This window comes from Roseovarius mucosus (assembly GCF_002080415.1).
Lineage (GTDB): Bacteria > Pseudomonadota > Alphaproteobacteria > Rhodobacterales > Rhodobacteraceae > Roseovarius > Roseovarius mucosus_A.
The window spans coordinates 334,836-1,226,985 of the sequence record NZ_CP020474.1 but is presented as its reverse complement, the minus strand read 5'-3'; the positions used below and the strand labels follow the sequence as shown (position 1 = coordinate 1,226,985).

At 61.5% G+C, this 892,150-nt stretch carries 858 protein-coding genes, 9 tRNA genes, 5 pseudogenes, 2 riboswitches and 1 other annotated feature (2 of these 875 only partly in view); of the genes and pseudogenes, 527 read left to right on the top strand and 345 right to left on the bottom strand.

Annotated features, from left to right (window positions below):
- The 3 genes from ROSMUCSMR3_RS05975 to ROSMUCSMR3_RS05965 form a co-directional block, all read right to left on the bottom strand.
- On the bottom strand, positions 1–1,947 hold the 5' portion of the coding sequence (locus tag ROSMUCSMR3_RS05975) for a capsular polysaccharide biosynthesis protein (protein ID WP_081506750.1). The gene continues 75 nt to the left of window position 1, outside the view; 1,947 of the gene's 2,022 nt are visible here — the first part of the coding sequence; its start codon is at positions 1,945–1,947; its stop codon lies beyond the left edge, outside the window.
- The gene (locus tag ROSMUCSMR3_RS05970; protein ID WP_081506749.1) at positions 1,944–3,044 is read right to left on the bottom strand and encodes a polysaccharide biosynthesis/export family protein; all 1,101 of its coding nucleotides are present in this window, start codon (positions 3,042–3,044) and stop codon (positions 1,944–1,946) included. Before ROSMUCSMR3_RS05970 ends, ROSMUCSMR3_RS05975 begins: the two co-directional genes overlap by 4 nt.
- Before the next feature lie 146 nt (positions 3,045–3,190).
- Entirely contained in the window at positions 3,191–4,483 is a 1,293-nt protein-coding gene (locus tag ROSMUCSMR3_RS05965; protein WP_081506748.1) for a capsule biosynthesis protein, read from the bottom strand.
- 139 nt (positions 4,484–4,622) lie between these two features.
- Here ROSMUCSMR3_RS05965 and ROSMUCSMR3_RS05960 point away from each other — a divergent pair, with 139 nt between their 5' ends.
- Positions 4,623–5,210, top strand: coding sequence for a riboflavin synthase (locus tag ROSMUCSMR3_RS05960; protein WP_081506747.1), 588 nt, complete (start codon positions 4,623–4,625; stop codon positions 5,208–5,210).
- Here the strand turns inward: ROSMUCSMR3_RS05960 and ROSMUCSMR3_RS05955 are convergent.
- From ROSMUCSMR3_RS05955 to ROSMUCSMR3_RS05935, 5 genes are all read right to left on the bottom strand, one after another.
- Entirely contained in the window at positions 5,207–6,070 is an 864-nt protein-coding gene (locus ROSMUCSMR3_RS05955; protein ID WP_081506746.1) for a DUF2189 domain-containing protein, read from the bottom strand. The genes ROSMUCSMR3_RS05960 and ROSMUCSMR3_RS05955 overlap by 4 nt on opposite strands.
- Before the next feature lie 121 nt (positions 6,071–6,191).
- Positions 6,192–6,977, bottom strand: coding sequence for an ABC transporter permease (locus ROSMUCSMR3_RS05950; protein WP_081506745.1), 786 nt, complete (start codon positions 6,975–6,977; stop codon positions 6,192–6,194).
- Complete coding sequence (locus ROSMUCSMR3_RS05945) at positions 6,974–7,726, bottom strand: ABC transporter permease (RefSeq protein WP_081506744.1); 753 nt, start codon at positions 7,724–7,726, stop codon at positions 6,974–6,976. The genes ROSMUCSMR3_RS05950 and ROSMUCSMR3_RS05945 overlap by 4 nt, the downstream gene beginning before the upstream one ends.
- A gap of 5 nt (positions 7,727–7,731) precedes the next feature.
- The gene (locus ROSMUCSMR3_RS05940) at positions 7,732–8,493 is read right to left on the bottom strand and encodes a transporter substrate-binding domain-containing protein (protein WP_008280701.1); all 762 of its coding nucleotides are present in this window, start codon (positions 8,491–8,493) and stop codon (positions 7,732–7,734) included.
- 38 nt (positions 8,494–8,531) lie between these two features.
- The gene (locus ROSMUCSMR3_RS05935; protein ID WP_081506743.1) at positions 8,532–9,329 is read right to left on the bottom strand and encodes an ABC transporter ATP-binding protein; all 798 of its coding nucleotides are present in this window, start codon (positions 9,327–9,329) and stop codon (positions 8,532–8,534) included.
- Between the two features lie 93 nt (positions 9,330–9,422).
- Between ROSMUCSMR3_RS05935 and ROSMUCSMR3_RS05930 the strand changes: the two genes are divergently transcribed.
- The 10 genes from ROSMUCSMR3_RS05930 (at position 9,423) to ROSMUCSMR3_RS05885 (ending at position 17,949) form a co-directional block, all read left to right on the top strand.
- A complete protein-coding gene (locus tag ROSMUCSMR3_RS05930) occupies positions 9,423–10,064 on the top strand; it encodes a TetR/AcrR family transcriptional regulator (protein ID WP_237183540.1) in 642 nt (213 codons plus the stop codon).
- A complete protein-coding gene (locus ROSMUCSMR3_RS05925; RefSeq protein WP_081506741.1) occupies positions 10,061–11,248 on the top strand; it encodes a pyridoxal phosphate-dependent aminotransferase in 1,188 nt (395 codons plus the stop codon). The genes ROSMUCSMR3_RS05930 and ROSMUCSMR3_RS05925 overlap by 4 nt, the downstream gene beginning before the upstream one ends.
- A gap of 24 nt (positions 11,249–11,272) precedes the next feature.
- Positions 11,273–12,058, top strand: a complete 786-nt coding sequence (locus ROSMUCSMR3_RS05920) for a dimethylarginine dimethylaminohydrolase family protein (RefSeq protein ID WP_081506740.1) — start codon at positions 11,273–11,275, stop codon at positions 12,056–12,058.
- Positions 12,059–12,137: 79 nt separating this feature from the next.
- Positions 12,138–13,460 (top strand): NAD(P)/FAD-dependent oxidoreductase, encoded by a 1,323-nt coding sequence (locus ROSMUCSMR3_RS05915; RefSeq protein WP_081506739.1) that lies wholly within the window; start codon positions 12,138–12,140, stop codon positions 13,458–13,460.
- Between the two features lies 1 nt (position 13,461).
- Entirely contained in the window at positions 13,462–13,848 is a 387-nt protein-coding gene (locus tag ROSMUCSMR3_RS05910; RefSeq protein WP_008280695.1) for a carboxymuconolactone decarboxylase family protein, read from the top strand.
- Between the two features lie 189 nt (positions 13,849–14,037).
- Positions 14,038–15,189, top strand: coding sequence for a porin (locus tag ROSMUCSMR3_RS05905; protein ID WP_081506738.1), 1,152 nt, complete (start codon positions 14,038–14,040; stop codon positions 15,187–15,189).
- Between the two features lie 96 nt (positions 15,190–15,285).
- On the top strand, positions 15,286–16,116 hold the full coding sequence (locus ROSMUCSMR3_RS05900; protein ID WP_081506737.1) for a sulfotransferase domain-containing protein: 831 nt from the start codon (positions 15,286–15,288) through the stop codon (positions 16,114–16,116).
- Positions 16,113–16,982: a sulfotransferase domain-containing protein gene (locus ROSMUCSMR3_RS05895; RefSeq protein WP_081506736.1), complete on the top strand. Its 870-nt coding sequence runs from the start codon at positions 16,113–16,115 to the stop codon at positions 16,980–16,982. The genes ROSMUCSMR3_RS05900 and ROSMUCSMR3_RS05895 overlap by 4 nt, the downstream gene beginning before the upstream one ends.
- A gap of 70 nt (positions 16,983–17,052) precedes the next feature.
- Positions 17,053–17,559: a hypothetical protein gene (locus tag ROSMUCSMR3_RS05890; RefSeq protein WP_008280691.1), complete on the top strand. Its 507-nt coding sequence runs from the start codon at positions 17,053–17,055 to the stop codon at positions 17,557–17,559.
- 108 nt (positions 17,560–17,667) lie between these two features.
- Positions 17,668–17,949, top strand: a complete 282-nt coding sequence (locus tag ROSMUCSMR3_RS05885; protein WP_008280690.1) for a hypothetical protein — start codon at positions 17,668–17,670, stop codon at positions 17,947–17,949.
- Between the two features lie 139 nt (positions 17,950–18,088).
- Here the strand turns inward: ROSMUCSMR3_RS05885 and ROSMUCSMR3_RS05880 are convergent, their stop codons facing one another.
- Positions 18,089–18,295: a cold-shock protein gene (locus tag ROSMUCSMR3_RS05880; RefSeq protein WP_008280689.1), complete on the bottom strand. Its 207-nt coding sequence runs from the start codon at positions 18,293–18,295 to the stop codon at positions 18,089–18,091.
- A gap of 207 nt (positions 18,296–18,502) precedes the next feature.
- On the opposite strand from ROSMUCSMR3_RS05880, the gene ROSMUCSMR3_RS05875 reads away from it, so the two are divergent.
- On the top strand, positions 18,503–18,817 hold the full coding sequence (locus ROSMUCSMR3_RS05875; protein ID WP_081506735.1) for an arsenate reductase family protein: 315 nt from the start codon (positions 18,503–18,505) through the stop codon (positions 18,815–18,817).
- A 46-nt stretch (positions 18,818–18,863) separates the two neighbouring features.
- Positions 18,864–19,232, top strand: coding sequence for a hypothetical protein (locus tag ROSMUCSMR3_RS05870; RefSeq protein ID WP_081506734.1), 369 nt, complete (start codon positions 18,864–18,866; stop codon positions 19,230–19,232).
- A 6-nt stretch (positions 19,233–19,238) separates the two neighbouring features.
- Here ROSMUCSMR3_RS05870 and ROSMUCSMR3_RS05865 read toward each other — a convergent pair whose 3' ends face one another.
- Positions 19,239–20,522 (bottom strand): hypothetical protein, encoded by a 1,284-nt coding sequence (locus ROSMUCSMR3_RS05865; RefSeq protein ID WP_081506733.1) that lies wholly within the window; start codon positions 20,520–20,522, stop codon positions 19,239–19,241.
- A 142-nt stretch (positions 20,523–20,664) separates the two neighbouring features.
- On the opposite strand from ROSMUCSMR3_RS05865, the gene ROSMUCSMR3_RS05860 reads away from it, so the two are divergent.
- Positions 20,665–21,327, top strand: coding sequence for a transglycosylase SLT domain-containing protein (locus tag ROSMUCSMR3_RS05860; RefSeq protein WP_081506732.1), 663 nt, complete (start codon positions 20,665–20,667; stop codon positions 21,325–21,327).
- Positions 21,328–21,384: 57 nt separating this feature from the next.
- On the opposite strand, the gene pepN is transcribed toward ROSMUCSMR3_RS05860, so the two are convergent.
- The gene (pepN, locus tag ROSMUCSMR3_RS05855) at positions 21,385–23,937 is read right to left on the bottom strand and encodes an aminopeptidase N (protein ID WP_081506731.1); all 2,553 of its coding nucleotides are present in this window, start codon (positions 23,935–23,937) and stop codon (positions 21,385–21,387) included.
- Between the two features lie 52 nt (positions 23,938–23,989).
- Here pepN and ROSMUCSMR3_RS05850 point away from each other — a divergent pair, with 52 nt between their 5' ends.
- From ROSMUCSMR3_RS05850 to ROSMUCSMR3_RS05840, 3 genes are all read left to right on the top strand, one after another.
- Positions 23,990–25,522 (top strand): FAD-binding domain-containing protein, encoded by a 1,533-nt coding sequence (locus ROSMUCSMR3_RS05850; RefSeq protein ID WP_237183539.1) that lies wholly within the window; start codon positions 23,990–23,992, stop codon positions 25,520–25,522.
- Position 25,523: 1 nt separating this feature from the next.
- Positions 25,524–25,718: a DUF2256 domain-containing protein gene (locus tag ROSMUCSMR3_RS05845; RefSeq protein WP_081506730.1), complete on the top strand. Its 195-nt coding sequence runs from the start codon at positions 25,524–25,526 to the stop codon at positions 25,716–25,718.
- Positions 25,719–25,897: 179 nt separating this feature from the next.
- The gene (locus tag ROSMUCSMR3_RS05840; RefSeq protein ID WP_008280679.1) at positions 25,898–26,674 is read left to right on the top strand and encodes a gamma-glutamyl-gamma-aminobutyrate hydrolase family protein; all 777 of its coding nucleotides are present in this window, start codon (positions 25,898–25,900) and stop codon (positions 26,672–26,674) included.
- Between the two features lie 6 nt (positions 26,675–26,680).
- On the opposite strand, the gene ROSMUCSMR3_RS05835 is transcribed toward ROSMUCSMR3_RS05840, so the two are convergent.
- From ROSMUCSMR3_RS05835 to ROSMUCSMR3_RS05825, 3 genes are all read right to left on the bottom strand, one after another.
- Positions 26,681–31,291 (bottom strand): Hint domain-containing protein, encoded by a 4,611-nt coding sequence (locus tag ROSMUCSMR3_RS05835; protein ID WP_081506729.1) that lies wholly within the window; start codon positions 31,289–31,291, stop codon positions 26,681–26,683.
- A gap of 359 nt (positions 31,292–31,650) precedes the next feature.
- On the bottom strand, positions 31,651–33,897 hold the full coding sequence (locus ROSMUCSMR3_RS21815; protein ID WP_081506728.1) for a Hint domain-containing protein: 2,247 nt from the start codon (positions 33,895–33,897) through the stop codon (positions 31,651–31,653).
- Between the two features lie 173 nt (positions 33,898–34,070).
- On the bottom strand, positions 34,071–34,823 hold the full coding sequence (locus ROSMUCSMR3_RS05825) for an SDR family NAD(P)-dependent oxidoreductase (protein WP_081508559.1): 753 nt from the start codon (positions 34,821–34,823) through the stop codon (positions 34,071–34,073).
- Positions 34,824–34,899: 76 nt separating this feature from the next.
- Here ROSMUCSMR3_RS05825 and ROSMUCSMR3_RS05820 point away from each other — a divergent pair, with 76 nt between their 5' ends.
- From ROSMUCSMR3_RS05820 to ROSMUCSMR3_RS05810, 3 genes are all read left to right on the top strand, one after another.
- Complete coding sequence (locus ROSMUCSMR3_RS05820) at positions 34,900–35,352, top strand: methyltransferase family protein (RefSeq protein ID WP_237183538.1); 453 nt, start codon at positions 34,900–34,902, stop codon at positions 35,350–35,352.
- Between the two features lie 127 nt (positions 35,353–35,479).
- Positions 35,480–37,054 (top strand): Re/Si-specific NAD(P)(+) transhydrogenase subunit alpha, encoded by a 1,575-nt coding sequence (locus ROSMUCSMR3_RS05815; RefSeq protein ID WP_081506726.1) that lies wholly within the window; start codon positions 35,480–35,482, stop codon positions 37,052–37,054.
- 13 nt (positions 37,055–37,067) lie between these two features.
- Positions 37,068–38,501: an NAD(P)(+) transhydrogenase (Re/Si-specific) subunit beta gene (locus tag ROSMUCSMR3_RS05810; protein ID WP_081506725.1), complete on the top strand. Its 1,434-nt coding sequence runs from the start codon at positions 37,068–37,070 to the stop codon at positions 38,499–38,501.
- Positions 38,502–38,554: 53 nt separating this feature from the next.
- On the opposite strand, the gene ROSMUCSMR3_RS05805 is transcribed toward ROSMUCSMR3_RS05810, so the two are convergent.
- Both ROSMUCSMR3_RS05805 and ROSMUCSMR3_RS05800 read right to left on the bottom strand, forming a co-directional pair.
- Complete coding sequence (locus ROSMUCSMR3_RS05805) at positions 38,555–38,830, bottom strand: Txe/YoeB family addiction module toxin (protein WP_081506724.1); 276 nt, start codon at positions 38,828–38,830, stop codon at positions 38,555–38,557.
- Positions 38,827–39,078, bottom strand: a complete 252-nt coding sequence (locus ROSMUCSMR3_RS05800; RefSeq protein ID WP_081506723.1) for a type II toxin-antitoxin system Phd/YefM family antitoxin — start codon at positions 39,076–39,078, stop codon at positions 38,827–38,829. Before ROSMUCSMR3_RS05800 ends, ROSMUCSMR3_RS05805 begins: the two co-directional genes overlap by 4 nt.
- A 251-nt stretch (positions 39,079–39,329) precedes the next feature.
- On the opposite strand from ROSMUCSMR3_RS05800, the gene ROSMUCSMR3_RS05795 reads away from it, so the two are divergent.
- Complete coding sequence (locus ROSMUCSMR3_RS05795) at positions 39,330–40,610, top strand: DUF3422 family protein (RefSeq protein WP_008280670.1); 1,281 nt, start codon at positions 39,330–39,332, stop codon at positions 40,608–40,610.
- 83 nt (positions 40,611–40,693) lie between these two features.
- Positions 40,694–41,872 (top strand): IS5-like element ISRssp10 family transposase, encoded by a 1,179-nt coding sequence (locus ROSMUCSMR3_RS05790; RefSeq protein ID WP_008281741.1) that lies wholly within the window; start codon positions 40,694–40,696, stop codon positions 41,870–41,872.
- Between the two features lie 238 nt (positions 41,873–42,110).
- On the opposite strand, the gene glyA is transcribed toward ROSMUCSMR3_RS05790, so the two are convergent.
- Positions 42,111–43,427 (bottom strand): serine hydroxymethyltransferase, encoded by a 1,317-nt coding sequence (glyA, locus tag ROSMUCSMR3_RS05785; RefSeq protein WP_081506722.1) that lies wholly within the window; start codon positions 43,425–43,427, stop codon positions 42,111–42,113.
- A gap of 101 nt (positions 43,428–43,528) precedes the next feature.
- On the opposite strand from glyA, the gene ROSMUCSMR3_RS05780 reads away from it, so the two are divergent.
- From ROSMUCSMR3_RS05780 to ROSMUCSMR3_RS05755, 6 genes are all read left to right on the top strand, one after another.
- On the top strand, positions 43,529–44,419 hold the full coding sequence (locus ROSMUCSMR3_RS05780; protein ID WP_081506721.1) for a LysR family transcriptional regulator: 891 nt from the start codon (positions 43,529–43,531) through the stop codon (positions 44,417–44,419).
- A 68-nt stretch (positions 44,420–44,487) separates the two neighbouring features.
- Entirely contained in the window at positions 44,488–45,639 is a 1,152-nt protein-coding gene (gene ribB, locus ROSMUCSMR3_RS05775; RefSeq protein WP_008280667.1) for a 3,4-dihydroxy-2-butanone-4-phosphate synthase, read from the top strand.
- A gap of 5 nt (positions 45,640–45,644) precedes the next feature.
- Positions 45,645–46,190 carry a 6,7-dimethyl-8-ribityllumazine synthase gene (locus ROSMUCSMR3_RS05770; protein WP_081506720.1) on the top strand — a complete coding sequence of 182 codons (546 nt, stop codon included), beginning with the start codon at positions 45,645–45,647 and terminating at the stop codon, positions 46,188–46,190.
- Entirely contained in the window at positions 46,187–46,669 is a 483-nt protein-coding gene (nusB, locus tag ROSMUCSMR3_RS05765; protein WP_008280665.1) for a transcription antitermination factor NusB, read from the top strand. Before ROSMUCSMR3_RS05770 ends, nusB begins: the two co-directional genes overlap by 4 nt.
- Positions 46,670–46,851: 182 nt before the next feature.
- On the top strand, positions 46,852–47,181 hold the full coding sequence (locus ROSMUCSMR3_RS05760) for a hypothetical protein (RefSeq protein WP_081506719.1): 330 nt from the start codon (positions 46,852–46,854) through the stop codon (positions 47,179–47,181).
- A gap of 266 nt (positions 47,182–47,447) precedes the next feature.
- Positions 47,448–47,891, top strand: coding sequence for an MmcB family DNA repair protein (locus ROSMUCSMR3_RS05755; protein ID WP_008280663.1), 444 nt, complete (start codon positions 47,448–47,450; stop codon positions 47,889–47,891).
- Here ROSMUCSMR3_RS05755 and ROSMUCSMR3_RS05750 read toward each other — a convergent pair.
- Positions 47,886–48,074, bottom strand: coding sequence for a DUF6324 family protein (locus ROSMUCSMR3_RS05750; protein ID WP_008280662.1), 189 nt, complete (start codon positions 48,072–48,074; stop codon positions 47,886–47,888). The two genes, ROSMUCSMR3_RS05755 and ROSMUCSMR3_RS05750, sit on opposite strands and share 6 nt — an antisense overlap.
- A gap of 77 nt (positions 48,075–48,151) precedes the next feature.
- Here ROSMUCSMR3_RS05750 and ROSMUCSMR3_RS05745 point away from each other — a divergent pair, with 77 nt between their 5' ends.
- The 23 genes from ROSMUCSMR3_RS05745 to ROSMUCSMR3_RS05630 all read left to right on the top strand — a co-directional run bounded on the left by ROSMUCSMR3_RS05745 (position 48,152) and on the right by ROSMUCSMR3_RS05630 (position 71,201).
- A complete protein-coding gene (locus ROSMUCSMR3_RS05745; protein WP_081506718.1) occupies positions 48,152–48,637 on the top strand; it encodes a GNAT family N-acetyltransferase in 486 nt (161 codons plus the stop codon).
- A 41-nt stretch (positions 48,638–48,678) separates the two neighbouring features.
- Positions 48,679–48,755, top strand: a tRNA-His gene (locus ROSMUCSMR3_RS05740).
- Between the two features lie 586 nt (positions 48,756–49,341).
- A complete protein-coding gene (locus ROSMUCSMR3_RS05735; protein ID WP_081506717.1) occupies positions 49,342–50,505 on the top strand; it encodes a transporter substrate-binding domain-containing protein in 1,164 nt (387 codons plus the stop codon).
- Positions 50,502–51,110 (top strand): ANTAR domain-containing response regulator, encoded by a 609-nt coding sequence (locus ROSMUCSMR3_RS05730; protein ID WP_008280659.1) that lies wholly within the window; start codon positions 50,502–50,504, stop codon positions 51,108–51,110. Before ROSMUCSMR3_RS05735 ends, ROSMUCSMR3_RS05730 begins: the two co-directional genes overlap by 4 nt.
- 373 nt (positions 51,111–51,483) lie before the next feature.
- Positions 51,484–51,948: an urease accessory protein UreE gene (gene ureE, locus ROSMUCSMR3_RS05725; RefSeq protein ID WP_081506716.1), complete on the top strand. Its 465-nt coding sequence runs from the start codon at positions 51,484–51,486 to the stop codon at positions 51,946–51,948.
- Complete coding sequence (locus ROSMUCSMR3_RS05720) at positions 51,945–52,628, top strand: urease accessory protein UreF (protein WP_081506715.1); 684 nt, start codon at positions 51,945–51,947, stop codon at positions 52,626–52,628. The genes ureE and ROSMUCSMR3_RS05720 overlap by 4 nt, the downstream gene beginning before the upstream one ends.
- A gap of 29 nt (positions 52,629–52,657) precedes the next feature.
- Positions 52,658–53,353 carry an urease subunit beta gene (locus tag ROSMUCSMR3_RS05715; RefSeq protein ID WP_008280655.1) on the top strand — a complete coding sequence of 232 codons (696 nt, stop codon included), beginning with the start codon at positions 52,658–52,660 and terminating at the stop codon, positions 53,351–53,353.
- Positions 53,354–53,355: 2 nt separating this feature from the next.
- Positions 53,356–55,068 (top strand): urease subunit alpha, encoded by a 1,713-nt coding sequence (gene ureC, locus ROSMUCSMR3_RS05710; RefSeq protein ID WP_081506714.1) that lies wholly within the window; start codon positions 53,356–53,358, stop codon positions 55,066–55,068.
- The gene (ureG, locus tag ROSMUCSMR3_RS05705) at positions 55,065–55,724 is read left to right on the top strand and encodes an urease accessory protein UreG (RefSeq protein ID WP_081506713.1); all 660 of its coding nucleotides are present in this window, start codon (positions 55,065–55,067) and stop codon (positions 55,722–55,724) included. The genes ureC and ureG overlap by 4 nt, the downstream gene beginning before the upstream one ends.
- The gene (locus ROSMUCSMR3_RS05700; RefSeq protein ID WP_081506712.1) at positions 55,721–56,551 is read left to right on the top strand and encodes an urease accessory protein UreD; all 831 of its coding nucleotides are present in this window, start codon (positions 55,721–55,723) and stop codon (positions 56,549–56,551) included. The genes ureG and ROSMUCSMR3_RS05700 overlap by 4 nt, the downstream gene beginning before the upstream one ends.
- 48 nt (positions 56,552–56,599) lie before the next feature.
- On the top strand, positions 56,600–57,643 hold the full coding sequence (locus tag ROSMUCSMR3_RS05695) for an aliphatic amidase (protein ID WP_008280651.1): 1,044 nt from the start codon (positions 56,600–56,602) through the stop codon (positions 57,641–57,643).
- A gap of 54 nt (positions 57,644–57,697) precedes the next feature.
- Entirely contained in the window at positions 57,698–58,495 is a 798-nt protein-coding gene (locus ROSMUCSMR3_RS05690) for a CbbQ/NirQ/NorQ/GpvN family protein (RefSeq protein WP_081506711.1), read from the top strand.
- On the top strand, positions 58,482–60,725 hold the full coding sequence (locus tag ROSMUCSMR3_RS05685; RefSeq protein ID WP_081506710.1) for a nitric oxide reductase activation protein NorD: 2,244 nt from the start codon (positions 58,482–58,484) through the stop codon (positions 60,723–60,725). Before ROSMUCSMR3_RS05690 ends, ROSMUCSMR3_RS05685 begins: the two co-directional genes overlap by 14 nt.
- Before the next feature lie 403 nt (positions 60,726–61,128).
- A complete protein-coding gene (locus tag ROSMUCSMR3_RS05675; RefSeq protein ID WP_081506708.1) occupies positions 61,129–62,433 on the top strand; it encodes a transporter substrate-binding protein in 1,305 nt (434 codons plus the stop codon).
- A gap of 77 nt (positions 62,434–62,510) precedes the next feature.
- A complete protein-coding gene (urtB, locus tag ROSMUCSMR3_RS05670) occupies positions 62,511–63,392 on the top strand; it encodes an urea ABC transporter permease subunit UrtB (RefSeq protein WP_008280646.1) in 882 nt (293 codons plus the stop codon).
- A 35-nt stretch (positions 63,393–63,427) separates the two neighbouring features.
- Positions 63,428–64,534 (top strand): ABC transporter permease subunit, encoded by a 1,107-nt coding sequence (locus ROSMUCSMR3_RS05665; RefSeq protein ID WP_081506707.1) that lies wholly within the window; start codon positions 63,428–63,430, stop codon positions 64,532–64,534.
- Positions 64,531–65,280, top strand: a complete 750-nt coding sequence (locus ROSMUCSMR3_RS05660; protein WP_081506706.1) for an ABC transporter ATP-binding protein — start codon at positions 64,531–64,533, stop codon at positions 65,278–65,280. Before ROSMUCSMR3_RS05665 ends, ROSMUCSMR3_RS05660 begins: the two co-directional genes overlap by 4 nt.
- Positions 65,280–65,978 carry an urea ABC transporter ATP-binding subunit UrtE gene (gene urtE / locus ROSMUCSMR3_RS05655; protein ID WP_008280642.1) on the top strand — a complete coding sequence of 233 codons (699 nt, stop codon included), beginning with the start codon at positions 65,280–65,282 and terminating at the stop codon, positions 65,976–65,978. The genes ROSMUCSMR3_RS05660 and urtE overlap by 1 nt, the downstream gene beginning before the upstream one ends.
- A gap of 34 nt (positions 65,979–66,012) precedes the next feature.
- Complete coding sequence (locus ROSMUCSMR3_RS05650) at positions 66,013–66,453, top strand: hypothetical protein (protein WP_008280641.1); 441 nt, start codon at positions 66,013–66,015, stop codon at positions 66,451–66,453.
- Between the two features lie 97 nt (positions 66,454–66,550).
- On the top strand, positions 66,551–68,956 hold the full coding sequence (locus tag ROSMUCSMR3_RS05645) for a LamG domain-containing protein (RefSeq protein WP_237183537.1): 2,406 nt from the start codon (positions 66,551–66,553) through the stop codon (positions 68,954–68,956).
- A 72-nt stretch (positions 68,957–69,028) separates the two neighbouring features.
- On the top strand, positions 69,029–70,135 hold the full coding sequence (locus ROSMUCSMR3_RS05640; protein WP_081506704.1) for a Rieske (2Fe-2S) protein: 1,107 nt from the start codon (positions 69,029–69,031) through the stop codon (positions 70,133–70,135).
- Positions 70,132–70,839, top strand: coding sequence for a tetratricopeptide repeat protein (locus ROSMUCSMR3_RS05635; protein WP_081506703.1), 708 nt, complete (start codon positions 70,132–70,134; stop codon positions 70,837–70,839). Before ROSMUCSMR3_RS05640 ends, ROSMUCSMR3_RS05635 begins: the two co-directional genes overlap by 4 nt.
- A gap of 17 nt (positions 70,840–70,856) precedes the next feature.
- The gene (locus ROSMUCSMR3_RS05630; RefSeq protein WP_081506702.1) at positions 70,857–71,201 is read left to right on the top strand and encodes a hypothetical protein; all 345 of its coding nucleotides are present in this window, start codon (positions 70,857–70,859) and stop codon (positions 71,199–71,201) included.
- 134 nt (positions 71,202–71,335) lie between these two features.
- On the opposite strand, the gene ROSMUCSMR3_RS05625 is transcribed toward ROSMUCSMR3_RS05630, so the two are convergent.
- Positions 71,336–71,647 carry a DUF6476 family protein gene (locus ROSMUCSMR3_RS05625; RefSeq protein WP_008280636.1) on the bottom strand — a complete coding sequence of 104 codons (312 nt, stop codon included), beginning with the start codon at positions 71,645–71,647 and terminating at the stop codon, positions 71,336–71,338.
- Between ROSMUCSMR3_RS05625 and ROSMUCSMR3_RS05620 the strand changes: the two genes are divergently transcribed.
- The 4 genes from ROSMUCSMR3_RS05620 to ROSMUCSMR3_RS05605 all read left to right on the top strand — a co-directional run bounded on the left by ROSMUCSMR3_RS05620 (position 71,646) and on the right by ROSMUCSMR3_RS05605 (position 75,209).
- Positions 71,646–72,674 (top strand): RluA family pseudouridine synthase, encoded by a 1,029-nt coding sequence (locus ROSMUCSMR3_RS05620; protein WP_081506701.1) that lies wholly within the window; start codon positions 71,646–71,648, stop codon positions 72,672–72,674. The genes ROSMUCSMR3_RS05625 and ROSMUCSMR3_RS05620 overlap by 2 nt on opposite strands.
- Positions 72,675–72,832: 158 nt before the next feature.
- Positions 72,833–73,729, top strand: a complete 897-nt coding sequence (gene rpoH, locus ROSMUCSMR3_RS05615; protein ID WP_008280634.1) for an RNA polymerase sigma factor RpoH — start codon at positions 72,833–72,835, stop codon at positions 73,727–73,729.
- Positions 73,730–73,837: 108 nt separating this feature from the next.
- On the top strand, positions 73,838–74,875 hold the full coding sequence (locus ROSMUCSMR3_RS05610; protein ID WP_237183536.1) for an alpha/beta hydrolase: 1,038 nt from the start codon (positions 73,838–73,840) through the stop codon (positions 74,873–74,875).
- A 64-nt stretch (positions 74,876–74,939) separates the two neighbouring features.
- On the top strand, positions 74,940–75,209 hold the full coding sequence (locus ROSMUCSMR3_RS05605) for a DksA/TraR family C4-type zinc finger protein (RefSeq protein ID WP_081506700.1): 270 nt from the start codon (positions 74,940–74,942) through the stop codon (positions 75,207–75,209).
- Positions 75,210–75,315: 106 nt separating this feature from the next.
- Here the strand turns inward: ROSMUCSMR3_RS05605 and ROSMUCSMR3_RS05600 are convergent, their stop codons facing one another.
- The gene (locus ROSMUCSMR3_RS05600) at positions 75,316–77,136 is read right to left on the bottom strand and encodes a M3 family oligoendopeptidase (protein WP_081506699.1); all 1,821 of its coding nucleotides are present in this window, start codon (positions 77,134–77,136) and stop codon (positions 75,316–75,318) included.
- A gap of 124 nt (positions 77,137–77,260) precedes the next feature.
- Between ROSMUCSMR3_RS05600 and ROSMUCSMR3_RS05595 the strand changes: the two genes are divergently transcribed.
- Positions 77,261–78,091 carry a fumarylacetoacetate hydrolase family protein gene (locus ROSMUCSMR3_RS05595; protein WP_081506698.1) on the top strand — a complete coding sequence of 277 codons (831 nt, stop codon included), beginning with the start codon at positions 77,261–77,263 and terminating at the stop codon, positions 78,089–78,091.
- Here ROSMUCSMR3_RS05595 and ROSMUCSMR3_RS05590 read toward each other — a convergent pair.
- Both ROSMUCSMR3_RS05590 and ROSMUCSMR3_RS05585 read right to left on the bottom strand, forming a co-directional pair.
- The gene (locus ROSMUCSMR3_RS05590; RefSeq protein ID WP_081506697.1) at positions 78,045–79,034 is read right to left on the bottom strand and encodes an alpha/beta fold hydrolase; all 990 of its coding nucleotides are present in this window, start codon (positions 79,032–79,034) and stop codon (positions 78,045–78,047) included. The two genes, ROSMUCSMR3_RS05595 and ROSMUCSMR3_RS05590, sit on opposite strands and share 47 nt — an antisense overlap.
- Entirely contained in the window at positions 79,034–79,324 is a 291-nt protein-coding gene (locus ROSMUCSMR3_RS05585) for an SCP2 sterol-binding domain-containing protein (RefSeq protein WP_008280628.1), read from the bottom strand. The genes ROSMUCSMR3_RS05590 and ROSMUCSMR3_RS05585 overlap by 1 nt, the downstream gene beginning before the upstream one ends.
- A 71-nt stretch (positions 79,325–79,395) precedes the next feature.
- Here ROSMUCSMR3_RS05585 and ROSMUCSMR3_RS05580 point away from each other — a divergent pair, with 71 nt between their 5' ends.
- From ROSMUCSMR3_RS05580 to ROSMUCSMR3_RS05560, 5 genes are all read left to right on the top strand, one after another.
- On the top strand, positions 79,396–79,956 hold the full coding sequence (locus ROSMUCSMR3_RS05580) for a tetratricopeptide repeat protein (protein ID WP_081506696.1): 561 nt from the start codon (positions 79,396–79,398) through the stop codon (positions 79,954–79,956).
- A gap of 21 nt (positions 79,957–79,977) precedes the next feature.
- Entirely contained in the window at positions 79,978–82,890 is a 2,913-nt protein-coding gene (locus ROSMUCSMR3_RS05575) for a helicase-related protein (RefSeq protein WP_081506695.1), read from the top strand.
- Positions 82,891–82,893: 3 nt separating this feature from the next.
- Positions 82,894–83,274: an RNA-binding S4 domain-containing protein gene (locus tag ROSMUCSMR3_RS05570; RefSeq protein ID WP_081506694.1), complete on the top strand. Its 381-nt coding sequence runs from the start codon at positions 82,894–82,896 to the stop codon at positions 83,272–83,274.
- 52 nt (positions 83,275–83,326) lie between these two features.
- On the top strand, positions 83,327–83,665 hold the full coding sequence (fdxA, locus tag ROSMUCSMR3_RS05565) for a ferredoxin FdxA (RefSeq protein WP_008280624.1): 339 nt from the start codon (positions 83,327–83,329) through the stop codon (positions 83,663–83,665).
- A gap of 291 nt (positions 83,666–83,956) precedes the next feature.
- Positions 83,957–84,466, top strand: coding sequence for a CarD family transcriptional regulator (locus ROSMUCSMR3_RS05560; RefSeq protein ID WP_008280623.1), 510 nt, complete (start codon positions 83,957–83,959; stop codon positions 84,464–84,466).
- A gap of 57 nt (positions 84,467–84,523) precedes the next feature.
- Here ROSMUCSMR3_RS05560 and cobS read toward each other — a convergent pair whose 3' ends face one another.
- Positions 84,524–85,282: an adenosylcobinamide-GDP ribazoletransferase gene (gene cobS, locus ROSMUCSMR3_RS05555; protein WP_081506693.1), complete on the bottom strand. Its 759-nt coding sequence runs from the start codon at positions 85,280–85,282 to the stop codon at positions 84,524–84,526.
- Positions 85,283–85,360: 78 nt separating this feature from the next.
- Between cobS and cobT the strand changes: the two genes are divergently transcribed.
- Positions 85,361–86,377, top strand: coding sequence for a nicotinate-nucleotide--dimethylbenzimidazole phosphoribosyltransferase (cobT, locus tag ROSMUCSMR3_RS05550; RefSeq protein WP_081506692.1), 1,017 nt, complete (start codon positions 85,361–85,363; stop codon positions 86,375–86,377).
- A 77-nt stretch (positions 86,378–86,454) separates the two neighbouring features.
- Positions 86,455–88,119: an ABC transporter permease gene (locus tag ROSMUCSMR3_RS05545; RefSeq protein ID WP_081506691.1), complete on the top strand. Its 1,665-nt coding sequence runs from the start codon at positions 86,455–86,457 to the stop codon at positions 88,117–88,119.
- Positions 88,120–88,151: 32 nt separating this feature from the next.
- Here the strand turns inward: ROSMUCSMR3_RS05545 and ROSMUCSMR3_RS05540 are convergent, their stop codons facing one another.
- Positions 88,152–88,757, bottom strand: a complete 606-nt coding sequence (locus tag ROSMUCSMR3_RS05540) for a flavin reductase family protein (RefSeq protein ID WP_198133579.1) — start codon at positions 88,755–88,757, stop codon at positions 88,152–88,154.
- Positions 88,758–88,846: 89 nt separating this feature from the next.
- Here ROSMUCSMR3_RS05540 and ROSMUCSMR3_RS05535 point away from each other — a divergent pair, with 89 nt between their 5' ends.
- The 4 genes from ROSMUCSMR3_RS05535 (at position 88,847) to ROSMUCSMR3_RS05520 (ending at position 91,844) form a co-directional block, all read left to right on the top strand.
- Positions 88,847–89,332 carry a GNAT family N-acetyltransferase gene (locus ROSMUCSMR3_RS05535; RefSeq protein ID WP_081506690.1) on the top strand — a complete coding sequence of 162 codons (486 nt, stop codon included), beginning with the start codon at positions 88,847–88,849 and terminating at the stop codon, positions 89,330–89,332.
- Between the two features lie 68 nt (positions 89,333–89,400).
- A complete protein-coding gene (locus ROSMUCSMR3_RS05530) occupies positions 89,401–90,171 on the top strand; it encodes an EcsC family protein (protein ID WP_081506689.1) in 771 nt (256 codons plus the stop codon).
- Positions 90,172–90,280: 109 nt separating this feature from the next.
- Complete coding sequence (locus ROSMUCSMR3_RS05525) at positions 90,281–90,655, top strand: hypothetical protein (protein ID WP_008280615.1); 375 nt, start codon at positions 90,281–90,283, stop codon at positions 90,653–90,655.
- Positions 90,648–91,844, top strand: coding sequence for an HlyD family secretion protein (locus ROSMUCSMR3_RS05520; RefSeq protein WP_008280614.1), 1,197 nt, complete (start codon positions 90,648–90,650; stop codon positions 91,842–91,844). The genes ROSMUCSMR3_RS05525 and ROSMUCSMR3_RS05520 overlap by 8 nt, the downstream gene beginning before the upstream one ends.
- Before the next feature lie 13 nt (positions 91,845–91,857).
- Here ROSMUCSMR3_RS05520 and ptsP read toward each other — a convergent pair whose 3' ends face one another.
- From ptsP to metF, 4 genes are all read right to left on the bottom strand, one after another.
- A complete protein-coding gene (ptsP, locus tag ROSMUCSMR3_RS05515) occupies positions 91,858–94,101 on the bottom strand; it encodes a phosphoenolpyruvate--protein phosphotransferase (protein ID WP_008280613.1) in 2,244 nt (747 codons plus the stop codon).
- A gap of 67 nt (positions 94,102–94,168) precedes the next feature.
- Positions 94,169–95,407 carry an aspartate kinase gene (locus ROSMUCSMR3_RS05510; RefSeq protein WP_081506688.1) on the bottom strand — a complete coding sequence of 413 codons (1,239 nt, stop codon included), beginning with the start codon at positions 95,405–95,407 and terminating at the stop codon, positions 94,169–94,171.
- 82 nt (positions 95,408–95,489) lie between these two features.
- Complete coding sequence (locus tag ROSMUCSMR3_RS05505; RefSeq protein ID WP_081506687.1) at positions 95,490–95,981, bottom strand: PaaI family thioesterase; 492 nt, start codon at positions 95,979–95,981, stop codon at positions 95,490–95,492.
- 61 nt (positions 95,982–96,042) lie between these two features.
- Positions 96,043–96,909, bottom strand: coding sequence for a methylenetetrahydrofolate reductase [NAD(P)H] (metF, locus tag ROSMUCSMR3_RS05500; protein WP_008280610.1), 867 nt, complete (start codon positions 96,907–96,909; stop codon positions 96,043–96,045).
- Positions 96,910–97,014: 105 nt separating this feature from the next.
- Between metF and ROSMUCSMR3_RS05495 the strand changes: the two genes are divergently transcribed.
- Positions 97,015–97,935, top strand: a complete 921-nt coding sequence (locus ROSMUCSMR3_RS05495) for a LysR family transcriptional regulator (RefSeq protein ID WP_008280609.1) — start codon at positions 97,015–97,017, stop codon at positions 97,933–97,935.
- Between the two features lie 3 nt (positions 97,936–97,938).
- Here the strand turns inward: ROSMUCSMR3_RS05495 and ROSMUCSMR3_RS05490 are convergent, their stop codons facing one another.
- The 7 genes from ROSMUCSMR3_RS05490 to ROSMUCSMR3_RS05460 all read right to left on the bottom strand — a co-directional run bounded on the left by ROSMUCSMR3_RS05490 (position 97,939) and on the right by ROSMUCSMR3_RS05460 (position 104,212).
- Complete coding sequence (locus tag ROSMUCSMR3_RS05490; protein WP_081506686.1) at positions 97,939–99,171, bottom strand: mandelate racemase/muconate lactonizing enzyme family protein; 1,233 nt, start codon at positions 99,169–99,171, stop codon at positions 97,939–97,941.
- Between the two features lie 62 nt (positions 99,172–99,233).
- Positions 99,234–100,319 (bottom strand): alcohol dehydrogenase catalytic domain-containing protein, encoded by a 1,086-nt coding sequence (locus ROSMUCSMR3_RS05485; RefSeq protein ID WP_081506685.1) that lies wholly within the window; start codon positions 100,317–100,319, stop codon positions 99,234–99,236.
- Between the two features lie 66 nt (positions 100,320–100,385).
- On the bottom strand, positions 100,386–101,183 hold the full coding sequence (pcaD, locus tag ROSMUCSMR3_RS05480) for a 3-oxoadipate enol-lactonase (RefSeq protein ID WP_081506684.1): 798 nt from the start codon (positions 101,181–101,183) through the stop codon (positions 100,386–100,388).
- A 50-nt stretch (positions 101,184–101,233) separates the two neighbouring features.
- Complete coding sequence (locus ROSMUCSMR3_RS05475) at positions 101,234–101,557, bottom strand: hypothetical protein (RefSeq protein ID WP_008280605.1); 324 nt, start codon at positions 101,555–101,557, stop codon at positions 101,234–101,236.
- Positions 101,558–101,718: 161 nt separating this feature from the next.
- The gene (locus ROSMUCSMR3_RS05470; protein WP_081506683.1) at positions 101,719–102,696 is read right to left on the bottom strand and encodes a threonine ammonia-lyase; all 978 of its coding nucleotides are present in this window, start codon (positions 102,694–102,696) and stop codon (positions 101,719–101,721) included.
- Complete coding sequence (locus ROSMUCSMR3_RS05465; RefSeq protein WP_081506682.1) at positions 102,693–103,526, bottom strand: alpha/beta fold hydrolase; 834 nt, start codon at positions 103,524–103,526, stop codon at positions 102,693–102,695. Before ROSMUCSMR3_RS05465 ends, ROSMUCSMR3_RS05470 begins: the two co-directional genes overlap by 4 nt.
- Positions 103,526–104,212, bottom strand: a complete 687-nt coding sequence (locus ROSMUCSMR3_RS05460; RefSeq protein ID WP_008280602.1) for a haloacid dehalogenase type II — start codon at positions 104,210–104,212, stop codon at positions 103,526–103,528. Before ROSMUCSMR3_RS05460 ends, ROSMUCSMR3_RS05465 begins: the two co-directional genes overlap by 1 nt.
- A gap of 205 nt (positions 104,213–104,417) precedes the next feature.
- Between ROSMUCSMR3_RS05460 and ROSMUCSMR3_RS05455 the strand changes: the two genes are divergently transcribed.
- Positions 104,418–104,846 (top strand): FKBP-type peptidyl-prolyl cis-trans isomerase, encoded by a 429-nt coding sequence (locus ROSMUCSMR3_RS05455; protein ID WP_008280601.1) that lies wholly within the window; start codon positions 104,418–104,420, stop codon positions 104,844–104,846.
- Between the two features lie 181 nt (positions 104,847–105,027).
- Here the strand turns inward: ROSMUCSMR3_RS05455 and ROSMUCSMR3_RS05450 are convergent, their stop codons facing one another.
- From ROSMUCSMR3_RS05450 to irrA, 3 genes are all read right to left on the bottom strand, one after another.
- Positions 105,028–105,666, bottom strand: coding sequence for a twin-arginine translocation signal domain-containing protein (locus ROSMUCSMR3_RS05450; RefSeq protein WP_081506681.1), 639 nt, complete (start codon positions 105,664–105,666; stop codon positions 105,028–105,030).
- Positions 105,667–105,832: 166 nt separating this feature from the next.
- Entirely contained in the window at positions 105,833–106,822 is a 990-nt protein-coding gene (locus ROSMUCSMR3_RS05445) for an NADPH:quinone reductase (protein ID WP_081508557.1), read from the bottom strand.
- A gap of 11 nt (positions 106,823–106,833) precedes the next feature.
- Positions 106,834–107,253, bottom strand: a complete 420-nt coding sequence (irrA, locus tag ROSMUCSMR3_RS05440) for an iron response transcriptional regulator IrrA (protein WP_037297550.1) — start codon at positions 107,251–107,253, stop codon at positions 106,834–106,836.
- Positions 107,254–107,442: 189 nt separating this feature from the next.
- Between irrA and fabA the strand changes: the two genes are divergently transcribed.
- From fabA to ribD, 4 genes are all read left to right on the top strand, one after another.
- Positions 107,443–107,952 carry a bifunctional 3-hydroxydecanoyl-ACP dehydratase/trans-2-decenoyl-ACP isomerase gene (fabA, locus tag ROSMUCSMR3_RS05435; RefSeq protein ID WP_008280595.1) on the top strand — a complete coding sequence of 170 codons (510 nt, stop codon included), beginning with the start codon at positions 107,443–107,445 and terminating at the stop codon, positions 107,950–107,952.
- A 23-nt stretch (positions 107,953–107,975) separates the two neighbouring features.
- The gene (locus ROSMUCSMR3_RS05430) at positions 107,976–108,407 is read left to right on the top strand and encodes a hypothetical protein (protein WP_081506680.1); all 432 of its coding nucleotides are present in this window, start codon (positions 107,976–107,978) and stop codon (positions 108,405–108,407) included.
- Between the two features lie 135 nt (positions 108,408–108,542).
- Entirely contained in the window at positions 108,543–109,025 is a 483-nt protein-coding gene (gene nrdR / locus ROSMUCSMR3_RS05425) for a transcriptional regulator NrdR (RefSeq protein WP_008280592.1), read from the top strand.
- 20 nt (positions 109,026–109,045) lie between these two features.
- Positions 109,046–110,116, top strand: coding sequence for a bifunctional diaminohydroxyphosphoribosylaminopyrimidine deaminase/5-amino-6-(5-phosphoribosylamino)uracil reductase RibD (gene ribD, locus ROSMUCSMR3_RS05420; RefSeq protein ID WP_081508556.1), 1,071 nt, complete (start codon positions 109,046–109,048; stop codon positions 110,114–110,116).
- A gap of 85 nt (positions 110,117–110,201) precedes the next feature.
- Here ribD and ROSMUCSMR3_RS05415 read toward each other — a convergent pair whose 3' ends face one another.
- From ROSMUCSMR3_RS05415 to ROSMUCSMR3_RS05405, 3 genes are all read right to left on the bottom strand, one after another.
- Positions 110,202–110,537, bottom strand: coding sequence for a hypothetical protein (locus ROSMUCSMR3_RS05415; protein ID WP_008280590.1), 336 nt, complete (start codon positions 110,535–110,537; stop codon positions 110,202–110,204).
- Positions 110,538–110,988: 451 nt separating this feature from the next.
- Positions 110,989–114,132 carry a valine--tRNA ligase gene (locus ROSMUCSMR3_RS05410; RefSeq protein WP_081506679.1) on the bottom strand — a complete coding sequence of 1,048 codons (3,144 nt, stop codon included), beginning with the start codon at positions 114,130–114,132 and terminating at the stop codon, positions 110,989–110,991.
- A gap of 134 nt (positions 114,133–114,266) precedes the next feature.
- Positions 114,267–114,701 carry an Lrp/AsnC family transcriptional regulator gene (locus ROSMUCSMR3_RS05405; protein WP_008280588.1) on the bottom strand — a complete coding sequence of 145 codons (435 nt, stop codon included), beginning with the start codon at positions 114,699–114,701 and terminating at the stop codon, positions 114,267–114,269.
- A 114-nt stretch (positions 114,702–114,815) separates the two neighbouring features.
- Between ROSMUCSMR3_RS05405 and ROSMUCSMR3_RS05400 the strand changes: the two genes are divergently transcribed.
- Both ROSMUCSMR3_RS05400 and ROSMUCSMR3_RS05395 read left to right on the top strand, forming a co-directional pair.
- Positions 114,816–115,946: a type III PLP-dependent enzyme gene (locus ROSMUCSMR3_RS05400; protein WP_081506678.1), complete on the top strand. Its 1,131-nt coding sequence runs from the start codon at positions 114,816–114,818 to the stop codon at positions 115,944–115,946.
- Positions 115,947–116,064: 118 nt separating this feature from the next.
- Positions 116,065–117,153, top strand: coding sequence for a DUF2235 domain-containing protein (locus ROSMUCSMR3_RS05395; protein WP_081506677.1), 1,089 nt, complete (start codon positions 116,065–116,067; stop codon positions 117,151–117,153).
- Between the two features lie 12 nt (positions 117,154–117,165).
- Here ROSMUCSMR3_RS05395 and ROSMUCSMR3_RS05390 read toward each other — a convergent pair whose 3' ends face one another.
- The 3 genes from ROSMUCSMR3_RS05390 to ROSMUCSMR3_RS05380 all read right to left on the bottom strand — a co-directional run bounded on the left by ROSMUCSMR3_RS05390 (position 117,166) and on the right by ROSMUCSMR3_RS05380 (position 122,876).
- Positions 117,166–119,064: a monovalent cation:proton antiporter-2 (CPA2) family protein gene (locus ROSMUCSMR3_RS05390; protein WP_081506676.1), complete on the bottom strand. Its 1,899-nt coding sequence runs from the start codon at positions 119,062–119,064 to the stop codon at positions 117,166–117,168.
- A gap of 27 nt (positions 119,065–119,091) precedes the next feature.
- A complete protein-coding gene (locus ROSMUCSMR3_RS05385) occupies positions 119,092–121,479 on the bottom strand; it encodes a hypothetical protein (RefSeq protein WP_081506675.1) in 2,388 nt (795 codons plus the stop codon).
- Positions 121,480–121,595: 116 nt separating this feature from the next.
- Positions 121,596–122,876, bottom strand: a complete 1,281-nt coding sequence (locus tag ROSMUCSMR3_RS05380; protein ID WP_037297460.1) for an O-acetylhomoserine aminocarboxypropyltransferase/cysteine synthase family protein — start codon at positions 122,874–122,876, stop codon at positions 121,596–121,598.
- Positions 122,877–122,960: 84 nt separating this feature from the next.
- Here ROSMUCSMR3_RS05380 and ROSMUCSMR3_RS05375 point away from each other — a divergent pair, with 84 nt between their 5' ends.
- The gene (locus tag ROSMUCSMR3_RS05375) at positions 122,961–123,374 is read left to right on the top strand and encodes a VOC family protein (RefSeq protein ID WP_081506674.1); all 414 of its coding nucleotides are present in this window, start codon (positions 122,961–122,963) and stop codon (positions 123,372–123,374) included.
- A gap of 4 nt (positions 123,375–123,378) precedes the next feature.
- Here ROSMUCSMR3_RS05375 and ROSMUCSMR3_RS05370 read toward each other — a convergent pair whose 3' ends face one another.
- The gene (locus ROSMUCSMR3_RS05370) at positions 123,379–124,026 is read right to left on the bottom strand and encodes an SDR family oxidoreductase (RefSeq protein ID WP_081506673.1); all 648 of its coding nucleotides are present in this window, start codon (positions 124,024–124,026) and stop codon (positions 123,379–123,381) included.
- Between the two features lie 15 nt (positions 124,027–124,041).
- A complete protein-coding gene (locus ROSMUCSMR3_RS05365; RefSeq protein ID WP_081508555.1) occupies positions 124,042–124,455 on the bottom strand; it encodes a DUF1178 family protein in 414 nt (137 codons plus the stop codon).
- 271 nt (positions 124,456–124,726) lie between these two features.
- Here ROSMUCSMR3_RS05365 and hemP point away from each other — a divergent pair, with 271 nt between their 5' ends.
- Genes hemP through bfr form a run of 4 tightly spaced genes read left to right on the top strand, consistent with a single transcriptional unit; the run spans position 124,727 to position 126,105 of the window.
- Positions 124,727–124,891, top strand: coding sequence for a hemin uptake protein HemP (hemP, locus tag ROSMUCSMR3_RS05360; protein ID WP_008280579.1), 165 nt, complete (start codon positions 124,727–124,729; stop codon positions 124,889–124,891).
- On the top strand, positions 124,888–125,358 hold the full coding sequence (locus ROSMUCSMR3_RS05355; protein WP_081506672.1) for a hypothetical protein: 471 nt from the start codon (positions 124,888–124,890) through the stop codon (positions 125,356–125,358). Before hemP ends, ROSMUCSMR3_RS05355 begins: the two co-directional genes overlap by 4 nt.
- Positions 125,359–125,378: 20 nt before the next feature.
- Positions 125,379–125,672, top strand: coding sequence for a (2Fe-2S)-binding protein (locus tag ROSMUCSMR3_RS05350; RefSeq protein WP_008280576.1), 294 nt, complete (start codon positions 125,379–125,381; stop codon positions 125,670–125,672).
- The gene (bfr, locus tag ROSMUCSMR3_RS05345; RefSeq protein WP_008280575.1) at positions 125,620–126,105 is read left to right on the top strand and encodes a bacterioferritin; all 486 of its coding nucleotides are present in this window, start codon (positions 125,620–125,622) and stop codon (positions 126,103–126,105) included. Before ROSMUCSMR3_RS05350 ends, bfr begins: the two co-directional genes overlap by 53 nt.
- Before the next feature lie 152 nt (positions 126,106–126,257).
- On the opposite strand, the gene ROSMUCSMR3_RS05340 is transcribed toward bfr, so the two are convergent.
- A complete protein-coding gene (locus tag ROSMUCSMR3_RS05340) occupies positions 126,258–127,235 on the bottom strand; it encodes an NAD(P)H-binding protein (protein ID WP_081506671.1) in 978 nt (325 codons plus the stop codon).
- An 85-nt stretch (positions 127,236–127,320) separates the two neighbouring features.
- Between ROSMUCSMR3_RS05340 and cysE the strand changes: the two genes are divergently transcribed.
- From cysE to ROSMUCSMR3_RS05325, 3 genes are all read left to right on the top strand, one after another.
- Positions 127,321–128,151 (top strand): serine O-acetyltransferase, encoded by an 831-nt coding sequence (cysE, locus tag ROSMUCSMR3_RS05335; protein WP_008280573.1) that lies wholly within the window; start codon positions 127,321–127,323, stop codon positions 128,149–128,151.
- A gap of 5 nt (positions 128,152–128,156) precedes the next feature.
- Positions 128,157–128,510, top strand: coding sequence for a DMT family protein (locus tag ROSMUCSMR3_RS05330; RefSeq protein ID WP_008280572.1), 354 nt, complete (start codon positions 128,157–128,159; stop codon positions 128,508–128,510).
- A gap of 84 nt (positions 128,511–128,594) precedes the next feature.
- Complete coding sequence (locus ROSMUCSMR3_RS05325) at positions 128,595–128,906, top strand: ETC complex I subunit (RefSeq protein WP_008280571.1); 312 nt, start codon at positions 128,595–128,597, stop codon at positions 128,904–128,906.
- Positions 128,907–129,109: 203 nt separating this feature from the next.
- Here the strand turns inward: ROSMUCSMR3_RS05325 and ROSMUCSMR3_RS05320 are convergent, their stop codons facing one another.
- The 4 genes from ROSMUCSMR3_RS05320 to ccmI form a co-directional block, all read right to left on the bottom strand.
- Positions 129,110–129,352, bottom strand: a complete 243-nt coding sequence (locus tag ROSMUCSMR3_RS05320; RefSeq protein WP_112303047.1) for a hypothetical protein — start codon at positions 129,350–129,352, stop codon at positions 129,110–129,112.
- 114 nt (positions 129,353–129,466) lie between these two features.
- Complete coding sequence (locus tag ROSMUCSMR3_RS05315; RefSeq protein ID WP_081506670.1) at positions 129,467–129,703, bottom strand: DUF1289 domain-containing protein; 237 nt, start codon at positions 129,701–129,703, stop codon at positions 129,467–129,469.
- Positions 129,693–130,175: a Holliday junction resolvase RuvX gene (ruvX, locus tag ROSMUCSMR3_RS05310; protein ID WP_081506669.1), complete on the bottom strand. Its 483-nt coding sequence runs from the start codon at positions 130,173–130,175 to the stop codon at positions 129,693–129,695. Before ruvX ends, ROSMUCSMR3_RS05315 begins: the two co-directional genes overlap by 11 nt.
- Positions 130,172–131,413: a c-type cytochrome biogenesis protein CcmI gene (gene ccmI / locus ROSMUCSMR3_RS05305; RefSeq protein WP_081506668.1), complete on the bottom strand. Its 1,242-nt coding sequence runs from the start codon at positions 131,411–131,413 to the stop codon at positions 130,172–130,174. Before ccmI ends, ruvX begins: the two co-directional genes overlap by 4 nt.
- Positions 131,414–131,627: 214 nt before the next feature.
- On the opposite strand from ccmI, the gene ROSMUCSMR3_RS05300 reads away from it, so the two are divergent.
- The 6 genes from ROSMUCSMR3_RS05300 (at position 131,628) to rarD (ending at position 138,879) form a co-directional block, all read left to right on the top strand.
- Positions 131,628–132,872 carry a sarcosine oxidase subunit beta family protein gene (locus ROSMUCSMR3_RS05300; protein WP_037297457.1) on the top strand — a complete coding sequence of 415 codons (1,245 nt, stop codon included), beginning with the start codon at positions 131,628–131,630 and terminating at the stop codon, positions 132,870–132,872.
- 14 nt (positions 132,873–132,886) lie between these two features.
- Positions 132,887–133,216: a sarcosine oxidase subunit delta gene (locus ROSMUCSMR3_RS05295; protein ID WP_081506667.1), complete on the top strand. Its 330-nt coding sequence runs from the start codon at positions 132,887–132,889 to the stop codon at positions 133,214–133,216.
- Positions 133,217–133,278: 62 nt separating this feature from the next.
- Positions 133,279–136,290: a sarcosine oxidase subunit alpha family protein gene (locus ROSMUCSMR3_RS05290; protein ID WP_081506666.1), complete on the top strand. Its 3,012-nt coding sequence runs from the start codon at positions 133,279–133,281 to the stop codon at positions 136,288–136,290.
- Positions 136,283–136,852 carry a sarcosine oxidase subunit gamma gene (locus ROSMUCSMR3_RS05285; protein ID WP_081506665.1) on the top strand — a complete coding sequence of 190 codons (570 nt, stop codon included), beginning with the start codon at positions 136,283–136,285 and terminating at the stop codon, positions 136,850–136,852. Before ROSMUCSMR3_RS05290 ends, ROSMUCSMR3_RS05285 begins: the two co-directional genes overlap by 8 nt.
- Before the next feature lie 107 nt (positions 136,853–136,959).
- The gene (locus ROSMUCSMR3_RS05280) at positions 136,960–137,559 is read left to right on the top strand and encodes a superoxide dismutase (RefSeq protein WP_081506664.1); all 600 of its coding nucleotides are present in this window, start codon (positions 136,960–136,962) and stop codon (positions 137,557–137,559) included.
- A gap of 423 nt (positions 137,560–137,982) precedes the next feature.
- Positions 137,983–138,879: an EamA family transporter RarD gene (gene rarD / locus ROSMUCSMR3_RS05275; RefSeq protein ID WP_081506663.1), complete on the top strand. Its 897-nt coding sequence runs from the start codon at positions 137,983–137,985 to the stop codon at positions 138,877–138,879.
- Here rarD and ROSMUCSMR3_RS05270 read toward each other — a convergent pair.
- Positions 138,840–139,391: a TIGR00730 family Rossman fold protein gene (locus ROSMUCSMR3_RS05270; protein WP_081506662.1), complete on the bottom strand. Its 552-nt coding sequence runs from the start codon at positions 139,389–139,391 to the stop codon at positions 138,840–138,842. The genes rarD and ROSMUCSMR3_RS05270 overlap by 40 nt on opposite strands.
- 139 nt (positions 139,392–139,530) lie before the next feature.
- Here ROSMUCSMR3_RS05270 and ROSMUCSMR3_RS05265 point away from each other — a divergent pair, with 139 nt between their 5' ends.
- The 9 genes from ROSMUCSMR3_RS05265 (at position 139,531) to ROSMUCSMR3_RS05225 (ending at position 148,015) form a co-directional block, all read left to right on the top strand.
- Positions 139,531–140,613 carry a LysM peptidoglycan-binding domain-containing protein gene (locus ROSMUCSMR3_RS05265; protein ID WP_081506661.1) on the top strand — a complete coding sequence of 361 codons (1,083 nt, stop codon included), beginning with the start codon at positions 139,531–139,533 and terminating at the stop codon, positions 140,611–140,613.
- A 63-nt stretch (positions 140,614–140,676) separates the two neighbouring features.
- Complete coding sequence (locus ROSMUCSMR3_RS05260; protein ID WP_081506660.1) at positions 140,677–142,497, top strand: ABCB family ABC transporter ATP-binding protein/permease; 1,821 nt, start codon at positions 140,677–140,679, stop codon at positions 142,495–142,497.
- 170 nt (positions 142,498–142,667) lie between these two features.
- Positions 142,668–143,252 (top strand): HNH endonuclease, encoded by a 585-nt coding sequence (locus ROSMUCSMR3_RS05255; RefSeq protein WP_037297452.1) that lies wholly within the window; start codon positions 142,668–142,670, stop codon positions 143,250–143,252.
- Positions 143,253–143,356: 104 nt separating this feature from the next.
- The gene (gene murD / locus ROSMUCSMR3_RS05250) at positions 143,357–144,766 is read left to right on the top strand and encodes a UDP-N-acetylmuramoyl-L-alanine--D-glutamate ligase (RefSeq protein ID WP_081506659.1); all 1,410 of its coding nucleotides are present in this window, start codon (positions 143,357–143,359) and stop codon (positions 144,764–144,766) included.
- Positions 144,763–145,374: a VOC family protein gene (locus ROSMUCSMR3_RS05245; protein ID WP_081506658.1), complete on the top strand. Its 612-nt coding sequence runs from the start codon at positions 144,763–144,765 to the stop codon at positions 145,372–145,374. The genes murD and ROSMUCSMR3_RS05245 overlap by 4 nt, the downstream gene beginning before the upstream one ends.
- Positions 145,371–145,850 carry a GNAT family N-acetyltransferase gene (locus tag ROSMUCSMR3_RS05240; RefSeq protein ID WP_081506657.1) on the top strand — a complete coding sequence of 160 codons (480 nt, stop codon included), beginning with the start codon at positions 145,371–145,373 and terminating at the stop codon, positions 145,848–145,850. The genes ROSMUCSMR3_RS05245 and ROSMUCSMR3_RS05240 overlap by 4 nt, the downstream gene beginning before the upstream one ends.
- A 45-nt stretch (positions 145,851–145,895) precedes the next feature.
- A complete protein-coding gene (locus tag ROSMUCSMR3_RS05235; RefSeq protein WP_008280552.1) occupies positions 145,896–146,594 on the top strand; it encodes a molecular chaperone DjiA in 699 nt (232 codons plus the stop codon).
- On the top strand, positions 146,575–147,600 hold the full coding sequence (locus ROSMUCSMR3_RS05230) for an endonuclease/exonuclease/phosphatase family protein (protein ID WP_008280551.1): 1,026 nt from the start codon (positions 146,575–146,577) through the stop codon (positions 147,598–147,600). Before ROSMUCSMR3_RS05235 ends, ROSMUCSMR3_RS05230 begins: the two co-directional genes overlap by 20 nt.
- 52 nt (positions 147,601–147,652) lie before the next feature.
- Positions 147,653–148,015: a hypothetical protein gene (locus ROSMUCSMR3_RS05225; protein ID WP_081506656.1), complete on the top strand. Its 363-nt coding sequence runs from the start codon at positions 147,653–147,655 to the stop codon at positions 148,013–148,015.
- Between the two features lie 5 nt (positions 148,016–148,020).
- Here the strand turns inward: ROSMUCSMR3_RS05225 and ROSMUCSMR3_RS05220 are convergent, their stop codons facing one another.
- The 7 genes from ROSMUCSMR3_RS05220 to ROSMUCSMR3_RS05190 form a co-directional block, all read right to left on the bottom strand.
- Positions 148,021–149,565: a Ppx/GppA family phosphatase gene (locus ROSMUCSMR3_RS05220; protein WP_008280549.1), complete on the bottom strand. Its 1,545-nt coding sequence runs from the start codon at positions 149,563–149,565 to the stop codon at positions 148,021–148,023.
- 50 nt (positions 149,566–149,615) lie between these two features.
- A complete protein-coding gene (locus ROSMUCSMR3_RS05215; RefSeq protein ID WP_081506655.1) occupies positions 149,616–151,790 on the bottom strand; it encodes an RNA degradosome polyphosphate kinase in 2,175 nt (724 codons plus the stop codon).
- A 49-nt stretch (positions 151,791–151,839) separates the two neighbouring features.
- Complete coding sequence (locus tag ROSMUCSMR3_RS05210) at positions 151,840–152,517, bottom strand: DnaA ATPase domain-containing protein (RefSeq protein ID WP_198385580.1); 678 nt, start codon at positions 152,515–152,517, stop codon at positions 151,840–151,842.
- Positions 152,514–153,581 (bottom strand): AI-2E family transporter, encoded by a 1,068-nt coding sequence (locus ROSMUCSMR3_RS05205; RefSeq protein WP_081506654.1) that lies wholly within the window; start codon positions 153,579–153,581, stop codon positions 152,514–152,516. The genes ROSMUCSMR3_RS05210 and ROSMUCSMR3_RS05205 overlap by 4 nt, the downstream gene beginning before the upstream one ends.
- A gap of 159 nt (positions 153,582–153,740) precedes the next feature.
- Complete coding sequence (locus ROSMUCSMR3_RS05200) at positions 153,741–153,947, bottom strand: cold-shock protein (RefSeq protein ID WP_008280544.1); 207 nt, start codon at positions 153,945–153,947, stop codon at positions 153,741–153,743.
- 151 nt (positions 153,948–154,098) lie between these two features.
- Positions 154,099–154,653: a L,D-transpeptidase gene (locus ROSMUCSMR3_RS05195; RefSeq protein WP_008280543.1), complete on the bottom strand. Its 555-nt coding sequence runs from the start codon at positions 154,651–154,653 to the stop codon at positions 154,099–154,101.
- 236 nt (positions 154,654–154,889) lie between these two features.
- Positions 154,890–156,110, bottom strand: coding sequence for a multidrug effflux MFS transporter (locus ROSMUCSMR3_RS05190; RefSeq protein ID WP_081506653.1), 1,221 nt, complete (start codon positions 156,108–156,110; stop codon positions 154,890–154,892).
- 169 nt (positions 156,111–156,279) lie between these two features.
- Here ROSMUCSMR3_RS05190 and ROSMUCSMR3_RS05185 point away from each other — a divergent pair, with 169 nt between their 5' ends.
- From ROSMUCSMR3_RS05185 to ROSMUCSMR3_RS05155, 8 genes are all read left to right on the top strand, one after another.
- Positions 156,280–157,812, top strand: a complete 1,533-nt coding sequence (locus ROSMUCSMR3_RS05185) for an acyl-CoA carboxylase subunit beta (protein ID WP_008280540.1) — start codon at positions 156,280–156,282, stop codon at positions 157,810–157,812.
- A 41-nt stretch (positions 157,813–157,853) separates the two neighbouring features.
- Positions 157,854–158,192, top strand: a complete 339-nt coding sequence (locus ROSMUCSMR3_RS05180; RefSeq protein ID WP_081506652.1) for a hypothetical protein — start codon at positions 157,854–157,856, stop codon at positions 158,190–158,192.
- Positions 158,193–158,200: 8 nt separating this feature from the next.
- Entirely contained in the window at positions 158,201–158,602 is a 402-nt protein-coding gene (locus ROSMUCSMR3_RS05175; protein WP_232279178.1) for a DUF6497 family protein, read from the top strand.
- A 223-nt stretch (positions 158,603–158,825) separates the two neighbouring features.
- On the top strand, positions 158,826–158,963 hold the full coding sequence (locus ROSMUCSMR3_RS21430; protein ID WP_008280537.1) for a hypothetical protein: 138 nt from the start codon (positions 158,826–158,828) through the stop codon (positions 158,961–158,963).
- 93 nt (positions 158,964–159,056) lie between these two features.
- Positions 159,057–159,401, top strand: a complete 345-nt coding sequence (locus ROSMUCSMR3_RS05170; protein ID WP_037297538.1) for a hypothetical protein — start codon at positions 159,057–159,059, stop codon at positions 159,399–159,401.
- A gap of 412 nt (positions 159,402–159,813) precedes the next feature.
- Positions 159,814–160,044 (top strand): hypothetical protein, encoded by a 231-nt coding sequence (locus tag ROSMUCSMR3_RS05165; RefSeq protein WP_008280535.1) that lies wholly within the window; start codon positions 159,814–159,816, stop codon positions 160,042–160,044.
- A 160-nt stretch (positions 160,045–160,204) separates the two neighbouring features.
- Complete coding sequence (locus ROSMUCSMR3_RS05160; protein ID WP_081506651.1) at positions 160,205–162,205, top strand: acetyl-CoA carboxylase biotin carboxylase subunit; 2,001 nt, start codon at positions 160,205–160,207, stop codon at positions 162,203–162,205.
- A 4-nt stretch (positions 162,206–162,209) separates the two neighbouring features.
- The gene (locus ROSMUCSMR3_RS05155) at positions 162,210–162,728 is read left to right on the top strand and encodes a hypothetical protein (RefSeq protein ID WP_081506650.1); all 519 of its coding nucleotides are present in this window, start codon (positions 162,210–162,212) and stop codon (positions 162,726–162,728) included.
- Positions 162,729–162,741: 13 nt separating this feature from the next.
- On the opposite strand, the gene ROSMUCSMR3_RS05150 is transcribed toward ROSMUCSMR3_RS05155, so the two are convergent.
- Complete coding sequence (locus ROSMUCSMR3_RS05150; protein ID WP_008280532.1) at positions 162,742–163,188, bottom strand: DUF4174 domain-containing protein; 447 nt, start codon at positions 163,186–163,188, stop codon at positions 162,742–162,744.
- A 169-nt stretch (positions 163,189–163,357) separates the two neighbouring features.
- On the opposite strand from ROSMUCSMR3_RS05150, the gene ROSMUCSMR3_RS05145 reads away from it, so the two are divergent.
- Both ROSMUCSMR3_RS05145 and scpA read left to right on the top strand, forming a co-directional pair.
- Positions 163,358–164,293: a hypothetical protein gene (locus tag ROSMUCSMR3_RS05145; RefSeq protein ID WP_198385605.1), complete on the top strand. Its 936-nt coding sequence runs from the start codon at positions 163,358–163,360 to the stop codon at positions 164,291–164,293.
- Positions 164,265–166,394, top strand: a complete 2,130-nt coding sequence (scpA, locus tag ROSMUCSMR3_RS05140) for a methylmalonyl-CoA mutase (protein WP_081506648.1) — start codon at positions 164,265–164,267, stop codon at positions 166,392–166,394. The genes ROSMUCSMR3_RS05145 and scpA overlap by 29 nt, the downstream gene beginning before the upstream one ends.
- Before the next feature lie 148 nt (positions 166,395–166,542).
- Here scpA and ROSMUCSMR3_RS21085 read toward each other — a convergent pair whose 3' ends face one another.
- On the bottom strand, positions 166,543–166,710 hold the full coding sequence (locus ROSMUCSMR3_RS21085; RefSeq protein ID WP_157132402.1) for a hypothetical protein: 168 nt from the start codon (positions 166,708–166,710) through the stop codon (positions 166,543–166,545).
- Between the two features lie 132 nt (positions 166,711–166,842).
- Positions 166,843–167,271, bottom strand: coding sequence for a hypothetical protein (locus ROSMUCSMR3_RS21425; protein ID WP_008280528.1), 429 nt, complete (start codon positions 167,269–167,271; stop codon positions 166,843–166,845).
- 133 nt (positions 167,272–167,404) lie between these two features.
- Here ROSMUCSMR3_RS21425 and flgB point away from each other — a divergent pair, with 133 nt between their 5' ends.
- From flgB to ROSMUCSMR3_RS05110, 5 genes are read left to right on the top strand one after another with little or no spacing between them, the layout of a single operon-like run.
- Positions 167,405–167,791 (top strand): flagellar basal body rod protein FlgB, encoded by a 387-nt coding sequence (gene flgB / locus ROSMUCSMR3_RS05130; protein ID WP_081506647.1) that lies wholly within the window; start codon positions 167,405–167,407, stop codon positions 167,789–167,791.
- Between the two features lie 3 nt (positions 167,792–167,794).
- The gene (gene flgC, locus ROSMUCSMR3_RS05125; protein WP_008280526.1) at positions 167,795–168,211 is read left to right on the top strand and encodes a flagellar basal body rod protein FlgC; all 417 of its coding nucleotides are present in this window, start codon (positions 167,795–167,797) and stop codon (positions 168,209–168,211) included.
- Between the two features lie 11 nt (positions 168,212–168,222).
- Positions 168,223–168,900 (top strand): flagellar hook assembly protein FlgD, encoded by a 678-nt coding sequence (locus ROSMUCSMR3_RS05120; RefSeq protein ID WP_008280525.1) that lies wholly within the window; start codon positions 168,223–168,225, stop codon positions 168,898–168,900.
- Positions 168,901–168,946: 46 nt separating this feature from the next.
- On the top strand, positions 168,947–170,206 hold the full coding sequence (locus ROSMUCSMR3_RS05115) for a flagellar hook protein FlgE (RefSeq protein ID WP_008280524.1): 1,260 nt from the start codon (positions 168,947–168,949) through the stop codon (positions 170,204–170,206).
- A 14-nt stretch (positions 170,207–170,220) separates the two neighbouring features.
- Positions 170,221–170,982, top strand: a complete 762-nt coding sequence (locus ROSMUCSMR3_RS05110; protein ID WP_008280523.1) for a flagellar basal body rod protein FlgF — start codon at positions 170,221–170,223, stop codon at positions 170,980–170,982.
- Between the two features lie 19 nt (positions 170,983–171,001).
- Here ROSMUCSMR3_RS05110 and ROSMUCSMR3_RS05105 read toward each other — a convergent pair whose 3' ends face one another.
- Positions 171,002–172,195 carry an NAD(P)/FAD-dependent oxidoreductase gene (locus ROSMUCSMR3_RS05105; RefSeq protein ID WP_081506645.1) on the bottom strand — a complete coding sequence of 398 codons (1,194 nt, stop codon included), beginning with the start codon at positions 172,193–172,195 and terminating at the stop codon, positions 171,002–171,004.
- A 126-nt stretch (positions 172,196–172,321) separates the two neighbouring features.
- On the opposite strand from ROSMUCSMR3_RS05105, the gene ROSMUCSMR3_RS05100 reads away from it, so the two are divergent.
- The 9 genes from ROSMUCSMR3_RS05100 to ftsZ all read left to right on the top strand — a co-directional run bounded on the left by ROSMUCSMR3_RS05100 (position 172,322) and on the right by ftsZ (position 182,171).
- A complete protein-coding gene (locus tag ROSMUCSMR3_RS05100) occupies positions 172,322–173,485 on the top strand; it encodes a peptidoglycan glycosyltransferase FtsW (RefSeq protein ID WP_081506644.1) in 1,164 nt (387 codons plus the stop codon).
- Positions 173,482–174,588, top strand: coding sequence for a UDP-N-acetylglucosamine--N-acetylmuramyl-(pentapeptide) pyrophosphoryl-undecaprenol N-acetylglucosamine transferase (locus ROSMUCSMR3_RS05095; RefSeq protein ID WP_081506643.1), 1,107 nt, complete (start codon positions 173,482–173,484; stop codon positions 174,586–174,588). The genes ROSMUCSMR3_RS05100 and ROSMUCSMR3_RS05095 overlap by 4 nt, the downstream gene beginning before the upstream one ends.
- Entirely contained in the window at positions 174,585–175,988 is a 1,404-nt protein-coding gene (gene murC, locus ROSMUCSMR3_RS05090; protein ID WP_081506642.1) for a UDP-N-acetylmuramate--L-alanine ligase, read from the top strand. The genes ROSMUCSMR3_RS05095 and murC overlap by 4 nt, the downstream gene beginning before the upstream one ends.
- Positions 175,985–176,230 carry a DUF2484 family protein gene (locus tag ROSMUCSMR3_RS05085; RefSeq protein ID WP_008280518.1) on the top strand — a complete coding sequence of 82 codons (246 nt, stop codon included), beginning with the start codon at positions 175,985–175,987 and terminating at the stop codon, positions 176,228–176,230. Before murC ends, ROSMUCSMR3_RS05085 begins: the two co-directional genes overlap by 4 nt.
- A 50-nt stretch (positions 176,231–176,280) precedes the next feature.
- Positions 176,281–177,225, top strand: coding sequence for a UDP-N-acetylmuramate dehydrogenase (murB, locus tag ROSMUCSMR3_RS05080; protein WP_198385579.1), 945 nt, complete (start codon positions 176,281–176,283; stop codon positions 177,223–177,225).
- Positions 177,226–177,277: 52 nt separating this feature from the next.
- Positions 177,278–178,201: a D-alanine--D-alanine ligase gene (locus ROSMUCSMR3_RS05075; protein WP_198385578.1), complete on the top strand. Its 924-nt coding sequence runs from the start codon at positions 177,278–177,280 to the stop codon at positions 178,199–178,201.
- Entirely contained in the window at positions 178,189–179,058 is an 870-nt protein-coding gene (locus ROSMUCSMR3_RS05070) for a cell division protein FtsQ/DivIB (RefSeq protein WP_081506641.1), read from the top strand. The genes ROSMUCSMR3_RS05075 and ROSMUCSMR3_RS05070 overlap by 13 nt, the downstream gene beginning before the upstream one ends.
- A gap of 3 nt (positions 179,059–179,061) precedes the next feature.
- Positions 179,062–180,396, top strand: a complete 1,335-nt coding sequence (gene ftsA, locus ROSMUCSMR3_RS05065) for a cell division protein FtsA (protein WP_008280514.1) — start codon at positions 179,062–179,064, stop codon at positions 180,394–180,396.
- A gap of 173 nt (positions 180,397–180,569) precedes the next feature.
- Positions 180,570–182,171: a cell division protein FtsZ gene (gene ftsZ, locus ROSMUCSMR3_RS05060; protein ID WP_037297441.1), complete on the top strand. Its 1,602-nt coding sequence runs from the start codon at positions 180,570–180,572 to the stop codon at positions 182,169–182,171.
- Between the two features lie 75 nt (positions 182,172–182,246).
- Here the strand turns inward: ftsZ and ROSMUCSMR3_RS05055 are convergent, their stop codons facing one another.
- The 7 genes from ROSMUCSMR3_RS05055 to ROSMUCSMR3_RS05025 form a co-directional block, all read right to left on the bottom strand.
- The gene (locus ROSMUCSMR3_RS05055) at positions 182,247–183,236 is read right to left on the bottom strand and encodes an NAD(P)H-quinone oxidoreductase (protein ID WP_081506640.1); all 990 of its coding nucleotides are present in this window, start codon (positions 183,234–183,236) and stop codon (positions 182,247–182,249) included.
- Positions 183,233–184,132 carry a succinate--CoA ligase subunit alpha gene (gene sucD / locus ROSMUCSMR3_RS05050; RefSeq protein WP_081506639.1) on the bottom strand — a complete coding sequence of 300 codons (900 nt, stop codon included), beginning with the start codon at positions 184,130–184,132 and terminating at the stop codon, positions 183,233–183,235. Before sucD (ROSMUCSMR3_RS05050) ends, ROSMUCSMR3_RS05055 begins: the two co-directional genes overlap by 4 nt.
- Positions 184,132–185,307, bottom strand: coding sequence for a succinate--CoA ligase subunit beta (locus ROSMUCSMR3_RS05045; RefSeq protein WP_081506638.1), 1,176 nt, complete (start codon positions 185,305–185,307; stop codon positions 184,132–184,134). The genes sucD (ROSMUCSMR3_RS05050) and ROSMUCSMR3_RS05045 overlap by 1 nt, the downstream gene beginning before the upstream one ends.
- 141 nt (positions 185,308–185,448) lie before the next feature.
- The gene (locus ROSMUCSMR3_RS05040; RefSeq protein ID WP_157667267.1) at positions 185,449–186,105 is read right to left on the bottom strand and encodes an alpha/beta hydrolase family protein; all 657 of its coding nucleotides are present in this window, start codon (positions 186,103–186,105) and stop codon (positions 185,449–185,451) included.
- A gap of 154 nt (positions 186,106–186,259) precedes the next feature.
- The gene (gene sucD, locus ROSMUCSMR3_RS05035; protein ID WP_008279485.1) at positions 186,260–187,141 is read right to left on the bottom strand and encodes a succinate--CoA ligase subunit alpha; all 882 of its coding nucleotides are present in this window, start codon (positions 187,139–187,141) and stop codon (positions 186,260–186,262) included.
- 128 nt (positions 187,142–187,269) lie between these two features.
- Complete coding sequence (gene sucC / locus ROSMUCSMR3_RS05030; protein WP_008280506.1) at positions 187,270–188,463, bottom strand: ADP-forming succinate--CoA ligase subunit beta; 1,194 nt, start codon at positions 188,461–188,463, stop codon at positions 187,270–187,272.
- A gap of 34 nt (positions 188,464–188,497) precedes the next feature.
- Positions 188,498–189,076, bottom strand: a complete 579-nt coding sequence (locus ROSMUCSMR3_RS05025; protein WP_008280505.1) for a hydrolase — start codon at positions 189,074–189,076, stop codon at positions 188,498–188,500.
- 444 nt (positions 189,077–189,520) lie between these two features.
- Here ROSMUCSMR3_RS05025 and ROSMUCSMR3_RS05020 point away from each other — a divergent pair, with 444 nt between their 5' ends.
- The 9 genes from ROSMUCSMR3_RS05020 to ROSMUCSMR3_RS04985 all read left to right on the top strand — a co-directional run bounded on the left by ROSMUCSMR3_RS05020 (position 189,521) and on the right by ROSMUCSMR3_RS04985 (position 198,655).
- On the top strand, positions 189,521–190,225 hold the full coding sequence (locus tag ROSMUCSMR3_RS05020; protein ID WP_081506636.1) for a GntR family transcriptional regulator: 705 nt from the start codon (positions 189,521–189,523) through the stop codon (positions 190,223–190,225).
- Between the two features lie 62 nt (positions 190,226–190,287).
- Complete coding sequence (gene oxc / locus ROSMUCSMR3_RS05015) at positions 190,288–192,060, top strand: oxalyl-CoA decarboxylase (RefSeq protein ID WP_008280503.1); 1,773 nt, start codon at positions 190,288–190,290, stop codon at positions 192,058–192,060.
- A gap of 60 nt (positions 192,061–192,120) precedes the next feature.
- The gene (frc, locus tag ROSMUCSMR3_RS05010) at positions 192,121–193,392 is read left to right on the top strand and encodes a formyl-CoA transferase (RefSeq protein ID WP_008280502.1); all 1,272 of its coding nucleotides are present in this window, start codon (positions 192,121–192,123) and stop codon (positions 193,390–193,392) included.
- A 58-nt stretch (positions 193,393–193,450) separates the two neighbouring features.
- Positions 193,451–194,368: a methionyl-tRNA formyltransferase gene (locus ROSMUCSMR3_RS05005; protein WP_232279177.1), complete on the top strand. Its 918-nt coding sequence runs from the start codon at positions 193,451–193,453 to the stop codon at positions 194,366–194,368.
- A gap of 29 nt (positions 194,369–194,397) precedes the next feature.
- Complete coding sequence (locus tag ROSMUCSMR3_RS21075) at positions 194,398–194,574, top strand: hypothetical protein (protein ID WP_157667266.1); 177 nt, start codon at positions 194,398–194,400, stop codon at positions 194,572–194,574.
- A gap of 2 nt (positions 194,575–194,576) precedes the next feature.
- Positions 194,577–195,440 carry a universal stress protein gene (locus ROSMUCSMR3_RS05000; protein ID WP_008280500.1) on the top strand — a complete coding sequence of 288 codons (864 nt, stop codon included), beginning with the start codon at positions 194,577–194,579 and terminating at the stop codon, positions 195,438–195,440.
- 168 nt (positions 195,441–195,608) lie between these two features.
- On the top strand, positions 195,609–196,565 hold the full coding sequence (locus ROSMUCSMR3_RS04995) for a Bug family tripartite tricarboxylate transporter substrate binding protein (RefSeq protein WP_037297528.1): 957 nt from the start codon (positions 195,609–195,611) through the stop codon (positions 196,563–196,565).
- 34 nt (positions 196,566–196,599) lie between these two features.
- The gene (locus ROSMUCSMR3_RS04990) at positions 196,600–197,103 is read left to right on the top strand and encodes a tripartite tricarboxylate transporter TctB family protein (protein WP_008280498.1); all 504 of its coding nucleotides are present in this window, start codon (positions 196,600–196,602) and stop codon (positions 197,101–197,103) included.
- Positions 197,104–197,143: 40 nt separating this feature from the next.
- Positions 197,144–198,655, top strand: a complete 1,512-nt coding sequence (locus tag ROSMUCSMR3_RS04985) for a tripartite tricarboxylate transporter permease (RefSeq protein WP_081506635.1) — start codon at positions 197,144–197,146, stop codon at positions 198,653–198,655.
- 45 nt (positions 198,656–198,700) lie between these two features.
- Here the strand turns inward: ROSMUCSMR3_RS04985 and ROSMUCSMR3_RS04980 are convergent, their stop codons facing one another.
- On the bottom strand, positions 198,701–200,107 hold the full coding sequence (locus tag ROSMUCSMR3_RS04980; protein WP_008280496.1) for a helix-turn-helix domain-containing protein: 1,407 nt from the start codon (positions 200,105–200,107) through the stop codon (positions 198,701–198,703).
- Between the two features lie 142 nt (positions 200,108–200,249).
- On the opposite strand from ROSMUCSMR3_RS04980, the gene ROSMUCSMR3_RS04975 reads away from it, so the two are divergent.
- Positions 200,250–201,302 carry a ketopantoate reductase family protein gene (locus ROSMUCSMR3_RS04975; protein WP_081506634.1) on the top strand — a complete coding sequence of 351 codons (1,053 nt, stop codon included), beginning with the start codon at positions 200,250–200,252 and terminating at the stop codon, positions 201,300–201,302.
- Positions 201,303–201,323: 21 nt separating this feature from the next.
- Here the strand turns inward: ROSMUCSMR3_RS04975 and ROSMUCSMR3_RS04970 are convergent, their stop codons facing one another.
- Both ROSMUCSMR3_RS04970 and ROSMUCSMR3_RS04965 read right to left on the bottom strand, forming a co-directional pair.
- Positions 201,324–202,286, bottom strand: coding sequence for an acetyl-CoA carboxylase carboxyltransferase subunit alpha (locus ROSMUCSMR3_RS04970; RefSeq protein ID WP_008280494.1), 963 nt, complete (start codon positions 202,284–202,286; stop codon positions 201,324–201,326).
- 71 nt (positions 202,287–202,357) lie between these two features.
- Positions 202,358–202,954: a LysE family translocator gene (locus ROSMUCSMR3_RS04965; protein WP_081506633.1), complete on the bottom strand. Its 597-nt coding sequence runs from the start codon at positions 202,952–202,954 to the stop codon at positions 202,358–202,360.
- Between the two features lie 82 nt (positions 202,955–203,036).
- Here ROSMUCSMR3_RS04965 and ROSMUCSMR3_RS04960 point away from each other — a divergent pair, with 82 nt between their 5' ends.
- On the top strand, positions 203,037–203,480 hold the full coding sequence (locus ROSMUCSMR3_RS04960; RefSeq protein ID WP_037297527.1) for an Lrp/AsnC family transcriptional regulator: 444 nt from the start codon (positions 203,037–203,039) through the stop codon (positions 203,478–203,480).
- An 82-nt stretch (positions 203,481–203,562) separates the two neighbouring features.
- Here the strand turns inward: ROSMUCSMR3_RS04960 and ROSMUCSMR3_RS04955 are convergent, their stop codons facing one another.
- From ROSMUCSMR3_RS04955 to ROSMUCSMR3_RS04940, 4 genes are all read right to left on the bottom strand, one after another.
- On the bottom strand, positions 203,563–204,186 hold the full coding sequence (locus tag ROSMUCSMR3_RS04955; protein ID WP_081506632.1) for a LysM peptidoglycan-binding domain-containing protein: 624 nt from the start codon (positions 204,184–204,186) through the stop codon (positions 203,563–203,565).
- Positions 204,187–204,543: 357 nt separating this feature from the next.
- Complete coding sequence (locus ROSMUCSMR3_RS04950; protein ID WP_081506631.1) at positions 204,544–205,818, bottom strand: bifunctional folylpolyglutamate synthase/dihydrofolate synthase; 1,275 nt, start codon at positions 205,816–205,818, stop codon at positions 204,544–204,546.
- Complete coding sequence (gene accD / locus ROSMUCSMR3_RS04945) at positions 205,815–206,732, bottom strand: acetyl-CoA carboxylase, carboxyltransferase subunit beta (RefSeq protein WP_081506630.1); 918 nt, start codon at positions 206,730–206,732, stop codon at positions 205,815–205,817. The genes ROSMUCSMR3_RS04950 and accD overlap by 4 nt, the downstream gene beginning before the upstream one ends.
- 62 nt (positions 206,733–206,794) lie before the next feature.
- The gene (locus ROSMUCSMR3_RS04940) at positions 206,795–207,682 is read right to left on the bottom strand and encodes a CPBP family intramembrane glutamic endopeptidase (RefSeq protein WP_008280488.1); all 888 of its coding nucleotides are present in this window, start codon (positions 207,680–207,682) and stop codon (positions 206,795–206,797) included.
- A gap of 97 nt (positions 207,683–207,779) precedes the next feature.
- Between ROSMUCSMR3_RS04940 and ilvD the strand changes: the two genes are divergently transcribed.
- The 4 genes from ilvD (at position 207,780) to ROSMUCSMR3_RS04920 (ending at position 211,379) form a co-directional block, all read left to right on the top strand.
- Entirely contained in the window at positions 207,780–209,537 is a 1,758-nt protein-coding gene (gene ilvD / locus ROSMUCSMR3_RS04935; protein WP_008280487.1) for a dihydroxy-acid dehydratase, read from the top strand.
- Positions 209,538–209,586: 49 nt separating this feature from the next.
- Positions 209,587–210,123: a hypothetical protein gene (locus ROSMUCSMR3_RS04930; RefSeq protein ID WP_081506629.1), complete on the top strand. Its 537-nt coding sequence runs from the start codon at positions 209,587–209,589 to the stop codon at positions 210,121–210,123.
- 107 nt (positions 210,124–210,230) lie between these two features.
- Positions 210,231–210,989: a DUF6478 family protein gene (locus tag ROSMUCSMR3_RS04925; protein WP_008280485.1), complete on the top strand. Its 759-nt coding sequence runs from the start codon at positions 210,231–210,233 to the stop codon at positions 210,987–210,989.
- Positions 210,990–211,001: 12 nt separating this feature from the next.
- Complete coding sequence (locus tag ROSMUCSMR3_RS04920) at positions 211,002–211,379, top strand: hypothetical protein (protein WP_081506628.1); 378 nt, start codon at positions 211,002–211,004, stop codon at positions 211,377–211,379.
- Positions 211,380–211,408: 29 nt separating this feature from the next.
- On the opposite strand, the gene ROSMUCSMR3_RS04915 is transcribed toward ROSMUCSMR3_RS04920, so the two are convergent.
- Both ROSMUCSMR3_RS04915 and ROSMUCSMR3_RS04910 read right to left on the bottom strand, forming a co-directional pair.
- A complete protein-coding gene (locus ROSMUCSMR3_RS04915; protein ID WP_081506627.1) occupies positions 211,409–212,116 on the bottom strand; it encodes a CDP-alcohol phosphatidyltransferase family protein in 708 nt (235 codons plus the stop codon).
- Positions 212,117–212,202: 86 nt separating this feature from the next.
- Positions 212,203–212,790 carry a cytochrome P460 family protein gene (locus ROSMUCSMR3_RS04910; RefSeq protein WP_081506626.1) on the bottom strand — a complete coding sequence of 196 codons (588 nt, stop codon included), beginning with the start codon at positions 212,788–212,790 and terminating at the stop codon, positions 212,203–212,205.
- 254 nt (positions 212,791–213,044) lie between these two features.
- Here ROSMUCSMR3_RS04910 and ROSMUCSMR3_RS04905 point away from each other — a divergent pair, with 254 nt between their 5' ends.
- The 3 genes from ROSMUCSMR3_RS04905 (at position 213,045) to ROSMUCSMR3_RS04895 (ending at position 216,420) form a co-directional block, all read left to right on the top strand.
- Positions 213,045–213,272 (top strand): hypothetical protein, encoded by a 228-nt coding sequence (locus tag ROSMUCSMR3_RS04905; protein ID WP_008280481.1) that lies wholly within the window; start codon positions 213,045–213,047, stop codon positions 213,270–213,272.
- A 62-nt stretch (positions 213,273–213,334) separates the two neighbouring features.
- Positions 213,335–214,783: a TrkH family potassium uptake protein gene (locus ROSMUCSMR3_RS04900; protein ID WP_008280480.1), complete on the top strand. Its 1,449-nt coding sequence runs from the start codon at positions 213,335–213,337 to the stop codon at positions 214,781–214,783.
- Positions 214,784–214,809: 26 nt separating this feature from the next.
- Positions 214,810–216,420, top strand: a complete 1,611-nt coding sequence (locus ROSMUCSMR3_RS04895; RefSeq protein ID WP_081506625.1) for a thiamine pyrophosphate-binding protein — start codon at positions 214,810–214,812, stop codon at positions 216,418–216,420.
- Here the strand turns inward: ROSMUCSMR3_RS04895 and ROSMUCSMR3_RS04890 are convergent.
- A complete protein-coding gene (locus tag ROSMUCSMR3_RS04890) occupies positions 216,417–216,701 on the bottom strand; it encodes a hypothetical protein (RefSeq protein ID WP_008280478.1) in 285 nt (94 codons plus the stop codon). The genes ROSMUCSMR3_RS04895 and ROSMUCSMR3_RS04890 overlap by 4 nt on opposite strands.
- Before the next feature lie 222 nt (positions 216,702–216,923).
- Between ROSMUCSMR3_RS04890 and ROSMUCSMR3_RS04885 the strand changes: the two genes are divergently transcribed.
- From ROSMUCSMR3_RS04885 to ROSMUCSMR3_RS04875, 3 genes are all read left to right on the top strand, one after another.
- Entirely contained in the window at positions 216,924–217,955 is a 1,032-nt protein-coding gene (locus tag ROSMUCSMR3_RS04885; protein ID WP_081506624.1) for a hypothetical protein, read from the top strand.
- 98 nt (positions 217,956–218,053) lie between these two features.
- Positions 218,054–218,377, top strand: a complete 324-nt coding sequence (locus ROSMUCSMR3_RS04880) for a 2Fe-2S iron-sulfur cluster-binding protein (protein WP_008280476.1) — start codon at positions 218,054–218,056, stop codon at positions 218,375–218,377.
- Position 218,378: 1 nt separating this feature from the next.
- Positions 218,379–219,125 (top strand): FG-GAP repeat domain-containing protein, encoded by a 747-nt coding sequence (locus ROSMUCSMR3_RS04875; RefSeq protein ID WP_081506623.1) that lies wholly within the window; start codon positions 218,379–218,381, stop codon positions 219,123–219,125.
- 60 nt (positions 219,126–219,185) lie between these two features.
- Here the strand turns inward: ROSMUCSMR3_RS04875 and purD are convergent, their stop codons facing one another.
- A complete protein-coding gene (gene purD, locus ROSMUCSMR3_RS04870; RefSeq protein WP_081506622.1) occupies positions 219,186–220,448 on the bottom strand; it encodes a phosphoribosylamine--glycine ligase in 1,263 nt (420 codons plus the stop codon).
- Between the two features lie 81 nt (positions 220,449–220,529).
- On the opposite strand from purD, the gene xseA reads away from it, so the two are divergent.
- A complete protein-coding gene (gene xseA / locus ROSMUCSMR3_RS04865; RefSeq protein WP_081506621.1) occupies positions 220,530–222,017 on the top strand; it encodes an exodeoxyribonuclease VII large subunit in 1,488 nt (495 codons plus the stop codon).
- Between the two features lie 5 nt (positions 222,018–222,022).
- Here xseA and ROSMUCSMR3_RS04860 read toward each other — a convergent pair whose 3' ends face one another.
- The gene (locus ROSMUCSMR3_RS04860) at positions 222,023–222,802 is read right to left on the bottom strand and encodes an IclR family transcriptional regulator (protein WP_008280471.1); all 780 of its coding nucleotides are present in this window, start codon (positions 222,800–222,802) and stop codon (positions 222,023–222,025) included.
- A 111-nt stretch (positions 222,803–222,913) separates the two neighbouring features.
- Here ROSMUCSMR3_RS04860 and ROSMUCSMR3_RS04855 point away from each other — a divergent pair, with 111 nt between their 5' ends.
- Positions 222,914–225,040 (top strand): malate synthase G, encoded by a 2,127-nt coding sequence (locus ROSMUCSMR3_RS04855; RefSeq protein ID WP_081506620.1) that lies wholly within the window; start codon positions 222,914–222,916, stop codon positions 225,038–225,040.
- A 12-nt stretch (positions 225,041–225,052) separates the two neighbouring features.
- Entirely contained in the window at positions 225,053–225,475 is a 423-nt protein-coding gene (locus ROSMUCSMR3_RS04850) for a GlcG/HbpS family heme-binding protein (RefSeq protein WP_081506619.1), read from the top strand.
- Here the strand turns inward: ROSMUCSMR3_RS04850 and ROSMUCSMR3_RS04845 are convergent.
- From ROSMUCSMR3_RS04845 to miaA, 8 genes are all read right to left on the bottom strand, one after another.
- Positions 225,472–225,921, bottom strand: coding sequence for a CoxG family protein (locus ROSMUCSMR3_RS04845; RefSeq protein WP_081506618.1), 450 nt, complete (start codon positions 225,919–225,921; stop codon positions 225,472–225,474). The two genes, ROSMUCSMR3_RS04850 and ROSMUCSMR3_RS04845, sit on opposite strands and share 4 nt — an antisense overlap.
- Positions 225,922–225,949: 28 nt before the next feature.
- Positions 225,950–226,717 carry an XdhC family protein gene (locus tag ROSMUCSMR3_RS04840; RefSeq protein WP_081506617.1) on the bottom strand — a complete coding sequence of 256 codons (768 nt, stop codon included), beginning with the start codon at positions 226,715–226,717 and terminating at the stop codon, positions 225,950–225,952.
- Positions 226,714–227,895 carry a vWA domain-containing protein gene (locus ROSMUCSMR3_RS04835; RefSeq protein WP_081506616.1) on the bottom strand — a complete coding sequence of 394 codons (1,182 nt, stop codon included), beginning with the start codon at positions 227,893–227,895 and terminating at the stop codon, positions 226,714–226,716. Before ROSMUCSMR3_RS04835 ends, ROSMUCSMR3_RS04840 begins: the two co-directional genes overlap by 4 nt.
- Positions 227,892–228,770: an AAA family ATPase gene (locus ROSMUCSMR3_RS04830; RefSeq protein WP_081506615.1), complete on the bottom strand. Its 879-nt coding sequence runs from the start codon at positions 228,768–228,770 to the stop codon at positions 227,892–227,894. The genes ROSMUCSMR3_RS04835 and ROSMUCSMR3_RS04830 overlap by 4 nt, the downstream gene beginning before the upstream one ends.
- A 67-nt stretch (positions 228,771–228,837) precedes the next feature.
- A complete protein-coding gene (locus ROSMUCSMR3_RS04825; protein WP_081506614.1) occupies positions 228,838–231,255 on the bottom strand; it encodes an aerobic carbon-monoxide dehydrogenase large subunit in 2,418 nt (805 codons plus the stop codon).
- The gene (locus ROSMUCSMR3_RS04820) at positions 231,252–231,746 is read right to left on the bottom strand and encodes a (2Fe-2S)-binding protein (protein WP_008280463.1); all 495 of its coding nucleotides are present in this window, start codon (positions 231,744–231,746) and stop codon (positions 231,252–231,254) included. Before ROSMUCSMR3_RS04820 ends, ROSMUCSMR3_RS04825 begins: the two co-directional genes overlap by 4 nt.
- A 12-nt stretch (positions 231,747–231,758) precedes the next feature.
- A complete protein-coding gene (locus tag ROSMUCSMR3_RS04815; RefSeq protein ID WP_008280462.1) occupies positions 231,759–232,613 on the bottom strand; it encodes an FAD binding domain-containing protein in 855 nt (284 codons plus the stop codon).
- A gap of 137 nt (positions 232,614–232,750) precedes the next feature.
- Positions 232,751–233,638 carry a tRNA (adenosine(37)-N6)-dimethylallyltransferase MiaA gene (gene miaA, locus ROSMUCSMR3_RS04810; RefSeq protein WP_081506613.1) on the bottom strand — a complete coding sequence of 296 codons (888 nt, stop codon included), beginning with the start codon at positions 233,636–233,638 and terminating at the stop codon, positions 232,751–232,753.
- Between the two features lie 141 nt (positions 233,639–233,779).
- Between miaA and pyrH the strand changes: the two genes are divergently transcribed.
- The 8 genes from pyrH to ROSMUCSMR3_RS04770 all read left to right on the top strand — a co-directional run bounded on the left by pyrH (position 233,780) and on the right by ROSMUCSMR3_RS04770 (position 240,275).
- Entirely contained in the window at positions 233,780–234,505 is a 726-nt protein-coding gene (gene pyrH, locus ROSMUCSMR3_RS04805) for a UMP kinase (protein WP_198133578.1), read from the top strand.
- 48 nt (positions 234,506–234,553) lie between these two features.
- Positions 234,554–235,117: a ribosome recycling factor gene (gene frr / locus ROSMUCSMR3_RS04800; RefSeq protein WP_008280458.1), complete on the top strand. Its 564-nt coding sequence runs from the start codon at positions 234,554–234,556 to the stop codon at positions 235,115–235,117.
- A gap of 17 nt (positions 235,118–235,134) precedes the next feature.
- Positions 235,135–235,860 carry an isoprenyl transferase gene (locus tag ROSMUCSMR3_RS04795; RefSeq protein ID WP_375553198.1) on the top strand — a complete coding sequence of 242 codons (726 nt, stop codon included), beginning with the start codon at positions 235,135–235,137 and terminating at the stop codon, positions 235,858–235,860.
- A complete protein-coding gene (locus tag ROSMUCSMR3_RS04790) occupies positions 235,857–236,636 on the top strand; it encodes a phosphatidate cytidylyltransferase (protein WP_081506611.1) in 780 nt (259 codons plus the stop codon). Before ROSMUCSMR3_RS04795 ends, ROSMUCSMR3_RS04790 begins: the two co-directional genes overlap by 4 nt.
- Positions 236,633–237,811 carry a 1-deoxy-D-xylulose-5-phosphate reductoisomerase gene (gene dxr / locus ROSMUCSMR3_RS04785; protein ID WP_008280455.1) on the top strand — a complete coding sequence of 393 codons (1,179 nt, stop codon included), beginning with the start codon at positions 236,633–236,635 and terminating at the stop codon, positions 237,809–237,811. The genes ROSMUCSMR3_RS04790 and dxr overlap by 4 nt, the downstream gene beginning before the upstream one ends.
- A gap of 3 nt (positions 237,812–237,814) precedes the next feature.
- Positions 237,815–239,164, top strand: coding sequence for an RIP metalloprotease RseP (rseP, locus tag ROSMUCSMR3_RS04780; RefSeq protein WP_008280454.1), 1,350 nt, complete (start codon positions 237,815–237,817; stop codon positions 239,162–239,164).
- A gap of 18 nt (positions 239,165–239,182) precedes the next feature.
- On the top strand, positions 239,183–239,653 hold the full coding sequence (locus ROSMUCSMR3_RS04775) for an OsmC family protein (RefSeq protein WP_008280453.1): 471 nt from the start codon (positions 239,183–239,185) through the stop codon (positions 239,651–239,653).
- Between the two features lie 50 nt (positions 239,654–239,703).
- Positions 239,704–239,904: riboswitch (cobalamin riboswitch) on the top strand.
- Between the two features lie 101 nt (positions 239,905–240,005).
- On the top strand, positions 240,006–240,275 hold the full coding sequence (locus ROSMUCSMR3_RS04770; protein WP_157667265.1) for a hypothetical protein: 270 nt from the start codon (positions 240,006–240,008) through the stop codon (positions 240,273–240,275).
- A gap of 285 nt (positions 240,276–240,560) precedes the next feature.
- Here the strand turns inward: ROSMUCSMR3_RS04770 and ROSMUCSMR3_RS04765 are convergent, their stop codons facing one another.
- Complete coding sequence (locus tag ROSMUCSMR3_RS04765; RefSeq protein ID WP_081506610.1) at positions 240,561–240,788, bottom strand: DUF1127 domain-containing protein; 228 nt, start codon at positions 240,786–240,788, stop codon at positions 240,561–240,563.
- A 248-nt stretch (positions 240,789–241,036) separates the two neighbouring features.
- Between ROSMUCSMR3_RS04765 and ROSMUCSMR3_RS04760 the strand changes: the two genes are divergently transcribed.
- Positions 241,037–242,092, top strand: coding sequence for an Mrp/NBP35 family ATP-binding protein (locus tag ROSMUCSMR3_RS04760; protein ID WP_081506609.1), 1,056 nt, complete (start codon positions 241,037–241,039; stop codon positions 242,090–242,092).
- A gap of 46 nt (positions 242,093–242,138) precedes the next feature.
- On the opposite strand, the gene ROSMUCSMR3_RS04755 is transcribed toward ROSMUCSMR3_RS04760, so the two are convergent.
- The 7 genes from ROSMUCSMR3_RS04755 to ROSMUCSMR3_RS04725 all read right to left on the bottom strand — a co-directional run bounded on the left by ROSMUCSMR3_RS04755 (position 242,139) and on the right by ROSMUCSMR3_RS04725 (position 247,914).
- Positions 242,139–242,648, bottom strand: coding sequence for a peptidoglycan-binding domain-containing protein (locus ROSMUCSMR3_RS04755; RefSeq protein ID WP_081506608.1), 510 nt, complete (start codon positions 242,646–242,648; stop codon positions 242,139–242,141).
- A gap of 35 nt (positions 242,649–242,683) precedes the next feature.
- Positions 242,684–243,058: an exodeoxyribonuclease VII large subunit gene (locus ROSMUCSMR3_RS04750; RefSeq protein ID WP_008280447.1), complete on the bottom strand. Its 375-nt coding sequence runs from the start codon at positions 243,056–243,058 to the stop codon at positions 242,684–242,686.
- A 79-nt stretch (positions 243,059–243,137) separates the two neighbouring features.
- Positions 243,138–243,212: transfer RNA gene (locus ROSMUCSMR3_RS04745), tRNA-Glu, on the bottom strand.
- Between the two features lie 124 nt (positions 243,213–243,336).
- Positions 243,337–245,085 (bottom strand): single-stranded-DNA-specific exonuclease RecJ, encoded by a 1,749-nt coding sequence (gene recJ / locus ROSMUCSMR3_RS04740; protein ID WP_081506607.1) that lies wholly within the window; start codon positions 245,083–245,085, stop codon positions 243,337–243,339.
- A gap of 95 nt (positions 245,086–245,180) precedes the next feature.
- Complete coding sequence (gene glpX / locus ROSMUCSMR3_RS04735; protein WP_008280445.1) at positions 245,181–246,146, bottom strand: class II fructose-bisphosphatase; 966 nt, start codon at positions 246,144–246,146, stop codon at positions 245,181–245,183.
- A 79-nt stretch (positions 246,147–246,225) separates the two neighbouring features.
- Positions 246,226–247,512, bottom strand: coding sequence for a homoserine dehydrogenase (locus ROSMUCSMR3_RS04730; RefSeq protein WP_008280444.1), 1,287 nt, complete (start codon positions 247,510–247,512; stop codon positions 246,226–246,228).
- A 96-nt stretch (positions 247,513–247,608) separates the two neighbouring features.
- Positions 247,609–247,914: a hypothetical protein gene (locus ROSMUCSMR3_RS04725; protein WP_008280443.1), complete on the bottom strand. Its 306-nt coding sequence runs from the start codon at positions 247,912–247,914 to the stop codon at positions 247,609–247,611.
- Positions 247,915–248,022: 108 nt separating this feature from the next.
- On the opposite strand from ROSMUCSMR3_RS04725, the gene ROSMUCSMR3_RS04720 reads away from it, so the two are divergent.
- Positions 248,023–248,610, top strand: a complete 588-nt coding sequence (locus tag ROSMUCSMR3_RS04720; RefSeq protein WP_081508551.1) for a TetR family transcriptional regulator — start codon at positions 248,023–248,025, stop codon at positions 248,608–248,610.
- A gap of 220 nt (positions 248,611–248,830) precedes the next feature.
- Here the strand turns inward: ROSMUCSMR3_RS04720 and ROSMUCSMR3_RS04715 are convergent, their stop codons facing one another.
- Positions 248,831–249,733, bottom strand: a complete 903-nt coding sequence (locus ROSMUCSMR3_RS04715; protein ID WP_081506606.1) for a pirin family protein — start codon at positions 249,731–249,733, stop codon at positions 248,831–248,833.
- Positions 249,734–249,888: 155 nt separating this feature from the next.
- On the opposite strand from ROSMUCSMR3_RS04715, the gene ROSMUCSMR3_RS04710 reads away from it, so the two are divergent.
- On the top strand, positions 249,889–250,368 hold the full coding sequence (locus ROSMUCSMR3_RS04710; protein ID WP_008280440.1) for a hypothetical protein: 480 nt from the start codon (positions 249,889–249,891) through the stop codon (positions 250,366–250,368).
- On the opposite strand, the gene ROSMUCSMR3_RS04705 is transcribed toward ROSMUCSMR3_RS04710, so the two are convergent.
- Genes ROSMUCSMR3_RS04705 through ROSMUCSMR3_RS04695 form a run of 3 tightly spaced genes read right to left on the bottom strand, consistent with a single transcriptional unit; the run spans position 250,365 to position 253,284 of the window.
- Complete coding sequence (locus ROSMUCSMR3_RS04705) at positions 250,365–250,952, bottom strand: TadE/TadG family type IV pilus assembly protein (protein ID WP_008280439.1); 588 nt, start codon at positions 250,950–250,952, stop codon at positions 250,365–250,367. The genes ROSMUCSMR3_RS04710 and ROSMUCSMR3_RS04705 overlap by 4 nt on opposite strands.
- On the bottom strand, positions 250,952–251,488 hold the full coding sequence (locus tag ROSMUCSMR3_RS04700; protein ID WP_008280437.1) for a TadE/TadG family type IV pilus assembly protein: 537 nt from the start codon (positions 251,486–251,488) through the stop codon (positions 250,952–250,954). The genes ROSMUCSMR3_RS04705 and ROSMUCSMR3_RS04700 overlap by 1 nt, the downstream gene beginning before the upstream one ends.
- Entirely contained in the window at positions 251,485–253,284 is a 1,800-nt protein-coding gene (locus tag ROSMUCSMR3_RS04695) for a Tad domain-containing protein (RefSeq protein WP_081506605.1), read from the bottom strand. The genes ROSMUCSMR3_RS04700 and ROSMUCSMR3_RS04695 overlap by 4 nt, the downstream gene beginning before the upstream one ends.
- Positions 253,285–253,599: 315 nt before the next feature.
- On the opposite strand from ROSMUCSMR3_RS04695, the gene ROSMUCSMR3_RS04690 reads away from it, so the two are divergent.
- The 11 genes from ROSMUCSMR3_RS04690 to ROSMUCSMR3_RS04640 all read left to right on the top strand — a co-directional run bounded on the left by ROSMUCSMR3_RS04690 (position 253,600) and on the right by ROSMUCSMR3_RS04640 (position 267,386).
- Positions 253,600–255,030 (top strand): Glu/Leu/Phe/Val family dehydrogenase, encoded by a 1,431-nt coding sequence (locus ROSMUCSMR3_RS04690; protein WP_008280435.1) that lies wholly within the window; start codon positions 253,600–253,602, stop codon positions 255,028–255,030.
- A gap of 132 nt (positions 255,031–255,162) precedes the next feature.
- Positions 255,163–256,416 (top strand): sarcosine oxidase subunit beta family protein, encoded by a 1,254-nt coding sequence (locus ROSMUCSMR3_RS04685; RefSeq protein ID WP_008280434.1) that lies wholly within the window; start codon positions 255,163–255,165, stop codon positions 256,414–256,416.
- A 57-nt stretch (positions 256,417–256,473) separates the two neighbouring features.
- Positions 256,474–256,731 (top strand): sarcosine oxidase subunit delta, encoded by a 258-nt coding sequence (locus ROSMUCSMR3_RS04680; RefSeq protein ID WP_008280433.1) that lies wholly within the window; start codon positions 256,474–256,476, stop codon positions 256,729–256,731.
- Positions 256,728–259,658 carry a sarcosine oxidase subunit alpha family protein gene (locus ROSMUCSMR3_RS04675; RefSeq protein ID WP_081506604.1) on the top strand — a complete coding sequence of 977 codons (2,931 nt, stop codon included), beginning with the start codon at positions 256,728–256,730 and terminating at the stop codon, positions 259,656–259,658. Before ROSMUCSMR3_RS04680 ends, ROSMUCSMR3_RS04675 begins: the two co-directional genes overlap by 4 nt.
- Positions 259,651–260,208, top strand: a complete 558-nt coding sequence (locus ROSMUCSMR3_RS04670) for a sarcosine oxidase subunit gamma (protein WP_081506603.1) — start codon at positions 259,651–259,653, stop codon at positions 260,206–260,208. Before ROSMUCSMR3_RS04675 ends, ROSMUCSMR3_RS04670 begins: the two co-directional genes overlap by 8 nt.
- A gap of 60 nt (positions 260,209–260,268) precedes the next feature.
- The gene (locus ROSMUCSMR3_RS04665; RefSeq protein ID WP_008280430.1) at positions 260,269–260,556 is read left to right on the top strand and encodes a hypothetical protein; all 288 of its coding nucleotides are present in this window, start codon (positions 260,269–260,271) and stop codon (positions 260,554–260,556) included.
- Between the two features lie 47 nt (positions 260,557–260,603).
- Positions 260,604–262,553 carry a DNA primase gene (gene dnaG, locus ROSMUCSMR3_RS04660; protein ID WP_081506602.1) on the top strand — a complete coding sequence of 650 codons (1,950 nt, stop codon included), beginning with the start codon at positions 260,604–260,606 and terminating at the stop codon, positions 262,551–262,553.
- 118 nt (positions 262,554–262,671) lie between these two features.
- Positions 262,672–264,657 carry an RNA polymerase sigma factor RpoD gene (gene rpoD / locus ROSMUCSMR3_RS04655; protein WP_008280428.1) on the top strand — a complete coding sequence of 662 codons (1,986 nt, stop codon included), beginning with the start codon at positions 262,672–262,674 and terminating at the stop codon, positions 264,655–264,657.
- 85 nt (positions 264,658–264,742) lie between these two features.
- Entirely contained in the window at positions 264,743–265,021 is a 279-nt protein-coding gene (locus ROSMUCSMR3_RS04650; protein ID WP_008280427.1) for an HlyU family transcriptional regulator, read from the top strand.
- A gap of 337 nt (positions 265,022–265,358) precedes the next feature.
- Complete coding sequence (gene fabB, locus ROSMUCSMR3_RS04645; RefSeq protein ID WP_008280426.1) at positions 265,359–266,588, top strand: beta-ketoacyl-ACP synthase I; 1,230 nt, start codon at positions 265,359–265,361, stop codon at positions 266,586–266,588.
- Between the two features lie 6 nt (positions 266,589–266,594).
- The gene (locus ROSMUCSMR3_RS04640; RefSeq protein WP_081506601.1) at positions 266,595–267,386 is read left to right on the top strand and encodes an enoyl-ACP reductase FabI; all 792 of its coding nucleotides are present in this window, start codon (positions 266,595–266,597) and stop codon (positions 267,384–267,386) included.
- Positions 267,387–267,427: 41 nt separating this feature from the next.
- Here the strand turns inward: ROSMUCSMR3_RS04640 and ROSMUCSMR3_RS04635 are convergent, their stop codons facing one another.
- A complete protein-coding gene (locus ROSMUCSMR3_RS04635; protein WP_008280424.1) occupies positions 267,428–268,219 on the bottom strand; it encodes a calcium-binding protein in 792 nt (263 codons plus the stop codon).
- Between the two features lie 164 nt (positions 268,220–268,383).
- Here ROSMUCSMR3_RS04635 and ROSMUCSMR3_RS04630 point away from each other — a divergent pair, with 164 nt between their 5' ends.
- Positions 268,384–268,695 carry a hypothetical protein gene (locus ROSMUCSMR3_RS04630; protein WP_081506600.1) on the top strand — a complete coding sequence of 104 codons (312 nt, stop codon included), beginning with the start codon at positions 268,384–268,386 and terminating at the stop codon, positions 268,693–268,695.
- A 65-nt stretch (positions 268,696–268,760) separates the two neighbouring features.
- On the opposite strand, the gene ROSMUCSMR3_RS04625 is transcribed toward ROSMUCSMR3_RS04630, so the two are convergent.
- Positions 268,761–269,636, bottom strand: coding sequence for a glycosyltransferase family 2 protein (locus ROSMUCSMR3_RS04625; protein WP_081506599.1), 876 nt, complete (start codon positions 269,634–269,636; stop codon positions 268,761–268,763).
- A gap of 114 nt (positions 269,637–269,750) precedes the next feature.
- Between ROSMUCSMR3_RS04625 and miaB the strand changes: the two genes are divergently transcribed.
- From miaB to trmB, 9 genes are all read left to right on the top strand, one after another.
- Positions 269,751–271,073: a tRNA (N6-isopentenyl adenosine(37)-C2)-methylthiotransferase MiaB gene (gene miaB, locus ROSMUCSMR3_RS04620; protein ID WP_081506598.1), complete on the top strand. Its 1,323-nt coding sequence runs from the start codon at positions 269,751–269,753 to the stop codon at positions 271,071–271,073.
- Between the two features lie 223 nt (positions 271,074–271,296).
- Positions 271,297–271,836 (top strand): OmpA family protein, encoded by a 540-nt coding sequence (locus tag ROSMUCSMR3_RS04615; protein WP_008280420.1) that lies wholly within the window; start codon positions 271,297–271,299, stop codon positions 271,834–271,836.
- A gap of 12 nt (positions 271,837–271,848) precedes the next feature.
- Entirely contained in the window at positions 271,849–272,154 is a 306-nt protein-coding gene (locus ROSMUCSMR3_RS04610; RefSeq protein WP_037297429.1) for a hypothetical protein, read from the top strand.
- A 226-nt stretch (positions 272,155–272,380) separates the two neighbouring features.
- Positions 272,381–273,313: a PhoH family protein gene (locus ROSMUCSMR3_RS04605; protein WP_232279184.1), complete on the top strand. Its 933-nt coding sequence runs from the start codon at positions 272,381–272,383 to the stop codon at positions 273,311–273,313.
- A 6-nt stretch (positions 273,314–273,319) separates the two neighbouring features.
- Positions 273,320–273,808, top strand: a complete 489-nt coding sequence (gene ybeY / locus ROSMUCSMR3_RS04600; protein ID WP_081506597.1) for an rRNA maturation RNase YbeY — start codon at positions 273,320–273,322, stop codon at positions 273,806–273,808.
- Positions 273,809–273,849: 41 nt separating this feature from the next.
- Positions 273,850–274,737 (top strand): hemolysin family protein, encoded by an 888-nt coding sequence (locus ROSMUCSMR3_RS04595; protein WP_081506596.1) that lies wholly within the window; start codon positions 273,850–273,852, stop codon positions 274,735–274,737.
- Positions 274,730–276,250, top strand: coding sequence for an apolipoprotein N-acyltransferase (lnt, locus tag ROSMUCSMR3_RS04590; protein WP_081506595.1), 1,521 nt, complete (start codon positions 274,730–274,732; stop codon positions 276,248–276,250). The genes ROSMUCSMR3_RS04595 and lnt overlap by 8 nt, the downstream gene beginning before the upstream one ends.
- Positions 276,251–276,288: 38 nt before the next feature.
- A riboswitch (SAM-SAH riboswitch) is annotated at positions 276,289–276,336 on the top strand.
- Positions 276,337–276,341: 5 nt separating this feature from the next.
- Positions 276,342–277,508: a methionine adenosyltransferase gene (gene metK, locus ROSMUCSMR3_RS04585; protein WP_081506594.1), complete on the top strand. Its 1,167-nt coding sequence runs from the start codon at positions 276,342–276,344 to the stop codon at positions 277,506–277,508.
- 44 nt (positions 277,509–277,552) lie between these two features.
- Positions 277,553–278,266 carry a tRNA (guanine(46)-N(7))-methyltransferase TrmB gene (gene trmB, locus ROSMUCSMR3_RS04580; RefSeq protein ID WP_008280412.1) on the top strand — a complete coding sequence of 238 codons (714 nt, stop codon included), beginning with the start codon at positions 277,553–277,555 and terminating at the stop codon, positions 278,264–278,266.
- A gap of 36 nt (positions 278,267–278,302) precedes the next feature.
- Here the strand turns inward: trmB and argE are convergent, their stop codons facing one another.
- Positions 278,303–279,466 (bottom strand): acetylornithine deacetylase, encoded by a 1,164-nt coding sequence (gene argE, locus ROSMUCSMR3_RS04575; protein ID WP_008280411.1) that lies wholly within the window; start codon positions 279,464–279,466, stop codon positions 278,303–278,305.
- Between the two features lie 315 nt (positions 279,467–279,781).
- Between argE and ROSMUCSMR3_RS04570 the strand changes: the two genes are divergently transcribed.
- The 4 genes from ROSMUCSMR3_RS04570 (at position 279,782) to ROSMUCSMR3_RS04555 (ending at position 288,349) form a co-directional block, all read left to right on the top strand.
- Positions 279,782–283,552 carry an Ig-like domain-containing protein gene (locus tag ROSMUCSMR3_RS04570; protein WP_081506593.1) on the top strand — a complete coding sequence of 1,257 codons (3,771 nt, stop codon included), beginning with the start codon at positions 279,782–279,784 and terminating at the stop codon, positions 283,550–283,552.
- Positions 283,553–283,627: 75 nt separating this feature from the next.
- A complete protein-coding gene (locus ROSMUCSMR3_RS04565; protein ID WP_081506592.1) occupies positions 283,628–284,935 on the top strand; it encodes a TolC family protein in 1,308 nt (435 codons plus the stop codon).
- Complete coding sequence (locus ROSMUCSMR3_RS04560) at positions 284,932–287,148, top strand: ATP-binding cassette domain-containing protein (RefSeq protein WP_081506591.1); 2,217 nt, start codon at positions 284,932–284,934, stop codon at positions 287,146–287,148. The genes ROSMUCSMR3_RS04565 and ROSMUCSMR3_RS04560 overlap by 4 nt, the downstream gene beginning before the upstream one ends.
- A 1-nt stretch (position 287,149) precedes the next feature.
- Positions 287,150–288,349 carry an HlyD family type I secretion periplasmic adaptor subunit gene (locus ROSMUCSMR3_RS04555; protein ID WP_008280407.1) on the top strand — a complete coding sequence of 400 codons (1,200 nt, stop codon included), beginning with the start codon at positions 287,150–287,152 and terminating at the stop codon, positions 288,347–288,349.
- A 196-nt stretch (positions 288,350–288,545) separates the two neighbouring features.
- On the opposite strand, the gene ROSMUCSMR3_RS04550 is transcribed toward ROSMUCSMR3_RS04555, so the two are convergent.
- The 4 genes from ROSMUCSMR3_RS04550 to ROSMUCSMR3_RS04535 form a co-directional block, all read right to left on the bottom strand.
- Positions 288,546–289,076, bottom strand: a complete 531-nt coding sequence (locus ROSMUCSMR3_RS04550) for a bactofilin family protein (protein WP_008280406.1) — start codon at positions 289,074–289,076, stop codon at positions 288,546–288,548.
- Positions 289,066–290,385 carry a M23 family metallopeptidase gene (locus tag ROSMUCSMR3_RS04545; RefSeq protein WP_198385577.1) on the bottom strand — a complete coding sequence of 440 codons (1,320 nt, stop codon included), beginning with the start codon at positions 290,383–290,385 and terminating at the stop codon, positions 289,066–289,068. Before ROSMUCSMR3_RS04545 ends, ROSMUCSMR3_RS04550 begins: the two co-directional genes overlap by 11 nt.
- A gap of 183 nt (positions 290,386–290,568) precedes the next feature.
- Positions 290,569–291,372, bottom strand: a complete 804-nt coding sequence (locus ROSMUCSMR3_RS04540; RefSeq protein ID WP_081506590.1) for a ferritin-like domain-containing protein — start codon at positions 291,370–291,372, stop codon at positions 290,569–290,571.
- A 20-nt stretch (positions 291,373–291,392) separates the two neighbouring features.
- The gene (locus tag ROSMUCSMR3_RS04535; RefSeq protein WP_081506589.1) at positions 291,393–291,854 is read right to left on the bottom strand and encodes a peroxiredoxin; all 462 of its coding nucleotides are present in this window, start codon (positions 291,852–291,854) and stop codon (positions 291,393–291,395) included.
- Between the two features lie 107 nt (positions 291,855–291,961).
- Here ROSMUCSMR3_RS04535 and ROSMUCSMR3_RS04530 point away from each other — a divergent pair, with 107 nt between their 5' ends.
- From ROSMUCSMR3_RS04530 to lpdA, 5 genes are all read left to right on the top strand, one after another.
- Positions 291,962–295,366 (top strand): DUF3971 domain-containing protein, encoded by a 3,405-nt coding sequence (locus tag ROSMUCSMR3_RS04530; protein ID WP_081506588.1) that lies wholly within the window; start codon positions 291,962–291,964, stop codon positions 295,364–295,366.
- A complete protein-coding gene (gene queA, locus ROSMUCSMR3_RS04525) occupies positions 295,363–296,451 on the top strand; it encodes a tRNA preQ1(34) S-adenosylmethionine ribosyltransferase-isomerase QueA (RefSeq protein WP_008280401.1) in 1,089 nt (362 codons plus the stop codon). Before ROSMUCSMR3_RS04530 ends, queA begins: the two co-directional genes overlap by 4 nt.
- A 66-nt stretch (positions 296,452–296,517) precedes the next feature.
- Entirely contained in the window at positions 296,518–297,771 is a 1,254-nt protein-coding gene (locus ROSMUCSMR3_RS04520; protein WP_008280400.1) for an MFS transporter, read from the top strand.
- 102 nt (positions 297,772–297,873) lie between these two features.
- The gene (locus tag ROSMUCSMR3_RS04515) at positions 297,874–298,452 is read left to right on the top strand and encodes a DUF924 family protein (RefSeq protein WP_008280399.1); all 579 of its coding nucleotides are present in this window, start codon (positions 297,874–297,876) and stop codon (positions 298,450–298,452) included.
- Positions 298,453–298,587: 135 nt separating this feature from the next.
- Entirely contained in the window at positions 298,588–299,982 is a 1,395-nt protein-coding gene (gene lpdA, locus ROSMUCSMR3_RS04510) for a dihydrolipoyl dehydrogenase (RefSeq protein ID WP_081506587.1), read from the top strand.
- 24 nt (positions 299,983–300,006) lie between these two features.
- Here lpdA and crtC read toward each other — a convergent pair whose 3' ends face one another.
- Complete coding sequence (gene crtC, locus ROSMUCSMR3_RS04505) at positions 300,007–300,888, bottom strand: carotenoid 1,2-hydratase (protein WP_037297518.1); 882 nt, start codon at positions 300,886–300,888, stop codon at positions 300,007–300,009.
- A complete protein-coding gene (gene crtD, locus ROSMUCSMR3_RS04500; protein WP_081506586.1) occupies positions 300,885–302,435 on the bottom strand; it encodes a 1-hydroxycarotenoid 3,4-desaturase CrtD in 1,551 nt (516 codons plus the stop codon). The genes crtC and crtD overlap by 4 nt, the downstream gene beginning before the upstream one ends.
- Before the next feature lie 93 nt (positions 302,436–302,528).
- Between crtD and ROSMUCSMR3_RS04495 the strand changes: the two genes are divergently transcribed.
- From ROSMUCSMR3_RS04495 to dxs, 14 genes are all read left to right on the top strand, one after another.
- Positions 302,529–303,398 (top strand): polyprenyl synthetase family protein, encoded by an 870-nt coding sequence (locus ROSMUCSMR3_RS04495; protein WP_081506585.1) that lies wholly within the window; start codon positions 302,529–302,531, stop codon positions 303,396–303,398.
- A gap of 1 nt (position 303,399) precedes the next feature.
- Positions 303,400–304,533: a methyltransferase gene (locus ROSMUCSMR3_RS04490; RefSeq protein WP_081506584.1), complete on the top strand. Its 1,134-nt coding sequence runs from the start codon at positions 303,400–303,402 to the stop codon at positions 304,531–304,533.
- 114 nt (positions 304,534–304,647) lie between these two features.
- The gene (gene bchC / locus ROSMUCSMR3_RS04485; RefSeq protein WP_081508549.1) at positions 304,648–305,589 is read left to right on the top strand and encodes a chlorophyll synthesis pathway protein BchC; all 942 of its coding nucleotides are present in this window, start codon (positions 304,648–304,650) and stop codon (positions 305,587–305,589) included.
- Positions 305,586–306,590 (top strand): chlorophyllide a reductase iron protein subunit X, encoded by a 1,005-nt coding sequence (locus ROSMUCSMR3_RS04480; protein ID WP_008280392.1) that lies wholly within the window; start codon positions 305,586–305,588, stop codon positions 306,588–306,590. Before bchC ends, ROSMUCSMR3_RS04480 begins: the two co-directional genes overlap by 4 nt.
- Positions 306,577–306,741, top strand: coding sequence for a hypothetical protein (locus ROSMUCSMR3_RS21070; RefSeq protein ID WP_157132400.1), 165 nt, complete (start codon positions 306,577–306,579; stop codon positions 306,739–306,741). The genes ROSMUCSMR3_RS04480 and ROSMUCSMR3_RS21070 overlap by 14 nt, the downstream gene beginning before the upstream one ends.
- Positions 306,738–308,288 (top strand): chlorophyllide a reductase subunit Y, encoded by a 1,551-nt coding sequence (gene bchY, locus ROSMUCSMR3_RS04475; RefSeq protein ID WP_081506583.1) that lies wholly within the window; start codon positions 306,738–306,740, stop codon positions 308,286–308,288. Before ROSMUCSMR3_RS21070 ends, bchY begins: the two co-directional genes overlap by 4 nt.
- Positions 308,288–309,763, top strand: coding sequence for a chlorophyllide a reductase subunit Z (gene bchZ, locus ROSMUCSMR3_RS04470; RefSeq protein ID WP_008280389.1), 1,476 nt, complete (start codon positions 308,288–308,290; stop codon positions 309,761–309,763). Before bchY ends, bchZ begins: the two co-directional genes overlap by 1 nt.
- A 4-nt stretch (positions 309,764–309,767) precedes the next feature.
- Positions 309,768–309,995, top strand: coding sequence for a cytochrome PufQ (gene pufQ, locus ROSMUCSMR3_RS04465; RefSeq protein WP_008280387.1), 228 nt, complete (start codon positions 309,768–309,770; stop codon positions 309,993–309,995).
- Positions 309,996–310,119: 124 nt separating this feature from the next.
- Positions 310,120–310,269, top strand: coding sequence for a light-harvesting antenna LH1, beta subunit (gene pufB / locus ROSMUCSMR3_RS04460; RefSeq protein WP_008280386.1), 150 nt, complete (start codon positions 310,120–310,122; stop codon positions 310,267–310,269).
- Between the two features lie 15 nt (positions 310,270–310,284).
- The gene (gene pufA / locus ROSMUCSMR3_RS04455) at positions 310,285–310,446 is read left to right on the top strand and encodes a light-harvesting antenna LH1, alpha subunit (protein WP_008280385.1); all 162 of its coding nucleotides are present in this window, start codon (positions 310,285–310,287) and stop codon (positions 310,444–310,446) included.
- 113 nt (positions 310,447–310,559) lie between these two features.
- A complete protein-coding gene (gene pufL, locus ROSMUCSMR3_RS04450) occupies positions 310,560–311,399 on the top strand; it encodes a photosynthetic reaction center subunit L (protein WP_008280384.1) in 840 nt (279 codons plus the stop codon).
- 3 nt (positions 311,400–311,402) lie between these two features.
- A complete protein-coding gene (gene pufM / locus ROSMUCSMR3_RS04445; RefSeq protein WP_008280383.1) occupies positions 311,403–312,392 on the top strand; it encodes a photosynthetic reaction center subunit M in 990 nt (329 codons plus the stop codon).
- A 3-nt stretch (positions 312,393–312,395) separates the two neighbouring features.
- Positions 312,396–313,490 (top strand): photosynthetic reaction center cytochrome PufC, encoded by a 1,095-nt coding sequence (gene pufC / locus ROSMUCSMR3_RS04440; protein ID WP_008280382.1) that lies wholly within the window; start codon positions 312,396–312,398, stop codon positions 313,488–313,490.
- A gap of 88 nt (positions 313,491–313,578) precedes the next feature.
- Positions 313,579–315,507: a 1-deoxy-D-xylulose-5-phosphate synthase gene (dxs, locus tag ROSMUCSMR3_RS04435; RefSeq protein WP_037297510.1), complete on the top strand. Its 1,929-nt coding sequence runs from the start codon at positions 313,579–313,581 to the stop codon at positions 315,505–315,507.
- 2 nt (positions 315,508–315,509) lie between these two features.
- Here the strand turns inward: dxs and ROSMUCSMR3_RS04430 are convergent, their stop codons facing one another.
- The 15 genes from ROSMUCSMR3_RS04430 to bchF all read right to left on the bottom strand — a co-directional run bounded on the left by ROSMUCSMR3_RS04430 (position 315,510) and on the right by bchF (position 331,539).
- Positions 315,510–315,956, bottom strand: coding sequence for a c-type cytochrome (locus tag ROSMUCSMR3_RS04430; protein WP_081506582.1), 447 nt, complete (start codon positions 315,954–315,956; stop codon positions 315,510–315,512).
- 127 nt (positions 315,957–316,083) lie between these two features.
- Complete coding sequence (hemA, locus tag ROSMUCSMR3_RS04425) at positions 316,084–317,298, bottom strand: 5-aminolevulinate synthase (RefSeq protein ID WP_008280379.1); 1,215 nt, start codon at positions 317,296–317,298, stop codon at positions 316,084–316,086.
- Positions 317,288–318,100 carry a putative photosynthetic complex assembly protein PuhE gene (gene puhE, locus ROSMUCSMR3_RS04420; protein WP_081506581.1) on the bottom strand — a complete coding sequence of 271 codons (813 nt, stop codon included), beginning with the start codon at positions 318,098–318,100 and terminating at the stop codon, positions 317,288–317,290. The genes hemA (ROSMUCSMR3_RS04425) and puhE overlap by 11 nt, the downstream gene beginning before the upstream one ends.
- Positions 318,101–318,163: 63 nt before the next feature.
- Positions 318,164–319,288, bottom strand: coding sequence for a magnesium-protoporphyrin IX monomethyl ester (oxidative) cyclase (gene acsF / locus ROSMUCSMR3_RS04415; protein WP_008280377.1), 1,125 nt, complete (start codon positions 319,286–319,288; stop codon positions 318,164–318,166).
- Positions 319,285–319,581, bottom strand: a complete 297-nt coding sequence (locus tag ROSMUCSMR3_RS04410) for a hypothetical protein (RefSeq protein ID WP_008280376.1) — start codon at positions 319,579–319,581, stop codon at positions 319,285–319,287. The genes acsF and ROSMUCSMR3_RS04410 overlap by 4 nt, the downstream gene beginning before the upstream one ends.
- A 15-nt stretch (positions 319,582–319,596) precedes the next feature.
- Positions 319,597–320,064 (bottom strand): photosynthetic complex assembly protein PuhC, encoded by a 468-nt coding sequence (puhC, locus tag ROSMUCSMR3_RS04405; protein WP_008280375.1) that lies wholly within the window; start codon positions 320,062–320,064, stop codon positions 319,597–319,599.
- Positions 320,065–320,079: 15 nt separating this feature from the next.
- The gene (gene puhB, locus ROSMUCSMR3_RS04400) at positions 320,080–320,712 is read right to left on the bottom strand and encodes a photosynthetic complex putative assembly protein PuhB (protein ID WP_008280374.1); all 633 of its coding nucleotides are present in this window, start codon (positions 320,710–320,712) and stop codon (positions 320,080–320,082) included.
- Between the two features lie 15 nt (positions 320,713–320,727).
- The gene (gene puhA, locus ROSMUCSMR3_RS04395; RefSeq protein WP_008280373.1) at positions 320,728–321,501 is read right to left on the bottom strand and encodes a photosynthetic reaction center subunit H; all 774 of its coding nucleotides are present in this window, start codon (positions 321,499–321,501) and stop codon (positions 320,728–320,730) included.
- A 27-nt stretch (positions 321,502–321,528) separates the two neighbouring features.
- Entirely contained in the window at positions 321,529–322,944 is a 1,416-nt protein-coding gene (locus ROSMUCSMR3_RS04390; RefSeq protein WP_081506580.1) for an MFS transporter, read from the bottom strand.
- A gap of 22 nt (positions 322,945–322,966) precedes the next feature.
- Complete coding sequence (gene bchM, locus ROSMUCSMR3_RS04385) at positions 322,967–323,689, bottom strand: magnesium protoporphyrin IX methyltransferase (RefSeq protein ID WP_081506579.1); 723 nt, start codon at positions 323,687–323,689, stop codon at positions 322,967–322,969.
- The gene (bchL, locus tag ROSMUCSMR3_RS04380; protein WP_037297426.1) at positions 323,689–324,585 is read right to left on the bottom strand and encodes a ferredoxin:protochlorophyllide reductase (ATP-dependent) iron-sulfur ATP-binding protein; all 897 of its coding nucleotides are present in this window, start codon (positions 324,583–324,585) and stop codon (positions 323,689–323,691) included. The genes bchM and bchL overlap by 1 nt, the downstream gene beginning before the upstream one ends.
- Positions 324,586–324,697: 112 nt before the next feature.
- Complete coding sequence (locus ROSMUCSMR3_RS04375; protein ID WP_081506578.1) at positions 324,698–328,255, bottom strand: magnesium chelatase subunit H; 3,558 nt, start codon at positions 328,253–328,255, stop codon at positions 324,698–324,700.
- Positions 328,245–329,777, bottom strand: a complete 1,533-nt coding sequence (gene bchB, locus ROSMUCSMR3_RS04370) for a ferredoxin:protochlorophyllide reductase (ATP-dependent) subunit B (protein ID WP_081506577.1) — start codon at positions 329,775–329,777, stop codon at positions 328,245–328,247. Before bchB ends, ROSMUCSMR3_RS04375 begins: the two co-directional genes overlap by 11 nt.
- Positions 329,774–331,054 carry a ferredoxin:protochlorophyllide reductase (ATP-dependent) subunit N gene (locus tag ROSMUCSMR3_RS04365; protein ID WP_008280367.1) on the bottom strand — a complete coding sequence of 427 codons (1,281 nt, stop codon included), beginning with the start codon at positions 331,052–331,054 and terminating at the stop codon, positions 329,774–329,776. The genes bchB and ROSMUCSMR3_RS04365 overlap by 4 nt, the downstream gene beginning before the upstream one ends.
- Entirely contained in the window at positions 331,051–331,539 is a 489-nt protein-coding gene (gene bchF / locus ROSMUCSMR3_RS04360; RefSeq protein WP_081506576.1) for a 2-vinyl bacteriochlorophyllide hydratase, read from the bottom strand. Before bchF ends, ROSMUCSMR3_RS04365 begins: the two co-directional genes overlap by 4 nt.
- Positions 331,540–331,936: 397 nt before the next feature.
- On the opposite strand from bchF, the gene ROSMUCSMR3_RS04355 reads away from it, so the two are divergent.
- From ROSMUCSMR3_RS04355 to idi, 6 genes are all read left to right on the top strand, one after another.
- On the top strand, positions 331,937–332,731 hold the full coding sequence (locus ROSMUCSMR3_RS04355; protein ID WP_232279176.1) for a cobalamin B12-binding domain-containing protein: 795 nt from the start codon (positions 331,937–331,939) through the stop codon (positions 332,729–332,731).
- A 36-nt stretch (positions 332,732–332,767) separates the two neighbouring features.
- Positions 332,768–334,198 carry a transcriptional regulator PpsR gene (ppsR, locus tag ROSMUCSMR3_RS04350; protein WP_237183535.1) on the top strand — a complete coding sequence of 477 codons (1,431 nt, stop codon included), beginning with the start codon at positions 332,768–332,770 and terminating at the stop codon, positions 334,196–334,198.
- Positions 334,199–334,266: 68 nt separating this feature from the next.
- A complete protein-coding gene (chlG, locus tag ROSMUCSMR3_RS04345) occupies positions 334,267–335,178 on the top strand; it encodes a chlorophyll synthase ChlG (protein WP_081506575.1) in 912 nt (303 codons plus the stop codon).
- Positions 335,175–336,467, top strand: a complete 1,293-nt coding sequence (locus ROSMUCSMR3_RS04340) for a BCD family MFS transporter (protein ID WP_081506574.1) — start codon at positions 335,175–335,177, stop codon at positions 336,465–336,467. The genes chlG and ROSMUCSMR3_RS04340 overlap by 4 nt, the downstream gene beginning before the upstream one ends.
- 2 nt (positions 336,468–336,469) lie before the next feature.
- Positions 336,470–337,648: a geranylgeranyl diphosphate reductase gene (locus ROSMUCSMR3_RS04335; protein ID WP_237183534.1), complete on the top strand. Its 1,179-nt coding sequence runs from the start codon at positions 336,470–336,472 to the stop codon at positions 337,646–337,648.
- Positions 337,645–338,160 carry an isopentenyl-diphosphate Delta-isomerase gene (idi, locus tag ROSMUCSMR3_RS04330; RefSeq protein ID WP_008280360.1) on the top strand — a complete coding sequence of 172 codons (516 nt, stop codon included), beginning with the start codon at positions 337,645–337,647 and terminating at the stop codon, positions 338,158–338,160. Before ROSMUCSMR3_RS04335 ends, idi begins: the two co-directional genes overlap by 4 nt.
- Positions 338,161–338,172: 12 nt before the next feature.
- Here the strand turns inward: idi and ROSMUCSMR3_RS04325 are convergent, their stop codons facing one another.
- Positions 338,173–338,505: an AzlD domain-containing protein gene (locus ROSMUCSMR3_RS04325; RefSeq protein WP_008280359.1), complete on the bottom strand. Its 333-nt coding sequence runs from the start codon at positions 338,503–338,505 to the stop codon at positions 338,173–338,175.
- Positions 338,502–339,224, bottom strand: coding sequence for an AzlC family ABC transporter permease (locus ROSMUCSMR3_RS04320; RefSeq protein ID WP_008280358.1), 723 nt, complete (start codon positions 339,222–339,224; stop codon positions 338,502–338,504). Before ROSMUCSMR3_RS04320 ends, ROSMUCSMR3_RS04325 begins: the two co-directional genes overlap by 4 nt.
- Positions 339,225–339,282: 58 nt before the next feature.
- Here ROSMUCSMR3_RS04320 and ROSMUCSMR3_RS04315 point away from each other — a divergent pair, with 58 nt between their 5' ends.
- The 4 genes from ROSMUCSMR3_RS04315 to glp are packed head-to-tail and all read left to right on the top strand — an operon-like array spanning position 339,283 to position 343,389.
- Entirely contained in the window at positions 339,283–340,173 is an 891-nt protein-coding gene (locus ROSMUCSMR3_RS04315; protein WP_081506572.1) for a formate dehydrogenase accessory sulfurtransferase FdhD, read from the top strand.
- Positions 340,170–340,805 (top strand): molybdenum cofactor guanylyltransferase MobA, encoded by a 636-nt coding sequence (mobA, locus tag ROSMUCSMR3_RS04310; protein ID WP_081506571.1) that lies wholly within the window; start codon positions 340,170–340,172, stop codon positions 340,803–340,805. Before ROSMUCSMR3_RS04315 ends, mobA begins: the two co-directional genes overlap by 4 nt.
- Positions 340,802–341,293, top strand: coding sequence for a molybdopterin-guanine dinucleotide biosynthesis protein B (gene mobB / locus ROSMUCSMR3_RS04305; protein ID WP_081506570.1), 492 nt, complete (start codon positions 340,802–340,804; stop codon positions 341,291–341,293). Before mobA ends, mobB begins: the two co-directional genes overlap by 4 nt.
- Entirely contained in the window at positions 341,290–343,389 is a 2,100-nt protein-coding gene (gene glp, locus ROSMUCSMR3_RS04300) for a gephyrin-like molybdotransferase Glp (RefSeq protein ID WP_198385576.1), read from the top strand. The genes mobB and glp overlap by 4 nt, the downstream gene beginning before the upstream one ends.
- 7 nt (positions 343,390–343,396) lie before the next feature.
- Here the strand turns inward: glp and ROSMUCSMR3_RS04295 are convergent, their stop codons facing one another.
- Entirely contained in the window at positions 343,397–344,380 is a 984-nt protein-coding gene (locus ROSMUCSMR3_RS04295; protein WP_008280353.1) for a KpsF/GutQ family sugar-phosphate isomerase, read from the bottom strand.
- A 157-nt stretch (positions 344,381–344,537) separates the two neighbouring features.
- Here ROSMUCSMR3_RS04295 and ROSMUCSMR3_RS04290 point away from each other — a divergent pair, with 157 nt between their 5' ends.
- On the top strand, positions 344,538–345,761 hold the full coding sequence (locus ROSMUCSMR3_RS04290; protein WP_008280352.1) for an MFS transporter: 1,224 nt from the start codon (positions 344,538–344,540) through the stop codon (positions 345,759–345,761).
- Between the two features lie 8 nt (positions 345,762–345,769).
- Here ROSMUCSMR3_RS04290 and ROSMUCSMR3_RS04285 read toward each other — a convergent pair whose 3' ends face one another.
- From ROSMUCSMR3_RS04285 to ROSMUCSMR3_RS04275, 3 genes are all read right to left on the bottom strand, one after another.
- Positions 345,770–347,140: a glutamate--cysteine ligase gene (locus ROSMUCSMR3_RS04285; RefSeq protein WP_008280351.1), complete on the bottom strand. Its 1,371-nt coding sequence runs from the start codon at positions 347,138–347,140 to the stop codon at positions 345,770–345,772.
- A 63-nt stretch (positions 347,141–347,203) separates the two neighbouring features.
- Positions 347,204–347,731, bottom strand: coding sequence for a hypothetical protein (locus ROSMUCSMR3_RS04280; protein ID WP_081506569.1), 528 nt, complete (start codon positions 347,729–347,731; stop codon positions 347,204–347,206).
- Positions 347,728–348,459 carry a 16S rRNA (uracil(1498)-N(3))-methyltransferase gene (locus ROSMUCSMR3_RS04275; RefSeq protein WP_008280349.1) on the bottom strand — a complete coding sequence of 244 codons (732 nt, stop codon included), beginning with the start codon at positions 348,457–348,459 and terminating at the stop codon, positions 347,728–347,730. Before ROSMUCSMR3_RS04275 ends, ROSMUCSMR3_RS04280 begins: the two co-directional genes overlap by 4 nt.
- A gap of 11 nt (positions 348,460–348,470) precedes the next feature.
- Between ROSMUCSMR3_RS04275 and ubiA the strand changes: the two genes are divergently transcribed.
- The 3 genes from ubiA (at position 348,471) to ROSMUCSMR3_RS04260 (ending at position 351,738) form a co-directional block, all read left to right on the top strand.
- Entirely contained in the window at positions 348,471–349,436 is a 966-nt protein-coding gene (gene ubiA / locus ROSMUCSMR3_RS04270) for a 4-hydroxybenzoate octaprenyltransferase (RefSeq protein WP_081506568.1), read from the top strand.
- A 62-nt stretch (positions 349,437–349,498) separates the two neighbouring features.
- Positions 349,499–351,406, top strand: coding sequence for an OmpA family protein (locus ROSMUCSMR3_RS04265; RefSeq protein ID WP_081506567.1), 1,908 nt, complete (start codon positions 349,499–349,501; stop codon positions 351,404–351,406).
- Complete coding sequence (locus ROSMUCSMR3_RS04260) at positions 351,403–351,738, top strand: hypothetical protein (RefSeq protein ID WP_008280346.1); 336 nt, start codon at positions 351,403–351,405, stop codon at positions 351,736–351,738. The genes ROSMUCSMR3_RS04265 and ROSMUCSMR3_RS04260 overlap by 4 nt, the downstream gene beginning before the upstream one ends.
- Before the next feature lie 127 nt (positions 351,739–351,865).
- Here the strand turns inward: ROSMUCSMR3_RS04260 and ROSMUCSMR3_RS04255 are convergent, their stop codons facing one another.
- The 5 genes from ROSMUCSMR3_RS04255 to ROSMUCSMR3_RS04235 form a co-directional block, all read right to left on the bottom strand.
- Positions 351,866–352,342, bottom strand: a complete 477-nt coding sequence (locus ROSMUCSMR3_RS04255; protein WP_081506566.1) for a copper chaperone PCu(A)C — start codon at positions 352,340–352,342, stop codon at positions 351,866–351,868.
- Positions 352,343–352,385: 43 nt separating this feature from the next.
- On the bottom strand, positions 352,386–352,733 hold the full coding sequence (locus ROSMUCSMR3_RS04250) for a hypothetical protein (RefSeq protein WP_081506565.1): 348 nt from the start codon (positions 352,731–352,733) through the stop codon (positions 352,386–352,388).
- Between the two features lie 102 nt (positions 352,734–352,835).
- Positions 352,836–353,126 (bottom strand): 50S ribosomal protein L28, encoded by a 291-nt coding sequence (gene rpmB, locus ROSMUCSMR3_RS04245; protein ID WP_008280343.1) that lies wholly within the window; start codon positions 353,124–353,126, stop codon positions 352,836–352,838.
- Positions 353,127–353,413: 287 nt separating this feature from the next.
- Positions 353,414–353,489 (bottom strand) — tRNA-Ala (locus tag ROSMUCSMR3_RS04240).
- 84 nt (positions 353,490–353,573) lie between these two features.
- Positions 353,574–353,900 (bottom strand): TIGR02300 family protein, encoded by a 327-nt coding sequence (locus ROSMUCSMR3_RS04235; protein ID WP_008280342.1) that lies wholly within the window; start codon positions 353,898–353,900, stop codon positions 353,574–353,576.
- Positions 353,901–354,013: 113 nt separating this feature from the next.
- Between ROSMUCSMR3_RS04235 and ROSMUCSMR3_RS04230 the strand changes: the two genes are divergently transcribed.
- Both ROSMUCSMR3_RS04230 and ROSMUCSMR3_RS04225 read left to right on the top strand, forming a co-directional pair.
- Positions 354,014–354,706: a M48 family metallopeptidase gene (locus ROSMUCSMR3_RS04230; RefSeq protein ID WP_081506564.1), complete on the top strand. Its 693-nt coding sequence runs from the start codon at positions 354,014–354,016 to the stop codon at positions 354,704–354,706.
- 30 nt (positions 354,707–354,736) lie between these two features.
- Positions 354,737–355,384 carry a GntR family transcriptional regulator gene (locus ROSMUCSMR3_RS04225; RefSeq protein WP_008280340.1) on the top strand — a complete coding sequence of 216 codons (648 nt, stop codon included), beginning with the start codon at positions 354,737–354,739 and terminating at the stop codon, positions 355,382–355,384.
- A gap of 4 nt (positions 355,385–355,388) precedes the next feature.
- Here the strand turns inward: ROSMUCSMR3_RS04225 and cbiB are convergent, their stop codons facing one another.
- The 3 genes from cbiB to ROSMUCSMR3_RS04210 are packed head-to-tail and all read right to left on the bottom strand — an operon-like array spanning position 355,389 to position 357,615.
- Positions 355,389–356,270 (bottom strand): adenosylcobinamide-phosphate synthase CbiB, encoded by an 882-nt coding sequence (gene cbiB / locus ROSMUCSMR3_RS04220; protein WP_237183581.1) that lies wholly within the window; start codon positions 356,268–356,270, stop codon positions 355,389–355,391.
- A gap of 14 nt (positions 356,271–356,284) precedes the next feature.
- Positions 356,285–357,229, bottom strand: a complete 945-nt coding sequence (gene cobD, locus ROSMUCSMR3_RS04215) for a threonine-phosphate decarboxylase CobD (protein ID WP_081506562.1) — start codon at positions 357,227–357,229, stop codon at positions 356,285–356,287.
- 5 nt (positions 357,230–357,234) lie between these two features.
- Positions 357,235–357,615, bottom strand: coding sequence for a DUF1636 family protein (locus tag ROSMUCSMR3_RS04210; RefSeq protein WP_198385575.1), 381 nt, complete (start codon positions 357,613–357,615; stop codon positions 357,235–357,237).
- 234 nt (positions 357,616–357,849) lie between these two features.
- On the opposite strand from ROSMUCSMR3_RS04210, the gene gpmI reads away from it, so the two are divergent.
- Genes gpmI through ROSMUCSMR3_RS04195 form a run of 3 tightly spaced genes read left to right on the top strand, consistent with a single transcriptional unit; the run spans position 357,850 to position 361,844 of the window.
- Positions 357,850–359,364, top strand: a complete 1,515-nt coding sequence (gpmI, locus tag ROSMUCSMR3_RS04205; protein ID WP_081506560.1) for a 2,3-bisphosphoglycerate-independent phosphoglycerate mutase — start codon at positions 357,850–357,852, stop codon at positions 359,362–359,364.
- Positions 359,361–360,500, top strand: a complete 1,140-nt coding sequence (locus tag ROSMUCSMR3_RS04200; RefSeq protein ID WP_081506559.1) for a murein hydrolase activator EnvC family protein — start codon at positions 359,361–359,363, stop codon at positions 360,498–360,500. Before gpmI ends, ROSMUCSMR3_RS04200 begins: the two co-directional genes overlap by 4 nt.
- A gap of 3 nt (positions 360,501–360,503) precedes the next feature.
- A complete protein-coding gene (locus ROSMUCSMR3_RS04195; protein WP_008282590.1) occupies positions 360,504–361,844 on the top strand; it encodes a S41 family peptidase in 1,341 nt (446 codons plus the stop codon).
- A 272-nt stretch (positions 361,845–362,116) separates the two neighbouring features.
- On the opposite strand, the gene ROSMUCSMR3_RS04190 is transcribed toward ROSMUCSMR3_RS04195, so the two are convergent.
- The 5 genes from ROSMUCSMR3_RS04190 to ROSMUCSMR3_RS04170 form a co-directional block, all read right to left on the bottom strand.
- The gene (locus tag ROSMUCSMR3_RS04190) at positions 362,117–362,731 is read right to left on the bottom strand and encodes a hypothetical protein (RefSeq protein WP_081506558.1); all 615 of its coding nucleotides are present in this window, start codon (positions 362,729–362,731) and stop codon (positions 362,117–362,119) included.
- Positions 362,732–362,765: 34 nt separating this feature from the next.
- The gene (locus ROSMUCSMR3_RS04185; protein WP_008282588.1) at positions 362,766–362,900 is read right to left on the bottom strand and encodes an aa3-type cytochrome c oxidase subunit IV; all 135 of its coding nucleotides are present in this window, start codon (positions 362,898–362,900) and stop codon (positions 362,766–362,768) included.
- A gap of 90 nt (positions 362,901–362,990) precedes the next feature.
- Complete coding sequence (locus ROSMUCSMR3_RS04180; RefSeq protein ID WP_008282587.1) at positions 362,991–363,443, bottom strand: hypothetical protein; 453 nt, start codon at positions 363,441–363,443, stop codon at positions 362,991–362,993.
- 14 nt (positions 363,444–363,457) lie between these two features.
- Positions 363,458–364,501, bottom strand: coding sequence for an MBL fold metallo-hydrolase (locus tag ROSMUCSMR3_RS04175; protein ID WP_081506557.1), 1,044 nt, complete (start codon positions 364,499–364,501; stop codon positions 363,458–363,460).
- Positions 364,501–366,219 (bottom strand): acyl-CoA dehydrogenase, encoded by a 1,719-nt coding sequence (locus ROSMUCSMR3_RS04170; protein WP_081506556.1) that lies wholly within the window; start codon positions 366,217–366,219, stop codon positions 364,501–364,503. The genes ROSMUCSMR3_RS04175 and ROSMUCSMR3_RS04170 overlap by 1 nt, the downstream gene beginning before the upstream one ends.
- Before the next feature lie 137 nt (positions 366,220–366,356).
- Here ROSMUCSMR3_RS04170 and ROSMUCSMR3_RS04165 point away from each other — a divergent pair, with 137 nt between their 5' ends.
- A complete protein-coding gene (locus tag ROSMUCSMR3_RS04165) occupies positions 366,357–367,304 on the top strand; it encodes an L-threonylcarbamoyladenylate synthase (RefSeq protein WP_081506555.1) in 948 nt (315 codons plus the stop codon).
- Positions 367,305–367,323: 19 nt separating this feature from the next.
- Here ROSMUCSMR3_RS04165 and ROSMUCSMR3_RS04160 read toward each other — a convergent pair whose 3' ends face one another.
- Positions 367,324–367,650 (bottom strand): DUF1330 domain-containing protein, encoded by a 327-nt coding sequence (locus ROSMUCSMR3_RS04160; protein WP_081506554.1) that lies wholly within the window; start codon positions 367,648–367,650, stop codon positions 367,324–367,326.
- 211 nt (positions 367,651–367,861) lie between these two features.
- On the opposite strand from ROSMUCSMR3_RS04160, the gene ROSMUCSMR3_RS04155 reads away from it, so the two are divergent.
- From ROSMUCSMR3_RS04155 to ROSMUCSMR3_RS04140, 4 genes are all read left to right on the top strand, one after another.
- A tRNA-Gly gene (locus tag ROSMUCSMR3_RS04155) sits at positions 367,862–367,936 on the top strand.
- A 122-nt stretch (positions 367,937–368,058) separates the two neighbouring features.
- Positions 368,059–368,646 carry an imidazoleglycerol-phosphate dehydratase HisB gene (gene hisB, locus ROSMUCSMR3_RS04150; protein ID WP_008282582.1) on the top strand — a complete coding sequence of 196 codons (588 nt, stop codon included), beginning with the start codon at positions 368,059–368,061 and terminating at the stop codon, positions 368,644–368,646.
- A 3-nt stretch (positions 368,647–368,649) separates the two neighbouring features.
- Positions 368,650–369,288, top strand: coding sequence for an imidazole glycerol phosphate synthase subunit HisH (gene hisH / locus ROSMUCSMR3_RS04145; RefSeq protein WP_081506553.1), 639 nt, complete (start codon positions 368,650–368,652; stop codon positions 369,286–369,288).
- Entirely contained in the window at positions 369,289–370,221 is a 933-nt protein-coding gene (locus tag ROSMUCSMR3_RS04140; RefSeq protein ID WP_008282580.1) for a glutaminase, read from the top strand. It begins immediately after the preceding gene.
- 46 nt (positions 370,222–370,267) lie between these two features.
- Here the strand turns inward: ROSMUCSMR3_RS04140 and ROSMUCSMR3_RS04135 are convergent, their stop codons facing one another.
- Positions 370,268–370,657 carry a DUF2147 domain-containing protein gene (locus tag ROSMUCSMR3_RS04135; RefSeq protein WP_008282579.1) on the bottom strand — a complete coding sequence of 130 codons (390 nt, stop codon included), beginning with the start codon at positions 370,655–370,657 and terminating at the stop codon, positions 370,268–370,270.
- Between the two features lie 136 nt (positions 370,658–370,793).
- On the opposite strand from ROSMUCSMR3_RS04135, the gene hisA reads away from it, so the two are divergent.
- The gene (gene hisA / locus ROSMUCSMR3_RS04130; protein WP_081506552.1) at positions 370,794–371,516 is read left to right on the top strand and encodes a 1-(5-phosphoribosyl)-5-[(5-phosphoribosylamino)methylideneamino]imidazole-4-carboxamide isomerase; all 723 of its coding nucleotides are present in this window, start codon (positions 370,794–370,796) and stop codon (positions 371,514–371,516) included.
- 19 nt (positions 371,517–371,535) lie between these two features.
- Here hisA and ROSMUCSMR3_RS04125 read toward each other — a convergent pair whose 3' ends face one another.
- Positions 371,536–371,988 carry a DUF302 domain-containing protein gene (locus ROSMUCSMR3_RS04125; protein WP_081506551.1) on the bottom strand — a complete coding sequence of 151 codons (453 nt, stop codon included), beginning with the start codon at positions 371,986–371,988 and terminating at the stop codon, positions 371,536–371,538.
- Between the two features lie 102 nt (positions 371,989–372,090).
- Between ROSMUCSMR3_RS04125 and hisF the strand changes: the two genes are divergently transcribed.
- The 3 genes from hisF to ROSMUCSMR3_RS04110 are packed head-to-tail and all read left to right on the top strand — an operon-like array spanning position 372,091 to position 373,460.
- A complete protein-coding gene (gene hisF / locus ROSMUCSMR3_RS04120; protein ID WP_081506550.1) occupies positions 372,091–372,855 on the top strand; it encodes an imidazole glycerol phosphate synthase subunit HisF in 765 nt (254 codons plus the stop codon).
- Positions 372,852–373,166: a phosphoribosyl-ATP diphosphatase gene (locus ROSMUCSMR3_RS04115; RefSeq protein ID WP_081506549.1), complete on the top strand. Its 315-nt coding sequence runs from the start codon at positions 372,852–372,854 to the stop codon at positions 373,164–373,166. Before hisF ends, ROSMUCSMR3_RS04115 begins: the two co-directional genes overlap by 4 nt.
- Positions 373,167–373,169: 3 nt before the next feature.
- Entirely contained in the window at positions 373,170–373,460 is a 291-nt protein-coding gene (locus ROSMUCSMR3_RS04110) for a Dabb family protein (RefSeq protein WP_081506548.1), read from the top strand.
- 72 nt (positions 373,461–373,532) lie between these two features.
- Here the strand turns inward: ROSMUCSMR3_RS04110 and ROSMUCSMR3_RS04105 are convergent, their stop codons facing one another.
- The 8 genes from ROSMUCSMR3_RS04105 to ROSMUCSMR3_RS04070 form a co-directional block, all read right to left on the bottom strand.
- A complete protein-coding gene (locus tag ROSMUCSMR3_RS04105; RefSeq protein ID WP_008282573.1) occupies positions 373,533–375,104 on the bottom strand; it encodes a GMC family oxidoreductase in 1,572 nt (523 codons plus the stop codon).
- A 27-nt stretch (positions 375,105–375,131) separates the two neighbouring features.
- Positions 375,132–375,656 carry a Twin-arginine translocation pathway signal gene (locus tag ROSMUCSMR3_RS04100; protein ID WP_081506547.1) on the bottom strand — a complete coding sequence of 175 codons (525 nt, stop codon included), beginning with the start codon at positions 375,654–375,656 and terminating at the stop codon, positions 375,132–375,134.
- Between the two features lie 56 nt (positions 375,657–375,712).
- The gene (locus tag ROSMUCSMR3_RS04095) at positions 375,713–376,108 is read right to left on the bottom strand and encodes a VOC family protein (protein ID WP_081508546.1); all 396 of its coding nucleotides are present in this window, start codon (positions 376,106–376,108) and stop codon (positions 375,713–375,715) included.
- 89 nt (positions 376,109–376,197) lie between these two features.
- Positions 376,198–376,491, bottom strand: coding sequence for a ribbon-helix-helix domain-containing protein (locus ROSMUCSMR3_RS04090; protein ID WP_198133611.1), 294 nt, complete (start codon positions 376,489–376,491; stop codon positions 376,198–376,200).
- Between the two features lie 142 nt (positions 376,492–376,633).
- The gene (locus tag ROSMUCSMR3_RS04085) at positions 376,634–377,023 is read right to left on the bottom strand and encodes an MAPEG family protein (RefSeq protein ID WP_081506546.1); all 390 of its coding nucleotides are present in this window, start codon (positions 377,021–377,023) and stop codon (positions 376,634–376,636) included.
- Between the two features lie 15 nt (positions 377,024–377,038).
- Positions 377,039–377,839 carry a phosphodiesterase gene (locus ROSMUCSMR3_RS04080; protein WP_081506545.1) on the bottom strand — a complete coding sequence of 267 codons (801 nt, stop codon included), beginning with the start codon at positions 377,837–377,839 and terminating at the stop codon, positions 377,039–377,041.
- Positions 377,840–377,959: 120 nt separating this feature from the next.
- Positions 377,960–381,400: a pyruvate carboxylase gene (gene pyc, locus ROSMUCSMR3_RS04075; RefSeq protein ID WP_081508545.1), complete on the bottom strand. Its 3,441-nt coding sequence runs from the start codon at positions 381,398–381,400 to the stop codon at positions 377,960–377,962.
- A gap of 152 nt (positions 381,401–381,552) precedes the next feature.
- The gene (locus ROSMUCSMR3_RS04070) at positions 381,553–382,701 is read right to left on the bottom strand and encodes an alpha-hydroxy acid oxidase (protein WP_081506544.1); all 1,149 of its coding nucleotides are present in this window, start codon (positions 382,699–382,701) and stop codon (positions 381,553–381,555) included.
- Positions 382,702–382,801: 100 nt separating this feature from the next.
- Here ROSMUCSMR3_RS04070 and ROSMUCSMR3_RS04065 point away from each other — a divergent pair, with 100 nt between their 5' ends.
- Entirely contained in the window at positions 382,802–385,141 is a 2,340-nt protein-coding gene (locus ROSMUCSMR3_RS04065; RefSeq protein ID WP_081506543.1) for an ATP-dependent helicase, read from the top strand.
- A gap of 99 nt (positions 385,142–385,240) precedes the next feature.
- On the opposite strand, the gene ROSMUCSMR3_RS04060 is transcribed toward ROSMUCSMR3_RS04065, so the two are convergent.
- The 5 genes from ROSMUCSMR3_RS04060 to ROSMUCSMR3_RS04040 are packed head-to-tail and all read right to left on the bottom strand — an operon-like array spanning position 385,241 to position 388,995.
- On the bottom strand, positions 385,241–386,383 hold the full coding sequence (locus ROSMUCSMR3_RS04060) for a saccharopine dehydrogenase family protein (protein ID WP_081506542.1): 1,143 nt from the start codon (positions 386,381–386,383) through the stop codon (positions 385,241–385,243).
- A 13-nt stretch (positions 386,384–386,396) separates the two neighbouring features.
- Positions 386,397–386,645 (bottom strand): SemiSWEET family sugar transporter, encoded by a 249-nt coding sequence (locus ROSMUCSMR3_RS04055; RefSeq protein WP_081506541.1) that lies wholly within the window; start codon positions 386,643–386,645, stop codon positions 386,397–386,399.
- Entirely contained in the window at positions 386,646–387,701 is a 1,056-nt protein-coding gene (locus ROSMUCSMR3_RS04050; RefSeq protein WP_081506540.1) for a saccharopine dehydrogenase, read from the bottom strand. It abuts the gene before it with no gap.
- Positions 387,702–387,710: 9 nt separating this feature from the next.
- Positions 387,711–388,325, bottom strand: a complete 615-nt coding sequence (locus ROSMUCSMR3_RS04045; RefSeq protein ID WP_008282558.1) for a glutathione S-transferase family protein — start codon at positions 388,323–388,325, stop codon at positions 387,711–387,713.
- 19 nt (positions 388,326–388,344) lie between these two features.
- Positions 388,345–388,995 carry a histidine phosphatase family protein gene (locus ROSMUCSMR3_RS04040; RefSeq protein WP_081506539.1) on the bottom strand — a complete coding sequence of 217 codons (651 nt, stop codon included), beginning with the start codon at positions 388,993–388,995 and terminating at the stop codon, positions 388,345–388,347.
- 232 nt (positions 388,996–389,227) lie between these two features.
- Between ROSMUCSMR3_RS04040 and fdhF the strand changes: the two genes are divergently transcribed.
- The 6 genes from fdhF (at position 389,228) to xrtE (ending at position 396,840) form a co-directional block, all read left to right on the top strand.
- Positions 389,228–392,002: a formate dehydrogenase subunit alpha gene (gene fdhF, locus ROSMUCSMR3_RS04035; RefSeq protein WP_008282556.1), complete on the top strand. Its 2,775-nt coding sequence runs from the start codon at positions 389,228–389,230 to the stop codon at positions 392,000–392,002.
- Between the two features lie 104 nt (positions 392,003–392,106).
- On the top strand, positions 392,107–393,156 hold the full coding sequence (locus ROSMUCSMR3_RS04030) for a cobalt-precorrin-5B (C(1))-methyltransferase (protein ID WP_081506538.1): 1,050 nt from the start codon (positions 392,107–392,109) through the stop codon (positions 393,154–393,156).
- Positions 393,153–393,881, top strand: coding sequence for a cobalt-precorrin-6A reductase (locus ROSMUCSMR3_RS04025; RefSeq protein WP_081506537.1), 729 nt, complete (start codon positions 393,153–393,155; stop codon positions 393,879–393,881). The genes ROSMUCSMR3_RS04030 and ROSMUCSMR3_RS04025 overlap by 4 nt, the downstream gene beginning before the upstream one ends.
- On the top strand, positions 393,878–394,507 hold the full coding sequence (locus tag ROSMUCSMR3_RS04020) for a DNA-3-methyladenine glycosylase family protein (RefSeq protein WP_008282553.1): 630 nt from the start codon (positions 393,878–393,880) through the stop codon (positions 394,505–394,507). Before ROSMUCSMR3_RS04025 ends, ROSMUCSMR3_RS04020 begins: the two co-directional genes overlap by 4 nt.
- Positions 394,504–395,169, top strand: coding sequence for an alpha/beta hydrolase (locus ROSMUCSMR3_RS04015; RefSeq protein WP_008282552.1), 666 nt, complete (start codon positions 394,504–394,506; stop codon positions 395,167–395,169). Before ROSMUCSMR3_RS04020 ends, ROSMUCSMR3_RS04015 begins: the two co-directional genes overlap by 4 nt.
- A 66-nt stretch (positions 395,170–395,235) precedes the next feature.
- Positions 395,236–396,840 (top strand): exosortase E/protease, VPEID-CTERM system, encoded by a 1,605-nt coding sequence (gene xrtE / locus ROSMUCSMR3_RS04010; RefSeq protein ID WP_081506536.1) that lies wholly within the window; start codon positions 395,236–395,238, stop codon positions 396,838–396,840.
- A gap of 9 nt (positions 396,841–396,849) precedes the next feature.
- On the opposite strand, the gene ROSMUCSMR3_RS04005 is transcribed toward xrtE, so the two are convergent.
- The 3 genes from ROSMUCSMR3_RS04005 to ROSMUCSMR3_RS03995 all read right to left on the bottom strand — a co-directional run bounded on the left by ROSMUCSMR3_RS04005 (position 396,850) and on the right by ROSMUCSMR3_RS03995 (position 402,219).
- A complete protein-coding gene (locus ROSMUCSMR3_RS04005; RefSeq protein ID WP_232279244.1) occupies positions 396,850–397,023 on the bottom strand; it encodes a VPEID-CTERM sorting domain-containing protein in 174 nt (57 codons plus the stop codon).
- Positions 397,024–397,231: 208 nt separating this feature from the next.
- Positions 397,232–401,005, bottom strand: coding sequence for an efflux RND transporter permease subunit (locus ROSMUCSMR3_RS04000; protein ID WP_081506534.1), 3,774 nt, complete (start codon positions 401,003–401,005; stop codon positions 397,232–397,234).
- Positions 401,002–402,219, bottom strand: a complete 1,218-nt coding sequence (locus ROSMUCSMR3_RS03995; protein WP_008282549.1) for an efflux RND transporter periplasmic adaptor subunit — start codon at positions 402,217–402,219, stop codon at positions 401,002–401,004. The genes ROSMUCSMR3_RS04000 and ROSMUCSMR3_RS03995 overlap by 4 nt, the downstream gene beginning before the upstream one ends.
- A 221-nt stretch (positions 402,220–402,440) precedes the next feature.
- Here ROSMUCSMR3_RS03995 and ROSMUCSMR3_RS20985 point away from each other — a divergent pair, with 221 nt between their 5' ends.
- From ROSMUCSMR3_RS20985 to ROSMUCSMR3_RS03955, 7 genes are all read left to right on the top strand, one after another.
- Complete coding sequence (locus ROSMUCSMR3_RS20985) at positions 402,441–403,130, top strand: hypothetical protein (protein ID WP_087148862.1); 690 nt, start codon at positions 402,441–402,443, stop codon at positions 403,128–403,130.
- 73 nt (positions 403,131–403,203) lie between these two features.
- Positions 403,204–404,532 carry a PQQ-like beta-propeller repeat protein gene (locus tag ROSMUCSMR3_RS03980; RefSeq protein ID WP_008282547.1) on the top strand — a complete coding sequence of 443 codons (1,329 nt, stop codon included), beginning with the start codon at positions 403,204–403,206 and terminating at the stop codon, positions 404,530–404,532.
- A gap of 49 nt (positions 404,533–404,581) precedes the next feature.
- Positions 404,582–406,048, top strand: coding sequence for a ribosome biogenesis GTPase Der (der, locus tag ROSMUCSMR3_RS03975; RefSeq protein ID WP_008282546.1), 1,467 nt, complete (start codon positions 404,582–404,584; stop codon positions 406,046–406,048).
- Positions 406,049–406,157: 109 nt separating this feature from the next.
- Entirely contained in the window at positions 406,158–407,171 is a 1,014-nt protein-coding gene (locus ROSMUCSMR3_RS03970) for a fatty acid desaturase (protein ID WP_237183533.1), read from the top strand.
- 295 nt (positions 407,172–407,466) lie between these two features.
- Positions 407,467–407,910, top strand: coding sequence for an RrF2 family transcriptional regulator (locus ROSMUCSMR3_RS03965; RefSeq protein WP_081506530.1), 444 nt, complete (start codon positions 407,467–407,469; stop codon positions 407,908–407,910).
- A complete protein-coding gene (locus ROSMUCSMR3_RS03960; protein ID WP_081506529.1) occupies positions 407,907–408,800 on the top strand; it encodes an NAD(P)/FAD-dependent oxidoreductase in 894 nt (297 codons plus the stop codon). Before ROSMUCSMR3_RS03965 ends, ROSMUCSMR3_RS03960 begins: the two co-directional genes overlap by 4 nt.
- 25 nt (positions 408,801–408,825) lie before the next feature.
- On the top strand, positions 408,826–409,542 hold the full coding sequence (locus tag ROSMUCSMR3_RS03955) for a glutathione S-transferase family protein (RefSeq protein WP_198385574.1): 717 nt from the start codon (positions 408,826–408,828) through the stop codon (positions 409,540–409,542).
- 417 nt (positions 409,543–409,959) lie between these two features.
- On the opposite strand, the gene serS is transcribed toward ROSMUCSMR3_RS03955, so the two are convergent.
- Positions 409,960–411,252: a serine--tRNA ligase gene (gene serS / locus ROSMUCSMR3_RS03950; RefSeq protein WP_008282541.1), complete on the bottom strand. Its 1,293-nt coding sequence runs from the start codon at positions 411,250–411,252 to the stop codon at positions 409,960–409,962.
- 160 nt (positions 411,253–411,412) lie between these two features.
- Between serS and yajC the strand changes: the two genes are divergently transcribed.
- The 9 genes from yajC to ROSMUCSMR3_RS03905 are packed head-to-tail and all read left to right on the top strand — an operon-like array spanning position 411,413 to position 418,248.
- Positions 411,413–411,694 (top strand): preprotein translocase subunit YajC, encoded by a 282-nt coding sequence (gene yajC / locus ROSMUCSMR3_RS03945; protein ID WP_008282540.1) that lies wholly within the window; start codon positions 411,413–411,415, stop codon positions 411,692–411,694.
- A gap of 41 nt (positions 411,695–411,735) precedes the next feature.
- Positions 411,736–414,372 (top strand): protein translocase subunit SecD, encoded by a 2,637-nt coding sequence (gene secD, locus ROSMUCSMR3_RS03940; protein WP_081506527.1) that lies wholly within the window; start codon positions 411,736–411,738, stop codon positions 414,370–414,372.
- The gene (locus tag ROSMUCSMR3_RS03935) at positions 414,365–415,126 is read left to right on the top strand and encodes a sulfite exporter TauE/SafE family protein (RefSeq protein ID WP_081506526.1); all 762 of its coding nucleotides are present in this window, start codon (positions 414,365–414,367) and stop codon (positions 415,124–415,126) included. The genes secD and ROSMUCSMR3_RS03935 overlap by 8 nt, the downstream gene beginning before the upstream one ends.
- Positions 415,127–415,129: 3 nt before the next feature.
- Positions 415,130–415,483, top strand: coding sequence for an Mth938-like domain-containing protein (locus ROSMUCSMR3_RS03930; RefSeq protein ID WP_008282537.1), 354 nt, complete (start codon positions 415,130–415,132; stop codon positions 415,481–415,483).
- A gap of 56 nt (positions 415,484–415,539) precedes the next feature.
- Positions 415,540–416,157, top strand: coding sequence for a heme ABC exporter ATP-binding protein CcmA (gene ccmA / locus ROSMUCSMR3_RS03925; RefSeq protein WP_081506525.1), 618 nt, complete (start codon positions 415,540–415,542; stop codon positions 416,155–416,157).
- Positions 416,154–416,810, top strand: coding sequence for a heme exporter protein CcmB (gene ccmB / locus ROSMUCSMR3_RS03920; RefSeq protein WP_081506524.1), 657 nt, complete (start codon positions 416,154–416,156; stop codon positions 416,808–416,810). The genes ccmA and ccmB overlap by 4 nt, the downstream gene beginning before the upstream one ends.
- A gap of 16 nt (positions 416,811–416,826) precedes the next feature.
- Positions 416,827–417,567 carry a heme ABC transporter permease gene (locus tag ROSMUCSMR3_RS03915; RefSeq protein ID WP_081506523.1) on the top strand — a complete coding sequence of 247 codons (741 nt, stop codon included), beginning with the start codon at positions 416,827–416,829 and terminating at the stop codon, positions 417,565–417,567.
- The gene (gene ccmD / locus ROSMUCSMR3_RS03910) at positions 417,564–417,722 is read left to right on the top strand and encodes a heme exporter protein CcmD (protein ID WP_008282533.1); all 159 of its coding nucleotides are present in this window, start codon (positions 417,564–417,566) and stop codon (positions 417,720–417,722) included. Before ROSMUCSMR3_RS03915 ends, ccmD begins: the two co-directional genes overlap by 4 nt.
- Positions 417,715–418,248, top strand: a complete 534-nt coding sequence (locus ROSMUCSMR3_RS03905) for a DsbE family thiol:disulfide interchange protein (RefSeq protein WP_081506522.1) — start codon at positions 417,715–417,717, stop codon at positions 418,246–418,248. Before ccmD ends, ROSMUCSMR3_RS03905 begins: the two co-directional genes overlap by 8 nt.
- A 78-nt stretch (positions 418,249–418,326) precedes the next feature.
- Here the strand turns inward: ROSMUCSMR3_RS03905 and ROSMUCSMR3_RS21065 are convergent, their stop codons facing one another.
- Both ROSMUCSMR3_RS21065 and acnA read right to left on the bottom strand, forming a co-directional pair.
- Positions 418,327–418,464, bottom strand: a complete 138-nt coding sequence (locus ROSMUCSMR3_RS21065; RefSeq protein WP_008282531.1) for a hypothetical protein — start codon at positions 418,462–418,464, stop codon at positions 418,327–418,329.
- 202 nt (positions 418,465–418,666) lie between these two features.
- Complete coding sequence (acnA, locus tag ROSMUCSMR3_RS03900; protein WP_081506521.1) at positions 418,667–421,417, bottom strand: aconitate hydratase AcnA; 2,751 nt, start codon at positions 421,415–421,417, stop codon at positions 418,667–418,669.
- 245 nt (positions 421,418–421,662) lie between these two features.
- Between acnA and ROSMUCSMR3_RS03895 the strand changes: the two genes are divergently transcribed.
- Entirely contained in the window at positions 421,663–422,367 is a 705-nt protein-coding gene (locus ROSMUCSMR3_RS03895; RefSeq protein WP_037298533.1) for a DUF1223 domain-containing protein, read from the top strand.
- 82 nt (positions 422,368–422,449) lie between these two features.
- Here ROSMUCSMR3_RS03895 and moaA read toward each other — a convergent pair whose 3' ends face one another.
- Positions 422,450–423,457 (bottom strand): GTP 3',8-cyclase MoaA, encoded by a 1,008-nt coding sequence (gene moaA / locus ROSMUCSMR3_RS03890; protein WP_081506520.1) that lies wholly within the window; start codon positions 423,455–423,457, stop codon positions 422,450–422,452.
- Between the two features lie 85 nt (positions 423,458–423,542).
- On the opposite strand from moaA, the gene ROSMUCSMR3_RS03885 reads away from it, so the two are divergent.
- From ROSMUCSMR3_RS03885 to ROSMUCSMR3_RS03875, 3 genes are all read left to right on the top strand, one after another.
- Positions 423,543–423,983: a hypothetical protein gene (locus ROSMUCSMR3_RS03885; RefSeq protein ID WP_081506519.1), complete on the top strand. Its 441-nt coding sequence runs from the start codon at positions 423,543–423,545 to the stop codon at positions 423,981–423,983.
- 75 nt (positions 423,984–424,058) lie between these two features.
- Positions 424,059–424,724: an HAD-IA family hydrolase gene (locus tag ROSMUCSMR3_RS03880; RefSeq protein ID WP_081506518.1), complete on the top strand. Its 666-nt coding sequence runs from the start codon at positions 424,059–424,061 to the stop codon at positions 424,722–424,724.
- 90 nt (positions 424,725–424,814) lie between these two features.
- On the top strand, positions 424,815–426,014 hold the full coding sequence (locus tag ROSMUCSMR3_RS03875; RefSeq protein WP_081506517.1) for a DegT/DnrJ/EryC1/StrS family aminotransferase: 1,200 nt from the start codon (positions 424,815–424,817) through the stop codon (positions 426,012–426,014).
- 239 nt (positions 426,015–426,253) lie between these two features.
- Here ROSMUCSMR3_RS03875 and ROSMUCSMR3_RS03870 read toward each other — a convergent pair whose 3' ends face one another.
- Entirely contained in the window at positions 426,254–427,642 is a 1,389-nt protein-coding gene (locus ROSMUCSMR3_RS03870) for a M20/M25/M40 family metallo-hydrolase (protein ID WP_081506516.1), read from the bottom strand.
- Between the two features lie 231 nt (positions 427,643–427,873).
- Here ROSMUCSMR3_RS03870 and hemA (ROSMUCSMR3_RS03865) point away from each other — a divergent pair, with 231 nt between their 5' ends.
- From hemA (ROSMUCSMR3_RS03865) to hypE, 24 genes are all read left to right on the top strand, one after another.
- On the top strand, positions 427,874–429,103 hold the full coding sequence (gene hemA, locus ROSMUCSMR3_RS03865) for a 5-aminolevulinate synthase (protein WP_081506515.1): 1,230 nt from the start codon (positions 427,874–427,876) through the stop codon (positions 429,101–429,103).
- Positions 429,104–429,217: 114 nt separating this feature from the next.
- The gene (locus ROSMUCSMR3_RS03860) at positions 429,218–430,456 is read left to right on the top strand and encodes a helix-turn-helix domain-containing protein (protein WP_008282521.1); all 1,239 of its coding nucleotides are present in this window, start codon (positions 429,218–429,220) and stop codon (positions 430,454–430,456) included.
- 78 nt (positions 430,457–430,534) lie between these two features.
- The gene (gene ispG / locus ROSMUCSMR3_RS03855) at positions 430,535–431,662 is read left to right on the top strand and encodes a flavodoxin-dependent (E)-4-hydroxy-3-methylbut-2-enyl-diphosphate synthase (RefSeq protein ID WP_008282520.1); all 1,128 of its coding nucleotides are present in this window, start codon (positions 430,535–430,537) and stop codon (positions 431,660–431,662) included.
- Positions 431,663–431,752: 90 nt separating this feature from the next.
- Positions 431,753–433,027: a phosphopyruvate hydratase gene (eno, locus tag ROSMUCSMR3_RS03850; RefSeq protein WP_081506514.1), complete on the top strand. Its 1,275-nt coding sequence runs from the start codon at positions 431,753–431,755 to the stop codon at positions 433,025–433,027.
- A 124-nt stretch (positions 433,028–433,151) separates the two neighbouring features.
- Positions 433,152–434,465, top strand: a complete 1,314-nt coding sequence (locus ROSMUCSMR3_RS03845; protein ID WP_081506513.1) for a sensor histidine kinase — start codon at positions 433,152–433,154, stop codon at positions 434,463–434,465.
- Positions 434,462–435,454, top strand: coding sequence for a hydrogenase small subunit (locus ROSMUCSMR3_RS03840; protein WP_008282514.1), 993 nt, complete (start codon positions 434,462–434,464; stop codon positions 435,452–435,454). The genes ROSMUCSMR3_RS03845 and ROSMUCSMR3_RS03840 overlap by 4 nt, the downstream gene beginning before the upstream one ends.
- The gene (locus ROSMUCSMR3_RS03835; protein WP_081506512.1) at positions 435,451–436,881 is read left to right on the top strand and encodes a nickel-dependent hydrogenase large subunit; all 1,431 of its coding nucleotides are present in this window, start codon (positions 435,451–435,453) and stop codon (positions 436,879–436,881) included. The genes ROSMUCSMR3_RS03840 and ROSMUCSMR3_RS03835 overlap by 4 nt, the downstream gene beginning before the upstream one ends.
- 81 nt (positions 436,882–436,962) lie before the next feature.
- Positions 436,963–439,173, top strand: a complete 2,211-nt coding sequence (hypF, locus tag ROSMUCSMR3_RS03830; protein ID WP_081506511.1) for a carbamoyltransferase HypF — start codon at positions 436,963–436,965, stop codon at positions 439,171–439,173.
- Between the two features lie 210 nt (positions 439,174–439,383).
- On the top strand, positions 439,384–440,490 hold the full coding sequence (locus ROSMUCSMR3_RS03825; protein ID WP_081506510.1) for a hydrogenase small subunit: 1,107 nt from the start codon (positions 439,384–439,386) through the stop codon (positions 440,488–440,490).
- 3 nt (positions 440,491–440,493) lie between these two features.
- A complete protein-coding gene (locus tag ROSMUCSMR3_RS03820) occupies positions 440,494–442,284 on the top strand; it encodes a nickel-dependent hydrogenase large subunit (protein ID WP_081506509.1) in 1,791 nt (596 codons plus the stop codon).
- Positions 442,285–442,303: 19 nt separating this feature from the next.
- On the top strand, positions 442,304–442,495 hold the full coding sequence (locus ROSMUCSMR3_RS03815) for a hypothetical protein (RefSeq protein ID WP_008282508.1): 192 nt from the start codon (positions 442,304–442,306) through the stop codon (positions 442,493–442,495).
- A gap of 12 nt (positions 442,496–442,507) precedes the next feature.
- Entirely contained in the window at positions 442,508–443,245 is a 738-nt protein-coding gene (gene cybH / locus ROSMUCSMR3_RS03810) for a Ni/Fe-hydrogenase, b-type cytochrome subunit (protein WP_008282506.1), read from the top strand.
- 245 nt (positions 443,246–443,490) lie between these two features.
- Positions 443,491–444,099, top strand: a complete 609-nt coding sequence (locus ROSMUCSMR3_RS03805) for a HyaD/HybD family hydrogenase maturation endopeptidase (protein ID WP_081506508.1) — start codon at positions 443,491–443,493, stop codon at positions 444,097–444,099.
- Between the two features lie 3 nt (positions 444,100–444,102).
- Complete coding sequence (locus ROSMUCSMR3_RS03800; RefSeq protein WP_081506507.1) at positions 444,103–444,423, top strand: HypC/HybG/HupF family hydrogenase formation chaperone; 321 nt, start codon at positions 444,103–444,105, stop codon at positions 444,421–444,423.
- Positions 444,424–444,436: 13 nt separating this feature from the next.
- Positions 444,437–444,817, top strand: coding sequence for a hydrogenase accessory protein (locus tag ROSMUCSMR3_RS03795; RefSeq protein ID WP_081506506.1), 381 nt, complete (start codon positions 444,437–444,439; stop codon positions 444,815–444,817).
- A 12-nt stretch (positions 444,818–444,829) separates the two neighbouring features.
- Complete coding sequence (locus tag ROSMUCSMR3_RS03790) at positions 444,830–445,663, top strand: hydrogenase expression/formation protein (RefSeq protein ID WP_081506505.1); 834 nt, start codon at positions 444,830–444,832, stop codon at positions 445,661–445,663.
- Complete coding sequence (hybE, locus tag ROSMUCSMR3_RS03785) at positions 445,660–446,445, top strand: [NiFe]-hydrogenase assembly chaperone HybE (RefSeq protein WP_081506504.1); 786 nt, start codon at positions 445,660–445,662, stop codon at positions 446,443–446,445. The genes ROSMUCSMR3_RS03790 and hybE overlap by 4 nt, the downstream gene beginning before the upstream one ends.
- A 4-nt stretch (positions 446,446–446,449) precedes the next feature.
- Positions 446,450–447,301 carry a hypothetical protein gene (locus ROSMUCSMR3_RS03780; protein ID WP_087148860.1) on the top strand — a complete coding sequence of 284 codons (852 nt, stop codon included), beginning with the start codon at positions 446,450–446,452 and terminating at the stop codon, positions 447,299–447,301.
- Entirely contained in the window at positions 447,294–447,635 is a 342-nt protein-coding gene (gene hypA, locus ROSMUCSMR3_RS03775) for a hydrogenase maturation nickel metallochaperone HypA (protein WP_081506502.1), read from the top strand. The genes ROSMUCSMR3_RS03780 and hypA overlap by 8 nt, the downstream gene beginning before the upstream one ends.
- Positions 447,635–448,450, top strand: coding sequence for a hydrogenase nickel incorporation protein HypB (gene hypB, locus ROSMUCSMR3_RS03770; RefSeq protein ID WP_081506501.1), 816 nt, complete (start codon positions 447,635–447,637; stop codon positions 448,448–448,450). The genes hypA and hypB overlap by 1 nt, the downstream gene beginning before the upstream one ends.
- 3 nt (positions 448,451–448,453) lie before the next feature.
- The gene (locus tag ROSMUCSMR3_RS03765; RefSeq protein WP_008282496.1) at positions 448,454–449,926 is read left to right on the top strand and encodes a sigma-54-dependent transcriptional regulator; all 1,473 of its coding nucleotides are present in this window, start codon (positions 448,454–448,456) and stop codon (positions 449,924–449,926) included.
- A gap of 3 nt (positions 449,927–449,929) precedes the next feature.
- The gene (hypC, locus tag ROSMUCSMR3_RS03760) at positions 449,930–450,214 is read left to right on the top strand and encodes a HypC/HybG/HupF family hydrogenase formation chaperone (RefSeq protein ID WP_081506500.1); all 285 of its coding nucleotides are present in this window, start codon (positions 449,930–449,932) and stop codon (positions 450,212–450,214) included.
- A gap of 2 nt (positions 450,215–450,216) precedes the next feature.
- The gene (gene hypD, locus ROSMUCSMR3_RS03755) at positions 450,217–451,359 is read left to right on the top strand and encodes a hydrogenase formation protein HypD (RefSeq protein WP_081506499.1); all 1,143 of its coding nucleotides are present in this window, start codon (positions 450,217–450,219) and stop codon (positions 451,357–451,359) included.
- Between the two features lie 58 nt (positions 451,360–451,417).
- A complete protein-coding gene (hypE, locus tag ROSMUCSMR3_RS03750; protein WP_081506498.1) occupies positions 451,418–452,440 on the top strand; it encodes a hydrogenase expression/formation protein HypE in 1,023 nt (340 codons plus the stop codon).
- Between the two features lie 20 nt (positions 452,441–452,460).
- Here hypE and ROSMUCSMR3_RS03745 read toward each other — a convergent pair whose 3' ends face one another.
- Positions 452,461–453,081, bottom strand: a complete 621-nt coding sequence (locus ROSMUCSMR3_RS03745; protein WP_008282492.1) for an exopolysaccharide biosynthesis protein — start codon at positions 453,079–453,081, stop codon at positions 452,461–452,463.
- A gap of 201 nt (positions 453,082–453,282) precedes the next feature.
- On the opposite strand from ROSMUCSMR3_RS03745, the gene ROSMUCSMR3_RS03740 reads away from it, so the two are divergent.
- From ROSMUCSMR3_RS03740 to ROSMUCSMR3_RS03725, 4 genes are all read left to right on the top strand, one after another.
- Complete coding sequence (locus ROSMUCSMR3_RS03740) at positions 453,283–454,248, top strand: calcium/sodium antiporter (protein WP_081506497.1); 966 nt, start codon at positions 453,283–453,285, stop codon at positions 454,246–454,248.
- Between the two features lie 92 nt (positions 454,249–454,340).
- The gene (locus tag ROSMUCSMR3_RS03735) at positions 454,341–456,854 is read left to right on the top strand and encodes a cation:proton antiporter (RefSeq protein ID WP_081506496.1); all 2,514 of its coding nucleotides are present in this window, start codon (positions 454,341–454,343) and stop codon (positions 456,852–456,854) included.
- 90 nt (positions 456,855–456,944) lie between these two features.
- Positions 456,945–457,003 (top strand) — a sequence feature (sul1 is cis-regulatory element that is thought to sense ions involved in sulfur or methionine metabolism; They are found in Alphaproteobacteria).
- A 60-nt stretch (positions 457,004–457,063) separates the two neighbouring features.
- Positions 457,064–458,554, top strand: coding sequence for a SulP family inorganic anion transporter (locus ROSMUCSMR3_RS03730; protein WP_008282488.1), 1,491 nt, complete (start codon positions 457,064–457,066; stop codon positions 458,552–458,554).
- A 14-nt stretch (positions 458,555–458,568) separates the two neighbouring features.
- Positions 458,569–459,423 (top strand): universal stress protein, encoded by an 855-nt coding sequence (locus tag ROSMUCSMR3_RS03725; protein ID WP_081506495.1) that lies wholly within the window; start codon positions 458,569–458,571, stop codon positions 459,421–459,423.
- A gap of 52 nt (positions 459,424–459,475) precedes the next feature.
- Here ROSMUCSMR3_RS03725 and ROSMUCSMR3_RS03720 read toward each other — a convergent pair whose 3' ends face one another.
- Complete coding sequence (locus ROSMUCSMR3_RS03720) at positions 459,476–460,081, bottom strand: DUF1989 domain-containing protein (protein ID WP_008282486.1); 606 nt, start codon at positions 460,079–460,081, stop codon at positions 459,476–459,478.
- A gap of 108 nt (positions 460,082–460,189) precedes the next feature.
- Positions 460,190–460,266 (bottom strand) — tRNA-Met (locus tag ROSMUCSMR3_RS03715).
- Between the two features lie 103 nt (positions 460,267–460,369).
- On the opposite strand from ROSMUCSMR3_RS03715, the gene ROSMUCSMR3_RS03710 reads away from it, so the two are divergent.
- Positions 460,370–461,797: an FAD-binding oxidoreductase gene (locus ROSMUCSMR3_RS03710; RefSeq protein ID WP_081508544.1), complete on the top strand. Its 1,428-nt coding sequence runs from the start codon at positions 460,370–460,372 to the stop codon at positions 461,795–461,797.
- Position 461,798: 1 nt separating this feature from the next.
- On the opposite strand, the gene hemC is transcribed toward ROSMUCSMR3_RS03710, so the two are convergent.
- On the bottom strand, positions 461,799–462,746 hold the full coding sequence (gene hemC / locus ROSMUCSMR3_RS03705) for a hydroxymethylbilane synthase (protein WP_081506494.1): 948 nt from the start codon (positions 462,744–462,746) through the stop codon (positions 461,799–461,801).
- Between the two features lie 94 nt (positions 462,747–462,840).
- Here hemC and hemE point away from each other — a divergent pair, with 94 nt between their 5' ends.
- The gene (hemE, locus tag ROSMUCSMR3_RS03700; protein ID WP_081506493.1) at positions 462,841–463,875 is read left to right on the top strand and encodes a uroporphyrinogen decarboxylase; all 1,035 of its coding nucleotides are present in this window, start codon (positions 462,841–462,843) and stop codon (positions 463,873–463,875) included.
- 249 nt (positions 463,876–464,124) lie between these two features.
- On the top strand, positions 464,125–465,468 hold the full coding sequence (gene dddP / locus ROSMUCSMR3_RS03695) for a dimethylsulfonioproprionate lyase DddP (RefSeq protein ID WP_081506492.1): 1,344 nt from the start codon (positions 464,125–464,127) through the stop codon (positions 465,466–465,468).
- Here dddP and ROSMUCSMR3_RS03690 read toward each other — a convergent pair.
- Both ROSMUCSMR3_RS03690 and ROSMUCSMR3_RS03685 read right to left on the bottom strand, forming a co-directional pair.
- Positions 465,465–465,683 (bottom strand): hypothetical protein, encoded by a 219-nt coding sequence (locus tag ROSMUCSMR3_RS03690; protein WP_081506491.1) that lies wholly within the window; start codon positions 465,681–465,683, stop codon positions 465,465–465,467. The genes dddP and ROSMUCSMR3_RS03690 overlap by 4 nt on opposite strands.
- Before the next feature lie 80 nt (positions 465,684–465,763).
- Entirely contained in the window at positions 465,764–466,498 is a 735-nt protein-coding gene (locus tag ROSMUCSMR3_RS03685) for a GGDEF domain-containing protein (protein WP_081506490.1), read from the bottom strand.
- A 191-nt stretch (positions 466,499–466,689) separates the two neighbouring features.
- Here ROSMUCSMR3_RS03685 and ROSMUCSMR3_RS03680 point away from each other — a divergent pair, with 191 nt between their 5' ends.
- Entirely contained in the window at positions 466,690–467,910 is a 1,221-nt protein-coding gene (locus ROSMUCSMR3_RS03680) for a bifunctional alpha/beta hydrolase/OsmC family protein (RefSeq protein WP_081506489.1), read from the top strand.
- Positions 467,911–468,001: 91 nt separating this feature from the next.
- Here the strand turns inward: ROSMUCSMR3_RS03680 and ROSMUCSMR3_RS03675 are convergent, their stop codons facing one another.
- Complete coding sequence (locus ROSMUCSMR3_RS03675; protein ID WP_081508543.1) at positions 468,002–468,652, bottom strand: ChrR family anti-sigma-E factor; 651 nt, start codon at positions 468,650–468,652, stop codon at positions 468,002–468,004.
- A 10-nt stretch (positions 468,653–468,662) separates the two neighbouring features.
- The gene (locus ROSMUCSMR3_RS03670; RefSeq protein ID WP_198133606.1) at positions 468,663–469,256 is read right to left on the bottom strand and encodes a sigma-70 family RNA polymerase sigma factor; all 594 of its coding nucleotides are present in this window, start codon (positions 469,254–469,256) and stop codon (positions 468,663–468,665) included.
- Between the two features lie 204 nt (positions 469,257–469,460).
- On the opposite strand from ROSMUCSMR3_RS03670, the gene ROSMUCSMR3_RS03665 reads away from it, so the two are divergent.
- From ROSMUCSMR3_RS03665 to dapD, 9 genes are all read left to right on the top strand, one after another.
- On the top strand, positions 469,461–470,759 hold the full coding sequence (locus ROSMUCSMR3_RS03665; protein ID WP_008282432.1) for an NAD(P)/FAD-dependent oxidoreductase: 1,299 nt from the start codon (positions 469,461–469,463) through the stop codon (positions 470,757–470,759).
- On the top strand, positions 470,756–471,511 hold the full coding sequence (locus ROSMUCSMR3_RS03660; RefSeq protein ID WP_081506488.1) for a DUF1365 domain-containing protein: 756 nt from the start codon (positions 470,756–470,758) through the stop codon (positions 471,509–471,511). The genes ROSMUCSMR3_RS03665 and ROSMUCSMR3_RS03660 overlap by 4 nt, the downstream gene beginning before the upstream one ends.
- The gene (locus tag ROSMUCSMR3_RS03655; protein WP_081506487.1) at positions 471,508–472,749 is read left to right on the top strand and encodes an MFS transporter; all 1,242 of its coding nucleotides are present in this window, start codon (positions 471,508–471,510) and stop codon (positions 472,747–472,749) included. The genes ROSMUCSMR3_RS03660 and ROSMUCSMR3_RS03655 overlap by 4 nt, the downstream gene beginning before the upstream one ends.
- A 4-nt stretch (positions 472,750–472,753) precedes the next feature.
- Positions 472,754–473,314 carry a DUF3833 family protein gene (locus ROSMUCSMR3_RS03650; protein WP_081506486.1) on the top strand — a complete coding sequence of 187 codons (561 nt, stop codon included), beginning with the start codon at positions 472,754–472,756 and terminating at the stop codon, positions 473,312–473,314.
- Positions 473,311–474,045, top strand: coding sequence for an SDR family NAD(P)-dependent oxidoreductase (locus tag ROSMUCSMR3_RS03645; RefSeq protein ID WP_081506485.1), 735 nt, complete (start codon positions 473,311–473,313; stop codon positions 474,043–474,045). Before ROSMUCSMR3_RS03650 ends, ROSMUCSMR3_RS03645 begins: the two co-directional genes overlap by 4 nt.
- A gap of 68 nt (positions 474,046–474,113) precedes the next feature.
- Entirely contained in the window at positions 474,114–474,440 is a 327-nt protein-coding gene (locus ROSMUCSMR3_RS03640; protein ID WP_008282424.1) for a DUF3775 domain-containing protein, read from the top strand.
- A gap of 151 nt (positions 474,441–474,591) precedes the next feature.
- On the top strand, positions 474,592–474,795 hold the full coding sequence (locus ROSMUCSMR3_RS03635; protein WP_008282423.1) for a hypothetical protein: 204 nt from the start codon (positions 474,592–474,594) through the stop codon (positions 474,793–474,795).
- Between the two features lie 20 nt (positions 474,796–474,815).
- Positions 474,816–475,799, top strand: a complete 984-nt coding sequence (locus ROSMUCSMR3_RS03630) for a DUF6976 family protein (protein WP_081506484.1) — start codon at positions 474,816–474,818, stop codon at positions 475,797–475,799.
- 121 nt (positions 475,800–475,920) lie between these two features.
- Positions 475,921–476,748 carry a 2,3,4,5-tetrahydropyridine-2,6-dicarboxylate N-succinyltransferase gene (gene dapD, locus ROSMUCSMR3_RS03625; RefSeq protein WP_081506483.1) on the top strand — a complete coding sequence of 276 codons (828 nt, stop codon included), beginning with the start codon at positions 475,921–475,923 and terminating at the stop codon, positions 476,746–476,748.
- 354 nt (positions 476,749–477,102) lie between these two features.
- Here the strand turns inward: dapD and ykgO are convergent, their stop codons facing one another.
- Together ykgO and ROSMUCSMR3_RS03615 are read right to left on the bottom strand one after the other, a co-directional pair.
- Entirely contained in the window at positions 477,103–477,228 is a 126-nt protein-coding gene (gene ykgO, locus ROSMUCSMR3_RS03620) for a type B 50S ribosomal protein L36 (RefSeq protein ID WP_008282420.1), read from the bottom strand.
- 77 nt (positions 477,229–477,305) lie between these two features.
- Positions 477,306–477,380 (bottom strand) — tRNA-Val (locus ROSMUCSMR3_RS03615).
- A 144-nt stretch (positions 477,381–477,524) separates the two neighbouring features.
- Between ROSMUCSMR3_RS03615 and ROSMUCSMR3_RS03610 the strand changes: the two genes are divergently transcribed.
- Positions 477,525–478,388, top strand: a complete 864-nt coding sequence (locus tag ROSMUCSMR3_RS03610; RefSeq protein ID WP_008282419.1) for an N-formylglutamate amidohydrolase — start codon at positions 477,525–477,527, stop codon at positions 478,386–478,388.
- A gap of 219 nt (positions 478,389–478,607) precedes the next feature.
- Here ROSMUCSMR3_RS03610 and ROSMUCSMR3_RS03605 read toward each other — a convergent pair whose 3' ends face one another.
- Positions 478,608–479,861, bottom strand: a complete 1,254-nt coding sequence (locus tag ROSMUCSMR3_RS03605; protein ID WP_081506482.1) for a DNA polymerase IV — start codon at positions 479,859–479,861, stop codon at positions 478,608–478,610.
- A gap of 209 nt (positions 479,862–480,070) precedes the next feature.
- Positions 480,071–482,086, bottom strand: coding sequence for a transketolase (gene tkt, locus ROSMUCSMR3_RS03600; protein ID WP_081506481.1), 2,016 nt, complete (start codon positions 482,084–482,086; stop codon positions 480,071–480,073).
- A 213-nt stretch (positions 482,087–482,299) separates the two neighbouring features.
- Between tkt and ROSMUCSMR3_RS03595 the strand changes: the two genes are divergently transcribed.
- Genes ROSMUCSMR3_RS03595 through ROSMUCSMR3_RS03585 form a run of 3 tightly spaced genes read left to right on the top strand, consistent with a single transcriptional unit; the run spans position 482,300 to position 483,627 of the window.
- The gene (locus tag ROSMUCSMR3_RS03595; protein ID WP_081506480.1) at positions 482,300–482,815 is read left to right on the top strand and encodes a hypothetical protein; all 516 of its coding nucleotides are present in this window, start codon (positions 482,300–482,302) and stop codon (positions 482,813–482,815) included.
- Positions 482,808–483,203 (top strand): cell division protein ZapA, encoded by a 396-nt coding sequence (locus tag ROSMUCSMR3_RS03590; protein WP_008282414.1) that lies wholly within the window; start codon positions 482,808–482,810, stop codon positions 483,201–483,203. The genes ROSMUCSMR3_RS03595 and ROSMUCSMR3_RS03590 overlap by 8 nt, the downstream gene beginning before the upstream one ends.
- Before the next feature lie 19 nt (positions 483,204–483,222).
- The gene (locus tag ROSMUCSMR3_RS03585) at positions 483,223–483,627 is read left to right on the top strand and encodes a DUF1499 domain-containing protein (protein WP_081506479.1); all 405 of its coding nucleotides are present in this window, start codon (positions 483,223–483,225) and stop codon (positions 483,625–483,627) included.
- On the opposite strand, the gene ROSMUCSMR3_RS03580 is transcribed toward ROSMUCSMR3_RS03585, so the two are convergent.
- On the bottom strand, positions 483,559–483,846 hold the full coding sequence (locus tag ROSMUCSMR3_RS03580) for a hypothetical protein (protein WP_081506478.1): 288 nt from the start codon (positions 483,844–483,846) through the stop codon (positions 483,559–483,561). The two genes, ROSMUCSMR3_RS03585 and ROSMUCSMR3_RS03580, sit on opposite strands and share 69 nt — an antisense overlap.
- A gap of 66 nt (positions 483,847–483,912) precedes the next feature.
- Between ROSMUCSMR3_RS03580 and prfA the strand changes: the two genes are divergently transcribed.
- From prfA to ROSMUCSMR3_RS03550, 6 genes are all read left to right on the top strand, one after another.
- Complete coding sequence (gene prfA, locus ROSMUCSMR3_RS03575; RefSeq protein ID WP_081506477.1) at positions 483,913–484,959, top strand: peptide chain release factor 1; 1,047 nt, start codon at positions 483,913–483,915, stop codon at positions 484,957–484,959.
- Positions 484,956–485,813, top strand: coding sequence for a peptide chain release factor N(5)-glutamine methyltransferase (gene prmC / locus ROSMUCSMR3_RS03570; RefSeq protein WP_081506476.1), 858 nt, complete (start codon positions 484,956–484,958; stop codon positions 485,811–485,813). The genes prfA and prmC overlap by 4 nt, the downstream gene beginning before the upstream one ends.
- Before the next feature lie 206 nt (positions 485,814–486,019).
- Positions 486,020–486,769, top strand: a complete 750-nt coding sequence (locus ROSMUCSMR3_RS03565; RefSeq protein WP_081508542.1) for a DUF4167 domain-containing protein — start codon at positions 486,020–486,022, stop codon at positions 486,767–486,769.
- Between the two features lie 112 nt (positions 486,770–486,881).
- Positions 486,882–487,625 carry an RNA methyltransferase gene (locus ROSMUCSMR3_RS03560; protein ID WP_008282408.1) on the top strand — a complete coding sequence of 248 codons (744 nt, stop codon included), beginning with the start codon at positions 486,882–486,884 and terminating at the stop codon, positions 487,623–487,625.
- A 56-nt stretch (positions 487,626–487,681) separates the two neighbouring features.
- Positions 487,682–488,824, top strand: coding sequence for a heme A synthase (gene ctaA, locus ROSMUCSMR3_RS03555; RefSeq protein WP_081506475.1), 1,143 nt, complete (start codon positions 487,682–487,684; stop codon positions 488,822–488,824).
- Between the two features lie 2 nt (positions 488,825–488,826).
- Positions 488,827–490,296 carry a carboxypeptidase M32 gene (locus ROSMUCSMR3_RS03550; protein WP_081506474.1) on the top strand — a complete coding sequence of 490 codons (1,470 nt, stop codon included), beginning with the start codon at positions 488,827–488,829 and terminating at the stop codon, positions 490,294–490,296.
- Between the two features lie 3 nt (positions 490,297–490,299).
- Here the strand turns inward: ROSMUCSMR3_RS03550 and ROSMUCSMR3_RS03545 are convergent, their stop codons facing one another.
- The 3 genes from ROSMUCSMR3_RS03545 to ROSMUCSMR3_RS03535 form a co-directional block, all read right to left on the bottom strand.
- Complete coding sequence (locus ROSMUCSMR3_RS03545; protein ID WP_420541226.1) at positions 490,300–492,204, bottom strand: polysaccharide biosynthesis protein; 1,905 nt, start codon at positions 492,202–492,204, stop codon at positions 490,300–490,302.
- A gap of 142 nt (positions 492,205–492,346) precedes the next feature.
- The gene (locus tag ROSMUCSMR3_RS03540; protein ID WP_081506472.1) at positions 492,347–492,982 is read right to left on the bottom strand and encodes a sugar transferase; all 636 of its coding nucleotides are present in this window, start codon (positions 492,980–492,982) and stop codon (positions 492,347–492,349) included.
- Complete coding sequence (locus ROSMUCSMR3_RS03535) at positions 492,979–493,827, bottom strand: NAD-dependent epimerase/dehydratase family protein (RefSeq protein WP_081506471.1); 849 nt, start codon at positions 493,825–493,827, stop codon at positions 492,979–492,981. The genes ROSMUCSMR3_RS03540 and ROSMUCSMR3_RS03535 overlap by 4 nt, the downstream gene beginning before the upstream one ends.
- A 180-nt stretch (positions 493,828–494,007) precedes the next feature.
- Between ROSMUCSMR3_RS03535 and ROSMUCSMR3_RS03530 the strand changes: the two genes are divergently transcribed.
- Entirely contained in the window at positions 494,008–495,045 is a 1,038-nt protein-coding gene (locus ROSMUCSMR3_RS03530; protein ID WP_232279239.1) for a polysaccharide biosynthesis/export family protein, read from the top strand.
- Between the two features lie 84 nt (positions 495,046–495,129).
- On the opposite strand, the gene ROSMUCSMR3_RS03525 is transcribed toward ROSMUCSMR3_RS03530, so the two are convergent.
- From ROSMUCSMR3_RS03525 to gyrA, 3 genes are all read right to left on the bottom strand, one after another.
- Positions 495,130–495,480: a DUF6614 family protein gene (locus tag ROSMUCSMR3_RS03525; RefSeq protein ID WP_081506470.1), complete on the bottom strand. Its 351-nt coding sequence runs from the start codon at positions 495,478–495,480 to the stop codon at positions 495,130–495,132.
- A gap of 80 nt (positions 495,481–495,560) precedes the next feature.
- Positions 495,561–496,139, bottom strand: a complete 579-nt coding sequence (locus ROSMUCSMR3_RS03520) for a hypothetical protein (RefSeq protein ID WP_081506469.1) — start codon at positions 496,137–496,139, stop codon at positions 495,561–495,563.
- Between the two features lie 136 nt (positions 496,140–496,275).
- Complete coding sequence (gene gyrA / locus ROSMUCSMR3_RS03515; RefSeq protein WP_081508541.1) at positions 496,276–498,975, bottom strand: DNA gyrase subunit A; 2,700 nt, start codon at positions 498,973–498,975, stop codon at positions 496,276–496,278.
- Between the two features lie 221 nt (positions 498,976–499,196).
- Here gyrA and ROSMUCSMR3_RS03510 point away from each other — a divergent pair, with 221 nt between their 5' ends.
- Together ROSMUCSMR3_RS03510 and ROSMUCSMR3_RS03505 are read left to right on the top strand one after the other, a co-directional pair.
- Entirely contained in the window at positions 499,197–499,466 is a 270-nt protein-coding gene (locus ROSMUCSMR3_RS03510; protein WP_008282397.1) for an usg protein, read from the top strand.
- 86 nt (positions 499,467–499,552) lie between these two features.
- Positions 499,553–501,370 (top strand): SLC13 family permease, encoded by a 1,818-nt coding sequence (locus ROSMUCSMR3_RS03505; RefSeq protein WP_081506468.1) that lies wholly within the window; start codon positions 499,553–499,555, stop codon positions 501,368–501,370.
- A gap of 43 nt (positions 501,371–501,413) precedes the next feature.
- On the opposite strand, the gene ROSMUCSMR3_RS03500 is transcribed toward ROSMUCSMR3_RS03505, so the two are convergent.
- A complete protein-coding gene (locus ROSMUCSMR3_RS03500) occupies positions 501,414–501,974 on the bottom strand; it encodes a YSC84-related protein (protein ID WP_008282395.1) in 561 nt (186 codons plus the stop codon).
- Positions 501,975–502,104: 130 nt separating this feature from the next.
- The gene (gene hemB, locus ROSMUCSMR3_RS03495; RefSeq protein ID WP_081506467.1) at positions 502,105–503,106 is read right to left on the bottom strand and encodes a porphobilinogen synthase; all 1,002 of its coding nucleotides are present in this window, start codon (positions 503,104–503,106) and stop codon (positions 502,105–502,107) included.
- Positions 503,107–503,228: 122 nt separating this feature from the next.
- Between hemB and ROSMUCSMR3_RS03490 the strand changes: the two genes are divergently transcribed.
- A complete protein-coding gene (locus ROSMUCSMR3_RS03490) occupies positions 503,229–503,756 on the top strand; it encodes a component of SufBCD complex (protein ID WP_087148859.1) in 528 nt (175 codons plus the stop codon).
- A gap of 37 nt (positions 503,757–503,793) precedes the next feature.
- Positions 503,794–507,246, top strand: coding sequence for a transcription-repair coupling factor (gene mfd, locus ROSMUCSMR3_RS03485; protein ID WP_081506466.1), 3,453 nt, complete (start codon positions 503,794–503,796; stop codon positions 507,244–507,246).
- Between the two features lie 85 nt (positions 507,247–507,331).
- On the opposite strand, the gene ROSMUCSMR3_RS03480 is transcribed toward mfd, so the two are convergent.
- Both ROSMUCSMR3_RS03480 and ROSMUCSMR3_RS03475 read right to left on the bottom strand, forming a co-directional pair.
- Entirely contained in the window at positions 507,332–508,225 is an 894-nt protein-coding gene (locus ROSMUCSMR3_RS03480) for a fructose bisphosphate aldolase (RefSeq protein ID WP_081506465.1), read from the bottom strand.
- A gap of 101 nt (positions 508,226–508,326) precedes the next feature.
- The gene (locus ROSMUCSMR3_RS03475; RefSeq protein ID WP_008282388.1) at positions 508,327–509,511 is read right to left on the bottom strand and encodes a phosphoglycerate kinase; all 1,185 of its coding nucleotides are present in this window, start codon (positions 509,509–509,511) and stop codon (positions 508,327–508,329) included.
- 126 nt (positions 509,512–509,637) lie between these two features.
- On the opposite strand from ROSMUCSMR3_RS03475, the gene ROSMUCSMR3_RS03470 reads away from it, so the two are divergent.
- The 4 genes from ROSMUCSMR3_RS03470 (at position 509,638) to ROSMUCSMR3_RS03455 (ending at position 513,147) form a co-directional block, all read left to right on the top strand.
- Positions 509,638–510,144, top strand: a complete 507-nt coding sequence (locus tag ROSMUCSMR3_RS03470) for a peptidylprolyl isomerase (protein WP_081506464.1) — start codon at positions 509,638–509,640, stop codon at positions 510,142–510,144.
- The gene (locus tag ROSMUCSMR3_RS03465) at positions 510,137–510,685 is read left to right on the top strand and encodes a peptidylprolyl isomerase (protein WP_081506463.1); all 549 of its coding nucleotides are present in this window, start codon (positions 510,137–510,139) and stop codon (positions 510,683–510,685) included. The genes ROSMUCSMR3_RS03470 and ROSMUCSMR3_RS03465 overlap by 8 nt, the downstream gene beginning before the upstream one ends.
- Before the next feature lie 2 nt (positions 510,686–510,687).
- Complete coding sequence (locus tag ROSMUCSMR3_RS03460) at positions 510,688–511,389, top strand: DUF4336 domain-containing protein (protein ID WP_081506462.1); 702 nt, start codon at positions 510,688–510,690, stop codon at positions 511,387–511,389.
- 468 nt (positions 511,390–511,857) lie between these two features.
- Positions 511,858–513,147: a DEAD/DEAH box helicase gene (locus ROSMUCSMR3_RS03455; RefSeq protein ID WP_008282384.1), complete on the top strand. Its 1,290-nt coding sequence runs from the start codon at positions 511,858–511,860 to the stop codon at positions 513,145–513,147.
- A gap of 36 nt (positions 513,148–513,183) precedes the next feature.
- On the opposite strand, the gene ROSMUCSMR3_RS03450 is transcribed toward ROSMUCSMR3_RS03455, so the two are convergent.
- Genes ROSMUCSMR3_RS03450 through ROSMUCSMR3_RS03440 form a run of 3 tightly spaced genes read right to left on the bottom strand, consistent with a single transcriptional unit; the run spans position 513,184 to position 516,021 of the window.
- Positions 513,184–514,605 carry a protein adenylyltransferase SelO gene (locus ROSMUCSMR3_RS03450; RefSeq protein ID WP_081506461.1) on the bottom strand — a complete coding sequence of 474 codons (1,422 nt, stop codon included), beginning with the start codon at positions 514,603–514,605 and terminating at the stop codon, positions 513,184–513,186.
- Positions 514,606–514,636: 31 nt separating this feature from the next.
- Entirely contained in the window at positions 514,637–515,083 is a 447-nt protein-coding gene (locus tag ROSMUCSMR3_RS03445) for a GNAT family N-acetyltransferase (RefSeq protein WP_081506460.1), read from the bottom strand.
- Positions 515,080–516,021, bottom strand: coding sequence for a nucleoside hydrolase (locus ROSMUCSMR3_RS03440; protein ID WP_081506459.1), 942 nt, complete (start codon positions 516,019–516,021; stop codon positions 515,080–515,082). Before ROSMUCSMR3_RS03440 ends, ROSMUCSMR3_RS03445 begins: the two co-directional genes overlap by 4 nt.
- Before the next feature lie 319 nt (positions 516,022–516,340).
- Here ROSMUCSMR3_RS03440 and ihfB point away from each other — a divergent pair, with 319 nt between their 5' ends.
- The 6 genes from ihfB (at position 516,341) to trpB (ending at position 520,073) form a co-directional block, all read left to right on the top strand.
- On the top strand, positions 516,341–516,622 hold the full coding sequence (gene ihfB / locus ROSMUCSMR3_RS03430) for an integration host factor subunit beta (RefSeq protein ID WP_008282380.1): 282 nt from the start codon (positions 516,341–516,343) through the stop codon (positions 516,620–516,622).
- Positions 516,623–516,625: 3 nt separating this feature from the next.
- The gene (locus ROSMUCSMR3_RS03425) at positions 516,626–516,976 is read left to right on the top strand and encodes a lipopolysaccharide assembly protein LapA domain-containing protein (protein ID WP_037269371.1); all 351 of its coding nucleotides are present in this window, start codon (positions 516,626–516,628) and stop codon (positions 516,974–516,976) included.
- Positions 516,977–516,985: 9 nt separating this feature from the next.
- Positions 516,986–517,633 (top strand): phosphoribosylanthranilate isomerase, encoded by a 648-nt coding sequence (locus tag ROSMUCSMR3_RS03420; RefSeq protein ID WP_081506457.1) that lies wholly within the window; start codon positions 516,986–516,988, stop codon positions 517,631–517,633.
- Positions 517,617–518,075: a GNAT family N-acetyltransferase gene (locus ROSMUCSMR3_RS03415; protein WP_081506456.1), complete on the top strand. Its 459-nt coding sequence runs from the start codon at positions 517,617–517,619 to the stop codon at positions 518,073–518,075. The genes ROSMUCSMR3_RS03420 and ROSMUCSMR3_RS03415 overlap by 17 nt, the downstream gene beginning before the upstream one ends.
- A 64-nt stretch (positions 518,076–518,139) precedes the next feature.
- Positions 518,140–518,769: a class I SAM-dependent DNA methyltransferase gene (locus ROSMUCSMR3_RS03410; protein ID WP_081506455.1), complete on the top strand. Its 630-nt coding sequence runs from the start codon at positions 518,140–518,142 to the stop codon at positions 518,767–518,769.
- A gap of 80 nt (positions 518,770–518,849) precedes the next feature.
- Positions 518,850–520,073 carry a tryptophan synthase subunit beta gene (trpB, locus tag ROSMUCSMR3_RS03405; RefSeq protein ID WP_008282375.1) on the top strand — a complete coding sequence of 408 codons (1,224 nt, stop codon included), beginning with the start codon at positions 518,850–518,852 and terminating at the stop codon, positions 520,071–520,073.
- A gap of 11 nt (positions 520,074–520,084) precedes the next feature.
- Here trpB and ROSMUCSMR3_RS03400 read toward each other — a convergent pair whose 3' ends face one another.
- From ROSMUCSMR3_RS03400 to mazG, 3 genes are all read right to left on the bottom strand, one after another.
- Positions 520,085–520,480, bottom strand: a complete 396-nt coding sequence (locus ROSMUCSMR3_RS03400) for a carboxymuconolactone decarboxylase family protein (RefSeq protein ID WP_081506454.1) — start codon at positions 520,478–520,480, stop codon at positions 520,085–520,087.
- A 3-nt stretch (positions 520,481–520,483) separates the two neighbouring features.
- Positions 520,484–520,864 (bottom strand): DUF2237 family protein, encoded by a 381-nt coding sequence (locus tag ROSMUCSMR3_RS03395; protein WP_081506453.1) that lies wholly within the window; start codon positions 520,862–520,864, stop codon positions 520,484–520,486.
- 74 nt (positions 520,865–520,938) lie between these two features.
- Entirely contained in the window at positions 520,939–521,754 is an 816-nt protein-coding gene (mazG, locus tag ROSMUCSMR3_RS03390) for a nucleoside triphosphate pyrophosphohydrolase (protein ID WP_081506452.1), read from the bottom strand.
- 62 nt (positions 521,755–521,816) lie between these two features.
- On the opposite strand from mazG, the gene ROSMUCSMR3_RS03385 reads away from it, so the two are divergent.
- Both ROSMUCSMR3_RS03385 and speB read left to right on the top strand, forming a co-directional pair.
- Positions 521,817–522,980 (top strand): M20 aminoacylase family protein, encoded by a 1,164-nt coding sequence (locus ROSMUCSMR3_RS03385; RefSeq protein ID WP_081506451.1) that lies wholly within the window; start codon positions 521,817–521,819, stop codon positions 522,978–522,980.
- A 9-nt stretch (positions 522,981–522,989) separates the two neighbouring features.
- Positions 522,990–523,955, top strand: coding sequence for an agmatinase (speB, locus tag ROSMUCSMR3_RS03380; RefSeq protein WP_081506450.1), 966 nt, complete (start codon positions 522,990–522,992; stop codon positions 523,953–523,955).
- A 38-nt stretch (positions 523,956–523,993) separates the two neighbouring features.
- Here speB and grxD read toward each other — a convergent pair whose 3' ends face one another.
- From grxD to ROSMUCSMR3_RS03350, 6 genes are all read right to left on the bottom strand, one after another.
- The gene (gene grxD, locus ROSMUCSMR3_RS03375) at positions 523,994–524,356 is read right to left on the bottom strand and encodes a Grx4 family monothiol glutaredoxin (RefSeq protein WP_008282368.1); all 363 of its coding nucleotides are present in this window, start codon (positions 524,354–524,356) and stop codon (positions 523,994–523,996) included.
- An 8-nt stretch (positions 524,357–524,364) separates the two neighbouring features.
- Entirely contained in the window at positions 524,365–524,595 is a 231-nt protein-coding gene (locus ROSMUCSMR3_RS03370) for a hypothetical protein (RefSeq protein ID WP_008282367.1), read from the bottom strand.
- A 4-nt stretch (positions 524,596–524,599) separates the two neighbouring features.
- Entirely contained in the window at positions 524,600–524,836 is a 237-nt protein-coding gene (locus tag ROSMUCSMR3_RS03365) for a BolA/IbaG family iron-sulfur metabolism protein (protein ID WP_008282366.1), read from the bottom strand.
- 193 nt (positions 524,837–525,029) lie between these two features.
- Positions 525,030–527,195 (bottom strand): phosphoribosylformylglycinamidine synthase subunit PurL, encoded by a 2,166-nt coding sequence (gene purL / locus ROSMUCSMR3_RS03360; RefSeq protein ID WP_081506449.1) that lies wholly within the window; start codon positions 527,193–527,195, stop codon positions 525,030–525,032.
- Between the two features lie 179 nt (positions 527,196–527,374).
- On the bottom strand, positions 527,375–527,908 hold the full coding sequence (locus ROSMUCSMR3_RS03355; RefSeq protein ID WP_237183532.1) for a phosphoribosylglycinamide synthetase: 534 nt from the start codon (positions 527,906–527,908) through the stop codon (positions 527,375–527,377).
- A 171-nt stretch (positions 527,909–528,079) separates the two neighbouring features.
- Positions 528,080–530,557 (bottom strand): penicillin acylase family protein, encoded by a 2,478-nt coding sequence (locus tag ROSMUCSMR3_RS03350; RefSeq protein ID WP_081506447.1) that lies wholly within the window; start codon positions 530,555–530,557, stop codon positions 528,080–528,082.
- Positions 530,558–530,655: 98 nt separating this feature from the next.
- Here ROSMUCSMR3_RS03350 and ROSMUCSMR3_RS03345 point away from each other — a divergent pair, with 98 nt between their 5' ends.
- Complete coding sequence (locus ROSMUCSMR3_RS03345; protein ID WP_081506446.1) at positions 530,656–531,528, top strand: NAD(P)-dependent oxidoreductase; 873 nt, start codon at positions 530,656–530,658, stop codon at positions 531,526–531,528.
- 12 nt (positions 531,529–531,540) lie between these two features.
- Here the strand turns inward: ROSMUCSMR3_RS03345 and ROSMUCSMR3_RS03340 are convergent, their stop codons facing one another.
- The 6 genes from ROSMUCSMR3_RS03340 to ROSMUCSMR3_RS03315 all read right to left on the bottom strand — a co-directional run bounded on the left by ROSMUCSMR3_RS03340 (position 531,541) and on the right by ROSMUCSMR3_RS03315 (position 537,345).
- Positions 531,541–531,927, bottom strand: a complete 387-nt coding sequence (locus ROSMUCSMR3_RS03340) for a hypothetical protein (protein WP_008282360.1) — start codon at positions 531,925–531,927, stop codon at positions 531,541–531,543.
- 12 nt (positions 531,928–531,939) lie between these two features.
- Positions 531,940–533,157 (bottom strand): MFS transporter, encoded by a 1,218-nt coding sequence (locus tag ROSMUCSMR3_RS03335; protein ID WP_008282359.1) that lies wholly within the window; start codon positions 533,155–533,157, stop codon positions 531,940–531,942.
- A 43-nt stretch (positions 533,158–533,200) separates the two neighbouring features.
- A complete protein-coding gene (locus ROSMUCSMR3_RS03330) occupies positions 533,201–534,466 on the bottom strand; it encodes a cobyrinate a,c-diamide synthase (protein WP_081506445.1) in 1,266 nt (421 codons plus the stop codon).
- Positions 534,454–535,329, bottom strand: coding sequence for a uroporphyrinogen-III C-methyltransferase (gene cobA, locus ROSMUCSMR3_RS03325; protein ID WP_081506444.1), 876 nt, complete (start codon positions 535,327–535,329; stop codon positions 534,454–534,456). The genes ROSMUCSMR3_RS03330 and cobA overlap by 13 nt, the downstream gene beginning before the upstream one ends.
- A gap of 113 nt (positions 535,330–535,442) precedes the next feature.
- Positions 535,443–536,576, bottom strand: a complete 1,134-nt coding sequence (locus ROSMUCSMR3_RS03320; protein ID WP_008282356.1) for an ABC transporter substrate-binding protein — start codon at positions 536,574–536,576, stop codon at positions 535,443–535,445.
- Positions 536,577–536,697: 121 nt separating this feature from the next.
- Positions 536,698–537,345, bottom strand: coding sequence for a TetR/AcrR family transcriptional regulator (locus ROSMUCSMR3_RS03315; RefSeq protein WP_008282355.1), 648 nt, complete (start codon positions 537,343–537,345; stop codon positions 536,698–536,700).
- Between the two features lie 211 nt (positions 537,346–537,556).
- Between ROSMUCSMR3_RS03315 and ROSMUCSMR3_RS03310 the strand changes: the two genes are divergently transcribed.
- The 20 genes and pseudogenes from ROSMUCSMR3_RS03310 (at position 537,557) to ROSMUCSMR3_RS03215 (ending at position 557,451) form a co-directional block, all read left to right on the top strand.
- Positions 537,557–539,080 (top strand): trimethylamine methyltransferase family protein, encoded by a 1,524-nt coding sequence (locus tag ROSMUCSMR3_RS03310; protein ID WP_081508539.1) that lies wholly within the window; start codon positions 537,557–537,559, stop codon positions 539,078–539,080.
- A 25-nt stretch (positions 539,081–539,105) separates the two neighbouring features.
- Positions 539,106–541,151 (top strand): NADH:flavin oxidoreductase, encoded by a 2,046-nt coding sequence (locus tag ROSMUCSMR3_RS03305; protein WP_081506443.1) that lies wholly within the window; start codon positions 539,106–539,108, stop codon positions 541,149–541,151.
- Between the two features lies 1 nt (position 541,152).
- On the top strand, positions 541,153–541,863 hold the full coding sequence (locus ROSMUCSMR3_RS03300) for an NAD(P)-binding domain-containing protein (RefSeq protein ID WP_081506442.1): 711 nt from the start codon (positions 541,153–541,155) through the stop codon (positions 541,861–541,863).
- Positions 541,860–543,839: an FAD-dependent oxidoreductase gene (locus tag ROSMUCSMR3_RS03295; RefSeq protein WP_081506441.1), complete on the top strand. Its 1,980-nt coding sequence runs from the start codon at positions 541,860–541,862 to the stop codon at positions 543,837–543,839. Before ROSMUCSMR3_RS03300 ends, ROSMUCSMR3_RS03295 begins: the two co-directional genes overlap by 4 nt.
- A gap of 113 nt (positions 543,840–543,952) precedes the next feature.
- Positions 543,953–545,053: an MHYT domain-containing protein gene (locus ROSMUCSMR3_RS03290; protein WP_008282350.1), complete on the top strand. Its 1,101-nt coding sequence runs from the start codon at positions 543,953–543,955 to the stop codon at positions 545,051–545,053.
- Between the two features lie 106 nt (positions 545,054–545,159).
- Entirely contained in the window at positions 545,160–546,350 is a 1,191-nt protein-coding gene (locus tag ROSMUCSMR3_RS03285; RefSeq protein WP_081506440.1) for a phage portal protein, read from the top strand.
- Positions 546,343–546,588, top strand: a complete 246-nt coding sequence (locus ROSMUCSMR3_RS03280) for a GTA head formation protein, RCAP_rcc01685 family (protein ID WP_008282348.1) — start codon at positions 546,343–546,345, stop codon at positions 546,586–546,588. The genes ROSMUCSMR3_RS03285 and ROSMUCSMR3_RS03280 overlap by 8 nt, the downstream gene beginning before the upstream one ends.
- Before the next feature lie 23 nt (positions 546,589–546,611).
- A complete protein-coding gene (locus ROSMUCSMR3_RS03275) occupies positions 546,612–547,169 on the top strand; it encodes an HK97 family phage prohead protease (RefSeq protein WP_081506439.1) in 558 nt (185 codons plus the stop codon).
- A 33-nt stretch (positions 547,170–547,202) separates the two neighbouring features.
- The gene (locus tag ROSMUCSMR3_RS03270; RefSeq protein ID WP_081506438.1) at positions 547,203–548,384 is read left to right on the top strand and encodes a phage major capsid protein; all 1,182 of its coding nucleotides are present in this window, start codon (positions 547,203–547,205) and stop codon (positions 548,382–548,384) included.
- Positions 548,385–548,533: 149 nt separating this feature from the next.
- The gene (locus tag ROSMUCSMR3_RS03265; RefSeq protein ID WP_081506437.1) at positions 548,534–549,133 is read left to right on the top strand and encodes a head-tail connector protein; all 600 of its coding nucleotides are present in this window, start codon (positions 548,534–548,536) and stop codon (positions 549,131–549,133) included.
- Entirely contained in the window at positions 549,133–549,471 is a 339-nt protein-coding gene (locus ROSMUCSMR3_RS03260) for a head-tail adaptor protein (RefSeq protein ID WP_008282344.1), read from the top strand. Before ROSMUCSMR3_RS03265 ends, ROSMUCSMR3_RS03260 begins: the two co-directional genes overlap by 1 nt.
- Complete coding sequence (locus tag ROSMUCSMR3_RS03255; RefSeq protein ID WP_081506436.1) at positions 549,468–549,881, top strand: DUF3168 domain-containing protein; 414 nt, start codon at positions 549,468–549,470, stop codon at positions 549,879–549,881. The genes ROSMUCSMR3_RS03260 and ROSMUCSMR3_RS03255 overlap by 4 nt, the downstream gene beginning before the upstream one ends.
- A gap of 24 nt (positions 549,882–549,905) precedes the next feature.
- Positions 549,906–550,319 carry a phage major tail protein, TP901-1 family gene (locus ROSMUCSMR3_RS03250; RefSeq protein WP_008282342.1) on the top strand — a complete coding sequence of 138 codons (414 nt, stop codon included), beginning with the start codon at positions 549,906–549,908 and terminating at the stop codon, positions 550,317–550,319.
- Between the two features lie 4 nt (positions 550,320–550,323).
- Positions 550,324–550,659 carry a gene transfer agent family protein gene (locus ROSMUCSMR3_RS03245; protein WP_081506435.1) on the top strand — a complete coding sequence of 112 codons (336 nt, stop codon included), beginning with the start codon at positions 550,324–550,326 and terminating at the stop codon, positions 550,657–550,659.
- Positions 550,643–550,849, top strand: coding sequence for a rcc01693 family protein (locus tag ROSMUCSMR3_RS03240; RefSeq protein ID WP_081506434.1), 207 nt, complete (start codon positions 550,643–550,645; stop codon positions 550,847–550,849). The genes ROSMUCSMR3_RS03245 and ROSMUCSMR3_RS03240 overlap by 17 nt, the downstream gene beginning before the upstream one ends.
- Positions 550,842–551,483 (top strand): phage tail tape measure protein, encoded by a 642-nt coding sequence (locus ROSMUCSMR3_RS03235; protein ID WP_081506433.1) that lies wholly within the window; start codon positions 550,842–550,844, stop codon positions 551,481–551,483. The genes ROSMUCSMR3_RS03240 and ROSMUCSMR3_RS03235 overlap by 8 nt, the downstream gene beginning before the upstream one ends.
- A gap of 13 nt (positions 551,484–551,496) precedes the next feature.
- Positions 551,497–552,129, top strand: a complete 633-nt coding sequence (locus ROSMUCSMR3_RS03230; RefSeq protein WP_081506432.1) for a DUF2460 domain-containing protein — start codon at positions 551,497–551,499, stop codon at positions 552,127–552,129.
- Complete coding sequence (locus ROSMUCSMR3_RS03225; protein WP_081506431.1) at positions 552,126–553,001, top strand: DUF2163 domain-containing protein; 876 nt, start codon at positions 552,126–552,128, stop codon at positions 552,999–553,001. Before ROSMUCSMR3_RS03230 ends, ROSMUCSMR3_RS03225 begins: the two co-directional genes overlap by 4 nt.
- Positions 552,998–553,441, top strand: a complete 444-nt coding sequence (locus ROSMUCSMR3_RS03220; RefSeq protein WP_081506430.1) for an NlpC/P60 family protein — start codon at positions 552,998–553,000, stop codon at positions 553,439–553,441. Before ROSMUCSMR3_RS03225 ends, ROSMUCSMR3_RS03220 begins: the two co-directional genes overlap by 4 nt.
- A 3-nt stretch (positions 553,442–553,444) precedes the next feature.
- A pseudogene (locus ROSMUCSMR3_RS03215) lies at positions 553,445–557,451 on the top strand (baseplate multidomain protein megatron).
- A gap of 72 nt (positions 557,452–557,523) precedes the next feature.
- Here ROSMUCSMR3_RS03215 and ROSMUCSMR3_RS21060 read toward each other — a convergent pair.
- From ROSMUCSMR3_RS21060 to ROSMUCSMR3_RS03205, 3 genes are all read right to left on the bottom strand, one after another.
- A complete protein-coding gene (locus ROSMUCSMR3_RS21060) occupies positions 557,524–557,691 on the bottom strand; it encodes a hypothetical protein (protein WP_157132423.1) in 168 nt (55 codons plus the stop codon).
- 34 nt (positions 557,692–557,725) lie between these two features.
- Complete coding sequence (gene purB, locus ROSMUCSMR3_RS03210) at positions 557,726–559,033, bottom strand: adenylosuccinate lyase (RefSeq protein ID WP_008282334.1); 1,308 nt, start codon at positions 559,031–559,033, stop codon at positions 557,726–557,728.
- 87 nt (positions 559,034–559,120) lie between these two features.
- On the bottom strand, positions 559,121–560,920 hold the full coding sequence (locus tag ROSMUCSMR3_RS03205) for a type I secretion protein (RefSeq protein ID WP_198385573.1): 1,800 nt from the start codon (positions 560,918–560,920) through the stop codon (positions 559,121–559,123).
- A gap of 465 nt (positions 560,921–561,385) precedes the next feature.
- Here ROSMUCSMR3_RS03205 and ROSMUCSMR3_RS03200 point away from each other — a divergent pair, with 465 nt between their 5' ends.
- Positions 561,386–562,993, top strand: a complete 1,608-nt coding sequence (locus tag ROSMUCSMR3_RS03200; RefSeq protein ID WP_081506429.1) for a peptide chain release factor 3 — start codon at positions 561,386–561,388, stop codon at positions 562,991–562,993.
- A 13-nt stretch (positions 562,994–563,006) separates the two neighbouring features.
- Here ROSMUCSMR3_RS03200 and ribA read toward each other — a convergent pair whose 3' ends face one another.
- Entirely contained in the window at positions 563,007–564,095 is a 1,089-nt protein-coding gene (gene ribA, locus ROSMUCSMR3_RS03195; protein WP_008282330.1) for a GTP cyclohydrolase II, read from the bottom strand.
- A 156-nt stretch (positions 564,096–564,251) separates the two neighbouring features.
- On the opposite strand from ribA, the gene ROSMUCSMR3_RS03190 reads away from it, so the two are divergent.
- From ROSMUCSMR3_RS03190 to ROSMUCSMR3_RS03170, 5 genes are all read left to right on the top strand, one after another.
- Positions 564,252–564,938 (top strand): response regulator transcription factor, encoded by a 687-nt coding sequence (locus ROSMUCSMR3_RS03190; protein WP_081506428.1) that lies wholly within the window; start codon positions 564,252–564,254, stop codon positions 564,936–564,938.
- A gap of 229 nt (positions 564,939–565,167) precedes the next feature.
- On the top strand, positions 565,168–565,956 hold the full coding sequence (locus ROSMUCSMR3_RS03185) for an exodeoxyribonuclease III (protein WP_081506427.1): 789 nt from the start codon (positions 565,168–565,170) through the stop codon (positions 565,954–565,956).
- A gap of 52 nt (positions 565,957–566,008) precedes the next feature.
- Complete coding sequence (locus ROSMUCSMR3_RS03180) at positions 566,009–566,926, top strand: thioredoxin family protein (RefSeq protein WP_081506426.1); 918 nt, start codon at positions 566,009–566,011, stop codon at positions 566,924–566,926.
- 26 nt (positions 566,927–566,952) lie between these two features.
- Entirely contained in the window at positions 566,953–567,600 is a 648-nt protein-coding gene (locus ROSMUCSMR3_RS03175) for an LON peptidase substrate-binding domain-containing protein (RefSeq protein ID WP_081506425.1), read from the top strand.
- Positions 567,601–567,638: 38 nt separating this feature from the next.
- Positions 567,639–567,791 (top strand): Trm112 family protein, encoded by a 153-nt coding sequence (locus ROSMUCSMR3_RS03170; RefSeq protein ID WP_081508537.1) that lies wholly within the window; start codon positions 567,639–567,641, stop codon positions 567,789–567,791.
- Here the strand turns inward: ROSMUCSMR3_RS03170 and ROSMUCSMR3_RS03165 are convergent.
- Positions 567,788–568,999, bottom strand: a complete 1,212-nt coding sequence (locus ROSMUCSMR3_RS03165; protein WP_081506424.1) for a cytochrome b/b6 domain-containing protein — start codon at positions 568,997–568,999, stop codon at positions 567,788–567,790. The two genes, ROSMUCSMR3_RS03170 and ROSMUCSMR3_RS03165, sit on opposite strands and share 4 nt — an antisense overlap.
- A 204-nt stretch (positions 569,000–569,203) precedes the next feature.
- Between ROSMUCSMR3_RS03165 and fabD the strand changes: the two genes are divergently transcribed.
- The 4 genes from fabD (at position 569,204) to ROSMUCSMR3_RS03145 (ending at position 573,907) form a co-directional block, all read left to right on the top strand.
- A complete protein-coding gene (gene fabD / locus ROSMUCSMR3_RS03160) occupies positions 569,204–570,151 on the top strand; it encodes an ACP S-malonyltransferase (RefSeq protein WP_081506423.1) in 948 nt (315 codons plus the stop codon).
- A gap of 32 nt (positions 570,152–570,183) precedes the next feature.
- A complete protein-coding gene (gene fabG / locus ROSMUCSMR3_RS03155; RefSeq protein ID WP_081506422.1) occupies positions 570,184–570,921 on the top strand; it encodes a 3-oxoacyl-[acyl-carrier-protein] reductase in 738 nt (245 codons plus the stop codon).
- Between the two features lie 230 nt (positions 570,922–571,151).
- Positions 571,152–571,385 (top strand): acyl carrier protein, encoded by a 234-nt coding sequence (locus tag ROSMUCSMR3_RS03150; protein WP_008282321.1) that lies wholly within the window; start codon positions 571,152–571,154, stop codon positions 571,383–571,385.
- Positions 571,386–571,618: 233 nt separating this feature from the next.
- Positions 571,619–573,907 carry a glycosyl hydrolase family 28-related protein gene (locus ROSMUCSMR3_RS03145; RefSeq protein WP_081506421.1) on the top strand — a complete coding sequence of 763 codons (2,289 nt, stop codon included), beginning with the start codon at positions 571,619–571,621 and terminating at the stop codon, positions 573,905–573,907.
- Between the two features lie 27 nt (positions 573,908–573,934).
- On the opposite strand, the gene ROSMUCSMR3_RS03140 is transcribed toward ROSMUCSMR3_RS03145, so the two are convergent.
- Positions 573,935–574,594: a hypothetical protein gene (locus ROSMUCSMR3_RS03140; RefSeq protein ID WP_237183531.1), complete on the bottom strand. Its 660-nt coding sequence runs from the start codon at positions 574,592–574,594 to the stop codon at positions 573,935–573,937.
- A gap of 112 nt (positions 574,595–574,706) precedes the next feature.
- Here ROSMUCSMR3_RS03140 and ROSMUCSMR3_RS03135 point away from each other — a divergent pair, with 112 nt between their 5' ends.
- The 7 genes from ROSMUCSMR3_RS03135 (at position 574,707) to ROSMUCSMR3_RS03105 (ending at position 578,794) form a co-directional block, all read left to right on the top strand.
- Positions 574,707–575,027 (top strand): antibiotic biosynthesis monooxygenase family protein, encoded by a 321-nt coding sequence (locus tag ROSMUCSMR3_RS03135; RefSeq protein ID WP_008282318.1) that lies wholly within the window; start codon positions 574,707–574,709, stop codon positions 575,025–575,027.
- On the top strand, positions 575,024–575,311 hold the full coding sequence (locus ROSMUCSMR3_RS03130; RefSeq protein ID WP_008282317.1) for a DUF5665 domain-containing protein: 288 nt from the start codon (positions 575,024–575,026) through the stop codon (positions 575,309–575,311). Before ROSMUCSMR3_RS03135 ends, ROSMUCSMR3_RS03130 begins: the two co-directional genes overlap by 4 nt.
- A 77-nt stretch (positions 575,312–575,388) precedes the next feature.
- Entirely contained in the window at positions 575,389–575,796 is a 408-nt protein-coding gene (locus ROSMUCSMR3_RS03125) for a universal stress protein (RefSeq protein WP_081506419.1), read from the top strand.
- Positions 575,797–575,878: 82 nt separating this feature from the next.
- Positions 575,879–576,121 (top strand): zf-TFIIB domain-containing protein, encoded by a 243-nt coding sequence (locus ROSMUCSMR3_RS03120; protein ID WP_081506418.1) that lies wholly within the window; start codon positions 575,879–575,881, stop codon positions 576,119–576,121.
- A 67-nt stretch (positions 576,122–576,188) separates the two neighbouring features.
- Positions 576,189–576,500 carry a VanZ family protein gene (locus ROSMUCSMR3_RS03115; RefSeq protein ID WP_237183530.1) on the top strand — a complete coding sequence of 104 codons (312 nt, stop codon included), beginning with the start codon at positions 576,189–576,191 and terminating at the stop codon, positions 576,498–576,500.
- A gap of 219 nt (positions 576,501–576,719) precedes the next feature.
- Positions 576,720–577,607 (top strand): FAD:protein FMN transferase, encoded by an 888-nt coding sequence (locus tag ROSMUCSMR3_RS03110; RefSeq protein WP_081506416.1) that lies wholly within the window; start codon positions 576,720–576,722, stop codon positions 577,605–577,607.
- A 167-nt stretch (positions 577,608–577,774) separates the two neighbouring features.
- The gene (locus ROSMUCSMR3_RS03105; protein ID WP_081506415.1) at positions 577,775–578,794 is read left to right on the top strand and encodes a glycosyltransferase family 10 domain-containing protein; all 1,020 of its coding nucleotides are present in this window, start codon (positions 577,775–577,777) and stop codon (positions 578,792–578,794) included.
- Positions 578,795–578,801: 7 nt separating this feature from the next.
- On the opposite strand, the gene ROSMUCSMR3_RS03100 is transcribed toward ROSMUCSMR3_RS03105, so the two are convergent.
- Positions 578,802–579,071: a hypothetical protein gene (locus ROSMUCSMR3_RS03100; RefSeq protein WP_081506414.1), complete on the bottom strand. Its 270-nt coding sequence runs from the start codon at positions 579,069–579,071 to the stop codon at positions 578,802–578,804.
- Between the two features lie 119 nt (positions 579,072–579,190).
- Between ROSMUCSMR3_RS03100 and ROSMUCSMR3_RS03095 the strand changes: the two genes are divergently transcribed.
- Together ROSMUCSMR3_RS03095 and ROSMUCSMR3_RS03090 are read left to right on the top strand one after the other, a co-directional pair.
- Positions 579,191–579,631, top strand: a complete 441-nt coding sequence (locus tag ROSMUCSMR3_RS03095) for a DUF6314 family protein (protein ID WP_081506413.1) — start codon at positions 579,191–579,193, stop codon at positions 579,629–579,631.
- Between the two features lie 9 nt (positions 579,632–579,640).
- Entirely contained in the window at positions 579,641–580,375 is a 735-nt protein-coding gene (locus ROSMUCSMR3_RS03090) for a heme-dependent oxidative N-demethylase family protein (protein ID WP_081506412.1), read from the top strand.
- A gap of 21 nt (positions 580,376–580,396) precedes the next feature.
- On the opposite strand, the gene ROSMUCSMR3_RS03085 is transcribed toward ROSMUCSMR3_RS03090, so the two are convergent.
- The 5 genes from ROSMUCSMR3_RS03085 to ROSMUCSMR3_RS03065 all read right to left on the bottom strand — a co-directional run bounded on the left by ROSMUCSMR3_RS03085 (position 580,397) and on the right by ROSMUCSMR3_RS03065 (position 584,926).
- Positions 580,397–581,089, bottom strand: coding sequence for a hypothetical protein (locus ROSMUCSMR3_RS03085; protein ID WP_081506411.1), 693 nt, complete (start codon positions 581,087–581,089; stop codon positions 580,397–580,399).
- Positions 581,090–581,172: 83 nt separating this feature from the next.
- Positions 581,173–581,976, bottom strand: coding sequence for a lytic murein transglycosylase (locus tag ROSMUCSMR3_RS03080; RefSeq protein ID WP_081508536.1), 804 nt, complete (start codon positions 581,974–581,976; stop codon positions 581,173–581,175).
- 106 nt (positions 581,977–582,082) lie between these two features.
- Entirely contained in the window at positions 582,083–582,955 is an 873-nt protein-coding gene (locus tag ROSMUCSMR3_RS03075; protein ID WP_237183529.1) for a hypothetical protein, read from the bottom strand.
- 195 nt (positions 582,956–583,150) lie between these two features.
- Positions 583,151–584,557, bottom strand: a complete 1,407-nt coding sequence (gene glnA / locus ROSMUCSMR3_RS03070; protein ID WP_081506409.1) for a type I glutamate--ammonia ligase — start codon at positions 584,555–584,557, stop codon at positions 583,151–583,153.
- 30 nt (positions 584,558–584,587) lie between these two features.
- On the bottom strand, positions 584,588–584,926 hold the full coding sequence (locus ROSMUCSMR3_RS03065) for a P-II family nitrogen regulator (protein ID WP_008282302.1): 339 nt from the start codon (positions 584,924–584,926) through the stop codon (positions 584,588–584,590).
- A gap of 172 nt (positions 584,927–585,098) precedes the next feature.
- On the opposite strand from ROSMUCSMR3_RS03065, the gene ROSMUCSMR3_RS03060 reads away from it, so the two are divergent.
- The gene (locus tag ROSMUCSMR3_RS03060; protein WP_081506408.1) at positions 585,099–586,679 is read left to right on the top strand and encodes an NAD(P)H-hydrate dehydratase; all 1,581 of its coding nucleotides are present in this window, start codon (positions 585,099–585,101) and stop codon (positions 586,677–586,679) included.
- On the opposite strand, the gene ROSMUCSMR3_RS03055 is transcribed toward ROSMUCSMR3_RS03060, so the two are convergent.
- A complete protein-coding gene (locus tag ROSMUCSMR3_RS03055; protein ID WP_081506407.1) occupies positions 586,616–587,113 on the bottom strand; it encodes a Hint domain-containing protein in 498 nt (165 codons plus the stop codon). The genes ROSMUCSMR3_RS03060 and ROSMUCSMR3_RS03055 overlap by 64 nt on opposite strands.
- A 174-nt stretch (positions 587,114–587,287) precedes the next feature.
- Between ROSMUCSMR3_RS03055 and ROSMUCSMR3_RS03050 the strand changes: the two genes are divergently transcribed.
- Positions 587,288–587,372, top strand: a tRNA-Leu gene (locus tag ROSMUCSMR3_RS03050).
- A 118-nt stretch (positions 587,373–587,490) separates the two neighbouring features.
- Positions 587,491–588,822, top strand: a complete 1,332-nt coding sequence (tig, locus tag ROSMUCSMR3_RS03045) for a trigger factor (protein ID WP_081506406.1) — start codon at positions 587,491–587,493, stop codon at positions 588,820–588,822.
- A gap of 128 nt (positions 588,823–588,950) precedes the next feature.
- Here the strand turns inward: tig and ROSMUCSMR3_RS03040 are convergent, their stop codons facing one another.
- From ROSMUCSMR3_RS03040 to rpsF, 5 genes are all read right to left on the bottom strand, one after another.
- Positions 588,951–589,745 carry an acyl-homoserine-lactone synthase gene (locus ROSMUCSMR3_RS03040; RefSeq protein WP_081506405.1) on the bottom strand — a complete coding sequence of 265 codons (795 nt, stop codon included), beginning with the start codon at positions 589,743–589,745 and terminating at the stop codon, positions 588,951–588,953.
- A gap of 188 nt (positions 589,746–589,933) precedes the next feature.
- Positions 589,934–590,608 carry a LuxR family transcriptional regulator gene (locus ROSMUCSMR3_RS03035; protein ID WP_008282295.1) on the bottom strand — a complete coding sequence of 225 codons (675 nt, stop codon included), beginning with the start codon at positions 590,606–590,608 and terminating at the stop codon, positions 589,934–589,936.
- Positions 590,609–591,029: 421 nt separating this feature from the next.
- Positions 591,030–591,632, bottom strand: coding sequence for a 50S ribosomal protein L9 (gene rplI / locus ROSMUCSMR3_RS03030; protein ID WP_081506404.1), 603 nt, complete (start codon positions 591,630–591,632; stop codon positions 591,030–591,032).
- 11 nt (positions 591,633–591,643) lie between these two features.
- On the bottom strand, positions 591,644–591,871 hold the full coding sequence (rpsR, locus tag ROSMUCSMR3_RS03025) for a 30S ribosomal protein S18 (protein ID WP_008282293.1): 228 nt from the start codon (positions 591,869–591,871) through the stop codon (positions 591,644–591,646).
- Between the two features lie 29 nt (positions 591,872–591,900).
- A complete protein-coding gene (rpsF, locus tag ROSMUCSMR3_RS03020; RefSeq protein WP_008282292.1) occupies positions 591,901–592,326 on the bottom strand; it encodes a 30S ribosomal protein S6 in 426 nt (141 codons plus the stop codon).
- Positions 592,327–592,561: 235 nt separating this feature from the next.
- Here rpsF and ROSMUCSMR3_RS03015 point away from each other — a divergent pair, with 235 nt between their 5' ends.
- Together ROSMUCSMR3_RS03015 and ROSMUCSMR3_RS03010 are read left to right on the top strand one after the other, a co-directional pair.
- Positions 592,562–593,071, top strand: coding sequence for a hypothetical protein (locus ROSMUCSMR3_RS03015; RefSeq protein WP_237183528.1), 510 nt, complete (start codon positions 592,562–592,564; stop codon positions 593,069–593,071).
- A 132-nt stretch (positions 593,072–593,203) separates the two neighbouring features.
- A complete protein-coding gene (locus ROSMUCSMR3_RS03010) occupies positions 593,204–593,779 on the top strand; it encodes a YceI family protein (RefSeq protein WP_008282290.1) in 576 nt (191 codons plus the stop codon).
- A 61-nt stretch (positions 593,780–593,840) separates the two neighbouring features.
- On the opposite strand, the gene ROSMUCSMR3_RS03005 is transcribed toward ROSMUCSMR3_RS03010, so the two are convergent.
- The 6 genes from ROSMUCSMR3_RS03005 to ROSMUCSMR3_RS02980 all read right to left on the bottom strand — a co-directional run bounded on the left by ROSMUCSMR3_RS03005 (position 593,841) and on the right by ROSMUCSMR3_RS02980 (position 600,810).
- Positions 593,841–595,049, bottom strand: coding sequence for a DegT/DnrJ/EryC1/StrS family aminotransferase (locus tag ROSMUCSMR3_RS03005; protein WP_081506402.1), 1,209 nt, complete (start codon positions 595,047–595,049; stop codon positions 593,841–593,843).
- Between the two features lie 123 nt (positions 595,050–595,172).
- Entirely contained in the window at positions 595,173–596,477 is a 1,305-nt protein-coding gene (locus tag ROSMUCSMR3_RS03000) for an NAD(P)/FAD-dependent oxidoreductase (RefSeq protein ID WP_081506401.1), read from the bottom strand.
- 48 nt (positions 596,478–596,525) lie between these two features.
- Positions 596,526–597,893 carry a glutamine synthetase family protein gene (locus ROSMUCSMR3_RS02995; RefSeq protein WP_008282287.1) on the bottom strand — a complete coding sequence of 456 codons (1,368 nt, stop codon included), beginning with the start codon at positions 597,891–597,893 and terminating at the stop codon, positions 596,526–596,528.
- Entirely contained in the window at positions 597,877–598,572 is a 696-nt protein-coding gene (locus ROSMUCSMR3_RS02990; RefSeq protein WP_008282286.1) for a type 1 glutamine amidotransferase, read from the bottom strand. The genes ROSMUCSMR3_RS02995 and ROSMUCSMR3_RS02990 overlap by 17 nt, the downstream gene beginning before the upstream one ends.
- Before the next feature lie 47 nt (positions 598,573–598,619).
- Positions 598,620–599,936 carry a glutamine synthetase family protein gene (locus ROSMUCSMR3_RS02985; RefSeq protein WP_081506400.1) on the bottom strand — a complete coding sequence of 439 codons (1,317 nt, stop codon included), beginning with the start codon at positions 599,934–599,936 and terminating at the stop codon, positions 598,620–598,622.
- Positions 599,937–600,117: 181 nt separating this feature from the next.
- A complete protein-coding gene (locus ROSMUCSMR3_RS02980) occupies positions 600,118–600,810 on the bottom strand; it encodes a M48 family metallopeptidase (RefSeq protein WP_008282284.1) in 693 nt (230 codons plus the stop codon).
- A 242-nt stretch (positions 600,811–601,052) separates the two neighbouring features.
- Here ROSMUCSMR3_RS02980 and ROSMUCSMR3_RS02975 point away from each other — a divergent pair, with 242 nt between their 5' ends.
- From ROSMUCSMR3_RS02975 to ROSMUCSMR3_RS02960, 4 genes are all read left to right on the top strand, one after another.
- Complete coding sequence (locus ROSMUCSMR3_RS02975; RefSeq protein WP_008282283.1) at positions 601,053–601,391, top strand: DMT family transporter; 339 nt, start codon at positions 601,053–601,055, stop codon at positions 601,389–601,391.
- A gap of 83 nt (positions 601,392–601,474) precedes the next feature.
- Positions 601,475–601,891, top strand: coding sequence for a Fur family transcriptional regulator (locus tag ROSMUCSMR3_RS02970; RefSeq protein ID WP_008282282.1), 417 nt, complete (start codon positions 601,475–601,477; stop codon positions 601,889–601,891).
- Positions 601,884–602,801, top strand: a complete 918-nt coding sequence (locus tag ROSMUCSMR3_RS02965) for a cation diffusion facilitator family transporter (protein ID WP_198385572.1) — start codon at positions 601,884–601,886, stop codon at positions 602,799–602,801. Before ROSMUCSMR3_RS02970 ends, ROSMUCSMR3_RS02965 begins: the two co-directional genes overlap by 8 nt.
- A 79-nt stretch (positions 602,802–602,880) precedes the next feature.
- The gene (locus ROSMUCSMR3_RS02960; RefSeq protein ID WP_081506399.1) at positions 602,881–603,756 is read left to right on the top strand and encodes a DMT family transporter; all 876 of its coding nucleotides are present in this window, start codon (positions 602,881–602,883) and stop codon (positions 603,754–603,756) included.
- 3 nt (positions 603,757–603,759) lie between these two features.
- On the opposite strand, the gene ROSMUCSMR3_RS02955 is transcribed toward ROSMUCSMR3_RS02960, so the two are convergent.
- Both ROSMUCSMR3_RS02955 and ROSMUCSMR3_RS02950 read right to left on the bottom strand, forming a co-directional pair.
- Entirely contained in the window at positions 603,760–604,395 is a 636-nt protein-coding gene (locus ROSMUCSMR3_RS02955; RefSeq protein ID WP_081506398.1) for a DsbA family oxidoreductase, read from the bottom strand.
- Positions 604,382–605,908, bottom strand: a complete 1,527-nt coding sequence (locus ROSMUCSMR3_RS02950) for a class I adenylate-forming enzyme family protein (protein ID WP_081506397.1) — start codon at positions 605,906–605,908, stop codon at positions 604,382–604,384. Before ROSMUCSMR3_RS02950 ends, ROSMUCSMR3_RS02955 begins: the two co-directional genes overlap by 14 nt.
- Before the next feature lie 67 nt (positions 605,909–605,975).
- Here ROSMUCSMR3_RS02950 and ROSMUCSMR3_RS02945 point away from each other — a divergent pair, with 67 nt between their 5' ends.
- Positions 605,976–606,599, top strand: a complete 624-nt coding sequence (locus ROSMUCSMR3_RS02945) for a helix-turn-helix domain-containing protein (protein ID WP_081506396.1) — start codon at positions 605,976–605,978, stop codon at positions 606,597–606,599.
- Positions 606,600–606,669: 70 nt separating this feature from the next.
- Here the strand turns inward: ROSMUCSMR3_RS02945 and ROSMUCSMR3_RS02940 are convergent, their stop codons facing one another.
- Positions 606,670–606,918, bottom strand: a complete 249-nt coding sequence (locus tag ROSMUCSMR3_RS02940; protein WP_008282276.1) for a hypothetical protein — start codon at positions 606,916–606,918, stop codon at positions 606,670–606,672.
- 183 nt (positions 606,919–607,101) lie between these two features.
- A complete protein-coding gene (locus ROSMUCSMR3_RS02935; protein ID WP_081506395.1) occupies positions 607,102–607,512 on the bottom strand; it encodes a group III truncated hemoglobin in 411 nt (136 codons plus the stop codon).
- A 293-nt stretch (positions 607,513–607,805) separates the two neighbouring features.
- Between ROSMUCSMR3_RS02935 and ileS the strand changes: the two genes are divergently transcribed.
- Entirely contained in the window at positions 607,806–610,784 is a 2,979-nt protein-coding gene (gene ileS / locus ROSMUCSMR3_RS02930; RefSeq protein WP_081506394.1) for an isoleucine--tRNA ligase, read from the top strand.
- 51 nt (positions 610,785–610,835) lie between these two features.
- Here the strand turns inward: ileS and ROSMUCSMR3_RS02925 are convergent, their stop codons facing one another.
- The 3 genes from ROSMUCSMR3_RS02925 to ROSMUCSMR3_RS02915 all read right to left on the bottom strand — a co-directional run bounded on the left by ROSMUCSMR3_RS02925 (position 610,836) and on the right by ROSMUCSMR3_RS02915 (position 613,519).
- Entirely contained in the window at positions 610,836–611,999 is a 1,164-nt protein-coding gene (locus tag ROSMUCSMR3_RS02925; protein WP_081506393.1) for a serine hydrolase domain-containing protein, read from the bottom strand.
- A 76-nt stretch (positions 612,000–612,075) separates the two neighbouring features.
- Positions 612,076–612,756, bottom strand: coding sequence for an aminoacyl-tRNA hydrolase (pth, locus tag ROSMUCSMR3_RS02920; protein WP_081506392.1), 681 nt, complete (start codon positions 612,754–612,756; stop codon positions 612,076–612,078).
- Between the two features lie 136 nt (positions 612,757–612,892).
- On the bottom strand, positions 612,893–613,519 hold the full coding sequence (locus ROSMUCSMR3_RS02915) for a 50S ribosomal protein L25/general stress protein Ctc (protein ID WP_008282271.1): 627 nt from the start codon (positions 613,517–613,519) through the stop codon (positions 612,893–612,895).
- A gap of 164 nt (positions 613,520–613,683) precedes the next feature.
- On the opposite strand from ROSMUCSMR3_RS02915, the gene ROSMUCSMR3_RS02910 reads away from it, so the two are divergent.
- Complete coding sequence (locus tag ROSMUCSMR3_RS02910) at positions 613,684–614,712, top strand: hypothetical protein (RefSeq protein ID WP_081506391.1); 1,029 nt, start codon at positions 613,684–613,686, stop codon at positions 614,710–614,712.
- A gap of 6 nt (positions 614,713–614,718) precedes the next feature.
- On the opposite strand, the gene ROSMUCSMR3_RS02905 is transcribed toward ROSMUCSMR3_RS02910, so the two are convergent.
- The 9 genes from ROSMUCSMR3_RS02905 to zwf all read right to left on the bottom strand — a co-directional run bounded on the left by ROSMUCSMR3_RS02905 (position 614,719) and on the right by zwf (position 624,678).
- On the bottom strand, positions 614,719–615,885 hold the full coding sequence (locus ROSMUCSMR3_RS02905) for an alpha-hydroxy acid oxidase (RefSeq protein ID WP_008282269.1): 1,167 nt from the start codon (positions 615,883–615,885) through the stop codon (positions 614,719–614,721).
- Between the two features lie 54 nt (positions 615,886–615,939).
- The gene (locus tag ROSMUCSMR3_RS02900; RefSeq protein ID WP_081506390.1) at positions 615,940–617,322 is read right to left on the bottom strand and encodes an MATE family efflux transporter; all 1,383 of its coding nucleotides are present in this window, start codon (positions 617,320–617,322) and stop codon (positions 615,940–615,942) included.
- A 42-nt stretch (positions 617,323–617,364) separates the two neighbouring features.
- A complete protein-coding gene (locus ROSMUCSMR3_RS02895) occupies positions 617,365–618,297 on the bottom strand; it encodes a nickel/cobalt transporter (protein ID WP_008282267.1) in 933 nt (310 codons plus the stop codon).
- The gene (locus tag ROSMUCSMR3_RS02890) at positions 618,279–618,923 is read right to left on the bottom strand and encodes a DUF1007 family protein (RefSeq protein ID WP_081506389.1); all 645 of its coding nucleotides are present in this window, start codon (positions 618,921–618,923) and stop codon (positions 618,279–618,281) included. The genes ROSMUCSMR3_RS02895 and ROSMUCSMR3_RS02890 overlap by 19 nt, the downstream gene beginning before the upstream one ends.
- Before the next feature lie 77 nt (positions 618,924–619,000).
- Complete coding sequence (locus tag ROSMUCSMR3_RS02885) at positions 619,001–619,759, bottom strand: TylF/MycF/NovP-related O-methyltransferase (RefSeq protein WP_081506388.1); 759 nt, start codon at positions 619,757–619,759, stop codon at positions 619,001–619,003.
- 100 nt (positions 619,760–619,859) lie between these two features.
- Complete coding sequence (gene ppk2 / locus ROSMUCSMR3_RS02880) at positions 619,860–620,846, bottom strand: polyphosphate kinase 2 (protein ID WP_081506387.1); 987 nt, start codon at positions 620,844–620,846, stop codon at positions 619,860–619,862.
- Between the two features lie 116 nt (positions 620,847–620,962).
- On the bottom strand, positions 620,963–622,543 hold the full coding sequence (pgi, locus tag ROSMUCSMR3_RS02875; RefSeq protein ID WP_081506386.1) for a glucose-6-phosphate isomerase: 1,581 nt from the start codon (positions 622,541–622,543) through the stop codon (positions 620,963–620,965).
- Between the two features lie 12 nt (positions 622,544–622,555).
- The gene (pgl, locus tag ROSMUCSMR3_RS02870) at positions 622,556–623,227 is read right to left on the bottom strand and encodes a 6-phosphogluconolactonase (protein ID WP_081506385.1); all 672 of its coding nucleotides are present in this window, start codon (positions 623,225–623,227) and stop codon (positions 622,556–622,558) included.
- The gene (gene zwf, locus ROSMUCSMR3_RS02865; protein WP_081506384.1) at positions 623,224–624,678 is read right to left on the bottom strand and encodes a glucose-6-phosphate dehydrogenase; all 1,455 of its coding nucleotides are present in this window, start codon (positions 624,676–624,678) and stop codon (positions 623,224–623,226) included. Before zwf ends, pgl begins: the two co-directional genes overlap by 4 nt.
- A 159-nt stretch (positions 624,679–624,837) precedes the next feature.
- On the opposite strand from zwf, the gene ROSMUCSMR3_RS02860 reads away from it, so the two are divergent.
- Positions 624,838–625,791, top strand: a complete 954-nt coding sequence (locus tag ROSMUCSMR3_RS02860; protein WP_081508534.1) for a radical SAM protein — start codon at positions 624,838–624,840, stop codon at positions 625,789–625,791.
- A gap of 236 nt (positions 625,792–626,027) precedes the next feature.
- On the opposite strand, the gene ROSMUCSMR3_RS02855 is transcribed toward ROSMUCSMR3_RS02860, so the two are convergent.
- The 3 genes from ROSMUCSMR3_RS02855 to ROSMUCSMR3_RS02845 are packed head-to-tail and all read right to left on the bottom strand — an operon-like array spanning position 626,028 to position 627,999.
- A complete protein-coding gene (locus tag ROSMUCSMR3_RS02855) occupies positions 626,028–626,429 on the bottom strand; it encodes a hypothetical protein (RefSeq protein ID WP_081506383.1) in 402 nt (133 codons plus the stop codon).
- 2 nt (positions 626,430–626,431) lie between these two features.
- The gene (locus ROSMUCSMR3_RS02850; protein ID WP_081506382.1) at positions 626,432–626,800 is read right to left on the bottom strand and encodes a bleomycin resistance protein; all 369 of its coding nucleotides are present in this window, start codon (positions 626,798–626,800) and stop codon (positions 626,432–626,434) included.
- Positions 626,797–627,999 (bottom strand): pyridoxal phosphate-dependent aminotransferase, encoded by a 1,203-nt coding sequence (locus tag ROSMUCSMR3_RS02845; RefSeq protein WP_081508533.1) that lies wholly within the window; start codon positions 627,997–627,999, stop codon positions 626,797–626,799. Before ROSMUCSMR3_RS02845 ends, ROSMUCSMR3_RS02850 begins: the two co-directional genes overlap by 4 nt.
- Before the next feature lie 85 nt (positions 628,000–628,084).
- Between ROSMUCSMR3_RS02845 and ROSMUCSMR3_RS02840 the strand changes: the two genes are divergently transcribed.
- From ROSMUCSMR3_RS02840 to ROSMUCSMR3_RS02830, 3 genes are all read left to right on the top strand, one after another.
- Positions 628,085–628,486 carry a helix-turn-helix domain-containing protein gene (locus tag ROSMUCSMR3_RS02840; protein WP_008282257.1) on the top strand — a complete coding sequence of 134 codons (402 nt, stop codon included), beginning with the start codon at positions 628,085–628,087 and terminating at the stop codon, positions 628,484–628,486.
- Positions 628,479–628,775: a succinate dehydrogenase assembly factor 2 gene (locus ROSMUCSMR3_RS02835; RefSeq protein WP_008282256.1), complete on the top strand. Its 297-nt coding sequence runs from the start codon at positions 628,479–628,481 to the stop codon at positions 628,773–628,775. The genes ROSMUCSMR3_RS02840 and ROSMUCSMR3_RS02835 overlap by 8 nt, the downstream gene beginning before the upstream one ends.
- Before the next feature lie 90 nt (positions 628,776–628,865).
- Positions 628,866–629,366, top strand: a complete 501-nt coding sequence (locus ROSMUCSMR3_RS02830) for a MarR family winged helix-turn-helix transcriptional regulator (protein WP_081508532.1) — start codon at positions 628,866–628,868, stop codon at positions 629,364–629,366.
- On the opposite strand, the gene ROSMUCSMR3_RS02825 is transcribed toward ROSMUCSMR3_RS02830, so the two are convergent.
- From ROSMUCSMR3_RS02825 to ROSMUCSMR3_RS02810, 4 genes are all read right to left on the bottom strand, one after another.
- Positions 629,360–630,091 (bottom strand): DUF1194 domain-containing protein, encoded by a 732-nt coding sequence (locus ROSMUCSMR3_RS02825; protein ID WP_081506381.1) that lies wholly within the window; start codon positions 630,089–630,091, stop codon positions 629,360–629,362. The two genes, ROSMUCSMR3_RS02830 and ROSMUCSMR3_RS02825, sit on opposite strands and share 7 nt — an antisense overlap.
- Positions 630,058–630,486 carry a VOC family protein gene (locus tag ROSMUCSMR3_RS02820; RefSeq protein ID WP_008282253.1) on the bottom strand — a complete coding sequence of 143 codons (429 nt, stop codon included), beginning with the start codon at positions 630,484–630,486 and terminating at the stop codon, positions 630,058–630,060. The genes ROSMUCSMR3_RS02825 and ROSMUCSMR3_RS02820 overlap by 34 nt, the downstream gene beginning before the upstream one ends.
- Positions 630,487–630,567: 81 nt before the next feature.
- Positions 630,568–631,989, bottom strand: a complete 1,422-nt coding sequence (locus tag ROSMUCSMR3_RS02815; protein ID WP_081506380.1) for a hypothetical protein — start codon at positions 631,987–631,989, stop codon at positions 630,568–630,570.
- A gap of 10 nt (positions 631,990–631,999) precedes the next feature.
- Positions 632,000–632,929, bottom strand: coding sequence for a transferrin-binding protein-like solute binding protein (locus tag ROSMUCSMR3_RS02810; protein WP_008282250.1), 930 nt, complete (start codon positions 632,927–632,929; stop codon positions 632,000–632,002).
- Positions 632,930–633,136: 207 nt separating this feature from the next.
- On the opposite strand from ROSMUCSMR3_RS02810, the gene thyX reads away from it, so the two are divergent.
- A complete protein-coding gene (gene thyX, locus ROSMUCSMR3_RS02805) occupies positions 633,137–634,051 on the top strand; it encodes an FAD-dependent thymidylate synthase (RefSeq protein WP_081506379.1) in 915 nt (304 codons plus the stop codon).
- A 201-nt stretch (positions 634,052–634,252) separates the two neighbouring features.
- On the opposite strand, the gene ROSMUCSMR3_RS02800 is transcribed toward thyX, so the two are convergent.
- From ROSMUCSMR3_RS02800 to ROSMUCSMR3_RS02790, 3 genes are all read right to left on the bottom strand, one after another.
- A complete protein-coding gene (locus ROSMUCSMR3_RS02800; protein ID WP_081508531.1) occupies positions 634,253–634,729 on the bottom strand; it encodes an REP-associated tyrosine transposase in 477 nt (158 codons plus the stop codon).
- 106 nt (positions 634,730–634,835) lie between these two features.
- A complete protein-coding gene (gene pyrC / locus ROSMUCSMR3_RS02795) occupies positions 634,836–635,873 on the bottom strand; it encodes a dihydroorotase (protein ID WP_081508530.1) in 1,038 nt (345 codons plus the stop codon).
- A gap of 54 nt (positions 635,874–635,927) precedes the next feature.
- Complete coding sequence (locus ROSMUCSMR3_RS02790; RefSeq protein ID WP_081506378.1) at positions 635,928–636,878, bottom strand: phosphoadenosine phosphosulfate reductase; 951 nt, start codon at positions 636,876–636,878, stop codon at positions 635,928–635,930.
- Positions 636,879–637,080: 202 nt separating this feature from the next.
- Between ROSMUCSMR3_RS02790 and ROSMUCSMR3_RS02785 the strand changes: the two genes are divergently transcribed.
- The 9 genes from ROSMUCSMR3_RS02785 to ROSMUCSMR3_RS02745 all read left to right on the top strand — a co-directional run bounded on the left by ROSMUCSMR3_RS02785 (position 637,081) and on the right by ROSMUCSMR3_RS02745 (position 647,385).
- Positions 637,081–637,989, top strand: coding sequence for an AAA family ATPase (locus ROSMUCSMR3_RS02785; protein WP_081506377.1), 909 nt, complete (start codon positions 637,081–637,083; stop codon positions 637,987–637,989).
- Between the two features lie 58 nt (positions 637,990–638,047).
- Positions 638,048–639,310: a vWA domain-containing protein gene (locus ROSMUCSMR3_RS02780; protein ID WP_081506376.1), complete on the top strand. Its 1,263-nt coding sequence runs from the start codon at positions 638,048–638,050 to the stop codon at positions 639,308–639,310.
- Positions 639,311–639,315: 5 nt separating this feature from the next.
- Positions 639,316–640,278: an XdhC family protein gene (locus tag ROSMUCSMR3_RS02775; protein WP_198385571.1), complete on the top strand. Its 963-nt coding sequence runs from the start codon at positions 639,316–639,318 to the stop codon at positions 640,276–640,278.
- Positions 640,275–641,267, top strand: coding sequence for a molybdopterin-binding protein (locus ROSMUCSMR3_RS02770; protein ID WP_081506374.1), 993 nt, complete (start codon positions 640,275–640,277; stop codon positions 641,265–641,267). Before ROSMUCSMR3_RS02775 ends, ROSMUCSMR3_RS02770 begins: the two co-directional genes overlap by 4 nt.
- Before the next feature lie 116 nt (positions 641,268–641,383).
- Positions 641,384–641,869, top strand: a complete 486-nt coding sequence (locus tag ROSMUCSMR3_RS02765) for a (2Fe-2S)-binding protein (protein ID WP_008283199.1) — start codon at positions 641,384–641,386, stop codon at positions 641,867–641,869.
- A 118-nt stretch (positions 641,870–641,987) separates the two neighbouring features.
- The gene (locus tag ROSMUCSMR3_RS02760; protein ID WP_081506373.1) at positions 641,988–644,351 is read left to right on the top strand and encodes a xanthine dehydrogenase family protein molybdopterin-binding subunit; all 2,364 of its coding nucleotides are present in this window, start codon (positions 641,988–641,990) and stop codon (positions 644,349–644,351) included.
- Positions 644,352–644,362: 11 nt separating this feature from the next.
- Positions 644,363–645,151: an FAD binding domain-containing protein gene (locus tag ROSMUCSMR3_RS02755; RefSeq protein WP_081506372.1), complete on the top strand. Its 789-nt coding sequence runs from the start codon at positions 644,363–644,365 to the stop codon at positions 645,149–645,151.
- Positions 645,152–645,226: 75 nt separating this feature from the next.
- A complete protein-coding gene (locus tag ROSMUCSMR3_RS02750; RefSeq protein WP_081506371.1) occupies positions 645,227–646,258 on the top strand; it encodes a pyridoxal-phosphate dependent enzyme in 1,032 nt (343 codons plus the stop codon).
- The gene (locus ROSMUCSMR3_RS02745; RefSeq protein ID WP_081506370.1) at positions 646,255–647,385 is read left to right on the top strand and encodes a M24 family metallopeptidase; all 1,131 of its coding nucleotides are present in this window, start codon (positions 646,255–646,257) and stop codon (positions 647,383–647,385) included. The genes ROSMUCSMR3_RS02750 and ROSMUCSMR3_RS02745 overlap by 4 nt, the downstream gene beginning before the upstream one ends.
- A 233-nt stretch (positions 647,386–647,618) precedes the next feature.
- Here the strand turns inward: ROSMUCSMR3_RS02745 and ROSMUCSMR3_RS02740 are convergent, their stop codons facing one another.
- On the bottom strand, positions 647,619–648,524 hold the full coding sequence (locus tag ROSMUCSMR3_RS02740; protein WP_008283192.1) for a LysR family transcriptional regulator: 906 nt from the start codon (positions 648,522–648,524) through the stop codon (positions 647,619–647,621).
- A 168-nt stretch (positions 648,525–648,692) separates the two neighbouring features.
- Here ROSMUCSMR3_RS02740 and ROSMUCSMR3_RS02735 point away from each other — a divergent pair, with 168 nt between their 5' ends.
- The 10 genes from ROSMUCSMR3_RS02735 to ROSMUCSMR3_RS02690 all read left to right on the top strand — a co-directional run bounded on the left by ROSMUCSMR3_RS02735 (position 648,693) and on the right by ROSMUCSMR3_RS02690 (position 660,114).
- The gene (locus tag ROSMUCSMR3_RS02735) at positions 648,693–652,112 is read left to right on the top strand and encodes an indolepyruvate ferredoxin oxidoreductase family protein (protein WP_081506369.1); all 3,420 of its coding nucleotides are present in this window, start codon (positions 648,693–648,695) and stop codon (positions 652,110–652,112) included.
- A gap of 77 nt (positions 652,113–652,189) precedes the next feature.
- Complete coding sequence (locus ROSMUCSMR3_RS02730) at positions 652,190–653,053, top strand: lysophospholipid acyltransferase family protein (protein ID WP_081506368.1); 864 nt, start codon at positions 652,190–652,192, stop codon at positions 653,051–653,053.
- 18 nt (positions 653,054–653,071) lie between these two features.
- Positions 653,072–653,884, top strand: a complete 813-nt coding sequence (locus ROSMUCSMR3_RS02725; RefSeq protein ID WP_008283189.1) for a glutamate racemase — start codon at positions 653,072–653,074, stop codon at positions 653,882–653,884.
- A 95-nt stretch (positions 653,885–653,979) separates the two neighbouring features.
- Entirely contained in the window at positions 653,980–655,008 is a 1,029-nt protein-coding gene (argC, locus tag ROSMUCSMR3_RS02720; RefSeq protein WP_081506367.1) for an N-acetyl-gamma-glutamyl-phosphate reductase, read from the top strand.
- Between the two features lie 11 nt (positions 655,009–655,019).
- The gene (gene ccmE, locus ROSMUCSMR3_RS02715) at positions 655,020–655,466 is read left to right on the top strand and encodes a cytochrome c maturation protein CcmE (RefSeq protein ID WP_008283187.1); all 447 of its coding nucleotides are present in this window, start codon (positions 655,020–655,022) and stop codon (positions 655,464–655,466) included.
- A 139-nt stretch (positions 655,467–655,605) separates the two neighbouring features.
- Positions 655,606–656,214: a holin-associated N-acetylmuramidase gene (locus tag ROSMUCSMR3_RS02710; RefSeq protein ID WP_008283186.1), complete on the top strand. Its 609-nt coding sequence runs from the start codon at positions 655,606–655,608 to the stop codon at positions 656,212–656,214.
- Positions 656,208–656,774: a holin family protein gene (locus ROSMUCSMR3_RS02705; RefSeq protein ID WP_081506366.1), complete on the top strand. Its 567-nt coding sequence runs from the start codon at positions 656,208–656,210 to the stop codon at positions 656,772–656,774. Before ROSMUCSMR3_RS02710 ends, ROSMUCSMR3_RS02705 begins: the two co-directional genes overlap by 7 nt.
- A 74-nt stretch (positions 656,775–656,848) precedes the next feature.
- Complete coding sequence (locus ROSMUCSMR3_RS02700) at positions 656,849–658,813, top strand: heme lyase CcmF/NrfE family subunit (protein ID WP_081508529.1); 1,965 nt, start codon at positions 656,849–656,851, stop codon at positions 658,811–658,813.
- Positions 658,810–659,262 carry a cytochrome c-type biogenesis protein gene (locus ROSMUCSMR3_RS02695; RefSeq protein WP_008283182.1) on the top strand — a complete coding sequence of 151 codons (453 nt, stop codon included), beginning with the start codon at positions 658,810–658,812 and terminating at the stop codon, positions 659,260–659,262. Before ROSMUCSMR3_RS02700 ends, ROSMUCSMR3_RS02695 begins: the two co-directional genes overlap by 4 nt.
- A 72-nt stretch (positions 659,263–659,334) precedes the next feature.
- Positions 659,335–660,114, top strand: a complete 780-nt coding sequence (locus tag ROSMUCSMR3_RS02690) for an enoyl-CoA hydratase-related protein (RefSeq protein WP_081506365.1) — start codon at positions 659,335–659,337, stop codon at positions 660,112–660,114.
- 5 nt (positions 660,115–660,119) lie between these two features.
- Here the strand turns inward: ROSMUCSMR3_RS02690 and ROSMUCSMR3_RS02685 are convergent, their stop codons facing one another.
- The 3 genes from ROSMUCSMR3_RS02685 to gltX all read right to left on the bottom strand — a co-directional run bounded on the left by ROSMUCSMR3_RS02685 (position 660,120) and on the right by gltX (position 665,407).
- The gene (locus ROSMUCSMR3_RS02685; protein WP_081506364.1) at positions 660,120–662,390 is read right to left on the bottom strand and encodes a beta strand repeat-containing protein; all 2,271 of its coding nucleotides are present in this window, start codon (positions 662,388–662,390) and stop codon (positions 660,120–660,122) included.
- A 232-nt stretch (positions 662,391–662,622) separates the two neighbouring features.
- Positions 662,623–663,918, bottom strand: a complete 1,296-nt coding sequence (gene gltA / locus ROSMUCSMR3_RS02680; protein ID WP_008283179.1) for a citrate synthase — start codon at positions 663,916–663,918, stop codon at positions 662,623–662,625.
- 76 nt (positions 663,919–663,994) lie between these two features.
- Complete coding sequence (gltX, locus tag ROSMUCSMR3_RS02675; protein WP_081506363.1) at positions 663,995–665,407, bottom strand: glutamate--tRNA ligase; 1,413 nt, start codon at positions 665,405–665,407, stop codon at positions 663,995–663,997.
- An 80-nt stretch (positions 665,408–665,487) separates the two neighbouring features.
- Here gltX and ROSMUCSMR3_RS02670 point away from each other — a divergent pair, with 80 nt between their 5' ends.
- Positions 665,488–667,506, top strand: coding sequence for a ComEC/Rec2 family competence protein (locus ROSMUCSMR3_RS02670; protein WP_081506362.1), 2,019 nt, complete (start codon positions 665,488–665,490; stop codon positions 667,504–667,506).
- Here the strand turns inward: ROSMUCSMR3_RS02670 and lexA are convergent.
- The gene (gene lexA, locus ROSMUCSMR3_RS02665; RefSeq protein WP_081506361.1) at positions 667,500–668,201 is read right to left on the bottom strand and encodes a transcriptional repressor LexA; all 702 of its coding nucleotides are present in this window, start codon (positions 668,199–668,201) and stop codon (positions 667,500–667,502) included. The two genes, ROSMUCSMR3_RS02670 and lexA, sit on opposite strands and share 7 nt — an antisense overlap.
- A gap of 172 nt (positions 668,202–668,373) precedes the next feature.
- Here lexA and ROSMUCSMR3_RS02660 point away from each other — a divergent pair, with 172 nt between their 5' ends.
- Both ROSMUCSMR3_RS02660 and ROSMUCSMR3_RS02655 read left to right on the top strand, forming a co-directional pair.
- Positions 668,374–669,468 carry a carboxynorspermidine decarboxylase gene (locus tag ROSMUCSMR3_RS02660; protein ID WP_008283175.1) on the top strand — a complete coding sequence of 365 codons (1,095 nt, stop codon included), beginning with the start codon at positions 668,374–668,376 and terminating at the stop codon, positions 669,466–669,468.
- A gap of 72 nt (positions 669,469–669,540) precedes the next feature.
- Positions 669,541–670,779, top strand: coding sequence for a saccharopine dehydrogenase family protein (locus tag ROSMUCSMR3_RS02655; RefSeq protein ID WP_081506360.1), 1,239 nt, complete (start codon positions 669,541–669,543; stop codon positions 670,777–670,779).
- A gap of 49 nt (positions 670,780–670,828) precedes the next feature.
- Here ROSMUCSMR3_RS02655 and ROSMUCSMR3_RS02650 read toward each other — a convergent pair whose 3' ends face one another.
- The gene (locus ROSMUCSMR3_RS02650; RefSeq protein ID WP_081506359.1) at positions 670,829–672,523 is read right to left on the bottom strand and encodes a methyl-accepting chemotaxis protein; all 1,695 of its coding nucleotides are present in this window, start codon (positions 672,521–672,523) and stop codon (positions 670,829–670,831) included.
- A 538-nt stretch (positions 672,524–673,061) separates the two neighbouring features.
- Between ROSMUCSMR3_RS02650 and ROSMUCSMR3_RS02640 the strand changes: the two genes are divergently transcribed.
- From ROSMUCSMR3_RS02640 to ROSMUCSMR3_RS02600, 9 genes are read left to right on the top strand one after another with little or no spacing between them, the layout of a single operon-like run.
- Positions 673,062–673,385 (top strand): STAS domain-containing protein, encoded by a 324-nt coding sequence (locus ROSMUCSMR3_RS02640; RefSeq protein WP_081506357.1) that lies wholly within the window; start codon positions 673,062–673,064, stop codon positions 673,383–673,385.
- Positions 673,382–673,744 carry a response regulator gene (locus tag ROSMUCSMR3_RS02635; RefSeq protein ID WP_008283171.1) on the top strand — a complete coding sequence of 121 codons (363 nt, stop codon included), beginning with the start codon at positions 673,382–673,384 and terminating at the stop codon, positions 673,742–673,744. Before ROSMUCSMR3_RS02640 ends, ROSMUCSMR3_RS02635 begins: the two co-directional genes overlap by 4 nt.
- On the top strand, positions 673,741–675,666 hold the full coding sequence (locus tag ROSMUCSMR3_RS02630) for a chemotaxis protein CheA (RefSeq protein ID WP_198385570.1): 1,926 nt from the start codon (positions 673,741–673,743) through the stop codon (positions 675,664–675,666). Before ROSMUCSMR3_RS02635 ends, ROSMUCSMR3_RS02630 begins: the two co-directional genes overlap by 4 nt.
- The gene (locus tag ROSMUCSMR3_RS02625; protein ID WP_008283169.1) at positions 675,663–676,145 is read left to right on the top strand and encodes a chemotaxis protein CheW; all 483 of its coding nucleotides are present in this window, start codon (positions 675,663–675,665) and stop codon (positions 676,143–676,145) included. Before ROSMUCSMR3_RS02630 ends, ROSMUCSMR3_RS02625 begins: the two co-directional genes overlap by 4 nt.
- A gap of 18 nt (positions 676,146–676,163) precedes the next feature.
- Positions 676,164–677,819: a methyl-accepting chemotaxis protein gene (locus tag ROSMUCSMR3_RS02620; RefSeq protein ID WP_081506356.1), complete on the top strand. Its 1,656-nt coding sequence runs from the start codon at positions 676,164–676,166 to the stop codon at positions 677,817–677,819.
- Positions 677,791–678,342 carry a chemotaxis protein CheW gene (locus ROSMUCSMR3_RS02615; RefSeq protein WP_157667264.1) on the top strand — a complete coding sequence of 184 codons (552 nt, stop codon included), beginning with the start codon at positions 677,791–677,793 and terminating at the stop codon, positions 678,340–678,342. The genes ROSMUCSMR3_RS02620 and ROSMUCSMR3_RS02615 overlap by 29 nt, the downstream gene beginning before the upstream one ends.
- The gene (locus ROSMUCSMR3_RS02610) at positions 678,339–679,181 is read left to right on the top strand and encodes a CheR family methyltransferase (protein ID WP_008283166.1); all 843 of its coding nucleotides are present in this window, start codon (positions 678,339–678,341) and stop codon (positions 679,179–679,181) included. Before ROSMUCSMR3_RS02615 ends, ROSMUCSMR3_RS02610 begins: the two co-directional genes overlap by 4 nt.
- A gap of 6 nt (positions 679,182–679,187) precedes the next feature.
- On the top strand, positions 679,188–680,294 hold the full coding sequence (locus ROSMUCSMR3_RS02605; protein WP_008283165.1) for a protein-glutamate methylesterase/protein-glutamine glutaminase: 1,107 nt from the start codon (positions 679,188–679,190) through the stop codon (positions 680,292–680,294).
- Positions 680,295–680,311: 17 nt separating this feature from the next.
- A complete protein-coding gene (locus ROSMUCSMR3_RS02600; protein WP_237183526.1) occupies positions 680,312–682,012 on the top strand; it encodes a transducer-like protein, TlpC in 1,701 nt (566 codons plus the stop codon).
- A 131-nt stretch (positions 682,013–682,143) separates the two neighbouring features.
- Here the strand turns inward: ROSMUCSMR3_RS02600 and ROSMUCSMR3_RS02595 are convergent, their stop codons facing one another.
- Positions 682,144–683,682 (bottom strand): trimethylamine methyltransferase family protein, encoded by a 1,539-nt coding sequence (locus tag ROSMUCSMR3_RS02595; protein ID WP_081506353.1) that lies wholly within the window; start codon positions 683,680–683,682, stop codon positions 682,144–682,146.
- Between the two features lie 3 nt (positions 683,683–683,685).
- Here ROSMUCSMR3_RS02595 and ROSMUCSMR3_RS02590 point away from each other — a divergent pair, with 3 nt between their 5' ends.
- The 4 genes from ROSMUCSMR3_RS02590 (at position 683,686) to ROSMUCSMR3_RS02570 (ending at position 688,077) form a co-directional block, all read left to right on the top strand.
- Entirely contained in the window at positions 683,686–683,952 is a 267-nt protein-coding gene (locus ROSMUCSMR3_RS02590) for a hypothetical protein (protein WP_157667263.1), read from the top strand.
- 120 nt (positions 683,953–684,072) lie between these two features.
- Positions 684,073–685,476: a cysteine--tRNA ligase gene (gene cysS / locus ROSMUCSMR3_RS02585; protein ID WP_081506351.1), complete on the top strand. Its 1,404-nt coding sequence runs from the start codon at positions 684,073–684,075 to the stop codon at positions 685,474–685,476.
- A 202-nt stretch (positions 685,477–685,678) separates the two neighbouring features.
- Entirely contained in the window at positions 685,679–687,298 is a 1,620-nt protein-coding gene (gene cimA / locus ROSMUCSMR3_RS02575) for a citramalate synthase (RefSeq protein WP_081506349.1), read from the top strand.
- Complete coding sequence (locus ROSMUCSMR3_RS02570; RefSeq protein ID WP_081506348.1) at positions 687,295–688,077, top strand: squalene/phytoene synthase family protein; 783 nt, start codon at positions 687,295–687,297, stop codon at positions 688,075–688,077. The genes cimA and ROSMUCSMR3_RS02570 overlap by 4 nt, the downstream gene beginning before the upstream one ends.
- A 106-nt stretch (positions 688,078–688,183) precedes the next feature.
- Here the strand turns inward: ROSMUCSMR3_RS02570 and ROSMUCSMR3_RS02565 are convergent, their stop codons facing one another.
- The 3 genes from ROSMUCSMR3_RS02565 to ROSMUCSMR3_RS02555 are packed head-to-tail and all read right to left on the bottom strand — an operon-like array spanning position 688,184 to position 690,476.
- On the bottom strand, positions 688,184–689,134 hold the full coding sequence (locus tag ROSMUCSMR3_RS02565; RefSeq protein WP_081506347.1) for a sterol desaturase family protein: 951 nt from the start codon (positions 689,132–689,134) through the stop codon (positions 688,184–688,186).
- Positions 689,131–689,523 (bottom strand): hypothetical protein, encoded by a 393-nt coding sequence (locus ROSMUCSMR3_RS02560; protein ID WP_081506346.1) that lies wholly within the window; start codon positions 689,521–689,523, stop codon positions 689,131–689,133. The genes ROSMUCSMR3_RS02565 and ROSMUCSMR3_RS02560 overlap by 4 nt, the downstream gene beginning before the upstream one ends.
- Positions 689,524–689,582: 59 nt before the next feature.
- On the bottom strand, positions 689,583–690,476 hold the full coding sequence (locus ROSMUCSMR3_RS02555; protein WP_081506345.1) for a DMT family transporter: 894 nt from the start codon (positions 690,474–690,476) through the stop codon (positions 689,583–689,585).
- Positions 690,477–690,639: 163 nt separating this feature from the next.
- Between ROSMUCSMR3_RS02555 and ROSMUCSMR3_RS02550 the strand changes: the two genes are divergently transcribed.
- From ROSMUCSMR3_RS02550 to ROSMUCSMR3_RS02470, 17 genes are all read left to right on the top strand, one after another.
- Entirely contained in the window at positions 690,640–691,899 is a 1,260-nt protein-coding gene (locus ROSMUCSMR3_RS02550; protein ID WP_008283155.1) for an MFS transporter, read from the top strand.
- A gap of 186 nt (positions 691,900–692,085) precedes the next feature.
- Positions 692,086–693,261 (top strand): aspartate aminotransferase family protein, encoded by a 1,176-nt coding sequence (locus ROSMUCSMR3_RS02545; RefSeq protein WP_081508527.1) that lies wholly within the window; start codon positions 692,086–692,088, stop codon positions 693,259–693,261.
- Positions 693,262–693,337: 76 nt separating this feature from the next.
- The gene (argF, locus tag ROSMUCSMR3_RS02540; RefSeq protein ID WP_008283153.1) at positions 693,338–694,264 is read left to right on the top strand and encodes an ornithine carbamoyltransferase; all 927 of its coding nucleotides are present in this window, start codon (positions 693,338–693,340) and stop codon (positions 694,262–694,264) included.
- Positions 694,265–694,353: 89 nt separating this feature from the next.
- Positions 694,354–695,748 (top strand): NADP-dependent phosphogluconate dehydrogenase, encoded by a 1,395-nt coding sequence (gene gndA, locus ROSMUCSMR3_RS02535; RefSeq protein ID WP_081506344.1) that lies wholly within the window; start codon positions 694,354–694,356, stop codon positions 695,746–695,748.
- 38 nt (positions 695,749–695,786) lie between these two features.
- Positions 695,787–696,545, top strand: a complete 759-nt coding sequence (locus ROSMUCSMR3_RS02530) for a biotin--[acetyl-CoA-carboxylase] ligase (protein ID WP_081506343.1) — start codon at positions 695,787–695,789, stop codon at positions 696,543–696,545.
- Positions 696,546–696,563: 18 nt separating this feature from the next.
- Positions 696,564–697,334, top strand: coding sequence for a type III pantothenate kinase (locus tag ROSMUCSMR3_RS02525; protein WP_008283150.1), 771 nt, complete (start codon positions 696,564–696,566; stop codon positions 697,332–697,334).
- Between the two features lie 6 nt (positions 697,335–697,340).
- Positions 697,341–699,008, top strand: a complete 1,668-nt coding sequence (locus tag ROSMUCSMR3_RS02520) for a ribonuclease J (protein WP_037298960.1) — start codon at positions 697,341–697,343, stop codon at positions 699,006–699,008.
- 16 nt (positions 699,009–699,024) lie between these two features.
- Entirely contained in the window at positions 699,025–699,540 is a 516-nt protein-coding gene (locus ROSMUCSMR3_RS02515; protein ID WP_008283148.1) for a DUF2478 domain-containing protein, read from the top strand.
- Positions 699,541–699,610: 70 nt separating this feature from the next.
- Positions 699,611–700,990: a Trk system potassium transporter TrkA gene (gene trkA / locus ROSMUCSMR3_RS02510; RefSeq protein ID WP_008283147.1), complete on the top strand. Its 1,380-nt coding sequence runs from the start codon at positions 699,611–699,613 to the stop codon at positions 700,988–700,990.
- A 4-nt stretch (positions 700,991–700,994) separates the two neighbouring features.
- A complete protein-coding gene (locus tag ROSMUCSMR3_RS02505; RefSeq protein WP_081506342.1) occupies positions 700,995–702,515 on the top strand; it encodes a TrkH family potassium uptake protein in 1,521 nt (506 codons plus the stop codon).
- A 143-nt stretch (positions 702,516–702,658) separates the two neighbouring features.
- Positions 702,659–702,898: an RNA chaperone Hfq gene (gene hfq, locus ROSMUCSMR3_RS02500; protein ID WP_008283145.1), complete on the top strand. Its 240-nt coding sequence runs from the start codon at positions 702,659–702,661 to the stop codon at positions 702,896–702,898.
- Positions 702,898–704,172, top strand: a complete 1,275-nt coding sequence (gene hflX, locus ROSMUCSMR3_RS02495) for a GTPase HflX (RefSeq protein WP_008283144.1) — start codon at positions 702,898–702,900, stop codon at positions 704,170–704,172. Before hfq ends, hflX begins: the two co-directional genes overlap by 1 nt.
- 233 nt (positions 704,173–704,405) lie before the next feature.
- On the top strand, positions 704,406–705,827 hold the full coding sequence (locus tag ROSMUCSMR3_RS02490) for a mannose-1-phosphate guanylyltransferase/mannose-6-phosphate isomerase (RefSeq protein WP_081506341.1): 1,422 nt from the start codon (positions 704,406–704,408) through the stop codon (positions 705,825–705,827).
- A gap of 133 nt (positions 705,828–705,960) precedes the next feature.
- Positions 705,961–707,163, top strand: a complete 1,203-nt coding sequence (locus ROSMUCSMR3_RS02485) for a hypothetical protein (RefSeq protein ID WP_081506340.1) — start codon at positions 705,961–705,963, stop codon at positions 707,161–707,163.
- Positions 707,164–707,409: 246 nt separating this feature from the next.
- The gene (locus ROSMUCSMR3_RS02480) at positions 707,410–708,696 is read left to right on the top strand and encodes an FkbM family methyltransferase (RefSeq protein WP_081506339.1); all 1,287 of its coding nucleotides are present in this window, start codon (positions 707,410–707,412) and stop codon (positions 708,694–708,696) included.
- On the top strand, positions 708,693–709,622 hold the full coding sequence (locus ROSMUCSMR3_RS02475) for a sulfotransferase (RefSeq protein WP_081506338.1): 930 nt from the start codon (positions 708,693–708,695) through the stop codon (positions 709,620–709,622). Before ROSMUCSMR3_RS02480 ends, ROSMUCSMR3_RS02475 begins: the two co-directional genes overlap by 4 nt.
- 96 nt (positions 709,623–709,718) lie before the next feature.
- Positions 709,719–710,498: a 6-hydroxymethylpterin diphosphokinase MptE-like protein gene (locus tag ROSMUCSMR3_RS02470; protein ID WP_198385568.1), complete on the top strand. Its 780-nt coding sequence runs from the start codon at positions 709,719–709,721 to the stop codon at positions 710,496–710,498.
- Here the strand turns inward: ROSMUCSMR3_RS02470 and ROSMUCSMR3_RS02465 are convergent.
- Both ROSMUCSMR3_RS02465 and ROSMUCSMR3_RS02460 read right to left on the bottom strand, forming a co-directional pair.
- Positions 710,488–711,372 carry an SMP-30/gluconolactonase/LRE family protein gene (locus ROSMUCSMR3_RS02465; protein WP_081506337.1) on the bottom strand — a complete coding sequence of 295 codons (885 nt, stop codon included), beginning with the start codon at positions 711,370–711,372 and terminating at the stop codon, positions 710,488–710,490. The genes ROSMUCSMR3_RS02470 and ROSMUCSMR3_RS02465 overlap by 11 nt on opposite strands.
- Positions 711,369–712,136: an SDR family NAD(P)-dependent oxidoreductase gene (locus ROSMUCSMR3_RS02460; RefSeq protein ID WP_081506336.1), complete on the bottom strand. Its 768-nt coding sequence runs from the start codon at positions 712,134–712,136 to the stop codon at positions 711,369–711,371. Before ROSMUCSMR3_RS02460 ends, ROSMUCSMR3_RS02465 begins: the two co-directional genes overlap by 4 nt.
- Before the next feature lie 282 nt (positions 712,137–712,418).
- Here ROSMUCSMR3_RS02460 and ROSMUCSMR3_RS02455 point away from each other — a divergent pair, with 282 nt between their 5' ends.
- The 11 genes and pseudogenes from ROSMUCSMR3_RS02455 to ROSMUCSMR3_RS02400 all read left to right on the top strand — a co-directional run.
- Positions 712,419–713,381 carry a glycosyltransferase family 2 protein gene (locus ROSMUCSMR3_RS02455; RefSeq protein ID WP_037298956.1) on the top strand — a complete coding sequence of 321 codons (963 nt, stop codon included), beginning with the start codon at positions 712,419–712,421 and terminating at the stop codon, positions 713,379–713,381.
- A complete protein-coding gene (locus ROSMUCSMR3_RS02450) occupies positions 713,269–714,021 on the top strand; it encodes an acylneuraminate cytidylyltransferase family protein (RefSeq protein ID WP_308341262.1) in 753 nt (250 codons plus the stop codon). Before ROSMUCSMR3_RS02455 ends, ROSMUCSMR3_RS02450 begins: the two co-directional genes overlap by 113 nt.
- Before the next feature lie 4 nt (positions 714,022–714,025).
- Entirely contained in the window at positions 714,026–714,952 is a 927-nt protein-coding gene (locus ROSMUCSMR3_RS02445; RefSeq protein WP_081506334.1) for a phosphoglycerate dehydrogenase, read from the top strand.
- A 58-nt stretch (positions 714,953–715,010) separates the two neighbouring features.
- On the top strand, positions 715,011–719,708 hold the full coding sequence (locus ROSMUCSMR3_RS02440) for a 6-hydroxymethylpterin diphosphokinase MptE-like protein (RefSeq protein ID WP_081506333.1): 4,698 nt from the start codon (positions 715,011–715,013) through the stop codon (positions 719,706–719,708).
- An 88-nt stretch (positions 719,709–719,796) separates the two neighbouring features.
- Complete coding sequence (gmd, locus tag ROSMUCSMR3_RS02435; protein WP_008283062.1) at positions 719,797–720,915, top strand: GDP-mannose 4,6-dehydratase; 1,119 nt, start codon at positions 719,797–719,799, stop codon at positions 720,913–720,915.
- A complete protein-coding gene (locus ROSMUCSMR3_RS02430) occupies positions 720,915–721,784 on the top strand; it encodes a WcbI family polysaccharide biosynthesis putative acetyltransferase (protein WP_157667262.1) in 870 nt (289 codons plus the stop codon). The genes gmd and ROSMUCSMR3_RS02430 overlap by 1 nt, the downstream gene beginning before the upstream one ends.
- 43 nt (positions 721,785–721,827) lie before the next feature.
- Positions 721,828–722,694, top strand: coding sequence for an FkbM family methyltransferase (locus ROSMUCSMR3_RS02425; protein WP_081506331.1), 867 nt, complete (start codon positions 721,828–721,830; stop codon positions 722,692–722,694).
- A 47-nt stretch (positions 722,695–722,741) separates the two neighbouring features.
- The gene (locus ROSMUCSMR3_RS02420; protein WP_081506330.1) at positions 722,742–723,437 is read left to right on the top strand and encodes a sulfotransferase domain-containing protein; all 696 of its coding nucleotides are present in this window, start codon (positions 722,742–722,744) and stop codon (positions 723,435–723,437) included.
- Between the two features lie 391 nt (positions 723,438–723,828).
- The gene (gene fcl / locus ROSMUCSMR3_RS02410) at positions 723,829–724,800 is read left to right on the top strand and encodes a GDP-L-fucose synthase (protein WP_081506328.1); all 972 of its coding nucleotides are present in this window, start codon (positions 723,829–723,831) and stop codon (positions 724,798–724,800) included.
- A gap of 702 nt (positions 724,801–725,502) precedes the next feature.
- Complete coding sequence (locus ROSMUCSMR3_RS02405; RefSeq protein ID WP_081506327.1) at positions 725,503–729,495, top strand: Calx-beta domain-containing protein; 3,993 nt, start codon at positions 725,503–725,505, stop codon at positions 729,493–729,495.
- Positions 729,496–729,570: 75 nt separating this feature from the next.
- Positions 729,571–729,771 (top strand): annotated as a pseudogene (locus ROSMUCSMR3_RS02400) (IS6 family transposase); the annotation flags it as partial.
- Between the two features lie 20 nt (positions 729,772–729,791).
- On the opposite strand, the pseudogene ROSMUCSMR3_RS02395 reads toward ROSMUCSMR3_RS02400, so the two are convergent.
- The 11 genes and pseudogenes from ROSMUCSMR3_RS02395 to ROSMUCSMR3_RS02345 form a co-directional block, all read right to left on the bottom strand.
- Positions 729,792–730,700, bottom strand: a pseudogene (locus tag ROSMUCSMR3_RS02395) (IS3 family transposase); the annotation flags it as partial.
- Positions 730,701–730,703: 3 nt separating this feature from the next.
- A complete protein-coding gene (locus ROSMUCSMR3_RS02390; RefSeq protein ID WP_081506326.1) occupies positions 730,704–732,065 on the bottom strand; it encodes an IS110 family transposase in 1,362 nt (453 codons plus the stop codon).
- A 228-nt stretch (positions 732,066–732,293) separates the two neighbouring features.
- Positions 732,294–732,539: pseudogene (locus tag ROSMUCSMR3_RS02385) on the bottom strand (transposase); the annotation flags it as partial.
- A 170-nt stretch (positions 732,540–732,709) separates the two neighbouring features.
- Complete coding sequence (locus tag ROSMUCSMR3_RS02380; RefSeq protein ID WP_008283052.1) at positions 732,710–733,099, bottom strand: hypothetical protein; 390 nt, start codon at positions 733,097–733,099, stop codon at positions 732,710–732,712.
- Positions 733,096–733,701, bottom strand: a complete 606-nt coding sequence (locus tag ROSMUCSMR3_RS02375) for a hypothetical protein (RefSeq protein ID WP_081506325.1) — start codon at positions 733,699–733,701, stop codon at positions 733,096–733,098. Before ROSMUCSMR3_RS02375 ends, ROSMUCSMR3_RS02380 begins: the two co-directional genes overlap by 4 nt.
- Entirely contained in the window at positions 733,701–736,118 is a 2,418-nt protein-coding gene (locus ROSMUCSMR3_RS21810; RefSeq protein WP_081506324.1) for a Hint domain-containing protein, read from the bottom strand. Before ROSMUCSMR3_RS21810 ends, ROSMUCSMR3_RS02375 begins: the two co-directional genes overlap by 1 nt.
- Positions 736,119–736,138: 20 nt before the next feature.
- Entirely contained in the window at positions 736,139–736,426 is a 288-nt protein-coding gene (locus ROSMUCSMR3_RS02365; protein ID WP_037298829.1) for a hypothetical protein, read from the bottom strand.
- 335 nt (positions 736,427–736,761) lie between these two features.
- Positions 736,762–737,310 (bottom strand): carboxymuconolactone decarboxylase family protein, encoded by a 549-nt coding sequence (locus ROSMUCSMR3_RS02360; protein ID WP_008283048.1) that lies wholly within the window; start codon positions 737,308–737,310, stop codon positions 736,762–736,764.
- A 40-nt stretch (positions 737,311–737,350) separates the two neighbouring features.
- Positions 737,351–737,713 carry a hypothetical protein gene (locus ROSMUCSMR3_RS02355; protein WP_008283047.1) on the bottom strand — a complete coding sequence of 121 codons (363 nt, stop codon included), beginning with the start codon at positions 737,711–737,713 and terminating at the stop codon, positions 737,351–737,353.
- Between the two features lie 170 nt (positions 737,714–737,883).
- On the bottom strand, positions 737,884–738,354 hold the full coding sequence (locus ROSMUCSMR3_RS02350) for a GNAT family N-acetyltransferase (protein WP_050775792.1): 471 nt from the start codon (positions 738,352–738,354) through the stop codon (positions 737,884–737,886).
- Complete coding sequence (locus ROSMUCSMR3_RS02345) at positions 738,351–739,316, bottom strand: AraC family transcriptional regulator (RefSeq protein ID WP_008283045.1); 966 nt, start codon at positions 739,314–739,316, stop codon at positions 738,351–738,353. Before ROSMUCSMR3_RS02345 ends, ROSMUCSMR3_RS02350 begins: the two co-directional genes overlap by 4 nt.
- A gap of 195 nt (positions 739,317–739,511) precedes the next feature.
- On the opposite strand from ROSMUCSMR3_RS02345, the gene ROSMUCSMR3_RS02340 reads away from it, so the two are divergent.
- From ROSMUCSMR3_RS02340 to ROSMUCSMR3_RS02310, 7 genes are all read left to right on the top strand, one after another.
- Positions 739,512–740,060, top strand: a complete 549-nt coding sequence (locus ROSMUCSMR3_RS02340; RefSeq protein WP_081506322.1) for a cytochrome P460 family protein — start codon at positions 739,512–739,514, stop codon at positions 740,058–740,060.
- A 188-nt stretch (positions 740,061–740,248) separates the two neighbouring features.
- Positions 740,249–740,731: a YHS domain-containing (seleno)protein gene (locus tag ROSMUCSMR3_RS02335; RefSeq protein ID WP_008283042.1), complete on the top strand. Its 483-nt coding sequence runs from the start codon at positions 740,249–740,251 to the stop codon at positions 740,729–740,731.
- 271 nt (positions 740,732–741,002) lie between these two features.
- Positions 741,003–741,359: a cupredoxin domain-containing protein gene (locus ROSMUCSMR3_RS02330; protein ID WP_157132435.1), complete on the top strand. Its 357-nt coding sequence runs from the start codon at positions 741,003–741,005 to the stop codon at positions 741,357–741,359.
- 60 nt (positions 741,360–741,419) lie between these two features.
- The gene (locus ROSMUCSMR3_RS02325; protein ID WP_237183525.1) at positions 741,420–742,097 is read left to right on the top strand and encodes a glutathione S-transferase family protein; all 678 of its coding nucleotides are present in this window, start codon (positions 741,420–741,422) and stop codon (positions 742,095–742,097) included.
- Positions 742,098–742,110: 13 nt separating this feature from the next.
- Positions 742,111–742,629, top strand: a complete 519-nt coding sequence (locus ROSMUCSMR3_RS02320) for a GNAT family N-acetyltransferase (RefSeq protein WP_081506320.1) — start codon at positions 742,111–742,113, stop codon at positions 742,627–742,629.
- 11 nt (positions 742,630–742,640) lie between these two features.
- Positions 742,641–743,045, top strand: coding sequence for a VOC family protein (locus tag ROSMUCSMR3_RS02315; RefSeq protein WP_237183524.1), 405 nt, complete (start codon positions 742,641–742,643; stop codon positions 743,043–743,045).
- Positions 742,957–743,646 carry a uracil-DNA glycosylase family protein gene (locus tag ROSMUCSMR3_RS02310; protein ID WP_308341271.1) on the top strand — a complete coding sequence of 230 codons (690 nt, stop codon included), beginning with the start codon at positions 742,957–742,959 and terminating at the stop codon, positions 743,644–743,646. The genes ROSMUCSMR3_RS02315 and ROSMUCSMR3_RS02310 overlap by 89 nt, the downstream gene beginning before the upstream one ends.
- Before the next feature lie 101 nt (positions 743,647–743,747).
- On the opposite strand, the gene ROSMUCSMR3_RS02305 is transcribed toward ROSMUCSMR3_RS02310, so the two are convergent.
- Positions 743,748–744,230, bottom strand: a complete 483-nt coding sequence (locus tag ROSMUCSMR3_RS02305; RefSeq protein ID WP_008283036.1) for a YHS domain-containing (seleno)protein — start codon at positions 744,228–744,230, stop codon at positions 743,748–743,750.
- Positions 744,231–744,491: 261 nt separating this feature from the next.
- Between ROSMUCSMR3_RS02305 and ROSMUCSMR3_RS02300 the strand changes: the two are divergent.
- Positions 744,492–744,996, top strand: a pseudogene (locus tag ROSMUCSMR3_RS02300) (IS6 family transposase); the annotation flags it as partial.
- A gap of 694 nt (positions 744,997–745,690) precedes the next feature.
- A complete protein-coding gene (locus ROSMUCSMR3_RS21055) occupies positions 745,691–748,963 on the top strand; it encodes a calcium-binding protein (protein WP_157667261.1) in 3,273 nt (1,090 codons plus the stop codon).
- A 129-nt stretch (positions 748,964–749,092) separates the two neighbouring features.
- Here ROSMUCSMR3_RS21055 and ROSMUCSMR3_RS02290 read toward each other — a convergent pair whose 3' ends face one another.
- Positions 749,093–749,278 (bottom strand): hypothetical protein, encoded by a 186-nt coding sequence (locus ROSMUCSMR3_RS02290; RefSeq protein ID WP_008283033.1) that lies wholly within the window; start codon positions 749,276–749,278, stop codon positions 749,093–749,095.
- 755 nt (positions 749,279–750,033) lie between these two features.
- On the opposite strand from ROSMUCSMR3_RS02290, the gene ROSMUCSMR3_RS02285 reads away from it, so the two are divergent.
- Positions 750,034–750,486, top strand: coding sequence for a hypothetical protein (locus ROSMUCSMR3_RS02285; RefSeq protein ID WP_081506318.1), 453 nt, complete (start codon positions 750,034–750,036; stop codon positions 750,484–750,486).
- A 258-nt stretch (positions 750,487–750,744) separates the two neighbouring features.
- On the top strand, positions 750,745–752,151 hold the full coding sequence (locus ROSMUCSMR3_RS02280) for a site-specific integrase (RefSeq protein WP_081506317.1): 1,407 nt from the start codon (positions 750,745–750,747) through the stop codon (positions 752,149–752,151).
- A 309-nt stretch (positions 752,152–752,460) separates the two neighbouring features.
- Here ROSMUCSMR3_RS02280 and ROSMUCSMR3_RS02275 read toward each other — a convergent pair whose 3' ends face one another.
- Positions 752,461–752,634 (bottom strand): ribbon-helix-helix protein, CopG family, encoded by a 174-nt coding sequence (locus tag ROSMUCSMR3_RS02275; RefSeq protein ID WP_081506316.1) that lies wholly within the window; start codon positions 752,632–752,634, stop codon positions 752,461–752,463.
- Between the two features lie 120 nt (positions 752,635–752,754).
- On the opposite strand from ROSMUCSMR3_RS02275, the gene ROSMUCSMR3_RS02270 reads away from it, so the two are divergent.
- The 4 genes from ROSMUCSMR3_RS02270 (at position 752,755) to ROSMUCSMR3_RS02255 (ending at position 761,916) form a co-directional block, all read left to right on the top strand.
- Positions 752,755–753,249, top strand: a complete 495-nt coding sequence (locus ROSMUCSMR3_RS02270; protein ID WP_157667260.1) for a hypothetical protein — start codon at positions 752,755–752,757, stop codon at positions 753,247–753,249.
- 86 nt (positions 753,250–753,335) lie between these two features.
- The gene (locus tag ROSMUCSMR3_RS02265) at positions 753,336–753,911 is read left to right on the top strand and encodes a hypothetical protein (RefSeq protein ID WP_037298820.1); all 576 of its coding nucleotides are present in this window, start codon (positions 753,336–753,338) and stop codon (positions 753,909–753,911) included.
- Positions 753,908–756,136: an AAA family ATPase gene (locus tag ROSMUCSMR3_RS02260; RefSeq protein WP_081506314.1), complete on the top strand. Its 2,229-nt coding sequence runs from the start codon at positions 753,908–753,910 to the stop codon at positions 756,134–756,136. The genes ROSMUCSMR3_RS02265 and ROSMUCSMR3_RS02260 overlap by 4 nt, the downstream gene beginning before the upstream one ends.
- Positions 756,137–756,705: 569 nt before the next feature.
- On the top strand, positions 756,706–761,916 hold the full coding sequence (locus ROSMUCSMR3_RS02255) for a calcium-binding protein (protein WP_081506313.1): 5,211 nt from the start codon (positions 756,706–756,708) through the stop codon (positions 761,914–761,916).
- 158 nt (positions 761,917–762,074) lie between these two features.
- On the opposite strand, the gene ROSMUCSMR3_RS02250 is transcribed toward ROSMUCSMR3_RS02255, so the two are convergent.
- Positions 762,075–762,983 (bottom strand): LysR family transcriptional regulator, encoded by a 909-nt coding sequence (locus tag ROSMUCSMR3_RS02250; RefSeq protein WP_081506312.1) that lies wholly within the window; start codon positions 762,981–762,983, stop codon positions 762,075–762,077.
- Positions 762,984–763,184: 201 nt separating this feature from the next.
- Between ROSMUCSMR3_RS02250 and ROSMUCSMR3_RS02245 the strand changes: the two genes are divergently transcribed.
- From ROSMUCSMR3_RS02245 to ROSMUCSMR3_RS02215, 7 genes are all read left to right on the top strand, one after another.
- Positions 763,185–764,387 (top strand): ABC transporter substrate-binding protein, encoded by a 1,203-nt coding sequence (locus tag ROSMUCSMR3_RS02245; protein WP_008283024.1) that lies wholly within the window; start codon positions 763,185–763,187, stop codon positions 764,385–764,387.
- Between the two features lie 14 nt (positions 764,388–764,401).
- Positions 764,402–765,181, top strand: a complete 780-nt coding sequence (locus ROSMUCSMR3_RS02240) for an ABC transporter ATP-binding protein (protein ID WP_008283023.1) — start codon at positions 764,402–764,404, stop codon at positions 765,179–765,181.
- Positions 765,178–765,882, top strand: a complete 705-nt coding sequence (locus tag ROSMUCSMR3_RS02235; protein ID WP_008283022.1) for an ABC transporter ATP-binding protein — start codon at positions 765,178–765,180, stop codon at positions 765,880–765,882. Before ROSMUCSMR3_RS02240 ends, ROSMUCSMR3_RS02235 begins: the two co-directional genes overlap by 4 nt.
- Before the next feature lies 1 nt (position 765,883).
- Complete coding sequence (locus ROSMUCSMR3_RS02230) at positions 765,884–766,771, top strand: branched-chain amino acid ABC transporter permease (protein ID WP_008283020.1); 888 nt, start codon at positions 765,884–765,886, stop codon at positions 766,769–766,771.
- Between the two features lies 1 nt (position 766,772).
- Positions 766,773–767,771: a branched-chain amino acid ABC transporter permease gene (locus ROSMUCSMR3_RS02225; protein WP_037298817.1), complete on the top strand. Its 999-nt coding sequence runs from the start codon at positions 766,773–766,775 to the stop codon at positions 767,769–767,771.
- Between the two features lie 111 nt (positions 767,772–767,882).
- Positions 767,883–769,481: a GMC family oxidoreductase gene (locus tag ROSMUCSMR3_RS02220; RefSeq protein ID WP_081506311.1), complete on the top strand. Its 1,599-nt coding sequence runs from the start codon at positions 767,883–767,885 to the stop codon at positions 769,479–769,481.
- A 178-nt stretch (positions 769,482–769,659) separates the two neighbouring features.
- Complete coding sequence (locus tag ROSMUCSMR3_RS02215; protein WP_081506310.1) at positions 769,660–770,079, top strand: ion channel; 420 nt, start codon at positions 769,660–769,662, stop codon at positions 770,077–770,079.
- Here the strand turns inward: ROSMUCSMR3_RS02215 and ROSMUCSMR3_RS02210 are convergent.
- The 3 genes from ROSMUCSMR3_RS02210 to ROSMUCSMR3_RS02200 form a co-directional block, all read right to left on the bottom strand.
- Positions 770,058–773,117 (bottom strand): efflux RND transporter permease subunit, encoded by a 3,060-nt coding sequence (locus ROSMUCSMR3_RS02210; RefSeq protein ID WP_081506309.1) that lies wholly within the window; start codon positions 773,115–773,117, stop codon positions 770,058–770,060. The genes ROSMUCSMR3_RS02215 and ROSMUCSMR3_RS02210 overlap by 22 nt on opposite strands.
- Positions 773,114–774,211, bottom strand: coding sequence for an efflux RND transporter periplasmic adaptor subunit (locus tag ROSMUCSMR3_RS02205; RefSeq protein ID WP_157667259.1), 1,098 nt, complete (start codon positions 774,209–774,211; stop codon positions 773,114–773,116). Before ROSMUCSMR3_RS02205 ends, ROSMUCSMR3_RS02210 begins: the two co-directional genes overlap by 4 nt.
- 251 nt (positions 774,212–774,462) lie before the next feature.
- Positions 774,463–775,005: a hypothetical protein gene (locus ROSMUCSMR3_RS02200; RefSeq protein WP_237183523.1), complete on the bottom strand. Its 543-nt coding sequence runs from the start codon at positions 775,003–775,005 to the stop codon at positions 774,463–774,465.
- 209 nt (positions 775,006–775,214) lie between these two features.
- Here ROSMUCSMR3_RS02200 and ROSMUCSMR3_RS02195 point away from each other — a divergent pair, with 209 nt between their 5' ends.
- Positions 775,215–776,369 (top strand): alpha/beta hydrolase, encoded by a 1,155-nt coding sequence (locus tag ROSMUCSMR3_RS02195; protein WP_081506306.1) that lies wholly within the window; start codon positions 775,215–775,217, stop codon positions 776,367–776,369.
- Positions 776,370–776,767: 398 nt separating this feature from the next.
- Positions 776,768–779,317 carry a calcium-binding protein gene (locus ROSMUCSMR3_RS02190; protein ID WP_237183522.1) on the top strand — a complete coding sequence of 850 codons (2,550 nt, stop codon included), beginning with the start codon at positions 776,768–776,770 and terminating at the stop codon, positions 779,315–779,317.
- Positions 779,318–779,535: 218 nt separating this feature from the next.
- Here the strand turns inward: ROSMUCSMR3_RS02190 and ROSMUCSMR3_RS02185 are convergent, their stop codons facing one another.
- Positions 779,536–780,492, bottom strand: a complete 957-nt coding sequence (locus ROSMUCSMR3_RS02185; protein ID WP_037298811.1) for a LysR family transcriptional regulator — start codon at positions 780,490–780,492, stop codon at positions 779,536–779,538.
- Between the two features lie 127 nt (positions 780,493–780,619).
- Here ROSMUCSMR3_RS02185 and ROSMUCSMR3_RS02180 point away from each other — a divergent pair, with 127 nt between their 5' ends.
- The 7 genes from ROSMUCSMR3_RS02180 (at position 780,620) to ROSMUCSMR3_RS02150 (ending at position 789,570) form a co-directional block, all read left to right on the top strand.
- Positions 780,620–781,630, top strand: coding sequence for a TAXI family TRAP transporter solute-binding subunit (locus ROSMUCSMR3_RS02180; RefSeq protein WP_037298807.1), 1,011 nt, complete (start codon positions 780,620–780,622; stop codon positions 781,628–781,630).
- Between the two features lie 82 nt (positions 781,631–781,712).
- Complete coding sequence (locus tag ROSMUCSMR3_RS02175) at positions 781,713–783,938, top strand: TRAP transporter permease (RefSeq protein ID WP_081506304.1); 2,226 nt, start codon at positions 781,713–781,715, stop codon at positions 783,936–783,938.
- Positions 783,939–783,941: 3 nt separating this feature from the next.
- Positions 783,942–785,180 carry an NAD(P)/FAD-dependent oxidoreductase gene (locus ROSMUCSMR3_RS02170; RefSeq protein WP_081506303.1) on the top strand — a complete coding sequence of 413 codons (1,239 nt, stop codon included), beginning with the start codon at positions 783,942–783,944 and terminating at the stop codon, positions 785,178–785,180.
- 314 nt (positions 785,181–785,494) lie between these two features.
- A complete protein-coding gene (locus ROSMUCSMR3_RS02165) occupies positions 785,495–786,553 on the top strand; it encodes a glycosyltransferase (protein ID WP_217521284.1) in 1,059 nt (352 codons plus the stop codon).
- 144 nt (positions 786,554–786,697) lie between these two features.
- On the top strand, positions 786,698–787,432 hold the full coding sequence (locus ROSMUCSMR3_RS02160; protein ID WP_081506301.1) for a hypothetical protein: 735 nt from the start codon (positions 786,698–786,700) through the stop codon (positions 787,430–787,432).
- Positions 787,433–787,578: 146 nt separating this feature from the next.
- Positions 787,579–788,187 (top strand): sulfotransferase family 2 domain-containing protein, encoded by a 609-nt coding sequence (locus ROSMUCSMR3_RS02155; RefSeq protein WP_081506300.1) that lies wholly within the window; start codon positions 787,579–787,581, stop codon positions 788,185–788,187.
- Between the two features lie 21 nt (positions 788,188–788,208).
- Complete coding sequence (locus tag ROSMUCSMR3_RS02150; RefSeq protein ID WP_081506299.1) at positions 788,209–789,570, top strand: sulfatase; 1,362 nt, start codon at positions 788,209–788,211, stop codon at positions 789,568–789,570.
- Between the two features lie 408 nt (positions 789,571–789,978).
- On the opposite strand, the gene ROSMUCSMR3_RS02145 is transcribed toward ROSMUCSMR3_RS02150, so the two are convergent.
- Positions 789,979–790,053 (bottom strand) — tRNA-Asn (locus tag ROSMUCSMR3_RS02145).
- Between the two features lie 58 nt (positions 790,054–790,111).
- Positions 790,112–791,044 carry an MBL fold metallo-hydrolase gene (locus tag ROSMUCSMR3_RS02140; RefSeq protein ID WP_081506298.1) on the bottom strand — a complete coding sequence of 311 codons (933 nt, stop codon included), beginning with the start codon at positions 791,042–791,044 and terminating at the stop codon, positions 790,112–790,114.
- 39 nt (positions 791,045–791,083) lie between these two features.
- On the opposite strand from ROSMUCSMR3_RS02140, the gene ROSMUCSMR3_RS02135 reads away from it, so the two are divergent.
- Positions 791,084–792,370, top strand: a complete 1,287-nt coding sequence (locus ROSMUCSMR3_RS02135; RefSeq protein WP_008282998.1) for an ATP-binding protein — start codon at positions 791,084–791,086, stop codon at positions 792,368–792,370.
- A 51-nt stretch (positions 792,371–792,421) separates the two neighbouring features.
- Here ROSMUCSMR3_RS02135 and ROSMUCSMR3_RS02130 read toward each other — a convergent pair whose 3' ends face one another.
- The 6 genes from ROSMUCSMR3_RS02130 to ROSMUCSMR3_RS02105 form a co-directional block, all read right to left on the bottom strand.
- The gene (locus ROSMUCSMR3_RS02130; protein WP_081506297.1) at positions 792,422–793,942 is read right to left on the bottom strand and encodes a DEAD/DEAH box helicase; all 1,521 of its coding nucleotides are present in this window, start codon (positions 793,940–793,942) and stop codon (positions 792,422–792,424) included.
- A 197-nt stretch (positions 793,943–794,139) separates the two neighbouring features.
- Complete coding sequence (locus ROSMUCSMR3_RS02125; protein ID WP_081506296.1) at positions 794,140–795,108, bottom strand: glycosyltransferase family 2 protein; 969 nt, start codon at positions 795,106–795,108, stop codon at positions 794,140–794,142.
- Positions 795,109–795,149: 41 nt separating this feature from the next.
- Entirely contained in the window at positions 795,150–795,593 is a 444-nt protein-coding gene (locus ROSMUCSMR3_RS02120) for a MaoC family dehydratase (RefSeq protein ID WP_008282995.1), read from the bottom strand.
- A 100-nt stretch (positions 795,594–795,693) separates the two neighbouring features.
- Positions 795,694–796,566 (bottom strand): TIGR01459 family HAD-type hydrolase, encoded by an 873-nt coding sequence (locus ROSMUCSMR3_RS02115; protein WP_081506295.1) that lies wholly within the window; start codon positions 796,564–796,566, stop codon positions 795,694–795,696.
- 100 nt (positions 796,567–796,666) lie between these two features.
- Positions 796,667–797,170 (bottom strand): flavin reductase family protein, encoded by a 504-nt coding sequence (locus tag ROSMUCSMR3_RS02110; protein ID WP_081506294.1) that lies wholly within the window; start codon positions 797,168–797,170, stop codon positions 796,667–796,669.
- 236 nt (positions 797,171–797,406) lie between these two features.
- Positions 797,407–797,961, bottom strand: a complete 555-nt coding sequence (locus ROSMUCSMR3_RS02105) for a YqgE/AlgH family protein (protein WP_037298798.1) — start codon at positions 797,959–797,961, stop codon at positions 797,407–797,409.
- Positions 797,962–798,117: 156 nt separating this feature from the next.
- Between ROSMUCSMR3_RS02105 and ROSMUCSMR3_RS02100 the strand changes: the two genes are divergently transcribed.
- The gene (locus ROSMUCSMR3_RS02100) at positions 798,118–798,930 is read left to right on the top strand and encodes a protein-disulfide reductase DsbD domain-containing protein (RefSeq protein ID WP_237183520.1); all 813 of its coding nucleotides are present in this window, start codon (positions 798,118–798,120) and stop codon (positions 798,928–798,930) included.
- 69 nt (positions 798,931–798,999) lie between these two features.
- Here the strand turns inward: ROSMUCSMR3_RS02100 and ROSMUCSMR3_RS02095 are convergent, their stop codons facing one another.
- The 3 genes from ROSMUCSMR3_RS02095 to ROSMUCSMR3_RS02085 all read right to left on the bottom strand — a co-directional run bounded on the left by ROSMUCSMR3_RS02095 (position 799,000) and on the right by ROSMUCSMR3_RS02085 (position 800,886).
- Positions 799,000–799,830, bottom strand: a complete 831-nt coding sequence (locus ROSMUCSMR3_RS02095) for an arginyltransferase (RefSeq protein WP_081506292.1) — start codon at positions 799,828–799,830, stop codon at positions 799,000–799,002.
- Positions 799,831–799,905: 75 nt separating this feature from the next.
- The gene (locus ROSMUCSMR3_RS02090) at positions 799,906–800,355 is read right to left on the bottom strand and encodes an RDD family protein (RefSeq protein WP_037298841.1); all 450 of its coding nucleotides are present in this window, start codon (positions 800,353–800,355) and stop codon (positions 799,906–799,908) included.
- 63 nt (positions 800,356–800,418) lie between these two features.
- A complete protein-coding gene (locus ROSMUCSMR3_RS02085; protein WP_081506291.1) occupies positions 800,419–800,886 on the bottom strand; it encodes a YbaK/EbsC family protein in 468 nt (155 codons plus the stop codon).
- Between the two features lie 78 nt (positions 800,887–800,964).
- Here ROSMUCSMR3_RS02085 and ROSMUCSMR3_RS02080 point away from each other — a divergent pair, with 78 nt between their 5' ends.
- The 8 genes from ROSMUCSMR3_RS02080 (at position 800,965) to ROSMUCSMR3_RS02045 (ending at position 808,808) form a co-directional block, all read left to right on the top strand.
- Positions 800,965–803,751, top strand: coding sequence for a glutamine-synthetase adenylyltransferase (locus tag ROSMUCSMR3_RS02080; RefSeq protein ID WP_081506290.1), 2,787 nt, complete (start codon positions 800,965–800,967; stop codon positions 803,749–803,751).
- A 3-nt stretch (positions 803,752–803,754) separates the two neighbouring features.
- Positions 803,755–804,039, top strand: coding sequence for a hypothetical protein (locus ROSMUCSMR3_RS02075; RefSeq protein ID WP_008282986.1), 285 nt, complete (start codon positions 803,755–803,757; stop codon positions 804,037–804,039).
- 136 nt (positions 804,040–804,175) lie between these two features.
- The gene (locus ROSMUCSMR3_RS02070; protein ID WP_237183519.1) at positions 804,176–804,805 is read left to right on the top strand and encodes a DUF6778 family protein; all 630 of its coding nucleotides are present in this window, start codon (positions 804,176–804,178) and stop codon (positions 804,803–804,805) included.
- Positions 804,806–804,848: 43 nt separating this feature from the next.
- On the top strand, positions 804,849–806,045 hold the full coding sequence (locus tag ROSMUCSMR3_RS02065; protein WP_081506288.1) for an RSP_2647 family RNA methyltransferase: 1,197 nt from the start codon (positions 804,849–804,851) through the stop codon (positions 806,043–806,045).
- On the top strand, positions 806,042–806,587 hold the full coding sequence (locus ROSMUCSMR3_RS02060; RefSeq protein ID WP_081506287.1) for an RSP_2648 family PIN domain-containing protein: 546 nt from the start codon (positions 806,042–806,044) through the stop codon (positions 806,585–806,587). Before ROSMUCSMR3_RS02065 ends, ROSMUCSMR3_RS02060 begins: the two co-directional genes overlap by 4 nt.
- 106 nt (positions 806,588–806,693) lie before the next feature.
- A complete protein-coding gene (locus ROSMUCSMR3_RS21420; RefSeq protein WP_081506286.1) occupies positions 806,694–807,017 on the top strand; it encodes a hypothetical protein in 324 nt (107 codons plus the stop codon).
- A gap of 194 nt (positions 807,018–807,211) precedes the next feature.
- Positions 807,212–807,550 (top strand): hypothetical protein, encoded by a 339-nt coding sequence (locus ROSMUCSMR3_RS02050; RefSeq protein WP_050775754.1) that lies wholly within the window; start codon positions 807,212–807,214, stop codon positions 807,548–807,550.
- A 1-nt stretch (position 807,551) separates the two neighbouring features.
- Positions 807,552–808,808, top strand: a complete 1,257-nt coding sequence (locus ROSMUCSMR3_RS02045) for a PqqD family peptide modification chaperone (RefSeq protein ID WP_081506285.1) — start codon at positions 807,552–807,554, stop codon at positions 808,806–808,808.
- Here ROSMUCSMR3_RS02045 and ROSMUCSMR3_RS02040 read toward each other — a convergent pair.
- The 4 genes from ROSMUCSMR3_RS02040 to ROSMUCSMR3_RS02030 form a co-directional block, all read right to left on the bottom strand.
- Positions 808,805–809,989 (bottom strand): vWA domain-containing protein, encoded by a 1,185-nt coding sequence (locus ROSMUCSMR3_RS02040; RefSeq protein ID WP_081506284.1) that lies wholly within the window; start codon positions 809,987–809,989, stop codon positions 808,805–808,807. The two genes, ROSMUCSMR3_RS02045 and ROSMUCSMR3_RS02040, sit on opposite strands and share 4 nt — an antisense overlap.
- A gap of 6 nt (positions 809,990–809,995) precedes the next feature.
- The gene (locus ROSMUCSMR3_RS21415) at positions 809,996–810,163 is read right to left on the bottom strand and encodes a hypothetical protein (protein ID WP_008281167.1); all 168 of its coding nucleotides are present in this window, start codon (positions 810,161–810,163) and stop codon (positions 809,996–809,998) included.
- 3 nt (positions 810,164–810,166) lie between these two features.
- The gene (locus ROSMUCSMR3_RS02035; RefSeq protein WP_008281166.1) at positions 810,167–811,540 is read right to left on the bottom strand and encodes a DUF2927 domain-containing protein; all 1,374 of its coding nucleotides are present in this window, start codon (positions 811,538–811,540) and stop codon (positions 810,167–810,169) included.
- A gap of 278 nt (positions 811,541–811,818) precedes the next feature.
- Positions 811,819–812,658 (bottom strand): AAA family ATPase, encoded by an 840-nt coding sequence (locus ROSMUCSMR3_RS02030; RefSeq protein WP_008281165.1) that lies wholly within the window; start codon positions 812,656–812,658, stop codon positions 811,819–811,821.
- 158 nt (positions 812,659–812,816) lie between these two features.
- On the opposite strand from ROSMUCSMR3_RS02030, the gene dksA reads away from it, so the two are divergent.
- Positions 812,817–813,272 carry an RNA polymerase-binding protein DksA gene (gene dksA / locus ROSMUCSMR3_RS02025; RefSeq protein ID WP_232279198.1) on the top strand — a complete coding sequence of 152 codons (456 nt, stop codon included), beginning with the start codon at positions 812,817–812,819 and terminating at the stop codon, positions 813,270–813,272.
- An 82-nt stretch (positions 813,273–813,354) separates the two neighbouring features.
- A complete protein-coding gene (locus ROSMUCSMR3_RS02020; RefSeq protein WP_081506283.1) occupies positions 813,355–814,527 on the top strand; it encodes an FAD-dependent monooxygenase in 1,173 nt (390 codons plus the stop codon).
- Between the two features lie 33 nt (positions 814,528–814,560).
- Here ROSMUCSMR3_RS02020 and ROSMUCSMR3_RS02015 read toward each other — a convergent pair whose 3' ends face one another.
- The 3 genes from ROSMUCSMR3_RS02015 to infC form a co-directional block, all read right to left on the bottom strand.
- Positions 814,561–815,184, bottom strand: coding sequence for a J domain-containing protein (locus ROSMUCSMR3_RS02015; RefSeq protein ID WP_008281162.1), 624 nt, complete (start codon positions 815,182–815,184; stop codon positions 814,561–814,563).
- 137 nt (positions 815,185–815,321) lie between these two features.
- Positions 815,322–815,636 carry a hypothetical protein gene (locus ROSMUCSMR3_RS02010; protein WP_008281161.1) on the bottom strand — a complete coding sequence of 105 codons (315 nt, stop codon included), beginning with the start codon at positions 815,634–815,636 and terminating at the stop codon, positions 815,322–815,324.
- A gap of 118 nt (positions 815,637–815,754) precedes the next feature.
- A complete protein-coding gene (infC, locus tag ROSMUCSMR3_RS02005) occupies positions 815,755–816,300 on the bottom strand; it encodes a translation initiation factor IF-3 (protein WP_037297761.1) in 546 nt (181 codons plus the stop codon).
- Positions 816,301–816,513: 213 nt separating this feature from the next.
- Here infC and ROSMUCSMR3_RS02000 point away from each other — a divergent pair, with 213 nt between their 5' ends.
- The gene (locus ROSMUCSMR3_RS02000) at positions 816,514–817,320 is read left to right on the top strand and encodes a translation initiation factor 3 (RefSeq protein WP_237183518.1); all 807 of its coding nucleotides are present in this window, start codon (positions 816,514–816,516) and stop codon (positions 817,318–817,320) included.
- A 77-nt stretch (positions 817,321–817,397) separates the two neighbouring features.
- On the opposite strand, the gene ROSMUCSMR3_RS01995 is transcribed toward ROSMUCSMR3_RS02000, so the two are convergent.
- The 6 genes from ROSMUCSMR3_RS01995 to cysG form a co-directional block, all read right to left on the bottom strand.
- Positions 817,398–818,249, bottom strand: coding sequence for a ferredoxin--NADP reductase (locus tag ROSMUCSMR3_RS01995; protein WP_081506280.1), 852 nt, complete (start codon positions 818,247–818,249; stop codon positions 817,398–817,400).
- A 71-nt stretch (positions 818,250–818,320) separates the two neighbouring features.
- Positions 818,321–818,728: a DUF934 domain-containing protein gene (locus ROSMUCSMR3_RS01990; protein WP_081506279.1), complete on the bottom strand. Its 408-nt coding sequence runs from the start codon at positions 818,726–818,728 to the stop codon at positions 818,321–818,323.
- Entirely contained in the window at positions 818,725–819,459 is a 735-nt protein-coding gene (locus ROSMUCSMR3_RS01985; protein ID WP_081506278.1) for a phosphoadenylyl-sulfate reductase, read from the bottom strand. Before ROSMUCSMR3_RS01985 ends, ROSMUCSMR3_RS01990 begins: the two co-directional genes overlap by 4 nt.
- Complete coding sequence (locus tag ROSMUCSMR3_RS01980; RefSeq protein ID WP_081506277.1) at positions 819,446–821,116, bottom strand: nitrite/sulfite reductase; 1,671 nt, start codon at positions 821,114–821,116, stop codon at positions 819,446–819,448. The genes ROSMUCSMR3_RS01985 and ROSMUCSMR3_RS01980 overlap by 14 nt, the downstream gene beginning before the upstream one ends.
- A gap of 32 nt (positions 821,117–821,148) precedes the next feature.
- Positions 821,149–821,460 carry a DUF2849 domain-containing protein gene (locus ROSMUCSMR3_RS01975; RefSeq protein WP_008281154.1) on the bottom strand — a complete coding sequence of 104 codons (312 nt, stop codon included), beginning with the start codon at positions 821,458–821,460 and terminating at the stop codon, positions 821,149–821,151.
- Position 821,461: 1 nt separating this feature from the next.
- Positions 821,462–822,856, bottom strand: coding sequence for a siroheme synthase CysG (gene cysG / locus ROSMUCSMR3_RS01970; RefSeq protein WP_081506276.1), 1,395 nt, complete (start codon positions 822,854–822,856; stop codon positions 821,462–821,464).
- Between the two features lie 146 nt (positions 822,857–823,002).
- Here cysG and ROSMUCSMR3_RS01965 point away from each other — a divergent pair, with 146 nt between their 5' ends.
- Positions 823,003–823,464, top strand: a complete 462-nt coding sequence (locus tag ROSMUCSMR3_RS01965) for an Lrp/AsnC family transcriptional regulator (protein WP_037297758.1) — start codon at positions 823,003–823,005, stop codon at positions 823,462–823,464.
- A gap of 75 nt (positions 823,465–823,539) precedes the next feature.
- Here ROSMUCSMR3_RS01965 and tpiA read toward each other — a convergent pair whose 3' ends face one another.
- From tpiA to ROSMUCSMR3_RS01935, 6 genes are all read right to left on the bottom strand, one after another.
- Entirely contained in the window at positions 823,540–824,289 is a 750-nt protein-coding gene (gene tpiA, locus ROSMUCSMR3_RS01960) for a triose-phosphate isomerase (RefSeq protein WP_081506275.1), read from the bottom strand.
- Between the two features lie 42 nt (positions 824,290–824,331).
- On the bottom strand, positions 824,332–824,682 hold the full coding sequence (locus tag ROSMUCSMR3_RS01955; RefSeq protein WP_008281150.1) for a HesB/IscA family protein: 351 nt from the start codon (positions 824,680–824,682) through the stop codon (positions 824,332–824,334).
- 29 nt (positions 824,683–824,711) lie between these two features.
- Positions 824,712–825,074 carry an SUF system Fe-S cluster assembly protein gene (locus ROSMUCSMR3_RS01950; RefSeq protein WP_081506274.1) on the bottom strand — a complete coding sequence of 121 codons (363 nt, stop codon included), beginning with the start codon at positions 825,072–825,074 and terminating at the stop codon, positions 824,712–824,714.
- An 87-nt stretch (positions 825,075–825,161) separates the two neighbouring features.
- The gene (rimK, locus tag ROSMUCSMR3_RS01945) at positions 825,162–826,571 is read right to left on the bottom strand and encodes a 30S ribosomal protein S6--L-glutamate ligase (RefSeq protein ID WP_081506273.1); all 1,410 of its coding nucleotides are present in this window, start codon (positions 826,569–826,571) and stop codon (positions 825,162–825,164) included.
- 94 nt (positions 826,572–826,665) lie between these two features.
- Positions 826,666–826,941: a hypothetical protein gene (locus tag ROSMUCSMR3_RS01940; RefSeq protein ID WP_008281147.1), complete on the bottom strand. Its 276-nt coding sequence runs from the start codon at positions 826,939–826,941 to the stop codon at positions 826,666–826,668.
- The gene (locus ROSMUCSMR3_RS01935) at positions 826,941–827,831 is read right to left on the bottom strand and encodes an SPFH domain-containing protein (RefSeq protein WP_008281146.1); all 891 of its coding nucleotides are present in this window, start codon (positions 827,829–827,831) and stop codon (positions 826,941–826,943) included. Before ROSMUCSMR3_RS01935 ends, ROSMUCSMR3_RS01940 begins: the two co-directional genes overlap by 1 nt.
- A 99-nt stretch (positions 827,832–827,930) precedes the next feature.
- On the opposite strand from ROSMUCSMR3_RS01935, the gene tgt reads away from it, so the two are divergent.
- The 4 genes from tgt (at position 827,931) to lon (ending at position 834,338) form a co-directional block, all read left to right on the top strand.
- Positions 827,931–829,055, top strand: a complete 1,125-nt coding sequence (gene tgt, locus ROSMUCSMR3_RS01930) for a tRNA guanosine(34) transglycosylase Tgt (protein ID WP_081506272.1) — start codon at positions 827,931–827,933, stop codon at positions 829,053–829,055.
- A gap of 141 nt (positions 829,056–829,196) precedes the next feature.
- The gene (locus tag ROSMUCSMR3_RS01925) at positions 829,197–830,273 is read left to right on the top strand and encodes an alkene reductase (protein WP_081506271.1); all 1,077 of its coding nucleotides are present in this window, start codon (positions 829,197–829,199) and stop codon (positions 830,271–830,273) included.
- Positions 830,274–830,498: 225 nt separating this feature from the next.
- On the top strand, positions 830,499–831,740 hold the full coding sequence (locus tag ROSMUCSMR3_RS01920; RefSeq protein ID WP_081506270.1) for a PAS domain-containing protein: 1,242 nt from the start codon (positions 830,499–830,501) through the stop codon (positions 831,738–831,740).
- A 186-nt stretch (positions 831,741–831,926) separates the two neighbouring features.
- Positions 831,927–834,338 carry an endopeptidase La gene (lon, locus tag ROSMUCSMR3_RS01915; RefSeq protein WP_008281142.1) on the top strand — a complete coding sequence of 804 codons (2,412 nt, stop codon included), beginning with the start codon at positions 831,927–831,929 and terminating at the stop codon, positions 834,336–834,338.
- Positions 834,339–834,479: 141 nt separating this feature from the next.
- Here the strand turns inward: lon and ROSMUCSMR3_RS01910 are convergent, their stop codons facing one another.
- Complete coding sequence (locus ROSMUCSMR3_RS01910; protein ID WP_081506269.1) at positions 834,480–838,751, bottom strand: choice-of-anchor I family protein; 4,272 nt, start codon at positions 838,749–838,751, stop codon at positions 834,480–834,482.
- A gap of 156 nt (positions 838,752–838,907) precedes the next feature.
- A complete protein-coding gene (locus ROSMUCSMR3_RS01905) occupies positions 838,908–839,843 on the bottom strand; it encodes a hypothetical protein (RefSeq protein ID WP_081506268.1) in 936 nt (311 codons plus the stop codon).
- Between the two features lie 355 nt (positions 839,844–840,198).
- Here ROSMUCSMR3_RS01905 and ROSMUCSMR3_RS01900 point away from each other — a divergent pair, with 355 nt between their 5' ends.
- The 8 genes from ROSMUCSMR3_RS01900 (at position 840,199) to ROSMUCSMR3_RS21050 (ending at position 848,558) form a co-directional block, all read left to right on the top strand.
- Positions 840,199–841,494, top strand: a complete 1,296-nt coding sequence (locus tag ROSMUCSMR3_RS01900; protein ID WP_081506267.1) for a tyrosine-type recombinase/integrase — start codon at positions 840,199–840,201, stop codon at positions 841,492–841,494.
- Positions 841,495–841,814: 320 nt separating this feature from the next.
- Positions 841,815–842,000, top strand: coding sequence for an AlpA family phage regulatory protein (locus ROSMUCSMR3_RS21875; protein ID WP_081506266.1), 186 nt, complete (start codon positions 841,815–841,817; stop codon positions 841,998–842,000).
- Positions 842,001–842,137: 137 nt separating this feature from the next.
- Positions 842,138–842,425 (top strand): winged helix domain-containing protein, encoded by a 288-nt coding sequence (locus ROSMUCSMR3_RS01890; RefSeq protein WP_081508523.1) that lies wholly within the window; start codon positions 842,138–842,140, stop codon positions 842,423–842,425.
- Complete coding sequence (locus ROSMUCSMR3_RS01885) at positions 842,422–843,504, top strand: bifunctional DNA primase/polymerase (RefSeq protein WP_081506265.1); 1,083 nt, start codon at positions 842,422–842,424, stop codon at positions 843,502–843,504. The genes ROSMUCSMR3_RS01890 and ROSMUCSMR3_RS01885 overlap by 4 nt, the downstream gene beginning before the upstream one ends.
- A 39-nt stretch (positions 843,505–843,543) precedes the next feature.
- Positions 843,544–847,110 (top strand): class I SAM-dependent DNA methyltransferase, encoded by a 3,567-nt coding sequence (locus ROSMUCSMR3_RS01880; RefSeq protein WP_237183517.1) that lies wholly within the window; start codon positions 843,544–843,546, stop codon positions 847,108–847,110.
- Positions 847,111–847,155: 45 nt separating this feature from the next.
- Entirely contained in the window at positions 847,156–847,674 is a 519-nt protein-coding gene (locus ROSMUCSMR3_RS01875) for a hypothetical protein (protein ID WP_157667258.1), read from the top strand.
- 88 nt (positions 847,675–847,762) lie between these two features.
- The gene (locus tag ROSMUCSMR3_RS01870) at positions 847,763–848,299 is read left to right on the top strand and encodes a hypothetical protein (protein ID WP_081506263.1); all 537 of its coding nucleotides are present in this window, start codon (positions 847,763–847,765) and stop codon (positions 848,297–848,299) included.
- A gap of 88 nt (positions 848,300–848,387) precedes the next feature.
- The gene (locus ROSMUCSMR3_RS21050; RefSeq protein ID WP_157667257.1) at positions 848,388–848,558 is read left to right on the top strand and encodes a hypothetical protein; all 171 of its coding nucleotides are present in this window, start codon (positions 848,388–848,390) and stop codon (positions 848,556–848,558) included.
- Positions 848,559–848,694: 136 nt separating this feature from the next.
- On the opposite strand, the gene ROSMUCSMR3_RS01860 is transcribed toward ROSMUCSMR3_RS21050, so the two are convergent.
- Positions 848,695–848,784 (bottom strand) — tRNA-Ser (locus ROSMUCSMR3_RS01860).
- A gap of 133 nt (positions 848,785–848,917) precedes the next feature.
- Here ROSMUCSMR3_RS01860 and ROSMUCSMR3_RS01855 point away from each other — a divergent pair.
- The 8 genes from ROSMUCSMR3_RS01855 (at position 848,918) to ROSMUCSMR3_RS01820 (ending at position 855,849) form a co-directional block, all read left to right on the top strand.
- Complete coding sequence (locus ROSMUCSMR3_RS01855; RefSeq protein ID WP_081506261.1) at positions 848,918–849,763, top strand: DUF2059 domain-containing protein; 846 nt, start codon at positions 848,918–848,920, stop codon at positions 849,761–849,763.
- A gap of 2 nt (positions 849,764–849,765) precedes the next feature.
- Positions 849,766–850,572 (top strand): DUF2059 domain-containing protein, encoded by an 807-nt coding sequence (locus tag ROSMUCSMR3_RS01850; protein ID WP_237183516.1) that lies wholly within the window; start codon positions 849,766–849,768, stop codon positions 850,570–850,572.
- A 199-nt stretch (positions 850,573–850,771) separates the two neighbouring features.
- On the top strand, positions 850,772–851,386 hold the full coding sequence (locus ROSMUCSMR3_RS01845; protein ID WP_081506259.1) for a 50S ribosomal protein L21: 615 nt from the start codon (positions 850,772–850,774) through the stop codon (positions 851,384–851,386).
- 11 nt (positions 851,387–851,397) lie between these two features.
- Positions 851,398–851,667 carry a 50S ribosomal protein L27 gene (gene rpmA, locus ROSMUCSMR3_RS01840; protein WP_008281135.1) on the top strand — a complete coding sequence of 90 codons (270 nt, stop codon included), beginning with the start codon at positions 851,398–851,400 and terminating at the stop codon, positions 851,665–851,667.
- Positions 851,668–851,852: 185 nt separating this feature from the next.
- Positions 851,853–852,392 (top strand): GNAT family N-acetyltransferase, encoded by a 540-nt coding sequence (locus tag ROSMUCSMR3_RS01835; protein WP_008281134.1) that lies wholly within the window; start codon positions 851,853–851,855, stop codon positions 852,390–852,392.
- A gap of 35 nt (positions 852,393–852,427) precedes the next feature.
- Complete coding sequence (obgE, locus tag ROSMUCSMR3_RS01830; RefSeq protein ID WP_081506258.1) at positions 852,428–853,471, top strand: GTPase ObgE; 1,044 nt, start codon at positions 852,428–852,430, stop codon at positions 853,469–853,471.
- The gene (gene proB / locus ROSMUCSMR3_RS01825; protein ID WP_037297675.1) at positions 853,459–854,565 is read left to right on the top strand and encodes a glutamate 5-kinase; all 1,107 of its coding nucleotides are present in this window, start codon (positions 853,459–853,461) and stop codon (positions 854,563–854,565) included. Before obgE ends, proB begins: the two co-directional genes overlap by 13 nt.
- An 18-nt stretch (positions 854,566–854,583) precedes the next feature.
- Complete coding sequence (locus ROSMUCSMR3_RS01820; protein WP_008281131.1) at positions 854,584–855,849, top strand: glutamate-5-semialdehyde dehydrogenase; 1,266 nt, start codon at positions 854,584–854,586, stop codon at positions 855,847–855,849.
- Here ROSMUCSMR3_RS01820 and ROSMUCSMR3_RS01815 read toward each other — a convergent pair.
- Positions 855,839–856,438 carry a histidine phosphotransferase family protein gene (locus ROSMUCSMR3_RS01815; RefSeq protein WP_081506257.1) on the bottom strand — a complete coding sequence of 200 codons (600 nt, stop codon included), beginning with the start codon at positions 856,436–856,438 and terminating at the stop codon, positions 855,839–855,841. The genes ROSMUCSMR3_RS01820 and ROSMUCSMR3_RS01815 overlap by 11 nt on opposite strands.
- Positions 856,439–856,464: 26 nt before the next feature.
- On the opposite strand from ROSMUCSMR3_RS01815, the gene ROSMUCSMR3_RS01810 reads away from it, so the two are divergent.
- The 3 genes from ROSMUCSMR3_RS01810 (at position 856,465) to ROSMUCSMR3_RS01800 (ending at position 858,356) form a co-directional block, all read left to right on the top strand.
- Positions 856,465–856,647: a DUF3553 domain-containing protein gene (locus ROSMUCSMR3_RS01810; RefSeq protein ID WP_040651557.1), complete on the top strand. Its 183-nt coding sequence runs from the start codon at positions 856,465–856,467 to the stop codon at positions 856,645–856,647.
- A 108-nt stretch (positions 856,648–856,755) separates the two neighbouring features.
- Positions 856,756–857,523, top strand: a complete 768-nt coding sequence (locus ROSMUCSMR3_RS01805; RefSeq protein ID WP_081506256.1) for a GNAT family N-acetyltransferase — start codon at positions 856,756–856,758, stop codon at positions 857,521–857,523.
- Positions 857,520–858,356 (top strand): lysophospholipid acyltransferase family protein, encoded by an 837-nt coding sequence (locus tag ROSMUCSMR3_RS01800; protein WP_237183515.1) that lies wholly within the window; start codon positions 857,520–857,522, stop codon positions 858,354–858,356. Before ROSMUCSMR3_RS01805 ends, ROSMUCSMR3_RS01800 begins: the two co-directional genes overlap by 4 nt.
- Positions 858,357–858,362: 6 nt before the next feature.
- Here ROSMUCSMR3_RS01800 and ROSMUCSMR3_RS01795 read toward each other — a convergent pair whose 3' ends face one another.
- On the bottom strand, positions 858,363–858,983 hold the full coding sequence (locus tag ROSMUCSMR3_RS01795) for a thiamine phosphate synthase (protein WP_081506255.1): 621 nt from the start codon (positions 858,981–858,983) through the stop codon (positions 858,363–858,365).
- A gap of 198 nt (positions 858,984–859,181) precedes the next feature.
- On the opposite strand from ROSMUCSMR3_RS01795, the gene ROSMUCSMR3_RS01790 reads away from it, so the two are divergent.
- Genes ROSMUCSMR3_RS01790 through ROSMUCSMR3_RS01775 form a run of 4 tightly spaced genes read left to right on the top strand, consistent with a single transcriptional unit; the run spans position 859,182 to position 864,696 of the window.
- Positions 859,182–860,594 carry a YcjX family protein gene (locus tag ROSMUCSMR3_RS01790; RefSeq protein WP_081506254.1) on the top strand — a complete coding sequence of 471 codons (1,413 nt, stop codon included), beginning with the start codon at positions 859,182–859,184 and terminating at the stop codon, positions 860,592–860,594.
- Complete coding sequence (locus tag ROSMUCSMR3_RS01785) at positions 860,591–861,037, top strand: GNAT family N-acetyltransferase (protein ID WP_008281124.1); 447 nt, start codon at positions 860,591–860,593, stop codon at positions 861,035–861,037. Before ROSMUCSMR3_RS01790 ends, ROSMUCSMR3_RS01785 begins: the two co-directional genes overlap by 4 nt.
- Positions 861,034–862,035, top strand: a complete 1,002-nt coding sequence (locus ROSMUCSMR3_RS01780) for a YcjF family protein (protein WP_081506253.1) — start codon at positions 861,034–861,036, stop codon at positions 862,033–862,035. Before ROSMUCSMR3_RS01785 ends, ROSMUCSMR3_RS01780 begins: the two co-directional genes overlap by 4 nt.
- A gap of 3 nt (positions 862,036–862,038) precedes the next feature.
- Positions 862,039–864,696 carry a DUF2339 domain-containing protein gene (locus ROSMUCSMR3_RS01775; protein ID WP_081506252.1) on the top strand — a complete coding sequence of 886 codons (2,658 nt, stop codon included), beginning with the start codon at positions 862,039–862,041 and terminating at the stop codon, positions 864,694–864,696.
- On the opposite strand, the gene ROSMUCSMR3_RS01770 is transcribed toward ROSMUCSMR3_RS01775, so the two are convergent.
- The 8 genes from ROSMUCSMR3_RS01770 to ROSMUCSMR3_RS01735 form a co-directional block, all read right to left on the bottom strand.
- Positions 864,693–865,280, bottom strand: coding sequence for a nucleotidyltransferase family protein (locus ROSMUCSMR3_RS01770; protein WP_081506251.1), 588 nt, complete (start codon positions 865,278–865,280; stop codon positions 864,693–864,695). The two genes, ROSMUCSMR3_RS01775 and ROSMUCSMR3_RS01770, sit on opposite strands and share 4 nt — an antisense overlap.
- Positions 865,280–866,086, bottom strand: a complete 807-nt coding sequence (locus ROSMUCSMR3_RS01765; protein ID WP_008281120.1) for an ABC transporter permease — start codon at positions 866,084–866,086, stop codon at positions 865,280–865,282. The genes ROSMUCSMR3_RS01770 and ROSMUCSMR3_RS01765 overlap by 1 nt, the downstream gene beginning before the upstream one ends.
- On the bottom strand, positions 866,083–866,964 hold the full coding sequence (locus ROSMUCSMR3_RS01760) for an ABC transporter permease (RefSeq protein WP_081506250.1): 882 nt from the start codon (positions 866,962–866,964) through the stop codon (positions 866,083–866,085). The genes ROSMUCSMR3_RS01765 and ROSMUCSMR3_RS01760 overlap by 4 nt, the downstream gene beginning before the upstream one ends.
- 58 nt (positions 866,965–867,022) lie before the next feature.
- Positions 867,023–867,736 carry a transporter substrate-binding domain-containing protein gene (locus ROSMUCSMR3_RS01755; protein ID WP_081506249.1) on the bottom strand — a complete coding sequence of 238 codons (714 nt, stop codon included), beginning with the start codon at positions 867,734–867,736 and terminating at the stop codon, positions 867,023–867,025.
- Positions 867,737–867,766: 30 nt separating this feature from the next.
- The gene (locus tag ROSMUCSMR3_RS01750) at positions 867,767–868,543 is read right to left on the bottom strand and encodes an ABC transporter ATP-binding protein (protein ID WP_008281116.1); all 777 of its coding nucleotides are present in this window, start codon (positions 868,541–868,543) and stop codon (positions 867,767–867,769) included.
- Positions 868,544–868,666: 123 nt separating this feature from the next.
- Entirely contained in the window at positions 868,667–869,422 is a 756-nt protein-coding gene (locus ROSMUCSMR3_RS01745; RefSeq protein WP_198385567.1) for a phosphate/phosphite/phosphonate ABC transporter substrate-binding protein, read from the bottom strand.
- Positions 869,419–869,859, bottom strand: coding sequence for a TerB family tellurite resistance protein (locus tag ROSMUCSMR3_RS01740; RefSeq protein WP_081508520.1), 441 nt, complete (start codon positions 869,857–869,859; stop codon positions 869,419–869,421). The genes ROSMUCSMR3_RS01745 and ROSMUCSMR3_RS01740 overlap by 4 nt, the downstream gene beginning before the upstream one ends.
- 42 nt (positions 869,860–869,901) lie before the next feature.
- On the bottom strand, positions 869,902–870,339 hold the full coding sequence (locus tag ROSMUCSMR3_RS01735) for a TerB family tellurite resistance protein (RefSeq protein WP_008281113.1): 438 nt from the start codon (positions 870,337–870,339) through the stop codon (positions 869,902–869,904).
- Positions 870,340–870,483: 144 nt separating this feature from the next.
- On the opposite strand from ROSMUCSMR3_RS01735, the gene ROSMUCSMR3_RS01730 reads away from it, so the two are divergent.
- Complete coding sequence (locus tag ROSMUCSMR3_RS01730; RefSeq protein WP_237183514.1) at positions 870,484–871,059, top strand: hypothetical protein; 576 nt, start codon at positions 870,484–870,486, stop codon at positions 871,057–871,059.
- 9 nt (positions 871,060–871,068) lie between these two features.
- On the opposite strand, the gene ROSMUCSMR3_RS01725 is transcribed toward ROSMUCSMR3_RS01730, so the two are convergent.
- On the bottom strand, positions 871,069–872,376 hold the full coding sequence (locus tag ROSMUCSMR3_RS01725) for an HlyC/CorC family transporter (protein WP_008281110.1): 1,308 nt from the start codon (positions 872,374–872,376) through the stop codon (positions 871,069–871,071).
- 70 nt (positions 872,377–872,446) lie between these two features.
- Here ROSMUCSMR3_RS01725 and ROSMUCSMR3_RS01720 point away from each other — a divergent pair, with 70 nt between their 5' ends.
- Positions 872,447–873,262 carry a metallophosphoesterase family protein gene (locus tag ROSMUCSMR3_RS01720; protein WP_198385566.1) on the top strand — a complete coding sequence of 272 codons (816 nt, stop codon included), beginning with the start codon at positions 872,447–872,449 and terminating at the stop codon, positions 873,260–873,262.
- Here ROSMUCSMR3_RS01720 and ROSMUCSMR3_RS01715 read toward each other — a convergent pair.
- Genes ROSMUCSMR3_RS01715 through ROSMUCSMR3_RS21410 form a run of 3 tightly spaced genes read right to left on the bottom strand, consistent with a single transcriptional unit; the run spans position 873,199 to position 875,835 of the window.
- On the bottom strand, positions 873,199–874,170 hold the full coding sequence (locus tag ROSMUCSMR3_RS01715) for a site-specific tyrosine recombinase XerD (protein WP_008281108.1): 972 nt from the start codon (positions 874,168–874,170) through the stop codon (positions 873,199–873,201). The genes ROSMUCSMR3_RS01720 and ROSMUCSMR3_RS01715 overlap by 64 nt on opposite strands.
- Positions 874,167–875,699: a hypothetical protein gene (locus ROSMUCSMR3_RS01710; protein WP_237183513.1), complete on the bottom strand. Its 1,533-nt coding sequence runs from the start codon at positions 875,697–875,699 to the stop codon at positions 874,167–874,169. Before ROSMUCSMR3_RS01710 ends, ROSMUCSMR3_RS01715 begins: the two co-directional genes overlap by 4 nt.
- Entirely contained in the window at positions 875,686–875,835 is a 150-nt protein-coding gene (locus tag ROSMUCSMR3_RS21410; RefSeq protein ID WP_008281106.1) for a hypothetical protein, read from the bottom strand. Before ROSMUCSMR3_RS21410 ends, ROSMUCSMR3_RS01710 begins: the two co-directional genes overlap by 14 nt.
- Before the next feature lie 90 nt (positions 875,836–875,925).
- Here ROSMUCSMR3_RS21410 and ROSMUCSMR3_RS01705 point away from each other — a divergent pair, with 90 nt between their 5' ends.
- Both ROSMUCSMR3_RS01705 and aroB read left to right on the top strand, forming a co-directional pair.
- Positions 875,926–876,507, top strand: a complete 582-nt coding sequence (locus ROSMUCSMR3_RS01705; protein WP_081506245.1) for a shikimate kinase — start codon at positions 875,926–875,928, stop codon at positions 876,505–876,507.
- Positions 876,504–877,622 carry a 3-dehydroquinate synthase gene (gene aroB, locus ROSMUCSMR3_RS01700; RefSeq protein ID WP_081506244.1) on the top strand — a complete coding sequence of 373 codons (1,119 nt, stop codon included), beginning with the start codon at positions 876,504–876,506 and terminating at the stop codon, positions 877,620–877,622. Before ROSMUCSMR3_RS01705 ends, aroB begins: the two co-directional genes overlap by 4 nt.
- Positions 877,623–877,683: 61 nt before the next feature.
- Here the strand turns inward: aroB and tyrS are convergent, their stop codons facing one another.
- On the bottom strand, positions 877,684–878,937 hold the full coding sequence (gene tyrS / locus ROSMUCSMR3_RS01695; RefSeq protein ID WP_081506243.1) for a tyrosine--tRNA ligase: 1,254 nt from the start codon (positions 878,935–878,937) through the stop codon (positions 877,684–877,686).
- 63 nt (positions 878,938–879,000) lie between these two features.
- Between tyrS and ROSMUCSMR3_RS01690 the strand changes: the two genes are divergently transcribed.
- From ROSMUCSMR3_RS01690 to ROSMUCSMR3_RS01680, 3 genes are read left to right on the top strand one after another with little or no spacing between them, the layout of a single operon-like run.
- On the top strand, positions 879,001–880,101 hold the full coding sequence (locus ROSMUCSMR3_RS01690; RefSeq protein ID WP_081506242.1) for an anhydro-N-acetylmuramic acid kinase: 1,101 nt from the start codon (positions 879,001–879,003) through the stop codon (positions 880,099–880,101).
- The gene (locus tag ROSMUCSMR3_RS01685; protein WP_081506241.1) at positions 880,101–880,853 is read left to right on the top strand and encodes an aspartate/glutamate racemase family protein; all 753 of its coding nucleotides are present in this window, start codon (positions 880,101–880,103) and stop codon (positions 880,851–880,853) included. The genes ROSMUCSMR3_RS01690 and ROSMUCSMR3_RS01685 overlap by 1 nt, the downstream gene beginning before the upstream one ends.
- Entirely contained in the window at positions 880,850–881,992 is a 1,143-nt protein-coding gene (locus ROSMUCSMR3_RS01680) for a trans-sulfuration enzyme family protein (protein WP_081506240.1), read from the top strand. Before ROSMUCSMR3_RS01685 ends, ROSMUCSMR3_RS01680 begins: the two co-directional genes overlap by 4 nt.
- Before the next feature lie 145 nt (positions 881,993–882,137).
- Here ROSMUCSMR3_RS01680 and ROSMUCSMR3_RS01675 read toward each other — a convergent pair whose 3' ends face one another.
- The 6 genes from ROSMUCSMR3_RS01675 to mdoH form a co-directional block, all read right to left on the bottom strand.
- Entirely contained in the window at positions 882,138–882,698 is a 561-nt protein-coding gene (locus tag ROSMUCSMR3_RS01675) for a sarcosine oxidase subunit gamma (RefSeq protein ID WP_081506239.1), read from the bottom strand.
- Positions 882,691–885,645 carry a sarcosine oxidase subunit alpha family protein gene (locus ROSMUCSMR3_RS01670; protein ID WP_081506238.1) on the bottom strand — a complete coding sequence of 985 codons (2,955 nt, stop codon included), beginning with the start codon at positions 885,643–885,645 and terminating at the stop codon, positions 882,691–882,693. Before ROSMUCSMR3_RS01670 ends, ROSMUCSMR3_RS01675 begins: the two co-directional genes overlap by 8 nt.
- Positions 885,642–885,929, bottom strand: a complete 288-nt coding sequence (locus ROSMUCSMR3_RS01665; protein WP_008281097.1) for a sarcosine oxidase subunit delta — start codon at positions 885,927–885,929, stop codon at positions 885,642–885,644. Before ROSMUCSMR3_RS01665 ends, ROSMUCSMR3_RS01670 begins: the two co-directional genes overlap by 4 nt.
- A 13-nt stretch (positions 885,930–885,942) precedes the next feature.
- On the bottom strand, positions 885,943–887,193 hold the full coding sequence (locus tag ROSMUCSMR3_RS01660) for a sarcosine oxidase subunit beta family protein (protein ID WP_081506237.1): 1,251 nt from the start codon (positions 887,191–887,193) through the stop codon (positions 885,943–885,945).
- Positions 887,194–887,306: 113 nt separating this feature from the next.
- Positions 887,307–887,909: a YceI family protein gene (locus tag ROSMUCSMR3_RS01655; RefSeq protein ID WP_008281095.1), complete on the bottom strand. Its 603-nt coding sequence runs from the start codon at positions 887,907–887,909 to the stop codon at positions 887,307–887,309.
- A 15-nt stretch (positions 887,910–887,924) separates the two neighbouring features.
- Complete coding sequence (mdoH, locus tag ROSMUCSMR3_RS01650) at positions 887,925–889,715, bottom strand: glucans biosynthesis glucosyltransferase MdoH (RefSeq protein ID WP_237183512.1); 1,791 nt, start codon at positions 889,713–889,715, stop codon at positions 887,925–887,927.
- A gap of 164 nt (positions 889,716–889,879) precedes the next feature.
- On the opposite strand from mdoH, the gene ROSMUCSMR3_RS01645 reads away from it, so the two are divergent.
- From ROSMUCSMR3_RS01645 to ROSMUCSMR3_RS01630, 4 genes are all read left to right on the top strand, one after another.
- The gene (locus ROSMUCSMR3_RS01645) at positions 889,880–890,275 is read left to right on the top strand and encodes a 6-pyruvoyl trahydropterin synthase family protein (protein WP_008281093.1); all 396 of its coding nucleotides are present in this window, start codon (positions 889,880–889,882) and stop codon (positions 890,273–890,275) included.
- A gap of 1 nt (position 890,276) precedes the next feature.
- Positions 890,277–891,050 carry a class I SAM-dependent methyltransferase gene (locus ROSMUCSMR3_RS01640; protein WP_081506235.1) on the top strand — a complete coding sequence of 258 codons (774 nt, stop codon included), beginning with the start codon at positions 890,277–890,279 and terminating at the stop codon, positions 891,048–891,050.
- A gap of 110 nt (positions 891,051–891,160) precedes the next feature.
- Positions 891,161–891,979: a RibD family protein gene (locus ROSMUCSMR3_RS01635; RefSeq protein WP_008281091.1), complete on the top strand. Its 819-nt coding sequence runs from the start codon at positions 891,161–891,163 to the stop codon at positions 891,977–891,979.
- Positions 891,980–891,984: 5 nt separating this feature from the next.
- On the top strand, positions 891,985–892,150 hold the 5' end (the start) of the coding sequence (locus ROSMUCSMR3_RS01630) for a zinc-dependent alcohol dehydrogenase (protein ID WP_237183511.1). Its footprint extends 800 nt past the window's final position; 166 of the gene's 966 nt are visible here — the first part of the coding sequence; the start codon lies at positions 891,985–891,987; its stop codon lies beyond the right edge, outside the window.

Below are 892,150 nucleotides of genomic sequence, written 5' to 3'. Positions count from 1 at the left end.
GGGTAGGGGTCCATGCGCCAGCCGTTCGACAACCACCTCGACCGGGCATGGTCGCCCGGTCACGGGATCGCGGTAGCGCGGATAATCAATGAGTGCTGCATGCACAAGACCGGGCAGCGAAGGCCGTGCGCTGCGTCGCGCCGGGATGTCGCCCAGATCACGGGTCAGGCCCCATCCGGCATAAAAGGGCGCGCCGGTTGTGGTAACGCGCACCCCGCGCAAAAGCGCCTCGAACCCCAAGAGCGAGGTCATGGTCCAGACCTCGTTGACCATGCTGAGCACGCGGGCGGGATCGGTGTGATCCAGGATAAGATCGGCGAGGTCGCGGGCGGCATCCGGTGGCACGGCGCCGGGGCGCAGCCCTGCTTCGACATCGGGGTGGGGTTTGTACAGGATCACGGCATCCGGGTTGGCGGCGCGCGCGGCGTGCAAGAGGGCGAGATTGCTGGTGATCGCCCCAGCCCCAAGGCGGATCGAGGCATCATCTTCGACCTGACCGGGCACGAGGATGCGCCGCCCCTCGGGCAGGTTGGGCACCGATTGGCCAAGGTTGTATTTGCTGAGGTCATGGCGGGTCAGTGCTGCGATCAGTGCCTCGGCGCGGCGTTCTTGATCGGGGCGCAGGCGGGTGCGGGTGGCGATCAGGCGTTCTAACCGGCTTTCGCGTGTGGGATCATAGTAGATGCCCAGATCGTCACAGACGAGCGACAGGGGGGGGATAAGATCGGCACCGAGCCCGCGCGACCGCAAGAATCCGTCCTCGATGCGCACGGCCCCGTCTGGGGCTGTGTCGGCCTGTGAGGCCCAGACCATGACGCGGCGGTCGGGCTGGGGCGTGCCGCCAAAGACCACCCGCCGATGCGTGCCAAAGAAGCCTTGGAGCGGCGCGCGTTTCCACAGGCGCATGCCATGGGCCTGCCATCCGGCGTGATCCTCGCGCCAAGCCCGTGTTTCGGACTCTTGTGCCGAAATTGCCTGATCCAGATCGCAGAGCCGGTCGCGGTAGGGGTCATACCATGTGGGATAGAGCAGCATCGCGCCGGCAAAGAGCTGCGCGCGCGTGAGGTTGCGGCCCCGGCGGGTCAGGGGCAGGGGGTGGCGATCCTCGCTAAGGCCCCAGCCCGCATAGAACGGCTGGCCAAAGACATTTGGGCGGTGTCCGGCCAGAATGGCCTCGAACCCCATTTGCGAGGTGACGCAATAGACCGCGATGGCCCCTTCCATCAGCGCCCATGGGCTGACCGGATCGGACAACAGGCGGATGCGGGCGCTCTCGTCCTTGGCGGTGAAGTAGCCGGGGCGGTGGCCTGCGGCGGTTTCGGGATGGGTCTTGATCACGATCCGCGCGCCGGGGTGATCCTCTTGTGCCCAATAGAGCATCTCGCGGAAGGTGTTGGCATCGGCCCCGCCATGCGTGACCGAGGCATCGCCGCGGGTCTGGTCGATCACCAGCACATAGCCCGGATCGGGGCAGGGCGTTTGCGGGTCGAAGGCACTGTATTTGCTTAGATGCGCCTCTTGCAGGCGCGCCATGCCGCTGCGGGCCCTGTTCAGCAAAGCCGTATCGTCGAGCGGGTGCGTGGCCAGCAGATGCTCGAGATCCGAAGGGTGGCGGCTGTCGAAATAGATGCCGCGTCGGTCGATCACCAGACCAAGGGGCGGCGCGCCACTGCGCCCCGGCTGGAGTGAGCGTAGAAAGGCATCCTCGATCCGCAGCAAACCTGCACCAGTGCGGGCCGCCATCCCCTCGCCGCGCGCGGCATAGGGGCTGCGCCCCCAGACGGCAATCAAATCCTCGGTGCCGGGTTGCCCAAGGCTGAGGTCATAGCCCGCCAATGTCAGGATGCGGCGCAGGCGGCGTTGCCAGAGAAACCCGCCGTTGAAATAGAAAACCCGCCGGGAGGCCCGAGCCTCGCCAGCGGGTTGCCCGTCAGAGGGCTGGCTCAAAAGTCGCCCGAGAGCGTTGAGGACGCCGTTGATACCGATCCAACCGCGCCAAGCGTGCCGGTGAAGGCGCCGATGACCTTGGACCATTGCGTGAACGGTGCCTCGGTCACATAGATTGTGTCGTCGTCACGGATCGAAAAGTCGCGCGCCAAGAACAAGCCGTTGGGCTTGGTCAGGTCAAGCACATAGACCAGACGTTGCGCGCCCTGAAGATCGGTGCGGCCCAGAACCTGATTGGCGATTTCCATCGGTTCGTTGCGCAGCACAAAGACGCCGGTGGGATCGGCGGCAGCGGTCGAAAGGCCACCCACCTGTGCAATGGCCTCAAGCGCGCTGAGAGTTTGGGTTTCGAACGTCACGCGCGATTGCGCACCGGTGGCCCCAAGGGCGGTATAGGCGCGGGTATCGGCCTCGACCAAGATGCGGTCACCGCCGCGCAGGGCAATATCGAATTGCGGGTATTTGAACAGGTCCTGAAACCAAACCTTGGAGCGTTGATCGCCTCGGATCACGGTGATCTGTGCCACTTCTGGCGGGATCGCGATGCCACCTGCCGAGGCGATCATGGCCGAGAGGGTGCGCGTGGGGGCCTCGATCGGATAGACGCCCTGACCGCTGACTGCACCGCTGATTGCCACTGTCGAGCCATTGCCAGCCAAACGGCGCACCTCGACCTGTGGATCGGGGGTTTGCTGTTCGAGCTTCTCGGTGATGACTCGGCGGACACCTTCGGGTGTGTTGCCTGCGGCCTTGATCCGGCCTGCGTAGGGAACAAAGATGAAGCCAGAGCCGTCTACCTGCACTTCGCCAAGGGTTGTCTGGTTGGTTGCTTCGCCCGCCAAAAGCCCGTCATCGACGTTTTCCCAGATCGTGAGGCCCAGCGTGTCACCGGGGCTGATGAGGTCAGACCCAAGCAGGCCAGCGTTTTGGAATTGTTCGGTAAAGCCAAGCGCCGGTTGCACGGCGGTCGCGCGGGTCACCCTGTCATTCACCGTCACGACAAAGGAGTCGCCCTGTTTCTGGACCGATCCGGCGTAGATTTCACGTTTGGTTGGGCCCACGCGCGGCAAGCCGCATCCGGCCACAAGAGATGCCATAAGCAATAGCGCGATAGGGCGCGCCCATCGGGTGTGTCGGGATGTCACTGCTCGGTCTCCTCGACCTGTTTTTGTTCTGCCTCGGGTCTTTTTTGATTACGCTAGCGAACAAACTTGTGAAAATCCAGCGTTTCCATTGCTTGCGCCTATGTGATGACGCGCAACTGTTGCCGAGGGGCCGCGGTGCCTGAGCGCAGCGCATCATAGGGGTCTTCGGGGGCAAGCATCATGTCGACCGCCTGACGCAGCAACTGTCGACGCCCCGAGGAGGAATAGAAGCCGCCCGCAATCTGGCTGGTTTCCAGCAGAAATCGCCGGTAATCGGCATAGGCGCGACGGTCTGGGCGCTCTGCTCCGGCAAAGAAATCGGCCAAGGGTTTGGTCGAGACGAATTGAGGTTTGGCATAGACCGCCTGACCAAAGGTGCGCAGTGGAATGCCCCGCCAGAGCACCTGTTGTGCTGCTGTGGAGTTGACGGTCACGGCAGAGCGCGCCTCGTCCAAGAGTTTTGCCAGCTTGCCGCCACGCAGATAATGCACCCGCCCGCGCAGGTCATAGGCGCGCACAAGGCGGCGCAATTCGCTGCGAATGGGGGCGCGGCCATCCTCTAGCGGATGTGCCTTGATCACCAGATGGTGATGCGGTGGCGCGCCACGTGCAAAGCCGTCAATCACGGTTTCCAGAAACTCGGTCATTGTGGAAAACGGCGAATGTGCCTGAAAAGAGGCGTCATGTTCCAGTTGCAGAAGGGCGATGTGATAGGGGAAGCCGCCGGTGCGTACCCGCCATGTGGTCAGGCGTCGCTCGATCGCCTGAATTGGCATCAGGACCAGACGTTTGAGGTAGAGTTTGAATTCCTGCCCCACGGTCAGCGCACGGTGCGGGCGGAAATGGCGATAGCGGCGATTCAGAAAGAGAACAAATCCGTGATAGAGCGCGCCGTAGAACACATGCTGGCGCATATCGCCCCAACTGGCAGGGGGCAGGGCGGTGTCCATGTCCGAGTTTTCCAGCGCCTGCCGCATCTCGGGCACGCTCATTTCCATCAGGCGGGAATTGCCGTTGGTGCCGCCGCGCTCATAGGTCACCCAATAGGGGCGCATGTAGCCTTCTTCGAAGACATGGATCGTGAGGCCGCGCGCGCGGGCCATGGCGACGGCTTGGGCGTGAATGGGCCGGGTATCGCCATAAAGCACAAGATCGGTGATACGTTTGTCGTCGAGAATGGTGGCCAAGGTCGCGGGCCAATCCTCGGCCTGACCGAGAAAGGGCAGAAAACTTGGGCGCTCGCGCCAGAACGCCTGATCCCCGGCATTGAAACCCACGCGCCAGACATCCGCCCCTGCCCGGCGCAGCATCTGCCCGAGTTTGTAGAAGAAAGGCCCGTGCGGTCCCTGAAGAAACAGAAACGCGCGGTTCTTGCCGGTCAGGCCCGTCATGGCGGTGTCTCTTGCCTTTGCGCTCGGTCACGCTTTTTACTGCAAAAATCGGGCGAAAATAAGCCCCTATCGCTGCGGTCTCTTGTCTGGCGGCGGTGAGGGCGGTAGGGGTCACGGCAGAGCAAAAGGAGGGCGGTCAATGTTCACGGGCATCATTACCGATGTGGGGCGCATCGAGGCGGTCGAGCATCGGGGCGACCTGCGCGCGCGGATCGGCACCGGCTATGATACCGGCCGGATCGACATCGGCGCGTCTATTGCCTGCGACGGCGTGTGCCTGACGGTCGTGGCGCTAGGGGCCGGTTGGTTCGATGTGGATATTTCCGCCGAAACCCTATCAAAAACCAACCTGTCGGGTTGGGCTGAGGGGCGGCGGGTCAATCTGGAGCGGGCGCTGCGGGTGGGCGACGAATTGGGCGGGCATATCGTGTCGGGCCATATCGACGGGTTGGCCGAAGTGGTGAGTTTGCGCGATGAGGGCGACAGCACCCGCGTCACGCTGCGCGCGCCGCAAGCCTTGGCGCGGTTCATCGCACCCAAAGGGTCGGTTGCCCTCAACGGCACCTCGCTGACCGTCAATGAGGTTGAGGGCTGCGATTTCGGGATCAACTTCATCCCGCATACCAAATCCGTGACCACCTGGGGCGATGTGGCCATGGGGGATATGGTCAACCTCGAGATTGATACGCTGGCACGGTACGTGGCGCGGCTGGCCGAGGCGGGCTAGCCATCATTGGGCACGGCGGCGCGGTAGAGATGCCACGTTGCGTGCCCCAAGACCGGCAGCACGATCACCAGACCCAGGAAGGCGGGCAGCATCCCAAGGGTCATGCTGCCGGCCACGATCAGCCCCCATGTGGCGACGATGCGCGGATTGCGCCGGGCCACCGCGACAGAGGTCATGACCGCCACGGGCAGGCCCACGCGCCTATCGATCAGCATCGGGAATGAAATCAGGCTGAGCACCAGCACGGCGGCGGCAAAGACAAAGCCTGCGGCCATGCCCAAGACGATCATCTGCCAGCCCGCAGCAGTGGTCAGCACATCCTGTGCAAAGCCCATGAGGCTGGTCGGGGGCAGTGGCCCGAGGGTGAGGTCGTAGATATATTTCGCGGCGAACATCCAGACGATGAAAATCCCCATCAGATAGACCCCCAGCACCAGAACAGGCCCCAGAACATGCGCGCGCAGGGCGCGCAGCGCTGTGCCCCAGCCGGTGGCCTGACCGGTTTCACGCTGTCGGCTCATTTCATAAAGCCCGGTGCCGATCACCGGGCCGAGCAGGGTGAACCCCGCCGCCAGCGGAAAAAGCAGGTGCAGATTGGCCGAATGGAAGGCGCTAAGCGCCAGCGTGATGCCGATCAGCGGATAGATGGCGATGAGAAAAAACACGTCACTGCGCAGGGCCACGAAATCGGCCAGCCCTTTGCGCAGAGCGTCGCGCAGGTCAGCGTGGCTGAGGGTGCGCACGTCGGGTGGGGTGGTAATCTCGCTGCGCAGGGCACCTGTGGCGTCTGAGGCACCGCGCCTCGCGCTTGCGGTGGTGCCCGCCAGCCAAGTGAGTGGATTGCCGATGGTCTTGGTCATTCTGGCCTCCCTTATCGGGGCGCGGATGCCGAAGTTTGGGCGTCGCGCCGTGGCGTTGCCGTGAGACCAAGATAGCATGGATTACGCCTGTCGTCACATCCCGATGGGGGATGAGACGATATCAGCCGTGGCGGGGGCGCGAGGGCACGCGATTTTCGATCCAGCGGAACATCAGCGCGATGAGGCCCGCAATGATCATGTAGACAAGGGCAAGCAGCAAAAGCGGCTCGTAGACGATAAAGGTATCGGCGCGCACGCGGCTTGAGACCGAATAAATCTCGATCACGGTGATGGTTGCCACCAGCGGCGTTGCCTTGAGTTGCAGGATGGTTTCGCCGCCCAAGGTGGGCAGCACATTGCGGATCGCCTGCGGCAGCCAGATGCGGCGAAAGATCGTGAAGCGCGGCATGCCAAAGGCGCGCGCGGCCTCTAGCTGGCCTTTTTGCACGCTGGCAAAGCCGCCGCGCATGACCTCGCCCTCATAGCCTGCGTAGGATAGGGTAAGGGCCAGAACGGCATAGGGCCATGCCTGCCGCAGATAGGGCCAAAGCTCGGACCCTCTGATCCACGGGTATTGCGGGAAAAGAGAGCCTAGCCCGTAATAGAGCAGCCAGATTTGCAGGAGAAGGGGCGTGCCGCGAATGATGGTGCAGAAGAGGCGCGCGGGCGTTGCCAGATACCAAGGCCCCGCCGCCTGTGCCAGACCAAGCGGCACGGCAAGCGCAAAGCCCAGCACCACCGTCACCACCAAGATCCAGATCGTGCGCCACAGCCCCTCTAGCGCCAGAGGCAGGTATTGCGGCAGCCAGTCCCATCGCAGCGAGAGCGCGCACCAGATCACGAACCCGGCGAAGAGCGCCATGAGGAACAGGCGGCGCGGGATCAGAAGGGCGCGCAGATCGCTCATCGCCCACCCTCGCGCAAGGAGGGTTGACCGCGCCGCGCCCATTTTTCGATCCGGGCAAAGATCGCACCGGAAAAGAGCGTGACAATCAGGTAGAGCGCGCCTGCCGCGAGGAAAAAGGTGAAATAGGCCCGCGTGCTGCCCGCTGCCTGTCGGGTTTCGAGGGTCAATTCGCTAAAGCCCACGATGGCCAGGAGGGCCGTGTCCTTGGTGGCGATGAGCCAGAGATTGGCCAGCCCCGGTGTGGCAAAGCTCATCATCGCGGGGATGGTCACGCGGCGTAGCGTCATCAGCGGCGGCATGCCAAAGGCGCGCGCGGCCTCAAGTTGCCCCGGTGGGATCGCCTGAATGGCGCCGCGCAACACCTCAGTGGCATAGGCCCCTTGCACCACGCCCAAGACCCAGATGCCCGCGACGACGCCGCTGATCTCAATCCGGCCATAGCCCATGGCGATGGCGGCCTGATTGATCAGGTCAGAGCCGACGTAATAAAGGATCAGGATCAGTACCAGTTCCGGCACGGCACGAATGACCGTTGTGTAGATCGCCAGAAGATCACGCAAGAGCGGTCCGCCGTAGAGCTTGCCATAGGCACCGGCCAGCCCGATCACAAGGCCAAAACCAAAAGCGCCAAGTGCGATTTGGAGCGAATTGGCCAGCCCGCGCAAGAGGTTGGCCCCCCATCCCGGAGGTTCAAGCGCGAGGAGGCTGGCGGTTTCCGCCAGCCCCAATGTGTCAAGCAGCGCCTCCAACGTGCTTAGTAGATGCTGGCATTGAAGTAGCGCGCGGTGATCTCCGCATGGGTGCCATCGGCCAGAATGGCGGCGATGCCCTTGTTGAGCGCCTCGCGCAGGGCGTCCTCGCCTTTGCGCACGCCGGCCCCCACGCCCAGGCCCAGAATGGCGGGATCATCGGCGACATTGCCCTTGATCTCGCAGCAGGCACCGGCGTCTGTGGCGACGAAATCCGCCATGGCGATGCTGTCGGCCTGCGTGGCGTCGATCCGGCCTGCGACCAGATCTTGATTGGCCTCGTCCTGTGTCTGATAGATGCGGATTTCAGCGGCGTCCTTGAAGTATTCCTGCGCGTAGGCCTGATGGATCGTCGAGGCCTGCACGCCGAGGATCTTGCCTTTCAGACCTTCGGGGGTGGCCTCTAGATCGAGCGATTTGTCGGCCACGACCACGGTCGGTGTGTTGTAGTAAGGGTCGGAAAAGTCGATGGTTTTCATCCGCTCTTCGGTGATCGACATGGAGGCCATGATGGCGTCGATTTGCCCGCCGGTAAGCGAGGGGATGATCCCATCCCATGCCACGGGGGTGATCACGCAGGTGAGGTCTGCGGCCTTGCACACCGCGTCGATCACATCGACCTCCCAGCCGACCCATGTGCCCGAGCTGTCGAGCGAGGCGAAGGGCGGATAGGGTTCGGCGGCGATGCCGATCTTGACCTCTTGCGCGGCAAGCCCGGTGCCGAGGGCCGCGAGCGTCGCGGCGGCGAGGATGGTTTTAAGTGTCATGTCAGTCTCCCTTGTTGGTTGGTTTGATCTGCCCCGTCTTATCCGACGGTTTGCAGGAATTGCTTGAGGCGGGCCGATTGCGGCGCGCCAAAGACGCGCTCGGGGGGGCCTTCTTCCTCGATCCGGCCTTGGTAGAGATAGACCACATGGCTGGCCACCTCGCGGGCGAATTTCATTTCATGCGTGACGATCAGCATGGTGCGCCCTTCGGCGGCGAGATCGCGGATCACGCTGAGCACTTCGCCCACCAATTCGGGGTCAAGCGCACTGGTGGGTTCATCGAACAGCATCACGGCGGGATCGACCGCAAGCGCGCGCGCGATGGCCGCGCGCTGCTGCTGGCCACCGGACAGGAAGGCGGGAAAGGTATCGGCCTTGTCGCCAAGCCCCACCCGGTCAAGCAGCGCGCGCGCGCGTTCAATCGCCTGTTTTTTCGGGGTTTTCAGAACATGCACCGGCACTTCGATGACGTTTTCAAGGAGGGTGCGATGCGTCCAGAGGTTGAAAGCCTGAAACACCATGCCAAGCCTTGTGCGGATACGCTCGATCTGGCGGCGGTCGGCGGGGCTACCATCTGCGCGCATGGCGATTTCCTCGCCATTGACGACGATCCGGCCCGAGGTGGGGGTTTCCAGAAAGTTGATACAGCGCAGCATGGTCGATTTGCCCGATCCCGACCCACCGATAATTGCCACCACATCGCCCTTTTGCGCGGTCATTGACACGCCTTTTAGCACTTCGAGCGCGCCAAAGGATTTGTGCAGGTCGTCGACAATGATCGCGGTCCCTTCTGGCGCGGGCGCGGGGGATTGTCGGGGCTCTGCTGTCACGGGCATGTCTCCGGCATTGGCACTTTTCGGCTTGTAGTAAGGCGGAAGAGTCGTAATTATGCAAGCGTATAATTGAACGCGCTGAGGATGGAGGTGCCCATGACTGGAGAACGCCGTAAATTCAGGCGCGAGGGGGCCGACAGCCGTCGTCAGGCGCTGGTCATGGCGACACTTGATCTGATCGCGGAACAGGGCGTGCGTGGGGCCACGGTACGGGCCATCGCGGAACGCGCGGATGTGACCCAAGGCCTTATCCGGCATTACTTTTCCACCAAGGATGAGTTGGTGCAGGAGGCGTATCTTGCGCATATGGCGGGGCTGACCGAGCAGACCTTTGCTGGGGTTGCAGAGTGCAACACGGCAGGCGCGCGGCTGGCGGCGCTGGTGGTGGCCTCGGTCACGCCGCCGGTGGTGGATGCGGCGTCGGTCGGGCTTTGGGCCGGGTTTCTCAATCATGTGCGGCAGGATGCGCGGATGCGCGCGGTGCATGCGCGCACCTATCACGATTTTCGCGACCGGCTGGAGCGGTTGATCGTGGCTGCGCTGGAGGAAGCGGGGCGCGCGCCGGACGCAGGGCAGGCGCGGCGCTTGGCGATTGCCTGCAACGCGGTGATTGACGGGCTCTGGCTGGAAGGGGGCGCGCTGCCCGAGGCGTTTGAGCCTGATGAACTGATCGGAATTGCCCTGACGGCGGTGGGGGCGATTTTGCAACTGGATTTGGAAGAGGCGGCGAAGACATGAGATTTTCCTCGATAAATGAACGGCTTGCCGGTCTTGGCGGGGCCAAGTGGGAAGTGCATGCGCGGGCCAAGGACATGGCGCGCGCGGGCCGCGACGTGATCCGCCTGACGATTGGCGAGCCGGATGTGCCAACGCCTGAACGTCTGAAGGACGCTGCTTATGCCGCGATGAAGGCGGGGCGCACCGGCTATTCGGACGGGCGCGGTGAGCCGGGGTTGCGGGCGGCCTTGGCGGAAAAATACAGCAAAAACAGGGGCCGCGCCTTTCATCCCGATCAGGTGATGTGCTTTCCGGGGACGCAAACCGCGCTCTACGCAGTGATGATGGCGGTGGCCGAAGAGGGGGCCGAGGTGCTTGCGGGCGATCCGATGTATGCCACCTATGAGGGCGTCATTCGCGCCACGGGGGCTGCGATGGTGCCGGTGCCCCTGCGGCCTGAGAATGGCTTTCGGATGGCGGCGGCAGATGTGACCGCGCGCATAACCCCTAGAACACGCGCGATTTTATTGACCACGCCGCATAATCCCACAGGGGCGATTCTGACCCGTGAGGATATTGCGGCGTTGGGCCGGTTGGCGGTCGAGCATGATCTCTGGATCATTTCGGATGAGGTCTATGAGGATCTGGTGTTTGAGGGGTCAGAATTTGTCTCGCCGCTGTCCGATCCGGATTTGGCGGAACGGGTTGTGGCGGTGTCGTCAATTTCCAAGAGCCACGCCGCCCCGGGATTTCGCAGCGGCTGGTGTGTTGGATCGCTGGAGTTTACCGCCAATCTGTTGGCCCTGTCCGAAACGATGCTCTTTGGAAATCAACCGTTTATCGCGGATATGACCGAACAGGCGGTGCGCGAGGGATCAGATGTTGCAGCAGGCATGCGGCAGAGGTTTGCAGCGCGGGCGGAATTGTTGGCCGCGCGGTTGGAGCGCGAGACGGCATTGCGGGTGCATCGCCCCGAGGCGGGGATGTTCGCGATGGTGGATATTGCCGCGACGGGGCTGGATGGCGAAAGCTATGCCTTTGATCTATTAGAGAAAACCGGCGTGGCGGTGATGCCCGGTGCGTCCTTTGGCAAGACGCTGGACACTTGGGTGCGGTTGGCGCTGACGGTGGAGGATGCGCCCTTTGCCCAAGCAATTGACCGGATCGTGGCCCATGCCAATGCGCGGCGCGTCAAGATCGCCTGAAATCAAATTTAAACAGAGGGTTAGATGATGAATTCCAGCTATGAATTCCGCCGGGCGATCACCCGCAAACCGGGCCGGAGCATTGTGGGTGGGTTGCGGGCCGAAGATATTGGCACGCCGGATCTGGCGCGGATGCTGGAGGCGCATGCCGCCTATGTGGCAACCCTGCGCAGCACCGGGGCCGAGGTGGTCGAACTGCCCCCGCTGGAGGATTATCCCGACGCAGTTTTCGTAGAAGATACAATGCTTTGCCTGCCCGAATTGGCCATCGCCATGCGCCCCGGTGCGCCCACGCGGATGGGCGAGGTGGCCGAGATGCGCCCGGCGATTGCGGGATTTTATGGCGACAAGATCGCCACGATTACCGCGCCCGGCACCATTGAGGGGGGCGATATTCTGGTGACGGGGCGCGAGATTCTGGTGGGATTGTCGGCCCGGACCAATCGCGAGGGTGTGGCGCAACTCTCTGATATTGTGCGCGAATACGGATATGCTTTGCGATTGGTCGAGACCCCGGCCGGGGTTTTGCATTTCAAGACCGATTGCGGCTTGGTCGGGCCCGAGACGATCCTGAGCACGCGCCGGCTGGCGGTGTCGGGCTGTTTTGACGGATATGACGTGCTCGAAGTGCCTGAGGGCGAGGAAGCGGCGAGTAACTGTATTCGGTTCAACACTCTGGTGATCATGGCCGCCGGGTTTCCGCGCACGGCCGAGATGCTGACGGCGCATGGCTATGAGGTGGTCGAGATCGACAACAGCGAATGTGCCAAGCTCGATGGCGGGATGTCTTGTCTTTCGCTGCGATTTTGATCTTACACTCCTTACGAAATGAAGCGGATTTTGTAACGTCCACAGCTGCGCCATGACGGTGCGAGATCAGGAGAGTGGAATGCGGATCGAATGGGCACGAGAGGCCGATCTGGGCACGCCGTATTGGTGGTCGGCGCTGAGCGCGCCCGAGGCGGGCGAGGACCTGCCCGACACCTGTGACGTGCTGGTGGTCGGTGCGGGCTATGCCGGGTTGTCGGCGGCTATTGCGGCGCATGATGCCGGGGCGCGGGTGGTGGTGGTTGACGCGGCAGAGCCGGGGCATGGGGCCTCGACGCGCAATGGCGGCATGTTCGGGGCACATCCCCGTCTGGGCTGGGGCGAGTTGGAGGCGAAGTTTGGGGCTGGGGTTGCCGATGCTCTCTTTGCCGAGGCCAAGCCCGCGCTCGACTGGGCCAAGGACTTGATTGCGCGCGAGGGGATTGACTGCGATTTCCAGAACACGGGGCGGGTGCAACTGGCCTATACGCCCGCGCATTTTGCCAATCAGCGTCGTATGGCCAAGGTTGTTGGCGAAAAATCCCAAGTGCAGGTGCGCCTTATAGAGCGTGCCGATCTGGGGCAGGAGATCACGACCGAGAAATATCACGGCGGGCTGCTCTTTCCCGAGCATGGCGCAATCCACCCGGCCAAGTTTCATCAGGGTCTGTTGCAAGCCGTGCGGAGGCGCGGGGTGCCGGTGGTTCCCCATGCAGCGGTGACAGCGCGCGAGGCGGAAGGGGCGGGCTACCGGGTGCAGACCGCCAAAGGGGTGATCCGCGCGGGCAAGGTTGTGCTGACCACGAATGGCTACACCCGCCGACCGTTTCGCTGGCATATGGCGCGGGTGTTTCCGCTGCCGTCTTACATCATCGCGACCGAGGAGTTACCGTCGAACCTGATCGGCCATATCGCGCCGGGGCGGCGGATGATGGTCGAGACGCGGGCGCGGCACAGCTATTTCCGCATCTCGCCGGATGGTCGCCGGGTGCTGTTCGGTGGGCGCGCATCGATGGCCGAAATGGGGCCAGAGGCAGCGGCGGCGCAGCTCTATGAGGTTATGGTGGGGATTTGGCCCGATCTGGCGGGCGTCAAGCTGAGCCATTCGTGGCAGGGTTTTACCGGCTATAGTTTCTCGCATATGCCGCATGTGGGCCATGATGAGGGCGTGCATTACGCGATGGGGTTCTCTGGGTCGGGCACGGTGATGGCACCGTGGCTGGGATCGAAGGCCGCGTATCAGGCGATTGGCGATGCGCGGGGGGCAACGGCCTATAGTGCCACGCCGCTTAGCCGAAGCTGGCTGCATCCGGGGGAGCGCCCGCATTTCCTGCGGGCTGCGAATCTGTGGTATCGGCAGGTGGTGGACCGTGTCGAGGATTGGCAGGCGGGAAAAGGAGCATGAGATGAGCGCATTTGACGAGGACCTCTTTCTAAAAGGGCTGGAGCAGCGCAAGGCGACGCTGGGCGCGGAGTATGTCGAGCGCAGTCTGGAGGCCGCCGATGACTTTACCCGCCCGTTTCAAGAGGCGATGACCGCTTGGTGCTGGGGTTTTGGCTGGGGCGACGAGGTGATTCCCCCCAAGACCCGCAGCATGATGAATTTGGCCATGCTGGGCGCTCTGGGTAAGATGCATGAGTGGGAATTGCATTGCCGGGGGGCCATTAACAACGGGGTCACCCCCGAGGAAATCCGCGCCATTATCCATGTTGTCGGAATTTATTGTGGTGTGCCGCAAGCGCTTGAATGTTTTCGGGCGGCAAGAAAAGTGCTGGAGGACCAACAGGGCTGAGCGATGCGCCTTGTTTAAAAGGCCTCTGCGAAAAGGGTGTGGTTTCTGCGTCACATTCACGGCGCGATGCGGTCGGAGCGGGGAGGTCGCGTTGACAGTTTGGGGGGGAATGGCGCATTTCATAGCGCAAGCCGTTTCCAATGACTGGTGCGGCGGATCTGATTAACCTGCTTCTGAGGAGGGACACCCTTGAAAAAGCAACTTCTGAGCACCAGCGCGATTGCACTCGGCGTCGCCATGGCCGCACCGGCATCTGCCCAAGAATGGAATCTGGATTGGGGCGGGTACTATAACTCGCACGTCGGTTATGTGACTGTCGACTCGAACACTGCTGCCCAAGCCGGCGCAGATTTCGACGGCGTTGACGTATTCACGAACGCTGAAATCCACTTCACCCCGTCGGTGACGCTGGACAACGGCCTGACCTTCGGTATCAACGTTCAGTATGAAGCACTGAACGCTGGCGGTGGTGCAGACGGTATCGACGAGTCGTTCCTCTCGATCTCCGGCGACACGCTGGGCCGTATCGACCTCGGCGCCGAAAACTCGGCTGGTTACAAAATGAGCATTGGTGCACCGCAAGTTTCTGGCGGTATCGGCATCAACTCTCCGTCGGTTTCGGGCTTCGTTCCGATTTCGATCGCTGCTGGCGGCAACCTGCCCTTCGCATTCCGTGACTCCGGCATTTCGTCCTATGCTGAAGTTCTCGGCAACAACGACGTGCAGCGCATCACCTACTACACCCCGTCGTTCAACGGCCTGACACTCGGCGTGTCCTATGCAGCTAACGCTGCTGGTAATGCCGTGAACAACTTCGGTGTGAACCGCAATGCGGGCGTCACCGACGTGTTCGACATCGGTCTGGCCTACAGCCAGTCGTTCAACGGTGTTGACGTTGACTTCGCTGCTCGTTGGGGCACTGCAGAGTCCAACGTTGTTGGCACCAGCGATCCCGAAGTGTGGAACATCGGCCTGAACGTCGGCTTCAACGGCTTCGTCATCGGCGGTGGCTACGGCGAGAACGACAACGGCGGTCTGCGTGCATGGGACTCCGAAGGCTGGAGCCTCGGCGTGACCTATGACATCGCTGGTCCGTGGTCGGTTGGTTTCGACACCTACCAGGGTGAGTACAGCGGTATTGGCGCCGCATCCGGCGACAAAGCCGAATACGAAGCCTACCAGCTGGTCGGCAGCCGTTCGCTCGGCGCTGGCGTGACCTGGGCCGTGTACGCAGCCTATGTTGAAGGTTCTGTGAACGCAGACGTTGGCGCGACCTTCGGCAACGCAAACACCACTGTCGAAGGCACTGTCATCGGCACCTCGGTGAACCTGTCGTTCTAATCGACCGGTTAAAAGACAAGGGGCGGGGGGTGACATTTCCCCCCGCCTTTTTTATGTCTTGCGTCCAAGTAACAACGTTGTGGAGGCTGACAGGGCATGAAGCGAAGTATCATCTGGCTGGCCTCTTATCCGAAGTCTGGCAATACGTGGACGCGGCTTTTCCTTGCCAATTACCTGATGAACGCGCAAACACCGGTGCCGATCAATCAGGCCCATCGGTTCGCAATGGGCGATGCCATGGTCAAGATGTACAGCCGTGTTGCAGGTAAGGCGATTGATCCACATAATCTTTCACTCTGCCTGAAGCTGCGTGATCCGGTGCTACGCGCCATTGTCGGCAACAATGCAGATGTGAATTTCGTCAAGACGCATAACGCGCGGGTAGCCCCCGACGGGATCAAACTTATCCCGGACGACTATACGCGCTCTGCCATTTATATCATCCGAAATCCGCTAGATATGGTGCTGTCTTATGCGCGCCACTACGGCATCACGCAGGAAGACGCGGCGCAGAAGATTTGCCATCCCGACAATGGCAATCTGCCGACCCCAACCACAGTGGCGCAATACCTCAGTTCTTGGGATATGCATGTCAAGAGTTGGATGGCCTATGCGCCCTGGAAGCGGCTGATCGTGCGCTACGAGGATTTATTGGACGATCCCGAGACGCATTTCGCCAAGATTCTTGAGCTGGTCGGCGTGCCGGTCGACGCCGAGCGGCTGGAGCGCGCGATCCGGTTTTCCAGCTTTGACGAATTGTCGCGCCAAGAAGAGGAACAAGGGTTCATCGAGCGGCCCGAGCAGAGCGAGAAGTTCTTTGGCAAGGGGCAGAAGGATCAATGGAAAACCGATCTTGACCCTGCGCTGGCAGAGATGATCCGCGAGAAGATGGGCGAGACGATGAAACGATACGGGTATCTGGAATGAGCGATCTGCGGCGGATCATCTGGCTGGCGAGCTATCCCAAATCGGGCAATACATGGATGCGCAGCCTTTTGGCGCATTACTTCATGCCTTTGGGAAAGGCACCGGATATCAACAACTTGCGGCAGTTCACCACGGGCGACACGCGACAGGATTTTTTTGACGCGGCCAACGGTGCCCCGTTCCGGGGGCAGGGGGTGGAGGACTGGATGCGGGTGCGAGGCCGGGCGCTGCGCCTGATTGCGGCCTCGAAACCGGACCATCATTTCGTCAAGACGCATTGTCAGACGGTGCGGATTTTCGATCAGGATGTGATCCCGCCGGAATTGACCGCAGCCGCAGTGTATATCCTGCGCAATCCATTTGATCTGGCGCCATCTTTTGCCCGGCATCAAAATTGTGATCTTGATCTGGCGATCGAGCGGATGTGCAACCCTGATACGATCACTGGGACGCCGAATGGTATCATGGACCTCTTGGGGCGCTGGGACGATCATATTCGGGTCTGGACCGGTGCCCCCGGCCTGCCGATCCATGTGGTGCGTTATGAGGACCTGTTGCACAATCCCGGTCGCACAATGCGCGGGTTGTTGGAAAAGTTTCTCAAGGTCAAGGTGGACGGCCCCAAGCTGGCGCGCGCGATCAAGGCCACGAGTTTCGAGGCGATGAAGCGGCAGGAAGAAACACTGGGTTTCGCCGAACGGCCCCAAGGCATGACGGCGTTCTTTGCCAAGGGGCAGGCCGGGGTTTGGCGCGAGGATTTGACGCCTGCGCAGGTCGCCAAGCTGCGCGCGGCGTTCTTGCCGACGCTGGAGCGGTGGTATCCCGAGATGCTCAAGGAAACGGGGGCTGTTGCCGCGCAGGCCTGAGGGCCAAGCTGGCAATCCGGGACCGGGGCGCTATGCTGGGCGTTGTGAGGCTGCAATCGGAGGGCCAGAGATGATACGCAATGGAATGATGCTGGCGGCACTGGCGCTTGCCGGGTGTACGGTAGCTGGTCCGCAGATGGTGGCGCGATTGGGCGCTGATCCGGTGCTCTCGGGGGGAAGCTATAGTTCCGGGGGCGGGTTGACCGTGGCTGCGGATATTCGTGAACAGCAGGGCCGGGTGCTGCTTTGTGGCGTTTGGGCGCAGAGCCATCAGCAATCGGTGCTCACCAAAGGCAAAGCGAGAGATGTGATGGGCACGGGCGCGGTCTATCTTGGGGATCGGGCGCTGGCGCGGGGCTTGGTCTTTATGCGCGAAGTACCGCCCGCGTTGGACTATGCGGGTCAAGAGGCGGGGTGCGTTCTGACCGGTCAGGTCTGGCAGGCAGGCTATGCCGAGGCCAAGCCGGTGATCCGACTGCCGCGTCAGGTGGTGCATGTTGAAGGGGATTTGGGGCATTTTGTTGTGACTTTTCAGCAGACGGGCCCGAGTGCGGGCGCACCCAAAGCCACAGAATAGCGCGAAAAGCGGTAGATTTGCCGAGGCAGTACCGGGAAAGAAATTGACAGAGCGCGGTTATCCCATACCATCGCTCACGTGTATTCCCGTTTTCCCAAGAGGTTTCTCATGCTGCGCGCATCTACCCTGATTTCGGCCCTTGCCATTGCGGTTCTGGCTGCCCCCGCCATGGCGCAAAGTGCCAAAGTCTATGCTTATGAAAGCCACGCGAATTACTGCCCGGCAGGGTTGCAGCCGGTGACCATCAGCGGGGTCATTTGTTGTGGCCAGCCCAATCAGACCCAGACCTATCAGCAGGTCATGCGCCATCCGGTCGCCAAGGTGAAGCATCGCAGCTACTCGGCCACCTCGCATCTCAACTGTCCGGTGGGTGCGAAGGGCTGTTACTAAAGCCCGTGCGGAGAGAAAAACATTCTGGAAACAGGGCGTGCTCTGCGCCGCCCTGTTTGATGTTTGAATGTGATCCGGCGTGACCTAGGGGTAGCGGGTGCTCATTTTCGCAAATGGGCCTGCCCCCGAAGCTGACGTTTTAGAGCAGCCGCAGATCTGATGCCATTTGTCGACCGTCGCGCCCTTCCTGAAGCTCGAAACCGACCTTTTGATTGTCTGCGAGCCCTGTGAGCCCTGAGCGTTCGACCGCAGAGATGTGCACGAACACATCTTTGCCGCCGCCGTCCGGGGCGATGAATCCATAACCTTTAGTGGTATTAAACCATTTCACGGTGCCGGTCGGCATGCCGCTTCTCCTTTTGCGTCGCTTCCCCGGGAATATGCCGGGCCATGTCTTGCCGGACCCTCAGGGACCGGCCAAGCGTTGCAAAGGCGGATTCTGAATGCCCATCGTGACGAAGATCATGATTGCACCGCCATTGTAAAAATCAAGCGAAACTCCGTGACGCGCGGGTTTTTGCCCGATAAACACGCAAAAATAAAGGAGTGCGCCATGATCCTCTACGGAATCAAAACCTGTGACACCTGCCGCAAGGCGTTGAAAGCGTTGGGCAATGTGACGTTTCACGATGTCCGGGCCGATGGATTGCCTAGGGAAGTGGCACAGGCGGCTTGGGCGCGATTTGGCGACGCAATAGTGAATCGGCAATCAACCACATGGCGGGCCTTGGCAGAGGATGAGCGGGCGCGCGATCCGTTAGACCTTTTGGCGGCCCATCCAACGCTGATGAAACGACCCCTGATTGACGCGGGGGGAACGCTTTATCTGGGATGGGGCAAGGATACGCAGGCGGCGCTGCTTGGGTAAAGCGGGGCAGGACCCCATATCGGGTCATGGATCAGGAGGCGGGTGAATGCGCAGTGCGGCAATGGTGTTGGGGGTGATTGGCGGCTGTCTGGCGGTGCTGGTCGGGTTTTTCAGCTATGGCTATACCGAGGTGGTCAATCGCATCGGTGAAGTAGACGGGTTGCTCACGCAGGTCAGCGACCCCGCGTTGATCCGCAGCGCGAGCTTTCTGGCCCCGCTCTTGGCGATTGCCGGGGGGGCGATGGCCAAGGTGCGGGCGCTCTGGGGTGGGCTGTTGCTGTTCGTATCGGCGGGGCTCATGTATTACGCATTTGGCTTCAACGTCTTTACCATGTTCCCGCTGGGCTTTACCGCGCTGGCCGGCGTGCTGGCGATTGCCGCAGGCAAGCCGGACGAGCCAAAGGCGCATTTCTGAACCCTGTCACAAGGCCGGCAGGCGATACATGCCAGAGCTGGAGAAGGCGATGGAACTGCCGTCTGATATATCCTCGGCAAAGCGTTGGGCGATGACGCGCAGGGCGGTTTGACGGCCCTTGGCGACCAGTGCCCGGCGCGAGGGCAGCGAAGGCGTGAGACCGGGGCTGAGCAGGGTTTGCGACCAGATGAGCGGATGCAATTCCTGCAAGTGGTTTTCCAACAGCCAGTCCAGACAGTCATGGATGCGGCGGCGCGATGCTTCTGCGGGGCCAGACAGCCGCTGATTGCCAGTTTTGGGAGCCATCACGATACCGCAAAAGGCCGAAAGCTGATTGATCACATGCTGGTCGCGGCGACGGGCCACGATGTCACGCAGGCCGTCCACGAAGAAATCGGCATCAAGATGCGCGATTGCGCAGGGGTCGAGCGCGAGAGCATCGAAATAGACCCAAGCATAGGCGCCTGCGCCCCATATCTCGCCGGTTCGCGCGGCGGTGCGGCGCGCCTCGAGATCGAGCATTTCGTAATTGCCATAGCGTGCAGGCAAGAGCGCCTCGCCAAGAGCGCGCATGTGGCGGGGGCTGTCGGGATCAAGGTCTATCAAGCGTTCGTAATCGTCGGCCACGCGCATCCCGGGCTGTCGCCGCGCGGCCAGAAGGGCGCATTGTGCCGCTGACAACGAAGGCGCATCGAGATCGACCCCGTCGAAGGGCGCGAGCATGTCTTCGGCGCGTTTGAAATGTTCGAGAAAGCGCAACTCATGCGCCGGGCGCGTGCGATCCGTGGCGGTGGTGCGCCACGCCCAGCCAATGTCGATATGCGCGAGCGCCACGATCAGCGCGCAAGGGTAGCTATCGGGGTTCTCGGCCTGCATGTCTTCGAGCGCGTCGATGCCAGAGGGGTCCGGGTCTACGCCGTCATGAAGTGCGTCTTCGGCGGCTGCCACCACATCGGCGCGCGCACCGACCGCCAAAAGCGTGGTCGCATTCTCGCCCCCCGGTGTGCGCAGCCGCGCGGCATCCGTGTATTCCATCACCTGCGCCAGTTCTGGCCACAGATCCTGGCGCGCGAGCTTTTGCCCCCGGTCCTGATGCATGGCGCGGGCCATTTCCTCATCCGTGACCGGCAGTGAGGGCAGCAGGATGCGTTTGGACAGGCTATCGAGGTCTGTCTCGGGCTTGCGCCGCAAGAGACCCAACAGATCCGGCCAACGGCTGGTCGCCTTTGACTGACGCTTGTGCGGGGTGGGCGCGGTCGGTTCTGGATTGGCAAGCGGTTCAAACGGCATGGGAGCTCCGGCAATCTTGGTGCCCCTTCAAAGTGCCGTCGGATTTCGACCAAAAAAGGGCGATGCTTGGGTGAAGGCAGGGAATATCCCGGACGCCATCTAGGGCGTTGCCATAAACCTAACCTTGCGTCAGAATTGCCGAATGAGGGGTTTTTTGATTGTTGTTTTCATTATGTTTTTCTCTCTTCCCGCCGCAGCGCAGGACGGGAAAACCGCTAATTTGACCCTGAGTCCCCCGGCGCGAGATGGCAATATTCCGCGCACGCGGTGGGAACATCGCACTGAGGCCGAGCTTTGGACGCGCAGTGCGCTGTCGGCGCTCAAGGCGCATGGCGCGCCGCTGGTGCGGAGTGTGCCGCGTGATATTGCAAGCTGGTGCCCCTCCTATGCCACGGGTGGCGAGGCGCGGCGGCGCGCGTTCTGGGTGGGGTTCCTGTCGGCCTTGGCCAAGCATGAAAGCACCCATAACCCCAAGGCTGTGGGCGGTGGTGGGCAGTGGCATGGGCTGTTGCAGATCGGGCCTGCCACGGCGCGGGGCTATAAATGCCGGGCGGGCAGTGGCGAGGCGTTGCGCCATGGGCCCGACAATCTGTCCTGTGCCATTCGGATCATGGCCCACACCGTGCCGCGCGACGGTGTGGTGTCAGAGGGGCGGCGCGGAGTGGCCGCCGATTGGGGGCCGTTGCACAGTGCGACCAAACGCGAAGATATGCAGCGTTGGACGCGCGCGCAGAGCTATTGCAAGCCTCTGTCTGCAGTGCGGCCACGGGCGCGGCCGACACGGGTGGCGCGCGTGGCTGAGTAACCGGGATGATCGCGGCGTAGAATGGCACCTGCGCGGCGCGCGGTGCCAATCCTTGCCTCAACTCCCCCGAATTCGCCCCACCATTTCTGTCGTGTCGCGGCTGAGGTTTGGTGTCGCAAGGATGCGGTCCAATTCTGCCGCGATCATGCCCTGACGCACCGGATCGTAGCGGCGCCATGTCTCGAAGGCCGAGCACATCCGCGCCGTGGTCTGCGGGTTGAGGGGATCGAGCCGAATGAGCATATCCGCCAGCAGCCTGTAGCCACGCCCGGACGCGTGGTGAAAGCCCGCAGGCGACATGGTGAGCGCGCCCAGCGTGGCGCGGAACCGGTTGGGATTGCGCAGGGTGAAATCGGGATGGCGGGTCAATGTTTCGGCCACCTCTGCGGCGCGGTCGGGCGCTGTCTGCACGATTTGCAGGGTGAACCATTTGTCGATCACCAGCCGGTCGTGTTTCCACTGGGTGTAAAAGGCCTCGGTCGCGGCCGCGCCTGCGCCGGCCTGCAAAAGGCAGGACCAAGCCGCCAATTGCTGGGTCATATTATCCGCCGCGTCATATTGCGCCTGCGCGCGGGTGCCCCCGTCGCGGCGGCTGAGCATGGCCAGTGCCGCGTTGGCCAGCGCCCGTGCGCCCGTTTGATCGGGGTCGGGGCGATAGGGGGCCGTGACCTGATAGCGGCTGTAGAGATCCTGTGCGATGCTCTCCAGCGCCTCGGCGCGCGTGTCGCGCAGGGTCTCAAGCGCGTCCCAGATTGCTTGCGGATCGGGGATATGCCCCGCATCAAAGAGCGCTTGTGCCAGATCATCCTCGGACGGCAGGCCAAGCGCCAGCGCGCGAAACGCGGGATCAAGCGTGTCGTCACGGGCGACACGGGCAATCGCATCGAGATAGGCGGCATCGGGGGCTGCGCCCTCGGTCATCATTGCCAAAAGGCCCGCGCGGGCCAAAGCGCGCCCAGCCTCCCATTTGTTGAAGGGGTCGGTATCATGCGCCAGAAGAAAGGCGCGCTCGGCATTGCTGCTCTCGCGCTCTAGGATCACGGGGGCCGAAAAATCGCGCAGGATCGAGGGGATGGGGCGCGTTGCTAATCCATCGAAGCTAAAGCTCTGGCGCGCTTCTGTCATTTCCAGCACCTGCGTCGGCTGCACCTCGTCGCCATTGGGGCTGAGCAGGCCCACGGCAATCGGGATCAATCGCGGCTGTTTATCCTCTTGTCCCAGTGTGGGCGGAGTTTTCTGTTCGAAGTGAAGCGTGTAGCGGCCATTGTTGAATTCTTCGCTGACGTGCAGACGGGGTGTTCCGGCGTCGGAATACCAGCGTTTGAATTGAGAGAGGTCGCGGCCCGTCACATCCTCGAACACCTGAAGCCAATCCTCGATGGTGCAGGCCTGCCCGTCATGGCGGGTGAAATAGAGATCGAGCGCCTCTTTATAGGCGGCATCGCCCACCAATCGCTTGAGCATGCCTATCAGTTCGGCGCCTTTTTCATAGACCGTTGCGGTGTAGAAGTTGTTGATTTCAATAAAGCTCTCGGGGCGGACGGGATGCGCCAGCGGGCCGTTATCCTCGCGGAACTGGCGGGCGCGGAGCGCGATCACATCCGAGATACGCTTGACCGGGGCGGACCGCAGGTCTGCGGTGAACTGACTGTCGCGGTAGACCGTCAGCCCCTCTTTGAGGCAGAGCTGAAACCAGTCGCGGCAGGTGATGCGGTTGCCGGTCCAGTTGTGGAAATACTCATGCGCGACAATCGCCTCGATACGTTCGAAATTGGCATCTGTGGCGGTCTCTGCTGTGGATAAGACGCAAGAGGAGTTGAAGATGTTCAAGCCCTTGTTCTCCATCGCGCCCATGTTGAAATCGTCGACGGCGACGATGTTGAAAAGATCGAGGTCATATTCACGCCCGTAAACCTCTTCATCCCAGGCCATGGATTTCTTGAGCGCCTCCATGCCAAAGGCACATTTGTCCTCATCCCCCGGCCGCACCCAGATGTTGAGATCGACATGCCTGCCCGAACGGGTGGAGAAACTATCAGGATGTGCCACCAGATCGCCCGCGACGAGCGCAAAGAGATAGGCCGGTTTCGGCCATGGATCGTGCCATTCGGCCCAGCCTGCGCCGCTGCCCGTGGGGTTGCCGTTGGAAAGCATCACCGGCGTGTCGCCCTCAATCCGCACGGTGAAGATGCTCATCACATCGGGGCGGTCGGGGTAATAGGTGATCTTGCGAAATCCCTCGGCCTCGCATTGGGTGCAATACATGCCGTTCGACATATAAAGCCCTTCAAGGGCGGTGTTGCCCTCTGGGTTGATCTCGACCTCGGCCTCGAAGGTGAACGGCGCGTCGGGGACGATTGCGCTGAGGCCCTGAGGTGTCACCTCGGGTATGATTTCGGCCCCGTTGATGCGGGCGCTAATAAGCGTAAGCGCCTCGCCATGCAGGAAAAAATCGCGCGATGTGGCGTCCGGATTGGGGCGAAACTCGATCCGGCTGAGGACGCGCGTGGTGTTGGGGGCAAGACGAAAGGTCAGATGCACCGCATCCACCAGATAGGCGGGGGGCGTATAATCCTCGAGATAAACGGGCTGTGGGGCTGCATCTTTCATGGCGCTCTCCTCTGGTTTGGCGTGACCCTAAGTGCTGGCGCGGGGGGCTGCAATGGGGCTTTCCTTCGGGCTGCCTGCTGCTATTTGCCTTGCCATGGAACGCCCGGTCATTCTCTGGTTCAAGCGCGATTTGCGGGTGCAGGATCACCCGGCGTTGACCCATGCGGCGCGCCTGGGGCCGATCCTGCCGCTTTATATCGTCGAGCCTGACTTGTGGGCAGAGCCGGATGCGTCGGGGCGGCACTATGCGTTTATCTGCGAGTGTCTGGAGAGCTTGCGCGAGGATCTGGCGGGGCTGGGCCTGACGCTTGTGGTGCGGGTGGGCGATGCGGTGACGGTGCTGGAGGATTTGCGCGCGGCGCATGCTGTCGTGCATCTGGTCAGTCATGAAGAGACCGGCAATCTCTGGAGCTATGGGCGCGACCGGCGCGTGGCGGAATGGGCGCGGGGGCAGGGGGTGCGTTGGGAGGAGATGCCCCAATCGGGTGTGGTGCGGCGGCTTGGCAGTCGGGATGCGTGGCAGGGGGCGCGCGACAGGGTGATGCGGGCGCCGGTGCTGGGGCCGGTGCAGGGCGTGCGGGGGCTGGCGGTGGCCAGTGATGATCTGCCTGCGCCTGCGACGCTGGGGCTAAAGGACGCCTGTCCGCTTCGGCAAAAGGGCGGGCGTGGGGCAGGCATGCGGGCGCTTCAGTCATTTCTAAGCACACGCGGAGAGAGCTATCAGCGGGCCATGTCCTCGCCTTTGCACGGCGCACGGGCCTGTTCACGGATCAGCCCACATTTGGCCTTTGGCACGCTGTCGCTGCGCGAGGCGGTGCAGACGGGGGCCATGGCACCCGGCGGGCGAGGCGCGGATTGGGCGCGCTCGACGCGGTCGTTTCAGGCGCGTTTGGCGTGGCGGGATCATTTCATGCAAAAGCTGGAGGATGAGCCCGAGATTGAGCGCCGCTGTCTGCACCCGGCCTATGAAGGGCTGCGCCCGCGTGAGGCCGATGCCCTGCGGTTGGCGGCATGGTCGACGGGGGAAACCGGCCTGCCCTTTGTCGATGCCTGCATGCGGTCGCTCTTGGCAACCGGCTGGCTCAATTTCCGCATGCGCTCGATGTTGATGGCGGTGGCGTCCTATCACCTCTGGCTGGATTGGCGCAGCACCGGGCCGGTTTTGGCGCGGGCGTTTACCGATTACGAGCCGGGGATTCATTGGCCGCAGGTGCAGATGCAATCGGGCACCACGGGGATGAATACGATCCGGATTTACAACCCGGTGAAACAGGGGCTGGATCAGGACCCGACCGGGGAATTCACGCGACGGTGGCTGCCGGAATTGGCGCAGGTGCCGGATGCGTATTTACAACGCCCGTGGGACTGGCCTGAGGCGGAGAGGCTGTTGGAGCGTGGATACCCTGCACCGATTGTCGATCCGGTTGAGGCGGCGCGCGTGGCGCGCGAGGCGGTCTGGGCCTGTCGGCGGGCGCATCGGGGAGATGCCGTGACGGCGCGGATCGTGACCCGCCATGCCAGCCGCAAGCGCCCGAGGCGGGCCAAGCCCAAGGCGGCGACGGCGCAACTGAGTTTGGATCTCTGACATGCCGCGCGCACCCCGCAAATCTGACCTGCCGGTCAAGACCTGCGCCACCTGCGGGCGGCCGATGGAATGGCGGCGCAAATGGGCGCGTGTCTGGGACGAGGTGCGCCACTGCAGCGAACGCTGTCGGCGCAGCCGCAAGAGGGCTGGTGTGGACGAGAAAGACCCGACCGGTCGGGATGCGTTTGACCAGTAACGAGGTGCCCCCGCCCACAGCGTCAGAGTGGCGCCGAAAGGTAAAGGTTCCTGCAATAAATTCGGGCAAATTCGCATCATCGCACGAAAACATGTGCGGGAATTGGTGTTTTGTTATTCCATTCTGCGGTATATTTTATGCAAATGAATGAGCGAGTGGCGCAATCTGGAAAGACAAGAATGAAACGCCCGGTTGTTGGTGTGATTGCCAACCAATACCAGATCGAAAACCGTTACCCGACCCATGCGGGCGGAACGATCAACTCTTCCGCGGTGGCCGATGTTGCGGGCTGTATGCCGCTGATCATCCCCGCTGACGCGCGGTATGTGTCGGTCGCAGAGTTGCTGGAAACCTGCGATGGCTTTCTGCTCACGGGGGGGCGGCCCAATGTGCACCCCGAGGAATATGGTGAGGCCGCGACCGAAGCGCATGGCGCGTTTGACCGTGCGCGCGATGCGATCACCCTGCCGCTGGCGCGTGCCTGTATCGAGCGTGGGCAGCCAATCCTGGGCATTTGTCGCGGTTTTCAGGAGGTGAATGTTGCCATGGGTGGCACGCTCCATCCTGAAATTCGCGATTTGCCGGGGCGCGACAATCATCGGATGCCCCCTGAGGGCACGATGGAGGAACAGTTCGCCCTGCGCCACAAGGTGCGCTTTACCTCGGGCGGGGTGTTTCACCGGCTGATGGGGGCCGAAGAGGTGATGACCAACACGCTGCATGGGCAGGGTATTTTGCGCGCGGGGCGCGGTGTGGTCATCGACGGTTGGGCACCCGATGGCACGCCAGAGGCGCTCTATATCGACGGGGCTCCGGGCTTTACCTTATCGGTGCAATGGCATCCGGAATATAATGCCGCGCATGATCCGGTCAGCCGCCCGCTGTTTTCCGCCTTTGGCGATGCGGTGCGGGCGTGGGCATCGGGGCAGGCGGCCCCGCTGCTCAAATCGGCCTGACCTCGGTCAGGCCACGTCTTTCTCTCCCAAGGAACACAGGAGTTGCGCCTCGTGGCGGCGCAAGCAACTGCGCGCGGTGTCGCGGTGGTGGCCCGGCGCGCTGCGCAATTCCGGGAAGATCGCGAAGAGTTCCTCGCGCGCTGCCGCGTCGATTGCGCCGAGCGCCATGTCGCCAGCATAAAAGCTTTCGGTGCCGATGCCGTCGGCATAGATGATCTCGTGCCGGTCAAACATGATGTGGATATAGGTCACGGCGTCGCGGGGGCTGACGGTTACGTCGCGACCGTTGACCATATGTTTGGCCGCGACCAAGACCTCGCTTTCGCCAAAGAGCAATTCGGCCTGATAGCCGGTGAAGAGCAGCCGGTGTTGTGGCGAGACCAACAGAGGTTCTTGCCCGCCCATCACGCTGGAGGCGATGGAAATCGGGGCGAAATCGCCCAGACCCGCCACGGTGCGTTTACCGACCCAGCGGATCGGTTGCAGCCCGTGATCGCGCGTGACAACCATATCGCCCAAGCGCAGGCTCTCGACCGGGCGTTCGCCCCATTGGGTGAGAATGCGCGCGCCGGGGGTGAAGCAGATGATATTCTCGATCTCGGAGAAGTTGACCACGGTGCCGTCGGCCATGGTGAACGTGCCCGCAAGACCGCCCGCCGCATCATCGGTGTTGGTAAAGCTGATGTCGGCCTTGCTTGCGAATTCACCCAGCCAGAGCGTATCGCCGAGCGTCTCGTCGCCCTCACCGCCGATCAGGGTGATGGAATCGGTCGCGGCTTCGCCCAAGTCGGTCAGGCGGAAGAAATCGTCGCCATCGCCGCCCTCGGCGCTGTCGCCCTGGCTGACATTGATCGTGTCATTGCCGGTGCCACCAAAAAGCGTATCGGCATCGGTGCCGCCATCAAGGCTGTCGTTGCCTGCATCGCCAAATATGCGGTCGTTGCCAGCCCCCGCGAGGATGCTGTCGCTGTCATTGCCGCCCTCGATCGTGTCATTGGCGGTCCCCCCGATCAGGGTGTCATTACCGTCGCCGCCAACCAAGCTGTCGCCGGTTTCGAGCGTAGCCGATCCGGTGAAGCCCGAATAGATCAGGTCGTTTCCAGCGCCGCCAATCAACGTATCCGTTTCGGAACTGCCGGAGGCGGATTCCCAGCCTCCATTTATGCCCGAGTCGCCCGAGATGGTGTCGTTCCCATCTCCGCCGTCGAGATATTGGCTATTGTTGCTGCCAAATAGCTGATCGTTCCCGTCTTCGCCATAGAGCGTATCATTGAGGTGTTGAGGATCACCAACCCCCGAAATCGCAACGGACAGCACGTCGTCGCCCGCACCCCCGTAGACGACGTCTTGGCCAAAGCCACCATTGATGGTGTCGTTGCCGTCCTCGCCCAAGAGGGTATCGTTGCCGCTGCCCCCGGCAATCGAGTCGTCCCCGATGCCGCCATAGACGGTATCATTGCCAGCGCCGGCGTCTATGGTGTCATTGCCTGCCCCTGCAATGATCTGATCATCCTGAGAGCCGTCGGCGGCATCGTTGGCGTCCACCCGGTCGCCGCCGGGGTCGCCGGTGTAATCGACGGTGATGAGGTCGCCCGCATCCGTGCCCTCGACGATGAAGTCGCGCCCGTCGGGGATGCCCATGGCCACAAGGGCGGGGGTGTTGTCGACACTGGACATCGGCACGCCGACGAGTGTCAGGCTCTCACCGCCGGGGAAGGTGAGGATCGCATCGCCGGTGCCATCGCCATTGGTGTCGGTGACGGTCACATCGGCGGTGGTAACAGGTGTTGTGCCATCCGAAGTGAGGCCCGTCACATCCAGCAGATCGCCGCTGGTATAGGTGCCATCGCCATTGTCGGTGGGGGCGGCGAAGCTGGAGACCACATCATTGCCAGAGCCATCGGCCAGAACAAGCAGGTCGCGGTCGGCCTCATCCGGCCCGAGGTCGATCTGATCGTTGCCCGCGCCGCCCACGATCGTATCCGCGCCCGAGGCGGCAAGAATCGAATCGTCGCCCGCGCCGCCATCGACAAAGTCATTGTCAAAGCCGGAAAAGATCGTGTCGTTGCCGCCGCCAGCAAAGATCAGGTCATTGCCGGAATTGCCGATGATCTGCTCGACCCCGTCCGAGCCGACCACCGTATCGTCGCCGGTGCCCATTAGTAAGCGTTCGATTCCAGAGAATTCGGTCATCGAGACGTCATCGGCGATGGAGCCGACTCCTTCGCCGAAGTAGTAGACCAGCAATCCGTCGGAGATGGAGGACAAGTTGATCAGGTCGCCAAGGACCTCATCGGTGTCCCCGCCGAAAATCGTGTCATTTTGCAGCGTGTCATCAAGAACAATCTCGTCATCGCCTGCGCCCGCAACGATCACGTCATTGCCAGCGCCTGCGAGAATGGTATCGGCCCCGTCCTGACCAAAGATCGTATCGTCGCCTGAGCCGCCCGCCAGCCCGTCATTGCCGGAGCCCGCGAGGATCGTCCCGGAGGTGTTCGACAGAGAGATCGTGTCGCCGAAGTTCGAGCCGATGACATTCTGGAAATTGCTGATGACATCGCCATCGGCATCCGACCCGAAGGCGGTGTTGGTTTCGAGATTGACGGTAACGGAACCGGCAGAGCCCGAGTAATCCAGCGTGTTGCTGCCGGTGCCGCCATCCAGCGTATCGGCCCCGGTGCCGCCTGCGATGGTGTCATTGTTGGCACCGCCCAAAAGCGAATCGTCGCCTGCGGCCCCGAGGATGAGGTCGGCCCCATCCTCACCCAGCACCGTGTCATTGCCTGACCCGGCAAGGATCGTGTCATCGCCCGCGCCCGCGACGATTTCGTCGTCATTTGATCCGTCGGCGGCGTCGGTATTGTCCACCCGGTCGCCATTGGGGTCGCCGGTATAGTTAAGGTCAATCAGGTCGCCGCCTGCCGTGCCTTCGACAATAAAGTCGGACAGAAGGATGTTTTCGATGTCCGTATAGTTGATTGTCGCCGACTGGGCCCCGCGGGAGAGGAAGATCTGACCGCTGAACCCCGGACTGCCGTTATTCTCGGAGTTTTGCGTCATGCTGCTGATGGTCCAGCCATCCGCGATCAGGGCCGAAAGATCGAGCGTGTCATTGTCCACGCCGCCAAATCCACCATCGACGTTGAAGCTGTAGACGCCAGAGGGATCAGTGGCCGTGGCGCGGATCACATCCGCCCCGTCGCCCCCCTGCAGGCTGTCGTTTCCGCCCGAAGTGAGGATCGTGTCGTTGCCCGCGCCACCTTGAATGGTGTCGCTGCCTGCGCCCCCGTCGATCAGGTCATTGCCGCTTTCGCCACCGATGGAATCGTTGCCCGCATCGCCGCTGAGAATATCGCCCGCCGAAGAGCCAAAGATCGTATCGTTGCCATCGCCGCCCGAAACGGTGCTGGCATCGGCGGTCGAGTCAAAGCCCAAGGCATCGTCGATGAAATCGTTGCCCGCGCCCCCCTCGACCGAGTCATTGCCGGACCCGTAATAGATCGTATCGTTTCCGCCGCCGCCGAGGATGGTGTCGTCGCCGCTGCCGCCCAGCAGCGAGTCGGCCCCGTCGCGCCCGTCGATGGAATCGTTGCCCGCGCCGCCGTCGATCACGTTGGTGGTGGTGCCGCCGTCGAAAATGTCGTCATAGCCCACAAGCGTGTCGTCAAAGGCCGAGCCGATGATACCGTCCACACCGCTGATGATGACATCCCCGGTCGCATCCCCGCCGGTAAGGGTATTGGTTTGCAGGTTGACGTTTACCGCCGCCCCTGAGGTGGCGTAACTCAAGAGGTCGAGGCCGGTGCCGCCGATAAACGTATCCGCCCCGGCCCCCCCGATCAGCGTGTCGTTGCCATTGCCGCCATCGAGCGAATCGTTGCCCGTGCCACCATCCAGCAGGTCGTTGCCGTCACTGCCAAACACGGTATCGTTGCCCGCGCCCGCGCGCACGGTGTCATTGCCCAGACCGGCCGTGACCAGATCAGCGTTTGTGCCGGCCAGATTGTCCGTGTCGTCGATCCGGTCGCCTTCAGGGTCGCCGAGATAGGCAGCGTCGATCAGATCGTTGCCGGTCGTGCCCTCGACCACGTAATCCGAGAACGTGAGGTCGTAGCGATCCGCTGTCATGCCATAGACATCGGTGCCATTGGTCGGGGCGGCGGTGCCGAGTGTGATCGAGAGGATCGGTTTGGCTTCGAGCGCGTCGGAATAGGCGGTTGGGCCAGAGGGTGGCGGCAGCAGGTAAAGGGTGCCGTTGGTGGCTTGCATGACGATCGCGTTGACGGTCGCCGTTGTGCCATCGGTATAGGTGATGACCGTGTTGTTGTAGATCATCGTGGCGTCATGCGTGTAGCGCACGCCGCCGATGACGAATTCTTCGTTGCTCAGGAAGTTGTTGGAATCATAGGCGTTGGACGTGGCCCCGCCGGTGTAATCAGGAAAGAGCAGCAGGTCGATATCGGGTGAGAGCGTCGCCACAGTCCCCGCCAGCGGATTGGCGGTGCTGCCGAACACGAGCCCCTCGAGGGCCCCATGGTTCTCGGATGTGAGGTTGCCTTCGATCGTGTCGATTTGTGGGGCCGTGCCAAGCACAAAGAGGTCGAAGGTCGTGGCCATGGTCTGCTGTCTCGCTGTCTTTGAAGGCGGTACGCGGCTGCTAAGAGCGTTTTGAAAGGATCAATCGGAGAGGTGCGATGCGCCTGACCTCAGCCGGTGGATTTTCCGGGCGTAATCACCCCCGCCGCCCCTGACCGCGTCCATGCCAAGACCATCCCGCGAGAGGCGAGAGGTAATGCAGGCGTTATTCTATTGAAATTAAACATAAATACTCACTCTCCACGCACTGACACTTTGAGAACAACATCCCCGAGGATCATAGTCTCTACCCTTTGGAAAAGTGTTAATGTCGCGGCTTGGTGTTTCTTGGGCTCTTTTCAGACACTTTAACGGCACCCAAGCGCGACAATTTAGGGGCCTTATCCGCAGGGTTGCAAAAGACGTGCCTCGTGCCGTTTGAGGCAGGGGCGCGCGGTGTCGCCATAGGCATTGGGATTGCTGCGCAACTCTGGGAAGATCGCGAACATCTCTTCGCGCGCCTGATCCGTAATGGCCGATATGCCGATGTCGCCTGCATGAAAGCTCTCGGTGGCCGCGCCTTCGGCATAGATCACTTCATGGCGGTCGAACATGACATGGATATAGGTCACGGTTGCCTGATCCTCTTGGGTGACGGCCAGGCCATCGACCAGATGCCGTGCCGCGATCAAGACCTCGTCACAGCCAAACAGCAGCTCGGCCTTGTAGCCCGTGAAGAGAAAGCGGTGTTGCGGCGAGACCAAGAGCGGCGCGCGCCCCCCGTCGAGCACGTGGGCTGCCACGCGCACGGGCGCAAAGCGACCGGTTCCCGGCACGGTGCGCCGTCCGATCCAACGGATTGCTTGGGGGCCATGATCGCGGGTGATCACCAGATCGCCCGCGCGCAAGGATTCAACCGCGCGCTCGCCATGGGGGGTCAACAAGCGGATGCCGGGGGTGAAGCAGATGATGTTCTCGATTTCCGAGAAATTGACCACCGTGCCATCGCTGAGGGTAAAGCTGCCCGAGAGACCGCCCGCCGCATCATCGGTATTGGTAAACGTGATGTCGGCCTTGCGCGCCTCGGGTGACAAAAAGAGCGTATCGCCGTTTGTCTCGGCCCCTTCGCCGCCGATGATGGTGATCGTGCCGGTGCCGGCCTCAGCCGGGGTTTCGATCACAAAGAGATCATCGCCGTCGCCGCCGATCAGCGTGTCATTCTCGCCCGCGATCAGCGTGTCATTGCCGCCCTCGCCAAACAGAAGGTCGGCACCCGCGCCGCCATCCAGGAAATCATTGCCCTCAATCGCGTCGCTGCCGACGATGAGCGCACTGGTTGCAAGATCCTGCACCGCGCCGCCGGGCAGGGTGACCGTGCCCGAGAGCACGTTGCCGCCAAGGTTTTCCCAATAGCGCACCTCGATGGTATAGCTTTGGCCCGCCTCTAGCGTGACATCGCCAAAGCGGGTTGTCGCGGCCTGATGGAAATCGTTGTCGAGAAATGATCCGGTGGTGCCGATCTGGTTGGTAAAGGTCAGCGGGTCGCCGTTGCTGTCGAGGATACGGATGGTTGAACCATCGTCTGACGTGGTGGCAAAGCGGTAGACCCCATCGGCAGAGGCGATGAGATTGGAGGTATAGATGATGCCGTAATCATTTGGATCGGCCTGGCCTGTGGCCTGTTGGCCGTGTCCGGTGACATCAAACCCCGCAGAGGTCCCAGAGCCTGCCAAGGTGCCGCTTTCGATGGTGAAAGCCTGCCCGTTGGCCGAGGTGAAATCGCGGGTGTAGACATCATAGCTCCAGCGTGTGGCGGTGCCGCCATCGCCGTAAAGCACATCATTGCCCGCGCCGCCCTCAAGACTGTCATCGCCATTGCCGCCGATCAGCGTGTCGTTGCCGCCTTGGCCCAGCAGCGTGTCATTGCCGCTTTCGCCGCTCAGGCTATCGGCGCCGGTGCCACCCTGCACGGAATCGTTGCCAAGGCCCGCGAGCACGGTGTCATTGCCCGCGCCTGCATTGATGACATCGTCGTTAAAGCCCGGACCGCTTACGCCGTCGCCATTGTCTACCCGGTCAGAGCCGTTGGCTATGGGTTCGATATAGCTTCCGTTGATGAGGTCATTGCCGCCGGTGCCATCCACGACGCCGTTATCCCAGGCCTGCGCAAGACGATCCGCGCCAAGGTTGGTATTGGTGCTTGCATTGACGCTGTCGAGCGTGATGGAAACAATCGGCCCGGCCTCGAAGGCGGTGACATCGGCGTTGAAGCTGATCTCGGGGGCCAGAAACAATTCGCCGGTGGTGGATTGTGCAATAACGGCCGTCACCACGGCTGTTGTGCCATTGGCATAGGTGAGGGTGGCGTTGAAAACGCTCAACCCATCGAATGTAAAGGTCTGGGTTCCGGCCCCGATGTCGGTGGTAAAGGCGTCATTGGTGACGGTGTTGTTCATGTCGAGCGCACCGACTGCGCCACCGTTGTTGATGGTTGTGACGCTGGAAATGCGTTGATACAGCGGGTCTAATGCGTTGCCATAGGTGCGGTTTTCGAAAAGGGCTGCGTTCTCGGCATTGCTGTTGCCTTCGGTCGGATCAAGAAAATCCGTCTCGGTCCCTAAAAAGATCCAATTAAAGGTCGTTGGCATGGCACTGGCACCCTGTTGTTTCCAAACTGGGTACACAGCCTGTGCGGCGGCATTGGGCGCGCATTCGGGAGAATTTTAGACGATTGTGTCTAAAGCTGGATCAATCATGGCAGTGATTAGGCGGGGCTGCTGCCGTTTTCGAGTATTTTCGCCAAGAAGAAACGGGGGCCGGATCAGACCTGACCGCCCGCAAGCTCTATGGTCTGGCCATTGATGCTGGACGAGCCCGGACCACAAAGCCACAGAGCCGCCTGTGCCACTTCCTCGGGCGCAATCAGGCGTTTGTGGCGGTTGGCCTCGACCATGAGAGTGCGCGCCGCCTCTTCTGACACGCCTGCGCGCTGAGAAATAGCGGTGGCGTTGCGGTGGACAATTTCAGTGTCCACATACCCGGGACAAATTGCGTTGAAGGTCAGGCCGGTGCCCAGGTAATCCTCGCTCAAGCCACGAATGAGGCCGATCATCCCGTGTTTTGAGGCCGTATAGGCCGCTGCGCCCTTAAGCCCTTTGAGGCCTGCAATCGACGACATGGCTATGACCCGTCCCCAATCGGTATGGCGCATGCCAGTCAGGCACTCGCGCAGGGTGTAAAACGCACCGTCAAGATTGGTGGCCATGATCTGCCGCCAGAAATCTGCATCGGTCTTGTGCAGGGCGCGCCCCTCGGCGATGCCGGCATTGGCGATGCAGATCTGCACCGGGCCGCGCGCGGCGACCGCCTGTGCCACGCCCGCGATGACCTGTGCCTCTTGGGTGACGTCCATCACGATGGGATGCAGACCTGCGCCGCTGACCGCCTCGAGCACCCCGGCGCGGCGTCCGGTGATGGTCACCTCTGCGCCCGCCTCGGCCAGAGCGCGGGCAATAGCAAGGCCGATGCCGCTACCGCCGCCCGTCACCAATGCATGTTTGCCCGCGATTGTCATCTTGCCTCCGCCCTCATGCGCGCTACTGTAGCTGCTCTTGAGCAAGAGACAACCGTGAGAGGGGCGGGTGAGACCCATGTTGAAATGGATTGACATGCCGCCCGTCTGGCTTGCCGGGTTTCTGGCTGTGGCATGGATGCAATCCAGCCATTACACCATGGGCCTGAGCCTTGGCGAAACATGGGCCGGTCTTTTGGGCGGGCTGCTGGTGGGCGGGGGAATTTTGCTGGTGGTGATGGCCGCGCTGGAATTTCGCCGCCATAAAACCAGCATCGTGCCGCATGAAACGCCAGAGCGCCTGATCCAGTCGGGAATTTTTCGGCGCTCGCGCAATCCCATCTATCTGGGCGATACGCTGATTCTCTCAGGGCTTATTCTGCGCTGGGATGCGGTTCTGGCGCTGCCACTGATTCCCATATTCGTCTGGGTCATAGAAAAACGCTTTATTATTCCGGAAGAGGACCGGATGCGGCGCAAGTTCCGCATGGATTTTGCCCGTTATTGCGAAAAAACCAGACGTTGGTTGTAGAAACCGCGACAATCTTGATCTCGTCACTCATGAAATAGTGTGAAATAACGACGTTCGGGACAAGGAAACCGGCACGCCGCGCTGCGGGGCCAAGAATACACGTCATCTGCCAAAGGGGGAGACAGCATTGAAGATCGGAACGCCAAAGGAAGTGCATGAGGGTGAGAATCGGGTTGCCATGACGCCCGATTCGGCCCTGCAACTGCAAAAGCTTGGGTATGACTGCGCCATCGAGAGTGGTGCTGGCACCGCGGCCGGGTTCTCGGACGCGGCCTATGAGGCGGCTGGGGTCGAGGTGATCAAGACCGCCGCCGCGCTTTACAAGGCCGTCGATATCGTAGCCAAGGTGCGCCCGCCCAGCGAGACGGAGGCCAAGCGCCTGACCGAAGGCCAGCTTCTGATCTCCTTCTTCTGGCCGGCGCAGAATGAGGCGCAGATGAAACTGCTCGCCGAAAAAGGCGCGTCGGTCATCGCCATGGACATGGTGCCGCGTATCAGCCGCGCGCAGAAGATGGACGCTCTGTCCTCAATGGCCAATATCGCGGGTTACCGCGCGGTGATCGAGGCAGGCAACAACTTTGGCCGCTTCTTTACCGGGCAGATCACGGCGGCGGGCAAAGTGCCCCCGGCCAAGGTGTTGATCGTCGGGGCTGGCGTTGCCGGTCTGGCGGCGATTGGCACCTCGACCAGCCTCGGGGCCATTACCTATGCGTTTGACGTGCGGCCCGAAGTGGCCGAGCAGGTCGAATCCATGGGCGCGCAGTTTGTCTATCTTGATTTCAAGGAAGAGCAGCAGGACGGGGCCGCCACCGGCGGATATGCCTCGGTGTCCAGTCCGGAATTCCGCGAGGCGCAGCTGGCCAAGTTCCGTGAACTGGCCCCGGAGATGGATATCGTCATCACCACCGCCCTCATTCCCAACCGCGAAGCGCCCGAGCTTTGGACCGAGGATATGGTCAAGGCGATGAAGCCCGGTTCTGTGATCGTGGACCTTGCCGCTGAAAAGGGCGGCAACTGCAAGATGACGGTGATGGATGAGAAGATCGTCACCGAGAATGGCGTGACCATCATCGGCTATACCGATTTCCCCAGCCGTATGGCGGCGCAATCCTCGACGCTCTATGCCACGAACATCCGCCACATGATGACGGACCTGACCCCCGAGAAAGATGGCAAGGTCAATCACAACATGGAGGATGACGTGATCCGGGGGGCCACGGTCGCTCATGCGGGCGCTGTCACCTTCCCGCCGCCGCCGCCAAAGGTTGCGGCGATTGCTGCCGCCAAGCCCAAGGAAAAGCCAAAAGAGCTGACCGCAGAGCAAAAGCGCGCGGCAGAGATGGCGGCGTTCAAGGCGCAGACCAAGAGCCAAGTCACGCTTTTGGTGGTGGGTGCGGCCCTGCTTCTCGCCGTGGGTCTGGTGGCCCCGGCCAGCTTTATGCAGCATTTCATCGTCTTTGTGCTGGCCGTTTTCGTGGGCTTCCAGGTGATCTGGAACGTGTCGCATAGCCTGCACACGCCGCTGATGGCGATCACCAACGCGATCTCGTCGATCATCATCCTGGGCGCGCTCATGCAGATCGGATCGGGGTCTTTCCTTGTCATTCTGCTGGCGGCGCTGTCGGTGTTCATGGCCGGGATCAATATTTTCGGTGGCTTCCTCGTCACCCGGCGCATGCTCGCCATGTTCCAGAAGTCATAAGGAGTAGAGGATCATGGATTACGGTTTCACGACGGCCGCCTATGTGGTGGCGGCCATCCTCTTCATTCTTTCTCTGGGTGGGCTCTCGGGGCAGGAAAGCGCCAAGCGCGCGGTGTGGTATGGCATGGCCGGTATGGCGCTGGCGATTGTCGCCACGCTGATCGGCCCCGGTGCCGGTCTCTGGCTTTTGTCGCTGGTGCTGATCGCGGCGGGTGGTGCGATTGGCTATGTGGTGGCCACGCGCGTGCAAATGACCGAGATGCCGCAGCTTGTGGCGGCGATGCACAGCCTTGTGGGTCTGGCTGCGGTCTTTGTGGGCTTTAACGCCGATATCGAACTGGGCCGCGTGCTGGCGATGGACGAGACCGCGCGCAAGGGGCTTGAGGGCTTTGCCGCCGTGCTGGCCAAGAAAACCAGCGTCGAGGTGGCAATCCTTCGGGTCGAGGTGTTCTTGGGCGTCTTTATCGGGGCCGTGACCTTTACCGGCTCGATCATCGCCTTTGGCAAACTGGCGGGCAAGGTCGATACCGCGGCCAAGAAACTGCCGGGTGGGCATGTTCTTAATGCGGGGGCTGCGTTCCTGTCGGTGGTTCTGGGGGTCATGTATTTCAACGATGCTGGCATCTGGACGCTGGTGGTGATGACGCTTCTGGCGTTCTTCATCGGCTATCATCTGATCATGGGGATCGGCGGGGCCGACATGCCCGTGGTGGTCTCGATGCTCAACAGCTACTCGGGCTGGGCGGCGGCGGCGATCGGTTTCAGCCTTGGCAATGACCTTCTGATCGTGGTCGGTGCGCTTGTCGGTTCTTCGGGGGCGATCCTGAGCTACATCATGTGTAAGGCGATGAACCGCTCGTTCATCTCTGTCATTCTGGGCGGCTTTGGCGGCCCGGCGGGCGAGCAGATGGCGGTTGAGGGCGAGCAGATCGCGATTGACGTCGATGGTGTCGCGGCGGCTCTTAACGAGGCCGACAGCATCATCATCATTCCGGGTTACGGCATGGCGGTGGCACAGGCGCAGGGGGCGGTTTCCGAACTGACCTCGAAGTTGCGGGCCAAGGGCAAGAACGTGCGCTTTGCCATCCATCCGGTCGCAGGCCGTCTGCCGGGGCATATGAATGTGCTCTTGGCCGAGGCCAAGGTGCCTTATGATATCGTGCTGGAAATGGACGAGATCAACGAGGATTTCCCGGATACGGATGTGGCCATCGTCATCGGTTCGAACGACATCGTGAACCCGGCGGCGCAGGACGATCCCAACAGCCCCATCGCCGGGATGCCGGTGCTGGAATGCTGGAAGGCCAAGCAGGTATTCGTCTCGAAGCGCGGGCAGGGCACCGGCTATTCGGGGATCGAGAACCCGCTCTTCTACAAGGACAACACGCGGATGTTCTATGGCGATGCCAAGGCAAGCCTGTCGAGCCTCTTGCCCAAGATCGACTGATCGTTTGGGTGGAAAAGAAAAAGGGCGCCTTGCGGGGCGCCCTTTTGCGTTTGTCAGTAGTGATATCTGAGCTGCGCAATGTCGAGCTGTTGGCTCTCGCCCTTGCCACTGACACTGACACGGTAGACAAGGCGGTGTTCATCGGTGATCCGCCGTGACCACCAGCCGGTGAGATCGCCTTTGAGCGATTCAGGCTTGCCGATGCCCTTGAACGGCAGGCGCTTGGTGGCGTTGATCAGATCAATGACCCGGTTCAGCCCCTTGTCGCGCCCGGTGGATTGCCACCAGAGAAAATCTTCCCAAGCGTCGTCGGAAAAGACCAACCTCACCCGTCAATGTCACGCGCTATGCCATTCCCGGCGGTCAGTTGCGCAATCGAGCGGTGCAGCCGGCGGGCGTTTTCCGGGCTCTTGAGCAGGTGGAGGGTTTCCTGAATGGCGTTGTATTCTTCGAGCGAGATCATCACCACCGCCTCGCGGTTCTTGCGGGTGACGACCACCTCTGTGCGGTCGTGAATGACGCGGTCCATCACCTCCTTGAGCGAGGCGCGGGCATCGGTATAGGTGAACACGTCCATATCTGGCCCCCCTTGTCTGTAATGCGTATATGCACATAATTCTGTACAAGTCAAGGCAGCGGTCGTGGGTTGCGGGCCATGACGCATTCCCCTTTGGCAACTGTCGGAATTTGAGTAATTTGGGAAGGAGGAAGCGCGAAACGCGGGCAGTATACACTTGTGTTCCGCTAAATCATTGGGGTTGAACGAAAAACCTCTTTTTTGCAGGCGCGGCACGGGGTATGCAGCGCTGAGGATCAGGAGAACGGCGCATGCCCCCCATTCAGGACCACCCGCTGCGCTATGAGATGGCCAATGAGCTGCATGCGCGGCCATTCCCGTCGCTTGAGGCCCCTTGCACCGCCGTTTATTTGGCCGTCAAGCAACCGCATGATGCGGCCAAGCGCGACCGCGCGGCGGATCTGGCGCATCTGGTGGCACTTTTGGATCGCTATGGGGCCAAGCATCCGCAGCCGGGGGCCACGCATTATTCCGGCCAGATCGGGCGGCACAGTCTGAAATGGGAAAGCCATACCGAAATGGTGACCTATACCGTCTTTACCGATGGGGTCAGTGCGCGGCCGTTTGATCCGGCGGATTTCGAGGTCTTTCCAAGCGATTGGCTGTCGGATGCGCCGGGGCTGCGCGTGACCTCGGCGATGATCCGGGTGACCCCGTGGAAGAGCCGCGAGGCGACGCGCGACGAGATCGACCAGTGGTTTGTGTCCGAGAGCGTGGCGGTGGCGCGGGTGCTGGATGATGCCGCCGTGATGGCGGGGGATTTCCGGATTGATCCGGCGGGGCATTTGCGGTTTTCGCTGCATGTGGCCCCCACGACGGGCGCGCGCCGGATTGGCCGCGTGGTGCAGCGCCTTTGCGAGATCGAGACCTACAAGGCGATGTCGATGCTGGGCTTTGCTCGCGTGCGCGAGATGGGCCGCCAGATGGGCGACACCGATAGCCAGTTGAGCCGCCTCATCAACGATATGACCGGTGGCAGCCAGCCAGCGGAGGAAACGTTGCAAAGCCTGTTGCGCGTTTCAGCCGAGTTGGAGGCGCTGGTCGCGCGCTCGTCCTTCCGCTTTGGCGCGACGGCGGCCTATGAGCAGATCGTGAACCAACGGATTGCGGTCTTGCGCGAGGAACGCTTTGAGGGGCGGCAGACATTCGCGGAATTCATGATGCGCCGCTATGATCCGGCGATGCGCACCGTGCGCGCCACCAAGGACAGGCTGGACGCCATGGCCGATAGGGCGATGCGGGCGGGCGAATTGCTGCGCACGCGGGTGGATGTAGAGCGCAGCGCGCAGAATCAGGCGCTCTTGGAGAGCATGGACAAGCGCGCCGATCTGCAACTGCGGCTGCAAAAGACTGTTGAAGGCCTGTCTGTGGTGGCGATCAGCTATTACGCGGTCTCGCTGGCATCTTACCTTCTGTATCCGCTGGCCGAGGCGCTGGGCATGAGCAAGGGCAGCGTCACCGCTGCCGTCACCCTGCCGGTTATTGCCCTCGTGTGGTGGATGGTGCAGCGGATTCGCAAAAAGCTGCATTAGCAGGCTGCTGAAAAAGTCGGCCCTCGACGCGGTTATGAGAACATGATTCACTTCCGGCATGGCAGCGGCAGCAGGAGGTGGCGATGCGTGGGACGGACGAGGCAAGCGGGTCGCTGTTCAGCTATGTTGATCTTGAGCAGCGGGTTCCGGATCGTCATCCGCTGCGGTTGATCCGTCGGGTCGTCAATGACGCGCTGGCCAGCCTGGATGCCGAGTTCGCCGCGCTCTACACCGATTTTGGCCGCCCCTCCATCGCGCCGGAGCGACTGATCCGTGCGAGCCTTCTTCAGCTCCTGTTCTCGATCCGCTCGGAACGGCAGCTGATGGAACAGATGAACTATAACCTGCTGTTTCGGTGGTTCGTCGGCCTTGGCATCGACGATCCGGTCTGGGTTCCTACGGTGTTTACCAAGAACCGCGATCGGCTGCTGACGACCGACATGTCGCGCAAGCTGATGGCGGCGATCCTGGCGCACCCGGAGGTCCGTCCGCTCCTCTCGGATGAACACTTCTCGGTAGACGGCACTTTGGTCAAGGCGTGGGCGTCCATGAAGAGCTTTCAGCCCAGGAACAGCGCGCCGCCACCGCATGACGATGATCCTGGCGGACCGCCACCACCGGCCGACGCGACCTTCGCAAACACCGAACCGCAGCCCCAGCAGACAGAAACGCAGCCGATGCCCGACACGCCCCGCCATATCCGCAACGCCGCAGTGAACTTCCGGGGCCAGAAGCGCTCGAACGCAACCCACATCTCTGTGACGGACCCCGATGCCCGTCTCTACAAGAAGGCACCGGGTGCCGCGGCGACATTGTGCTTCATGGGACATACGCTGATGGAGAACCGCAACGGGCTGATCGTGCAGGCCGATTTGACCCATGCCGATGGTTACGGCGAGCGCAAGGCGGCCCTCGAGATGATCAACCGACACTCCCCTGGCTCGACCCGGCGCCTGACGCTTGGAGCAGACAAGGGATATGACAGCGCCAACTTTGTTGCCGCACTCAGGCGCATGGTTGTGACGCCACATGTCGCGCAGAAGGCCCGGAGTTCCGCAATCGACGGGCGAACCACCCAGCATCCCGGTTATGCCTTGTCACAGCGGCGCCGGAAGAAGATCGAGGAACCCTTTGGCTGGGCCAAGACCGTGGGCGGCATGGCCCAGACTGTTCATCGCGGCCTCGACAGGGTCCGCGCCCAATTCACAATGACCATGGCAGCCTGCAATCTGGCCAGACTACCGAAACTCCTTGCCCCCTGACGAAGGGGGCAAACCCGACCCGGCGTCCGCAGTCGCAAAGAGCCACCTTCAAACCGTGGGGGAAGAATAACGTCCTTCAAGGCTGACTTCTTCAGCAGCCTGTTAGAGCGCGGTGCGCCCCATCGAAACCACACCCGTTCCGGGCTTGATCCGGAACCTCGCCGAGGCAGGGTAGAGGCCCCGGCTCGGGGGCCGGGGCGATGTGAGCCCGATCAGACGCAGCCCGCTCTAACGCGGTTCAGGTGATGTAATGCAGCCGGTCAAAGCTCTGGCGCCAGTCTGAGACCTCTGGGCGCAGCGCATCGGGGTCATTGCCGCGCAGCGCCCGCGCGATCAGTGCGGCCATGCGCGGCGCATGCTCTGGCGTTACCCCCCAGCGGACCAATTCCGGCGTGCCGATGCGCAGGCCGTTCATGTCGCCCGCCACAGGTGTCATCGGCAGGCCGATGCCACAGGCAAGAAAGCCCGCGCGGCGCAGCGTCTTGGATGCGGCCTGACCGCCGCCGAACCCCGCCGCCGCGATGGCGAATTGGTGCGAGGCCGTGGCGATGCCCCCGGCCTTGAAGACGGGCAGGCCCTCGGCCTCGAGGGCTGTGGCAAGCGCCTGCGCCACGGCGATCATCTGGGCGGCATAGGCGTGGCCATGGCTGCGCCAATCCAGCAGCGTCACCGCCAGAGCCGCCGATTTCGCCGCGTCAAAATTGGCAGTCATGCCCGGAAAGGCGATGGCATCCAGCGCTTGCGCCAGAGCAGTGTCATTGCTGACGATGAGGCCCCCGGCAGGCCCCCCGAGGCTTTTGTAGGTGCTCATCGTCATCAGATGCGCGCCCTCATGCAGCGGGTTTTTCCATGCGCCACCTGCGATGATGCCGCATTGATGCGCCGCGTCAAAAAGCAGATGCGCGCCGACGTCATCGGCTATTGTGCGCACCTCGCGCACGGGGTGCTCCTGTAGGTTGAGGCTCGCGCCAAGCGTGATCAGCCGGGGGTGTTCGGCCTTGGCCAAGGCGCGCAGCCCGTCGACATCGACCGTATAGCAATCGGCGTGAACTGGGGCCTCTAGGATACGCAGCCCGTAGAGCCCGGCACAGCCCGCCCCGTGATGGGTGACATGACCGCCGATGCTGGCGGGCGGCGCAATGATCGTGTCGCCGGGTTTGCAGGTGGCCATGAAACCGTAGAGATTGGCGATGGCCCCCGACGGCACGCGGATTTCGGCATAGCGGGCATCAAACACCTCGGCGGCGAGTTCTGCCGCGATAACCTCGATTTCCTCGATCGCCTCGAGCCCCATCTCGTATTTGTCCCCTGGATAGCCCAGCGACGGGCGCGACCCGATGCCAGAGGCCAAAAGCGCCTCGGCGCGCGGGTTCATCACATTGGTGGCGGGGTTGAGGTTGAAGCATTCAGCATTGTGGATGTGGCGATTGTCCTGCGCCAACGCCTCGAGGCGCGCGGCGATGGTGCCTGCGTCTTGGGTGGCGGTGCGGGTGGCAAGCGTCTGGATCAGGTCTTCGCATAGCGGGGGCACCCAAGGGCGGCGGGCAAGGGTCATGGCGGTCTCCTCTGGATCGGTTTCCGGCAGGATGGCGTGGCGGTCTGGACGGCGCAAATGAGAATATGTAAATATCAGCGTAGAAAAACTAAGGCTAGAAAATGTCTGTATCTCCTCCGCGCCCCAAGGGGCCGCCGCTCAATGCGTTGCGCGCGTTCGAGGCGGCCGCGCGTTTGGGCGGCTTTGCCAATGCCGCTGAAGAGCTTTGCGTCACCCCCGGTGCGATTTCGCAGCATATCCGCGCGCTGGAGGCGTGGATTGGTGCGGACCTTTTCGAGCGTCGCTCGCAGGGGGTGCGGCTGACGGCGTTGGGGGCAGAGGCGCTGCCGGGGTTTGCCACGGCCTTTGATGCGATGGGGGCGGCGGTGTATGGCCTGCGGAGTGCCGCGCGCCATGGCGCGTTGCATATCGCGGCGCTGCCATCGGTGGCGCAACTCTGGCTCTCGCCGCGCCTGCCTGTGGTGCGTGCGGCGCTGCCGTCGTTGCATATTTCCGTCTCGGCGATCGAGAACCCGCCCAATCTGGCGCGGGATCTCTTTGATCTTAGCCTTTTCATCCGGCCCCCGACGGGCGCGCGGGGCGAACAGGTGCTGGCGCAGGATATGATCCTGCCGGTCTGTGCGCCCGAGATGGCCGCAGGTTTGCGCAGCCCTGCCGATCTGATGGGGCAAACGCTGTTGCATGATGCGCTCTGGTCCGAGGATTGGGCGCTTTGGGCGCGGGCGAGGCTGCCGGGCATCAGCCTGCCCACCACCGGGCCGCGCTATTCGCTTTATGCCATCGCGTTAGAGGAGGCGCGGCATGGGGCGGGGGTGTTGATGGGGCATCAAAGTCTTGTGCAGAGCGCCTTGGACGACGGCAGCCTTGTCGCGCCCTTTGATCTGGCTGTGGCGACGGGCAAGGCGCTGGTGCTGGAACATCCGGCCTTTGATCCGCCCCGCGCCGATCTGGCGCGGGTGTTGGCGTTGCTTGGGGGGCAGGTCACGGGTTGATCCCCTCTGGCCATTGCCGCGCGGCTGCGGTATCCGGGCCGGGTTGCAACACCCCGGAGGGCGCGCCCATGTCCGACACCGTTCCATTCGAGAAACCCGGCCCCGTCGAGGCCGATTTGCGCCATGCCATCGCGCCCACCGAAGAGATCATCGCAGAGGCGCGCGCGGGCCGCATGTTTATTCTCGTGGACCATGAGGACCGCGAGAACGAGGGCGATCTGGTGATCGCCGCCGAATTTGCCACGCCTGAGGCGGTGAATTTCATGGCGATGCATGGGCGTGGCCTGATCTGTCTGCCGATGACGGCCGAGCGGATTGACCGGCTGGGATTGCCGCTGATGGCAGTCAATAATTCTTCGCGCCACGAGACCGCCTTTACCGTCTCTATCGAGGCGCGCGAAGGGGTAAGCACCGGCATTTCCGCAGCCGACCGGGCGCTGACCATCGCCACGGCGATCAACGAGCAAAACACCATGGCGGCGATTGCGACGCCGGGGCATGTCTTTCCCTTGCGGGCCCGGCGCGGCGGCGTGCTGGTGCGTGCCGGTCATACCGAGGCGGCGGTGGATATCGCGCGGCTCGCGGGGCTGAACCCGTCGGGGGTGATCTGCGAGATCATGAAGGAAGACGGCTCTATGGCGCGGCTGCCCGACCTGATCGAGTTTGCCGCCAAGCATGATCTGAAAATCGGCACCATTTCCGACCTGATCGCCTATCGCCACAAGCATGACAATCTGATCATCGAAATGCGCCGGGAATCCGTAACCTCGAGCCATGGGGGCGCGTGGGACATGCGGATTTTTGCCGATCAGATCACCCAAACCGAGCATGTGGTCCTGAGCAAGGGCGATATCACAGATGGGCGGCCCGTGCTGGCGCGTACCCATGCGCTCAATGCGCTTGAGGATGTGCTGGGCATCGGCCTGAGCAAACGCGCCCACGGTCCCACAGGCAAGCTGCCGCGCGCGATGGAGATCATCGCCCGCGAGGGGCGCGGTGCGGTGTTCCTGTTCCGCCAACCCCGTCCCAAGCTGGCAGGCGAGATGGAGGATGAGGATGCGCCGCGCACGATCAAACACACGGGCCTTGGCGCGCAGATCATGTCGACAATGGGTATTCGGGAATTGATCCTGCTGACCGATAGTCCGAAAACCCGGTATCTGGGGCTGGATGCCTATGGCATTTCGATCACCGGCACCCGGCCCCTGACGGAGGAGTGAAAAAGATGGCGGAACACGAATACACCCTGCCGCGCGCGGAATTCGACAAGCCGGTCAAGATCCTGATCGTCGTGGCACCGTTTTATCGCGACATTGCAGACAATCTGATTGCCGGGGCCACGGCGGAAATCGAGGCGACAGGCGGCACCTTTGAGATTGCCGAAGTGCCCGGCGCGCTGGAAATCCCCACCACCATCGGCATTGCCGAGCGTATGGCCAATTTTGACGGCTATGTCGCATTGGGCTGTGTGATCCGGGGCGAGACCACGCATTACGACACAGTGTGCAACGACAGCTCGCGCGGTATCACGCTGTTGGGCTTGCAGGGCCTGTGCATCGGCAATGGGATCCTCACGGTGGAAAACCGTGCCCAAGCTGAGGTGCGCGCCGATCCAAAGGCCATGAACAAGGGCGCGGGGGCGGCAGCGGCGGCCTTGCATCTGGTGGCTTTGGCCCGTAAATGGGGCGGCCCGCGCAAGGGCGTGGGATTCAAGCCTGCGACCGATGACATCCAGATCGCAGGCGCAACAAAAGGCAAACCCGTCGCATGACCACCGATCCCGCCCTCTCTGGCAACCGCAAGCGCCAGATGAAATCCGCCGCCCGGCTTTATGCGGTGCAGGCGCTGTTTCAGATGGAACACTCCGGCCAGAGCTCGGACACGGTGAGCGAGGAATTTCTCGATTTCCGCTTTGGTGCCGAGGTGGATGAAGGCGTGGACATGGCCGAGGGCGATGTTGACCTCTTTCGCAAGCTGCTTGACGATGCGGTCAGCTGGCAGGCCAAGATTGATCAGATGACCGACCGCGCCCTAGTGGCGAAGTGGCCGATCGCCCGGATTGATCCGACGCTGCGCGCGCTCTTTCGCGCGGCAGGGGCGGAATTGGTGCAATCCGACACACCGCCCAAGGTGGTGATCATGGAATATGTCGATGTCGCCAAGGCGTTCTATCCGGACGGCAAGGAATCGAAATTCGTCAATGCCGTTCTGGATCATATGGCGCGCGAGGCACGGCCCGAGGCGTTTTGATCCTCGGGCTGCGCGCATTGAGGCCGGCCCGTTGCCTTTGCGCGCGCAGAATTGGCATGATACCGGCGCGCCACAAAAGTTTTTCGGCCAAATGAAGCCATAGGGTGAAAGGGTCGCGGGGCGCTGACTTGTAATCCCGTGCCAAAGGCGTAGACTCAGCCTGTAAGCAAAGGAGTCGTCAAATGCCCAAGCTTGTCCGCCTTTATATCACGCAGGTCGCCATCGGTTTTGGCATCGCGGGGGCCTTTGTTGCCATGTTGCTGTGGTTCAATGTCGCGAACCTGTGGCATCTGGTGACACATTCCGACAAAGGGCTTTTGGCGGTTGTCGTCCTGTGGTTCGCCAATGGGATCGTCTTTGCTGGCGTGCAATTCGCCATCGCAATCATGCGGATGAAGGATGACGATGACGACGAGCCGCGCGGTGGCCATCGTCAAGGTGTCATGGCGCGGGAATATATGGCGATTCCGGTGCGCGTGGATGACCGGCGTCGCCCGGCACCGCGGCGCTGAGCGCCGCGCAATTCCGACCTGCATCAGGGGTGTGACGGGCCCGTAGCAACCGTTCGGTGGTATGATTCCCGAGGACCTGTATGTACAGGTGGGCATCGGGTAACTGGACCAGGGTCCAGACAGAGCCAATTCCCTCGGAATTGCTTAAGGCCACTGGAATGCAACCGTTATCGAGAAGAACAGCACCCGTCACGCCCCAGAGGTAAGCCTTTGTTTGCCCTTCGACAAGGGGTTGCGCGCGTTCGTGGTTTGTTCATAATCCCGTCATGGATTTTGGAACCGATCAGATGCTGCAACCGGGGCAGGTTCTGGCGCGGGGCGTGTGCCGCCACCTGCGCAGCCATGATTTTGATTCGATAGTAGAATTTGTGCCCGAGCGGGGGCGGCGCGTCGATGTGATGGCGCTGGGTCCCAAGGGCGAGATCTGGGTGATCGAGTGCAAATCAAGCCGTGCCGATTTCATGGCGGATGCCAAATGGCAGGGCTATCTGCAATGGTGTGACCGCTATTTCTGGGCGGTGGATGCCGAATTTCCGGTGGATTTGCTGCCAGAGGGCACCGGCCTGATTCTGGCTGATGCCTATAGCGCCGAGATCATCCGCATGGGGCCCGAAACCCGGCTTGCGGGCGCGCGTCGCGCCGCGCTTACGCGGAAATTCGCGCGGCACGCGGCACGGCGGCTGCAGTCGCTGCTTGATCCGCGCTTATGAGCCCTTGGCGCGCGCCGCCTGAGCGGAGGCGATGATTTCCTGGGCGATTTCCTCGGCCTCTTCGGGCGTGAAATCCATCGGAAGGTCAATGCCCTGCGCCTCGATATAGAGGCGGACCATGCCTTGATCGGTCGGCCCGATCTGGAGGTTGGCCTCGATGTCGCTCTCTGAATTGATACCCATGGCGCTCTCCTTGCAACAACGGGCGTGCTATCCCTTTCCCCCTTGATTGACAAGCGTCTTGGCGCTTTGCTGGGGGTATGGATACGATCACGTTGCGCCTGTTCCAATCAGAGGATGCCCCTTGGCTGATAGAGCGTCATGGGACGCTTTATGCGCGTGAGGCGGGGTTTGACGGCACATTCGCGCCGCTTGTGGCCAAGATCATCACGGATTATCTGGCGCGGCACGATCCTGCACGGGAAGCAGGCTGGATTGCCGAGGCGGGGGGGCGGCGGCTTGGCTCGATCTTCTGCGTGGCGCAGAGTGCCGATGTGGCCAAGCTGCGGCTCTTTCTCTTGGAGCCAGAGGCGCGGGGTCGGGGGCTTGGTCAGCGGATGCTGGGGCATTGCATGGATTTTGCGCGGGCCAAGGGCTATGCGGGCATGACGCTGGCCACCCATGAGAGCCACCGCGCGGCCTGTGCCCTTTACGCGCGCAATGGGTGGCAGATTGCCCAAACGCGTCCGGTGCGGGCCTATGGCTGTGATTTACTGGAACAAACCTGGGACATCGCCTTTCATTAGACTTGCATTCCGAAGACGGTAAAGCTAAATCGCCCCCCAGTGCCGCCTTAGCTCAGTTGGTTAGAGCGCTGGATTGTGGATCCAGAGGTCCCCTGTTCAAGCCAGGGAGGCGGTACCATCAAAAAATCTACGAATTTGTACAGGTATGCCGCCTAGATGTTGGGATCTTTGGGGAATGTCCCTCGAGACCAACGGTATGGCCACGACATCAACCCTTGGAACTCGTAGTGGCGAGCGCCTTGAGCGTTTGAGTTTGCGCCTCAGGTGATTCCCACGCGGGCTTTGGTCTGGGCCGATTTGACGCCGCCAATGCCCGCGGGTGTAGCCATGATCTCAAGACACCGCATTTGGTTGAAAACGTGAGAGGTGGCCCCGAAGCCCGGCTGGGCACCCTGAGCACCGCCGCCTCTGGAACACTCAGTTCTGCACCACGCGGCTCTGACGTCAGGGTATCCGCGCCGTTTATGTCCTCAGGCTGCGATCTATTAGAAAAACAGGCAAATCCTGTTGGGGCTGCTTAATTTTTCGGCGCGGCGGACAAGTCAGTGCATGTTCGGCCCCGTTTAAAGCGCAAATGCTTGCGTCATTTGCAAAATCGCTGTGCTTACCTCGTCGGGTAAGAGCATCAGGTTCGGACAAGGACTTTCGCGATGGGGCACGCGGTCAGTGATGGCTGATGTGTTACCCCTGCACGGGGAAAGACAATGAATCTCGACAAAACGCCGGTCAAGATCGGTTTTCTCTATTCCAGAACCGGCGTGACGTCCGTGGTTGAAAGCCAGCAGCGAGAAGCGGCCATATTGGCTGTTGAAGAGATAAATCAGGATGGTGGGCTTCTGGGCGAAGAGCTTTTGTTTTCCGGCTGTGACACGCGATCCAATCCTGCCGCGTTCCGGGCAGAAGGTGCCCGATTGCTGTCCGAGGAGCGGGTAGATGCCCTATTTGGTTGCTACATGTCCTCTTGCCGCAAGGCCGTGCTGCAGACCGTGAACGATCACAAGTCGACCTTGTTCTACCCGACACATTACGAGGGATTCGAATACGCGAAGGGATGCATCTATTCTGGTGCAACCCCCAATCAGAGCGCCAAATGGCTCGCCGATTTCATGACGCAGACCTATGGCGGCCGCTTTTTCTTTGTTGGCTCGAATTACATTTTTCCATACGAAATCAACCGTCTGATGCGTGATCTTCTTTCTAATCGCGGCGCGGATGTTGTGGATGAAGTCTATATCCCATTGGGTTCGTCCGGCGACGAGATCGACTGCGTTATCAACCGGATCAAGCAAAGCCAGCCTGTCATCGTGTTTTCCACGTTGGTCGGAACGGATGCCGTTGATTTCTACAGGGCTTATGACAACGCGGGGTTTGACAGGACGATCATGCCCATTTGTTCGGTTACTGCGGGCGAACCTGAGATGGCCGCGATGGGCCGAAGTGCGGCAGAGGGCAATATCAAGGCGGCTCCGTATTTCAGCGTGATCGACAGTGACGTGAACCGCCGCTTCGTCACGCGCTTCAGGGAGCGTTTCGGGGAAGAGGCATCGCTTTGCGCCGAGGCGGAGGCTGCCTATTTTCAGATCAAGCTATTCGCAGAGGCCGTACGGCAGGCCGGGGGAACCGATCGCGACGATCTGTTGCGTGTTCTGCCGACCTTCTCACTAGAGGCCCCGCAGGGCTTGGTGCGCGTGGACGCGGCAACAAATCACACGGTGTTGTGGCCTAGGGTCGCCATTGTCGATGCCGATGGCAAGTTCCGGATCGTGCGGGAAGCGTCTTCGCCGGTGATCCCCTCGCCTTATCTTATCCAGCTGGAAGATCCAGTTGCCCTTTCACATGCCGCTTTTGCCAAGAGCAGCCTATCATGAGCATCTTTCGATTAAAAAACCTTCGTGAGATTGAAGTCGTCGTGGTGCATCCCCCCGATGAGGATGGCATGATGATCCTTGACCAACTTGGCCGGATCGGTTGCCGCAAATCCCTGGCATGGCCGCCACCCAACACGCTGGCCGAGCAGATCGACGTGGCGTTCATCGGTCTGTTCTGTGACCACCATGAAGAAATCAAAGCGATGTTGAAGCGAACCGGGAAGCCGGGGCCGACCATCATCGGTTTGGTGAATTACGAAAACCCGGCCATGCTGCAACTGTTGCTGGATTTGAATGCGACGGCTGCCACCTCAAAGCCCGTCAAGAGCTTTGGCGTGCTGACCAATCTTGCCCTCGCGCGTGCGATTTGGCAGCAGCAGCTTGCCTATCAAGAACAGATCGAGCGGCTGGAACAAAAGATCAGAGGTCAGAAGGCTTTGGCCAAGGCCAAGCTGATTTTGATGGAAATGCACAATCTTAGCGAGTGTGATGCGCATCGAGTGCTTAGAGAACAGGCAATGTCCAAGCGTATTTCCATAGATGACATGGCCCAAGCGATCATCAGCGCGAGTGAGCTATTGTCAATGAAGCGAAGCGATGTATAGTTAAATCGTTGGCAACCATAGCTGCTTGCCAACACGGAAGAAGGCTGAACGCGCAATCTTACTATGACCCTGCGCGTTGATGACGGTGGATGCAGTGTCGTATCCAAGCCTGACCGCCCCTTAGGGGATCTGACCTCCGAAAGGCTGCATGATGAATGCAGGGTCACCGTCTTATGTCTGATCTGAGCCATAACTTGATGTGCTGAACGCCTGCGCGTGAGCATTACAATCCTGTTCTGGCTTTCACCGGCAAATTCACTTTTCGCATCGGCGTGCTCGGTTTTGACGGAGTTTCAACACGCCGACCTTCCAGGAGTAAGGCTATGCTTCACCGCTTGCATTGCAGGTGCGTCTCTAGTCGTGGGCGCATGCTATGAACATATTCTCCGACATCATCGGTGCGGCCGATCAACCCGGTTTCCGCGAGGATCTGCACCGGTTGGACCACGCCCATGCGGTTGACCACCTGCGCCTGTCCCGGTCCGATCTGGCGCGTCGCCGATTTCGGGGCCTAACGGATGCGGGGCGCGAGATTGCGATTGCGCTGCCCCGAAGCCAACAGCTGTTTGATGGTGCAATTCTGGAATTGAAGGCCTCTGCGGCACTCGTGGTGCGCGTCGAGACCGAGGACTGGCTGCGGTTTGTGGCGCGGGATGCGGCCACAGCGCTCAGATTGGGGTATTTCGCGGGCAACCTGCATTGGCGGGTGCGTTTTGAGGGCGATGTGCTTTTGATCGCTGTCGAGACTGAGCGGCGCGTCTATCTCGACCGGCTGGAGCCGATGATTCAGTCGGGTGAAATCCGCCCCCTGCGCACCGCTGAGGTCGCTGTGCCATGACGGGTGCCTTGTCTCTGCTCAGGATGTTGCAGACGACCGATAGCGCCTTTCCTTCGGGGGCCTTTGCGTTTTCGTCCGGGCTTGAGACCCTCACGAACGAGGGCAAGGTGCGCGATGCCACAGGTGTTCACCGGATACTCACGCATCAGATCATCCCTCGATGGTTCAGCTTTGATCGCCCCTTCCTGCTCTGCGCGATGGACGCGGCCCATGATCCGCAGCAGCTTTTGGACATTGATGCGCGGTGCCACGTTCAGAACACCTCGGACCGGTTGGCGGACGCCTCGCGCAGGATTGGACGCTCTTTGTTGTCCGTTCATAGCCGTATCGGCACGCCATTCGTTGCCAGCTTCAACGCGGCCATCGCTCAGGCCATGCGGTGCCATGCGGGGGGCTATGAGCCGGTGGTGCAAGGTGTCGTGGCCGCCGGCTTGGGGCTGTCGCCCTTGCAGGCCCAGGCTGGTGCGCTGAACGGGGTGGTCACGGCGTTCACCTCGGCTGCGGTGCGCCTTGGCTCGCTAGGAGCCATTGAGGCGCAGTCGCTGCTGGCTCAGATCGCGCCGACGATGGCCAAAGACCTGAGCACGCCATGCCCCGAGAAACCGGGGAGTTTTTCACCCCTCTCCGAGATTGCCGCCGTCCGCCGCCCCACTGCGCATGCCAGCCTTTTTGCGACCTGAAAGACCATGATGAGGATCAAGGATACGGAATGCTTTTAACACCGACCGAACTTGAACGCTTGACGATCTTCACCGCTGCGCAACTGGCGCGGCGGCGTCGTGACCGTGGCCTGGCGCTGAACGCGCCTGAGGCAATTGCCATCATTTGCGACGAAATCCTAGAGGGCGCGCGCGACGGGCGCAGCGTGGCCGAGCTTATCAGTTATGGATCGACAATCCTGACGCGGGACGATGTGATGCCCGGCGTTGCCGATCTTGTTCCCATGATACAGGTCGAGGGCGTCTTTCCAGATGGCACCAAGCTGGTCACGGTTCATGATCCGATCCGCCCCGGTGCAAACCCCGTGGCGGATGCCGAGATCAGACCCGGCGAATTCCGCGTCGCGGAGGGTGAGATAGAGCTCAATGCCGGGCGTGAAACGATCACCCTGACCGTGCGCAACACCGGGGATCGCCCGGTGCAGGTTGGCAGTCACTATCATTTTTTCGAAGCCAACAAGGCGCTGGACATGGACCGCGCCGCCGCCTTCGGCTTTCGGCTGAATATTCCTGCGGGCACAGCCGTGCGGTTCGAACCGGGACAGGAAAAAGAGGTCAGCCTTTGCACCTTTGGCGGTGAGAAGCGGCTGACAGGGCTGAACAATCTGACAAATGGCGAGGTCAACGAGGCCAACAAGATCGCGGCGCTAGAACGCGCACGCGCTGCGGGATTCAAGGGGGCCTGATCATGGTAAAGATGACGCGAGCGGACTATGCGGCGATGTTCGGCCCCACCACGGGCGACATGATCCGCCTTGGCGATACCGAGCTATGGGCCGAGATCGAGCATGATTTCACGGTCTATGGGGACGAATGCCTGCATGGGGGCGGCAAGACCCTGCGCGACGGGCTTGGGATGGCCGTGGGCGTGACAAGTGCGGGCGGATCGCTCGATATGCTGATTTGCAATGTCGTGGTGATCGACGCGGTCGTCGGGATCGTCAAAGGCGATATCGGCATCAAGAACGGCAAGATCGTCGCCATTGGCAAGGCAGGCAATCCGGCGACGATGGACGGGGTTGATCCGCGCCTGATCGTGGGGGCTGGCACCACCGTGCGTGACGCCGAAGGCATGATCGCGACGGCGGGTGCAATTGACGTGCACGTGCATTTCGACAGTGCCCAACTGGTAGAGCATGCGCTGTCGTCAGGTATCACGACGATGCTGGGCGGGTCCTTGGGGCCGATCACAGTCGGGATTGATTGTGGCGGCGTGTTCAACACCGGTAAAATGCTGCAGGCCGCCGAGCATTGGCCGATGAATTTCGGGTTCTTGGGGCGCGGCAACGCCCATCAGCCCGACGCGATGGTCGAGCAGATCGAGAACGGCTGTCTGGGTCTCAAGATCCACGAAGACTGGGGATCCATGCCGGCAGCGATTGATGCCTGCCTGACAGTCGCCGATGCGCTTGATTTTCAGGTGCAGATTCACACCGACACGCTCAATGAAAGCGGGTTCGTCGAGGATACGCTGCGGGCCATCGGGGATCGCACGATCCACATGTATCACACCGAGGGCGCGGGCGGCGGCCATGCCCCCGATATCATTACGGTGGCGGGGCGGGCGAACTGCCTGCCATCGTCAACCAATCCGACAAACCCCTTCACCATCAACACCTTCGACGAACATCTCGATATGACGATGGTGTGCCATCACCTGAATCCGTCGATCCCCGAGGATGTGGCCTTTGCCGAAAGCCGCATCCGCGCGCAGACTATCGCCGCCGAGGACGTGCTGCACGATATCGGTGCCATCTCGATGCTGGGCTCGGACAGTCAGGGGATGGGCCGCATTCACGAGGTTATCACCCGAACATGGCAGCTTGCCTCGAAGATGCGGGTTCAACGCGGGCGTCTGCCCGAAGAAACCGTAGCAAAAGGCGATAATCACCGGATCAAACGGTTCATCGCGAAATACACGATCAACGCCGCGCGATCTTTTGGCATTGCCGATCACATCGGGTCTCTTGAACCGGGCAAGATGGCGGATGTCGTGCTGTGGAAGCCGGGATATTTCGGCATCAAGCCCGAGTTGGTGGTCAAGGGCGGCTTTATCGCATGGGGCGCGATGGGGGATAGTGCCGCCTCGCTGATGACCTGCGAGCCGCTGATGATGCGACCGCAATGGGGGTCTTTCGGCAAGGCCGCGCCAGCCTGTGGGGCCTGTTTCGTGAATCCCCGCGCTATTGATGGCGGTCTGGCGCAGCGGCTAGGCCTGACCAAGGCGTTGTTGCCGGCGCAGGGCACGCGGACGCTGCGCAAATCGGACATGTTCCTCAACGATGCCTGTCCTGACATCACCGTGGATCCCGCGACCTTCGAGGTGTTCGTGGATGGCGTTCTTGCCACCTGCGAGCCAGCGGAAAGCCTGCCGCTTACGCAAAGGTATATGCTGCGATGAACCATTTTATTCCCCTGAGCAAAAGCAACAATCCCGGTCCTGCCCGGATCGGGATCGGCGGGCCTGTCGGCTCGGGCAAGACGGCGCTTATCGAGGCGATGATGCCGGTCTTTAAGGCGCGTGCGATCGAGGTGGCCGTGGTGACCAATGACCTTGTCACCAAAGAGGATGCCCGGCGCTTGCAGGCCAGCGGCCTGATAGATCCAGACCGCGTATCTGCCGTCGAGGCCGGGGCCTGCCCGCACACCGTGATCCGCGAGGACCCGACCCTCAACATCGCTGCCGCTGATGATCTAGAGGCCCGATTTCCCGGGCTTGATCTGATCCTGATCGAGTCAGGGGGCGACAATCTTGCCTCGACCTTCTCGCTTGATCTGGTGGATTGGTGGATGTTCGTCATCGACGTGGGGCAGGGCGACGATATCCCCCGCAAACGCGGCCCCGGCATCCTGCAATGCGATCTTTTGGTCATCAACAAGCTGGACCTTGCGCCGCATGTCTTTGTTGATGCGGATAAAATCCTGATTGAGGCGCGCGAGATCAGGGCAAAGGCGCCCGTGATCGGCTGTTGCTGCAAAGGGGCCCGCATCACCGGCGTGGACGAAATCGTCGACATGCTGGCGCGTGAGCTGCTGTTTCGGGGGGTCGCGTCTTGAACGCCATTGGCGCGATAGGCCTCGGCGCGCGCCCGGTTGCGGCGGAGCTTCGGTTTCGTGCTCTTGGTGGGCGCACATTTCTTGCGCGGCAGTTCACGCCGCATCCGTTTCACATCACGCGGCCCTTTTACCATGCGGGTGACCCGAAGGGAATGGCAACGCTCTATCTGCAATCGTCGTCGGGTGGGGTCTATGCGGGCGATGACCTGTCGCTTGAAATCGGGCTTGATGCGGGGGCGCAGGTGCATGTCACGACACAGGCCTCGACCATCGTGCATGACGCGCGCGGACGAGAGGGGGCCCGGCAAACGGTCTGTCTCGATGTAGCGGAGGGTGCTCGGCTGGATTACCTGCCCGATCCCGCGATCCTGATGACCGGTGCCAAGTTCTGCAACCGTGTGACGGCGAGGTTTGGACGGGAGGCTCGCGTGATCCTGGGGGATGCGCAACTCAGCCACGATCCCGAGGGGCATGCACGACCGTTTTCAAGGCTTGAGAACGAGGTTGAACTTATCAGCCCCGAGGGGACGGTGCTGCTTGATCGCTTTGATCTATGCGGTTCCGACTGGCCCGCCCGTACGGGTGGGTTCGCGTGTTCGGGGATGATGATTGTCGTCGGGTGTGCAGATGCGGGCGCGCAGATGCAACGTGCGGCAGACACCGTGCCCGGCGTTTATGCCGGCCTGTCTGTGTTCAGTGACCGGGATATCGCCCTCATCCGTTTTCTAGCCCCGGACGGGGCTGCGCTGTCCAAAGTGATGGCCGCCTTGTGGCGGGCCGCCGCGACCGTGTTGGACGGTCAGCCACCTGCGGAGCGCCGGAAATGACCCAATCCACCACATTTGCCACTCCTGAAATCAGAAGGATCAAACACAATGCATCACGGTGATATCGCAAGCAGCCACGACTCCGTCGGAGTCGCGGTGGTGAACTATAAAATGCCCCGGCTGCACACGCGGGCCGAGGTGATCGAGAACTGCCACAAGATCGCGGAGATGCTGAAGGGCATGAAGCGCGGCCTGCCGGGCATGGATTTGGTGATCTTCCCTGAATATTCCTCTCATGGCGTCATGTATGACGAGACGGAAATGTACGAGACTGCCGCGTCAATCCCGGGCGAGGAGACGGCGATTTTTGCCCAGGCCTGCATTGCGGCGGATGTCTGGGGGGTGTTTTCGCTGACCGGCGAGCGGCACGAAGAGCACCCGAACAAAGCCCCCTACAACACGCTCATCCTGATGAACAACAAGGGTGAAATCGTTCAGAAATACCGCAAGATCATGCCTTGGGTGCCCATCGAGGGCTGGTATCCGGGCAATTGCACCTATGTCAGCGAAGGCCCCAAAGGGCTCAAGATTTCCCTGATCATCTGTGATGACGGCAATTATCCCGAAATCTGGCGCGATTGCGCGATGAAGGGTGCCGAACTGATCGTGCGTTGTCAGGGCTATATGTATCCAGCCAAGGAACAGCAGATCACCATGGCCAAGGCGATGGCCTGGGCCAATAACACCTATGTCGCCGTGGCCAATGCAACCGGCTTTGACGGTGTGTTCAGCTTCTTTGGTCATTCGACGATCTGCGGCTTTGACGGGCGCACGTTGGGAGAGTGCGGGACCGAGGAAATGGGCATTCAATTTGCGCCCCTCTCGGTCACGGCGATCCGCGAAGCGCGGCGCACGCTGCAATCCAACAACCACCTCTTCAAACTCGTGCATCGTGGCTACACGGGGATGATCAACTCGGGCGATGGGGACAAGGGCACCGCAGAAATGCCCTATGATTTCTATCGCAAATGGGTCGAAGACCCCGAAGGCACGCGCGAGATGGTCGAGGCCATGACCCGTTCCACCGTCGGATCAGAGGAATGCCCGATCGACGGCATCCCGAACGAGAAAACCAAGGAAACGCATCGGTAATCGACAGTCTGGTCGGCGGAACGTCCGCCGACCCCCCTTTTTGATGGAAACAGCATGTCACTCGAAACGTACCGCCTGACCGAAGAGCCCCGGTACCACCCAAGTGCGGATGAGATTGCGCTTTATGAGGCCGCGTATGAAATGCGCTTGCCCGTGATGCTCAAGGGACCGACCGGGTGCGGCAAGACCCGGTTTGTCGAACATATGGCGTGGAAACTGGGCAAGCCACTTGTCACGGTGGCATGCCACGAAGACATGACGGCCTCTGATTTCGTCGGGCGCTATCTCTTGGGGGCCGAGGGCACGTATTGGCAGGATGGGCCCCTGACAAGGGCGGTTCGCGAAGGCGGTATCTGTTATCTGGATGAAATCGTCGAGGCGCGTCAGGACACGACCGTCATCATACACGCCTTGACCGATGATCGCCGCATCCTGCCCTTGGAAAAGAAGGGTGAACTGGTCCGCGCGCACCCGGATTTCCAGTTGGTGATTTCCTATAACCCCGGCTACCAGAGCGTTCTCAAGGACCTAAAGGAGTCGACCAAGCAACGCTTTTGCGCCTTGGATTTCGATTATCCGGCAGCCACGATCGAGGCGAATATCATCGCCTCTGAATCCGGGCTCAACCCGCAGGATGCACAGCGTTTGACGCGGATCGCGGGCAAGAGCCGCAACCTGCGGGGCAAGGGACTGGACGAAGGCGCATCCACCCGGATGCTCATTCACGCAGGCCGCTTGATGGTTGCGGGGCTTCCCATCACCCAAGCCTGCAAATTCGCGGTGATCACCCCAATAACGGACGATCCCGAGATGCGTTCAACCCTGTCGGCGGCTGTTGATGCTTGTATCTGACGGGATAAAGGCCGAGGCGCTGACGCCGGCCATTTGTCAGGCCTTTGCTGGCCCGGACCGTGACGCGTATCTGCGCGCCTATGATCGCCTGAACGGCGCAGGATATGGCGCAGGGGTCGCGCGCGCCTTTGCATCCGCAGCACCGCGCGTGGCCGAACATGCGGGATCTGCGCAGGCCATCGCCATTGCTGCGGATGCCTCGCGGATCGCGATCAAGGCGCGGCCCCGCCTTGCGGCGACCTATCTCGACCTGTGTCCCGCGATGGCCGTGAAGCTGCGCAATGCGGCCGATTTTCAGCAGTGGCGCGGGATGATCGCCGCGGTTCTTGGCCGCCGCCCCAAGGCTGTCGGTGCGGTGCTTGACCGCGCGGACCTGCTGCTCGACCGTCTTGGCCTAGAAGGGTTTTGCGCTTGGACCGAAACCGGGCTGATGGTGGGCGGGCTCGATACCGATCAGGCCTTGGGCTTTTTCCGGCTAGAGACACCCGAGGCGCAGCGCCTGCTCGAACGCTACGCAGGAGAGGCGAATTTCCCAAGCCTTGAGGCTGGGCTTACGTCTTTTCACACCGCTCTTTGGCGGCACGCGCCGGTTCTGCGCGAAGCGGTCGCAGATGCGTCGAACCGCCGGGCGCGGCGGACGGGCTTTTCGGACGGTATCATCAGGATGCCTGCGTCGTTTCCGGGCTTCAAAGGACAGGAACAGCAGCTTTACCGCGCCGCGCTTGCGCATGTCGGCGCGCATGCCGCCTATGGCGGGCCGCGCTTTCCATTGGGGCAGCTCAAACCGCTGCAGCTTGCCGTTATCTCGTTGATCGAGGATGCGCGGGTGGAAGCGCTTGCTTTGCGCGATATGCCGGGCCTCATTCGCTTGTGGTTGCCGTTTCATACTGCGCGGTTTGACGGTCTTGCGACGGCACCAAACCTTTTTGCCGGTCTTGCGCGGGCCTTGATTGATCCGGCGTCCTGCCCCACCCACGGATGGATCCGCAAAGGTGTTGCGATGTTCGATGCCGCGTCCGAACGTTTGGACGATCCGGCCATATCGCGAGAAATCGGCAATATTCTGGGCAATGATCTCGGTCAGATCCGCGTTCAGTTCGATGCGCTGAGCTATGTGGTTCAGCCCGCCTATCGTGACGACAATCTCGGTCTTTGGGACTTGCCGGATGACCCGGATACGCCGCCCCCCTCGGACGAGATCGAAGCCGATTTGCACACCGCGCGGAACAGCGAATTCGACAACCGACCGCAGGACCGCACGCAAGAGCAGACTGTGCCAGATGCGCAGGCCCGGTTGGACACAGTCAAGATCATCGGCGCGCCCCTTGAAGGGGGGCGCAAGGTATCCTGCCTGCCAGAATATGATCATTGCGCGGGTATCGAGCGCGACGACTGGGTGACGGTGAACAGCTATGAACCGGTCGCCGGGGATCATGGATTCTGGGATGCGCTGCGGCAGCGGCATGGGACCACGATTGCGCGCATCAACCACGTGATCGTGAAGAACGAGGCGGGCAAAAGACGCAGGCTGAAGCAACAGGCCGAGGGAGAGACCCTTGATCTTGACGCCGCCGTTGATGCGGTGATCGCCATCCGGGCCGCGCGGCAACCGGATGATCGGGTCTACGCCTGCATCTTGCCGCCAGAGCGGTCGATTGCGGTGCATCTTGTTCTGGATATTTCGCAATCAACAGCGGACCTTGCCGCGCCGGGCATAAGCATTCTGGATATGGAACGCGATGCCGCTGCGATCCTTGCTGGCACGATGCTGCAACTGGGCGACGATCTCGCCATCACGGCATTCAGCTCGGCGGGACGGCATGATGTCCGTGTGATCCCGATCAAGACATTCGGCTCGCCTTTGGATGAGGCAACGGGGCGGGCACTGGCCGGGCTGCGCCCGGGGTATTCAACGCGCATCGGCGCTGCGCTGCGCTTTGCCTCTCAACGTATGCAAGACGTGTCGCGGTATCGCAAACTTGTTCTTTTGGTCACTGATGGCGCACCGTCTGACATTGATGTGGCAGACCCAGAGTATCTGGTCGCGGATGCAAGACGCGCTGTTCAAACCATGCGCAGTCAAGGGATCGACGCTGTGTGCGTGGCCCTAGGCCCGGATGCCGGTCAGCGCCAGTCAGAGATCTTTGGGCGCAAATCCTGCGTCCAGATCACCGACATCGCAACTCTGCCAAGCACCCTTTCGGCGTTTTACCTGAGGATGACACGATGACCCGGATGCACCGCCTTTCAATGCCGTTCGCACCTGTAAAGACCTGCCTGTCGGTAGGGTGTGCAGGCCATTCCACGCGCAAGCTTTGCAACCTGGAAAGCGGCCTGTCACCGCAGCAAGAGAATCACCCGATCAGCATCAAGCAGGCTCGGTATTTCGCGCTAAAGTTCAGTCCGATGTAGTTCACGTAACGCATTAAAATTAGACAGTTTTTCACAAATTTAGGCAGTCCCTTGGGGCAGTAAGACTTGTGTCTAATTTTTTCTCAACAGGAATAAAATATTCCCCTTATTAATTTTAATTGCTTGACGATACTTCGGGATGGTTGCCAAATTTCTGTAATTGCACGGCAAAAAAACAACCAGCCGGCAAGCTAGAAAAACCCACAGAGAGGAACAAGAAGATGAAATTCAGCAGACGGAAATTTCTGAAGACTTCGGCAATGGCGGGCGCACTTGCGGCACCGGGAATATGGATTCCCAAATCGCGTGGCGCTTGGGGTGCCACGTTGACCGAGGGTAAGCCGATCAAGGTCGGCGTTCTGTTCTCGCTTACGGGCGGTCTGGCGGTGCCAGAGGAAGACTCGACGCTGGTCATGCAATATGCGATCGACGAAATCAACGCGGCAGGCGGCATCGCCGGTTCTCCGATCGAGCCAGTGATCATCGACGCCAAATCCGATTTCAGTGTCTACTCTGAAAAGGCGCGCGAACTTATCCTGCGTGATCAGGTTATTTCGATTTTCGGCTGCTATACCTCTGCCAGCCGCAAGGCGATCCTTCCCATCGTGATGCAGCGTGACAACCTGCTGTTCTACCCAACCTGTTACGAGGGGGCGGAATGCACGCAGAATACCGTCTGCACGGGTCCGCTGGCCAACCAGCACTCCAAAGACTTGATCCCCTACATGGTCGAAAACTTCGGCAAGCGGGTCTTTTTTGTCGGCTCCAACTATGTCTGGCCGAAAGAGTCGAACAAGAACGCGAAAATATGGCTGGAAAACGCGGGCGGCGAATTGCTGGGTGAGGAATACATCCCGCTTGGGGATTCAGAGTTCGGACCGGTTCTGAACAAGATCCGCGAAGCGCAGCCTGATTTCATTTTCTCGACCGTGGTGGGCGCGTCTGACATCGCCTTCCACCGCCAGTTCAAGCAGGCTGGGTTCGATGCGGAAAAGATGCCGATTGCCTCGCTGACAACAGGTGAAATCGAAACCAAGGCGATGGGCGCGGAATACGGTGCTGGTCACTTCCTGTCTGCCCCGTATTTCATGGCGCTGGACAATCCGACGAACGAGAAATTCGTCGATGGCTTCCTCTCAAGCCCCTACGGCAAGAACGGTGTCACCCATTACAACATGTCCGAGACCTACAACTCTGCATATGTGTTCAAAGCGGCCATGGAAAAGGCCATCGCCGAACACGGATTTGAAGAGGTTACACCGGCCCGCGTTCGCGATGCCTGCGCTGGCGTAAAGCTGAGCGCGGATATCTCGCCAGAAGGCGAAACCTGGGTGGATGAAGACAACTTCAACACTTGGTTGGTTCCCAAGATTGGCATCTGTCAGTCTGACGGCAGCTTCAAGATCGTCAAGCAGGCGGATGCGCATGTCGCTCCTGATCCGTACTCGATCTATCCCGATATCGGAACGTGCAAGGCGAATGGTCTTGTTGCACCGGACGGAACTGTTCGGACCGACGTTATCTGATGCTGACCCGTGGTGGCGGGACGCGCCCGCTACCACGCCTTCCATACCGATCCTTACTTCATGTCAGGGGGCACGAAATGGACATCTCGTCTATTGCTTTCGCCAATTCGCTCATTCTCGGGCTGAGCATTGCCGGAATTTTCTTTGTTGCGGCGCTTGGGCTGACGATCATCTACGGAACCGCCGGTGTGATCAACATGGCGCATGGCGAATTCATCATGCTGGGCGCCTACACGGTCTATGCGCTGCAAACCTTTATGGGCGTGCCGTATTTTCTATGTATTCCGGTCGCCTTTGTCGTGGTGGGCGCAATCGGCTTTGCGATTGAAAAGTCCCTCATAAGGTATCTGTACAATCGTCCCCTCGATACGCTGCTCGCGACCTGGGGGGTGTCTCTTGTGCTTATTCAGGGAACGCGCCTGATCTTTGGCAGTGATCCGAAATATGTCCAAATCCCACAGTTTCTGTCGTCGAATATCGAAGTTGGCGGGCTGAGTCTTGGGGTGTTCCGCGTCTTTATCATCTTCATGGCGCTGGTGCTTGCGGCGGGTGTCTGGCTTATCTTTTACAAGACGGATTTCGGGATCAAGATCCGAGCCGTGACGCAAAATCGCGAAATCGCCGCGTCCTTCGGTATCAACTCGGGGCAGGTCTATTCCTTTACCTTTGCCTTGGGGGCCGGGCTTGCCGGTGTTGCCGGGGCCCTGTTCGGCGCGTTGAACATCGTTCTACCGACGATGGGCATGGGCTATGTTGTCGAGGCCTTCCTTACGGTTGTGACCGGCGGCGGCGCGCTTTTGGGAAGCGCCATTGCAAGCCTTGCGATTGGCGAGTTGCAATCCTTCTTCGCGCTCATCACCAACAGCACCTTCGCCAAGTTCCTGATCTTTGTGCTGATCGTCGTTTTCCTGAGATTCCGCCCGCAAGGACTGATCTCGGCAAGCGGCAAGCGTCGCTAAGAGAAACCACAATCTTATGACAGGCACTGATAAAAATGACCCATAACGCATATCACAACAAGACGCTGCAATGGCTCTTCTACATCGCCGTTCTCGCGGTTCTGGGCGCGGTGCCCCTGATATCAAACGACGCGTTCCTCCTGAATCAGCTTGCGATTTACGGTGTCTATGGAATGCTCGCCGTGTCGATCAGCCTGTGTTGGGGCAGCGGTGGCATCCTGAACATGGGTCAGGGCATAGCGTTCGGGTTGGGTGCCTATTGCATGGCGATGACCATGCAGATGCAGACCCAGGCCGATGGCACCATCCCGCCTTTCATGCTCAATAACGGTCTGGATAGCCTGCCGCTGCTCTGGCAGCCTTTCCAGAACACCTCGACAGGCATCTTCCTCGCGCTTTTTGTGCCAACGGTGTTCTACCTGATCTTTGGTGGGATCATGTTCACGGCGCGCGTGTCGGGGCCGTTCTTTGCGATCATGACATTGGCAACGCTCAGCGCCTTTGCGACGATCTTCGTTGATCTGCAACCCTACACCAATGGCGTGAACGGCATTTCGCCGCCCAGTTCGCTCAAGCTGGGCCAAACCGAGATCGACCCCTATTCAAGCGGTGCGTATTGGTTCGTCTTCGCCTTGTTGGCGGCATGCACTGTGGCGGCAAAGCTCATCAATCAAAGCAGGTTTGGCCTGATCGTGCGCGCCCTCAAGGACGATCCGGAACGTGTCCGGTTCCTTGGCTACAATGTCGCGATCTACGAAACGCTGGTCTACACCCTCTCGGGTTTGATCGCGGCCATCGCAGGCTGCTGCTTTGCGGTGCTCACACAATATGTTTCGCCCGCGCAATTCGAAGTTGGGTTCTCGATCTCGATTGTGATCTGGGTGGCGCTTGGGGGCCGCAACTCTTTGATATGGGCGATGTTTGGGGCTTTCACGGTTCAAGGCGCGCAAAGCTATGTGGGCGACCAGTTTCTCAGCACATGGATACTGATCCTCGGGTTCTCGTTCATCCTTGTGGTGCGGTTCCTGCCTGGCGGCCTTGCGGGCTTGGTCGAAACGCTTCTTGGGCGGACCACCAAGCTGAAGATGGAGGCCGAGCACGCCAACCTTGAATTCAGCGACGGGAAAGAGGTGTTGAAATGATCGGCGGATTTTTCAAGGTCGTGAACATCGAGAAAAGTTTCGGCGGGAACAAGGTTATCAATGGCTTCAGCCTCGATGTGGCGGAAAACACGCTGCAATGTCTCGTCGGTCCGAATGGGGCGGGCAAGACGACCATGATCGACCTGATCAGTGGCCGCCAGAAACCCGACGCAGGCAAGGTCTATCTCAATGGCGATGATATCACCGGCAAGGGAGAGCACGAGATTTCGCGCAAAGGTATCGGGCGCAAGTTCCAGATTCCTGCCGTGCTCAAGGGGTTGTCCGTGCGTGAAAACCTTGAGGTTGCCTATAGCCGCGAAGTGAACGCGCTGCGCAACATGTTCTCGATGCGGGCCAAGGGATGCGCCGAGAAACTCGACGAGATTTCCCAGCAGGTGCGTTTGACCAAACGTCTCGATGTAGAGGCGGGGCTGTTGTCACATGGCGAGACCCAATGGCTCGAGATCGGCATGGTGCTGATGCAGGATCCGGCGATCCTGTTACTCGACGAACCCGTGGCCGGCATGACCGAGAACGAGATCGGGCTGACGGTCGACATCCTCAACAAGCTCAAGCGCACCCATACGATCATCCTCGTCGAGCATGACATGGGCTTTGTGCGCAAGATCGCCGACGTGGTCACCGTGCTCCACATGGGGGCGCTTCTGGCGCAGGGCAGCATCGAGGAAATCGAAAAAGACGACCGCGTGCGCGCTGTCTATCTTGGTACGGAGGATGCACACTGATGCTGTTGCAACTGGAAAAGGTGTCGTCGTTCTACGGGCGAACACAGATTTTACGCGATATTGATTTCGGCGTGACCAAGGGCACCTGCATGTGTGTCTTGGGGCGCAATGGCGTGGGCAAGACCACCCTTTTGCGCACGATCATGGGTCTTGTCGACAAAATGACGGGCACGCTCTCCGTCTCGGACACCAACCTGACAAAGGCGCGCACGGATGAGCGGGCGAAATACGGGCTGGGCTATGTGCCACAGGGCCGTCAGATCCTTGGCAACTTTACGGTGCGCGAAAACATCCTGCTTGGCACTTTTGCCAAGGCAGATCGGAGTGGCAAGGTGCCAGAGATCTGTCTGGATCTCTTTCCCTACCTTGCCGAAAACCTGAACCGGCGCGCCGGTGAGCTATCGGGTGGGCAGCAGCAACAGCTTGCGATTTCGCGCGCGCTGGCAGTGGATCCGCAAATTCTTCTGCTGGATGAGCCCACCGAAGGCATCCAACCCAATATCGTGGCCGAAATCGGAGAGACGCTGCGCATGCTCAACAAGAAGATGGGCATCAGCATGATCCTGTCCGAACAGCATATCAAAGTGGCCCGCGATCTGGGGGATCAATTCGTGATGATGGACAACGGGCGCATCGTTGAATCCGGCGTCATTTCCGACCTCACCGACGAGATGGTCGACCGCCACATGACCGTTTGAAAACCAAAGCCACACATAACCAAGGGAGAAAAAAATGGAATCCATTCCAAAGAAGGGAACACCGGAGCGAGAGGCGCTGATCAAAGCGCATCTGGAATGTACGGAGTCGATGAAGGGCGTTGCCGGATTCTCGATCCTGAAATGTGAAACCCCCGGAGATACGACGGTTGTCTCGGGCGGGGTCCATGACGATCCGTTGCTAAAGCGGGTTTTGCTGCGCATGCGCGGGGAATCCACGGCGGGCAAGCTGATCATCATCTGCACAGAGGTCGAAAAGGAATGGCGCATCGGTCGCCTGTCGGGTGTGCGCGGCGTGCCGCCAGAGTTTGTTGATGACCGTGTTTTCACCGATGAGCAGGACGCGCAGCACGCCATCTTTCTGATGCGCCTCGACGAGCTGCCGGAAACTGCGGGCATGCCCGAGCACTACCGCGAGGGCTGGAAGCACCGCGACGACAACTGGCCTGTCACCTGATCCCACCCGGACAGGGGCCAAAGGAAAAACCATCGTAACGGCAGGGGGCTGACAAGACGTCAGGCCACCTGTGAGACAGCCATAAGAGGAAAAGAACATGTCTGCAGCTATGCGACTTGCCGGCTATGCCGACACTTTCGGGGTGCATCCCGGAGGCACCATCAAATTCATGATCAATTGCGACGGCCCCAAGGAATTCAAGGCCGAAATCGTCCAGATGATCAACGGCGACACCAACCCACGCGGTCCCGGCTTTATCGAAAAAGCCGTGCCGGGGGGGCTGAACATCACGGTGCCCGGCCGCAAGCAGGTGATCCACAGCGGATCTTACGGCTATGTCGCCGATTGCAAGCAATTGCGCGTCGAGAGCTTCACGCTTCAGTGCTGGATCTGGCCAACCGCGCCCAAGACGCATCCGAAATACTGGAAGCATGGCGAACAGGCCTTGGTCACCAAGTGGAGCGGCGGCAAGGGGTACGGCCTGTTTCTCAATGCGAAGGGGCATGTCGAGGTGCGCGTGAACGGCGTCATTCTCGAAAGCCCAGAGCCTGTCCGCGATCACGCCTGGCATTTCGTGGCCGCCACCTATGACGCGGCAAGCGGCGAGCTGATCCTGTATCACGAGCCGCAGGTGCATTACGCGCTTGATCCGGTGATCCCGCCCGTCTCCAAGACGATTTCGGAGAAGATCGAGCATCTGCCGATTCCTGCCGCTGTTGCGGCCTATGCCGAATGCCTATCGGACGATCCGACCGCGCAGTCTTCGGTGCCTGCTGGTGTGGTTCTGGCCGGAAAGTACAACGGTAAAATCGAAGCACCGCGCATCTGCTCCAAGGCCTTGTCGCGTCAGGACATCGAGACGATGAAACTGGGCGCGCAATCGGGCCTGACAGAACGCCGCAACTCTGGCCCGACCGGTGCCTTGTCAGAGGTGATCGTTGCGGCGTGGGATTTCTCCCACGGGATCGACACGATCAAAGGCAAGGATTTCGGCCCCTATCGTCTGGACCTCGATTTCGTGAACCTGCCGACCCGAGGCATGACTGGCCACAACTGGAGCGGCACCGTCTTTGATTGGAAGGAAGCCCCAAAAGAATACGCGGCAATCAGCTTTCACGACGATGATATCGACGATGCGCGCTGGGAGGTCGATTTCGAATGGCAGGTGCCCGCCGATTGCAAGAGCCGCTCTTACGCGGCCAAGCTGACGACGGCTGACGGCGATGAGGACTACGTGCCGTTCTGGGTCGTCCCGGAAATCGGCAAGGAGCAGTCCAAGATCGCCTTCATGGTGCCCACGATCAGCTACATGGCCTATGCCAACGAACATGTCGCCTGTAACGCGGGCGCGGCGGAGCTGTTCATCTACCGCGTGCCCATCATGCAGCATCAAAACATGTTTCTGGCCGAGCACCGCGAATACGGTGGCTCGATCTATGACACGCATACCGACGGCACCGGGATCTGTTTCTCGTCCCGCCTGCGCCCGATCCTCAGCAACCGGCCCAAGTATGACCATTTCCTGGCCCAGGCCCCCTGGCAATACCCGGCGGATCTGCATCTGATCTACTGGCTGGAAACCATGGGGTATGAATACGACTGCATCACCGATGAAGACATCACCTATGACGGGCTCGCGCGTCTGGAAAACTACAATGTCATCATCACCGGATCGCATCCCGAGCATAACTCGGGAACCCAGCTTGATGCGCTGCACAACTACACGCAGCGCGGTGGACGGCTGATGTATATGGGCGCGGATGCTTGGTATTGGGTCCATTCCTTCCATCCCGCCTATGAGGACAAAGGGCGTGGCGTCATCACAGAGATGCGGCGCTGCGAATCCGGCATCCGTACATGGCGCGCCGATCCCGGTGAATACTATCACGCGGGCACGGGCGAGCTGGGCGGGATGTGGCGTTTCCGTGGCCGCTACCTGCACTCAGTGGCGGGTGTGGGCATGTCGTCAGAAGGGTTCGACGTTTCGAGCTATTTCTCAAGAACCCCGGAAAGCAACAACCCCCGTGTATCCTGGGCGTTCGAGGGGATCGACTATGACGAAATGCTGGGCAATTTCGGGCTTGTGGGCGGCGGTGCTGCCGGTCTTGAACTCGACATCGTCGATTTCACCCTCGGCTCGCCACCCCACACGCTGACGGTGGCAACATCGGCGGGCCGTCATACCGAGGCGTATCTTCTGGTGACCGAGGATTTCGGCTTTAACCAGCAGGGGCTTGACGGCACGACGCACCCGCGCGTTCGCGGCGATATCGCCTTTCACGAAACGCCGAATGGGGGCGCATGTTTCTCGTTCTCGTCAATCGCCTATTGTGGCTCACTGCCTTGGAACAACTGCGACAACAATATCTCTAAGTTGACCAAGAATGTGCTGGATCACTTCATGGTCGATGGTCCGTTGCCCGCAGCACCCAAGTCCGAGATCCGGGCGCGGGGCCGTGCCGATGGCGATGCCGGAAACCCCGATCTGGTCCCGGCAGAGTAACGCAAGAGGGGGTCCGGCGCTGCGTGCGCCGGCCCCAACTTTAGAAAACCCACCCAAAAACCGGAGGCCCCAATGGTACGCAGACCTGACCTTGGCTATCGCGACGAGGGCGTGAACCTAAGCGATCCGAGCGTGTTCGACAGGGTGCGCCGACCCTTTGGCGAGGCAATCGGTCTGCCCCGGGTTGCTTACCGCTCGCTTCAGTTTCTCTACCTTGAAGACGAGGCCATCTGGACCCGAGACTGGGTGTCTGTCGGTACGGTCCATGAAATTCCTGCAGAGGGCGATATCCTGCCCTTTACCCTTGGCTATCACGGCGTCCACGTTCAACGGATGGAGGATGGCAGCCTAGAAGCACGGTTCAATATGGCGCAACACGGCGGGTGTCGCATGGTGCCAACGCAATGCCAGCAGGGTGAGCGCACCAGTTGTTCGTTCACCTCTTGCGGCTATAGCCGCGACCGGGGCCCGATTACCACAGGAGAGGGGCCGGACAATACCCGCATCAAATACCAATATCTGGGCCTGCGCCCCGAGCGGCTGCATCCGGTTCACGTGGCACAGCTTGGCGATCTGCTGTTCCTCAACATCGACCCGGGCGGTGCCGACAGTGATCTGTCAGGTGATCTGACCCTGCCCGTGCCGGTAATGCGGCCCGATGCCGTGCGGGCGCATCGTCAATGGCTTGAATTTGATGCCAATTGGAAGTTTTCGGGCCAGATGTTGGCCCGCGTGGACGAGATGCTGACGTCTTCGGATCGTGCCATGCAGGGCCGCAGAGCCGCGTCTGACGGGTCGCAGATCGAGGTCCAATGGATTTTTCCCAACCTCATTCTGCTCACGCAAGGGGCCGAGACCTGCGCGATCACGCTCCAGCATACGGCGATCACGAAAACCCTGTTCCGGATAGAGATCCTGTCGGACTGTCCGCTCGATGCGGAACGTCTGGCGTTCTGGCACAAAGAATTGCTGCATGCCGGAACCGGGGCAGAGGCGCTTCAGGATAGCATCCCGTCAAGCGCGTCACGCGACCGCGTCCAGGACTGTGCCGTTGATCAGACGCAGGATCAGATCGCTGCGTGGTGGGCGCATAACGCGCTCATCTCGCGTTTTGTGAAGATGCCGCAGGTCGACAGCGACATCCCGATTTTCCGCAACGTGGAGCATTATCTGATATGACCGATCTTTCCCTGCAAGAGCCTTCGGGCAAACTTGGCGACACCCTTATGGATGGGGTGGCCCTTTACGAGGCTGGCAAGTTCAAGGCTGCCTATGACCTCTTTTATGGCTGTGCCAAAGCGGGCGATGCGACCGCTTGGTTCTGGCTGTCAGTCATGCACATGAATGGCGACGGGGTCGCGGTTGACAAGCAGATGGGGTTCAAATGCTGTCTCAAGGCCGCCGAGATGGGCAGTGTTCAGGCGCAGACAAATCTTGGCGTGATGTATATTCAGGGCGACGGCGTGACCGAAGATGCGCGCACTGGTCTGATGTGGCTGTGCCGCGCCGCCGATGCCGGTGACACCGGTGCGCAGTTCAATGCGGCCACGCTTCTGTCTGCGGGCAAGGTTGTGGACAAAGATCTTGAAACCGCGGCCAAGTATTACCGGATGGCTGCCGAAAGTGGGTATTTCCCGGCGCAGGCGCGGCTTGGGTTCAGCTACAGGAATGGGTTTGGCGTGGCCAAGGATTGTCAGCAGGCGTTTTTGTGGCTGACGCTGGCCTCTCAGCACGGCGCGGGCAGCGCGATCAGCATGCTTGAAGGTCTCGTGTCCGAGATGACGCCAGATGAGCTGCACCGTGGGCATCAGATGGTCGAGAAATGGATGCAGGACCACCGAGGCGGCGCAGGTGACGTTCGGTTCCGGGTGAGCACCAATTAACCTGAAAGGATCCGATTTTGCGGTTCAGCGTTCAGCAGATCAAATACGATTTCCTCTATGCCATCAAAGAGTTCGACTCTGACGGTACGCGGTGGGGGGTGGTGACGTCGCCCGTGCCCCCATCCGAGACGCTGTCGCGGATGGGCTTTGATGTTGCGGATTTTATCTATCTGGGCAAACCGGCGGGCACCCCGCGCGCCGCCGAGATTGTGAAGGCGTTCTTCATTCAGCGCTTCGGGACCGTAGACTCAGGGCAATTAGAGGCAGAGGGAACAGCCGAATGGGTTATTCTGTTTCGTTCCAAAGAAAGCCTTCCGAGCAAGGCTGATTTGCTGGAGCCGTTGAACTCGGTCGGGGACTGAGCGCAGCCCGGTCAGTTCTCAGGGACACTCAACACGGATGACCTGAATAAGTTTTAAAAGGCTGTTATCAGATAGCTTCGTGGGTCCAATGCGCCCTTGGTCCAGTCAGGGGTGCGGCACCATCTCCAAAAGTATCAATTCTGCGTCTCGATGGTCACGGTTTGCCGCAGGGTGCTGCCTGTGCGATCGTAGATCAGGATGCGATTGTCCTCGGTCACAATGGCAATCCAGTCCGGCCCTTGGGTAAAGGCGGTGGCACGCGTGCCCTCGGGTAGGGTCAGGCTGTCGGGCAAGGACAGCGCGCCCCTATCCTCGCCCCAGAAGCGGGTGACAAAGAGGCCGATGATCACTATGAGGCCGACAACCATCGTGGCGGTCAACAGCGTGACCAACCGCGCCAGAAACTTCAAAGTGGCCGGGCTGACCGGCGGAGAGTTGTCATTCATGGGCTTGGACCCGCTTGTTTTCCGGATCGGGGATGATCCGCCTCAACGCCTTGATAAGGCGCTTGTCCGCGATGTGCCAGAGGCGGCGGTGCTGTCTCGCACGCGCCTGGCACGGCTGCTGGAAGAGGGGGCCGTACGGGTCAATGGCGCGGTCGTGTCTGAGGCCAAGGCGCGGGTGCAGGCGGGGGACCTTATCGAGATTGTCGTGCCCGAGGCGCGCGAGAGCCATATGGCGCCAGAGGCCATCGCGCTAGAGGTGGTCTATGAGGATGACGATCTCATCGTCGTCAACAAACCTGCGGGCATGGTGGTGCATCCCGCCCCCGGCAGCCCCGAGGGCACGCTGGTCAACGCGCTTTTGCATCACTGCGGCGACAGCCTCTCGGGCGTGGGCGGGGCCAAACGACCGGGCATTGTCCACCGCATCGACAAAGAGACCAGCGGCCTTTTGGTAGTGGCCAAATCGGATGCCGCGCATCAGGGCCTTGCGGCGCAATTCGAGGCGCATAGCGTCGAGCGCCAGTATCGCGCCGTGGTCTACGGCGTGCCCGAGGCAAGCGATCCACGCCTGCGTGGCCTGCGGGGGATCAGCTTTGAGCCCGGCAATATCTTGCGCATCGCCACGCGCCTTGCGCGCCACAAAACCGACCGGCAGCGGCAGGCGGTGCTGTTCGAGGGCGGGCGGCATGCGGTGACGCGGGCGCGGGTGATCGAGAGCTTCGGCACGCCCAGCGTTGCCGCGCTGATGGAGTGTTGGCTAGAGACTGGCCGCACCCATCAGATCCGGGTGCATATGGCCTATGCGGGCCATGGGTTGATCGGGGATCCGGTCTATGGCGGGCGGCGCAAGCTCAAGGAAAAGGCGCTTTTGCCTGCGGGTGTTGCGGCGGCGCAGGAATTTCCGCGGCAGGCGCTGCACGCGGCGGTTCTGGGCTTTGTGCATCCCGGAACGGGCGCGGCGCTGCGGTTCGAGGCGGACTTGCCCGAGGATATGCTGGCACTCCTCTCTGCCTTGCGCGGGGCATGACAGCGGCGCAATATCTTGTGAAATCCTGTCACAATACGGGTGCAGCGACGGAAACACCTTAGATGCGCGTTAAGATAGTCATGTACGGCTGTCTTGAAAGGACAGTAGCGCATACCTAGTTGAATGTTAACGATGCAAACATCAGGAGGGACGACAGCGTGGGAAATTATAACAATCTGCCAGCCCCGACCCCGGAAGGCGGGCTGAACCGCTATATGCAGGAAATCCGCAAGTTCCCGCTTTTGGAGCCGGAAGAAGAATATATGCTGGCCAAGCGTTGGGCCGAAGAGCAGGACACCGAGGCCGCGCATAAGATGGTCACAAGCCATTTGCGCCTCGCGGCCAAGATCGCCATGGGCTATCGCGGTTACGGTCTGCCGCAGGCTGAAGTGATTTCCGAGGCGAATGTGGGCCTTATGCAGGCGGTCAAGCGGTTCGACCCCGAGCGCGGCTTTCGTCTGGCGACCTATGCGATGTGGTGGATTCGTGCCAGCATTCAGGAATACATCCTGCGCTCGTGGAGCCTTGTGAAACTGGGCACCACCTCGGCGCAGAAGAAGCTGTTTTTCAATCTGCGCAAGGCCAAGGCCAAGATCGGCGCATTGGAAGAGGGCGATATGCGGCCCGATGTGGTCAAAAAGATCGCCACAGATCTGGGCGTGACCGAGGCCGAAGTCATCAGCATGAACCAGCGTATGGCGGGTGCGGATGCCTCGCTCAATGCCACGGTCGGGGCCGAGGGCGAAGGCTCTATGCAATGGCAGGACTGGCTTGAGGATGAGGATGCCGATCAGGCCGGCGATTACGAGCGGCGTGATGAATTGGATGCGCGGCGTGAATTGCTGGTGCAAGCGATGGATGTTCTCAACGAGCGCGAGCGCGACATTCTCACCCAGCGGCGGCTGAGCGACGAGACTGTGACGCTCGAGGATCTGAGCGCCGAATATGACGTGAGCCGCGAGCGCATTCGTCAGATCGAGGTGCGGGCCTTTGAAAAGCTGCAAAAGCGGATGCGGGCCTTGGCCCAGGAAAAGGGCATGCTGACCTCGGCCTAAGGTCTCTTGGCGGCGCGCGGCTTTGCGCGTATCTCTCACGCCGAACATGAGCGTGTGAGGCAGGGTATGGGGCAGGGTGTAAACTGGGCAGAGTGTGTCAGGCGCGCGATGCTGGGCGGCGCAATCCTGCTGCTTGCCGCCTGTTCCCCGCGCGTCACCGCAGAGCGCGCGGCCCCCAACCCCGCAGCCACAATCCAGCCCGTTTATGTGGCGACGGGGCGCAAACTAGATCAGACCGGGCCGATCTTTGGGCTGGAACGGCCTGAGGGGCTGCGGTTCTTCCGGGCGGATGTGTCGGTGCCCCCGACCCACACGCCGGGGCAGATCGAATGGCCCGATGGCCCGCCTGATGCCGCCACCGATTTTGTGGTGACGGGCACCGAAGTCTATGACGGGGCGGCGGCCATGCAACGCGCGATGCGCCGCGCCCATCCCGAAACACGCGAGACGCTGCTCTTCGTGCACGGCTATAACAACACCCTCTCCGAGGCGATGTATCGGCTGGCCCAGATCCAGACTGATTTTGACACGGCCATGCCCGGCGTGCTGTTTTCCTGGCCCTCGGCAGGGGACCCGCGCGGCTATATCTACGACCGCGACTCGGTGCTTTTTGCGCGCGACGATCTGCAAAAGGTGTTGCGCCAGTTGACGGATGCGCCGGGCGACCGGGTGTTCCTGCTCGCGCATTCCATGGGATCAAGCCTTGTGATGGAGGCGCTGCGCAGTATTGCCCTAAGTGAAGACCGCCATTTGCTGCGCCGGATCAGCGGCGTGGTGCTGATGTCGCCCGATATTGATCCCGATGTGTTCGACCGGCAGGCCGAGGCGATTGGCGAATTGCCCCAGCCCTTCCTCATTTTCATTACCAAGGCCGATCGCGCCCTGTCACTCTCGGGCTTTATCACCGGACGCAAGCCGCGCCTTGGCATGATCGACCGCGCCGACAAGGTGCAGCGCCCCGATGTTCAGGTGATCGACTTCACCGCGCTGGCCGATGGCTCTGGCCTCAACCATTTCGTGCCCGTGACCTCGCCTGCCGCCATCGACTTTTTGCGTGGCATCATGGCTGGCACCAACGGTATCAGCGGCGAGTTTGTGCGCGATATGACGCTAAGCCTGCCCAAGCCCCGCGTTTTGCTGCCCTGAGCGGCGCGGAATTGACGGGCCGCGCGCAAGGCGTAAACTGACCCCGGCAGAGGAGCGAGGCGACATGGCCGGTGGATGGGCGCGCGACGGCGCGGTAAGCGAACAGATCGAGGCGTCGATTTCCGACGAATTGGCACGCCTCAAGGCGCGGCGTGGGCCAGAGGGCGAGAGCCTGACCGAGTGCGCCGAATGCGAAGAACCCATCCCCGAGGCGCGGCGCGTGGCCATTCCGGGGGTCAAGCTCTGCATCGACTGCCAGCAAGAGCGCGACGCGGCGCATCAACCGCGCGGCGGCATCAACCGGCGTGGATCAAAGGACAGCCAGTTGAAATGAAAGGTTGGGGGGCTCTGCCCCCCGTGCCCCCCGAGGTATTTTGGGCCAGATGAAAGCCACTTTTGGCTTCTTTATGGCTTAAATACTCATTTCTGACGCCTGCGGCTTAGCCCTCCATCGCCTCTAACTCGTCGATCATGCCTGAAATCATGCTCAGCCCCTTGTCCCAAAAGGCCGGGTCCGAGGCATCGAGGCCGAAGGGCGCCAAAAGCTCTTTGTGATGCTTGGAGCCGCCCGCCTTGAGCAGATCGAAATACTTGTCTTGGAACCCGTCGGGGTTTTCTTCGTAGACCGCATAGAGCGCATTCACCAACCCATCGCCAAAGGCATAGGCATAGACGTAGAAGGGCGAGTGGATGAAATGCGGGATATAGGCCCAGAAGGTTTCATACCCGTCCATGAAATCAAAGGCTTCGCCCAGGCTCTGGGCTTGCACGCTCATCCAGAGGGCGTTGATGTCATCGGGGGTCAATTCACCCTCGCGGCGCGCGGCGTGGAGCTTGCATTCAAAGTCGTAGAAGGCGATCTGGCGCACGACCGTGTTGATCATATCCTCAACCTTGCCCGCGAGCAGCACCTTGCGTTCGGCCTGGGTCTGCGCCCCTGCCAGCATGCGGCGGAAGGTCAGCATCTCGCCGAAAACGCTGGCGGTTTCGGCCAGAGTGAGCGGCGTCGAGGACAGCAATTCGCCTTGATCCGCCGCCAGACGCTGATGCACGCCGTGGCCCAATTCATGGGCAAGCGTCATCACGTCGCGCGGTTTGCCAAGGTAGTTCAGCATCACATAGGGATGCACCGTGGTCACGGTGGGATGGGCAAAGGCACCCGGCGCCTTGCCCGGTTTCACGCCCGCGTCGATCCAGCCGCGCTCGAAAAACGGCTGCGCGAGATCGGCCATGCGCGGATCAAAGGCGGCATAGGCGCCCATCACCGTATCGCGGGCCTCGTCCCAATCGACAAGGCGCGTGGCCTCCATCGGCAGAGGCGCGTTGCGGTCCCAGACCTGCATGCGCTCCAGCCCCAGCCATTTGCGCTTGAGCTCGTAATAGCGATGCGAGAGCTTGGGATAGGCCGCGACAACCGCATTGCGCAGCGCCTCGACCACCTCCGGCTCGACATCGTTGCTCAGGTGCCGCCCGGTCTGCGCCGTGGGCATCTTGCGCCAGCGGTCGATCACCTCTTTTTCCTTGGCTTGCGTGTTATGGACACGGGCAAAGGTGCGGATATTCTCGCCAAACACCCGCGCCAATTCGCGCGCCGCGGATTCGCGCTTGGCGCGGTCCTGTTCGGTCAGAAGGTTCAGCGTACCCTCGATAGTAAGGTCGTCGCCATCCACGGTAAAGGTCAGCCCAGCGATGGTCTCGTCAAAGAGCCGTTCCCACGCGTCGCCCACCACGCCCAGATCATGCAGGAATTTCTCAAGCTCATCCGACAGCTGATAGGGTTTCATGGCGCGGATGCGGTCGAGCACCGGCTTGTAGCGGGCAAGATCGGCATTCTCGGCATACATCGCCGTCAGCGCCCCCTCGTCGAGCCGGTTCAGTTCGAGCGAGAAGAACACCAGCGGCGTGGTGGAATTCGTCACCTTCTCTTGGCAATCGGACATGAATTTCGCCCGCCCGCCATCGGTCGTAAGCTGGTAATAGCGCAGCCCTGCATAAGACATGATGCGCCCCGCCGTGGTGCTGATCGCCTCGTCGCGGCGGATACACTCCAAGAGGCCCGCCGCGTCGAGCGTGGCCAGCTTGCCCTCGTAATCGGTGGCGAATTCGGCGCAGGCGCTGTGCAGCCAGTCCAGATCACGCTTGAGTTCGGGGGCTTTCTCAGAGGTGTAGAGATCGCTCAGGTCCCATTCCGGCAGTTGGCCCAAGTTCCTGTTGCCAGAGCTGGCATTGGCATCGCGGACGGGAAACGGCAGGTTGAGCATGAGAGCACCTCTTGTTGACATGGCCCAGACATAGGCCGGGGGGGCGGGGGCCACAAGGGGCGGGGTGCTTGCCATTCGGGCGCGGCTGGCTAGGGTGGGGCGCAAGGTGAAAGGGGAAGATCACATGATATTCGCGCGATTTGGTGAGACGGGGCAGGAAAAACCCGGCGTTCTGGACGATCAGGGGCGCTTGCGGGATTTGTCGGGTGTGGTGCCCGATTTGGCCGGGGCGGTGCTTGCTGATTTGCCCCGGATCGACCCCGAAAGCCTGCCTTTGGTTGCAGGCACCCCCCGGATCGGGCCGCCAGTGGGGCAGGTCGGCAAACTGATTTGCATCGGTCTCAACTATACCGACCATGCCGAAGAGGTGGGCGTTGCCGCCCCGCCGGAGCCGGTGGTGTTTCTCAAGGCGACCTCGGCGATTTGCGGCCCGCAAGACCCTGTGTATCTGCCCCGCGGCGCGGAGAAGGGCGATTGGGAGGTGGAATTGGGCGTGGTGATCGGGCGACGCGCCAAATATGTGACCGAGGCTGAGGCGTTGGACCATGTTGCGGGCTACACAATCGTCAACGATGTGTCCGAGCGCGCCTTTCAGATGGAGCGGGCCGGGCAATGGACCAAGGGCAAAAGCTGTGACACCTTTGCGCCAATGGGCCCTTGGCTGGTGACAGCCGATGCCGTGGGGGATGTGCAGGCGCTTGATCTTTCGCTCGACCTGAATGGCGCGCGCATGCAGACCGGCACCACGGCGCGCATGATCTTTTCGGTGGCGCATATCGTGGCCTATCTCAGCGCGCTGATGACGCTGGAACCGGGCGATGTGATCGCCACCGGCACGCCACCCGGTGTGGGCATGGGGCGCAAGCCGCCGCGCTATCTGACCGAGGGCGATGAAATGGTGGTGCGGATCAGCGGGCTTGGGGAACAGCGCTCGCCTGTGCGGCGCGATCCGTAGCCGACGCGCGCCACGCGCCGCCATAGAAATCGCAAAGCTGGCGCAGCAGACGCCCACGCATGTCGGGCGTATCCATCAGCGTTTCGTGCCGCCCGCCGGGGACCAGTTCCAGATGCCCGCCCGGCCAATGCGCCATGCGGTCGATCACACGGGGCACATCGACAATCTGCTCGTCGCTGCCCAGAATCGTCAGGCAAGGCAGATCAGGAGAGGGCAGGCGCGCCAAATCCCGGGTTTCCTTCAACGCCTCGTGCAGCCAGCGCAGGCTGGGCCCACCCAGCCCCAACTCGGGGTGGGCGCGCAATTGCTTGGCCATATAGTCATACATCTCGCGGTCATTGGTCAGCTTGTTGCTCTCGAATGGCTCTTCCAGCACGTAATGCGCGCCCGCCGTGCCGGGGGCGTAATGATGGCTCATGCCCAACTGACGACTGCCCCAAGACAGGGACCATGCGACCGGGCGCAGAGCTTGCGCCATATGGATGCCCCACATCGGGCTCGAGAAGGCGCAGCTTTGCACCTCTAGCCCCCGCATCACCGCGCGCAGCCCGATACAGCCACCCATGGAATGCGCCAAAAGATGCCAAGGGCGCGGCAGATCAAGCCGCTCAGCCGCCTCGACCATGGCCGCGACATCCCGCTGATAATCCCCGAATTCATGCACATGGCCTGCCATGGCATCCGTGGTCAGCCGGTCCGCCAGACCCTGACCGCGCCAGTCAATGACCAGCGTCGCATACCCGCACCTGGCGAAATGCGCAGCGGCACGGCCGTATTTCTCGATATATTCGGTGCGCCCGGGAAAGAGCAGGACCGTGCCACGGGCCCCGTCCCTATTCCACAGGCCAATCCGCAGACGCATTCCGTCAGAGGCAGACATCCACCATGCGGCACCGCCCTCTGGCCCTTGGGCCACATCGTCAAAGAGCGGCGCGGCCTGCATCAGGCCAGCACGCTGCCCAGTTTCATCGCCATGCCCATATCGCCATCGACGCTTAGACGGCCAGACATAAACGCGGCGGCGGGATCGAGATCGCCCGCGAGGATCGATTCGAACGTATCGCGGCTGGCCGTCAGCGTGACATCGGTGTCGTCATCGCCGGCGCGCGCGCCATTGGCGTCGATCACGATGGCACCCTCATCTTCGATCACGAATTTCGCGCTGCCTTCAAGGCCCTCGCCCCCCAGTTTCTCATTCAGGGCGGCCACGGCTGTGGTGATTACGTCGCTCATCTGCGCTTCCTTTCACATTTGCGATGCCGGGGCTGTGCAACCGGACAATCTGCGCTAAACTCAGACTCGTTATGGGCGCAGCGAACTTCAATCTCAACCGTATCGTCGCGGCATTTGCAGCGATAGTCACGTTTTCCCTACCTGCCTTGGCAGAGGAGACGCGGCTTGACGGGCTCTTTGATCAATTGGCGCAGGCCGAGGCCGGGGAAGCGCGCAAGATTGCCGCCGAAATCGAGCTGGAATTGGCGCGCTCAGGATCGCCAGCAATGGATCTTTTGTTGCGGCGCGGCGAAGACGCAATTGAGTCGGGCGATATGGCCGAAGCCATCGCGCATCTGAGCGCGGCCATCGACCATGCGCCGGACTTTGCCGAGGCATGGCACCTGCGCTCTGTCGCGTTTTACCGGCAAGAGCGCTATGGTCTGGCCCTTCATGATATCGAACGCGCGCTGGCGCTGGAGCCACGCCACTTCAATGCGATTTACGGCCTTGGGGTGTTGCTGGATGAATTGGGACAGCCCGATCTTGCGCGGGATGCGTTTTCGCGCGCGCTGGCTATACATCCCCATCACGAGGACGTAACCAAGGCGCGGGACAACGTGGCGCGCGAATTGGGCGGCGCGGATCTCTGACACCATCAAGGAGTGCTCTGGATGTCCGAGCAGTCAAGAACCCTCGCGGTTCTGGGCCCGACCAATACCGGCAAGACGCATTACGCTATCGAGCGGATGCTGGGCTATCGCACAGGCATCATCGGCCTGCCGCTGCGTCTTTTGGCGCGCGAGGTCTATGACAAGATCGTCGCGGTGCGCGGCCCCTCTGTCGTGGCGCTGGTCACTGGCGAAGAGCGGATTGTGCCCGAGCGTGCGCAATACTGGGTCTGCACGGTCGAGGCGATGCCCGAGGGGATGGGCGCGGATTTCGTGGCGGTGGATGAAATCCAGCTTTGCGCTGACCCAGAGCGCGGGCATGTGTTCACCGACCGGCTGCTGCGGATGCGCGGCCTGCGCGAGACGCAGTTTCTGGGCAGCCACACGATGCGCCAAACCATAGCCGCGCTGGTGCCGGGGGTCGAATTTCTCAGCCGGGCGCGCATGTCGCAACTTACATATACCGGCCCGCGCAAGATCGCCAAGATGCCCGCGCGCAGCGCCATTGTCGGCTTTTCGGTGGAAAACGTCTATGCCATGGCCGAGTTGCTGCGCCGCCAAAAAGGGGGCGCTGCGGTGGTCATGGGCGCGCTCAGCCCGCGCACGCGCAATGCGCAGGTCGAGCTTTATCAGAATGGCGATGTCGATTACCTCGTGGCGACCGATGCCATCGGCATGGGGCTGAACCTTGATATCAACCACGTGGCCTTTTCCTCGCTCAGCAAATTTGACGGGCGGCGCATGCGCTATTTGCAGCCCAATGAATTGGGCCAGATTGCCGGGCGCGCGGGGCGGGGGATGAACAACGGCACCTTTGGTGTGACCGGCGAGGCGCCCGATCTTGAGCCCGAATTGGCCGAGGCGATCATGGAGCATCGCTTTGCCCCCATCCGCAAGCTGGAATGGCGCAATGCGCGTCTGCAATTCGGCACCACCGGCGCGCTCATCGCCAGTCTCGAGGCACGCCCCGATCACGAGTTGCTGGCCCGCGCCCGCGAGGCGGATGATCTGGGCGCGCTCAAGACATTGGCCGAACATCCCGACGTGATGCCGCGCGCCATCGGGGGGACAGCGGTGAAACTCTTGTGGGATGTCTGCCGCATTCCCGATTTCCGGGGCATCAGCGCCGCCGAACATGCCAGCCTCTTGGAACGCATCTATTGCGACCTGACCGACTATGGTCGCGTGCCTGATGACTGGCTGGCACAGCAAGTGGCCCGCATCGACCGCACCGATGGTGACATCGACACGCTGTCGAAAAGGTTGGCCTATATTCGCACTTGGACCTATGTCGCACAGCGAAAAGGCTGGCTGGATGACGAAAACCATTGGCGCGGGGCGACACGCGCTGTAGAAGACCGCCTGTCAGATGCGTTGCATGGCGCGCTGACCCAGAGATTTGTGGATCGGCGCACCTCGGTTCTGTTGCGCCGACTCAAGCAGAAGGAAGCCATGGTGGCCGAAGTAAACGATCAAGGTGATGTGACCGTCGAGGGCGAATTCGTCGGACGGCTCGAAGGGTTCCGTTTTATGCAGGACCGCGCGGCAGCAGGCAAGGAAGCACGCACGCTGCAACAGGCGAGCGTCGCGGCACTTGCCCCGCATTTCCATCTCAAGGCGGACCGCTTTTACAACGCACCCGACACCGAGATCGACTTTACCGAACAGGGTGGCCTGTTGTGGGGCAAAGAGGCGGTGGGCAAGCTGACGCCCGGTGCCGACCCGCTCAAGCCACAGATCGTGGCCTTTGTCGATGACGAGGCCGGCCCGGATGTGGCCGCCAAGGTGCAACGCCGCTTGCAGCACTATATCGACCGCCGGATTGCCACGCTGTTTGAACCGCTCTTGAACATCCAGCGCGACGAGACGCTGAATGGTTTGGCGCGCGGTTTGGGCTTTCGCATGGTCGAGGCGATGGGCCTGATCCCGCGCGGTGAAATCGCCGACGAGGTCAAGGCGCTGGATCAAGACGCGCGTGGCGCCTTGCGCAAGCATGGCATCCGCTTTGGCCAGTTCACCGTGTTTTTGCCGCTCTTGCTCAAGCCTGCACCGACGCGGTTGCGGCTGGTGCTATGGTCGCTGAGCCAAGGTATGGATGAATTCCCCGAGGCCCCGCCGCCGGGTCTGGTGACCGTGCCCGCCCGTAGCGACGCGCCCAAGGGCTATTTCACCATGGCCGGGTATCGCGCTGCCGGGGATCGGGCGATCCGCATCGACATGCTGGAACGTCTGGCCGACATGCTGCGCAGCGAAGATACGCGCGGTGGATTCGAGGCCAAGCCCGATATGCTCTCTATCACGGGGATGACGCTTGAGCAGTTTGCCCTGCTGATGCAGGGGCTGGGCTACAAGGCCGAGCGTGCCGAACGCGCCAAGGTCAAGCCGGTCGATCAGGCCATTGCCGAGGCCCCCGCAGATGCGGCGGCGGCGACAGAGGCTGAAACGCCGGTCGCGGATATCGTGGCCGAGATCCCCGATGAGGGCGTTGCGCCCATCGCCGCAGAGCCGGTGGCCGAGACCGTCGTTCCCGCCGCGCTCGACGAGACCCCGGCCGAAGAGGTGCTTCCCGGTGAAAGCCCCGAGGTCGCGGCGACCGAACTCGAGGTCTATTACACCTTCACCTGGGCCCCGCGCGCCAATCGCCCACGTGGCGATCGCCCCGCACAGGGCGGGCGTGGCCCGCGTGGTGCACAGGCTGGACAGCCCGCCCAAGGGGATGGCGACGCGGCGCAGAAACGCGACCGCCCGCAGCGCCAAGGCGGCAAGCCCCGTGGCAAGCCCGGCAAGGGCAAGCCGCGCGAGCCGCGCGATGATCAGCCCAAAACCTATGCCGCCAAGCCCGAGAAGCGCAATGATCGGATTGACCCGGACAATCCGTTCGCTGCGGCCTTGATGGGGTTGCGGACCAAGGGCTAGGTTTTGGACGCGCCCGCCGCCAAAATCCGGCTCGACAAATGGCTCTGGCACGCGCGGTTTTTCAAGACGCGCACCCTCTCGGCCAAGGAAATCTCGGCGGGGCATGTGCGCGTCAATGGCGCGCGTGTCACCAAACCTTCGCAAGCGGTGGGGCCGGGCGATGTCTTGACCTTTGCGCAGGCAACACGTGTCTGGGTGGTGCGGATCGCCGCCGTTGGCACACGGCGCGGGCCAGCCCCCGAGGCGCAGGCGCTCTATGACGATCTCAGCGACCCGGTGACGCAGGACAGCGTTCCGCCCGCGCCCAAATATGAGGGAAAAGGGCGCCCGACCAAGCGCGACCGCCGCAAACTCGATCTCAATGAACCAGGACCGCTTGATTGATCCCGCCCACTGGATTAGGTGAGGCGCAATTCGGCAAGAATGAGAGACGGCCATGACCTATATCGTGAACGACGCCTGTATCGCCTGCAAATATACCGACTGTGTCGAGGTCTGTCCTGTCGACTGCTTTTACGAAGGCGAGAACATGCTGGTCATTCATCCCGATGAATGTATCGACTGTGGCGTCTGCGAACCGGAATGCCCCGCCGATGCGATCCGCCCGGATACCGAGCCGGACATGGAAAAATGGGTCGAGTTCAACCGCAAATATGCGGAAATGTGGCCGGTGATCATCACCAAGAAAGATCCGCTGCCCGAGGCCGAAGAGCGCGACGGCGAGGCGGGCAAGCTTGAGAAATACTTTTCCGAGGCCCCCGGACTGGGCGGCTGAGACCCGATTCGCGGCATTCGCCGGTGAAACAGCGCCGCGCGTGACATTGTGAACCTGATAAGCCGTTGATTTGCAGGGGCGAATATGCCCGTACAGAACACCGCCCTTTCATTGGGCGGTTTTTTGTGATACAGTTTCATGACAAGATCAAATGTACCTGATATCCATTCACCCGCGTTGCTGCCCGGGGGTGGATTTCTATGCGACAGATACACATATTCCGTGGACCGCATTGGCCCTTGGCATGTGTTTTTGTGCGTCCGAGCTGGCAGCCCTGCGAGGAAGACCTGAATGTCGAAGACCAAAAAGTCCGAATTTCGCCCTGATGATTACGTTGTATACCCCGCCCATGGCGTGGGCCAGATCGTTTCGATCGAAGAGCAGGAAATCGCCGGCATCACGCTGGAACTGTTCGTGATCTCCTTTGAAAAGGATAAGATGACCCTGCGTGTGCCCACCAACAAGGCCACCGAGATTGGGATGCGTGGCCTGTCCAGCCCCGATGTCGTGTCCAAGGCAATGAGCACGCTCAAGGGCAAGGCCAAGGTCAAACGTGCCATGTGGTCGCGTCGGGCGCAGGAATACGAGCAAAAGATCAACTCTGGCGATCTGATTGCCATTGCCGAGGTGGTGCGCGACCTGCACCGCTCGGACGATCAGCGCGAGCAGAGCTATTCCGAGCGTCAACTCTATGAGGCCGCACTCGAGCGTTTGACGCGCGAAGTGGCCGCCGTGTCGGGTGGCGATGAAGTTCTGGCCGCCCGCAAGGTGGATGAGGTGCTGGTGTCGCGCGCGGCGTGATCCCAACCCCGAATGTTAGGAAAAGGCCGCGTCCTCTGGCGCGGCTTTTTTCATGGCTCACATCAAAAGGCTGAACAACACCGCGATTTCCGCCAGTTGTTGCGTGGCCCCAAGGATGTCGCCGGTTTGCCCCCCGATTTTGGCGCGGGCAATCAGGCCAAGGGCGCAGGTGGCAACGGCCGCCGCAACCAGCGCGTTCAGCCCTGCCGCACCGACAAGAACAAGCGCCAGACCCACCGCAAGGGCCAGCCCAACCGTCGCCGTCGCCCGCGGCGCGCGCCCCTGCGCCTGCGACAACCCGCTGGCGCGGGCATGGGGCAGGGCACACATGACCAAAGGCATCATCGCGCGTGACAGCAGGGCGGCGGCCAGAATGGCAGAGGTCGCCAGTGCCGGACTGACCTCAAAAAGCAGCCAGAGCGCCACACCGCGCGCGCCCAGTGACAGGATCAGCGCAATGACCCCGTAGCTGCCGATATGGCTGTCTTTCATAATCTCGAGCCGCCGCGCCGGCGTCCATCCCCCCCAAAGACCATCGGCAGTATCTGCCAACCCGTCTTCGTGCATGGCCCCGGTCAGAACCACCTGTAGGCTCAGGCTCACAAGCGCCGCAACCGGCGTGGGCAGCCCGAGTGCCAGGGCGGCGATCCCACCCAAGGCCGCCATACCGCCCAGCACCAGCCCCGCCAACGGATAGGCCCAAGCCGCCCGCGCGCCGCGATCAAACCGCCGCAACGGCACGGCCAAGCGACTGAGCAGGCTCAGCGCCAGCGGCATATCTCTGAGGCGGATCAACGCCTTGTCGTTTTCTGCCATGGGCGTGCCCTTTTTCGTCTGGGGCGGGGGCTTTGCCTGCGATACAGAATGGGCGCAGCACAATCAATGAGGCTTTGCATGCCGTCTCCTTTCTCTTCGCTTTCGGATTTCGCAGCCCTCTTGCGCGCGGCCCCCGGCACCGATGCGGCGGCGACGCAAGCGGCGCAAGCCCGCGACGCAGACCTCACCAAACCCCCCGGCGCGCTGGGGCGGCTTGAAGATCTGGCGCAATGGTATTGCGGCTGGCGCGGCAACGCACGGGCGCGGGTGACAGCACCGCAAGTGATCGTCTTTGCAGGCAATCATGGGGTGGTGGCGCAGGGCATTTCCGCCTTTCCTGCGGCTGTCACTGCGCAGATGGTGGCGAATTTTCGGGCGGGCGGGGCGGCGGTCAATCAATTGGCGGCGCAAGTGGGCGCGCGGATGGATGTGGTCGCGCTCGATCTGGATCGGCCCACGGGCGATATCAGCCTTGGCCCGGCCATGTCCGAAGACGACATGCTGCGCGCGCTCAACATCGGCTGGGATGCGGTGGACCCGGCTACAGACCTTTTGGTTGTGGGCGAGATGGGCATCGGCAACACCACCTCTGCGGCGGCGATTGCGCTGGCGCTCTTTGGCGGCGGGGCCGAGGGATGGACGGGGCGCGGCACCGGGCTGGCCGATGCGGCACTGGCGCACAAGGCACAGATCGTGGCGCGGGCGGTCACGGTCAACGCCGCCTCTGGGGCAGGGGGGCTAGAGGTTTTGCGCCGCTTGGGCGGGCGCGAATTGGTGGCGATGGCCGGGGCCATGGCGCGGGCGCGGCAGCTGCGTGTTCCGGTCGTGCTCGATGGCTTTATCTGCACCGCCGCCGCCGCCTGTCTGCACGCGGAATGCCCCGGCGCGCTTGATCACGCCATAGCCGGGCATGTCAGCGCCGAGCCGGGTCATCCACGCCTCTTGCACGCATTGGGCAAAGAGCCGCTTTTGGCGCTGGGCCTGCGTCTGGGCGAGGGCTCGGGCGGGGTTCTGGCGATGGGTATCGTGCAAGCGGCGCTCGCCTGTCATTCTGGTATGGCCACCTTTGCCGAGGCGGGCGTGTCGGGGGCGTAATCGCCTCATCGGCTTGACCCGCCTGCCGCCCCGGAATACTGATCAAAACCGTCGGATTATACCGGAGCGTTTGGCCCATGAGCGAAACCCTTTTGCACCGCCTTGCCTGGGTCGTCGTCGTGCTCTGCGTGGCGCCTATCCTTGCGGCGGCGCTCGCGGCCTTCGCGGGCGATTTGCAGACCTGGCGCGATGTGCTGTCCTCTGTCTTGCCGCGTTATACCGCGACGACCCTGACGCTGGTCGCCATCGTCGGCGTCAGCACGGCGGTGATCGGATCGGTTACGGCTTGGCTGGTGACGGTCTACCGCTTTCCCGGTGCGCGGCTTTTAGAGGTGGCGCTGGCGCTGCCGCTGGCGTTTCCGGCCTATGTCATGGCCTATGCCTATACGCATTTTCTGGACCATCCCGGCCCGGTGCAAACCGCCTTGCGCGCGATCACGGGTTGGGGGCCGCGCGATTACTGGTTTCCAGAGGTGCGCAGCCTTGGCGGGGCGGCCCTGATGCTGACAATCGTGCTCTATCCTTATGTCTACCTTCTCGCGCGGGCCTCGTTTCGGCAGCAATCGGGCAATGCGTTCCTTGTGGCGCGCACGCTGGGGCGTTCGCCGATGCAGGCCTTCTGGCGGGTGGCCCTGCCGATGGCGCGCCCGGCGATTGCGGGCGGGGCACTTCTTGCGGTTATGGAGACGATCGCCGATTTCGGCACCGTGGCGTTTTTCAACGTCCAGACCTTTGCCACCGGCATCTATCAGGCGTGGTTCAGCCTTGGCGACCGGGCGGCGGCGGCGCAACTGGCGCTGTGCCTGCTCAGTTTCGCGCTGCTCTTGGCCGGGTTAGAGCGGGCAAGCCGGGGGCGGTCGCGCACCGCCGGGCGCGGCGCACGGTTCGAGACGATGGAACGCCCGCAGTTGCGCGGTGCGGCGGGTTGGGGGGCCTTTACGCTCTGTTTTCTGCCGGTGCTGTTTGGCTTCATCATTCCGGTGATCATGCTGGGGGAAATGGCCATCGGCTCGGGGCAAAATATCCTTTCGGCGCGCTATCTCGGGTTCATGACCAATTCGGTGCTCTTGGCCAGTGTCGCGGCAGTGCTGACGGTGGTGGGGGCAATCCTCGTGGGGTTTCGCGCCCGCACCCGTCCGGGGCGCAGCGCGCGCTGGCTGGTGATGGGGGCAGGTCTGGGCTACGCCGTGCCCGGTGGCGTCATTGCCGTTGGCCTCATGGTGCCGATGGCGGGGCTGGACAACGCCATCGACGCCTTCATGCAAGAGACATTCGGCATCCGCACCGGGCTTTTGATCACCGGATCAATCTGGCTCATGATCATGGCCTATATGGTGCGGTTCATGGCGGCGGCGCTCAACGCCTATGACAGTGGCATGGCGACGGTGCCGGGGCATCTTGATGCGATTGGCCGCTCTTTGGGGCAGCCGGGGCCAAAACTGCTGACACGGGTGCATCTGCCGGTGGCGCGCACCTCGGTTCTGACCGCGCTTTTGATCGTCTTTGTCGATGTGATGAAGGAATTGCCCGCCACCCTGATCCTGCACCCCTTTGATTTTCAGACGCTGGCGGTTCAGGCGCACCGCCTCGCCGCCGATGAGCGGTTGTCAGAGGCGGCGGTGCCATCGCTGGTGCTGGTGGCGTTCGGACTGATCCCGGTGCTGATCCTCTGCCGCACGCTGGGCCGCGAGAGCATGGGGCGGCGCGCGGCAAAACTGGGCACGGCGATTTCAGCGGGGTAGCGTAACATTCACCCCAATCACGCCCGCGCGGCTTACTCCCCCGGTCGCTTCAAACTGAAAGTCTCGCGGATCACCGAATAATCCTGATACCCAAGCCGGGTCAGCGGATTGAACCGGGTCACGTCAAACCGGCCCTCGACCATGCAGTCGTCGCGCATATGCACGCCGATCACCTCGCCAAAGACCACGAAATTCGCCTCGCCGGGCAGTTGCACAATCTGCGTCAGCTTGCATTCCAGACTGGCCGGGCTTGCCGCCACGCGGGAACAGGCGATGGTTTCGCAGGTCGCCTTGTCCAACCCGGCATCGGTGAATTCATCCACCTCACGGCCCCACGCGCCAGAGGTCTGGTTCATGGCATCACGCAATGCTTCGCTGACGATATTGACGCAAAAGACGCCTGTCTCGCGGATATTAGCGACGCTGTCCTTGGTATCGCCGCGATCCGGCTTGGCGCTGGTCGAGGCGAACATCACCTGTGGCGGCACATAGGCGACCGCATTGAAAAACGAATAGGGGGCCAGATTGTCCTGCCCATCGGCCCCACGGGTCGAAATCCAGCCAATCGGACGCGGTGTCACGATGGCGTTGAACGGGTTATGGGGCAGGCCATGGCCCTCTTCGGGTCGGTAAAACATCCGCCTCTCCTTGGTCATCGGGTTTGTGCCTGTCGTAACGTCGTGCTACGCGCATGGCCAGTCGATTTTTGGCAAGGGCAACGCGCGGCATGTTCACCCTCGAGACGGAGAAACCCGTTGATTACTGGGAGGTTGAGGCCCTATATGACCTGTGTTTCGCGCCGGGGCGCGAGGCACTGTCGTCTTACCGGCTGCGTGATGATGTGTCCCCCGTGCGCGATCTGTGCCTTGTGGTGCGCGATCATGACAGGATTTTGGCCGGGGCAATCCGCTATTGGCCTGTTCGGATCGGCACGGCGCGCGCGCTTTTGCTGGGGCCTGTTGCCGTACATCCCACCCATCAGGGCGAGGGGCTGGGCGCGCTGCTCATGCGCGACAGTCTGGAGCGCGCAGCGGCGCTCGGCTGGGAGCGGGTGATCTTGGTGGGCGACGCGCCCTACTATAGCCGCTTTGGATTTACCAAGCTGACCGCCGTGGAAATGCCGCCCCCCACCAACCCAGAGCGTGTGCTGGGGCTGGAACTGCGCCCCGGCGCGTGGGAGGATGTGGCTGGCAAAGTGATGCGCGACGCTTGAATTCAGGCTCTGCCGTGGCCAGTTGTGCCGGGTGAGCCTTGGCTTGGAACTTGTGGTGGGACACGCGGATGGAGCTTTTGGGCCGACCGATTGACGAGACCGAAACCGAGCGGCGCTTGCGCGCGCTGGTGGCGCGCAATGCGCAGGCGGGCAACGGGGTGATTGATCTGCTCAACCTTGTGGGTGGGCGCGCCGAGGGGTTGCTGGATCGCTTGCCGCCCAGTTTGCGCGCGCGGCTCAATGAAACCACCGAAGAGGCGCTGCGCCGCGCCGCCGAAATGGCGCATCGCTCGCGCGGGGTTGTGGGCGATCAGCCGGGCTGGATGGCGCGGGCGCTGACCACCTCAATGGGGGCGGTGGGCGGCATCGGCGGCCTGCCCACAGCGCTGGCCGAACTGCCGATCACGGTTACCGTGCTCTTGCGCGCCATTCAGGATGTGGCGGTGGAATACGGGTTTGACCCATCCGAACCCGCTGTGCGGTTCGATTCGGTGCAGGTGTTCGGCGCGGCAGGGCCGCTCGAGCGCGACGATGGGGCCAATCTGGGCTTTCTGGGCAGTCGGATGACTGTCACCGGCCCCGGGCTCAACGCGCTTATCGCGCGGGTGGCCCCGCGTCTGGCGGCGGTCTTGGGCCAAAAGCTGGCGGCGCAGACCGTGCCGATTTTGGGGGCCGCAGCAGGGGCGGCGACCAATTATGCCTACACCCGCTATTATCAGGATATGGCGCAGGTGCATTTCGGGCTCCGTCGGCTGGCGATTGACGCCGGTCGCGACCATTCCGCGTTATGCGCCGAGTTTCGTGCAATGGCCCAAAGCACACCGGGCCGCGCCAGCTGATCCGATCTGTCCGCCCCTGCATCAGCACGGCGGATGCAGCACATAATTTCCTTGATATTGCAGCTATAACCCATAGGCTGATGGCGATTGATCGTGATGGATTTCAGCTATGGCAACTACAGAGGAACACGGCGCTGCGCTTCCGGGATGGTTCGCCGCGCCGGGAGAGGGCGACACGCTGGCATGGGTGTCCTTGGGGCTGCTTATCGCGGTGATCTATGTGCTCGTCACGCTCTACGCGGCCTTTGATCGCTGGGCCGAACATCAATCGCACGGCACGCCGCTGGCCAAGACGATCCCGACGATGCTCACCGTCGCTCTGCTTTACGAGCTGTTTCCGCTCGGGCATTTCAATATCCTGTTGCCGATCAGTGCCATCCTGATTGCGCTCATGGCCGATTTGGCGCGCTTCAACCTGTGGGGCGCAGGCGCACAGACGCCCGAAGATACGGCCAAGCCGACAGGAGACACCCAACGTGATTGAGCTGCTTCTGACCTCTTTCCCGGTCATTATCCGGTATTTCCAGCTCAAGCGTCGCGGCGAGGCGATGACCGTCTGGAACATGCGCACAGCGGTTCTGATCTGGGCGGTGCTGGCCTTCTTGCTCTTCCTCCTCATCTTTTATTTCCACCCCAAATCCTATTCGGGCATCGTGCCGTTCCGCACCATTTCCGTGGTGTCACAGGCCAGCGGGCCTGTGACGGCGATCAACGTCATCAATGGCCAACGGGTCGAAGCGGGCGATCTTTTGTTCCAAGTCGATGACCGGGCTCAACGCGCCGCCCTGGAACAGGCAGAGGCGGAATTCGCCAAGATCAGCGCGGCCGAGACCAAGGCCGCCGAGACGCTCAAGGTCGCCCAAGCCTCTGTTGCCGAGGCAGAGGCGTCGCTCGACAAGCTGCGCGTCGATCTCGATAACGCGCTGACGCTTGTCACCCGCAACGTCGGCACGCGCGATGCCGTGCGCCAATTGGAATCCTCGGTCGCGATTGCCGAGGCTGGGGTTGCCGCAGCAGAGGCGCAGGTTGCCTTGGCTCAGACGGATATTTCCCAAACCCTTCCCGCGCAACGCCGCGCTGCCGAAGCCGCCCTGCACAGCGCGCAAGTCGCCTTGGCGCAAACCGAGGTGCATGCCTATACGGGCGGTGTTGTCACCCAGCTTGCCATGAGCTTGGGCAGCCCCGCCTCGACCCTGATCCTCAGCCCGGCCATGGTGATCATCCCCGACCGGCCACAAGGCACGCCCGTGCGCACCGTTGCGGGATTTTCTCAGGTTGCCAACAGCACGATCTACGAGGGCATGCCCGCCGAAATCGCCTGCGACAGCAATATAAGCCTGTCATTTCGCGATGCGGTCCTTCCGGCGCGCGTGGTCTCGGTGCAACCGGCCATCTCCACGGGGCAGATCGTGCCCGGTGGTCGCCTGATGGACCCCGCCGAAATGCTGCGGCGCGGGTCGATCCTTGTTTATTTTGAACTGGCGCATCCCGAGCATGAAAAGATCATGCTCGATGGCAGCGGCTGCATGATTCAGACCTATACCAGCAATCTGCCCGGCTTTTTCGGCCATGTGATCGCAGCCACCGGCGTGGTCAAGGCGGTGGGGCTGCGCATCAAGGTCTGGGGATCGCTGGTGTCGGGTGTGGGCCTGGCCGGGGGGGGTGGTCACTAGGGCCGTGCGCGCCTCACATCTGGTCGCGCAGATAATCCATCACCGCCGGGCGCACGGTCTGCGCACCGCGCGCGCGCTCTGCATGGATCAGCTCGCGCAACTGTCCAAGGTCGATCCGCCGCAACAGGCTCTTGACCGGGCCGATAGAGGCGGGGCGCATCGAGAGCGTGCGAAACCCGATGGCGGCAAGGCACGCGGCCTCGATCGGGCGGCCCGCATCTTCGCCACAGAAACTCAGCGGCGTTCCAAGCGTGGCACACCGATAGACAATCCCCTCAAGGAAATTGAGAAAGCTGATGTTGAGCGTGTCATAACGACGGCGCACGCGCTCGTTTTCACGATCAGCGGCAAAGAAAAACTGCTTGAGGTCATTGCCACCCACCGAGATGAAATCCACCTCTGAATAAAAGTCATCCGGCGCAAAAGCCAGCGATGGGGTTTCCAGCATCGCGCCCACTTCGATCTGCGCAGGGATCGGATGGCCCAGAATACGCTCGCGCTCTAGGGCCTTGTCCATCTCGGCGCGGGCGGCGGTGAACTCGTCGCGTTGTGCCACAAAGGGGAACATGATGGTCAGCGGTCGCCCCTTGGCGGCGCGAATGAGCGCCTGAAGCTGCATCCGCATCACCCCCGGCTTGTCCAACCCCACCCGGATCGCGCGCCAGCCCATCGCCGGGTTGGGTTCGTCATTGGGCTTCATATAGGGCAGCACCTTGTCCGAACCGATATCAAGCGTGCGGAACACCACGCGCTGCTCCCCGGCGGCATCCATCACCCGCGCATAAAGCTCTGATAATTCGGCCCGTTTGGGCATGTGGTTGCGGATCAGGAACTGCAATTCGGTGCGAAACAGCCCCACCCCCTCTGCCCCCGAGCCGACAAGGCTGGGCAGGTCGGCCATAAGCCCCGCGTTCATCTTGAGCTTGATGCGCTGACCGCAGAGCGTTTCGGCGGGTTTGTCACGGATCGAGGCATAGCGCTGCTGCGCCTCGGCCTGCATCGCCATCTTGTCGCGAAAGGCCGACACGACCGTATCGTCGGGGCGCAGATGCACGATGCCCTGATCACCATCGACAAGGATCGGATCGCCGTTCAGGGCCTCGGTCGTGATGCGATTGGCATGGATCACCAGCGGAATCGCCAACGCCCGCGCCACAATCGCGGCATGAGACCCGACCGATCCCTCCTCCAGCACGATTCCCTTCAGGGTGCGGCCATAATCGAGCAACTCTGCGGGGCCGATGTTGCGGGCGATCAGAATGGGATCGGCGGGCATGTCCGCGCCAGTCTCGTTGCCCTGCCCGGTCAGGATCCGCAACAGCCGGTTCGAGAGGTCATCAAGATCATGCAGGCGCTCGCGCAGATAGGCATCCGTCACCTGGCCCATGCGCGCGCGGGCGGCGGATTGCTCCTTTTCCACCGCAGCCTCTGCTGAAAGACCGCTGTCGATATTGGCCTCCATCCGGCGCATCCAGCCTTTGGAGTTGGCGAACATGCGATAGGCTTCCAGAATTTCGGTCTGATCCTTGTCGCCGCCATTGGCCGAATTCAGCATGCGGTCCACGCCCACGCGCAGCGCCTCAACCGCCTCGTTCAGCCGTGTCAATTCACGCACCGGATCATCGGCGATGGGATTGGTCACAACCACGCGCGGCTCGTGCAGCCAGACCCGGCCCTGCGCCGTGCCTTCCTGCGCGCTGGCACCGCGAAACAGCACCGCTTGCTGGTGGCGCGCCGACATGGCGGCCCCTTCGCCCACAAAAGCGCCCAGTTCGGCCATTTCGGCCAGAACCATGGCCACCACCTCGACCGCGTAGATTTCTTCGTCTGAGAACAGCCGCGCCTGTTTCGATTGCACAACCAGAACGCCCAGCTTTTCGCCAAGCCGCTGGATCGGCACACCCAAAAACGACGAATAGGCCTCTTCGCCGGTCTCTGGCATGTAGCGAAATCCGGGCTCTGCCGGGGCATTGTCGGTGTTGATCACCTCGCCGGTGCGCGCCACACGGCCCACCAGACCCTCGCCCATACGCATCCGGGTCTGGTGCACGGCCTCGGCCTTGAGACCCTCTGTCGCGCACAGCTCCAGCGTGTCCTCGTCACGGAACAGATAGATCGAGCACACCTCGATCCGCATTTCCTCGGCGATGAGGCGGGTAATCTGGTCAAGCCGCGTCTGCCCGCCCGCATCCTCGGCCATGATGGCACGCAGTCGGCCCAGCATCTGGCGGCTGTCGGTCTTGAAATGTTCGCTCATGGGTGGCGATCCCCCCAAGCAGATTCAGGGATTGGCCAGACCCGGCGGCAGGGATGCTGTGGCCGGGTCAGGCCGCTTTGTCCAACTCGAACGCATCATGCAGTGCCTGCACCGCGAGTTCCATGTATTTCCGGTCGATCAGCACGGAAATCTTGATCTCGGAGGTTGCAATCACCTTGATGTTGATTCCTTCATCGCTCAGCGTCTTGAACATCTTGGCGGCAACACCCGATTGGCTGCGCATGCCGATGCCCACTGCCGAAATCTTGGCCACATTGGTATCGGCCACAAGGTCGTGATAGTTGATGTCGCCGCGTTCCTTGGCCTCGCGTAGCGCCTTCTCGGCGCGGATCACCTGATCCGTGGGGCACGAAAAGGTCATATCCGTGCGGCCTTCTTCGGCGATATTCTGGATGATCATATCGACATTCACGCCCGCCTCGGACAGGGGCCCAAAGATGGCGGCCGCGATGCCGGGGCGGTCCGCCACCGAAATGAGGGTCATTTTCGCCTCGTCGCGGGAATAGGCGATGCCGCTGACAACCTTTGATTCCATGATTTCCTCCTCGGCGCAGACCAGCGTGCCGGCCTCATCAGATGGTTCCTCGAAACTGCTGAGCACCCGCAGTTTCACATTATACCGCATCGCCAGTTCCACGGAACGGGTTTGCAGCACCTTGGCCCCCAGCGAGGCCAGTTCCAACATTTCCTCAAACGCGATCTTATCAAGCTTGCGCGCCTTGGAGGTGATGCGCGGATCGGTGGTATAGACCCCGTCCACATCGGTGTAGATATCGCAGCGTTCCGCATCAAAGGCGGCGGCAAAGGCCACGGCGGTGGTGTCCGATCCGCCACGGCCCAGCGTGGTGATGCGGCCCTCGGGCGAAACCCCTTGAAAGCCCGCCACAACGGCCACGCGCATGCCTTGGGCAAAGCGGCCATTGATGTTCTCGGTTGGGATTTCCTCGATCCGGGCGGCAGAATGCGCAGAATTGGTCTTGAGCGGCACCTGCCAGCCCTGCCAACTGCGCGCCGGGATGTCCATTTCCTGCAACGTAAGCGCCATCAGCCCCGCCGTCACATTCTCGCCCGCGCTGACCACGGCGTCATATTCGCGCGCATCATGTAAGGGCGCGATTTCATTGACCCAGCCAACCAGTTCGTTGGTCTTGCCCGACATGGCCGAGACGATGACGATCACGTCATAGCCCTTGGCCACCTCAAGGCCCACACGCTTGGCGGCGCGGCGGATGCGGTCGATATTGGCGACCGATGTGCCGCCGAATTTCATCACGAGAACGGGCATGGGTGCAGTCCTGAGCCGAAGTATCGGGCGCGGTTTACGCGCGGGCAGGGCGCTGCGCAAGGGGGTGCTGCGCCCGGAGCATCTATGCGCCGTCGGGACGCATCACCAAACAGGTGGTCGATCCGGTGGCATAGAGCCGCCCGTCGCTCAGCCCGCGCAATTCGCCGCGCGCCACGGCGGTCGAGCGGCCCTTGTGTTCAAGCGAGCCAATCGCCTGAACCGGCACATCAAGCGGCAGGGCGCGGGTGATATTCACCTTGTATTCCAGGGTTGTGTAGGTCTCGCCACGCTCGAGCGCCGTCATCACCGCGCAGCCCATGCAACTGTCAAGAATGGCCCCATACCAGCCACCATGCACGCCGCGCATCGGGTTGGTGGCGTCAAACTGTGCTGCCCCCTCGAACACCACATGACCCTGCCGCGCCTCAATCGGCCGAAAGCCCAGCGTCGCCCCAATCGGCGGGCAGGGCAAGCGGCCTGCGATCATATCCTCGATGAACCCCAGCCCCGTTCGGGCCAAAATGGCCGCGAGGTCCGGCAATTCGTCCAGCGATGTGGCGTGGTATGACGGCATATCGGCCCCTCCTGTCCCTGCGGGGTGCAGGGTAGGCGGGGCCGACTGTCTCGGCAAGCGCTCAGGCGACGTCGCGCAGCGTCACTTTGGGTGTGACACCCAAGGCATGGCACACATCGCGCGTCAGTTCCGGGCGATTGAGCGTGTAGAAATGCAGGTCTTCGACCCCACCATCCAGCAGGTCACTGCACAGTTCCGTGGCCAGTGCGGTTGCCAGCAGGTCATGCCGGTTGTCGCGAATGGCCTTGTCAAACGCCTCATCCAGCCACGCAGGAACCTGCGTGCCGCAGGACAGTGCGAATTTGCGCGCGCCGACCCAGTTTTCAATCGGCAGAATGCCGGGGATGATCGGCGCGTTGATCCCTGCCGCCGCACAGGCATCGCGGAAGCGGAAAAAGGTCTCTGCCTCAAAGAAGAACTGCGTGATCGCCTCGGATGCGCCCGCGTCAATCTTGCGCTTGAGCCAGTCGATATCGGCGCGTTGATCGGCCGCTTCGGGGTGCTTCTCGGGGTAGGCACCAACACGGATGGTGAACTTGCCGGTATCGGCCAGTGCGGAAATCAGCTCGCAGCTATTGGCGAACCCATCCGGGTGCTGAACAAACCCGTTCGATCCCTTGGGCGGGTCGCCGCGCAGGGCGACAATCTCAGACACGCCAGCTGCGGCGAATTGGTCGGCAATCTCCAGCGTCTCGGCGCGGCTGGCATCGACGCAGGTCAGGTGCGCCGCCACATTCAGGCCGGTGGCCTTGTGCAAGGTGCCCACCGCCTCGCGGGTCAATTCGCGGGTGGTGCCGCCCGCGCCATAGGTCACGGACACAAACCGTGGGTCGAGCGGCGCAAGCGCGTGGATCGTCTCCCACAGGCGAAACGAGGCCTCAAGCGTCTTGGGCGGGAAAAATTCAAAAGAGATACGCGGCGTTGTCATCTTGGGTCATCCCGTGCAGGAGTGAAATCTGTTGTCCTCTTGTTGCAGGTGCAGCAATGTGAGACAACTTCATTAAATTCATGGTTTGAATGAGGTTCACTAATAATGCATATCGAGTTCCGGCACCTGAAAACGATCCGTGCCATTCATCAGGCCGGCGGTTTGGCACGTGCGGCGGACCTGTTGCACATCACCCAATCCGCCCTCAGCCATCAGATCAAGGGGCTTGAGGATCAGACCGGGGTCGAGCTTTTTGTGAGACGTTCCAAACCCTTACGCCTGTCTGCTGCCGGTCAGCGCCTGCTGCGGCTGGCCGAAAAAATCCTGCCCGAGATCGAAGCATTGGAACAGGAATTCGAAGGCCTGCGCGAGGGCAGCGCGGGCCGCCTGCATATCGCGATTGAATGCCACGCCTGTTTCGAATGGCTTTTCCCTGTGCTGGAACGCTTTCGCAAAACCTGGGGCGAGGTCGATGTTGATATTCGCCCCGGTCTGGCCTTTGACGCGCTGCCCGCCCTGCAAAAGGAAGAGGTGGATTTGGTGGTCTCCTCCGACCCCGAGGATCTGCCGGGAATCAGCTTCAAACCGCTCTTTGATTACGAGCCGGTCTTTGTCGCCTCAAGCCAGCATCCTTTGGCGCAGAAACCCTATGTCGAGGCGGCTGACTTTCGCGATGAGGTGCTGATCACCTATCCGGTGGACCGCTCGCGGCTTGATGTCTTTACCGAATTGCTGACCCCGGCCAAGGTCGAACCCAAAAGCATCCGACAGGTCGAACTGACCGCCGTGATCCTGCTTCTGGTCGCCTCCAATCGCGGTGTCGCCGTGCTGCCCGATTGGGTGGTGCGCGAGGTCAAGACCAGCACGGATTACGTGACCCGCCCCCTCACAGCCACAGGCAAGACCAAACGCCTCTATGCCGCCATCCGCGACGATGACGCAGACAAGCCTTATATGGCCTATCTGCTCAAACTCGCCCGCGAAATCCCGGTGCGCCTGCAACGTGGCGATAAGGTGGGGGGCTGAGCGTCAGCCCTCTTCGTGCGGCGCCCCCCCGGCAAAGCTGTTGCCGTTGGTATAGTCGCAGGGGGCTTCCTGCATCTCCAGATGCAGGCCGGTGCCGTGATAGGGGTTGGCGCGCGCCAGCGCCTCATCCACCTCGATCCCCAGACCGGGGGCCTCTGGCGGGGTGATATAACCACCTTCAACCCGGATGCCGCCCTTGATCAGCGCATCATGGAACGGGGTTTCGATGCTCTCGCACATCAGGATATTGGGAATGGACGCGGCAAAATGCACATTCGCCGCCCATTCCACCGGCCCGGCATAAAGATGCGGTGCCATTTGCGCGTTATAGACCTCGGCCATGGCGGCCACTTTCTTCATCTCCCAGATGCCGCCTGCACGGCCCAAGGCCGGTTGCAGGATCGCCGCCGCGCCCTCGCGCAGCACAGGCGCAAACTCGGCCTTGGTGGTCAAACGCTCGCCTGTCGCCACGGGGATGCGCACCGCGCGCGCCACCTGTGCCATTGCACCCACATTGTCGGGCGGCACCGGCTCTTCATACCAGAGCGGCGAATAAGGCTCGATGGCTTGGCCCAGACGGATCGCGCCTGCGGTCGTGAATTGCCCATGGGTGCCAAAAAGCAGATCGGCCTTGTCGCCCACCGCCGCCCGGATTTTGCGGCAAAACTCGACCGACAGGGATATATCCGTCATCGCAGGCATATGCCCGCCGCGCAGCGTATAGGGGCCTGCGGGATCGAACTTGACTGCCGTATAACCGCGCGCCACGCAATCCGCCGCACTTTCGGCGGCCATATCGGCCGAGGTCCAGAATGGTGTGATCGGATGATGGGGCAGGGGATAAAGATAGGTATAGGCGCGAATGCGCGGGTTCATCTTGCCGCCCAAAAGCGCCCAGACAGGCCGCCCCCTCGCCTTGCCCAGAATATCCCAACAGGCAATCTCCAGCCCCGAAAAGGCCCCGATGGCCGTCAGGTCCGGGCGTTGGGTAAAGCCCGAGGAATAGACGCGGCGGAACATCAGCTCGATATTCTCGGGGTTCTCGCCTTCCATATGGCGGGCAAACACATCCTCGATCACCGCGCGCATGGCCTCAGGCCCGACGCTCGCGGCATAGCATTCGCCCCAGCCGGTGATCCCGTCATCCGTGGTCAGCTTGACCAAAATCCAATAGCGCCCACCCCAGCCGGGCGCGGGTGGTGCGGTCACGATGATATCGAGGTCTCTGAGCTTCATGGCTGTGTCCTGTTAAAACGCAAGAGCGGGGCACGCGGCATTTGCGGCCAGATGAAAGGCTGTCATTCAAACACAATCACATTACGCCGGGCCGACCCGGATTTTGTATCGGCGATGGCCTCGTTGATCTGGTCAAACCGCCAGCGCCGGGAAATCAGCTCGTCCAGCTTGAGCCGCCCTTGACCATAAAGATCGACCATCCACGGAATATCGCGGCGAATGACCGCCTCGCCCATCTTGGAGCCGACCATGGATTGTCCCATCGCAGCGAAACTCGCGGCTTCATAGCTTGAGGCGGCACCCGTATGGGGCATGCCGACCATGATCACCTTTCCACCCCCGGCCAGATAGCGCGGCGCCAGATCATAGGCCTTGGCCGCGCCCACGGTGACAAGCACCGCATCGGCCCCACGTCCCATCGCCGCCTTGGCGCTGCGCCACGGCTTTTCCTCGGTCGCCAAGACACCATCGGTCGCGCCGAATTCACGGGCGGCGGCCAGCTTGTCCTCGGTCATGTCCACCGCCACGATCCGCCGCGCGCCCGCGATGCGTGCGCCCTGAATGGCGTTAAGGCCGACACCGCCTGCCCCAATCACCACCACATCCTGCCCTGCGCGCAGATTGGCCGCATTGATCACGGCCCCCACGCCGGTAATCACCCCGCAGGCCAATAGGCTGGCCGCCGCCATGTCGATCCCATGCGGGATTTTCACGATCTGACTGTGATGCACCACAACAGATGTGGCAAAGGCCCCGCAGGCCATGGCCTGATGCAATCTCCCCCCCGAAAGCGTCGAAAGCGGCCCGTGCCCGTCGTCTTGTGGCGTCTCGCATCCCGTTGGGCGGCCCGTGGCGCAGGGCGCGCAGTGCCCGCAGGCGCGAATGAGCGTGACAACCACCGGATCGCCCAACGCAAAGCCGGAGACACCCGCGCCAACCGCGCTCACAATCCCCGCCGCCTCATGGCCATAAACGGCGGGCAGGGTGCCGCCCCAACCCCCCATCGCATAGGAAATATCCGAGTGGCAAATCGCCACCGCCTTGACCTCGACCTGCACCTCACCCGCCTCGGGCGCGCGCAGATGCACCGGTTCGATCACGAGAGGCGCGCCAAATTCATGGCATACGGCGGCTGTGATGGTCTGCATGGGGCCTCCCTTCCAATGCTGGGCGCAAGTGATCCGGATTCGCGTGTCACCGCAAGCGGGTTTCTATCAGGCGTGGCCGATATGCCCCGTGGCGCGCAGAAACTCTGACAGCAGCCGCGCGTATTCTTGCGGCTGATCCACCGGGGGCACATGCCCGGTGCGGCGCATCAGCTCGAACTTTGAGCCGGGGATTAGGTCCACCGTCTCGCGCACAAGATCGGGCGGGGTCGAGCCATCCTCGGCCCCCGCAATGCCCAGCGTGGGCAGGCGCAGGCCAGAGGTAGGCGTGTAGAAATCCGTGCCGGAAATGGCAGCGGCACAGCCGGCATAGCCCTCTGGATCATGCTGGCAAAGCCGCTCAAACCATGGCAAGTGCCTGTTTTCCTTAAGATAGCTGCGCGTGAACCACCGTTCACACGATCCGCGCGCCAGCTCTGCCATGCCGCCCGCGCGGCGTGCGGTGGCGATCCGCTCGGCCCAAAGCGTGGGCGTGCCGATCTTGGCCCCGGTATTGGACAGCACCAGCGCCCGAATGAGGTCGGGGCGCTTTACCGCCAGCCCCTGCGCCACCATCCCGCCAATCGAAAGGCCGACAAACATCGCCTCACGCACCTGCAAGTGATCCAGCAATCGCTCGGCATCGCGGATGAGCGCGCCCATGGAATAGGGGGCAGGCGGGGTCGAGGATTGCCCATGCCCGCGCGCATCATAGCGGATGATCCGCAGGCCGGGCGGCAACAGCGGCACCACCGCATCCCAGAGAAACGTGCCGGTGCCAAGCGCATGGGCAAAGACGATGGGCGCGCCCTCGGGGTCGCCTTCGTCGAGGTAATGCAGGGTCACATCGCCTGTATCAAACATCATCCGCGTCGCTCCTTGTCCTTTGGGCGCGACGCGGGGGCAGGTCCCCCCTGTCAGTGCGACACCACAGCAAGGCCCGCCAACACCATGGTCGCACCACCGATCTGACGCACGCTAAGCGCCTCGCCAATGAACCACGCATAGCTGAGCACGATCAGTGTTTCCAGACCGATGATCGAGATATAGACGACCCCAAGATCAACATGGCGCAGGATCTCGATTTCGCACAGTGCCGCCGCCCCAAAGCCAAGCGCAACCAAGCCGATTGCCGCGAGGCTGATCGTGGATGACCCCATCTTCAGTCCAATTGTCGCGATCGAATAACCTAGCGCCGACAGGACAATCAGAAAAATTGCCTGAGCATTTAAAACAGCCATAGTATCCTCCTGTGCCACAAGTCCGTGGCATTAAAATGTTTTTGGAGTGAATGATGGCGTTCTTCTGGGGTGAGTGTTGCAGCTTACCTTGCGTCAGTTCAAGTCCGGTTTTCCATACCGGCGCAGTATGACGCCGCTCAGGTTTGGCCCATGATCAGAGGTCAGACAGCAAAGCGGGACAGCGCATCGCAGAATACATCCGCATCGACATTGCCGCCAGAAATGGTGACGAAAACCGCCTCGCCCTCGATCTGATCGGCCCGAAAAAGGGCGGCCGCCAGCGCCACGGCACCGCCCGGTTCTGCCACCAGTTTAAGCCGGGAAAAGGCCAGCGCCACCGCGTGCAGCGCCTCATCCTCGCTCACCACCAATCCCGGACCGCACAGCCGCTGCATGATCGGAAAGGTGATGTTCCCCGGCTGCGGCGTGATGATGGCATCGCAGAGACTGCCCGCGGTGCGGGCGTTACGCTTGATCTCGCCCGATGCCAGCGAACGGGCGACGTCATCAAAGCCTTCCGGCTCACAAGGGCGCGCGCGCAGCCCCGGCGCGTCCGCCTCAAGCGAAAGGGCGATCCCCGAGGTCAGACCGCCACCGCCGCAGCAAACCAGCACATCGGCGCGGGTAATGCCCATGGCCGCCGCATCCTCGGCAATCTCCAGCCCGATGGTGCCTTGGCCTGCGATCACCTGTGGCTCGTCAAAGGGTTTGATCAGGGTCAGCCCGCGCTCAGAACTCAGCGCCGCGCCGATGGCGTCTCGATCTTCGGTCGCACGGTCATAAAGCACTACCTCGGCCCCCAGCGCGCGGGTGTTGTCGATTTTCATGCGCGGCGCGTCGCCGGGCATGATGATGACACTGGGCACCCCGAACTGCCGCGCCGCCAGCGCCACACCCTGCGCATGGTTGCCGCTGGAAAAGGCGATCACGCCCCGCGCACGGGTGCCCTCATCCAGCGCCGACACAGCCGAGCGCGCGCCGCGATACTTGAAACTGCCGGTATGTTGCAGGCATTCGGGTTTCACGAACACGCGCCGTCCCGCGATCTCGTCCAGAAAGGGCGAAGAGAGCAGCGGCGTGCGCCTTGCATGGCCCGCCAGACGGGTGGCAGCGGCGCGGATCATCGTGATGTCGGTCATTTTGTCAGGTCCAATAGGGCGCGTATTGCGCCGAGGGATTGCGGTTCGTCGAGAAAGGGCACATGGCCCCGGTCGGGCACGGTGGCGGTGATCAGCGCGGGATGACGCGCCTGCATTTTCTCAAAGGTCTCAAGGCTCAGAAGGTCGGAATTCGCCCCTCGGATCGCGGCGGTGGGAATATCGCGCAGCGCGTCGAAAAGTTGCCACAGGTCCACTGCTTCGCCCGCCCCCGCTTGCCCCACCAGCGCATCGCGCAGCCGCGCGTCATAGCGCAGGCCAAGCCCGCCGCCCGGTTTCTCATAGAACATGAACTCTGCCTGTTGCCGCCAGCGACTAAGCGGCACACCGGGAAAGCCAGCGGCATGGACATGGGCAAGCGCGGCGGCGCACTGCTCCAGATCGGCCTGCGCCGGCTCATTGCCCACGTAATCCATGATCCGCTCGATCCCGATGGGGGCCACCTCTGGCCCGATGTCATTGAGCACGACACCGCGCAGGCGTGCAGGCTGCCCATAGGCCAGCGCCATGGCGATCAGCCCGCCGCGCGATGTGCCGATCAGTATCACGCGCTCCAACCCCAGATGGTCCATCAGTTCAATCGCATCCTGCCCTTCGCGCAGGATGTTGTAAGACATGAAATCGGGCGCATGATCCGATTGCCCGCGCCCGCGATAATCCATGCAAATCACGCGGTAGCCCGCCAGATGCGGCGCGACAAAGCTGAAATCGGCGCTGTTGCGCGTCAGCCCCGCAAGGCACAGGATCGGCGCGCCCGCCCCCTCATCAGAGTAATAGAGCGACACGCCGTCCGAGGTGCTAAACCGCCCCATCAGCCGCGCACCAGATCGGGGATGCCTGTGAGGTCGCGCAATTGGTGGCGCGGTGTGGCGGGCAGGCGATCCACCGGATCACCCGCGCGGTTGACCCAAGCGGTCGTAAACCCATAGCCTGCCGCCGCAGACGCATCCCAGCCATTCGACGATACAAAAAGCACCTCATCCGGCGCAGAGCCAAACCGCTGCCCCACCAGATCATAGACCCCCCGCGCCGGTTTGAAGATGCCCACACTCTCCACCGAGAGCACATCATCAAGCACATCGCCAATCCCGGCAGAGTCTACTGCGCCTTGCAACATATCCGGCGATCCGTTCGAGAGAATGGCGGTCTTCATCCCCGCCGCTTTCAGCGCGGCCAGCATGGCGGGTACTTCGGCATAGGCCTCAAGCTCCCAATAGAGCTGCAAAAGCCGCGCGCGCAAGTCGCTGTCGCCCTGCAGCCCCTCCGCCTCCAGCGCCCAATCCAGCCCGTCCTGTGTGACCTGCCAAAACCCGGTGTGTTGCCCCATCACGGCGCGCAGCCAGGTGTATTGCAGCTGTTTCAGCCGCCATTTCTCGGCAATCGCGGGCCAGTGCCGGGCAAAAACCTCGCGTCCCGGCTCGGACGCGGCATTGCGCGCGGCGGCGGCCACGTCAAAGAGCGTGCCATAGGCATCAAAAATGCAGGTGGTAATCGGCATCGTGTCCCCTCGTTCGTTGCGCGCAGACTGTCACGGAACGTCAGAGGGGGAAAGACCCCGAACACCACGGCCGCGTCAGAGTTTGGGCATCGGTTTGCAAATCCGGATCAGCTTGCCTAAATTGACAGGTAGTCGTCTCAAGCACCCGCGCAATCCTTGCGTGGCCTTGCAAACCCATCCCCCTTCACAACAGATTGGAAATCCCATGACGCAGGTCAAATCGGGCGATACTGTCCGCATTCATTACACCGGCACGCTGGCCGATGGTGCCACCTTTGATTCGAGCGCGGGCCGCGATCCGCTGGAATTCACCGTAGGCTCGGGCCAGATCATCCCCGGCCTTGATGCCGCGATCCCCGGCATGACCGTGGGTGACAAGAAAACCGTTCAGGTGCCCGCCGATATGGCCTATGGCCAGCCGGATCCCAATGCCCGGCAGGCCGTGCCCCGCGCCGATATCCCGGCGGAAATCCCGCTTGATCCGGGCACACAGTTGCAGATGCAGACGCCGCAGGGTCAGGTGCTGCCGGTAACGGTGGCCGAAGTCTCCGACACCGAAGTCGTGCTGGATGCCAACCACCCGCTCGCAGGCAAGGACCTGACCTTTGCCATCGAACTGGTGGCCATCGGCTAGGCCTCCAAGTGCCAAGGGGCGCGACCGGAGTTTTCCGGGGCGTGATGCGCTGATCGAAACCACACCCGTCCCGGGCGTGACCCGGGACCTCACCGCAGCAGCGTGGAGGCCCCGGCTCGAAGGCTGGGGCGATGTGACCCCGATCAGGCGCAATCTGCTCTGATCCCGGTCGCGCGCGCCCTCATTTCATCAGGTTGTCAACATCCGCCAATCCGATGCCGGGGCTGTAGATATAACGCAGCTGCTTGGTCTTGCGCCCCGATTGGGTCCGCTCGGTCCAGATATATTCCATCGAACCGGGACGGCCTTTGTAGGTAAAGGACACTCTGGTCACTCGGATCGTCACCGTGAACCGCGTTGTCTTGCCGCCCATATGCTGCGCCATCTTGTAGCTTTTGGTCATGCCGCTGCTCCATGGGCCGACCGGCACAAAGCCGTCACCGGTGAAATATCTGTTGGCCGCGCCCGGTCGCTTGTCGAGCACCCGCGCCAGGGCCGTGCCATCCGGGCGCAGCGTGTAATAGCTGGTCTTGGTGCCGGATTTCTCACGTTTCGTGCGCACATAGATCGTCATGCGCTGGCCTGTCACCGGATGGGTCCAACGGCGCGGCCCCTGAATCCGCCGCGCCCCGACGGTGCGATCAATCCGATCCCCGAATTTCGCGCCGGGCACCCCCGCCCAGAGCCCAAACCCAAGCTGCGCCGATGCCCCTGGCAGCTGGATCACCGGCATATCCGGCACGCATCCGGCGACCGCCGTGACTGCGCCGCCAGCAAGTGCGGCGATGAAAGAGCGCCGACTGAGGTGTGGTGTCGTCATGACCCGTTCCTTTTCGTCATTCAATGAGCGTGTTGATGATCTCGTTTCGTGAAAACGTGCCGCCCCGCGAAATATTCCGGGGCAGGGGCAGAATTCTATCAAGCATCTGATATAAAATGGAAATTATGGTGGGCTTGACTGACGCCCATCGCCTCTTGGCGGGCGCTTAGCCGATATCGAGCAGCACCGCGCCTGCGCGCCCCGGTGTCATCACCGCCTCATGCGCTTTGGCGCAATCCGTCAGCGGCAGGCGCATCGCAATCTCTGGGCGCAGCGTGCCCGCCCCAAGTGCGGCATGCAGCCGGGCAATCGCCGCCTCGCGGGCGGGCCATGGCAGGATATAGATCAGCGTGATGTCGATCTTGAGCGCCTTGAAAAGATATGGCCCAAACGGCAGCGTCGGTGCTATGTCCTTGCCTGATCCATAGGCGGCGATGGTGCCGTTGGGGGCCATCACCTCGGCCAGCAAAGCGGCGTTCTGGCCAAACTCCACCTCAATTGCACGGGAGACGCCGCGCCCATCCGTCGCCGCCATGATCTGTGCCGCCAGATCCGGATCGGCATAGTCGAACACATGGCGTGCCCCGGCCGCGCGCACCCGCTCCATCGCGGGGGCCGAACAGGTGGCGATCACCTGTGCCCCGGCGGTATGGGCCAGTTGCACGGCATTATGCCCGACCGCCCCCGCGCCCCCCGAGATCAGGATCGTCTGTCCCGCCACATCGCCGCCGCCAAACACCGTCTGCACCGCCGTGAGGCCGGGAATACCAAGCGTCGCGCCGACCTCGAACGACACCTCATCCGGCAAAGGCACGGCTTGCACCGCAGGCAGGGCGATGAATTCGGCGGCGGTGCCATGGCTGCGTTGCCACTGACCGTTCCAGACCCAAACGCGCTGCCCGATGCGCCCCGGATTGACGCCCTCGCCCACCGCAGCAACAACGCCAGCCCCGTCCGAATGTGGGATGATTCGCGGATAGGCCGGTTTCGTGACACCGGGGCGGCTTCCCGCCCGCGCCTTGGCATCCGACGGGTTCACCCCCGAGACATGCAGTCGCACCAGCACCTCGCCCGCAGCGGGCGCAGGCGTGTCTGTTTCATGCAGGCTCAGAACATCATGCGCCGCGCCAAAGCGCGTATAGCTGACCGCGCGCATGCTGCGCGGGATCACTTGGTCCGGCGCAGGCGGATCACCACATCCACCGAGGTGATCTCGGCCCCGTCCGGGGCCTTGGGTAGACGTGCGATTTCCAGCTCGCTCGCCGGGGCGTCGCTCAGCCGATTCTCGTCTTCCCAGTAAAAATGCGGATGATCGACGGTATTGGTGTCAAAATAGCTCTTCGAGCCATCCACCGTCACCTCTTGCAGCAGACCCGCATCGCAAAAGGCGCGCAGCGTGTTATAGACCGTAGCCAAGGACACCGCCTCGTCACTGTTTTGCGCGTCGGCATAAAGGCTCTCGGCGGTCACATGGCGGTGTTTGCCATCGCCGATCAGCAAAGTGGCCAGCGTCATGCGCTGCCGCGTGGGCCGCAATCCTGCATCGGAAAGCCATTTTCCGGCAATCGTTCCGGCCTCAGTGGTCATCGTGTCATAGGCTGTCATCGTCTCGTTCATCCCGTGTTTCATCCAATATAGTGCCTGCATGGGGGTGGTTTCAATTAATTTCCTGCACTGGGCAATTCGAGGTGCGGTGATGTCGCAGGCTTGCATGCGCCTTTTGCAGGATGATAGAGGGGGCAGTGACCGGTATTTGCAATGAAGGGGGCCGCCTGCATGGCCGATTATCCAAGCAGCTTCGACCGTGACGACCTGCTTAAATGTGCCCGGGGCGAGTTGTTCGGACCGGGCAATGCCCAGTTGCCCGAACCGCCCATGTTGATGATGGATCGCATCACCGAGATTTCCGGTGATGGCGGTGCCCATGGCAAGGGGCATGTGGTGGCAGAGTTCGACATCACCCCGGACCTGTGGTTCTTCAAATGCCATTTTCCCGGCAACCCGATCATGCCCGGCTGTCTGGGTCTTGACGGCCTCTGGCAATTGACCGGCTTCAACCTTGGCTGGCGTGGCTGGCAGGGGCGTGGCTATGCGCTGGGCGTGGGCGAGGTCAAACTCACCGGCATGGTGCGACCCGACCGCAAGATGCTGACCTATTACGTGGATTTCACCAAGGCGGTGCAGACACGGCGCCTGACCATGGGTGTGGCCAATGGAAGGGTCGAGGCGGATGGCGAGGTGATCTATCAGGTCACGGATATGAAGGTCGCGCTGTCGGAAAACTGAGCGGACACAGAGGGGCAGGGCGAATGCGTGGATGGATTGCGGCCCTCGTAAGCATCATCGCCTATCCCGCCACCGCCTGTCCCGAAGGCCAGACAGCTTTCCTCACCTGCGACATGGAGCGAGGCAGCAAGGCGCTCAGCGTCTGCCGCAGCGAGACCGAGGTCAGTTACCGCTTTGGCCCCAAAGGCGGCACGCCAGAGCTGGCGCTGACACGCCCCATCGGCGACGGGGCCGAACTCGTGCCATGGCCCGGCATCGGTCGCACCATCTGGGAGGCGGTGCGCCTGCGCAACAACGCCGTGATTTACGAGGTCTATGCAGGGTTCGATAAGTTCGACGCAGTCGACGACAGCAAACCCGACAGCCGCTTTGGCGGCGTGGTGGTGTTGCAGGACGGCAAAGGCGAGATTGCGCACCTTAAATGCCGCGCCGGAACCGTAAATTACAGCTTTTGATCCCGCTTCGTCCCCATGATCTGGGGCAGTAAAATCCCCCCTACCCAAAACCTTGCGGCTGGCCTATAGTGGCTGTGGATAACTGGGCATCAGACCCATGATCCAAGAGGCAAGGACAGAAAAGGGGGACGGCCAATGCGCTGCCCGTTTTGCGGAAATATCGACACACAGGTCAAGGATTCGCGCCCAGCGGAAGAGCATGTCTCGATCCGCAGGCGCAGGTTTTGCCCGGGCTGCGGCGGTCGTTTCACCACCTATGAGCGCGTGCAACTGCGCGATCTGGTAGTTGTGAAATCCAATGGTCGGCGCGAGGATTTCGACCGCGACAAGCTGGAACGCTCGATCCGCATCGCGCTCCAGAAACGACCCATAGAGCCCGAGCGCATCGAACAGATGATTTCGGGCATCGTGCGACGGTTGGAAAGCATGGGCGAGACCGATATTCCCTCGAAAACCGTGGGCGAGATCGTGATGGAAAGCCTCGCACGGATCGACACCGTGGCCTATGTGCGCTTTGCCAGCGTCTACAAGAACTTTCAGGAAGCGGATGATTTCGACCGCTTCGTCAGCGAATTGCGGCCCGAGGACGCGGCCCATAATCCCAAACCGGACGCGTGACCGGCGCCGACGCCCGCTTTATGGCGCTGGCCCTGTCGCTGGGGCGGCGGGGGATGGGCCAATGCGCGCCCAACCCCGCCGTGGGTTGCGTCATCGTGCAGGGCGGGCGCATCGTCGGGCGTGGCTGGACCTCGCCGGGCGGGCGGCCCCATGCCGAACCTCAGGCGCTGGCACAGGCGGGGGAACTGGCGCGCGGGGCCACGGCCTATGTCTCGCTCGAACCTTGCGCCCATCACGGCCAAACCCCACCCTGCGCCGAGGCACTTATTGCGGCGGGCATTGCGCGGGTCGTGGCCCCGTTTGACGACAATGACCCGCGCGTCGCCGGCCGGGGCTTTGCCATGCTGCGCGCGGCGGGCATCGAGGTGCGCACCGGCGTCATGGCAGAACAGGCCGGGCGTGATCTGGCCGGGTTCCTCATGCGCAACGAAATCGGGCGGCCCCTTGTGACGCTCAAACTCGCCTCGAGCTTTGATGGCCGCATCGCCACCGCGACCGGACACAGCCAATGGATCACCGGTCCAGAGGCGCGGCGCGTGGTCCACGGCCTGCGCGCCCGCCATGACGCGGTGATGGTGGGGGCAGGGACCGCGCGGGCAGATGATCCGCAACTCACCGTGCGTGACATGGGCGCGCGCCGCCAACCGGTGCGGGTCGTGGTCTCGCGCCGCCTTGATCTGCCGCTCCTCAGCAATCTCGCCCGCACAGCGCGCGATGTGCCGCTCTGGCTCTGCCACGGGCCACATGTCGATCCGGCGCTGGTCAAGGCTTGGCAGGGCATTGGCGCACTGCTCTTGCCCTGCGAGGTGACACAAGGCCAGGTCGATCCAGCCTCGGTGCTCCATGCGCTCGGGGCCGAAGGGCTGACGCGGGTCTTCTGCGAAGGTGGCGGGGCGCTCGCGGCATCGCTCCTGTCGGCAGGGCTGGTGGATGAGTTGGTGGGCTTTACCGCAGGCTTTGCCATCGGGGCCGAAGGTCTGCCGGGCGTCGGCGCTCTGGGCCTCGCGCGGCTGGACGAGGCCCCGCGCTACCGGCTGGTAGAAACCCGCGCGTTGGGCGGCGATGTGATGCACCGCTGGTCCCGCGCCTGACGCCAAGCCACGCACCCCACCCGGTGTTTGATCTGACAGGGTTTGCCACCGCACGCCGTCCTTCGACGGCGCGCGCTCGCGTGCCTTATTCCGCCGCGATTGCCAGCGCGTGATACGCCTTGATACGCTGGCAGGGCGACAACACCAAAGGGCGCGGCTTGATCGCGCGCACATTCATGTCCAGCACTACGATCTTGTCGCAAAGACCGTTCTCTCGCGTGTTCTTCTCGACGGTTTCGAACTCTGTTGAGGTCGCAAAGGCGATCTCATGCTGAAGCCCCATATGGTCGCGCAACCGCGCGACATAAGCCAGCCGCGGATGGCCGTCGACTGCGGCAACGCGACGCTCCCGCGCCAGCGCGAGAAGGTTGGGTCCAACAGCAGGGTCCTTGATCGGCGTATGTCCAGACAGAGTTTCCATGGGTGTGCCCTTTACCAAGTGAGGTGGAAATGAAGTTAGGCTGTGAGAGACCGTCGCAGAGGTATCGAAGGTGATCGACATGCCCGACAGGGGCGACAGCCCCCGGAACGCGCGTCGATGAGACTGGAATTCAAGAGACCGCCATCCGTCAGACTGGCACGGCTGCCTCTGTATTCGTAGACGATTTTCAGCGACTTACGCATTTGGATTTGGCCTCGCGCGTGTGTGGCAACGTCTTGCACAACTTCAGTATGCACCTAGCCTGCGGGCTTTGCATGGTCTCCAAAGATACTTTGAGTGATCTCTCGACAGCGCGGCGCGCCTTTGCGCTGGGCCGCCCCCATACCCGACAGGTCGCGAGCCCGCGCCGGACATTCTTGCAGGTCGCGCCTAGCGCGTTAGAAACTGCGGCCTTCGGGCCGCAGTCTCAAGCACGCGGCAAGTGAGGGGCTCAGCCCAGTTCTGCCAACCGCGCCAAGGCTGCGCGCAGTTTGCTGTCCTCTTCCTCGCGCAGGGCCAGGTTCTCGCGCGCCTCTTCCACCACCTCTTCGGGGGCAGAGGCCACGAAATTGGGGTTGTTCAGCCGCCCGCGCAGCCCGCCCAATTCCTTTTCCAGCTTGGCCAGCGTCTTTTCCAGCCGCGCCTTTTCCTCGGCCACGTCAATGATATCGGCCAATGGCAGGCCAAAGCTGCCGCCCTCTACCGCCACGGTGACACAGCCCTTGGGGAAGCCATCCACATCGCTCAGGCTCTCAACCCGCGCCAGACGCTTGATCATCACCTCATTGCGCGCCCAGGCCGCGCGCCCGGCCTCGTTCAACTCTGTCACCAAGAGCGGCACATAAAGCCCCGCAGGCACATGCATCTGCGCGCGCGCCGAACGGATTTGCTCGATCAGGGCAATCACCCAATTCATCTCGCGGTCCGCCTCGGCGTCGATCAACTCGGCCCCATAGGTCGGCCAATCGCCATGCACCAGCATCTTCGCGCGCGTGCCCAGCGTGCCCCACAGCTCCTCGGTCACAAAGGGCATGATCGGGTGCAAAAGGATCAGACATTGGTCAATGACCCACGCCATCGTCGCCTGTGTTTCCGCCTTGGTCGCGGCATCGCCATCCAGCAAAAGCGGCTTGGAAAACTCGACATACCAGTCACAGACCGTGCCCCAGACAAAGGCATAAAGCGCGTTGGCGGCATCGTTGAAGCGGAAGTTTTCCAGCGCCTCATCGACGGCGGCACGCGTCTTTGCGGTCTCGCCGATGATCCATTTGTTGACCGTCGCGGTGGGGGCGGGCACCGTGCCCGCGCTGCCCACGGCGCCATTCATCTCGGCAAAGCGCGCGGCATTCCACAGTTTCGTGGTGAAATTGCGATAGCCCGCGATGCGCTCTTTGCTGAGCTTCAGATCGCGCCCCATGGCCGCCATCGACGTCAGCGTGAACCGCACGGCATCGGTGCCATAATCCTCGATCAGGTCGAGCGGATCGAGCACATTGCCAAGGCTCTTGGACATTTTCTTGCCCTTCTCGTCGCGCACGAGAGCATGGACATAGACATGGGCAAACGGCTTTTGCCCGACCACGGCATATTGCATCATCATCATCCGGGCGACCCAGAAAAAGATGATGTCAAACCCGGTGATCAGAACCGAAGTGGGGAAGTATTTCTGCAATTCCGCCGTATCCTCGGGCCAGCCCAGCGTGCCGATGGGCCAGAGGCCAGAGGAAAACCACGTGTCGAGAACGTCGGGATCACGCCAGACCGGATAGACCAGATGGGTCGGGTCTTGGGTGGCGGTGTAATCGGCCAGCGCACTCGCCAAACGGTGCAAGGCGGCCTCGCGGCTCTCGACCTCGACCACCTGCATCGACGCCAGCGGCACCGGCAGATTTGCCAGACGGTCGTGAAACGCTGCCGTAACTCCCTCGAAATCGGCCCCGCATTCCATCAGCGGCCCCAAATGCCCCTCATTCAACAGCCGCAGCATCTCTACCAGATCAAGCGTGCCATCACCCTCGTCATCGTGGAACTCCGGCGCGCTCAGGTCAAAACCATACCACACCGGAATCTGATGCCCCCACCAGAGTTGCCGCGAGATGCACCAAGGCTCGATATTCTCCAGCCAATGGAAATAGACCTTGCGATCACTCTCCGGCAGAATCGTCACCTCGCCCGAGCGCACGGCATCCAGCGCGGGGCCCACGATCTTGGCGGTATCGACAAACCACTGATCGGTCAGCATCGGCTCGATCACCACCTTGGAGCGGTCGCCAAAGGGCTGCATGATCGGCTTGGCCTCGACAAAGGGGACCAAACCCCCGTCATCCTCGGGCTCGCCCCGAGGATCTTCCGCCTCCTGAGATCCTCGGGTCGTGCCCGAGGATGAAGCAGGCACCATCACCGCCAGCCCTTCGGCCGTGATCTCCTCGACGACACGCTTGCGTGCCTCGAACCGGTCCAGCCCACGCAGATGGTTGGGGATGAGGTTGAGCGTATCAATCTCTTCGGCCGTAAATGCAGCCCCTTCTGCAATCTCCTGCGCGCGCGCCGCGCACTCGGCATAGGGCGCGCCATCGGCCCGCATCTGCGCGCGCGTGTCCATCAGGCGATACATCGGGATGCCATTGCGGCTGGCCACGCCATAATCGTTGAAATCATGCGCGCCGGTGATCTTGACCGCACCCGAGCCGAAATTGGGGTCGGGATACTCATCCGTGATGATCGGAATGAGGCGGCGATGTTCCTTGGGCCCCACCGGAATTTCGCAAAGCATGCCGACGATGGGCGCATAGCGCGCATCCGACGGATGCACCGCCACCGCCCCATCGCCCAGCATGGTTTCGGGCCGCGTCGTGGCGATGGAAATGTAATCGCGCGTCTCGCGCAGGGTCACATTGCCGTCGGCGTCCTTTTCGACATACTCATAAGTCTGCCCACCCGCGAGCGGATATTTGAAATGCCACATATGGCCCGCCACCTCGATATTCTCGACCTCCAGATCGGAAATCGCCGTCTCGAAATGCGGGTCCCAATTGACCAGCCGCTTGCCGCGATAGATCAGACCCTTGTTGTACATATCGACAAAGACCTTGATCACCGCGTCATGGAAATTGCCCTCTTCGCCCGCAGGCGCGCCCGGCGCGCCCGACATGGTAAAGGCATTGCGCGACCAATCGCAGGAGGCACCCAACCGCTTTAACTGATTGATGATCGTGCCGCCCGATTGCGTCTTCCACTCCCAGACCTTCTTGAGAAACTCCTCACGCCCCATCTCGCGCCGCGTGGGTGCGCCCTCGGCGGCCAGCTTGCGCTCGACCACCATCTGCGTGGCAATCCCTGCGTGATCCTGCCCCGGTTGCCATAGCGTGTCATGGCCCCGCATCCGGTGCCAGCGGATCAGAATATCCTGCAAGGTGTTGTTGAACGCATGGCCCATGTGCAAGCTGCCCGTCACATTGGGCGGCGGAATCATGATGCTGAATGTTTCGGCCCCCGGCGCGGCATTGGCCCCAGCCCGGAACGCGCCCGCATCCTCCCACGCCTGATAAAGCCGCGTCTCGGCCTCGGCCGCATTGAATGTCTTTTCCATCGCCATGACGTCGTGATCCTGCAAAATCGAGGGTTTGCCCTGCTCTAGCGAATGTGACGGCAAAGGAAAAGGCGCGGTGCGGGAAAATCGACCCGCCCCCGGTTTCACCGTTCCGCAAATACGCAAATCCCGGCCGCGCCTCACGCGCCCCGGTCAAGTTTCGTGCTCAGGTGAATAAGGCTCTCTGATCCGCGCACGCCCTTGGCCTCGCCGATCCGGTCCAGCGTTTCATCCAGCGCCTCGGTGGTCTCGGCCTCCAGCGTCACAATAAGGTCGAACCGCCCCGAGGTGGTATGCACCCGCCGCACCTGCGGCAAGGATTTGAGCCGCGCCAACACCGCAGGGCCAGAGCGCGGCTCGATACTGACAAGCGCGGTGGCGCGCAGGGCAGGGCGGGCGCTCTGGCTCAGCCGCACGCTATAGCCCGTAATGATCCCGGCGTTTTCCAAGCGCTCCAGCCGCGCCTGCACCGTGGTCCGCGCCAGACCCAGACGGCGCGCCAATGTCGCCACCGGCAGGCGGGCGTTTTCCTGCAAGAGCGCGATCAGCGCGCGATCAGTTTCGTCGGTTTGCATTGTGCCTCCGTCAATACGACGAAAATTTCCTGCAATCTATACGAAACGCCGCCCTGAATCGACGAGATTTCGCAGCACACTCAAAGAAAACACGCAGCAGATTGAGGTATGCCCATGAAAAACGCCGCCCCTTGGTCCGATCCGCGCGCGCATCTGATGCGCCAAACCCCCGATGCGGCGTTGCTCTATTTCTCGCCCGACCAATTGCAAGCCACCGCACAGGCCTTTCAGGCCGGGTTTCCGGGCCTTGTGACCTATGCGGTCAAGGCCAATCCGGGGGCCGAGGTGCTGGCCAATCTGGTGGCGGCGGGCATCACCGCCTTTGACGTGGCCAGCCCCGAGGAAATGCGCGCCGTGCGCAGCGTTTGCCCGGCTGCCGTGCTGCATTACAACAACCCCGTGCGCTCTGTCCCCGAGATCGAGGTCGCGGCGCACATGGGCGCGCGGTCCTATTCCATCGACGACATGCGCGAATTGGACAAGCTGACGGGGCGGATTGCACCGGATGCCGAAATCACCGTGCGGCTTGCCCTGCCGGTGCGGGGGGCTGCCTATGATTTCGGGGCCAAGTTCGGCGTCGGGCCAGAGCGCGCGGCAGAGTTGCTGCGCGTGGTCGCAGACCGTGGCTTTACCCCGTCAATGACCTTTCATCCCGGCACGCAATGCGCCGACCCGGTCGCATGGGGCGCTTATATCGGCGTTGTGGCCGAGGTGGCGCGCAGCGCTGGCGTGCGTCTCGCGCGGCTCAATGTGGGCGGCGGCTTTGCGTCGCATCGCACCGGGACCATGCCGAACCTTGGCGCAATCTTCACCCATATCGGGGCCGAGGTCGCCCGCGTCTTTGGCGCGGATGCCCCGGCGCTGGTGTGCGAACCGGGCCGCGCCATGGTGGCCGAGGCGTTCAGCCTTGCCGTGCGCGTCAAGGCGCTGCGCGAGACCGGCGCGATTTTCGTCAACGATGGCGTCTACGGCGGCCTCACCGAAATCCGCGACATCGGCGCGCCCGACCGGATCACCGTTCTGGCCCCCGACGGCACGCCGCGCACCGGCGCGCCGCACCCGCGCGTGGTCTTTGGCCCCACCTGCGACAGCATTGACCGGCTGCCCGATCCCTTGCCCCTGCCCGGTGATCTGGCCGAGGGCGATTATCTGCTCATCGCAGGCATGGGCGCCTATACCCGCTGCCTCAGTACCGATTTCAACGGCTACGGCCTGCGCGACGTTGTGACCGTGGCGCATCTGTAACGCGCGGCTCACGCCGAATTTCATGGAATCGCAACGGATTTCTGCGCAAACTTACCCCAAGGCCCGGTCGCGCCCGTGATGCAATGGGCGCGCTTTCGGGCGGCAAAGGCGGTGCGTCATGTCATGGCGGGGATGGACCAAAAGCATTCTGGATTGGCTGCGACCGGGGCCAAGCGCGGGGCATCCGGCCTTTGGCCACCGGCGCGGCCCGGTCAATCATGTGCTGATCCTCGATGGCACCATGTCGAGCCTGACACCGGGCTATGAAACCAACGCTGGCCTCACCTATAAATTGCTGCGCGAGGTGTCTGGGGCCAATCTCTCGCTCTATTACGAGGCGGGGATTCAGTGGCGCGACTGGCGCGCAACCGGCGATATCGTCATGGGGCGCGGTATCAATCGCCAAATTCGCCGCGCCTATGGCTATCTCGCCAATCGCTACCGGCCCGGCGACCGGATATTCCTGATGGGCTATTCGCGCGGGGCCTATGCGGTGCGCTCGCTGGCGGGGGTGATCGACCGCATCGGCCTTTTGCGCGCCGAAGAGGCGACCGAACGCAATGTGCATCAGGCCTTTCGCCATTACCGCTGCACGCCGTCGGGCCGCGCCGCACAGGCCTTTGCCCGCGCCCATTGCTACGGCGACACCCATGTCGAGATGATCGGCGTCTGGGATACGGTCAAGGCGCTGGGCCTGCGCATCCCGATCCTGTGGCGCTATCGCGCCGACGCGCATGGCTTTCACAATCATCACCTCGGGCGCACCACGCGGAATGGCTTTCACGCGCTGGCCCTCGACGAGACACGCAAGGCCTATGCGCCCGTCCTCTGGGATTGTCCGCCCAATTTTGGCGGCCATGTCGAACAGGTCTGGTTTCGGGGCTGTCATTCGGATGTGGGTGGGCAACTCTGCGGCATCCACGCCGCGCGCCCCCTTGCCAATATCCCGCTGGTCTGGATGCTCGAGCGGCTAGAGGGCTGCGCGCTGCCATTACCCCAAGACTGGCGCACGCGCTTTCCGCAGGATGCAAACGCGCCCTCCGTCGGCACATGGGTGGGCTGGGGCAAGATCTTTGTGCTGCGCGGTCCGCGCGTGGTGGGGCATGACCCATCCGAGCGTCTGCACGAAAGCGTGGGTGGCCTTGCCCCCCGCCGTTGGGGCGGCCCGCGCCTGACCGGCATGGTCAAGGAACAGGGCGGCACCTGAACGTTCTGCGCCTCACGCTTTCGGGCCGCCCGTCTCTTCCAGTTGCGACAGCAGCATGGTCTGCAATTCCGCCTCCAGCTCTCGCGCGCGGGTGATATAGGCGTCATTTTCCACGGTCGGGCGCGCCGGGTCCCACAGCGCCGCCAATTCCCGCACCGATTGGCGATCATGCTGGTAAAATGTCTTTTCCAGCTCCGCAGCCTCGAATTCCGTCAGCCCCATGTTTTCCAGCACATAGCGCCCCGCGCGCAACGAGCTGTCAAACATCTCGCGCACGATGTCATTGGCCCCCGCCTGATACAGCCGGAACACATGCGTGCGGTCATAGGCGCGGGCGATGATATGCAGGTCCGGGCGCTCGCGCCGGGCAAAGCTCACAAGCCGCACCGTCGCTTCGGGATCATCCAGCGCCGCGACCAAAACCCGCGCCCGCGCCAACCCCGCCGCATGCAACAGGTCAGGCCGCGTCGGATCGCCAAAGAACCCCCGCACGCCAAACCGCCGCATCCGCTCGATGGCCAAAAGGTCGTGATCCAGCACAACGGTTTCAAACCCGCTTGAACGCACCAGCCGATTAACCACCTGTCCAAAGCGCCCGATGCCCGCGATGATCACCGGCCCGGTCTGATCAATCGTATCGGCCTCCGGTGCCTCGCCCCGCTCGCGCAGGTTTCGCGACAGGACATCATAAAGAATGAAGAGAAGCGGCGTGATCAGCATCGTCAGCGCGATCACCAACAGGATCACCTCGCTTAACCCGGCAGGCAGCACATGCTGCTGCACCGAAAAGGCCACGAGAACAAAGCCAAATTCGCCCGCCTGCGCCAGCGACAGCGTAAAAAGCCAAAGATCGCGCCCGCGCAGCGCAAAAATGCGCCCCAGCACATAGAGGATTGCCCCTTTGGTCACGATCACCGCAAGCGCCAATCCCACGATCAACACCGGCGCACCAAAAAGCACCGTAAAATTGATCCCCGCCCCCACGGTGATGAAGAACAGCCCCAACAGCAGCCCTTTGAAGGGGGCAAGATCGCTCTCCAACTCATGTCGGAATTCGCTATTGGCCAGCACGACACCGGCCAGAAACGCCCCCAACGCAGGCGAGAGGCCAACCAGCGTCATCAGGAATGAAATCCCCACCACGATCAACAGGGCAATCGCCGTGAACATCTCGCGCAGCCGCGCGCCATGGATAAAGCGGAATACCGGCCGGGTCAGGTAAACCCCCGCCAGCACAATCGACGCCACCGCCGCAATCGTGACCAGTGTCGCCCCCCAACCGGGCAAAGAGGCGATGAAGCTTTGCGCCGCCTCATGCGGCCCGCTCGCGCCATGCCCCGCCTCAGGCGCGCCGCGCGACAAAAGCTCGCCCATGATCATCTCGGGCGTCTTGGGCAGGGCCAAAAGCGGCAAAAACGCCAGCATCGGGATAACGGCAATATCCTGCGTCAGCAGAACGGAAAAGGCTGATCGTCCGCCCTGCGTCTGCATCAACCCCTTTTCCGACAGGGTTTGTAAAACGATGGCCGTGGAGGAGAGCGCAAAGATCAACCCCACCGCCAAGGCCACGCTCCATCCCATCCCCAAAAGGTAAAGCCCCGCCACCATCACCGTCAGCGTTGTCACGGTGATCTGCAATCCGCCCAGACCCAGCAAGCGGTGCCGCATATTCCAAAGCGCGCGGGGTTCCAGTTCCAGCCCAATGAGAAACAGCATCATCACCACGCCAAACTCGGCGACATGCTGCAATTCTGCGGTCTCATGCCCGCCCACCAGCCCGAAAACCGGCCCGATCAGAATGCCCGCAGCCAGATAGCCCAGCACCGATCCAAATCCCAACCGCGCCGCAATCGGCACGGCGATCACAGTGGCGGCAAGGTAAACCGTGGCCTGAAACAGGAACCCGTCCATCAGCGAATAAGGGCGTAGGTCATTATCCTACCCCTTCGGCATGCGCAGCACCACGTCGCGCCCGCGTTTGTTATAGCGCAACTCGGAATCACCAATGGCTGAAACCTGCCCCCCATCCAGCCGGTCGCCCACCTGCACCTTTTGATACCGACCATTCGCCAGCCGCACCAGCGCGCGGCGGCTTTGCGGGCTGCCGTAGACGCCGATCAGATTGACGTTGCGCAGGTTGATGGCATTGGCCTCGGTGGCCGATCGCGCAACCGAGGCGGTTGTGGGAATATTGGGGGCCACCCGCGCGGCAGCGGCGGTCTGGATTTCGGGTTCCTCATCCTCGCCCGGCGTCGCCCGGTCCGGCTGCGGCGCGCGCGCGGCCTGCTCTAGCTCTTGTGGCCGCACCTTGGGCTTGATCGACGTGCCAACAGCCTGCGGCAGGCTCTCGGCGACAGAGCCGCGATTGGCCTCGATCAGCGCGGCGGCCAGCGAGGCGGAGCTGATATCGGCGGGCTGCACCTCTGGGGCGGGCGGCGGGGTCGCCGCCGCCGCCGCTGCCTCGATCACCGCTTGCGGGCGCAGGCGCGGACGCAGCGACGCAAGCTCGGACCGTGTAAGACCCGAGAGCGCCCCGCGCTCTTGCTGCTCGATCAGGTTCTCGGGGCGGGTGCGGGGGCGGATACCGCCCAGTCGCGCCGCCTCGGCGGCGGTCTCGGCGCTTTGCTCCAATCCGGGAACCGGCAGCGCGCGGGTAGGGGTCTCGGGGGGGCGCACCGGCGGCGGCCCGGCCCGCACCAAGATACCGTCAGGCGTCAGCGCACCCTCTGGCGTGGCCTGCACAAAGCCGCGTGCATCACGTGTGAATTGCGTGCCCGGCGGCGCGGGCGCGGCCGGGGTCTCGGGGCGACGGTCAAGCACGGTCTCAGACGCCGGGGGAAGGGCCACGGCATCCTGAAAGTTTACGGCCTCGTCAATCGAGGTCAGGTAAAACTCATCCAGATCGGTAGTATCCGCCTGCGCGGGCGGCTCGGGGGCCAATGGCCAGATGCCCGTGGCGGCATAGCGCGCCATCATCTCATCCGGCGTCAAGTCTTCGGGGGGCGGTGGCGTGGTCGCAACTGCCTCTGGCTCTGCCTCTGCTTCGGGGGGGATAATCTCCGGTACGGTCTCTGCTTCAACCCCAACGGCGATTTCCGGCTCCGCCTCAATCGGTGGCGTCAGCGCGATTTCAGGCGCGCTCTCAACCGAAATCTCTGCCGGATCGCTTCCGCCAAAGATCGTCGACCACGCCGCCACGCCCACCAGTAAGAGCAGCAAAAGCGCGGTCAGGATCAGCCCCAGAAACCGGGGCTTGCCACGTGCTGTGGGCTGGCTGCGTGCGCCAAACACCGTCAGACGCTCCGCCTCATCCGCAGGCTTGGCCACAACCCGCTCAGGGGCCGTCGTCTTGTCCCGGCGCGCAAGCAGCCCGGCCAGGCCCGCTCCCTTTGCCGCTTCGGGCGCAAGGCTTGCGGCGGCCAGATCGGTCAGCGCCGGATTGGCCCCGCCGGTCAAAAGCGGCGCAGCGCCCGGTCGCGGCAACTCTGGGGCAGGGGCGGTATCAGGCAGCGGTGTGATCCGCGCGGCACCTTCCAGCTTGGGTGCCCCGGCAATCGGCGCTCCCCGCTCGGCCCGGACGCTGGAAAACGACAGCGCCGGCAGGTCCGGTTCAGCCTTGAGCGCAGGGGCCGCGGGCTTGTCCGGGGCCGCGGGCGGCGCAGGGGCAGGAGCAGGGGCAGGCACGGGAGCGGTGTTCGGGGCCTTGGGTGTGGCCGCAGCCGCGTCCGCCGCAGGCGCGATGACTGGCGCGGCACTGGCCACGCTCTCCACCGGCGGTGGTGCCTCGGGCAGGCGCGCGCTGCCCAGAATACGCACCGGCGCTTCGTCGCGGTCCACGCCCCGCGCCTGCGCCGCCGCTCCAAAGAACGGCTCGCCCGCAAAGCGATCTGATTGCGGCCGCGCGACAAAGCTCACCGGGTTGAACCGATGCTCAGCGGCAAAGGCCTCAGCCTCGTCCAAGGTCTCGCTTGCCACGGCGGCGATATAAAGCCGCCCGTCCTCCACGCTCCAGTCATAGACCAGATCATCAATGTGATAGGGCGTCGCCCCTTCCAAGGCTTCGGCGGCGGCCCGGTCATAATCCCCGTCGGGCGCGCTTGTGGCGGGCAGATCCATGTATTTGATCTGCTCGTCCGGAATGATCAGCTTGGTGGACAATCCCGACGGGTCAAGCAGCGCCGCCTTGGCCCTAAGCGCCGCCAGTTCCCCCGCCAAATCCTCCGCATCAAGCGGCACATCGCCGACAAGATGCCAGCCCGCGCTGCCCGCGCGGTGCAAAAGGCCGATGCCTTCAAACGAAAGGGACAGGGCAAAATTCGGTTTCATGGGGAACGCTTTAACACTCGTCCGACATCGGCGGGAGTCCTTGTTCTCGATCCCCCCATCCTACAGCAGCTTCGCGCCGAGGCCAACCATCCGGTCGAGCCCCGGCGCAAGGCCGATTATGCACTCGCCTTGGCCAGCGCCTGCTCCAGATCGGCGATGATGTCTTTGGCATCCTCGATTCCGATGGAAATCCGCACCACATTGGGCGCGGCCCCGGCGGCGGTCTGTTGCTCGGGCGTAAGCTGCCGATGCGTGGTCGAGGCGGAATGAATGATCAACGACCGTGTATCACCCAGATTGGCAACATGGCTAAAGAGGTTAAGGCTATCCACCAGCTTGAGACAGGCACCATAGCCCCCCTTGAGCGCCACGGTGAACAGCCCGCCCGCCCCCTTGGGGCAAATCCGCGCCACCCTGTCATGCCAGGGCGAAGATTTGAGACCCGCATAGGTCACAGCCTCAACCGCCGGATGCCCTTCCAGCCAGGCCGCCACCTTTTCCGCGTTCTCGACATGCCGCGCCATGCGCAAGGACAGCGTTTCGATCCCCATCAGCGTGTAATGCGCCGCCTGCGGATTGAGCGTCATGCCCAGATCGCGCAGCCCGATGGCAATGCCGTGAAAGGTGAACGCCAAGGGGCCAAAGGTCTCGTGGAACTTGAGCCCGTGATAGGCGGGTTCCGGGGCCGAAAGGGACGGGAACTTGTCCGACGCGGACCAATTGAAATTGCCCGAATCAACCACCACACCGCCCGTGACCGTGCCATTGCCGGTCAGGAACTTGGTCATCGAATGCACGACCAATGTCGCCCCATGTTCGATCGGACGGCAGAGATACGGCGTGGCCGAGGTGTTATCGACAATAAGCGGCAGACCCGCCTTGTCGGCCACCGCCGCCACCGCATCGAGATCGGTGATATAGCCGCCCGGATTGGCAATGGATTCGCAGAACACCGCGCGGGTATTGTCGTCAATCGCGGCCTCAATGGCCCCCAGATCGTCGAAATCAACAAACTTGGCCGACCAGCCAAACCGCTTGATCGTCTGGCTGAATTGCGTGATCGAGCCGCCATAAAGCCGCGTCGAGACCACCACATTCAACCCCGGACCCATCAGCGGAAACAGCGCCATGATCTGCGCCGCGTGGCCCGAAGAACAACAGACTGCGCCCGCGCCCCCCTCTAGCGTGGCCACCCGCTCTTGCAGCGCGGCGACCGTGGGATTGGTCAGGCGCGAATAGATATACCCCACCTCTTGCAGGTTAAACAGCGCCGCCGCGTGATCGGCATCGCGAAACACATAGGCCGTGGTCTGGTAAATCGGCACCTGCCGCGCGCCTGTGGCCGGATCGGGCCGCGCGCCCGCATGTACCTGCAACGTGTCGAATCCGTATGTCATTTCAGCGTCCTCCCGCGTCATATACCTTGCAAACCCGGTTAAGGCATCGCTAGGTGCCATGCAACGGGCATGAGGAGACATGATATGGCACATCCCTTTCATCTGGCAATCAATGTAACCGATCTGGGTGAGGCGCGCGCCTTTTACGGCGGGCTCTTGGGCGGCATCGAAGGGCGCTCCACCGAGACATGGGTCGATTTCGATTTCTTCGGCCATCAACTCAGCCTGCATCTGGGCACGCCCTTTGCCACACAAGCCACCGGCAAGGTCGGCGATCACATGGTGCCGATGCCGCATTTCGGCGTGGTGCTGCCGCTCGACATCTGGCGCGGTGTGGCCGAGCGGTTAACGGCGGCGGCGGTCGATTTCGTCCTCCCCCCCTCGGTCCGGTTCGAGGGGCAGCCGGGCGAGCAATGGACGATGTTCTTCCGTGATCCTTCGGGCAATCCGGTGGAACTCAAGGGCTTTGCCGATATGACGACGGTCTTTGCCGCCTGACGCTTCAATAGGGGTGGTCGCGCCCGTCCCAGGTTTGAAAACACCCCGTTGATGCCAAATCCAGCGCCGCGAACCGTGCCACAAGCCCGGACGTGGCCTCTTCTACCGAAATCTCCGCCGAATCGCCGCCCATCTCGGTGCGCACCCAACCGGGGTGATAGATGCCCACGGCAATGCCATCGCCCGCAAGGTCACTGGCCAGATTGCGCCCGAGATTGAGCGCCGCCGCCTTGGACGCCCGATAGATATAGCTGCCCCCCGGCGCGCGGGTGTGGCTGGCCATCTGGCTGGAAATGATCGCGATTTTCGCGCCCTTGCCCGCCCGCAGATGCGGCAGAAACGCCTGCACGGTCAGAAACACGCCCGTTACATTGGTGGCAAAGGTGTCGGCCCACATCTGCGCCGCATAGCCCTCTGCCAATGCCTGCCCCTTGTCGAGGTATACGCCCGCATTGCAGATCAAAAGGTCCACCGCCCGACCGCCCAGCCGCGCGGCAAGTGCCGCACAAGAGGCGGGATCGGTCACATCCAGCGCCAACTCCCCCTCCGACGGTCTGCGCGCCGTGGCAGTCACCTCATGGCCCGCTTGGCGGTAATGATCGGCGAGGGCGCGCCCGATGCCACGATTGGCACCGGTGATGAGGATATGCATGACGGGGCCTTTCGGTCAGTTGGATTTGCGGCGCGGCACAAAGGGCAGGGGGGCCACAGGCACGCCATCCTCGATCAGCTTGCGCGCCTCTTCGGGTTTCGCCTCGCCATAAATGGCGCGTTCCGGGGCCAGCCCATCATGCATCTCGCGCGCCTCCCGCGCGAAATTAAGGCCAACATATTCTGAATTCTGTTCGATCTGCCGTTTGAGCTGCGCCAGCGCCTGTTCTTCTGGGGTTGGGGCCGGGGCAGGCACCTTGTCGGGCGCAGTATGCAGGCTGGGGGCCATCAACGCCTTTTGCACCTCAGTGCCGCCACATACGGCGCATGTCACCATGCCCGCTCCCTGCAGCTTGTCAAAGGCGGCAGCGGATTGAAACCAACTGTCGAACTCGTGCTTATCCGCGCATCTGAGGGTGAACTTGATCATTTCCCGGTCCATCGCATCGCCGCCGATAGTTACGCCGCCCGCCGGGAATTTCAAGCTATGCTTTTGATCTTGCAGCCCAAGCGCGGGGGGCCAACCGGGCACGCGGCGCATGATTAAAGCCTACGAAAAGAATCGGAATTGACATACCTGATTGTTTAAGTCAGAAAAGAGGGGCCAAGCCAGCCCGGTCCTGCGGTCAGCCCGGCCACCCTGTAACAAAGGACCGAAACACCATGTCACTTCTTCATACCAGCCCGGCGAGGGCCTTCGCATGATCCGCGCTCAGACCAAATCCGATCCCGCTTTGGTGGCCGAGGCCCCCTGCCACGATGCGCGCGCCCTCACCAATGGTGCCAATACCGCGCTTATCGTGCTCGACGGGCAAATCTACACCCTGCGCATCACCCGCGCGGGCAAACTGATCCTGACCAAATGAAACACGCGCGCGACCTGACCGGCCAGATGCCGGTGGACCAGATGGCACAGTTGGACGGGCTGAACGGTCTGACCGTGGCCGCGCTGCGCGCCTGGAACGCGGGCGGCGCGCTGCGCGCCCATGCGCTCCTGTGTGATCGCATGGCCGAACCGATGGCGCTCGCCGCGTTCGAGGCGTTGCAGGACCTGACCGAGGTGTTGGGCCCGCATATCCGCCGCCCGCTGCGCTGTCATGCGCCCAACTGCACCTGTGTCGGGCTGGACGAGGCCGCCTTTGCCCGCTTTGTCCAAGAGGCGGCCTTGGGCGACCGCGAAGATGCGCTTCTTCTGGCCAGTATTCTGGTGCAACCGCGCGCCATCCTGCCTCTCACGGATGCGGCGGCGCGCTTGGGCCTCTGCCTGCACCGCGCAGCGCTGCGCGCACCGCAGTCGCGCATCCCCGAACCTGCCAGCGCAACACGTCACTAGCCGTAAAAGGGACTGAACCGATGATCATCTGTCATTGCATGGCCATCACCGACGCCGACATTCACCGCGCGATGGACTGGATGCGCGCGGCGGATGCCGAGACGCTGATCACCCCCGGCAAGATCTACCGCGCGCTGGGAAAGCGCGCCGATTGCGGCGGATGTTTGCCGCTCTTTGTTGACACCATGCGTCAGGCCGATAGCCTGAGCATACCCATGCACCTGCGCGGCCTCCGCCGCGCATCCACACAGGGAGAACCACATGAAGGGCGACGCCAAGGTCATCGACTATCTCAATCAGGCTCTGCGGAGTGAACTGACCGCTGTCAGTCAGTATTGGCTCCACTACCGGCTGCAAGAGGATTGGGGCTATGGCCGTATCGCCGCCAAATCCCGCGCCGAAAGCATCGAAGAGATGCAGCACGCCGACAAGCTGATCGAACGGATCATCTTTTTGGGGGGGCATCCCAACCTGCAAAAACTCGACTCGCTGCGTATCGGGCAAAACCTGCGCGAAACGCTCGAGGCAGATCTTGCCGCCGAACACGACGCCCGCACCCTCTATATCGAGGCGCGCGGCCATTGCGAAAGCGTGGCGGATTACGTGTCCAAAAACCTCTTTGAAGAGCTGATCACAGATGAAGAGGGCCATATCGACTTTCTCGAAACCCAGATCGACCTCTATGACCAGTTGGGGGCCGAACGCTACGGCCTGCTCAACGCAAGCCCGGCGGATGAGGGTGCGTAAATAGAGGACACTCCGCAGCAAGCGGGGGATTAGGTTGCGCCGTCATTGGCCCCAATCCCCCGCGCGCATGGCACCGAAGGTGCCGCGCGGTGTGCATGGGGGCAAGCCTACCACTAGGATAACTGCAGAGGTTTTGTCGTATAAGCCGACCTCTAAAACACCGCATGCGCCCCCAAATCCACCCGCGCGCGGCCCGAGATCACCTCTTCATAGTAATCGAACAGCCTGTCCTGCCCGGTTTCGGGCGTGGCCTCGGCGTCATAGGCCCCCGCTGCCGCATCCCAGACCAGCATCGATTCGGTAGCGTAATAGCGCCCGATCCGCGCCAGTTCCGCCTTGGCCCGCAACCGTGGCAGCACGCGCCCGCCCAAGGACAGCCCGCCGATGATCGCATCCATCATGCCCACCGGCACCTGCCGCAGACTCACCGGTTTTCCCAACCGCTTGAACAGCCAGTCGGCCTGATCGCGCGGGGTGATCGCAGGGCCGGGCCCTCCAATCGGCAACACCTTGTTCCAGCGGTCCGGCACGTCCAGACAGCCCGCCAGATAGTCGCCCAGATCCCGATCACTGATCGGCTTGCACGCCGTCAACTGCCCATCCCCGAACACCAAAAAAGGCTTGCCCGCCTGCACGCGCGCAATCTGCCCCGACAGCGATTTGAAATAGGCCGTGGGCCGCACGATCGAATAACGTAGGCCAGAGGCGATGAGCCGCGCCTCAAAGGCCAGCTTGGCCGCCTGAAACGCCAGCATCGGCTTTTGCACACAAATCGCCGACAGTAGCACCATATGCTGCACCCCCGCCGCCTGCGCCGCCTCGAGCGCCACAAGATGCGCATCGTGATCCACCGCCCAGGCATCGGCGGGCAAGCCGCTGCGCGACGCCATGCAAGACGCCAACGCTCTGAACTTGGCACCGTGAAATCCCTCGCGGGCGAGGTCCGAAATCTCCCCCCGCCACAGCGTGACCCCGGCGGGCAACCCCGCCGCCTTCGCCCCCGGTCGCAGGGCACAGACCACCTCATGCCCCCGCGCCACCAGCGCCGCAACCGCAGCCCGGCCAATCGTGCCGGTGCCGCCCAGCACCAGAACCCGGCCCCCTCCGGCCCAAGCCTGCGTCTCATTCATTTTGGTGATACCTCCCCGCACCCCTTTGCATTTTACCCGCCCTGCCTATCTGCTATACTTCCCACGACCCAGAGGAGCATAGCCCATGGCACATACAAGACGAAAGCTGGCCGAACTCGATCCGGTCTGGGGGCAGATCGCCCAAGAGGCCAAGGCCGCCATCGCCGATGAGCCGCTCTTGGGCGGGCTGATCCATTCCAGCGTGCTGCATCACGGCACCTTCGAATCAGCGCTTGCCTATCGCATTTCCCTCAAACTCACCTCCAACGAGATGCCCGAACAGATCCTGCGCGAGATTTGCGACAAGGCTTTGGCGTCTGACCCGTCCATCGGCCTTGCCGCCCGCGCCGATATCGTGGCCGTCAATGACCGCGATCCGGCCTGCGACCGGTTCCTCTTGCCGCTCCTCTTCTTCAAGGGCTTTCAGGCAATCCAGGCCTATCGCATCGCCCATTGGCTCTGGACGACGGGCCGCCGTGATCTTGCGCGCTTTTTCCAGATGCGCGCCTCCGAAGTGTTCGGCGTCGATATTCACCCCGCCGCCCGCATCGGCAAGGGCATCATGATCGACCACGCCCATTCCATCGTGATCGGGGAAACCGCCGTGGTGGGCGACAATGTCTCGATGCTGCATTCCGTCACCTTGGGCGGCACCGGCAAGGAAGAAGAGGATCGTCACCCCAAGATTGGCAATGGCGTCCTGATCGGGGCCGGGGCCAAAGTGCTGGGCAATATCCGCGTCGGCAATTGCAGCCGTATCGCCGCAGGCTCGGTCGTTCTGCAAGAGGTGCCCCCCTGCAAGACCGTTGCAGGCGTGCCCGCCAAAATCGTGGGCGAGGCTGGCTGCGATCAACCCTCGGTCAAGATGGATCAGCTCTTGGGCGTGCGCGGCACTGACGACGACGCGAGCGACTGACGATCATGCACGGCCTCTGGCTGTGGCTGGCACCGGTCGTGCTCTTGAGCCTGTCCAATATCTTCATGACCTTCGCGTGGTATGGGCACCTCAAGTTTCCGCATGTCGCCCTCTGGCTTGTCATCCTGATAAGCTGGGGCATTGCGTTGATTGAATATATGCTCGCGGTGCCCGCCAACCGGCTTGGGCACCGCGTCTATTCGGCGGCGGAACTCAAGACCATGCAAGAGGTGATCACGCTGGTGATCTTTGCGGGTTTTTCCGTGCTCTACCTCAAGGAACCGATTACCTGGAACCACGCGCTTGGCTTTTCGCTGATTGCGGCAGGGGCTTTCGTCATATTCCGCGCCCCGCTCTGACCGGGCCACCTGCGCCCATTCGCCTCTTGCCGCGCCGCGCCCGATTTGGGATAAGACGCCAGCTATCATCTCACGGAGAGTCCCATGTCTGCGCGCATCTACAAACCGGCCCGCACCGCCATGCAATCCGGCACCGGCAAAACCCGGCACTGGGTTCTGGAATTCGTGTCCGAGACCGCGCGCGAGGTGGATCCGCTGATGGGTTGGACCTCCAACGCCGATACGCAAACCCAAGTGCGCCTGCGCTTCGAGACCAAAGAAGCGGCGCTGCAATACGCCAAGGAACATGGCATCGACGCCGTGGTTCAGGAACCGCAGGCCCGCAAACCCAATATTCGCCCCGGCGGCTATGGCGATAACTTTGCCACCAACCGCCGCCAAGTCTGGACGCACTAGGCACGTTTCGTCTGATCAGGTTCACACCGCCCCGGCCCCAGAGCCGGGGCCTCTGCGCTGACCCGGCGAGGTCCCGGATCAAGTCCGGGACGGGTGCGGTTTCGATAGGGTGTAACGTGCTTTAAGCAGTCAGCCCCGGCACAGAACGCGAAACGCCCCGGAAATCTTCCGGGGCGTTTTCGTTTTCAGCGTTGATCCTGAACTCAAGCGGCGCGGAACAGGTCCGAGCGTGCCGCAAGATCAGCCACCAATGTGTCGCGCTTGAGACCCAGTGCTGCAAGCCGCTGATCGCTCGCCATTGACAGCGTTTCAACCTCATGGGCGAAGCGGTTGGCGGCAACGACCGACTTGAAGAAACCGTCGATCAGGCGCAGCGGCGCCAATACAAAGCGCCCGACATTCCCAAACCCCGGTGCCGGAACATTACTGTGGGACGAATAGGCCATAACTGTGCTCTCCTGAGAATGCCGCGTCTGCAACATAATCTATGTTGCGGCGCAGCATTTTTCCATACCACAGTATGCAAACCCGCTCTGCGCGGGCGGCATGGCTGGCGAGGTTTAAACCTCTCCAACCCGTGCCGCGCGCCCACCGCGGCGCTTGCGCAGCAGGGAGGCACGGTCAGGCAGCGCCTCCATGATCGCGCGCCGCTCGTCCGGGGCCATTTTGGTCCAGCGGGTGATCTCGTCGATCGAGCGAAGGCATCCCGTGCAAATCCGCGCCTGCGGATGCACCACACAGATTTTCACGCAAGGGCTCTCGACTTCATTGCGTGCCCATGGGCTTTCATCTGTCATGCTCTGCCCTCATATGCCCCATCCGGTCCAACACCCCTTGCAGGATATAGGCCGCCGCGATGTTGTCGATAACCTGCATACGACGCTTTCGTGTCGCATCCGCCTCCAAAAGCGCCCTTTCCGCGGCAACAGTCGACAGCCGCTCATCCCAATAGCCAATCGGCACCTCTGTCAGGCGCGACAGATTGCGGGCAAACGCGCGGGTGGATTGCGCGCGCGGCCCCTCGCTGCCGTCCATATTGCGCGGCAGGCCAAGGATGATCCCGCCCACCTCGCGCCCCGCCACGATCTGCAACAGACGCGCGGCATCGTCGGTAAACTTCACCCGCTTCACGGTCTCATGCGGGCTTGCCACCGACCAGAGCCGGTCTGACAGCGCCACGCCAATCGTCTTGGTTCCCAGATCAAGGCCCATGATCGCCCGACCCTGCGGCAGGGCTGCGGCGAACGTGGCGATCTCCTCAAGGATCATTCCGCGACGCCCGCGCTTGCCGCAGCAGCGCGCACAACAGCCAAACGCTCCGGCGCATCGGCAAAGACCGCTTGCGCCTCGGTCCAGACCTCTTGCGCCTTGTCCTGTTCCCCCAACACGCCATAGGCATTGATCAGCCGCGCCCAATCCTGCTCGGTGCCGCCCTCGGTGGACAGCCGCTGCGCAAGGCCCGCCACCATGCCGCGGATCATCTCTTGCTGCGCTTCAGGATCCATGTCTTGGGCTGCAGCTATATCCGCCGCCGATGGCCCCGGCGCATTGGGCGCGTCCTGCTCGGGGGGCAGCGTATACCGCACCCCGGCGCGCCCCGCCAATTCCTCGATCTGCGCCCGGATGGTGGGCACCCAAGGGGCCTCTGGCGTGCTCTCGTTCAGCAGCGTCTCCCACAGGCGGAACGCCGCATCGGGCCGATCCACCTGCATCATGTAGAGCCCAAGGTAAAACCGCGATGACGGCTCTCGCCCATCCCGCTCCAAGGCCGCGCGCAACGCTGTCTCTGCCTCCGACGACACATAGCCGCCGCTGGCATTGATCATCAGATCCGCCAGCATGGCATAATCCGCCGCACTCGCCGCCTCGCCCTTGACCGCAATCAACTGCGCTTGCGCCTGCCGCGCCGCCACCAGATTGCCCAGCGCCGCCTCGCTGCGCACCAAGAACCGCAACCCTTGCTGATCCTCGGGCCGCTCGGCCACGGTCTTGCGCAACTGCTCGATCAGCCTGATGTAATCCTCGTTCGTGCCCTCGGGCACCCCGGTCTCGCCGGGGCCAAATCGCTCCTCTGCCGCCGCCTGATCCAGCCGCGCCGCCCGCGCCGCATCCGAGGCCGCAATCCGCGCCGCCATCGGCAAATCCTGATAGCCCGGCGCGCCGATCCGGTCATAGATCAGAACACCGCCGCCCGCGATCACCGCCACGATCACCCCGGCCATGATCACGCCCGCGCCGCGCGGCTGCCCCCCGCTTTCGCCGCCCTGACGCAATTGCGCATCCGCCGCCAGCACTTTGCGCGAAATCTCGGCCCGCAACCGCTCGGCATCCTCTGCCGCGATCACGCCGCGCGCGGTGTCGCGCTCGATCTCTTTCAACTGATCCCGGTAGACCTGCAAATCATAGGCGGCAGGCGGCGCTTCGCCGACCCGCCCGCGCAGCAGCACAAGGCCCAGAACGGCACTCACGCCAATCGCCAAACCCGCAACGGTGATCCAGAAACCCATGTCTTTTCCTTCTATGTTGCTCTCATGTAACCGCCCATGCGCCCGGAAAAAAGGGCCAAGCCGTCGCATCCGCGCGCCCAGCCCGCGCCCCGATGTCGCAATGTCGCTATTGATACCGTTTCCGCCGCCCGGAGTATCCTTTCAACCGGCCAGCTGACGCATTACGGTGCCAGTCGCATCCAAGCCCGAATCCCGCCAACTCCAGAGAGCGCGCATGAAACACTATTCCGCCTTTGCCGTCGCCCGAGAGGCCCTCCGCTACCACATGGGATGGGAGCGCGCTTGGGCCTCGCCCGAGCCGAAAAAGAAATACGATGTCATCATCGTCGGCGCCGGGGGTCACGGCCTCGCCACCGCCTATTACCTGGGCAAGAATTTCGGCATCACCAACGTCGCGGTGCTGGAAAAGGGCTGGCTTGGGGGCGGCAACACGGGCCGCAACACCACCATCATCCGCTCGAATTACCTGCAAGACCCCTCTGCCGCGATCTACGAAAAATCGCGCAGCCTGTATGAGACCCTCTCGCAGGACTTCAACTATAACATCATGTTCAGCCCCCGTGGCCTGATCATGCTGGCCCAGACCGAACACGAGGTGCGCGGCTACCTGCGCACGGCCCATGCCAACGCCCTGCAAGGCGTCTCGACCGAATTCATCTCGGCAGCCCGCGTCAAAGAGATTGTCCCGATCATCAATCTCGACGGGCCGCGCTATCCGGTGCTCGGCGGCCTCTATCAGGCGCGCGGCGGCACGGCACGCCACGATGCGGTGGCATGGGGCTATGCCCGCGCCTGTTCCGCCATGGGCATGCATATCCTGCAAAAATGCGAAGTCACCGGCATTTCGCGCGAGAATGGCCGCGTGACGGGTGTGACCACCAATCGTGGCGACATCGGCTGCGATAAACTCGGCATCGTCGTCGCGGGCCACTCTGGCCACCTTGCCGATATGGCGGGCTTCCGCCTCCCCATCGAATCCGTCGCCCTTCAGGCGCTGGTGTCGGAACCGATCAAACCCTGCATGGATTGCGTCGTCATGGCCAACACCGTGCACGGCTATATGTCGCAATCCGACAAGGGCGAAATGGTTATTGGCGGCGGCACCGACGGCTATAACAACTACACGCAGCGCGGCTCGTTCCACCATATCGAGGAAACCGTGCGCGCGCTCATCGAGACCTTCCCGATGGTCGCCCGCCTCAAGATGCTGCGCCAATGGGGCGGCATCGTCGACGTCACCGGCGACCGCTCGCCGATCCTCAGCAAAACCCCGGTCGATGGCATCTTCATCAACTGCGGCTGGGGCACCGGCGGCTTCAAGGCCATCCCCGGCTCCGGCTGGGGCTTTGCCGAACTGATGGCCAAGGGCCACTCGCCCCTCTGCGACGAATTCGGCCTCGACCGCTTCTATCAGGGCCGGTTCATTGATGAATCCGTTGCCGCTGGCGTTGCCCACTAAGGAGGACTTGAACCATGCTGATCCTCACCTGCCCCTGCTGCGGCGTAACGGGCGAAGAGACCGAATTCCACCAAGGCGGCGAGGCGCATCTCAAGCGCTTCGGCCCCGGCTCGGCGGACGATGACTTCCACACCTATATGTTCGCCAAGGAAAACCCCAAAGGCGCGCATTTCGAACGCTGGCGGCATAACAATGGCTGCGGCAAGTGGTTCATCATGGCCCGCGATACCGTAACGCTCGAGGTCTACGGCAGCTACCCCGCCCAGACCCACGAGCCGCCCCAGCATATCCGCGATGCGATCACCGCCAAACGCCCCGGCTGGACATGGCGCGAATTCGCATGAGCCTTCACCGTTCGAAACATACTCACAACACCACGCCCGCACCGGGCACGAGGGTTTAAGACATGAGCACGCGTCTGGCCAAGGGTGGCCGCCTCCTCGACAAGGGCCGCGCCCTTCACTTCACCTTCAACGGCAAACGCCTCAAGGGCCATGCCGGCGATACACTCGCCTCGGCGCTTCTGGCCAATGATCAGATGCTGGTCGGGCGTTCGTTCAAATACCACCGCCCGCGTGGCATCGTGGCAAGCGGGGCCGAAGAACCCAACGCGCTCGTCCATCTGGGCGAGGGTGCCCGCATGGAGCCCAACCAGCGCGTCACCACCACCGAATTGTTCGATGGTCTGACCTGCACCAGCCAGAACCACTGGCCCAGCCTTGAGTATGACATCGGCGCGGTCAACACACATCTCGCGCGCTTCCTGCCTGCGGGCTTTTACTACAAGATGTTCATCCACCCGCGCCCCTTCTGGAAACATGTCTACGAACCCTTCATCCGCCAATCGGCAGGCTTGGGTAAGGCCACCAACCCCGGCGATCCTGATCGGTATGAGCATTTCTATCACTTCTGCGACGTGGCCGTGATCGGCGGCGGTGTGGCCGGTCTGCAAGCGGCAGTTGCCGCGGCCGAGGCCGGGGCCAAGGTCATGCTGATGGAACAAACCGCCCATTGGGGCGGCCGCGCGCCGGTTGACGGCGGCGAGATTGACGGCCAATCGGCCGAGGACTGGATCACCGCCACACTCGCCAAACTGCGCGACATGCCCAATGTCACCCTGCGCCTGCGCTGCATGGGGGCAGGGGTCTATGACCACGGCTATCTCTTGGGCTACGAGCGCGTGAATGACCACGCGCCCAGCACCGATACCCCCCGCCACCGCCTCTGGCGCATCCGCGCAGGCCAAATCATCACCGCCACCGGCGCGATTGAACGCCCGCTCAGCTTTGCAGGCAATGACATCCCCGGCGTGATGCTCGCCTCTGCCATCCGCGATTATGCGGTGAATTACGGCGTTTCCATCGGCGACCGCACCGTGGTTGTCACCAATAACGATGACGCCTACCGCACCGCGATCACGCTCAAGAAATTCGGCCTCGAAATCCCCGCCATCCTTGATGCCCGCCAATCGGGCGGCGGCGCGCTTGCGGCAGAGGCCCGCGCGCTTGGTATCCGGGTCGAAAACGGCAAGGGCATCGCCAAGGTCAAAGGCGGCAAGCGCGTGACCGGCGTCGCCATTTGCGCCCAGGCTGGCGAAGGCGCTGTGCTGGAAGAGATCAAATGCGACGCGGTCGCCATGTCCGGTGGCTGGTCGCCGGTGGTCCATCTCTGGTCCCATTGCGGCGGCAAACTCCTCTGGGATAGCGCGCAGGCGCATTTCCGCCCCGACCCCGCCAATCCCCCGCGCGGCGCGAAAGGAGAGGCCTTCGTTGTGGTCGCAGGCTCTGCCAACGGCTATCTTGATCTCGCGGCCACGCTCACCGACGCCGACACCGCAGGCAAGACGGCAGCGGCGGCCATGGGCCACAAGCCCAAATCCACCAAGGCCCCCACCGCCACCGCCACAGATGAGGCGGCACTCGAGGCGGTCTGGCTCATGCCCCAAGGCGCCAATATCAAGCTGCGGATGAAATCCTGGCTCGATTACCAGAACGATGTGAAAGTGTCCGACGTCCAGTTGGCCGCCCGCGAAGGCTACGAATCCGTCGAGCATGCCAAGCGGTACACCACGCTCGGCATGGCCACCGATCAGGGTAAGCTCAGCAATATCAACGGCTTGGCGATCCTCTCGGATGCCCTTGGCCAGCCCATCCCGCAGACCGGCACCACCACCTTCCGCCCGCCCTATACGCCGATTTCCCTGTCGGCTATCGCAGGGGCGGCGCGCGACGCCGTGTTCCAGCCGATCCGCAAAACCCCGATCCATGGCTGGCACGAGGCCAATGGCGCGCATTTCGAACCCGTCGGCCAGTGGCGACGCCCCTATTGCTTCCCCAAGGGCGAGGAAACCCACCGCGACGCCGTCAACCGCGAGATCAACCAGACCCGTGCGCGCCTTGGCCTGCTTGATGCCTCCACCTTGGGCAAGATCATCGTCAAAGGGCCGGACGCAGGCCGCTTCCTCGACATGCTCTACACCAATGTCATGAGCAGCCTGAAGCCCGGCAAATGCCGCTACGGCCTCATGTGCAATGAAAACGGCTTCCTCATGGATGACGGCGTGGTTGCCCGCATCGACGAAGACACCTTCCTCTGCCACACCACCACCGGCGGCGCGGAATCGATCCACGGGCATATGGAGGATTGGCTGCAATGCGAATGGTGGGATTGGAAGGTCTACACCGCCAATGTCACCGAGCAATATGCGCAAATCGCCGTCGTTGGCCCCAAGGGCCGCGAAACGCTGGCGAAACTCACCTCCGATGACCTCAGCAATGACGCGCTGCCGTTCATGGGTTGGGCGGATCTTACGCTCGCGGGCATGCCGGTGCGCGCTTATCGCATCTCCTTCTCGGGGGAACTCAGCTACGAATTGGCCGTTCCCGCCAGCCAAGGCCGCGCCCTCTGGGATGCACTCCTAGAGGCCGGGGCAGAGCATAGCGTAACGACCTATGGCACCGAAGGCCTGCACGTCATGCGCGCCGAAAAGGGTTTCATCATGATCGGCGATGAAACCGACGGCACGGTGATCCCGCAAGATCTCAACATGGGCTGGGCCATTTCCAAGAAAAAAGACGACTACCTCGGCAAACGCGCGCAGGAACGCTCGCATATGGCCGATCCCAACCGCTGGAAACTGGTGGGTCTGGAAACGCTCGACGGCTCTGTTCTGCCCGATGGGGCCTATGCCACCGCCCCCGGTCACAACGCCAATGGTCAGCGCATGACCCAAGGCCGCGTCACCTCGACCTATTTCTCGCCCACGCTCGGGCGCGGGATTGCCATGGGTCTGGTGCATAACGGCCCCGACCGCATGGGCGATGTGCTCGATTTCCCAAAGGTGGACGGCGGCATCATCAAGGCCAAGATCGTCGATCCGATTTTCTTCGATAAGGACGGGGAGAAACAGAATGTCTAACGCCGTGACCGCCCTCAACGGGGCCAACTATCAGGGCCTCGCCACCATCGCGGATCAGGGCCTGACCGGCATGATCACCCTGCGCGGCGATCTTGCCAGTGCCGGGATCAAGGCTGCGGTCAAATCCGTTACCGACCTCGATGTTCCCGCCCAGCGTCAGGCGCTGATGGGCAAGGGCACTGCCGCCCTCTGGATGTCACCCGACGAACTCCTGCTTCTGTGCCCCTATGCAGAGGTGAACACGCGAATCGCCGGTATCGAAGCCGCGCTCAAGGGCCATCATTTCCTTGCCGTTAACGTTTCGGACGCCCGCACCTTCCTGCGGATCTCCGGCAGCGGCGCGCGCGAGGTTCTGGCCAAGCTCTGCCCGGTCGATCTCTCGCCCGAGGCGTTCACCCCCGGCATGTTCCGCCGCACCCGCATGGCACAAGTGCCGGCCGCCTTCTGGCTGGATGAAACCGGCACATTCCACCTGATCTGCTTCCGCTCGGTCGCAGACTACGCCTTTGAACTTCTCAAGGTCTCGGCCCAACCGGGCGGCGAGGTCGGGCTTTACGCCTGACCAAGCCTTCCTGACTGAAAAACTCCGATATACGGGGTTGACCTTTGCCGGGTCGCCCCACCATGTAGGGGCATCGGAACGAGAACCTCAACAAACAGGGGGCCCAAATGGCTTTTGAACTTCCCGATCTTCCCTATGCCCATGACGCGCTGGCCGGTCATGGCATGTCTGCTGAAACCCTCGAATATCACCACGACCTGCACCACAAGGCTTATGTCGACAACGGCAACAAGCTGATCGCGGGCACCGAATGGGATGGCAAGTCGCTTGAGGACATCATCACCGGCACCTATGACAAATCCGCCGTGGCGCAGTCGGGCATCTTCAACAACATCAGCCAGCTCTGGAATCACAACCAGTTCTGGGAAATGATGAGCCCGACCAAAACCGGCATGCCCGGCGAATTGGAAAAGGCCCTGACCGAGAGCTTCGGTTCGGTCGACAAATTCAAAGAGGCGTTTTCTGCCGCCGGTGCCGGTCAGTTCGGCTCGGGCTGGTGCTGGCTCGTCAAAGACGCGGATGGCGCACTCAAGGTCACCAAGACCGAGAATGGCGTCAACCCGCTCTGCTTCGGCCAGACAGCGCTTCTGGGCTGCGACGTGTGGGAACATTCCTACTACATCGACTTCCGCAACAAGCGCCCGGCCTATCTGACCAACTTCCTCGACAATCTGGTCAACTGGGAAAACGTCGCTTCGCGGATGTGATCGACCTTCAGTGTTACGCCAAAGCCCCCCACTCCGTCGTGGGGGGCTTTTGCTTTTGAAGGTCCTGAAACACCGCTACGCATCCGTTCCCGCGCGACTGGCACCGAAGGTGCCGCGCGGCTCCCGCCCGTGGTGTTAACCGCTTTTAAACATCCCACTGAAGTTAGGGGGCGGTGCGCTCAATCTAGAACACACTCGTCCCGGGCTTGACCCGGGACCTCGCCGAGGCGGGGTGGAGGCCCCGAGGCGATGTGACTCCGATCAGACCCAACGTTCTCTAAGGCGCAGGGCCGCGCAAACCGGACTCTGCCGCCAGACCTTACAAAATCACCTTACAAACCTTACAGAGCTTGAGGTTTGCCCTTGCCCCCACCGGCCACATGCGGCAGCACTCGGGCAACGGATCTGAAGGACGGACATCACATGCGAGAGGCGACCAAGGGTATTCTGGCGATGGTCGCCACCTGCACTGTCTGGGGCCTCTCGGGCATCTATTACAAGCTGCTCGATCATATCCCCCCGATTGAAATTCTCGCCCACCGCACCCTCTGGTCCTTCATCTTCTTTGCGCTCGTGCTCTTGGTTCAGGGGCGAATTTCCGTTTTGCGTCAAACCCTTGGCGCGCGAAAATCGGTGCTTTTGATCGGCTTTGCCGCGCTGATGATCTCGACCAATTGGTTCGTTTTCATCACCTCCATTCAGATCGGCAAAGCGGTCGAAGCGTCTTTAGGCTACTACATCTTCCCGCTCGTCGCCGTTCTCTTGGGGGCCATCGCCTTTCGCGAACGCCTTGGAAAGGCTCAGCTTTTTGCCGTGGCCCTCGCCGCGACGGCGGTGATCACGCTGACCATCGGTCTTGGCGTCCCGCCTTGGATCGCGCTGATACTGGCAACCAGCTTTGGTTTCTATGGCCTTGTTAAAAAAGGGCTTTCTGTCGGCCCCGTGGTCTCGGTCACCGCCGAGGTGCTGTTGTTGTCCCCCATTGCCTTGGGCGTTCTGTGGTGGTTCCACTCTGACGGGCACGGGGCCTTCGGCACCAATTGGCACGACAGCCTGCTCTTGGCCTTCTCCGGCATTCTCACAGCCTCGCCGCTCATCATGTTCAGCTATGCCACCAAACGCATCACATTGGCCACCGTCGGGCTGGTTCAATACATGAACCCCAGCCTGCAATTCCTTGTTGCAACACTATTATTTCGCGAAGCCTTCAGCTTCTGGCATGCCATTGCCTTTGGCATGATCTGGTCTGCTTTGGCAATTTACACCACCGCCAGCCTCCGTCAGGACAGGGTGGCGCGCAGGGCGATCCTTAAATCCTGAGGTGTTTCAAGGCTCTGGACAAAGGATTTCACATTCTCACCGGCGAAACCCTGCCTCACCACATGATCCAGTATCTGCATCAAGGGTGTCCAGTATCCATTTGTGTTTAAAATGAAAATCGGCTTTTGATGCAATCCAAGCTGACGCCATGTCAGCACCTCGAAAAACTCATCCAGCGATCCCGCGCCACCGGGCAGAACCACGATGGCGTCAGAATTCATGAACATCACCTTCTTGCGTTCATGCATGGTCTCGACCACAATATATTGGGTCAGATCCCGCTTGCCGACCTCCCAAGACACGAGATGCGCGGGAATAACGCCAAAGGTTTCACCGCCTGCGGCCTGTACTGCGCGCGCCGTGGCCCCCATCAAACCGACATCCCCCGCGCCATAGACAAGCCGCCAGCCCTCTGCGGCCAACATCTGGCCCACGGCATTTGCTTCTTGCATATATATAGGGTCGTGGCCGGGACGTGCGCCGCAAAAGACACAGACAGAACGCGCGGCCATGAAATCACTCCGGGCACATGCAGGGTTGTTTTGACCCGTGATAGCCTTGTTGCTATTCTCGGACAACCGGCCAAAGCGCCGCGAGAGGGGGATTTTTAAAAATATGAGCAAATTCGGTGGCTTAGGCACTGGATCGGTTATGGGGCTCGGCGGATTGGCCGTGGTCGGCGCAGTTATTGCGGCGCTTTGGTTCCGCGCTCAGCCCGCGCCCGCCCCAGAAACACCTCCCGTGGTGGAAACGGTCGAGGCCCCAGCCCCCGCGCTGCCTGATCCTGCCCCGACCCCGCTCATGCCCGAAGCACCGACCATCGACACCTTCCGGTTGGAACCCGGCGGCCAGATGATCATCGCCGGTCAGGCAGAGCCGGGATCACAGGTTTCGATCCTTTTGGACAACGTCATGATCGGCTCGGTTCTCTCTGATAATGCAGGGAAATTCGTGCAGTTCCTCGATCTGCCCGCCAGCACCGCACCGCGTGTTCTCTCCCTGCGGACGCGCTCGGACCCATCGGGGCCAGAGCTTGCGTCGCAAGATGAAATCATCATCGCGCCCACTCCCGTTGACCACGCCGAGGCTTCGGTGCCCGTTGCGGCCCCTTCTGTAAGCTCCGAGGTGCAAGCCGTTGCATCCGAAGAGAATTCTTCGCCCCCACTGGCCGAGTCACAAGACGCTCCACAACCCAGTCAAACTGTGCTTCTCACCGATGAAACCGGTGTGCGCGTGTTGCAAACCCCCGCTGCGGAAACGCCGCCCGATGTCATGTCAAATGTCGCGCTCGACGCGATCACCTATTCCCCCGATGGCGATGTCGAACTCTCAGGCCGGGCGCAAGGTACTGGATTCGTTCGGATTTATATTGACAATAATCCGGTTGTGACCTCTCCAATATCCTCCGCAGGGGATTGGGCAACTGCCTTGCCCGAGGTTGATACCGGTGTCTACACCCTGCGCGTCGACGAGGTTGACACCACAGGTGCGGTGACGTCGCGGGTGGAAACCCCCTTCAAGCGCGAGGATCAGGCTGTGCTGACCGCCGCCCAAACCGCAGAGAGCACACCAATCCGTGCGATCACCGTTCAGCCCGGCTCAACCCTCTGGGCAATCTCCCGCGAGGCCTATGGCGAAGGTCTGCTCTATGTCCGCGTGTTTGAGGCCAATCGCGACCGCATCCGCGATCCGAACCTCATCTACCCCGGCCAAGTCTTTGCCTTGCCACAATAATCCTTTCTGGCAATCTCCCCGCCTCAGGGCTATCTCTCCATAAGGGATTGAAAAGGCCAGCCTATGCGCCACGCCAGAATTACGACATCAGACGCTCCTGCAAAGGGCTGGCGCACTATTCGCCGTGTCGCGCCCTATCTCTGGCCTGCCGATCAGCCTTGGGTCAAACGCCGTGTGGTGTTCGCGCTGATGGCTTTGGTGGTGGCCAAATTGATCGGTGTCGGAACCCCGTTTTTCTATAAAGCCGCAGTCGACATGCTGGCCGGAGAGGGACAATCCGCTGCCTGGATGTTGGGGGCCGGGGCGGTTGGCCTGACCGTCGCATATGGCATGGCGCGCCTCATGACGGTAAGCTTTCAGCAACTGCGCGATGTGATCTTTGCCCGCGTCGCACAGCGCGCCCTCCGCGCGCTTGCCCTCAAGACGTTCCAACATATCCATTCAATGTCAATGCGTTACCACATCACGCGCAAGACGGGTGGCCTCAGCCGGATTATCGAACGTGGGGTGAAAGGGGTCGAGTTCCTGCTGCGGTTCCTGCTCTTTTCCATCGGTCCTCTGGTGCTGGAACTGGCACTTATCGGGATCGTTCTCGCGGTCATTTTCGATATCTGGTATCTGGTCGTGGTCGTCGCCGTGATCGGCACTTATGTCGCCTTCACCTTCAAGGTCACGGAATGGCGCGTCCGCCTGCGCAAAGAAATGAACGATCAGGATACCGACGCCAACCAAAAGGCGATTGATAGCCTGCTGAACTTTGAGACCGTCAAATATTTCGGTGCAGAACGCCGCGAGGCCAACCGCTACGATGCGGCCATGGCTGGCTATGAGAAAGCCGCGCTTCAGACCTCATACTCATTGGCCTTTCTCAACTTTGGGCAATCCCTGATCATTACGGGCGGGTTGGTCATCGTGATGGTCATGGCAGCGGTGGGGGTTCAATCGGGCTCTATGACCGTCGGCGACTTTGTCATGGTCAACGCCTATATGATCCAGATCACCATGCCGCTCAACTTTCTGGGCACCGTCTATCGAGAGATCCGGCAAGCTCTGGTCGATATGTCTGAAATGTTCGATTTGTTAGAGCAACAAGGGGATGTTGAGGATAAGTCTGGTGCAGATGTTCTAAAAGTAACAGGTGCCGCCGTTCGATTAGAGGCGGTAGATTTTGGATATGACACCAATCGACCGATCCTAAAGGGCGTTACGCTTGATGTTCCGGCGGGGCAGACGGTTGCGGTGGTTGGGCCCTCCGGATCGGGCAAGTCAACCATCGGGCGTCTTCTTTTCCGCTTTTACGATGTGCAGGCGGGGCGTGTTCTGATCGATGGCCAGGACGTGCGCGATGTCACGCAAGCAAGCCTTCATGCCGCTATCGGCGTGGTGCCGCAGGACACGGTGCTCTTTAACGACACCGTTGGCTACAACATCGGATATGGGCGCGCCGGGGCCACACAGGCCGAGATCGAAGAGGCCGCGCGTGCGGCCCAGATTCACGATTTTATCGCAAGTTTGCCCGAGGGTTACGCGACGCAAGTGGGGGAACGCGGCCTCAAACTCTCGGGTGGTGAAAAGCAGCGCGTGGGAATCGCACGCACTCTGCTTAAAAATCCACCAATCCTGCTGCTGGACGAGGCGACGAGCGCGCTCGACACTCAGACCGAACGGGAGATCCAAGGGGCTTTGGCGCGTGCGGCCGAAGGGCGCACCGTGATCATGATTGCGCACCGCCTGTCCACCGTCGCCAATGCGGATAGAATTGTCGTTTTAGATCAAGGGGTTGTTGTCGAGGAGGGGACGCATTCAGACCTCTTGGCACGGCAGGGGCGCTACGCCGCGCTCTGGCAACGGCAGGCCAGTGAGGATGCAGAAGAGGCGGCCTGAGCGACCTGTCATCGGACAGTTACTTTGTCCCATTAGACATCCCATCATGAAGCGCTACATATCGCACTTGTCAGGGTGCAATGACGATATATAGTGAAGTGAGGACGGGGTCAGGTGCCCGCTCTGGCACCTGCGCCCCCAACGACCGGGGTGAGAGGACAGTCAGTCAGATGGACGGCGATTTCAGGACCGAATTTGTAAGAGAGCCTGCATCCTTGCGGCATTTCCCGGCACTTGTGCTGAATGCGGATTATCGCCCGCTCTCTTATTACCCGCTGTCGCTCTGGACTTGGCAAGAAGCGGTCAAGGCCGCGTGGTCCGACCGGGTGGATATCGTGGCCGAATACGATCACTGGGTCCGAAGCCCAAGTACTGTGATCCGCATACCGTCGGTTATTGTGCTGAAAGACTACGTAAAACCCCAAAAGCGCGTGGCCTTCACGCGCTTTAATTTATTTCTGCGCGATGACTTCATGTGTCAGTATTGCGGTTCCAAGGGCGATTTGACCTTTGACCACGTCGTGCCACGCGCGTCCGGCGGGGTTACAAGCTGGGAAAACGTTGTGGCGGCCTGTAGCCCGTGCAACCTGCGCAAAGGCTCCAAAAGCCTGCGCCAATCCGGCCTAAGCCTGCGCAAACCGCCGCGTATGCCGGGGGCAGAGCAGTTGCGCAATCAAGGGCGCAAGTTCCCCCCAAACCACTTGCACGACAGTTGGCTCGATTACCTCTATTGGGATGCCGAACTCGACGCTTGACGCGGGATCTTTGTTTGCTGGCCAACGCTTGCATCTTGCCCCGGTCCCGGCGCAAATATGCGCCCAGAGGCGACGGCGGGGCAAAGGCCCCAAGGGAGAGCAGGATGATTCCGGTCAGAGGATATGCGGGTGCCAAGGTTGCGGTGCTAGGGCTTGGACGTTCCGGCCTATCGGCGGCCCGTGCGCTGCGCGCAGGCCATGCCGAGGTGCTGGCTTGGGACGATAGCGAAACCGCGCGCGACACCGCCGTTGCCGAGGGGTTTGCCATCGTCGATCTGGCGCGTGCCGGTGCGTTTGACGGGGTGGCGGCGCTGATCGTCAGTCCCGGCATTCCGCATCTCTATCCCGTTCCCAACCGTGTCATTGCCGCAGCACAAGAGGCGGGCGTTCCGGTAGACAATGATATCGGGCTCTTTTTTCGCTCGTTGGCCACTGACGATTGGGATGGCTTTGACGTGACGCCCAAGGTGATCGCCGTCACAGGAAGCAACGGCAAATCCACCACTTCGGCCCTCATTCACCATGTGTTGACCGAGGCGGGACGGGCGGCGCAACTGGCGGGCAATATCGGGCGCGGGGTGCTGGACATTGATCCGCCCGAAGACAGCGGCGTTGTGGTGCTCGAACTGAGCAGCTATCAGACCGATCTGGCGCGGGCGCTGACGCCAGATGTGGCAGTATTCACCAATCTTTCGCCCGACCATCTTGATCGTCATGGCGGATTGGGGGGCTATTTTGCCGCCAAACGCAGGCTTTTTGCCGAAGGAGGGCCGGACCGGGCGGTGATCGGCGTCGATGAGGCCGAGGGGCGCTATCTGGCGGGGCAGATGGCCGAGGGGCCGAATGATGACCGCGTTATCCGTATTTCGGTGGATCGCAAGCTGAGCGGTTTTGGATGGTCGGTGTTTGCGCGTAAGGGGTTCCTCAGCGAATATCGTCATGGGCGTCAGGTGGGGTCGATCGACCTGCGTGAGGTCAAGGGCCTGCCCGGATCGCACAATCATCAGAATGCCTGCGCCGCCTATGCGGCCTGTCGAACCTTGGGTCTGGCCCCCCGCGTGATCGAGGCGGGATTCCACAGCTATGCCGGTCTGCCGCATCGTAGCCAGCGGGTTGCGGAAAAAGATGGCGTCATCTTTGTGAATGACAGCAAGGCCACCAATGTCGACAGCGCGCTCAAGGCGCTCTTGGCGTTTGACAATATCCGTTGGATCTGTGGCGGGCTCGAGAAAGACGGCGGATTGGGCGGACTGGCCCCCGGCCTTGCGCATGTGCGCCGGGCCTATGTGATCGGACGCGAGGCGGCGCAGTTCGCCATTGGGTTGGGGGCTGTCGATACCGAGGTATGCACCACGATGTCCGAGGCGGTCGCCCGCGCTGTCCGCGATGCAGAGCCGGGGGATGTGGTGCTCTTGGCACCGGCTGCGGCGAGCTTTGATCAATATGACAATTTCGAAAAACGCGGCGAGGATTTCATGGCGCAGGTGCATGCGCAGCTTGGGCTAGGGGCATGATCCGGCTCGATCATCTGGCGGTCGCAGCAGAGAGCCTTGAGGCGGGGCGCGCGCATGTCGAGGCGGCGCTTGGGCTGCGCTTGCAGCCTGGTGGCCAACATGCGCATTTCGGCACGCATAACCTCTTGTTGGGATTGGAGGAGGGTCTCTACCTTGAAGTGATCGCGATTGATCCGGACGCCCCTGCGCCAGCATATCCGCGTTGGTTCGATCTGGATCGTTTCAGCGGCGCGCCGCGGCTTCACAACTGGATTTGCGCGGTCGAGGATCTGGAGGCGGCGCTGATCCAATATCCCGGGGCGGGACAGGCCGTGGATCTGGCGCGGGGTGATCTGCGGTGGCGCATGGCGGTGCCGGATACTGGCGTGCTCCCGATGGACAATCTCTTTCCGGCGTTGATCGAGTGGCAGGGCGCTGCACATCCGGCGACCCGGCTTGCGCCCTCGGGCGCGCGGTTGCGACGGCTGGTCGTTTCACATCCAGAGGCGGCGGCATTGCGTGACATGATAGGAGCGCAAGTGCGGGATGCGCGCGTGGTGTTCGAACCGGGCGCCGCTGGTCTGCGGGCCGAAATTGAAACCTCCCATGGTATGAGGGTGCTGCGATGATCCTCAGACAGGCAGAGCCGCGCGACATTACCGCCATCCTTGCCTTTTGGAACCCGCTTATTCGTGACACCTCAGTCACCTTTACCACCGTGGAAAAGACACCCGAGACATTGGCGGCTGACATAGCCAGTCGGGGCGCTGCGTTTCAGGTGGTTGAAAAGGCGGGGGCGGTGCTGGGTTTTGCCAGCTATGGCGCGTTCCGGTCGGGGCCGGGCTATGCCCATACCGCCGAGCATACCGTCATTCTGGCACCCGAGGCACGTGGGCATGGTGTCGGGCGGGCACTGATGACGCGGCTGGAAGACGTGGCGCGCACAGCAGGGCTGCATGTGCTGGTCGCAGGGGTCAGCGGCGAGAACGTAAGCGCCATCGCCTTTCACCGGGCTATCGGTTTTGCAGAGGTGGCGCGTATGCCCGAAGTGGGGCGGAAATTCGGCCGCTGGATGGATTTGGTACTTTTGCAAAAGACCCTGTGACGGTTTGCACTGACAGGGCCGGTGAATGGGTCTAGGGTAACGCCCATGTCGATCTGGGTCCGCATCTCCGAAGCCCTATCGGCCCTTGCCAATGGCGAGGGCCTGAGTGCTGTTTTCGACCGTCTTCGCACGCCACCAGAACGCAGCGTGGCCTTTACCATCGCGGTGATCGCACTCTCGGCCAAGATGGCCAAGGCAGACGGGCAGGTGACGCGCGACGAGGTCACGGCGTTTCGCGAGGTGTTCCAGATTGCTGAGGCGGATGAGGGAAACGCGGCCCGCGTCTTCAATCTCGCGCGGCAGGATGTGGCCGGTTTCGAGGACTATGCCCGTCGCATCGCTCGAATGTTCGAAGGCCAGCCCGGAACGCTCTGTGACCTGATGGAGGGGCTCTTTCACATTGCCATGGCAGACGGGGTCTATCACGCGAAAGAGGATGAATTCCTCGCGCGCGTGGCCGAGATTTTTGCGCTGCCCGCGTCGTCTTTTCGCACGCTGCGGACGCGGTTCGTGCCAGATGCCACGCCCGACCCATGGTCTGTTCTGGGGGTGACCCCTGACATGCCGATGGAAGACGTGCGCAAAGCCTGGCGGGATTTGGTGCGAGAGAGCCACCCCGATCGCATGCAGGCGCGCGGGGTGCCACCAGAGGCTGTTCGTCTTGCAGAGCGGCGTTTGGTGGACATAAACCGCGCTTGGGAAGAGATCAGCGAGGCCCGCACTCATGCGGATCGCCACCTATAACGTTGAATGGTTCAACGCGCTCTTTGACGATCAGGGCCAACCCCATGACGACGGCAAATGGTCCGCGCGCTATAATGTGACACGCCGCGACCAGCTTGCCGCGCTCGGGATCGTGTTTACCGCTCTGGATGCAGATGCGGTGCTGGTGGTTGAGGCGCCGGATGACAATGGCCGACGCAGCACCGTCAAGGCGTTGGAGAGTTTTGCAAAACTGATGCAGCTTCGGGCGCGGCGGGCGCTGATCGGCTTTGCCAATGACACCCAACAAGAACTGGCGCTGCTGTATGATCCGGACGTGCTGACTGCGCGGCATGATCCGCAAGGTGCGACGACAGCGGGCGGGGATATGCCACCGCGGTTTGACGGGGTGTTCCGGATTGACCTAGACATCGACGATCGCGCGGATCGGGTCGAGTTTTCCAAACCGCCGCTCGAGGTGGAATTGACCACAATCTCGGGTCGGGTAACCCGCCTGATCGGGGCGCATCTCAAATCCAAGGCCCCCCATGGTGCCGTGGGGCGCGATGAGGCGATCCGCATCGGGATCACCAATCGTCGCAAGCAATTGGCGCAGGCGGTGTGGCTGCGTCAAAGGATCGAGGCCCATCTTGCAACGGATGACTCTCTGATTGTGCTGGGGGATCTCAATGATGGTCCGGGCCTTGATGAATACGAGCATCTTTTCGGGCGCTCGTCGGTCGAGATTATCATGGGCGAAGGGCAAGACGCAGCTGCCGCGCTCTATGATCCGCATGCGCGCGGCGCGCTTTTGCAGCGGTTTGGGGTGGTCCATACCTCGGCAAGGTTCTACTTGCGCGACCAGCGTCGGTATATGCAGGCATTGCTGGATTATATCCTGATTTCGCCTGATCTCATGGCGCGCCGGCCGGTCTGGCGTATCTGGCATCCGTTCGATGATCCGGTTTGTTGGGACAACAAAGAATTGCGCGATGCCCTGCTCATGGCGTCGGATCATTTTCCTGTCAGTCTCGATCTCGAATTGTGATCTTAAATTCGACACTCGGAGCGATTATATGATCTTTATTAGACCGTTAAACATGATCCGAACCGCCTGTCTGATATCCGCGCTTGTGGTATCGCCTGTTGCCGCGCAGGACGCGGCAGAGGAAGAGGGGCGTTCCCTGATGGAAGAGGGGGCGCGCCTTTTTTTCGAGGGAATACAGCGGGAAATGGGACCGGCACTTGAGGGGCTTCGTGACCGCGCCCAAGAGATGGAGCCTGCTCTACGTCAGTTTGTTGAGGAAATGGGGCCTGCATTGCGCGACCTGATGGGCGAAATCGGCGACCTCAGCGCCTTTCATGCGCCCGAAGTGCTGCCGAATGGCGATATACTTCTGCGTCGCAAATCACCGCAGGACGTGCAGGATACGCCCGCGCCAGAGGGTGAAATCGAATTGTGATCGCGCTATTTCGGCGTTTTGATCACGATGCGCGCCGAAAGTGTTGCGGCGAGCGAGGCAAACCGCGCCTGCGCCACTTCGCCAAAGAGTGGCACCGCCTCTGCAGATAGGCGTAATTCCAGCACCTTTTTTTGCGGAAACCACCGCAATTCCCCAAGTTGGGCATTGCGCTTGAGCCAGAGCATCGCGGCAAAGCGCATGGCCTTGCCGAGAACTTCGGCTTCGTGACGGTCCTTTTCGGTAAGCAGACCGTCTAAATCGGCAAAACGGCTGCCTTCGCGTTTGTTTGAATAGCGGTGCAAAAGGGCAAGGCCCAGATACACCCTCTCGGAGTGTTTGAGCCCGCCCAGATTGGCGCGCGTGGCATTGTCAAAACAAACTTCAGCCCGGTAATCGGGATGGGCGCGCCAACTGACATCATGCAAGAGGCAGGCCGCGCGGATCAGGCGGCGGCGCTCGGGCTTGGCAGATTTAAAGAGCGGCAGGATAAAATGATAAATCACCTTGCCAAAACCGGGCAGGCGCGCATCCTTTTGTTCGGCGAACCGACAGGCTTCGATCAGGGGGTCACGGTCGCGCAGCATCTGCGGCATCTGCTCGTAAAGCAGACCCTCGCGGATACCATAGCTCGATACGGCGATGTCACGCGGCTTGAAGGTCTTGACCAACTCTCCCAGAACTTCGATCGCCTGCGGCACTAGCTCGATCCGCGCCATAGACACGCCGGATTGCGCCCGGAGCGTTTCGAGGTCCAGCTTTTCAATGTATTTTATCGTCGCGCGCACGTCAGCCGGGGTCATGCGGTATTCATGCAGCACATGCAGCGGGTATTTGCGCCGCACCATGTCAATTCGGGCAATCGCCCGCCACGACCCGCCCACCAGAAAGAGGCGATTCTTTTGCTCGCCCAGTTCAGCGCGCATAGCGGTCAGCGTCTTGCGAATATAAGCACGGCGTTCTTTCTTGCCGCCCTTGAGGTCGCGCAGTTTGAGAGGGCCAAGCTGTGCCGACACCCGAGTGCCCACGGTGCCGCCATTGATTTCGGCAAGCTCCATGGACGAACCGCCGATGTCGCAGACAAGGCCGTAAGAGCCGGGCCACCCCAAGAGCACGCCTTGCGCTGATAGTCGTGCCTCTTCGCGCCCGTCGATGACCCAGAGTTTGAGGCCCGTTTCCCGCTCGACATCGGCGCAGAACTCTGCGCCGTCGCTGGCCTCGCGCACGGCGGCGGTGGCGACAATAACGAGGGGTCCCGTGTCCATTCCCTCGGCCAGCATCTTGAACCGCTTGAGCGCCTCTAGGGCGCGCTTGCGCCCCGTTGGGTTGAGCCGACCGCTTTCAGACATGCCTGCGCCAAGGGCGCACATGATCTTTTCGTTGTAAAAATAGGCAGGGCTACGGGCGGCACCGTCAAAGACCACAAGGCGCACAGAGTTCGAGCCCACATCAACTACGCCCACGCGGCTGAGCGCGCGCGCCGTTGGGCTATCGAACAGGGGGCGGCCAAATGGGCCGCCGTCGGGTTCTTTTGGATCGTTGGTGCCGTCCATGTCCGTCCCAGTCTTTCGCGCCCCCTCTATGCGACAGAGGCGCGCGTGGGTCAATCATCCGTGTGCGTCAGCTTGGGCACATCTGACGCCCCGGCAGAACCCCGGCCCGACAAAGAGGGGTTTTCCATAAAGAAGCGATGGCAGTTAAATGCAAACGTGCCCTCGATCGCTGGCGGACGAGAAAAGCTGCCATCGGGTGCCATGACCCAGCTTTGCGCCACATCCGCCATATTCGCGGCCATGACCTGACTGACGATCTGTGCTTTGACGGTCGGGTTCTCGATCTCGACCAGGGTTTCCACCCTGCGATTTAGATTACGCCCCATCCAGTCGGCTGACGAGATGAAGACACGCGCCTTTTTCGACGGCAGTCCCGCGCCATTGCCAAAACAGACGATGCGAGAATGTTCGAGGAACCGACCAATGATAGATTTTACCCGGATGTTGCTGGACAATCCCTTGATTCCGGGGCGCAACCCGCAGATGCCACGCACCACGAGGTCAATCTTGACCCCCGCCTCAGAGGCGGCATAGAGCGCGTCGATGATATCGGGCTCAATCAGCGAATTCATCTTGGCCCATATCGCAGCCGGTTTGCCTGAGCGGGCATGTTCTGCTTCGCGATCAATCAGTTCCATCAGGCGCGGTTTGAGCGATTTCGGCGAAATGGCAAGATTTTCAAGCCCCTCAGGCTCTGCATAGCCCGAGAGGTAGTTGAACACTTTGGTCGCGTCGCGTCCCAGTTTGGTATCACAGGTGAAAAAGCTAAGATCGGTGTAAATGCGTGCGGTGATCGGGTGATAATTGCCGGTGCCGTAATGGGTATAGGTTACCAGATTGTCGCCCTCGCGGCGCACGACGGTGGAAATCTTGGCATGGGTTTTGAGGTCTATAAACCCATAGACCACATGCGCCCCCGCACGTTCCAGCCGCCGGGATTGCCGGATGTTCGCCGCTTCGTCGAACCGTGCCTTGAGTTCGACAAGCGCGGTGACCGATTTGCCATCCTCCGCCGCCTCGCAGAGCGCCTCGACAATGGGCGAGTTGCGAGAGGTGCGATAGAGCGTTTGCTTGATCGCGACAACATCGGGATCGTGCGCCGCCTGCGTCAGGAACCGCACCACCATGTCAAAGGTCTCGTAGGGGTGGTGCAACAGCATATCTTTTTGCCGGATCGCCGCGAACATGTCGCCGCCGTGATCCTGCACCCGTTCGGGCACTCGCGGTGTAAAGGGCGGCCACAAAAGATCGGGGCGCGAGTCGAGCACCAGTTCCTTGAGATCGGCCAGTCCGATCATACCCTCGACCTCGACCACCTCTTCCGGGATGACATGCAGTTCCTGCATGATCACGCGGCGCAGATCCTCGGGCGCATTGGCCGAAATCTTCATGCGGACCACTTCGCCACGGCGGCGGCGCTTCAACGCCACCTCGAACTCGCGCACGAGGTCTTCGGCCTCTTCCTCGACTTCTAGATCGCTGTCGCGCAACACGCGAAAGGCACAGTGGCTCTTGTAGCGATAACCGGGAAAAAGGCTGTGAAGATGCAACAAGAGCAGCTCTTCTAGGGGCAAAAACCGATACGTGCCCTCGGGCGCGGGCAGGGGGACGAACCGGGCGATCTGTTGCGGGATGGGCAAGAGTGCTTGAAGTGGGCGTTTGTCTGCCTTGCGTTCAAGTTGAAGCGCCAAACTATACCCGAGATTGGGGATGAACGGGAAGGGATGCGCCGGGTCAATCGCCAAGGGTGAAAGTACCGGAAAGGTCTTGTTCAGAAAGACATCGGCGAGATACTCCTGATCTCCCTCCTCAACGGAGCTGTGATCGAGGATCGAAATCTTTTCTGCTTCCAAATCGCGGCGGAGTGTATCGTAGGTCTGCTGCTGAGATGCGAGCAGCCTGCGGGCGTTTTCGTTGATCAACACAAGCTGCTCTGCTGGCGATAAACCATCCGCTGCTGGGGTTGTGTTACCCGCCTGCGCCAACTCCCTTAGACCGGCCACGCGCACATTGTAGAATTCATCAAGATTGGTGGCGGAAATCGACAAAAACCGCAGCCGTTCCAACAAGGGAACGCGGCTGTTTTGCGCTTCTTCAAGAACCCGCCAATTGAACCCTAGCCAACTGAGTTCACGATTAAAAAAGCGCCCCGGGCCGTGCAGGTCCAGATCGGACAATTCGACAGCTTCGGGCGTGGGATGTTTGAGAAAATCTGCTTGGGTCATGGGGGCCTTATGGCGCTGACATGTAACGGAACGGTGACGTAGCGTGGCGTTAATGCGCCAATTTGTCCAGCACTTGCGAGGCGAGTACACGGGTGATTGCGCGGCCTTCCGCGAGTGCTGCCGCATCGAGCGCCGCGACCACCTCGCGTGCTGCGTCAAACGAGCGATCTATCCGCCGCGCGAGATAGGGGATCGTGTCCGGGCTGGGGGCAATCTGGCGGTCGGCAAAGAGCTTGGTCAGCACGGCCGCCAAGAGCGTATCATCTGGCGCGCGCAGTTGGGTAAGCATCGTGCCCTGCATGCGGCTTTGCAGATCAGGCAATACGAGCGGCCATAGGTTCGGTGGCTGCCTCGCTGTCAGCAACAGCGAATGCCCCTCGGCCAATACGAGATTGTGGAGATGGAAGAGCGCCTCTTCGGAGGGGCGATTCCCTGCTATCTGATCGGCATCCTCAACCACAATTGGGCGGCTAGCGAAGTTCGGGATATCTGCCTGAGCTATGTGCTTGGCGGCGATCATCTGAGCTCCGGACAGGGCTGCCCAGACATGCGCCAGATGGGTCTTGCCCGCCCCCGAAGGTCCGGCAAGAATAAGTTTGCGTCCGGGCCAACCTTGCCAGCCTTCGATCATAGCCACAGCTTCGGCATTCGCGGGTGACACAAAGAAATCCTCACGCCCCAGTGCGGCGCGCACCGGCAGGTCAAAGCTGAGTTGGCGTGGCATCATTCGCGATCAATGCTTTCCAATCCGCGATAGAGACGGCTGTCGCGGTATTGTTCCAAAGCAAAGCGGGCAATGACACCAAGCGATGCCGCGACCGGCACAGCAACCAGCATGCCGACAAAGCCAAACAGCGCACCAAAGGCCGAGAGCGCGAATATGAGCCATACTGGGTGCAGGCCCACCGAAGACCCCACCAGCTTGGGTGTCAGGAAATTCCCCTCGATCACCTGTCCCGATACAAAGACGGCAGCCACCAGACCAACGCTGACCCAATCCCCCCAGAACTGGAACAAGGCAAGACCCACTGCCAGCACGCCGCCGACGATAGACCCGACATAGGGAATAAAGGTGATCAGGCCTGCAATCGCCCCCACCACAAGGCCGAACTGCAGCCCGACAAGCATCAGGGCAACGGCGTAATATGTCCCTAAGATCAAGCAGACCGTTCCCATCCCGCGAATAAAGCTCGCCAGAGTATTGTCAATCTGCCCCGCAAGACGGCGGATCACCGGCGCATGGTCGCGCGGCAAGAGATGGTCAATCTCGGCGATCATATTATCCCAATCATAGAGAAGATAAACGGCCACAACGGGAACAATCACCAAAAGGATCAAGATGTTGACCATAGAGGCCGCAGAGCTGAGCAAGGTTTCCAGCAATTGCCCGCCGCGTTCGCGAATGGTTTCGCCCAAGGACAGCAGGGTCTTGTTCAGCGCCGAGTCGGGCTCGAACAGGGCGGGAAAGTGAGTGCTGAGAAAGCCGTGCAAATCGCGGGCCAGTTCCGGTGCCACATTGAACAGCGCCACCGCCTGATTGACGAGGCTTGGCACGATCAGCAGAACAATAACCACAAACGCGAGAATGGCGATCAGCGTGATGACCACGACCGACGCTGCACGGCTGAGGCCCATTCGCTCGAGGCGATCTGCGACTGGATCAAGGAAATAGGCAATTGCCCCGCCGAGGACAAAGGGCAAGATCACATCCCCCAGAAACCAAAGCAGCACAAAAAACACGGCCGTAGCCGCGCCCCAGTATTTCATTTGTTCCCGGACGGGGAGCGCCATGGTTCGCCTCCTGATGCCCGCCCTATGTCATGGTTTGGGCGGTAGGTTTCAAGGGGAAAGGCAGGGAGGGCGAAAACCCCGGATGCTGTGTATCGCGCCGTGTTGGGCGCGATACATGTGTGGTGGGAGAGATAACTCTCTGTCGGTCGCTGCTGTCGCTCAGGCGAGAACGATATTGGATGCCGACTCGCGGCCGTCGCGGCCTGCCTCAATGTCAAACTTGACCTTTTGGTTGTCGGCAAGGCCGGTCAGGCCTGCGCGCTCAACCGCGCTGATGTGTACAAAGACATCCTTGCCGCCGCCGTCGGGCGCAATGAATCCATATCCTTTGGTGGCATTGAACCATTTCACGGTGCCAGTCGCCATCTTACTGATTCCTTCTGTAACTGTTGCCCGCGGGAGTGCGGCAACCCGGCAAAGTCATACAAGATCGAGTGACTGAGCCGAAAAGGACAGATGGTCGATAGTTGTAGCGTCGCACGGGGAAATATGCAGTTTCCCCGTGCAAAAATCAAGATTACAGAACCGTGACGACCGTACCGATTGGAACGCGATCATATAGATCCTGCACATGCTCGTTGATCATTCGGATGCAGCCATTCGAGACGGATTGACCGATCGACGATGGCTGCGTGGTTCCATGAATGCGGTAATAGGTGTCACGACCATTCTGGAACAAGTAAAGCGCACGAGAGCCTAGCGGATTGCCAGCACCGCCGGGCTGAACATAGTCATTGCCCTTGAAGCGGCCATAGGTGCGCGGATCACGCTCAATCATCTCATCGGTGGGGCGCCATGTTGGCCATTGTTTCTTGACGGCGATGGTGGCGGTGCCGGTGAATTCCAGCCCTGCCTTGCCCACGCCTACGCCGTAGCGGCGCGCGCGACCGGGTTCTGTCACGAAATAAAGAAAATGCGCGCGCGGCAGCACAATAAGCTGGCCGGGTTGATAGACGGGATCAAACGCCACCTCTTGTGGCAGGAATCTCGGGTCAAGTTCAAAGGCATTGGCAAGGGATGCGGTACCCAAGACGGCAAGGCCAGTGGCCATGAATGTGCGGCGATGGATCATCAGAACCTCCTGAAATAATGCCTCGATTATACGATGAGTGGCAGCGGCGTTAGAAATCAAAACGCGCGGAAGCCCCGCGTTCTAACCAAAACTGTTGCACTCGGGTCGCGCACACGCCTTAAACACTGTCCCGATGGGTGGCACGAGAAGGTGAAAGCTGGCGACAGATGGGCGCGTAGCCATCACGCTGGGGCATTGGCGACGGGCCTTGCAGGGAGCCGCAGCGACCGGCCAGGTTATGTTGATAGCCCCAGTCTGCGTTCGCGGCGGATCACGGCGAGGATCGTCGCAATCGCCGCTAGCGCCGTCGACAGCATCAGCCCCAGCAGGGCAAAGGCCCCACTGCCGGGGGTCAGCATCGTTCCTGCGAGCGCCGAGAGACCTGCCCCGATGCCGATCATCAGCGCGCCCGACAGGCCGCTTGCTGTGCCTGCGAGGTCAGGACGGATCGAAAGGGCACCAGCAGTAGCATTCGGGATGACCATGCCATTTCCAAGCCCCATGAATGTCATGAGCCCAAAGAACGTGAGCGGTGTGCCAAGGCCCACAAGGAACAGCATAAGATTGAGGGCTATGCCGCCTGCATTGAACAGTGTGCCCCAAAGCACCATGCGGTTGATGCCAATTCGGGTGGAAAACCGCCCTGAGACGAAATTGCCAAGGAAATAACCAATCGCCGGAGCACCGAACAATAGACCGAGCGTAGAGGGGGGCAGCCCGAACACCCGGTCTCCTACAAAGGGCGCACCGCCCAGATAGGCAAAGAATGCACCTGAACTCAGCCCCGCCGCTAACGCATATCCCCAGAACCGGCGCGAGGTCAGAAGAGCTGGATAGTCACGGAACTGCTGCATCAAGGTTCGGCCCGACAGCGGCGCTGTCTCGCCCAAATCTCGCCAGCAGACGAAGAAAAGCGCAGCCCCCAGAACGAAAAGTGCCCAGAAGTTCGCTTGCCAGCCAAAAGCCTCGTCCAAGAGCCCGCCAAAGGCCGGGCCGATCATCGGTACCACCGCCATGCCCATGGTGACGTAGCCGATCATCGATGCTGCGCGGTCTTGGGGCACCATATCGCGCACGATGGCACGAGATAGCACCATGGCGACCACCACGCTTGCCTGAACCATGCGAAAGGTCAGAAACACCGTGATATTCGGAGCAAAGATGCAGCCCAAGGTGGCGACTAAAAAGAGGCCAAGACCCCAGAGAATCACCGGTCGCCGCCCCCATCGATCCGAAATCGGCCCCATCAGCAGTTGCAGCCCGGCATTGACCCCAAGATAAAGTGCCACTGACAACTGGATCAGCCGGTATTCGGTGTTGAAATACGCGGTCATCCCCGGCAGGCTGGGGAGGAAAATGTTCATGGCGAGGGCCGACAGCCCCGCCAACAGGATCAGTGTCGTGATATGCGGCGGGGTGGTGCGGTCGAGATACTTGGGTGTCTGAACGCGGGTCATGCGGCATGGCTAGGAGTGACCTGCGGGGAAGTCCATGAGGCAGAGCGAAAATTCGCAAGTTTACAGATTTCCAAATTATGCTTTGCGATGATTTGCAAATTTGCCCGATTCTGCTTTGAGCCACTCCTCACAAACTCTATGCTGCGCGCAACATCGCAAGGGGAGTGCCATGAAAGACATCCTTCAGGAATTGGAAAATCGCCGCGCCGAAGCCCGGAAGGGCGGTGGTGAGCGCCGTATCGAAGCCCAGCACGCCAAGGGGAAGCTGACAGCGCGCGAGCGGGTCGAATTGCTGCTCGACGAAGGCAGTTTTGAAGAGTTCGACATGTTCAAGGCGCATCGCTGCACTGATTTCGGCATGGAGAAAGAGCGGCCCTACGGCGATGGTGTCATCACCGGGTGGGGCACGATCAATGGCCGGATGGTTTACGTCTTTTCCCAGGATTTCACCGTGTTCGGTGGGTCTTTGTCGGAAACTCATGCCGAAAAAATCTGCAAGATCATGGATATGGCGATGCAGAACGGCGCGCCTGTCATCGGTATCAACGATTCGGGTGGCGCACGGATTCAGGAAGGTGTTGCAAGTCTTGCGGGCTATGCCGAGGTTTTTCAACGCAACATCATGGCCAGCGGTGTGGTTCCCCAGATCAGTCTGATCATGGGCCCTTGCGCGGGTGGCGCGGTCTATAGCCCGGCTATGACCGATTTCATTTTCATGGTGCGCGACAGTTCCTACATGTTCGTGACTGGCCCTGATGTGGTCAAAACCGTCACCAATGAGGTGGTTACGGCCGAGGAGCTGGGGGGCGCATCGACCCATACACGCAAGTCGAGCGTCGCCGACGGAGCCTTTGAAAACGATGTAGAAGCCTTGGCTGAAGTTCGGCGCCTTGTGGATTTTCTGCCGTTGAACAACCGGGAAAAGCCGCCGGTGCGGCCCTTCTTCGACGAACCGGGCCGGGTTGAGCAAAGCCTCGATACGCTGATCCCCGACAACGCCAATACGCCCTATGACATGAAGGAATTGATCCTCAAGGTTGCGGATGAGGCGGATTTTTACGAGATTCAGGCCGAGTTTGCCAAGAATATCATCACCGGATTCATTCGTCTTGAAGGGCAGACCGTGGGTGTCGTGGCCAACCAACCCATGGTGCTGGCCGGTTGCCTCGACATCGACAGCAGCCGCAAGGCTGCGCGCTTTGTCAGGTTCTGCGATGCCTTTGAGATTCCGATACTTACACTTGTGGATGTGCCCGGTTTCCTGCCGGGGACAGGGCAGGAATATGGCGGTGTAATCAAGCATGGCGCGAAACTTCTGTTTGCCTATGGCGAGGCGACAGTGCCGAAAGTGACTGTCATCACCCGCAAAGCCTATGGTGGGGCCTATGACGTGATGGCCTCCAAGCATCTGCGCGGTGATTTCAATTATGCTTGGCCAACGGCAGAGATTGCGGTCATGGGGGCAAAAGGTGCCACCGAGATCATTCACCGGGCCGACCTTGGATCGCCAGAAAGGATCGCGGCGCATACCAAAGATTACGAAGCCCGCTTTGCCAACCCGTTTGTGGCCGCCGAGCGTGGCTTTATCGACGAGGTGATCCAGCCGCGCAGTACACGCATGCGTGTGAGCCGTGCCTTTGCATCCCTGCGCAATAAGAAACTGAGCAACCCATGGAAAAAGCACGATAACATTCCGCTCTGAAACGGGCGAGAATTGGGGCCAGATGAAGCACGGAGGGCAGGATGGGGCGCAGCCGCTGGCATGTGATCGAAGACGAAGATGGCGCTCTGACGGTGACGCGGAGACTGCCTGTGCGCTTCGATTTGGCGGTGGAGACCATTCTGGAGGGAACGACCGGGCGACGGAGACTGGCGCATTTGGTGCGGCAAGATCTGTGGCGGTCGCTGCAATCGCTGCGCGGCTTTGCCCCAGCCGTGCAGGTGTGCCGGGATGGGGCGGTGATGCAGGTGCGGGCTGGAGGGGCCGTGGCCGGGCGGTTTGATCGCGCCGCATGCGAGGCGTTGATTGCCCGTGTGCTAGAGGATGCGGCGAATCGCGCGCGCTGGATGGCGCGGCTGTGAGGAGACGGGTGAGACATGCTGTGGCGCTAAGCGTCGGGTTGGCTCTTGCCCAAGGGGCGGCAGCGCAGGAGGAGGCGCTGCCGCTACCCTCGGGACTGACGGCGCAAGTTCAGGAGGTGCTGACCGACCGTCCGGGTCTGGGCCTGACCTATCGCTTTCGTTTTGTGGCTGAAGGATTCGCTGGGGTTGGTGACAGCGAGGCGGAGTTGGAAACGGTGCTGGCCGATCTTGTTTGGCTATGCGAGAGCTACGCCTTGCCGCGATTGGCAGTAACCGGGCCTGTGCCCGCACAGGTTGTTATTTCATTGGCGGATCGACCGTCGGAATTCGGGGTTTTCGACCCTGATGTCACTCAGGTCTTCGAGGCCTACAGGCCGCAGGAAGGCGCCTGCATCTGGGAGATGTTTTAATGAGAACGCAAAATCTTGCGCCACGAAATCAACGCCTTGGAGGTACTGAGGCTTTGGGGACACAGCCGCACGGGATTGGTGATGACAGATGTTCAAATCCTGAAATTTCCGATAAGCTGCGTCGAGGTTGCACCCAAGCGACCTTTACCTCGCCCTTGAGACGGGCAGGGACAACGTGTCCTTGCGCGTCTCTTCATGAAGTTACGAGAGACAGGAGAAATACATGTCGAAGAGCCTTAAGAGCATTCTCGCAATCGGTTTCATTGCCGTTGTCGCAGCATGCGCACAGCCTGCCGAAGAAGAGTTCGTTGTGGTTGAGCCGATCACAACCGAGCCCGTTCAGACCGGCAAGTACAAGTAAGCCCATTGGGCTAGGCGCGGGACGGGCTCAAGGGTCCGTCCCGCCCACAAGACCATATACCACATGGCGCCTCTTTGGTTCGGAGGGCGCAACATGTTGAAACATCGCGGTTTTCCTGGTCGTCTACCAAGCACGGACTTTCAATTCACAATCAGACGCGCGAATGCCAAAGGGGCCACTCCCTTGGTTGCGCGTGAGCGTTACCGCGACCGTAAGCCTGCTGATAAACGGGCAGACGCGGCTTTTGTGCGCGCGATTTGGGAGTGTTTTGGCGAAGAGCCGTTTGAGCGCGGCAATCTTGATGCCGGGCGGTTAAGCTGGCTTTTGGGCCGCGAGGTCAAGCCGGTCGATGACCCCTTTGATCCCACAAGTTACGAGGCACTCTTGGTCTTGGACCTAGATGTTGCGCGCGAGTCATTTCCCGAGGTGTTCGTGTGACCCTAGCGCGCCCTCATCACCCCAGGGCGAGGACCCCGCGCTGCAGGATGCGCGGCGTTCTGCCTAGAGGCATTGAAAATCGGCAAAGCTCTGCTCATGCGAGTATCGCTGCGAGACTGTGTTTGGCCTGTGGATCGAATGCAGGCAGAGTGACCTTAGTGGCGGGAGTCCTTTCCCCAGAGGTATTGACATTGCGTCGGTCCTGCCGCCCTTCCCCCTGGGGGCGATCCTGTACGGGCGTGCATGGATCGCCCTCTTTTTCTGTTGAACATTCGATACTTGCGGTTTCCGGCGCAGATGGGCGGGGGTTCGCCGATGGTGTGTGGAGACGATGCAATCGCTTTGACGCGGCCCGCTTGGTGACGTTCTATGGCGTGGATTTTTCATGCGATCTGACAAGAGGACATCCCATATGCAAAGACTTCGAACACATCTCCTGCCGCGTGGCCTTGCTCCGACCCTTGGTGTTTTGGCGCTTGGCGCTTTGGTGGCCTGTGGTGACACGGTTCCAGAGCAGGCGCTTATCGGTGGCGGTGCGGGCGCTCTTACAACTGCGGTGGTTGGCGGCAGCGTCATCACCGGTGCCGCAGTTGGGGCCGCGGGCAACGTGGTCTTTTGTCAGGCCTATCCGAACCGCTGCTGATGATCTGAGCCCGAACCGTTCTGCGAACGGTCTGCCAGCCATCCAAGACCAGTTATTTAAAACCACCGGTGCGTTTCGCGCCGGTGGTTTTCTTGTTGTGCCAGAAGAAATCCGGCGCGCCGCCTAAAGGCCGCGCCGATAAGAGAGGAAGGGACGGAAGATGTTCAAGAAGATATTGATTGCCAACCGGGGCGAGATCGCCTGTCGCGTGATCAAGACCGCGCGCAAGATGGGGATTGCGACGGTGGCGATCTATTCCGATGCGGATCGCAACGCGCTGCATGTGCGCATGGCCGACGAGGCGGTTCATATCGGTCCGGCGCCTGCGTCCGAGAGCTATATCGTGATCGACAAGGTGATGGCCGCGATCAAGGCCACCGGGGCAGAGGCGGTGCATCCGGGCTATGGATTTTTGTCCGAGAACCCCAAATTCGCGCAGGCGCTGGAAGCGGCAGGCGTGGCCTTTGTCGGGCCTCCCGTAAAGGCGATTGAGGCGATGGGGGACAAAATCACCTCGAAGAAAATCGCGCAAGAGGCAGGCGTTAGCACCGTGCCCGGCTATATGGGCCTGATCGCCGATGCCGAAGAGGCGGTGACCATCTCAAATCAAATCGGCTATCCCGTCATGATCAAGGCCTCTGCGGGCGGCGGCGGTAAGGGGATGCGCATCGCTTGGAATGACGAGGAAGCGCGCGAGGGCTTTCAAAGTTCCAAGAACGAGGCGGCGAGTTCTTTTGGTGATGATCGCATTTTCATTGAGAAATTCGTCACCCAACCGCGCCATATTGAAATTCAGGTGCTCCGCGATACCCACGGTAACGGCATCTATCTGGGCGAGCGCGAGTGCAGCATTCAGCGCCGGAACCAGAAGGTGATCGAAGAAGCGCCGAGCCCGTTTCTTGATGAGGCCACACGCCGCGCAATGGGTGAGCAGGCCGTGGCACTCGCGCAGGCGGTGGGTTACGCCAGTGCAGGCACGGTGGAGTTTATCGTGGATGGACAGAGGAATTTCTACTTTCTCGAAATGAACACGCGCCTCCAGGTTGAACATCCTGTGACGGAATTGATCACTGGCGTCGATCTTGTGGAACAGATGATCCGGGTTGCGCATGGCGAGGCGCTGAGCCTCAAACAAGCGGATGTAAAGCTGACAGGCTGGGCGATGGAGAGCCGTCTCTATGCCGAAGACCCATATCGCGGGTTTCTGCCATCCATCGGTCGTTTGAGCCGGTATCGCCCGCCCGAGGAGCTGGCGATGGACGGTGCTGTGGTGCGCAATGACACGGGCGTGTTCGAGGGCGGCGAGATCAGCATGTATTACGATCCGATGATCGCCAAGCTGTGCACTTGGGGCCATACCCGCGCCGAAGCGATCGAGGGCATGCGCGTGGCTCTGGACAGCTTTGAAGTTGAGGGCATTGGGCATAACCTGCCGTTCCTGAGCGCCGTGATGGATCATCCGCGCTTTGTCAGCGGCGATATCACCACGGCCTTTATCGCCGAAGAGTATCCCGAGGGTTTCACTGGCGTAACTCTGCCGGAAGAGGCGCTGCGCGCGATTGCGGCAAGCACGGCGGCGATGCATCGGGTGGCTGAAATCCGACGTACGCGGGTATCGGGGCGCATGGACAATCACGAACGCCATGTCGGTGAAGACTGGGTTGTGTCCTTGCAGGGCAAGAGCTTTGCCGTGGTGGTGGCGGCGGATCGTGAGGGGGCGACGGTGCGCTTTGAAGATGGTGACACCCTGCGCGTCACTAGCGACTGGACACCCGGCGATCAACTGGCGCGGCTTGATGTGGATGGCCGGGCGCTGGTGCTCAAGGTCGGAAAAATCAGCGGCGGGTTCCGCATCCGCACGCGGGGCGCCGATCTCAAGGTCCATGTGCGCACGCCGCGTCAGGCGGAATTGGCGGCGTTAATGCCCGAGAAACTCCCACCTGATACGTCCAAGCTGCTGCTCTGTCCGATGCCGGGGTTGATCGTAAAGGTCAATGTGGCAGCGGGCGAAGAGGTGCAGGAGGGGCAGGCACTCTGCACGGTGGAGGCGATGAAGATGGAAAACATCCTGCGCGCCGAGCGTAAGGGCGTGGTGGCAAAGGTGAATGCGGGGCCGGGTGACAGCCTTGCAGTCGATGATGTGATCATGGAGTTCGAGTGAGGGAATGCACCTGACCCTGCGCCATGACCTGCGGCTGCTTTCGTGCCTTGCTGCTATCGCTGTCGTTGCCGCTTGTGCGCGTGACGCAGAGGCGGCGCAGCGCGGGCGGCTGGCAGCGTGGTTTGCGTTGGGCGAAACAGTGGAATTTGCGGCGACGATGCAGTGTGCCGTGGGCCTCTATCGCGTAACGGATGGGCGGATCAAGGCGGCGATGCCCGTGGTCGGGTCAGCGTCAGAGATGGCGCGCGCCCTCGCCGCGCGTGGTCAGGCGGCTTGGATCGCGCCGGGGCTGGCCCCCGATGCGGCCATGGTGGCCATGGCCAATTTCGACCGGCCTATCGGTATGGCTATGCGACGCGCAGGCCTTGAGGCGCGCGCCTGCATGGAAGCGACAAGCGAGAGCGCCTTTCATCACATCTTGGGTCAGCCGGGTGCCGTGATGGCATGGGAGGCGCATGTGGGCGCACTCATGCTGATGGACCCTGCCACAGGGCTTTTGATTGTGGCGATTGGGGCCGGATGATGGTGTGCGAGCATCAGCTATCGCCGGGACGCTCCCGCAGTTCCTGTTGGCGCATTGGCAGTTTGTCGATGGTGCGGACGATCTCGCGCACATGCCACGGCGCGGGCTTGCGCAGGTATATCACCCCGTCCTTGCCGATAAGCACAAGGCCAAATCCACGAGGGCGCAGCATCTTGCGCAGGTCCGAGCGCGCGTCAGGATCAGTGTCGGTGATCACCACCACATCAAGCGAATTGAGCACATCAAGCCGCTGGGTGATATACGCCATCTGTTCAACATATCGCGGATCGGCGGGCGTATCGGCAAAAATCACAAGTGGGCGCTTGAGCCAGAGAAAATCCTTCAAATTGACAGTATCTGCCGAGAGGATCGAGGCAGACGCGGGGCCCGTATCGCTGTCCTGCGCGGTCGCTGGCAGCGCGATAAAGAGAGCCAAAACAAGGGATAAGATCGTTTTCATGGGGTCTCCTGTCGGTCAAGATATAGGCTGGATGACGACGATTGCGAAGGGTGAATGGCAAGCGCACGGAAATTTTCCGAAGTTAAGCGCATGGTCAGGAATGGCAGGCAGGATCGAGACCAATCGTTTGCGGTCGCAAGGGGCGGCCAATCGAAAGGTCAGACCTGACATGGACATCATCCTGCATCTGGGCGCGCATCGCACCGCCTCAACCTCGTTTCAACACTATATGCGCGCCAACGCGCGTACTTTGGCAGCGCAAGGCCTGTGCTATTGGGGCCCAGAGGTGACACGGGACGGTGTGTTGAGTGGGGTCATCCCGGCATCGGGCCTTGCCACTGCCACCCAACAGTTGGACCGCGCGCGTGGGCGTATCGCCCTTCGACTTGAAGAGGCGCGCACGCAGGGCATGACCCGTGTGTTGATCAGCGATGAGAATATGATCGGCTCAACCCGGCGTAACCTGCGACACGCGCGGCTCTATCCCGGCATTGGCGAGCGTGTGGCGCGGTTCGCCCATGCTTTTGACGGGCGGATCACGCGTGTGGCGCTGTCCGTGCGCGGACAGGATAGTTGGTGGGCGTCGTCGCTGGCCTATGGCGTGGCGCGGGGGCACGGTGTGCCGGGGGTCGATGACCTTGACCGGCTGGTGACGGTCAACCGGCATTGGCGCGAGGTGATCACTGATCTGGCCTGTGCGCTGCCCGGTGTCGACCTCGTGATCCTTCCGCATGAAGTACATGCCGGACGCCCCGAGGGGCGGCTGCGCGCGATAACCGGGCTTGCAGAGGTGCCGGTCAAGGCGGCGCGGCTCTGGCTCAACCGCGCGCCGGATCTGGCGGCGTTACGCCGTGCTGTGGCCGCGCGTGGCGGCGATTTGACACAATTGCCCGAGGGCGAAGGGCGTTGGCAGCCCTTTGACCGGGCACAGCGTTTGGCCCTGCAAGAGGCCTATGCCGACGATCTCTTCTGGCTTTCGGCCGGGGCAGATGGGGTGGCGCGACTATCAGAAGAAACCGGATCAGATGAGGCGGGGAAACACCTGCCCTCTGGCCAGATTGGAAGAGGACATCGGAATGGCGACGAAGAAAGACGATTGGCGTAAACTCGCGGCGGCTGAACTGCGGGGGCGCGCACCCGAAGACTTGACGTGGAACACGCTCGAGGGGATTGCGGTTCAACCGCTTTATACCGCAGAGGATGTGGCGGAGCTGCCGCATATGGGGAGCATCCCCGGAAAGGCGCCCTTTACGCGCGGCGTCAAGGCCACGATGTACGCAGGCCGCCCCTGGACGATCCGGCAATATGCCGGGTTTTCGACGGCCGAGGAATCGAACGCCTTTTACCGCCGCAACCTTGCAGCCGGACAGCAGGGGGTCTCAGTCGCCTTCGATCTGGCCACGCATCGCGGCTATGATAGCGACCATCCCCGCGTCGAGGGGGATGTCGGCAAGGCAGGTGTGGCGATTGACAGCGTCGAGGATATGAAAATCCTCTTTGATGGCATCCCACTCGACAAGGTTTCCGTGTCGATGACGATGAACGGCGCTGTGATCCCGGTTTTGGCCAGCTTTATCGTCGCCGGAGAAGAGCAAGGCCATGATCGGGCGCTGCTCTCGGGCACCATTCAGAATGACATTCTCAAGGAATTCATGGTCCGGAACACCTATATCTATCCACCTGCACCCAGCATGCGGATTGTGTCGGATATCATCGGCTATACGGCCCAACACATGCCAAAATTCAATTCGATCTCGATCTCGGGCTATCACATGCAAGAGGCGGGCGCGAACCTTGTGCAGGAATTGGCCTATACGTTGGCCGACGGGCGCGAATACGTGCGTGCAGCCATCGCTGCGGGCATGGATGTAGACAGCTTTGCGCCGCGTCTTTCGTTCTTCTTCGCCATCGGCATGAACTTTTTTATGGAGGCCGCCAAGCTGCGCGCTGCGCGCCTGCTCTGGCACCGGATCATGACCGAATTCGGTGCCAAGGACGAGAAATCCAAGATGCTGCGCACCCATTGCCAGACATCCGGGGTGAGCCTTCAGGAACAAGATCCCTATAACAACGTGGTGCGCACCGCCTACGAGGCGATGAGCGCGGTTCTGGGGGGCACGCAGTCGCTGCACACCAATGCGCTGGATGAGGCGATTGCCCTGCCTACAGATTTCAGCGCGCGCATCGCCCGCAATACGCAGTTGATCCTGCAAGAAGAGACTGGCGTCACCAAGGTGGTCGACCCGCTGGCGGGGTCTTACTACGTCGAGAGCCTGACGCATGAGTTGGCCGAAAAGGCCTGGGCCCTGATCGAAGAGGTCGAGGCCATGGGGGGCATGACCAAGGCGGTGGAATCCGGCATGCCAAAGCTCCGCATCGAAGAAACCGCGGCGACCCGGCAGGCCATGATCGACCGGGGTGACGAGGTGATCGTCGGCGTCAACAAGTATCGCAAGGACAAGGAAGACCCGATCGATATTCTGGATATCGATAACGACAAGGTGCGCGAGGCGCAGATCGCCCGGTTGGAGCGTATCCGCGCGCAACGCGATGAGACGGCTTGTCAGGCCGCCTTGAACGAGATGACGCGCCGTGCGCGTGAGGGCGGCAATCTGCTCGACGCAGCGGTTGAGGCAGCGCGTGCGCGCGCCACGGTAGGAGAGATCAGCATGGCACTGGAAAAAGAGTTTGGACGGCATCGCGCCGAGGTCAAGACTTTGGCCGGGGTTTACGGTGCCGCCTATGAGGGCGACGCAGGCTTTGCCGCCATTCAGAAATCCGTCGAGGATTTTGCCGAGGTTGAGGGGCGCCGTCCGCGGATGCTTGTCGTCAAGATGGGGCAAGATGGGCATGACCGCGGTGCCAAGGTGATTGCCACCGCCTTTGCCGATATCGGGTTCGATGTGGATGTGGGCCCGCTCTTTCAGACGCCAGAAGAGGCGGCGCAGGATGCCATTGACAATGACGTACATGTGGTGGGCATCAGCTCTCAGGCGGCGGGGCACAAGACATTGGCACCGAAACTGATCGCGGCGCTTAGGGCGCGGGATGCAGGCGACATTATCGTTATCTGCGGCGGGGTGATCCCCCAACAGGATTACGATTTCCTCAAGAAGGCGGGGGTCAAGGCAATCTTTGGTCCGGGCACCAATATTCCTGAGGCAGCCAAGGATATTCTGCGGCTGATCCGCGAGGCGCGCGGATAACGGCAGGGCGCTGCAACAAACGGCAAGAAGAACAACGACCCCGTGCAGACATGCGCGGGGTCAAGTTCTACATAATACCCGGAAAAAAGGTTTCGCCCGGACGCGAGAGCGACCGGGCGACAACACTTTGCAAGCTCTGGAGGGAGGCTTAGCCCAAAACCGAGAGAAGTGCGGAAATGATCCAGTACCACATCACAACGCCGAGACCGACCATGGGGGCAATCCACCATCCACTGGGGAGATGGAGGGGGGTATTGGCGTCTTGCCCAAACCGATGCGTATCGTTCACTGTCATTTGCGGTGCCAACTGTTTCATTTCCGTATCTCCTGGCAGCCTTGGAAGTACAACCACAATCCCATGATCTGACTGAAATAGAAAGCGCGCGAAGGTATTTGCGAGGGGGCGAAAGAGAGGGCTGGTATCCAAAGATATTGGCGTTGAAGGGGTTCAGTCATCGCCAAAGAAATCATCCTCTGCGTCTTCGCCGCTTCCCAATTCGCTCATCATCATGGAAAGAGCGCCGCCTGCCAGATCTAGACTGACGAGCTTGGCTGTCTTGGCGGGTTTTGGGGGTGGTGCGGGTTCTGGCTCTGGCTCCGGCATTGGTTCCGGCATCGGTGGGGGCAGAGGTTCGGGTTCGGCTTTGACCGGTGGGACGGGTTTGTGCGGGGCATCGAGAGCCTCTTGCAAGAGGCGCAGGCGCAGGCGCATCGCGAGCGCGCGCTGCACCGGATTGCTGGTTTGGGCGTAGACGTTGTTTGCGAGGGGCAGGCTCTCGGTGGCGGGAAGGATCAGCAGGCGCCCCAGCACACGACTAAAGCTTCGGGGCAGGGTGAGCGACTTGCGCATGGCGGGGCGGGCGGCGGTCTCTGACATCGGCGTTCCTTGGTTTCGGGCGGGTTGGCACCAGAATTGCAGGGATGCGGGCAGGGCCGGAGCATCCACGATGCACGTCACCCTGCAAGGACTGGACCAACTGCGATGACCACCCGGGAAAGGATCTCGCGCCATGACAGATGCGTTCCGCGATCACCTGAGCCTCTTTGCTTCGGCTCTGAACCTGCGCGAGCAGCGTGGCGCGATGCTGGCCTCAAACATCGCCAATGCGGCGACTCCGGGTTTCAAGGCGCGCGACATGGATTTCGAAACGGTGCTGAATGCTGAAACTGGTGGCGGTGCCCTCGCCACCAGCAACGGCCGCCATTTCGCAACCAGTGGTCCAAATGCGGGGCAGGCGGGATACCGCGTTCCGGTCAATCCTTCGCTCGATGGCAATACGGTCGAACTGGCTGTGGAGCAGATGGAATTTGCGGAAAACAGCCTGCGTTACCAAACCAGTCTTACGCTGCTCAACCGGCGGATTTCTGGTTTGAACACGGCGATCAAGGGAGAATAAGCCATGATGATCAAGAATATCTTTGATGTCGCCAGCTCTGCCATGTCGGCACAGATGGTGCGCTTGAATACTGTGGCCTCCAATATGGCCAATGCGCAGGCGGTGAGCACCACCAAAGAAGAGGCCTATCGCCCGCTGCGCCCGGTGTTCGAGACGATCTATGCCGATCAGACCGGCCAGTCCGGCCTTTCGACCACGCATGTCACCGACGTTGTTCAGCTTGATCGAGAGCCTGTGCGTGCCTACCGCCCCGATCATCCGATGGCCGATGAAGAGGGCTTCGTCTACGAATCTGTCGTCAACCCAGACGAGGAAATGGTCGAGATGGTCGAGGCCAGCCGCCAGTATCAGAATGTTTTGGAAACCGTCTCGACCCTGCGCACGCTGATGGCACGCACGGTCATGATGGGTCAGGGCTAAGGAGCACTGCAATGCCTGAAGTCAATACAGCAACCGGCGCAAGTGCCACGTTTACGGCCGCCGCCGCTGCCAATTCCGCCCCAACACGGACGGGCAATGGCGATCTGGGGCAGCAGGATTTTCTGGCGCTGATGACGGCGCAGTTACAGAACCAAGACCCGTTCGCGCCAATGGAAAATGGCGAATTCCTCGCACAGATGGCGCAATTTTCGACCGTGGCGGGGTTGGACCGGGTGAACACCACCTTAAGCGATATCGGCAGCCAGATCGGGGGCAATCGGATTGCGACCGCTTCGTCGCTCTTGGGGCAACAGGTTTTGGTGCCGGGTTCGCTCGCGCGGCCAGATGCGTCGGGCGGGGTGCACGGTGTGGCAGACCTTCCAGAGGCGGCAAGTGCTGTCACAGTGATCTATTCCAACGCCGAGACGGGCGCGGAACTCCACCGAAAAGATATGGGCGCACAGCCTGCCGGGCTGATGGGCTTTGACTGGGACGGCCTGCCGCCTGAGATCGTCGCCGCGCGCGGTGCGGTGCGGGTGGCGATCGAGGTGGATGGCGACACACCGGCAGAGCCCTTTGTCTATGCCCGGGTTGTGGGGGTGCAGATGCCCGAGGGCGGGCAGGACATGACCCTCAGGGTCGAAGACTATGGGCTGCGTAGCAGTCTCGAGATCACCGATATTCGCTAATCCCAACCAACACCAGACCCTTCAACGACCTGACAGGACCAGATTCATGAGCTTTCACACTGCACTTTCCGGGCTGAACGCCGCGCAGACCGACATTTCGGTGACTTCGAACAATATTGCCAATGTGGGCACCCTCGGGTTTCATGGCAGCCGGGCGGAATTCGCCGACATCTATACCACCAGCCCGTACAGCCGCCCTGCGTCACAGATTGGATCAGGCACCGAAGTCAGCCGGATTGGTGTAGATTTCAAACAGGGGTCTCTGACGGCGACCGGCAATGTGCTGGACCTGTCTTTGCAGGGGCCGGGGTTCTTTCAGGTCCGCACCGGGCCGGATGCGGGGGCCGATGCGGGCTATACCCGTGCCGGTGCCTTTGGCATGAACCGAGAAGGGTTTGTGACCAATGCGGCGGGGCATTTCCTTACGGTCTTCCCGACCTCAGAGAATGGCGACACGCTGTCCACTACACAGACGCAACGCCTGCAGATCCCGCAGCAGTTCGGCACGCCTCAGGCGACGACGGCCGTTGATCTATCGTTCAACCTGTCGCTGAGCAACAATGGTGGTCTGGGCGCGCAGGCGGCCATTCCTGCCGCTGCCTTTGATCCAGCGGATCCAACGACTTATGCTGCGACCACGCAAATCCCAGTACTGGATGCTGCGGGGCGTGCCGTGCCGGCGCAAGCCTATTTCGTGATGTCCGATGCGCCCGACGCGCTGGATGGCGGGTTGGCCTATACGGTGCAACTGGTGGTCGACGGCGTTATCACCGCCCCCACCGATCCGCTGGCCACATTGTCTTTTGATGCGGGCGGCGCGCAGACCGGCGGTCTTGAGGCGATGAACTTTGATTTTGGGGAGCAGGCGCTGTCGCTTTCTCTTGGTGGCTCGCGGGTGTCTGAGGGCCCGTTTGGCGCGATTGCTGTGTCACAGAATGGCACCCGCCAGCTTGATCTGTCCTCGGTTGATGTGCGTCAGGATGGCACCGTTTGGGCCAGCTATGGTGCCGAGACTTCGGTTGCAGTCGGTCAGGTTGCTGTTGCGAATTTCTCGGATATCCAGGGTCTTGGCAGCATCGGTAGCGCAACTTACCGCGCCTCGCGAGAATCCGGTGACGTCCGTTTGGGTGTGCCGGGGACAAGTGGCTTTGGTGCGATCAGGGCTGGCTCGGTCGAACGCTCGAATGTCGATCTGACTGAGCAATTGGTCAACTTGATCATGGCGCAACGGAACTATCAGGCCTCTGCCAAAGCGCTCGAGACCAACGGAACCTTGGCCGACACGGTTCTGAACATCCGCAGCTAACGCAAGGCGCCACCATGGACCGCATGATCTATACCGCGCTCAACGCATTGGGCGTCAATCGCGACAGTCAGGTGGCGCAGGCGCAGAACCTCGCCAACCAGACCGTTCCGGGTTATCGCCGCGACCTGCCCAACGAGGGCGGGGTGCGGTTCCTCGACATGATGGAGGGGTTGACCACTCGTGCCTTTCAGGTCGAGACCGGGCCCGCCGGGTTCTCGCAGGAAACGGGCAGGCTCACCCGCACCGACGAGGAACTGGATGTGGCGATTGCGGATCGGGGTTTTTTCTACGTGATGCCCGAGTCCGGCGATCCGGCGCTCAGCCGTCGTGGCGATCTGCGGCGTGATACGGATGGCACGCTGCGCAATGGTGCGGGCGATGCGATGCTGGGTGCGGATATGGCCCCGCTTCAGGTGCCCGCTTATCGCAATATCCGGATCACGGATATTGGCGAAATCTACATACAGCCGCTTGATGATCCTGAGGGTGATCCGGTCTTGGCCGGTGTGCTGGCCACCGTGATCCCGCCTGAGGATGTTGCGCTGACCAAAGGTGCAGACGGTCAGATCCGAACCGTGGAGGGCGTGTTGCCGCCGCCCAATCAACAGGCGGAGGTGTTGCAGGGCACGCTGGAGAGCAGCAACGTCAACCCGGTCGAGGAACTGCTGTCGACGATGCAGATGCAGCGGAATTTCGAATTGGGTATGCGCATGGTCCTGACGGCGCGCGAACTGGATGAAAGCGGCGCAAGGACAATGCAGGCCCCCGAAGGCTGACGTTGAATTGCGTGCGGGCTTAGCCATCCCCGGCTTGAGCGATCGCTTTGCCTGCAGCCCAACCCGACGACCATGCCCATTGAAAATTGTAACCGCCAAGCCACCCGGTGACATCTACGGCCTCGCCAATGGCATAGAGGCCGGGCATGTGATTGGATTCCATTGATTTTGACGAAAGCCCGTTAGTGTCGATGCCGCCCAAGGTGACTTCGGCGGTGCGATAGCCTTCGGTGCCGGTCGGCTTCATCTGCCAGCCGCGCAACGCCCCGGTGATCTCGGCGAGCCGCGCGTCGGAGTGATCTGCGAGATTGCCCGCAAGACCCAAGCTCGCCGCCAGATGCGTCACCAGTTTCGCGGGTAGGTAATGGCCAAGGTCGGTTGTGATATTACGGCGGCCTGTGGTCTGACGCTGCTGGCGGAGCATGTCATAAAGTCTGGCGTTGGGATCGAGATCGAGGGTGATCGCCTGCCCCTCGCGCCAGTAAGAGGAAATTTGCAGGATGGCGGGGCCCGACAGCCCGCGATGCGTGAAAAGCGCCGCTTCATCAAAGCTGACCCCGTCGCAACTGGCCCGGACGGGTAGGGCGGTGCCGGAGAGTGCGGTAAAAGGGGCGTCGGAAAAGGTGAGTGGTACAAGTGCCGGGCGCGTTTCGGTGATCTGGTGGCCGAATTGGCGTGCAATGTCATAGGCCATGCCCGTGGCGCCCATCTTGGGGATGGATTTGCCGCCCGTGGCCAGCACGAGGTTGCGCGCGGAGACAGTCATGCGCCGCCCTTCGCGGTCAAGCGTGGCGTGAAACCGGCTGCCGTCATGGCTGATGTCCGACACATGCGTTGAAAGCCAAAGATCGGCCCCCGATTGACGCAGTTCCTTGACCAGCAGCGTGACGATCTGTGTGGCCTTGTCGTCGCAAAAAAGCTGGCCAAGGGTTTTCTCATGCCAAGCGATGCCGTGACGCGCGATGAGATCAAGAAAATCCCACTGGGTATAGCGCGAGAGGGCGGATTTACAGAAATGCGGGTTGGCCGAGATGAAATTCGCCGGTGTCGTGCCAAGATTGGTGAAGTTGCACCGCCCACCGCCTGAGATACGTATTTTCTCGCCCGGTGCGCGCGCATGGTCGATGATCAGCGTGCTTGGCCCGGCATTAGCCGCGCACATCATGCCGGCGGCCCCGGCCCCAAGGATGAGCGTGTTGCAGTTGTGGCGCATGTGCGTGGCTCTGACGCGAAAAGCCGCCGATTGGCAAGGGGATAGTTCTGGTATTAAGGCGAAAACAGCGCTAGAATATGTGTCAGACCCCGAAAAGGGGCGCAAGATGCATGAGGCGGCAGGCAGATGACAGAAATGGTCTATGGGGCTGTGCCCCTGCGGGACGCAGAGCCCGTCATTCCCAAATGGTGGCGCACGATCGACAAATGGTCGCTGACATGCGTCTTGATCCTGTTCAGTATCGGTATGTTGTTGGGGCTGGCCGCCTCGCCACCGCTTGCGGAAAAGAATGGGCTTGGCGCGTTTTACTACGTGCAGCGTCAGGCGCTCTTCGGAGGCATGGCACTGGCGGTGATGGTTCTGGTGTCGATGATGCGCCCGGAAATGGTGCGGCGCATGGCGGTTCTAGGGTTTCTCGCTGCCTTTGCCGCGCTTATGGCGCTGCCGTTTCTGGGGACAGACTTTGGCAAGGGGGCGGTACGTTGGTATAGCCTCGGTTTTGCGTCGGTGCAGCCGTCGGAGTTTCTCAAGCCCGTATTCGTGGTCGTGGCCGCTTGGATGATGGCGGCAAGCCAGCAGGTGAATGGGCCGCCGGGTCTGAGTTGGTCGTTTCTTTTGACCCTCGTGATCCTCACCTTTCTGGCGATGCAGCCCGATTTCGGGCAGGCCGCGCTTGTTCTCTTTGGCTGGGGCGTGATGTATTTCGTGGCAGGGGCCCCGGTGACGCTGCTTTTGGGGATGGCAGGGGGCGTGGTGCTCGTGGGCAGTTTCGCCTATGCCAATTCCGAGCATTTCGCGCGCCGGATTGACGGGTTTCTCAGCCCTGAGGTCGACCCGACCACACAGCTTGGCTTTGCCACCAATGCGATCCGCGAAGGCGGTTTCTTTGGCGTGGGCGTGGGGGAAGGGCAGGTCAAATGGAGCCTGCCGGACGCGCATACGGATTTCATCATCGCGGTCGCCGCCGAAGAATACGGGCTGGTTCTGGTGCTCTGCATTATTGCGCTTTATGCCAGCGTCGTGGTGCGCTCGCTTTTGCGCCTGATGCGGGAACGTGATCCCTTCATCCGCCTTGCGGGCACCGGCCTTGTGGTGATGTTCGGGGCACAGGCGATGATCAACATGGGCGTCGCCGTGCGCCTTCTGCCAGCCAAGGGCATGACCCTACCCTTTGTCAGCTATGGCGGTTCGTCGGTGGTGGCGGGAGGGATCGCCGTGGGTATGCTTTTGGCCTTTACCCGAACGCGGCCTCAGGGACAGATCGGGGATATCCTGCGGGGGCGCTCATGACTGCGCGACAGCCGCTGTTGATCATCGCTGCGGGCGGCACGGGTGGACATATGTTTCCCGCGCAGGCCCTGGCCGAGGTGATGCTGCGGCGTGGTTGGCGGGTACGATTGAGCACGGATGCACGCGGTGCGCGCTATGTTGGCGGCTTTCCTCATTCGGTCGAAATTGAGCAGGTGGCAAGCGCCACCTTCGCGCGCGGCGGCCTGCTCAACAAACTGCTGGCACCGTTTCACATCGCGGGCGGCGTGTTGGGGGCAAGCCTGCGGATGATGCAGGACAAACCGGACGTGGTCGTGGGATTTGGCGGCTACCCAAGCATTCCGGCGCTCACGGCGGCGTGGCTGCTGCGCCGTCCGCGTATGGTGCATGAACAAAATGGGGTGCTTGGTCGGGTCAACCGGTTCTTTGCGCGCCGGGTCGATGTTGTTGCCTGTGGCACTTGGCCCACCACCCTGCCCGAGGGCACGCAGGCGGTGCATGTGGGCAATCCGGTGCGGGCCGCGGTGTTGGAGCGGGCGGGCGCGGGCTATATCGCGCCGGGCGATTATCCAATGTCGGTGCTGGTGATTGGCGGCTCACAAGGGGCGCGTATCCTCAGCGATATGGTGCCAGCCGCTGTCGCAGCCCTGCCGGAGGCGATCTTGCGCAATGTCCGGGTCAGCCATCAGGCGCGCGAGGAAGATATAAACCGCGTGGCGCGGTTTTATGCTGGGGCCGGGATTGATGCCGATGTGCAGCCATTTTTCCGCGATGTGCCTCGCCGCATGACCGAGGCGCAATTGGTGATCAGCCGGGCGGGCGCGTCGAGCATCGCTGATGTTTCGATCATCGGGCGGCCAGCGATCCTCATTCCTTATGCTGCTGCCGCTGGCGACCATCAGGCCGCCAATGCTCGTGGTCTGGCGGCGGCGGGTGGGGCAATCGTGATCCCAGAAAGCCGCTTGACTGAAACGGTGCTGCGCGAGCAGATCGGTGCTGTACTGGGCGATCCGACCGGCGCGTCGATGATGGCGCAGGCGGCGTTGAGTTGTGGCATGCCGGACGCCCCCCAACATCTGGCCGATATGGTCGAAGACCTTGCGAATAAAGGGCAAAAGCAATGAATGCAGCCACCAAGCTTCCGACTGATATCGGCCCCATCCATTTTGTCGGGATCGGCGGTATCGGGATGTCGGGCATTGCCGAAGTGTTGATCAATCATGGCTACCAGGTTCAGGGGTCTGACCTCAAATCCACGCCGATCACCGTGCGGTTGGCGGGCATGGGGGCCACGGTCTTTGAGGGGCAGCGCGCCGAAAACCTCGAGGGTGCCGCGGTAGTGGTCATCTCATCTGCCATCAAGCCCGGCAATCCTGAATTGGACGAGGCGCGCAAGCGCGGCCTGCCCGTCGTGCGCCGCGCCGAGATGCTTGCCGAACTGATGCGGCTCAAATCCAACATTGCGGTGGCGGGCACCCATGGCAAGACCACGACGACAACGCTGGTTGCAGAGCTTTTGGTCAAGGGCGGAATTGATCCCACGGTCGTCAATGGCGGCATCATCCATGCCTATGGCAGCAATGCGCGCATGGGGCAGGGCGAATGGATGGTGGTCGAGGCCGACGAGAGCGACGGCACCTTTAACCGCCTGCCGGCGACCATCGCCATCGTAACCAATATCGACCCCGAACATATGGAGCATTGGGGCAATATCGAGCGGTTGCGGCAAGGCTTTTACGACTTTGTCAGCAATATTCCCTTTTATGGGCTGGCGGTCTGTTGCACCGATCACCCCGAGGTGCAGGCCCTTGTGGGCCGCATCACCGACCGCCGCGTGAGGACCTATGGGTTCAACGCGCAGGCCGATGTGCGGGCGATCAATCTGCATTACGAAAAGGGTGTCGCGCATTTCGACGTGGCGCTTCAGGCTGAGGGGCGGATGATCGAAGGCTGCACCCTTCCAATGCCTGGCGATCACAATGTCAGCAACGCGCTGAGCGCGGTTGCGGTGGCGCGGCATCTGGGGATGAAAGGCGATGAAATTCGCACCGCTTTGGCAAGTTTCGGAGGTGTCAACCGGCGCTTTACCCGTGTGGGCGAAGTGAACGGCGTGACCATCATCGACGATTACGGCCATCACCCGGTCGAGATTGCCGCTGTGCTGCGTGCGGCGCGGCAGGCCACGACGGGGCGGGTTATCGCGGTACATCAACCGCATAGGTACACCCGGCTTTCGAGCCTTTTTGACGATTTCTGCGGTTGTTTCAACGAAGCCGATGTGGTGGCCATCGCCGAGGTCTATGCTGCGGGCGAAGATCCCATTCCCGGGGCCAGTCGCGATGATCTGGTGGCGGGGCTGATCCGCCACGGCCACCGCCACGCCCGTGCCATCCGCGACGAAGACGATTTGGAGCGTCTGGTGCGTGAGCAGGCGGGATCGGGGGATATGGTTGTCTGTCTTGGCGCGGGCACGATCAGTGCTTGGGCGAATGGTCTGCCAGCACGCCTTGAAGGGTTGGGATGACGCTCTCTTTGGTTCTGGCGTGTTGTTGGGCAGTCGCTGCGAATGTGCTGGCGATGCTGCCTAGCCGCAACAATTACTGGCGGCGGGCCTATGTGCTGATGGCCCTTGGTGTGCCGATCCTTGGCTTTGTCACGTGGCAGAATGGGCCGTGGGTTGGCCTATTTGTCATGGTTGGCGGGATGAGCGTGCTGCGATGGCCGGTGATCTATCTTGGGCGGTGGATGCGGCGGAAACTGGGGTAGGGAATGCGCAGGGCTTTACCTTGGGCGCGGCAAAAGGCAGAAGCGCTGTCATGATGACGATGCCACAGACACGGGGCGCGCTGACGCCCGACCGGCCCTTGGCTGACCTGACCTGGCTGCGTGTGGGCGGGCCTGCGGATTGGTTGTTTCAACCAGCAGATCTTGACGATTTGGCAGGGTTTCTTGCGGGGCTTGACCCCAGCCTGCCGGTGTTTCCCATGGGCGTGGGCAGCAACCTGATTGTGCGCGATGGCGGGGTGCACGCGGTGGTTATCCGGTTGGGGCGCGGGTTCAATAGCATTCGTGTTGAGGGCAGTCGCGTGATCGCCGGGGCTGCTGCCCTTGATGCGCATGTGGCACGGCGGGCGGCGGAGGCGGGCGTTGATCTGACGTTCTTGCGCACCATCCCGGGGAGCATCGGTGGCGCGGTGCGGATGAATGCGGGCTGTTACGGGGCCTATGTGGCCGATCATCTGATTGAGGCGAAAGCCGTGACACGGGGCGGCGAGGTGGTGACCCTCGCGCATGATGCGCTGCACTTCGCCTATCGGCACAGCGCTGTTCCTGACGGGTGGGTGATCGTAGAGGCAACCTTTGAGGGGGGCTTGGGCGATCCGTCGGCGCTGGAGGCCAAAATGGCCGACCAAATCGCCAAGCGTGACGCCACGCAGCCGACGAAAGAGCGCAGCGCAGGCAGTACTTTTCGCAATCCGGCGGGATTTTCCTCGACCGGGAGGGCGGATGACGTGCATGATCTGAAGGCGTGGAAAGTGATCGACGAGGCGGGATTGCGCGGCACACGGCGCGGTGGGGCGCAGATGAGCGAGATGCATCCCAACTTCCTGATCAACACCGGTGGGGCGTCTGCCGCCGATCTGGAAGGTCTTGGCGAAGAGGTGCGAAAAAAGGTTTTTCAAATGCGTGGAATAGAGTTAGAGTGGGAAATCATGAGGGTCGGCGAACCGGCTCCGGGCGCAAGCCCACAGGCAGACTAACAAAAACAAATCGACAACAGGGCTGGTGAACCAGCCCGGGACATTGAGGCACATGGTGGTTGGTTCGAGCAGAACAACCCCGAAAGTGGCGGTGATCATGGGCGGCCCCTCAGCGGAGAGGGACGTGTCGCTCTCTTCAGGGCGTGAGTGCGCCGTCGCATTGCGGGAAGCAGGGTTTGAGGTGGTTGAGGTGGATGCCGCGGCCGACCTCTGCACATGTTTACAAGCGATAAAGCCGGACGTGGTATTCAATGCCCTGCATGGGCGTTGGGGCGAGGATGGGTGCGTGCAGGGGATGCTGGAATGGTTGCGCCTGCCTTACACCCATTCGGGCGTGCTGTCCTCAGCACTTGCCATGGACAAGGAACGCACCAAGGCGGCCTATCGCGCGGCTGGTCTGCCGGTGGTCGAGAGTGTGCTCGCGCGGCGTGATGAGGTGCGCACGCGCCATGTCATGCCCCCGCCCTATGTGGTGAAACCATGTAACGAGGGCTCTTCCGTCGGCATCTATCTGGTTGAGGCTGGCGCCAACAATCCACCCGCCCTGTCCGATGACATGCCCGAGGTGGTGATGGTCGAGGCCTATGCGCCGGGGCGCGAATTGACCGCGACGGTTATGGGCGACCGCGCCCTGACCGTGACGGATATTCTGACTGATGGCTGGTATGACTACGACGCCAAATACAAACCTGGTGGGTCGCGCCATGTGGTGCCCGCTGAAATTCCGCAAGAGATTTTTGATGCCTGTCTGGATTATGCGCTGCGGGCGCATACGGTGCTGGGGTGTCGCGGGGTCAGTCGCACAGATTTTCGTTGGGACGCGGCGCGTGGGCGTGATGGGTTGATCCTGTTGGAAACCAACACGCAGCCGGGAATGACCCCCACGTCGCTCGCCCCGGAACAGGCGCAAGCGGTCGGCATTACCTTTCCCGAGTTGTGTCGCTGGATGGTGGAGGATGCGTCATGCAACCGGTAATTCCGCGCGCTGATCCTGCGCCGTCGCGCATGTCCTACCGTCTTCAGCGCCTGATGCTGACGCCGCTCTATCGGCGTCTGATCCGGTTTGGCTTGCCGATACTGGTGGTGGCGGGGATCGCCGGCGGATATCTCAGCAGCGAGACGCGGCGCACCGCCCTTGTCGAGCAGGTTGCCGAAATCCGCCACCAGATCGAAACCCGCCCCGAGTTCATGGTCAACCTTCTGTCAGTCGAAGGGGCGAGCACCAGCGTGCAAGAGGATATCCGCGAGATTTTCCCCTATGACCTGCCCGCGAGCTCGTTTGACCTTGTACTCGATGATATCCGCGTGATGATCGAAGAGCTGCCTGCGGTCGCGCGCGCCGAGGTGCGTATCCGTCAGGGCGGCGTTCTGGTGGCTGAAATCACCGAACGGGTTCCGGTCGCTCTTTGGAAAACGCGTGACGCGCTCAATGTGATCGACATCGAAGGGCAGGTGATCGGCGTGGTCAAAGCCCGCGCCGAGCGTGCTGACCTGCCGGTGGTGGCGGGCGATGGAGCCCCGGATCAGGTGGCTGAAGCGATTGAACTTCTACGGGCGGCTGTTCCGCTTGGCATGGACCTGCGCGGTCTTGTGCGGATGGGAGAGCGGCGGTGGGATCTGGTGATTGCGGATGGCAAACGCATCCTGTTGCCCGAAACTGGGGCGGTGCGCGCTTTGGAGCGTGTGATCGTGCTGCACGGGGCGCAGGACATGCTGGGGCGTGATCTGGCCTCGGTCGACATGCGCATTGCCGCACGCCCGACAATCCGCCTGAACGAGAATGCCATGGAAGACTGGTGGACCATAACACAGATGAGTTTGGGGACGAACTGAACCATGATCGAGCTCTACGAATCCCAACGGGCGATGCGCAACATGCGCAAGGCGGCGATGCAGCGAGGGGTGGTCGCTGTCTTGGATGTGGGCACCTCCAAGATAGCCTGCCTTGTATTGCGCTTTGACGGCACCGAGCGGCTGCACGAGGCCGAAGGCATCGGCCGGATGGCGGGACAAGCTGGCTTTCGGGTGATCGGTGCGGCCACGACACGGTCGCGCGGGGTGCGCTTTGGCGAGATCGACGCCATGGCCGAGACCGAGCGCGCCATTCGCACCGCCGTTCAGGCGGCGCAAAAGATGGCCAACATTCGTGTTGATCACGTCATTGCCTGTTTTTCGGGCGCAGGGCCGCGCAGCTATGGGTTGGCGGGGCAGGTCGAGCTTGAGGGCCATACCGTCAGCGAGCAGGACATCAGCCGCGTTCTGAGCGCCTGTGATGTGCCAGATTTCGGCGAGGGGCGTGAGGTGCTGCATGCGCAGCCGGTCAATTTCGCCTTGGATCACCGCAGTGGATTGATTGATCCGCGTGGGCAGATGGGGCAGGTGCTGGCCACCGATATGCATATGCTGACCGTTGATGGTGCGGCGATCCAGAACCTTGCCTATTGTGTCAAGCGCTGCGATCTGGAACTCGCAGGGGTTGCCAGCTCTGCCTATGTGTCGGGCATTGCCGCTTTGGTCGAGGACGAGCAGGAGTTGGGCGCGGCCTGTATTGATCTGGGTGGCGGCACCTCGGGCGTGTCCATTTTCATGAAGAAGCATATGATCTACGCCGACAGTGTGCGGATGGGTGGCGACCACGTCACCAACGACATTTCCATGGGCCTCCAAGTGCCGCAGGCCACCGCCGAGAGAATTAAGACCTTTTATGGCGGAGTGGTTGCCACTGGAATGGACGACCGCGAGATGATCGATATCGGTGGTGATACCGGCGATTACGAGCATGATCGCCGCCGCGTAAGCCGGGCCGAATTGATCGGCATTATGCGCCCTCGGGTCGAGGAAATTCTCGAAGAGGTGCGCGCACGGCTTGATGCGGCCGGGTTCGATCACCTGCCAAGCCAGCAGATCGTGCTGACCGGCGGCGGTAGCCAGATCCCCGGCCTTGACGGGCTGGCCAGCAAGATATTGGGACAGCAGGTGCGGCTTGGGCGGCCTTTGCGGGTGCATGGTCTGCCGCAAGCGGCAACCGGTGCAGGGTTTGCCAGTGCCGTGGGCATGTGTCTCTTTGCGGCCAATCCGCAAGACGAATGGTGGGATTTCGAGATTCCGGTGGATCGCTATCCGGCGCGGTCGCTCAAGCGGGCAATGAAATGGTTTCGGGACAACTGGTGATCGCAAGATATGGCGTAGTCGGCGAAATCCCGCGAAAAAGGCTGGAAATATGACCATATTTAGTGGTCAAAACGTGTTTTTTAGGTGACGATTGGGCTAACCATCGGTAAGAATGGGCGCAATCAGGCGGAAAACAGCCCGCGAATGTGGGCATCAGGACAGGCGGACAAGCTATGACACTCAACCTCACTATGCCCGGACATGACGAGCTGAAGCCCCGTATCACCGTTTTCGGTGTGGGTGGGGCGGGTGGCAACGCCGTGAACAACATGATCGAAAAGCGTCTCGATGGTGTGGATTTCGTGGTGGCCAACACAGATGCGCAGGCCCTGAGCCAGAGCAACGCAGAAAGCCGCATCCAACTGGGTGTGAAGGTGACAGAGGGTCTGGGTGCAGGCGCACGGGCTTCTGTCGGGGCCGCCGCCGCCGAAGAGAGCATCGAGCAGATCGTTGATCATCTGGCTGGCGCGCACATGTGCTTTATCACTGCGGGCATGGGCGGGGGCACCGGAACTGGTGCTGCACCGATCATCGCGCAGGCCGCGCGGGAATTGGGCGTACTGACGGTGGGTGTTGTCACCAAGCCGTTCCAGTTCGAAGGCGCCAAGCGGATGCGTCAGGCAGAAGAAGGCGTTGAGGCGCTGCAAAAGATGGTCGATACATTGATCATCATCCCCAACCAAAACCTGTTCCGTCTGGCGAACGAAAAGACGACCTTCACTGAAGCGTTCAGCATGGCCGATGACGTGCTCTATCAGGGCGTCAAGGGTGTGACAGACCTGATGGTGCGTCCGGGCCTCATCAACCTCGATTTCGCCGACGTGCGCGCGGTGATGGACGAGATGGGCAAGGCGATGATGGGCACAGGCGAGGATAGCGGCGAAGATCGCGCCATCCAGGCCGCCGAAAAGGCGATTGCCAACCCGCTCTTGGATGAAATCAGCCTGCGGGGCGCCAAAGGTGTGTTGATCAACATCACGGGTGGGCATGACCTCACGCTGTTCGAGTTGGACGAAGCCGCCAACCGTATCCGCGAGGAAGTGGACCCGGATGCAAATATCATCGTGGGCTCGACCCTTGATCCGTCTATGGAAGGCTCGATCCGTGTCAGCGTTGTGGCAACGGGCATCGACGTAAGCCAGGTAGCGGCCGATCTGCCAGTACCGCGCCGCTCGATGGCGCAGCCGCTCAAGCAGCACGTCAGCGCCGAGGCTGCCCCGGTGGCCAAGCCCGAGCCTGCACCGGTCGCCGCGCGTGTGGCAGAGCCGGAGCCGTCGCTCTTTGCCGCGATGGAGACGCAGCGCGCAGCCGCCGAAGATCAGATGGAAGATATTTTCGAAGAGGAAATCGCAGAAGACGATCTTCCGCCGCCTGCCTATCAGCCGCGTGTCGAAGAGTTTGCGCGCAACACCTATGACGATGAAGACGAGCTCGAAGCCTACCTTGCGCCGCGTGCACCGGCCCCCGGCACCCCCTCGCCCGAGGCGCTCCAACGGTTGCAGGCGGCTGTCGGTCGTGCCCCGGTACAGCCTCAACAGCGCCGCCCCGAGCCCGAGGCACGGGCCGCAGAAGAGCGTCCGCGCTTTGGCATCAACTCGCTCATAAACCGCATGACCGGCCATTCTGCAGAGCCAGAACGTGCGCAGCCTGTCGCGCGCCCGAGCCGCCAACAGCCAACCATGGGCGGCGCACAGCCCCAGCAGGCCCCGGCGCGTGCCCATGACGAGGACGAGCAGATCGAAATCCCAGCCTTCCTGCGTCGTCAGGCGAACTGATTATCGTTTCAAGCCAAATGAAAAAGCCGCCCATTTGGGCGGCTTTTTTGTTTCATTTCGGTTTGGTGCGTCTCTTCACATCCGCAGGAGGATCTTGCCGTGGTGTTCGGCGGCCTCCATAAACCGATGCGCTTCTGCCGCCTCGGCCATCGGCAGGATGCGGTGCGTTACCGGGCGCAGCTTCTGAGCAGCGAAGAGGGGCCAAACCGTCTCGTGCAGGGCTTCGGCCACTTGCGTCTTGAAGCCTTCGGGGCGCGAGCGCAGAGTAGAGCCGGTATAGCTCAGGCGTTTGAGCATCACAGGCATCAAATCAATCTCGACCTTTGAGCCCATGTTGAATGCCAATTGGATGATCCGGGCATCGTGCCGCGCGGCTTTGATGTTTCGCGCCACATAATCGCCGCCTATGATATCGAGGATGATGTCGGCCCCGCCAGCCTCGCGAGTGAGAGCGACGAAATCCTCGGTGCGGAAATTGATGGCTCGGTCTGCGCCCAATTCGGTCACAAATTGCGCCGCTGCGTTATCGCCAATCGTCGTCAGCACCGTGAGGCCCATAGCCTTGCCCAATTGAACTGCGGTTGAGCCGATCCCACCTGCTCCGCCATGCACAAGGAAAACGCCGTCCTTGGGCAGATTGTGCCCCAGAAACACATTGCTCCAGACGGTAAAAAAGGTCTCGGGCAGGCCTGCGGCCTCGACCTCGTCCACGCCGTTCGGGATGGGCAGGCAATGGCTCGCGTCGACCGCCACAAATTCGGCGTAGCCCCCGCCGTTGGTCAGGGCGCAGATGCGGTCTCCGGGGTGCCAGTTGGTGACACCCTCGCCACAAGCAACCACTTCGCCAGAAACCTCAAGGCCAAGGAGGTCCGACGCGCCCTTGGGTGGAGGGTAATGCCCGCGTCGCTGCACAAGGTCCGGACCGTTGACGCCAGCGGCGGTGACGCGGATCAGAACCTCGCCTGTGCCGCAGCCGGGCAGGGCGCGCGTGCCGGGGATCAGAACCTCGGGGCCACCGGGGGCGGCCATTTCGATAACGCGCATGGTTTCGGGCAAGGCGCTCATCGGGCAGCCGCCTTTTGCGGTGTCTTGGCGCTCGCGCGTGCTACGGCGGCCACCACGTCATCGGCATGGGTTGCAATCTCGACCCCGGCACCGCGCAGACGCGCGATCTTATCCGCCGCCGTGCCACCGCCCAGAACCGAAAGCGTGCCAGCATGGCCCATCCGCCGCCCGCGCGGCGCATGGCGTCCGACCACAAGGGCAACGACGGGCTTGCCATAGTCCACCGCTTCGAGATAGGCGGCGGCCTCTTCTTCGCCGCGCCCGCCAATCTCGCCGATCATAACGACAGCCTCGGTCTCTGGATCGTCGCGAAATGCCTTAAGACAGTCGACAAAGCCCACGCCATGCAATGTGTCACCCCCAATGCCCACGGTGGTCGATTGTCCAAGCCCCGCCTTGCTACATTGCGCAAGGATTTCCGAGGTAAGCGAGGCCGAACGTGAGGCAATACCGATATGGCCCGGCATTGCATTCACCGTCGGCATGACGCCGATTTTGCATTGGCCCGGCGTCAGGATGCCCTGCGAGTTTGGGCCAATCAATATGGTATCGGTGCCCGCAAGCGCCTGTTTGACGCGGCTCATGTCATGTTGTGGCACGCGCTCTGTCACGCAGACGACTACGCTGACCCCGGCCTCGATCGCCTCGATCATCGCGGGGCCAGCCTGAGGTGCGGGCACGATCACGAGGCTGGCGTTGGCCTGTGTCGCTTCAACCGCCTCGCGCACGGTGTTGAAAAGCGGCAGGCCCAGATGCCGCGCACCGCCCTTGCCGGGGCGCACGCCGCCCACGCAGGTGGTGCCATAGCGCGTCGCCTCATCGGTGTAGAAGGTGCCGGAGCGCCCGGTCATGCCCTGAACAATGAGCCGTGTTTCGGAATTGACAAAGATCGCCATCAGCGTGCCCTCCTCTGGCCTGCCAGCTCTACTACCCGTCTAACCGCAGCCGACAGCGTGTCGCAGCTCTCAACCGGCACTTTGCGTTCGCGCAGGATGCGGTGGCCCCAATCGGCATGTTTCCCCGAGATATAGGCAATCACCGGCAGCTTCCGCGTGGCTTTAGCATAGGCAAAGTTTACGCCTTCGGCTACCGTATCGGCAGAGGTCATTCCGCCGCCGTGAATGGTGAGCAGGATCGCCGATACTCGATCATCGGCGAGAAGTATCTCGACCCCGCGCGCCACATCCATACTGCTCGCGGTCGTGCGGATATCCATGAAGTTTGCAGCCTTGCCGCCAGCGTCTGTGATCATGTCATTGGTAGCAAGGCCAAGCCCCGCGCCATTGGCAACAACGCCAATGTTCCCTTCGAGCCGTACAAGGTTGATATTATGTTTCTGCGCGGCCAACTCATCCGCTGGTGCGGGACGGTCCGCGACCATGGAGGCGAATTCGGGGCGGCGAAAGCCGGCGTTTGGGTCAATCGCAACCTTGGCGTCCACGGCCATCCAGCGACCATCGGTCGTTCGGGCAAAGGGATTGATTTCGATCAGTGTCATGTCGTTTTCGGTAAAGGCGAGGCGGGCGGCAAAGATCGCGTCGACGGCCGCGTCTTGCGCTTCGCTGATCCCGACACCAGTCAGAAAGGTTGCAATCTTGGCGCGCGCCTCGGGGCTATCCGAAGGTAGCGGGCAGCTTTGAGCCGTGTCCTCGTCCATGCGGGCGCGCTGCTCGAATTCCACCCCGCCCGCACCCGAGGCCAAAAGCATGGGCTGCCCCGTTTCCGGATCAAAGGCGATGGCGACGAAACAGCTTTGTGCGATATCAATGGCCGCCTCGATCTGCACGAGGGTTACGGTCTCTCCTGCCGGTCCGGTCTGGTCTGTTACCAGGGTCGATCCAAGTAGGCGGCGCGCCTCGTCAGCCACGGCAGAGGGCGTCGCGGCAAAGCGGATACCCCCAGCAAGCCCGCGCCCACCTGCGCCAATCTGGGCCTTCACCACGTATTTTCGCGCGTCAATTTCCTTGCACAGGCGTTGCGCTTCGTCCGGGCTACGCGCAGGACGCCCGTCGGGGGCAAGCACGCCATATTGCGCGAGCAGCTCTTTAGACTGATATTCGGCGAGAAACATGGGATGTGCCTCCTGTTCGGCTATGGTTCTTGGTATACCAGGTGCCAGATCTAGTCAACGGATGCCATTCCATTCTGGGGACCGGCAGGCGGTTTCGGCCAGGATCTTTCCTCGTGCCGTTCTACAATGCGCTTGCCCTGCTCATTTGGCAATTTCTTGCAAGGTCAACTGTTCTACGGTGCGTTGCAACCCATCAAAGCCATGGCTTGCCCCTTTGACAGGAACATATGCGGCGGGAAGTCCACGCGCCTTGGCGGCGGTGACGAATGCTTCTGAGAATTCAGGGTAGGTATTCGTGTCCTTATCGCCCACGACCGCAAAAATACGAGTGCCACGCGCGATGGAACCGACATAGTCAGAAGGAGAGAGGCTGTTTTTCCAAGCGGATTTGCCACGTTTGGCGCGCCATGCAGGAATGTTGCAGGGGCAGGAGACAAGAATCACGCTGTCTAACAGACCCGGATACAGACCGGCGATCGCCCCAAGTTGCGCGGCCCCGCCTGAATGGCCTACGCCGATTACCTTTGATGCTCCGACGGTTTTTGCAAGATTCTGGATTGTCTGTGCCACCAGTGCATTATTCTGCTTGGTGTAGTGATCGCTGCGCCCGTTGTTGGAGCCGGGGGATTTCTGACCCTTTTCACCCGTGTATCCGGGCCTTATGAGGGCAAAGACACTGGCCCCTTTGCCTTGCTTTGCGACCTGTTCCGCGAAATCATAATGATAGGTGGCTGGCCCGCCCTTGCTGACATCGCCGTGAACCACGACCACGAGAGCGCGGTTGCCTGCGCCAAACATCTGACCGTTCAGAGGCCCGGGGGACTGGGCCATCGCCATATTGGCGAGGCCCAGAACCAATATTGCGATTAGACGGAACAATGAGAGCGGTAGCGGCATGGTGAATTCCCTTCACGTTGTGCATGCGCTCCCATTGTTATCGGTCTTAAGTGATTCAGCCAATCGCCTTGAGCACGGCCTCGCCGAGGCCAGCGGGGCTTTCGGCCACGGTGATGCCGGCGGATTTCATGGCTTCGATCTTGCTCTCGGCGTCGCCTTTGCCGCCCGCGACGATGGCGCCGGCGTGGCCCATGCGGCGGCCCGGCGGGGCGGTGCGGCCAGCGATAAAGCCGGCGACAGGTTTTTTACGCCCGCGTTTGGCCTCGTCTTTCAGGAATTGCGCCGCTTCTTCTTCCGCGCTGCCACCGATTTCACCGATCATGATGATCGACTGCGTTTCGTCATCCGCGAGGAACCATTCCAGGACGTCGATATGCTCGGTGCCCTTGATCGGGTCGCCGCCGATGCCCACGCAAGTCGACTGGCCAAGGCCCACATCCGAGGTCTGCTTGACCGCCTCATAGGTCAGCGTGCCCGAGCGGCTGACCACGCCGACGCTGCCGCGCCGGTGGATATGGCCGGGCATGATGCCGATCTTGCAGGCGTCGGGCGTGATGATGCCGGGGCAGTTCGGGCCGATGAGGCGCGATTTCGACCCTTCAAGCGCGCGCTTGACGCGCATCATGTCCAAAACCGGGATGCCTTCGGTGATGCAGACGATCAGCTCCATCTCGGCATCAATCGCCTCGAGGATACTATCGGCGGCGAAGGGCGGCGGCACGTAGATGACTGAGGCGTTGGCCTCTGTCACATGCTTGGCCTCATGCACCGAGTTGAACACGGGCAGGTCGAGATGCGTCGTGCCACCCTTGCCGGGGGTCACGCCGCCGACCATCTGGGTGCCATAGGCGATGGCCTGTTCAGAGTGGAATGTGCCCTGAGAGCCGGTAAGGCCCTGACAGATCACGCGGGTATGTTTGTCGACGAGGACTGCCATTTTGTTTGGCTCCTGAGTTCTGCGGCGGGGCCGCGTTATGGTATGGTCGGATGATCCGGGGCTCCGCCCGTTCGCGCCTCAAACGCTCCACCGGAGCGTTTGCCGGGGCCAAGGCCCCGGACCGGCGCTCACCCCTTGACGGCCTTAACGATCTTCTGCGCGCCGTCTTTCAGATCATCGGCGGCGATGACGTCGAGGCCGGAGGTGTTGATGATCTCCTTGCCCTTTTCGACATTGGTGCCTTCGAGACGGACCACGAGCGGCACTTTCAGCCCCACCTCTTTGACCGCAGCCACCACGCCCTCGGCGATCACATCGCAGCGCATGATGCCGCCGAAGATATTGACGAGGATGCCCTTCACTTGCGGATCAGAGGTGATGATCTTGAAGGCCTCGGTGACCTTTTCCTTGGTCGCCCCGCCGCCCACGTCGAGGAAATTGGCGGGCTCGGCGCCGTAGAGCTTGATGATATCCATCGTCGCCATCGCCAACCCCGCACCATTGACCATACAGCCAATCTCGCCATCGAGCGCGATGTAGTTGAGGTCGTATTTCGAGGCCTCAAGCTCCTTGGGGTCTTCTTCCGAGGTATCGCGAAGTTCGGCGATATCGGCGTGGCGGTAGATCGCGTTTCCGTCAAAGCCAAGTTTGGCGTCGAGCACCATCAGATTGCCGTCGGTGGTAACGATCAACGGGTTGATCTCGAGCATCTCCATGTCTTTTTCGACAAAGGCACGGTAGAGCAGGCCCATCAAAGATACGCATTGTTTAATCTGACCGCCGGTCAAACCAAGCGCAAAGGCGATGCGTCGTCCATGATAGGGCATGTAGCCGGTGGCGGGATCGACAGCGAAGCTGAGGATTTTCTCAGGCGTTTCTGCGGCGACCTCTTCGATATCCATGCCGCCCTCGGTCGAGCAGACAAAGCTGATGCGGCTGGTCTGGCGGTCGATCAGCAGGGCAAGATAGAGTTCGCGCGCGATGGCCGAGCCGTTTTCGATGTAAATGCGGTTGACTTGTTTGCCCTCAGGTCCGGTCTGATGCGTGACAAGTGTACGGCCCAGCATGCGCTTGGCCTCTTCGGCCGCCTCGTTCACAGACTTGGCAATGCGCACGCCGCCTTTTTCTCCGGCACCCGCCTCTTTGAACTTGCCCTTACCACGGCCACCAGCGTGGATCTGCGCTTTGACCACCCAGACGGGGCCATCGAGCGCGCCAGCGGCGGTCTTGGCCTCTTCGCCGCGCAAGACGACCCGGCCCTCACTGACCGGTGCGCCATAACTGCGCAACAAGGCCTTTGCCTGATATTCATGGATGTTCACGCTCTTCCTCCCTTGGATAATACGACCGCGGCCGTCATTTGATCAGTGGCAACAGTTTCTTGAAGGCCGGTGTTCCAGCCTGGCCCAGCCATTCGAACACGACCATTTCCGTGGTGGCGATACCTGCACCCGCTGCGCTGAGCCGCGCGATGCAAGCATGTTCACTCTCCAACGTGCGTGAGGCGGTGGCATCTGAGACAACAAAAACCTCAAATCCCTCTTCGATCAGGCTTGCGGCGGTTTGCAGCACGCAGACATGCGCCTCCATTCCCGCAAGCACGGCTTGTTTGCGGCCAAGGGCGCGGAAATGCGCTGCAAAATGGGTGTCTTCCATACAGGAAAAATGCATTTTGCTGAGGACGACGGCATCTGGCCCCGGTTTGAGATCCGGGACGGTGCGACCAAGACCTGACGGATACTGCTCGGTCATCACCACGGGTACAGCCATTTCTTGCGCGCAGGCCATGAGAGTGCGCGCATTGCGAATCGTCCGCGCCGGAGCCTGCATGGCGGGGACGAGCCGCTCTTGCATATCAATGATCACAAGCGCGCTGTCGGCGGCACGGATAAGCATGATCGTCCCCCTGATGTCATCCACAAACGTGGTGTTCATTCTTGTGGTATTCCAAATACCACAGATGATTTTGCCCAGCAACCCAGCAATTTTCAGGCGTGATCCGCAGGTTTCAAGCTAAGACAATGCAAGACCCGGTGATGCGGTTTCATTGTAAGATGCGATGCTGCAGTGCGACACGCGCGATGTGATTCGGTGAGAGTGGGCATCCTCTCTAGATTGCAATAAAATTAACAAAAAACAAATATAATCAGATATTTATCACTGCTTCGTTAGGATTGAGCCGTCGTCGATGACCGTTGGGTCCGCACGCCTGAATTCTGCTTGATAAACAAGGCTGTCATGGTCATTTCCGGTGAGTCATGCTGCACCTGCGGCGACGAATCTTGGAAAAATGATTTGCCCGACCTGATATGCTGGTCTATGGTATACCACAGAAATGAGCATGGCCGCCTAAGGGCGCGGGCGCATTGGAGGGATAACATGAAGCTACGCCCGATCGCGTCGAAATTCACGCTCAAGGATCATGTTTACGACCGTCTGCGCGAGGCGATCCTAGAGATGGATATCTACGATCAGAACGCAGAACTGCGGTTGGACGAGCGTTCGTTGGCGGAGCAACTGAATATTTCGCGCACCCCGCTACGGGACGCGATTGCGCGGCTTGAGTCTGATGGGCTGGTGACGGTGGTCCCGCGCAAAGGTGTGTTTGTTCAGCGCAAGAGTCTGGAAGAGATCCTGGAGATGATCGTGGCCTGGGCGGCGCTTGAGAGTATGGCGGCACGGCTTGCGGTTGATAATGCGAGTGACACAGAGATTGCGACACTGCGCAAGATCGCCTCGAAATACAATGACGAGCTCTCCGCGACGCGGATCGCTGAATATTCTGACGACAACCTAAAGTTCCACATGCACATCTTGGAAATTTCGCATTGTGGCCTGCTCAAGACTATGGCGGAGGGGCTGTTTCTGCACATCCAAGCGGTGCGGCTTCGGTCTATGTGGGAGGGTGATCGCGTCAAGCGATCGGTTGTCGATCATGCTGAAATCATCGAGGCGTTGGAGCGTCGCGATGCCGAGGAGGCCGCTGAACGGGTGCGGGAGCATACGATGCAGTTGCATCAGCACCTTCGCAGAACTTGGGGCCGGCTGGAATTAACCCGCAACGCTGCGGCGAACACGGGCTGAACATCATCCTCACACCCGGCAGCATAGACGGGGTGAGACAGATTTGAAACGGGAGGGAAACCATGGCAGTCGCCAGCGCACACGTAGCACATAGCAAGGCACCTGAAGGGGATATCGAAAATCTCACAGATGGGTTTCACCTGCTGATTGATGCACTCAAACTCAACGGGATTGAGACGATCTATAACGTCCCCGGCATCCCGATCACCGACCTTGGCCGCTATGCGCAGGCACAGGGAATGCGGGTGATTTCCTTTCGGCATGAGCAGCATGCGGGCTATGCCGCGTCGGTTGCGGGGTTCCTCACGAAGATGCCCGGCGTATGCATGACAGTGTCTGCCCCCGGTTTCATGAACGGGCTGACCGCTCTTGCGAATGCGACCACGAATTGCTGGCCGATGATCCTGATTTCCGGCTCGTCCGAGCGCGAGATCGTGGACCTTGCCCAAGGCGATTACGAGGAAATGGACCAATTGGCCATGGCGCGGCCGTTTTGCAAGGCGTCCTATCGCCTGACATACGCACAGGACATCGGCATTGCTGTGGCCCGTGCCATTCGTTCGGCCATTTCCGGTCGGCCCGGTGGGGTCTATCTCGACATTCCCGGCGCGATGCTGGGGCAGGTGATGGATGCGGCTGAGGGCGCGCGCTCGCTTGTCAAGGTGATCGAGCCTGCGCAGCGGCAAATCCCGGCGAAATCCGCAATTGATCGCGCCATCGAAGTGATGAAGACCGCGAAGCGCCCGCTGATCGTGCTGGGCAAGGGCGCGGCTTATGATCAGTGTGATGATCTGATCCGCGAGCTTGTTGAAAAGTCTGGCTATCCCTTCCTGCCGATGTCGATGGCCAAGGGTCTGTTGCCTGACACCCATCCGCAATGTGCCGCGGCGGCGCGTTCGATGGTGCTCAAAGATTCTGATGTGGTCATCATGATGGGCGCGCGGATCAACTGGCTGCTCAGCCACGGTAAGGGCAAGCAGTGGGGCGAACCGGGGGCCAAACGCTTTGTCCAGATGGATATCGAGGCCGAAGAGATGGACTCGAACGTCGAGATTGCAGCCCCCATCGTGGGGGATGTCGGATCGTGCTGTGAGGCGCTGCTCAAGGCAATGGATGGGGCTGGGATCGCCCCGCCGAAAGAGTGGCTTGATGCGGTAAACTCCAAGGCCACGGCCAATATGGAGAAAATGGACGCACGTCTGCGCAACAACAATGATCCGATGGATTATCACGGCGCGCTCGGGGTGATCAAAGACGCGATCAACGACAATCCCGATACGATCCTTGTCAACGAGGGGGCCAATACGCTCGATATGTGTCGCTCTATCGTCAACATCCACAAGCCGCGTCACCGGATCGACGTGGGCACCTGGGGTGTGATGGGGATTGGCTTGGGTTCGGCCATTGCGGCCGCCATCGAGACCGGCAAGCGTGTGCTTGCGGTTGAGGGCGACAGTGCCTTTGGCTTCTGCGGAATGGAGATCGAAACGGTCTGCCGCTACAACCTGCCGATTTGCACGGTCGTGTTCAACAATGACGGTATCTATCGCGGCGATGGCGAAAATTGGGGCGGCGGCGATGATCCGGCGACCACGGTTTTTGTCAAAGGATCGCGCTATGACCTGATGATCGAGGCTTTCGGTGGCGTCGGTGTCATCGCGCGCTCGCCGGATGAACTGCGCAAGGCGGTTTATGAGGCGCTCGACAGTGGCAAGCCGACGCTGATCAATGCAATCATTGACCCGGCAGCGGGCAAGGAAAGCGGCAATATCGGCAATCTCAACCCGCAATCTGTGGTGGCGCAACGCCTCTATCCGCAGGCGCGTAAAGACTGAATGAAAACGAAACTGGGGCGTGGGCACTAGGCCCACGTGACTCAGAAGATGGAGAACTCAATGAAAGCTCTTGAAGGCGTCAAGATCCTCGACTTTACCCATGTGCAATCAGGCCCGACCTGCACGCAATTGTTGGCATGGTTCGGCGCGGATGTGATCAAGGTCGAGCGCCCCGGTGTTGGTGATGCCACGCGCAAGCAGCTCGTGGACGTGCCGGGGGCGGATAGCCTCTATTTCACAATGCTCAACCACAATAAGCGCTCGATCGAGCTCAACCCCAAGAATGAGGCAGGTAAAGAGGTGTTGACGCGCCTTGTCGAGACTTGCGACGTGCTGGTTGAGAATTTCGCGCCGGGTGCTCTTGACCGTATGGGCTTTAGCTGGGAGCGGATTCAGGAAATCAATCCGCGGATCATCATGGCCTCGGTCAAAGGGTTTGGCCCCGGCAAATACGAGGATTGCAAGGTCTACGAAAACGTCGCGCAATGCGCAGGCGGTGCGGCCTCGACCACTGGCTTCCTCGATGGTCCGCCGCTTGTGACCGGCGCACAGATTGGCGACAGTGGCACCGGCCTGCATCTGGCACTTGGCATCGTGACCGCGCTTTATCAGCGCGAGCGTTCGGGTCGGGGGCAAAAGGTGCTGGCGCCGATGCAGGACGGGGTGATCAACCTCTGCCGCGTCAAGCTGCGCGATCAACAGCGCCTCTCTGTTGGTCCCCTGACCGAGTATTCGCAATATGGCGCAGGTATCCCGTTTGGCGACTCGACGCCGCGCGCGGGCAACGATTCAGGCGGTGGTCAGCCGGGCCGCATCCTGAAATGTAAAGGATGGGAGACCGATCCCAACGCCTATACCTATTTCATCACTCAGGCGGCTGTCTGGGAAAAGGTCTGCGACGTGATCGGCGAGCCTGATTGGAAAGATGCGCCCGGTTATGCCACACCGGCCGAGCGGCTGGACAAGCTGGATGCGATTTTTGCGCGCATTGAAGAATGGACCATGACCAAGACGAAGTTCGAGGTGATGGACATCTGCAACCCGCATGACATCCCCGTGGGTCCGATCCTGTCGACCAAGGAAATCATGGAGGATGAGGGCCTGCGCAAGACCGGCACCATCGTCGAGGTCGATCACCCGACGCGGGGCCGCTACACCAGCGTCGGTTGCCCGATCAAGCTGAGCGATAGCCCGGTCGAGGTTACGCGGTCGCCCCTTCTTGGGGAACATACGGCGGAAATCCTGAAGGATGTGCTGGGCTATTCCGGCGAGGATCTGGCGCGGATCATGGAGTCCGGTGCCGTTGGCACAGCCAAGCAGGCTGCAGAATAACGAATAGGTGTCGGTAAGGCCGGCGTAGACCGGCCAACCGCACAAACGGGAGGAGCGAATGCGACTTATAGTGATGGGGCAACAGGCCTTTGGCAAAGATGTGCTGGCCAAATTGCTCGACACCGGGACAGACGAAGTTGTCGCGGTCTATTGCGAACCTGATCGGGATGGAAAACCTGTCGATCCGATCAAGGAGCTTGCGCTGGAAAAGGGCCTGCCGGTCCACCAGCCTGCCAATTTCGATGATCCTGCCTCGCTTGAGGTGTTGGCGGGGCATAAGGCGGACCTGATGGTCATGGCCTTTGTGAATGTCTTTGTCCCTGAGGCTGCGCGCGATACGCCGACCCATGGCTCGATCTGCTTTCACCCCTCTTTGTTGCCGCTGCATCGTGGGCCGTCTGCCGTCAACTGGCCCATCATCATGGGGTCCACCAAGTCTGGCTATTCGTGGTTCTACCCGTCGGATGGGTTGGACGAGGGCGACAGCCTTTTGCAGTGGGAATGCGAGATCGGGCCCGATGACACGGTGATCGACCTCTATTTCAAAAAGATCTATCCGCATGCTGTCGACAGCGTGCTGACGGTCTGTGATCTCTTTCGGGCAGGTAATCCGCCGCGCATCGTGCCCGACGAAGATCAGGCCACGTACGAGCGCCGCTGCACGCGCACCCATGCGCGGATCGAATGGCATCGACCGGTCAAACAGGTCTATGACCTCATCCGGGGAACCAATCCGGCCCCCGGGGCCTGGACCACGCTGAATGGCGCAGAGGTTGATGTTTACGACTGCGCGATCGTGGCGGGGGACGGGATTTCGGGCCGCGTGCGTGACGTGTCTGATGCAGGCGTTGCGGTGCAATGCGTGGGCGGGCGTATCCTGATCAAGCGGGTGCGACCGGCAGGCGGAGCCAAAATGCCCGCAAGTGATTGGGCGGCTTCGGTCGGGCTTGCACCGGGGGCCACCCTCGGAAGCTGATTTCGACACCAGAGCAATGGGAGCGCATCATGGCTGATTTAGACCATTCCCACGCCACCACAGGAGGGCCGAGGCAGATTGCCGATAGCCCTACGGGTCAAGGTCTGACAGGCTGCACCATCGTGACCGCGCCGATTTCGGGCGATATGCCTTTGGCGCGGTTCCTATCCACCAACGCCGCAGGCGTTCCCAACGGGTTCTATTGATCATGGGCAAGAGCACACTTCACACCATCATGATGCCGGTTCGCGAAGACGGGCGGGGGCCGATCCTGTTTGCCCATGCCGCAGCCCTCGCCAAGCGCTATGACGCCCATGTGCGGGTGGTCCATTGTCACCCTAAGGCCGAAGATATGATGCCCTATGGCGTGGTTATCCCCGCGTTCCTGCGAAAGCAGTTGGAAGAAGCCAGCCAGAAACGGGCGGATTACGAGCAAGGCTATATGCGCGACAAGTTTCTTGAGGATGCCAAGCGTCACGGCATCAGCGTAGAGCCGCGCGCCATCGGCAAGGCCACGGCTGCCTTTCGCGAATACGAGGGCAAGCAAGTCGAGGTGGTGCGCCACTACGGACGTCTGGCCGATCTAATCTGTGTGGCGAAGCCGAGCCAAGAAGAGAACCTTGGGTATAACACATTGAAATCGGCACTCTTCACGTCTGGGCGCCCAGTTCTTGTGTGCCCCGAAACCGAGGTAGTGGCCCCGGATATCGGCAGCCATGTGGCGATTGGCTGGAACGGCTCACTCGAGGCCTCGCGGGCGGTGGCCATGGCGATGCCTCTCATCGAGGGCGCGGACCAGGTGACGATCCTGACCGGAGGCCGAATCGATCACACCGCCACGCCCGAGGAATTCCGCCATTATCTCGCGCAGCGGGGGATAACATCGCAGATTAACACCTTTGAGCGCAGCGGAAACGTTGGCCGGACGCTTTTGGAAAAATGCACCGAAGTTGGGGCAAACATGCTGATCATGGGTGCCTATCATGAGAGTTATGAGCGGGAGTCGCTCTTGGGCGGCAATTCCGCAACGATTGTCGCGGAAGCGAAAATCCCCGTCGTCATGGTGCATTGAGGCCGCGAGCAAGCGGGTCGGAAAAGTTCTGGACAGAAAAGGGAGGACGACAGCAAACTAAAATCTGGTTCGGATAAGCCCCAAAAAACATGGCCGAGGAGGGTCAAGGGCATGTCAGAACCTCTAACGCATCTGGCCAAACAAACAGGCCATCAACGGGAGGAAGACATGAATATTCTAAAGACGTTAGCAGTCGGCATCGCCGCGCTCGGGCTCTCTGCCCCAGCCGCCATGGCCGAATGGCAGCCGCGCAAGCCCATCGACTTTGTCATCATGGCGGGTCCGGGTGGTGGTGCAGACCAGATCGCCCGCTTTATTCAGTCTGTGGCTGAAAAGAAGGACATGACAAACCGTCCGCTCATCCCCAACAACAAGGGTGGCGGTTCTGGTGCAGAGTCGCTGATCTGGCTCAATTCTACCAACGATCCGGATCACACAATTCTGGTGACGCTGAACTCGTTCTTCTCTACGCCGATCCGTCAGCCAGAGCTGGGCATCGACATCCAGACCTTTACGCCGATTGCGATGATGGGCGTTGATCCTTTCGCCCTCTGGGTCCACAAGGACAGCGGCATCGAGACCTTCGAGCAGTGGCTTGATGCGGTCAAGGCGGCGGATGGCGAGTATGTCACTGGCGGCACCGGAACGGGGCAGGAAGACAGCATCGTTTTCGCCTACATGAACAACGCGTTTGACCTCAAGACGAAGTATATTCCCTTCGACGGTGGTGGCGCGGTTGCGGCGGCCCTTGCAGGCAAGCAGATCATGGCGACTGTGAACAACCCGGCTGAAGCGCGCGGTTTCTTCCAGTCGGGCGATGTACGTCCGCTTCTGGTGTTTTCGGACGAGCAGATGAGCGCCTATCCGGGCATTCCGACGCTCAAGGAAAAAGGCCAAGACTTCAGCTACTACAACCAGCGGGCCGTCGTGGGCGCGCCGGGGATGTCGGACGAGGCTGCAGCCTATTACCAAAAGCTGTTTGAGGACATCTTCAACTCGGAAGAGTGGCAGGGTTACCTGGAAGCTGAATCTCTCTCGCCGCTGTGGATGAACGCCGACGAGCAGCGTGCATACTGGCAGTTGCAGGTGGAAAACCACACCAAGCTGCTTGAAGGCATGAAGTGATCTGAACCGAAACTGAAAACAAGGAGGGCTGGCCATGCGGGTTGGCGAACTAGTGACGGCGGGCGTGCTGGCCCTCCTCTCCATCTATCTGATGTACAAGTCATCGGCGAACGGGATCGGCTTTGTTGCCGGAACCGGACCACAGGGCGGCTTCTGGCCATTCTGGCTGTCGCTTGGCATGCTGATCTCGACCGGTTTTATCGCCCTGAACTGGGTGCGGGGCACGTCTCCGCAATCCCAGTCGGACGAACCGGTTCTCGACTCTTACGGGCTCAAGACATTGTTGCTCGTAGGGGGCGGTATCATAGGCTTTGTTGCCCTGATCGACATTGTGTCGATGTATGGCGCGGTTGCGATCTTCATGATTTACTACCTCAAAGTCCTCGGCCGACATGGCTGGTTTCTGACCAGCATGATGGTCGTGATGTTCCCGCTCGGACTGTTCTTCTTCTTCGAAGGGCTGATGCAAATCTCGATGCCAACAGGCATGGGATTCACCGAGCCGGTGTTCAATGTCCTCTACGAAATCATCTACTGAGCCGGTCACGGCCTAGCTGACAAAAAGGGCGACCAAACCCATGGAAATTCTATCTCTACTTGGCGACGGCATATTTGTCGCATTGCAACCTCTTAACCTTTTGCTCATCTTTGTTGGCGTGACTCTCGGGCTCTTTATCGGCGCAATGCCGGGTTTGGGTTCGGTGAACGGTGTGGCAATCCTGTTGCCGATCACCTTTCTTGTCCCGCCGGGATCAGCAATCATCTTCTTGGCCGCCATCTACTATGGCGCCATGTATGGGGGGGCGATTTCGTCGATTACCTTGGGTATTCCCGGGGCCTCGACGGCGGTCGCAACCACCTTTGACGGACGACCACTGGCCCTCCAAGGCAAGGCGCGTCTTGCCCTCGTGGCGGCAGCGATCGCGTCTTTCGTCGGGGGAACGGTATCTGTTGTTCTCTTCACCGGTTTTGCCCCGCTCTTGGCAACGGTGGCGCTCAGCTTTGGTCCGCCAGAAATCTTTGCGCTGATGCTTTTGGCCTTTGCCACATTCGTGGGCCTCGGCGGCGACGATATCCCCAAGACGGTGTTCTCGATCTGCTTTGGCCTCGTGCTGGCAACAGTGGGCTTTGACCAGATTTCCGGCGCGCCGCGTTTGATCCTGCTCGACATGAACGGGTTTCTGGGCGGTATCAGCTTTCTGGTTCTGGCCATCGGTGTCTATGGCATCGGCGAGATGATCTGGACAATTGAATCAACACGCGGGGAAGTGACCAACACCGAAGCGAAGATCTCGGTTAAAGGGATCATTGAGGATAGTGGCACGACCATCAAACGGGGGTGGAAAGGCATCTCTGTCGGTTCGTTCCTTGGCTTCTTTGTTGGCGTGCTTCCTGCTGCAGGGGCAACTCCGGCCTCGCTCATGTCCTATGGCGTGACCAAGATGCTCTCGAAACGCCCCGACGAATTCGGCAAGGGCCATGTTGGTGGTGTGGCCGCCCCTGAAGCGGCAAACAATTCTGCTTCGACCGGGTCCATGCTGCCGATGTTGACCTTGGGTATCCCAGGGTCTCCGACCACGGCCATTCTGCTCGGCGGGATGGTCATCTGGGGTCTGACACCCGGTCCGCGCCTCTTTGTCGAACAGTCGGATTTCGTTTGGGGGCTGATCGGGTCGTTCTACGTGTCCAACCTGTTTGCCCTGATCGTGAACCTTGCCTTCATCCCGCTCTTCATCTGGATGCTGCGTATGCCCTTCACGGTGCTGGCACCGCTGATCTTTGTTTTGTCGGTCGTTGGCGGCTATGCGGCGATGCAGGATATGTTCGACATCTGGTTGCTGCTGATCTTCGGCTTTGGCGCGTTCTTCCTGCGCAAGTTCGACTATCCGGTGGCTCCTGCGGTTCTGGCCATCGTGCTGGGTCCGATTGCCGAACCGACGCTGCGCCAATCGCTGCTGTTGTCTTCGGGTGATCCCTCGATTTTCTTCACCCGTCCGATTTCGGCACCGATCATGATCGTGGCGATCGTCCTGATCCTGATGCCCGCGTTCAAGTATCTGCGTCCGCGCCGCGCCAAGCCGGCCGAATAAAGACCTATCGAGTAAAATGGAAAGGGGGGCCAATCGGCCCCCCTTTCAGCTTTCATACCGGGTGCTGCCGCGCCGGTTCTCGTCAATCGGCAATTCCATCAACAAGGGCTGATGTGCGCGCTGCGAACAGGCCTGACGCGGACAAAGGTTGCAATTGAGGCCGATAGGCGCATAGAGCTTGGGGTCGTCGAAATTGTAGCTCGATGCATAGCGCAGGCGGTGCGCGTATTTCGCCTCGCATCCAAGGGCAAGTGTCAAGCGGCGGTCTTGCGTTTCCTCACTGAAAACGGGGCGGTGCACCGTGCGGCTGACCGTGAAATAGCGCGCGCCATCGGGCATTTCGACGAATTGCGGCATCATCACGCCGGGTTGGTAAAACGCCGTGTGAATATTCCAGACCGGGCAGGAGCCGCCATATTCCGCCAAATGGAACGAGGTGGAATTGAACCGTTTGGTAACATTTCCAGCCTTGTCGATCCGCAAGAAGAAGAACGGGACACCACGCGCGCCCTCACGTTGCAGAGTGGTCAGGCGCTGACAGACCTGTTCAAACGAAGTGCTGAAGACGGCGGCAACGCGGTCGATGTCATAAGCGGCCAACTCAGCTTCGCGCAGAAAGGCGTCATAGGGCATGAGAAACGCGGCGGCAAAGTAATTGGCCAATTCCACCCGGAGCCGCGCCAATGCATGCTGTGAGCCAAGCCCGCTGCGGTCCACGACCCCTAACAATACGTCAGGATAAGCGACAAGGCAGAGCACATGCGCCAGCTGAAAGGCGCGGTTGGAGGTATCAAGCGCCTGTGACAGATGCACAACGCCCGTTGCCTCATCGTAGTAGCGCAGCGCGTCGCCCATCTCTCCGATCCGTCGAATGCGTACGCTGATGCCATGGCGTGTTCTCAGGCGTTCGCGCAGGTCGAAATAGCGATCTTCGGGCGAGGAAAAGTCGCCTTCGCGCGCGCTCTCAGCGGCGCGTTCCAACTCGGGAAAGTGGTTTTCGTGGTCGCGGAAGAAGTTGTGGATCACGGTCTCGGGCGAACTGCGCAAGAGTTCATCGGCGGCGTTCTCTCCGGCGAGGCTCAGGATCTTTTCCAGCGCGGTGCGATAGGCGCCATGCAGTTCAAGAAAAAGATCGACAAGCCGGGGGGCGTGATCGACGGCACCGCGCAATTCCTGCAAGTCTGGGCGGTCTAAGGCAAATACTGGATCGCGCACCGCATGGCGCAGATCGGCCACCCGTCTTGCGGTCTCGTCTCGGGTCAGGTCACGCCAGTCGACCGCATAGGCATCGGCAATCGACATCAGCATCTGGACGGAAAGGCTACGCTGGTTGTTTTCCAGTAGGTTGATGTAGGACGGGCTGACGTCCAGCTTGCGCGCCATGTCGGCCTGAGTTTGCCCGCGTTCGCGCCGCAACTGCCGCAGACGAGGACCAATGAGGGTCTTTGCCATAGAGAAACCTTACAACATTACAGATTTTTGCATTGTAAAGTTTACCGTACACACATTGACATAAATTTCGTAGTGAAATCGCGGGGCTCCTGTATAGTAAATTCATCATCTACACGCGCAAGATTCTTTCGAAAGGACTATCATGGCATATCGTATCGTTATCCTAGGGGCCTCTTATGGCTCTTTGCTTGGCACCAAGCTCTTGATGGCCGGGCAGGATGTGACGCTCGTCTGTCGTCAGTCCACCGCTGACCTCATCAATTCAGAGGGCACGGATGTGCGTATCAAACTGCGTGATGAGGCAGAGCACCGTTCGTTCCGCTCCCATGACCTTCCGGGCAAATTGAATGCCTTGACGCCTGAGGATGTGAATCCTGCCGATTATGATATGGTGGCGCTTGCCATGTCAGAACCGCAGTATTGTGCTGACAATATCGTTGATCTGTTGGGCCGGATCGCGGCTGCGGGCACGCCGTGCCTGTCGATCATGAACATGCCGCCGCTGCCCTATTTGCGTCGGGTGCCGGGGCTGGATACCTCGAAACTTGAGGCCGCTTATACCTGCCCGCGGGCATGGGCTGCGTTCAAACCGGGCACTGTGACACTTTGCAGCCCCGATCCGCAGGCCTACCGCGTCGCAGAGGATGGTGCCAACACCCTGCATGTTGGTTTGCCCACCAATTTTAAAGCCGCGATTTTTGAGGATGAAGCCCATAACCGCATCTTGCGCGACCTTGAGGCGGCGATTGATGCGGTGACGGTTGAAGGCAAAGATGTGCCGGTCAAGCTGCGCGTGTTCGACTCGATCTATGTGCCTTTTGCCAAGTGGAGCATGCTTCTTACGGGCAACTATCGCTGCGTGCTGCCCGAAGGGGCGCGGCCGATCAAAGAGGCGGTGCATGGTGACGTGGCGCTGTCGGAAAAGATCTATAGCACGGTCGACGAGGTTGTGCGCCGCTTGGGTGCAGAGGCGGACGACGCCGTGCCCTTTACCAAATATGCCAGTGCTGCCAATGGCTTGCTCAAGCCGTCCTCAGCCGCGCGTGCGATTGAAGGTGGGGCAGACCGGATCGAGCGCGTGGATATGCTGGTCAAGCTGATTGCCGATCAGCAAGGGCTTGATTGCGCGGAATTTTCTGGGATCGTTGACACCGTTAATGCACGGCTCAAGGCCAATCGGCGCGACGCCGCTTGAGAATAGATCAGTGTTCGCGGCTCAGGCCGCGAGCCCTTTGGTTCCCATTCGCAGGAATTTTTCGCGCCGATCCTTTATAAGGGCGGCGCGATCCTTTTTCGCCAACTCGCTGAGCATGGCTTCGATTGTCTTACCCACGGCGGCGATGGTGCGGGCGGGATCGCGATGCGCGCCGCCCAAAGGTTCGTCAATCACCCGATCCGCAACGCCAAGTCGTGTCAGATCCTGTGCCGTCAGGCGGAGTGCTTCGGCAGCCTCGCGCATTTTCTCGGAATCTTTCCACAAGATTGAGGCGCAACCCTCGGGGGAGATGACGGAATAAACGGAATGTTCCAGCATCGCCACACGGTTGGCCGAGGCAAAGGCCACGGCACCGCCTGATCCACCCTCACCGATAATCACACTGACCAACGGCACACCGATGGCAAGGCAGGTTTCAGTGGCGCGGGCAATCGCTTCGCTTTGGCCGCGTTCCTCAGCCCCTTTGCCGGGATAGGCGCCGGGGGTGTCCACCAGCGTGACAACCGGGAGGCCGAAACGGTCGGCCATTTGCATCAGGCGGACGGCCTTGCGATAGCCCTCGGGGCGGGCCATGCCGAAATTACGTGCAATCCGGCTTTTTGTATCATTGCCTTTCTCATGGCCGATCACCATCACGGGATTTCCGTTGAGCCGGGCAAGACCACCCATGACCGCGTGATCCTCGCCAAAGGCGCGGTCGCCGGCCAGCGGGGTGTAATCGGAAAACAGCGCCTCGACATAATCGCGGCAATGCGGGCGGTCAGGGTGTCGGGCCACCTGACATTTTCGCCATGGAGTCAAAGTCTTATAAAGATCGCGCAACATTTCGGCAGCCTTGGCATCCAGTGCTGCAGCCTCTGCTTCGACGTTCATTTCGGCATTTCCGCGCGCAATGGCGCGCAGCTCTTCGGCCTTGCCTTCAATCTCGGCCAGCGGCTTTTCGAAATCGAGGTAGTTGGTCATCGCAATGCTGTCTCCACGGTTGCCGTGGCGTTATATGGCTGCAAGAGCGGTGATTTGCAATCACAACCCGGTCAGGTGGGCCAAAGGACGGGGATAAGGGTTACGATCAGCAGGGTGGCCATGATCCAATTGAAGATGCGTAAGCGGGTTTGGTTCTTGAGGAGGCGGCGGAGTTGTTGGCCGAGCAGGGTCCAGCTTGTGGTGCTGACCATGGATACCGCAACATATACCCCTGCCACCCAGAGAACCGAGGCCATATCACGGCCAGTAGCATAGAGGGTGATGGCCGAAAGAGCCATGCTCCACGCCTTGGGATTGACCCATTGAAACGCCGCAGATTGTAGGAAAGTCAATGGCTTACCAGACGCTTCTGCATCGCGGGGTGGGGCGGCGTTGGCAATTTTCCACGCCAGATAGACGAGATAGGCGACGGAACCGATCTTGAGCAGGGTGTAGCTGAGCGGCCATAGGTCAAAGACCTGCATCACGCCAAGGCCCACAAAGGCCACCATTAGCGGAAAGCCCAAACCAACCCCCAACATATGGGGAATTGAGCGGGAAAAACCGAAGTTTGTCCCTGATGCCATGAGCATGAGATTGTTCGGTCCCGGTGTCATGACCGTGACAAAGGCGAAAGTGGCGAGGGCGGTGAGCAAATCGAGTGTCATGTCTGCAATCCTATGCGATAACGGCAGGCATGGAATTGCGTTTTGTTGTGATCATAACAGAAATATGCAATAAAATTCGGCCATGGACAAAATAAGCGAACGTATATTGCAAGAGTTAACGCGCGATGGTCGGATCAGCAATCTGGAGCTGGCCGAGCGGGTGGGATTGTCGGCTTCGGCTTGCTTGCGGCGGGTGCAAGACCTCGAGCGGCGCGGGGTGATTGCAGGCTATCGTGCCGTGCTGGATCGGGGCGCGCTTGGCATCGGATTTCTGGCCTATGTCACGGTCGGTTTGAACAGCCATACCAAGGCCAGTCAGGTGGCGTTTGAGCAGGCAATGGGCCGGGCACCCGAGGTTGTGGAATGTCACAACATCACCGGCGCGGTGGAGTATATCCTGCGGGTCGAAGTGGCGGATCTGGTGGCCTACAAACGGTTTCACACCGATGTTCTGGGCACCTTGCCGCAGGTCAATGCAATCACGTCTTATGTGGTGATGGGATCGCCAAAGGATGGCCGCGGATAAACTGAGCGCCTAAAAATGAAAGGGGGCCGTTGGTTCGGCCCCTCGATCATTCCTGCCATCGTAACTGTGAAACCCTGTAAGGTCAGGGTGTTGGAAGGTTGAGAACCTGACCCACGCGCAAGCGATCAGTCGGTTGCATTGTGTCTGCGTTGGCGGCGAGGATATCAGCCTGCCGCCCGAAATCACCATAAAAACGATAGGCGATAGAGGCGAGACTGTCGCCTGTGGCCACGGTGTAGCTATTTGGCACGCGAGGGCGGGCGGGCTGTGACAGGGCGCTGAGCAGGAGGGCCGTATCAACCCGGCCTTCGGCGGTCACAAGACCTTGGGGAACCTCGACCTTGCCCTTCTTCGCGGCGTCATTCACGAGCGCGTCAATGTAGGTTTCGGACTGGCCTTGTTGCAGGGCCCCAAGCACCATGGATTCAAGCGCTGGCCCAACCGGCATGGAAGCCTGAGGTGCGGCAGAGGGGGTGGGTGTGGGGTCTGGTAGCGCCGGACGCGTGGCAACGGTCGTGCCGTTTACCAATGGCTCAGGGGCCAAGGCGGGCGCGGCGAGCGTTGAGAGGTCTGGCGCTGCGCGGGTGACATCGCTGTCGGTCACGGGGGGCAGGTCCGCCAGGGTGCGCGGTTTTCCGGGTTGAATGAGGATCAACGCAAGGGTGATGGCGACAAAACCCGCCGCGATCAGTGTCGCACGCAACATATGAAAACCTCACTAAAATCAATACATTGGGAAAGGCTGGTCCGGGATGGGCAGCAGCCATAGCCTAGCGCTGCTCGGCCAGTGACGTGATAGTGCACGGCGCTTCCCCCCTTGGTGATTATGCAGTCCGGCGGGCACGAAAGCCGGTTTTATTGCCTATATCTAGTCTGAATTTCACGATTTCGTCAATATGGGGTGATTCGGAAAAAGCCCAAAACGGCCCGAAAAGCCGTTAAATGCGCCGATTTCTGTCGCGGCGTCGCAGGGAGGCGGTGACCTTACAATCTGTAAGGTTGTTACATGGATTTTGTAAGCTTTTTGCGTGCGTCCGGTTCGTTCCGCTTTGCCGAAAAGCGCCTAGCCGTTCTCGCGCAGAATTCCGCCAGCGAGATAGAGCGACCCGCAGATCAAAATTCGCGCCTCGGGGCAGATTTTCACGATGTCGGTGACAGCGGCAAGGGCGGTATCGGCGGTGCTGGCGGGAAGGCCTGCGGCGCGGGCGGCCTCTGCCGTTACTTCGGCGGGTAGGGTGTTGGCCTCGCCGGGAATGGACAGGGCGGTGAGGGCGGTGGCATGGGCGGCCAGCGGTGTGAGATAGCCCGCGATGTCCTTGGTGTTGAGCATGCCGCAGATCAGATAGGTCGGGCGTGCGGGCAGGCTGGCCAGATGCCGGGCGAGCGCCTGCCCGGCGGCGGGGTTGTGGCCCCCGTCCAGCCACACCTCGGCGTGCGGGGCGGCATCGGTCAGCGGGCCGGTTTGCAGGCGTTGCATGCGGGCAGGCCAGAACGCACGCGTAACGGCGGCCTCAAAGGCTGCATCGCCCATGGTCAAATGGCGCAGGGCGGCAAGGGCGGCACCGGCATTCTCGATCTGATGCGCGCCGGGAAGATTGGGCAGGGGCAGATCAAGCAAGCCAGTTTCGTCCTGATAGATCAGGCGGCCGCGTTCTTGGGTGACGTGCCAGTGCTGGCCGTGGGCCAAGAGAGGCGCGCCGTGGCGGGCGGCGACGGCCTCGATCACCTCCAGAGCCTCATCCGGTTGCGGGCCGACGACGCAGGGCACGCGGCGCTTGATGATCCCGGCCTTTTCGCCCGCGATTTTGGCCAGCGTGTCGCCCAGATATTGTTCGTGGTCGATGGAAATGGGGGTAATGACGGTGAGCGCCGGTTGGTCGATCACATTGGTGGCGTCAAGCCGCCCGCCAAGACCCACCTCAAGCAAGGTATAGTCGGCGGGTGTTCGGGCCATGGCGAGAAGGGCGGCGCAGGTGGTGATCTCGAAATAGGTGATCGCATCGCTGCCATTGGCGGCGTAGCATTCATCCAAGACGGCAGTCAGGTGCTCTTCGGTGATCAAGTCGCCGGCAAGGCGGATACGTTCGTGAAAGCGCGCGAGATGGGGCGAGGTATAGGCATGCACGGTCTTGCCCGCCGCCTCGAGACCGGCACGGATCATCGCCTGAGTGCTGCCTTTGCCATTGGTGCCTGCGATATGGATCACGGGCGGCAAATCGTTCTGGGGATTGCCCAAAGCATCGAGCAAACGCCAGACGCGATCGAGCGTGAGGTCGATGATCTTGGGGTGCAGCGCCATCATCCGGGCAAGGATGGCGTCAGATGTGGGAGCGGTCATTTCTGGGTGGCGTCCTGCGGTTTGGCATCGGGCGTGGGCGCGGGCAGGTCGCCCTTGATCGCGGGGGGCAGGCCCATGAGCATGCGGGTGATTGTGATCAACTCGTCGCGCAATTGGGTGCGGGGGGTCACGCGGTCGAGCATGCCGTGATCCAGCAGGTATTCGGCGCGCTGAAAGCCCTCGGGCAGTTTCTCGCGGATGGTTTGTTCGATGACGCGCGGCCCGGCAAAGCAGATGAGCGCGCCCGGTTCGGCAATCTGGACATCGCCCAGCATCGCATAGGATGCGGTGACGCCGCCGGTGGTGGGGTGGGTCAGCACGACGATATAGGGCAGGTTCGCCTCTTTCAGCATCTGCACGGCGACGGTGGTGCGGGGCATTTGCATGAGGCTGAGAATCCCCTCTTGCATGCGCGCGCCACCGGCGGCGGAAAAGAGGATGAGCGGGCGCTTGAGCTTAACGGCTGTTTCGGCGGCGGCGATGATGGCATTGCCCACATACATGCCCATGGATCCGGCCATGAAGCTGAAATCCTGTGCGGCGGCGACGATGGGCGTGCGGCCCATTTCGCCGGTGGCGACCAGCATCGCCTCTTTCTCGCCGGTGGCCTTTTGGGCGGCGCGCAGGCGGTCGGGGTATTTCTTTTGGTCGCGGAAATGCAGCGGGTCGGGGGTAGGGGCGGGCACGTCCACCTCGGAGAAGATGCCGCCGTCAAACAGCCCCACGAAGCGGGCGCGCGGGGTGATGCCCATATGGTGGCCGCAGTTGGTACAGACGTTGAGATTGTCCGAGAGTTCGCGGTGGAACAGCATGGTTCCGCATTCGTCGCATTTGGTCCAGAGGTTTTCGGGGATTTCGCGGCGCGAGAAGATCGAGTTGATCCGCGGGCGCACGTAATTGGTGATCCAGTTCATCGGGTCAGGTCCCTCTGGTGACGATTGCGCCCTCACATAAGCGGGGCGCGGGTGAAATGCAATCAGCGGCGCAAGCTGAGGCGAATGGCGAGCCAGCCGCAGACGAGGATCAGCAGGTCGAGCGGCATCATGGCCCAGAGGGCCTCGGCATTGTCGAGGGTGAAGGGGTAGGCGTAGAGCGCCAGCCCGTCGAATTGCCCGCGCGGGGCCGCGATCATGATGGCGCTGAAATTGTTGACGAAATGCAGCGCTGTGGCGGGGCCAAGCGTGCCGGCGCGGGCGGTCAGATCTGCGGCGGCAAGGCCAAAGGTGGCGGCCCAGGCGACGACCACCCAGGCGTTGGCGCCAAAGCTGACGGGATCGTAATGCAGAATGGCAAAGCTGAGGGAGGGCAGCACCATCCATACAAGAGGCGATGCAAAGCGCGCGGCAAGCTGGCTTTGCAAATAGCCGCGAAACACCAGTTCTTCGGCAAAGACCTGAAGGAAGAGGCCGGTGAGCGCGAGCGGCAGGAGCATGAGCCAATGCGCAGGGGTGAGATTGGCAACGGGGTCCATCCCTTCGGGCATCGGCAAAAAGAGGAGGGCACCGTAGAGCAGCAACATGACGCCCATCGCGCGGGCGAATTGGCGGATGGCTAGGGCGCGGGGGCCGATAATGCTCCAGAGGCTGCGGCGGTGGATGATGCGCAGGGTCAGGCCAAGCGCCACGATCAAGAGGCCGAAGACGAAGAGGTTGATCAGCACGCCTTGTGGGTTTGAGGCGGTCTCGATTCCCGGTGCGATTTGCGCCCAAGCCTCGGGGCCAAAGAGGATGGGGAGCAGCGCGGCATAGCCAAAGCTGAGCGCCACGAAGACCGGCACGCCAAGCGCAATGCCCGCCAGCAGGCGGGCGGGATGGGCGGTGCTGCGGGCGGGGCCGACAAGGATTTCATGGGCGTCATATCTCATGGGCGCACGCTATAGGCAGGGCTAAGGGGTTGCAATCGGCTTGCCCCCGTCGCGTCGCTGGCCTAGACCGATTTCAGCAAATTTCGGGAGGCCCCTCATGACAAAGTTCGACAAAGCCAAACTGCCCAGCCGTCACGTGACCGAAGGGCCCGAGCGCGCGCCGCATCGGTCCTATTACTATGCCATGGGCATGACCGAGACGGAGATTCATCAGCCGCTCGTGGGCGTGGCGACCTGCTGGAACGAAGCAGCCCCCTGCAACATCGCGCTGAACCGTCAGGCGCAGGCGGTCAAGGGTGGCGTGAAAGAGGCGCATGGCAGCCCGCGTGAGTTCACCACGATCACGGTCACGGACGGGATTGCGATGGGGCATGAGGGCATGCGGTCGAGCCTTGCGAGCCGGGAGGCGATTGCCGATACGGTGGAATTGACCATGCGCGGACATTGCTATGACGCGCTGGTTGGTTTGGCGGGTTGTGACAAATCCCTGCCCGGAATGATGATGGCGATGGTGCGGTTGAACGTGCCGTCGGTGTTCATTTATGGCGGGTCGATCCTGCCGGGCAAGGCCCCGCAGGTCGAGGAGATTCCGGCGGATTTCCGCAGCCGTGATCTGACCGTGCAGGACATGTTCGAGGCGGTGGGGCGGCATCAGAACAACGAAATGTCCGACAAGGCGCTGGATATGCTGGAGCGGGTGGCGTGCCCATCGGCGGGGGCCTGTGGCGGGCAGTTCACCGCCAACACCATGGCCTGTGTTTCTGAGGCGATTGGTCTGGCGTTGATGAATTCCTCGGGTATGCCTGCCCCTTATGAAAGCCGCGATCAATATGCCGAGGCGTCTGGTCGTGCGGTGATGCATCTTTTGGAGCGCAACATCCGGGCGCGGGACGTGGTGACGCTCAAGTCGTTGCAGAATGCGGCGCGGGTTGTGGCGTGCACCGGCGGCAGCACCAATGCCGGTTTGCACCTGCCTGCGATTGCGCATGAGGCGGGGATTGATTTCTTTCTCGAAGATGTCTGCGACATCTTCCGCGACACGCCCTATTTCGTCGATCTGAAACCGGGCGGGGCCTATGTGGCCAAAGACCTTTATGATGCCGGTGGTATCCCGGTTGTGATGAAGGAATTGCGCAAGGCCGGTCTGATTCATGAGGATTGCATCACCGCGAGCGGGCGCAGCATCGGCGAGGAGCTGGACCTGATCGAGCGCGAAGCCGATGGCAAGGTCATCTATCCGATTGAAACGCCGATCACCAAGACGGGGGGCGTTGTCGGTCTCAAGGGCAATCTGGCCCCGACCGGCGCGATTGTGAAAGTGGCGGGCATTGCGCCCGAGCATCAGGTCTTTACCGGCCCGGCGCGGGTGTTTGAATGTGAAGAAGACGCATTCGAGGCCGTAAAAGCGCGCGCCTATAAAGAGGGCGAGGTGATCGTCATCCGCAATGAAGGCCCGGCAGGCGGCCCCGGCATGCGCGAGATGCTGTCGACCACAGCGGCGCTGAGCGGTCAGGGCATGGGCAAGAAGGTGGCGCTGATCACCGATGGGCGGTTCTCTGGGGCGACACGCGGGTTCTGTGTGGGCCATGTTGGACCAGAGGCCGCGCATGGTGGCCCGATTGCCTTGATTGCCACGGGCGACATGATCACGATTGACGCGATCAAGGGGGAATTGTCGGTTGATCTGAGCGACGAGGAACTGGCCAAGCGCAAGGACGCTTGGGGCGGGCCGCGCGAGACGATCTATACCAGCGGGGCGCTGTGGAAATATGCGCAATTGGTGGGCGAGACCTATAAGGGCGCTGTGACCCATCCCGGCGCAGCGTTCGAGCGGCATGTCTATATGGACCTCTGAGCAAGGTAGGGTCCGGGCGCATGCGTTCCGGACCCTGCTGGGGCTGGGGATGATGGCCCTTGCGGGCTGTCTGGCCGTGCCTGTGGAGAAAAAGCCGCAGGCCATGGCGGCTGTGGCGTTTTATGACGGTGATGTGGTGGTCACGGGCCCCCGTGGCTATTGTGTGGATGCCGCCAGTGTGCGGCGCGGGGCGTCGGGCAGTTTTGCGCTGATGGCCAGCTGTGTGAGCCTAGGCCAGACGGGGGGCGTCTATGCTGATCCGGCGGTGATGACGGTTTCGGTGCTGGCCCGTGCGGCGTCGACCCAAAAGCCCGATGCACAGGCCATGGCGCGGGCCCTGGCCCCGGCCAAGGTGCGGGTGGCGCAGGACGATGAGGGGCTGGCGCTGGTGCAGGTGATGCAGGGCGGCGATGCCGCGTTGCCGGGGGGTGACCCGGTGCATTGGCGCGCGGGGCTGGTGATCAACGGGCATCTGGTGGGGTTGGCGGTTTATGGACCCGCGGGGCAGGGCGTGTCTGGGTCTGACGGGCAGGCGTTGTTGCAAGCCTTGGCGCGGGCGATGCGGGCGGCAAGCCCGAAATCCTGATCTTTGGGATGGATTGTTTCCTCTTTTGAATTAATGCTATGCAAGGATTTGGGACGTAGCATTGCGGCACGACCGCGCGTGCGAATAGTGGCAAGGGTGCGCTCTGCATGAAATTACTGGACGTGTTGACGCATCGCCACAGCCTGCGCAAATGGCGTCAGACTGCGCGCAATGCCCCGATGATGGGATTGGCGGAGTTGCGGCGCGCGCGGGCGCGGGCGCGCAAGCTGATGTATTCGCTGAACGAGGTGATCTCGATTTCCGATAACCGGCTGGCGCTGCCGATGATCGGGTCAAATTCGTTTTCCCGCCCGCATGGCACCGATTGGGCCTGGCGGCCCGAATTGTGGCGCGAGCCGCTGCCGGTGCCGGGTATGGCCTCGGTTCGGTCCAAGTCTATGCTGGGCCGCGAGGTGACGCTGTTTCACGATTGCGCCCGGTCGGAGTTGTGTTTGCGCCAATTGCGCAACAGCCGCGAGGCGGATCTGGCGCCTTACGGCTTGCGGATGGATGTGTTTGCCTTTGACGGATCGTTTCTGTCGGTGGTGCTGGATTTCCCGCAGCAGGCGGTGAACGGGCTGACCAAGCGGCATCTGTTGCGGATGGATACGATCGTGGAGCTGGAAAAGCCGCTGGAGATTTTTGCGCGGCTCAATATCAAACATGGGCCGAACACCGAACAGATCGTGCGGGAATTGCCGCTGAATGCAGAGGAAATCATGGTTGAGTTCGATCTGGCCTATTCCAACCTGAACGAAAAGCGGGTGGAGCGGGCGTGGATCGACCTGATTTTCGAGAATCCGCAGATGAGCCAGCTTGTGTTGCGGGATGTGACGTTCAGTCGCCGTCCGCGCGCGGCGCTATAGGGGAGTGCGGCGATGAACGAGTGGACATTGACCAAGACGCGCCTGTTTGAAGGGGTTTGGGAAGGTGTTTTGACGCGGGCGGGCGAGGATGAGGCCGCGCCCGAGATCGAGGTCACGCATCAGCAAGAGCCGGTGGCGGGGGTTGCGGTGACCGCCAAGCCTGAGGAAAAGCTCTGGGTGGTGCGGGTGCCGGTGCCGGTGGAAAAAATCGCGGATGGGGTGCAGACCTTTGTTATCCGGGATCGGCGGAGTGGTGAGGTTCTGGACAGTTTCGCGCTATTGTCGGGGGATGTGCTGAGCTATGACATCCGTGCGGAAATGGCGCTCTTGCGCGAGGAATTGGACCTGCTCAAGCGGGCGTTTCGGCGGCATTGTCTGGATACGATGTAGGGGGCCCAAGGCCAGCCGTGATCTGCGCGTCAAAGCCGGTCGAGATCGCCCTTGCGCGGCAAAAGCTGTTGCACGATGCCCGCAAAGAGCAGGTAGATACTGGTAACGACAAGCCCCCAATGTGCCCAGCTTTGGGGATCGAAATGCACCCATGCGGCCCAGCCTGCGAAGAAGGTCCAAGCCAAGGCCATCGGCAGGGTCAGCCAGCGCCAGCGTTCGGTGCGCACGGGGTGCACGAATTTGAGCGGCAGGAACATCGCCACCGCCAGTACCACCACCAGACCGAGGATGATCCAGAAATTCGGCTCGAGCGCGAAGAGCACCAGAACCAGCATGTTCCAGCAGCCGGGGAAGCCGGAAAAGGAATTGTCCTTGGTTTTCATCCGTGTGTCGGCGAAATACATCGCGCTGGCAAAGGTGATGACGATGATGGCAAGCCAGCCCGTCCAGCCCGGCAGCAGGTCTGATTTGAAGAGCGCGAAGGCCGGGATAAAGACGTAGGTGAGATAGTCGATGATGAGATCAAGCAGCACGCCATCAAATTCGGGGGCGTGTTGTTGAACATCGTATTTGCGTGCCAATGCACCGTCTATACCATCCACCGCAAAGGCCACCACGAGCCACAGGAACATCAATTCCCATTTGTGATCAACCGCCGCCAGCATCGCCAGCATGGCAAACACGGCGCCGGTGGCGGTGAAAAGGTGAACAAGAAGGGCGCGCATCTGCTGGGTCATCCGGGTTTAATGACGCAGAGATGAGGGATTTGCAAACAAAAGCCCGGCCCCCAAGCAGGGACCGGGCCAATTTTCTGACAGGGTGCTTAGTTTGCCAGCCGGACCTCTTCCAGCGGATAGGCCATCATGTCTTGTGCCTCCCATGCGACGTGGCAGTCATGGCAGAAGCTTTGCTTGAATTTCATCGGCTTGCCGTCCGGCTGAATGCTGGCATAGACCCAATCGGCGGTCTCTGGCGCGCTGCCGGCTTCGCCCTTGGTCATGATAAAGAGCGGGCCTGTCACGGCGGCTTTTTTCTTGGCGCTGATGGTGATGCTTTCCTTGGCCAGCACAGACCCGACGGGCATGACGACGCCGTCGTCTGCATATTTCAGGTATTGCTCGGCGGCGATGTCATTGGCGAAGGTGTAAAGTAGGCGGTTGCCATGGGCACCGGCCACGGCGGGGCGGCTCGACGTTACGGTCCAATCGCGATAGGCACCTGCCACGGCATCGCCCTCTTTGGTGTAGCTTGCAACCATCTCGTCCTTGATGCAGGCGTAGATTTCTTCGATTGCGGCGGCTTCGAGGGCAAAGGGATCCTCGACCGCGACGGCACAATCGGCCGCGTGGGCGGTCTGAGCGACGCTGAGGCTGGCTATCACGGTTGCGGCGGCGAAAAGCTGGCGTTTCATTTTATATCTTCTCCATTGAAATCCTGAGACACGGTGGTCATCCGTGCGGACATTTGCATGAATTCTCTGTAATTGAACTTAACTAATGCGTGAGGCGTTGAAGGGATTGGCCCTTTGGTGGGGCTGGGTTTGCGCGATTGCTGCAATGCAGCAACACTCTGCGGTCGCTGTGTGGGGATGGGCGATTTCCGAGAGGATTCGCGCTATATTATCCCAAGGGAGGGAACCTGTCCGATCCGGGAAAGGGAACCCAAATGGGCGATACCGACCTGACGACCCGTTTCATGCCCGCCAATTGGCGGCACGATCTGGATCTTTTTCTGGTGGAGCGCGCTGCCGGAATGAATGGCTATCTGCTGGCGCGGCCACGGCTGGCAAGCGTGGCGCATCTCCAAAGTCTGAGCGCTTCGGAGTTGGAGGCGATGGGGCTGACGCGCGCCGATATCGCCGCCTTTGTATTCGAGGACATTCTGCCTGACTGAGCGCGTCGCGCGGGCGTTGATGCAGCTTGACAGTTTCGGCGGCAACGGCCAACTCTCGCCCCATGTTCGACATGCGACCCGTGGGATATCTCGTTGGCCTGATGGTCATGGCCATGGGCCTGACCATGGCGCTGCCGCTCTTGGTGGATATTGCCGAGGGGCGCGAGCATTGGCCTGTGTTTGCCGAGAGCTTGATCGTGACCTGCATCGCGGGCGGATTGGTGGCGCTGTCGTGCAAGAATTCGATGGGCCAGCCGTTGACGATCCAACAGGCGTTTTTGCTGACCACGCTGGTCTGGGTGGCGCTGCCGCTGTTCGGGGCGTTGCCATTCATGCTTGGCGAGACCGATCTGGAGTTCATCGACGCCTATTTTGAAGCGATGTCAGGCGTGACCACGACCGGCGCGACGGTGATTGAAGGGCTGGATACCCTGCCCAAGGGGCTTTTGCTGTGGCGGGGCATCTTGCAATGGCTGGGCGGCCTGGGGATTGTGATCGTGGCCTTGGTGTTCCTGCCCGAAATGCGGGTTGGGGGGATGCAATTTTTCCGTGCCGAAGGGTTCGACACCTTTGGCAAGGCCCTGCCGCGCACCATCGATATCTCGAAGGGTGTGTTGAACATTTATCTTTTGCTGACCGCAACCTGCACGCTGACCTATCTTGCGCTTGGGATGGGGGCGTTTGACGCGACGGTGCATGCGCTGACTACCGTGTCGACGGGTGGATTTTCCAGCATGGATAGCTCGTTTGCGGCCTTTCCCGGTGGGCCTCAATATGCCTGTGTGCTGTTCATGGTGTTGGCCAGCCTGCCTTTTGTGCGGATGATGCAGGGGGTGCAGGGCAACCTTTTGCCGCTTTATCGCGATACGCAGGTGCGCACCTATCTGCGCTGGATTTTCTACGCCGTCGCCATGGTGGTGGGCTATGATTTTGTGATGAACGGGCAGTTTACGGAAGAAAGCCTGCGCCTGCGTCTATTCAACATCGTCTCGATCTTTACCGGCACCGGCTATGGCGATGGCGATGTGACCGCCTGGGGCACATTCCCCTTTGTCGTGCTGATCGTGGTGGGGGCGATTGGCGGCTGCACCGGGTCTACGGGCTGTTCGATCAAGATTTTCCGCTACCAGTTGATGATGCGGGCGATGGGCCAACAGGCGCGGCGGATTTTCAACCCGTCGAGCGTGATGATCCTGCGCCATGAGGGGCGGCGGGTTGAGGATGAGGTGCTGCAATCGGTGATGCTGCTATTCACCGTCTATATTCTGTCGCTCGGGTTTTTCTCGGTCGCGCTGGAGTTGACGGGGCTGACGCTGATGGAATCCGTCACGGGGGCCTGGACGGCGATTTTTAACGTGGGGCCTGCCTTTGGTCCCAGTGTTGGGCCGACTGGCTCGCTTATTGCGTTTCCGGATTCGGCCAAGGCGCTGATGATCCTTGCCATGCTGATGGGGCGGTTGGAGATTCTGGCCGTGATCGTTCTTATCCTGCCGTCGTTCTGGCGTCCGTGACACCCTAATCTGAAAAGGAGCCTGAGATGGCTGAGAAATCCGACGAGTTCCGCGCCCAAGCGCCTTTGGGGGCGCAGATCAGCCATATGCTGAAATCGCGCGGGGTCGCGGTGATTTTTGGCATTCCGGGGGTGCATAACCAAGAGATGTATCGCGGGATCGAAGAGGCCGGGATCACGCATGTGTTGGCGCGGCATGAGCAGGGGGCCGGGTTCATGGCCGATGGCTATGCGCGGGCCACGGGCCAGCCGGGGGTGGCCTATGTGATCACCGGGCCGGGGCTGTGCAATATCCTGACGCCGCTCGGGCAGGCGTGGTCGGACAGTGTGCCGGTGCTGGTGCTGTCGTCCTGTCTGGATGAGACAGCGGCGCAGCAGGGGCAGTTGCACCAGATGCGCGATCAGCGCGCGGCGGCGGGCTGTGTCACAGAATGGAGCGTTGAGGCGCGCGATGCGGCCAGTGCCTATCGGTTGATTGACCGCGCGCTTGTGGAATTTGCCACGCGGCGCGGGCGGCCGCGGCATATTCAGGTGCCGATTGCGACGCTGGAAGGGATGGCCGAGGCGGCGCCTGCGGCCCTGCCATTGGTGGATGTGCCCGAGATCGCCACCGAGGTGGTGGCAGAGGTGGCCGAGGCGTTGCGGGCAGCGCGCAAGCCGTTGATCATCTTGGGCGGCGGGGCTGCGCAGAGTGCCGAGGCCTGGCGCGAGATTGCGACGCGGTTGGGGGCTGCAACCTTTACCACCTATGCTGGGCGCGGGATCATGGGGGCTGCGGCCCCGCTTGATTTCGGGGCCTATCTGGCGCGGCCTGATAGCGCGACGGTGATCGGCGAGGCCGATCTGGTGCTGGTGGTGGGCAGCGAGTTGTCGCAAAACGATCTGTGGCGGGCAGAGTTGGGGCATCGTGCGCCGCTGATCCGGGTGGATATGGACCCGGATGTTCTGGGTGGTGCTGTGGCCGGTGATCGCCGGGTTTTGGCAGAGGCCGGGGCGTTGGCGCGGAGGCTCTTGGCGCAGGATTTGCCGTCATGCGGCGGTTGGCGGCCCGAAGAGATCACTGCCGCGCGGGCGCGCTGGCGGGCTGAGAGCGACGCCGAGCGGCCGGGGATTGCCAGCATCTGCGATGCCTTGCGCTCGGCGCTGCCCGAGGACACGATGATCTATTCCGACATGACGCAATTCGCCTATGTCGCCAAAGAGGTCTGGCCGATGGCGCGGCCCGGTCATTGGCATCATCCCACAGGCTTTGGTACGCTCGGCTATGCGCTGCCTGCGGCGATTGGCGGCGCGATGGCGCGGCGGGGCAAACCCACCGTCGCCATCGCGGGCGATTACGGGTTTCAGTATACGGTGCAGGAACTGGGCACGGCGGTAGAGCAGGGGCTGGCCCTGCCAATTCTGGTCTGGGACAATACCAAGCTGAAAGAGATCGAGGACAGCATGGTGCGGGCGCAGATCGCGCCCAATGCGGTCAAGGCGCATAACCCCGATTTCTGCGCGCTGGCGCGGGCCTATGGCGCCCATGCCGAGGCCCCGCAAAACGTGGCGGCGTTGCAAGAGGCGGTGCAGGCGGCGCTGCGCGCGGACCGCCCCACGTTGATCCATATGACGCCGGTTCTGTCGGTGCAGGCTTAGTAAACATCGCCGCGACCGGTCACCGAAATATAGGCCGGGCAACCGGGCCGGGCGGTGTTGATGATCAGATACCAGACGGTTTCGCCGGGCCGCCCGGTGCGCGAATATTCGCAGCCCGAGGGATGCGTCCACCATTGGCCCTGATGGCTGACGGGGGGCATGACGCTGGATTTGCCGACCTTGATCTGGCTGGCGCGGCCGATCGTTTTCGACACATCCGCCTGAGCGATGCCGGTGAGGCCGAGCGTGAGGGCGGTGACGAGTGTGAGGATGGTTTTCATTGGCGGGACTCCGTTACAAGTTTTGCATTCCGGCCTTCACTCCACTGCCCGCCGGGGGCGCGTTGGCGTCAGGACCATGTCAAAAGAACGGCGCTTGCCGAGGATTATTCCCAAATTTTTGCAAAGAGTGCGCAGTGTTGCGCGCGCAAACCCGTGGTATAAGAGGGGCATGTCGCTCTTTTATGGGCTGACACGCTTTGAACACGGATCACAGGCGCGATCATGCCCATTGTCACCTTTCATATCGGCATGCCGAAATGTGCGACGACCACGGTCCAGAGCTTTCTGGCGGAGGGTGCCGCGTGGCTGGCGGCGCAGGGGCAGGTCTATGAGCATCATCCCGAGGACCGCACGCGCAATCAGGGCAATGCGGCGCAACTGGCGGCCTTTGGTGTGGCACAGGATAGCGCGCGGATGGCGGCGCATCTGGGTTATTTCCTGCGCTCGGGGCGCGATGTGGTGCTGAGCAGCGAGGTTTTGTTTGACCTTTGGCGTCAAGACAGGTTCGTGCCGTTGCGCGATGCGGTGCAGCGGCTGGGCTATGAGCTGCGCGTGGTGGTCTATCTCAAGCGGCAGGATCTGTGGATCGAGAGCGATTTCAAGCAGCATGTGAAGGGGCGGAGCGACTGGGCTGGCAGCTTTGAGCACCTGCTGGAGCGGCGGCTGTCGCGGGGGACGCTGGACTATCATCGGCTTTTGGGGGCATGGGCGGCACAAGTGGGGCGCGAGGCGATGACCGTTGTGCCGCTCAACCCGTCGCAGCCACAGGATTTTGCCGTGCGGCGGTTTTTGGAGATCATCGGCGTGGCCCCGCCCGAGGGGGCATTGGGACTAGCGCCGCAGAATGTGAGCCCGCCTGCGGCGATGATCGAGGCTGCGCGGCACATCAAGGCCGCCCTCCTTGCGCGGGGGCTGAGCGGGCCAGAGATTGCGCCGCTCTTGGCGCAGTTCATGGCGCAGGTGCCAGAGCGGGCGCAGACCGGCGCGGCGCAAGAGATCCTGAGCCCTGAGGCGCGGCGCGACCTTTTGGAGCGCTGCGCGGCGTCCAATGCGGCGCTCGCGCAAGAGTTTCTTGCCGGGCAGGTGCCCTTTGAGCCGCCAGAGCCGGTGGGGGCGTGGGTGCCGCTTTCGGAGCGGGCGGTTGCGATCCTGGCAGAGCGTGTGTCGCAAGAGATGCTTGGATCTGCGCCCGAGGCCAAGCCCGATAGCTCGCTTATCGGGCGCTGGCGGGCGGCGCGGCGCGGCAAGACGTAGTGTAATCTTTTGCCGAGGTGGCGCAAATTGGGCTGGTCTCGGGCCGGTGGCGCGATTAGGTAGATGGGCGATAGCGACGCAACGGAGTGAGCCCAGACATGGCTAAAATCACCTATATCGAGCATAATGGCACCCGGCATGAGGTCGAGGTGGCCAATGGCCTGACCGTGATGGAAGGCGCACGCGACAACAATATCCCCGGCATTGAGGCCGATTGCGGCGGGGCCTGCGCCTGTTCCACCTGTCATGTCTATGTCGATCCGGCTTGGGTGGGCAAACTGCCTGCCAAGGATGACATGGAAGAGGACATGCTCGATTTCGCCTATCAGCCGGACCCGGCGCGCTCGCGTCTGACCTGTCAGCTCAAGGTGACGGAGGCGCTGGATGGTCTGGTGGTGCAGATGCCGGAAAAACAAATCTGAGATGCGCGGCGCGGCGGCGGTCTTCGGGGCGCTGCTGCTTGCGGGGCCAGTTCTGGCCGAACCTTGGGTGACGAGCGGCGGTGGCAGCATCGCCGCTGCGCGCTTTGAAGCCCCTGATGACAGCTATCCGCATCGGATCATGGGGCAGATACACGAGCGCCGTGTCTTGGCGGTGCGCGATGCCTCTGGAATGGAAATCCGGTATGACCTGCGGCGGGGGCCGGAACCCAGCCATGTGTTCGAGGATATCGCCCCGCGTCTGGTGGATGCCGATGGCGATGGGCAGATTGATGTGGTGGTTGTGGAATCCAGCCCCACGCAGGGCGCGCAGCTGGCGATTTACAGTCTGCGGCGCGGGCACTTGGTGAAATCCGCCGCCACGCCCCACATCGGGACACGGTTTCGCTGGCTGGCCCCTGCTGCGATTGCCGATCTGAATGGCGACGGGATCACCGATATCGCCTATGTCGAGACGCCGCATCTGGGCAAGACCCTGCGCGTCTGGAGTTGGGCACCGGGGGGCTTGACGCAGGTTGCGAGCCTCAAGGGCGTGACCAATCACCGGATCGGGGATGAGGTGATCTGGGGCGGGTTGCGCGACTGTGGTCTAGGGCCTGAGATCATCGTTGCGGATGCCGGATTTCGCGAGGTTGTGGCGGTGGCGTTTGACGGCGCTGACCTGACGGCGCGGCCCTTGGGGATCATGGCCACCCCAAAGGGGTTCGCACAGGTGCTGGCCTGTGGCTGAGGTTCATCTGGCCAAAAATACCTCGGGGGTGTGGGGGCTGGCCCCCACGCAGGGTGCAGTTCAGAGCGCGCGCCAGCCAATGTCGCGGCGGCAAAACCCTTCGGGCCAGTCGATCTGGTCCACCATGGCATAGGCGCGCTCTGCCGCCTCTTGCAGGGTGGTGCCACGGGCTGTGGCGGCCAGAACGCGGCCGCCTGTGGCGGTGATTTGCCCCTCTGCGCGGGTGGTGCCTGCATGAAAGACCATGTGAAAGCTGTCCTCGGGGCAGGTCTCTAGCCCTTTGATGACGCTGCCTTTTTCATAGGTGCCGGGATAGCCGCGGGCGGCCAGAACGACCGTCAGGGCGTGATCTTCGGCCCAGTTGACCGAAATATCGCCCAGTCGTCCTTCGGCGGTGGCGAGCAGCAGGTCGAGCGCCTGCGCGCCCAAGCGCATCATCAGCACCTGACATTCGGGATCGCCAAAGCGGCAGTTGTATTCGACAAGGCGCGGTGTGCCGTCCTTGATCATCAGCCCGACAAAGAGCACGCCTTGGTAGGGCGTGCCGCGCCGTGCCATTTCGGCCAAGGTGGGGCGGACGATCTGATCGAGCGCCTGTTGGGTCACGGCGTCGGTCATCACGGGCGCAGGGGAATAGGCCCCCATGCCGCCGGTGTTGGGGCCGGTGTCGCCCTCGCCCACGCGTTTGTGGTCTTGGGCGGTGCCGATGGGGAGCGCTGTCTCGCCGTCGCAAAGGACGAAAAAGCTGGCCTCTTCGCCGTCCATGAATTCCTCGATCACCACTTCGGCCCCGGCAGCGCCGAATTCGCCGCCGAACATATCCTCCAGCGCGGCGAGGGCCTCATCCTCGGTCATGGCCACGATGACGCCTTTGCCCGCGGCCAGACCGTCGGCCTTGACCACGATGGGGGCGCCTTGCGCCGTGACATAGGCGCGGGCGGCGGCAAGGTCGGTGAAATGGGCATAGGCGGCGGTGGGGGCGTTTGCCGCGTCGCAGATGGCTTTGGTAAAGCTCTTGGACGCCTCAAGCCGGGCGGCGGCGGCGGAGGGGCCAAAGACCAGCAATCCCGCCTCGCGCAGGCGGTCGGCGACACCGGCGGCAAGCGGGGCCTCGGGGCCGATGATGACGAAATCAATGGCCTCGGCCTCGCAGAAGCCCGCAATCGCGCCGCCGTCGAGGATATCGAGTGCGGCACATTCGGCGATTTCGGCGATGCCCGCGTTGCCCGGGGCCACGATCAGCCGGTCGCATTTGGGATTTTGCAGCACGGCCCAGCCAAGCGCATGTTCCCGCCCGCCCGATCCGAGGATGAGAATATTCATGGCGGCAACTCCTGCTTGGCCTTGGTTGGCCTGCGTTCTAAGGTGGTGGGCAGGCAGACACAAGGCAGGAGGGGCGCGCGCATGTCCGATCTGATCGACGATCCCCAAGAGGGCGGTAATGCCCCGGAGTTTTCCGTCTCGGATCTGTCGGGGGCGATCAAACGGATGATCGAGGGCGAGTTTTCGCATGTGCGGGTGCGCGGCGAATTGGGCCGTATTTCGCGGCCACGGTCGGGGCATATCTATCTGGACCTCAAGGACGACTCGGCGGTGTTGGCTGGGATCATCTGGAAGGGGGTTGCCGCGCGATTGGCCGTGCAGCCCGAAGAGGGGATGGAGGTGGTGGCCACGGGCCGTTTGACCACCTTTCCCGGTCAATCACGCTATCAGATCATCATCGAGGATATGAAGCCAGCGGGCATGGGCGCGCTGATGGCGATGTTGGAAAAACGCAAGGCGGCGCTGGCGGCGGAAGGGCTGTTCGCACCCGAGCGCAAGCAGGCGCTGCCCTATCTGCCGGAGATCATCGGGGTTGTCACATCGCCCTCGGGCGCGGTGATCCGCGATATTTTGCACCGGCTGCGCGACCGGTTTCCGCGCAAGGTGCTGATTTGGCCCGTCGCCGTGCAGGGTGACAAATGTGCGCCGGAGGTGGCGCGAGCGATCCGGGGGTTCAATGCGATGACGCCGGGGGGCGCGCTGCCGCGCCCTGATTTGATTATCGTGGCGCGCGGTGGTGGATCGGTCGAGGATCTGTGGGGGTTCAACGAGGAAATCGTGGTGCGCGCGGCGGCGGAAAGTGCGATTCCGCTGATCTCTGCCGTGGGCCATGAGACGGACACCACGCTGATTGATTTCGCCTCGGACAAGCGCGCGCCGACGCCGACGGCGGCGGCGGAACTGGCGGTGCCGGTGCGGATGGACCTTCTCGCTTGGGTCGAGGGGCAGGGCGCACGGCTGAGCCATGCGCTGAGCCAAGGGGTGCGTTTGCGCGGTCAGCGGTTGCGCGATCTGGCGCGGGCCTTGCCACGGGCCGAGGTGTTGCTGGATGGGCCGCGGCAGCGGCTGGACGCCTTGGGCGAGCGCCTGCCTGCGGCGCTGATCCGGTCGGTGCAGGTGCGGCGGGTGCATCTGTCAGAGACGGCGGGGGCGTTGCGCCCGGCGCTGTTGCGGCGGGCGGTTGAAGGGGATCGGCGACGGTTGCAGGCGACGGCGGCGCGGCTGAATGTGCATGCGCTCAACCGCGATATTGCGCAGAAGCGGCGCGATTTGGATCAGGTCTCGGCGCGGTTGTCGGATGTGGCGGGGCGGCAGGTGCGGGGCTGGCAGGATCGGCTGGCGGCGCTGGAGCGGTTGCGCGAGACGCTGGGCTACAAGGCCACGCTGAGCCGTGGCTACGCGGTGGTGCGCGGCGACGGGGCCGTGATGACGACACGGGCGGCGGCAGCAGGGGCGGCGGCGCTGCAGATTGAATTTGCCGATGGCGTACTTGATGTGTCGGGGTCGTCCGCCGCTGCGCCCAAGCCCAAGCCCAAGACCCCGCCTGCGGGGCAAGGCAGCCTGTTCTGACAGGGTCAGTCCGGTTTTTGCCCGCCAATGCGCTGGGTGAGTTCGGCTGCGGCCTCGGCGACTTGACGCCCGACGGTGTCGAGCCGGGCATCGGGCAGACGTGCGGCCAGACCCGAGACCGAGATGGCGCAGACCGCTTCGGCCTGTGGCGACCAGACCACGGCGGCCAAGCAGCGTAAGCCCGTCACATGTTCCTCGTCATCAAGTGCAAAGCCTTGGGCGCGGATGCGTTTGATATCGACCATGGCTGTGGTCAGGCTGCGGTGTGAGCGTTTGGTCATCGGGTGAAACCCGGTGCGGGCCACGAACTCGGCGATATCGGCATCGGGCCATGTGGCGAGAATCGCCTTGCCCATGCCAGAGCAAAAGGCGGGCACGCGCCCGCCGGGGGGCGAGATGGCGCGCATGATTTCGCGGCTTTCGACCTGTGAGAGGGTCACAAGCTCGTCCTGATCGAGAATGCCGAGATTGGCGGTTTCGCGCGTGGCATCGCGCAGGTGGCGCAAGAGCGGCAGGGCCGGGGTGACGAAATTATGCCGCCGGGCAAAGGCGGTGCCAACGGAAAACGCGCCCCGTCCGACATGCCACAGCGCGCGCTCTGAATCGAATTGTGCGAAGTGCTGCAATTCGAGCGTGGTCAGCAGGCGGTGCGTGGTCGAGACCGCAAGACCGGCCAGCCGGGCCAAATCCGAGACGCGCGCGCCTTCGTCCTGCTGGCTGAGCAGGTGCAGCAGGCGCAGGGCGCGGGCGACAGACTGGACGCCTTGGGATTGGGGATCGGTCATGTTCGGTATACCTTTCCATACAATGGAAAACATTTTTCCCGTTCTTACAAGTCCCGCAGCACTGAAGTAGCTGCAAAACCCGATGATTTCCTGAAATACTGGAGCGATACCATGACCACCTATGTTGACCGTCACGGCCTGAGCGTGGCCGCACCGCTGGCCCGTTTGATCGAAGATGAGGTGCTGCTTGGGCTGAGTGCCGATCAGTTCTGGTCCGGCTATGCCGCTTTGTTGAGGGATCTTGCGCCCAAGAACGCGGCCCTTTTGGCCAAGCGGCGGGAGTTGCAGGTGCAGATTGACGGCTGGCACCGCGCGCGGCGCGGGCAGCAGTTTGATGGTGACGCGTATCGCGAATTTCTGACCGAGATCGGCTATCTGGTGCCGGAACCTGAGGCGTTTGAGCTGGGCACGCAGAATGTGGATGCCGAGATTGCACAGGTTGCGGGGCCGCAATTGGTGGTGCCGGTGATGAATGCGCGGTTTGCGCTCAATGCCGCCAATGCGCGCTGGGGCAGTCTTTATGATGCGCTTTATGGCACGGATGCGATTGCGGGCCGGGCAGAGGGGCCGGGCTATGATGCTGCGCGGGGCCGCCAAGTGATTGCCTGGGCGCGGGCGCATCTGGACAAGGTGGCCCCCTTGGCCGCCGGGTCTTGGGCGGATGTCGCGGCGTTCGAGGTGGACGGCGCGTTGCGTGTTACCGTAGGCGGGCACGTCACGGGGTTGGCTGATGCGGGACAGTTTGCAGGCACTACGGCGGGCGGCAACGTGATGCTGCGGGTCAATGGGCTGATGATCGAGATCGTGATTGACCGGGCGTCGGCCATTGGCCGCGATGATCCGGCGGGAATTTCGGATGTGCGGATCGAAAGCGCGCTGACCGCTATACAGGATTGCGAGGATTCGGTCGCGGCGGTGGATGCTGACGATAAATGCGTGGTCTATGGCAATTGGCTGGGTCTGATGCGTGGCGACCTGCAAGAGCGGTTCGAGAAGGGCGGGCGTCTGCTCACCCGGGCGCTGAACCCGGATGTGACCTATCTTGATCCGCAGGGGAACGAGGTGGTGCATCCCGGACGTGCGCTGATGCTGGTGCGCAATGTCGGGCTTTTGATGACCACTGATGCGGTGCTGCTCGATGGCAAGGAGACGCCTGAGGTGATGCTGGATGCCGCCGTGACGGTTGCGGCGGCGATGCATGATCTGGCGCGCGGTGCAGAGGGCAATTCGCGGGCGGGATCGGTCTATGTGGTGATCCCCAAGCTGCATGGGCCGGAGGAATGCGCCTTTGTCGATACGCTTTATGGGCGGGTCGAAGAGGTGCTGGGCCTGCCGCAAAATACCGTCAAGCTGGGCGTGATGGATGAGGAGCGGCGGACCTCGGCGAACCTTATGGCCTGTATCAAGGCGGTCAAGGATCGCTGTGTGTTCATCAACACCGGGTTCCTTGATCGGACCGGCGACGAGATTCACACCTCGATGCAGGCGGGGCCGGTCATTCCCAAGGGCGAGATGCAAAAGGCCATCTGGCTTGCGGCCTATGAGGCCGGGAATGTCGATGCGGGCCTTGCAGCCGGCATGACCGGGCGCGGACAGATCGGCAAGGGCATGTGGGCCAAGCCCGATGCGATGGCCGATATGCTGGAGGTCAAGATCGGGCATCCCAAGGCTGGGGCGAATACGGCCTGGGTGCCGTCGCCCACGGCGGCGACGCTGCATGCCACGCATTACCATCAGGTGGATGTGGCCGGGCTGCAAGCGGCGCTCAAGGGCCGGGATCGCGCGGCACGGGCTGATCTGCTGACACCGCCGCTGATGGTGGGGCGCAACCTATCGGGCGAAGAAGTGCGGCGCGAGCTGGACAATTCCTGTCAGTCGATTCTGGGCTATGTCGTGCGATGGGTCGATCAGGGGATCGGCTGTTCCAAGGTGCCGGACATCAACGATGTGGCGCTGATGGAGGATCGTGCGACTTTGCGGATTTCGTCGCAATATCTGGCCAATTGGCTGATCCACGGGATATGCACGGCGGAAGAGATTGACGCCTCGTTGCGGCGTATGGCACCCAAGGTAGATGCGCAGAACGCGCAGGACCCGGCCTATCGCCCGATGGCCCCCGATTTCGATGGGGCGGCGTTCAAGGCGGCGCGGGACCTGATCTTTGAAGGGGCCAAGCAGCCCTCGGGCTATACAGAGCCGCTGTTGCATGCGGCGCGGCGCGGGGTCAAAGCGGCATAGGGGGAACGGTTTATGCTGATGGTAAAAAGGCTCGATCTGGCGGACGCTGGGGTGCTCTTGGCGGGTGCGCGCGCCAAGGCGGCGGAGATTGGCGTGCCGATGTGCATCGCCATCACCGACGAGGGCGGCAATCTGGTGGCGTTTGAGCGGATGGACGGGGGCAAGGTTACGTCGATCACCATTGCGATCGACAAGGCCTTTACCGCCGCCGGAGCCAAGAAAGCGACGCATGAGTATGGCGAGCTGAGCCAACCCGGCAAGCCCGCCTATGGCATCGCGGCGGCCATTGGCGGGCGGTTGATGGTGGTGGGCGGCGGCCTGCCCGTGGTTGTGGAGGGCGATGTTGTGGGCGGCATCGGCGTAAGTTCGGGCACGCCGATGCAGGACCGCGAGGTTGCGGAGGCTGGTATCGCGGCGTTTCTGGCGGGGCTCTAAACCTCTGCCGGGGCGACAACCTCTTGAAAATTGGTGAAAAACTGCGCGGCGAGCTTTTTCGCCGTGCTTTGAATGAGGCGGCTGCCCAATTGCGCGAGCTTGCCGCCGATGTCGGCGCGGGCATTATAGCGCAGGGTGGTGACGCCGTTTTCTTCGGTCAGCGTCACATCCGCGCCGCCCTTGGCATGGCCCGCAGCGCCGCCATTGCCTTGGCCCGTCAATGAAAACGCATCTGGCGCACCCGAGGTGTCGAGCGTGACCGTACCGGTAAAGCGTGCCTTGACCGGGCCGATCTTGAGCACGACGCGGGCCTCTAATTCTGTATCGGAATGTTTGATCAGTTCCTCGCATCCCGGAATGCTCTGGCGCAGAATCTCGGGATCGTTGAGCGCGGCATAGACGCGGGATTTGGGCGCATTGAGCGTGATTTCATCGGCGAGGTCCATGGGGGTCTCCTTGATATTTAGGGGAATGTCAGGTCTGGCGCTGGCCTTGGCGGCGGTGCTGGACGATCTGGGCCAGAATTGAGAGCGCGATTTCCTCGGGGGTGACAGCGTTGATCGCAAGGCCCGCCGGGGAATGGACGCGCGCCAGCGTCTCTGGCGTGGCATCGAGCCGCGCGGCGAGGGTTGTGAATTTGCGGCGGCTGGCGACAAAGCCGATGTAGTCGGCGTCAGAGGCCAGTGCCGTGCGCAGGGCGTCGAGATCGCCGGCCCCTTGGGTGGCGATGACCACCATCCGCGCATGGTTGGCGGCGGGCAGGGGGCCAGAATCGGGCTGGGTATCGGGTGTGGTGATGTCAAACCCGAAGGGCTGCGCAAGCGTGGCGAGGGCAAGCGCCACAGGCGAGGCACCAAGGATCACGAGTTCGGGGCGGGGCAGGACCGGTTCCACGAAAATCTCCATCGCGCCCTTGCTGGGACAGCCGTTGCGGGCGATGTCGCGGCCCTGATGGTGTTCGCCGGGGGTCAGGCCCTGCGCGGTCAGGTCTTCGTCAGGCTGAATGGAAATGAGGCGCGGCGTGCCTTCGGCGAGGGCGCTTTGGGCGGCGCGGGCCACCGCACCCCGCACGCAGCCGCCGCCAATCCAGCCCTCTGATATGGTGCCATCGGCGAGGATCAGCGCCCGTGCGCCAGGTTTGGCGGCAGTGGCCCCCACGGTGCGGATCACCGTGGCAATGGCATAGGGGGTGCGGGTGGCGTTCAGGCGGTGGGTGGCGGTGTTGAGCGTGTCAGAGATCATGTCAGGCGCTCCAGCTGCGGGCCGAGGGCCGCCAGATCGTTCAGCGTCGTGGCGGCGGCAAAGAGATCGAGATGCGGCAGGGCGGCGGCCATGGCGGCGGTGACGGGCGCGTAATCTGCCCAACCTTTCAAGGGGTTGAGCCAAATGATTCGCCCACCTCGTTTGCGCAGGCGGATGAGGGCCTCGGTCAAGGCTGCGGGCGCGTCAGTGTCATAGCCGTCCGACAGGATCACCACGACCGTGCGGGAATTGACGCCGTGCCGCGCGGGGCCACGGGCGAAATCTGCCAGCGATGCGCCAATCTTGGACCCGCCGCCAAAGCCATCGGCCAGAAGCGACAGGCGGTTGAGGGCGCGCAGTGGGTCAGGATCGCGCAGCGCGTCCGAAATACGCACAAGGCGGGTATGAAAGAGCCAGGCATCCGTGGCGTCATCAGCGCGAACAAGGCCGGTGAGAAAGGCCAAAAACACCCGCGCATAGATCGTCATCGAGCCAGAGACATCGCAGAGGGCGACGATCCGCATCTGACGATCCGGGCGTTTCTTGCGCGGGAGCGTCAGGGGTTCGCCCCCGGTGGCAAGGCTGGCGCGGATGAGGCGGCGAAAGTGGATCTGATCGCCCCGATGGGCGGCCCGGCGGCGGCGGGACCGGCGGTAGGCGAGGGATTGCGCAAGGCGGCGGGCGATGGATTCAGCCTCGGCAATATCCTGCGGGCTGACCAGTTTGCGCATGTCGTGATGCATCAGGCTGGCGGTGCGGCTGGCGATGAGCGTGCCGGTGCCGTCGCCATGGGCCGCACCCCGGCCATCGTCGGGGGCGTGGATTTGCCCGCGCGCGGTGCTGTTATCGCCGCTGGCATCGCGGCTGTTGCGGCTATGGGCATTGCCGCTGCGCTCTGAGGGGGCGAATTTCTCGCGCACGCGGCCTGCGTTCAGCCAATAGCTGTCAAAGAGCGCGTCGAACTGGGCCACCTCATCGGCGGTGCTGGCGCAGACTGATTTGAGGGCGCGGCGAGTCTCGTCGGGGTTGGCCGCGTTGATATGGCTGAGGGCTGTAAGGGCTGTTTGTGTTGCGCCCACGCCCAACCGCAGGCCATTGGCGCGCAGATGGGCGATGAAGCCCGCGATACGTGCGGATGGCCCCGGATCGCGGGCGGCAAAGCGGGTGACGCGGCTCATGCGGCCTGCCCTGCGAGGCGCTGCGCCACTTCTGTAGTGATATTGGCGCGGTCTGTTTGCGTCTTGAGCAGGGTCGCAAGCGCGGCTTGCAAGATCACCGGATCGTGGGTCAGATCGTTGATGCCAAGACCCGCAAGTGCCGCAGCGAAATCGAGGGTTTCGGCGATGCCGGGAGTTTTCTCAAGGTCCTCGCGGCGGAGGGCCTGCACGAAGCTAACGATCTGGCGGGTGAGGTGCTGGTCGATCTGCGGACAGCGGCTTTGCAATATTGCAAGCTCTGCGGTGCGGTCCGGGTAATCGACATGGGCATAAATGCAGCGCCTGCGCAGCGCATCCGAAAGGTCACGGGTGCCATTGGCAGTGAGGATCACCATCGGGCGCGCGGTGGCGGTGAGCGTGCCCATTTCGGGGATGGTGATCTGGAACTCGGACAGGATTTCAAGAAGATAGGCCTCGAATTCCTCGTCGGCGCGGTCGATCTCGTCGATCAGCAGGACCGGCGATTCTGCCTGCCGGATGGCCTGCAAGAGGGGCCGCTCCAAGAGGTAATCATCAGAGAAAATTCGCGCTTCCACGCCTGCGCCGGTCTCGCCGCCCTCTGAGGCGGCGCGGATGGCGAGGAGTTGGCGGGGGTAGTTCCATTCATAGATGGCTTGGGCGGCGTCGAGCCCTTCGTAGCATTGCAGGCGGATCAGGCGCGCGGATTTCATCGCAGCCAACACGCGCGCCACCTCGGTCTTGCCGACGCCTGCAGCCCCTTCCAGCAGGAGGGGCCGTTCCAGTGACAGGGCGATATGCAGCGCCATGGCCAAATCGTCACCTGCGATATAGCCATGATCTGTCATGCCCTGTTGCAGATCGCGCCAGCCTTGCATGCAGTCTCCCTGTTTCTTTTTGGTGCAAATACTCCGGGGGTCCGGGGGCTGGCCCCCGGTCCCGTCCTTAGCCATGCAGCCCGAGGTCGTGGGCTGCGCGCCAGATGCGCCAATGATCATGCGGCATATGGCTTTGACGCAGGCCAAAGGGGCGCAGCGCATCATGCACGGCGTTTGAAAAGGCCGGAACACCGCCGACATTCGGGCTTTCACCCACGCCCTTGGCCCCGATGGGGTGGTGTGGCGAGGGGGTTTCCGTATGATCTGTGGTGTAATGCGGCGTTTCCCACGCGGTGGGGATAAAGAAATCCATCAGCGTGCCGGTTTTGACATTGCCCATCTCGTCATAGGCAATTTCCTGCCCCATGGCGATGGCGAGCGCCTCTGTCAGGCCGCCATGCACTTGGCCTTCGATCACCATCGGGTTGATGCGGGTGCCGCAATCGTCGAGCGCGTAGAACTGGCGGATTTGAGTTTCGCCGGTGTCGACGTCAATTTCCATCACGCAGATATAGGCCCCGAAGGGATAGGTCATGTTGGGCGGATCGTAGTAGCTGACCGCTTCCAGCCCCGGCTCGACGCCGGGAATGGCCTGATGATAGGCGGCATAGGCAATCTCGGCCATGGTCTTGAACCGTTCTGGCGCGCCTTTGACGGCGAAGCGGTCGATGTCGAATTCGACGTCATCGTCATGGACCTCTAGCAGATAGGCCGCGATCATCTGCGCCTTGGCGCGGATTTTGCGACCGGCGAGCGCGGTGGCGGCCCCTGCCACGGGGGTAGAGCGGCTGCCATAGGTGCCAAGGCCGTAGGGCGCGGTGTCGGTGTCGCCTTCTTCCACCGTGATCTTGTCCGCCGGGATGCCGATTTCGGTGGCGAGGATCTGGGCAAAGGTGGTGGCGTGGCCTTGACCCTGAGAGATGGTGCCAAGACGGGCGATGGCCGATCCGGTGGGGTGGATGCGGATTTCGCAGCTGTCGAACATGCCCATCCCAAGGATGTCGCAATTCTTGACCGGGCCGGCCCCCACGATTTCGGTGAAATGCGTCAGACCAATGCCGATCAGTTTGCGGGTTTCGCCGCGTTTGAAGGCCTCGATGCGTTCGGCCTGTTCGGCGCGCAGCCCGGCGTAATCCACAGCCTCGAGCGCCTTGTCCCACGCAGTGTGGTAATCGCCGCTGTCATATTCCCAGCCAAGCGCCGAGTGATAGGGGAATTGGTCGGCGCGGATGAAGTTGATGCGGCGGAGTTCTGCCGCGTCCATGCCGAGTTCAATGGCCAGTATTTCGATCATGCGCTCGATGAAATACGCGGCCTCGGTCACGCGGAAGGAGCAGCGATAGGCGACGCCGCCCGGGGCCTTGTTGGTATAGACGCCATCGACGCCCACGTAGGCCACCGGGATGTCATAGCTGCCGGTGCAGATATGAAAGAATCCGGCGGGGAATTTGGTGGGATCGGCGCAGGCGTCGAACGCGCCGTGATCGGCGGTGACATGGCACCAGAGGCCGGTGATCTTGCCCTCTTTGGTGGCCGCGATCTTGCCCTTCATCCAGTAGTCGCGGGCGAAGGCGGTGGCCATCAGGTTTTCCATCCGGTCCTCGACCCATTTCACCGGCAGGCCGGTGACGATGGTGGCGACGATCGAGCAGACATAGCCGGGATAAACGCCCACCTTGTTGCCAAAGCCGCCGCCGATGTCGGGCGACACCACGCGGATGTTGTGTTCGTCGATGCCCGACAGCAAGGAGGCCACGGTGCGCACCACATGCGGGGCCTGAAAGGTGCCATAGAGCGTGAGCTTGCCATTCACCTTGTCCATGGAGGCGACGCAGCCACAGGTTTCCAGTGGGCAGGGGTGGGTGCGGTGGTAATAGATCATTTCCTCGGCCACCACATCGGCGGAGGCGATCACCTCTTCGGTGGTGGATTTATCGCCCTGTTCCCACAGGAAAATATGGTTGGGGTGGCGGCGGGGGCCGTGGGCACCATCGGCACCGGGGGCGAGATCCTCGCGCAGCACTGTGTCGGAGTTGAGCGCCTCGAACGGGTCGGTGATGACGGGGAGTTCCTCATACTCGACGTCGACCAGTTCCACAGCGTCGGCGGCAACGTAACGGTCGCGGGCGACGACAAAGGCCACTTCTTGCCCTTGAAAGAGCACCTTGCCATCGGCCAGCACCATCTGTTTGTCGCCCGCAAGGGTGGGCATCCAGTGCAGGCCGAGCGGCTCGAGATCCTTGGCCGTCAGCACAGCCACCACGCCGTCAAGGGCCATGGCGGCGGAGGTGTCGATGGATTTCACGCGGGCATGGGCATAGGGCGAGCGGACGAAATCGCCAAAGAGCATGCCGGGCATCTTGATGTCATCGACATAATTGCCCTTGCCTTGGGTAAAGCGCGCATCCTCGACGCGCTTGCGGGCGCAGCCGATGCCCTTGAGCTTGGCGGTGCGGTCGTCGCGGTCTGGCGTCAGATCGTTCATTCTGCGGCCTCCTTGGAGGAATTGAGTGTGGCAGCGGCGGCGAGCACCGATTTGACGATGTTTTGATAGCCGGTGCAGCGGCAAAGATTACCCGCCATGCCAAAGCGCACCTCTTCTTCGGTGGGGTCGGGGTTTTCCTTGAGCAGTTGTGCCGCGCGGGTGATCATACCCGGCGTGCAAAAGCCGCATTGCAACCCGTGATGTTCGCGAAACGCCTCTTGCAGCGGGTGGAGCGCATCGGGGCTTCCGAGCCCTTCGATGGTGGTGATGCTGGCCCCGTCTGCCTGAGCGGCAAAGACGGTGCAGGATTTGATCGACCGGTCGCCCATAATCACGGTGCAGGCGCCGCAATGCGAGGTTTCGCAGCCGATATGCGGGCCTGTGATATTGAGGCGTTCGCGCAGGACATGGATCAAAAGCTCGCGTGGTTCTGCCAGCAATTCATGGCGGGTGCCGTTCACGGTGAGGGTGATCTGCATTTTCTTGGACATGGGTGCGTTTCCTCAGGCGCGCGACCAAGCGCGGGCGATGGCGCGGGCAAGGATGATGCCTGCCGCGTGGCGTTTGAATTCGACCGGTCCGCGATTGTCCTCTGACGGGTCGATGGCTGTTTGCATCGCGGTGATTGCGGCGATGACGGCATCTTCGCCGCAGGCGGTGCCGATGAGGGCATTGCCTGCTGCCTCGGCCCAGATGGGCGTGTCCGACAGGTTGGTCATGGCGATGGACGCGGCGGTGCAGTGATCGCCCGAGCGGGTGAGGATCACGGCGGCGGCGGCGGTGGCGTAATCGCCGATCTTGCGTTTCTGTTTCTCATAGGCCTGCCCGCCGGTGGGCGCGTCAAAGCTGACTGCGGTCAGGATTTCGTCATCCTCGCGGGCGGTGAGATAGGCGCTCTCGTAAAATTCCCGTGCGGGGATGGTGCGGCTGCCCTCGGGGCCGGTGACGTGGAATGTGGCGTTCAGGCATTGCATCAGGCCGGGCATGTCGTTGCCGGGATCGCCATTGGCGACGTTGCCGCCGACCGTGCCCATGGCGCGCACCTGCGGATCAGCAATCTGAAGGGCGGCTTCGCGCAGGATGGGCGCGTGGGTGGTCAGACCAGCATGGGCGATGATTTCGGCCTGCGTGACCATGGCCCCAAGGGTGATGCGGCTGCCATCCATGGTGATCCCGCGCAGCGCGTCGATGGCTTGCAAGTCGATGAGGTGCGGCACCTCGGCCATGCGCAGCTTCATCATCGGGATGAGGCTGTGACCGCCTGCTATGACACGTGCCTCGTCGCCGTGTTGTTGCAAGAGGGCGAGGGCGGCGGGCAGATCACCGGGGCGGTGATACTCGAATGCGGCTGGAATCATGTGGTCTCCTCCCAAAGACGGGGCCGGGCGGCCTTGGGCGGAATTGGAGAGGGCAGGGGCGATTTGTCGCCTCACAAGTCCTGAAAATCGTGGTTCGCTGCACGAAATGCGAAATGCTTGCACGAAATGCGAGCGTTTCAGGCGGTGAGCGTTTCGGCCTCTATCGGCTGCCATGCCCGCATCCGCGCGCGGAACCATGTGCGCTGGCGTTTGGCATATTGGCGGGTGGCGATGGTGGCGGCCTCGCGCGCCTGATCGAGCGTCATTTCGCCGCGTAAATGCGCGATGAGTTCGGGCGCGCCGATGGCCTTCATCGAGGGCAGGGCAGGGTTCCAGAGGGGCAGATTGGCGCGCACCTCGTCCAGCGCCCCGGCGGCGAGCATGGCGTCAAAGCGGCGGGCGATGCGGGCATTTAACCAATCCTTGTTGGCGGTGATCAAAAGCGGGGTGCAGGCGGTGAGTGGCAGAAGGGGCGGCGGCGTGTCATCCTGCCATGCGGCCAGCCCGCGACCTGTGGCGCGCTGCACCTCCCACGCGCGCTGGACGCGCATGGGGTTGCGGGTGTCGATGCGCGCAAGGGTCGTGGGATCAAGGGCGGCAAGGAGTGTGGATAGCCCTTGTGTGGCCATGACGTGATCGGCCTCGGCGCGCAAAGCGGGTGGGGTTGGGGGAATCTCGGCCAGACCTTCGGTCAACGCGCTGAAATAGAGGCCGGTGCCGCCGATGATGATCGCGCGTACCGGCGTCTGGAGGATTGCTGCCACCTCGCGCAGCCAATGGCCGGTGGAATAGTCGGCCTGCGCGCCGATATGCCCGTACAGGCGGTGGGGAACGGTTGCTGTGTCCTCGGCGCTGGGTCTTGCGCTGAGAATGCGCCAGTTTCCATAGACTTGCAGGGCGTCGGCGTTGACGATGACGCCACCTTGGCTGCGCGCGATATGCATCGCGAGCGCCGATTTGCCGCTGGCGGTGGGGCCAGCGATCAAGACGGGACGGTCAGGGTGGATCTCAACGGGCAGGCTCATAGGCCCCGGTTAGCGCCAATCGCGCGGTTTGGCGAGGCGGTTTGCCGCCTTTTCCCCGCGAAACGGGGTGATCAGCGATTGCACATGGGCGGCATTTGCGACATTTTGCGCGAGATTGACACGACCGAACGGAGAATGCCGATGACCACCCCGGAGAGAGCCAAATTCACCCGTGTGATGCTCAAGATTTCCGGGGAGGCGCTGATGGGGGATCTGGGCTATGGGTTGCATCCCCCAACGGTTGAGCGGATCGCGCGCGAGGTCAAGATTGTGCATGATCTGGGGGTTGAGATCTGCATGGTGATTGGCGGCGGTAACATTTTTCGCGGCTTGCAAGGCAGCGCTCAGGGGATGGAGCGCACGACAGCGGATTACATGGGCATGCTGGCCACAGTGATGAACGCGCTGGCCATGCAGAGCGCGCTGGAGAAAATGGGCGTGTTTTGCCGGGTGATCAGCGCCATTCGCATGGATGAGGTGGCAGAGCCCTATATCCGCCGCCGTGCCGTGCGGCATCTGGAGAAAAAGCGCGTGTGCATTTTTGCCGCTGGAACCGGCAACCCCTATTTCACCACCGATACGGCGGCAACGCTGCGGGCCAATGAAATGGCCTGTGAGGCGATCTTTAAGGGGACCAAGGTGGATGGGGTCTATGACAAGGACCCGATCAAATATCCGGATGCCAAGCGGTTCGAGCGTGTGACCTATGACGAGGTGCTGGCGCAGCATCTGGGGGTGATGGATGCCTCGGCGATTGCGCTGGCGCGGGACAATAACTTGCCGATTATCGTCTTCTCGCTTGACGAACCGGGCGGGTTCAAGGGCATTCTGGCCGGTGAGGGCACCTATACAACCGTGCACGGTTGAGGCAAAACAAGGCTTAGACGCAAGAGCCGCAAGAAGGACCAAGACAATATGGCGGATGATATCGAAATCGACACAGGTGATCTGGAGCGCCGGATGGAGGGTGCGATTGGCGCGCTCAAAACCGAGTTTGCCTCGTTGCGCACCGGTCGCGCCTCGGCCTCGATGCTGGAGCCGATCATGGTCGATGCCTATGGCCAGAAAACCCCGATCAATCAGGTGGGCACGGTCAACGTGCCCGAACCGCGCATGGTGACGGTCAATGTCTGGGACAAGGGCCTTGTCGGTAAGGTGGAAAAAGCCATTCGCGAGAGTGGTTTGGGCATCAATCCGCAGCTTAACGGCACCATTATCATGCTGCCGATTCCTGAGCTGAACGAACAGCGGCGCAAGGAATTGACCAAGGTCGCCGCGCAATATGCCGAACACGCCCGGGTTGCTGTGCGCAATGTGCGCCGCGACGGGATGGATCAGATCAAGAAGGCCAAAGGCGATGGCATGTCGGAGGATGATCAGAAATTCTGGGAATCCGAGGTGCAATCTCTGACCGACCGTTTCATCAAGCATGTCGATGAATTGCTGGAGGGTAAGCAAGCGGAGATCATGCAGGTCTGATGGCAAAAAGCGCGCCCATGGCAGGAATATCCGCGCCGGCCGAGGGGCCGCGCCATGTGGCGATCATTATGGATGGCAACGGGCGCTGGGCGCAAAAGCGTGGGCGGCCGCGTCTCTTTGGTCATCATGCCGGTGCACGCCGGGTGCGCGAGATCGTGCAATCCTGCCCCGGTTTGGGCGTCAAGTATCTGACGATATTTGCCTTTTCCACCGAGAACTGGAAACGGACCCAGACCGAGGTGGCGGGGCTGATGAGCCTCTTTCGTCGCTACATCATGAAGGAAATGCAGGAATTCGTGCGCGAGAATGTGCAGGTGCGTTTCATCGGCGACCGGCCCCGGCTGGATGCCAAGCTGCGCGGGCTGATGGATGAGGCCGAGGCGATGACCGCGCATTGCACGGGCACCAACCTGACCATCGCGCTGAATTACGGGGGGCGCGATGAGGTTTCGCGCGCCACCAAGCGGTTGGCGATTGATGTGGCCGAAGGGCGGTTGCGCCCCGAGGATGTCGACGAGGAAACCTTGCCCCGCTACTTGGATACCTGCGTGCTGCCTGATCCTGATCTGGTGATCCGGACCAGCGGCGAGGCGCGGATTTCCAATTTCCTGCTGTGGCAATCGGCCTATGCGGAATATGAATTCATCGACACGCTCTGGCCAGATTTCACGCCGGATGTGTTCGCCCGGTTGCTGGCGCAATATGGCGCGCGGGATCGCCGCTTTGGGGCTGTGCCTGCATGAGCGGGGCGGCGCGCTGGGCGGACCTGTGGCCGCGCCTTGTGTCGGGTATCTTGCTGATCGTTGTGGGCGCGATTGAAATCTGGTTGGGCGGTCTGCCCTTTGCCGCGCTGGTCTGTGTGCTGGCGGGCGCGATGATCTGGGAAGCGGCGCGCATGTTCGCGGCCCCTGACGCGCTGCGCTCGGGCGTGCTGGCGGCTGTGGCGGTGGCACTGGCGCTGTGGTTGCCGGGGATCATGGTGTTGCCGATCCTTTTGGCTGCGGTCGTGGTTGCCGCAAGTTCGGTCGAGCGCGAACGCGGGCCGTTCTTTGCGCTTGCGATTTGGGCCCTGTTGGGGTGCTACGCCATGGGCACGCTGCGCGCCGAGGCGGGGCTGATCTGGGTGTTATGGCTGGTGGCGGTGGTGGTGATCTCTGACGTTGCGGGCTATTTTGCCGGGCGCATGCTGGGCGGGCCCAAGTTCTGGCCGCGCATCAGCCCCAAGAAAACATGGTCAGGCACGATTGCGGGCTGGGTTGGTGCGGCGGTGATCGGGGCGATATTCGCCGCGCCGACCGGGGCGGGGCTTGCGCTGGTGCCGCTGTCAGTGCTGGTGGGGTTTGCCGGGCAGATGGGCGATATTGCAGAAAGTGCGGTCAAGCGGTTGCGCGGGATCAAGGACAGTTCCAACCTTATTCCCGGTCACGGCGGCGTGCTGGACCGGTTTGATGCGATGCTGGGCGCGGCGTTGGTCGTGGTGATCATGTGGGCGCTGGGCCTCTTGCCGGGGGTGGCATGAAACGAATTTCCATTTTAGGGGCGACCGGCTCTGTCGGGCAGAATACGATTGACCTGATCCGGCGCGCGCCGGGGGCCTATCAGGTGGTGGCGCTGACGGGGGGGCATCACATCGACAAGCTGGCGCGCGACGCCATAGACCTCGGGGCCGAGGTGGCGGTGACGGCGCATGACGATCTGCTGGTGTCGCTGCGCGAGGCGCTCAAGGGGAGCAAGGTTGAGGCGGCGGCGGGCAAGGCGGCGTTGAATGAGGCGGCCAGCCGACCGGCGCAATGGGTGATGTCGGCGATCGTTGGGGCCGCAGGGCTGGCGCCCGGTTTGGCGGCGCTGGAGCAGGGCGCGACGCTGGCCTTGGCCAACAAGGAATCGCTGGTGACGGCGGGGGCGCTGATGATGCGCACCGCGCGTGCCAACCGTGCCAATATTCTGCCCGTGGATAGCGAACATTCCGCGATATTTCAGGCGCTTGTGGGTGAGGATGCGGCCGCTGTCAGCCGGGTGATCATCACCGCTTCGGGCGGGGCCTTTCGCGATTGGCCGCTGGAGCGGCTGGCGGGGGCCACCGTGGCTGAGGCGTCGAGCCATCCCAATTGGGCCATGGGGCAGAGGATCACCATTGATTCCGCCTCGATGTTCAACAAGGCGATGGAGATGATCGAGGCGCGCGAATTTTTTGGCTTTGCCCCCGATCAGATTGAGGTGCTTATCCATCCGCAATCGCTGGTGCATGCGTTGGTGGGGTTCTGCGATGGTGCGCTTATGGCGCATGTCGGGCCGCCGGATATGCGCCATGCCATTGGCTATGCGCTGAACTGGCCGCAGCGACAGGCGCTGCCGGTGGAGGCGCTGGATTTGGCGGCGATTGGCATGCTGGAATTTCGCCCGCCAGACCCCGAGCGCTATCCCGCGCTGCGGCTGGCGCGCGAGGTGATGCAGGCGCGCGGCCTTTCGGGGGCGGTGTTCAATGCGGCCAAGGAGCGGGCGCTGGATCACTTTATCGCGGGGCGGATCAGCTTTACCGATATGAACATCGTGGTTGAGGAGGTTTTGACAGCCTTGCAGGATGCGCCAGAGGCGCGGAATTCCGAGATGACCCTTGATGTGGTGGCGCATATGGACCATCTGGCTAGGAAGCAGGCCGATCTGGTCGTCTCTCAGCGAAGAACCCAAGGATAAAGCGTGGAAATTCTGACCTCTCTGCCGCAATTCGGCAATCTGTTCCTGACCCTGTTGGCCTTTGTTGTGGCGTTGTCCGTGATCGTGGCGGTGCATGAATATGGCCATTACATCGTTGGACGCTGGTCAGGGATCAAGGCCGAAGTTTTCTCTTTGGGATTTGGTCCGGTGCTGTTTTCGCGGATGGATCGGCATGGGACGCGCTGGCAGATCGCGGCTTTGCCCTTTGGCGGGTTCGTCAAGTTTCTGGGTGATGCCGATGCTGCGAGCGGCAAGGACGGCGCGGCGATGGCGGCGCTGCCGCCTGAACGGCTGCGCCAGACGATGCATGGTGCCCCGCTTTGGGCGCGCACGGCGACCGTGGCGGCGGGGCCGGTGTTCAATTTCATTCTGTCGATCATTATTTTCAGTGCTGTAATGATGACCGGGGGCAAGACCGCCGACCCGCTGACCGTGGGCGCATTGAAGCCGCTGCCGGTTGAGGGGATCACGCTAGAGCCGGGCGACCGGGTGCTGAGCGTCGAGGGTATGCCCCTGCCTGATGTTGCGGCGGGCGAGGTCTATGATGATATGATCGACGCGCTGCCGCGCGAGGCGCTGTTGCGCTACACGGTTGAGCGCGCGGGACGCGAGATCGAGGCGATGGGCCCGCAGCTTATGCCGCCGTTGATCAGCGGGCTGGCACCGCAATCGGCGGCCTTTGCCGCGGATTTGGAAGCGGGCGATGTGATTACGGCGATCAATGGCACGCCGATTGTGGCCTTTGAAGAGCTGAAGGTGGTTGTCGAGGGGTCTAACGGGGCACCGCTGGCGCTGACGGTGTGGCGCGAGGGCGACGAAAGCCACGAGGTCACGATTACCCCGCGCCGGGTGGACGAACCGCAGCCTGAGGGCGGGTTTCGCACCGAATGGCGAATCGGGATCGCGGGCGGCATGGCGTTTGAGCCTGCGACCGAGCGGCTTGGGCTGATTGAAGCGGTGGGGGATGCGGTCGGCCAGACCGGCGACATCATCCAAAGTTCGCTGTCGGGCCTTTATCACATGATCACCGGGGCGATCAGCAGTTGCAACATGTCCGGGCCGATTGGCATCGCGCAGGTTTCTGGGGCTATGGCCAGTCAAGGCGCGGAAAGCTTCATCTGGTTCATTGCGGTGCTGTCAACGGCGGTTGGTCTGCTTAATCTCTTTCCAGTGCCGGTGCTGGATGGCGGGCATCTGGTGTTTTACGCCTATGAGGCCGTTTCGGGCCGCCCGCCGAGCGAGCGGGCGTTGCGGGTGCTGATGACTGTTGGTCTGACGCTCATCTTGTCGCTGATGCTGTTCGCCCTCTTCAACGATATTTTCTGCCCCTAAGGCGCGGGAGGGGTCAAGGTGACGGAGCATGATTATACTGCCCGCGTCGTCTGGACCGGCAACCGGGGCGACGGGACGCGGCATTACAAGGGCTATGACCGGACCTGGAATGTCGAGACGCCGGGCAAGCCCGTGATCCACTGCTCGAACGACCCGCTGCTTGGCGGCAATCCCGGTCTGCATAATCCCGAGGATATGCTGATTGCCGCGCTCAGTGCCTGTCACATGCTGTGGTTTTTGCATCTGGCGAGCGATGCGGGCATTGCCGTGCAAGCCTATGAGGATGATCCGCTGGCGGTGGGTGAGACGGATAGCACCGGGGCCAGCCGGTTTCTGCGCGCCACGCTGCGGCCCCGGATTGCGGTGCCGGCGGGAACCGATCTTGGGCGGGTTGATGCGTTGCATGGGCAGGTGCATGCGTTCTGCTTTATTGCGCGGTCGGTGAATTTTCCCGTGAGCTACGCGGCGCGGTATCGCGTTCTGGCGTGAGCGGTGCGGGCGGCGTCGGTTTCAGACTTGCAGATCGGGGGCCTGCGCGGCTAGGCTGATCCTGTCAGGGTGCCGCCCTTTGGGGCGGAGAATTGGGAAGCCGGTGTAACTCCGGCGCTGCCCCCGCAACGGTAAGGGAGGGCATTTCGGCGATAGGCCACTGGGCAATTTGTCCGGGAAGGTGCCGAGATGCGAGGGCCATTTGGCCTGCCGCCCAAGCCCGGAAACCAGCCTTGGCGGATCGTCGAATCGCGGGGTGCGGTGCGGGCGTGCGCGCCTCGTCTCTGTCGTGCCATGGCCCCTGCTGCTCTCGCCCCATCCGACCCGGGGTGCGGTCGGGGAGAAGAGCAGAATGAGTTTCCTAAGAATCATGAATGGGCTGGAGCGTGATCCGGCCATCGGGCGTCAGGCCGAGCAAGTGGCGCGGATCGGGTTTTTGACCTGGGCGTGTTCGGTTGAAGGGCCTGTCACGGCGCAAGTGGCGCGCGCGGCGTTGGACTGCCCCGAAGCGGTGGCGGCGGAAAGCGACGCGGCGCGGGCCTTTGTCGGGATCTTGCAAGAGGCGAGCCGGGCTTATCTGGCAGGCACGATGCGGCGCGGGCGCGCGCGCGTGCAGCACTAAGCCTTGCCGTGCGGCTACCGGAGGGGTGAGCCGCGCGGGGCGGTTCGTGCGACTAGTGAAAAGTTTGCCCTGTCTTGCATCCGCGCAATAAAAAACGGCGGCACCAGGGAGGAGGAGGGGTGCCGCCGTTTCCTATACGTCCGGCCCAGGGAGGAGGAGAGGGCCATTCGCAAAACGAAGGGACTTGTTCAGTCCCGATTTGACGGCCCCGAGCATCAGGGAGGAGGAAAGATGCCCGTGACCGTAACAGATACCCCAGGGAGGAGGAGGGGGGTATCTGATCCTTTAGTACGACCGGTGGCCGTAAACTGTTTCATGCGCAACGCGGCGGATTTCGCTACGGTGCAGGCCCAGATCGGCGAGGTCATGCGCGCTCAGTTGCGACAGCTCATTGACCGTGCGGCGATAGGTGCGATAATTCACAAAGCGCTGCATTGCAGCATAGAAAGCCGCGCTCAGGTCTTCGCCGAGGACGGCGGTGGCGGAGCGGCTGGTGTTAAGCGTCGTCGGCATTTTCGGGTCCTTGCGGATTTGATTGTATTCAGGTTCGGCGGGGTTCGTTTCGCCATTTGTTGAGAGTAAGATACGCCTTTGCTGCGCGTGCACAATACCCCTGATAAGCAATGCTGCTATGCAGCAAATGCATAAGCTAAAAGTGACCTAAGGTTAAGCAAATGCGGCATTTTTTAGGCGTTATGTGAAGACTTGCTGCTGTCGCCGTGATGGTGGCTGAGGACCAACCCAGGACCAAAGGACCGAAGATGAACGATTTTCGCAGCGAACTTGAAGCGCGGTTGCGGCATTTGGAATTGCCGGATGGCGGTGATCTCATCTCCCGAGACATGGTGCGGGCGCTGACCGAAGAGGCCGGTGAGGTGCGCTTTGTCATCGAGGCCCCAAGCCCCGAGATGGCGCGGATGATGGAACCCTTGCGCGCCGCCGCCGAGCGCGCGGCCCTGAGCCTGCCGGGGGTTGTCCGCGCCCGCGTCGTGCTGACGGCACAGGCGGCCCCGCCTGTGCTCAAGCTGGGGCAGCATCCCAAGGGGGGCAATGCCTCTATCAGGCCCGAGGGCATTGGCGCGTTGCTGGCGGTGGCCAGCGGCAAGGGTGGCGTGGGCAAATCAACCGTGGCGGCCAATCTGGCGGTAGCGCTGGCGCGACAGGGGCGGCGCGTGGGCCTGCTTGATGCCGATATTCATGGGCCAAGTCAGCCCCGCATGATGGGGCTGAGCGCGCGCCCTGCAAGCCCTGATGGCACGCGGATTACGCCGCTTGAGGCGCATGGCGTCAAGGTGATGTCGATCGGGCTGATGCTCGATCCGGCCAAGGCGGTGATATGGCGGGGGCCGATGTTGATGGGGGCCTTGCAGCAGATGTTGGCGCAGGTTGATTGGGGCGATCTGGATGCGCTCATCGTCGATCTGCCGCCGGGCACGGGCGATGTGCAACTGACGCTCAGCCAACGCGCGCGGCCTGATGGGGCGATCATCGTCTCGACACCACAGGATGTGGCGCTCCTTGATGCGCGCAAGGCGATGGATATGTTCCGCACGCTCGAGGTGCCGATATTGGGCATGATCGAGAATATGTCGTTCTTTACCTGCCCCGACTGCGGGCACGAGGCGCATGTCTTTGGTCATGGCGGGGTGAAGCACGAGGCGGAGGGGCTTGGCCTGCCGCTCTTGGCGGCTTTGCCGATTGATCTTGAGACGCGGCTCGCGGGGGATGCGGGATGCCCGGTGGCTGCGGGCGACAGCCCGGCGGCGCGGGCCTATGCCGAGCTTGCGCTCCGTCTGATCCGGGAGGGGCATGGGTGAGGGTCAATGCCGCAAGCGTGACCCCAATGCCAAAGGCGGAGCAGGATCAGTCGCTGATTGGCGTGGCCACCAACCCAAGGCGGCGGGCGCTGTCGAGCGAGAGCGTATCGCTCTCAAGGCCCAATGGCGCTTGATAGCGGGCGATGGCGGCGCGGGTGCGGGCGTCAAACCGCGCGGTGATCTGCCCGGTGTAGAGGCCGCGCGCCGCAAGGGCGCGCTGCACCGAGGCAATGAACTCGGGCGTCAAGAGATCGGCGCAGGGGGTTTCATACCAAGTGGTGACGCGTTCGCGCAGAATCGCCTGACGGGTCACGGTCGCATAGGCGGCGGGGCGCAGGGTCTGGCCGGATGCATCGGTTTCCGCTGGGGTAAGCTGCACCTGTTCGGTGACAGTTTCGATCACGGCGGGGGTGTCTTTTTTGCCCCAGCAGGTGCCCGGGGGCGCGCCCGGTGGCGCTTCGGCCCCGACGTTGGAGCGCTCTGGCCCAGAGGGCACGGGCTGACACGCGGCGAGGGCGAGGGCCAGCGCAAGGCAGAACAGGCGGGGCAGCAGCATGGGCGGGCGTCTCGCGGGCGATGATCGAGGCGAGCCTAGCCTGTTTGATCCGGCGGGGAAAGCGGGGTTTCGGGATCGGCCAGAAGGTCAAGCAGCGCCGAGATATCCTCGATCTCTTCGGCGACGAGATGGGTCACGCCGGATTGCCGCTCGACGCGCCCGGTCACACGCAGCATGCGCCCGGCGATCACCGCGCGGCGAAATCGGTCAAACACCTTGCGCCAGATCACGACATTGATGGTGCCGGTCTCATCCTCGAGCGTGACAAAGACCACGCCGCGCGCGGTGCCGGGGCGTTGACGCACCAGAACCAGCCCCGCAACCGTGACGCGCCGCCCCGGTGCTACCTCGGGGAGGGCCGCAGCGATCAGGGCAGAAGGGGGGCGGGGAATGGGGCGCGACGGGGGCATAAGGTCTTTCGGGTGGGAATATCTCTGACAAGAGCGCACTGCGGTGACGCATCACGACTTTAACAATTATCAGGAAAAGTGGCAGCCCGTAGGGGAGTCGAACCCCTCTTTTCAGGTTGAAAACCTGACGTCCTAACCGATAGACGAACGGGCCATGCCTTGGCGTGTCGCGTAACTAGGCAAAAGCGGCGGGGGGTGCAAGAGGGATTTTGCAAAAACTTTGCGCCCCATTCAGAAATTTATCCGCCGAGGGCCGGAACGGTCAGGCCTCGCGCGCCTCAGGCTGGGGCGGCGTCCTCCAGGCGCAGTTGCACGGTTTGCCGACCGCCCCAACTGTTGAGATCAAGCCGCCCGGCGAGGTGGAATCGCGCGCCGCCATGGTTCAAGAGCGCAGGCCCCAACGGGCCGTCAAGCGCCCCAAATGCGATGGCGTCAAGGCTTGCCCCCATGCCATCCCCGAAGCGCAACTTGAGATGTGCGCCGCTCAGCGCCTTGGCAAAGGTGATCTGGCAGTCGGGAAAGACATAACGGGGGCCGGGCGCGCCTGCGCCAAAGGGGCCTGCGGCCTCGATCTGTTCGACAAGCTCGACCGTTGCGGCACCGGGCATCAAAAGACCGTCAAGCCGCAGATCGGCGGCACCGCCCACGCCTGCGCCCTGTTTGGCAAGCAACTCTGAAAGACGCGCCATGGCGGCCTCTAGCCGCTCACGCGCGACGGTGAGACCCGCCGCCATCTTGTGCCCGCCGCCTTTGATCAAGAGGCCCTCGCTGGCCAGCCGCTGAATGGCGGCCCCCAGATCAACGCCCGAGACCGAGCGACCCGAGCCTTTGCCCTCGTCGCCGTCCAACCCGATCACGATGGCGGGGCGGTTGGCGCGTTCCTTGAGGCGGCTGGCGACGATGCCCACGACACCGGGATGCCAACCCTCGCCTGCGGCCCAGACAAGGGGCGCGTCCAGGCCTCGCGCCTCGGCTTGGGCAAGGGCGGCATCGCGCACCTGCGCCTCGACCTCGCGGCGTTCGGTGTTGAGCTGGTCAAGACGTTCGGCCATGGCGCGTGCCTCGGCGGGATTGTCACAGGCCAGAAGGCGCGCGCCCAAGTCCGCCTTGCCGATCCGCCCGCCTGCGTTGACGCGCGGCCCGAGCAGAAAGCCTAGGTGATAGGCGTTGGGGGCGGTGTCCATCCGCGCCACATCTGCCAGCGCCACCAAACCGGGACGCGCGCGCGCAGCCATAACGCGCAGCCCTTGGCGCACAAAGGCGCGGTTGACGCCAATCAGAGGCGCTACATCGGCCACGGTGGCCAGCGCCACCAGATCGAGCATCGCCATCAGGTCTGGCCCCTGAGCGCCGCTGTCGCGCAATTGCCGCCCGGCCTCGACCAGCATCAGGAACACGACACTGGCGGCGCAAAGATGCGCCAGATCACCGCTCTCGTCCTGACGGTTGGGATTGACCACGGCATGGGCGGGCGGCAGGGTTTCTCCGCCCAAGTGGTGATCGAGCACCACCACATCCGCGCCTGTCGCTGCGGCAATCGCCTCATGGCTGAGGGTGCCGCAATCGACGCAGACAATAAGATCGTGGCGCGCGGCTAGATCGGACATGGCGGGCACGTTTGGCCCATATCCCTCGTCTATCCGGTCGGGGATATAGAGCGTGGGGCTGGGCGCGCGCATCTGGCGCAGCCAGTCGATCAGCAGCGCAGCAGAGGTGCCACCATCGACATCGTAATCGGCGAAGATGGCGATGCGTTCCCCGCCACGCAGCGCCTTGAGAAACCGCGCGGCGGCCCGTTCCATGTCGCGCAACGCGTGCGGGTCAGGCAGAAGATCCCGCAGGGTCGGGGCGAGATAGGCCTCGGCTGCGTCCTCTGGCACGCCAAGGCGCGCCAATGTCTGACACAGGGGGCGGGGCAGGGCGGTGGCCTGTGCCATGGCCTCGGCCAGTCGGTCGGCCTCGACGCCCGGACCGACCCATCGGCGACTTGTCAACGAGCTCTCAACTCCGAGAAAGGCCGATTGCATGCGCGCCTCCTCTTCCTCATCTGGCCCAAAATACCTCGGGGGAGTCCCGGACTTGGTCCGGGACGGGGGCAGCGCCCCCTTCCCCTGTGCCGCGCTTAGTCCCGCTTGCTGCGATAGGTCATGCGCCGCACGGATCCCGTGCGCGAGCGCATCAGCAGGGTTTCCGTTTCGACATAGCCGGGGCGGCGTTTGACGCCCGACAGGATCGAGCCGTCGGTGACGCCGGTGGCTGCAAAGATCACGTCTGATGTCACCATCTCGTCGCGCGAATAGATGCGGTCGAAATCGGTGATCCCGGCCTTGGCGGCGCGGGCGCGTTCATCTTCGTTGCGGAACACAAGGCGTCCCCACATCTGCCCGCCCATGCATTTGAGCGCAGAGGCCGCGAGCACGCCTTCGGGTGCGCCGCCGGTGCCCATATACATATCAATGCCGGTGCGGTCAGCCTCGGCGCAATGGATCACGCCTGCGACATCGCCATCGGGGATCAGAAACACGGCAGCGCCGGTGCTGCGCAATTCGTCGATCATTTCCTGATGGCGGGGCCGTTCCAGCACGCAAACAGTGATTTCGGAGGGGCGGCAGCCACGCGCGGCGGCCAGCGCCTCGACGCGCTCCCGTGGGCTCATGGCGAGGGAGACGACATTCTCAGGATATCCCGGCCCAATGGCCAGCTTGTCCATATAGGTGTCGGGCGCATGCAGAAGCGTGCCGCGCGGGGCCATGGCGATGACGGTCAGGGCATTGGGCATGGCCTTGGCGGTCAGGGTGGTGCCTTCGAGCGGATCAAGGGCGATATCGACGCCGGGGCCGTCGCCGGTGCCCACTTCCTCGCCGATGAAAAGCATCGGGGCCTCGTCGCGCTCGCCCTCGCCGATGACCACGACACCCTTGATGGCAAGGATGTTGAGCTGTTCGCGCATGGCGTTCACGGCGGCCTGATCGGCAGCCTTTTCATCGCCGCGTCCGATCAGGTCGGCGCAGGCGAGGGCGGCCTGTTCGGCCACGCGCGCGAGGCCGAGCGAAAGCATGCGATCGTTGAAAGCGGTATCGGAGGTCATGGGATGGTCCTTGTAAATCAGGTCAAATCAGCATTAGCGCCGCGCGCTCTGGCGCACAAGTCTGGCGGGCGGGGCTATGTCAGACGGTTTCGATGCGCAGTGCGACCGGCTCTCCGTGGAGAACATCAAGACGGCTGATGCCGGTCAGGGCCGTGTCGAGCGCGTCGCGCGTCGTCTTGTGGGTGACGATCAGCACGGGCGCTGTGGTGGCATCGTGGCGATACTGGCGCATCCGGTCGATGGAGATGCCGGCCTCGCCCAGAAGGGTCGCAACCTTCGCCAAGGCGCCCGGTTTGTCGATCAGCGACATGCGCATGTAATAGGGGGCGGGGGTGGCGCTGGTCGCGGTCTGGCACTGCGCAAGGCTGGCGGCGGGTTGGCCAAAGGTGGGCAGGCGGGCGCCGCGCGCGATGTCCATCACATCGCCCATCACCGCGCTCGCCGTGGGGCCCATGCCTGCACCGGGACCGCGCAGCACGATCTGCTCGACATTGTCGCCTTCCAGCACAACCATATTGGTGCCGCCTTCAAGCTGTCCAAGCGGGCTGGTATCGGGCACGAGGCAGGGCGACATGCGCTGTTCAAGGCCGCGCCCTGTCATCTGGGCCACGCCCAGCAGTTTGATGCGATAGCCCATATCGGCGGCGTGGCGGATATCCTCGATGGTGATCTTTTCGATCCCCTCCAGCGTGACACCGTCGAAATTCACCTGACAGCCAAAGGCGATGGACGCGAGCAGCGCAAGCTTGTGACCGGCGTCGATGCCGCCCACGTCGAGTGTCGGATCTGCCTCGAGATAGCCCAGTTTGGCGGCCTCGTCGAAGACTTGGGCATAGGGCAGGCCTGCCGATTGCATGCGGGTCAGGATATAGTTGCAGGTGCCGTTCATCACGCCCATGACGCGGGTGATGTCATTGCCTGCCAGACCTTCGGTCAGCGCCTTGATGACAGGGATGCCACCGGCGACAGCCGCCTCGAACCGGATCACGCGGCCTGCGGCCTCTGCGGCCACTGCCAGTGCCTGACCGTGGAGGGCGAGCATGGCCTTGTTGGCGGTTACGATATCCTTGCCAGCAGCAATCGCCGCCTCGGTTGCGGCCTTGGCCGGACCGTCAGAGCCGCCCATCAGTTCGACAAACACATCCACATCGGCACGTTTGGCCAAAGCGACGGGATCGTCTTCCCATGCGTAATCGCTAAGGGTGACGCCACGATCCTTGTCCCTTGTGCGGGCTGAGACAGCGGTGATCACCACGGGGCGGCCTGCGCGGGCGGCCAAAAGATTGGCCTTTTGCCGGATGATCCGCACGACACCCGTGCCAACCGTGCCCAATCCGGCGATGCCAAGGCGCAGGGGTGTGTTCATGGGGTTCTCCGATTGTCACTGTTCAGGGATTTTGCCGCGATGTAGCGGGTTCGGTGGTCCCTTGCAACGCGGCTTGCAGGGGATGGACGTTGGTTTTCACTCGCGCACGCCGGTTTGCAGGCGCTCTTGCGTGCCGGGATCGACCACGCCACCCTTGAGCCGCGCCGCACGGGCGCGCAACCCGGCGCTGCGCTGATCGAGATTGTCGGCGGTGTCGGGCGTGATCTGAGGTGTGGTTGCCTTGGCGCGGATGTTTTCGGCCGGGATCAGATCGGGATAGGCCGCATCCCGTGTGCGTTTATCGACAGAGCGGTCGAGTGGCAGGATATCGCTGCATCCCGTCACGAGGCCGGTGATCAGGATCAAAAGGGGCAAGCGCAGAGCCATGAGGGCCGGTGTCATCGGGGCCGGTGTCCTTTGTGCCGGAGGGTGTGCTTGTCTTGCCATTCTTTGGGGGCAAAGGGCAAGCCGGGCTTTGATTTGAACGCGTGTTCAGTTAAACCCGATGTCATGGCACGAACCCAAGGCTCTCATTCCGATATTACAGGCCCGCGTGTGCGCGAGGCGGCGTTGCGGCTTTTTGCGCGGCATGGCTATGCGGCGGTCTCGATGCGGCAGATCGCAGCGGCGGTGGGGGTGCAGGCGGGCGCGCTCTATAATTACACGCCTGACAAGCAGACGCTGCTGTTTGATCTGATGCGCGGGCATATGGAAGAGTTGTTGGCCGCTTGGGATCGGGCGGAGCCTCAGGGCGATGCGATGGCGGCGCTGGAGGCGTTCACGCGGTTTCACATTCGTTTCAACACCAGCCGGGCGGATGCGGTCTTTGTGTCCTATATGGAATTGCGCAACCTTGAGCCTGCGAATTTTGCGGTGATCGAGGGGCTGCGGCGGGATTATGAGACGCGGCTTGAAGCGGTGTTGCGGCATGGGGCGGAGGCGGGCACGATGGTTGTTGCCGAGCCACGGATCGCCAGCATGGCGTTGATTGCGATGCTGACCGGGGTCAACACCTGGTATCGCGCGCAGGGGCGTCTGTCGCTGGCAGACGTGGAGGCGGTTTACTGGGATATGGTGCGGCGGTCGGTGGAAGGGTGAGGGGCAAAATTGGCCTTCGGGAGCCTTTTGCGAGAGATGAGCAGAGAGAGGACGTTTGCCCTAAACGTTGAGCCGCGCGGATCGCTGGGCCGCGGGACGGCCCAGCGATCCGCGCCTTGCTCCGCGCGGCGGCGCGTTCAGCACCTTGTTCCGCGCGGATGTTGGTTGATGCCCGGCAACAGGCCAGTCGCGCTCTTAAATCCCTGCCTGCCCCGCTGCTTCACTTGATGAAACTGCCCTCTCGCAATTCTCGCATCGCTTGACGCAACTCGTCCTTGGTGTTCATCACGATCGGGCCGTGCCACGCGACCGGTTCTTGGATCGGTGCACCGGAAATGAGCAGGAACCGCACGCCTTTTTCGCCTGCCTGCACCGTCACGCTATCGCCGCTGCCAAAACGGATCAACGTACGGTCGCCAGAGAAGTCGCGGATGTGGATCTCTTGACCGGCAACTTCCTTTTCCAGCAAGACTCCGGTGGGTTTTGAGGCATCGGCAAAGGCACCGGCCCCCTCGAACACATAGGCAAAGCTGCGCCGGTACGTGTCGACCGGAAAGGTCTTTTTCACTCCTGCAGGGACCGAGATATCGAGGTATTGCGGATCGGCGGCAATGCCGTCCACAGGGCCGCGCCGCCCCCAGAACTCCCCCACGATCACGCGCACACGCGTGCCGTCATCGTCGATGATCTCGGGTATGTGCGCCGATTGCACGTCTTGGTAGCGGGGGGCGGTCATCTTTTGTGCGGCGGGCAGGTTGGCCCAGAGTTGAAAGCCGTGCATCTGACCCTGCGCGTTGCCGCGCGGCATTTCCTGATGCAGGATGCCCGATCCGGCAGTCATCCATTGCACATCGCCTGCGCCCAAGCTGCCCTGATTGCCCAAGCTGTCGCCATGCGCGACCTCGCCTGCAAGGACGTAGGTGATCGTTTCGATGCCGCGATGCGGATGCCAGGGAAAGCCCGCCGTATAGCGTGCGGGATCGTCATTGCGGAAGTCGTCGAACAAAAGGAACGGGTCAAGTTCGGTTGGGTCCTGAAAGCCGAACGCGCGGTGAAGGTCTACGCCGGCCCCCTCGCGTGTGGGAATGGCCTGACGTTGTTCCAAAACGGGTCTGATGGACATGGTAAATCTCCTTTGAGACAGCATATAGGCAGCGTAGGCGCTGGTGAAATGATGCTGTCTGTTCATGGCTGAACGGCACCTGTGCGTTTTGCGCGGTGCCCCTCTCGCCATGGGGGGCGATCCGGGGTAAAGGCAGGCGCAAAGGGAGAGATCGCATGCAGGATGAAGAGGTTTTGGCGGCATTAGGGGCGTCGGCGGGGCGGCGGATTCTGGGTGTCGGTTCGGTTGCGGGCCTGGGGCTGACGCTGCTTTATCTGGCACTTGTCCAATCCCCGAGCCTTGGCTGGCAGGTGTTCATGGTCGGGTTCGGAGGCACGTGCGTTTTTCTGGCCGAGCGGATGTGGCGGGCGACGGCGCAATGGCTGGTGCTGACGCGCGACGGATTGCGCGACAACACGGGCCGGATGATCGCGCCAGCGGCACAGATTAGATCGGTGGATCGGGGCGTGTTTGCGTTCAAGCCGTCAAACGGCTTTCGCATCCTGCTGACGGAAAAAGCCCCGGCTGTCTGGCAACCGGGGCTTTGGTGGCGTGTTGGGCGCAGTGTTGGCGTGGGCGGAGTAACCGCTGGCACGCCAGCCAAGTACATGGCCGAGCAGATTCAAGAGTTGATCACCCGGCAGTCGCAGGATTAGGCGGCAGTACAGACACCCTCGAAGCACAGTTGCGACGCAAAGCGCAGCGGCACGAACATCCGTGTTTTGATATTGGTGCCATCGGTGAACCCGGTGGAGAAGACCGGGTCATAATCCGAGGATGTCTCGACCAAGATGATTTCCTGGCCATTCAGCATTTGCGGCAGCGTCGCATGGGCGTTGCGCACATCATCCGCGCTCAGAGGGTTGAGATCGCCCGAGCCGCGCACTTCGGACCAGCGCAGTTCGAACTCGTCAATGTTGTTGGTGGCGTCGACGTGGTAGCGAACCACGGTGACACGCACCTGATTGTTCCCGTCATCATTGGTCATGATGTCGAACAGGACTTTGACGTTGTCGATATAGGCCTCGTTCACCTCAGAGGTTTCGCGCGAGAGCATGTCGGCAACTGTGTAGGTCGCCTTTTCTCGGACGCTCTGATAGCGGAACATGTCGAAATATTCGTAGCTGAAGGTGAGCCCCATGAACAGGAAGGGGAACATCACGACCGTTTCCATGGCGGCGGTTCCGGTTTCTTGTTTCCAAAACCGGCGCAGCAGTTTGAGAGCAGGGCGCAGGGTCATCAGATTGGCTCCTGAACAAAGGCAGTCGTGGCGACGAGGGACGCTTGGCTGTCACCGTCTGGGACAAGGCGGCTTCCGAGCATCCCCGCAGGAAACAGCGGCCGGAACTTGAGGCAGGCGCGCAAGAGCATGAGCGCGTTTTGTTGGCCGGGCACGAATTCGCGCACCGGCTTGGCGGGCTCTGCCTGATCCGTGCAATCGGCCTCTGCATCCAGCCCATTGAAGTTGCGGATATCTGCGGGGCGCATTTCCAGGCGCAGGTTGTTTTCGCAATCGTTGATCATGATCGCGTTGGTGCAGATGATCTGTTTGATGTCATCATGCTGCGGTGCCGTTCCGGTGCCTAGGCGCACCTCGCGCACCGCCATATCCAGCCCGCGCTCGAGCAAGGTGGCGCGCATGGTCACAAACCCCATTTCGATCGAAAAGATCATGATGCCGATGAAGAACGGGGCCACCAGAACGAATTCGAGCGAAGCGGTGCCGGTATCGTCCTGCCGGAAACGGCGCAGGAAGTTTTTGAACACGCGGGTCATTGGGTCAACCTCAACTGTTTCACATTCGCCGCGATGGCGCTGAAGGCACTGGCAATATTGACGGTTGTCGCATTGTAGTGATGATTGACCGACGAGGCGCATTTCTTGATCTTGTCGGCCCCCGTTGGCTGATTGCCCATCTCAAAGGCGATGGTATAGATCACGATACCTTCGGATTTGGCCTCGCGGCAGATGTCGTCGAGACGTTCATCTTTCTTCGAGCGGTTAATCGGATTGTTTAGGAAGTTGTTCCACGGTCCCCAGTTGCCAGTCGTGTTGCCATAAAAGCGCGGCGACATGAGGCCCCAAGCGGTTTCCCAGCTCAGACGCTCGCTGGAAATGAAGCCGGGCAGGGTGTTGGAGTTGTAGTTGTTAAAGGTGGACCACGTTACGGAACCGCCATCGGTGACGTTGTACATGCGGCTGTCCGAGGGGCGGCGCAGGAAATAAGCCACCTGTTCCTCGCCTGTCGGCTCATAGATGCATGTATAGCCGCTGTAGCTGCAGTATTGCTGATACTCTGACCCATACCAACGGCGATTGTCATAGTTCCGCTGGAGGTAAAGGAACTGCATTTGCTCGTATGTCAGCTTGAACAGATCCGAGTTCGCCCCGCGATAGGTGCTGCTGAAGCTATACGAATTGTCATTCGCCCCGTCGCCCATGAGCACGATCACCTTGAGCGTTTCGCTTTCGTTGAAGACGGCGGGCATGTCGCTGAGCGCGGGTTCAACCAAGGAATAGGTCAGGATGGTGCCGTCATCCTGAGGCACCTGGATCGGTTGCTGGAGGCTTGTGACAACGGGCTGGAAGGCCGGGTCCAGCAAAGCTGCGGCCCATTTCACGCCTTCGTCGTTCGAGGTACTGCCGCCCGCCTGTAGCCCATTGATCTTGTCGTGCAGCGCTGTTTTGGTGGTGGCGTAGGGCAGGATGTTGAAATAATCCTGCGTATAGCACGTCTGGTTATAGGTATCGAGGAAGTCGCCCAGTGGTGTTGTCGTGAGATCGCCAAAGGTTACGCCCTCGCGGGAGGTATAGATCAGCTGATTATAGGCTGTGTTCGGATCAATCGTGGTGTCGGTGAAATGCGAGTCATTCAACTCTAGGCACGATGAATACTTGTGAGTTTCGTTGACGGTCAGCGCCTCGTAGATTTCCTTGGACGGGGTCACGCCCCAGCTGAACGGGACCACTGAGATCACCGCATCATTCGGTTCTGTGCTGTCGAGAATGGAGTCGACAAATTCGATGGCGGCGGGTTTCAATGCGTCGATACGAGCGCCAATCATGGAGCCCGAGACGTCGAGCGCCATGGCGATTTCCAGCTTGGGGATCGTCACCTCTGCGGTAGAGTTGCCCGCTGAGGTCAGCGTGTCCACCCCGGCAAGGCGCATCAGGTAGGTGTCAAGCGTCTGGGTCGCCCGTGCCGTGACCTTGGACGAGTTGAGACGAATGTCGATATCGCCGGCTTCCTGCGCCGCGAGATAGTCGGACTGACCTGATTTGGCGAAGTAATCCTCGATCACGGCCCTGGCCGTGGCGTTGTTGACCGCTGTGGCCCCAGCCAGAACGGCCCGATCCAGCGTAGCCTGAAGGCTGGCACGCGCCATTTCCTGACGCATCATATCAATGCCGATACCGCCCATGACGAGGAACATAACGAAAATCGCAAATGCGAGTACCGTTACGGTGCCCTCTTCATCCTTGGCGAACCGTTCCGCATATTCTGCTGCGCGCGTCGTCTCGCGCAAGTTCGACCGTGCCCCCCGACCCGACGTCTTGCCATTCCAAAGCATGTAAACACCTCATTGTGACGGAGCATTTCCCCAACCCCGCACTGCACCATCTGGCTTTATCCTTATTCTCTATGGCTGAATTGTGGCGGGTTTCGGACGAAAATGCAGAAGTTAATCAATCAAAATCAACAATGTAAAAGCTGGCGCTCGATTGTATGATCTTTGGCGACAAACACCCAAGGTGGCCCGAATCCGCCAAGGGGCGCGCTGGCGGCGGGTAGACAAACGGCTTTCATCGGGTAGCATACGACTGCACCGGGGCTGCGCGCTACTTGGGCCAGTCGACAGAGCCGGGCTGCAACAGGGAGAGGACGAATGAACGCCAGCAAGGAACCGAGCTTTCGCGAAAGTGTGGATCTGATGTTCAATCGCGCGGTGGCGCTGATGGATCTGCCGCCGGGGCTCGAGGAAAAGATCCGCGTTTGCAATGCCACCTATACCGTGCGCTTTGGCGTGCGTTTGCGCGGACAAATCCACACCTTTACCGGCTATCGCAGCGTTCATTCCGAACATATGGAACCGGTCAAGGGCGGGATCCGCTATGCCATGGGCGTCAATCAGGACGAGGTCGAGGCCTTGGCCGCGCTGATGACCTATAAATGCGCGCTGGTAGAGGCCCCGTTTGGCGGCTCCAAGGGGGGATTGCGGCTTGATCCGCGCCAGTGGGAAGAGCATGAGCTGGAGTTGATCACCCGGCGCTTTGCCTATGAGCTGATCAAGCGCGACCTGATCAACCCGGCGCAAAACGTGCCTGCCCCCGACATGGGCACGGGCGAGCGCGAGATGGCATGGATCGCGGATCAATATAAGCGCATGAATACCACGGACATCAATTACCGCGCCTGCGTGACCGGCAAGCCGATCAATGCGGGCGGGATTCAGGGCCGGGTCGAGGCGACGGGGCGGGGTGTGCAATATGCGCTGCACGAATTCTTTCGCCATCCCGAGGATATCGCGGCGGCGAAGCTGTCGGGCACGCTGGATGGCAAGCGGGTGGTCGTGCAGGGGCTTGGCAATGTGGGCTATCACGCGGCCAAGTTTCTGAGCGAAGAGGATGGTTGTCTGATCACCGGGATCATCGAGCGTGATGGTGCTTTGGTTGATGCGAAGGGGCTGAATGTCGAAGCGGTGCGCAACTGGATCGCGCGGCATGGCGGTGTGGAGGGCTATCCCGAGGGGCAATTTGTCAAGGAGGGTGCCAAGGTTCTGGAACAGGCCTGTGACATTCTGATCCCCGCAGCGATGGAAGGGGTGATCAACCTGAGCAATGCCGCACAGATCAAGGCATCCCTGATCATCGAGGCGGCGAATGGGCCGATCACGGCGGGGGCCGATGACATCCTGCGCCAGAAAGGCACGGTCATTATTCCGGATATGTACGCCAATGCAGGCGGTGTCACGGTGTCTTATTTCGAATGGGTCAAGAACCTGAGCCATATCCGCTTTGGCCGGATCGGGCGGCGACAGGAGGAAGCGCGGCATCAACTCTTGGTGACGGAATTGCAGCGGCTCAACCGGGGGCTGGGGGATGCTTGGGAAATGTCGCCCGATTTCAAGCAGAAATACCTCAAGGGTGCGGGCGAGTTGGAACTGGTGCGCTCGGGTCTCGATGACACGATGCGCACCGCGTATCAGTCGATGCGCGAGGTCTGGCACAGTCGTCAGGACGTGACAGACCTGCGCACGGCGGCCTATCTCGTGTCGATCGCCAAGGTCGCGGCGAGCTATCGCGCGATGGGGCTCTGACACGCTCGGGTCGCGCATGGGCCTGAAAATGGCGGGAAAGATGGCAGAGCTTCGGCTCTGCCATTGCTATTGATGGGTGAAGTTGGTTCAGTCGCGCCAGATTGGCGCAGAAAATGGCGCAAGGGGAGTGGCATGCGGTTTTCCGGCCTGCGGGTTTTGAAGGAAGGGCTGACCGGCAACAAGGGCTGGCAGGCGCATTGGCGCGATGCGACGCCCAAACCCGCGTATGACGTGGTGATCATCGGCGGCGGGGGGCATGGTCTGGCGACCGCCTATTATCTGGCCAAGCGGCATGGCATCACCAATGTGGCGGTGCTGGAAAAGGGCTATCTGGGCGGCGGCAGCGTGGGGCGCAACACCACCATCGTGCGCGCCAATTATTTCCTGCCGGGCAATTCGGAGTTCTACAGCCATTCCCTCAAGCTGTGGGAGGGTCTGGAGGAGGACCTGAATTACAACGTGATGCACAGCCAGCGCGGGCAGATCGTGCTGTTTCACTCGGACGGGCAGCGCGACGCCATTGCCCGGCGCGGCAATGCGATGATCAATCAGGGCGATGATGCCGAATTGCTGAGCGTGGCGCAGCTGAAACGCATGGTGCCTTATCTCGATTATGATCAGGCGCGGTTTCCGATCCATGGCGGCCTGTTGCAGCGGCGCGCAGGCACGGCACGCCATGATGCGGTGGCCTGGGGCTATGCACGGGGGGCCAGCACGCGGGGCGTGGACCTTATCCAGAATTGTGAAGTGACGGGCATTGACATCGAGAATGGTCAGGTGCGCGGCGTGCAGACGACACGCGGGGCTATTCGTGCCAAAAAGCTGGCGATTGTGGTGGCTGGACGATCCAGCCAAGTGGCGGCAATGGCGGGGATGCGCCTGCCCATCGAGAGCCATGTTCTTCAGGCCTTTGTCACAGAAGGGTTAAAGCCCTGCATCGACCATGTCATCAGCTTTGGCATGGGACATTTCTATATCAGCCAATCCGACAAGGGGGGGCTGGTCTTTGGCGGGGATCTGGACATGTATGCCTCTTACGCCGCGCGGGGCAATCTGCCGATTGTCGAGCATGTGATGGAGGCGGGCATGACCTTGATGCCGATGATCGGCAATGCAAGCCTGCTGCGCAGTTGGGGCGGGATCATGGATATGTCGCCCGATGGTTCACCCATCATTGATCACGCGGGGATCGAGGGGCTCTATCTCAATTGTGGGTGGTGCTATGGCGGGTTCAAGGCGGTTCCCGGTTCGGGGGATGCGATGGCGCATCTTATCGCAACCGACCGCCCACATCCGGCGGCTACCGGATTCAGGCTGGACCGGTTCCGCACGGGCCGGGGGCTGATGGACGAAGAAGGCACCGGGGCGCAGCACAACCTGCATTGAGCAGCGCAGAGAGGGCGAAATCTTGAGTATTCTTGGAACGATGAAAGCGCGCGCGAAATGAGGCTGGGCTGTCCGATCTGTGGCGAGCGGGATCGTCGCGAATTCTATTATCAAGGTGCCGCGCTCGTGCGCCCGGAGGGTGAAGTCTGGAGCCCGGAGTGGGACGATTACATTCACAATCGCGACAATCCGGCGGGTGTGACGCGCGATCTGTGGCAGCATGAGCAGGGGTGCGGGGCCTGGCTGATCGTGACGCGCGACACGGTTTCGCATGCGGTGCTTGGCGTGGCGTTAGCGGCGGAGTTGGGCGCATGAGGATCGAGGACAAGGGCCTGATCGACCGCTCGCGCCGGGTGCAATTTCAATTCGACGGGCACCGCTATGAAGGGTTCGCGGGGGATACGTTGGCCTCGGCGCTTTTGGCCAACGGGGTGCGGATGGTGGCGCGGTCCTTCAAGTATCACCGCCCGCGCGGGGTGATGACCGCTGGCAGCGAAGAGCCCAATGCCCTTGTGACGGTTGGGCGGGGGGCGGCACAAAGGCCCAATTTGCGGGCGACCACGGTCGAGTTGCATGAGGGTCTGGAGGCGCGTAGCCAGAACCGTTGGCCGACGCTGGGGCTGGATGTGCTGGCCGCCAACGATCTTTTTGCGCCGTTCCTTGGGGCGGGGTTCTATTACAAGACGTTCATGTGGCCGCGTCCGTTTTGGGAGCGGGTTTATGAGCCTGTGATCCGCCGTGCGGCGGGGCTTGGCGCGTTGTCGGGGGATGCGGCAGAAGACAGTTATGAGCGCGCCTACGCCCATTGTGACGTTCTGGTGATCGGCGGCGGTCCTGCGGGCCTGATGGCGGCGCGGGTGGCGGCAGAGGCGGGGGCGGATGTGATCCTTGCCGAAGAGGACACGCGGCTTGGTGGGCGTCTCTTGGCCGAGACGGAAGAGGTTGACGGGCTGCCCGCTGTGGATTGGGTAGAAGAGATCGCGGCAGAACTTGCGGCCATGCCCAATGTGCGGATCATGACGCGCACGGCGGTTACCGGCGTGTATGATGGCGGCACCTATGGCGCGCTTGAGCGGTTGGCGCCTGATCTGGCCACTCGGCCCCATGCGCCCAAGGGGTGTTTTTGGCGGATCGTGGCGCGGCGCGCGGTGTTGGCGGCGGGCGCATTGGAACGGGCCATTGCCTTTCCCAACAATGACCGGCCCGGCGTGATGATGGCAGGGGCGGTGCGTGCCTATGTCAACCGCTGGGGCGTGGCACCGGGACAGAGCACGGTGGTCTTTGGCAACAATGACAGCGCGCATCGCACCGTCTCTGATTTGCAGGCGGCGGGGGTGCATGTGGCGGCATTGATCGACGCGCGGCCCTATGCGCGCTCTGCTCTGGACGTGCCGTTTTATCCCGGCGCGCAGGTCTGTGGCACGAGCGGGCGGCGTGGGCTTGAGGCGGTGACGATTTCCACGCAGCGGGGTGAGGACCGGATCGCTGCGGATTGTCTTGCGATTTCGGGCGGGTGGAACCCGACGGTGCATCTGGCCTGTCACATGGGCGCGCGGCCCGAGTGGGACGTGGCCCGACAGGCGTTTCTGCCGCCTGCGAATGCCGTGCCGGGGCTGTGTGCGGCGGGGGCGGCAGCGGGGGCGTTTTCCACCCGCGCCTGTCTGGAGAGCGGATTGGCTGAGGGGGCGCGCGCCGCGCAGGATCTTGGATTGCGCGTGCCGGATCTGGCCGCACCCATGGCAGGTGACGCGGCCTATGACATCTTTCCGCTCTGGCATGTGCCGGGAAAGGGGCGTGCCTGGCTTGATTTCCAGAATGATGTGACGGTCAAGGATGTGGTGCAGGCAGCGGCCGAAAATTTCCGCTCGGTCGAGCATATGAAGCGCTACACGACGCAGGGTATGGCCCCCGATCAGGGCAAAAACTCGAATGTGGCGGCTCTGGCGGTGCTGGCCGAGGCGACGGGGCGCGCTATTGCCGAGACTGGCACCACCACCTTTCGTCCGCCCTATGTGCCGGTTCCGATCGCGGCCCTGGGGGCAGGGGGGAAGGGCAAAGGCTTTGCCCCCGAACGGCGCACCACATCGCATGCCGAAAGCGTGGCGCGCAATGCGCCGATGATCGAGGCGGGGCTCTGGTATCGGCCCAGCTATTTCCCGCAGAAAGGCGAGAATACCTGGCGGCAGTCCTGCGACCGCGAAGTGGCGATGGTGCGCAGCGCGGTCGGGATCTGCGATGTGTCCACCCTAGGCAAGATCGACGTGCAAGGCGCTGATGCGGCACGGTTTCTTGATTTCGTCTATACCAACATGTTTTCGACGCTGAAGGTGGGCCGTGTGCGTTATGGTCTCATGCTGCGCGAGGATGGGCATGTGATGGACGACGGCACCTGTGCGCGCATGGCAGAGACCCATTTCGTGATGACCACCACGACGGCTGCGGCGGGGCAGGTGATGCGGCATCTGGAATTCGTCTCGCAGGTTTTGCGGCCTGACTGGGATGTGCGCCTTGTTTCCGTGACAGAGCAATGGGCGCAATTCGCGGTGGCCGGGCCAAAATCGCGCGCCCTGCTGAATGGCATGCTGGACGCGCCGATTGACGAGGCGGGGTTTCCCTATATGGCCTGTGGGACGGCGCGGATTGGTGGGGTCGCGGCGCGGCTGTTTCGGATCTCGTTCTCGGGGGAGCATGCCTATGAAATCGCGGTGCCTGCGCGCTATGGGGCGGCGCTCTTTGCGGCCTTGGTGGCGCGCGCCGAAGAGATGGGCGGCGGGGCTTACGGGCTGGAGGCGCTTAATGTGTTGCGGATCGAGAAGGGGTTCATCACCCATGCTGAAATCCATGGCCGCGTCACCGCCTATGACATCGGGATGCAGGGGATGATGAGCGCCAAGAAGGATTTCATCGGCAAGGCGGCGGCCGCACGCCCCGGTCTGGTCAAGGCTGATCGAGAGCGGATGGTGGGATTGAAGCCGGTGGGCGCGGTCAAGGAATTGCTGGCCGGCGCGCATATGTTTGACGAGGGGGCCGAAGCAGTTCGCGCGCAGGATCAGGGCTATGTCACGAGCGCGTGCTACTCGCCCACGTTGGGGCATGTGATCGGCATCGGGTTTCTGCAGCGCGGACCAGAGCGGATGGGCGACCGGGTGCGCGTGGTGGACCATTTGCGCAAGTCCGAGACGATCTGCGAAGTGACGCCCCTTGTGGCGTTTGATCCAGAAGGAGGGCGGTTGCGTGGCTGACTTCAAGGTTCAGACCCCCTGCGCGGGGCTTTTGCCGGTGTCGGTGGGCGATCTGAGCCTGACCGAGATGGGGCCGGTGCGGATGACATCGCTGGCACCCTACCGGGGCTGCGTGGCGGCGCTGTCTGCGGCGATGCAGGCGGCGCATGGTGTCGCTTGGCCGGAACCGGGGCGTATGACAGGGGATACGCAGGCGCGCGCCCTGTGGTTTGGGCGCGACATGGCGCTTTTGATCGGTCCGGAGCCTGAGGCCGGTTTGGCGGCGCATGCGGCGCTGACGGATCAGTCGGATGGCTGGGCGGTCGTGCAGTTGGAGGGGCGGCGGGCGGCCGAGGTTCTGGCGCGGCTCTGCCCGCTTGATCTGCGCGATGCAGTCTTTGCGCCGGGCCATACGGCGCGCACGGATGTGGCGCATATGGCCGGGTCGATCAGCCGGTTGGGGCCACAGCTTTGGCAGATTATGGTGTTCCGCTCGATGGCGGCGACACTGGTGCATGAGGCGGAAATCGCCATGCGTCGGGTCGCGGCGCGACAAAATTCCCCCATCTGAGGCGCTGACAGGGCCGAGAAACTGGCTTATGAGAGCGGGGTCTGAAAGAGAGGATCGCCAATGCGCCTGATGCTGAGTGCCGCCCTAAGCCTGATGCCTGCTATGGCCATGGCCGAAAACCCGATCTGTGCGCCCACGGGTGAAATCGTGGCGAGCGCCGTTGACGCGCGCAAAGCGGGTGAGGATGCCCCCGCTACGATCACCACGATCACAGCCGAAATGACGGGTGATATGGCCGTCTACGCGCCTGCGGTGCAGCCTTTGGTCGATTGGGTCTATTCGCTGGACGAAGCGCAATTGGCCGAGGATGTGGCGGGCAGCTATGTCACGCAATGCGAGGCACAGTAACACCTCTGACCTCTGGACTCTGAGCGGCGCGCGCCCAATATAGGGGCATGAGCCTGCCCCCCGGATTTTTAGACGAGTTGCAAAACCGCCTGTCGCTCTCCCATGTGGTTGGGCGCAAAGTGACGTGGGACAATCGCAAGTCAAATCCAGGCAAGGGCGATATGTGGGCACCTTGCCCGTTCCACCAAGAAAAAACCGCGTCTTTTCATGTGGATGACCGCAAGGGGTTTTACTATTGCTTTGGCTGTCACGCCAAGGGCAATGCGATTGCCTTTGTCCGTGAGACCGAGAATGTCGATTTCATGGAAGCGGTGAAAATCCTTGCGGCAGAGGCGGGTATGCCGATGCCCGAGCGCGATCCGCAGGCGCAGGCCAAGGCGGATCGGCGCGGGCAGTTGATCGAGGTGATGGAGCAGGCGGTCAAATTTTTTGGCCTGCACCTGCGCAGCGGGGCCGGGGCGGCGGCGCGTGACTATCTCAAGGGTCGCAAGCTGGCTGAGGCGACGCAGGCGCAATTCGACATAGGCTTTGCGCCCGATGGCTGGCAGGGGCTGTGGGAGCATCTGACGGGCAAGGGCGTGCCGCCTGACATGATCCTTGCCTGCGGTTTGGCCAAGGAAAGCCAGAAGGGTGGCAAGCCCTATGACACATTTCGCAACCGGATCATGTTTCCCATTCGCGATGCGCGCGGGCGCTGCATTGCCTTTGGCGGGCGGGCAATGGACCCAGATGACCCGGCCAAGTATCTGAATTCGCCGGAAACCGAGCTTTTTGACAAATCTCATACGCTCTACAATCACGGGCCTGCGCGGGAGGCATCGGGCAAGGGCCAAACGCTGATCGTGGCCGAGGGCTATATGGATGTGATCGCCCTTGTGGCGGCGGGATTTGGTGCGGCGGTGGCCCCCTTGGGCACGGCTGTGACCGAGCATCAGTTGCAGCTTATGTGGCGGATCAGCCCAGAGCCGGTGATTGCTCTTGATGGCGATACGGCGGGGCTGCGCGCGGCCTACCGGGTGATTGATCTGGCGCTTCCGCTTTTGCAGGCGGGCAAATCGCTGCGGTTTGCGTTGATGCCCGAGGGCAAAGACCCGGACGATCTCTTGCGGTCCGAGGGGGCGGGCGCGGTGCAGGGGCGGATTGATGCGGCGCTGCCGATGGTGCAGCTTTTGTGGCAGCGCGAGACCGAAGGGCGCGATTATGACAGCCCCGAGCGTAGGGCGGCGCTCGACAAGGTGCTGCGTGAAAAGATCATGTTGATTCGCGACCCGTCGATTCGCAGCCATTACGGGCAGGCGATCAAGGACCTGCGGTGGCAGCTGTTCAATCCGCGCCGGAGCACCGGTTTTACGCCCCGTGCCCGTGGCGGCAAATGGCCACCGCCGGAACCGGCGCGGGCGGCGACCAAATCCTCGCTCTTGGTGGCTGCGGGCGGGGATGGCACGGTGCATCTGCGCGAGGCGGTGGTTATTGCGACGCTCTTCTCGTGCCCGTCCGTGGCTGCGCGGTTCGAGGCAGGTCTTGAAAGGCTTGAGTGTCGAGACCCTGATTTGGCCCGGCTGCGGGACCTGATCCTGCGCCATGCGGTAAGCGGTGCCGAGGGCTTGCGCGCCCGGATTGAAGCCGAGATCGGATCGGCCCCCCTTGAAAAGCTGATGACTTTGCCCCATGTCGCGCTCATCCCGCCGGTGCGGCGCCCCGGAGATGAGGAGCTTGCCATCCTGACCCTGACCGAAGAATTTGCCAAACTGACGGCCCAACGCGGCTGGATGGCAGAGCTGTCCGAGGCGACCGAGGATATTGAGGGGCTTGTGGACGAGTCACTGACGTATCGTCTGGGGCAGGCGGCCGAGGCGCGAAATCGTGCTGTGCGCAGCCAGCAAGAGGACCGGGCGGAATATGATTTGGGCGAAAATGGCGCGCGGATCAAACGAGATGAGAAACAACAGTTCGACGCCTTGCTCGACAAGATAACCTTTTCTAAACCGGGACGATGATTGTTTTCGTAAGGAAGCGCCGAATAAATCAGGGTAGACGGGTGTGCGAATCAACAGAACACGCTATTGATTCGGGTCAACCGAATCACCCGCCCCGCCCATAGCCGAGGAGTCATTCATGGCCGCCAAAGATACCGACGACGATAAGCCAGAGGAAGCCGAAGCCGAGGTTTCGCTCGACATGAGCCAGGCGGCGGTCAAGCGGATGATCGCGGAGGCGCGGGAAAAGGGCTTTATCACCTATGACCAGCTGAACGAGGTTTTGCCCCCGGATCAGGTGTCGTCGGAACAGATCGAAGACGTGATGTCGATGCTCTCGGAAATGGGGATCAACATCATCGAGGCCGAGGATGCGGAAGAGGAAGAGGGGCGTTCGACCGCCGTTGCCGAGATCGGGCGACGGGGCGAGATCACCCTTGGCTCGGGCAAGGAAGAAAAGCTCGACCGTACAGATGACCCGGTGCGGATGTATCTGCGCGAGATGGGATCTGTCGAGCTTTTGAGCCGTGAGGGCGAGATTGCCATCGCCAAGCGGATCGAAGCCGGGCGCAACACAATGATCGCAGGTCTCTGCGAAAGCCCGCTGACCTTTCAGGCGATTACCATCTGGCGCGACGAACTTTTGGGTGAAGACATCCTGTTGCGCGATGTGATCGACCTTGAGGCCACGTTTGGCACGCAATTGGGCGACGAAGACGCCGAGCCGGTGGTGGGGGCTGCCAATGTGACCAGCGCCCCCGGCGGTATGGGGCGTGATGACAGCGAGCCTGATCTGGATGCCGATGGCAATCCGATCCATTCCGACGACGATGACGAGGACGACGAACAGGCCAATATGAGCCTTGCGGCGATGGAAGCCGCGCTCAAGCCGCGCGTTCTGGATACGCTGGACCGGATTGCGGCGGATTATGCCAAGCTGAGCGAGATGCAGGATAGCCGGATTTCGGCCACGCTGAACGAGGATGGATCGTTCAGCCGCGAGCAGGAAGCCACCTATCAGACCCTGCGCAGCGAGATTGTCGAGCTGGTTAACGAGCTGCATCTGCACAACAACCGGATCGAGGCGCTGATTGATCAGCTTTACGGCATCAACCGCCGGATCATGCAGATCGACAGTGCCATGGTCAAACTGGCCGATCAGGCGCGTATCAACCGTTCTGAATTCATTGAAGAATATCGCGGTCGCGAGCTTGATCCCAACTGGTTGGACGATATGGCCCGCAAGGCCGGGCGCGGCTGGCAGATGTTCATTGAGCGCAGCCCTGAAAAGGTAGCCGAGTTGCGCGCCGACATGGCGCAGGTGGGGCAGTATGTGGGTTTGGACATTTCCGAATTCCGCCGCATCGTGCAGCAAGTGCAGAAGGGCGAGAAAGAGGCGCGCCAAGCCAAGAAGGAAATGGTCGAAGCCAACCTGCGTCTGGTGATTTCGATTGCCAAGAAATACACCAACCGTGGCCTGCAATTCCTTGATCTTATTCAGGAAGGCAATATCGGCCTGATGAAGGCGGTGGATAAGTTCGAGTATCGCCGGGGCTATAAATTCAGCACCTATGCGACCTGGTGGATCCGTCAGGCGATCACCCGCTCGATCGCGGATCAGGCGCGCACCATCCGGATTCCGGTGCATATGATCGAGACGATCAACAAGCTGGTGCGCACGGGTCGTCAGATGCTGCACGAGATTGGCCGCGAACCAACGCCCGAGGAACTGGCCGAAAAGCTGCAAATGCCGCTGGAAAAGGTCCGCAAGGTGATGAAGATCGCCAAGGAGCCGATTTCGCTCGAGACCCCGATTGGCGACGAGGAAGACAGCCAGCTTGGTGATTTCATTGAGGATAAAAACGTTATTCTTCCGTTGGATAGCGCTATTCAGGACAACCTCAAGGAAACCACGACACGGGTTCTGTCATCGCTCACACCGCGCGAAGAGCGGGTGTTGCGGATGCGGTTTGGTATCGGCATGAACACCGATCATACGCTGGAAGAGGTGGGGCAACAGTTCTCTGTCACCCGCGAACGTATCCGGCAGATCGAAGCCAAAGCGCTGCGCAAGCTGAAGCATCCGAGCCGGAGCCGCAAGCTGCGGAGTTTTCTGGATCAATGAGCTGGGTGAAAGCCCACGTTTGAAAACAGGGGGTTATGGGGTGCGCAATGAATGCGCACCCTACGGTGCATAATCTGGAGGCCGTATGTCGATCCTGTCGCGATTGTTTGGGGGCAAGCCCAAAGCAGAGCCTGAGGCGCAGCCGGAAATTTATAAGGATTTCCGTATCTTCCCCGCGCCACAGGCGGCAGATGGGGGATACCGCGTGGCGGCGCGGATTGAAAAGGACATCGCGGGCGAGGTGAAGGTTCACCAGCTTTTGCGGGCCGATACCATTGCCAGCCTTGATGAGGCGCGGGCGTTTTGCGTGCGCAAGGCCAAGCAGGTTATCGACGAGCAGGGCGAGGCAGTTTTCCGCAAATAGGCGAATGCGCTGAATATGCGAGGCCCCGGATCAGGCCCGGATCAGGCCCTGTGCGGGCATCTGGCGCGTGTAATCTCTGTAAGGTTTGTCAGGGGATTTTGTAAGGTCGCGGCCTCGTGCTGCGTCATGTGCGATGCGCGGGCGGGCGGTTGTCGGAGGCTTAACCTTTGCGGGTGTGCGGGGCGTTAACCTATGAAGCCCGCGCTTGCATATCTGGCCGGGCTTCTGCGCAAAGGGTGACCAGTGCGCGCGGTGTTGCGCGGATCGTCCCGCTAACCGCTTGCCCCTCAAGTCACGCTGTCTTACAGAGGCTGTAACAAAGCAGAGGGAGGCACCCATGCGTCGTGTCGTCGTCACAGGTCTGGGGATCGTCTCCAGCATTGGCAACAACGCCCAAGAGGTTCTGGCATCGCTCCGAGAGGGGCGCTCGGGCATCACCGCGAATGAGGCTATGGCCGAGCATGGCTTTCGCAGCCGGGTGGCCGGGGCGATCAAGCTCGATGTGACCGAGCATGTGGACAAGCGCGCGTTGCGGTTCATGGGGGGCGGGGCGGCCTATGCGCATATCGCCATGGCGCAGGCCATTGCCGATGCGGGGCTTGAGGAAAAAGACGTGATCAACCCGCGCACCGGGGTTGTTGCGGGATCGGGCGGGCCATCGACCAGTGCCATGCTGGCGGCGCATCAGGTGGCGCTGGACACCGGATCGACCAAGCGGATCGGGCCGTTTGCTGTGCCCAAGACCATGTGTTCGACGATTTCGGCCAATCTGGCCACGTCCTACAAGATCAAGGGTCTGAACTATTCGATTACCTCGGCCTGTTCCACAAGCCTGCATTGTATCGGCCATGCTGCAGAGCAGATCATGTTCGGCAAGCAGGATGTGATGTTTGCAGGTGGTGGAGAGGAATTGGATTGGTCGCTGTCGTGCCTCTTTGATGCGATGGGCGCGATGTCGTCCAAGTACAATGACACGCCCGAGACTGCGAGCCGGGCCTTTGACGTGGGGCGCGACGGGTTCGTGATCTCGGCGGGGGGCGGTATTGTCGTCCTGGAAGAGTTGGAGCGGGCGAAGGCGCGCGGGGCCAAGATCTATGCCGAAGTGACGGGCTATGGCGCGACGTCGGACGGGGCCGATATGGTGGCACCTTCGGGCGAGGGCGGCGAACGCGCGATGCGTTTGGCGGTGGCGACACTGCCTGAGGGACGCCGCGTGAGCTATATCAACGCGCATGGCACCTCGACGCCTGTCGGCGATGTGGGCGAGGTTGAGGCGGTGCGCCGGGTCTTTGGGCAGGGCAGCACCCCGCCGATCAGTTCCACCAAGTCGATGACAGGGCATTCCCAAGGGGCCACCGGCGCGCAAGAGGCGATTTACTGCCTTTTGATGCTGGAAAACGATTTCATTGCCCCGTCGATCAATGTTGAGACGCTCGATCCGGCCCTTGATCCGGCCGAGATTGCCACGGTGCGGGTGGACAAGGCCGGACTGGATACGGTGATGACGAATTCCTTTGGTTTTGGCGGCACCAATGGCTCGATGTTGCTGAGCAAATTTCACGGGTGAGATGAGATGACGATTGCGATGCAGGGCAAGCGCGGCCTGATCATGGGGGTGGCCAATGACCGCTCTATCGCTTGGGGCATTGCACGGGCGATGCATGCGGCGGGGGCGGAGCTGGCCTTTTCCTATCAGGGCGAGAATTTCGCCAAGCGGGTGGAGCCCTTGGCGGCGAGCGTTGGCTCTGACCTGCTGCTCGATGTCGATGTGACCGATGATGCCTCGCTTGATGCGGCCTTTGGGGCGCTGGCGGCGCGGTGGCCGACGATTGATTTCGTGGTGCATGCGGTGGCTTATTCCGACAAGTCGGAATTGACCGGGCGGTTCCTGAACACCAGCCGCGCCAATTTCAAGCATTCGCTGGAAATCTCGGCCTATTCTCTTATCGAGGTGGCGCGGCGCGCCTATCCGATGATGAAGGACAACGGCGGCTGTCTGCTGACCCTGACCTATCAAGGGTCGAACAAGGTTGTGCCGAATTACAATGTGATGGGCGTGGCCAAGGCGGCGCTGGAATCGGCGACGCGCTATTTGGCGAATGATCTGGGGCCGGATGGTATCCGCGTCAACGCGATCAGCCCCGGCCCGATGAAAACGCTGGCAGGGGCCGCGATTGGCGGCGCGCGCAAGACGTTTCGCCATACCGAGCTGAATGCGCCGATGCGCGCCAATGCGACGCTCGAGGCTATTGGTGGCACGGCGGTTTATCTGGCGTCCGATGCGGGGGCCTGCACCAGCGGTGAGGTCATCCATGTTGATGGCGGCTATCACGTGCTGGGGATGCCGCAGGCCGAGAACCTCTGATCGGGGGCACGCCCCCGCCGGTGGCGGGAGCGCGCAAGACGTCACAGGATGAAATCATCCGAGTCGAGCTGTGACAGGCTGAAATTGCGCAGGGTGAGTTCATGCGCGCCGAAGTCGAGCACGACATCGCTGCCCGAGATGCGGGCGGCGCTGAGCACATCATCGAAATCGTTGAGGCCGCTGATGCCGGTGAGGTCGATCTGATCATCGCCGGGCTCAAAATCGGTGATGACATCGCGCCCGAATTTGAAGACGAAAGTATCGGCCCCCACGCCGCCGGTCATCAGGTCATTGCCGTGGCCACCGTCGATGAAATCATTGCCCTCGCCACCCGAGAGCACGTCACGGCCACCGCCGCCACGCATCACATCATTGCCTTCGCCACCAAAGAGGCGATCCGCGCCGGCCCCGGCGTTCATCACATCGTCGCCGGAACCGCCGTGCATCACGTCATTTCCGGTGCCACCGTTCATGGTGTCATTGCCTTCGCCGCCGAACATCCGGTCATTGCCGGTGCCGCCATCGAGGCGGTCGTTGCCTTCGCCTGCATCGAGCGTGTCGTCGCCATCCCCACCAAAGAGCCTGTCATCGCCGCTTTCATCGGTGAGGCGGTCATTGCCGAGACCGCCCAAAAGCGTGTCTTCGCCCTTGCCGCCCGCGATGGTGTCATTGCCTGCACCACCGTCGAGGCGGTCGCCGTCGTCATTGCCATTGATGGCGTCATTGCCCCCGCCGCCAAAGATCGTATCGTTGCCGTCAAGGCCGGTGATTTGATCCGCAAAGGCGGTGCCGACCAAGCGGTCGGCGCTGTCGGTTCCTGTCAGTCGAGCCATGGTGCTGGTCCTTTTTCAAGCGCCGCTCATGGGCGCGGTTGCGTTCCTATTCCCGGATCGCAGTGATCCGGGATGTCAGGTGAACGCTGGGCTGCGGGGTTTATTCCCGGGTCTGGCCGAATTCTTGCCACAGTCTTGCCATGTGGATTTGGAAGGTAGCGGGCATGACACACATCCGCCATTTTGCCGATCCCGCCGAAAGCAAAACCGCCGCCCGTGCGCGCCGCGCGCGGCGCTGGACATGGGTGGCAGGGGTCTCCTTGGGGGTTTGTGGGCTGTTGGCGATATGGCAAGAGCGGGCGCTGGCACCGGGGGTGCATGACGGGATGCAGCGTCTGGTGGCGCAGGCGCAGGGCGTGATGGACGGCAACGAGGCCGTTCGTGCCCTGCTGGCCGGTGTGGATGGCGGCGTGGACGTGGCCAAGGATGCCGGGCTTGCGCCGATCACCGCGCTGTTGCTGAGGGCGACAGAGTAAAGCGTTCTGGCGGATCGTTGAATGACCAGAACGCTTTGGCTAGGTGCGTTCGCTTTCAGCCGTGCTTAGAACCACTGTCCCGGTTCCATCAGCCCCAGATCGAGCAATTGCCGCGAATGCCATTCGAACGGGATGGAGTTGCGCCATTTGAAGCTGTGGATGTCAAAGGTCGAGCCGGGGTTGCGCTTGAGCGCCTTGGCGGTGCGAAAGGACACGATGGCGCTGGTAAGGTTGTGGTGCCACGGGCAGGCGTAGGTGTTGTATTCCTCGTCCGAGAAGGTGTGATCCTCGCGCAAGCTTAGTTCCGGTTTGGCGCGGAAAATCGCGATGCGGTCGATCTTGCGGCGTTTGGCGGGGATGTGTTCTTCGTAGCGCCACCGCAGGCCGCCGTAGAAATCGAGCTGCCGTTCTCTGGGGTGGTTGTGGTTCTCGGGGTCGGGACGGGCGAGGGCGTAATAGCCGGATTTGTCCATATGCGCGGCCTCAAGGGACACGGCATCGGGATAGCGATCCAGATCGCCGGCGTAGAGGTCGATCACATAGGTCAGCATCGCATCGCGGCGTTCTTCGGTGTGAAAGGCCAGCATTTCACCCACGGTGCGGGTCTCGCAGAAGGGGTAGAACAGGTATTCGGCGTTGTAGCAGTAATACATCCAAAGGCCGGGGGCGGCGGCGATGACCGCATTCACGGCCTCGGTCAGGCTATCGCCGGAGGACAGATCATGGCGAATCCGGCTGAGGCCGGGTGCCTCTGCCACGTCGCGGGCCAAGGCGAAATTGTCGGGGGCAAAGAGCAGCACGGCGGCAAAGCCGGTGTCGAGATGGTGACGCAAGGTGGAGTTGAGTTCGCTTTCATCCTCGGCAAAGACCATGGCGATGGGCCCCTTGGCCAGCGCCTTGCCGGGGTTGGCGAGAAAGGTCTTGAGATCGGGGGCGGTCATGCGCGGCTTTACCCTTGGTTTTGGATGCAGAATCCGCCAAACGCAGAGGCATTGCAAGTGCCCTCTCCCCTGATGTAGTCAGACATCTTGAACCCAAGGGCGGAGGCCGGGCGCATGGCGGATGTGAAAAAGCTCTATATCAAGACCTATGGCTGTCAGATGAATGTCTATGACAGCGAGCGTATGGCCGAGGCCATGGGCGGGTCTGGGTATGTCGAGACGCAAGATCCGGCTGAGGCCGATATGATCCTGCTCAACACCTGTCATATCCGCGAAAAGGCTGCGGAAAAGGTCTATTCCGAACTGGGGCGGATGAAGCAACTCAAGCTGGACAAGCCCGATTTGAAGATCGGGGTAACGGGCTGCGTCGCACAGGCCGAGGGTGAAGAGATCATGCGCCGTCAGCCGCTGGTCGATCTGGTGGTGGGGCCGCAGAGCTATCACCGTCTGCCCGAGATGGAGGCACGGGTGCGCGCGGGGGAAAAGGCGCTCGATACCGAGTTTCCGATTGAGGATAAGTTTGACACGTTGCGGCACCGGCCAAAGGCGCGGCGCGGGCCGACGGCGTTTTTGACGGTGCAGGAAGGTTGCGACAAGTTCTGCGCGTTTTGCGTGGTGCCGTATACGCGCGGGGCCGAGGTAAGCCGCCCGGCGGGCCGCGTGCTGGAGGAGGCGCGCGACCTGGTCGAGCGCGGCGTGCGCGAGATCACGCTTTTGGGTCAGAACGTCAATGCCTATCACGGGGCCGGTGAGGGGGGCGATTGGGGCCTTGCGCGGCTTGTCTGGGCCTTGAGCGAGATTGACGGGCTGGAGCGTATCCGGTTCACGACAAGCCATCCCAATGACATGGATGATGATCTGATTGCCGCGCATGGGGAGTGCGCGAAGCTGATGCCCTATCTGCATTTGCCGGTACAATCCGGGTCTGACCGTATCCTTAAGCGGATGAACCGCAGCCATACCGCCGAAAGCTATCTGCGGCTGATCGAGCGCATCCGCGCGGCGCGGCCGGATATCCTGTTGTCGGGGGATTTCATCGTCGGGTTTCCCGAGGAAACGGATGCCGATTTTCAGGCGACGATGGAGTTGATCGAGGCGGTCAACTATGGGTCTGCGTTTTCGTTCAAATATTCCACCCGTCCCGGCACGCCCGCTGCCGAGCGTCCGCAGGTGCCCGAAGAGGTCAAGACCGAGAGGCTCTATCGTTTGCAAGAGCTCATCACGCGTCAGCAGCGCGCCGCACAAGATGCGATGGTCGGGCGTAGGGTTGGGGTGCTCTTTGAAAAGGCGGGGCGGATGCCGGGGCAAATGGTGGGCAAGTCGGATCATTTGCATGCGGTGCATGTCACGGGGGATGTCGCGATTGGCGATCTGCGTCAGGTCGAGATCATCGAGAGCGGCCCCAATTCATTGGCTGGGCGTTTGCTGTCCTCTTGATTCTTAGGCGATTTTCGTATGCTTTGGGTGAATTGTGGCCAGAGCGTGGCATTGTTTCCTTAAGGGACACAATATGTGGTGAAATTTGCTTCACTTTAAGCGAAGACTTGATACTATTTGACATGATTAAGTGGTTGGGGGCCTTTCTTTCGGCTTCTATCCGGGGGGCAATAAAAGGACTGGGGTCGTGACGAAAAGGATTTCGAATACGCTTCACGCGGTCATGCGGGGGGCGAGTGCCATTGCTCTTGGTGTCGCGGTGATGGCGAGTGGCGCATCCGCGCAGCAACAGCGGACTGTCGTCGGTGAACGGTATATTCCAACTATCTGGGTGGACCCCGATGGGTGCGAACATTGGGTGATGGATGACGGGGCTGAGGGCTATATGAGCCCGCATGTGACGCGCCAAGGTATTCCGGTGTGTCGCGAGGTCAATCTCTGCGGCGTTGTCAACACCGACCAGCTTTTTGCAACGGACAGCGCGCGTATCCACGCCTCTGGGCAGCAGCGCCTGCGAGAGTTTTTCCAGCAGGCCGGGGCGGTATCCTATACCATCGTTGGCCATACCGACAGCCGCGCATCGGATGAGTATAACATGGACCTGTCGCTGCGGCGGGCGAATTCTGTTGCGGCGGTTGCCCGCAGCAGCGGCGCAAGCATCGCGGATGTCCGCGGCTATGGCGAGCGGGTGCCCAAGGCGTCGAACAACACCGCCGAGGGCATGGCGCAGAATCGCCGTGTCGAAATCCTGTGCTGGCGCTGAGGGGGCTGTGCAATGAAAACCTATAAATTAGCACTCGCCCTGCCTATCGTCGGGATGTTGGCCGCCTGTGACGCGGGGCCGGACAAGACAGTAGACCGGAATATCTTTGACCGGGGGCATCTGAGTCAGATGCAGGCCGGCATTTGGGTTGATCCCAACGGCTGTGACCATTGGATCATCGACGATGGCGTCGAGGGGTATCTGTCGCAGCGTTTGGACAAGTTCGGCAAGCCGGTCTGTTCGGGTGTCGCCCCGCCGACCGTGGCGACGGGCAATTTCAAAGGTGGCTCGACAAGCCTGATCGGCGATCCGATTTGATCGGGCTTGCCCCATATGCTGAACCAATGTGCGGGCCCGGTGTGGCCCGCATTTTTTTCGCCGGTTTTCACGGAATCGTGGCTGGCTGCTTGCGCAGGCGGCGGCATCTTGGCACTGTAAAGGGGAACCTCTGACCCCGTGGGAGATATGCTTGGGTAACAACGCGCCGCCCCCCGCCGCCGATCTGGGCACTTTGCAAGAGTCCGTGATCGAATTCCCCGACAACATGCTGCTGATTGACCTCTGCGGCGAATATGATCGAAACCTAGCCGAAATCGAGCGTAAGCTGGCGGTGCAGATTGTCCGGCGCGGCAATCACTTGTCGGTTTTGGGCGAGGATGGACCGGTGCGTGAAGCCTCGGGCGTGTTGCAGGCGCTGTATTCCCGGCTGGAGAGTGGGCGTGCGGTTGAGAGCGGCGATGTGGACCGCGAATTGCGCATGGGCGGATCGGAGGTCGAGACTGGCGCACATGCGGGTGATCAGCTTGAGATGTTCAAAAGCGGCCCGGTCGAGATCAAGACCCGCAAGAAATATGTGGAGCCGCGCACCGAGGCGCAGAAATCTTATGTGCGGTCGTTGTTTGCGCATGAGCTGGCGTTTGGCATCGGGCCTGCGGGCACCGGCAAGACCTATCTGGCGGTGGCTGTGGGGGTCAATATGTTCATCGAGGGGCATGTGGACCGCATCATCCTGAGCCGCCCGGCGGTCGAGGCGGGTGAAAAGCTGGGCTATTTGCCGGGGGATATGAAGGACAAGGTCGATCCCTATATGCAGCCGCTTTATGATGCGCTGAACGATTTTCTGCCCGCCAAGCAGGTGCAAAAGCTGATCGAAGAGAAAAAGATCGAGATTGCGCCCTTGGCGTTCATGCGCGGGCGCACGCTGTCGAATGCCTTTGTGGTGCTGGATGAGGCGCAGAATGCGACCTCGATGCAGATGAAGATGTTCCTGACGCGCTTGGGCGAAGGCAGCCGGATGGTGATCACTGGCGACCGCACGCAGATCGACCTGCCGCGCGGTGTTCCCTCGGGGCTTGCCGATGCGGAGCGGCTGTTGACGCGGATTCCGCAGATCAGTTTCAATTACTTCACGTCCAAGGATGTGGTGCGGCATCCGCTGGTGGCCGCGATCATCGAGGCCTATGAGGCGGAAGGTTAAGACGCCATGCTGTGCGATGTGGTGATCGAGGACGACCGCTGGCAGGCGGCGGCGCTGGGGGATTTGGCCGAACGCGCCGCAAGAGCCACGCTGGAGCATCTGGCGATGGACCCCGAGGATTGGGAAATCAGCATTCTGGCCTGTGATGATGCGCGGATTGCAGTGCTGAACGAGGATTTCCGCGACAAGCCGCAGCCGACCAATGTGCTGAGTTGGCCCAGCGAAGAGAGGGCGGCGGAGGTGCCGGGGGTACGCCCTGCGCCCCCCATGCCTAGCCCCGATCCGGAGCTGGGGGATATTGCGATTGCCTGGGACACCTGTGTGCGTGAGGCGGCAGAGGGCGAAAAACCGCTGGCGGACCATGTGACGCATCTGATCGTTCATGCGGTGTTACATTTACTAGGCTATGATCACGTGCGTGACCAAGATGCCACTCTCATGGAAACAACTGAGGTGGAGATACTTGGCAAACTTGGGGTCAGTGACCCATATTAACCGTGCTGGGGCCCTGTGCCCCGTCACCTGGAAAGAGATGGATGGGCGAGAGTATCGACGGATCGTCTATGGCAGCGCAGAGCGCGCAGCCTGACGATGACAAGGAAACAGAGGAATCAGGCGGGTTTTTTCGCCGGATCCTTGGGGTTTTTTCCACGACTGATGAGGCCGAAGCGGCTGAGGATGAGCATCCGGCGCAAGCCAACGGCGTGCCGGGCATGGGCAATCTGCGGCATATGGCGGTCGAGGATGTGGCCATTCCAAAGGCCGATATCGTGTCGGTGCCCAATTCGATTTCCAAAGAAGACCTTGTGCATGTGTTTCGTGACAGCGGCATGTCGCGTCTTCCGGTCTATGAGGGAACCTTGGATTCGCCCATCGGCATGCTGCATCTCAAGGATTTTGCGCTGAAGCATGGGTTCAACGGCGAGACTGAGGAATTCAAGCTCGAAGATATGCTGCGCCCGCTGCTTTTTGTGCCGCCGTCAATGCCGATTGGTGTGCTTTTGCAGAAAATGCAGGCCGAGCGGCGGCATATGGCGCTGGTGATCGACGAATATGGCGGGGTGGACGGACTTGTGACCATCGAGGACCTGATCGAACAGGTGGTGGGCGAGATCGAGGATGAGCACGACATCGACGAAGATCATTACTGGACGCAGGAAAAACCCGGCTGCTACGTGGCCCTTGCCAAGACCCCGCTTGAGGATTTCGAGGCCGAGATTGGGATGTCTCTGACCGAGGCGGACGAAGTCGATGAGGAAGAAATCGACACGCTGGGTGGTTTGGTCTTTATGTTGCTTGGCCGGGTGCCGGTGCGTGGCGAGGTGATCGAGCATCCCGCCGGGCCGGTGATCGAGGTGATGGAGGCCGACCCGCGGCGCATCAAACGCGTGCGCGTGCGTCTGCCCGAGGCAAAGAATGCCTGAAACAGGCCGGGCCGCGGCCCTGATTGATCGGGTTGTGGGCCTGTCATGGCGCGGGCGTGTTCTGGTGTTGGGGGCGCTGGGGGCCGTGGCCGCATTGGGGCAGGCGCCGGTCGGGGCATGGCCGCTGAGCATTCTGGCCTTTGCGCTGCTGTACGGGGTGTTCTTGCGCGCTGCGGGTGTACGGCAGGCGGCATGGATCGGCTGGGCCTTTGGCACCGGCTATTTTCTTGTTTCGCTCAACTGGATCATCGAGCCGTTTTTGGTCGATGTGGCGCGGCATGGCTGGATGGCCCCTTTTGCCCTGTTGGGATTATCTGGGGGGCTTGCGCTTTTTGCGGCGGCGGCCCTTGGGCTTGGGCGTTCCTTTGGCGGCGGTGCCTTGGGGTTTGTCGGGGGTCTGGGGCTGGTCGAACTGGCGCGGGGATATGTGCTGACGGGGTTTCCTTGGGCGCAGCCGGGGCATGTGTTGATCGACACGCCACTTTTGCATTGGGCCTCGTACCTTGGATCGCTTGGGTTGACGGCGCTGGTGCTGCTGGCGGCGGTGGCCTTGTGGATGGCACTGACGGGGGCGCGGGCAGGATTTGCTGCCTTGGGGGCTATGGCGCTTTTGTGGCCTGTCGGAGCGATGCTGACGCCTGACGCGGGGGCCGGGCCAGAGGCCGCAATAGTGCGGTTGATCCAGCCCAACGCGCCGCAGCATGAGAAATGGGACCCTGAAAAGATCCAAGGCTTCTTTGACCGCCAATTGGCGTTTTCGGCGGCGGGCGAGGGGCGGCCCGATCTGATCGTCTGGCCGGAAACGGCGGTGCCGGTGATGCTCGAGAATGCCGCGCGCACACTCGAGGTGATCTCGGACGCGGCGGGGGGCGTGCCGGTGGTGGTCGGCCTGCAACGCCGCGAGGAGCTGCGTCTTTTCAACACGCTGGCGCTGGTTGAGGCCGGGGGCAGTGTGGCGGCGGTTTATGACAAGCATCATCTGGTGCCGTTTGGCGAATACATGCCCTATGGGGATGTCTTGGCGCAGTGGGGTATTCACGGGATGGCCTCTAAGGACGGGCAGGGGTTCTCGTCTGGTCCGGGGGCACAGGTGATCGAGATGGGTGCGCTGGGGCGCGCGCTGCCGCTGATCTGCTACGAGGGGGTTTTCGCGCAGGATTTGCGGGCGGCACCGGGGCGGGCGGATTTCATCCTGCTCATCACCAATGACGCGTGGTTTGGCAAGTTTTCTGGCCCCTATCAGCATCTTGCGCAGGCGCGGTTGCGCAGTGCGGAATTTGGCCTGCCGATGATCCGGGTGGCCAATACCGGCGTTTCGGCAATGATCGACGCAGCCGGGCGGGTGACTGAGTCTTTGCCCTTGGGCGAGGCGGGGTGGCGCGATGCGGCGCTGCCGCCACCTTTGCCGCCCACGGTTTATGCGCGGCTGGGCGATGCGCCGATGCTGGCAATTTTCCTTGTTTTGCTGGGGCTGTCGCGGTTGGATCACAGGCGCAGGGCCGCGCGCATATAGGCATTGACGCAGGTTCTAGAGGGGCGTAACCACACGCTAATCCCCCACAACGGCTTCCTGGCGTGGCGGTGACATCAAATGGAGCAACTTCATGTCAAGACAGAATTACCTTTTCACTTCCGAATCCGTTTCGGAGGGGCATCCGGATAAAGTGTGTGACCGGATTTCCGACGCTATTCTTGATGCATTTCTGACCGAAGAAGCCAATGCGCGGGTCGCCTGTGAGACCTTTGCCACGACCAATTGCGTGGTTGTCGGCGGTGAGGTCGGGCTGAGTGATCAGTCGCGGCTCAAGGATTTCATGGGCCGGATTGACGGGATCGTGCGCGATTGCGTGCGCGACATCGGTTATGAGCAGGATGCCTTTCATTGGAGTACTCTGAAATTGCAGAACCTGCTGCATCCGCAATCGGCGCATATCGCGCAGGGTGTGGACCGGGACGGGGCCGGGGATCAGGGCATCATGTTTGGCTATGCCGTGGATGAAACACCGGAATTCATGCCGGCACCGATCCTTTATTCGCATGCGATCCTCAAGCGGTTGGCGGAGGTGCGTAAATCCGGTGCCGAGCCGACGCTGGGGCCGGATGCCAAATCGCAGCTGACGTTGCGCTATGAGGGGGGTCGCCCGGTGGCGGTGACGCAACTGGTGCTTTCGACGCAGCATGCGGATGAGAGCCAGACCAGCGATGACATCCGCGCGATTGTAGAGCCCTATATCCGCGAGGTTCTGCCTGCAGGTTGGCTGAGCGATGAGACCGAGTGGCATGTGAACCCCACCGGCACCTTTGTGATCGGCGGGCCGGATGGGGATGCGGGCCTGACGGGGCGCAAGATCATTGTGGATACCTATGGTGGCGCGGCCCCGCATGGTGGTGGTGCGTTTTCGGGCAAAGATCCGACCAAGGTGGACCGTTCGGCGGCCTATGCCGCGCGCTATCTGGCCAAGAACGTGGTCGCGGCCGGTCTGGCGCAGCGCTGCACGCTGCAACTGAGCTATGCCATTGGTGTGGCCAAGCCGCTGTCGATCTATGTCGATACGCATGGCACCGGCCAAGTGCATGAAAGTGCCATTGAAAAGGCCGTGGCACAGTGCATGGACCTGACGCCGCGCGGTATTCGTGAGCATCTGTCGCTGACGCGGCCGATCTATGCGCGCACCGCAGCCTATGGCCATTTCGGGCGTGCGCCCGAGGCCGATGGCGGCTTTAGCTGGGAGCGGACCGATCTGGTTGACGCTCTGAAAAAAGCTGTTTGATCAGAGGGCTGGCGCGTGATCTTCACGCGCCAGTTTAAGTTTGCATGAGCCAAGACAGACATCCGACAGGCGCGCCTTGGCGCAATTTTTATGGCCGGTTCAAGGGTAAGACCCTGCGGCCAAGCCAAGAGACCTATCTGGACGAAGATCTAGCGAAATTGTCACCGGGTGCCGTCGATTGGGATGTGAACCCCGAGCGGCAAGAAATTGATTTGCCGTCGCTTTTCGGCGACCGCGAGATCTGGCTTGAGATCGGGTTTGGCGGCGGAGAGCATATGGTGCATCAGGCCGCGCAAAATCCGCAGGTCGGGATCATCGGCTGTGAGCCGTTCATCAACGGTGTGGCGATGCTCTTGGGGAAAATCCGGGCGGCAGAGACACAGAATGTCGCGGTATATCCCGGCGATGTCCGCAATATGTTTGATGTTTTGCCCGAGGCGTCGGTGTCACGGGCGTTTCTGCTTTATCCTGATCCCTGGCCCAAGGCGCGCCACCACAGGCGGCGCTTTGTGACGCAAGAGCATCTGGAACCGCTGGCCAAGGTGTTGAAAAAGGGTGCGATTTTCCGTGTGGCCACGGATATTCCCGATTATGTGCGCCAGACCCTAGAGGAAGTGCCGCGCGCGGGCTTTGAGTGGCTGGCAGAGGGGCCTGCGGATTGGCGCAATCCTTGGGGGGATTGGATTTCGACGCGCTACGAGCAAAAGGCGCTGCGCGAAGGGCGTGTGCCGCATTACCTGACGTTTCGGCGGGTGTAAGCGCGGCGGCGCGCCGCGCAGATCAACGAGCGCCCCTCAGCGCCCAAGCCGATCGCCCAAGCGCCCCAACATGTCGAGACATTGCTGGAGTTGGTCGAGCGAGAGGTATTCGTCGGGCTTGTGCGCCTGATCAATCGAGCCGGGGCCGCAGACGACCGCCGACATACCATAGCTTTGGAACAGCCCCGCCTCGGTGCCGAAGGGCACGAGATCTGCGCCATTGGCGCCGGTGAGTTCCATCATGATGTCGCGGGCTTCGTTCAGATCGGTGGGTTCGAGCCCGTCCACCTCGCCGATGATTTCGGTGACGACGCTGGCATCGGGGCAAATCTCGCGCATGCGGGGGAGCAGCATTTCTTCGCAATAGCGGCGCAGGTCCTCTTTGACGAAATTGGCATCGGCGGCCTGAACGGGGCGCATCTCCCATTCAATGGTGGCGTTGGAGGCGATGACGTTATGCGCCACGCCGCCCTTGAGCGAGCCGGTGTTGATTGTGGTCCAAGGCGGATCGAAGCGGCTGTCTTTGGGGGCGCGGGCGCGCAGCGCCTCTTTGAGTTCCAGAAGGCGGTTGACGTAGCGCACCGCGTATTCCACCGCGTTCACGCCCCGGTCCGGGGCAGAGCCGTGCCCGGCCAAACCGCAGAAATGGGTGGTGTATTCATAGCAGCCCTTGTGCCCTTCGATCACGCGCATCATCGTGGGTTCGCCGATGATGGCCACGCCGGGGCGCAGGTTGCGGGCACGCAGGCTTTCGACCAAGGCCTGCGCACCGAAACAGCCGACTTCCTCGTCATAGGTGAAGGCAAAGTGAATGGGACGGTCGCGCACCCGCTCTGCGAAATAGGGGGCCATGGCGGTGGCCGCCGCGATAAAGCCTTTCATGTCGCAGGTGCCGCGCCCATAGAGCCGTCCCTCGTGTTCGGTCAGTTCGAACGGGTCTGAGGCCCAATCCTGTTCGGCCACCGGCACCACATCGGAATGGCCTGACAGCACGATGCCGCCGTCCACCTCTGGCCCGATGGTGGCAAAGAGATTGGCCTTGTGGCCGATATCGTCGTGAAAGATGTCGACGCGCGCGCCTGCGGATTCGAGGCGGTGCCCGAGATAGGCGATCATGTCGAGATTACTGAGTTCGGAAATCGTGGGAAACGCGATCAACTCGCGCAGGAGGCCAACGGTATCGGAAAGCTGAGTGGTCACGGGGAAGGGTCCTGTGATGGCAAAATGAACAACTGCCCGACAGTGTGGATCGCCGCGCGGCCCGTCAACCCCCCGTCTGGGAGCAGCCTGCGCTATGTCCGGTTTGATTGTGTTGTGGGGTTTCTGATCGTCTCAGCCGTGTGGTGGGGCGTGCTCAAAGAGACTCAGTCTGTCCATATCTATGGAAAAGCGGCGTATTTTGGGGGGGCGGGATCAAAAACATCTAGCGATTGCGGCGGAAAAAAGATAATTAAGACACAATAAAACAAATCGGCACACCAAAGTGCCGAACCCTGAGGTCAGAGTGGTGGTGTTATGAAAGCGATTGATTTTGTCGCTCGCACAGATGCGGGCAATTCGCAGCGTGGGTCAATTCCGGGACAAGATGGCGTAAGCATCATTCCGGCGGGCAACGGACAAGAAATTTCTCTTAATCTTCGGCAAATGGACATTCAGGGTTATGCCCGGGATGGCTCTAACCTTGTGATCAACCTGTCAGATGGCAGGGTGGTTGTGCTGGAGGGATATTATTCCGCAACCGGGGCGCCTGTGAGCCGGCTGTTCATCAGCGCCGACGGTTATCTCAATGAGGTGACGCTGAGCGAGGGCGGCGATGGGCCGGTCTATGCACAGTATGGCCCGACCGAAAATTGGGCCAAATGGAGCCCGGATGAAGAGCTGATCTTTTTGGGCGGCAACGAGGTGACGGGGCCGGTTGAAGATGACGAAGTGTCAATGCTGGGGGCGGCCTTTTTGGGGGGCGGCGGTCTTTTGGGGTTGGGCGGCGTCGGGGCTGCGGGGGCTGCGGCAGCGGTTGTCGCCGGTAGCGGCGGCGGCGATGGTGGCGGTGGCCGCGGTCGGATCGAGCCCACGGTCAATGAGGATGGCACGATCACGATTGGCGGGGATCAGGATGATCCCAAGATCACAATCACCGGCGATGCCGAACCGGGATCCGAGGTGGATGTGACCATCGGCGATCAGACGGTCACCACTGAGGCTGACGAAGACGGGAAATGGGAGGTCGTGTTCGAAGACGAGACCTTCCCCGAAGATGGCGAGCATGATGTGGTTGTCGTCGTCACAGAGCCTGACGGCACCGAGACCACGCTAGAAGGGCCGGTGGTGGTGATCGACACCACGCCGCCCGAGGTGGTGATCGAGGATGGTGTGGTGTCGACCGACGATATCGTCAATGCCGACGACTATGAGGACGGCATCGAGATCACCGGCAGCGGAGAACCGGGGGCCGAGATTTCCGTTGTGATCGAGGGCGTCACCGAAACCACGGTCATCGGTGAGGATGGTCAGTGGGAAGTGGTGTTTGATCCTGCCGATATTCCCGGGGGCGAGCGCGAGGTGGCGGTGGTGATCACCGCGACGGATGCGTTTGGCAATTCGACCGTGGTCACGGATGTTGTGGCGATTGATACGGTGCCGCATCCGATTGTGATCAACGCGTCTGAGGTTGGGGGCGATGGTGTTGTCAATCTGGTGGAAGAGGGGGCCGGTGTGGCAATCACCGGCAGTTCGACGCCGGGGGCCACTGTCACGGTGACGGTCGAGGGTGTATCCCGCGATGTGCTCGTGGGCGAAGATGGCACCTGGCGAGCAGAATTTGATCCGGGCACCCTGCCCGGTGGGCAATATGAGACTGTGGTGACGGCAACCACTGTTGATGCGGCGGGCAATGCCAGCAGCACCACAGGGACATTCCGCGTTGACACTGAAGTGCGCGATTTCGGCATGACCGGTGCGCCCGGTGGGGCCGATGGTGTGATCAACGCCGCTGAGCAGGGCGATGGCTTTACGATGAGCGGCACGGTCGAGCCGGGCTCGACGGTGCGCCTGACCTTTGGCACGGCAGTGGTGGATGCGGCGGTGGCGGCGGATGGCCGCTGGACCGCGACATTCACCGGCGCGCAGATTGCGGGCGGCACCTATACCGGTGATATCGTGGCGGTCGCCACGGATGCCGCAGGCAATGTCAGCGAATTGCGCCAAGCGGTGAGTGTGGATACCGAGGCCAATGATCTGAGTCTTGCGACCGATACGGTCGGGGGCGACGGCACGGTGAACCTTGTCGAAACGGGCGGGCAGGTGGCGATCACCGGCACTGCCACGCCGGGGGCTACAGTGACCGTCACATTCGCAGGCGTGACGCAGGATGTGGTTGCCAATGCGTCGGGCGCTTGGGTGGCCACTGTCGCGGGCAGCGCGCTGGCGGCGGGAACCTATGACGCCCCGGTCACGGCCGTATCCGTCGATGCAGCGGGCAATCGCGCCGATGTAAGCGGTTCGGTGCGTGTTGACACCGAAGTGCGCGATTTCGGCATGACCGGTGCGCCCGGTGGGGCCGATGGTGTGATCAACGCAGCTGAGCAGGGCGATGGCTTTACGATGAGCGGCACGGTCGAGCCGGGCTCGACGGTGCGCCTGACCTTTGGCACGGCGATGGTGGATGCCGTGGTGGCGGCGGATGGCCGCTGGACCGCGAGCTTTACGGGCGCGCAGATCGCGGGCGGCACTTATACCGGTGATATCGTGGCGGTGGCCACGGATGCCGCAGGCAATGTCAGCGAGTTGCGCCAAGCGGTGAGTGTGGATACCGAGGCCGGTCTTTTGACGCTGAACGCGGGGGCGATTGGTGGCGACGGCGTGATCAATGGGGCCGAGGCGGATGCTGGCGTGCTGGTCACCGGCACGGCTGATGTCGGGGCAACCGTGATTGTCAGTCTCGACGGGGTGGAGCATACGGTGCAGGCCGATGGCGCAGGTCGTTGGCAGAGCCGCTATGAAAGCGCCGAGATCACGCGTGGCACGCATGTGCCCGAGGTGAGCGCGCGCACGGTCGATGCGGCAGGCAATCCGACCGAGGTCGAGGCGACGGTGCGCGTGGATACGCAGGTCGACAACCTTAGCCTCAGCGATCTGAACCTTGCGATTGGGGCCGATGGGCGCGATGTCATCAATAATGACATCGCGACGGGTGGTTTCAACGTCACCGGCACGATCGAGCCGGGCAGCCGGGTATTTGTCACCATCGACGGGGTGCAGCACGAGGCGCAGGTGGCGGCCAATGGAAATTGGGTGGCACGCTTTGGCCCCAATGAGATTGCACCCGGCGAGCGCGACGTTGCGTTGCGGGTCGATGTGACCGATCCGGCGGGAAATATCGCATTCCTCACCGATACGGTGCGGGTCGATACCTTGGTCAATGAGCTGAGCCAGGATGGGCCGGTGACATCGGACAACATCATCAACATCTCTGAGGCGGCGGCAGGTGTTACTCTGACCGGGCAGGTGGAGCCGGGATCAAGCGCCGAGGTGCGGGTTTTTGGCCGGACCTATCAGGCGGTGGTCGATGCGGCAGGCAACTGGTCTGTAAGCTTGCCCACTGCGGATATTCCCCGGCAGGATGGTCAAGCCCCGATGGTGGTTTTTGCGACCGATGGGGCAGGCAATACGCATCAGATCACGAGCAGCCTGACGCTCGATATGGTCGCGCCTGAGACACCGGGGATCGTGGGCTATTTCCGGCAGGGCGACGGCTATCGCAATGCCACGGTGGAAACGAGCGCGGACGATGTGAGCATTCATCAGGTCGATGCGGGCGGCAATGTGCGCGAATTGGCACTGGGTGAGCAGGCCAACCAATTCACCGGCGAGACGGATTACTTCTTTCTCAACGGGGCAGGCCAGTTGGCACCGGTATCGGATGGCTCGCAATTGGTGGTGACCAGCACAGATGCCGGGGGCAATACCGCGAGCACCTATGTCGTGCTGGATGAGACCAGCACATCGGTTGTGAACATCGCCAATCCCAATCTTAGCGCCTTTGACATCGAGACGATTGATCTGCGGTTTGGCGATCAGGCGCAATTGAGCCTGACCGAAGAGCAGGTTCTGGCGCTTTCGGGCAATAGCGATACGGTTCTGGTTCAGGGGGGCGCGGATGACCGCGTGACGCTGACCGGGGCCGAGGCCGCAGGCCGCACACAGATCGACGGTCAGACCTATGACATCTACACGCTGGGCAATGATGCCACGGTCGTGGTGGATGAGGATATCCAGATCGTCACCTGATGCCGGACAGGGACGCGCGCCCGTGCCGGGGTGCGCGTCTCCAAAGACAAGGCCGGAACGGTCGGAGGACTATGTATGGGGACTGTAACGAGGGGCTTTTTGCTTGCGGGGGTCTGTTTGGCGCTTGCAGGGTGTTGGCGCGACGACGGTAGCGATGCCGAAGTGTCACGCGCCGCCGCAGGGCCAGACCTTCGCCCGGATGAGGTGGCGCGGGCCAAAGAGGCCGCAGGTTCCGAGATCATCCGCGATTTGCAGGCGCGCCGATCGGTTTTGGCGCCGGGCAGCAGTTTTGATCAGGTCGCTGGATCGGTTTTGGCCGCCTATAGCCGCAGTGCCGAAGCGGATTTGCTGAGTGCGCGGTTGCGCGCCGAGGCGGCATCCAAGAACTGGTTGCCGCGCGTTGGGCCCAATATCAGCCTGACCAGTCTGAGCGATCTGGTCAGCCAGTTGATCGTCGAGCAGGTGTTGTTCGACAACGGCCGCAAAAAGGCGGAGCGCGACTTTGCCAAGGCCGATGTCGAGGTGGCCGCCGTGACGCTGGCCGAGGATGTGAACGGGCGCGTGTTCGAGGCGCTCTCGCTCTATCTGGATGCGGCGCAGGCGCGCGAGCGGCTGGTGCTGGAACGGCGCACGCTGGAGGATATGAGCCATTTTGAATGGATCATGTCGGAGCGGGTCAAGGGCGGCGTATCGGATATGTCTGACCTCAATATCCTGCGCTCGCGTCTGGCGGAAATCCGCGAGGTGATGGCTGGGCAGCAAGAGGCCGAAGCCACGGCGCTGGCAGAATTGAACGCCATGGCGGCGCGGCCCCTTGGGGGGGTGACGGGCCTGTCGGAGGTGCCGGTTGACGCGGGGTCTGTGCAATCCTTGGACGTTCTGCGCGCCATGGCCGAGGCCGAACGCGACACCGCTGAGGCGGTGATGGCGCGGGCGGGTTTCTTGCCCGGATTGACGGCGGGGGGCACGGTTGGCAATGGCGACACGAGTTTTGGGCTGAACCTGCGGTCCGAACAATTGCTGGGTTTGGGCACCGGGGCGCAATTGAAGGCGGTGGACGCCGATAAAGAAGCCGCCAAGCGCCGCCGCGCGCAGGCGGATGAGGATAGCAACCGGGTTGTGCAGCGGCTGGAGGGGCAGTTGAGCGCCCTGTCGCGGCAGGTGGGCGAGGCAAGCACGCTGCGCGATACTGCCAAGGCCAATCTTGATCTTTTCCAAGCGCAATACGATGCCGGGCAGCGTGATGTCATGGATGTGGTTGGTGTCTATGAGACCTTTGCCCAGCGGCAAGCGCGCGCGCTGGCCCTGAAATACGAACTGGCGCTGGCGCGGCTGGAACTGGCGCGGCATTTGGGCGTGCTGGCGGAGGGGAGCCGGATTTGACCAAGGCCCCCGTCGCCCTGACGATCACGACCGGCGCGCGCGGGGGTGAGGCAAGTGGCCCACAACCTGCGCCAGCGCGGTTTGGTGAGCGGGCTGTGGCGCGGGCGAAACTGGGGGTGGCCTATGCCGCGCTTTTGGGTATCGAAGCGGTCGAGCGCGATATTCTGGAGGCGATGATCGCCAGCAAGGCGGGGGGTGGCCCTACTGACCAGCCGCAACCGCGCGCCCTGGCCGATGGGTTGGAGGCGGCGGGGCTGATGGCGCGGGTCAAGCCGGTGGCGCATCCGCATCCTGATCAATGGCCGGCGCTGGCGCAGATGACGAGCGGGCAATTCGTGCTGGTGCTGTCACAGGCGGGCAGCGTGTTGACGATCCACGACACCACCTGCGCCGATCAGCGCGCCGAGGTGCCGCTGGCCGAGTTCGAGCCGTTCTTTACCGGCCTTGTGGTGCGGGCCGATGCCCCGGTGCAAAGCCTGAGCCGCGCGCATGATGCGCCCGAGGCCGCGCCGCATTGGTTCTGGAGCCAGTTTGCCGGGTTCCGGCGGCATATTGCAGAGGTGGCGCTTGGCTCTTTCGTGGCCAATATTCTGGCGGTGGCGGTCGCGCTTTTTGCGCTTCAGGTTTACGACCGGGTGATCCCGCATCAATCTGAGGCGACGCTGTGGGTATTGGCGGCGGGGGCGGGTCTTGCGCTGGTGATGGAAGCCGCGCTGAAAATTGCGCGGGCGCAGTTGATGGACGGGGCCGGGCGGCAGATCGAACTCAATGTGCAGCGAATTCTGATGGACCGTATTCTTGGGATGCGGTCCGAGATTGCGAGCAAGAGCCCGTCGCAGATATTCTCGGCGATGCGGGAATTCGGATCGGTACGGGAGTTCTTTACCGCCTCGACCATTGGCACGCTGACGGATTTGCCGTTCATCGTGGTGTTTCTGGCGCTGGTGGCGTCGATTGCGGGCAATGTGGTTTGGGTCTTGATCCTGGGCGGGGTGATCATGGTTCTGCCCGGTTTCTTGTTGCAACGCCGGATGATGCGGCTGACGCAAGAGATGCAGGGGGCGAGCGCGCGGGGGGCGCGGCTGTTGCATGAGGCGATATTCGAGTTGGATACGCTCAAGACGCAGCGGGCCGAGGACCGGTTTCGCCGGATTTGGGGCGAGTTGACGGCGCTTCAGGCGATCAAGTCGAGCGAGCAGCGGCGGCTGGGATCGGTGCTGAGTTTCTGGGCGCAGGCGGTGCAGCAGGCGACTTATATCGTGGCGGTGATCCTTGGCTCTTATCTGGTGTTCGCGGGCGAGTTTACTGTGGGTTCGATCATCGCCGTGGGGATTTTGACCAGCCGCACACTGGGGCCGCTGACGCAGCTTTCGAGCACGCTGGCACGCTGGGGAAATGTGAAATCGGCGCTGGTGGGGTTGGATGCGATTGCGCTGGCGGATCAGGACGAGGGCGAGGGGCGCAGCTATTTGCGGCGCACGGCGTTGACCGGCGCCTATGAGCTGCGCGAGGTGCAGTTTGCCTATGACGCAGGCGGAGCGCCGGTGCTGGATATTCCGGGGTTGATCATTCAACCCGGTCAGGTGGTGGCGGTGCTGGGCACCAACGGGTCTGGCAAATCGACCTTTCTCAAGCTCTTGTCAGGGCTTTATGCCCCAAGCCGGGGGCGATTGATGCTGGATGGCACCGATATGGGGCAGATCGCGCCGCGCGATTTGCGGCGGATGATCGGCTATCTGGGGCAGGATGTGCGGCTGTTCACCGGCAGCCTGCGCGAGAACCTGAACCTGACCTTGCTGGAGCGCGATGACGCGCGGCTGATGCAGGCGCTGGATTTTGCCGGTTTGGGGCCCTTTGTGCGCGGGCATCCCAAGGGGTTGGACCTCGAGATACTGGACGGCGGTCAAGGGCTGAGCCAAGGACAGCGGCAGAGCATTGGCTGGGCGCGGCTATGGTTGCAGGACCCGGCGGTGTGCCTGTTGGACGAGCCGACGGCGGCGCTGGATCAGACGCTGGAGCGCACGCTGGTCAGCCGGTTGGAGACATGGCTGAAGGGGCGCACGGCGGTGATCGCGACGCACCGGATGCCGATCCTGAGCCTGACAAGCCGGACACTTATTCTGCAAGCCGGGCGGATGGCGGTGGACGGGCCGCGCGATCAGGTGCTGGCGCATCTGGCGCAGGCGGCGGGCACCGGGCCGGGAGGGGCATGAGATGAGCGACGTGGGCGCGCGCAGTACGGCCAGCATTCTGGCGGAATTGAACGGGCGCTTGCGCGGGCCGAGCCTGATGGTTTGGCTTTGTGCGGCGAGCGTGTGGATTTTCATCCTTTGGGCGGCGTTTGCGTGGATCGACGAGATCGTGCGCGCGCCGGGCGAGTTTATTTCCACCTCGCGGCCGCAGATCATCCAGAATCTTGAAGGGGGTATTCTGGCGGAATTGCTGGTGCAGGAGGGGGATGTGGTGGCGCGCGGCGATGTTCTGGCGCGGCTGCACGATACGCGGTTCAATTCCGAAGTGGCGGATCTCCAGGACCAGATCGCGGGGCTTGAGGTGCGGCAACTGCGGCTTGAGGCGGAATTGGCGGGGCAGTTCGATTTTACGGTGCCCGACGGGCTGGCGGGGCAGGCGGGGGAAATGGTCGCCTCTGAGCGCGCGCTTTTGAAGGCGCGGCAAGAGGATTTCGTCAAGCGCAGCGAAGGGGCCAAGCGCGTGATGCAGCAATCCGCCGAGGAAAAGCGGCTGTTGGAAGGATTGCTGGAGAAAAAGATCGTTGCGCTGATTGAGGTTACGCGCGCCCGCAAGGCGCATGCGGATTCCGAGAAACGCTATGATGAGATCATCACCCAAGCCGAGTTGGAGCGGGCAGAGGCCTATTCCGAGACCCTGAAGGAATTGGCGACGCTGCGCCAGAATTTGCGCGCCAGTCAGGATCAGTTGAACCGGACGGTGCTGCTGAGCCCATTGCGCGGGGTGGTCAACAATCTGAGCGTGACGACGATTGGCGGTGTGGTGCGCCCCGGCGAAGAGATTCTGGAGATCATCCCGCTGGATGAAGAGATGTTTGTCGAGGCGCGGGTCGAGCCACGCAATATCGCCAATATCCGGCGCGGGCAGGAGGCGACGATCAAACTGACCGCCTATGACTATACGATTTATGGCACGCTAAAGGGCCGGGTGGATTTCATTTCCGCCGATACGTTCAAGGATGAGCGGGCGCGTGAGGCGGATGGTGATCCGCATTACAAAGTATCGCTGCGGGTGGATATGAGCGCGCTGACACCCCGGCAGGCGGGGATAGAGATCAGGCCCGGTATGCAGGCCGAGGTGGAGTTGCACACGGGCGAAAAGACCGTGCTGCAGTACTTGCTGAAACCGCTCTACAAGAGCCAACAGGCGCTGCGCGAGCCGTAAGGTACCTTGCGTCTGATCGGGGGCATATCGCACCGGCTCCCGCGCCGGGGCTACGACGCTGCCTCGGAGAGGTCCCGGGAGCAAGCCCGGGACGGGGGGGGCGATGGGGCGCAACACGCCATAGAGGCAGGGCAATGGGCATGAAAAAGGCGGCTATGGCACGGGGCCACGCCGCCTTTTTGGTTCTGTGCTTGGCTTAGCCTTCGGCGGGCTTGGGTGCCGCGGGGGCTGCGGCGGCGGGGGCCGCGGGCTTGGGGGCGTTCTTGTTGCCGGTCAGAGGATCGTCCTGACGCTGCACCGAGCCTTCGAAATGCGCGCCGCTTTCGATGGCGATGGTCTTGTGGATGATGTCCCCCTCGACGCGGGCGGTCGAGGTCAGGCGCACCTTGAGGCCACGCACGCGGCCCACGATACGACCGTTGATCACCACGTCATCGGCGATCACTTCGCCCTTGATGGTGGCGCCTTCGCCCACGGTCAGCAGATGCGCGCGGATATCGCCCTCGATCGAGCCTTCGACCTGAATATCGCCGGTGGTCTTGAGGTTGCCGGTCACGTGCAGGTCCGAGGACAGCACAGAGGCGGGCGGCTTGGCCTTGGGGGCGGAGGCCTTGAATTCCGTATTCAGCGCGTCAGGCCGCGCCGAATCGAGCCGGTTCTCGGAGGCAGCCGGTTTGGCCTCTGCAGGCTTTTGCGCGGGTTCGTTGATTTTGCTCTTAGAAAACATTGTTTGCAGCCTTGATATATATCATGGGGTTGACGGACTTGTCGCCGACGCGGACCTCGTAGTGTAGATGTGTGCCCGTAGAACGTCCAGAGTTGCCCATATCACCAATCCGTTCCCCGCGCGAGACCCTTTGCCCGACGTTGACACGGATTTGAGACAGATGCGCGTAGCGGGTTTCGATGCCAAAGGCGTGCTGGATCTTGATCAGGCGGCCATAGCCCGACAGCCAGCCCGCGTGGGTCACGACGCCATCGGCGGTGGAATAGATCGGCGTGCCATGGGGGGCGGCGAAATCGGTGCCTTGGTGCATCCGGCCCCAGCGCATGCCATAGCCCGATGTGTAGCGGAATGCGCTTTTGACGGGCAGGGCAAAGGGCGCCTTTTGCGCGGCAATGCGGTAGAGGTTCAGCTCGTCCATCCGGCCAAGGATGCGGTTTGCGCGCTCGGCATCGACGGAGGGTTCTTCGCCACGTGTAGAGAAGGACAGCGGCATCAGCGGGCCGCCCTGGCCGGAATAGCCCCGGCGCACAGTATCAAGCAAAGAATCGGTATTCAGCCCTGCGGCACGAAACATCTTGTCGAGCGGTTCGACAGAGATCGCCATCGCATCCTCAAGCTGGCTGAAGATCTGGTCGTTCTGATCCTTGAGCAGGTCCAGTTCCAGCGCCATCTCTTCGGCTTTGAGGAGGGCATCCTGGGCATTGGCGATGGTTGTATCGCGTTCCTCTGCGGCATCCTCGAGTGCGGCGGTCAGGAAATCGACGGTGGCATCAGAGCCTGCGTCGGCCGTCGGCCCGACGCCGGTGCCGCCTTCTGACTCGAGGGAGAGGGCCAATTGCTCGACCTCGTCGCGCGCTTCTTCGCGCTCTGACATGGTGCGGCGCAGGGTGGATTGGATCACCTCGATGCCGGTTTCCAATTCGCGGCGGCGGGTTTCGGACGCCAGCAATTCGGACTGCATCAGCGAAATCTGTTCGAGAGCGGAAGAGAACCGCTCTTGTGCGGCAATCGCCTCTTGCGCGCGCTTGTCGCGTTCGGAGGACAGGGCGTTGAGGCGGTTTTCATAGGTGCGCTGATCGCGCTTGGCCTGTTCGCGGAAGTTGCCGGCCCCGATATTGTCCATCACGAGGATAGAGGTGGCGATGATTGACCACGCTATGATCGCCGAGGCCCCGAGAAAGGCGAAAAGCTGTGTTGAGGGGCGCAGGCGAATGAACCGCGTGTCATTGTCGGATCGCAAAAAGACCCGACGTTCGGGAAAATACCTTTCAAGGATCGCATGGATTTTTATCGCAAGTCTTGTTCTCACGCGCTCATTGTCCCTGTTGCCCCTGCCGTAGTCCTAAAGGATGCCGCATTGATTGCAGGCACCGTAATGAACCGTGATTAGCCAGCGGTCGGGCTTTGGGCAAGATTTTTGACCAATCAGGGGGCGAGGCTGGGCTGTTTCTTGCCCGAGTGGCGGAAATTCGCCGATACTGCGGCCTGAATTTCAACCTTGAATTGAGCCAGCCTCGCTTAAAGGCCAGTAAAAATCGGGTGGAATGCCTGCTTCGGCCCGTTTTTCCTCGTTAAAGGGCGGTTTCAGCGCGCCGTGGAAGTAGCGGCGTACGAGGTCGTGGAAGGTGGTCTTGGGGTCGAGGTCATGGCGACCGCACAGAAAGTGGAACCATTTGGAGCCATAGGCGACGTGATGCACCTCTTCGGCATAGATCACCTGCATGGCGGCGACGGCGGCGGACTCTCCTGCGCGGTCGAACACTTCGATCATGCCGGGGGTGACATCAAGGCCGCGCGCCTCGAGCACCATGGGCACGACGGCAAGCCGACCCATGAAATCCTGCGCCGTATCCTCGGCGGCGCGCCACATGCCTGCATGGGCGGGCAGAGCGCCATAATGGCTGCCCATCGCTTCAAGACAGTCGCATATCATGTTGAAATGCTTTGATTCTTCATCAGCGGATTTGACCCAATCATCGTAAAAGCCAAGCGGCATTGGGATATCTGCAAAGCGTGCGATGATATCCCAATGCAGATCGACGGCGTTGAGTTCGATATGGGCCACGGCATGAAGAAGCGCGATGCGGCCCTGCACCGAACCGGGGCGGCGGCGCGGCACGTCGCGCGGGTCGAGCAGTACGGGCTGGGCGGGCCGGGCGGGACGCAGGGGCGGTTGCGCATGCCCCAAAGGAATGTCGCGCCCTGCCGCGCGCGCGGCGAACCATGTGGCGGCATGGGCGCGCGACAGCGCCGTTTTGGTGCGGCCGTCGTGGGTAGAGAGCACCGCGACGGCCATGTCTGTCAGGGTTTGGGGGGTCACAGGGCCTTGACCGCGTCCAGCACCTCTTCGGCGTGGCCCGGCACCTTGACCTTGCGCCAGACACGCGCGATGCGACCCTCGCCATCAATCAGGAAGGTCGAGCGTTCGATGCCAAAGTATTTCTTGCCATACATGCTCTTTTCCGCCCAGACGCCGTAGGCTTCGCAAACATCCGCGTGCTCGTCAGACAGGAGAGGCACAGTAAGTGCATGTTTCGATGCGAATTTTTCGTGGCTTGCGAGGCTGTCTTTGGAGATGCCCATGACCGTCACACCAGAGGCGTCGAACTGATCCTTGAGGGTGGAAAAGGCCACCGCCTCTTTTGTGCAGCCCGAAGTGTCATCGCGGGGATAGAAAAACAGGACAACTGCGCCGGGACGCAGGGCCGAGAGCGTAGTACTGTCACCCCCGGTACGCGGCAGGGTGAAATCGGGGGCCATTTCGGATGTATCGGGCATGGGGTATCCTCTGGGATGAAAAATTGTGAATTCCATATTAGGACGCAAGAGACCAGAATAAAGCCACGAGGCAGAAGAGAGGCGCAAGACGCGCCCGAACGGATAGGATGAGCACGCAGCCGACACAAGAGCAGGGCGCGGCGGAAACGTCAGAGCCTGTCGCAAACCCGACCGCGCGCCCCCGCACGCGGCGTCAGGGTCGGCGTGCGCTGCGGCATGTGATGCAGTTTTTCTTTTCCTGCGCGGTGCTGGTTGTGGTGCTGGGCCTTGGTGTGGCGATGAGCATTGGCGCAAGCCTGCGCGCGCCCGGTTGGTTGCAGGAACGCATCGCCACGCGGATTGATGCAAGTGTGCCGGGGTATGCCCTTCGTTTTGGCGAGATGTCTTTGGTGGTGGGTGAGGATCTGGTGCCGCGTGTGGCGCTGCGCGATGTGGTGCTGGCCAATCTGGACGGGGTGCCGCTGGTCACGCTGGGATCGCTTGCGGTCACGGTGGCGCCCGCGCCGCTTTTGCGCGGCGAGGTGCAGCCCAAGGCGGTGCATCTGTCGGGGGCGCGTTTGGGGCTGCGGCGGATGGCGTCGGGCGAGTTCGCGATCATGTTCGAGGGCACGGGGCAGAACGGGACATTCAATGAGCAGATGGATGCGCTCTTTGCCCGACCACAACTGGATGCGCTGTCCCGAGTGACGGCGGATAACCTGACGCTGCGCTATGAGGATGCGCGCGCGGGCCGCGCCTGGAGTGCGGATGGCGGGCGGTTGGAGTTGACGCGCGCAGGCGATGATCTGACCTTGCGGGGCGATGTGGCGCTTTTGGGGGCGCGCGATTATGCGACAACGCTGGCGGTGAACTACACGGGCCGGATTGGCAGCAAGGTAGCCGAGTTTGGCGCTACTTTTGAGGATATGCCGGCAGGTGATATTGCCGGACAGTCGCCGGCGCTGGCGTGGCTGGGGGCGTTGCAAGCGCCGATTTCCGGGGCGCTGCGGGCGGAGGTGGACGCCGAGGGGCGGCTGGGCCCGCTCAACGCCACGTTGCAGATTGGGGCCGGTGTGCTTCAGCCTACAGCCGCCACGGCCCCGATCAAGTTTCGCTCGGCGCGCAGCTATTTCACCTATGATCCCATGGTGCAGGAAATCCGGTTTACCGAATTGTCGGTCGATAGCGCCTGGGGGCAGGCGCGGGCCGAGGGCACGGCGCGGCTGGTGGGGATGGAGGCCGGGTGGCCGCGCGAATTGCAGGCACAGATCCGGGTGAGCGATGTGGTCGCGGACCCCGCCGATCTTTATCCCGAACCGATCCGGTTCGAAGAGGCGCAAGTGGCGCTGCGATTGCGGCTTGATCCATTCGTGCTGACCCTAGGCGCGTTGACCCTGAGCGATCAGGGTCAGTATCTGCGGGCGCGTGGCGAAGCGCGGGGCAGCGAGGCGGGGTGGGATATCTCGTTTGAGGGGGAAATGGACGGGCTGGCCCCAGAACGTCTGATGGCGCTCTGGCCACGTGCGGCGCTGGCCAATACCCGTAACTGGATTGATCAGAACGTGAAGACGGCGGATCTGCGAGATATCCAACTGGCCTTGCAGTTGCGGCCAAACCATCGGCCCGAATTCTACATTGGGTTTGATTTCGCGGATCTGGAGACGGTCTATATCCGTGACGTGCCGGCCCTTTCCGGGGCCTCTGGGCGGGCGTCGCTTTATGACCATCGCTTTGTCATTCATGCCGAGCGCGGGCATGTCGAGGCGGAAGAGGGCGGGTTCCTGAATGTTGCGGGGACCAGTTTCATCATCCCGGATGTGCGCATCAAGGAAAGCCCGGCTGAGGTTATGCTGCAAAGCCGAAGCACGATCACGGCGGCGCTGTCGCTGCTTGATTCGCCGCCCTTCCGGTTTTTGCAAAAGGCCGGGCAGCCGGTGACGGTCGCCGAGGGGCAAGCCGAGTTGGGGGGGCAGTTGGTGTTCCTCTTGAAAAAGCAACTGACGGCGGAAGAGGTGGCCTTTGATGTGACCGGCACATTGAGTGCGGTGCAAAGTGACACGCTGCTCAAGGGGCGGCGGCTTGCGGCGGAGACGCTGGAGATCGAGGCGAGTAACACAGGTTTGGAGATTGGCGGCGCGGCGCAGGTTGGCGACGTGCCGGTGCGGGGCAGTTGGAACATCGCGATTGGTGGCAACCCGCAAGGCGAAAGCCGCGTGCGCGGGCAGATCGAGCTGTCGCAGCGGTTTCTGGAGGAGTTCAAGATCGGGCTGCCGCCGGGCAGTGTGACGGGGGCCGGGCTGGGGGTGATGGAAATCGGCTTTGCCAAGGGACAGGCGCCGGAGTTTGCGCTGAGTTCCGATCTGGCGGGTGTCGGTTTGCGGTTGCCGCAACTGGATTGGGCATTGGGAGAAGCGCAGCTTGGGCGGCTGGATGTGACGGGCCGTCTGGGTTCTGTGCCCGAGATCACGGCGCTGGGCCTGAGCGGTGCCGGGTTAGAGGCGCGCGGGCGGGTGAGCCTGAACGCAGGCGGTGGGCTGGACCGGGCCGAGTTCAGCCGGGTCACGCTGGGCGGATGGCTTGATGCGCCGGTGGCGCTGGTCGGGCGTGGGGTGGGCGTCGCACCGCGTATCGAGGTGACGGGCGGAACGGTTGATCTGCGGCAGACATCGCTGGGCGGTGCGGGCACTGGCACGCGTGACGGCGGCGGCGGCGATGGGGTGCCGATTGCCTTGCGGTTGGAGCGGTTGCAAATCTCGGAAGGGTTGGCGTTGACCAGGTTTAGCGCCGATCTGGATACCACGGGCGGCGCGAGTGGGAGCTTTACGGGGCTTTTGAACGATATCGCGCCAATCAGCGGGCAGGTGGTGCCGGTGGGGGGGCGCAGTGCCTTTCGGATCAGATCTGACGATGCCGGTGGCGTTCTCAAGGCGGCGGGGTTGTTGCGGCAAGCGCGCGAGGGGGCGCTGGAACTGGTGCTGACGCCCGCGCCGGAACCCGGGAGCTATGACGGGGTATTGGGCATTGATCAGGTTCGTATAAAGGAAGCCCCGGCGCTGGCGGCGCTGCTGAATACGGTCAGTGTGGTTGGGCTTTTGGAGCAGTTCTATGGGCAGGGGCTGCATTTTGGTCGGGTCGATGCGCGGTTTCGGCTGACGCCGGAGCGGCTGATCCTGTTGGAGGGCAGTGCGGTGGGGGCCTCGGTCGGAATTTCGATGGATGGCTATTATGGTCTGGCCGAGAAGCAGATGGATATGCAAGGCGTGGTCTCGCCCGTCTATCTGCTCAATGGCATCGGAGAGGCCTTTACCCGGCCCGGTGAGGGGCTTATCGGGATGAACTATACGCTCAAGGGGCCATCTTCGGACCCGGCGGTGTCGGTCAATCCGTTGTCGGCGCTTGCGCCGGGATTCCTGCGCGAGATGTTCCGGCGGCCTGCGCCCACGGTGGGCACGGGGCGGGCAGCCACCTCGGGTCAGGTCGAAAAGCCGCAAGAGCGCGAGGCGCAGGACATTCACCGAAGACAGGACAGATGAAGCTATCGGATTTTGATTTTGACCTGCCGGAGGCGCTGATTGCCACGCGCCCCGCAAGGCCCCGACGTGCGGCGCGGTTGCTGGTGGCCGAGGGTGAGGGGATCACCGATGCGGGGGTGGCTGATCTGGGGCGCTGGCTGCGGCCCGGTGATCGGTTGGTCCTGAATGACACGCGGGTGATCCCGGCGCGGCTGTCGGGTTTGCGCCATCGCTCTGGCGCGCAGGGGGACACGGCGGCGAAGATCGAGGTCACGCTGCTGGAGCCGGGGGCGGATGGAAGCTGGGGTGCGCTGATCAAGCCGTTGAAAAAGGTGAGCGAGGGCGAGGAAATCGTGTTTTCCGAGCGGCTCTCGGCGGTGCTTTTGGCCAAGGAAGAGGGGCAGGGGCGGCTGCGATTCAACCTTGTGGGCGACGATTTCGATGCGGCGCTGGCAGAGGCGGGGGCAATGCCGCTGCCGCCCTATATCGCCGCGCGCCGACCTGCGGATGAACAGGACAAGGTGGATTATCAGACTGTTTGGGCGCGGGCACCGGGGGCGGTGGCGGCACCGACGGCCTCGTTGCACTTTGATGAGGCGCTGCTTGCGGAACTGGCGGCGCTGGGCGTGGGGTTTAGCCATGTCACGCTGCATGTGGGGGCGGGGACGTTTTTGCCGGTCAAGGTCGAGGATGTTACCACCCACCGGATGCATGCCGAATGGGGCGAAGTCAGTGCCAAGGCTGCCGCCGAGATGGCCGCAACGCGCGCGGCGGGCGGGCGCATCATTCCGGTGGGCACCACCGCGCTGCGATTGATCGAGACGGCGGCGCGGGCCACTGGCGAAATCGCGGCCTGGTCAGGGGATACGGATATTTTCATCTATCCCGGTTTTGAGTTCCGCGTTGCCGATGCCTTGATGACCAATTTTCACCTGCCGAAATCGACATTGATGATGCTGGTGTCCGCGCTGATGGGGCAGGATACGATCCGGCGGATCTATGCCCATGCGGTGGCGGCGCGCTATCGCTTTTTCTCTTATGGGGATGCGTCGCTATTGATCCCTGCGGCAAAGGCTGACAGGCGGGGCGCGCAAGGGACAGAGTAAGTCGTCTTTGGGGTGCCGCACAGTCGTGCATCTGTTAGGCTGGTCCCGAAGAATAAGGAGAGCGCGATGTTTCAGGTGCTGTCGGGGGCGTGGGCCCTCTTGCTGGGCATGATGTTGTTGCAGGTTGGCAATGGCATGCAGGGCACGCTTCTGGGGGTTCGGGGCGCTCTTGAAGGGTTTTCGACCTACGAGATGTCGGTGGTCATGTCGTCTTATTTCGTGGGCTTTCTGTTTGGGTCGCGGATGGCGCCGGATATGATCCGCCGGGTCGGGCATGTGCGGGTCTTTGCGGCCCTTGGCTCGATGATTTCGGCGGTTCTGATCCTTTATCCGACGATTACAGAGCCTTGGGCCTGGTCGATTGGGCGGGTGTTGATCGGATTCTGCTTTTCTGGCGTTTATGTGACCGCCGAAAGCTGGCTGAACAATTCCGCAACCAATGCCACGCGCGGCAAGGCGCTGTCGCTCTATATGATCGTGCAGATGATCGGCATCGTGTCGGCGCAGGGGTTGATGGTGCTGGCGGACCCGTCGGGCTATGTTCTGTTCGTCATCCCGTCGGTTCTGGTGTCGCTGGCCTTTGCGCCCATTCTGCTGTCGGTCAGCCCGACACCTGCGTTTGGCACGACCAAGCCGCTCTCGCTCAGGCAGATCATGAAAATCTCGCCTCTGGGCTGTGTCGGGATGCTGCTGACCGGGGGGGTCTTTGCGGCGCAATTCGGGATGGCGGCGGTCTATGGTGCCGAAGCGGGGCTGAGCGTGGGGCAAATCTCGGCCTTTGTCGCGTCGTTTTACGTGGCTGCGGTGGTGGCTCAATATCCGCTTGGGTGGCTGTCTGACCGGATGGACCGGCGCAAGCTGATTGCTGCGGTATCGCTGGGCACGGGTATCGGCGCGGTGGTCGGTATGCTGCTGGGGGACAATTTCTGGTTTCTGATGCTGGCGGCCTTTATCGTGGGGGGCACGTCGAACCCGCTTTATTCGCTGCTGATTGCCTACACCAACGACTTTCTCGCGCATGAGGATATGGCGGCGGCGGCCGGTGGCATGGTGTTCATCAACGGCTTGGGGGCGATTGCTGGACCGCTGATGGTTGGCTGGATGATGGGGGTGATGGGGCCGGGGGGCTATTTTCTATATATCGCGATACTGATGTTTGCGATGGTGGCCTATGCCATCTATCGGATGACGCAGCGCAAAGCCCCGACGGTGCGCGAAACCGACCGGTATATGCCGGTTTCGCCGTCTTCTTCGCCGATGGCGGTAGAATTTGCGCAAGAATATGCCATTGAGAGCGCGCAAGAGGCGAAAGAGGATTGAAATCGGGAAATTATATCCTTTCTGTAGCATTATGTTACTGTGGAACGGGCTAAAATCCCGTTACCGTCTTAAAAACGTCATAGGATATTGAGGAGTCCCCCTATGGTCACACCCGACGACGTGCTGCGGTTCTGGCTTGATGAGGTCGGACCGGCGGGGTGGTACAAGACATCCGAGGCGCTGGATGCCGAAGTGCGGGAGCGGTTTTTGGCGGCATGGGAGAATGCCCGAGAGGGGGCGTGCGGTCTTTGGCTGACCTATCCCAATGGCATGCTGGCCTATGTGATCCTGACCGATCAGTTTCCGCGCAATATGTTCCGGGATGACGCGCGGGCCTTTGCCACCGACCAACAGGCGCTGGCGGCGGGCAAGGCGGCCATCAACCGCGGATGGGATATGCGGGTCGACGAACCGGCGCGGCAGTTCTTTTACCTGCCGCTTATGCATTCCGAAAACCTCTGTGATCAGGAACGCTGTGTGCGCCTGATGTGCGAGCGTATGCCCGAGCACGGGGCCGAGAACCTGACGCATGCGCGGGCGCATCGCGAGGTGATCCGGCAATTTGGTCGTTTTCCCTATCGCAATGCCGCGTTGGCGCGGCCATCCACGGCGTCTGAACGGGCGTTCGAGTCTGAGGGTGGCTATGGCGGCACCCTGCGGCGGATCATGCAGGCGGCGTGATCTGCCCTTTTACTGTGTTCCGAATTGTTGGAAAAACGCGCGTGGCGATTGTTTGTTCAATCGGTCAATCATGTCGCGTTGCGATTTGGTGTAAAATAGTTTAATGGCAAACTAAATTTGGAAACGGAGGGCCACATGGCGTCGACTACCTATGATATGATTGTAATCGGGGCGGGTCCGGGCGGCTATGTGGCCGCAATCCGGGGCGCGCAACTGGGCCTCAAGGTGGCGATTGTCGAGCGCGAGCATATGGGCGGCATTTGCCTGAACTGGGGCTGTATCCCGACCAAGGCGATGCTGCGTTCGTCCGAGGTGTTTCACCTGATGCACCGCGCCAAGGAGTTTGGCCTTAAGGCCGAGGGGATCGGCTATGATCTTGATGCGGTGGTCAAACGCTCGCGGGGGGTGGCCAAGCAGCTGAGCGGCGGCGTCGCGCATCTGATGAAGAAGAACAAGGTCACGGTGGTGATGGGGGCTGCGAGTTTGCCCGCAAAAGGCAAGGTCAGCGTCAAGACCGAGAAGGGCGTCGAAGAGCTGGAGGCCAAGCATATCATTCTGGCCACTGGCGCGCGGGCCCGTGAATTGCCGGGGCTAGAGGCCGACGGTGATCTGGTATGGACCTATAAGCACGCGCTGGTGCCATCCCGCATGCCCAAAAAGCTTTTGGTGATTGGGTCGGGGGCCATCGGGATCGAGTTTGCCAGTTTCTACAATACCTTGGGTGCTGATACGACCGTGGTCGAGGTGATGGACCGTATTCTGCCGGTGGAGGATGCCGAGATTTCTGCTTTCGCCAAAAAGGCGTTTACCAAGCAAAAGATGAAGATCATGGAAAAGGCCATGGTCAAGCAATTGGATCGGGGCAAGGGCACCGTGACCGCGCATATCGAGATGGGCGGCAAGGTTGAAAAACACGAATTTGACACGGTGATTTCCGCTGTGGGCATTGTCGGCAATGTCGAGGGGCTGGGCCTAGAGGCTTTGGGCGTCAAGATTGACCGCACCCATGTGGTGACGGATGAGTATTGCCGCACCGGGGTAGACGGCCTGTATGCCATCGGCGATATCGCGGACGCGCCGTGGCTGGCGCACAAGGCCAGCCATGAGGGCGTTATGGTCGCCGAATTGATCGCAGGCGGGCATCCGCATCCGGTCAAGCCCGAGAGCATCGCGGGCTGCACCTATTGCCATCCGCAGGTGGCGAGCGTTGGCCTGACGGAAGCCAAGGCCAAGGAAAAGGGCTATGCTGTCAAAGTGGGCCGTTTCCCGTTCATCGGCAATGGCAAGGCGATTGCGCTGGGCGAGCCGGAGGGCATGATCAAGACGGTGTTCGATGCCAAGACGGGCGAGCTTTTGGGCGCGCATATGGTGGGTGCCGAGGTGACGGAATTGATCCAAGGCTATGTGGTGGGCCGTCAGTTGGAGACCACCGAAGAAGACCTGATGAACACGGTCTTCCCGCATCCCACGCTGAGCGAGATGATGCATGAAAGTGTGCTCGATGCCTATGATCGGGTGATCCACATCTAAAGCAGTAACGCTGACGCGCCCGGATCAGGGCGCGTCGTTGAAATGCCACCGCGCACGGCGGGGCACGCGCACCGCGAGCATGGGCTTGAGCAGGCCCATGCGAAAGCGGGTAAGGTCGAGCGCCTCATGCACGCCCACGGTTTCTTCGCCATCGAGCTGAGTTTTGACCGCTGAGCGGCTGTAAAACGGCGCGTCGAGCATCGGTTTCACCTGATGTGGCTGATACCCGGCATCGGCGCGGGTATCGCGCGCCACCTGCCAGAGACTGCGGCGCATCTTGGCTTTGGGCGGCAGGGGGATGGTCTGTGCTTGCCCGTCTGCATCGAAATGCACCGCCGCAGCGAGCGATGAGCCATCCATCCGCACCGCGTCATAAAAGCAGGTTGAGCCGCCCCGCACCGGGTAGCGCCCCCATGTCCAATATCTGAAATCCTGTTCCAGCGCGCGGGTGCCGAAATTGGCATCGAAATAGCCATGGCCCGTCCATTGCCAACCGGGCGCGTCGAGATCGACCTCGATCGTCGAAGTGGGGCCAAAGGGCCGCCAGATATGGGTGCCCTCGGGGGTGAGCGGGAGTTCCACTTGTGTGAGCGCCGTTGGGGTCACGGTGATGCGCCCGCGCACGCGCGAAATGAGAGGGGGCGAGGAGATTTCATTGATCTCGATGATCAGGCGGCCATCTTCCCAGCGCATCGAGGAAGGGCCAACGGTCAGGCAATCGCGGCTCTGGCGCAGGGCCGATGTGCCCCGGTCGGTCATGGTAAAGCGGCCACCGGGGCCGTAGGTGGCGACGTTGATGCAGACGTGATTGGCCGGGTTGCGGCGGCCTGACCATGCATACCACGGCGAGAACACCGAACCGATGAAGGCAATCACGCTGACGGCGCGCCCGCCATCATCGCTCAGGCCGTCGATATACCACCAGGCGTAGCCGTTTGAGGGCACGTCGAGGTCAAAGTTCGGTCGCTCAAGATCGCCTCTGCCGCGTGCCGGGCGGAGAGCGTGGCCATCGGCACCCCCGCCCCCGGATGGGCCCCGCCCCCCGCGAGGTAGAGCCCCCGGATCGGTGTGCGCGCCGTGGGCCGTTTCAGGCCCGCCGTCATGCCGTGCGGGCTCTGCCCGTAGAGCGATCCGAGAGAGGCGGGAAACATCCGGTCGAAGCGCGCCGGTGTCGTCAGCGCTCCCTCGCCCGGCAAGGGACTGAAGCGCAGGCCAAAACCCGCGAGGGTCTGAAAGGTCCGGGTGTGACATGAGGCGAAATCCTCGGCTGTTTGGGTGAGGCCATCGAGTGGTGGCGCGTTGAGAATGATCTCGAACCGCTCGCGGTGGGGCGGGTGTTCCGAGAGGCCACGATCCTGTGCGCAGATATAGATCGTAGGGTCGCGCGGGCAGCGCCCGGCGTTCAGATCATCGAATTCGCTGCGGGCATCCGTGGCGAAGAACACGTTGTGATGTGCCAGATCAAGGCCCGAGGGCGTGGCGGCAAAGGCCCAGACCTGCGCCGACAGGCTGCGCGGCAGTTTCAGCGTTTGGGACGCAACCGAGGTTGTGGCGGGCCCAAGAGCACCAAGGGCAAGGGCGCGCGGATCGCCGTTGAACACGATGTAATCCGCCGCAAGCCGCGTGCCATCGCCAAGGGTAACACCGCGGACCTGTGCGCCCTCGGTCTCGATCCGCGCGACATGAGCGCCGTAGTGAAAATCTGCGCCATGGGCGCGGGCCAGCGCCTCGAGGCTTTGCGCAAGGCGGTGCATGCCGCCCCGCACCACCCAAACGCCAGCGGCCTCGGCCTGCCAGATGAGCGACAGCAGGGCGGGGGATTGGTAGGGCGAGCCGCCGACATAGGTGGCATAGCGGCCAAAGAGCTGTCTCAGGCGGGGATCATCGAACTGGCGCGCAAGGCTTTGTGCCAGGGTTGAGAGCGGGGACATGGCGTGAAGCAGGGCCGGTTGCCGGGCGACAGTTGCCGCAAGGGCCAGTGCAGAGGGTGATGCCGCCTGCATCATCGGTGCGTCGAAGGCGAAAAAGAGGCGACGGGCACGGGCGCAAAACTGTGTGAACTGCCGGGCGGCTTTGTTGCCCGCGAAATCATGGATCGCGGCGCGGCTGCAGGCTTCGTCGGCGAAAAGGTCTAGGCGGCTGCCATCAGGCCAGAAATGCCGGGCGAGGACGTCTTGGCGTACGAGGTCAATGTGATCCTCAAGACGCGCGCCGACACTTGCAAAGAGCGCGTCGAACACCGCCCGCATCGTCAGAACGGTGGGTCCGGCATCGACGGGCCCCGCATCCGAGGGCAGGGCACGCATTTTGCCGCCGGGGCCTGCGTGGCGTTCCAGCACGGTGACGGCAAGCCCCGCATGCGCAAGGCGCAGTGCCGCAGCCAGCCCCGCGATCCCGGCGCCGACAATCACAACCCTGTCGCGCGTTTTCAGAGGGGGCGTGTCTGATTTCATAACGCGATTGTTGACTCGCGCGAGCAATGTGTCCAGTATGATTTACACATGGTGTGTCAGAATAATGATACATCCCTCGAAAAAGGAGCGGCCATGCCCATTGAGACCCGCATTGAAGCGGCCATAGCGCAGGCGATTGCGCGGGGGCAGGCGGGGCAGACCCCGGCCCGATTGGCGGATGCCCTCGATTATTCCACCAGCCCCGGCGGCGCGCGCATACGTCCGACGATTCTCATGTCTGTGGCGCTGGCCTGCGGCGATGATCGCCCTGAATTGAGCGATGCCGCCGCTGCCGCGCTGGAAATCATGCATTGTGCAAGCCTTGTGCATGACGATTTGCCCTGTTTCGATGATGCCGATTTGCGGCGCGGCAAGCCTTCGGTGCATCGCGCCTATTCCGAACCGCTGGCGGTGCTGGCGGGTGATGCGCTTATCATCATGTCGTTTGAAATTCTTGCCCGAGTGGCAGAGTGCGATGCGGCACGTGCCAATGCGCTGATTCTGGCACTGGCGCGGCGCAGTGGCATGCCAAACGGCATTTGTGCCGGGCAGGGCTGGGAGAGTGAGCCGACCGTTGATCTCGAGGCCTATCACCGTTCCAAGACCGGCGCGCTCTTTATTGCCGCCACGCAGATGGGGGCCATCGCGGCGGGGCACGAGCCCGAGCCGTGGTATGAGCTGGGCGCGCGCATTGGCGCCGCGTTTCAGGTGGCGGATGATCTGCGTGACGCGCTTTTGGATGCCGAAACCTTGGGCAAGCCGGTGGGGCAGGATGATCTGCACGGGCGGCCCAATGCCGTATCGGAATTGGGTGTGGCCGGGGCTGTGACGCGGCTCAAGGATATTCTGGCAGGGGCGATTTCGTCGATTCCGTCCTGTCCCGGCGAGGCGCGGCTGGCCAAGATGGTGCAGATGCAGGCCGAGCGCATTATCTCGGTGCTGCCTGCGCGCATGCGGGCCTGACATGACCGTGGCGGGCGATTTGCCCGAGCGCCGAGAGCGGCGGCGCGGTGGTTGGGTGACACGGCTGATCGCCAATCCGCGCTTTCAGCAGTGGGCCAGCGGCTTTCCCCTGACGCGTGGCATTGCGCGGCGCGACGGGGCCGAGATTTTCGATATTGTTCAAGGATTCGTGCAATCGCAGGTGCTCTCAGCGATCGTTGAGCTGGATCTATTGCATCATCTGGCCGACGGGCCGGAGGCACCAACTGTCCTTGCTCGACGGGCCGGCATGGCCGAAGACCGCATGGCGATTCTGCTTCAGGCGGGGGCAGCTTTGGGGCTTTTCAAGCGGCGGCGCGACGGGCGTTTTGCGTTGGCTCGCAAGGGCGCGGCGATTCTCGGGGTGCCGGGGCTGGAGGCGATGATTCGTCACCACAGCGCCTTTTACGCCGATATGGCCGATCCTGTGGCGCTGTTGCGCGGGCAGGGCGACACGGAATTGGCGCGGTTCTGGCCCTATGTGTTTGGCGCAGCGGCCGAGATGGAGCCAGAGGTCGCGCGGCGCTATTCCGATCTTATGGCGCAGTCTCAGGGGCTTGTGGCGCAGGATGTGCTGCGGATGGTGCCCTTTCGCGAGAGCAGGCATCTGCTGGATATTGGTGGCGGGAGCGGGGCGTTTCTGGCTGCGGTTGCCGCCCGCTATCCCGATCTGCGGCTCAGTCTTTTTGATCTGCCAGAGGTTATTCCTGCGGCGCAGGGGCGATTGACACAGGCTGGTCTAACTGGGCGGTTGACACTTTTTCCAGGCTCTTTTCGCAGTGATCCGTTGCCTGAGGGGGCTGATACCATCTCGCTCATCCGGGTTCTTTATGACCATGACGACGCCACGGTGACGGCGCTTTTGGCCAAGGTGCATGCTGCCTTGCCCCCCGGTGGGCGGCTGATTGTGGCAGAACCGATGGCCGGTGGTGCCAGCCCCGAGCGGGCGGGTGACGTCTATTTTGCCTTTTATACCATGGCGATGGGCACTGGGCGCGCGCGCTCTGCGGCGCGTATTGCCGAGCTGTGCCGCGCGGCGGGGTTTGCGGACATTCGCATCCCGCGCAGCCCGCGCCCCTTCGTCACCAGTGCTCTGAGCTGTGTAAAGAACGGCTGACGAAAATAATTCTGACAGTGTAAAGAAGAGTTGACACTTTGGCCTGTCCCGTTACACTTACAGGCAAGGGGAATCCAAAATCTGACAGTGTCAGACAACGGACAGGAGGCCACCATCGAAACCCGCGCCGTTCATCTCAGAGGACCAGAAGACCTCTCGGTTGATAGCCTGACGCTCAAAGCGCCGGGGGCCGGAGATCTGGTGGTTGACGTGACCCATTCGGGCATTTCCACCGGCACGGAAAAACTGTTCTGGTCCGGTCAGATGCCGCCGTTTCCCGGTATGGGCTATCCGCTGGTGCCCGGTTACGAGGCCGCCGGTGAGGTGGTCGAGGCCGCGCCCGGCACCGGTTATAAGCCCGGCGATCATGTGTTCGTGCCCGGTGCTGATTGCTACGAGGGGGCCTTTGGTCTCTTTGGTGGTGCCTCTGCGCGGCTTGTGACCAAGGCGTCGCGGGTGTGCCGAATCGATGCGGGTTTCGGGGCCGAGGGCGCGCTTTTGGCGCTGGCGGCGACGGCGCGGCATGCGATGGCAGGGCTGGACAAGGCAGTGCCGGACCTCATCGTTGGGCACGGCGTTCTGGGGCGCTTGTTGGCGCGGTTGACCATTGCGGCGGGCGCACCTGCGCCGACCGTCTGGGAAACGCAGGCGGGGCGCAGCAGCGGGGCGCAAGGGTATTCGGTGATCCATCCCGATACGGACACGCGCCGCGACTACCGCGCGATTTACGATGCCTCGGGCGATCCCGCGATCCTGAATACGCTGATCGGGCGTCTGGCCAAGGGTGGCGAGGTGGTGCTGGCGGGGTTCTATCCCCAGGCGCTCAGCTTTGCCTTTCCCATGGCGTTCATGAAGGAAGCGCGGCTGCGCGTGGCGGCGGAATGGGTCCATGACGACCTGACCGCGACCCGCGCGCTCGTCGAATCGGGTGTGCTTAGCCTGAGTGGGCTGATCACACATCAGGCATCGGCAAATGCCGCGCCGCAGGCCTATCGGACCGCGTTCAGCGATCCCGATTGCCTGAAAATGATACTCAACTGGAAGGACGCGGCATGAAGGACGAAGTACCGAATCTCAAGGATTTCGACCAGCGGCTGCGCGACGAGGCGCATGAAGAGCCCACCCTCGAAATTCCGCAAGGCGAACCCAAGTCCAAGACGCAGATCATCGCGATCTATGGCAAGGGCGGCATCGGCAAATCCTTTACGCTGGCCAATCTGAGCCACATGATGGCCGAGATGGGCAAGCGCGTGTTGCTGATCGGGTGCGATCCGAAATCCGATACCACCAGCCTGCTTTTTGGCGGCAAAGCGTGCCCCACGATCATCGAGACCTCGACCCGCAAGAATCTGGCAGGCGAGCCGGTCAAGATCGGCGATGTTTGTTTCAAGCGCGGCGGCGTGTTCGCGATGGAATTGGGCGGACCAGAAGTGGGCCGGGGCTGTGGCGGACGCGGGATCATTCACGGGTTTGAGCTTCTCGAAAAGCTCGGATTCCATGACTGGGATTTCGACTATGTCTTGTTGGATTTCCTTGGAGACGTGGTGTGTGGCGGGTTCGGTTTGCCGATTGCGCGGGACATGGCGCAAAAGGTCATTCTGGTGGCGTCAAACGATCTGCAGTCACTTTATGTGGCGAACAATGTCTGCTCGGCGGTGGAATACTTCCGCAAATTGGGTGGCAATGTCGGTGTGGCGGGTTTGGTCATCAACAAGGATGACCACTCTGGCGAGGCACAAGCCTTTGCCAAATCGGTGAATATCCCGGTGCTGGCCGCGATCCCGCAGGATGACGATCTGCGCAAGAAATCCGCGAATTATCAGATCGTTGGCACGGCGGCGAGCCAGTGGGGCGATCTATTTGCCGAGCTGGCCGATGCGGTCTCTGTTGCGCCGCCGGTGCGACCCAATCCGCTGGATCAGGACGGGCTTTTGGCGCTGTTCGACAGCAAGGACACGGGCGGCGACTATGTGCTGGAACCGGCGACAGATGAGGATATGCGCGGCAAATACGCAGCGCCCAAAGCCTCTTTGGAGGTGGTTTATGACGATGCGTGAGGAACCCCGCCGCGAGACATTGGCCGAGGTGCAGCGCCTTTTGGCGCGCGCGCGCCCCGATCAATTGCGCCGCCTCTTGGCCGATATTCAGGCCGTCCAGCAGATGACCAACCGGGATGAGCACGCATCCCCCCAAAGGCGGGTGTCATGAGCGATGAAGTCACATATGACGGGGCCGCAGAGGCCCGCGTGATCACCGGCACTGCCGTTGAGACCGCGCCTGACCTGGCGGGCGGCTGCCATTCCGGGGCAGAGATGGAAAAGGCTGCGCGTCTGGCGGGGCAATCGGAATTGCTGGATCAATATGCCCGCGATTATCCCAAAGGGCCGCATGACCAGCCGCAGAGCATGTGCCCGGCCTTTGGCAGCTTGCGCGTGGGCCTGCGGATGAAGCGGGTGGCGACGGTGCTGTCTGGCTCGGCCTGCTGCGTCTATGGTCTGACTTTCGTGTCGCATTTCTACGGCGCGCGCCGCTCGGTGGGCTATGTGCCGTTCAATTCCGAGACACTTGTCACGGGCAAGCTATTCGAAGACATCCGCGAGAGCGTGCATGAAATGGCTGATCCAGAGCGGTTCGATGCCATTGTCGTGACCAACCTCTGTGTGCCGACGGCAAGCGGCGTGCCGCTGCGCCTTTTGCCCAGTGAAATCAACGGTGTGCGGATTGTGGGCATTGATGTGCCCGGGTTCGGTATCCCGACCCATGCCGAGGCCAAGGATGTGTTGGCGGGGGCGATGCTGAACTACGCCCGCAAAGAAGTGATGGCGGGGCCGGTTGCGGCCCCTGCGGGTGGCAAGTCTGATCGCCCGACCGTGACATTGCTGGGCGAGATGTTTCCGGCGGACCCGATGATGATCGGCGCGATGCTGGCGCCCATGGGCCTTGCCGCCGGGCCGGTCGTGCCCTGCCGCGAATGGCGCGAGCTTTATGCCGCGCTGGATTGCGGCGCGGTGGCGGCGATCCATCCGTTCTATACCGCTGCAATCCGCGAATTCGAGGCCGCAGGCCGCCCCATCGTGGGCTCGGCCCCGGTGGGCCATGATGGCACCGCCGCGTGGTTGGCGGGTATTGGCGATGCCTTTGGTCTCTCGTCAGAGAAGGTTGCGGCGGCGCAGAACGCCTTTTTGCCCGCGATCAAAGGGGCTCTGGCCAATGCGCCGATCAAGGGCACGATCACCCTTTCGGGTTATGAAGGCAGCGAATTGCTGGTGGCGCGGTTGTTGATCGAAAGCGGAGCGCATGTGCCTTATGTCGGCACGGCCTGCCCCAAAACACCGTGGTCGGCGGCGGATGCCGAATGGCTGGTGTCCAAGGGCGTCAAGGTCAAATTCCGCGCCTCGCTGGAAGATGACTGCGCGGCGATGGAAGCGGTTCAGCCTGATTTGGCGATTGGCACAACGCCCGTTGTGCAAAAGGCCAAGGCCAAGGGCATCCCGTCGCTTTATTTCACCAACCTCATTTCTGCGCGGCCCTTGATGGGCCCGGCGGGGGCGGGAAGCCTGGCCGAGGTGGTCAATGCGGCCATGGGCAACAAGGCCCGTATGGACAGCATGCGCGATTTCTTTGCCGGGGTGGGCGAAGGCGACACCGCCGGTATCTGGGAAGGCAGCCCAAATCTGCGCCCCGATTTCCGCGCGCAGCATCAGAAAAAGCTCGATAAGCAGGCGCGTGCCGCCAAAGCGCAGGAGATGATCTGATGCTTATTCAGGATCATGATCGCGCGGGCGGGTATTGGGGGGCGGTCTATGCCTTCTGCGCCGTCAAGGGATTGCAGGTGGTGATCGACGGCCCCGTGGGCTGCGAGAACCTGCCGGTGACCTCTGTGCTGCATTACACCGACGCGCTGCCGCCGCATGAGTTGCCCATCGTGGTGACGGGCTTGGGCGAAGGCGAGATGGGGGCTGGCACCGAAGAGGCGATGAAGCGCGCCTGGGGCACGCTTGATCCAGCGCTGCCTGCGGTGGTTGTGACCGGCTCGATCGCCGAGATGATCGGCGGCGGTGTGACGCCGCAAGGCACGAATATTCAACGCTTTTTGCCGCGCACCATTGACGAGGATCAATGGCAGTCGGCGGATCGGGCGATGACGTGGATTTTCACCGAATTCGGCATGACCAAGGGGCGGATGCCCCCCGAAAAGCCGCGTGAGGAGGGGGCCGCCCCCCGCGTCAATATCCTTGGGCCGATGTATGGCACGTTCAACATGCCGTCGGACCTGCACGAAATCCGGCGTCTGGTCGAGGGGATCGGGGCCGAGGTGAATATGGTGATGCCCTTGGGCGCGCATCTGGCCGAGATGCGCAATCTGGTCAACGCCGACGTCAATGTCGTTATGTATCGCGAGTTTGGCCGGGGTTTGGCCGAGGTTCTGGGCAAGCCCTATCTGCAAGCGCCCATTGGCGTAGAGAGCACGACGCTGTTCCTGCGCAAGCTGGGCGAGATGCTGGGGCTTGACCCGGAACCATTCATCGAACGTGAGAAACATTCGACGCTAAAGCCGGTCTGGGATCTGTGGCGCTCTGTGACGCAGGATTTCTTTGCCACCGCGAATTTCGGGATCGTTGCGAACGAGACCTATGCCCGCGGTATCCGGCTTTACCTTGAGGGCGATCTTGGCCTGCCCTGCGCCTTTGCGGTGGCGCGCTGTGCGGGCAAGAAGACCAACAACGAGGAAGTGCGCAGTCTGGTTCATACCAAGCGGCCGCTTATCCTGATGGGGTCGATCAACGAAAAGATCTATCTGGCCGAGACGCGCGCCGGATTTGGCCCGCAGCCGGTTTTCCTGCCCATGAGCTTTCCGGGGGCGGCCATCCGGCGCGCCACAGGGACGCCAGTGATGGGCTATGCCGGAGCAACGTGGCTTTTGCAGGAAGTGTGCAACGGGCTTTTTGATGCGCTCTTTCACATCCTGCCGTTGGCCACCGAAATGGATGCTGTGCAGGCGACGCCCACACCGCTGCGCCGGGATTTCCCATGGGATGCCGATGCCGCCCGCGAGTTGGAGCGGATCGTGGCCGAACATCCGGTACTGACGCGGATTTCCGCGGCCAAGACATTGCGCGATGCCGCCGAAGACGCGGCGTTGCGGCAGGGCGACGAACGGGTCGTGTTGCAAACCGTTCAAGCGATTTCCCCCCGTATGACCGGGGTTCCAGTTCGAGAGGAGGACTGAGACGATGACTGACATGACATCAAACCCGCCCCGAGTGCGCAGCCGTCAGGCGCGCCGCCGTGGTCTGGAGTTTCAGCTCTATTTTGCTCTGATTTTTGCGTTGGCGCTGCCCTTCGCCACTCTGCGCTGGATGCGCGAAGTGGTGCAGTATCGCACGCTTGATCTGCGCGGACCCTTGGCGCGTGCCTGGGCCGAGGCGGATCGCACAACGCCACTGATTTTCTCGGCCTGATAGGCCGAGATCACGAGCTGCCTGCTCCATGATGGGGCGGACAGAACCCTGCGGGGCCATGCAGGCCCCGAAGGACCCGGTCGCGGGGCACGCGACGTCAGCATAACGTTCCGGAGGAAAGTTCATGGCTGATAAATCTGACCTGTCGTTCACAGGTCTCACCGACGAGCAGGCCCAGGAGCTGCATTCTGTGTACATGAGTGGCCTTTGGCTGTTCACGGCACTTGCAGTGGTTGCACACATTGCAACCTTCATCTGGTTCCCGTGGTTTTAAGGATAGGGGATAGACATGGCAAAGTTCTACAAGATCTGGCTCATTTTCGACCCCCGCCGCGTTTTCGTGGCGCAGGGCGCGTTCCTGTTCCTTCTGGCCGCGATGATCCATCTCGTGCTGCTCAGCACCGACGGTTTCAACTGGTTTGAAATCGCCGCTGCCAAGTATGGTCAGTGATTTCACTGTCCCAATGATCGCTGCGGGCGGGGCCAACGCCGCCCGCGGCTACCTAACGAAACGAAACGGCTGAGCGGGCACCCGCGACGGCCGGACAACGCGGGGACCACGAGATGGCTTTGCTCAGTTTTGAAAGAAAGTACCGTGTCCGCGGAGGAACGCTGATTGGCGGCGATCTGTTCGATTTTTGGGTCGGGCCCTTCTATGTCGGCTTCTTCGGGGTCACGACCGCATTTTTCGCAGCCCTTGGCACGATCCTGATTTTCTGGGGAGCGTCGCAACAGGGGACGTTCAACCCATGGCTCATCAACATCGCGCCACCTGACCTGAGCTACGGTCTTGGTCTGGCACCGCTGATGGAGGGAGGGTTGTGGCAAATCATCACCTTCTGCGCCACCGGGGCCTTTATCAGCTGGGCGCTGCGCGAGGTGGAAATCTGTCGCAAACTGGGGATGGGCTATCATGTGCCCTTTGCCTTTAGTTTCGCGATCCTGGCCTATGTGACGCTGGTGATCTTTCGCCCGCTTCTGATGGGGGCCTGGGGGCACGGGTTTCCATATGGGATCTTCAGTCACCTCGATTGGGTCTCGAATACCGGATATGCCTATCTGCACTTCCACTACAATCCGGCGCATATGCTGGCGGTGACGCTGTTCTTTACCACCACCTTTGCTCTGGCGCTGCATGGCGGCCTGATCCTGTCGGCGGCCAACCCCGAGAAGGGCGAAGAGATGAAGACGCCCGATCACGAGGACACCTTCTTTCGCGACTTCATTGGCTATTCTGTCGGCACGCTGGGCATCCACCGCGTTGGCTTTCTTCTGGCGATCAATGCGGTCTTCTTTTCGGCGGTCTGTATCATCATTTCCGGCCCGGTCTGGACCAAAGGCTGGCCCGAGTGGTGGAACTGGTGGCTCGACCTGCCGATCTGGCCCTCTCAGGTAGGGATGTGAACCATGATTGAATATCAGAACATTTTCACCCAAGTTCAGGTGCAGGGCACGCCCGAGATGGGCATGGACGACACCGGCGGGCGGCTGACGGCCGAACGCGCCGGCAAGCCCTTCTTCTCGACCCTCGTCGGTTGGCTTGGCAACGCGCAGATCGGGCCGATCAACCTCGGCATGCTGGGTGTGGTCAGCCTGATCAGCGGCTTCATGTGGTTCTTTATCGTCGGCCTCAATATGCTGGCGCAGGTGGGCTGGTCTTTGCCCGAGTTTCTGCGCCAACTCTTCTGGCTGGCGCTGGAGCCGCCGGGGCCGGAGCATGGGCTGTCGATGCCGCCGCTCAATGATGGCGGTTGGTATATCATCAGCTCGTTCTTTCTGCTGGTGGCGGTCTGTGCCTGGTGGTTGCGCACCTATCAACTGGCCGCAAGCCACAAGATGGGCAAACATGTCGCCTGGGCCTTTGCCTCTGCCATCTGGCTCTTTCTGGTGCTGGGCCTCTTCCGGCCGATCCTGATGGGGTCGTGGTCCGAGGCGGTGCCTTACGGTATCTTCCCGCACCTTGACTGGACCACGGCGTTCTCGATCCGCTACGGCAACCTCTACTACAACCCGTTCCACTGTCTCTCGATCGTGTTCCTCTATGGCTCGGTGCTGCTCTTTGCGATGCACGGGGCGACCATTCTGGCTGTGACCCGCTTTGGTGGCGACCGGGAGTTGGAACAGATCGTTGATCGCGGCACGGCGTCTGAGCGCGCCGCCCTCTTCTGGCGCTGGACCATGGGGTTCAACGCGACGATGGAGGGGATTCACCGCTGGGCCTGGTGGTTTGCGGTTCTCACCCCGATCACGGGTGGTATCGGCATCCTGCTGACCGGCACGGTCGTGGACAACTGGTTCATCTGGGCACAAGAGCACAACTTTGCGCCGATGTACGACGGGTCTTATGGCTACGAGGCTTATGGCTCTTACGAGGCCTTTATCGGAAAAGGAGAGTAAGCCATGTTTCCCAAATGGTTTGACAAATGGAACCGTGACAATCCGACCAATATCTTTGGTCCGGCGGTGGCCATCGGCACAGTGGGCGGCGCGGTCTTTGTGGCAGCTCTCTTGGTGACATGGGGCCAGCCCTATGCCACCGAGAGTATGCAGACCGGCCCACGCGGCACGGGCATGTCGGTGCCCGAGTTCAAGGTGGATCTGGCCAAGCCCGATCCCTCGATCGAGAGCTTCCTTGCCTCAACCTCGGCACCCGTTGTGCCACAAGGGGGCGAGCAGACCGCCGGTGAGGCCCGTGAAAACGTGCCGCCGGGGTTGGAAAACCTCACGGTTGAGAACTATGATCGCTTGCTGACCGCGATGCGTGTCTGGACCGGAATTCCCGATCTTTTCGAGAGCCCGGACAATTACCAGACCTCTGTGGGCCATGTCATGATCGGCATGACCCAGAACCTCAACGAGGAATGGTCCGGTCACGTCAACGCCAACAAGGAGGTGGGTGTGACCTGTTACACCTGCCACCGTGGTCAGCCGGTGCCCTCGGACATCTGGTACAAGATCAGCCCGGTGAATGAGGCCGTCGAGGGTTGGTCGGCCAATCAGAACCGGGTGACCGTGCAGTCGCAATACACCTCGTTGCCCTCGGACGCGCTGGAGAAATACCTGCTCGATGGCGAGAGCATCAAGGTGCATGATCTTGAATCCCGTGTGGCGGGTGTGCCGGGCACGGATGATTATCCGGGTATCCAGCAGGCCGAGCGGACCTATTCGCTGATGAATTATGTCAGCAATTCGCTTGGGGTGAACTGTGTGTTCTGCCACAATTCCCGCGCCTTCTATGACGGGGCGCAGGTCACGCCGCAGTGGGGCACGGAAATCCTGGGGATCGAAATGGTGTTGGAGTTGAACAACACCTATCTCGTGCCGCTTGAGGGTCTCTTGCCCGAAAACCGGCTGGGACCTGTCTATGCTGACGCGCCCAAGGCCGCCTGCAAGACCTGTCACAAGGGATATCAGCAGCCTCTGCAAGGCACCAATGTGATCGGCGACTGGCCCGAGCTTGCCACGACAAGCGGCGAGCCGGATTACAGCAACTGACACTGCACGGGGGCGCTATGATGCGCCCCCGTTGCCCTTTGCCGCCCCTCGCGCGGGTGGCATCAGCGCCACCGGGGAGGAGGCCGCCATGACCCACACCAGACCCAACACACCGCTTCTGGACCGTATCGCCGGGCCATCGGATTTGCGCCAGATGCCGGACCGGCAATTGGCCGCCCTTGCCGATGAATTGCGCGCCGAGGTGATTTCCGCCGTGTCGGAAACCGGCGGGCATCTGGGATCATCTCTGGGCGTGGTCGAATTGACAGTGGCCATTCATGCGGTGTTCAGCACGCCGATGGACAAGCTGATCTGGGACGTGGGCCATCAATGCTATCCCCACAAGATTTTGACCGGCCGCCGCGACCGTATCCGCACGCTGCGGCAAAAGGATGGGTTGTCGGGGTTCACCAAGCGCAGCGAGTCGATCTACGATCCGTTTGGCGCGGCGCATTCCTCGACCTCGATCAGTGCCGCGCTTGGCTTTGCTGTCGGGCGCGACATGGGGCAGGCGACGGGCGATGCGATTGCCGTGATTGGTGACGGATCAATCAGCGCCGGCATGGCCTATGAGGCGCTCAACAACGCTGGGGCCGAGGGCCGGCGGTTGTTTGTCATTCTCAACGACAACGAAATGAGTATCGCGCCGCCGGTTGGGGCGATGTCGTCCTATCTCAGCCGTATGTATGCCAGCGAGCCTCTGGCGCGTATGGCGTCTCTCGCCGAAGGGTTCGAGGCGGCGCTGCCGACGCCGTTGCGGGAAAGCGCCAAGCGCGCGCGGCAATTGGTGACGGGGCTCACGGGCTCTGGCACGCTGTTTGAAGAGCTGGGATTTCAATATGTCGGGCCGATTGATGGCCATGACATGGGGCAGCTTCTCTCGGTGCTGCGCGCAGCGCGCACGCGGGCGACGGGGCCGGTTCTGATCCATGTCTGCACCGTCAAGGGTAAGGGCTATGCCCCGGCCGAGGGGGCGGCGGACAAGGGCCACGGCGTGTCGAAATTCGACCCGGCCACCGGCGCTCAGGCGAAATCGAAACCCGGTGCGCCGTCCTACACGGGCGTATTCGGACAAGCGCTGGTCGATGAAGCGGCGCGCGATGATCGCATCGTTGCCGTGACCGCCGCGATGCCTGATGGCACCGGCCTGACCAAAATGGCCGAGCGGTTTCCGGCGCGGGTGTTCGATGTGGGCATTGCCGAGCAACACGCTGTGACCTTTGCCGCCGGGATGGCGGCAAGCGGATTGAAGCCGTTTTGCACGATCTACTCTACCTTCCTGCAACGCGCCTATGATCAGGTTGTGCATGATGTGGCCCTGCAAGGGCTGCCGGTGCGGTTTGCCATTGACCGCGCGGGGCTGGTGGGGGCCGATGGTGCCACCCATGCGGGCGCGTTCGACATCGGGTATCTGGGCAATCTGCCGGGCATGACCCTGATGGCGGCGGCCGATGAGGCGGAACTGGTCCATATGGTCGCCACTGCTGCCGCGCATGATGCAGGGCCGATTGCCTTTCGCTATCCGCGTGGATCCGGCACGGGCGTTGCGCTGCCAGAACGGGGCAAGCCGCTGGCCATTGGCAAGGGCCGCGTGATCGAGGAGGGCACCGATGTGGCGATCCTCAGCTTTGGCGCGCATCTTTTTGAATGTCAGGTCGCGGCCGATATGGTGGCGGATGACGGGATTACCGTGACCGTGGCCGATGCCCGCTTTGCCAAACCGCTCGACACAGACCTCTTGATGCAGCTGGTTGGCCATCACCGCGCGCTGATCACGGTGGAGCAGGGGGCGATGGGGGGCTTTGGCAGCATGGTTCTGCACGAGTTGGCGCGGCGTGGCGCGTTTGACAAGGGGCTGATCCTGCGCACGCTTTGCTTGCCGGATCGGTTCATAGATCAGGCGGACCCTGCGGATATGTATGCCGATGCGGGCCTGTCGGCCACGGATATCGCCCATTCGATCCGGGCCGCTGTGGCAGGGCGGGCCGAAGTGGTGCCATTGCGGCAGGTGCGCTGAATCTACGGCGCAGGCGGGCGCGTGACGGTCTGAAGATAGGCCCAGACATCCTGTGCCATTTGCACATCGCGCAATTGATAGGCCATCTTGCCGCGTGCCTGCGGATCATCAAGGTAGGTGCGCAAAAATGCCGTGGCATCGCCGATGTAGCTTACGAAGCCCTCTTCGTTCCAGCGTAGGCCGGATGTACCCGCCGCCACCATCGAGCGGGAATAATTGAAGCCCGGCACGCTGCCCGCGTGCCGTCCGATCACGCCATAGAGGTTGGGGCCAGTGCGCCCACCGCGCACCACTGGCGTTTCTGTCTCGTCGATGATTGAATGGCAGGCCCGGCAATCCTTGAAAAGCGCCTCGCCCCGCTGTGCATCGGCGGCGAGCGTCGCGGTGCCAAGTCCCGACAGCCCAGGAATCAAAAGCCCAAGAATCAAAATCGCGCAAAGGTTGCGCATGCTGAGACCTCCTCGCCTCCGCTTTCCCGTTATTAGGTGGGCGGTCTTGAGGTCAGGTCAATCAGCGGGGCGGGCAGATCACGCGGTTGTCACACCGCGTGCGCTATGCGTTTGACGGCCAGAAATATCACGCCACGGCATGCGCGAGGGCGCATTGCTTCCAGAGCACGGTCAGGGCCCGCACGAGGTGGTCGAGATCGGCGTCGGTATGCAGCGGGCCGGGGGTAAAGCGCAGGCGTTCGGTTCCCTTGGGCACTGTGGGATAGTTGATGGGCTGCACATAGATGCCATAGTCGCGCATCAGGATGTCAGCCAGCATCCGGCATTTGACCGGGTCCTTGATCATCACCGGGATGATATGGCTGTCATTGTCCAGATGCGGAATGCCCACCCGGTCCAGCAAGCTGCGCAACCGCGCCACTTGCGCGCGCTGCGCCTGCCGCTCTGTTTGCGATTCCTTGAGGTGGCGGATGCTGGCCGTCGCCGCCGCAGCCACTGCCGGGGGCAGGGCCGTGGTAAAGATAAAGCCGCTGGCGAAGGAGCGGATAAAGTCGCACATCGCGGCAGAGCCGGTGACATAGCCGCCCATGCAGCCATAGGCCTTGCCCAGTGTGCCCTCGATCAGGGTGATCCGATGCGCAAGGCCGCGTTCCTCGGACACGCCACCACCGCGCGGGCCGTAGAGGCCGACGGCATGCACTTCGTCAAGATAGGTCATCGCGCCATGTTTCTCGGCCACTTCGACGATTTCTTCCATCGGGCTGATGTCACCATCCATGGAATAGACGCTCTCGAAGGCGACGATCTTGGGCGCATTGGCGGGCAGGGCGGCCAGTTTGCGATCCAGATCCTCGGGGTCGTTATGCCGCCAGATCACCTTTTTGGCGCGGCTGTGGCGGATGCCTTCGATCATGCTGGCGTGGTTCAGCTCGTCCGACAGGATCACCGCATCGGGCAGGCGCGCGCCAAGGGTCGAGAGCGCGGCCCAGTTCGAGACATAGCCCGAGGTGAATAGCAGCGCCGCCTCTTTGCCATGCAGATCGGCCAATTCGCGCTCCAGCACCAGATGGTGATGGGCTGTGCCCGAGATATTGCGCGTGCCGCCCGCGCCGGTGCCGCAGGCGTCGATCGCGTCTTTCATCGCTTGGCGGACCACGGGATGCTGTCCCATGCCGAGATAGTCGTTGGAACACCAGACCGTGACCTCTTCGGGCGCATCTGCATCATGGCTCTTGGCCTTGGGAAAGGCGCCGCATTGCCGCTCCAGCTCTGCGAAAATGCGGTAATTGCCTTCCTTTTTCAGCGCGTCGAGTTGCGCCGTGAACATGGCATCAAAATCCATGATGTCCCTCCGGTCTTGATTTTTCAGGTGTGGGTTTGGGCGCGGGCAGCATCCAGCGCCAGAGTTTTGCATCCGGCAATGGCAGCACCATCAACCAGTGTTCGAGAAGGGCCAGCGCCGTGATCGCCGCCAGCAGGGCAAAGCCAACGGCTGTCTCGGGCGTGGGCGCGGACCACAGCCGCTCGAGCCAGCAGGCCACTGCAAAGCTAAGAGCCGAGACCGTGAGCGGAAAGAACCAGCCCACGGGGGCCATGCGGAAATGGCTGGCCAGATGCGCCAGTTGCGCAGGCAGGAATTCTGTATTGATCTTGGGCACGCCGAAATAGAGGTTCAGCTTGGCGCTGATCCGGGCGAAATAGAGGATGCTGAAGGTCCAGAGACCAACGGTGTTGACCGCATCGGTGGCATAGAGCCAGAGCAGGATCAGCACGCCGGTCAGCAGCATTTCGTGATAGGCGACCGTGCCCCAGGCGCGGATGAACCGCTCCCACCCGACGATATGCGCGGGGCAGGGGCGCTGGTTGGGTCCGGTGATCGCCCCGGTGAGAAAGCTGAGCTCGATCCAACCCCAGATCGCCAATGCCGCGAGGAATGCCCCACAGGCCGAGCCGGTGCCGGTTTGCCCCAAGGTCGTCTCGTAGCCCCAGATACCCAGTGCCAGTACGGGCAGCGCCATCAGCACCGCCCGCCGCCGTGCCGCAGCCCCCCGCCGTTCGCAGAGCCGCACGACAATGAGGATCGCCCCGGTGGCGAACCACCAGAGAAAAACCGCCATCAGCGCTGCGATCCAGGGGCTTGTCACGACTGTCCTTTCATCTGGCTTTAAATACCTCGGGGGGTATGGGGGGCTGGCCCCCCACTTGGGTCAATAGGCCGGTTCCATCCGGGTCGAAGCGGGCAAGGCGTGCTTTTTCGCCGGAATGGTGTAGAGCCCGACAAAGGCCGCCGCCGCGCGCATCTGTGCGCCCAGCGACCGCAAGCGCCCGCTCAGGCCGCCCTGCGTGCGGGCCACTGCCAGATCGGCATTGGCCTTTTGCAGCTTCACCAACCCGGTTTGCCAGCGCGGATGCTCGATATCGAGGGTGATCGGGAAGATCTGTTTGCTGATGTCGGATGTCTTGGTGAAGACCTCATGCGCATACCAATCGGGATCAACGCCAAGCGCGTTATGAAACGCGGGCCGCTGATGGTCGCGCACATACATGGTCGCATAGACCGCCGTCAGGAAGAACTTGATCCACAGCACATTCTTGCCGGAGGTCAGTTTGGGGTCGGTCTTCATCAGAAGCGCAAAGGCCTCGCCATGGCTGAACTCGTCGTTGCACCATTCCTGAAACCATTTGAAAATCGGATGAAAGCGGTGTTCGGGATGCGCCTCGAGATGGCGAAAGATCGTGATATAGCGGGCATAGCCGATCTTTTCGCTCAGATAGGTGGCGTAATAGATGAACTTGGGCCGGAAATAGGTGTATTTCTTTTGCTGGGTCAGGAACCCGAGGTTCACCGCCACGCCCGCTTCGCGCAGCGCGTCGTTGATGAAGCCGGCATGCCGGGCCTCGTCGCGCGCCATGAGTTGAAAGAGCTGGGTGATGTCCTTGTTGTTGCCGCGCCGCTTCATCTCTTTGTAGAGCACGCAGCCCGAGAATTCGGCGGTGCAGCTTGAGACCAGAAAGTCGATGAATTCTTTCTTGAGCTTCGGCTCCATCCCGTCCCAATCGACATGGTCCCAATCTTCGTTTTTCTTGAAGTGGCCCTTGTTGGGGTCGGCCTCCATCTGATCAATCAGTTTGTCCCAGTCTTCGCGCACCGAAGAGACGTCGACCGCGTCAAGCTCATCGAAATCGGTGGTGTAAAAGCGCGGCGTGAGCAGGGTGTTCTGCATTGCCAGTTCTGTGGCGGCCTTGCTGTCGAACTTGGCATTCGCCTCTTGAATGGCCAGACCCTCTTCGACGGTGGTGGCGTCGGCGGAATGTTTGACGGCGATATTCATAGCGTCACCTCGTCGGAAAAGGAGAATTCACAGAGTTCCATCACTTCGAAATCGCCGGTCCAGCGGGTCCAGAGACGTTCGAGGGCGCTGGCGCGGATGATGGTGGCCTCGCGATCCTCACTCACGACCATGCCGTAGGGGGCCATGATTTCGGGGCCATGCACCTTGACGCTGTCGCCGGGATAGACGGTGGTGCCGTTGTTGAAACGCACATGCGCGTGCAAGCTATCGAAACAGTGGCTGATTTCGACCGTGCAGGGGGCGCGTTCAACTTCGCGTGTCAGAAGTCCCATTGTGGTGATCCTTTCCTAGCGGGTCAAAAGTTTGGTGAAAGCCATCGAATTGGTCTGGCCAAAGCCCATCAGATCGGCACCCCATCCGGTCGAGGGGTCGTAGACCGAGAGGCGGCCATCCTTGCGGGCGATGATGGTGACAGGGCCGGTGAGGGGCACGCCATGCTTGGCGCGCTCGCGGTCGAGAACGCGCGATACGCCGGCGATAAAGCCGCCCTCTTCGGGCGAGAGCGTTGCGATCAGTGCGCCATTGGCATCGAGAACCTTGGCGGCACCGCTCATATCGCCGCTGAGGAACACATGGCGCTCCAGCACGATTTCGCTGTCCGGCGGGGTGGCGACCAGCGGAGCATCGGTGAGGCGCGCATAAGTGACCAGCGCCAGCACCGCCAGCACCAGACCCAGCATCGCGCGAATCATCACGCGCGGCACAAGTTCGCGATCTGCTGGGGCCTTGTAACGGGGGGCGCTTGTATCGGTCATCTTATCCGCTCCTGTTCATTCTGCCGCGAGGGCGTGCTGCGGGGCGCTGCGGGCGATTTTGGGTGTGGCAACGCGGGTCTCTGCCGCCTCGGCCAGAAGATGCGCGACCTTGGCCGCCTCTGGGATGCAGCGCAGCGCAGGTTGGGTGCGGCGCATGACCCAAGGGCGCACATGCGGCCAGCACACAAGGTAGCTGAGGCGCGTGTCGCCCATGAGGTCGAGCACGATGGTGCCGGTTCCGCCCTTGGTCAGTTTGAGATCGGCGCGCCCGACCTGCGTATAGGGCAGGTTGAGCGTGACCGTGAGCGCCGCGCCGATGCGCATGGCCACGCGGCGGTTGGTGATCGTGTAGACCGTGGCGCGGGCCTGAATATAGCCGACCAGCATCAGCATAAGGCAGACCACGATCCCCATGATCACCAGCGGCAGGGCGGCCGCAATGGCTGTGACAAGTGGCATCTGGTCCATCATGGTGATGAACCGCCAGACCGCGAGCACGACGAAATAGCCTGCCACCCATGGCAGGCTGAGCGCCTCGACGCTCAACCGCCACCAATCGGGCGCTCCCTGCCAGAGGATACGCTCGCCCTCGGGCGGGGTTTCGGGCAGGCCCCTTACGGGTTCAACGGCAAAATCGTCGTGGCTCATGGTCTTGACTCCTTCTTATCCCAGCAGTGGCTCTTGCCGCGCGGTGCTGGCATAGAGTGTGCCGCCGCCGTAATAGCCGCTGATCTTGTCTTCCTCGAGCAGGGTGACCTGTCGCGGTGAGGCATGTTGCGGAACGCCTGCGAAATGCGGGCCAAAGATCGAGCGGACGTTGACGCGGTCCGACTTAATCCGGGCAAAGGTGATCGGCACCAGACGCTTGCCTTCGCCATGCGGTGCGGCCAGCTCGATTTCCAGGTAACGGACCAGTTGCTCGGGCTCGTCGATCCACATGTCGCTGATCTTGCCGACGATTTCGCCATCACCGGCCATCACCGGCAGGCCACGCGGATCACGCCCTGCGGCCACCACGAAATGCTCGGTTGCGGCCATCGGCACGATTTTGGGATGGCCGTGGCCGTCCAGTTCCGGCACATCGCGGCGCGGTGCCCAAGAGGCGGGACCAACCCCATCAACCATCGGATTGCCGGTGGGCGCAAAGGGGAAGCCATTGCCAGCCGCGGTCTTTTCCAGCGCCAGATCGGTACGCTCGGGGTTTTGGCCCGAGGGTACAGTCAATTCACCCCGGCCATGCGGCAGCTTGAAGGTCTTGTCGCTTGGCAGCGGAAACAGGCCCTGATTGGCCGACAGCTTGCCATCGTCATCCTCAAGCGGATAGCCCTCGCGCATGTTTTCGCGCTGAATGTAGAAAATCAGCAGGGCAAAGAATCCGTAAAACAGCCAGAGTGAGAGGCTTGCGAGATCAAAATTTCCAAAGAACGGCTCGGTCATATCAGACTCCTTTCGAGCGATCGCAGGTCATGTGGGGAAATCGGCCAGCCCGATGCGGCCGCCCCCGGAGTGAGTTGTGCTGCCGGCCTGTTTGAACCGCACCAGCGGGCCAAGGACGGCAAGGGTAATGAACAAAAGGGCAATTTCCCCGTGATAGACGACGGAATAGCCAGTGGCGGGCGTGCTGAGCGCCTCGCCCATCTGACCGGAAAGGGCGAGATGATTGACCACGTCGCGCACGCCGCCGCCGATGGCAATCGAGAGACCCGCCGCAGTGGCCTGTGCGGCCCCCCAAGCCCCAAGCGCCAGGCCATGCCCGGCAACGCCGCCTGCGGCCAGCGCCATGGCTGCCGTAAGGGTCGAGACTGCGAAAAGCCCGCCGCCAAGACCAATCAGGCCAGCCCCGGCGAAAAACAGGGCAGGCGCCTGCATCGGCGCCGCAAAGATCACGGTTGAAAACGCGACGATCCCGACCAAAAGGCCCGTACCCGCCATCCGGTAGGCATTTGCCCCCCGCAGCAGTGCGCGGCCCGCAAGACCAAAGCCCAAGAGTGCGCCAATCGCCCAGACCGAGGTGAGCATCGTGGTGGAGGAGACCGACAGCCCCAGAACTTCGCCGCCATAGGGTTCGAGCAGCACGTCCTGCATGTTAAAGGCCATGGTGCCAAGGAATACGACCGCCAGCAGCCGCCCCGCTGTGCCCCCCGCCATAAGATCCGCCCATGCGGCGCGGAATTCGGGGCGCGGGGCCTCGCGCTCTTCCCGGCTCATGGGATTGAGTTTTTCCTGTTTCCAGAGTGCCACAAGGTTGAGCAGGATGCCTGCCAAGGCCGCCCCCTGCACCACGCGCACCAGTGTGAAAGGTGCGAAATCCCGCAAGAGCCAGCCGATCACGATGGCCGAAATCGCCATGCCCAACAGGAACATGACGTAGAGCAGCGCCACGACGCGGGGCCGCGTTTCATCGGTTGCGCGGTCGCTGGCCAAGGCCAGACCGGCGGTCTGGGTCATATGCAGGCCAAGGCCGGTCATCAGGAACGCCAGCGCCGCCAGCACCTCGCCTGCCCATGTCGGCCCCACCTCTTGTTGGCCCGATAGAACCAAAAGCGCGAAGGGCATGACGGCAAGGCCGCCCATCTGCCAGAGCGAGCCGAACCAGAGATAGGGGATACGCTTCCACCCCAAGGCGGAGCGGTGTGTGTCTGACCGGAATCCCATCAGGGCCCGGAACGGCGCGATCAGCACCGGCAGGGCGATCATCGCCGCAACCACAAGGGCCGGCACGGAGAGTTCCACGATCATCACCCGGTTGAGGGTGCCCAACAGAAGCACCGTCGCCATCCCCACCGACACCTGAAAGAGCGACAGGCGCAACAGTTGCCCAAGCGGCAGGCCCTCGCTTGCCGCATCGGCAAAGGGCAGCCAGCGCGTGGTCAACGCCATCAGGGGGAGGGGCGGCGCGTGCTCATCTGTGAACCTCCATCGCCTGAGAGATGTAAAAGCCTGAGGTCACGCGGGTCAGCGGACGCAGGCTGGCGGTGCTGCCGGCATAGCGCAGGGCGCGTTGTAGCCGTTTGGCCGAATGGGGCACCATGCTGGGCGAGCGGTCGGCGCGCGGGAAAAGTTTGCCCATGCGCCACATCGCCATCAAAAGCGGCGTGCGCGGCGCTACGGTAAAGACCACCGTTGCGGTGGTGCGCGCGGCCAGCGCATCAAGCGCGCGCGCGAGGTCGGATTCGGTGTAATAAATCAGGCTGTCCATCGCCATGACGTGATCAAACCGGCCAAGGGCAGGATCGAGCATATCGCCTGCGTGAAAGCTGACCAGCGGGGCGAGAGCCTCTGGCAAGCGCCGCCGCGCCACGTCGATGAGGGCGGGGGAAATATCCACCGCCATCACCTCGGCCCCGCGCGCGGCCAGCTCTGCTGTCATTTGTCCGGCACCACAGCCCGCATCGAGCACGCGCAGCCCGCGCATGTCTTGTGGCAGGCGCGCCAGCATCTGCGCGCGCATCCGGTCACGTCCCACGCGGACGGTCTGGCGGATCTTTGACACCGGCGCATCACTCGTCAGCCGCTCCCAGACCTGGGTCGCGGTACGGTCGAAATAGGTTTCGACCCGGTCGCGCGTCTGCGCCCAGTCATCTTGTGGGGTCCCAAGGGCCGGAGGTGCGCTGAAGTCTCGCATCAATCGAACCCTAGCAATTCAAAGATGTCCCGGTCTTCCATCGGCGCGGGGGCCAGCGGATCGGTGCCGTTCCAAAGATGTTGTGCGAGCCCGGTGTAGATATCGCGCACCATCTGCACCTCTTCATCCAGCTCCATCTCGAACAGTGTCTTTTTCTTGAGGCGCGAGCGGCGGATGGCGTCGATATCGGGCATATGGGCAATCCGGTTAAAGCCCACCACGTCGCAATAGCGATCCACCTCGTCGGTGTCCTTGGATCTGTTGGCGACGCAGCCCGCCAGCCGCACCTTGTAATTGGCGGATTTGGCCTGCACGGCCGCGATGATCCGGTTCATCGCATAGATGCTGTCGAAATCATTGGCGGTCACGATCAGCGCCCGGTCGGCATGTTGCAGCGGGGCTGCAAAGCCACCGCAGACCACATCCCCCAGCACGTCAAAGATCACCACATCGGCATCATCAAGCATGTGATGCTGCTTCAGAAGTTTGACCGTCTGGCCGACCACATAGCCACCACAGCCGGTGCCCGCAGGCGGGCCGCCAGCCTCGACGCATTTCACGCCGCCCCAGCCCACAGTTACGAAATCCTCGGGGCGCAATTCTTCGGCGTGGAAATCCACGCTTTTGAGAATGTCGATCACCGTGGGCTGCAACTGGCCTGTCAGGGTAAAGGTGCTGTCATGCTTGGGGTCACAGCCAATTTGCAACACCCGTTTGCCCATGGCGGCAAAGGCCGCCGAAAGGTTGGACGAGGTGGTCGATTTGCCGATCCCGCCTTTGCCATAGACCGAAAAGACCTTGGCGCCTTCGATTTTCATATCGGCGTCCTGATGCACTTGCACCGATCCCTCGCCGTCCTGTCCCCTCAAGTTGGGAATGTCGTCGCGCGGGCTCATATGGTCCTCCAATCGGCTTGCGCCGTGATGTTGTGTTTCATCGGTCCCGAAATACTCCGGGGGTGTGGGGGCTGGCCCCCACTCTGACACTGGTCATAGTCACAAACAGTCGTCATTCTGCGGCCACCCCTTCCATCCGGTCTTCCATCGCTGCGGCGGCTGATTGCAGCGCGGCGAGGGTTGCGGCGTCGGTCTGCCAATAGGCGCGGTCATGTGCCTCGAGCAGGCGGTTCGCCATCCGCGAGGAGGCCACCGGGTTGAGATCGCTCAACCGCTTGCGCATCGCCTCATCCAGAACAAAGGTTTCGGAAATCCGCTGATAGATCCACGGCTCTACCTGTCCGGTGGTGGCGGACCAGCCCATCGTATTGGTGACATGCGCCTCGATCTGGCGCACACCCTCGGCCCCGTGGCGCAAGAGGCCCTCGTGGAATTTCGGATTGAGCGAGCGGGCGCGGGTTTCCAGTGCGACCTGATCGGCGAGCGTGCGCACGGTGCCGGTGCCGCGTGTGGTATCAGAGATATAGATCGCCGCCTCTTTGCCACCGCGCGCGCGGCGCACGGCGCGGGAAATCCCACCCAGCGTGTCAAAGTAATGGTCGACCGTGGTGACACCCAGTTCGACCGACTCGAGGTTTTGATAGGCCACTTCGACCCGCTCCAGCGCCGCTTGCAACAGCGCGCCTTGCGCCTGTGCCTTGCCGTTGACGCCATACGCAAAGCCTTTGCGCGCCTGATAGGCATCGGCCAGCTCGTCTTCGTCGTCAAAGGCAGAGCTGTCGACCAGTTGATTGACATTGGAGCCATAGGCGCCTTCGGCATTCGAGAACACCCGCAGCGCCGCCGTTTCCAGATCGCAGCCGGTCTTGGCCATCTGGGCGCGGGCATGGGCGCGGATATAGTTCATCTCGTCGGGTTCATCGGCCCTGGCCGCCACCAGCGCTGCCTCGGCCAGCATCCGCACCTGAAGCGGCAGCAGATCGCGGAAAATGCCGGAGAGTGTCATCATCACGTCGATGCGCGGGCGGCCCAGCACGTCAAGCGGGATGAGGTCTGCGCCCGAGAGGCGGCCAAAGGAATCAAACCGCGGCTTGGCCCCCATCAGCGCCAAGGCTTGGGCCATGGGCGCGCCATCGGCCTTGATATTGTCTGATCCCCAGAGCACCAGCGCGATGGAGCGTGGCAGGCTCTTGTGCGTTTCCAGCAGACGTGCCGCTTGCCGCGCGCCATCGCGGCAGGCGAATTCGGTCGGCATGCGGAAGGGATCGAAGGCGTGGATATTGCGCCCCGTGGGCAGGATATCCGCCGAGCGGATCAAGTCGCCGCCGGGGACGGGCGGGGTAAAGTGCCCGCCAAGCGCCCGCAAGAGCGCCGCAATTTCGGTTTCCTGCTGCAAGAGCGCATCGACCCGCGCCCGTGTTTCGGCATCAGTGCCGTCCATGATCGCAAGATACCCGGCGCGCGCCTCGGCGCTCATGGGGCGGCCCAGCACGTGCAGGCCTTCGGGGATCAACGCGTCTTCGGTTTCGAGCAGTTTGAGCCAGAGCGTGTCGGGCTCGCGCCCGCCCATGTCGACGGTGACGGCTTGTTCGGCGATGAGGGCGCGCAATTCCTCGCGCTCGGGCGCGTCGCCCGCCATTTCACGCCAGCGCTTGAGGCTGTCCTTGAGTTCCGCAAGACCCTTGTAAAGGCCAGAGGCCGCCAGCGGCGGGGTCAGATGTGTGACGGTCACAGCCCCCGAGCGGCGCTTGGCAAGGCTCGCCTCGGACGGGTTGTTGGACGGGTAGAGGTAGACATTGGGCATGTCGCCAATCAGGCGGTCCGGCCAGCAGGCAGCGCCCGGTCCGGCCTGTTTGCCCGGCATGAATTCCAGCGCGCCATGCATGCCAAAATGCAAGAGAACATCGGCGTTAAAGCGGTTCTTGAGCCAGAGGTAGAATTGCGCGAAAGCATGCGTCGGGGCAAAGCCATGCTCGAACAGCAGGCGCATCGGGTCGCCCTCATAGCCAAAGGCCGGTTGCAGCCCGACAAAGACATTGCCGAATTCCGCCCCAAGGATGAACACCCCACGCCCGTCCGATTGCACCTTGCCGGGGGCAGCGCCCCATTGCGCCTCGATCTCGCGCAGCCAGGGCGTGCCGGCCACGATATCGTCGGCGCTGACATGGGCCGCGATATTGGCCTCTTGTCCATATTGGCGGGCGCTGCCCTCTAATACGGCACGGCGCAGCTCTTCAACCGTTGCGGGTGGGGTCAGGTCATAGCCGCGCGCGGCCATGGCGTGCAGCATGTTGTGCAGTGATTGAAAGACATCGAGATAGGCCGCCGTGCCTGCCGCACCGGCATTGGGCGGAAACCCAAAGAGCACGATGCCCACGCGGCGCGTTGCCACCTCTTGCCGGCGCAGATGCGCCAGCCGCGCGACCCGCGCCGCCAGAACCTCGATCCGTTCGGGGCAGGGGGCCATCGCCTTGGCCCCGTCACCGGTGCAGCGCCGCGCGCAGCCGTCGCAGGCCGTATCGCCATGGCGCCCGGCAAAGACAGTGGGATTTGTGGCACCGTCGATTTCAGGCAGAGCCACCAGCATCGTTGTCTCGATCGGGCCCAATCCGCCCGCCGATCCGGCCCATTGTGCAAGGGTCTGAAATTCGAGCGGATGAGCCGCGACATACGGAACATCCAGACGGCTGAGCACATCAACCGCCGCCGCGCTGTCATTATACGCGGGGCCGCCCACAAGGCTGAACCCGGTCAGAGAGACAAGCGTATCGACACGCCCCTCGAAGAACCGTTCGACCGCCGGGCGGCCATCGAGACCTGAGGCAAAGGCCGGGATCACCTTGAGGCCGCGCGCCTCGAACGCGCGGATCACGGCGTCATAATGGGCGTGATCGCCCGAGAGAACATAGCTGCGCATGACCAAGAGGCCGACAGTGCCGGTGGTTTCTTGCGGTGCGGGCAGGCGGGCGAGGTCGGTCGTGATCCGCTCTGGCAGGTCAGGATGGTAGAGGCCCACTTCGGGGTAATCCTGCGGGGCCGGGGCGCGGAGTGCGCGCCAACGCGCCTCGTGACCATAGCGCGACATCAGGAACCGCAGCATCGCTTCGATATTGTCGTCTGATGTTCCCAGCCAATATTGCATGACCAGAAACCACGCGCGCAGGTCCTGCGCCTTGCCGGGGATGTATTTCAGGATGCGTGGCAAGCGCCGCAGCATCTTCATCTTTTTCTCGCCCGATTCTGCCGACGGCTTGTCTGTGCCGCGCAGCCGCTTGATCAGCTTGCGTGCGCCGGTTTCGGGGGCGGCCATATCGAGCGTGCCCATGCGGGTCAGTTTCACGATCTGGGCATCGGCAATGATGCCGATCATTGCGTCACAGTGATCGCGCCGCGCCTGAAGGTCGGGCAGGATTGCCCGGATGTGATCTTCGAGAAACAGCAGGCTGATGAGGATCAGGTCGCCGCGCGCGATATCGGCACGGGCTGCCTCGAGTGCTGTGGGGTTTTCGCCCCATTCGGCAGCGGCATGCACCTTGAGCGTGAGGCCGGGGAATTCGGCCGCCATCCGTTCGGCCACGCGGGCGCATGCACCCGCCGCATGGGCATCCAGCGTCAGGATCACGACGCGGTAGGGGGCCGTTGCGGCCGGGGGGATCACGTCATCGCGCATAATGGGCCTTTGCCTCGTAAAGCGTGTCGATGCCGATTTCGTTCAGCCCCTTTTGCGAGGCGAAAATCTCGGTGTTGCGCCGGGCCTTGCCGCGCACGAAGAAGGGAATCTTCTTGAGTTCGCGTTCGGCGTCGGCCAGCCAGACCACCACGTCGGATGTTTTGGCAGGTGTGTCTGTCGGGGCCGGGGTCTCTGCCGGGGCTTTGGCTGTGTGCTGTCCGCCATGGTGGCTGGCACCGGCGGCATCGTGGAATTCGAAATCGTCGCGGAACATATGCAAAAGATGCTCTTCCAGCCCCATCACCAGCGGATGCACCCAAGTATCAAAGATCACATTTGCGCCTTCGATGCCCATCTGGGGGGAATAGCGCGCCGGGAAATCCTGAACATGGACGGGGGCCGAGATCACGGCGCAGGGAATGCCCAGCCGCTTGCCGATCATCCGCTCCATCTGGGTGCCGAGGATCATCTCGGGGGCGGCGGCCTCGATCGCGGCCTCAACTTCAAGATAGTCGTCCGTGATCAGCGCGGTCAGACCGTATTCTTTGGCCAGCGCGCGAATGGGCCGCGCCATTTCGCGGTTGTAGCAGCCAAGGCCCACCACCTCGAAACCCATTTCGTCGCGGGCGATGCGGGCGGCGGCGGCGGCATGGGTGCCATCGCCAAAGATGAACACGCGCTTGCCCGTAAGATAGGTGCTGTCGACGCTGGCCGAATACCAAGGCAGGCGCAAACGCTCTTCATCCATTGCCTGAGGAACATTGGCCAAGGTGCTGACTTCGCGAATGAAATCGCGGGTGGCGCCAACGCCGATGGGAACGGTTTTGGTAAAGGGGAGGCCCAGTTCCCGCTCCATCCAGCGGCAGGCGCTCTCGCCCGTCTCTGGGTACATCAGCACGTTGAAATGCGCGGCCCCCAGCCGGGTGATGTCAGACGGCGTGGCCCCATAGGGCGCGCAAACATTCACCGAAATGCCCATATCGGCCAGCATGCCGGTCAGTTCGGTGATGTCATCCCGGTGCCGAAATCCAAGGGCGGTCGGGCCGATCAGATTACAGCTGACCTGCGCGGTTTTCTCGACCGGCTTGGCCAAGGCGCGGGTGATCTGGAAAAAGGTTTCATCCGCGCCGAAGTTTTCCTTGCGCTGATAGCTGGGCAGTTCCAGCGCGATGACCGGGACGGGCAGGCCCATCATCTCGGCCATGCCGCCGGGGTCGTCCTGAATCAATTCTGCGGTGCAGGACGCGCCGACAATCATCGCCTCGGGCTTGAACCGGTCATAGGCCGCCTGACAGGCGGTCTTGAAGAGATTGGCAGTATCGGCCCCAAGGTCGCGCGCCTGAAAGGTGGTGTAGGTGACGGGCGGGCGGTGATTGCGCCGCTCGATCATGGTAAAAAGCAGGTCGGCATAGGTATCGCCCTGCGGTGCGTGGAGCACGTAATGCAGCCCCTTCATCGCGGTGGCGACACGCATCGCGCCGACATGCGGCGGGCCTTCATAGGTCCAGAGGGTGAGCTTCATGATGCCGCCCCCAGTTTTAGGGCCGCACGGCGGCGCATCGGGCGCGAGAAGAGCCCCGCCAGATCGCCCGCCTGTTCGTAGAAATGCACCGGGGTAAAGACCAGTTCGATGGCCCATTTGGTGGCGAGCCCCTCGGCCTCGAGCGGGTTGGCAAGGCCCAGGCCGCAGACGGTCAGATCGGGCTGTGCCGCGCGGCAGCGGTCAAGTTGCCGTTCCACATCCTGACCTTCGGTCAGTTGCGGACCTGCCTCGAGCAGATCGAGATCGGGGCCTAGGATGTTCTTGTGCAGAAAGGGCGTGCCCACTTCGATGGCGCGCATGCCGCATTCGCGGGTCAGGAACCGGGCCAGTGGAATTTCCAGCTGGCTGTCGGGAAAGAAGAAAATCGACTTGCCGCTCAGGCTCTCGGCGGCCTGGGCCACGGCGCGGGTTGCGCGGGCGCGGGGGGCGGCGGTGACACGCTCGAATGTTGCGTCATCGACGCCAAACTCATTGGCCACGGCGCGCAACCAGCCGGTCGTGCCCTCTGCGCCAAAGGGGAAAGGGGCGGGCAGGTGCCGCGCGCCGCGCCGCTCTAATGCGGCCAGCGTATCGCCAAGGAACGGTTGCAACAGGGCAAAAACAGTGTTCGGCCCCACGCTGAGCGGATCATCCGCCCGGCGCGCGGGCAGGATTGCCACATCGGTGATCCCCATCTGTGCCAGCAGATCACGGGCCTGATCCTCGACCACATCGGGCAGGGCCCCCACCAGCATCAACTGGCGTGCGTCGGTTTCGGGCAGGGAAGGCACCATGGAGGCCAGGCAGGCATCCTCGCCTTGGGTAAAGGTGGTCTCGATTCCTGAGCCGGAATAGTTGAGCACGCGCACATGTGGGGCGTGCTGCACGCTCAGCTTTTCTGCGGCGCGGGCGAGATCCAGCTTGATCACCTCGGAGGGGCAAGAGCCGACGAGGAAAAGTTGGCGAATGTCGGGACGCCGCGCGATGAGGCGGCCAACCTCGCGCTCAAGTTCGACCTGAGCATCGGCGAGACCGGCAAGATCGGTCTCTTCCAGAATGGCGGTGCCGAAACGTGGCTCGGCAAAGATCATAACGCCGGCGGCGGATTGCAGCAGATGCGCGCAGGTGCGCGAGCCGACCACCAGAAAAAAGGCATCCTGCATTTTGCGATGCAGCCAGATGATGCCGGTCAGACCGCAAAATACCTCGTGCTGACCGCGTTCACGCAAAACAGGGGCTTCGCGACAGCCAGTGCTTGGGGGGGTGTCAAAGCTCATGCCGCCTCTCCTGCTTGAAGGCGCGCCATGCGCAGTTTCCACAGGAATTGTCCGGCGTTGATGACATAAGCCGCATAGGCCGCCAGTGCGAGACCCATCAGCGCGTGAGGGGTCAGGGCATGGGTCCAGAGCGCCCAGAGATAGGCGGTGTGCAGGGCGATGACGCCAAAGCTGAACACATCTTCCCAGAAGAACGCAGGCGCAAAGAGGTATTGGCCGAACACGACCTTTTCCCAGACGGCGCCCGTGACCATAATGAGATAAAGAACGCCGGTCTTGATTACGATTGACCAGGTGGCCGCGGCGAAACCGTCACCCGTGATGAGGTAACGCAGCACAAGGCCGAGCGAGATGAGAAAGACAAGAAATTGCACGGGTGCGAGAATGCCCTGCACAAGCGTCCAGACCGTGGCATCGCGGCGCGCGCGCTCTGCGACGGTGTAGAGCGCTCCGGTCGCTTGTTGATGATGCGCCTGTCGCGCCATATCCCCTCCGGTCCCGTGTCTCTGGCCTGTCCTGATGCTACGACCTGAGGGCTAAATGTGTCAATTATAATTTACACTTTTGGGCGCGGTTAACTTGTAATGAAATCTGGACGCGCGTCGCGCGGCGGCTTTGCGGCGCGGCTTCAGCGGCTTTTTTAGGCGGTTGATCGCCCATTCTGCGTGTGGTTTGCCTAATTTTACCCCGATACGCATGGATTCCGCGCGCGGGGCAGATTTGTTGCCTTGGTCTGTCAGGATAATTTGACATTTGACCTCTGCGCCCGCACACTAGGTATACGGAGCAGAAAACGCGCCGCCCTTTTGTCCCGTGCGCGATTCGCAGTATAGTGAAACGCAGAGGATCGCGGGATAGTAGGGTCGCCTGGGAGGGCAACGCATGAGGGAACCCGACGACAGCGGGTCTGGTCCGCAAGCATCAGGAATACGGTTTCTTGTCGAATCTGCCTTGCGAAAGGTGGCGCTCGACAAGCAGGGCGGAGATATTCCCAAGAGCCGCGGTGAGTGGATTGCACGGCTGTGCGCCGCGCTTACGGACGAATCCGAAGCGGCGCATCAGCGGGTCATTGCCTCGATGGTGGCCAACGGGATTTCCTCAAACGAGATCTATCAGACTTATGTGCCCGACGCCGCGCGCTTTCTTGGAGAGATGTGGGTGCAGGACAAGGCAAGCTTTGTCGATGTAACGGTGGGGGCGGCCCGGCTTCAGGCGCTGTTCCGGTCGCGGGACGCGGCCGATCTGGGCGGCTGGATGGATCGCAGTATTCCGCTTGGTCAGTCGGTGTTGATGATCGTGCCAACCTTTGAGGATCACTCGATTGGCGCTTTTGTCGCGGCGGATCAGTTCCGCCGACATGGTATTTGGGTCCACATGGCCATCGGGCTGGAGGTTGAGGAGCTGAAACATCTGCTTGGGTCTGGCAGGTTCGCTATGGCCGGTATCACGGCGGGAAGTCTGAAAACGCTTGAACAATTGACGGAATTGATAGATTACCTACGTTCTAATTTGGACAGCTGTCCGCCCATCGTTATCGGAGGGCGGTTGGTGGACAAGCCGAGAGAAGTTGAAAAGCGGACTGGCGCGGATTTTGCAGTACGGACAGCACGAGAAGCAATTGAGCTGTGCGGTCTTGCATCCGTGGTTGATCCGTTATCAATCGACGCGAATACGTAATCCGCGCGCCCTGCGCGCGAGAGTTGGGATAGCAGCGTGACGAAGCAGAACAGGACGTCTGAGCGGCCCCTAACGGGTGGATTGCCCGGATCATCGAGCGTTGATCGCTTGATCGAGCAAGCCTCTGACATCGCGGTCATGCTTGACGACAAATCTCTTGTGGTCGCCATATCCGTTAGCCCGGACCTGCCTGAATTGGGCAGTCTGGAACATTGGGTTGGGCGGGATTTCCGCAATTTCCTCACGGTTGAAAGCCGCACCAAGTTTGATGCCCGTCTGTTAGAGATGCGGGCTGATCCTGATGCCCTGCCGCGCCCGCTGGAGATGAATCACCGGGACAATGCCAATTGGGAATTCCCGGTGCGCTACACGTTGCATCGTGATCCGGACAGTGGTGGCGTTCTTTTGCTGGGGCGCGATATGCAGCCGCTGGCGGAGATTCAGCAGCGTCTGGTGCGCGAGCAGATGGCGCGCGAGCGAGAGCTTGAAAAGTTTCGCGGCATTGAGACCTGTTACCGGGTGGTGCTTGAGGCGTCCGAGACGCCGCTGGTTCTGGTCGAGCCGGATCAGGGCCGCATTCGTGACATCAATTCCGCCGGGGCGCTGTTGCTTGGGTCCAAGCGGGATGTGCTTGCGGGCAATGCTTTTGCGCAGGCCTTTGAAGGGCAGCGGCGGGGCGGGTTCATGGATCAGTTGCGCGCTGCGGCGGCCTCGGATGAAATCACCGGGGTAGAGGCTGTGGCGCGGCGCAATGGGCGGCTGGTGCAGTTGAGCCCGGATTTCTTTCGCGCCTCGGGCGAGGTGCTGATGCTGTGCCGCATGGCACCGGTCGAAGATGAAGAGGCGGCGCGCCCTGAATCGGCGCAATCGCTGACGGCGCTCTTTGAAGCGGCGAGCGATGCAATCGTGCTGCTGGATGCCAATGGTTTGGTTCGGGATGCGAACGAGGGCTTTTTGGTGCTGTCCGATGCCGCGCAATTGCGGGATGTGCAGGGCCGTTCGATGGCGGATTTCCTGTCGCGGGGCAGTGTCGATCTCAAGCTTATTCTGGATAACACCCGCAAGACAGGCCGGATGCGCAGCTATGCCGCACAGGTCCAGAGCATCGTTGGCACGCGCACGTCCGTGGATATTTCCGCCGCACGCCTGCGTGGGCGCAATGCTGATCTGGGTGTTGGCCTGATCATTCGCGATACCAGCCCCCGCGATCTGCCCAATGTCGAAGAAGCCTCGGCCGTGGTCAGCGAAGAAGCGATGCGCAATGTGATGGACCTTGTCGGGACAGCCTCGCTCAAGGAATTGGTATCTGCCACTTCGGACGTGGTCGAAAAGATGTGCATCGAAACCGCTGTGCGCCTGACCAACAACAACCGGGTCGCCGCCGCCGAAATGCTGGGCCTGTCGCGGCAGAGCCTCTATGTCAAGCTGCGCAAGTTCGGGTTGATCAACGCACAGGATGATGAATAGGCCGATTTGCGCGCCTGCATTCGAGAATCCTCTTCCCTCGCGATGGATTGTATAGTTTAATTGACACTATGAGTGTCACAGAGTCCTTACACATCGTGCGCCGCCTGCCAGAGCCTCGGGCCCTGCTGACTTTGATCAAGCCGATCACATGGTTTCCGCCCATTTGGGCCTACCTGTGCGGTGTGATCTCTTCGGGCGTTTCTCCTTTGAATAACTGGGGGCTGGTGATCCTGGGCATGGTGCTGGCGGGGCCGGTCGTCTGTGGCATGAGCCAGGCGGCGAATGACTGGTGTGACCGGCATGTGGATGCGATCAACGAACCGCATCGCCCGATTCCCTCTGGCCGGGTGCCGGGGCGTTGGGGGCTGTGGGTGGCGCTGGCGATGTCGGCGCTGGCGCTGGGGATGGGGGCGTTCCTCGGGCCTTGGGGCTTTGGCGCGACGGTGTTTGGCGTGGTGGCGGCTTGGGCCTATTCGGCAGAGCCGGTGCGCCTCAAGCGGTCGGGTATCTGGGGGCCGGGCCTTGTCGGGCTGTGCTATGAGGGGCTGCCGTGGTTCACGGGCGCGGCGGTGTTGGCCGCAGGCGCGCCCAGCGGGCCGGTTATCGTGATTGCTGCGCTCTATGCCATTGGCGCGCATGGCATCATGACACTCAATGATTTCAAGGCATTGGAGGGCGACCGCCAGACGGGCGTCAATTCCTTGCCCGTCACGCTTGGCCCGGAACGGGCGGCGCGCGTGGCCTGTATCGTGATGGCCCTGCCGCAACTGGCGGTGATCGGCCTTTTGCTGGCCTGGGGCCGCCCGTGGCATGCTGCCGCAATCGCCGTGCTTTTGCTTGGCCAGTTTTGGGCAATGCGTATTCTTCTCTCTGATCCCAAGGGCCGTGCGCCTTGGTATAACGGAACAGGCGTCATGGCGTATGTCACCGGTATGATGATCGCGGCCTTTGCCCTGCGCATGATCGGAGGCGCGCCATGATGCTGAGTTGGTTGCAGATTTTCCGCATGGGTCTGGTGCAGATGTGCCTTGGCGCGGTGGTGGTGCTGACCACCTCGACGCTCAACCGCCTGATGGTGGTGGAACTGGCGCTGCCTGCGGTGCTGCCGGGGCTTTTGGTGGCGCTGCATTACGGCATTCAGATCACGCGGCCCAATTGGGGGTATCTCTCGGATACGAGCGGGCATCGCACCCGCTGGATCATCGGGGGAATGGCGGTCCTGGCCTCGGGCGGGTATCTCGCGGCGCTTGCCGTGGTGATCATGGAAAGCCAATTCGGCCTTGGTCTGGGCCTGTCTATTCTTGCCTATGCCCTTATCGGGCTGGGTGTCGGTGCGTCGGGCACCTCGCTTTTGGCGCTTTTGGCCACAGCCACAGCCCCGCGGCGGCGGGCGGCGGCGGCAACGATCACCTGGCTGATGATGATCGGCGGCATCGCCGTAACCGCAACCACGGTGGGTGCCTTTCTCGACCCCTATACCCCGGCCTTGTTGCTGGAAATCGTGGGCGTTGTGGCACTGGGCGCGGTGGTGCTGACCGCGCTTGCCATTCACGGCATCGAGGCGCGCGTTGGGGCGCAGCCTGCCCGTGCCGATGCGCCGCTGCGGTTTCGTGAAGGTTTGGCCGAAATCTGGGCCGAGCGCGAGGCGCGGCTTTTTACGATTTTCGTCTTCCTGTCGATGACAGCTTACTTCATGCAGGAACTCATCTTGGAACCCTATGCCGGGTTGGTGTTTCATTTCACCCCCGGCCAATCCACGCAGCTCAGCGGTGCGCAGAATGGCGGGGTGTTCCTTGGCATGCTGACCGTTGGCGTTGCCGCCACGGGGCTTCGGCTTGGTTCGATCCGGCATTGGGTGGTGGGGGGCTGTTTGGGATCGGCTTCGGCGCTTGCAGCGATTGCGCTGCTCGGGGCCTCGGGCGCGGCGGCGGCATTCGTCCCGATCGTCGTCGTGCTCGGGTTCTTCAACGGCATGTTCGCGGTGGGCGCGATTGGCGCGATGATGGCGCTGGCGGGGCAGGGGCGCGAGGCGCGCGAAGGCACGCGGATGGGTCTCTGGGGCGCGGCACAAGCGATGGCCGCAGGTTTCGGTGGGCTGATGGGCGCGGCCTCGGTCGATGTGATGCGCCTATTGTCTGATACGGATGCTACGGCGTTCGGCACGGTCTTTTTCTTTGAGGCCGGACTTTTCGTGCTCTCGGCGCTGATGGCGCTCAGGGTGATTGATCATGGCCGCGACCGCGGCGCGACGCTTGTTCCGGGGGAATGACCATGTTTGACGTAGTTGTAATCGGGGGCGGTCCGTCTGGGGCCACTGCAGCCGAGGATCTGGCCCGCTCGGGTTATAAGGTGGCGCTTTTGGACCGTGCCGGGCGGATCAAGCCCTGCGGCGGGGCCATCCCGCCGCGCCTGATTGCCGATTTCAACCTGCCTGACGCGCAGATCGTGGCCAAGATCACCACCGCGCGCATGATCTCGCCCACCGGCCGACATGTGGATATTCCGATTGAAAACGGCTTTGTCGGCATGGTGGATCGCGAGCATTTCGACGAGTTCCTGCGTGTTCGTGCGGCACAGGCCGGGGCTGTGCGCGCCACGGGCACCTATCTGCGGATTGATCGCAGCGGGCCGACACCGGCGGTGATCTACCGCGACAAGGTTACGGGTAACGCACGCAGCCTGCCCACGCGGCTGATCATCGGGGCCGATGGCGCGCGCTCCAGTGTGGCGCGGGACGAGGTGCCGGGGGCCGAGCGTATCCCCTATGTCATCGCCTATCACGAGATCATCGAGGCCCCGGAGGCCACCGCCGCCTATGATCCCAAGCGCTGTGATGTGATCTATGACGGGGCGATTTCGCCGGATTTCTACGGCTGGGTCTTTCCGCATGGCAAATCTGCGAGCGTTGGCATGGGCAGCATGATCAAGGATGTCGATTTGAAACAGGCCACCGCCGATTTGCGCGCGGCCTCTGGCCTTACGGACTGTCCGACAATTCGCCGCGAGGGCGCGCCGATTCCGCTCAAGCCGTTGGACTGCTGGGACAATGGCCGCGATGTGGTCTTGGCGGGCGATGCGGCGGGCGTGGTTGCGCCGTCTTCGGGTGAGGGGATTTACTATGCCATGGTCGGCGGTCGGGTGGCCGCGACGGCGGCGAGTGCTTGCCTTGCCTCGGGGCGGGTGCGCGATCTCAAACTTGCGCGACAGCTTTTCATGCGCGAGCATAAAACGGTGTTCCGGGTTCTGGCGTCGATGCAAAATGCCTATTATAGGTCCGACGAGCGGCGCGAGCGCTTTGTCTCGCTCTGCCATGACATCGACGTGCAGCGGCTGACATTCGAGGCCTATATGAACAAGAAACTGGTCAAGGCGCGACCCATGGCACATCTCAAGATCGGGTTGAAGAACCTCGCCCATCTGACGCGGCTGGTGTCCGCGACCCGAACATGACAGCGCTCATCCCGACATGGATCGGCGGTGATCTGGTTGCCGTGGACAAGCTCGAGGCGCATCAGCGCGGTTTGCGGCACAAGGCGGTGTCGGTCTTTGTCATGGCGGGTGAGGATCTTTTGATTCAGCGCCGCGCGCTTGGCAAATATCATACGCCCGGTCTGTGGGCCAATACCTGCTGCACCCATCCGCATTGGGGCGAAGATCCGCTGGCCTGCGCGCATCGCAGGCTGTCCGAGGAGTTGGGCATCACCGGCCTCTCGCTCACCCATCGCGATCAGGTCGAATACCGCGCCGATGTGGGCGGTGGTCTGACCGAGCATGAGGTGGTGGATATGTTCATGTGCCGCCTGCCTGCGCGCTGTGCGCTTGCCCCGAACCCGGATGAGGTGATGGAGACGCGCTGGATCTCGCTGAATGCGCTGAACGCCGCGATCCGCATGCATCCCACGCGCTATACGCCATGGTTGCGGATTTACATGGCAGAGCATGCGGCGCAGATTTTCGCCTGAGGGCGTTTGCCTTTACATCTGCCCCATCAGGGCAAGCCCGCCATAAAGCGTGACCGCGCCCAAGAGAATCGCCACAATCACGTTGCGCAGCAGATAGCCCGCGATCAGCGTCACCAGCGCCGCCGCCATGCGCGGGGCATCAAGCGTGCCGCCCGTCGCCGCAGGCCAGACCACCAAGGGTGCCACCAGCCCCGGCAGAACCGCGACGGCAGTATAGCGCAGATGCCGGAGCAGCCACGCGGGCAAGGGCCGGTCGCCGATCAGCCCGGTAAAGACAAAGCGCAGCCCAAAGCTGCCCAGACCCAAAAGCACGATCACGATCCAGAGGCTTGTTTTGTCGATCATGGCAACCGCGCCTCCTTGCGCCGCTCAAGCATCAGCTCGACTTGCGCGCCGGTCATCATGCCCGCAACGCCCGCGACCAGAAGCCCGAGGTTATAGGGCAGGAACGCAAAGACCAGCGCCAGTGTGACGGACACAAAGGCAGCCGCCAGATGCGCCGGCGTGCGCAGCATTGGCGCGATCATCGCCAGAAAGGTGATCGGCAGCGCAAAATCAAGCGCCAGCCCCTCGGGGATCGAGGTGCCAACCAGCGCCCCCACAAGCGTGAAGATATACCAGAGCGGGCAAATCGGCGTGACCACGCCAAAGAAATACGCGAGCCTTTGGGGAATTGACCAACCGGGGTTTTTTTCAAAGGCGACGATGGCGCAGGTATAGCTTTGATCGACGGTGAAATAGGCGGCCAGCGCCCGCTGCCCCAAACTTGCCCCGCCGATATAGGGCGTGAGAGAGGCCGAATACATCGCCATCCGCAGATTGACCGCCAGCGCAGAAATGAGCGCAATCGCGGTGGGCGCGCCATCACTGAGCAGTTGCAACGCGGTGAATTGCGCCGCGCCTGCGATCACCAGAACCGAAAAGCTGAGCGTTTCAAACACGTTCAATCCAGCCTCGGTCGCGACCACGCCAAAGAGCAACGAGAAGGGCACGATCACGAGAATGAAGGGCGCACCGTCGCGCACGCCTTGCCAATAGGTCGAATTGGTGGTTTGCCTATGCACCGCTTGCCCCCTAAGTTGCCCCCGTGCCCTGACACCGCCTATCCAATGCCAGAAGGAGATGCAATTGGCCACGACCGAGGACCTCCTGTCTTATCTCATCGCTCCCGATCCTGCCGCCCCGCGCCTTACGCGCGCGGTCGAGGGCATGGATCACGAGGGCAACCGCACGCAGATTTCGGTGGTCGAGGAGCGCCCCTTGACGATTTTCCTCAATGCGCAGGAAATCGTGACTGCCATGACGATTGGCGATTACCCCGAGTATCTGGCGCTTGGTTTCCTGCGCAATCAGGGAATGCTGGGGCCGCAAGAGACGGTCTTGGGCGTGGATTACGATGAAGAGTTGGACACCGTCGTCGTGCGCACTGACGGCCAGACCACTTACGAGGAAAAGCTCAAGAAAAAGACCCGCACCAGCGGTTGCGCCGTGGGCACGGTCTTTGGTGACATGATGGAGGGGCTCGAGGGCGTGACCCTGCCTGCCGTGACGGTCAAGACCTCGGATCTTTATGCCTTGGCCAGCGTGATCAACCGCACGCCGTCGCTCTATCTTGAGGCGGGGGCGATTCACGGCACGGTTCTCTGCCAAGGCAACCGCCCGCTGGTCTATATGGAGGATGTCGGCCGCCATAACGCCGTGGACAAGATCGCGGGCTGGATGCTGAGCGAGGGTGTCGATGCGGGGGATAAACTGCTTTACACTACCGGGCGTTTGACCTCGGAAATGGTGATCAAGACCGCGATGATGGGCATTCCGGTGCTTGCCTCGCGCTCTGGCTTTACCGCGTGGGGCGTGGAGATTGCGCGCCAGGTGGGGCTGACGCTGATTGGCCGGATGCGCGGCAAGCGCTTTGTCTGTCTTGCGGGGGATGACCGCCTGTTGCGGGATGCGGACCCCGAGAGCGTGGGCGATGAGGAGAAAAAACACCGCCGCAAAGGGGCCGACGAATGACCGAGCCCCTTGGTGTCATCCTTGCCGGCGGGCAAGCCACGCGCATGGGCGGCGGCGACAAGGGGCTGTTGGCCCTTGATGATCGCCCGATCCTTGCGCATGTGATCGACCGTCTGGGCCCTCAGGTGGGGGCGATGGCGCTGAATGCGAATGGCGAGCCCGCCCGCTTTGCGGCCTTTGGCCTGCCGGTGCTGCCCGATCCCATCCCCGGTTTCGCCGGGCCGCTGGTGGGCGTTCTGGCTGGTCTTGATTGGGCTGCGGGGCAGGGGGCCGACATAATCGTCACCGTCGCCGCCGACACGCCGTTTTTCCCGACCGATCTTGTGGCGCATCTGACAGGCGTGGCAGAGGGCATGGCGCATCCCCTCGTTCTTGCCGCCACCCCGCGTAGTGACACCGAGACCAAATCCATGAGCGACAGCGGTTTGATCCGCCATCCCACCTTTGGCCTCTGGCCGACGGCGCTGCGGCATGATCTACGCGCGGCCCTGTTGGACGGGCTGCGCAAGGTGGTGCTCTGGACCGACAAACATGACGGGCGCGAGGCGGTATTTGACGACGCGCTCGATCCCTTTTTCAACGTCAATACGCCCGGGGATCTGGACGCGGCACGCAGGAGACTATCAGCATGAGGATTTATGGCGTCACCGGCTGGAAGAACGCGGGCAAGACCGGGCTGATGGAGCGGCTGGTGGCCGAGATTACGGGGCGCGGCTATACGGTTTCCACTGTGAAACACGCGCATCACAGCTTTGACGTGGACCAACCGGGCAAGGACAGTCACCGCCACCGCGTGGCGGGCGCGACCGAGGTGCTCTTGGCCTCGCGTAACCGCTTTGCCCTGATGCATGAACTGCGCGAAGAGGGCGAACCGACGCTTGAATCTCTCTTGCAGAAACTCTCCCCCGTCGATCTGGTGTTGGTCGAGGGCTACAAGCGTGATCGCCATCCCAAGGTCGAGGCGTTTCGCGCCGAAACCGGCAATCCGCTGATTGCCACCGATGATCCCACCATCCGCGCCGTGGCGAGCGATACGGCGTTGACGATCGACCGGCCTCTGTTCGACCTTAATGACACCAAGGCAATTGCCGATTTCATCTTGGCGGAGGTGGCGTTGTGAACCGGTTTGACACGTTTGCGATGCTGGATTGGTCGGGCGGCAACGACACCGGGCCGCGCCCGTGTCGCGATGCGATCTGGCTGGGGGTGACACGCGACGGGGTGGATGAGGCCCCGATGTATCTGCGCAACCGGGCCGAGGCCGAGGCGGCGCTAGTGGCCCTGATTGCGGCAGAGCTTGCGGCGGGGCGCAGGCTGTTGATCGGGGTGGATTTTCCCTTTGGCTTTCCGGCGGGGTTTGCCCGAGGTTTGACTGGCTGCGACAATCCCTTTGCCGTCTGGGACTGGCTGGAAACGGTGATCGAGGATGCCCCGGGCGGCAATAACCGCTTTGATGTGGCGGGCGAGATCAACGGGCGCTTTCCCGGCGTGGGGCCATTCTGGTTCAACGGGTTGAAGCGTGAGATTGCCGGTTTGCCGCGCAAGGATACGCGGGCAGGGCATGGCATGACCGAGCGGCGGGCAGCCGAGGCACGGGCGAAGGGGGCCTTCACCTGCTGGCAGATGGGGGGCGCGGGGGCCGTGGGTGGACAGGTTTTGACCGGGCTGCCGGTGCTCAACCGGCTCAGACGCAGGTTTTACGGGCAAGTGTCTGTCTGGCCGTTCGAGGTGTTGGACAAGCCCGTGGCGCTGGTCGAAATCTGGCCGGGGCTGATCAATGCCGCTGTCAAACCCTTGGGCGAGATCCGGGATGCGCATCAGGTGCGGCTGATGGCGCGCGCGTTGGCGCGTTTACCTCAGGAGCAACTGGCCGAAATGCTGGCGGTGGATGCGCCGGAAGAAGGCTGGATTCTGGGTTTGGGATATGAGGCGGCGTTGATTGCCGCATGTGACGACGTGCTCAAACCGCCGCCCCTGCGGAATGATTGTTTTGCACTGCCTGCGGGCGTGGATTGGACGCCGGTCGATGACGCATTGGCGCTTTTGCAAGATCGGCTGCGTCCCGTGGTGGGCCAGACCCGCGCGCCGCTGGCGCAGGCCTTGGGCCGCGTTCTGGCCGCACCCGTCACCGCGCTGCGCGCCAACCCGCCCGAGGCGAATACCGCCGTGGATGGCTATGGCTTTGCCCATGCAAGCCTGACCGCTGGCGATCAAACGCTGCCGCTCGTTGAGGGGCGCGCCGCCGCTGGTGTGCCCTATCCCGACAGCGTGCCCCCCGGCCATGCGGTGCGCGTGCTGACGGGGGCTGCGCTGCCTGAGGGCGTTGATACCGTGATCCTGCAAGAGGATGTGACCTTGGGCGCGGGGCGTATCGCGTTTCGTGCGGGGCTAAAGCCCGGTGCCAATACACGCCGCGCGGGCGAGGATGTGGCGGCAGATGCGCCGGTACTTGCGCCGGGCCGTGTGATTAGCCCTGCCGATCTGGCGCTTTGCGCCGCTGTGGGCGTGGCGGATCTGCCAGTGCATGAACAGCTGCGCGTCGCGGTCATCTCCACTGGCGATGAACTGGTAGAGGCCGGTCATCCCGCCCGACCCGGCCAGATCTATGATGCAAACCGTCCTATGCTTTTGGGTCTTGTGGAGCAGATGGGCTATGCGCCGCTTGATCTGGGGCGTATTGCCGATGACCGCGCAGCGCTTCGCGCTGCGTTGGATCGTGCGGCGGAAGATTCGGATGCCATTCTCACCTCTGGCGGCGCGTCGTCGGGCGATGAGGATCATGTATCGGCCTTGTTGAATGAGGCGGGGGCCATGGCCGAATGGCGTATCGCCCTGAAACCGGGGCGGCCCTTGGCGCTTGGCCTCTGGCGGGGCGTGCCGGTCTTTGGCCTGCCGGGCAATCCGGTGGCGGCCCTTGTCTGTGCGCTGATCTTTGCGCGGCCTGCGCTGCGGCTCTTGTCCGGGGCGGGCTGGTCGGTGCCGCAGGGATTTCACGTGCCTGCCGGTTTTGAGAAACGCAAGAAACCGGGACGCCGTGAATATCTGCGCGCACGGATCCGTCAGGGGCGGGCAGAGGTTTTCGCCTCGGAAGGCTCGGGGCGGATCAGTGGCCTAAGCTGGGCTGAAGGTCTGGTGGAATTGCCTGACGGTGCGGTGACCATTCAGCCGGGTGATCCGGTGCGCTATATCCCCTATGCGAGCTTTCTGAGCGCCTGATCCGGGATCAGGCGACCCCGGCGCGCAGGATGTCATGGATATGCACGAGGCCGCGCAATTGCCCGCTCTCATCCACGGCAAAGAGCGCGCTGATCTTGTGGGTGTTCATCACGCCCAAAGCCTCGGACAAGAGCGCCTCGGGCAGGATGCTGCGGGGGTTGCGGGTGGCCACCTCTCCGGCAGTGCGTGCCATGAGGTCCGACAGGTTGCGCCGCAAATCGCCATCGGTGATCACCGCCATTAGCCGACCTTCTTCGACCACAGCCGCCACGCCAAAGCCCTTGGCCGTCATCTCGATCAAGGTTTCGCCCATCGGGGTCTCGGCGCTGACCACGGGCAGCGCTGCGCCGCTGTGCATGACCGAAGAGACGCGCAAAAGCTGTGCGCCCAGCGTGCCGCCGGGATGAAAGGCCAGAAAATTCTCGCGCTCAAAGCCCCGCAGCCGCATCATCGCCACAGCCAGAGCATCGCCCAAGGCCAGCGTGCAGGTGGTGCTGGTGGTGGGGGCCATGCCGATGGCGCAGGCCTCGGGGGCATTGGGCAGGGTCAGACGGAAATCGGCCTGTTGTCCAAGGGTACTGTCGGGTTTTTTGGTTATGGCGATGAGAGGGATCGCAAAGCGGCGGCTATGGGCAATGATATCGGCCAGTTCCCGGGTTTCGCCAGAGTTGGAGATCAGGATCAGCGCATCTTCCCGTGTGATCATGCCCAGATCGCCATGGCTTGCCTCGCCCGGATGGACATATTGCGCCGGCGTGCCGGTGCTGGCCATGGTTGCCGCGATCTTGGCGGCGATATGGCCAGATTTCCCCATGCCCGAGACGATGACCCGACCCTTGACCTCAAGAAGGCGCGTCACCACTGCATCGAAGTCGATGGGCAGGTCCGCGTGGAGGGCGCTGAGAGCCTCGGCCTCGATCCGGATGACGTCGCGGGCAATCTCGGTCGGGGTTTCGATCTGGGTCCCGGTTTGGGTCTTGGCGGTCGACATGGGCTGAGCCCTCCTTTTTGCGGCAAGTGTTAGCCTGTCGCGCGCGCCGGGCCAAGCACGGGATAGAGATTGCAGCAAAATGCCGCCCCATCACAACCCGTTGAAGGCCGCTCTTTTCCATCTGGTCAGTCTCTGCGCGCCGTCCTATCGTCGCGCCATGAACGCCGATACCGCCCTTCTCGACAGCCGCTATGCCTGGACACGCCTTGGCGTGTCTTTGGCCATTGCCATGATCGGCAATGCCGGTATGTGGTCCATCATCGTGGTGATGCCCGCAATGCAGGCCGAGTTTGGCGTCGACCGCGCGGCGGCCTCTATGCCCTATACGCTGACCATGGTGGGGTTTGCGCTGGGCAACCTTGGTATCGGGCGGGTGGTGGACCGTTTTGGTGTCACGGCGGCGCTGATCGGGTCAGCGCTTCTGATCTCCACTGCGACGGCCCTGGCTGCGATGAGCCCCACGGTTTTGTTGCTTTCGACGCTTCAATTCATGATCGGTTTCGGATCTGCCGCCAGTTTCGGGCCGCTGATTGCTGATGTCTCGCTCTGGTTTCTAAAGCGGCGCGGGATTGCTGTGGCGATCACCGCCAGCGGTAATTACCTGTCAGGGGCAATTTGGCCGGTGATCCTTGCCGGTATTCTGGCAGAGCAGGGGTGGCGGGCGGTCTATATGGTGCTGGCGGTCGTCACGGTGGCAGGGGTGATCCCGCTTGCGCTGTTGTTGCGACGCCGGGTGCCTTTGGCGGCGCGCGCCCATGCTGACAGCCTGTCTTCGGCCCGTGCTGGGGCGACGGGGCTGTCGCCGCGCACTCTGGCCTTGCTTCTGGGCCTTGCCGGGGTGGGCTGCTGCGTGGCGATGTCGATGCCGCAGGTCCATATCGTAAGCTATTGCGTTGATCTGGGTTATGGCCCTGCCGTGGGGTCACAGATGCTGTCGCTCATGCTTTTGGGCGGGGTTGCATCGCGTCTGGTCTCAGGCCTGCTTGCGGATCGGTTGGGGGGCGTGCGCACGCTTTTGATCGGTTCGGCGCTGCAATGTCTGGCGCTATTCCTCTACCTGCCCTCGGGTGGGCTAACCTCGCTTTATGTTGTCAGCCTTGTCTTTGGCTTGGCGCAGGGCGGCATCGTGCCCAGCTATGCGGTGATCGTGCGAGAGTATATGCCCAGTGCCGAGGCTGGGCGGCGCGTGGGATTTGTGATGATGGCAACCATCGCCGGGATGGCGATTGGCGGCTGGATGTCGGGCTGGATTTATGACCTGACCGGCAGCTATCACATGGCGTTTCTCAACGGCATTGCTTGGAATTTCCTCAACATCGGGATCATGGTTCTGATCCTGATGCGCACCCGGACCAGAACGGGCAGCCCGCTGCCGGCCTGAACAGGCGGTTAATAGCTGTAGTCGGCGTAAATCCGGCTAAGATCACCCGCCCAATCGCTATTATACCGGTCGAGCAATTCATCCGCGGGGGCCTTGCCGGTCTCGACGCTTTCGCGCAGCGCATTAAGGAAATGGGTCTCGTCGGGGATCATGCCGCCGCCGCCCGACCGCGCGCGCGCCTTAAGGCCCGCCTCAGAGATGTTGAGAACCTCGCGGGCCAGTTCGTGCATGTGGATGTCGCCCACCCGCGCCTGAAGCCCGTCCACACTGGCCGCCACCCGCAGCGCATCGCGCGTCTCGGCATCCCAGCCCTTGCAGACGTCCCATGCCGCATCAAGTGCGGATTGGTCATACATCAACCCCACCCAGAAGGCAGGCAGCGCACAGAGCCTGCGCCACGGGCCACCATCGGCCCCGCGCATCTCCATGAATTTCTTGATCCGCGCCTCGGGGAAAGTGGTGGTCAGGTGATCGGCCCAATCGCTCAGCGTTGGTTTCTCGCCGGGCAGGGCAGGAAGCTCACCGCGCAGGAAATCGCGGAACGACTGCCCCAGAGCGTCGATATACTTGCCGTCGCGATAGACGAAATACATCGGCACATCGAGCGCGTAATCGGCATAGGCCTCAAACCCGAAACCCTCTTCGAACACAAAGGGCAACATGCCGGTGCGCGCGGGATCAAGATCGCGCCAGACGCGGGCGCGCCAGCTTTTGTGCCCATTGGGCTTGCCCTCGAAAAACGGCGAATTGGCGAAAAGGGCTGTTGCCACCGGCTGCAAGGCCAGCGCCACGCGCAGTTTCTGCACCATGTCGGGTTCTGAGGAGAAATCGAGATTGACCTGCACGGTGCAGGTGCGGCGCATCATGGTGCGCCCCATGGTGCCGACTTTCTGCATATAGCTGTCCATCAGCTTGTAGCGGCCCTTGGGCATGAGCGGCATGTCGTCATGCATCCAGATCGGGGCAGCACCCAGGCCGATAAAGCCCACGCCCACCTTGTCGGCGATGTCTTTGACCTCGCGCAGGTGGTCGTTCACCTCGTCGCAGGTTTGGTGAATGGTCTCAATCGGCGCACCCGAAAGCTCTAATTGACCGCCCGGCTCGAGGCTGACATTCGCCCCGTCCTTTTCCAAGCCGATGAGCTTGCCGCCCTCTTCCACGGGCGACCAGCCATGCACATCGCGCAGCCCTTCAAGCACCGCCAATACGCTGCGCGGCCCCTCGTAGGGAATGGGGCGCAGTGTGTCTTTGCAATAGCCGAACTTTTCATGCTCGGTGCCAATGCGCCAATCTTGCTTGGGTTTGCAACCACTTGCCAGATATTCTGCAAGTTGCTCATGGCGTTCGATCGGCCCGCCGCCGGATTGTGGGATAGACATATTCGGGCCTCCTGATCAGGGCATTGTCTCGGGCGACACAGTTGGCGGCAAACACACGGACTGTCAATGCAGCCTAAGGTGCGAGACCGCGCTTTGCGGGTTCTGCCAAATCACGGTTGGGTGATCGGGTAGGCGGCGCATCTGCGCCAGCATATGTTCGGTGCGCAGGCCGGGCAGGGCGGCGAAGGCGTCAAAGAGCGCTTCGGCCCCTTCGGCGTTGAGCGGGATATGCAGCGCGGGCGCGCCATCTATGCTTAGCACCCAATGTGGCGGCTTGCCTGTGGGATCGAGCGTGAGCGTATCAAGATCGCGAATGGCCACCACGCCCCCCGTCAGAGGCCCGAAATAGGCGACTTGCCCCTCGTCCACCTGCACCACGCCGGGGCCGCCCGCGCCTGCGCGAAATCGCGCGCGTTGCAGCCCCATCACCAGTACTGCCCCGGCAAGGATCAAAAGCGCGTAGCCCAGCCATTGCAAAAGGCCATAGCTGCCAATCCCCCACCAAAGCCCAAGTGCTGCTAGCCCGACACCGCTGAGCACTTCGCGCCAGCGCCAGAGAGCAGCGCGCGCTTGCGGGCGAATAAAGCTCATGTCCAATCCCCTAAAGCGCGTTGCCAGAGCGTCATTGCCGCCACCGCCGCCGTATCGGCGCGCAGGATGCGAGGCCCAAGGCTGACGGCATGCGCCTGCGGCAGCGCCGCGAGGCGCGCGCGCTCGGCCTCTGAAAACCCGCCCTCGGGGCCGATCAGGATGGCCCAAGGCGCGCCGCGCGGCAAATCACCGGCAAGCGTTGCCGCGTGGCCCGCCAGCCCTTCATCGCAAAACATCAACTGCCGGTCCTTGGGCCAGTCCGCAAGCATCCGGTCAAGGCGGTGCAGATCGCCGACTTCGGGCACAAAGGTGCCGCCGCATTGCTCGGCGGCCTCGACGGCATGGGCCTGAAGGCGGTCCTGTCGGATGCGTTCGGCATTGGTGAACTCGGTCTGCACAGGGATGATCCGCGCAGCCCCCATCTCGGCGGCTTTCTCGACGATGAAATCGGTCCGCGCCTTTTTGATCGGGGCGAACAAGAGCCAAAGATCCGGCGGATCGCGCTGCGGAGCTGTCTGCTCTGCCACCTGCAACACCCCGCCGCGCTTGCCTGCCTCGATCACGTCGGCGCGCCATTCGCCGTGCCGCCCGTCAAAGAGCAGCACAGCATCACCCACACCTTGCCGCATCACCCCAAAGAGGTAATGGGCCTGTGGTTGCGTCAGAGGAATGGTTTGCCCTTCCCCCAACGGGTGCTCTACATAAAGCCTGATCTTCGCTGCTTTCATGGGGCCAACATATGACCGCAAAGAACCAGACGCCAGAGGCCACGGGACAGGTGGCCGATGCCTATGCGGGCAATTGGGTGGACCGATTGGCCCCTGCGGCGACGCGCCCCTATTTGCGGCTGAGCCGAGCAGATCGGCCGATTGGCACATGGCTCTTGCTTTTGCCCTGCTGGTGGGGGCTGACGCTGGCGATGCTGTCAGATGGGCAGGCGGGGTGGCATGATCTGTGGATCTTCATTGGCTGTGGTCTTGGTGCCTTTCTTATGCGCGGGGCGGGCTGCACGTGGAATGACATCACCGACCGGCATATCGACGGCTCTGTCGCGCGCACGGCCTCGCGGCCTATTCCTTCGGGGCAGGTCACGGTGCGCGGCGCGCTGATCTGGATGGCGGTGCAGGCGCTGATTGCGTTCGGGATTCTGCTGACGTTCAACACCGCCGCAATCGTGCTTGGCATACTCTCGCTCTTGCCCGTCGCCGTCTATCCGTTTGCCAAGCGGTTCACATGGTGGCCGCAGGTCTTTCTGGGTCTTGCCTTTAACTGGGGCGCGCTTTTGGCCTGGACGGCCCATACCGGACGCCTCGAGACACCTGCGGTGATCCTTTATCTCGCGGGTATCGCCTGGACGCTCTTTTATGACACGATCTATGCCCATCAGGACGCCGAGGATGACGCCCTTATCGGGGTGAAATCCACGGCGCGGCTCTTTGGCGACAATTCCCCGCGCTGGCTGCGGTGGTTTTTGGTGGCGACTGTCTCGTTGATGGCGTTGGCGGTTATTCTTGCGGTGCCGGACGCCCGCATGACGGCGCTTCTTGTGGCGCTCTGCGGGCCGTGGGTGATGGGCTGGCATATGCAAGGCCAGATGCGTCGCTTGCGGTTGGACGATACCGCGCGCCTGCTTCACCTTTTCCGGTCCAATCGCGATGCGGGTCTCTTGCCTGTGCCGTTTTTCGCCGTCGCTTGTCTGCTGTGATTGAACTCATGCCGCCGCACGCCTAAAGACGTGGGCAGCACTCATAAATTGGCTATTGCCCGATGCGTTTATCATCTGCCTTTACGATCGCCGGAACCTTTGTCGGGGCAGCGGTGCTTGCGGTTGTTGCCGCAGGCTTTGCTGTGAGCGCCATCGAAGACAGCTCTCGGCGGGCGGTGCGTGACACGCTGGACCGGGTTGGATTGGTCTGGGCCGATGTCGATACGGACGGGCTGCAACTCTTTCTGGCGGGCACCGCGCCCTCTGAGGCGTTGCGGTTCAAGGCGCTGTCGCTGGCGGGCACGGTGGTTGATGCAGCGCGGGTGATCGACCAGATGTTGGTGCAAGATGCAGCCGATATCGCGCCGCCGCGCTTTGCCATCGAAATCCTGCGCAACGATAGCGGCATTTCCTTGATCGGGCTGGTGCCTGCGGCCACGGACCGAGATAAGCTTTTGGCGGATATCGCGTCTGTGACCGATGACGTCCCGGTGGCCGACCTGCTTGATTCCGCAGATTACCCGTATCCAGAGACATGGCCCGCAGCGCTGCGTTATGCGGTGCGGTCGCTGGGAAAATTGCCGCGCGCCAAGATTTCCGTGAGTGCGGATAGGGTCGAGATCAAGGCCATGGTCGACAGCACAGAGGCACAGCGCCGGATCGAGACGGATCTGGCGCGCACGGCCCCGGACGATGTGCGCCTGGCGCTCGCAATCTCGGCACCGCGGCCAGTGATCACGCCGTTTACCCTGCGGTTCGTCATCGACGAAACAGGCGCGCGATTCGACTCCTGCTCTGCGGATACCGAAGAGGCGCGCGATGGTATTTTGCGCGCTGCGGGCAAGGCTGGCATCCAGACCAAGGCCGACTGTGTGGTCGGGATGGGTGTGCCCTCGCCCCAATGGTCGCGGGCGGCAGAACTGGCCATCGCGGCGGTCGCGGACCTTGGCGGCGGCACGGTTACGTTTTCGGATGCCGATGTAGCGCTTTTGGCGCCCGAAGGCACGGCGCAAAGCCTCTTTGACGACGTGGCGGGTAAACTTGAAGCCGATCTGCCCGAGGTTTTTGCCCTTACTGCCACGTTGCCGCCGCCGCCCGATGCCGCGCAGCCCGCAGCGCCAGAGTTTGTGGCCACTCTGTCGCCCGAAGGTCAGGTTCTGATTCGGGGCCGGGTGGGCAGCGAGACCAGCCGCGAGACGGTGCGTAGCTTTGCCAAGGCGCGGTTTTCATCGGATTCGGTGCATTTGACGGCGCGGGTCGCCGAGGGTTTGCCGCGTGATTGGCCGATCCGCGTTCTGACCGGGCTTGAAGCCTTGTCCTATCTGTCGAACGGTGTCGTGACCGTCACGCCCGATAATATCGGCGTTAAGGGAAATACGGGCCGCAAGACTGCCAGTGCGGAAATCGCGCAGTTTCTTGCGGAAAAGCTGGGCGAGGCAGAACAATACTCTATCGACGTGACGTATAAAGAGGCCCTCGATCCTGTGGCCGGGCTTCCGACGCCAGAGGAATGCGAGGCGCAAATCGCGGGGATCCAAGCAGAGCGCAAAATCAACTTTGAGCCGGGATCGGCCAAGATTGACGCCCAAGGGGCGGCCATCATGGATGACATTGCCGATGTGCTGAAAAAATGCGGCGAGGTTCGGATGGAAATCGGCGGCCATACCGATAGCCAGGGTGGCGAGGATATGAACGCGCAACTCAGCCTCTCGCGTGCGCGCGCGGTTCTGGACGAATTGCGCATGCGCCGCGTGCTGACATCGAGCATTGACGCCAAGGGCTATGGTGAGAGCGTGCCCATCGCTGATAACGAGACCGAAGAGGGCCGCGAGACCAACCGCCGTATTGAATTTCGCCTGATCCGCCCCGAGCCACTGCCAGATGAGCAAACAGCGCTTGAAAGCCTTGAAGAACCGGGGGAAGAAGGTGCAGAGGCAGAAGAGACCACGCAGGATACGCCAACCGAATGAATAGAACCGAATTCATCATCGCAACCGCCATCGTTCTTTTCGTGGCGTTCTGCATGGGCTGGTTCGCCAATTGGCTGGTACATCGCTTTATCCGCGTGCCGGGATCGGATGTAGGGGAACTGGAGCGGTTGGCGCAAGAACTGCACGAGGCCGAAGAAACCCGCGATCAGGCGATCACCTATCTGCAACAGCGTGAGGCGGAGTTGACCAATCAGATCAGCCAGACCGAGGCAGAACTGGCCGCCACCATGGACGGTCTGCGCGAGGCGCGCTATGAGGCGGAACAACTGCGCGCGCATCTTGAAAAGATGGCTGGTCGCGCCGTCGGCTGATATTTTAGCGACGTTCGGCAGGGCCTGATCAAGCAAAAAAAGTGTTTCGGCGTTCCAATGAACAACCGAAACACTTTGAAGGCGATCAGAAATTTGCGTTGCGATGCCTTACGAGGGCCTAAACCGGTTAGTGTTTGGTCCCGTGCGCTTTGCCGTGGCCCTCTTCTGGTTTGCGCGCCAGATCGACGGGCACGTCGACTACGATCTCGCCGGATTTCTCGAACACCAGCGTTATCGGTATGATCTTGCCTTGCTCAAAGCTCTCGGTGAGGCCCATCAGCATTACATGCGCGCCGCCGCGTTCCAACACCAGCGTCTCACCTGCCGTGATGGCAAAGCCTTCTTCGACATGCACCATCTTCATCACGCCGCTCTCTTCGATGTGGGTGTGCAACTCGACCCGTTGCGCGGCGGGCGAGACCGCGCCGATCAGGCGGTCATCAGCATCGCCGATATTCTCGATCAGCATGAAGGCCGCGCCGGTCTTGGCCGTGGGGCTGGCGCTGCGGGCGTAGGTGTCAAGCACTTGGATTTCTTGGGCCAGTGCGGGCACGGCAAGGATGGTTGTGGCGAAGGCCGCCAGAAGGGTGGATTTGAAGGACATGGGTCGCTCCTTGAATGTCTGAGTTACGGTCTGAAAGTGGCTGTCAGACCGCCACAGGCGGTGCCCGCGCGACATTCGGGGGCAGGCTGCGCATCGCAGCATGGCGTTCCACTGTGATTGTGCTGATCCGCCGCTCTGACGCCAGCCACAGGCCAAGGGCAAGGGGCGCGTCCAGCACAACGGCAAAACCGGGCAAGCAATCGGGGCAGAGGTGGGGCGTTGCAAGGGGCTGCCCCTCTGCGTCCACTGCGACTGTGATCGGCCCTGTGCCGGTGCAGAGCACAATCTGGCCTACGGGCTGTGCCATGCCGCGTGCCACGGCAAGGCTCTGGCTGGTAAGGGCCAGAACAAGGCAGAGGGCCAAGGCCAGGAGCGGGTGCAGTGGTCTCATCGGCCAGAGGTATAGGCCTGTCCGCCCGGCATGGGCAAGCGACAAAAAAGCACAGCCCCGCCGGTTGGGCAGGGCTGTTCGCGAAACAGTTTACGCTTTGGTTCAGGCGGTTGCGGCCTGCGCCTTGGCAATCTCTTTCTTGACCTTCAGCGCGGAGGCCGACAGCTCGTCGTCCTTGGCCTTGGCGAGAAACGCATCGAGACCACCGCGATGGTCGACGCTGCGCAGGGCATGCGCCGAGATCCGCAGCTTGATGCCGCGATTCAGGGTCTCGGATTGCAGGGTCACGTCGTTGAGGTTCGGCAGATACCGACGACGTGTCTTGTTGTTGGCGTGGCTGGAGTTATTGCCAACCATCGGGCCTTTTCCGGTCAGTTCACAGCGGCGCGACATGAGATCATCCTCGTTCTTGCTGAGGGCGCGTGCTGGCCCTTCGTAACACAAACGGGCACCACCACAGGCAGCGCCCCGAATTCCGTTTGGCGTCTTTAGGCTCAAAGCACAGGCGCGTCAAGGGATTCTCGGGCCGAATTTGCCGCAATCAGGAAGCTTACCCTTACGTTCTGGGTCTCGAGCCTGTGGTCGCCGTTGGCGAGGCTGTCCGGCCCAAAACCGAGACGGCGACTGCGAGGCCGGTCTTTTGGTCGAAGGCGGTCAACTATCAGTGTATGACGGGGAATTGGTGGAGCCTAGGGGGATCGAACCCCTGACCTCTTGCATGCCATGCAAGCGCTCTCCCAGCTGAGCTAAGGCCCCAATTCCATGGCCGCATTGGGCCGTGCGCCGCTCTCTAAGCAAAGCGGCGGGCGGGATCAAGTGGAAAATCCCGCCCTCCGATCATTAAAGATCGTTGTCGTCCGAGGCCACGTCGGCGATGTCGTCGAGCGACACATCCTCGTCCTCGTCATCCTCGAGCAGATCATCATCCAGCTCGACATCAACGTCATCATCATCCAGCAGATCCGCATCATCATCAAGGATGCTCCCTGCCTTCAGTTTCTTCGTTTCCGCATCTTCAGCGTCCGGAGCCATCGAGCGCGATTTGTGCGACGACAGTTCCACCACCTCGCCGGTGTAGGGACTGACGATCGGGTTCTTGTTCAGGTCGTAAAAGCGTTTGCCGGTTGTCGGGCAGATACGCTTGACGCCCCATTCTTCCTTGGGCATGGGTGATCCCCTTTGAATCTCTGGTCTTGTCGACGATCCGCGTCCCCTGCCATAACATTGAATGGCTGTCAAAGCCTTTGACGGTGACACCCGGACCCCGAGCAGGAGCGCATATGGGCCATCACATGCTGACGGGCAACCCCCCGGTTGCCCTGACTTTGCGCCACAGTGCGCGCGCGCGGCGCATTTCGCTGCGTGTGTCGGGGCTGGACGGGCGTGTGACCCTGACGATTCCGCGCGGTGTAAGCGAGGCAGAGGCTTTGGCCTTTGCCCGGTCGCGGGCTGATTGGCTGCGCGGTCATCTGGAGGGGCGGCCGGGGCAGATGGTTGTGGGCATTGGCTGCGATCTTCCGGTTGAGGGCGAGATATTGCGAATCGTGCCGGGCAGTGGGCGGCGTGTTCAGCGCGCGCCGGGGCAACTTTGTGTACCGGGGCCAGAAGAAAGTGCTGCGGCGCGTCTGGAAGGGTGGCTCAAGGCGCGGGCGCGGGATCGGCTGGCGGCGGCCTCGGATCATTACGTGGGCCTATTGGGGCGGCGCTATACCCGGCTGACCCTGCGCGACACGCGGTCGCGGTGGGGGTCTTGTTCGGCCTCGGGGGCGCTGAGCTATTCTTGGCGGCTGATCCTCGCGCCGCCCGCTGTGTTGGATTATGTGGCGGCGCATGAGGTGGCGCATCTGGCGCAGATGAATCATTCGCCCGCGTTCTGGGCCGAAGTGGCGCGGCTGATGCCCGAGTATGAAACGCGGCGCGCCTGGCTTCGGCGCGAAGGCGGGGCGCTGCACCGGTATCGTTTCGGCAATTGACCTAAGCGCAGTTTGTGATCACATGGGCGCATGCTTTTGCCGCCACGCCCCGATCCGTCTCCGTCTGCGCATGACCGCGTCTATCGCGGTCTGCGATCGCGCATCATGCATGGCGAGATTGCTCCGGGGCAGGCACTGACCCTGCGGGGAATTGGCGCAGAGTTCGGCGTGTCGATGACGCCTGCGCGTGAGGCTGTGCGCCGTCTTTCGGCCGAAGGTGCGCTGACCATGTCCAGCTCTGGCCGCGTGTCTACGCCGGAACTCAACAGCGAACGGATCGAAGAGCTGGCGGCGCTGCGTGCGCTGATCGAGGTGGAACTGGCCAGTCGCGCGCTGCCGCGGGCGCATATCGCGCTGATTGACCGTCTCCAGAGCATCAACGCCCGCGTGTCTGAGGATATCGCCCGACAGGACGCGGTGGCCTATATCCGACGCAATCTGGAATTTCACCGCACGCTCTATCTGCGCGCCCAAGCGCCGGCCATGTTGGCGATGGCGGAAACCGTATGGCTTCAGCTTGGTCCGACAATGCGGGCCCTCTATGGCCGCCTGCGGCGCAAAGACCCGCCGCATTATCACCGGTTGATCATCGCGGCCCTCAAGGCAGGGGATGAGCCGAGCCTGCGTCTTGCGGTGCGCTCGGATGTCACCCAAGGTCTGAAGATGCTGATCGGCTAAGGCGTCAGATCAGAAGCGTCGAGACCGCCACCAAAGCCAGAGCCGCGCCCCACGCCCGCCAGAGCGCGCCGCAGGCGGCTTCAATCTCTGCCGCGCCGATGTCACGTTGCCCGGTCGCGTTCACATAGGGAAACTCCTGGCGCGTGCCGTGGTAAGAGCGGGGGCCGGACAGGGCCACGCCCAAGGCCCGCGCCATCGCGGCCTCGGGCCAGCCGGCATTGGGCGAGCGGTGTTGGCGCGCCTCGCGCGCGACCTGATCCCATTGCCACCAGAGCCCGTGAGTGGCGAGGATCAGCGCGGCCGTCAGGCGTGCGGGTGCCAGATTGAGCAGGTCGTCGAATCGCGCCGCCGCCCAGCCAAAGGCCTCATGTCGCGGTGTGCGATAGCCGATCATGCTGTCGGCGGTATTTGTGATCTTGTAGAGCATGAGCCCCGGCAGCCCCCCGATCAGAAACCAGAAGGCAGGTGCGATGACCCCGTCGCTGAGGTTTTCAGCGGCTGATTCGATGGCCCCGCGCGCCACATCCGAGGGCTGCATCGCCGCCGTGTCGCGCCCCACGATCTGTGCCACCGCGTGCCGCCCGTCGCCCAAGGAAATCCGCAAGCCCCGCGCCACGGCTGCCACGTGATCCACAAGCGAGCGTTGCGCCAAAAGGATCGCGGCAACGATGACCTCGACCACAGGGCCAAGTTGCGCCAAGGCCCATCCGAGCCCTAGGGCCAAGACCCCGATCCCGGTCATGGCCGCAATACCCCGCGCGCGCCGCGCCACGCCGCGGTTGAGCACCCGGTCGCACCAGCCCACTGCACGCCCCATCAGAACCGCCGGATGCGGCAGCCGATCCCAGAGCCAACGTGGTTCGCCCAAGGCTGCATCGAGCAGCATTGCCCATACAAGGATCACAGTGCCGCCTCGAGCCGTGCCCAGCCATCCGGCCCCGGCAGGCCCAGACGGATCAGATCCTCTGCATAGGGAAACACCCGGATGAGGATGCGGTGTTTCGCCAACCGCTCGTGCCACGCCTGCGCAGAGTTGACCCGGTATAGCCGGAACAATGCACAGCCGCCGACCGCCTCGGCCCCGGCGCGCCACATCAGCGCGTCGAGGTGCGCGGCCTCTTCATTCAGGCGCACCCGCGTTTCGCGCGCCCAGTCGGGATCGTTGAGTGCCCTTGCCCCGATTTCCAGTGCCGGGCCAGAGATCGGCCATGGCCCAAGCATGTCGGCCAACTGATCCACCTCGGCGCGTGCGCCGATGGCGAAGCCAAGCCGCAGCCCCGCCAGCCCCCAGAACTTGCCGAAACTCTTGAGCACGATCACCCCTGGCCGGGTTGCACAGCGCACCAGCGAGCGATCCGGAGCCACATCGCAGAAGCTTTCGTCGATCACGGTCAGGGGGGCGTCCAGATCCTGCGCGCCGTAAAATTGCCCGGTGGGATTGTTGGGGTGCACCATGACCCGTGCATCTACGGGGGTGTCAGAGTTGCGGGTGTCCATCACCTGCCAGCCATGGGCGCGGAAACTCGCGGCATGTTCGTTATAGGTCGGGCCGGGGATATGCACCGAACCGGGCGGGCGCAGCCCCGGCAGGCGCGCGATCACAGCAGAGGCACCGGGCGCGGCCAGCACCGCCGCCCCATCGGGCACCTGCCAAAATACCCGTGCGGCCGTGGTCAGTGCCTCTTGCGCGGCGCGGTCGGGCAGGGCGGTCCAAGCCTCGGGGGATGTGATCTCGACCGGGTAGGGCAGGGGGTTGATCCCTGTCGACAGGTCAAGCCAATCGGCCCGCGCCCCGCCATAGTCTGCCCGCGCCGCGTCAAGGCCGCCGCCATGATCCCGGTGCATGGTCCTCAGACCTCTGGTTCGGTGGGCAGAGGAGGGTGTCGGGTTACGAAATGCCCCTTTACCCCCTGCGGCCATTGTTTGTAGGGCACTTGCCCTGTCGCGCTGTCGGCATGCAGCGCGGCATAGGCGACAATCGCTTCGGCGGCGTCACTCTCGGGGGTGAAATCGCCCAAGGTATAGGCCAGCTTGCCCGCGCTCTGAATGGCGACGTTACAGCCCTTGCCGCAGCCCATGAGACAGGCCACCCGGCGCGTGCGGACGTTGGGATGGCCTTCTGCCGCGCGCTCGACGAGGGCGGCAAGATCTTCGCCATGCGGGCGGCTGTGCGTGGCGGCGTCCCAATCCTCGCGTTTGCAGGTGTCGCAGATGGTGATCCAGGTTGTCATTTTGTGCCTTTCCTTGTCCGCTGGCCCGTTCAAGCGGAATTCCGCCGCCTTCGCAAGCATCCTGAGGGGGCCGCCTGCGTGACGTTGGACCGTAGCGCTCTGATAGAGCGCGGCACGAAGACGAACCGCGCGAGGCGCGACAGGTTTCCGCCGGATTGCGGCGCGATTGCAAAGCACCTTCACCCTGCGGTCCCGACAGGCTAGAAGGCGGCAACACGAAGGTCAGGAGAAAGCATGCCGAAACCCGTCGTCCTGTGCATCCTTGATGGTTGGGGGCTGAGCGACAGCCCCCATGCCAATGCGCCGCATCTGGCGCAGACGCCTGTTTTCGACCGGTTGATGGCCACGTGCCCCCATGCCACATTGATCACCCATGGCCCGGATGTGGGCCTGCCGCGCGGGCAGATGGGCAATTCCGAGGTGGGTCACACCAATATCGGCGCGGGGCGCGTTGTGGCGATGGATCTGGGCCAGATCGACCTGTCCATTGACGATGGATCCTTCTTTTCAAACATCGCCTTGCAGGGCTTTATTGCCAAGATGAAGGCGAGTGGCGGGCGCGCGCATCTTCTGGGGCTGATGTCAGATGGCGGGGTGCATGGGCATCTCAATCACATCGCGGCGGCGGCGCGTGCCCTGACCGAAGCGGGCGTGCCGGTTCTGCTTCATGCCCTGACCGACGGGCGGGACGTGGCCCCGAAATCGGCGCGGGTGCAGTTGGAGGCCTTGCGCGACTTGATGCCGCCGGAGGTGCGTATCGCCACCGTCACGGGGCGCTACTTTGCCATGGACCGTGACAACCGTTGGTCGCGCGTTCAAGAAGCCTATGAGGCGATTGTTTCAGGGCGCGGCCTGCGCTGCCCCGATCCGCGGATGGCAATCACCAATGCCTATGCGCGGTCCGAGACCGACGAATTCATCACCGCGACGGTGATTGGCGATTACGCTGGCGCGCGAGATGGCGATGGTCTCTTTTGTCTCAACTTTCGCGCTGACCGTTCCCGCGAGATCCTGCAAGCGGTTGCCGATCCGGCCTTTGCCGCATTCGAGCGGGGAGAGTGTCCGCAGTGGGCGGCGCTGCTTGGGATGGTGGAATATTCCGAGGCGCATACTGCGTGGTTCGATACAGTTTTTCCCTCGCGCGACATCGTCAACACTCTTGCTGAATGGGTGGCGCAACACGGGCTTTGCCAGTTTCATCTGGCCGAGACCGAGAAGTATCCGCATGTGACCTTTTTCCTGAACGGGGGCAAAGAGCAACCGGAGCCGGGCGAGGATCGTTACATGGCCCCCTCGCCCAATGTCGCGACGTATGATCTCAAGCCCGAGATGTCCGCCGACGAGGTGACGACCCGGCTGGTCGCGGCGATCCGAGGGCGCTATGATCTGATCGTGGTGAATTACGCCAATCCCGATATGGTCGGCCATACCGGCGATCTCAAGGCGGCTATGGCAGCCTGCGAGGCTGTGGACCGAGGGCTTGGCAAGGTTGTCGCGGCGCTCGCAGAGGTGGGCGGCACGATGATTGTCACGGCGGATCACGGCAATTGCGAAGTGATGGTCGATCCTGAAACCGGCGGGCCGCATACCGCCCACACGCTCAACCCCGTTCCAGTGATCTTGTTGGGTGGGCCAGAGGGGGCGGGCCTGCGTGCGGGGGGGCGGTTGGCGGATCTCGCACCGACGGTGTTGCAGCTGATGGGGCTGCAACAACCGGTGGAAATGACCGGGGAGACCCTGCTGACATGAGGTTTTTGCCCACCTGTTGCGCTGTATTTCTGCTCTGTGGCACGCTTTCGCCCGCTTTGGCGCAGGACCCTGCGGCTGCAGCACGGGCGGCCAGTGAACAGCTTAGCCTTGCCGCCGAGGCCCTGGCCGAGGCAGAGGGCGCACAGAACCGGGTCAAGGCCCTGACCCAAGTGATTTCGGCCTATGAGGATGGGCTTGAGGCGATGCGCGACGGGCTGCGCCGGGCATCACTGCGCGAACAGGCGCTTGGGGCGGAATTGCAGGCGCGCGAGGCCGAGATTGCGCAGTTGCTGGGCGTGCTCTCGGGCATGGGCAGTGCGCCGGTGCCGGTGCTGCTGATGCATCCATCGGGGCCGGTTGGCACGGCGCGGGCGGGTATGATCCTGTCCGAGGTTGCACCGGCGCTGGATGCGCGCGCGCTCGAACTGCGCGACAAGGTGCAGGAGTTGAGCGTGCTGCGTGTGCTTCAGCAAAGTGCGGCAGACAAGCTGCAAGAGGGGCTGGAAGGCGTGCAAGAGGCGCGCACCGCGCTCAGCACCGCCATGGCCGAGCGCACAGACCTGCCGCGCCGCTTTACCGAGGACCCGGTCAGGACCGCGTTGCTGATCGCCTCGACCGAGACGCTGGAGGGGTTCGCCAGTGGTCTCAGCGAGATTGCGGTAGATGAGGCACCGGGTAGCCTACCTGATATCACGGCGCGCAAAGGCGCGCTGCCGCTGCCTGCCGAAGGGGTGATCCTGCGCCGCGCGGGCGAGGCAGACGCCGCCGGGATTGCACGCCCCGGCATTCTATTGGCCACGCGCCCGCGCGCCCTTGTCACTTCGCCCAGTGCCGCGACCGTGCGCTATCGCGGTCCTTTGCTTGACTACGGAAATGTGATCATTCTCGAACCACAGGCGGGGATTTTGCTGGTGTTTGCGGGCCTTGATGTTGTTTATGGTCAGGCAGGGCAGGTCCTGCCGGGCGGTAGCCCAGTGGGGCTTATGGGGGGTGCGGGCACCGAAGGTGATCTGCTACTTGCCGCCAATGTGCAGGATACGGGTGCCAGACGCACGCAGACGCTCTATATTGAGGTGCGGCAAGACAATTCTCCAGTGGACCCGCTCACGTGGTTCAAGACCGATAAGGATGGTTGAGACATGAAAAAATTCCTGATGGCTGCCTCTGCCGGCATTTTGACCGGCGCCGTGGTAACGACACAGGTGGCCGCCCCGCTGTTGGCGCAGGAGGCCGAGACGACCAATAACGTCTACGAACAGCTTGATCTGTTTGGAGATATTTTTGAACGCATACGCGCGCAATATGTCGAAGAGGTTGAAACCAAGGAGCTTATCGAGGCGGCGATCAACGGCATGTTGACCTCGCTCGATCCGCATTCCAGCTATCTCTCGCCCGATGATGCCGAGAACATGCAGGTGCAGACGCGTGGCGAATTCGGCGGTTTGGGGATCGAGGTTACGCAAGAGGATGGCTTCGTCAAGGTGGTCTCGCCCATGGATGGCACCCCGGCGGATCAGGCGGGTATCGAGGCGGGCGATTTTATCACCCATGTCGATGGGGCCAGCGTTTTGGGTCTGACGCTTGACGAGGCGGTGGATTTGATGCGCGGGCCGGTAGGTAGCGAGATCCTTATCACCGTGGTGCGTGAGGGGTCGCCGGAACCGTTTGACGTCTCGATCATCCGTGACACGATCAAACTGACGGCAGTGCGCGCGCGTGCCGAACAAGATGCGGTTGTTCTGCGCGTGACCACATTCAACGATCAAACCTATGCCAATCTTGCAAGTGGCCTTGCCGAAAAGATTGAGGAATTGGGCGGCGAAGATGAGGTGAGCGGCATCATCCTTGATCTGCGCAACAATCCGGGCGGCCTGCTTACGCAGGCGATCAAAGTTTCGGATGCGTTTCTGGACAAGGGCGAGATCGTAAGCACAAGAGGCCGCAACCCGCAGGATGGCGAGCGCTTTAATGCCACGCCCGGCGACCTGGCCAATGGCAAGCCGATCGTGGTTTTGATCAATGGCGGTTCTGCGAGCGCTTCAGAAATCGTGGCAGGTGCGTTGCAGGATCATCACCGGGCTATCGTTGTGGGCACCAAGAGCTTTGGCAAAGGCTCGGTGCAGACGGTCATGCCGCTGAGGGGGAACGGCGCAATGCGCTTGACCACGTCGCGGTATTACACGCCATCGGGCCGCTCTATTCAGGCACTTGGTGTGAGCCCTGACATTCTTGTCGAGCAGCCGCCGCGCGCGCCCCAGACCGAGGAGGAAGAGACCACGAATCGTCCCGACCGCTCTGAGGCCGATCTTCGTGGACGCCTGAACAATGACAGCCTGACCGAGGATGAGATCAAGCAGATCGAAGAAGATCGGGCACGGGCCGAACTGGCGGCCAAGCTGCGCGAAGATGATTATCAACTGGCCTATGCCATTGATATCCTGCGCGGTCTCTCGGTGATGGCTGGGGGCCAGCCGGAATAACCCCCTCGCTCAATTCCACGAAATCAAAGCCCCGTCCGCCCTGTGCGGGCGGGGTTTTCTGTTTGGGGGGGCGGCGGCTCTGCATCTGGCAGGGGGATAGTGCTGTCTTTTGCCCCAATCCCCACGGGCGGCGTTGCCACGAGATGGTGCCGAGAGCGCCACATCTCAGGCAAACGGATTTGGCCCTATGACCACTCGTGCGAAGATCATCTAGCACATTTCAGGACGCATCGCATGGGGCAAGACGAGTCAGGCCAAGCCTTTTGTGCGGATCACTGTGCCTTGGCGCGCTGCGGGTCCCAAGCGGCGAGGACATTGGAATTGTCGTCGCTGTCGTATTCGTACAGCGTCTGCTCGGTCACGCCGGGGATTTGGCCAAAGGCCTCGGCGGTTTTGCGCGGATACCAAGAGGTGGGAATCTGGCCGGGAAAAAGCTCTGCCAGAATGCGCGACGTTGCGAACGAGCATTGTGCCTGCGGCACCGGTCCGTTGGCCTTTACCAGTTGCAGCGCGCGTTCGGCCAATTCCGGCGAGACGTCGAGTTGCTGTATCTGCACCCGAAAGGTCTCGCGTGCATGGTAGCGGGTATAGACATCCTCGACCTGAGGATTGATCCCAAAGAGAACATCATTGCGCTCGGGTAGGTGCTTGGCCTTGTTGAAGGATCCCGCAGGATCAAAAATCACCCGCTGCGATCCGTTGACCATCAGCGAGGTATGCGCGCCAGAACCGTTACCATTGTTGATCATCGTATAAAGGGTCAGGCGCGGCGGGCCATCATGGCGATAGGCGGCGCGCGCCACCTCTTCATCCGGTGCCCAGACCGATTCCGCCGAACATCCCGCCAGCGTGAGAGAGGCGGCAAGCGCCAGAACCAATGACCGCATTACATACCCTCAGCGCGGGAGCCGAACCGCCAGATCAGCCGTTGACCGCAGCGATAAAGAGCAACAGGACGATGCAGGCGATGGCGACATATGTCACCCACTTGATGAACCCATCAAAGGTCTTTTCCTGAACGTCGATATTCATTTCACCATGCTTGTGCTCGGCCATGTTCTGCGTGTCCCTTGCTGACTTCCGTTCAAATTCCGCCGTTGGATAGCCCATTTGACGGGGCCTGTCACCACCCAAGCTGTCGCGGTCTCAGGCTTTGTTAAGGTCTTGGGCGAGGCGGAATCCGATCCGGTTCGGCTCTGCTGTCTCGACCTGTTTCGGAAGGGCGCGCAGCATCACGCTAAGCTGTCCGACATGCTGGATCAGTTGCGTGCGCATGCCCATCTGATCCTGTCCGTAAAACGTCAGGATGTCCGGCTCGAAATAGCCCATGCCTTCGATGCGGATCACGCCGCTATCGCTCCCGGCAAAGCCCATGGCCACCTCATGCGCCTCATCAAGTGTTTTCTCAAAGTTCTGGATATAGAGAATCAGGCGTTCATAGGCCCATTGCGCCGCACTTTTGGTCTGGCCTGCGCCATTGGTCAGAGAGTTAGCGGCTGTTTCGATACAGGGCTGGTTCGGGTCGGAATGCACCTCATGCGCGCGCGGCATCGCATCGGCCTCAACGGCGTCGGCGGTGGTGTGGATGGTCTGTTCCATGGGGCGGCCCCTTGTCAGAGATCCTTGATTTGCCATAGCCACGCCTCGTCGGCGCGTCGCCAGCGGGTTACCTCACCAGCGTGCAGCAAGTGGTTGAGATGCGCAATGGCCTCGACCAGCGCCAGACCATAGGTGCCCCGGTCAATCTGGCGCTTGAAGAGAAGGGGGAAACACTCGGCGGCGGTGTGCGGCGTGCTGAGAAAATCGCGCAGCCGGTCGAGTGCGCCATGGTGATTGTCCCGCAATTGCCGCATGCGAAACGGCAGGCCGGTAAAGGGCAGCTTATGTCCGGGCAAGACGAGGTGATCGTCATGGGCATGGGCCGCCAGACGGTCGCAGGCTGCCAGCCAGTCGGCCAGCGGATCGGCCTCTGGCTCGGTCGGATAAACGCCGATATTGGGGCTGATGCCGGGCAGAATTTGATCCCCGGCCAGAACCAGATTGCCGGTCCGCGACCACAGCGTGACATGTTCAGGGGCATGCCCCCCGCCCATCCGCACATCCCAATCATAGCCGCCTGCGCGGATCACATCCCCCTCTTGGATACGGGTATAGCCCACCGGGATGGGGGCGCAGATGTCTGAGAAATTATAGGGGCGCTCCGCCTTGCGGGCCTCGTATACGTCAGGGTCCATCCCGCCCGCCCGTGAAAAGGCGAGGGCCTGCGGCGTTGGGCTGTCCTCGACGTCAAGGATCAGCATGCGCGCCATGAGCCAACTCGTGCGCGAGGCCCAAAGCTCTGCGCCGAAACGCTCCATCAACCAGCCCGCCATGCCGATATGGTCGGGATGATGATGGGTCAGGATCACGCGGCGCACCGGGCGGCCTTGGAGCGGACCGGCGAGCATATCCTCCCAAAGGGCCGCGCTGCGCTTGGAATGAATGCCGGTGTCAACGATGGTCCAGCTATCGCCCTCATCCAGCGCGTAGATATTGACATGATCCAAAACCATCGGCAACGGCAGGCGCAGCCAAAGGACACCGGGCGCCACTTCGGTCGCAGACCCACTTGGGGGGGGCGTGTCCCAGGGCGTAGCTATGACCGTTCCCCCATCCATCAGGCTGCGAAATCCTCGGGCGTGAGGGCGTAAAGATCGGTCGCTCCTTGGGTGGCATGGGCCAAGAGACCAGCGTGTTCCGGCAATAGCCGCGTGATATAGAAACGCGCCAGACGCGTGCGCGGGCCGTCGCCCGCTTCGGTCAAGGCGGCCTTGAGGTGGAAATGCCCGCCCAAGACCCTTGCAAAGCCGCGCAGGAACGGGGCCGCCCCGGCAAATCGCTGGTTCAGGTCTTGGTGACCAAGCATCCAGTCCACTGCCTCGCGCAGGCTCTCTGCGGCCTGCCAGACGGGTTCTGCCAGTTCGGGCAGGCTGGCGCGGGCGGCCTCGGCCTGTGCCTCGATCTCGTCGAGCAGGGCATAGGCGGCCTCGCCGCCATCCATCAGCTTGCGCGCCGCGAGGTCCATCGCCTGAATACCGTTGGTGCCCTCGTAGATCGCGGTAACGCGCACATCGCGGGAATATTGCGCGGCCCCGGTTTCTTCGATGAAGCCCATGCCGCCATGCACCTGCACCCCCATTTCGGCAACTGCAATGCCGGTATCGGTGCCAAATGCCTTGGCAATCGGGGTAAGAAACGCTGCGCGCGCCGCCCAATGGGGCTTGTCTGTGGCGGTCTGCATGTCGATGGCCTGCGCGCAGGCAAGGGCAATGGCACGGGCGGCAAAGATGTCGGCCTTCATTGTGGCCAGCATCCGGCGCACATCGGCATGCTCGATAATGCTGCCCGGCCCACCTTGAACCGGCGTACGACCCTGTTTGCGATCCATCGCATAGGCGAGCGCGTGTTGATAGGCACCTTCGGCAATGCCGATGCCCTGACCACCCACCCCAAGTCGGGCGTTGTTCATCATGGTGAACATGGCGCGCATGCCGTCATGCGCTTCGCCCACCAACCATCCGATCGCGCCGTCATATTGCATCACCGCCGTCGGGCTGCCGTGCAGGCCCATCTTGTGCTCAAGGCTGACCACCTTGAGGCTGTTTTGCTTGCCCGGAGCGCCGTTTTCGTCTGGAATGAACTTGGGCACCAGAAAAAGGCTGATGCCTTTGGTTCCCGGCACGCCATCGGGCAGACGCGCAAGCACGAGGTGGCAGACGTTTTCGGTAAAGTCGTTGTCGCCCCACGAGATGTAAATCTTTTGCCCAGTCAGGGCATAGGTGCCGTCGCCCATCGGTTCGGCCTTGGAGCGGAGCGCGCCCACATCCGATCCGGCCTGCGGTTCGGTCAGGTTCATGGTTCCCGCCCACGCGCCGCTGACCAGCTTGGGCAGGTAGGTTGCCTTGAGATGGTCTGAGGCGTGATGTTCCAGCGCCTCGATCTGGCCTTGGGTCATCAGCGGGTTGAGTTGCAGCGAGAGGCAGGCAGAAGACATCATCTCGTTTACGGCGGTCGTCACCGTCATCGGCAGGCCCATGCCGCCATGATCGGGATGCGCGCTGATCGACACCCAGCCGCCATCGGCAATCGCGCGGTAGCCATCGGCGTAGCCGGGCGAGGTGCGCACCACCCCATTCTCCAGCTTGGCAGGATGCAGATCACCACTGCGTTGCAGGGGATAGAGCACTTCTTCGCACAGGCGCGCAGCCTCAGAGAGAATCGCGGCGGTCATGTCGGGCGTTGCTTCGGCGAAACGGTCGGTGTCGACGACATGGGAGAGACCAACAATGTGATCGAACAGAAAGCGATACTCATCAACCGGGGCGCGATAGGGCATGTTCCGTTTTCCTTTTCATCTCGTCGGCGTCGCTTGGCATCCGTCACGAAGGCCTGTAGTCATCCGGCCTTGATTGTCAGATTAGCCGAAGGTTCGGCGGCGGCAACCAAAACGCGGCGTCAGGTCAGGGGACGTATATGCCAAATGCAACCGAAATATTGCAAGCGGACCTCGCCGGATTTGCGACGGCCTCTGCGATTTGGTCTGCCGGTGGGCTTGTCGCCTTTCCGACCGAGACGGTCTATGGGCTGGGTGCCGATGCGCGCGACGATAGGGCTGTGGCGCGGATATTCGAGGCCAAGGGGCGCCCCCGGTTCAATCCGCTGATCGTGCATGTCGAAACTGTCGATGCGGCCCGGCGCTATGTCACTTGGTCGGATGCGGCGGAAATCCTTGCTTCGGCCTTCTGGCCCGGTCCGTTGACCCTTGTATTGCCGCTGCGCGCCGATGCCGGCCTTTCGCCTCTTGTGACGGCAGAGCTGCCGACATTGGCGATTCGCGTGCCTGAGCATCCCGTCGCGCGTGGCCTGCTGAGCACGTTCGGCGGTCCGGTCGCGGCACCCTCGGCCAATCCTTCGGGGCGGATCAGCCCGACCACGGCCGCGCATGTGCTGGCGGGGTTGTCTGGGCGGATCGAAGCGGTGATTGAGGGCGGTGCCTGTGCCGTTGGCGTGGAATCGACCATTGTGGGTCTTGCAGGCGAACCCTGCCTGTTGCGACCCGGTGGCGTGCCGGTCGAGGCGATCGAGGCCGCGTTGGGTATGCCCTTGGCGCGTCACGTTGCAGGTGATCCGCTGGTCGCGCCGGGACAGCTGCAATCGCATTACGCGCCCGGTGCACCGGTGCGCCTTAATGCCCAAGATCGGCGGGCTGGCGAGCTTTTACTTGGGTTTGGTGCGGTGGACGCCGACATGAACCTCTCGCCATCGGGTGATCTGATCGAGGCGGCGGCCAATCTTTTTGGGCATCTTCACGCGCTTGATGCCCGAGATGCGCCGATTGCGGTCTCTCCGGTTCCAGAGGTGGGACTGGGCCGCGCCATCAATGACCGTTTGCGCCGTGCGGCGGCCCCGCGCGGCGCGTGATCTCTAACGTGAGGTCAGATCAGCCCTTGGGCAGATAGGGAATCGAGCCTGCGGCATCGGTATCGTCGATCACCCAGAAATGCCCTTCGCTGCCCGCCTGCCGGGCCTTCGCCAGTGGTGCGTAGTCGGGATCATGCGCAAAGGCGCGAGCGGCCTCAGCCGAGGGGAACGCGATAAGGGCGATCAGCGTGGTGTCTGGTGCCGCGCCTTCCAGCGTCTCGATATTGGCACTGCGTGACAGATAGCGCCCGCCATGTTTGGCAGCGATTTCATGGGTAAGCGCCGCGTAGTCAGGGACCCAGGCGTCATCGGTGATTTTGACCTGCGCGATAAGATAGGCTGGCATGTGCTTTCTCCTGATGTGACGGGCCACCATCGCCCACGGCCCAAATGCCCGCAAACCCTAACACGCCCGGCGCGGGGGCAGGGCGTTTTGACGCTCCTACTTAGGTCGCAGCCGCGCCGGGCGGAGGCCATTGTAAAATTTTTCCGGGTGCCGCGAATTTTCCTCTTGCAGCCGCGCGCCAGAGTTTATAGATCACGCCTCACCCAAGGATGCGGGCGTAGCTCAGGGGTAGAGCATAACCTTGCCAAGGTTAGGGTCGGGCGTTCGAATCGCCTCGCCCGCTCCAAATTTCCTTAAAATTAAAGAAATTTGGAGCGATCCGCCGGGGGGATCGGGACAATCCGCGCTTGAGGCTTGGCCTGCGCCACGGGGCGCAGTATAGAGCCACCAAAGCTTGACGGAGGCCCCATGCGCAGCGCCACACTCACCCGGAAAACGGCCGAGACCGACATCAGCGTCGAGATCAATCTCGACGGCAGCGGTCGTTATGACAATCAGACCGGCGTGGGGTTCTTTGATCACATGCTGGATCAACTCGCGCGGCATTCGCTGATCGACATGACCGTGCGATGTGCAGGCGATCTGCATATCGACGATCACCACACGGTCGAGGATGTGGGCATCGCCCTTGGACAGGCGCTGAGCCAAGCGCTTGGGGACAAGCGTGGCATCCGGCGCTACGGGGCCTGTCTCTTGCCGATGGATGACGCGCTCGTGCGGGCTGCGCTTGATTTGTCGGGGCGGCCCTATCTGGTATGGAACATGAACCTGCCCACGGCCAAAATCGGCACCTTCGACACTGAATTGGTGCGCGAATTCTTTCAGGCGCTCAGCACCCATGGCGGGATTACCCTGCATGTCGATGCGCTACACGGGATCAACAGTCACCATATGGCCGAGGCGGCGTTCAAGGCGGTGGCCCGTGCCCTGCGCGAAGCGGTCGAGACCGACCCACGCAAGGCGGATGCGATTCCCTCGACCAAGGGCAGCCTGTAACCCATGACCACCGTCATTGTTGACTACGAGAGCGGCAATCTGCACTCGGCGCAAAAGGCGTTCGAGCGTATGGCGCAAGAGACAGGGGCCGGGGCCGTGATCGTGACCTCTGACCCCGATGTGATCCGCGCGGCGACGCGGATCGTGCTGCCGGGGGATGGGGCCTTTCCGGCCTGTCGGCGCGCCCTCTATGACCATCGCGGCGTGTTCGAGGCCATTGAAGAGGCGGTGATCACCCATGCGCGCCCCTTTATGGGGATTTGCATCGGTATGCAGATGCTGGCCACGCGCGGGCTTGAATATGAGGAAACCGCCGGCTTCGACTGGATCCGCGGAACGGTTGAGGCAATCGCCCCCTCAGACCCGGCGCTGAAGGTGCCGCATATGGGCTGGAATGATCTGGTCATCGACAACCCGCATCCGATCTTTGACGGGATCAGCACCGGCGATCATGCCTATTTCGTGCATTCCTATCAGTTCCGGGTCGAGGACGCCGCGCATTTGCTGGCGCATGTCGACTATGCCGGGGCCATCACGGCCGTGGTCGGGCGCGATACGATTGTGGGCACGCAGTTTCACCCCGAGAAAAGCCAGCAAACCGGCCTGCGCATGATTGCGAACTTCCTGCGCTGGAAACCCTGAATGGCGCAGGCATTGCCCCCGCTGCAACCGCTTCTGGACGAGATCACCGAAGTTGCCCGCGCCTCTGAGAACCGAGGCAAGGTGGCGGATTACATCCCGGAGTTGGCGGGCGTCGATCCAGACCAGTTCGGCATCGCCATTGCGCGCCCCGGTCAGCCGACGGTGATGGCGGGCGACGCGCAGGTGCCATTTTCAATTCAGTCCGTGTCCAAGGTATTCATGCTGGCCTTGGCGCTTGGCAAGCTGGGTGACCGGCTTTGGTCGCGCGTCGGGCGCGAGCCGTCGGGGCATTCGTTTGACTCGATGCTGCTTTTGGAGTTGGAAAAGGGTTATCCGCGCAATCCGTTCATCAATGCGGGGGCAATTGTGACCACCGATGCGGTGCTACAAGGGGCAACCCCGCGCGAGACCCTTGGCGCGCTTTTGCGGTTCATTCGTGCGGCGGCGGGGGATGAGGCGATCCACATCAACGAGCGCGTCGCACGTTCTGAAATCGCCACGGGCCACCGCAATTTTGCCCTCGCGCATTACCTTCTGTCGCATGGCAATCTTAAAAATCCGCCAGAGTTGACACTTGGCACGTATTTCCATCAATGCGCGGTCGAGATGACCTGCGCGCAACTGGCCAATGCCGGACTTTTTCTGGTGGGCGGGGCAGGGGCACCACGGTTGGTGTCACAGGCCCGCATCCGCCGTATCAACGCGCTGATGATGACCTGCGGCCACTATGACGGATCGGGCGACTACGCCTTCCGCGTGGGGCTGCCGGGCAAGAGCGGGGTGGGGGGTGGTATTCTGTCGGTGGTGCCGGGTGTCGCGGCGATTGCGGTCTGGTCGCCGGGCCTTAATCACTATGGCAATTCCAAGCTGGGCACCGAGGCGATGGAGCAGCTCGCCGCACGCACGGGATGGTCGGTATTCGGGCCGACGTGATCGGGACAGATGCGCCGCATCTGCCCCAAGTCGGGCCTTGTGGCCGTTACTTGACCTTTTGCCAGGTGCCGCCATCGCGGCAGATACCCAGAACGCAGCCGCTGACCGAGAGCGTATCCCCCGAGAGTTGCAGCTTGGAATTATAGGTCTTGTCACGGTCGGGCGAATAGACCTTGCCCTTGTATTCCCCGCCGCCGGTGGGGGCCGTTTCGGAAATGATCTTGCGGCCGATATTCTTGCTCTGCATTTCCTTGCCGGCTTCATCGAAGGATTTGACCAGCGTGCCGCAGAGTTTTGCGCCGCAAGGGGCGACCTCGATCAGGCCAGAATGGCCGTTGTCATCCTTGGCTGTGCGCCATGTGCCCAAGAGCGGCTCTGCCATCGCCATTCCGGCACCCAGCGTGAATACCGCTGTCATCATCACGAGTTTACGCATGTCTGATCCTCCCTGACATCCGCGAAAACCCTGTGCCACGGCTGCGGCACAAATCAAGTCTGACGTCGGGTCGCGTTGCATTTCCCGCCTGTGCATGCCAAATCGCACGGACATTACAGATGAAAGGCCCGGCGCAATGATCCTCTACCCTGCTATCGATCTCAAGGACGGCAAGGCCGTGCGTCTTTTGCGGGGCGATATGGGCGCTGCCACGGTGTTCAACGAAGATCCGGCGGCGCAGGCGTTGGAATTTGTCGCGGCGGGCTGCGAATGGCTGCATCTCGTGGACCTCAACGGCGCTTTTGCCGGGGTTCCGGTCAATGCGGCCCCGGTTGAGGCGATTCTTGCGCGGTGCAAGGTCCCTGCACAACTGGGCGGCGGAATTCGCGATATGGCCACCATCGAAGCCTGGCTCGACAAGGGGTTGGCGCGGGTCATTCTGGGAACTGTGGCGGTAGAGAACCCCACCCTCGTGCGCGAAGCAGCGCGCGCCTTTCCGGGGCATGTGGCGGTCGGCATCGACGCGCGAAATGGCCGGGTGGCAACCAAGGGATGGGCCACAGAGACCGATGTTGACGCAACAGATTTGGCGAAATCCTTTGAGGATGCCGGGGTGTCTGCACTCATTTACACGGACATCAACCGTGACGGGGCCATGCAGGGGCCCAATATCGAGGCGACAGCGGCCTTGGCCCGGGCGGTCAATATTCCGGTGATTGCTTCGGGGGGGGTGTCGTCGCTGGATGATCTGATCGCCTTGCGCGATTGCGGCGTGGCGCTTGATGGGGCGATTTCGGGCCGCGCGCTTTATGATGGGGCGCTCGACCTTGGGGCGGCCTTGGCCACGCTCAGGGGCTGAGCGCAGCCAGAGCGGTTGCCTACTGCCCTGCCGCCGCAGCCGTCAGCTTGCCAAGCGCGCCGGTCATCATCTTGATATACGCGGCGTCATCGTTGATGGTCGTGTCATCGAACATATCCTCGGGGTCATGATAGGCGAGCCATGTCTCGCCTGCGGCGTTTTGATAAACCAGCACTTTCAGCGGCAGGAAAAGCCCCGCTACCGGGTCATCCTGCATCGCCGCCGTGCCCATTTTCGGGTTGCCGAAAATCAAGAGCTGAGAGGGATCAAGCGCGAGGTCCACAGAGGCCGCGCCCGCTGCGTGATCGACCCGGGCAAAGACCGTGGCCCCGGCCCCCGTCACAGCAGCCTCAAGCCGGTCCATGGTGGTGGCAACATCGCTGGTGGATTTCACCTTGATGATATCATCGTCACTGGCAAGGGCGGGCAGGGCGGTCAGGGTCATCGCGGCGGCGACAAGAAAACGCTTCATGGTAAACTCCTTCAATTGCAACGCTAATATGGGTCTTATCCTCTGGCATGTTAACTGATTTGCCCATAAACAACGGCGTGAAATTCCTGTAACAGCGGTAATATGCTCAAGACCCGTATCATCCCCTGTCTCGATGTCGCCGATGGCCGTGTGGTCAAGGGCGTGAACTTTGTCGATTTGCGGGATGCGGGTGATCCGGTCGATGCGGCGCGCGCCTATGATGCGGCGGGGGCGGATGAGCTGTGTTTCCTCGATATCCACGCCACGCATGAGAATCGCGGCACCATGTTCGACGTGGTGCGTCGCACCGCCGAGGCCTGTTATATCCCGCTGACCGTCGGCGGTGGGGTGCGGAGCGCGCAGGATGTGCGCGCGCTTTTGCTGGCGGGGGCGGACAAGGTCAGCTTCAATTCCGCCGCTGTGGCCGATCCTGATGTTGTGGCGCGCGCCGCCGATCAGTTTGGCAGCCAGTGCATTGTAGTGGCCATCGACGCCAAGACCGTAAGCCCCGGCAAATGGGAGATTTTCACCCATGGCGGGCGCAAATCTACAGGCATTGACGCTGTGGAATTTGCCCGTCTTGTCGCGGCCAAAGGGGCAGGGGAAATCTTGCTGACCTCAATGGACCGCGATGGCACGCGCGCCGGGTTCAACCTGCCGCTCACGCGGGCGATTGCCGATGCGGTGGATATTCCCGTGATCGCAAGTGGCGGTGTGGGCACGCTTGATCACCTGGTAGAGGGCGTCACTGAGGGGCATGCCTCGGCGGTGCTTGCCGCCTCGATCTTTCACTTCGGCACCTACACGATTGCCGAGGCCAAGGCACATATGGCTGCCGCAGGCATTCCCATGAGGCTGGCGGCATGACCCTCGACGATCTTGCCCGTATCATCGCCGCGCGCGCTGCCGCCGATCCCGAAAGTAGTTGGACCGCCAAACTCTTGGCCAAAGGCCCGGAAAAATGCGCCGAGAAATTCGGCGAAGAGGCCATTGAGGCGATCATTGAAGCGGTCAAAGGCGACCGCGCGCGCCTGACCTCTGAAGCGGCGGATGTGCTCTTTCACTTGCTGGTGATGCTGCAATCGCGCGACGTCGCCCTATCTGATGTCATGGCTGAACTTGCCCGTCGTCAGGGCACCTCTGGCCTTGCAGAAAAAGCCTCCCGCTCGAAAGACTGAGAAATGATCCGCCATATTGTATTCTTTTCCGCCACCAACCCGGACGATATCGACCGTATTCGCACAGGCCTGATGATGCTGGCGCAGATACCGCATTCGTCGCATTTCGAAGTGGGGCGCAATCTTCAAAGCGATGTGATCGCGGGCGCTCAGGTGGATCTGGTGGTCTATGCAGAATTCGCGGATGAGGCGGCCCTTGCCGCGTATAAGGCCGATCCGATCTATGCCGAGTGCATCGCCCTTGTCCGCCCCCTGCGCGAGTTGCGCATTGCTGCGGATTTCAAGTCAGAATAACGGCCAAACTGGCCCATATCCCCCGGCACACTCGGGGAGAGTTGAGGTGCCGGGGGAGGGACGGGGCGTCCTTTAAAGGTTGCCGCGTGACATCTCACCTGCGATGTGATCCGCCTGCCGGATGGCCAATGCCACGATCGTCAGCGTCGGGTTTTCCGCCGCGCCAGTGGTGAATTGCGAGCCATCCGAGACGAAGAGGTTGGGAATGTCGTGGGTTTGACCCCATTTGTTCACCACCCCGTCGCGTGGGTTTTCCGACATGCGGTTGGTCCCAAGATTATGGGTCGAGGGGTAGGGCGGCGTCGGGAAGGTGCGGGTGGCACCGACCGCCTCGTAGACTGCCGCGCCTTGTTTGTAGGCGTGGTTGCGCATCGCGATATCATTGGGGTGATCGGAGAAATGCACATTGGCCACCGGCAAGCCCCATTGATCCTTGACGTCATGGTTGAGCGTGACGCGGTTGGTTTCCTGCGGCATATCCTCGCCGACGATCCACATCCCCGCCATGTTCTCGTATGCGTCGAGGGCGGTGGTGAATTCGCGGCCCCAAGATCCCGGATCGAGGAACGCTGCCATGAAGGGCAAGCCTAGGGCCAGCGTTTCCAGCTCGTAGCCACCGACAAAGCCGCGCGAAGGATCGTGGCGCGATTCGTCCTGAATGATGCCTGCCATGGTCGTGCCGCGCCACATCTTCACCGGCTTGTCGAACACGCCGTAGACCGATCCGGTCATGTGGCGCATGTAGTTGCGCCCCACCTGACCCGAGGAATTGGCCAGCCCATCGGGGAACATCGACGAGGCGGAATTCAAGAGCAGGCGCGGAGATTCGAACGAGTTGCCCGCGACGCAAACGGCACGCGCCTTTTGCATCTGAAGGTTGCCCGCTTCGTCGAAATACTCGACACCCGTCACCTTGCCGCTGTCATCATGCAGGATGCGTGCGACATGCGCCTTCGAGCGCACCTCGAGATTGCCAGTGGCCTCGCCGCGCGGAATATCGGTATAGGCTGCGGACCATTTCGCACCCCATTTGCAGCCCTGAAAGCAGAACCCTGTCTGCTGGCAGGCCATGCGCCCGTCATATTCCTCAGAGTTGATGGCCATGCGGCCGGTGTGCACTTCCTTATAGCCAAGCGCCTTGGCGCCTGCCTCGAACACTTTGTAGTTATTGTTGCCGGGCAGTCCGGCCAGATTGTTGGTTTGGGTCACGCCCAGCTTTTTTTCGGCCAGATCATACCAGGGTTCCATTTCGGCCCCGTCGATGGGCCAGTCGAGCAGGTTTGCCCCTTGCACCGGTCCGTAATTGGTCTTGGCTTTCCATTCATGGTCCTGAAAGCGGATCGAAGCCCCGGCCCAATGGGTCGTGGTGCCGCCAACGGCCTTGACGATCCAAGCGGGCAGGCCGGAAAAATCCTTGGCCACGCGCCAGTCGCCCGACGTCGTGCGGGGGTCAAGCCATGCCAGTTGGCCGAAACTTTCCCATTCGTCGTTGATGTAATCCTCGGGCAGATAGCGCCCGCCCGCCTCAAGCGCCACAACGGACACGCCGCGTTGCGCCAGTTCGTTCGACAGCACACCGCCGCCCGCGCCAGTGCCGATGACGACGATCACAGAGTCGTCGTTAAAATCAAAAGGTGCAGCCATAGTCTTTCCTCCCTAGATGGCTATGGCCTAAAGCCAGTTGATGTCGTCAAAGCCGCGGTTGATGTAACCGCCTTGGCTGAAGGACTCGCCCTCATAGCCAAAGAGCGGCCAAACCGCCTTTTGATTATACAAGCCTGTCACCAGCCCTCCCCGGATCTGTTGAAAGAACGCGCTGTCCTCAACGCTGCGCAGAATGTCGACGCGGTCGCGCTCCCAGCCGATGCTCAGGTAATCGGCGTGGCCTTTGCCCTGTGCCACCGCGTTGAGGCCCGCGATGCCAGCCTCAATGGCGTCGGCGGCCTCGGCCGTGTCATAGCCTTTGACCGCGATGGCGTAGTATTCATCGGCGAGATGGTCATGCGGGTAGATGTCGCGTGCCATCTGGATGAGGGTTGCCATTGTCTCGGGCTTGAGCGCCTGTGTTTCGAGTGCCCAGGCCGCGTCTGTGCTGGCGACAAAGCCAGCGCCCACGACAAAGCTTGCGCCCGCCGCGATCGAGCGCGACAGCAATTCGCGCCGGTTAAGCCCCTTGCGGGGTTTGGTCTCAGTCATTGGTTCTCCTCCCATATGATGAATGCGCGCGCCCCCGTGAGGACGCGCGCTTGTTGTCATTTGAAACGCCCGCCGCGTTCCAAAACTTCAATTTCATAGCCGTCAGGATCGGCGACAAAGAAGAACTTGCCCACAAGTTTTCCGTCGGGGGCGAATTCCACCATCTTGCGGGGGTTGAGCCCCTCGGCCTCGAAACGTGCATGCTCTGCGGCGAGGTCCTCGACCAGAACAGCCAGATGGCCATAGCCATCGCCGCGGTCATAGGGCTCTGTCCGGCCCTTGTTGATGGTCAGTTCCACCTCGAATGGGCTTTCGTTATTCGACATGTAGACGAGGGTGAATTTCTCGAAATCCAGCCGGTCAGCAACAATTAGGCCAAAGGCCCGGGAATAGAAATCGACCGACCGCGCCTCGTCGAGAACGCGAATCATGCTGTGAATGGCTTTGGCCATCATGCCCTCCGAATACTGTATTTGGTCTGGAAAAGTTACCAAAGCAGGGGGAGGGTAGGTAGTATGGGGATACTACGCCGAATTTTGTCTTATTCAGCCGCCATCTGCCGCGCTTCGCCTTCCAGCGGGTTCTCGCGGTGGACGAGGCAAGTGCAGCGTAGGAGCGAGGTGAAATTCGCAGGCTCACCGTGCAGTTCCAGCACTTCGGCATGCAATTTCGAGACAAATCCGGGCGTCGTCAGGCCTTCGCTTTCGGCGATTTCATCCAGGATGCCCCAGAAGGATTTTTCCAAGCGGATGCTTGTGCTTTGTCCATTCAGGCGCATGCGGCGCGTTATCAGGGCATAACGGTCGGGGTCTTGTCCGGCAAAAATTCGGCACATCATCAGGTCCTCCCTCATCCGGGTCGCGGCAGGGACGCTCGCGGCGCGGATCTCAGTACGTTTTAGAATGATGGACGATTTTTACCAGCAGGGGAAGCCTTCTGCGCCGCCCCAGCCCGCAGAGCTGATCGTCTGGATAGTGTCAGAGCAGCGCGTGGCCGATGTTGGCCAGCGCGCTCAGGATCAGCATGGCAAAGGTCAGTACCATTCCGACGCTGCGCATCGGCATGATTTCCGGTGTGCGGCCAAAGCCAGCAGCATGCAGAAGCCGCCCCAAGAGAAGCATCAGCCCCAGAACATGCACGACCCATCCCGGCGCGCCCTGAACCTCGGTCAGGGCCAAAAGGATCAGGCCGAGCGGCGCGTATTCCGCGCAATTTGCCTGTACCCGGATACGGCGGACCAACAATTCCTTGCCGCCATCGCCGATGGAAACGTTTGTTTTGAACCGTGCGGTGATCACTAGCACGCTGAGCAGCACAAAAAGCAGGCCGATAAGGCCCGCGTAGAGAGAGGTGATTGTAAGGGTCATTCGGATACCGTTCGGTCAGGAATAAGTTGCGGACAGGGTGGCGGGCAGGGTGAAATCCTCGGTGTGCACGATGACGCCCGTCTCGGTCAGCAGCAAGAGGCCATAGGCGCCCGGCTCGTCAATCGAGAGGCTCGTATCTTGGGCGTCAAGGCTCATGGGCATCTGGTGGCAGGGGCTCTTGAGGATGGCGGTGGGGATGCCGCCTGCCGACCCCTGCACTGTGCGGTGAATGTGGCCTGACATGATTTGTACCACGTTGTCCGCCGCCGAAAGGCGCGCAATCAACTCGTCGCGGTTGCGTAGGCCGATGGCATCCATCCCGGCAAAGCCCGTGTCGATGGGCGGGTGATGGGTGAAGACGATGACCGGGCGCGGGCCCGCCTCGTTTAAACGCTGGTCCAACCAGTCAAGCCGCGCGGGGCAGAGCCAGCCCGAGTGCAGGTCTGGCGCCGCTTCATCCAACGTGTCGAGACAGATCAGCCGATATGCACCGATGTCGGCGGTGTGCTGGATATGCCCGCTGTCCATCTGCGTTGTCTCGGGAAAGGCGGTTAGAAAAGCGGCGCGGCGGTCGTGATTGCCCAGCATCAGGCTGACGGGCAGGGGGCAGTCGGCCAATGCCTCGCGCAGGCGGGCGTATTCCTCGGGCGCGGCGCGGTGGGTCAGATCACCGCATAGCACGATGCGGGCGGCATCCGGGTGTCGCGTCAACGCATGCGCAAGCCCTTGGGTGAAACGCGCAAAGGGATCAAGGCCGATGATCGTCTGGCCCTGAGCGACGATATGAACATCGGTGAAAACGAGGATCTTGTGCATGGCGCGGCCTGTCATTTGGCTATGCCGCGCAGCATGGCCGAAATGATTGCGGTGCAAAAGGGCTATCTGTTTTGGGTATAGCCGTCACCCTCGGGACAAGCCCGAGGGTGACGGGGCGCGTCACTCCAATTCGACCAGCAGATCCTTGGCGTCGATCTGGCTGCCGGGCTGGACATGCACCGCCTTGACGGTCGCATCGCGTTCCGCATGCAGGCCGGTTTCCATCTTCATCGCCTCAATGGTCAACAAAAGGTCGCCCGCCTTGATCTTTTGCCCGGCCTTGACCGCAACGGTCGCAACAGCACCCGGCATCGGCGCGCCGATGTGGTTGGCGTTGCCCAGTTCTGCCTTGGGTCGGGCTGCGACCGTGCTCTTGATCCGCCGGTCGGGCACGCGCACCGTGCGCGGCTGGCCGTTCAGTTCAAAGAACACGCGCGCCTCGCCATCCTCTTGCGTTTCGCTTACCGCGACCAGCCGGATTTCCAGCGTCTTGCCGGGGTCGATTTCGGCGGTGATTTCCTCGCCTGTCTCCATCCCGTAAAAGAAGGTGCGCGTAGGCAGGGTACGGACGGGGCCGAATTGCGCGTGACGTTCCATGTAATCGGCGAAAACCTTGGGATACATCAGGCTGCCCATCAGATCCTCGTTGTCGATCTTTTTGCCGAAACGCTCTGTCAGTTCGGCAAACCGCGCGTCCAGATCTTCGGGCGGCAAGAGCGTGCCGGGGCGTACGGTGATCGGCTCTTCGCCCTTGAGCACCTTTTTGACGATGGCGGGGGGGAAGCCGCCGGGGGCCTGCCCCACATAGCCCTTCATCAGTGTGATCACCGAGTCGGGAAAGCTGACCTCGGTCGCAGGGTCGAGCACGTCTTCGCAGGTCAGGCCTTGGCTCACCATCATCAACGCCAGATCGCCCACTGTCTTGGCAATCGGCGTCACCTTGATCACATCGCCGAACATTTGGTTCACATCGGCATAGGTGCGCGCGATGTCATGCCAGCGGTCTTCCATCCCCATCGAGCGCGCCTGCGCCTTGAGGTTGGTGAACTGTCCGCCGGGCATTTCGTGAAGATAGACCTCAGAGGTAGGCGATTGCATCCCGCTTTCAAACGCAGCGTAGTGGTTGCGCACCGATTCCCAGTAGTTCGAGATTTGCCGGATCGCCCCAATGTCGAGCCCGGTGTCGCGCGGCGTGTGGCGCAGCGCCTCGACAACGGTGCCGATCGTGGCTTGGCTGGTATTGCCAGAGAGCGAATCCATCGCACAATCCACTGCATCGACGCCCGCCTCTGAGGCCGCCAGAATGGTGGCCCCGGCAATGCCTGCTGTGTCATGGGTGTGGAAATGCAGCGGCAACCCAACCTCTTCTTTGAGCGCCTTGAAAAGCACGCTCGCCGTGGCCGGTTTCATCAATCCGCCCATATCCTTGATGCACAGGATATGCGTTCCCGCCTCTTTCAGCTCTTTGGCCATCGAGAGGTAATATTTCAGGTCATATTTGGAGCGTGCCGGATCGAGCATATCGCCCGTGTAGCAGATCGCCGCCTCCAGCACCTTGCCCGAGTCGAGCACGGCGTCCATGGAGACGCGCATATTCTCGGCCCAGTTCAGCGGGTCGAACACGCGGAAAATATCAACGCCGCTTTCGGCCGCCTGTTTGACAAAGGCCGCGACCACATTGTCGGGATAGTTGGTATAGCCTACCCCGTTCGAGCCGCGCAGCAGCATCTGCGTGAGCAGGTTGGGCATTCTTGCGCGAATGTCGCGCAAGCGCTGCCATGGGCATTCGTCAAGGAACCGGTAAGCCACGTCAAAGGTCGCACCGCCCCAGCACTCGACCGAGAAGAGGCCGGGGAGATCGTGGGCGTAATTGGGCGCAATGCCGATCATGTCGATCGACCGCATGCGCGTAGCCAAAAGCGATTGATGGCTGTCGCGCATCGTGGTGTCGGTGATCAACAGCTGCTTTTGCGCGGCCATCCAATCCGCCACGGCCTGCGCGCCCTCGCGTTCAAGGATCTGCTTTGGCCCATCCTTGATCTCGGAGTTGGCGGGGCGCGGCGCGCGTGGCAGTTTGAGATCTGCAGGGGGGCGGGTGCGCCCCTCGACCTCGGGATGCCCGTTGACCGTGATGTCGGCGATATAGCTTAGAACGCGCGTACCACGATCCCGCCGCTTGGCGAATTTGAACAGTTCTGGCGTCGTGTCGATGAATTTGGTTGTGTAGGTATTGTTGAGAAAGGTCGGGTGCTTGAGCAGGTTCTCGACAAAGGCAATGTTCGTGCTGACACCGCGAATACGGAATTCGCGCAGGGCGCGGTCCATCCGGGCAATCGCCTGTTCGGGGGTAGGTGCCCAAGCCGTGACCTTGGTCAGAAGGCTGTCATAATAGCGCGTGATCACACCGCCCGCATAGGCGGTGCCACCATCCAGACGAATGCCCATGCCGGTGGCTGAGCGATAGGCCGTGATCCGGCCATAATCGGGGATAAAGTTGTTCAGCGGGTCCTCGGTGGTGATCCGGGTCTGGAGCGCGTGGCCATGCAGGGTGATGTCATACTGGCTGGCCTTGCCGGTGGCCTCCATCAGGCTCTTGCCTTCGGCAATCTTGATCTGCGCCTGCACGATGTCGATGCCGGTCACGGCCTCGGTCACGGTATGTTCGACCTGAACGCGCGGATTGACCTCGATGAAATAGAATTTGCCGGTGTCCATATCCATCAGGAATTCGACAGTGCCCGCGCATTCGTAATTCACATGCTTGCAAATCTTGTAGCCAAGCTGACAGATTTCTTCGCGCTGTGTCTCGGACAGGTAGGGGGCGGGGGCGCGTTCCACCACCTTTTGATTGCGGCGCTGCACCGAACAGTCCCGCTCGAACAAGTGGTACATATTGCCGTGCTTGTCGCCCAGGATCTGCACCTCGACATGGCGCGCGCGCAGGATCATCTTTTCGAGATAGCCCTCGCCATTGCCAAAGGCCGCCTCGGCCTCGCGCCGCCCTTCACGAACCTTATCCTCAAGCTCGCTTTCATCCTCGATTGGTCGCATGCCGCGCCCGCCGCCGCCCCAAGACGCCTTGAGCATCAAGGGATAGCCAATTGCCTTGGCCTCTTTGCGGATGGCCTTGATGTCGTCGCCCAGCACTTCGGTTGCCGGGATCACGGGAACGCCTGCCTCCATGGCCACACGGCGCGCGCTTGCCTTGTCGCCAAGGGCGCGCATGGTCTCCGCGCGCGGACCGATAAACGTGATGCCCGCCGCGTCGCAGGCATCAACAAAGGCCGGGTTTTCGGACAAGAGGCCGTAACCGGGATGGATGGCATCCGCGCCCGACAGCTTGGCCACGCGGATGATCTCTTCGATGGACAGATAGGCCTGAACTGGCCCCATACCCTCGCCGATGCGATACGCCTCATCCGCCTTGAACCGGTGAAGCCCGAGCTTGTCCTCTTCTGCAAAGACAGCGACGGTTTTCTTGCCCATTTCATTGGCGGCCCGCATGATGCGGATGGCGATTTCGCCCCGGTTGGCGATGAGAATTTTCTTGAAGTCGGCCATGCCTGTCCCCCGGTTTATCAGTTCTGGCGGCGCGGCATTCCATGCCGCATTGCAGCGCTGCATCCTTGTAAGATTTGTGAAAGGTTTGTGCAATCCGGCAAACTGGGTATTCCCCGGCAAGGGAAATTTCCTGTCCCGACGGGTGGTCCACCCTACCCGTTAGGGATCAGGCGCGACCGTACGTCCCAAAGCGTGCGTGTGCCCAACTGGCCCATATTGGCGCGCAAATCCTCGGCCAGAATATCCGCCAGATGCGCCGGGCCACTCTCTCCAAGCGCGCCAAGCGCATAGTGCCAGCCGCGCCCCATCATCACGAAATCCGCGCCAAGGGCGATGGCACGCAGCACATCAAGCCCGCCCTCGATGCCACCATCCATGATCACCGGCAGGGTGGTTGCAGCACGCACCTCTGGCAGGGCCTCGATGGTGGCGGGGGCGGCGTCGAACTGACGGCCTGCGTGGTTCGAAATCCAGATTGCGTCTGCGCCCTCTTTCTCAAGCATCGCTGCATCATCCCCGCGCAGCACACCTTTGATCACCAAAGGACCGTCCCATGCGTCGCGCAGCCATCGCAGATAATCCCAGTCGGGCGAGGTGCGCAGCAAGTAACCAGCGTGTTTGTTCGAGGGCAGGCCCTTGGTCTGGCCTGCGTAATCGTCAATCAGACGCATGCGCGGCATGCCGAGCCGCGCGGTGCCAAGCGCCCAAGCCGGGCAGCGGGCAACCTGCGCCATCAGGCGTGGGGTCAGCTTGGGCGGCTGTGTCAGGCCCGAGCGCACTTGCCGCTCGCGGCGGCTGCCCACGGGCACATCGACGGTCAGCACCAGCACCGTGAACCCGGCATTGCGGGCGCGGTTGAGCATGTCGGTGCGAATGCCGGTATCGCGCGGCGGATACATCTGGAACCAGCCATTGCCGTTCAGATGTGGCCCGATGTCCTCTGGTTTTTGGCTGGCCACAGTCGACAGGCCATAGGGAATGCCCACCTGCGTGGCCGCCCGCGCCAAGAGGCGCTCGGCATCGGGCCAGATGAGGCCCGACATGCCCACGGGCGCGATGCCCACCGGCAAAGCGTGGGTCTGTCCCAAGAGGGTGGCCGAGATATCGGGTGTGAACTCACCATGCAGGATCGACGGGCTGAGCCGCACCTGATCGAGCATCAGGCGATTGCGCCCCTTGGTCGCCTCGGTCCCTGTGGCACTGTCAAGGTATTCCCAGACGAAATGCGGAATGCGCCGCGCGGCTCGGGCGCGCAGATCAGACAGGGCGGGATAGGTTGCATGCAGGTTCATGGCGCGCATTTGCGCGGGTTTTCAGGGGCTTGTCCAGAGGCCAGATTGGGGCGGAACAATCCCCGAACATCTCTTTATCTCTGGCCGCCTCCGCGCTATTGTCGGGGGCATGAACAGATTTGACGAATCCGACGCTTTTGAGGGGGCCAGCCTCTCGGCCCGTGCCATGGCGGCGCGGCCCGCGCCCTATCTTGATGATCTCAACCCCGAACAGCGCCGCGCGGCGGAAACGCTGGATGGTCCGGTGCTGATGCTGGCTGGCGCGGGCACGGGCAAGACCAAGGCGCTGACCACGCGCATCGTGCATCTGATGAACACCGGGCGCGCGGGGCCCGGCGATATCTTGGCCGTGACCTTTACCAACAAGGCCGCGCGCGAGATGAAAGAGCGTGTGGGCCGCCTTTTGGGTCAGCCGGCAGAGGGGATGCCGTGGCTGGGCACCTTTCATTCGATCTGCGTCAAGCTTTTGCGTCGGCATGCCGAACTGGTTGATCTGAAATCGAATTTCACCATTCTTGATGCCGACGATCAACTGCGCCTACTCAAACAACTGGTGCAGGCGTCTGGCATCGACGACAAACGCTGGCCCGCGCGGATGCTGGCGGGAATCATCGACCAGTGGAAAAACCGCGCTTGGACGCCTGACAATCTGCCCGCGTCAGAGGGCAGCGCCTATGATGGCAAGGGTCCGGCGCTCTACCATCAGTATCAAGCGCGACTGAAGGAATTGAATGCGGTCGATTTTGGCGATCTGCTGCTGCATGTTGTGACAATATTCCAGCGCCACGATGACGTGCTCAGGCAATACCAACGCTGGTTCCGCTATATCCTCGTGGACGAGTATCAGGATACCAACGTCGCGCAATATCTCTGGCTGCGGCTTTTGGCGGGGGGGCACAAGAACATCTGCTGCGTGGGCGATGATGATCAGTCGATCTATGGCTGGCGCGGGGCCGAAGTGGGCAATATCCTGCGGTTCGAAAAGGATTTTCCCGGCGCGGCGGTGATCCGGCTTGAACAGAATTACCGCTCGACGCCGCATATTCTCGCTGCCGCCTCTGGTGTGATCGCGGGAAATCGCGACCGGCTTGGCAAAGAGTTGTGGACCGAGGCTCAAGAGGGAGAAAAGCTCCGCCTGATCGGCCATTGGGATGGCGAGGAAGAGGCGCGCTGGATTGGCGAAGAAATCGACGCGATGCAACGCGGCACGCGGGGCATGCGGCCCTATTCGCTTGACGCAATGGCAATCCTCGTGCGGGCCAGCCACCAGATGCGCGCCTTCGAGGATCGGTTTCTGACCATCGGTCTGCCCTACCGCGTGATCGGCGGCCCGCGCTTTTACGAGCGTTTGGAAATTCGCGATGCCATGGCCTATTTCCGCCTTGTGGTCTCGCCTGCGGATGATTTGGCCTTTGAGCGGATCGTCAACACGCCCAAGCGCGGGTTGGGTGACAAGGCGCAGCAGAAAATCCAGATGACCGCGCGCCAGCATGGTGTGCCGTTGGTCGAAGGCGCGCGCCTTTTGCTTGACGACAAGGGGATCACCGGCAAGGCGGCGGGCGAGCTGCGCCTTTTGATCGACGGGCTTGGCCGTTGGGGCCGGATGGTAGGCGATGCCGATATCAGCCATGTCGAACTGGCGGAGATGATCCTCGACGAGAGCGGCTATACTGGCATGTGGCAAAACGACAAGACGCCCGAGGCACCGGGGCGGCTTGAAAACCTCAAGGAACTGGTCAAGGCCCTCGAAGGGTTCGAGAACCTGCAAGGGTTTTTGGAACACGTGAGCCTCATCATGGATAATGAGGCGGGTGAAGAGGGCGAGAAGGTCACGCTGATGACGTTGCACGCGGCCAAAGGGCTCGAGTTTCCGGCCGTGTTCCTGCCGGGATGGGAGGATGGGCTTTTCCCCTCGCAACGCTCGATGGACGAAAGCGGCGTGCGGGGATTGGAAGAGGAGCGGCGGCTGGCCTATGTCGGCATCACCCGTGCCGAAGAGGTCTGTACGATTTCATTCGCGGGCAATCGCCGGGTCTATGGCCAGTGGCAGAGCCAGATGCCATCACGCTTCATTGATGAATTGCCTGAGGCGCATGTTGATGTGCTGACCCCTCCGGGCCTTTATGGCGGGGGCTATGGGGCGGCGGCCAGTTCAGGCATCGAGAGCCGCGCCGCCGAAGCCAATGTTTACAATAGCCCCGGTTGGCGACGGCTTCAGGCGCGGGGCGCGGAGCGGCCCCTGAGCCAACCCAGTGAAGCGCGCCACAGCGTGATCGACCTGCAGGCGATGAGCGCGCACACAGTGGGCGAGCGCGTCTTTCATCAAAAGTTTGGCTATGGCGCAATCATCGCCATCGAGGGCGACAAGCTCGAAATCGCGTTCGAGAAGGCGGGCACCAAAAAGGTTGTTGCCCGTTTCATCACGGGCGCGGATGACGTTCCGTTCTAGCCGGAGGATCGCGGCGTATTTGAGTATTTTTGCCAAGAAGAAACCTGGCTTGGCTTCTTCTTGGTGCAAATACTCCTGTACGACCTAGCGCCGAAACGCCTAGCTGAGGTGATCGACGACCGTCAGATGTTGCGCCAATTGGTTGACCTCGCCCAAGTAGCGCGCAACCAGTTTCGGATCATGCGGGGCTGCGCTGACGCCTGCCGCAATCTCGCGCGTCAGCACCGAGTCGACCGCCAGAGAAACCGGGATTGACACCAGCCGCGCCATCGCCGTGCCGCGCGCGTCGCCCCAGGCATCCATCACATAGCTCTTGTGCCAGACGGGTTTCCCGGCGTTCTCGGCCCTGAGATCCACGCAGAGCACGACACGATCCGGCTCGCCCTCCTCATAGGCGTTCTCTTGCCAGAACTGATCCGACATCTCTTTGAGGCGGCTATCGCCTGCGGTGCCTTCCAAGGTCTCGATTTCCGCAAAAATAGGCTTCCATGCCTCTGACCAGCCATTGAGCCGCAGCGTGCCACGCACGAAATCCTTGATCCGCCAGTCTGGATCAAAGCGGTAATCCGCGATGAAGGGGATCGAGTCCCGGTTGGGGTAAACCTCAAAGGTTTCTGGGGTCGGCAAGGGGGCGTCATAGCTGGAAATGGCATCCCAAGGCCGCGCCACCCGAAGTTCCGAGAAATTCCGGATCGACCGCGAGGGCGAACGCAGCGCCTTGAGCACGCCCAAGGGCGACCAACTGAATTTGTAGCGGAACGGGTTGGGCTGTTTTGGCACGCCGCCGCAATAGGAGGTAAAGCTGAGATCATTGCCCGCCTCATAGGCCTTGGAGGCGCGATAGTCGGCCACCAGATGATGCGCCATGAGGTGGTCGATGCCGGGGTCGAGACCGATTTCGTTGACAAAGCACAGCCCCTTGTCGCGCGCAGCCTGATCGAGGGCGCGCATCTCTGGTGCGATGTATGAGGACGAAACGAAATGCGCGCCCCTCTCAAGGCAAAGTTCGGCCAGCGGCACGTGCCAGTCGCCCGGCAGCATTGACACCACAACGTCACCGGGATTGAGCACCTTGGCCAATGCGTCCATGTCAAATGCGTGGATCGTGTCGGTGAGATCGCCGACCATTGCCCGCGCCTTGTCGGTCGAGCGGTTCCACACCGTCACATCACGCCCTGCCTCAATCAGCCGCCGTAGGCCGGGGATGGCCGATAGGCCGGTGCCGCACCAGTGGATTGTCATGTCGTTCTCTCCTTCATTTAAAGCGGAGTTTTGCCGCGACGATGCTGAGCATCGCGACCACGGCGCAGATATTCGCAAGGATGAGCGGCCAGTCGCCGATCATCACCCCATAGACCAGCCAGAGGGAAACGGTGGTCAAAAACAGCAGGTTCGAGGGCAGCGACAGGCCGGATGTGTCGCGCGTGGCCCAAGCCTTGACCGCCTGTGGAATCCAGCAGATCGTGCCCAGAAAGGCGGCCAGATATCCGACATAGGGGGCCATTCAGAGCGCTTTCATATGGGTGTGAAAGGTCTCTGCCGCGCGCCCCCAGACGCCTTGATCTGGCGTGTCGAGCGTCAGCAGGGAGGTTAGCAACTGTCCCGCATAGTCCTGAGAGGATTCCACCGGCAAGAGCGAGGGCAGGTTGTCTATGGCCATGACATCGAGCGGCGGAACATCGTGCACGCGCAGTACGGGCGCGGCCCAAGTGGTTGCCGCATCATAGACTGGCACCGGGTTATAGTCACTGTCAGGGTCGCAGGCGACATCGCCGATTACGGTCAGGTGGCGCGGCGCGGCCAAGGCGGATTTATGCACGAAAACCGGCGTGCCGGGGCGGGCAAAGATGCAGTTGAGGAAGATGTCATGCGTTAGGATTTCGGGAAACGGCCCACCCGATGCGGTCTCGGCCATGTCCCAACGGGTGACGGGCACATCCATCGCTTCGCAGAGATCCGCCGCCCCTGTGCCCACGCGGCCCAAGGCCCCGATGACAATGGCGCGGGGGCGTGTGGCACCCGAAGCCTCAAGCCGCGCGCCAAGATCGGCCAAAAGTGCGTCGCGCCCCGGATAGGTATCGACGGGCGGGCAGAGGCCGCCGCCCTGTTGTGCCGCCCATGCCATGAGCGATACCGCTGCCCCCGCATAGCCTGCCCAATAGCCAAAGGCAGCAACGCGGCGGCCGGTCACATCGACCAGATACTCCAGATCGTAAAGCGTGCCGCCCCCAGCCTGAAACCGCTGCAAGAGTCGCCGTCCGGCATGTTGCCCCTTGAAGGCATGGCCGAACATGATGTGGCGATGCGGCAGGGGGGTGCCATCCTCGGGCAACTCCTTGAGGCCAAAGATGATTGCGTCCTGCGGTGCCGAGGGCCATGCGTTTTCCGGGGCGATTTCGCAGCCGGCGGCGCGGTAGCCGTCGATTGGGATGGCGCGGTTTTGGCTTTCTTCCACTGTGACGTGGATGCCTTTGGCGATCAGTTGCGCCGCGCCCTCGGGCGTCAGCCCCACGCGTTCCTCATTGGGCCGCTGTTCGGCCCTTACCCACAGATGTGTCATCTCAGCCTCTCAGATCATGTTATCCGCGATCACCCGTTCTACAGATGGGCGCGCGCGCATTGCCTGCACGAAGGCTGCGATTTTGGGGAACTTGGCCACATCCACCCCGTCGCCTTCCAGCCAGTTGCAGGCGACAAAGAGATAGGCATCGGCAAGAGAGAGTGTTTCTCCCAGCACAAAGGGGCCGGTCAGGATATGATTTTCGACGTAATCAGCGCTGTCGGTCATGGTCTGTACCGATTTGGCCTTCATGTCGTCGAAAGAGCTTTGCTGATCGGCCCACCGGTGCCCGCGCATTTTGTGCGCGTGGTTCACATGCATGGTGGAGGCGATGTAATACATGGCCTCGCGCATTTTGGCAGCCTTCAAGGGGTCTGTGGGGCGCAAACCTGCTTGGGGTGTGGTGTCCGCAATGAAATCGAGGATTGCACCGGTTTCGGTCAGGATACTGGTGTCGGTAACGAGAGTCGGGACACGCCCCTTGGGATTGATCGCAAGATACGCGGCGCCGGTTTGCTCCCCCGCCCGGAAATCAAGGCGCATCGGTTCAAAATCCAGACCCGCCTCGTGCAGCGCGATGGCCACCGCAATCGAGATGGTGCCTTTGGCATAGTATAACTTCATGGCGCGGTTCCTCTTGCTGTCAGATAAAAGTGCGGGCATGCGCCCGATCGGGAGTGTCGAGATGCGGCGTTGCGTTGAACGTGCCCAGCATCAGCATGTCATGCACATGCTCCAGCCGGTGGAGCGAGCTGTTCCTCACTTGCAACATGACTTTGGCCATGCCCGGAATATCCAGCCCGAGCACATGCCGCATGACCATACCGATCACGCCGCCTGAGGTTACGATCAGAACACGCCCATGCTGCTGGCAGATGTCGTCGATCAAGCCGGTGATCCGGTTGGTAAAATGAGCAAAGGTTTCAGGTACATCCTCCAGATCGCCGCGCGCCCAGTGTTCGATCACCTGAGGCAGGTAGCGGGCGAATTCGGTGGCGTCCGCAGGGGCCGGAATGCCGTGCTGTGCCTCGATGGCGCGGGCGAGGGCGAAATAGCTTAACTCGTCAAGACGCGGGTCTTGTTCGGTGATCTGATAGCCCATGGCGCGGGCGGTGCCGATCTGACGGTTGAGCGTTCCGGTGATCACATGGTCAAAATGCGGATTCGTCCGCTCCAGATGTGCGCCCAGCCATTCGGCCTGCTGCACGCCCAGAGGCGATAGCCGGTCATAGCCTGCCTCATCGGTCGCATGGCTGTTGGCCTGCCCGTGCCGCACCAGAATAAGCTCTGCCAAGGTTTCCCTCCCCCGAATTCCGCGCGACGTTAGCGCCGGTTGCGGCGGGGTTAAAGGGAGCGCGTGAAATATTCCATCCCATCGCTGACAGGCGTGACGGTGCTGTCGATTTAAGACCTCTGCCGTGGCTCTTTGCCATTCGTGGCGCAAATGTGGGGTGAGGTGTCGGGATTGACGGCCTCTGGCATGCTGCTGCATGCTTTAAAAAGTCCCAAAGCAGGGAGGCACGCTGATGACCGACAAGATCACACTCGTATTGGATGGCCGCGAGGTCGAGGTAGAGGCTGGTCAGACGATCTGGGAAGTCGCCAATGGTCGTGGTCTGAAAATTCCGCACCTCTGCCACAAGCCTGCCCCAGGCTATCGCCCCGATGGCAATTGCCGCGCCTGTATGGTCGAGGTTCAGGGCGAGCGGACGCTTGTCGCCTCGTGCATCCGCGAGGCCAAGGCGGGCATGGTTGTGACAACCAACTCCGCCCGTGCAGAATCGGCGCGCAAAATGGTTGTTGAGATGCTCTTGGCCGATCAGCCCGAGCAGGCGCAGTCGCATGACCGCTCAAGCCACCTCTGGGATATGGCCGAAGCCAATGGCGTGACCCATAGCCGCTTTCCCAAGCTGGAGCGCGACCGCATTCCGCTGCTCGATGACAGCCACATCGCGATGCGCGTCAATCTCGACGCCTGTATTCAATGTGGTCTCTGCGTGCGGGCGTGCCGCGAGGTTCAGGTGAATGACGTGATCGGCATGGCCGGGCGTGGGCATGACGCCTACCCGGTGTTCGATCTTGCGGATCCGATGGGCGATTCGACCTGTGTGGCCTGCGGCGAATGCGTGCAGGCCTGCCCGACCGGGGCCCTGATGCCTGCAACCGTGCTTGATGACGTACAGCAGGGCGACAGCGCCGATTTCGATGAAGAGGTCAAGAGCATCTGCCCGTTCTGTGGTGTGGGGTGTCAGGTTTCGCTCAAGGTCAAGAATGGCAAGGTCAAATATGTTGAGGGCATCAACGGGCCTGCCAACGAGGGGCGTCTGTGCGTAAAGGGGCGGTTCGGTTTTGACTATATCCACCATCCGCATCGCCTGACCAAGCCGCTCATCCGCCGCGATGATGCGCCGGCAAAGGGGCTGAATGTCGATCCCGGCAATTGGCAAGAAGTGTTCCGTGAAGCGTCTTGGGACGAGGCGCTTGATCTTGCAGCAGGCGCACTCAAGGGGCTGAAGGACACCCATGGCGGCACCAGTGTTGCAGGATTTGGCAGCGCGAAATGCACCAATGAAGAAGCCTATCTCTTCCAGAAATTCATCCGTCAGGGATTTGGTCACAACAATGTGGATCACTGCACGCGCCTCTGCCATGCGTCTTCTGTGGCGGCGCTGATCGAGAATGTCGGCTCTGGTGCCGTGACGGCGACCTTCAACCAGATTGAAAACGCCGATGTGGCGATTATCATCGGGGCCAACCCGCTTGAAAACCATCCCGTTGCCGCGACCTATTTCAAGCAGTTCACCAAGCGTGGTGGCAAGCTGATCGTGATGGACCCGCGCGGGCAGGGGATGAAGCGTTTTGCCACGCATATGTTGCAATTCCGTCCCGGCGCAGATGTCTCGATGCTGAATGCGATCATGCATGTGATTGTGGAAGAGGGGCTCTACGACCAGCAATATATCGCGGCGTTCACCGAGAACTGGGAAGCCGAGAAAAAGCATCTGGCACAATTCCCGCCCGAAAAGATGGAGGGTATTTGCGGTGTTCCCGCCGAGACCCTGCGCGCTGTGGCGCGGGATTTCGCCACGGCCAAGGCCGGTATGATCTTTTGGGGGATGGGCGTCAGCCAGCATATCCACGGCACTGACAATTCGCGCTGCCTGATTTCTCTGGCCTTGATGTGCGGTCATGTGGGCCGTCCGGGCACAGGGTTGCATCCGCTGCGCGGCCAGAACAACGTGCAAGGCGCGTCTGACGCGGGCCTCGTGCCGATGTTCCTTCCGGACTATCAGACGGTGACAGATGACGGCGTGCGCCGTGCCTTTACCGAAGTCTGGCAATCGGGGGACTTCTCGAACCAGAAGGGCCTGACCGTGACCGAGATCATGGACGCGGTTCATGACGACAAGATCAAAGGCATGTATATCCTGGGCGAAAACCCGGCGATGTCTGATCCTGATGTCGAACACGCCCGCGATGCTTTGGCCAAGCTCGAGCATCTGGTGGTGCAGGACATTTTCATCACGGAAACAGCCAATTATGCCGATGTGATCCTGCCCGCGAGCGCGTTCTACGAGAAATCGGGGACCGTGACCAATACCAACCGTCAGGTGCAGATGGGCCGACCCGCCGTTACCCCACCGGGTGAGGCGCGCGAGGATTGGGCGATCACGGTTGAGCTGGCCAATCGGATCGGGCTTGACTGGTCTTATGACAGCCCGGCGGATGTCTTCGCCGAGATGAAGGTCAACATGCGGTCGCTCGACAATATCACCTGGGAGCGGTTGGAGCGCGAAGGCGCCGTGACCTATCCTTGCAAAGGGCCTGATCAGCCGGGTGAGTCGGTTGTGTTCGGCGACGGTTTCCCGCGGCCTGAGGGACGCGCTAAATTCACCCCGGCGGCAATCATTCCGCCCGACGATGTGCCCGATGCCGAGTATCCGATGATCCTGACAACCGGTCGGCAGCTTGAGCATTGGCACACAGGGTCGATGACCCGCCGCGCCAGCGTGCTTGATGCGGTAGAGCCGGAGGCCAATTGTTCGATGCATCCTGCCACCCTGCGCAAGCTGGGCGTAGAGCCGGGCGGCATGGTGCGGCTGAGCACCAAGCGTGGTTCAATCCGGATCATGGCGCGGGCAGATCGCGCAGTGGCCCCTGATATGGTGTTCCTGCCCTTTGCCTATGTCGAAGCGGCGGCGAACATCCTGACCAATCCGGCGGTCGATCCCTATGGCAAGATCCCAGAGTTCAAATTCTCGGCAGTCAAGGTCGAGGCAGCGAATATCGCGGCAGAGTGAGGCCGCGCACGCGCCCCGCAGGTTTTGCGGGGCGCGCACAGGGTCCGACCGTTAGATTTGGCATTTGGCCTCTGGCTGTGGCGCGCCTATAGTCCTGACTGGATATGACCCGCAAACCCGATACCCCCTTGCGCCGTGGCTGGACCACGGGCGCTTGCGCAACCGCCGCGACACGGGCGGCGCTCAGCCTGCTATGGGGCGAAGGGGCTGTGCCGCGTGTCTGCATCACCTTGCCAAGGGGTGAGACGCCCGAATTCGCCATTGCCCATCATGCCAGCGGCGAGGGGTGGGCCGAGGCTGGGGTGATCAAGGACGCGGGCGATGACCCGGATGTCACACATGGGGCGATGATCATCGCGCGGGTGGCCCGCTCAGAAGGGGGCGTGGTGTTTCGCGCAGGCGAGGGCGTGGGGCGTGTCACCATGCCGGGGCTGCCCATCCCGCCGGGTGAGCCTGCAATCAACCCCGTGCCACGTCAGATGATGCGAGAGACCGTGGAAGACATGGCCGAGCGGCTGTCTGAAAGCCCGGATATCGAAATCACGGTGTCGGTACCTGGGGGGGCTGCGCTTGCGCAAAAGACTTGGAACTCGAGGCTGGGCATAAAAGGCGGGTTGTCGATTCTGGGCACAACAGGGATCGTGCGCCCGTTTTCCTGCGCCGCTTGGATCGCCTCGATCCATCGCGGCATTGACGTGGCGCGCGAGGCGGGGCTGGATCATGTGGCAGGCTGCACCGGCGCCACAAGCGAGCAGGTGGTGCAGAGCCTTTATGACCTTCCGGATCACGCGATGTTGGATATGGGGGACTTTGCGGGTGGGATGCTCAAATATCTCGCCCGGCATCCGCTGCCGCGCCTTACGGTGGGGGGCGGTATCGGCAAGATGATCAAGCTGGCGCAGGGCGCGCGCGATTTGCATTCAGGCCGCAGCCAAGTGGATTTCGCAGGCCTCGCCGAGGCGCTTGCCATACCGGATCTGAAATACATGAACACGGCGTTGCAAGCCTATGACGTTGCTGGGGAAGTCTTGGCAGAATGGGTGGCGCAGGAAAGCCGGTTGAAGGTGCTGTCAATGCTGCCCGAAGGCGTTGCGGTTGATACGGTTGTGATCGACCGGGCCGGTGTGGTGCTGGCACGGGCGGGGGCGGCATGACGCTCTTGCTGCTGGCGGGCACGGGAGAGGCGCAGCAGGTGGCACGACTTTTGGTTGCCGAGGGGCGTCCTGCCATTGCCTCGCTTGCCGGGGCCACGCGCGCGCCGCGCGCCATGGGCCTGCCCACGCGAATAGGTGGGTTTGGCGGCGAGGACGGCTTTTTGCGCTACCTCACCGAGGCCGGGATCACCGCAGTTCTTGATGCAACGCATCCTTTTGCCAGCCGGATATCCGAGCGCACGGCACGGCTCTGCGCTGACAAAGCCGTACCATATTGCCAGCTTTTGCGGCCGGAATGGGTGCCTGGGGCCGGTGACCGCTGGACCATTATCGCCGCAGAGGAAGAGGCGGCAACGCATATTCCCGAGGGGGCGACGGTTTTCCTTGCCACCGGGCGGCAGGGCGTGACACGCTTTGCCAATCTCGACGGGCGGCGGCTGATTTGCCGCGTGGTCGATCCACCCGAGGCACCCTTTCCGATGGCAAATGGCACCTATCTTGTTGGCCGCCCGCCGTTTTCCGAGGCGGAGGAGATCGCGCTTTTCACCCGGCTTGGTATCGACTGGCTGGTGGTCAAGAATGCGGGGGGGGCCGCGTCCGAGAGCAAGCTGGCGGCTGCGCGGGCGCTGAACCTGCCCGTGGCGATGATCGCGCGACCGCCACAGCCAAAGGCCCCGCGCGTGGCGACGGTGGCGGCGGCAATGGAGTGGGTGCGCAACATATGACGGGCCGGATCATCGAGTGCGACGCGGACGTTCAAGAAGGGGCAGCGCATTTGGCCGCCCTCTGCCCCCGCCTGCATCATGCCTATGCGCTGACGGGGCCGCTGCCGTTGCGGCGGAACCCGGACGGATTTGCGCGGCTACTCAGTGCGATTGTCAGCCAACAGGTCAGCGTTGCTTCGGCCAATGCGATTTGGTCAAGACTGGAACAGGCCGGCTTCACCGAACCTCAGCGCATCGTCGCGGTCACGGATGACGATCTGCGTGCCGTAGGCCTCAGCCGCCAAAAGGCGCGCTATGCCCGCGCGCTTGCCGAGGCGGGGATCGATTATGCCGCCTTGCGCAGCGCTCCGACGTCTGAGGTGATTGCCACGCTTACGCAAGTGTCTGGTATCGGTGTCTGGACGGCGGAAATCTATGCGATGTTTAGCTTGGGGCGTGCAGACGTGTTTGCGCCCGGTGATCTGGCCTTGCAAGAGGCGGTGCGCCTGCTCTACGACCTGCCGGAAAGGCCCAAGGAACGGGCGCTGCGGCAAATGGCCGAGGACTGGTCGCCATGGCGCGCCGTTGCGGCGCGACTTTTGTGGGCCTATTACCGGGTGGCCAAGGACAGGGAAGGGATCAGATGACACGGGTATTGCAAGCAGGCCGCAAGGCGCCTCTTTCGGGTGAGACACGTTCGGCTGTCGTCTTTCTGCATGGATACGGGGCCAATGGCGCGGATTTGCTGGGGCTGGCAGACCCGTTGGCGGAACACTTGCCAGATACGCTCTTTGTCGCGCCCGATGCGCCGGAGAGCATTCCGGGGATGCCCTTTGGTCTGCAATGGTTTCCTATCCCGTGGATCGACGGATCAAGCGAGGAAGAAGCGCACCGGGGCTTGATGACGGCCTCGGCGGATTTGAATGCCTTTCTTGATGCGCTGATGGTGGATGAGGATCTTTTGCCTGAACAGGTGGTGCTCTTTGGCTTTTCCCAAGGGTCAATGATGGCGTTGCATGTGGCACCCCGGCGCGAAGAAGCACTGGCTGGCGTCGTGGCCTTTTCCGGGCGGCTTCTTTCGCCGGACTTGTTGGAAGATGAGACGCAGAGCCGCCCGCCCGTTCTGCTGGTGCATGGCGATGCCGATGAGGTGGTGACGGTACAGTCGCTGCCGCAGGCGGCGGAGGCCTTGCAGGGGGCAGGCTGGCAGGATGTCTATGCCCATATCATGAAGGGTACAGGCCACGGAATTGCCCCTGACGGGCTGTCAGTGGCCCTGGCCTTTATGCGCGACAAACTTGGCCTCTGACGGTTTTCCACAAATCGCCTCAGGCTTGCCATATTGCGGCGGCGCTCTTGAGTTAGCGCAAGACGGATGAGTGAGGACACTGGCAAACTTACCCCGCATGGGCGGGCTCTATCCCTTGGCGGACTGTTTGTCGCCGAGATGGTGGTGCTTGTGCTTGGGTATCAGGTGTTGAGCGACCTAGAATGTCGCGCCACCGGGATCGAAGCTGCCTGTCGCGGATTGCGGTTTGTGGCGCTTTGGCTGCTTTGTGCGGGGTCGTTGGTTGGGATATACCTCTGGGCGCGCCCCGTCGCGCGCGCCGATTTCGGCATGGCGGCAAGCCGTGCGCCGGGCGGGTTAAGATGGGCCCTGATACATGGCCTTGGCATTCTGGCCATGCTCACGCCGCTGATCGTGATCGCGCCTGACGCGCTCAGCGCAGAATTTCAGTCTGTTTTCCCTCTGGCGGCCTTGGGCGCGCTGATGGCGGCCTTGGGTGGTCTGCTGTGGCTGATGCGGCCCGCGGCATGGTTGAGTTGGTTACAGGGGCGCAGTCTGTCCCTTTTGGCGATGGTGGTTTTTGCCGCCGCTCTTCCGGGGGCTGTGGTTTTGGCGGGGCCACTCTGGAGCGTGCAGGCTGTCACGGATGTGACATTCATTGCGGTCTTTCTCTTGTTGCGCCTCTTTGTCGAGGAGGTGGTCGTTGATCCCGCGACCTATGTGATCGGCACGCCAGAGTTTCAGGTTATGGTGGCCGACAGTTGTTCGGGGATCGAAGGGCTGGTGTTGATCACTGCCTTTCTTGCCCTTTACGGGGTGCTTTTCCGTGACGAACTGCGCTTGCGCCGCTTTGGCCTCGTGATTTGGCCCCTTGCGCTGTTGGTAAGCTGGCTGTTCAACGCGGGGCGGATCACGGGGTTGATCCTGATCGGTGTGCATGTCTCGCCGGAACTGGCGGTCAACGGGTTTCACAGCTTTGCCGGTTGGTTGATGTTCACAGCCCTGTCGATCGGCGTTTTGGTTGTTGTCGGGCGCAGTGGCTATGCGCTTCAGGCGGTGGTGGTGCCACAGGTGCGCAGCGTGGCCCCGCTGGCTCAGGATGATGTGGCTGGCCGCATCCTGCCCTTTATCGTCTTTGCCTTGTCGGGATTGATCGCACAGGCCTTTTGGAGCGAACCTGCCCTCGCTTATCCGGTGCAGGCCGGCATGATGCTGGCTGCGCTTTGGTGGGTGCGCGCCACTTTGTGGCAGCATTTAGCTTGGCCCTCGATGCTCTCGGTGGCCGCAGGCATCGCGGTTGGGGTGGTTTGGATCGCAACCGCGCCCGCGTCAGAGCCACCCTCTGACGCGCTCATGTCGCTTGGGGCCGGCGCTTTTGCCCTTTGGGCCAGCGTGCGCATCCTTGGCACTGTGGCGCTTGTGCCGGTGATCGAAGAGCTATTTTTTCGGGGTTATGTCCAAGCGCGTCTGGACCGGGGCACTGTTTCAAGCCAGATCATCGCGATTGGTGTTTCCGCCGGCCTTTTTGCGCTTGTCCATGGCCGATGGATCGAGGCGGGGCTGGCTGGTGTCGTCTTTTCTCTGGTTTACATGCGCAATGGGCGGCTGGCTGATGCCATGGCCGCCCATGCTGTTGCCAATGCTGTTATCGCAGCCGTCGCCCTTTGGAGGGGGGATTGGGCGCTGATCTGACGGTAGAGGTCAGTTCCGCGCGCGACGCCGTTTGATTTCCCAAGCAAGGACAAGGGCCGCGAGAACGACTGCGATGGCCAATGTGCCACTTGCAGCGTCCATTTCCGGCACGGAGGACGTCGATGTCGAGCCACCGCTCGACGTGGTTCCACCATACCAGCCACTCCAGAACCAATCAAACATCAGTCGTCTCCGTATTACCATGTGTTCAAATTCTGACCTTAGATATGCCAGATTTCGGACACATTTCAAGCTTCGTGCCGGTCGAGTCATATATTTGGAAACGAACCGGGTCTACAGGGCGCTTTGTTTCCGGATTAGAGGCCAAGATGCTGAAACATCGGGCAATCTTCCTGCGGGCTACAGGGGCGAACTCACATCTTCAACAGAATCACTCCGCCGCGCGGAGAGGCGAATCTTGGCCTATGGAATCCGGTGTTTTTGTACTTTTTTCAGCAGGTTGGGTTGGGTTTGCTGGCACGGTTTGATTTTCGTCGGGCCAGACAATTTCAGCGTGTGCGAGGCGGTTTGCGGTGTGGGCGAGGGCCCAATCCTGAGCGGCGCGGCTGGAGCGACCCATCGAAAGCTTGGCCAAGAGGCGCGCGCCCCAGAGCGCGTAGGTGCCCAGCCACACCCGCAACGCCAACATCGCGGGGGTAAAGACCAGCGTTAGTACGGTTGCGATTCCGAGGCCGAAAACCACGGCGGTGGCAAGCTGCTTCCACCACAAAGCTGTTGGACTATCAAAGGCATAGCCACCATTCACAAAGTCAAGGCTTAGCCCGAACATCATCGGTGCGAGGCCCGCCATGGTGGTGATCGTAGTCAAAAGAACGGGCCGGATGCGATCCTGCGCGGTGCGGGTGATGGCCTCGATCTGGGGCATGTAGCGGGCGTATTCCTGATAAGTATCAATCAAAACAATGTTGTTGTTCACCACGATCCCCGCGAGGGCCACGATGCCGGTGCCCGTCATGATGATCGAAAACGGCTGATCCATCACCAGCATCCCGATCAGCACGCCGGTTGTTGAGAGCACGACCGCCAAAAGCACTAGCACTGCGTTGTAAACACTGTTGAATTGCGCCAAGAGGATGATGAACATCAGGCCAAGCGCCCCGGCGAAGGCCTTTTGCAGGAACGCGCCGGATTCGGCCTCATCCTCGGCATCGCCGGTCCATTCATAGCTGATACCGGGGGGCAGAACGCCGGAATCGAGCCACTCAGTCAGGAGCGCGATGCGCTCGTTTGCGGTGATGGGCACCTTACGATCTGTAACATCTGTGGCCGATTCCTTACGAAATAACCCGTCCTCAACTGCCGCCTTGATGTCGAAAAAGCGGGTCTGATCGACACGGTCGATCTGGGCCAGCTGTTTGACCGGTTTGCGGCTGACGAAATTCGAAAGTGGAACCAGTCCGTCATCGGTGCGCACCTTGAGGCTGTCGAGGGTTGAGAGCACGCGGTCTTGGTCGGGCAGGCGGACGCGGATCTCGATTTCTTCGTCGCTGCTGTCCACGCGCATCGTGTCGAGCAGGATACCGCGTGTCACAAGCTGCACCATCGCCCCAACGGTTGCCACGTCGGCGCCAAAACGCCCGGCCTTTTCGACATCAACGTCGATCTGCCAATCAATGCCGGGCAGCGGCAAGGTATCTTCGATCTGGCGCAGGCCTTCGGTTTCGTCAAATTTCTGTCGCGCCACTTCGGTAAAGGCGATGAGATCGTCCCAATTGTCACTTTTGAGGCGCAGGTGCACCGGCTTGGCCGAAGCGGGGCCACGGGATTGGGCAAGAACCTCAAACTTGATGCCGGGAATTTGCTCCAGTTCGGCGCTCAGTTCCGCAATCACCGCATCGCCGTCAAAGTCTGCCGCCACCACGTCGCGCGATACGGCAAGGTTGATCAGGGGAATGGTGAACCATGTCTCGTGCGTCTGGGGGCGATCCTCCCAGGCGATGGTTTCGAATTGTATCTGACCGATCGTGTCGCGTGGGGGCTGTGCGCCACCGGTGTTGGTATCAAGTCCGCCATCCCCAGCAAAAGCAAAGGCGGTCTGGATGCCCGGATGGGCGCGGATGATATCCTCGACCTGCTGGACCAACTGATCCTTTTGATCAATCGAGAGATTGCCGCGCCCGCGCACATAGACGATGCCTTGCTCGGGTTCGCTATCGACAAAGAATTCGGTGCCATTGTTGTTGTTGATGTAGAACATGAGCACAGAGCCCACGAGCACAAAAATCGCGCCAAAGGCCACCAGCGGCATCACCGGATTGCCCGCGATGGCGTGGATCACCCAGCCAAAGGCCGAGCGGTGATAGCCGCCCCGGACCCGTTCGCGGCGCGGGGGCAGCCAGCGTTGCCGCGCGACGTGCAGGAGATTGCCAAAACGGCGCGGGATGGCCAAAAGCGCCAGAAGCGTGGCGACCACCCCCGACAGCCCTACCGCCACAAGAAGTGACACGCCAAGCAAGAGGCCAAAGACCGTGGTCAACACCGGTATGACTGAGCCAAGGATTTGCGTGCCGTCCATGGCTGAAAATTGCGCGCGCACTTCGTTCAGCAGGGTGGGGGCCAATTGGCCGGCCAGAAGCGCCGCACCGATTGCCAGCGGCAGAAGCAGCACATGCCAGAGCCAGAAACCGCCCGCAATCTGATCGGTGCGGGCGTTGAACCAGCGTTCCAGCCGCCCGGTCACGCCGCCCAGCACGGGCAAATAGACGAGCGCCACCAAGAGCGATGCAGAGAGCACGAAAATCAGTGTAACGGGCAGCATGCCCATGAATTGCCCCGGAATACCGGGCCAGAAGAGCATCGGCAGAAAAGCACAGAGCGTGGTCGCGGTTGAACTGACCACGGGCCAGAACATCCGCTTGGCGGCACCCACATAGGCGTGCATCGGGCCTTCGCCATCGGCAATCCGCTTGTCTGCATATTCCACCACGACGATGGCACCATCCACAAGCATGCCAACCGCGAGGATGAGACCGAACATCACGATATTCGAGACCGCGACACCCATGACGGCGAGAAGGGCAAAGCAGAGCAGAAAGGAGGTTGGTATCGCAAAGCCCACCAGCAGTGCAGGACGGATGCCCAAGGCCGCCAGCGTGACGATCATAACCAAGGCAATGGCGGTCAGAACCGAGCCCTCAAGCTGGCTGACCATCGAGGCGACCGTGCTGGATTGATCGTTGGAGGTGCCAACGCTGACTGCGACCTGTAAATCCTCGGGCCATGTCTTTTCCGCCTCGGCGACGGCGGCGCGCACGAGGTCTGCGGTCTCGATGATGTTGAAACCTTTGCGCTTGACCACTTGGAGCGCGACGGTGGTCTCGCCATTGAACCGCGCGGTGCCTAGCCGATCCTCGAAGGTGAGGTTTATGGTGGCCAGATCGCCAAGCCGCACGATGCGGTCGCCATTGGTCTTGACCGGAAGGTTGTAGAAATCGCTGGTATCTTCGAAGGACGAGGGGATTTTGACCGCGAAAGTGCCTTGGCTTGTGTCGACTTCACCGGCTGCGATCAATTGGTTGTTGTTCTGCACCACGTTGATCAGATCCAGCGCCGTGACGTTATATGCCTCAAGGCGGAGCGGGTCGATGATAACCTCGAGCATCTCTTCGCGATTGCCCGCGATCCCAGCCTCGAGCACGGGTTCCAGCCCTTCGAGCGTGTCTTGCAGGTCATTGGCGAGGCGCGACATGGTGCGTTCCGGCACCGGGCCGGAGAGGTTGACGATGATGATCGGGAATTCGCTGAAATTTACTTCGTTGAGGGTGTATTTTTCAGCGCCGTCGGGGAAATCGGCCTCGGCGGTGTCCATTGCGTCGCGCACATCGGCGAGGGTCTTGGTCTTGTCCCAGCCGAATTCGAATTCGAGCGCCACGCCGCCATAGTTTTCAGCAGCGGTGCCGGTCATTTTCTTCAGACCGTCCAGATCGCTCAGCTCGGTCTCCATCACTTTGACGAGCAGTTTTTCGCTATCCTCGGCGGAGATGCCGGGGAAGGGGACCGAGATGAAGAGGGCGGGCACCTCGATGTCAGGCTCGCCCTCTTTGGGCAGGCCGACATAGGCCAGCGTGCCTGCCAAGACCGAGAGCACGATGAAGGCCAAAACCATCCGGGCGCGGGTGGCGGCCCAATCGACGATTCCGGTCATTGGCCCAACTCCTGAAACACCGGGTCAACGGGCACGCCATCGGTCACGAAATCCTGTCCGATCACGATCACATCGGCGCTATCTGGCAGTCCGGTGAGCCAGACACCGGAGGGTGTATCGCGCAAGAGCTCGACCGGGACGAATTGGGCAAGGCTTTCGGGGTTGACGATGCGCAGGCCCAAGGCCCCCTCGTCATCAAGAGTGAGCGCGGATTGCGGCAGGAGATGCGCGCGTTTGCCTGCGGCACCGATCAGGATTTCGGCGGTTTCCCCGTCGCGCAGCGAGAGGTCCGGGTTGGGCACAGTCACTTCAACGCGAAAGGTGCGGGTGACGTCATCGGCGGAGCGGGCAACGAAGGTCACGCGCCCCTCGACCCTGCGGCCTGAGGCCATGCGAATTGTCGCAGGGGCATTCATTTCCACGCGGGCCACCTGCAATTCCGAAACGAAGCCGACCATGGTGATCGGGTCGAGTTGCAGCACCGTGGCGCAGAGCGCGCCGGGTTGCAAAAGGCTGCCGATTTCGGCGGTGTCGGTGTCGAGCACGCCGTCGAAGGGCGCGACGATGGCGAGGCGGGCGATCTCGGTTTCGGCGGCGGCGACGGCGGCGCGGGCGGATTCGATCCCGGCGCGCGCGGCCTCTAGGCCAGAGGTGGCCGACTGCACCGCTGCTTGCGCCGAGCTGACCGCGGCACGTGTTGCAGCGACGCGGGTTTGTGAGGCAAAGCCGCTTTCGACAAGGTTTTCGGCGGCGTTGGCATTGATTTCAGCCTCTTCGAGTTGGGCGCGGGCCTCGTTGGCGCGGGCCTCGGCCTCGGGGATGCGGGTTTGGGATTCGCTCAGCCGGGCTTGGGCCTCGGCCAGAGCGGCGTTGCGCGCGGCGGGGTCAAGGCGGCAAAGGATATCGCCTTGGGTCACCATATGCCCTTTGCGCAGCGGGTCGTTGATGACAAGGCCCGAGGTTTCGGCGCGCAATTCGACGATGCGGTCAGCCTCGGATCTGCCGCGCACCACGACGGCGCTGTCGACCTCACGCGCTTGTGAACGCAGGGCCACGACGCGCATGATCTGCGTCGTTTGGGGGGCGGTTTCTGGTGATGTGGTTTCGGTTTGCGGCTGAGTGGCGGGGGCTGGAAGAAATCTGTCATGCTCAAAGACAAGAACATAGACAAGGACAGAGACCACGAGGGCGATGAGAACAGGAAGCAACCGCATTTATCTACCTTCGGGCCATGAGGCGTGGCGTTGGGCCGGGCTTGGGCCTGCCTTGCGGGACATGCCCTTGACGCAACATCATTGGCTTACGCTAAACCAACCGGTTCAGATTAATCTTTTCCAATGCCTGCTGCAAGCACGCCCTTGCGTCGCGGGCGCGGTGCCCCTTGGCAGGGGCAGGGCTTCGGGGTAAGAGGGGCGAAATTCAAGGGGGGCGCGGCGTGAGCAACACCGACACTTTCATCGATGAAGTCACTGAAGAGGTGCGCCGCGACAGGCTGTTCGCGTTGATGCGCCGATATGGCTGGATCGCGGTTCTGGCGATCCTGATGTTGGTGGGCGGTGCCGCGTGGAACGAATGGCGCAAGGCGCAGGATCAGGCCGCCGCCCAAGCGTTGGGCGATGCGGTGCTGGCGGCCTTGGCCACCGAAGACCGGAGCGCCCGCGCCGCAGCACTGGATGCAATCGAGGCGCCGGGGGCCCAAGCGGGATCGGTGATTGCCTTGCTCGCGGCGGCGGAAGAAGCGGCGGACACCCCCGAGGCAGCGGCGACGCGGTTGCTGGCGCTGGCAGACCGGTCGGATGTGGATGCCGTCTATCGCAATATTGCAACGCTCAAGGCGGTGATGCTTCCGGGTTCGGGGCTGGATGCCGAGGCACGGCGCGGGCGCTTGAACGGATTGGCGTTGAGCGGCGGGGTTTTACGCCTCTTGGCCGAGGAACAATTGGCGTTGATTGATCTGGAAACGGGCAACCGGGATGCGGCTTTGGAGCGTCTTGGCGCGATTGCCAGCGACGCGGAGGCGACGATGGGCTTGCGTAGGCGCGTGACACAAGTGATTGTGGCCTTGGGCGAAGATATGCCCGACCTGCCGGAGCCTGTCACAGGGGCCGAGTCGCTAGGTGAATGACAGGGGCCGCGTCGGGCGACAGGCTCATGCGGGCCGGCAGGACGGCAAAAGGCGAAGAGTGAGGGCAAGAGCAGTGAAACCGAACGGATTGATCCTTGGGCTGATTGCAGTCCTTGCGCTGACGGCCTGCACCAAGAAGACACAGATTCTGAGCGGTGAGCGCGAGGGAATTCGCGAGGTTCTCCAGAGCGAGACTGCGCGCGCTCAGGCAAGTGTGACACCAACAAACCAAGTTCTGCCCGTTTCGCTGCCAGCGGCGACAGTCAATGCGGACTGGCGCCAGCGCATCGGAACGCCTGCAACGCGCACGGCCCATCCCGCGCTGTCGCGTGCACCGCAACTGGCGTGGTCGGTCAATATCGGCGCAGGTGACGGGCGGCGGGTGCGGATCACCGCTGACCCGGTAGTGGCCGAAGGGCGTATCTTTACACTGGATGCCGAGGCGACGGTGGCGGCTGTCTCGACCACGGGGCAATTGCTCTGGACGCGCGACCTTACGCCGGCCAATGACAGGTCTGACAATGCCAGCGGTGGCGGCTTGGCCTATGGCGATGGCAAGCTCTTTGTCTCGTCCGGGTTTGGCCTGCTCACGGCGGTTGACCCTGCGACAGGCGGCGTGATCTGGCAACAGGCGTTGGGATCGCCCGGCACCGGCACACCGGCGGTCTTTGACGGGCTGGTCTATGTGGTTGCGGGCGATGATGTGGCGTGGGCCATCGAGACGGACACCGGGCGGATTGCCTGGCAGTTGAGCGGCACGCCGGATATTCACAACGTCTTGGGCGGACCTGCCCCGGCCATCACCGACAAATACGTGGTCTTTGCCTTTGGTGCAGGGGAATTGCAGGGCGCATTCCGCCGGGGTGGTCTGCGCCTCTGGGATGCGCAGGTTGCGGGCGAGCGTTTGGGCGTAGCGAGTGCGCGGGTGGATGACATCACCGGCGATCCGGTGGTCGTGGGCGACCGCCTCTATACCGGTAGCCACTCGGGGCGCACTGTGGCGCTAAGCCTTGGCAGCGGCAACCGCCTCTGGACTGCCGAAGAAGGCCCGCTTAACCCGGTTTGGCCGGCCGGGGACTCGCTGTTCATGGTCACGGATCGCAACGAATTGGTGCGGCTTGCCACCGAGGACGGGACGCGCATCTGGGGGCATGAATTGCCGCTCTTTGCGGATCGCAAGCCCAAGCGACAGGCCGAAATCGTGGGCCATTTTGGCCCCATTCTGGCCGGTGGACAGCTGATCCTGGCCTCGGGCGACGGGCAATTGCGGTTCTTTGATCCGGCCTCGGGGCAGATGACGGGCGCGCGGGATTTGCCCGGTGGTGCCACGTCCAACCCGGTGGTTGCGGGCAATACGCTTTATGTCGTGTCGAAAAAGGGTCAATTGCTGGCTTTCCGTTGATCGTGCGATCCTGTATCAGGGCGACTTGATCCGTATCGGAGCCTGAGACATGACCTTTTCCGTAGCCATCGTGGGCCGTCCCAATGTTGGCAAATCGACGCTCTTCAACCGTCTGGTGGGCAAGCGCCTTGCCTTGGTTGACAACCAGCCCGGCGTTACCCGAGACCTGCGCGAAGGGGCCGCGCGATTGGGCGATCTGCGCTTTACGGTGATTGACACGGCAGGTCTGGAAGATGCCACCGACGAGAGCCTTCAGGGCCGGATGCGCAAGCTGACAGAGCGCGCAGTCGACATGGCGGATATTTGCCTCTTTGTGATCGACGCGCGCACCGGGGTCACGCCCACCGACGAAAGCCTTGCCGAGATTCTCCGCAAGCGTTCGGCGCATGTGATCCTTGCCGCCAACAAGGCCGAAGGATCGGCGGCGGATGCGGGCGTGATCGAGGCCTGGGGGCTGGGTCTGGGCGAGCCTATTCGCATGTCGGCAGAGCATGGCGAGGGGTTGAACGACCTCTATTCCCAGCTGATGCCTCTGGCTGATGCCTTTGAGGCGCGCGCGGCGGCGGAAGCACCAGAGGTGGATGTGTCGCTCGACGAGGATATCGAGGACGACGAGGATGTCAGCTATCGCAAGCCGACCGAGGCCCGTCCGATGCAGGTGGCGGTGGTGGGGCGGCCCAATGCCGGAAAATCGACGCTAATCAACAAGATCCTTGGGGAAGAGCGGCTCTTGACCGGGCCTGAGGCGGGGATCACGCGCGATGCGATCTCGCTGCGGATCGACTGGGACGGGATGCCGGTGCGGATTTTCGACACGGCAGGCATGCGCAAGAAGGCCAAGGTGCAGGACAAGCTGGAAAAGCTGTCGGTGTCCGACGGGCTGCGGGCGGTGAAATTTGCCGAAGTGGTGGTGGTTCTGCTTGATGCCGCGATTCCCTTTGAACAACAGGATTTGCGGATCGCCGATCTGGCCGAGCGCGAGGGGCGCGCGGTGGTGGTGGCGATCAACAAATGGGACATGGAGCCCGACAAGAGCGACAAGATCAGAGAGCTGCGCGAGGCATTCGAGCGGCTTTTGCCGCAATTGCGCGGCGCGCCTCTGGTCACCGTCTCGGCCAAGACTGGCAAGGGGCTGGACCGCCTGCGCGATGCGGTGGCCAAGGCGCATGAGGTCTGGAACCGGCGCGTGACCACGGCGCAACTGAACCGTTGGCTGATCGGCATGTTGGAGCAGCACCCGCCGCCCGCGCCGGGCGGCCGTCGGGTCAAACTGCGCTACATGACGCAGGCCAAGACGCGGCCACCGGGATTCGTGGTGATGTGCAGCCATCCCGACAAATTGCCCGAGAGCTATTCGCGCTATCTGGTGAATGGGTTGCGGGCAGATTTTGACATGCCGGGCACGCCAATCCGCCTTTATTTCCGCAGTCAGGCGGATCGCAACCCCTACAAGAGCAAGAAAAAGGCCGGGCCGTCGAGCCTGCGCAAGCATTTGACGGGGCGATCAAGCGACTGATCCGGGCAGGGGCGTGCAAATTCCTGTGCAGCCCCTCTTGCATTCGTGCGGGGCGAGGTCAAATCTCTGAGGCCAAAGAGTGTTACCCCTCTGTGGCATGGAGGCTGACATGACCGAGACCCCCGATCAGGCGGCGCTGCGCGCCTTTCTCAGACCCTATACCACCAAGAGCGATGGTCGCGGCGCGCTGTCGTTTGCTGGCACTCTTGTGGTCTATGGCGGCGCGCTGATCCTGGGTGTGGCTTTGGCAGAGGCGGGGCAGTGGGCTGGCGCGGTGGCGATGGTTGGCGTGCTCGCCTTTGCTTCGGTGCGGCTTTACGTGTTGCAACACGATTGCGGGCATGCCGCGCTTTTTCGGCGCAAAGGGCTGAATGACGTGGTGGGCTATGCCCTATCGGTGTTTTCGCTGACGCCATACCGGGTCATGCAATACAATCACAACCAGCATCACGCCTATCTGGGCAATCTCGATCACCGCGAGACGACCGAGGTTTATACGATGACGCTGGCAGAATGGCAGGCGGCACCATGGCACAGACGGCTGTGGTATCGGCTCTATCGCAATCCGGTGGTGATGCTGTCACTGGGAGGCATTTACGCTTATTTCATCGCCTATCGCTGGCCGCGCAATACGCGAGTGGTGGGGGTATGGGGGGTGATTGCGCATAACCTGATGCTGGCGGGCTATTTGATGCTTATCTGGGCCGGGTTGGGCGTGGCGGGCTTGGTGGTCTGGGCGCTGAGCGCGCTGCTGGCGGGGGTGATCGGGGTGTTTCTGGTCTATCTCCAGCACAATTTCGAAGAGACCTATTGGGATCGCAAGCCATCGCTCGATTTCCGCAAGGCGACGCTTGTGGGGTCAAGCTCGCTTGATCTGGGGTGGCTGTGGGATCTGGGGACGGGCAATATCGCCTATCACGACCTGCATCACTACAACCCCGGTATTCCGTCCTATAACCTGCGGCGCTGTCAGAGGGCGTTGCCGGAGCCGTTGCGCGCCCATGACGTGATCCGCTGGCCCGAGGCGATCCGCAGTTTCCGGTTGAAGCTCTGGGATGAGGACGCGGGGCGGTTGGTGCCGTTTCCGAAGGCTGAGACGACGCGCATGGTGGCGGCGGAGTAGGGGGAGTTGGCAGGTTGTTTGACTTTCACGTTATACCGTTGGGCTAAAACCGTAATCGGACATTCTTGCTGTGTGTGGGCGAAGGTTTGGAAAGAGCCCGTCGTGTCGATATTCTGTTGAGCAGCGAATGGCGGCTCTCGGCAGCCCTTCCGAAAGGTTCGGTAACTGGCGGGTCTGAAAGGGATTAGGGGGACGGCTTTGGAAGCGGTCGCTGGTTCATTGGTGAAAAGAGGCATTCTTGGAATGATCGCCCTATAACTTGACACACTGCACGAATCGTAACATATATTGTTACATGAAAAGAGATAGCCGCCTTTCCTCCGTCCTTCACGCGCTTCTGCACATGGCAGAGCACGAAGGGCCCATGACTTCGGAAGCCATCTCGCAGTGCATGGGCACCAATCCTGTTGTCGTGCGGCGCACCATGGCATTTCTGCGTGAAGCAGGGATCGTTTCGTCCGCTCGGGGCCACGCTGGGGGATGGCGCATCACCGCCGATCTTGAGGTCGTGACCTTGCACCAGTTGCACAAGGCACTTGGAGAACCAGCCATTTTCGCGATTGGCAATCGGACAGAGAACCCCTTCTGCCTGGTGGAGCAGTCGGTCAACGCCGCACTGGAACACACGTTTGAAGAAGCCGAAGCGTTGCTGCTTGAGCGTTTCGCTCATGTCACACTTGCCGATCTGGCTGCCGACTTCAAACGTCGCCACGCGGAAACGCTTAAACAGAAAGAATGAAAATGCAGGATGTTATCTTAGTCGGGGGTGGCTATGCAGGAATGGCAGCCGCCCTGCAGCTTCTGCGTGCGCGCAGGTCAGTGCTGATCATCGACGCCGGGATGCGACGCAACCGGTCAGCCAGCCACTCCTATGGCTTTCTGGGACAGGATGGTGTCGATCCGGCCGAACTGGCCGGCATTGCCCGAACCCAGCTCGAGGCGTATCCGACCCTGACCTGGAAAGAGGGCGAGGTTGCCAGCGCTGCTGGAGAGAACGACGCGTTCCAAGTGACCCTCACCACTGGCGAGCGCTTCGAAACGCGTCGCCTGCTGTTCGCCACCGGTGTGACGGATGGACTGCCCTCGGTGCCTGGACTGGCAGAGCGGTGGGGGCGTTCGGTTTTTCACTGCCCCTATTGCCATGGCTACGAGCTGGCTCAGGGCCATATCGGCGTGATTGCAACCGGGCCCATGTCCGTGCATCAGGCGCAGTTGCTGACAGAGTGGGGCAAGGTCACATTCCTGACCAACGCCCTGATGCCACTCGACGATGAAACCCGTACCGATCTTCATCGCCGCGGTGCTACCATGGAGGAAACGCCAATCGATCGGATCGAGGGCAAGGCCGAAGTTTTTCTGACCGACGGTCGCCGCGTGGACTTTGCCGGTTTGTTCACGGCGCCCATCTGTTCGCCGGCCAGTGCGGTGGCCGAAACCATGGGCTGCGCCTTGATAGAAACGCCCATGGGGTCTCAGCTGCGGACGTCCGATGAGAAAGAGACATCTATCTGTGGCGTATTTGCGTGCGGTGATGTCGCACGCGCCCCGCACTCGGTGTCGCTTGCCGTGGCCGATGGCGCAACTGCCGGCGCACAAATTCACAGATCACTTGTTTGGCCCTCGCGCTGAGATCAAACTATTGGAAGGAAACTCCATGAAGCTTTACGAACTGAACTGGGCGCTCTTCCCACGTCGCATCGGAATCTACCTCTCCGAAAAAGGGATCACCGATATAGACCGGATTGCCTTTGATGCGATGGACCCGGAAAGTCTCGGCCGCCTGAGGGCAGTGAGTTCGTTCGGAACAGTGCCAGTGTTGCAAACCGAAGATGGTCACAAGATCCGATCTTCGATCGCAATCTTGGAATATCTGGAGGATCGGTATCCGCAGCCGAACATGATCGGGTGGTCACCCGCCGCGCAGGCCCGAACGCGGGAAACAATGAGCATCGCAGATGAGGCAGCGCTTCAGCTTGGGGTATGGGCCCATAAGGGCAGTCCGGTCTTCGCCGGCATGGAGGAGCAGCATCCAGCTACAGCGCGTTTTGCAGCGGCGGCCTATCTGAAGCAGCTGGAACGCCTCGATCTCGTACTGACTGAAAATCAAGGACCCTTCCTAACTGGCTCTGAGAACACCATTGCAGACTGTATCGCGATGGCGACCCTGCAATTTGCAGCGGACGTCTACGGTGTTCACTTGCCCGAGAGGCTCGAAAAACTGCGCGCTTGGTACGAGTTCTTCCGGCAAAGACCAAGTGCCATTTGCCCCCCTTACCCAAAGGGTTTTCTAGCGGTTGCTCATGGTCTTCCGGATCATGGTTTCGATTGGTCACTTGATGATGTTGGGTGGAATGCTGCTCTGGTGGGCTGATTCTGATCCGGTATGGAGACCGCTGCTTCGAGATAGTCGTTAGAGGCCAAGTTGGGTGGTTTCGTCGCCACCTTTGCCAGACGTGTCAAGAACGATGGCTGCTTGGTATGCTCCTGAAGCAGTCATCAGCGAAGCGGCAGCGAAAGCTCTCTTTGTCCGCTCTGTAGACTTTCGTGCGCTCGGGCTCGAAGGTCGGGCCTTGGTTGGACGGGCTTGGCCTTTGGCTCAAGAGTGACTGACCGCTCGACGTTTGCCCCCGCGAGGTGTCAAAGGTGAGCGGGAAGCCCTGCGTAGGGCAGGTTGCGCCCGATTGAAACCACACCCGTCCCGGACTTGATCCGGGACCTCGCCGAAGCGGGAGGGGGATTCCCCGGGGCAGGCCCGGGGCGATGTGAACGCGATCAGAGGTAATCTGCTTTACCCAAGACTCCCATCCGCGTTGAGGATCGTCTTGCCGCGCAGGTAGGGGTGGAGGGCGTCGGGGATGCGGACGGAGCCGTCGGCCTGCTGGCCGTTTTCCAGCACCGCGATCAGGCAGCGGCCCACGGCGAGGCCCGAGCCGTTGAGCGTGTGCAGGAATTCGGGCTTGCCGCCGCCCTGCGGTTTGAAGCGGGCGTTCATGCGGCGCGCTTGAAAGTCGCCGCAGACCGAGACGGACGAGATTTCGCGGTAGGTGTTTTGACCCGGTAGCCAAACCTCGATGTCATGGGTGCGGCGCGCGCCAAAGCCCATGTCGCCGGTGCAGAGCACGATGGTGCGATACGGCAGGCCAAGCCGCTCAAGAATACTTTGAGCGCAGGCGGTCATGCGGTCCAACTCGGCGCGGCTTTCGTCGGGATGGGTGATCGAGACCATCTCGACCTTTTCGAACTGGTGCTGGCGCAGCATGCCGGCGGTGTCGCGCCCCGCAGAGCCTGCTTCGGAGCGGAAGCATTGGGTGTGGGCCACGTAGCGGCGCGGAAGGGTGGCGGCATCGACCGTCTCGCCATGCACGATATTGGTCAGCGTCACCTCGGCGGTAGGAACGAGCCACCAGCCATTGGTGGTCTCATAGCTGTCTTCGCCGAATTTCGGCAATTGCCCGGTGCCCAGCATCATTTCGGGGCGCACCAGAACGGGCGTCCAGGTTTCTTGGAGGCCATTTTCCTCGATATGGGTGTCGAGCATGAATTGGGCCAAGGCGCGGTGCAGGCGGGCGATGCTGCCCGACAGGACGACAAAGCGCGCGCCAGAGAGTTTCGCAGCTGTCTCAAAATCCATGCCCGGTTGCACACCGGTGATGTCGTAATGCTCTTTCGGGGTGAAATCGAAACTTGCGGGCGTCCCCCAACGGCGCAGCTCGACATTGCCGCTCTCGTCCGTGCCATCGGGCACGTCGTCAAAGGGCAGGTTGGGCAGGGCCATCAGGAGGTCGGTGAGCTGGGTATCTAACGCCTTGGCCTCGGCCTGCATGGCGGCCATTTCTTCCTTTTTGGCCGAGACCAGAGTGCGCAGGCGTTCGAATTCTGCCTCGTCACCGCGCCCTTTGGCGGCGCCTGCCTCTTTGCTTGCGCGGTTCTGGTCGGCCTGTGCGCTCTCGGCCGCGTGGATGCGGGTGCGACGCGCCTCGTCGAGGGCCAGAATCTGGGGCGAGACCGGAGCCAGACCCCGCCGTGCGAGGGCGGCGTCAAAGGCATCGGGGGTCTCGCGGATGGCGCGGATATCGTGCATGGCGCTGGTCCTCAAAGCTGTCGGTGAATCGCTTGGGCGGCGTTATGCACCAGAAACCGGGCCTGCGCCATGCTTTCGCGCCTTGCAAATACCCGGCCCCGCGCCTAGGTTCCCCGGCAATTCGCGGCCCGCTGTCCGCGTCACAAAAAGAGGATACCCGATGGAAGCCTTTAGCCAGTTCATCCCGCTCATTCTGATCTTTGCGATCATGTATTTCCTGTTGATCCGCCCGCAACAGAAGAAGCTCAAAGAGCATAAGGCCATGATTGGTGCGCTGCGGCGGGGCGATCAGGTGGTGACGCAAGGCGGCCTGATCGGCAAGGTTTCCAAGGTCAAGGATGACAGCGAGATCGAGGTGGAACTTGCTGAGGGCATCAAGGTGCGCGTGGTGCGCGCCACCATCGCACAGGTTCTGTCCAAGACTGAGCCTGCCGAGGGCTAAGCCCCCGCTCCCCTGCGAAAAACCTCTGAAAGGGCAGGAACATGCTGCAAATCGACCTGTGGAAACGCCTCTGTATCTGGGGGACGGTGGCCCTTGGTCTGATGCTCGCCCTGCCCAATGGGTTTTACGGAAAGGTCGAGCGGCATAATGACGCCGTCGTCGCCGTTGAGGCGGGGGCTGATCCGGCCTCGGTGGCCGATGATCTGGCGCTTTGGCCCGATTGGATGCCCTCAAGCCTTGTCAATCTGGGGCTTGATCTGCGCGGGGGCGCGCATCTATTGGCCGAGGTCAAGGTCGAAGATGTCTATCAGGCGCGGGTTGAGGGGATGTGGCCCGAGGTGCGCGATCTGTTGCGTGAAGAGCGTGACAGCGTGGGGCCCATCCGGCTGCAGCAGACCGATGCGCCCGAGTTGCGGGTGCGCCTTGTCGAGCGGCCCGAAATGGCCACAGAGGCCGCGGCGCTGGTGCGTGGGCTGGCGCGGCCTGTCACCGATGTGCTGACTGGCGTGGGTGGTAGCGATATCGAGGTGACAACGGACGGTGCGGATATCATCATCCGGCTGAGCGAGGCCGAGCAGCGCGCGACCGATGATCGCACCGTGCGGCAATCGCTGGAAATCATTCGCCGTCGGATCGACGAGGTGGGCACGCGCGAGCCGACCATCCAGCGCCAGGGCGCTGACCGCATCCTGATTCAGGTGCCGGGGATTGGCAGCGCAGCCGAGTTGAAGGCGCTGATCGGGACCACGGCCCAACTGACCTTCCAGCCTGTGATCAGCCGTGCCGCGAGCGCTGATGCGCCCGCGGGCGCAGGTAACGAGGTGCTGCCGTCACTGGACGAGGCGGGCGTTTACTACATTCTGGAGCGCGCGCCCGTTGTGACGGGCGAGGAATTGGTCGATGCACAGCCAGATTTCGACCAGAACGGTCGCCCGGCGGTGTCGTTCCGGTTCAATCCCACGGGTGCCCGCAAATTCGGCGATTACACGGCTGAGAATATCGGCAATCCCTTTGCCATCGTGCTTGATGGCGAGGTGATCAGCGCGCCGGTGATCCAAAGCCATATTGCCGGCGGGTCGGGCATCATCACCGGCAACTTTAATGTTGAGGACAGCACGCAACTGGCCGTGCTGTTGCGTGCGGGTGCGCTTCCGGCGGGGCTTGAGTTTCTGGAAGAGCGGACGGTCGGGCCGGAGCTTGGGGCCGATAGTATCGAGGCGGGCAAGCTGGCCTGTCTCGTGGCCTTTGCGCTTGTGCTCGTTTACATGATCGTGAGTTACGGCATTTTCGGCATCTTTGCGAATATTGCGCTGATTGTGAACGTTGGTCTGATTTTCGGCTTGCTCAGCCTAATCGGGTCTACGCTGACCTTGCCGGGGATCGCCGGGATCGTGCTGACCATCGGGATGGCGGTGGACGCCAATGTGCTGGTGTTTGAGCGTATCCGAGAAGAGATGAAATCGGCCAAGGGCGCGGCGCGGGCCATTGAATTGGGCTATGAGAAGGCGATGAGCGCGATTGTCGACGCCAACATCACCACCTTCATGACGGCGCTGATCCTCTATGTCATGGGGTCTGGTCCGGTGCGTGGCTTTGCCATAACGCTGGGGCTGGGGATTGTGACTTCGGTCTTTACCGCTCTGTTTGTGACGCGATTGATCACAGTGATGTGGTTTGAGCGCAAGCGGCCAAAAACAGTGCTGGCCGGGCGCGGTTTCCGGCTCGTGCCGGAAATCACCTCTTGGGATTTCTTTAGCCGGTGGAAGCTGTGGTTGGGCATTTCCGGGGTGATGATCCTTGTGGCGTTTGGCTCTTTTGCCGTGCAAGGGCTGAATTTCGGGATTGATTTCAAGGGTGGCACCACGATCCGGACGCTGAGCGCAGAACCTGTTGATATCGGGGCCTATCGCGCCGCGACTAATGATATGGGGCTGGGCGATGTCAGCATCACAGAGGTGTTCGATCCAACCTTTGGCCCGGAAGAGAACGTGGCAATGCTCCGGATTCAGGCGCAGGACGAGACCGAGAGTGTCACCCCCGAAACGATCGCGGCGGTCGAAGCGGCCTTGCAGCAGGCTGTGCCGGATATACAGTTCACATCCGTGGAGAGCGTTGGCCCCAAAGTATCGGGCGAGTTGATCAAGACGGCGGTGCTTGCCGTCGCACTCGCCATCGGGGCGGTGCTGGTTTACATCTGGATGCGGTTCGAGTGGCAATTCGCGGTCGGGGCGGTGATTGCGCTGGTGCATGACGTGGCGCTAACCATCGGTGTGTTTTCGGAACTGCAAATCCAATTCGATCTCGCGATCATTGCGGCCCTTCTGACGCTTGTCGGCTATTCGCTTAACGATACGGTGGTGGTGTTTGACCGGGTCCGCGAGAACCTGCGCAAATACAAGCAAAGGCCGCTGCGAGAGGTGCTGAACCTGTCAATCAACGAGACGCTGAGCCGCACGATGGTAACGTCACTGACCACGTTGCTGGCGCTTTTGGCCTTGTATGTCTTGGGGGGTGACGTGATCCGGGGCTTTGTCTTTGCCATGATCTGGGGCGTGATTGTCGGCACCTATTCGTCGATCTTTGTGGCCAGTACGGTGCTGATGTGGCTGGGTATCAAACGCGACTGGTCTAAGCCGGATGCCAATGCGGGCACGCAATTCGCCAATATAGATGCCTGAGGCATTCAGCGCGGTCTGGGCGACGCCCGGCCTGGTCTGGCTATTGCTGGCGATTGGGCTGGCAGGGATCGTGCGGGGCTTTACCGGCTTTGGAACGGCGTTGATTTTCGTGCCCGTGGCGGGGATTTTTCTGCGGCCAGAGATCATCGTCGGGGTGATCACGCTGACGGGAATTGCCAGCACTTCGGCACTGTTGCCGCGCGCGTGGTCGCAGGCGGACCGGCGCGAAGTGGGTATCTTGGCGCTTGCGGCGCTTGTGACCGTGCCGATTGGTCTGTGGCTGATGGGGCGGCTTGACCCGGTCAGCATCCGATGGGTGGTGGCCGCTGTGGGCGCAATCACATTGGCGGCGCTGATCACCGGGTGGCGGTTCTCGGGACAGGTGGGCCGCCCCATGCTGGTCGCGATTGGGGCTCTGGCCGGCGTGATTGGAGGGCTGACAGGGTTGACCGGCCCGGTGGTGATCCTGTTCTACCTCGCGGGGCAGTCGGCGGCGCAATCAGTGCGCGCGAATACGATCCTGTTTCTGGCTGCGCTGGATGTGGTGATCGTGGCCAACCTCCTTTTACGCGGGGCGATCAATGGGCAGATTTTCCTTTTGGCGCTGCTACTTGCGGTGCCGTATTTCATTACCTCATTGATTGGGCAATCGCTCTTTGACCCGCGTCACGAGCGGCTTTATCGTTGGGCGGCTTATGCAGTGATCGGTCTTGCGGTGGTGAGCGGGCTGCCGATCTGGGGCAAGGAGGGGTAAGCCATGCGCATGACGGAAATCAGTTTTAGCGGGGCGACGCCGATTGATGGCTATGGGCCGGGATTCTTTCGGGTTGCCGGACAGGTTATGGAGGGCGCGATCCTTGTCACACCGACTGGGGCGCGCACCTGGGGCGGTTATGAAGACACCGCGGCACTGATGGCACTTGCGACGGAGGTCGATGTGGTCTTTATCGGCACTGGCGCAGAAATATCGCATATTCCCAAAGGGTTGAGAGATGATCTTGAGGCGGTGGGGTTGGGTGTTGAGACCATGAATTCGCCCGCTGCTTGCCGGACCTATAACGTGCTTTTGTCCGAAGGGCGCCGGGTGGCCGTTGCGTTGCAACCGGTGTGACGATCCGCGCGCTGATGGTGCTTTTCCAAGGTCTCGCATTGGGTTAAGCACAGCGCATGATGCTGCAAGTCTCTGATCTGACCATCGCGCGTGGCGGGATACCCGTGCTGGAAGGGGTGCGTTTCACGCTATCCCCCGGTCAGGCGCTTGTGGTGCGCGGGCCGAATGGCATCGGCAAGACCACGCTCTTGCGGACGATCGCGGGCTTGCAGCCGCCGGTTTCAGGCCGGATCGACGTGCCCCCCGAAAGCCTCGTTTATGCCGGGCATGCCGATGGGATCAAGGCCACTCTGACGGTTGCAGAGAACCTGAAGTTTTGGGCGGAAGCCTTTGGTCGCAAAGACTATTCCCAGGCTATTGAGGCCTTCAGGCTGACCGCGCTCTCGGCCCGGCTGGCGGGGGCGCTATCGGCTGGCCAGAAGCGGCGCTTGGGGTTGGCGCGGCTTTTGGTAACAGGGCGGGCGATCTGGGTGCTGGATGAGCCGACGGTGTCATTGGATACTGAGGCGGTGGCGATGTTTGCCCATGCCGTGCGCGGGCATCTGGCGACGGGGGGCATGGCGCTTATGGCGACGCATATCGACATTGGGTTGAGTGAGGCGCAAGTGCTTGATGTCGGAAAATACAAAGCCAAGCCGTTGATGGACAATGATTTTGATGGGGCATTTCTGTGATCGCCCTCCTGTTTCGTGATATTCGGCTGGCGATGCGTGCCGGTGGTGGCTTTGGTCTGGGGTTGTCATTTTTCCTGATTGTCGTGGTTCTGGTGCCCTTTGGGGTGGGGCCGCAAAGCGCGCTCCTTACGGTGATTGCCCCCGGTATCCTGTGGCTGGGTGCGTTGCTGGCGTGTTTACTGTCGCTGGATCGCATTCTGGCGCTGGATTGGGAGGATGGCAGTCTTGACCTTCTGGCCACCTCGCCCTTGCCGATGGAGGGGATTGTGAGCGTCAAGGCGTTGGCGCATTGGCTAACCACGGGCCTGCCTTTGGTGGCGGCGGCACCGGTGCTGGGGCTGCTGCTCAATCTCTCAGAATCGGGCTATAAGTGGTTGATAGTATCACTTTTAGTGGGAACACCTGCGCTTAGCGTCATTGGCACTTTTGGGGCGGCGCTGACGGTCGGGCTTAAGCGTGGGGGGCTATTGCTGAGCCTGCTTGTGCTGCCGCTTTATGTACCTACATTGATTTTCGGCGCAGAGGTGGCGCGACGTGGCGCAGAGGGGTTTGACGTGACCACGCCGCTGTTGATGTTGGCGGGGATTACCTGCGGCACCATCGCGCTTTTGCCTTTCGCCTCGGCTGCGGTATTGAGGGTGAACCTACGTTGATGACACAGGACATGCGATGAACCTGAACGCACTCTGGGAATATGCCAATCCCAAGAAATTCATCCAGACCACCGACCGGTTTTTGCCGTGGTTCGCGGGGCTGGCGGCGGTGACGTTGGTGGGGGGGCTGATCTGGGGCTTTTTCTTTACGCCCGAGGACTTCCGCCAAGGATCGACGGTGAAAATCATTTATTTACATGTGCCTAGCGCGCTGATGGCGATCAATGCCTGGCTGATGATGCTGATCACATCGCTTATTTGGATCGTGCGGCGGCATCATGTGAGCGCGCTGGCGGCACGGGCAGCGGCGCCTGTGGGGATGGTGATGACCGTGATCGCACTGGTGACGGGGGCCATCTGGGGACAACCGATGTGGGGCACCTGGTGGGCCTGGGACCCGCGTTTGACCAGCTTTCTTATCCTTTTTCTGTTTTATCTCGGATACATTGCCCTGTGGGAAGCCATCGAGAATGACGATACGGCAGCGGATCTGACCAGCATTTTATGCCTTGTCGGATCGGTCTTCGCGTTGCTCAGCCGCTATGCGGTGAATTTCTGGAACCAAGGCTTGCATCAGGGTGCCTCGCTCAGCCTCGATAAGGAAGAGAATGTGGCGGATGTATTCTGGTATCCGCTGCTGGTCTGCATGGCGGGATTTGTGTTTCTTTTCATAGCTTTGGTTTTGATGCGCACGCGCACCGAGATCCGCGCGCGGCGGATGCGGGCGCTTTTGGCGCGCGAGAGGATGGGGGCATGATGCCGGATCTGGGGAAATATGCGGAGGCGGTTTTATCGTCTTACGCGGTGACGATTGCGCTTATCGCGGTTTTGATCGTGCTCAGTGTGCGGCGGTCTAATCGCGTGAAGAAAGAGCTACAAGAAGTTGAAACTAAGGTGAAATCCAATGGCTAAGCTTTCTCCGATGATGGTCTTGCCGCTGGTGATCTTTGCCGGGTTTGCCGGGTTGGCCTTTGTTGGGTTGCAACGGGATAACCCCAATGAGCTGCCTTCGGCACTGGCTGGTAAGCCGGCGCCGGTGGTGGCAGTGACACCGCTTGGCGATGGAAAAACATTTGATGACAGTGACTTGCGCGATGGAACTGTGACGCTTGTAAATTATTGGGCGAGCTGGTGTGCGCCCTGTCGCGTGGAGCATCCCAATCTGGAGAAGCTGGCCAAGGATGGCATCACGATCTATGGGGTGAATTACAAAGATAAGGCTGATAACGCCTTGAATTTCCTGAAAGAACTTGGAAACCCCTATGCTGCGATGGGTGCGGATGCGACGGGGCGGATGGCGCTTGACTGGGGCGTTTACGGCGTGCCTGAAACCTATGTGATTGATGGCAAAGGCAATATCGTGCTGCGCTTTGCCGGGCCGATCACCGAGCGGGTGATGCAGAGCACGATCCTTCCTGCGATCGAGGCCGCGCGCTAGCCGCTATTAGCCCTAGGGCGCGCGACCTTACATTTTGTAAGGTTTGTAAGCTGATTTTGTAAGGTCTGGCTGCGCGCGTCATTTCGGGGCTGCGCAATCCTGCGTGGTCGCGTGCTGCGGGCAGGTGGGCTTTGCTGGGTTGTCGCCATAGGCACCGTAAACGGCGAGCAAGCTGATCAGCCCGGCCTGGGCGAGGATGAGTGCGGTGGTGCGCATGATTTGCCCTTTCTCAATCTTCTGACCTCAAGATTGGGGCGTGGCGATCACGAAAAAAGGGGAATCACCGCAGAATGACAGCAGGAGCAGCGCATCGGCGGCGAATGGCCGGAAATTGGGCAAGGGTGGCGGAACCCTGCGCAAGATATGAAAAAGGCGGCCCGGATGAGGGGCCGCCCTGTTGATGAAGCCGCGGGGTTTGTCAGGCCGCGGATTTGGCGAGGTTGCGCAGCACGTAATGCAGCACGCCGCCGTGTTCGATATATTCGATCTCGATCGCGGTATCGATCCGGCATTTGAGCGTGATCACCTTGGTCGTGCCATCGGCATAGGTGATGGTGCAGGGCACCTCGGCCAGTGGTTTGATCGTATCAAGACCCGAGATGGCCACGGTTTCTGCGCCGGTGAGGCCCAGCGTCTTGCGCGTGTCGTCGCCTGTGAACTCGAACGGGATCACGCCCATTCCGACGAGGTTGGAGCGGTGGATACGCTCAAAACTCTCGGCGATCACCGCCTTGACGCCCAGAAGCGCCGTGCCCTTGGCCGCCCAGTCGCGCGAAGAGCCTGCGCCATATTGCTCGCCGCCAAAGATCACAAGCGGGGTGCCCGCCTCCTGATAGGCCATGGAGGCGTCAAAGATCGAGGTCTGCGCGCCGTCCGGCCCCTGGGTATAGCCGCCCTCGACCCCATCGAGCATCTCGTTGCGGATGCGGATATTGGCGAAGGTGCCGCGCATCATCACCTCGTGGTTGCCGCGCCGCGAGCCGTAGGAGTTGAACTCGCGCACGGGCACCTGACGCTCTGTCAGGTATTTGCCAGCGGGCGTGGTTTCCTTGAAGGAGCCTGCGGGAGAGATGTGATCGGTTGTGACCATATCCCCCAGGAGCGCCAGAACGCGCGCGCCGGAGATGTTGGAGATGGTGCCCGGTTCCTTGGCCATGCCTTTGAAATAGGGCGGGTTTTGCACATAGGTCGATTGCGCGGGCCAGTCATAGGTCTCGCCTTCGGAGGTTTCGACCGATTGCCACATCTCGTCGCCTTTGAAGACATCGGCATATTTCGACAAGAACGCCTCGCGCGTTACTGTGCGCTCGACCAGTTCGGCAATCTCTTTTTGGCTGGGCCAGATGTCCTTGAGATAGACCGGATTGCCATCCTTGTCGGTGCCCAAGGGCTCGGTTGTGAGGTCGATATTCATGTCGCCCGCGATGGCATAGGCCACGACGAGCGGCGGGGAGGCGAGGTAATTGGCGCGCACATCGGGGGAAATGCGCCCCTCGAAGTTGCGGTTGCCCGAAAGGACGGAGGTGGCCATCAAGTCACCCTCGGCGATGGCCTCGGAGATTTCCTTTTGCAGGGGGCCCGAGTTGCCGATGCAGGTGGTGCAGCCATAGCCCACGAGGTTGAAGCCCACGGCATCGAGATCCTCTTGCAGCCCGGCGGCCTCGAGATAGGCGGAGACCACTTGCGAGCCGGGGGCGAGCGAGGTTTTGACCCATGGCTTGCGGTTGAGGCCAAGCGCGCGCGCCTTGCGGGCGACAAGGCCCGCGCCGATCATCACGTAAGGGTTGGAGGTGTTGGTGCAGGAGGTGATCGAGGCGATCACGACCGAGCCATCCCGGATGCTATAGTCTTCGCCCTTGACCTTGACCGATTTGCGCGGGTCGGCGGCGACAGCGGTGGCCGGGCCTTCGGCGGCCATGTCGGCGGCGGCGGGGCTGGCATCCTTGCCGCGGTATTGCGACACGACGTCAAGGAAGGAGGTGGCGGATTTGTCGAGGGTGACGTAATCCTGCGGGCGTTTCGGGCCCGAGATGGCGGGCACGATGGTGCCCATGTCGAGATGCAGCGTGTCGGTATAGACCGGTGCGTAATCGGAGCCGCGCCAGAAGCCGTTTTGCTTGGCATAGGCCTCGACCAATTGCACGCGGGCCTCATCGCGGCCGGTGTTGCGCAGGTAGCGAAGCGTCTCGTCGTCAATCGGGAAGAAGCCGCAGGTGGCACCGTATTCGGGGGCCATATTGGCGATGGTGGCGCGATCCGCCAGCGGCAGGTGATCGAGACCGGCACCGTAGAATTCGACGAATTTGCCGACCACGCCTTTTTTGCGGAGGAGTTCCACGACTTTGAGCACGAGATCGGTGCCGGTCGTGCCCTCGACCATGCGGCCTGTGAGTTCAAAACCCACGACTTCGGGGATGAGCATGGAAATCGGTTGACCCAGCATCGCGGCCTCGGCCTCGATCCCGCCGACGCCCCAGCCCAGCACGGCCATGCCGTTGACCATGGTGGTGTGGCTGTCGGTGCCTACCAGCGTATCGGGATAGGCCACAGTCTCGCCGTTCTGGTCGGTGTCGGTCCAGACGGTTTGGGCGAGATATTCGAGGTTGACCTGGTGGCAGATGCCAGTGCCCGGCGGCACGACACGGAAATTGTTGAAGGCACCCTGGCCCCATTTCAGGAACTGGTAGCGTTCCATGTTGCGCTCATATTCGCGGTCAACGTTCATCTGGAAGGCGCGGGGATTGCCGAATTCGTCGATCATCACCGAGTGGTCGATGACGAGATCGACGGGATTGAGCGGGTTGATCTGTTGGGCGTCGCCGCCCAAGGCCACGATCCCGTCGCGCATGGCGGCAAGATCCACCACCGCCGGAACGCCGGTGAAATCCTGCATCAACACGCGCGCCGGGCGGTAGGCCAGTTCGCGGTTGGCGGTGCCGCCATTGGCCGCCCATTCTGAAAAGGCGCGAATATCGTCAAGCGAGACGGTTTTGCCATCCTCGAAGCGCAGCATGTTTTCCAGCACCACCTTGAGGGCAGCGGGAAGGCGCGAGAAATCGCCAAGACCGGCCTCTTCGGCGGCGGCGATCGAGTAATAGGCGACCGACTGGTCGCCGATGGTGAGGGTCTTGCGGGTCTTGGCGCTGTCTTGTCCGACGCTGATGGGCATGGGCCGTCCTTTCATGGTCGAGGCTGGATCACTTGCTTTTGCTTCTGACCGATTTGAAACGTCCGATCAAGAGGGGCGCGAGAATATTTGTATACTATTGCACACAATTGATCAATATTTCAGGAAATCACTTTGGACTCTCGAAACCTTGATTGGTTATTGCGATCCACGAGGCCTAGGTTCCATTGGGCGCGGATGTGGTATGATCTGCGGGCAAACAAGCACACCGAGTGGGAAGACACGATATGCGACACGTGGCGGCGAGCGTATTGGGGGGGATTTTATCCCTGTGGGCGGTGCAGGCAAGTGCCGGTGACCATCCTGTTGTGGTAGAGCTTTTCACGTCGCAGGGCTGTTCCTCTTGCCCGCCTGCGGATGCCTATTTTCTTGACCTTGTGACGCGCGATGATGTGATCGCTCTGTCGCTGCATGTCGATTACTGGGATTACATCGGCTGGGAGGACAGTTTTGGCAGTCCTCATAACAGCAACCGGCAGCGTGGCTATGCGCAGGCGAGCGGCCGCACGATGGTGTATACGCCGCAGATGATCATCAACGGGGCGGATCACGTGGTGGGCACGCGGTTCGGGGATGTTGAGGCGCTGATCGCACAGCACCGCGCGCGGGCGCAAAGCGGCATCGCCGTTGAGGTGGTGCGAGACGCAGGCAAGGTGCGGATCAAGGCGCGGGCCGAGCCTGCGCGCAGGACGCCATTGATGGTGCAACTGGTGCGTTATGTTCCTGAGCAAACGGTGAAGATTGCCCGTGGCGAGAATGCTGGCAAGACCATCACCTATGCCAATATCGTCACGGATATAACGCAGGTTGCGGTCTGGGACAGTCGCAAGCCGCTTGATCTGGATGTGGCTTTGGCGCGCGAGGATAAGGCGATTGTGCTGTTGCAATATGTCGATTTCGGCACGATCGAGGCCGTGGCCTATTTGCACTGAGGGCGTTGTTTTTCAAACAGGCCAGTGATTTCGCGTATTTTTGGAAGGATGACAGCCGCGGGCGGGCGTGACGCGCGCAGGCTTAGCCGCCTGTATGGCTCATGTGGCGCGAGACGCGGCCATCGACGGTCTGGCGCGAGTAGTCGAAATCGTGGCCTTTGGGTTTGCGCGTGATGGCGCCGCGAATGGCGTCTTCGAGCATAGCGTCATGGCCGGGGTTGTTGCGCAGGGGGGCGCGCAGGTCTGCCATATCCTCTTGGCCGAGGCACATGTAGAGCTCGCCGGTGCAGGTGAGGCGCACGCGGTTGCAGCTTTCGCAGAAGTTATGGGTGAGCGGCGTGATGAAGCCAATTTTCTGGCCTGTTTCCTCGAGGCGCACGTAGCGGGCGGGGCCGCCGCTGCGCTCGGTCAATTCGGTGAGGGTGAAGCGGTCGCGCAGGCGGGCGCGCAGATCGGAGAGTTTCCAATACTGGCCCAAGCGGTCCTCGTTGCCGATATCGCCCATTGGCATGACCTCGATAAAGGTAAGGTCCATGTCGCGCGATGCGCACCATTCGGTAAGGGTAAACAACTCGTCTTCGTTGAACCCTTTGAGGGCCACAGTGTTGATCTTGACGCGCAGCCCGGCGTTTTGGGCGGCGTCGATACCTTTGATCACCTGCGCCAAGCGACCCCAGCGGGTGATATCGGCGAATTTCTGATCATCGAGCGTATCGAGCGAGATGTTCACCCGGCGCACGCCGGCCGCATAGAGATCGGCGGCGAAGCGTTCCATCTGGCTGCCGTTGGTGGTGAGGGTCAGTTCCTTGAGGGTGCCGTCCTCTAAATGCCGGGTCATGGCGTCGAAAAACGTCATGATGCCTTTGCGCACCAGCGGTTCGCCGCCGGTAATGCGCAGTTTCTCGACGCCCATACGGATGAAGGTCGAACAGAGGCGGTCGAGTTCCTCGAGCGTGAGCAATTCGCGCTTGGGCAGGAAGGTCATGTTTTCAGACATGCAATAGACGCAGCGGAAATCGCAGCGGTCTGTCACGGAGACACGCAGGTAAGAGATGGCGCGCTGGAACGGGTCTATCAGAGGTGCTGTCATGGCGTAAATCTAGGCGGGGGGGCGCGGCGGGGCAAGGGACAAGTTGGCCGTTGAAGGGGCAAGTTTCGGGGGGTAGGGTGGACAAATGAGATATTTGATCATGATCTTGGGTGTTGTGGGCATGGCGGGCTGTGCGCAGGTGGAGCGGGTGTTCGCGCCGCGCGCAGAGCCCGCGCCCGAGGTGGTGGCACCGATGACGCCGGACGATTTGGACGCGACAACGCCCGCCGAGCGCAAGGCGGCGCGCGTCGAGGCTGCCACGGCACGGGCCGGGGCGCTGGGACCCACTGTGGCGTCGCTTGGATCACCGGCTGAGCCGGGGCTTTGGCTGAAGACGCCGCTTGTGGATGCGCCCGCGCGGGGGCGGGTGGATTATGCCGTGACCGGGCAGTCGGTGGCGGTCGACCTTATTCCGCTCGACGCGGTGCCGGGGTCGGGCAGCCGATTGTCGCTGGCGGGGTTTCGGGCCGTTGGAGCACCCCTGACGGCGTTGCCGGAACTGCAGGTTTACCGGCTGGCAGACTAGGGCTGCGCGTCTTTTCCTTTGTGTTTCGGGCAGGGGCGCTCTATCCGCTGGCGAGAGGCGGTAAGAGGGCAGGGCATGCGCACGGTGGTTTTCGATCTGGATGGGACGCTGGCGGATACCAGCGGCGATTTGCTGGCGGCGGCAAATGCCTGTTTTCGCGATATGGGCGCGGGTGATCTGTTGCGGGCGGACACCGATTCGGGCGTTGCGCTGCGCGGCGGGCGGGCGATGTTGCGGCTGGGGATGGAGCGGCTGGGCCGCGCCGAGGATGAGGCCACGATTGACCGGTATTACCCGGTGCTGCTGGAGGCCTATGCCGAAGCGATTGATGTGCATACCGTGCTTTATCCCGGCGCGATGGAGGCTGTGGCGCAGTTGAGCGAAGACGGCTACCGCGTGGCCATTTGCACGAACAAGCCGGAACGTCTGGCGCGAATTCTGTTGGAGCGGTTGGGCGTGCTTGGAGCGTTTCAGGCGTTGACCGGGGCGGATACGCTGGCGGTGCGCAAGCCTGATCCGGAACATCTGCGCGAGACCGTGCGGCGGGCGGGCGGTGATCCGGTTCGCGCGCTGATGGTGGGCGATACGGTGACGGATCACGATACGGCGCGGGCGGCGGGCGTGCCGTCGGTGCTTGTGGGGTTTGGCCCCGGTGGGGGCACGGTGGCGGCCTTGAAGCCTGAGGCGGTGATCGGGCATTATGACGAATTGCCGGGCGTGGTGCGGCGTCTTATCGGCTGAGCCGCAGGGCGGTTTCGGGTTTTCTGAAGGAAGGGGGGGCTGGCCTGCAAAACCATTGACGCAAGGCCAGACGCGCCCCAAAACAAGAGCATGACAGAGAGATTCACAGGCAATTTCACGCAACAGGAGCCGATCCCCGAAGAGGGGATCGCGGCGGCGCTCGATGTGCTGCGCTCGGGCCGGTTGCATCGGTATAACCTCGTGGGCGAGGAGGCGGGGGCGGTGGCCTCGCTCGAGCGGGAATTCGCGGAGTATACGGGGGCACGCTATGTGCTGGCGGTGACGTCAGGCGGCTATGCGATGGCCACGGCGCTGCGGGCCTTGGGTGTGGGGCCGGGCGACAAGGTGCTGACCAATGCCTTTACGCTTGCGCCTGTGCCCGGTTCGATTGCCAGTGTGGGGGCGGTGCCGGTGTTCGTGGGTGTCACCGAGGCGTTGACGATTGATCTGGAGGATCTGGCGGCCAAGGTGGGCGAGGCCAAGGTTCTGATGCTGAGCCATATGCGCGGGCATCTGGCGGATATGGACGCGCTGATGGCGATTTGTGACGCTGCCGGGGTGACGGTGGTCGAGGATTGCGCGCATACGATGGGGGCGACGTGGCGCGGTATCCCTTCGGGGCGTTGGGGCAAGATCGGATGCTATTCCACCCAGACCTACAAGCATATGAATTCCGGCGAGGGCGGGTTTCTGATCACCGATGACGAGATGGTGATGGCGCGGGCGGTGATGCTGTCGGGGTCCTATATGCTCTATGGGCGGCATGGCACGGTGCCGCCGGCAGAGGTGTTTGAGCAGGTCAAATATGACACGCCCAATGTGTCGGGGCGGATGGATCATCTGCGCGCGGCGATTTTGCGGCCGCAGTTGCGGGCGCTGGATGCGCAATGTGAAAAATGGAACGCGCGGTACCGCGTTGTCCAGGAGGGATTGCGCGGCACGCCGGGGTTGACGGTGGTCGAGCGCGCCGAGGCAGAGCGCTATGTGGGATCGTCCATTCAGTTTCTGTTGCTGGACTGGGACGGGGGCCGGATTGCGGATGTGTTGAAGCGGTGTCTGGCGCGCGGGGTCGAGCTTAAGTGGTTTGGTGGGGCGGAGCCGGTGGGCTTTACCAGCCGCTATGACAGTTGGCGCTATGCGCCGTCATCGCCGATGCCTGCGAGCGACCGGATCTTGCGCGGGATTGTCGATATGCGGCTGCCGCTGACCTTTAGCCTAGAGGATTGCGCGCAGATTGCGCGGATCATCCGGGCAGAGGTGGGCGCGGTGTATCAGGCGCAGGGCGTTTAGGGGGCGGCCTAGAGCGGACAGTCAGGGTGCCCCCGCGCGGAACAAGGCGCGGCATGCGCCGCCGCGCGATCGCTGGGCCGTCCCGCGGCCTAGCGATTTTGATGTGTAGCGCCTCACTGAGACGTCACTCGGACTTTGCTGACATAAAGTGGCATCCAGTTCTGTTGCTTCGCTAGTCCCCGGCCCAGAGATCGCGCGTCTCCTCAACGCAGACTATTGTCCCTTTCTGGCCACGCGTGTCACTTGGCCAGCGCGTCCAGAACCCGTGCCCAGCTTCGGATGCCTTTGTGGAAGCTCTGGACGTTGTATTTTTCGTTGGGGGAGTGAATGGCGTCATCTTCCTGGGCAAAGCCGATGAGCATGGCGTCAAGGCCGAGCACCTCTTTGAAAAAGCCCGCGATGGGGATCGAGCCGCCCATGCCGGTAAAGACCGCTTCGCGCGCCCATTCGTCTGAAAGGGCCTGACGGGCGGCTTCGAACTCGGGGCGGCTGATGTTCATCACGGCCGCGGGCGAGCCGTCGAGATCCTGATTCCATGTGATCTTGGCATCGGGCGAGAGGCGGTCTTCGACATGTTTGCGGACCTTTTGGCGCAGGCTGTCGGGGTCCATATCGCCGACAAGGCGGCAGGTCAGTTTGCAATGCGCCTCGGACGGGATCACGGTTTTTGTGCCGGCACCCTGATAGCCCCCCCAAAGCCCGTTGATTTCCAGCGTGGGCCGCGCCCATTGCTGAACGAGGGCGGAATAGCCCGCCTCACCATGGGCACGGGTCATGCCAACGGAAGAGAGATATTCGTGTTCGTCAAAACCGCAGCTTTCCCATTGGCGCAGCAGGTCTGCGGGCACCTCATGGACGCCCTCGTAGAAGCCTTCGACGGCGACGCGACCCGTGTCATCGTGGAAAGACGCGATGATGCGCGAGATTTCGCGCAGGGGGTTGAGGGCAGGGCCGCCGTAGTGACCGGAATGCAGGTCGATTCGCGGGCCGGTGATGGTAAATTCATCCTTGAGCATGCCGCGCAGTTGCGAGGCGATGGAGGGCACGCCGGGGGCGACCATGGAGGTGTCGCAGATCAGGGCCAAGTCGGCGGAAAGCTCTGCGGCATTCTCGCGCATGAAGGGGATGAGCGAGGGCGAGCCTGATTCCTCTTCACCCTCGAAAAAGAAGGTGATGCGGCAGGGGAGCGCGCCGGTCACGTCCTTATAGGCGCGGCAGGCCTCGACAAAGGTCATCAATTGGCCCTTGTCGTCGGAGGCGCCGCGTGCGCGGATCACTTTGCCGTGCGGCGTGTCCTGAAGTTCGGGGGCGAAGGGATCGGTGTGCCAGAGCGCCAGAGGATCAACCGGCTGTACGTCGTAATGCCCGTAAAAAAGCAGGTGCGGCCCAGAGCCATCCGCAGGCCCGTCAATATGGCCCACAACCATGGGGCGGCCCGGTGTGGCACGTTTTTCTGCTTTTACCCCAAGGCTTTGCAGGTCTGACACAAGCCAATCTGCGGCGGCTTCGCAATCGCCCGCATAGGCCGGATCGGTCGAGATGGAGGGGATTCGCAAGAGCCCGGTCAGCCGGTCGAGAGCGGCGGGCAATTGGTCGTCGATGCGGGAGAGAACGGCGGAAAGCGACATGGCGGGCCTTTGGGTTTGAGTATGATTGAGAATGAGGGTATCAGGCCGCGTGGCACTGTCCAGTCACTTGACCCAAGTCAAAGTGGGGGGCAGCGTCAATTTGTAACCTGTTGCGTGAGGGGAATGTATTTTATATCCATTCCAAATATTGAATAGGTGGCCCGGTTCGCCGCCCAAGACCCGAAGGACGGCTGGCCCCGTTTGCCGGTGACGATCAGGAAGGAAACGCCAGTGGATTACGAAGCCAAGCTGGATCAGGCGATCGACCGTTTGCATCAGGAAGGTCGCTATCGCACCTTTATCGACATCGAGCGGACGAAGGGCAATTTTCCCCATGCGGTGTGGCGCAAGCCCGATGGGGCCGAGCAGCCGATCACTGTGTGGTGTGGCAACGATTATCTGGGCATGGGGCAGCATCCGGTTGTCCTTGCGGCGATGCATGAGGCGATTGACGCCACGGGCGCAGGATCGGGCGGCACGCGCAATATTTCCGGCACGACGGTATATCACAAGCGGCTTGAGGCGGAATTGGCCGATCTGCATGGCAAGGAAGCGGCGCTGCTTTTTACCTCTGCCTATATCGCCAATGACGCGACGCTGAGCACGCTGCCCAAGCTCTTTCCGGGGCTGATCATTTATTCCGATGCGCTGAATCATGCCAGCATGATCGAAGGCGTGCGCCGCAATGGCGGGGCCAAGCGGATTTTCCGGCATAATGACGTCGCACATCTGCGCGAGCTGATGGCGGCGGATGATCCCGCCGCACCCAAGCTGATTGCCTTTGAGAGCGTCTATTCGATGGATGGCGATTTTGGCCCGATTGAAGCGATTTGCGATCTTGCGGATGAGTTCGGCGCGCTGACCTATATCGATGAGGTGCATGCGGTGGGCATGTATGGCGCGCGCGGGGCGGGGATTTGCGAGCGGGACCGGCTGATGCATCGGCTGGATATCATCAATGGCACCTTGGCCAAGGCCTATGGGGTGATGGGCGGCTATATCGCGGCAAGCGCCAAGATGTGCGACGCGGTTCGGTCCTATGCGCCGGGCTTCATTTTCTCGACCTCGCTGGCACCTGCGTTGGCGGCGGGGGCCAGTGCCTCGGTTGCATTTCTGAAGACGGCGGAGGGCGCGGCGCTGCGGGCGCAGCATCAGACTCAGGCGAAAATCCTCAAGACGCGGCTCAAGGCGATGGGCCTGCCAATGATCGATCATGGCAGCCATATCGTGCCGGTGATCGTGGGCGATCCGGTGCATACCAAGAAATTGAGCGACATGCTGCTTGAAGGCTATGGCATTTATGTGCAGCCGATCAATTTCCCGACCGTGCCGCGCGGCACCGAGCGGCTGAGGTTCACACCCTCGCCGGTGCATGGCCCCAAAGAGATGGATGCGCTGGTGCGCGCCATGGATGAGCTCTGGAGCCACTGTGCGCTGAATCGCGCCGAATTGGCGGGCTAACCTCTCTGCACGTGCATTATACCTTGCCTTGTGTTACGGTCTGAGAAAGAAAAGTTCAGAGCTCGAATCGGGACATTTGGGCAGCTGGGCAAGACACTCGAGAGGCAGGGGCGCATGATCGGGCGGCGATTTTCGCGGAAGGCCGAAGTAGAAGAGGTTGAAGCCCGAGGCTTTGACGCTTTTGAATTGCGCCTTGGCGATTTGATGCGCGGTGAGCGCGCGACGCTTGGAAAATCCCTACTGGATGTGGAACGTGAGCTGCGGATCAAGGCCAATTACGTGGCCGCGATTGAAAATTGTGATCCGTCCGCCTTTGATACCCCCGGTTTCATTCCCGGCTATGTCCGGTCCTATGCGCGCTATCTGGGTATGGACCCAGATCAGGCGTTCAAGGTGTTTTGCGACGAATCCGGGTTTTCGATTGCCCATGGGATGTCGGCAGAGGCGTCTTCGATCCGCAAGGCTGGCCCTGTCAAGCAGCGCAAGGCGGCGCTGCAAGATCCGTTGGTGTCGCCCAATACGCCATTCCTGCCTGCCTCAGAGAGTTTCCTGTCGCGGATCGAGCCGGGGGCGATTGGATCGGCGCTGGTGCTGGTCGTGCTGATCGGGGCGATTGGGTATGGCGGGTGGAGCGTATTGCGGCAGGTGCAGCAGGTGCAGCTTGCGCCGGTAGAGAATACACCAGTTGTCTTGGCCGATCTTGACCCGTTGAGCGGGGCTGCGGTGATTGCCGATGATCTGCCTCAGGGCGAGGAGGCCGCGTCGGGCGTGTTTCAGCCGCCGCGCGATGAACGGTTGAGCCGGCTGTACCGGCCCAAGGCGCTGGATGTGCCGGTTATGGTGGCGCGGGATGCGCCGATTTCCACGCTTGATCCGCGCGAAGTGGGCACGCTGAGCCCGGTCGCCCCAGAGGCGGATCGCGACAGTGGCATTGCGCTGGCCCTGCGCGAGGCACAAGACTTTGACGCGCCCGGCCCGAACCGGCCGCAGGTGGTGGCCGGAAATTTGGCAGAGGTCCAGGTAGTTGCGGTGCGCCCGGCCTGGGTGCGGGTGCGTGCCGCTGATGGCAGCGTGATCTTTGAGGGTATTCTGAACGCGGGTGATACCTATCCGGTGCCTGCGACGGAAGAACCGCCGACGCTGCGTGTGGGCGAATCGGGCGCGATTTATTTCGCCGTGAACGGGCAGCACTATGGGCCTGCGGGCACACGAGGGGCGGTCACTTCGGGGTTGGCGCTGACGGCAGAGGGGCTGACCGGGCGCTATGCCTTGGCCGATATCACAGCAGATCAGGATTTGATGCGGTATGTGGCCGAGGCGCAGATCGCGCCTGAGGCTGTTCCGCAGCAATAAGCGACACGCGATTGCCCCTGACCCCGGCACGGTTTATCGTGTGGGAAAGTCACCTTTAGACGAACGGGGCCCGACGCGATGTCGCTCAATCATATCCGCCCGTGGCGCAATATCTACCGCCGCAAATCCCGTCAGATCATGGTGGGCAATGTCCCTGTCGGGGGCGATGCGCCGATCACCGTGCAGACGATGACCAACACCCTGACCACCGATGTGGCGGGCACGGTGGCACAGGTGCAGGCGGCCGCCGATGCGGGTGCGGATATTGTCCGGGTCTCGGTGCCGGATGAGGCATCGGCGAAGGCGCTGAAAGATATCGTGCGCGAAAGCCCGGTGCCGATTGTGGCGGATATCCATTTCCACTATCGGCGCGGCATTGAGGCAGCCGAGGCGGGGGCCGCGTGCCTGCGGATCAATCCGGGCAATATCGGCGATGCGCGCCGCGTGCGCGAGGTGATCGCGGCAGCACGGGATCATGGCTGTTCGATGCGGATTGGCGTGAATGCCGGGTCGCTGGAAAAGCACCTTTTGGATAAATATGGCGAGCCGTGCCCCGATGCGATGGTCGAGTCCGGGTTGGAGCATATCCGTATTCTGCAAGACAATGATTTCCACGAGTTCAAGATCAGTGTGAAAGCGTCGGATGTGTTCATGGCCGCCGCCGCCTATCAGCAACTGGCCGAGGCCACGGACGCGCCCATTCACCTTGGCATCACCGAGGCGGGCGGCCTCATGTCGGGCACGATCAAGAGCGCGATTGGTCTGGGCAACCTGTTGTGGATGGGGATTGGCGATACGATCCGGGTTTCCCTGTCGGCTGATCCGGTGGAAGAGGTCAAGGTTGGCTATGAAATCCTGAAATCGCTGGGGCTGCGGCATCGGGGGGTGAATATCATCTCTTGCCCGTCCTGCGCGCGGCAGGGGTTTGACGTGATCAAGACGGTCGAGGCGCTGGAAAAGCGGCTGGAGCATATCAAGACGCCGATGAGCCTGAGCATCATCGGTTGCGTGGTCAATGGCCCCGGTGAGGCGCTGATGACCGATGTCGGCTTTACCGGCGGCGGGGCGGGCAATGGCATGGTCTATCTGGCGGGCAAGCAGAGCCACCGGATGGACAATGCCCAGATGATCGACCACATCGTCGAACAGGTCGAGCGGCGGGCCGCCGAGATTGACGCAGAGACAGCGGCGCAGGCGGCGGAGTAGGGGCGGGGTTTGCGGCTCTGCTGCGTTTGCAAAGCGTGGAAAACTTGCTAAGGCAGGCGCGAGCCAATTCCAGCAAAGGATTCCCCGCCCATGAGCAGTATCATCGACATTCACGCCCGCGAAATTCTGGACAGCCGGGGCAATCCGACGGTTGAGGTCGATGTGACGCTGGAGGATGGCACCATGGGCCGCGCAGCGGTGCCCTCGGGGGCGTCGACAGGCGCGCATGAGGCGGTCGAGCGGCGCGATGGTGACAAGGCCCGCTATATGGGCAAGGGCGTGCTGGAGGCCGTGGCCGCCGTAAACGGTGAGATCGCCGAGGCGCTGGCGGGTATGGATGCGACCGAGCAGGTTTCGCTCGATATGGCGATGATCGAGTTGGATGGCACGCCCAACAAGGCGCGTCTGGGGGCCAATGCGATTCTGGGCGTGAGCCTTGCCTGTGCCAAGGCGGCGGCGGATTTTTCCGGCCAACCCCTCTATCGCTATGTGGGGGGCACCTCGGCGCGGGTGCTGCCGGTGCCGATGATGAATATCATCAACGGCGGCGAGCATGCCGACAATCCGATCGACATTCAGGAGTTCATGATCCTGCCGGTGGCGGCTGAGAATATCCGCGATGCCGTGCGCATGGGGTCTGAGGTGTTCCACACGCTGAAGAAAGAGCTGTCGGCGGCGGGTCTGGCGACGGGTGTGGGCGATGAGGGCGGCTTTGCGCCCAACCTATCCTCGACGCGCGATGCGCTGGATTTCATTCTCAAGTCGATTGAGAAGGCGGGTTACCGCCCCGGTGAGGAGATTTACCTTGGTCTCGATTGCGCCGCGACGGAATATTACAAAGGTGGCAAATATGAAATTTCTGGCGAGGGTTTGAGCCTGAGTAGCGCTGAAAATGTTGCATATCTGCAAGCGCTTGTAGCGGATTACCCGATCATTTCCATCGAAGACGGCATGGCCGAGGACGATTGGGAGGGCTGGCGCGCGCTGACCGAGGCGCTGGGCGACAAGGTGCAGCTGGTGGGCGATGATCTTTTTGTCACCAATCCCGCACGTCTGGCCATGGGGATCGAGCGCGGGTGCGGCAATTCGATGCTGGTCAAGGTGAACCAGATCGGCACGCTGACCGAGACGCTGCAAGCGGTCGATATGGCGCATCGCGCGCGCATGACCAATGTGATGTCGCACCGCTCGGGCGAAACCGAGGATGCCACCATCGCCGATCTGGCTGTGGCCACCAATTGCGGGCAGATCAAGACTGGCAGTCTGGCGCGGTCGGACCGGCTGGCGAAATACAACCAGCTGATCCGGATCGAGGAAATGCTGGGCGAGACGGCGATTTATGCGGGGCGTTCGATCCTGAAATAAGCGCGCGTGGGGGGGCGGATTGTAAAATTCCGTTCCCCTCTGCGTGGCGCTTTTGTTTTTCCCGGATTGGTTTTAGGCTTGGTCAAGGCGCGCTGAGGCGTCTTGGCCCGGAGGCTGGTCTGGCATGGGAATCGATGATCTGCGCAAGGATTTGGGCGACCAGACCTGGGTTGATGTCTTGCGCGCCATGGACCGGACCTATGCGGAGCTGGTCGATTATCAGGAGCAGTTGGAGAGCCGCAATGCGGAGCTGACCAATCTGCGGCATTTCCTGTCCTCGATCATGGTGTCGATCAGTGATTATCTGGTGGTGGCTGACAAGCATGGCGCGATTGCCGATGCCAGCGCGTCATTTTGCAACCTTGTGGGGATCGAGGTGGCCGATCTGGTGGGGCGGCCCTTGCGCGACTTTGTGGCCGAGGCCGACACCGGGGGATTGAGTGCCGCGATGGCCGAAACGGTCGCCCTGCGCCGCACCCATACCCAGAGCGCGGATCTGATCACGCCCGATGGTTTGGAGCCGGTGGAGTTCAGCATCGCACCGCAGCTTGACCGCCGCCGCAAAAGCACGGGCGTTGTGCTGACGGGGCGGCCACTGGGGGCGCTCAAGCGGGCCTATGCAGAGCTTGAGCGCAGCCATGAGGCGCTGAAACAGACCCAAGGTCAGTTGGTGCGCAATGAAAAGATGGCCTCTCTGGGGCGGTTGCTGGCCGGGGTGGCGCATGAGCTGAACAACCCGATCAGTTTCGTCTATGCCAATACCCATACGCTGGAGAAGTACCTGACGCAGTTCGAGACCTATTTCGAGCGGGTTCAGGCGGGGGCGAGCCGCGAGGAATTGGTGGCGCTGCGCGAGGCGTTGAAGCTGGATCGCAATCTTAAGAACCTTGCGCATGTGGTGCAGGGCGCGCGCGATGGGGCCGAGCGGGTCCGCGATATTGTCGAGGATTTGCGCCGGCTGTCGGCGGATGGGGCGGGAGAGATGACCGATTTCGATCTGCTCGAGACAGCGCGCATCGCCGTCAACTGGATTGAGCGCGGCAGCAAATCCGATCTGCGGATCAGCTATGAGGGGCAGGCGCCCTGCATGGTGCGGGGGCGACCGGGGCATATCCAGCAGGTGTTGATGAACCTCGTGCAAAATGCGGTGGATGCGATGGACGGGATGGAGGCACCCGCGTTGCGGCTTGACCTGCGTGACGAGGGGGGGCGCGCGGTGCTCGAGATATCCGACACGGGGCCGGGGATTGCGGCGGCGGATGCGCAGGCGATTTTCGATCCGTTCTATACCACCAAGGAGGTGGGCAAGGGCACGGGGCTTGGCCTGTCAATCTCGCACAAGATTGTCGAGGAACATGGCGGCACGTTGGAACTGGTCGAGCGGGCCGGGCCGGGGGCCTGTTTCCGCCTGAGCCTGCCACGAGGAGGGGCGGCATGAATATTCTTTGGCTGCAATCGGGGGGCTGTGGGGGCTGCACTATGTCGCTTCTCTGTGCAGAGGACCCCAATGTGCTGGCTTTGCTGGCGGGGGCGGGATTGGAATTTCTGTGGCATCCGACACTGAGCGAGGCCACCGGCGCGCCGGTGCGGCGCATGTTGGAGGATATTCGCGAGGAGCGTCAAACGCTCGATATTCTCTGTGTTGAGGGATCTATTCTGCGGGGGCCCAATGGCACCGGGCGGTTTCACATGCTGGCGGGCACGGGGCGGTCGATGTTGGACTGGCTGCGGGATCTGGCACCGCGCGCGGGGCATGTGGTGGCGGTGGGCACCTGTGCCACCTATGGCGGCGTCACCTCGGCGGGTGAGAATCCTGCCGATGCGGTGGGCGTACAATATGACGGGGCGCATGTGGGCGGCGCGCTGGCGGCGGAGTTTCGGTCACGCTCGGGCCTGCCGGTGATCAATGTGGCGGGCTGCCCCACACATCCGGATTGGGTGACAGAGACGCTTTTGATGCTGGCAGCGGGCGAGATGCGGGCAGAGATGCTTGATGGTTATGGGCGGCCGCGTTTCTATGCGGATCATCTGGTGCATCATGCCTGTCCCAAGAATGAGTTTTATGAATACAAGGCCAGTGCGACGCATCTGTCGGAAATGGGCTGTATGATGGAGCATCTGGGCTGTGTCGGCACACAGGCGGTGGGGGATTGCAATATTCGCGGCTGGAATGGAGAGGGCAGTTGCACGCGGGCGGGCTATCCGTGCATCAACTGCACCGCGCCGGAATTCGAGGAACCGGGCCACGGCTTTGCCGAGACGCCGAAATTCGCAGGCATCCCGGTGGGCCTGCCGTCTGACATGCCAAAAGCCTGGTTCATGGCACTGGCGAGCCTGTCGAAGGCTGCGACCCCGCCGCGCATCGCGCGCAATGCGGTGGCCGACCGGATCACCGTGCCCCCCAGCCTCAAGAAACCCAAGCCATGAGCGACACGCAGCTTTTGGTTGGCCCGTTCAACCGGGTCGAGGGGGATCTGGAAATCCGGCTGGATGTGGCCGAGGGCCGGGTGCGGTCTGCGCAGGTGAATTCGCCGATGTTTCGCGGGTTCGAGCGGATGCTGTTGGGCAAGGGGGCAATGGATGCGCTGACCATCACGCCGCGCATTTGCGGGATCTGTTCCATCAGCCAATCGGCGGCGGCGGCACGGGCCTTGGCGCAGGCGGCGGGCGTGGTGCCGGCCCCTGAGGGCGAGAAGGTGGCGGCGCTTTTGCATATGGTCGAGAACCAGGCCGATCACATGACGCATTTCAACCTGTTCTTCATGCCCGATTTCGCGCGCAGCGTTTATGCTGGGCGGCGTTGGCATGCCCGCACCGTGGCGCGGTTCACGGCGATGCAAGGCTCGGCGCTGCATGGGGCGCTGGAGGCGCGGGCGCGGCTTTTGCATATCGTGGGCCTTTTGGGGGGCAAGTGGCCGCATACGCTGGCCATTCAGCCTGGAGGGGTCACGCGCGCGCCCTCCCTGCGCGACAAGCTGCGGATGCAGGCCAGTTTGCGGGCCTTTCGCGCCTATCTGGAAGCCGAGATGTTCGGCGCGCCGCTGGAGGCGTTCATCGCCTTGGAGAGTGTCGCTGCGCTGGAGGCGTGGGACACTGGGGATGTGGGGCTTTTCTTGGAGATTGCCGCCGACCTAGATCTGGCGGGGATGGGGCAGGGATCTGGGCGCTATCTGTCTTATGGCGCATATCCGAGTGGTGAAGGGCCGGTCTTTGCGCGCGGTATTTGGGCTGGGGGTGCGCTTGGGGTTCTGCAGACCGCGCAGATCACCGAGGATCTGAGCCATGCCTGGATGCTGGGCGAGGCGGTGCATCCGGAGGCGGGGCAGACCGTGCCCGACGAGGCGATGCGTGATCCCGGCTATAGCTGGTGCAAGGCCCCGCGACTGGGGGGCTTGGGCTATGAGACCGGCGCGCTGGCTCGGCAAGTGGTGGATGGGCATCCTTTGGCGCGGGCCATGGCGAGCGAGGGCGGGGTGCGGGCGCGGATCATCGGGCGGCTGTTGGAGATTGCGCGCACGCAGGTGGGGATGGAGGAGAGGCTGGCCGGGATTGATCCTGCAGCAAGGTTCATGGCCGACTGGGCCCCGCCGCGTGACGGGGTGGGGGAAGGTTTGGTAGAGGCGGCGCGCGGCGCGCTGGGCCATTGGTGCCGGATTGAAAAGGGGCGCATTGCATCTTGGCAGATCATCGCGCCGACCACATGGAATTTCAGCCCGCGCGATGCGGGCGGCGTGCCGGGGCCGCTTGAGGCGGCACTGGTCGGCGCAGAGGTGCAGCCGGGCGAGGAGACGCCGATTGCCGTGCAGCATATTGTGCGCAGTTTTGATCCCTGCATGGTTTGCACGGTGCATTGAGCGGGGCGTGGGGGCGCTGCCCCCGTCGCGCCGATGGCGCGACCCCCCCGAGGTATTTGAGGCCAGATGAAAGGCCGGGCTATGGATGAAGGCTGGCGTATCCGGGTGCGGGGGCAGGTGCAGGGTGTGGGATTTCGCCCCTATATCTGGCAGTTGGCGCGGCAAATGGGGCTGCGTGGCCGCGTGTTCAACGATCCTGAGGGGGTGTTGATCGAGGCGGCGGGCGAAGGTCTGACGGCATTCGTGGCGGCTATTCCCGCGCGCGCGCCGGTTTTGGCGCGGGTCGATGCGGTTTTGCACGAGGTGGCGGTGTTCGATCTGCCCGACGGGTTCGAGATTGCGCCAAGCCGGGGCGTGGGGGCCGAAACGCGGGTGACCCCCGATGCGGCGACGTGTCCCGACTGTGTGGCGGAGGTTTTCGCGCCGGGACGCAGGCAGGGCTATGCCTTTACCAATTGCACCCATTGCGGGCCGCGCTTCACCATTTTGCAGGGGCTGCCCTATGACCGGGCGCGCACCACGATGGCGGCGTTTCCGATGTGCGACGCCTGTCGCGCCGAATATGAAGACCCCGCCGACCGGCGGTTTCATGCGCAGCCCGTGGCCTGTCCTGAATGTGGCCCGAGGGTTTGGCTGGAGCCGGGGGGGGGCGATGCCGTTGCGGGGGCTGTGGCGGTACTGCGGGCGGGGGGGAGTATTGCGGTCAAGGGGTTGGGCGGGTTTCATCTGGCCTGTGATGCAGGGAGCGGCGAGGCCGTGGCGCGGTTGCGGGCGCGCAAGCGGCGACCGGGCAAGCCCTTTGCGCTGATGGGGACGTTGGCGATGATCCGGGCGGTCTGTGCCGTGTCAGAGGAGGAGGCGGCGCTTTTGCGCGACCCTGCGGCCCCGATTGTTTTGTTGCGCAAGAGGGCGGAGGTCTTGCCCGAGGCGGTGGCGCCGGGGCAGGCGGTGCTGGGTTGGATGCTGCCCTACACGCCGTTGCATCATCTGTTGATCGCGGAATTTGGCGGGCCTTTGGTGATGACCTCGGGCAATCTGTCGGGTGAGCCGCAGGTGATTGGCAACGAGGAGGCCCGCGAGACGCTGGGCGGTTTCGTGGATGCGTTTTTGATGCATGACCGCGCGATTGCCCGGCGGCTGGATGACAGCGTGGAGCGCGCCGCGCCGCCGATGGTGCTGCGCCGCGCGCGGGGGAGGGTGCCGGGCACGCTGCCCCTGCCTGTGGGGTTTGAGGGCGCGCCGCAGGTCCTGGCCTATGGCGGGCAGATGAAGGCCGCGCTCTGTTTGGTGAAAAGCGGTCAGGCGCTCTTGGGGCATCATCTGGGCGAGTTGGACGAGGCGCTGACATGGGAGGCGTTTCTGGCGGCGGAGGCCGATTATGCGGCGCTGTTCGATCATTGGCCTGACATTGTGGCCTGCGATCCGCACCCCGGATACCGCGCGACGCAGGCGGCCCATGCGCGAGGCGTGCCGGTGATCGAAGTGCAGCATCATCACGCGCATATGGCGGCCTGCATGGCCGAAAATGGTTGGCCCTTGGCGGCGGGCCGGGTGGCGGGGATCGTGCTGGACGGGGTGGGATTGGGGCCCGATGGCACGATCTGGGGCGGTGAGGTATTGCTGGGCGATTATCTGGGGTTTGAGCGGCGCGGCTGGTTGACCCCGGTCGCGATGCCGGGGGGCGACCGGGCAAGCCGCGAGCCATGGCGCGTTGCGCTGGCGCAGCTGGATGCGGCGGGGTTGGGGCATCTGGCCGATGAGCTGTTTGGCACACGGCCCTTGGCGGTGCTGCGGCAGGCGATACGGGCCGGGGTCAATGCGCCGCTGACCTCATCGGCGGGTCGGCTTTTTGATGCCTTTGCGGCGGTGCTTGGATTTGACGGCGCGCAAACCTATGAGGGCGAGGCCGCGATGGGGTTGGAGGCGCGGGCGCGCCCCGATGGGGTGGCCTATCCATTGGGCGGCACGCAGGGGAATATCGAGACCGCGCCGCTCTGGCGGGAATGGGCACGGGACCGTGACGCGGGGCTATCGGCGGAGGTGATGGCGGGGCGGTTTCATGCTGGGCTGGCGCGGGGATTTGCAGCCCGCGCGCGGGCGCTGGTCGAGGCGGGGGAGGCGGACGCTGTGGCGCTTTCGGGCGGGTGTTTTCAGAATGCGCTCTTGTTGGACTTGACCCTTGCGGCGTTGGGGGATGTGCCGGTGCTGATCCATCGCGGCACGCCTGCCAATGATGGCGGTCTGGCGCTGGGGCAGGCGGTGGTTGCGGCGGCGCGGGCGGTAAGCGGCTGACCGGCGGGGGCGGCAGGGCGGTTAGCGACTGGCCGGTGGAGACGCGACGCCTGTGCGCAAAACGCTGACAAGGCCATGATTTCATTTCAATTTATTATCGTGGCGGCAGAGGTGTCTTTTCTTGGACAGGGGGCGCGCGCCTTGTTCTGATGATCCTTGAGGGGATGTATACGCGTGCATCCCAAGGGGAAGACTGAGGGAGGACCAGCCGTGAGCCAGATCGACACCTTCTATGATGTGATGCGCAGGCAGGGGATCACCCGGCGCAGTTTCATGAAATACTGCTCTTTGACCGCGGCCGCTTTGGGGCTGAGCCCGGCCATGGTGCCACGCATTGCCCATGCGATGGAGACCAAGCCGCGCACGCCGGTGATCTGGGTGCATGGGTTGGAATGCACCTGTTGTTCAGAGAGTTTCATCCGCTCGGCGCATCCGCTGGCCAAGGATGTGGTGCTGTCGATGATCAGCCTTGATTACGACGACACGCTGATGGCGGCGGCGGGGCATGCGGCTGAGGCGGCATTTGAAGAGACGATCCAGAAATACAAGGGCCAGTATATTCTGGCGGTCGAGGGCAATCCGCCGCTGAACGAGGATGGGATGTTCTGCATCACCGGGGGCAAGCCCTTTGTGGAAAAGCTGCGCCATGCGGCCAAGGATGCCAAGGCGATCATAAGCTGGGGCGCTTGTGCGTCTTATGGCTGTGTGCAGGCGGCCAAGCCCAATCCGACGCAGGCCACGCCCGTGCATAAGGTGATCACCGACAAGCCGATCATCAAGGTGCCGGGATGCCCGCCGATTGCCGAAGTGATGACTGGGGTCATCACCTATATGCTGACCTTTGACCGTCTGCCGGAATTGGATCGGCAGGGGCGGCCGGCGATGTTTTACGGTCAGCGTATCCACGACAAGTGCTATCGTCGGCCGCATTTTGATGCGGGCCAATTCGTTGAGGCGTGGGACGACGAGAACGCGCGCAAGGGCTATTGCCTTTATAAGATGGGGTGCAAGGGGCCGACCACCTATAACGCCTGTTCCACCGTGCGCTGGAATGAGGGCGTGAGTTTTCCCATTCAATCGGGCCATGGCTGTATCGGCTGTTCCGAGGATGGGTTCTGGGACCAGGGCAGTTTCTATGACCGGGTGACGGACCTGACGCAGTTCGGGGTTGAGGCCAATGCCGACAAGGTGGGGATAGCCGCCGCCGGTGTGGTGGGCGGCGCTGTGGCGGTTCATGCCGCCGTTTCCGCGCTGAAGGCCGCGCAGAAAAAGACCCAGACCGAACCCAGCAAGCAATCCAGCAAAGAGGAGGCATAAGCCATGACTGTGACCCCAAACGGCTTTGACCTCGACACGACAGGCCGCCGCATCGTGGTGGACCCGGTGACGCGGATCGAAGGGCATATGCGCTGCGAAGTGAATGTGGACGAGCAGGGTGTGATCCGCAACGCGGTCTCGACCGGCACCATGTGGCGGGGCTTGGAGGTGATTTTGAAGGGCCGCGATCCGCGCGACGCCTGGGCCTTTACCGAGCGGATTTGTGGGGTGTGCACCGGCACGCATGCGCTGACATCGGTGCGGGCGGTTGAGGATGCGCTGGGTATCACGATCCCCGACAATGCCAATTCGATCCGTAATATCATGCAGTTGAACCTGGAGATTCATGACCATGTCGTGCATTTCTATCACCTGCATGCGCTGGATTGGGTGAACCCGATCAATGCGTTGCGCGCCGATCCCAAGGCGACGAGCGAATTGCAGCAGGCGGTGAGCCCGTCGCATCCGCTGTCTTCGCCGGGCTATTTCCGCGATGTGCAGAACCGGCTCAAGAAATTTGTCGAGAGCGGGCAGCTGGGCCTGTTCAAGAACGGCTATTGGGACAATCCTGCCTATCTCTTGCCGCCTGAGGCGGATTTGATGGCGACGACGCATTACCTTGAGGCGCTCGACCTGCAAAAGGAGATCGTCAAGGTTCACACCATCTTTGGCGGCAAGAACCCGCATCCCAACTGGCTGGTGGGGGGCGTGCCCTGTCCGATCAACGTGCATTCCACCGGGGCGGTAGGGGCGATCAATATGGAGCGGCTGAATTTGGTCAGCTCGATCATTGATCTGTGCAACGAGTTCAATCGCAACGTGTATTTGCCGGATGTCATTGCCATTGGTGGCTTTTACAAAGGCTGGCTGCATGGCGGTGGGCTGTCGGGAAAATCGGTCATGGCCTATGGGGATTTCCCCGAGAACCCCAATGATTTCACGCCCGCCAACCTGCATTTGCCGCGCGGGGCCATTATCAATGGCAATCTCAACGAGGTGCATGAGGTTGATGTGCGCGATCCTGAGCAGATTCAGGAGTTCGTCGATCATAGCTGGTATCGCTATGGGGAGGCGGGCAAGGGGCTGCATCCGTGGGATGGCGAAACCGAGGCCAATTACGAGCTTGGCCCCAATGCCAAGGGCACGCGCACCAATATCCTAGAGATTGACGAGGCGGCGAAATATAGCTGGATCAAGGCCCCGCGCTGGAAGGGGCACGCGATGGAGGTGGGGCCGCTGGCGCGCTATGTCGTGGGCTATGCGCAGGGGCATGAGGATATCCGCAATCAGGTGGATGGCCTGTTGCGGGCGCTCGATGTGCCGTTTGATGCGATCTTCTCGACCCTTGGGCGGACGGCGGCGCGGGCGCTGGAAAGCGAATATTGCGGGCGGCTGCAAAAGCATTTCTTCGACAAGCTGGTGCAGAACATCAAGAACGGCGATGAAAGCACTGCAAATATTGCGAAATGGGACCCAAGCACATGGCCCAAAGAGGCCAAGGGCGTGGGCATGACCGAGGCGCCGCGCGGCGCGCTGGGCCATTGGATCAAGATCAAGGATGGCCGCATCGAGAATTATCAATGCGTGGTCCCGACCACCTGGAACGGTTCGCCCCGTGATACGGCGGGCAATATCGGGGCGTTCGAAGCAAGCCTGATGAACACGCCGATGGAGCGCCCCGACGAGCCGGTCGAAATCCTGCGCACACTGCACAGTTTCGATCCGTGTCTGGCCTGTTCGACGCATGTGATGTCGGAAGAGGGTGCCGAGTTGACCACCGTCAAGGTCCGTTAAGCCAAGGGAGGAGAGGGCAATGAAATACGCGATCACGATGTATCTGGCTGGGGCTGGCGCGGCACTGGCGCATCCGGGGCATGATCTGAACCTGCCGCAGGAGGGGGTGTCGCATTGGTTGGCAGCACCTGTGCATGCGCCGGGGCTGATCCTGTTGGCGGCGGTTCTGGGCGGGCTGGCGGTTTGGCGCGCTGCGCGCAACCGGGATTGAGGGGGCCATGCCATGAGCACGACCGAAAGCGGGCTGCAAGACGTGGATGAGAGCGATCTTGCCACGGTCAGCCGACAGACAAGCGTCTATGTCTATGAGGTGCCGGTGCGCCTGTGGCATTGGATCAATGCGGCCGCGATCCTGATCCTGTGCGTGACGGGCTATTTCATCGGCTCGCCGCCGCCGTCGATGCAGATTGCCGAGGCCACGCATCAGTTTGTCTTTGGCTACATCCGGTTCGCGCATTTCGCAGCCGGGTGGATTCTGACGGTAGGATTTCTGGGGCGGATGTATTGGGCGATCTTTGGCAATCACCATGCGCGGCAGCTATTCTATGTGCCGATCTGGCGAGGGTCCTGGTGGCGCGAGGTGTTTTTTGAGGTGCGTTGGTATCTGTTTCTGGAACGTGCCCCCAAGAAATACGTGGGCCACAACCCGCTGGCGCAATTGGCGATGTTCTGTTTCATCACCCTGGGGGTGAGTTTCATGATCGTCACGGGCCTTGCGCTTTATTCCGAAGGGTTGGGCAAAGAAAGCGGGCTTTATGCGCTCTTTGGTTGGGTGTTCACGCTTTTTGGCAACAACCCGCATATCGTGCATACCTATCATCATCTTGGCATGTGGTGGATCGTGATTTTCATGATCGTGCATATCTATGTGGCGATCCGAGAGGATATCATGAGCCGTCAATCCATCGTCTCGACGATGATCTCGGGCACGCGGACCTTTAAGGATGATCTGCCGGACTGAGGGGTTTTTCTGGGACGAGAGTGCAGAAAAGCGGGCGTTCGGCCCGCTTTTTTATTTGGTTGATTGGTTTCCGAATTGATGTGAATGTGAAAGGTAACTTTGCATACTGTTGCGATCCAGAGCGCTAATCATCTGTTTTTAATTCACTTTTTAGCAGGGTGCGTAATTCGGTTTTTGGTGTTCACCGGCATGCCAAGGTGGCCATTCTAGGGCCAGAGATAAGGCTGCGGCATGGAGGAGGGGACATGCAACCGAGCGTGCTGATACTGGGCATCGGAAACGTGCTCTGGGCGGATGAGGGGTTTGGTGTGCGCTGTGTCGAGCGGCTGGCGGCGCGCTGGTCGTTTGGGCCGGGGGTGACGGTGCTGGATGGTGGCACGCAGGGGCTATACCTTTTGCCGTTCATGGAGGCCGCTGACCGGCTGATCGTGTTCGATGCGGTCGATTACGGGCTGGTGCCCGGCACGATGAAGATTGTCGAGGACGAGGCCGTGCCCGCCTTTATGGGCGCGAAAAAGATGAGCCTGCATCAGACCGGATTTCAGGATGTGATCGCGACGGCGCAACTGATGGGCTATTGCCCGGACCACCTGTTGCTGATCGGCTGTCAGCCTGAGGAGTTGGAGGATTACGGCGGCGGGCTGCGTGCCGTTGTGGCGGCGCAGATTGATCCGGCGATTGAGGTGGCGCTGGCGCGGTTGCGCGACTGGGGCGTTGAGATGCGCCCCGGCATGAGCGATGCCACCTATCTGGCTGATCCGTCGATCCGGCAGGACGCCTATGAGACGGGCCGCCCGAGTGCCGATGTCGCCTGTCGCGTTGGCGATGCGCGGTTCTTTCCCGGTGAGGGCTGAGCCATGTGTGTCGGCATTCCCATGCAGGTTCTGTCGGTCAATGGGATCGCCGCGCGCGCCACGGATGGCGAGGACGAGACGTTGATTGATCTGACGCTGACGGGCGCGGTCGCCCCCGGCACATGGGTTCTGACCCATCTGGGTGCCGCGCGCGAGGTGTTGGAGGCGGGCGAGGCGGTCAAGATCGCCGCCGCCGTGCGCGCGCTCAAATCCATCATGGCGGGGGGCGGTGTGGGCGATGCCTTTGCCGATCTGGAGGCGCGCGCGCCTGCCTTGCCGCCGCATCTGGAAACCGCCCGCGCTGCGGGCAAGACAACCGCATGAGAGAGGGAAGGCCATGACACATCCGTTGATTGACCGGCTGAGCGCCGAACTGGGCTGGCCCTATTTGAATACGGCGGACGATTTGACCGCCTTTACCATGGGTGAGGGGGTGCATGCCTTGTTCATCCCCGGTGATCCCGCGCGCAATCTGGAAAGCGCCGATGTGGCGGTGATCCTGCCCGAATTGCGGATGGCCTTTCAGGGACGGTTTGATTGCGCTGTGGTGGGTGATGCAATTGAGACGGAACTGCGCGAGGCGACCCGCGTGCTGAAAACGCCCAGCCTGATTTTCTACCGCGCGGGCGCGGTGATCGGTGCGCTGCCCAAGGTGCGCGATTGGGATGAATACATGGCCCGGATCACGCAGATCCTGACCCGCAGCAACGCCGCCTGAGGAGGGCACGATATGGTCAGCAATTTTCACCTGCCCCCCACCGGTTTTGGCCCCGGATCGCAGCCCTTGGGCGAGGAGGGCGCGGCGCTGGAATATCTGCCGATGCCGCAGGACATGCGCGCCTATTCCCCGCATCTGCCCGAGGTCGAGGTGGACGACCGCCTGATGCCTGCGCTGGACCTTTTGGGCGAGATTGCCCGTGCGGCGACGGCCTGCGGGCGGGATGGGGTGAACCGGCGGTTTGATCTGTCGGGGTTGGACGCGGCCAATCGTGCGCTTGTCGCCGAGACGATGGGCGCGGGCGAGGTGGCGATCAAGATCCACGACATTCCGGCGATTGCGGTGCAGGAGAGCGTTTTTGCCGGGGTTTGGGGGCTGAAAGGCGCGGGAGTGGATGCCATCGAGGTTGGGCCGGTGCCGGCACAGGCGCTGAGCCGCGCCTTTGCCCCGCGCCGGGCCATGCGAGAGGTGCCGCGCAGCGCACAGGTGGTGAATGCGCCGCCGCTGTTGATTGAGTTGCAGGATAAATCGGCGCATTTCGTGCCGGGGGCAGAGGCGCATGTGATCAACCTCACGCTTTTGCCGCATACCGAGGCGGATCTGGAGTGGTTGGAGGCGCAGCTTGGCCAAGGCTCTGTCGATATTCTGTCGCGGGGCTATGGCAATTGCCGGATCACCGCGACCGCCTTGCCGCATGTCTGGCGGGTGCGGTTCTATAACTCGATGGATGTGCTTATTCTCGATACGTTCGAGGTGACGGCCATGCCCGAGGTGGCCTTGGCAGCACCTGAGGATTTGGACGACAGCGGCGGGCGCATTGGTGAAGTGTTGGAGGCGATCCGATGAGCGGCTTTGAGGGGTCGTATCTGGGGGCCAATGACAAGATCAGCCCGCAGGCGATCATGGAATGCAAGATTTGCTGGACGCCCTATGATCCGGCTGAGGGCGACGACACCCGGCAGATTGACCCCGGCACGCCGTTCATGGCGCTGCCCGAGGATTGGAAATGCCCCAATTGCGATGCGCCCAAAGAGCAATTTCTGGTGGGCGAGGACCCTGGCAGCGGGGCCATTGCAGAGGCGGCGATGATCGGGGCCAAGACCCATGCGCTGGTCACGGATTTCACCGAAGTCTGGCATGGCAAAATGCGCGATGTGCCGATTGTGAACAAGCTCTTGCATGTGCAAGCGGTGGGGTTTCTCGTGCATGAGGGGCGGCCAATCGGGGTTTTGATCAGCCCGTGGTTCATGAACCTTGTGGTGCTTGCGGGCGAGGGTGAGGATTGGTCAACCCTTGTGCCGGGGACCAAAGAGGTGATCGGATTTGCCTCGGGCGAGTATGAATTCATCCACAATGTGCGCGAGATGGTGGGGGGCTATAAGGCCTGTTCGCTGTTTTCCCCGATGGGCGAGTTTCGCAGCCAAGCGCAGGCGGTTGATGTGGCACGGGCGGTGATGGTGGCGCTCTTTCAGGACGAGCACCGTGCCGAGACCGACCGCGCCGCCGATATCCGCGCTGCGCGCGAGGCGGAATTGGCGCTGTTAGACGTGCCGGCGATGCCAGAGGTTCTATTGGAGGCCCCGACCCGGCGGCAGGTGATTTCCGGCGGTTTGGCAGGCGAGGGCTGAGGCGATGCTGGACCTTGACCGGAACGTGAGTGGCTTGCGCGCGGTGCCTGCACCGCCCCTGCCGCTGGCGCGTCTGGTCGAGGGGCGCGAGGTGGAGGCGGTGGCCGAATTGCTGCCGCGGCTTTTCAACCTCTGCCGTGTGGCGCAGACACTCGGGCTGCGGATGGCCTTGGGGTTGGAGAGGGGTGAGAGTGGCGCGCTCGCGGCTGAGATTGCGCGCGAACATGCGCTGAAGCTGAGCGTGGTCTGGCCGGTGCGGCTGGGCCTGCCTGCACAGGTGGGCCGGGAGGTGCTGGGCGGTGACTTTCCGGGCGATGCGGACGGGTTTGCGCGGTATATGCGGGGAGATGTCGGGATTGGGCCGCTCTTGCGGGCGGTGGCGGGACGGTTCGGGCCGGGCGAGGGGGGTTGTGGCGTTATGCCTGTGGTAACCCCCGAGAGCATTTTCACCCTGAACGCGCAAGAAAACTCTATCGCCGCGCGGCATCTGGTGCATCCGGTGATGCGCCATGTCGAGGCGCACTATGGGCGGGGGCCGCTCTGGCGCGTTGTGGCGCGGGCGCTGGATCTGCAAGCGGCGTTGCGGGGCGATTTGCCCATACCGCAGCTTACCCCGGACGGGGTGGCGGTGGTGCCTGCCGCGCGCGGGCTTTATGCGGTGCGGGCCGAGGTTCGGGCGGGCCGGGTTTGGCATCTTGAGCGGGTGACGCCCACCGATCACCTGATGGCGTGTGGCGGACCCATGGCGCAGGCGCTTGCCAGCCTGCCGCGGGCCAAGCATGCTGAGGCGGGGCTATTGGTCGATCTGCTTGATCCGTGCTCGCCGGTCACGCTGGAGGGGGGCGCAGATGCATGAGATGTCGCTGGTTGAGGGCATGCGCCGGGTGATCGAGGATCAGGCGCGGGTGCATGCCTTTGCACAGGTCAAGGTGCTGCGGGTCGAAATCGGGCGCTTTGCCTGTGTCGAGAAACCGGCGCTGGAATTTGCCTTTGACGTGGTGATGCGCGGCAGCGTGGCCGAGGGGGCGCGGCTCGAGATGATCGACTTGGTCGGTCGGGCGCTGTGCTACGACTGCATGATCGAGGTCGAGATTGCCGAGCGGCTTTCGCCCTGTCCGGACTGTGGCGGCGGGCGGCTGATGCCGGTGGCGGGGGAAGAAATGCGGATCAAGGATATGGAGGTGATCTGATGTGCACGGTTTGCGGATGTGGAACGGGAACGGTCGAAGGGCAGGGGCATGATCATCACCACAATGCCCCCCATCATCATGGTCATGGCGATTTGCATTTCGGCCATGGTCCGGCGGGGGTTGAGGTGGCGGGGATGTCTCAGGCGCGGCTGATCGAAATCGAGACCGATATTCTGGCCAAGAATGACCGTTATGCCGCCGCCAACCGGGCGCGGCTGGCAGCATTGGGGGCCTTTGCGATCAATCTTGTGTCGTCACCGGGATCGGGCAAGACCACCGTTTTGTGCAAGACGATCGAGGCCTTGGGCGCGCAGCCCTTGGCGGTGATCGAGGGCGATCAGCAGACCGCCAATGATGCCGACCGCATTCGTGCCACCGGGGCGCAGGCCGTGCAGGTCAATACGGGCAAGGGCTGTCATCTGGATGGGCATATGGTGGGGCATGCGATGGAGCATCTGGATCTTGCGCCCGCCTCGCTGCTTTTTATCGAGAATGTCGGCAATCTGGTTTGCCCCGCTGCGTTCGATCTGGGCGAGGATTGCAAGGTGGCAATCCTGAGTGTGACCGAGGGCGAGGACAAGCCGTTGAAATATCCCGATATGTTCACCGCCTCACGGCTGGCCTTGCTGAACAAGGTTGATCTTGCGCCCTATTGCGATGTCGATCTCGATCTCTATGAGGCCAATCTGCGCCGCGTCAATCCGGGGCTGGAGGTGATCCGCATCTCGGCGCACACGGGCGAGGGGATGCAAAGCTGGCTGGGCTGGTTGCAAGGCGCGCTGGCGCGCAAAGCGGCCCGCGCGGCGGCGGAGTGAGGGATGACGACCCTGCCCACCCTTCTGCTGGTCGATGACGAGGCGCATTCCCTGAATGCCATGCGGATGGCGTTGGAGGATGAGTTCGATTGTCTGACGGCCTCGGACGCGGACGAGGCGGCGCGGTTGATGGCCGAGCATGACGTGCAGGTGATTTTCTGCGATCAGCGTATGCCCGGACGCTCGGGTGTGGCGTTTCTGACCGACATGCGCGACCGCTGGCCTGAAACGGTGCGCATCATCATCACCGGGTTCACCGAAACGAATGACATGATCGCGGCGATCAATGAGGCGGGGATTTATCAGTTTGTCACCAAGCCTTGGCATCCCGATCACCTGTTGATGACCGCCAAGAATGCCGCCGACCTTTTTCGTCTGAGCCGCGAGCATGAGCGGATGTCGCTGGAAATGCGCTATCTGGCGCGCACTGTCGAAAGCAAGCTTGGGCAGCAGCGCCGGGCGCTGCGCGAGGGGCTGGGATTTGAAAAGGTGCTGCGCGCGCCAAATTCACCCCTCAACGCTGTGATCGCGCAGGCCCGGCAATACGCGAGTTTCGATGTGCCGGTGTTGATCACCGGCGAGGCGGGCACCGGCAAGGCGGCGCTGGCGCGGGCGATGCACTATGGGTCGTTGCGCGCGGACCGACCGTTTCAGGAAATCGACTGCACCGGGGTTGAGGACGATATTCTGGAGTTGGAGCTGTTCGGCGCAAGGCGGGGTGCGATTGCGGGGCTTCAGACCGGCAAGGTGGGGCTGGTGCAAAAGGCGGATCGGGGCACGCTGTTCCTTAATGGTCTGGCGGGGCTGAGCCCGAGGATGCAACTGGCGCTGTTGCGGGTGGCGCGGGATGGGGCGTTTCGCCCGGCGGGCAGCCATGAGGTGAGCCGCGTTGATCTGCGGCTGCTGGGGGGTGCAGACTGCGATTTGCGTATCGCGGTGGCCGAGGGGCGATTTCGCGCGGATCTGTATTATGCCCTGGCGCGGGCGGTGCTGGAGATGCCGCCGCTGCGCGAGCGGCGCGGCGATATCGGGCTTTTGGCGCAAACGCTATTGTTTGACGCGGCGGCGGCGCATGGCAAGCCGGTGCATGGTCTGTCAGAGGATGCGACCCGGTTTCTGGCGGGCTATGACTGGCCCGGAAACCTGCGCGAGTTGGAAAACGAGGTCACGCGCATGTTGATCTTTTCGCAAGATAGCGTGCTGGGGCCAGAACTGATCTCGCGGCATATCCTGCAGGCGGCGCCCGGCACGCAGCCTGATCTGGCCTTGGGGGCGGTGTTGACAGGGCGCGGCACGCTGAAAGACCGGGTGGACGAGGTCGAGGCGCGCATTCTGCGCGAGACCCTGACGCGGCTGAAATGGAACAAGAGCCGCGCGGCGCAGGAACTGGATCTGAGCCGGGTGGGCCTGCGCGCCAAGATCGAGCGTTATGGCATCGAGGAACCGGGCAAAGTGCCCCAATCAGAGGAGGAGTGAGCCATGTGTCTGGGAATACCCGGTCAGATCATTGCCGTTACCGATGCCGCCCGCATGATGGCCATGGCCGAGGTCTCGGGTGTGCGGCGCGCGGTCAATGTGGCCTGTATTGCGCAGGGGCCGCTTGACGATCTTGTGGGGCAATGGGCGCTGATCCATGTGGGCTTTGCCATGGCGGTGATTGACGCCGACGAGGCGGCCAAGACGCTGGAGGCGTTGCGAGGCTTGGGCGAAGCACAGGAAACGCTGGAGGCCATGGCGGCGGGCGACGCGGCACTGGAGGGGTAGGTATGAAATACGCAGATGAATTCCGCGACCCCAAGGCGGCGCAGGCGCTTTTGGCGCGGATTGCCGCTGTGACGGACGAGATTGGCGCGACCGCGGAAAACCCCACGCGCATCATGGAGGTTTGTGGCGGGCATACCCATGCGATCTTTCGCTACGGTCTCGACAAGTTGGTGCCGGAGGGTTTGGATTTCATCCATGGCCCCGGCTGTCCGGTCTGTGTGCTGCCGATGGCGCGAGTGGATGAATGTGTGGCACTGGCCGAAGATCCGCGCGTGATCTTTACCACCTTTGGCGATGCGATGCGCGTGCCGGGCAGCGCCAAGAGCCTGCTTCAGGCCAAGGCCGAGGGGGCGGATATCCGCATGGTCTATTCGCCGCTGGATGCGTTGGAAATTGCGCGGCGCAACCCCGAGCGCGAGGTTGTTTTCTTTGGTCTGGGGTTTGAGACCACCACGCCGTCAACGGCGCTGTCAATCCAAGCGGCGGCGCGTGAGGGGTTGGCGAATTTCAGTGTGTTTTGCAATCACATCACCGTGCCGCCCCCCATCAAGGCGCTGCTCGATGACCCGTATATGCGGCTGGATGGGTTTGTCGGGCCGGGGCATGTGTCGATGGTGATCGGCATCCATCCTTATGATTTCATTGCCCGCGACTATGGCAAGCCCATCGTGGTGGCGGGGTTCGAGCCACTGGACCTGCTGCAATCGGTGCTGATGGTGCTGGAACAGATCCGCGACGGGCGGGCGGAGGTGGAAAACCAATACGCCCGCGTGGTGCCGGAACATGGCAATCCGGTAAGCCTTGCGGCGATTGCCGATGTCTACGAGCCGCGCCCCTCGTTCGAGTGGCGGGGATTGGGCGAGATTGACGCAAGCGGGCTGCGTATCCGCCCGGCCTATGCTGCCTATGACGCAGAGGTGAAGTTTGGCGTGGGCTATGGGGCCGAGCGCCGCACTGTGCCAGAGCCCGAGGGCTGCGCCTGTGGGGCGGTGATGACGGGGCGGATCAAGCCGGTGGAGTGCCCACAGTTTGGGCGCGGCTGCACGCCAGAGATGCCGCTTGGCGCGCTGATGGTCAGCTCGGAAGGGGCCTGTGCCGCCTATTATCAGTATGGCGGTGCGCGGGCTGTGGAGCGGGCGGGATAGGGGGCGCTGCCCCTGCGCCTTTGGCGCTCTCCCTGAGTATTTTTGGAAAGATGACAGCATGAGTTTGAGGGATACGCGGGTCACGCTGGCCCATGGCGGCGGCGGCACGGCGATGCGGGATCTGATCGAAGAGGTGTTCACATCGGTTTTTGCGCCCGAGATGATGGAGGATCAGGCGCGGCTGATGGATGCTGCCTTGCAAGAGCCGGGGGCGCGGCTGGCGTTCACCACCGACAGTTTCGTCGTCGATCCGGTCGAGTTTCCGGGGGGCGATATCGGCACGATTGCGGTCTGTGGCACGGTCAATGATCTGGTGGTAGGGGGCGCGCGGCCACTCTGGCTGTCGGCGGCATTCATCATCGAAGAGGGAACCGAAGTGGCGCTCTTGCGGCGGATCGTGGGTTCGATGCAGGCGGAGGCAGAGGCGGCGGGGGTGCGGATTGTGACCGGGGACACCAAGGTGGTAGGGCGCGGCATGGCGGACAAGCTTTTTGTGACCACTGCGGGTGTTGGGGTGATCCCGCCGGGGCGGAATTTGCAGGCTGGGCATATCCGGGCGGGCGATGTGGTGCTGGTCAATGGCGTGCTGGGCGATCACGGCGCGGCGATTTTGGCGGCGCGGGGGGATATGGCGCTGTCGGTGGATCTGGTTTCGGATTGTCAGGGATTGGGGCATCTGATGGAGGCGGTGCTGGCGGCGGCACCGGGCACACGTGCGGCGCGCGATGCGACGCGGGGCGGTGTGGCCTCGGTGCTCAATGAGATGGCGGCGGCGGCGGGGCTGGCGATTGAGATTGACGAGGCGGTATTGCCGTTGCGACCAGAAGTCCGGGGGATTTGCGAGATCCTCGGGCTTGAACCGCTCTACCTTGCGAATGAGGGGCGGATGGTTTTGGTGGTGCCTGAGGCGGAAGCTGAGGCGGCGCTGACTGCGATGCGCGCGCGCCCCGAAGGTGTCGGCGCGGTGGCGATTGGGCGGGTGTTGTCGGGGCGCGCCGGTCAGGTCACGATGCGCACGCTTTTTGGCGGTGCGCGGATTGTTGACATGCTGGTGGGCGAGCAATTGCCGCGGATCTGCTGAGATAGGGGACGTTTGCGCGCTTAGTGCAGGAGCGCGTCAGCCCCTGCTGCGAGAGACAGAATGATGGCGACAGTCAGCAGGACCGAGAGAGCCCCAAGTATGAGGCCGACGAAGGTCACGAGCCCGTCACGTTCGACAATGCCCACGCCCACGGTGAAGAGCGAGACCGCCGGGAACCAGCCGCTGAGCGGCACTGGCAAGAAGAGTGCGAAGGCGATCACGAAGAGCACAAGACCGAGTGGACGCTCGTTGCGGCGCGCAAAAAGCGTGATGTAGCGCGGCCTCAGGATACGCTCTAGCCGCCGCGTTACAGGGCGTAGGCGCAGTACGCCGCGACGCAAGCGGTCTTGGTCGATTCGCAACCCCGCAAGCCGCGCGGGCAGGCGGACATGCGGATACCCCAAAGCCATCTGGCCGGATGTAACCAGCAAAGGCAAAGCCGTCAAAAGCGTTGTGCCGGGGGGCAGGGGCAGGAGTGTCACCAGCGAAAACACTACAATAGCCCAACCAAAAGAGGTTTCGCCCAAGGCGGTGAGGAGCGTGCCCAAGGTCAGGGTTCCGGCGCGATGCTGGGCGCGCGAGGTTCGCAGGATCGGAAGCGACAGCGAGGGTCGTTTCCGCTTGGCTTTTTTGCCTGTCATTCTGCGCCTCTCACAGTTCCGGGCGACATATCGGATGCCGCGCGGCCGAATTCAATCGCTGCTCTCTGTCTAGTCGCGAATGATGACGAATAAACATCGAAATTTTGCGCCACCCCTTCTCTTTTGGTCTGTGGACCCTTAGGTGCCCCCACGTTGTGTCCGGGCAGGCGCCGGGATGAACAAGGCAAGTCAGGATTCCAGATGTTGCACGATCTCGTTCTCGTGGCCGCGGGCCTCGTTCTTTTGTTTGTGGGCGGTGAGGCGCTGGTACGGGGCGCGGTGGCAATAGCTGAGCGGATGGGCGTTTCCAAGCTGTTGATCGGATTGGTGATCGTGGGCTTTGGCACCTCGACGCCCGAATTGCTGGTATCGGTCAAAGCTGCTCTGGATGGGGCGTCGGAAATTGCCTTGGGCAATGTGGTGGGATCGAACATCGCCAATATTCTGCTCATCTTTGGTTTGGCGGCGGTGATCGCGCCGGTCATGGGCTGGGCGCGGACAGCAGTGCGCGAGGCGTTGGTGGCGACATTGGTCAGCCTTGTCGCCTTTGCGCTGGTGCAGGGTGCGGTAATCAGCCGGATGGAAGGCATCGCCATGCTGCTGGTTTTGGTGGGCTATCTGGTCGCCAGCTATTGGTTGGAGCGGCGCGACCGCAGCGCGCAGACCTTTCAGCATGAGGCGGAGGCGTTCGCTGGGGGCGTTGCCGCGCGTCGCTGGGTGCCGCCGCTTTTGGCACTGGGCGGTATCGTGGCGCTGGTGTTCGGTGCGGACCTGCTGGTTGAGGGGGCCGTGAACATCGCGCGGGTCTATGGCGTGCCGGATGCGGTGATCGGCCTGTCGCTGGTGGCGATTGGCACGTCTTTGCCGGAACTGGCCACTGCCATTGTCGCCGCGATCCGGCGGCAATCCGATGTGGTGCTGGGCAATGTGATCGGCTCGAACATCTTTAACATTCTAGCCATTCTGGGCGTGACCGTGGTGATCCAGCCTATTGAGGTCAGTGCGCGGTTTCGTGATGTCGACACGCCGGTCATGCTTGGCGTGGCGCTCTTGCTGCTTGCGCTGCTTTTTGCCACGCGCAGGATTGGCCGGGGTTGGGGTTTGGTGATGCTGGGGCTTTATGCGGCCTATATGGTCATGCTTTTCACGGGTGGCATGGTGGCGTGATCGGCACAGGGGCGGCGCGATCCGGCAAAAACCTGCCCTAGCCCCGACAAGCTTCGATTCCCAATTCCTGAAATTCCAGCTATTTCAGGGATATGGATATTGTTCTTGTCACGACGATCATTGCGTCGCTCTTTCTGGTAATTGCTGCGGCTGACCCTTTGGCCGCGCGCCTGCGGCTGCCCTATAGCGTGATCCTCGCCTGTCTGGGGATGCTTATCGGGGTCGGGGCGATCTTTTTCCTGCGCACCGAGTTGACAGATGCGCTCAACCCGGTGGCAGAGGCCATTCTGGGCCTGCCGATCCGGTCGAATGTGTTTCTTTACGTGTTTCTACCCACGCTGCTTTTTCAAGTCACGCTCGGGGTCAACCCGCGACGGATGATGGATGATTGGGTGCCCATTCTGGTGCTGGCGGTGGTGGCGGTGGTGGTGGCGACGCTGGCGGTGGGCTATGCGTTGGCCTATGCGAGTGCGCTGCCGCTGGTGGCGTGCCTGCTGATTGGCGCGATTGTCAGCACGACCGACCCGTCGGCGGTGGTGGGCATTTTCCGCTCGATTTCCGCGCCGCGCCGATTGTCACGGATCATCGAGGGCGAAAGCCTCTTGAATGACGCGGCGGCCATTGCGCTTTTCGGTCTTTTCATGGCGTTTGTGATGTTGGGGGTGCCTGACCCAAGCTTTCAAGACGCCTTGGCGCAGTTTCCGGTGCTGATTGCGGGGGGTGCTGTGGTGGGCTGGCTCACGGCGCGCATTGCTGTCTGGCTTATGGCGCTGATGGCGCGCTATGAGCTTGCGGTGATCTCGGTCTCGGTGGCGTTGCCGTATCTGGCCTATATCGGCGCGGAACAGAGCATAGGGGCGTCAGGTGTGATCGCCGTTGTGGCGGCGGGTCTCACGCTTAATCTTACGGGTCCGGCGCGATTGCCGCCGCTTATCTGGACCAACCTGCGCGAGGTCTGGGATTTGCTGGCGCATTGGGCAGGGGCGCTTATCTTTATTCTCGCGGCGCTCTTGATACCGCGTCTTCTGGAAGAAGTGCGGGCGGGGGATTTTGTTTTGATCATCGTGGTCATTGCCGCGGCGGTGGCGGCGCGGGCGGTGATCCTCTTTGGCCTTATGCCAGTGTTGAGCCTGCTCAAGCTGTCGCCGGTGGTGGAACGGCCCTATCGCGTCGCGATTCTCTGGGGGGGATTGCGTGGGGCGGTGACGCTGGCGCTGGCACTGGCGGTGACCGAGAGTTTTAGGGTGCCGGTCGAGGTCAAACGGTTGGTGGGTATTTTGGCCACCGGCTTTACCCTTTTCACGCTGTTGGTGCAGGGCACGACCTTGAGATGGGTGATCGGGCGGCTGGGGCTGGACCGGCTTACGCCGCTGGATCAGGCGCTGAGCAATCAGGTCATTGCCGTGGCCCTGCAAACCGTGCGCGCGGATGTGGCGCGCACCGCCGAGAATTATGAGCTGACGCGCGAAACCGTGCGTTCGGAGGCCAAGCGCTTTGCCGAACGGCTGGACCGGGCGGTGGAGACCGCAGAGGAGGGGGCCGAGATACAGGACCGCGACCGCATCACGCTGGGGCTGATCGCCTTGGCGGGGGCGGAGCGCGATACCATTCTGGCGCGGTTTCGCGAACAGGCGATTTCGGCGCGGCTGTCGGAGCAGATCCTGACCGAAGCCGACCGGCTGATCGAGGCCGCGCGCTCGGGTGGGCGGACCGGCTATCAGCGCGCAGCGCGGCGCAGTTTGCGGTATGGGCGCGCGTTTCGCTTTGCGGTGCTGCTGAATAACCGGCTGCGGATTTCGCGGCCCCTTGCCTTGATGACGGCGGACCGGTTCGAGGTGCTGCTGTCGCAGCGTCTGATCCTGCGCGACCTGAACGGGTTTATTGATGGGCGCATTCGGCGCATTCATGGCAAGCGGGTGGCGGACCTGTTGCACGAGTTGCTGACGCGGCGGCAGGAGGCGGTGGAAACCGCGCTTGAGGGATTGCGGCTGCAATATCCCGGTTATGCCGAGGAATTGGAGCGGCGGTTCATCCGGCGCACCGCGCTGCGGCTGGAAGAGCGCGAATACGGTATGTTGCGCGAGGATGGGCTGATCGGGGCGGAATTGCATGTGTCGCTAATGCAGGACATCGCCACGCGCCGGTTGCGTGAGGAGCAGCGTCCCAAGCTTGATGTGGCGGTGCAAAAGGCCGAGTTGGTCCGGCAATTTCCGCTGTTTGCCGATCTTGATGAACGCAGTTTGCGGCAGCTGACGCGCGCGTTGCGGACGCGGTATGTCAACGAGGGCGATGTAATCCTGCGCAAAGATTCGCCTGCACGGCGCGTGTTCTTTATCGCTTCGGGTGCGGTGGAACTGGCGGTTGCGGGGCAGACATGGCGTTTGGGCCGGGGCGAGATGTTTGGACAGATGGCCATCCTGATGCAGAAACCGCGCCGCACCGCTGCGACGGCGATTTCGTCCTCAACCCTGTTGGTGCTGGATGAGGTGCGGTTTCGGCGGTTGCTGAAACGCAGCGCGGGGTTGCAAGAGGCGGTGCGTCAAAGCGCCAAGGCGCGCGGGGTCAAGACAGATGCGTTCACCATTCCCGCGCTGATCGACGCATAGGGCTGCGGCACGCGCCGGTGCGACTTGCTGCATTGCGGCGGAAATGGCTTGGCATTCGAGCCTGCGTCGGTTAAATCCGCGACCTAATCGCATGGATTTCGGGTGCAATCCCCGGATGGCTCTTCCGGCCGCCTATCCGCCGGATCATCTAAAGCTCTCAAGCGCGTCATCGGGCCGGTTATGGCTGGCCGGATCAGGGACGGATTTACATGATTTCAATAGATGCCTATCGGGCACAATGGTTTGGCAATATCCGGGGCGATTTGCTGTCTGGTCTGGTGGTGGCGCTGGCGCTGATCCCCGAAGCGATTGCCTTTTCGATCATAGCAGGCGTGGACCCCAAAGTTGGGCTTTATGCGAGTTTCTCGATTGCGGTGATCACGGCGATCACGGGTGGGCGGCCCGGTATGATTTCGGCGGCCACGGCGGCGACGGCGGTGCTGATGGTGACGTTGGTGCGCGATCACGGGCTGGAATATCTGCTGGCGGCAACGGTTCTGGCGGGGCTTATCCAGATCGGAATGGGGGTGCTGCGGCTGGGGTTCGTGATGCGCTATGTGTCGAAATCGGTGATGACCGGCTTCGTCAATGCGCTGGCCATTCTGATCTTTATGGCGCAATTGCCGGAACTGGACCCAAGGTCGGTGACGTGGATCACCTATGTTCTGGTGGCGGCGGGGCTGGGGATTATCTATCTTTTCCCGCTTGTAACCAAGGCGGTGCCGTCGCCGCTGGTGACGATCATCGTGTTGACGGCGCTGACCCTGACCCTTGGCCTTGATGTGCGCACGGTGGGGGATATGGGCGCGCTGCCCGATACGCTGCCGGTGTTCTTGATCCCGGACATCCCGCTCAGCTTTGAGACCCTGATGATCATCCTGCCTTATTCGGTGGCGGTGGCGGTTGTGGGCCTGCTGGAAAGCCTGATGACACAAAACATCGTCGATGATCTGACCGATACCAAATCCAACCGCAGCCAAGAGATGGTGGGGCAGGGCATTGCCAATACCGCCACCGGCTTTATCGGCGGGATGGCGGGATGCGCGATGATCGGCCAATCCATCATCAACGTCAAATCTGGTGGGCGTGGGCGGCTGTCGAGCTTTGTCGCGGGGCTGTTTTTGCTGATCCTTGTGGTGGGGTTAGGTGATCTTGTCAGTCTCATTCCGATGCCGGCCTTGGTCGCAATCATGATCATGGTATCGGTGGGCACGTTTTCGTGGTCGTCGATCAAGAACCTGCGCGAGCATCCGCGCTCGTCCTCGGTGGTGATGATCGCCACCGTTGTGACGGTGGTCTATACCCATAACCTCGCGATTGGCGTGCTGGTGGGGGTGCTCTTGTCTGGCATCTTCTTTGCCGCCAAGATTGCGCAACTGTTCCGTGTGACCTCTGAGATTTCCAAGGATGGGCGCGAACGGATCTACCGGGTCGAGGGGCAGTTATTCTATGGCTCGGTTGAAGATTTCATGAATGCATTTGATTTCCGTGAGGCGTTGGAGAGGGTCGTGATTGATGTGAGCGCCGCGCATATCTGGGATATTTCGTCGGTTCAGGCGCTGGATATGGCGGTGCTCAAGTTCCGCCGGGATGGGGCCGAGGTGGAAATCCGGGGTATGAACACGGCCTCTGAGACCCTCGTGGACAGGCTGGCCGAGCATGACAAGCCGGGGGCCATCGACAAGCTGATGGCACATTGAGGAAGGATAGAGACATGGCAGACAAGATCATCGCCTTGGTGGATGGCTCGATGTATTCAGCCTCGGTCTGTGACCATGCGGCCTGGATTGCACAGCGCACGGGGGCGCCGGTGGAGGTGTTGCATGTGCTTGGGCGACGCGAGGGGGCCGAGACCTCTGACCTCTCGGGGTCGATCCGTCTGGGTGCGCGCACGGCCCTGTTAGAGGAGTTGGCGGCGCTGGATTCGCAGCGGGCCAAGTTGGTGGCCCACCGGGGGCGGGCCATTCTGGAGGATGCGCGCGCCCTGCTGGAGGCGGCGGGCGTGACGGAGATCACCACGCGGCTGCGTCATGGCGATATTGTCGAGACTGTCGCCGAGGTCGAACATGAGGCGCGCGTCATCCTGATCGGCAAGCGGGGCGAGGCGGCGGATTTCGCCAAGGGGCATCTGGGATCGAACCTAGAGCGGATCGTGCGCGCCTGTCACAAGCCGGTGTTTGTCGCGGCGCGTGCGTTTCGACCCATCGAGAAGGTGTTGCTGGCCTATGATGGCGGCACCTCTGCGATGAAAGCGGTGGATCACATCGCGCGCAGCCCGCTTTTTGTCGGGCTGAGGGTGCATGTGGTGACGGTGGGCACGGCCACGCCTGAGGCCAAGAAGGGCCTGGAGGATGCCCGCGCGCTGTTGGCGGCGGCGGGCATTCAGGCGGAGACCGATGTTGTGACCGGTCAGCCGGAGAGCGCGCTTGGCAAGCTGGTGGACGAGGCCGGTTTCGATATGGTGGTGATGGGTGCCTATGGGCACAGCCGCATCCGCAGCCTGATCATCGGCTCGACCACGACCGAGATGGTTCGGTCGTGCAAGGTGCCGGTTGTGTTGCTGCGGTAAGGCATCGGGGGCCGAGGCAGGTGTAACTGCTTAGCTCGATGCCCCTATTCCGTTATCGTCCCACGATCTCGAAATGCGCCTCGGTCGGCACGCAGGCGGCCCCGTTGATCGGCAGGATGTCCTGTGGGCAGGCTGACATGGCCACGACGCAATCCATCACCGCGCGCAGCACCACGTGATCGCCCGGCTTGCTGAGCGGTGTGCCCCAAGAGGTGTGCCCCGCTGCATCGACGGGGATGTTCATCCAGAGATTCAGAGGACTGGGGGTTTCGGGGCTGCTGAGGCCCAGTTGGCGCAGGGCGGCGTGCAGGTTGTCGGTGCAATTGTCGTGATAGTCGGTGCAGCCCAATAGGCCGTAGCGGTAATCATCGCAGGCGGCAATCAAGGTATCGTGGCGGCCCGGAGAGCTGTCTTCTTCGAACATCAGGATCGGACGGCGGCGGTTCGTTACAAGCGCATCGCCCGCTGTCGGAAAGATGCGGCCAAGGGTGGGGCGAATATGCTCCATCGACATGAATTCGCCCATGTCATCGGCGCTGAAGGCCCAGGTATCCACCACTTGCGCGCCATGGGTGTTGATGATGCGAATGGCCTCTCCGGCGTTCAGGCGCGTGGCCTTGCCGCGGCGGGCGGGAATGGTGTTGAGGGGTGGGGGCATGCCTGCGCCTTTCGTTTGAACCTGGCGCAGGCTAGCAGCTTGCGGTTCGATGCCAAGACCAAATCGCGCGGCGTTTTTGCGATCGTGCATAGCGCTTGTGGGGGATAATGGTAGCGGAGGAGGGACTCGAACCCCCGACACGCGGATTATGATTCCGCTGCTCTAACCAACTGAGCTACTCCGCCAAACCGTGCGGCTAGGTAAGACAGCCCGCGCCAAGCGTCAAGGGCGAAAATGCCGGGATTGGCGCACTTGTAGAGGGGCGGTCTTTGTTTCATGATCCTTGCCATGACAGGTAGTAACCCCGCAATTCTGAACGAGATCACCGCGATTGTTGGCCCGGCGTATGTGGCAACCGGCGCAGAGGCCGCGCGGTGGTCGCAGGATTGGCCGGGGCTGACCCAGTGGAGCCCTCTGGCGGTGGTGCGGCCTGCCACGACGGGCGAGGTTGCGGCAGTGGTACGGCTGGCCAATGCGCGGCGCGTGCCGATTGTACCGGTGTCTGGCAATACCAACCTTGTCAAAGGAACGGTGGCAGACAGCGCGCTGATGCTGTCGTTGGACCGGATGTCGGCCATCCGCGAGATCCGTGCAGAGGCGCGCGTGGCGGTGGTGGAGGCCGGGGTGATCCTTGCGACGTTGCACGCGGCGGCGGCAGAGCAAGACCTGATTTTTCCGCTGAGTTTCGGGGCGCGCGGATCGGCGATGGTGGGCGGCGTGCTCTCGACCAATGCGGGCGGCTCGAATGTGCTGCGCTATGGCACTACACGCGATTTGTGTTTGGGACTGGAAGTGGTCACGCCCACTGGCGATGTGATGAATTTGATGAGTGCGCTCCACAAGAACAATTCGGGCTATGACCTGCGCCATCTGATGATCGGGGCCGAAGGCACGCTTGGAATTATCACGGCGGCGGTGCTGAAACTTTTTCCGCGCCCCAAGGCCTATGCGACGGCAATGGTGGCGGTGCCATCGGTTGGGGTGGCGTTGCGGCTGCTCAATCGGTTGCAAGATGAGACAGGCGGTGCGGTGGAGGCGTTTGAATATATGCCGCGGTCGTTTTTGGCGGCGCTGTTGCAGCGGTTTCCACAGATGCGACCGCCATTTGAAAAAGCCCATGATGTCAATGTCTTGGTCGAGTTAGGTGCGCGGGCGCCGCGGGATGTGACACCGGATGCCGCAGGGGCTGTGCCAATTTGCGCGCATCTCGAGGCGGTTCTGGCGGGGTTTTACGACGAAGGGCTGATTCTCGACGCGGTCGTAGCGCAGAGCGAGGCGCAGCGGGCGGAAATCTGGGCCCGGCGCGAGGCCTCGGCGCAGATCTTGCGGGTGCGCAAACCGGTGGTCGAGAATGACATCGCTGTTGCAACGGACCGGATGGAAGAGTTGATCGCGCGCATTGAGAGTGTGAGCAAAGCCCTTGATCCCAATATAGAAAACACTGGCGTGGCGCATCTGGGGGATGGCAATCTGCACTATGTCGGCTGGCCCTCGCGGGAGGATCCGGCGCTCTGCCGGGCGGTGCAAGAGGCGGTGGAGCGCGAAGTGATCGCCCTTGGCGGCAGTTTCTCGGCGGAACATGGCATTGGCCTGTCGAAACTGCCCGCAATGGCGGAGCACAAAGACCCCGCCGCCCTTGCAATGATGCGCGCAATCAAGGCGGCGGTGGATCCGAACGGGATCATGAATCCCGGAAAGTTAATTCCAGATCAATAGGTTAGCTGCGCCAATCAAAAAATCCCGAACCAGCCTGCGCAAGCAGTTTCGCGGCCATGGCGCGGCCAAGTTCGGCCCCATCCTCGATCGGGGCGGATTGATCGTCTGTCAGGCTCTCGCTGCCATCGGGGCGCAGGATTTCGCCGCGCAGGCGCAGGGTGGTGCCGTTGAGTTCTGCCAGACCGGCAATCGGCGTCTCGCAAGAACCATCAAGGGCAGCAAGAAAAGCCCGTTCTGAAACAAGGCGTTGGCCGGTTTCCTTGTGGTGAATGGCGGCCAGCATTTCGGCGGCGCGGGTATCATCGGCGCGGCGTTCGATGCCGATGGCACCCTGGGCCACAGCGGGCAACATCACGTCGGCGTCGATGGCGCAGGTGGCGACCTCGGAGCGGCCAAGACGGTTGAGCCCCGCCATGGCAAGGAACGTGCAGGCAGCCACACCATCCTCTAATTTCTTCAATCTTGTCTGCACGTTACCGCGAAATTCGACGACCTCGAGATGCGGGTAGGCGACCAAAACTTGGGCTTTGCGCCGCAAGGACGAGGTGCCGACGAGGGAGCCTGCAGGCAAATCGGCCAAAGAGGCCACGGTGGGCGACACAAATGCATCGCGCACGTCCTCTCGGGGCAGGTAGGTGTCGAGCAAGAGGCCTTCGGGTTGCAGGACGGGCATGTCCTTCATCGAGTGGACGGCGATGTCGATGTCGCCGGTCAGCATCGCCTGTTCAATCTCTCGGGTGAACAGCCCTTTGCCGCCGATCTCCTTCAAGGGGCGGTCGATGATCTGATCGCCCGTTGTTTTTATAACAACGATTTCAAAGGCTTCTTCCGGCAGGTCAAAGGCTGCGCCAAGACGCGCGCGCGTCTCGAAGGCCTGCGCAAGCGCCAAGGGCGATCCGCGGGTGCCGATCTTGAGCGGGTGGGACGGGGTGGGCAAATCACGTGTCATGGCGCAGGTTTAGACGTGACAAAGCGACGTGGCAAGCGCCTGACGCTTGACATCTGGAAGTGTCAAGGCGACCACAGGCAAAACGGAGGATAAGATGCCCGCGCAAAAGACCATTCTGAGAGCCCTCGCAGGGGAAACCCTGCCCACACCACCGATTTGGATGATGCGGCAGGCGGGACGCTATTTGCCAGAATATCGGGCGACACGGGAAGAGGCGGGCGATTTCCTTTCCTTGTGTTATAACAGTGACTTGGCGACCGAAGTTACCTTGCAGCCGATCCGCAGATACGGGTTTGATGCAGCGATCCTGTTTGCCGATATTCTGCTTTTGCCACAGGCGCTTGGGGCGGATTTGTGGTTTGTGACGGGGGAAGGGCCGCGGCTCTCGACGATCACGGATCGGGCGGGATTGGAAAAACTGAAGCCCGTGGCGGAAATTCACGAAACATTAAATCCTGTGTATCAGACTGTGCGCAACCTTGCCGGGGCCTTGCCGAAGGAAACGACGCTGATTGGATTCGCGGGCGCGCCCTGGACGGTGGCGACCTATATGATCGCCGGGCGCGGCACCCCGGATCAGGGGCCTGCCCATGCGCTGAAGGCTGAAAACAAAGAGGTTTTTGAGGGGATCATCGAGCGGTTGACCGAAGGCACGATTGAATATCTGTCGGCCCAGATTGAGGCTGGGGCGGAGGTGATCAAGCTCTTTGACAGTTGGGCCGGGTCGCTGAAAGGTGATGATTTCGAAAACTATGCGGTCGCACCGGCCAAGCGGATCATTTCCGAGTTGAAAGCGCGGCATCCGGGGATTCCGATCATCGCCTTCCCACGGGAAGCGGGCGATAACTATCGGGGATTCCACGCGAAAACCGGGGCAGATTGTGTTGCCGTGGATGATTCGGTGAGCGCTCAATGGGCGGCGGAGAATGTGCAAAAAGACGGCTGCGTTCAGGGGAATCTCAAGTCTTCCCATATGGTTACGGGGGGTGAGGCGCTGGTGCGTGAGACCCGTGCCATTGTCGATGCTTTTGCCAAGGGGCCGCATATTTTCAATCTTGGTCATGGCATCACGCCCGATGCGAACCCCGACAATGTGCAGCTGATGATCGACACGGTGCGGGGCGGCTGACCTTACAAAACGTAAGGTTTGCATGGCGATTTTGTAAGCTCGCGGGCGGCGCGCCGGTTTTTTCCGGCGCGTGAACCTGATGTTAACCTTTGCCCGGCAGGGTGGGTGCATGAGGCCGCAGAGGAGCACGCCATGCCGATAACCCACCGACCGCCCGGTTCCCGCACCAAATGCGACCATCGGCGATGTCGCCGCTGAGCGCGCCAAGGCGGGGGACCGGTCACAGTCTGAGGATCGGAGGACCTGCCGATGAACAGACATTACCGCGATACCCGCAAGATCGATCCAAGCCGTGGCCTGACGCTGGGCGATGGCACGCCCAATGACGCCGACCGGGTGGAGATTGGTCCCACACAGCTGGCTTACGGCGAATGGGCGGCGGCGGGGCTGGAGCTGCCGGACCTGCCGGCAATGCGGCAGTTTCGATGGAAGCGTCTGACGGCGGCGATTGGAGCGCGGGATTATGCGGGCCTTTTGATGTTCGATCCGCTCAATATCCGCTATGCGACCGACAGCACCAATATGCAGCTGTGGAACACGCATAACCCGTTTCGTGCCGTGCTGCTCTGTGCCGATGGCTATATGGTGATCTGGGATTATAAGAATTCGCCGTTCTTGTCGCGGTTCAATCCGCTGGTGCGCGAGGCGCGGTCGGGGGCGGACCTGTTCTATTTCGACCGGGGCGACAAGGTGGATGTGGCCGCTGATGTCTTTGCCCGCGATGTGGCGGCGCTGTTGGCGGAACATTGCCCCGGCAACCGGCGGCTGGCGGTGGATAAGGTGATGCTGCACGGGCTGCGCGCCTTGGAGGCGCAGGGGCTGACGATCATGGAAGGAGAGGAGGTTACGGAAAAGACCCGCGCCATCAAGGGACCCGACGAGATCAAGGCCATGCGCTGTGCGAGCCATGCCTGCGAGGCGGCGGTGGCGGAGATGGAGCGGTTTGTCCGCCGTGCGGTGCCGGGGGGCGGGGTCAGCGAGGATGACATCTGGGCGGTGCTGCATGCCGAGAATATCCGGCGTGGCGGTGAGTGGATCGAGACGCGCCTGTTGGCGAGTGGGCCGCGCACGAACCCGTGGTTTCAGGAATGTGGGCCGCGCATTGTGCAGAATAACGAGATCGTGGCCTTTGATACCGATCTGATAGGCAGTTACGGCATTTGTGTCGATATCAGCCGGACCTGGTGGATCGGCGATGCGCGCCCGCGCCCCGATATGGTGGCCGCCATGCAGCACGCGCATGAGCATATTCAGGCGAATATGGCGCTGCTGCGGCCCGGTGTGACGATCCCCGAGTTGATCGCGGGCTGTCACCGGCTGGAGGAGAAGTATCAGGCGCAGAAATACGGCTGCATGATGCATGGCGTGGGTCTGTGCGATGAGTGGCCGCTGGTTGCCTATGCAGATAAGGCGGTGGCGGGTGCGTTCGATTACGCGCTGGAGCCCGGTATGGTGCTTTGTGTCGAGGCGTTGGTGAGCGAGGCGGGCAATGATTTCTCGATCAAGCTGGAGGATCAGGTTCTCATCACCGAGACTGGTTATGAGAACCTGACGCGCTATCCGTTCGATGCGGCATTGATGGGGGCCGCTTAACGCGGCTGTCCCGCGCCTGTCCAATGCGAGCGCATGACATTGCCGTGCCAGTCCTCGGGTATGGGGGGCTGGGCCGTGGTGTGTTCGGCTGGTGGCGCGGGGGCCAGAGCGGCGACGACCAAGGCGGCAAGCAGCAGGGTCACGATGGGGGCAAGCGCGGGGGCTTGCGGGGAGCGGGCTGGAGCTTTGGCGCTGTGGCAGAGATCTTGGGGCATGGTCCGATCCTTTTGGTTGGATGGCCCGAAGGTAATTGCACCGTATGAATTCTTAAAACGAATTTATGAGTGATATTAAATCACGGATTGTGATGGATTTGGGTGGCCCCGGTCTGTCCGGGGCCTGCGTCAAGCGCCGGGTCGTGGAGGCAGGCGCGATCGCGCCCGGCGCCTTTGGCGCGGTAGAGGGCGCGGTCGGCCCGTTGCAGGCCCGCGTCGAGCGTGTCGCCCGGTAGGAGCGCCGCGACGCCGAAGCTGGCGGTGAGGGTCTGCGGGCCGGTGTCGAGAAAGACCGGGCCCTGCCGAATGCGGCGGGCCATGCGATTGGCGGCGCGCAGGGCATTGGCCGGGCTGGTCATCGGCATCAGGATCACGAATTCTTCGCCGCCCAAGCGTGCCACTAGATCGCCCGCGCGGCAATTTTCCCGCAGGAGCTGCGCAAAGTGGCGCAGGGCGAGATCGCCCGCCGCATGACCGTGGCAATCATTGAAGCGTTTGAAATGGTCGATATCGGCCACGATCACGGCGCAGGGGCGCGCGGTGTCGCCCGGCACGCCGGCACGCAGGCTGGCGCGGCTTCGTAGGCCCGTGAGGGAATCGTGGTGCAGCGCATGTTCGAGAGCCTGCGCGTGCCGCTGATTTGCCCGGAGACGCTGGCCCATGGCATAGGCGAGGGGGGCCGCGATCATCACGGCCGTGAGCGCGCCGGGAAGCAGGGCAAGATCCCGCAGCAGAGTGTCGACAATCAGCACGCCAAGGCAGATCAGCGCTGCGAAGCGCCGCACATCGCCCGCCGATTCGATCTGCCTGCGCATGGTCCCACCCTCCTCTGTGCATCCGAGGATCGCGCGCGCCGGTTAAGGAAGGGTTGGGGGCGGGCGGCGGAATAGGCCGGGTTTTAGGCAAATGCCACAATGTCTCACCTTCGCGTGACATTGGGCGTGGCGGGGTGGCGATCTGTAGTTCGGGTACATAGTCTGGCGAGGTAGCACGCAGAGGATGTGAGATGCCCACCGAACGCCTGACGTTTCCCGGCCATGCAGGCCATGATCTTGTGGCGCGGCTTGATCTGCCGGAGGGGCCACATCTGGCGACGGCGCTGTTTGCGCATTGTTTCACCTGTTCCAAGGATATCCCGGCCGCGCGGCGGATTGCGGCACGGCTGGCGGGGGCGGGAATCGCGGTGTTGCGGTTTGATTTCACGGGTCTGGGGCATTCGGGGGGCGAGTTCGAGAACACGTCTTTTACGTCGAATGTTGTGGATCTGGAGCGGGCGGCAGAGGCCTTGGCAAAGCGCGGCATGGCGGTGAATGTGCTGATCGGGCACAGTTTGGGCGGCGCGGCGGTTCTGGCCGCTGCGGGGCGGATCAAGAGCGCGCGGGCGGTTGTGACGATTGGCGCGCCCTATGATCCGGGCCATGTGACGCAGAATTTCGGGGATGCTTTGGAGCGGATCGAGGCTGAGGGTGTGGCTGAGGTGCGGCTGGGCGGGCGCGGTATTCGCATTGGGCGCGGCTTTGTCGAGGATGTGCGGGCCGAGGTGCTTGGCCCGAAGATCACGGGACTACGCAAGGCGCTGTTGGTGTTGCACGCGCCACGGGATGCGGTCGTGGGGATCGAGAATGCCTCAGAGATTTTCCGGGCGGCGAAGCATCCCAAGAGTTTTGTCACGCTGGATGGGGCGGATCATCTGATTTCCCGCGCGGGGGATGCCGAATATGCGGCGGATGTGATTGCTGCCTGGGTGCCGCGCTATCTGGATATGCGCGTGCCCGCGCCACCGCCCGGAGCCCCAGAAGGCGTGGTGCGGGTGAGTGAGGCAGATGCAGACGGGTTCTTGCAGGATGTCAACGCAGGCCCCGCGCATCATGTGCTGGCCGATGAGCCGGTGGCCTATGGCGGCACGGATCGGGGCATGTCGCCTTATGGGTTTCTGGCGGCGGGGCTTGGGTCTTGTACCTCGATGACGATCCGGATGTATGCGCGGCGCAAGGGCTGGCTGCTGGATCATGTGAGTGTCGATGTCTGCCATGACAAGGTGCATGCGCAGGATGCGGATGCGCGGGGCGAGGCCAAGGTGGATGTCTTTACGCGGGTGATCCGGCTGGAAGGGGATCTGAGCGCGGCGCAACGCGAGAAGTTGCGCGAGATCGCGGATAAATGCCCGGTGCATCGTACGTTGGAGAAATCATCGCGCGTCGAGACGCGGGTGGTTGAGATCGGCTGAGACGCGCGCCCGTCGGTGTGGGCGAGATGGTCTGGCCTGTCACCTGTGGCCCCGCGCCCGATTGGCACGGGGAGGGGCGACAGGCGCAGGGTCAAATCCGCAGGAACGGTTGCGCGATGCGCGGCATCAGGGCGCGGAAGCGCAGGGGCGCGTCGGTGGCGGCCAAGCAGATGCAGTCAGCGCCAATTTCGGCGACAGGGGTGTGATCGAGATCCTCATTGGCGACCTCGATGTCACCGGGGCCGAAGCGCGCGACCTGATCGCAGAACGCCCCTTGCAACACCAGTGTCAATTCGGTGCCGCGATGCCCGTGGTCGGGCACGGCCGCACCTGCGGGGATATAGAGCAGCCGGGCGGTCGCCGCGCGAGAGGTGGGCAGGATCGCCTGTTTCACGCCCATGCCGACAGGCCGCCAGCGGACCGCAGCCAGATCGCCGCCGACGTAATCGCGTAGCGGCGCGGGAAAAATCCCTGTGCGCTGGGCTGGTGCCTCGCGCTGCGGTTTGCCGGCGCGGATGAGTGCGATTGTCGCGGCAAGACTATCCTGCGCCATCTCGGCTGTTTGCGTCTCTTCAATCATCGCGCCGCCCACGGCATCAAAGGCCGCCGCGCGCGCACGACACTCGTCGCACATCGACAGATGGGTGGCCACCGTGAGATTGAACGCCTCGGGCAGGCTGCCTGCCGAATAGGCCATCAAGAGGGCGTCGGTCAGGTGGTGGGTGATCTGATTTCTGGTCATGGCATACACTTTACTTCATTGCGTGGCGCAGTCGATCGAGCGCCAGTCTGATGCGAGATTTGATCGTTCCAAGCGGCAGGCCGGTATCGGCGGCAATCTCGGAATGGCTGAGATCGCCAAAATAAGCCTTTTCGATCAATTCCCTTTGTTTCGCGGGCAGGGCGGCAATCGCGCGCCCCAGTTGGTCGCTTTCCTGTTGCAGGGCGAGCACGTCGGCCTGATCGGGTTCTGGGTCTTGGCCCCAAGGCAAATCCTCGGGTTCGGGTCGTCTTTGCTTGCGCAGCGCATCAATTTTGCGGTTCCGCGCGATGGTGAAAATCCAAGTTGCGGCAGAGGCGCGGGTCGGATCGAAGAGATGCGCCTTTTGCCAGAGCGTCGACATGACCTCTTGGGTGCATTCCTCGGCCAGCGTCGCATCTGCGCCGGAGCGCATCAGAAACGCCTTCACCCTTGGGGCGAAATGGGCAAAAAGCCGGGCAAATGCCGCCTCGTCCCCGTGATCGCGAATGGCCGCGATACAGGCCACCCAATCGGTATTCTCAGTCTCTCGTGCCGTAGTCACCTGTGCCGGTCCCGCCCGTTTGCCCGTTGTCACGCGCCTCATAGCACGGGCGACAGGCACCGGCGAGGGGGCTGGGTCACAGAGGAGGGTGGCATCATTCAACATAGACGAGTTACGCGACGCAGGTCATGGTGGATCACCGGGCGCGCGAAAAAAACGCGAAGGGCAGACAAAAACAATCTAATCCGTTTGCGGTGCCGGTCCGTAAACAGGATTGTAATAAGAAAATGACAGGTGACACGCCCAATGCCCTTCGAGACCAGCGCAACCGCGCGCAAGACAATTGCCGTGATCGGCGCAGGCATATCGGGAATGGGGGCGGCAGAGCGTCTGGCGGACAGGCACCGGGTGGTGCTGTTTGAGGCAGAGCCCCGTTTGGGGGGGCATGCGCGAACGATCCTGGCGGGACAGCGCGGAGATCAGCCAGTTGATACCGGCTTTATCGTGTTCAACTATGCGACCTATCCGCATCTAAGCGCGCTTTTTGAGCGGTTGGATGTGGCCGTGACCCCGAGCACGATGAGCTTTGGCGCGTCCTTCCGGGGGGGCGCGTTGGAATATGGTCTGCAAGGGTCGGGGGCGTATTTTGCGCAGCGGCGCAATCTGGCGAACCCGGCGCATTGGATGATGTTGCGTGATATTTTCCGGTTCAATGCCGGGGCGCTGGAGGCGTGCAGCGAACCGGGTTTGACGATGGCCGGTCTGATTGACAAGATGAAGCTGGGCCGGGCGTTTCGCGACTATTACCTGACGCCATTTTCCGGGGCGATCTGGTCGATGCCGGTAGAGCAGGTGTTGCAATTTCCGGCGCAGGCGCTGGTGACATTCTTCAAGCAGCATGGGTTGCTTGGATATAGTGAGCAACATCAATGGTATACGGTTGTTGGCGGATCGGTGGCCTATGTGCGCCGGTTGGAACAATCGCTGCGCGCAAAAGGGGCCGAGATCCGGTTGGGTGCGCCGGTGGCGGGTATTCGGCGTCTGGCCGAGGGCGTTGAGGTCCGGGCCGAGGGCGGCGCGTGGGAGCGGTTCGACGAGGTGGTCATTGCCGCGCATAGTGATGACGCGTTGCGGCTCTTGTCGGATGCGGATGAGATCGAGCGCGGTGATCTGGGGGCGATTGCCTATCAGCCCAATGACATCGTGCTGCATGCCGACACCAGCGTGATGCCGCGTCGGCGGGCGGTCTGGTCGTCGTGGAATTACACCGAGGCAAAGGTGAAGCGGGTGGGGCAGATTGATCTGACCTATTGGATGAACAGCCTGCAACCGATCCCCGAGAATGATCCGCATTTCGTGACGCTGAACACCACACGGCCCATTCGGGACGACTTGATCTATGATCAGGTGACGCTGCGCCATCCGGTCTATGATCTGGAGGCGGTCGCGGCGCAATCCCGGGTTCGGGCGGGCAACGGGCGGCGGAATACATGGTTTTGCGGTGCGTGGATGCGACACGGGTTTCACGAAGATGGGCTGTCGAGCGGGTTGGAAGTGGCTGAGGCGCTCTGTGCGTCGCTGCCGCAGGCCGTGGCGGCGGCGTGAGCCGGGTCGATCATATCGCGGGCCACACCTGGCATGGGCGCAAGGGCGGGATTGAAAACGCCTTTCGCTATGGGATTGACTATGTGCTGTTGGATGCCGAGGCAGAGGTAAGCGCGCCGCGTCTTTTTGGGCGCAATCGGGGCGGGTTGGCCTCGGTCTGGGACAAGGATCATGGCGGCGTGCCGGGACAGGGGCGCGGGGCGGCGTGGGTGCGCGCGGTGCTGGCCGAGCGGCAGATTGCCCCGCCCGCGCGGATCGAGCTTTTGGCGCAGCCGCGTATGTTGGGGCATGTGTTCAACCCGGTGAGTTTCTGGATTTGCCGTGATGCGGCGGGTCAGGTGCCGGTCATCATTGCCGAGGTGACGAATACCTATGGCGATCGCCATTCCTATCTGTGTCATCGCGATGATATGGGGCCGATCACCGCAGAGGACCGTATCCGTGCGCGCAAGATTTTCTATGTTTCGCCCTTTCTGAAGATCGAGGGCGGTTATGAATTCCGCTTTGATCTGCGAGAGGATCGGGTTGGGATCTGGATTGATTTCAGCGGCGGCCATGGCGGGGTGATTGCCACGCTGGTGGGGGCGCGCAAGCCGCTGACCACGGGCGGGCTGGTGCGTGCCATGCTGCGGCGTCCCTTTGGATCGCGGCGGGTGCTGGGCCTGATCCATTGGCAGGCGCTCAAGCTTTGGTGGAAGGGGGCGCGGTTTCAGAGCCGTCCGGTGCCGCCCGCCGATGAGGTGAGCCGATGAGCGCGGTTCTGGCGGGGAGCGTGGCGCAGGCAGCGCCGCGCCTGCCGGGTTATGCGCTCTTTGGGGCGCTTTTGGCGGCGGCGGGATTGCCGCTCTATATCCATGCGCCGAAATTCTATGTGGATGAATATGGCGTATCGCTCGGGGCTTTGGGGGCGGTGCTGTTTGCGCTGCGGCTGATCGATGTGGTGCAGGATCCGGCGCTGGGGCGTTTGGCCGAGCGGTTGCGCGCGCATCGTGCGGTGAGCATTTGGATTGCGGTGGCGGTGATGGCGGCGGCGATGCTGGGGCTATTTGCCGTGGTGCCGCCCATCGCGCCGCTTTGGTGGTTTGCGGCGATGCTGGTGCTGGTGTTTTCGGCCTTCAGCTATCTGACCATCTGCTTTTACGCGCAGGGTGTGGCGACGGCAGCGGCCTTGCCGGGGCAGGGGCATTTGCGGCTGGCGCGGTGGCGGGAAACCGGCGCTTTGTTGGGGATATGCGCGGCGGCGGTGGCACCGCTGGTGTTGGGCGGGTTTGGCGGCTTTGCCCTCAGCTTTGCGATTTTGTCGGGGCTGGCGGCGTTGGCGATGGTCGGGCAATGGCAGGATCGCGGAGGGGTGCCGGGAACCGGCTTTGGCCCGGTGCTGCGGGATGCTGTGGCGCGGCGGTTGCTGATGGTGGCGATGGTCAACGCAGCCCCTGTGGCTGTGAGTTCGACGCTGTTTTTGTTTTTCGTGGAGAGCCGGTTGCAGGCACCGGGATGGGAGGGGGCATTTCTGTTGCTCTTTTTCCTGTCGGCGGCGGCGGCGGCCCCGGTTTGGGGCGCCTTGGCCGAGCGGTTTGGGGCCAAGCGGATGCTCTTGGCGGGAATGATGCTGTCGATTGCTGCCTTTGCCGGGGCGATTCTGCTGGGGGCGGGCGATCTTTGGGCCTTTGGACTGATCTGCGTTGCCTCTGGCGCGGCGATGGGGGCGGATATGACGCTTTTGCCGGCGCTGTTCGCACGGCGGATGGCGCAGGTGTCGCCGGGGGCGGCGGAGGGGTTTGGCCTCTGGTCGTTCGTGTCGAAATTCACGCTGGCGCTGGCGGCAGTGGCGCTGTTGCCGCTGCTTGAGGCGGGCGGCTTTGCTGCCGGGCAGAATAATGATGCGGCGGCGCTGACTTTGCTGAGCCTACTTTACGGGGCAGTGCCCTGTGTCTTGAAACTTTTGGCCATTGCGCTCTTGGCCCGAACACCGATTGAGGAAAGGAGCTGATCTGATGGACGCTTTGGGATGGACCCTATTGGGGGCGGTCGCGATGCTGGTGCTTGTGCTGCTTAAGGAGCGGTTTGCGGGCTTTGGCGCGCAGGTGCCGCAGGATTACGCAGGCCAAGGGCCGCAATTCGATCTGCGCGAGCATCTGAACGGTGCGATCAAATGCGAGGGGGTGATTTACGGACCTCTGGGGCGGGTTGCGTCGCGGTTTACTGGCGATTTCGAGGCCAGTTGGCAGGGCAATCGCGGCGTGATGCGGGAGCATTTCGAGTATGACAGCGGCAATGCGCAGGACCGCGAATGGCAGCTTGAGTTGGGCAATGACGGATCAATCCGGGCCGAAGCCGACGATTTGGTGGGCACCGGAACGGGGCAGCAGATGGGGGCTGCGGCGCGGCTTTGCTATCGCATCCGCCTGCCGAAAGAGGCGGGCGGCCATGTTCTGAGCGTCACCGACTGGATGTATCTTGCCCCTAACGGCGTGGTGGTCAATCGCAGCCAATTCCGCAAGTTCGGGATCAAGGTGGCGGAATTGGTGGCGGTGATGCGGCGGGTCGAGGCATGATGGATTGGCGCGGCAAACGCTATTGGCTGGTGGGCGCGAGCGAGGGTCTGGGTGCGGCACTGGCGCAGAAGATCAGCGCTGCCGGGGCAGAGGTGATCGTGTCAGCCCGGAGTGCCGAGCGGTTGCAGGAGGTTGTTGCCAGCCTGCCGGGGCGGGCCAGTGCGGTGCCGGTCGATGTGAGCGACAGTGCCAGCGTGGCAGAGGCGGCGCGCGCGGTGGGGCCGGTTGACGGGTTGGTGTGGCTGGCCGGGGTCTATTGGCCGATGCCCGCGACCGAGTGGAAGCCCGAGGAAGCGGTTGCCATGGCGGATGTGAATTTCACCGGTGCGGTGCGGGTGATTGGCGCGGTCTTGCCCGATATGGTGGCCCGGGACGCGGGCCATGTGGTGCTGACCGGCTCGCTTTCCGGGTTTCGTGGCTTGCCGGGGGCGATTGGCTATGCCGCGTCCAAGGCGGGGATCATGTCCCTGGCGGAATCGATGCGCGCTGATCTGTGGCGGACGGGGGTGCGGGTGCAACTGGCCAATCCCGGTTTCATCAAGACGCGGTTGACGGATAAGAACGCCTTTCGCATGCCCTTTATCATGACGCCCGAGGCGGCGGCGCAAGAGATGTTCGAATTGATGTGTGATGAGGCGGCATTTCAGCGGCATTTTCCACGGTTGTTCAGCTATCTCTTTCGTTTGTCACGGTTTTTGCCGGATTGGGCCTATTACCGTCTGTTTGCGTAAGATCAAGGACGGGTGGCTGTGTGACCGTCATTCCTGTGCTAGGATAGGTGCGACAGGAGGGCGGGAGAATGCTGGACATCACGGTACACAAGATTGCGCAGGTGGTGCTGATGGCGCGCGAATTGGAGCGCGCCGAGGGCGAGTTGCGTGCGTTTATCGACCGGCTGAGCGAAGAAGAACAGGCAAGTCTGGTGGCGGTCATGTGGATCGGGCGCGGCAGTTTCGAGGCCGAGGAATTGGCTGAGGCCAAGCGCACCGCCTATGAAGAGGCAACCACGCCCTGTGCCGATTACCTGCTTGGGACGCCGCATTTGTCGGATCATCTGGAAAACGGGCTGGATGCGCTGGGCCTGTCGGCATCGGATGACGAGGATGAATTGATCCGGGGCGGTTGAGTGATCCTGCCCTTGCGCGTGGTGGTCTAAGATCTGCCACGCTGTCCTTTGTTGGGGGTGAATTGCGGCCCTGACGACCTGTGCGCCGTGCAATTTGGCGCAGTTTTTGCAGCGCTCTCCTGTGTCGATCATCGGATAAGGAGGGCACTAAGTGATACTTTCGGAAACTGACCTGACCCGGGCCATAAAAGGGACCACGGACCTGGCTGCCGCATCGCTGGCCACCCGCATTGTTTTGAATCGTCTTCGTGTGCAGGCGCGCACAGAGCCCGCTAAGCTAAGCGGTCTCGTTGCAGAATTGCGTGCGTTTGTCGCCAAAAATTCTGATGCCGCCGCTGAGCTGGCAAAACTCTGACCTATTGCGAAGGAAACCCCATGAAGAACGAATTTCTAACCCCCCAAGAGGCGGCGGAACGGATTGAGGCCGGCGCGGTCATGTCGATTGCCGGTGCGCCAGAGTTGTTGAGCACTTTGCCCAAGGGCAATTGGATCGGCGGCAGCACCGTCTATTTCATGACGAAAACCGGGGGCAAGGTGGATCGTGAGCACCTGTTCTGCACCACCTTTCCAGAGGGAAGCCACGCCTCTGCACGGTATCTGGCCACGGCGGACCTTGCCAACTTGGCACAAGGCTATGAGGCCGGTGGCGTTACTCTGGTGATCATTCCGGCGTTTTCCGAGGCGCATGCCCGGTTTGCCGAGGATGGTGCAGGCTATGCCGATCTGTTTGATCAGCCGCTGTTGGGCTGGATCAGTGGTGTGCATCTGGACGAGATTGGTAAAGTGACGCCCTCTGTTTTTGACGGAGCGCAGGGTGCCAAGCACGAGGACGGGGCCGTTCTTTTGCATGTTTCCGTGCCTGAGGGGATGCGACCGAGCCTTGATATCGTGAATATCTTCAAGCAAGGCGACGATGCCGAGCTTGTGTTCTCGTTTCCCGAGGCGGGATTTTCGGCGCATAAAGCCATCGTGAACGGCCAAGAGATTGGGTTTGCCCGCTATGTCACGGACAAGGGTATCGACACCAAATTGCCGCTGGTGGCCAATTATGCGGGCGCGCTGATCAATGTGTCGTTCCAGTCGGTTGATCCGGATGCGGGCGAAGTGGCCTTTTACGCGCCAGTCTTTCCGGGTGTGGAATATCGTCTGGCGGCCGCGCAAGAGGATTATGCCAAGACCTTTGCCACGCAGGTCGGGTCCGCAGGTGAGGGCAGCTATTCGTGCAACTGCATTCTCAACTACGTTTACGGTGATATGGAGGGCAAGCTGACGGCGGGCTTTACCGGGCCGGTGACCTTTGGCGAGATTGCTTATGTTCTGTTGAACCAGACGCTGGTCAAGCTGGATCTTGCCGCCTGAGGCGGCGCTAGGGGTGGCCTTGGGGCCGCCCCGACCATGGCACGACGGGGCGGGTCTCTTGCATTGTATGCGCGCGCGCATTTGGCTATAGCCGCGAGGGACAATTGCAACCGGAGGCCCCATGTCAAACGCAGCCCTAGAATCCGCAATCGAAGCCGCCTGGGAGGCGCGCGACACGATCACCTCTGCAACAGGCGGAGAGACCCGCGAGGCGATCGAGGCCACGCTGGCAGCGCTTGATAGCGGCAGCATGCGGGTGGCGGAGCGGCAGGCGGATGGCCAATGGCATGTGAACCAATGGGCCAAGAAGGCGGTGCTTTTGGGGTTCCGCATCAAGGATATGGAAATCCACGCTGGCGGGCCGCAGGGCGCGGGCTGGTGGGACAAGGTGGACAGCAAGTTCAAGGGCTGGGGCGATGCCGAGTGGCGTGAGGCCGGGTTTCGGGCCGTGCCCAACTGTGTTGTGCGCAAATCGGCCTATATCGCGCCGGGCGTCGTTTTGATGCCGTCCTTTGTCAATCTTGGGGCCTATGTGGACAGTGGCACGATGGTGGATACCTGGGCCACGGTGGGATCTTGCGCGCAGATTGGTAAGAACGTGCATCTTTCCGGCGGTGTTGGCATTGGCGGCGTATTGGAGCCGATGCAGGCGGGGCCGACGATCATCGAGGACAATTGTTTTATCGGTGCGCGGTCCGAGGTGGTCGAGGGCTGTATCGTGCGCGAGGGTTCGGTTCTGGGGATGGGGGTTTTCATCGGGAAATCCACCAAGATCGTCGACCGCGAGACCGGCGAGGTCATGTATGGCGAAGTGCCGCCCTATTCGGTGGTGGTCGCAGGAAGCATGCCGTCGAAGAACGGCATCAACCTATACTGTGCCGTGATCGTCAAGCGGGTGGATGCGCAGACGCGTTCCAAGACGGGAATCAACGAGTTGCTGAGGGATTGAGAGGGCAGGCGCAAGGGGCGTGTCCTCTGCGCCAAATATTCTTTGCGCGGAATCAAGGTGCCGCAGGCACCGCCGCGCAGCGCCCGTCCGCCCCGTCGCACCGTAGGTGCGCCGCTTTCTCTCGGCACGCCTCTGGCGTGACGGGCGGGCGCTTTTGCAACGGCCCATCTCATTGAAAACGCGAAAGACTTCTCAGGCATAAAGTGCCGATCACGTCTGTTGCTGCGCCCACCCGGCGGACGGGCACCGCGCGGCTTGTTTCGCGAGGCAAGCTAGGCAAAGAGCCATCCCCCAAAGAAAAACCCCGCCGGTTGGGCGGGGTTTTGATCCTTCAGCCTTAGGGCTGATCGCGGCTCAGCCCTGACGGGCTTTGAAACGCGGCTGGGTCTTGTTGATCACGTAGACGCGGCCTTTGCGGCGCACGACGCGGCAATCCCGATGCCGGTTCTTGAGCGAGCGGAGCGAATTACGAACCTTCATGGTCGTCTCCTCGGTTGTCGCGGCGCGGGCCAGCGCCTGGGGTTGCGGGCGTCCCGGTGGGCGGGACAGTGAATTCATGGTGGGCGATACAAGGTTCGAACTTGTGACCCCTTCGATGTCAACGAAGTGCTCTACCACTGAGCTAATCGCCCATGAATGCCAGCCGATCGCCTGCCCCAAAAAGAGGGGCGCGGAAATCCGCGCCGGTTCGGTGGTCTATAAAAGGAGTCGGAGAGGGGATCAAGGGCTTTTAGAAGCTCAATTTCAGTCTATTATCGCCTGAGAGAGGAACATCAATGCCCAAGGTCGCTTATCACCTCACGCATCCCGAACGGCGCACCACGGCGGTGGTGTTCGCCTCGCCCCATAGTGGGCGGGATTACCCCTGGACCTTCCTGCGGCGCACCACGCTGAATGAGCATTCGGTGCGCTCGTCCGAGGATGCTTTTGTCGATCAGTTGTTCGACAGCGCCCCGCTCTATGGGGCACCTTTGATCAAGGCGGGGGCACCGCGCGCCTATGTCGATCTGAACCGCAGTGCTGATGAATTGGACCCGGCGCTGATCGAGGGCGTGGCGCGGCAGGGGCATAATCCGCGTGTGGCCTCTGGTCTTGGGGTCATTCCACGTGTGGTGGCGAATGGGCAGGCGATCTATGCGGGCAAGCTGAGCATGGCCGAGGCCGAGCACCGGATCGAGAGCTATTGGCGGCCCTATCACACGGCGTTGCAAGGGCAGTTGGATCAAGCGCATCTGATGTTCGGGCAGTCGATCCTGATTGATTGTCATTCGATGCCGCATGAGGCGATGGACGCGGTGGCGCGGCGGGGCGTGCGGCGGCCCGAGATCGTTTTGGGGGATCGGTTCGGGGCGGCGGCGGATGGCGCGGTGGTCGAGCGGATCGAGGCGGCCTTTGCCCGCGCAGGTCTGGTGGTGACGCGCAACACACCTTTTGCCGGGGCCTATATCACGCAAGCCTATGGTCGCCCTGCGCGCGGGCGGCATGCGGTGCAGGTAGAGATTGACCGCGCGCTTTATATGAATGAGCGGCTTATTCGGCCCAATGGCAATTTCGAAGCGTTCCGGACGCTGCTGTCGGGCGTGATCCGCGAGATCGCCGAGATCGGGCGCGCGGAGGCGCGGCCCTTGGCGGCGGAGTAGAGGGCAGGCACCTGTGGTGCCGCGCGGAATCAAGGGCGAAGCCCGCCGCGCGGATCGCTGGGCCGTCCGGCGGCCTAGCGATTATGAGAGCAAGCGAAACACTGTTAAGTCTTACGGACTTGGCTGGCATTAAGTGGAAGCCACGGATGGTGTTTCGCTAGTCCCTGGCCCAGCGACCGCGCGGCTAATGCGCGTATCGCAAGCATCGGCACCCGCCGCCTATCGCAACGCCCGCCCTTTGACGATTGCATCTGGGCCGAATTTGGCGCGGATGGCATCGGTGGCGCGTTCGGCCCCGGCGCGGCGGGTGGCTTGGGGATCGAGCAAGTCGCCGGAGCGGTCGGCGGCGGTCTCTTCCACGAGGTCTGACAGCCCGACGCCGATGAGCCGATAGGCGGCCCCGTCGGGCACCTGATCCATCAGCGCGCGGGCGGTACGATAGAGTGTATCGGCAAGTTGCGTCGCGTCACGCAGGGCATGGCGGCGGGTGAGAAGCGTGTGATCGGCCCGCTTGAGTTTGAGCGTGACGACGCGGCCCGCGAGGGCGCGGGCCTTGGCGCGGTCGGCCACCTTTTCCGCCAGCCGCCAGATATGGCCATCAAGCAGGTCGCGGTCGCGCGTGTCCTCGTAAAAGGTTGTCTCGTTCGAGATGGATTTGACCGGCGCATTGGCCGAGACGCGGCGGCGGTCCTGCCCGCGCGCCAGATGCCAGAGCCGGTCGCCCATCGAGCCAAAGCGTGCGTGCAGATCGCGGCGGTCCCATCGCAGGAGATCGGCAAAGCTGCGGATGCCTGCGTCATTCAGCGCCTTGAGGGTTGATTGGCCCACGCCCCAGATCAGGCTGACGGGGCGGTCACGCAGGAAATCGGCGGTCTCGCCTGCGCCGATCACGGCAAAGCCATGCGGTTTGTCGAGGTCCGAGGCGATTTTGGCCAGAAACTTGTTATGGCTGAGGCCGATGGACCCGGTCAGGCCCAACTCGTCGCGCATCCGTTTGATAAGCTGGGCCAGCACGACGGCGGGCGGTGCGCCATGCAATTGCGCGGTGCCGGTGAGATCGAGAAACGCCTCGTCAAGCGAGAGCGGTTCCACGGCGGGGGTGAGATCGAGCATCATGGCGCGGATGGCGCGCGAGACCTCGGCATAGACCTGCATGCGGGGTTTGATCACCACCGCCTCGGGGCAGAGTTTGAGCGCCTGAAACATCGGCATGGCAGAGCGCACGCCTTTGATGCGGGCGATATAGCAGGCGGTCGAGACCACGCCGCGCCGCCCGCCGCCGATGATGAGCGGCTTGTCGGCAAGATCCGGGTTGTCGCGTTTTTCGACGGAGGCGTAGAAGGCATCGCAATCCATATGGGCGATGGAGAGGTCGAAAAGCTCGGGATGGGCCACGATGCGGGGGCTGCCGCAAGCGGGGCAGCGGCGGGCGGTGTCGAATCGGGTCAGGCAATCGCGGCAGAGGCTGGGCATGATGCGGGAGTGTAGGGGCTGTGCGCGGGGGCGCGCAAGTTGGGGGATGTGGTGGAAGAGGTGCGCGGGACGGCCCAGCGATCCGCGCGGCGGCGCGTGCCGCGCCTTGTTCCGCGCGGGGCTCAGGGACAGCGCTGTATCTCGTTGCCAAAAGAGAAAGCCCGGATGCTGGGCATCCGGGCTTCGTCGTTGGGTTCGATCCCCTCGGCTCAGAGCAGGGATTTGACCTTGTCCGCCACGGCCTCGGCGGTGATGCCGAATTCCTTGTAGAGTGTGGGGGCAGGGGCGGATGCCCCGAAATCATGCATGCCGACAAAGCCGCCCTTTTCGCGGCGGCCGCGCTCGCCGTAGAGCCAGCGGTCCCAGCCAAAGCGGATCGCGGCCTCAATGGCGACGCGCACCGGGCCTGCGGGCAGGACGCGGCGGCGATAGCTGTCGTCTTGTTCCTCGAAGAGTTCCCAGCAGGGCATGGAGACCACGCGCGTGCCGATGCCTTCGGCTTCCAAGAGGTCGCGCGCCTTCATGGCAATCTCGACCTCTGATCCGGTGGCCATCAGGATCGCCTGACGCTTGCCCGTTGCATCGGCCAGCACATAGGCACCTTGGGCGGTCAGGTTCTTGGCCTTGTGCTCGCGGCGCAGGGTCGGCAGGCCTTGGCGGGTGAGCGAGAGAACCGAGGGCGTTTCCTTGGACGTGAGCGCCAGTTCCCACGCTTCGGCGGTCTCGACCGTATCGCAGGGGCGGAAGACCCAGGTGTTGGGGGTGGCGCGGCTGATCGCCAGATGCTCAACGGGCTGGTGGGTCGGGCCATCCTCGCCCAGACCGATGCTGTCATGGGTCATGACGAACACGGTGGGGATTTTCATCAGCGCGGCCAGACGCATGGCGGGGCGGGCGTAATCGGTAAAGCACATGAAGGTGCCGCCATAGGGGCGGATGCCGCCATGCAGCGCCATGCCGTTCATCGCGGCGGCCATGCCATGTTCGCGGATGCCCCAGTGGATGTAGCGGCCCTTGCGGTTGTCCACGTCGAACACGGACATATCGCCCGAGCGGGTGTTGTTGGACCCCGAGAGATCGGCAGAGCCGCCGACGGTTTCCTGAAGGATCGGGTTCACGACCTCGAGCACCATTTCAGAGCTTTGACGGGTGGCCACTTTGGGGGCCTCGGCGCTGATCTGTTTTTTCAGGGCGCGGATGCGCGCGCCCAGTTTCACCGGCATGTCGCGGTTGAAGATGCGCGCAATCTCGGCCTGACGCGCGGGCGAGGTGTCTGCCAGACGCTTGGCCCATGCGGCATAGGTGGTGGCCCCACGGTGGCCGATGGCCTCCCATGCGGATTTGACATCAGAGGGGATCTCAAAGGGGCCATAGGGCCAGCCATAGGCCTCTTTGGCGGCGGCAAGCTGGTCTGGGTTGGTCAGCGCGCCATGACCCTTGGAGGTGTCCTGCGCGGCGTGACCAAGGGCGATATGGGTTTTGCAGGCGATCATCGTAGGCTCTGCGGTGGTCTTGGCCTCGGTCAAGGCTGCGTCAATCGCCGCCGGGTCATGCCCGTCGATTTCCAGCACATGCCAGCCGGAGGCGCGGAAACGCGCGACCTGATCAGTGCGGTCGGCAAGATCGACGGTGCCGTCGATGGTGATGTTGTTGTTGTCCCACAGCACGATGAGGCGCGACAGTTGGTGCCGACCGGCAAGGCCGATGGCCTCTTGGCTGACACCCTCCATGAGGCAGCCGTCACCGGCGATGACATAGGTATAGTGATCCATCAGCTTCGCGCCAAAGCGGGCGCGCAGCATTTCTTCGGCCATGGCAAAGCCCACGGCGTTGGAAATGCCCTGACCGAGCGGGCCGGTCGTGGTCTCGATGCCGGTGGCGTGGCCATATTCGGGATGGCCTGCGGTTTTTGCCCCCCATTGGCGGAAATTGCGGATTTCGTCGAGCGTCATATCGGCATAGCCGGTCAGATGCAGCAGGGAATAGAGCAACATCGAGCCATGCCCCGCCGAGAGGATAAAGCGGTCGCGGTCGGGCCAATTGGGATTGGTGGGGTCGAATTTCAGGTGCTTTTCATAGAGCACGGTTGCGACATCGGCCATGCCCATCGGCATGCCGGAATGGCCGGAATTGGCGGCGGCAACGGCGTCGAGGGTCAGCGCGCGGATGGCGGTGGCCTTTTTCCAATGATCGGGGTTGGCGGAGCGGAGGGCGGCGATGTCCACGGGGCGTGCATCCTTTGAATGGGGCGGTGTCTGACGGGTCTATCTGGGCGTTGAATACCAGCCCGGTCCAGAAGTTCAAGCACGAGGCGGTGCAAGCGGTGCATTGAGCGGGTTTGGGGGCGCATTTCGCCGATCCTTTCATTAGACTTGATCAAAACCCGCCCGGTGTGCGATTCGTGGGGCACGCGGGCAAGCAAGCGAGGACCCTCGAGGATGAGCCAGATAAACGAGTTACAGGCACGGATCACGGCGGCGCTGGACCGCATCGCGCAGGGGCTGGAGGGGCGGCCCGTGGCTGCGCCAAGTGCCGCGCCGGACGCGGGAGCAGATCCTGAAGAGCTGGCCCGGTTGCGCGAGCAGCTTGGCGAGGAGCAACTGGCCAATGCGCAGTTGCAAGAGCGCATCAAGGTGCTGCATGCCAAGCTAGAGGCGGCGGAAGGCGCGCGGTCTGAGAGCCTGCGCAAGCTTGATGCGGATCTGCAAGCGCTGCGCAAGGCCAATCAACAGCTGCGCGACAACAATCAGACGCTGCGCGAGGCGCAGGTGGCGGGCGTGTCTGAGCCGCATCTGATCAACAAGGCGATGATGGCCGAGTTGGAGGGGCTGCGCGCCGCGCGGGGTGCGGATCGGGGCGAGGTTGAGGCGGTGCTGGCGGCCTTGGGGCAGGTGATAGCCGAGGCGGAACCGGCGGCGGCGCAGAACGAGAAAACGGAGACATCGGATGCCTGAGGTGCAAATCGAGATCGGGGGCCGCAATTTCGAGGTGGCCTGTCAGGCGGGCGAGGAGCATTACCTCTATGCCGCAGCCAAGATGCTGGATGAGGAGGCCGCCGTGTTGGCGGCGCAGATCGGGCGTATTCCTGAGCCGCGTATGTTGCTCATGGCGGGTCTGATGCTGGCCGACAAGACCGCAGGTTTGCAGGACAAGCTGCGCGAGGCCGAGGACCGGTTGGCGGAGAAAGAGGCGGAGCTGGACCAGATGCGCACGGCGCCCGCGCCCGAGGCGCAGCGGATCGAGGTGCCGGTGGTGCCCAATGAGGTGGTCGAGACTTTGGCCGAGATCGCCGCGCGGGCCGAGGCACTGGCCGAGACCGTGGATGGGGCGCGGGCCGGGTGAGGCTGGCTGAGGGGGTGCGATGAAGCTCGTCTTTGGTCTGGTGCTTTTGGCGCTGGTCGCGGGCGCGGCCTATGTGCGGCTTGCGCCGACCGATCCAAAGCACTGGCACGGGATGCCGCAGAGCGTTTCCCCCGGTGATCTGGACGGCGGGGCCGTGCGGGTGGTCAGCGGCGATTTGGCGGCGCTTGATGCAATCATCCGCGCCACGCCGCGCACCCAAGTGTTGGCGGGGGATGTGGCGCAGGGCATGATCACCTATGTCACGCGCTCGCGGGTCTTTGGCTTTCCGGATTATACGACGGTGCGGCAGAGCGGCGCGCAATTGGAGATTTACGGGCGCCTGCGCTTTGGCAAGTCAGATCTGGGCGTCAACGCCGCCCGTATCGACGGCTGGTTGCAGCGATTGGGGCAGGCGGGAGGATAGGCATCCATCCGTGATCTTGCGCCACATCGGCACGTTGAGCGACATCTGGCACTGCGCCATGAACATATTGCCATCCACCTGAAGGCAGATCGTCTCGCCCATCTCGACGCGCGCGCCGCTTTTGTCGGTGCAGTAGCATTCAACCGTTTTGCGCCCGATGGTGGCATCGGCGAGCGCCGGGGTGGCGCAGATCAGAAGAAGAGGTAGGAGCGCTTTCATAGCGTAATTCTAGCACAGGTGACACCTCTTGACCAAGTCACAAGGATGGGACAGAGGATCATTCCCATGATACCCTTGGACAGATTGCAACAGATCGTGGAGCGCTTTGACTATGTCGAGGCGCAGATGATGCAGGGCGGTGGCGATATTGCCCGCCTTGGCCGCGAATATTCCGAATTGCGGCCCGTGGTTGAAGAGATCCGGGCCTATCGTCTGGCCGTCAGCGATCTGGACGGTGCGCGGGCGATGCTGGCCGATCCCGAGATGCGCGATCTGGCGCGCGAAGAGGTGGCGGTGCTGGAGGCGCGGTTGCCCGAGATGGAGCAGCGGTTGCAACTGGCGCTCTTGCCCCGCGACGAGGCGGATGCGCGGCCTGCCATCCTTGAAATCCGGCCCGGCACGGGGGGCGAGGAGGCGGCGCTCTTTGGGGCGGACCTGATGCGGATGTATCAGCGCTATTCCGAGGCGCGCGGCTGGTCCTTTGAGGTGATCGAAGAACAGCAGAGCGAATTGGGCGGTATCCGCGAATTGGTGGTGCGGATTGGCGGTGAGGGCGTTTTTGCCCGGCTCAAGTTCGAATCGGGGGTGCACCGCGTGCAGCGCGTGCCCGAGACCGAGAGCGGCGGGCGTATCCATACCTCTGCCGCGACCGTGGCGGTGCTGCCCGAGGCGGAAGATGTGGATATTCAGATCAACGCCAATGACCTGCGGATCGACACGATGCGGTCGTCTGGTGCGGGTGGGCAGCATGTAAACACCACCGATTCGGCGGTGCGGATCACGCATTTGCCCACTGGCATCGTGGTCACGAGTTCCGAGAAATCGCAGCATCGCAACCGCGAGATCGCGATGCAGGTGTTGAAGACCCGGCTTTACGATTTGGAGCGCAACCGCGTGGACAGCGAACGCTCTGCCAATCGGGCGGCGCAGGTGGGCAGCGGCGATCGGTCAGAGCGGATTCGCACCTATAATTTCCCCCAAGGGCGGATGACCGATCACCGCATCAACCTGACGCTTTACAAGCTGGAGCAGGTTCTTGGCGGTGATCTGGACGAGGTGATCGACGCGCTGACAGCGGATGCACAGGCCAGCCTGCTGGCTGAGATGTCGTGATCCTGCGCGACGCCTTGGTAAGCGCCGTGCGACGGCTGGAGGCCGAGGGGATCGAGGGGGCTGCGGGCGATGCGCGGGCGCTTTTGGCGGGCGCGGTGGGCCTGGCCCGTGACCGTCTGACGCTGCATCTGGGGGAGGATCTGGACGCGGCGGCCTTGGCGCGGTTCGAGGCCATGATTGCCCGGCGGGCGGCGCACGAACCTGTGGCCAAGATCCTTGGGCGGCGGGTGTTCTGGGGGCGGGAATTCGAGGTTACAGCGGATGTTCTTGATCCACGCCCGGAAACGGAATGCCTGATTGCCGAGGTGCTTTCTGGAGCCAAGCCATTGACTTTGCTTGATCTTGGCACGGGTAGTGGAATTCTGGCGGTGACGCTTTTGGCGGAATGGCCGGACGCGCGGGGCGTGGCCACGGATGTGTCCGATGCCGCCCTTGACGTGGCCACGCGCAACGCGGCGCGGCATGGGGTGGCGGGGCGCTTGACGCTGAGCCGTTCGGATTGGTTTGCGCGGGTGGCCGGGGTGTTTGATCTGATCGTGTCGAACCCGCCCTATATCGCGGCGGCGGAAATGGCGGGGTTGATGCCCGAAGTACGCGAGCACGATCCGCGCGGCGCGCTGACCGATGAGGCGGATGGGCTGACCGCCTATCGGGCGATTGCGGCGGGGGCGGGGGCGCATCTGAGCCCCGGTGGGCGTCTGATGGTTGAAATCGGGTGGAAACAGGGGCCGGCGGTGGCCGATCTGCTGTGTGCGGAGGGATTCGACGCGGTGACGATCCGGCCCGATCTGGAAGGGCGCGACCGGGTGGTCTGCGGGGTTTGGCCGGGGACCTCACGCAGAAATGAGCCATAATTGGCGAGATTTGCGGAAATTTTCCGCTTTGCTCTTGTATGGTCGGGCGGCGCGTGCTTATTGGGGAGCAGTCACGACGGAGGATGCCCAATCGGGCGGTCCCGCTTGACACCAAGCCAGAACATGTCCGATCCGGTTTCATTCGGCGCAAGGGGCGCCCATCGGGTCAAGCGAACATTTTGAGCATCAGGGCTGGACAGCACCATATGAGATCATCGAAGTCACGTCAGCGGAACAAGCCGAACCGCAATCGAACCGTCGGGAACGTTGTCAATCGCGTGTTTGACAGCTCCGGCCCAGAGGGCAAGGTGCGCGGCACACCGCAGCAGATCATTGAGAAATACAACCAGTTGGCGCGCGATGCGCAATTGGCGGGTGACCGGGTTGCGACCGAGAATTTCCAGCAGCATGCAGAACATTACCTGCGCCTGCTGAGCGAGGCGCAGAAGGAACAGGACGCGCGGCGCGAGGAGCAAGAGCGCTTCAACCGTGATCGTCAACAGGATCGCGACCGCGACCGCCCCGAGCGGTCAGGTGGGCGTGAGAGCGACGAGGGCGAACAGCCCGTGTCGCAGGACCCCGCAGCCCAAGCGCAGCCCGATGTGATCGGCAGCTATGACGAGCGCGACATCGGTCTGGTCGAGACGCCCGAAAGCAAGCCGCAGCCCGAACCGTCGCGCCGCCGGGCGCATTCGGCGGACCGCGGTCCGCGGCGTGGACAGGATCGCGCAGGCGATGCAGGTGCTGGGGCTGTTGCCCCAGAGCCGCGCGCGGAGGCCTCGGTGCCAGAGGCAAGCGGGACAGATGCCCCCGAGGCCCCGGCGCCCGAGGCTCCGGCCCCAGAGGCTGCCGCCAAGCGCCCGCGCAAGCCACGCGCCAAGCGTGCCCCCAAGGCCGAGGGCAATGGGGCCAATGGCGATGCGGGCGGCGAGGTTGCGACCAAGGCGGCCGAGTGATCCGATCCGGTGCCCCCTTGGGGCGCGGTGCGAGATGAGTATTTGAAGAACGATGAAAGAGGGGGCTTGCCGGTGGCGGGCCCCCTTGCATGACACCGGAGTGAGAGTGCCTATGCCGAGCGACCGACCCCAACCCGCCTTTGTGCTCGTGCGTCCGCAGATGGGCGAGAATATCGGGGCGGCGGCGCGGGCGATGTGGAATTTCGGTCTGGACCGGATGCGGCTTGTTGCGCCGCGCGACGGGTGGCCCAACCCCAAGGCCGATGCCATGGCAAGCGGGGCGGGGCGGCTTTTGGATGAGGCGCTGTTGGTTGCGGATACGGCCGCAGCGGTGGGGGATTGCACCTATGTGCTGGCCACGACGGCGCGGGCGCGGGGGCTGACCAAGCCGGTATTGAGCCCCGAGCGCGCCATGGTGGTGGCGGCGGAAAAAATTGCGGCTGGGGAAAAAGTGGCGGTGCTTTTTGGCCCCGAGCGCGCCGGGTTGGAAAACGACGATATCGCCCGCGCCAATGCGATCATCAACGTGCCGGTGAACCCGGAATTTGCCAGCCTTAATCTGGGGCAATGCGTGCTTTTGATGGCCTATGAATGGCAGCGCGCGGCGGGGCAGGTGGTGCCTGAGCGGGTTGATCTGGCCAAGACCGACTGGGCCGCGCAGGTCGAGGTTGAGGCGCTGGCCGCGCATTATGAGGAGCGGCTGGAGGAGGCCGGTTTTTTCTTTCCCGAGCACAAGGTCGAGAGTATGAAAACCAACCTGCGCAATATGTGGAGCCGGATGCCGATGACGCGCGCCGATGTGCAGACCTTGCACGGTGTGATGCGGCAGATGGTCCGCTGGAAGGCGCGCGGTTGAAGCACGGTGGGCTGCGCCCTAGTGTTGCTTGGTGCCAAGGGAAAAGAGGCTGAGGGATGAGCGGAAAACGCAGCATTTTCGAAGAGGTGGGTCAGGCCGAGGCGGTAAAGCCCGTGCCGCAGGGCGGCATGATCGACGCGGGCCGTCGGGGCGCGCGGGGGGCGATCCGGGTCTGGCTGATGGTGCTTTTTGCGCTGGTTGTTGTGATGATCGCGGTGGGGGGGCTGACGCGGCTGACTGACAGTGGCCTTAGCATCACCGAGTGGAAGCCGGTGACGGGCGCGCTGCCGCCGATGTCTGAGGCGCATTGGATGGAAGAGTTCGACAAGTACCGCGCCATTCCGCAATATGAGTTGGTCAACAAGGGCATGACCCTATCGGAATTCCAATTCATCTATTGGTGGGAATGGGGCCACCGGCAATTGGGCCGGGTGATCGGGCTGGTCTGGGCCTTGGGGTTCTTTGGATTTTTGCTGGCGCGGCAGATCCCGAATGGGTGGAGCGGGCGTTTGCTGCTGTTGGGTGCGCTGGGCGGCACGCAGGGGGCCATTGGCTGGTGGATGGTATCCTCTGGTCTGACGGGCGAGATGGTGGCGGTGGCCTCTTACCGGTTGGCAACGCATCTGGGGCTGGCCTTTGTCATCCTTGGCGTCATCGCGTGGTTCGTCTTTCTGCTTGGGCGCGAGGAGCGCGAGTTGATGCAGGCGCGGCGGGGGCGTGAGGCGAAGCTCTATAGCCTGTCGACGGGGCTGATGCATTTCGTATTCCTGCAAATCCTGCTGGGGGCGCTGGTGGCGGGGATTGATGCCGGGCGCAGCTATACCGATTGGCCGCTGATGGCGGGGGGCTTTTTGCCGCCTGATATGATGGAATTGCAGCCATGGTGGCGGAACCTCTTTGAGAACGCCGGGACGGTGCAGTTCATTCACCGGATGAGCGGCTATCTGTTGCTCGCCTTTGCCGTGGTGGTTTGGTTGCGCGGGCGCAAGAGCGCGCATGAGCGCACGCGGGGCGCGTTCAACGCTGTCTTTGCCGTGCTTCTGTTCCAGATCGCTTTGGGCATCATGACGGTGCTTTATATCGCGCCGTGGCACTTGGCGATTGCGCATCAGTTCGTGGCGGTCATCCTTTGGGTGTTGATCCTGCGGGCGCGGTTCCTGAGCCAGTATCCGCGCGCCACATCCATTCGGGGAACCTGAGCATGAGCGCCTATGACGATCTGATGGCGCGCGAGCGCGAAACGCAGGCGCTGGCGCAGGTGGCCGGGCGGCTGGGCTGGGATCAGGAAACCATGATGCCGCGCGGGGCCGCCGATCAGCGGGCCGAGGAATCAGGTGCGATGCAGGCGGTATTGCATGCGCGGCGGGTGGACCGGGCCCGGGGCGATGTGCTGGCAGAGGCAGAGGGGCAGGCGACCGAGCCTGTGGCGCGGGCGCAGTTGCGCCATATCCGGCGCGATTATGAGCGGGCGGTCAAGGTGCCGGGGGATCTGGCCGTGGCGCTGGCGCGGCTGACAAGCCGGGCGCAGGGGCAATGGGCCGAGGCGCGGGCGGCGGATGACTATGCCGCCTTTGCGCCCGTGCTGGCCGAGGTGGTGCGGCTCAAGCGCGAGGAAGCGGCGGCGTTGTCGGCGGGCGGCACGCTTTATGATGCGCTGCTCGAGGATTACGAGCCGGGGATGAGCGCGGCCAAGCTTGATGCGATGTTTGCCGAGATGCGACCCCGGTTGGTGGCGCTGCGCGGCGCGGCGCTGGCGGTGGAATGGCCTAGGCTGGAAGGGCGGTTTGACCGCGACGGGCAATTGGCGCTGTCGCAGGATCTGGCGCAGGTGTTTGGCTATGATCTAAGCCGGGGGCGGCTGGATCTGGCGGTGCATCCGTTCAGTTCGGGCAGTGGCGATGATGTGCGCATCACCACGCGGGTGAGCGAGGCGGACCCGTTCAACTGTTTTTATTCCACCATCCACGAGGTGGGGCATGCCTGCTATGAGCAGGGCATTGATCCGGCCTATCGCCTGACACCTCTTGGGCAGGGTGTGTCGATGGGGGTGCATGAAAGCCAGAGCCGGATTTATGAGAACCAATTGGGGCGCAGCCGGGCGTTTTGTGGCTGGCTTTACGGGCGGATGCGCGATGGGTTCGGCGATTTTGGCATTGCCGATGAAGAGACATTCTATCGCGCCGTGAACCGGGTGCATCGAGGCTATATCCGGACCGAGGCAGATGAGGTGCAATACAATCTGCATGTCATGTTGCGCTATGATCTGGAGCGGGCCTTGATCGCGGGGGATCTGAGCGTGGCCGATCTTGAGGCGGCGTGGAATGACCGCTTTGCCGCCGATTTCGGATATGCGGTGGATCGCGCGTCGAATGGCGTGTTGCAGGATGTGCATTGGTCGGTGGGGCTGTTTGGTTATTTCCCGACCTATAGCCTTGGTAACCTTTATGCCGGGTGTCTTTTTGAGGCGTTGCAGGCCGCGGTGCCGGGCCTCGACGCGCAATTGGCGAGGGGTGAGTTGGCTGAAGCGACGGTGTGGTTGCGCGGCGCGGTGCAGCGGCATGGCGGGCTATTCGAGCCGACAGAGGTGATTGCGCGGGCCTGTGGCGCGGCCCCGACGGCGGGGCCGCTTCTGGATTATCTCGACCGGAAGTTTGGCGATTTGGCGGGCTGAGGCCTATTGATTGACCGTGGCGTCGGGGCGGTCTTCGATCTGTTCGATCCATTGCGCCAACACGCTGCGCAAGAGGGCGACATCGCGGGTCTCGATCGCTTCGGACAGGGATTTCAGCGCCTTGGCAAGTTCGATTTCCGACAGATGCCCCTCTTGGGCGCGCAAGATCTTGGGGTGGGGTGTGGTCAGCATGTCAGAGCCGATCAGCAGTTCCTCGTAGAGCTTTTCGCCGGGGCGCAGGCCGGTGATCTCGATCTCGATGTCGCCATCGGGGTTGTCGGCATCGCACACGGTCAGGCCGGAGCCTTCGATCATCTTGCGGGCCACATCGCGCACGGCGATGGGTTTACCCATGTCGAGCACGAAGACATCACCGCCTCGGGCAAAAGAGCCGGCCAAGAGCACGAGGCGCGCGGCCTCTGGGATGGTCATGAAATAGCGGGTGACATCGGCATGGGTCAGCGTGACCGGCCCACCGCGCGCGATCTGTTCGGCAAAAAGCGGGATGACAGAGCCGGACGAGCCCAGCACATTGCCAAACCGAACCATGGAAAAGCGTGTGGTGCTGGTGCGGGTGGCGAGATCCTGCACGATCATTTCGGCAAAGCGCTTGGATGCGCCCATCACACTGACCGGGCGCACAGCCTTGTCGGTTGAGACGAGGATGAAGCGTTCAACGCCTGCGTCCCGCGCTGCCTGTGCCACGGTGCGCGTGCCGATGACGTTGTTGCGCATCCCCTCGATGGCGTTTGATTCGACCATGGGCACATGTTTATAGGCGGCGGCGTGCAGCACGATTTCCACCTTGCGCGATTGCATGAGCACGTTGACGAGGGATTTTTCGCAGACTGAGCCAAGAACGGGGGAAATCCGCATCAAAGGTGCAAGGCTGCGCAATTCGCGCTCGATTTCGAACAGGGCGTGTTCGGCGTGGTCAAGAAGGATGAGATGCGCAGGCTCATAGGCGATAAGTTGGCGGCACAGTTCTGAGCCGATAGAGCCGCCTGCGCCGGTGACAAGGATGCAGCGCCCTTTGTAGCTGTCGCGCGACCCCGGCAGTTTGTCGGCCAGACCGTCACGACCAAGAAGCTCGTTCAGATCGACCGGGCGGCTTTGATAGAGGCTATGGGCGTCGTTCGAGATCAGATCGGCAAAGGAGGGCAGGGCGTGCACCTCGACCCCATGTTCGGCAATGCGCCGCGTCAGCAGGGTGCGTTTGGCGGGCGGGGCGCTGGGCATGGCGAGGATCACGCGCTGAATGTCATAGCGTTTGACCAGTTCGGGCAAATCCTCGGATTTGTGCACTTTGAGCCCGGCGATGGTCAGGGATTGCAGGCGCGGTTCGTCATCCACAAAGGCCATGGGCAACACGGCATCATCGGTGGCAAGGGCCGTGGCCAGCTGTTGGCCAGTCTGGCCAGCGCCATAGATCAGCACGCGCAGGCGCCGGTTGCCGTTGCGGTAGATTCGAAGAAGCGCGATGCGCAGCGCCAGTCGAGAGGTGACGGACAGGATAAGAAACATCATGCCACAGACGATATAGACCGTGGCGGGGGGGGTGACGTCTGGGTCTAAGGCGGAAAACGCAAGCCCGCTGGCGGTGATGGCCAGCGCCACCCAGCCAGAGCTGAGCATGCCCTGCATTTCGTAGGATTTCAGCTTGACCTTGTGCAGGCCGAAATAGGTGGCGAGCGCGGCTGCGATGCACATCATCGCAAAGAGATCGTTGGAGGCGGCGCTGAGATTGCTCGACAGGGCAGAGGGCCCCAGAAACAGAACCATAGAAAAAACGTAAGACAGCACGACAATCAGCATGTCTAGCGTCAGGAAAAACGCCTGTTTCTGGCCCTGTTTCAGTGAGGTGACGGTTTTGTACAGCACGGCACGATCCCCTGATATCAAGCACATTGAAATCAAACTGTTTGTAGGCATTCACGGCGGCTTAAGGAATGCCGATTCATCGCGATTTGAAAAGAGATGCGCTGCTTCTGAGCAAGTTTTAGCCGATTGGATCAAAAAATGTGCAAAAGATGTTGGGTGGCTCTTGGGGTCAGCCCCGCTTAACGCGGTAGCTTCGCCGTCGTGAGAACACACGAATCACAGTCTGGTAAATCAGTCGGATATCGTAACAAAGGCTTTGGTGGCGGGCCCAGATCAGGTCGAGCCGGGCCTTGCGCGGGATGCAGCGGGTGACATAGGTGCTCTCGCCGCTTTCGTGGCAGCTGCAGGCCAAGAGCAGCTTTTCTTCGGTGCGGTGATAGACAAGAGTGGCGAGCCCCGTGACGCCGGGGCGTTTTTCAAGCACGCGGGCGTAGATTTCGGGGCAGCTTTCGACATAGCACCGCAGCGGCGGGCGGGGGCCGACAAAGCTCATGTCGCCGCGCAAGACGTTGAGCAATTGCGGCAGTTCATCGAGACGGGTGGCGCGCAGGCGGCGGCCAAGTGGGGTTACGCGGTGCTGTTTATAGCCGCTGGAGACGCCTGCATCGTTTTCCACCACGCGCATCGTGCGGAATTTCCAGAGGCAAAACGCGGTGTCGGGCGTTTTCATCCGTTCCGAGAGGTAGAACACGGGCCGTCCGTCGCAGACCGCAATGAGAAAAGCGATCACAAGCATGACCGGTGACAGCAGCACGATCAACAGCAGGGCTAATCCCACGTCAAAGGCCCGTTTAGCCGGATTCATGCTGCCATCTCCAAGCTGTGCCAATCGTCGATCATCGCGCGTGCTGTGTCTTTCAGATACAGAAAGGGAAGCAAACCGGCAAGAGAGCTGCCATCAAGGGTGACGGCCTGCACGGCGTTTTCCGGGGCCTCTTGCCAGATGAGGGGCCGGTCGGCAGCGCGCACAAGGCTTTCCATGGTCACGGGCACTGGCGCGGTCACATTAAGCCGCGCGGGCAAACGGTCTGGCGGAAGCTGAGCCAAGGCGCAGAGCACCTGTGCAAGGTCACCGGGGGCGATATAGCTGCGCAGGGGGCCGGTGCCATCGGCGAAGCGGTCAAGCCGTACAGGGCCCTTGCCCGCGCGCAGGGCCGGGGCGAGGCTGTCGGCCCCCACGACATTGGCCAGTCGCAAGCAGCAATGGCGCGTCTCGTCCGAGGGCAGCGCGCGCACCGCCTCTTCCATTGCCAGCTTGGCATGGCCATAGGCGTTGGCGGGACGGGGGGGCGTATCCTCGGTCAGGGCTGTGCCGGGGCCGTAGACCGCAGCGGAGGAGAGATGCAGCATCCGCCGGGCACCGCAGGCCCGGGCCAAGCTCGCGCCGTGATGCACGAGGGTCACATTGGCGGCAAGATCCTCGGACGTGCCTGAAATTTGGCCCCAAAGGGCTATCACAGTGTCGCAGCGGGGCAGCACGGATGGCAGCGCCTCCCCCGGCGACCACAGGATATCCGCCGGGCAGCGACGCGCCAACCATAGCGGGCGCGGGCCTGCCGGGCCCTGCCAAGCCCTGCGCAGCAGCGTGCCGATGCGGCCGGTAGAACCGGTGATCAGCATGGTTTCATCGTGGCATATTTCGGCCAACATAGGGTGGTGCCTGACGTTCGAGGGCAGATTCCGATTGTCTAGCACGGTCGGACCGGGGTAGGAACCGATGCAATGCCAGAGGGACCGGGGAGTCGGAGAGTGACGCGCAAAATCAGGGTTATCCTCGGAATCATGATGTTTGCCGCGTTGGCGGCATGCAGTCTGCCCCGAGGAGCCGCCTTGCAAAGCGAGGTTCTGGCCGAGAAAGACAACAAGGTGCCGACGTTTCAGGTGGTTGAGGTTACACGCCGGTCGACTCCGGCGTTGGCGCTCTGGCCGGCGTCGGGATGGAAGGGCAGCTATAACTGGCTGTCCGCCAGCCGCGGGCCGGATTCGTCGATCATCCAGACGGGTGACAGGCTGGCTGTGGTGATCTGGGACAATCAGGAAAACTCCTTGCTGGCGAGCGAAGCATCGCGCTCGACGCCGATTGAGGGATTGACGGTCTCGTCTTCGGGCACTGTGTTCATGCCCTATATTGGCGAAGTTGCGCTGCGTGGCATGACCGAGTCGGAGGCGCGCGCCACGTTGCAGACGCGGTTGCTGGAAATCGCGCCATCAGCGCAGGTGCAGTTGACCGTAGAGCCGGGCCGCAACAATGCCGTGGATGTTGTGGGGGGCGTGGCGGCACCGGGGAACTATCCGCTTTTGTCACGCAACACCCGTATTCTGAGTGTCTTGGCCAGTGCGGGCGGTATCGCGCCGACGATGAATAACCCGCTGGTGATTCTGCAACGCGGCGGTCAGGTGTTTGAGACGCGGGCCGAGACGCTCTATGCCGAGCCGGCGCGCAACGCGCTGGTCCAGGGCGGTGATCAGATCGTTGTGACCGAGGATGACCGCACCTTCAACGTGCTGGGGGCCGCTGGCAGCCAGAAGGTGATTCCCTTTGAGGAGGAGCGGATTACGGCGATGGAGGCGGTTTCGGCCATGGGTGGCTTGAGCGCTGCGCGGGCCGATCCCAAGGGTCTTTTGGTGCTGCGCGAGTATGAGCCGCAGCACATCAACCCCGACAAGCCCGGCCCTGAGCTGCGTCAGGTGATTTTCTCGCTGGATTTCACCAATGCGGATGGTCTGTTTGCGGCGCGCCAGTTCCATATCAATCCGGGCGATACGCTGCTGGCCACCGAATCGCCGGTCACGCGCGTCCAGACCATTCTTGGCCTCTTTGGGACGGTGGTTGGCTTTGCCTCGACCGCGAATAACGTCGCGAATTAAGGTGCACGCCTAACACCGGTGCGCAGGCGGGGGACGCTGTCCCCCGGACCCCCTGAGGTATTTCAAGCCAGATGATCGCCTGCGTCAGATAAGGGACATGCGTTCGGCCCCTTCCGCATCCGGGAAGGGGCGGTAGAGCGCAAACTGGGACTGTGCGATCTGGGCATGCACGCGGTCATGCAGCACGGTCGTTGTTTCATCCTGCGCCCCGGTGAGGCGAAAGGCGCGGTCAAGCTGGGCCAGATCCTCAACCTCGATTTCAAGCAGGAAATCACCATAGGCATCGGCGGCAAGATTGAGTTTGCGGCGGCAAAGGCGCCAGCGCCCGATGGTGCCGTGGCTGTGGAGATGCGTAAGCCACGCGTCCAGTGCTGCGGCAAAGGCCAGCGCCTTGGCATCCTGCTTGAGGTCGATCATGCAGCAATAAAGGTTCATTCCCAAGCATCCTGTGCAAGCAGCGGCGTGCCCAGTCTGGAGCGCAATGGTTGAGACAGGGTTAAGCGGCCCCGGTCTCGTCAGATATTCGCAAAGATGTTTTCGGCGTCGTCCTCGTGGGAGGCGGGGCGACGCGACAGGGTGGAGGCGGCGAGGGCGGAGCGGATTTCCTGTTGAACGGGCCGTTTTTGCACAGTCTGAGGCGTGATGCGGCGGGGGTTGATGGCCCGTTGCGCCATGGCGCGGCGTAGGCGTGCGCGGTGAGCGAGGACCGAGGCGCGGCGCAGGGCACCGGGGCCGAGGGTGAGATAGGTCAGCAGCACCGCCGTGGCCAAGGTCAGATCGCGCCAAAAGGCCGAGAGGCTATCGGGGGTGACGATAATGAGGTTTTGCACGAGGCTGGAGCAGAACACCAAGAGGGCGAGGCTTAGCGCGCAGAGGCGGAGCTGCAGCCCGGCCATGAGCGCCGCGCTGAGGCAAAAGAGCAAAGTCGATCCGATCAGGTCTGCCGTCGCATGCGGCAGCAGGGCGGCAAAGAGTGTTGCGGCGTCGAGCCCTGAGACAAGATCGAGCGAGAGCGCAAGGAAATACGAGCCGATCACGATCCGGATCAGGTTGAGGCCGGTCTGGTCCATGCTTGGGCGCAGGGGCGTTGTCATGTGAGAATCCGCTGTGAGGGGGTCGGAAACCAAGTGAGACAAATACAACCATGCCGCGAGGCGACTAGGGTATCATCACTGTAAATCCGGCGAAAATGGGGCCGGAGCGTGATGATACCCTGACGCGCGTCTGGGATCAGCCTTCTGCGGTCTCGTCTTCTTCGGCCTGTTCGGCGATCCAGGCGACCGAGACCACCTCTTCTCCGGCGCCGGTGTTGAACACCTTGACCCCGCCTGCGCTGCGGGAGCGGAAGGAGATGCCCATGACGGGCACGCGGATCGACTGTCCCTTGGAAGTGGCGAGCATGATCTGGTCTTCGAGCGTGACCGGGAAGGAGGCCACGACCGTGCCGCCGCGCATGCCCTTGTCCATCGCCTGCACGCCCATCCCGCCGCGCCCGCGCACGGGGTAATCGTGGCTGGAGCTGAGTTTGCCGGTGCCGCGCGCGGTGATGGTCAGGATCAGATTCTCGGCCGCCTGCATTTCCGCGAATTGTTCCGCGCTGAGCGCGGCGTCGGCATTGCCTTCGTCATCGCTTGTGCCGTCGTCCTCGGCCCCGGCCAATTGGCGGCGCATCTTGAGATAGGCGGCGCGGTCATCGGCGGAGGCGTCGAAATGGCGGATCACGGACATCGACACCACGCGGTCATCGCCGAGCAGGCGGATGCCGCGCACGCCGGTGGATTTGCGGCCCTTGAAGACGCGCACCTCGGTCGTGGGGAAGCGGATGGCGCGGCCTGAATCGGTGACCAGCATCACGTCATCCTCGGGGCCGCAGATGCGCGCGTTGACCAGTTCAACGCCCTCGGGCAGGTCCATCGCGATCTTGCCATTGCGCATGACATTGGTGAAATCCGAGAGCGCGTTGCGCCGCACATCGCCGGCAGAGGTGGCAAAGACGATTTGCAAGTCTTCCCAATCTTCTTCGGGGCGGTCCACGGGCATGATCGCGGCGATGGAAACGCCGGTCGGAATGGGCAGAATGTTGACGATGGCCTTGCCCTTGGAGGTGCGCCCGCCGAGTGGCAAGCGCCATGTCTTGAGCTTGTAGACCATACCGCCGGTGGTGAAGAACAAGAGCTGTGTGTGGGTGTTGGCGACAAAGAGCGTGGTGACCACGTCTTCATCCTTGGTGGCCATGCCCGACAGACCCTTGCCACCGCGCTTTTGTGCGCGGAAATCGGCAAGGGCGGTGCGTTTGATATAGCCGCCACTGGTGACGGTCACGACCATATCCTCGCGCTCGATGAGGTCTTCGTCTTCCATATCGCCGGACCAGTCCACGATCTCGGTGCGGCGGGGGACGGCGAAGAGTTCACGCACTTCGCGCAGCTCGTCGGAAATGATCTGCATGATCCGCTCGCGGCTGGCCAGAATAGCGAGGTATTCCTTGATCTTGCCTGCGAGGTCTTGGAGTTCGTCGGTGACTTCTTTGACGCCCAGTTGTGTGAGGCGTTGCAGGCGCAGATCGAGAATGGCGCGCGCCTGTACTTCGCTCAGGTTATAGGTGCCATCGGCATTGGCCGGGTGGCTGGGATCGTCGATCAGCGCGATATAGGGCAGGATGTCGCCCGCGGGCCAGCGACGTTCCATCAGTTTCTGGCGCGCCTCGGCGGCATCCATGGAGCCGCGGATCGTGGCCACCACCTCATCCACGTTGGACACAGCAACGGCCAGACCGCAGAGCACATGCGCGCGCTCGCGCGCCTTGCGCAGGTCATAGGCTGTACGGCGCGCGACCACCTCTTCGCGGAAGGTGATGAAGAGCGACAGGAACCGGTGCAGCGTCAATTGCTCGGGTTTGCCGCCGTTCAATGCCAGCATGTTGCAGCCGAAATAGGTCTGCATCGGGGTAAAGCGGTAGAGTTGATTGAGCACCACCTCGGCGGTGGCGTCACGTTTCAGTTCGATCACCACGCGCACGCCGTTGCGGTCGGATTCGTCCTGCACATGCGCGATGCCTTCGATCCGCTTGTCACGGGCGGCCTCGGCGATCCGCTCGATCATCGTGGCCTTGTTCACCTGATAGGGGATTTCGTCGATGATGATGGCGTAGCGGTCTTTGCGGATTTCCTCGGTGCGGGTTTTGGCGCGGATGATGACCGAGCCGCGCCCTTCGAGATAGGCCTTGCGCGCGCCGGAGCGGCCCAGCATGAGGCCGCCGGTGGGGAAATCGGGGCCGGGGATATATTGGATCAAATCCTCGCTCTCGAGATCAGGGTTGTCGATCAGCGCCAGCGTGGCATCGACCACCTCGCCCAAGTTATGCGGCGGGATATTGGTGGCCATGCCGACGGCGATCCCGCCCGCGCCATTGACCAGCATATTGGGAAAGCGGGCGGGCAGGACGGTGGGTTCGCGGTCTTTGCCGTCGTAATTGTCCTGAAAATTGACGGTCTCTTTTTCGATATCGGCCAAGAGATAGGCGGCCGGTTTGTCCATCCGCACTTCGGTATAGCGCATGGCGGCGGCGTTATCGCCATCCATCGAGCCGAAATTGCCCTGACCATCGAGCAGGGGCAGGGACATCGAGAAATCCTGCGCCATGCGCACGAGCGCGTCATAGATCGCGCTGTCGCCATGGGGGTGGTATTTGCCCATCACATCGCCCACGGCGCGGGCGGATTTGCGGTAGGGTTTATCGTGGGTATTGCCGCTTTCGTGCATGGCATAAAGGATGCGGCGATGCACGGGTTTGAGGCCATCGCGCAGATCGGGAATCGCGCGGCTGACGATCACGCTCATGGCGTAATCGAGATAGGAGGTTTTCATCTCATGGGTGATCGAGACGGTGGGGCCGCTGTAGGCGGGCCGCTCTGGCGGGGTTTCATCCATGTTTTCAGGGGGTTGAGGCGTATCGCTCACGTTTGGGACCGTCCTGTGATCATTCTCTATATCTTGTTGAAAGGACTATATCAGAGGCAGGATATAGGGTGCAATGGGGCTGGGGAATTGCCTTTGTCAGCCAGCAGCCATGAGTGCTAACATACTGTTTTAATTGAAAAGTAATTTATTTCTGGCACCATGAGTCTGTCAGGCAGTGACAGGAGAGACACATGCAGATGTCTGAGACGGAAATGATGCTCAGGGGATATGGGCTGACGACGGCGGAATTTTTCTATCGAATGCCCGATTATCGCAACGTGCTGAACAGTTATCTGTGGCAGGATTTTGATCTGGCGCCGGACCATCCCAAGCTCTTTGGCTTTATCGAGTTCTGGCAACGCGAGATTGAGGGGCCGTTGCATTCGGTGCGCTTTACCCATCGCAAGCTGATCGCGCCGGGGGAGTGGCGTAACGTCGTAGGTGAATTCACGCTGCACTAGGGCGGGGCGGGACTTTGACGGGTTGAAGCCCCGAAGCTGGCGTGGTCTTTTTCTGGCAGGGCCGGGTGCGCCCGCAGGAGAGGCGCATGACCGCAGCACAGATGATGATCCTTGGCATTCTGGCGCTGACCATGGCGCTGTTTCTCTGGGGGCGGTTGCGGCATGACGTGGTGGCGTTATCCGCCCTTATGGCCTGTGTCGTAACGGGGTTGGTGCCGGGGGCAGAGGCCTTTGCCGGGTTTGGGCATCCGGCGGTGATCACCGTGGCCTGTGTGCTGGTGCTGAGCCAAGGGTTGCAGAATACCGGGGCGGTCGATGCTTTGGCGCGGACGGTGTTGCCGCGCGACGCGGGGCGGCTGGTGAGCATCGGGGCGATCTTGGCGCTGGGTGCGGCGCTGTCGGGGTTCATGAACAATGTGGGAGCGATGGCGCTTTTGATGCCGGTGGCGGTGCAACTGGCCAAGCGGCTTGAGATGCCAGCGGGGCAGGTGCTGATGCCTTTGGCGTTTGGCACCATTTTGGGGGGGATGACGACGCTGGTCGGCACGCCGCCCAATCTTATCGTCTCGGGCTTTCGCGAGGGCGCAGGGCGCGGTGCCTTTGCCATGTTCGATTTCGCGCCGATTGGCGTGGCGGTGGCGGTTGTGGGCGTGCTGGCGATCACGTTTATCGGTTGGCGGATTGTGCCTGCGCGCAAGGCTGCGGGCGCATCAGAGTTTGACGCCGGGGCCTATATGACCGAGGTGCGGGTCGGCGAGAAGAGCAAGGCCATTGGCCTGACACTGCGTGCCTTTGAGCGGGAGGTCGAAAGCTCTGATGCGCAGGTGGTCGCGCTGGTGCGCAATGATGTGCGACTGCTGGCACCGCATGGCGGGCGGCGCATCCGGGGGCATGATGTGCTGGTGCTTGAGGCAGATGTCGAGGCGTTGGCGGAAACGCTGTCGGTGTTTGATCTGACGCTGGAGGAAGACGTCAAACAGGCCAAGGACGCGACACCGGAGGACGCAGAGGAGGAGGCGAGTGAGGAGGCCAAATCCAACGATGAGCGTGACACGGTGCTGCGTGAAGTGGCGGTGCTGCCCGCATCGTCGATTGTCGGTCTGTCGGCCAGCGATCTGCATTTGCGCACGCGCTATGGGCTGAACCTATTGGCGGTGGCACGGGCGGGGCAGGCCCCGCGTGCACGGCTGCGGTCGGTCAAGCTGCGCTCGGGTGATCTGCTTTTGATGCAAGGACCGGCGGAATCGCTGTCGGAATTCATCCATGACACCGGCTGTGTGCCGCTTGGGGCGCGCGATCTGCGCCTGCCAAGCCGTCGGATGGCCATCACGGCGACGGCGATCATGGGTATGGCGATCCTGTTGGTGACGTTTGGGGTGCTGCCAGCGGCGGCGAGTTTTGCGTTGGGCGTGCTGGCCTCGATGCTGTTTCGCACGGTGCCCCCAAGAGAGGTGTACACGGCGATTGATTGGCCGGTGATCGTGCTTTTGGCCGCGCTTATCCCGGTGGCGGGGGCGATGCAGGAAACCGGGGCGGCGGGGGTTCTGGCGGAATTTCTGGTGACAGAGGTGGCGCGCGGGCAGGCGGTTGCGGCGCTGGCCGTGATCCTGATCACCACGATGTTCCTGTCGGATGTGATGAACAATGCCGCGACCGCCGCCGTGATGTGCCCCATCGCGCTGGGCATTGCGGGAACATTGGGGGTGAGCCCGGACAGTTTCCTGATGGCGGTGGCGATCGGGGCCTCTTGCGCCTTTCTCACGCCTATTGGGCATCAGAACAATACGCTGATCCTTGGTCCGGGCGGGTTTCGGTTTGGGGATTACTGGCGGCTTGGGTTGCCGCTAGAGGCTTTGGTGGTGGCGGTTAGCCTGCCGCTCTTGCTGATCTTCTGGCCGCTCTGACGCCGGCACGCCCAAGGGCGCGCGGCGTCAGGGGGAGATGATATCAGGGAATGATGCGGGTGTATTTCATGCCTTCCAGCGACACGCCCGCCAAGGCCCCGGCCTGACCAAAGATCACGGCAATCACCGGGCTGGAGGAGGTGGTTGTCTCGGCGCGCAGGTTCTCGCCCCTGTCGTTGAAGACATATTCCACATCGGCACCTGCTGCCCAACCGGACGAGCGGCGGAATTTCTCGAGCGCATCGGGGGTCATGAAAAAGAGCACATGTGCGAATTGCTGTGCCCCGATCTGAAGCCCAACGCTGCCTTTGGTCGCGGAATAGTAATCGACCGTGACATTGTTGATGCGCAGCGCGCCCCGACCAAAGCCGCCGCCGACGAGAAAGCCCGCCTCGGTCACGACTGGCATGACGAGCATGCCGTTGGCCTTGTCTGCAAGGTCCCGGGTGTTGGGGTAGCGCGAATACATCTGGCTTAGCGTGGCATCGACACGCGCGTCGATGGTGGCCGCGCCGGAACTGCCCACGCCATTGCCACAGGCCGCAAGAAGCGGCGTGCCAGCCATCAGGCCAAGGGTAAAATTGCGTCTTGTCAGAATGCTCATGGGATTGCCTGTCTGTTGCCTCGTTTCGAGCCGGTCTTTTGTCTCATACCGGTCTGCTACTCAGTATAGGGGCAAGGCGGGCTGATGTCACCATGGATTGCGGTCATGGGCGGGATGCTGCGCGCGGGCACTATCCTTTTGCCAATATCCGGGCCACTTCGGGGGCGAAATAGGTCAGCACCCCGTCACAACCGGCGCGTTTAAAGCACATGAGGCTTTCCAGCATGGCGCGCTCGCGGTCGATCCAGCCGTTCTGCGCGGCGGCCATGATCATCGCGTATTCGCCGGACACCTGATAGGCAAAGGTGGGTGCGCCAAAGGTTTCCTTGGCCCGTCGACAAATGTCGAGATAGGGCATGCCGGGTTTGACCATCACCATATCAGCCCCTTCGCTGAGGTCACGCTCGATCAGGCGCAGGGCCTCGTCGGTGTTGGCGGGGTTCATCTGATAGGTTTTCTTGTCGCCCTTGAGCGCGTTCGCCGCGCCCACCGCATCGCGGAACGGGCCATAAAAGGCAGAGGCGTATTTGGCGGCATAGGACATGATCATCACATTGGGATAGCCATGCGCCTCGAGCGCCGTGCGGATCGCGCCCACGCGCCCGTCCATCATGTCGGACGGTCCGATGATATCGACGCCCGCCTCGGCCTGACTGAGCGCCTGTTTGACGAGCGCGGCCACGGTGGAATCGTTGACGATCTCGCCATCCACGACAAAGCCGTCATGGCCGGTGTCCGAATAGGGATCAAGCGCCACGTCGGTCATCACGGTGATGCCCGGCACTGCCGCTTTGATCGCGCGGGTGGCGCGGTTGCTGAGGTTCTCGGGGTTCCAGGCCTCGGCGCAATCGGCGGTGCGGTTTTCCGTCGAGGTATAGGGAAAGAGGCAGATGGCGGGAATGCCAAGGTCAGCGGCCTCTTGTGCGGCTTCGACCACGCGGTCGATGGACCGGCGCATGACACCGGGCATGGAGGGCACCGGCTCTTCTATCCCGTCGCCGTCGCGCACGAAAAGCGGCCAGATCAGATCGCCCGCTGTCAGCGTGTTTTCGGCCACAAGGGCGCGGATGCTGGGCGTGGCGCGGGTGCGGCGCAGGCGGGTGGCGGGAAAGGCGGCTTGGGTCGGGCGCATGGGCGGTCTTTCTGGCTGGATCAACCCTGACTGAGTGGCATGGAAATTCGCGCATCTCAAGGGTAGGAATTGCCGCGCTCCGGCGCTAAGAGAGGCGATGATGCGGCAAGAGGGGCGCGGGCTTGGACTGGTACGATACGGTTTTCGAGTTGATCGACATGCGGTCTTTCAGCAACCTGTGGTTCTGGATTGCGCTGGCGGTGACATGGTCTTCGGCCAGCCACTGGGTTCTGGGGGTGCCATGGGACATGGCCATTCGCGCGCGCAAGGGCCAAAATGCGCAGGCGATGACCGATTTCGAGGATATGGTGCGGATCAATATCAACCGCTTGTTGTATCTGGTGCAGGAATCCGGCCTGTTGATGGCGGGGATTACGGCGTTCTTGATGACCACGCTGGTGTTGCTGGGATTTGTCTATGACAGCGAATTCGCTCAGGCGCTGTTTTTGCTGGGCTTTCCGCTGTTGCTGGTTTGGGGGTTGTCGATCCGGCTGGCGCAGCGCATCGCATCGCGCGGGTGGACGGGTGTTGCCTTGATCAAGCGGGTGCAGACGCATCGTCTGGTGATTCAGGTGATCGGTATGCTGTCGATTTTCGTGACTGCGATGTGGGGCATGTACCAGAACATGAACGCCAATATTCTGGGATGACATGCGCAGTTGACGGCGCGCAAGATGCAGGAAGATCATGACCAAGGCGCAACATATCACCGTGGGCGGCGCGCCCGAAGGCTTTGACGCGACGCTCATTCTGGCTGAGGTTGCCAAGACCGGCGCGCCGGTGCTGCATGTGGCACGCGATGACAAGCGGATGGCGGCGATGCAGGCTGCATTGCGCTTTTTCGCACCAGATATGCCGGTGATTACCTTTCCGGGCTGGGATTGCCTGCCCTATGATCGCGTGTCGCCCAATGCCGAGATCAGCGCCACGCGGATGGCGACGCTGGCGGGGCTGGCGCATGGGGGGCCGTCGCAGTTCGTTCTATTGACCACGCTCAATGCCGCGACACAGCGGGTGCCTGCGCGCGAGGTGTTGCGCGGTGCGGCCTTTGTGGCCGCAGTGGGCGAGCGCATTGATGAAAAGGCATTGCGGGATTTTCTGGTGCGGATGGGGTTCACGCAGGCACCCACCGTCACGGAGCCGGGGGATTATGCGCTGCGTGGCGGCATCATCGACATCTACCCGCCGGGTGAGGGCGGACCGGTGCGGCTTGATCTTTTTGGTGATGTGCTGGACGGGGTGCGCGGGTTTGATCCGGGCACGCAGCGCACGACCGAAAAATTGGACCGAGTAGAGCTGGCCCCGGTCTCTGAGGTTATTCTCGACGAGGAAGCGATCCGCCGCTTTCGTCAGAATTACCGGATCGAATTTGGCGCTGCGGGCACCGATGATCCGCTCTATGAGGCGGTGAGTGCCGGGCGCAAACATGCCGGGGTCGAGCATTGGTTGCCATTCTTTCACGAGCGGCTGGAGGGGCTTTTTGACTATCTGCCGCAGGCGACGATCACGCTGGATGAGCAGGTGACGCCGCAGCGGTTGGCGCGTTGGGAGAGTATCGCGGATCAGTATGAGACCCGGCATCTGGCGCTGAGCCAGAAATCGCGCGGTGACACGGTGTATAAGCCGGTGCAGCCGGGGCTGCTCTATTTCGACGATGCCGCGTGGACGGCGGCGGTGGCCGAACGGCGCGTGTTGCAATTCGCGGCGCTGCCGCAGGCGACCGGGCCGGGGGTGATCGACGCAGGCGGGCGCATCGGGCGCAATTTCGCACCGGAGCGGCAGCAGGAAAACATCAACCTCTTCAGTGCGTTGAAGGATCATATTCGCGCGAAACTCGACCGTGCGCCGGTTTTGGTGGCCTCCTATTCCGCAGGCGCGCGCGAGCGGCTTGAGGGCCTCTTGGAAGACGAGGGGTTGATTGGCGCTGTCGGGGTGAGCAGCGCCAAGGGCATTGGCAAGCATGGGCTGCATTTGGCGGTTTGGCCGCTTGAGAGCGGGTTTGACGCGCCGGGGCTGACGGTGATTTCCGAACAGGATGTGCTGGGCGAGCGGTTGATCCGCGCGCCGCGCCGGCGACGGGCCGAGAATTTCCTGACCGAGGCGCAGAGCCTGAGTGTTGGCGATCTGGTGGTGCATGTCGACCACGGTATCGGGCGGTATCTGGGGCTTGAGGTGGTCACCGCCGCCGGGGCCGCGCATGAATGCCTCGTGCTGGAATATGCCGAAAGCTCCAAGCTGTATCTGCCGGTCGAGAATATCGAGCTCTTGTCGAAATACGGCCATGAAGAGGGCCTGCTTGACCGTCTGGGCGGCGGCGCGTGGCAGGCCAAGAAGGCGCGGCTTAAAGAGCGTATCCGCGAGATGGCGGATCGTCTGATCCGGGTGGCGGCCGAACGGGCGCTGCGCAGCGCGCCGGTGATCGAGCCGGAACATCACGCCTGGGAGGCCTTTGCCGCGCGGTTCCCCTATCAAGAGACCGACGATCAGTTGCATGCGATCGAGGATGTGTTGAACGATCTGGGATCGGGCGCGCCGATGGATCGGTTGATCTGTGGCGATGTGGGTTTTGGCAAGACCGAGGTGGCGATGCGCGCGGCCTTTGTTGCCGCGATGTCGGGGCTACAGGTGGCGGTGATTGCGCCCACCACATTGCTTGCGCGGCAGCATTATCAGGAATTTGCGTCACGGTTCCGCGGCTTTCCGGTCAATGTGCGGCCCTTGTCGCGGTTTGTGTCGGCGGGAGAGGCGGCCAAGACCCGCGATGCCATGGCGCGCGGCGAGGCGGATATTGTCGTGGGCACCCATGCCCTCTTGGCCAAGGGCATCCGGTTCAAGAACCTTGGGCTCTTGATCATTGACGAGGAACAGCGCTTTGGCGTGGCGCATAAGGAGCGGTTGAAGCAGTTGCGTTCGGATGTGCATGTGCTGACGCTGACCGCGACGCCGATTCCGCGCACGCTGCAACTGTCGCTGTCGGGGGTGCGCGACCTGTCGATCATCAGCACGCCGCCCGTCGACCGTTTGTCGATCCGCACCTATGTGAGCGAGTTTGACAGTGTGACCGTGCGCGAGGCGCTGTTGCGCGAGCATTATCGCGGGGGGCAGTCGTTCTATGTGGTGCCGCGCATCAGTGATCTGCCCGAGATCGAGGATTTCCTGAAAACGCAGGTGCCCGAGGTGAGCTATGTCATCGCCCATGGGCAGATGGCGGCGGGGGAACTCGACGAGCGGATGAACGCGTTTTACGACGGCAAATACGATGTGCTGCTGGCGACGACGATTGTTGAATCTGGCCTCGATATTCCCACGGCCAATACGATGATCATCCACCGCGCCGATATGTTTGGCCTGAGCCAGCTCTATCAGATCCGGGGTCGGGTGGGGCGCTCCAAGACGCGCGCCTATGCCTATCTGACAACCAAGCCGCGCCTGCCGCTGACGCCGGGGGCGGAAAAGCGGCTGCGGGTTCTGGGCAGTCTCGACACATTGGGGGCCGGGTTTACGCTCGCCTCACAGGATCTCGATATTCGCGGGGCGGGCAATCTGCTGGGCGAGGAACAATCCGGGCAGATGCGCGATGTCGGCTATGAACTCTATCAATCCATGCTGGAAGAGGCGATTGCCAAGATCAAATCCGGCCAGATGGAGGGGCTGTCGGAGGCTGATGAGCAATGGGCACCGCAGATCAATCTGGGCGTGCCGGTGCTGATCCCCGAGGAGTATGTGCCCGATCTCGACGTGCGTCTGGGGCTTTATCGCCGCTTGAGCGGGTTGGAGACCAAGGTGGAGTTGGAAGGCTTTGCCGCTGAACTTATTGACCGGTTCGGCAAGCTGCCGCGCGAGGTGAACATGCTGATGCTGGTGGTGCGGATCAAGGCGATGTGCAAACGCGCTGGCATTGCCAAGCTTGATGGCGGGCCGAAAGGGGCCACGATCCAGTTTCACAACGACAAGTTCGCCTCGCCGCAGGGCTTGGTTGAATTCATCAATGACGAGCGGGGTTTGGCCAAGGTGCGCGACAACAAGATCGTGGTGCGCCGCGACTGGAAAGGCGAGAGCGACCGGATCAAGGGGGCCTTTGGCATTGCGCGCGATTTGGCGGAGAAGGTCGTGGCCGAGGCCAAGCGCGCCAAGGGGTGAGGGCGGGGTGGGGGCGCTGCCCCCGTCCCGGATTTTATCCGGGACTCCCCCGAGGTATTTTTGGCCAGATGAAAGGCGCGGGCGATCAGCCCGCGATGGAGGCCCGGTAGATGTCGTCGATGGATTTCGCGATGGTGGCGTTGAATTCGGCGTCTGATTGCTGGGCCGAGAGACCTTCGGTCAGGGCGCGGCTGAAGCTCGCGATGACGCCGCGATTTTGCGCCAGACGCGCGTTGGCCTCTTCCCGGCTATAGCCGCCCGAGAGCGCCACGACGCGCAGCACGCGGGGGTGGTTGACGAGGCTTTCGTAAAGGTTTGCGGTTTCGGGCAGGGTGAGTTTGAGCATCACCTCTTGATCGGCGGGCAGCGCGTCAAGCTGCGCGAGGATGGCGGCGCGCAGGAGGGTTTCGGCCTCGGCCTTGTCGGCAATTGAGATGGTCACTTCGGGTTCGATGATCGGCACGAGGCCGTGGCCCAGAATTTGCTGTCCGACCTCGAATTGCTGGGCGACCGCCGCTGCAATGCCGGTGGGATTGGCCGCGTCGATCACCGAGCGCATTTTGGTGCCGAAAATCCCCGCCTTGACCGCGCGCTCCAAGAGCGGATCGAGATCGGGCATGGGTTTCATCAGCTTGACGCCATCGGTGTCACCGGCCAACCCCTTGTCGACCTTGAGAAAGGGGACGACGCCGCGCTCTTGCCAGAGGAAGGCGGGCGAGGGTTTGCCGCCGATGTCGCGGTCCATGGTCATTTCGAACAGGATCGCGCCCAGAACCTTGTCGCCGGTAAACTCCGGGGCCTGAGCGATGCGTGCGCGCATGGCGTGCACCAGATCGAACATTTCCGCCTCGGAGGTATAGGCGCTTTCCTCGATGCCGTAGAGGCGCAGGGCCTTGGGGGTGGAGCCGCCGGATTGGTCGAGAGCGGCGATAAAGCCCTGACCTGCGCGGAGTTTGTTGGCCTGTTCGGTCTTGGTCATATGGGACACCCCTGAAGGACTACACGGTTTCGCGCCCTCATAGGCGAGGGGCGCGGGCTGTGCAATCGTGGTGGCGCTAACAGGTGGTGGGCGGGTGGCACTCAGGCCTTGAGTGCTGCAACGCCAGGCAGATCCTTGCCTTCCATCCATTCCAGAAAGGCACCACCTGCGGTCGAGATATAGGTGAAATCCTCGGCGGCACCGGATTTATTGAGGGCGGCCACGGTATCGCCACCGCCTGCGACGGAGATGAGCTTGCCCGCCCGGCTGAGTTGGGCGGCATGGGAGGCGGCGGCATTGGTGGCGGTATCGAAGGGGGCGATTTCAAAGGCACCCAGCGGGCCGTTCCAGATCAGCGTTTTGGCGGCATCGAGCGTGGCGATGATGCGCGCCACGGCCTGAGGGCCTGCGTCAAGGATCATGGCGTCGGGCGGGCAGGCATGGGCGCCCACTACCTCATGCGGGGCACCGGCGGCAAAGTCGCGTGCGACGACCACATCGGCGGGCAGAACGATCTTGCAGCCTGCATCCCCTGCCTTGAGCATGATCTCGCGGGCGGTGGCGGTCATGTCATGTTCGCAGAGCGATTTGCCCACATCGAGCCCCATAGCGGCGAGAAAGGTATTGGCCATGCCGCCGCCGATGATGAGGCTGTCCACCTTTGCCACGAGATTGCCCAAGAGGTCGAGCTTGGTCGAGACCTTGGCCCCGCCGACGACGGCCACGACAGGGCGTTTGGGCGTGCCAAGAGCCGCCTCGAGCGCCTGCAATTCGGCCTGCATCAGGCGGCCTGCGCAAGACGGAAGATGCCGCGCCAAGCCTTCGGTTGAGGCATGGGCGCGGTGGGCGGCGGAAAAGGCATCGTTGCAGTAGATGTCGCCCAGTTGTGCCAGACGCGCGGCAAAGGCGGGATCATTCGCTTCTTCGCCGGGGTGAAAGCGGATGTTTTCGAGAAGCAGCACATCAGAGGCGAGCGCCTCATCGGTCAGGTTCTCGGCGCCTTCCAGCGTTTCGATCAGCCGCACCTTGCGGCCCAAGGCGGCCTCGAGCGCGGGCACGGTCACGCGCAGCGACATGTCGAGCACGACCTTGCCCTTGGGCCGTCCGAAATGCGCGAGAAGGATCGGGCGTCCGCCCTTGGCGAGAATGTCGGTGACGGTGGGCGCGATACGGTCGATGCGGGTCGCGTCTGTCACAAGGCCATTCTCGACCGGGACATTGATATCAACGCGCACCAGCACGCGCTTGCCGGTCAGATCGATGTCGTCAAGGGTTTTCCAGCTCATGCCTCAGGCCTCCCGAAATCTGGTCGCGCTTCTATTGGCGCGGGTCTTTGCCAGCGTCAACCTCTGTGCTTGGCAATCGTGTGGGAACCGCCTAGGTATCATGGCATATTTACCAAGGAGAGCCCCATGGCCGAGATCAAGGACCCCGAAAACACCATTCTGATGGAGCTGAAGGGTGGCACTGTCACCATCGAGCTTTTGCCCGCTATCGCACCGGGCCATTGCGAGCGGATGAAGGAATTGGCCCGTGCCGGGCATTATGACAACGTGGCCTTTCACCGCGTGATCGACGGGTTCATGGCGCAGACCGGCGACGTGGAACATGGCAATATGGAAAAAGACTATCAGCCGCGCCGGGCGGGCACCGGGGGCAGCACGCTGCCCGATCTCAAGGCCGAGTTTTCCAAGATCCCGCATGATCGCGGCACGTTGGGGGCGGCGCGCAGCCAGAACCCGAATTCGGCGAACAGCCAGTTCTTTATCAATTTCAGCGACAACCATTTCCTGAATGGTCAATACACGGTCTATGGCCGCGTGATCGCGGGCATGGAGCATGTCGATGCCATCACGCGCGGCGAGCCGCCGGCGAACCCGGACCGGATGATCAGCGTCAAGGTGGCCGCAGATGTATAAGATTGTTGTCGCACTTAGCCTGCTGGCGGGTCCGGCGCTGGCGACGGGGCTGGAAATCGAGATTGCGGGCGAGGCCAATGGCACTGTCAAGATCGACCTCTATGAGGATATCGCGCCGGGGCATGTGGAACAGATCACCGCGCTCGCCTCTGAGGGGGCCTATGATGGGGTCGTGTTTCACCGGGTGATCGAAGGATTCATGGCGCAGACTGGCGACGTGCAGTTTGGCAAGCTCGAGGGTGGTGATATGGGCCGCGCGGGGATGGGGGGCAGTGAGCGCCCCGACCTCAAGGCTGAATTCTCGAACGAGCGATTCTTGCGCGGGGTGGTGGGCATGGCGCGCAGCCAAGACCCCAACAGCGGCAATAGCCAGTTCTTCATCATGTTTGATGCGGGTGAGTTCCTGAACGGGCAATATACCGTGGTTGGTCAAGTCACTGAGGGCCTTGAGATCGTGGATGCGATCAAGCGCGGCACCGGGCCCAATGGGGCCGTGGTCGGGCAACCGGATGTGATGACACGCGTCACAGTGACCGACTAGGCATGACGGCTGCCCCCACCTTCACTTCGGAGTCTCTTGCTAAGGGGGTCTGGGGTATTGTGGGGGCCGCAGTGCCGTGGCGCGGCGGCGTTTCGATGCCGCTGCGAACAGTTGTGATTGAATTGCCCTCGGGCGACTTATGGATCCATGCGCCGGTGCCGCTGTCGGATGATTTGCGGGCTTGGCTGGCAGAGCGGGGCCGTGTGGCGCATATCGTTGTGCCACAGGCGCCCGTTTTGGCGCATCTGCCCGCGTGGCAGGCGGCCTATCCGTCAGCGCGGATCTGGCGCGGGGCCGAGGTGGCAACCGCCACTTGGGCGCGTGAGATCAAGCCGCTTGTGCTGGAAGGTGCGCAAACCGAGGTGGCGTTTTTACATCAGGCCAGCCGCTCTGCGATCCTGTCACGGCTGATCATGGCGGTAGAGACCGCGCCGTTGCCGGTGTGGATGCGCCCGCTGATCTGGCTTGCCGGGATTGACGACAGTGATGGCAAACCGCCTATGGGGCTTGCGCAACGTTTGGGCGGGCGCAAGGCGGTCGGGGATCTGGTGGAGCAGATGCTGGATTGGGGGCCAGAGCGGCTGATCCTGACACATGGGCGATGCTACACGCGGGACGCCAGCGGAGAGATCAAGCGCGCGTTTCGCCGGTTGATGCGCGACCGGTTGTGGGACCGCGCGCTGAGCGAGGCACGGCGGGGCTGAGACCCGGTTTCAGGCGCGTGGGGTGGGCTGGTTTGACACCTGCGATATGTGCATCTTGGGCTGTGACCGATGCTAGGACAGGCGGCGCTTGCCCCGCTTTCTTGGTTTGCTGACAACCCTCATGTTGATTGCCTCTCTGGCCCATGCCGATCCTTGGTCGTGGCGGTGCGGTAGGCAAAAGGCGACGCTGTGCTTGACTTCTGCGTGCTGCACCGCCATATGCACGTCAACCGACATTTCCTGCCGCGTGAGCAGCACTGCCTGAAACAGGCGTATCTTATGAAATGTCGCGGATGATCCCAAAATCACGCGTGGGGCCAAACACCTGTCAGAGTGCAGGGGGCATGCGGCCCCTTGGCTGCGGGCGGGTGCAACCACGACGACCGGGCGGTGTGAATCACTGCCTGTGACGGGCTGCGGGATGTCCTCGCGCCCCTGAAAGGATACGACTTGAACCTATTTGACGAAATGGGCCTGCCTGCTGCATTGGTGCGCAAGCTGGCCAACGAAGGCATCACCGAACCGACCCCGATCCAGACCCATGCGATCCCGCATGCGCTGAACGGGTTTGATGTTCTGGGCCTTGCGCAGACCGGCACCGGCAAGACCATGGCCTTTGGCCTGCCTCTGATTACGGCGTTGATGCAGGCACCGGGCAAGCCCGCGCCCAAGACCATCCGCAGCCTGATCCTTGCACCGACGCGGGAATTGGCCAGCCAGATCCGTGACGCGCTGTTGCCGCTGGTCAAGGACAGCCCGATCAAGATCAATCTTGTGGTGGGGGGGGCCTCGATCAATCCGCAGATCAAGCGGTTGGAGCAGGGCACTGATATTCTGGTGGCGACGCCGGGGCGGTTGCTTGACCTTATTGACCGGCGCGCGGTGCGTCTGGATGCGGCGCATTTCCTTGTGCTCGATGAGGCCGATCAGATGCTTGATCTGGGCTTTATCCATGCGCTGCGCCGGATTGCGGGGCTTTTGGCGGCGGAGCGTCAGACGATGCTGTTTTCGGCCACCATGCCCAAGCAGATGGAAGAGTTGGCCGGTAGCTATCTCAAGCATCCCAAGCGGGTGCAGGTCAGCCCGCCGGGCAAGGCCGCTGACAAGGTCACGCAAGAGGTGCATTTTGTTGCCAAGGCCGCCAAGCCCGATCTGCTGATCGAGCTTTTGGCCAAGCACAAAAGCGAATTGGCGTTGGTCTTTGGTCGTACCAAGCACGGCTCGGACAAGTTGGCCAAGCGGTTGGAGCAGGCCGGTTACAGCGTGGCGGCAATCCATGGTAACAAGAGCCAAGGCCAGCGCGAGCGCGCGCTCAAGTCGTTCCGTGACGGGCATGTCAAAATCCTTGTGGCGACCGATGTGGCGGCGCGGGGTCTGGATATTCCGGATGTCAAACACGTCTATAATTACGAATTGCCGAATGTGCCTGACAACTATGTTCACCGGATCGGACGGACCGCGCGGGCGGGCCGGGACGGGGCGGCGATTGCATTCTGCGCGCCCGACGAGATGGGCGAGTTGAAGGATATTCAAAAGGTTCTGGGCACGACGATTCCCGTTGCCTCGGGCCGTCCGTGGGAAGTGCTGCCTGATCCGAAGTCGCCCAAGCCCGCCACGGGGCGGGGTGGTCCGCGGCGTCGCACAGGCGGCGGTGGCGGATTTTCCGGCGGTGGCCAGCAGGGCAAGCCGGGCGCGGGCGGTGGTCGTCGGCGCAAGCCCGGTGGCGGCGGTGGCGGCGCGCGGTCGAACGCAGCCTGATCAAGACAAGAACGCCGGGGCATGCCCCGGCGTTTTTCATGTGCCGCAGAAGGTATTTTCCACCACCTCTGACGGGGTAGGCGGGCGTTTGAGATCGGCGGCATCAGGCTGATCTATGTAGGGGCGCGCCAAAACGTCGAGCAGCCGCTCGAAGGGGGCGTAATCGCCGGCAACGGCGGCCTCGATCATTTGTTCGACCCGGTGATTGCGGGGGATGAAGGCCGGGTTGGCGGCGCGCATCACCGCCTCTGGATCGGCCTCTTGCGCGATACGGGCGCGCCAGAGCGGCTCCCATGTGTCAAAGGTGGCGCGGTCGAGAAACTGATCGCGTGCGGTGCCGTCGATGAGGCCCCGGAAGGTATTGGTGAAATCCGCCCGCCCCTCGACCATGCGCGCCAGCAGGTCAGCGATAAGCGGGGCATCCTGTGCTGTCGCCTCGGCAAGGCCGATCTTGCGACCAAAGGCGCGGCGCCATTCGACCTCGATCTGGTCGGGCATGGCATGCACAAGGGCGGTGAAATCCTCGATCGCCTCGTCCTGATCGGGCATGAGCGGCACCAGAGCTGTAGCCAGTTGCGCCATGTTCCAGACGATCACATGCGCCTGATTGTCATAGGCATAGCGCCCGCGCGCATCAATCGAGCTGAACACGGTCTGCGGATGATAGGTATCCATAAAGGCGCAGGGGCCATAGTCGATCGTCTCGCCGGAAATTGCCGTGTTGTCGGTGTTCATCACCCCGTGGATAAACCCGATCGAGAGCCAGCCCGCCACAAGGCGCGCCTGCGCGCGGATCACCTCGGCCAAGAGATGCGCGGGGCTTTCGACATGGGGGTAATGGCGGGCCACCGTGTAGTCATAGAGCGTGCGCAGCCCGTCAAGATCGCGCCGGGCGGCGAAAAACTGGAATGTGCCAACGCGCAGATGGCTGGAGGCCACGCGCGTGAGCACGGCGCCGGGTAGGCCGCCCGCCTCGCGGTAGACTTGTTCGCCGGTTTCAACGGCGGCGAGGGCGCGGGTGGTGGGCAGGCCAAGGGCGTGCATCGCCTCGGACACCACATATTCGCGCAGCACCGGGCCAAGCCACGCGCGCCCGTCCCCCATCCGGCTATAGGGGGTGGGGCCAGAGCCTTTGAGCTGAATGTCGCGGCGCTGACCGTTGCGGTCGATCACCTCACCCAAGAGCAGCGCGCGCCCGTCGCCCAGTTGCGGCGAGAAGCCGCCAAACTGATGCCCGGCATAGACCTGCGCCAAAGGGGTGGCACCCTCGGGCACCTGATTGCCGGAAAACACGTCGGCAAGTTCGGGGTCTGGGACCTCTGCGATGCCCAGTTCGGCGGCCAAATCCCGGTTGAACCGGATGAGGCGGGGGGCGCGCACATGCAGGGCTGTCTGACGGGTGTAAAACCGCGCAGGAAGATCAGCATAGCTGTTTTGAAACGGGATCACGAGAGTCATGAGGTTTACCTAGGGTCAAGCAGGCGAAAGTCTAGAGCGCACAGGTCATGAGGCTGTAGGCGTCGCGTGGTTCGAAACGCAGCTTGCGATAAAGCGCGCGCGCCTTGTCATTGTCGCGCCGCACTTCAAGGTGCAGCGCCTTTAATCCGGCACCGGCCAGGGCCTTGGGCAGGCTGATCATCACTTCCGAGCCGATGCCGCGCCCGCGCACGCTGGGCCGGATGTAGAATTCATCAACATATCCATCGAGTCCGCCGAATTCGACCGACCAGCCAAAGCTGATGACGATATAGCCGATTGGCGCACGCCCCGGTCCGATGAGGTAGGTCACGCCATGCGGGCTGCCTTCGAGCATGGGCAAAAGTGCGGCGCGGCGGGTGGCCTCGGACTGGGCGATGCCGGTCTCTTGGTGAAAGGCGGCGACCAGAGACAAGAGCCGGTCCAGATCATCGGGCCGGGCGAGGGTTAGGGCGGTCATAGGCGCGCGAGCCTTTCAGTGAGCAGGTCAAAGAAGGCCTGCGCGTTGATATCGTGAACAAAGGTGGCATTGGCGGGGCGACCGGTGACAGCCCACCAATCCACCACGGTCATGCCCATGGTCAATTCCGAGTGCGTCTCGATTTCCACATTGACGTGGCGGGCGGTAAAAAGATCGGGGCGCAAGAGCCAGCCAATCGTGCAGGGATCATGCAGCGGTGCACCATCCGCGCCGTGGCGTTCGGGGCGGTAGCGTTCATAAAACCCGGTCAGTGCGCCGACAGCCTCGCCCACCGGGGTTCCGATGGCGCGAAAGGCGGCGTTGCGGGCGGGGGTGACCAATGCCTGATGCGTGACATCGAGTGGCAGCAGGGTCAGTAGCACGCCAGAGGCGAGCACGCAGGCGGCAGCCTCGGGGTCGACATGGATGTTGAATTCTGCCGCCGGGGTCACATTGCCATGCGCGGCATGGGCCCCGCCCATAAGCACAATCTCTTGTACGCGCGCGACGATGTCGGGCGCGCGCTGAAAGGCGGTGGCGATATTGGTCAGCGGGCCGATAGGCACCAGCGTGACCGTGCCGGCGGGGCGCGCGCGCAGGGTGTCGATAAGGAAATCGACAGCGTGCTGGTCCTGAAGCGGCATGGTCGGTTCGGGCAGGTCGGGGCCATCAAGACCAGAGCGGCCATGCACATGCTCTGCGGTCACGAGAGCGCGGCCAAGGGGCCGGTCGCATCCGGCAAAGACCGCAAGATCGGGGCGGCCCGCCAGTTCGCAGATTTTGCGCGCGTTGCGCGTGGTCAGATCCAGCGGCACGTTGCCTGCCACGCAGGTCAGGCCAAGCACGTCGAACGCCTCGGGACAGGCCAAGGCAAAGAGGATCGCCACCGCGTCATCCTGACCGGGATCGGTGTCGATGATGATCTGTCGTGCCGTCATACCTGTCCTCGCGGTGCCCGGCGCACCATGGGGCGGATGTGGCGAAATGTCCACCAGTGGTGTCGTGCGAACGCTTAAGGTTGCCGATCCGAATCAAGGGCTGCGTGATCCCGATGCCGCGGCGCAGCATCTGGGCGGGGCTAAGGATGTGTTGCCGCCCAATGGGCGTTGGGCACAAAAATCGCCCATGCTCAGCAAAAAACCGCATAGATTTCCGTCTCTTGCCCCGGCTTTCTGTTTGGGTTTCGCGGCATTCTGGCTATAGTCCCCTGCAACTGCCACAAAGTTACAAACAATAAGGCCGGGGGAGAGACCACCGATGATCCGATCGGAACTGATTCAAAAAATCGCTGACGAGAACCCGCATCTTTATCAGCGCGACGTCGAGCGTATCGTCAACACCATCTTCAACGAGATCACCGATGCGCTGGCCGAGGGCAACCGCGTCGAGTTGCGCGGCTTTGGTGCGTTCTCGGTGAAAAAGCGGGATGCGCGCACAGGTCGCAATCCACGCACCGGTGAAAGCGTGCATGTTGAAGAGAAAAACGTGCCCTTCTTCAAGACCGGCAAGCTCTTGCGTGACCGGCTCAACGGAAAGTAATCCATGCGCTATATCCGCTATGCTTCGATTGCCATTTTCGCCCTTGCGCTGGTGCTCATTGCGCTGGCCAATCGCGGGGTCGTGACCCTGCGGGTGTTGCCCGATGAATTGGCGGGGTTTGCCGCGCTCAATCCGACCTATGATCTGCCGCTTTTCATCGTGATCTTTGGCGGCATTCTGATGGGTTTGATTGTCGGGTTCATCTGGGAATGGATTCGTGAGGCGGGCGAACGGGCGGCGGCGGCACGGCAGGCGCGCGAACTGGCAAGCCTGCGAGCCGAGATCAAGCGGCTTAAGGGTGAGCGGCATCAGGGCAAGGATGAGGTTCTGGCGCTGTTGGATCAGGCGAGTTAACCTGAGCGCATGGCGAGAGATATTCGTGTCAAGATTTGCGGTCTGACCGCCGCTGCTGACGTGTCGGCGGCGGTCGAGGCGGGTGCGGCCTATGTCGGGTTCGTATTCTTCGAGAAATCACCGCGGAATGTGGGGCTGATGCAGGCGCGGGCGCTTGCCTTGGGCGTGCCGCCGGGAGTGGCCAAGGTGGCGCTGACGGTCGATGCCGATAACGCCACGCTTGATGCGCTGACGGATCAGGTGCCGCTCGATTTCCTGCAATTGCATGGGGAAGAGAGCCCCGCGCGGGTATCCCAGATCAAAGCACGCTATGGCCTGCCGGTGATCAAGGCGATTGGGATCGCCGAAGCTGCGGATCTGGCGCAGATTGACGCGTATAGCGGTGTGGCCGATCAGCTTTTGATCGACGCCAAGCCCCCACCGGGGGCGACAAGACCGGGCGGCAATGCGCTGGCCTTTGACTGGGGTTTGATCGCGGAGCGCGACTGGGCGTTGCCATGGCTTTTGGCGGGGGGGCTGAACCCGGACAATGTGGCCCTGGCGGTGGCGCGCACGGGCGCGCGGCAACTTGATGTCTCAAGCGGGGTCGAGGCTGCGCCGGGGATCAAGGACGCAGGCCTGATCCGCGCGTTTATCCGCAATGCCCAAGGTGCTTGAATTCCGCGAGGCGCGTCGTGATGAGGTTGCGCAGGTGGTTGCGCTTTTGCGCGACGATGTGCTGGGGCAGGGGCGGGAACTGGGGGATATGTCCGAGTATCTGACCGCCTTTGACGCCATGCAGGCCGAGGGCAACAATCACCTCATTGTGGGCGTTGACGCGCAGGGCGCGGTGCTGGCCACCTATCAAATCACGATGATCAGCGGGCTATCGCTTTTGGCGGTGCGGCGGGCGCAGGTGGAAAGCGTGCGGATTGCAAGGCATCTTCGGGGGCAGGGATTGGGGCATCTCATGTTTGCGGATGTCGAGGCGCGCGCGCGTGCCGCCGGATGCCGGTTGATCCAACTGACCATGAATGCGACCCGCACCGAGAGCCGCCGGTTTTACGAGAGCCTTGGTTACAGGGCGTCGCATGTCGGCTTTAAGCGGGCCTTGGATTAGGCGTTCCGGTTGACAGGCCCGAACCCGCGACAGATGCTTTTATAAAGAGCGACAAGAGGCTGCGATGACCCGTGATCCCGAGGATCTGAGCGATGTGTATGGGGCGAAGACGCCCGAGCAATCCCGCGCGATCTATAACGATTGGGCGCTGAGTTATGACGCCGATAATCTGGCGCGGGGGTTTCGGCTTCCGTCGCTGGGGGCGGCGATGTTTGCGCGGTTCATGGGGACGGCTGAGGGGCCTGTTTTGGATGCCGCCTGTGGCACCGGGCTGGTGGGCGAGAGCCTGCGGATTCTGGGCTATGGCCCGATCACCGGCTGTGATCTTTCGCCCGGTATGTTGGCGGCGGCGCAGGCAACAGGGCACTACGCCGATCTGGTCGAGGCGGAGATGGGGAGTGGTCTGCCCTTTGCCGATGACAGGTTTGCAGGCTTTATCTGTGTCGGGGCGTTTGGCCCCGGTCATGCCCCGGCGGAGAGCCTTATTCATCTGGCCCGCGTGACGCGCCCCGGCGGTATTGGGGTGTTCAACCTGCTGGAAGCCACATTGAAGGCGCAGGGGTTTCAATCGGTGCTGGAATCGCTGGTGGACAGTGGCCAGATCCATATCGCGCAGCGGTCAGAGCCGTTCTTGCCCTTTCTTTTGGCCGAGCCGGACCTTTGGTCGCGGCTCTATGTGATCCGCCGCCTTTGAAATTCTGCTTTTCGCTGGAAAATCCCCCGCGCGTCCCATATTCAACCCCAGACTTCCCCGAATGACAAAGGCCCGAGACAATGAACGATCTCTTCAACAGCTTTATGACTGGTCCCGACGAAAAGGGCCGGTTTGGCGATTTCGGCGGGCGGTTTGTGTCGGAAACCCTGATGCCGCTCATTCTGGAACTGGAAGAGCAGTATGAGCACGCCAAGACCGATCCATCGTTCTGGGACGAGATGCACGATCTGTGGACGCATTACGTGGGCCGCCCGTCGCCGCTCTATTATGCGGACCGTCTGACGCAGCATTTTGGCGGGGCCAAGATTTATCTCAAGCGGGATGAGTTGAACCACACGGGCGCGCATAAGATCAACAATGTGCTGGGGCAGATCATCCTTGCCCGCCGTATGGGCAAAAAGCGGATCATCGCGGAAACGGGGGCCGGTCAGCATGGGGTTGCCACGGCGACCGTCTGCGCCAAGTTCGGGCTGCAATGCGTGGTCTATATGGGCGCGCATGATGTCGAGCGTCAGGCGCCCAATGTGTTCCGGATGCGTTTGCTTGGCGCGGAGGTGGTGCCGGTCACGTCTGGTCGCGGCACGCTCAAGGACGCGATGAACGACGCGCTGCGCGATTGGGTCACGAATGTGCGTGACACGTTCTATTGCATCGGCACCGTGGCCGGGCCGCATCCCTATCCGGCGATGGTGCGCGATTTCCAATCGATCATCGGCAAGGAAACCAAAGAGCAGATGCAGGCCGCCGAAGGGCGTCTGCCGGATACGCTGGTGGCGGCGATTGGCGGCGGGTCAAATGCGATGGGGCTGTTTTACCCGTTCCTTGACGATCCAACGGTAAATATCATCGGGGTCGAGGCCGGGGGCCATGGCGTTGACGACCGGATGGAGCATTGCGCGTCGCTGACGGGCGGGCGGCCCGGCGTGTTGCATGGCAACCGCACCTATCTTTTGCAGGATGCCGATGGGCAGATCCTTGAGGGGCATTCCATCTCGGCCGGTCTTGATTATCCGGGGATCGGTCCCGAGCATAGCTGGCTGCATGAAACGGGGCGCGCCAAATATGTCTCGATCACGGATGTCGAGGCGCTGGAGGCGTTCCAGCTTTGCTGTGCGCAAGAGGGGATTATTCCCGCGCTGGAACCAAGCCATGCCTTGGCCCATGTGATGAAAATCGCGCCGACCCTGCCCAAGGATCATCTTTTGGTGATGAATATGTGTGGGCGCGGCGACAAGGATATCTTTACCGTCGCCAAGCATCTGGGATTTGACATGAAGATCTGAGGCGTTGCGCGTCAGACCTTGAACACCTCATCCACCGGCACCTGAAGAGCGGTGGCGAGGGCGTTGGTTTGCGATGCCATGCCGATGACGGAGAGCAACTCACCGTGCTGTGCGGGGGTCATGCCCTTGGCGCGGGCCGCTGCGGTGTGGGAATGGGCGCAGTATTCGCAGCCATTGGTCACCGACACGGCGATATAGATCAGTTCCTTGGTCAGGGGATCAAGGGTGCCGGGGCCCATCACGGATTTGAGCCGCTGCCATGTGGCGCTGAGGAGCGCCGGGTCATGCGCCAGCGCGCGCCAGAAATTGTTGATGAAATCGCTGCCGCGCGTGGCGCGGATGTCGTCGAAGACGGCGCGCACCTCTGGTGTGGCTTCGGCATCGCTGATGAGGGTCACTGTGGCCATGTCTTACCTCTCGAGGGCGGCATGTTGTTGCAGAACCTCGAGCGGAACGATTTCGAGGGCGCGCACATGGGTGGCATCAAGCCGCACCAAAGGCGCGCACCCCTCGTCATGGGCCTGAAGAAAGCGCGCGGCGCAGAGACACCAGTGATCGCCCGGTTTCAGGCCGGGAAACTGAAATTCGGGGTGTGGCGTGCTCAGATCATTGCCGACATATTTGGAAAAGGCCAGAAACTCTGCGGTCATCTGGGCGCAGACCGTGTGGCTGCCGTGATCCTCGGCGCAGGTGTTGCAATGACCATCCCGGAAAAAGCCGGTGAGCGGCTTGGTTGAACAGGGTTCCAGCGCCTCGCCCAGAACATTGCGGGCCTCATCCATGATCGACATTGCTTTGGTCCTTTCGCTGTTGGTCTGAGAGTGGCGGGTTTTGCGCGTGCTTACAAGCGGTTGTCAGCGTGCGTTCACTGGCGTTCTTCGGCCTTGGCCTGATCCCAGAGCGTGTCCATTTCGGCCAGATCCGACTCGACCGGGCGTTTGCCGCGTTCGGCCAAGAGCGCCTCGATCCGCTCGAATCGCCGGGTGAATTTGGCATTGGCGCGGCGCAGGGCGGTTTCGGGGCAAACCTTCATGTGCCGGGCGAGATTGGCCATGACAAACAGAAGATCGCCGAACTCCTCTTCCACCGCGTCTTGGGTCAGTTCGGTTGCGGCTTCGTGCAACTCTTCAACTTCTTCGCGTATCTTGTTGAGAACATGAGAGGAGTCGGGCCAATCAAAGCCCACCCGCGCGGCGCGTTTTTGCAGTTTGACCGCGCGCAGGAGCGCAGGCAGGCCAAGGGCCACACCGTCAAGCGTGCCGGTCTTGGCCTCGGCGGCGCGTTCGGCGGCTTTGACCACCTCCCAATCGCGGGTCTGTTGCTCGGCGGTCTTGTCGCGGCTTTCGGTGCCGAACACATGCGGATGGCGCGCGACCATCTTGTCAGAGATGGCGTTGGCCACGTCCTGCACATCAAACAGGCCTTGGTCCTGGGCAATCTGGGAATGAAACACGACCTGCAAGAGCAAGTCGCCCAATTCGCCGCGCAGCTCTTGCCAGTTCTGCTGCTCGATGGCGTCGGCCACCTCATAGGCTTCTTCGATGGTGTAGGGGGCGATGCTGGCGAAATCCTGTTCGATGTCCCAAGGACAGCCGGTATCGGGATCGCGCAGCCGCGCCATGATGGCGATGAGGCGGGGCAAGCCCCCGTCGGGATCGTGGATGAGCGTATCGTCAGGCATTGCGGCGGCCTCGTCTTTGGGGTTGAGTGGACCCTGACGCGAGAAAGAAGGGATGTCCAGAGATGGCCGTGATCAATCGAATTGCCGGGTTTTCCGAGGAAATGACGGCGTGGCGGCGGCATCTGCATGCGCATCCCGAGTTGGGCTTTGATTGCCATGAAACAGCGGGTTTTGTGGTCGCGCGCTTGCGCGAGTTCGGCATTACCCAGATCGAAACCGGGGTGGCGACCAGTGGTGTGGTCGCGGTGATCGACGGGCGGGGTGATGGCCCCACGATCGGGTTGCGGGCTGATATGGACGCGCTGCCGATGACCGAGATTACCGGGCTAGAGTATGCCAGCCAAACCCCCGGCAAAATGCATGCCTGCGGCCATGACGGGCATACGACCATGTTGCTGGGGGCCGCCAAATATCTGGCGGAGACGCGGAATTTTGCAGGGCGTGTGGTGCTGCTGTTTCAACCGGCAGAAGAGGGGCCGGGCGGCGGGCGCATCATGGTCGAAGAGGGCGCATTGAGCCGCTACGGGGTGGAGCAGGTCTATGCGCTGCACACGCTGCCCGGCGCGCCCGCTGGCACGTTCGAGACCACGCCGGGGCCGATCATGGCGGCGGTGGATACGCTGCATATCGACGTGATCGGGCGGGGTGGGCATGGGGCGATGCCGCATGAATGCCTGGACCCAGTGGTGGCGGCGGTGGCCATCGTGCAGGCGATTCAGACCATTGTCAGCCGCAACCGCAACCCGCTGGATGATCTGGTAATCTCGGTGACGCAGATTCATACCGGCACGGTTGATAACGTGATCCCCGAGACCGCCTATATCAACGCCACGATCCGAACCTTCACGCCCGAAGTGCAGGAAATGGTGCATCGACGGCTGCGCGAAGTGGCGTTGGGGACGGCGGCGGCGCATGGGGTGCGGGCCGAGGTGCGGATCGAGCTTGGCTATCCCGCCACCTATAATGATGCCGACAAGACCGCCTTTGCCGCAGAGGTAGCGCGCGAGGTGGTGGGCGCGGATGCTGTCATCGCGGACCGCCCACGCGAGATGGGGGCCGAGGATTTTTCCTATATGCTGCAAGAGCGCCCCGGGTCGTATCTGTTTCTTGGGCAGGGCGAGGGGCCGGGCTTGCATCATCCGGGGTTCAATTTCAATGATGCGGTGGCGCCGGTTGGGGCCTCGTTTTTCGCGCGGCTGGTCGAGCGCGCGCAACCTGTGAGCTGAGGGAAAGCCATGGCACTGGAAGATGCGAAGAAGCAGGTGGATCAGGCGTTCACCCGCGCGGAGTTGCGGGGGGCAAGTTATGAGAACACCTTTGGTGGGGCGCTGTCCTTTGCGCGGAGGCGCTATAGCAAGGACTTGAGCGGCGTGGATGTGGCGATCACCGGGGTGCCGTTTGATCAATCCGTGACCAACCGGACCGGCACCCGCATGGGGCCGCGTGCGGTGCGTGAGGCGAGCGCATTGCAGGTCTATGATCCGCCCTATGGCTGGGATGGCTATGATCCGCTGTCCCATCTCAGCATTGTGGATTACGGGGATTTAGCCTTTGATTACGCGCATGTATCGGCCTTTCCTAAGGCATTGCATGAGCATGCCAAGGGTATCTTGGAGGCTGGGGCCGCCTGTTTTGCCATCGGGGGCGATCACTATATCACACTGCCGCTGTTGCAGGCGCATGCGGAAAAATATGGGCCGCTGGCGGTGGTGCATTTCGATGCCCATTCCGACACATGGGCGGATGACGATCTGACGCGCATTGACCATGGCACGATGATGTACAAGGCGGTGAAGCAAGGGTTTGTGGATGTGGCGCGCTCGGTGCAGGTGGGCATTCGCACCACCAATCCCGACACAATGGGCTTTACCACGCTTGATGCGCGGCAGGTGCATCTGGAGGGGCCGGTGGAAATCGCGCGCAAGATCAAGGAGATCGTGGGCGATGCGCAGGTTTACATGACCTTTGACATTGACGCGCTTGACCCGGCCTATGCACCCGGCACCGGCACGCCGGTTTGGGGGGGGCTGACCTCGGGGCAGGCGGCGATAATTTTGCGCGATCTGGCAGGGATCAATCTGGTGGGCGGCGATATGGTCGAGGTTTCGCCACCCTATGACACGACGGGGGCCACCGCGATTGCGGGGGCGCATGTGCTGATGGAAATGCTGTGCCTCTGGGGCTGGACCCGGCGCGATTGACGAACCAGGCGGCCGGTCCGTCCGGCCGCCTTGGTCGCTCAGGCGTTGGCTTCGCGGATTTTCTCGGCGGCGTCCTTGTCATAGGACACGCCGGATTTCTCGAAAAGGTCGTCGAGTTCGCCCGAGAGCGTCATCTCGGTGATGATGTCGCAGCCGCCCACGAATTCGCCTTTGACGTAAAGCTGCGGGATGGTGGGCCAGTCGGAATAGTCCTTGATCCCTTGGCGGATGTCCGCATCGTCGAGTACGTTCACATCCTTGAAATCAACGCCCATGTAATTCAGCACGCCCGCCACGCGGGAGGAGAAGCCGCATTGCGGCATGTCCTTGGTGCCCTTCATGTAGAGCACGACATCGGCGGATTTCACGGTCTCTTCAATGCGGGTTTTGGCGTCAGTCATGATATGTCCTATCGGTCTCTTAGGTGGCCTTGGCCGGTGGAGTCGGTCTCTTCAGGGTCATAGCTGGTTTCGGTGTCGCCCAAAAGGGTGACATGGGTGCTGTCGGTTTCTTCGCAATACCCCAAGCCATAAGCTGCGCGCCCATCGCGACGATATCGCAGAATTTCGTGCCACATCGTATAGGCAAAGATGCCAGCGAAGGGCAAAAGCAGCAGAGCGACAAGCAGGCGAGGTTCCATTGCGTCAGGCAGGGGCCTTGGTGGTCAGCGCCAGCGCATGCACGGCCCCGTTGGGCCCATCCATTTTGCCCTTAAGGGCGGCGTAAACGGCGCGTTGCTGTTGCACGCGATTCATGCCGCGAAAGCTCTCGTCGATGACTTCGGCGGCAAAATGCACGCCGTCATCGCCTTCGACGGTGATCTTGGCATTGGGGAGCGCCTGACGGATCAGGGCTTCTAGATCAGAGGCGAGCATGGCCATCGGGGGTCTCCTTGTCAGGTCTTGCCCAAGATGTAGAGCGCCGCCGGGGCGAGTGCAAGGGAGGGTGCAGTGCTGCGCCCGGCTTGCGCGTGATCTGTGGTCCTTCTTGAGCGGGGCGTCAGTTAATGCGCGCCGAAGTTTTGGACCATGATGGGATCAGGCCCATCATGGCCATCGCGCCGCCCTTGGCCCCTTAGCCGAAGGTCGCCCCGAATGTGCCCCGGAAGATATCCGATAGCTCGCTCAGCGCCGCTTCGGATTTGCCCAAGCGCACGGTGTCACCGGTGAAGCGGCCCACGGCGGTGAGGGGCACGCCCGCACGGCCTGCGGCGATCATCAGCGCCTCGGCCTGATCGAAGTTGCAGGCGATGAGATAGCGCGCCTGATCCTCGGCAAAGAGGGTGGCTGTGTCATCGCTGTCGAGGTGGACGCCGACACCCGCCGCTTCGGCCAATTCGAAGGCGGCCAAGGCCAGACCGCCATCGCTGAGGTCGGTGCAGGCCTTGATCAGCGCGTGGTTGGCGCGGATGAAATCGCCATGCCGCTTTTCGGCGGCAAGGTCCACGGGCGGTGCATCGCCTTCGACCCGGTGAAACACCTCGGCCAGCAGCGCGGATTGCCCCAGATGCCCGTGGGTTTCGCCCAAGAGAAGGGCCACATGCCCGTCACGCACCTGTCCGGTGATTGCCGTTTCCGGATCGCGGATGATGCCCACTGCGCCGATGGTGGGGGTGGGCAGGATCGCGGTGCCGTCAGTTTCGTTGTAGAGCGAGACATTGCCCGACACGATGGGCATGTCGAGGGCGGCCACCGCCTCGCCGATGCCTTTGATCGCCCCGACGAATTGGCCCATGATCTCGGGCTTTTCGGGGTTGCCGAAATTGAGGTTGTCGGTGGTGGCAAGCGGGACCGCGCCCAAGGCGGAGAGGTTGCGATAGGCCTCGGCCACCGCCTGTTTGCCGCCCTCAACCGGGTTGGCCTTGACGTAGCGTGGGGTTACGTCGGAGGTGAACGCCAAAAGCTTGTCGGTGCCATGCACGCGGATGAGACCTGCGCCCTGACCGGGGGTGCGGGCGGTGTCGGCCATGACCATGGTGTCATATTGCTCGTAAACCCATTGCCGGGCGCAGTAGTTGATCGAGCCGATCAGCGCCTTGAGGCCGTCAATCGGATCGACGCCGGGCACGGTCGCGGGGTCAAGCGGCGCGGCGGGTGTTGTTTCCACCCATGGCCGGTCATATTCGGGGGCTGAGCCAGAGAGAGTGGCCAATGGCAGGTCGGCCTTGATCTCATTGCCGTGCAGGATCAGGAACCGGTCTTCGGCGATGGTTTCGCCGACGATAGCAAAGTCGAGATCCCATTTCTCGAACACGGCGCGGGCCTCGGCCTCAAGCTCGGGGCGCAGGACCATGAGCATGCGTTCCTGAGATTCGGACAGCATCATCTCATAGGCGGTCATGTTCGCCTCGCGCTGTGGCACGGCGTCGAGGTGCAGTTTGACGCCAAGCCCGCCCTTGTCGCCCATTTCCACCGCAGAGCAGGTGAGGCCCGCGGCGCCCATATCCTGGATCGAGATGACCGCGCCGGTGGCCATCAGTTCGAGACAGGCCTCCATCAGGCGTTTTTCGGTGAACGGGTCGCCCACCTGAACGGTGGGGCGTTTTTCCTCGATGCTGTCGTCGAATTCAGCAGAGGCCATCGTCGCGCCACCGACACCGTCGCGGCCCGTCTTGGCCCCGAGATAGACCACGGGCATACCGACGCCCGAAGCGGCTGAGTAGAAAATCTTGTCTGCGTCCGCCAGACCTGCGGCAAAGGCATTCACAAGGCAGTTGCCGTTATAGGCCGGATCAAACCGCACCTCGCCGCCCGCGCAGGGCACGCCAAAGCAATTGCCATAGCCGCCTACGCCCGCAACCACGCCATGCACAAGCTGGCGGGTCTTGGGGTGTGACGGCATGCCAAAGCTGAGTGAATTCATCGAAGCGATGGGGCGCGCGCCCATGGTGAAGACATCGCGCAGGATACCGCCCACGCCGGTCGCCGCACCCTGATAGGGTTCGATATAGGAGGGGTGATTGTGGCTTTCCATTTTGAACACAACCGCTTGACCGTCGCCGATATCGACCACGCCTGCGTTCTCACCCGGGCCACAGATCACCTGCGGGCCGGTGGTGGGCAGGGTGCGGAGCCATTTCTTGGAGGATTTGTAGGAACAATGCTCGTTCCACATGGCCGAAAAGATGCCCAATTCGGTAAAGGTCGGCTCTCGCCCGATGATCTCGAGGATACGGTCGTATTCCTCGGGCTTGAGGCCATGGGCCGCGACGAGATCGGGGGTGATGGACGGTTCCTGCATCGGGCGGGCTCCTTCGGGGATATGCATGTGCGGGTCTTTAAACCACAGGTGCGGCGGGGGGAAGGGGCGCGTGATCTGGGGGGGCGATTTTGGTATCGGACAGCAAAACGGCCCGGCCTTTACAGGGCCGGGCCGCAGGCGCGCCGGGAGGGAGGAGCGCGCGGTGGAAAGGCAAACGGTTACTGCGTCATCGTCGCGACTTTCTCGGCCACGGCGGTGCGCAACTGCTCGAGGGTCATCGCGTATTCCAAGCCACCGTTTTCGGCAACGCTGAGTGTGCCAGCCTGAAAGCCGATACGCTCCGCCGGAATTTCGGCATCCGCATGCACATCGACGTAGATATAGTGTTCTGCGCTTTCATCGCCTGCGTGCGAGACGACTTCGCCGATCACCTTGTCATCCACAGAGCTGAGCGTGGCCCCTGTTTCGGCCTCGGCCAGAATGTTTTCGACAAGAGTGTCGCTGGCCTTGCGCTGATCCTTGGCGGCCAGATCAAGGTCTGTGGGCGCGTGCAATTCGCCATTGTCGGCGACAGTGGCTGCGGACCAATTGCCCGATGCTGCGCTTTCTACCGTGCCTTGGCTTTCTTCATAGATGGCGTCGACGCCGCTGTTGTCTTGGGCCTGCCGTTCGGTGCCGCCTTCGTCTGCGGCATGGGCGGCGAGGGCTGTGACGCTTGTGAGGGCCGTTGCGAGAGCCAGTTTGCGGAACATCATATCGTCCTCCGTTTCTGCAGGATCCATCCTGCGGTTTGCATCAACGCGCCAAATGCGCGCTTGAGAGATCAACGCAGGAGGTGTGCTGTGGTTCCGAACGGATGGAAAAAATATCTGGGTGAAGGCTGCGCAGGCGGCGAGCCCTGCGCAGTTGTGCTCATGTCGCGATTATTGATCTGTGGGGAGCAGGGTGGTGATACCCACTGAGGCCGCGCGCGCCAGATCAGGATCGAGCGACATCGGGATATACTCGCCGCGCCGCCAGAGTTGCGACAGGTTGTCGTAATAGCGGCTGAGGAAATGCCCTGATTGGCCGGTGGCGATGATAAAGACGCTGCTATCGGGATCGGCAAAGTCATAGACCCCGCGATACCCTGCCCCATGCACGTTGTGGAACGGGTCCGGCCCGTTGCCGCCACGCGTGCGCCCGCGCAGGAGCGTATTGTCGCCGCCCGAGGTGGATTGGCGGATGTTGACGAAATGGCGCAGGAGCGGCACGTCTCCCAGCACTTGATGGTCATGGGTCGCCTGATGCGCGTCGCCCCAACGCAGGCTTTCGAGGGATTGGCCATAGCGCTCGGAAATCCAGATCAGCGCATCGTCGAGCGCCATGCGGGCGGTATCCGTGCAGGTCTCAATCGCCGCTGATTGCTTGACATCGCACCAGTCGGCGGCGCCATCGACATTGCGGAATACCCGTTCAATGAAGATCGGATCAGGGTGGTCAAACTCTCGCGAGAGGGGGCCCAAGTCATCGCGAATGAGCCGGTCCATCAGCGCGCGCATCCACGCGGCGTAAAGCAGCGGCTCGGGCAGATGTTCGTTCATTTCGCCGTTCCAGTCGGCAAGCATGGTGAGCGCGCGTTGGCGCAGGCGTTCGGGCGTGCCTTCGGGGGCGGATTCGCCGGTAAACCACAGATCGGCACCAATCAGAGGCAAAAGCGAGCGGGCGGTAAAGCTGACGGTGTCGAGTTGTGCCTCGATAAAGCTTTCGCGGGTATGCACCTCTCGCCCCTGCATGAGCCTGCGCCAGCGATGGACCCGCTGGGTATCACCCCAGAGGTGGCTCACATGCATGGGAAAGGGGCGATCAACGACCTTGTTGTTGGTATTGCCAAGGATGCCGCCAGAGGGGGCCACGAATTCGGGATTTGCGGCAAAGGGCAGCGTGCCCTGCCAGCGGTTTTCCGGCAGCCAGCCGCGCGCGGGCATCCGCCCCTCGCTCTCATGGCGGGCGTCACGGCGAGGCATTGCCCCGATGGTACGCATGGCGATCGTGCTTTGGTCCACCAGGGTAAGGTTCTGGGAGGGCGCAATATAAAGACGGCTGAGGTCAATCGCGTCCTGCACCGATTGCGCGCGCATCAGGCCGATGGCCGAGGACATGGTTGTATCCTCTGGGCTGAGCGCGGTCCAATTCAGCGCGGCCACATGGCCTGCGGGTGTCACTTCGGCCAGATTGTAGTGGCTGCCGGGCAGGACGGGGCCGTTCTCTGTCCAGCGCAGGGTCAGGGTGACGGGATCGGCATCCTTGATCTCGACGATAGACCGCGTGGTGCGAAACGGTTTCCATCCGTCGGGCGTGCGGTATTGATTGGGATCGTCGGGGTTCAGCTCTTCGATATAGAGGTCCTGATCGTCGAGATAGGACGAGGTGACCGCCCAACCCAGCCGCGCGCTGCGCCCGGTCAGGATGGCCGGTATGCCGGGAATGGTGCCACCGATCACGCCACCGGATGTCAGGTTCAGGCGGGCGAGATACCAGATATTCGGCGCGGAAAAGCCCAGATGCGGGTCATTGGCCAGAAGCGTGCCGCCCGAGGCCGAGCGCGAGGGCGCGGCGGCAAAGGCATTCGAGGCCCCGGCAAAGGCGCGGCGTTTGAAGGGCGAGAGCGGATCACCTCTTTCAGGGGTCGTTTGCGCGATGCGCGACCAAGTGGCACCGGGAAAAAGGGCGGCATATTCCGGCAAGGCCGCGATGCCGCTGCCCGGTGCCAGTGGCATGATATCGGCCAAGCGATCAGGGTTTTCCAGCGCAAGCGCCGCGCGGGCAAAGAGTACTTCGTTTTCCAGATGCGAAGACAGCTGCACGGCCATCAGCTTGATCAGCGCAATGGAATCAGCCGGTTGCCAAGGCGCAATCGGGGCGTTGAAGAGGAATTGTTCGGGGGCGCCGCGCCCCAGAGCCTCGCGGTTGATTTCGTTCAGGCGGGCGTTCACGCCATCGGAATAGGCCTTGAGCGCGGCCAGGGTTTCGGCGTCCTGCACGGCGACAGATTGGCGCGCGAGCGTGTAGAGGTCAAAGCGGCGCATGGTGCTGTCGATCTTGACGGTGCGGGTGCCGAACACCTCTGAGAGCCGCCCTTGCACGGTGCGGCGCATCGTCATCATCTGCCACAGCCGATCCTGTGCATGGGCATAGCCCAATCCAAAGAAGCTGTCGGCATCCGTCTGGCCCAGAATATGGGGCACATTCGCATTGTCGCGCACGATTTCGACCGGGGCGGTGATGCCCGGCACGCTCAGCGTCTTGTCATAGTCGGGCAGAGAGCGCGACAGCAGGAAATAGGCCCCCAACAGCGCCAGAACGGCCAAGAGGATCGCGCCGCCTGCCAGCCGCAATAACCATTTCACCAGCCCTGACATGCCCCGGCACCGCCCTATTTTCCGCTTGCATCACCTGCCGGGGATAGTCAGAAAACCCCGGCAAGACAATGGCACACAGTATGGGAGAGGACAGGACAATGGCAAAACTGGCGTTTCTGGGGCTCGGGGTTATGGGCTATCCGATGGCGGGGCATCTGGCAGCAGCCGGGCACGAGGTCTGTGTCTATAACCGCACGGCGGCCAAGGCCGAAGCCTGGGCAAAAGAGCATGGTGGGCGTCATGCCGCCACCCCGCGCGAGGCCGCCGAAGGGGCCGATTTCGTGATGGCCTGCGTGGGCAATGACGATGATCTGCGGTCGGTCTGTCTTGGGGCCGATGGGGCCTTTGCCGGGATGGCGGCAGGCGCGGTTTTTGTGGATCACACCACGGTGTCGTCCAAGGTTACAGCCGAGCTTTATGCCGAGGCCAAGGCAGCGGGGCTGAATTTCGTTGATGCGCCCGTGTCGGGTGGACAGGCGGGGGCCGAAAAAGGCCAGCTTTCGATCATGTGTGGCGGCGATGAGGCGGCCTATGCGGCGGCTGAGCCGGTGATGCAGGTCTATGCCAAGCTTTGCCGTCGCATTGGCGAGAGCGGGGCCGGGCAGATGACCAAGATGTGCAATCAGATCGCGATTGCCGGTCTGGTGCAGGGTCTGGCCGAGGCGCTGCACTTTGCGGAAAAGGCAGGGCTGGATGGGCGCGCGGTGGTCGAGGTCATCTCTCAGGGGGCGGCGGGATCTTGGCAGATGTCGAACCGGTATGAGACCATGATTGACGACAAATGGAACCACGGCTTTGCCGTTGATTGGATGCGCAAGGATCTGGGTATTTGCCTGAGCACCGCCGATGAGACTGGCGCCAGCCTACCGGTGACGGCGCTGGTGGATCAGTTCTACAAAGATGTGCAGAAGATGGGCGGCGGTCGCTGGGATACGTCGAGCCTGTTTGCGCGGCTGCGCAAGCTTGGGTGACATAGCGCCGTGTCAGGCGATCTTGCGGTCGCCTGACAGCCATTTGCGGCTGTCGATGACATCAAGGATCAGCGAAAAGACATCGACCGCCAGCAGGATCACCAGATAGTTGTGGTAGGTCGGGGTAATGTCTTGGGTCAAAAGCCACAGGATCAGGCCCAGCATCGGTGTCCAGATGAGGATATGCGGCAGTGCCATAACCTTGGAAAAGCCGCGCTCGATCAGCATCAGCACTCCATTGCAGAGCATCGCGCCGACCGCCATCGTCGCCAGCCACGCGCCTGCGGGATGCGAGATAAAAAAGAGCGAAGCGGCGTTGACCGGCACAAGGATGAGCGCGACCCAAAGCTGAACCCAGAGGGGCAGGCGGCGGTAACTCTGCCAGATTTGCCTTATCATGTGCGCCCCTGCTCAGGCCTCTTTTGGGCGCAGGGTCAGCCATATGAGCGCACCGCCTGCCAGCATCAGGAAGGGGGCCATGGCGAGGTTGACCGCAGTCCAGCCCGCCTCAGGCGTGCCGCCGGAGCAGTTCATCAGGCCACCGGAGGACAGGGAGGCAAAGGTCACACCGCCAAAGACGATAAGATCGTTGAGCCCCTGCATGCGGCCACGTTCCTGAGGCTCATGGGCCCCTGCAAGCATGGTGGTGGCCCCGATAAAGCCGAAATTCCAGCCGATGCCCAAGAGGATGAGGGCGACGAAGAAGTTTTCCAGATGCACGCCGTTCAAGGCCACCGCGCCTGCGCCTGCGAGGATGACAAGGCCAATGGCCACGATTTTTTCCACGCCAAAGCGGGCGATCAGATGGCCGGTGAAGAACGAGGGGATATACATCGCCAACACATGCGCCGTGACCACATCCGCCGCATTGCCCGCGTCAAAGCCGCAGCCGACCACGGCGAGCGGCGTTGAGGTCATCACCAGATTCATCAGCGCGTAGGATACGGTGGCACAGATCACCGCCACGGCGATGCGCGGCGTTTTCAGAAGTTCCATCCGCGTGCGGCCATGCGGGGCGTCGACGGCGGGTTGGGGCGGTTTGGGGATATCGAGCAAGAGAAACAGGAACGCGCCTGCGATATTGAGAGCGATGACCGCGAGATAGGTGCCCAGAAACGGAATCACCATGGCCTGAGAGGTGGCCTTGACCAGTTGCGGGCCGATTACGGCGCTGAGCAGGCCCCCTGCCATGACGTAGGAAATGGCCTTGGCGCGGAAGGCGTCGCTGGCGGTATCAGCGGCGGCAAAGCGGTAGAAGCCTTGGGCTGACATATAGGTGCCGGTGATGAGGCTGCCCAAAAGGAAAATCGGGAAGGAGGCGGTATAAAGCCCATAGGCGCCGATGGCCCCGCCAAGCGCGCCTGCGCCTGCGCCGATGAAAAACCCGGTGCGGCGGCCATAGCGCTGCATCAGATGCGAAATCGGTGTAGCCGAGAGCATTGAGCCGAGCACGATCAAGGAAATCGGCAAGGTCGCGAAGCAGATGTTGGAGGCGAGCGATTGCCCGGCCAGCCCACCCACGACAAAGATCATCGGCATTTGCGCGCCCAAAATGGCTTGGGCTGCGACGAGAACGGCCACATTGCGTTTGGCGCGGCTGTCGTCGGGATGAAGGGCGATATCGGTCATGGCCGAAGTGCTAGACCCGTCGCGGGCAGGCTGCAAGCGTAATTCAGGCGCGGTCGATGAGATGCGCGAAAGAGCCGCTCACCCGGCCCGAGTGGAGGCCCATTGGGGGCAGCTCTGTGCCTTCGGCGTCTGTTGCGGTGAACAGCGTTGGGCCATCCGCGCGCAGGGTGGTGGCATAGTGGAATTCATGCGCGGCCCATGTGCCCGGAAATGGGCCGGTGTGCGCCGCAAGATGGCGGTAGCCGAGATGGAGACGGCGGGTGGCAAAGCTCGTGTCTAGCGGCAACAAGCCAGCCATGGTGTGCCGGGTGCCGCTGGCATCGGTCAGGCTGTCGCCCAGAACCATGTATCCACCACATTCTCCATATATATCTGAGGTTTGTGCGGCACTCTTGAGGCTTTGCATGAAGATTTCATTGGCGGCGATCCGGCCTGCGTGCAGTTCCGGGTAGCCGCCGGGAAGAAAGATGAACTCTGCTTGTGGCACGGGTTCGTTGGCCAGTGGGGAAAAGGGACGGATTTCCGCCCCTTCTGCCTGCCAATCGGCCAGCATATGCGGATAGGCAAAGCCAAAGGCGGGGTCTTGGGCCACGGCGATCACCTGAGCCGGAGGGGTGAGGCGCGGGGCCGCTTGGGTGTCGGGCAAGGGGGCGGCGAGTGCAAGCAGCGTTTCGCGGTCGAGTGTCATGGCGAGCGCGTCGGCGGCGGAGTCGAGGAACTGTTGCAAATCAGGGCGCTCGCTGGCCTGGACCAGACCCAGATGGCGCGAGGGTTGCGCCAGCGCCGGGTTGCGACGGAGGGCGGCCAAAACGGGCAGGCCAAGGGGGGCGAGGGCGCGGCGCAGCATCGCTTCGTGGCGATCGGAGCCCACGTTGTTGAGCATCACGCCTGACACGCGCACGCGGGCGTCAAAGCCTGCAAAGCCTGCTACAAGCGGCGCGATAGAGCCTGCCATGCGGCCTGCATCGACCACCAGCACCACGGGCAGGCTGAGATGCCGCGCGAGATCGGCCACAGCGCCACGCCCATCGGGCGGTGCGCCATCGAAGAGGCCCATGGCCCCCTCGATGATCAGCAGACCTTGGCCCGCTGCAAGGCTGCGCAGGCGGTCGGGCGTCATGGCCCAAGCGTCGAGATTGGGGCAAGGCGCGCCGCAGGCGGCCTCGTGAAAGCGGGGGTCGATGTAATCGGGACCGGATTTCGCACCGCGCACGGGCCGCCCCTCGCGAGACAAGAGGCGCAGAAGGGCGAGGGTAAGCGTGGTTTTCCCCGCGCCCGACGAGGGTGCAGCGAGGATCAGCCCCCGCATGCGGTCTCGGCGGGCAGGCCGCGCCCGAGCGGATCAAGATCACGCGGGGCGGCACCGGCCAGCATCCCCTGCCAGTCAAGCACTTGGCGCATGAGCACGGAGCGTCCGATGCAGAGGATCGCAGGCGGCTCGAAGCCGCTTGTCTCGATATCGGCGGCAAGGCGCCCGAGGGTGGTTTCCAGCACGCGCTGATCTGGGGTGGTGGCGGAGGAGACGACGGCGCAGGGCTCATCCACCGGGCGGCCTGCATCCAGAAGCGCCGCGCTGATCTGGCCTGCGTGCTTCATGCCCATGTAGATCACGATAACCTGACTGCCCTGCGCAATCGCCTGCCAATTCAGCGAGGAAGGGGTGTGCCCGGACTGGTCGTGGCCTGTTACGAAGGTCACGGATTGGTTCACGTCGCGGTGTGTCACGGGAATGCCCGCATAGGCCAACCCGCCGATACCGGCGCTGATGCCCGGAATGATGCGGATGGGCACGCCGTGCTGCACCAGCGTCTGCGCCTCTTCGCCGCCGCGCCCAAAGACAAAGGGGTCGCCCCCCTTGAGGCGCAGCACGCGCAGGCCATCGCGGGCGAGATCAACGAGTTGCAGGGAAATATCGCGCTGCTTCGCCGAAGGTTTTCCGCCGCGTTTGCCCGCATAGATATGGCGGGCCTGCGGTGCCCAGTCGAGGATGCAGTCCTGCACCAGCGCGTCATAAATCACCACATCGGCCTGTTGCAGGGCATTGAGCGCGTGCAGTGTCAGAAGGCCGGGATCGCCGGGGCCCGCGCCACAGAGCCAAACCCAGCCGGGTTCCATCCGGGGCCAGTCGGTGCCGGGCAGCGAGGGGAGAGTGGGGTGGTGCGAGTCGGTCATATCTTTCTATGCCGCGAGTTTGATGTGGGGGAAAGGTGGCAAACGACCATGCACCGGGGTCAGAGCGACATGCAGGGGGTGGCCGGGCCATGGGCGGCCCGGCCAAAGGCGTGTTACATCTTGCACTCTGCGGCGTAGGCGTCGACGTGATCCTCTAGCGCCACGCCAATGATCTTGTTGGTGTAGACGTCGCCCTCTTTGATCACCTCGCGAACATAGATGTCCTGGATCGGGTGATGGTTGTTGCCAAAGGCGAAATCGCCGCGCGTGCTGGCGAAATCGGCCGCTTTGAGGGCGGCGCGGAAGGCGTCAGCATCCGAGGGTTGCGCCGTGTCCAATGCGGAAATCAGGAGATTGGCGGTGTCAAAGCCTTGGCTTGCGTAGAGCGAGGGCAGGCGGCCATATTTTTCCTGAAAGCTGGCGACAAAAGCGGCGTTGGTTGCGTTGTCGATGTCCTTGGACCATTGCGATGTGTTGACTACGCCAAGGGCCGCGTCGCCCACGGCCTGAAGGATGCCTTGGTCAAAGCTGAAGGCGGGGCCGACCACGGGCAGGCCGACACCGCTGTCGGCATATTGCTTGAGGAAGGAGATGCCCATGCCGCCGGGCAGGAAGAAGAACACAGAGTCAGCGCCGCTCGCGCGGATTTGGGCGATTTCGGCGGCGTAATCGGTCTGGCCGAGTTGGGTGTAGATTTCACCCGCCAATTCGCCCTTGTAGAACCGTTTGTAGCCGGTCAGCGCGTCCTGACCTGCCGGGTAGTTGGGCGCGAGGATGAAGCTGTTTTTATAGCCTGCGTCATTGGCATAGGCCCCCGCGGCCTCGTGCAGGTTGTCGTTCTGCCAGGCGACGTTGAAATAGTTGGGCAGGCAGCCTTGCCCCGCCAGCGCCGAGGGGCCAGCATTGGGCGAGAGGTAGAATTTGCCTTGGGCCACGGCACCGGGCACCACCGCCATGGCGAGGTTGGACCAGATGATACCCGTCATCACATCGACCTTGTCGGATTGGATCATCTTGTCCGAGAGTTGCACGGCGATGTCGGGTTTTTGCTGATCGTCCTCGATGATCACCTCGATATCGCTGCGTCCCGATTGCTCTAGCGCCAGCATGAAGCCATCGCGCACGTCAATGCCGAGCCCTGCGCCGCCGCCCGATAGCGTGGTGATCATGCCGACCTTGATATCAGCCTGCGCGGTGGCGGCGGCAAGGCTGAGCGCGCCTGCGATGGCCAGTGTCTTGAATGTCATGTGTCATCTCTCCCTGATGTCGGGCGGTTTGGTCCGTCCCGGATTGCCCTTGGTCCCCCAGAAGGCGGTGCTCAATCCTTTCCACAGCTTTGGCAAAAGGTCCAGATGGCAGCGGATTGGATCAGGCTGAGGTATGGCGGGCCATGAAGCGGGCGGTTTCGGCGGGGGCCGGGGCGTGGCCCGAGAAATTCTCGACATAGGCGGGCATGCGGGCGATGCGGATATCGCGGGGTTCGGCCACCATCATCGAGATATAGCCGATCTGGGTGTAATAGACGGTATGGGCGCGGGTGTCGGCGTGATCGGGGGCGTAGCCGAATCGCGCGAACATGGCACGGATGGCGGTGATGCGGGTTTCATCGGTGCGTTGCAGCTTGGCCTTGACCACCGGATCCCCAAGCGCCCAGTTGCGGATCGCGAAATCAAGGCGGGAATCAAACAGCTCGCGGGTAAGCCAGCAGTCGAAGAGATTGTAGAGCGCCTCGTTGATCGAGTCTGCATAGGCTTCGGTGCGGGCGACAAGATTGCCGGTGTTCTGCGCCTCCCAGCGGTCGAGAAGGGCGGAAAGCAGCGCCTCTCGATCCTTGAAGTGCCAATAAAAACTGGTGCGTGACAGGCCGAGCATGTGCGCCAGAGGCATCACCTTGACCGCATCCACCCCGGCGGTGACGAGCACCTCATAGGCGGCACCCAGCCACAGATCCTCGGACCCGCGGGTGGCGGGATCGGGGGCGGGTTTGGCGCGGTGGTTGGTTTGGGTGCGGTTCATTGCCCAAGACTAGACGCTTTTTCGGGGGCTGGCAAATATCTTGACAGGTTAGTTGATTTTCTCGACAGTAGTGTCGATAAAGTTTTGATGCCACCGCCGGCGTAGTTCCGGCCAGCCCAGGATCAGGCACATGCCGCACGCGATACCTACTGAAATTTCCTGTGATACGCCTGTTCCACCTGCGCGTCGGGCGCGCGGCGGGCGCGCCGCCATGCAGGTGCGCCGGGGCACCGGGGCGGGGGCCGGGGTGAATCCGCTGCATGTTCCCTATATCACGCGGGGTATTCCCACCCATGACATCGCCTCAGAGGAATCGTTAGAGGCGATCATCGCCACCGCAGATCGAATTCTGGCCGAAATCGGGATCGAGTTTCGCGAAGACCCCGAGACAGTGCGACTGTTTCAGCAAGCCGGGGGCAAGGCGCGCGAGGTGGGGCCAGAGGCGTGGAATGTCACGTTTGAGCCGGGGTTGATCCGGGGTCTTTTGGCCACTGCTCCGGCGGAATTCACACAGCATGCGCGCAATCCGGCCAAATCGGTGCGGATCGGCGGCAAGTCGATGGTGTTTGCACCCGCCTATGGGTCGCCCTTCGTGATGGATCTGGACAAGGGGCGGCGCTATGGCACGATTGAGGATTTCCAGAACCTGATCAAGCTGGCGCAATCCTCGCCTTGGCTGCATCATTCGGGCGGCACGATCTGTGAGCCGACGGATATTCCGGTGAACAAGCGGCATCTGGATATGGTTTACGCGCATATGCGCTATTCGGACCGGGCCTTTCTGGGCTCGATCACCGCGCCGGAGCGGGCTGAGGATAGTATCGAGATGTGCCGCATTCTGTTTGGGGCGGAGTATGTCGACAGCCATTGCGTGATCATGGGCAATTTCAATTCGACCTCGCCCTTGGTCTGGGATGGGGTGAGCACGCGGGGTATTCGCGCCTATGCGGCTGCCGGTCAGGGCTCCATCCATCTGCCGTTTCTGTTGGGGGGCGCTGTATCGCCGCTGACTATGCCGGGGGCGATTGCGCAATGTCTGGCCGAAAGCATGGTGGGATGTGCGCTGACGCAATTGGTGCGGCCCGGGGCACCGGCAATTCTGGGCAGTTTCCTGTCGTCGATGTCGCTGCGCACCGGATCACCCACGTTCGGCACGCCCGAGCCTGCGTTGGGATCGCTGGTGATGGGGCAGATCGCGCGGCGGCTGAAGATGCCGTTGCGTTGTGCGGGCAATTTCAGCACCTCAAAGCTGCCGGATGGGCAGGCGATGACGCAGGCGATGATGTCGATGATGTCGGCAGTGAATGGCGGGGCCAATTTCATCCTGCATTCGGCAGGGTTCCTCGATGGGTTGCTGTCGATGTCCTATGAAAAGCTGATGTTGGATATGGATATGTGCGGCGCGCTGCATGCGTGGCTTAAGGGGTTGGAGGTCAACGAGGATACGCTGGCCTTCGAGGCCTTGGCCGAGAAGGGGCCGGGAGAGCATATGTTTGGCTGTGCCCATACCCTGCGCCATTACGAGACCGCCTATTGGGATAGCGGGCTGGACGACAACACCACCTATGAGACATGGTCGGAGGCGGGGGGCGTCGATGCGATGACGCGCGCCAATGGCGCATGGAAAGCGGTGTTGGCGACGTATGAGGCGCCACCGCTAGACGCGGGCATTGAGGGGGCGCTCTGCGATTTCATCGCGCAGCGCAAATCCGAGATGGCCGACGCCTGGTATTGAAACGAATTGACGAAAGGCAACGCCCATGTCGCGTGACCCGCTGCTGCAACCCTATCAACTCAAGCATCTGACGCTGAAGAACCGGATCATGACCACGAGCCATGAACCGGCCTATCCCGAAGAGGGCATGCCCAAGGCGCGCTATACCGCCTATCACGCCGAGCGTGCAAAGGCGGGCGTGGCGCTGGCGATGACCGCAGGGTCGGCGGCTGTGTCCAAGGACAGCCCGCCGGTATTCAACAATGTCCTCGCCTATAAGGACGAGGTGGTGCCCTATATCCGGCAGTTGACCGATGCCTGTCACGAGCATGGCTGTGCGGTCATGATCCAGCTTACGCATCTGGGGCGGCGCACGGGCTGGTCCAAAGGGGATTGGTTGCCGTCTGTGTCCTCGACCAAGCATCGCGAACCCGCGCACCGGGCCTTTCCCAAGCTGGCGGAGGATTGGGATATTGCGCGCATCATTACGGATTTCGTCGATGCCACGGAGCGGATGAAAGAGGGGGGCATGGATGGGATCGAGTTGCAGGTGTATGGCCATCTTCTTGATCAGTTCTGGTCGCCGCTGACCAATGATCTGGACGGGCCCTATGGTGGGCAGAGCCTTGAGACCCGGATGAAGCTGCTTTTGGATGTGCTGGCGGCCATTCGCAAGCGGGTGGGCACTGAGTTCATCGTAGGTCTACGCTATACGGCGGATGAGGCCGAGGCGGGGGGGATCACGCCCGAGGAGGGGTTGGAGATTTCCAAGCGGCTGGCGGCCACCGGCATGATCGATTTCCTTAATGTGATCCGGGGGCGTATTCATACCGATCCGGCGATGACCGATGTGATCCCGGTGCAGGGGATGCGATCTGCGCCGCATTTGGATTTCGCGGGGGCGGTCAGGGCGGCGACAGGCATGCCCACGTTCCACGCCGCCAAGATCCCCGATGTGGCAACTGCGCGGCACGCGATCCAAGCGGGGCTTTTGGATATGGTTGGCATGACGCGGGCGCATATGGCGGACCCGCATATCGTGCGCAAAATCATCGAGGGGCGCGAAGCGGATATTCGGCCCTGTGTCGGCGCGACCTTCTGTCTGGACCGGATTTATGCCGCAGGTGAGGCGCTGTGCATTCACAACGCCGCCACGGGCCGTGAATTGACCATGCCGCATGAGATTAGCCCGGCTGAGACACGCAAAAAGGTTGTGATTGTCGGCGCGGGGCCTGCGGGGCTGGAGGCGGCGCGCGTGGCTGCAGAGCGCGGCCATGATGTGACCGTGTTCGAGGCGCAGCCCGATCCGGGGGGGCAAATCCGGCTGACCGCGCTTAATCCTCGTCGGCGCGAGATGATCAGCATCATCGACTGGCGTATGGCGCAATGCGCGGCGCGCGATGTGGTCTTTCACTTCAACACAGTCGCCGAGGCCGAGGATGTGACCGCCCTTAACCCCGATGTGGTGATTGTGGCGACAGGGGGCCTGCCCAATCGCGAGCTTTTTGAAAGTGGCAAAGAGCAAGAGTTGGTTGTCACGGCCTGGGATTTGATTTCGGGCGATGTGAAGCCGGGGCAGACTGTCCTTATCTATGACGAGAGTGGCGATCATCCGGGGTTGATGGCGGCAGAGGTTGCGGCCAATGCCGGGGCGAGCGTTGAGGTGATGACACCGGACCGGGTCTTTGCGCCCGATATCATGGCGATGAATCTGGTGCCGTACATGCGCAGCCTGCAGGACAAGGATGTAGCCTTTACCGTGACGCGGCGGCTTTTGGATGTGACGCGGGACGGCAACCGGCTGAAGGCAAAGATCGGCACGGATTATAGTAAGTTCACCTCTGAGAAGACCTATGATCAGGTGGTGGTGAATTATGGTACGCTGCCGCTGGATGATCTTTACTTCGAACTGAAGCCCCTGTCGCGCAATCTGGGTGAGGTGGATCAGGATGCGCTGATTGCCGGAGATGCGCAGGCGGTTGACAGCAATCCCGAGGGCGCGTTCCAGTTGTTTCGGATTGGCGATGCGGTGTCGTCGCGCAATACCCATGCAGCGATTTATGATGCGCTGCGGCTGATGAAGGATATCTGACGTGCGGCTGGGGTTTCTGGGCACCGGCACCATTTCCGAGGCGGTGGTGCGGGCGCTGGCCCCTGAGGGGCATGAGATCGCGGTATCAGAGCGCAATGCTGGGCGAGCGGCGCGGCTGGCGGGGGATTTTACCAATGTGACCGTCGCGTCCAATCAGCCTGTAGTGGACGCGAGCGAGGTCGTGTTTCTTGGGCTTATGGCGGAGATTGCGGCAGAGGTTTTGGGAACGCTGCGGTTTCGGGCAGATCAGCGGGTGGTGTCCTTTATGGCGGGGATGCCGCTGGAAGAGGTGGCGGCGTTGGTGGCCCCGGCGCGGGCCGAGGCGGTGATGCTGCCCTATCCGGGGATTGCGCAGGGTGGATCACCCATTCTGGCGCTGGGTAAGGTTGCGGTGATCGAGGCGCTTTTTGCGCCTGCCAACACGGTTTACAGCTTGCGGGACCGGGCGGAGTTGGAGGCGTATCTATGTGCGCAAGCGGTATTGTCGCCCGCGGTGCAGATGGTCAGCGGTGCGGCGGAGTGGCTTGGCGGGGGCGAGGCGTTTTTGCGGCATCTGGTGGGAAGCAGCCTGATGAGCGGGGCGTGTCAGCCAATGCTGGACGCGCTCAACACGAAGGGCGGATATAATCAGCGCCTCAGGCAGCATATGGAGAGTGCGGGGATGCGCGCGGTGTTGAGCGAGGGTCTGGACCGTTTGGCGGACAAGGGATGAGTGCGTTTTCGCATGTGTTTCGCCCTGCTGTGCTGGCGGGGCATGTCCTGCGTAATCGGGTGGTGTTTGGGGCGCATACGACGAATATGGCCGAGGACGGTCTGCCGGGCGCGCGGCATATTGCCTATTACGAAGAGCGGGCCATTGGCGGGGCTGCGATGATTGTCGTTGAGCCGATGCCGGTGCATCGCACCGCCGTGTTGACGCGGGGCAATTTCCGGCATTCCTCGGATGAGGTGATCCCGGCCTTTGCCAAGCTGACGCGGGCCGTCAAACGGCATGGCGCAGTGGTGGTGCAGCAGCTTTATCACGTGGGCGCGCATGGCGATCAGGACAATAGCTGGCACGCGGCATGGTCGCCCTCGGGCGGGCCAAGCTGGCATGACAGTGACGGCAGTCACGAGATGAGCGGCGCGGAAATCGAGGAGATCATCGAGAGCTTTGTTGCGGCGGCGCTGCGCTGTCAGAAAGCCGGGTTTGACGGGGTCGAGGTCTGGGCCGCTTATCATTGTCTGCTGGATCAGTTCTGGACGCCGATGTCGAACACGCGGGACGATGAGTGGGGCGGCAGCCTTGAGAACCGCACGCGGTTTTCGCGCGAAATCCTGCGCAGGGTGCGGGCGGCCTGTGGGCCGGGGTTTATTGTCGGACTGTCGGTGAGTGATGGTTCGACCGTCGAGGCGACGCTGGGGCATGAGGCCATGGCGGAGGTTGTGGCGTTGCATGATGCCGAAGGGTTGATGGATTATGTGACCTGCGGGTCAGGCAGCTATCTGGATTATCATCCCTTGATGCCGACATTTCTATATCCTGAAAAGCTGGGGGTTGATCTGGCGGCGCGGCTAAAGGGCGTGGTGCGACATGCCTTGGTGACGGCGGAAAGCCATATTCGCACGCCCGAGAATGCCAATACGGTGCTGGGCGCAGGCGAGGCCGACATGGTCTCGATCGTGCGCGGGCAGATTGCCGATCCACATCTGGTGGCCAAGGCCGAAGCGGGGCGCCCCGAAGATGTGCGGGGCTGCATTTCGTGCAATCAGCAATGCTGGGGGCGGCGCAGCCGCGATTACTGGATTTCCTGCCTGATCAACCCGTCGGTGGGATGGGAGCATCAATGGGGCGGTGATCGGTTCCGCCCGGCGGAGCAGGTCCGTACTGTGCTGGTTGTGGGCGCTGGGCCTGCGGGGCTGGAGGCCGCGCGGGTGGCGGCAGAGCGTGGGCACCGGGTGTGTCTGCATGAGGCCGGGCCGGAGTTGGGCGGGCAGTTCCGGTTGGCGGGGCTGCAGCCAAGGCGGGCGCAGATCTTGGACCTGCTGGGCTGGTATGCGCGGCAGTTGGAGCGCTTGGGCGTCGAGATGCACTTTAACAGCTATCTGGACGCAGGCGAGATTGCTGCGATGGGGGCGGATCAGGTGATCCTCGCCACCGGGTCTTTGCCTGCGGGCACCGGGTTTCAAAAGGCGATACCGCATCTGTCGGCGCTGCCGGGGCTGGATGGCAATGTCTGGCCGGTCGAGGATGTGATGGGGCGCGCGGCGCGGCTGGGGCCCCGGGTGATCGTGCTGGATGAGGGCGGCAATTGGCGGGGGGGTGGCACCGCCTGGCATCTGGCCGAGGCGGGGCATCAGGTGGTGATCGTGACGCCACAGGCTATTGTCGGGCGCGAATTGGAGCGGTCTGCCGCCGATGTGCCGCTCAGGCGGCGTCTGGCGGCGCTGGGCGTGCGGTTTGTGACCGAGAGCGCCATCACTGGCTGGCAGAACGGCGGGGCCGAGGTGGTGGACCTTTTGACCGGCGCGCGGTCTCATGTGGCGGCGGATAGTCTGGTGTTGGCGACAACCAATCGGGCGGATGTGAGCCTGCGTCACGGATTGGCTGATCTGGGCATTTCGGCGGCGCTGATTGGCGATGCCCATGCCCCACGACTGGCGGCGCAGGCGTTTCACGATGGGCGCAAACTGGCTCTTAGCCTGTGAGGTCAAGAGCCTTGTAAGGAGAGCGGCCGCGACATACGATCCGAGCAAAAGGGAGGAAGAGCGCGGCGGCGGTTGCCGGTGCTCTTGCGGTATGCTCAAGCCGTTGGGTCGACATGGAATTTCTGGAGTATTCGCATAATCTCTGGTTGGTCGTTGCGTCACTGAGCGTGTCGCTTGTGGCAGCCTTTACCGGGTTTTCGCTGACCCGTGGCATTGCGGCGCAACCCGTAGCGATGCGTAAACTTTCCGTGACCTTGGCGGCGATTGCGTTGGGTGGTGGCATCTGGTCGATGCATTTCGTGGCGATGCTGGGGCTGCAACTGCCGATCCCGATTTACTACGATGCGATGATCACGCTGGGATCGGCGCTGATTGCAATCCTGATGGTAGGGGCGGCGCTGCTGCTCTTGCATTTCTACCCGCGCACGCGCGCAAGCCTGACGGCGGCGGGCTGTGTCATCGGTCTTGGCATTGTGGCGATGCATTATCTGGGCATGTCTGGGCTACAGCTTTGCCGGGCGGTTTATACGCTGCCGGGGGTGGTGTTTGCGGTGCTGGCCGCCTGTGGGCTGAGCGTGGCGGCGATTTGGGTGGCCTATGGTCAGCGGCGGCCGCGCAATATTCTGCTGGGCACATTGGCGTTTGGCTTTGCCGTGTTCCTTGTGCATTTCGCGGCGGTGTTCGGCACACGGTTTGTGGCAGTGCCAACGGCGCAGGAGATCGGCCCGTTGATGGGCAATGAGGTTTTGGCGCTGGGGGTGCTGGTCAGTTCGTTTGTTCTGTGCGGGGCGTTCTTGCTGACGGGGGTCACGTTTCTGGCGCAGGGGGCCAAAGCGGAGGGAGCTTTGCCTGTTGAGGCAGAGGTCAAACCCGTCCAAGTCTTGCAGCGCATTCCCTATGAGCACCACGGGCAGACCCATTTCATCGACGCGCGTGATGTGGCGTTTTTGCGGGCCGAGGGGCATTACACGCTGCTCTATACCGGGGCCAACAAGCATTTTTGCACGTGGTCAATCACCGAGGCCGAGCGGCGGTTGAGCCCCGGTCCGTTCCTTAAGGTGCATCGTAGCTATCTGGTCAATCCGGCGCATGTCTCGCATTTCGAGCGGCGTAAGGACAATGGGCTGTGCTATTTTCGCCTTGGCGGGCAAGATGTTACCACGCCTGTCAGCCGCTCGCGTCTGGCGGAGTTGCGCGAGGCTTTGGGGGTCTGAGCGCTGGCCCGCTCGGTCTGGTTTACTTTCCTTAAACCTTTGACGGTCTGATGCCTCTCAAGCGGGCAAGAGGCCCGGCGTCAGCGGGATCAAGGAGAGTAACGCGATGATACTGGATTTTTTCCGGCAAGGGGGCGGTGCACCCGACGCGGCACCCGAACAAAAGGCAAGCGCGGCTGGCCGTGTGATGGCGTGGCATGGCGCGGGGCGTGTGGCCTGGAGCCCGCGCGATACCGTCAGCCTGACGCGCACCGGGTTTTCGGGGAATCCGGTGGGGTTTCGTTGTGTGAAGATGATTGCTGAGGCGGCGGCGGCGCTGCCGCTGGTGTTGCAGAATTCTGAGCAGCGCTTTGCCGTCCATCCGGTGCTGAGCCTGATCAAATGCCCCAATCCGGCGCAGGGGCGGGCGGAGCTTTTTGAGGCGCTTTATGGCCAGCTCTTGTTGACGGGCAATGCCTATATCGAGGCGGTGGGCGCGGGGGGCATGCCGTTGGAGCTGCATGTGCTGCGCTCTGACCGGATGAGCGTGGTGCCGGGGGCGGATGGCTGGCCCGTGGCCTATGAATATGCCGTGGCGGGGCGCAAGCATCGGTTCGATGTGCGCGAGGGCGTTCCTTGCGTCTGTCATATCAAGACCTTTCACCCTCAGGACGACCATTATGGGCTGTCGCCATTGCAGGCGGCGGCGCAGGCGGTGGATGTGCATAATTCGGCAAGTCGTTGGTCGAAGGCGCTTTTGGACAATGCGGCGCGCCCCTCGGGTGCGATTGTCTATAAGGGGCCGGAGGGACAGGGGGCGATGTCTGGCGATCAATATGACCGGCTGGTCAGCGAGATGGAGGCGCATCATCAGGGCGCGCGCAATGCCGGGCGGCCGATGCTGTTAGAGGGCGGGCTGGATTGGAAGCCGATGGGGTTCAGCCCATCGGACATGGAATTCCAGAAGACCAAGGAAAGCGCGGCGCGCGAGATTGCGCTGGCCTTTGGCGTGCCGCCGATGCTGCTCGGTATTCCCGGCGATGCGACATTCGCGAATTATCAGGAGGCCAACCGTGCGTTTTATCGGCTGACGGTGTTGCCTTTGGCCATGCGGGTGGCTGCGACGGTATCGGCCTGGCTGGGGCGGATGAGCGGCGAGGCGTTGGACCTTGTTCCCGATCTGGATCAGGTGCCGGCGCTGGCAGCGGAGCGTGATGCGCAATGGGCACGGGTGAGTGGGGCAGACTTTCTGAGCGATGGAGAAAAGCGCAGCCTTTTGGGACTGCCTGCACTGGCGGCGGAGGAGGTCAATGGCTGAGCGGGGAGTGCCGCCGCCGCGCTATGGGTTCGAGGCGTTCGACTGTGCGCCGGGGCTGCGAATGGAGGCGCATGAGCGGGTTTCAGAGTTTCAGACCCGCGCGATGACCGAGCGGTTGGAGCGCACCGAGGCGGCCTTGGAGCGGCTGGAGCGGCGATTGTGGCTGGCGGTTTACGGTGTGGTGGCAGCGATCCTCGCGCAGGCGTTTCAGCCGCTTTTGGCGGTGTTGCCGGGGTGAGGCAGAGCGAAAGGATGAGACAGATGGACATGGATACAGGGCTGGAGCGTAAATTCGCGCGTCTGGATGGGGCGGTGCTGAGCGTGAGCGAGGCGGGGCAGATCGAGGGCTACGCCAGCCTGTTTGGCGCGCCCGATCAGGGTGGTGATATTGTCGAGCGGGGGGCCTATGCGGCCTCTCTCGGGCGGCTGGCCAAGGAGGGGCGGCGCGTCAAGATGCTGTGGCAGCATGATCCGGCGCAACCGATCGGCATCTGGGATGAGGTGCGCGAGGATGCGCGGGGTCTGTGGGTCAAGGGGCGGCTTTTGGGGAGTGTCGCGCGTGCGCGTGAGGCGGCAGCGCTGATCGCGGCGGGGGCGATTGATGGCCTCAGCATTGGATACCGGACGCTGCGCGCGGTGAAGAATGACAAGGGCCAGCGGCTCTTGACGGAACTGGAGCTGTGGGAAGTGTCGCTGGTGACCTTCCCGATGCTGCCCAGTGCGCGGGTGACGGCCAAGGGCGATGCCCCCGAGGCCCAAGCCCTGCGCGAGATGGCGGCGGCGTTCGACGCGGCCCGCCGGGAGATGGCGCAGGTGTAGCGCCCGAGCGAGGACCCAAACCTGAAGGATGGAATGATGATGACCCAAGCAAAGGCTCGGGCCGGGGAAGATCTGTCTCCGGTGGCCGAGGTGAAATCCGCAGTGGCGGGGTTTCTGAGCGAATTCAGCGGCTTTCGGGCCGAAATTCACAACCGACTGCAACAGCAAGAAGAGAAAATGAACATGTTTGAACGCAAATCCATCGCGCTTGCGCGTCCGCATCTGGCGGCCAGTTCTGACGGCTCTGCGCCGCATCGCAAGGCGTTTGACGCCTATTTGCGCGGTGGCGACGATGACGGGCTGCGCGGCCTCGAATTGGAGGGCAAGGCGCTCAATACCGCCATCGCGGGGGAGGGCGGCTATCTGGTCGATCCGCAAACCGCCGAGACGATCCGCTCGGTGCTGAAGTCCACCGCGTCGATCCGGGCGGTTGCCAATGTGGTGGCGGTCGAGGCCACCAGCTTTGATGTGCTGGTGGATCACACCGATGTGGGCCATGGCTGGGCCACGGAAAGCGGCACAGTATCCGAGAGCGATACGCCGGTGATCGACCGCATCAGTATCCCGCTACATGAGTTGAGCGCGTTGCCCAAGGCCAGCCAGCGGTTGCTGGATGACAGCGCCTTTGACGTCGAGGGCTGGCTTGCGGGGCGCATCGCCGACAAGTTCGCGCGCGCCGAGGCGGCGGCGTTCGTTGCGGGCGATGGGGTGGACAAGCCGCGCGGGTTCCTGACGCATCCGAATGTGGACAATGATGTCTGGGTCTGGGGTAATCTTGGCTATGTGCCCACCGGTGTTGCGGGCGCGATTTCGGGGCCTGATCCGATTGTTGATCTGGTCTATGCCTTGGGCGCGCAGTACCGGGCGAACGGCACCTTCGTGATGAATTCCAAAACCGCAGGCACCATTCGCAAGATGAAGGATGCCGATGGGCGGTTCCTGTGGTCGGATGGTCTGGCCGCCGGAGAACCTGCGCGGCTGATGGGCTATCCGGTGCTGATCGCCGAGGATATGCCCGACATCGCGACCGGGGCCAATGCCATCGCCTTTGGCGATTTCAATGCCGGTTACACGGTGGCCGAGCGCCCGGATTTGCGGGTGTTGCGTGATCCCTACAGCGCCAAGCCGCATGTCCTGTTCTACGCGACCAAGCGAGTGGGCGGCGATGTGTCCGATTTCAAGGCGATCAAGCTTTTGAAGTTTGCCGTTTCCTGAGGACGCGGCGACGGGGCGGGGGTGATCCCCTCGCCCCGGGGCGCGTGCCGTTCGGGCGAGGCGTTGTCCAACTGTCCCCTCCGTCCGTGCAACGCGGAATGGCGCGCGCCTGAACCACCGGAGGGGTCCGGGATAAATGGAGAAGGTCCATGATGTTAATCGAAGAAACTGCGGTGCCCCTGGCCGCGCTGCCGCTGGCGGAGTTCAAGGCGCATCTGCGGTTGGGCACGGGCTTTGCCGATGACGATATCCAGGACCCGGTTCTGGAAAGTTTTCTGCGTGCGTCGCTGGCGGCGATTGAGGGGCGCACCGGTAAGGTCTTGCTGGAGCGCGAATTTTCTTGGGCGGTGCATCACTGGAGGGATGCGACAGGCCAGGCCTTGCCGGTGGCACCCGTGCGGGCGCTGCTGAGCCTTGGGTTGCGCAACCGGGCGGATGAGGTCGAGGTGATTGACCCCGCGCATTACCGGCTGGAGCAGGATGTGCATCGGCCTGTGCTGCGGCCTGTGGGCACGTTCCTGCCCGTGATTGTGCGCGGGGGCGTTGCAGAGGTTCGGTTTCGCGCGGGCTTTGGCGTGGGTTGGGGGGATTTGCCCGCAGATCTGGCGCAAGCCGTGTTGATGCTGGCGGCGCATTATTACGAGTACCGACATGACCTGAGCCTGAGCAGCGGCTGCATGCCCTTTGGTGTGGCCAGCCTGATCGAGCGCTATCGCACGGTGCGGCTGTTGGGCGGGGGTGCCCGGTGATGGCGCGCCCGAGGCTGAACCGGCCCCTCGTGCTGGAGGCGGCGGTGCGTCTGTCCGACGGGGCGGGGGGTGTCACGGAAGTCTGGGAGGTGCGCGGCACGCTTTGGGCTGAGGTTGCCGCGCGCACGGCCCGAGAGGCGGAGGTGGGCGGCGCGGCTGTGGCGCGGGCCGCCTATCGGATCACGGTGCGCGCTGCACCGCAGGGGGCAGCGTCGCGACCAGAGGCCGGAAACCGATTGCGCGATGGTGCGCGCGAATTCGCAATCCTGTCGGTCACAGAGGCGGATATGGGCGGGCGATACCTGTCTCTCTGGGCGCAAGAGGAGGTGGTGCCATGAGCTATGCGATGGCGGCAGGATTACAGGCGGCAGTGTATCAACGGCTGGTGCAGGATGTGGCATTAAGCGCGCTGGTGGGCGCTGCGATTCATGATTCGCTGCCGTCGGGCCGGGTGCCGCCGCTCTATGTGATGCTTGGCCCTGAGGAGGTTCGCGCACGTGGCGATGGCAGCGCTGGCGGGGCTTGGCACCGCTTCACCGTCACCGTTGTCAGCGAGAGTGGCGGGTTTCAAGAGGCCAAGGCCGTGGCGGGTGCTGTCAGCGATGCGCTGCTGGATGCTGACTTAACGCTGACTCGCGGGCGGGTGAGCGGCCTTAATTTCCTGCGTGCCCGCGCCCGGCGCGAAACGGCTGGGCAGGCGCGGCGGATCGAGCTGACCTTTCAGGCGCGCGTGGATGATGGCGCTTAACCTTTAAACTCTGGAGTGACGACAATGGCTGTACAGAATGGCAAGGATCTGCTGGTCAAGATTGACCTCAATGGCAGCGGCAATTTTCAGACGGTGGCGGGGCTACGGGCCACGCGCGTGAGTTTCAACGCCGAGAGCGTGGATGTGACCAGCCTTGAGTCGGCGGGCGGGTGGCGCGAATTGCTGGCGGGGGCGGGTGTGAAATCTGCAAGCATCAGCGGATCGGGTATTTTCCGCGATGCGACAAGCGATGCGCGGGCGCGGCAGATCTTCTTTGATGGGGAAATGCCGGATTTTCAGGTGGTGATCCCGGATTTTGGCACCATCGAGGGGCCCTTCCAAGTGACGGCGATCGAATATGGCGGCACCCATGATGGTGAGGCGACGTATGAGTTGGCGCTCGCCTCGGCGGGGCAACTGACCTTTACGGTGCTGTGATCCGATGGCCAACCCCTGGGCAGGCGAGGTGGCGTTGGTGATCGGCGGAGAGCGGCAGGTGATGCGCCTTACGCTGGGCGCGCTGGCCGAGTTGGAGGCGGGGTTGGCGAGCGGTTCGCTTGTCGATCTGGTGGCGCGGTTCGAAGGGGGCGCGTTTTCCACCCGCGATGTGCTGGCTTTGATCGTGGCGGGGCTGCGTGGCGGTGGCTGGCGCGGATCGGCGGCGGATTTGCAGAGTGCCGACATCGAAGGCGGGCCGTTGGCGGCGGCGCGGGCGGCGGCAGAGCTTTTGGCGCGGGCCTTTGCCTTGCCAGAGGGGCCGCATGAGCGGGCGGTTTGACTGGCCTGCGTTGATGCGCGCGGGGCTTCAGGGATTGGGCCTTAAACCAGCCGAGTTCTGGGCGCTGACGCCTGTCGAATTGCGCCTGATGCTGGGGGAGCGGCAGGGCGTGGCCCCGATGGCGCGCGCTGGATTGGAGGCGCTCTTGCGCGCCTTTCCCGATGGAAAAGGAGAGATGAGCGATGGATGAATTGGAGGCGCAGATTGCCGCCCTTGATGATGCAATGGGGCAGACGACCAGTATGGCGGCGGCCTTTGGTGCAGAACTGGCGCGGGTGCGGGGCGGCTTTGCCGGCGCCGAACAGGATGTGCAATCGCTGGAGCGGGGGCTGAGCCGGGGCCTGCGTGGGGCCATCCGGGGGGCTGTGGTTGATGGCGACGGCCTGTCGGACAGTTTGCGGCGGTTGGCCACGATCATGGTCAATACCGCATTCAACGACGCTGCACGTCCGGTGACGGATCAAATTGGTGGCCTGATTTCGCAGGGGATCGGCAGCTTGGTGGGGGGGCTTTTCCCCTTTGCCAAGGGGGCGTCTTTTTCGCAGGGGCGGGTGCAGCCCTTTGCCAATGGTGGCGTCGTGAATGGTCCGGTCATGTTTCCGATGCGGGGTGGCACCGGATTGATGGGCGAGGCTGGACCAGAGGCGATCATGCCGCTCAGTCGTGGTCCGGATGGGCGTTTGGGCGTGCGCGCACAGGGCGGCGGGGCGGTAAGCGTGGTGATGAATATCCAGACCCCCGATGCCGAGGGGTTTCGCCGCTCGCAAGGGCAGATCGCGGCGCAACTGGGCCGCGTGATCGGGCGCGGCGGGCGCAATCGCTGAAAGGGAGTGGGACATGGGATTTCACGAGGTCAGATTTCCGGCAAGCCTGAGTTTCGGCTCGCTTGGCGGGCCGGAGCGGTTGACGGATATCGTCACGCTCGCCAACGGGTTCGAGGAGCGCAACACGCCTTGGGCGCAGGCGCGCAGACGCTATGATGCGGGTGTGGCGCTTCGGTCTCTGGACGATATCGAGGCGTTGATCGCGTTTTTCGAGGCGCGGCGCGGGCAGCTTTTTGGCTTTCGCTGGAAGGATTGGACTGATTTCAAATCGGGCCGGGCCAAGGCTGCGCCGGATTACCGGGATCAGGAAATTGGCGTTGGCGATGATGCGACTGTCGCCTTTCCGCTGGTCAAGTCCTATCGGTCAGGGGATCAGGTCGTACTGCGGCCAATTGTGAAGCCAGTCACGGGCACGGTGCGCCTAGGTCTTGATAATGTCGAGATGCAGGACGGCGTGCATTACACAGTTGATACCGCCACCGGGATTGTCACCTTTTCCGAGCCGCCCAATCGCGGCGTGCCGATCACGGCGGGATATGAATTCGATGTGCCTGTGCGGTTTGATACGGACCGCATTCAAACCAGCCTTGCCAGTTTTCAGGCGGGCGAGGTGCCCAATGTGCCGGTGGTGGAGATCCGAGTATGACCGGTCTGTTGGAGCATCTTGGCACAGGTGTGACCACCACCTGCCGCGCTTGGGCGCTGACGCGGCGTGACGGGGTGGTGATGGGGTTCACCGATCACGACCGGCTGTTGGCCTTTGAGGGAATCGCGTTTCGCCCCGACACCGGGTTGAGCGCCTTGGCCTTGCAGCAGACGACGGGGTTGTCGGTGGACAACACCGAAGCCTTGGGCGCGCTGAACGATGCCGCCATCCGTGAGGCGGATATCGAGGCGGGGCGCTATGACGGCGCGGAACTGCGCGCGTGGCTTGTGAACTGGCAGGATGTGGCGGCGCGGCGCCTGCTCTTTCGCGGCAGCATTGGCGAGTTGCGGCGTGCGGGCGGGGCGTTTGAGGCCGAGCTGCGCGGGCTGACCGACGCGCTCAACGTTCCCTTGGGGCGGGTCTATCAAAAGGCGTGCAGCGCCGTTCTGGGGGATCGCGATTGTCGCTTTGATCTGGATACGCCGGGGTATGTTTCAGAGCGGCCCGCCGAGGAGGTGGAGGAGAACCGCGTGTTTCGCTTTGCTGAGATGGGCGGGTTTGCCGAAGACTGGTTTCGCCACGGCGTGCTCCGGGTTTTGAGCGGCGCGGCGGCGGGCTTGATCGGGCTGATCAAGCGAGACCGGACCGAGGGCACGGGGCGGGTGATCGAGCTTTGGCATCCTCTAGGGGCTAAGGTGATGCCCGGTAATGCGCTGCGGATTGAGGCTGGGTGCGACAAGCGTCGCGGGACTTGTCAGTTCAAGTTTGACAATCTTATGAACTTTCAAGGGTTTCCGGACATCCCTGGCGATGACTGGACGATTACCGATCCCAGCAAGGCGCCGCGGCTGGATGGCGGGAGCCGCAGGTGAGCGGGCAGGGGGCGCGGATTGTGGCGACGGCGCGGGGCTGGATCGGCACGCCGTATCGGCATCAGGCGGCCTGTCGCGGGGCTGGCTGCGATTGTCTGGGGCTGGTGCGAGGCCTGTGGTGCGAGATGTGCGGTGCCGAGCCGGAACGCCCCCCCGCCTATTCGATGGATTGGTCAGAACCGGCGCGGCAAGAGGTGCTGTGGCAGGCGGCGGCGCGGCATTTGCTGGTAAAAGATTTGACCGAAGAGGCGGCAGGTGACGTGATCCTCTTTCGAATGCGTGAGGGGGCGGTTGCCAAACATCTGGGCGTGGTCGCGGAACTGGGCGCGCGCGCAAGTTTCATTCACGCCTATTCGGGGCATGGCGTGGTTGAGACCGCGCTGAGCGCGCCTTGGCGGCGGCGCATTGTGGCGCGATTTGCATTTCCCGAGGAGGGCTGAGACATGGCAACCATTCTGTTATCTGCGGCAGGGGCCGCGATTGGCGGGGCGGTGGGCGGCACCGCGCTTGGCCTGTCGTCCGTGGCGATTGGGCGCTTTGCCGGGGCAGTTATTGGCCGTTCGATTGACCAACGTCTGTTGGGCCAGGGATCGGAGGTGGTCGAGACGGGGCGCGTGAGCCGTCTGCGCCTGACTGGCGCGGGCGAGGGGGATGCCATCCCGCAGGTTTACGGGCGCATGCGCGTTGGCGGGCAGGTGATCTGGGCCACCGAGTTTCGCGAGAACGTGACCGTAACACAGGGCAGCCGGGGGGGCGGCAAAGGCAATCCGCGTCCCGCCACGCCAGACACGCGCGCGATCAGCTATTCGGTGAGCTTGGCGCTGGCGCTCTGCGAGGGGGAGATCACCCGCGTCGCGCGGATCTGGGCGGATGGAACAGAGGTCGCTCCTACAAGCCTAAATATGCAGGTCTACAAGGGCGCGCGCGATCAATTGCCCGATCCTCGGATCGAGGCGGTCGAGGGGGCGGGCAATGTGCCCGCCTATCGTGGCACGGCCTATGTGGTGATCGAGGATCTGGATATTTCGCAGTTTGGCAATCGTGTGCCGCAGTTCAGTTTTGAGGTGTGTCGCCCGTCTCAGGCCGAGACGCCGGGTGCCGCGCTTGATCCGGTGCGGTCAGTGCGGGGCGTGGCGATGCTGCCGGGCACGGGCGAATATGCGCTGGCTACAACGCCGGTCACAATGAATTTCGGTCTGGGCGCAAACGGAATTGCCAATATCAACAGCCCCTCAGGGCGCTCGGATATGGCGACGGCGCTGGAGGCGCTGGTTGAGGAATTGCCAGCCTGCCGGGCCACCTCATTGATCGTGAGCTGGTTTGGCGACGATCTGCGCTGTGGAGTTTGCCAGATCAGGCCACGAGTAGAGCAAAAGAAATTCGAGGCGTCGAACATGCCGTGGCAGGTCTCTAGCCTAGGTCGTTCAGGGGCAGGTGAGGTGCCCAAGGATGCGCAGGGCCGCGAGGTTTATGGCGGCACGCCGACCGATCAGGCGGTGATCGAGGCCATTCTGGCGCTGCAACAAGCGGGGCAGGACGTGCTTTACTACCCGTTCATCCTGATGGAGCAAATGCCGGGCAACGGCCTGCCCGATCCGTGGAGCGGTGCCGAGGATCAGCCCATTCTGCCATGGCGCGGGCGGATCACCACATCCAAGGCGCCGGGGCAGGTTGGCAGCCCGGATCAGACGGCGGCGGCAGAGGCAGAGGTGGCGGCGTTCTTTGGCACCGCGCGCGCGGCGGATTTTACGGTGACACCGATTGCGGCGCAGGTGGAGGAGAGCGCCGGAACCGGCGCGTTGGACATTCTGAGTTTTGGTGGCGCGCTCAAGCGCAGCCCGGTGGCCTATCACGGGCCGGATGAATGGTCTTATCGTCGCTTCATTCTGCATCAGGCGGCGCTTTGTGCGGCTGTGGGCGGGATCGAGAGTTTCTGTATCGGGTCGGAAATGCGCAGCCTGACGCAGATCCGGGGCGCGAATAACAGCTTTCCGGCGGTGGTGCAGTTGATTGCCTTGGCGGCTGAGGTGCGCGCGCTGCTGGGACCGGAGGTCAAGATCAGCTATGCTGCGGATTGGTCTGAATATTTCGGCTATCAGCCGGGGAATGGCGATCGGTTCTTTCACCTCGATCCGCTGTGGGCGGATGCCAATATCAATTTTGTCGGGATCGACAATTACATGCCGCTCAGCGATTGGCGCGAGGGGGATGAGCATCTTGATGCGCGCGATTGGCCGTCGATCTATGACCTGGACTATCTGCAAGCCAATATCGAGGGCGGCGAGGGCTATGACTGGTTTTACCCCACGTCAGAGGCGCGCGCGGCGCAACGCCGGGTGCCGATCACCGATGACGCGTTCGGTGAGCCTTGGATCTGGCGGTTCAAGGACGTGCGCAACTGGTGGGAACACCGGCATTTCGAGCGGGTGGGGGGGCTGCGCGCGTCAGAGCCGACCGCCTGGGTGCCGCAATCGAAACCGATCCGGTTCACCGAATATGGCTGTGCGGCGGTGGACAAGGGCAGCAATGAACCCAACAAGTTTCTTGACCCTAAATCTTCTGAATCAAGTTTGCCCCGCCATTCAACAGGGCAGCGGGATGAACTGATTCAGATGCAATATCTGCGCGCCATGGCCGCCTATTGGAATGATCCGGCGCGCAATCCGCAGTCCGAAGAATACGCGGGGCGAATGCTCGACATGGATCACGCCTATGTCTGGGCCTGGGATGCGCGGCCCTATCCCTATTTTCCGGGAAATCTCGAGCTTTGGTCAGATGGTGCGAACTATGCGCGCGGGCATTGGATCAATGGTCGGGTCAGCGGGCGGCGGCTGGCGGATGTCATGGTAGAAGTGGCGGCGCGGGCGGGTCTGCGTGATCTTGACACAAGCCGAACTGAGGGCTTTTTGCGCGGGTTTCTGGTGGATCAGGTGGGTGCAGCGCGCGCGACCTTGCAACCCTTGATGCTGGCCTATGGTCTGGATGCGATCGAGCGGCAAGGCGTGCTGCAATTTCGTGCACGCGATGGCCGGGCGGATCATGTGGTTGATCTTGATCTGGTGGTGCGCGATCCGGAATTGGGCGGCGTCATCGAGGAATTGCGCAGTAGCGATCTAGAGCTGGCGGGCCGGGTGCGGCTGCGGTTTCTGGAGGCGGATGCTGACTATGAAGCGATTTCAGAAGAGGCCATTCTGCCCGACGAGGCGACCCATGCGGTGGCAGCCTCGGAAATGCCACTTGCGTTGACGCGTTCTGAGGGGCGGCAAGTGGTGGAGCGGTGGCTCTCGGAGGCGCGGGTGTCGGTGGATACGCTGCGCCTGACCTTGCCGCCGTCGCGGCTGGACGTTGGGGCAGGAGATGTCATTGCCCTGCCCAAGGGGGGGATGGCGCGCGGTTCCGCATCGACCGGATCGAGCAGATGGGCAATGCGCAGCGTGTCGATGCGGTGCGGATCGACCCCGAGAGCTATCGGCCGATCCTGATTGAAGAGAACCCGGCGCGGCTGCGCCCCTTTGTGGCACCGGGACCGGTGACGCCGCTCTTTCTTGATCTGCCGCTCTTGACCGGCGATGAGGTGCCGCATGCGCCGCATATCGCGGTGCTGGCCAATCCCTGGCCCGGCACGGCGGCGGTTTACTCGTCCGCCGAGGATGCCGATTACCGGCTTAACACCCTGATTGCGGCACGCAGCACGGTAGGGGTGACGCAAACGCCGCTTTTGCCTGCGCCGATGGGACGGATCGACCGGGGGGATGGGCTATTCGTGCGGATGCGGTTCGGGACGCTGGAAAGCGTGGGAGATACGGCGCATTTGAATGGCGGCAATCTTTGTGCCATTGGCGATGGCACCCCGGGGGGGTGGGAGCTGTTTCAGTTCCGCGATGCCGAGTTGGTGGCACCGGACACGTATATTCTGCGCCATCGGCTGCGGGGACAGTTGGGGACTGAAAGGGCTGGCGGTGGTGTCTGGCCTGCGGGATCGCTTGTCGTACGCTTGAATGGCGTGCCGCAGCAAATCGAGTTGACCGAGGCACAGCGCGGGCAAGCGCTGCATTACCGGATCGGGCCGGGGGGGCGACCCGTGGATGACCCGAGCTTTGCCCATGCCATTTTGGCCTTTGATGGGGTGGGCCTGCGACCCTATGCGCCGGTGCATCTGAGGTTCATGGAGGCGCAAGGAGATTTGACCGTGACGTGGATCAGGCGCACGCGGATTGGCGGGGATCGTTGGGATACGCCCGAGGTGCCGCTTGGCGAGGAGAGCGAGCGCTATCTCTTGCGGGTGATGCGAGGGGCGCAGGTCTTGCGCGAGGTCACTCTGGAACGCTCGGATTGGGTTTATCAGCAAGCGGCACGCGTGGCCGATGGGGCAGATGCGGGCAAACGGATCGAAGTGGCGCAGCTCTCAGCGAGTTTCGGAGCCGGTACATTTGCAACCCGTGATCTCTGAGATGCCCAGTGCGTGTATGAGTATTTGTAGAACGGTAAAGCAGGGGCGGGGAGTGATCCCGCCCCGTATAAGTCAGCTTGAGGTTTGTGGCACGCAACTACTGGTCGCCGCATCCCATGCGGTGCCCGTAACGCAGGAAATCGCCTGTTTCTGTTTGCTGTAGTTACAGCCCCCCGTTGCCAAGGCAAGGCTGGGTGTCACGACAAGCGCGAGGGCGGCCAATCCGAATTTCAACTTCATCATATGTCTCCCTGTTGGACAGGGGTTCAGGCTATCACGATTCCCCGAAAACCCGCGCGAAAATCGTGTTCACATGCTTTGTATGATAGCCCAAGTCGAATTTTTCAGCAATTTCCGCCGGGCTGAGGGCGGCAGTAACCTCTGCATCATTCAGCAACTCGGTTTTGAAGTCACAGCCGGTTTCCCAGACCTTGAGCGCGTTGCGCTGCACAAGGCGATAGGCATCCTCGCGGCTGACGCCCGCTTGGGTCAGGGCCAATAGAACCCGCTGCGACATCACAAGGCCGGGAAACTTGTTCATATTGGCCATCATGTTGTCAGGGTAGACCAAGAGCTTGTCGATGACATTGGTCAGACGTGCGAGGGCGAAATCGAGGGTGATGGTGGCATCCGGGCCGATCATGCGCTCGACCGAGCTGTGCGAGATGTCGCGTTCATGCCAGAGGGCCACGTTTTCCATTGCGGGCACCACAGCCATGCGGACGAGGCGGGCGAGGCCGGTGAGGTTTTCAGTCAGCACCGGGTTCTTCTTGTGTGGCATGGCGGAAGAGCCCTTTTGCCCCATCGAGAAAAACTCGGCTGCTTCCAGAACTTCGGTGCGCTGCATGTGACGGATTTCGATGGCGACATTTTCGATGCTGCTGGCCACGACACCAAGAGCGGCAAAAAACGCCGCGTGGCGATCGCGCGGGATCACTTGGGTGCTGATTGGCTCTGGCGTCAGGCCAAGTTGGGCGCAGACATGCTCTTCGACGCGCGGATCAACATTGGCAAAGGTGCCGACGGCACCGGAAATCGCCCCTGTCGCGATCTCTTCGCGGGCGGTGTGTAGGCGGCGCAGGTTGCGCTGCATCTCGGCGTAGAAGCGGGCAAAGGTCAGCCCCATGGTGGTGGGCTCTGCGTGGATCCCATGGCTGCGGCCGATGCGCAGGGTATCCTTATGCTCGAATGCGCGACGCTTGAGGGCGGCCAAAAGCCCTTCCATATCCGCAATCAGGATGTCGGCGGCGCGGGTCAGCTGGATGTTGAAACAGGTATCAAGCACGTCCGAGGAGGTCATGCCCTGATGCACAAAACGCGCCTCATCGCTGCCTACATGCTCTGCCAGATGGGTAAGAAAGGCGATGACGTCATGCTTGGTCTCGGCCTCGATCTCGTCGATGCGGGCGACGTTGAACTCCACGTCCTTGGCTTTCCAGACCGCTTGGGCATTCTCACGCGGGATGACGCCCAGGTCAGCCATGGCATCACAGGCATGGGCCTCGATCTCGAACCAGATGCGGAATTTGGTGGCAGGTTCCCAGATGGCGACCATGTCGGGACGGGAATAACGAGGTATCATGCGGCGATCCTTGAGCAGACTAAGGGGATTTGCCGCGCTTGTAGTCGCAAGAGGGGGGCGCGGCAAGCCGCGCTGCGGCCCCTTGGATCAGGCCGCCAACAGCAGGATCGGCAGAAACGCGAGCGCCAAGGCCCCAAAACCGAAATCGCCGCCACCGCCACCGCTGTCATCGGCATCGCCGGCTGCGGCTGCGGAGTCTGGGGCATCCTCTTGCTCTTCGGCGGGGGGCGTTGTCGGGATCAAGCTCTCGCTGCTGCCGGACCCTGAGCTGCCGGATTGGAAGAAATCTGCGAAGTTGAGGACATTGTCGACGACCTGATTGTCGCTTTCCTCGACGTCGATTTCGTCTGTCTCCTCGGGGGTGTCGGCGACCATACGGGCCAGTTCGGCGGTAAAGACGGGGTTGAGCATCTCGATCATCAGGATCTCGTAGGGCGCAAGGTCTGCGATCAGGATGCCGTCCTCGATCAGGTCTTGAGGGTTCTCGTTGGTCACAACGGGTTCGGCAGTGGACTCGCTTGGGTTTTCGCCCTCAGCCACGCCTAGGCGCGTGATCGTAACGTCGCCCAAATCGCGCAGGATGCTCATGAAGTCCACGACCTCTTCGCTGGGTTGGTCGCTGGTCGAGGCAAGGAACGTGACCAGGCGATCCGGGGCATAGAACGCATGCACATCTGCTGTTTCGCCCGACAGCTCCGTCTCGCGTCCTTCGCTTCCTGCAAGGCCGAGAGGGCGGGTGCCGGGCAAGGTTTCGTTCAACAGGCGGAACATTTCGCCGGGTACACGGATATCTGCATCGCCTTCGCCATCAGCCAGACCTGTGCGGCTATTCATTTGCAGGGGCCATACATGTGCCGCATCGACACCGCCCCAAGAAAACGCCTCAAGCACATTGAGCATCTCATGCGCTTGTTTCAGGCCGAACTCTTCTTGTGGGTCCTCGGACACCGAGCGTTTCAGGTTCCATTCAGTTGCATAGATATCCAGCCCCGGCATTTCCTTGAGCCAGGTGTCGGCAATCTGCGACAGTTCGAAATAACGGCTGTTGGGGGTGTCGGCCCCCTTGGAATAGATATGGGCAACAACGCCGTCGATAGCGCTTTGCTCTGCGACGGTGTCGAACTCGTTGAGGATGATGGCATTGGCGACCTTGGCCCAAGCCACATCGCCAGAGGAATAGATGTATTCGTTTTCCGAAAGGTTCAGGTCATATGTTTCATTGAGCTCGGCAAGTTGATCTTCTCCGGTTCCTGAAAACAGGTTTGAAAGAGCGAACCGGCCATAATTCGTGCCCATCTGGACCAGAATATCGGTTTCCGAGAGATGCTCCGCGTCGGGGTGGCTGCGGATTTCGTCCTTGACGATGACGGCCATTTCCGAGGCGAGGCGGCCATATTCAAAGGTGTTCATGCCACCGCTGCCCCAATATTCATTGCCAATTTCGATGGCCTGAATATCTGCGGCTCCGTAGCGTCCGTCGAACACATCCTGCAGGAAGCTGCGCAGGGCGGGTTCGTCGATATCGGGCAAGCGATTGCCCTCTGCGTCTACCTCGGTGCTGAGAAAGTGCCGCGTGGGCAGAACGATCGTGACTGCGATCCCCTCTTCCTCGGCAAAGCCCAGAGCATCGCTGATCGGCAGAAATGATGTTGCTTCGCCAGTCTCGGAGTTGACCACGATATCGTTATCCGGGTTGCGGATGTCGAAGTAATACTCGGTAAGGCTGCCGCCGGGGTAGCGGATATGTTCCACGCCAAGTGTGCGGGCAACGTCATCATAGGTGCCCTCGTCCCCAACGCGGTCCCTCAGGGCAAGCGCGTTGCCGCCGAAATGCGCCTGTGTAAAGGTCGTATCGGACAAGTAACCCGCTGAAATCGTAAATGGCATTCAAACCCCCGGCATCGATATTTGCCGCCAGAGCGTGCCGTTCTTCGGTTTGGATGGTCCGTACCAAGGCGGCGAAAACTCTCGCAGTCCTCGGAATTTCTAAAGAAAACAGGGATTTATGATACTACTCCGCCGGATAGGCGATGCTTCCGGATAGGGTGTTAACCATATTTGCGAGCTTGGTCCGAATGTTGCATTTTCCTGCCCCTCGGCACGGATGACCGAACGGCATGCCGGGTACCGTCACGCTAAAAAATGTATCAAAAACAGGTCAATGAATGTGGCCGACCGGTTGGGTGCCAAATTGAACGCTGATTGAGCCGCCAGATGTACGGGTGAGACATTTTTGCCGCCGCGCTTGGTGCCCGACGCCAGCATTCAGAGAATCATCTGGGGTTTATCGGCGTTCGATACCCTCAACACCCCGTATTGCGCCGCCCCAGCCACGCCTCTATATCCGGCGCCATGTTGGATACTCTTTCAAACCGCCCCGATCTTCCGGCTGAGATTGCCCGCCGCCGCACGTTTGCGATCATTTCGCATCCAGATGCGGGCAAGACGACGCTGACCGAGAAGTTCCTCTTGTACGGGGGCGCCATTCAGATGGCCGGGCAGGTGCGTGCCAAGGGAGAGGCGCGGCGCACGCGCTCTGACTTCATGCAGATGGAGAAGGACCGGGGCATTTCTGTGTCGGCCTCGGCCATGTCGTTTGATTTTGGTCGGTTCCGGTTCAACCTCGTAGACACGCCCGGCCACTCGGACTTTTCCGAAGATACCTATCGCACCCTGACCGCCGTCGATGCGGCCGTCATGGTGATCGACGGGGCCAAGGGCGTTGAAAGTCAAACGCAGAAGCTGTTCGAGGTCTGCCGGTTGCGCGATTTGCCGATCCTGACCTTTTGTAACAAGATGGACCGTGAAGCGCGCGATACGTTCGAGATCATTGATGAAATCCAGCAGAACCTTGCCATTGACGTAACCCCGGCAAGTTGGCCCATAGGTATGGGGCGCGATTTTGTCGGCTGTTATGACATGCTGAACAACCGTCTGGAATTGATGGACCGCGCCGACCGTAACAAAGTGGCAGAGTCGATCAAGATCGACGGGCTTGATGATCCGAAACTGGCGCAGCATGTGCCCGCAAACCTTATCGCCAAGCTGCGCGAGGAAATCGAAATGGCGCGCGAACTTTTGCCCGCGCTCGATCCGCAGTCGGTGTTAGAGGGCCATATGACGCCCATTTGGTTCGGCTCAGCGATCAACTCGTTTGGCGTCAAGGAATTGATGGATGGCATTGGCACCTATGGCCCCGAGCCGCAGGTGCAAAAGGCCACTCCGCGTGCGATTGCCCCCGAAGAAACTGCCGTGACCGGCTTCGTCTTTAAGGTGCAGGCCAATATGGACCCCAAGCATCGCGACCGTGTGGCCTTTGTCCGCCTCGCGTCGGGGCATTTCAAACGCGGCATGAAGCTGACGCATGTGCGCTCGAAGAAACCTATCACCGTCTCGGCACCGGTGCTCTTTCTGGCAGCGGACCGTGAATTGGCCGAAGAGGCTTGGGCTGGGGACATCATCGGTATCCCCAACCATGGCCAGTTGCGTATCGGGGATACTCTCACCGAAGGGGAAGCGCTGCGCGTGACCGGCATCCCATCCTTTGCGCCAGAGCTTTTGCAGCAGGCGCGGGCAGGTGATCCGATGAAAGCCAAGCATCTGGGAAAGGCGCTGATGCAATTCGCCGAAGAAGGTGCCGCCAAGGTGTTCAAGCCTGCGTTTGGCTCTGGCTTTATTGTGGGCGTGGTGGGGGCGCTGCAATTCGAGGTGCTGGCCAGCCGGATCGAGCTGGAATATGGGCTCCCGGTGCGGTTTGAGGGCTCTCAGTTCACCTCGGCCCGTTGGGTATCTGGCGACAAGCTGGCGGTCGAGAAATTCACTGCCGCCAACAAACAGCATATCGCCCATGATAATGATGGCGACATCGTCTATCTTACGCGCCTGCAGTGGGACATTGATCGGGTCGCGCGCGACTATCCAGATGTCACGCTGACCGCGACCAAAGAGATGATGGTCTAAAGGTCGCCTTGGCCTAGAGCATATGCCCCGATTTTGCGGCCTTGGTCGCGAGATAGTGATGATTATGCGTGTTCTCGCCCAGTTTCAGCGGCACACGCTCGATCACCTTGATGCCGTTCTGCTCCATCATCGCGATCTTGGCGGGATTGTTGGTAAGAAGCCGCACCGAGGAAAAGCCCATCAGCGACAGGATGCGCGCACCGATGCGGAAATCGCGTTCGTCATCTTCAAATCCAAGGCGATGATTGGCTTCGACCGTGTCGAATCCCTGATCCTGCAAGCTGTAGGCACGCATCTTGTTGGCGAGGCCAATGCCGCGCCCCTCTTGGTTGAGATACAGCAGCACGCCGGCACCTTCGGCCCCCATCTGCGCCAGAGCGCCGCGCAGCTGAGGTCCGCAATCGCATTTCAGGCTTCCCATCAGGTCGCCGGTGAAACAGGCGGAATGCAGCCGTGCCAGCACGGGCACGGCGCGGTCAGGTTGACCGATTTCGATGGCGTAATGTTCCTCGCCACCATCCTCGGGGCGAAAGATATGCAGACGCCCCGCCTCTGACACGGCAAGCGGCAGGCGCGCGCTGACCACCGGATGCAGCGGGCTTGTCAGTTCGAGTTGCGGTGCCGCGGCTGTATCAAGCAAGGTCAGCCCATGACGGCGCGCGAATTCCACGCCTTCCGTTAGTGGCAGCACCAAGGCGGCGGGCAAAAGCCGCGACGATTTCACAAGGCTCAGCGCCAGCCGGTGTAGATCGACCGCGCCCCCGCGCTCGGAGGTCAGCGGGCCTTTCATCGGGCTTTTGAGATCATCCGCCGGGTCCGCAACCGACAAAATCCATCCCAGAGAGACATCAGGCGGAAGGATAACGCGCGCGAGATCATCATCATAGGCCCGCGCCTTGAGCGTGGTGGCCCGGCGCGCAGTAATCGCCAGAACCGGAGTGCCGCCCAATGCCCGCAGATCCGCAAGCCGCTGCGCCTCAAGCGTTTCGGCCGCCATGATGAGTGCCGCACCTCCGCGGCCGCTTAGCACCACGGGCACGCCCATGCGCAGATCGCTTCGTGCGCGCGCAGCAATTTCAGTGAGATCCGGTGCAAGGCTCATGCGGGGCTCCTGTTTATCAGTCCAACCGTGATATAGTCTTTTGTAATGAATGGAAAGAAACGCTCGCGCCGCAACACTAGGGCGTGAGTGGAATGTTGCACATCTTGCCGCGACGCTGCTTGTACCGCATGTTCGACGAAACAAGAGGAAACCGAGATGGGACAAGTCAAAAAAATTCTTCTCGTGGATGATGACGACGACCTGCGCGAGGCGCTTGGCGAACAGTTGGTCATGACCGAGGATTTCGACGTCTTCGAGGCGTCAAGCGGTACCTCTGCGCTGAGCAAGGTCAAGGACATGATCTATGACCTTGTGATCTTGGATGTGGGGCTTCCGGATACTGATGGGCGCGAACTGTGTCGCCTGATGCGCAAGCAGGGAATCAAGGCACCGATTCTGATGCTCACCGGGCATGATGGCGACGCGGACACGATCCTTGGACTTGATGCCGGGGCCAATGACTATATCACCAAACCTTTCAAGTTCCCGGTGTTGCTGGCCCGTATCCGTGCGCAATTGCGTCAGCATGAGCAGTCTGAAGACGCTGTGTTCCAGCTTGGGCCCTATACGTTCAAACCGGCGATGAAGATGCTGATCACCGAAGATGATCGCAAGGTAAGGTTGACAGAAAAGGAAACAAATATCCTTAAGTTTCTTTATCGTGCGACGGAAGGCGTGGTTCCGCGCGATATCCTGTTGCACGAGGTTTGGGGCTATAACGCGGGGGTTACGACCCATACTCTTGAGACGCATATCTACCGGCTGCGTCAAAAGATCGAACCCGATCCCGGAAATGCGCGGCTTTTGGTGACGGAATCGGGCGGCTATCGGCTTGTTGTCTAAAAGGCACGGTTCTTTGACCAAGATCAAAGTCGTATCTGCGGTTGAGCTTTAATCTGCTATTATCCGTTATGTGTGCGGTTACACACATGAACCTCCCTGTTGGACTGCCCCGGCCCCTGTGCCGGGGTTTCTTTTTGTTTTGGCGCTCGGCTCTGTCTGGGGCAATCGCGGCTGGAATCCTTGGACGCATCGCTTTAGTGTCCCGGCGAATCCGCACGGGAGATGCCAGATGTCCTTTACCCTCGCCACATGGAACATCAATTCAGTGCGTCTGCGTGAAGGACTGGTGGCGCGCCTGATGCAGGAAGAGGGGCCTGATATCCTCTGCCTTCAGGAATGCAAAAGCCCGGTTGATAAGATGCCGCTCGAGGGCTTTGCCGCCCTTGGCTATGCCCATGTCGTTGCCCGTGGGCAAAAGGGCTACAACGGAGTGGCGATCCTGTCCAAATTGCCAATCGAAGAGGTCGGGGCGATGGACTTTGCGGATCTCGGCCATGCAAGGCACATTGCGGGCCGACTGGAAAATGGTGTTGTGATCCACAATTTCTACGTGCCTGCAGGGGGCGATGTGCCTGACCGGGCGGTGAATGACAAATTCGGCCAGAAGCTCGATTATCTGACGGGCATGCGCGATTGGTTCCGCGACAGCCGTCCCGAAAAGGCGATCCTTGTGGGGGATCTCAACATCGCCCCGCGCGAGGATGATGTTTGGAATCATAAACAACTGCTCAAAATCGTAAGCCACACCCCTGTTGAAGTGGATCATCTGAGCGCAGTGATGGCGGCGGGCGGTTGGCAGGATGTTACGCGCGCCGACATTCCCGAGGGGCAGCTTTATAGCTGGTGGTCCTATCGCGCAGCCGATTGGGACGCTGCGGATAAAGGGCGCCGGCTTGATCATGTCTGGGCCACAGGCGACATCGCCACTTCGGCGCATTCCAGCCGCATCCTGCGTGGCGCGCGGGGCTGGGAGCAACCTTCGGATCACGCGCCGGTGTTCGCAACATTTGATCTTTGACTCCGCCCGCCACGCCCTCATATAGGGGGCAAATCTCTTAAGGAGGCTGAACATGCTGGAACTGGGTAAAACCAAAAGTGCCCCCGCGGCGGGCGACCTGATCAAGGATGTGTCCGAGGCCAGCTTCATGGCGGATGTCGTGGACGCATCGCAAACCGTGCCGGTGATCGTCGATTTCTGGGCCCCGTGGTGCGGTCCCTGCAAAACGCTTGGTCCGGCGCTTGAGGCGGCGGTGACCCGCGCCAACGGTGCGGTCAAAATGGCCAAGATCAATGTCGATCAGAACCAGATGATTGCGGGCCAGATGCGGGTTCAATCGATTCCAACCGTCTATGCCTTTTGGCAGGGCCAGCCGATTGACGGTTTTCAGGGTGCCGTGCCCCCATCAGAGATCGAGGCGTTCGTCGCGCGTGTTATTGCAGCCGCTGGGGGCGAGCCTGAGGATGGTTTGGACGAGGCGCTTGATGCCGCCGACGAGATGCTTGAAACCGGCGCTGTGGCCGATGCGGCCCAGACCTATGCCGCAATTCTGCAAGAGGACCCGCTGAATGCGCGGGGCTACGCGGGCCTTGCCCGTGCCCATATGGCGCTAGGCGAGTTGGATCAGGCCGAAGCGATCCTAAACGGTGCCCCGGCAGAAATCAGCCATGCCCCTGAAATTGACGCCGCCCATGCGCAACTGGCACTGGCACGTCAGGCGCAAGATGCCGGACCTGTCAACGAGCTGCGCGCCGCCGTTGAGGCAGACCCCGCGAACCTTCAGGCACGATTTGATCTCGCGCAGGCGCTTTATGCCAACGGGCAGGCGCAAGAGGCGGTGGATGAATTGCTTGATCTATTTCGGCGGGATCGTGAGTGGAGTGATGGCGCGGCCAAGACCCAGCTTTTCACCATCTTCGAGGCGCTCAAACCGAATGATCCGGTCTTGCTGAGTGGGCGGCGCAAATTGAGTTCGATGATATTTGCCTGAACCTATGCACGGGCTAGGTTAGCGGCATGACACACAAGCTCGATCTTCCAGAGATCATCCCCGTCTTTCCGCTGCCCGGTGCGCTCTTGCTGCCGCGCTCGCGTCTACCGTTGCATCTATTCGAGCCTCGCTATCTGGCGATGCTTGAGGATGCGTTGAAAACTCCGGGTCGGCTGATCGGAATGATCCAGCCGAACCGGGTCCCAGGTCGCGCGGGCGGCACCGGTCTGCATGCAATCGGCTGCGTTGGACGTGTGACGCAATTCTCGGAAACCGAGGATGGGCGCTATATGATCACTCTGACAGGGCTGTCGCGGTTTCGCGTCCTCGAAGAGGTAGAGGGCTTTACACCCTATCGTCGGGCGCGCGTGTCGTGGACCGGCTTTGAGCGTGATTTGGGGCCGGTCGACAGTGATCCCGGCTTTGACCGCCGCGCATTCCTTAGGCTTTTGGCGCGGTATTTCGAGGCCCGCGAGCTTCAAACAGACTGGGATTCGCTGAAAGAGGCCGAGGATGAATTGTTAGTCAATTCACTCTCGATGCTGTTGGGCTTTGAGCCGGAGGACAAGCAAGCCTTGCTTGAGGCGCCATCTCTTAGCACGCGGCGCGAGACGCTGATCACGCTTATCGAATATGTGCTGCGCGGCGGCGATAACGAGGACATCATGCAGTGACCGAAGACACACCGCCCCCCCCGGCCTTTGACCGGCGCATGCTTGAGGCGCTGATCTGCCCACAGACCCATGTTACGCTCGAGTATGACGCGGCGGCGCAGGAATTGATCAGCCGCCGCGCTAGTCTGGCCTTTCCGATCCGCAACGGCATTCCGGTTATGCTGATCGACGAGGCACGCAGGCTGGATTAATTTCCCCGCGTGGCGGTCAACTCAAAGCGCATATCGACCCCAAAACCCAAGGACTTTTCGTCCGTCACCCCGTTGCCGATGTTGAAATTTCGGCGATCGAGGGCAAGCGTGCCGATAGCCGTGGCGCTATCGCCGGTGATGGTCAGGTCAAAGGGCATCTCGACGGGCACAGATTGGTCTCGGATGGTCAGCGTGCCGCGCGCCACAGGGCCTGTTTCACCAGACATCAAATCAGCGGCAAAAATCGCAGTCGGGAATTCTGCGGTGTTGAAGAAATCTGCTCCCATCGCCTGTTGTGTGACCGAGCCAAGCGAGAGAGAGGCGATGCTGACAGTCACCGTAACATCGCCGTGTTTGCCATCTGCGTCCGGGGTTTCGGAATAGGCGATTTCGGCCGTCCATTCCTCAAAGCTGCCGGTCACGGCTGAGCCCATTTGTTGCACTGTCACTTGCAATTGGCCGCTTTCGACCTGCCAGTCACTCTCGACCGCCGCAAGTGTGGTCGGGCCGGTTTGTGTTGTGTCGAACCAGCCAAGCGCTGTCGCGCCCCCAAGTGTACCAAGCCAAACCGCCACGGCGGCAACCATGGGCAGCACAGGGTTGGGTTGCCGCGCGGTGGGAATCGCATCCATACGTCCCGGCAACATCCGGCGCAGCGTCGCATCACCATCCAGCAGGTGATGTTTGAGAGCGCCGCCCACATGCGCCGCAATCGTACCCACCAAGACCAGCACAAACACATAATGCAAGGTCGAGGCCAGGTCGGACAGGGCCTCAGACTTGGGCACGAGTGGCAGGTTTTGCCCCAATGGCCACCAGATCGGTGCGAAACCAGAGGTTGCAGCGTGATGCACCCAGCCTGAAAGCGGCACCAGCACCAGCGAGCCATAGAGCAACCAATGCGCGGTTTCGGCCGCCCAGGCCTCGAGTCTGCGATCCCCGTTGAGCAATCCGGGTTTGGGCTGCGACATGGCCCAAAGAATACGGGCCAACGCCACAAAGAAAATTGTGACCCCGAGTGTTTTGTGAAGTGAAAACAGGAAAGTAGCCTGCGCGATCAGCGGTTCGGTTGGGGACGCTGCCACCGCCTCGGCGACCTTGGTCGCATACCAGCCCAGCGGCAGGTTTGACAGGATCAAGAGCGCCGTGAGCCAGTGAAAGCCCTTGGCGATACTGCCGTAGCTGGTGGCGGAATTGGTGCGTTGCATCGCGAATGTCCTCATGGTTGTGGCGTCACTCTAGCGGCATATGTCACGGGCGCAATCGCCGCCCACGCACAGGGCCTCTGCGTCTTTGCGTGTCTATCTAGCCCCGTTTAAAACCTGAGCAAACTCAGGTGAAATTGGGCAAATACGTTGCCTTGGCCTGCGTGCCGATGTATCGGGAGGCACTTTTCAAGGGAGGGGCAGGCCATGAGCCGAGCATTCGTATTTCCGGGGCAGGGCGCGCAGGTGATCGGCATGGGCGCGGATTTGGCCGCCAGCTATCCGGCGGCGCGCGCGGTGTTCGATGAGGTGGATGAGGCGCTTGGGCAAAAGCTCTCGGCGTTGATCTGGGAGGGCGCGCAAGACGAGCTGACCCTGACCGAAAATGCGCAACCGGCGCTGATGGCCACCTCTATTGCCGCGCTGCGGGCGCTTGAGGCAGAAGGTGTGAACCTTGCTACGGCGGCATCCCATGTGGCGGGGCATTCTTTGGGGGAATATTCCGCCCTAGCGGCGGCGGGGGCGATCAGCGTGGCGGATACAGCGCGCCTTCTGCGCATTAGAGGGCAGGCGATGCAACAGGCGGTGCCTGTTGGCGTCGGCGCAATGGCGGCCTTGTTGGGGCTTGATTTTGAAACTGCCCGCGCCGTGGCGCAAGAGGCCGCGCAAGGCGAGGTTTGCCAAGCCGCGAATGACAACGATCCGGCACAGGTGGTGGTCTCAGGCCACAAGAGCGCGGTAGAGCGTGCGGTGGAGCTGGCCAAGGCGCGCGGGGCCAAACGGGCCATGCTCTTGCCGGTAAGTGCGCCCTTTCATTGCGCGTTGATGGCACCGGCTGCCGATGTGATGGCAAAAGCCCTTTCCGCGGTCACAATTCATGCGCCGGCTGTGCCGCTCGTGGCCAACGTGCGCGCGCAAGCGGTGACAGATCCGGCGGAGATCCGCGCGCTCTTGGTCGAGCAAGTTACGGGCTCTGTCCGTTGGCGCGAGTCAGTGCAATACATGGAGGTGCAGGGCGTCACCGAAATTTGGGAAATCGGCGCGGGCAAAGCGCTCTCGGGTATGGTGCGCCGCATCGCGCGTGACCTCAGCTGCCGCACCATCGGAACGCCGGATGAAGTCACAGCGGCAGCGGCCAGCCTGACCGAGAAGTGAGCCGCGTATCGTTTACCAAGGAAGGACAGAACATGTTTGATCTGACAGGGAAATCTGCGCTTGTCACGGGCGCTTCAGGTGGCATTGGCGCGGCGATTGCCCGTGCTCTGCATGGCGCGGGCGCGACCGTCGGGCTGAGTGGCACGCGGGTAGAACCGCTGGAGGCTCTGGCTGCGGAACTGGGCAGCCGCGCGCATGTCCTCCCTTGCAACCTTGGGGATGCAGAGGCAGTTGAGGCGCTTGCAAAAGAGGCCGTTGGTGCATTGGGCGGGCTCGACATTCTTGTGAACAATGCTGGCATCACCCGTGATCAACTCTTCATGCGGATGTCTGACCAGGACTGGCACGATGTGCTGGATGTAAATCTGACGTCCGCGATGCGCCTCTGCCGGGGGGCTGTGCGGCCAATGATGAAGGCGCGTTGGGGCCGGATCATCAACATCGGCTCGATCGTAGGGGCGAGCGGGAACCTCGGTCAGGCCAATTATTCCGCCGCCAAAGCGGGGCTTGTGGGAATGACCAAATCCATCGCCGCAGAGGTGGCCAGCCGGGGTATTACCGCAAATGTCGTGGCCCCTGGATTTATCGCCACGCCGATGACAGATAAGCTGAGCGACGATCAGAAGGCGGGGCTAAACGCCCAAATCCCGATGGCCCGCATGGGCACAGCCGAGGAAATCGCCGCCGCCGTTCTCTATCTTGCCAGTCCCGAGGCCGGCTATGTCACGGGGGCTACATTGCATGTGAATGGGGGCATGTCGATGTACTGAGCCGCGGCTTGATCGCTGTGGCGGTTTTGGGCTGAGTGAAAGCATTTGCCATTGCCCGCGCATATGCTATAGGCCACCGAGATTAGCCGGAGGGATATGCGGATTCTCCCGGTGGCCTTGGTATTAAGGCAGTCGAGAACCGCCCACTGGGGCAAAATCATCGCCACTTCCCGGGCTGGGCGGGGGCAGACAACGGGCAAACCAGCCCAAGACAAAACGAGGAACAAGACATGAGCGATATCGCAGACCGCGTTAAGAAGATCGTTGTGGAACACCTGGGTGTCGAAGAGGACAAGGTCGTCGACAAAGCCTCTTTCATCGACGATCTCGGCGCGGACAGTCTCGACACCGTCGAACTGGTCATGGCATTCGAAGAAGAATTTGGCATTGAGATCCCCGACGATGCGGCGGATACAATCCAGACCTTTGGCGACGCGGTCAAGTTCATCACCGAAGCGTCCTGATATCGCCCCCGCGCGACAGGCGAAAGCCCTGCCATCCGGCAGGGCTTTTTGCGTTTCAGGCGAGGCGTATCACAATTGCGTGTGCCTGACGCGCAATCTGGTGTCTTACAGGCACCGTGACGGTGCCATGAGACCTGATTAACACGTCGTTGATACATCCCCTTCCGACCGCTTTGGCCCATCGCTTTGGCCACGAGCATCCGCATGCGGCGCGCAACAGGAAAGGGATATCCATGAACAAGGCAATCACCGACGGCATCGTTTTCATGCCGCCCCCCTTTGCAAACGGTCTGGACCAGTGGTCGCGCGGGGATGGGCGACCGGGGTCTGACACCTATGCAAACGCCGTCGACGCAGCCTTTGTCCCCGCCGATCAGGATTTTGGTGGGGCGCTGGAATTGCAAAAGACCGAGGCTGTGCAGCGTTTGCGCTCGATGGGCGAAACGCCGATCTTACCCGGTTGCTACCTGCAAATCCGAGCGCGGATCAAGGCGATTGCCGGCAATCTGCCGAGTGTGCGCATCGCGGCCTTTGCCGGTGGGGCAGGGGGTGCCGCCCTGCCCGGGGTGACGGTGACCGGACCGCAGATCGCGTTGACCACCTATGGCGCGGTTGTCGAGGTGACGGCCATTGTAGGCACGGGCACGCGCACCGGCGTGGATATGCCTTGGGGGCGCGCTGCGATTTTCGGCCATTTCGGTCTTGATCTGAGCGGGCCGAGCGGTGGCGTGGTACGCATTGACGACATCACCATCGAGGATGTCAGCCGCTTTTTCCTGCGCGATATCCTCAGCACGGTCGATGTGCGTGATTACGGCGCGATTGGCGATGGGGTGACGGATGATCATGCCGCTTTCGAGGCCGCTGACACTGCGGCGCAGGGCCGCGAGATCATCGTGCCCGCAGGCCAATATTTCCTTGGGCAAAGCACCACGATCCAGAACCGCATCCGGTTCGAGGGCACGCTCGTGATGCCGGATGCGGCCATTCTCGCATTGACCAAGAACTACGATCTGCCCGCTTATATTGATGCGTTTGGCGATAGCGAACTGGCCTTCAAAAAGGCCTATCAGGCGCTTTTGAACAATCCCGATCACGTCACGCTTGATCTGGCTGGGCGCAAGGTGGTTCTGCGCGGGCCGGTTGATATGGCTGCGGCAGTGAACAACCGCTCTACCTATAACCAGCGCCACGTCATCCAGAATGGCCAGTTCACGATCCGGGGCGGCCCGGCTTGGGCGACCGATGTTGTGACCTCGCAGGCCAGCTATGACATCGCGAACCCCCTCCGCCTGACCAATGTGATTGACGTGGCCAATATCCCCGTGGGCGCGCTGATTGAGGGCAATGGTGTGGGCCGCGAGGTTTACGTCAGCGCCAAGAACGTGGCGGCACAGCGGCTCGACATCAGTCAGCCGCTTTTTGACGCGGCGGGCACGCAGGTCTTTACCTTCCGGCGGTTCAAATACCTGCTGGATTTCAGCGGTTTTGACGATGTCTCGCGCATGGTGTTCTCAGAAGTGGATTTCCAGTGCACGGGGGATTGCAGTGGCGTGCTCTTGCCGCCGCAGGGCTCTGCCAATCATTTCCGTGACTGTTTCTTTACCCGTCCCAAGGATCGCGGCATCACCAGCCACGGCGAGGGCGATCAAGGGATGATGATCGACCGCTGCCAGTTCATTTCGGACGAAGGGCCGCTGTTGTCGACCGAGCGGCGCAGCATCGCGTTCAATGCCAATGCCAATGACCTCAAGATCCGCGATAATCGCAGCGTTCTGTTTCGACATTTCGCCGTGCTTGCGGGCAGCAGTTCCCTGATCTCTGGCAATCACGTGTTTCAGGGGGATACTTCGCAAGGCGGCGCGCGCGTCGCGGGTTTTGTGCTGACGCGGATCAACAATCGCGGCAGTGTCAGCGGCAATTACATCGACAACTGCTTTATCGAATGGGTGAACGAGCATGATGCCGAGCCCGAATTCGCAAGCGAGTTTTCGTTCAGCGCGCTTAGCATCACCGACAATGTTTTTCTGGCCGGCAATATGGCCCCTTGGTTCACCTATATCGTGGTCAAGCCGCACGGCGCGGGGCATTTTCTTGACGGGGTGACCGTCACTGGCAACACGTTCCGCACTATTGGCACCATTACCCGGGTCGAGATGGTCGACACGAGTTTTGCCGATCTCAACTATGATCGGGTGCGCAATGTCACCTTTGCCAATAACAGCTTTCACAACATCAATATCCCTGTCGCCAGTCCGCTGGTGATGCAGCACACCGAGGAAAGTGCCGCTGCCACTTGGGAGGTCGAGCCTGCGCCACGCTTGCCGTTCGGCGCTTGGGCGCAGACGGTTGAGGCGGTCATTCCTGCCGGTCCTCTGCGTAATGCAGCGAATGCGGTGGTGTACGCGGCCCCCTATTTCGAGGCGCAGCAAGGGCCGAACCGGGATCGGATCAACCTGCGTTGGCCCAGCCCGGTTTCGGGATCGGTGGTGCTGCGTATCCGGATCGACGATCCGCTTTGACAGGTTCTTTGGGCCTCTGATGGGCTGTTAGAATGACCGCCAGAGGCCCAGCTTGACCCCCCGTTCGCCACCACCCGACAAGGGCAGGATTAGCCCGAATTCCAGGTGCGCACCGGGCTTGGTCGCATGCACATAGGAGGGTGCGAAACGCACATAGGTCTGGCCCTTCGCGGGCTGTCCGGTTTGGATCTGCGCGATCACCTTGCCGCGCGCAGTGATATCAAGACCAAGCGTGATATCGCTTTCGAGCGTCATCTGTCCCCCGCTAAACATCACGGCCCGCCCGTCAAACGCCGCCCAACCGTGCCGCCCCCAGAGTGTCAGCCCCCGCCCAAGCGACAATCCGGGACGCAGTGCGCGTTGCTCAGCTACTTCGCCCAAGCCCAATTCGACCGCGATCTTGACCTCTCGCGCTGGGCGTCCAACGGGCCAGCGGGCAAAGACGATGGTCTTGGTCATTTGCAGCGCGTCGCCGCCCAGATCAATGCCCAGCGTCAACCGCTCTGTCGCGCCATATTCGGCATAGAGTGTAAAGCTCTGCCGTGCGAGGCCGGTTTCGTCGGGCGCATCGAGCTGTCCCGTTGCCGCAAGAAAGGTTTGCCCTTTGGCGCGCGGCCACGCGCCCGCCTCTGCCATGCCAACGAGCCATGGCAGTATCAGCACTGCAAAGAGCGGGCGTAATTGCATCGTCACCTCTGCATTAACCTTCATTAAAAAGGGTAAAGCGCAGGTTAAGATGGGCCGGGAATTTACCGGGCAGGGGGCGCGTGCTAGGCTTGCCCCCAAAAGGAGGTTTCCCATGCCCCATATCACCACCGACACCGACCATCAGACCGTGCTCACCACCTTTGAGGTGACGCCGGGCACCTGCCAGGATCTGATGGATTTGCTGACCGCCGCCTATCGTGACTTTATCTCGCAACAACCGGGATTCATTGCTGCGGGTCTGCATGTCAACGATGCCCAAACCCGTATCGCCAATTACTCGCAATGGCGCGCGCGCTCAGATTTTCAGGCGATGCTACGCAGTGATGAGATGCGCGCCCGCAATCGCGAAATCAGTGCACTCTGCAAAGGGTTCGAGCCGGTCATGTATGACGTGGTGGCAACCTTCGGATGACGCAAGACAACAGGCCGACCGACGAGTTGACACGCGAGGTGGCAGCCCTGCGCCGCGAATTGCAGACGCTGAATGCACATCGCTTTATCCGTGTCCACAATTCCGTGCCGCGCATGTTGGCCTTCAGCTTGGTGCGGGGGCTTGCCGCCGGGCTTGGCACGGTGCTGGGGGCAACGGTGCTTTTGTCGGTGATGATCTGGGCCCTCAGCCAGATCGAGTTTTTGCCGATCATTGGCGATTGGGCGGCACAAATTGCGGCGCAGGTGCGCGACATGCAGAACTGAACCGGGCCTGATCTGGATCATGGCAGAGCGCTGTCCCCTAGGGGATGATGGGCCTATCCAATAGAAAAGGACAGCCCATGTATGCACATATTCTGGTTCCCGTATCCTTTGATCAGGACCGCGATTCGAATGCAGCGCTACGTGCCGCGCGGCTTTTGGCGGGAGAGACGGGACGCATCAGCCTCTTGCATGTGATCGAGCAGGTACCGGGCTATGCAATTTCTTATCTGCCCCAAGGCTATGTGAACGAGGCGCGCAAGGCAATCGAGGTTGAACTGGCCGAAATCGCCGCCTCTTTGCCCAATGCCTCTGCCCATGTGGTAGAGGGGCATTCGGGGCGTACCATCCTCGACTGGGCCGAGGCCCACACTCCCGACTGTATCGTGATTGCCAGCCATCGGCCCGGTATGCAGGATCTTTTGCTGGGTTCTACTGCCGCCAAGGTGGTGCGCCATGCGGCCTGTGCGGTGCATGTAATCCGCTGAGTGGCGGGATGTTTGCGCTCTGGGTTGCACCGTCAGCGGTGCGACCCCACATGCCACACAAGGCAACAAAAGGAGAGCGCCCATGCAATGTCCAATCGACGGCACGCAACTGGTTCTGGCGGAACGCGCCGGGGTCGAGATCGACTATTGTCCACAGTGCCGGGGTGTCTGGTTGGACCGGGGCGAGTTGGACAAGATCATTGATCGCTCCGCCTCGGTGCCTGCGACTGCGGCCCCAGCGTACGAGTCGCGCGACCAAGACGATCGCGGACAACGCCCCCGCAAAAAGCGTGGCGGCTTTCTTGAGGATCTCTTCGACTTCTGACGCGCGCCCTTGAAGCGCCAAGATGTTGGGGCTATGCGCAAGAATGGTAAAAATCCTGACGGCCCTGATGACGCTTGCAATCGGCGTTACAACTCTGATGCCCTCCACTGGGGGGCACTCACCGCTTCTTGGGCTGGATAAGTTGGCGCATCTTGTGGCGTTTGCCGCTTTGGTTATTCCGATCACGATGGCGCAACCGCGGAGTTGGGCGCTGATTTGGCTTGTGGCTTTGTCTTATGGCGGCCTGATCGAGATTGTTCAGCCGCATTTCGGACGCGGAGCGGAATGGGCGGATTTCGTGGCGGACGGGCTGGGTGCCGCGATGGGAATCGCCTTGGCGCTTATACTGCGTCGACGTTTACCCGCCTTTCGGCAGTAGTACTCTTGCAGTACGTGCAAAAAGAACCCTTTTAAGTCATCTTTTTTTTCCTGCGCTCTGCAAAAGTTGACCTCGATCAAGTTTCACCATTTGGAAGCCGCCTAGGGTCGACACAGGCCCAATGTGTGGTGTTCGTTTTGCAAGTGTCATGAGTGGTTCGGGTGTGGGTATCGCGAACGAGGGTCTTGCCCTGAAAATGATTTTTATAAAGAGAACGCCATGATCACGACCCGCCGCCGTTTCCTCAGTATTACTGCTGCCGCTCTTGCGGCCCCCTCTGCCGCCATGGCTGCGCAAACTGCGCATTGGCAGGGTCGCGCCATGGGCGCACCGGCTCGCCTTGCCATTGCGGGTCTTTCCCCTGACGCGGCGCGCCCAGTCTTTGCGGCCATTGAGGCCGAGTTGGAGCGTCTTGAACAGATATTCAGCCTCTTTCGCCCCGACAGTTCCTTGAGCTGGCTCAACCGCTCTGGTCGTTTGGTCGCGCCCCCGCCCGAATTGCTCGACGTGCTGCTATTGGCGGACCGACTGCACCACGCATCGGGCGGAGTGTTTGATCCCACGGTTCTGCCTCTGCTTGAGGTCGGCACATTTGGACACGCGCGCGCCAAGGTTTTTGGGTTGATTGGCTGGGACAAGGTTTACATTGACCCGCGCGAAATCTGTTTTGCCAAGACAGGCATGGCGCTGACGCTGAATGGTATCGCTCAGGGCTATATCAACGACAAGATCGCCGACCTCATGCGTGCCCGTGGCTTGACGGATGTGATGCTTGATATTGGGGAATTGCAGGGTATTGGCCAGTGCCCCTTGCACAGACCTTGGCAGGCGCGGATCTTTGCCACGGACGGGGCCTATGAGGATCATATCGTCCTGCGCAACCGGGCTGTGTCTACAACGCGACCGTTTGGCGGGCTTCGCCCCGGTGGGGGGGATCACGTTGTTTGCCCCGACGGGCATACGCCTTTTCACTCCATCATCACAGTCTCAGCACCCAGAGCTGCTGTTGCGGATGGCCTGTCGACCGCGCTTGCGCTCATCCCGCGCGAAGAGACCCTTGCGGTCGTGGCGCAATTTCCGGGCGCACGCATCGAAATGATCCGCTGAGGCGGCTGTTGCGGGCTGTCAGGGTCTGTTGGTCAGATGGTCAAGCCTTGTTTCGGGCTTGTTGATCGCACAGATCCTGACATGCAGCACAGGCCCGGATCGGCGTTGCGCCTTTGTGGTTCGATGGGTATCTTAGGCGCCAGTTTACCGGAACCAAAGGGCGGGTATTGACAATCAAGGTGCATCCCTTTGGCGATTATGCGCACCGTCAGCCCTTGGCCTATGATCCCATTCGCCGGGCCTGCGCGCCCGCGATTACGGTCACGGATACGTTTGATGCGGCGGATATCATTCTGCTTGCCCATACCAAGGACCTCGATCGCCATGCCGAGGCGTTAGCGCCACGACTGGCGGCGCATCAGCGCCTTGTGCTCTTGTCAGAAGAACCACTTTGGGATTGTGTCTGGGCCAAAGATCCGCTCACCCCTGCGCAGGTCGTTGAGACTGAAGCGGGGCCTTTGCCCTATGTTTTCCTCAACCATGTGACATCCGACATCTATGAGTTTGAGCGGATTCCCTACTTCCTTTTGACGGATTACGCCTATCCCACGCGCTATGGGTGTTGGTTCGCGGAAAACGCGCGTCTGTCACAAGAGGATTGGACGGCGCGGTTCGCTGCAGTAAAATGGGATATGGCCTTTGTCGCCGAATACCGGGACGAGCCGCGCTTTGATGCGGCCTTTCCTGAGGCCGGGTTTTACGGCCTGGGGCGTTGGCGGACACGGCTGGCATTGGCCTGCACCGGCGAGCGGCTGTTGCGGATGGGGGCCGGGTGGAATGTGCTGCCGCGCAGGCAGACCCTGCCGGATTGGCATCTTGAGAAATACCTTGATCTGCGCGGTCGCTGCGCTGTGCTTTCGGCGGTCGAGAACACCTATCACCGGTCCTATATCACGGAAAAGCTGTTCGACAGCCTCGCGATTGGCGCTGTGCCGCTCTATGTCGCGGGGGCGGATCACCGGGTTCATGACCTGCTGCCGCAGGGGGCATTTGTCAACCTCAACGGTCTGACGCCAGAGGCGGCGGCAGAGCGGATAGCCGGGTTTACAGCCGATCCACAGACCTTGTCCGCCTATTGCGAGGCGCAGGCGCGGATGGCGGCGCTGTTCAACACGCCATCCCTACTTTGCGCGGAATACGAGCGCTTGGCGCAGGCGTTGACGCGCAACCTTGCTGCGCTGATCTGATCCGGCATCATTTTCCGCGCGTGAGCAGGCGCCGTAAGGGGGCCGTAATGCGCCAACTGCGCGAGGCCAGAACAGCGTTTAGATGCGCCTGCGCTTGGTTCAATTCGGCCTCAAGTGTTTGGACCCTCTGCGCACAGGCGGCGGTTTCTGCCTCTTGCCGTTGCCGTTCGGCATAGGCATGCTCCAGCGCGCGTTGCACCTGATGCAACTGTGCCAACAGGATTTGCTCGCCCGGTGTTGCCTGCGGGTTGGGGTCGGTATGCCGCGTCGTGTTCATGGCCTCTCCTGCAGATACCTCGCGATCTTATGCCGCTCGAACGGTGGCGTCCATTGTCGTGAGCGGCCGCTTGGCCAGTTGGCTTGCGAATCGCCGCGGACTGCCGCAGGGGATAGACCATGACACACACCATCACCCTTGATGATTTTACAGGCGTCTGGACGCTTGAGCGGGTCATTCAACATGAGGATGGCGCTTCGGCTCGGTTCAGCGGGCGCGCCGTCTGGAAACCGCAGCCCAAAGGTTTGGCCTATCATGAGACCGGCGAGATGGTGCTGGAGACAGGCGCACGGTTTCTGGCTGAGCGGCGCTATCTGTGGTCCGTGGATCTGTCCGTCTGGTTCGAGGATGGGCGGTTTTTTCACACAGTGCCGGCTCAGGGCGGGCCGACCGCGCATTGGTGTGATCCGGATCAGTATGACGGGCATTACGATTTTGCGGATTGGCCCGCCTTTACGGTCACGTGGCATGTGCGCGGCCCGCGCAAGGATTACCGGATGGAGACGCGCTATCATCGTTCAGACGATTTTGCGGATGCGGCGGCGCAGGCGCTTGGCTAAGTTTGCGGTATGACAGAGATTCTTCAGACCCGATTGCCCTATGATCCCGAGGCCGCGCATGCCCTGCCGGGTATTTCCCCGCTCTTGATGGCCGACTGGTTGCAGGTCGATGAGGCCTTTGCCGGTCAGATGGCCGAGCGTGCCCGTCTTTTGTCCGAACAGCGCGCCGAGGTTCTGGCGGTCACAGACGGGGCGGGTCCTGCGGCGGACGAGCTTTTGCAATTTGTGCTGGATTGGTTGCAGGAATACGGCCAAGCCTATGGTGTTTCCGCAAAGCAAGTGCAGCGCCCCGATGGTGTCATTGTGCCGATTGATCGCACTGATCCCATGGGGACTTTGGGGCAACTGGTGCAAGAGGATCTTTGCCTCATGGAACGGCGGGGCGATGAGCATGTTTTGACCGCCGCAGTTCTGTGCTTTCCGGCAAGCTGGCACCTTGCGGACAAGATTGGTCGGCCCCTGACGACCATTCACGTGCCGGTCAAGACTTATGATGAGGCTCTTGCGCGCCGGGTGCAGCGGCTCTTTGATGGGGTGCAGGAGGGGCGGCCGCTTTGGCGGTTCAATGCCTTGCGCTATGCCGATCCAACCTTGCATCAGCCCCGATCGAGGGTGCAACCGAGCGCAGAGGCTGCGTATCCCTATTTGCGCAGTGAACGCCAATGCGTCTTGCGCCTGCCGCAAACGCGAGCTTGCGTGTTTTCGATCCATACCTACGTTTTGGCGCGCAAGGACGGCTGCTGAGTCGGTCTTTGGGATGCCAGATCAGCTCAAGAGCGGCTGTGCCTCCCGTAGGGTGGTATAGGCCAAAAGTGCTGCACCAAGCGGCGGCACATGCAAAAAGAGCGTAAGGCCAAAGGTGACAATCGTCAGCCGCATTGGCAAAGAGGCCTCTGGCACCGCCAATCGTGCGTCCACTGCATCCTCGGGGATGGGATGTTTGGGCCGCGCGCTGCTCTGGCCTCTATGCTCTTGACGGCGGGGTTTGGATTGTCGCGGGGCCGGGGTTGGGCGGCGATGCTGCGTGGCCTCATTGGCGCAACCGGACAGCAGCTCGAATGTCATGTCGAGCAGCGCGCTGCTGATGGGGCGGTTCGCGGCACCGTGCAGGACCGCGTCAAACGGCAGATAGCCGCGCACCCGTTCGACAAGACGCCGGGTGAGCATCTCATAGGCTTCTGGATCAAGCGTGATGTTGCGCTTGGCGTTGCGCGGCCCCACGGCCAGCACCAGATAACTGGGCTGGTCGAAGCCTTGGGCCGGAAGCCAGCCAAGTGCTATGCGCACTGCGTCCCGATCAATCAGCGCGATATCCTCGCCATCCCATGTCAGGCGGCGCAACTGCGGCGCAAGACGCTGAGACGCGATGTCAAACTCCTCGACAATGTCGGGAAAGTCCATTTCTGGAGGATCGAAAAACTCCAGCGCGGCGATCTGACCGTAATTCTGTCTGCTCATTTCATGCCCCGTTCTTGAGAGGGTTCAGATGAAACCGGACATACTTGGCACGTTTACTGTAGGAGAGGGCGGACGATTGTGCGTCAGCCCCCGTCGATTTGCGCGGCCATCAGGGCAATCGCTTTTTGATAGACCCCGGCGGCGTTCCATTGCTGGATCACGGCGAAATTCGGTTGACCTTCCTGATAGCCCTGTCCGGGTTGCCAGCCTTTTTGGCGCAGGAAGTTCGCGGTTGACGCAAGCGCGTCGGTCAGATTGTAGAAATCCACCCGCCCGTCGCCATTGGCATCAACCCCGTAGTTTAGGGCATTGCCCGGCAAGAACTGGGTATGCCCCAACTCGCCGTGTTTTGCCCCCTTGGTCTGGGCGGTGATTGCGCCACGATCCACCAACTTCAGCGCGCCAACGGCATGGGGCCGAAAGAAATCAGAGCGGCGGCAATCATAGGTCAGTGTGACGATGGCCGAAACAACGGCACTATCCCCCATGAACCCACCAAAGCCGGTTTCCATGCCGTGAATAGCAAGGAGCACCCCGGCTGGGACGCCATATTGACGCTCTAACGCGTCGTAAAAGGCGGCATCCTGTGCGCGCCGCTTGCGACCTTGGGCCACAATGGTGGGGGCCCCGCGAACCTGCATGAATTTCTCAAGACTGTACTTGAAGCTTTTTTGGTTGCGGTCCGCCGCAATGGTGCTGCTGGCATATTGCGCCCCGGCCAAGGCCTCGAGCCCTCTTGGGCCAACGCCCTCGGCGGCAGCCTCCTTGGCAAAGGCGGCCTTCCAATTTGAGAAGCCGTCCGCACTGTTGCCACAGGGCGCGGCGAGCGCGCTCGTGGCCAGCAGGCCGAAACCAAGAGCCATGGTGAGTGGCTGAAGGGGGCGCATCATGGTCGTGAACATTACAATCTCCCGTGAAATAGCTTTCGATTGGAGTGTAACGCGCCACGCGCGCGCCACAAGTGCGCCTCTGCGGGGAATTTTCCGGTCGAGGTCATCCCAAAAGGTCCTGCATGGCCTGCAGAGCTTGGGCTGTCGCGCCATTGACCTGCAGGGTGAGGAACAAGCCGGTCATCGCCGCCGTCTGAGAGGCGAGACGCAAGTTCTCGCCGCGCATGAGGTTGACAATGGCGAGCGCGGCAGCAACCGGAAGAGCAAAGAGCCCCAGCGTGATCGTCAATATCCAGACGCTCAGGCGCAGGGGGGCTGTGCTCTCGCGGATGCTGTCAGTTTGTATTGTGGCGGCGGGCGTTGTTTCAAGACTATCGCGAAAAACCGCACGCAACGCGCCAGTTACATGATCCTCCGGAGCGGCGTCGCTCTCTGAGACATAGCGTGCATGCAGCGCTTGATGCGTAAGTTCGATGTCTGGCAAGCGACAACGCGCTGCGGCGGCTTTGGGGTGCGGCACGATTTCAGCTTGTGGTGCGGCTGGCTCATACTCGTCCTGAAAGGTGACAGCCTCGAGAAACTCGGCATGACTGAGCAGGGCCAGCGGGTGAATCCATTGCACAAAGTCCGGGGCGAGCGTGCTGTGCAGCGCCCGCAGAACATGTGCCATGACCGACAGCGCCAATTGGGTCTGGGGCGGTGCCTCTGGATCGGTTTGCAAAAGGCTCAGCGCGAGAAAGTGCTCAGCGGGCTGAGACAAAGCGCTAAGCTTGTGGTCTTGCTGGATTTCAATCCGCAGAACAAAATGATCAGAATTCAGGTTTGCCTCGCAATCAGAAAGAATACGCAAGCCTGTTGTCTGCTCATCTAGCCAGTCAAGGACCATGCTGATCCGGTTGCCGATCCTGACGATGTCGAAGTTTCTCGTACCGAGAAATACTAGCCCTGCCGTTACCCTATGAGTGGAATTGGCCATGGGAGGTTCCATTATCTGCGTTGTGAGTGATCTATCTATGACAACCGAAGGTGGAGCCGATTTGTTTCAAATGAGGATTAATTTGGGCAATTCGTCAAAAATGCTGAGATTGATGCCAAACACGCAACGGTGAAAGGCATAAAAAAAGGGCACCCCGAAAGGGATGCCCAGAATTTACAATCACAAGCTGTGCAATCAGCAGCTGTAATACATGCCGAATTCGACAGGGTGCGGTGTGTGCTCGTATTTGTGGACTTCGTCCATCTTGAGCGCGATGTAGGCCTCGATCTGGTCTTTGGTGAACACGTCGCCTGCCAGCAGGAAATCGTGATCAGCGGCCAGACATTCCAATGCTTCGCGCAGAGAACCACAGACGGTCGGGATGTCTTTCAGCTCTTCGGCGGGCAGGTCATAGAGGTTCTTGTCCATGGCTTCGCCGGGATCAATCTTGGATTTGATACCGTCGAGGCCAGCCATGAGCAGAGCGGAAAACGCCAGATAGGGGTTTGCGCTCGGATCGGGGAAACGGGCCTCTACGCGCTTGGCCTTGGGGCTTTCGGTCCACGGAATACGGACGCAACCCGAACGGTTGCGGGCCGAATAGGCGCGCAGAACGGGGGCCTCGAAACCGGGGATCAACCGCTTGTAGCTGTTGGTGCCGGGGTTGGTGAAGGCGTTCAGCGTCTTGGCATGCTTGAGAATGCCACCGATGAAATACAGCGCCTCTTGGCTGAGGTCGGCATATTTGTCACCGGCAAAAAGCGGCTTGCCATCTTTCCAGATCGACATGTTCACGTGCATGCCCGACCCGTTGTCGCCATAGATCGGCTTGGGCATGAAGGTGGCGGATTTGCCATAGGCATGCGCCACGTTGTGAATGATGTATTTGTATTTCTGAATCTCGTCGGCCTGCTTGGTCAGCGTGCCGAAAATCAGACCCAGTTCGTGCTGGCAGCTTGCGACTTCATGGTGGTGCTTATCCACCTTCATGCCAATCCGCTTCATGGTCGAGAGCATTTCGGCGCGCAGGTCTTGGGCGTCGTCGATCGGGTTTACCGGGAAATACCCGCCCTTGAGGCCCGGACGATGGCCGGTGTTGCCCATCTCGTATTCGGTGTCACTGTTCCAAGACGCATCAACAGCGTCTACCTGATACGAGACTTTGTTGATGGTGTTCGAGAAGCGCACATCGTCAAAGATGAAGAATTCAGCTTCGGGGCCAAAATAGGCCACATCGCCGATACCGGACGACTTGAGATATGCCTCGGCTTTTTCTGCCGTGCCGCGCGGATCGCGATCGTAGGATTCGCCGGTGTCGGGTTCAACAACCGAGCAATGGATGCAAAGTGTCTTTTCCGCGTAGAACGGATCGACATATGCACTCTCGGTGTCGGGCATCAGCTTCATGTCGGAAGCCTCGATCGACTTCCAGCCAGAGATCGACGATCCGTCGAACATAAAGCCTTCTTCGAGGAAATCCTCATCGACCAGGTCCGCGACCACGGTCACATGCTGAAGTTTACCGCGCACGTCGGTGAACCGGATATCGACGTAGTCAACATCCTCATCCTTGATCAGCTTGAGAACTGCGTCTTTGCTCATTCTCTTGTCCTTTTCTTGTTAGGGTAGATTTCAGAGCGCGTCCGAACCGGACTCACCGGTGCGGATGCGAATGGCTTGCTCGACGGGGCTGACGAAAATCTTGCCGTCGCCAATCTTGTCGGTTTTGGCCGCGTCGATGATCGCTGCAATGGCCGCGTCCACCTGATCGTCATCGAGCACGACGTCGATTTTCACCTTGGGAAGAAAATCGACCACGTATTCGGCACCACGATACAGCTCGGTATGGCCCTTTTGACGACCAAAACCCTTGACCTCGATCACCGAGAGGCCCTGAATGCCAGCTTCCTGAAGCGCCTCTTTCACCTCGTCGAGTTTGAAGGGTTTGATAATCGCTTCGATCTTTTTCATCGGCTCGGCCTCTCGCGGTTACGTTCGGAACGTGCAGACCACTTCTCAGCAGGAGGCTCAATCGGTTAAGCTGGATTTTGCAGCGCCCCGGACGGGTTCAAAGAAGTAATTGCCTAACTTTTAGGCAAAATGCCGAAAAAAGCATCGAAAATAAAACGCAGAGGGGCCCGGTATGCTAGAAATTCTGACAGCCACTGAAATGCGCGCGCGGGAACAGGTGGCCATCGAGTCGGGCGGAGTAACTGGGCTTGATCTAATGGAGCGCGCGGGACGTGCCGTGGTCGACGCGGTGTTCGCTGAATGGCCGGAACTTGCGCAAACGCCACAAACTGCGGCGGTTCTGTGCGGACCGGGTAACAATGGCGGCGACGGTTTTGTCATCGCGCGGCTTTTAAAGGCGTGGGGCTGGGAGGTGGGTGTCTACCTTTATGGTGATCCGGAGCGGCTGCCACCGGATGCACGGATCAACCATGATCGGTGGTGCGCCATGGGATCTGTGCATGATCTTGCGCAGGCCTCTGTCGAGGGGCTCAAGGTCGCGTTGATGGTCGATGCGCTGTTCGGCACCGGTCTGCGACGACCGCTAGAGGGCGTGGCGCAGCAAGGCTTGAACCAAGTGGCGGCACGTGTTGTGGCCGTGGATCTGCCCTCTGGGCTGTGCAGCGACAGTGGGCGGGTGTTGGGCACAGTTTCAAACGCGGTCCGGGCGGCGCTTACGGTTACGTTTCACGCGCCCAAGCTGGGTCATGTGCTGGCGGATGGGCCCGCGGTCTGTGGTCGGGTCATGGTGGCGGACATTGCTCTTGCGGCGCAGGCTGGGGGCGCGGTCAGGCTGGTCGCGCCCCCGGACGCGCAAAGCCTTACCAAGGCAGAAACAGCACATAAGTTTGGCCATGGTCATGCGCTGATCCTGACGGGTGGTGCGGGCACGACCGGCGCGGCGCGTTTGGCTGCGCGCGCGGCGCTTCGCATTGGGGCAGGGGTGGTGACCCTTGGCGTGCCGCCCTCGGCACAGATGGAAGTGGCTGCCCAAATCACCGCGCTGATGTTGCGCCGGATTGAAGATGGCAAAACTTTGTACGCCGCGCTGACAGACAAGCGCATTACTGCGCTCTGCTTGGGGCCAGGAATGGGCACAGCGCGGGCGCGCGACTTGGTGCCGGTGGTGCTGCGCCATGAAAGCGCCCCGCGCGTGGTTCTTGATGCCGATGCGCTGACCGCTTTTGCCGATGCCCCTGAGACTCTCTTTGGCTTGCTGCACGAGGGCTGTGTTTTGACGCCGCATGGTGGCGAATTCGCGCGGCTCTTTCCCGATATTGCCGCGCGTTTGGCCGCGCCTGCCACACAAGGCCCTGCCTATTCCAAGGTTGAGGCCACCCGAGAGGCCGCCAAGCGGGCGGGCTGTGTCGTCCTTTTGAAAGGGGCCGATACCGTGATTGCTGCGCCAGATGGCGCCTGCGCCATTCATGCGGCGGCCTATGGGCGTGCAGCGCCATGGCTGGCTACGGCTGGCGCAGGCGATGTGCTGGCGGGGTTTGTCGCCGGGTTGCTGGCCCGTGGGTTTCCCCCGATGCAAGCCGCCGAAACAGCGGCGTGGCTACATGGCGAATGTGCGCGCTGCTTTGGCCCCGGCCTGATTGCCGAGGACCTACCCGAGGTCCTGCCCAAAGTGCTGCGCGCGTTGCCGGATCAGGCCGCGCGGGCGTCAAGCCGCATGTCGGCGTTGCTGGCCAATTCCAACCCGTCGACATAGAGGATGTGGGGGGCTGCGAAATCGAAGCTGAAGAGCGTCATTTCCTGCGCCGCCTCAAGCGTCACAAACTCGCCATCCACCAGCCGTGTCGCGGGCACGAGCGCCTGAGTGTCGCCAAAGAGCGCCTTAGCGCGCCAGTCGCGCACAAGCAAAAGCTGGCCAGCAGGCAGGGTCACATCCCGTTCGGGCCGGGTATGCCCGAGCGTGCCCGCCATGATCCGCACCGCCGCCGTGCGCAGCCTGTGCCGAGCGATGCCACGCAAGACCGCCGTGCCGCTATCGCGGGTGATCACACGATCCCCGACATTCAAATCGGCAACGCGCCGCTCGCCATCGAGGGTGAGAATGATGCTGTCGGCCAACAGGCCGCATGTGTCCACAGGTGGAAAGACGGCCAATCCGCCATCTGACCGCCCGACCGTTTTCGGTTTCATGGCGTGTCTCGCTTGTTTTCTGCCTCAGATTACATCCAGAATATGGCAAGATTGGGTTTATGTCCTGCTTTTTTTCGTCATGATCCTGTCAAGCCAAGCTTAATTTTCCTCTCGCATCCGGCGAGACGCTTTGCTAGACACCGCGCCAGCGGCCTGAAAGGGCGCGCGACGGATGCGGGTGTGGCGAAATTGGTAGACGCACCAGATTTAGGTTCTGGCGCCGCAAGGCGTGGGGGTTCAAGTCCCTCCACCCGCACCAACAGACCGGCGAAATCAGGCCGGATTCCCCTTGCACGTTGGCGGGGGCCTCAATAGAACACGCGTGATTTTGACCGCCGCGGACGCCTCCGCGGCCCGATGCATATGAGAGGACGAAAATGCAGGTCACCGAGACCCTGAACGAAGGGCTGAAGCGCGGCTACAAGATGATCTTGTCAGCCAAGGATCTGGACGAGAAGGTAAACGCCAAGCTCAAGGAGGCCCAGCCGGATATCGAGATCAAGGGGTTCCGCAAGGGCAAGGTGCCGCTGCCGCTCTTGAAAAAGCAGTTTGGCCAGCGCGTGCTGGGCGAAGCTATGCAAGAAAGCGTCGATGACGCGATGAAGGCGCATTTCGAAGCCAAGGGCGAGCGCCCGGCGTTCGAACCTGATGTCAAAATGGCCAATCAAGACTGGAAAGAGGGCGACGATGTTGAAATCGTCCTGAGCTACGAGGCTCTGCCCGCGATTCCCGATGTCGACCTCAAGTCACTGAAGCTGGAGCGTCTGGTCGCCAAAGCCGATGATGCCGCCGTTGATGAGGCGCTCAAGAACCTTGCCGAGAATGCGCAGGATTTCAAGGATCGCAAAAAAGGCTCCAAATCCAAAGACGGCGATCAGGTTGTGATCGACTTTGTTGGCAAGGTCGATGGCGAAGCTTTTGACGGCGGCAGCGCCGAAGATTATCCGCTGGTCATTGGCTCGGGCAGCTTTATCCCCGGCTTTGAAGAGCAGCTGGTGGGCGTCAAGGTTGAAGAGGTCAAGGCTGTGACCGTGACCTTCCCCGAGGCCTATCAGGCCGCGCATTTGGCGGGTAAAGAGGCTGTGTTCGATTGCACTGTCAAAGCAGTGAAAGAGCCTGTAGCCGCTGAGATCAACGACGAGTTGGCGCAAAAATACGGTGCCGAAGACTTGGCTGCGCTCAAAACTCAGATCTCCGAGCGTCTTGAGATGGAATATGCTGGGGCAGCACGTGCGATCCTCAAGCGTCATGTTCTGGATCAGTTGGACGAGAAGGTCAGCTTTGATTTGCCGCCAAGCATGGTGGACGCCGAGGCCAAGCAGATCGCGCATCAGCTTTGGCATGAGGAAAACCCTGACGTGCAGGGCCATGATCACCCCGAGATCGACGTGACCGAAGAGCATACCAAGCTTGCAGAGCGGCGTGTCCGCCTTGGTCTCTTGCTCGCAGAGTTGGGGCAGAAGGCTGAAGTGCAGGTCTCGGATGCGGAAATGACGCAAGCGGTTATGAACCAAGCGCGCCAATATCCGGGCCACGAGCGGGAGTTCTTTGAATTCGTGCAGAAGAACCCGCAAATGCGCCAGCAGCTGCGCGCGCCCATCTTCGAAGACAAGGTCATCGACTATGTGGTCGAACTGGCTGAGGTGACGGATAAAGAGCTGTCCAAGGAAGAGCTTGAGAAAGCCATCGAAGCGATGAACGACGAGTAATCGCCAGACACGTTCTGGAAAAAAATGAAGGGCCGCCCCGGGGAGAAGTGGGGCGGCCCTCTTCGTTCTAGCGCAAGTGACGTAGACGACAGTGCCGGTCGTCAGTCAGGATCGCGCGCCCCTGGGGGTCAGGCACGTTGATCCATGCGCGAACGAATCTTGTCCTCAAGAGCGGCCTTGAGCCGCAGAGCGGCAATCCGCTCTTTTTCCGAGGTTGCCGAGGCAATTTGCTCATCGCAATATTGCTCGAGTGGTGTTTTCGGTGTGACGTGGCCTGCAATCGCTGGCAGTGCGAGCGCCGCGTCATCGCTGATAAAAACGTCTCCCTCAACTCCGCCAAAGGCGCGGATGCGGTCGATTCGCTCGTCCGTGCAATCCAGCAATGCCGCGAGGGCGGGAACCTTGCCCATATCGGCAGTCTTGCCGACATAGTCATAGGGCGCGTTGCCTGAGCGTTTCAGGACCCGGTCCATCACCGGATCAATCACGGTCACAATGTCCGAAACACCCGCACGTTTTGCCGCTTCGAGTGAGGCGATCATCAGTTCGCAGGTCGCGTAAGAGACCGAGTTGCGATCACGTCCGCGCCCGAGGCGACGTGTGTCGACGCAGAAGCGAGTGGACTCCCAAAGGGTTGCGCTGCGCAATGGCGGCTCGCCATCGAGGATATCGGCAAAGACATCGGCCAGCATGTGCGGACCAGTGGTCTGCAGCGCGCGCACGCAGGATACGACATTTCCTTCATCGTCGAGACCCACGGCGTAGGCCGGGTTCAGGTCATCGAACAGATCGCGCTCGCGACCATCCTTCACTTCAACCTGCCAACCGAGTCGATCCCCAAAGACTCGTGCGCGCAGTTTGAACATCTCATCCAGCACATGGCTGAACCTGTCCTTATTGATGGCATCAATTACCAAAATCATCGTTGCGTCTCCCCAAAAGTGGCGTGTCCCGTGTGAGTGGTGTATTCGGCAATCTTGAGGTTAGTAAATTCCACGAAGTATACCATTGGGGAAATCCCGTAGCGGTGCGCACGAACACGCACCAAAGTGTGAAAAAATGTTTGGAAATGAAGGTAATGCTACGCCTTTGATGAAAGGCGGGATCGCGTTCAACGCGGATAGATCAAACCGAGGTTGATCGCACGCCCAATTGCCTGCGGAGTTGTCAGCGCATTGAGCTTTTGGCGCGCAGACCGCAGGTGCACTTCGACTGTGCGGTGCGAGATCGACAGGATATCGCCGATGTCCTGTTGGGATTTGCCCGCTGCTGTCCATTGCAGGATTTCAATCTCGCGGGTCGAGAGAGAGGGAGTGTTCAGCATCCGGGTTAGGGGATCGGACTGAATCACCATGTCATGCATATGCACAGCCGCTGCCTGAAGGTTACCGATGATCCCCGAGATCAACAGTTGCCATTCGCGTTCAGAACAATCGCGATTGATGCTGAGGCCGCCGACATCACCATAGGGGCCATGAATGGGAATCGTTAGCCCTCTATCCGATATCCCGAAATCACGAGCCGCCTGAAAAATGGTTTGAAACTCGGCCCCCCGTTCCAGCCTGTTCCAGTCAACCGGCGCGATACTGTGGCGCGCCTTGAGCAGGGTGGGGTCAATCTCGTAGTACTTGTGCTGGAGATAGTGAGAGGTCCAATCCGCGCCATAGGTCATATGCCCATGTGATTGCCCACTGATCGGATTCATTCCGGCATAGGCCACATGATCAAGCTCGAACCTGTTGCGCAGATCGTCAAGAAACTGCCTGAAGGGGTCGACCTGGATCATTTACGGTGCCCTCTTCGTCAGGTTGGGCGGACTGTTCGGTAGGGGAATGGAGATGAACAACATGCCCGTTCTACACTTGGGGCAAGTACTCTCATGGCTTTTCCCAAGGGACATTTTTTCAACACACAGGTGCTGCCTGTGGGGGGGCACCGCCCTATTCAGTCTGTGTGGATGTTCCATGTCGGGCGGACCCAAGAGTTGTGGTGACAGGGGAACTGGTTGGCCCCGAAACATTCGTCAGCAAAGACCATGACGATGGGGTTACAGCGCGAGAACCAAAAAAACACCAAACACTACGATCAAACAAAAGTGAACTCATCGTGAAGCGTAGCATTACATGGCTCATCTTGTCGACTACCACGTCACATAGCTGTGCCGCGCAGGGGGCTGCGCGGCACTTTATTCAGAACAATTGCCGAATTCAGGCGTTATTGTCGCGACGATCTGAATAATCGTCGTCTTCGCCGGCGGCACCACCGATGTCATCAAACAGTTCGGCAATCTCAAAGTCTGCGGCCTGATCGGCCTCGGCGGCGGCATCTTGGATGCTCTTGCCAGAGGCTTGCAGGGCTGCTTCTTCGACCGAACGCGCAACGTTCAACTGGATCGTGGCAACCACCTCGGGGTGCAGCGTGACGAGAACGTCATGCAGACCAAGGTCTTTGATCGGGCGGGTCAGGGCAACCTGCTTGCGCTCGACGGTAAAGCCATTCTCGGTGGCGGCATCAGCCGCATCACGGGTGCTGACCGAACCGTAGAGTGCGCCGCTGTCAGAGGCCTGACGGATGACAATGAACTGCTGACCGTTCAGCTTGTCGGCCATCGCCTCGGCTTCTTTGCGGGTCTCGAGGTTCTGAGCCTCAAGTTGCGCCTTGCGGTTTGCGAAATCGGAAATGTTCTTTTCCGAAGCCGACAGCGCCTTGCCCTGCGGCAGCAGGTAGTTGCGGGCAAAGCCGGGCTTGACGTCGACGACATCGCCCATCTGGCCAAGCTTGGCAACGCGTTCAAGAAGGATCACTTGCATCTGAGGTCTCCTTATTTCACGGCATAGGGCAGAAGGGCGAGGAAACGGGCACGCTTGATGGCGCGCGCGAGTTCACGCTGCTTCTTGGCCGAAACGGCGGTGATGCGCGACGGCACGATTTTGCCACGCTCGGAAATGTAGCGTTGCAGCAGGCGCGTGTCTTTGTAGTCGATCTTGGGCGCGCTATCGCCCGAGAACGGACAGACCTTGCGGCGACGGAAAAACGGTTTTGTAGCCATGGTTTATGCTCCTTGTCTCAGGGGATGGATCAGCGACGTTCGCGGCGTTCGCCACGATCGGGACGGTCCCCACGGTCGGGGCGGTCGCCACGATCAGGGCGGTCGCCGCGGTCGGGACGGTCGCCCCGCTCGTCACGCTTCTGCATCTGAACAGAGGGGCCCTCTTCATGCGCATCGACCTTGACGGTCAGCACGCGCATGACGTCGTCATGCAGACGCATCAGGCGTTCCATCTCTTGCACAGCGCTCGAGGGCGCATCGCTCTTGAGAAAGGCATAGTGGCCTTTGCGGTTCTTGTTGATCTTGTAGGCCATCGTTTTGACGCCCCAATACTCGTGCTCGACGAGTGTGCCACCATTTTCGGTCAGCACGGCACCAAAATGCTCGATCAGGCCTTCAGCTTGCGCGCTGGACAGGTCCTGACGCGCGATCATCACATGCTCATAAAGCGGCATGTTCACTCCATTTCTATCAAGGCGCATTTCATAGGACGGGCTTTGGCTCTTTCGCGCCCCATCCACGAGAGACTGCGCGGTTCATAACGATTGCGAAAGATTGGGCGCGTATACATCGCCCCGCAGGGCGGCGCAAGGCGCATTGATCCGGCCCGCAGAATGCCGCTGACCTGCCGCAATACGGACGAATTTGGTGGGCACGGTTGTGTTGTTCGAGGTGAAAAGGAGTATGACCATGGTTGCCCTTCCGGATTTTGAGCGCGAGTTCACGCACGCACCATTCGATTACCACGAGACCGCTGGCCATGCTCAGGCAGAGGCCCCGGCACTCGATCTTGGTCGCGCCACGCAGACCTTGTGCGGCAGTGCGCTCATCTTTTCGGCCTTCGGTCTCTGGCTGGTTTCTGCGGGCGCGCAGGACTCTGCCATGATGATGATCAAACTTCTTTTCTTTGTAACTCTGCTCTTCGCGGGCCTGATGTGTCTGAGCCGCGCGCGTGCGGTGCAGGCAGGGCCGGAAATTCAGGTTGATGTGATGAACCGCCGCCTACATGTGATCGCCCCGGTTGCGGGCGGTCGGGCCGCGCGGGTTGCGGTCCATGATCTTGACAGCCTTTCGGAACTGTCGATGCGGGACCGCGTGCTGACAGCGCGCGATGCCGCCGGTCGTCAGATCGTCGCGATGAAGATCGAGGATCGTGCAACGGCCAAGGCCCTGCGTCGTGCTTTGGGCTTTCCAGCCTGAACCAAGCGGGGACCTGATGTTGGCAGGTGTTCGCCAATCCACAGAGGTTGTTTGAAACTACGGGATTGTGATTTGGTCCCAGAGCGCCAAATGTGAACAGGTAAGTCACATTTCACCCTCTGGAGGTTTCCGATGAAGAATATCCTGCTCGCCACAGCGCTTGCTTTGACCGCGACTGGCGCGGTTGCTGCCCCTGAAAAATATGAGCTAGACCCGAGCCACAGCCAGGTTGTGTTCTCTTACAACCACTTGGGCTTTTCCACGACCTACGGCATGTTCTCTGGCTTTGCGGGTGAGATCATGTTCGACGCCGAAGACCCGGCCGCCTCGTCGGTCAATGTGTCGATGCCGGTCATGTCGATGTTCACCGGTTGGGAAAAGCGCGACGAGCATTTCATGTCCGAGGATTTCTTTGGCGCGACTGAGGGCGATATGGTCACCTTCACCTCGACCGGGATCGAGGTTACGGGCGACACCACTGCCCTCATCACGGGCGATCTGACCATGAACGGTGTGACCAAGTCGGTCGTGCTCGATGCGCGCCTCAATCAAAAGGCCGATGCACATCCGATGAACAGCAAGCCTTGGGTCGGGTTTGACGCCACCACAACGCTGCTGCGTTCGGATTTCGGCGTGGATAAATTCACGCCCTTCGTCAGCGACGAGGTTGCGGTGCAGATTTCCGTCGAAGCCGGCAAAGCCGAGTAAGGCGCAAGCAGAGCCCCATCGGGCCGTCCGTGGAGTGCGGGCGGCCCTTTTTTATTTCGGGTCAGGTGCCGTAGGCGCGGCTGCGGCCCATCACATCCTCTGCCGCCAGGACCAGCGCATCGGCGATCAGATCAAGATCGGGGCGGGTCAGGCGCGCGGGCAGGCGGGTGTCGCAGGCGCGCATCAACATCGCGCGGGTTTTTGGCAGCACTGGGGCCGCACCCGGCAGAAACTGCCAGTTCCAAAAGGCGCGGGCATTATCGGTACTCAGGCCAAACACCTGCACCTTGATGCCGCGGTCCGCCGCCGCTTGGGCAAAGGCGCGGGTGTCGTCTTCGGTCATCCCCTCCAGATTGAATTGGATGGAGTCTGGCGCGCGCTCTTCACGGGGTAATTTTTCGGGCACCTGCATCCAAGGCGAGGTATTGATCCGCGCCGCGACATAGTCATGGTTGGCCCGCCCATCGCGCACCCGCCGCGCCACTTCGGCCAGTTGAGGGCGGATGATTGCCGCAGACAGGTTGTTGAGCCGCAGATTGTAGAGCGGCAATTGGTTCTGAGCACGGGCAAACGCCGCCTCAAGGGCTGCATCCGGTGCTGTCAGATGCTTGGCCCAGTTGTGCTCATAGGCACCCGACATGATGACGGCGCGGGCGATCAGATCGGCATCGTCGCTGACCATGATCCCGCCTTCGCCAGCATTGACCAGCTTGTAGGATTGAAAGCTGAAACAGCCGATTTGCCCGATGGTGCCGATGTTGTGCCCGCCCCATGTGGTGCCAAGCGAATGTGCCGCGTCCTCGATCACTGGAATGTTCCGCGCTGCGCAGAGCGCCATGATCGCATCCATATCCGAGGTATGGCCGCGCATATGGCTGATGATCACCGCCTGCACCGTGTCTAGACGTGCCGTGAAATCGGCGATGTCGATGCGATAATTCTCGCCCACTTCACAGAGCACGGGCACACAATCGGCATGCAACACCGAAGACGGGACGGCGGCAAAGGTAAAGCCGGGGATCAAGACCCGCGCATCGCGCGGCAGGCCAAGCGCCTTGAGTGAGAGAAACAGCGCGGCCGAGCAAGAGGACACGGCCAGCGCGTATTTCGAGCCCAGAAGTGCAGCAAACTCCCGCTCCAGCAATGTTACGGGGGCATTTTCCGGAGCGGTATACCGGAAGAGATCGCCCGATTGCAGCATCCGGTCGATTTCCGCGCGGGCGGCTTCCGGGATGGGTTCTGCGTCATAGACATTAGGGGCAAGGGCCATGTTTTCGGATTTCCTGAAGCTAGGTTTCGGGTTTCCGGAACATATAGGCGTTAATTGTGACAGTTTGTCAAAGAAAACCCCACTGGCGATGGGGCAAAGGGCAATATCACGCTGATGATTGAATCAGAGACCGAGGCGGTCGCGCAGCGAAAACCATGTCATCGCCAGCACCAAAAGTGGGCTGCGCAGGGCGGTGCCCCCCGGAAACGCCGGGGCCGGGACGCGCGCCATGCAGTCAAACCCGGATGCCTCGCCGCGTACGGCCTCGGCCATCAGGCGGCCCGCATGGGTGGCTGTGCCCACGCCATGCCCGGAATAGCCCGAAGCGGTCAGAATATTAGGCGCAAGCCGTGCCAGATAGGGCATCCGCCGCATCGTGATGGCCAGCGTGCCGCCCCACGCATAGTCGAGCTTTGTGTCGCGCAGATGCGGAAAAATCTCGAGCATCGGTTTGCGCACGGTGGCACGGATATCCTTGGGAAAGCGATAGCCATAACTCTCGCCGCCACCGAACAGCAGGCGCTTGTCATGGCTGAGGCGAAAGTAATTGACCACGAACTTTGTATCCGCGACCGCCACGTCGCGCGCCAGCACGCGGGCTGCTGCATCCCCCAAAGGTTCTGTTGCCACGATGAAATTGTTGATCGGCATGACCCGCGCGGCGACCTTGCGCTCGAGCCCGCCAAGATAGCCGTTGCAGGCCAAAATAAGGTGATCCGCCTCGATTGATCCCGCATCGGTGGCAACGCGCAGCTTGGCACCGCGGGTGATCTGATGCACGGCAGAGCCTTCGTGGATACGCACGCCTGCCGCAAGAGCGGCGCGCGCGAGGCCGAGCGCAAGGCCAAGCGGGTGCAAATGTGCGGCCCCCATATCCAGAGTGCCGCCGTGATAGGCCGGCGAGGGGCAGAGTGCTGCAAAGCCTGCTGCATCCAGCTTTTCGATCTGCTCATATCCGTATCGCGCGGCCAGATGATCGGCATAGTCGTGTTCCGCCGCCATTTCGCGCGCCGAGAAACAGGCATGTGCCACACCGGGTTTTAGATGACAGTCTATTCCATGTCGCGCGACGAGGGATTTTACCAGATCCTTGGCCTCTTCGGCCAACTGCCAGAGGTGCCGGGCATCCTCTGCGCCCACCAGACGTTCCAGCGCGGTTTGTTCCATCCGCTGACCGCTGCCCAATTGCCCGCCATTGCGCCCCGATGCGCCAAAGCCCACGCGCTGCGCCTCGAGCAGGACGACATCAAATCCCGCCTCTGCAAGGTGTAGCGCCGCCGAAAGGCCAGTATAGCCCGCGCCCACCACGCAGACATCGGCCCGCTCTGTGCCGCGCAACGGCGCGAACTCTGGCAGGGGTGTGGCCGTAGCCGCATACCAGCTTGGCGGATAGCTGCCGCGCCGGTCGTTGGAATAGAGCAGGTTCATGGCTTCTTCTTGGTGCAAATACTCATTAGCACGCCCCTGCCGCGCGGCTCAGACGTTGAGAAGGAGATGCTCACGCTCCCATGGGCTGATGACCTGGAGGAATTCCTCGTATTCGGTGCGTTTCACGATGGCGTAGACACGGGCAAATTCCGGCCCGAGGATCTCGTGCAGCGCCTTGGCCTCTTCGAACATATCAAGCGCGTCGCCCATGACATTGGGGATATCCGGCTCACCGGAATAGGCGTCGCCTTTGAACTGTTTGTCGGGCCAATCCTCGTTGAGGATACCCAAGAGACCGCAGGCAAGGCTGGCCGCGATGCCCAGATAGGGGTTGCAATCCATACCCGCCATGCGGTTTTCCACCCGCCGCGCCTCGGGGCCCGAGAGCGGCACGCGAATGCCCGTGGTGCGGTTGTCGCGGCCCCATGCAAGGTTGATCGGCGCGGCGTGATCCTTGACGTAGCGACGGTAGGAATTGACATAGGGGGCCAGCACCGCGATGGCCGAGGGCAGGTGTTTCTGCAAGCCGCCGATAAAGTGGAAAAACGCGTCGGTTTCACCGCCCTGTGGCCCGGCAAAAATGTTGCGGCCTGTTTCCATGTCGAGGATCGAGTGGTGGATATGCATGGCACTGCCAGGCTCGTCGGCGATGGGTTTGGCCATGAAGGTGGCAAAACAGTCATGGCGCAGGGCGGCTTCGCGGATCAGCCGTTTGAAATAAAACACTTCATCCGCCAGTTTGATCGGATCGCCATGGCGCAGGTTGATTTCCAGCTGCCCGGCCCCGCCTTCTTGGGTGATGCCGTCGATCTCGAACCCTTGCGCTTCGGCGAAATCATAGATGTCGTCGATCACGGGGCCGAATTCATCGACCGCTGTCATGGAATAGGCCTGACGGGCGGCGGCGGGGCGACCGGAGCGGCCCATCATCGGCTTGATCTCATGCGCCGGGTCGAGATTGCGGGCCACGAGGAAGAATTCCATTTCCGGGGCGACCACGGGGTTCATGCCATGGGCGTGATACATATCGACCACCCGGCGCAGCACGTTGCGCGGGGAAAAGGGGATGGGCGCGCCTTCGCGGTCAAAGGCGTCGTGGATCACCTGCAGCGTCCAGTCGGCCGTCCAGGGGGCGGCGGTGGCGGTGGACATGTCAGGGCGCAGGATCATGTCGCGCTCGATAAAGCCGCCTTCGCCGGCTGCTTCGCCCCAATCGCCTGTAATGGTTTGGAAAAAGATGGAATCCGGCAGGTGAAAGTATTTCTGCCTGGCGAATTTTGTGGCGGGCACCGCCTTGCCGCGTGCGATGCCGGGCAGATCCGAGATGATGCATTCCACCTCGTCTAGGCGGCGGTTCTCCAGATAGGTCTGGGCTGTTTTGGGCAGGGAATTTGTAAGTTCACTTAGATCGGCCATGGCTGGCACCTCGTTTGAAAAACTCCGCCATGCGGGCGGCTATCGTTGCATTTGCGGTGGGATGGTCAAGTTTTGACTTGGCCGCTGCAATCAGGTCTGGGGGCACCACGCCGGGTGCGCGGTGGTGAATAAGGCGGTCGATCATGGTGGCGGTAAACTCGGGATGCGGCTGGATCGTGTAGATCCGATCACCATAGAGCAGGGCCGCATTCTCGCAAAATGCGCTTGAGCCAACCACTTCGGCCCCTTTGGGCAGTTCCGTGACTTGATCTTGATGCCAAGCGTTGAGGGGCAGGCGCTGGCCTTCGATGTCATAGTCGGTGACGCCCACCTGCCAGCCGCCGCCGAATTTCTCGACCTTGCCGCCCATGGCCTGCGCGATGATCTGATGGCCAAAGCAGACACCCACCAAGGGACGCCCGCTCGCGTGGATGTCGCGGATCAGCTGTTCCAGCGGCGCGATCCAAGGATGGTCCTCATAAGCCCCATGTTTGGAGCCGGTGATGAGCCAGCCGTCTGCGGCGTCCGGTCCGGTAGGGAATTCTTCATCCACCACGTTGTAATGATCGAACTCAAACCCGTGCCCATCAAGCAGCTGGGCGAACATCACCTCGTAGTCACCCAACTCGTCTTGGACGATGTCGGGGGCGTGGCCGGTTTTCAGGATGCCGATTTTCATGGCGGTCTCTTGATTTGATCAAATTAAGGCGGGGTTGCCCCTTCAGGCTACACCGTTTCGAGATAGGTCTTCCAGTGGTCTTCTTTGGGAATCGGCGACATATAGGCCAATTCCTGACGCTTGGTCATCACGAGGTTGCGGATCAGATCGGGGTGAAAGATGCGCGCCATCATGGCATCCTGTTCAAACCAGTCAATTGCCGTGGCCCAATCTGCGGCCAGTTGCGGCATCTCGACCTCGTAGGCATTGCCGCTGATGGGCGGGGGCGGGGTAAGCCCCTCTTCGATCCCGGTGATCGCGGCGCCTAGAATAGCAGCAAAACTGAGATATGGATTGATATCGCCGCCCGCAACGCGGTGCTCGATGCGGCGCGCAGCGGGCGGGCCGCCGGGAATGCGGACCGCTGTGGTGCGGTTCTCATAGCCCCAGCCCGCACCGGTTGGCGCATGCGCGCCGGGAACCAGTCTTGCATAACTGTTGGCATGTGGCGCAAAAATCAGCGTGGATGGCGGCATTGCTGCAAGACACCCGGCGACGGCGGCGCGCAGGACGTCGGTGCCAGCCGCTGTGCCATCGTTGAAAACATTATTGCCGGCCTTGTCCATCACCGAGAAATGCATATGCATCCCGTTGCCGGTGTCATCCTCGAAGGGTTTGGCCATAAAGGTGGCGACATAGCCGTGTTGGCGGGCCAAGCCCTTGATAAGCGTCTTGAAAAGCCATGTGTCATCAGCGGCGCGCAGGGCGTTTTGGTGATGCAGGGTCAATTCGAACTGGCCAATCCCCGCCTCGCTGACGGCGGTCTCGACCGGAAGGCCCATTTCCAGACCGGCGTCGTACAAGGCGCTGAGAAATCCGTCGAACGCATCCATCTGGCCGAGCGAAAGAATGCCAGGAGACTTCATGCGGCGGCCATTGCGGGGGTCGCGTATGTTCTTGAGAGTATTTCCTTTTCCGTCCACCAAGGTGAACTCTAGCTCGGTCGCGGCGGCGACATGCCAGCCGTAGGCCGCGTAGCGATCCAGCACGGCGACCAGTGCGTGGCGGGGATCGCCGGCAAAGGGCGTGCCGTCTTCGTGGTGCATGACCATGGGCACAAGGCCCTGTGGCACTTCGAGCCAGGGCAGGGGCACCGGGCCACGGTCGGTGGGCAGGAGCACGCCGTCGATGTCGCCCGTATCAAAAACGAGGGGCGAGTTTTCAATGTCTGCCCCAAAGATATCAAGATTTAGCGATGAGAGCGGCATACGCACGCTACCTGTGCTGAGTTTGTCGGCATGGGCGGCGGGAAGGCGTTTGCCGCGCATCCGGCCATTGAGGTCACAGGCAGCCACGCGGAAGGTCTGGAACTGTGTAAGATCCATTGGAAGAAAGTCCTGATGATGATTTTGTAACAGCCTAGCCCGGCAATGGGGGGCTTGCCAAGATAATTTGATCAAAAAATTTGAAGGGTGACGAATGGTAAGGTTTGTAAGGTTGGTACGGGGGTTTTGTAAGGTGGTTGGGGGTGAGAGGTCCTCGGGTCAAGCCCGAGGATGACGGGGATCAGGGCAGGCTTTGGTGCCAGCGGTTTTCGAGCTTTTCGATGGCGGCGATCCGTTCGGCGGTCTTGGGGTGGCTGAGCAACCATGCGGGCATGGCGCCGCCCGCACCGTTTGTTAACGCTTCGAGTTTTTCAAACAGCGATTTTTGCGGGGCGGTGCCGATGCCCGCCTTGGTCAAGAGGGCGGCGGCATAGGCATCGGCCTCATACTCGTCGCCGCGCGAGAGGCGGGCAGCGAGCAGCGTGGTCAGACCATTGGCGATCCAGACGCCCAGACCGGGTATGAAGCGCGACAGGATCATGGCAAGGGCGGTGCGCAGGGCGTTCTGCCCGGAAAAGTCGATCATCCGGCGGCGCGAATGCCCCAAGGCGACATGGCCCAGTTCATGCGCGATGACCGAGGCCATTTCTTCGGCTGAAACCTCGCCGGTCTGAAACTTGCGATAGAAACCACGGGTGATGAAAATCCGCCCGTCAGGGGCTGCCAGACCATTTACCGGGTCAATCTCGTAGATATGCACCCGCACGCGGGGCAGGTCGAGCGCACGGGCGAGGCGGTCTGTCATCGCCTTGAGCTTGGGGTCGGCCAATTCGGTCGATTGCGCATCCAATTCCCGCGAGGTGCGCCAGACCGAGAAGCGGTACATGGCGAGCGCGTAAAGGATGGCGAGAAGGATCGGGGTGAATTTCAACATGAGGGGAATATGGGGTGGGGGGAGGGGGCTGGCAAGAAGGGTTTAAGGGGATTGGGGTTCGCTGAGATTTGCATCAAGAGATGAGCCGCGCGGCCCGGCGATCCGCGCGGCGGCGCGACGCGCCTTGTTCCGCGCGGGGTTTCCGAGCAAGGCGCAAGCGAAACCCCGTCCCTTTCCCGGTGGACGCCGCGCGCGCCCTCGCATAAGTCTGGGCGCGACTGCCCAAGACCGGAGCGCGTGCCATGATCCCACAGGTCTATCTGATCCTCTTCCTTGCCATTCTCGCTGAAACAGCGGGCACCACGGCATTGCAAGCCAGCCAGCAATTCACCCGGTTCTGGCCGTCGGTTCTGGTGGTGGTGGCCTATGCGATCAGCTTTTACCTTCTTGCGCAAACGCTTAAGGTGATGCCCGTGGGCGTGGTCTATGCGGTCTGGTCGGGGCTGGGGATCGTGTTTATTGCCTGTATTGGCTATGTGGTCTTTGGTCAGAAGCTGGATCTGCCCGCGATCATCGGGACCGGCATGATCCTTGCGGGGATCGTGGTCATTCAGTTATTCTCGCGCACAACGACACATTGAGTGTCCAGACTGGGCGGCAAAGGGGCTGGTCAGTACCGCCCCTTGCGGGTAAGGCACCGCCGCAAGAGAAGATGAGGCCGCCCATGACTGAGACCATCACCGAGCGTTGCGAAGCCAAAGGGCTGCGCATGACGGAGCAGCGCCGCACGATTGCGTCCGTGCTGGAAGGGTCGGATGATCATCCGGATGTCGAGGAGCTCTATGCCCGCGCCTCGGGGCGTGACCCTCGGATCTCGATTGCGACGGTCTATCGCACCGTCAAGCTGTTTGAAGAGGCGGGCATTCTCGACAAGTTGGAATTCGGCGACGGGCGCGCGCGCTATGAGGATGCCGAGCGCGACCATCACGATCATCTGATTGATATGAATTCGGGTGAGGTGATCGAATTTGTCGATCCTGAGATTGAGGCGTTGCAAGACAAGATCGCTGAAAAGCTGGGGTATCGCCTGATCGGGCATCGGCTCGAACTCTATGGCGTGCCGATCAAATCCGGTGAGTGACGCGGGCACCGTCAACGCGCGGGTGATGCGGCTGGCGATTGGCAGCCTCATCGTGGGGTTGATCGTGCTGGCGCTCAAGGCGCTGGCTTGGGCGCTTACCGGGTCACTGGCGCTGATGTCGGATGCGCTGGAGAGTCTTGTCAATCTGGCCACGGCCCTTGCGGTGATTGTCGCGCTGAGGGTGGCGCGGCGGCCTGCGGATGACAATCACCCGTTCGGGCATCACAAGGCAGAGTTTTTCTCGGCGGTGCTCGAGGGGGTTTTAATCGTCATTGCGGCGCTCTTTATCCTGCGGGAGGCCTATGACGGGTTTCAAGCCCCGCGCGCGATGGATGCGCCCCTGCTGGGCATGGCGATCAATATGGCGGCGGGGACGATCAACGCAATCTGGGCGCTGGCGCTTATCCGCAACGGGCGGCGCTATCGCTCGCCGGCGTTGGTGGCGGATGGCAAGCATCTGATGACGGATGTGGTGTCTTCTGTGGGCGTGCTCTTTGGGGTGGGGCTGGCGCTGGCGACGGGGTGGCTCTGGCTTGATCCGGCGATGGCGGTTTTGGTGGCGGTCAATATCCTGTGGTCGGGCAGTATGGTGATCAAGGCCTCGCTGAGCGGGTTGATGGATGAGGCGGTATCCGAGGCGGAACTGGCCACCATCCGGCGGGTGATCGAAACGGCGGCCAGCGACGATGCCGCGTTGCAGGCGCATGATCTGCGCACCCGCCATGCCGGGCCGGTCACGTTCATCGAATTCCATCTGGTGATGCCGGGCGCAACCACGGTTGAGGCGGCGCATGATCTTTGCGACCGCATCGAGGCGGCGCTGATGGCGGCACTGCCGGGGGCGCGGGTCACGATCCATGTCGAGCCCGAGCATAAGGCCAAGCATAGCGGTCATGTTGTGCTGTCATAGCTCTGCCGCTTTTTTGGGCAGGTGATCCGGGCTATCACGGGCGTTCCACCGATTTGCAACCCGGTCAAGAAAGTCTGAGATGGAAAACCTGCGCGGCAGTATTCTGATGGTCCTCTCGATGGGCGGTTTCGCGCTGGAGGATATGTTCATCAAGCGGCTGGCGGATACTCTGCCGGTGGGGCAGATCATCATTCTGTTGGGCCTGGGCGGGGCGCTGATCTTTGGCGCGATGACGCGGGCGCAGGGGGGGCGGCTTTGGTCGCGGGATCTGGTGTCTCGGTCGGTGATCCTGCGCAATTGCGGCGAGTTGGTGGGCACGCTGGGATTTGTGATGGCGATTGCGCTGACGCCGCTGTCGTCGGCCTCGGCGATTTTGCAGGCCACGCCGCTTGCGGTCACTTTGGGGGCCGCGCTCTTTTTGGGGGAAGCGGTGGGCTGGCGGCGGTGGGCGGCGATCCTTGTGGGGTTTTGCGGCGTGCTGATGGTGATCCGGCCCGGCATGGCGGGGTTTGAGCCAGCGTCGCTTTTTGCGGTATTGGCGGTCTTTGGGTTGGCGGCGCGCGATCTGGCGACGCGCCGCGTGCCAAGGTCGATCTCATCCATGCAGCTGTCGACCTATGCCTTTGCCACGCTGGTGCCGACGGGGGTAATTTTGCTGGCGTTTCACGGCACGCCTGCGATGCCCACGGCGGTGAACTGGCGCGATCTGGCGCTGGCGCTTTTGTGCGGGGTGTCGGCCTATTATGCCATCGTGGCGGCGATGCGGCTCGGTGATGTGGCGGTGATCACGCCGTTTCGTTATTCGCGGCTGGTGTTTGCGCTGATCATCGGGGTCACGCTCTTTGACGAGCGGCCCGATGTCTGGACGCTGGCGGGGGCGGGGATCATCATCGCCTCGGGCATCTATACCTTTTGGCGCGAGCGGCGATTGGCGCGGCGGATGGCTGTGGCGTGAGGTTCAGCTTGCGGCGGCGGTCAGGTCGTCGATCACCTTGACCCAGAGGTCGGTGGGTTGGCAGCCGGGCACGGCATGTTGACCGCCGACGATGAAGGTGGGCACGCCGGTGATGCCCATCTGGCGAAATTGCGCATCGCGGGTGCGGATGTCTTCGCGGTCGGCTTCGGTGGCCAAAAGGCGCTGGATCATGGCGCCATCCAAGCTGAGGCTGTCGGCGAGATCGGCCAGAACCTCGGGGTCGCCGATGTCGCGGCCTTCGTTGAAATAGGCCTGAAAGAGGGCCATGGCCATGCGGTCCTGACAGCCTTCGATGCCGGCCCAATGCAGCAGGCGATGGGCGTCAAGCGTGTTGGGCGTGCGTTTGATGGCGGCGAAATCAATCGTGAGCCCCGCTGCCTCGGCGCGTTCCACCACGGGGGCATAGGCGCGGATGGCCCCGTCTTTGCCGCCAAACTTGGTCTCTAGATAGTCGCGGCGGTCCATGCCTTCGGCAGGCATGTCGGGGTTGAGCTGAAACGGATGCCATTCAATCTCGAACGGGTGATCGGGGCGCTGGGCCAGGGCCTGATCGAGCAGGGTCTTGCCGATATAGCACCAAGGGCAGATCGGGTCGGAGATGATATCAAGCTTGACCATTGAGGCCCTCATAGATCGGCCGCAGGGCGCGGCGCAGGATTTTGCCATTGGCCCCGGTGGGCAGGGCCGCGACGTGGTGATAGGCGCGCGGGGCCTTGTATCCCGCGAGCCGCGTCCGCGCGAAGGCGTCGAGCGTGGCGGGGTCGAGGGTTTGGGGACCAGTATAGAAGGCCATGATGACGCGCGCATCCTCTTTCACCGCAATATCGGTCACGGCGACGGCGGTGATGCCGGGATGGGCGCTGAGTGCGGACTCGACCTCCATCGGGGAGACGCGGTAGCCACCGGCGTTCATCATATCGTCGGCGCGGCCCAGATAGGTGATGTGACCCGCAGCATCCATCATCCCCTGATCGCCCGTGAGGAACCAATCGCCGGTGAATTTCTCGGCCGTGGCCTCGGGTGCGCCGAGATAGCCCAGCATCAGGCCGGGGTCTGAGCGGTGGATCGCAATGGTGCCTTCGGTGCCAAGGGGCACGGGGGTGCCGTTGGCAAGGATCGCGACCCGGCGGCCTGTCTGGGGGCGGCCAAGCGTGCCGGGGGCGGCGGGATGATCGGGGCTGCCGGAAATGAAGGTTGAGCATTCGGACATGCCGTAGGCCTCGTAGATTGGCGTGCCGGTGGCGTTTTGCCAATGCTGGCGGATGGTGTCCGAGAGTTTTTCGCCTGCCGCCAGCCCGTGCCGCAGATGCGGCAGAGAGAGGGAAGCACCCGGCTGAAAGAGTTTGCGATAGACGCCGGGGGCGGCGGCAAAGATCGTGGCGTCATGGCGTTTGAGGAGGAGCGGCAATTGTTCGGGCGTGATACCGGGCGCGGGGATGAGGGCGGTCGCGCCCATGGTCCATGGGTCCATCAGGCCGGTGCCAAGGGTAAAGGTCCAGTTGAAGGCACCCGCATGGCAGAGCCGGTCATCTGCGCGCAGCCCGTACCAGCCGTCAGACATCATCTGCCGCGCCCAGATGGCGCGATGGGCATGGACCACGGCACGCGGAATGCCCGAGGTGCCGGAGGTATAGATGATATAGGCGGGGCGGTCGGGATCGCCCATGTGCCAATCGGCGGGGGGCAGATCGCGCATCGCCTCAAGGGTGGGTTCATCGAGCGTGGGGATATCGGTTTCAGGACAAGCCACGCCTGCGGCGCGCAGGATCAGCGCCGGTTGGGTGGTTTCGATCATACCCGCCACCTCGGGCGCGGTCAGTTGGCTGGAGGTGGGAATGGGGATGAGACCAACGGCGATGGCCCCGAGATAGGCAATCGGAAATTCCATCGTATTGCCCAGCCGCATCAAAACCCGGTCGCCGGGGGTGAGACCCGCGCGCAAAAGGCCGGTGCCGGTGCCGCGCACAGCGGCCAAAAGGCGGCCATAGCTCCAGCGGTCGGCCTTGGCGAGGCTGAGGACCGCCAGCGCGATCTTGTCCGGCTGCGCCTCGGCCCGGCCCAGAACATGCGCGGCGAGGTTGAAGGGGGTGGGACAGGGGGCGCTTGGCCCTTGATCGAATATCGCGGTCATTGCGTTGGCTTAGGAGGCTCTGGCGGCGGTTGCAAGGGTGTCTGCGCTTGGCCTATAGCATGGGGCTATGACCGATCAAGCTTTACCCCCTCTGCTGCGCGTGACGCGCGAGACCGGCGGTGCCGCCGCACCTGAGCCGCTTGATCTGGGCGCGCGGGTGCGCAGCCTGCGCAAGGCGCGCGGTTGGACGCTGGAACAGGCGGCGAAGCAGGCGGGGCTGGCACGCTCGACCCTGTCGAAAATCGAGAATGGCCAGATGTCGCCCACCTATGACGCTTTGAAAAAGCTGGCGCAGGGGTTGGAAATCTCTGTCCCACAGCTTTTTACCCCGCCGTCGCGCGACCGGATCAACGGACGCATGGCGGTGACGCGCGTGGGCGAGGGCACGGCCAAGGCGACGGCCACCTATGAGCATGATTTGCTGGCCGATGCGCTGAGCCAGAAACGTATGATGCCTTACCGCGCGCGGATCCGTGCCCGCTCGGTTGAGGAGTTCGGCGGCTGGGTGCGCCATGACGGCGAGGAATTTCTGTATGTGCTGACTGGGGTGGTGCGGCTCTTTACCGAGTTTTACGAGCCCATTGAGATGCGCCGGGGCGACAGCGCCTATTACGATGCCACGATGGGGCATAACGTGATTTCGGTCAGTGTCGAGGATGCCACGGTATTGTGGGTGACATCGCTTGATTGAGGCAGGCGGGCATCGCGCGACCCGGCCATGGTGGAGAATGGCCGGGCCGTCTGCGCCGTGAGTGTGGCCGTTAGTCGACCGGGGCGGCAGGGGTTTGTTGCGATGTTGCGCCGTCGATCACGCTGGGTGGGGCGGTGGTGTCGCCGGTATTCGACGGGCTGAGCATGCTGAAGGCGATCAGCGCGCCCATCAGGATCACGACAACCAGCAGGCCTGTCAGCCCGCCGCGCGTGCCCGCCGCCGGATCATGGCCGGGAGGGCCATAGCGGTTGAGATCGCGATTGGCTTGGCGTTGGATGTCATCTTGGGGGATATGCATGAGAGGCTCCTTTCTGACTGGGATCACCATAGACCAGAGGTGGGGTGATCACCGAGCCTGCCCAAGGCCTGTGGGGATTTCCGGCGCTTTGCTGCCATTTTGGGGGGTGTCAAAAGGCAGATTCCCGCTGTAGGCCGAAACTGGCCGCTGGCATGTCTGCGGTTTGGCAAGGATTGGCCGGGTTCAGCGCAGTTTCGGGATGCCACCGGCATGGGTGCTGCGATCCACCACGCCCGCGCGCAAGGACCGCCCGATGCGATGCGCCAGCGCCGACCATGACGCGGCCTGATCGGGAGAGAGTTCGCGCAAGAGCACCGAATCAAAGAGCGCGAGCCATGTAGAGAACATGCCCGGTTGCACATTGCGGGCGTTGACATGGGCGGCCATCGGGCTGCCGTCATAGACGCGTTCGTGCAAAATCGAATTGGCCCAGAAATCGGCCACCTTGGCCTCGTGTGCGGGCCAGTCGGTGACATGGACCGCAAAGATCGGCCCAAGACCGGGATGCGCGCGCACCGCCGCGTAGAACGCGGTTACGACCCGCTCGATCTCGGGGCGGGTGATGGGGAAACGCGGGGGCAGGGTGGCGGTCATGCGTCTTATGTGGCGCGGGGTGCGGGCAGAGGCAATCCCCTGATTTGGTCTGGTGGGGGCGAATTCCTGAAAAGAATTCGGGCCGCTTTCTTTTCAGACAGGCGGGGGCTGCGCCCTCTGGACGCTTGGCCGGAGCGCGCCTATAAGGCGTCGCATGATGAGACGCAAAGCGATCATTATTCGAATTACATGCCCGGCGCTCTGAGACAATCGAGCTGCCGGGACAAGGCGTATGGGCACCCGCGCCACCTTTCACCCCCCCAAATTCCAGACCAGTGACAAGGACGCAAACCATGTGCGCCGACACGACACAGACACCGGGCCAAACGCCGGATTACAAAGACACGCTGAACCTGCCCGAGACTGATTTCCCGATGCGCGCCGGATTGCCCGCGCGCGAGCCTGAGTGGCTGGCACGTTGGGCGCGGATCGGGGTCTATGAAAAGCTGCGCGAGCAGGCCGCAGGGCGTGTTCCCTTTACGCTGCACGATGGCCCGCCCTATGCCAACGGGCATCTGCACATCGGGCATGCGCTGAACAAAATCCTCAAGGATATGGTCGTGCGCAGCCAGCAGATGATGGGCCGCGATGCGCGCTATATCCCCGGCTGGGATTGTCACGGGCTGCCGATCGAGTGGAAGATCGAAGAGCAATACCGCGCCAAGGGGATGGATAAGGACAAGGTGGATGTGGTGGATTTCCGTCAGGAATGCCGCAAGTTCGCCGAGGGCTGGATCGACATTCAGCGCGAAGAGTTCAAGCGGCTGGGGATCACCGGCTGTTGGGATCGCCCTTACCTTACGATGGATTTCCGCGCCGAGCGGATCATCGCGGAGGAGTTCCAGAAATTCCTGATGACCGGCGTGCTCTATCAGGGGTCAAAGCCGGTGATGTGGTCGCCGGTCGAGAAAACCGCGCTGGCCGAGGCGGAGGTGGAGTATCACGACAAGGAGAGCTTTACGGTTTGGGTGAAGTTTCGGGTCGGTGCAATCTCGTCTCCGCAAGCCGGAAGTCAGGGTGATGAACCAATTGGTACAATGCCGGTAGACCTGATGGGTGCTTCGGTTGTCATCTGGACCACGACGCCGTGGACCATGCCCTCAAACAAAGCCGTGGTGTATGGCGAGGGGATTTCCTATGGCCTTTATGAGGTGATCGCGACGCCGGGCGAGTGTTGGGCGGCGGTGGGGGAGAAATTCATCCTCGCCGATACCCGCGCCGAGGATGTGATGACCCGCGCCCGGCTGGAGCCGTCGATGTATCGGCGCGTGCGCGATGTGCCGACGCAGGAATTGGCGGGGCTGCAGCTTGAGCATCCGCTGAAAGGGGCCGAAGGCGGGAATGGCGAATGGGATGACCTGCGCGATTTCCGGGCCGCTGATTTCGTGAGTGACGAAGAAGGCACCGGGTTTGTCCATTGCGCGCCCTCGCACGGGATGGAGGAGTTCGAGCTTTACCGCGACTTGGGCATGCTGGAGCAGGTGATTACCTATAACGTGCTGGAAGATGGCTCTTTCCGGCCCGATCTGCCGTTCTTTGGCGGCAAGTTCATCCTTGATCGCAAGGGCAAGGAGGGCAATGCCAACAAGGCGGTGATAGACAAGCTGGCCGAGGTGGGCGGGCTGCTCGCGCGGGGCAAGATCAAGCACAGCTATCCGCATAGCTGGCGCTCCAAGGCCCCTGTGATCTATCGCAACACGCCGCAGTGGTTTGCGGCGATTGACCGGGCGGTGGGCGACGGGCAGGACACCTATGGCACCAGTATTCGCGAGCGCGCCCTGCGCTCGATTGATGAATTGGTGACATGGACGCCCAAGACCGGGCGCAACCGGCTCTATTCCATGATCGAGGCGCGGCCCGATTGGGTGCTGAGCCGTCAGCGTGCCTGGGGTGTGCCGCTCACCTGCTTTGTGAAGAACGGCGCGCAACCCACGGATTCTGATTACCTTTTGCGGAATGAAGAGGTGAATGCGCGTATCCTTGCGGCCTTTGAGGAAGAGGGCGCGGATGCGTGGTATAAAGAGGGCGCGAAAGAGCGGTTCCTGTCGGGCATCGTGAACCCGGACGACTGGCGCAAGGTCGATGACATTCTCGATGTGTGGTTTGATTCAGGTTCGACGCATGCCTTTGTGCTGCGCGACCGCGAGGACGGGTCTGAGGATGGTTTGGCCGATCTATACCTAGAGGGCACGGATCAGCATCGCGGCTGGTTCCATTCGTCGATGTTGCAGGCTTGTGGGACACGCGGGCGCGCGCCTTATCGGGGGGTGCTGACGCATGGCTTTACCCTTGATGAGAAGGGCAACAAGATGTCGAAATCCTTGGGCAATACGGTCGCGCCCGAGGAAGTGGTCAAGCAATATGGCGCGGATATTCTGCGGCTTTGGGTGGCGCAGGCGGATTATACTGCCGATTTGCGGATCGGGCCGGAAATCCTCAAGGGCGTGGCCGATGGCTATCGCCGTTTGCGCAATACGCTGCGGTTCATGCTGGGGGCTTTGGCCCCGTTCACTGAGGCGGATCGCGTGGACCCGGCAGAGATGCCGGAGCTGGAACGCTGGGTGCTGCACCGTCTGGCGGAGCTGGATCACAAGGTCAAGAAAGGCTATGAAACCTATGATTTTCAAGGGGTTTTCCAGCAAATCTTTAACTTCTGCACGCTCGATCTGAGTGCGTTCTATTTCGATATTCGCAAGGATGCGCTTTATTGCGATGGCGACACCGCGCGGCGGCGGGCGGCGCGCACGGTGCTTGATCTCTTGTTTCACCGGCTGACGACATGGCTCGCGCCAGTGCTGGTGTTCACCATGGAGGAGGTGTGGCTGTCGCGCTTCCCCGGTGAGGACAGTTCCATCCACCTGACGGATATTCCCGATACGCCCGCCGAGTGGCTTAATGAGCCGCTGGCGGCGAAATGGGCCATGGTGCGGCAGGCGCGGCGGGTGGTGACGGCGGCGCTAGAGGTGCAGCGGACAGACAAGGTGATCGGGGCCAGCCTAGAGGCGGCACCGGTGGTGCATATCCGCGATGCCGAGATGCTGACGGCGCTGAAATCGGTGGATTTCGCGGATATCTGTATCACGTCGGATTTGATGCTGACCGGCGATCCGCGCCCCGATGAGGCGTTTCGTTTGCCTGAGGTGGACACGGTCGGCGTGGTTTTCGAGCGCGCGGAAGGCGAGAAATGCCAGCGTTGTTGGAAAATCCTGCCTGATGTGGGGCAGCACAAGCATCCCGGCACCTGCGGGCGCTGTGATGCGGCCTTGGGGTAAGCTAGGCGTCTATTCCCCGTCCCGGGCTTGACCCGGGGTGGGGTTTGGGGATCAGAGCGCCCCGGCGATCTGGCGCAGCACGGCGATATTGCCGTGTTTGACGCCCGGTTCGCGAAAGGCGCGGTCGGCGGAGGTGGCGATGATCACCACCTCGCGGGCGCGGTCGATATAGATATACTGGCCGTAAATGCCGTGGCCGAAGAATTCGCCGGGTTGGGCATCGGCGGGCATCCACCATTGAAAGCCATATTGCAGATCGCCCGGTGCTGTGGGGGCGGTGGGTGTTGTGGCCGCGCGCATCCAATCCTCGGGCACCACCTGTTGCCCGTTGTAGCGCCCCAGATTGGCGGCCATCAGGCCAAAGCGGGCATAGTCGCGGGTGGTGACGTTGAGGCCACCAAGCGCAAAGGCCACGCCCTCGCCATCGGTGAGGTAATAGGGTTCGGAGTCGAAGCCTAGAGGTTGGATGATCTTTTCCGACAAGAGGTCTGGCAGGCTGCGCCCGGTGGCCCCGCGCAGCACCATGGCGAGAATATGCGTGTCGATCGAGACATATTTCCAGCGCGTGCCGGGGGCGGCATCGCGCGCCGTGAGACCGGCGGCAAAGCCGTCCATCGTACCGCCAAGGGCCAGAACCCGGCCCATGCGGTTGATGTCTGATGCGTAATCCAGATAATCCTCGTCAAAGGCCACGCCGCTCATCATCAGAAGCACGTGGCGGATGCTCGCGCCGTCATAGGCGCTGCCTGCGAGGCTGGGGGCGTAGCGCGTGACCGGATCATCGAGCGAGGCAATCTGACCCTCGGCTATGACCACCCCGAAGAGGGCCGACAGAAAGCTTTTGGCGACGGACCAGCTTATGCGGCGATCCTCGGGGGCGGTGCCAAGGTGATAGCTTTCATGCACCACAGCGCCCCGGTGCAGGACCATGAGCGAGGTCACGTTGCGGGCGGTGATCCAGTCAGAGGCCACGGCGGGCAGGGTCATGGCCGGGCCTGCGGGCAGGGGCGAGACGGGGCCGGTGCCGCGCGGCACGGGCACGGATAAAAAGGCGCGGTCCATATGCGAGAAGTTCTGGACGATGCGGTCTGCGTCAAAGAGGCTGTTGACCGCCCAGAGGCGGGTGATCTGGTCGCGTTTCCAGAGGCCCACCGCTGCCGTAGCAAGGACCAACAGCAGCAGGATCCGTCCCAGCCATTTGAGAGCGTTGCGCATTCCCATCCTCTTCGGTTTTGTCGGCAGTTGAGCAGTGCTGCCGCGCTTGATCAAGCCTTACCTTGAGATCAATGGCCTAACGGAATTTGTCCATCAGCTTTTGCATGGGCGAGCGAGGGTCTGGTGTGGCCTCAGGCTCTGGGGGTGGGGCGCGGTCGGTCTGCACTGGGGCAGGGCGCGCGGGTTTGGGGGGTGTCATGGCCTGCGCGACGGCGTTCTGAAAGCGGTCGGGTTTGCCTTGGGCGAGCCATGGCGCGCCTTTGCCGATGCCGCGCAAAAGATCGTCGAGCCAGTCGGCCTCGGATTTGGCGAAATCCTGAAGGACGTACTGCGCCACGCGGTCTTTGTGGCCGGGATGGCCGATGCCAAGGCGCACGCGGGCATAGGCCTCGCCAATGTGCTGATGGATCGAGCGCAGCCCGTTGTGGCCTGCGTGCCCGCCGCCCGTCTTGCAGCGCAGCTTGCCGGGGGCGAGATCCAATTCATCGTGAAAGACGGTGACATCGGCGGGGGTGAGTTTGTAGAACCGCACCGCTTCGCCCACGGATTGACCGCTGAGGTTCATGAAGGTCATCGGCTTGAGCAGGACGGTGCGCGCGCCGTCCAACGTGCCCTCAGAGACCATGCCCTGAAACTTGGACCGCCATGGGCCAAAGCCGTGATCCTCGGCGATGCGGTCAAGCGCCATGAAGCCGATATTGTGGCGGTTTCGTTCGTATTTCGCGCCCGGATTGCCGAGACCTACGAAGAGCTGCATGGGTGGTGCCCCCGATCCTGAATGGGCCACGGTCTAGGGGTTTGGGCGGCGGGAATCAACAGGCTGCGGTGGGGGCAAAAGAAAACGCGGCCCCGATGGGGCCGCGCGGTATAGAATAAGGTCTGGTCCGGCAGGATCAGTCCTCTTCGCCATCTTCTTCTTCTTCGTCATCGCCCTGCGAGCGCAGTGCCGACGGCGCGGAGATGTTGCAGATCACGAAATCGCGGTCCTTGATGACCGGCTCGGAGCCTGCGGGCAGATCGACCATCGAGATCGTGACGACATCGCCGATTTTCTCGACCTTCGAGAGGTCCACGGTGACGTGATCGGGGATATCGCCGGCGAGCACGTTGAGTTCCACCTCGGGGCGCACAACGGTCAGCACGCCGCCCTTGCGCAGGGCCTTGCACTGTTCTGCGTTGATGAAATCAACGTGAATGAACAGGTTGATCCGGGTGGTGCGGCGCAGGCGCATCAGGTCGACATGGGTCGGCAGATCCTTGACCACATCGCGCTGAACGTCGCGGCAGATCACGCGCACATCGTCATGGCCTTCAACCTGAAGGTTGAAGAGCGTCGACTTGAAGCGGCCCTTTTTCAGGCGCTTGAGCAGTGCGTTGAACGGAATGTTGATCGCCAGCGGCTCTTTATCGCCACCAAACACGACACCCGGAACCATACCCGCACGACGGGCTGCGCGAGCGGCGCCCTTGCCTGTCCCCGCGCGTTCCTGGGCTTGAAGATCAGGAATTTCTCCAGCCATTTAATCTCTCCATAAGTTAGGGCGGGGCTCCTCCAAGGCTGTAGTCCCCGCATGAAGCTGCGCCAATAGCCGGGTTTTGGGGATTTGAAAAGCGGAATCTTGTTGCTTGGGGGGGATGCCTGACCTATCCGTCGGTCCCGTGACGCAAGAGGAGCCTGACCCAAATGCCACGCCGCGCTTTCCTGCATGTCGGCATGCCCAAATGTGCAACGACGACGATACAGGCGGCGTTGGTGCAACGGCAAGAGGCGCTGCGGGGGCTGGGGATTGCCTATGAGATGCCCGAAGGGCCAGAGGCAGAGGGGCAGGGCAATGCCGCGCGTCTGGCGATTTCCATTTTGCGACAGAGGGAAGAGGCGATCGCGGCGGCGCTGGATTTCTTTTCCAGCGGGACGGGCGATGTGGTGCTGAGTTCAGAAGCGTTCTCGGCGCTCTATAAATCTGCGGCGGTCATCCAGTTCATTGAGGCATTGCGCGCGCGGGGGTTCGAGGTTTCGGTGATTGCGCTGTTTCGCAGGCAGGATCACTGGCTTGAGTCTGATTTCAAGCAGCATGTCAAAGGTGCCCATACCTGGGACGGCACCATCGCGGAACTGCTGGAAAAGCGCACGCAGCAAGATGTACTGAACTATGCGCTTTTTACCCTGTATTGGGGGAAATATGTTGGCCGGGATCGGGTGTTCACTGCCGTGATACAGCCGGGGAGTGCGCGGCGCGATCCGGTGAATTTCGTGCTGGAGCAGATTGGCGCGGGGAGCCTGTGCTATGGCGAAGATGCCGATGTGCCACTGGCGAATGTCAGCCCGCCCACGGGCCTGATCGAGCCTGCGCGGCTGCTTAAGCAAGAGATGCGGGCTGCGGGGGCCTCGGCGGGGCAGGTGGATGTGGCGCTGGATCGGTTCTTTGCCGAAGCGCCGGGCGTGATCGCGGTGCCAAAGCGGCGGTTCTTGATGCCGCATGCCCAGCGGCAGGCGGTGGTGGACCGCTGGAAGGGGAGCAATCACGATCTTGTTCGGCGGGCGGAGCATCGCGGGGCGTTTGATGTGGATGTCGCAGAAGACCCTGCGTCGGAGGTGCCGTTGGACGAGGAGGCGCGCGCCGTTCTGGCGGCGTGGACTGCGGCTAGGGGCCCTGCGCCCGCACCTCAGGTGCAGGCGCGGCGCGGGTTCTTGCGGCGGTTGTTGGGGAGGTGACGCGCCTTACACCGTCCAGCGGCCGGTGAAATCCTCGGGGACCAGCAGGATATCGCGGTCGAGCGTTTTCACGTCACGGCGACCGCAGAGGCCCATGGTGCTGTCCAATTCTTTGTGGATGACTTCGAGCGCGCGGGTCACGCCCGCCTCGCCCATCGCGCCCAGACCATAGACAAAGGCGCGGCCAATATAGGTGCCCTTGGCCCCAAGGCTGAGCGCCTTGAGCACGTCCTGACCCGAACGGATGCCGCTATCAAGATGCACCTCGATCTTGTCGCCTACGGCGTCGACGATGGCGGGCAGGGCGCGAATGGCCGAGAGCGCGCCGTCAAGCTGCCGCCCGCCGTGGTTTGACACGATGATGGCATCGGCCCCCACGTTGAGCGCCTCGCGCGCATCGACCGGGTCCATGATGCCCTTGATGATCAGCGGGCCGTCCCACATCTTGCGGAATTGGCGGATGCGGTCCCAATCGAGCGCCTGATCAAAGGCCTCGGAGGTCCAAGTGCTGAGCGAGGAGGGATCGGTCACGCCCTTGGCATGGCCCACGATATTGCCGAAGAACCGCCGCTTGGTGCCCAGCATGCCCAGGCCCCAATGGACCTTGGTCATCATATTGGCGACGCTTTTGGGGGTCAGCTTGGGCGGGGCGGAGAGGCCGTTTTTCAGGTCTTTGTGGCGTTGTCCCAGCATTTGCAGATCGACGGTGATCATCGCCGCCGAACATTTGGCATCGCGCGCCCGGTCAAAGAGGCGCTGCATGAACTCATCGTCCTTGAGGGTATAGACCTGCATCCAAAAGGGTTTGGTGGTGTTTTCGGCCACATCCTCGATCGAGCAGATCGACATGGTGGAGAGGGTGAAGGGCACGCCGAATTTCTCGGCGGCGCGGGCTGCCTTGATCTCGCCATCCGCGTGTTGCATGCCGGTAAGGCCGACCGGGGCAAGGCCCACGGGCATGGCCACATCCTGTCCGATCATCTGGCTGGCGGTGCTGCGCCCGGTCATGTCGATGGCAACCCGCTGGCGCAGGTAAATCTTGTCAAAGTCGGTGGTATTCTCGCGGAAGGTCTGTTCTGTCCAGCTGCCGGATTCGGCGTAATCGTAGAACATCTTGGGGACGCGGCGGCGGTAGATCTGTTTGAGATCGGCGATATTGGTGATGACGGGCATGGCGTCCTCCGAAATTGGTTAGTTTCCTTTACCAACGCGAGCGGGGCCGCGCAATCACCCCTGTTGCCGCAGACTGCTGGGCTGTGATGGAATTTGGCGCACGGACCAGCGCCAGAACCGCACCAACATGAACACCCCTGCCAGCGCCAGCCCCGAGGCCAGGCCAAGCCAGATGCCGGGGCCACCCAAGCCAAAGGTGAAGCCCAGAAGGTAGCTTACGGGCACGCCGACCGCCCAATAGCTGAGGGCGGCGATCACCATGGGCACGCGGGTATCTTGCACCCCGCGCAAGAGGCCAAGCGCCTGCACTTGGGCGGCGTCCACCAGTTGAAAGAGGGCGGCGGCGGCAAGAAGCTGGCGGCCAATGGCGATGACCTCGGCCCGGTCAGGATCGTCGGGGGCCAGAAAGAGGCCCACCAGCAGATCGGGCAGCAGCAGAAGGAGTGCCATGGTCGCGAGCGCCACAGCGGCGGAGAGGCCAAGCACCACGCGCGCGCCGTCACGCAGGGCCGTGCCATCGCCGCGGCCATGCGCCTGACCTGCGCGCACGGTCGCGACGTTGGAGAGGCCAAGGTGGATCATGAAGATGACCGACGTGATCTGCATGGCGATGCCATGGGCGGCCAAGGGCAGGGTGCCGAGCCAGCCCATCATCACCGAGGCGGACGCGAAAAGGCCAACTTCGGCCAGATTGGTCAGGCCAATGGGCCAGCCTAGCCGAAAGACGCGGCCCAGTGCCTCGGGGTCGGGGCGCCAGAAGCGTTGAAAAATGGCGTGTTCAGGGGCGGAGCGGTGGACATAGACGCCAAGCACCACGAAGGACGCGATATTGACCCCAAGCGAGGCGATGGCCGCGCCCTGCACGCCAAGTTCGGGAAAGCCGAAATGCCCGAAAATGAGCAGATAGTTGATGGCGGCGTTGAGCGCCACCGCCCCCAGCGTCACCCAGAGCACGACGGCTGTGCGTTCGAGCGCCGCGAGATAGGATTTGAGCACCATCACCATGAGCGCGGGTAGAATGCCCAGCCCTGCGATTTCGAGGTAGTCGGCGGCGAGGGCGGCGGTGGCGGGCTCTTGGCCCATACGGTCAAACAGAGCGCCAGAGCCCAACATCAGCGGCAGCGTGGCAAGGCTAAAGAGGATCGAGGCCCAAAGGCCCATGCGCGTCACGCGGCGCACCTGGGGGATGGCACCTGTGGCCTGTGCAGAGGCCACCATCGGCATCACGGCCCAAGCAAAGCCTGAGCCCATGATGAAGAGGACAAAGAACATGGTGCCGCCCAGAACCTCGGCGGCCAAGGCCTCGACCGAGTACCAGCCCAGCATGATTGCATCGGTGAAGGTGATGGCGAATTGCGCCACATGGCTGCCGATCAGGGGCAGGCCAAGGCCCAGCACGGCGCGGGCATGTTGGCGATATGTGAGCCGGGGTTGCATGGTCTTGGCGTTAGACGGGGGCGGGGCGGGGTGCAACCCTCGTCAGAGCGTGCCCAGCATGAGATGCGTCGAGAGTGCCGCAATGATCACGCCTGCCGCGATTTCAAAGAGCGGCAGGGCACGAGCGGTATCGCCAGCGGCGAGACGCGCCAGCGCGCCTTCGCGCAAGGTGACAGAGGCGAGGGCCACGGCGAGGGTGACGCTGGCGGTGCCAAGGCCCATGGCGAAAGCGCCAAGGATGCCCGCGAGGTCAAGGTCCATGCGCCAGGTGAGGATGAGGAGGAAGAGCGCACCGGTGCAGGGGCGGATCGCCACGGCGCCAATCAGGGCGGCGGCGTCGCGCCAGCCGGTGACGGCCTCGGCCTCGGCCAGAGTTGGCCCATGTTTGTGCCCACAGGAGGAACAAGGCGCGTCGTGGTCATGGTGATTATGGTGGTTATGGTCAGCGTGGTGATGGTGGTCATGGTGCCGGGCGGGGCGGGATGCCCGCCAGCGGCGCAGGCCGCGAAAGGCCAGCCAGAGGCCGACAAGGGCGATGGCGGCAAAACTGGCGGGGGCCATGATGTCCTCGGCCAGATCGGTCATATGCTGGCGCGTGAGGTCAAAGAGGAACACACCGGAGTAGACCAGCAGCACCGCCGCTGCGGCCTGTGCAAAGCTGGAGGCGAGCGCCAAGAGCGACAGGCGAAATGCGCTGACGCGTGCGGCCATGCCGTAGCCACCGATCAGGATCTTGCCATGGCCTGGCCCCGCCGCGTGAAAGAAGCCATAGGCAAAGCAGAGGCCCAGCAACCCGGCCAGCGCCCCCGGTTCGCCCGCACGCAATGCGCGCAGAAGGCGGGCCATGGCCTGTTGCGTCTCGGCCTGTCCGGCGCGGGCCCAAGTTGAGACTTGCGCGGCCCCGCCAAAGCCCCAGAGCCAGATCACAAGGGCTGCGAGCGCAAGGGCCGCAAGGCTTAGGACGGGGCGGCGCATGTGACCGAAAGGCTCTCGGAAAAGAGGTTGCCGATCTCGACCCCGGAATATTGTTCCTCGGCGCTGAGTTCGCTCAGCATCTGGCGGAATTGCTCCTGGCTTTCGTCAAGGTCGGGTTCGGTGATCGTATAGACGCAGCCCTTGGGCAGCGTGATGGGCCCGGCAAGGCTATGGGCTACGTAATAGGTGGGATCATAAGCCTCGATGCGCAGAGCGTCGGCTTTGACTGGGCCGAAGGTGCGGGTATGGGTGGCAATGATGCGGCCATTGGTGAGGGCAATGCCGGTGGGGATCGGGTGATCAAGGGCAATCTTGGTCTCGCCCTGATACATGTAAAGATCGCCCTCAAAGCCATCCGGCCATTCGATCAGATCAAACCCTTTGAGCTGGGCCAATTCCGCCTCGGTCAGGGTGCCGTCGCCATCGGGGTCTAGGCCCATGTCGGTGAGGATCAGAAGGGAAAAGAAATCATCATAGCTCCAGGTCACCTCGACCTCTGACAGGCGCCCTTGGGTATCCGCAGTAAAGCGCAGGGCAACGTCAACAAACACATGCGGATGCGCGCCCAAGCGGGCGGCGGGCAGGCAGAGTGTTGCCGCAAGGGCCATCGGGATGAGCGGTTTCATACCGTCAGACTTAGGCGCGTGGCGCGCCTGCTGCAAGGCGCGTTTGCGGGGGCGGAATGCCCCGCGCGAAAGCTCGCCTAGGCCTTGATCACAAAGGATTGCCCGCTGGTCAGGGAGAGCACGTTTTCCGGCTTGTCGGCGAAAAATTCGTCAATCGCCTTTTTCGCGCCGGGGCAATCACCAGAGCCGTAATCGTCGCAGAGGATGACGCCGCCCGGCTTGACCCGAGGATAGAAGAATTCGACCGAGGCGAGTGTCGGCTCGTAAAGGTCCACATCGACATGGACGAGCGAAAATTCCTGATCCGCGACATCGTTGAAACGGTCAGGAATCCAGCCTTTGTGCAATTCCACACGGTCGCCAAAGGCGCTGAGGTTCTGGCGCACGATATCCTCTGGCACGGCCAGATCACCCTTGGACCACTCCGATTTGCCACCCGATTGCACATCGGCGTCGCTGGGTTCCGACAGACCTTGGAAGGAGTCAAAGATGTGCAGGCGTTTGGTGCTTTGCGCGCCCGCGCCGGTCAGCAGGAAAAGCGAGGATTTGCCATAGCGCACGCCGCATTCGGCGAAATTACCCTCAATCCCGCGCACCATGCGGGCAGAGGTCATCAGCGTGAAGCAGCGATCATGTGGGCTGCCTTCGATGCCGCGGGCCTCGGCCATGTCGCGGGCGGCGATGAATTCGGGGTCTGTGAGCCAGATCAGATGCGGTTTGTAGACCTCAAAGCGCTGCCGGGCGGCCAGACGCTTGGCCAGTTTGTAATGGCCGCGGCGGTATTTTTCCCGCCCGAAAAGAAGCCCGCCGAGCGAGTCGAGTGCCTTGATGATCACGGATTGCCCCTTGTCTGACGCCTCAGGCGGGCCCTTTGACCGCCTGAGCGGTCTCTTGGCCCAGACCGGGGCACCGCGTCAAGGGGCGCGTCGTCGTGTCTCATCGGCTCTTGCGGTCCTCGGGGTGCAGGGATTTGCCCAAGATGTGATCGCTTTTGTGCAGCACATGCTGTGCGTTCGAGACGATGAGCGGATCGGGGGCCTGAGCGATTTTGGGGTCTTTGCCGGGGTAGTCGAGAGAGCTCAGGAAGTGCCGCATGCAATTGAGGCGCGCGCGTTTCTTGTCGTTCGACTTGATCACTGTCCAGGGCGCGTCGGCGGTGTCGGTGTAGAAGAACATCGCCTCTTTCGCCTCGGTGTAGTCGTCCCATTTATCGAGACTGGCCTTGTCGATGGGGCTGAGTTTCCATTGCTTGAGCGGATCGGTTTCGCGGCTGGCAAAGCGGGCGCGCTGTTCGCCCTGCGTGACCGAGAACCAGTATTTGTAAAGCCGGATGCCCGAACGCACCAGCATCCGCTCTAATTCGGGGGTCTCGCGCATGAATTCGAGGTATTCATGCGGCTGGCAAAAGCCCATTACCCGCTCGACCCCGGCGCGGTTGTACCAAGAGCGGTCATAAAGCACCATTTCGCCCGAGGTGGGCAGGTGTTGGACATAGCGCTGAAAATACCACTGGCCGCGTTCTTGATCGGTGGGTTTGTTGAGGGCCACGACACGGGCGGCGCGGGGGTTGAGATGTTCGGTGAAGCGTTTGATTGTGCCGCCCTTGCCCGCTGCATCGCGCCCCTCGAAGATCAGCACAAATTTCTGCCCCGTCTCTTGGGCCCAAAGCTGCACCTTGAGCAATTCGGCCTGAAGATGCGCCTTTTGGGTCTCGTAGCTGCGGCGACCCATGCGGGTTTCATAGGGATAGGCCCCGCTTTCGAAGGCGTCACGCAGGGAGTTGGGATCGTTCTCAGCCGGGGTGGCGAGGAGGTTTGCCGCCGCAGGTGCCGGGATTGGTTTCTCAACCGCAAGCTCGGGCAGGGAGGTGGGAATGGCCGCAGGTTCGGGCGTAGGCAGGGAGGACAGGGGCGACTCGGTCATGCGGCACTCCGTTTTGAATCAATGATTAATCCCGGAATGATATATGAATTTTTTGTGTCACACTTTGCGCCAAGTCAAATTTTGCGGGCAGAGCAGAGTTGGAGCTTGCCCGCGTCTCAGACCCCGGCTGCGCGGGCAAAGGCCACGAGCGCTGCGGTTGATCCGTCGCGCGTGGGGTTGGTGTCGCCGGTGAGCATGGCGTCGACATCGACGGCGAGCACCTTGCCCAGTTCCACCCCCCATTGATCAAACGAATTGATCCCGAGGATCACGCCTTCGACGAATACGCGATGTTCGTAGAGCGCAATGATCTGGCCCAGACGGCGCGGCGTCAGCCGGTCATAGATCAGCGTGGTCGAGGGGCGGTTGCCGGGAAAGACGCGGTGTGCGGCCTGCCGCTCAAGCTCGGGGCCGGTGTAGCCTGCGTCGCGCATCAGCGCGCGCGCCTCGTCAAGCGAGCGCCCGCGCAAGAGCGCCTTGGATTGCGCAAGGCAATTGGCCACGAGCAGGCGGTGGTGATGCGCAAGCTCTGGCTCGTGCCCGGTGGCCGCGACGAGAAATTCGCAGGGAACCACGGCGGTGCCCTGATGGATCAGCTGATAAAAGGCATGTTGGCCATTGGTGCCCGGCTCTCCCCAGACGACGGGGCCAGAGGGGCGGCTGAGCGCTGCGCCGGACATGCTCACGCGCTTGCCGTTCGATTCCATTTCAAGCTGTTGCAGATAGGCGGGCAGGCGTGCGAGGCGTTGGTCATAGGGCAATACGGCGCGGGTGCCGTGGCCCAGGCCCTGATGATGCCAAAGGCCGATGAGACCGAGCAGGAGGGGCATGTTCTCGAGCGGGGTGGCGGTTTGGAAATGCTGGTCCATCGCCTCGGCACCGCGCAGAAAGTCTTTGAACCGGTCTGGCCCGATGGCGATCATAAGCGGCAGGCCGATGGGCCCCCAAACCGAATAGCGCCCGCCCACATAATCGCCAAAGCCGAATACAGCGCTTGCGTCGATGCCCCAGTCAGCGGCCCTTGCGGCGGCAGAGGATACGGCGGCGAATTGTGGCCCCGGATTGACCCCGGCGCGGGTCATCCACGCCTGCGCCGTGGCCGCATTGGTCATGGTTTCGATGGTGGTAAAGGTCTTGGAGGCGACAATCACGAGGGTGGTTGCCGGGTTCAGCCCCGCCAATGTATCGGCGATGTCGGCCCCATCGACATTCGAGACGAAATGGCAGCGCGGCCCGTCGTGATAGGGGCGCAGCGCGCGCACCGCCATCTCGGGGCCAAGGTGCGAGCCGCCGATGCCGATATTGACAACATCCGTGATCGGCCCCTGCCGGACGGTATCGGCAAAGCGGGCCATGCGGGCGCGGGTTTCGGTAATCTCGGCCATGATATCGCTGCCCTCGACCATCACCGGCTGGCCCGAGAGATTGCGGAGCGCGGTGTGCAGAACGGGGCGCGCCTCGGTTTCGTTTATCGCTTCGCCCGCGAACATCGCGGCGCGGCGGGCCGCAACGTCTGCGGTTTGGGCGAGCGTCAGCAGGGCGGCGCGGGCAGGGACGGTGAGGGCGGTTTTGGAGTAGTCAAAAAGCATCCCGTCAAAACGGGTTGAAAAGGTCTCGGCGCGGGTGGGATCGCTGAACAACCCGGTGATGTCGATATCTCGCGCCGCTTTGGCGACCTCTTCCACCTCTGACCACATTTTGAAATCCTCTCAGGGGCACCAATGTACTCTGGCTCCCGCTAGCACGGCGGCAATCGGGGCCTCAAGGGGGCGCATATGCTGTGCGCGCTCGAACGCCGCACGTTTCTGTGTGCCGGTGATGACCACGTGTTTGCAAAGGGCCCCATTCAGGACATGCGCCGACAGGGTGACGCGCGGCTCTTCCAGACCCGGCGCGCGCATCGGCACGAGGATGGGCGCATCCTCGGCCAGCGCATCGGCGAGGCGATCGGTGCCGGGAAAGAGCGAGGCGGTGTGCATATCTGTGCCCATGCCCAGCAGGCAGACATCAATCGGCAGGGCGGGGGCGATGTTGGTTTCCAACTCGGCCAGCACCTCCTCGGGTTCTGGCGATTTGGCGTAGAGCGGCAGGTAGCGCGCCGCGGCGGCGCGCTCGCGCAAGAGGCGTTCACGCAGAAGGCGGGTGTTGGAGCGCAGATGCACCTCGGGGCGCCAGCGTTCGTCTGAGAGCAGGATATCGACCCGGTCCCAGTCGAGATCGAGGCCACAAAGCCCGTCAAAGATTGGCCCCGGGGTGGTGCCGCCGGGCACGACAAAGAGCACGCGGTCGCGGGTGCGCAGGGCGTTGCGCAGGTCGGTCGAGAGCACATCCACCAGCCCCATGACCAGCATTTCGTCATCGGCATAGTCTACGAAGGTCATGGTCGTATCTCCCGCCAGCGGCGTCCATCGCGGTGCATGAGCATCAGCGCATCATCCGGTCCTGAGGAGCCGGTGGCATAGTCGAGGGGCGTCGCGCCTTCTTCCTCCCAATCGGCGATAATGGGATCGGTCCAGGCCCAGGCTGCCTCGACCTCGTCGCCGCGCATGAAGAGGGTTTGATTGCCGCGGATCACATCCATGATCAGCCGCTCGTAGGCATCGGGGAAATCCGCCTCTTCCGGCCCTAGCGCTTCGGCAAAGGTCATGTCGAGGGGCACGTCGATCAGGCGCATGCCGCCCGGCCCCGGTTCCTTGATCGTCACGCCCAGCTCGATCCCCTCATTGGGTTGCAGGCGGATCGTGAGGATGTTGCGGTGTCGCCCGGCATCGGCCCCAAAGATCGAATGCGGCGCATCCTTGAACACCACGGCGATTTCGCTGGCGCGGTCGCGCAGGCGTTTGCCGGTGCGCAGATAGAACGGTGTGCCCGCCCAACGCCAGTTGGAAATATGCGCCTTTAACGCCACGAAACTTTCGGTTGTGCTGTCGCGGTTGCCCACCTGATTGCGGTAGCCGGGTTGCGTGCCGTCGCCCTCATACTGGCCGCGCACCACATTGCGACGTGCCACGGGATCAAGGGCGCGGATGACCTTGAGTTTCTCGTCGCGCACGGCGTCTGGTTCGAATTTCGCCGGCGGCTCCATCGCGATGAGGCACAAGAGCTGCATCATGTGGTTTTGCACCATGTCGCGCATGGCACCGGATTTGTCATAGTAATCGCCACGCCCGCCGACGCCGACGGATTCCGCCACGGTGATCTGGATATGATCGACATATTGGCTGTTCCAGAGCGGTTCAAAGAGCACGTTGCCAAAGCGGATCGCCATCAGGTTCTGCACGGTTTCCTTGCCGAGGTAATGGTCGATTCGGTAGATCTGACCTTCGCTGAAATGTCGCGCCAGCGTGCGGTTGAGGTCGCGCGCGGTGTCGAGATCACGGCCAAAGGGTTTTTCCACCACGATGCGGCTGCGTTCATCGGCCATGCCGTGTTTGTGCAGGCGTTTGGCCAGATCGCCAAAGAGGGCCGGGGCCACCGAAAAATAGAAAGCGCGGATGCGGTCGGGGCGCATGAGGGCGGCCAGCGGTTCCCAGCCTTCGGTGCCGCGCGCATCGAGCGTGACAAAATCGAGCAGGTCGAGAAAGGCGGTGAGATCCTTTTTGCGGGCTGATTCCTCGCCGCCGAATTCGGTGATCGCGGCGCGCGCCATGGCGCGATAGCCGTCGCGGTCCATGTCGCCGCGTGCGGCACCGATCAGGCGTACATCGCCTTCGATCTGGCCTGCGACAAAGCGGCGGAAGAGGGCGGGCAATATCTTGCGCCGTGCCAGATCGCCGGTGCCGCCAAAAATCACCAGATCGAAGGGATCGACCGGGATCACCCGAGAGGCCATGGCCCATCTCCTTTGCTCGTCATTCGCCCGTTTTTCGGGCGCAGTATCCGCCGCGGCAACTCTAACATGTTGGGGCGTCTTCACAATGGCGTCAGAACGCTTCTCTTGCCAGAGCGGGAGAGGTAGATAGGAAAAGAAAATCAGTTCGTGGATGACTTTATGAAAGATTCCGTCACCGGCCCAGCCAATCAGGGCAAGTTTCAAGACCCGGCGCGCACCGCCAAGGGCGATGTGCGGGCCTCTGTTGCGCTAAGCCATCCTGAGACCTTGTGGTTCAACACCGGCACGCTCTGCAACATCGAGTGCCGCAACTGTTATATCCTGAGTTCGCCCAGCAATGACGCGCTGGTGTATATCTCCGAATCGGAGGTGCGCGACTATCTGGGGCAGGTGCGCGCGCGGGGCTGGCCGCTGCGTGAGATCGCCTTTACCGGCGGCGAGCCCTTTATGAATCCCGAGATGATCGGCATGGCGCGGGCGGCGCTGGAGGCGGGGTTCGAGGTGTTGATCCTGACGAATGCCATGCGCCCGATGATGCGCAAGACGATGCGCGCAGGGCTGCTTGATCTGGGGAAGACCTGGGGCGAGAAGCTGACCTTGCGGATTTCGGTCGACCACTGGTCGGAGGCTTTGCATGACGAAGAGCGCGGCGCGGGGGCCTTTGCCAAGACGCTGGAGGGCATGTGCTGGTTGCGTGACAATGGCATTCGCATGACCGTGGCTGGGCGCACCGTCTGGGGCGAGAGCGAGGCGCAGTCTCGTGCGGGGTATGCGGCGTTTTATGCGGAGCACGGGTTTGAGATTGACGCCTATGATCCGGGTGCCACCGTGCTTTTCCCCGAGATGGACGAGGGGGCCGAAGTGCCCGAAATCACCACGGCCTGTTGGGATATTCTGGATAAGCGGCCCGAGGATACCATGTGCGCCTCGTCGCGTATGGTGGTCAAGCGCCGGGGGGCGGCGCGGCCTGCGGTGGTGGCCTGCACGCTGCTGCCTTATGCGCCCGAGTTCGAGTTGGGCGAAACGCTGGCCGAGGCCGAGCGCGACGTGGCGCTGAACCATCCGCATTGCGCCAAGTTCTGCGTGCTGGGCGGGGCAAGCTGCTCGCGGTGAGGGGGGCTTGAGGTATCGGTAACGCGCCGCGCTATCGCTAGGCCGGGGACTAGCGAAGCAACGCAAGTGGTTGCCACTTTATGCCAGCAAAGCCCGTATGACATATCAGAATTGCGCACCTTCTCAAAATCGCTAGGCCGCGGGACGGCCCAGCGATAGCGCGGCGGCGCGTGCCGCGCCTTGACTCCGCGCGGGGGTATGGCAGCCCTTGGCGCTATGACACTTCTGCCGCCTCACTATTCTTTCAGCAGCCGATCCGCCTTTTTGCGCACCAGCACAGAGCGCAGGTCATGCATCGCCAAGAGAAGCGAATCCGTCACCTGTTCAAGCTGGTCATCGGTCGCCTTGGACTGCACCCAATGGGTCGTGGTGTTGAGGTAATCCACCGCGCGCAGGATATCGTCGATGTCGCGATATTCGACCAGTTTCAGCCGTTCCTCCATCCACGCTGTGATGGCGGCACTGTCGGCGTCGGTCAGGGCACGTTCGCCATGCGGCTTGATTTCGGATTTGCGGATGTTGACGGTGGCGATCTGTTCCATCTCGATCCGGCGCTGCCGGTTCTCGGTATCAACCCGGAACACGAAGGCACCGTTTTCACGGACCCTGAAGTAATATTCCGGCAGATCACCCGCCATGGTCAGGCACTTTCCAGAACGCGCCAGAGCGAACCGTCGGGATCGACCAGCGCAAACATTCGGGGCGCATTCGCAAGGGTGAAAGGATCGGTCAATCGCGGGATGGCGTTGCGCGTGTCGGGCAGATCCGTGGCGCCGCGCCATTCGGCATGCAGGCTGTCAATCTCGGGCAGACGCAGGCAGGCGGAAAAGCAACTGGTGCCGGGGTTCAGATCGGGATGCGGGAAAAACTCGACCGTCATGCCCTCCCGGCTCAGGATCATCCAGCCTGCATTGCGGAATTCGGTCTGAAAGCCGAGCATCGCGTAAAAGCGCTCGGTTGCATCGAAATCCCGGCTGGGCAGGTTTGCGGTTATCTTGCCTGTGGTCATGTCAGCCCTTTACAGAACGTCTGAATCCGCGTGCATGCCTCTTTCAGCGCGTCATCAGAGGTTGCATAGCTGATCCGGAAATTCGGGGATAGCCCAAAGGCTGCGCCGAACACCACGGCGACGCCGGTTTCCTCCAGAAGGGCCGTGGCAAAGGCCTCGTCATCGGCGATCTTGGCCCCGCCCGCGCTGGTCTTGCCGATCAGCCCGGCAATGGAGGGATAGACGTAAAAGGCCCCGTTGGGGGTGGGGCATTCCATGCCCTCGATCTCATTGAGCATCGCCACCACCAGATCACGGCGGCGGGCAAAGACGGCGTTGTTCTCGGCGATGAAATCATGGCTGCCGTTCAGCGCCTCGACCGCCGCCCATTGGCTGATGGTGCAGGGGTTCGACGTGCTCTGCGACTGGATCTTGCGCATGGCCCCAATCAGGTCTTGCGGACCTGCCGCATAGCCAATCCGCCAGCCGGTCATGCAATAGGCCTTGGAGACACCATTGCAGGTCAGCGTTCGATCATAAAGCGCTGGTTCCACCTGAGCGGGGGTGCAGAATTCAAAGCCGTCATAGGCGAGATGCTCATACATATCGTCGGTCATGATCCAGACATGGGGATGACGCATCAAAACGTCGGTCAGATCCTTCAATTCATCCCAGGTATAGCCTGCCCCGGTGGGGTTGCTGGGCGAGTTGAAGATGAACCAACGGGTTTTGGGTGTGATCGCGGCCTCGAGCGCCTCTGGCGTCAGTTTGAACCCGGTTTCGATGCCCGCAGGGGCAATCACCGGCTCGCCGCCTGCCAAGAGCACCATGTCGGGGTAGCTGACCCAATAGGGCGCGGGGATCAGCACCTCGTCGCCGGGATTGAGCGTGGCCATGAGGGCATTGTAGAGGATTTGCTTGCCGCCTGATGCGACGCTGACCTGGGCTGGCACATAGTCGAGCCCGTTGTCGCGCTTGAACTTGGCGCAGATTGCGGCCTTCAATTCCGGGATACCGTCAACGGCGGTGTATTTGGTCTTGCCCTCTTCGATGGCGCGGATGCCCGCGGCGCGGATATGTGCGGGCGTGGCGAAATCCGGCTCTCCAGCCCCCAGCCCGATCACGTCGCGCCCGGCTGCCTTGAGTTCCTGTGCCTTGGTGGTCACGGCGATGGTGGGCGAGGGTTTGACACGCGACAATGTCGCGGAAAGGCGGGACATGACCGGCTCCGGTTTGAATTCACTCATGGAATGTCTTAGGGTGCGCTCAGTGCATGATCAAGCACGATCACTGGAAAGGAAGACGATGACCGCAGACAACACCGACGGCTGGTTCGATCCCGATGCCACCACCTTTGGCGACCGTGTGACCGGCGCGCGCGAGCGCTCTGGCATGAGCCAGTCTGATCTGGCGAAGCGGCTGGGCGTCAAGCTCAAGACGCTGAAGGCGTGGGAGAATGACCTGTCGGAGCCACGGGCCAACAAGCTGTCGATGATGGCGGGGATGCTCAATGTCTCGCTTTTGTGGCTGTTGTCGGGTGAGGGCGAGGGGCCGGGCGCGCCCGAGATGGGCGAGCTGTCGCGCGATGTGATGGATATGCTGACCGAGATCCGCGACATCCGTGCGCAGATGACCCGCGCGACCGACCGTCTGGGGCGGCTGGAAAAGACGCTGCGCGCCAAATTGCGGGAGGAGGCCGGTGAGTGACACGCCTGTAGAGGCGCCCGGCGCCGCCGACGAGCCGCCCGCCCACCGGATCAAGCGCCTGCGGATGCGGGCCATGCGCCGGGGGATCAAGGAAATGGACATTATCCTGAGCCGCTATGCCGAGGCGCGGCTGGGGGCGATGGATGCGGCCGCACTTGACGGGTTTGATGCGCTGTTGTGCGAAAACGATCAGGATCTTTATCAATGGGTCACGGGCCAAGCCGCGCCACCGGCGCAGTTCGCCCCCTTGGTGGCAGAGATCGCGGCAGAGGCCAGCGGGGGAAAGTAGATCGCATTTTAGGTGGTTTGGCCGCGATTTACCGAATGTTCGGGTTTTTGCCAGATGGTCCCCAGCGAGCAGTATCGCATGGAGACCGACATGAGCTATCACAGCCCCCTGACGACGAGCGCTGTCCAAAGTGCCTTTATCAGCAGCTACCTAGACGCGCTATCGCTGGTGGAGCGTTTGCACCGGCTTTTGCTGGATGTCATCAAGGACGAGTTCGAGCGCGTCGGCGTGTTGGAAATCAACGCGGTGCAGGCGCTGTTGCTGTTCAATATCGGTGACCACGAGGTGACAGCCGGTGAGCTGAAGACGCGCGGCTATTATCAGGGCAGCAATGTCAGTTACAACCTCAAGAAGCTGGTGGATATGGGCTATATGCACCACCAGCGTTGCGAGGCGGATCGCCGGTCTGTGCGGGTGCGACTGACCGAAAAGGGGCGCACGATCCGCGATCTTGTCGGCGATCTTTTTGCGCGGCATGCCGAGGGGCTGGAGGGGCGCGGCGTGCTGGGCCCCGATGGGATTGACCAGATCACCGCCTCGTTGCGGCGGGTCGAGCGCTATTGGACCGATCAGATCCGCTATATCTATTGAGGTAGGGTGTGGGGCGTGGGATGGGGCAGGGCACCCAGCATGAGATCGTTGATTTCGCGGTAGAGTTTGCGCGACATGGCGCGCTCGAAATCCTCGAACCCTTGGGCGATTTCGAGAAAAGCCCCCGGACCACGCAGCACCTCGCGGCGGTAGTATTGCGTGACCTGCTGATCGTGCCCTTCGATGACCAGACCATTCACAGTGATGTTGTCAAAGGGGAAATGTTTGTAGGCCAGATCCGGGCCGAAGCCCTGATTGTTGACCCCGTCGCCCGAGACGTCGATCACCTGACGATCGCAGCGGGGGCCGCGCGCCATGAGAGCCGCCCCATAGCCCAACGCCGAGCCAAGGCCGGTGGGATAATCGCTGGTCGAGCGCTGCATGCCCGCCAGCACCGCCACTGCGCCGGTGATGTCGGCATCGTTGCGCAAGAACGTCCAATCGAGATGCAGCTTGTCCTGAAAGCGGCCGCTCCACTCATAGACCGCCAGCGCCACATCGCCCGACCCGCCGCGCAGGATGGCCTCGCGGATGTCAGGCGCGTTCAGCGCCGAGGCAAGCCCGACCCGCTGCAGCCCATATTCCGCGTCATCGACCGACGAGGACACATCAAGCGCGAGCACCAGCGCAAGGCGGCACGCACCCTGCGCCGGTGCCGCAAGGCTTGCGGCCAGAAGACAGGCCGCGAGCCTTACCAATGGCCGATATTCTCCATGCTGGCCCATGGCTCTGCCGGGGGCAGGGCGTCGCCCTCTTGCAAAAGCTCGACCGAGATATTGTCGGGGCTGCGCACAAAGGCCATGCGCCCGTCGCGCGGGGGGCGGTTGATGGTGACGCCATTGTCCATCAGGTGCTGGCAGAGGTCATAGATATTGCTGGTTGCATAGGCAAGATGGCCGAAATGCCGGCTGTCCGAGGGCAGGCCCTCGTCGCCATCCCAATTATAGGTCAGTTCGACCGGGCAGTCCTCTTGTCCTTCGGGGGCCATGAACACGAGCGTAAAGCGCCCGCCCTCATTATCCCAACGGCGGGTTTCCTTGAGCCCGAGAAGGGCAAAGAACTGTTGTGTCGCCTCAAGGTCTTTGACCCGGACCATCGTGTGCAGGTATTTGATGCGCATGGTCATCCTCCGTGATTGCAATGGGTTGGAGGATAGTGGCCCGCGCGCCGGTGTCGAGGGCAATCTGGGATGGGCTGGGCGCTAAAACTCGGACCGGATCCCGAGCGTGATCGAGGTTTCCTCGACATCGAAACGGCTGATGTTGGATTCGCTGCGTTCGGTGGTCACGGAGAGGGTGGGCACAAAGCCCATGTAGCCCCAGTCGTTGAACGTGGCCGTGACCCCACCGAACACCGAAGTGTCATCACGCCCGCCCGGCACGACGATGAACCCAACCTGATAGCTGGAATAATCCAACTGGCTGATGCCAAGCGAGAATTCGAGGTTTGCGGGGCCAAGGGCGCGGCCCATCTGATAGCTGGCGATACCGGTCCATTGATCCGAGGCGCGGTTGACGCCATTGCTGTCAGTGTCGCGATACTGCACCTGAAATCCGATCTGACCGCCCCCCGTCAGGTTGACGCCCAGACCGGCAAAGCCGGTGGCGACGGTGCTGTCGGCCCCGCGCGGGCTCTCGTAGAGTTGATCCTCGAAGCTGGCCCCGAAACTGAGTTGCAGGCGCGCGCCTAGGCGCTGATGCCGCGTGACCCCGACCCGCGCAAAATCATAGAGCGGATCCCCCCCATACCAGACGCGCCCGCCGTCGAGGTCGAATTTCCAGGTCACGGCCTCGGAGGTGCCGCGCAGATACTGGCTGAGACCCAGTTCCAGCACGGTGGAGGACAGATCATCACCGCTGAGCCCCGGCACCGGGTCTGAGATATCGACCCGCCGCGCGTTGACCCGGCCACGAAGCCGCGTCTCGTGGGTCTCGCTCTTGCTCAGGCGATAGGAGAGGGCGGCCTGTGCGGTGGTGACAAAGCCCGAGAGCGCCTGGGCCGAGGGGCTGAGTGTGCCCACCACCGGCACGCCGTCGATCACGTTGAGCGGGCTGTTGGCGCCGTTGTTCACATTGTCCGAGGGCGTGGTGGAAAAGCGAAAGTCGAACCGCAGCGGATTGCGCGCGCGCACGTTCTGAAAGGCGGTGACGGTCTGGGCGCGGGCCACCTCATCGGGGGCGTGATCAACCGCGCGGCGCAGCCAGAATTGCGAGCCGGTGAACCTGTCATCGGCAAAGCTGAGCTGGGCCGCGAGATTGGCGGCCTGAAAGCGCTGCTCATCCGTTTTGGCGTGCCAATAGGCAAGAGCCGCTTTCTTTTCCGCCGCGCCATAGGCCTTGGCCTGCGAGAGCGCCAAAGCCTGATAATAATGCGCGCGGGGATTGCGGCGGTCGGCCTGCAAGAGGCCTTTGCTGAGGTCATAGGCAAGGCGAGGCTGGCCTGCGCCCAGCGCCTGAGCGGCCAAGGCGTCGGCCTGGGCGAGGGTGAGGTTGGCCGGCGTTGCCGCGCCAATCCCTGCCAGACCGAGCGCCGAGAGAAAGACCCCCGCGCGCAGCATGTGCCGGATATGACGCGGTCTGAGTGCGAAGCCTGTCTGCGCCTTGGTGTTCAGAGTTGCGGTCATCCCGCCGCCTCTAGCGATCAAGCACGAAGATTCCGGTTTCCAGTTCGTTGTTCAGTCCGAGCGGATTGCCCGGCCCGTCGAATTCGTTGAGTTTGATCCCGCCAGCAACTTCTGTTGCGCCGGTGCCGCCAAATACGCCGGCGGAAGAACCAATACTGGTGCCGGTCACACGGTCGGCGGGAAAGGCGGATTGATCGTATTCAACCGTGCCACTGAACGTGCCGCCCTCGGTGATCTCTGCGTTGATCAGAACGAGCGACGGCAAATCAATCACGACGCCACCCGGTGTTTCGGAGAGGCGCCGGTTGATGATATTGCCCTCGATCTGGCGATCCCCGAAATTCGCGCGCAGCACCACATCGCCTTGGGTCGATGCGGCCTGGGTGGGGATCAGTTCCGGGGCAAGTCCGGCGGGGGGTGGCAGCAAGTCGCCCCCTTGGGAGTCAAGGTTGGTTATGCCAACATAGCGGCCAGTATAGACCACCTCGCCACTTGTCGGCTGGGTGTAACTGCCGGTTCTCTCAAAGAAGGCCCCAGTAAAGAAGCGGTTGCGCGGCCCGCCGGTGGCGGCAACCCCGGCAGTCACGGCACCCGAGGTCTGGCTTTGGGCGGCAAAGGCGGTGCTGTGGCGGGATGCGCCGTCTTGCTGGATTGTGTAGGCTTGATAGCCCGGCACGTCGAGCGCTGCGGCGCGGTTATAGGTAACCGGGTCAGTCGTGCCGTCAAAAGAAAGCCCTTCGACGGTCAGTGTCTGGGTCACGGGATCGAATGCGACCCCGGTTACATCCTGTGCGATTTCGGCCGGCACGCTGCTGCCCGCAGGGGGCGGTGTGGTGGTGTCGTCGTCTTCGCCTCGACCGTCGAACGGGTTGGACGATCCGCCACCCCCACAGCCGCCCAACAGGGCAGCGGCCATCAGGCCTGCCACGATGTGTTTCATGATGAGACTGCCCTCAATATATGTTTATTGTTTGTTTTGCGGTCAGCCTCAGGCCATTGCATTTAAAAGTCAATTCCCGATACATCTGCGGATTGCAAAAACTGCTGTGCTGTGGCGCATGGGCAAACACCCGATATGGGCTTTGCGTGGGGGGTATCCCCAAGATATAGTGATCTCCGACTCGTTCTTGTGATGAAAGGCCTCGCCATGCCCCTCTCTCCTGACCAAAAGGCCGAAATCGACGCGCAGCGCGCTCAGAGCCATAGCACCCTGCGCGCCACGGCGGCGGGGATGGAACAGCATCTCTACACCGCCTATCCGGTGCTTGATCACGGCTTTGTCCGGGTGATCGACTATATGGGTGATGATGCCGCCATCGTGCAGGCGGCGCGCGTGAGTTATGGCGCGGGCACCAAACATGTGCAGAATGATGAGGGGCTTATTCGCTATCTCATGCGGCACTGGCATTCGACGCCGTTCGAGATGTGCGAATTGAAGCTGCATGTGAAACTGCCGGTATTCGTGGCGCGGCAGTGGATCCGGCATCGCACCGCCAATGTGAATGAATATTCCGCGCGCTATTCGATATTGGATCGTGAGTTCTACATTCCCGCGCCCGATATGCTGGCGGCGCAATCGACCACCAACAATCAGGGGCGGGGGGCCGCGCTTGAGGGCGAGGAGGCGCAGCGCGTGTTGCGCATCCTGACCGAGGATGCGATGCGCTGCTATGACCATTACGAGGGCATGATTTCGCAAGAGGGCCAGCAGGGGCTGGCGCGGGAATTGGCGCGGATGAACCTGCCCGCCAATATCTATACGCAATGGTATTGGAAGGTGGATCTGCACAACCTTTTGCATTTCCTGCGCCTGCGCGCGGATGCCCATGCGCAATATGAAATCCGGGTCTATGCCGAGGAGATTTGCCGCCTTGTGGCCGATTGGGTGCCCTATGCCTATAAGGCGTTCGAGGATTACCGCATGGGCGGGGCGAATTTGTCTGCCCCCGCGCTGGAGTGCGTGCGGCGGATGCTGAAAGGCGAGGTCGTGACGCAAGAGACCTCGGGCATGAGCAAGGGGGAATGGCGGGAGTTTGAGGGGGTTATGAACGGTCCGGCGTAGCGGAGCAAAATGGGCATCGGACCCCGTAGGGTGCGCATTCATTGCGCACCGTTCCGCCAGAGGGACCACATGCGCGGGGTCGGGGGTTTGCGGCGGTGCCATTGGTGCGCAATGAATGCGCACCCTACGGGAGCGTGTGGTGATGGAGCACAATGAATGCGCATCCTACGGGGTTGGTGCCAGTGGTGATGACGGCGCATCCTAGGGCCAATCGGCGGGGCCGTCGCGGTGGATCGAGGAATAGGGCCAAGCCTCGGGGCGGTCGGCCAACCCATGTTTGACCGGGTTGATCCAGCAATAGCGGATTGCGGCGGTTTTGTCCGCTTCGCTGCGGAGATGATGTTCCCAGAACCGCCGCTGCCAGATGCCATGTTCGCGCCGGGCTGCGTGGCTGGGGCGGCGCGGTGTGGGGGGCATGGCGCGCGAGAACCGGGCTTTGATCACGCTCCAGCGGGTCGAGAAATCCCTATCACCGTCCGGCAGGGTCCAGACACAGTGCATATGGTCGGGCAGCACAACCCAAGCGTCAATCGCAAAGGGCCGTTCGGCTTTGGTGCGCCGGACCGCCGCGCGCAAAGCTGCGATTTCGCGGGTGAGCAGCTGTGAGTGTCGGTTGGCGAGCGTCACGGTGAAAAAGACGCAGGCCCCGGCAATCTGGGGGCGGATGTAATTGGACATGGCTTCAGAGAACCATGGCAGGGTTAAGAAATCGTTGCTGGCCTTGGGAGGGGGCGGTGCCGAGGCCCCGGAGCGCCGCGCCAGCAAGCCTTAGCCCCCTCGCTCCTTAAGTGGCGTGCCAGTCGAGCGGGAATCCGGGGTCAAAGACGGTGACGGGCCCGTCGGCGGTGTCGATCTTTTGGGGGTATGTGACCGGATCGCCTTTGGTCAGGGTCAGCGTGGTCTCATTGGCGGGCAGGCCATAGAAGGCAGGGCCGTTGAGGGATGTAAAGGCCTCAAGCTGCGCAAGCGCGCCCTCTTCTTCGAACACATGCGCAAGGATGGACATCGTGTTGGTGGCGGTGAAACAGCCCGCGCAGCCACAGGCGCTTTCCTTGAGCGGGTCGATATGCGGCGCGCTGTCGGTGCCCAGGAAAAAGCGCGCATCGCCAGAGGTCGCGGCGGCGCGCAGGGCAAGGCGGTGCTCTTCGCGCTTGGCCACGGGCAGGCAGTAGTAATGCGGCTTGATCCCGCCCACGAGGATATGGTTGCGGTTGATCACAAGGTGATGGGTGGTGATCGTGGCCCCAAGATCGCGGTCATGGGCGCGCACGTAGTCCACGCCATTGGCGGTGGTGATATGTTCCATCACCACGCGCAAACCGGGGGTGGCGCGGCGCACGGGATCGAGCACACGGTCGATAAAGACCGCCTCGCGGTCAAAGATGTCAACGCTGGGGTCCGTCACCTCGCCATGCACGCAGAGCGGCAGGCCGATTTCGGCCATTTTCTCGAGCACGGCGCGCACTTTGTCAAAATCGCGCACACCGCTTGCGGAATTGGTGGTGGCACCGGCGGGGTAAAGTTTGACCGCCGTCACAAGCCCGCTGGCATGGGCGGCGGCCACATCCTCGGGGTCGGTGTTTTCGGTGAGGTAAAGGGTCATCAGCGGGGTGAACTCCGCGCCCTCGGGCATCGCGGCCATGATCCGCGCGCGGTAGGCGGCGGCATCCTGCGCCGTGACCACTGGCGGCACCAGATTGGGCATCACGATGGCGCGCGCAAAATGCCGCGTGGTTTCAGGCAGGACGGCGCGCAGCATCGCGCCATCGCGCAGATGCAGGTGCCAATCGTCGGGGCGGCGGAGGGTCAGGATCTGGCTCATGCGCTTGCGCATACACAATCGCGCCGGCCAAGACCAGAGGCGGATCAGAGGGTGTTAGTCGTCTGATTGGTCTGGTTGCTGGCCTTTGGTCTGCACATGCTTGAGCGCGCGCCGGAAGCGCGGGCCGCCGACGCCGCGGCCAATGGCGTTGCGGCAATGCAGGACGGTCAGGGCATCGCGCTCGTCCGCCATGAGCCGTTGCAGCACATTGGCGAGATAGGGCGTATCCTCGCGCCGTTTGCGGTAGAGCTGTGCAAGGCTGAGCCGCGTCAGGCGGTTGGCGCTGACTTGGGCCAGCAGGCGGAACAGCACGCCCATGCGCAGCAGCGCCGGTTCGATCTGATACCCCAGATAGCGGGTGCGGAATTTCATCACATTGGAGCGGGTGAAGAGGGCGGCATGCATGGCGTCCAGCTCGACCTCGGGATCGTAGATCAACACGGCAGAGGCCGCGGCATCCAGCATGTCAGGAGCATAGCCGTAGCGGTCGCAGAACGAGACCCGCCGCATGCGCAGGAATCGGTCGTCCCATTCGGCGACGCGCGGATCGAGCGTGGCTTGGGGGCTGAGCATGACGACCTTGGCGCCGGGGGCCGCGACCGAAAAGGCCGCCGCCGCATAGCCGCAGGGGCCTGCACCGTAAAAGATTACCTGTTCGAAATCGTCAAAGAAGCCATCGTCGATCAGCCGGTCGAAATAGCCATAGACCCGCTTGTCGCGAAACCATGTGTCGCGCTCGCTGATGAGGCAGAGATGCGACCAGCCCAACGCCTTGGTCAGGGCCCAGCCCAGCGGCTGCGCCTGCGGAGAGAGCGTGGGCAGGCGATGAAACGCCTCGAAAGACACAAGCAGCGTGGGCTTGCGTTCGATCAGCACGGCGGCGTGTTTATCGCCCAGACGTTCGGCATAGCCATCCTCACCCGCAAGCTCGTTGGCGCGCTCGCACCAGGCGGCCCAATCCAGACCGGAGAGGTCGGCGTCAAAGATGTCGGCATTGTCCTGCATGGTCGCTCTTGTCCTCGGTCGTAGCGGCACCGTTCGAATGCGGGCCTGTTGAGACGGATCATGCCGGTGAAATCAGGCAAAACTTTGGAGAAACCGTGGGTATTCCGGGGGCGGGTCATCCAGGCCCTACCATAGCCGCCCTTGACCCGCCGGGGGTTGCGATGCAGTTCTGGTGCAAGCGAGGGCGACGGGAGGCGACAACGTGCAAAAACCCACATCCATTGACGCGGTGCAAAGTCTTTTGGCCGGGCAGGATTATGTCTGTGGCCGGGCCTTGGGCACGGTGACCTATCTGGCGCTGACGCTCGGTCGCCCGCTCTTTCTGGAAGGGGAGGCCGGCACCGGCAAGACCGAGATCGCCAAGGCGCTGGCACGGGCGTTGGGGCGGCGATTGATCCGGTTGCAATGCTACGAGGGGTTGGACGCGGCAAGCGCGGTTTATGAGTGGAATTTCACCGGGCAGATGATCGCCATCCGCGCCGCCGAGGCATCGGGGGGCGTGGACCGCAGTCATCTCAAGGACGAGCTTTTCACGCAAGAGTTCCTAATCGAGCGTCCGCTCTTGCAGGCGATGCGCCCACAACCGGGTGGCGCGCCGGTGTTGCTGATTGATGAAATCGACCGCACAGATGAGCCGTTCGAGGCATTTTTGCTGGAAGCGCTCAGTGATTTTCAGGTGACGATTCCAGAGCTTGGCACGATCCATGCGCCCGAGCCGCCGATTGTTATCCTGACGTCCAACCGGACCCGCGAGGTGCATGATGCGCTCAAGCGGCGCTGTCTGTACCACTGGGTCGACTATCCGACCTTTGATCGCGAGATCGAGATTTTGCAGGCCCGCGCGCCTGAGGCCGCAGAGGTTTTGAGCCGCGAGATCGTGGCCTTTGTGCAGCGGTTGCGCACCGAGGACCTGTTCAAGAAGCCGGGTGTGGCGGAAACGATTGACTGGGCCAAATGCCTGCTGGCGCTGGATGTGATCAGTCTGAGCCCCGAGGTGATCGCCGATACGCTGGGCGCGATTTTGAAATATCAGGACGATATCGCAAAATTGCAGGGCTCCGAGGCCAAGCGCCTGCTGGATGAAGTGCGGGCGGGGTTGGAGCCAGCGTAATGTTTCAGCTGGCTCAAAATACCTCGGGGGTGTGGGGGCAGCGCCCCCACGTCGCGCCATGACCGACTATGCGCCGCTTGACCTGCCGGACGACCCGAAACTCACGCATAACATCACGCATTTCGCGCGGGCCTTGCGGGCGGCGGGGGTGCCGGTTGGCCCCGGGCGGGTGATTGACGCAATCCGGGCGGTGGCTGTGGCGGGGTTTTCCAGCCGGATTGATTTCTTTTTCACGCTGCGCGCCTGTCTGGTGACGCGACCCGAGCATCTGCTTGTTTTTGCGCAGATTTTTCGTCTCTACTGGCGTGATCCGCGCTATGTGGAACATATGATGGCGATGATGCTGCCCGCCATTCGCGGCGTGCAGGAGGACCGTAGCGCGCAGGCGGCCGAAAAGCGCGCGGCAGAGGCGCTGTTGGATGGGGTGATGCGGGATGCCCCCCAAATCGACGAGCGCGACGACGATGAGGTCAAGATCGAGATCGACGCCACGGCCACGATGTCGGGCGAGGAACGGTTGCGACGGCTTGATTTCGAACAGATGAGCACTGCGGAAATGGCGCAGGCCAAGCGCATGTTGGCGCGGCTTACGCTGCCGGTGAAGCCCTTTGCCTCGCGGCGGGGCATGGCGGCGCAGAGCGGCGCGCGGCTGGATGCGCGGCGCACGCTGCGTGCGGGGCTGCGCCATGGCGGAGAATTGCGCCGCTTGCATTGGCAAAAGCCGCGCGAGCGCTGGCCAAATCTTGTGGTGCTTTGCGATATTTCAGGTTCCATGAGCCAATACAGCCGGATGGTTTTGCATTTTCTTCATGCTGTCGCCAATACCAAGGGGGCGGGCTGGGCGCGGGTGCATGCCTTTACCTTTGGCACGCGGTTGACCAATATCACCCGGCAACTGGCAACGCGGGATGTGGATGCGGCCCTTGCTGCCGCTGGAAAACAGGCGCAGGATTGGGAGGGCGGCACCCGGATTGGGGCCTGTCTGCATGCGTTCAATCGCGATTGGTCGCGGCGGGTGATGGGGCAAGGCGCGGTGGTGCTGTTGATCACCGATGGGTTGGACCGTGACGCGCCCGAGGCGCTGAGCCACGAGATGGAGCGGCTGCATCTCTCGGCGCGGCGGCTTATCTGGCTCAATCCGCTGTTGCGCTGGGAGGGGTTCGCGCCCAAGGCGCAAGGGATCAAGGCGATGTTGCCGCATGTCGATGCGTTCCGCGCGGGGCATTCCATCGCCACGTTGGAGGAGCTGGCCGAGGCCATTTCGCGCCGCGACGACAGTGGGGAAAAGGCACGGCTGATGGCGGCGATGCAAGGGAGATGAGCAAGATGGACCGTTTTGACGATATCCCGGAGACAGCCCTTGCATGGCATCGGGCGGGCAAGGGGGCGGCCTTGGCCACGGTGGTCGAGACCTGGGGCAGCGCGCCGCGCCGGGTGGGCAGCCAATTGGCGATTTCTGGCGCGGGCGAGATTGCCGGGTCGGTTTCGGGGGGCTGTGTCGAGGGGGCGGTTGTGGTCGAGGCGGTGGAGGCCATCGAGACGGGCAAGCCGGTGCTCTTGGACTATGGCGTATCGGATGGCGATGCCTTTGCCGTGGGGCTGGCCTGTGGCGGCACCATTCGGGTGTTGGTGGAGCCCATCGGATCGGTGATGCCCGAGGCGCTGCTGAGCGATCTGGTTCTGGCGCGGGATGCCCGCGTGCCGGTGGCCTATGTTACCGGGCCGGATGGGCGGCGGCTGGAGCGCGAGGGGCATGATGCGCGGTTTCGCATGGACCGCTCTGGCTTTGAGGAGGATGGCGCAACCTTTGTGGCCATTCACAACCCGCCCCTGCGCCTGATCATCGTCGGGGCGGTGCATATTGCTCAAGCGCTAGTGCCGATGGCGCGGATTGCGGGCTATGATCCGCTGCTGATTGATCCGCGCGAGAGTTTTGGGTCGGAGACGCGGTTTCCGGGCGAGACGGTGGTGCAGGACTGGCCCGACGAGGGGGTGCGCGCCTTTGGTCTGGATGCGCGCAGCGCGCTGGTGCTGTTGACGCATGATCCCAAGCTGGATGATCCGGCGCTGATCGAGGCGCTGCGTTCGGAGGTGTTTTACATCGGCGCGCTGGGATCGACCCGCACCCATGCCAAGCGGGTGGCGCGGTTGCAGGAGGCGGGATTTTCAGAGGCAGAGATTGCGCGCATTCATGGCCCCATCGGTCTGGATATCGGGGCGGCGGGCCCATCGGAAATCGCGGTGAGCATCCTTGCCGAAATGACGCGCGTGCTGAGGAAAGGCGCATGAAATTTGGCCCCGTGCCGCTGGACCGGGCCGAGGGGGCGATTCTTGCGCATTCCGAACAGGTGGGGACGGGGCGGTTGCGCAAAGGGGCTGTGCTTGACGCCGATCAGATCGCGGCGTTGCGCGCGGCGGGGTATCGGGCGGTCACAGTAGCGATGCTGGATCCCGAGGACATGCATGAAAATGACGCGGCGGCGGCATTGGCGGCGGCCTTGGCCGAGGGGGCCGAGGCGATGACATGCAGCGCGCCCTTTACAGGCCGGGTCAATCTGATTGCGGCGCGGCCCGGTGTGGTCTGTCTTGATGTGGCGGCGATCCATGCCGCCAATGCGGTTGATCCGATGATCACCGTGGCCACCGTGGTGCCGCATCATCAGATCCACGAAGGCGGTATGATCGCGACGGTCAAGATCATCGCCTACGGCGTGCCAAGGGCGGCGCTGGAACGCGCGGCCGAGGCGGCGCGGGGCGCGGTGCGGCTGGCGGTGGCACAGTATCGCACGGCAAGCCTGATCATTACAGATGTCCCCGGCGGGCCGGGGGACAAGGGGCGCGATGCGATTGCGGCGCGTGTCACCGGGCTGGGCATGGAGATGGTGGACACGCTGATCTGCCCGCATGACGAGGCGGCGCTGGCGGCGGCGATCACCCGCGCCAAGGGCGAGATCGTGCTGATTCTGACCGCTTCGGCCACGTCGGACCCGTTTGACACCGCCCCGCAGGCGCTGCGCGCGGCAGGCGGAGAGGTGGAGCGGTTCGGCATGCCGGTGGACCCCGGCAATCTGCTTTTTCTGGGGCGCTTGGGGGCGCGGCCTGTTATTGGCCTGCCCGGATCGGCGCGCAGCCCGGTGCTGCACGGCGCTGATTGGGTTTTGGCGCGGGTGGCCTGCGGTCTGCCCTGCGGGGCGGCAGAGATTGCGGCGATGGGCGTTGGCGGCTTGCTCAAGGAAATTCCCACCCGGCCCCAGCCGCGCCGGGGCGGGCGTGGCTGAGGGGCAAGAAACCGGGTTCTCAAGGGGCAAGAGGCATGCTTTAGTCGCACTGGACAGCGGGGCCTTTCCTACTAAGGTCTCATGAGGAGACGGACAATTCAAACCGGGAGGAGCCAATGCCTGAGGTCAAAATGACCGTGAATGGCAAGCCAGCGTCGGGCCAGATCGAGGGCCGCACGCTTCTTGTCGAATTTCTGAGAGAGACCCTTGGCCTGACAGGCACGCATGTGGGCTGTGACACCAGCCAATGTGGGGCCTGCGTGGTGCATGTGGATGGCAAGGCCGTGAAATCCTGCACGATGTTTGCCGCCGAGGCCGAAGGTGCCGAGATCAAGACCATCGAAGGCATGGCCGAGCCGGATGGCACGCTGCATCCGATTCAGCAGGCGTTTCAGGATCATCACGGCTTGCAATGCGGGTTCTGCACGCCCGGCATGGTGATGTCGGCGGCGGCGCTCTTGGCGGAGAACCCGACGCCAAGTGAGTCTGAGGTGCGCGATTACCTCGAGGGCAATCTTTGCCGCTGCACGGGCTATCACAATATCGTCAAGGCGATTTTGGCGGCCAGTGGTCAGGACGTGAGCCGGATCGCTGCGGAATAAGGCGTATTAGGGGGCGCTGCCCCCGCGCCTGCGGCGCACCCTCGGAGTATTGGGGGAATGATGAAAGCGCTGCGGGTTTGATGGGGGAAACCCCGCATCATTCAGGGAGGAGAATGTCATGCCAAAAGACGGCGGCATTGGCGCCAGCACCAAGCGGCGCGAGGATATCCGGTTTCTGACCGGGAATGGCAATTACACCGATGACATCAATCTGCGGGGTCAGGCCTATGTGCATTTCCTGCGCTCGGATGTGGCGCATGGGCGGCTGAACAAGGTCGACACGCGCACGGCAGAGAGCATGCCGGGGGTGTTGCGGATTTTCACCGGTGCGGATTTCGAAGCCGTGGGCGGGCTGCCCTGTGGCTGGCAGGTCACCGACCGGTTTGGCGAGGTCATGCAAGAGCCGGGGCATCCGGTGCTGGCGCGTGGCAAGGTGCGCCATGTCGGCGATCCGATTGCCGCCGTGGTGGCCGAGACCTATGCGCAGGCGCGCGATGCCGCCGAGGCAATTGAGCTCGACATCGAGGAATTGCCGGCGGTTGTGGACATGAAGAAGGCGCTGGAGGCGGGCGCGCCGCTGGTGCATGACGAGTTGAAGAACAACCTCTGCTATGACTGGGGGTTTGTCGAAGAGAACAAAGGCGCGGTGGATGAGGCCTTTGCCAAGGCGGCGCATGTCACCACGCTGGAACTGATCAACAACCGGCTGGTGGCGAATCCGATGGAACCGCGTGTGGCGGTGGGCGATTTCAACCGCTCAACAGGCGATTCGACGCTTTACACCACCAGTCAGAATCCGCATGTGATCCGTTTGCTGATGGGGGCCTTTGTGCTGGGCATCCCCGAGCACAAGCTGCGCGTGGTGGCGCCTGATGTGGGTGGTGGATTCGGATCCAAGATCTTTCACTATGCGGAAGAGGCGTTTTGCACCTTTGCGGCCAAGGCGCTCAACCGGCCGGTGAAATGGACCAGTTCGCGGTCCGAGGCCTTCATGACCGATGCCCATGGGCGCGATCACGTGACCAAGATCGAATTGGCGCTGGATGCCGAGAACAACTTTACCGCTGTTCGCACCGATACTTATGCGAATATGGGGGCGTATCTGAGCACCTTTGCGCCCTCGGTGCCCACCTGGCTGCATGGCACGCTGATGGCGGGGAATTACCGCACGCCGTTGATCTATGTGAACGTCAAGGCGGTGTTCACCAACACGGTGCCGGTAGATGCCTATCGTGGCGCGGGCCGCCCCGAGGCGACCTATCAATTGGAGCGGGTGATCGACAAGGCGGCGCGGGAATTGGGGGTTGATCCCATCGCGCTGCGTCGCCAGAACTTTATCACCCAGTTCCCCTATGCCACGCCCGTGGCGGTGGAATATGACACCGGCGATTACCATGCCACGATGGACAAGCTGGAAGAGATCGCGGATTTCGGTGGTTTCGAGGCGCGGCGTGAGGCAAGTGCCGCCAAGGGCAAGCTGCGCGGTCTGGGCATCAATTGCTATATCGAGGCCTGCGGCATCGCGCCCTCGAACCTTGTCGGGCAATTGGGCGCGCGTGCGGGTCTTTACGAGAGTGCGACGGTGCGGGTGAATGCCACCGGCGGGCTGGTGGTGATGACCGGCAGCCATAGCCACGGGCAGGGGCACGAGACCTCTTTCGCGCAGGTGGTGGCCGAGATGATCGGCATTGACGCCAATATGGTCGAGATCGTGCATGGCGACACCGCTAATACTCCGATGGGCATGGGCACCTACGGGTCGCGGTCCATCGCGGTTGGTGGCTCGGCGATGGTGCGTGCGACCGAAAAGATCATCAACAAGGCCAAGAAGATCGCGGCGCATCTGATGGAGGCCTCGGAGGCCGATATCGAGCTGAAAGATGGGAAGTTCAGTGTTGCGGGCACGGATAAATCGGTGGCCTGGGGCGATGTGACCCTCGCCGCCTATGTGCCGCATAACTATCCGCTGGCGGATATCGAGCCGGGTTTGGAAGAGACGGCGTTTTATGATCCGTCGAATTTCACCTATCCCTCGGGGGCCTATGCCTGTGAGGTTGAGGTGGACCCGGACACAGGGAAAGTCACGATCGAGCGCTTTGCCGCCGCGGATGATTTCGGCAATATCATCAATCCGATGATCGTGTCGGGGCAGGTGCATGGCGGCATTGGTCAAGGGATTGGTCAGGCCTTGCTGGAATCCTGCGTCTATGACGAGAACGGACAGCTTCAGACGGGCAGCTATATGGATTATGCCATGCCGCGTGCCGATGATGTGCCGTTCTATCAGGTGGATCATTCCTGTCAGACGCCCTGCACGCACAACCCCTTGGGTGTGAAGGGCTGTGGCGAGGCTGGGGCGATTGGCAGCCCGCCTGCGGTGGTCAATGCGGTGATTGATGCGCTGCAACGGTCGGGGCGGAACATCACCCATATTGATATGCCGCTGTCGCCGTCGCGCGTCTGGCAAGCGATGCAAGGGTAAGGAGAGCGATCATGTATGCATTCGATATCGAACGTCCCGCTACCATTGCTGATGCCATTGCGGCGCTGGGCACAGAAGAGGCACAGGCGCTGGGTGGGGGGCAAACCCTGATCCCGACGCTGAAGCAACGGCTGGCGGCCCCCGCCAAGCTGGTGTGCCTGTCGGCGATCAAAGAGATGCAGGGGATTTGCACCGCTGATGATGGCGCGCTTTGCATCGGTGGGGGCACCACCCATGCCGAAGTGGCAGCCGGGGCCGGGGCCTATCCGGCGCTGGCGGGGTTGGCGGGGCATATCGGTGATCCGGCGGTGCGCAATCGCGGGACCATCGGTGGGAGCCTTGCCAATAACGACCCCTCTGCCTGTTATCCGGCGGCGGTGCTGGGATCGGGGGCGACTGTGATCACCTCCAACCGGAGCATCGCGGCGGATGACTATTTTCAAGGCATGTTCACCACGGCCCTTGAGGATGGCGAGATCATCACCGAAGTGCGCTTTCCTGTGCCGGAAAAGGCCAGCTATCAGAAGTTCGAGCAACCGGCCTCGCGCTTTGCGCTCGTGGGGGTGTTTGTTGCCAAATACGCCGGGGGCGTGCGCGTCGCCGTGACGGGCGCGTCGGAAGAAGGTGTGTTCCGCTGGGCCGAGGCCGAGGCGGCGCTGTCGGGCAATTTTGCGGCCGAGGCGTTGGAGGGGCTGACCCTGTCGGGGGATGGTATGATCTCGGACCTGCATGGGTCGGGGGCATACCGCGCGCATCTGGTTGGTGTGATGACGCGGCGGGCGGTTGCGGCGGCGCACTGAGCGCTGTTAGACTGCGGTGAGGTTTGAAATGGCGGGTCTCGGGACCCGCCATTTTCATGAGGGACAGGGGACGACATGCAAGAAATCGACAATCCGTGGCGCGGTGAGGGATTGCCTGAGACGGTTCTGACCGGCGCACCATGGCCAAGCGTGGATGTGGGCGCGGTGCAAGCACTTTTGGGGCGGTGCCCGGCAGCGGCAGAGACGCCGCTGGTGTCCGTAACGGGATTTGCGCCAAAGGTCTGGGCCAAGGATGAGCGCGGGCGCATGGGGCTGGGCAGTTTCAAGGCGCTGGGGGCGGCCTATGTGATCGCCCATGAGGCGGCAGAAACCGGGGCCGAGGATATGAGCCACGCGCTGGTGGGGCGCACCTATGTGACGGCGAGTGCGGGCAATCATGGCATGTCGGTTGCGGCGGGGGCGCGGCTATTCGGGGCGCGGGCGGTGATCTATCTGGCGGAAACCGTGCCCGAGGGGTTTGCCGCGCGACTGCGTGCCAAGGGCGCCGAGGTGGTGCGCGAGGGGCAAGAGTACGAGGCCAGTATGGTCGCGGCGGGGCGCGCGGCGATGGATAACGACTGGACGCTATTGTCGGACAGTTCCTGGCCCGGTTATCTTGATTTGCCGCATCGGTTGATGGAGGGATATCTGGCCATGGCTGAAGAGGCCGCGCGCCAGATGCCGGAAGTGCCTACGCATATTCTGTTGCAGGCAGGGGTGGGCGGGCTGGCGGGGGCTTGCGCGGCATGGTTCCGGCAGGTCTGGGGCGATGCGCCCCGGATCATCGTGGTGGAACCTGACCGCGCGCCAGCCCTTTACGAGAGCATTCGCGCGGGACGCGCCCTAGAGACAAGCGGGCCGGTGTCCAACATGGGGCGGCTGGATTGCAAGGTGCCATCACTGATCGCGCTCAAGGGATTGGCGCGGGATGCCGATGCGTTCGTGACCATCACGGATGACGAGGCCGAGGCGGTGCTCGAGGGGTTGGCGGCGCAGGGGCTGACGACGACGCCTTCGGGGGCGGCTGGGGTGGCGGCGATTGCCGGGCTGGCGCTTGGCGCGGGCGCGCGAGTGCTTTGTATTCTCAGCGAAGGTCCAGAGGCGTGAGGCGCGGGTTCGCGCCGGCAGAGTTCAAGGCGCGGCTGCGCGCGGCGCAAGCAGGCATGGCCGAGATAGGGCTTGGCGCGCTTTTGCTGACAACCGAGCCGGAAATCCGGTATTTCACCGGCTATCTGACCCGGTTCTGGGAAAGCCCAAGCCGCCCTTGGTTTCTGATCCTGCCTGCGTCGGGTGATCCGGTGGCGGTTATCCCTACGATTGGCGCGGCCCTGATGGGGCGGACATGGGTGCGCGATATTCGTACATGGGCGGCCCCGGACCCCGAAGATGATGGCGTGTCGCTCTTGGCCGAGACGCTGCGCGAGATTGGCGGGCCGGTGGGGGTGCCCTCTGGCCCTGAGAGCCACTTGCGCATGCCTTTGGCGGAGTTTGAGCGGGTCAAGCGCGCGAGCGGGTTGGTGTTTCGTGACGAGGCCGGGATTGTTGCGGGGCTGCGGGCCATCAAATCCGAGGCCGAAATCGTCAAGATCGCGCATATTTGCGATATTGCGGGGCGGGCCTTTGACCGGGTGGGCGAGATTGCGGAACCGGGCGTGCCACTGAGCGCGGTGTTTCGCGATTTTCAGCGGCTCTTGCTGGAAAAAGGCGCAGATTGGGTGTCCTATATTGCCGGAGGCGCGGGCCCGATGGGCTATGCGGATGTGATTTCGCCCGCCGGAGAGACACATCTGGCGGCGGGCGATGTGCTGATGCTGGATACGGGCGCGGTCTGGGATGGCTATTTTTGCGACTATGATCGCAACTTTGCCATAGGCCATGCCACGGCAGAGCAAAGTGCGGCGCATGCGCGGTTGATCGAGGCGACAGAGGCCGGGGAAGAGGCGGCGCGCGCAGGCGCGACCGCCTTTGACGTCTGGCAGGCGATGGCGCGGATCACCGGGGCGGATGAACGCTCGGGGCGATTGGGGCATGGTTTGGGCATGCAATTGACCGAAGGCCTGTCGCTTACGGCCAAGGATCACACGGTGCTGAGGCCCGGCATGGTGATCACGCTAGAGCCGGGGGTAGAGGTCGCGCCGGGGATGATCATGGTGCATGAGGAAAACATCGTGATCCGCTATGGACGGGCGCAGCGGCTTTCCCGGTTTGCACCGCCCAACCTGCCGGTGATCTGAGCGGGCTGGATCTGAGCGGTCTGCCCGAAAATCCGGCAGCGCGAAAAAAAAGGCCGAGCACTAAGCTCGGCCGAAGTCCAACAGGGAGGTATGAGGGTGACTGCCTTGCGGCTATCACCGTCACGATTGGCAAATAAGGGTGCAGTTCTGTCCAATCAAGATGAAATTTGCCGCAGGTGCAGCATGCCCGCTATGCGGTTTGCGCATGGCTTAAACCAAGCCTGCTTGAAACCTTAGCTAACTGCCTGTTCCTTAACCGTTTTGCGGTAGGAGATGATTTCGTCTTGCACGAAGTCCCGAAAGGCGGCGATCCGCTTGGAATGGCGCAGCTCTTCTGGATAGGCGAGAAATACCGGCACTTCGACGGATTGGACCTCTGGCAGGACGCGGACAAGCTGCGGAAAATCGCGGATCAGGTAATCGGGCAAAACGCCGATGCCGAGATCATTCAGCACGCCCTGCAACACCCCAAAGTAGTTGTTGACCGTCAGCAAAGACGAGATGTCGTTGGTCATCAGCTCGTTGACCAGCATCGCGCCCGCGCCCACCTGCGCCGAACGTGGGTTTTGGCAGATCAGGCGATGCGCGCTCATGTCTTCTAGCGAGGAAGGTTCACCATGGGCGTCAAGATACGATTGCGTTGCATAGAGGCACATATGCACGCTCATCAACCGCTTGCGGATGAGGTCGGCCTGAGACGGTTCTTTCATGCGAATGGCAACATCGGCCTCTCGCATTGGCAGGTCGAGCACGCGTTCTTCAAGCATGAGGTCAATCTTGAGGTCGGGATATTTTTCGTAGAGTTTGGGCAGGCGCGGGGCCAGCCAAAGCGTGCCAAAACCGGTGGTGGTGGTGACGCGCAGATCACCGAACACCTCTTCTTCGCTGTCACGAATGCGGGCGGTGGCGGCGTCCAAGCGTTTCATCATCGCGCGGGTCGCATCGAACAGCAATTCGCCTTGTTCCGTGAGAATCAGTCCGCGTGCATGACGGTGAAACAGCGTAGCGTTGAGCGATTCCTCAAGGGCGCGCACCTGCCGACTAACGGCGGATTGCGACAGGTGTAGCTGCTCTCCGGCATGGGTGAGACTGCCCGCGTCTGCAACGGCATGAAAGATTCTGAGCTTGTCCCAATCCATAACTTTCACTTTCTTAGGAAACTGGCACCGATAACGTAATAGCAGATAATCATCCATCACTTATAGGACAGCTGCGACATTTTCACAAAAATCTACTTGGTAGGTCATAATTTGTGACCTAATATTGCCCTATATTGAGGCATGGCCCTCAACCAAGGGAGGCACGCTATGACCACGCAAAAGGTGACGCTGAACGACCGTTTCGATCTGGAAAAATCGCCGGTTCTTTTGAACGGAACGCAGGCGCTGGTGCGGCTGATGCTGATGCAGGCAGCGCGCGACCGGGCCGCGGGATTGAACACCGCAGGCTATGTGACAGGCTATCGCGGTTCGCCGCTTGGGGCTGTGGATCAACAGATGCTGCGGGCAGAAAAGGTGCTGCGCGCGGCTGAGGTGCGGTTCGAGGAAGGGCTGAACGAAGATCTGGCGGCGACTGCGCTCTGGGGATCGCAGCAGGCGGAATTGCGTGGCGAAGGCAAATATGACGGTGTTTTTGGCCTTTGGTATGGCAAGGGGCCGGGGGTGGACCGCTCTGGCGATGTGATGCGGCACGCCAATATGGCGGGCACCTCAAAGCATGGCGGCGTTCTGATGGCGATGGGGGATGACCACACGGGCGAGTCGTCTACCGTGCTGCATCAGAGCGAATGGGCGCTGGTTGATGCCTATATGCCGGTGGTCAGCCCGGCGGGGGTGCAGGAGATCTTGGACTATGGCATTTACGGCTATGCGCTCAGCCGCTTTGCCGGGGTCTGGGTGGGTCTCAAGACGATGAAAGACACGGTCGAGGCGACATCGGTTGTGGATGGCCGACCGGACCGGGTGCAGCTTGTGACGCCCGATTTGCCGATGCCAGAGGGCGGGCTGAACATACGCCTGATCGACACGCCGCATGCGCAAGAAACGCGCATGATTGATTTCAAACGCTTTGCCGCCGAGGCGTTTTCGCGTGCCAATGGCATGGACAAGCGCGTGTTGGGCAAAGCGGGGGCCAAGATCGGTTTTGTCGCGGCGGGCAAGAACTGGCTTGATCTGGTGCATGCGCTCGATCTTTTGGGGGTTGATGCGGCAGAGGCGGAGCGGTTGGGGATCACGACCTACAAGGTGGGGCAGGTCTTTCCGCTCGACATGCAGGGGTTTCACGACTGGGCCGAGGGGCTCGACCTGATCGTGGTGGTTGAGGAAAAGCGCAAGCTGATCGAGGTGCAGATCAAAGAGGCGATCTTTGACGACCGGCGCGGGCGGCGTGTCTATGGCTGGTACAAGGGCGGCGCAGGTGGCATGCACCGCGAAGAGCTGTTCCCGACGCGCGGCGCGCTTGATCCCATATGGATCGCGGAAAAGCTGGGCGGTATCCTGATCGAAGAGGGGCGCGGCACCGACCGGATCAAGGCCGGGCTGGAGGCGCTGAGCGAGGCGCGGCGCAATGACAACGCGGCCGAGATTGCAACCCGTCTGCCCTATTTCTGTTCAGGCTGCCCGCATAACACCTCGACCCGGTTGCCCGAAGGCGCGCGCGCTTATGCCGGGATCGGCTGTCACTACATGGTGCAGTGGATGGACCGCGAGACGACCGGATTTACCCATATGGGCGGCGAGGGGGCAAATTGGATCGGCGAGGCGCCGTTTTCGACGCGCAAACATGTGTTCCAGAACCTTGGCGACGGCACCTATAACCATTCGGGCGTGCAGGCCATTCGCGCGGCTTTGGCCGCGGGCACGACGATCACCTATAAGATCCTTTACAACGATGCCGTGGCGATGACCGGCGGGCAACCGAATGAAGGCGGGCTGAATGCCCCGCGTATTGCCGCCGAACTGCGCGCCATGGGGGTGCAACATCTGGCTGTCGTCTATGACGAAAAAGAGGACGTTGACCTTAAGTCTTTCCCGCAAGGTGTTGAATTTTCAGAGCGATCTGATCTTATGGCGGTGCAGGAGCGATTGGCGGACATCGAGGGGGTGAGTGTCATCCTCTATATCCAGACCTGCGCCGCTGAAAAACGCCGCCGCCGCAAGCGGGGCAAGTTTCCTGATCCGGATCGTCGCGTGTTCATCAATACCGATGTCTGCGAGGGCTGCGGTGATTGCGGGGTGCAATCGAATTGCGTTTCGATTGTGCCGGTGGAAACCGAACTGGGCCGCAAGCGGGCGATTGATCAATCGAGCTGCAACAAGGATTTTTCTTGCCTCAAGGGGTTTTGCCCGTCGTTCGTGACGGTGGAAGGCGCGAAGATCCGCAAAGACAGCACCGCCGAAGTGACCCTGCCCGAGATGCCAGCCCCCGCGCTGCCCGCGATTGACGGGACCTATAATGTGGTCATCACCGGGGTGGGTGGCACCGGGGTTGTGACCATCGGCGCGGTGATGGCGCAGGCGGCGCAGATTGATGGCAAGGGGGCGGGCATGATGGAAATGGCCGGTCTCGCGCAAAAGGGCGGGGCGGTGCATATCCATTGTCGGCTGGCCGAAAATCCCGGTGATATCAGCGCCATTCGCGTGGCGACGGGCGAATGCGACGCGCTGATTGGGGGCGATCTGGTGGTCTCTGCCGGGGCCAAGACCTTGGGCTTGACGCGGGCGGGCCGCACCGGGGCAGTGGTGAACAGCCACGAGATCATCACCGGTGATTTTACCCGCAACACGGAATTCACCCTGCCTGCCGACCGGTTGCGTCTGGCGCTAGAGGCGCGGTTGCGTGACGCGGTGCAGATGTTCGACGCCTCGGATCTGGCCAAGGCCGTGATGGGGGATTCGATCTATTCCAACATGATGATCTTTGGTGCTGCGTGGCAGCGGGGTTTGATCCCGCTCAGCCATGACGCCATCACCGAGGCCATTCGCCTGAATGGGGCGGCGGTGGATGCCAATCTGCGGGCGTTCGAGGTGGGCCGTTGGGCGGCGCTCTATCCGGCGGAGGTTGAGAAACTGTTGACGCCCAAGGTTGTCGCCAAGCCAAAAACGCTGGCGGAGCGGATCGATTATCGCGTGGCGCATCTGACCGCCTATCAAAGCAAGCGTTTGGCGCGACGGTATCTGCGCCTGCTTGATGGGATCACCGATGAGGGGGTCAAGGACGCGGTGGCGCAAGGCTATCACAAGGTTTTGGCCTATAAGGACGAATACGAGGTGGCGCGGCTGCATCTGGAGACGGCGCAAAAGGCGCGCGCCGAATTTGGTGGCGATTTCACGCTGAAATTCCACCTTGCCCCGCCGATGTTGTCCAAGATGGGCAGCGACGGGCGACCGAAGAAGCGCGAATTCGGTTCCGGCATCCTGCGGGCCTTTGGCGTATTGGCGCGGCTCAAGGGGTTGCGTGGCACGCCGCTTGATCCTTTTGGCCGCACCGCAGAGCGGCGGATGGAGCGGGCTTTGATTGTGCAATACGAGCTTGATATGGCCGAGGTTCTGCCCAAGCTGACGGCGCAGACCCGGGACGCGATCATAGCGCTGGCGCTTTTGCCCTTGTCGATCCGGGGGTTTGGCCCGGTCAAGGAGGGTAACGCCGCCAAGGCCGCAACCCGGCGCACAGAGCTATTGGCGGTCATCCGATCGGGCGGAACGGAAATGGCACAGGCTGCAGAATAGGTGTCACGATAATGTCACGTGATCTGGTCACGTCTGTCGCATAACTCTATGAAACGCGACTCAGCCGAGGATCGCCTATGCGCCAAGACCCCCAAATCGCCCGTGACATTTCTTATTCCTATTCTGCTCAGACCAAGAGCGGGCGGGCGCTGATCCGCACGATGGAAAACCTGACCGGGCGGATCGAACTGATCAAGCGCGCGGCAGGCTATGAGACCGAGGTTTTGCAGGGTCGCGATTTCTGGGAAGTGATCGTCGAGCGCTATGGGCTCACGCTGGATGTGGTGGGGGGCAGTCTGTCGAATATCCCGAAAGAGGGGCCTTTGGTGCTGATTGCCAATCACCCTTACGGCATTCTTGACGGGTTGATGATGGGCCATATCCTGAGCCAGACGCGCGGTGATTTCCGCATTCTGGCGCATCAGATTTTTCGCAAGGCCGAGGATCTGAACAAGGTCATCCTGCCGATCAGTTTCGACGAGACCAAGGAAGCGGTCGCGCTTAATTTGGCCACCCGCAAGACGGCGCTTGATTATCTGGGGCAGGGGGGGGCTATCGGCATCTTTCCGGGCGGCACCGTCAGCACGGCGGCCAAGCCGTTTTCGCGCCCGATGGACCCCGGCTGGCGTGGATTTACCGCCAAGATGATCGCCAAAAGCCAAGCCGCTGTGGTGCCGGTTTATTTCGACGGTCACACCAGCCGCCTCTTTCAACTGGCCAGCCATCTGCATGTGACGCTGCGCATGGGGCTTTTGATCAAGGAATTCCGCAAGCGGGTGGATACGCCGGTGCGCGTGGTGGTGGGTGATCCCATTCCGCGCAGCACGCTGGCGCAATATGCAGGCGATACAAAATCCCTCATGGCATTCCTGCGCGCCAAGACATATGAATTGTCTCCAAGCCCGATTGTTGCCTCTGAAATCGGGTTCGAGTTCGAATAACGGCACTGGACGCGGGACATGGCGGTAGGAATTTTCGACAGCGGGCTGGGTGGCCTGACGGTGTGGGATGCGGTGAGCAAGCGCCTTCCGGAGGTGCCTCTTGTGTATCTGGGCGATAACGCCCATGCGCCTTATGGCGTGCGCGATGCCGATGACATCTATGATCTGACCACGTCATCGGTAGAGCGGCTTTTTGCGGCGGGTTGCGATCTGGTTATTCTTGCGTGCAACACCGCCTCGGCGGCGGCGCTGCGGCGGATGCAAGAATCCTGGGTGCCGCGTGACAAGCGGGTTCTGGGGGTCTTTGTGCCGCTGATCGAGGCGCTGACCGAGCGGCAATGGGGCGACAATTCCCCGCCGCGCGAAGTGGCTGTGAAAAACGTGGCGCTCTTTGCCACGCCTGCGACGGTGCGCAGCCGGGCGTTTCAACGCGAATTGGCGTTTCGCGCCATCGGTGTCGATGTCGAGGCGCAGGCCTGTGGCGGCGTGGTCGATGCCATCGAAGACGGCGACATGATCCTAGCCGAAGCGCTGGTGCGCAGCCATGTTGACGCGCTCAAGCGCAAGATGCCGCATCCCGAAGCGGCGGTTCTGGGCTGCACGCATTATCCGCTGGTGCAAGAGGTGTTTCAGGACGCGCTTGGCCCCGATGTGGCGGTTTATTCGCAGCCCAATCTGGTGGCGTCGAGCCTTGCCGATTATCTGGGGCGGCATCCAGACAAGATCGGGGCGGGCGCTGAGGCCGCATTCTTGACCACCGGTGATCCCAAGCGGGTGTCGAGCCGGGCGACGCAGTTCTTGCGACGAGAAATCAAGTTCTCTGCGGCCTGAGCCGTGCCGGATTTTACGGCTGTCGCAGGCATGACGCCGCCTTGTGGCGTGGCCTGAATTGAAATATTCTCAAGCTATCTGAAAGTGAGGTCACAATGACCCATAACATCGCCATTCTGGGTGCCTCTGGCTACACCGGGGCCGAGCTTGTCCGGCTGATCGCCACCCATCCCAATATGCGGATCACCGCATTGGCCGCCAATTCCAAGGCGGGGCAAAGCATGGGGCAGGTGTTTCCACATTTGCGGCATCTCGACCTGCCCGATCTTGTCACCATCGAGGAGATTGATTTCTCGGGCATTGATCTGTGTTTCTGCGCCTTGCCGCATAAGACCAGCCAAGAGGTGATTGCAAACCTGCCGCGCGATCTGAAGATTGTCGATCTCTCGGCGGATTTCCGGCTGCGTGATCCGGCTGCCTATGAGAAATGGTATGGCAATCCGCATGCCGCGCCAGAGGTGCAGCAAGAGGCGGTCTATGGTCTGACCGAGTTTTACCGCGAGGATATCCGCAGCGCGCGGTTGGTGGCGGGCACCGGGTGCAACGCGGCGACGGGGCAGTATATCCTGCGCCCGCTGATCTCTGCCGGGGTAATTGATCTGGATGAGATCATCCTTGACCTCAAATGCGGCGTGTCGGGCGCGGGGCGCAGTCTTAAGGAAAATCTGCTGCATGCGGAATTGTCTGAGGGCTATCACGCCTATTCGGTGGGCGGCACGCATCGGCATCTGGGTGAGTTCGATCAAGAGTTTTCCGCTCTGGCCGGACGCCCTGTCGAAATACAGTTCACCCCGCATCTAATCCCCGCCAATCGCGGGATTCTCGCCACTGGCTATGTCCGGGGGGAGGCGGCGCAGATTCATGCCACGCTGGCGGCGGCCTATGCCAATGAGCCGTTTGTTGTGGTTCTGCCGATGGGCGAAACCCCGAGCACGCGGCACATTCGCGGCAGCAATTTCTGTCATATCGGCGTGGTGGCGGATCGGCGCGCGGGACGGGCGATAGTGATTGCCGCGCTGGATAATCTGACAAAAGGTAGCAGCGGGCAGGCGTTGCAAAACGCAAATCTGATGTTATCTGAGCCTGAGACCACGGGGCTGATGCTTGCCCCGGTCTTTCCGTAAGGGTGACACCGATGAAATCGCTCAAGAAAAAGCGCCGCGTTCAAATCATCGCGATAGCTGCTGTGGCGCTTGTGATGGCCACGGCCCTGATTGGCTATGGCATGCGGGACGGTATCAACTTCTTTCGTTCGCCCACGCAGGTGTTGGCCGAACCGCCCAGCCCGTCGGAAGTGTTCCGCATCGGTGGGCTGGTAGAAGAAGGCAGTCTCAAGCGTGGCGAGAGCGAGACTATCCGGTTTAACGTGACCGATGGCAATGGTGTGGTGGCTGTGACCTATCGTGGCGTTCTGCCTGATCTTTTCGAGGAAAATCAGGGCATGGTCGGCACCGGCAGTTACCGCGACGGGATCTTTGTCGCCACCGAGATCCTCGCCAAACATGACGAGACGTACATGCCCAAGGAAGTGGTTGACGCGCTCAAGGCGCAGGGCGTCTATCAGGAGCCGGACGGCAGCTAAGGCTGCCACCGGCCTATTTGAAAGTTTTCCAAAGACATCCGCCGGTCATGCAAGGCCGGTGCGCGCGCTGAAAAAGGGTGGCGTTAACGCTTGGTTCCGATGCTGAGGCTCGTATTCCTCGGAAGAAGGCGGCAAGCGGATGCAAACTGTTGAACAGATAGCGCAAGAGATCGTCGCGCGTGAAGGCGGCTATGTGGATGATCCTGACGATCCCGGCGGTGCAACGAATTTTGGCGTGACAATTCATACGATGCGGCGCTTGGGGCTGGACCTGACGCGCGATGGCGTGGTGGATGCCTTGGACGTCCGGGCGTTGACGCGGGATCAGGCGGTGTCGCTGTTCATCGACCACTACTATCAGCGTCCGGGCATCGCGCGGCTTCCTCAGAGCCTGCGGCCGAGTGTCTTCGATATGTATGTCAACGCCGGGTCCAATGCGGTCAAGATTCTGCAACGGCTCTTGCGTGAGATGGGGCAGGAGATCGAGGTGGACGGCGTGATCGGGCCGCAAACTGCGGCGGCGGCAGAGGCCGCAGCCAAGGCGGCCCCGGATCATATTGCCGATGCTTATGGCATTGCGCGGCGCAATTATTACCTGCGCCTTGCCGATGCCCGCCCGGAAAGTCGCAAATTCGCGCGCAGTCGCACGGGGGGTAAAGGCGGCTGGATCAAGCGGGCCGAAGTGTTCATCTCGCCGCGCTTTCATCTGAGTCAGGCTCAATTCAACGCGAGGATCAGCGCATGGTGATGGATATCTTGCGCGCGCTCTTTGGCAGCGGGGCCAATGTGGTGCGCGAGACCGCCGAAGTGTTTCGCGTCAATGCCGAGGCCGCCGACCAGCGCAGTATCGAGACGCAGCGCGCGGCGCTCGAGCAGATGGCGGGCGAGTTCCGTCTGGAGAACCGGGGGCTGTTTGACCGCATCATTGACGGTCTCAATCGCATTCCGCGCCCGGCGATGGCGCTTGGCACGATTGGTCTTTTTGTGGCGGCGATGGTTGATCCGCTGTGGTTTGGCGAACGCATGGCGGGGCTTGCGCTGGTGCCAGAGCCGCTTTGGTGGTTGTTGGGGGCGATTGTCAGTTTCTATTTCGGCGCGCGCTATCAGGCCAAGGGGCAGGATTTTCAACGCTCGATTGCCAGCACCGTCGCCCGTGCACCGCATGTGGCCGAGAGCATCCGAACCCTGCGCGCGCTCAACCCCTCTAGCCCCGGTGTGGCGGACAACGGCGGGGACGCAGATCTGGCGCTGACGGCTTTGACGCCGACCGACAATCCGGCGCTGGCGGAATGGCGGCGGCGGGGCTGAGCCCGCGACAATGTGGTCCAGTATTGGCGTCGATTGCGATTGGCCAGAGCGTGCTCCTGTCCTATATTCGGGACATGATTACAGAACTCGGTCACTTCGCCCTCATCCTCGCCTTTCTGGTGGCCTGTGTTCAGGCCACCATCCCCTTGATTGGCGCCTATAAACGCTGGCCGGGCTGGATGGCCCTTGCCGAACCCGCAGCCACACTTCAGTTCATGCTGACGGCTGTGTCCTTTGCCGCGCTCACATGGGCCTTTGTGATCTCGGATTTCTCGCTGCGTCTTGTGGTGCTCAACAGCCACACGGATAAGCCGATGCTTTACAAGATTACCGGTGTCTGGGGTAATCACGAAGGGTCGATGCTGCTTTGGGTGTTGATCGTGACGCTGTTTGGCGCAGCGGTGGCGTGGTTCGGCTCTAATCTGCCGCCGTCGCTGCGCGCGCGGGTGCTGAGCGTGCAGGCCATGGTGGGTGTGGCGTTTTTCCTCTTTATCCTTCTGACGTCGAACCCGTTTTTGCGCATGGCGGTGCCGCCCTTCAACGGGCAGGACTTGAACCCGCTCTTGCAAGACCCGGGCTTGGCCTTTCATCCGCCGTTCCTCTATCTTGGCTATGTCGGTCTTTCGATGACCTTTTCCTTTGCCGTGGCGGCGTTGATCGAGGGGCGGGTAGATGCGGCCTGGGGGCGGTGGGTGCGGCCCTATACGCTGGCGGCCTGGATTTTCCTGACAATCGGTATCGGGCTTGGGTCTTGGTGGGCCTATTACGAATTGGGTTGGGGCGGGTTCTGGTTCTGGGACCCGGTTGAAAACGCCAGTTTCATGCCTTGGCTTATTGCCGCAGCCCTGCTGCATTCCGCAATCGTGGTGGAAAAGCGCGAAAGCCTGAAAAGCTGGACGATCCTGCTTGCGATCATTGCATTCGGGTTCTCGATGGTTGGTGCCTTTATCACCCGGTCGGGCGTTCTGACCTCGGTGCATGCCTTTGCCACTGACCCGGAGCGCGGCGTGTTCTTGCTGGCGATTCTTGCGGTGTTCATGGCTGGCGCGCTCACGCTCTTTGCGGCGCGGGCGGGGGTGATGCAGGCCAAGGGCGTGTTCAGCCTTGTCAGCCGCGAATCCGCGCTCGTCCTCAACAACCTGCTTTTGGCGGTGGCGTGTTTTGTGGTCTTTATCGGCACCATCTGGCCGCTGATCGCCGAGATGTTGTTTGATCGCAAACTGTCGGTTGGCGAGCCGTTTTTTAACGCGGCCTTTACCCCCTTCATGGTGGCGCTTGGGCTGGTTCTGCCGGTGGGGGCGATGCTGCCGTGGAAGCGGGCCACGTTGGGCCGGGTCATTCGGCAACTGGCCCCGGCGTTTGCGCTCGCCTTGGCGATTGGCGCACTTGCTTGGGCGATGCAGACCGGGCGTTCGGCGCTTGGTCCGGTGGGGCTGTTTCTTGCGGCGTGGCTGATTGGGGGCGCTGCGGTTGATCTTTGGTCGCGCACCGGGCGCGGAGACGGGCGTTTGTCGCGCCTTACGCGGTTGCCGCGGGCCGATTGGGGCAAAGCGGTGGCGCATGGTGGCCTTGGCGTGACCATGGCCGGTATCGCGGCGATGATGGCCTGGCAACAAGAGGATATTCGCGTTCTCAAGATCGGTGATCAGTTCGACATTGCGGGCTACACGCTGCGCCTTGACGAGGTTCACGACGAGGAAGGCCCGAATTATCTGTCCACGATGTCGACGTTTACGCTGTCCAAGGATGGGGTTGAAATCGCGACCATGACGCCTGAAAAACGCGAATACCCTGTCGCGCAGATGCCAACCACCGAAGCGGCGCTCGACAGTGGCTTTTTGCGAGACATCTATGTTGTCATCGGTGATCCGCAGATTGGCGGGGGCTGGGCGGTGCGCAGCTATTACAAGCCACTGGCAAACTGGATTTGGGGTGGCTCTATCCTGATGGCGCTTGGCGGGTTCTTGTCGCTCAGCGACCGACGCTACCGGGTGGCTGCGGGCGCGCGCAAGGTGCCGCAGGGGGTGCCTGCGGAATGAAACGCCTGATCCTTGCGCTCTGCGTGATTGCCGCGCCGGTGTTTGCGGTGCAGCCGGATGAAATCCTTGATGATCCTGCACTTGAGGCGCGGGCGCGGGATATTTCCTCGGGCTTGCGCTGTCTGGTGTGTCGCAACGAGAGCATTGACGATTCCAACGCGGAACTGGCGCGCGATCTGCGTCTTTTGGTGCGCGAGCGTCTGGTGGCGGGCGACAGCAACGACGAGGCCGTCGATTTCATCGTTGCGCGGTATGGCGAATACGTGCTGCTCAAGCCGCGGTCGGGCGGGGCCAACATGCTTTTGTGGTGGGCGGGGCCGCTGATGCTGGGGGCTGGCCTTCTTATTGGCGCGGCCTATTTGCGGGGCCGGGCGCGCACGCCCGAGACAGAGGTTGCCCGGCTTAGCGAAGCCGAGGAAAACCGTCTGCGCGAAATCCTCAAGGAGTGACGCGCGGTTTCGCTTGGCGCGCGGGATGGTCTGGGGTTTGATGCCGCAAACCAGACTGAAAGGCGCGAATCCGTGAAAGACTATCAAACCATCACACTGGAGATCGCCGACGGCGTGGCGCTTCTCAGCCTCAATCGCGCGGATAAGATGAACGCGCTCAACACCCAGATGCGGGCGGAAATCACCGATGCGGTGACCCATGCCGGGCGAGAGGCACGGGTTGTGGTTCTGACGGGCAACGGCAAGGCGTTCTGCTCGGGGCAGGATCTGAGCGATGGCGGCAACGCCACCACGCTTGATCTGGAGCGGGTGCTGCGCGAGGAATATGTGCCGATGCTGCGCGCCATCACCGATTGCCCGGTGCCCACGATCAGTGCGGTCAATGGGCCTGCGGCAGGGGCAGGGGCCAATTTGGCGCTGTCGGCAGATGTGGTGATCGCAACCGAGAGTGCCTATTTCCTGCAGGCCTTTGCCCGGATCGGCCTTATTCCCGACGCGGGCGGAACCTATGCGCTGCCGCGCCAGATGGGCATGGCCAAGGCGATGGGGGCTGCGCTTTTTGCGGAACCGATCACGGCCCGGCAAGCCAGCGACTGGGGCATGATCTGGGAGGCGGTGGACGACGCAGGTTTTGACGCCCACTGGCGGGCGCGGGCGGCAAAGCTGGCCATGGGGCCGACACAAACCTATGGGGCGATCAAACAGGCGATCCGCAGCACGTGGGACAACACGCTTGAGGGGCAATTGGACCTTGAGGCCAAATTGCAGGGCGCCTGCGGGCAGACCCGCGACTTTAAGGAAGGCGTGGTGGCTTTTCTGGAAAAACGCCCCCCGAGGTTCGAGGGGCGCTGAACCGGTTACGCGGCGACTGCCGGGGGGCGCGCAATGAGCGCGACATCGGCGGCTGTGAGCGTGCTGCCTGCGCCCAAGATACGGGCCACGGCGATCCCATCCGCCAGCACGGTGACATCCCCTGCGGCGTTGGTGGTCAGGGTCACAACAGGCGGGGCTGCATCTGGGGTGGCTGCCGTGTAGACATAGGCGATCTGATCGTCGGCCCGGTCGAAATCGGTGATCGTCGCGATATCGGCCCCGCGACCCCATTCGCCAAGCCAGAACTGATCTTCGCCGACGCCGCCCGTGGCGGTATCGTCGCCGCCGATGATAAGCACATCGTTCTCGCTGCCCCCTGACAGGTTGTCGTCGCCGCTTGTCTCTTCGGCTGCGCTGCGCGCAAAATCGTCAAGCAGAGCACGCGGGGTCGCAGGATCAAGATCCTGTGCCGCAATGTCGGCGGCGCTGCCAGAGCCAAGCTGGATATCAATGCCAATGATCAGGTCGTTGCCCGCGCTACCGAACAGGACATCGCGCAGGGCGCCGCCGATCAATACGTCATCGCCCGCTTCGCCCCAAACGCTATCCGAGCCACTGCCGCCGTCCAGAATATCGTTGCCAGCCCCGCCGAACACCTGATCATCGCCGCCGCGCGCACCAACCACGTCGTTGCCTTCGAGGGCCGTGATTTCATCGCCGATTGAGCGCCCGGTGATCAAATCGTTGCCGGTGCTGCCAGTAATCTGGTTGAGCGGGGTTTCACGTTCGACGATCACGATTTCTGCTGCCGTCAGCGTGCTGCCCGCGCCTGTCACCTCGGCCACGGGTACGCCATCCGCAAGTATGATCGCATCCCCCGCCGCATTGGTGGACAGGGTAATGACCGGTGTTGCCGCGCCAAGCGCAGCCGGGCTGTGGTAATAGACGATCTGATCCACAGCCGGCTCATAATCGGTGATGGTGGCCGTGTCTGCGCCCCCAACCCATTCACCCAGCCAAAAACGATCAGCCCCAAGGCCGCCCGTCGCCGTATCATCGCCCCCGATCACGAGCACGTCGTTACCGCTGCCGCCCAAGAGCGTATCGTCGCCGCTGAGATCCTCTGACGGGGTGCGAATGAGACCTTCAAGCAGGGCCTCTGGTGTTGCGGAGTTCAGATTGAAGGCCGAGATGGCCGCCGCACTGCCAGAGCCAAGAGGAATATCGAGCCCTAGAATGAGGTCATCGCCGGAATTGCCCTGAAGCGAGTCGCCCCCGGCCCCCCCGATAACCACGTCATTCCCGACCCCGCCCCAGAGGATGTCAGCGGCGTTGCCGCCAAACACGACGTCATTGCCATCCCCCGCAAACACCTCGTCACGCCCTCCGCCAGAGGCGATGAGATCATTGCCGCCGCGGGCTGTGATTTCATCGCCAACGTTGCTTCCGTCGATGAGATCAGCCCCGTTTGTGCCCCTCAGGATGTTGAGGCCGGTGTCGGTGCTGCTGTCATCTGCTCTCTCGGAGAGGATGACACTTGCAGGAGTCAGAGTTGTGGCGGCCCCCAAAACGCGCGCAATGACCACGCCATCGACGCTGAGCAAGGCGTTGCCATCGTCATCCGGCGCAACAGAGACTTGCGGAGCGGTGCCGTTGGACACGTAGCTATAGTCTATGAAGTCGGAGGCCGGGACATAGTCGGTGATCGTGGCCACAGTGTCCGCTTCGATCCAATCCCCGATCTGGAAACGGTCCTCACCGGCCCCACCAGTGCCAAAATCGCCACCACTGAGGAATAGCGCATCTTCTCCGTCGCCGCCGATCAAAGTGTCGGAGCCATGCTGATCCGTGCCGATACTTGGGCGCAAGGCGTCAATGGTCGGATTGCTTTGGATCAAACTATTCAATTCATCGCCGGTTTGGCTGTTCAGGCCACCGTCAATGCCGATGAGCACGTCGTCGCCCGCGCCGCCTTCGATCAGGTCGTCGCCCCGGCCCCCGATCAGAACGTCGTCGCCGCCGTCGCCAGAGAGCGTGTCGGCGCCGCTGCCGCCCAGGATGATATCAACGCCCGTGCCGCCCTGAACAAGATCATCGCCGCCGCCTGCCGATACGATATCGTCACCGCCGCGCGCCGTGATTTCGTCGGCGCGTGCTGTTCCATCAAGGATATCAGTGCCAGGTGTGCCGGATATGGTATCATCAGTGTTGATGTCGTTAGTGTTGGTGTCGTCGTCGTCCTCGTTGACTTCGTCGATCACAAACGCCGTAAGTCCTACGCCTGCCAAAAGGCCAAGTAAAAGCAAACCACCCATTACTCAGGGTCCCCCCGGACCAATCAAATAAACATTCGCATCCGTGAATGCACTTACCCGTTCAGATATTCCCCAAACACGTTGAAAATCAAGTATAAAGTCGATTGATCCCGGGCTCCTGACAGGGGCTGGAAACAATGCGATACGGGGATTGGAATTGTTCTGATTGGTACTCTAAACAAGAAAAACCCCAGCCGTTTGAGCCGGGGTTCGTCTTTGATGATTTCAGCGCTTAGCGCTTTTCGATGTCAACATAGTCGCGCATCGTCGCCCCTTTGTAGAGCTGGCGCGGGCGCCCGATCTTGAGCTGCGGATCGGCGATCATTTCCTTCCACTGCGAAATCCAGCCAATGGTGCGGCTGACCGCGAAAATCGGCGTGAACATCGATGTCGGAAAGCCCATCGCCTCGAGGATGATGCCCGAGTAGAAATCTACATTCGGGAAAAGCTTTTTATCCGCGAAATAGGGATCGGCAAGCGCTTGCCGCTCCAGTTCCTTGGCCACCTGAAGCGTCGGGTTATTCTCGACGCCCAGCAATTCCAGAACCTCATCGGCGGATTGTTTCATCACCTTGGCGCGGGGATCGAAATTCTTGTACACCCGGTGGCCAAAGCCCATCAGGCGGAACGGATCGTCCTTGTCCTTGGCGCGCGCGATGAATTCGGGGATGCGGTCTGGCGTGCCGATTTCCTGCAGCATTTCAAGACAGGCCTGATTGGCGCCGCCATGTGCCGGACCCCAGAGGCAGGCGATGCCCGCAGCCACGCACGCAAACGGGTTGGCCCCGGAAGACGACGCCAGACGCACGGTCGAGGTCGAGGCGTTCTGTTCGTGATCGGCATGCAGCGTGAAAATCCGGTCCATCGCGCGGCTCAGGATCGGGTTCACGACGTAATTCTCGGCCGGAACGGCAAAACACATGCGCAGGAAGTTCGACGCATAATCGAGTTCGTTGCGCGGATATTCGAACGGCTGCCCGATGGTGTATTTGAACGCCATCGCAGCGATGGTCGGCATCTTGGCGATCAGGCGGATCGAGGCCACTTCGCGCTGCCAGGGGTCGGTGATATCCGTGCTGTCGTGATAGAACGCGCTGAGTGCGCCCACCACGCCCACCATGATCGCCATCGGATGCGCATCCCGGCGAAAGCCGCGGAAGAGGAAATGCATCTGTTCGTGGATCATCGTGTGGTTGGTGACACGACTTTCGAAATCCTCAAGCTGTGCGGGGCTGGGCAGCTCGCCGTAGAGCAGCAGATAGCACACTTCGAGGTAATGCGATTTCTCGGCCAATTGGTCGATCGGATAGCCGCGATGCAGCAGTTCACCCTTGTCGCCGTCGATAAAGGTGATGGTGCTGTCACAGCTTGCCGTCGAGGTATAGCCGGGGTCATAGGTGAATACGCCCGCATCGGCATAGAGCTTGCGGATGTCGATGACATCCGGGCCCGCCGTCGGGGAATGCAGCGGCAATTCATAGGTCTTGCCGTCGATTTCCAGCTTTGCCACTCTCTTGACTTCTGACATCAGGGGTCCTCCCTCTCAGCGCCCGATTACGCCATGCGCGTATCGAGCTGAATAAACGTAGTGCCTTGCCAAGGGATTAATCCCCTCCGCAGGCCGCATCGGTCAACCGGGCGATGGTTTCATCCCGCCCAAGGACCAGCATCATGTCGAACACGCTAGGTGTCGCACTGCGGCCCGCCAGAGCCGCCCGGAGGGGGCCTGCCAGCTTGCCGAATTTCATTCCATGGTCTTCGGCGAATTGGGTCGCCAGACCCTCGATATCCTCACGTGTCCACGTAGCAGTTTGCAACTGCGGCGTCAATTCTTTCAGTATACCACGGGATACTGTGTCAAGCTGCTCTGCCACCTTCTCTTCGGGCTGAATTGGCCGTGTTGCAAGAATAAACGCAGCCTTATCAAGAAGTTCCGGAAAGGTCTTGGCACGTTCCTTGAGGCAATACATGCCGCGAGAGAACAGCGTCAATTTCGTGTCGTCAAGCGCGGGTTGCCCTGTAGCGGCCAAAAACCCCTGCAATTCATGCAGCAGCGCAGCATCGTCAGCGGCGGCGATATGCTGACCGCAGAGATTCTCCAGCTTTTTGAAGTCTAGCCGGGCCGGGGATTTGCCGATTCCCTTAAGGTCGAACCACGCCTGCGCCTGTGCGTCGTCAAAGAATTCCGCATCGCCATGGCTCCAGCCTAGACGCGCGAGATAGTTGCGTATCCCTGCCGCGGGATAGCCCATCTTTTGATATTCCTCGACGCCAAGCGCGCCATGCCGCTTGCTCAGCTTCTTGCCGTCGGGTCCGTGAATGAGCGGGATATGGGCGTAAACCGGCAGGGGCCAGCCCATCGCCTGATAGATCATCATCTGCCGCGCGGCATTGTTCAGGTGATCGTCGCCCCGGATGACATGGGTGACACCCATGTCGTGATCATCGACCGCCACGGCCAGCATATAGACCGGCGTGCCATCGCCGCGCAGCAGGACCATATCGTCAAGCTGATCGTTGCGAATGGTCACATCGCCCTGCACCTCATCCCGGATCACGGTCACGCCGTCGCGGGGGGCCTTGATTCGGATCACATGGGGCATGTCAGTGGGGTGCTGATCGGGTGTCGCGTCGCGCCACGGGCTTTGATACAGGGTGGATCTGCCCTCTGCGCGCGCGGCTTCGCGGAAGGTTTCGATCTCGTCCTGTGTGGCAAAGCATTTATAGGCCATCCCTTCGGCCAGCAATTTGCGTGCCACCTCGGCGTGCCGGTCGGCGCGTTCAAATTGGCTGATCGCCTCATCATCGTGGTCCAGCCCAAGCCAGGCCAACCCATCGAGAATCGCCTGTGTCGCCTCGGGGGTTGAGCGCGCCCGGTCGGTGTCTTCGATCCGCAGCAGGAACTTGCCGCCGCGCCCGCGCGCAAACAGCCAGTTGAACAACGCCGTGCGCGCGCCCCCAATGTGCAGATAGCCAGTGGGCGAAGGGGCAAAGCGGGTCACGACCTGTTGCGACATGGGGCAGATTAACCTTTCGGTAACGATGATGGGGCTAGCGTTGTCGTCTGTCTATCGGCCCGTCATGGGGGAAACAAGCCTTGGGCATCTGGCACCGGTTTGAGGCTATCTGGCTCGCACAACGCGGCGCGCTTTTTCCTTGGGTGCCGGTTTGTCTGGCCTGCGGTGTGGCGACCTATTTCGCACTGCTGCGCGAGCCGTCGGTTGCGGCGCTGTGGGGCTGTGGCGGTGCGGCGCTTTTCTTTGCGCTTTTGGCTGCGCGGGGGCGGGAATGGTCCGGCCCGCTGCTCTGGGCCGTGGCGCTGGTGCTGGCGGGCTTTGCTCTTGCGGGCTTGCGCGCGCATCTGGTGGCGGGGCCGGTGCTGGGTTGGCGCTACTATGGGACTGTCGAGGGGCGGATCGTGGGCATTGACCGTTCGGCCTCGGATGCGCTGCGCCTCACGCTTGACCGCGTGGTTCTGGAACGCACAGATCCCGCGCGCACGCCGGGCCGGGTGCGGGTCTCGCTGCATGGCGATCAGAGCCATTTCATGCCGCTGGCGGGGCAGCGGGTGATGATGACGGCGCATCTGGGCCCGGCGGGTGGCCCGGTCGAGCCGGGCGGCTTTGATTTCCAACGCCATGCGTGGTTTCTGGGGATTGGGGCGGTGGGCTATACCCGCACGCCGGTTCTGCGGCTTGAGGCGGGGCAGGGCGGACAGGCGCTCTTTCGCGCGCGCATGGCCCTGTCGCAGCATGTGCAAAGCCGCCTGCCGGGGCAAACCGGTGCCTTTGCTGCGGCGATCATGACCGGCGACCGCGCAGGACTGAGCCTTGTCACGCTCGAGGCGATGCGGGTTTCGAACCTCGCACACCTCTTGGCGATTTCCGGGTTGCATATGGGGCTATTGGCGGGGTTCGTCTTTGCCGCCTTTCGCCTTGGCTTTGCCGCTGTCCCGCGCCTTGGCCTGCGCTTGCCCGCCAAGAAACTTTCTGCCTTTCTGGCGCTTGTTGCGGGGGCCGGGTATCTGGGCCTTTCTGGCGGGAATGTCGCAACCGAGCGCGCCTTTGTCATGGTGGCGGTGATGCTGGGCGCGGTGATCCTCGAGCGGCGCGCCTTTAGCCTGCGCGCGGTGGCGGTGGCGGCAATCATCGTGTTGGTGTTGCAGCCCGAGGCGCTGCTTGGTCCCGGCTTTCAGATGTCTTTTGCGGCAACGGTGGGTTTGGTTGCGGTGTTCGGCTGGCTGCGTGATGCGGGGTGGTCTCGTGGTCCTCTCTGGCTGCGCCCGGTGTTGGCTGTGGTGATCTCTTCCGCCGTCGCGGGGGCTGCGACAGCACCGGTCGCCGCCGCGCATTTCAACCAATACGCACAATTCGGCCTTTTGGCCAATCTGGTGAGCGTGCCTTTGATGGGGGTGTTGGTGATGCCTGCGGCCGTTCTGGCCACGCTCTTGTTGCCGCTCGGGCTTGATTGGATCGCGCTGCGGGTGATGGAGCTTGGCTTGCGCTGGATTTTAACGGTGGCAGACTGGGTTGCGGCCTTGGATGGTGCGCGTGTGCCGGTGGTGGCCCCCGGCCCCTATGTGCTGCCGCTCCTCGCGCTTGGGGCGCTCTTTATCGTGCTCTGGCAGGGGCGGGGGCGGATTTTGGGGGTCTTGCCGGTGATGGTCGCCGTTGCGCTCTGGGGGGCGGCGGACCGGCCTGTGATGATCGTGTCGGATACGGGGGGGCTGATCGGGATCATGACCGAGGCGGGGCGCGCGCTCAACAAACCCACGGGCGGTGGGTTCGTGGCTGACAACTGGCTTGAGAATGACGGCGATGATGCCAGCCGTGAGGTGGCTTTTGCCCGCTGGTCCGAGGATCTGGCCTTGGCCCATGGTGTGCGGGTGATGGCAGGCAAGGCGGCTGCCGATATGCCGGATTTTTGCGACGGGGTCATGCTGGTCGTGATGAGCGCCACGCCAGATCCGCCCCCGGCGCAACACCGTGATTGTCAGATTGTCACGCCCGAGACGCTGCGCAAAACGGGATCGCTCGCGCTTCACCTCGATAAGGCGGGACCGCGGCTTGTCAGTGCGCGCGACACCAACGGTGTGCGCCTCTGGAATTCTCAGTAGCTGCGGATCAACCCGACCAACCGCCCCTGAACCCGAACCTGATCCTCTGGGAAAAGGCGCGTTTCATAGGCGGGATTGGCCGCCTCAAGGGCGATAGCATTGCCGCGCCGATAAAAGCGTTTGAGCGTCGCCTCTTGATCCTCGATCAGGGCCACAACGATATCGCCATTATCCGCAACCGATGTTTCACGAATGATCACCACATCGCCATCGTTGATCCCGGCCTCGATCATCGAGTCGCCACGCACCTCAAGCGCATAGTGATTGGCGGCACCCCGGATCATGTTGCTGGGAACGGAAACATTGTGCTGCACATGGGCAATCGCCTCGATCGGGACACCGGCGGCGATGCGCCCCATCAGAGGCACCTCAAAGGCATGCGCCACCTCGACCGGTTGGGCATTGGCGGGGCGGGGGGCATCGGACAGATCACCGTCAATGACGCGGGGCGAAAAGCTGTGCCGGGCTTCGCCGCCCAAGCTTTCAGGCAGGCGCACAATTTCAAGGGCCCGCGCGCGATGTGCCAGACGCCGGATGAACCCGCGTTCCTCCAACGCTGTGATCAAGCGGTGAATGCCGGATTTCGAGCGCAGATCAAGCGCTTCTTTCATTTCGTCAAAGCTGGGCGGAACCCCGTCCCGCTGCACACGCTTTTGGATAAACTCCAGCAAATCGAGTTGTTTCTTGGTCAGCATGGGCCGCGTCCTCTTACGGGTCAGTTTGTTTTGTTCTACACATGTTCCCGTTTTGTGTCAATCAGTGTGGCGGATCTTGGTGGATGCTGTACCTGCGCCATTGCATCGCGGGTGCGGGGGGGATATGCGCTGCGCCAAACCGTATGACCCTGTGACAGCAAAGGGGGGCCAGATGATTCCGACACCCTATTACCTGATCGACGAAGACCGCCTGTTGCAGAACATGCGCAAGATCGAGCGCCTGCGTGCGCTCTCGGGGGCCAAGGCGCTTTTGGCGCTGAAATGTTTTGCCACGTGGTCGGCCTTTCCAACGATGAAGCCCTATATGGATGGCACCACGTCATCGTCGCTGTTCGAATTGCGTCTGGGGCGTGAGAAATTCGGTCAGGAAACCCATGCCTATTCGGTGGCCTGGTCCGATGCCGAGATTGAAGAGGCGGTATCCTACGCGGATAAGATCATCTTCAACACCGTCGGGCAGCTGCAACGCTATGATAGCCAATCGGCGGGAATTGAACGGGGTCTGCGCCTCAACCCCCGCTTTTCGACATCGAGTTTTGATCTCGCCGATCCTGCGCGGCCCTTTTCGCGCTTGGGCGAATGGGAAGTGAACAAGATCCTTGGGGTGATCGACCGGATTTCCGGCGTCATGATCCATTACAATTGCGAGAACCGCGATTTTGATCTTTTCGACCAGCAGCTAACCCGCATTGAAGACGAATTTGGGCCGGTGTTGGAGCGGTTGCAATGGGTCTCGCTTGGGGGCGGGATTCATTTCACCGGCGACGATTATCCGCTCGAGGAATTGGCTGCGCGGCTCAAGCAGTTTGCCGAGAAGTTCGACGTGCAGGTCTATCTGGAACCGGGCGAGGCGGCCATCACCGGCACGACCACGCTTGAGGTGACGGTGCTTGACCTGCTCGACAATGGCAAGGATCTGGCCATCGTCGATTCCAGCACCGAGGCGCATATGCTGGACCTTCTGATCTACCGCGAAAGCGCAAAGCTGCCACAAGACGGCGCGCATACCTATCAGATCTGCGGCAAATCCTGCCTTGCCGGGGATATCTTCGGCGAGGCGCGCTTTGCTGCGCCGCTGAGCATCGGTGATCGGATTTCAATCGGTGATGCCGCCGGTTACACGATGGTCAAGAAAAACTGGTTCAATGGCGTGAATATGCCCGCCATTGCCATCCGGCGCGCCGATGGGCGCATCGACGTGATCCGCAGCTTTACCTTCGAGGACTTTGCCGCCTCGCTCTCATGAGGACTACTCGCTCTTTTTTCCGGGGCTGAACGCCCTCCTTCCCCTGTCCTGCAAGAAAAGGAGACAGCAGAAGTGAAACGTAACGTGCTCATCATCGGTGCTGGTGGCGTGGCTCAGGTCGTCGCCCATAAATGCGCCCAGAACAACGATATTCTGGGCGATCTGCACATCGCCTCGCGGACGCAGGCCAAATGCGACGCGATCATCGCCTCGGTTCACGACAAATCGGCGATGAAGGTGCCGGGCACGTTTGCCAGCCATGCGATTGATGCCATGGACAGCGCCGCCGTGGCCGCGTTGATCCGTCAAACCGGGGCAGAGATCGTGATCAACGTCGGCTCGCCTTTTGTGAATATGTCGGTGCTCGATGCCTGTCTCGAAACAGGCGCCGCCTATATCGACACGGCCATTCACGAAGACCCCGCCAAGATCTGCGAAACGCCCCCTTGGTATGGCAATTACGAGTGGAAGAAGCGCGATCTTTGCGCGCAAAACGGCGTGACCGCCATTCTGGGGATCGGCTTTGATCCCGGCGTTGTCAACGCCTTTGCCCGGTTTGCGGCAGATGAGTACATGGACAAGGTGACGTCCATCGACATCGTGGATATCAACGCAGGCTCGCACGGGCGCTATTTCGCGACCAATTTCGATCCCGAGATCAATTTCCGAGAGTTCACCGGCACGGTCTATTCTTGGCAAGGCGGCGCATGGCAAGAGAACAGCATGTTCGAGGTTGGGCGCGATTGGGATTTGCCCGTGGTTGGCACCTGCCGCGCCTATCTGTCGGGCCATGACGAGGTGCATTCGCTGGCGGCCAATTATCCAGAGGCTGATGTGCGGTTCTGGATGGGCTTTGGCGAGCATTACATCAATGTCTTCACCGTGTTGAAGAACCTTGGTTTGCTGTCGGAGCATCCGGTAAAGACCGCCGAAGGGCTAGAGGTGGTGCCGCTCAAGGTGGTCAAGGCCGTGTTGCCTGATCCGGCCTCATTGGCCCCGAACTATACCGGCAAGACCTGTATCGGGGATCTGGTCAAAGGCACCAAGGATGGCGCGCCGGTTGAGGTCTTTGTCTACAACGTGGCCGATCACAAGGACGCGTTCGAAGAGGTTGGCAGCCAAGGGATTTCCTATACCGCCGGGGTGCCGCCGGTCGCGGCGGCAATCCTGATCGCGCAAGGGGACTGGGACGTGGGCGCGATGCGCAATGTCGAAGAGCTAGACCCCAAGCCCTATTTCCCGGTGCTGGATCGTTTGGGCCTGCCGACGCGGGTGCAGATCAACGGCGTCGACAAGGCTTGGAACGAATAGTCTGAAACCTTGGGGCAGGTGGGTTTCCCAACCTGCCCCAAGCCAGTGCTCAGGCGCTTTCCTTGCGGGCAAACCGCGCGTCAAGATCATCGCCCATAGAACCCAGATCGAATTCGAAACCGCCCTCTGATTTCGTGGCTTTGGTGGGTTTCGCCGTAGAGGTGGCCTTGCCACGCTTGAGCGGGATGACCGAGTTGGTCGCAGTGCTGCGGGTCTCGCGTCTGATCTCGCTGACGGGCTGTTCCACGACCTTGAAGAAGCCCATGGCGACCGTCAGCTCATCAGCGAGGCTGGCAAGCTGGGTTGCGCTGCTTGACAGTTCCTCTGAGGCTGCGTTGTTGGTTTGGGTCACAAGGTCAAGCTGCTGGATTGACAGAGCAATTTGCGACGAACCGCTCGAAAGTTCGCGCGAGGCATCGCTGATTTCCGTGACCAGGCCCGAGGTGCGCTCGATATTGGGCACCAATTCCGCCAACATCGTCCCGGCCCCAACAGCCGTGCTTACGGTGGTGGCGGAGAGGGACGAAATCTCGGCTGCGGCGGTTTGGCTGCGTTCGGCCAGCTTGCGCACCTCTGCGGCCACAACGGCGAAGCCTCGGCCATGTTCCCCGGCACGGGCGGCCTCGACGGCGGCGTTGAGCGCCAAGAGATCGGTTTGCCGCGCAATTTCCTGAACGATCATGATGCGATCCGCAATCGTCTGCATTGCACTGACAGCGTCAGCCACGGCGCGGCCACTTGTGCGCGCATCCGCGGCGGATTTGATTGCGATGCCTTCGGTCGTTTGCGAATTCTCGGCGCTTTGCTTGATATTCGCGGTCATCTGTTCCACCGCAGACGAGGCTTCTTCTGTTGCCGCAGCCTGATCAGAGGCCCCGCGCGCCAGCTCTTCCGAGGTTTCCGCCAGTTGCGCCGCGCCAGATGACACGTTGCGCACCGAGTTTGTGACATCGGACACGATATCGCGAAGACGCAGAACCATGTCGTTGATCGACGCCTGCAAGGTCGACACCTCATCGCGACCGCGCACGTCGAGCGTATGGCGCAGATCGCCCTTGGAAATGCCATGGGCCAGATCTGCGGCCTTTGCCACCCGCCGCGAGATGGAGAGCGTGATCACCGTTGCTGCAGCGAGGCCGACCAGCAGCGACAGGATCAGCATCAGAATGAGATTGAACTTGGCAGTTTCATAGGCGCCGCTCGCTTCTACGGCGCGCGCACCCAAGTTATTGACGAGCGTCTCGCGCATCTGTTGCAGCGAGCCGCGAATTTCCACACCCATATCCATCAGGTCAGTGTGAAACAGCGTGTTGGCCGCATCGCCATTGCCTGCGGCCTCAAGCGAGATCACGCGGGTGTTCATCGCAAAGGCGCGTTTGTGCAGATCTTCGAAGGCTTCCAACTCGGCCACCAGCTTGGGGCTTTTTGCCATTCCGCGCAATTCGACGATCTTGTCGTCGACGATAGAGGCCTGCGCCACGACGCCTGCCTTTATCTTTTCGAGATGACCCGTGGGGGCATTGGGCAGGCCAATCAGGTAAGAGGCTACACCAGTCAGAACCATCAATTTTGCTTCGAACATCTCGTTGATCATGCCGAGTTCTGCCACTTCCAGGCGCATGATGTCCTGAAGTTCCTGATCGGCGGCTCTGAGGTCCCTCAGGGCCATAACGACCGAGGCGCCAAACAGGGCAAAGATAAAGATGTAGGTTGCGGCTAGTTTGGCTTTGATACTCAGTCTCATGGTCGGTCCTTTGGTCTGGCCGCGCCGCAACAGACTGCGGGTGCGGAGGAAATTAAGAAGGCGAAACACCGAAACGCTTGGCTCGCTGGTGCGCGCCCGGACCGGACGGCGCTGGATGCGCCGTGGGTGTTTGGCCCCAGATGTGTTTCAGTCTGTCCCGCCTGTGATGATCACCCTTCGCAGGGCTGGCGTGAGGCTCTCCTCACAGCTTTGAACGACCCGCAACATCACAGCTATTAGCTATCCTGATGGGTATGTTGTGGGCCAACGGGGCGGGGTTATTTCAGGGCTAGGCCCTTATACGGTCGATTTTTGCGCGCGGCCGAAGGCAAAGCCGCGCTGGTGCGCGCGTACGATAGCGCCGCAAACTTTCGCGACAAACGCTGATCTTTCGATGGGCCCAGCCGGTCTTTGGCGCTTGTAAACAATGCCAAGGCGCGACCGTTGAACGCGAAGACACCTGTTGAACCCGACAGTTCTGAAAAGGTCACGTTGACGACCCTTTCGGATCTGTCCCCAAGAACGGACCACAGACCCCATGACCAAGAAACTGCCTCTGACGGGGGATTTGAAGATCGCCGCGGCAGACGATCTTGCAAAGCAATTGAGCACTGCCCTGATCTCGGGCGATGTCACCCTATGCACCAAGAAACTCGTCAGCATTGATGCCGCCACCATTCAGGTATTGGTGTCGGCCTTTGTGACAGCGCAGGGCGCTGCGCATCGGTTTGCCGTCGACATGCCTGCGCAAAGCGTTTTGGAAACCGCGTTTGACCGGCTGGGGCTCTTGCCTTTGCTGGTGGTCGAGAATGGCGTTCTTGTCGGGATCAGGGACGCTCAGACTGTGCAGGTGGCGGCATGAAAACGGTTTTGGCAGTCGACGATTCCCCATCTATCCGGCAAATGGTTGGCCTGACCCTGCGCGGGGCTGGCTATAATGTCATTGAGGCCGTCGATGGGCAGGACGCTTTGGAAAAGGCCACCACGCTCAAGATTGACGCGGTTCTGACCGATCAGAACATGCCGAACTTGGATGGTCTGGGCTTTATCCGCGCCTTTCGCGCCCATCCCAGCAGTCAGGGTATCCCTGTCATCTTCTTGTCCACCGACTCGGCCGATGCGCTGAAGCAAGAGGCGCGCTCGGTCGGTGCCCTTGGCTGGATGGTCAAACCCTTTTCACAGGCGCAACTGCTGAGCGTCATTCAGAAGGTTCTGGGATGATGGACAATGACATTTCTGCGGTCTTTCTTGAAGAGGCCAGAGAGCTTCTTGAAAGCCTTGAACAGGGCCTGCTGAGGCTACAAGCTGACCCGAACAACATGGACCTGATCAACGCGGCCTTTCGGGATTTGCATACGATCAAGGGGTCCGGTGCGATGTTCGGGTTTACGGAACTTGCCGCTTTCATCCACAAATTCGAAACCGCGTTTGAAAAGATCCGCTCGGGTGAGATCAAGGTCAGTGCCTCGCTGATCCGCGTGGCGCTGCGCGCTGCAGATGAGATCAAGGGCTATTTGGCCGGAGAGGCCGCCTTGACCCCCGCACGTCAGGCGATCCTGGACGATCTTGAGCAGGCCGTAAGCCCCGACAAGGCGCTTGGCGACCCCCTCGCGGAGACATCTTCTGACGCCGGATGGCGGTTGGATTTTCGGCTGGCCTCGGATGCCTTGGCTCTTGGCGCGCGGCCTGAGGTGCTCTTGGACGAGTTGCGCGGGCTGGGGGCCACCAACCTTGTGGCGGACATCCGTCGCATTCCGTCTCTGGACCGGATCGAGGCGCAGGCCTGCCTATTGGGATGGTCCATGGATCTGCCCGCTGCGGCCCCTGAGGACGACATCAAGAGCGTTTTCATGTTCCATGAGGGCAACATGGAGTTCAACCTCGTCAATCTTGCGGCGCCTGTGGCGGATGTCGCCGTTGCTGCGCAACCTACCGAGGCTGCGCCGACCGGCCCTCAACCTGCCCAGCAAAGTGCGACGATGCGCGTGCCTGCCGAGCGTCTGGACGAGTTGATGGATCAGGTGGGCGAGTTGGTCATCGCCGAGGCCCGCCTGAGCGCTCTGGCCAACAGCAGCAAAGATCCTTCGATCATGGCTGCCGCCGAGGATATTCAGCGCCTCTCTGCCCGGATGCGCGACACCACCATGAGCATCCGCATGGTTCCCATCAGCTCGATCATCGGCCGGTTCCGCCGCCTTGTGCATGACCTTTCCGAAGGTTTGGGCAAAACGGTCAATTTTGTTGTCACCGGGGCGGATACCGAACTTGATAAAACCGTGATCGAACGGCTGGGTGATCCGCTGGTGCATATCATCCGCAACGCGATTGATCATGGGCTAGAAACCGATGAGGCGCGCGCCGCCGCTGGCAAACCGGATTGCGGGACTATCGAGCTTAGCGCCGAACATCTGGGGGCCGAGGTGGTGATTTCGGTCAAGGACAACGGGCGCGGTCTGGATCGCAACAAGCTGCGGGCACGGGCCATTGATCAAGGGTTGCTCACGCCGGACGCCACGCCGTCCGAGGCCGAGCTGTTCGCGCTTATCCTCGAGCCGGGATTTTCCACAGCGGCCAAAGTCACAGAGCTTTCGGGGCGCGGGGTTGGCATGGATGTGGTCAAACGCACGGTCGAAGGTCTGAGAGGCCGGATCGTGATTTCGTCCGAGCCGGGCCATGGCACAACCTTAACCCTGCGCTTGCCGCTCACGCTGTCGATCATCGACGGGCTTCTCGTCGAGGTGGGTGGCGATCGCTACATCATTCCGATGGCGGCGGTGCAAGAGATCGTGGAACTGCCCGCAAGCGATGCTGGGGCGGACACCATCTCTAGCTTTTTGCAGATACGCGATTCTCTGGTGCCTTTCCTGCGGCTCCGAACGCTTTTGGACTGTGCCGAGGAACGCAACACCTTGCAGAATGTGATCGTGGTCTCTGCGGCCAGCCTGCGTGTCGGGCTGGCGGTCGACCGCATCCTTGGCACCAATCAAACTGTCGTCAAACAGATGTCGCGCCTGCACGCGGGCGTCAAATCCATCTCTGGGGCGACGATACTTGGGGATGGCTCGGTCGCTCTGGTGCTTGAAGTTGGCAATCTTGTGGAGCTTGCCCGGACCGACCTCAGAAAAATCGAGAAAGCAGCATGACCAAAGACCTCAACAGATCGGCCAAGACCCTGACAGTGGTTGCCCTGCGCCTTGGAGAGCGAATTTTCGCGATTGAGACCAGTGCTGTTCTGGAAATTCTCTCGCCAATTCCCGTTACCCGCGTGCCCCATGGCGGGGCGTTCGCGCAGGGGGTCATCAATGTGCGGGGCGGGGTCGTGCCTCTGGCCGATCTGCGCGTGATCTTTAGCATTCCCACGCCCCCTGTCGATGAAAACACGCGCGTTCTGGTTCTGCAAATGCCGATTGAAAACGAACTGATCACCGTCGGTGTCTCCGCCGACGAGGTGCGCGAAGTGGTGACGATCGACTGTGATCGCATCGAACCCCTGCCACCCACGGGCACGATCTGGCCTGCCGATTATGTGCGGGGCCTCGTCCAAGGCCCCGAAGGCATCACCATCCTGCCGGACCTCAACAACATCTTTGCCGCACATATCGCGACAGCCAACGCTCTCTAGTTTTTCAAAGGTTACATCATGAGACTGACAATAAAGGCAAAACTGACCGCGACATTCCTATTGGTTCTGGGCATGGCTGGATGTGCCATGATCCTGGCATTGAAGGATATGGCAGAGTTCAATCACAGCCTGAATAACATCATGAACGAGAATGTCGCTCGTGTGATGGCATCAGAGGCGCTGATCACCGAGCAAGTTCAAATGCAGCGTGATATTCGTTCCTATCTCTTGGCCGACTCTGCCCTTGATAAACGTGACCTTCAGAAAACGATCAAGGCTGCCATAGACAAGAAGGTGGTGCTTTTCGACAAGCTCTTTGCGATTGCCAGCCCCGAAGGTCGGACCTTGTTGGACGATTACACCAAGGTCGAGGCGGAGCTTTTGAGTGTCTACGCCAAAGCCATGTCCATGAAGGACATGAACCAGCAGTCAGAGGCCGCCCGCTACCTCCAATCCGAGGGTGTGCAACGAGGGCGCGAGATGCAGGGCGTTCTGGACAAGATCAGCAAGATGAACACGGATGGCGTGGCAGAGGTCGTGGTGCAAACCAACGAGCAATTCAGCACGTCCCGCAACATCCTGATGTTGCTGATGTCCGCCTCCATCGTGATCGGTGTTGGTGCGGGCGCTTGGGTCACGCTCTCGATCTCCAAGGGGCTTAAAAGCGCTATCGCCATCACGGGTCGGGTCGCCGCGGGCGACTTGACCAGAACCGTGGCCATTCGCGGCAATGACGAGGTCAGCGATCTTCTTCAGTCGGTCAATACGATGGTTGCCAAGCTGCGCGATGTTGTGGGGGATGTCACATCCGCCATCCGCAACGTGGCCTCGGGCAGTCAGCAAATGGCCGCCACATCCGAGGAATTGTCGCAAGGGGCCACCGAGCAGGCCTCGTCCACCGAAGAGGCGTCGTCCTCGGTCGAGCAGATGTCGGCCAATATCAAGCAGAGTGCGGAAAACGCCGCTGAAACCGAGCGTATGGCCGTCAAATCCGCGCAGGATGCCCGCGAGAGTGGCAAGGCCGTGGCCGAAGCCGTCACCGCCATGCAGGATATCGCCAACCGGATCATTGTTGTGCAAGAGATTGCGCGTCAAACCGACCTTCTGGCGCTCAACGCTGCGGTCGAGGCGGCGCGTGCTGGCGAACATGGGCGCGGCTTTGCGGTTGTCGCGGCTGAAGTGCGCAAACTGGCCGAACGCAGTCAGACAGCAGCGGCGGAAATCTCTGCCCTGTCGGCGACCACGGTTCGGTCAGCCGAGAATGCCGGGTCGATGCTCCAAGGTCTTGTGCCCGATATCGAACGTACATCGCTGCTTGTCAGTGAAATCTCTTCGGCCTCGCAGGAACTGGCTGCCGGTGCCACGCAGGTTAATCTAGCCATCCAGCAACTCGACAAGGTGACACAAGAGAACACCTCGGCGGCTGAGGAGCTATCTGCCACAGCCGAAGAACTGTCGACCCAATCCGAACAGTTGCAGGTTGCGGTGTCCTACTTTGTCTTGGCAGAAAAGGCTGCGGCTGTGCAGGAAAACCCTGTCCCGGCCCGTCCTGCCACCCGAGCAGTCCAAGCCAGCTCGAGCAAATCCTCGCGGACCTCAGGCGGCTTTTCTTTCAATCACGGTGCGAACAAGGATGATCTCGATCATGGCTTTGCATCGCGCGATGCAGCGTGAGGTTGGTGCAATGAACGAGAACACCCAAGTCGTAACTTTTCAATCGAGCGGATCGCTCTTTGCTGTCCCTGTAAACCGGGTGCGGCAGATCCTTGACACGCAACCGATTGCTCCGCTGCCAAATAGCCCGGCAGAACTTTTGGGTCTGATTGACGTGCGCGGCGAGAGTATCGCCGTCACAGACCTCTCAGAGCTCTTGTCCCGAGGGCCGACCGAGGACACATCCGAGACGCGCATTCTTATCCTCAGCCTTGTGAATGGCCAACATGGCGCGACCGTCGGTCTTAAAACCGAGCGGGTGATCGAAGTAACAGAGCTGGACGCGGGCGGGATCAAATCCCCTGCCGATGCGGGCATCACCACTTGGGATGAAAATGTGCTGACGGGTATCGGGCGCCGCAACGGCACCTTTGTCTGCATTCTCAACCTCGAAAAGCTCTTTAGCGAGGGTGTCCGGCGCAAGACCCCAGAATTCGCGTCTCAACGCGCGATCGAGACTTCAGAAGAGTTTACGCTGACATGAGCCTGTCCCGTGCCAAATCCTATCACGACCACTTTGCAGAGGTGATTTCCCGCGAAACCGGGATCAAACTGCCGTCTGGTAAAAAGGTGATGATCGAAAGTCGCCTTCGCCGCCGTGTGCAGAGCCTTGGTTTCAACTCACTAGAGGACTATTACCGCCACCTCTTTGAGGACGGCGGGTTTGGTGCGGAGCGTGATGATGTCATTGATCTCATCACGACCAACAAGACCGATTTCTTTCGGGAACCGGCCCATTTCCGTTGCCTCATGAATGACATGCTGCCCGAGATTTTGCGGCGCAAGCAGCGGCTCAACAAACCTGTCGATGTCAAGTTCTGGAGTGCGGCCTGTTCGGATGGGTCCGAGGCCTATACGACGGCTATGCTGCTGGAAGAAGCCGTGCGCAACGGGGCCGGGTTTCAATACGCCATCCTCGGCACGGATATTTCCACCCGCATGGTCGAGGCCGCCAAGCGCGCGATTTACACGACAGAGGCCCTCGCGCCTGTGCCCTCTGCCCTGCGCAAACGGTATGTTATGCAAGGTCACTCCGAAGATATGCGTGGGATGGCACGGATTGTGCCAGCCTTGAGAAGCAAGGCTAACTTTACTCATCTCAACCTTATGGATGACACTTATCCCGTGGATCAGGACGTGGACATCATATTCCTGCGCAACGTGCTCATCTACTTTGAGCCCGAGGACCAAGCCAGGGTGATCGCCCGGCTGGCCCGCCACCTGACACCGCAAGGGTATCTGGTGGTTGGACATTCTGAATCCATGACCGTGAAACAACCCAATCTTAAGCAGCTTGCCACGGCTGTGTTTCAAAAAGAGTAGACCGCGATGCTGGACATAGCCTGCAAACCTCAGATTTCGGTCTTGATCGTTGACGATTCCGCCTCGGCGCGGGCCATGCTGATGCGGATTGTGGAAACTGATCCGACCCTTAAACTGTTTGGCACCGCGGCGGATGCGTTCATCGCAGTTTCAAAAATGCAATCGGGCCTGCCCGATGTCATGCTGCTCGATATGGAATTGCCGCGCATGTCCGGTCTGGAATTTCTGCGCAAGATCATGGCGCAGCGGCCAATTCCGGTGGTGATCTGTTCCAGCCATGCCGCAGCCGGGTCAGACCTTGCGCTGACGGCGCTTGCCAGTGGCGCGGTCGAGGTTGTCTCGAAACCGGCACCAAAAACGGATGCGGATTTTCAGGAATCCGCTATCGCCATCTGCGACGCGATCCACGCGGCTGCGGAATCCGGCCACAAAGCGGCCCGCAGGGTGACGCCCCCCCGCGAGACCGGCACCAAGCTTTTGGCGGATGCTCTGATTCCGCCTGCGCGGCCCAAAAACATCGCCCATACCTCGCCCATCGTTTGCATCGGGGCCTCTACCGGGGGCACAGAGGCCATCCGCTCGGTTCTGGTGGATCTGCCGGTGACATGCCCCCCTGTCGTGATCGTTCAGCATATGCCTGCCGGGTTCACGACGGCCTTCTCGCGGCGTCTGAACGGGCTGTGCCGTGTCAACGTTAAAGAGGCGGCCGATGGCGATCTGTGCAATCCCGGCGAGGTGCTGATCGCGCCGGGGAATTTCCACATGATGCTGGTCCGGCAGGGGCGCGGGTATGGTGTCAAGATCGTGGATGGTCCGTATATCTGCCGGCATCGTCCCTCGGTCGATATTCTGTTTCGATCCGCCGCCCAGACCGCAGGACATAACGCGCTCGGGATCATCCTTACGGGCATGGGCGATGACGGCGCGCGCTCGTTGCGTGAAATGCGCGAGGCGGGGGCCACGACCCTGGCGCAGAACGAAGAAACCTGCGTCGTCTTTGGCATGCCGCGCGAGGCGATCCGCATGGGGGCTGCGACGCGCGTTGTCGCTCTCTCCGAGGTTCCGGGCGCAATTTCCGCCTTTGCCAATACCCACCAGTTGCGTGCGAGGTAGACCGGATGAATCCTGCCATGCGAACCCTGTTGTCTAACGCCTATATCGACTGTCTCCGCAAGGCGACGGGCACTATCGAGGCGATCTTTCTACGGGCCGGGCAGGGGCTTGGGACAAGCGTGGAGGACCTTATGCAACTGCGCGAGGTGCTCGCGCGGCTCAGCGTGGTGTTGGGCCCGGAAGAGACCCAGACGCTGCGGATGCTCTGCCTGAACTCTGTCGAGCACAGTGCAGAGATCAGCGGGGATGTGCAGGCCTTTGTCCAGATGGCCGAAACCCTGCGTGCGGGTATCCGCAAAATCCAGAGCAATGTCAGCCATCTGTCCGTGGTTATTCGCACGATGTCTGCCTCGGCCCCGATTTCGCGGATATTGGGGAAATCGCTGACAAGGCAGGAATCCAAGATTGACGAATTCTCGATCGAGCTGGCCCGCATCGCGGCCTCTGCTGACGAGCAACTCAAATCCCTGCAAGCCCATATCGAGATCATCGAGGTCGAGATGGCGGATCTTGATCTGATCTCTTTGAACCTCTCGCGGGATATGAAGGATAGGGTCATGCCGGCGCTTGATGGTCTCGAGGCGCAAATCAGCGAAATTCAACTGGACCGGCATGAATTGGCCACGGGCAATGCTGTAATCGAAGCCGGGATGCGGGACATCTTTGCAGAAATCTCTGCCATCGTCGGTGAACTTCAGACAGGTGACTCTGTTCGCCAGCGGCTGGAGCATGTCGAGGTGATCGCCCGCGCCTCTCTTGGGGCTGCTCTGGCCCAAGAGCGGCTAGAGGCAAGCGATGGGCTGGGCTATCTGGCAATTTGTCAGGCCGAGGCAAGTCGGGATGAAATGGCGCGCGATGTCGCGTCTGTTCTGCTGCGGCTTGCTGCCATACGTCGGAAATCCGATCAGGTTCTCGGGGCGGCGGAACAGGTCTATCTTGATCCCAATGACACCCAGAGAAAGCGGGTTTCGGCGATGATCACCTGTGCCAACCGGCTGTCGAGCGCGCTGCAATCCAGCCAGTCAAATCTGGATGTTCTGCACCGGATTGGCCGAACCACACAGGATCATATCGGGTCGATCCAGACCATCGCGGCTGAAATGGGGCTGCTCGATCATCATATTCGGATGCTTGGCCTCAATACATTCATTGTGTGTTGCAACATGGGTTCAGAGGCGGGCGCGCTTCAGGAACTCTCGCGTCAGGTCTTGTCGCTGACCAAGATATCCAACGAGATTTTTGACCAGATCGCCACAACGACGCGCGCGCTTGCTGCCACGACCATGCCCGATGTGTCGTCAGCGGATGACAAAATGTCTCGCACAGTGGGATTTGCGCAGGATATTTCCGAGCGGCTGAATGCCACGGATCAGGCGGTTCTTGCGACCAAACAGGGCTGTGCCATCAAGGGCGACGCGCTCAAGATCGCGCTTCACGCGAGCGAGACATCGCTATCGTCGCTGGTCGCGGCCAAGGCAGAGCTCGGCACTTTCATTACAGGCCTCAATGGTTTGATTTCAAATGAAAATGCGGATCAAAGCCGGTATGACGTGCAGCCCTCTGAACAGGATCGGTTAAGCCAGCTTTACGCGATTTACACGATGGATGCCGAGCGCGAGATCCACGACCGCATTTTCGAAGGTGAGGCAACACCTGCCTCCGCATCCGAAATCGCGGTGCAAGCCCCCGGAGACGAATTGGCGGATATCTTCTTTTGAGGGTGATGGGCGGCGCGCTGCCTGACGCGATATCCGCGCCCAGCCCCCATGGTTCAGCACAAAGTTAAAACGCGCGCAATCCGACGATGCGCGCGTTTTTGCTGTTTATTCAGTGGCCTACAGGGCACTTCTCAAGCGGGAAGGTGGATCTTGAACCGTTCGCGAATGGCCGCGTCCGTCACCGGATCAAACCGGGCAGCCGCCCGTTCCGACAGGATCTTCAGCTTCTTTTCCGTGGCTTTGGCGATCAGGTCGGGCTTGCCCAACTCGTCCCACTCCTTGGGCGACGAGCGGTTGGCGATGCAGGGATAAAGATAATCCGTCTGCATCCGCCCCAGCGTTTGCTCCGCGCCAAGGTAATGACCGGGGCCACCGATGCAGGTGGCGCGGATCACCTCAAGGCTGAGCGTGTCCTCGTCCACTTCGATGCCGCGCGTGCAGCGCAGCGCCTGACCAATAAGGTCATCGCCAAGGATCAGCGATTCAAGGCAGAACCCCAGCAAAGAGGCATGCATGCCCGCCGCCTCATAGACCATGTTCAGGCCCGAAAGGCCTGCCATGACATTCGAGGTTGCCTGTTCCCAGCCTGCCTGCATGTCGGGCAATTTCGCATCGGCGATGCCCGCCGCCGCGCCACCGGGAAGGCCGTAATACTTGTGCATCTGCGCGCAGCCTGCCGTCAGCAGCGCCTGTTCGCCCGATCCCCCGGACATCGCACCCGTGCGCAGATCGCTGACAAAGGGCCAGGTGCCGAAAATCGCCGGAAACCCCGGCTTGACCGCATTCACATAGACGAGGCCCGCCAGACATTCCGCCGTTGCCTGCACGATCGCCCCGGCAATCGGGGCAGGGGCGGTGGCCCCGGCCTGACCGGCCGAGAGAAGCAGCACCGGCATGCCCAAGCGGATACACTCCTCCATCACCAGACAGGATTCTGTGGCGAATTTCATCGGCGGTACGACAAAGCAGTTGGAGTTGCTGACAAAAGGCCGCTCGCGCCATTTATCCTCACCGCCTGCGATCAGATGCAACATCTCGATCGCATCGGCGACAAATCCCGGCTCGGTAAAGGAGGTGCCGACGTGCTTCGTGGTGCCCGCACAGCAGGCATAGAGCGTGTTGAGGTCCATCTCGCGGTTGTCGACGATATCGCGGCAAACCATGGGGCGCTGTACGAAATGGATATTGTCGAGTTGGTCCGCGATGCGCGCCGCATCATGCAGGTCTTGCACGGTGCTTTCGCGGTAGGTGCGGGTGTTGACCTCGACCACATGCACCGCCGCCCCGGCGGTGCCGTAATGCACGCGGTTGCCCTGCAACAGCATATCGTGGCGCGGATCGCGGCCAAAGAGCGTGATCTCGCGGTTGGCCTTGGCAATCGTGTCCTCAATCAGCGCCCGTGGGAACCGGATACGCCCGTCAGAGCCAAGGATCGCGCCGGCCCCTGTCAGATAGGCCACGCCTGAGGGGGGCGCATCGGCAAGGCCGATCTGTTCCAGCGCATCCAGCACGGCGTGGTGGATGCGGTCCATCTGCGCCTTGCTCAGCGGGTGATAGGTGCCGCCCTCTTGGCCCGGATGGACGGGGCGCAGATTGGCGGCGAGCGGGTTGGAACGGGCCTCACGGCGGGCAGCGCGGCCACCGGCGCGGCGCGTAATTGTATCGGTCATGTCTTGGGTATCCTGCTGGAAAAGAACGGGCTGGTTTTGCTCTGCTCAGGCCGCCATTGGGCCACCGCGCGCGGCACGGCCCCGCTCCGCACCGATGGTGCGGACAACGAGCGCGATCTTGCTGCGTGGGTGCATGATATTCTCCAACAGATAGTCAAAGAGCATATGATTCTGGCTGGCCTGTCTGTTCCAAATCCGACGCGTGTCGCAAATGCGACCTCGATCGTCGCGCTTGACGGGGGCAAGGGCCGGGGCTACGAGGGGGTATGAGCACCGCCCCCTGTATTATCTGCTGCATTTACACCTGAGTTTTCTCGGGCGGGCCGGTCTTGTGTTTCCAAGCGATCACGAAGTTGCTAAGCCCGCCGCGGGACCGCGCGCGAGGACAAGATGACACCGATCAAGCTGCACAACACCCGAACCCGTCGGAAAGAGGAATTCACGCCTCTCGATAAGGATAACGTGCGCATGTATGTCTGTGGGCCGACGGTCTATGACCGGGCGCATCTGGGCAATGCGCGGCCCGTCGTGGTCTTTGACGTGCTTTACCGTTTGCTGCGGCATGTCTACGGGGCCGAGCATGTGACCTATGTGCGCAACTTCACCGATGTGGACGACAAGATCAACGCGCGGGCCGCTGAAAGCGGACGCTCGATTGGCGAGATCACGGCGGAAACAACGCAATGGTTTCTCGACGATATGGCGGCCTTGGGCGCGCTGGAGCCAGACCACATGCCGCGCGCCACGCAGTATATTCCGCAGATGGTGGCGATGATCGAAGGGTTGATCGCCAAGGGCCATGCCTATGAGGCGGAAGGCCATGTTCTTTTCGCCGTCGATAGCTGGCGCGAGGGATATGGCAAGCTGTCGGGCCGCTCGGTCGATGACATGATCGCGGGCGCACGGGTTGAGGTGGCCCCCTATAAGCGCAACCCGATGGATTTCGTTCTCTGGAAGCCGTCGAGCGATGATTTGCCGGGATGGGACAGCCCTTGGGGGCGCGGACGACCGGGCTGGCATATCGAATGCTCTGCCATGGCGCATGAGCTTTTGGGCGAGAGTTTCGATATTCACGGCGGCGGCAATGATTTGATGTTCCCGCACCACGAAAACGAGATCGCGCAAAGCTGCTGCGCGCACCCCGAGGGAGAATTCGCGAAGGTCTGGCTGCATAACGAGATGCTGCAGGTCGAGGGCAAGAAGATGTCCAAGTCTTTGGGCAATTTCTTTACCGTGCGGGATTTGCTGGATCAGGGGATACCGGGCGAGGTGATCCGGTTTGTGTTCCTGAGCACGCATTACCGCAAGCCGATGGATTGGACGGCGGAGAAGGCCGAAGAGGCAGAGAAGACTCTAAGAAAATGGCGGGGATTAGTTCAAGGTGCTGAAACTGGACAAGTTCAAGAAATTGAACTCGCACCGCTTTATGATGATCTAAACACGCATGGCGTCATCCAACGTCTTCGCGCCATGGCGCGAGCGATTGAACTCGGTATAGATACTCCGGAAGGTACAGTAACGCCTGGGAGTTTTTTGGCTACAGCACGGATGCTTGGATTACTTGAGGACGGGATGGGGGATTGGATTGCCCAGCATGCCGATGATCTGTCCGATCTTTCACTTACGCTTGATAAAGAGCGCATGAAAGCTAAGCAGACCAAAGACTTCACCATCGTTGATGCGCTGAAATCCGCCCTCACCGATGCAGGCGTCGAAGTTCGCATGACGAAAGACGGTGTAGATCTCATTCCCGGTCCCAACTTCGACCCCGCCAAGCTGGAGGCGTTGAAGTGATGCGCCGTTCCGCACACGACCTACAAGCCGCGCGGTGCCCGACCGCCGGGGGGGCGCTGCAACGGCTGTGGTCGGCGCTTTATGGTGCCAAATACTTGAACGGTCGCGCAATGTGCGACGTTGCAAAAGCGCCCGCCCGGGGGGGCGGTCGGGCGCTGCGCGGCGGCACCTGCGGTGCCTTGATTCCGCGCGGGGGTGCTGAATGACCAAGGACCGCCTCTACCTCTACGACACCACCCTGCGTGACGGGCAGCAGACGCAGGGCGTGAGCTTTGCCACGCAGGAGAAAATCCAGATCGCCCAAGCGCTTGACCGCCTTGGCGTGGATTACATCGAGGGCGGCTGGCCGGGGGCCAATCCCACCGACAGCGCGTTTTTCGACGACGCCCCGAAAACGCGCGCCACGATGACCGCCTTTGGCATGACCAAACGCGCCGGGCGGTCGGCGGAAAACGATGATGTGCTGGCCGCTGTGCTGAACGCGGGCACCTCCGCCGTCTGCCTTGTGGGCAAGACGCATGATTTTCACGTCACCGCCGCCCTTGGCATCGGCCTTGCGGATAACACCGACAACATCGCCAAATCCATCGCCCATCTGGTCGCTGAGGGGCGCGAGGCGCTCTTTGATGCCGAGCATTTCTTTGACGGCTATACCGCCAACCCCGCCTATGCGCTGGAATGTCTGCGCGCCGCGCTAGAGGCAGGGGCGCGCTGGATCGTGCTCTGCGATACCAATGGTGGCACGCTGCCGCCGCAGATTGGGCGGATTGTCTCTGAGGTGATCGCGGCGGGCATTCCCGGCGACCGCCTGGGCATTCACACTCATGACGACACCGGCAATGCGGTGGCGGGCAGCCTTGCGGCGGTGGATGCGGGCGTGCGGCAGATACAAGGCACGCTCAATGGTCTGGGCGAGCGGTGCGGCAATGCCAACCTCACCACGCTGATCCCGACGTTGCTGCTCAAAGAGCCATATGCCAGCCGGTATGAGACCGGGGTAAGCCTTGAGGGATTGCGCAGCCTCACCGCGATCAGCCGACAGTTGGACGAAATCCTCAACCGCGTGCCTCTGCGGCAGGCGGCCTATGTGGGGGCCTCGGCCTTTGCCCACAAGGCGGGGCTGCATGCCAGTGCCATCCTCAAAGATCCCTCGACCTATGAGCATGTCGATCCCGCCTGCGTCGGCAATCAGCGCATCATCCCGATGTCCAATCAGGCCGGGCAATCGAACCTGCGCCAGCGTCTGAGCGAGGCGGGGATTGTGGTGGAGCCGGGCGATCCGGCATTGGCACGCCTCTTGGAGACAATCAAGGCGCGCGAGGAAGAGGGCTATACCTATGACAGCGCGCAGGCGAGTTTCGAGATCCTCGCGCGCAAGGAACTGGGCCAGATGCCCGCCTTCTTCGAGGTCAAGCGCTACAAGGTGACGGTAGAGCGCCGCAAGAACAAGTATGACCGCATGGTCAGCCTGTCCGAGGCGGTGGTTGTGGTCAAGGTGGACGGCGACAAGAAGCTCTCGGTATCCGAGTCGATGGATGATCACGGCTGCGACCGGGGGCCGGTCAACGCGCTGGCCAAGGCGCTGGCCAAGGATCTGGGCCGCTATCAGGGTCAGATCGACGATATGCGGCTGGTGGATTTCAAGGTGCGGATCACCCAAGGCGGCACCGAGGCCGCAACGCGCGTCATCATCGACAGCGAGGATGGGCAGGGGCGGCGCTGGTCCACGGTGGGGGTCAGCCCCAATATCGTGGACGCCAGTTTCGAGGCGCTGCTCGATGCGATCAACTGGAAGCTTTTGCACCGGCAGGGCGCGGCGTGAGCCAACGGTTTGACGCGGATTTGACCGCCTGCGCCGATCTGGTGCGCCGCGCTGATCCTGACCGCTTCATGGCCGCAATGGCGGCGCCGGTGGCGGCACGTGCGGTGCTGTTCCCGGTCTATGCGTTCAACCTCGAGGTGGCGCGCGCGCCTTGGGTCACGCAAGAGCCGATGATCGCCGAGATGCGGCTGCAATGGTGGGCCGATGCCTTGGACGAAATCGCGGCGGGCGGTCTGGTGCGGCGGCACGAGGTGGTGACACCCTTGGCGCATGTGCTCGACGCGCCCGGTGCCGCGCTGCTGGCGGATCTGGTCGAGGCGCGGCGATGGGATATCGCGCGTGATCCCTTTGAGGATGCAGCCCAGTTCACGCAGTATATCGAGACCACCTCGGGCAATCTCATGCAAGCCGCAGTACGGGCGCTTGGCCCTGCTGCGCCCGAGGTGGCGCGGAATGCGGGCTATGCGCTGGGCCTTGCCAATTGGTTTCGGGCCATTCCGGCGCTCGAGGCGGCGGGCCGCAAGCCTTTGGTGGATGGTCGCCCCGAGGCGGTGCAAGCCTTGGCCAAGGATGGGTTGGTGCGCCTGCGCCGGGCGCGCAGGGCGCGCGGGCAGGTGTCCCACATGGCGGGGGCGGCATTCTTGCCGCTTTGGCTGGCGGGGCCGCTGCTGCGACAAGCGGCGCGTGATCCGCGCGCAGTGGCTGAAGGACGGCTTGCGGTGGCACCGGCGCGCGCGCGCCTGAGCCTGATGGTGCGCGCTCTGTCGGGGCGCTGGTAGGCGGATCAGGCCAAGAGCGGGCGCATTTGCGGGCCAATCGCGGCTGTACCCTCGCGATTTTCGAGCGTTCGGTCAAAATCGTACCACTGGGCGACGGCGAACACGCCTAACGAATGGGGGTTCCCGGGGATGGCAGCCCCGGCGTGCCCGCCTCTTCGGGATGGGTGGCCAGATAGCGCGCCTTGATGGTCTGGGATGTGCCCCGGCTGTTGTCATGGCTCCAGCCGGGGGGCATGAGGCAATAGTTCAACCGCTCGCGCCATGTCAGCCCCGGTTGCGTTGCATCGCGCCAGATGCCGATCCACTCGTGCAGGGCCACCCGCAGCGGGTTAAAGGTGCCAAGGTTGTGGACAAGGCCGTAATCCACTTTTTCCCGGTCAAGTTCCGGCACGAAGGTGCCAAACATCTTGTCCCAGATAATGAAAACCCCGGCATAGTTGCAATCAAGGTAGCGCGGATTGCGCCCATGATGAACCCGGTGATGCGAGGGCGTGTTCATCACCGCCTCGACCCAGCGGGGCAGGCGGCCGATCGCCTCGGTGTGGATCCAGAATTGATAGATGAGATTGAGCCCCCCCACGAAAAGCACCATGGCCGGGTGAAAGCCCAACAGGATCAGGGCCGCGCGCACGATCATCATAAAGGTAAAGGTGCCGGTCCATGTTTGCCGCAGCGCCGTGGTCAGGTTGTAATGCTGCGACGAGTGGTGATTGACGTGGCTTGCCCAGACCCAGCGGATGCGATGCCCGAACCGATGCACCCAGTAGTACCGCAGATCATCAAGCACAAAGCAGAGCAGGATCACCCAGATCGAATGCCCCAGATCAAGCGGCGTGATCTGCCACAGCACCATGAAAAACCCATAGGCGACAAACCCCAGCACGATGCCTTCGGCCACATTGCCCGCCCCCATCAAGAGCGAGGTTAGCGCATCGCGCGTCTCATAGCGGCCGCCACGCCCCCGGATCACGATCCACAAGAGCTCTGCAAGGATCGCCGCGATAAAGAACGGCACAGCCCAGGTGACCACGTCGGGATAGGTCAGTGCATCGGTCATGCGCAAGACTCCAATAGTCTGTGCCAAGTCTTGGCTTCATCGGGGGACAGTCTGAGGTGAATTCGGGGGGCGGTATAGTCGGGCAAATCAAGCGTAAGGCCGGATTTGCCCTGCCGAACCCGCGCACCCTTCAGATAGCGGGCGGTGGTGTCTGCGCCCATTGGCCAGACCACGCCAAGGCCGCGGGCTGTCTCGATCAGCGCGGCGTTGTGCGTGTGGCACCGTCGGATGCGCTTGGGTGTGTCTTCGGGAAATTCGCGCAGCCATGCCGCTCGTGCCGCCGCATCATCCGCCAGGATAGCCCGACGCGACAAGCCCAGAACATGCAAAAGCACCGCGACGCCCGCGATGCCCAAAATGACCATCGGCAACAGAATGATCAGTGGCATGAGCCCTCTCCCTTGATCGGTATCTAGGCCAAGCTGGGGGCTATTTGTCAAAGGCGGCGTTACGTCACCGGCACGCGCCGCCGCCGCCCTTCGCGCCAGATCAGCAACCCCGCCCCGCAGAGGATCACCGCCGCACCGGTGATCGAGGTGATGTCGGGCCAAACCCCGAACACCAGCCCGTCATAAAGCCCGGCAAAGATCAGCGCCGTATAAAAGAACGGGGCGACATAGCTGGCATCGCCCCGCGCCATGGCATTGACGAAGGCCATCTGCGCCAGCGCCATAAGGACGCCGAGCGCGGCAAGGGCTGCCCATTGGGCGGGGGTTGGCGGTGCCCAGACCCAGATCACCGCCAGCGTCGCGATGCTGAGGCCAATCGCGTTGTTCACAAGCAAGATCTGCCAAGGCCCTTCGCGCCCCGAGAGGCGCTTGAGGAAAATCAGCTCTGCCCCAAGACAGAGCGCTGCGCCAAGTGCAAGCAATGCGCCGGTTTCAACCACGCCACTGCCGGGACGGATCAGGATTGCGGCCCCCGTCAGGGCGATCACCGCCGCCGCCCATCGCACCGGTCCGACACGCTCGCCCAAGAGCGGAATGGCGAGGATCATGCCAAGCACCGGGTTGAGAAAGCTGATCGCCGTGGCGTCGGACAGCGGGATATAGGCGGCCGCCGCGAACATCAGGGTCACACCGCCCCAGCCGAGGCCCGAGCGTTTGACATGGGTGCGCAGATCCGGGCGCGTAAAGCGTGGCCGAACCAGCGCGACCGTGACGGAAATCGCCAGCAAGGCAAAAAGAAACCGCCCATGGCTAATCTGTAGCGGATGCAGCGGCGGGCCAAGCGTGTCGGTGCCCAGCGCCTTGGCCAAAAGCGTGGTGCCCGCCAGCAAGGCAGCGGCCAACACGGTCAGAAGGGCCGCGAGGCCCGGATTCGAGGCGCGGGGTATGAACATCGCCGCAGCATTGCCCGCTTGCTGCGCTGGCCGCAAGTCACCGTTTCAGGGGGCCGCCTCAAGAAAGTTTTCAAGCGGCGAGACAAAAACGACAGGATGTCGTCGTTTGCCAATCACGCGTTGCGCATCCGTGATCAGTCTTACGAAAAATCGGAACGACTCCATGCACCAGCGCCGCATTCCCGAATGGCTCCGCCACGCCCCCACGCCCTCTGTGCGCGGCTTTGCCACCTTGGCGGGCACCGAGGCGATGGCGCGCGGCATCCTGATTTCGGTCATGCCGCTTGAGATGTATCGCGCGCTCCGCGATGCGGCGCTTGTCTCTGAGATCTATTTCATGGTTGGCCTTTTGTCGCTGGCCACGGGCCTGATGGTGCCCTTTGTGTCGCGGTTCATGCCACGGCGCTGGATCTATGTGACCGGCTGCGCGATGTTCGCGGGCGGGGCTGCGATGGGCGCGCAGGGTGGGGCGCTGGGCATGATCGCGGCGCTGGCAATGATCACGGCGGCCACAGTCACGGTCTTTGTCTGCTTCAATGCCTATGTGCTCGATTTCATTGCCAAGTCCGATCTGGGCCGGTGCGAGACCTCGCGCATGTTTTACAGCGCGCTGGGCTGGACGGTGGGGCCATTCCTTGGCGTGACGCTCTTGGGGATTTGGCGGCCATTGCCGTTCATGATCGCGGCGTTGGCGGCGCTGAGCATGATGGCGCTTTTTCTTTACCTGCGGCTTGGCAATGGCAAACTGATCACGCGCGCCCGCCGTCCGGCCCCCAACCCGTTGGCATGGATGCCCCGGTTCTTTGCCCAGCCCCGGCTGGTGGCAGGGTGGATATTTGCGGTCATCCGCTCCTGCGGGTGGTGGGCCTATGTGGTCTATCTGCCGATCTTTGCCGTTCAGCAGGGCTTGGGCGAGGATCTGGGTGGTATGTTGCTGTCAGCCTCGAATGGCATGCTGTTTCTCACGCCCTTCATGCTGCGCTGGATGCAGCGGCGGTCTATCCGCCACGCCGTGCGGGCGGGCTTTCTTGTGTCTGGGCTGCTGTTTGTCTTTGCGGCGATCCTGAGCGGTCTGCCATGGGTCACAGTGGCAAGCCTTGCCGTCGCCTCGGTCTTTCTGGTGTTGCTTGATGTCTCTGCGGGATTGCCGTTTCTGATGGCGGTCAAGCCATCCGAGCGCACCGAGATGTCGGCGATCTACGCCAGTTTCCGCGATGTTTCGGGCATTCTTACGCCGGGGGCGGCGTGGCTTGTGCTGCTGGTGGCGCCCTTGCCGGGGATTTTTGCGGTCACGGGTGTGGCACTCGTGGGGTGCTGGCATCTGGCGCGGCAACTGCACCCGCGCCTTGGCGCGGCACGTGTGGCGATCGAGCCGGGACCAAAGCTTGACATTTCGCTTCCCCTGACACGCAAAACCGGCTAGAGCGCGGCCATGATCACGCAAACCACATATTCCTGTTTGCGACGTCGACGCGACCGCGTCTGACGACCCTTTCGGTCGTGATCCCGGCGCTTTGCTGCGCCAACCCGCCAAATGACAAATCTCCAAATGATTGACTCGGCCCCGCCCATGCGGCACTCAAAGGGCCTGTTTGACAAGGAAACCGCCATGATCCCTTCGATCCTGCCAACCTATAACCGTGCGCCGCTCTCTTTCGTCAAGGGCGAGGGGGCTTGGCTCATCGAGGCGGACGGGCGACGTTTTCTCGATCTGGGCGCGGGCATCGCGGTCAATGCATTGGGGCATGCGCATCCCAAGCTGGTGGCGGCCCTGACCAAACAGGCAGAGGCGCTCTGGCATACTTCGAACCTTTACCAGATTCCCGCCCAGCAAGAGCTGGCCGACCGTCTTGTCGCCGCCACCTTTGCCGATACGGTTTTTTTCACCAATTCCGGCACCGAGGCGTGCGAATTGGCGGTCAAAATGGCGCGCAAGCACTTTTACGAGGCGGGCCAGCCGGAGCGCACGGATATCATCGCCTTCGAGGGGTCCTTCCATGGCCGGTCCTCGGCGGGAATTGCGGCGGCGGGGTCAGAGAAAATGACCAAGGGCTTTGGCCCGCTCCTCCCCGGCTTCAAACATGTGGCTTGGGGCGATCACGATGGGTTGCATGCCGCGATTGACGATCATACCGCCGCCATCCTGATCGAGCCGGTACAGGGCGAGGGTGGCATCCGCCCGCTGCCGGATCAATGTCTCAAGGGGCTGCGCGCCCTTTGTGATGAACGCGGCATCCTGCTCATCCTCGACGAGGTGCAATGTGGTGTGGGGCGCACGGGGCGGCTTTTTGCCCATGAATGGGCAGGGGTGACGCCAGACATCATGATGGTTGCCAAAGGCATCGGAGGCGGCTTTCCTCTCGGGGCTGTTCTGGCCACCGAGCATGCCGCATCGGGCATGACGGCGGGCACCCATGGCTCGACCTATGGCGGCAACCCTCTGGGCTGCGCGGTGGGCTGTGCCGTGATGGCCGAGATTGCGACGCCTGAATTTCTGGCCGAGGTCAACCGCAAGGCCGCGTTCCTGCGCCAGCGGCTCGAAGGTCTGGTGGCGGCGCATCCGACCGTGTTCGAGGCCGTGCGCGGCATGGGCCTTATGCTCGGTCTCAAGTGCAAGGTGCCCAATACCGAGGTGGTGCAGGCCGGTTATGCGGCCCTTGTCGCGACCGTTCCCGCCGCCGACAATGTGCTGCGCCTGCTGCCGCCCCTGACCATCACCGATGATGAAATCTCCGAGGCTGTGACGCGCCTTGATGCGGCGGCAACCGCGCTAGAGACTGCGTAATTTCATCGTTCCCGAAATACTCCGGGGGTGTGGGGGTTGGCCCCCACCGAACCTCCCACCGAAAAGCGATCCGACCATGACCCATTTTCTTGATATTCACAAAACCACCGAGACCGACCTGCGGGCGATGATTGACCAAGCCCGCCGCATGAAAGAGGCGCGGCAGGGTCGCCCGCGCGGCACACCGGATGATGATCAGCCGCTCGCGGGGCGCATGGTGGCGCTTATCTTTGAAAAACCCTCTACGCGGACCCGCGTTTCCTTTGACATGGGCGTGCGGCAGATGGGCGGTCAGAGCATGGTGCTTTCGGGGGCTGATATGCAATTGGGCCATGGCGAGACCATTGCCGACACCGCCCGCGTCATGAGCCGCTATGTCGATCTGATCATGATCCGCACCTTTGACGAATCCGTGCTGCTGGAAATGGCCGAACATGCCGATGTGCCGGTGATCAACGGCCTGACCGACCGCACCCATCCCTGTCAGATCATGGCCGATATTCTGACCTATGAAGAACATCGTGGCCCGATCAAAGGCAAAAAGGTGGTCTGGTCGGGGGATGGTAATAATGTCTGCGCCTCTATGCTGCATGCCGCCGGGCAATTCGGTTTCGACCTGACCTTTACCGGCCCGATGCAGCTCGATCCCGAGCCCGAGTTCATCGGCCTTGCGCGCAAGGCCGGCAGCACGATCACCATCGAGCGCGACCCGTTCAAGGCGGTGGACGGGGCCGATCTGGTTGTCACCGATACCTGGGTCAGCATGCACGACAGCCAATCCACCAAAGAGCGGCGTCACAACATGCTGCGCCCCTATCAGGTCAATGACAAGCTGATGGCGGCGGCCAAACCTGATGCGCTTTTCATGCATTGCCTGCCTGCGCATCGCGGCGAAGAGGTGACATCCGAGGTGATGGACGGGCCGCAATCGGTGATCTTTGACGAGGCCGAAAACCGCCTGCACGCGCAAAAGGCCGTGATGCGCTGGTGTCTCGGGGTCTGAGCGCGCCGCGCCCAAGTGCTGCGCGCTTGCAATCGCCGCGCCAAAGCGCTTAGCCTGTTTTGAGGCTGTTAGCGATAGCAGGGGAACACATGGCGCAGATTGGCATCTATGGGTTGGGCACCATGGGCAGCGCCTTGGCGCTGAATATCGCCGAGCACGGGTTTGACGTCGCCGTGACCAATCGCGAGGTTGAGTGGATCGCGCCCTTTATGACAGAGGCGGGCGATCTTGCGGTCCGGTTGCACCCGCATGAGCAGCTCGAGGCGTTTGTGGCGGCGTTGAACACCCCCCGCGTGATCCTCTTCATGATCCCCTCGGGCGCGCCGATGGATGCCATGCTGGATCAGATCACCCCGCTGCTCAGCCCCGGTGATACCGTGATCGACGGCGGCAATGCCGATTTCCACGACACCCGCCGCCGCGCTGCGCAATTGGCCGAACGCGATCTGCATTTCGTGGGTTTGGGTGTTTCGGGCGGCGAGGCGGGCGCGCGGCACGGCCCCTCGATGATGCTGGGCGGCAGTGATCATAGCTGGGCGCAGCTGGAACCGATTTTGACGGCCATCGCAGCCCGCTATGATGGCATCCCCTGCGTCGCGCGTCTGGGGCCGGACGGGGCGGGGCATTTCGTCAAGACGGTGCATAATGGCATCGAATATGCCGATATGCAGGTCATTGCCGAAATCTACAGCCTGTTGCGCAATGGCGCGGCCCTGCCGCCTGCTGAGATCGGCGCGCTTTTTGCCGCCTGGGACCTTGGACCGCTCAAATCCTATTTGGTCGAGATCACGGCGCGGCTCTTGACCTATACCGATCCCGAGACCGGGCATCCCATGGTGGATGTGATCAAGGACGCGGCGGGTCAAAAAGGCACCGGGCGCTGGACCGTGATCGAGGCGCTGCGTCTGGGGCAATCGGCCAGCATGATCGAGGCGGCGGTAGGGGCACGGGGCTGGTCCTCGGAAAAACCCACTCGGCAGCGGGCCGAGGCGATCCTTGGCGGCGCTGTTGGCGCGTTTGATGACACGCCCGAGGTTCTGGCCGAGGCGTTTCTGGCCGCGCGCCTGCTGACCTATGCCCAAGGGTTTCGCATTCTCGCGGCGGCGTCGGATGCCTATGGCTGGGGCCTTGATCTGGCAACCATTGCCCGCATCTGGCGGGCTGGATGCATCATCCGATCCGCGCTTTTGGATGATATCGCAGACGCGTTTGACCGGGATTTGCCACAGGGCGAATTGATCCTCGCGCCCGAGATTGCGCAGACCTTGGCGCGCTGCCTTCCCGCGCTGCGGCAGGTCGTGTGCAGTGCGGTCCATGGTGGCCACCCGGTGCCGGCGCTTTCGGCGGGGCTGGCTTGGTATGACAGCATGCGGCTGGGCCATGGCAGCGCCAATATTATTCAGGCGCAGCGCGATATGTTTGGGCGTCACGGATTCGAGCGCCTCGGGCGCGCGGGTCTGCATCACGGCCCTTGGTGGGATTAGAGCGACCCGGTTTTTTCTGATAATTGGAGCAAGCAAAGATGGATCAGGGATCGGACTGGCCCGTGGGCTATGGCCGCCGTGTGCTGGCGTCGGTGGACAGCACCAATGCCGAGGCGGCGCGCCTTGCGCCGCATCTGGCGGGGCCAGAGTGGATATTGGCGCTTCAGCAAACAGCAGCCCGCGGGCGGCGCGGCCGCGCTTGGGCCAATCCGGCGGGCAATTTCGCAGCGACGCTGGTCATGCGCCCGACCGAGAGCCCGGACCGCGTGGCGCTGCGGTCTTTCGTGGCCTCGCTGGCGCTTTTTGATGCGTTGGTGGCGGCAACGGGCCGGGCCGAGGTTTTTGCCCTCAAATGGCCCAATGATGTGCTCTTGAACGGTGGCAAGCTGGCGGGAATACTGCTTGAAAGCGCCGGGGCAGGCGGCAGCCTCAGCCATTTCGCCATCGGCATCGGGGTGAACCTGCACAGCGCTCCCGAGATGTCCGAGGTCGAACCGGGCGCGCTGTGCCCCGTTTCCCTCTTGTCCGAAACCGGCATCGCGATCGACCCAGAGGCGTTTCTCGACCTCTTGGCGCCCGCCTATGCGCGGGCCGAGGCGCAGTTTGTCACCTATGGGTTTGCCCCCATCCGCACCGCATGGCTGGCACGGGCAGCGCGTTTGGGCGAGGTCATCACCGCCCGCACCACGCGCGAGGTATACGAGGGCCGGTTCGAGACGGTGGACGAGGCGGGCAATCTTGTTCTATTGACCGCGCAAGGGCGACAGGCGATTGCCGCCGCCGAGGTGTTCTTTTGACGGAAAGGGACCGGCCACATGCTCTTGGCGATTGATTGCGGCAATACAAACACGGTGTTTTCCATCTGGGACGGACAGACGTTTTTGTGCACGCTGCGCACCGCGACGGATCATCAGCGCACGGCTGATCAGTATTTCGTCTGGTTCAAGACTCTGCTGCATCACTATGGTATAAAGGCCGATATAAGCGGGGTGATCATTTCCTCGACCGTGCCAAGGGTCGTGTTCAACCTGAGGGTCTTTTCGGACCGCTATTTCAATTGCCGCCCATTGGTTGTGGGCAAGCCCGAGTGCCGCCTGCCGGTCGATGTGCGGGTGGATACGGGCACGCAGGTGGGGCCTGACCGGCTGGTCAACACGGTGGCGGGGTTTGACCTTTACGGCGGTGACCTCATCGTGGTCGATTTTGGCACCGCGACCACCTTTGACGTGGTCGACAGCGATGGGGCCTATATCGGCGGGGTGATCGCGCCGGGCGTGAATCTTTCGCTGCAAGCCCTACATGAGGCGGCGGCGGCTCTGCCACATATTGACGTGACCCGGCCCGAACGGGTGATCGGCACCAATACGGTGGATTGCATGCAGTCGGGTGTATTCTGGGGTTATGTCGGGCTGATCAATGGGCTATGTGACCGAATAAAGGCCGAGCGTGGCCGCACCATGACGGTGATCGCAACGGGTGGGCTGGCACCTCTCTTCCAGCAGGGCACGGACGTGTTCGACATGTTCGAGGACAATTTGACGATGCACGGTCTGACCGTCATCCATGCGTATAACAAGGAGGGCTGACGCCCCATGAGCAGTGAACGACTAATCTACCTGCCCCTCGGTGGGGCGGGCGAAATCGGTATGAACGCCTATGTCTACGGCTATGGCAAGCCGGGAAAGGAACGGCTGATCCTTGTCGATCTGGGCGTGACCTTTCCGGATATGGACGGCACGCCGGGCGTCGATCTGATCCTGCCGGACATCTCTTGGCTTGAGGCGCGCAAAGGGCAGCTAGAGGCGATTTTCATCACTCACGCCCATGAGGATCACGTGGGCGCTGTCGCGCATTACTATGCCCGCCTTGGCGCGCCGATCCATGCCCGCGCCTTTACCGCCAATATTGCGCGCCGCAAGATGCAGGAACATGGCAACCCTGAAAAGGCGGTCCATATCGCCTCGACCTGGCCTGCCACCGTCAAGGCTGGTCCCTTTACTGTGGGTTTCGTGCCGATTTCGCATTCCATCCCCGAAAGCTCTGGTCTGGTGATCGACAGCGCCGGTGGGCGGATCGTGCATACCGGCGACTTCAAGATTGACGTCAATCCGGTGGTCGGCGAACCCTTTGATCGTGATCTCTGGGCCAGCCTGTCCGAGCCGGGGGTCAAGGCGCTGGTTTGCGATTCCACCAATGTCTTCAGCCATCACGAAGGCCGTTCCGAGAGCACCGTGGGCGGCCCGATCACCGATCTGGTCGCGGCCTCCAAGGGGCTGTTTGTGTGCACCACATTTGCCAGCAACGTCGCCCGCGTGAAATCGCTGGCCGAGGCCGGCGTTCGGGCGGGGCGCTCTGTCTGCCTGATGGGGCGCGCGATGCAGCGGATGATCGAGGCGGCGCAGGAAACCGGCGTGCTCACCGGATTTCCCAAGACCATCAGCCCGGAAGAGGCGGGGAATGTCCCGCGTGACAGCCTGATGCTGATCGTCACCGGCTCTCAGGGCGAGCGGCGCGCCGCCAGTGCGCAACTGGCCAATGGCAAATACAACGGCATCACCCTGAAAGAGGGCGATACGTTTCTGTTTTCCTCCAAGACCATTCCGGGCAATGAGCGCGGCGTGATCCGGATCATCAACCAGTTTTCCGAGATGGGCGTCGATGTGATCGAGGGCGATGACCGCTATCACGTGTCGGGCCATGCCAACCGGCCCGATCTGGATGAGATGCACAAGCTGATCAAGCCGCAGATGGTGATCCCCATGCATGGCGAGCACCGGCATCTGCGCGAGCATGTGAAGCTGGCCAATGCCAACCGGCTCAAGGGGGTGCTGGCGGTCAACGGCATGATGATCGACCTCAGCGGCAATGCGCCAAAGGTGGCTGAATATATCGAGACCGGGCGCACCTATCTGGATGGCTCGGTGCAGGTCGGCGCGATGGATGGCGTGGTGCGCGACCGTATTCGCATGGCGCTGAACGGTCATGTTATGGTCAATGTCATCCTGGATGAAGAGGATGAACCCTTGGGTGATCCTTGGGTCGAGATCATGGGACTGGCAGAAACCGGGCGCTCCAACGCGCCGCTGGTCGATGTGCTAGAAGAGGACCTGTCGCAGTTCATGGGCCGGGCCGGGGCCAAGATGCTGACCAATGATGACAAGCTGGAAGAGGGGCTGCGCCGGACCGCGCGCCAGAGCACGCAGACCGAAATCGGCAAGCGGCCCGAGGTGACGGTCGTCATCAGCCGCCTCACGGCGTAAGCGGGACGGCGTGCAGATGCGGATCGGCTATGTCATAGCAGAGGGGCGCGGGGAAACCGATCTCTTGCTGCATGACGTGGCGCGTGCAGCCCGCGCGCGGGGCCTGCGCCTCTGTGGCACGGTGCAGGTCAACACCAATTGCGGCGCGGATCGGCCCTGCGACATGGATGTCGAGGTGCTGCCCGATGGGCCGGTAATCCGCATTTCGCAAAGTCTGGGGCCGGGCGCGCGGGGCTGTCGGCTTGATCCATCTGCGCTGGAACTGGCGGTGGCTGCCGCCGAGGCGCGGCTGGCAGAGGGCTGTGATTTGCTGATCGTCAACAAATTCGGCAAGCACGAGGCCGAGGGGCGCGGGTTTCGCACGCTCATCGCCGAGGCGCTGAGCCAGAATGTTCCGGTTCTGGTCGGGGCGAACCGGCTCAACGCGCCGCATCTTGTTGCCTTTTCCGACGGGATCGCCGAGGCGCTCAGCCCCGACCTTGTGCACATTCTCGATTGGTTCGACAGGACAGCACGCGAGGCCTGTGCCTGACCTAGAACGCAATTGACCGGGCGGGGGGCATCTGTCATGCAGCAGGTTCAGTCACGATGAGGCAAGGACGATGAAGGTCATCATCTGCGGCGCCGGTCAGGTCGGTTGGCAGATTGCGCGGCATCTGTCAGGAGAGCGCAACGACGTCACGGTCGTGGACAACAATCCCGATCTGGTGCGCCGGGCCACCGATACGCTCGATGTGCAGGGGATAACGGGTTTTGCCTCTTATCCCGATGTGCTCGACCGTGCAGGCGCTCGCGACGCCGACATGATCATTGCCGCGACCTATTCGGACGAGGTCAATATGGTCACGTGTCAGGTCGCGCATTCGGTCTTTGGCATCAGCCGCAAGATCGCGCGCCTGCGCAGCCAATCCTATCTCGATGCGATCTATTCAGACCTATACCGCCGCGATCACATGCCCATCGACGTGGTGATCAGCCCCGAGCGCGAGGTGGCGCAGGCGGCGCTGCAACGGCTTGCCTCGCCCGCCTCCTTTGATACCGAGCTTTTCATGGGCGGGCAGGCGCAGCTTATGGGTATTCGGCTGGAAGAGGATTGCCCGGTGCTTAACACGCCGTTGCGGCAATTGAGCGATCTCTTCTCGACCCTCAGGGTGGTGGTTCTGGCGGTGCGCCGCGAGGGGCGGCTTTTCGCGCCAGAAGCGGGGGATCAGCTTTTTGCGGGCGACGAGTGCTATCTTTTTGCCCCCATCGAAGACGTGCCGCGCACGCTCGAAGTGTTCGGCAAGTCGCAAAAGAAACAAGAGCGGGTGGTCATCATCGGCGGCGGCAATATTGGCCTTGCCGTGGCCCAAGCGCTGGAAACGCGGCCCGGCGGGCGTGTCCGGGCCAAGGTGATCGAGAAAAGCCGCCCTCAGGCCGAGCGCGCGGCGGATGCGCTGGAGCGGACCATCGTGCTGAACGGGGATGGCCTGAATTCCGCGCTATTGGCCGAGGCAGGGATTGCCCGCGCCGATGCGGTGCTGGTTGTGACCGATGATGACAAAACCAATATGCTGGCCGCCGTGCGTGCCAAATCCGAAGGCTGCCCCTTTGCCGTGGCGCTGATCAACGATCCCACCATGGTGCCGCTGCTCGAGTCGTTGGGCATTGACGCCTATATCAACCCGCGCGCCACCACTGTCAGCTCGATCCTGCGCCACATTCGCCACGGCAAGGTGCGCGGCGTCTATTCCATCGGGGATGCCGAAGGCGAGGTGATCGAGGCCGAAGTCATGTCGACCTCCTCCATCGCCGGCGCGGCGATTCGTGATATCGACTTTCCAGAGGGTGTGCTGGTTGGGGCCGTGCGCAAGGGCGGCAAAATACACAAACCCGCAGGCGGTCTGAGGGTTGAGGCGGGCGATGTGATCGTGATCTTTGCAATGGCGGCGGATGTGGCGGCGGTCGAGCAGCTGTTGCAGGTCTCGATCGACTTTTTCTGATCCGATGATTGCCCGGCTGCTGACATTCCCGCTCATCCTGATCCTCGCCGGGATTGCCGCATTGATGATGTATCTGCCTGCGATAGATGCGGGCATGCGTGGCTTTAGTGGGGTCGGCAAGGCCTTTGCTTTTTCCGGCACCATCGGCTTTGCACTGGTGATCACCATAGGGCTGGCGCTATCGGGACGGTCCGATCAGCGGATGAGCGACACCCAAAACCTGATGTCGCTCTTGCTGGCCTATGTGCTCTTGCCGGTGTTTCTGGCGATTCCGTTTTATAGCGGCGTGCGGAACACAACCTTTCTCAATGCCTATTTCGAGATGGTCTCGAGCTTCACCACCACCGGGGCCACGCTCTTTGGCACGCCGGGACGTTTGGTGGATAGCCTGCATCTGTGGCGCGCGCTGGTGGGCTGGGGTGGGGGGCTGTTGCTCTGGATTTCGGCGTCGGCGGTGCTTGCCCCGCTCAATCTTGGCGGGTTCGAGGTGACGGCCCGCGGCGAGCCGGGACAGGATGAGACCGTTCTGGGCCGGTTCGAGCGGGCGAGCCCCGCCAAACGGTTGGCGCAATCCACACGGGTGCTTGCCCCGGTCTATATCGGCCTGACCGCGGCGCTCTGGATCTGTCTTCTGGTGGGCGGAGAGCGGGCCTTTGTTGCGGCGGTGCACGCGATGTCGACCATGGCAACAAGCGGAATTTCATCGATTGGCGGCTTGCAGAACGGCACTTCGGGCTTTGCCGGGGAATTCGCGGTCTTCCTGTTTTTCTTCTTTTCCTTGTCACGGCTCACGTTTTCCTCGGACACGATTACGTCGATGCGTCCGGGGGTGGTCAACGATCCAGAGTTTCGGCTGGGTGTTGTCCTGCTCATTGGGGTGCCATTGATCCTGTTTCTGCGCCACTGGATCGCCACGCTGGGGGTCGAGGATACGTCTGATTGGCGCTTGGCGCTCCGGGCCTTGTGGGGCGCGGTCTTTACCGTGCTGTCCTTCTTGTCGACCACCGGCTTTGAAAGCGCCGATTGGCAGGAGGCGCGGGATTGGTCGGGTCTTGGCACGCCCGGCCTGATCCTGTTGGGCCTATCGCTGGTGGGGGGCGGGGTGGCCACCACGGCGGGCGGCGTCAAGCTTCTCAGGGTCTACGCGCTCTACTTGCACGCCCGGCGCGAAACCGAGCGTTTGGTGCATCCCTCGTCGGTCGGGCGGGCAACCGGTGTCGGGCGGCGGATCCGCCGGCAGGGGGCCTATATCGCGTGGATCTTTTTCATGCTCTTCGCCATGTCACTGACCTTTGTAACCGCTCTTTTGGCGCTTGCCGGGCAGGGATTTGACGCGGCGCTGATTCTGGCGATTTCCGGGCTTTCAACCACGGGGCCGTTGATCCTGACCGCAAGCGACACGCCCATTCGCCTGCTCGAGTTGAGCGATGCCGCCAAGATGATCTATGCTATGGCCATGGTGCTTGGACGGCTTGAAACATTGGCCCTTATCGCCTTGCTTAACCCCTCCATCTGGCGGGATTGACGCGGGTGCAACTCTCCGCCGCAGTTTGGAACGATTTTATTTTTGGGCTGGAAACTCTTGCACGGGCAAGACATACTCTGATTGCACGCAAGACCCCTCGCGCCGGTTCGCGGTGCGCGCAATAAAAAAAGGCAGGAAGACGCATGGCTTCTGATCGACAAAATTTACAGGACGCATTTCTCAATCAGGTCCGCAAGACCAAGATTCCTGTGACGGTCTTTCTGATCAACGGGGTCAAGTTGCAGGGCGTGATCACATGGTTTGACAATTTCTGCATCCTGCTGCGCCGGGATGGGCAATCGCAGCTTGTTTACAAGCACGCGGTGTCAACCATCATGCCGTCGCAGCCTGTCAACCTCTACGATGGTGACGACGCCAATTGATGGACCACGCGCGCCCGATCACCCGGGCTTGGGTCATCCACCCCGAAATTGACGGTGCCAACCGCGCCCGTGATCCCGCTTTGGCGTTGGAAGAGGCCGTGGCCCTTGCCCATGCTTTGCCGGATATCGACGTGGTCGGTGCCGATACGGTGCGCCTGCGCAAGCCGGACGCCGGGCGTCTTTTTGGCAAGGGCAAGTTGGAAGAGCTGCATCAGGCGATGGAGGCCGCCGAGGTCGAGCTTGTGTTGGTCGACGGCCCCGTGACGCCGGTGCAACAGCGCAATCTGGAAAAGGCTTGGGGCGTCAAGCTGCTGGATCGCACCGGGCTGATTTTGGAAATTTTCAGCGACCGCGCGGCAACGCGCGAAGGCGTGCTGCAAGTCGAGATGGCAGCGCTGAGCTATCAGCGCACGCGCCTTGTGCGCGCTTGGACCCACCTTGAACGGCAACGCGGTGGTCTAGGGTTCGTGGGCGGCCCCGGCGAGACGCAGATCGAAGCGGATCGTCGCGCGATTGACGATCAGCTTGTGCGCCTGCGGCGTCAGTTGGAAAAGGTGGCCAAGACCCGCACCCTGCACCGCGCCGCGCGTGCCAAAGTGCCATTTCCGGTGGTGGCGCTTGTTGGCTATACCAACGCGGGCAAATCCACGCTTTTCAATCGCCTCACCGGGGCGGATGTGATGGCCAAGGATATGCTCTTTGCCACGCTCGATCCGACCATGCGCCGCGTCAACCTGCCCGAAGGCGGGCCAGAGGTGATCCTGTCCGATACCGTGGGCTTTATCAGCGATCTGCCCACCGAATTGGTCGCAGCCTTTCGCGCGACGCTGGAAGAGGTTCTGTCGGCGGATCTCATCTGTCATGTGCGCGATATTTCGCATCCCGAAACTGTCTCGCAGTCGCGCGACGTCGCGACAATTCTCGAGAGCCTCGGGGTCAGCGACAAGACACCCCAGATCGAAATCTGGAACAAGATCGACCGCTTGCCAGAGGATGCGCGCGCCGCTGCCGTGACCCAAGCGGCGCGGCAAGAGGATGTCATCGCAATTTCCGCGATCTCGGGGCAGGGGCTCAGTGATCTCATTTCGGCCATTGGGGACAAGCTGTCTGATGTAACGCATCTGACAGAGGTGCATCTGCGCTTTGCCGAAGGACGCAAGCGCGCATGGCTCTTTGAAAAAGAGCTGGTCGAAGCCGAGACCCAGACCGAAGACGGCTTTGATCTGACAGTACGCTGGACCGCGCGGCAAGAGGCGCGCTTTCGCGCTTTGTAACGACAAGGGCGGGGCAGGGGCGGGGCCGTGCGCGGCGACGCCTGTGGCCATGTGACCGGCGGCGTTTTCTGACCCTTCAAGATCCCAGCCTGAAAGGTCGCGCGCGCGGCGCGTCTGAAACAGGGGCGGCTTTCGGTCCGCTCAACGTACCAAGTGCCAAGTTTCGCCTTGATAGACCGTGCCGGATTGGGGATACCTCTGGTGATTTAAGTCAGGATTGAAAAGGATATCAGATGATTACTCCGGTTCTCCTTTGCGGCGGCTCTGGCACACGGCTGTGGCCTTTGTCTCGCAAATCCTATCCTAAACAATTTGTGGCGCTCTTGGGCGATGTCACGCTCTTTCAGGCTTCGGCTCAGCGGTTGTCTGGTCCAGAGTTTGCGGCCCCCATGGTGCTGACCAACGCCGATTTCCGCTTTATCGTGGGCGAGCAACTGGACGATATCGGGATCACTCCGGGCGCGGTTCTGATCGAGCCTTCGGGGCGCAATACGGCGCCTGCGGTTCTGGCAGCGGCGCTCTGGCAGGCACGCCAAGACCCGGAGGCGCTGATGCTTGTCGCGCCCTCAGACCATGTCGTGCCCGATCCCGAGGCGTTTCGGCAGGCGGTCGCGGCGGGAGTGGGGCCTGCGCAGGCGGGGCAGCTTGTGACCTTCGGGATCAAGCCCACGCATGCCGAAACCGGCTATGGCTATCTGGAGCTTGACGGCGTGCCCGGCGATCTGGCCCCGCGCCCCATCGGCCTCAAGCGGTTCGTTGAAAAGCCGAATGCCGAGGCGGCGGCGGCGATGCTGGCAGAGGGCACATATCTGTGGAACGCGGGGATTTTTCTCTTCAAGGCGGCGACCATCCTCGATGCATTCCGGGCCCATGCGCCGCAGCTCTTGGCACCGGTCGAGGCTGCGGTTGAAAAGACCACCCCTGATCTGGGCTTTTATCGCCTTGATCCCGAGGCTTGGGGCGAGGCCGAGGATATCTCGATCGACTATGCGGTGATGGAAAAGGCGCGCAACCTCACGGTCATTCCCTTTGCTGCCGGATGGTCGGATCTGGGGGGATGGGATGCGGTCTGGCGTGAAACCGGGCCGGATGCACGCGGCGTTGCGACCTCTGGCCATGCCACGGCGATTGATTGCGACAACACGCTTTTGCGGTCCGAAGACGCAGGGCTTGAGGTGGTGGGGATCGGGCTTGACGATATCATCACGGTGGCGATGTCCGATGCCGTTCTGGTGGCGCATGTCAGCCGGGCGCAGGATGTGAAACAGGCCGTCGCCGCGCTCAAGGCCAAGGGGCGCAAACAGGCCGAAAGTTTCCCCAAGGATCACCGCCCTTGGGGCTGGTTCGAGAGCCTGGTGATCGGCGAGCGGTTTCAGGTCAAGCGCATTCATGTTCACCCCGGTGCCGCCCTCAGCCTTCAAAGCCATCACCACCGCTCTGAGCACTGGATCGTGGTGGAAGGCACCGCCAAAGTGACCGTGGATGACGTGGTCAAGCTCGTGAGCGAGAACCAATCGGTCTATATCCCCTTGGGCGCAGTGCACCGTATGGAAAACCCCGGCAAGGTGCCCATGGTGCTGATCGAAGTGCAGACCGGATCGTACTTGGGCGAGGATGACATCATCCGGTATGAGGATATCTACGCGCGTGGATGACGGTGATACCGCCACAGACCTTGTCCTGAAGGCTGGCTTCAAGCGGTCAAACATGCTTGATAGAACGGGCGCGTAGCTGGTAGCAGACGATAAGATGCAGCATTTACACATTGAGTAGCGAGCGGACGACATCATGAAGAGCAGCACAAACCGGGCCAGCCCACATGACAAAAGTGCGCAAGGTGGGGCGCCGTCCGGTGCCATGTCTGCTCCGAAAGTGGCAACGCGCCGGGTGCCGCATGCGCTGATATTCGTGATGCAAGATGTGACGCCAGCCTTCCAAGAGGCGCTGCACGCCGCCGGATTTGATGTGGCCCCTTTGGATAAAATGGCGGTATCGCAGGCAATCACCTCTGATGAGTTGCCCTGCGCCCTGATGTGGAGTGATCCAACCAATTGCCTTGCCCGCGCAATCGAAGAAGGGACTTCGATTGCAGAGGCGATCGAGGGCTGGCGTGCGCGCGCGGAAGAGATTTTGACGCTTCTTCGCAAGAACCGCCGCCAGATCACACTGGTCGAGAGCGATCTTCTCACCGCATCCAACACCGACCCCGCGTGGGAGGTCCTGCGCAAGAGGCTCAATATCCCCAAGGATGTTGTGCTGTCACAGCCGGGGGCACAATCAGCGCTGTCGCGGTCGGTGGCACGGCTTGCGGTGCCCCAGATCGAGAGCCTGCGCGAGGTTCTTGAGGAGTTGAGAGCCAGCGGCATCTCTCCTGCGAATGAGGGGAGCGCACTTGCCACTCTCGAGGCGGCGGCGGCAGTCTTTGAGGATCTACGGGCAAGTCAGGATGAATTGGCGTTGCTCGGCGCGCAGGTCAGGCTTCAGGTCGAAGAAGCAGAAGAAAGCAGCGAAGAGCGCGGTTTGTTGCAAAGCCAAGTGATGCTGGTCACGCAGGAAATGCAGCGTCTGACGGCTGTGGAGACAGCATTCGAGGCGCAAAAACTAGAGCGTGACGATGATCAAGAAGAACTGGCCTTGTTGCGCGAACAGGTGCAACTCCAGCTTAGAGAGGCCCACCGCGCCAGCGAAGAGAGCACGGCGCTACGCGAACAGCTGAACCGTTTGACCCAAGATATGACGCGCCTCAGAACGGCCCAGACTGCGCTGGAATCCTGCCATGTGCAGGCGCTGCGCGACAAGGATCAAGCCTTGGCGCAAGCTGCGCAAGACCTTGGAAATGCCATGACCCTGCGCGCAGAGCTAGAGGCCCAAAACGCCAAGCTGGGGCATGATGTAGAGGGTTTGACCACGATGTTGGCCATGGTCTACGAGTCCACGTCTTGGCGTGTCACCGCCCCGTTGCGCGGCGTGAGGCGTTTGGTCTCGAAGTAACCCCAGATCCTAGCCGGTAAGACCGCAAGGCCTCAGGTTTTGAGGCGGGCAGCTTGGGCGTAACAAGCGCGGTCCTAACCAATGGCTTGACGCGCAACGCAATAAAGACACCCAGAATTGGTACTATAAAGATCGGTTGAATCCTTACGGGTGATGACCATACTACGGCGGACCCAAGCGGCGATTTCGCGGATGAGATCGACAGAATTTAATTGGCTAGGCAACTTTGGCATGAGTGAGCACCCTGTGAGCAAGACAAAACCACGCAGTTTCATTCATATTGGGGCTGGCACCGGCAAACGTCTTGCAGAGCTTCAAAAGCATGACCCAGACAAGATCGTGCTGGTTGAAGCAGATCGAAACGCTGCGGCGCGATTGACCCAGAAAAGCGCATCGGCGTCAAATGTACAGGTGATCCGGGCCGCTTTGGGCAAGGAAGAGGGCGATGCAGAGTTATCCCTCTGGAACTTTTCGCGGCTGAACAGCACGCAGGAACCAACCCCCGCGCTCTACGAGCTTTTTCCCGGGTTGATCCGCAAAGAACGTCAGATCGTTCCCGTCATCACGCCCGCGCAGCTCTTGTCCGAGATGGGGGCGGTTGCAAGGCCAATGGCGCTTATCCTTGAGGCCCCCGGCAACGAGATGAATATTCTGAACGCTTGCAAGGCCGATGGCATGCTCGATCAGATCGACCAACTCGAAATCCTTGCGGCTGAAGAGGCGTTTTACGACGGGGCGGTCACGCGCGCCGAGTTGGAAGCATGGCTGAGTGACGAAGGATTTGACGTCACGCTGCGCGACGAGGCGGATGCGGATTGGACTGTGCTGCACCTTCAAGCCGATCAAAAGGCCCGCGCCTTGGCTCGGGCCCAAACACGCATCGAAACCTTGCGCACAAGCCTTGCGTCCCTTGAAACGACGCTGTCAGAGACGCAGGCCGAATTGAAAGCAGCCAAAGAACGGGCAGAGCTGCAAGAGGCTGCCCTATCCGAAGCGCGAGCGGCGACAGAGGCGAAAGCAAAGACCTTGGCAGAGCGCGATATAGCGCTGAAGGCGGCTCAGGAGCGGGTCGTCGCAATTGAGACGGCCTTGACCGAAGCGCGTGCCGCGACGGAGGCAAAAACAAAAGAGTTGGCAGAGCGCGATGCGGCGCTGAAAGCGGCGAACGATAAGATATCTGGCATCGAAACCAGTATGGTGGATTTGGAAAAACAGCGCCACAGTGCCGTGCAAAAGCGCGACGAAGCTGTCTCGACCTTGGATTTTCAAACCCGCTTTCAGGCGATGTTGCAGGTCGATTTGGAAAATTTGCGCGGTCGTCTCGAGCAGAGTGAGACACAGCGCCAACGGCAAGAAGACTTGCTGGGCAAGCTCACGGCAAAACTGTCGCTGGCGGCCGAATATCTGCGACAGTTGCCCCCGAGCGACCAAGAGAGTTTAGCGTCGGACCCCGCCCAAAAACTTTCGCCACCTCGTCGGCGCACTGCGGGCAAGAAGCAGAAAACAAAGGCCGGGCAAGGGTCAAAGGCATGAAGGCGGCGACACACACGCAGTCAATCGCGGTTGAAATCGAAGCGGCATTGGACATGCTGCAAGCCTACAAAGCATCTGTACCGGCGGTGCCGATCACCGACAGTTTCCCAAGTTTGCTGGACCAGTGCGAAGCAATGTGCCAGTCCTTTACTGGCCCCGAACCGATCCGGACATTGCATCATTTTGCCTGTTCCGGTGGCACCTTGATTGCGAAATGTATCGCGGCACTGCCCAGCGTTGTGCTGTTGAACGAGATTGACCCGCTCAGCCAAATTCATTTGCCGCAAAACAGGCGTGCCCCGAAATTTGCGCCGACGGATCTGTTTGGGGCACTGCAGATCTCTCGGCGCGAGGTTAACCCAACTGTTGTTGTCGACGGCTTCCGTGAGGCAACGCAGACAATCGTCGGCGGCTTGGCATCCAGAGGACAAAGCCTGGTGATCCGGGACCATGCGCATTCCCATTTCTGCACCCAGATTGATCCGAACAGCCGGCCTACGCTTCACGAGATTTTGGCGACAGGGCGTCATCCTGTGGTGTCGCTGCTCACGGTGCGGCATCCGCTCGATAGTTTCCTGTCCTTGAATGCGAACGGATGGTTGCATTTTTCGCCCTCCACCCTTGAAACCTACAGCCAGCGATATGCAGAGTTTCTGGATCGCCATGCGGATCTGGACCTCGTCAGATACGAAGACTTTGTGGCCGCACCCGAACGCACGCTGGAAAAGATCTGCCAGATTATCGCCCTGCCATACCACGCCTCTGCCTTGGAGCTTTTCACCATCATTCGTCTGTCCGGCGACAGTGGCCGCAAGGGCGCGCAGATCGCCGAGCGCCCACGCCGCGAGGTTCCAATGGTGATCGACGCGCAACGCGGCTCTCGCGATTACAAAGCATTATGTGTGCGTCTGGGATATGAGCCTTAATGCGTGCGCAGACTGGCCCGGTATCAGACGACGCGAGGGGCTGGTACACAAACTCCGCCGGATAACCTAAGGCGGATCAGAACTTGAGGATCAGATTTGGATTTGCGCAAGACCATCCGTAGGACACTTGACCAGCTCGGCGGGCTGGGGCGGCGGACTGAGACCGGGTCAAACTCTGGTTTGGCGCAGTTCGAGAACCTGCACCAAGGTGAAAGCTGTGTCATCGTCTGTAACGGCCCGTCACTGAACCGGATGGATCTGCGGTTTTTGCGCAATCACACGGTGATCGGTCTGAACAAGATCCATTTGGGATTGGAGAAATTCGGCTTTGAGCCACGCTATCTGGTGGCGGTCAATCCCAAGGTGGTCGAACAGGCGCGGGAGGCGTTGGCGGCCTTGCCCGCAATCCGCTTTATCGGGGCGCGCGCAGCCGGGCATCTCGAGGAGGGGCCGCGCACCTTTCACGTGCCGATTTTGACCCCGCCCGTCATGTTTTCGACTGACATCTGCAAAGGGCTGCGCGAAGGCGGCACCGTGACCCATGCCGCGCTTCAAGTGGCCTATTACATGGGCTTCTCAAAGGTTGTGATCATCGGCATGGATCATCGGTTTACCTATCACGGCGCGCCGCACGAGGCGCATGTGATGGAGGGGCCAGATCCCAATCACTTTAGCCCCGAATATTTTCGGGGTCAGGTCTGGGACAATCCGGATCTGGAGCGTTCAGAGGCGTCTTACAAGGTGGCGCGAGAGGTCTTTGAAGCGGCGGGGCGGCAGATTGTCGATGCCACTCTGGATGGTGCTTGCCCGGTGTTTGAAAAGGCCGATTACCGCGCGGTATTTGGGTTACCGCGCGATCACGGGCCTAGAGAATGACCTGATGTTCGGCTTGGCCGTGGCAGGCGTAGGCGCTCAGGTCCACAGCATAGGTCATGCCCGCCTCGGGTGCCTTTGACAGCGCTTCGGTGTCCATCCCTTGTCGCGCGGTGGTGATGTGCAGCACTGACAGGTCGTCACCCCCAAACGCAGGGCAAGAGGCATGGGGCGCGCCCACGGCGACGGCGCCCAAGAATTGCGCCTGCCGATCATAAATCGCCACACGGTGACTTCCCCATTCTGCCAGCCAGAGCCGCCCTTGAGCATCGAGAACCGCACCGTCGGGATTGCGGGCCGCTGCGCGCAGGTCAAGCCAGGGTTCGGGATCTCCGATGGGCCAGCCCTGCGTGGCCTCAAGACGCTGGCGATAGACGATGCGGCCCGGCGTGTCGGTGAAACAGGCAAAGCCCGCGTCAGGCGCAAAACAGATTGCGTTTGGAATGGTGATCTTGTCGAAGAGGCGGCGCATTTCACCCCGGTAATAGCGCCAGATTGCACCGGCTTGCGGTTCGGCGGCATGGCCCATTGTGCCGATCCAGAACCCTCCCCATGGGTCGGCGCGCCCGTCATTGGGGCGCAGCCGTCCATCGGCGCAGTCAAGCGGCGCAATCGGGGTTGTGGTGCCTGTGGCTATGTCGAAGTGCAAAAGGTGATCGCTGGCCGCGATCAAGAGCGTGTCAGCGTCAATCCAGCCCGCCGCAGAGACAGACTGTTCAAATTGCCAATGCTGATTTTCGCCTTGGTCACGCGACATAAGACGCCGCCCCGTGATATCGAACCAGAAAAACTGCCTGCGCTCTGGATGCCAGAACGCACCTTCGCCCAAATCACAGATGCGCCGGTCAAAGACCTGAGCCTGAGGTAGATCGCTCATCCCGTTACAACCACGCCGCCGTCGATGACCAATGCCTGACCGGTCATCATCCGGCTGGCCTCAGAGGCCAGAAAAAGCGTACCGCCACTGATATCCTCGGGGACAAGGTGTTCCTTGAGGCATTGCTTCTCCAGATGCGCGGCAAGGTCCGTGGGCGTAGCCCAAAGGGTGCGTTGGCGTTCTGTCATCACCCATCCGGGCACCAGCGCATTGACCCGAATACGCTCTGGTCCAAATTCGCGCGCAAGAGCGCGGGTCATGCCGGTAATCCCGGCATTCGCGGTCACATAAGCAGGGTAGCCCGCATTTCCCATCATATAGCTGATCGACGAGAAATTGATGATCGAGCCGCCCCCGGCGGTCCGCATCTGGCCAACGACGCCCTGAATGGCAAAGAAATAGGCAGACAGATTCACCGCAAGACTGGCGTTCCATCCGGCTTCGTCCAGATCCTCGGCGCGGTGACGCTGATCGTTGGCGGCATTGTTGACCAAAACCTGCACTGGCCCATGTGCATCGCGCGCAAACTCAAGTGCCTGATGCAGCGCTGTGCGATCCGTAATGTCGCAAGGCAGATACAAGGGGCGGGCCCCGTGACGATCAGCGATTCTGTCACAAAACGCTGTCGCATCCGAACGTTGCACAAAGGCGACTTTGGCCCCTTGAGCGACAAACGCCTCGGTCAGGGCCGCGCCGATCCCAGAACCTCCGCCGGTGACAAAGACAGAGCGACCCTTCAGATCGGGATAGTGGGCGTCGGTCATCGCAAAAGTCCCCTCGATGGCGTCAATTCACCCCTTTTGCTAACGCTCTCAGCCAAGGATGCAAGCCGGAACTTCGCCTATTTTTTGATCAATCCCGCTGGAGTTTCGGCGGATTCCGCCCATTGGCCGCAGTGCTGAGGGTGGACATGCAAGGTTCAACTCGATAGATACGCCAAGTGTCGATAGTGTTCGGTTCGGTTGGTGTTCGTCTCACGCATATTTTAAATGGTACCGGTAACGGTAGGTTGTTGTGCCCAAAGCGACTTGCATAGGATGGTTCAAATGCTTGCAAGCATTGTGATTAGAACATTGAACGAAGCGCAGCACCTCGACGATCTTATGGTGATGATCGGCGCTCAACAGACCAACGGTCTTGACGTTGAGGTGGTCCTGATCGACTCGGGCTCAACAGACGGCACTGTTGAGATTGCAGAGCGCCATGGCTGCCGGGTCACAACCATCAAGAAATCTGAATTCTCTTTCGGGCGCTCGTTGAATCGTGGCTGCGATCACGCAACCGGAGATCTGCTTGTGTTCATCTCTGGCCATTGCGTGCCTGTTGATACGATGTGGCTGCAGAACCTGTGCCAACCGCTGATCGACGGCGTGGCCAGCTATAGTTACGGTCGCCAGATCGGGGATGACGATAGCAATTACAGCGAACGTCGCATCTTTGCCAAATACTTCCCGGATGTCTCGGCCATTCCGCAGGACGGATTCTTTTGCAACAATGCCAACTCTGCACTGCTGCGCAGCGCATGGCAAAAGCATCCCTTTGACGAGGCACTGACGGGTCTTGAGGATATGGAACTTGCCAAACGCTTGGTAAGCGCAGGGCATAAGATCGCCTATGTGGCGGATGCGCCTGTATTCCACCACCATCAAGAGAGCTGGGCACAGGTTCGACGCCGGTTTGAGCGCGAGGCGATTGCGCTGCGCTCGATCATGCCAGAGGTGCATTTGTCGCGCTTTGATGTTCTGCGCTATGTGATCCGCAGTGTGATCGGGGATTGGCGCGCCGCCGCACTCAACAACATTCGCTCGACCTCGCGCATGGATATGCTGCGGTATCGCTGGAACCAATACGTCGGATCGCACAAGGGCAATCACGAACACCGGCTGTTGTCGCAACATGCCAAGGAACGTTTCTTCTTTCCACAAGTCAATGAAAAGGCCGCACAAGATGACTGGCTCAGGCCGCTGCGTCGCACTCCTCCCCATGAAAGCCAACAGTCAAAGAGTTAAGGGCAAGAATTTCCGTCCACTACACGGCAAACCTCTCTTTGCCTGGATTTTGGATTCGCTTCTGGCGCTTGATGAAATTGATGAGGTCGTCATCAATACGGATGCCCGTCACATTCTTGCAGAGAATGGGCTGGTAGAGTCGGACCGCGTGCGAATCCGGGATCGCAAGGCAGAGCTGTGTGGCGATACGGTGTCGATGAATCTGATCTTGGCCGATGATATCGCCGCCGTAGAAGCGGAGACCTATTTGATGACCCATACGACCAACCCGATGCTGCGGCCCGAAACCATCCGGGCGGCTTTGGCCGCCTATCGGGCGGGGGTTGCGGATGGCACGGCGGATTCGCTCTTTACGGTCAACAAAATTCAGACCCGGTTTTACCGCGCCGATGCCAGCCCGGTGAACCATGATCCGGACAACCTCGTTCAGACGCAAGATCTGGAACCGTGGTTCGAAGAGAACTCGAACCTTTTCATTTTCTCACGGGATAGCTTTGCCGCGACCAATGCACGGATCGGGCGCAAGCCGATCCTGCACGAGATGAACAAGATGGAAGCTGTCGACATCGACACTCCCGAAGACTGGGCCCTTGCCGAGGCAGTGGCCAGTCTGCACATGCAACACCAAAAGACGGCGTGACCCAATGAAAGACGTGCTTGTAACCTGCCCTCCGATGCTGGGCCAAATCGACCTGTTCATGGAACCTGCTGCCGAAAAGGGCCTGCGCCTGCACCCGGCCAAGGTGACGCAAGTGATGACCGAGGCAGAGCTGATGGACCTTTTGCCGGGCTTTGACGGCTGGATCATCGGCGACGATCCCGCCACGCGGCAGGTGTTCTCGGCAGGCCGGGTCGGGCGGCTGCGGGCCGCCGTGAAATGGGGCATTGGCGTCGATAACGTCGATTTCGATGCCTGCAAGGATTTGGGCATTCCCATTATCAACACGCCGCAAATGTTTGGGGCAGAGGTGGCCGATGTTGCCACGGGCCTTGTGATTGGGCTTGCCCGTGAGCTTTTCTTGATCGACCGGGGCGTGCGTGCGGGCGGTTGGCCCAAACCTGCGGGCATCAGCCTTGCGGGTCGCACGGTCGGCGTGATCGGATTGGGGGACATCGGGCGCAACACCGTCACGCGGCTTCAGGCGCTTGGGCTCAAGGCGATTGCCTATGATCCCGGCGTTACCGGAGATGCCGGACTTGATGGGCTGACGCGCGCGGCCTGGCCCGACCGGGTCGAGGAGTGCGACTTTCTTGTGTTCACCTGCGCGTTGAACAAGCACAATTTCCACATGCTCAACGCCGATGTTCTGGCGCGCTGCATGCCGGGGGTGCGCATCGTCAACGTCGCGCGCGGCCCGCTGATCGACGAGGCGGCGCTGATCGCGGCACTGCAATCGGGCCATGTGCATTCCGCAGCCCTGGACGTGTTCGAAATCGAGCCGCTTCCGATGGACAGCCCTTTGCGCAGCATGGAACGCTGTATCTTTGGGTCGCACAATGGCTCGAACACCGTCGATGCTGTTATCCGCGCCAGCCACACCGCCATCGAGCGATTAAGCGGCTTTTTTTGAGCCCACCCGCCTTTTGCTATGACTGCAAATTGCCAAAGCAAACGCAACGTGAGATCCAATGTCCAAAGTTTTCATCTATCCAGCCCTGCTCAATCTGGAAGACATTGACAATGTCGTGTGTCGCTTGGCGTGGTATTTCAAACCCTATCTGAGCAAGATTGACAGCATCCATTTCACAAGCCGCCGCGCATTGGTCGACGCGGCAAAATTGGCACCGCAGCTTGATCCGCTGGTGGCGGGTGATCTCGAGGCGGTGAAGGCCAAGATAAAGCTGCTGGATCACGAGGATTTTGCCGCTGCGATATCCGAGGTCGATCTTGCGCGGGACCTCTTGTTGATTTGGGATGAAACGGCAGAGAATAATGCGCCTGCGCCGGTCAAGGCGGCCATCAAGGCCTTGGGTGCGAAACAGGGGCTTTACCGGGTCGATCCTTTGCGGACACGGATGGAGGGCTCCTTTTACCTTTGGGCCGGTCTCAACCGCTACGCCGACCGCGCCGCACTGCTCGAGGTGAACCATGCGCGCATGCGCGCGATGGTGGCTGACATCGGGCAGCACGAGAAAGCCTATGTTTTCGGCAGCGGCCCGACGCTTAGTGATTTTGTTGAGGGGCACGACTTTAGCGATGGTATCTGCGTTATCTCCAACTCCATCGTCAAGAACCGCGATATTATCGCCGCAACACGCCCACGGATCATAACTGCCGCCGATCCGCTCTATCATGCGGGCTGTTCTGGTTATGCGGGGGCCTTTCGCGACGAGCTCATTCAGGCGTTGCGAGAAACGGGCGCATGGTTCGTTTGCCCGATGCGGGATTTCGCGATTTATGACACGTTCCTGCCCGTTGACCTGCGGTCTCGTATCATTGGCGTGCCCTTCGACAAAGAGGGCGCGCCGCCCAGCAATCTCGCAGAGACATTCTATCTAAAACCCTATCCAAACGTCCTGACACTGGCGCTCTTGCCGATCGCGGCCAGTATCGCGCGCAAGATCGAGATCGTTGGCTGCGACGGGCGTAATCTTACGGATGACAGTTTCTTCTGGTCGCATGACAAAAAGGCGCAGTTCAACGACAAGATGTCCGAGATTCAGGCGGCGCATCCGGCGTTTTTTGCGATTGATTACAACGATTACTACACCGATCATTGCCGCGACGTAGAAGAGGTGCTGACCGCTCTCGAAGCTGCGGGAAGGGTGATCGAGACCGCGACACCTTCGATGATTCCAGCCCTGCGCATGCGCGAAGCCCCTAATCCCGATAGCATGGCCGCCGGATCGAAAGTCGCGGTTTTCGCGATGATCGACCCGGATGCCAAGGATGACTGGGGTCATTTTCTGGCCTATGACAAGCGCGTGGCAGAGGGATGTCATGATCTGAACACCGAGTTCGCGCTGATCTGCCGCAAAGAGCTTGATCCCAAGTTCTTCCCGGACAATGCCGAACTCGTTTTGCCGGTCTTTTCGGTTCATAGCTGGACAGTGGGTAAGGACTGGCCACAGACGCGTCGCCGCGACATGATGCAATTTGCAAAGGAGCTTGACGAAGCCTTTTCTACGCTTGATTTGCGCTATCCGGCAGACGCGATCTGTGTGTTCATGTATATCGGCAGTATAGAAGTTGCAGAGACAGTCGAGCATCTCCTAATGAGGAGACCCAGGTTCCGGGCGGTGATCAACTTATTCTGGTCGTACAATTTTGATCAGAACGACCCGACCTACAAATCGCAGTGGTATCGCGTCGCCAAGCGTTTGGAGCGGTCGAACCAAGTCTTCCTTATGCATTCTACCGAGCAGATCGCTGATGAATTCAGCACGGATTGGTCGGTTTCTCTTCCGGTTTTGCCCCATCCCAGCACCACGTTCGACGACAAGACTGTCGTGACGCTGGATGAATTGCCCCTGTCCAAGCCGGGCAAACCGCTTCGGGCTGTATTCCCCGGCGGAACACGCAAGGAAAAAGGGTTTGCTCTTTCCACAGGCGCTTGCGCGTTGTTGGCGAACGACCCAGACCTTAGGCTCCGGTTGCGCGCACGCATAGATCGTGTGTCCGGAAAAGATCTTGAAGACGCCTTGCAGTCAATGACCGCCGAGGTAGGGACAAAGGTCGACATTCTTGGGGATGACATGTCTGATGGTGAGTTCATCGACATGATCCGCACGGCGGATATCGTGGTCATCCCCTACCTGTCCGAGGCCTTTCGGCGGCGAACCTCTGGAATTCTGGTTGATGCCTTTCTTCTGGGCAAGCCTGTGGTAGTGCTCAAGAACACATGGCTTTCCGATATTGTCAAAGCAGGGCATATCGGCCTTTGCGCCGATCCAGATCCGGCGGCATTGGCTTCCGCAGTGCGAGAGGTGGCTAAGCGCTATGATGAATTCCTGCCCGGAGTTGCCAAGGTTCGTAGTGACTACCTCGGTAAGCATTCATGGAAAGCTCTCGTTAAAAGCGTTGTGAAAAGAGCAGACCTTTCACTCCCAGCACCACGAAAGAACCTGACAAAGGCCGAAATGGATGGGTTAAAAAAAGAGCTAAAAGAGCTAATCTCAAAGCTTCCGACGCGCGCACCAATTTACCTACCGACAGAAAAAATTGCTGTCGAGGCCCAGATCAAGGGCCTAAAACGCGTGAAGCATATATATGAGAAAGGTCTGAAAGAGGTCTATTCGCCGCGTCTGCGCGCCTTGCGTGAAAAATACCGTGGCACCAAGCGTTGTTTCATTATCGGCAATGGTCCCAGCTTGAACGAGACAGATCTGAGCTTGCTCAAGGATGAGGTGACCTTTGCGGTAAATGGTTTTTTCCTTAAGGCAAAGGATCTTGATTGGACGCCTACTTTCTATGTGGTTGAAGACCATTTGGTGGCGGAGGATCGGGCCAAATGGATTAAGGCTTTCAAAGGGCCAACCAAGCTGTTCCCAGCGTACCTTGGATACATGTTTCCCGAATCCGAGGATACGATTTTCTACAATCATAGGCCCCGTAAAAGCTATCCCCACGGATTTGATTTCTCTACGCAAGCCGACGAAATTACTTACACAGGCGCGACTGTAACCTTCTCGATGCTTCAATTGGCATACTACATGGGCTTTGAAGAGATTTACATGATTGGTGTCGATGCGAGCTATGCTATTCCCGAGGATGCGCAACAAGCATCATCCTACTCTGTCGGGGTGATCGATATGAAATCCGATGACGTGAATCATTTTCACCCAGATTATTTTGGAAAAGGTTTCCGTTGGCACGACCCTCAGGTCAGTAAGATGGTCGAAGCCTATAAAGAAGCACGCAAAGTTGTCGATCAGAGCAACCAGCGGATCTATAATGCCACTGTTGGCGGACAGCTCGAAGTTTTTGAACGGCGCAATTTTGCTGATCTCTTTCCACCAAAGCGACCTCTGGAACTTAGAGATTATCCGCGACTGCTGCTCCTTGATTTAACCCCGATTGGTAACGGCTCTGCAACAGGTGAACTTAAGCACAACCTTTTAAGAGATTGGCCATCAGAACAGATTTTGCAGGTGTCCTGCAGAAATTCTGAAGACTTGGTTTTGACACGGCAAAGACTGGGACCCGATTCAATTCCCTTTGAAGTTAAACCCAAAGAAGCAGCTGCGTTCGTAGACGCATTTGCGCCTGAAGTTGTACTTTATCGACCAGTACCCGACACTCGAGTCCTTCATGATTTTGCGATGCCGCTCATAGAACGTCTCCAAAAGCCGCTTGTCACTTGGATCATGGACGACTGGCCGCATCACATTAAGATCAGTGACCCAGCCCAGTATAATCGTATCCATGCCGACTTCGAGACATTGTTAAGCCATTCCTCGATGCGACTGTCGATCTGCAATGCGATGTCCGAAGAGATGTTCCGGCGATATAGGCTGCCATTCCGGTCTTTGGCAAATGGTGTAGCTCCCGAAGATTGGCAAACGCCAAAAAAACACACTCCGGGAACCATGGTCGTGCGCTATGCTGGTGGATTAGAGCCGAACATGACGCGAGCGAGCGTTTTGCGTGTTGCACGCGTGATCGAGTCACTCGGTAAGAAGGGGTATGACCTGCGTTTTGAAGTCAATACACGTGCAGCGTACTATAATCGAAACCTGAATGATTTTGGCAAGTTTAAGCATACCCGATTTACCAATAACGTTCTGTCTGCTGAGGGCTACAAAGGTTGGCTTATGCAGGCAGACGTTACCTTGATCGCCTATAATTTTGATCCGGCCACAGCCGATTATGTCAAATTCAGCATGGCCAATAAGATGCCGGAATGTTTGGCGTCGGGCTCGGTTCTGTTGGCGCACGGGCCCAAAGGATTTGCCACAGTTGACTATCTCGCAGGAGTAGATGGGGCCGTTGTTGTTACTGAGGATTCCGATGCGGCAGTTGAGGCGGCACTTTTGGCATTACGGGCTGACCCAGAGTGGCGCGCCGATTTGGCGACAAAAGCTCGTGCCACTGCTTTTGAGCGCCACAACATTCATCGCCTACGTGAGCAAATGTGGCTTATCTTAAGCCAGGCGGCGAAATCGGCAGATTCTGTTGTCGCGCGGCGCGTAGTTCAGCACATGCATCCGATTGCCCTCGCGGCAGAGCTTTTGTGTGCGCCCGCAGACGCCCTGCACCGGATCGACAGGGATGCGGCAGTCAAAGAGACGGTCGCGCGCACGCTTGATCCTGCCTTCCCTGACCGGCAGTTGAGCGCGCATCTTGAGAACTGCATCGCCTTCGCGCGCAAGAAAACGCGCGTATGACCGGGGTGCTTGCGATGGTTTGGCCCATGTGCTGCAATGCCCGAGACAGCCTTGGGGCAGGGCCAATCAAGAACGGAGAGTTGACGGAATGAAGAAAGCGCTCATCACGGGGGTTACGGGGCAGGATGGCTCTTACCTTGCGGAATTCCTGCTCGAAAAGGGCTATGAGGTGCATGGGATCAAGCGCCGCGCCTCGCTCTTCAACACCCAGCGGGTGGATCACATCTACCAGGACCCCCACGGCGGGCGGCAGAATTTCAAGCTGCATTACGGCGATCTGACCGATAGCTCGAACCTCACCCGCATCCTCAGCGAGGTGCAGCCCGACGAGGTCTATAACCTTGGCGCGCAATCCCATGTCGCCGTCAGCTTTGAGGCCCCCGAATATACCGCCGACGTCGATGCCATCGGCACCCTGCGCCTGCTCGAGGCGATCCGCTTTCTGGGGCTCGAGAATAAAACCCGCTTCTATCAGGCCTCCACATCAGAGCTGTATGGCCTTGTGCAGGAAATCCCACAGCGCGAGACAACACCCTTTCACCCGCGCAGCCCCTATGCGGTGGCCAAGATGTATGCCTATTGGATCACGGTCAATTACCGCGAGGCGTATGGCATCTATGCCTGCAACGGCATCCTCTTCAACCACGAGAGCCCCCGGCGCGGCGAGACCTTTGTCACCCGCAAGATCACGCGCGGGCTGGCCAATATCGCGCAGGGGCTAGAGGATTGCCTCTATATGGGCAATATCGACAGCTTGCGCGATTGGGGCCATGCCAAGGATTACGTCCGCATGCAGTGGATGATGCTGCAACAAGAGGTGGCGGATGATTTCGTGATCGCCACGGGCGTGCAATATTCCGTGCGCGAGTTCATCACATGGTCGGCGCAAGAGCTGGGCATCACGCTCGAATTCACCGGCACCGGCGTGGAGGAGATTGCCACCGTGACGGCCGTGACCGGCGATAAGGCCCCCGCCATCGCACCGGGGCAGGTGATCATGCGCATCGACCCCCGCTATTTCCGCCCCGCCGAGGTCGAGACCCTGCTGGGCGACCCCACCAAGGCCAAGGAAAAACTCGGCTGGGTGCCCGAAATCACCGTGCAAGAAATGTGCGCCGAGATGGTGGCCGAAGACTTGAAGACAGCACAGCGGCACGCTTTGCTGAAAGTGCACGGCATGGAGTTGCCGGTGAGTTTGGAAGGTTAATGGCTTTGCTTACCATCTTAGCGAACTGTCAGGCTGGTCCAATGGCGGCCCTGATATCTCAGTTTTGTCCTGATCTAAACGTAATCAGGTCACCACTGGTGCATCAAATAACTGACAAAAATCGCCTAGACGTTATTCAAAATATTCAGAAGTCTGACATCGTTATTCACCAACCTTTGGGCCCGTCTTTCAAAGAATTATCCACTGCGGAATTGAAGTCGAAATTCCCCTCTAAGACCTTTGTTTCATTTCCTTCGATTTTCTTCGGTGGATTATTCCCGCAGCTATCATACCTCAGATTGCCCGAAGGTGGCACGATGAAAGGTCCGCTAAGCGATTACCATGATACACGGATTATAGATTGTTTTCTCAACCGAGAGTCGTCCGAAGTGTGCCTTGGTCGCATGAAGTCGGAAGATCCGTTGGAATTGAAATACTACGATATCTCATTGAAAGAGTCTTTGGGTCGTGACAGGGCAGTCGACATTCCAGTTATGGAAATCATCTTGGATGAAATGTCAAAATCTCCGCCGCTGTTCACATTCAATCATCCCACAAACCGGGTGTTGTGGCGTGTTTTAGAGCGGGTACTTAAACTCCTTGGGCTACAAGCGCCGCAAGCTCTTGATCTGTTGCCAGAAAGAGAATTTCTTGGCAACACGCGGGCAATGATACCGGACAGCATCCCAAAGTCATTAGGCCTCGATTGGAGACAGCCTAAATATTCTATTTGGGAAGACGAGTTACCATTGAGAGAGCTGATTACGTCTTTCTATCAACTCTACAGTGAGATACCGAATTTTCCGGCGATCTGCCGGGACAACGAACAACGCTTCAATCTTCCTGTAAGGCTGGGCCATTATTCTTAATTTTGCGGCCTTCGTTAAATCAGAACAAACTCCGGAGACTCCCATGCATGTAAGCGCTCTACTCGGCAACCTAGATATCAATTGTTTCTCTGATATTCTGGGTCCGTATCGCATTCTGAATCCGGACCTCAAGATTTGTGTGGATGGTGGCGCAGGATTGGGCGAGACGGCAGAGAAGATTTTCAAGAATTTACCGCAAGATGACGTGAAGGTGCTGGCTTTTGAGCCAAACCCCAACAACATTGCCGAGTTCAAGTTTTCCGACCCTCGCTTGACAATAGTAGATGCAGCTCTCGGAGCGCGCCGTGGAACAGCAAGATTTCATGTTGCGGCAACGACCCAGCGGCAATCTGAAACTAATCCTTACCTTGTTCCGGGAACAAGTTTTGTAGGCAAGCTGGTCGATGAAGCTGCCAGCTTTAATAAGGGTGATCAGTACGAGGTTCAGGTTGTCCGAATGGATGACAGTTTACGCGAAAATGGATGTTCCGGGGCACAATTCATCAAGCTTGACCTTCAAGGCGGTGAACTTGACGCTCTTAAGGGACTTGGCGATATGCTTGGGGACGTCCACTGGATGTGGATTGAATATGGTGGTCAGCCAGAGCTTTTGGAACTTTTGATCGAGCGCGGCTTTGTATTGTTTGACACCCAGTACCTCTTTTTTGGCGACATGAAGCCAGAAGTGAAAGAAGCTTTCACCGTTACACGAAAGGGTAAAAACTCCCTCGGTCGAGATATTTTTTTGGGACGCCGAAATCAAATCTGGCGCGACTATAGTTCCCAGTTTTCTTATTGCCGCAAATCCCTTGGCATGGTTCAAACCGACCTCGTTGCTGTCGCACCCGCACATATGAGTTCATTTCTCGACGCATGCCTCTTTAAGTGGAGAAAGACGACAGTCAGATAATCTCACGTTTTTTCCTCTTACAGGGTTGTTGAAATTGGAGTGCGAAAATGCTGATACTTAACAATGGCGTTCCCAAAAGTGGATCGACGTGGATGCAAAGCGTGCTTAGAATTGCACTTGATCCCGCGTTCCCGTCGGACACGTGGAGGAACAAGTGGATTAATCCTTCGGTAGATCCCAAGAAGATGAAAAACTACGTCGCTTCGAAGGAGTGGAGGCACCAGACAACTTTGGTAAAGCTCCACATGGCTTTCACAGAAGACATGAGCTATTTGTTTGATCCGAATATTAAGGTAATTGTAACCTATCGAAACATTCCGGACTCGATACTCTCTTATTTTCATCACCAGATCAGACTTAACGAGACATCAATTGAAGAAAAGGAGAACTGGTTTCAATCGGTTGGCGTGGAATTCGCGTATCGGTTGGCAAATCACAGATTGTCATGGTTGCCTGTGAGTAATGCACACTGTGTTAGGTATGAAAATATGCTGGCGCAGCCAAAACAGAGCATTCTCGAAACCATGCGGTTTCTTGAAGTGCCTATTTCAAGCGACAAGCTAGAGAAAGTTCTAGAAGGTACAAAAGTGAAGCGGAAAAAACCGGTAGAAGGTAGTCACATCCGTACCGCTGGTCAAAGTCGAGCGGAAATAGAGATACCTGCCAACACGCTCCAGATACTCAAGGACATTGATGCGACCTTGGAACGAAGTACCTCCGAGATTCTTTCTGCCAAGCATTGAGGCGCTTTGTGGTCGTTCAACAAAGGTGGCAATAACTCCAGAAGTGTTCGAGTGGATTAGGAAAAATATTCCTGAGCCGGTAATTGGTACAAATACCAGAGTGCACTCGTTGAATTTTGCGCTAAAGTTTTGTTTTTTGGCAAAAATTGTGGCAACTGTGATGGGCGAGGGACTCGCTCTTGTGTGGAACGTTTTCCCGCTTTTGATCAGGCCGACTGAGATGTGCAGCATAAGGGATTTACGGATCCCAATTCAGCAGAAAATCTCCAATAAAATCTGGACGATCTTACCGAAGTGCAAGAGAATTTGACTCCCGCTTAAATGAGAGTGGTGTGACTGCTCTCGTCGCATGATACCCTGTTCGCTCAGGTCTAACATCCAGGAGACACCCATGAAAATCCACATTGCAGGCCATCGGGGGATGGTTGGGGCGGCTATTTTGCGGCGGCTTGAGGCGCGCAGGGGCGCGGGCGAGGACCTGACGCTGATCACCCGCACCCATGCGGAATTGGACCTGACCAGTCAGGCCGCCGTGCGCGATTTCATGCAATCCGAGCGGCCAGATGTGGTGATCCTTGCCGCCGCCAAGGTGGGTGGCATCCATGCCAACAACACCTATCCGGCTGATTTCATTTATGAAAACCTGATGATCGAATGTAACGTGATCCATCAGGCCTTTGACGCGGGCGTGCGGCGGCTTTTGCAATTGGGGTCAAGCTGCATCTACCCCCGCGCCGTGCCCCAGCCCATGCGCGAGGACGCGCTTTTGACCGGCGTGCTCGAACCCACCAACGAGCCCTATGCCGTCGCCAAGATCGCGGGCATCAAGCTCTGCGAAAGCTACAATCGCCAGCACGGCACCGATTACCGCTCGGTCATGCCCACCAATCTCTACGGCCCCGGCGACAACTTTCACCCGGAAAATTCCCATGTTTTACCGGCACTTATCCGCCGCTTTCATGAGGCCGCGCAAGAGGGGCGCGACGAGGTGACGATCTGGGGCTCCGGCACACCGCGCCGCGAATTCCTGCATGTCGACGACATGGCCGAGGCCAGCCTCTTCGTGCTCGACCTGCCACGGGATGTCTATGCGGCCAATACCCAAGACATGCTAAGCCATATCAACGTGGGCTCTGGCACCGATATCTCGATCCTGGAGTTGGCGCAGATGGTGGCTGAAGTGACTGGATTCCAAGGCAAAATAACAACCGACCCCAGCAAACCCGACGGCACGATGCGCAAGCTGATGGATGTCAGCCGTTTGGCCACCATGGGCTGGCGCGCGCGCATCAGCCTGCGCGAGGGGATCGAGGATGCCTATCGCTGGTACCTCGCCCAAACCCCAGGCAGCGTGCGCGGGTAGGTGCTCAATTCTGGATAGAACACTTGGAGAGCGGATTGACACGATGGCTGCAGAACCAAATCGGGAGCGCAGCGAACTCGTCCGCTGGGTGAACTGCCTCCGAGATTATTTGTGTGCGCAGGCGGGAGGGTCGTAACCGCCTCATGGATACCGCGGCCTACGCGGCTTGACTTTGCGTCACGAATACCAGCGGCACCCAGTTCCAAGGGAGCAATTCGTCCAGCCTGTTGATCTTGTGATCGGTAACCGCGCTATTTGCACCGCCTGCCTGACGTTCGGACAATTATTTAAGCCAGGTGTTTAACGACGTCTCTTATGCGGGGTCTGCGATGCGGGGCGAAATTGTGGTGATTATCCCCTAGCAGGCGTTTGTAACAAATTTCGCGCGAGCCGCTATCCGCCGTTTTACGTTTTGTTCGATGCCATCATCCTTCGTTGATTTGACACTTTCGGACAGAACAGGCGTTGCTCAGGCAAAGGCATCAATGCAGTTTTTCTCGGACAATTTGATTGATCCCCTCTCTACCCAGAGTTGCAAGGATGTTATGTAAGCATCTGAAATAGTTAACAAGGTTTCGTTTGCTCGATTTTGTTTCATCCTGTTATCATTCTTTTGAATTTAAGTTTTCTAGGTTCGGATCGCAAAAGACATTGATGATTGGTCCATGTTGATAATCACGTTTTAGAATATGGGGGTATTCTATGTTGATTAACATTAGCTCGGCATCGGTCGAGGAACGGGTAGCCTTTGGGAGTGGAGTTCTCGAATTCATCGTAACGCTGGATGCGCCTTCGGCAGGCACAGTGACAGTTGATTACCGCACGCGTCAAGGGACGGCTTCCGAGTTTCTGGATTTTACAGGGGAGAGCGGAACTCTTGTCTTCGCCGCTGGCGAAACCGTAAAAACGATCACCATTCAAACCGCAAGCGACAGCCTTGACGAGGTGGATGAGTTTCTCGAGGTTGAACTGTTCGATCCGACTGGTGGTGGCACCTTCGCAAATGACGTGGATGTCGTGCGCGCTATTGGCTGGATTGAGGACAACGATGGCACGCTTGATGATCGCGCGTTAGCCGTTTCGGATCCCGTAATCGAAGAAGGTGACAATGGCACCACCACAGCGCGCTTCACCCTATCAGTCTCGGAAGCGTTCGGCGTGTCGACGAATATGGGCTGGGCTACCGTCAGCGGGACGGCTACAGCCGGGTCGGACTTCACCGCTGCGTCGGGCATAGCGACTTTTCTGCCTGGCCAGACAAGCACCATCGTGAATGTGGATGTAACTGGCGATAACGCCGTAGAGTTGGCGGAGACTTTCGGTGTAAGCGTAACGCCATCTGCGAGTGTCTTTTCCGGATCAAGTGGCGCAGTCGGGTCGGCGACGATCCTTGACGACGATGCAGGCCCGCGCACGATCTCGATTGCGGATGCTGCGATTGATGAGCGAACGTTCTTCGGCAGCGGGGTCTTGCGATTTGCCGTGACCCTTTCGCAGCCCTCGACCGGGACCGTGACCGTAGACTATCGAACGGTGCAGGGCACGGCGTCAGAGTTTTTGGATTTCACTGGCGCAACCGGCACACTGACTTTTGCAGCAGGCGAAACGACAAAGTGGATCAATATCAGCACCGCAAGCGACGATATTGATGAAGTAGACGAGTTCCTCGAAATCGAGCTCTTCGACGCAACTGGCGCTGTGTTGGCAGGCGGTGTGGATCAGGTCCGGGCCACCGGCTGGATCCTCGACGACGACGGCACGGCGGATGATCGTGCGATGCAGATTTCCGATCCGATTCTGACTGAAGGGCAGGAGGCACAATTCATCGCCCGTCTGTCGCGTCCGGCCGATGACGAGGTGACGGTGGCCTATGCGACGTCGGGGGGCACCGCTCAATCGGGGGAGGATTTTACTGCGGCCAATGGTAATTTTACCTTTGCGCCGGGGCAGACGCTTACCGCGACGACGGTGGCGACGACAGCTGATGCCGTTGCTGAACCCGCCGAGACCTTCGATTTAATCGCTGTTGCGCCATCTGCGAGTGTCTTTTCCGGCTCGAGTGGCGCAGTTGGGTCGGCGACGATCCTTGACGACGATGCAGGTCCGCGCACGATCTCGATTGCGGATGCTGCGATTGAGGAGCGAACGTTCTTTGGTAGCGGGGTCTTGCGTTTTGCCGTGACCCTTTCGCAGCCCTCGACCGGGACCGTGACCGTAGACTATCGAACGGTGCAGGGCACGGCGTCAGAGTTTTTGGATTTCACTGGCGCAAGCGGCACACTGACTTTTGCAGCGGGCGAAACGACAAAGTGGATCAACATCAGCACCGCAAGCGACGATATTGATGAAGTAGACGAGTTCCTCGAAGTCGAGCTCTTCGACGCCACTGGCGCTGTGTTGGCAGGCGGTGTGGATCAGGTGCGGGCCACCGGCTGGATCCTCGACGACGACGGCACGGCGGATGATCGTGCGATGCAGATTTCCGATCCAATTTTGACTGAAGGGCAGGAGGCACAATTCATCGCCCGTCTGTCGCGTCCGGCCGATGACGAGGTGACGGTGGCCTATGCGACGTCGGGGGGCACCGCTCAATCGGGGGAGGGTTTTACTGCGGCCAATGGTAATTTTACCTTTGCGCCGGGGCAGACGCTTACCGCGACGACGGTGGCGACGACAGCTGATGCCGTTGCTGAACCCGCCGAGACCTTCGATTTAATCGCTGTTGCGCCATCTGCGAGTGTCTTTTCCGGCTCGAGTGGCGCAGTTGGGTCGGCGACGATCCTTGACGACGATGCAGGTCCGCGCACGATCTCGATTGCGGATGCTGCGATTGAGGAGCGAACGTTCTTTGGTAGCGGGGTCTTGCGTTTTGCCGTGACCCTTTCGCAGCCCTCGACCGGGACCGTGACCGTAGACTATCGAACGGTGCAGGGCACGGCGTCTACATCCACGGATTTTACCGGTGTCGCTGGAACACTGACCTTTGCAGCAGGCGAAACGACAAAGTGGATCAACGTAAACACGACTGGTGATACACTCGACGAGATCGATGAAGCCCTTGAGTTGATCTTGTCAGATCCATCGGGTGCGGTGCTTGCGGGGGGAGTTTCGGAACTGGCCGCTGTGGGCTGGATACTTGACGATGATGGAGCACCAGAGGATCGGGCGCTCTATGTGCCTGATACGAGGGTAATAGAAGGAGATTCAGGGACAGCCCAAGCGGTGTTTCAACCGAGGCTATCGCGTTCTTCTGACAGTGCCATTGAAGTAGATTACACCACGATCAGCCAAAGCGCTGCCGCAGGTTCGGATTTCGCGTCGAGGACTGGGATACTCACCTTTGCAGCGGGTCAGACAACTGGTGCGGTGTTCGTGCCTATCTTCGGAGACCTCGTTCAAGAAGACGCTGTTGAAGAGTTCCAGATGAATTTTGCCCCGGCCACAAACCAAGTGTTCAGCGGGCCAGGCTTCAACGCGACAGGCACAATCCTGGATAACGATTTCTCAAATTCTTTACCAACCGGGGCAGTTACATTGAGCGGCTCTGCGGTTGAGGGTAGCACGCTTACGGCTGACACATCGGCGGTTGCGGACGCGGATGGCTTAGGGGCCTTTAGCTATCAGTGGTTTCGCAACGGCCTTGCCATCGCTGCGGCAAACGATATCAGTTACACGCTTTTACCGCCAGACATAGGTTCAGAGATCACTGTCCGGGTCAACTATTCAGATGGCAATGGGGCAAACGAAACACTCTTGTCCCAAGGGTCATTGGTTGCCCCAAGACCGGGAACAAGTGCTGGCGAGTTGATCGTCGGAGGACCGTTGGGTAGCCTTTTGGAGGGATTGGGCGGAAACGATACACTTATTGGTGGCGGAGGAAACGACACGATCGCTGGCGGCGATGGTAATGACAGCATCGAGGCAGGCGGCGGTAATGACAATGTCTCGGCTTCAGAAGGCAACGATTTCGTGGATGCGGGCGCTGGCGATGACAGTGTTGGCGGTGGCGTGGACAATGACACGCTGATTGGCGGTGTTGGAAATGACGTCATGGGCGGTGGTTTTGGCGATGATTTCATGTCCGGCGGCGCTGGTAACGATGTAGTTGCTGGCGGCGCTGGCGATGACACGCTCGAAGGCGGCGAAGGCAACGACAGCATGTCGGGCAGCTTTGGCAACGATCTGATCTTTGGCAATGGCGGCGCGGATGATATCGGCGGCGGCACCGGGCGCGATACGATTGATGCCGGTGCAGGCAATGATAGCGTTGGCGGCGGTGAAGGAGACGACAGCATCTCGGGCGGTGACGGCAACGACTTCCTCGCTGGTGGCGGCCGTAACGATGTGGTCGACGGCGGCGCAGGCAATGACACGATCAATGCGGGCGCTGGAAATGACACGATCACCGGCGGAACCGGCGCCGATCAATTCGTCTTTTCGTCCTTCTTCGACGGCGAGGCGGATGTCGTCACCGATTTCGAAGATGGGTTGGACAGTTTCTTCATCCGCCGCGTGGACCCGGATACCGGCGAGACCAATATCACCAATGGCGGCAATGGTCTGGCGGGGTTCGTCGCGGCGATGAACATCGTCGATGTCGAGGGCGGGGCGCAAATGACGGTGAATGGCAACACAATTTTGGTTGAAGGCATCACGGCGGCGCAACTTGCCGTAGAAGATTTCCAGTTCCTTTGAAGAGTTCTGTCGCAAACTTACCGGTTCCATGACGATGGTTGATCTGTCAGCGTTGTCAGATGGTTGGAAGGGAGCTTGTGGCCCGATCGATTCCTAGGCGTACATTATCCTAAGTCGGCGATCCTGCATGCGGTGTTTTTCTATGTCCACTACGCAGTGTCCTACCGAGACCTCAAGGAGATCCTGGCGGAGCGCGGCGTTACGGTTGACCACGCCACGCTGAACCGCTGGGTGGTGAAGTTCGCGCCGCTCATTGCCGATCGGGCCCAGGCGAGGAATGAGGTGCCCCTAGTTTCCTAGACACCTGCTTCGTTTAGTTTCTGCTGTCTGGTTTCGAAGTCAACGGGTGACAGCATGCCGTTGTTCGTGTGCTTGCGCTTTGGGTTGTAGAACATCTCAATGTAGTCGAAAACGTCCTGCCTTGCAGCTTCGCGTGTCGGGTAGGTGCGGCGACGGATCCGTTCCCGCTTCAAGAGTTGGAAGAAGCTTTCGGCGACAGCGTTATCGTGGCAATTCCCACGCCGGCTCATACTGGCTTGCAGGTTGTGCTGGCTGAGAAATACTTGCCACTCACGGCTGGTGAACTGCGACCCCTGATCTGAATGAATCATCACCTTCGTCTTGGGTTTGCGTCGCCAGACCGCTGCAAGCAAGGCCTGCAGCGCCAGGTCGGTCGTCATGCGGGGTTGCGCGGACCAGCCTACCACACGCCGTGAGAAGAGGTCGATAACGACAGACAGATACAGCCAGCCCTCGTGGGTCTTGATGTAGGTGATGTCCGTGACCCAGACCTTGTCGGGCGCATCTACTTCGAACTGCCGATCCAGAGTGTTGAACGCGACGACAGCAGGCTTCCCGCCATATCGTCCCGGGCGGCGCTTGTAGCCAATCTGGGCCAAGATGCCCGCAAGGCTGGCCAGCCGGGCGACCCTGTTCTCAGAAACCTGCTCGCCGAGATCGCGCAGATCATCGGCCAGCTTGCGGTAGCCATAGATCTTGCCGCTCTCGCACCAAGCCTGTCGGATCAACTCTGTCTGCCGTTCATCGTCCTGCGCACGCTGGCTTAACGGTTCTTTAAGCCATGCATAAAATCCGCTGACGTGGACCATAAGCACACGGCACATTGACCGAACCGAAAACTCGGATCGATGAGCCCGGATGAAACCATACTTCAACGGGACTCTCGCGCGAAGTATGTGGCGGCCTTCCTAAGAAACAGCCGCGGTCTCGTGAATAGGCGCCAATACAAACCCGAGGGTCTTGGCGCGCCGTTGAAGGTTTGACAGCAGACGTTTCCGATGCCGCTCTTCATAAGCCGCCGCGCCCTGATCTTTATATGACATGCCATGCCGCACGGCATTGTAAAACAGCACCGCGATCTTTCGCGCTGTCGCCGTAACAGCCTTCTGCTTGCCGATGCGCGAGGACAGCCGCCGATAGAACGCACCCAAGGCCGTGTCGCTCCGGCCGATTGTCGTCGCGGCCAATCTGAGCAAGGCCGCAGCGCGGCTGGAGGACCGGCGTGTCCGCGAGGACAGCAGCTTGCCACCAGAGATCTTGTTGTCCGGGGCGAGGCAGAGCCAAGACGTGAAGTGCTTGGCACTCTTCCAGGCGCGCAGGTCCGTGCCGCATTCGGCCACCAGCTTCAGCGCCAGCGATGGCCCAAGGCCATGGATCTGAGTCAGGTCTGTGCCTAACACCCCGTAGAGCGCAGCCCGCACATCGAAGGACGGCGCATTGTGCTGCCTCCCCTTGATCCGCGCCTTGGGCAGTGGGGCCAGTTCTCCGTCTGCACGGGCCGTCAGCGCCCCAACCGCGGCCTCCAGCCTGCGGTCGCACGCCTCGATCTGCTCTTGATAGAAATCGTAAAGTTCCAGCGACTGTGTCAGGGCAAAGACATGTTCCTCGCGGTCGTTGCCGACCAGCGCGCCTTTGATCGTGTCCAGCGATGAATGGCAGCGGATATCCCGGAATGCGGCGAGAACTTCAGGATCGCGCTCGCCATCGACAATGGCGCGGATAATCCGCATGCCCGTTGCGCCGGTGATGTCGGAGACGACATGATGGAGTTGCAGGTTCATCTCCATCAGCGCCTTCTGCATGTGTTGGATGTGAGCGGCGGCATATTCGGTGAGCCGTTCGCGCTGGCGCATGTAGGCGCGCAGGGTGGCTATCTCCGCCTCAGGGCGGAAACTGCCGCGGAGCAACCCATAAGAATGTAACTGACGCAGCCACCCCGCATCGCTGACATCGGTTTTGCGGCCTGGCACATTCTTGGCGTAGCGGGCATTCACAAGGATAACCTCGAACCCATGCGCCTCCAGGATCTCGAAGGCCGGTATCCAGTAAACGCCGGTCGACTCCATGGCCACGCTGGTGACACCGCACGACTGGAGCCAGTCGGCTAGATCGTGCAGGTCTTGAGTGAACGTCCCGAAAGCTCGCACCGGCATAGCGGCGGTGTCAGGGTTCACAGCAGCCATATGCATGGTCGAGCCAATGTCGATCGCAGCCGCATTGGGGTTGACCACGTTCAAATCCGGGTGGCCGCCGGTCTTACGCTTCGTCATGGCATCTCCTCCGTTCAAGTCGAAGAGCGGGGGCCATGCAAGTTCGTCATCTTCCTAACCGGGATCGCCGCGATGGCGGCGTCACCACTCTCAAGTGCGCATCGACCCATGTGCCACGTTTTTTAACGGGGTCTGACCCTCCAATAAGCCATCGGCAACTGCCCTTCGGGCACAGCATAGCACAGGCTGTTACTACCGCGCACAGGCGGGCTGCGGCCCGGAACGGTTTTTTAATATATCGCGCTCCTCGGTCACACGGGCCAGTTCCTTCTTCACCCGACGGAGCTCGACGGCCAGATCTGACTCCGCCTCTCGACCCTTGGCAGGCCTCGCAAACTGAGCCTTCCATGTGTAGAGCGACTTCGTGCTGACCCCCAGTCGCTCAGCCACTTCGCTGACCGCATAGCCGCGATCAACAACCTGCGCCACAGCGTCCCTTTTGAACTCGTCCGTAAACCGTTTCTGCGATGACATCCGCGCTTCTCCTTGGTTCCAAAATTACCAAGCAAAGCGTCTACAAATCTAGGGGCACCTCAGTTGCCGCTCGCCACAACGGCGGTCGGCCCCAAGTTGCCGCATCGTTGGCGGTAACTCATACTCGAAGAACTAAGTGTTCTGCCTCTGAAACTAAACAACTTCCCGTTTTACACCGCGACTTCACGTTCAATTTTCAGTAGTTCCTGTTGCAGACTGTGCTCTTCTTCTTGGGTGAGGCCACAGTAAGACAACCTATGCTTGCCATCAAGAATATCTGAGAAAAGGTTTTCACCCTCAAATCCGAGACTGGCCCCATCAAAGTAACCGTCCAGCCATTCCCACGCAGTGTCAATAATTTGGCGCTTGGTTCGGCGCCAGCGATAGCTCTCCTTTTCGATCAACTCAATGCTGACAAACATTTCGCCAACGTCTTCGTCCTGCTGATCGCTGAGTCGGAATCTCAGCCTTACCCGTGCTGAGAGACGATCGCTTTTTTCGCGACGTGTTACAGTGACAATATCTGCTTCTATTTTGTCGAACGTTTTCAACACGGTCATTTGCCGCTGCTGGCACGCTTGCAAGTTGCGACGATCCGCTGAGATTTCATCGACGATCTGTTCTTCAGCAACCACACCCATACCAAAACACCGACCGCGCACACCGCAATTTGAATGGTCACCTCATCGGTTAACCTTATCGAGAGAATAAACGCGCAGATGATGATCAACCACCATATCCGGACCCATCTATTGCGTGCGGACAGAACGCGCACAGTTTCCGTTGTTTCACATTCCACGAGGTCCAGCGCATTCTCTGCGATGCTTAAGCTGCCCATTGGCCGCGCGGCAAAGTAAGCAAGGCCAAGTAATGCCGTGAAAAGCAAAATAGAAACAACAAGATATACAAAGAAACTCATCAGGAGACTGCTGCCGAGAATTGCAGAAACAACCGCCAGGCCAAATCCAATCACGCTGCTGACAGCAATCAGGATCACGGCGTTAACCGTGGTCACTTCGTGCAAATCGCCCATATCCCTGCTGTCTTCACATGGCGCAGCACGCAGTTTCTCACGTGGTTCGAACCCGGCCTCGCAGCTCTTCACGGTGTTCTGCGCATCCGGCACCTCCCCCCTCAAACAGGTCTTGTTTTCTCTTTGCATCAACACAGCGTCCGCTTATTGGTTCGATTGCCGCCGTTGCGCATCGCCTGTAACGACACGGCCGCCTCCTTGCGGTTCACCACGTAACGCGCGGTGATCATGTCTGAATTACCGGTGAGGGCATCGAGGCAGGGAAAGAGATGGAGTATCTCTGCCCGCACCTCTTCGCAGAGAGTTGACCAGCCGACACAGCCAGGATGAAAGCTCTCGGTCCAACACTGCTCGGAAAGAACGAGCTCGTGGCAGTCAAAGAGAATGTGGAAGTATTCCACATCACCCGGCAACTCGCGCAGGATCGTTTCTCCGTCGACGAGGTATTTGGCCGGAACCAGCACTTCCGTATGCCCCAGCAACAGCTCCAACATCGGTCCCTTCAGGAGAACGCGATGATTGGGTGAAATGCGCAGATCACGAACGTTCTGCAGAACGCCCTTGCGTATCCGGATCGGCGCGATCTCGACATGTGCCTTGACCGTTGTGCGCCCGATCCAGCGGATTTTCTGATAGCCGTGATCACGTGTGATCACGCGATCTCCAACGTTCAGATCCTCGACTGCTATCTCGCCATTGGCGCCTGTGATGCGCGTTCCCCGGCAAAAGCAAATGACATTCGTTGTATCAAAGTTCAGCGTTTGTGGATCGACCGTGGCGCCCCTGTTGGTTAGGGTCAGGCTGTTGCCAGCTGTCCATCCCGCCGCGCGCTCATTAAGGATCCCGTCATCATCGTAATCGGCACGCAGCCATTCCAGCGGATTGCGGATGACCGCGGGATCGATATCACCCGTCAGGACGGCGGCGTCGTAATTGGCCTGATTGTAAAAACCCGACAGATTCACAAAGTCGTTGTTCGACTGATCACCGTCCCGGACAGCATTCGTGTCGTCACTTCCAAAGTCCGAAATCGTGTCGTGCCCAGTTCCCGGCACGAAACGATCATTCCCCGTGCCTCCAGCAATAAGATCATCACCGTCCCGCCCCAGCAACAGATCGTCACCGGCATCACCAAACAAGGTGTCATTCGCAGAGGTGGTAATATTGGGAACGAGGGGGTTGGTATCGACAAAGAGCTCATAGATTGCCCCATCGATCGATCCAAACGTCGCCGTAGAGATGAAAACATCAAGGCGCGAATGCGGAATTCTGATCGTCAGCTCGAGGAATGCCTGTTCACTGTCCACCGGGTCGGCCAACAATCCGGTCAGCCTGCCGGCCGAGTCGATGGTGAAGGCACCGTTGCCTTCGAATGATACATTTCCCGACGCGATGGCGGCATTCAGATTGAGCGCAGTTCCGTCGAGGCTCAGGGTGACGACCTCCAAACTCTCTAGACGGCTCATGAGAATCCGCACACCGGGAATCTGGGTCGGAGACAGACCTTCGGTGTATCGGTGCGTATGCGTCTCGCTTTCAACAGCTGGGTTGGGAAGTGCTATATCCCCCACGAAAAAGCCGGACAAATCAGCCGTAGACCCGAATGCGACGGTTTCATTGGACGTTGTCGTGACGGTGAAAGCCCCACGTCCGTTAGCGCCGGCAACGGCCTGCGCACCGGCTGTCGAAATCTCCTGATAAATGGGTCCTAAGGCGGTATCACTGGCGTCGGTGCCCGTACCCCCGTCTAGGGTGTCATTCCCCATCCCGCCGAAAATCAGGTCAGCTCCGGTTCCACCATCGAGGCTGTCATTCCCATCGCCCCCGAGAATTGTGTCATTCCCGAACCCGGCCAGAACCGTGTCATTACCGCCAGACGCATTGACGAAATCCGCGTTGCTATTGACGAGCTCGCCATTCGTTCCCGCAGCGTCCAGATTATCAATTCGGTCGCCGTTAGGGTCCCCAACGTAATCCTGATTGATCAGATCATTGCCGAGCGTGCCGGTAATCAGCCCATCCCCAGCACTCAACAGAATATCGATGTTCGAAACATCACCACCCAGTGACATCACTCCAAAGCTCTGTGGAAAGCTCTGTGCCGATAAATCGATGTCCTCGCTTCTGACTTGGCCCGAAACACGTAGCGTCGCGACATCCCGTTCGGTGCCATCATTTTCCGAAAAGAGTGCGACCGCCCCCAAATCCTCCGCCGAAACGCTGAAAAAGAGATCGCCGTTCGACATCTGCACGACCGCCCCGGCCGGGACACGCTGAACATCTCCATCCATGAATGTTACTTGGAACGACGAGGTATAAACCTGTCCAATGGATGCACTCGCCAAGCCGCCCTCGACATAAAGGTAGCTTAAGTTCAGGGTACTTCCTTCTTTGCTGTACGCCCCGTCCAAAGCGACCCTGAGGTAGTCAACAGGTTCGAATAAATCCCCCCTCGACAGCTCGAAGACCTGCGCCCCGGTGGGCGTAGCCTCGGTCGAAGGATCGGCAGCAATTTTTCCAAGGAAAAGCCACGTTAGTTTTTTCATGGGTGGGTGGCCTTCTTACTTCAGCGGCACGCGAGCACATGCTCGGCACTGCACGCGTGCAACCTCGGCGCGGTGTTGCGATCGTGGCCTTCGGCAAAGCCGACGATCAGCAAGAGGCACAGCAGACAGCTCAGCATCACAGCTGCGCCGCGCAGGGCGTGGCGTTTGTGGCGGCGAAGGGCGTGCTGGCGCGGACCGGTGTTAGAGACTGATTGGTTGGGCCGCCCCCTCTTGCTGGGCAGACCAGAAAATTCAGAAGCATCGTGCATCATCGCATCAGCGCGCAATGCCTCGGGGGCGCGTAGCATTTCACTCTCTCCGTGCAGTAGAGCAATTCGTTTCGAAAACGACGATTGGCCGTGAGACCACGTTACGTCTGGTAGAAAAGCCGATGAATGTCGGGGGGTCCGAGATATATGCGCAAACGTCCAGTTCTGTGGTCGACAGATCTTAGGTCACGAGTGAATCACGGCAGTGGTAGAAATCATGGCGGCAGCGAGGCGCTCATGCGGGGTTTGACGAGCACATCCCCGGGGACGCAGATGATTTTCTACAGATAAAAGAACACGATACATGCTCAGCGTGGCCACTTAACGTGGCCTTGCGGGAACAGGCCCGCCGAAGTTTCGGCGGGCCTGCTTGTTTATGCTGCGACCTGACCCGTAGTGACGACCGGAAAGTCGATATCGGTGTCCGCCACGTGATTCAGATAGTTGGTAAAGATGTTCGCCACCACATTGGCGAGCGTCTCTACGATGTCGGCCTCGCTCAGCCCTGCGGCACGCGCGGAGACAAGATCGGCATCCGACACTTTGCCCTTAGCCGACACGATACTCACCGACAGTTTCAGGATCGCTGCCGTGCGCGGATCGTCGGAACGTCCGACAAGATGGTCCTTGACCGCCTCGGGTGCAACCTTGAGCCCAGCCGAGATCGCGGAATGGGCCGAGGCGCAGTAATCACAAGTATTGGCGCCGGCCACGGCGAGCGCGATTGCTTCACGGGTGCGGCCATCAAAGGTGCCGCCCGCCAGCGTCTCATTCAGGCCGAGCATTGCCGCCAGAACCGATGGCTGGTTCGCAGCAACGCGATAGAGATTAGGCACCATGCCGATCTTGCCCTTGATCGCGGAAAACAGGGCGCTTGCCTCGGGGGTGGCGGCGGTGTCGGAGACTTGGTTGATGCGTGCCATGGAATCTTGTCCTTTTGTTGGCAGGTGGGAAAGTGGGGAGTCAGGCCGCAGGCATCTGCGGTTCGGGCTTCGACAGCCCGATGACGGTGACGACCGCCGCGCCGTTAAGCCAGTAATAGGCGGCGTCCAAACCAGAGAAGCCAAGAGCGAAGGGCAGCACCAGAAACAGCAGCCCGACCGCAAGATCGACTGCAAGATGCAGCTTGTAGGGCAGCACCCGGATCATCCCGAGATGGTGATCCGTAAAGACCGTGAGCACGAAAGCCGCCAGCCCGACAACGGGAGAGATCTTCAGCGCCAGCGGATTGGACGCACCGAGCCCCAACAGGAACGGCAAGCCCATAAGTGAGATGGCAACCGGGTAATCGAGATAGGCGTGGATGTTTTTGGTAACGAAGCGCATGGCGCAGGGACCTTTCTTAATGATTTCGAGAACGGCGGCTCGCCGTATTCCCGACATAGGTCCACTGACACGGACGGTGAATGTTCAGAAATCCGGTAAAACTGCGTGATCGTCCGGATTTCGACCGACTATTGCCTATTCCCGACGAACCTCCGCCACGGCGAGGGTCGTCACACCGACGGCAGGTCGATCACCCGAATTTCGATATCGCTCACTTTGCGCGCTCCGGCATGGTCGTAAAATACGCGGGCTGCGATGTTACAGACCCAAAGATCCGCCACGATGGCGACACATCCCAGATCCAGCGCCCGGCGTTTGACCGCCTGCAACAGCAAACCGCCGATCCCCAGCCCTCGGAGGCCCTCGTCCACGACAAGATCGGCCAGCCAGAGGGTCTTTTGTCGAGTGTGAAGTTCGAAACGTCGGCCATAGGCGGCAAGGCCGAGGATAACGCCACCCTGCTCCGCCACAAGAACGTCGAGCCATCGCTCCGTCCCGAAACAGGCCGCTACAATCAGCGACGTGTCATCGCCGGGATCGGGGTCTGCGACATGCACCGCCAGCGCCCGAGACAGGCGCGCTAGTTCGGCGGCATCATCGGGCTGCGCCTCGCGGATCTTCACCGGAGGCACTGTATTCACGCCGCATTCAATGCGTCACGCCCAGCTTTGGCAAGCAGTCGGACGGCTGCCGGGGTGACGCCGATCTCTTTCTTGAACACCCGGCTAAACGCTGATTCCGACGCATATCCCGAAACCTCGGCGGCCTCGGCCACCGACAGGCCGCGCTCGGCCAATGCCTCACGTGCAATCTGCATCCGCCATGCGGTCACGTAGCTCATTGGGGTCACCCCAAGCCGCGCCGTGAATCGTTCAGCAAAACCGGTGCGCGACAGACCCGCGATCCGCGCAAGGCCAGCCACCGTCCATTCGGCAGCAGGGTTGCGATGAAACATACTCAGCGCGCGTGCGATCTGCGGGTCAGCAAAGCCAGCGATCCCCGGAATGCCCTCGGGCGATTGTTCGATAAAGGCTCGGATGGCTTGGGCAAAGATTGCCTCGGACATCTTGAGCGCAATCAGATCGCCACCAAGCCGCGCGCCGCCCGCCTCAGCTCCGATAACCTTGAGCGTTGCATTGAGCCACCCCCCGGCCTCTTCACCATATCCTCGGAGATGAATGTACGGCGGCAGCCGATCAAAGAGCAGGTGGCGCGACCCCTCGGCTAGCGCAAAATGCCCGCAGATGAGCTGAGTATCTCGCGGGCTTTCCTCTCCACCCCATACAAGCGTGCCATATCCCGGAAACCCCGAGCGGGACAGCACATCATCAAGCGGCAAGGCCTCCTCTGGTCCGGTATGCCGGCATGATAAAACATGCGGCTCACCATGCGGAATGATCACAAGATCGCCCTGCGCAAGGGTCACCGGTGCCTGTTGCCCCGCAACACGCACCAACGCCTCACCGCGATGAGCATAATGGAAGCGCGCCACATCGCGATAAGCTGGCACACGCACTCCCCATGGTTCTGTAAAACTCGTGCGGAAGTAGAGCGTGCCGCGAAACGACAGGCGGGTAAGGATATCGCTGAGAAGGTCCAACATGCGGTACAGCTTACAGGTTAGGCGCGTAGAATCCAGAGCCGTGGACGATCGAGCAATAATTTCGGACGAGGCGCCATTCATCGCGCCGGAATTTTGCGGTGAACAGGCGCAGCCGCGTGACGACGGCCGACCGCATGGCGACGGTCTCGTCCGTCGACGCGGCTTTACTTAACCGTACCACGAGGAGACGCCTAAATGAGATCCAAAACCCTTGCCATGATCCTGTCCATCACAAGCCTGCCCGCTTTCGCTCAGATGGCGACAGAGGCAGGGCAAATCACCGTAGAACCCGTGCTCGAAGTGCCGTCCGAGGAATATCGCACCGGGTGGGTGCAGATCGGGGCGTTTTCGGTGCTCGCAGAGAACCCCGCTGAAGGTGCGCATGAAATTCACGCTGTCTTCATCGACGAAGACGCGCTCAAGGCCTATCTCGCCGAGGGTCGGTTTGTCGAGGGGACGAAGATCGTCAAAGAGGTCTGGGACACCCAAACCGAGGACCTGACAACCGGGCGCGCCAGCTATGCCGACACGCTCAAGGGCCGTTTCGTCATGGTCGCCGACCCCGACGGCAAGCTGGGTGCAGGCCCGCGGTTTGGCGACGGTTGGGGCTGGGCTTTTTTCCCAGGACAGGAAACCCGGATTACCGATACCGAAGACTACCGTGATGCCTGCCTGGCCTGCCATGAACCGGCCCGCGATCATGGGTTAATCTACCTTCAGGGCTATCCGGCCCTGCGCAGATAATACAGAGGCACACCACCTCCGCAACTGGACGATTGAGCATAATATTAGGTCGAGCCAGCATTAATAATACGAAAGCCTCTAGGTAACGTGTCCCCACATCGCCAAAATGTACCGCAACTCACGCGGCGACATGGTGATGCCCCGTCCCAGCCGGGGTGGGGATTTCCATGACAAAGAAAGGACAACGAATGAAACGGAAACTGACACTTACCGCTGCAACCCTGTCAGCGCTTCTCGCCTTCGGGCCGGCAATGGCCGCAGACGAATTCAACGTCGTATCGGGTCTGACTGCGGCAGGTGCTCCGCTTGGGGTGCATGGCGTCGACGTGGTTTCGCTGATCGAGTACAACAAAGAGCAGGCCGGAAGCGCGAAATTTACCACGGTCTACGACGGGGTTTCGTACTACTTTACTAGCGAGAAGCACCAGAAATCCTTTGAAGCCAATCCGTCGAAATATATCCCGCAGAACGGCGGATTCTGCACTTTCGGGGTTTCTGTGGGCAAGAAGTTCGATGGCGACCCGAGCTTTGCGTCGGTGGTCGATGGAAAACTCTACGTCTTCCTGAACGAGGATATCTACAACCTTTACCTCAAGGATCAGGCCGGAACGATCCACAAGGCCGAAGAGAACTGGAAGAAAATCCAGCACACCGCCGCCAAGGATCTCTGACACAGAGATCTCGCAGAGCCGGCCGCACAAGCCGGCTCTGCGTCTTCCGCGTGATCTGACAAACGAATGGTGGCTTGGCCGCTTCCTGTCGTCAGCAAGCAGGTCATCCCCGGCGTCCGGCATATTCTAAGGATTCCGGACGATCACACAGAAATCTCGAACGCAATCGCATTCAGACGCAAGCAAAATTAAGGCAATTTCAGTCGCGAATATCTGAGCGAGAGAATAACCGATGAACCCTCACTGTTCTTAGGCGCCAATGCCCAATTTGATGCCACTCACACGCCGCCGCTTCGGTATCGGTCTTGGCGCGTTCCTGGGGTGCGCCGGAACGCTGCGCCGTTCACACGCGCACGATCGGGTGCAAGAGACAATGGTGCGAATCGACAATTCCACCTTCGAACCCTTGGTCGTTGAAATCTTTGCCGGGGATAGCGTGACCTGGGAGAACAACGATCTCGCGTCCCATACCGCGACGGCTCTGGACGGAAGCTGGGATACCGGGCCACTCGAGCGGGGGACGCAGGGCAGGATCATCTTCACCGAACCCGGCGAGTATCCCTATGTCAGCACTTTTCGTTCGCACATGAAAGCAACCGTTCTGGTGCGCAACCGCGATGGCGGATGAGCGAACTCGTAAATGCGAAATGCCATGGCGGGGATCTGCCGATGGCGTCAGGAGAATACCATGAACAAGCCGATCACCCTCAACAGCCACGCGCTCTGCCCCTATGTGCAACGCATCGCCATAGCCCTTGTCGAAAAAGGTGTTGCGCATGAGCGACGCGTTGTTGATCTCGGCAACAAGCCGCAGTGGTTTCTGGAAATTTCTCCGCTGGGACGCACGCCTGTACTGACGGTCGGAGACGCGTCGCTCTTCGAGTCTACCGCAATCCTTGAGTATCTCGAGGATACGCAGCCCAATCCATTACATCCCGCTGACCCGGTTGAGCGCGCGCGCCACCGCGCCTGGATCGTTTTCGGCGCAGAGGTGCTCGACACGATCGCAGGATTCTATTCCGCGCGAGATGCCGTGACATTCGAGGCGAAGACGGCCGCACTCCGCCGTCACTTCACACTCCTGGAGGATCATCTTAGCGAAGGACCGTGGTTTTCCGGCGCAGACTTCAGCCTGGTAGACGTGGCTTTTGGCCCGGTCTTCCGCTATTTCGACGTCTTTAACGTGATTGACAACTTCGAATTCTTCGAAGGGCTGACCAAGGTTCAAGCCTGGTCACTGCTTCTTGCGGCCCGTCCCTCGGTGCGAGATGCCGTTAGCAGGGATTACAATGCTCTGTTGCGCGCCTTTTTGCTTCGCCGCGAAGGGGTACTTGCCGCGCGTATCCTAATTTCGGGCGCCGCCTGAGCGAAGGCGCAGAATGATGCAGTCGCGCTCACATCATAATTTGACCTTCTCACGCCTTACGGAGGTGCCGCTCGAAACGCTTGTCGAGCATATGTCCGACCCCCGCGTCGCACGGCATATGCCGCTCTTGTCGCAACCTTGGGATGTCGATGCAGCGAAACACTTTGTCGCCGCCAAAGAAGCGTGGTGGCAGCGTGACGGGTTAGGGCATTGGGCGTTTCTGCAAGACGGCCACTACGTCGGTTGGGGCGGTTTCCAAAAGGAAGGAGCGGAGTGGGATTTTGGCCTTGTCCTACGTGGAGAGGCCTTTGGCCTTGGCCTCGCGATCACACATGCGGCATTGAACTTCGCCCATGCGGACGCACGCATTCCTTTCGTCACATTTCTGCTGCCCCCTTCGCGTCGTCACCTTGGGGCTCTTGCTCGGATAGGCGCAGAGCTGGTGGGCGAGGTGCCTTATGAAACGGCACGATTTCTCAAATTTCGTCTTGATACCCCTTGCCCTGCCACAGCCCCCACTTTGCGAAACTGAAAGGACAATCCATGACAATGATCGACCACCTAAGCCTCGGTGTTGCCGATATCTCTGCCGCTTGCGGTTTCTATGCCCGCCTGTTCGAACCGCTCGGAATCAACTGTCTGGCCGCAGGCGACGGCTTTGCCGCCTTCGGTCGTGACCGGATCGCGTTTCTGTTGCTGCCACCCTTCGACGGCAAACCGGCAAGCGCTGGCAATGGCGCGCATGTCGCATTCGCAGCACCGTCGCGCGAGGCGGTCGATGCCGCACATGCTGCGGGGATTTCCGCCGGGGCTGGTGATGAAGGAGCGCCGGGTGTGCGCGCGGCCTATCCCATGCCGAATGTCTACGCCGCCTATCTGCGCGATCCTTGGGGCAACAAGCTGGAAATCGTCCATGCCGGATTCTCGGCCTCACAAGACCCGGCCTGAGATCGCGCAGCTGCGGGCCGAAATCACGGCCTGCAGCGCCTGCTCAGACTTGCCGTTCAGACCTCGTCCGCTTTTTCAGATCGGCGCGGGTGCGCGCATCCTCATCGTTGGACAGGCACCAGGTCGTAGAACACACCTTGCAGGACGGCTCTTCGACGATGCCTCTGGCGTGCGGCTGCGCAACTGGCTTGGCCTAGACGAAGCGACGTTTCGTGATCCGGAAAAGATCGCGATCCTGCCCATGGGCTTCTGTTTTCCTGGCACTGGCCGTTCGGGAGATCTGCCTCCGCGCCCAGAATGCGCCCCTCTGTGGCGTACCCGCGCGATGGCACTGTTGCCCGACATCATGCTGACGGTCGTGATCGGTCGCCACGCCCAAAGGTGGCATTTGCCCGAAACCTCACGCCTACCCCTTGCCGAGGCGATGCGGGATTGGCCCGCACGTTGGCCGGCCAGCATCCTTCTCCCGCATCCAAGCCCGCGCAATATGGCATGGTTTCAACGCAATAACTGGTTCGAAACGGATCTGCTCCCCGTATTACAGGCGCGAGTCATCGAACTTGTCGGAAAATGTGTCGAGCAGCGCACTTTGGGTCACTAACCCGAGATCGGACAGCGAGAGCCCGGTTTGAAATCACAACCGCGCTCTTTGAAACATCCGGGCCAGCATGCGACAGGCTGGCCCGGTGTCGGTTGCCCTCGTCAGAGGTCCGTTGCGGCAGTGTGTTTGATCTTGCCCCAGTTGGCCTCAGCCTTTGCGACAGTGCCCGCCTGATCCTTGAGGTATGCCTTGTAAACATCCTCGTTGAGGAAAACGTAGAGTTTGTCGTGCATCACGGCTGCAAAGCTCGGGTCGCCGTCAAACTTTTTCCCGACCGAGACACCAAAGGCGCAGAACCCGCCATATTGCGGCATGTATCGCTCCGGGTTCGCCTTGAACGCCTTCATGTTCTGTTCCGAGGCAAAGTAATAGGCGACCCCGTCATGAGCGGCAACATAAGCGGCGCTGCCTTCGGTGTTTTCGCCATGATCGATTAGTGAAACCGGGTCGGCACCATGCAGGCCGAGCGGCGCACCGCTATAGGTAAGACCCGGAGTGACGTTGGCTTCGTCGGCAGCCATTGCAGGTCCGAAAGCAAAGAGCGCGGTCAGCGCGGTGGCCGCGAAGATCAACTTGCGAGACATTGGATTTCCTCTTTTCATAGGTGATTACATCCCGTACCGAACGGCACAGTCCGCCAAAGCCCGCGGGAAAAGGATTGCTTCCCGCCAACGAAGGCGCGGCGCCAAACTATCCAAACTAGGCGTTTCTTTAATGCCGGTTAGTCCGCATTATATGTCTGTTCGTCCCTTTCGATGAACGATGCTGACTTGGCGGTCAAACAGTGTTTCCAAGTTAACGGACTTGAGGTTACTGGTTTACTGATTTGGACATATGCGGTGTCTATGCGGACACAGACGATCAGCTGCAAACGACACCAGTTTCGGCCTCAGATCATCGCTCATGTTGTCTGGCCCTACGTACGGTTCAACTTGAGCCTGCGCGAAGGTCGAGGAACTGATGATGGAACCCGGCATAGACGTTTCGCATCAGGCGATCCGGCGCTGGAGCGTCAAGTTCGGTCCGCTGATCACCCACGTTCTACGGCGACAGCAGCCGCGCCCCGGCAATGTCTGGTATCTGGACGAAGTCGTTGGAAAGATCGCAGGCCGGTCATATTGGCTCTGGCGCGCGGTCTACCATCACGGAGTTATGCTCCAGGAAAACCTCCAATCGAGTAAAGACAAGCGCGCCACAAAGTGGCTTCTAGTCAAGCTGATGAAACGTGGGGGCTTAATGCTAAAAAGGATTATTATGGACAAACTGTGCTCCTATTGCACAGCGAAGCGCGAGGTTGCGCCTGGCCTTGATCATTGGTCACAAAAGGGGTTCAATAACCGCTCAGACTCGTTTCGCTTTTGCTGCTTGCCAGCGAACTCGACAATGACGCCCTCGATGAGCTCTTATTCATGGTAGAAGACCTCTCTACGTAAGCGCAGGGCAAACTGGTCAGCAAATGACCTTCATCCAATGATACCTACCCGTGAGGTCCACGTCTGCTTACGTCGGGATGTAGTAAGCCGTTATGCCTTCGGCACCCGATCGTCCACCTCGACGAGACACCAATAAAACTCTTCAGTGACCAAGCAGGCTGTAGAAGCCAGGATGTGGGTTCTGCCCCACATCCTTGTTTCTCAGTTTCGGTGGTTTGATAAGTTTAGTGGCTCATTCACACAAACTAGGTGCCTCAATACTCTCATTTGGTCCCAAGAGTATTAAGAATAAATAAATTATATCAATAATTTGCACTCTTAAACCACTTTCATGTGTGGCTTTTGGACTTAGTAGCGCAATCAGACCGAGAGCCGCGCAGCCTGGGGGCACATGAAGATTAAAATCCTAAATATTTCCTTTGTAAACATTAAGATAAGATAAATCCTGTTTTGGCAGTCTCTATCTCGGGTGAGAGATGAGTAACCGAAGGGCTGAGGCATCAGCACTTCGGGTCGTCGACTGCAAAAATTGAGAATGACCGAGATTTCAGGGACGCCTGAAGGACCAAAGCGGTCATCTGAAGAACCTGCTCCTCTCTCTGAGTTGCCCGATGGGCATTTGTGAGCTGTGGGAGCGTTTCATGAGAAATAACCTGTCTATCGCGCTTGGTTCGGAACACTTCGCAAATGAAGGACGACAGATTTCCTCCTCAGCGCTTGGTGCAGAATTTCTGGGCTGGGAGTTCTTTTCTGGATTCGAGAACAGACAGCAACAAGTCGGATTTGATCATGTACGTTGGGCTGGTGGGCTGCCCGTCGAAGAGGGGATCAATACAGACGAAAGCCCGGATGGATCCCGCGAAGTCGTATTTGACCTGACCTTCGAAAACATTGTCGACTGGGACCGCAATGTCTCAAATGGCTATTCTGATGATCCGGTTCCGCGCGAAGGCATTCGGGAGATGATGCAATTCGCGGTCGAGCATAATGCCAGTTTCGCAATGATCGCGCCCACGGTGCGTTACATCGATGTGGCCTTCGACGACCCTGTATCGGCCTTGGAGCAGGCGCGCAACGACATTCGCGTCTTTGCAACCCGCCTCTTGAACGGTGAGTTTGGTGATTTGCCCAAGGAGTTCATCCTTGAGGTTGGAACCGAGTACTACTCCGTAGCCACCCTTTGGCGCGAACATTTCTCAAGACCCGGTATCGATATTGCGAGAACGGCGGGCGAGGTTTTTGCCGCCATGGTGGATGAGCTTGACAAAGTGCTGCGCGATCCGGCCCTGAACCCGACGGGCTATGACATCAATATTGCTGTGCAACTCGGGCGTTCCTTTTCCAGAGATGACGATCCCAGCCGGGGGTTCGATGCCAACGGCGACATCAACGGCGGCTGGGGCGAACACGCGGACAATCAGGACTTCATCACGGCTTTGCAGGACATCGGCGCGCTGGATGCGGTGGATTCGGTCATCTTCCACCGCTATGTGCCAAACTTCTGGGGAATCGAACGCGGCCTCTGGACACCTGTGGGCGGTGTCACGCTTGAGACGGTGATCGATCAATGGGAAAGTGCTGCAGGCCGTGACCTTGGGCTGGTCGGGGGACATCTTGCGCCTGCAGCACAGGGTGACGACGATATTGAATTCCATGCCCCCAGCCTCACCAGCATTCTCCAGCTCACGACCGCCTTACTTGCCAATGGCATGGATCATGGCACCATCTTCGGTCTGGGCTTTGGCACGGATGGATCATTGGGATTTCGGAGCGAGGTTTTTCTAGGCGGGCAACTCTACGGGATGATGGTGGAGAGCCTACCGGGACTGGCTGTCCATGATGGGTTTCAAAACAATACCTCGCCGGTCGACTCTGTCTGGCAAGATGGGCGGATCGTGGACGAGTTTCTGCGCGTCGACGATAGCGTCAATTCCTATGTGTTCGAGAACGAAGATCTGGTTGTCATCTTTTTGGTCGCGAAGGATTTCGCGGCCGAGACGCTTGAGTATTCCCTCCACTTTAAAGAGGCCTTCGAGACTGTCAGTATTTCAAGGCTGTGGGACGATGATAATCAATTCTTAAATCCCCGCACTGACGAACGGATCGGTCATATTGGGCAAATGGCCCATGAGGCAGATGTCCCTTTGAGCGTGACCGGAAGCGGGTCCCGCCTGGACCTCTCCTTCCACCATGATTTCGAGGTTATCCGTGTCACGCTGGACCGGCGCGTTGTTGACGCGTTCCAGGGTACGGATGGTGATGATCTCTTCCGCATAAATCATCGTGAGGATCAAGTGTTTGACGCCGGCTTGGGAAATGACACTGTACAAAGTTCCGTTGACTTTGTGCTCCGCCATGCTTCGGCTGGACGAGACATCGAGAACCTGCACTTTGTCGGCTCTGATGATCTCACCGGAATCGGCAATGCGGCGGATAATACCCTTCTGGGCAACTCCGGAAACAATCATCTCAGTGGTGTCTGGGGTGACGATACCGTGAGCGGGGAGGACGGCAATGATACGCTGGTCGGGGAGGTGGGCGATGATCTCTTGATTGGGGGGCGCGGGTTCGATCACCTTTTTGGTGGGGATGGGCATGACACTCTGCGCGGTGGCGACCAGGCAGATTACCTGTCCGGAGGGAGCGCCGATGATGTGCTGCACGGTGGTGAGGGGGCCGACACGCTTATTGGGGGTGACGGCGCAGATATCTTCGTAATCGACCCCGCATCGATGAGCAGTGATATCATCGCGGATTTCACCATTGGTGTAGATAGGATCGATGTGTCGCGCTGGCAGTTAGAAGCCTTCTCAGAAATCATCATTTCCTGGATTGATGGTCAGACCTTTGTTCAGGACGCCGTCGGCAGTTTCTTCTTCATTGACAACTTGAGCCGGGGCGAAGGAGAGTCACTTTCCGTCGACAACTTCATTCTTAATGCCGATGACGAGCACATTGGTTCTGTTGAAAACAACACCCTTGCGCCTTCTGTTTCGCCGCCTGCAGCATCACTCCATCCGCCGACACCCATTATGCCTGGGGTCGCACCGGTTTTGCAGGTGGGCGGCACAGAAGATGACCTGCTTGAGGGTGGAACCGGAGCAGACGCGCTTGCGGGCAACACTGGTGCTGACACGCTACTCGGCCACTCGGGCAACGACCGTCTGGCCGGGGGAGATGGAGATGATCTGATCGAGGGGGGGGAGGGGGATGATAATCTTGGTGGCGGGTTAGGGGCTGATCATCTTGAGGGGCAGGCCGGGAATGATACAATTGGCGGCGGCGGCGGCAATGACATCCTTTTTGGCGGTAACGGTGCGGATGTGTTGAGTGGTGGGGAAGGCAACGACCTGCTCGCAGGAGGCGAGGGCAATGACCGGCTTGCAGGCAGCTTCGGCCATGACACGTTGCGTGGCGGAAACGGCAATGACCGCATCGGAGGCGGGCCGGGGCGTGATATTCTTGAAGGAGGAGAGGGCAATGATGAACTTGGTGGAGGAGAGGGCGACGATATCGTTACAGGCGGTGCCGGGGATGATTTTCTGGCCGGCGGCGGGCGCGAGGACCTGTTGGATGGCGGCACGGGCGACGACACCCTAAATGGCGGCCTAGGTAATGACCGTCTGATCGGCAGAGAGGGGGCTGACGTCTTCATATTCAACGAATTTACTGCAGGTGAGCGCGACGTGATTGTTGATTTTCAGGTCGGAGAGGATCACCTGCGATTGGCTGGGATCGAGGGGCAGGGGTTGAACGGGCGCTTTCTAGCGCTCACCATTCAGGATACGGACGAAGGCGCGCTCCTGCGCCATGCGGGCCATGAGATCCTGCTCGATGATGTGACGGCAGCCAGCCTGTCGCATTACGATTTCATCTTCTTGTGAAGTGGCACAAGGCGGGAAGGTTTTGATTAACATGGCCACCAAGCCGAAAACTCCATGCCTACTGTCCTAATCTGGCGCACACCAAAAAACAAGACGTCTCCAAGCATTCACGGATCAGGACACCCATGCTCAACGCAATTGACGGGTTGGGAACCGAACTACATTCTTCGGTTTCATCGCTTCCACTTCTTGCTCAAGCTCTGGATAAATTGCAATAAGAGCCTCACTGGACCGGTGCAGCCCATTCACCCCCGCGTAGATGATCATATCCAAAACGGTATCCAAAACCCAAACGTGCGCGTCCAGCTTGTCCATGTTTCCCCCAGAATCTAAAAGTAGAATTTTATCTCTCTTTTAATTGTTAGGGTTGTGTTTGCTAACAAAGGGTTAAGACTGCACTCCGTAGTTTCTTTTTGATGCACCAGCGCATTTTCATTTGGCTTTACGCCGATCCTTGGCACTATTGCTCCGCGAACCTCGCCCAAAAATGCAATGTAACATCGCCTAAAACAGCGCCTCGGCAGCCCTGTCGTTGAACGTCGTCTCATCCCGTACATAGCTGACGCGTGACAGATCTGAGGCATATACAGTCTGTGCTCTTACCGTATGGGTCGGCAAACCCCGGCCTTGATTATTGTTTGCAAGGATTGCCCGCAGGGAATGGCCAGTGTGCCATTCAGGTTCGATCGCCGCTCCGGTGAAGCGGTCTTGCAGGATGGTGGAAACGCCATCGGCCCGCAGGCTTTGATGCTGGCAATCGCCGTGGCAATCTAATAGGCGGAAGATCGTGCCGCATTCGCAATAGTTGGGTTTCTGAAACTCAGCCAGCGCGGCAACTGGACAGCATGGGTTTATGACCAATGGGGACGTCGATGTTTCAGCCTTTGCCTGTCTGGCCGGTTTTAGACTGTGACAATTGCAGGACCCGCACCTCATGGACTTTCCCGACATCTGACCACTCTAGCCCAACCAGTTCCGACGCCTAGAAGCAATGAAACGCTAAATCACTCCAATTTTTAATTTTCCATAAGGCTCCTGCCATAAGTAACTTTTATTAACAGGAGAAAGTTATGGACGAACATAGGAATTTTGCACGCAAGCAACATGTGGGCCACGGCACCAAACTTAGGGCGCAGTTCACAGAATACGCCGTCGCAGGACTTCGAAAATCTGATTACGCGGGCGTGTTTCAGAAAACCAAGGACCGCGGCCGACCTGCATGGCTTGCAGAGATAAACCTGGACGGTTTTCAACGGAGCCTTTTTATCAAGTTATGGAGTGCCGTTGACAAGGCTGGCAATATCCGCCGTCTTGGATTGCTGCAGGGTCTGCCATTGACCTTCGAGAAACGGTCGTTTGATCTGATCGTCATCCCCGAAGGCGTCGACCGGTTCCACGGGATAGTCGAGCTGCAAGACGCCCGCTTGATTATCAATGTGTTTCCTGCTCCAGCCCGCGGGAAACGCAGAGTTTATTTGTGTCATCTCGAGGTGGCCCGAAGCGACGGTTCGGTCGAGGCCTAGGGGTGCGCTGATGTTTCAACAAATCTGTTACTGCTTTTTACATTTCTGCGACCACGTTGCGGAGTTTCGTTACCACGGTGCTTCCATCAGCGGTCGCATGACAGGTCAAATTCAAGACTGCTCAAAGGCTTGGCTTAACCATCCTCCCCGCTACGGAGTGGGGGAACACTACGTGCGCCTATGGGATATTCAATTTCGAACCCACTGGTCGCAAGCGGTATCTGAACACAAATTTTTAAAAAGAGAGAGATTTCTATAATGACATATTTTGAAGGCAGCTTTTCCAAACTAAAAATGACAGACCAATTGGCAGACTTGCAGAAGGCATCTGACAATGACCTGTTTGAAACCGAGTTTCTCAAGAAGAGTATAGAGGCCTATCGCTTGGCCCTGCTTTCGAACGTAAAGTATTCTTTTTCAGAGCTTTATCACTCGGGGACTTGGCAAAAATATGAAAAGCGAGTGGCAGCGTTGGCGCGTAAGCATCCCTCGAGGGATCCCTTTGCGGCCTATCTATCTCGAACTCGGAATGACGATTGGAGGGGCGCAAACAGTCGCCAAAGTTATCGGTCCGCACTTGTGCGTTTAGCCGCTCAGATGGTACTTGAGGTGGCCCCGTCATTCTGGCGGTATGTCCTCGTTAAGACCACCGACACTGAGGCTCGTTACCAGCTCGTTCGTCAACTTAAGCGGCATCTTGATGAGGAGGCGTGGTGTCAGGTCAAGACGGTCACTGCTGCATTTTCTGGTGATGACCTCAAGAAGCTACGGGGTGCTGTCGCGTTCTTGATTCAAGTGCCGCCGGACCCTGAGCACACGGCGGTGCGGCGGCTTTCGACCAACGGCCCCAAAAAATCGTCTAAACCTCGGACAGAAAACTCAAAGAAACAAACACTCTACGCGCTGAATCAACATCAGCGACGCCGCACCAAGGAGAACCCTCGGTACGATTGGCGGGATCACTTTTGGCAAAGGGCAGTGCTGGCAGATCGATATATTGACGATTACCGGCGGGCCTGTATCGCGGTGTTGATGCTGACCGGATGCCGCCCGTCCGAGGTTTCCGATGACCTGGGCGTCGTTATCCGGGCCTTTGAGCGCGACGGCGAAAACCGCCTCGCATTTGAGATTTCCGGTGCGAAACTCGCCAAGGCGGATGCCGAGGGGCATGGGAAAGGGCAGGAGCGCCGCTGGATCGAGGTTTGCTGTCAAACCCCGGAAGCACACTGGCTCTTTGCGCATGTCTCAGATCACTGCGATGATCAAATGAACATCAGGCTGGTAGCGCCGACGCATAGCCAGACGGGACTCGCGCTCATGCCGACTGAGCGGCAGCGTCGCGTGACCAACAGTCTTGGCAAACTGCTTGAGAGGCTCGGCCGCGTAGCGTTTCCGCGACTGCAACACCGATTATCGCCTTACGTGTTTCGGCATGCGCTCTCGTCTGACTTCCGATCTGGGGGAGGCCGGTGGAGCAGCGAGGAGATCGCTACCGTCCTCGGTCATCAAAGCACGCGCACTCAATCCAACTACGGCAGTGCGAACACGTCTCGCGGTCTCGCGGGCAGCCGGGCAGTGCAAATCGTGCAGGTGTCAGCACTCAATCCGGTGCGCAGTTCCGAATGCGGTCCTCCAGGCGGGCCTGACAGGCCGCGCCCGGCATAAGGCGAATGGGGGACTTCAGACCTGGTGTCATCGCGCAAGTTCAACGGAAAAATTGATCCGCCACTGCTGTGCTGACATTGCACCTATCGGCTTGCGGACCGCTAACTTGCGAGCCGGAGAGCGCAGGTGCAGGGCAGACAAAGGCATGTTGTCACCGTTAAGCGGGCGCACCGATGATACGCCAAGGGCCAGGGGGCAGTATCTGGTTTCTAAGCCCTTGGGAGTCGTGCAAATATTCAGGCAAGGGGAAATATTCGCTCCAAATACCTGTTGCCCTTGGTTTCGCCAATTGGGTCGACAATTCTAACCTCAGGATTGCGATTTCTGTTCAAGCCAGTCTGCCAGGATGCGGCGGATCATTTCTTGGCGCGTTGGAATATCGCCTTGGCATCTGCGTTCACTGTCAATTTGTTCAAGCAGATCATTCGATAAACGTAAAGTAACCGCGCTTGTATCGGTTTTTGGCCGCCCGATCTTTTTCATTGCAGAATTCCAGAATCAGTTATTGACTTTAAGAATTAATAATGTCATAAATTATCGAGCGAGGCAAGAGGTGGTGCTCTTATCTCGCTCTAAACACAAAGATCTAATGAGGAGATCATCATGTCTAAAAACATCACTACCACTCGATCCCGCGCGGCGAAAGCAGCAGCAAAACAAGAAGACAATTCGTTCGATCATTTTTGCGAAATGATGGTCCGTGTGCTGCTTGCGCTGGAAGAGGAAGAACTCGCTGCAGATGCAGGTTGGCATATGATTTGCCACCAGCCTTACTGCGCAGAAGTCGACGCAGCTTGGAAGCTGGTCAAAATCCAGGCAGACAAGGTTTCGGAACTAAAGCCTCGTTCTGCAAATGAAAAGCTGCTGCATCGGATGGCCGTGCTTATGTCATGTGCCGTCTCTGCAGACTGCATCAAGGTGCTCGAGGCTGCGCGGTCTCATGCAGTACGGTGCATGCTAAAAGCGGATAAAGACATTTCACCGGAGGTACGTGACCTCGCAGATGAAGCGCGCGACGGCATTGAACAAATGCTCGAGCATACGTCTGCTCGTTCTTGCGACAATAATTCGACGCGTCACTTGCCGCTCGCGGCCTGATTTTCAGCGATTTTCAACAACGTCATTTCTCTGGTCGGCGCGCCCGCGCCGGCTGGTTCAACTCATAACTCAAAAAGGAATAAAGCATGAGTAAACAACTACTTCTGAGTGGATTCGAAACGCTGTGCGCGTCTCAAATCGACAGCACCCACACCAACGATATTCGCGATTTTCCGAACCTGTCGCGGGACACTATGACCCGAAACGCAAAATGGTTTGGCCTTTCTGGCGAATTTTTCGTCGACAGCATTCTCTTGCGTTTCGGTATTTACACATCGCAGTTGCCTGAGGTGCTGCCAGCAGATCGGATCGTCTATCATCCAAGAGCTGATCTGCGGATGCAGATCAAGACCTGCTGCCGCGCGCGTGACGGATATTTTCATTTCAACTTAAGCAGGGGCTATCACCGTTCCCCGACCGGTGTGAAACCCTATGAGACGAATGATTTTGATCTCGTGGCACTGGTCGCATTGTCGGAAAACGCCGTGAAATTCTCCGCGGATCGGCAGGGGTCGCAGAGGATTGCAATCTCCGAAATTGAAACTTTGCGCGCAGACCCGTGCGCTAGTCTCGAGCAGGCGATTGATGACCTAGGCTTTGCCGGGGGGAAAGCCCCCGGTTCCAGCCTTTCGCCGACGTTGGGCGGAGGAGGTTGCCGATGAGCTCACAACCAATCTGCAAGACGGCTAAAGCGAGTAACTTTGCTGCTGCGCTCGCCAGCGCCACAGCCCGCAGTCTCTTCAACTCGACTTGGAACGGGACTATCGAAATCCGCCAGGACTATGACGAGCCAGACGACGCGGATTTTGATGCAGGCGTTTTGATTGATGCGCCATCACCTCCCCGACAGATGTCAGAGGTTGGGCCGCAGCCGCCGATGGCCGAGAGCATGGAGGCCGCCGAAATCGCGGCCTCTATCCGAGATGGCGTCGATCCTTGGGCGCAGTCGTCCCCAGATGAAGGTTCTTCATGGCGCAGAGGTAACCCAACGCCGTCACTCATCGTCTCTGCCTTTGCCATGGCGCAGATCGTTGAAAGCGAGGAACAACTGAAAGCTCTTTTCCGCTCGGGACAGATCACGCATTTTTGCTGTCACTCCCTGGCGTTCCTGCACGTGATGGAACAGATATTACCGAACGTCATCTCATATTGGCGTCGTCTCCTGCCGACTTCCGACACGGCACCGCTCGAGAGTATCGCTTTCGGCGCGGATGCCGGGACAGCGGGTAAATCCGCGCGGCAGAAGCTTAGCCCTTTGGACGCAAAGATCGAACGCAGCTTGTCGCTTGGAGCTTCGGTCTTGCTCGTAACGACGGCAGAAACTCAGCTATCCGCCGAAACGCGCGCACTCGTTACGCGCCGGGTTGGCTGCTGGGGACCAACACAGGATAACGTGATCGAGACCCTGAGGTTGACGCACAGCACAACCGGTCTGCTTGCGGAGAGTGAAATTCGCAACCGATTGACGTCTGAACAGCTACTGAAAAGGGTGACACCGGCGCAGATTGATGCAGCCTTCGCGGCACCAACAAGCTTGAACGTCGCAGATCGGCTCGCTGAAATCGCCCAGAAAATGACGCAAGGGCAGCCAGACCTGACCCTCGATGCGGTGCATGGCTTGGGCGAGGTGCGAACATATCTGAGCCGAATGCTCAACGATCTGAACGCGTGGCGAACAGGGGCACTTGCATGGGCTGAAGTGACGTCAAGCGCCGTACTCTATGGCCCACCGGGGACCGGTAAAACAACGCTCGCGAACGCCTTTGCGGGCTCTGCTGGTATCCCAATTATCTCCACCTCCTACGCGGATTGCCAGAAGCACGGCCACCAAGGCGATATGCTGCGCGCGTTGGACGACGCCTTTGCTACGGCGAAAGAGGCTGCGCCAGCAGTGTTATTCATCGACGAGTTGGACAGCTTCACCCAACGAGACACACCGGATTATAACGGGGGCTATATGCGCGGTGTCGTCAATGGCTTGCTCGAACAGATCAACCGCGCGAAGGATGTTGAGGGGCTGGTTCTGCTTGGGGCAACAAACGAGCTGGAAGCGGTCGATCCTGCCGTGATCCGCAGCGGTCGGTTCGATCTTAAGTTGCATGTGCCGCTCCCTGACAAGAAGGGGCTTGAGGCAATTCTGACGGCAAAACTCGGATCCAAGACTGCCATAAGGCTCGATCTCGCCAATCTTGCCGCCAGACTACTGGGGCAGTCCGGAGCCGTGGCGGAGGCAATCGTTCGTGATGCTTTGGGACGCGCACGGGAAGACCGAACGACCATTCGACAAAACCACCTCGAAAGCGCAGCAGACCAGATTGTGCCCAAATTGGACCAGGAAATTCTGCGTCGGACGGCAATACACGAAGCTGGACATGTGGTCGCCATGACACAGCTCGGATGGCCCTTGCCAAAACGTGTGTGTCTGACCGGCGAGGGGGGAAAAGTTGAGCACGAACCGTTTAACTTCCTGACGCCCTGTAAAGCTCGAGAACGATTGGTCGTCCTCTTGGCGGGAAGGGCGGCAGAAATATGTGTGCTTGGGGCACCGAGCTCGGGCGCTGGTATTGGTGAGAAAAGTGATTTGGCGAAAGCTACTTCTGTCGCAATGTTCATAGAGCGACAATGGGGCTTTGGGGAAACAGGCCTGCTTTGGGACGGAGAAGCTGCAACAAATATCTGGAGCGTACCCGAGTATGTGAGACGGCGTGCAGAACAGCATCTGATGGAAGCTGAACGAAACGCTCTTGCTCTGATGAAAGAGCACAAGGCACAGCTTATCACGTTAGCAAAGCATCTCCTACGCGTCAGGGATATGACCGCGCATGATGTCGAGCTTTTCAACTATTATCATGCTTCGCAAGGCTCTGAACGAATGTCTTTGAGGTGAAAGCACTGCGCATAGGAAAAGAAACATCATGAACTTATTCTGCCCGGCTGAACTGGCCCCTTTTTCGACCGGACACCTGGGCAAAATAAAGCGCGTCAGGCAACGCCCAAAACCTAAACCTCAATTAGCACAGATTTGCCCTGACAGGCCAAAGCATCCGGGCAACCACCAGCTCTGTGATAAGAGCGGTCGCCCGGATGGTGGCGCACGCTTATGCCGCAATCTCGCACGCCCAAAAGTGGCAACATTTTCCGCTGCCTTTGGCCCACTTTTGTTCTGCCGTTGATATGTTGCCACGACATTTATGCCGCAGCTGTCCAAGACATTTAGTCGCAAGGAAGTCACATGAATTCGGTTCGAGGCAACAATCAGAGCGGCAAGGCACCGACGGCACCCCACGCCGGCCTCCCTGACCATTTCCGATCAGCAGACTGCAGCCCTGAGGGGTTTGCTTGCCCGAAAGGGTGCAAAATGCTATTCTCAGTCATTATTATCTGCGCCTTTCTTCAATGATATCAGTTTCTGCCGGGATGAATTTCTCTCGGCTCTGAGACAAAAGGATCGTTTTCATGGGCTTGGAACTTGACGCCTATAAGGCGCGTACGGATCAGACAATCCTAAGATTACAAGCGCTTCAGGATGTGACGTTCCGCATTGGCACGCTGATATCCGCAGCCCAGTTCGGCGTCACGAAATACAAGACTGCGGACAAGACAGCAGAGAATATCGACGATTCCCTTTTCACGGTGAACAATCTTTTGACCGTCGCCGGGTTCGTTTCTCCGCTCAAAACGCCGGTGACGGCCCTCAAGACAGTGCTGAATCGCATCGAACCGGTCGTTGACAGGATCGACGACAAATTCGATCAAATCAGCGGCAAGGATAATACGGCCACCCCAGAGACCGAAGCGGATGGCCAGTTTGTCGAGACCATCGAGACCGGGCTGACAGGTGCTGCGGTCACGTTCAGCATCGTGGCAGATTTACTGACCCTGCGCGTGCGGCAACTTGAAATCGCCTCTGCCGCGACGGGAAACTTTTCAGACGCGCTTGACGCGGCCACCCGCGGCTCCGAAGGCTGGAGCGGTAATTTTACGGCATTGAACGCGGCAGTCGAAGCACAAATGGCCGCGCGGAACGACCTGATCCAAGGTGTCCAGACCCTCTACACCAACGTCAAGGCCGAGGTGGACGCGTTTCTTGCTGTCTTGGTGGACATTGATTTTGAAAGCATTCTTGGCGAGCTTGTCGATCTTGAAGAAATCGGAAAGGTGTTTGATTTCCTCAAGGCCCCTCTCAGCGCCGCCGAAACCCTTCTCGCCCCCATTCAACCGCTGTTGAACGCGGTCGATTTTCTGGTTGGGCTGATCGTCAATCCGATCATTGATTTCGTCATCGATACCCTGAACCTCGACAGCATCCTCGAGGCCACCGAAGCGGCGATTGATGCGCTTATTCCCTCGATCAACCTGTTGGATGCCTTCGAACAACTGATCCAGCCCCTTCAGGATTTCCTGTTGGAATACATCGTTGACGGGCTGGGCACGATCCCCTTGTTGGACACGGTGGAGGATGCCTTTTTTGGTGGCGTCGTGGGGAATGCCGATCAGGGGCCAACCGGTTGGGGTAATGATGTTGCGAACCTGCTCGCCGGAGACAGCGGCGATGACATCCTTGATGGCCTCGACGGAAGCGATACGATCTTGGGCGGCGGCGGCAATGACGTGCTTATCGCCGGGGCTGGCTCTGACCTGCTTGAGGGGGGCGCGGGCAACGATCTGTTCTATTTCGGGGCAAGTTTCACCGAGTATGAATTGGCCCGTGATCCCGATACCGGCGATATCATCGTAAGCCATCTTGCGCCGCAAACTGCGGTCAACACCGGCATCGACGTTCTTGTCGCCCTTCAGGATGGCGACCACGTGGTGTTTACGGATATCTCCTTTAGCGGGGCCGACCTTAATAATGCGCTCATCGGCGGTTCGGTCCTGAATGGTGACCGAAATGGGTTTGCCGAGGATGATCTTCTGTTTCTCAATTCAACGGGAACTCCGGTAAACGGATTTCATGTGGCGAATGGCCTTGGTGGCAATGATCGGATCTTTGGCTCGACCCTCAACGATCAGCTCAACGGCGGTTCGGGCGACGATGTGCTGGTGCCGGGGCGTGGCGATGACCAAGCCAATGGCGGCACTGGCACGGATACGTTTCAGGTGCTCAGAGGGGCCAATTCCAGACTGACAGTCGATCTTATTGCGGGGACTTCGTTTGGGCAGGGGCAGGACACGCTGAGTTCGGTGGAAAATGTCATTGCCTCTCCGGATCAGGATCACAAGATCCGCGGGACCGATGGGGCTAACGTGATCTACACAGGCGATGGGATCGACGTGATCACGGGTCTGGACGGCAATGACACGATCGACGCTGGCGGCGAGGATGATTACATCATCGGTGGGCGCGGTGCGGATGTGATCAATGCTGGCGCAGGCAATACCGATGTGATGATTTCGGGCAGCGCGGCACAGGCTGGGATCAGCGATCACTATATAGGCGGCGACGGCTTTGACGTGGTGTCCTACACCAGCTCGTCGAATACGATCCGTTTCGATATCAATGATCAGACTGATGATCCGTCGATCCTTCAACAACTTCTTAGCTACATGGATGGGATCGAGGCCAGCGGCCCGGTGCGGATTGATGCGGGCACCGGTCGCATCAGCCGGTTTGATCTGGCGGGAAATCTCGTCACCACGGATACGACTGACGGTGTCGAAGGGTTCATGGGGTCGGATCTTGCGGATACGCTCTTTGGTGCGCCGACCGCCCGTCTGCTGCATGGTGCGGGCGGCGATGACGTGATCCACACAGGGGGCACGGAAAACATCGACGGCGGAGAAGGCGATGACCTCATCCTGATCGAAGAGGTTGAGGGCGGATCGACGGCACTTCAGGTCAAGGGGGGCAGTGGCTTTGACCGCTTGCAACTTGATGGTGTTGGTGATGCGCGTTGGTTTTACCGCGTGGAAAGCGCGATTTCCCTTACCCTACGGGCCCATAAAACCACCGTTCAAGGCGAAGACCTGCGCAATGCAGGGGATGTTTTCTTTTCCCTGCGCCCCAGAGAGGTTGAGGAAATCTCGCTCGGTAATTTCGACGACCACGCCATTTATGCCCCGGGGGGCAGTGCGACGGCGTTCTTTTTCTTGCAAGACGGGAACGATCGGTTCGACGGGCAAAATGGCTTTGCCGATGTGCATGCCGGGCTTGGCAATGACATTGGCAATTTCAACACTGGTGGTGGCGGTATTTTCCGGGGTGGCGCGGGGGATGACTTTGCCGTGTTTGACGACGCAGGCAGGGACAATGCGGCGATCATGGGCGCGGATAACGATGTGGTCCGGATCGAGCGGTTTCGCGGCACTGCTGACGGTGGCACGGGCTATGACACGATTGCCTTCGATGTGAATTTCAACTCGCGGATCGTTGCCAATCTCGCGGCGGGTACGGTTGTTTCGTTCAATGGTCTGCCTGTCAACAACTCGGAACAGGTCGATATGACCTTGGAAAACTTCGAGGTGGTCATCGCGACAGAGTTCAACGACCTGATAGACGGCAGCAGCCGATCCGAGCAGATCCTCGGGCGTGGCGGCAATGACACGTTGCGCGGCGCAGAGGGCCGGGACAAGCTTTATGGCGGTGCGGGCAATGACACGCTCGAAGGTGGCGCTGACGAGGATTTGCTGCATGGCGGTCCCGGGAATGACCGTCTCGACGGGGGCGCAGGCAATGACACCGCGTCTTACACATGGGCCCGTCCCGGCGGTCTGGACGGCGCGATTATTGCGGATAGTTTCGGGGCTGTGACGGTCAATCTGGAAACCGGCAGCGCAACAGGTGCCTTTGGCACTGATGTTTTGATTTCCATAGAGAATGTGATCGGCACCGGCGCGGATGACCGTCTGATCGGCAACGCGCTGAACAACATGCTGTCGGGCGGTGCGGGCCATGACAGCCTTGAGGGCGGAGGTGGTGACGATATTCTCATCACGGGTGCAGGGGATGATACCGTCGATGCAGGGGCAGGGGATGATACGGTCGTCGTCGGACTTGGCACCAAGACCCTTGATGGGGGTTCTGGCTTTGACACGCTGGACTTTGGCACATCATCCGGCGCGATCAACCTGAACCTCGCCACCGGTATCTATAGCGGCACGCTGATTGACCGCGCCCCACGTTGGGCAGAGCTAGACCCGAATGGCGATGGCATCGCCGAGAGCGATGGCACCGAGGCCCGTATCTTTGGTGGTGTCGCCCTGACGCCTTTGGACGTGTTCGAGGCCAACCCGAGCCAAGCCAATAGCGCCGATGACCTGAGCAGGGTCTTGCCCACGCTGCAAGACAGCAGCTTTGCGGCGTTTCAGATCGCCTTGGTGGACGTTGCGGTTGCCACATCGGGCAGTTTTGCGGGGTTTGAACGCGTGATCGGCGGGGATGGGAACGACACCGTTTCGGGCACATCCGAAGGCGATCAAATCTTGGGTGGGGCCGGGCGTGACAGCCTTTCAGGTTTAGCCGGGAACGACGTGCTGAGCGGTGGAGAGGGCGATGATACGCTGAGCGCGGGGGAGGGCAATGATACGTTGGAGGGCGGCCTTGGCAATGACCGCCTTATTGGGGGCGCAGGCTTTGATGTGGCGGTGTTCACAATCGCCTCAACCGAGGTCAGGATAGCTCAAGAGGGCACCTCTTTGTCGCTTGTGTCTTCCGAAGGCCGGGACACGGTCGATGGCATCGAGCAGTTCCGCTTTTCGGATGGCACGCTCACCCTTGCGCAAGTGTTAACCTTACCGCCCGCCGGACGGCTAGAGACGGGAACAGTGGGTGACGATACGATCATCGGCAGCTCTGGTGACGATACGTTGAGCGCACAGGGCGGCAACGACTCGATCAATGGACTTGGCGGAAATGACGGCGTCTTTGGCGAAGATGGAAACGACACTCTGTCGGGGGGTGAGGGCAATGACACGCTCGCCGGTGCGGATGGTGACGACGACGTAAGCGGCGGCCCCGGTGATGACAGTATGGGCGGTGGGCTGGGCAATGATACGCTTCGCGGCGGTGAAGGCGATGACATCATCGGGGCCGGGTTCGGAGACGACTCCGTGTCCGGTGGCACTGGCAATGACGTGGTGGCTGGTGGCGCAGGAAATGACACCCTGTCCGGCGGCGATGGCAATGACAGCATGTCGGGCAGCTTTGGCAACGACCTGATTGACGCAGGCAACGGCGCGGATGACATCGGCGGCGGCACCGGGCGCGACACGATTGATGCCGGTGCGGGGGATGACCGCGTCGGCGGCGGTGAAGGTGATGACAGTATCCTTGGCGGCGAGGGCAATGATTTCCTTGCTGGTGGCGGCCGTAACGACACCATCAACGGCGGCGCGGGCAATGACACGATCAACGCAGGTGCAGGAAATGACGTGATCACCGGCGGAACCGGCGCAGATCAGTTCGTCTTTTCGTCCTTTTTCGACGGCGAGGCGGATGTCATCACAGATTTCGAAAATGGGATCGACAGCTTCCTGATCCGCCGCTTTGATCCTGATACTGGCGTCGAGAATATCAACAACGGTGGCAATGGGCTTGCCGGGTTCGTGGTGGCGATGAATATCGTCAATTCAGCCGCGGGCGCGCAGATGACGGTAAATGGCAATACCATTCTCGTCGAGGGGATCACCGCCGCGCAGCTTACCGTGGATGATTTCACCTTTATCTGAGCGCTGAAAAGCGGCTTGGCCCAGACATTCACAAGCAAGTTCTTTGCGCTTAATGCGAGGCCCGACCTCGCGCGTGGCGTGCCGTATTGGATATGGGCAGAGCACGCGACGCTACGCGCCTCCGAGGGCATCCGATTGTTTCGCCGGGCTAATCCCGGTTAAACCACCGGCCAAGGCATAAGATGGTCGCGATGGATTTGCATATGCGTCTTGATGAACTCCATCACTGCACGCTCGCGCAGCATGGCGCGCACATCCCGGTGACAGGTCAGCCAATAGCTGCGCAGGATGGTGATCTCTGACGGCAGGACCGGCACCAGATCGTCATAATGCCGCGCGATATAGCAGGGCAGCACGCAGAGGCAGAGACCCGCCCGCACGGCCGCCAGTTGATTGAATATCGAAGAGCTTTTGAACACTGGCCTGATCTTGGGGTGGACATCCCCCAGATAATCGAGACCGCGGGCAAAGATCATATCCTCGATATATCCGGCAAAGGGATGGTCGAGCAGATGATCGGGCGTGGTGATCGGGATGTGGTCGCCCAAATACTGGCGGGTGCCATAGACCCTGAGCGCGTAGTCCACGATCTTTTCGGAATGGTAGGGCGACGCCTTTGTCGGATCCAGTGTGACCGACAGATCAGCCTCGCGGCGCGACAGGGACATGACCTGCGGAAGTGTGATCAACTCTAGCGCGATGTTGGGAAATTTGTCCATGAACCCCGGCAGCAGGCTTTCGCTGAAGAAGCTGGCGAAGCCCTCGGGCATGGCCACACGCAGCAGGCCCCTCTGCGCGCTGATGTCTCCGGTAAGATCCAGCAAAAGACGCTCCGCTTCTTCCTCCATGCGCTCTGCGGTTTCAACCAGCCGCCGCCCATTGCTGGTCAGTTCATAACCGCGTGGATTTCGTTCAAAGAGGCGCAGGTCAAGACCCGCCTCTAGCCGGTCTATCCGGCGGGAAACGGTCACATGGCTGGTTTGCAATTGCCGCGCTGCGCGCGAGAGCTGACCTTCGCGCGCAACTGCCAAAAAGAATTGCAGATCATCCCATGTCAGATGCGCCATATCGCCAGCCTGTTCATTTTCGTACAGATAGTGTATGAAATTAGATAAAAGTGAACTGTTGTGTCAAACTTTAAAACCTGTATCACTAGGGCACCGATGCGTCTGGGGAGGCGGTCGGGGACTAGAATTGAAATGATGATACAACCTTTGGGCGCCCGCTGAGCGGGAGTTGCAGCCGAAGGTTGGTTTGGGAGGATACTCATGCGTAAACTGCTTACATCCGTGGCGGCCATTGGCCTATTGGCCGCGCCTGCGCTGGCACAGGTCAGCGACGACAAGGTCAAGATCGGCATCCTGAACGATCAGTCCGGCGTCTATGCGAACTTTGGCGGCCGCTATTCCTATGAAGCCGCCCTGATGGCGGTTGAAGATTTTGGTGGCACCGTTTTGGGCGCGCCGGTCGAAGTGACCACCGCCGACCACCAGAACAAGGCCGATATCGCCTCGAACATCGCGCGTCAGTGGTATGACACTGAGCAGGTCGACAGCATAATGGAGCTGACCACATCTTCGGTCGCTCTTGCTGTTCAGGCGCTCTCGAAAGAGGCCAACAAGATCACCATCACAACTGGCGCTGCCACCACCGAACTGACCGGCGCTCAGTGTTCGCCTTACGGCTTTCATTGGGCTTATGACACCCACGCTCTGGCTGTGGGGACCGGCGGCGCACTGGTCGAGCAGGGCGGCGATACCTGGTATTTCCTGACTGCTGACTATGCCTTTGGCTATTCGCTGGAAGAGAACACCGGCAATTTCGTGAAGGCGAACGGCGGTGAAGTTGTCGGCGCAGTCCGCCACCCGCTGGCGTCTACAGATTTCTCGTCCTTCCTGCTTCAGGCGCAGGCCTCTGGTGCCAAGGTGATCGGTCTGGCGAATGCCGGGGCCGATACGCAGAACGCCATCAAGCAAGCTGCTGAATTCGGGATCGTGCAAGGGGGTCAGCGTCTCGCGGCGCTGTTGTTCACGCTGTCCGAGGTGAATGGTCTGGGTGCAGAGGCTGCACAGGGCCTGACCCTGACCGAGAGCTTCTACTGGAACCGCACCGACGCCTCGCGCGAATTCGGCAAGCGTTTCCTTGAGCGCACGCAGGCGATGCCCAACATGATCCATGCCGCGACCTATTCGGCCGTGACATCGTATCTCAAGGCGATTGAAGCTGCCGGTACGGATGAGACCGAAGCGGTCGCCGCCAAGCTGAAAGAACTGCCCGTGCAGGACCTTTTTGCTGAGAACGGTGTTGTCGCTGCGAACGGTCGCATGATCAAGGACGTCTACCTGATGGAAGTCAAAGCGCCCGATCAGATCACCGAGCCGTGGGATTACTATAACGTCCTCTCCACGATCCCCGGCGATGTGGCCTATATCAAACCTGCCGAGAGCGGTTGCCCGCTCGTGACGCAGTAAGGCATCTCAGGCTGATGACCGCACATCCTGTGAGCAAGCAGGACCAACCGCGGGTGGTACTTTCCGCCCGCGGTCTTGGTAAGGACTTCTCGGGTTTCACCGCTGTGAACAACGTCGATCTTGACGTGCAGCACGCGCGCATCCACGCGCTGATCGGCCCGAATGGCGCGGGCAAGACGACGGTGTTCAACCTGCTGACCAAGTTCCTGCAACCCACCCGGGGCAAGATCACCTTGCTTGGGGCGGATATAACGAAAATGAAGCCTGACCGTGTCGCCCGGATGGGCCTTGTCCGGTCTTTTCAGATTTCCGCCGTGTTCCCGCATCTGACGGTGCTGGAAAACGTGCGCGTTGCGCTGCAACGGCCCAACAATCTGGCAACCCAATTCTGGCTGCCGATGTCGGCACTGGACCGTCTGAATGCGCGGGCGGATGTTTTGATTGATGATCTGGGGCTACGCGAATACCGCGATACGCGCGCGTCTGATCTGTCTTATGGCCGCAAACGTGTGCTGGAAATCGCAACCACGCTGGCCCTTGACCCCGAAGTCCTGTTGCTGGACGAGCCGATGGCGGGGATGGGGCGCGAGGATGTGAAGCTTGTGGCGAATATCATACGCGATGTCGCGCAGCACCGTGCCGTGCTGATGGTTGAGCATAACCTGTCCGTCGTGGCCGACATTTGCCACCATGTCACCGTGCTGCAACGGGGCGAAATCATCGCTGAGGGCGATTACGATAGCGTCTCGAAAGACCCGGTCGTGCGCAGTGCGTATATGGGGAGCGAGGCATGAGCGAACCGCTTTTGAAGGTCACGGACCTGCATGCGTGGTATGGCGAAAGCCATATTCTGCATGGCGTCAACCTGCATGTGAACGAAGGCGAGACCATCTGTATTCTCGGCCGCAATGGCATGGGCAAGACCACGACGCTGCGCACCATCATGGGTATCCTGCGCAAGCGCACGGGCCAGATGCGGTTTGCCGGACAGGATCTGATGACCATGCCCCTGCATCGCACAGCGCATACCGGATTGGGATTTGTCCCCGAAGAACGCGGGATATTTGCGACGCTCAACGTCGAGGAAAACCTTATGCTACCGCCAAAGGTGGCCGAAGGTGGCATGTCGGTCGAGGAGATCTTTCGCCTCTTCCCCAATCTCAAAGAGCGGCGCAACAGCCCCGGCACCAAACTCTCGGGTGGCGAACAGCAGATGTTGGCGATGGCCCGGATCCTGCGCACCGGCGCGCGCTGTCTGCTTTTGGACGAGCCGACAGAGGGCCTTGCCCCGGTCATCATCGACGCCATTGGCGAGGTGCTGACCGAACTCAAGAGCCGGGGTATGACGGTTGTACTGGTCGAGCAGAATTTTCGCTTTGCCAGCCGGGTAGCGGACCGTTTTTACCTGATGGATCACGGACAGATGGCGATGGAATTCCCGGTGGGCGACCTTGAGGCGCGCCGTGAAGACCTGAACCAAGCTCTGGGAGTGTGAGATGATAACGATATTCGGAGTGCCCACAGCCGCCCTCTTTGGGCAGCTTCTGGTTGGGCTCATCAATGGCTCGTTCTACGCGCTGCTCAGCCTGGGCCTTGCGGTGATCTTTGGTCTCTTGCGGGTGATCAACTTTGCCCATGGGGCGCAATATATGCTGGGTGCCTTTGCGGCCTATCTGCTGTCGCTCTGGCTTGGTCTGGGTTATTGGTCGGCGCTGATCCTTGCCCCCGTGATCGTGGGCCTGTTGGGGGCTCTGGTCGAGCGTACGATGCTGTCGCGCCTTTACAAGCTGGATCACCTTTATGGCCTGCTCTTTACGTTTGGCCTTGCCCTGACGATCGAAGGCACGTTCCGCTATTTCTATGGGGCTGCGGGCCAGCCCTATGCCACCCCGGCGGCCCTTTCGGGCGGCGTGAACCTCGGGTTCATGTTCCTGCCGATCTATCGCGGCTGGGTCGTTGTCGCCTCGCTGATCGTCTGTATCGCTGTCTGGCTCTTGATCGAAAAGACGAAACTCGGCTCTTACCTGAGGGCGGCGACAGAGAATCCGACGCTTGTTCAGAGCTTTGGGGTCAATGTGCCGCTGTTGCTGACATTCACCTATGGTCTGGGCGCGAGCCTTGCAGCTTTTGCCGGGGTTCTGGCGGCGCCCATCTATCAGGTCAGCCCGCTGATGGGGTCCAACATCATCATCATCGTCTTTGCGGTCGTGGTTGTGGGCGGTATGGGGTCCATCCTCGGCGCTATTGTGACGGGCTATATGCTGGGCATCGCTGAGGGCTTGACCAAGGTCTTTTACCCCGAGGCTTCAAACATCGTGGTTTTCGTCATCATGGCGATTGTCCTCATCCTGCGGCCCGCAGGTCTGTTCGGAAAGGATGCGTGACATGGCAGGCAAATCTGAACCCGTTGCAAGCGAAACCATTGCCACCTTGCCCAATGCAGGGACGGTGCGGATCGTGCTGCTTTTGATTGCCTTGGCCTTTCTGCTGGTGGCTCCGTTTTATCTCTACCCGATCTTCGTGATGAAACTCCTGTGTTTCGCTCTCTTCGCAGCTGCCTTCAACCTGCTCTTGGGCTACACCGGGCTGCTCAGCTTTGGGCATTCCGCGTTTTTCGGCGGGGCTGCGTATTTCACCGCCCATGCGGTCAAGGAATGGGGCTGGTCGCCGGAGTTTGGCATCCTTCTGGGCGTTGTGGGGGCTGCGGTTCTTGGGCTGATTATGGGTGCCATCGCCATTCGTCGTCAGGGTATCTATTTCGCGATGATCACGCTTGCCCTCAGTCAAATGTTCTTTTTCTTCTGCTTGCAGGCGGGCTTTACCAAGGGTGAGGACGGTATCCAATCCGTACCACGCGGAGTGCTGTTTGGCTTCATCGACCTCTCAGAGGCCACCAACATGTATTACTTTGTGTTGGGTGTGTTCCTCTTGGGCATGTTGATCATCTGGCGGATCGTCAATTCACCGTTTGGCATGATCCTCAAGTCGATCCGCGAGAACGAGAGCCGCGCAACCTCGCTTGGCTATTCGGTGGCGCGTTACAAACTGGCGGCCTTTGTGATGTCAGCGGCATTGACCGGCCTTGCCGGTGGGATCAAGGCGCTGGTGTTTCAATTCGCCACGCTGACCGATGTCACATGGCAAATGTCGGGCGAAGTCATCCTGATGACCTTGCTGGGCGGCATCGGCACGCTGATCGGGCCGATCTTTGGCGCGGGCATTGTCGTCACCTTGCAGAACTATCTCGCCACCTCTGACTTCCCGGTGACGATTATCACGGGCGTCGTGTTCATGGTCTGCGTGCTGCTGTTCCGCCGGGGTCTTGTGGGTGAATTCTACGCCTCGCGTCTGGGGCGGCGTTTGGGATTCAATCCTGAAAACTGACCCATTGGCCGGGCTGCGTTGAACAGCCCGGCCCATTTCTGATCTAAGAACGACCGGTCATGTCCGGTTCGGTGACTCGTGTCGTCATGCGGCAGGGAATGGAGTAGGCGTATGGATCAATATGATTACATCGTGATTGGGGCGGGCAGTGCGGGCTGCGTGCTTGCCAACCGGCTATCGGCAGACCCGGCAACCCGTGTGCTCTTGCTCGAGGCAGGAGGGAGCGACAATTACCACTGGATTCATATCCCGGTCGGATACCTCTATTGTATCGACAATCCCCGCACCGACTGGCGGTTTCGCACTCAGCCAGAGCCGGGTTTGAATGGCCGCTCGCTTCTCTATCCGCGCGGCAAAGTGTTGGGGGGCTGCTCGTCGATCAACGGCATGATCTACATGCGCGGTCAGGCGCGCGACTATGACCAATGGGCGCAGATGGGCTGCACCGGCTGGGGATGGGACGATGTGCTGCCGCTTTTTCGCTGCGCCGAGGATCATCACGCAGGTGACAGCGATTTGCACGGGGCAGGGGGCGAATGGCGGGTGGAAAAGACCCGCGTGCGTTGGCAGGTGCTGGATAGTTTCCTTGAGGCGGCCGAACAGGCGGGCATCCCGCGTACCGACGATTTCAATTCCGGCGATAATGAGGGCGGCGGCTATTTCGAGGTCAATCAACGGGCTGGCATTCGCTGGAACACGTCCAAGGCTTTTCTTCGCCCGGCCAAGGCGCGCAAGAACCTGCATATTTTAACCGGCGCACAGGCAGAACGGCTGATCATTGCAGAGGGCGAGGTCAAGGGCGTGGTCTATCACCACGAGGGCCGCAGCATCACCGCCCACGCCGCCCGCGAAACCGTGCTATGCGCGGGCGCTATCGGCTCTCCGGCCTTGTTGGAGCTGTCGGGCATCGGTGATGGCGCGGTGCTGCAGAACGCAGGTATCGCGCCCGTGGTCGAGGTGCCGCAGGTGGGGGGCAATCTGCAGGACCATCTGCAATTGCGTCTTGTCTACAAGGTTCACGGAGTGCCGACATTGAACGAAAAGGCCAGCAGCCTGCGCGGCAAGCTGGGGATCGGGTTGCAGTATCTTCTGTCCCGCTCGGGGCCAATGTCGATGGCTCCCAGCCAATTGGGTATCTTTACCCGATCGGGTCCGGAAAAAGAAACGCCAGACCTGCAATACCATGTGCAACCCGTCAGCCTTGATAAGTTCGGCGATCCGGTACACCCCTTTCCCGCGATGACGGCCAGCGTCTGCAACCTGCGCCCCGAGAGCCGAGGCAGTGTGCATGTGACCGGCCCTGATTTCCGTGCGGCCCCCTCTATTCGCCCAAATTACCTGTCTGCAGAGGCAGACCGCGATGTCGCGGCCCGCGCCATCCAATTGACGCGCAGGATTGTCGCGCAACCCGCCTTCGCGCAGTATCACCCCGAGGAATATCGGCCCGGCCCCACGTATCAGAGCCGCGATGACCTAATCCGCGCCGCAGGTGAGATCGGCACCACGATCTTTCACCCGGTCGGCACCTGCCGGATGGGGGCGGATGAGGCGGCGGTGGTCGATCCACGCCTGCGGCTGAAACAGCTCAGGCGCCTGCGCATCGCCGACGCGTCGATCATGCCCACCATCACCTCTGGCAATACAAATTCGCCGACCGTGATGATCGCCGAAAAGGCAGCACAGATGATTCTCGAGGATGCCCGCGCCTGACATCACAAAGGGTGGGACGCCAGCCGCGCCACGCTCAAGGCAGCTTTGGCGCGCTAAGGCCTTGTGACCAGAAGGGCATTGACCGCCCTATGATGCGGGCCGCATAAGCAATCTGTGCTCCCTAACCTGTGACACGGCGGGGCACAGTCTGCGACTGCCATAGTATCTGGACCCAAGCATGATCTTGCCCCAACTTGCGATTGGAATGTTGGCGATTTCGGTCACTGTCGCCATTCATGCAGGGTTTATGGTGGTGGCGGCGCGGTTCGGGCGCAGGGCGTCGGGTATGCCAAAGAGAGCCGTGACCAAGGCCTTGGCCGTGATCTCTGTTGTGATGTGGTTCTTTCTGTCCATCTGCGCGCAGTGCTGGTTCTGGGCCATGTTGCTGATCGGATTGGGCGCTCTTGGCGGTGTCGAAGAGGCGCTTTATTTCACAACCGTCACATTCACCACGCTTGGCTATGGCGATATGGTTCTGGGACCGGATTGGCGATTGCTTGGTGCCTTTGCGGCGACCAATGGCACGATTATCGTTGGTTGGACGACGGCAATGATCTTTGTTGCGGTCCAGCGGGTCTATGGCACCGCAGGCCGGTGACGACTGCGTCGCTGGTCGGCAAAGATCGTTGCATAGAGGCAAGGCACGACGAAAAGGGTCAAGAGCGTGCCCACGCCCAGACCGAACATCATCACGATGGTCATGCCGCGCCATAGTTCCCCACCAAAGAGATGCAGCGGCAGCAGTCCGAGGATGGTGGTGAGCGTTGTCATCACGATAGGGCGCAGGCGCGCCGCACAGGCCGTGACCAATGCTTGCCCAAGGTCATCATTGTGGGCCCGCTCGGCATCTATGCGCTCGATCAGGACAATGCCGTTATTGATGATGATCCCCGCAAGTGACAGCACACCAAGAAGCGCATTGAAATCCAAGGTGCCCTTCATCAGCAACATGCCGGGGGCCACCCCCACCAGCACCAGCGGAATCGTGGCAAAGATGATCGCCGGGCGGCGGAAGCTGTCGAACTGCCAGATCAACAACAAAACGATGCCCAGCAGGCACTGTGGCAGTGTCGCAAAAAGCGCGGCATTGGCGTCCGCCTTGGCGACGACTTCGCCATCGGGCTCCCAGCGGATGCCCTGTGGCAGGTCCAGCGCCTCAAGCCTTGGCGCGACCTCGGCGAGCAACTCTGCGGCGGATAGGCCGGGGCGGAGGGCCGAGATGGTCAGGGCGCGCTCTTGTTGCACACGTCGGATCACCCAAGGCTGCAACTCTCCGCCGTAGTCGGCGATCTGCAATAGGGGCACCGCCACGCCATCCCCTGACAACACCGTCACATCCGCGAGCGCATCCAGACTGTTGCGCGCCTCTTGTTCAGCGCGGATCACCACTGGAATTACACGGTCGCCTTCGCGGTAATCCGTTACATGCGCCCCGTCAAAACGCGCCGCGAGGGTGCGGGCAACGGCCGACGGTGCGACGCCCGCGCGCCGGGCACGCGCCTCGTCGATCAGGACCGTCAGTTGCAGAACGGGATTGGCCCAGTCACCACGGATCTGCCGCGTGCCGTCTATGTCGCGAAAGACCCCCTCGACCACCCGACCCGTCGAGAACAAGGCGTCGGCATCGCCGCCGATAAGGCGTATTTCGACCGTTCCGGGCGGTGTTTTTCCAAGGAATAGCAACTCTGTCCAGCCACGCGCTTCGGGTAGATTGGCGGCCATCCAGTTCTCGACACGTTCACGCACGACAGGCACGGATGTGGCATCAGCAAGATTCACAACGGCAAAGGCAATATGTGGCGCAGGGTCAAGGGGGGAGAGCGCGAGAAAGAAGCGCGGTCCACCAGCCCCCACATAGACCACATTGCCAACGATTTCGGGGTTGGCGGTGGTGTCGCCAAGAAAGCCTGCGAGGCGGCGCGCGACACGCGCGGTTTCGTCTTCGGAGATGCCAGCGGGCAATTCAAGGCTCAGCACGAATTGTGCCCGTTCCGAGGGGGGCAAAAGGCCGGTGGGCACACGACCTAGCGCCGCAAGCGCCACGGCAAAGGCGAAAATCGTGGCAAGAAGCACAAGTGCCCGCGCCCCCAAGGCCCGGCGCAGCGCCGCCTGATAAAGCCGCGCACCGCGACCCGGCGCCGTTTCTGTTGGGCCCTGCGTGGATCGCAAAAAGCGCACGCATAAAAGGGGCGTGACCGTCACCGACAAAAGCCAGCTTGCCATCAATGTCAGTGCCAGCACTTGTGCCAAGGCGCGCAGGAATTCGCCCGTCGCGTCGCTGGCCAGCATCAAGGGAAGAAAGGCAAGGATCGTGGTCAATGACGAGGTCAAAAGCGGAATCGCAAGCGTGCGGCTGGCCTCGAGCGCGGCGTCGCGCGGTGTGGTGCCGCCGTCGATGCGCCGCTTTATATCCTCGGCCATGACCACGCCGTTATCCACCAAAAGGCCAAGCGCGATGATCACCGCCGCAATCGAAATGCGGTGCAGCGGAATACCCCAGAGCGCCATGCCCACCAGCGCCAGCACGATACTGAGCGGCACGATTGCCCCGACGATCAGCCCGGCGCGCATCCCCAGAAAGAGGATCACCACCGCCATCACAGTGGCGATGGTTTGCAACAGGTTCTCGGTGGCATCGGCAACAGAGGCGGCCACAATGGGCGGCTGATGGGTCATAAGATCAAGGGAAAGGCCAAGGGGCAGGGCGCTGCGCAGGTCTGTGAGCGCGGCATCAAGGCCCGCACCGAAGGTTTGGATTGCGCCACCTTCCACCATCGACACCCCAAGCGTCACCGCTGGATTGCCGTTGAAGAACACCGGATTGCGCGCCGGCTCGATATAGCCGCGCGAAATCTGCGCAAGGTCGCGCAAGACTGTGGTGCCGCCTGAAGGCAGAGGCACTGGCACGTCACCAATGGCACGCCAATCCTCAAAGGCCCCATCGGTGCTCAGCGCATAGCGAAACCCTGCCTCGGTCTGAAGCGCGCCCGCCGAGAGGATGAGGTTCTGATCTGCTACAGCATCGAGCATACGCTCAACCGTTAGTCCGGCCTGATCGAGACGGGCGCGGTCGAACTCGATCCAGATCCGCTCGTCCTGCACGCCGTAAAGGTCAATGCGCCCAATCAGGGGCACTGTCGCCAGACGATCACGCAGCCAGCGGGCCGTTGCGCGTAATTCAGCTGCAGAGAAATCCGCACCATGCAGCGCGAGCGTGGTCACGGCCACGCGCCCATAGTCATCATTGACCTGCGGGCCCACCGTCCCCTCGGGCAAAGAGGGGGCGAGATCGTCCATCCGGTTGCGCAGCGTGGTCCAGACCGGCTTGACCAGCGTCACCTCAGATCGCAGCTCGACCTTGACGGTCGCAAAGCCGGTCTGTGCGGCACTCTCGATGGTGTCGACCTCGGCAATCTGGCGCGCGGCCTCTTCGATCGGTTTGACCAAAAGCTGTTCGACGCGCTCTGCTGACATACCGGGAAAGCGGGCCGTCACCACCGCGGTGCGAATGGTGATTTCTGGGTCTTCTTGGCTGGGATGGGTGAAATAGGTCATCACCCCGGTCACAACCAGCACCAGCGTCACCGCCAGCACCAGCCGCCAGCGATCCAGCGCGGCGCGGGTCAAGCCTGTCATTCCGGCAGACTCCAGAGGCGCACGGGTTCACCATCGCTCAAAAGAGCAACTCCGGCGGTCACGACGTGTTCGCCGGGCGATAGCCCCTCTGTCACCAGCAGGTCAGTGCCGACCACCCCGTCGATGCGCACTTGGCGCGCGCGCACGGTGCCGGTGGCCTCGTCAAAGACGTAGACGGTTGCGCTGTCGCCCGCTGTCGGTTCGGATCGCGTGTCTGCAAAGATCAGTGCGGACAAGGGTATGTCGATGGCACCGGCCGCGCGCGGCAGCGTGAATGAGACGGCCGCCGAAAACCCGGTCTTTGCGCCTTCGGGCGGATCAGCCAGTCGCGCCTTGACGCGGTAAGCGACACCCGCCTCTGCGTCAGCGGCGATTTCTGTCACTTCGGCGGCAAAGCTTTGGTCGGGGAAAGCGGGCAGCCGCACCGCGACCGGCGTTCCCGGCGCGATCAGGGCCAAGAGCGCCTCGGGGGCGAGCACCTCGGCCTGAAGCGCCGCCGTCACGGCAACCTCATAGACAGGCTGGCCCGCTGCAAGCTCCTCGAACCGATTGGCCAGCAGGGCCGTCACCACGCCCTCGCGTGGGGCGCGCAGCGTGATGCGGTCCAGCCGGTCGCGCGCGGCGGCAAGGTCTGTCTCTGCCACACGGCGGTCGGCCAAGGCGGCGGAAAGATCCGCTGAGATGCGTTCAAACCCGGCGCGTGCGACAAGGCCGCGCTCAAAGAGCGTGCGCTGGCGCTGAAATTCGGCGTCCGTGGCATCAAGGCGCGCAAGCGCTGCCGCAAGTTTTGCCTCAGCAGCCGTGATTTCCCGCTCGATGTCGGCGGGATCAAGGCGGGCGACCGCCTCTCCTTGGGTCATCCGATCGCCTGCGCGCAGCGGCACGTCGATCAACCTACCCGCCACGGGAAACGCAAGGCGCATCGTCTCGGCTGCGGTCAGCACGCCGGGTAGGGTTCGATACGCGTCCTCGCCCCCTTGGGCGACGATCATGGTGCGGACAGCGCGTGGCGGCGTGGGGTCTCCTGGGCCTTCGTCGTCGTCGCAGGTCGTCAACGAGAAAGCGGCCAGGAAAACCATCAGGCGGAGGCTCATTGCCGGGTCTCCGTCACGGGGCCAAAGTGGAAAGGGCGCAAGCCTTGCACCGGCAAGGCCCATCGCGGAATGCGCGCGTGGCGGAATAAGAGGCTCTGGGTGGCATTGCAGGCGCTCGCGTTTGGTACCGTGCCAGAAATGCTATGTGCCCTTTGAATTTAGAGCAAGCGATGAGGCGCTCGAAATGGCCAGTCACCCCGGGCGCATCGCGGCTCTATTCCCTCAACATCTGGTCATCAGGAATGTGCCCGTCAGCGGCACGTATTCACCAGCGCCTCAAGGTCGGTGAAGAGGCGCGCGACCCGGTCAATCGCGCGCTGATCCACCTCATTCAGATCTACCCTTGCCCCGGATATCCCGTCCCGGTGGCACATTGTCCAACTGTTGTTTGGCAACTGCGTGATCCATCCCTTTTGCCGCAGAAGTTCAAGTTTGCGGCGCACGGTCTGGCGGGGAATGGCGGTCACATCGGCGATACGGGACGCGCTGATGCCCGGCCGCTCGAGGTTTGACAGGCGCGGGTCTTGGTCGCGAATACCCGCATCGCGGACCGCCCTGAGCGTGACCTGACCGATGATGGCCAGAATAAGCATCTGCTGTAGGTCCCCACGAAAGGCGCGGCTAACGTCTTCTAGATGTTCGACGAAAAACTCGACAAAGCGATACTGGTAGTCGAGGTAATTCTCGGCGAAAACATCACGTATCTCGGTTGCGCGTCTGGATTTTGCCGTGGCCGCCCCGATTGTGCCTTTGGGTTCGGGCGATGTGCCCATGGTGAACGCTTTTCCTGACATCGGCTTTGTCGGCTCCCACGCTGCAAAGGTCTAAAAAATCGCTTCGGTTCTGTCATCGCCCCTAAGGACATGCTCGTTTTGAGCAGGACGCCGCTATCGGTGGCTCCGGTCCTGCTATAACCCTTCTGGCTGAAGCTTGCGAAGTCAATCCTCAACCAAGGGTGTGTTCCGTCAGGGCCTTTGGGTGTCGTCGGAAGAAGAGTGCCCTTATGCCCACACGCACAGCCATTACCATCTTTCAGGCCCATAGGATGGACCGCTGGCTTTGCTTCGGGGTGGTCTTGATCTGGCTTGCCGGATGCGCGCCGCGTGCGGATATGGTTCCCGATACCGCCGCTCTGACGGGAGAGACCATCGTTCCGGTCTATGTCGGCACCACCCGCGCGCAAGAGGCGGCAGGGGTGTGGTCGTCCAAGTTTGCGGGGCCTCTGACCTATGCAAGGGTGGACGTCAGCGTTCCAAAAACGCGCAGGCCCGGGATTGTGATGCTACCGGGTATGCACCCGGACCCTGACAGGCATTTTTTGACGCGCGAGGTGGCCTCTTTCTCTGGTCGGGCTGCATTCCGCGAGGAGGTCGCGCGCACCTTGGCCTCGGACCGGATCACCGACAAGGAAGTGGTGGTCACAATTCATGGGTTCAACAATACCTTGGGGGACGGGGTATTTCGAACTGCGCAGATGATCCGCGACTTTGATATCGACGCGTTGACCGTTCACTATGCTTGGCCGTCGCGGGGGGCGCCTCTGGGCTATGCCGCAGATCGGGATGCAGTTCTCATTGCGCGGGACGGGCTTGAACAGATGCTCGAGGATCTTGGGCGTGCGGGCGCGCGCGACATTGTCCTTGTCGCGCATTCGATGGGGGCCCAGTTGACGATGGAGGTGCTGCGCCAAATGGCGATCCGCAAAGACCAGACAATGCTGTCGCGGATATCTGCGGTGGTCCTGCTCTCGCCAGACATTGCCCCGTCGGTGTTTCGCGCTCAGGCAAAGGCCATCGGTGACCTGCCTGATCCGTTTGTCATTTTCACCTCGCAAAACGATCCCGCCTTGCGACTGTCTGCACGGTTGACGGGCGTTCCCAGACGTCTTGGAAATATAACGGGCGTTGAGGAGGTGGCCGGGTTGAATGTGACAGTCATCAACCTGTCGTCCGCCCAAGACGCGGCTTCGAACCATCTTGCTGCGCTGACATCGCCCTCAGTTATCAGCTTTCTCAAGCAAACCGAAGCCGTGCGACGTAACCTTGAGACAGATCCCTCTGGGCGGGCGGGGCTTCTTCCGGGGACAATGCTGCTGGCCCAAGAGGCCACAGCGATCATGCTTGCGCCTGTCGCATTGGCGGAACGCGCAGGCAACTGACAGCGATGGGTTGTTCAATTTGCGTGGTCGCGGAAGTCTTGAACCATCTGCCACTTGTTTGCCGCGCGGCTGTCAGATTGATCAAAAACTGCAAGCCGCCCCTTGATACGTGCAACAGCAATTCTTTGCGTCAAGTGATGGGTGTGAGGGCCGGGGATGGGCCCCTGTTTGCAGCGGTGTTGACAAAGAGGCGGCACTCGTAAGGTCAGGGACGATAGTCGTCTCTATACTTGTTGTGGTCGGCTTCTTTTCCAAACGCGGGCGCGATCCGGTTTCGCCAAGGTAGCCTGATCCATCTTTGAAAGCACGCGACCTTAAGTTTTTTCTGCCGTGTCTGAAACTTTGGGCGGCGGTGCCCCGTGACTGCTCTGTGATGCATGCAAACGGGAGGTCAAACCATGGCACATCTAGCGACGAACTATTCCTCTTTTGAAACCTTTCTGCGGGGCGCTGAGTCTACCTATACGGTAGATTTCATTGCTCTCAACGGCTCGGGTGTCAGTGGAACAGCGATCCTTGCGATTGGCGCGCCTGAAGCCACCGGCGAACAATATCTGAACGTCTCCATCACCGTAGAGGGCATGGAGCCTAACCAACCTGTCCCCCAGCATATTCACGGTCTTTTTGATCTGGAGGGAAATCCTGCAAACTCACAAACCCCGGATATCAACAGTGATACTGACCGGGATGGATTGGTGGAAGTGCTGGAAGGGGTAAGCCAATATGGCGACGTGCTCTTGACTCTGACCGAAGACGGCGCTGCTCCCATGACCAATGCGGATGGTTCTTTCACATATATTCGGGCCTTTGACCTGAACGATGCGGCAAATTTCTTTAGCCCTGTCACAATGAATGATTACGTGGGCGCGGATATTCTTCCACTCACCTTGCGGGAAATCGTCCTGCATGGGGTGTCGGTGCCGAATGGCATAGGGGCAGGGACACCGGGCGAGGTAAATGGCCTTCAGGATGGTTTTGTTCCTATTCTGCCTGCGGCGGCGGGTGAGATCGAGGAGATCACGCTAGAACAAGCGTTGTCGCTTCTTGACGATCAGCGGGCCATGGGCGGTGTCACCCTCGCCTTGGGCGATGCTGGCGAGACCGTGACAGGCACGGAAGGCGACGATGTCATCAACGGCGGGGCAGGCGATGACGTGCTCATCGGACTTGGCGGCAAGGACACCCTGACAGGCAACGGCGGCAGTGACGACATTAACGGCGGCCAAGGGGATGACGTGATCATGGCGGGCAGCGATGCCAATATCCCGAATGGCGCTGATGCCGGGGCCTCGGGTGCATTGCCGCGCACGGAATACGACAACGGCTATGCCGGAGGTGACGGAGACGACCTGATTATCGGTGGCGCGGGGGATGACATCATCACCGGCGATGACGATAGCCGCGTTTCGACCGCCACAGGGGGCGTGTTTGATGCGGGTGCTGACGGATCGGATACGATCTTTGGCGGCGCGGGCAATGACGAGATTCACACAGGCAGTTGGTCGGATGGCGATGAGGGTCTGAGCAATGTCTCGACCGGCGTCATGGGAGATGTGGCCCACGGCGGGGACGGCGATGACATCCTGCGCGGTGCGGGTGGCGACGATATCCTCAACGGCGATGCTGGCAATGACGATGTCGGTGGCGGCGGCGGTGCAGATAGCATCACAGGCGGCGCGGGCGATGATGTGCTGTTCGGCAATGCAGGTGCAGATGTGCTTGATGGCGGCGCGGGCAATGACACGCTGAGGGCTGGGCCGGGCGACGATGACGACCCGTTCAATGCCGCCAGCTTTGGGGCTTCGGGGGCGCTTCCCCTGTCGGAATACGACAATGGCTATGCTGGCGGTGCGGGTGATGACCTGATCGAAGGTGGCGCGGGGGATGACATCATCACCGGCGATGATGATAGCCGCGTTTCGACCGCCACAGGGGGCGTGTTTGATGCAGGTGCCGACGGATCGGATACGATCTTTGGCGGCGCGGGCAATGACGAGATTCACACTGGAAGCTGGTCGGATGGCGATGAGGGTCTGAGCAATATCTCGACCGGCGTCATGGGGGATATGGCCTTTGGCGGTGAAGGTGACGATATTCTGCGTGGTGCGGGTGGCAATGATTTCCTAGCTGGTGAGGCAGGGAACGATGACATTGGCGGCGGCGGCGGCGCGGACAGCATCGTTGGAGGTGACGGCAATGATGTGCTCTCTGGCAATGGCGGCGATGACATCATTTCCTCAGGGAATGGTGATGACGTGGCCATGGGCGGCGACGGGGATGATCGGATCGGTGGGGGGCTTGGAAATGACCAGCTGTCCGGCGATGCGGGCGACGATGTCATTGGCGCAGGCCTTGGTGACGACACCGCAGATGGCGGCGACGGGAATGATCTCGTCAATGGTGGCGGCGGTGACGATGTTCTGACGGGCGGGGCCGGGAACGACAGTATGGGCGGCAGCCAAGGAGCGGATACGCTGAGCGGCGGCGATGGCGACGACCTGATGGGGGGCGGCACCGGAATGGACGTCATGAGCGGCGGCGCTGGTAACGATCAAATGGGTGGCGGGTTCGGCAACGACATGGTGGATGGCGGTGTCGGTGATGACTTTGTTGCTGGCGGCAATGGCCGCGACACGCTTCTCGGGGGTGAGGGTAACGATACCATCAACGGCGGCAACGGCGACGATCAGATGCAAGGCGGGGACGGGGCGGATGTCTTTGTCTTCAACAGCTTCAATGCCGGAGAGGTTGATGTGATCTCGGATTTCGACACTGCGGGTGATCTGCTGGATCTGCGTGGAGTGATCGGCGGCTTTGAGGGTCTGAGCATTGCTGCGACAACCTTTGACGGTTCTGGTGCGACACAGGTCAGCTATCTGGACCACACGATCATACTGGTCGATGTAGAGGCGACAACGCTGGATGGTGGTGACTTCATCTTCGGCTGAGCCGGACATGGGGCAGGGCCCCTCGCCATCTGCGGGGGGCCCAACACATTCTGTCTGCGGGAAAGCGCACCTTGTGCCGGAAAACAAATGGATGTGGTGTTAAGATCATCTCGGTTCTATGTGGAACCAGATCACTCGCTTTGGCCTAGGCTGATATCCGCAGTCGCAAGGCATCCTCGGACGACTCGAGGAGGTGCGCCGCGGCTCCGACCTCGTGTTCACTCATTAGAGTAAATGTCCGTCATCGGATCTGCGCCAAGCACCGTCATCAGGCGCAGCACCTCGGCCTTCCATCCGTCTTTTACCCGTCTTGCCAACTGCGACATCGGGCGCAATCTGGGGACAAAAATGGCGCAATCATATCGAAGGTCTTGAGCGAGCGGACGAAATACCAACGCATCCCCGTTCAGCCTTGACTGCTGTTCGCTGGCCACGGTCATCGGATCGACGATGGCGCAGCATTGCCCTTGGGACACAAATTGCAAAAGCGGGATGAAAAACTGGCTTTCGATGATTTGATTGTACCGTGCGCCATGCCCCTGAAATGCCATGTGAATACGTTTTTGAAGCCAATGCGCGCTGTGCAAGCCGCCCATCGGTTGATCATGCAAATCTTCCCAAGATAGCGCGGCTTTTTGAGCCAAGGGATGCGCCTGAGGCAAGGCGCAAAAGCAGCGCGCAGAAAAGGTTTCTGCCGTCAAAAGACCTTTGCGCTTTTCAAGCTGAAAATCCAGATCCGCAAAGCCGAAATCAATGCTTTGGGTGGCCACCAACTCGAGGATCTGTTGCGAACTGCGCATCGTCAAGGTCAGCTTGATATCCCTGAAATCGCCGAGAACCCGACTGATATATCCGGGGAAAAGATAACTGGATGGTCCGGGCATCGCGGCAACCTTCAGATTGCCGCTCGCGGCATCCCCGAGGCTTTTCATGGTGCGAGACACTGTAGACAGTCGGTCTAGCACTTCATCCGCCTCTGCCAACAGGTAATAGGCCTCTGGCACCGGGATAAGGCGGCGCCCCTCACGTTCAAAAAGAGTGATACCGAGCGACGCTTCGAGTTCTCGCAAGGAAAGGCTGATCGCAGGCTGCGTGCGCCCCAAACGCCTCGCTGCCTGCGAGACGGACCCGGTAGCCATGACTTCACGAAAAACAGAGAGTTGCTGGAGCTTCACTATATAAGTTTTTCCTTGTTTTTTAGAGTTATAACAAATTTGTCTTTATCAACGCTACCATTAAGCTCGCGACCACGACAAGCCTTCGCATCGCGGAGGTAAAGCCTATAAAAACGGGGAGTTTAGAATGGCATTGATGAAGAAAATGGCAGTGGCAGCTTTGGCAACGGCGTTGATGGCCGGCACGGCAATGGCCCAAAGCCCAACTTTTTTTCGCATTGGAACCGGCGGTGCAGGCGGAACCTACTTCCCGATTGGCGGAACGATCGCCAATGGGATTTCCTCTCCTCCCGGATCTCGACCCTGCGAAGAGGGGGGACAGTGCGGCGTTCCCGGACTGATTGCGATTGCGCAGTCCACAACCGCCTCAGTTTTTAACAACGCGGCTGTGCAGAACGGCGAATTGGAAGCCGGCCTTGCTGCTGCCGACGTTACGCGTGAGATGTACCTTGGTGTTGGCACATTTGAGGGCAAAAAGCATGACAAGCTGCGACTTGTCGCCAACCTCTTTCCAGAAGACCTGCATCTTGTGATGCCCGCCGGGGCAACCTTGGACGGGTTGGGTGATCTGGCAGGCAAAAGGGTTGGTATTGCGCAGGCGGGGTCCGGTACCCAAGTGGCTGTGCTGAAAATGCTCGAAGAATGGGGTGTGAACCGCGACAACATGGAAGAGGCCGAGTTGAACAATTCGCAATCGGCTGAACGTCTGGCGGATGGGCAATTGGACGCCTTCTTTTATGCGGCGGGTTGGCCTGTGGCGGCGATGGTTCAGCTTGCCTCGACCAAGGGCATGACGCTGTATTCCTTCAGCGACGAAGAAATGCAGAAAATCAACGATGTGGTGCCTGCCTACATTCCCTCAAAAATTCCCGGTGGCGTATATGAGGGTATTGATAACGATACGATGACCCCTGCGGTTTCGGCATATCTTGTTGTTTCCTCGGATCTTTCGGACGATCTTGTTTACGGGATCACCAAGGCGCTCTGGAATGACAATACCCGCAACTTGCTCGACAATGGGCATGCGAAAGGCAAGCTGATCCGGCCGGAAACGGCGTTGAACGGGGTGGATAGCCTTGGGGTGCCGCTGCATCCCGGTGCAGAGCGCTTTTATCGCGAAGCAGGGCTGCTCAAATAAGCCGTCTTCATTCTAGGAAACATTCCAAGCGATGCCCCCAGTGGGCATCGCAACCTCTTTTCATGAATGACAAGGTAGGCCCGTGACCAACAGCAGCAATGACCTGAGCGCCGAAGAACTGGCCAAGCTGACCCCAGAGCAGTTGGCCGAGATAGAGCGGAAATATGACGAAGGCGCTGCGACGCGCGCAGTAGGCCCGAACGTTGGCATGGTCTTGCGCGCGGTGGCACTGGTCTTTGCGCTTTATCACTTTGTGACTGCGGGGTTTGGTCTTCCGGCCGATCATTGGCACATGGGCTGGCATCTTTCGGGATTATTCATTCTCACCTACGCGCTCTTTCCAATTTTCAAGAGTGACAGCGCATTTGCAATGAAGGTCAGCCGCCTTCGGCTGGGAAATATCCCCCTTTATGATCTGGTCTTCATGGCATTGGGCGTGGCGTCATCGCTGTATGTGGGCCTGGCGTGGCGCGGCATTCCGTCGCTTGGGATTGAGGAACAAACTTTCCGAATGGGTAATCCCAACGGGTATGACGTATTTTTTGGTGTCATTATAATCCTGTTGGTTTTGGATATTGCACGGCGGACCCTCGGTTGGGTTTTGCCGTTCATCATCTGTGTATTCATTTCCTACGCGCTTTTCGGGACCTATTTTCCCGGTTTGTTGCAGCATCCCGGCGTGAACTTCAAAACTTTCGTCTCGTCGATGTATTTCCCACAAGAGGGTATTTTCGGTGTCACCCTTTGGGTCGTTTCAACAATTGTATTTCACTTTGTCCTGTTTGGCGTCATCGCGCAGCGCACCGGTTTGGGGCAATTATTCATAGACAACGCAACCATTCTTGCCGGGCGCTATGTCGGTGGTCCGGCAAAGGTGTCGGTCGTATCCTCAGCATTTTTCGGGACAATTTCCGGCTCTTCCGTTGCGAACACAGTGTCGACGGGGGCCCTCACCATTCCGAATATGAAACGGCTGGGCTACCCCGGACATTTTGCAGGTGGCGTCGAGGCCGCTGCTTCGGCGGGTGGTCAAATTACGCCGCCGATCATGGGGGCCGCAGCCTTCATCATGGCAGAGTTTCTACAGCTACCCTACACCACAATCGTGATTGCAGCGATTGTCCCGGCGGTATTGCATTACGTCGGTGTGTTCGCTGTGGTGCACCTGATGGCCTTGAAACTTGGCTTGAAGGGCATGGCAAAGGACAGCCTGCCCCAATTTGCGGCCGTATGGCGGGAAGGCTGGGCGAATATCATTCCCTTGATCGGTCTGCTGGTTGTACTTTTCTCTGGCTACACGCCTTACATGTCCGCTTTTTGCGGCATCTCTCTGGCAGTGATCGCGGGCATGGCGCGGTTACGTGAACCGACCACTTTGATCTATCCTGCGGCCTTCATTGCCTTTGTTTTGTGGAAATGGATGGGCCAAGGATTTGAGGGGCAAATGGCCCTGCTGCTTGTGATCGGTGCGGTTGTTGCCACCTTGAACCCGCAAGAGCGTATTCGGCTGCCTCAAATGGCAGAGTCGCTAGAAGTGGGTGTAAAATATGCCCTGGCTGTCGGGGCGGCCTCGGCGGCTGTGGGCATTGTTGTCGGTGTCATCAATACCACGGGCATTGGGTTTCGCATGGGCTTTATGGTGACCCAAGGCGCGGGCTCGATGGCCATGAGCTTGAATGATATGTTCACCTTTGGCGGCTGGGAAATGATCTCAACCCCAGATCTGCAATTGTTCCTGTCGCTGGTGTTCATCGCGATTTCTTGCATCTTGATGGGGGCAGGCGTTCCGACGACAGCGCTTTACATCATGCTTGCGTCCGTGGCTCAGCCCGCTCTGGCACAGCTTGGCGTGCCTCCGATCGCCAGCCATATGTTTGTGCTCTACTATGGTGTCGTATCGGAAATTACGCCCCCCGTTTGTACTTCGGCCTATGCGGCGGCGGCCATCGCCAACTCCAATCCTTTCCGGACAGGTGTGTCAGCCTTTACCTTGGGCTTGGGCAAAGTGGTTGCGCCAATGGCCTTTGTGTACGCGCCTGTCCTGCTTATCGTTTCCTCAACGGGATTTGATTTATGGGAGTTCGCCTATACCGCCACGAGCTGCATTTTGGGGGTTCTGGCGCTTTCAATGGCGGTTGTTGGATACTGGAAGGCCCCGATGGGTGCCTTCATGAGAGTATTGCTGGCGGTGTCGGGCATAGTGTTCATTGCACCCTCGCTGCAGGCCGATTTGATTGCCGCTTTGATTGCCGCTCCAGCCATCTTGAGCCAGCTTTTCAAACGGCGTTCAACACCTGCGGCGGTCTGAGGTATGGACGGTCATGTAACCATCATCGGTGCCGGTATTGTCGGGATTTGCACGGCGATTTCCCTTTGTGAACGTGGCTTCTCGGTACGCCTGATTGACAGAGGCATACCCGGACAAGAAACCTCTTTCGGGAATGCCGGTGTTATCTCTCCGTGGTCCATTATCCCGCAATCCATGCCAGGGATATGGAAGACCTTGCCTGGATTGCTATTGGACCGAGATAGCCCACTTTCGGTGCGTCCCCGCTTTTGGCCGCGTATGATCCCTTGGGGGCTGCGCTTCTTACGACACGCAACAGAGGAAAAGGCACGTGCCGCGTCCGATTGTATGGAGTATCTGTGCGGTCCATCCGTGGACCTGTATCGCCGTCTTCTTGCCGGAACTGGCCATGAGGATTTGCTTGCTGAGAACTATTACATCCACGCTTTCCGCACTGCGGACAAAGCCAGTCTGAAGAACCTTGATTATCGCATCCGTGTGGAAAAGGGCGGGGATCTGGCCCTGATCGGTCCAAGGGAATTGCAGACGCTGGAGCCCGGACTTTCGTCTGACTTCAGGGCCGCGGTGGTGATCAAAGGTCAGGCGCGTGCCCGCGCACCCGGTCAGCTTGGTCAGGTCCTGACCGCGAAGGCGCGGGGGCTTGGGATCGAGGTGGTTCAGGCTGAAGTGATCCGTCTGTCGCATCAAAATGGCAGTTGGACGATTTTCGCCAAAGGCCAAAATTTCACAGCGCCGCGCGTTGTTCTGGCCGCGGGGGTTTGGTCAGCAGACTTGCTGCGGGCCCTTGGGATCAACCTGCCTCTGGTGGCAGAGCGCGGGTATCATGTGGAGTTTGCGGCCCCCGGTGTCACTCTCAATCACTCGGTGATGGATGTCGATGGCAAGGCCGTCGCCAGTTCCATGCTTGGCGGATTGCGTTTGGCTGGTACCGCAGAGTTTGCGGCCATTGACGCGCCACCTGATCCCCGGAAACAAGCTATTCTGACACGTCAAGCCAAGGCGATGTGCCCTGATCTGAGCACTGCGCAAGGGTCCTTCTGGATGGGCCGCAGACCTTCATTTCCCGACAGCTTGCCCGCCTTGGGCGCGGTGCGGGGGCAGGATGGTCTCTTTGCTGCTTTCGGCCACAGCCATTATGGGCTGATGATGGCCCCCAAAACCGGCGAAGTTTTGGCGGATATCATATCAGGATGCCCCGCAAATGCCTCGCTTGATGCCCTCAAAATGGATCGGTTTCTCTAGGTCCGTAGTGTTCAGCTCCGCGAAAAGCCACCTGACGCCTTCTGCGAGTTGCGAGAGCGACATGGGGATAGTTTAAATCACTCTATGGTCGAAGGATTTGTGAGCAAAGACCTTGATACGGATGTTCGCATTCGCGATATTCGACGCAATCGCGGTCCAGGCTGAACGCTTAGGTTGCGCAGCCTTGAAGAAGCTTTGGGAGTAACGGCATCAAAGTCCTGTTTCTTGTGTCAAGCGCCTATGGGCACATGGATTTTGGCGGTCTGGGGTTCTTGCGCCTTAGCCAGAAGTTTGAGGCCGCAGGGCACAGCAGCGTGTGGATCACATATGGGGATCAAGTCGCGCGGTTACGCGGACATGGCTGCGACGTGGAGCAAGCGGGCGATCTGAACCGGCTGCGCCTGATGCCCATGCCGCATATCGACGACATAGCGAAAAACCCAGCAGTACATGACGGTAGGGTCGCAAGTTTGCGGCGCGTTATGGAGCGCATTGCGCAGCATCGGCCTGACATGGTCTTTATCGACCGCCTGCTTGTAGGAGCTGGACTTGCTGTCGCTCAGCTTGATCTGCCTTATGCGGCGATGGGAACGCCGGGTGGGTATTGGCGTTTCTTCCCAGACCCGGCCCAAGGGCACCTCAACATTCACCCCTGGCCGGAGCCGGTTCAGGAGTATCATGATCTTGGTGAGCGCTTGAAGGACGAGCTTGGCTGGCAGAAGGGCCGGCTGGACAGTGGATGGCTCCGATCACCGTATCTGAACGCGCAGTTTCTGCCGACGCGGTTCTACGCGCACGTGAACGATCCGGCGAGCATCAGCATCCACAACCATACCTCGCCCGCGCTCGCACCCAATGTCCGCCGTATCGGGGTGTCCTTCGGAAATCAGGGTTCCACAGAACATCTGTTACGCCTCACAGAGGCGCTGATCGCAAACATACCCGAAGGCAACGGTGTAAGCCTTTTTTTAGGCAATCATCCTGACCTTCACGCGCATTTCCACTCGGTCAGTCGTGGCAAGGATGTCGAATTGCACCAGTGGATTGAATTCAATACGGTAATGCCGGGTCTATCGTCGTTTCTGTTTTTGGGTGGTGTTGGCACGATCTGGCACTGTTTGCAAAATGGCGTTCCAATGATCGTAGCCCCCGGATTTATCGGGGATCAGCTGGAAAACGCCCGACGAATTGCGGCACTTGGGCTTGGCGCACATATGGCCGAAGACCAGCCATGCGAGGACATCGCGGCCATTGTTCAACGTGTAACCATGGATGCAGATATTCGAAACCGTCTGGCAGAGGCACGCGAGCCAGCCTCTTTTTCGCATACGATGGACAGCTTTTTCGAACTCATATGCGATTTGACCAGATGATCCTGTTCTGCAAGCTGTGTTTCAGGGTAGCCATTTTAGTGTCAACGAGCAGAGAGACGACATCGACCGGCGTGACGAATTAAACTACATACCAAATCGGACCAACGTGAGCGATGGTTCTTCGGCACAGCAGGGCGGCTTTAGATGGCAAATACCTACGCGGCAAAGACTGTTTGCATCCTTGGGATGCATCGGAGCGGAACGAGCTGTCTGGCTGGATGTCTGGAGGAACGCGGTCTGTTTCTTGGTGATGTGATCAATTTTGCCAAGTTCAATCGACGGGGCAACAAGGAAAACCCCGAGATCATGCAAATCAACAATGACCTTCTGAAGCTGAATGGCGGCACTTGGGACAATCCACCCGAAGAGATGCGATGGAGCGATGAGCTTCGGGCACGTCGGGATGCACATATTGCATCCCTTGCCAGCCGTCCGATTTGGGGATTCAAGGATCCACGCACCGTTTTCACATTGCCATTCTGGCAGGAGGCGGTGCCGGATATGCACTATGTCGCCACCTTTCGTGACCCCTTTGCCGTGGTTCGCTCACTTCAGCGCCGTGGCCCTAACCTACTCCCCGTTATCGCCCCCATTGATTTGTGGATGAAATATAACCTTCGACTGCTGCAGCATATCACGGCCCATGACATCCCGCTGGTCAGTTTTGACTGGCCTGCCGATGTTTATAACAAGGCGGTGGATTATATTGCCGATAGCTTTGGTGTCTCGACGGAAGGCCTGACAGAGGCGCCTTTTTACGAACAGAGCCTGCGCACAAGCGATGAGGACGAAGGGATGACGCAGTCAATGGAGCCTGAAGTTCGCATGGTCTACGAGGCGCTGTTAGAAAGGGCGATGCCCGTCACTGACTTTGTGTAAGCGGCTGTCGCATGTCCACCCAAACGGCCAAGATGACCCCTTCAAGGTTTATCAGTTTGCAGGCAACCCGTCGGTCATATAAACCGCTAAGATGAGATAACGCCCAGGGATATATCAGGTCCATATATCGGGAGGGCCGCACCACGATGCTTTCTAGCTCATTCAATTTTATCTTTATTCACGTGCCAAAGACGGGCGGCAATTCAATTCAAAAGGCTCTCTTACCCTACAGTGATGATCGCATCGCCCTGATTGGACCTCACCACGACGGGATAAATCGATTTGAGATACGTTCTCCTGAATTCCAAATTCACAAGCACGCGACGTTGGAGGATTATCGACGCCAATTGGACCAGGAGCGCTATGCGCGGCTGATCAAAGTTACCTGCGTGCGAAATCCGTGGGACCGCTGCGTCTCGTATTATTTTTCGCCGCACCGCGGAGCTGTGGTGTGGTCAGAGCAGGACTTCGCGCATTTTATCAGCAATACGGTCCATCCTCATGCGCACTATCTTACCCTTGATGATCTGAAGAGCGATCCGTTTGACAACGTCGATGTCATCTTGAAGTACGAAACTCTTGAGATGGATTTCAAGGCACTTTGCGGACGGCTTGGGCTTGGTGACGTCGCTCTTCCGCGCCTCAATGCTTCTGTGCGCGACGCCTATAGATCCTATTTCGTCCGAGACGATGTTATCGAACTCGTGGCCGAAAAATTCGCGCCCGAGATTGATCGTTTCGGTTACTCCTTTTGATCCCTTACGCGGTTCCTGCCCATGCAACCAAATATCGTCATCATCAATCCAGATCAAATGCGGTGGGACTACGCCTCGTGTCAGGGCCATCCGTTCATTGCTACCCGGCACTTGGACCGGCTGGCAGCGATGGGAACGCGGTTCAGCCACGCCTTTGCGGCAAGCCCTATGTGTGGGCCGAGCCGGACGAGTTTTCTAACTGGGAAATATCCTATCGAACACGGCATTCGGCAATATGGTGGCACCTACGATCAGGCGCAGCCCAATGCCCTGCGCGTGCTGGGTGACGCGGGCTATGTGCGAGGGATTTGGGGCAAGGACCACACCTTCAAAGGAAATGTGATTGGTAGCCTGTATGATGAAGGAGAGGACATCTGCATAGGGATCATGGGTGGCCACCCAGACTATATAAATGCATGGGACAGCACGAGCCTTGATGTTGGGTCAAAGTGGAACCTGACCAAACGTCTGACGGATGAGGGGCTCGCGTTTATCCATCGCCAAGCTCGGACAAGCCAGCCATTCTTTTTGACCCTCAATTATCAGGACCCGCATCCATTTTTTGCCTGTCCTGAACCCTACTCGTCCCTGTTTCACCCAGATCAGTTTGAGCTTTCACCGAATTATCGCAAGGCGCCAGTGGACGGAGAAATCATCCGGCTGACAAACTGGCGCATTCACAGCAATGAAATCAACATGCCGGTCGCAGAGCTCAAACAGGCGATGGCGATCTACGCCGGGCAGATCCGGTATGTTGACGATCAGGTTGGGCGTATTCTGAACGAGCTTGAGGCTCTAGACCTGCTTGAAAACACGATCGTCCTCTTCTGGAGCGACCACGGTGAATTCATTGGTGATTTTGGTGTGACCCACAAGATTCCAGCGTTTTACGAGTGCTTGATCCGGGCGCCGATGGTGATTTGGGATCCGACAGGGCGCGTGCCGCGCGGCGTGTGTTCTGGCTTGGTCGAGCTGATGGACGGCATGGCGACAGTTCTCGATCTATGCGGTCTCAAGCAGCCAGAAGGCTCGCATGCCCGGTCGATGGCGGGCAAGGTGGTGGGGCGACGTGACGTTTACGCCGACTCAGGCATGCTTGTGCGACAGCCCCTAGAGCCGATATCCGGCCATGTCATCAAAGGGGCAATGCCACCGACGGCGTTTGGACCTGGATCAATGCTGCGTACGGAGGACTGGAAGCTATGCCTTTACGGTGAGGACAAAGGCGAATTGTTCGATCTGCGGCGGGATCGTTACGAGACGACGAACCTGTTTGGTGTGCCACGACATGCTCAAATCCAGGACGAGCTTATGCTGCGCCTCGCACAGCGCATGATGTGTTTGGGACAGATGCCTGAAGCGCTTCCAACCCTAAAAGTCTGATTGCAAAACAAAATCGGACTTTGGCGATTTATCGAGCTTACGCTGAAGCCGCGTAAGTCATACCGTTCTCTGCCATGTTCCATTGCTCACTCAAGCTACGCAACGCCTTCGCTCACGATATCCATACAACCTTCGACACACCAAGCGTCAAGGACAGATGCGCTACGTTGCGGATGAAGGCAGATGACTGCGACAATGAAGAACTAGGCGAGTTTCGTGTGAATGCCACTGGCCAATTTGAGACCGCCGCAGTGGCTCTCATCATGAATTTGCTGAACCGGCCGCACTACGTTGCGAAGCAGGGCAGGACACCTCAAAAATGGCGCTACTAGGCTGAAATAAGCGACAAAAAAGCGACTAACCCAAGGAAAAGGGGTTAGCAGTTTCCCGCTAACCCCTTGAGATCTTTGGCTCCGGCGGTAGGGATCGAACCTACGACCAATTGATTAACAGTCAACTGCTCTACCGCTGAGCTACGCCGGAACACTTGGGCCGTATAGCAACCGGATTCGGGGAGGTCCAGAGGCTTTGTGACAAAAATTTAGGACGAGGTGCAGGTGGTTTGGAGGCGTGCGAATTTTGCGTCTGCCTGTAGTCCGCCGACTGGCGCGACTTGGGATTTCTGCATCAGGTCGATGAGATGCGCGAGCACGTTGCGGCGGGCCGCGGCGAGAAGGCTTTGTGGGCTGTCGGCATAGACGCGGCTGGTAATCTCGGTGGCGGTCAGCGGTGCCCGCGTGAGGGAATCGAGGATTGCCGCCTCGCGCGCTTTGCGATGCGCGACGAGCCAGTCGACGCGGGCCTTGGGATGTTCGATCACTGCCCCGTGGCCGGGCAGAAAGCGCCGCGCCTTCAGCGCGCCAAGACGCGCGCAAGACCGTAGAAAATCTGTCAGATCGCCGTCTGGTGGCGAGACCAGAGAGCTGGCCCAGCCCATCACCAGATCGCCGGACAGCACGCTGTCTGCGATCTCAAAGCTCATGTGATTGCCGAAATGCCCCGGTGTCCAATGCGCGGTGATCTGCCAGTTGTCCCCCATGATCCGTTCCCCGTCGCAGAGCACCAGATCGGGGGCAAACTCCGTATCCACGCCCTCACCACCGCCCATAAGCCCGCTTTCGGCGAGGCTCTGCATCACGGCGCTGCGCCCGGCGGTGGCATCGCCATAGGCCAGCACCGGTGCGCCGGTTTCAGCCGAGAGGCGCGCGGCAAGAGGGGAATGATCCAGATGCGCATGCGTGACAAGAATATGGCTCACGCTCTGGCCCGGACCCAAGGCCGCAAGGATCGCTGCGAGATGGGCAGGGGTGTCGGGGCCCGGGTCAATCACCGCAAGGCGGCGCGTGCCCACAAGATAGGTGTTGGTCCCCCAAAACGTCATGGGCGAGGGGTTGGGCGCAAGAATGCGACGGATCGCCTGTCCGACATCCTCGGCCATGCCTACAGGGGGGCTTTTTCCTTGGTCGGCTTGCATGGCTCTTCCTTATGGCTGCGCGCGCGGCTAGGTTTAGCCATGTCGTTGCGTTGGCTCAAACCCTATCTTCCGCGAAGTCTCTATGCACGGGCCGTGTTGATCCTGCTTTTGCCGGTGATCACGCTGCTCTTGGTGGTGTCGCTCGTGTTTGCCCAGAGGCTGTTTGACGATGTCACGCAGCAAATGGTTAAGACGGTGGCGCGCGAGGTGCGCTTGGTGCTTGATGAACCCGAAGGCAGCCCGGTGTCAGAAATGCTGGAAATCGAGCGGCGGCGGGTGCCCGCATCCGAGATGCCAGAGGCCGATGACTATGATTGGTTCGACCTTTCGGGAAGCGTGGTCATTCGCGAATTGCGTGGCTATTTCGAGGATCTCGAGCGTGTTTCACTGACCGATAATCAGTTTGTTATGCTTTATTTTCATAGGGATGGCGGGGTGGTCGAGCTTGTGTTTGACCGGCGCCGGGTGTCCGCTCGGCGGCCCTATCAAGTGCTGCTCAATCTGGCGTTCTATGGCATCCTCATGACCGTTGTCTCGTATGTCTACATGCGCAAACAGCTCAAGCCGATTACCCGGCTGGCTGAGGCGGCAGAGGCCTTTGGGCGCGGGCGGCATGTGCCCTATCGGGCCTCTGGTGCCCTAGAGGTGCGGGCTGCGGGCAATGCCTTTCTCGACATGAGAGCGCGGCTTGAACGGCAGATCGAGCAGCGTACGCTGATGCTCTCGGGCGTGAGCCATGATCTGAGAACGCCGCTGACCCGGCTGAGATTGAGCCTTGCGATGCTGGAGGATGAAGAGGCGGCCCCCATGCTGCGGGACGTGCGCGATATGGAGCGTTTGCTGGAAGGGTTTCTGGCCTTTGCGCGCGGGGCGCATGAGGGCGAGCCGGAACCGGTCGATCCGATTGCGCTTGTGACACAGATTGTCGAAGATGCCCAACGTGCACAGAATGACGTGACTTTGGTGGAGGCACGGGGCGTGGGCACGGTGGCTTTGCGGGCGGAGAATATTCGCCGGGCGGTCGAGAACCTGATCAACAACGCGGTGCGCTATGGCTCGCGGGCTGAGGTTTCGGTGGTCATGACCGAAAAATCATTGAGAATCAGGGTTGAGGATGACGGGCCTGGCATTCCGCCTGACAGCAGGGACGATGCAATCAAGCCATTCACCCGGCTGGAACCTGCGCGAAACCAGAATCGCGGCATGGGGGTCGGCTTGGGCTTGTCCATCGTGCTAGATGTGGCGCGGGCGCATGGTGGCACACTACGATTGGGAGAGAGCGCGCGGCTAGGTGGCCTGTGCGCGGATATTGTCATTGCGCGATGATCTCATCTCACCGCGCAACGATTTTTGATAAAATGCTTCGAAAGTAACGGGTTACCCGGTGCGCCTCTCATCAAAGCTGAGCGCGATGAAGCTGGGCAGATGATCCCCAAGACCCATGACACGCGGCCCGCCACCGTGATCCTGACGCCCGCGGCCCTCTCTGTGGCGCGGGGCGTTATCGTCATTGCGGTCGCGATTGCGGTCCTGCCGGGGTTCGGGCGTCCGCTCGGGGCGGCGTTCCTGTGGGCGTTCCTGTGCTGGGGTCGCCTCAACTGCCTGTTCGGAAACGGTTTCCGGGGCCTTGTGGCTGGCGGCGGGACGCGCTTCGGGCTTTCCGCGGCTCACGTTGCGTGCACGGCGCGGTTTGGCGGGGCGCTCCTCGCTGCCCTGCGGCGGTTCGGTTTCTGTGGTCGGAGGGGTGAAGGTTACGGGGCTTTCGACCCGGGGAATTTCCTTTTGAATCAACGCTTCAACCCCGGCGAGGTTCTTTTCGTCGCGCGGGTTGCAGATCATCAGCGCCTTGCCGCTGCGCCCGGCCCGGCCGGTGCGCCCAATGCGGTGAACGTAATCTTCTGCATGGCTGGGCACGTCAAAGTTAAACACATGGCTGACCGCTGGCACGTCAAGGCCACGGGCGGCCACGTCAGAGGCGATCAGAAAGCGCAGCGTGCCTGCGCGAAAGCCGTCGAGTGTGCGCGTGCGCTGGCTTTGGTCCAAGTCACCGTGAATAGGTGCCGCATCATATCCGTATTTTATCAAAGACTTAGCGACCACATCTACATCAATCTTGCGATTGCAAAAGATGATGGCATTGCTACAGGCAGCGCCTTCGCGGTCGATCAGTGCGCGCAGCAACTTGCGTTTTTCGCTATCGGCATTCTCACGGCGGGGCGGTTTGAACATCACCACGCCTTGCTCGATCGTCTCGGAGGCGGTGGCCTGACGGGCAACCTCGACCCGAGCGGGGTTCGACAGGAAGGTATTGGTGATGCGCTCAATCTCGGGTGCCATGGTGGCAGAGAAGAAAAGCGTCTGACGGGTGAAGGGGGTAAGGCTGAAAATCCGTTCAATATCAGGGATAAAGCCCATGTCGAGCATGCGGTCAGCCTCGTCCACGACCATGATCTGAACGCCGGTCAGCAAGAGCTTGCCGCGTTCGAAATGGTCGAGCAGACGACCTGGCGTTGCGATGAGAACATCAACGCCCTTGTCGATCAGCTTGTCCTGTTCCTTGAAGCTGACGCCGCCGATGAGCAGCGCCTTTGTAAGCTTTAAGTGTTTGGAATATGTATCAAAATTCTCGGCCACTTGGGCTGCGAGTTCGCGCGTGGGGCACAGGACCAAGCTGCGCGGCATGCGGGCGCGGGCGCGTCCACGTGACAAAAGCGAGAGCATGGGCAAGGTGAAGCTGGCGGTTTTGCCGGTGCCGGTTTGGGCGATGCCGAGAACGTCGCGGCCGACGAGCGCGTGAGGGATGGCTTCGGCCTGAATGGGGGTGGGCGTTTCGTAACCGGCCTCTTCGATGGCCTTTAACACCTTGGGATTCAGGTTCAGATCGGAAAATTTTGTCATGTGTATCCGTGGTTTACGGACGCAATCATGGCCCGTACGACTGATGCGGGTTCGGGCCCCTCATGGGCCTGTGGTTCTCCACATGGATGCCCCGCTGCGCTGCACTTACCTGAGAACGTCACCAGCGTCAATGCACCGCATAATCCGCGCAACAATCCAAGGGGTGCGGAGCAGGATTATGCAGTAATTGGAAACACTTAGCTATGTTCCGGAAAGTGGCGGGCGCGCTTTGCGTCAAGGTCGAGATTGATGTGATGAAGGTGACCGTAAGACGCAAGGCGTTTTTGCAACTCTGGGGTGGCGGTGCAGACCTCGGAGAAGAAGCGGCGCAGGGCGGGTTCCCCTCCGTCTTCCTCAAGCATGTGAAAAAATTCATGCATATTAAAGGCATAGCCGTCGGAGTGGGGGGCTGGCTTTAATTCGGCGCGGTAGGAACCCAGGCTGAGGCGGTAGCGGTAGGCGGCGAGCCAGTGATCCCAGGTGGCGGCATGATGGTGACAGAGGCGAAGTTCATGTAACTCCTCAGCTTTGTCGTCCATCACTTTGTTTCTAAATGCATTATGTATGCGCAGACTGATATCTGGTTGCCCGGTCCGCACAAAGACCTTGCCTGCCACGTGGCTGAGGAAACCGCCGTTGAGATAGGGGCCGTAGGTGGGATAAATGGCGTTGGTCTGGGCGCGGCGGTCAGCCTGTGAGAGGGCGCAGGATTTGTAAGCTCTGTAAGGTTCGGCCTCGATTTTGTAAGGTCCGGGGTCCAATGCCTCGATGGGGCGAACACGGGCGCTGAGGCGGTCCGGGGCGACGCGCGCGAGACGGTCGGCGATGGGGATTTCGGACCAGAGAAACTCATCCACGTCGATATGTGCCAGCCAATCGACCTGTGGACGTTTGTTGAGGCAGTGGGTGGCATTGAGGCTTTGGCGCGGTTGGTGTTTGTCGGGGCGTCCCTTGCGTGACCGGCGGTTCCAATAGTCGTCGTCACAAAGGATGACACGGCATTTTGGATGGGCGCGCAGGGCGGCTTCGGCCTGCGGGTCGGGGGCGTCGAGATAGACATGAACCCGGTGAGCGCCCAGATCGAGATGATGGGCGGCAAACGTGAGGATGTCGCGGGTGGGGGCCTTGATCGTGGCGACCACGCCCCAGTTGGGTGCTGCGTTCATGGGCGCAGAATGCGGTCAGGCCGCAGCGCGCGCAAGAGCTGTCAGTCGAACTTGCGCGAGGGGGCCAGAACCGTGGCTTCGCCGATCAACACCTTTTTGCCATTCACCAGACAGCGGCAGTCGAGTTGCACGCGGCGCTTGCCGTGGTCGATGCCGATCACCTCGACCTCTGCATGGACCATGTCGCCGGGACGCACGGGGGCGAGGAATTTCAGGGTCTGCCCCATGTAGACGGTGCCATGCCCCGGCAATTGCTCGCCAATCACCGCAGAGATGAGGCCGGCGGTGAGCATGCCATGGGCGATGCGCCCCTCAAAGATGGTGTCTTGCGCATAATCGTCATCGAGATGCACCGGATTGCGGTCGGTCGAGACCTCAGCGAAGAGTTCGATATCGCGGTCGGTTACGACTTTGCGCAGATGGCGGGTCATGCCCATCTCGATGTCTTCGATACAGATCGTGCCGCGTGGCATATTGTCCAACATTCGCCCCTCCAGTAGGTTTGGTGCGCAATTATTGGGCTGTATTTTGGCCCATGTTGGAATTTTATTACTTTGCGGATGCAGAAAAATCAAGCGCTTTCTCTTAGCGCAAGAATCCGATCGTATAGGTGGGCGCAGAGTTTTCCTTGGAAAGATAAGCGGTTAGCGCGGCCTCATCGGGCTGGTGCGACGTTTTGGTCTCGGCCGCGGCCAAGCCGCCGGAAATAAAGAGGGAATCGATATCCTCGCCCATGGCCCCGTCGATATCGGTATGCACCCCGTCGCCGATGGCCAGAATGCGGCCGTTTTCGACATCGCGGCCAAGCGCCAAGAGCCTGCGGCGGGCAAGGTCGTAGATGGGGGGATGCGGTTTGCCGAAATAGAGGCTTGTCCCCCCCATGTCAGTATAGAGGCGGGCAAGAGCGCCTGCGCACCATTCCCGCACCTCGCCGCGATCGACCACGATATCGGGATTGGCGCAGAGGAGTTTGAGCCCCTTTTGCTTGGCATAAAGAAACTGTGGGCGCAGGTCGGCGGGATCGGCCAAAGGATCAAAGGGGCCGATGCAGACGATGCCTTCGGCCTCTTCCAGAGGCACACGGGCGATGGGCACGGGGTTTTCGATCAGGTGGAGTGGGTCAAAGAAGCGGTCATCGAACGGCTGGCCGATGAACCAGACCTTTTCGCCCACCACGCCCTGAAACATGGCGGCGCGCGCGCTGTCGCCGGAGGTGGCGATGCTATCCCAAGCGTCGCGGGGCACGCCAAAGCCGTCGAGTTGTTTTTCCACGCCGCCCCGCGCGCGGGGCGAGTTTGTGACAAGCACCACGGTGCCGCCGCCCGCGCGGTAGGCCTGAAGTGCTGCGACCGCATTGGGCAGGGCGCGCACGCCATCATGCACACAGCCCCAGAGATCGACAAAGAGCGCGTCATATTTGTCGGAAATATCGCTGAGGGCGGTGATGATGCGGGTCATGGGCGGCTCCTGTTCCGGGGTGGGCGCAGATATGGCAGGGGGGCCGCTGTTTGGCCAGCGGTGGAATTGAGTATTTTGACCAAGAAGACGCGGGGGGTGTTCAGTGCCCGTGCGGGCGCACGATGTGGTAATCGCCACTGAGATAGGTCAGCGGTTTTTGCCCGGCATTGGTGAGGGCTGTGACGGTGCCGATGCAGATGGCGTGGCTGCCATGGGTGATCCGGTCTGTGAGCAGGCAGGAAAAGGCGGTTGCGCGCGGCAGCACCGGGCCTTCGGGGCGGGGGGTGATCGTGAGCCCGTCAAAGCGCGCGGCGGGATTTTCCGGCGAGGAACCGGCAAAGGCGCGTGCCACCTCGACGGCATCCTCGGGCAGGACATTGACGCAGAAGGCGCCATTTTCTATCACCGCGCGCGCGATGCGGCTGTCGGTGCGCAGGCAGATGAGCACCGAGGGCGGATCAGCGGAGAGCGAGGAAAAGGCGCTCACCGTGGCCCCGGCGCGGCCTGAGACCCCGTCGGTGGTGACAACCGTCACAGTGGCCGCGACCTGCCGCATGGCGGCCAAGAAGGCGTCGCGGTCTACGCTGAGGGTGTCTGAGGTCACGGGTGGTGCTCCTGTATCGGGGGCGGACCCATTGGGTAGCCCTGAAATGTGGCGGGGTAAAGGAAATCCCGTGCCGGGACCGTAGGTAGTGTGGTTCTGTGGGCTTTCAAACCGTTTGGGTCTCAGACCTGAAAAAACCATTCGGGCCGGGCCTGCGGTGTCAGGGGGCCGGTTGATCCGCCCTTGGTTTTGAGAGAGGAGCGCGGGGGCGCTTGGGCAGTGGCAAAGCCCCAAGGTCAGGCGCGGCCAGCATCCGATGAGAGCATCAGGGGTGAGATGCCAAGACGGGTTAGCGCGGCCTCCCATTTGGCGGGATTTGGGGTGTCGAACACCAGTTCCATATCAGCATCACAGGTGAGCCAGCCGTTTTCCGCAAGTTCTGATTCGAGTTGACCCGGCCCCCAACCGGCATAGCCAAGCGCCAGCAGGGCGCGATCCGGGCCGGTGCCGCGGGCCAGATCCTCGAGAATGTCGAGCGTGGCGGTCATTGCGAAATCCTCATTCACCTCAAGCGATGTGAGAGTGGATTGATAGCCCCGATCATGCAGAACGAATCCGCGCCCGTGTTCGACCGGGCCGCCGAAATGCACTGGCAGATTGCGGGTTTGGCCGGTTGGCGCAATCGAGAGTTGTTCAAGCAAGTCGCGCAGGCGAAGATCGCTGGTTGGTTTGTTGATGATCAGCCCCATGGCCCCATCGGGCGAATGGGCGCAGAGCAGCACGACCGAATGCGCAAAGCGCGGATCGCCCATGCCGGGCATGGCGATGAGCAATTTGCCTGTCAGATCCATATCTTGACTGGTTCGGGTCACGGGCTGTCCCTGTGCTTGTTACCCATGAAAATGGGGCGAGCGGGCCGGGGGTGCAAGCCATCTCTTCATCCTTTGGCAAGAATTCTCGCCGGATTGTGAGTTGGCAATCGGCGCGGAATGGCCCATGTCAGCGGCATGATACAGGTTTGGCGCATCGTTTTTCTGACGGTTCTTTCGGTTCTGGTGCCCCTTTCGGGGGCGCGGGCGCAGGAGGATATGGTCGCGGTCAGCATCGTGAACGGCTGGCAAACGGCCGATGGCAGCCATGTGGCTGCGCTGAAATTCGACCTGGCCGAGGGGTGGAAAACCTATTGGCGCGCGCCCGGCGAGGCAGGGATTCCGCCGCGGTTCGATTGGCGCGGGTCGCGCAATCTGGCGCGGGTCGAGATTGAATGGCCGACACCCAAACAGACCGTGACCAATGGCATGCGCACCATAGGGTATGAGCATGTGTTGGTGTTGCCGCTGCGTTTGACGCCGGAACGTGCCGGACAGCCGATCACCTTGAGTGTGGATATGGAGATCGGCGTGTGCAGTGATATCTGCGTGCCGGTGTCTTTGACGGTGGCGCAGGGCTTGGATAGCGATGCGCGGCGGCCTGATCCGCAGATTGCCGCTGCCTTGGCCGCGCGGCCCTATACGCAGGCAGAGGCCGGTGTGGGGCGGGTGGTGTGCAAGGTGTCGCCCATAGAGGGCGGTGGCGTGCATCTGGTGGCAGAGGTCGATGTGGCGGCAATGGGCGCGCAGGAGATGATGGTGGTCGAGACTGCCAATCCTGCGCTTTGGGTCGCACAATCCAAGAGCGTGCGACAGGGCAACCGTTTGCGCGCTGAAGCCGAGATTTTTCATGCGGAGGGGCGCGGCTTCATGCTTGACCGCAGCGGGCTGCGGCTCACGATCCTGAGCAGCGGCAATGCGGTTGATATTCGCGGCTGTCCGGCGGGCTAAGGGTGGTTTGAGGGGCGATTGACCGGGACAAGGGTGCCTGGACGGCACCGGCCCGCTTTTGGTTTCCACCTAGACAGACCGGGCGCGCAGCGGGCGGCCATCAGGCAATGAGATATTGGCGACCTGTTCGGAAATCGGATCGTTGACGAGGGGATGCGCCTGCGCGCGGAATTCCTCGGGATCACGCATTTTCTGCCAGCGGTTGCCGACATAGACTTCGAGGCCCGAGAAGGCGGCCTTGTACCCCATTTTGGGGCTGCCGGGCACCCAATAGCCCAAGTAGACATAGGGAAGCCCGTTTTCGCGCGCGATGGCGACGTGATCAAGGATCACATAGGTGCCCAGCGATTCGCTGCTGCGATCGGGGTCGTAGAAGGAATAGACCATGCTCACGCCATCATCGAGAATATCGGTGAGGCAGACGGCGGTCAGCGCGCCGGTTTCGGCCTCGGTGTATTCCACGACGCGGGTGCGGATCGGGGTTTCCTCGACCATGGCGGCGAATTCGAACGTATCCATATCGGCCATGCCGCCGGTGGCGTGGCGGCTTTCGAGATAGCGGCGGAAGAGGCTGTATTGTTCCTCGGTGGCCCAAGGCGAGGTGGCGCGGCGCTTGAGGGCCGCGTTGCGGCGCAGAGTGCGGCGCTGACCTTTGGAGGCTGTGAATTCGGCCACGTTGATGCGGGCCGAAAGACAGGCGGCGCAATCGGCGCAGGAGGGGCGGTAGAGCACGTTTTGCGAGCGGCGAAAGCCCTGTTTTGACAATCCGTCATTCAAACGCTGCGCGCCTTCGCCCTGAAGCGCGGTAAAAAGCTTACGCTCCATCCGGCCCGGCAGATAGGGGCAGGGCTGTGGCGCCGTCACGTAGAACTGGGGCGCGATGGGAAGGGTATGCCGCATGGTTGATCCGTTATCTGTCTAAGCGGCACGATAACAACGATAAAGCGCCCCGCCAAGAGGCTTGTCATGGGGGCGTTACATGGCGGCGCGGCGGTTGATTGCGACGCATCCCATCACCCTGTCGGTGAGGCCCTGCGCCCGCTCACCCGTGAGCATGAGCACGATGGAAATGACCTGTAGGATCGGGATGCTCAAAGAAACCGTGAAGCCAAGCGTGTGCAAGACAGCCTGCGACAGGTCAAAGCGCGCGCCCTTGGCATCGCGGAATTCGATGGCTGTCAGGCGCATGCCCCATGTGGCCGAGCCGCGCGCGAGGGTTACGACCCGGTAGGCAAAGCCCACCACTGCCGCGAGCAGGGGAAAGAAGAAAATCCCGGTAAAGGCGGTGAACGGCACGATCAAGAGGCTGATCCCGATGATCACGACCGTATCGACGAGAAAGGCCAAAAGCCGCTTGAGCGGCACATCGGCGTAAAACTCTGGCTGGGTGTCGGGATTGGGCAGGTGCCAGCTTGTATCGGTCATGGGGTCAATCAGTATCCTTGTTGCGCCCTCAAGGTTGGGGGTGCGCAGGGGCATTGCAAGGGTTCAGGCGGTGAAATCCTCGACCGTGGCGCCGGAAATCTGCAAAAGCTGTGCGGGGTCAATGCCGAAGAGATGCCGGGGCGTGCCGGCGGCGGCCCAGACCATTGGGAAGGTCAAAAGATGCGGGTCAAAGAAGGCGCGCGGCGGGGTGAGATGGCCCAAAGGCGCCACGCCGCCAATGGCAAAGCCGGTCTGCGCGCGGATGAGGGCGGCATCGGCCTTGCCCAGAGGTTCGCCTGCAAGGGTAGAGGCGCGGTGATCGCTGACGCGGTTGGCACCGGAGGTGACAAAAAGGAGCGCCGCGCCGCTCGTCTCGCCGCGAAACATGATGGATTTTGCGATTTGCCCGATGGAGCAGCCGATCAGATCAGCCGCCATTTGCGCCGTTGTGGCATCGCCGATCTCTTGGGGGGTGATGTCATGCCCTGCCAATTGCAGGGCCTCGGTCACGCGTCTGAGGCTCTTGCTCATGATCTTCTCCGGTTTTTTCACAGTATTTCAGGCGCGTGGGGCATTGACCAGCCTTGCGCGGGTTGTATCACTCGGGTCATGAATTTTCTTGATCGCCTCACCCGCCTGCCACGCCCCTTTGATCCTGCCGAGGGGGAGGAGGCGCGTGACGCCTTGCCCGGTCTTGACCCCAAGCTATCGGATCTGGTGGCGGGGGCGGCAGGGTGCAGCCCGTTTCTGAAATCGCTGATCTTGCAAGAGGCCGCGTGGCTGGAGGGGGCGTTTGACGATCCTGAGGCGGCGCTGGTCGCGCTTTTTGCGGCGTTGAAGGAGGCCCCGGCGGAGCGTCTGGCCTCTGGCTTGCGCGAGGGCAAGCGGCGGGTGGCGCTGATCACCGGGCTTGCTGATCTGGGGGGCGTTTGGCCGCTGGAGGAGGTGACGGGGCATCTGACGGACTATGCCGATCTGGCCTGCGATCTGGCGCTGAAGGCGGCGCTGGCGGCAGAGATCAAACGCAGCAAGCTGCCCGGTATGACCGAGGCGGATGTGGCCACCGGCGCGGGCATGGTGGTGCTGGCCATGGGCAAGATGGGGGCGCATGAGCTGAACTACAGCTCTGACATTGACCTTATCTGCCTTTTTGATGAGACGCGGCTGGCACGCGAGGATTTTCACGAGGCGCGCGCCGCCTATGTGCGGGCCACGCGCAAGATGTCGGCGATGCTGAATGACCGCACCGCCGAGGGCTATGTGTTTCGCACCGATCTTCGGCTGCGCCCGGATTCGGGGGTTACCCCGGTCTGCATGGCGATGGCAGCGGCAGAGGCCTATTACGAAAGCCTTGGGCGCACATGGGAGCGTGCGGCCTATATCAAGGCGCGGCCCTGTGCGGGGGATATCGCGGCGGGGGAGCGTTTTTTGCGCACGCTCAAGCCCTTTGTCTGGCGCAAGCATCTGGATTTTGCCGCGATCGAGGATGCGCATAACATGCGTCTGGCCATTCGCGAGCATAAGGGGCTGGGGGGTGCGCTGTGTCTTGAAGGGCACAACATGAAGCTGGGCCGGGGTGGGATACGCGAGATCGAGTTTTTCACCCAGACCCGTCAGTTGATCGCGGGTGGGCGGGATGCTGACCTGCGGGTGCGGGGCACGGTTGCGGGGCTGGCGCGGCTGGCCGAGAAAGGCTGGGTGCCGCAGGCGGCGGCCGAGACGCTGACCGGGCATTACCGGTTTCACCGCGAGGTAGAACATAGGGTGCAGATGCTGCGCGATGCGCAGACGCATTTGTTGCCCAATTCGGCAGAGGAGTTTGATCGGCTGGCCGCCTTTATGGGGCGTGACACGGCCGAGTTGCGCGCCGAGATCAAAGCGCGGCTGACCGAGGTGCATGATCTGATCGAAGGATTTTTCCGGCCCGAGGAAGCGCCGGAGACACCTGAGGCGGCGGAGGCGCTGAATGGCGATGTGATCGCGCGTTGGCCGAGTTACCCGGCGTTACGCTCGGATCGGGCGGTGCAGATTTTCAAGCGGCTGAAGCCGGATATTCTGGGGCGGCTGGCGCGCACGGCGCATCCCAATGAGGCGCTTGTGGCGTTTGATGGGTTTCTGGCGGGTTTGCCTGCCGGGGTGCAGGTGTTTTCGCTGTTCGAGGCCAATCCGCAGTTGATTGATCTGCTGGTGGATATTGTTGGCACGGCCCCTGCGCTGGCGGCGCATCTGTCGCGCAATGCGGGCGTGTTCGATGCGGTGATCGCGGGCGATTTCTTTGCCGATTGGCCGGGGCGGGCGGCGCTGGAGGCAGAGCTTGCGGCGCGGCTCGCGGCTGAGTCTGATTATGAGCGGGCACTTGATGCGGCGCGTCGTTGGCGCAAGGAATGGCATTTCCGGATCGGGGTGCATCATCTGCGGGGGTTGACCGGGGCCGACCGTGCGGCGGCGCAATATGCCGATCTGGCGGGCGCGGCGATTGCGGGCGTCTGGCCAATGGTTCTGGCGCAATTTGCCGAAAAGCATGGGACGCCGCCGGGACGGGGTGCGGTGGTGCTGGGGATGGGATCGCTGGGGGCGGGGCGGCTGAATGCCGGGTCTGATCTTGACCTTATTGTGATCTATGATGCGGGCGAGGCCGAAAGCTCGGATGGGCGCAGGCCCTTGGCCGCACGGCCCTATTATGCGCGTCTCACACAGGCGATGATCACGGCGTTGACCGCGCCGATGGCCGAGGGGCGGCTTTATGAGGTGGACATGCGGTTGCGCCCCTCAGGCAATCAGGGGCCGGTGGCGACAAGCTGGCCAAGTTTCCAGAGCTATCAGCAGGAGGAGGCCTGGACCTGGGAGCATCTTGCGCTGACGCGGGCGCGGGTGATCACGGGCGAGCCGGGTTTGGCGCAGGACGTGGAGGCGTTCCGCGAGCGGTTGATCAGGGAAAAGGGTGCGCCCGAGGCGGTGCTGGAGGCGGTGGCCGAAATGCGCGCGCGGGTGGCGAGCGCCAAGGCGCCTGCCGGGCCATGGGATGCCAAGCTGGGGGCGGGGCGGCTCTTGGAGTTGGAGTTGATGGCGCAGGCGGGCAACCTTTTGGCGGGGCAGGCGGCGCGCGATGTTGTCTCTGGCTTTGCGGGGGGTGTCGCAATCGGGTGGCTGAGTGACGGGGATAGCGCAGCGCTGAACGCGGCTTATGCGCTTTGCTGGCGGGTGCAGATGGTGGCGCGGCTGATCAGCGACAAGCCGCTGGAGCCTGAGCGTATGGGCGAGGGTGGTGCCGCGTTTTTGTTACGTGAGACCGGGCAGGAGGGGTTGGCGATGTTGCAAGAGCGGCTGGAAACACTGAGCCGAGAGGCGTCCGAGGTGATGGGTGCGGCGCTTGTGCGTCTGCCCAAGGGGCGCTGAGCCATGGCACGTGATCCCATGGACCCCAAGGGGCTGATCACCGAATCCTACCGCATCGAGGGCATTACCGAGCCGGAATGTCGGTCGGTGTTCCTTGACTGGGCGCTGTCGCTGCCAGTGGGGCAGGAAGTGCCGGGTGCCATTACTGAAATGGTCGCGCGCTACGGTGGTGATAATCCTGATCATCCGATGACGCGGGTTTTGCGCGAGGGCATGGTTAGCGCTGCCCCGGCGCGCAGGCGGGGGGGATGGCGATCCCGACCCCGCGACACAGGGGACCAGTCATAATCCTGCGTGTTTCGCATGGGTTGAGTTCCCGCTTGGGTGGTGAATGACACCGTAATACACCGAGTTTGTCTCAAATGCGCCCTAATCCGGCGTCATCCATAGGTTGCGACAAGGGACACAGCCCATGGAGGAAGACATGAGCTATTTGAGAATCATTACGGTGGCGATGCTGGGATTGACGCTGTCGGCCTGTTCGAGCGTCGAGACGGCAACCCGCAACGCCCCGCTGGAAACCCCAGCCCTGCGGGCAGCCGCTGTGCCATTGGATGTCCAGCAAATTCGGGTGACTGTGCCCAAATCCCTCAAGGTCTCGGAGGCTAACAGCTATTATCCCATGGGCGATATCGTCTGGCGCGAGGATAGGCCGGGGGATCGCCATGCGCAGGTCAAGTCCATCGTTGAGACGGCGCTGGCGCGCGGTGTGGGCGACGGTGTGCCGGGCGGCATGCCTGCGGTGCTTGATGTCCAAGTCACCCGGTTCCATGCGCTGAGTGAAAAGGCGCGCTATACCATCGGCGGCATGCATTCGATCCATTTCACCATCACCCTGCGCAACCCCGAGACGGGTGCACCTTATGGTCCGACGAAACCTGTCAAAGCCAGTTTCAAGGCCTATGGGGGGCAGGCAGCGGTGGCCGCAGAGCAGCGCGGGATCACCCAAAAGGTGCGGATCACCGATCATCTGGCCAAAGTGATCCGAGGCGAATTGGGTCTGCCGCCGCGCGCTGAGACCGATCTGGTCGCGGCCTTGAGCGTGACCGAGTAAATCTGATCTTTTCCATGGGCTACAATCGGCGTAAGGGGGCGGTATGACACCGCCCCCTTATCCTGTGATCCGCCTTCGCCCGAATGTCGAGCCGCGCGCCATCCGTCATGGTGCGCCTTGGGTATTCGATAATGAAATCGTGACCGACCGGCGCACCAAGGCGCTGAGCGCGGGCACTATCGCACTTTTGGAGGATGCGGACCGCGCGCCTCTGGGCCTTGTCGCGGTCAATATGGCGTCAAAGATCATGGCGCGGATGATGGAACGCGATGTCAGCGTGGCCATTGATCGCGCGTGGCTGGTGGCGCGTCTGACCCGCGCCTATGAGATGCGCGCGCGGATGCATGACGCGCCCTATTACCGTTTGGTACATGCCGAGGCCGATGGGCTGCCCGGCGTTGTCATTGACCGCTTTGACGATATTGCCGTGATCCAGCCCAACGCAGCCTGGGCCGAGGCGATGCTGGACGATCTGGTGGCCGCCGTGCAAGAGGTGACAGGCGTGGGCACCGTGCTCAAGAACGCCGGGGGCCGGGCGCGGGGGCTGGAGGGGCTTGACGATCAGAGCGCTGTTCTGGCGGGTGTGGCACCCGAAGGGCCGGTGCCGGTGCCGATGAACGGGGCCATTTACATGGCCGATCTCTTGGGCGGTCAGAAGACCGGGCTTTTCTATGATCAACGCCCCAATCACGCCTTTGCGGCGCGTCTGGCAAAGGGCGCGCGGGTGCTGGATATGTTCAGCCATGTGGGCGGGTTCTCATTGGCCGCTCTGGCCGCGGGGGCAGAGTATGCGCTGGCGGTCGATGGGTCAGACCCTGCGCTGGGCCTTGCAACACAAGGTGCGGCGCGCATGGGGCTGGCCGAGCGTTTCGAGACGCGGCGTGGCGATGCGTTCGACGTGATGGAGGCGTTGGCGGCAGAGGGCGCGCAATTTGATGTGGTCATCTGTGATCCGCCGGCCTTTGCGCCGAGCAAACAGGCGATGGAAAAGGGGCTGCGCGCCTATGAGCGGGTGGCGCGGCTTGCGGCACCTTTGGTGGCACCGGGCGGCTATCTGGCGCTTTGTTCCTGTTCGCATGCGGCGGATTTGAGCAAGTTTCGCGCTGCCTGCACGCGCGGCATTGGGCGCGCGGGGCGGGTGGGGCCGTTGATCCATACCGGCTTTGCCGGGCCGGATCATCCGCTGCATGCCAATCTGGCAGAGTCTGGCTATCTCAAGGCGCTGTTCTATCGGTTATGAAAGTCTTGCTTGACACCTGCGTGATCTATCCCACGGTGATGCGGGAAATGATCCTGGGGGTCGCGGCGGGCGGCGCGTTTGAGCCGCTTTGGTCTGAGCGTATCCTTGGCGAATGGCTGCGCGCGGTGGTCAAGCTGGGACCGGGGGCCGAGGCGCAGGCGGCGGGCGAGGCGGCGCTGATGACTGCGCGCTGGCCGCGGGCGTGCGTGACCTATCCGCCGTCGCTGGAGGCGCGGCTGTGGTTGCCTGATCCGGCGGATCGCCATGTTCTGGCAGCGGCGATTGCTGGCTCTGCGGATGGGATCCTCACGCTGAATGCCCGCGATTTTCCACGCCAAACGCTGGCCGAAGAAGGGGTTTGGCGGGCTGATCCGGATGGGTTTTTGCACGGTATCTGGCAGGCGCAACCGGACCTGGTGGCTGCGGTGGCCGAAACGGTGCTGGACAAGGCGCGGGCGCTGTCGGAGCGCGACTGGGACATGCGCCCGCTTTTGAAAAAGGCCAAGTTGCCGCGTCTGGCCAAGGCGCTTGGGGCTAACTGACGGGCCTTTGCATTTTTTTCCGGCGTGGGTGGAATAATCCTTGCGCCGCGACGTTTCTCTCTTGTCCGCCCCGTTGCCGGGGTGTGGATCACAAGAGGAGAGAACCATGACACAGGACAAGGATACAATGCTGACGCGGCGGCGCGTGCTGGCCCGTTTGGGGCTGGCGAGCGGGCTTGCCTATGTGGCCCCGGTGATGATGCATCTGGGGGCGGCGCATGCGTCGGGCGCAGGCGGTGATGGTGGCGGCGGTGACGGCGGCGGCGGCTCGGGTGGTGGCGGGTCTGGCGGTGGCGGGTCTGGCCCCGGTGGCTCGGGCGGCGGTGGTGGGTCCGGCCCCGGCGGCTCGGGCGGTGGGGCTGGCAATGCGCGCGGCTCGGGTCCTTCGGGGCGCGGATCCAACCGCAGTTCTGGTCCTTCGGGACGCTAGGACCAACGGGCGATCGTGGCGCAGCGGTGCCCTGATCGTCCGCACTCACCGCGCAAGGCGTTGGGCAGGGTCGGCGAAAGCCCGCGCATCAGAGCGCAAATCGGGATTTTCTGTCCAGCCAGATTAGGTTTTGCGACAGGATCCCCTTTTGGGTGGCTCTGCCCATCTGATGAAACAAGCACAGGATGAATGATATGGCACATAAGGACGAGACACATCTCACGCGGCGGCGTTTGCTGATGCGGTTGGGGCTGGCGAGCGGGCTGGCCTATGTGGCCCCGGTGATGGTGCATCTGGGGGCGGCGCATGCCTCTGAGGCCAGCGGGCGCGGATCACGCGGATCACGCGGATCACGGGGATCGCGCGGTTCGGGTGGGGGCTATTCCCGTAGCGGGTATTATTACGGGCGCGGATCAAGCCGGGGGTCCTATGGGTCGGGGCCGTCGGGCCGTGGCAGGCAAGGCTATGTAAGTACGGGTCAGGTGGTCGATGGCATCATCGGCACCTTGAACGATTTGAACAGGCTGCGGTGACATGCGCGCCATGTTGCATCCGGTAAGACAGTTTGCGGCCCGGCTGCGCGCGGCGTCTGACTCCGCAGAATGCCTGTTGCGGTTCGACACCGTGCCGCAGGAGGTGGTGCTAGGCCGCGCCGAGGCGGTGGCCGGGGCGTTGTCAGAGGTGATGCCGGGCTGGGGCTGTCGGAGCCTGCCGGGAGCGCCCTCTGAGGCCGTGCCGGTGACGCGGGTCACAGCAGAGGACAGCGGGCGCTATAGCTATCAGTCGTGGTGGTCGCGCGCGCCGTTGACCGATCTGGGGCTGGCGGGGGCGACCTGTGGCGTGGTGGCCGACCTGGTGCAAAGCTATTGCGATGCGCGCCCTGAAATGATCGGGCTGCATTGTGGCGCGGTCGAGGTGGGGGGACATCTCTTGGCCTTTACCGGGCCATATCGGGCGGGCAAGACGACGCTGGTCACGCGGCTGGCGGCAGAGCCGGGGGTGCGGCTTTATTGCGACGATGTGTTGCCGGTGAACCCAGACGGGCAGGGCGTGGCGCTTGGGGTTCAGCCGCGCCTGCGCCTGCCCTTGCCTGAGGGGGTTTCGGATGGGTTTCGCGTCTATGTTGCGGATCATCTGACGGTGCAGGACCGGCGCTATGGCTATGTGCGGTGTGACGGGCAGGCCCCGCTGGGTACGCAGGCCCCCTTGGCGGGGCTGATCGTGCTGCGGCGTGAAGCCTCTGGTCCGGCGCGGCTGCACCGGATGCGGGTTGCGGATGCGGTGGCCCATATGATCCGCCAGAATATCGCCGATCCCGGCGAGACCGAGGCGCATTATGATCGGCTTGCGGCGCTTGGTGCGCAGCTTTTCTGCGCGACGCTGGTCTATAGCGATCTGGAGGAGGCGGTGCAGGTGGTGCGCGATCTCTGTGCTGCGCCAGAATTGCCGGGGAGCGGCGTGCAGATTGGCCCGATGCTGCCACCTGATCCGGTGGAGGCGGAGACCGTGCCAGCCGATCTGGCGCAGGTGTTTTGCCGCGCCGAAGAGGTCAGCGCGCGCGAGATCGGGCAGGATGTGTTTTTGTGGCAGATGGCGGGGCGCAATTTCTTTCGCCTCAATCCCGTAGCCGGGGCGGTTTGGGCGCTGTTGGAGGAGCCGTGCTATGGCCATGACATTGCCGAAACGCTGGCAGAGGTCTTTGTGGGCACGCCCCAAACGATGATTGCCGACGATCTGTCGGACCTTCTGGGGCAGATGTGCGCGCGCGGGCTGGTGCGCGCCGAGGGTTAACGCAGCAGTGCCCGCATGCCTTGATCGAGCCCGGCGAGGGTCATGGGCACCATGCGGTCCTCGAAAATCTCGCGGATCATGGCGATGGACTGGGTATAGCCCCATTCGCCCTGTGGCACCGGGTTGATCCAGAGGTGATGCGGCCATTGGCTGCGCGCGCGAGAGAGCCAGACCTGTCCGGCTTCGGCGTTCCAGTGTTCATTGGCGCCGCCGGGATAGGCGATTTCATAGGGTGACATGCTGGCGTCGCCGACGAAGATGCATTTGTAATCCGGCCCATAGGTGCGCAGCACCTCTTGGGTTGGGATCTGGGCATTCCAGCGGCGGGCATTGTCGCGCCACACGCCTTCATAGAGGCAATTGTGGAAGTAGTAATATTCAAGATGTTTGAATTCGGCGCGGGCGGCACTGAAAAGTTCCTCGACCACCTTGATATGCGGGTCCATCGAGCCGCCGACATCGAGAAAGAGCAGCACTTTGACCGCATTGCGCCGCTCTGGCCGGGTTTGCACATCAAGATAGCCATGTTCGGCGGTGGCGCGGATGGTGCCGTCAAGATCAAGTTCTTCGGCGGCCCCGTCGCGCGCCCATTTGCGCAGGCGCTTCAGCGCGACCTTGATGTTGCGCGTGCCCAGTTCGACCGAGTCGTCGAGATTGCGGAATTCGCGTTTATCCCAGACCTTGACCGCGCGTCGGTGGCGGCTTTCATCCTGACCAATGCGCACACCCTCGGGATTGTAGCCATAGGCCCCGAAGGGCGATGTGCCAGCGGTGCCGATCCATTTCGAGCCGCCCTGATGGCGACCCTGCTGTTCCTTGAGGCGCTCGCGCAGCGTTTCCATCAGCTTCTCGAACCCGCCAAGCGCCTCGATTTCGGCGCGCTCTTGGGGTGTCAGATGCTTTTCGGCCAGTTTTTGCAGCCATTCGGCGGGCAGGTCGACGGCATCAAGCACGTCTTGGGTGCTGATGGCCTCTAGCCCGGAAAAGCTGGCGGAAAAGGCCTGATCAAAGCGGTCGATATGACGCTCGTCTTTCACCATCGCGGTGCGGGCGAGGTAGTAGAAGCCGTCGACGTCATAGGTGACAAGGCCGCGCCCCATCGCCTCGAGAAAGGTCAGGTATTCGCGCAAGGAAACCGGCAGGCCCGCGCGTCTTAGGTTCTCAAAGAACGGCAGGAACATCGCGGATCAGAGCGCGCTGCGGTGAATGATCAGCGTCGCAAAGAGACCCAGAAGGGCGAAAATAAGGGCATATACAAAGGCGTATTGCAGAATATCCGCCAGCTTGCCCTTGCGCCGCCGTGCCATGAACGCGCCGGTGAGCGCGCCCAGTAGTGCCCCGATGATTACGATCATGCCTTACCCGTTCGGTCCTTTGAGCGGGCTGAGCGCGCCAACTTCGCGCAGTTTGGCACGCACGGCCCAATCCGCGCCATACCCGTAACGCGCCCAGCCCAGACTGTCCAGCCTGACGGCCTGCGCCTCTGAGACGCGGCCCGAGAGATCGAGCGCCTCGGCGCGCAGCATCATCAGCGTGGCCAAGAGGGCCGCGTTTTCGGCGCGCTCAGCCGTGGCCAGATGTGGGCCGATCAGCATCAGCGCATCCTCGCCGCGCCCTTGGGCGATGGCATAGGCGGCCAGTTGGGCGGCGGCAAAGGCACGGTGCAGGTCTGTGCCGGGGTTCGCCTCGTAGAAGCGTTCGGCAAGGACAAATTGTTCCTGTGCGAAATCGGGATCGGAGGCTTGGGTGATCCGGCCTAGCGCGAAATGGCTGAAGGCGCGGCGGTGATCGTTCCAGCCGACGGCCTGCGCGATGCGCACCGCATCTGTTGCGGCGGCGCGGCGTTCCAGCGGGCGCGCGCCCGGCCCAAGAGCCGTCTGGATGGCGTCGATCCAAGCGCGGGGGGTGGATCCGGCAAAACGCGGGGCCAACCCATCCCCGGCGGGATTGAGGCGCGACAGGATCGCGGGCAGACGTTCTTCGACTTCGCGGCGGGTCATGCCGGCGCGCAATTCGGGGGCGTAAAACACCTTGAGCACCAGCATGTCGAATCCGGTGAGCACGGCATGGACGTTGTCATCGTTAAAGACGCTGTCCGAGAGGCGGTAAAGATCGTTGAGGGGGCCAAGGGCCTGCGCGAGTTCCTCGTGCAGGCAATCGCGCACCTCTTGCGGGCTGGTGTCATTGGGAACGAAGATGGCGATTCTCTCGCGTTGGCGCAGCTGGCTCCAATCCGTGGCGCGGGAATTGCGGGCGGCGCGGTATTGCGACAGGCGCGAGATATTGGGCACGACGAAACAGGCGGCCTTGGGCAGGCTGCGCTGGATGGCGTCGCGGCTGACGGCCTCGATGGTGATATTGGCGGGGCCTTCGGAGACGCGGCTGATGTTGATCCCCGCCTCGGTTTGCAGGCGGTGCATCAGGCGGTTGAGGTCTGAAATGAGGGTGATCGGAGGTTCGCCGGTCACGCGCACGGTGATCGGCCCCTCGAAGCGCGAGAAATGTTGCAGCATGCGACCCGACTCAAGCTGAAATCCAAGATCGAGGATGTCGCGCTGAATATCGCGGTTGGAGCGTTGCGGGGGCAGGGGGCGGGGGGCGGAAAACGCCTTCATCGGCGGCATCCCGGCCTCTTCCGGCATCGCGGCGCGGGTGGCCGGTTCGTGATAGCTATAGGTGCCGGGCACACAGGCCCCTAGCAGCAGGCAGATCGGTAGAATGACACGACGCATAAGACCCCCGTAACCTAAATCGAAACCAAGGAGCCCGCAGCCGCCGTGGCGCGGGCCCAGTCGCCGACGGGGGCGGGCAAGGGGCGTGCAAGACCCATCGGCCTTGCGCAGCGTATCCCTGCCACGGCCTTTGCCGGGTCGGGGGTAGAATTCATTTTCATCCTGTCCCGCGTAAGGAGCATTTGCGGCAAAATTGTGGCAACTGCATCTTAGCACGGAACAGGGCGCATGCCATGGTTGAATAGCATTTTAAAACAAGGGTATATCCCTTGAAACTTTTATCTCTGGCGGCGCGCCATGAAGGCGAGACGCTCAAATAGATGCACATCCTGCTCGTTCTTGAGAAGCGCGCCGTGCAGTTTGGGCAGGGCATCTGCCCCGTCGCGGCGCAGATCCTCGGGGGTCAGATCCTCGGCTAGGATCAGTTTGAGCCAATCCAAAACTTCGGAGGTCGAGGGTTTTTTCTTGAGGCCCGGCTGATCGCGGATCTCGAAAAACTGGGTGAGGGCGGTCGACAGGAGCGCGTCCTTGATGCCGGGATGGTGCACCTCGACGATGCGCCGCAGGGTTTCGGGATCGGGAAAGCGGATGTAGTGAAAGAAGCAGCGGCGCAGAAAGGCGTCGGGCAGTTCTTTTTCATTGTTCGAGGTGATGATGATGACGGGGCGGTGGCGGGCGCGGATGGTCTCGCCTGTCTCGTAGACATGGAATTCCATGCGGTCGAGTTCTTGCAGCAAGTCATTGGGAAACTCGATATCGGCCTTGTCGATCTCGTCGATGAGCAGCACGACCTTTTCGTCAGAGGCGAAGGCCTCCCAGAGTTTGCCGCGTTTTATGTAATTGGCCACATCATGCACCCGCGCCTCGCCCAACTGGCTGTCGCGCAGGCGGCTGACGGCGTCGTATTCATAAAGGCCTTGTTGGGCTTTGGTGGTGGATTTGATATTCCACTCGATCAGCCGCAGGCCAAGCGCACCTGCCACCTGCCGGGCCAATTCGGTCTTGCCTGTGCCGGGTTCGCCCTTGACCAGCAGGGGGCGTTCCAATGTCACGGCGGCGTTGACGGCGACGGTCAGGTCTTCGGTGGCGACATAGGCCTCGGTGCCTTGGAATTTCATCGGTTTTTCAATCCTGTCAGAGGTCAGCGGCGCTGTATTCGGTGGCAACCTAGACGGTTAGACAATTCACATCAATGGCGCGTGATTGGCTAGTGACAATCCTGAATGTGGCGTGTAGATCACCGCCCATGGGGCGCCGACTGTCTGAGGAGTTCATTATGCCAGACACTGGCCTTGATGAGGGGATCGAGATGAAAGCGGAAGTATTTCTGCCCGAAGATTACCAGCCAGCGGAAGATGAGCCGTTCATGAATGACCGGCAGCTGGAGTATTTTCGGCGCAAGCTGATTGCCTGGCGGCTGGAGTTGCTGGAGGGCAGCAGGGAGACAATCGAAGGATTGCAGGATGGCACTCGGGCGATTCCGGATGTGGCCGACCGAGCCAGCGAAGAAACGGATCGTGCGCTCGAATTGCGCACCCGCGACCGTCAGCGCAAGCTGGTGGGCAAGATCGACGCCGCGTTGCGGCGGATCGAGGATGGCGAATTTGGCTATTGCGAGATGACCGGCGAGCCGATCAGCCTCAAGCGGCTGGACGCGCGGCCCATCGCCACCATGACGCTGGAGGCGCAGGAGCGCCATGAGCGGCGCGAAAAGGTGCATCGCGACGATTGAGCTCACGGCCCAACAGCGAAATTTAAACGACAGAGCGCGCCGGGACTTTCCTCCCGGCGCGTTTCGTATCAAGAGAGGTGCCATGACACTGGATGGGCTGAACATCGCGGTCATTGGGGCCGGAATTGGCGGGCTGGCCGTCGCGCGCGCGTTGTGCCTGCGCGGGGCGGATGTGACCCTGTTGGAGCAAGCACCCGAGATTTCCGAAGTGGGGGCTGGATTGCAGATCAGCCCCAATGGCTTTGCCGTGCTGCGCGCGCTTGGGCTGGATGTGCCGCTTGTGGCGCGGTCGATGCAGGCGCAAGCTGTCAGTCTGCGCGATTATCAGCGGGGCGAGGTGCTGCGGCTGGATCTGGCGGGGTTACAGGATCGAAATTATCATTTCATCCACCGTGCAGACCTGATCGACGTGTTGGCCGAGGGCGCACGCGAGGTCGGGGTCAAGGTGCGGCTGATGCAAAAGGTCAGTGCGGTCGAGGGCGGCGAGCGTCCCTGCGTGCGGATGGCCAATGACTCGCGGTTTGATGCGGATCTGGTGATCGGGGCGGACGGGCTGCATTCGGTGGTGCGGCGCGCGCTGAATGGCACACTGGCGCCGTTCTTTACCCGGCAAGTGGCATGGCGGGCGGTGGTGCCCAATCTTTGGGGGCGCGGCCCTGAGGCGCAGGTGCATATGGGGCCGATGCGCCATGTGGTGAGCTATCCGTTGCGGGAGGGCACGCTGCTTAATCTGGTGGCGGTGCAAGAGCGCGCCGCCTGGACCGAGGAAAGCTGGAGCCAGAAGGATGATCCGATGGCGCTGCGCGCGGCCTTTGGCGATTTCGGGCCAGAGGTGCAGGCGATGCTGTCGGCGGTCGAGGAGGTGCATCTGTGGGGGCTGTTCCGGCATCCGGTGGCGCAGGTCTGGCAGCGGGACGGGCTGGCGCTGTTGGGGGATGCCGCGCACCCGACCTTGCCCTTTATGGCGCAGGGGGCGTCGATGGCGCTGGAGGATGCCTGGGTTCTGGTCGATGCTCTGAGTGCGGCGGAGGGGCTTGCCGAGGGGCTGGCGGCCTATCAGGGGCGGCGCGACGCACGGGTGCGGCGGGTGGTTGAGGCGGCCAATCGCAATGCGTGGAAATACCACCTGAGTTTTCCGCCGCTCCGCTGGGCGGCGCATACGGCGTTACGGGCCGGCGGGGCATTCGCGCCCGAGCGCATGTTGCGGCAGTTTGACTGGCTTTATGGCCATGACGTGACGCGCAAGGCGGGGTAGGGGCGTACGCTCAGGCAACGCCACTCTGCCCGCCTATTTGAAGTTGCGGCTTTCCTTGATCTGTTCCCACGCCCAGACCACCTGTTGCAACTGTTCTTCCTGGCTACGGTCGCCGCCGTTGATATCCGGGTGCAGCACCTTGATCAGCGATTTATACGCCTTGCGCAATTCGGCCTTGGTCCAGGTATCCTCGGCCTCGAGGATCTCGATGGCGCGGCGTTCGGTGGGGGGCAGTTTGCGGGTGCCGCCTTTTTTCTTGCCGGGGTTCTGGGTGGCGTTGACGCCCAGCACCTGATGCGGGTCCTCGATGCCCAGGCGTGCCCAAGCGCGCGCCTCGGGATCGGTAATGCGGCGTGTTTCACGCTCCCACACCTTGTCCTTGGACATCTGCGCGTTCAACTCTGCCTCGGTGGTGCCATCAAAGAAGTTCCACTTGAGGTTATAGTCGCGCACATGCTGCTGGCAGAACCAGAAGTAATCGTCGAGCACATCGGGCGCCTTGGGGGCGCGATATTTGCCCGCCTCTTCGCAGCCCTCGTGATCGCATACGCGGGTCGAGGTTTCGGAAGCGCCGGACATGCCCCGCCGACCGCGCGGATTCTTCTTCTTGGCCGAGGAGACGGACATATCGAAACCGAAGGGATCTGATTTGGACATGGGGCTTACCTTTGCGAGTCGGAGACGAGAGTGTATGCCAAAACGCGCGGAATTGAAGGGGCGGCGGGCAAAATATTCCGGGTCGGGGCGCGCATTCGGGGCTTGACAGAGAGCCCGTGCGCAGGGTCAGGCGGTGGTCAATCCGTCTCAATCACATCCGGGGCACGTGGGGGGATGCTGGCTGTATCCGGCGCGGCGGTCTGTGCCGTGCCGGGGATCACCACCTCACGGCGAAAGACCGCAACCGAGCGATAAACGGTGTGGGTCGAGGTCAGGCCTTGCCGCTCTTCGCTGGGGAGAATGTCTGTTCGCAGATATTCCCAACCGGCGCGCGCCATATCATTGAGCAGATCCTCGACGCCCAAGGCAAAGCGCGCCTCGGGGGTTTTGACGCCGGGGGCCTTGCGGCCACGGGTGGGCGCGGGCAGGACCTTGTATTCGAAAAGGGGCATTTGCAGCTCCGAATTGATGCAGGCGCCATACCTTACGCGACTGGTCTGGGGGCGCAAGCGAAACACGAAGCCCCGGACGATGGGTCCGGGGCTGTGCATTTGGTCAAGGCGGGCAGGGTTACTTGGGGCCCGGTCCGATCACCATGATCATCTGGCGACCTTCCATCTTGGGCATGTTCTCGACCCGGCCTACTTCTTTGATGTCATCGGCGATGCGTTCAAGAAGTTGGCGGCCCAAGTCCTGATGTGCCATTTCGCGGCCACGGAAGCGCAAGGTGATCTTTACCTTGTCGCCGCCTTGCAGGAATTTCACGACGCTGCGCATCTTGACGTCATAGTCATGCGTGTCAGTGCCGGGGCGGAACTTGATTTCCTTGATCTCGATGATGTGCTGCTTCTTGCGGGCCTCGGCCTCACGCTTTTGCTGCTCATACTTGTATTTCCCGAAATCCATGATCTTGCAGACCGGCGGCGTGGCGCTTGGCGAGATTTCGACCAAATCAAGTCCTGCCTCTTCGGCCATTTCAAGCGCACGTTGTGGGGTTATGAGCCCGACGTTTTCGCCATCTGCGCCGATCAGGCGAATTTCATCACAGCGAATGCGGTCATTGATACGGGGGCCGGTTTCGCGCGTAGGGGGCGCGTTGTGGGGTCTGCGGGCTATGGCTTTGTTCCTTCGATTGTTGTTCGGGTCGGGTGAATTTGACGCTGCAAGGTAAACGCGGTGCGCCGCGCTTTCAAGCTGCAAATAGGCTGATCTGAGCCGAAAGCCGGTCAATTCCCCCTTGCGCCTTTCCTTTTGTGTCTACATTTGGGAGGGAGTTAGAAAAGGACCGCGCGACAAGCGTGCGGGCCAGACAGTTTTGGGGAGATGGTTATGAAAAACCTGATTTGGATTCTCGTGGCGGCGGTTGTGCTGGGGGGGGGCTATCTGCTCTTTTCCGGCAAGTCGGTGGAGGAGGTTGTCGAGAGCGTGAGCCCGACAGAGACCGAAGTCGAAGCGCCGGCCGCGTTGGAAGATGCGGCAACGGCAGTTGGTGACGCGGCAGAGGCCGTGGCGGACACCGCAGCCGAGGCGGTCGAGGCCACGCAAGAGGCTGCTGAGACAGCCGTTGAGGCTGTGAGCGATACGGCAGCGGCCGCAGGCGATGCCGCAGCAGAGGCGGTTGAGAGCGCGACAGAGGCTGTGACAGAGACCGCGACCGAGGCATCCGAGGCCGCAGGAACCGCAGTAGACGCCACGACCGAGACTGCGACCGAGGCAGCGGACGCAGCGCAGGAGACTGCCGCAGAGGCGGTTGAGGGCGCGCAGGACACGGCTACCGAGGCCGCGGACACCGCGACCGACGCAGCCACGGCTGCAACCGAAACCGCGACTGAGGCCGCGGACGCAGCACAGGAGACGGCCACAGAGGCGGTTGAGGGCGCGCAGGATACGGCCAGCGAGGCCGCAGCGGATGCGGTTTCGGCAGCGGTTGATCAGCCTGCGACGGCGGCAGAAGTGGCCCCGGAGGCGCTGACGGTTGAGGGTTTTGACCTGGCCACGGTTCAGACGCTGATTGAAGGCTCTGACGTCGGTGCGTTGCAAAAGACGATGCTGCTGGAAGGCGTTAAGGCGGCGCAGGACAATCCCGAATTGCTGAAAGCGGCCCTTGAAGCGGCGCGTGCGGCGCTCGGCTACTGAGCCCTGAGATTACATGAAGAAACCCGCGCAAGGTGTTGGCCTTGCGCGGGTTTTTTTATGCCTGACGTTTGGGGTTCTTAGTCGAGGAACGCTTTTTCCACGACATATTCCTTGGGGTCGGAGTTGGCCCCTTCGCGCAGCCCGTAGCCCTCGAGCATGTCCTTGATCTCGAGGTTGAAGGCCAGGTTGCCGCAGACCATGGCGCGGTCGGTCTCTGGGCTGAGCGGGGCCACACCCAGATCAGCAAAGACCTCGCCCGAGCGCATGAGGTCGGTGATGCGGCCCATCTTGGGGCTCTCCTCGCGCGTGGTGGTGGGATAATAGCGCAGTTTGTCGGCAAAGCCTTCGCCGATCAGTTCGGCCAGCATTTCGTCGTTGCGAATGCTCTCGATCAGATCCGCGCCATATTGCAATTCGCCCACTTCGCGGCAGGTGTGGGTGATGATGACCTCGTCATAATCGCTATAGGTCTGCGGGTCGCGCAGAAGCGAGGCAAAAGGCGCAAAGCCGGTGCCGGTGGCAAAGAACCAGATCCGCTTGCCGGGCAAGAGCGCGTCATGCACCAGCGTGCCCACGGGTTTGGGGCGCAGGATGATTTCATCGCCCACTTCGATATGCTGGAGGCGCGAGGTGAGCGGGCCGTCCTGCACCTTGATCGAGTAGAATTCCAGCTCGTCATCCCAAGAGGGCGAGGCGATGGAATAGGCGCGCAGGAGCGGTTTTTCCTTGCCGGTTTTCTCATCCGTTTGCATGAGGCCGATCATCACGAATTCGCCCGAGCGAAAGCGCAAGCTGGCAGGCCGCGTCACGCGGAACGAAAACAGCCGGTCGGTCCAGTGTTTCACCTCTGTCACGATCTGCGCATCGGGGATCGCAAGGGTTTTGGGCGCTTTCGCGGTCGCTTGGGTCACGGCGGTCATCTCGTTCATGGTGTCATCTGCCGGTCGTTTAAACCGACATCCTTTTCTAATCTTTGATTCAGGTCAGGTGAAAGGGCTAATCAGCCGCGCAGCCGCGCCTGATAGTCGTGCGCCTGCCAATCGGCGCGAAAAAGCCAATCTGCCTCGGGCTGACGGGCGGCGAGGGTATCGGAAATCTCGACCTCGTCGAAACCCGACCGCCGCGCCATGGCGTATTGATCGGCAATGACATGGCCGCGCGCGCGCAAGCGCCCGGTATAGCCCATGAGCCGCAGTTGACGCGCGATGGAATAGCCGCGCCCGTCGGCAGCCGCGGGGAAATCGACGCGAATGAAGGTGATACCCTCGAGCCGCCCGGCGAGCGTAGCGGGGTTGGTGTCATTGGGCAGATCGAGCGCTGTCGTCTCGGCACCCGCCTCGGCCAAGGGTGTGATCGGGGCGGTCCAGTCGTCGGGCGCAAAGCCCCGGTCGGTGATGATGACAGTCATGCGGATACTCCTTTTCGCACCATCTTGCCGTTGACAAAATGGATGCCACATTCGGTTTTGTCCTGATCGCGCCAGCGGCCGGATCGGGGATCTTCGCCCGGTGCAACGGGTGTTGTGCAGGGCATGCAGCCGATGGACGGATAGCCGCGCGCGACCAGCGGATGCCGGGGCAGGCGGTTTTCGTCCATATAGGTGCGGATATCTTCGGGTGCCCAATGGGCAAGTGGATTGACCTTGATGCGCCCGGTCTCGTCCTCGACCTCGAAGAAATCGAGCGCGGCACGGGTGCCGGATTGATAGCGTTTGCGCCCGGTGATCCAGCCATCAATGCCGGCGAGCGCGCGTTGTAGCGGCGCGGATTTGCGCAGGGCGCAGCAGGCATTGGTATCGCGTTGATGAAGGGTCGCATCGGGGTCTTGGGCCCTCAGATCGCCCGCATCCGCGCGGATGATGCGCAGGCCACTGAGGTTAAGCCGCTCTGCCAATTCCTGTTGATAGACAAGCGTTTCGGCAAAGAGCATTTCGGTGTCGATGAAAATCACCGGCGTGTCGCGACGGGTGACCGAGACCATGTGCAAGAGCACGACGGATTCCGCTCCAAAGCTTGAGACAAGCGCCAGCTTGCCTGCTTGTGGATCGCGCAACGCATGCTCAAGCACCGACACCGCCGAGTGATGGCGGTATCGGTCGTTGAGCGCGTGAACCCGTGTGGTCAGGTCACTCTGCGGCATGGGCGCGGGCCTCTGCATCGTAGAGCGCGGATTTAAAGGGGGCCATCCCGAGGCGATTATAGGCCTCGAGGAAGGTCTCTTCCGGCCCTTCGCGCAGGTCGAGATAGGCAAAGATCAGACGCTCGATGGCGGGCACAATTTCGTCATAGGCAAAGCCCGGCCCGGTGCGGGTGCCAATGGCTGTGTTTTCCGACGCATCGCCGCCAAGGGTGATCTGGTAGTTTTCAACGCCCGCACGGTCGAGGCCAAGAATGCCGATATGGCCCACATGGTGATGCCCGCAGGCGTTGATGCAGCCCGAGATCTTGATTTGGAGATGGCCCACCTCATGCTCGATCTTGAGCTCTTCGAGGCGGGTGGCGATGCCTTGGGCCACGGGGATCGAGCGGGCGGTGGCCAGCGCGCAATAATCCATGCCGGGGCAGGCGATGATATCCGAGGCAAGGCCGATGTTCGCCGTCGCCAGCCCGACAGCTTTCAGGGCCGCATGCACTGCGGGAATGTCGGCCAAGGCCACATGCGGCAGAACAAGGTTCTGCGCGTGGGTGGCGCGGATGTCGTTATGGCCGTAGTTTTCCGCCAGATCTGCCACGAGACGCATTTGATCGGCGGAGGCGTCGCCCGGTGTTTGCCCATGCGCCTTGAGGCTGATGGTGACGATGCCGTGATCGGCGTGTTTGTGCGCTGTCACATTGGTATCGGCCCACGCGCGGAACACCGGATCGGCATCGCGGGCGGCGTAATAGGGGGCGGCATCCCGTTCTGAGAGGGTGGGCGTGACAAAGGCCGCGTTGATCCGCGCCAGCCAGTCCTGATCGACGCCAGAGAAGGCGGCGCGGCGGCGGGGGAATTCCTCCTCGACCAGGGCGCGGATCTCATCAAGGCCGTTCTCGTGCACGGTGATCTTGATACGCGCCTTGTATTTGTTGTCGCGCCGTCCGATGCGGTTGTAGGTCGCCAGCACCGATTCCAGATAGGGCAGCAAATCTGCGCGCGGCAGGAAATCGCGCAGCAGTTTGGCCACCATTGGCGTGCGGCCCATGCCACCGCCAACCCAGACCTCAAAGCCGCGCGCGCCATCACGCTCGACGATCTTGAGGCCGATGTCATGGCTCTTCATCACGGCGCGGTCGCTGTCAGAGCCGATGACGGCAATCTTGAACTTGCGCGGCAGGAATTGAAATTCAGGATGGTCGGTGGACCATTGGCGCACGAGTTCGGCCACCGGGCGCGGATCTTCGATTTCATCCGCGGCGGCACCTGCGAAATGGTCGGAGGTCACGTTACGGATGGTGTTGCCGGAAGTTTGGATGGCGTGCATCCCCACCTCTGCCAGCGCATCGAGCATATCGGGGATATCGCTGAGCTTTGGCCAGTTATATTGAATGTTGGTGCGGGTGGTGAAGTGGCCATAGCCCTTGTCCCACCGCTCTGCCAGATAGGCCAGTTGGCGCAGCTTGGCCGGATCAAGCGAGCCATAGGGGATCGCCACGCGCAGCATATAGGCGTGCAGTTGCAGGTATAGCCCGTTCATCAGGCGCAGGGGGCGAAATTCATCCTCGGTCAGGTTGCCGGCAACGCGGCGGTCCACCTGCGCGCGGAATTGGCGGTTACGCTCTGCGATAAAAGCGGTGTCGAAGTCGTTGTATTGATACATTTTCTGGGTTCCTTACCTTGGGAGGTCCCGGGTCAAGCCCGGGACAGTCCTTCGGATTGCTTGCCGTGAAAGAGGTTCGAGGGGCCCTTGCGACGGAAATCCTCGCGGAAATGGGTGGGTTCGGGGCCGTTCGGGCCATGTTTGACATCGGCGAGATAGGCCCCGACGATTTCGCCTGCGCGTGCTTGTGCTTGCAGCAAGCGATAATCGGCATCGGCCTCGTCGGTCAGCACCTCGGCCTGAGCCAGATCGCGCGCCCATGTGTCGGCGGCGGTGAGATAGACGACATCGCCCTCGATCAGGGCGTTGGCGGTGACGACCTTGGGGGTGAATTCTTGGGCCATGTCAGGCAAGCTCCTGTTGGGATTGGGCAATTTGGGCCTCTGCCGCGCGGGGCGCGAGACCGAGAAAGGTGAGGGCGGGGCCGGTGATCGCGGCCTCTGCGAGATCCGTGGGCAAGCGATCCAGCGTTGTGGCGAGGATGCGTTGATCGGGGCGGCTGGCATTCTCGATTACAGTCACGGGCGTGGCGCGGTCGGCCCCGTGCATGATCAGGCGGCCTTGGATGAAGCGGGCGGATTTCTTGCCCATGTAGATCGCGGCCACCTCGCCCGGACGGGCGAGCGCGGACCAATCGTGATCGGCAAAGCCCTTCATGTCATGGCCGGTGAGAAACCGCACCGAGGCGTTGCGACCGCGTTGCGTGAGGCTTTGACCGATGCTGGCCACCGAGGCTGAGGCGGCGGTGATGCCGGGCACCACATGCCACGCGATGCCAGCGGCGGTCACGGCCTCAATTTCCTCGTCCAAGCGACCAAAGACGGTGGGATCGCCACCCTTGAGGCGCACCACTTGCGCGCCGGTGGCGGCATGTTCGACGATAAGGGCGTTGATCGCGTCTTGTGACATGGAGGCCCCAAAGCCCTCTTTCCCGGCGTCAATCAGGATTGCCTCGCGGCGGGCGAGTTCGAGGATGGCGGGCGTTACCAGACGGTCGTGGATCACCACATCGGCGGTATCGAGCGCCTTGCGCGCCTTGAGGGTCAGAAGATCCGGATCGCCGGGACCGGCCCCGACAAAGGCGACGTGGCCGTCACGTTCTTGTGCGTTCAGATGCTGATCAAGGATTGCGCGGAGCGTGGTTTTGACCTGCTCTTCGCCGCCCTGATCCATCGCGCGGGGGCCTGCGTTGAAATAATAGTCGGCCCAGAAATCGCGGCGGCGGCGGCCCATGGGCAGCACATCGGCGGCCTTGCGAAAGGCCTTGCCCAACCGGGCAAGAGGGCCAAGCGTGGCGGGCAGGCGCGCCTCGAGATCGGATTTGATGGCGCGGGCCAGAACCGGTGCGGCACCTTCTGTACCGATCGCCACGGTCACCGGATCGCGGTCGACGATGGCGGGGGTGATGAATTGGCTATCCTCAAGGTTGTCCACGATATTGACGAGTGCCCCGTCCGCCCGCGCGATGGCCGATGTGCGGGCATCCTCGGCGGTATCCTCATCGGCGGCATAAAACAGTACAGCGCAAAGGGCATCACCCGGCTGCATGGCGCGCTGCTGCAGGCGCAAGCGGCCTGCGGCAGCCCATTGCACGATTTCGGGCGCTGGTTCGGGTGCGAAGACGGTCACATGCGCCTCGGTCTTGAGCAGGAGGCGCAGTTTGGCCAGAGCGGCCTCGCCGCCACCGGAAAGCACGATACGACGTCCCTCGACGGCGACAAAGATCGGGAAATGTTTCATCGGGCGGGCCTCGGGGAACGGTTTGACTCTGCGGCTAATATAGGAAATATTCCCAGTTAAGCGCCATATGCTGGGCGGAATAAGGAAGTTTGTTCCAATTGCAGCGCAGGTCAGTTGGAATGTTTCGGCAAAAGGAAGAATTTGGAATGGCTGTTCGTCTCGATGATCTGGATCGGAAAATCCTCGTGCAGCTGCAGGAGGATGGCGGGCAGTCGCTGGATGATATCGCCAAGAACGTCGGCAGTTCCAAGACGCCCGTCTGGAACCGGATTCGCAAAATGCGTGAGGCCGGGGTGATCCGGCAGCAGACCTATTTGCTGGATCCTGAGTCGCTGGGGTTCGAGGCGTGTTTTTTCGTGCTGATCCGCACGTCAGAGCATGATGCCGGTTGGCAGGCGGCATTCCTCAGGGCGCTGAAGGCGCGGCCCGAAGTGCAGGAGGCGCACCGGCTGGCGGGGGATATCGACTATATCCTCAAGGTTCGGGTGGCCAATGCGCGGGCCTATGACGTGTTTTATCAAGCCCTGATTTCAGAGGTGAAGGTGCATAATGTGACAGCGCTCTTGTCGATGGAAGAGATCAAATCAACCACGATGCTGCCGCTTTGAGCGGGGAATGGGGGCGCTGCCCCCGGCCGCCTGCGGCGGCCACCCCCGGAGTATTTTTGCCAAAAAGAAGCGGGATCAGGCCTGTTCAAGCGCGGTGATGATCGGCGAAAACTCGGCGGTGGTCAGGCTTGCGCCGCCCACAAGCGCGCCATCGACATCGGCCAGTGCGAAAATCTCGGGGGCGTTGGCGGGTTTGACGGAGCCGCCATAGAGCAGGCGGATGCCTTGGGCGGGCTCTGCCCCAAAGCGCGCGGTAAGTTCTGCGCGCAGGAAGCGATGCACCTCGGAGATTTGTGCAGGGCTGGGGGTGAGGCCGGTGCCGATGGCCCAGATCGGTTCATAGGCGATGACGGTATTGGCCGCAGTCGCGCTGTCTGGCAGGGAGTGGCGCAGGTGCTCGGCGATGACATCAAGGGTTTGCGCCGCCTCACGCTCGGCCAAGGATTCGCCGACGCAGATGATTGCCGTGAGATGGGCGGCATGGGCGGCGGTGGCCTTGGCGGCGACAAGGGTGCTCGACTCGGCATGATCCTGACGGCGTTCGGAATGGCCCAAGATGACCGCCACGGCACCGGCATCGGCCAGCATCGGTGCGGAAATATCGCCGGTATGGGCGCCGGAGGCGGCAGCGTGGCAGTCTTGTGCGCCGATCATCAGGGGGCTGTCGGCACTGAGCCCTGCGGCCTGCACAATGAGCGTGGCGGGTGGGCAGATCAGGATGTCAACTTGGGGTGTGGGATGGGCGGCGATGAGAGCTTGCAATTCCGTCAGGCTAGCATTGGTGCCGTTCATCTTCCAATTGCCGGCGGCAAGCTTGCGTCTCATACGTGCACTGTCCATTTATTACAAAGACTTGTGAGGCGAAGCTCACATATTGGCGAATTTGATCGACTCGCCGCAGCCACAGGCCTCTGTAACGTTGGGATTGTTGAAGACAAAGCCGGATTCAAGGAGCGATGTCTTGTAGTCAATCTCGGTGCCGAAGAGGAACATCTGGGCCATAGGGGCAATGAGCACGCGCGCGCCGTCCTGTTCGATCACCTCGTCATGGGGATCAATCTCGGTCACATAGTCCATGGTGTATTCCATACCGGCGCAGCCGCCCTTTTTGACCCCGATCCGCAGCCCTTGATGACCGTCGCGCTGCATCAGGCGGGTGATCTGGGTCACGGCGGCCGGGGTTATGGAGACGGGCGGTTTTCCGGGTATGCCAAACATGAGGTCAGCCTTCCAGTCGATTGATTTCGTTACATGAACCCGAGTTCAAGGCGGGCTTCATCGCTCATCATATCCATGCCCCAGGGCGGTTCCCACACGAGGTTGACATCCACCTGTTTGATACCTGCCAAGGGTTCGATCGCGTCGGCCACCCAACCGGGCATTTCGCCTGCCACGGGACAGCCGGGGGCGGTTAGGGTCATGGTGATCGAGACCACGTTTTCGGCGCTGATATCAATAGTGTAGATCAGGCCGAGATCATAGATGTTGACCGGAATTTCCGGGTCATAGACGGTGCGGCAGGCCTCGACCACCTGATCGAAGAGCGGGTGATCGGTGCTGGAGGGCGCGATCAGGGGGGCGCCTTCGAGCGGCTCTGAACTGTTCATCATGATCGTATCCTGCGGTTATCCTGAGCAAACATATAGGGTTTATCGAGGCCCGCGTCCAGAGGGGGACGTCAGCGGGCACCACGCAGCTTAGTCGGTGCCAGATTTGCGCCGACGTACCGGGACCGGGCGCACGCGGGTCTCGATCATTTCGTAAAGCGCGCCGGTGATGTTCTTGCCGCTGGCCCCTTCGATCCCCTCAAAGCCGGGGGAGGAGTTGACCTCGAGCACCTTGGGGCCGCTGTCGGAGCGCAAAAGGTCTACGCCCGCCATGTTGAGATCAAACACACGGGCGGCGCGGATGGCGGTATCGCGCTCGGCCTTGGTGATGCGGATGGTCTTTGCGGTGCCGCCACGGTGCAGGTTGGAGCGGAAATCGCCCTCGGCCCCGGTGCGTTTCATCGAGGCCACGACCTTGCCGCCGACAACAAGGCAGCGGATGTCTTCGCCTGCCGCTTCCTTGACGAAATCCTGCACGAGAAAATTGGCCTTGAGCCCGCGAAAGGCGTCGATCACCGACTCGGCGGCCTTTTTGGTCTCGGCCAGAACCACGCCTTTGCCTTGGGTTGATTCGAGCAGTTTGACGATCAGGGGGGCTGTGCCGACAAGGCCCATGAGGTTGCCGGTGTCCTTGGGCGAGGCGGCGAAGGCGGTGTTGGGCATGCCCACCTGTGCGCGCGCCATCAGCTGATGGGCGTAGAGTTTATCGCGGCTGGAAATGATGCCCGCCGAGGGATTGACGCAAAAGGTGCCGATGGTTTCAAACTGGCGGATCACGGCGGCACCGTAGGCGGTGATGGACGCGCCGATCCGCGGGATCACCGCGTCATAGCGGGGCAGGCGTTTGCCATCGTAATGCACTTCGGGGGCGAGCGCGTTGATCGCCATGTAACAGCGGGTGGTGTCGATCACCTCGACGGTGTGACCGCGCGCCTCGCCTTCCTCGACGATGCGGCGGGTGGAGTAATTATCCTCGCGGCTGAGCACGGCGATACGCAGGGCGCGTTTCGGCTGTGCCGTGCGGACACGGGCGGTGTGATAGACATCATAGCTGAGTTCGGGTTGCAGAAAGCGGTCTGTGGCGACGATGGAAATATGATCCTTGAGCGCCTGACGGCCCAAGAGCATGCGGCTTGTCATGCTGGAGCGATTGGTCAACGTGATCTCAATCGGCCATGTATCGCCGCCGACCGAGAGCTTGGAGGCGATGACATAGCGCAATTCCCGCTCGCCATTCGACGAGGTCACATCGCGCCGGTCGATGATCGGGGCGGAGCAGGGGATGATCAGATCATCACGGCCGGGAATCGGATGCACGGTAAAGCGCACCTTGGGGCGCGAGGCGGGACCGAAGGTTTCGATGTCAAAGGCATGCAGCGCCGAGGTGCGCGCGCCGGTGTCGACCTTGGCCTTGATCGCGGGGACGCCAAGATCAGGCAGGCTGACCCATTCCTCCCAGCCGAACTGGAGAGGCTGGGGGCTGTCGGGGGTATCGGTCATCGGGCGTGTCCTGTTGCGTTGAGTCGCGGCGGGGGCGCGCGTGCCGCCTCTCTACTTGGGATGGACCTGAGGATGCAAGGAATGGGGGGGCAGGTTACTTGTTGATATCTTCGCGGATCACGCGGCTTTGGTCATCGGGGGCGCGAAAGAGCCGCCGCAGGATCACCCAGGCGGCCAAGGAGAGGAGCGTAAAGAGGGCGAGAAGCGCGGTGAGGCCAAGATTAAGCGGCAAGAGTACCAGCAGCGCCACGAGGGCAGCCCCAATGGCGAAGCCCAGAAAGATGAAACCGGGCACGAGGATTTCGAGGATGGCCAGCCCAAGGGCTGCCGCAAGCCAGACCCACCAGAGATGCCACAGGACCGTTTCCATCAGCTGCGTCCCTTGAGCATGTTGAAGGCATTGCCAAACGCCTCGAGCGCGTGAGCGGGCACGAGAATGGTGTTGGACGAGGGGCTGTTGCCAAGGGTGTTGAGCGCCTCGACCTGTTTCAGCGCCACTTGATATTGCGCGGCCTCCAGCCCATTGGCGGCGATGGCGGCGGCGACCACGCCGGTGGCATAGGCCTCGGCGTCGGCCTCGATGCGGCGGGCCTTGGCGGCCTGTTCGGCGGCGTAAAGCTCGGCATCGGCCTGAAGTTCGACGGCACGTTTATGCCCCTCGGCCTCGGTCACCTGCGCGCGGCGGGCGCGTTCGGCGTTGAGCTGTTGCAGCATCGCGGCGCGGGTGGCCTGATCAAGATTGACATCGAGAATTTCGGCGCGGGTCACTTCGATGCCCCAGTCATCGACGGCGTTTTCAACCAGCGATTTGATCGTGGTGATCAGTTGGGTGCGGTTGGATTGCACCTCGTCGAGGTCCATCTTGCCGATTTCGGCGCGCACGATGCCGGCCACGGTGGTGGCAATCGCGCCATCCACCTCGCGGATGCGGTAGACGGTCTTTTCCGGGTAGAGGATGCGGTAGAACACCGAGGTTTCGACCTGCAAAAGCACGTTGTCGCGGGTGATGGCATCCTGGCTTGCGTTGGGCAATTGCCGCTCAAGGATCGAAATCTTGTGCCGCACCACATCGAGAAAGGGCACGATCAGATTGATGCCGGGGCCAAGCACCTTGTGCAGTTTGCCAAAGCGTTCGACGACATATTGCTCTGACTGGGGCACGATCTTGACCCCGCGAAAGATTATGATGATCCCCAAAATCGCGATCAGGAGCCAAACGACATTTGTGGAAATCAGGTTCAGGATCATGTCTTCGGTCATCGGAACTCTCACACTGGGGCGGCCAAGACGGCATTTTACAAGGCAGGGTAAACCGCTTTAAAGGGGGGCAAAAGGGCTAAAGCGATAGGAATTGACGGCATGCGGTTCGGGTTCGAGAAACTGGCACAGGACGGCGCGGCGCGGGCAGGGGTGATCCGCACGCCGCGCGGTGACATCCGCACGCCAGCCTTCATGCCGGTGGGCACGGCGGCCACGGTCAAGGCGATGATGCCCGAAAGCGTGCGCGCTACGGGGGCGGATATCCTCTTGGGCAATACCTATCACCTGATGCTGCGGCCGGGGGCTGAGCGGATTGATCGCTTGGGCGGGTTGCATCGGTTCATGAACTGGGAGCGGCCGATCCTGACGGATTCGGGCGGATTTCAGGTGATGAGCCTTGCAGGGCTGCGCAAGCTGACCGAGCAGGGTGTGACCTTCAAGAGCCATATCGACGGGTCCAAGCATGAGCTGACGCCCGAGCGGTCGATGGAAATCCAGCGGTTGCTGGGGTCTGACATCGTGATGTGTTTTGACGAATGCCCTGCCTTGCCCGCGACCGATAAGGCGGTGGCCGAGAGTATGCGGCTGAGCATGCGGTGGGCGGCGCGCTCGAAAGAGGCGTTTGGCGACCGGCCCGGTCACGCGCTCTTCGGGATCATGCAGGGGGGTGTCACGCCCGAGTTGCGCGAAGAGAGTGCCGAGGCCCTGAAAGCCATTGGTTTTGACGGCTATGCCGTGGGCGGTCTGGCTGTGGGGGAGGGGCAAGAAGCGATGTTTGGCGTGCTTGACTATGCGCCGGGCTTTTTGCCGGAGGATCGCCCGCGCTACCTCATGGGGGTGGGCAAGCCCGATGACATCGTGGGGGCCGTGAAGCGTGGCATCGACATGATGGATTGTGTGCTGCCCAGCCGGTCGGGGCGCACCGGGCAGGTGTTTACCCGGCATGGTGTGGTCAATATCAAGAACGCGCGGCATCAGGATGATCCGAGGCCATTGGATGAGGCCTGCATCTGTCCGGCCTGTCGGAATTATTCCCGCGCCTATCTGCATCATGTGTTCCGGTCGCAGGAGATCATCAGCTCGATGCTGCTGACATGGCACAACCTGCATTATTTCCAACAGATCATGTCAGAGATGCGCGCAGCGATTGCCGATGGGCAGTTTGAAGCGTGGGAGGCCGCGTTTCACGCAGGCCGCGCAGAGGGCGATATCGACCCGCTCTGAGCGCGCGCCTGTCAATGGCCGGGTTCTGTGCGGTGGTGCGGCAAGGCCTGTGGGATAGGGCGCAGCTGGCGGACTTGTGTGGCGGCAGCGGGGGCATAGGTTGAGTGCAAGCGTAAATCGCATGCACAAGGAGCATTCCCCATGAGCCACAAACTGTTTTCCCGCACCAAAGCTGGTGATCTTGATCTGTCCAACCGGGTTGTCATGGCCCCGCTGACACGCAACCGCGCCGATAATGACACGGGCGAGGTTGGTGCGCTGCATGTGGATTATTATGGGCAGCGCGCCGGGGCCGGGTTGATCATCACCGAGGCCGCGCAGATCAGCCCCGAGGGCAAGGGCTATGTTGGCACGCCGGGCATTTACAGCCCCGGGCAGGTTGCCGCGTGGAAAAAGGTGACAGAGGCGGTGCATGCCAAGGGTGGCAAGATCGTCATCCAGCTCTGGCATGTGGGGCGGATCAGCCATACGTCGTTGCAGCCCGATGCGCAGGCCCCGGTTGCGCCGGTGGCGGTGGCGGCCAAGGCACAGACCGTCACGACGGCCGGGTTCGAGGACACATCGACGCCGCGCGCCCTGCGCGCAGATGAAATGCCGCGGCTGGTTGCGGATTATGTCCATGCCGCCAAGGCCGCCAAGGAGGCCGGATTTGACGGAATCGAATTGCATGCCGCCAATGGCTATTTGCTGGATCAGTTCCTGAAGGACGGGCCGAACACCCGCGAAGATGCCTATGGCGGATCGGTGGGCAACCGGGCGCGGTTGCTGTTTGAGGTATTGGACGGGCTGGAAACCGTCTGGGCACCGGGGGAAATCGGTATTCGCCTTTCGCCGTGGTCCGGGTTCAATGACGCGACGGACAGCGATCCTGATACCAGCTTTGGCTGGGTGGTCGAGCAGCTTAACCGGCGGGGTCTGGCCTATCTGCACCTGATCGAGGGCAGCACGGGTGGCGCACGTGACGGCGCGTTTGACGCGCTTCGGGCCAAATGGACCGGGGTTTACATGGCCAATAATGGCTATGACCGCGATCTGGCGCTGACGCGGGTGGCGACGGGCAAGGTTGATCTGGTGGCCTTTGGGCGGCCCTATATCGCCAATCCCGATCTGGCCGAGCGGCTAGAGCTGAATGCGCCGCTGAATGAGGGTGATCAGGCGACGTATTATGGCGGCGGGGCAGAGGGCTATACCGATTATCCGACGCTTGAGACCGTTTAAGGATCGTCTGACATGATATTTTGCGCGCGGCCTGTTGGGCTGCGCGCAAAGATGGCGCGATACGTGCAGGATCGCAGCAGGTGACGAGGGATAAGGGACTTGGACAGCGCAGGACGATTTGTGCCGGTCTGACCCTAAAGTTGTATAAAGCATGACCGTTTAGCCAAAGATGCAGGCGGTGTTGTCTGACCCTTCTGACCATGAAACATACTGCACGAGGTGGATATGCACGCCGACGCCGCACGGTCTGGCCCAAGGGCCGACAAAACACTTGTCGACCAAGAGGTTCCTTTTCGAGCAGATGAGCTGTTCTTTTCCCGCACCGACACGCGCGGGGTGATCCGGGCGTTCAACCCCGTGTTTGCCCGTGTCGGGGGCTACAGTGCCGAGGAACTGGTCGGCGCGCCGCACAAGTTGGTGCGGCATCCCGAAATGCCCAAAGGTGTGTTTTGGTTGATGTGGGAAGGGTTGAAACGTGGCCATTCGGTTGGGGCCTATGTCAAGAACCGGGCCAAGGATGGGCGGTTCTATTGGGTGTTCGCCGTGGTTTCGCCGGTTGATGGCGGCTATTTGTCGGTGCGGTTGAAGCCGACGAGTGCGCTCTTCACGACTGTGAAAGAGGTATATGCCCGCGCCTTGGGCCGCGAGCGCGAGCGCAGTCTGACGCCTGAGCAAAGTGCAGCGGCCATTGAGGCCGATTTGATTGACGCAGGATTTGCCAATTATGGCGTGTTTCAGATCGAGGCATTGCGCCGGGAACATGCGTCACGCGAGGGAGCGCGCAAACGTGCGGTGACGCCTGCCTTGGCTGCGTCGGGTCATCTTTTTGACGTCAAGCGCGAGATTGAGCAGGAATTGCGGGTGCTTTGCGTTAATCTGAAAGAGGCTGAGCTGATCACCACCAATATGAAGATCCAAGCCTGCAAGCTCAAGTCTGACAGAGGGCCGATCAACGAGATTGCCAAGAATTACGAAATGATGATGCGCGATATTCGCAATCATCCGCGCGTGATCCAGACCCTGCGCGACGATCAGGGGACTTGGGATGTGGCCGACGAAGCAAAATCGGTGTTCATGATTGCCGTGGCCGATCTTATGGAGGAAATGGTCACGTTCTTTACCCAAGAAGCGGAGCGTGAAAACCATCTGGGTGCGACCGCCGAAATGGAGGTGGTCGCAGGCCTGCGGGATCGGTATCGGATCGAGGCGGATCGCGCCATGCAGGACGGCTATCGCGCAGTCCGGCAGTTGTCGGCGGATGCCGAGATGATCCGGCGCATGGTCACGGGGTTGGCGATGGTGCGGGTCGTTCTGCGTGTCGAGGCGGGTATTCTGCGCGAGCGCTTGTCGGGGCTGCAATCCATCTTGGGGCAGTTGGACCGCTTTCATGACGAGGTGAGCGCCGCGCTGGAGCGGGTGCAGGACGCGGTGACGTCGCTGATGCGCGACCGCAGTCTGGCGGCCTGAGACACCATGCAAAGCGGGGCCTAGGCTATGATGCGCCCTTGTGCCCGCTCTGATCTGAGGGCAATGTTTGCCGAATCTGTTGAAACCTGACGGGGTGCGCCCCAAGTTAGGACTAACGTAACGGAGAGGGCCGTGGTTGCCGCCGCGCGGGGCCGGTGCCCTCTTGCTAAAAACAGGAATACGAGCATGCAAGACACCCTTAACGCCTCTTATCCGGTCCTGCCGCTGCGGGATATCGTGGTGTTCCCGCATATGATCGTGCCGCTCTTTGTGGGGCGCGAGAAATCTGTGCGCGCCCTGGAAGAGGTCATGGCCGATGACAAGCAGATCCTGCTGTCGAGCCAGATTGATCCCGCCGATGACGATCCCGCCGAGTCCGGCATTTACCGCGTGGGCGTGCTGGCCAATGTGCTGCAACTGCTCAAGCTGCCCGATGGCACCGTCAAGGTGCTGGTCGAGGGCGTGGCGCGGGTGCGGATCACCGAGTATCTGGCCAATTCCGAATTCTTCGAGGCCAAGGCCGAGTATCTGAGCGAAATTCCCGGCGATGCGACCACGATCGCGGCGCTGTTGCGCACGGTCGGGGATGAATTCGCGCGTTATGCCAAAGTGAAAAAGAACATCCCCGACGAGGCGATGGCCGCTGTCACCGAGTCCGAAGAGCCGGCCAAGTTGGCGGATCTGGTGGCGGGTCATTTGGGGCTGGATGTGGGCCGCAAGCAGGAACTGCTTGAGACGTTGAGCGTGAGCGAGCGTCTGGAGAAGGTTTACGGCCTCATGCAGGGCGAAATGAGCGTTCTTCAGGTTGAGAAGAAGATCAAAACGCGCGTCAAATCCCAGATGGAGCGCACGCAGCGCGAGTATTATCTGAATGAGCAAATGAAGGCCATTCAGAAGGAATTGGGCGATGGCGAGGATGGCGCGGGCGAGATTGCCGAGCTGGAAGAGCGCATCGCCAAGACCAAGCTGAGCAAGGAAGCCGCTGAAAAGGCCGAAGCCGAGCTGAAAAAGCTCAAAAGCATGAGCCCGATGAGCGCTGAGGCGACTGTGGTGCGCAACTATCTCGACTGGATGCTGAGCATTCCATGGGGTGTCAAAAGCCGCACCAAAAAGGACCTGCACAAGGCGCAGGATATCCTTGATGCCGATCACTATGGTCTGGACAAGGTCAAAGAGCGGATCGTCGAATATCTGGCGGTGCAGCAACGCAGCCAAAAGCTGAAGGGCCCGATCATGTGCCTTGTCGGCCCGCCGGGTGTGGGTAAGACCAGCCTTGGTAAATCCGTGGCGCGGGCGACGGGGCGCGAGTTCATCCGGATTTCTCTGGGTGGGGTGCGCGACGAGTCTGAGATCCGTGGCCACCGGCGGACCTATATCGGGTCGATGCCCGGCAAGATCATTCAGGCGTTGAAAAAGGCCAAGACCACCAATCCGCTGATCCTGCTCGATGAGATCGACAAGATGGGGCAGGATTTCCGGGGTGATCCGGCGTCGGCGATGCTCGAGGTGCTTGATCCCGAGCAGAACTCGACCTTTGTCGATCACTATCTTGAGGTGGAATACGACCTTTCGAACGTGATGTTCCTGACCACGGCCAATAGCTATAACATGCCGGGGCCTCTGCTCGACCGGATGGAGATCATTCCGCTAGCGGGCTATACCGAGGATGAAAAACGCGAGATTGCCAAGCAACATCTGGTCGACAAGCAGGTCAAGAACAACGGCCTGAAGAAGGGTGAATTTGCGCTGACCGATGCGGCACTGACCGACGTGATCCGCTATTACACCCGCGAGGCCGGGGTTCGGAACCTTGAGCGTGAGATCGCCAAGCTGGCGCGCAAGGCGGTGACGCGGATCATCAAGGGGACGGACAAGGCGATCACGATCACACCTGAAAATCTTGATGATTTCCTTGGGGTGCGCAAATACAAGTTCGGTCTGGCCGAAGAGAGCGATCAGGTGGGTGTTGTCACCGGGCTGGCCTATACTTCTGTGGGCGGTGAGTTGCTGAATATCGAAGCGCTGCGCCTGCCGGGCAAGGGCCGGATGAAGACCACCGGCAAGCTGGGCGATGTCATGAAAGAGTCGATTGACGCTGCCTCAAGCTATGTCCGCTCTGTGGCACCTGATTTGGGGATCAAGCCGCCCAAGTTCGAGAAATGGGATATTCACGTCCATGTTCCCGAAGGCGCGACGCCCAAGGATGGCCCGTCGGCTGGCCTTGCGATGGTGACCTCCATCGTATCGGTGCTGACAGGCATCCCCATTCGCAAGGATATCGCCATGACCGGCGAGGTGACGCTGCGCGGGAATGCGCTGCCTATTGGTGGCCTTAAGGAAAAGCTGCTGGCGGCGTTGCGGGGCGGGATCAAGACCGTTCTCATTCCGCGTGAAAATGAAAAGGATCTGGCCGAGATCCCGGACAATGTGAAAGAGGGGCTGGACATTATCCCCGTCGATCACGTGCGCGACGTGCTGAAACTGGCGCTGGTGCGGGCACCAGAGCCTGTGGAATGGGACGAAGAGGCCGAAGAGGCCGCCGCCGCAGAGGCCGCGCTGAAATCCGGCGAAGAGGGCCGGGGGGCCGTGGCGCACTAAGCTGCGCAGGCCCTTTCCGATCTGACATGACAAAACGCCCCTAGCTCATCGCTTGGGGCGTTTTCCATTTGGTATATGTCCCAAAATGAAACCGGCCCCGCTGTTGAACGGGGCCGGTGAAATTTTTGCCTGGACCAGTATTTATCCGAAGAGGAAATTATCTGCGGTGAGGTCCGCCGCGAGAACCGCTTCGAAGGTGATGGTCTGGCCGTCGACCGCTACAACCGCACCGGCGACCGTATCGGTGATGTCGAGCGTGTCGAAACTGGCCACGCTGCGCAGGATCACGGTTTCGGTGCTTGCATCGAAATCGGTGATGATGTCGGCCTCGCCGCTGGTCAGCGTGTTGAAGACGAAGGTATCCACACCCTCGCCGCCAGTCATCAGGTCATTGCCCGAACCGCCGTTGAGCGTGTCATTGCCTGCGCCGCCATCCAGCACGTCATCGCGCCCGCCGCCTGCGACAAAGTCATCACCTGCGCCACCCAGAACGGTATCGTCACCCAAGCCGCCGCCGAGGCTGTCGTTGCCTTCGCCCCCATCAAGCAGGTCAGTGCCCGCGCCGCCGCCGATGAAGTCATCGCCGGTGCCACCCTCGACCGTGTCAGCGCCCTGACCGCCACCGAGGCGGTCATTGCCGTCCTCGCCCCGCACCAGATCGTTGCCTGCGCCGCCATTGGCCACATCGTTGCCAGCACCGCCGTTGACGATGTCGTCACCCAAGCCAGCCCCGATAGTGTCGTTGCCAGCTCCGCCGTTCACCGTATCATTGCCAAAGCCACCGCCGAGGTTGTCATTGCCTGCGCCGCCGTTCACGAGGTCGTCGCCCGCGCCTGCGCCAAAACCATCGTCACCGTCCGTGCCCACCAGCGTGTCGTCGCCATCACTGCGCCCGGTCGGGGAGCTGTCCACGCCGAGGTTGTCGAGGTTGTAGATTGCGGTGTTGCCGTCGCCCTCATAGGCGATGGCGATCTGGGCAAATCCTGTCGCGCTCTGCTCTGCCGGGATAAAGGCGATGGTTTCGGGGCTGATGTTGCCGTTGGCCTCGCTGTCGATATAGCTGTCAAACACCGGGTTTGCGGGGTCCGAGATGTCGAACACCATGATACCGCTGTCGCGCTCGAGCCCGATGAAGACATAGGGTTTGCCTTCGACAACACCTACGGCGATGGCCTCGGGCTCAACCCCTTTGTCGTCTGAACGGTTGTCGAACTCGCCTTCGTCCTGATTGAAAAGCTCGGGCCGGATTTCGGCGATAAGCTGCGAGAACTGCGACCCGCTGTCAAACACGATCTCGCCCGCGGCGTTGTAGATGGTGAAGGAGCGCGCGCCGTAGTGGAACAGCTGATCGTAATCGCCATCGCCGTCGGTGTCGCCCAGATCGGTTCGCACGTTGAGGCGGCCAAGGTTTTCGTTCAGTTGCAGGATATCGGCATTTGGAAAGGCCGTTGGGTCAAGATCAAGGCTGCCTATGCGGGCCTCGGTCGCATCGCGGGCGTCGCCTTCGTTGGCGGTGAAGATATAGGTTTCGCCGCCGATTTCGATCGAGGTGATCGCGTCGGGCTGGCGCATGCCGAAGAGGTTGTCATAGGTTTGCAGGTTGATCGCGTTGTCGCGGTTGGAGGCGTCAATCTCGTTGCCCGGAAGCGAACGATCCACGAGGCCGAAGCTGCGGATGTCGGTCACGGTGTTGGTCGTGAGGTCGATGACCGCGTAGGCATTGGCCTCTTGCAGGCTGACCCATGCGGTGACGCCATCGGGCAGCACGGTGATATATTCCGGCTCCAGATCCTGCGAGGCGGAGTTGCCCGGTTGGATCAGAACGCCGGCCTCGCGCAGCGCGTCCTCTTGGCCGTCGAAGGCCGAGAAATCGAGCGTGACGGCGGTGGCATTGGCCGCGCCGCCGCTGAGGTCGATGATGGACACAGACCCGAGCGGATCGGTGCCGTCGAGCGGTTCGCCCTCATTGGCCACAAGGATGCGCGTGCCATCGGGGCTGAAGGTCAGCATGTCGGGCAGATTGCCGACCTCAATGGTGTTGAGCAGGGTGCCTTCGAGATCAAAGATCGCAACCACGCCATTGGCCTCGGCCGGTGTGACCGAAATGGCCGCGGCGACAAGGCCGTTTTTGGCAGCAACCGATTGCACGCCGTCAAAACCCTGAACCTGACCTAGATCGAATTCAAAGAGCTTCTCGCCGGTGGCCGCATCGAACACGTCAACCCGGTTTTGTGCGCCGTTGGTGACATAGGCGCGGCCTGCGTCCACCGAGACCACTTCGGAGCCGCCGGTGAAAAGCTCGGTCTCGCCGCTGAGCAGGTTGGCAGCGATGGACACCTCAAGCGTTGGGGTGTTTTCGTCCAGCAGAATGCGGTCAATCCCGCCATTGCGCGCCAATTGAACAATGCGCAGGTCGTTGGCCACATCGGTTTCGGCATTGGCAAAGGCGGTGTCTTCGTCGGGGAAATTCTCGGACATGAAATCGCCCAAGGCCTGCTGTTCGCCAAGGCGATCCGCCTCTGTGTCGGATGTGATGCCGCCTTCAGGCGTCAGGAATTGCACATCCGAGATCAGTTCCTGAAACGGATAGCCGTCGCCATTGCTCTGCATGAGGAAATCGAGCGTGACCATGCGGATCGTCTCGGGGGCCTCAGCCGTAAAGGCGCCATCGCGAAAGATCACGATGTCATCGCCGGTTTCGGGATCAATCAAGGCCACCGTCTTGATCCGGTCGCCTGCCACAGCCACTTGCGGGCGGTCGGTGGCCGGATCGACCACGTAATCGCCATTCGCATCGGTCACGAGTTGCTGGGCGGTGCCTGCCTCATCAAAGCTGACGCGGAAACCGCCGATCTGAAAGAAACGACCGGGGGTGTTGCCCGCGTCGGTATCGGTGTCGGCCACGCCATGCTCGAGCAGCATGAGAAAGCCTTCTTTGGTCACGGTGGCGACGGCCAGACCGTTGTTGAACCGCAGCGAGTTTTGCAGGTCGAGCTGCGACAGCACGCCGTCGCCTGCATCAGTGCCGGTATTGGTGGCCGAGCCGATTTCGGCGCGGATGCCGCCACCGTTCTTGAAAGAGACGTTGACGGTGGTATCGGCACCCCGTGCCGCCGAGAGATTGGCATCGGCAGTCAGGTTGCCAAGGTTGCTTTCCTCGGTGCGCACGGTTTCGCGGCGTCCGTCAAGGAACACGTCATGGTTGCCAAAGGCGATGGCGTCGGCCTCGTCTACAATGACCTGCACCGCATCGGTCAAGTCCTGCACGATGCTGGCCTTGGCGGAGGCGTCGAGCGCTTCTGTCAAAGTGGCGGCACCGGTCACGTCGAGAACGCCCTGAGCATCGGTTGCGAAAGTGCCCGAGACGGCGGTGTTGATGGAATCGGCCACAAGAACGCCGTTGTCGTCGAATTCGACCACGAGGCGGCCAAGGTAGCTGTATTCGCCATCAGTCGAGACGATCGCCACGGGATTGCCATTCGTATCCACGGTCAGGAAAGGATAGGCTTCGGCCGCTGCATCGCCATCGCGCAGCCGGTCATTGGCATCGGCCTGAAGCGTGTTGGAGCCGCCCGCGATGATGATATCCACCCCGTCAAGCAGCCCTGCCAGTTCCTTTTCCAGCGAAATCTGCTGAAGATGCGAGGTGAGGATGATCTTGTTGGCCCCCGCCGCGATCAACGCGTCGATCTGCGGCTGAATGACGGCGGCGAGGGCGGCCATATTGTTGGCCCCGCCGGTGATCTCATTGGTACCGCCGGTCGAGGAAATCGTCTCGATGATCTGGGTGGTGGCCCCGACCACGCCGATCAACTCGCCGCCTTCTTCGATCAGAGTGGCGGGGGCGATGGCCGGGCCGATATTGCGCGCCGCCAGATCGGCCAACGATTCCGCGAAGATATCCGAGGTCAGGATCTCGTCGGTAAAGAGGCGGCCAAGGCTGTTGTCACCCGAAAAGTCGATGTTTGCGGAAAGATAGGGGAAGAGGGCACCCACCCAGTTGATCTCGCCATTGCCGCCAGAGGCATTGATGATGCCGGCAAAGGCATTGGTGCCGGGGTCGAATTCGTGATTGCCGACTGCCGAGGCGTCAAAGCCGAGCACATTCATGATGGTGATGTCGACGCGGCCCGGACCTTCGTCGATGTCGAGCGTCACGCCGGTCAGATCAAGGCCCAGAACCTCTGTGTAAAAGCGTTCATAAGCGGCGGTCAGGGTGGCCCCCATCGAGAAATCCGCTGCGGTCGAAAAGAATGGGCCGGGAATGTAATTGTCTCCGGCAGAGAGCAGGATCGTGTTCTCGAATGTATCTTCGAGCGTGTCGACGATCGCGGCAAAATTCGGCGCGTTGTCCAGAGCGGCAACGCCACCCTCAAGATCGTTGGCATGCAGAAGTTGGAGCGTATAGGCCATAGGAGGGTCCACCCAGATTGAGACATGATACCGGGGACCGATAGAGGCGGTTTGTGACGTGGGTTTGAGAGATTTGTAACGTCTGCGTAAACGGCGCGGGTTCGCGGGGCGGGGTGCGCGGTGGTCCGTCTGACAGATGTGGCGCGTGGTTTGCGCTTAGTCGCGTTCTGGTGTCTCTGCGCGCGCGCGACTGCGCAGGCGCTGCGCCCGAGCGAGCCTGTCCACTTGGTTCATCGCTTGCAGGATGTTTCCCGTGGCGGCTGTGAACAGCGCTTCGCGCTCTGCAAAGAAGGGGTCGGCGAATGTCTCAAAGGCGCGGCGCGCGACGGCGGCACCGGTTTTGAGGTGGCGATGCCGTGCGAGGGCCTGCAGCATTTCCTTGTGATATTTGGGCAGCGTCTTGCGGGCGCGCATCTCGGAATAAAACCAGGCGTTGTCCAGCGTGCCGGTGCTGGCCTTGCGGAACACCTCCTTCAAAAGACCCATGGCGTCAAAGGCTTCGGGCAGGCCGTGCCCAAGCAAAGGGCTGCGCAGGTGCCGGACATTTTCCCCGGTAAAGCGCGCGGCATGACGGCGATCTTCGCTGTGGAACGGATCATAGAACAGATAGACCTCGGCGGCCTGACGCGATTCGACGGCGGCATCGTTGAAGAGACCATCCCAGCGTTGCCGACGTCCTTTGCCGTGGTTGGTTTCCCAAGGCACCAGATCGGTATTCAGGGTGCTTTGTGGGGTATAGCTGATCACGCGGCAGCCGGGGGCCAATGACGAAAAGGCCGCCGCACCAAAGCCGCCCATAGAGGTGCCGGTCATGATGACCTGCGCGAAGTTTTGGAAAAAACCCCGGTCGCGCAGCGCCAGCAGGCTGGCGTGCAGGGCAGGGCATCTGAACCAATCGGTGTCATCCGCCATGACACCCAGAACGGAATGCCCCTCTTGCAAAAAGAACCCATGCCCCCAAGCCCGCCTGTTCGGTGCCCTGCGCTGCGCCGCGACGGCATTGTCAAAGGACACAACCAGCACGGGCCCAGCCGCCGTGAAGGACAGGCGGTTCTTCGGCAGGATAGTCTCGAAATCCGTAACGACTGGCATGGCGTTTTGTCTCTGTGCTTGGCCTTCTCAGGCCTCACCTCGGCGGCACTGATCGTTGCAACTGCATAACCTCTTGGCGCAGCAGTCTCGCGGATTTTAGGCGACATCACAATGAAGAGCGATGCCAGAAAACACACAGCCCGCCCAAAAGATTTTAAGTAGGTAAATGACTTAAGGGGATTGTGGCGGAGAGACAGCCCGCCGTGAAGAGTAGGCAGGCCCATGCAAGGTTGAGCAATAAGTGACTGTAAATAAACAGTAATAACAGGAATAAAAGCTCCGCCATATATAATCTTGTGCAATCCCATGCCTTCAATTACACTTTTTTTGTGGGGTTTTATGAGGGATTGAGAAAGTGCCTAAGATTGCAAGGGAGTTGACCGCGTTGGACGTGAAGCGTCTGACCCATCCGGGCGGCAAACGTAATGTGCTTTTTCCGGTTGGTGGCGTTCCCGGTTTGCATTTGCAGGTTTCCCCGAATGCAGGCCGCTCTTGGGTTCTGCGCGTCATGGTCGGAACAAAGCGCCGCGATATTGGATTGGGCGGTTTTCCCGGCGTTACGCTATCGCAGGCCCGCGACAAGGCGCGTGAAGCGCGCGACAAGATCGAACGCGGTCTTGACCCTGTAGAGGAACGCAAAGCCGCTAAGGCTGCGCTGGTGGCCGCACAGCGCCGTGGTCTGACCTTTGCTGATGCGGTGGACAAGGCGCTTGCCGCTAAACTCGACGCCTTCAAGAATGCCAAGCATCGCCAGCAATGGGAAAACACGCTGGCCGCCTATGCGACGCCTGAGTTGGGTAAGATGCTGGTGCAGGATATAACGACCCAAGACATTTTGCGCGTTCTCAAGCCGCTTTGGATGAAGAAGACCGAAACCGCGTCACGCCTGCGCGGGCGGATCGAAACCGTTTTGAGTTGGGCGACGGTTGCAGGGCATAGGACAGGTGACAACCCGGCGCGTTGGGCTGGCAACTTGAAAGAGCTTTTGCCGCCCCCGTCCAAGGTCGCGAATGAAAGTAATCACCCCGCATTGGCGCTAGAGGATGCGCCGCGTTGGTTTGCGGCATTGCAGGCGCGTGATGGCTTTGGGGCGCGCGCGCTTGAATTTGCCGCACTGACCGCAACCCGGTCGCAAGAGGTGCGGGGCGCGCTTTGGGATGAAATCGACTTGAAAGCGGCGCTCTGGATCATCCCCGGCGCGCGCATGAAAATGGGCAAGGAACACCGCGTTCCCCTTTCCGACCGCGCCGTTAAGATGCTGGAGGCGCTTCCTAGGCTTGAGGGCAATCCGCTGGTATTTCCGGCGGCGCGCGGCGGGAAACTGTCCGATATGACGCTATCGGCCACGATGAAGCGAATGCACGACGCAGAGGTTGCCCAAGGTGGCACGGGTTTTCTTGATCGCACGTCCAACCGTCCAGCCGTGCCGCATGGCCTGCGCTCGACCTTTCGGGATTGGGTGGGGGAAAAGACCGCCTTTCCCGGCGATATGGCCGAGGTTGCCTTGGCCCATAAAATCAGCAACGCGGTCGAGGCCAGCTATCGGCGCGGCGATATGATCGACAAGCGGCGGCGCATGATGGGGGATTGGGCCAAGTTTCTATTTGGCGTTAATTCGTTTGGAACTGTAGTCGTTTTGGGTGATCGCTAATTGTTACGCTTCCCAATGAGGGCTCAATTTGGTGCCATTTAAGCGCTTGAGCAGCGCAAAGATGGGTTACCGTTTACGAACCATCCACAAGATATTGCTATTTTGTCGATATTTGGGTGTTTTTAACCTTTCAATGCGGTCCACCCCTTAGCAATATGATTCTATCGCACGCTATTGACCGCTCAGGTATGCGATGCCCTGCGTGGCTTGTCACAGCCAACACAGGGCGGGGTTGTCCTACTCAGACACCCCTTTTGAGCATGAGAATCGCGGAAAACGCAACACCGTTGTTGCACCCGCAAGGCTAGAAGGGGCCTTTAATGACGGAAACATATTTATCAGATCGGCAAATTGCCGCGCGATATGGCGTTCATCATCTTACGCCTAGAAGGTGGTTGCGCACCGATCCGAGCTTTCCAAAGCCAGTAAAGCTATCACCCGGTTGCGTGAGGTGGAAACGGTCGGAGATAGAGGCTTGGGAAGCGTCCAAATTCAACGCAGCCTGACAATCCATCACGCTTGAATTGGGGCTGCGCAAAGCCTGCGGTGAGTGATCTGCGGGCAGCGCATTCCTATTTACTGGTATCTTAACACATAGGGGCATCAACAGATGACCAAACCTAACAAAACGGCTTTTGGCCGAATGACTTTCCATGTCCAAGCGACCGAGGGAAATAGCTTCCCCGTGGAACTGCGGGGGCGCAAACGATGGGCGCTTGAATGCCTCATGGCTGCGGGGGCGCGCGGCTGCACGTCCATAGACACCCCCGGCCCGCGCTGGTCGCATTATGTCTTTACCTTGCGCCAATTGGGCTTGCAGATCGAGACACTACACGAAAGCCATGATGGGCCATTCAAGGGCACACATGGCCGTTATGTGCTGCAATCTGTGGTGACACGGCACGCTCAATCGCAGGGGGGCGCGCAATGAATACAAATCCGAAATCCAATTTGCCCGAGACATTCCGCGCAGAAATGGCCCGCTTGATAAGATGTGGGTTCAAGCTTTTGCCTTTGGGCGGCGGAACAGATGGCAAATCACCCTTGATTGCAAAATGGGCGCAAGAAAACCTGACCTTTAAGCGCATACTTGGTCCAATGCACCGCCGGGGCATTGCGATGTATGGCATTCGCCTTGCGGATTTGGTGGTGGTTGATTGTGATATCGACGATCCTGCGCTAGTGGCGAAAATGGAAGCGCGCTTTGGATCGTCGCCTGTTCACGTCAAAAGCCCGCGCGGGGTGCATCTCTATTATAGGCTGCAAGGCAAGCCACCAAATCTAAGGGCAGAGGGTTTCCCGGTCGATCTGAAAACTGGACCTAATGCTTACGTGGCTGGCCCACATTCCGTGCGCCCGGATGGCGGCCTATACTGGCCTTTGAAGGGGGTTTTGGGGATTGATGCTCTGCCAGCGCTCAAAACCCAGACAGGCGCGCTTGTGGCCCCTGTGTCGCCCTCTGCGCCCATACTTAAAGGCGTGCGGCATGAGGAACTGGTGAAATTTGCTTTGAAAATGGTTGCTCATGTCGCCAGTGTCGAGGAACTCAAGACCGACCTGCGCCGGTTGCGCGATGGCTTGTGCGAAAATCCCGAGAGCATGCCTGATAGTGAGCTTTCGGAGATTGCGAGTTGGGCATGGAGGCGCAGGCTTGAGAACCGGATTTTCCATTGCCGGATGAGTGAGTTTCGCGTTCACAGGCAAGCGCTCGACCTATTGCGGGGCATCACCGGCCAAGAGGATGCGTTGGCCCTCTACACTCGCCTTGTCGATCTGCACGGGCACACCCCCGGCAAAGCCTTTCCCCTGAGCCATAGAGCCATGAAAGAGGCGGGGCACACGTCGCTGTCACGTGAAAGGTTTATGACCGCGCGGCGGTTGCTGCAACGTCTTGGCCTATTGCAGTTGATGAGCAAGCACAGGGCGGGGGCGAAATTGCAGACTTTCGCGCTTGCTATGCCATTGGTCGATCTGCCCGAAATCGGAAAAATCGCACGATCCGAGAAATAGACAGGGCGGGGAAAGGGGGGAGAGGGGCTTAACTTACTTATGGCGACGGATTTCCGTTCAACAATTCCCGGCGCGATACGTCTTGCGATTGTGCCGGGGAGCCTGTTCTATGGTGCAGGTGTTTTCTGCGGGGCGAACAGTTTGAATATCGAGGATTTCATTAAGCGCTGGAAAGGCTCAGGGGGAAGCGAGCGGGCGAATTTCCAGACATTTGCGAATGAGCTTTGCGATGTGCTGGACCTTCCCAAGCCTGCCCCGGCAACGGATGACCCGGCAACCGATGGATACCGATTTGAGCGGCCCGTAACTTTTATTCACACGGGCAGCCAAACGCGGGGCTTTATCGACCTATACCGCGCGGGGCATTTCGTCATGGAAGCCAAGCAAGGGGTAGGGGTCACGACGCCAGAAGATGACACCCAACTTACGCTCTTGCCTGACCAGCCCAGCGCAACCCGCAAGGGCCATGGCACGCGCGGCACGCGGCGCTGGGATGACACAATGTTGCGGGCGCGTAATCAGGCCGATGGATACGCGCGCGCGGTGTCACGCCATGACGGATGGCCGCCATTTCTGATGGTGGTGGACGTTGGGCACGTGATCGAAATCTATGCGGATTTCTCAGGGCAGGGGCAGGGGTATACGCAATACCCTGATGGCAACCGTTACCGCATAACCATGGATGATCTGCGCGACCCGAAAACGCGGGAACGCTTGCGCCTGATCTGGACAGACCCGCATACCCTGGACCCCTCTAAAATCGCGGCCCAAGTCACCCGAGAGGTTGCGGATCGTCTGGCGGCTTTGGGCCGATCCTTTGAAGGGCAAGGACATGAACCCGAGGCGGTGGCCCGGTTTCTCATGCGGTGCCTGTTCACCATGTTTGCCGAGGATGTGGACCTGATCCCGCATGACAGTTTTTCGGACCTGTTAAAGCGCCTGCGCGGGCACCCGGAACATGCGGCCCCGGCCCTCAAGGCACTATGGGAAACCATGAACACAGGCGGCTTTTCCCAAGCCTTGATGACAGACCTCAAGAAATTCAACGGCGGCCTGTTCAAGAATGCCGAGGCTCTGCCCTTGTCAGAGGTGCAACTGTCGCTCTTGATCGACGCCGCGCAAAAGGATTGGCGAGAGGTGGAACCCGCCATTTTCGGCACCCTGCTAGAGCGCGCTTTGGACAAACGGCAACGGCACAAGCTAGGCGCGCATTACACCCCGCGTGCCTATGTGGAGCGGCTGGTGGTGCCCACAATCATAGACCCGTTGCGCGCCGATTGGCGCAATGTGCAGGCCGCAGCCCTGACCCTTGCCGCGCAGGGGCGCGAGGATGAGGCCCGCGACGCGGTGCGCGCCTTCCATGCGCAACTCTGTGAAATCCGGGTTTTGGACCCGGCCTGCGGATCGGGCAATTTCCTTTATGTCGCGTTGGAGTTGATGAAACGACTGGAGGGCGAGGTGACGGCCCTCTTGGCAGAATTGGGCGAGGAGCAGGCGGCGCTGTCGCTGGAGGGGCACACAGTAGACCCGCACCAGTTTCTAGGCATCGAGCTAAACCCTTGGGCGGCGGCGGTGGCCGAATTGGTGCTGTGGATCGGCTATCTGCAATGGCATTTCCGCACCCACGGCAGGGCCAGCCCATCGGAGCCTGTCTTGCGCGATTTCCGCAATATCGAGAACCGCGACGCGGTGCTGACTTATCAGGGCACCAAGGCGCGGCTGGATGATGCAGGCGCACCTGTGACGCGGTGGGATGGGCAGACCTTTACCACCCATCCCGTGACTGGCGAACAGGTGCCCGAGGCGGGCGCGCGGGTGGCGGTGCTGGATTATCTCAAACCCCAGCCTGCCAAATGGCCCGAGGCGGATTTCATCGTGGGTAACCCGCCATTTATCGGGGCCAGCCGGATGCGGGATGCGCTGGGCGATGGCTATGCCGAGGCGCTGTGGAAGGCCTATCCCAAAATGCCGCAAAGTGCGGATTTCGTCATGTTCTGGTGGGAAAAGGCGGCCTTGGCGGCGCGCGGATGGAAACCCGGCACGGATAAGGCGCGTGCGAAAGGCACCCGGCGTTTTGGCCTGATCACCACCAATTCGCTGCGCCAGACCTTTAACCGCAAGGTGCTGGAACCGCATTTGGCAGACCCGAAAACCCCGCTGTCGCTGACCTTTGCCATTCCCGATCACCCTTGGGTGGATGCGGGCGACGGGGCGGCGGTGCGCATTGCCATGACGGTGGCGGAACGGGGCCGCGCCACGGGGCGGCTTTTGACCGTGATCGAGGAACGCAAGGGGGCATCCGAGGCCGAGGGGCGGCCCGTGCGTTTTGATATTCAGAAAGGCAAGATTTTCGCCAATCTGCGGATCGGGGCCGATGTTGCGGGGGCTGTGCCGTTGAAGGCGAATGATGGCATTTCATCCCCCGGCGTGAAGCTACACGGTGCAGGCTTTATCGTGACCCCGGCAGAGGCGCGCGCCTTGGGCTTGGGCACCGTGCCGGGGCTGGAAAACCATATTCGCGAGTATCGAAATGGGCGCGACCTGACCGCGACGCCGCGCGGCGTTATGGTGATTGATCTGTTCGGACTGTCTGAGGCCGAAGTGCGAAGCCGTTTCCCGGCGGTGTATCAGCACGTTCTGGACAAGGTGAAACCCGAACGCGACCAGAACAATCGCGAGGGATACAAGCGGAACTGGTGGATTCACGGCGAACCGCGCAAGGATTTGCGGCCAGCGTTGGCGAACTTACCGCGCTTCATTGCTACGGTTGAAACCACAAAACACCGGCTCTGCCAGTTTCTAAATGGAGCGACCCTGCCCGACAATATGCTGATCGCGATTGGTCTTGATGACGCCGCCGCGCTTGCGGTTCTGTCGTCGCGGTTGCATGTGACATGGGCACTCAAGGCGGGCGGGACACTGGAAGATCGACCGCGCTATAATAAATCGTTGTGCTTTGATCCCTTCCCTTTCCCTGACCCGACTGAGGCCCAGAAAGCCCGTCTGCGCAGCCTTGGCGAACAGCTCGACGCGCACCGCAAGGCGCAACAAAAGGCCCATCCCAAGCTGACCCTCACGGGCATGTATAACGTGCTGGAAAAGCTGCGCGCCGGGGAACGGATCGAGGGCAAGGACCGCGAAATCTACGACCAAGGGCTGATCGGCATTCTGCGCGACCTGCATGATCAGATAGATGCGGCGGTGGTCGAGGCCTATGGCTGGCCCGCTGACCTGTCCGAGGATGACATTCTGCACCGGCTGGTGGATTTGAACCGCGAGCGCGCAGCCGAGGAAGCGCGCGGGCATATCCGCTATTTGCGGCCCGAGTATCAGAACCCCCAAGGCACCGTGGCGCAGGCCAAGGGCGAACAGGGGGCCATGGACCTTGGCCCCAAGGATACCGACGCCAAAGACCCATGGCCCAAATCCCTGCCCGAACAAATCGCGGCGGTGCGCGCCGTCCTGTCCGATCTGGGCGAGGCAACCCCCGAACAGGTGGCCCGCCAATTCAAACGGGGCCGCGCAGGCACAGTGCAACCGCTCTTGGAAAGCCTGACCGCCTTGGGCCAAGCGCGCCTGACCGAAGGCGGGCGGTTTGCGATGTGAGCTAAACTAACGATCTAAAACAACTTTAATTTGCGAGAGGCAATCATGGTAAAAGACTACAAGCGTTATCGAGTGGCGCAGATGGGTGAAAGTCTGGTCGTTGCGGAACTTGGCCGAAACGGCATTGTCGCAACGTCATTTTCGGGAAATTTGCCTGAGGCGGATATAGTAGCGACCTGTGATGGCAAAACTCTTTTGTTGCAGGTTAAGACAATGTCTGGGACTTCAACGCATGTCAAAGCGGAAGACCTACTCGATATTGAATTAGATTTTCCGAAACAGACTGTGACGCCCAAGCCTGCGCTTGGTAATCCCGATTTGATTTTTGTCTATGTGCAACTTGGCGATAATCTGGCAGGCGTAAAGTTTTACATTCTGACCCAACTGCAATTGCAGGAAATCATTTTCGACGGTTACAAGAATTATCTTGATAAAAATGATGGCGAGCGCCCGAGGAACAAAGAATCCAAACATGCGTCAATTAGCATAGACCAGCTTGCCAACTTTGAAGGCAATTGGGATTTGATAAAGGAGCGTTTGGGTATGCCACTTGATCAAACCTGACAACGCGGCTTGCCCATGCTATATTTGCAAACGAGGGTTTGCAGCTTAGCACATGGCGCAGGCGCGGGGTTTGAGAGAGGCGAACAGCATGGCAGAGATTGCGCAGGCCGAGGCCAATGATCTGGGCGTGAAGCTAAGCGGATCGGCCAGCACGGGGCACAAGGTCGAGGTAACGCTGGAGAACGCCTTTTGCCGGATTTTCGGAACCCCTGACCCGAAACAGGCCGAGGCGCTCTTGGGCCAATGTCTCAAGGCATTGAAAGCGGATGAGGCCAGCGACGATCACCCCGGCCATGATGAACGGATATTCATGCTATCCATCATCCGCGACCTTGCCCCGCGTGATGCGGTCGAGCGCATGCTGGCCGTGCAGATGGCCGCAACCCATGTTGCCACGATCCGTTCCGCGCGATGGCTGGCCCATACCGAGAAAATCCCGCAAGTGCAGGCGCACTATACCGGCTTTAACAAGCTGGCCCGCACATTTGCGGCGCAGGTCGAGGCGCTGCGCAAACATCGCACCGGCGGCAAACAAACGGTGGTGGTGCAACACATGAACGTGTCGGACGGTGGACAGGCTATCGTGGGCAACGTGCAGCACGGGGGGAGGGCCAGCGATGAATGATGGCGACAACCCCATGTGCAGGGCGCATGCGGCCCCGCGATGCGCCGCCACGTCCAAGCGCACCGGGCAACCCTGCAAGGGTCCAGCCGTGAAGGGATGGCGCGTCTGTCGCTTTCATGGTGCAGGCGGCGGGCATCGCGCGGGCGCTGATCACCCATCCTATCGCCACGGCATGCGGGCGCGGGAATGGATCGAGGCGCGGCGCGAGATTAACGATCTGGTGCGAGAGGCTCGAGAGATAGAGCGGCTGATTTCCTGATCTGTTACAGGAAACACGGATCAAACGCGCCACATGGTCGAAACAGAATCAGCGCGCTAAGCGTTTTTTTAATGTGGGGCTTTATGTGGGATACGTCTTTGACTTCGATAATTTATTCAATGAAATCAAGGGCGTATGGCGGAGAGACAGGGATTCGAACCCTGGGTGGGGTTGCCCCCACAACGGTTTTCGAGACCGCCCCGTTCGACCACTCCGGCACCTCTCCGCGGGGGTCTGGTGGAGCAAGCGTTTATTTGCCTTTGGCGGGGGGGGCAAGGGGGATTTGCATTGTTTCGCGGGATAATTTGCCTAGGTTGGGCTAAGGTCTGAGCGAAGCGATCTGGAAAGGATGACGTGTCATGAGCGAGGTTCGCTTGCGGTCACCGGCGCGCGGCGTCGTTTTGACGGTTCTGGCGGTGGTGATGATGGCGTTGATCGCAGGGCCTCTGCGTGCGGCGGATCGGGCGCGGCTGGAGGCGTTTCTGGAGGTGACGGGCTTTGGCGTGGCGCTGGACAGTATCGCGCTCTCGGCCTCGGGCGCGCCGGCGATGCTGGGGCTTTCGGCCAGTGATTTCGGGCAGGGCTGGAGCACGCTGGCCGATGAGGTGTTTGAGACCGCACGGATGCGTGAGATGGGATTGAGCATCCTCGAAGAGGCGATGGATGACGAGATGTTGGGCCATGCGGCCGAATTCTATGCCTCGGATTTGGGGCAGCGTCTGGTTTTGGTCGAGAATGCCGCGCATCTGCATGAGGATGACGACGTCAAGCGGGCTGAAGGCGAGGCGCTGTTGGCCGCGATGCCGCCTGAGCGTGTCGAGGTGCTGCGCGCGATGAATGCGGCGGTGGACAGTGCGGGCACCGGGGTGCGTGCGGTGCAGGAAATTCAGGTGCGGTTCTTGCTTGCGGCCTCTTACGCGGGCGTGCTGGAAAGCGAGATCGACGAAACCATGCTGCGGGCGCTTTTGGCGGAGGACGAAGACGAATTGCGCGAGAGCCTGCGCGCCTCGGCGCTGGCCAGTGCGGCCTATACCTATCAGAGCCTGCCTATTGAGGATCTGCGCGCCTATGTTGCGGCGCTCGAGCATCCGATCATGGCGCGGGTTTATGAGCTTATGAATGCCGTGCAATATGAGATCATGGCCAACCGGTTCGAGGTTTTGGCGGCGCGGATGCGGGGGCTGACCCCGGCGCAGGAGCTGTGAGGGTGCGGGCGGTTCTGTTTGCCTGTGCGGCGCTGATGCTGGCGGCGCTGCCACTGCGTGCGGGCGAGGTTGATCGGCTGATGGCCGCGCTACACTTTGAAGAAACCGTGGCGATCATGCGGGCCGAAGGGCTGCGCTATGGCGGCGATGTGGGCGACGAAATGTTGAGCGCGGTCGAGCGGGCCCGTTGGGATCGGGTGGTGGGCCGTGTCTATGATGCGGATCGGATGCTGGCGCAGGTGCAAAGCCGGTTCGCACAGGCGATGGACGGCGCCGACACCGGCGCTTTGCTTGGGTTTTTCGAAGGGCAGGGTGCTGAGGTTGTCGCCTTGGAAATTGCCGGGCGTCGGGCGCTGTTGGATGACGGCACAGAGGCTGCGGCAGAGGCGCGCTATGCCGAGTTGGCGGCGGCGGATGCGCCGATTGTGCGCCATGTGGCGACCCTTATTGCGGATAGTGATCTGATCGAGCGCAATGTCGCGGGGGCACTGAATGCCAACCTTGGATTTTATCGAGGGCTGGCTGATGGCGGCGGTCTTGATCTGAGCGAACAGGAAATGCTGGCGGAAATCTGGGCGCAGGAGCCTGAGATGCGCGAGGAGACCCGCGATTGGTTGCAGGCCTATCTGACCATGGCCTATCAGCCGTTGCCGCAAGAGGTGCTTGAGGCCTATATTGCCCTTTACCGCAGTGCCGAGGGCCAGCAGTTGAATCATGCGCTGTTCGTGGCCTTTGATGCGATGTATGAAGAGTTGTCCTATCAACTTGGGTTGGCCACCGCTTTGACGATGCAGGGCGAGGATTTATGAGGGATTTGGCGTGGTTTTGCCCGGCTGGGCCTTGACTCTGACGATGGAGTTTGGCATCAGCGCGCAACCCGGCGGGATGATCTTGCCGGGTTTGTCTTTGATATACACCCCGATAGGGGCGCAGTTCGAGGTGGCCTGAGGGCCGAAAACGCCCGGTTCATCCGGGGACCACAGAGCGCGGAGAGAAAAGGAAGAGCCCATGTTTGCGGTCCTCAAGACCGGTGGCAAGCAATACAAGGTGTCGTCGGGCGACATTCTTCGTGTTGAGAAACTTGCAGCTGATGCTGGTGAAAAAGTTCAGTTCAACGATATCCTGATGCTCGGTGGCGATGCCCCCGTGATCGGTGCGCCCTTTGTGGTCGGTGCGGCCGTTCAGGCCGAGGTCGTTGATCAAATCAAGGGTGACAAGGTTATCAACTTTGTCAAACGTCGCCGTAAGCACGGCTCGCAGCGCACCCGTGGCCATCGTCAGAAGCTGACGCTGCTGCGTGTCACCGAGATTCTGGCGAGCGGTGCAGACGCAACAGGCGTCAAAGCGGCTGTCGGTTCCGGCTCGGTTGCGACTGTGGTCGAAGCGAAGCCCGCCAAGAAATCCAGCGCCAAGCCGGCAGCGGGTGGCGATGATCTCAAGCTGTTGTCGGGCGTTGGCCCCGCACTTGAGAAGAAGCTGCTTGAAGCGGGTGTAACCACCTTTGCCCAAGTGGCGGCATGGACCGAAGCCGATGTGGCTGCCATGGACGAAAAACTGTCGTTCAAGGGCCGGATCGAGCGTGAAGGCTGGATCGAACAGGCCAAAGAGTTGGCTAAAGGCTAAGGAGAGACCAAATGGCACATAAAAAAGCAGGCGGTTCATCCCGTAACGGGCGCGACTCTGATGGTCGTCGCCTTGGCGTCAAGAAATACGGTGGCGAAGCCGTTATTTCCGGCAATATCCTCGTGCGTCAGCGCGGCAACAAGTTCTGGCCGGGTCTGAACGTGGGCGAAGGCAAGGATCACACGCTCTTTGCCGTCGCGGAAGGCGCTGTGAAGTTCCACAAGGGCCTCAAGGGCCGCACCTTTGTTTCGGTTCTGCCAGTGGCGGAGGCCGCTGAATAAGCCGTCCTTAGGGTTTTTAGACTAGAGGGGATCGGCGAGACCGCCGGTCCCTTTTCGCTTTTGCGGGCTGGGGAGCGTGCTCGCGGGGTGACGACACTGCACAATTGCGCGAGCGTGCCGTTGTGCTTTGGCGGGGAGGGGCCATCTCTTGCCATGACTTTGGCGCTGATCGGAGGAGCAGGCGCATGAAATACGAAACGATTGTCAACCAACCGGTGATGCCGGCGGAACGGTTCGATCTGCGCCCTTTGCGGGTGTCGGATGCGGGGTTGATCGGGATGAATGCCGGGGATGAGCGCGTGGCGCGCTTTACCCGAAGCATCCCGCATCCCCTGCCACCGGGAGCCACGGAGGCGTTGATCACCCGGGCACAGGCCGAGGACCGGTCCGAGGATATCTGGGCCATCGACGGCACCAAGGCGGGCGGCTCTGAGGTGATGGGCCTCATCAGCCTTGAACGGGTGGATGACGGACAGTCCGAAATCGCCTATTGGGTGGCTCCGGCCTATTGGAATACAGGGGTGGCCTCGGCGGCGGTTGAGGCGCTCTTGACGGCCAATCCGCACCGGGCGCGCACGATCTTTGCCTCGGTGTTTCAGGACAATGCGGCCTCGGCACGGGTCTTGACGAATTGCGGGTTTCAGTATCTTGGAGATGCCGAAGCGTTCAGTGTCGCGCGTGGGGCCAAGGTTCTGACTTGGACCTATAGTAAAAAGATGATCTGAGGCCCCGCACTGGGCCTTTGCGATAAGGACAGACTATGAAATTTCTCGATCTCGCAAAGGTCTATATCCGCTCTGGCGGCGGCGGCGCGGGCAGCGTCAGCTTTCGCCGCGAAAAGTTCATTGAATTTGGCGGGCCGGATGGCGGCGACGGCGGCAATGGCGGCTCGGTCTGGGCCGAGGCTGTGGATGGGCTGAATACGCTGATTGATTTTCGCTATCAGCAGCACTTTTTTGCCAGAAGCGGCACGCCGGGCATGGGGCGCCAGCGCACCGGCGCGAGCGGGGATGACATCGTTTTGCGCGTGCCGGTGGGCACGGAAATCCTTGACGAGGACATGGAAACAGTCCTGGCCGACATGACCGAAATCGGGCAGCGCGTGCTTTTGGCCCAGGGCGGCAACGGGGGCTGGGGCAATCTGCATTTCAAAACCTCGACCAATCAGGCCCCGCGCCGCGCTAATCCCGGGCAAGAGGGGATCGAGCGCACGATCTGGTTGCGGCTCAAGCTGATTGCCGATGTCGGGCTTTTGGGTTTGCCCAATGCGGGAAAATCGACATTTCTTGCCGCCACGTCGAACGCGCGCCCCAAGATTGCCGATTATCCCTTTACCACGCTGCATCCCAATCTGGGGGTTGTGGGCGTGGATAATGTGGAATTCGTGGTGGCCGATATCCCGGGGCTGATCGAAGGCGCGTCTGAGGGGCGCGGACTTGGTGATCTTTTTCTGGGCCATGTCGAGCGGTGTGCGGTGCTGCTGCATCTGGTCGATGGCAGTTCAGGCGATCTCGTGGGCGATTATCAGACCATCATCACCGAACTTGAGGCCTATGGCGGGGGTTTGGCGGATAAGCCGCGTGTGACGGTGTTGAACAAGATTGACACCTTGGATGATGAAGAGCGCGCGTTTCTGCGCGATGAGCTGGAGGCCGCCTGCGGCACGCCGGTGATGCTCATGTCTGGCGTGTCCGGTGAAGGCGTGACGGAGGTGCTGCGCGCGCTGCGCGAGCGCATCGACGCGGACCGCCTGCGCCACAAGGTGAGTGACGAGGACGAAGAAGACGCACCGTGGCAACCGTAACTGACGCAAAACGACTGGTGATCAAGATCGGCTCGGCCCTGTTGGTGGACCGGGTCGGTGGGGCCTTGCGGGCCGAATGGCTGGGCGCGCTGATCGAGGATGTCGTCTGGTTGCGGCAGCGCGGCACAGATGTGATCCTTGTCTCGTCTGGGTCTATTGCGCTTGGGCGTCGGGTGTTGAACCTGCCGCAGAGTGTGCTGACGCTGGAGCAGTCGCAGGCAGCCGCCGCCGTAGGGCAAATCCGGCTGGCGGGGGCCTATGATGCTGCCTTGGCCGCGCATGGGCTGACGGCGGCGCAGGTCTTGGTGACGCTCGAGGATAGCACCGACCGGCGGCGCTATCTCAATTCCCGGGCCACTCTGGAACAGCTTTTGCGCTTGGGGGCTGTGCCCATCGTCAATGAGAATGACACCGTGGCCACGGATGAAATCCGCTATGGCGATAATGATCGGCTGGCGGCGCAGGTTGCAGTGACGGCAGGTGCGGATCAGTTGATCCTGCTTAGCGATGTGGACGGGTTCTATACCGCCAACCCTGCGCAGGACCCGACCGCGCGACGGTTTGACACCGTGGCCCTGATCACGCCCGAAATCGAGGCGATGGCGGGTGACGCCGTATCGGGCCTGAGCAAGGGTGGCATGAAGACCAAGCTTTTGGCGGCCAAGACTGCCACGGCGGGGGGCTGCGTGATGGCGATCACGCAAGGCGATGTGCTGCATCCGGTGCGCGCGCTAAATGAGGGGGCCGCCGCGACATGGTTTCTGGCGCAAGGTGATCCGCAGCAAAAGCGCAAGGCGTGGATTGCCGCGATGAAGCCCAAGGGGCGTGTCATCGTTGATGAGGGCGCTGCGCGCGCTCTTACAGCGGGCAGCAGCCTGCTTGCCGCCGGTGTGACAGAGGTCTCGGGCCGGTTTGGCCGGGGCGATCCGGTTGAGGTGGCCGATGCGGCGGGGCGCGTGCTTGGCCAAGGGCTTACGCGCTATGATGCGGCGGATGCGGAGCGGATCAAGCGGCTGCGTTCGGATCAGATCGAGGCGGTGCTGGGGTATCCGGCGCGGGGGCCTTTGATGCATCGTGACGATATGGCATTCTGAGAGCCCGGAGGGCGGACTATGAAAGACCAGACAGAGATTGCGGCGCTGATGGCCGAAATCGGGGCGCGGGCGCGTGCGGCCTCTGCGGATTTGGCCATTGCCGATGCCGCGAGCAAGCGCGCAGCGTTAGAGGCGGCGGCAGAGGCGGTCTGGGCCGGACGGGGTGAGATCCTGGCCGCCAATGCCCGCGATCTGGACTATGGTCGTGACAAGGGGCTGTCTCATGCGATGATGGACCGGCTGGCGCTCGATGAGGCGCGTATTCAGGGTATTGTCGACGGGTTGCGTGCGGTTGCGGCGCAGGACGATCCGGTGGGCGAGGTTTTGGCGGAATGGGACCGGCCCACGGGCCTGCATATCCGCCGGGTGCGCACGCCATTGGGGGTGGTCGGCGTGATCTATGAAAGCCGCCCGAATGTGACGGCGGATGCCGGTGCCCTCTGCGTGAAATCCGGCAATGCGGTGATCTTGCGCGGCGGGTCAGAAAGCTTTCATTCCTCGGGTGCGATCCATGCCTGTCTGGTTGCGGGATTGCGCGCGGCGGGCCTGCCAGAGGATGCGATTCAGCTTGTGCCGACGCGGGACCGCGCCGCGGTTGAGGCAATGTTGACCATGACCGACACGATTGATGTGATCATTCCGCGCGGCGGCAAGGGCCTTGTGGGCCTCGTGCAGCGTGACGCGCGGGTGCCGGTCTTTGCCCATCTTGAGGGGATCGTGCATATTTATCTCGATGCGGCGGCGGATGCGGCCAAGGCGCTTCGGGTTGTGCTCAATGCCAAGACCCGGCGCACCGGGATCTGCGGGGCGGCGGAATGTCTGCTTATTCATCGCGATATTGTCGACACCATCGGCCGGGATGTGATCCGCGCGCTGATCGAGGCCGGGGTCGAGGTGCGCGCCGATGCGGCGTTGCAGGGGATTGCGGGAACTGTGCCGGCCACGGACGAGGATTGGGGCCGCGAATACCTAGACAGTATCATCGCCGTCAAAGTTGTTGAAAACATTGATGATGCCATCGCGCATATCCGTCGCTACGGGTCGAACCATACCGAGTGCATCGTGACCGAAGCTGATGCGGCGGCGGCGCGTTTCTTTGCCCGGCTGGACAGTGCGATTCTGATGCGTAACGCCTCGACGCAATTTGCCGATGGGGGCGAATTCGGCATGGGCGCTGAAATTGGGATCGCCACCGGCAAGATGCATGCGCGCGGCCCGGTGGGGGCGGCGCAACTGACCAGTTTCAAATATCTGGTTGAGGGGGATGGAACCGTCAGAGCGTGACGCGAAACTCTGTGTCGGTGAGTTGGCGCTGAAGGGTTGCGCCCTGCGCCGCGAGGCAGTGATGCAAGAGCTGGAAATGCACCTGCGCCGGGGTGGGCCGGGGCCAAGGCCCCTCTGCGCAGAGCGCGCGCCAGAGATCCACATCCGGGGCAAGACGGGCCGCAGTGGCCACGATCTGCCATCCTTCAGGCGTTTGGCTGACGGCGAGTTGCCCGCCCTGCGGCAGGGCCTGTTCCACGCACAGCAAGCCAAGCAGCAGGATTTGCGCCATGGGGCGTGGCAGCGGAGCGGTGATCTGAAGGGTAAGCGTGATGCGCCCCCCCGCGTGCAGGGTGCCAAGAATGTCGCGCAGTTCTTCGGCCCGCGTGACGTGATCGTCCTCAGCCTGACCAAAGGCCAGCCGAAAGAGCCGCACCCGCGCCAAGGCCTGCGCTGCCGAGGCCGCGATTAGCGCCATTTCCGGCCCTTCCATAGTGCCGGACAGGCCCATCAACTCAAGCCCATTGCCGATCGCCCCCAGCGGGCTGACGAGATCATGGCAGATGCGCGAGGCTATCAAAGCGCCAAGAGCATGGGTATGTTGGGGCATGAGATGACTCCGGGACGGGATGCAGCATGACGGATATGAATTCGATACTTGAGCCAGGAATGCTGGTGCTGCATCCGCAGAGGCCGGATTGGGGAACGGGGCAGGTGCAATCCAACATTGGCGGACGGATCACGGTTAACTTTCGCGAAGAGGGTAAAGTGGTGATTGATGGCAATCGCGTGGAACTGATACCTCTTCTTGATCCCTGATCGAGGTTAGCAAAAGGTTAACAACCGCCGAACCTTGCGACCAGTGGTATCGTTGCACTTGGTGGCGCTCTTGCCTAAAAGGCGGCGCAGACCCCAGAGACAAGGCCGATGATCGCAAGCGCCCCCAAGTTCCGTGTGAAGCTGGCCGATACGCCCGAGGAATTGCGCGCGGCTCAACGCTTGCGCTACGAGGTCTTTGTCGAGGAATTGGGCGGTGACGGGCCGCTGGTCGATCACGCGGCGCGGTTGGAACGCGACCGCTTTGATCCGTTCTTTGACCACCTGTTGTTGTTGGACGATGCGAATAATGCTGCCGTTGTCGGCGTTTACCGCCTGTTGCGTGACGATCAGGCCGCGCGCGCAGGCCAATTTTATTCCGAAGACGAATACGATCTGAGCGCGCTCAAGACCAGTGGTCGGCGGCTGATGGAATTGGGGCGGTCCTGTCTGGCGAAATCTTATCGCGGGGGACCGGGCATGTATCATCTCTGGAACGGTCTGGGCCGCTATGTGACGGATCATGGCATCGAGATCCTGTTCGGTGTGGCCAGTTTTCATGGCACAGATATCGCGCATCTGGCCCCGTCACTAAGCTTTCTGCATCAGCGACATCTGGCGCCAGAGACTCTGCGTGTGCGGGCGCGGGAGGGACATTTTCAGCGCATGGACCTGATTGCCGCGCGCGATCTAGATCGGCGCGCGGCGATGCGCCAAGTGCCTGCGCTGATCAAGGCCTATCTGCGATTGGGGGGCTATGTTGGCGATGGCGCTTTTGTGGACCATCAGTTCAATACGACCGATGTCTGCCTGATTCTCGATACAGACCGTCTAAGTGAAAAGCAGAAAAACATTTATCAACAGAGTATTACGTCTTGAAGTTCAGGTGGCAGTCCGAGGTGCCGCCCCCTGAGTTCACGCTGACACCCGGCGGGTGGTTGCGCGTGGGCCTGCGGGGGCTGGGTATGGCGCTGGTGATTCTGCTGGGCGTGGTCATCGCGGTCGCATTGCGGCTGGTCGAGCGGCCCTTGTATGGCGTGCACCGTCCGTGGACGCCCTATGTGACGCAATGGGTGTGTTGGGCGGTGTTTCGCGTGCTGGGCATGCGGCATGAGGTGGTGGGCACGCCGATGCATGTGCCCGGTGCGGTGGTGGCCAACCACGTCTCTTGGCTGGATATTTTCGCGCTCAATGCCTGTAAGCGGGTGTATTTCGTGTCAAAATCCGAGGTGGCGGGTTGGCCCGGCATCGGGCATTTGGCGCGGCTGGTGGGCACGGTGTTCATCACCCGCGATCCGAAAGAAGCCAAGGCGCAGACCGAGATTTTTGAAGAGCGCCTGTTGGCGGGCCACAAGCTTTTGTTTTTTCCAGAGGGAAGCTCTACCGATGGGATGCGCGTTATCCCTTTTAAATCAACGCTCTTTCAGGCGTTCTTTAGCAAACGGCTAGAGCATTCAATCAACGTTCAGCCGGTTTCGGTGATCTATAAGGCCCCCGTGGGTCAAGATGCCCGCTTTTATGGCTGGTGGGGCGATATGGATTTTGGCACGCATCTTTTGCGTGTTTTGGCGGTGCGGCCTCAGGGCCGCGTGCGTGTGGTCTATCACGCCCCGGCGCGTGTCGATTCCTTTGCGGACCGCAAGGCGCTGGCCGCTTGGGCCGAGGCGCAGGTGCGCAGCGGCATGCCAGAGACACGCCGGGGGCAAGAGTGACGAGGCTCAGCCCATCGCGGCGATGAAGCGGCCAAGCGCGGCAACCGGGTCCTCTTCACGCCAGATTTCCTCGCCAAAGGCCAGAAAATCCGCCATAGGTGTCAGTTGCGCCACCAGCGCCAAATCAAGCGCGCCTTCGGCCACGACCGGCAGTTCGATCACCTTGGACCACCAGTCGAACACATCCATATCAACCCGCGCGCCGTCGTCTAGCGGGCTGGCCCCCACGGGACCAAAGCTGATGTAATCAGCGCCTGCTTCGCCTGCGTTCATACCGTCATGGCGGGATGTGCCACAGAAACAGCCGACAATCGCATCCTCGCCCAATTCTTTGCGCGCGGCGCGCACCGAGCGTCCGGCATCGGGAAGATGCACACCGTCCAACCCATGCCGCTCGACCAGCATCAAGTGGCTCTCGATGACCAAGGCCACGTCACGGGCATGTGTCACCTCACGACAGGCATCGGCCGCACGCGCGATGCGATCCTCGTCACGGCTGGCAAGGGCCAAACGCACGCAGGCGACGGGATGACTGTCGAGCACGCGGGCCAATGTGTCGGGAAAGACGCTCAGCTCGAATTCGGGCGGGGTGATAAGGTAAATCTGTGGCTGCTCGGTCTCGGCCATTGGGGCGCTCCTGATGGATTTTTGCCCCTATACCGTGGAAAAGCGGCTTTGACCATTGGGCAGGTCGGGCTTCCTCTTGGGTCAGATGCAAACCGTCTCGCTCTGGTTCAGGGCTGCGGGGAACGCCCGGGCGCAATTGCCCCTAGCAACCCCTCTGGCGGGTCTCTATCTTGAGCGCACGAGAAAAAGGGGCAGTTCTTGGCGATTGCAGGTTTGGCAGACGGGGTGGTGCGCAGCATCGAAGGCTTGGGCGACCGGGTTGGGCAGGCATTGTTCGAGCCGGTGATCCGCGTCGGTGTGACGGGCCTTGCGCGCGCTGGCAAGACGGTGTTCATCACCTCTCTCATCGCCAATCTGATGGACCGGGGGCGGATGCCCGGCCTTTTGGCGCAGGGCGAGGGGCGGATTCTGGCGGCCTATCTGCAGCCGCAGCCCGATGTGACCTTGCCGCGTTTTGACTATGAGTCGCATTTGGCCGCTTTGACCGGTCCGGAACCGCATTGGCCCGAGAGCACGCGCACCGTGTCCGAGCTTCGGCTGTCGCTGCGCGTGCGGCCTGCGGGGCTTTTGTCGGGGGTCACGGGGCCACGTGTGATCCATCTTGATATCGTGGATTATCCCGGCGAGTGGCTGCTGGATCTGGCTTTGTTGGACAAAAGCTATGAGGAATGGGCCGCCGAGGTGCTGGCGCGGATCGGGGCGCGCAGCGAGGCGGCTGCCTATCTCGCACAGGTGACAGAGGTGGATACGGCGGCACCGCTTGATGAGCCCGTGGCGCAGGCTTTGGCCGCTGGCTTTACCGCTTATTTGCATGCGGCGCGCGCCGCTGGTTTCTATGATTGCACGCCGGGGCGATTCATTTTACCGGGGGATCTTGCGGGATCGCCGGTGGTCACCTTCGCGCCTCTGCCCGGGGGCAAGGCGGGCCGGGGCAGCCTGCGCGCCGAGATGGCACGGCGCTATGACGCCTACAAGCGTGAGGTCGTAAAGCCGTTTTTTCGCGATCACTTTGCCAAGATCGATCGGCAGGTGGTTTTGGTGGATGCACTTGATGCCATCCACAAGGGGCCGCAGGCGGTCGAGGATATGCGCCGGGCGATGGCGGATATCCTGAGCGCGTTCCGGCCGGGCCGCAATGCGTTCCTGACACAGTTGTTCTTGGGGCGGCGCGTAGAGCGCATTCTCTTTGCCGCGACCAAGGCGGATCACCTGCATCATGCGCAGCATGGGCGACTGACGGGGATCATGGCGGCCCTCTTGCGTGAGGCGCGGGACCGGGCCGAGTTTGCCGGGGCCACGACGCAGGCAATGGCCTTGGCCGCATTGCGCGCCACGGTCGAGGAACGGGTAAGCCACAATGGCGAGATGCTCGACTGTGTCCGTGGACGGCTGCTCGAGACCGGGCGGCAGGCGGCGTTTTATGCAGGCGATCTGCCGGATGATCCGGGACAACTCTTGGCCCCGGCACGGGCGGGGGCCAAGGAGTGGTTGGGGCGGGACTATCAGGTGATGCGGTTTGCGCCTGCTCCGCTCAACCTGCGCCCCGGCGAGGGCCCGCCGCATATTCGGCTGGACCGGGCGGCGCAGTTCCTGTTGGGGGACAAGCTATGAAGACGGCGCGTGGGCGGCTTTGGCATTTGCCGCGTCTTGCGATGATCCTTTGGGCGTTTACGCGTGCCACGCCATGGTTGCCAAGGGTGCGCAGCCACTGGGACGATCTTCGCGCGCTGGCACGGGTCATCCGTTGGGGATGGGTGCGCGTGATCCGCGAGCAGGGCCGTGTTGCCGGATTTTTGGTGCGCGACGGCGATATCCTGCATGCGCTCTATGTCCATCCGGTGCTGCGTGGGCAGGGGTTTGGCCGGGCACTTTTGGCCGAAGCCAAGGCCGAAGCGGGCGTGCTGCGCCTTTGGGTGGTCGAGGCCAATGCCGCCGCCCGAGCATTCTATGCGCGCCAAGGATTCGTCGAGGCGGCGCGCAGTGCGGGTCTGGGAAATGATGAAGGGCTGCCGGATATCCTGATGGTCTGGCGTGGCGAGGGAGTGAGCGCGTGAGCGTTGATAAGGCCAAGGGCCCGGTATTGATTGAGATGGAGGAGCGTGCCGCCGAGGGACCGGACCGCGCGCCGCCCGTGCCCGATCTGGTTGAGCGGCCAGACGGGCGGGCGATGCGGGCGGTGATCACGCGCGGTGCGGCGGGGCCGTCTTGGCTGGGTCGGCTGTTTTGGGGTTTGGCGCTTGGGCTGATGGGGGCCGCCGTATCGGTGGCGGCATGGGATTTCGCAGTTGGATTGATCGCTCGGGTGCCGGTGCTGGGCTATGGCGTCGCGGCGATGGGCGTGGGCCTTTTGCTGGTGGCAGCGATGATCGGGCTGCGCGAGATGGCAGGATTCGCCCGATTGGGGCGGCTCGATACCCTGCGGCGCGAGGCCGCTGCGGCGCTGACCGGAGGCGATCTGGAGGCGGCGCGAGCGGTCGTGGCGCGGCTGCGCGCGCTTTACGCCGCGCGCCCCGAGGCGGCTTGGGGGCTTGAGCGGCTTGCAGAACAGCAGGCGGATCAGTTCGACGCCGAGGCGCTGTTGGGGCTGGCGGAGGCCGAGGTTCTGGCCCCTCTCGATGCGCTCGCGTTGCGCGAGGTCGAGACTGCGGCGCGGCAGGTGGCAATGATTACGGCTTTGGTGCCGCTGGCCTTGGCCGATGTGGTGGGGGCGCTTGTCTCTAATCTGCGCATGATCCGGGCAGTGGCCGAGATATATGGCGGACGCGCGGGGTTTCTTGGCAGTTGGCGCTTGGCCCGTGCGGTGATGGCGCATCTTTTGGCCACCGGGGCAGTGGCCGTGGGGGATGACCTGATCAGCAGTGTGGCTGGGGGCGGCGTGCTGTCAAAGGTGTCGCGACGGTTTGGCGAAGGTGTGGTCAATGGTGCGCTGACAGCGCGGGTGGGCGTGGCTGCGATCGAGGTGTGTCGCCCATTGCCGTTTCAGCGCGGGCGCAGGCCCTCGGTGACAGGTGTCGTGCGTCGGGCACTGACTGGCCTGTTTGGGCAGGGGTGATCCATGGACGCGCTGGCAGTTGTCATCGGGCTTGGGATACTGGCGCTCCTCGTGATCGGGGTGCCCTATCTCTTGGTGTCGCATGCGCGGCTCAAGGCGCGGGTGGCGCGGCTTGAGGCGGGGTTGGGACAAACGACGCCAGAAGTTGTGACAGAAGTTGTGACAGAGACTGTGGGTGCGCCTGTGGTCGAGGACCGGGCCGGACCCTGGGCAAGCGCATCTGTTGTTGCGCCTCAGACCGAGCCAACGGACACACCGCCGCGCGCCTTTGTGCTGCGGGCGGACCGGCTTGGGGCACTGATGGCGTGGCTGAGGGCCAATTGGGCCTTGGCCGTTGCGGGTGTCTCGCTGGCCTTGGCGGGCGTCTTCATGGTGCAATACGGCGTCGAGCAAGGGGTGCTTACGCCGTTTTGGCGGGTAATGGGCGCGCTGGCGCTTGGCGCCGCGCTGATTGCAGCGGGCGAGCGGCTGCGGCGGCGCTATGGCGACGAAGCGGCGGGCGCGGTCACGGGCCTGCCGTCGGTTCTGTCGGGGTCGGGCGTGATCGCGCTTTTTGCAGGCGTTTTGGCGGCGCGGGGCCTTTATGATCTGATCGGGCCGGGCATGGCCTTGGCGGGGCTGATAGGTGTTGGGGCCGGGGCGGTTGTACTTGGCTGGTTCCATGGGCCGGTGCTGACGGCGCTCGGCTTGATCGGCGCAGGTGTGGCACCGTTCCTGGTGGGCGGACAGTCTGATACGCCGGGGGTGTTTTACGGCTTCTACGCGCTGCTTGCGGCCGTCGGGCTGGCGGTGGATGCCGCGCGCCGTTGGGCATGGATTTCAGTCTTGGCATTGATGGTCAGCATGGGCGGTGCAACGCTTCTATATCTGGGGGAGGCTGGAGCGCTGCTGTATCTGGCGTTCTGGGCCGGGCTGGTTGTTTTGACGCTGCTGGTGCCCGAGGCGCGGATGATACCCCAGCACGCGGGAAATTCGCTGCTGCGACGCGTCATGGCTAGGGGCGCATATCCTGATTTTCCGGTGCGGCTGGTCTGGGCCGTGGTGGTATTGGCAAGCCTTGCTGCGCTGATGCTGGCGCGTGACGCGGGCGAGGCACTGGTGGTCTGGGGTGCACTGAGCCTGCTTGCGGGATTGCTGGCAGCATTGACCCTTGGCACGCGGCGGGCTGAGGCGCTGGAAGATGTGCCACTGGTTCCGGCTTTGGCGGCGCTGGTGCTGGTGACGCTTGAAGGGTTTGGGAAGGGGCCAGTCTGGTCGGGGTTCATGGCCGGGATCGAGCGCTTGCCCGAATCCCCGATGCCCATGGCGGCGAGTGTCATTCTGGCGGGCGGGGCGGTGGCCTCGGTCGTTTTTGCCTTTCGCGCCCGATATGCGGCGGGGACGGTGCCGGTGATCCTGTGGAGCCTTGGGGCGGCGGTGATGGCACCGGGGCTGGCGCTGATCCTTGAGCTGCTTTGGACCCCGGCCATGGTGATCGGTGCCTATGGTTGGGCTTTGCAGGTGATGGCCCTGGCGGGGCTGATGGTGGTGTTCGCAGTGCGGGCACGGGGATCTGAGGCCCGGTTGGTGGCAGCGGTATTCGCTGGGGCAGCGCTGGTGCTGATCACCTTGGCGCTTTTTGTGATGCTGAGCCAGGCGGCGTTGACGCTGGCGCTTGGGGTGATGGTGCTGGCGACGGCGCTGATTGATCGGCGGTTCAATCTGCCGCTCTTGGGCGGGGTGGCGCAGGTGGGCGTTGCGGTGATCGGCTACCGTTTGGTGATTGATCCCGGTCTCTCTTGGGCGGTGCGCGAGGCGGGCTTGGGGGATGTGTTGCTGTCGCATCTGGGGCCGCTGATATTGCTTGGGGCGGCATGGTTTGTCATGGCGGCGCGGGCCGGTGGCACGACGCGGGTGGTGATTGAAAGCGCCGTTTGGACCATCACGGCGATCGTGCTCAGCGTGCTTTTGCAGCGTTGGCTGGGGGGGCCGGGGGCGATGGGCCATGCGGGTCTGGGCCTGACGGCGGCGGTGTGGCTGGCCTCTGCCATGGTGCAACTCTGGCGTTTGCGCGCGGGCGGGCGCGTGGTGCGATGGCTGCGGTTGGCTCTGGCGGCGGCTATGGGCGCGGTGGCGCTCGTGACGCTGGTGGCGCAGGCGCTATTGACCAATCCGCTTGTGCCGGTGCTCTGGCGCAGGGAATTCGTCAGCGGGCCGCTGATCCTTGATACATTGGCCGCCGCCTATTTGCCCGTTGCCTTGGTTTTTGCCTTGGCCGCGTGGAAGCTGGATCATCTGCCACGTTTGCTGCGGCAGGTCTTTGTCGTGGCGGGCGCGGGCTATGGCGCGTGGTATCTCGGGCTTGAAATCCGGCGGCTTTGGCAGGGGGATGATTTGAGCGTGCCGGGGGTTAGCGATGGTGAGCTATACAGCTACACGGTCGCGCTCATTCTGGTCTCGGTGCTGCTTTTGGTGATTGCATTGCTGCGACGGTCCGAGACGCTGCGCCGGGTGGCGATGGCCGGGGTCGCGTTTACCGTGGCCAAGGTGTTTCTGGTCGATATGGCAGGATTGGCGGGGCTGGTGCGGGTGGCCTCGTTCCTTGGGCTTGGCCTTTCTCTGGCGGGGCTGGCCTGGCTCAACCGGCGGATTGCCGAGCATATGGGGCGCGGGGCAGTTTAGCCCTGAGCGGCGCGCCATGCCGCCCAAGCCTCGGGTGTGTCAAGGTCGGTTGTGGCATGCTGACGGGGCAAGGGAACGGGCGTCACGGGATGCGCGCGCAAGAGGTCACGCGCGCCAGTGTCGCCGGTGATCTGGGCTAAGTCTGGCAGAAGGCGCGCGGGCAGAATAACCGGATGGCCGGGGGTGCCATCCGCATCGCATGCCCGAAAGATATGTTCACAATCATTTACTTGCAGCATGATCTTCATGTCATCTGCGGTCAGGTCCGGCAGGTCGGGGAGCAAGACCATTAGGGCTGTGACCCCTTCGGCCATTGCCCATGTCGCCCCCGCGCGCAGTGAGGCGGACATGCCGGTTGCGGCATCAGGCACAGGCAGGAGAGTGGCATCTAAACCCTTTAACGCCGTGCGGCGTGCAAGCCCCTCTGGTGGCAGGGTTACGGCCACGTCGCATCCGGTGCCAAGCGCAAGCGTCACGCGGTCCCGCAGAAGCGGTTGGCCACGCACCATTTCCAAGAGCTTGTCCGTCCCCCGCATCCGCGAAGATGCCCCGGCCGCGGGTACGAGAATCGCCACACCCCCCATCAGCGGATCAGGTTCATCCGCAGGCTGAGCTTGCGGCGGTACTCCTGCGGCAGATGGCGGTTGAGCCGGCGATTGATCAGGCCAAAGACACCGATCACAACCAGCGTGAGCAAGATGAAATAGCCGGCAAGAATGGGGTAGGGCACGAAGGGGTTAAAGGTCTTGTCGGCAAAATACTTGGCGTAATACAGCGCATCGCCGCGCTGTTGCCAGACCGGAAAGCCCGAAAAGAACACCAGCGTGGTGGCGTGAAAGAGAAAGATCGCCTCATTCGTATAAGCGGGCCATGCCAGCCGCAGCATGGTGGGCCAGATGATCCGGCGAAAGCGGGGCCAGCCGGAAAACCCGTAGGCATCCGCCGCCTCGACATCGCCCTTGGGAATGGAGCGGAGCGCGCCATAGAAAATCTCGCCGGAATAGGCTGCGGTGTTGAGGAAAAGCACGATCAGCGCCCCGAGCCACGCTGAGGTCAGAATGTCAAAGAAGGGTGAGACGGATTTGAGCGATAGAAAGAAGAAATAGGCAAAGAAGAACTGGATAAAGAGCGGCGATCCGCGAAAGACAAAGATGAACCATTCCGACAGCTTGCGGATCACGCGGTTGCGAGAGCCTTTGCCAAGGGCCACGGCAGTGGCAAGGATGAAGCCGCTGATGAGCGCGAAGAACCCGAAATAGACATTCCAGATCAGGCCAGAACCGATGAGGGTGAATTGCTGGCATAGGGTGAAATCGCTTTGTGGCAGAAGGCGTTCCCCAATACCAATGGCGCGCAGTCCGTAGGCTTGAATGGTCTCAAGGCAGCTCATGCCGCTTTCCTTTGCGCTTCACCGCCGGTGGTGGCCTGCCCCAGAGTGAGGCGTTGCATCAGGCGTTCCAGCACCACTTCGGAGATGCGGGTAAAGCCAAGGTAAAACACCATCAGCCCGAGAAAATACCACATCCGCCAGTCGCCATGCGGGTATTCCGTAAAGCGTGGGTTGGCGGTGGCACCGAGTTCGCGCGCCCAATAGACGATATCCTCGACCCCCAAGAGAAAGAGCAACGGCGTGGCTTTGATCAGCACCATCCAGAGATTGCCAAGGCCGGGCAGGGCGTAAACCCACATCTGCGGCACCATGATCCGCCAAAACGCCTGACGCCGGGTCATGCCATAGGCCTCTGCGGTTTCCATCTGGGCGCGCGGCACGGCACGCATCGCGCCAAAGAGCACGTTGGCGGCAAAAGCACCAAAGACAATGGCAAAGGTCAGCACTGCAAGGGTGAAGCCGTAGGTTTCATGCACCCATTGTGGGGCAGAACCGAGCGGCAGTTTGGCGGCCTGACAGACCACGAAATCATTGCCTTGACGGATCGGTTGATCCCAGTCAGGGCAGAGGATTTGATGCCGCGCCCATTCAAACGCTTGGTCAAGAGCGATGACAAAAAAGAGGAAAAACGCGATGTCGGGCACGCCGCGCACGATTGCGATATAGGCTTTGCCGAGCCAGCGGACCGGGGCGATATGCGCCCGCGCGGCCATGGCCCCGCCAAAGCCAAAGGCGAGGGCCGCAGGTGCCGTAATCGCCAGCAGCAACAGCACAGTGCCCACCGCATAGTAGAGTTGCAGGTGTTTGGACGTGGTGAGATAACAGCTCAGCCACGCAAGCCCGTCGAGATTGGCCGGATCGGAGCAAAAGGCAAACATCGCATTCAGCCTTGTTGGAGGGGGCGGGGCCGCATCGGACCCCGCCGGTCGGTCAACCTCAGAAGGTCAGGCCGATTTCCCATTTCTCGATGAGCGCGTTCAGGCTGCCGTCGTCCTTCATGGATTGGATGGCGGCGTCGAGCTTGCCTTTGAGTTCGGTGTCGCTTTCGCGCAGGCCAAGGCCGATGCCGCCGCCGATCATCACCATCTCTTCAAGCAGTTCGAGCCCTGCATCCTCTTCTGCCACCGGCAAAAGGAAGGCGCGGTCGGCCAGCACGGCATCTGCTTCGCCATTGCGCACGGCGGCGATGGATTCTTCGGGCGTGGCATATTCCACCAGCGTGGCACCGCTGCTGGCCACGTAGGACGCCTGAATGGTGCCCGACTGGGCCGCGATGACGCCGGATTTCACATCGACATCCGCCGACGGGGCAAGATAGGCCGAGGGATCGGGCAGGGTGTAGTTCTGGGTAAAGTCGATGACCTGATCGCGTTCTTCGGTAATCGACATGCCTGCGATGATCACGTCATAGTTGCCCGACACAAGGTTGGGAATAATGCTGTCCCAGTCATTCGTCACCCATTCGCAGGTCAGTTCGGCGCGCTTGCACAGCTCATCGCCCAACTCGCGCTCGAACCCGTCAACTTCGCCTTTGTCGTTGATGAAGTTATACGGAGGGTAGGCGCCTTCGGTGCCCAGCCGAACGGTGTCGGCCATGGCAAATCCAGCCGAGAGGGCCAGTGCGGCAGTGGTGAGTAGTAGTTTCTTCATGGTTTTCTCCCTTTGAGTGGTGGTCTTGCCTCAGCCGCCAGTGGTGGAACTGAGGAATTGTTGCAGGCGCGTCGATTTCGGCGCGCCAAAGAGGGTGTCGGGCGGACCCTGTTCTTCGATCAGCCCTTGGTGCAGGAACACGACATGGTCGCTGACATCAGCGGCCATTTTCATATCATGGGTGACGATCATCATGGTGCGGCCCTCATTGGCCAGATCCTTGATGACGCGGATCACCTCTTGTTCCAGCTCTGGGTCAAGCGCGGAGGTGGGTTCGTCAAACAAGAGCGCCTCTGGCTCCATGCACAGGGCACGGGCGATCGCTGCGCGTTGTTGTTGACCGCCGGACAATTGCGCCGGGTAAACATCGCATTTGTCGCCAATACCCACCTTGTCGAGATATTTGCGCGCGGCGGCCTCAACCTCGTGCCGATCCCGGCCCAAGACCGTAACGGGTGCCTCCATCACGTTCTGCAGGATCGTGAGATGCGCCCAGAGGTTGAATTGCTGAAACACCATGCTGAGATTGGTGCGGATGCGCAGCACTTGTTTGGGGTCAGCGGGGTGGCGCGCCAAGCCTGCGCCCTTCCACTGAACCGGCTCGCCCTTGAAGAGGATGTCGCCCTGTTGGCTATCTTCAAGCAGGTTGGCGCAGCGCAGGATGGTCGATTTACCAGAGCCCGAAGACCCAATGAGCGACACAACATCGCCGCGATGGGCGGCAATATCGACCCCCTTGATCACTTCAAGCGCGCCATAAGCCTTGTGCAGGTTGCGTATCTCGATAACCGGGGGCGTGTCTGACAAGGGGTGCTTCCGTTTTGGTGCGGTTTTGACGGCTTTATGACAATAGGGCCGAAAAAATGGGCCGATGCAACTTGCAAAACGGGCGATTGGGGGGCGGTTTGTGCGATTTGACGCGCCGTCAGCTCAATTCGGAGGCGTGAGTGGCGGGGGCGGCGCAGGATTGGGCGGGGCCAAATAATCCTCGGTGGCAATATAGGTCACGCCCTTTAACCCAAGGGTTGCGCGCGCTGCCGCAGGCAGCGCCATGATTGCTGCCTCGAGGGCGTCGCGCAGTGCGTCTGCATCGCGCCCGAGCGCGGTAATGTAGGGCAGCGCCGGGGTAGGATCGGTATGGGCCAACACGCGCAACCCCGTCGTGAAGGGATCATGTGCCTGCATCAGGTGCCAACTCAGCACATCGAGCGCGGCAATATCGGCGCGCCCTTCGGCCACGGCCATGGCCGAGGCGCGATGCGCGCCGGTGTGGACGGGCGTGGTAAAGGAAAATCCACGCGCGGCGGCCCAGTTCTGTGGCGCGGCCCAACCCGATTGCGACAGACCGTCGTTATAGGCCAGACGCGCGGTGGCGAACGCCTCGGGATGGGTGCGTGGATCATCTGCACGCGCGACAAAAACGCTATGGTAATATCCCGGTGGGCAGCTTGGCAGGTCAAGCACGGGACTGGCCACCAGCGTTACATGCCCGTGCAGCCGCGCACGGTAGGGATAGCCGCAGGTTTGCGACAAGAGCAGATCAGGGCTACGCCAGTGATCCCAGAGGTTACCGTCCCGGGTGAGGGTCTCTGGCCCGTCGCCCAAGGCTGCGCGCATGGCGTTCCAGAGGGCATCGTTGCACGCCGCCGTCTCGGGGCGGTCATACATGGATAGGCTGACGATCACGTGCTGCCCATGACGCGCTGACGGGCGCGCGCGCTTTCCTGATCGGTGATGCCCAAGAGGCTGGCCACCAGACGCAAGAGCGCGTCCTCATCGGCCTCTCGCACCCCATCGGCCAAGGCCACTTGCCAGAGCGCTTCGATCACACCAAGGCGATCCTCATGTGGCACCGCGTCCTTGATGGCGCGCGTGAAGCGCACGGTGTCGGGGGCTTCGCTCTCAAGCGTTTCGGCCTCTTGGCGCAGGGCTTCGGCCTCTGCCTGAGGCAAGTCGTAGCGGGCAGAGATGATGCGCGTGATGCGGATGATCTCGGAGGCGGAATAATCTCCATCGGTGCGCGCAACGCGCACGAGGAGGGCACAGAGCGCCAGACGGGCATCACCGCCGGTCAGGGGCTCGGGGGCTGGTTGGATCAGCCGTTTGAGGAAATCTGCGAACATGCCATAGGTATAGGGTGCCAACCGCGACGCGCCAATGGGGAATTACTGCGCCTCGGCCAAGGCGCGGGCGGCGTCACTATCGGCATGGCTCAGGCCCATCGCCTCTCGCGCGGCGTCTATCACCTGCAACTCTTCTGGCTGGCTTGCGCCGTCGGACAGCACCACTTCCCACAGCGCCTCGAGCGCACCAAGCCGAGCCTCGAGGCTGACGGTCTCGCGGATGATGTGGCCAAAGCGATCCGTATCGGGGGCGGCGTGCTCAATCCGTTCCGAGACTGCGCGCATCTTGGCCGCCTCAACCGGCCCAAGCCCATAAATGCGCGCCAACAGACGATCTATCCGCTTGATTTCGGCCAATTCGTAATGGTGATCGGATTTCGCGACACGCACCATCAAGGCGGCCAAAGCCAGTTTCTCATCCGGCTCTGGCAGGGGGCCGGGTTTTGACGCAGAGAAGCTGTGTAGAAGGCGATTCAACATACCCAAAGTTTACGCGCCAAAGCAGCGCGCCCCAAGCAAATTTTTATGGGCTGCCCAAATGGCGTCACAGTTGTTCCGCAGAAAGCGCACTTTCGGCGCGCAGAGATAGCGCATTGTTTTTTCGCGATAGTTACGGAGCCGATGATGCCGCAAGCCAGTCCGTTTGATTGGTCCGCAAGCCCTGTTGCCGAGCAAATCGAGTATTTGCGTGGCCTGGCGCCAGAGTCGTTTCATCAGGCGCTCATCGAGTATGACTGGGCGCTTGCGCCTGAGCCTGTCTTGGGCTGGGCCATGGCACAACGGGGTATTGACCTGTGCACAGCGCTTTCCGTTTTTTTCAACGGCGACCCGGGGCGGTTCAATTACATGCCAAAGCCACATGTGCCAGAGCCATATCGTGGCGTGGCACGGGTGCTGGATAATATCTGTTTGCGGGTCAACAGTGGATTTTACCTGATTTATCCCGGTAAACTCCCGTGTTGCCAGCACCGGCTCTCGAAGTGGCTGTGCTACCAGCAGGCGGACCGCGACGAAGGGCGGCGGGGGCGATGGATGCTGGATGAGCGTATTCTGGAACCGATGCTACAGGATGATCTGCGCTTGCCGCGCGATCAGGCCCCGGTGAACAAGCCGCGCCCGAGCCTCTGGCGCGATTTGCTGAGCCCGCTCATCGGGCTGGGGGTGGATCGCGACGTTCTGAAATACAAAGACCGTTTGTGACACGCGCCCTCAGAGCTTGCGCACTTTCAATCGCGTGATGCGGTTGTCCTTGCGGGCCATGACCTGAAACCGGAAGCCGTGAAAGATAAAGACCTGATCCACCTTGGGGATCATCTGCGCCTCATGGATCACAAGCCCTGCGACGGTATTGGCGGCCTCGTCGGGGAGGTTCCAGTCGTTGGCGCGGTTGAGGTCGCGGATGGTCATCGCCCCATCGACGAGAAACTGATTGTCTTCGGTCCGGCGCACGGGATGTTCGGCATCCGGGTCGAATTCATCGGTGATCTCGCCGACGATTTCTTCCAGAATATCCTCGAGCGTGATCAGACCCTGAAGCGTGCCATATTCATCAACCACCATGGCGAAATGGCTGCGCATCCGCAGAAATTGGCGCATCTGGTCGTCGAGCGTTGTGGTTTCAGGCACGAAATAGGGTTTGCGCGCGATACTGCAGACGTCGAAATTCTTGAGCGCGGCAGCGCCATCCTGCGATTCTGTCACCAGTTTGTGCATGGCGCGCAACAGATCCTTGGCGTGTACCACGCCGATGATGTTGTCAGGGTCGTCGCGATAAAGCGGTAAGCGGGTGTGGTTGCTCTTGAGGCATTGATCGAGAATCGCGTCAGGCTCTGCTTCGGCGTCGATCATCTCGATCCGCGAGCGATGCAGCATGATTTCCTCGACAGCACGTTCTCCGAGGTCGAGCGCGCCAAGGATACGGTCGCGGTCTTCCTTTTCCACCACCCCTTCGGATTGCCCAAGGTATAGCGCACCTGCGATTTCCTCGCGCACGGCCAGAATGTGGCTGTCAGGATCGGTTTGCACGCCAAAAAGCGCCAGAACCCGGCGCACGAACCAACGCACGGCGGTGACGATCGGGGAAAAGATCTTGATCACCCAGACGATGATGGGCGCGGTGCGCGCAGCGGCGGCCTCGGCATTGGTGATGGCATAGGTCTTGGGCAGGACTTCGGCAAAGACCAGCACGAGAAGGGTCATCACCAGCGTGGCAAGGGCAACACCGCTCTCGCCAAAGAGGCGGGTAAAGAGCGCTGTGGCCAGCGACGCGGCCAGAATGTTCACCATGTTGTTGCCAAGCAGAACCGAGCCGATGAGCCGCTCGTTATCCTCGGTGATCCGCAGCGCCGTTTCCGCCCCGCGCGAGCCTTTTTCCGCCTGCGCCCGAAGTTTCCCGCGGGAGGCGGCAGTAAGCGCAGTTTCGCTGCCCGAGAAATAGGCAGACATGACCAGCAGGGTGACGATTGCACCGCAGGTGATCCAAAATGTCAGGTCGGTTGCGCTTGACGCGGCTTCCATCTCTTTGCAGTCCCTTTTAATTTATTGGGTTATGGGGTGTCCGTCCCCTGCATTCAAGGGAGCATGGGCCATGCGGATCATGGATTTGGGAGAGTTGTTTGGTCCTGTGCTGATTTTCGGTGGGCCCTATTCTAATTTGCAGGCGACGCAGGCGTTGCTGGCATGGGCAGATGCACATCACTTTCCCCCGGAGCGCCGGATTTGTACGGGCGATGTCGTGGCCTATTGTGCGAACCCTGCCGAAACGGTGGCCCTTATTCGTGCGGCGCAGTGTCCTGTGCTTGCGGGCAATTGTGAGCGACAGTTGGCGCGCAATGAACTGGACTGCGGCTGTGGCTTTGGCGCGGGCACGCAATGCGATCTTTTATCAGCGGGGTGGTATCGTCACGCCGACCGATTCATTGGGGCTGCGGATCGGGGCTGGATGGAGACTCTGCCAGATCTCATCCTGTTCACGCATGCTGGTCGGCGTGCGGCCGTGATCCATGGCGGTCTGACGGATGTCAGCCGATTCGTCTGGCCAGTGTCGGATGAGGCAGTTTTTCTTGAGGAAATATCACATATTCAAGAGGTTGCAGGCCATATTGATTATGTTTTCTCAGGCCATTCCGGGGTGATGTTTCAGCGTCGTATCGGCGCGGTGGACTGGATTAATGCGGGGGCAATCGGCATGCCGCCCCATGATGGACGGGTCGAGACCGGATTTGCCGTACTGGACGCGCACGTGACCTTTCATCGTCTCGCCTATGATTATCTGGGCGCGCAGGCTGCGATGCGGGCGGCGGGGCTGGTGCAGGGCTATGATACGGCCCTTACATCTGGCTATTGGCCATCCGAGGAGGTTTTGCCCCCGGTCTTGCGCCGGGCGGCCTGTGCCAACGGGTGATGCTCTTGCACAAGCGCCTGAAGGCGGGCTTCAAGCACGTGGGTATAAATCTCGGTTGTGGCGACATCGGCATGACCAAGAAGCGTCTGAATTACGCGTAAATCGGCACCGTTGGCCAAAAGATGCGTGGCAAAGGCATGGCGCAGGGTATGCGGCGTGACCTTGTCGGGATCAACATGAGCTTTGACAGATATTTCTTTGATAAGGTTGTAAAATCTATGGCGCGTGAGATGTCCGGAGGCACCCCCTGAGGCGAAGAGATAGGGGGAGGATTGCACGCCTTTGGCGCGGCGCGCGCTCTCTTCGGCATCGCGAATCGCAAGCCAGTCGCTGAGGGCTGCGCGCGCGGGCGGCGAGAGTGGCACCATGCGTTCCTTGCCGCCTTTGCCGCGCACCAAAATCATGCGTGGATCGCCTCGCGCGGCACCAAGTGGCAAGGACACCAGCTCGCTGACGCGCATGCCCGTAGCATAGAGCAGCGCCACAAGGCAGGCGTTGCGGCTGCGCTCCGACGCTGTGCGCCCATGAGCGGGGGCCATGTCGAGCAAGCGGCTGACCTCTTCTTCGCTGAGGGTCTTAGGCAGGCGCTGTGCCTTGCCCGGTCCCTTGATGCGAATGGCGGGGTTATCCGCGCGCAACCGCTCATCAAAGGCAAAGCGGTAAAGCTGACGAATCGCCGAAAGCCTGCGCGCCCGCGTGGCCCGCGCGAGGCCCTGTGCATCGCAGAAGACAAGATAGCGATCAATGTCAGGCTGAGTGAGAGTTTGCAGCGCAAGCCCTTGATTTTCAACCCATTCGGAAAAGTCTTTGAGATCCCGTGCATAGGCGAGCAGCGTGTTTTTTGCGGCCCCAAGCTCGGCGGCCTGCGCCTCGAGAAAGAGATCAATCCAGCGCGCGGCCTCGGTCACCCGCGTGGGTCCAACAGCAGCAATTGTAAAGCCGCGCGGCGGGCGGTGTCCTCAAGCCCCAAGGTGCGCAGCGTGGCAATTGCCCCCGGCAGTGCATCGCGCGCCCGGTCGCCATGGCCGATCTGTCGCGCAGCGGCCAGAATCGCCTCGCCCAGTCGTCCGGCGTCGATCAGCGCCTGATGATCTGCCGGCGGGGCGCTGTTGGCGAATCCTGCGGCGATCGCACTTTGGAGTGAGGTGCGCGCCGCTTCGGCCGATGGGGCACCACGGGCGGTATCAATCAGGAACTGTTGATCCGACGAGGGCGAGGACAGCCGCGCAGAAGCAGTTTCATACTGCTCTGATAAAAGCATGATTTCAAAGACTTGCGAGGCGATGTTCTGCGGGATTTCTGCAGTATCAAGGCGCTCTGCAAAAAGCTCGGCAAAGATCACCTCTAGCCGTTGGTCGCGCGCGGCGCGCCAGGCTCTTGGCAAGGCTTCGACAAGGTCTTGTGATGCCCCTTCGCTTAGCGCCTGATCAAGCGCCTGAATTGCCGCAACCCGATCCCAGACGCCGCCTGAGGCAGCCGGGCGGCGATCTGTATAAAGGCCCAAAAGGCGCGAGGCAGGCACGGCACCTGTGCGCGCAAGACGTTCTGCCGCCTCGATTTCGGCCTTCCAGCCGGAATTGCCGCGCAAATCAGCCATGGCGAAGGCGCGCGGCAGATTATGGGTTGGGAGGGCCGTGCCGATAGCCTCAAACAGCCGAAATTGCAGCGCTGTAAGGGATTGGGGTGGTTCCGGCGGTTCGGTTTCCTCGATCAATTCGGGATCAAGGTAGAGAGCCAGAAGGGTGGCATCGGTTTCGGAGAGTGTGCCGAGGGCGGTCGCGCTGTGATAGGTGAGCGCGGCGGTGTTCCAGTCGCCACTGCGGGCGGCGCAGTAGATACGCGCGCCGATATCCGACGTCAGACGCGGCTTGCGGCTGAGCATGGCGCAGGCGGGGTCCTCTTGCCCGAGCAGAAGAGAGAGGTCAAACCATTGATCAAAAAGTGATTTCGTCATGGGTCCGGCCCGCTCTGCCATGGCCTGTGCGGGTTCTATCGCGCCAAAGCTGCGCAGCGCCTTGAGGCGTGCTTGCAGGAATGCGGCATCTGATCCGGCATCAAGAGGGGCATTCGCCTCGGCCAGCAGCAGGGTGTAATAGAGCGCCTGAATGGCAGGTAAAGGTTCGGATTCTAGATGTGACAGGGCACGCAAAAGCGTTGAAGTTGTGCTTTTTTCCCAAAGGGTTACTGGCAAGCCTGTGGTGGTGCTGGGCAGTAGGCCAACAGCATCCGCACGCGGTGCGTCCAGCGCGGTGACGGTCACGTTTGGTACGGTGACGGCATTGGCGGAGGGCGGTTCCGAGAATGAGGGGCGCGGTACGGTCGTGACGGCTGCGGTGCTGGCCTCATCCAACCACTCAATCGCAGAAAGCGGTTGCTGCGCGAGGGCGGCACCCGTCGTGGTCAATCCAAGGAAAACTACCGTGCTAATCCGTCTCAAGAATGATGTCCTGCCGAATCTCGGTCTGGTCAGGTGAGAAATCCGCGCCAAAGAATGGCCCGATATAGGCATAGGCCACTAAGGCAATGAAGCCTAGAATAGCCAGATAAATCAGCCACTTGATCAATCGCAGCATGTTATCCCCTGCCTGAATTGCCCGTTCTTTTTCCCAAGTTATAACTGGCCTTTTGCGCAAGATCACGTCATTGAGTGAAAAACTTTGTGAATGGGCAAGGGAGCGCCGAAAGTGTCGGGCAAAGGGCACTGGACATTGGGCAAGACGGTTGTGCTGGTGGGCATGATGGGGGCGGGCAAGACGGCGGTGGGCAAGGCGCTGGCGGCCCGGATTGGCGTGCCGTTTCTCGATTCGGATGCTGAGATCGAGAAGGCCGCGAATATGGCGATTTCCGAGATATTTCAAAGGGATGGCGAGACGTTTTTTCGGGCGCGGGAGACCGAGGTGATCGACCGTTTGCTCGATGGGCCGCGAGCGATCCTGTCCACGGGCGGGGGCGCGTTTTTGGCGGAGCGCAACCGGGATCTTGTGGCGCGCAAGGGGGTTTCGATCTGGCTCGATGCGGATCTTCCGCTTTTGTGGTCTCGGGTAAAAGGAAAGAATACCAGGCCCTTACTGCGCACAGCTCATCCATATGAGACACTTGCGGATATCTATAATGCCCGTGTGCCGATCTATGAGTTGGCAGAGATCCGGGTGCGGGCGCGGCCGGAGTACAGTGTCGAGGCAATGGCCGAGCAAGTTCTTAACGCGCTCAGCGCGCGCAAGGACGTATTGGAGTGGGTGGAATGACCGAAATCGTGCATGTGGGCCTGCCGGGACGGGAGTATGATATTCACATCGGGCCGGGTCTGTTGGGGCAGTCCGGGGCGCTGATTGCACCGCTGTTGCGGCGTCCGCGTGTGGCGATTGTGACCGATGAGACGGTGGGGCCATTGCACTTAGCAACGCTTTGCAACGGATTGGAAAAGAACGGTATTTCTTCGGTTTCGCTGACGCTTCCGGCGGGGGAGGCGACCAAATCCTGGCCGCATTTCGAGCGGGTGGTCGAATGGTTGCTGGAGGAAAAGGTTGAGCGCAATGACGTGGTGATTGCCTTTGGCGGTGGCGTGATTGGTGATCTGGTCGGGTTCGCGGCGGCGGTGCTGCGGCGGGGCGTGCGCTTTGTTCAGGTTCCGACGAGTTTGCTGGCGCAGGTCGACAGCTCTGTGGGGGGCAAGACGGGGATCAACGCGCCGCAGGGCAAGAACCTGATCGGAGCGTTTCACCAACCAAGCCTTGTTCTAGCGGATATCGAGGTGTTGGGAACGCTGACGGAACGCGATTATCTGGCCGGTTATGGCGAGGTGGCCAAATACGGATTGCTTGGAGATAGTGAATTCTTTCAGTGGCTTGAAGGCAATGCTTCACGTGCCGCAGCGGGTGATATGGCAGCGCGACTTTATCTTGTGACGCGGTCGGTTGAGATGAAAGCCGAGATTGTGACGCGCGATGAGACCGAGCAAGGTGACAGGGCCTTGCTTAATCTGGGTCATACATTTTGTCATGCCCTGGAGTCTGCCACACAGTATGATGGGTCGCGGCTCTTGCATGGGGAGGGGGTTGCGATTGGTTGCGCGCTTGCATTCGAGGTGTCGGCGCGGCTTGGCTTGTGTTCGCAGGAAGACCCAAGCCGGGTGCGGGCGCATCTGCGCGACATGAAGATGAAGGTTGATCTTTCTGATATTGCTGGAGATTTGCCAGATGCCGATGGGCTGATTGCCCTTATGGGGCAGGATAAAAAGGTTGTTGATGGCAAGCTGCGGTTCATCCTTGCGCGCGGGATTGGTGAGGCGTTCATCACCTCGGACGTGCCGCCGGATGTGGTGCGCGACGTGCTGCGCGAGGCGCTGCGCGGGCGGGGGTGACCCTTACGGACCTTACAAATCGTAAGCTGATTTTGTAAGGTCCGCTGTTACCGTTAGCCGCTCAGTCTGACAGCTTGACGAGAGCGTGACGTTTCTTACCCGCCGACAGCTTGATCGGCGATGTCAGGGCTGCGGCGTCGATCATCAGGCCCGCGTCGGTTAACGGTTCGTCATCCAAACGCGCGCCGTTTTCAGTGATCAGGCGCTTGGCCTCTTTGCCGGATTTGGCAAGACCGGCGCGCACGATGAGTTGTACGATGGAAATCCCCTCGGCCACCTCATCCGCTGTCACCTCGACGGTGGGCAGGTCATCACCCACGCCGCCATGTTCGAACACCTCGCGCGCGGTGGCCTCGGCCGCCGCCGCCGCCTCGGGCCCATGCAGGAGGGTTGTGACGGCGTTGGCGAGAATGATCTTGGCGGCGTTGATGTCGGAGCCTTCCAAAGCGCCAAGGCGGTCGCATTCTTCAACCGGCAGTTCGGTGTAGAGTTTGAGGAAGCGCCCGGTGTCGGCGTCGGTGGTGTTGCGCCAGAATTGCCAGAATTCATAGGGGCTGAGCATATCGCCCGACAGCCAGACCGCGCCGCCCGCCGATTTGCCCATCTTGCGCCCATCCGAGGTGGTGAGCAGCGGCGACGTGAGGCCGAACACCTCGTGGTCGATGACGCGGCGGGTGAGGTCGATGCCGTTGATGATATTGCCCCATTGATCCGAGCCGCCCATTTGCAGGACGCAGCCGTGGCGACGGTTCAGTTCAAGGAAATCATAGGCTTGCAGGATCATGTAGTTGAATTCGAGGAAGGACAGCGATTGCTCGCGGTCAAGGCGCGATTTCACCGATTCAAAGGACAGCATCCGGTTCACGGAGAAATGCCGCCCGATGTCACGCAGGAATTCGAGGTAGTTGAGCCCGTCGAGCCATTCGGCGTTGTTGAGCATCATGGCATCCTGCGGCCCCTCGCCGTAGGCAAGGTAGCGGGCGAAGACGCGGTTCATGCCAGCGATATTGTCGTCGATTTGCGCGGGTGAGAGCAGCGGGCGTTCATCCGAGCGGAACGAGGGATCGCCCACCTTGGTGGTGCCACCGCCCATAAGCGTGATCGGGCGGTGCCCGGTCTTTTGCAGCCAACGCAGCATCATGATGTTGAGCAGGTGCCCAACGTGCAAAGATTTCGCCGTGGCGTCGTAGCCGATATAGGCGGTGACGGTTCCAGCACTCAATGCCTCGTCCAGACCCTGATAATCGGTGCAGTCGGCGAGATAGCCGCGCGACATCATCACGTTCAGGAATTCGGATTTGGGGCGATAGGTCATAATGCTTGTCCCGGCTTGGTTTGCGCGGCATGTATATGCAGTCGGTGGGCAAAGGAAAAGGCCATGTTGAAGGCGGAGCGCCTCTGGGCGTTGGGGGCGATGTCGGGCACCTCTTTGGATGGGGTGGATGCGGCCATGGTCGAGACTGATGGCGCGACGATTTATGCCTTTGGCCCAAGCGCTTATCGTGCCTATTCCGCCGAGGAGCAAGCGGTGTTGGCGGCGGCGTTAGGCAAGTGGCCGGGCGAAGATTTGGCGGAGGCACAAGCGCTGGTTGAGAGCGCGCATCTGGAGGTTTTGAGCCGGTTTGACGGCGCGGCGCTGGTGGGGTTTCACGGGCAGACCTTGGCGCATGAGCCGCGCGGGCGGGGCACGCATCAGCTGGGGGATGGGGCGCGTTTGGCCGAGGGGCTCGGCCTGCCGGTGGTCTGGGATTTTCGCAGCGCGGATGTTCGGCTGGGCGGTGAAGGCGCGCCGCTGGCCCCGTTTTTCCATTTCGCCTGTGCCAAATGGATCGGGGCGACGGAGCCGCTGGCGTTTCTGAACCTTGGCGGGGTGGGCAATATCACTTGGGTTGATCCAAGTTTCGCGCGGCCTGAAGAGGCGGGGGCAGTGCTGGCGTTTGACACCGGGCCTGCCAATGCGCCGATCAATGATTTGATGCTGGCGCGGCGGGGCGAGGCGTTTGACCGTGATGGCGCCTTGGCGCGTCAGGGGGAAGTGGCGCAGGGGGCGTTGGAGCTGTTTCTGGACGAGCCTTATTTCCTGCGAATGCCGCCCAAGTCACTGGACCGGGACACATTTGCCGACATGATCGGATTGGTGGGAGAGTTGGGCGATGCCGATGCGGTGGCAACATTGACCGGAATGGCGGCGGCGGCGGTGTTGCGCGGCATGGAGCATTGCCCGCGCCCGCCGGTGCGATTGCTGGTGACGGGGGGTGGGCGGCATAATCGCGTGATGATGCAGATGTTGCGTGCCGCCCTTGATTGCCCGGTTGAGCCGGTCGAGGCGGTGGGGCTGGATGGCGATATGCTGGAGGCGCAGGCCTTTGCCTATCTGGCGGTGCGGGTGGCGCGGGGGTTGCCCACCTCTTGTGCCAGCACCACAGGGGTGCGGGCCGCAGTTTCGGGTGGAACAATCAGCCGGGTGGAGGGGGTGTGATGCAGTACGATCTGGATGAGGGCGCGGGGGCGGGGCTTCGGCTGGGCATGATCATGCTCAGCACGGATGAGACGGTGGAATATGAGGCGCGGATGGTGCTGGCGGGGCGCGATGTGAACCTGATGCATGCGCGTATTCCGGCGAAGGCCGATGTGACGCCCGAGGATCTGGCCAGCATGGCGCCCGAGATGACGCGCACGGCGGCGCTCTTGCCACGCGATTTGCGGGCGGTGGCCTATGCCTGCACGTCGGGAGCGACGATCATCGGATCGGACGAGGTGGCGCGGTTGATCAATCTGGCGCACCCGGGCGTGCCGGTGACGAACCCGCTGAGTGCGGTGATCGCGGCCTTGCATCGGTTGCAGGTGCGGCGGATCGCCATGGTGACGCCCTATGTGCGTGAGGTCAGCGGGCCGATGGCGGCGGCGCTCGGCGCGGCGGGGATCGAGGTGATCCATTCGGTTAGTTTCGGTCAGAAAGAGGATTGGACCGTCGCGCGGATTGCTGAAACAAGCACGCGGCGTGCGATGCTGGAGGCAGGGCGCGTGCCGGGGGTTGAGGCGGTTTTTGCCAGTTGCACCAATTTACGCACCTTTGGGGTGATTGACGCGGTTGAGGCGGAATTGGGCCTGCCGGTCGTGACCTCGAATCAGGCGCTTTTTTGGGATATGCTGCGGCGGGCCGGGGCTGGGGCACTGGGATGGGGGCCGGGGCGGTTATTCACGATGGACTATGGAAAGATCGACGCATGAAGAATGAACCGCTGAAACCCGCAACAATCGCCGCGCAGGCAGCGGGGGCCAAAGACAGCGCCACGGCGGGCGTGGTGCCGGGAATTTCGTTGGCCACGACCTATACGCGGGGGGCCGATTATGCCCTGCTGCGCCCCGACAATATCTATGGGCGCGATCAGAATGATACGGTGCGGCAGGCGGAAGAGGTGATCCGGCAACTCGAGGGTGCGGCGGCGACGCTTCTGTTCCCGAGTGGTATGGCAGCGGTGGCGGCGGTGTTTCGGGCGTTGCCCAGTGGCGCGCGGGTGGTGATGCAGAATGGCATCTACTGGGGCACGTTAAAGTGGGTGCGGGCCTATTGTGTGCGGCGCGCCATCCTGCTTGATGAGATTGACGCGGCGGACCCGGCGGCGCTGGCGGCGGCATGCCGATCCTCGGCGGATATGGTCTGGATCGAGACGCCGTCAAACCCGTGGCTGAAAACGGTCGAGATCGCCACGGCGGCGGGCATGGCACATAAGGCGGGGGCGCTGTTGGTGGTCGACGGCACAGCGGCGACGCCGGTGCTGACGCGGGCGCTGGATCTGGGCGCGGATATTGTCATGCATTCGGGCACCAAGGCGCTCAACGGGCATTCGGATGTGTTGGCGGGGGTGCTGTCGTGCCGCGAGCCGGGCAATCCGATGTGGCAAGAGATCGCGACAGACCGGCATGATGCGGGCGCGGTGATGGGGCCGTTCGAGGCGTGGCTGCTGATGCGCGGCATGCGGACGCTGCCGCTGCGGATGGAGCGGATGTGTGAGAATGCCCTCGCGGTGGCGCGGTATCTTGAGGAGCATCCGAAGGTTGAAACGGTGTTTTACCCCGGATTGGCCAGCCATGCGGGCCATGCCATTGCCACGCGGCAGATGTGTGGCGGCTATGGCTATTTGCTGTCCGCCCTGGTGGCGGGCGGGCGGGAGCGGGCGCTGGAGGTGGCGGGCCGGTTGCAGCTGTTCCAGCGCGCCACATCGCTGGGCGGGGTCGAGAGCCTGGTGGAGCATCGCCACACGATCGAGCCGCATACCGGCATTCCCGAGGGGTTGTTGCGGTTTTCCGTGGGGATCGAGGATGCGGGCGACCTGATGGCTGATCTGGCGCAGGCGTTGGAGGGGTAGGCTGGGTTTTTCTTGGGTTGTTTGAGGGGGTTGAGTGAGGTCCCGGGTCAGGCCCGGGACGGCCCCTAAGGAGGACACGCCCCGGCCTTGAGCCGGGGGGTCTTGCTTTTCGTCTATGAGGTCCCGGGTCGAGCCCGGGACGGGTTTAGTGCGCCGAGCGGATCGCGGTCAGGAGCGCGTGATGCAGGGAGCCCGCCGAGGAGCGGGGGCCGATCACCGAGATATGGCGCGGGCTGTGGCACAAGAGGAAGCAGCCCATATGCTCGACCGCGGCACGCTGCGCCTCGCCGCCCGTAAAGGAGCGGGTATTGGCGTTGGTGAGGCGTTCCAGCACATCGGCCAGCCCATCGCCGCTGAGGTCAAAGCGGCACCATGCGCCGGTTTGGTCTGTGACGCTTGCGGCCCCCTTAGCCTGCGCCTTGACCTGCTTGGCCAAATCCTCGTGGGTTTCAACCGGGGCTGACAGCATCCATTGATCCGGTCCCATCCAGAAGGCGGTGAGTGTGGCACCGCCCATGCGGGCCGGGCCGGGGGCCGGGGTGCCGATCAGGGCAGCTATGAGCGCGCTTGTCTGTGCCTCATGCCCAAGGCGGGCGGCGACAGAGGCCAAGGCGCGGTCGGTGACTTCGGTCAGGGTCACGGGGCCGTGGTTGTCGATACGGGGACGGGTCGCCCCGAGCGGGGTGATGGCGATGAGATCATGCACGGAGGCGCTCTCCTTCTGGATCGACGAAATGGGCGCTGACGACTTCGACGTCATGTTCGACGCCGGTCAGGGGGGACACAAGGCGCAGGGTTTCGCCCAAGCGGGTATCGCCGGATTTAAGGAAGGCCAGCGCGATGGAATGCCCGAGATTGGGCGAGTAGCAGGCGGAGGTCACATAGCCCTGATCATGAGCGGCATCGACCGGGCTGCCCTTGGTCATCAGATGCGCGCCTGCGGGCACGGGTTTGGAGCGGTCTACCGGGCGCAGGCCGACAAGGCGCAGCGCGTCCGGTGCATTGAGACCGTCGCGGCGCGAGAGCACGGCCCCGATGGAATCCTTGTTGGCCGAGACCATCTTGCCCATCCCGAGATTGAGGGCGGTGGTGGTGCCGTTGAGTTCGTTGCCTGCCGCGTGGCCCTTTTCGATGCGCATGACGCCGAGTGCTTCGGTGCCATAGGCCACCACGTCAAACTCGCGCCCTGCCTCCATCAACCGACGGATCATGGCATCGCCGTAGCGCGTGGGCACGGCGATTTCATATGCCAATTCGCCCGAAAAGGAGATGCGGAAGAGGCGCGCGGGCAGGCCACCGCAAACGGTGATCTCGCCGCAGGCCATGAAGGGGAAGCCGTCGTTCGAGAGGTCGAATTCCGGGTCCACCACCTTTTGCAGCAGTTTGCGGGCATTGGGGCCAGCGACGGAAAACTGCGCCCAAGCCTCGGTCGTGGAGATGAGTTGCACATCCATGTCGGGGCAGAGGCATTGGCGCACGAATTCCATGTGGCGATAGACCGTGACCGCGTTGGCGGTGGTGGTTGTCACCACGAAGTGATCCTCGGCCAGACGCGCGGCGGTGCCGTCATCCATGGCAATCCCGTCCTCGCGCAGCATGAGGCCATAGCGGACGCGCCCGACGGGCAGTTTGGCGAAGGCGTTGCAATAGATCTTGTTGAGGAAGGCGGCGGCATCGGCCCCCTGCACGTCGATCTTGCCCAAGGTCGTCACATCGCAGATGCCAACGGAAGCGCGGGTTTGCAGCACCTCGCGGTCGACGCTTTGCCGCCAATGGGTTTCGCCGGCGCGCGGGAACCATTGGGCGCGCAGCCACATGCCGACCTCGACAAAGACAGCGCCCTGTTCCTCGGCCCAGAAATGGCTGGGGGTTTTGCGGGTGGGGCGGAAATCCTTGTCGCGCGCGCGGCCCGCAAAGGCACCGATGGCGGTGGGCGTATAGGGTGGGCGGAACATGGTGGTGCCCACCTCGGGGATGGATTTGCCCGCCACCTCGGCCATGATCGCCATGCCTGCGGTGTTCGAGGTCTTGCCCTGATCGGTGGCCATGCCAAGCGTGGTATAGCGCTTGAGATGTTCGACGGAGGTGAAGTTTTCCTGATGCGCCAGTTTGATATCCTTGGCGGTCACGTCGTTTTGTTGATCGACCCAAGCGCGCTTGGCCCCCTGCACATGCCAGAAGGGGGTGATCGCCAGCGGTGTATCCTCGGCCTGCGGCAGATCGGGGCGCGTGGCGGTGTGGCCAAGGTCGGCCGCAATCTGGGCAGCGATATCAGCCCCCGAAGTCAGGGCGGCATGGGTCGAGAAGAGGCCGTTGGCCGCGCCCGCAACCACCATGCCCTGAGGCAGGGTGCCGCCGGGCACGAAGGCGTGAATATCCGCGTTCCATGTGGGGCGGCCACGCTGATGGCAGGTGAGGCTGACGTTGGGGTTCCAGCCGCCAGAGACGCCAAGCGCACCACAGGTCACGCTGCGACGAGTGCCGCGCGCGTCCGTCACCTCGACCTTGGTCAGGCCAAGGCGGCCTGAGGTATTGGTGATGGTGCCGCCCGCGATGACCTCATAGCCGGTGCCTTTGGGCGCATCGGGGCGGGTGTCGATCACGGCGGTGACGGTGACGCCCTTGGCCAGAAGATCCCGCGCGGTGCGATGGCCGTCGTCATTATTGGTGAAGACGGCGATCTCTTGCGCCGGGGTGGCGGCCCAGCGGTTGGCAAAGGCCCGCAACGCGCCTGCCATCATGATGCCGGGGCGGTCGTTATTCTCGAAGACGATGGGGCGTTCGGTGGCCCCGGCGGCGAGAATGGCGCGGGTGGAATAGATGCGCCAGAGGATCTGGCGCGGCTTGCCCTCGGGGGGGACGGGCAGGTGATCGCTGACCCGTTCCAGCGCACCGTAGATGCCGTGATCGAAGGCCCCGAGTACGGTGGTGCGGGTCATCAGGCGCACATTGGGCAGGGCGGCAAGCCGTTCGGCGGTTTCTGCCGCCCAGTCATGGCCGGGCTGCTGGCCCATGGCAAAGGTTTCGGCATTGAGGCGGCCACCGGGCAGGGAATCTTCATCCGCGAGGATGACGTTGAGACCGGATTCGCCCGCCGTGAGGGCGGCGGCCAAGCCTGCGGGGCCTGCGCCGATGATCAGCAGGTCGCAATGCAGATAGCCCTTGTCGTAGCTGTCAGGGTCGGCTTGCAGGCTGAGCGATCCCAGACCGGCGGCGCGGCGGATGATCGGTTCGTAGAGTTTTTCCCAGAAGGCCGCGGGCCACATGAAGGTTTTGTAATAAAACCCGGCGGCAAAGAAGCTGGAGAGGCGGTCATTGATCGAGAGCGCATCGAAGGCGAGCGAGGGCCAGCGGTTTTGCGATTGCGCGGTCAGGCCGTCGAACAGTTCTGCGGTGGTGGCGCGGGTATTGGGCTCGCGCCGCGCGCCGTCGCGCAGTTCCACGATCGCGTTCGGCTCTTCCGAGCCAGCCGAGAGCGGGCCGCGCGGGCGGTGGTATTTGAACGAGCGGCCCATCAGGCGCACGCCATTGGCCAGAAGTGCCGAGGCAAGCGTATCGCCGGGGTGGCCCTTCATCCATTTGTCATCGAAGCGAAAAGAGATGGCGCGGCTCTGGTCGATCAGCCCGCCCTTGAGGCGATTTACTTGGGTCATTTGGAGCGTCCCTCGCGGCGGGCCACGTCGCGGGCCAGTTCCACAGCGGTGATTTCATGGGTGAGCGTGTTGCGGGTGACGACCAGCCAAGAGCGGTCGCCCTGTTCGTGAAACCACAGTTCGCGATGTGCCCCGGCGGGATTGTCGCGCAGATAGCCGTAGTCGATGAACTGCGCCAGCGCATCGGGTGCGTCCGGGTCGGGGCGGTTGATAAGGGCGGCGTCGCCTTTGTAGACGAATTCGCTGGCGTCGCGGGGGCCGAGGAGGGGGTGATTGATCAGCATGGCGCGGTCTCCCTCAATGCAGGTTGGGCTGGTTGCCCATGCCTTTTTCGTCGATCATCAGCCCTTTGGCGAAGCGATCGAAGCGATAGGCGGTGGCGGTGGGATGGGGCGTGTCGGTGGCGAGCAAATGGGCATAGACAAAGCCCGAGGCGGGCGTTGCCTTGAACCCGCCATAGCACCAGCCGCCATTGAAATAGAGCCCCTTAATATGGGTGTGGTCGATGATGGGCGAGCCGTCCATGCTCATGTCCATGATGCCGCCCCACATGCGCAGGAGCCGTGCGCGCCCGATCATCGGAAAGATCGCCATGCCGCCTTCGCAGACATCCTCGACCACGGGCAGGTTGCCGCGTTGGGCGTAGGAATTGTAGCCGTCGATGTCGCCGCCGAACACAAGCCCGCCCTTGTCGGATTGGCTGCAATAGAAATGGCCTGCGCCAAAGGTGATGACGCCGGGCAGCACGGGTTTGAGGCCCTCTGACACAAAGGCCTGCAACACATGGCTTTCAATCGGCAGGCGCATGCCCGCATGCGACATGAGCCGCGAGGACGAGCCGGCAACGCAAGCGCCGACCTTTTTGGCACCGATGAAGCCGCGCGAGGTTTCAACGCCAAGGCATGTGCCGTTCTCGATGCGGAAACCCGTGACTTCGCAATTCTGGATGATGTCCACACCGCGCTGATCGGCGGCGCGGGCATAGCCCCATGCCACCGCATCATGGCGCACGGTGCCGCCGCGATGCTGCGCCAAGCCGCCCTTGATCGGGAAGCGGGCGTCATTCACGTTGAGGAAAGGGTAGCGCGCGACGATCTGCGCGGTGCTGAGCAGGTCGGCATCGGCGCCGTTCAGCATCATCGCATTGCCGCGCCGAATGAAGGCGTCGCGCTGTGCGTCGGTGTGAATGAGGTTCAGGATGCCACGCTGACTGACCATAGCGTTGTAGTTCAGGTCTTGCTCCAGCCCCTCCCAGAGCTTGAGCGAGAATTCATAGAAGGGTTCATTCCCATCAAGCAGATAGTTGGAGCGGATGATGGTGGTGTTGCGGCCCACGTTGCCGCCGCCGATCCAGCCCTTTTCCAGCACGGCGATGCGCGCCTGCTTGAATTCCTTGGCCAGATAATAGGCCGTCGCCAGCCCATGCCCGCCGCCGCCTATGATGACGTAATCATAGGACGCCTGCGGCGTGGCATCACGCCAAGCGGGGCCCCAGCCCCGGTGGCCGGTGAGGGCCTCTTTGATGACCTTGAATCCTGAATAGCGCATTGTATCCGACTCCTTTGCCCCAATTTCGGGCAAAAAGGGCCGCTATGGTATATCGAATTCGGTCAAAGCCGGTCACAAATCGGACTCTGTGACAAAATGATTGCGCGCGATGCCTAGTCGGCGCGGATCGCTTCGAATTCGAGGATGATCCCGACAGCATCGCCCACGAACTCGGGCAGGGCATAGGTGCTGCCGAAATCGCTGCGCAGGATTTCGGCAGTGGCGGAGATGCCAAGCGTCTCTTTGCCGTGGCAGCAGGGGTAGACCGCGCGTTTGTTCAGGGTCACGTCGAGGGTCACGGGCTGGGTCACGCCGCGAATGGTCAGATCACCCGTTACGGTGCCGGTTGTTTCAGAGGTGGGCGTGCTGTCGGTGGCGGTGAAGGTGATCATCGGATGGCCGCCCGCATCCAGAAAATCAGGCGAACGGACGTGTTCGTCCCGCTTTTCGTGGTCTGTGTTGACGCTCGCGGCACCGATGCGGGCGGTCACCTCGCCCAGTTCCTGCGTCTCGGGGTCGTAGACAAAGCTGCCCTCGATGTCGGAAAAGCGGCCCAAGACCTTGGCATAGCCTGCGTGCATGATGGTGAAGGCCACCACCGTATGTTCGGGGTCGATTGTCCATGTGGCGGGGGCGGCCTGAGCGGGATGTGCCAAGCCAAGCGCGAGCGTGGTGCAGAGTGTGGTGCCAAAAGCGGTCAGTCTGAAAGCGGTCATGCGGTCTCTCCCATGTCAGGCGGTGTTGGCGTGGAGGGGGGCGGATTGCAGCGCGGGGCGGCGATCTTCGGGGATGTCAAAGAGGCCGGTGGCCTGCGACCAGCGGCTGGGGCGGGGCAGGGTCGACAGCACCGCCACCGGAATCGAGAGGAGAAGCGCCAGCAGCACCGGCGCGCCAAAGATCAGCGCCCAAGGGGCCTGAATCCAGAACCACAGGCAAAGCGCGCCGCCAAGCAGGGTTTGCGGCCAGAGCACGCGCGCGGCCTCATGCCATTCGAGCCGGTCGCGGCTGCGTTGTTGCGCGCTCCAACCGATGCGCTGGCCAAACACGAGCCCGATGGCGAATTGTGTGAGCGCCACAGCCACGACAGGCGAGGTGAGCATGGAAAACACAATCTCTGCGAGGCCGCCCAAAAGGACACGCGCGCGCCCACCATAGGCCGCAGAGCGCGCGGAAGAGCAGAGCACCTGTGCAAGCCCCATGAGTTTTGGGCTGAGGCTGAGCGTCATGAGCACAGCAAAGAGTGTCAGACCGGCGGCGGCGGGAATGGCGTTGATCTGGTCTGCTGTGCCTGCGAGGGCGGCACCGATCAGAATAAAGGCAATCCATGCCGGGGCGCTGATATACATGAGGATGGCCAGCCCCAGTTGCAGGCGGCTCACAGGTTTCAGGCCGGGCATCGAGAGCAGTTTGAAGTACTGCATGTTGCCATTCATCCAGCGGAGTTCGCGGCGGATGAAATCCACGAGGCTGGGCGGATTTTCCTCATAGCTTTCGGATTCTTCGGCCAGAACGCGCACCTCATAGCCCGCGCGGCGCATGAGCACCGCCTCGACCTGATCGTGGCTGAGGATCGCGCCGGAAAGCGGCCCGCGCCCCTTGAGGACCGGCAGCATACATTGTTCGCGGAAGGGGGTGGTGCGGATCACGATGTTATGGCCCCAGTTGGGGCCGCAATCGCCCTGCCACCAAGCAGAGCCAAGCGTGTAAGAGCGCATGCCGTGGCGCATGCCGAACTGGAAGGCGCGGGTAAAGAGGCTGCGCGCGGGCAGGCCGGTGACAAGGCTTTGCAACATGCCGATTTCAGGGCTGACCTGCATGACGCGGATCAGCCGAAAGACCGTATCGGCGCCCATTTCGCTATCGGCGTCGAGCGGCAGGAAAAGATCGCTGGCACCTTCGGGGCTGTGCAGGAACTCGGCGATGTTGCCCGCCTTGTAGCCGGTATTGTCGGTGCGGCGGCGGTAGTGGATCGCGGCTGTGGGCCGTGCGCTGCGCCATTGCGCGATGCGCGCCTCTTCCTTGAGCGCGACATGGGCGTCATCGGTATCGCTGAGCACGTGGTACGAGAAGCGCCCGGCATAGGGGCTACAGGCGATTTCCTCTTCCAGACGCCGCAGGCGGGCGATGGAGGCGTCCGGGTCTTCGTTGCGCAGGGGCATGACGACGGCGACGCGGGCGGTGATGGCCTCATCCCCGCGAATGCGCGACAGGGCCGGGGTGACATGGGCAGCGGCCCCCGCACCGTGGCGCAAATCAAGCAGCAGGCCAAGAATGCTGTTCCAGAGGCCGATTGAGAGCCAGGGAAGCGTGAGCAGGAAGGCGGTGAGCATCGCGCCTTCCGCCCAAGTGATGCCTAGCGGCAGAAACAGTGCGAGCATCGCGGAAAAGAGCGCCGCGACCGTCACCACATTGAGCGCCAGCACAAGGCGGCGGCGGGTGGCGAGCGCGGGCGCGCGGCGCAGGCGCGGCGCGAGCGGCGTCACGTCGGGGGAGGTCGGGCGGCTTGGGGTCAACTCTGTCACGGTCACTCTCTCGATGCGGTTTCGCTGCACACAGTTATGGCGGCGCGACGGTAGGTCCAATGAATTTCTCGGGTGCGCGCGGTGTTTCGCCGATTTGGTGCTGAGGCTTGACGCAATCAAGGTGCGTGTTAGGTCTCGGCTGCCATTCAAAGAAGGAAAGTTCCATGTTTGCCGTCGAAGTTCGCGATCACATCATGATCGCCCATTCCCTGCCCAATCCAGTGTTCGGCCCTGCGCAGGGGGTGCATGGTGCGACCTTCGTGGTCGATGCCGCGTTTTACACCGAAGATATTGATGCGCACGGGCTGGTTGTGGACATTGGCCTTGCCTCTGACGCTCTGGCGCGGGTGTTGGCCCCGTTGCGCTATGGCAATCTGGACGACAAGCCCGAATTCAAAGGCAAGTTCACCACCACCGAATTTTTGTGTCATCACATTTGGACCGGCCTGCGTGACATTGCCCGGTCCGAGGGGTTGGGCGATGCGGGGCGGTTGCGGCGCATCCGGGTGAAGCTGCATGAAAGCCATATGGCGCGCGGCTGGTACGAGGCGGATATCTGAGATGGGGTTTGCCCCCGAATGGCTGGCGCTGCGGGAACCGGCGGACAGGGCGGCGCGGGATGCGGCGCTGTTGGGTCGGGCGGTGGCGCTGGCCGATGGGGCGGTGCTTGATCTGGGGTGCGGCACGGGTTCGACCCTGCGCGCCTTTGCCGGAGAGCGGGCGACGGGCGCGGGCTGGCGGCTGTTTGATCATGACGCGGATTTGTTGGCGCGGGCCGCAGCCTGGCATCCTGAGGCGGTGATCCATCAGGGGGATCTGGCCAGGGTGGAGGATCTGCCGCTTGAGGGCGTGGGTTTGGTGACCGCGTCGGCGCTGTTTGATCTGGTGTCGCGGGCGTGGGTCGAGCGATTTGCAGCACGGTTGGCGGGGGCTGGCACTGCGCTTTATGCGGCGCTGAGCTATGACGGGGTGATGCGCTGGCATCCCGAAGACCCTGATGACGCGATCGTGACGACGCGTTTCAACGCCCACCAGAGGGGCGACAAGGGCTTTGGTCCGGCGCTTGGGCCTGAGGCGGCAAAGGTGATGGCGGCGGTCTTTGAGGCGCTTGGCTATGAGGTGCATTATGCACCGAGCCCGTGGCGGCTGGGGCCGCAAGATGCGGAAATGCAGCATCTTTTGCTGGCGGGCATTGCGCAGGCGGCGGGCGAGGCGGAATTCGCCGGGGCCGAGGCATGGCATGGGCGGCGCGCGCAAGTTCTTGCCGATGGTTGGGCCGAAATCGGCCATATTGACCTTTTGGCACTGCCGCCGGCGCTGGTTCAGCGGGCATGACATTTTTGAAAAGCCGTCTATCTCTGATATGCACACGATAAAGGCGCGCCCGAGTGGCGCGTGTTCAACCATGGCGAAACGCCGAGACGTAATGCAAAACGGAGACCCGGATGCAAAGTGCTGATGTCACCCCCAAGGTCTGGGAGCATATTTTGGCTGCGCGCGCGGGGCAGGCGTGTTTATGCTGTGGAGACTGGGCACCGGGCGAGCGTGCGGCGATGGCGCTCTATGGCTCGATGATGGCCGCGCCCGGCACGCCGCAGGTCGTGGCACAGATCGGACAATCGCTGGATGGTCGGGTGGCCACGGTCACGGGGGACGCGGCGGATGTGTCGGGGCCGGATGGGTTGGCGCATCTGCACCGGATGCGGGCGCTGGTGGATGCGGTGATCGTGGGGGTCAAGACCGCGTTGCATGACAACCCGCGCCTGACAGTGCGGCTTGTGTCGGGGCAAAACCCGGCGCGGGTGGTGATTGACCCCTCGGGGCGGCTGCCCAATGACGCGCGGCTGTTCGCAGAGGATGGCACGCGGCGCATCGTCATTCAGGAGGTGGACAAGCCCCGTCCCGCCGGTGTCGAGGTCATTCAATTGCCGCGGAGTGACTGGATTTCACCCCCCGCCATTGTAAGTGCCCTGCGCAAGGTGGGCCTGCATCATCTGATGGTTGAAGGTGGGGCGATCACTATTGCGCGATTTATCGAGGCAGATTTGCTGGCGCGGCTGCATGTGGCGGTGGCGCCGCTCTTGATCGGGGCGGGACCGCAAGGATTGACGACGCGGCCCGTGGCACGTTTGGCGCAGGCGCGGCGGCCGGAAACGCAGGTTTATGGGTTGGGCACGGATGTGCTTTTTGATTGCGTCATGGGCGCGCGGGTGGCGGCAGAGGTCTGGCCCCATGCGCGCCAACCCGCTGTGCGGCTGGGGTGAGCGGCGTGTCTGAGGGCGCGCGCGCGCTCTGGATTGTGGCACCGGGGCAGGTGGAGGTGCGGCCTGTCACGGTTGCGCCCGGCGCGGATGAGGTTGTGATCGAAACGCTATACACCGGCATCAGCCGGGGGACCGAGCGGCTGGTCTTGGACGGCCGGGTGCCCGAGAGCG

Coding starts and splice junctions, on each gene's coding strand:
- ROSMUCSMR3_RS05970 (WP_081506749.1), bottom strand. CDS start 3,044: ATGGCATCTCTTGTGGCCGGATGCGGCTTGCCGCGCGTGGGCCCAACC.
- ROSMUCSMR3_RS05965 (WP_081506748.1), bottom strand. CDS start 4,483: ATGACGGGCCTGACCGGCAAGAACCGCGCGTTTCTGTTTCTTCAGGGA.
- ROSMUCSMR3_RS05960 (WP_081506747.1), top strand. CDS start 4,623: ATGTTCACGGGCATCATTACCGATGTGGGGCGCATCGAGGCGGTCGAG.
- ROSMUCSMR3_RS05955 (WP_081506746.1), bottom strand. CDS start 6,070: ATGACCAAGACCATCGGCAATCCACTCACTTGGCTGGCGGGCACCACC.
- ROSMUCSMR3_RS05950 (WP_081506745.1), bottom strand. CDS start 6,977: ATGAGCGATCTGCGCGCCCTTCTGATCCCGCGCCGCCTGTTCCTCATG.
- ROSMUCSMR3_RS05940 (WP_008280701.1), bottom strand. CDS start 8,493: ATGACACTTAAAACCATCCTCGCCGCCGCGACGCTCGCGGCCCTCGGC.
- ROSMUCSMR3_RS05935 (WP_081506743.1), bottom strand. CDS start 9,329: ATGCCCGTGACAGCAGAGCCCCGACAATCCCCCGCGCCCGCGCCAGAA.
- ROSMUCSMR3_RS05930 (WP_237183540.1), top strand. CDS start 9,423: ATGACTGGAGAACGCCGTAAATTCAGGCGCGAGGGGGCCGACAGCCGT.
- ROSMUCSMR3_RS05925 (WP_081506741.1), top strand. CDS start 10,061: ATGAGATTTTCCTCGATAAATGAACGGCTTGCCGGTCTTGGCGGGGCC.
- ROSMUCSMR3_RS05920 (WP_081506740.1), top strand. CDS start 11,273: ATGATGAATTCCAGCTATGAATTCCGCCGGGCGATCACCCGCAAACCG.
- ROSMUCSMR3_RS05915 (WP_081506739.1), top strand. CDS start 12,138: ATGCGGATCGAATGGGCACGAGAGGCCGATCTGGGCACGCCGTATTGG.
- ROSMUCSMR3_RS05910 (WP_008280695.1), top strand. CDS start 13,462: ATGAGCGCATTTGACGAGGACCTCTTTCTAAAAGGGCTGGAGCAGCGC.
- ROSMUCSMR3_RS05900 (WP_081506737.1), top strand. CDS start 15,286: ATGAAGCGAAGTATCATCTGGCTGGCCTCTTATCCGAAGTCTGGCAAT.
- ROSMUCSMR3_RS05895 (WP_081506736.1), top strand. CDS start 16,113: ATGAGCGATCTGCGGCGGATCATCTGGCTGGCGAGCTATCCCAAATCG.
- ROSMUCSMR3_RS05890 (WP_008280691.1), top strand. CDS start 17,053: ATGATACGCAATGGAATGATGCTGGCGGCACTGGCGCTTGCCGGGTGT.
- ROSMUCSMR3_RS05885 (WP_008280690.1), top strand. CDS start 17,668: ATGCTGCGCGCATCTACCCTGATTTCGGCCCTTGCCATTGCGGTTCTG.
- ROSMUCSMR3_RS05880 (WP_008280689.1), bottom strand. CDS start 18,295: ATGCCGACCGGCACCGTGAAATGGTTTAATACCACTAAAGGTTATGGA.
- ROSMUCSMR3_RS05875 (WP_081506735.1), top strand. CDS start 18,503: ATGATCCTCTACGGAATCAAAACCTGTGACACCTGCCGCAAGGCGTTG.
- ROSMUCSMR3_RS05870 (WP_081506734.1), top strand. CDS start 18,864: ATGCGCAGTGCGGCAATGGTGTTGGGGGTGATTGGCGGCTGTCTGGCG.
- ROSMUCSMR3_RS05865 (WP_081506733.1), bottom strand. CDS start 20,522: ATGCCGTTTGAACCGCTTGCCAATCCAGAACCGACCGCGCCCACCCCG.
- ROSMUCSMR3_RS05860 (WP_081506732.1), top strand. CDS start 20,665: ATGAGGGGTTTTTTGATTGTTGTTTTCATTATGTTTTTCTCTCTTCCC.
- pepN (WP_081506731.1), bottom strand. CDS start 23,937: ATGAAAGATGCAGCCCCACAGCCCGTTTATCTCGAGGATTATACGCCC.
- ROSMUCSMR3_RS05850 (WP_237183539.1), top strand. CDS start 23,990: ATGGGGCTTTCCTTCGGGCTGCCTGCTGCTATTTGCCTTGCCATGGAA.
- ROSMUCSMR3_RS05845 (WP_081506730.1), top strand. CDS start 25,524: ATGCCGCGCGCACCCCGCAAATCTGACCTGCCGGTCAAGACCTGCGCC.
- ROSMUCSMR3_RS05840 (WP_008280679.1), top strand. CDS start 25,898: ATGAAACGCCCGGTTGTTGGTGTGATTGCCAACCAATACCAGATCGAA.
- ROSMUCSMR3_RS05835 (WP_081506729.1), bottom strand. CDS start 31,291: ATGGCCACGACCTTCGACCTCTTTGTGCTTGGCACGGCCCCACAAATC.
- ROSMUCSMR3_RS21815 (WP_081506728.1), bottom strand. CDS start 33,897: ATGCCAACGACCTTTAATTGGATCTTTTTAGGGACCGAGACGGATTTT.
- ROSMUCSMR3_RS05825 (WP_081508559.1), bottom strand. CDS start 34,823: ATGACAATCGCGGGCAAACATGCATTGGTGACGGGCGGCGGTAGCGGC.
- ROSMUCSMR3_RS05820 (WP_237183538.1), top strand. CDS start 34,900: ATGTTGAAATGGATTGACATGCCGCCCGTCTGGCTTGCCGGGTTTCTG.
- ROSMUCSMR3_RS05810 (WP_081506725.1), top strand. CDS start 37,068: ATGGATTACGGTTTCACGACGGCCGCCTATGTGGTGGCGGCCATCCTC.
- ROSMUCSMR3_RS05800 (WP_081506723.1), bottom strand. CDS start 39,078: ATGGACGTGTTCACCTATACCGATGCCCGCGCCTCGCTCAAGGAGGTG.
- ROSMUCSMR3_RS05795 (WP_008280670.1), top strand. CDS start 39,330: ATGCCCCCCATTCAGGACCACCCGCTGCGCTATGAGATGGCCAATGAG.
- ROSMUCSMR3_RS05790 (WP_008281741.1), top strand. CDS start 40,694: ATGCGTGGGACGGACGAGGCAAGCGGGTCGCTGTTCAGCTATGTTGAT.
- glyA (WP_081506722.1), bottom strand. CDS start 43,427: ATGACCCTTGCCCGCCGCCCTTGGGTGCCCCCGCTATGCGAAGACCTG.
- ROSMUCSMR3_RS05780 (WP_081506721.1), top strand. CDS start 43,529: ATGTCTGTATCTCCTCCGCGCCCCAAGGGGCCGCCGCTCAATGCGTTG.
- ribB (WP_008280667.1), top strand. CDS start 44,488: ATGTCCGACACCGTTCCATTCGAGAAACCCGGCCCCGTCGAGGCCGAT.
- ROSMUCSMR3_RS05770 (WP_081506720.1), top strand. CDS start 45,645: ATGGCGGAACACGAATACACCCTGCCGCGCGCGGAATTCGACAAGCCG.
- nusB (WP_008280665.1), top strand. CDS start 46,187: ATGACCACCGATCCCGCCCTCTCTGGCAACCGCAAGCGCCAGATGAAA.
- ROSMUCSMR3_RS05760 (WP_081506719.1), top strand. CDS start 46,852: ATGCCCAAGCTTGTCCGCCTTTATATCACGCAGGTCGCCATCGGTTTT.
- ROSMUCSMR3_RS05755 (WP_008280663.1), top strand. CDS start 47,448: ATGGATTTTGGAACCGATCAGATGCTGCAACCGGGGCAGGTTCTGGCG.
- ROSMUCSMR3_RS05750 (WP_008280662.1), bottom strand. CDS start 48,074: ATGGGTATCAATTCAGAGAGCGACATCGAGGCCAACCTCCAGATCGGG.
- ROSMUCSMR3_RS05745 (WP_081506718.1), top strand. CDS start 48,152: ATGGATACGATCACGTTGCGCCTGTTCCAATCAGAGGATGCCCCTTGG.
- ROSMUCSMR3_RS05735 (WP_081506717.1), top strand. CDS start 49,342: ATGAATCTCGACAAAACGCCGGTCAAGATCGGTTTTCTCTATTCCAGA.
- ROSMUCSMR3_RS05730 (WP_008280659.1), top strand. CDS start 50,502: ATGAGCATCTTTCGATTAAAAAACCTTCGTGAGATTGAAGTCGTCGTG.
- ureE (WP_081506716.1), top strand. CDS start 51,484: ATGAACATATTCTCCGACATCATCGGTGCGGCCGATCAACCCGGTTTC.
- ROSMUCSMR3_RS05720 (WP_081506715.1), top strand. CDS start 51,945: ATGACGGGTGCCTTGTCTCTGCTCAGGATGTTGCAGACGACCGATAGC.
- ROSMUCSMR3_RS05715 (WP_008280655.1), top strand. CDS start 52,658: ATGCTTTTAACACCGACCGAACTTGAACGCTTGACGATCTTCACCGCT.
- ureC (WP_081506714.1), top strand. CDS start 53,356: ATGGTAAAGATGACGCGAGCGGACTATGCGGCGATGTTCGGCCCCACC.
- ureG (WP_081506713.1), top strand. CDS start 55,065: ATGAACCATTTTATTCCCCTGAGCAAAAGCAACAATCCCGGTCCTGCC.
- ROSMUCSMR3_RS05695 (WP_008280651.1), top strand. CDS start 56,600: ATGCATCACGGTGATATCGCAAGCAGCCACGACTCCGTCGGAGTCGCG.
- ROSMUCSMR3_RS05690 (WP_081506711.1), top strand. CDS start 57,698: ATGTCACTCGAAACGTACCGCCTGACCGAAGAGCCCCGGTACCACCCA.
- ROSMUCSMR3_RS05685 (WP_081506710.1), top strand. CDS start 58,482: ATGCTTGTATCTGACGGGATAAAGGCCGAGGCGCTGACGCCGGCCATT.
- ROSMUCSMR3_RS05675 (WP_081506708.1), top strand. CDS start 61,129: ATGAAATTCAGCAGACGGAAATTTCTGAAGACTTCGGCAATGGCGGGC.
- urtB (WP_008280646.1), top strand. CDS start 62,511: ATGGACATCTCGTCTATTGCTTTCGCCAATTCGCTCATTCTCGGGCTG.
- ROSMUCSMR3_RS05665 (WP_081506707.1), top strand. CDS start 63,428: ATGACCCATAACGCATATCACAACAAGACGCTGCAATGGCTCTTCTAC.
- ROSMUCSMR3_RS05660 (WP_081506706.1), top strand. CDS start 64,531: ATGATCGGCGGATTTTTCAAGGTCGTGAACATCGAGAAAAGTTTCGGC.
- urtE (WP_008280642.1), top strand. CDS start 65,280: ATGCTGTTGCAACTGGAAAAGGTGTCGTCGTTCTACGGGCGAACACAG.
- ROSMUCSMR3_RS05650 (WP_008280641.1), top strand. CDS start 66,013: ATGGAATCCATTCCAAAGAAGGGAACACCGGAGCGAGAGGCGCTGATC.
- ROSMUCSMR3_RS05645 (WP_237183537.1), top strand. CDS start 66,551: ATGTCTGCAGCTATGCGACTTGCCGGCTATGCCGACACTTTCGGGGTG.
- ROSMUCSMR3_RS05640 (WP_081506704.1), top strand. CDS start 69,029: ATGGTACGCAGACCTGACCTTGGCTATCGCGACGAGGGCGTGAACCTA.
- ROSMUCSMR3_RS05635 (WP_081506703.1), top strand. CDS start 70,132: ATGACCGATCTTTCCCTGCAAGAGCCTTCGGGCAAACTTGGCGACACC.
- ROSMUCSMR3_RS05620 (WP_081506701.1), top strand. CDS start 71,646: ATGGGCTTGGACCCGCTTGTTTTCCGGATCGGGGATGATCCGCCTCAA.
- ROSMUCSMR3_RS05625 (WP_008280636.1), bottom strand. CDS start 71,647: ATGAATGACAACTCTCCGCCGGTCAGCCCGGCCACTTTGAAGTTTCTG.
- ROSMUCSMR3_RS05610 (WP_237183536.1), top strand. CDS start 73,838: ATGCTGGGCGGCGCAATCCTGCTGCTTGCCGCCTGTTCCCCGCGCGTC.
- ROSMUCSMR3_RS05605 (WP_081506700.1), top strand. CDS start 74,940: ATGGCCGGTGGATGGGCGCGCGACGGCGCGGTAAGCGAACAGATCGAG.
- ROSMUCSMR3_RS05600 (WP_081506699.1), bottom strand. CDS start 77,136: ATGCTCAACCTGCCGTTTCCCGTCCGCGATGCCAATGCCAGCTCTGGC.
- ROSMUCSMR3_RS05595 (WP_081506698.1), top strand. CDS start 77,261: ATGATATTCGCGCGATTTGGTGAGACGGGGCAGGAAAAACCCGGCGTT.
- ROSMUCSMR3_RS05590 (WP_081506697.1), bottom strand. CDS start 79,034: ATGCAGGCCGCGCCGCTCTTTGACGATGTGGCCCAAGGGCCAGAGGGC.
- ROSMUCSMR3_RS05585 (WP_008280628.1), bottom strand. CDS start 79,324: ATGAGCGACGTAATCACCACAGCCGTGGCCGCCCTGAATGAGAAACTG.
- ROSMUCSMR3_RS05580 (WP_081506696.1), top strand. CDS start 79,396: ATGGGCGCAGCGAACTTCAATCTCAACCGTATCGTCGCGGCATTTGCA.
- ROSMUCSMR3_RS05575 (WP_081506695.1), top strand. CDS start 79,978: ATGTCCGAGCAGTCAAGAACCCTCGCGGTTCTGGGCCCGACCAATACC.
- fdxA (WP_008280624.1), top strand. CDS start 83,327: ATGACCTATATCGTGAACGACGCCTGTATCGCCTGCAAATATACCGAC.
- ROSMUCSMR3_RS05560 (WP_008280623.1), top strand. CDS start 83,957: ATGTCGAAGACCAAAAAGTCCGAATTTCGCCCTGATGATTACGTTGTA.
- cobS (WP_081506693.1), bottom strand. CDS start 85,282: ATGGCAGAAAACGACAAGGCGTTGATCCGCCTCAGAGATATGCCGCTG.
- cobT (WP_081506692.1), top strand. CDS start 85,361: ATGCCGTCTCCTTTCTCTTCGCTTTCGGATTTCGCAGCCCTCTTGCGC.
- ROSMUCSMR3_RS05545 (WP_081506691.1), top strand. CDS start 86,455: ATGAGCGAAACCCTTTTGCACCGCCTTGCCTGGGTCGTCGTCGTGCTC.
- ROSMUCSMR3_RS05540 (WP_198133579.1), bottom strand. CDS start 88,757: ATGTTTTACCGACCCGAAGAGGGCCATGGCCTGCCCCATAACCCGTTC.
- ROSMUCSMR3_RS05535 (WP_081506690.1), top strand. CDS start 88,847: ATGTTCACCCTCGAGACGGAGAAACCCGTTGATTACTGGGAGGTTGAG.
- ROSMUCSMR3_RS05530 (WP_081506689.1), top strand. CDS start 89,401: ATGGAGCTTTTGGGCCGACCGATTGACGAGACCGAAACCGAGCGGCGC.
- ROSMUCSMR3_RS05525 (WP_008280615.1), top strand. CDS start 90,281: ATGGCAACTACAGAGGAACACGGCGCTGCGCTTCCGGGATGGTTCGCC.
- ptsP (WP_008280613.1), bottom strand. CDS start 94,101: ATGAGCGAACATTTCAAGACCGACAGCCGCCAGATGCTGGGCCGACTG.
- ROSMUCSMR3_RS05510 (WP_081506688.1), bottom strand. CDS start 95,407: ATGCCCGTTCTCGTGATGAAATTCGGCGGCACATCGGTCGCCAATATC.
- ROSMUCSMR3_RS05505 (WP_081506687.1), bottom strand. CDS start 95,981: ATGCCGTCATACCACGCCACATCGCTGGACGAATTGCCGGACCTCGCG.
- metF (WP_008280610.1), bottom strand. CDS start 96,909: ATGACAACGCCGCGTATCTCTTTTGAATTTTTCCCGCCCAAGACGCTT.
- ROSMUCSMR3_RS05495 (WP_008280609.1), top strand. CDS start 97,015: ATGCATATCGAGTTCCGGCACCTGAAAACGATCCGTGCCATTCATCAG.
- ROSMUCSMR3_RS05490 (WP_081506686.1), bottom strand. CDS start 99,171: ATGAAGCTCAGAGACCTCGATATCATCGTGACCGCACCACCCGCGCCC.
- ROSMUCSMR3_RS05485 (WP_081506685.1), bottom strand. CDS start 100,319: ATGCAGACCATCACAGCCGCCGTATGCCATGAATTTGGCGCGCCTCTC.
- pcaD (WP_081506684.1), bottom strand. CDS start 101,183: ATGATGTTTGATACAGGCGATGTGACCCTGCATTACCTCGACGAAGGC.
- ROSMUCSMR3_RS05475 (WP_008280605.1), bottom strand. CDS start 101,557: ATGGCTGTTTTAAATGCTCAGGCAATTTTTCTGATTGTCCTGTCGGCG.
- ROSMUCSMR3_RS05470 (WP_081506683.1), bottom strand. CDS start 102,696: ATGACCGACATCACGATGATCCGCGCCGCTGCCACCCGTCTGGCGGGC.
- ROSMUCSMR3_RS05465 (WP_081506682.1), bottom strand. CDS start 103,526: ATGGGGCGGTTTAGCACCTCGGACGGCGTGTCGCTCTATTACTCTGAT.
- ROSMUCSMR3_RS05460 (WP_008280602.1), bottom strand. CDS start 104,212: ATGCCGATTACCACCTGCATTTTTGATGCCTATGGCACGCTCTTTGAC.
- ROSMUCSMR3_RS05455 (WP_008280601.1), top strand. CDS start 104,418: ATGACGCAGGTCAAATCGGGCGATACTGTCCGCATTCATTACACCGGC.
- ROSMUCSMR3_RS05450 (WP_081506681.1), bottom strand. CDS start 105,666: ATGACGACACCACACCTCAGTCGGCGCTCTTTCATCGCCGCACTTGCT.
- ROSMUCSMR3_RS05445 (WP_081508557.1), bottom strand. CDS start 106,822: ATGCGCGCGGTCAGCTATACGCGCTTTGGCGCGGCGCATGATGTTCTG.
- irrA (WP_037297550.1), bottom strand. CDS start 107,253: ATGACCACTGAGGCCGGAACGATTGCCGGAAAATGGCTTTCCGATGCA.
- fabA (WP_008280595.1), top strand. CDS start 107,443: ATGGCCGATTATCCAAGCAGCTTCGACCGTGACGACCTGCTTAAATGT.
- ROSMUCSMR3_RS05430 (WP_081506680.1), top strand. CDS start 107,976: ATGCGTGGATGGATTGCGGCCCTCGTAAGCATCATCGCCTATCCCGCC.
- nrdR (WP_008280592.1), top strand. CDS start 108,543: ATGCGCTGCCCGTTTTGCGGAAATATCGACACACAGGTCAAGGATTCG.
- ribD (WP_081508556.1), top strand. CDS start 109,046: ATGGCGCTGGCCCTGTCGCTGGGGCGGCGGGGGATGGGCCAATGCGCG.
- ROSMUCSMR3_RS05415 (WP_008280590.1), bottom strand. CDS start 110,537: ATGGAAACTCTGTCTGGACATACGCCGATCAAGGACCCTGCTGTTGGA.
- ROSMUCSMR3_RS05410 (WP_081506679.1), bottom strand. CDS start 114,132: ATGGCGATGGAAAAGACATTCAATGCGGCCGAGGCCGAGACGCGGCTT.
- ROSMUCSMR3_RS05405 (WP_008280588.1), bottom strand. CDS start 114,701: ATGCAAACCGACGAAACTGATCGCGCGCTGATCGCGCTCTTGCAGGAA.
- ROSMUCSMR3_RS05400 (WP_081506678.1), top strand. CDS start 114,816: ATGAAAAACGCCGCCCCTTGGTCCGATCCGCGCGCGCATCTGATGCGC.
- ROSMUCSMR3_RS05395 (WP_081506677.1), top strand. CDS start 116,065: ATGTCATGGCGGGGATGGACCAAAAGCATTCTGGATTGGCTGCGACCG.
- ROSMUCSMR3_RS05390 (WP_081506676.1), bottom strand. CDS start 119,064: ATGGACGGGTTCCTGTTTCAGGCCACGGTTTACCTTGCCGCCACTGTG.
- ROSMUCSMR3_RS05385 (WP_081506675.1), bottom strand. CDS start 121,479: ATGAAACCGAATTTTGCCCTGTCCCTTTCGTTTGAAGGCATCGGCCTT.
- ROSMUCSMR3_RS05380 (WP_037297460.1), bottom strand. CDS start 122,876: ATGACATACGGATTCGACACGTTGCAGGTACATGCGGGCGCGCGGCCC.
- ROSMUCSMR3_RS05375 (WP_081506674.1), top strand. CDS start 122,961: ATGGCACATCCCTTTCATCTGGCAATCAATGTAACCGATCTGGGTGAG.
- ROSMUCSMR3_RS05370 (WP_081506673.1), bottom strand. CDS start 124,026: ATGCATATCCTCATCACCGGTGCCAATCGTGGCATCGGGCGCGCCCTC.
- ROSMUCSMR3_RS05365 (WP_081508555.1), bottom strand. CDS start 124,455: ATGATCAAGTTCACCCTCAGATGCGCGGATAAGCACGAGTTCGACAGT.
- hemP (WP_008280579.1), top strand. CDS start 124,727: ATGATCCGCGCTCAGACCAAATCCGATCCCGCTTTGGTGGCCGAGGCC.
- ROSMUCSMR3_RS05355 (WP_081506672.1), top strand. CDS start 124,888: ATGAAACACGCGCGCGACCTGACCGGCCAGATGCCGGTGGACCAGATG.
- ROSMUCSMR3_RS05350 (WP_008280576.1), top strand. CDS start 125,379: ATGATCATCTGTCATTGCATGGCCATCACCGACGCCGACATTCACCGC.
- bfr (WP_008280575.1), top strand. CDS start 125,620: ATGAAGGGCGACGCCAAGGTCATCGACTATCTCAATCAGGCTCTGCGG.
- ROSMUCSMR3_RS05340 (WP_081506671.1), bottom strand. CDS start 127,235: ATGAATGAGACGCAGGCTTGGGCCGGAGGGGGCCGGGTTCTGGTGCTG.
- cysE (WP_008280573.1), top strand. CDS start 127,321: ATGGCACATACAAGACGAAAGCTGGCCGAACTCGATCCGGTCTGGGGG.
- ROSMUCSMR3_RS05330 (WP_008280572.1), top strand. CDS start 128,157: ATGCACGGCCTCTGGCTGTGGCTGGCACCGGTCGTGCTCTTGAGCCTG.
- ROSMUCSMR3_RS05325 (WP_008280571.1), top strand. CDS start 128,595: ATGTCTGCGCGCATCTACAAACCGGCCCGCACCGCCATGCAATCCGGC.
- ROSMUCSMR3_RS05320 (WP_112303047.1), bottom strand. CDS start 129,352: ATGGCCTATTCGTCCCACAGTAATGTTCCGGCACCGGGGTTTGGGAAT.
- ROSMUCSMR3_RS05315 (WP_081506670.1), bottom strand. CDS start 129,703: ATGACAGATGAAAGCCCATGGGCACGCAATGAAGTCGAGAGCCCTTGC.
- ruvX (WP_081506669.1), bottom strand. CDS start 130,175: ATGATCCTTGAGGAGATCGCCACGTTCGCCGCAGCCCTGCCGCAGGGT.
- ccmI (WP_081506668.1), bottom strand. CDS start 131,413: ATGGGTTTCTGGATCACCGTTGCGGGTTTGGCGATTGGCGTGAGTGCC.
- ROSMUCSMR3_RS05300 (WP_037297457.1), top strand. CDS start 131,628: ATGAAACACTATTCCGCCTTTGCCGTCGCCCGAGAGGCCCTCCGCTAC.
- ROSMUCSMR3_RS05295 (WP_081506667.1), top strand. CDS start 132,887: ATGCTGATCCTCACCTGCCCCTGCTGCGGCGTAACGGGCGAAGAGACC.
- ROSMUCSMR3_RS05290 (WP_081506666.1), top strand. CDS start 133,279: ATGAGCACGCGTCTGGCCAAGGGTGGCCGCCTCCTCGACAAGGGCCGC.
- ROSMUCSMR3_RS05285 (WP_081506665.1), top strand. CDS start 136,283: ATGTCTAACGCCGTGACCGCCCTCAACGGGGCCAACTATCAGGGCCTC.
- ROSMUCSMR3_RS05280 (WP_081506664.1), top strand. CDS start 136,960: ATGGCTTTTGAACTTCCCGATCTTCCCTATGCCCATGACGCGCTGGCC.
- rarD (WP_081506663.1), top strand. CDS start 137,983: ATGCGAGAGGCGACCAAGGGTATTCTGGCGATGGTCGCCACCTGCACT.
- ROSMUCSMR3_RS05270 (WP_081506662.1), bottom strand. CDS start 139,391: ATGGCCGCGCGTTCTGTCTGTGTCTTTTGCGGCGCACGTCCCGGCCAC.
- ROSMUCSMR3_RS05265 (WP_081506661.1), top strand. CDS start 139,531: ATGGGGCTCGGCGGATTGGCCGTGGTCGGCGCAGTTATTGCGGCGCTT.
- ROSMUCSMR3_RS05260 (WP_081506660.1), top strand. CDS start 140,677: ATGCGCCACGCCAGAATTACGACATCAGACGCTCCTGCAAAGGGCTGG.
- ROSMUCSMR3_RS05255 (WP_037297452.1), top strand. CDS start 142,668: ATGGACGGCGATTTCAGGACCGAATTTGTAAGAGAGCCTGCATCCTTG.
- murD (WP_081506659.1), top strand. CDS start 143,357: ATGATTCCGGTCAGAGGATATGCGGGTGCCAAGGTTGCGGTGCTAGGG.
- ROSMUCSMR3_RS05245 (WP_081506658.1), top strand. CDS start 144,763: ATGATCCGGCTCGATCATCTGGCGGTCGCAGCAGAGAGCCTTGAGGCG.
- ROSMUCSMR3_RS05240 (WP_081506657.1), top strand. CDS start 145,371: ATGATCCTCAGACAGGCAGAGCCGCGCGACATTACCGCCATCCTTGCC.
- ROSMUCSMR3_RS05235 (WP_008280552.1), top strand. CDS start 145,896: ATGTCGATCTGGGTCCGCATCTCCGAAGCCCTATCGGCCCTTGCCAAT.
- ROSMUCSMR3_RS05230 (WP_008280551.1), top strand. CDS start 146,575: ATGCGGATCGCCACCTATAACGTTGAATGGTTCAACGCGCTCTTTGAC.
- ROSMUCSMR3_RS05225 (WP_081506656.1), top strand. CDS start 147,653: ATGATCCGAACCGCCTGTCTGATATCCGCGCTTGTGGTATCGCCTGTT.
- ROSMUCSMR3_RS05220 (WP_008280549.1), bottom strand. CDS start 149,565: ATGGACGGCACCAACGATCCAAAAGAACCCGACGGCGGCCCATTTGGC.
- ROSMUCSMR3_RS05215 (WP_081506655.1), bottom strand. CDS start 151,790: ATGACCCAAGCAGATTTTCTCAAACATCCCACGCCCGAAGCTGTCGAA.
- ROSMUCSMR3_RS05210 (WP_198385580.1), bottom strand. CDS start 152,517: ATGATGCCACGCCAACTCAGCTTTGACCTGCCGGTGCGCGCCGCACTG.
- ROSMUCSMR3_RS05205 (WP_081506654.1), bottom strand. CDS start 153,581: ATGGCGCTCCCCGTCCGGGAACAAATGAAATACTGGGGCGCGGCTACG.
- ROSMUCSMR3_RS05200 (WP_008280544.1), bottom strand. CDS start 153,947: ATGGCGACTGGCACCGTGAAATGGTTCAATGCCACCAAAGGATATGGA.
- ROSMUCSMR3_RS05195 (WP_008280543.1), bottom strand. CDS start 154,653: ATGATCCATCGCCGCACATTCATGGCCACTGGCCTTGCCGTCTTGGGT.
- ROSMUCSMR3_RS05190 (WP_081506653.1), bottom strand. CDS start 156,110: ATGACCCGCGTTCAGACACCCAAGTATCTCGACCGCACCACCCCGCCG.
- ROSMUCSMR3_RS05185 (WP_008280540.1), top strand. CDS start 156,280: ATGAAAGACATCCTTCAGGAATTGGAAAATCGCCGCGCCGAAGCCCGG.
- ROSMUCSMR3_RS05180 (WP_081506652.1), top strand. CDS start 157,854: ATGGGGCGCAGCCGCTGGCATGTGATCGAAGACGAAGATGGCGCTCTG.
- ROSMUCSMR3_RS21430 (WP_008280537.1), top strand. CDS start 158,826: ATGTCGAAGAGCCTTAAGAGCATTCTCGCAATCGGTTTCATTGCCGTT.
- ROSMUCSMR3_RS05170 (WP_037297538.1), top strand. CDS start 159,057: ATGTTGAAACATCGCGGTTTTCCTGGTCGTCTACCAAGCACGGACTTT.
- ROSMUCSMR3_RS05165 (WP_008280535.1), top strand. CDS start 159,814: ATGCAAAGACTTCGAACACATCTCCTGCCGCGTGGCCTTGCTCCGACC.
- ROSMUCSMR3_RS05160 (WP_081506651.1), top strand. CDS start 160,205: ATGTTCAAGAAGATATTGATTGCCAACCGGGGCGAGATCGCCTGTCGC.
- ROSMUCSMR3_RS05155 (WP_081506650.1), top strand. CDS start 162,210: ATGCACCTGACCCTGCGCCATGACCTGCGGCTGCTTTCGTGCCTTGCT.
- ROSMUCSMR3_RS05150 (WP_008280532.1), bottom strand. CDS start 163,188: ATGAAAACGATCTTATCCCTTGTTTTGGCTCTCTTTATCGCGCTGCCA.
- ROSMUCSMR3_RS05145 (WP_198385605.1), top strand. CDS start 163,358: ATGGACATCATCCTGCATCTGGGCGCGCATCGCACCGCCTCAACCTCG.
- scpA (WP_081506648.1), top strand. CDS start 164,265: ATGGCGACGAAGAAAGACGATTGGCGTAAACTCGCGGCGGCTGAACTG.
- ROSMUCSMR3_RS21085 (WP_157132402.1), bottom strand. CDS start 166,710: ATGAAACAGTTGGCACCGCAAATGACAGTGAACGATACGCATCGGTTT.
- ROSMUCSMR3_RS21425 (WP_008280528.1), bottom strand. CDS start 167,271: ATGTCAGAGACCGCCGCCCGCCCCGCCATGCGCAAGTCGCTCACCCTG.
- flgB (WP_081506647.1), top strand. CDS start 167,405: ATGACAGATGCGTTCCGCGATCACCTGAGCCTCTTTGCTTCGGCTCTG.
- flgC (WP_008280526.1), top strand. CDS start 167,795: ATGATGATCAAGAATATCTTTGATGTCGCCAGCTCTGCCATGTCGGCA.
- ROSMUCSMR3_RS05120 (WP_008280525.1), top strand. CDS start 168,223: ATGCCTGAAGTCAATACAGCAACCGGCGCAAGTGCCACGTTTACGGCC.
- ROSMUCSMR3_RS05115 (WP_008280524.1), top strand. CDS start 168,947: ATGAGCTTTCACACTGCACTTTCCGGGCTGAACGCCGCGCAGACCGAC.
- ROSMUCSMR3_RS05110 (WP_008280523.1), top strand. CDS start 170,221: ATGGACCGCATGATCTATACCGCGCTCAACGCATTGGGCGTCAATCGC.
- ROSMUCSMR3_RS05105 (WP_081506645.1), bottom strand. CDS start 172,195: ATGCGCCACAACTGCAACACGCTCATCCTTGGGGCCGGGGCCGCCGGC.
- ROSMUCSMR3_RS05100 (WP_081506644.1), top strand. CDS start 172,322: ATGACAGAAATGGTCTATGGGGCTGTGCCCCTGCGGGACGCAGAGCCC.
- ROSMUCSMR3_RS05095 (WP_081506643.1), top strand. CDS start 173,482: ATGACTGCGCGACAGCCGCTGTTGATCATCGCTGCGGGCGGCACGGGT.
- murC (WP_081506642.1), top strand. CDS start 174,585: ATGAATGCAGCCACCAAGCTTCCGACTGATATCGGCCCCATCCATTTT.
- ROSMUCSMR3_RS05085 (WP_008280518.1), top strand. CDS start 175,985: ATGACGCTCTCTTTGGTTCTGGCGTGTTGTTGGGCAGTCGCTGCGAAT.
- murB (WP_198385579.1), top strand. CDS start 176,281: ATGATGACGATGCCACAGACACGGGGCGCGCTGACGCCCGACCGGCCC.
- ROSMUCSMR3_RS05075 (WP_198385578.1), top strand. CDS start 177,278: ATGGTGGTTGGTTCGAGCAGAACAACCCCGAAAGTGGCGGTGATCATG.
- ROSMUCSMR3_RS05070 (WP_081506641.1), top strand. CDS start 178,189: ATGCAACCGGTAATTCCGCGCGCTGATCCTGCGCCGTCGCGCATGTCC.
- ftsA (WP_008280514.1), top strand. CDS start 179,062: ATGATCGAGCTCTACGAATCCCAACGGGCGATGCGCAACATGCGCAAG.
- ftsZ (WP_037297441.1), top strand. CDS start 180,570: ATGACACTCAACCTCACTATGCCCGGACATGACGAGCTGAAGCCCCGT.
- ROSMUCSMR3_RS05055 (WP_081506640.1), bottom strand. CDS start 183,236: ATGAGCGCCTTGCCCGAAACCATGCGCGTTATCGAAATGGCCGCCCCC.
- sucD (WP_081506639.1), bottom strand. CDS start 184,132: ATGGCGATCTTTGTCAATTCCGAAACACGGCTCATTGTTCAGGGCATG.
- ROSMUCSMR3_RS05045 (WP_081506638.1), bottom strand. CDS start 185,307: ATGTTTCTCGCCGAATATCAGTCTAAAGAGCTGCTCGCGCAATATGGC.
- ROSMUCSMR3_RS05040 (WP_157667267.1), bottom strand. CDS start 186,105: ATGTTTGGCGCAGGCAACCGCGCTCTCGTGGTCGTGGTTCACGGCGAT.
- sucD (WP_008279485.1), bottom strand. CDS start 187,141: ATGGCAGTCCTCGTCGACAAACATACCCGCGTGATCTGTCAGGGCCTT.
- ROSMUCSMR3_RS05025 (WP_008280505.1), bottom strand. CDS start 189,076: ATGAACACCACGTTTGTGGATGACATCAGGGGGACGATCATGCTTATC.
- ROSMUCSMR3_RS05020 (WP_081506636.1), top strand. CDS start 189,521: ATGAAGCTACGCCCGATCGCGTCGAAATTCACGCTCAAGGATCATGTT.
- oxc (WP_008280503.1), top strand. CDS start 190,288: ATGGCAGTCGCCAGCGCACACGTAGCACATAGCAAGGCACCTGAAGGG.
- frc (WP_008280502.1), top strand. CDS start 192,121: ATGAAAGCTCTTGAAGGCGTCAAGATCCTCGACTTTACCCATGTGCAA.
- ROSMUCSMR3_RS05005 (WP_232279177.1), top strand. CDS start 193,451: ATGCGACTTATAGTGATGGGGCAACAGGCCTTTGGCAAAGATGTGCTG.
- ROSMUCSMR3_RS21075 (WP_157667266.1), top strand. CDS start 194,398: ATGGCTGATTTAGACCATTCCCACGCCACCACAGGAGGGCCGAGGCAG.
- ROSMUCSMR3_RS05000 (WP_008280500.1), top strand. CDS start 194,577: ATGGGCAAGAGCACACTTCACACCATCATGATGCCGGTTCGCGAAGAC.
- ROSMUCSMR3_RS04995 (WP_037297528.1), top strand. CDS start 195,609: ATGAATATTCTAAAGACGTTAGCAGTCGGCATCGCCGCGCTCGGGCTC.
- ROSMUCSMR3_RS04990 (WP_008280498.1), top strand. CDS start 196,600: ATGCGGGTTGGCGAACTAGTGACGGCGGGCGTGCTGGCCCTCCTCTCC.
- ROSMUCSMR3_RS04985 (WP_081506635.1), top strand. CDS start 197,144: ATGGAAATTCTATCTCTACTTGGCGACGGCATATTTGTCGCATTGCAA.
- ROSMUCSMR3_RS04980 (WP_008280496.1), bottom strand. CDS start 200,107: ATGGCAAAGACCCTCATTGGTCCTCGTCTGCGGCAGTTGCGGCGCGAA.
- ROSMUCSMR3_RS04975 (WP_081506634.1), top strand. CDS start 200,250: ATGGCATATCGTATCGTTATCCTAGGGGCCTCTTATGGCTCTTTGCTT.
- ROSMUCSMR3_RS04970 (WP_008280494.1), bottom strand. CDS start 202,286: ATGACCAACTACCTCGATTTCGAAAAGCCGCTGGCCGAGATTGAAGGC.
- ROSMUCSMR3_RS04965 (WP_081506633.1), bottom strand. CDS start 202,954: ATGACACTCGATTTGCTCACCGCCCTCGCCACTTTCGCCTTTGTCACG.
- ROSMUCSMR3_RS04960 (WP_037297527.1), top strand. CDS start 203,037: ATGGACAAAATAAGCGAACGTATATTGCAAGAGTTAACGCGCGATGGT.
- ROSMUCSMR3_RS04955 (WP_081506632.1), bottom strand. CDS start 204,186: ATGTTGCGTGCGACACTGATCGCGGCGGGTTTTGTCGCCATCACCCTT.
- ROSMUCSMR3_RS04950 (WP_081506631.1), bottom strand. CDS start 205,818: ATGACCGCTCCCACATCTGACGCCATCCTTGCCCGGATGATGGCGCTG.
- accD (WP_081506630.1), bottom strand. CDS start 206,732: ATGAACTGGATCACCAATTACGTGCGCCCGCGGATCAACTCGATCTTC.
- ROSMUCSMR3_RS04940 (WP_008280488.1), bottom strand. CDS start 207,682: ATGAGATATGACGCCCATGAAATCCTTGTCGGCCCCGCCCGCAGCACC.
- ilvD (WP_008280487.1), top strand. CDS start 207,780: ATGACAAAGTTCGACAAAGCCAAACTGCCCAGCCGTCACGTGACCGAA.
- ROSMUCSMR3_RS04930 (WP_081506629.1), top strand. CDS start 209,587: ATGATGGCCCTTGCGGGCTGTCTGGCCGTGCCTGTGGAGAAAAAGCCG.
- ROSMUCSMR3_RS04925 (WP_008280485.1), top strand. CDS start 210,231: ATGAAATTACTGGACGTGTTGACGCATCGCCACAGCCTGCGCAAATGG.
- ROSMUCSMR3_RS04920 (WP_081506628.1), top strand. CDS start 211,002: ATGAACGAGTGGACATTGACCAAGACGCGCCTGTTTGAAGGGGTTTGG.
- ROSMUCSMR3_RS04915 (WP_081506627.1), bottom strand. CDS start 212,116: ATGACCCAGCAGATGCGCGCCCTTCTTGTTCACCTTTTCACCGCCACC.
- ROSMUCSMR3_RS04910 (WP_081506626.1), bottom strand. CDS start 212,790: ATGAAACGCCAGCTTTTCGCCGCCGCAACCGTGATAGCCAGCCTCAGC.
- ROSMUCSMR3_RS04905 (WP_008280481.1), top strand. CDS start 213,045: ATGGGCGATACCGACCTGACGACCCGTTTCATGCCCGCCAATTGGCGG.
- ROSMUCSMR3_RS04900 (WP_008280480.1), top strand. CDS start 213,335: ATGTTCGACATGCGACCCGTGGGATATCTCGTTGGCCTGATGGTCATG.
- ROSMUCSMR3_RS04895 (WP_081506625.1), top strand. CDS start 214,810: ATGGCTGAGAAATCCGACGAGTTCCGCGCCCAAGCGCCTTTGGGGGCG.
- ROSMUCSMR3_RS04890 (WP_008280478.1), bottom strand. CDS start 216,701: ATGAAAACCATCCTCACACTCGTCACCGCCCTCACGCTCGGCCTCACC.
- ROSMUCSMR3_RS04885 (WP_081506624.1), top strand. CDS start 216,924: ATGCCCATTGTCACCTTTCATATCGGCATGCCGAAATGTGCGACGACC.
- ROSMUCSMR3_RS04880 (WP_008280476.1), top strand. CDS start 218,054: ATGGCTAAAATCACCTATATCGAGCATAATGGCACCCGGCATGAGGTC.
- ROSMUCSMR3_RS04875 (WP_081506623.1), top strand. CDS start 218,379: ATGCGCGGCGCGGCGGCGGTCTTCGGGGCGCTGCTGCTTGCGGGGCCA.
- purD (WP_081506622.1), bottom strand. CDS start 220,448: ATGAATATTCTCATCCTCGGATCGGGCGGGCGGGAACATGCGCTTGGC.
- xseA (WP_081506621.1), top strand. CDS start 220,530: ATGTCCGATCTGATCGACGATCCCCAAGAGGGCGGTAATGCCCCGGAG.
- ROSMUCSMR3_RS04860 (WP_008280471.1), bottom strand. CDS start 222,802: ATGACCGATCCCCAATCCCAAGGCGTCCAGTCTGTCGCCCGCGCCCTG.
- ROSMUCSMR3_RS04855 (WP_081506620.1), top strand. CDS start 222,914: ATGACCACCTATGTTGACCGTCACGGCCTGAGCGTGGCCGCACCGCTG.
- ROSMUCSMR3_RS04850 (WP_081506619.1), top strand. CDS start 225,053: ATGCTGATGGTAAAAAGGCTCGATCTGGCGGACGCTGGGGTGCTCTTG.
- ROSMUCSMR3_RS04845 (WP_081506618.1), bottom strand. CDS start 225,921: ATGGACCTCGCCGATGAAATCACGCTCAATGCGCCCAAATCCCGCGTC.
- ROSMUCSMR3_RS04840 (WP_081506617.1), bottom strand. CDS start 226,717: ATGATCTCTGACACGCTCAACACCGCCACCCACCGCCTGAACGCCACC.
- ROSMUCSMR3_RS04835 (WP_081506616.1), bottom strand. CDS start 227,895: ATGAGCCGCGTCACCCGCTTTGCCGCCCGCGATCCGGGGCCATCCGCA.
- ROSMUCSMR3_RS04830 (WP_081506615.1), bottom strand. CDS start 228,770: ATGCAAGGCTGGCGCGATCTGCAACAGGGCATGACAGATCATGGCTAT.
- ROSMUCSMR3_RS04825 (WP_081506614.1), bottom strand. CDS start 231,255: ATGAACGATCTGACGCCAGACCGCGACGACCGCACCGCCAAGCTCAAG.
- ROSMUCSMR3_RS04820 (WP_008280463.1), bottom strand. CDS start 231,746: ATGTCCAAGAAAATGCAGATCACCCTCACCGTGAACGGCACCCGCCAT.
- ROSMUCSMR3_RS04815 (WP_008280462.1), bottom strand. CDS start 232,613: ATGATTCCAGCCGCATTCGAGTATCACCGCCCCGGTGATCTGCCCGCC.
- miaA (WP_081506613.1), bottom strand. CDS start 233,638: ATGAGCCTGCCCGTTGAGATCCACCCTGACCGTCCCGTCTTGATCGCT.
- pyrH (WP_198133578.1), top strand. CDS start 233,780: ATGACCACCCCGGAGAGAGCCAAATTCACCCGTGTGATGCTCAAGATT.
- frr (WP_008280458.1), top strand. CDS start 234,554: ATGGCGGATGATATCGAAATCGACACAGGTGATCTGGAGCGCCGGATG.
- ROSMUCSMR3_RS04795 (WP_375553198.1), top strand. CDS start 235,135: ATGGCAGGAATATCCGCGCCGGCCGAGGGGCCGCGCCATGTGGCGATC.
- ROSMUCSMR3_RS04790 (WP_081506611.1), top strand. CDS start 235,857: ATGAGCGGGGCGGCGCGCTGGGCGGACCTGTGGCCGCGCCTTGTGTCG.
- dxr (WP_008280455.1), top strand. CDS start 236,633: ATGAAACGAATTTCCATTTTAGGGGCGACCGGCTCTGTCGGGCAGAAT.
- ROSMUCSMR3_RS04770 (WP_157667265.1), top strand. CDS start 240,006: ATGAGTTTCCTAAGAATCATGAATGGGCTGGAGCGTGATCCGGCCATC.
- ROSMUCSMR3_RS04765 (WP_081506610.1), bottom strand. CDS start 240,788: ATGCCGACGACGCTTAACACCAGCCGCTCCGCCACCGCCGTCCTCGGC.
- ROSMUCSMR3_RS04760 (WP_081506609.1), top strand. CDS start 241,037: ATGAACGATTTTCGCAGCGAACTTGAAGCGCGGTTGCGGCATTTGGAA.
- ROSMUCSMR3_RS04755 (WP_081506608.1), bottom strand. CDS start 242,648: ATGCTGCTGCCCCGCCTGTTCTGCCTTGCGCTGGCCCTCGCCCTCGCC.
- ROSMUCSMR3_RS04750 (WP_008280447.1), bottom strand. CDS start 243,058: ATGCCCCCGTCGCGCCCCATTCCCCGCCCCCCTTCTGCCCTGATCGCT.
- recJ (WP_081506607.1), bottom strand. CDS start 245,085: ATGCAATCGGCCTTTCTCGGAGTTGAGAGCTCGTTGACAAGTCGCCGA.
- glpX (WP_008280445.1), bottom strand. CDS start 246,146: ATGACCTCCGATACCGCTTTCAACGATCGCATGCTTTCGCTCGGCCTC.
- ROSMUCSMR3_RS04730 (WP_008280444.1), bottom strand. CDS start 247,512: ATGAACACACCCCTGCGCCTTGGCATCGCCGGATTGGGCACGGTTGGC.
- ROSMUCSMR3_RS04725 (WP_008280443.1), bottom strand. CDS start 247,914: ATGACACCGGCCCTCATGGCTCTGCGCTTGCCCCTTTTGATCCTGATC.
- ROSMUCSMR3_RS04720 (WP_081508551.1), top strand. CDS start 248,023: ATGGCACGAACCCAAGGCTCTCATTCCGATATTACAGGCCCGCGTGTG.
- ROSMUCSMR3_RS04715 (WP_081506606.1), bottom strand. CDS start 249,733: ATGTCCATCAGACCCGTTTTGGAACAACGTCAGGCCATTCCCACACGC.
- ROSMUCSMR3_RS04710 (WP_008280440.1), top strand. CDS start 249,889: ATGCAGGATGAAGAGGTTTTGGCGGCATTAGGGGCGTCGGCGGGGCGG.
- ROSMUCSMR3_RS04705 (WP_008280439.1), bottom strand. CDS start 250,952: ATGACCCTGCGCCCTGCTCTCAAACTGCTGCGCCGGTTTTGGAAACAA.
- ROSMUCSMR3_RS04700 (WP_008280437.1), bottom strand. CDS start 251,488: ATGACCCGCGTGTTCAAAAACTTCCTGCGCCGTTTCCGGCAGGACGAT.
- ROSMUCSMR3_RS04695 (WP_081506605.1), bottom strand. CDS start 253,284: ATGCTTTGGAATGGCAAGACGTCGGGTCGGGGGGCACGGTCGAACTTG.
- ROSMUCSMR3_RS04690 (WP_008280435.1), top strand. CDS start 253,600: ATGAACGCCAGCAAGGAACCGAGCTTTCGCGAAAGTGTGGATCTGATG.
- ROSMUCSMR3_RS04685 (WP_008280434.1), top strand. CDS start 255,163: ATGCGGTTTTCCGGCCTGCGGGTTTTGAAGGAAGGGCTGACCGGCAAC.
- ROSMUCSMR3_RS04680 (WP_008280433.1), top strand. CDS start 256,474: ATGAGGCTGGGCTGTCCGATCTGTGGCGAGCGGGATCGTCGCGAATTC.
- ROSMUCSMR3_RS04675 (WP_081506604.1), top strand. CDS start 256,728: ATGAGGATCGAGGACAAGGGCCTGATCGACCGCTCGCGCCGGGTGCAA.
- ROSMUCSMR3_RS04665 (WP_008280430.1), top strand. CDS start 260,269: ATGCGCCTGATGCTGAGTGCCGCCCTAAGCCTGATGCCTGCTATGGCC.
- dnaG (WP_081506602.1), top strand. CDS start 260,604: ATGAGCCTGCCCCCCGGATTTTTAGACGAGTTGCAAAACCGCCTGTCG.
- rpoD (WP_008280428.1), top strand. CDS start 262,672: ATGGCCGCCAAAGATACCGACGACGATAAGCCAGAGGAAGCCGAAGCC.
- ROSMUCSMR3_RS04650 (WP_008280427.1), top strand. CDS start 264,743: ATGTCGATCCTGTCGCGATTGTTTGGGGGCAAGCCCAAAGCAGAGCCT.
- fabB (WP_008280426.1), top strand. CDS start 265,359: ATGCGTCGTGTCGTCGTCACAGGTCTGGGGATCGTCTCCAGCATTGGC.
- ROSMUCSMR3_RS04640 (WP_081506601.1), top strand. CDS start 266,595: ATGACGATTGCGATGCAGGGCAAGCGCGGCCTGATCATGGGGGTGGCC.
- ROSMUCSMR3_RS04635 (WP_008280424.1), bottom strand. CDS start 268,219: ATGGCTCGACTGACAGGAACCGACAGCGCCGACCGCTTGGTCGGCACC.
- ROSMUCSMR3_RS04630 (WP_081506600.1), top strand. CDS start 268,384: ATGACACACATCCGCCATTTTGCCGATCCCGCCGAAAGCAAAACCGCC.
- ROSMUCSMR3_RS04625 (WP_081506599.1), bottom strand. CDS start 269,636: ATGACCGCCCCCGATCTCAAGACCTTTCTCGCCAACCCCGGCAAGGCG.
- miaB (WP_081506598.1), top strand. CDS start 269,751: ATGGCGGATGTGAAAAAGCTCTATATCAAGACCTATGGCTGTCAGATG.
- ROSMUCSMR3_RS04615 (WP_008280420.1), top strand. CDS start 271,297: ATGCGGGGGGCGAGTGCCATTGCTCTTGGTGTCGCGGTGATGGCGAGT.
- ROSMUCSMR3_RS04610 (WP_037297429.1), top strand. CDS start 271,849: ATGAAAACCTATAAATTAGCACTCGCCCTGCCTATCGTCGGGATGTTG.
- ROSMUCSMR3_RS04605 (WP_232279184.1), top strand. CDS start 272,381: ATGCTGCTGATTGACCTCTGCGGCGAATATGATCGAAACCTAGCCGAA.
- ybeY (WP_081506597.1), top strand. CDS start 273,320: ATGCTGTGCGATGTGGTGATCGAGGACGACCGCTGGCAGGCGGCGGCG.
- ROSMUCSMR3_RS04595 (WP_081506596.1), top strand. CDS start 273,850: ATGGGCGAGAGTATCGACGGATCGTCTATGGCAGCGCAGAGCGCGCAG.
- lnt (WP_081506595.1), top strand. CDS start 274,730: ATGCCTGAAACAGGCCGGGCCGCGGCCCTGATTGATCGGGTTGTGGGC.
- metK (WP_081506594.1), top strand. CDS start 276,342: ATGTCAAGACAGAATTACCTTTTCACTTCCGAATCCGTTTCGGAGGGG.
- trmB (WP_008280412.1), top strand. CDS start 277,553: ATGAGCCAAGACAGACATCCGACAGGCGCGCCTTGGCGCAATTTTTAT.
- ROSMUCSMR3_RS04570 (WP_081506593.1), top strand. CDS start 279,782: ATGAAAGCGATTGATTTTGTCGCTCGCACAGATGCGGGCAATTCGCAG.
- ROSMUCSMR3_RS04565 (WP_081506592.1), top strand. CDS start 283,628: ATGGGGACTGTAACGAGGGGCTTTTTGCTTGCGGGGGTCTGTTTGGCG.
- ROSMUCSMR3_RS04555 (WP_008280407.1), top strand. CDS start 287,150: ATGAGCGACGTGGGCGCGCGCAGTACGGCCAGCATTCTGGCGGAATTG.
- ROSMUCSMR3_RS04550 (WP_008280406.1), bottom strand. CDS start 289,076: ATGTTTTCTAAGAGCAAAATCAACGAACCCGCGCAAAAGCCTGCAGAG.
- ROSMUCSMR3_RS04540 (WP_081506590.1), bottom strand. CDS start 291,372: ATGGCCGTCGCGGTGCTCTCTACCCACGACGGCCGCACCAAAACGGCG.
- ROSMUCSMR3_RS04535 (WP_081506589.1), bottom strand. CDS start 291,854: ATGCCCGATACATCCGAAATGGCCCCCGATTTCACCCTGCCGCGTACC.
- ROSMUCSMR3_RS04530 (WP_081506588.1), top strand. CDS start 291,962: ATGAGCACGCAGCCGACACAAGAGCAGGGCGCGGCGGAAACGTCAGAG.
- queA (WP_008280401.1), top strand. CDS start 295,363: ATGAAGCTATCGGATTTTGATTTTGACCTGCCGGAGGCGCTGATTGCC.
- ROSMUCSMR3_RS04520 (WP_008280400.1), top strand. CDS start 296,518: ATGTTTCAGGTGCTGTCGGGGGCGTGGGCCCTCTTGCTGGGCATGATG.
- ROSMUCSMR3_RS04515 (WP_008280399.1), top strand. CDS start 297,874: ATGGTCACACCCGACGACGTGCTGCGGTTCTGGCTTGATGAGGTCGGA.
- lpdA (WP_081506587.1), top strand. CDS start 298,588: ATGGCGTCGACTACCTATGATATGATTGTAATCGGGGCGGGTCCGGGC.
- crtD (WP_081506586.1), bottom strand. CDS start 302,435: ATGAAATCAGACACGCCCCCTCTGAAAACGCGCGACAGGGTTGTGATT.
- ROSMUCSMR3_RS04495 (WP_081506585.1), top strand. CDS start 302,529: ATGCCCATTGAGACCCGCATTGAAGCGGCCATAGCGCAGGCGATTGCG.
- ROSMUCSMR3_RS04490 (WP_081506584.1), top strand. CDS start 303,400: ATGACCGTGGCGGGCGATTTGCCCGAGCGCCGAGAGCGGCGGCGCGGT.
- ROSMUCSMR3_RS04480 (WP_008280392.1), top strand. CDS start 305,586: ATGAAGGACGAAGTACCGAATCTCAAGGATTTCGACCAGCGGCTGCGC.
- ROSMUCSMR3_RS21070 (WP_157132400.1), top strand. CDS start 306,577: ATGACGATGCGTGAGGAACCCCGCCGCGAGACATTGGCCGAGGTGCAG.
- bchY (WP_081506583.1), top strand. CDS start 306,738: ATGAGCGATGAAGTCACATATGACGGGGCCGCAGAGGCCCGCGTGATC.
- bchZ (WP_008280389.1), top strand. CDS start 308,288: ATGCTTATTCAGGATCATGATCGCGCGGGCGGGTATTGGGGGGCGGTC.
- pufQ (WP_008280387.1), top strand. CDS start 309,768: ATGACTGACATGACATCAAACCCGCCCCGAGTGCGCAGCCGTCAGGCG.
- pufB (WP_008280386.1), top strand. CDS start 310,120: ATGGCTGATAAATCTGACCTGTCGTTCACAGGTCTCACCGACGAGCAG.
- pufA (WP_008280385.1), top strand. CDS start 310,285: ATGGCAAAGTTCTACAAGATCTGGCTCATTTTCGACCCCCGCCGCGTT.
- pufL (WP_008280384.1), top strand. CDS start 310,560: ATGGCTTTGCTCAGTTTTGAAAGAAAGTACCGTGTCCGCGGAGGAACG.
- pufM (WP_008280383.1), top strand. CDS start 311,403: ATGATTGAATATCAGAACATTTTCACCCAAGTTCAGGTGCAGGGCACG.
- pufC (WP_008280382.1), top strand. CDS start 312,396: ATGTTTCCCAAATGGTTTGACAAATGGAACCGTGACAATCCGACCAAT.
- dxs (WP_037297510.1), top strand. CDS start 313,579: ATGACCCACACCAGACCCAACACACCGCTTCTGGACCGTATCGCCGGG.
- ROSMUCSMR3_RS04430 (WP_081506582.1), bottom strand. CDS start 315,956: ATGCGCAACCTTTGCGCGATTTTGATTCTTGGGCTTTTGATTCCTGGG.
- hemA (WP_008280379.1), bottom strand. CDS start 317,298: ATGGATTTTGATGCCATGTTCACGGCGCAACTCGACGCGCTGAAAAAG.
- acsF (WP_008280377.1), bottom strand. CDS start 319,288: ATGAATATCGCCGTCAAACATTCCGCCGACGCCACCACCGTCGAAGAG.
- ROSMUCSMR3_RS04410 (WP_008280376.1), bottom strand. CDS start 319,581: ATGGGACTTCTGACACGCGAAGTTGAACGCGCCCCCTGCACGGTCGAA.
- puhC (WP_008280375.1), bottom strand. CDS start 320,064: ATGACCGATACAAGCGCCCCCCGTTACAAGGCCCCAGCAGATCGCGAA.
- puhB (WP_008280374.1), bottom strand. CDS start 320,712: ATGAGCCACGACGATTTTGCCGTTGAACCCGTAAGGGGCCTGCCCGAA.
- puhA (WP_008280373.1), bottom strand. CDS start 321,501: ATGACCGAGCCGTTCTTTGGAAATTTTGATCTCGCAAGCCTCTCACTC.
- ROSMUCSMR3_RS04390 (WP_081506580.1), bottom strand. CDS start 322,944: ATGGCGTTGACCACGCGCTGGCTGCCCTTTGCCGATGCGGCAAGCGAG.
- bchM (WP_081506579.1), bottom strand. CDS start 323,689: ATGCGAGACTTCAGCGCACCTCCGGCCCTTGGGACCCCACAAGATGAC.
- bchL (WP_037297426.1), bottom strand. CDS start 324,585: ATGAGCCCGCGCGACGACATTCCCAACTTGAGGGGACAGGACGGCGAG.
- ROSMUCSMR3_RS04375 (WP_081506578.1), bottom strand. CDS start 328,255: ATGCGCGATGACGTGATCCCCCCGGCCGCAACGGCCCCCTACCGCGTC.
- bchB (WP_081506577.1), bottom strand. CDS start 329,777: ATGAAGCTCACCCTCTGGACCTATGAAGGCCCGCCGCATGTCGGCGCG.
- ROSMUCSMR3_RS04365 (WP_008280367.1), bottom strand. CDS start 331,054: ATGAGCTTTGACACCCCCCCAAGCACTGGCTGTCGCGAAGCCCCTGTT.
- bchF (WP_081506576.1), bottom strand. CDS start 331,539: ATGGCGCGACAGGCGCATCATCAACAAGCGACCGGAGCGCTCTACACC.
- ROSMUCSMR3_RS04355 (WP_232279176.1), top strand. CDS start 331,937: ATGAGGGAACCCGACGACAGCGGGTCTGGTCCGCAAGCATCAGGAATA.
- chlG (WP_081506575.1), top strand. CDS start 334,267: ATGAGTGTCACAGAGTCCTTACACATCGTGCGCCGCCTGCCAGAGCCT.
- ROSMUCSMR3_RS04340 (WP_081506574.1), top strand. CDS start 335,175: ATGATGCTGAGTTGGTTGCAGATTTTCCGCATGGGTCTGGTGCAGATG.
- ROSMUCSMR3_RS04335 (WP_237183534.1), top strand. CDS start 336,470: ATGTTTGACGTAGTTGTAATCGGGGGCGGTCCGTCTGGGGCCACTGCA.
- idi (WP_008280360.1), top strand. CDS start 337,645: ATGACAGCGCTCATCCCGACATGGATCGGCGGTGATCTGGTTGCCGTG.
- ROSMUCSMR3_RS04325 (WP_008280359.1), bottom strand. CDS start 338,505: ATGATCGACAAAACAAGCCTCTGGATCGTGATCGTGCTTTTGGGTCTG.
- ROSMUCSMR3_RS04315 (WP_081506572.1), top strand. CDS start 339,283: ATGCAATTGGCCACGACCGAGGACCTCCTGTCTTATCTCATCGCTCCC.
- mobA (WP_081506571.1), top strand. CDS start 340,170: ATGACCGAGCCCCTTGGTGTCATCCTTGCCGGCGGGCAAGCCACGCGC.
- mobB (WP_081506570.1), top strand. CDS start 340,802: ATGAGGATTTATGGCGTCACCGGCTGGAAGAACGCGGGCAAGACCGGG.
- ROSMUCSMR3_RS04295 (WP_008280353.1), bottom strand. CDS start 344,380: ATGTCGACCGCCAAGACCCAAACCGGGACCCAGATCGAAACCCCGACC.
- ROSMUCSMR3_RS04290 (WP_008280352.1), top strand. CDS start 344,538: ATGAACGCCGATACCGCCCTTCTCGACAGCCGCTATGCCTGGACACGC.
- ROSMUCSMR3_RS04285 (WP_008280351.1), bottom strand. CDS start 347,140: ATGTCTATCCCACAATCCGGCGGCGGGCCGATCGAACGCCATGAGCAA.
- ROSMUCSMR3_RS04280 (WP_081506569.1), bottom strand. CDS start 347,731: ATGAGCTTTATTCGCCCGCAAGCGCGCGCTGCTCTCTGGCGCTGGCGC.
- ROSMUCSMR3_RS04275 (WP_008280349.1), bottom strand. CDS start 348,459: ATGAAAGCAGCGAAGATCAGGCTTTATGTAGAGCACCCGTTGGGGGAA.
- ubiA (WP_081506568.1), top strand. CDS start 348,471: ATGACCGCAAAGAACCAGACGCCAGAGGCCACGGGACAGGTGGCCGAT.
- ROSMUCSMR3_RS04265 (WP_081506567.1), top strand. CDS start 349,499: ATGCGTTTATCATCTGCCTTTACGATCGCCGGAACCTTTGTCGGGGCA.
- ROSMUCSMR3_RS04260 (WP_008280346.1), top strand. CDS start 351,403: ATGAATAGAACCGAATTCATCATCGCAACCGCCATCGTTCTTTTCGTG.
- ROSMUCSMR3_RS04255 (WP_081506566.1), bottom strand. CDS start 352,342: ATGTCCTTCAAATCCACCCTTCTGGCGGCCTTCGCCACAACCATCCTT.
- ROSMUCSMR3_RS04250 (WP_081506565.1), bottom strand. CDS start 352,733: ATGAGACCACTGCACCCGCTCCTGGCCTTGGCCCTCTGCCTTGTTCTG.
- rpmB (WP_008280343.1), bottom strand. CDS start 353,126: ATGTCGCGCCGCTGTGAACTGACCGGAAAAGGCCCGATGGTTGGCAAT.
- ROSMUCSMR3_RS04235 (WP_008280342.1), bottom strand. CDS start 353,900: ATGCCCAAGGAAGAATGGGGCGTCAAGCGTATCTGCCCGACAACCGGC.
- ROSMUCSMR3_RS04230 (WP_081506564.1), top strand. CDS start 354,014: ATGGGCCATCACATGCTGACGGGCAACCCCCCGGTTGCCCTGACTTTG.
- ROSMUCSMR3_RS04225 (WP_008280340.1), top strand. CDS start 354,737: ATGCTTTTGCCGCCACGCCCCGATCCGTCTCCGTCTGCGCATGACCGC.
- cbiB (WP_237183581.1), bottom strand. CDS start 356,270: ATGCTGCTCGATGCAGCCTTGGGCGAACCACGTTGGCTCTGGGATCGG.
- cobD (WP_081506562.1), bottom strand. CDS start 357,229: ATGCACCGGGATCATGGCGGCGGCCTTGACGCGGCGCGGGCAGACTAT.
- ROSMUCSMR3_RS04210 (WP_198385575.1), bottom strand. CDS start 357,615: ATGACAACCTGGATCACCATCTGCGACACCTGCAAACGCGAGGATTGG.
- gpmI (WP_081506560.1), top strand. CDS start 357,850: ATGCCGAAACCCGTCGTCCTGTGCATCCTTGATGGTTGGGGGCTGAGC.
- ROSMUCSMR3_RS04200 (WP_081506559.1), top strand. CDS start 359,361: ATGAGGTTTTTGCCCACCTGTTGCGCTGTATTTCTGCTCTGTGGCACG.
- ROSMUCSMR3_RS04195 (WP_008282590.1), top strand. CDS start 360,504: ATGAAAAAATTCCTGATGGCTGCCTCTGCCGGCATTTTGACCGGCGCC.
- ROSMUCSMR3_RS04190 (WP_081506558.1), bottom strand. CDS start 362,731: ATGCGGTCATTGGTTCTGGCGCTTGCCGCCTCTCTCACGCTGGCGGGA.
- ROSMUCSMR3_RS04185 (WP_008282588.1), bottom strand. CDS start 362,900: ATGGCCGAGCACAAGCATGGTGAAATGAATATCGACGTTCAGGAAAAG.
- ROSMUCSMR3_RS04180 (WP_008282587.1), bottom strand. CDS start 363,443: ATGGAACAGACCATCCACACCACCGCCGACGCCGTTGAGGCCGATGCG.
- ROSMUCSMR3_RS04175 (WP_081506557.1), bottom strand. CDS start 364,501: ATGGATGGGGGAACGGTCATAGCTACGCCCTGGGACACGCCCCCCCCA.
- ROSMUCSMR3_RS04170 (WP_081506556.1), bottom strand. CDS start 366,219: ATGCCCTATCGCGCCCCGGTTGATGAGTATCGCTTTCTGTTCGATCAC.
- ROSMUCSMR3_RS04165 (WP_081506555.1), top strand. CDS start 366,357: ATGCCAAATGCAACCGAAATATTGCAAGCGGACCTCGCCGGATTTGCG.
- ROSMUCSMR3_RS04160 (WP_081506554.1), bottom strand. CDS start 367,650: ATGCCAGCCTATCTTATCGCGCAGGTCAAAATCACCGATGACGCCTGG.
- hisB (WP_008282582.1), top strand. CDS start 368,059: ATGCGCAGCGCCACACTCACCCGGAAAACGGCCGAGACCGACATCAGC.
- hisH (WP_081506553.1), top strand. CDS start 368,650: ATGACCACCGTCATTGTTGACTACGAGAGCGGCAATCTGCACTCGGCG.
- ROSMUCSMR3_RS04140 (WP_008282580.1), top strand. CDS start 369,289: ATGGCGCAGGCATTGCCCCCGCTGCAACCGCTTCTGGACGAGATCACC.
- ROSMUCSMR3_RS04135 (WP_008282579.1), bottom strand. CDS start 370,657: ATGCGTAAACTCGTGATGATGACAGCGGTATTCACGCTGGGTGCCGGA.
- hisA (WP_081506552.1), top strand. CDS start 370,794: ATGATCCTCTACCCTGCTATCGATCTCAAGGACGGCAAGGCCGTGCGT.
- ROSMUCSMR3_RS04125 (WP_081506551.1), bottom strand. CDS start 371,988: ATGAAGCGTTTTCTTGTCGCCGCCGCGATGACCCTGACCGCCCTGCCC.
- hisF (WP_081506550.1), top strand. CDS start 372,091: ATGCTCAAGACCCGTATCATCCCCTGTCTCGATGTCGCCGATGGCCGT.
- ROSMUCSMR3_RS04115 (WP_081506549.1), top strand. CDS start 372,852: ATGACCCTCGACGATCTTGCCCGTATCATCGCCGCGCGCGCTGCCGCC.
- ROSMUCSMR3_RS04110 (WP_081506548.1), top strand. CDS start 373,170: ATGATCCGCCATATTGTATTCTTTTCCGCCACCAACCCGGACGATATC.
- ROSMUCSMR3_RS04105 (WP_008282573.1), bottom strand. CDS start 375,104: ATGGCTGCACCTTTTGATTTTAACGACGACTCTGTGATCGTCGTCATC.
- ROSMUCSMR3_RS04100 (WP_081506547.1), bottom strand. CDS start 375,656: ATGACTGAGACCAAACCCCGCAAGGGGCTTAACCGGCGCGAATTGCTG.
- ROSMUCSMR3_RS04095 (WP_081508546.1), bottom strand. CDS start 376,108: ATGGCCAAAGCCATTCACAGCATGATTCGCGTTCTCGACGAGGCGCGG.
- ROSMUCSMR3_RS04090 (WP_198133611.1), bottom strand. CDS start 376,491: ATGTGCCGAATTTTTGCCGGACAAGACCCCGACCGTTATGCCCTGATA.
- ROSMUCSMR3_RS04085 (WP_081506546.1), bottom strand. CDS start 377,023: ATGACCCTTACAATCACCTCTCTCTACGCGGGCCTTATCGGCCTGCTT.
- ROSMUCSMR3_RS04080 (WP_081506545.1), bottom strand. CDS start 377,839: ATGCACAAGATCCTCGTTTTCACCGATGTTCATATCGTCGCTCAGGGC.
- pyc (WP_081508545.1), bottom strand. CDS start 381,400: ATGGCCGACTTCAAGAAAATTCTCATCGCCAACCGGGGCGAAATCGCC.
- ROSMUCSMR3_RS04070 (WP_081506544.1), bottom strand. CDS start 382,701: ATGCGCGCCATGAACCTGCATGCAACCTATCCCGCCCTGTCTGATCTG.
- ROSMUCSMR3_RS04065 (WP_081506543.1), top strand. CDS start 382,802: ATGAACAGATTTGACGAATCCGACGCTTTTGAGGGGGCCAGCCTCTCG.
- ROSMUCSMR3_RS04060 (WP_081506542.1), bottom strand. CDS start 386,383: ATGACAATCCACTGGTGCGGCACCGGCCTATCGGCCATCCCCGGCCTA.
- ROSMUCSMR3_RS04055 (WP_081506541.1), bottom strand. CDS start 386,645: ATGGCCCCCTATGTCGGATATCTGGCCGCCTTTCTGGGCACGATCTGC.
- ROSMUCSMR3_RS04050 (WP_081506540.1), bottom strand. CDS start 387,701: ATGACACATCTGTGGGTAAGGGCCGAACAGCGGCCCAATGAGGAACGC.
- ROSMUCSMR3_RS04045 (WP_008282558.1), bottom strand. CDS start 388,325: ATGAAGTTATACTATGCCAAAGGCACCATCTCGATTGCGGTGGCCATC.
- fdhF (WP_008282556.1), top strand. CDS start 389,228: ATGACCGACAAGATCACACTCGTATTGGATGGCCGCGAGGTCGAGGTA.
- ROSMUCSMR3_RS04030 (WP_081506538.1), top strand. CDS start 392,107: ATGACCCGCAAACCCGATACCCCCTTGCGCCGTGGCTGGACCACGGGC.
- ROSMUCSMR3_RS04025 (WP_081506537.1), top strand. CDS start 393,153: ATGACGCTCTTGCTGCTGGCGGGCACGGGAGAGGCGCAGCAGGTGGCA.
- ROSMUCSMR3_RS04020 (WP_008282553.1), top strand. CDS start 393,878: ATGACGGGCCGGATCATCGAGTGCGACGCGGACGTTCAAGAAGGGGCA.
- ROSMUCSMR3_RS04015 (WP_008282552.1), top strand. CDS start 394,504: ATGACACGGGTATTGCAAGCAGGCCGCAAGGCGCCTCTTTCGGGTGAG.
- xrtE (WP_081506536.1), top strand. CDS start 395,236: ATGAGTGAGGACACTGGCAAACTTACCCCGCATGGGCGGGCTCTATCC.
- ROSMUCSMR3_RS04005 (WP_232279244.1), bottom strand. CDS start 397,023: ATGTTTGATTGGTTCTGGAGTGGCTGGTATGGTGGAACCACGTCGAGC.
- ROSMUCSMR3_RS04000 (WP_081506534.1), bottom strand. CDS start 401,005: ATGACCGGAATCGTCGATTGGGCCGCCACCCGCGCCCGGATGGTTTTG.
- ROSMUCSMR3_RS03995 (WP_008282549.1), bottom strand. CDS start 402,219: ATGCGGTTGCTTCCTGTTCTCATCGCCCTCGTGGTCTCTGTCCTTGTC.
- der (WP_008282546.1), top strand. CDS start 404,582: ATGACCTTTTCCGTAGCCATCGTGGGCCGTCCCAATGTTGGCAAATCG.
- ROSMUCSMR3_RS03970 (WP_237183533.1), top strand. CDS start 406,158: ATGACCGAGACCCCCGATCAGGCGGCGCTGCGCGCCTTTCTCAGACCC.
- ROSMUCSMR3_RS03965 (WP_081506530.1), top strand. CDS start 407,467: ATGAAAAGAGATAGCCGCCTTTCCTCCGTCCTTCACGCGCTTCTGCAC.
- ROSMUCSMR3_RS03960 (WP_081506529.1), top strand. CDS start 407,907: ATGAAAATGCAGGATGTTATCTTAGTCGGGGGTGGCTATGCAGGAATG.
- ROSMUCSMR3_RS03955 (WP_198385574.1), top strand. CDS start 408,826: ATGAAGCTTTACGAACTGAACTGGGCGCTCTTCCCACGTCGCATCGGA.
- serS (WP_008282541.1), bottom strand. CDS start 411,252: ATGCACGATATCCGCGCCATCCGCGAGACCCCCGATGCCTTTGACGCC.
- yajC (WP_008282540.1), top strand. CDS start 411,413: ATGGAAGCCTTTAGCCAGTTCATCCCGCTCATTCTGATCTTTGCGATC.
- secD (WP_081506527.1), top strand. CDS start 411,736: ATGCTGCAAATCGACCTGTGGAAACGCCTCTGTATCTGGGGGACGGTG.
- ROSMUCSMR3_RS03935 (WP_081506526.1), top strand. CDS start 414,365: ATGCCTGAGGCATTCAGCGCGGTCTGGGCGACGCCCGGCCTGGTCTGG.
- ROSMUCSMR3_RS03930 (WP_008282537.1), top strand. CDS start 415,130: ATGCGCATGACGGAAATCAGTTTTAGCGGGGCGACGCCGATTGATGGC.
- ccmA (WP_081506525.1), top strand. CDS start 415,540: ATGATGCTGCAAGTCTCTGATCTGACCATCGCGCGTGGCGGGATACCC.
- ROSMUCSMR3_RS03915 (WP_081506523.1), top strand. CDS start 416,827: ATGAACCTGAACGCACTCTGGGAATATGCCAATCCCAAGAAATTCATC.
- ccmD (WP_008282533.1), top strand. CDS start 417,564: ATGATGCCGGATCTGGGGAAATATGCGGAGGCGGTTTTATCGTCTTAC.
- ROSMUCSMR3_RS03905 (WP_081506522.1), top strand. CDS start 417,715: ATGGCTAAGCTTTCTCCGATGATGGTCTTGCCGCTGGTGATCTTTGCC.
- ROSMUCSMR3_RS21065 (WP_008282531.1), bottom strand. CDS start 418,464: ATGCGCACCACCGCACTCATCCTCGCCCAGGCCGGGCTGATCAGCTTG.
- acnA (WP_081506521.1), bottom strand. CDS start 421,417: ATGCCCATCAGCGTCGGACAAGACAGCGCCAAGACCCGCAAGACCCTC.
- ROSMUCSMR3_RS03895 (WP_037298533.1), top strand. CDS start 421,663: ATGCGACACGTGGCGGCGAGCGTATTGGGGGGGATTTTATCCCTGTGG.
- moaA (WP_081506520.1), bottom strand. CDS start 423,457: ATGACAGCACCTCTGATAGACCCGTTCCAGCGCGCCATCTCTTACCTG.
- ROSMUCSMR3_RS03885 (WP_081506519.1), top strand. CDS start 423,543: ATGAGATATTTGATCATGATCTTGGGTGTTGTGGGCATGGCGGGCTGT.
- ROSMUCSMR3_RS03880 (WP_081506518.1), top strand. CDS start 424,059: ATGCGCACGGTGGTTTTCGATCTGGATGGGACGCTGGCGGATACCAGC.
- ROSMUCSMR3_RS03875 (WP_081506517.1), top strand. CDS start 424,815: ATGACAGAGAGATTCACAGGCAATTTCACGCAACAGGAGCCGATCCCC.
- ROSMUCSMR3_RS03870 (WP_081506516.1), bottom strand. CDS start 427,642: ATGTCGCTTTCCGCCGTTCTCTCCCGCATCGACGACCAATTGCCCGCC.
- ROSMUCSMR3_RS03860 (WP_008282521.1), top strand. CDS start 429,218: ATGATCGGGCGGCGATTTTCGCGGAAGGCCGAAGTAGAAGAGGTTGAA.
- ispG (WP_008282520.1), top strand. CDS start 430,535: ATGTCGCTCAATCATATCCGCCCGTGGCGCAATATCTACCGCCGCAAA.
- eno (WP_081506514.1), top strand. CDS start 431,753: ATGAGCAGTATCATCGACATTCACGCCCGCGAAATTCTGGACAGCCGG.
- ROSMUCSMR3_RS03845 (WP_081506513.1), top strand. CDS start 433,152: ATGGGAATCGATGATCTGCGCAAGGATTTGGGCGACCAGACCTGGGTT.
- ROSMUCSMR3_RS03840 (WP_008282514.1), top strand. CDS start 434,462: ATGAATATTCTTTGGCTGCAATCGGGGGGCTGTGGGGGCTGCACTATG.
- ROSMUCSMR3_RS03835 (WP_081506512.1), top strand. CDS start 435,451: ATGAGCGACACGCAGCTTTTGGTTGGCCCGTTCAACCGGGTCGAGGGG.
- hypF (WP_081506511.1), top strand. CDS start 436,963: ATGGATGAAGGCTGGCGTATCCGGGTGCGGGGGCAGGTGCAGGGTGTG.
- ROSMUCSMR3_RS03820 (WP_081506509.1), top strand. CDS start 440,494: ATGACTGTGACCCCAAACGGCTTTGACCTCGACACGACAGGCCGCCGC.
- ROSMUCSMR3_RS03815 (WP_008282508.1), top strand. CDS start 442,304: ATGAAATACGCGATCACGATGTATCTGGCTGGGGCTGGCGCGGCACTG.
- cybH (WP_008282506.1), top strand. CDS start 442,508: ATGAGCACGACCGAAAGCGGGCTGCAAGACGTGGATGAGAGCGATCTT.
- ROSMUCSMR3_RS03805 (WP_081506508.1), top strand. CDS start 443,491: ATGCAACCGAGCGTGCTGATACTGGGCATCGGAAACGTGCTCTGGGCG.
- ROSMUCSMR3_RS03800 (WP_081506507.1), top strand. CDS start 444,103: ATGTGTGTCGGCATTCCCATGCAGGTTCTGTCGGTCAATGGGATCGCC.
- ROSMUCSMR3_RS03795 (WP_081506506.1), top strand. CDS start 444,437: ATGACACATCCGTTGATTGACCGGCTGAGCGCCGAACTGGGCTGGCCC.
- ROSMUCSMR3_RS03790 (WP_081506505.1), top strand. CDS start 444,830: ATGGTCAGCAATTTTCACCTGCCCCCCACCGGTTTTGGCCCCGGATCG.
- hybE (WP_081506504.1), top strand. CDS start 445,660: ATGAGCGGCTTTGAGGGGTCGTATCTGGGGGCCAATGACAAGATCAGC.
- ROSMUCSMR3_RS03780 (WP_087148860.1), top strand. CDS start 446,450: ATGCTGGACCTTGACCGGAACGTGAGTGGCTTGCGCGCGGTGCCTGCA.
- hypA (WP_081506502.1), top strand. CDS start 447,294: ATGCATGAGATGTCGCTGGTTGAGGGCATGCGCCGGGTGATCGAGGAT.
- hypB (WP_081506501.1), top strand. CDS start 447,635: ATGTGCACGGTTTGCGGATGTGGAACGGGAACGGTCGAAGGGCAGGGG.
- ROSMUCSMR3_RS03765 (WP_008282496.1), top strand. CDS start 448,454: ATGACGACCCTGCCCACCCTTCTGCTGGTCGATGACGAGGCGCATTCC.
- hypC (WP_081506500.1), top strand. CDS start 449,930: ATGTGTCTGGGAATACCCGGTCAGATCATTGCCGTTACCGATGCCGCC.
- hypD (WP_081506499.1), top strand. CDS start 450,217: ATGAAATACGCAGATGAATTCCGCGACCCCAAGGCGGCGCAGGCGCTT.
- hypE (WP_081506498.1), top strand. CDS start 451,418: ATGAGTTTGAGGGATACGCGGGTCACGCTGGCCCATGGCGGCGGCGGC.
- ROSMUCSMR3_RS03745 (WP_008282492.1), bottom strand. CDS start 453,081: ATGACAGGCAAAAAAGCCAAGCGGAAACGACCCTCGCTGTCGCTTCCG.
- ROSMUCSMR3_RS03740 (WP_081506497.1), top strand. CDS start 453,283: ATGTTGCACGATCTCGTTCTCGTGGCCGCGGGCCTCGTTCTTTTGTTT.
- ROSMUCSMR3_RS03735 (WP_081506496.1), top strand. CDS start 454,341: ATGGATATTGTTCTTGTCACGACGATCATTGCGTCGCTCTTTCTGGTA.
- ROSMUCSMR3_RS03730 (WP_008282488.1), top strand. CDS start 457,064: ATGATTTCAATAGATGCCTATCGGGCACAATGGTTTGGCAATATCCGG.
- ROSMUCSMR3_RS03725 (WP_081506495.1), top strand. CDS start 458,569: ATGGCAGACAAGATCATCGCCTTGGTGGATGGCTCGATGTATTCAGCC.
- ROSMUCSMR3_RS03720 (WP_008282486.1), bottom strand. CDS start 460,081: ATGCCCCCACCCCTCAACACCATTCCCGCCCGCCGCGGCAAGGCCACG.
- ROSMUCSMR3_RS03710 (WP_081508544.1), top strand. CDS start 460,370: ATGACAGGTAGTAACCCCGCAATTCTGAACGAGATCACCGCGATTGTT.
- hemC (WP_081506494.1), bottom strand. CDS start 462,746: ATGACACGTGATTTGCCCACCCCGTCCCACCCGCTCAAGATCGGCACC.
- hemE (WP_081506493.1), top strand. CDS start 462,841: ATGCCCGCGCAAAAGACCATTCTGAGAGCCCTCGCAGGGGAAACCCTG.
- dddP (WP_081506492.1), top strand. CDS start 464,125: ATGAACAGACATTACCGCGATACCCGCAAGATCGATCCAAGCCGTGGC.
- ROSMUCSMR3_RS03690 (WP_081506491.1), bottom strand. CDS start 465,683: ATGCCCCAAGATCTCTGCCACAGCGCCAAAGCTCCAGCCCGCTCCCCG.
- ROSMUCSMR3_RS03685 (WP_081506490.1), bottom strand. CDS start 466,498: ATGCGCAGGCAGATCGAATCGGCGGGCGATGTGCGGCGCTTCGCAGCG.
- ROSMUCSMR3_RS03680 (WP_081506489.1), top strand. CDS start 466,690: ATGCCCACCGAACGCCTGACGTTTCCCGGCCATGCAGGCCATGATCTT.
- ROSMUCSMR3_RS03675 (WP_081508543.1), bottom strand. CDS start 468,652: ATGACCAGAAATCAGATCACCCACCACCTGACCGACGCCCTCTTGATG.
- ROSMUCSMR3_RS03670 (WP_198133606.1), bottom strand. CDS start 469,256: ATGAGGCGCGTGACAACGGGCAAACGGGCGGGACCGGCACAGGTGACT.
- ROSMUCSMR3_RS03665 (WP_008282432.1), top strand. CDS start 469,461: ATGCCCTTCGAGACCAGCGCAACCGCGCGCAAGACAATTGCCGTGATC.
- ROSMUCSMR3_RS03655 (WP_081506487.1), top strand. CDS start 471,508: ATGAGCGCGGTTCTGGCGGGGAGCGTGGCGCAGGCAGCGCCGCGCCTG.
- ROSMUCSMR3_RS03650 (WP_081506486.1), top strand. CDS start 472,754: ATGGACGCTTTGGGATGGACCCTATTGGGGGCGGTCGCGATGCTGGTG.
- ROSMUCSMR3_RS03645 (WP_081506485.1), top strand. CDS start 473,311: ATGATGGATTGGCGCGGCAAACGCTATTGGCTGGTGGGCGCGAGCGAG.
- ROSMUCSMR3_RS03640 (WP_008282424.1), top strand. CDS start 474,114: ATGCTGGACATCACGGTACACAAGATTGCGCAGGTGGTGCTGATGGCG.
- ROSMUCSMR3_RS03630 (WP_081506484.1), top strand. CDS start 474,816: ATGAAGAACGAATTTCTAACCCCCCAAGAGGCGGCGGAACGGATTGAG.
- dapD (WP_081506483.1), top strand. CDS start 475,921: ATGTCAAACGCAGCCCTAGAATCCGCAATCGAAGCCGCCTGGGAGGCG.
- ykgO (WP_008282420.1), bottom strand. CDS start 477,228: ATGAAGGTTCGTAATTCGCTCCGCTCGCTCAAGAACCGGCATCGGGAT.
- ROSMUCSMR3_RS03610 (WP_008282419.1), top strand. CDS start 477,525: ATGCCCAAGGTCGCTTATCACCTCACGCATCCCGAACGGCGCACCACG.
- ROSMUCSMR3_RS03605 (WP_081506482.1), bottom strand. CDS start 479,861: ATGCCCAGCCTCTGCCGCGATTGCCTGACCCGATTCGACACCGCCCGC.
- ROSMUCSMR3_RS03595 (WP_081506480.1), top strand. CDS start 482,300: ATGAGCCAGATAAACGAGTTACAGGCACGGATCACGGCGGCGCTGGAC.
- ROSMUCSMR3_RS03590 (WP_008282414.1), top strand. CDS start 482,808: ATGCCTGAGGTGCAAATCGAGATCGGGGGCCGCAATTTCGAGGTGGCC.
- ROSMUCSMR3_RS03585 (WP_081506479.1), top strand. CDS start 483,223: ATGAAGCTCGTCTTTGGTCTGGTGCTTTTGGCGCTGGTCGCGGGCGCG.
- ROSMUCSMR3_RS03580 (WP_081506478.1), bottom strand. CDS start 483,846: ATGAAAGCGCTCCTACCTCTTCTTCTGATCTGCGCCACCCCGGCGCTC.
- prfA (WP_081506477.1), top strand. CDS start 483,913: ATGATACCCTTGGACAGATTGCAACAGATCGTGGAGCGCTTTGACTAT.
- ROSMUCSMR3_RS03565 (WP_081508542.1), top strand. CDS start 486,020: ATGAGATCATCGAAGTCACGTCAGCGGAACAAGCCGAACCGCAATCGA.
- ROSMUCSMR3_RS03560 (WP_008282408.1), top strand. CDS start 486,882: ATGCCGAGCGACCGACCCCAACCCGCCTTTGTGCTCGTGCGTCCGCAG.
- ctaA (WP_081506475.1), top strand. CDS start 487,682: ATGAGCGGAAAACGCAGCATTTTCGAAGAGGTGGGTCAGGCCGAGGCG.
- ROSMUCSMR3_RS03550 (WP_081506474.1), top strand. CDS start 488,827: ATGAGCGCCTATGACGATCTGATGGCGCGCGAGCGCGAAACGCAGGCG.
- ROSMUCSMR3_RS03545 (WP_420541226.1), bottom strand. CDS start 492,204: ATGTGCTTGATATCAGGGGATCGTGCCGTGCTGTACAAAACCGTCACC.
- ROSMUCSMR3_RS03540 (WP_081506472.1), bottom strand. CDS start 492,982: ATGAATCCGGCTAAACGGGCCTTTGACGTGGGATTAGCCCTGCTGTTG.
- ROSMUCSMR3_RS03535 (WP_081506471.1), bottom strand. CDS start 493,827: ATGTTGGCCGAAATATGCCACGATGAAACCATGCTGATCACCGGTTCT.
- ROSMUCSMR3_RS03525 (WP_081506470.1), bottom strand. CDS start 495,480: ATGAACCTTTATTGCTGCATGATCGACCTCAAGCAGGATGCCAAGGCG.
- ROSMUCSMR3_RS03520 (WP_081506469.1), bottom strand. CDS start 496,139: ATGACAACGCCCCTGCGCCCAAGCATGGACCAGACCGGCCTCAACCTG.
- gyrA (WP_081508541.1), bottom strand. CDS start 498,975: ATGGATGAAACCCCGCCAGAGCGGCCCGCCTACAGCGGCCCCACCGTC.
- ROSMUCSMR3_RS03510 (WP_008282397.1), top strand. CDS start 499,197: ATGCAGATGTCTGAGACGGAAATGATGCTCAGGGGATATGGGCTGACG.
- ROSMUCSMR3_RS03505 (WP_081506468.1), top strand. CDS start 499,553: ATGACCGCAGCACAGATGATGATCCTTGGCATTCTGGCGCTGACCATG.
- ROSMUCSMR3_RS03500 (WP_008282395.1), bottom strand. CDS start 501,974: ATGAGCATTCTGACAAGACGCAATTTTACCCTTGGCCTGATGGCTGGC.
- hemB (WP_081506467.1), bottom strand. CDS start 503,106: ATGCGCCCGACCCAAGCCGCCTTTCCCGCCACCCGCCTGCGCCGCACC.
- mfd (WP_081506466.1), top strand. CDS start 503,794: ATGACCAAGGCGCAACATATCACCGTGGGCGGCGCGCCCGAAGGCTTT.
- ROSMUCSMR3_RS03480 (WP_081506465.1), bottom strand. CDS start 508,225: ATGACCAAGACCGAACAGGCCAACAAACTCCGCGCAGGTCAGGGCTTT.
- ROSMUCSMR3_RS03475 (WP_008282388.1), bottom strand. CDS start 509,511: ATGAGCTGGAAAACCCTTGACGACATCGATCTGACCGGCAAGCGCGTG.
- ROSMUCSMR3_RS03470 (WP_081506464.1), top strand. CDS start 509,638: ATGGCCGAGATCAAGGACCCCGAAAACACCATTCTGATGGAGCTGAAG.
- ROSMUCSMR3_RS03465 (WP_081506463.1), top strand. CDS start 510,137: ATGTATAAGATTGTTGTCGCACTTAGCCTGCTGGCGGGTCCGGCGCTG.
- ROSMUCSMR3_RS03460 (WP_081506462.1), top strand. CDS start 510,688: ATGACGGCTGCCCCCACCTTCACTTCGGAGTCTCTTGCTAAGGGGGTC.
- ROSMUCSMR3_RS03455 (WP_008282384.1), top strand. CDS start 511,858: ATGGGCCTGCCTGCTGCATTGGTGCGCAAGCTGGCCAACGAAGGCATC.
- ROSMUCSMR3_RS03450 (WP_081506461.1), bottom strand. CDS start 514,605: ATGACTCTCGTGATCCCGTTTCAAAACAGCTATGCTGATCTTCCTGCG.
- ROSMUCSMR3_RS03445 (WP_081506460.1), bottom strand. CDS start 515,083: ATGACCGCCCTAACCCTCGCCCGGCCCGATGATCTGGACCGGCTCTTG.
- ROSMUCSMR3_RS03440 (WP_081506459.1), bottom strand. CDS start 516,021: ATGACGGCACGACAGATCATCATCGACACCGATCCCGGTCAGGATGAC.
- ihfB (WP_008282380.1), top strand. CDS start 516,341: ATGATCCGATCGGAACTGATTCAAAAAATCGCTGACGAGAACCCGCAT.
- ROSMUCSMR3_RS03425 (WP_037269371.1), top strand. CDS start 516,626: ATGCGCTATATCCGCTATGCTTCGATTGCCATTTTCGCCCTTGCGCTG.
- ROSMUCSMR3_RS03420 (WP_081506457.1), top strand. CDS start 516,986: ATGGCGAGAGATATTCGTGTCAAGATTTGCGGTCTGACCGCCGCTGCT.
- ROSMUCSMR3_RS03415 (WP_081506456.1), top strand. CDS start 517,617: ATGCCCAAGGTGCTTGAATTCCGCGAGGCGCGTCGTGATGAGGTTGCG.
- ROSMUCSMR3_RS03410 (WP_081506455.1), top strand. CDS start 518,140: ATGACCCGTGATCCCGAGGATCTGAGCGATGTGTATGGGGCGAAGACG.
- trpB (WP_008282375.1), top strand. CDS start 518,850: ATGAACGATCTCTTCAACAGCTTTATGACTGGTCCCGACGAAAAGGGC.
- ROSMUCSMR3_RS03400 (WP_081506454.1), bottom strand. CDS start 520,480: ATGGCCACAGTGACCCTCATCAGCGATGCCGAAGCCACACCAGAGGTG.
- ROSMUCSMR3_RS03395 (WP_081506453.1), bottom strand. CDS start 520,864: ATGTCGATCATGGATGAGGCCCGCAATGTTCTGGGCGAGGCGCTGGAA.
- mazG (WP_081506452.1), bottom strand. CDS start 521,754: ATGCCTGACGATACGCTCATCCACGATCCCGACGGGGGCTTGCCCCGC.
- ROSMUCSMR3_RS03385 (WP_081506451.1), top strand. CDS start 521,817: ATGGCCGTGATCAATCGAATTGCCGGGTTTTCCGAGGAAATGACGGCG.
- speB (WP_081506450.1), top strand. CDS start 522,990: ATGGCACTGGAAGATGCGAAGAAGCAGGTGGATCAGGCGTTCACCCGC.
- grxD (WP_008282368.1), bottom strand. CDS start 524,356: ATGACTGACGCCAAAACCCGCATTGAAGAGACCGTGAAATCCGCCGAT.
- ROSMUCSMR3_RS03370 (WP_008282367.1), bottom strand. CDS start 524,595: ATGGAACCTCGCCTGCTTGTCGCTCTGCTGCTTTTGCCCTTCGCTGGC.
- ROSMUCSMR3_RS03365 (WP_008282366.1), bottom strand. CDS start 524,836: ATGGCCATGCTCGCCTCTGATCTAGAAGCCCTGATCCGTCAGGCGCTC.
- purL (WP_081506449.1), bottom strand. CDS start 527,195: ATGCAGGAACCGTCCATCACCCCCGATCTCGTCGCGGCCCATGGCCTC.
- ROSMUCSMR3_RS03355 (WP_237183532.1), bottom strand. CDS start 527,908: ATGTTCCGCAAACTGGCTCTCGCAACGGCCCTCACAAGCGTCACAGCC.
- ROSMUCSMR3_RS03350 (WP_081506447.1), bottom strand. CDS start 530,557: ATGTCAGGGCTGGTGAAATGGTTATTGCGGCTGGCAGGCGGCGCGATC.
- ROSMUCSMR3_RS03345 (WP_081506446.1), top strand. CDS start 530,656: ATGGCAAAACTGGCGTTTCTGGGGCTCGGGGTTATGGGCTATCCGATG.
- ROSMUCSMR3_RS03340 (WP_008282360.1), bottom strand. CDS start 531,927: ATGATAAGGCAAATCTGGCAGAGTTACCGCCGCCTGCCCCTCTGGGTT.
- ROSMUCSMR3_RS03335 (WP_008282359.1), bottom strand. CDS start 533,157: ATGACCGATATCGCCCTTCATCCCGACGACAGCCGCGCCAAACGCAAT.
- ROSMUCSMR3_RS03330 (WP_081506445.1), bottom strand. CDS start 534,466: ATGCGGGGGCTGATCCTCGCTGCACCCTCGTCGGGCGCGGGGAAAACC.
- cobA (WP_081506444.1), bottom strand. CDS start 535,329: ATGACCGACTCGCACCACCCCACTCTCCCCTCGCTGCCCGGCACCGAC.
- ROSMUCSMR3_RS03320 (WP_008282356.1), bottom strand. CDS start 536,576: ATGACATTCAAGACACTGGCCATCGCAGGCGCGCTCAGCCTTGCCGCC.
- ROSMUCSMR3_RS03315 (WP_008282355.1), bottom strand. CDS start 537,345: ATGAACCGCACCCAAACCAACCACCGCGCCAAACCCGCCCCCGATCCC.
- ROSMUCSMR3_RS03310 (WP_081508539.1), top strand. CDS start 537,557: ATGCAGGTGCGCCGGGGCACCGGGGCGGGGGCCGGGGTGAATCCGCTG.
- ROSMUCSMR3_RS03305 (WP_081506443.1), top strand. CDS start 539,106: ATGTCGCGTGACCCGCTGCTGCAACCCTATCAACTCAAGCATCTGACG.
- ROSMUCSMR3_RS03295 (WP_081506441.1), top strand. CDS start 541,860: ATGAGTGCGTTTTCGCATGTGTTTCGCCCTGCTGTGCTGGCGGGGCAT.
- ROSMUCSMR3_RS03290 (WP_008282350.1), top strand. CDS start 543,953: ATGGAATTTCTGGAGTATTCGCATAATCTCTGGTTGGTCGTTGCGTCA.
- ROSMUCSMR3_RS03285 (WP_081506440.1), top strand. CDS start 545,160: ATGATACTGGATTTTTTCCGGCAAGGGGGCGGTGCACCCGACGCGGCA.
- ROSMUCSMR3_RS03280 (WP_008282348.1), top strand. CDS start 546,343: ATGGCTGAGCGGGGAGTGCCGCCGCCGCGCTATGGGTTCGAGGCGTTC.
- ROSMUCSMR3_RS03275 (WP_081506439.1), top strand. CDS start 546,612: ATGGACATGGATACAGGGCTGGAGCGTAAATTCGCGCGTCTGGATGGG.
- ROSMUCSMR3_RS03270 (WP_081506438.1), top strand. CDS start 547,203: ATGATGATGACCCAAGCAAAGGCTCGGGCCGGGGAAGATCTGTCTCCG.
- ROSMUCSMR3_RS03265 (WP_081506437.1), top strand. CDS start 548,534: ATGATGTTAATCGAAGAAACTGCGGTGCCCCTGGCCGCGCTGCCGCTG.
- ROSMUCSMR3_RS03260 (WP_008282344.1), top strand. CDS start 549,133: ATGGCGCGCCCGAGGCTGAACCGGCCCCTCGTGCTGGAGGCGGCGGTG.
- ROSMUCSMR3_RS03255 (WP_081506436.1), top strand. CDS start 549,468: ATGAGCTATGCGATGGCGGCAGGATTACAGGCGGCAGTGTATCAACGG.
- ROSMUCSMR3_RS03250 (WP_008282342.1), top strand. CDS start 549,906: ATGGCTGTACAGAATGGCAAGGATCTGCTGGTCAAGATTGACCTCAAT.
- ROSMUCSMR3_RS03245 (WP_081506435.1), top strand. CDS start 550,324: ATGGCCAACCCCTGGGCAGGCGAGGTGGCGTTGGTGATCGGCGGAGAG.
- ROSMUCSMR3_RS03240 (WP_081506434.1), top strand. CDS start 550,643: ATGAGCGGGCGGTTTGACTGGCCTGCGTTGATGCGCGCGGGGCTTCAG.
- ROSMUCSMR3_RS03235 (WP_081506433.1), top strand. CDS start 550,842: ATGGATGAATTGGAGGCGCAGATTGCCGCCCTTGATGATGCAATGGGG.
- ROSMUCSMR3_RS03230 (WP_081506432.1), top strand. CDS start 551,497: ATGGGATTTCACGAGGTCAGATTTCCGGCAAGCCTGAGTTTCGGCTCG.
- ROSMUCSMR3_RS03225 (WP_081506431.1), top strand. CDS start 552,126: ATGACCGGTCTGTTGGAGCATCTTGGCACAGGTGTGACCACCACCTGC.
- ROSMUCSMR3_RS21060 (WP_157132423.1), bottom strand. CDS start 557,691: ATGAAGTTGAAATTCGGATTGGCCGCCCTCGCGCTTGTCGTGACACCC.
- purB (WP_008282334.1), bottom strand. CDS start 559,033: ATGATACCTCGTTATTCCCGTCCCGACATGGTCGCCATCTGGGAACCT.
- ROSMUCSMR3_RS03205 (WP_198385573.1), bottom strand. CDS start 560,920: ATGCCATTTACGATTTCAGCGGGTTACTTGTCCGATACGACCTTTACA.
- ROSMUCSMR3_RS03200 (WP_081506429.1), top strand. CDS start 561,386: ATGTTGGATACTCTTTCAAACCGCCCCGATCTTCCGGCTGAGATTGCC.
- ribA (WP_008282330.1), bottom strand. CDS start 564,095: ATGAGCCTTGCACCGGATCTCACTGAAATTGCTGCGCGCGCACGAAGC.
- ROSMUCSMR3_RS03190 (WP_081506428.1), top strand. CDS start 564,252: ATGGGACAAGTCAAAAAAATTCTTCTCGTGGATGATGACGACGACCTG.
- ROSMUCSMR3_RS03185 (WP_081506427.1), top strand. CDS start 565,168: ATGTCCTTTACCCTCGCCACATGGAACATCAATTCAGTGCGTCTGCGT.
- ROSMUCSMR3_RS03180 (WP_081506426.1), top strand. CDS start 566,009: ATGCTGGAACTGGGTAAAACCAAAAGTGCCCCCGCGGCGGGCGACCTG.
- ROSMUCSMR3_RS03175 (WP_081506425.1), top strand. CDS start 566,953: ATGACACACAAGCTCGATCTTCCAGAGATCATCCCCGTCTTTCCGCTG.
- ROSMUCSMR3_RS03170 (WP_081508537.1), top strand. CDS start 567,639: ATGCTTGAGGCGCTGATCTGCCCACAGACCCATGTTACGCTCGAGTAT.
- ROSMUCSMR3_RS03165 (WP_081506424.1), bottom strand. CDS start 568,999: ATGCAACGCACCAATTCCGCCACCAGCTACGGCAGTATCGCCAAGGGC.
- fabD (WP_081506423.1), top strand. CDS start 569,204: ATGAGCCGAGCATTCGTATTTCCGGGGCAGGGCGCGCAGGTGATCGGC.
- fabG (WP_081506422.1), top strand. CDS start 570,184: ATGTTTGATCTGACAGGGAAATCTGCGCTTGTCACGGGCGCTTCAGGT.
- ROSMUCSMR3_RS03150 (WP_008282321.1), top strand. CDS start 571,152: ATGAGCGATATCGCAGACCGCGTTAAGAAGATCGTTGTGGAACACCTG.
- ROSMUCSMR3_RS03145 (WP_081506421.1), top strand. CDS start 571,619: ATGAACAAGGCAATCACCGACGGCATCGTTTTCATGCCGCCCCCCTTT.
- ROSMUCSMR3_RS03140 (WP_237183531.1), bottom strand. CDS start 574,594: ATGCAATTACGCCCGCTCTTTGCAGTGCTGATACTGCCATGGCTCGTT.
- ROSMUCSMR3_RS03135 (WP_008282318.1), top strand. CDS start 574,707: ATGCCCCATATCACCACCGACACCGACCATCAGACCGTGCTCACCACC.
- ROSMUCSMR3_RS03130 (WP_008282317.1), top strand. CDS start 575,024: ATGACGCAAGACAACAGGCCGACCGACGAGTTGACACGCGAGGTGGCA.
- ROSMUCSMR3_RS03125 (WP_081506419.1), top strand. CDS start 575,389: ATGTATGCACATATTCTGGTTCCCGTATCCTTTGATCAGGACCGCGAT.
- ROSMUCSMR3_RS03120 (WP_081506418.1), top strand. CDS start 575,879: ATGCAATGTCCAATCGACGGCACGCAACTGGTTCTGGCGGAACGCGCC.
- ROSMUCSMR3_RS03115 (WP_237183530.1), top strand. CDS start 576,189: ATGACGCTTGCAATCGGCGTTACAACTCTGATGCCCTCCACTGGGGGG.
- ROSMUCSMR3_RS03110 (WP_081506416.1), top strand. CDS start 576,720: ATGATCACGACCCGCCGCCGTTTCCTCAGTATTACTGCTGCCGCTCTT.
- ROSMUCSMR3_RS03100 (WP_081506414.1), bottom strand. CDS start 579,071: ATGAACACGACGCGGCATACCGACCCCAACCCGCAGGCAACACCGGGC.
- ROSMUCSMR3_RS03095 (WP_081506413.1), top strand. CDS start 579,191: ATGACACACACCATCACCCTTGATGATTTTACAGGCGTCTGGACGCTT.
- ROSMUCSMR3_RS03090 (WP_081506412.1), top strand. CDS start 579,641: ATGACAGAGATTCTTCAGACCCGATTGCCCTATGATCCCGAGGCCGCG.
- ROSMUCSMR3_RS03085 (WP_081506411.1), bottom strand. CDS start 581,089: ATGAGCAGACAGAATTACGGTCAGATCGCCGCGCTGGAGTTTTTCGAT.
- ROSMUCSMR3_RS03080 (WP_081508536.1), bottom strand. CDS start 581,976: ATGCGCCCCCTTCAGCCACTCACCATGGCTCTTGGTTTCGGCCTGCTG.
- ROSMUCSMR3_RS03075 (WP_237183529.1), bottom strand. CDS start 582,955: ATGGCCAATTCCACTCATAGGGTAACGGCAGGGCTAGTATTTCTCGGT.
- glnA (WP_081506409.1), bottom strand. CDS start 584,557: ATGAGCAAAGACGCAGTTCTCAAGCTGATCAAGGATGAGGATGTTGAC.
- ROSMUCSMR3_RS03065 (WP_008282302.1), bottom strand. CDS start 584,926: ATGAAAAAGATCGAAGCGATTATCAAACCCTTCAAACTCGACGAGGTG.
- ROSMUCSMR3_RS03060 (WP_081506408.1), top strand. CDS start 585,099: ATGCTAGAAATTCTGACAGCCACTGAAATGCGCGCGCGGGAACAGGTG.
- ROSMUCSMR3_RS03055 (WP_081506407.1), bottom strand. CDS start 587,113: ATGAAACCGAAAACGGTCGGGCGGTCAGATGGCGGATTGGCCGTCTTT.
- tig (WP_081506406.1), top strand. CDS start 587,491: ATGCAGGTCACCGAGACCCTGAACGAAGGGCTGAAGCGCGGCTACAAG.
- ROSMUCSMR3_RS03040 (WP_081506405.1), bottom strand. CDS start 589,745: ATGATTTTGGTAATTGATGCCATCAATAAGGACAGGTTCAGCCATGTG.
- ROSMUCSMR3_RS03035 (WP_008282295.1), bottom strand. CDS start 590,608: ATGATCCAGGTCGACCCCTTCAGGCAGTTTCTTGACGATCTGCGCAAC.
- rplI (WP_081506404.1), bottom strand. CDS start 591,632: ATGCAAGTGATCCTTCTTGAACGCGTTGCCAAGCTTGGCCAGATGGGC.
- rpsR (WP_008282293.1), bottom strand. CDS start 591,871: ATGGCTACAAAACCGTTTTTCCGTCGCCGCAAGGTCTGTCCGTTCTCG.
- rpsF (WP_008282292.1), bottom strand. CDS start 592,326: ATGCCGCTTTATGAGCATGTGATGATCGCGCGTCAGGACCTGTCCAGC.
- ROSMUCSMR3_RS03015 (WP_237183528.1), top strand. CDS start 592,562: ATGGTTGCCCTTCCGGATTTTGAGCGCGAGTTCACGCACGCACCATTC.
- ROSMUCSMR3_RS03010 (WP_008282290.1), top strand. CDS start 593,204: ATGAAGAATATCCTGCTCGCCACAGCGCTTGCTTTGACCGCGACTGGC.
- ROSMUCSMR3_RS03005 (WP_081506402.1), bottom strand. CDS start 595,049: ATGGCCCTTGCCCCTAATGTCTATGACGCAGAACCCATCCCGGAAGCC.
- ROSMUCSMR3_RS03000 (WP_081506401.1), bottom strand. CDS start 596,477: ATGAACCTGCTCTATTCCAACGACCGGCGCGGCAGCTATCCGCCAAGC.
- ROSMUCSMR3_RS02995 (WP_008282287.1), bottom strand. CDS start 597,893: ATGGCCGATCTAAGTGAACTTACAAATTCCCTGCCCAAAACAGCCCAG.
- ROSMUCSMR3_RS02990 (WP_008282286.1), bottom strand. CDS start 598,572: ATGAAAATCGGCATCCTGAAAACCGGCCACGCCCCCGACATCGTCCAA.
- ROSMUCSMR3_RS02985 (WP_081506400.1), bottom strand. CDS start 599,936: ATGGATCTTACACAGTTCCAGACCTTCCGCGTGGCTGCCTGTGACCTC.
- ROSMUCSMR3_RS02980 (WP_008282284.1), bottom strand. CDS start 600,810: ATGTTGAAATTCACCCCGATCCTTCTCGCCATCCTTTACGCGCTCGCC.
- ROSMUCSMR3_RS02975 (WP_008282283.1), top strand. CDS start 601,053: ATGATCCCACAGGTCTATCTGATCCTCTTCCTTGCCATTCTCGCTGAA.
- ROSMUCSMR3_RS02970 (WP_008282282.1), top strand. CDS start 601,475: ATGACTGAGACCATCACCGAGCGTTGCGAAGCCAAAGGGCTGCGCATG.
- ROSMUCSMR3_RS02960 (WP_081506399.1), top strand. CDS start 602,881: ATGGAAAACCTGCGCGGCAGTATTCTGATGGTCCTCTCGATGGGCGGT.
- ROSMUCSMR3_RS02955 (WP_081506398.1), bottom strand. CDS start 604,395: ATGGTCAAGCTTGATATCATCTCCGACCCGATCTGCCCTTGGTGCTAT.
- ROSMUCSMR3_RS02950 (WP_081506397.1), bottom strand. CDS start 605,908: ATGACCGCGATATTCGATCAAGGGCCAAGCGCCCCCTGTCCCACCCCC.
- ROSMUCSMR3_RS02945 (WP_081506396.1), top strand. CDS start 605,976: ATGACCGATCAAGCTTTACCCCCTCTGCTGCGCGTGACGCGCGAGACC.
- ROSMUCSMR3_RS02940 (WP_008282276.1), bottom strand. CDS start 606,918: ATGCATATCCCCCAAGATGACATCCAACGCCAAGCCAATCGCGATCTC.
- ROSMUCSMR3_RS02935 (WP_081506395.1), bottom strand. CDS start 607,512: ATGACCGCCACCCTGCCCCCGCGTTTCCCCATCACCCGCCCCGAGATC.
- ileS (WP_081506394.1), top strand. CDS start 607,806: ATGTGCGCCGACACGACACAGACACCGGGCCAAACGCCGGATTACAAA.
- ROSMUCSMR3_RS02925 (WP_081506393.1), bottom strand. CDS start 611,999: ATGCGCAACGCTCTCAAATGGCTGGGACGGATCCTGCTGCTGTTGGTC.
- pth (WP_081506392.1), bottom strand. CDS start 612,756: ATGCAGCTCTTCGTAGGTCTCGGCAATCCGGGCGCGAAATACGAACGA.
- ROSMUCSMR3_RS02915 (WP_008282271.1), bottom strand. CDS start 613,519: ATGGCTGGAGAAATTCCTGATCTTCAAGCCCAGGAACGCGCGGGGACA.
- ROSMUCSMR3_RS02910 (WP_081506391.1), top strand. CDS start 613,684: ATGCCACGCCGCGCTTTCCTGCATGTCGGCATGCCCAAATGTGCAACG.
- ROSMUCSMR3_RS02905 (WP_008282269.1), bottom strand. CDS start 615,885: ATGCCCGTCATCACCAATATCGCCGATCTCAAACAGATCTACCGCCGC.
- ROSMUCSMR3_RS02900 (WP_081506390.1), bottom strand. CDS start 617,322: ATGCAACCCCGGCTCACATATCGCCAACATGCCCGCGCCGTGCTGGGC.
- ROSMUCSMR3_RS02895 (WP_008282267.1), bottom strand. CDS start 618,297: ATGCGCCGCCCCGTCCTAAGCCTTGCGGCCCTTGCGCTCGCAGCCCTT.
- ROSMUCSMR3_RS02890 (WP_081506389.1), bottom strand. CDS start 618,923: ATGAAACCGCTCATCCCGATGGCCCTTGCGGCAACACTCTGCCTGCCC.
- ppk2 (WP_081506387.1), bottom strand. CDS start 620,846: ATGACCGAGTCGCCCCTGTCCTCCCTGCCTACGCCCGAACCTGCGGCC.
- pgi (WP_081506386.1), bottom strand. CDS start 622,543: ATGTGGTCAGAGGTGGAAGAGGTCGCCAAAGCGGCGCGAGATATCGAC.
- pgl (WP_081506385.1), bottom strand. CDS start 623,227: ATGACCTTCGTAGACTATGCCGATGACGAAATGCTGGTCATGGGGCTG.
- zwf (WP_081506384.1), bottom strand. CDS start 624,678: ATGGCCTCTCGGGTGATCCCGGTCGATCCCTTCGATCTGGTGATTTTT.
- ROSMUCSMR3_RS02860 (WP_081508534.1), top strand. CDS start 624,838: ATGAAAGATTCCGTCACCGGCCCAGCCAATCAGGGCAAGTTTCAAGAC.
- ROSMUCSMR3_RS02855 (WP_081506383.1), bottom strand. CDS start 626,429: ATGGCGGGTGATCTGCCGGAATATTACTTCAGGGTCCGTGAAAACGGT.
- ROSMUCSMR3_RS02850 (WP_081506382.1), bottom strand. CDS start 626,800: ATGACCACAGGCAAGATAACCGCAAACCTGCCCAGCCGGGATTTCGAT.
- ROSMUCSMR3_RS02845 (WP_081508533.1), bottom strand. CDS start 627,999: ATGTCCCGCCTTTCCGCGACATTGTCGCGTGTCAAACCCTCGCCCACC.
- ROSMUCSMR3_RS02840 (WP_008282257.1), top strand. CDS start 628,085: ATGACCGCAGACAACACCGACGGCTGGTTCGATCCCGATGCCACCACC.
- ROSMUCSMR3_RS02830 (WP_081508532.1), top strand. CDS start 628,866: ATGAGCTATCACAGCCCCCTGACGACGAGCGCTGTCCAAAGTGCCTTT.
- ROSMUCSMR3_RS02825 (WP_081506381.1), bottom strand. CDS start 630,091: ATGGGCCAGCATGGAGAATATCGGCCATTGGTAAGGCTCGCGGCCTGT.
- ROSMUCSMR3_RS02820 (WP_008282253.1), bottom strand. CDS start 630,486: ATGCGCATCAAATACCTGCACACGATGGTCCGGGTCAAAGACCTTGAG.
- ROSMUCSMR3_RS02815 (WP_081506380.1), bottom strand. CDS start 631,989: ATGACCGCAACTCTGAACACCAAGGCGCAGACAGGCTTCGCACTCAGA.
- ROSMUCSMR3_RS02810 (WP_008282250.1), bottom strand. CDS start 632,929: ATGAAACACATCGTGGCAGGCCTGATGGCCGCTGCCCTGTTGGGCGGC.
- thyX (WP_081506379.1), top strand. CDS start 633,137: ATGCCCCTCTCTCCTGACCAAAAGGCCGAAATCGACGCGCAGCGCGCT.
- ROSMUCSMR3_RS02800 (WP_081508531.1), bottom strand. CDS start 634,729: ATGTCCAATTACATCCGCCCCCAGATTGCCGGGGCCTGCGTCTTTTTC.
- pyrC (WP_081508530.1), bottom strand. CDS start 635,873: ATGAGCCAGATCCTGACCCTCCGCCGCCCCGACGATTGGCACCTGCAT.
- ROSMUCSMR3_RS02790 (WP_081506378.1), bottom strand. CDS start 636,878: ATGCAGGACAATGCCGACATCTTTGACGCCGACCTCTCCGGTCTGGAT.
- ROSMUCSMR3_RS02780 (WP_081506376.1), top strand. CDS start 638,048: ATGACCGACTATGCGCCGCTTGACCTGCCGGACGACCCGAAACTCACG.
- ROSMUCSMR3_RS02775 (WP_198385571.1), top strand. CDS start 639,316: ATGGACCGTTTTGACGATATCCCGGAGACAGCCCTTGCATGGCATCGG.
- ROSMUCSMR3_RS02770 (WP_081506374.1), top strand. CDS start 640,275: ATGAAATTTGGCCCCGTGCCGCTGGACCGGGCCGAGGGGGCGATTCTT.
- ROSMUCSMR3_RS02765 (WP_008283199.1), top strand. CDS start 641,384: ATGCCTGAGGTCAAAATGACCGTGAATGGCAAGCCAGCGTCGGGCCAG.
- ROSMUCSMR3_RS02760 (WP_081506373.1), top strand. CDS start 641,988: ATGCCAAAAGACGGCGGCATTGGCGCCAGCACCAAGCGGCGCGAGGAT.
- ROSMUCSMR3_RS02755 (WP_081506372.1), top strand. CDS start 644,363: ATGTATGCATTCGATATCGAACGTCCCGCTACCATTGCTGATGCCATT.
- ROSMUCSMR3_RS02750 (WP_081506371.1), top strand. CDS start 645,227: ATGCAAGAAATCGACAATCCGTGGCGCGGTGAGGGATTGCCTGAGACG.
- ROSMUCSMR3_RS02740 (WP_008283192.1), bottom strand. CDS start 648,524: ATGGATTGGGACAAGCTCAGAATCTTTCATGCCGTTGCAGACGCGGGC.
- ROSMUCSMR3_RS02735 (WP_081506369.1), top strand. CDS start 648,693: ATGACCACGCAAAAGGTGACGCTGAACGACCGTTTCGATCTGGAAAAA.
- ROSMUCSMR3_RS02730 (WP_081506368.1), top strand. CDS start 652,190: ATGCGCCAAGACCCCCAAATCGCCCGTGACATTTCTTATTCCTATTCT.
- ROSMUCSMR3_RS02725 (WP_008283189.1), top strand. CDS start 653,072: ATGGCGGTAGGAATTTTCGACAGCGGGCTGGGTGGCCTGACGGTGTGG.
- argC (WP_081506367.1), top strand. CDS start 653,980: ATGACCCATAACATCGCCATTCTGGGTGCCTCTGGCTACACCGGGGCC.
- ccmE (WP_008283187.1), top strand. CDS start 655,020: ATGAAATCGCTCAAGAAAAAGCGCCGCGTTCAAATCATCGCGATAGCT.
- ROSMUCSMR3_RS02710 (WP_008283186.1), top strand. CDS start 655,606: ATGCAAACTGTTGAACAGATAGCGCAAGAGATCGTCGCGCGTGAAGGC.
- ROSMUCSMR3_RS02705 (WP_081506366.1), top strand. CDS start 656,208: ATGGTGATGGATATCTTGCGCGCGCTCTTTGGCAGCGGGGCCAATGTG.
- ROSMUCSMR3_RS02700 (WP_081508529.1), top strand. CDS start 656,849: ATGATTACAGAACTCGGTCACTTCGCCCTCATCCTCGCCTTTCTGGTG.
- ROSMUCSMR3_RS02695 (WP_008283182.1), top strand. CDS start 658,810: ATGAAACGCCTGATCCTTGCGCTCTGCGTGATTGCCGCGCCGGTGTTT.
- ROSMUCSMR3_RS02685 (WP_081506364.1), bottom strand. CDS start 662,390: ATGGGTGGTTTGCTTTTACTTGGCCTTTTGGCAGGCGTAGGACTTACG.
- gltA (WP_008283179.1), bottom strand. CDS start 663,918: ATGTCAGAAGTCAAGAGAGTGGCAAAGCTGGAAATCGACGGCAAGACC.
- gltX (WP_081506363.1), bottom strand. CDS start 665,407: ATGTCGCAACAGGTCGTGACCCGCTTTGCCCCTTCGCCCACTGGCTAT.
- lexA (WP_081506361.1), bottom strand. CDS start 668,201: ATGCTGACCAAGAAACAACTCGATTTGCTGGAGTTTATCCAAAAGCGT.
- ROSMUCSMR3_RS02660 (WP_008283175.1), top strand. CDS start 668,374: ATGATTCCGACACCCTATTACCTGATCGACGAAGACCGCCTGTTGCAG.
- ROSMUCSMR3_RS02650 (WP_081506359.1), bottom strand. CDS start 672,523: ATGAGACTGAGTATCAAAGCCAAACTAGCCGCAACCTACATCTTTATC.
- ROSMUCSMR3_RS02640 (WP_081506357.1), top strand. CDS start 673,062: ATGACCAAGAAACTGCCTCTGACGGGGGATTTGAAGATCGCCGCGGCA.
- ROSMUCSMR3_RS02635 (WP_008283171.1), top strand. CDS start 673,382: ATGAAAACGGTTTTGGCAGTCGACGATTCCCCATCTATCCGGCAAATG.
- ROSMUCSMR3_RS02630 (WP_198385570.1), top strand. CDS start 673,741: ATGATGGACAATGACATTTCTGCGGTCTTTCTTGAAGAGGCCAGAGAG.
- ROSMUCSMR3_RS02625 (WP_008283169.1), top strand. CDS start 675,663: ATGACCAAAGACCTCAACAGATCGGCCAAGACCCTGACAGTGGTTGCC.
- ROSMUCSMR3_RS02620 (WP_081506356.1), top strand. CDS start 676,164: ATGAGACTGACAATAAAGGCAAAACTGACCGCGACATTCCTATTGGTT.
- ROSMUCSMR3_RS02615 (WP_157667264.1), top strand. CDS start 677,791: ATGGCTTTGCATCGCGCGATGCAGCGTGAGGTTGGTGCAATGAACGAG.
- ROSMUCSMR3_RS02610 (WP_008283166.1), top strand. CDS start 678,339: ATGAGCCTGTCCCGTGCCAAATCCTATCACGACCACTTTGCAGAGGTG.
- ROSMUCSMR3_RS02605 (WP_008283165.1), top strand. CDS start 679,188: ATGCTGGACATAGCCTGCAAACCTCAGATTTCGGTCTTGATCGTTGAC.
- ROSMUCSMR3_RS02600 (WP_237183526.1), top strand. CDS start 680,312: ATGCGAACCCTGTTGTCTAACGCCTATATCGACTGTCTCCGCAAGGCG.
- ROSMUCSMR3_RS02595 (WP_081506353.1), bottom strand. CDS start 683,682: ATGACCGATACAATTACGCGCCGCGCCGGTGGCCGCGCTGCCCGCCGT.
- cysS (WP_081506351.1), top strand. CDS start 684,073: ATGACACCGATCAAGCTGCACAACACCCGAACCCGTCGGAAAGAGGAA.
- cimA (WP_081506349.1), top strand. CDS start 685,679: ATGACCAAGGACCGCCTCTACCTCTACGACACCACCCTGCGTGACGGG.
- ROSMUCSMR3_RS02565 (WP_081506347.1), bottom strand. CDS start 689,134: ATGACCGATGCACTGACCTATCCCGACGTGGTCACCTGGGCTGTGCCG.
- ROSMUCSMR3_RS02560 (WP_081506346.1), bottom strand. CDS start 689,523: ATGCCACTGATCATTCTGTTGCCGATGGTCATTTTGGGCATCGCGGGC.
- ROSMUCSMR3_RS02555 (WP_081506345.1), bottom strand. CDS start 690,476: ATGTTCATACCCCGCGCCTCGAATCCGGGCCTCGCGGCCCTTCTGACC.
- ROSMUCSMR3_RS02550 (WP_008283155.1), top strand. CDS start 690,640: ATGCACCAGCGCCGCATTCCCGAATGGCTCCGCCACGCCCCCACGCCC.
- ROSMUCSMR3_RS02545 (WP_081508527.1), top strand. CDS start 692,086: ATGATCCCTTCGATCCTGCCAACCTATAACCGTGCGCCGCTCTCTTTC.
- argF (WP_008283153.1), top strand. CDS start 693,338: ATGACCCATTTTCTTGATATTCACAAAACCACCGAGACCGACCTGCGG.
- gndA (WP_081506344.1), top strand. CDS start 694,354: ATGGCGCAGATTGGCATCTATGGGTTGGGCACCATGGGCAGCGCCTTG.
- ROSMUCSMR3_RS02530 (WP_081506343.1), top strand. CDS start 695,787: ATGGATCAGGGATCGGACTGGCCCGTGGGCTATGGCCGCCGTGTGCTG.
- ROSMUCSMR3_RS02525 (WP_008283150.1), top strand. CDS start 696,564: ATGCTCTTGGCGATTGATTGCGGCAATACAAACACGGTGTTTTCCATC.
- ROSMUCSMR3_RS02520 (WP_037298960.1), top strand. CDS start 697,341: ATGAGCAGTGAACGACTAATCTACCTGCCCCTCGGTGGGGCGGGCGAA.
- ROSMUCSMR3_RS02515 (WP_008283148.1), top strand. CDS start 699,025: ATGCGGATCGGCTATGTCATAGCAGAGGGGCGCGGGGAAACCGATCTC.
- trkA (WP_008283147.1), top strand. CDS start 699,611: ATGAAGGTCATCATCTGCGGCGCCGGTCAGGTCGGTTGGCAGATTGCG.
- ROSMUCSMR3_RS02505 (WP_081506342.1), top strand. CDS start 700,995: ATGATTGCCCGGCTGCTGACATTCCCGCTCATCCTGATCCTCGCCGGG.
- hfq (WP_008283145.1), top strand. CDS start 702,659: ATGGCTTCTGATCGACAAAATTTACAGGACGCATTTCTCAATCAGGTC.
- hflX (WP_008283144.1), top strand. CDS start 702,898: ATGGACCACGCGCGCCCGATCACCCGGGCTTGGGTCATCCACCCCGAA.
- ROSMUCSMR3_RS02490 (WP_081506341.1), top strand. CDS start 704,406: ATGATTACTCCGGTTCTCCTTTGCGGCGGCTCTGGCACACGGCTGTGG.
- ROSMUCSMR3_RS02485 (WP_081506340.1), top strand. CDS start 705,961: ATGAAGAGCAGCACAAACCGGGCCAGCCCACATGACAAAAGTGCGCAA.
- ROSMUCSMR3_RS02475 (WP_081506338.1), top strand. CDS start 708,693: ATGAAGGCGGCGACACACACGCAGTCAATCGCGGTTGAAATCGAAGCG.
- ROSMUCSMR3_RS02465 (WP_081506337.1), bottom strand. CDS start 711,372: ATGAGCGATCTACCTCAGGCTCAGGTCTTTGACCGGCGCATCTGTGAT.
- ROSMUCSMR3_RS02460 (WP_081506336.1), bottom strand. CDS start 712,136: ATGACCGACGCCCACTATCCCGATCTGAAGGGTCGCTCTGTCTTTGTC.
- ROSMUCSMR3_RS02455 (WP_037298956.1), top strand. CDS start 712,419: ATGCTTGCAAGCATTGTGATTAGAACATTGAACGAAGCGCAGCACCTC.
- ROSMUCSMR3_RS02450 (WP_308341262.1), top strand. CDS start 713,269: ATGCCAAGGAACGTTTCTTCTTTCCACAAGTCAATGAAAAGGCCGCAC.
- ROSMUCSMR3_RS02445 (WP_081506334.1), top strand. CDS start 714,026: ATGAAAGACGTGCTTGTAACCTGCCCTCCGATGCTGGGCCAAATCGAC.
- ROSMUCSMR3_RS02440 (WP_081506333.1), top strand. CDS start 715,011: ATGTCCAAAGTTTTCATCTATCCAGCCCTGCTCAATCTGGAAGACATT.
- gmd (WP_008283062.1), top strand. CDS start 719,797: ATGAAGAAAGCGCTCATCACGGGGGTTACGGGGCAGGATGGCTCTTAC.
- ROSMUCSMR3_RS02430 (WP_157667262.1), top strand. CDS start 720,915: ATGGCTTTGCTTACCATCTTAGCGAACTGTCAGGCTGGTCCAATGGCG.
- ROSMUCSMR3_RS02425 (WP_081506331.1), top strand. CDS start 721,828: ATGCATGTAAGCGCTCTACTCGGCAACCTAGATATCAATTGTTTCTCT.
- ROSMUCSMR3_RS02420 (WP_081506330.1), top strand. CDS start 722,742: ATGCTGATACTTAACAATGGCGTTCCCAAAAGTGGATCGACGTGGATG.
- fcl (WP_081506328.1), top strand. CDS start 723,829: ATGAAAATCCACATTGCAGGCCATCGGGGGATGGTTGGGGCGGCTATT.
- ROSMUCSMR3_RS02405 (WP_081506327.1), top strand. CDS start 725,503: ATGTTGATTAACATTAGCTCGGCATCGGTCGAGGAACGGGTAGCCTTT.
- ROSMUCSMR3_RS02390 (WP_081506326.1), bottom strand. CDS start 732,065: ATGACGAAGCGTAAGACCGGCGGCCACCCGGATTTGAACGTGGTCAAC.
- ROSMUCSMR3_RS02380 (WP_008283052.1), bottom strand. CDS start 733,099: ATGACCGTGTTGAAAACGTTCGACAAAATAGAAGCAGATATTGTCACT.
- ROSMUCSMR3_RS02375 (WP_081506325.1), bottom strand. CDS start 733,701: ATGCAAAGAGAAAACAAGACCTGTTTGAGGGGGGAGGTGCCGGATGCG.
- ROSMUCSMR3_RS21810 (WP_081506324.1), bottom strand. CDS start 736,118: ATGAAAAAACTAACGTGGCTTTTCCTTGGAAAAATTGCTGCCGATCCT.
- ROSMUCSMR3_RS02365 (WP_037298829.1), bottom strand. CDS start 736,426: ATGCTACGCGCCCCCGAGGCATTGCGCGCTGATGCGATGATGCACGAT.
- ROSMUCSMR3_RS02360 (WP_008283048.1), bottom strand. CDS start 737,310: ATGGCACGCATCAACCAAGTCTCCGACACCGCCGCCACCCCCGAGGCA.
- ROSMUCSMR3_RS02355 (WP_008283047.1), bottom strand. CDS start 737,713: ATGCGCTTCGTTACCAAAAACATCCACGCCTATCTCGATTACCCGGTT.
- ROSMUCSMR3_RS02345 (WP_008283045.1), bottom strand. CDS start 739,316: ATGTTGGACCTTCTCAGCGATATCCTTACCCGCCTGTCGTTTCGCGGC.
- ROSMUCSMR3_RS02340 (WP_081506322.1), top strand. CDS start 739,512: ATGAGATCCAAAACCCTTGCCATGATCCTGTCCATCACAAGCCTGCCC.
- ROSMUCSMR3_RS02335 (WP_008283042.1), top strand. CDS start 740,249: ATGAAACGGAAACTGACACTTACCGCTGCAACCCTGTCAGCGCTTCTC.
- ROSMUCSMR3_RS02330 (WP_157132435.1), top strand. CDS start 741,003: ATGCCACTCACACGCCGCCGCTTCGGTATCGGTCTTGGCGCGTTCCTG.
- ROSMUCSMR3_RS02325 (WP_237183525.1), top strand. CDS start 741,420: ATGAACAAGCCGATCACCCTCAACAGCCACGCGCTCTGCCCCTATGTG.
- ROSMUCSMR3_RS02320 (WP_081506320.1), top strand. CDS start 742,111: ATGATGCAGTCGCGCTCACATCATAATTTGACCTTCTCACGCCTTACG.
- ROSMUCSMR3_RS02315 (WP_237183524.1), top strand. CDS start 742,641: ATGACAATGATCGACCACCTAAGCCTCGGTGTTGCCGATATCTCTGCC.
- ROSMUCSMR3_RS02310 (WP_308341271.1), top strand. CDS start 742,957: ATGTCTACGCCGCCTATCTGCGCGATCCTTGGGGCAACAAGCTGGAAA.
- ROSMUCSMR3_RS02305 (WP_008283036.1), bottom strand. CDS start 744,230: ATGTCTCGCAAGTTGATCTTCGCGGCCACCGCGCTGACCGCGCTCTTT.
- ROSMUCSMR3_RS21055 (WP_157667261.1), top strand. CDS start 745,691: ATGGGCATTTGTGAGCTGTGGGAGCGTTTCATGAGAAATAACCTGTCT.
- ROSMUCSMR3_RS02290 (WP_008283033.1), bottom strand. CDS start 749,278: ATGGACAAGCTGGACGCGCACGTTTGGGTTTTGGATACCGTTTTGGAT.
- ROSMUCSMR3_RS02285 (WP_081506318.1), top strand. CDS start 750,034: ATGGACGAACATAGGAATTTTGCACGCAAGCAACATGTGGGCCACGGC.
- ROSMUCSMR3_RS02280 (WP_081506317.1), top strand. CDS start 750,745: ATGACATATTTTGAAGGCAGCTTTTCCAAACTAAAAATGACAGACCAA.
- ROSMUCSMR3_RS02275 (WP_081506316.1), bottom strand. CDS start 752,634: ATGAAAAAGATCGGGCGGCCAAAAACCGATACAAGCGCGGTTACTTTA.
- ROSMUCSMR3_RS02270 (WP_157667260.1), top strand. CDS start 752,755: ATGTCTAAAAACATCACTACCACTCGATCCCGCGCGGCGAAAGCAGCA.
- ROSMUCSMR3_RS02265 (WP_037298820.1), top strand. CDS start 753,336: ATGAGTAAACAACTACTTCTGAGTGGATTCGAAACGCTGTGCGCGTCT.
- ROSMUCSMR3_RS02260 (WP_081506314.1), top strand. CDS start 753,908: ATGAGCTCACAACCAATCTGCAAGACGGCTAAAGCGAGTAACTTTGCT.
- ROSMUCSMR3_RS02255 (WP_081506313.1), top strand. CDS start 756,706: ATGGGCTTGGAACTTGACGCCTATAAGGCGCGTACGGATCAGACAATC.
- ROSMUCSMR3_RS02250 (WP_081506312.1), bottom strand. CDS start 762,983: ATGGCGCATCTGACATGGGATGATCTGCAATTCTTTTTGGCAGTTGCG.
- ROSMUCSMR3_RS02245 (WP_008283024.1), top strand. CDS start 763,185: ATGCGTAAACTGCTTACATCCGTGGCGGCCATTGGCCTATTGGCCGCG.
- ROSMUCSMR3_RS02240 (WP_008283023.1), top strand. CDS start 764,402: ATGACCGCACATCCTGTGAGCAAGCAGGACCAACCGCGGGTGGTACTT.
- ROSMUCSMR3_RS02235 (WP_008283022.1), top strand. CDS start 765,178: ATGAGCGAACCGCTTTTGAAGGTCACGGACCTGCATGCGTGGTATGGC.
- ROSMUCSMR3_RS02230 (WP_008283020.1), top strand. CDS start 765,884: ATGATAACGATATTCGGAGTGCCCACAGCCGCCCTCTTTGGGCAGCTT.
- ROSMUCSMR3_RS02225 (WP_037298817.1), top strand. CDS start 766,773: ATGGCAGGCAAATCTGAACCCGTTGCAAGCGAAACCATTGCCACCTTG.
- ROSMUCSMR3_RS02220 (WP_081506311.1), top strand. CDS start 767,883: ATGGATCAATATGATTACATCGTGATTGGGGCGGGCAGTGCGGGCTGC.
- ROSMUCSMR3_RS02215 (WP_081506310.1), top strand. CDS start 769,660: ATGATCTTGCCCCAACTTGCGATTGGAATGTTGGCGATTTCGGTCACT.
- ROSMUCSMR3_RS02210 (WP_081506309.1), bottom strand. CDS start 773,117: ATGACAGGCTTGACCCGCGCCGCGCTGGATCGCTGGCGGCTGGTGCTG.
- ROSMUCSMR3_RS02205 (WP_157667259.1), bottom strand. CDS start 774,211: ATGAGCCTCCGCCTGATGGTTTTCCTGGCCGCTTTCTCGTTGACGACC.
- ROSMUCSMR3_RS02200 (WP_237183523.1), bottom strand. CDS start 775,005: ATGTCAGGAAAAGCGTTCACCATGGGCACATCGCCCGAACCCAAAGGC.
- ROSMUCSMR3_RS02195 (WP_081506306.1), top strand. CDS start 775,215: ATGCCCACACGCACAGCCATTACCATCTTTCAGGCCCATAGGATGGAC.
- ROSMUCSMR3_RS02190 (WP_237183522.1), top strand. CDS start 776,768: ATGGCACATCTAGCGACGAACTATTCCTCTTTTGAAACCTTTCTGCGG.
- ROSMUCSMR3_RS02180 (WP_037298807.1), top strand. CDS start 780,620: ATGGCATTGATGAAGAAAATGGCAGTGGCAGCTTTGGCAACGGCGTTG.
- ROSMUCSMR3_RS02170 (WP_081506303.1), top strand. CDS start 783,942: ATGGACGGTCATGTAACCATCATCGGTGCCGGTATTGTCGGGATTTGC.
- ROSMUCSMR3_RS02160 (WP_081506301.1), top strand. CDS start 786,698: ATGGCAAATACCTACGCGGCAAAGACTGTTTGCATCCTTGGGATGCAT.
- ROSMUCSMR3_RS02155 (WP_081506300.1), top strand. CDS start 787,579: ATGCTTTCTAGCTCATTCAATTTTATCTTTATTCACGTGCCAAAGACG.
- ROSMUCSMR3_RS02150 (WP_081506299.1), top strand. CDS start 788,209: ATGCAACCAAATATCGTCATCATCAATCCAGATCAAATGCGGTGGGAC.
- ROSMUCSMR3_RS02140 (WP_081506298.1), bottom strand. CDS start 791,044: ATGCAAGCCGACCAAGGAAAAAGCCCCCCTGTAGGCATGGCCGAGGAT.
- ROSMUCSMR3_RS02135 (WP_008282998.1), top strand. CDS start 791,084: ATGTCGTTGCGTTGGCTCAAACCCTATCTTCCGCGAAGTCTCTATGCA.
- ROSMUCSMR3_RS02130 (WP_081506297.1), bottom strand. CDS start 793,942: ATGACAAAATTTTCCGATCTGAACCTGAATCCCAAGGTGTTAAAGGCC.
- ROSMUCSMR3_RS02125 (WP_081506296.1), bottom strand. CDS start 795,108: ATGAACGCAGCACCCAACTGGGGCGTGGTCGCCACGATCAAGGCCCCC.
- ROSMUCSMR3_RS02120 (WP_008282995.1), bottom strand. CDS start 795,593: ATGTTGGACAATATGCCACGCGGCACGATCTGTATCGAAGACATCGAG.
- ROSMUCSMR3_RS02115 (WP_081506295.1), bottom strand. CDS start 796,566: ATGACCCGCATCATCACCGCCCTCAGCGATATTTCCGACAAATATGAC.
- ROSMUCSMR3_RS02105 (WP_037298798.1), bottom strand. CDS start 797,961: ATGGATCTGACAGGCAAATTGCTCATCGCCATGCCCGGCATGGGCGAT.
- ROSMUCSMR3_RS02100 (WP_237183520.1), top strand. CDS start 798,118: ATGATACAGGTTTGGCGCATCGTTTTTCTGACGGTTCTTTCGGTTCTG.
- ROSMUCSMR3_RS02095 (WP_081506292.1), bottom strand. CDS start 799,830: ATGCGGCATACCCTTCCCATCGCGCCCCAGTTCTACGTGACGGCGCCA.
- ROSMUCSMR3_RS02090 (WP_037298841.1), bottom strand. CDS start 800,355: ATGACCGATACAAGCTGGCACCTGCCCAATCCCGACACCCAGCCAGAG.
- ROSMUCSMR3_RS02085 (WP_081506291.1), bottom strand. CDS start 800,886: ATGAGCAAGAGCCTCAGACGCGTGACCGAGGCCCTGCAATTGGCAGGG.
- ROSMUCSMR3_RS02080 (WP_081506290.1), top strand. CDS start 800,965: ATGAATTTTCTTGATCGCCTCACCCGCCTGCCACGCCCCTTTGATCCT.
- ROSMUCSMR3_RS02075 (WP_008282986.1), top strand. CDS start 803,755: ATGGCACGTGATCCCATGGACCCCAAGGGGCTGATCACCGAATCCTAC.
- ROSMUCSMR3_RS02070 (WP_237183519.1), top strand. CDS start 804,176: ATGAGCTATTTGAGAATCATTACGGTGGCGATGCTGGGATTGACGCTG.
- ROSMUCSMR3_RS02065 (WP_081506288.1), top strand. CDS start 804,849: ATGACACCGCCCCCTTATCCTGTGATCCGCCTTCGCCCGAATGTCGAG.
- ROSMUCSMR3_RS02060 (WP_081506287.1), top strand. CDS start 806,042: ATGAAAGTCTTGCTTGACACCTGCGTGATCTATCCCACGGTGATGCGG.
- ROSMUCSMR3_RS21420 (WP_081506286.1), top strand. CDS start 806,694: ATGACACAGGACAAGGATACAATGCTGACGCGGCGGCGCGTGCTGGCC.
- ROSMUCSMR3_RS02050 (WP_050775754.1), top strand. CDS start 807,212: ATGGCACATAAGGACGAGACACATCTCACGCGGCGGCGTTTGCTGATG.
- ROSMUCSMR3_RS02045 (WP_081506285.1), top strand. CDS start 807,552: ATGCGCGCCATGTTGCATCCGGTAAGACAGTTTGCGGCCCGGCTGCGC.
- ROSMUCSMR3_RS02040 (WP_081506284.1), bottom strand. CDS start 809,989: ATGTTCCTGCCGTTCTTTGAGAACCTAAGACGCGCGGGCCTGCCGGTT.
- ROSMUCSMR3_RS21415 (WP_008281167.1), bottom strand. CDS start 810,163: ATGATCGTAATCATCGGGGCACTACTGGGCGCGCTCACCGGCGCGTTC.
- ROSMUCSMR3_RS02035 (WP_008281166.1), bottom strand. CDS start 811,540: ATGCGTCGTGTCATTCTACCGATCTGCCTGCTGCTAGGGGCCTGTGTG.
- ROSMUCSMR3_RS02030 (WP_008281165.1), bottom strand. CDS start 812,658: ATGAAATTCCAAGGCACCGAGGCCTATGTCGCCACCGAAGACCTGACC.
- dksA (WP_232279198.1), top strand. CDS start 812,817: ATGCCAGACACTGGCCTTGATGAGGGGATCGAGATGAAAGCGGAAGTA.
- ROSMUCSMR3_RS02020 (WP_081506283.1), top strand. CDS start 813,355: ATGACACTGGATGGGCTGAACATCGCGGTCATTGGGGCCGGAATTGGC.
- ROSMUCSMR3_RS02015 (WP_008281162.1), bottom strand. CDS start 815,184: ATGTCCAAATCAGATCCCTTCGGTTTCGATATGTCCGTCTCCTCGGCC.
- ROSMUCSMR3_RS02010 (WP_008281161.1), bottom strand. CDS start 815,636: ATGCCCCTTTTCGAATACAAGGTCCTGCCCGCGCCCACCCGTGGCCGC.
- ROSMUCSMR3_RS02000 (WP_237183518.1), top strand. CDS start 816,514: ATGAAAAACCTGATTTGGATTCTCGTGGCGGCGGTTGTGCTGGGGGGG.
- ROSMUCSMR3_RS01995 (WP_081506280.1), bottom strand. CDS start 818,249: ATGAACGAGATGACCGCCGTGACCCAAGCGACCGCGAAAGCGCCCAAA.
- ROSMUCSMR3_RS01990 (WP_081506279.1), bottom strand. CDS start 818,728: ATGACTGTCATCATCACCGACCGGGGCTTTGCGCCCGACGACTGGACC.
- ROSMUCSMR3_RS01985 (WP_081506278.1), bottom strand. CDS start 819,459: ATGCCGCAGAGTGACCTGACCACACGGGTTCACGCGCTCAACGACCGA.
- ROSMUCSMR3_RS01980 (WP_081506277.1), bottom strand. CDS start 821,116: ATGTATCAATACAACGACTTCGACACCGCTTTTATCGCAGAGCGTAAC.
- ROSMUCSMR3_RS01975 (WP_008281154.1), bottom strand. CDS start 821,460: ATGGCCCAAGAATTCACCCCCAAGGTCGTCACCGCCAACGCCCTGATC.
- cysG (WP_081506276.1), bottom strand. CDS start 822,856: ATGAAACATTTCCCGATCTTTGTCGCCGTCGAGGGACGTCGTATCGTG.
- ROSMUCSMR3_RS01965 (WP_037297758.1), top strand. CDS start 823,003: ATGGCTGTTCGTCTCGATGATCTGGATCGGAAAATCCTCGTGCAGCTG.
- tpiA (WP_081506275.1), bottom strand. CDS start 824,289: ATGAGACGCAAGCTTGCCGCCGGCAATTGGAAGATGAACGGCACCAAT.
- ROSMUCSMR3_RS01955 (WP_008281150.1), bottom strand. CDS start 824,682: ATGTTTGGCATACCCGGAAAACCGCCCGTCTCCATAACCCCGGCCGCC.
- ROSMUCSMR3_RS01950 (WP_081506274.1), bottom strand. CDS start 825,074: ATGATGAACAGTTCAGAGCCGCTCGAAGGCGCCCCCCTGATCGCGCCC.
- rimK (WP_081506273.1), bottom strand. CDS start 826,571: ATGACCGATACCCCCGACAGCCCCCAGCCTCTCCAGTTCGGCTGGGAG.
- ROSMUCSMR3_RS01940 (WP_008281147.1), bottom strand. CDS start 826,941: ATGGAAACGGTCCTGTGGCATCTCTGGTGGGTCTGGCTTGCGGCAGCC.
- ROSMUCSMR3_RS01935 (WP_008281146.1), bottom strand. CDS start 827,831: ATGACCGAAGACATGATCCTGAACCTGATTTCCACAAATGTCGTTTGG.
- tgt (WP_081506272.1), top strand. CDS start 827,931: ATGCGGTTCGGGTTCGAGAAACTGGCACAGGACGGCGCGGCGCGGGCA.
- ROSMUCSMR3_RS01925 (WP_081506271.1), top strand. CDS start 829,197: ATGAGCCACAAACTGTTTTCCCGCACCAAAGCTGGTGATCTTGATCTG.
- ROSMUCSMR3_RS01920 (WP_081506270.1), top strand. CDS start 830,499: ATGCACGCCGACGCCGCACGGTCTGGCCCAAGGGCCGACAAAACACTT.
- lon (WP_008281142.1), top strand. CDS start 831,927: ATGCAAGACACCCTTAACGCCTCTTATCCGGTCCTGCCGCTGCGGGAT.
- ROSMUCSMR3_RS01910 (WP_081506269.1), bottom strand. CDS start 838,751: ATGGCCTATACGCTCCAACTTCTGCATGCCAACGATCTTGAGGGTGGC.
- ROSMUCSMR3_RS01905 (WP_081506268.1), bottom strand. CDS start 839,843: ATGCCAGTCGTTACGGATTTCGAGACTATCCTGCCGAAGAACCGCCTG.
- ROSMUCSMR3_RS21875 (WP_081506266.1), top strand. CDS start 841,815: ATGACGGAAACATATTTATCAGATCGGCAAATTGCCGCGCGATATGGC.
- ROSMUCSMR3_RS01890 (WP_081508523.1), top strand. CDS start 842,138: ATGACTTTCCATGTCCAAGCGACCGAGGGAAATAGCTTCCCCGTGGAA.
- ROSMUCSMR3_RS01885 (WP_081506265.1), top strand. CDS start 842,422: ATGAATACAAATCCGAAATCCAATTTGCCCGAGACATTCCGCGCAGAA.
- ROSMUCSMR3_RS01880 (WP_237183517.1), top strand. CDS start 843,544: ATGGCGACGGATTTCCGTTCAACAATTCCCGGCGCGATACGTCTTGCG.
- ROSMUCSMR3_RS01875 (WP_157667258.1), top strand. CDS start 847,156: ATGGTAAAAGACTACAAGCGTTATCGAGTGGCGCAGATGGGTGAAAGT.
- ROSMUCSMR3_RS01870 (WP_081506263.1), top strand. CDS start 847,763: ATGGCAGAGATTGCGCAGGCCGAGGCCAATGATCTGGGCGTGAAGCTA.
- ROSMUCSMR3_RS01855 (WP_081506261.1), top strand. CDS start 848,918: ATGAGCGAGGTTCGCTTGCGGTCACCGGCGCGCGGCGTCGTTTTGACG.
- ROSMUCSMR3_RS01845 (WP_081506259.1), top strand. CDS start 850,772: ATGTTTGCGGTCCTCAAGACCGGTGGCAAGCAATACAAGGTGTCGTCG.
- rpmA (WP_008281135.1), top strand. CDS start 851,398: ATGGCACATAAAAAAGCAGGCGGTTCATCCCGTAACGGGCGCGACTCT.
- ROSMUCSMR3_RS01835 (WP_008281134.1), top strand. CDS start 851,853: ATGAAATACGAAACGATTGTCAACCAACCGGTGATGCCGGCGGAACGG.
- obgE (WP_081506258.1), top strand. CDS start 852,428: ATGAAATTTCTCGATCTCGCAAAGGTCTATATCCGCTCTGGCGGCGGC.
- ROSMUCSMR3_RS01820 (WP_008281131.1), top strand. CDS start 854,584: ATGAAAGACCAGACAGAGATTGCGGCGCTGATGGCCGAAATCGGGGCG.
- ROSMUCSMR3_RS01815 (WP_081506257.1), bottom strand. CDS start 856,438: ATGCCCCAACATACCCATGCTCTTGGCGCTTTGATAGCCTCGCGCATC.
- ROSMUCSMR3_RS01810 (WP_040651557.1), top strand. CDS start 856,465: ATGACGGATATGAATTCGATACTTGAGCCAGGAATGCTGGTGCTGCAT.
- ROSMUCSMR3_RS01805 (WP_081506256.1), top strand. CDS start 856,756: ATGATCGCAAGCGCCCCCAAGTTCCGTGTGAAGCTGGCCGATACGCCC.
- ROSMUCSMR3_RS01795 (WP_081506255.1), bottom strand. CDS start 858,983: ATGGCCGAGACCGAGCAGCCACAGATTTACCTTATCACCCCGCCCGAA.
- ROSMUCSMR3_RS01785 (WP_008281124.1), top strand. CDS start 860,591: ATGAAGACGGCGCGTGGGCGGCTTTGGCATTTGCCGCGTCTTGCGATG.
- ROSMUCSMR3_RS01775 (WP_081506252.1), top strand. CDS start 862,039: ATGGACGCGCTGGCAGTTGTCATCGGGCTTGGGATACTGGCGCTCCTC.
- ROSMUCSMR3_RS01770 (WP_081506251.1), bottom strand. CDS start 865,280: ATGGGGGGTGTGGCGATTCTCGTACCCGCGGCCGGGGCATCTTCGCGG.
- ROSMUCSMR3_RS01765 (WP_008281120.1), bottom strand. CDS start 866,086: ATGAGCTGCCTTGAGACCATTCAAGCCTACGGACTGCGCGCCATTGGT.
- ROSMUCSMR3_RS01760 (WP_081506250.1), bottom strand. CDS start 866,964: ATGTTTGCCTTTTGCTCCGATCCGGCCAATCTCGACGGGCTTGCGTGG.
- ROSMUCSMR3_RS01755 (WP_081506249.1), bottom strand. CDS start 867,736: ATGAAGAAACTACTACTCACCACTGCCGCACTGGCCCTCTCGGCTGGA.
- ROSMUCSMR3_RS01740 (WP_081508520.1), bottom strand. CDS start 869,859: ATGTTCGCAGATTTCCTCAAACGGCTGATCCAACCAGCCCCCGAGCCC.
- ROSMUCSMR3_RS01735 (WP_008281113.1), bottom strand. CDS start 870,339: ATGTTGAATCGCCTTCTACACAGCTTCTCTGCGTCAAAACCCGGCCCC.
- ROSMUCSMR3_RS01730 (WP_237183514.1), top strand. CDS start 870,484: ATGCCGCAAGCCAGTCCGTTTGATTGGTCCGCAAGCCCTGTTGCCGAG.
- ROSMUCSMR3_RS01725 (WP_008281110.1), bottom strand. CDS start 872,376: ATGGAAGCCGCGTCAAGCGCAACCGACCTGACATTTTGGATCACCTGC.
- ROSMUCSMR3_RS01720 (WP_198385566.1), top strand. CDS start 872,447: ATGCGGATCATGGATTTGGGAGAGTTGTTTGGTCCTGTGCTGATTTTC.
- ROSMUCSMR3_RS21410 (WP_008281106.1), bottom strand. CDS start 875,835: ATGCTGCGATTGATCAAGTGGCTGATTTATCTGGCTATTCTAGGCTTC.
- ROSMUCSMR3_RS01705 (WP_081506245.1), top strand. CDS start 875,926: ATGGGCAAGGGAGCGCCGAAAGTGTCGGGCAAAGGGCACTGGACATTG.
- aroB (WP_081506244.1), top strand. CDS start 876,504: ATGACCGAAATCGTGCATGTGGGCCTGCCGGGACGGGAGTATGATATT.
- tyrS (WP_081506243.1), bottom strand. CDS start 878,937: ATGACCTATCGCCCCAAATCCGAATTCCTGAACGTGATGATGTCGCGC.
- ROSMUCSMR3_RS01690 (WP_081506242.1), top strand. CDS start 879,001: ATGTTGAAGGCGGAGCGCCTCTGGGCGTTGGGGGCGATGTCGGGCACC.
- ROSMUCSMR3_RS01685 (WP_081506241.1), top strand. CDS start 880,101: ATGCAGTACGATCTGGATGAGGGCGCGGGGGCGGGGCTTCGGCTGGGC.
- ROSMUCSMR3_RS01680 (WP_081506240.1), top strand. CDS start 880,850: ATGAAGAATGAACCGCTGAAACCCGCAACAATCGCCGCGCAGGCAGCG.
- ROSMUCSMR3_RS01670 (WP_081506238.1), bottom strand. CDS start 885,645: ATGACCCAAGTAAATCGCCTCAAGGGCGGGCTGATCGACCAGAGCCGC.
- ROSMUCSMR3_RS01665 (WP_008281097.1), bottom strand. CDS start 885,929: ATGCTGATCAATCACCCCCTCCTCGGCCCCCGCGACGCCAGCGAATTC.
- ROSMUCSMR3_RS01660 (WP_081506237.1), bottom strand. CDS start 887,193: ATGCGCTATTCAGGATTCAAGGTCATCAAAGAGGCCCTCACCGGCCAC.
- ROSMUCSMR3_RS01655 (WP_008281095.1), bottom strand. CDS start 887,909: ATGACCGCTTTCAGACTGACCGCTTTTGGCACCACACTCTGCACCACG.
- ROSMUCSMR3_RS01645 (WP_008281093.1), top strand. CDS start 889,880: ATGTTTGCCGTCGAAGTTCGCGATCACATCATGATCGCCCATTCCCTG.
- ROSMUCSMR3_RS01640 (WP_081506235.1), top strand. CDS start 890,277: ATGGGGTTTGCCCCCGAATGGCTGGCGCTGCGGGAACCGGCGGACAGG.
- ROSMUCSMR3_RS01635 (WP_008281091.1), top strand. CDS start 891,161: ATGCAAAGTGCTGATGTCACCCCCAAGGTCTGGGAGCATATTTTGGCT.